714 protein-coding genes, 8 tRNA genes, 1 other RNA gene, 5 pseudogenes and 1 riboswitch (1 of these 729 only partly in view) are annotated in these 893,715 nt (G+C 47.8%); of the genes and pseudogenes, 358 read left to right on the forward strand and 370 right to left on the reverse strand.

Translation table 11 applies throughout. The features are described from left to right. The 15 genes from D1627_RS01225 to D1627_RS01295 all read right to left on the reverse strand — a co-directional run. Nucleotides 1-339, reverse strand: the beginning of a protein-coding gene (locus D1627_RS01225; RefSeq protein WP_119430401.1) for a FadR/GntR family transcriptional regulator. 360 nt of this gene lie to the left of the window's left edge; 339 of the gene's 699 nt are visible here — the first part of the coding sequence; its start codon is at nt 337-339; its stop codon lies beyond the left edge, outside the window. A 452-nt stretch (nt 340-791) separates the two neighbouring features. Next, on the reverse strand, nt 792-2,882 hold the full coding sequence (locus D1627_RS01230) for an LruC domain-containing protein (RefSeq protein ID WP_119430402.1): 2,091 nt from the start codon (nt 2,880-2,882) through the stop codon (nt 792-794). A 200-nt stretch (nt 2,883-3,082) separates the two neighbouring features. After that, complete coding sequence (locus tag D1627_RS01235) at nt 3,083-4,261, reverse strand: glycosyltransferase family 2 protein (RefSeq protein WP_119430403.1); 1,179 nt, start codon at nt 4,259-4,261, stop codon at nt 3,083-3,085. Between the two features lie 12 nt (nt 4,262-4,273). Beyond that, entirely contained in the window at nt 4,274-4,918 is a 645-nt protein-coding gene (locus tag D1627_RS01240) for an acyltransferase (RefSeq protein ID WP_119430404.1), read from the reverse strand. 4 nt (nt 4,919-4,922) lie between these two features. Further along, on the reverse strand, nt 4,923-6,125 hold the full coding sequence (locus tag D1627_RS01245) for a glycosyltransferase (protein ID WP_233555464.1): 1,203 nt from the start codon (nt 6,123-6,125) through the stop codon (nt 4,923-4,925). Next, on the reverse strand, nt 6,112-7,281 hold the full coding sequence (locus D1627_RS01250; protein ID WP_233555465.1) for a glycosyltransferase family 4 protein: 1,170 nt from the start codon (nt 7,279-7,281) through the stop codon (nt 6,112-6,114). The genes D1627_RS01245 and D1627_RS01250 overlap by 14 nt, the downstream gene beginning before the upstream one ends. Further along, nucleotides 7,281-8,474: a glycosyltransferase gene (locus D1627_RS01255; RefSeq protein ID WP_233555466.1), complete on the reverse strand. Its 1,194-nt coding sequence runs from the start codon at nt 8,472-8,474 to the stop codon at nt 7,281-7,283. The genes D1627_RS01250 and D1627_RS01255 overlap by 1 nt, the downstream gene beginning before the upstream one ends. A gap of 12 nt (nt 8,475-8,486) precedes the next feature. Beyond that, a complete protein-coding gene (locus D1627_RS01260; RefSeq protein WP_158607130.1) occupies nt 8,487-9,404 on the reverse strand; it encodes a glycosyltransferase family 2 protein in 918 nt (305 codons plus the stop codon). A 4-nt stretch (nt 9,405-9,408) separates the two neighbouring features. After that, complete coding sequence (locus D1627_RS01265) at nt 9,409-10,848, reverse strand: O-antigen ligase family protein (RefSeq protein ID WP_119430406.1); 1,440 nt, start codon at nt 10,846-10,848, stop codon at nt 9,409-9,411. Nucleotide 10,849: 1 nt separating this feature from the next. Next, nucleotides 10,850-12,184: an oligosaccharide flippase family protein gene (locus tag D1627_RS01270; RefSeq protein WP_119430407.1), complete on the reverse strand. Its 1,335-nt coding sequence runs from the start codon at nt 12,182-12,184 to the stop codon at nt 10,850-10,852. A gap of 1 nt (nt 12,185) precedes the next feature. Then, nucleotides 12,186-14,351, reverse strand: coding sequence for a GumC family protein (locus tag D1627_RS01275; protein ID WP_119430408.1), 2,166 nt, complete (start codon nt 14,349-14,351; stop codon nt 12,186-12,188). Then, a complete protein-coding gene (locus D1627_RS01280) occupies nt 14,348-15,061 on the reverse strand; it encodes a TolC family protein (RefSeq protein ID WP_119430409.1) in 714 nt (237 codons plus the stop codon). Before D1627_RS01280 ends, D1627_RS01275 begins: the two co-directional genes overlap by 4 nt. A 26-nt stretch (nt 15,062-15,087) precedes the next feature. Continuing rightward, entirely contained in the window at nt 15,088-16,242 is a 1,155-nt protein-coding gene (locus D1627_RS01285; protein ID WP_233555467.1) for a sugar transferase, read from the reverse strand. Between the two features lie 14 nt (nt 16,243-16,256). Beyond that, nucleotides 16,257-16,646 (reverse strand): response regulator transcription factor, encoded by a 390-nt coding sequence (locus tag D1627_RS01290; RefSeq protein ID WP_119430410.1) that lies wholly within the window; start codon nt 16,644-16,646, stop codon nt 16,257-16,259. A 1,091-nt stretch (nt 16,647-17,737) separates the two neighbouring features. Continuing rightward, on the reverse strand, nt 17,738-18,787 hold the full coding sequence (locus tag D1627_RS01295) for an aldose epimerase family protein (RefSeq protein WP_119431068.1): 1,050 nt from the start codon (nt 18,785-18,787) through the stop codon (nt 17,738-17,740). Between the two features lie 642 nt (nt 18,788-19,429). Between D1627_RS01295 and gntA the strand changes: the two genes are divergently transcribed. The 3 genes from gntA (at nt 19,430) to D1627_RS01310 (ending at nt 21,857) form a co-directional block, all read left to right on the forward strand. After that, nucleotides 19,430-20,149: a guanitoxin biosynthesis heme-dependent pre-guanitoxin N-hydroxylase GntA gene (gene gntA / locus D1627_RS01300; protein ID WP_119430411.1), complete on the forward strand. Its 720-nt coding sequence runs from the start codon at nt 19,430-19,432 to the stop codon at nt 20,147-20,149. Nucleotides 20,150-20,185: 36 nt separating this feature from the next. Further along, a complete protein-coding gene (locus D1627_RS01305; RefSeq protein ID WP_119430412.1) occupies nt 20,186-20,770 on the forward strand; it encodes a DUF1989 domain-containing protein in 585 nt (194 codons plus the stop codon). A 172-nt stretch (nt 20,771-20,942) separates the two neighbouring features. Next, nucleotides 20,943-21,857 carry a DUF808 domain-containing protein gene (locus tag D1627_RS01310; protein WP_119430413.1) on the forward strand — a complete coding sequence of 305 codons (915 nt, stop codon included), beginning with the start codon at nt 20,943-20,945 and terminating at the stop codon, nt 21,855-21,857. Between the two features lie 322 nt (nt 21,858-22,179). On the opposite strand, the gene D1627_RS01315 is transcribed toward D1627_RS01310, so the two are convergent. Continuing rightward, the gene (locus D1627_RS01315; protein ID WP_119430414.1) at nt 22,180-24,726 is read right to left on the reverse strand and encodes a GAF domain-containing protein; all 2,547 of its coding nucleotides are present in this window, start codon (nt 24,724-24,726) and stop codon (nt 22,180-22,182) included. A 326-nt stretch (nt 24,727-25,052) separates the two neighbouring features. On the opposite strand from D1627_RS01315, the gene D1627_RS01320 reads away from it, so the two are divergent. Further along, a complete protein-coding gene (locus D1627_RS01320; protein ID WP_119430415.1) occupies nt 25,053-26,003 on the forward strand; it encodes a hypothetical protein in 951 nt (316 codons plus the stop codon). Between the two features lie 97 nt (nt 26,004-26,100). Here the strand turns inward: D1627_RS01320 and D1627_RS01325 are convergent, their stop codons facing one another. Both D1627_RS01325 and D1627_RS01330 read right to left on the reverse strand, forming a co-directional pair. Further along, nucleotides 26,101-28,083 (reverse strand): sensor histidine kinase, encoded by a 1,983-nt coding sequence (locus D1627_RS01325; protein ID WP_119430416.1) that lies wholly within the window; start codon nt 28,081-28,083, stop codon nt 26,101-26,103. Between the two features lie 528 nt (nt 28,084-28,611). Continuing rightward, nucleotides 28,612-31,545: a WD40/YVTN/BNR-like repeat-containing protein gene (locus D1627_RS01330; RefSeq protein WP_119430417.1), complete on the reverse strand. Its 2,934-nt coding sequence runs from the start codon at nt 31,543-31,545 to the stop codon at nt 28,612-28,614. A 385-nt stretch (nt 31,546-31,930) separates the two neighbouring features. Between D1627_RS01330 and D1627_RS01335 the strand changes: the two genes are divergently transcribed. Continuing rightward, nucleotides 31,931-32,004: transfer RNA gene (locus D1627_RS01335), tRNA-Pro, on the forward strand. Nucleotides 32,005-32,166: 162 nt separating this feature from the next. On the opposite strand, the gene D1627_RS18310 is transcribed toward D1627_RS01335, so the two are convergent. Continuing rightward, on the reverse strand, nt 32,167-32,331 hold the full coding sequence (locus D1627_RS18310) for a hypothetical protein (RefSeq protein ID WP_158607132.1): 165 nt from the start codon (nt 32,329-32,331) through the stop codon (nt 32,167-32,169). 483 nt (nt 32,332-32,814) lie between these two features. Here D1627_RS18310 and D1627_RS01345 point away from each other — a divergent pair, with 483 nt between their 5' ends. The 8 genes from D1627_RS01345 to D1627_RS01385 all read left to right on the forward strand — a co-directional run bounded on the left by D1627_RS01345 (nt 32,815) and on the right by D1627_RS01385 (nt 41,468). Then, nucleotides 32,815-34,122, forward strand: coding sequence for an amidohydrolase family protein (locus D1627_RS01345; protein WP_119430419.1), 1,308 nt, complete (start codon nt 32,815-32,817; stop codon nt 34,120-34,122). A 256-nt stretch (nt 34,123-34,378) separates the two neighbouring features. Next, the gene (locus D1627_RS01350) at nt 34,379-34,750 is read left to right on the forward strand and encodes a hypothetical protein (protein ID WP_119430420.1); all 372 of its coding nucleotides are present in this window, start codon (nt 34,379-34,381) and stop codon (nt 34,748-34,750) included. Nucleotides 34,751-35,885: 1,135 nt separating this feature from the next. Continuing rightward, a complete protein-coding gene (locus D1627_RS01360) occupies nt 35,886-36,563 on the forward strand; it encodes a hypothetical protein (RefSeq protein WP_119430422.1) in 678 nt (225 codons plus the stop codon). A gap of 829 nt (nt 36,564-37,392) precedes the next feature. Then, nucleotides 37,393-38,265, forward strand: coding sequence for an STAS domain-containing protein (locus tag D1627_RS01365; protein WP_119430423.1), 873 nt, complete (start codon nt 37,393-37,395; stop codon nt 38,263-38,265). A 20-nt stretch (nt 38,266-38,285) separates the two neighbouring features. Next, nucleotides 38,286-38,696 (forward strand): STAS domain-containing protein, encoded by a 411-nt coding sequence (locus D1627_RS01370; RefSeq protein WP_119430424.1) that lies wholly within the window; start codon nt 38,286-38,288, stop codon nt 38,694-38,696. Further along, nucleotides 38,680-39,093, forward strand: coding sequence for an anti-sigma regulatory factor (locus tag D1627_RS01375; RefSeq protein ID WP_199688351.1), 414 nt, complete (start codon nt 38,680-38,682; stop codon nt 39,091-39,093). Before D1627_RS01370 ends, D1627_RS01375 begins: the two co-directional genes overlap by 17 nt. Continuing rightward, entirely contained in the window at nt 39,083-40,147 is a 1,065-nt protein-coding gene (locus D1627_RS01380) for an ATP-binding protein (protein ID WP_119430426.1), read from the forward strand. Before D1627_RS01375 ends, D1627_RS01380 begins: the two co-directional genes overlap by 11 nt. Further along, a complete protein-coding gene (locus D1627_RS01385) occupies nt 40,122-41,468 on the forward strand; it encodes a sensor histidine kinase (RefSeq protein ID WP_119430427.1) in 1,347 nt (448 codons plus the stop codon). The genes D1627_RS01380 and D1627_RS01385 overlap by 26 nt, the downstream gene beginning before the upstream one ends. A gap of 55 nt (nt 41,469-41,523) precedes the next feature. Here the strand turns inward: D1627_RS01385 and D1627_RS01390 are convergent, their stop codons facing one another. Beyond that, on the reverse strand, nt 41,524-41,967 hold the full coding sequence (locus D1627_RS01390; protein ID WP_119431069.1) for a response regulator: 444 nt from the start codon (nt 41,965-41,967) through the stop codon (nt 41,524-41,526). A 381-nt stretch (nt 41,968-42,348) separates the two neighbouring features. Between D1627_RS01390 and D1627_RS01395 the strand changes: the two genes are divergently transcribed. Further along, nucleotides 42,349-42,645 carry a sll1863 family stress response protein gene (locus D1627_RS01395; RefSeq protein ID WP_233555468.1) on the forward strand — a complete coding sequence of 99 codons (297 nt, stop codon included), beginning with the start codon at nt 42,349-42,351 and terminating at the stop codon, nt 42,643-42,645. Nucleotides 42,646-42,705: 60 nt separating this feature from the next. On the opposite strand, the gene paaN is transcribed toward D1627_RS01395, so the two are convergent. Further along, nucleotides 42,706-44,379 (reverse strand): phenylacetic acid degradation protein PaaN, encoded by a 1,674-nt coding sequence (gene paaN, locus D1627_RS01400; RefSeq protein ID WP_119430428.1) that lies wholly within the window; start codon nt 44,377-44,379, stop codon nt 42,706-42,708. A gap of 236 nt (nt 44,380-44,615) precedes the next feature. Here paaN and D1627_RS01405 point away from each other — a divergent pair, with 236 nt between their 5' ends. Then, nucleotides 44,616-47,864: a S8 family serine peptidase gene (locus D1627_RS01405; RefSeq protein WP_233555469.1), complete on the forward strand. Its 3,249-nt coding sequence runs from the start codon at nt 44,616-44,618 to the stop codon at nt 47,862-47,864. Between the two features lie 104 nt (nt 47,865-47,968). Here D1627_RS01405 and D1627_RS01410 read toward each other — a convergent pair whose 3' ends face one another. Beyond that, nucleotides 47,969-50,248 carry an aconitate hydratase gene (locus D1627_RS01410; protein WP_119430430.1) on the reverse strand — a complete coding sequence of 760 codons (2,280 nt, stop codon included), beginning with the start codon at nt 50,246-50,248 and terminating at the stop codon, nt 47,969-47,971. Nucleotides 50,249-50,527: 279 nt separating this feature from the next. On the opposite strand from D1627_RS01410, the gene D1627_RS01415 reads away from it, so the two are divergent. After that, nucleotides 50,528-51,709, forward strand: coding sequence for a peroxiredoxin family protein (locus tag D1627_RS01415; RefSeq protein WP_119431070.1), 1,182 nt, complete (start codon nt 50,528-50,530; stop codon nt 51,707-51,709). Nucleotides 51,710-51,829: 120 nt separating this feature from the next. Here the strand turns inward: D1627_RS01415 and D1627_RS01420 are convergent, their stop codons facing one another. Beyond that, nucleotides 51,830-52,453 (reverse strand): class I SAM-dependent methyltransferase, encoded by a 624-nt coding sequence (locus D1627_RS01420; protein WP_119430431.1) that lies wholly within the window; start codon nt 52,451-52,453, stop codon nt 51,830-51,832. A gap of 252 nt (nt 52,454-52,705) precedes the next feature. Next, the gene (locus D1627_RS01425) at nt 52,706-53,683 is read right to left on the reverse strand and encodes a polyprenyl synthetase family protein (protein WP_119430432.1); all 978 of its coding nucleotides are present in this window, start codon (nt 53,681-53,683) and stop codon (nt 52,706-52,708) included. Between the two features lie 261 nt (nt 53,684-53,944). On the opposite strand from D1627_RS01425, the gene D1627_RS01430 reads away from it, so the two are divergent. The 4 genes from D1627_RS01430 (at nt 53,945) to D1627_RS01450 (ending at nt 56,607) form a co-directional block, all read left to right on the forward strand. Then, nucleotides 53,945-54,790, forward strand: a complete 846-nt coding sequence (locus tag D1627_RS01430) for an alpha/beta hydrolase family protein (protein ID WP_119430433.1) — start codon at nt 53,945-53,947, stop codon at nt 54,788-54,790. Continuing rightward, nucleotides 54,783-55,268: a 2-amino-4-hydroxy-6-hydroxymethyldihydropteridine diphosphokinase gene (folK, locus tag D1627_RS01435; protein ID WP_119430434.1), complete on the forward strand. Its 486-nt coding sequence runs from the start codon at nt 54,783-54,785 to the stop codon at nt 55,266-55,268. The genes D1627_RS01430 and folK overlap by 8 nt, the downstream gene beginning before the upstream one ends. 394 nt (nt 55,269-55,662) lie before the next feature. Continuing rightward, nucleotides 55,663-55,959, forward strand: coding sequence for a hypothetical protein (locus D1627_RS01445; protein ID WP_119430436.1), 297 nt, complete (start codon nt 55,663-55,665; stop codon nt 55,957-55,959). Between the two features lie 30 nt (nt 55,960-55,989). Next, a complete protein-coding gene (locus D1627_RS01450) occupies nt 55,990-56,607 on the forward strand; it encodes a hypothetical protein (protein ID WP_119430437.1) in 618 nt (205 codons plus the stop codon). A gap of 128 nt (nt 56,608-56,735) precedes the next feature. On the opposite strand, the gene fabD is transcribed toward D1627_RS01450, so the two are convergent. The 3 genes from fabD to D1627_RS01465 all read right to left on the reverse strand — a co-directional run bounded on the left by fabD (nt 56,736) and on the right by D1627_RS01465 (nt 61,008). Beyond that, nucleotides 56,736-57,617 (reverse strand): ACP S-malonyltransferase, encoded by an 882-nt coding sequence (gene fabD / locus D1627_RS01455; protein WP_119430438.1) that lies wholly within the window; start codon nt 57,615-57,617, stop codon nt 56,736-56,738. A 194-nt stretch (nt 57,618-57,811) separates the two neighbouring features. Then, on the reverse strand, nt 57,812-58,240 hold the full coding sequence (locus D1627_RS01460; RefSeq protein WP_233555470.1) for a thiol-disulfide oxidoreductase DCC family protein: 429 nt from the start codon (nt 58,238-58,240) through the stop codon (nt 57,812-57,814). Further along, entirely contained in the window at nt 58,237-61,008 is a 2,772-nt protein-coding gene (locus D1627_RS01465; RefSeq protein WP_233555471.1) for a T9SS type B sorting domain-containing protein, read from the reverse strand. Before D1627_RS01465 ends, D1627_RS01460 begins: the two co-directional genes overlap by 4 nt. A gap of 227 nt (nt 61,009-61,235) precedes the next feature. Between D1627_RS01465 and D1627_RS01470 the strand changes: the two genes are divergently transcribed. From D1627_RS01470 to D1627_RS01480, 3 genes are all read left to right on the forward strand, one after another. Beyond that, nucleotides 61,236-61,907: a succinate dehydrogenase cytochrome b subunit gene (locus D1627_RS01470; protein WP_119430439.1), complete on the forward strand. Its 672-nt coding sequence runs from the start codon at nt 61,236-61,238 to the stop codon at nt 61,905-61,907. A 24-nt stretch (nt 61,908-61,931) separates the two neighbouring features. After that, on the forward strand, nt 61,932-63,866 hold the full coding sequence (locus D1627_RS01475) for a fumarate reductase/succinate dehydrogenase flavoprotein subunit (RefSeq protein ID WP_119430440.1): 1,935 nt from the start codon (nt 61,932-61,934) through the stop codon (nt 63,864-63,866). A 149-nt stretch (nt 63,867-64,015) separates the two neighbouring features. After that, nucleotides 64,016-64,774: a succinate dehydrogenase/fumarate reductase iron-sulfur subunit gene (locus D1627_RS01480; RefSeq protein WP_119430441.1), complete on the forward strand. Its 759-nt coding sequence runs from the start codon at nt 64,016-64,018 to the stop codon at nt 64,772-64,774. A gap of 750 nt (nt 64,775-65,524) precedes the next feature. Here the strand turns inward: D1627_RS01480 and ftsZ are convergent. From ftsZ to mraZ, 13 genes are all read right to left on the reverse strand, one after another. Further along, nucleotides 65,525-67,090 carry a cell division protein FtsZ gene (gene ftsZ / locus D1627_RS01485; protein WP_119430442.1) on the reverse strand — a complete coding sequence of 522 codons (1,566 nt, stop codon included), beginning with the start codon at nt 67,088-67,090 and terminating at the stop codon, nt 65,525-65,527. A gap of 24 nt (nt 67,091-67,114) precedes the next feature. Further along, nucleotides 67,115-68,419 (reverse strand): cell division protein FtsA, encoded by a 1,305-nt coding sequence (ftsA, locus tag D1627_RS01490; RefSeq protein WP_119430443.1) that lies wholly within the window; start codon nt 68,417-68,419, stop codon nt 67,115-67,117. An 11-nt stretch (nt 68,420-68,430) separates the two neighbouring features. Further along, nucleotides 68,431-69,078: a cell division protein FtsQ/DivIB gene (locus tag D1627_RS01495; protein WP_233555472.1), complete on the reverse strand. Its 648-nt coding sequence runs from the start codon at nt 69,076-69,078 to the stop codon at nt 68,431-68,433. Between the two features lie 100 nt (nt 69,079-69,178). Continuing rightward, nucleotides 69,179-70,588, reverse strand: a complete 1,410-nt coding sequence (gene murC, locus D1627_RS01500) for a UDP-N-acetylmuramate--L-alanine ligase (protein WP_119430445.1) — start codon at nt 70,586-70,588, stop codon at nt 69,179-69,181. Further along, complete coding sequence (gene murG / locus D1627_RS01505; protein WP_119430446.1) at nt 70,585-71,697, reverse strand: undecaprenyldiphospho-muramoylpentapeptide beta-N-acetylglucosaminyltransferase; 1,113 nt, start codon at nt 71,695-71,697, stop codon at nt 70,585-70,587. The genes murC and murG overlap by 4 nt, the downstream gene beginning before the upstream one ends. Then, nucleotides 71,690-72,856 (reverse strand): FtsW/RodA/SpoVE family cell cycle protein, encoded by a 1,167-nt coding sequence (locus D1627_RS01510; RefSeq protein WP_119430447.1) that lies wholly within the window; start codon nt 72,854-72,856, stop codon nt 71,690-71,692. Before D1627_RS01510 ends, murG begins: the two co-directional genes overlap by 8 nt. 18 nt (nt 72,857-72,874) lie before the next feature. Continuing rightward, nucleotides 72,875-74,218: a UDP-N-acetylmuramoyl-L-alanine--D-glutamate ligase gene (gene murD / locus D1627_RS01515; protein ID WP_119430448.1), complete on the reverse strand. Its 1,344-nt coding sequence runs from the start codon at nt 74,216-74,218 to the stop codon at nt 72,875-72,877. 32 nt (nt 74,219-74,250) lie between these two features. After that, nucleotides 74,251-75,471, reverse strand: coding sequence for a phospho-N-acetylmuramoyl-pentapeptide-transferase (mraY, locus tag D1627_RS01520; RefSeq protein ID WP_119430449.1), 1,221 nt, complete (start codon nt 75,469-75,471; stop codon nt 74,251-74,253). Between the two features lie 57 nt (nt 75,472-75,528). Then, complete coding sequence (locus D1627_RS01525) at nt 75,529-76,992, reverse strand: UDP-N-acetylmuramoyl-L-alanyl-D-glutamate--2,6-diaminopimelate ligase (protein WP_119430450.1); 1,464 nt, start codon at nt 76,990-76,992, stop codon at nt 75,529-75,531. Next, entirely contained in the window at nt 76,992-79,091 is a 2,100-nt protein-coding gene (locus D1627_RS01530) for a penicillin-binding protein (protein WP_119430451.1), read from the reverse strand. Before D1627_RS01530 ends, D1627_RS01525 begins: the two co-directional genes overlap by 1 nt. Next, on the reverse strand, nt 79,081-79,512 hold the full coding sequence (locus tag D1627_RS01535; protein ID WP_119430452.1) for an FtsL-like putative cell division protein: 432 nt from the start codon (nt 79,510-79,512) through the stop codon (nt 79,081-79,083). The genes D1627_RS01530 and D1627_RS01535 overlap by 11 nt, the downstream gene beginning before the upstream one ends. Before the next feature lie 28 nt (nt 79,513-79,540). After that, entirely contained in the window at nt 79,541-80,461 is a 921-nt protein-coding gene (gene rsmH, locus D1627_RS01540) for a 16S rRNA (cytosine(1402)-N(4))-methyltransferase RsmH (RefSeq protein WP_119430453.1), read from the reverse strand. Beyond that, nucleotides 80,462-80,929, reverse strand: coding sequence for a division/cell wall cluster transcriptional repressor MraZ (mraZ, locus tag D1627_RS01545; RefSeq protein WP_119430454.1), 468 nt, complete (start codon nt 80,927-80,929; stop codon nt 80,462-80,464). A gap of 384 nt (nt 80,930-81,313) precedes the next feature. On the opposite strand from mraZ, the gene D1627_RS01550 reads away from it, so the two are divergent. The 3 genes from D1627_RS01550 to D1627_RS01560 all read left to right on the forward strand — a co-directional run bounded on the left by D1627_RS01550 (nt 81,314) and on the right by D1627_RS01560 (nt 84,392). Further along, the gene (locus D1627_RS01550) at nt 81,314-81,709 is read left to right on the forward strand and encodes a hypothetical protein (RefSeq protein ID WP_119430455.1); all 396 of its coding nucleotides are present in this window, start codon (nt 81,314-81,316) and stop codon (nt 81,707-81,709) included. A gap of 83 nt (nt 81,710-81,792) precedes the next feature. Then, on the forward strand, nt 81,793-84,006 hold the full coding sequence (locus D1627_RS01555) for a TonB-dependent receptor (RefSeq protein ID WP_233555473.1): 2,214 nt from the start codon (nt 81,793-81,795) through the stop codon (nt 84,004-84,006). A 29-nt stretch (nt 84,007-84,035) separates the two neighbouring features. Beyond that, entirely contained in the window at nt 84,036-84,392 is a 357-nt protein-coding gene (locus tag D1627_RS01560; RefSeq protein ID WP_119430457.1) for a heavy-metal-associated domain-containing protein, read from the forward strand. 72 nt (nt 84,393-84,464) lie between these two features. On the opposite strand, the gene D1627_RS01565 is transcribed toward D1627_RS01560, so the two are convergent. The 11 genes from D1627_RS01565 to D1627_RS01615 all read right to left on the reverse strand — a co-directional run bounded on the left by D1627_RS01565 (nt 84,465) and on the right by D1627_RS01615 (nt 93,408). Next, nucleotides 84,465-85,058, reverse strand: a complete 594-nt coding sequence (locus D1627_RS01565; RefSeq protein ID WP_119430458.1) for a hypothetical protein — start codon at nt 85,056-85,058, stop codon at nt 84,465-84,467. Between the two features lie 125 nt (nt 85,059-85,183). Continuing rightward, complete coding sequence (locus tag D1627_RS01570) at nt 85,184-85,864, reverse strand: fatty acid desaturase (RefSeq protein ID WP_119430459.1); 681 nt, start codon at nt 85,862-85,864, stop codon at nt 85,184-85,186. A gap of 34 nt (nt 85,865-85,898) precedes the next feature. Beyond that, the gene (locus D1627_RS01575) at nt 85,899-86,744 is read right to left on the reverse strand and encodes a 4-hydroxy-3-methylbut-2-enyl diphosphate reductase (protein WP_119430460.1); all 846 of its coding nucleotides are present in this window, start codon (nt 86,742-86,744) and stop codon (nt 85,899-85,901) included. A gap of 5 nt (nt 86,745-86,749) precedes the next feature. Then, a complete protein-coding gene (locus tag D1627_RS01580; RefSeq protein WP_119430461.1) occupies nt 86,750-87,448 on the reverse strand; it encodes a lycopene cyclase domain-containing protein in 699 nt (232 codons plus the stop codon). Nucleotides 87,449-87,576: 128 nt separating this feature from the next. Continuing rightward, complete coding sequence (locus tag D1627_RS01585; RefSeq protein ID WP_119430462.1) at nt 87,577-88,110, reverse strand: hypothetical protein; 534 nt, start codon at nt 88,108-88,110, stop codon at nt 87,577-87,579. Further along, nucleotides 88,111-88,947 carry a phytoene/squalene synthase family protein gene (locus D1627_RS01590; RefSeq protein ID WP_119430463.1) on the reverse strand — a complete coding sequence of 279 codons (837 nt, stop codon included), beginning with the start codon at nt 88,945-88,947 and terminating at the stop codon, nt 88,111-88,113. It lies immediately after the preceding gene. A gap of 20 nt (nt 88,948-88,967) precedes the next feature. Further along, nucleotides 88,968-90,464 (reverse strand): phytoene desaturase family protein, encoded by a 1,497-nt coding sequence (locus D1627_RS01595; RefSeq protein ID WP_119430464.1) that lies wholly within the window; start codon nt 90,462-90,464, stop codon nt 88,968-88,970. 19 nt (nt 90,465-90,483) lie between these two features. Beyond that, a complete protein-coding gene (locus D1627_RS01600; protein ID WP_119430465.1) occupies nt 90,484-90,999 on the reverse strand; it encodes an RNA polymerase sigma factor in 516 nt (171 codons plus the stop codon). A 237-nt stretch (nt 91,000-91,236) separates the two neighbouring features. Continuing rightward, nucleotides 91,237-92,112: a MerR family transcriptional regulator gene (locus D1627_RS01605; RefSeq protein WP_119430466.1), complete on the reverse strand. Its 876-nt coding sequence runs from the start codon at nt 92,110-92,112 to the stop codon at nt 91,237-91,239. After that, complete coding sequence (locus D1627_RS01610; protein WP_233555475.1) at nt 92,093-92,563, reverse strand: sterol desaturase family protein; 471 nt, start codon at nt 92,561-92,563, stop codon at nt 92,093-92,095. Before D1627_RS01610 ends, D1627_RS01605 begins: the two co-directional genes overlap by 20 nt. A 71-nt stretch (nt 92,564-92,634) precedes the next feature. After that, a complete protein-coding gene (locus D1627_RS01615; RefSeq protein ID WP_119431073.1) occupies nt 92,635-93,408 on the reverse strand; it encodes an enoyl-CoA hydratase/isomerase family protein in 774 nt (257 codons plus the stop codon). A 270-nt stretch (nt 93,409-93,678) separates the two neighbouring features. On the opposite strand from D1627_RS01615, the gene D1627_RS01620 reads away from it, so the two are divergent. The 5 genes from D1627_RS01620 to paaD all read left to right on the forward strand — a co-directional run bounded on the left by D1627_RS01620 (nt 93,679) and on the right by paaD (nt 97,440). Then, on the forward strand, nt 93,679-94,299 hold the full coding sequence (locus D1627_RS01620; protein ID WP_199688352.1) for a TetR/AcrR family transcriptional regulator: 621 nt from the start codon (nt 93,679-93,681) through the stop codon (nt 94,297-94,299). Nucleotides 94,300-94,372: 73 nt separating this feature from the next. Beyond that, nucleotides 94,373-95,359, forward strand: a complete 987-nt coding sequence (gene paaA / locus D1627_RS01625; protein WP_119430468.1) for a 1,2-phenylacetyl-CoA epoxidase subunit PaaA — start codon at nt 94,373-94,375, stop codon at nt 95,357-95,359. Between the two features lie 110 nt (nt 95,360-95,469). Next, nucleotides 95,470-96,105 carry a phenylacetic acid degradation b gene (locus tag D1627_RS01630; RefSeq protein ID WP_119430469.1) on the forward strand — a complete coding sequence of 212 codons (636 nt, stop codon included), beginning with the start codon at nt 95,470-95,472 and terminating at the stop codon, nt 96,103-96,105. Continuing rightward, nucleotides 96,105-96,860 (forward strand): 1,2-phenylacetyl-CoA epoxidase subunit PaaC, encoded by a 756-nt coding sequence (paaC, locus tag D1627_RS01635; protein ID WP_119430470.1) that lies wholly within the window; start codon nt 96,105-96,107, stop codon nt 96,858-96,860. Before D1627_RS01630 ends, paaC begins: the two co-directional genes overlap by 1 nt. Before the next feature lie 97 nt (nt 96,861-96,957). Continuing rightward, a complete protein-coding gene (paaD, locus tag D1627_RS01640; protein WP_394342572.1) occupies nt 96,958-97,440 on the forward strand; it encodes a 1,2-phenylacetyl-CoA epoxidase subunit PaaD in 483 nt (160 codons plus the stop codon). Nucleotides 97,441-97,526: 86 nt separating this feature from the next. Here the strand turns inward: paaD and D1627_RS01645 are convergent, their stop codons facing one another. Both D1627_RS01645 and D1627_RS01650 read right to left on the reverse strand, forming a co-directional pair. Beyond that, on the reverse strand, nt 97,527-99,260 hold the full coding sequence (locus tag D1627_RS01645) for a M3 family oligoendopeptidase (protein ID WP_119430471.1): 1,734 nt from the start codon (nt 99,258-99,260) through the stop codon (nt 97,527-97,529). A 116-nt stretch (nt 99,261-99,376) separates the two neighbouring features. Continuing rightward, nucleotides 99,377-100,465 (reverse strand): ferredoxin--NADP reductase, encoded by a 1,089-nt coding sequence (locus D1627_RS01650; protein WP_119430472.1) that lies wholly within the window; start codon nt 100,463-100,465, stop codon nt 99,377-99,379. 264 nt (nt 100,466-100,729) lie between these two features. On the opposite strand from D1627_RS01650, the gene D1627_RS01655 reads away from it, so the two are divergent. The 3 genes from D1627_RS01655 (at nt 100,730) to D1627_RS01665 (ending at nt 102,994) form a co-directional block, all read left to right on the forward strand. Beyond that, a complete protein-coding gene (locus tag D1627_RS01655; protein WP_119430473.1) occupies nt 100,730-101,299 on the forward strand; it encodes an HNH endonuclease in 570 nt (189 codons plus the stop codon). Between the two features lie 58 nt (nt 101,300-101,357). Then, entirely contained in the window at nt 101,358-102,074 is a 717-nt protein-coding gene (locus D1627_RS01660) for a peptidoglycan DD-metalloendopeptidase family protein (RefSeq protein ID WP_119430474.1), read from the forward strand. A gap of 77 nt (nt 102,075-102,151) precedes the next feature. Continuing rightward, on the forward strand, nt 102,152-102,994 hold the full coding sequence (locus D1627_RS01665; RefSeq protein ID WP_119430475.1) for a mechanosensitive ion channel family protein: 843 nt from the start codon (nt 102,152-102,154) through the stop codon (nt 102,992-102,994). A gap of 75 nt (nt 102,995-103,069) precedes the next feature. On the opposite strand, the gene D1627_RS01670 is transcribed toward D1627_RS01665, so the two are convergent. After that, the gene (locus D1627_RS01670; protein WP_119430476.1) at nt 103,070-104,278 is read right to left on the reverse strand and encodes an ABC transporter permease; all 1,209 of its coding nucleotides are present in this window, start codon (nt 104,276-104,278) and stop codon (nt 103,070-103,072) included. A gap of 66 nt (nt 104,279-104,344) precedes the next feature. On the opposite strand from D1627_RS01670, the gene D1627_RS01675 reads away from it, so the two are divergent. Genes D1627_RS01675 through D1627_RS01685 form a run of 3 tightly spaced genes read left to right on the forward strand, consistent with a single transcriptional unit; the run spans nt 104,345 to nt 106,998 of the window. Next, entirely contained in the window at nt 104,345-105,568 is a 1,224-nt protein-coding gene (locus D1627_RS01675) for an exo-beta-N-acetylmuramidase NamZ family protein (protein ID WP_119430477.1), read from the forward strand. A gap of 3 nt (nt 105,569-105,571) precedes the next feature. Beyond that, the gene (gene fmt, locus D1627_RS01680; protein WP_199688353.1) at nt 105,572-106,501 is read left to right on the forward strand and encodes a methionyl-tRNA formyltransferase; all 930 of its coding nucleotides are present in this window, start codon (nt 105,572-105,574) and stop codon (nt 106,499-106,501) included. Nucleotides 106,502-106,512: 11 nt separating this feature from the next. After that, complete coding sequence (locus D1627_RS01685) at nt 106,513-106,998, forward strand: dihydrofolate reductase (protein WP_119430478.1); 486 nt, start codon at nt 106,513-106,515, stop codon at nt 106,996-106,998. A 61-nt stretch (nt 106,999-107,059) separates the two neighbouring features. On the opposite strand, the gene porU2 is transcribed toward D1627_RS01685, so the two are convergent. Both porU2 and D1627_RS01695 read right to left on the reverse strand, forming a co-directional pair. Further along, nucleotides 107,060-112,057: a putative type IX secretion system sortase PorU2 gene (gene porU2, locus D1627_RS01690; RefSeq protein ID WP_158607133.1), complete on the reverse strand. Its 4,998-nt coding sequence runs from the start codon at nt 112,055-112,057 to the stop codon at nt 107,060-107,062. 47 nt (nt 112,058-112,104) lie between these two features. Then, a complete protein-coding gene (locus D1627_RS01695) occupies nt 112,105-113,202 on the reverse strand; it encodes a putative type IX sorting system protein PorV2 (RefSeq protein WP_147383163.1) in 1,098 nt (365 codons plus the stop codon). Between the two features lie 283 nt (nt 113,203-113,485). Here D1627_RS01695 and D1627_RS01700 point away from each other — a divergent pair, with 283 nt between their 5' ends. Beyond that, the gene (locus tag D1627_RS01700) at nt 113,486-113,830 is read left to right on the forward strand and encodes a PadR family transcriptional regulator (RefSeq protein ID WP_119430480.1); all 345 of its coding nucleotides are present in this window, start codon (nt 113,486-113,488) and stop codon (nt 113,828-113,830) included. Continuing rightward, nucleotides 113,827-116,352, forward strand: coding sequence for a PspC domain-containing protein (locus D1627_RS01705; RefSeq protein WP_119430481.1), 2,526 nt, complete (start codon nt 113,827-113,829; stop codon nt 116,350-116,352). The genes D1627_RS01700 and D1627_RS01705 overlap by 4 nt, the downstream gene beginning before the upstream one ends. Before the next feature lie 189 nt (nt 116,353-116,541). Here D1627_RS01705 and D1627_RS01710 read toward each other — a convergent pair whose 3' ends face one another. From D1627_RS01710 to mce, 3 genes are all read right to left on the reverse strand, one after another. Beyond that, nucleotides 116,542-117,969, reverse strand: coding sequence for a CCA tRNA nucleotidyltransferase (locus D1627_RS01710; RefSeq protein ID WP_119430482.1), 1,428 nt, complete (start codon nt 117,967-117,969; stop codon nt 116,542-116,544). A gap of 163 nt (nt 117,970-118,132) precedes the next feature. Next, entirely contained in the window at nt 118,133-118,705 is a 573-nt protein-coding gene (locus tag D1627_RS01715) for an L-threonylcarbamoyladenylate synthase (RefSeq protein ID WP_119430483.1), read from the reverse strand. A gap of 86 nt (nt 118,706-118,791) precedes the next feature. Beyond that, entirely contained in the window at nt 118,792-119,193 is a 402-nt protein-coding gene (gene mce / locus D1627_RS01720; RefSeq protein ID WP_119430484.1) for a methylmalonyl-CoA epimerase, read from the reverse strand. 115 nt (nt 119,194-119,308) lie between these two features. On the opposite strand from mce, the gene D1627_RS01725 reads away from it, so the two are divergent. The 4 genes from D1627_RS01725 (at nt 119,309) to D1627_RS01740 (ending at nt 121,807) form a co-directional block, all read left to right on the forward strand. Then, the gene (locus D1627_RS01725; RefSeq protein WP_119430485.1) at nt 119,309-120,523 is read left to right on the forward strand and encodes an IscS subfamily cysteine desulfurase; all 1,215 of its coding nucleotides are present in this window, start codon (nt 119,309-119,311) and stop codon (nt 120,521-120,523) included. A gap of 111 nt (nt 120,524-120,634) precedes the next feature. Further along, a complete protein-coding gene (gene iscU / locus D1627_RS01730; RefSeq protein WP_119430486.1) occupies nt 120,635-121,048 on the forward strand; it encodes a Fe-S cluster assembly scaffold IscU in 414 nt (137 codons plus the stop codon). A gap of 14 nt (nt 121,049-121,062) precedes the next feature. Continuing rightward, nucleotides 121,063-121,470, forward strand: a complete 408-nt coding sequence (locus D1627_RS01735; protein ID WP_119430487.1) for a hypothetical protein — start codon at nt 121,063-121,065, stop codon at nt 121,468-121,470. 10 nt (nt 121,471-121,480) lie between these two features. Then, nucleotides 121,481-121,807 (forward strand): HesB/IscA family protein, encoded by a 327-nt coding sequence (locus D1627_RS01740; RefSeq protein ID WP_101443507.1) that lies wholly within the window; start codon nt 121,481-121,483, stop codon nt 121,805-121,807. A gap of 68 nt (nt 121,808-121,875) precedes the next feature. Here D1627_RS01740 and D1627_RS01745 read toward each other — a convergent pair whose 3' ends face one another. After that, nucleotides 121,876-123,159, reverse strand: coding sequence for a T9SS type A sorting domain-containing protein (locus D1627_RS01745; RefSeq protein ID WP_147383165.1), 1,284 nt, complete (start codon nt 123,157-123,159; stop codon nt 121,876-121,878). 360 nt (nt 123,160-123,519) lie between these two features. Here D1627_RS01745 and D1627_RS01750 point away from each other — a divergent pair, with 360 nt between their 5' ends. The 8 genes from D1627_RS01750 (at nt 123,520) to D1627_RS01785 (ending at nt 133,578) form a co-directional block, all read left to right on the forward strand. Beyond that, entirely contained in the window at nt 123,520-125,028 is a 1,509-nt protein-coding gene (locus D1627_RS01750) for a catalase (protein ID WP_119430489.1), read from the forward strand. Nucleotides 125,029-125,256: 228 nt separating this feature from the next. Then, entirely contained in the window at nt 125,257-125,562 is a 306-nt protein-coding gene (locus tag D1627_RS01755; RefSeq protein WP_119430490.1) for an ArsR/SmtB family transcription factor, read from the forward strand. 95 nt (nt 125,563-125,657) lie between these two features. After that, nucleotides 125,658-126,059: a rhodanese-like domain-containing protein gene (locus tag D1627_RS01760; protein ID WP_119430491.1), complete on the forward strand. Its 402-nt coding sequence runs from the start codon at nt 125,658-125,660 to the stop codon at nt 126,057-126,059. Between the two features lie 215 nt (nt 126,060-126,274). Beyond that, nucleotides 126,275-127,504, forward strand: coding sequence for an exonuclease SbcCD subunit D C-terminal domain-containing protein (locus D1627_RS01765; RefSeq protein ID WP_119430492.1), 1,230 nt, complete (start codon nt 126,275-126,277; stop codon nt 127,502-127,504). Between the two features lie 122 nt (nt 127,505-127,626). Continuing rightward, on the forward strand, nt 127,627-131,280 hold the full coding sequence (locus tag D1627_RS01770; RefSeq protein ID WP_119430493.1) for an AAA family ATPase: 3,654 nt from the start codon (nt 127,627-127,629) through the stop codon (nt 131,278-131,280). A 142-nt stretch (nt 131,281-131,422) separates the two neighbouring features. Then, a complete protein-coding gene (locus D1627_RS01775) occupies nt 131,423-132,061 on the forward strand; it encodes a hypothetical protein (protein ID WP_119430494.1) in 639 nt (212 codons plus the stop codon). A 204-nt stretch (nt 132,062-132,265) separates the two neighbouring features. Further along, entirely contained in the window at nt 132,266-133,105 is an 840-nt protein-coding gene (locus D1627_RS01780; RefSeq protein ID WP_119430495.1) for a thermonuclease family protein, read from the forward strand. Nucleotides 133,106-133,209: 104 nt separating this feature from the next. Continuing rightward, entirely contained in the window at nt 133,210-133,578 is a 369-nt protein-coding gene (locus D1627_RS01785; RefSeq protein WP_147383167.1) for a hypothetical protein, read from the forward strand. Nucleotides 133,579-133,623: 45 nt separating this feature from the next. Here D1627_RS01785 and D1627_RS01790 read toward each other — a convergent pair whose 3' ends face one another. Continuing rightward, the gene (locus D1627_RS01790) at nt 133,624-134,478 is read right to left on the reverse strand and encodes a universal stress protein (protein WP_119430497.1); all 855 of its coding nucleotides are present in this window, start codon (nt 134,476-134,478) and stop codon (nt 133,624-133,626) included. Between the two features lie 290 nt (nt 134,479-134,768). Continuing rightward, entirely contained in the window at nt 134,769-136,988 is a 2,220-nt protein-coding gene (locus D1627_RS01795) for a bifunctional alpha,alpha-trehalose-phosphate synthase (UDP-forming)/trehalose-phosphatase (protein WP_119430498.1), read from the reverse strand. 258 nt (nt 136,989-137,246) lie between these two features. Here D1627_RS01795 and D1627_RS01800 point away from each other — a divergent pair, with 258 nt between their 5' ends. Both D1627_RS01800 and D1627_RS01805 read left to right on the forward strand, forming a co-directional pair. Next, nucleotides 137,247-138,335, forward strand: coding sequence for a mechanosensitive ion channel family protein (locus tag D1627_RS01800; RefSeq protein ID WP_119430499.1), 1,089 nt, complete (start codon nt 137,247-137,249; stop codon nt 138,333-138,335). Nucleotides 138,336-138,372: 37 nt separating this feature from the next. Beyond that, nucleotides 138,373-138,975 carry a DUF2179 domain-containing protein gene (locus tag D1627_RS01805; protein ID WP_233555477.1) on the forward strand — a complete coding sequence of 201 codons (603 nt, stop codon included), beginning with the start codon at nt 138,373-138,375 and terminating at the stop codon, nt 138,973-138,975. An 88-nt stretch (nt 138,976-139,063) separates the two neighbouring features. Here the strand turns inward: D1627_RS01805 and glgB are convergent, their stop codons facing one another. The 3 genes from glgB to D1627_RS01820 all read right to left on the reverse strand — a co-directional run bounded on the left by glgB (nt 139,064) and on the right by D1627_RS01820 (nt 146,729). Continuing rightward, a complete protein-coding gene (gene glgB / locus D1627_RS01810) occupies nt 139,064-141,043 on the reverse strand; it encodes a 1,4-alpha-glucan branching protein GlgB (RefSeq protein ID WP_394342574.1) in 1,980 nt (659 codons plus the stop codon). Between the two features lie 304 nt (nt 141,044-141,347). Next, nucleotides 141,348-144,683: a maltose alpha-D-glucosyltransferase gene (gene treS / locus D1627_RS01815; protein ID WP_119430502.1), complete on the reverse strand. Its 3,336-nt coding sequence runs from the start codon at nt 144,681-144,683 to the stop codon at nt 141,348-141,350. 24 nt (nt 144,684-144,707) lie between these two features. Continuing rightward, complete coding sequence (locus tag D1627_RS01820) at nt 144,708-146,729, reverse strand: alpha-1,4-glucan--maltose-1-phosphate maltosyltransferase (RefSeq protein ID WP_119430503.1); 2,022 nt, start codon at nt 146,727-146,729, stop codon at nt 144,708-144,710. A gap of 216 nt (nt 146,730-146,945) precedes the next feature. On the opposite strand from D1627_RS01820, the gene treZ reads away from it, so the two are divergent. The 7 genes from treZ (at nt 146,946) to D1627_RS01855 (ending at nt 157,926) form a co-directional block, all read left to right on the forward strand. Beyond that, complete coding sequence (treZ, locus tag D1627_RS01825; protein WP_119430504.1) at nt 146,946-148,787, forward strand: malto-oligosyltrehalose trehalohydrolase; 1,842 nt, start codon at nt 146,946-146,948, stop codon at nt 148,785-148,787. Between the two features lie 7 nt (nt 148,788-148,794). Continuing rightward, a complete protein-coding gene (locus tag D1627_RS01830; RefSeq protein ID WP_119430505.1) occupies nt 148,795-151,218 on the forward strand; it encodes a DUF3536 domain-containing protein in 2,424 nt (807 codons plus the stop codon). 3 nt (nt 151,219-151,221) lie between these two features. Further along, the gene (gene treY / locus D1627_RS01835; protein ID WP_119430506.1) at nt 151,222-153,930 is read left to right on the forward strand and encodes a malto-oligosyltrehalose synthase; all 2,709 of its coding nucleotides are present in this window, start codon (nt 151,222-151,224) and stop codon (nt 153,928-153,930) included. After that, entirely contained in the window at nt 153,927-155,462 is a 1,536-nt protein-coding gene (malQ, locus tag D1627_RS01840) for a 4-alpha-glucanotransferase (RefSeq protein WP_119430507.1), read from the forward strand. The genes treY and malQ overlap by 4 nt, the downstream gene beginning before the upstream one ends. A 134-nt stretch (nt 155,463-155,596) precedes the next feature. Next, a complete protein-coding gene (locus tag D1627_RS01845; protein ID WP_119430508.1) occupies nt 155,597-156,088 on the forward strand; it encodes a hypothetical protein in 492 nt (163 codons plus the stop codon). 132 nt (nt 156,089-156,220) lie between these two features. Beyond that, nucleotides 156,221-157,210, forward strand: a complete 990-nt coding sequence (locus D1627_RS01850) for a carboxypeptidase-like regulatory domain-containing protein (protein WP_119430509.1) — start codon at nt 156,221-156,223, stop codon at nt 157,208-157,210. A gap of 158 nt (nt 157,211-157,368) precedes the next feature. Next, the gene (locus D1627_RS01855; RefSeq protein WP_119430510.1) at nt 157,369-157,926 is read left to right on the forward strand and encodes a thioredoxin family protein; all 558 of its coding nucleotides are present in this window, start codon (nt 157,369-157,371) and stop codon (nt 157,924-157,926) included. Here D1627_RS01855 and D1627_RS01860 read toward each other — a convergent pair. Beyond that, a complete protein-coding gene (locus D1627_RS01860) occupies nt 157,907-158,734 on the reverse strand; it encodes a murein L,D-transpeptidase catalytic domain family protein (protein ID WP_119430511.1) in 828 nt (275 codons plus the stop codon). The two genes, D1627_RS01855 and D1627_RS01860, sit on opposite strands and share 20 nt — an antisense overlap. A gap of 191 nt (nt 158,735-158,925) precedes the next feature. Between D1627_RS01860 and D1627_RS01865 the strand changes: the two genes are divergently transcribed. After that, complete coding sequence (locus D1627_RS01865) at nt 158,926-160,284, forward strand: M23 family metallopeptidase (RefSeq protein ID WP_233555478.1); 1,359 nt, start codon at nt 158,926-158,928, stop codon at nt 160,282-160,284. Nucleotides 160,285-160,427: 143 nt separating this feature from the next. Further along, nucleotides 160,428-161,327, forward strand: a complete 900-nt coding sequence (locus D1627_RS01870) for a Ppx/GppA phosphatase family protein (RefSeq protein WP_119430512.1) — start codon at nt 160,428-160,430, stop codon at nt 161,325-161,327. Nucleotides 161,328-161,405: 78 nt separating this feature from the next. Here the strand turns inward: D1627_RS01870 and ppk1 are convergent, their stop codons facing one another. Continuing rightward, nucleotides 161,406-163,505, reverse strand: coding sequence for a polyphosphate kinase 1 (gene ppk1, locus D1627_RS01875; RefSeq protein ID WP_119431079.1), 2,100 nt, complete (start codon nt 163,503-163,505; stop codon nt 161,406-161,408). 193 nt (nt 163,506-163,698) lie between these two features. Here ppk1 and D1627_RS01880 point away from each other — a divergent pair, with 193 nt between their 5' ends. The 3 genes from D1627_RS01880 to D1627_RS01890 all read left to right on the forward strand — a co-directional run bounded on the left by D1627_RS01880 (nt 163,699) and on the right by D1627_RS01890 (nt 166,193). Next, the gene (locus D1627_RS01880) at nt 163,699-164,163 is read left to right on the forward strand and encodes a hypothetical protein (RefSeq protein WP_119430513.1); all 465 of its coding nucleotides are present in this window, start codon (nt 163,699-163,701) and stop codon (nt 164,161-164,163) included. Further along, nucleotides 164,132-165,187, forward strand: coding sequence for a hypothetical protein (locus tag D1627_RS01885; protein WP_147383169.1), 1,056 nt, complete (start codon nt 164,132-164,134; stop codon nt 165,185-165,187). The genes D1627_RS01880 and D1627_RS01885 overlap by 32 nt, the downstream gene beginning before the upstream one ends. A gap of 64 nt (nt 165,188-165,251) precedes the next feature. Beyond that, nucleotides 165,252-166,193 (forward strand): DUF5996 family protein, encoded by a 942-nt coding sequence (locus D1627_RS01890; protein WP_233555479.1) that lies wholly within the window; start codon nt 165,252-165,254, stop codon nt 166,191-166,193. 32 nt (nt 166,194-166,225) lie between these two features. Here the strand turns inward: D1627_RS01890 and D1627_RS01895 are convergent, their stop codons facing one another. The 13 genes from D1627_RS01895 to gyrB form a co-directional block, all read right to left on the reverse strand. After that, a complete protein-coding gene (locus D1627_RS01895) occupies nt 166,226-167,203 on the reverse strand; it encodes an ABC transporter ATP-binding protein (RefSeq protein WP_119430515.1) in 978 nt (325 codons plus the stop codon). 58 nt (nt 167,204-167,261) lie between these two features. Continuing rightward, a complete protein-coding gene (locus tag D1627_RS01900; RefSeq protein WP_147383171.1) occupies nt 167,262-167,669 on the reverse strand; it encodes a hypothetical protein in 408 nt (135 codons plus the stop codon). Between the two features lie 107 nt (nt 167,670-167,776). After that, entirely contained in the window at nt 167,777-169,183 is a 1,407-nt protein-coding gene (locus D1627_RS01905; RefSeq protein WP_119430517.1) for an amidohydrolase family protein, read from the reverse strand. Between the two features lie 38 nt (nt 169,184-169,221). Then, nucleotides 169,222-169,407, reverse strand: a complete 186-nt coding sequence (locus D1627_RS01910; protein ID WP_119430518.1) for a hypothetical protein — start codon at nt 169,405-169,407, stop codon at nt 169,222-169,224. A gap of 121 nt (nt 169,408-169,528) precedes the next feature. Continuing rightward, on the reverse strand, nt 169,529-171,583 hold the full coding sequence (locus D1627_RS01915; RefSeq protein WP_119430519.1) for a M13 family metallopeptidase: 2,055 nt from the start codon (nt 171,581-171,583) through the stop codon (nt 169,529-169,531). A 274-nt stretch (nt 171,584-171,857) separates the two neighbouring features. Then, nucleotides 171,858-172,313, reverse strand: coding sequence for a GNAT family N-acetyltransferase (locus D1627_RS01920; RefSeq protein WP_119430520.1), 456 nt, complete (start codon nt 172,311-172,313; stop codon nt 171,858-171,860). Between the two features lie 125 nt (nt 172,314-172,438). Beyond that, nucleotides 172,439-172,573, reverse strand: a complete 135-nt coding sequence (locus tag D1627_RS18570) for a hypothetical protein (protein ID WP_262697012.1) — start codon at nt 172,571-172,573, stop codon at nt 172,439-172,441. A gap of 121 nt (nt 172,574-172,694) precedes the next feature. Beyond that, nucleotides 172,695-173,909 (reverse strand): ArnT family glycosyltransferase, encoded by a 1,215-nt coding sequence (locus tag D1627_RS01925; RefSeq protein ID WP_199688354.1) that lies wholly within the window; start codon nt 173,907-173,909, stop codon nt 172,695-172,697. 324 nt (nt 173,910-174,233) lie between these two features. Then, entirely contained in the window at nt 174,234-175,457 is a 1,224-nt protein-coding gene (locus D1627_RS01930; RefSeq protein WP_119430521.1) for an IS256 family transposase, read from the reverse strand. Nucleotides 175,458-175,545: 88 nt separating this feature from the next. Beyond that, nucleotides 175,546-176,214: a hypothetical protein gene (locus D1627_RS01935; protein ID WP_119430522.1), complete on the reverse strand. Its 669-nt coding sequence runs from the start codon at nt 176,212-176,214 to the stop codon at nt 175,546-175,548. Between the two features lie 84 nt (nt 176,215-176,298). After that, the gene (locus D1627_RS01940) at nt 176,299-176,844 is read right to left on the reverse strand and encodes a hypothetical protein (RefSeq protein WP_119430523.1); all 546 of its coding nucleotides are present in this window, start codon (nt 176,842-176,844) and stop codon (nt 176,299-176,301) included. After that, nucleotides 176,844-178,085, reverse strand: coding sequence for a hypothetical protein (locus D1627_RS01945; RefSeq protein ID WP_199688355.1), 1,242 nt, complete (start codon nt 178,083-178,085; stop codon nt 176,844-176,846). Before D1627_RS01945 ends, D1627_RS01940 begins: the two co-directional genes overlap by 1 nt. A 189-nt stretch (nt 178,086-178,274) precedes the next feature. Next, entirely contained in the window at nt 178,275-180,233 is a 1,959-nt protein-coding gene (gene gyrB, locus D1627_RS01950) for a DNA topoisomerase (ATP-hydrolyzing) subunit B (protein WP_119430524.1), read from the reverse strand. Between the two features lie 401 nt (nt 180,234-180,634). Between gyrB and D1627_RS01960 the strand changes: the two genes are divergently transcribed. From D1627_RS01960 to D1627_RS01980, 5 genes are all read left to right on the forward strand, one after another. Continuing rightward, complete coding sequence (locus D1627_RS01960; RefSeq protein WP_119430526.1) at nt 180,635-181,054, forward strand: DUF2267 domain-containing protein; 420 nt, start codon at nt 180,635-180,637, stop codon at nt 181,052-181,054. A gap of 118 nt (nt 181,055-181,172) precedes the next feature. Further along, nucleotides 181,173-181,568: a hypothetical protein gene (locus tag D1627_RS18250; protein ID WP_147383173.1), complete on the forward strand. Its 396-nt coding sequence runs from the start codon at nt 181,173-181,175 to the stop codon at nt 181,566-181,568. 130 nt (nt 181,569-181,698) lie between these two features. Beyond that, nucleotides 181,699-182,136, forward strand: coding sequence for a hypothetical protein (locus tag D1627_RS01970; protein ID WP_119430528.1), 438 nt, complete (start codon nt 181,699-181,701; stop codon nt 182,134-182,136). After that, a complete protein-coding gene (locus D1627_RS01975; protein WP_119430529.1) occupies nt 182,120-182,800 on the forward strand; it encodes an SCO family protein in 681 nt (226 codons plus the stop codon). The genes D1627_RS01970 and D1627_RS01975 overlap by 17 nt, the downstream gene beginning before the upstream one ends. Beyond that, entirely contained in the window at nt 182,787-183,203 is a 417-nt protein-coding gene (locus D1627_RS01980) for a c-type cytochrome (protein ID WP_119430530.1), read from the forward strand. Before D1627_RS01975 ends, D1627_RS01980 begins: the two co-directional genes overlap by 14 nt. A 63-nt stretch (nt 183,204-183,266) precedes the next feature. On the opposite strand, the gene nudC is transcribed toward D1627_RS01980, so the two are convergent. Then, the gene (gene nudC, locus D1627_RS01985; protein ID WP_147383175.1) at nt 183,267-184,205 is read right to left on the reverse strand and encodes an NAD(+) diphosphatase; all 939 of its coding nucleotides are present in this window, start codon (nt 184,203-184,205) and stop codon (nt 183,267-183,269) included. 556 nt (nt 184,206-184,761) lie between these two features. Between nudC and D1627_RS01990 the strand changes: the two genes are divergently transcribed. Continuing rightward, a complete protein-coding gene (locus tag D1627_RS01990; RefSeq protein WP_158607134.1) occupies nt 184,762-185,397 on the forward strand; it encodes a DUF4397 domain-containing protein in 636 nt (211 codons plus the stop codon). Nucleotides 185,398-185,519: 122 nt separating this feature from the next. Here D1627_RS01990 and D1627_RS01995 read toward each other — a convergent pair whose 3' ends face one another. After that, nucleotides 185,520-186,152 carry a ribonuclease H1 domain-containing protein gene (locus tag D1627_RS01995; RefSeq protein ID WP_119430533.1) on the reverse strand — a complete coding sequence of 211 codons (633 nt, stop codon included), beginning with the start codon at nt 186,150-186,152 and terminating at the stop codon, nt 185,520-185,522. A gap of 122 nt (nt 186,153-186,274) precedes the next feature. Between D1627_RS01995 and D1627_RS02000 the strand changes: the two are divergent. From D1627_RS02000 to D1627_RS02010, 3 genes and pseudogenes are all read left to right on the forward strand, one after another. Continuing rightward, nucleotides 186,275-187,055: pseudogene (locus D1627_RS02000) on the forward strand (IS982 family transposase). Between the two features lie 196 nt (nt 187,056-187,251). After that, on the forward strand, nt 187,252-192,096 hold the full coding sequence (locus D1627_RS02005) for a RecQ family ATP-dependent DNA helicase (protein WP_119430534.1): 4,845 nt from the start codon (nt 187,252-187,254) through the stop codon (nt 192,094-192,096). 42 nt (nt 192,097-192,138) lie between these two features. Further along, complete coding sequence (locus D1627_RS02010; RefSeq protein ID WP_119430535.1) at nt 192,139-192,900, forward strand: hypothetical protein; 762 nt, start codon at nt 192,139-192,141, stop codon at nt 192,898-192,900. 39 nt (nt 192,901-192,939) lie between these two features. Here the strand turns inward: D1627_RS02010 and D1627_RS02015 are convergent, their stop codons facing one another. The 8 genes from D1627_RS02015 to D1627_RS02050 all read right to left on the reverse strand — a co-directional run bounded on the left by D1627_RS02015 (nt 192,940) and on the right by D1627_RS02050 (nt 208,688). Continuing rightward, the gene (locus tag D1627_RS02015) at nt 192,940-194,352 is read right to left on the reverse strand and encodes an McrC family protein (RefSeq protein ID WP_119430536.1); all 1,413 of its coding nucleotides are present in this window, start codon (nt 194,350-194,352) and stop codon (nt 192,940-192,942) included. Between the two features lie 5 nt (nt 194,353-194,357). Further along, nucleotides 194,358-196,397: an McrB family protein gene (locus D1627_RS02020; RefSeq protein WP_119430537.1), complete on the reverse strand. Its 2,040-nt coding sequence runs from the start codon at nt 196,395-196,397 to the stop codon at nt 194,358-194,360. Nucleotides 196,398-197,162: 765 nt separating this feature from the next. Beyond that, nucleotides 197,163-200,339: a type I restriction endonuclease subunit R gene (locus D1627_RS02025; protein ID WP_119430538.1), complete on the reverse strand. Its 3,177-nt coding sequence runs from the start codon at nt 200,337-200,339 to the stop codon at nt 197,163-197,165. Beyond that, nucleotides 200,336-201,511 (reverse strand): SIR2 family protein, encoded by a 1,176-nt coding sequence (locus tag D1627_RS02030; RefSeq protein WP_119430539.1) that lies wholly within the window; start codon nt 201,509-201,511, stop codon nt 200,336-200,338. The genes D1627_RS02025 and D1627_RS02030 overlap by 4 nt, the downstream gene beginning before the upstream one ends. Before the next feature lie 6 nt (nt 201,512-201,517). Further along, complete coding sequence (locus tag D1627_RS02035; protein ID WP_119430540.1) at nt 201,518-202,801, reverse strand: restriction endonuclease subunit S; 1,284 nt, start codon at nt 202,799-202,801, stop codon at nt 201,518-201,520. Continuing rightward, the gene (locus tag D1627_RS02040; RefSeq protein WP_119430541.1) at nt 202,791-204,482 is read right to left on the reverse strand and encodes a class I SAM-dependent DNA methyltransferase; all 1,692 of its coding nucleotides are present in this window, start codon (nt 204,480-204,482) and stop codon (nt 202,791-202,793) included. Before D1627_RS02040 ends, D1627_RS02035 begins: the two co-directional genes overlap by 11 nt. A 206-nt stretch (nt 204,483-204,688) precedes the next feature. Continuing rightward, nucleotides 204,689-206,056 (reverse strand): McrC family protein, encoded by a 1,368-nt coding sequence (locus tag D1627_RS02045; RefSeq protein ID WP_119430542.1) that lies wholly within the window; start codon nt 206,054-206,056, stop codon nt 204,689-204,691. After that, complete coding sequence (locus D1627_RS02050) at nt 206,049-208,688, reverse strand: McrB family protein (protein WP_119430543.1); 2,640 nt, start codon at nt 208,686-208,688, stop codon at nt 206,049-206,051. The genes D1627_RS02045 and D1627_RS02050 overlap by 8 nt, the downstream gene beginning before the upstream one ends. 854 nt (nt 208,689-209,542) lie before the next feature. Here D1627_RS02050 and D1627_RS02055 point away from each other — a divergent pair. The 7 genes from D1627_RS02055 (at nt 209,543) to D1627_RS02085 (ending at nt 215,358) form a co-directional block, all read left to right on the forward strand. After that, complete coding sequence (locus D1627_RS02055; RefSeq protein WP_119430544.1) at nt 209,543-210,760, forward strand: site-specific integrase; 1,218 nt, start codon at nt 209,543-209,545, stop codon at nt 210,758-210,760. Between the two features lie 16 nt (nt 210,761-210,776). Beyond that, on the forward strand, nt 210,777-211,799 hold the full coding sequence (locus tag D1627_RS02060; RefSeq protein WP_119430545.1) for a hypothetical protein: 1,023 nt from the start codon (nt 210,777-210,779) through the stop codon (nt 211,797-211,799). A 120-nt stretch (nt 211,800-211,919) separates the two neighbouring features. Continuing rightward, nucleotides 211,920-212,240: a hypothetical protein gene (locus D1627_RS02065; protein ID WP_119430546.1), complete on the forward strand. Its 321-nt coding sequence runs from the start codon at nt 211,920-211,922 to the stop codon at nt 212,238-212,240. A gap of 138 nt (nt 212,241-212,378) precedes the next feature. After that, complete coding sequence (locus D1627_RS02070) at nt 212,379-212,708, forward strand: hypothetical protein (RefSeq protein WP_119430547.1); 330 nt, start codon at nt 212,379-212,381, stop codon at nt 212,706-212,708. 4 nt (nt 212,709-212,712) lie between these two features. Then, nucleotides 212,713-213,945 (forward strand): hypothetical protein, encoded by a 1,233-nt coding sequence (locus D1627_RS02075; RefSeq protein WP_147383177.1) that lies wholly within the window; start codon nt 212,713-212,715, stop codon nt 213,943-213,945. A 178-nt stretch (nt 213,946-214,123) separates the two neighbouring features. Continuing rightward, nucleotides 214,124-214,873 (forward strand): MarR family transcriptional regulator, encoded by a 750-nt coding sequence (locus D1627_RS02080; protein ID WP_119430549.1) that lies wholly within the window; start codon nt 214,124-214,126, stop codon nt 214,871-214,873. A gap of 62 nt (nt 214,874-214,935) precedes the next feature. Beyond that, the gene (locus tag D1627_RS02085) at nt 214,936-215,358 is read left to right on the forward strand and encodes a hypothetical protein (protein WP_119430550.1); all 423 of its coding nucleotides are present in this window, start codon (nt 214,936-214,938) and stop codon (nt 215,356-215,358) included. 254 nt (nt 215,359-215,612) lie between these two features. Here the strand turns inward: D1627_RS02085 and D1627_RS02090 are convergent, their stop codons facing one another. From D1627_RS02090 to D1627_RS02120, 7 genes are all read right to left on the reverse strand, one after another. Beyond that, nucleotides 215,613-216,236 carry a hypothetical protein gene (locus tag D1627_RS02090; protein ID WP_147383179.1) on the reverse strand — a complete coding sequence of 208 codons (624 nt, stop codon included), beginning with the start codon at nt 216,234-216,236 and terminating at the stop codon, nt 215,613-215,615. 107 nt (nt 216,237-216,343) lie between these two features. After that, nucleotides 216,344-218,449, reverse strand: coding sequence for a UvrD-helicase domain-containing protein (locus D1627_RS02095; RefSeq protein WP_119430552.1), 2,106 nt, complete (start codon nt 218,447-218,449; stop codon nt 216,344-216,346). Next, nucleotides 218,427-224,762 (reverse strand): DEAD/DEAH box helicase, encoded by a 6,336-nt coding sequence (locus D1627_RS02100; RefSeq protein WP_119430553.1) that lies wholly within the window; start codon nt 224,760-224,762, stop codon nt 218,427-218,429. Before D1627_RS02100 ends, D1627_RS02095 begins: the two co-directional genes overlap by 23 nt. Before the next feature lie 52 nt (nt 224,763-224,814). Continuing rightward, nucleotides 224,815-226,560, reverse strand: coding sequence for an AAA domain-containing protein (locus D1627_RS02105; RefSeq protein ID WP_119430554.1), 1,746 nt, complete (start codon nt 226,558-226,560; stop codon nt 224,815-224,817). A 9-nt stretch (nt 226,561-226,569) separates the two neighbouring features. Further along, nucleotides 226,570-231,984, reverse strand: coding sequence for a sacsin N-terminal ATP-binding-like domain-containing protein (locus tag D1627_RS02110; protein ID WP_119430555.1), 5,415 nt, complete (start codon nt 231,982-231,984; stop codon nt 226,570-226,572). A 138-nt stretch (nt 231,985-232,122) separates the two neighbouring features. Then, nucleotides 232,123-237,030, reverse strand: a complete 4,908-nt coding sequence (locus tag D1627_RS02115) for an Eco57I restriction-modification methylase domain-containing protein (protein WP_199688356.1) — start codon at nt 237,028-237,030, stop codon at nt 232,123-232,125. A gap of 35 nt (nt 237,031-237,065) precedes the next feature. After that, on the reverse strand, nt 237,066-239,939 hold the full coding sequence (locus D1627_RS02120; protein ID WP_119430556.1) for a helicase-related protein: 2,874 nt from the start codon (nt 239,937-239,939) through the stop codon (nt 237,066-237,068). Nucleotides 239,940-240,153: 214 nt separating this feature from the next. On the opposite strand from D1627_RS02120, the gene D1627_RS02125 reads away from it, so the two are divergent. Continuing rightward, nucleotides 240,154-240,834, forward strand: coding sequence for a hypothetical protein (locus tag D1627_RS02125; protein ID WP_119430557.1), 681 nt, complete (start codon nt 240,154-240,156; stop codon nt 240,832-240,834). A 137-nt stretch (nt 240,835-240,971) separates the two neighbouring features. Here D1627_RS02125 and D1627_RS02130 read toward each other — a convergent pair. The 3 genes from D1627_RS02130 to D1627_RS02140 form a co-directional block, all read right to left on the reverse strand. Further along, a tRNA-Arg gene (locus D1627_RS02130) sits at nt 240,972-241,045 on the reverse strand. Between the two features lie 71 nt (nt 241,046-241,116). After that, nucleotides 241,117-241,190, reverse strand: a tRNA-Pro gene (locus D1627_RS02135). A gap of 119 nt (nt 241,191-241,309) precedes the next feature. After that, a tRNA-Ser gene (locus D1627_RS02140) sits at nt 241,310-241,396 on the reverse strand. Nucleotides 241,397-241,732: 336 nt separating this feature from the next. Between D1627_RS02140 and D1627_RS02145 the strand changes: the two genes are divergently transcribed. The 5 genes from D1627_RS02145 (at nt 241,733) to D1627_RS02165 (ending at nt 245,577) form a co-directional block, all read left to right on the forward strand. Further along, entirely contained in the window at nt 241,733-242,704 is a 972-nt protein-coding gene (locus tag D1627_RS02145; RefSeq protein WP_119430558.1) for a VWA domain-containing protein, read from the forward strand. Then, nucleotides 242,701-243,657 (forward strand): tetratricopeptide repeat protein, encoded by a 957-nt coding sequence (locus D1627_RS02150; protein WP_119430559.1) that lies wholly within the window; start codon nt 242,701-242,703, stop codon nt 243,655-243,657. The genes D1627_RS02145 and D1627_RS02150 overlap by 4 nt, the downstream gene beginning before the upstream one ends. A gap of 224 nt (nt 243,658-243,881) precedes the next feature. Continuing rightward, nucleotides 243,882-244,520 (forward strand): HD domain-containing protein, encoded by a 639-nt coding sequence (locus tag D1627_RS02155; RefSeq protein WP_119430560.1) that lies wholly within the window; start codon nt 243,882-243,884, stop codon nt 244,518-244,520. Between the two features lie 103 nt (nt 244,521-244,623). After that, nucleotides 244,624-245,028 carry a DUF983 domain-containing protein gene (locus tag D1627_RS02160; protein WP_119430561.1) on the forward strand — a complete coding sequence of 135 codons (405 nt, stop codon included), beginning with the start codon at nt 244,624-244,626 and terminating at the stop codon, nt 245,026-245,028. Between the two features lie 105 nt (nt 245,029-245,133). Next, a complete protein-coding gene (locus D1627_RS02165) occupies nt 245,134-245,577 on the forward strand; it encodes a PaaI family thioesterase (protein ID WP_119430562.1) in 444 nt (147 codons plus the stop codon). 31 nt (nt 245,578-245,608) lie between these two features. Here D1627_RS02165 and D1627_RS18625 read toward each other — a convergent pair whose 3' ends face one another. Further along, entirely contained in the window at nt 245,609-248,278 is a 2,670-nt protein-coding gene (locus D1627_RS18625; protein ID WP_119430563.1) for a T9SS type A sorting domain-containing protein, read from the reverse strand. A gap of 920 nt (nt 248,279-249,198) precedes the next feature. Here D1627_RS18625 and D1627_RS02175 point away from each other — a divergent pair. Beyond that, complete coding sequence (locus tag D1627_RS02175; RefSeq protein WP_119430564.1) at nt 249,199-250,383, forward strand: acetyl-CoA C-acyltransferase; 1,185 nt, start codon at nt 249,199-249,201, stop codon at nt 250,381-250,383. A 220-nt stretch (nt 250,384-250,603) separates the two neighbouring features. Continuing rightward, a complete protein-coding gene (locus D1627_RS02180) occupies nt 250,604-251,917 on the forward strand; it encodes a toxin-antitoxin system YwqK family antitoxin (protein WP_119430565.1) in 1,314 nt (437 codons plus the stop codon). A 110-nt stretch (nt 251,918-252,027) separates the two neighbouring features. Here the strand turns inward: D1627_RS02180 and D1627_RS02185 are convergent, their stop codons facing one another. Continuing rightward, nucleotides 252,028-252,507: a vitamin K epoxide reductase family protein gene (locus tag D1627_RS02185; protein ID WP_119430566.1), complete on the reverse strand. Its 480-nt coding sequence runs from the start codon at nt 252,505-252,507 to the stop codon at nt 252,028-252,030. Nucleotides 252,508-252,653: 146 nt separating this feature from the next. Between D1627_RS02185 and D1627_RS02190 the strand changes: the two genes are divergently transcribed. Further along, entirely contained in the window at nt 252,654-253,691 is a 1,038-nt protein-coding gene (locus D1627_RS02190) for an SDR family oxidoreductase (protein WP_119430567.1), read from the forward strand. 69 nt (nt 253,692-253,760) lie between these two features. On the opposite strand, the gene D1627_RS02195 is transcribed toward D1627_RS02190, so the two are convergent. The 3 genes from D1627_RS02195 to D1627_RS02205 form a co-directional block, all read right to left on the reverse strand. Next, nucleotides 253,761-254,267: a cupin domain-containing protein gene (locus D1627_RS02195; protein WP_119430568.1), complete on the reverse strand. Its 507-nt coding sequence runs from the start codon at nt 254,265-254,267 to the stop codon at nt 253,761-253,763. A gap of 211 nt (nt 254,268-254,478) precedes the next feature. After that, nucleotides 254,479-256,170, reverse strand: coding sequence for a PAS domain-containing hybrid sensor histidine kinase/response regulator (locus tag D1627_RS02200; protein ID WP_119430569.1), 1,692 nt, complete (start codon nt 256,168-256,170; stop codon nt 254,479-254,481). Nucleotides 256,171-256,206: 36 nt separating this feature from the next. Beyond that, nucleotides 256,207-258,648, reverse strand: coding sequence for a bifunctional aminotransferase class I/II-fold pyridoxal phosphate-dependent enzyme/GNAT family N-acetyltransferase (locus tag D1627_RS02205; protein ID WP_119430570.1), 2,442 nt, complete (start codon nt 258,646-258,648; stop codon nt 256,207-256,209). Nucleotides 258,649-258,771: 123 nt separating this feature from the next. Between D1627_RS02205 and D1627_RS02210 the strand changes: the two genes are divergently transcribed. Then, the gene (locus D1627_RS02210; protein WP_119430571.1) at nt 258,772-259,116 is read left to right on the forward strand and encodes a DUF7793 family protein; all 345 of its coding nucleotides are present in this window, start codon (nt 258,772-258,774) and stop codon (nt 259,114-259,116) included. A gap of 153 nt (nt 259,117-259,269) precedes the next feature. Here D1627_RS02210 and D1627_RS02215 read toward each other — a convergent pair. Next, nucleotides 259,270-259,343 (reverse strand) — tRNA-Ile (locus tag D1627_RS02215). Between the two features lie 95 nt (nt 259,344-259,438). On the opposite strand from D1627_RS02215, the gene D1627_RS02220 reads away from it, so the two are divergent. Together D1627_RS02220 and D1627_RS02225 are read left to right on the forward strand one after the other, a co-directional pair. Further along, entirely contained in the window at nt 259,439-260,071 is a 633-nt protein-coding gene (locus tag D1627_RS02220; protein WP_119431083.1) for an HAD family hydrolase, read from the forward strand. Continuing rightward, on the forward strand, nt 260,058-261,344 hold the full coding sequence (locus tag D1627_RS02225) for a site-2 protease family protein (RefSeq protein WP_119430572.1): 1,287 nt from the start codon (nt 260,058-260,060) through the stop codon (nt 261,342-261,344). The genes D1627_RS02220 and D1627_RS02225 overlap by 14 nt, the downstream gene beginning before the upstream one ends. Before the next feature lie 76 nt (nt 261,345-261,420). Here the strand turns inward: D1627_RS02225 and D1627_RS02230 are convergent, their stop codons facing one another. From D1627_RS02230 to dnaB, 5 genes are all read right to left on the reverse strand, one after another. Next, nucleotides 261,421-261,726 (reverse strand): rhodanese-like domain-containing protein, encoded by a 306-nt coding sequence (locus tag D1627_RS02230; RefSeq protein WP_119430573.1) that lies wholly within the window; start codon nt 261,724-261,726, stop codon nt 261,421-261,423. Continuing rightward, nucleotides 261,723-263,531: a T9SS type A sorting domain-containing protein gene (locus tag D1627_RS02235; protein WP_119430574.1), complete on the reverse strand. Its 1,809-nt coding sequence runs from the start codon at nt 263,529-263,531 to the stop codon at nt 261,723-261,725. The genes D1627_RS02230 and D1627_RS02235 overlap by 4 nt, the downstream gene beginning before the upstream one ends. A gap of 125 nt (nt 263,532-263,656) precedes the next feature. Beyond that, entirely contained in the window at nt 263,657-264,433 is a 777-nt protein-coding gene (locus D1627_RS02240; RefSeq protein WP_119430575.1) for a PASTA domain-containing protein, read from the reverse strand. A 103-nt stretch (nt 264,434-264,536) separates the two neighbouring features. Further along, nucleotides 264,537-267,239, reverse strand: coding sequence for a D-alanine--D-alanine ligase family protein (locus D1627_RS02245; RefSeq protein ID WP_119430576.1), 2,703 nt, complete (start codon nt 267,237-267,239; stop codon nt 264,537-264,539). A gap of 474 nt (nt 267,240-267,713) precedes the next feature. Continuing rightward, complete coding sequence (dnaB, locus tag D1627_RS02250; RefSeq protein WP_119430577.1) at nt 267,714-269,294, reverse strand: replicative DNA helicase; 1,581 nt, start codon at nt 269,292-269,294, stop codon at nt 267,714-267,716. Nucleotides 269,295-269,506: 212 nt separating this feature from the next. On the opposite strand from dnaB, the gene D1627_RS02255 reads away from it, so the two are divergent. Together D1627_RS02255 and D1627_RS02260 are read left to right on the forward strand one after the other, a co-directional pair. Next, nucleotides 269,507-270,892 (forward strand): UDP-N-acetylmuramate--L-alanine ligase, encoded by a 1,386-nt coding sequence (locus D1627_RS02255; RefSeq protein WP_119430578.1) that lies wholly within the window; start codon nt 269,507-269,509, stop codon nt 270,890-270,892. A 5-nt stretch (nt 270,893-270,897) separates the two neighbouring features. Next, a complete protein-coding gene (locus D1627_RS02260) occupies nt 270,898-271,704 on the forward strand; it encodes a 3'-5' exonuclease (protein WP_119430579.1) in 807 nt (268 codons plus the stop codon). Nucleotides 271,705-271,782: 78 nt separating this feature from the next. Here D1627_RS02260 and D1627_RS02265 read toward each other — a convergent pair whose 3' ends face one another. Together D1627_RS02265 and D1627_RS02270 are read right to left on the reverse strand one after the other, a co-directional pair. Continuing rightward, nucleotides 271,783-272,403 carry a hypothetical protein gene (locus tag D1627_RS02265; protein WP_119430580.1) on the reverse strand — a complete coding sequence of 207 codons (621 nt, stop codon included), beginning with the start codon at nt 272,401-272,403 and terminating at the stop codon, nt 271,783-271,785. A 16-nt stretch (nt 272,404-272,419) separates the two neighbouring features. Further along, the gene (locus D1627_RS02270) at nt 272,420-273,217 is read right to left on the reverse strand and encodes a M48 family metallopeptidase (RefSeq protein WP_317125188.1); all 798 of its coding nucleotides are present in this window, start codon (nt 273,215-273,217) and stop codon (nt 272,420-272,422) included. A gap of 352 nt (nt 273,218-273,569) precedes the next feature. Here D1627_RS02270 and D1627_RS02275 point away from each other — a divergent pair, with 352 nt between their 5' ends. The 9 genes from D1627_RS02275 (at nt 273,570) to D1627_RS02315 (ending at nt 281,763) form a co-directional block, all read left to right on the forward strand. Further along, the gene (locus D1627_RS02275) at nt 273,570-274,181 is read left to right on the forward strand and encodes a fumarylacetoacetate hydrolase family protein (protein WP_119430581.1); all 612 of its coding nucleotides are present in this window, start codon (nt 273,570-273,572) and stop codon (nt 274,179-274,181) included. Then, on the forward strand, nt 274,168-276,081 hold the full coding sequence (locus D1627_RS02280; protein WP_233555480.1) for a M23 family metallopeptidase: 1,914 nt from the start codon (nt 274,168-274,170) through the stop codon (nt 276,079-276,081). The genes D1627_RS02275 and D1627_RS02280 overlap by 14 nt, the downstream gene beginning before the upstream one ends. 71 nt (nt 276,082-276,152) lie before the next feature. Next, nucleotides 276,153-276,602, forward strand: a complete 450-nt coding sequence (gene bcp, locus D1627_RS02285; RefSeq protein WP_119430582.1) for a thioredoxin-dependent thiol peroxidase — start codon at nt 276,153-276,155, stop codon at nt 276,600-276,602. 149 nt (nt 276,603-276,751) lie between these two features. Then, on the forward strand, nt 276,752-277,609 hold the full coding sequence (locus tag D1627_RS02290) for a transketolase (protein ID WP_119430583.1): 858 nt from the start codon (nt 276,752-276,754) through the stop codon (nt 277,607-277,609). A 39-nt stretch (nt 277,610-277,648) separates the two neighbouring features. Further along, nucleotides 277,649-279,040, forward strand: coding sequence for a vWA domain-containing protein (locus tag D1627_RS02295; RefSeq protein WP_119430584.1), 1,392 nt, complete (start codon nt 277,649-277,651; stop codon nt 279,038-279,040). Between the two features lie 60 nt (nt 279,041-279,100). After that, nucleotides 279,101-280,060: a transketolase family protein gene (locus D1627_RS02300; RefSeq protein ID WP_119431086.1), complete on the forward strand. Its 960-nt coding sequence runs from the start codon at nt 279,101-279,103 to the stop codon at nt 280,058-280,060. Nucleotides 280,061-280,290: 230 nt separating this feature from the next. After that, complete coding sequence (locus tag D1627_RS02305) at nt 280,291-280,830, forward strand: RNA polymerase sigma factor (protein ID WP_119430585.1); 540 nt, start codon at nt 280,291-280,293, stop codon at nt 280,828-280,830. Between the two features lie 43 nt (nt 280,831-280,873). Continuing rightward, a complete protein-coding gene (locus D1627_RS02310) occupies nt 280,874-281,302 on the forward strand; it encodes a hypothetical protein (protein WP_119430586.1) in 429 nt (142 codons plus the stop codon). Between the two features lie 5 nt (nt 281,303-281,307). After that, nucleotides 281,308-281,763 carry a hypothetical protein gene (locus D1627_RS02315; RefSeq protein ID WP_233555481.1) on the forward strand — a complete coding sequence of 152 codons (456 nt, stop codon included), beginning with the start codon at nt 281,308-281,310 and terminating at the stop codon, nt 281,761-281,763. A gap of 182 nt (nt 281,764-281,945) precedes the next feature. On the opposite strand, the gene pepE is transcribed toward D1627_RS02315, so the two are convergent. The 3 genes from pepE to D1627_RS02330 all read right to left on the reverse strand — a co-directional run bounded on the left by pepE (nt 281,946) and on the right by D1627_RS02330 (nt 283,381). Further along, complete coding sequence (gene pepE / locus D1627_RS02320) at nt 281,946-282,665, reverse strand: dipeptidase PepE (protein WP_119430588.1); 720 nt, start codon at nt 282,663-282,665, stop codon at nt 281,946-281,948. 102 nt (nt 282,666-282,767) lie between these two features. Further along, complete coding sequence (locus D1627_RS02325) at nt 282,768-283,028, reverse strand: hypothetical protein (RefSeq protein WP_119430589.1); 261 nt, start codon at nt 283,026-283,028, stop codon at nt 282,768-282,770. 92 nt (nt 283,029-283,120) lie between these two features. Next, nucleotides 283,121-283,381 (reverse strand): hypothetical protein, encoded by a 261-nt coding sequence (locus D1627_RS02330; RefSeq protein ID WP_119431087.1) that lies wholly within the window; start codon nt 283,379-283,381, stop codon nt 283,121-283,123. Nucleotides 283,382-283,642: 261 nt separating this feature from the next. Here D1627_RS02330 and D1627_RS02335 point away from each other — a divergent pair, with 261 nt between their 5' ends. Further along, the gene (locus D1627_RS02335) at nt 283,643-284,719 is read left to right on the forward strand and encodes an MBL fold metallo-hydrolase (RefSeq protein WP_233555482.1); all 1,077 of its coding nucleotides are present in this window, start codon (nt 283,643-283,645) and stop codon (nt 284,717-284,719) included. A gap of 60 nt (nt 284,720-284,779) precedes the next feature. Here D1627_RS02335 and D1627_RS02340 read toward each other — a convergent pair whose 3' ends face one another. Then, nucleotides 284,780-284,986 (reverse strand): hypothetical protein, encoded by a 207-nt coding sequence (locus D1627_RS02340; protein WP_233555483.1) that lies wholly within the window; start codon nt 284,984-284,986, stop codon nt 284,780-284,782. A 228-nt stretch (nt 284,987-285,214) separates the two neighbouring features. On the opposite strand from D1627_RS02340, the gene D1627_RS02345 reads away from it, so the two are divergent. From D1627_RS02345 to D1627_RS02385, 9 genes are all read left to right on the forward strand, one after another. Continuing rightward, on the forward strand, nt 285,215-285,946 hold the full coding sequence (locus D1627_RS02345; protein ID WP_119430590.1) for a Dph6-related ATP pyrophosphatase: 732 nt from the start codon (nt 285,215-285,217) through the stop codon (nt 285,944-285,946). 51 nt (nt 285,947-285,997) lie between these two features. Further along, entirely contained in the window at nt 285,998-286,636 is a 639-nt protein-coding gene (locus D1627_RS02350) for a LuxR C-terminal-related transcriptional regulator (RefSeq protein ID WP_119430591.1), read from the forward strand. A 307-nt stretch (nt 286,637-286,943) separates the two neighbouring features. After that, entirely contained in the window at nt 286,944-292,463 is a 5,520-nt protein-coding gene (locus D1627_RS02355; RefSeq protein WP_119430592.1) for an Ig-like domain-containing protein, read from the forward strand. Nucleotides 292,464-292,468: 5 nt separating this feature from the next. Further along, nucleotides 292,469-293,464 (forward strand): PorP/SprF family type IX secretion system membrane protein, encoded by a 996-nt coding sequence (locus D1627_RS02360; protein ID WP_119430593.1) that lies wholly within the window; start codon nt 292,469-292,471, stop codon nt 293,462-293,464. Nucleotides 293,465-293,476: 12 nt separating this feature from the next. Then, on the forward strand, nt 293,477-294,598 hold the full coding sequence (locus tag D1627_RS02365; RefSeq protein WP_119430594.1) for an OmpA family protein: 1,122 nt from the start codon (nt 293,477-293,479) through the stop codon (nt 294,596-294,598). Nucleotides 294,599-294,754: 156 nt separating this feature from the next. Beyond that, nucleotides 294,755-295,426 carry a haloacid dehalogenase type II gene (locus tag D1627_RS02370; protein WP_119430595.1) on the forward strand — a complete coding sequence of 224 codons (672 nt, stop codon included), beginning with the start codon at nt 294,755-294,757 and terminating at the stop codon, nt 295,424-295,426. Between the two features lie 58 nt (nt 295,427-295,484). Then, nucleotides 295,485-296,681, forward strand: a complete 1,197-nt coding sequence (locus tag D1627_RS02375; RefSeq protein ID WP_119431090.1) for an aspartate aminotransferase family protein — start codon at nt 295,485-295,487, stop codon at nt 296,679-296,681. A 182-nt stretch (nt 296,682-296,863) separates the two neighbouring features. Continuing rightward, nucleotides 296,864-298,621, forward strand: coding sequence for an SLC13 family permease (locus tag D1627_RS02380; RefSeq protein ID WP_119430596.1), 1,758 nt, complete (start codon nt 296,864-296,866; stop codon nt 298,619-298,621). A 48-nt stretch (nt 298,622-298,669) separates the two neighbouring features. Then, a complete protein-coding gene (locus tag D1627_RS02385) occupies nt 298,670-299,299 on the forward strand; it encodes a hypothetical protein (protein WP_119430597.1) in 630 nt (209 codons plus the stop codon). 131 nt (nt 299,300-299,430) lie between these two features. Here the strand turns inward: D1627_RS02385 and D1627_RS02390 are convergent, their stop codons facing one another. Together D1627_RS02390 and D1627_RS02395 are read right to left on the reverse strand one after the other, a co-directional pair. Then, complete coding sequence (locus tag D1627_RS02390; RefSeq protein ID WP_147383181.1) at nt 299,431-299,766, reverse strand: hypothetical protein; 336 nt, start codon at nt 299,764-299,766, stop codon at nt 299,431-299,433. A gap of 8 nt (nt 299,767-299,774) precedes the next feature. After that, the gene (locus D1627_RS02395) at nt 299,775-300,203 is read right to left on the reverse strand and encodes a TerB family tellurite resistance protein (RefSeq protein WP_119430599.1); all 429 of its coding nucleotides are present in this window, start codon (nt 300,201-300,203) and stop codon (nt 299,775-299,777) included. A gap of 318 nt (nt 300,204-300,521) precedes the next feature. Here D1627_RS02395 and pfkA point away from each other — a divergent pair, with 318 nt between their 5' ends. The 3 genes from pfkA (at nt 300,522) to tamL (ending at nt 309,153) form a co-directional block, all read left to right on the forward strand. After that, nucleotides 300,522-301,493, forward strand: a complete 972-nt coding sequence (pfkA, locus tag D1627_RS02400; protein ID WP_119430600.1) for a 6-phosphofructokinase — start codon at nt 300,522-300,524, stop codon at nt 301,491-301,493. A 226-nt stretch (nt 301,494-301,719) separates the two neighbouring features. Then, a complete protein-coding gene (locus D1627_RS02405) occupies nt 301,720-306,768 on the forward strand; it encodes a translocation/assembly module TamB domain-containing protein (protein ID WP_262697014.1) in 5,049 nt (1,682 codons plus the stop codon). A gap of 6 nt (nt 306,769-306,774) precedes the next feature. After that, nucleotides 306,775-309,153 carry a translocation and assembly module lipoprotein TamL gene (tamL, locus tag D1627_RS02410; RefSeq protein ID WP_119430602.1) on the forward strand — a complete coding sequence of 793 codons (2,379 nt, stop codon included), beginning with the start codon at nt 306,775-306,777 and terminating at the stop codon, nt 309,151-309,153. Nucleotides 309,154-309,234: 81 nt separating this feature from the next. Here tamL and miaA read toward each other — a convergent pair whose 3' ends face one another. Together miaA and D1627_RS02420 are read right to left on the reverse strand one after the other, a co-directional pair. Beyond that, on the reverse strand, nt 309,235-310,146 hold the full coding sequence (miaA, locus tag D1627_RS02415) for a tRNA (adenosine(37)-N6)-dimethylallyltransferase MiaA (protein WP_119430603.1): 912 nt from the start codon (nt 310,144-310,146) through the stop codon (nt 309,235-309,237). After that, complete coding sequence (locus tag D1627_RS02420) at nt 310,143-311,231, reverse strand: glycosyltransferase (protein WP_119430604.1); 1,089 nt, start codon at nt 311,229-311,231, stop codon at nt 310,143-310,145. The genes miaA and D1627_RS02420 overlap by 4 nt, the downstream gene beginning before the upstream one ends. 185 nt (nt 311,232-311,416) lie before the next feature. Between D1627_RS02420 and D1627_RS02425 the strand changes: the two genes are divergently transcribed. From D1627_RS02425 to D1627_RS02445, 5 genes are all read left to right on the forward strand, one after another. After that, nucleotides 311,417-316,639 (forward strand): PAS domain S-box protein, encoded by a 5,223-nt coding sequence (locus D1627_RS02425; RefSeq protein ID WP_119430605.1) that lies wholly within the window; start codon nt 311,417-311,419, stop codon nt 316,637-316,639. Nucleotides 316,640-316,642: 3 nt separating this feature from the next. Continuing rightward, nucleotides 316,643-317,023 carry a response regulator gene (locus tag D1627_RS02430; RefSeq protein WP_119430606.1) on the forward strand — a complete coding sequence of 127 codons (381 nt, stop codon included), beginning with the start codon at nt 316,643-316,645 and terminating at the stop codon, nt 317,021-317,023. 3 nt (nt 317,024-317,026) lie between these two features. Further along, entirely contained in the window at nt 317,027-317,302 is a 276-nt protein-coding gene (locus tag D1627_RS02435; RefSeq protein WP_119430607.1) for a hypothetical protein, read from the forward strand. Beyond that, entirely contained in the window at nt 317,299-318,060 is a 762-nt protein-coding gene (locus D1627_RS02440; protein ID WP_119430608.1) for an MBL fold metallo-hydrolase, read from the forward strand. Before D1627_RS02435 ends, D1627_RS02440 begins: the two co-directional genes overlap by 4 nt. Nucleotides 318,061-318,170: 110 nt before the next feature. Continuing rightward, nucleotides 318,171-319,751, forward strand: coding sequence for an NFACT RNA binding domain-containing protein (locus D1627_RS02445; RefSeq protein WP_119430609.1), 1,581 nt, complete (start codon nt 318,171-318,173; stop codon nt 319,749-319,751). A 5-nt stretch (nt 319,752-319,756) separates the two neighbouring features. Here the strand turns inward: D1627_RS02445 and D1627_RS02450 are convergent, their stop codons facing one another. The 4 genes from D1627_RS02450 to D1627_RS02465 form a co-directional block, all read right to left on the reverse strand. Continuing rightward, nucleotides 319,757-320,320 (reverse strand): NUDIX hydrolase, encoded by a 564-nt coding sequence (locus tag D1627_RS02450; RefSeq protein ID WP_119430610.1) that lies wholly within the window; start codon nt 320,318-320,320, stop codon nt 319,757-319,759. Between the two features lie 135 nt (nt 320,321-320,455). Further along, nucleotides 320,456-321,565 (reverse strand): CgeB family protein, encoded by a 1,110-nt coding sequence (locus D1627_RS02455; protein ID WP_119430611.1) that lies wholly within the window; start codon nt 321,563-321,565, stop codon nt 320,456-320,458. A gap of 234 nt (nt 321,566-321,799) precedes the next feature. Continuing rightward, nucleotides 321,800-322,900 carry a glycosyltransferase gene (locus tag D1627_RS02460; protein WP_233555484.1) on the reverse strand — a complete coding sequence of 367 codons (1,101 nt, stop codon included), beginning with the start codon at nt 322,898-322,900 and terminating at the stop codon, nt 321,800-321,802. A 6-nt stretch (nt 322,901-322,906) separates the two neighbouring features. Continuing rightward, nucleotides 322,907-323,620, reverse strand: a complete 714-nt coding sequence (locus D1627_RS02465; RefSeq protein ID WP_119430613.1) for a Gfo/Idh/MocA family oxidoreductase — start codon at nt 323,618-323,620, stop codon at nt 322,907-322,909. A 566-nt stretch (nt 323,621-324,186) separates the two neighbouring features. Here D1627_RS02465 and D1627_RS02475 point away from each other — a divergent pair. The 9 genes from D1627_RS02475 to D1627_RS02515 all read left to right on the forward strand — a co-directional run bounded on the left by D1627_RS02475 (nt 324,187) and on the right by D1627_RS02515 (nt 333,984). Further along, nucleotides 324,187-324,795: a GNAT family N-acetyltransferase gene (locus D1627_RS02475; protein WP_119430615.1), complete on the forward strand. Its 609-nt coding sequence runs from the start codon at nt 324,187-324,189 to the stop codon at nt 324,793-324,795. Between the two features lie 63 nt (nt 324,796-324,858). Then, the gene (locus tag D1627_RS02480; RefSeq protein ID WP_119430616.1) at nt 324,859-325,446 is read left to right on the forward strand and encodes a phosphoglycerate mutase family protein; all 588 of its coding nucleotides are present in this window, start codon (nt 324,859-324,861) and stop codon (nt 325,444-325,446) included. 193 nt (nt 325,447-325,639) lie between these two features. Further along, the gene (locus D1627_RS02485; RefSeq protein ID WP_119430617.1) at nt 325,640-328,708 is read left to right on the forward strand and encodes a SusC/RagA family TonB-linked outer membrane protein; all 3,069 of its coding nucleotides are present in this window, start codon (nt 325,640-325,642) and stop codon (nt 328,706-328,708) included. Between the two features lie 21 nt (nt 328,709-328,729). Continuing rightward, nucleotides 328,730-330,121 carry a RagB/SusD family nutrient uptake outer membrane protein gene (locus D1627_RS02490; RefSeq protein WP_119430618.1) on the forward strand — a complete coding sequence of 464 codons (1,392 nt, stop codon included), beginning with the start codon at nt 328,730-328,732 and terminating at the stop codon, nt 330,119-330,121. A gap of 136 nt (nt 330,122-330,257) precedes the next feature. Further along, on the forward strand, nt 330,258-330,650 hold the full coding sequence (locus D1627_RS02495) for a BlaI/MecI/CopY family transcriptional regulator (RefSeq protein ID WP_119430619.1): 393 nt from the start codon (nt 330,258-330,260) through the stop codon (nt 330,648-330,650). Next, entirely contained in the window at nt 330,634-331,863 is a 1,230-nt protein-coding gene (locus tag D1627_RS02500) for a M56 family metallopeptidase (RefSeq protein WP_119430620.1), read from the forward strand. Before D1627_RS02495 ends, D1627_RS02500 begins: the two co-directional genes overlap by 17 nt. A gap of 97 nt (nt 331,864-331,960) precedes the next feature. After that, the gene (locus D1627_RS02505) at nt 331,961-332,779 is read left to right on the forward strand and encodes an energy transducer TonB (protein ID WP_119430621.1); all 819 of its coding nucleotides are present in this window, start codon (nt 331,961-331,963) and stop codon (nt 332,777-332,779) included. An 80-nt stretch (nt 332,780-332,859) separates the two neighbouring features. Next, entirely contained in the window at nt 332,860-333,567 is a 708-nt protein-coding gene (locus tag D1627_RS02510) for an energy transducer TonB (protein WP_119430622.1), read from the forward strand. 9 nt (nt 333,568-333,576) lie between these two features. Continuing rightward, complete coding sequence (locus tag D1627_RS02515) at nt 333,577-333,984, forward strand: energy transducer TonB (RefSeq protein WP_119430623.1); 408 nt, start codon at nt 333,577-333,579, stop codon at nt 333,982-333,984. Nucleotides 333,985-334,037: 53 nt separating this feature from the next. Here the strand turns inward: D1627_RS02515 and surE are convergent, their stop codons facing one another. After that, on the reverse strand, nt 334,038-334,814 hold the full coding sequence (gene surE / locus D1627_RS02520) for a 5'/3'-nucleotidase SurE (protein ID WP_119430624.1): 777 nt from the start codon (nt 334,812-334,814) through the stop codon (nt 334,038-334,040). Nucleotides 334,815-334,934: 120 nt separating this feature from the next. Here surE and D1627_RS02525 point away from each other — a divergent pair, with 120 nt between their 5' ends. The 3 genes from D1627_RS02525 (at nt 334,935) to D1627_RS02535 (ending at nt 338,069) form a co-directional block, all read left to right on the forward strand. Next, nucleotides 334,935-335,549 carry a mechanosensitive ion channel protein MscS gene (locus tag D1627_RS02525; protein ID WP_119430625.1) on the forward strand — a complete coding sequence of 205 codons (615 nt, stop codon included), beginning with the start codon at nt 334,935-334,937 and terminating at the stop codon, nt 335,547-335,549. Nucleotides 335,550-335,589: 40 nt separating this feature from the next. Next, nucleotides 335,590-336,039 (forward strand): DoxX family protein, encoded by a 450-nt coding sequence (locus tag D1627_RS02530; protein WP_119430626.1) that lies wholly within the window; start codon nt 335,590-335,592, stop codon nt 336,037-336,039. Between the two features lie 272 nt (nt 336,040-336,311). Next, entirely contained in the window at nt 336,312-338,069 is a 1,758-nt protein-coding gene (locus D1627_RS02535) for a M14 family metallopeptidase (protein WP_119430627.1), read from the forward strand. Between the two features lie 79 nt (nt 338,070-338,148). Here D1627_RS02535 and D1627_RS02540 read toward each other — a convergent pair whose 3' ends face one another. The 3 genes from D1627_RS02540 to D1627_RS02550 form a co-directional block, all read right to left on the reverse strand. After that, nucleotides 338,149-338,928, reverse strand: a complete 780-nt coding sequence (locus tag D1627_RS02540; RefSeq protein WP_233555517.1) for a PhzF family phenazine biosynthesis protein — start codon at nt 338,926-338,928, stop codon at nt 338,149-338,151. Between the two features lie 90 nt (nt 338,929-339,018). Then, nucleotides 339,019-339,495, reverse strand: a complete 477-nt coding sequence (locus D1627_RS02545) for a Dps family protein (protein WP_119430629.1) — start codon at nt 339,493-339,495, stop codon at nt 339,019-339,021. A gap of 116 nt (nt 339,496-339,611) precedes the next feature. Further along, nucleotides 339,612-340,919, reverse strand: coding sequence for a hypothetical protein (locus D1627_RS02550; RefSeq protein ID WP_119430630.1), 1,308 nt, complete (start codon nt 340,917-340,919; stop codon nt 339,612-339,614). Between the two features lie 206 nt (nt 340,920-341,125). Between D1627_RS02550 and D1627_RS02555 the strand changes: the two genes are divergently transcribed. Further along, complete coding sequence (locus D1627_RS02555; RefSeq protein ID WP_119430631.1) at nt 341,126-341,638, forward strand: cupin domain-containing protein; 513 nt, start codon at nt 341,126-341,128, stop codon at nt 341,636-341,638. A 96-nt stretch (nt 341,639-341,734) separates the two neighbouring features. Continuing rightward, nucleotides 341,735-342,361 (forward strand): SDR family oxidoreductase, encoded by a 627-nt coding sequence (locus D1627_RS02560; protein WP_119430632.1) that lies wholly within the window; start codon nt 341,735-341,737, stop codon nt 342,359-342,361. A gap of 40 nt (nt 342,362-342,401) precedes the next feature. Here D1627_RS02560 and D1627_RS02565 read toward each other — a convergent pair whose 3' ends face one another. Both D1627_RS02565 and D1627_RS02570 read right to left on the reverse strand, forming a co-directional pair. Then, entirely contained in the window at nt 342,402-342,992 is a 591-nt protein-coding gene (locus D1627_RS02565; RefSeq protein WP_119430633.1) for a DUF3267 domain-containing protein, read from the reverse strand. 5 nt (nt 342,993-342,997) lie between these two features. Next, entirely contained in the window at nt 342,998-343,645 is a 648-nt protein-coding gene (locus D1627_RS02570) for an HAD family hydrolase (protein WP_119430634.1), read from the reverse strand. A gap of 284 nt (nt 343,646-343,929) precedes the next feature. Here D1627_RS02570 and D1627_RS02575 point away from each other — a divergent pair, with 284 nt between their 5' ends. Further along, complete coding sequence (locus D1627_RS02575) at nt 343,930-344,826, forward strand: ABC transporter ATP-binding protein (protein WP_119431091.1); 897 nt, start codon at nt 343,930-343,932, stop codon at nt 344,824-344,826. Beyond that, a complete protein-coding gene (locus D1627_RS02580) occupies nt 344,826-345,596 on the forward strand; it encodes an ABC transporter permease (RefSeq protein WP_119430635.1) in 771 nt (256 codons plus the stop codon). The genes D1627_RS02575 and D1627_RS02580 overlap by 1 nt, the downstream gene beginning before the upstream one ends. Nucleotides 345,597-345,611: 15 nt before the next feature. Here the strand turns inward: D1627_RS02580 and D1627_RS02585 are convergent, their stop codons facing one another. Then, complete coding sequence (locus D1627_RS02585) at nt 345,612-346,295, reverse strand: hypothetical protein (RefSeq protein WP_119430636.1); 684 nt, start codon at nt 346,293-346,295, stop codon at nt 345,612-345,614. A gap of 217 nt (nt 346,296-346,512) precedes the next feature. Then, nucleotides 346,513-347,757, reverse strand: a complete 1,245-nt coding sequence (locus tag D1627_RS02590) for a bifunctional 3,4-dihydroxy-2-butanone-4-phosphate synthase/GTP cyclohydrolase II (RefSeq protein ID WP_119430637.1) — start codon at nt 347,755-347,757, stop codon at nt 346,513-346,515. A gap of 233 nt (nt 347,758-347,990) precedes the next feature. Between D1627_RS02590 and D1627_RS02595 the strand changes: the two genes are divergently transcribed. Continuing rightward, nucleotides 347,991-348,923, forward strand: a complete 933-nt coding sequence (locus D1627_RS02595) for a glycosyltransferase family 2 protein (protein WP_119430638.1) — start codon at nt 347,991-347,993, stop codon at nt 348,921-348,923. A gap of 1 nt (nt 348,924) precedes the next feature. On the opposite strand, the gene dnaG is transcribed toward D1627_RS02595, so the two are convergent. Then, nucleotides 348,925-350,838 (reverse strand): DNA primase, encoded by a 1,914-nt coding sequence (gene dnaG / locus D1627_RS02600; protein ID WP_119430639.1) that lies wholly within the window; start codon nt 350,836-350,838, stop codon nt 348,925-348,927. 213 nt (nt 350,839-351,051) lie between these two features. Between dnaG and D1627_RS02605 the strand changes: the two genes are divergently transcribed. Next, nucleotides 351,052-354,912 carry a phosphodiester glycosidase family protein gene (locus D1627_RS02605; protein ID WP_119430640.1) on the forward strand — a complete coding sequence of 1,287 codons (3,861 nt, stop codon included), beginning with the start codon at nt 351,052-351,054 and terminating at the stop codon, nt 354,910-354,912. 428 nt (nt 354,913-355,340) lie between these two features. Here the strand turns inward: D1627_RS02605 and D1627_RS02610 are convergent, their stop codons facing one another. Beyond that, a complete protein-coding gene (locus D1627_RS02610) occupies nt 355,341-355,874 on the reverse strand; it encodes an O-acetyl-ADP-ribose deacetylase (protein ID WP_119430641.1) in 534 nt (177 codons plus the stop codon). Between the two features lie 153 nt (nt 355,875-356,027). Here D1627_RS02610 and D1627_RS02615 point away from each other — a divergent pair, with 153 nt between their 5' ends. From D1627_RS02615 to D1627_RS02630, 4 genes are all read left to right on the forward strand, one after another. Continuing rightward, nucleotides 356,028-357,131, forward strand: a complete 1,104-nt coding sequence (locus D1627_RS02615; RefSeq protein WP_119430642.1) for an Mrp/NBP35 family ATP-binding protein — start codon at nt 356,028-356,030, stop codon at nt 357,129-357,131. Between the two features lie 6 nt (nt 357,132-357,137). Beyond that, nucleotides 357,138-357,407 (forward strand): NifU family protein, encoded by a 270-nt coding sequence (locus D1627_RS02620; RefSeq protein ID WP_119430643.1) that lies wholly within the window; start codon nt 357,138-357,140, stop codon nt 357,405-357,407. Between the two features lie 238 nt (nt 357,408-357,645). Continuing rightward, on the forward strand, nt 357,646-358,917 hold the full coding sequence (fahA, locus tag D1627_RS02625; protein WP_119430644.1) for a fumarylacetoacetase: 1,272 nt from the start codon (nt 357,646-357,648) through the stop codon (nt 358,915-358,917). A gap of 141 nt (nt 358,918-359,058) precedes the next feature. Beyond that, nucleotides 359,059-359,952: a flavin reductase family protein gene (locus D1627_RS02630; protein ID WP_119430645.1), complete on the forward strand. Its 894-nt coding sequence runs from the start codon at nt 359,059-359,061 to the stop codon at nt 359,950-359,952. Between the two features lie 122 nt (nt 359,953-360,074). Here D1627_RS02630 and D1627_RS02635 read toward each other — a convergent pair whose 3' ends face one another. The 26 genes and pseudogenes from D1627_RS02635 to porX form a co-directional block, all read right to left on the reverse strand. Further along, complete coding sequence (locus tag D1627_RS02635) at nt 360,075-362,006, reverse strand: nucleoside-diphosphate sugar epimerase/dehydratase (RefSeq protein ID WP_119430646.1); 1,932 nt, start codon at nt 362,004-362,006, stop codon at nt 360,075-360,077. A 467-nt stretch (nt 362,007-362,473) separates the two neighbouring features. Then, nucleotides 362,474-363,613 (reverse strand): DegT/DnrJ/EryC1/StrS family aminotransferase, encoded by a 1,140-nt coding sequence (locus D1627_RS02640; protein ID WP_119430647.1) that lies wholly within the window; start codon nt 363,611-363,613, stop codon nt 362,474-362,476. Nucleotide 363,614: 1 nt separating this feature from the next. After that, nucleotides 363,615-364,211, reverse strand: coding sequence for an acetyltransferase (locus D1627_RS02645; RefSeq protein WP_119430648.1), 597 nt, complete (start codon nt 364,209-364,211; stop codon nt 363,615-363,617). A gap of 251 nt (nt 364,212-364,462) precedes the next feature. After that, nucleotides 364,463-365,080 carry a sugar transferase gene (locus tag D1627_RS02650; RefSeq protein WP_119430649.1) on the reverse strand — a complete coding sequence of 206 codons (618 nt, stop codon included), beginning with the start codon at nt 365,078-365,080 and terminating at the stop codon, nt 364,463-364,465. Further along, nucleotides 365,061-366,233, reverse strand: a complete 1,173-nt coding sequence (locus D1627_RS02655; protein ID WP_119430650.1) for a glycosyltransferase family 4 protein — start codon at nt 366,231-366,233, stop codon at nt 365,061-365,063. Before D1627_RS02655 ends, D1627_RS02650 begins: the two co-directional genes overlap by 20 nt. A 131-nt stretch (nt 366,234-366,364) precedes the next feature. Beyond that, the gene (locus tag D1627_RS02660; protein ID WP_119430651.1) at nt 366,365-367,372 is read right to left on the reverse strand and encodes a polysaccharide deacetylase family protein; all 1,008 of its coding nucleotides are present in this window, start codon (nt 367,370-367,372) and stop codon (nt 366,365-366,367) included. Continuing rightward, nucleotides 367,372-367,998 (reverse strand): hypothetical protein, encoded by a 627-nt coding sequence (locus D1627_RS18255; RefSeq protein ID WP_147383185.1) that lies wholly within the window; start codon nt 367,996-367,998, stop codon nt 367,372-367,374. Before D1627_RS18255 ends, D1627_RS02660 begins: the two co-directional genes overlap by 1 nt. A 586-nt stretch (nt 367,999-368,584) precedes the next feature. Further along, complete coding sequence (locus D1627_RS02670; protein ID WP_119430653.1) at nt 368,585-369,547, reverse strand: GNAT family N-acetyltransferase; 963 nt, start codon at nt 369,545-369,547, stop codon at nt 368,585-368,587. A gap of 160 nt (nt 369,548-369,707) precedes the next feature. Then, nucleotides 369,708-370,922 carry a glycosyltransferase family 4 protein gene (locus D1627_RS02675; RefSeq protein ID WP_233555485.1) on the reverse strand — a complete coding sequence of 405 codons (1,215 nt, stop codon included), beginning with the start codon at nt 370,920-370,922 and terminating at the stop codon, nt 369,708-369,710. Nucleotides 370,923-370,990: 68 nt separating this feature from the next. After that, entirely contained in the window at nt 370,991-372,097 is a 1,107-nt protein-coding gene (locus D1627_RS02680; protein WP_119430654.1) for a glycosyltransferase family 4 protein, read from the reverse strand. 106 nt (nt 372,098-372,203) lie between these two features. Next, nucleotides 372,204-373,337 (reverse strand): glycosyltransferase, encoded by a 1,134-nt coding sequence (locus D1627_RS02685; protein WP_119430655.1) that lies wholly within the window; start codon nt 373,335-373,337, stop codon nt 372,204-372,206. A gap of 22 nt (nt 373,338-373,359) precedes the next feature. Then, nucleotides 373,360-374,271 carry a glycosyltransferase gene (locus tag D1627_RS02690; protein WP_119430656.1) on the reverse strand — a complete coding sequence of 304 codons (912 nt, stop codon included), beginning with the start codon at nt 374,269-374,271 and terminating at the stop codon, nt 373,360-373,362. Between the two features lie 14 nt (nt 374,272-374,285). Further along, complete coding sequence (locus tag D1627_RS02695) at nt 374,286-375,140, reverse strand: glycosyltransferase family 2 protein (protein ID WP_119430657.1); 855 nt, start codon at nt 375,138-375,140, stop codon at nt 374,286-374,288. A gap of 37 nt (nt 375,141-375,177) precedes the next feature. Then, the gene (locus D1627_RS02700) at nt 375,178-376,092 is read right to left on the reverse strand and encodes a glycosyltransferase family 2 protein (protein WP_119430658.1); all 915 of its coding nucleotides are present in this window, start codon (nt 376,090-376,092) and stop codon (nt 375,178-375,180) included. A gap of 105 nt (nt 376,093-376,197) precedes the next feature. After that, nucleotides 376,198-377,103, reverse strand: a complete 906-nt coding sequence (locus D1627_RS02705; protein WP_119430659.1) for a glycosyltransferase — start codon at nt 377,101-377,103, stop codon at nt 376,198-376,200. Then, entirely contained in the window at nt 377,096-377,830 is a 735-nt protein-coding gene (locus D1627_RS02710) for a dTDP-4-amino-4,6-dideoxyglucose formyltransferase (RefSeq protein WP_119430660.1), read from the reverse strand. The genes D1627_RS02705 and D1627_RS02710 overlap by 8 nt, the downstream gene beginning before the upstream one ends. A gap of 75 nt (nt 377,831-377,905) precedes the next feature. Then, complete coding sequence (locus tag D1627_RS02715; RefSeq protein WP_119430661.1) at nt 377,906-378,991, reverse strand: DegT/DnrJ/EryC1/StrS family aminotransferase; 1,086 nt, start codon at nt 378,989-378,991, stop codon at nt 377,906-377,908. Next, nucleotides 378,988-379,968, reverse strand: coding sequence for a Gfo/Idh/MocA family protein (locus tag D1627_RS02720; protein WP_119430662.1), 981 nt, complete (start codon nt 379,966-379,968; stop codon nt 378,988-378,990). The genes D1627_RS02715 and D1627_RS02720 overlap by 4 nt, the downstream gene beginning before the upstream one ends. A 7-nt stretch (nt 379,969-379,975) precedes the next feature. Then, complete coding sequence (locus tag D1627_RS02725) at nt 379,976-381,406, reverse strand: NDP-hexose 2,3-dehydratase family protein (protein WP_119430663.1); 1,431 nt, start codon at nt 381,404-381,406, stop codon at nt 379,976-379,978. 70 nt (nt 381,407-381,476) lie between these two features. Next, a pseudogene (locus D1627_RS02730) lies at nt 381,477-382,193 on the reverse strand (IS5 family transposase). Nucleotides 382,194-382,355: 162 nt separating this feature from the next. Beyond that, nucleotides 382,356-383,798, reverse strand: coding sequence for a lipopolysaccharide biosynthesis protein (locus D1627_RS02735; RefSeq protein WP_119430664.1), 1,443 nt, complete (start codon nt 383,796-383,798; stop codon nt 382,356-382,358). A gap of 11 nt (nt 383,799-383,809) precedes the next feature. Next, nucleotides 383,810-384,670, reverse strand: coding sequence for a glucose-1-phosphate thymidylyltransferase RfbA (gene rfbA / locus D1627_RS02740; RefSeq protein WP_119430665.1), 861 nt, complete (start codon nt 384,668-384,670; stop codon nt 383,810-383,812). Nucleotides 384,671-384,715: 45 nt separating this feature from the next. Next, a complete protein-coding gene (locus D1627_RS02745) occupies nt 384,716-386,014 on the reverse strand; it encodes a nucleotide sugar dehydrogenase (protein ID WP_119430666.1) in 1,299 nt (432 codons plus the stop codon). A gap of 420 nt (nt 386,015-386,434) precedes the next feature. After that, nucleotides 386,435-387,661 carry an alanine dehydrogenase gene (locus D1627_RS02750; protein ID WP_119430667.1) on the reverse strand — a complete coding sequence of 409 codons (1,227 nt, stop codon included), beginning with the start codon at nt 387,659-387,661 and terminating at the stop codon, nt 386,435-386,437. Nucleotides 387,662-388,139: 478 nt separating this feature from the next. Further along, the gene (tsaE, locus tag D1627_RS02755) at nt 388,140-388,592 is read right to left on the reverse strand and encodes a tRNA (adenosine(37)-N6)-threonylcarbamoyltransferase complex ATPase subunit type 1 TsaE (protein WP_233555486.1); all 453 of its coding nucleotides are present in this window, start codon (nt 388,590-388,592) and stop codon (nt 388,140-388,142) included. Further along, entirely contained in the window at nt 388,585-390,144 is a 1,560-nt protein-coding gene (gene porX, locus D1627_RS02760; RefSeq protein ID WP_119430668.1) for a T9SS response regulator signal transducer PorX, read from the reverse strand. The genes tsaE and porX overlap by 8 nt, the downstream gene beginning before the upstream one ends. 303 nt (nt 390,145-390,447) lie before the next feature. On the opposite strand from porX, the gene D1627_RS02765 reads away from it, so the two are divergent. The 12 genes from D1627_RS02765 (at nt 390,448) to D1627_RS02820 (ending at nt 407,987) form a co-directional block, all read left to right on the forward strand. Beyond that, nucleotides 390,448-391,677: an HD domain-containing protein gene (locus D1627_RS02765; protein WP_119430669.1), complete on the forward strand. Its 1,230-nt coding sequence runs from the start codon at nt 390,448-390,450 to the stop codon at nt 391,675-391,677. A gap of 385 nt (nt 391,678-392,062) precedes the next feature. Next, on the forward strand, nt 392,063-393,085 hold the full coding sequence (gene lpxD, locus D1627_RS02770) for a UDP-3-O-(3-hydroxymyristoyl)glucosamine N-acyltransferase (RefSeq protein ID WP_119430670.1): 1,023 nt from the start codon (nt 392,063-392,065) through the stop codon (nt 393,083-393,085). A 187-nt stretch (nt 393,086-393,272) separates the two neighbouring features. Continuing rightward, complete coding sequence (locus D1627_RS02775) at nt 393,273-394,667, forward strand: bifunctional UDP-3-O-[3-hydroxymyristoyl] N-acetylglucosamine deacetylase/3-hydroxyacyl-ACP dehydratase (protein WP_119430671.1); 1,395 nt, start codon at nt 393,273-393,275, stop codon at nt 394,665-394,667. Next, nucleotides 394,664-395,455: an acyl-ACP--UDP-N-acetylglucosamine O-acyltransferase gene (lpxA, locus tag D1627_RS02780; protein ID WP_119430672.1), complete on the forward strand. Its 792-nt coding sequence runs from the start codon at nt 394,664-394,666 to the stop codon at nt 395,453-395,455. The genes D1627_RS02775 and lpxA overlap by 4 nt, the downstream gene beginning before the upstream one ends. After that, on the forward strand, nt 395,445-396,086 hold the full coding sequence (locus D1627_RS02785) for an ABC transporter ATP-binding protein (RefSeq protein ID WP_119430673.1): 642 nt from the start codon (nt 395,445-395,447) through the stop codon (nt 396,084-396,086). The genes lpxA and D1627_RS02785 overlap by 11 nt, the downstream gene beginning before the upstream one ends. A 168-nt stretch (nt 396,087-396,254) precedes the next feature. After that, entirely contained in the window at nt 396,255-396,962 is a 708-nt protein-coding gene (locus tag D1627_RS02790; protein ID WP_119430674.1) for a YebC/PmpR family DNA-binding transcriptional regulator, read from the forward strand. 106 nt (nt 396,963-397,068) lie between these two features. Further along, nucleotides 397,069-398,034 carry a calcium/sodium antiporter gene (locus D1627_RS02795; protein WP_119430675.1) on the forward strand — a complete coding sequence of 322 codons (966 nt, stop codon included), beginning with the start codon at nt 397,069-397,071 and terminating at the stop codon, nt 398,032-398,034. A 489-nt stretch (nt 398,035-398,523) separates the two neighbouring features. After that, nucleotides 398,524-401,667 carry a SusC/RagA family TonB-linked outer membrane protein gene (locus tag D1627_RS02800; RefSeq protein ID WP_119430676.1) on the forward strand — a complete coding sequence of 1,048 codons (3,144 nt, stop codon included), beginning with the start codon at nt 398,524-398,526 and terminating at the stop codon, nt 401,665-401,667. 19 nt (nt 401,668-401,686) lie between these two features. Continuing rightward, nucleotides 401,687-403,183: a RagB/SusD family nutrient uptake outer membrane protein gene (locus D1627_RS02805; RefSeq protein ID WP_119430677.1), complete on the forward strand. Its 1,497-nt coding sequence runs from the start codon at nt 401,687-401,689 to the stop codon at nt 403,181-403,183. A gap of 20 nt (nt 403,184-403,203) precedes the next feature. After that, nucleotides 403,204-404,601, forward strand: coding sequence for a PKD domain-containing protein (locus tag D1627_RS02810; RefSeq protein ID WP_119430678.1), 1,398 nt, complete (start codon nt 403,204-403,206; stop codon nt 404,599-404,601). Nucleotides 404,602-404,705: 104 nt separating this feature from the next. Next, the gene (locus tag D1627_RS02815) at nt 404,706-405,575 is read left to right on the forward strand and encodes a glycoside hydrolase family 16 protein (RefSeq protein WP_233555487.1); all 870 of its coding nucleotides are present in this window, start codon (nt 404,706-404,708) and stop codon (nt 405,573-405,575) included. Nucleotides 405,576-405,635: 60 nt separating this feature from the next. Next, nucleotides 405,636-407,987 carry a glycoside hydrolase family 3 N-terminal domain-containing protein gene (locus tag D1627_RS02820; RefSeq protein ID WP_119430680.1) on the forward strand — a complete coding sequence of 784 codons (2,352 nt, stop codon included), beginning with the start codon at nt 405,636-405,638 and terminating at the stop codon, nt 407,985-407,987. Between the two features lie 94 nt (nt 407,988-408,081). Here D1627_RS02820 and D1627_RS02825 read toward each other — a convergent pair whose 3' ends face one another. The 3 genes from D1627_RS02825 to D1627_RS02835 form a co-directional block, all read right to left on the reverse strand. Next, complete coding sequence (locus tag D1627_RS02825) at nt 408,082-411,027, reverse strand: ligand-binding sensor domain-containing protein (RefSeq protein WP_147383187.1); 2,946 nt, start codon at nt 411,025-411,027, stop codon at nt 408,082-408,084. Between the two features lie 377 nt (nt 411,028-411,404). Next, nucleotides 411,405-412,685, reverse strand: coding sequence for an erythromycin esterase family protein (locus D1627_RS02830; protein ID WP_119430682.1), 1,281 nt, complete (start codon nt 412,683-412,685; stop codon nt 411,405-411,407). 149 nt (nt 412,686-412,834) lie between these two features. Then, nucleotides 412,835-413,563, reverse strand: a complete 729-nt coding sequence (locus D1627_RS02835) for a DUF4197 domain-containing protein (RefSeq protein WP_119430683.1) — start codon at nt 413,561-413,563, stop codon at nt 412,835-412,837. A 175-nt stretch (nt 413,564-413,738) separates the two neighbouring features. On the opposite strand from D1627_RS02835, the gene D1627_RS02840 reads away from it, so the two are divergent. The 6 genes from D1627_RS02840 to D1627_RS02865 all read left to right on the forward strand — a co-directional run bounded on the left by D1627_RS02840 (nt 413,739) and on the right by D1627_RS02865 (nt 421,014). Next, nucleotides 413,739-414,998, forward strand: coding sequence for a competence/damage-inducible protein A (locus tag D1627_RS02840; protein WP_119430684.1), 1,260 nt, complete (start codon nt 413,739-413,741; stop codon nt 414,996-414,998). A gap of 168 nt (nt 414,999-415,166) precedes the next feature. Beyond that, nucleotides 415,167-416,528, forward strand: a complete 1,362-nt coding sequence (locus D1627_RS02845; protein ID WP_119430685.1) for a dihydrolipoamide acetyltransferase family protein — start codon at nt 415,167-415,169, stop codon at nt 416,526-416,528. Between the two features lie 193 nt (nt 416,529-416,721). Further along, nucleotides 416,722-417,240, forward strand: coding sequence for a hypothetical protein (locus tag D1627_RS02850; RefSeq protein WP_119430686.1), 519 nt, complete (start codon nt 416,722-416,724; stop codon nt 417,238-417,240). A gap of 95 nt (nt 417,241-417,335) precedes the next feature. Then, nucleotides 417,336-417,926: a hypothetical protein gene (locus tag D1627_RS02855; protein ID WP_119430687.1), complete on the forward strand. Its 591-nt coding sequence runs from the start codon at nt 417,336-417,338 to the stop codon at nt 417,924-417,926. A gap of 491 nt (nt 417,927-418,417) precedes the next feature. Continuing rightward, nucleotides 418,418-420,340, forward strand: coding sequence for a molecular chaperone DnaK (gene dnaK / locus D1627_RS02860; RefSeq protein WP_119430688.1), 1,923 nt, complete (start codon nt 418,418-418,420; stop codon nt 420,338-420,340). Nucleotides 420,341-420,447: 107 nt separating this feature from the next. Continuing rightward, nucleotides 420,448-421,014 carry a hypothetical protein gene (locus D1627_RS02865; protein WP_119430689.1) on the forward strand — a complete coding sequence of 189 codons (567 nt, stop codon included), beginning with the start codon at nt 420,448-420,450 and terminating at the stop codon, nt 421,012-421,014. A 187-nt stretch (nt 421,015-421,201) separates the two neighbouring features. Here D1627_RS02865 and purE read toward each other — a convergent pair whose 3' ends face one another. Then, nucleotides 421,202-421,732, reverse strand: coding sequence for a 5-(carboxyamino)imidazole ribonucleotide mutase (gene purE, locus D1627_RS02870; protein ID WP_119430690.1), 531 nt, complete (start codon nt 421,730-421,732; stop codon nt 421,202-421,204). 1 nt (nt 421,733) lies between these two features. After that, complete coding sequence (locus D1627_RS02875) at nt 421,734-422,864, reverse strand: 5-(carboxyamino)imidazole ribonucleotide synthase (RefSeq protein ID WP_119430691.1); 1,131 nt, start codon at nt 422,862-422,864, stop codon at nt 421,734-421,736. Nucleotides 422,865-423,089: 225 nt separating this feature from the next. Here D1627_RS02875 and D1627_RS02880 point away from each other — a divergent pair, with 225 nt between their 5' ends. From D1627_RS02880 to D1627_RS02895, 4 genes are all read left to right on the forward strand, one after another. Then, nucleotides 423,090-423,713, forward strand: coding sequence for a MarC family protein (locus D1627_RS02880; RefSeq protein WP_119430692.1), 624 nt, complete (start codon nt 423,090-423,092; stop codon nt 423,711-423,713). A gap of 107 nt (nt 423,714-423,820) precedes the next feature. Next, nucleotides 423,821-424,291 carry an RDD family protein gene (locus D1627_RS02885; RefSeq protein ID WP_119430693.1) on the forward strand — a complete coding sequence of 157 codons (471 nt, stop codon included), beginning with the start codon at nt 423,821-423,823 and terminating at the stop codon, nt 424,289-424,291. Between the two features lie 73 nt (nt 424,292-424,364). Then, complete coding sequence (locus tag D1627_RS02890) at nt 424,365-425,243, forward strand: T9SS type A sorting domain-containing protein (RefSeq protein WP_119430694.1); 879 nt, start codon at nt 424,365-424,367, stop codon at nt 425,241-425,243. Nucleotides 425,244-425,411: 168 nt separating this feature from the next. Next, nucleotides 425,412-425,843: an RDD family protein gene (locus D1627_RS02895; RefSeq protein ID WP_119430695.1), complete on the forward strand. Its 432-nt coding sequence runs from the start codon at nt 425,412-425,414 to the stop codon at nt 425,841-425,843. A gap of 2 nt (nt 425,844-425,845) precedes the next feature. Here the strand turns inward: D1627_RS02895 and D1627_RS02900 are convergent, their stop codons facing one another. The 3 genes from D1627_RS02900 to D1627_RS02910 all read right to left on the reverse strand — a co-directional run bounded on the left by D1627_RS02900 (nt 425,846) and on the right by D1627_RS02910 (nt 430,720). Next, nucleotides 425,846-427,120 carry a DUF389 domain-containing protein gene (locus D1627_RS02900; protein WP_119430696.1) on the reverse strand — a complete coding sequence of 425 codons (1,275 nt, stop codon included), beginning with the start codon at nt 427,118-427,120 and terminating at the stop codon, nt 425,846-425,848. A gap of 109 nt (nt 427,121-427,229) precedes the next feature. Next, the gene (locus D1627_RS02905) at nt 427,230-427,811 is read right to left on the reverse strand and encodes a SixA phosphatase family protein (RefSeq protein WP_119430697.1); all 582 of its coding nucleotides are present in this window, start codon (nt 427,809-427,811) and stop codon (nt 427,230-427,232) included. Nucleotides 427,812-427,846: 35 nt separating this feature from the next. After that, nucleotides 427,847-430,720: a tetratricopeptide repeat protein gene (locus D1627_RS02910; RefSeq protein ID WP_119430698.1), complete on the reverse strand. Its 2,874-nt coding sequence runs from the start codon at nt 430,718-430,720 to the stop codon at nt 427,847-427,849. A 111-nt stretch (nt 430,721-430,831) separates the two neighbouring features. Between D1627_RS02910 and D1627_RS02915 the strand changes: the two genes are divergently transcribed. Continuing rightward, on the forward strand, nt 430,832-431,038 hold the full coding sequence (locus D1627_RS02915; RefSeq protein ID WP_119430699.1) for a zinc ribbon domain-containing protein: 207 nt from the start codon (nt 430,832-430,834) through the stop codon (nt 431,036-431,038). On the opposite strand, the gene D1627_RS02920 is transcribed toward D1627_RS02915, so the two are convergent. Next, on the reverse strand, nt 431,035-432,267 hold the full coding sequence (locus D1627_RS02920) for a sensor histidine kinase (protein ID WP_158607137.1): 1,233 nt from the start codon (nt 432,265-432,267) through the stop codon (nt 431,035-431,037). The genes D1627_RS02915 and D1627_RS02920 overlap by 4 nt on opposite strands. Further along, nucleotides 432,264-432,944 carry a response regulator transcription factor gene (locus tag D1627_RS02925; RefSeq protein WP_119430701.1) on the reverse strand — a complete coding sequence of 227 codons (681 nt, stop codon included), beginning with the start codon at nt 432,942-432,944 and terminating at the stop codon, nt 432,264-432,266. Before D1627_RS02925 ends, D1627_RS02920 begins: the two co-directional genes overlap by 4 nt. A 185-nt stretch (nt 432,945-433,129) precedes the next feature. Here D1627_RS02925 and D1627_RS02930 point away from each other — a divergent pair, with 185 nt between their 5' ends. Beyond that, the gene (locus D1627_RS02930; protein ID WP_119430702.1) at nt 433,130-434,182 is read left to right on the forward strand and encodes an NAD-dependent epimerase/dehydratase family protein; all 1,053 of its coding nucleotides are present in this window, start codon (nt 433,130-433,132) and stop codon (nt 434,180-434,182) included. On the opposite strand, the gene D1627_RS02935 is transcribed toward D1627_RS02930, so the two are convergent. Then, on the reverse strand, nt 434,183-434,878 hold the full coding sequence (locus tag D1627_RS02935; protein ID WP_119430703.1) for a phosphatase PAP2 family protein: 696 nt from the start codon (nt 434,876-434,878) through the stop codon (nt 434,183-434,185). 100 nt (nt 434,879-434,978) lie between these two features. Here D1627_RS02935 and D1627_RS02940 point away from each other — a divergent pair, with 100 nt between their 5' ends. The 3 genes from D1627_RS02940 to D1627_RS02950 are packed head-to-tail and all read left to right on the forward strand — an operon-like array spanning nt 434,979 to nt 438,030. Continuing rightward, nucleotides 434,979-435,740 carry a glycosyltransferase gene (locus D1627_RS02940; RefSeq protein WP_119430704.1) on the forward strand — a complete coding sequence of 254 codons (762 nt, stop codon included), beginning with the start codon at nt 434,979-434,981 and terminating at the stop codon, nt 435,738-435,740. Beyond that, nucleotides 435,727-436,383 (forward strand): lipid-A-disaccharide synthase N-terminal domain-containing protein, encoded by a 657-nt coding sequence (locus D1627_RS02945; protein WP_119430705.1) that lies wholly within the window; start codon nt 435,727-435,729, stop codon nt 436,381-436,383. The genes D1627_RS02940 and D1627_RS02945 overlap by 14 nt, the downstream gene beginning before the upstream one ends. 9 nt (nt 436,384-436,392) lie before the next feature. Next, the gene (locus tag D1627_RS02950; RefSeq protein ID WP_119430706.1) at nt 436,393-438,030 is read left to right on the forward strand and encodes a glycosyltransferase family 39 protein; all 1,638 of its coding nucleotides are present in this window, start codon (nt 436,393-436,395) and stop codon (nt 438,028-438,030) included. Nucleotides 438,031-438,157: 127 nt separating this feature from the next. Here the strand turns inward: D1627_RS02950 and D1627_RS02955 are convergent. Continuing rightward, a tRNA-Leu gene (locus D1627_RS02955) sits at nt 438,158-438,239 on the reverse strand. A 110-nt stretch (nt 438,240-438,349) separates the two neighbouring features. Next, complete coding sequence (locus tag D1627_RS02960) at nt 438,350-439,069, reverse strand: phosphatase PAP2 family protein (protein ID WP_119430707.1); 720 nt, start codon at nt 439,067-439,069, stop codon at nt 438,350-438,352. A gap of 93 nt (nt 439,070-439,162) precedes the next feature. On the opposite strand from D1627_RS02960, the gene thpR reads away from it, so the two are divergent. The 8 genes from thpR to D1627_RS03000 all read left to right on the forward strand — a co-directional run bounded on the left by thpR (nt 439,163) and on the right by D1627_RS03000 (nt 448,905). Further along, nucleotides 439,163-439,708: an RNA 2',3'-cyclic phosphodiesterase gene (gene thpR, locus D1627_RS02965; protein ID WP_119430708.1), complete on the forward strand. Its 546-nt coding sequence runs from the start codon at nt 439,163-439,165 to the stop codon at nt 439,706-439,708. Between the two features lie 58 nt (nt 439,709-439,766). Beyond that, nucleotides 439,767-440,258, forward strand: coding sequence for a CinA family protein (locus D1627_RS02970; RefSeq protein WP_119430709.1), 492 nt, complete (start codon nt 439,767-439,769; stop codon nt 440,256-440,258). Between the two features lie 30 nt (nt 440,259-440,288). After that, nucleotides 440,289-440,948, forward strand: a complete 660-nt coding sequence (locus D1627_RS02975; RefSeq protein WP_119430710.1) for a class I SAM-dependent methyltransferase — start codon at nt 440,289-440,291, stop codon at nt 440,946-440,948. A gap of 108 nt (nt 440,949-441,056) precedes the next feature. Beyond that, nucleotides 441,057-442,898, forward strand: coding sequence for a M61 family metallopeptidase (locus tag D1627_RS02980; protein WP_119430711.1), 1,842 nt, complete (start codon nt 441,057-441,059; stop codon nt 442,896-442,898). A gap of 89 nt (nt 442,899-442,987) precedes the next feature. Continuing rightward, complete coding sequence (locus D1627_RS02985; protein WP_233555488.1) at nt 442,988-443,647, forward strand: porin family protein; 660 nt, start codon at nt 442,988-442,990, stop codon at nt 443,645-443,647. A 135-nt stretch (nt 443,648-443,782) separates the two neighbouring features. Continuing rightward, nucleotides 443,783-444,799: an MBL fold metallo-hydrolase gene (locus tag D1627_RS02990; RefSeq protein ID WP_119430712.1), complete on the forward strand. Its 1,017-nt coding sequence runs from the start codon at nt 443,783-443,785 to the stop codon at nt 444,797-444,799. Between the two features lie 78 nt (nt 444,800-444,877). Further along, entirely contained in the window at nt 444,878-446,353 is a 1,476-nt protein-coding gene (locus D1627_RS02995; protein ID WP_119430713.1) for a sodium:solute symporter, read from the forward strand. A 731-nt stretch (nt 446,354-447,084) separates the two neighbouring features. Then, nucleotides 447,085-448,905, forward strand: coding sequence for an ABC transporter ATP-binding protein (locus D1627_RS03000; protein ID WP_119430714.1), 1,821 nt, complete (start codon nt 447,085-447,087; stop codon nt 448,903-448,905). Nucleotides 448,906-448,972: 67 nt separating this feature from the next. On the opposite strand, the gene D1627_RS03005 is transcribed toward D1627_RS03000, so the two are convergent. Genes D1627_RS03005 through D1627_RS03020 form a run of 4 tightly spaced genes read right to left on the reverse strand, consistent with a single transcriptional unit; the run spans nt 448,973 to nt 451,672 of the window. Further along, nucleotides 448,973-449,239 (reverse strand): Trm112 family protein, encoded by a 267-nt coding sequence (locus D1627_RS03005; protein ID WP_119430715.1) that lies wholly within the window; start codon nt 449,237-449,239, stop codon nt 448,973-448,975. After that, on the reverse strand, nt 449,236-449,886 hold the full coding sequence (locus D1627_RS03010) for a thiamine phosphate synthase (RefSeq protein ID WP_119430716.1): 651 nt from the start codon (nt 449,884-449,886) through the stop codon (nt 449,236-449,238). The genes D1627_RS03005 and D1627_RS03010 overlap by 4 nt, the downstream gene beginning before the upstream one ends. Then, the gene (locus tag D1627_RS03015) at nt 449,883-450,947 is read right to left on the reverse strand and encodes an AIR synthase-related protein (RefSeq protein ID WP_119430717.1); all 1,065 of its coding nucleotides are present in this window, start codon (nt 450,945-450,947) and stop codon (nt 449,883-449,885) included. The genes D1627_RS03010 and D1627_RS03015 overlap by 4 nt, the downstream gene beginning before the upstream one ends. Next, nucleotides 450,947-451,672, reverse strand: a complete 726-nt coding sequence (locus tag D1627_RS03020; protein WP_199688358.1) for a class I SAM-dependent methyltransferase — start codon at nt 451,670-451,672, stop codon at nt 450,947-450,949. Before D1627_RS03020 ends, D1627_RS03015 begins: the two co-directional genes overlap by 1 nt. Before the next feature lie 81 nt (nt 451,673-451,753). Then, nucleotides 451,754-451,859, reverse strand: a riboswitch (TPP riboswitch). A 163-nt stretch (nt 451,860-452,022) separates the two neighbouring features. Here D1627_RS03020 and D1627_RS03025 point away from each other — a divergent pair. Together D1627_RS03025 and D1627_RS03030 are read left to right on the forward strand one after the other, a co-directional pair. Continuing rightward, nucleotides 452,023-452,892: a DUF2911 domain-containing protein gene (locus D1627_RS03025; protein ID WP_119430718.1), complete on the forward strand. Its 870-nt coding sequence runs from the start codon at nt 452,023-452,025 to the stop codon at nt 452,890-452,892. A gap of 84 nt (nt 452,893-452,976) precedes the next feature. After that, nucleotides 452,977-453,894 carry a class I SAM-dependent methyltransferase gene (locus D1627_RS03030; protein ID WP_119430719.1) on the forward strand — a complete coding sequence of 306 codons (918 nt, stop codon included), beginning with the start codon at nt 452,977-452,979 and terminating at the stop codon, nt 453,892-453,894. Nucleotides 453,895-454,436: 542 nt separating this feature from the next. Here D1627_RS03030 and D1627_RS03035 read toward each other — a convergent pair. From D1627_RS03035 to D1627_RS03045, 4 genes are read right to left on the reverse strand one after another with little or no spacing between them, the layout of a single operon-like run. Continuing rightward, nucleotides 454,437-456,152, reverse strand: coding sequence for a sodium:solute symporter (locus tag D1627_RS03035; protein WP_119430720.1), 1,716 nt, complete (start codon nt 456,150-456,152; stop codon nt 454,437-454,439). Further along, nucleotides 456,149-456,289: a hypothetical protein gene (locus D1627_RS18420; RefSeq protein WP_199688359.1), complete on the reverse strand. Its 141-nt coding sequence runs from the start codon at nt 456,287-456,289 to the stop codon at nt 456,149-456,151. Before D1627_RS18420 ends, D1627_RS03035 begins: the two co-directional genes overlap by 4 nt. Nucleotides 456,290-456,306: 17 nt before the next feature. Then, nucleotides 456,307-456,756 carry a hypothetical protein gene (locus tag D1627_RS03040; RefSeq protein WP_119430721.1) on the reverse strand — a complete coding sequence of 150 codons (450 nt, stop codon included), beginning with the start codon at nt 456,754-456,756 and terminating at the stop codon, nt 456,307-456,309. 20 nt (nt 456,757-456,776) lie between these two features. Then, entirely contained in the window at nt 456,777-459,308 is a 2,532-nt protein-coding gene (locus D1627_RS03045) for a PIG-L family deacetylase (RefSeq protein ID WP_119430722.1), read from the reverse strand. A 392-nt stretch (nt 459,309-459,700) separates the two neighbouring features. On the opposite strand from D1627_RS03045, the gene D1627_RS03050 reads away from it, so the two are divergent. From D1627_RS03050 to D1627_RS03070, 5 genes are all read left to right on the forward strand, one after another. Continuing rightward, complete coding sequence (locus D1627_RS03050; protein ID WP_119430723.1) at nt 459,701-460,402, forward strand: hypothetical protein; 702 nt, start codon at nt 459,701-459,703, stop codon at nt 460,400-460,402. Between the two features lie 201 nt (nt 460,403-460,603). Further along, nucleotides 460,604-461,272: a DUF2461 domain-containing protein gene (locus tag D1627_RS03055; protein WP_119430724.1), complete on the forward strand. Its 669-nt coding sequence runs from the start codon at nt 460,604-460,606 to the stop codon at nt 461,270-461,272. Nucleotides 461,273-461,364: 92 nt separating this feature from the next. Next, a complete protein-coding gene (locus tag D1627_RS03060; RefSeq protein ID WP_158607138.1) occupies nt 461,365-461,649 on the forward strand; it encodes a DUF3221 domain-containing protein in 285 nt (94 codons plus the stop codon). A 2-nt stretch (nt 461,650-461,651) separates the two neighbouring features. Continuing rightward, the gene (locus D1627_RS03065) at nt 461,652-462,017 is read left to right on the forward strand and encodes a Rieske (2Fe-2S) protein (protein WP_119430726.1); all 366 of its coding nucleotides are present in this window, start codon (nt 461,652-461,654) and stop codon (nt 462,015-462,017) included. A 113-nt stretch (nt 462,018-462,130) separates the two neighbouring features. Beyond that, nucleotides 462,131-462,619 (forward strand): hypothetical protein, encoded by a 489-nt coding sequence (locus D1627_RS03070; RefSeq protein WP_119430727.1) that lies wholly within the window; start codon nt 462,131-462,133, stop codon nt 462,617-462,619. A 17-nt stretch (nt 462,620-462,636) separates the two neighbouring features. Here D1627_RS03070 and D1627_RS03075 read toward each other — a convergent pair whose 3' ends face one another. Next, the gene (locus D1627_RS03075; RefSeq protein WP_119430728.1) at nt 462,637-462,834 is read right to left on the reverse strand and encodes a hypothetical protein; all 198 of its coding nucleotides are present in this window, start codon (nt 462,832-462,834) and stop codon (nt 462,637-462,639) included. 294 nt (nt 462,835-463,128) lie between these two features. Here D1627_RS03075 and D1627_RS03080 point away from each other — a divergent pair, with 294 nt between their 5' ends. The 6 genes from D1627_RS03080 to D1627_RS03105 all read left to right on the forward strand — a co-directional run bounded on the left by D1627_RS03080 (nt 463,129) and on the right by D1627_RS03105 (nt 467,864). Then, nucleotides 463,129-464,598, forward strand: coding sequence for an APC family permease (locus D1627_RS03080; protein WP_119430729.1), 1,470 nt, complete (start codon nt 463,129-463,131; stop codon nt 464,596-464,598). Between the two features lie 133 nt (nt 464,599-464,731). Further along, nucleotides 464,732-465,298 (forward strand): vitamin K epoxide reductase family protein, encoded by a 567-nt coding sequence (locus tag D1627_RS03085; protein WP_119430730.1) that lies wholly within the window; start codon nt 464,732-464,734, stop codon nt 465,296-465,298. Nucleotides 465,299-465,300: 2 nt separating this feature from the next. Next, nucleotides 465,301-465,690: an SPW repeat domain-containing protein gene (locus D1627_RS03090; protein ID WP_119430731.1), complete on the forward strand. Its 390-nt coding sequence runs from the start codon at nt 465,301-465,303 to the stop codon at nt 465,688-465,690. 116 nt (nt 465,691-465,806) lie between these two features. Continuing rightward, the gene (locus tag D1627_RS03095; RefSeq protein WP_119430732.1) at nt 465,807-466,484 is read left to right on the forward strand and encodes an alpha/beta hydrolase; all 678 of its coding nucleotides are present in this window, start codon (nt 465,807-465,809) and stop codon (nt 466,482-466,484) included. Beyond that, nucleotides 466,460-466,711, forward strand: a complete 252-nt coding sequence (locus tag D1627_RS03100) for a hypothetical protein (protein ID WP_119430733.1) — start codon at nt 466,460-466,462, stop codon at nt 466,709-466,711. Before D1627_RS03095 ends, D1627_RS03100 begins: the two co-directional genes overlap by 25 nt. Before the next feature lie 7 nt (nt 466,712-466,718). Continuing rightward, nucleotides 466,719-467,864 carry an NAD(P)/FAD-dependent oxidoreductase gene (locus D1627_RS03105; protein WP_119430734.1) on the forward strand — a complete coding sequence of 382 codons (1,146 nt, stop codon included), beginning with the start codon at nt 466,719-466,721 and terminating at the stop codon, nt 467,862-467,864. 69 nt (nt 467,865-467,933) lie between these two features. Here the strand turns inward: D1627_RS03105 and D1627_RS03110 are convergent, their stop codons facing one another. The 3 genes from D1627_RS03110 to D1627_RS03120 form a co-directional block, all read right to left on the reverse strand. Continuing rightward, entirely contained in the window at nt 467,934-468,149 is a 216-nt protein-coding gene (locus D1627_RS03110; protein ID WP_119430735.1) for a hypothetical protein, read from the reverse strand. A 433-nt stretch (nt 468,150-468,582) separates the two neighbouring features. After that, a complete protein-coding gene (locus D1627_RS03115) occupies nt 468,583-470,244 on the reverse strand; it encodes a dipeptidyl-peptidase 3 family protein (RefSeq protein WP_119430736.1) in 1,662 nt (553 codons plus the stop codon). 188 nt (nt 470,245-470,432) lie between these two features. Beyond that, a complete protein-coding gene (locus tag D1627_RS03120) occupies nt 470,433-471,047 on the reverse strand; it encodes a deoxynucleoside kinase (RefSeq protein ID WP_119430737.1) in 615 nt (204 codons plus the stop codon). A 170-nt stretch (nt 471,048-471,217) separates the two neighbouring features. Between D1627_RS03120 and D1627_RS18425 the strand changes: the two genes are divergently transcribed. Beyond that, nucleotides 471,218-471,394 carry a hypothetical protein gene (locus D1627_RS18425; RefSeq protein WP_199688360.1) on the forward strand — a complete coding sequence of 59 codons (177 nt, stop codon included), beginning with the start codon at nt 471,218-471,220 and terminating at the stop codon, nt 471,392-471,394. A 74-nt stretch (nt 471,395-471,468) separates the two neighbouring features. On the opposite strand, the gene D1627_RS03125 is transcribed toward D1627_RS18425, so the two are convergent. After that, nucleotides 471,469-472,095, reverse strand: a complete 627-nt coding sequence (locus tag D1627_RS03125) for a hypothetical protein (RefSeq protein ID WP_119430738.1) — start codon at nt 472,093-472,095, stop codon at nt 471,469-471,471. A gap of 230 nt (nt 472,096-472,325) precedes the next feature. Here D1627_RS03125 and D1627_RS03130 point away from each other — a divergent pair, with 230 nt between their 5' ends. The 4 genes from D1627_RS03130 to D1627_RS03145 all read left to right on the forward strand — a co-directional run bounded on the left by D1627_RS03130 (nt 472,326) and on the right by D1627_RS03145 (nt 476,616). Then, complete coding sequence (locus tag D1627_RS03130; protein ID WP_119430739.1) at nt 472,326-474,764, forward strand: GAF domain-containing protein; 2,439 nt, start codon at nt 472,326-472,328, stop codon at nt 474,762-474,764. Nucleotides 474,765-475,028: 264 nt separating this feature from the next. Further along, nucleotides 475,029-475,835, forward strand: coding sequence for a hypothetical protein (locus D1627_RS03135; RefSeq protein WP_119430740.1), 807 nt, complete (start codon nt 475,029-475,031; stop codon nt 475,833-475,835). A 140-nt stretch (nt 475,836-475,975) separates the two neighbouring features. Then, on the forward strand, nt 475,976-476,200 hold the full coding sequence (locus tag D1627_RS03140) for a CDGSH iron-sulfur domain-containing protein (RefSeq protein ID WP_119430741.1): 225 nt from the start codon (nt 475,976-475,978) through the stop codon (nt 476,198-476,200). Nucleotides 476,201-476,208: 8 nt separating this feature from the next. Beyond that, nucleotides 476,209-476,616, forward strand: a complete 408-nt coding sequence (locus tag D1627_RS03145; RefSeq protein ID WP_119430742.1) for a putative signal transducing protein — start codon at nt 476,209-476,211, stop codon at nt 476,614-476,616. A gap of 46 nt (nt 476,617-476,662) precedes the next feature. Here the strand turns inward: D1627_RS03145 and D1627_RS03150 are convergent, their stop codons facing one another. From D1627_RS03150 to D1627_RS03160, 3 genes are all read right to left on the reverse strand, one after another. After that, complete coding sequence (locus D1627_RS03150) at nt 476,663-478,015, reverse strand: RagB/SusD family nutrient uptake outer membrane protein (RefSeq protein ID WP_119430743.1); 1,353 nt, start codon at nt 478,013-478,015, stop codon at nt 476,663-476,665. 9 nt (nt 478,016-478,024) lie between these two features. After that, nucleotides 478,025-480,991, reverse strand: coding sequence for a SusC/RagA family TonB-linked outer membrane protein (locus D1627_RS03155; RefSeq protein WP_119431096.1), 2,967 nt, complete (start codon nt 480,989-480,991; stop codon nt 478,025-478,027). Nucleotides 480,992-481,265: 274 nt separating this feature from the next. After that, nucleotides 481,266-481,520, reverse strand: coding sequence for an acyl-CoA-binding protein (locus D1627_RS03160; protein WP_119430744.1), 255 nt, complete (start codon nt 481,518-481,520; stop codon nt 481,266-481,268). 167 nt (nt 481,521-481,687) lie between these two features. Here D1627_RS03160 and D1627_RS03165 point away from each other — a divergent pair, with 167 nt between their 5' ends. Continuing rightward, nucleotides 481,688-483,886, forward strand: coding sequence for a S9 family peptidase (locus D1627_RS03165; protein WP_119430745.1), 2,199 nt, complete (start codon nt 481,688-481,690; stop codon nt 483,884-483,886). Nucleotides 483,887-484,131: 245 nt separating this feature from the next. On the opposite strand, the gene D1627_RS03170 is transcribed toward D1627_RS03165, so the two are convergent. Further along, nucleotides 484,132-485,130, reverse strand: a complete 999-nt coding sequence (locus tag D1627_RS03170; RefSeq protein WP_119430746.1) for a quinone oxidoreductase family protein — start codon at nt 485,128-485,130, stop codon at nt 484,132-484,134. Between the two features lie 135 nt (nt 485,131-485,265). Here D1627_RS03170 and D1627_RS03175 point away from each other — a divergent pair, with 135 nt between their 5' ends. Both D1627_RS03175 and D1627_RS03180 read left to right on the forward strand, forming a co-directional pair. Continuing rightward, complete coding sequence (locus D1627_RS03175; RefSeq protein WP_119431097.1) at nt 485,266-485,757, forward strand: GNAT family N-acetyltransferase; 492 nt, start codon at nt 485,266-485,268, stop codon at nt 485,755-485,757. A gap of 517 nt (nt 485,758-486,274) precedes the next feature. Continuing rightward, complete coding sequence (locus tag D1627_RS03180) at nt 486,275-487,042, forward strand: peptidylprolyl isomerase (protein WP_119431098.1); 768 nt, start codon at nt 486,275-486,277, stop codon at nt 487,040-487,042. Nucleotides 487,043-487,152: 110 nt separating this feature from the next. Here the strand turns inward: D1627_RS03180 and D1627_RS03185 are convergent, their stop codons facing one another. Next, entirely contained in the window at nt 487,153-489,222 is a 2,070-nt protein-coding gene (locus tag D1627_RS03185) for a M13 family metallopeptidase (RefSeq protein ID WP_199688361.1), read from the reverse strand. A 105-nt stretch (nt 489,223-489,327) separates the two neighbouring features. Continuing rightward, nucleotides 489,328-490,014 (reverse strand): TIGR04283 family arsenosugar biosynthesis glycosyltransferase, encoded by a 687-nt coding sequence (locus tag D1627_RS03190; RefSeq protein ID WP_233555489.1) that lies wholly within the window; start codon nt 490,012-490,014, stop codon nt 489,328-489,330. Between the two features lie 236 nt (nt 490,015-490,250). On the opposite strand from D1627_RS03190, the gene D1627_RS03195 reads away from it, so the two are divergent. After that, nucleotides 490,251-491,078, forward strand: coding sequence for a zinc-dependent peptidase (locus D1627_RS03195; protein ID WP_233555490.1), 828 nt, complete (start codon nt 490,251-490,253; stop codon nt 491,076-491,078). Between the two features lie 143 nt (nt 491,079-491,221). Here the strand turns inward: D1627_RS03195 and D1627_RS03200 are convergent, their stop codons facing one another. Continuing rightward, a complete protein-coding gene (locus D1627_RS03200; RefSeq protein ID WP_119430748.1) occupies nt 491,222-493,687 on the reverse strand; it encodes a S9 family peptidase in 2,466 nt (821 codons plus the stop codon). 142 nt (nt 493,688-493,829) lie between these two features. Here D1627_RS03200 and D1627_RS03205 point away from each other — a divergent pair, with 142 nt between their 5' ends. The 3 genes from D1627_RS03205 (at nt 493,830) to D1627_RS03215 (ending at nt 496,681) form a co-directional block, all read left to right on the forward strand. Continuing rightward, nucleotides 493,830-494,618, forward strand: a complete 789-nt coding sequence (locus D1627_RS03205) for a hypothetical protein (RefSeq protein ID WP_119430749.1) — start codon at nt 493,830-493,832, stop codon at nt 494,616-494,618. A 43-nt stretch (nt 494,619-494,661) separates the two neighbouring features. Further along, a complete protein-coding gene (locus D1627_RS03210) occupies nt 494,662-496,218 on the forward strand; it encodes a M28 family metallopeptidase (protein ID WP_119430750.1) in 1,557 nt (518 codons plus the stop codon). Nucleotides 496,219-496,381: 163 nt separating this feature from the next. Next, nucleotides 496,382-496,681 carry a (2Fe-2S) ferredoxin domain-containing protein gene (locus D1627_RS03215; protein WP_262697015.1) on the forward strand — a complete coding sequence of 100 codons (300 nt, stop codon included), beginning with the start codon at nt 496,382-496,384 and terminating at the stop codon, nt 496,679-496,681. Nucleotides 496,682-496,746: 65 nt separating this feature from the next. Here D1627_RS03215 and D1627_RS03220 read toward each other — a convergent pair whose 3' ends face one another. Continuing rightward, nucleotides 496,747-497,283 carry a ferritin gene (locus tag D1627_RS03220; protein ID WP_119430752.1) on the reverse strand — a complete coding sequence of 179 codons (537 nt, stop codon included), beginning with the start codon at nt 497,281-497,283 and terminating at the stop codon, nt 496,747-496,749. Nucleotides 497,284-497,459: 176 nt separating this feature from the next. After that, nucleotides 497,460-497,813, reverse strand: coding sequence for a hypothetical protein (locus tag D1627_RS03225; RefSeq protein WP_119430753.1), 354 nt, complete (start codon nt 497,811-497,813; stop codon nt 497,460-497,462). Nucleotides 497,814-497,927: 114 nt separating this feature from the next. Between D1627_RS03225 and D1627_RS03230 the strand changes: the two genes are divergently transcribed. Next, nucleotides 497,928-498,302 (forward strand): cupin domain-containing protein, encoded by a 375-nt coding sequence (locus D1627_RS03230; protein WP_119430754.1) that lies wholly within the window; start codon nt 497,928-497,930, stop codon nt 498,300-498,302. Nucleotides 498,303-498,370: 68 nt separating this feature from the next. Here D1627_RS03230 and D1627_RS03235 read toward each other — a convergent pair whose 3' ends face one another. The 3 genes from D1627_RS03235 to D1627_RS03245 all read right to left on the reverse strand — a co-directional run bounded on the left by D1627_RS03235 (nt 498,371) and on the right by D1627_RS03245 (nt 501,567). Further along, nucleotides 498,371-499,411 (reverse strand): hypothetical protein, encoded by a 1,041-nt coding sequence (locus D1627_RS03235; protein ID WP_119430755.1) that lies wholly within the window; start codon nt 499,409-499,411, stop codon nt 498,371-498,373. A 174-nt stretch (nt 499,412-499,585) separates the two neighbouring features. Then, nucleotides 499,586-500,323: a LytR/AlgR family response regulator transcription factor gene (locus D1627_RS03240; RefSeq protein WP_119430756.1), complete on the reverse strand. Its 738-nt coding sequence runs from the start codon at nt 500,321-500,323 to the stop codon at nt 499,586-499,588. Between the two features lie 140 nt (nt 500,324-500,463). Continuing rightward, entirely contained in the window at nt 500,464-501,567 is a 1,104-nt protein-coding gene (locus D1627_RS03245; protein ID WP_119430757.1) for a sensor histidine kinase, read from the reverse strand. Nucleotides 501,568-502,048: 481 nt separating this feature from the next. On the opposite strand from D1627_RS03245, the gene D1627_RS03250 reads away from it, so the two are divergent. The 3 genes and pseudogenes from D1627_RS03250 to D1627_RS03260 all read left to right on the forward strand — a co-directional run bounded on the left by D1627_RS03250 (nt 502,049) and on the right by D1627_RS03260 (nt 508,244). Continuing rightward, a complete protein-coding gene (locus tag D1627_RS03250; RefSeq protein ID WP_119430758.1) occupies nt 502,049-507,127 on the forward strand; it encodes an NACHT domain-containing protein in 5,079 nt (1,692 codons plus the stop codon). 193 nt (nt 507,128-507,320) lie between these two features. Next, nucleotides 507,321-507,779: a hypothetical protein gene (locus D1627_RS03255; RefSeq protein ID WP_119430759.1), complete on the forward strand. Its 459-nt coding sequence runs from the start codon at nt 507,321-507,323 to the stop codon at nt 507,777-507,779. Between the two features lie 138 nt (nt 507,780-507,917). Continuing rightward, nucleotides 507,918-508,244: pseudogene (locus D1627_RS03260) on the forward strand (DUF2200 domain-containing protein). A gap of 204 nt (nt 508,245-508,448) precedes the next feature. Here D1627_RS03260 and rlmH read toward each other — a convergent pair. Next, nucleotides 508,449-508,922, reverse strand: a complete 474-nt coding sequence (gene rlmH, locus D1627_RS03265; protein ID WP_119431101.1) for a 23S rRNA (pseudouridine(1915)-N(3))-methyltransferase RlmH — start codon at nt 508,920-508,922, stop codon at nt 508,449-508,451. Between the two features lie 117 nt (nt 508,923-509,039). Between rlmH and D1627_RS03270 the strand changes: the two genes are divergently transcribed. Further along, on the forward strand, nt 509,040-509,516 hold the full coding sequence (locus tag D1627_RS03270; protein WP_119430760.1) for a GyrI-like domain-containing protein: 477 nt from the start codon (nt 509,040-509,042) through the stop codon (nt 509,514-509,516). Between the two features lie 18 nt (nt 509,517-509,534). Here D1627_RS03270 and D1627_RS03275 read toward each other — a convergent pair whose 3' ends face one another. Continuing rightward, nucleotides 509,535-509,876: an MGMT family protein gene (locus tag D1627_RS03275; protein WP_119430761.1), complete on the reverse strand. Its 342-nt coding sequence runs from the start codon at nt 509,874-509,876 to the stop codon at nt 509,535-509,537. Nucleotides 509,877-510,077: 201 nt separating this feature from the next. On the opposite strand from D1627_RS03275, the gene D1627_RS03280 reads away from it, so the two are divergent. The 6 genes from D1627_RS03280 to D1627_RS03305 all read left to right on the forward strand — a co-directional run bounded on the left by D1627_RS03280 (nt 510,078) and on the right by D1627_RS03305 (nt 523,339). Beyond that, nucleotides 510,078-511,160, forward strand: coding sequence for an efflux RND transporter periplasmic adaptor subunit (locus D1627_RS03280; RefSeq protein WP_119430762.1), 1,083 nt, complete (start codon nt 510,078-510,080; stop codon nt 511,158-511,160). A gap of 65 nt (nt 511,161-511,225) precedes the next feature. Continuing rightward, nucleotides 511,226-514,345, forward strand: a complete 3,120-nt coding sequence (locus D1627_RS03285; protein WP_119430763.1) for an efflux RND transporter permease subunit — start codon at nt 511,226-511,228, stop codon at nt 514,343-514,345. Between the two features lie 43 nt (nt 514,346-514,388). After that, entirely contained in the window at nt 514,389-515,720 is a 1,332-nt protein-coding gene (locus D1627_RS03290; protein ID WP_119430764.1) for a TolC family protein, read from the forward strand. A gap of 97 nt (nt 515,721-515,817) precedes the next feature. Further along, nucleotides 515,818-517,092: an MgtC/SapB family protein gene (locus D1627_RS03295; RefSeq protein ID WP_119430765.1), complete on the forward strand. Its 1,275-nt coding sequence runs from the start codon at nt 515,818-515,820 to the stop codon at nt 517,090-517,092. A gap of 284 nt (nt 517,093-517,376) precedes the next feature. Beyond that, nucleotides 517,377-521,882, forward strand: a complete 4,506-nt coding sequence (gene gltB, locus D1627_RS03300) for a glutamate synthase large subunit (RefSeq protein ID WP_119430766.1) — start codon at nt 517,377-517,379, stop codon at nt 521,880-521,882. After that, complete coding sequence (locus D1627_RS03305; RefSeq protein ID WP_119430767.1) at nt 521,882-523,339, forward strand: glutamate synthase subunit beta; 1,458 nt, start codon at nt 521,882-521,884, stop codon at nt 523,337-523,339. The genes gltB and D1627_RS03305 overlap by 1 nt, the downstream gene beginning before the upstream one ends. A gap of 73 nt (nt 523,340-523,412) precedes the next feature. Here D1627_RS03305 and D1627_RS03310 read toward each other — a convergent pair whose 3' ends face one another. The 19 genes from D1627_RS03310 to D1627_RS03400 all read right to left on the reverse strand — a co-directional run bounded on the left by D1627_RS03310 (nt 523,413) and on the right by D1627_RS03400 (nt 541,661). Then, nucleotides 523,413-524,642 carry a sensor histidine kinase gene (locus D1627_RS03310; RefSeq protein WP_233555491.1) on the reverse strand — a complete coding sequence of 410 codons (1,230 nt, stop codon included), beginning with the start codon at nt 524,640-524,642 and terminating at the stop codon, nt 523,413-523,415. Next, nucleotides 524,639-525,205 (reverse strand): chemotaxis protein CheB, encoded by a 567-nt coding sequence (locus D1627_RS03315; protein ID WP_119430768.1) that lies wholly within the window; start codon nt 525,203-525,205, stop codon nt 524,639-524,641. Before D1627_RS03315 ends, D1627_RS03310 begins: the two co-directional genes overlap by 4 nt. Then, entirely contained in the window at nt 525,205-526,035 is an 831-nt protein-coding gene (locus D1627_RS03320; RefSeq protein WP_119430769.1) for a CheR family methyltransferase, read from the reverse strand. The genes D1627_RS03315 and D1627_RS03320 overlap by 1 nt, the downstream gene beginning before the upstream one ends. Beyond that, nucleotides 526,025-530,065 carry a response regulator gene (locus tag D1627_RS03325; protein WP_119430770.1) on the reverse strand — a complete coding sequence of 1,347 codons (4,041 nt, stop codon included), beginning with the start codon at nt 530,063-530,065 and terminating at the stop codon, nt 526,025-526,027. The genes D1627_RS03320 and D1627_RS03325 overlap by 11 nt, the downstream gene beginning before the upstream one ends. Before the next feature lie 262 nt (nt 530,066-530,327). Further along, complete coding sequence (locus D1627_RS18490) at nt 530,328-530,534, reverse strand: GDCCVxC domain-containing (seleno)protein (protein ID WP_119430771.1); 207 nt, start codon at nt 530,532-530,534, stop codon at nt 530,328-530,330. Between the two features lie 312 nt (nt 530,535-530,846). After that, entirely contained in the window at nt 530,847-531,632 is a 786-nt protein-coding gene (locus tag D1627_RS03335; protein WP_119430772.1) for an arylamine N-acetyltransferase family protein, read from the reverse strand. Between the two features lie 138 nt (nt 531,633-531,770). Then, on the reverse strand, nt 531,771-532,418 hold the full coding sequence (locus tag D1627_RS03340) for a DNA alkylation repair protein (RefSeq protein ID WP_119430773.1): 648 nt from the start codon (nt 532,416-532,418) through the stop codon (nt 531,771-531,773). Nucleotides 532,419-532,495: 77 nt separating this feature from the next. Next, entirely contained in the window at nt 532,496-533,503 is a 1,008-nt protein-coding gene (locus tag D1627_RS03345; protein ID WP_119430774.1) for a dienelactone hydrolase family protein, read from the reverse strand. 12 nt (nt 533,504-533,515) lie between these two features. Continuing rightward, nucleotides 533,516-534,067 (reverse strand): GNAT family N-acetyltransferase, encoded by a 552-nt coding sequence (locus D1627_RS03350; protein ID WP_199688362.1) that lies wholly within the window; start codon nt 534,065-534,067, stop codon nt 533,516-533,518. A gap of 322 nt (nt 534,068-534,389) precedes the next feature. Continuing rightward, nucleotides 534,390-534,695, reverse strand: a complete 306-nt coding sequence (locus D1627_RS03355) for a hypothetical protein (RefSeq protein WP_199688363.1) — start codon at nt 534,693-534,695, stop codon at nt 534,390-534,392. A gap of 59 nt (nt 534,696-534,754) precedes the next feature. After that, a complete protein-coding gene (locus tag D1627_RS03360; RefSeq protein ID WP_147383190.1) occupies nt 534,755-535,399 on the reverse strand; it encodes a DUF6702 family protein in 645 nt (214 codons plus the stop codon). A gap of 8 nt (nt 535,400-535,407) precedes the next feature. Continuing rightward, complete coding sequence (locus D1627_RS03365) at nt 535,408-536,367, reverse strand: YHYH protein (RefSeq protein ID WP_119430777.1); 960 nt, start codon at nt 536,365-536,367, stop codon at nt 535,408-535,410. 142 nt (nt 536,368-536,509) lie between these two features. After that, nucleotides 536,510-536,980, reverse strand: coding sequence for a Spy/CpxP family protein refolding chaperone (locus D1627_RS03370; protein WP_119430778.1), 471 nt, complete (start codon nt 536,978-536,980; stop codon nt 536,510-536,512). Then, nucleotides 536,973-537,257 carry a hypothetical protein gene (locus D1627_RS03375; RefSeq protein WP_119430779.1) on the reverse strand — a complete coding sequence of 95 codons (285 nt, stop codon included), beginning with the start codon at nt 537,255-537,257 and terminating at the stop codon, nt 536,973-536,975. Before D1627_RS03375 ends, D1627_RS03370 begins: the two co-directional genes overlap by 8 nt. After that, nucleotides 537,254-537,862 carry an RNA polymerase sigma factor gene (locus D1627_RS03380; RefSeq protein ID WP_119430780.1) on the reverse strand — a complete coding sequence of 203 codons (609 nt, stop codon included), beginning with the start codon at nt 537,860-537,862 and terminating at the stop codon, nt 537,254-537,256. The genes D1627_RS03375 and D1627_RS03380 overlap by 4 nt, the downstream gene beginning before the upstream one ends. A 494-nt stretch (nt 537,863-538,356) precedes the next feature. Next, on the reverse strand, nt 538,357-538,788 hold the full coding sequence (locus tag D1627_RS03385) for an organic hydroperoxide resistance protein (protein ID WP_119430781.1): 432 nt from the start codon (nt 538,786-538,788) through the stop codon (nt 538,357-538,359). Between the two features lie 173 nt (nt 538,789-538,961). Continuing rightward, nucleotides 538,962-539,390 (reverse strand): MarR family winged helix-turn-helix transcriptional regulator, encoded by a 429-nt coding sequence (locus D1627_RS03390; protein ID WP_119430782.1) that lies wholly within the window; start codon nt 539,388-539,390, stop codon nt 538,962-538,964. Nucleotides 539,391-539,532: 142 nt separating this feature from the next. Further along, on the reverse strand, nt 539,533-540,411 hold the full coding sequence (locus D1627_RS03395; protein WP_119430783.1) for a DUF4437 domain-containing protein: 879 nt from the start codon (nt 540,409-540,411) through the stop codon (nt 539,533-539,535). 263 nt (nt 540,412-540,674) lie between these two features. After that, nucleotides 540,675-541,661: a zinc-dependent alcohol dehydrogenase family protein gene (locus D1627_RS03400; RefSeq protein ID WP_119430784.1), complete on the reverse strand. Its 987-nt coding sequence runs from the start codon at nt 541,659-541,661 to the stop codon at nt 540,675-540,677. 97 nt (nt 541,662-541,758) lie between these two features. Between D1627_RS03400 and D1627_RS03405 the strand changes: the two genes are divergently transcribed. Then, nucleotides 541,759-542,109, forward strand: coding sequence for a winged helix-turn-helix transcriptional regulator (locus tag D1627_RS03405; RefSeq protein WP_233555492.1), 351 nt, complete (start codon nt 541,759-541,761; stop codon nt 542,107-542,109). A gap of 438 nt (nt 542,110-542,547) precedes the next feature. Here the strand turns inward: D1627_RS03405 and D1627_RS03410 are convergent, their stop codons facing one another. The 9 genes from D1627_RS03410 to mltG all read right to left on the reverse strand — a co-directional run bounded on the left by D1627_RS03410 (nt 542,548) and on the right by mltG (nt 551,073). Beyond that, nucleotides 542,548-543,150 carry an SCO family protein gene (locus D1627_RS03410; protein ID WP_119430785.1) on the reverse strand — a complete coding sequence of 201 codons (603 nt, stop codon included), beginning with the start codon at nt 543,148-543,150 and terminating at the stop codon, nt 542,548-542,550. 16 nt (nt 543,151-543,166) lie between these two features. Beyond that, complete coding sequence (locus D1627_RS03415; RefSeq protein WP_158607139.1) at nt 543,167-543,736, reverse strand: toxin-antitoxin system YwqK family antitoxin; 570 nt, start codon at nt 543,734-543,736, stop codon at nt 543,167-543,169. Between the two features lie 4 nt (nt 543,737-543,740). After that, the gene (locus D1627_RS03420; RefSeq protein ID WP_233555493.1) at nt 543,741-544,451 is read right to left on the reverse strand and encodes a YHYH protein; all 711 of its coding nucleotides are present in this window, start codon (nt 544,449-544,451) and stop codon (nt 543,741-543,743) included. A 60-nt stretch (nt 544,452-544,511) separates the two neighbouring features. Further along, complete coding sequence (locus tag D1627_RS03425; RefSeq protein WP_147383192.1) at nt 544,512-545,834, reverse strand: sulfatase-like hydrolase/transferase; 1,323 nt, start codon at nt 545,832-545,834, stop codon at nt 544,512-544,514. A 593-nt stretch (nt 545,835-546,427) separates the two neighbouring features. Then, nucleotides 546,428-546,512: transfer RNA gene (locus D1627_RS03430), tRNA-Ser, on the reverse strand. Between the two features lie 117 nt (nt 546,513-546,629). Continuing rightward, a complete protein-coding gene (locus tag D1627_RS03435; protein WP_119430789.1) occupies nt 546,630-548,453 on the reverse strand; it encodes a DUF4153 domain-containing protein in 1,824 nt (607 codons plus the stop codon). Nucleotides 548,454-548,536: 83 nt separating this feature from the next. Then, nucleotides 548,537-549,514, reverse strand: a complete 978-nt coding sequence (locus tag D1627_RS03440; RefSeq protein WP_119430790.1) for a YihY/virulence factor BrkB family protein — start codon at nt 549,512-549,514, stop codon at nt 548,537-548,539. Beyond that, nucleotides 549,511-549,924 (reverse strand): acyl-CoA thioesterase, encoded by a 414-nt coding sequence (locus tag D1627_RS03445; RefSeq protein ID WP_119430791.1) that lies wholly within the window; start codon nt 549,922-549,924, stop codon nt 549,511-549,513. The genes D1627_RS03440 and D1627_RS03445 overlap by 4 nt, the downstream gene beginning before the upstream one ends. 126 nt (nt 549,925-550,050) lie before the next feature. Beyond that, nucleotides 550,051-551,073: an endolytic transglycosylase MltG gene (gene mltG / locus D1627_RS03450; protein ID WP_394342575.1), complete on the reverse strand. Its 1,023-nt coding sequence runs from the start codon at nt 551,071-551,073 to the stop codon at nt 550,051-550,053. A 417-nt stretch (nt 551,074-551,490) separates the two neighbouring features. Between mltG and D1627_RS03455 the strand changes: the two genes are divergently transcribed. From D1627_RS03455 to D1627_RS03470, 4 genes are all read left to right on the forward strand, one after another. Continuing rightward, the gene (locus tag D1627_RS03455; RefSeq protein WP_119430793.1) at nt 551,491-553,050 is read left to right on the forward strand and encodes an acyl-CoA carboxylase subunit beta; all 1,560 of its coding nucleotides are present in this window, start codon (nt 551,491-551,493) and stop codon (nt 553,048-553,050) included. Between the two features lie 109 nt (nt 553,051-553,159). After that, on the forward strand, nt 553,160-554,230 hold the full coding sequence (locus D1627_RS03460) for a M42 family metallopeptidase (protein WP_119430794.1): 1,071 nt from the start codon (nt 553,160-553,162) through the stop codon (nt 554,228-554,230). Between the two features lie 109 nt (nt 554,231-554,339). Further along, a complete protein-coding gene (locus D1627_RS03465; RefSeq protein WP_147383194.1) occupies nt 554,340-554,603 on the forward strand; it encodes a hypothetical protein in 264 nt (87 codons plus the stop codon). Then, the gene (locus D1627_RS03470) at nt 554,600-555,385 is read left to right on the forward strand and encodes an ABC transporter substrate-binding protein (RefSeq protein WP_233555494.1); all 786 of its coding nucleotides are present in this window, start codon (nt 554,600-554,602) and stop codon (nt 555,383-555,385) included. Before D1627_RS03465 ends, D1627_RS03470 begins: the two co-directional genes overlap by 4 nt. A gap of 156 nt (nt 555,386-555,541) precedes the next feature. Here D1627_RS03470 and D1627_RS03475 read toward each other — a convergent pair whose 3' ends face one another. The 4 genes from D1627_RS03475 to D1627_RS03490 all read right to left on the reverse strand — a co-directional run bounded on the left by D1627_RS03475 (nt 555,542) and on the right by D1627_RS03490 (nt 559,527). Beyond that, nucleotides 555,542-556,057: a hypothetical protein gene (locus D1627_RS03475; RefSeq protein ID WP_119430796.1), complete on the reverse strand. Its 516-nt coding sequence runs from the start codon at nt 556,055-556,057 to the stop codon at nt 555,542-555,544. A gap of 5 nt (nt 556,058-556,062) precedes the next feature. Further along, nucleotides 556,063-557,292, reverse strand: a complete 1,230-nt coding sequence (locus D1627_RS03480) for a 3-phosphoshikimate 1-carboxyvinyltransferase (protein ID WP_119430797.1) — start codon at nt 557,290-557,292, stop codon at nt 556,063-556,065. Then, nucleotides 557,289-558,326, reverse strand: coding sequence for a 3-dehydroquinate synthase (gene aroB, locus D1627_RS03485; protein ID WP_119430798.1), 1,038 nt, complete (start codon nt 558,324-558,326; stop codon nt 557,289-557,291). The genes D1627_RS03480 and aroB overlap by 4 nt, the downstream gene beginning before the upstream one ends. A gap of 118 nt (nt 558,327-558,444) precedes the next feature. Next, the gene (locus tag D1627_RS03490; protein WP_119430799.1) at nt 558,445-559,527 is read right to left on the reverse strand and encodes a bifunctional 3-deoxy-7-phosphoheptulonate synthase/chorismate mutase type II; all 1,083 of its coding nucleotides are present in this window, start codon (nt 559,525-559,527) and stop codon (nt 558,445-558,447) included. A gap of 265 nt (nt 559,528-559,792) precedes the next feature. On the opposite strand from D1627_RS03490, the gene D1627_RS03495 reads away from it, so the two are divergent. Further along, complete coding sequence (locus D1627_RS03495) at nt 559,793-560,980, forward strand: proline dehydrogenase family protein (RefSeq protein ID WP_119430800.1); 1,188 nt, start codon at nt 559,793-559,795, stop codon at nt 560,978-560,980. Nucleotides 560,981-561,144: 164 nt separating this feature from the next. Here the strand turns inward: D1627_RS03495 and D1627_RS03500 are convergent, their stop codons facing one another. Continuing rightward, complete coding sequence (locus D1627_RS03500) at nt 561,145-561,381, reverse strand: hypothetical protein (RefSeq protein WP_119430801.1); 237 nt, start codon at nt 561,379-561,381, stop codon at nt 561,145-561,147. A gap of 100 nt (nt 561,382-561,481) precedes the next feature. On the opposite strand from D1627_RS03500, the gene D1627_RS03505 reads away from it, so the two are divergent. From D1627_RS03505 to D1627_RS03535, 7 genes are all read left to right on the forward strand, one after another. Then, nucleotides 561,482-562,054 carry an RNA polymerase sigma factor gene (locus D1627_RS03505; protein WP_119430802.1) on the forward strand — a complete coding sequence of 191 codons (573 nt, stop codon included), beginning with the start codon at nt 561,482-561,484 and terminating at the stop codon, nt 562,052-562,054. A gap of 42 nt (nt 562,055-562,096) precedes the next feature. Next, entirely contained in the window at nt 562,097-563,188 is a 1,092-nt protein-coding gene (locus D1627_RS03510) for a S1C family serine protease (protein ID WP_119430803.1), read from the forward strand. Nucleotides 563,189-563,351: 163 nt separating this feature from the next. Next, nucleotides 563,352-564,062 (forward strand): fasciclin domain-containing protein, encoded by a 711-nt coding sequence (locus D1627_RS03515; RefSeq protein WP_119430804.1) that lies wholly within the window; start codon nt 563,352-563,354, stop codon nt 564,060-564,062. 123 nt (nt 564,063-564,185) lie between these two features. Then, complete coding sequence (locus D1627_RS03520) at nt 564,186-564,803, forward strand: fasciclin domain-containing protein (RefSeq protein ID WP_158607140.1); 618 nt, start codon at nt 564,186-564,188, stop codon at nt 564,801-564,803. A gap of 138 nt (nt 564,804-564,941) precedes the next feature. Continuing rightward, on the forward strand, nt 564,942-565,472 hold the full coding sequence (locus D1627_RS03525; RefSeq protein ID WP_119431106.1) for a hypothetical protein: 531 nt from the start codon (nt 564,942-564,944) through the stop codon (nt 565,470-565,472). Nucleotides 565,473-565,852: 380 nt separating this feature from the next. Continuing rightward, nucleotides 565,853-566,284, forward strand: a complete 432-nt coding sequence (locus tag D1627_RS03530; protein ID WP_119430806.1) for a response regulator — start codon at nt 565,853-565,855, stop codon at nt 566,282-566,284. 53 nt (nt 566,285-566,337) lie between these two features. Then, complete coding sequence (locus D1627_RS03535) at nt 566,338-566,937, forward strand: DUF4142 domain-containing protein (RefSeq protein WP_119430807.1); 600 nt, start codon at nt 566,338-566,340, stop codon at nt 566,935-566,937. Nucleotides 566,938-567,004: 67 nt separating this feature from the next. On the opposite strand, the gene D1627_RS03540 is transcribed toward D1627_RS03535, so the two are convergent. After that, nucleotides 567,005-567,556: an arylesterase gene (locus D1627_RS03540; protein ID WP_119431107.1), complete on the reverse strand. Its 552-nt coding sequence runs from the start codon at nt 567,554-567,556 to the stop codon at nt 567,005-567,007. 101 nt (nt 567,557-567,657) lie between these two features. After that, nucleotides 567,658-568,107 carry a PA2169 family four-helix-bundle protein gene (locus tag D1627_RS03545; protein ID WP_119430808.1) on the reverse strand — a complete coding sequence of 150 codons (450 nt, stop codon included), beginning with the start codon at nt 568,105-568,107 and terminating at the stop codon, nt 567,658-567,660. Between the two features lie 220 nt (nt 568,108-568,327). Between D1627_RS03545 and D1627_RS03550 the strand changes: the two genes are divergently transcribed. Together D1627_RS03550 and ggt are read left to right on the forward strand one after the other, a co-directional pair. Continuing rightward, nucleotides 568,328-570,436 carry a carboxy terminal-processing peptidase gene (locus tag D1627_RS03550; RefSeq protein ID WP_119430809.1) on the forward strand — a complete coding sequence of 703 codons (2,109 nt, stop codon included), beginning with the start codon at nt 568,328-568,330 and terminating at the stop codon, nt 570,434-570,436. A 92-nt stretch (nt 570,437-570,528) separates the two neighbouring features. Continuing rightward, a complete protein-coding gene (gene ggt / locus D1627_RS03555) occupies nt 570,529-572,262 on the forward strand; it encodes a gamma-glutamyltransferase (RefSeq protein ID WP_119430810.1) in 1,734 nt (577 codons plus the stop codon). Nucleotides 572,263-572,343: 81 nt separating this feature from the next. Here ggt and D1627_RS03560 read toward each other — a convergent pair whose 3' ends face one another. After that, nucleotides 572,344-576,132 (reverse strand): Ig-like domain-containing protein, encoded by a 3,789-nt coding sequence (locus D1627_RS03560; protein ID WP_119430811.1) that lies wholly within the window; start codon nt 576,130-576,132, stop codon nt 572,344-572,346. 473 nt (nt 576,133-576,605) lie between these two features. On the opposite strand from D1627_RS03560, the gene D1627_RS03565 reads away from it, so the two are divergent. Together D1627_RS03565 and lysS are read left to right on the forward strand one after the other, a co-directional pair. Continuing rightward, nucleotides 576,606-577,637, forward strand: a complete 1,032-nt coding sequence (locus D1627_RS03565) for a hypothetical protein (protein ID WP_119430812.1) — start codon at nt 576,606-576,608, stop codon at nt 577,635-577,637. Nucleotides 577,638-577,898: 261 nt separating this feature from the next. Further along, entirely contained in the window at nt 577,899-579,443 is a 1,545-nt protein-coding gene (lysS, locus tag D1627_RS03570; protein ID WP_119430813.1) for a lysine--tRNA ligase, read from the forward strand. 74 nt (nt 579,444-579,517) lie between these two features. Here the strand turns inward: lysS and D1627_RS03575 are convergent, their stop codons facing one another. From D1627_RS03575 to D1627_RS03585, 3 genes are all read right to left on the reverse strand, one after another. Continuing rightward, complete coding sequence (locus D1627_RS03575) at nt 579,518-579,967, reverse strand: YtxH domain-containing protein (RefSeq protein ID WP_199688365.1); 450 nt, start codon at nt 579,965-579,967, stop codon at nt 579,518-579,520. A gap of 236 nt (nt 579,968-580,203) precedes the next feature. After that, nucleotides 580,204-580,479, reverse strand: a complete 276-nt coding sequence (locus D1627_RS03580; RefSeq protein WP_119430815.1) for a YtxH domain-containing protein — start codon at nt 580,477-580,479, stop codon at nt 580,204-580,206. A 138-nt stretch (nt 580,480-580,617) separates the two neighbouring features. Next, on the reverse strand, nt 580,618-581,034 hold the full coding sequence (locus D1627_RS03585; RefSeq protein WP_233555495.1) for a CsbD family protein: 417 nt from the start codon (nt 581,032-581,034) through the stop codon (nt 580,618-580,620). Between the two features lie 181 nt (nt 581,035-581,215). On the opposite strand from D1627_RS03585, the gene D1627_RS03590 reads away from it, so the two are divergent. Beyond that, entirely contained in the window at nt 581,216-581,452 is a 237-nt protein-coding gene (locus tag D1627_RS03590) for a Kazal-type serine protease inhibitor domain-containing protein (RefSeq protein WP_119430817.1), read from the forward strand. A 21-nt stretch (nt 581,453-581,473) separates the two neighbouring features. After that, nucleotides 581,474-581,845 (forward strand): cupin domain-containing protein, encoded by a 372-nt coding sequence (locus D1627_RS03595; RefSeq protein WP_119430818.1) that lies wholly within the window; start codon nt 581,474-581,476, stop codon nt 581,843-581,845. Nucleotides 581,846-582,014: 169 nt separating this feature from the next. On the opposite strand, the gene D1627_RS03600 is transcribed toward D1627_RS03595, so the two are convergent. The 9 genes from D1627_RS03600 to D1627_RS03635 all read right to left on the reverse strand — a co-directional run bounded on the left by D1627_RS03600 (nt 582,015) and on the right by D1627_RS03635 (nt 590,098). Then, nucleotides 582,015-582,827, reverse strand: coding sequence for an enoyl-ACP reductase FabI (locus D1627_RS03600; protein WP_119430819.1), 813 nt, complete (start codon nt 582,825-582,827; stop codon nt 582,015-582,017). A gap of 82 nt (nt 582,828-582,909) precedes the next feature. Then, nucleotides 582,910-584,607, reverse strand: a complete 1,698-nt coding sequence (gene recN / locus D1627_RS03605) for a DNA repair protein RecN (protein ID WP_119430820.1) — start codon at nt 584,605-584,607, stop codon at nt 582,910-582,912. A 125-nt stretch (nt 584,608-584,732) separates the two neighbouring features. Next, nucleotides 584,733-584,963: a hypothetical protein gene (locus D1627_RS03610; protein WP_119430821.1), complete on the reverse strand. Its 231-nt coding sequence runs from the start codon at nt 584,961-584,963 to the stop codon at nt 584,733-584,735. A 72-nt stretch (nt 584,964-585,035) separates the two neighbouring features. Beyond that, nucleotides 585,036-585,941: a type IX secretion system protein PorD gene (gene porD, locus D1627_RS03615; protein WP_119430822.1), complete on the reverse strand. Its 906-nt coding sequence runs from the start codon at nt 585,939-585,941 to the stop codon at nt 585,036-585,038. Beyond that, entirely contained in the window at nt 585,934-586,596 is a 663-nt protein-coding gene (gene coaBC, locus D1627_RS18630; protein ID WP_317125190.1) for a bifunctional phosphopantothenoylcysteine decarboxylase/phosphopantothenate--cysteine ligase CoaBC, read from the reverse strand. Before coaBC ends, porD begins: the two co-directional genes overlap by 8 nt. Next, a complete protein-coding gene (locus D1627_RS18635; protein WP_317125191.1) occupies nt 586,577-587,137 on the reverse strand; it encodes a flavoprotein in 561 nt (186 codons plus the stop codon). Before D1627_RS18635 ends, coaBC begins: the two co-directional genes overlap by 20 nt. Nucleotides 587,138-587,150: 13 nt before the next feature. Beyond that, nucleotides 587,151-587,480: a DNA-directed RNA polymerase subunit omega gene (locus D1627_RS03625; protein WP_119430823.1), complete on the reverse strand. Its 330-nt coding sequence runs from the start codon at nt 587,478-587,480 to the stop codon at nt 587,151-587,153. A gap of 12 nt (nt 587,481-587,492) precedes the next feature. Next, complete coding sequence (locus D1627_RS03630; RefSeq protein ID WP_119430824.1) at nt 587,493-588,317, reverse strand: outer membrane protein assembly factor BamD; 825 nt, start codon at nt 588,315-588,317, stop codon at nt 587,493-587,495. A gap of 77 nt (nt 588,318-588,394) precedes the next feature. Beyond that, complete coding sequence (locus D1627_RS03635; RefSeq protein WP_119430825.1) at nt 588,395-590,098, reverse strand: OstA-like protein; 1,704 nt, start codon at nt 590,096-590,098, stop codon at nt 588,395-588,397. A 145-nt stretch (nt 590,099-590,243) separates the two neighbouring features. On the opposite strand from D1627_RS03635, the gene tilS reads away from it, so the two are divergent. Together tilS and mdh are read left to right on the forward strand one after the other, a co-directional pair. Beyond that, entirely contained in the window at nt 590,244-591,575 is a 1,332-nt protein-coding gene (tilS, locus tag D1627_RS03640; protein WP_119430826.1) for a tRNA lysidine(34) synthetase TilS, read from the forward strand. A 164-nt stretch (nt 591,576-591,739) separates the two neighbouring features. After that, on the forward strand, nt 591,740-592,678 hold the full coding sequence (mdh, locus tag D1627_RS03645) for a malate dehydrogenase (RefSeq protein WP_119430827.1): 939 nt from the start codon (nt 591,740-591,742) through the stop codon (nt 592,676-592,678). 71 nt (nt 592,679-592,749) lie between these two features. Here mdh and D1627_RS03650 read toward each other — a convergent pair whose 3' ends face one another. The 6 genes from D1627_RS03650 to mutL form a co-directional block, all read right to left on the reverse strand. Beyond that, a complete protein-coding gene (locus D1627_RS03650; protein WP_119430828.1) occupies nt 592,750-593,934 on the reverse strand; it encodes a Pycsar system effector family protein in 1,185 nt (394 codons plus the stop codon). A 20-nt stretch (nt 593,935-593,954) separates the two neighbouring features. Continuing rightward, a complete protein-coding gene (locus D1627_RS03655; RefSeq protein WP_199688366.1) occupies nt 593,955-596,543 on the reverse strand; it encodes a BamA/TamA family outer membrane protein in 2,589 nt (862 codons plus the stop codon). Between the two features lie 38 nt (nt 596,544-596,581). After that, nucleotides 596,582-598,915, reverse strand: coding sequence for a hypothetical protein (locus D1627_RS03660; protein ID WP_119430829.1), 2,334 nt, complete (start codon nt 598,913-598,915; stop codon nt 596,582-596,584). 171 nt (nt 598,916-599,086) lie between these two features. Next, nucleotides 599,087-599,998, reverse strand: a complete 912-nt coding sequence (locus D1627_RS03665) for a rhomboid family protein (RefSeq protein ID WP_119430830.1) — start codon at nt 599,996-599,998, stop codon at nt 599,087-599,089. Between the two features lie 6 nt (nt 599,999-600,004). After that, entirely contained in the window at nt 600,005-600,784 is a 780-nt protein-coding gene (locus tag D1627_RS03670) for a rhomboid family intramembrane serine protease (protein ID WP_119430831.1), read from the reverse strand. 124 nt (nt 600,785-600,908) lie between these two features. Then, nucleotides 600,909-602,768 carry a DNA mismatch repair endonuclease MutL gene (gene mutL / locus D1627_RS03675; RefSeq protein WP_119430832.1) on the reverse strand — a complete coding sequence of 620 codons (1,860 nt, stop codon included), beginning with the start codon at nt 602,766-602,768 and terminating at the stop codon, nt 600,909-600,911. A 428-nt stretch (nt 602,769-603,196) separates the two neighbouring features. Between mutL and D1627_RS03680 the strand changes: the two genes are divergently transcribed. The 4 genes from D1627_RS03680 to D1627_RS03695 all read left to right on the forward strand — a co-directional run bounded on the left by D1627_RS03680 (nt 603,197) and on the right by D1627_RS03695 (nt 610,504). Continuing rightward, the gene (locus D1627_RS03680) at nt 603,197-606,145 is read left to right on the forward strand and encodes a glycoside hydrolase family 3 N-terminal domain-containing protein (protein WP_233555497.1); all 2,949 of its coding nucleotides are present in this window, start codon (nt 603,197-603,199) and stop codon (nt 606,143-606,145) included. 73 nt (nt 606,146-606,218) lie between these two features. Beyond that, nucleotides 606,219-607,355, forward strand: coding sequence for an N-acetyl-alpha-D-glucosaminyl L-malate synthase BshA (gene bshA, locus D1627_RS03685; RefSeq protein ID WP_119430834.1), 1,137 nt, complete (start codon nt 606,219-606,221; stop codon nt 607,353-607,355). Nucleotides 607,356-607,473: 118 nt separating this feature from the next. Next, nucleotides 607,474-609,366 (forward strand): phosphoglycerate dehydrogenase, encoded by a 1,893-nt coding sequence (gene serA, locus D1627_RS03690; RefSeq protein WP_119430835.1) that lies wholly within the window; start codon nt 607,474-607,476, stop codon nt 609,364-609,366. A gap of 49 nt (nt 609,367-609,415) precedes the next feature. After that, on the forward strand, nt 609,416-610,504 hold the full coding sequence (locus tag D1627_RS03695) for an aminotransferase class V-fold PLP-dependent enzyme (RefSeq protein WP_119430836.1): 1,089 nt from the start codon (nt 609,416-609,418) through the stop codon (nt 610,502-610,504). Nucleotides 610,505-610,547: 43 nt separating this feature from the next. Here D1627_RS03695 and D1627_RS03700 read toward each other — a convergent pair whose 3' ends face one another. Next, complete coding sequence (locus D1627_RS03700; RefSeq protein ID WP_119430837.1) at nt 610,548-611,087, reverse strand: DUF7935 family protein; 540 nt, start codon at nt 611,085-611,087, stop codon at nt 610,548-610,550. Between the two features lie 157 nt (nt 611,088-611,244). Between D1627_RS03700 and D1627_RS03705 the strand changes: the two genes are divergently transcribed. Next, the gene (locus D1627_RS03705; protein ID WP_119430838.1) at nt 611,245-611,592 is read left to right on the forward strand and encodes a HesB/IscA family protein; all 348 of its coding nucleotides are present in this window, start codon (nt 611,245-611,247) and stop codon (nt 611,590-611,592) included. Nucleotides 611,593-611,854: 262 nt separating this feature from the next. On the opposite strand, the pseudogene D1627_RS03710 reads toward D1627_RS03705, so the two are convergent. The 12 genes and pseudogenes from D1627_RS03710 to D1627_RS03765 form a co-directional block, all read right to left on the reverse strand. Next, nucleotides 611,855-612,736: pseudogene (locus tag D1627_RS03710) on the reverse strand (ChaN family lipoprotein). 100 nt (nt 612,737-612,836) lie between these two features. After that, a complete protein-coding gene (locus D1627_RS03715; RefSeq protein WP_119430839.1) occupies nt 612,837-613,499 on the reverse strand; it encodes a DUF6624 domain-containing protein in 663 nt (220 codons plus the stop codon). 11 nt (nt 613,500-613,510) lie between these two features. After that, on the reverse strand, nt 613,511-614,866 hold the full coding sequence (locus D1627_RS03720; RefSeq protein WP_119430840.1) for an ABC transporter permease: 1,356 nt from the start codon (nt 614,864-614,866) through the stop codon (nt 613,511-613,513). Next, a complete protein-coding gene (locus D1627_RS03725; protein ID WP_119430841.1) occupies nt 614,859-615,770 on the reverse strand; it encodes an ABC transporter ATP-binding protein in 912 nt (303 codons plus the stop codon). The genes D1627_RS03720 and D1627_RS03725 overlap by 8 nt, the downstream gene beginning before the upstream one ends. 232 nt (nt 615,771-616,002) lie before the next feature. Further along, entirely contained in the window at nt 616,003-617,151 is a 1,149-nt protein-coding gene (gene dnaJ, locus D1627_RS03730) for a molecular chaperone DnaJ (RefSeq protein ID WP_119430842.1), read from the reverse strand. Between the two features lie 3 nt (nt 617,152-617,154). Next, the gene (locus tag D1627_RS03735; RefSeq protein ID WP_119430843.1) at nt 617,155-617,718 is read right to left on the reverse strand and encodes a nucleotide exchange factor GrpE; all 564 of its coding nucleotides are present in this window, start codon (nt 617,716-617,718) and stop codon (nt 617,155-617,157) included. A gap of 232 nt (nt 617,719-617,950) precedes the next feature. Beyond that, nucleotides 617,951-618,943, reverse strand: a complete 993-nt coding sequence (gene obgE, locus D1627_RS03740) for a GTPase ObgE (RefSeq protein ID WP_119430844.1) — start codon at nt 618,941-618,943, stop codon at nt 617,951-617,953. A gap of 20 nt (nt 618,944-618,963) precedes the next feature. Then, nucleotides 618,964-619,560, reverse strand: a complete 597-nt coding sequence (locus D1627_RS03745; protein WP_119431109.1) for an adenylate kinase — start codon at nt 619,558-619,560, stop codon at nt 618,964-618,966. A 128-nt stretch (nt 619,561-619,688) separates the two neighbouring features. Further along, on the reverse strand, nt 619,689-620,231 hold the full coding sequence (gene hpt, locus D1627_RS03750) for a hypoxanthine phosphoribosyltransferase (protein WP_119430845.1): 543 nt from the start codon (nt 620,229-620,231) through the stop codon (nt 619,689-619,691). Between the two features lie 96 nt (nt 620,232-620,327). Continuing rightward, nucleotides 620,328-622,589 carry a sodium-translocating pyrophosphatase gene (locus tag D1627_RS03755; RefSeq protein WP_233555498.1) on the reverse strand — a complete coding sequence of 754 codons (2,262 nt, stop codon included), beginning with the start codon at nt 622,587-622,589 and terminating at the stop codon, nt 620,328-620,330. A 264-nt stretch (nt 622,590-622,853) separates the two neighbouring features. Further along, on the reverse strand, nt 622,854-623,294 hold the full coding sequence (locus D1627_RS03760; RefSeq protein ID WP_119430846.1) for a hypothetical protein: 441 nt from the start codon (nt 623,292-623,294) through the stop codon (nt 622,854-622,856). Between the two features lie 37 nt (nt 623,295-623,331). Next, complete coding sequence (locus D1627_RS03765) at nt 623,332-624,246, reverse strand: M20/M25/M40 family metallo-hydrolase (protein ID WP_119430847.1); 915 nt, start codon at nt 624,244-624,246, stop codon at nt 623,332-623,334. A 110-nt stretch (nt 624,247-624,356) separates the two neighbouring features. Here D1627_RS03765 and D1627_RS03770 point away from each other — a divergent pair, with 110 nt between their 5' ends. Beyond that, nucleotides 624,357-625,604 carry a tetratricopeptide repeat protein gene (locus tag D1627_RS03770; protein WP_119430848.1) on the forward strand — a complete coding sequence of 416 codons (1,248 nt, stop codon included), beginning with the start codon at nt 624,357-624,359 and terminating at the stop codon, nt 625,602-625,604. Between the two features lie 82 nt (nt 625,605-625,686). On the opposite strand, the gene D1627_RS03775 is transcribed toward D1627_RS03770, so the two are convergent. Both D1627_RS03775 and D1627_RS03780 read right to left on the reverse strand, forming a co-directional pair. Beyond that, entirely contained in the window at nt 625,687-626,655 is a 969-nt protein-coding gene (locus D1627_RS03775; protein WP_119430849.1) for a UDP-glucuronic acid decarboxylase family protein, read from the reverse strand. Then, entirely contained in the window at nt 626,652-628,007 is a 1,356-nt protein-coding gene (locus tag D1627_RS03780; RefSeq protein WP_119430850.1) for a UDP-glucose dehydrogenase family protein, read from the reverse strand. Before D1627_RS03780 ends, D1627_RS03775 begins: the two co-directional genes overlap by 4 nt. A 547-nt stretch (nt 628,008-628,554) precedes the next feature. Between D1627_RS03780 and D1627_RS03785 the strand changes: the two genes are divergently transcribed. Next, complete coding sequence (locus tag D1627_RS03785) at nt 628,555-629,448, forward strand: alpha/beta fold hydrolase (protein WP_119430851.1); 894 nt, start codon at nt 628,555-628,557, stop codon at nt 629,446-629,448. A 90-nt stretch (nt 629,449-629,538) separates the two neighbouring features. Then, nucleotides 629,539-629,724, forward strand: coding sequence for a hypothetical protein (locus tag D1627_RS18260; protein WP_147383196.1), 186 nt, complete (start codon nt 629,539-629,541; stop codon nt 629,722-629,724). A gap of 73 nt (nt 629,725-629,797) precedes the next feature. Here the strand turns inward: D1627_RS18260 and D1627_RS03790 are convergent, their stop codons facing one another. Further along, complete coding sequence (locus D1627_RS03790; RefSeq protein WP_119430852.1) at nt 629,798-631,201, reverse strand: FAD-binding oxidoreductase; 1,404 nt, start codon at nt 631,199-631,201, stop codon at nt 629,798-629,800. 74 nt (nt 631,202-631,275) lie between these two features. On the opposite strand from D1627_RS03790, the gene D1627_RS03795 reads away from it, so the two are divergent. Together D1627_RS03795 and D1627_RS03800 are read left to right on the forward strand one after the other, a co-directional pair. Beyond that, nucleotides 631,276-631,890, forward strand: coding sequence for a C40 family peptidase (locus D1627_RS03795; RefSeq protein WP_233555499.1), 615 nt, complete (start codon nt 631,276-631,278; stop codon nt 631,888-631,890). A 134-nt stretch (nt 631,891-632,024) separates the two neighbouring features. Next, complete coding sequence (locus D1627_RS03800) at nt 632,025-635,153, forward strand: TonB-dependent receptor (protein WP_119430853.1); 3,129 nt, start codon at nt 632,025-632,027, stop codon at nt 635,151-635,153. Between the two features lie 79 nt (nt 635,154-635,232). Here the strand turns inward: D1627_RS03800 and D1627_RS03805 are convergent, their stop codons facing one another. After that, nucleotides 635,233-636,396, reverse strand: a complete 1,164-nt coding sequence (locus tag D1627_RS03805) for a hypothetical protein (RefSeq protein ID WP_147383199.1) — start codon at nt 636,394-636,396, stop codon at nt 635,233-635,235. 23 nt (nt 636,397-636,419) lie between these two features. Further along, nucleotides 636,420-638,963 (reverse strand): TonB-dependent receptor, encoded by a 2,544-nt coding sequence (locus D1627_RS03810; RefSeq protein WP_199688367.1) that lies wholly within the window; start codon nt 638,961-638,963, stop codon nt 636,420-636,422. Nucleotides 638,964-640,055: 1,092 nt separating this feature from the next. Between D1627_RS03810 and D1627_RS03815 the strand changes: the two genes are divergently transcribed. From D1627_RS03815 to D1627_RS03830, 4 genes are all read left to right on the forward strand, one after another. Next, on the forward strand, nt 640,056-643,292 hold the full coding sequence (locus D1627_RS03815) for a TonB-dependent receptor (RefSeq protein ID WP_119430856.1): 3,237 nt from the start codon (nt 640,056-640,058) through the stop codon (nt 643,290-643,292). A 117-nt stretch (nt 643,293-643,409) separates the two neighbouring features. Further along, a tRNA-Ala gene (locus D1627_RS03820) sits at nt 643,410-643,483 on the forward strand. A gap of 211 nt (nt 643,484-643,694) precedes the next feature. Continuing rightward, entirely contained in the window at nt 643,695-644,129 is a 435-nt protein-coding gene (locus D1627_RS03825) for a DUF2267 domain-containing protein (protein ID WP_119430857.1), read from the forward strand. Between the two features lie 77 nt (nt 644,130-644,206). Further along, on the forward strand, nt 644,207-644,971 hold the full coding sequence (locus D1627_RS03830; RefSeq protein WP_119430858.1) for a hypothetical protein: 765 nt from the start codon (nt 644,207-644,209) through the stop codon (nt 644,969-644,971). A gap of 65 nt (nt 644,972-645,036) precedes the next feature. On the opposite strand, the gene cysK is transcribed toward D1627_RS03830, so the two are convergent. The 7 genes from cysK to D1627_RS03865 form a co-directional block, all read right to left on the reverse strand. Then, a complete protein-coding gene (gene cysK / locus D1627_RS03835) occupies nt 645,037-645,954 on the reverse strand; it encodes a cysteine synthase A (RefSeq protein ID WP_119430859.1) in 918 nt (305 codons plus the stop codon). A gap of 19 nt (nt 645,955-645,973) precedes the next feature. After that, the gene (gene epsC, locus D1627_RS03840; RefSeq protein WP_119430860.1) at nt 645,974-646,807 is read right to left on the reverse strand and encodes a serine O-acetyltransferase EpsC; all 834 of its coding nucleotides are present in this window, start codon (nt 646,805-646,807) and stop codon (nt 645,974-645,976) included. A 153-nt stretch (nt 646,808-646,960) separates the two neighbouring features. Continuing rightward, nucleotides 646,961-647,659: a hypothetical protein gene (locus tag D1627_RS03845; protein ID WP_119430861.1), complete on the reverse strand. Its 699-nt coding sequence runs from the start codon at nt 647,657-647,659 to the stop codon at nt 646,961-646,963. Nucleotides 647,660-647,934: 275 nt separating this feature from the next. Next, entirely contained in the window at nt 647,935-649,116 is a 1,182-nt protein-coding gene (locus D1627_RS03850; protein WP_119430862.1) for an MFS transporter, read from the reverse strand. Nucleotides 649,117-649,257: 141 nt separating this feature from the next. Beyond that, nucleotides 649,258-650,721 carry an aldehyde dehydrogenase family protein gene (locus D1627_RS03855; protein ID WP_119430863.1) on the reverse strand — a complete coding sequence of 488 codons (1,464 nt, stop codon included), beginning with the start codon at nt 650,719-650,721 and terminating at the stop codon, nt 649,258-649,260. A 146-nt stretch (nt 650,722-650,867) separates the two neighbouring features. Continuing rightward, complete coding sequence (locus D1627_RS03860; protein WP_119430864.1) at nt 650,868-651,368, reverse strand: hypothetical protein; 501 nt, start codon at nt 651,366-651,368, stop codon at nt 650,868-650,870. Nucleotides 651,369-651,388: 20 nt separating this feature from the next. After that, on the reverse strand, nt 651,389-651,865 hold the full coding sequence (locus D1627_RS03865) for a hypothetical protein (RefSeq protein ID WP_119430865.1): 477 nt from the start codon (nt 651,863-651,865) through the stop codon (nt 651,389-651,391). A 115-nt stretch (nt 651,866-651,980) separates the two neighbouring features. Here D1627_RS03865 and D1627_RS03870 point away from each other — a divergent pair, with 115 nt between their 5' ends. Further along, nucleotides 651,981-653,966, forward strand: a complete 1,986-nt coding sequence (locus D1627_RS03870) for a peptidylprolyl isomerase (RefSeq protein ID WP_147383201.1) — start codon at nt 651,981-651,983, stop codon at nt 653,964-653,966. An 85-nt stretch (nt 653,967-654,051) separates the two neighbouring features. Here D1627_RS03870 and D1627_RS03875 read toward each other — a convergent pair whose 3' ends face one another. Both D1627_RS03875 and D1627_RS03880 read right to left on the reverse strand, forming a co-directional pair. Then, nucleotides 654,052-654,696, reverse strand: a complete 645-nt coding sequence (locus D1627_RS03875) for a thioredoxin family protein (protein WP_119430867.1) — start codon at nt 654,694-654,696, stop codon at nt 654,052-654,054. An 874-nt stretch (nt 654,697-655,570) separates the two neighbouring features. After that, nucleotides 655,571-656,494: a DUF1684 domain-containing protein gene (locus tag D1627_RS03880; protein ID WP_119430868.1), complete on the reverse strand. Its 924-nt coding sequence runs from the start codon at nt 656,492-656,494 to the stop codon at nt 655,571-655,573. Nucleotides 656,495-656,701: 207 nt separating this feature from the next. Here D1627_RS03880 and D1627_RS03885 point away from each other — a divergent pair, with 207 nt between their 5' ends. From D1627_RS03885 to D1627_RS03900, 4 genes are all read left to right on the forward strand, one after another. Then, nucleotides 656,702-657,082, forward strand: coding sequence for a DUF6334 family protein (locus D1627_RS03885; RefSeq protein WP_119430869.1), 381 nt, complete (start codon nt 656,702-656,704; stop codon nt 657,080-657,082). Between the two features lie 16 nt (nt 657,083-657,098). Further along, nucleotides 657,099-658,511 (forward strand): alpha/beta hydrolase family protein, encoded by a 1,413-nt coding sequence (locus tag D1627_RS03890; RefSeq protein WP_119430870.1) that lies wholly within the window; start codon nt 657,099-657,101, stop codon nt 658,509-658,511. 40 nt (nt 658,512-658,551) lie between these two features. Further along, the gene (locus tag D1627_RS03895; protein WP_119430871.1) at nt 658,552-659,160 is read left to right on the forward strand and encodes a hypothetical protein; all 609 of its coding nucleotides are present in this window, start codon (nt 658,552-658,554) and stop codon (nt 659,158-659,160) included. A 126-nt stretch (nt 659,161-659,286) separates the two neighbouring features. After that, on the forward strand, nt 659,287-660,063 hold the full coding sequence (locus D1627_RS03900) for a TlpA family protein disulfide reductase (protein ID WP_119430872.1): 777 nt from the start codon (nt 659,287-659,289) through the stop codon (nt 660,061-660,063). 107 nt (nt 660,064-660,170) lie between these two features. On the opposite strand, the gene D1627_RS03905 is transcribed toward D1627_RS03900, so the two are convergent. The 3 genes from D1627_RS03905 to yidD all read right to left on the reverse strand — a co-directional run bounded on the left by D1627_RS03905 (nt 660,171) and on the right by yidD (nt 663,108). Then, a complete protein-coding gene (locus D1627_RS03905) occupies nt 660,171-660,866 on the reverse strand; it encodes an ABC transporter ATP-binding protein (protein ID WP_119430873.1) in 696 nt (231 codons plus the stop codon). Between the two features lie 30 nt (nt 660,867-660,896). Further along, on the reverse strand, nt 660,897-662,375 hold the full coding sequence (locus D1627_RS03910) for a DUF5687 family protein (RefSeq protein ID WP_119430874.1): 1,479 nt from the start codon (nt 662,373-662,375) through the stop codon (nt 660,897-660,899). Nucleotides 662,376-662,886: 511 nt separating this feature from the next. Then, nucleotides 662,887-663,108, reverse strand: coding sequence for a membrane protein insertion efficiency factor YidD (yidD, locus tag D1627_RS03915; protein WP_199688368.1), 222 nt, complete (start codon nt 663,106-663,108; stop codon nt 662,887-662,889). An 80-nt stretch (nt 663,109-663,188) separates the two neighbouring features. Between yidD and D1627_RS03920 the strand changes: the two genes are divergently transcribed. Both D1627_RS03920 and D1627_RS03925 read left to right on the forward strand, forming a co-directional pair. Continuing rightward, a complete protein-coding gene (locus D1627_RS03920; protein WP_233555500.1) occupies nt 663,189-665,501 on the forward strand; it encodes a S46 family peptidase in 2,313 nt (770 codons plus the stop codon). Between the two features lie 209 nt (nt 665,502-665,710). Next, the gene (locus D1627_RS03925) at nt 665,711-668,038 is read left to right on the forward strand and encodes a glycoside hydrolase family 20 protein (protein ID WP_119430875.1); all 2,328 of its coding nucleotides are present in this window, start codon (nt 665,711-665,713) and stop codon (nt 668,036-668,038) included. Between the two features lie 66 nt (nt 668,039-668,104). Here the strand turns inward: D1627_RS03925 and D1627_RS03930 are convergent, their stop codons facing one another. Continuing rightward, on the reverse strand, nt 668,105-669,469 hold the full coding sequence (locus D1627_RS03930) for a SusD/RagB family nutrient-binding outer membrane lipoprotein (protein WP_119430876.1): 1,365 nt from the start codon (nt 669,467-669,469) through the stop codon (nt 668,105-668,107). Nucleotides 669,470-669,491: 22 nt separating this feature from the next. Further along, complete coding sequence (locus D1627_RS03935; protein WP_119430877.1) at nt 669,492-672,680, reverse strand: SusC/RagA family TonB-linked outer membrane protein; 3,189 nt, start codon at nt 672,678-672,680, stop codon at nt 669,492-669,494. Between the two features lie 569 nt (nt 672,681-673,249). Between D1627_RS03935 and D1627_RS03940 the strand changes: the two genes are divergently transcribed. After that, nucleotides 673,250-674,071 (forward strand): PorV/PorQ family protein, encoded by an 822-nt coding sequence (locus tag D1627_RS03940; RefSeq protein WP_119430878.1) that lies wholly within the window; start codon nt 673,250-673,252, stop codon nt 674,069-674,071. Between the two features lie 23 nt (nt 674,072-674,094). Here D1627_RS03940 and D1627_RS03945 read toward each other — a convergent pair whose 3' ends face one another. Next, a complete protein-coding gene (locus D1627_RS03945; protein ID WP_119430879.1) occupies nt 674,095-675,342 on the reverse strand; it encodes a cation:proton antiporter in 1,248 nt (415 codons plus the stop codon). Nucleotides 675,343-675,475: 133 nt separating this feature from the next. On the opposite strand from D1627_RS03945, the gene D1627_RS03950 reads away from it, so the two are divergent. Continuing rightward, nucleotides 675,476-677,512: a ComEA family DNA-binding protein gene (locus D1627_RS03950; protein WP_233555501.1), complete on the forward strand. Its 2,037-nt coding sequence runs from the start codon at nt 675,476-675,478 to the stop codon at nt 677,510-677,512. Nucleotides 677,513-677,538: 26 nt separating this feature from the next. Here D1627_RS03950 and sigZ read toward each other — a convergent pair whose 3' ends face one another. From sigZ to D1627_RS03995, 9 genes are all read right to left on the reverse strand, one after another. Then, nucleotides 677,539-678,156: an RNA polymerase sigma factor SigZ gene (gene sigZ, locus D1627_RS03955; protein WP_119430881.1), complete on the reverse strand. Its 618-nt coding sequence runs from the start codon at nt 678,154-678,156 to the stop codon at nt 677,539-677,541. Nucleotide 678,157: 1 nt separating this feature from the next. After that, nucleotides 678,158-678,676, reverse strand: coding sequence for a GNAT family N-acetyltransferase (locus tag D1627_RS03960; RefSeq protein WP_119430882.1), 519 nt, complete (start codon nt 678,674-678,676; stop codon nt 678,158-678,160). Between the two features lie 69 nt (nt 678,677-678,745). After that, the gene (locus tag D1627_RS03965; protein ID WP_119430883.1) at nt 678,746-679,162 is read right to left on the reverse strand and encodes an ArsI/CadI family heavy metal resistance metalloenzyme; all 417 of its coding nucleotides are present in this window, start codon (nt 679,160-679,162) and stop codon (nt 678,746-678,748) included. A 115-nt stretch (nt 679,163-679,277) separates the two neighbouring features. Then, nucleotides 679,278-679,721 carry a hypothetical protein gene (locus D1627_RS03970; protein WP_119430884.1) on the reverse strand — a complete coding sequence of 148 codons (444 nt, stop codon included), beginning with the start codon at nt 679,719-679,721 and terminating at the stop codon, nt 679,278-679,280. 13 nt (nt 679,722-679,734) lie between these two features. After that, nucleotides 679,735-681,648 carry a DUF3857 domain-containing protein gene (locus D1627_RS03975; RefSeq protein WP_158607141.1) on the reverse strand — a complete coding sequence of 638 codons (1,914 nt, stop codon included), beginning with the start codon at nt 681,646-681,648 and terminating at the stop codon, nt 679,735-679,737. A gap of 99 nt (nt 681,649-681,747) precedes the next feature. Beyond that, nucleotides 681,748-683,724 carry a DUF3857 domain-containing protein gene (locus D1627_RS03980; RefSeq protein WP_119430886.1) on the reverse strand — a complete coding sequence of 659 codons (1,977 nt, stop codon included), beginning with the start codon at nt 683,722-683,724 and terminating at the stop codon, nt 681,748-681,750. Nucleotides 683,725-684,246: 522 nt separating this feature from the next. Next, nucleotides 684,247-684,543 carry a hypothetical protein gene (locus D1627_RS03985; RefSeq protein ID WP_233555502.1) on the reverse strand — a complete coding sequence of 99 codons (297 nt, stop codon included), beginning with the start codon at nt 684,541-684,543 and terminating at the stop codon, nt 684,247-684,249. Between the two features lie 264 nt (nt 684,544-684,807). Next, a complete protein-coding gene (locus tag D1627_RS03990; protein WP_119430887.1) occupies nt 684,808-685,587 on the reverse strand; it encodes a TIGR03915 family putative DNA repair protein in 780 nt (259 codons plus the stop codon). Nucleotides 685,588-685,851: 264 nt separating this feature from the next. Then, nucleotides 685,852-687,117 carry a putative DNA modification/repair radical SAM protein gene (locus D1627_RS03995; RefSeq protein WP_119430888.1) on the reverse strand — a complete coding sequence of 422 codons (1,266 nt, stop codon included), beginning with the start codon at nt 687,115-687,117 and terminating at the stop codon, nt 685,852-685,854. Between the two features lie 265 nt (nt 687,118-687,382). On the opposite strand from D1627_RS03995, the gene D1627_RS04000 reads away from it, so the two are divergent. Next, the gene (locus D1627_RS04000) at nt 687,383-689,260 is read left to right on the forward strand and encodes a BamA/TamA family outer membrane protein (RefSeq protein ID WP_119430889.1); all 1,878 of its coding nucleotides are present in this window, start codon (nt 687,383-687,385) and stop codon (nt 689,258-689,260) included. A gap of 69 nt (nt 689,261-689,329) precedes the next feature. Next, on the forward strand, nt 689,330-689,950 hold the full coding sequence (locus D1627_RS04005) for a Dps family protein (RefSeq protein ID WP_119430890.1): 621 nt from the start codon (nt 689,330-689,332) through the stop codon (nt 689,948-689,950). A gap of 59 nt (nt 689,951-690,009) precedes the next feature. On the opposite strand, the gene D1627_RS18265 is transcribed toward D1627_RS04005, so the two are convergent. After that, nucleotides 690,010-690,282, reverse strand: a complete 273-nt coding sequence (locus D1627_RS18265; RefSeq protein ID WP_147383203.1) for a hypothetical protein — start codon at nt 690,280-690,282, stop codon at nt 690,010-690,012. A 346-nt stretch (nt 690,283-690,628) separates the two neighbouring features. Here D1627_RS18265 and D1627_RS04015 point away from each other — a divergent pair, with 346 nt between their 5' ends. The 6 genes from D1627_RS04015 (at nt 690,629) to D1627_RS04040 (ending at nt 696,663) form a co-directional block, all read left to right on the forward strand. Further along, complete coding sequence (locus tag D1627_RS04015; protein WP_119430892.1) at nt 690,629-691,468, forward strand: CvfB family protein; 840 nt, start codon at nt 690,629-690,631, stop codon at nt 691,466-691,468. 101 nt (nt 691,469-691,569) lie between these two features. Then, the gene (locus D1627_RS04020; RefSeq protein WP_119430893.1) at nt 691,570-694,101 is read left to right on the forward strand and encodes a DUF5916 domain-containing protein; all 2,532 of its coding nucleotides are present in this window, start codon (nt 691,570-691,572) and stop codon (nt 694,099-694,101) included. Nucleotides 694,102-694,113: 12 nt separating this feature from the next. Continuing rightward, on the forward strand, nt 694,114-694,773 hold the full coding sequence (locus D1627_RS04025) for an oxidoreductase (protein WP_119430894.1): 660 nt from the start codon (nt 694,114-694,116) through the stop codon (nt 694,771-694,773). Between the two features lie 41 nt (nt 694,774-694,814). Then, nucleotides 694,815-695,600: an SAM-dependent methyltransferase gene (locus tag D1627_RS04030; protein WP_119430895.1), complete on the forward strand. Its 786-nt coding sequence runs from the start codon at nt 694,815-694,817 to the stop codon at nt 695,598-695,600. 109 nt (nt 695,601-695,709) lie between these two features. After that, a complete protein-coding gene (locus tag D1627_RS04035) occupies nt 695,710-696,201 on the forward strand; it encodes a hypothetical protein (RefSeq protein ID WP_119430896.1) in 492 nt (163 codons plus the stop codon). A gap of 225 nt (nt 696,202-696,426) precedes the next feature. Continuing rightward, nucleotides 696,427-696,663 (forward strand): hypothetical protein, encoded by a 237-nt coding sequence (locus D1627_RS04040; RefSeq protein ID WP_119430897.1) that lies wholly within the window; start codon nt 696,427-696,429, stop codon nt 696,661-696,663. A 108-nt stretch (nt 696,664-696,771) separates the two neighbouring features. Here D1627_RS04040 and D1627_RS04045 read toward each other — a convergent pair whose 3' ends face one another. The 4 genes from D1627_RS04045 to D1627_RS04060 all read right to left on the reverse strand — a co-directional run bounded on the left by D1627_RS04045 (nt 696,772) and on the right by D1627_RS04060 (nt 700,445). Next, complete coding sequence (locus tag D1627_RS04045) at nt 696,772-697,713, reverse strand: succinylglutamate desuccinylase/aspartoacylase family protein (protein WP_119430898.1); 942 nt, start codon at nt 697,711-697,713, stop codon at nt 696,772-696,774. A 1-nt stretch (nt 697,714) separates the two neighbouring features. Then, complete coding sequence (gene rimK, locus D1627_RS04050) at nt 697,715-698,620, reverse strand: 30S ribosomal protein S6--L-glutamate ligase (protein ID WP_119430899.1); 906 nt, start codon at nt 698,618-698,620, stop codon at nt 697,715-697,717. Nucleotides 698,621-698,631: 11 nt separating this feature from the next. Then, nucleotides 698,632-699,114, reverse strand: a complete 483-nt coding sequence (locus D1627_RS04055; RefSeq protein ID WP_119430900.1) for an ATP-dependent zinc protease family protein — start codon at nt 699,112-699,114, stop codon at nt 698,632-698,634. A gap of 134 nt (nt 699,115-699,248) precedes the next feature. Further along, nucleotides 699,249-700,445, reverse strand: a complete 1,197-nt coding sequence (locus tag D1627_RS04060; RefSeq protein ID WP_119430901.1) for a PQQ-dependent sugar dehydrogenase — start codon at nt 700,443-700,445, stop codon at nt 699,249-699,251. A gap of 136 nt (nt 700,446-700,581) precedes the next feature. On the opposite strand from D1627_RS04060, the gene D1627_RS04065 reads away from it, so the two are divergent. Then, the gene (locus D1627_RS04065; protein ID WP_119430902.1) at nt 700,582-701,133 is read left to right on the forward strand and encodes a hypothetical protein; all 552 of its coding nucleotides are present in this window, start codon (nt 700,582-700,584) and stop codon (nt 701,131-701,133) included. A gap of 69 nt (nt 701,134-701,202) precedes the next feature. Here the strand turns inward: D1627_RS04065 and D1627_RS04070 are convergent, their stop codons facing one another. The 4 genes from D1627_RS04070 to cmk all read right to left on the reverse strand — a co-directional run bounded on the left by D1627_RS04070 (nt 701,203) and on the right by cmk (nt 704,399). Beyond that, a complete protein-coding gene (locus D1627_RS04070) occupies nt 701,203-702,009 on the reverse strand; it encodes an alpha/beta fold hydrolase (RefSeq protein WP_119430903.1) in 807 nt (268 codons plus the stop codon). A gap of 158 nt (nt 702,010-702,167) precedes the next feature. Next, nucleotides 702,168-702,710 carry a DUF502 domain-containing protein gene (locus D1627_RS04075; RefSeq protein WP_119430904.1) on the reverse strand — a complete coding sequence of 181 codons (543 nt, stop codon included), beginning with the start codon at nt 702,708-702,710 and terminating at the stop codon, nt 702,168-702,170. A gap of 79 nt (nt 702,711-702,789) precedes the next feature. Next, nucleotides 702,790-703,683: a 4-hydroxy-3-methylbut-2-enyl diphosphate reductase gene (locus D1627_RS04080; RefSeq protein ID WP_119430905.1), complete on the reverse strand. Its 894-nt coding sequence runs from the start codon at nt 703,681-703,683 to the stop codon at nt 702,790-702,792. An 11-nt stretch (nt 703,684-703,694) separates the two neighbouring features. Further along, nucleotides 703,695-704,399, reverse strand: a complete 705-nt coding sequence (gene cmk / locus D1627_RS04085) for a (d)CMP kinase (protein ID WP_119430906.1) — start codon at nt 704,397-704,399, stop codon at nt 703,695-703,697. Nucleotides 704,400-704,665: 266 nt separating this feature from the next. On the opposite strand from cmk, the gene ade reads away from it, so the two are divergent. After that, a complete protein-coding gene (gene ade, locus D1627_RS04090) occupies nt 704,666-706,300 on the forward strand; it encodes an adenine deaminase (RefSeq protein WP_119430907.1) in 1,635 nt (544 codons plus the stop codon). 94 nt (nt 706,301-706,394) lie between these two features. On the opposite strand, the gene D1627_RS04095 is transcribed toward ade, so the two are convergent. Both D1627_RS04095 and D1627_RS04100 read right to left on the reverse strand, forming a co-directional pair. Continuing rightward, a complete protein-coding gene (locus D1627_RS04095; protein WP_119430908.1) occupies nt 706,395-706,838 on the reverse strand; it encodes a response regulator in 444 nt (147 codons plus the stop codon). 419 nt (nt 706,839-707,257) lie between these two features. Next, nucleotides 707,258-708,238: pseudogene (locus D1627_RS04100) on the reverse strand (PLP-dependent cysteine synthase family protein); the annotation flags it as partial. 304 nt (nt 708,239-708,542) lie between these two features. Here D1627_RS04100 and sucD point away from each other — a divergent pair. Together sucD and D1627_RS04110 are read left to right on the forward strand one after the other, a co-directional pair. Beyond that, the gene (sucD, locus tag D1627_RS04105; protein ID WP_119430910.1) at nt 708,543-709,433 is read left to right on the forward strand and encodes a succinate--CoA ligase subunit alpha; all 891 of its coding nucleotides are present in this window, start codon (nt 708,543-708,545) and stop codon (nt 709,431-709,433) included. Between the two features lie 153 nt (nt 709,434-709,586). Then, nucleotides 709,587-710,981: a mercuric reductase gene (locus D1627_RS04110; RefSeq protein WP_119430911.1), complete on the forward strand. Its 1,395-nt coding sequence runs from the start codon at nt 709,587-709,589 to the stop codon at nt 710,979-710,981. A 137-nt stretch (nt 710,982-711,118) separates the two neighbouring features. On the opposite strand, the gene D1627_RS04115 is transcribed toward D1627_RS04110, so the two are convergent. Continuing rightward, the gene (locus tag D1627_RS04115) at nt 711,119-712,063 is read right to left on the reverse strand and encodes a hydrogen peroxide-inducible genes activator (protein ID WP_119430912.1); all 945 of its coding nucleotides are present in this window, start codon (nt 712,061-712,063) and stop codon (nt 711,119-711,121) included. Nucleotides 712,064-712,181: 118 nt separating this feature from the next. Between D1627_RS04115 and D1627_RS04120 the strand changes: the two genes are divergently transcribed. Next, nucleotides 712,182-712,700, forward strand: a complete 519-nt coding sequence (locus D1627_RS04120; RefSeq protein ID WP_233555503.1) for a Dps family protein — start codon at nt 712,182-712,184, stop codon at nt 712,698-712,700. A gap of 1,347 nt (nt 712,701-714,047) precedes the next feature. Here D1627_RS04120 and D1627_RS04130 read toward each other — a convergent pair. The 11 genes from D1627_RS04130 to D1627_RS04180 form a co-directional block, all read right to left on the reverse strand. Continuing rightward, nucleotides 714,048-715,202: an amidohydrolase family protein gene (locus D1627_RS04130; RefSeq protein ID WP_119430913.1), complete on the reverse strand. Its 1,155-nt coding sequence runs from the start codon at nt 715,200-715,202 to the stop codon at nt 714,048-714,050. Between the two features lie 83 nt (nt 715,203-715,285). Next, entirely contained in the window at nt 715,286-715,696 is a 411-nt protein-coding gene (locus tag D1627_RS04135; protein ID WP_119430914.1) for a hypothetical protein, read from the reverse strand. An 83-nt stretch (nt 715,697-715,779) separates the two neighbouring features. Beyond that, entirely contained in the window at nt 715,780-716,379 is a 600-nt protein-coding gene (locus D1627_RS04140; protein ID WP_119430915.1) for a hypothetical protein, read from the reverse strand. A gap of 72 nt (nt 716,380-716,451) precedes the next feature. Then, nucleotides 716,452-717,351, reverse strand: coding sequence for a carboxypeptidase-like regulatory domain-containing protein (locus D1627_RS04145; protein ID WP_147383205.1), 900 nt, complete (start codon nt 717,349-717,351; stop codon nt 716,452-716,454). Between the two features lie 109 nt (nt 717,352-717,460). Beyond that, nucleotides 717,461-717,799: a hypothetical protein gene (locus tag D1627_RS04150; RefSeq protein WP_119430917.1), complete on the reverse strand. Its 339-nt coding sequence runs from the start codon at nt 717,797-717,799 to the stop codon at nt 717,461-717,463. Nucleotides 717,800-717,866: 67 nt separating this feature from the next. Then, nucleotides 717,867-718,694, reverse strand: coding sequence for a hypothetical protein (locus tag D1627_RS04155; RefSeq protein ID WP_119430918.1), 828 nt, complete (start codon nt 718,692-718,694; stop codon nt 717,867-717,869). A gap of 223 nt (nt 718,695-718,917) precedes the next feature. Further along, nucleotides 718,918-720,483 (reverse strand): ribonuclease Y, encoded by a 1,566-nt coding sequence (gene rny / locus D1627_RS04160; protein ID WP_119430919.1) that lies wholly within the window; start codon nt 720,481-720,483, stop codon nt 718,918-718,920. Nucleotides 720,484-720,592: 109 nt separating this feature from the next. Further along, nucleotides 720,593-720,880 (reverse strand): cell division protein ZapA, encoded by a 288-nt coding sequence (locus D1627_RS04165; RefSeq protein ID WP_119430920.1) that lies wholly within the window; start codon nt 720,878-720,880, stop codon nt 720,593-720,595. An 80-nt stretch (nt 720,881-720,960) separates the two neighbouring features. After that, nucleotides 720,961-721,257 (reverse strand): hypothetical protein, encoded by a 297-nt coding sequence (locus D1627_RS04170; protein ID WP_119430921.1) that lies wholly within the window; start codon nt 721,255-721,257, stop codon nt 720,961-720,963. A 4-nt stretch (nt 721,258-721,261) separates the two neighbouring features. After that, entirely contained in the window at nt 721,262-723,679 is a 2,418-nt protein-coding gene (gene pheT, locus D1627_RS04175; protein WP_119430922.1) for a phenylalanine--tRNA ligase subunit beta, read from the reverse strand. A 185-nt stretch (nt 723,680-723,864) separates the two neighbouring features. Beyond that, the gene (locus tag D1627_RS04180; RefSeq protein WP_119430923.1) at nt 723,865-724,485 is read right to left on the reverse strand and encodes a DUF1684 domain-containing protein; all 621 of its coding nucleotides are present in this window, start codon (nt 724,483-724,485) and stop codon (nt 723,865-723,867) included. A 147-nt stretch (nt 724,486-724,632) separates the two neighbouring features. Here D1627_RS04180 and D1627_RS04185 point away from each other — a divergent pair, with 147 nt between their 5' ends. The 7 genes from D1627_RS04185 (at nt 724,633) to D1627_RS04215 (ending at nt 729,696) form a co-directional block, all read left to right on the forward strand. Further along, nucleotides 724,633-725,052 carry a hypothetical protein gene (locus D1627_RS04185; protein WP_119430924.1) on the forward strand — a complete coding sequence of 140 codons (420 nt, stop codon included), beginning with the start codon at nt 724,633-724,635 and terminating at the stop codon, nt 725,050-725,052. Nucleotides 725,053-725,234: 182 nt separating this feature from the next. After that, nucleotides 725,235-725,876 (forward strand): porin family protein, encoded by a 642-nt coding sequence (locus tag D1627_RS04190; RefSeq protein WP_119430925.1) that lies wholly within the window; start codon nt 725,235-725,237, stop codon nt 725,874-725,876. A 115-nt stretch (nt 725,877-725,991) separates the two neighbouring features. Then, nucleotides 725,992-727,842, forward strand: a complete 1,851-nt coding sequence (locus tag D1627_RS04195) for a pyruvate kinase (protein ID WP_119430926.1) — start codon at nt 725,992-725,994, stop codon at nt 727,840-727,842. Between the two features lie 158 nt (nt 727,843-728,000). Further along, nucleotides 728,001-728,615: a DJ-1/PfpI family protein gene (locus tag D1627_RS04200; RefSeq protein ID WP_119431115.1), complete on the forward strand. Its 615-nt coding sequence runs from the start codon at nt 728,001-728,003 to the stop codon at nt 728,613-728,615. A 77-nt stretch (nt 728,616-728,692) separates the two neighbouring features. Next, nucleotides 728,693-728,926 (forward strand): hypothetical protein, encoded by a 234-nt coding sequence (locus tag D1627_RS04205; RefSeq protein ID WP_119430927.1) that lies wholly within the window; start codon nt 728,693-728,695, stop codon nt 728,924-728,926. 10 nt (nt 728,927-728,936) lie between these two features. After that, nucleotides 728,937-729,434, forward strand: a complete 498-nt coding sequence (locus D1627_RS04210) for a hypothetical protein (RefSeq protein ID WP_119430928.1) — start codon at nt 728,937-728,939, stop codon at nt 729,432-729,434. 61 nt (nt 729,435-729,495) lie between these two features. Next, nucleotides 729,496-729,696: a YwbE family protein gene (locus D1627_RS04215; protein ID WP_068837114.1), complete on the forward strand. Its 201-nt coding sequence runs from the start codon at nt 729,496-729,498 to the stop codon at nt 729,694-729,696. Between the two features lie 40 nt (nt 729,697-729,736). On the opposite strand, the gene D1627_RS04220 is transcribed toward D1627_RS04215, so the two are convergent. Both D1627_RS04220 and radC read right to left on the reverse strand, forming a co-directional pair. Then, nucleotides 729,737-730,117: a four helix bundle protein gene (locus D1627_RS04220; protein WP_119430929.1), complete on the reverse strand. Its 381-nt coding sequence runs from the start codon at nt 730,115-730,117 to the stop codon at nt 729,737-729,739. A 50-nt stretch (nt 730,118-730,167) separates the two neighbouring features. Then, entirely contained in the window at nt 730,168-730,890 is a 723-nt protein-coding gene (gene radC, locus D1627_RS04225; RefSeq protein ID WP_233555504.1) for a RadC family protein, read from the reverse strand. 157 nt (nt 730,891-731,047) lie between these two features. Here radC and D1627_RS04230 point away from each other — a divergent pair, with 157 nt between their 5' ends. From D1627_RS04230 to D1627_RS04240, 3 genes are all read left to right on the forward strand, one after another. Beyond that, nucleotides 731,048-732,280 (forward strand): metallophosphoesterase, encoded by a 1,233-nt coding sequence (locus D1627_RS04230; RefSeq protein WP_119430930.1) that lies wholly within the window; start codon nt 731,048-731,050, stop codon nt 732,278-732,280. Nucleotides 732,281-732,473: 193 nt separating this feature from the next. Next, a complete protein-coding gene (locus D1627_RS04235) occupies nt 732,474-732,890 on the forward strand; it encodes a hypothetical protein (protein ID WP_119430931.1) in 417 nt (138 codons plus the stop codon). Between the two features lie 202 nt (nt 732,891-733,092). Then, a complete protein-coding gene (locus tag D1627_RS04240) occupies nt 733,093-733,743 on the forward strand; it encodes a carboxypeptidase-like regulatory domain-containing protein (protein ID WP_119430932.1) in 651 nt (216 codons plus the stop codon). A 61-nt stretch (nt 733,744-733,804) separates the two neighbouring features. Here D1627_RS04240 and D1627_RS04245 read toward each other — a convergent pair whose 3' ends face one another. Next, on the reverse strand, nt 733,805-734,302 hold the full coding sequence (locus D1627_RS04245) for a DUF4112 domain-containing protein (protein WP_119430933.1): 498 nt from the start codon (nt 734,300-734,302) through the stop codon (nt 733,805-733,807). Between the two features lie 627 nt (nt 734,303-734,929). Between D1627_RS04245 and D1627_RS04255 the strand changes: the two genes are divergently transcribed. After that, complete coding sequence (locus D1627_RS04255; RefSeq protein WP_119430935.1) at nt 734,930-735,184, forward strand: hypothetical protein; 255 nt, start codon at nt 734,930-734,932, stop codon at nt 735,182-735,184. Nucleotides 735,185-735,266: 82 nt separating this feature from the next. Here D1627_RS04255 and D1627_RS04260 read toward each other — a convergent pair whose 3' ends face one another. The 4 genes from D1627_RS04260 to D1627_RS04275 form a co-directional block, all read right to left on the reverse strand. Then, nucleotides 735,267-736,328, reverse strand: a complete 1,062-nt coding sequence (locus D1627_RS04260) for a response regulator (protein WP_119430936.1) — start codon at nt 736,326-736,328, stop codon at nt 735,267-735,269. Further along, nucleotides 736,325-737,557 (reverse strand): hybrid sensor histidine kinase/response regulator, encoded by a 1,233-nt coding sequence (locus D1627_RS04265; protein WP_119430937.1) that lies wholly within the window; start codon nt 737,555-737,557, stop codon nt 736,325-736,327. The genes D1627_RS04260 and D1627_RS04265 overlap by 4 nt, the downstream gene beginning before the upstream one ends. 179 nt (nt 737,558-737,736) lie before the next feature. Beyond that, nucleotides 737,737-738,186, reverse strand: a complete 450-nt coding sequence (locus D1627_RS04270) for a response regulator (RefSeq protein WP_119430938.1) — start codon at nt 738,184-738,186, stop codon at nt 737,737-737,739. Nucleotides 738,187-738,200: 14 nt separating this feature from the next. Beyond that, on the reverse strand, nt 738,201-739,361 hold the full coding sequence (locus tag D1627_RS04275; RefSeq protein ID WP_233555505.1) for a sensor histidine kinase: 1,161 nt from the start codon (nt 739,359-739,361) through the stop codon (nt 738,201-738,203). A gap of 352 nt (nt 739,362-739,713) precedes the next feature. Here D1627_RS04275 and D1627_RS04280 point away from each other — a divergent pair, with 352 nt between their 5' ends. Continuing rightward, complete coding sequence (locus tag D1627_RS04280) at nt 739,714-740,913, forward strand: proline dehydrogenase family protein (protein WP_119430939.1); 1,200 nt, start codon at nt 739,714-739,716, stop codon at nt 740,911-740,913. 319 nt (nt 740,914-741,232) lie between these two features. After that, nucleotides 741,233-741,997 carry a transcriptional repressor AgaR gene (agaR, locus tag D1627_RS04285; protein ID WP_119430940.1) on the forward strand — a complete coding sequence of 255 codons (765 nt, stop codon included), beginning with the start codon at nt 741,233-741,235 and terminating at the stop codon, nt 741,995-741,997. A gap of 267 nt (nt 741,998-742,264) precedes the next feature. Here agaR and D1627_RS04290 read toward each other — a convergent pair whose 3' ends face one another. The 3 genes from D1627_RS04290 to D1627_RS04300 form a co-directional block, all read right to left on the reverse strand. Further along, a complete protein-coding gene (locus tag D1627_RS04290) occupies nt 742,265-743,176 on the reverse strand; it encodes a glycerophosphodiester phosphodiesterase family protein (RefSeq protein ID WP_119430941.1) in 912 nt (303 codons plus the stop codon). A 326-nt stretch (nt 743,177-743,502) separates the two neighbouring features. Then, complete coding sequence (locus tag D1627_RS04295) at nt 743,503-745,146, reverse strand: glycerol-3-phosphate dehydrogenase/oxidase (protein ID WP_233555506.1); 1,644 nt, start codon at nt 745,144-745,146, stop codon at nt 743,503-743,505. Between the two features lie 423 nt (nt 745,147-745,569). Then, nucleotides 745,570-748,521 carry a chondroitinase-B domain-containing protein gene (locus D1627_RS04300; RefSeq protein ID WP_119430942.1) on the reverse strand — a complete coding sequence of 984 codons (2,952 nt, stop codon included), beginning with the start codon at nt 748,519-748,521 and terminating at the stop codon, nt 745,570-745,572. A 636-nt stretch (nt 748,522-749,157) separates the two neighbouring features. On the opposite strand from D1627_RS04300, the gene D1627_RS18270 reads away from it, so the two are divergent. Continuing rightward, nucleotides 749,158-749,445 (forward strand): hypothetical protein, encoded by a 288-nt coding sequence (locus D1627_RS18270; protein WP_147383207.1) that lies wholly within the window; start codon nt 749,158-749,160, stop codon nt 749,443-749,445. A gap of 65 nt (nt 749,446-749,510) precedes the next feature. Here D1627_RS18270 and ssrA read toward each other — a convergent pair. Together ssrA and D1627_RS04315 are read right to left on the reverse strand one after the other, a co-directional pair. After that, nucleotides 749,511-749,882, reverse strand: a transfer-messenger RNA (tmRNA) gene (ssrA, locus tag D1627_RS04310). Nucleotides 749,883-750,207: 325 nt separating this feature from the next. Further along, entirely contained in the window at nt 750,208-753,309 is a 3,102-nt protein-coding gene (locus tag D1627_RS04315; RefSeq protein ID WP_119430944.1) for a T9SS-dependent M36 family metallopeptidase, read from the reverse strand. A gap of 901 nt (nt 753,310-754,210) precedes the next feature. Between D1627_RS04315 and D1627_RS04320 the strand changes: the two genes are divergently transcribed. From D1627_RS04320 to D1627_RS04335, 4 genes are all read left to right on the forward strand, one after another. Then, the gene (locus D1627_RS04320) at nt 754,211-755,257 is read left to right on the forward strand and encodes a DUF3667 domain-containing protein (protein ID WP_119430945.1); all 1,047 of its coding nucleotides are present in this window, start codon (nt 754,211-754,213) and stop codon (nt 755,255-755,257) included. A gap of 236 nt (nt 755,258-755,493) precedes the next feature. Next, complete coding sequence (cfa, locus tag D1627_RS04325) at nt 755,494-756,615, forward strand: cyclopropane fatty acyl phospholipid synthase (protein ID WP_119430946.1); 1,122 nt, start codon at nt 755,494-755,496, stop codon at nt 756,613-756,615. Nucleotides 756,616-756,750: 135 nt separating this feature from the next. Further along, on the forward strand, nt 756,751-758,649 hold the full coding sequence (locus tag D1627_RS04330) for a DNA polymerase III subunit gamma/tau (protein WP_119430947.1): 1,899 nt from the start codon (nt 756,751-756,753) through the stop codon (nt 758,647-758,649). 352 nt (nt 758,650-759,001) lie between these two features. Then, nucleotides 759,002-761,953: a M16 family metallopeptidase gene (locus D1627_RS04335; protein WP_233555507.1), complete on the forward strand. Its 2,952-nt coding sequence runs from the start codon at nt 759,002-759,004 to the stop codon at nt 761,951-761,953. Nucleotides 761,954-762,155: 202 nt separating this feature from the next. Here D1627_RS04335 and D1627_RS04340 read toward each other — a convergent pair whose 3' ends face one another. The 3 genes from D1627_RS04340 to D1627_RS04350 form a co-directional block, all read right to left on the reverse strand. Then, the gene (locus D1627_RS04340; RefSeq protein WP_119430948.1) at nt 762,156-762,704 is read right to left on the reverse strand and encodes an REP-associated tyrosine transposase; all 549 of its coding nucleotides are present in this window, start codon (nt 762,702-762,704) and stop codon (nt 762,156-762,158) included. A gap of 190 nt (nt 762,705-762,894) precedes the next feature. Then, nucleotides 762,895-763,419: a hypothetical protein gene (locus tag D1627_RS04345; protein WP_119430949.1), complete on the reverse strand. Its 525-nt coding sequence runs from the start codon at nt 763,417-763,419 to the stop codon at nt 762,895-762,897. 118 nt (nt 763,420-763,537) lie between these two features. Next, entirely contained in the window at nt 763,538-765,766 is a 2,229-nt protein-coding gene (locus D1627_RS04350; RefSeq protein WP_119430950.1) for an NADP-dependent isocitrate dehydrogenase, read from the reverse strand. 310 nt (nt 765,767-766,076) lie between these two features. Here D1627_RS04350 and D1627_RS04355 point away from each other — a divergent pair, with 310 nt between their 5' ends. After that, complete coding sequence (locus tag D1627_RS04355; protein ID WP_119430951.1) at nt 766,077-767,369, forward strand: GDSL-type esterase/lipase family protein; 1,293 nt, start codon at nt 766,077-766,079, stop codon at nt 767,367-767,369. A 4-nt stretch (nt 767,370-767,373) separates the two neighbouring features. Here D1627_RS04355 and D1627_RS04360 read toward each other — a convergent pair whose 3' ends face one another. Together D1627_RS04360 and D1627_RS04365 are read right to left on the reverse strand one after the other, a co-directional pair. Next, nucleotides 767,374-768,000, reverse strand: a complete 627-nt coding sequence (locus D1627_RS04360) for a phosphoribosyltransferase (protein WP_119430952.1) — start codon at nt 767,998-768,000, stop codon at nt 767,374-767,376. Nucleotides 768,001-768,129: 129 nt separating this feature from the next. Then, complete coding sequence (locus D1627_RS04365; RefSeq protein WP_119430953.1) at nt 768,130-768,813, reverse strand: dienelactone hydrolase family protein; 684 nt, start codon at nt 768,811-768,813, stop codon at nt 768,130-768,132. Between the two features lie 556 nt (nt 768,814-769,369). On the opposite strand from D1627_RS04365, the gene D1627_RS04370 reads away from it, so the two are divergent. From D1627_RS04370 to D1627_RS04390, 5 genes are all read left to right on the forward strand, one after another. Beyond that, nucleotides 769,370-770,029 carry a hypothetical protein gene (locus D1627_RS04370; protein WP_119430954.1) on the forward strand — a complete coding sequence of 220 codons (660 nt, stop codon included), beginning with the start codon at nt 769,370-769,372 and terminating at the stop codon, nt 770,027-770,029. 100 nt (nt 770,030-770,129) lie between these two features. After that, nucleotides 770,130-770,813: a deoxyribonuclease V gene (gene nfi / locus D1627_RS04375; protein WP_119430955.1), complete on the forward strand. Its 684-nt coding sequence runs from the start codon at nt 770,130-770,132 to the stop codon at nt 770,811-770,813. A 423-nt stretch (nt 770,814-771,236) separates the two neighbouring features. Then, nucleotides 771,237-773,855, forward strand: coding sequence for an ATP-dependent chaperone ClpB (clpB, locus tag D1627_RS04380; protein WP_119430956.1), 2,619 nt, complete (start codon nt 771,237-771,239; stop codon nt 773,853-773,855). A gap of 222 nt (nt 773,856-774,077) precedes the next feature. Next, the gene (locus D1627_RS04385; protein WP_119431119.1) at nt 774,078-774,941 is read left to right on the forward strand and encodes an alpha/beta hydrolase; all 864 of its coding nucleotides are present in this window, start codon (nt 774,078-774,080) and stop codon (nt 774,939-774,941) included. Between the two features lie 98 nt (nt 774,942-775,039). Then, nucleotides 775,040-775,444 (forward strand): hypothetical protein, encoded by a 405-nt coding sequence (locus D1627_RS04390; protein WP_147383209.1) that lies wholly within the window; start codon nt 775,040-775,042, stop codon nt 775,442-775,444. A gap of 62 nt (nt 775,445-775,506) precedes the next feature. Here the strand turns inward: D1627_RS04390 and D1627_RS04395 are convergent, their stop codons facing one another. Continuing rightward, on the reverse strand, nt 775,507-776,703 hold the full coding sequence (locus D1627_RS04395) for a lactonase family protein (protein WP_119430958.1): 1,197 nt from the start codon (nt 776,701-776,703) through the stop codon (nt 775,507-775,509). A gap of 287 nt (nt 776,704-776,990) precedes the next feature. Between D1627_RS04395 and D1627_RS04400 the strand changes: the two genes are divergently transcribed. Continuing rightward, the gene (locus D1627_RS04400; protein WP_119431120.1) at nt 776,991-777,584 is read left to right on the forward strand and encodes a HupE/UreJ family protein; all 594 of its coding nucleotides are present in this window, start codon (nt 776,991-776,993) and stop codon (nt 777,582-777,584) included. A gap of 72 nt (nt 777,585-777,656) precedes the next feature. Continuing rightward, nucleotides 777,657-779,987, forward strand: coding sequence for a M1 family metallopeptidase (locus D1627_RS04405; RefSeq protein ID WP_119430959.1), 2,331 nt, complete (start codon nt 777,657-777,659; stop codon nt 779,985-779,987). Nucleotides 779,988-780,125: 138 nt separating this feature from the next. Here the strand turns inward: D1627_RS04405 and D1627_RS04410 are convergent, their stop codons facing one another. Both D1627_RS04410 and D1627_RS04415 read right to left on the reverse strand, forming a co-directional pair. After that, nucleotides 780,126-781,472 (reverse strand): NAD(P)/FAD-dependent oxidoreductase, encoded by a 1,347-nt coding sequence (locus tag D1627_RS04410; RefSeq protein ID WP_119430960.1) that lies wholly within the window; start codon nt 781,470-781,472, stop codon nt 780,126-780,128. Nucleotides 781,473-781,682: 210 nt separating this feature from the next. After that, entirely contained in the window at nt 781,683-782,360 is a 678-nt protein-coding gene (locus tag D1627_RS04415) for a carboxypeptidase-like regulatory domain-containing protein (RefSeq protein ID WP_119430961.1), read from the reverse strand. Between the two features lie 88 nt (nt 782,361-782,448). Between D1627_RS04415 and D1627_RS04420 the strand changes: the two genes are divergently transcribed. Both D1627_RS04420 and D1627_RS04425 read left to right on the forward strand, forming a co-directional pair. Continuing rightward, entirely contained in the window at nt 782,449-782,835 is a 387-nt protein-coding gene (locus D1627_RS04420; protein ID WP_119431121.1) for an ArsR/SmtB family transcription factor, read from the forward strand. Between the two features lie 132 nt (nt 782,836-782,967). After that, entirely contained in the window at nt 782,968-783,669 is a 702-nt protein-coding gene (locus D1627_RS04425) for a YjjG family noncanonical pyrimidine nucleotidase (protein WP_119430962.1), read from the forward strand. 43 nt (nt 783,670-783,712) lie between these two features. Here the strand turns inward: D1627_RS04425 and D1627_RS04430 are convergent, their stop codons facing one another. Next, a complete protein-coding gene (locus D1627_RS04430) occupies nt 783,713-784,129 on the reverse strand; it encodes a hypothetical protein (RefSeq protein WP_119430963.1) in 417 nt (138 codons plus the stop codon). Nucleotides 784,130-784,557: 428 nt separating this feature from the next. On the opposite strand from D1627_RS04430, the gene pruA reads away from it, so the two are divergent. The 11 genes from pruA to D1627_RS04485 all read left to right on the forward strand — a co-directional run bounded on the left by pruA (nt 784,558) and on the right by D1627_RS04485 (nt 794,638). Next, on the forward strand, nt 784,558-786,192 hold the full coding sequence (gene pruA, locus D1627_RS04435; protein ID WP_119430964.1) for an L-glutamate gamma-semialdehyde dehydrogenase: 1,635 nt from the start codon (nt 784,558-784,560) through the stop codon (nt 786,190-786,192). Between the two features lie 229 nt (nt 786,193-786,421). Beyond that, nucleotides 786,422-786,802, forward strand: a complete 381-nt coding sequence (locus D1627_RS04440) for an NADH-quinone oxidoreductase subunit A (RefSeq protein WP_119430965.1) — start codon at nt 786,422-786,424, stop codon at nt 786,800-786,802. Nucleotides 786,803-786,883: 81 nt separating this feature from the next. Beyond that, the gene (locus tag D1627_RS04445; protein WP_119430966.1) at nt 786,884-787,435 is read left to right on the forward strand and encodes an NADH-quinone oxidoreductase subunit B; all 552 of its coding nucleotides are present in this window, start codon (nt 786,884-786,886) and stop codon (nt 787,433-787,435) included. A 5-nt stretch (nt 787,436-787,440) separates the two neighbouring features. Then, nucleotides 787,441-787,947 (forward strand): NADH-quinone oxidoreductase subunit C, encoded by a 507-nt coding sequence (locus D1627_RS04450; protein ID WP_119430967.1) that lies wholly within the window; start codon nt 787,441-787,443, stop codon nt 787,945-787,947. Nucleotides 787,948-787,997: 50 nt separating this feature from the next. Then, the gene (gene nuoD, locus D1627_RS04455) at nt 787,998-789,248 is read left to right on the forward strand and encodes an NADH dehydrogenase (quinone) subunit D (protein WP_119430968.1); all 1,251 of its coding nucleotides are present in this window, start codon (nt 787,998-788,000) and stop codon (nt 789,246-789,248) included. A gap of 59 nt (nt 789,249-789,307) precedes the next feature. Further along, nucleotides 789,308-789,841 (forward strand): NADH-quinone oxidoreductase subunit NuoE family protein, encoded by a 534-nt coding sequence (locus tag D1627_RS04460; protein ID WP_119430969.1) that lies wholly within the window; start codon nt 789,308-789,310, stop codon nt 789,839-789,841. A 152-nt stretch (nt 789,842-789,993) separates the two neighbouring features. After that, nucleotides 789,994-791,340, forward strand: coding sequence for an NADH-quinone oxidoreductase subunit NuoF (nuoF, locus tag D1627_RS04465; protein WP_119430970.1), 1,347 nt, complete (start codon nt 789,994-789,996; stop codon nt 791,338-791,340). Nucleotides 791,341-791,485: 145 nt separating this feature from the next. Continuing rightward, the gene (locus D1627_RS04470) at nt 791,486-792,466 is read left to right on the forward strand and encodes a 2Fe-2S iron-sulfur cluster-binding protein (protein WP_119430971.1); all 981 of its coding nucleotides are present in this window, start codon (nt 791,486-791,488) and stop codon (nt 792,464-792,466) included. 2 nt (nt 792,467-792,468) lie between these two features. Continuing rightward, nucleotides 792,469-793,536 (forward strand): NADH-quinone oxidoreductase subunit NuoH, encoded by a 1,068-nt coding sequence (nuoH, locus tag D1627_RS04475; RefSeq protein WP_119430972.1) that lies wholly within the window; start codon nt 792,469-792,471, stop codon nt 793,534-793,536. 69 nt (nt 793,537-793,605) lie between these two features. Further along, entirely contained in the window at nt 793,606-794,115 is a 510-nt protein-coding gene (locus D1627_RS04480; RefSeq protein ID WP_233555508.1) for a NuoI/complex I 23 kDa subunit family protein, read from the forward strand. A gap of 4 nt (nt 794,116-794,119) precedes the next feature. After that, on the forward strand, nt 794,120-794,638 hold the full coding sequence (locus D1627_RS04485) for an NADH-quinone oxidoreductase subunit J family protein (protein ID WP_119430973.1): 519 nt from the start codon (nt 794,120-794,122) through the stop codon (nt 794,636-794,638). 72 nt (nt 794,639-794,710) lie between these two features. Here D1627_RS04485 and D1627_RS04490 read toward each other — a convergent pair whose 3' ends face one another. Next, nucleotides 794,711-795,751, reverse strand: a complete 1,041-nt coding sequence (locus D1627_RS04490) for a DUF6929 family protein (protein WP_119430974.1) — start codon at nt 795,749-795,751, stop codon at nt 794,711-794,713. Between the two features lie 255 nt (nt 795,752-796,006). Here D1627_RS04490 and nuoK point away from each other — a divergent pair, with 255 nt between their 5' ends. The 6 genes from nuoK to D1627_RS04520 all read left to right on the forward strand — a co-directional run bounded on the left by nuoK (nt 796,007) and on the right by D1627_RS04520 (nt 804,256). Next, nucleotides 796,007-796,336 carry an NADH-quinone oxidoreductase subunit NuoK gene (gene nuoK / locus D1627_RS04495; protein WP_119430975.1) on the forward strand — a complete coding sequence of 110 codons (330 nt, stop codon included), beginning with the start codon at nt 796,007-796,009 and terminating at the stop codon, nt 796,334-796,336. A 37-nt stretch (nt 796,337-796,373) separates the two neighbouring features. After that, nucleotides 796,374-798,338 carry an NADH-quinone oxidoreductase subunit L gene (gene nuoL / locus D1627_RS04500; RefSeq protein WP_119430976.1) on the forward strand — a complete coding sequence of 655 codons (1,965 nt, stop codon included), beginning with the start codon at nt 796,374-796,376 and terminating at the stop codon, nt 798,336-798,338. Between the two features lie 12 nt (nt 798,339-798,350). After that, nucleotides 798,351-799,802 carry a complex I subunit 4 family protein gene (locus D1627_RS04505; protein WP_119430977.1) on the forward strand — a complete coding sequence of 484 codons (1,452 nt, stop codon included), beginning with the start codon at nt 798,351-798,353 and terminating at the stop codon, nt 799,800-799,802. Nucleotides 799,803-799,842: 40 nt separating this feature from the next. Continuing rightward, nucleotides 799,843-801,231, forward strand: coding sequence for an NADH-quinone oxidoreductase subunit N (locus tag D1627_RS04510; protein ID WP_119430978.1), 1,389 nt, complete (start codon nt 799,843-799,845; stop codon nt 801,229-801,231). A gap of 112 nt (nt 801,232-801,343) precedes the next feature. After that, nucleotides 801,344-802,438 carry a helix-turn-helix domain-containing protein gene (locus D1627_RS04515; RefSeq protein ID WP_158607142.1) on the forward strand — a complete coding sequence of 365 codons (1,095 nt, stop codon included), beginning with the start codon at nt 801,344-801,346 and terminating at the stop codon, nt 802,436-802,438. Between the two features lie 75 nt (nt 802,439-802,513). Then, entirely contained in the window at nt 802,514-804,256 is a 1,743-nt protein-coding gene (locus D1627_RS04520) for an alpha/beta hydrolase (RefSeq protein WP_119430980.1), read from the forward strand. Between the two features lie 284 nt (nt 804,257-804,540). Here D1627_RS04520 and aspS read toward each other — a convergent pair whose 3' ends face one another. Both aspS and D1627_RS04530 read right to left on the reverse strand, forming a co-directional pair. Next, a complete protein-coding gene (gene aspS, locus D1627_RS04525) occupies nt 804,541-806,301 on the reverse strand; it encodes an aspartate--tRNA ligase (RefSeq protein ID WP_119430981.1) in 1,761 nt (586 codons plus the stop codon). Nucleotides 806,302-806,425: 124 nt separating this feature from the next. Next, on the reverse strand, nt 806,426-807,301 hold the full coding sequence (locus tag D1627_RS04530) for a glycerophosphodiester phosphodiesterase (protein WP_119430982.1): 876 nt from the start codon (nt 807,299-807,301) through the stop codon (nt 806,426-806,428). A 103-nt stretch (nt 807,302-807,404) separates the two neighbouring features. Between D1627_RS04530 and D1627_RS04535 the strand changes: the two genes are divergently transcribed. After that, a complete protein-coding gene (locus D1627_RS04535; RefSeq protein ID WP_119430983.1) occupies nt 807,405-809,036 on the forward strand; it encodes a glycosyltransferase family 39 protein in 1,632 nt (543 codons plus the stop codon). Between the two features lie 39 nt (nt 809,037-809,075). On the opposite strand, the gene D1627_RS04540 is transcribed toward D1627_RS04535, so the two are convergent. Together D1627_RS04540 and D1627_RS04545 are read right to left on the reverse strand one after the other, a co-directional pair. Beyond that, the gene (locus D1627_RS04540; RefSeq protein WP_119430984.1) at nt 809,076-809,471 is read right to left on the reverse strand and encodes a GtrA family protein; all 396 of its coding nucleotides are present in this window, start codon (nt 809,469-809,471) and stop codon (nt 809,076-809,078) included. A gap of 399 nt (nt 809,472-809,870) precedes the next feature. Beyond that, nucleotides 809,871-810,305: a hypothetical protein gene (locus D1627_RS04545; protein WP_119430985.1), complete on the reverse strand. Its 435-nt coding sequence runs from the start codon at nt 810,303-810,305 to the stop codon at nt 809,871-809,873. Nucleotides 810,306-810,573: 268 nt separating this feature from the next. Between D1627_RS04545 and D1627_RS04550 the strand changes: the two genes are divergently transcribed. The 3 genes from D1627_RS04550 (at nt 810,574) to D1627_RS04560 (ending at nt 812,396) form a co-directional block, all read left to right on the forward strand. Then, a complete protein-coding gene (locus D1627_RS04550; protein ID WP_119430986.1) occupies nt 810,574-811,128 on the forward strand; it encodes a hypothetical protein in 555 nt (184 codons plus the stop codon). A 126-nt stretch (nt 811,129-811,254) separates the two neighbouring features. After that, nucleotides 811,255-811,710 carry a nucleoside deaminase gene (locus D1627_RS04555; protein ID WP_233555509.1) on the forward strand — a complete coding sequence of 152 codons (456 nt, stop codon included), beginning with the start codon at nt 811,255-811,257 and terminating at the stop codon, nt 811,708-811,710. 77 nt (nt 811,711-811,787) lie between these two features. Continuing rightward, nucleotides 811,788-812,396: a superoxide dismutase gene (locus D1627_RS04560; RefSeq protein WP_119430987.1), complete on the forward strand. Its 609-nt coding sequence runs from the start codon at nt 811,788-811,790 to the stop codon at nt 812,394-812,396. A 147-nt stretch (nt 812,397-812,543) separates the two neighbouring features. On the opposite strand, the gene D1627_RS04565 is transcribed toward D1627_RS04560, so the two are convergent. Next, nucleotides 812,544-813,710, reverse strand: coding sequence for a hypothetical protein (locus D1627_RS04565; protein ID WP_119430988.1), 1,167 nt, complete (start codon nt 813,708-813,710; stop codon nt 812,544-812,546). Between the two features lie 196 nt (nt 813,711-813,906). Continuing rightward, nucleotides 813,907-816,105, reverse strand: coding sequence for a protein-disulfide reductase DsbD family protein (locus D1627_RS04570; protein WP_233555510.1), 2,199 nt, complete (start codon nt 816,103-816,105; stop codon nt 813,907-813,909). A gap of 1,044 nt (nt 816,106-817,149) precedes the next feature. Here D1627_RS04570 and D1627_RS04580 point away from each other — a divergent pair. Next, entirely contained in the window at nt 817,150-818,463 is a 1,314-nt protein-coding gene (locus D1627_RS04580; protein WP_119430990.1) for a hemolysin family protein, read from the forward strand. A gap of 3 nt (nt 818,464-818,466) precedes the next feature. After that, nucleotides 818,467-818,922 (forward strand): hemerythrin domain-containing protein, encoded by a 456-nt coding sequence (locus D1627_RS04585; RefSeq protein ID WP_119430991.1) that lies wholly within the window; start codon nt 818,467-818,469, stop codon nt 818,920-818,922. Between the two features lie 21 nt (nt 818,923-818,943). Here D1627_RS04585 and D1627_RS04590 read toward each other — a convergent pair whose 3' ends face one another. Together D1627_RS04590 and D1627_RS04595 are read right to left on the reverse strand one after the other, a co-directional pair. Beyond that, a complete protein-coding gene (locus tag D1627_RS04590; RefSeq protein WP_119430992.1) occupies nt 818,944-819,459 on the reverse strand; it encodes a gamma carbonic anhydrase family protein in 516 nt (171 codons plus the stop codon). Nucleotides 819,460-819,582: 123 nt separating this feature from the next. Then, nucleotides 819,583-820,563 (reverse strand): radical SAM protein, encoded by a 981-nt coding sequence (locus D1627_RS04595; protein ID WP_119430993.1) that lies wholly within the window; start codon nt 820,561-820,563, stop codon nt 819,583-819,585. 605 nt (nt 820,564-821,168) lie between these two features. Here D1627_RS04595 and D1627_RS04600 point away from each other — a divergent pair. Continuing rightward, nucleotides 821,169-821,777 carry a porin family protein gene (locus tag D1627_RS04600; protein WP_119430994.1) on the forward strand — a complete coding sequence of 203 codons (609 nt, stop codon included), beginning with the start codon at nt 821,169-821,171 and terminating at the stop codon, nt 821,775-821,777. A gap of 77 nt (nt 821,778-821,854) precedes the next feature. On the opposite strand, the gene D1627_RS04605 is transcribed toward D1627_RS04600, so the two are convergent. Continuing rightward, nucleotides 821,855-823,381, reverse strand: coding sequence for an AbgT family transporter (locus D1627_RS04605; RefSeq protein WP_119430995.1), 1,527 nt, complete (start codon nt 823,379-823,381; stop codon nt 821,855-821,857). A gap of 205 nt (nt 823,382-823,586) precedes the next feature. Between D1627_RS04605 and D1627_RS04610 the strand changes: the two genes are divergently transcribed. Next, nucleotides 823,587-824,492, forward strand: coding sequence for a S66 peptidase family protein (locus tag D1627_RS04610; RefSeq protein ID WP_119430996.1), 906 nt, complete (start codon nt 823,587-823,589; stop codon nt 824,490-824,492). A gap of 43 nt (nt 824,493-824,535) precedes the next feature. Beyond that, nucleotides 824,536-825,033, forward strand: coding sequence for a hypothetical protein (locus D1627_RS04615; RefSeq protein ID WP_119430997.1), 498 nt, complete (start codon nt 824,536-824,538; stop codon nt 825,031-825,033). Nucleotides 825,034-825,181: 148 nt separating this feature from the next. Here the strand turns inward: D1627_RS04615 and D1627_RS04620 are convergent, their stop codons facing one another. Further along, entirely contained in the window at nt 825,182-825,889 is a 708-nt protein-coding gene (locus D1627_RS04620) for an endonuclease III domain-containing protein (RefSeq protein ID WP_119430998.1), read from the reverse strand. 203 nt (nt 825,890-826,092) lie between these two features. On the opposite strand from D1627_RS04620, the gene D1627_RS04625 reads away from it, so the two are divergent. Both D1627_RS04625 and D1627_RS04630 read left to right on the forward strand, forming a co-directional pair. Continuing rightward, the gene (locus D1627_RS04625; protein WP_119430999.1) at nt 826,093-826,785 is read left to right on the forward strand and encodes an MBL fold metallo-hydrolase; all 693 of its coding nucleotides are present in this window, start codon (nt 826,093-826,095) and stop codon (nt 826,783-826,785) included. Between the two features lie 107 nt (nt 826,786-826,892). Further along, nucleotides 826,893-827,543, forward strand: coding sequence for a DUF2238 domain-containing protein (locus tag D1627_RS04630; RefSeq protein WP_119431000.1), 651 nt, complete (start codon nt 826,893-826,895; stop codon nt 827,541-827,543). An 81-nt stretch (nt 827,544-827,624) separates the two neighbouring features. Here D1627_RS04630 and D1627_RS04635 read toward each other — a convergent pair whose 3' ends face one another. The 7 genes from D1627_RS04635 to D1627_RS04670 form a co-directional block, all read right to left on the reverse strand. Further along, nucleotides 827,625-828,311, reverse strand: a complete 687-nt coding sequence (locus tag D1627_RS04635; protein WP_119431125.1) for an OmpA family protein — start codon at nt 828,309-828,311, stop codon at nt 827,625-827,627. A gap of 311 nt (nt 828,312-828,622) precedes the next feature. After that, a complete protein-coding gene (locus tag D1627_RS04640; protein WP_233555511.1) occupies nt 828,623-829,363 on the reverse strand; it encodes an OmpA family protein in 741 nt (246 codons plus the stop codon). A gap of 214 nt (nt 829,364-829,577) precedes the next feature. Next, nucleotides 829,578-830,474, reverse strand: a complete 897-nt coding sequence (accD, locus tag D1627_RS04645; protein ID WP_119431127.1) for an acetyl-CoA carboxylase, carboxyltransferase subunit beta — start codon at nt 830,472-830,474, stop codon at nt 829,578-829,580. 157 nt (nt 830,475-830,631) lie between these two features. Next, nucleotides 830,632-831,690: a class I fructose-bisphosphate aldolase gene (locus D1627_RS04650; RefSeq protein ID WP_119431001.1), complete on the reverse strand. Its 1,059-nt coding sequence runs from the start codon at nt 831,688-831,690 to the stop codon at nt 830,632-830,634. Nucleotides 831,691-831,949: 259 nt separating this feature from the next. Next, the gene (locus D1627_RS04660; protein ID WP_119431003.1) at nt 831,950-832,216 is read right to left on the reverse strand and encodes a hypothetical protein; all 267 of its coding nucleotides are present in this window, start codon (nt 832,214-832,216) and stop codon (nt 831,950-831,952) included. Between the two features lie 9 nt (nt 832,217-832,225). Next, the gene (locus tag D1627_RS04665; RefSeq protein WP_199688369.1) at nt 832,226-833,440 is read right to left on the reverse strand and encodes an amidohydrolase family protein; all 1,215 of its coding nucleotides are present in this window, start codon (nt 833,438-833,440) and stop codon (nt 832,226-832,228) included. A gap of 93 nt (nt 833,441-833,533) precedes the next feature. Beyond that, entirely contained in the window at nt 833,534-834,835 is a 1,302-nt protein-coding gene (locus D1627_RS04670) for an amidohydrolase family protein (RefSeq protein WP_119431004.1), read from the reverse strand. A 178-nt stretch (nt 834,836-835,013) separates the two neighbouring features. On the opposite strand from D1627_RS04670, the gene D1627_RS04675 reads away from it, so the two are divergent. Continuing rightward, complete coding sequence (locus tag D1627_RS04675; protein ID WP_119431005.1) at nt 835,014-835,679, forward strand: hypothetical protein; 666 nt, start codon at nt 835,014-835,016, stop codon at nt 835,677-835,679. Between the two features lie 83 nt (nt 835,680-835,762). Here the strand turns inward: D1627_RS04675 and D1627_RS04680 are convergent, their stop codons facing one another. The 3 genes from D1627_RS04680 to D1627_RS04690 all read right to left on the reverse strand — a co-directional run bounded on the left by D1627_RS04680 (nt 835,763) and on the right by D1627_RS04690 (nt 839,509). Then, nucleotides 835,763-836,782 (reverse strand): M28 family peptidase, encoded by a 1,020-nt coding sequence (locus D1627_RS04680; protein WP_119431006.1) that lies wholly within the window; start codon nt 836,780-836,782, stop codon nt 835,763-835,765. Then, nucleotides 836,772-838,268: a cysteine--tRNA ligase gene (gene cysS, locus D1627_RS04685; protein WP_119431007.1), complete on the reverse strand. Its 1,497-nt coding sequence runs from the start codon at nt 838,266-838,268 to the stop codon at nt 836,772-836,774. The genes D1627_RS04680 and cysS overlap by 11 nt, the downstream gene beginning before the upstream one ends. A 107-nt stretch (nt 838,269-838,375) precedes the next feature. Further along, on the reverse strand, nt 838,376-839,509 hold the full coding sequence (locus D1627_RS04690) for an endonuclease/exonuclease/phosphatase family protein (RefSeq protein WP_119431008.1): 1,134 nt from the start codon (nt 839,507-839,509) through the stop codon (nt 838,376-838,378). Nucleotides 839,510-839,854: 345 nt separating this feature from the next. On the opposite strand from D1627_RS04690, the gene D1627_RS04695 reads away from it, so the two are divergent. The 3 genes from D1627_RS04695 (at nt 839,855) to infB (ending at nt 844,788) form a co-directional block, all read left to right on the forward strand. Continuing rightward, a complete protein-coding gene (locus D1627_RS04695; protein ID WP_233555512.1) occupies nt 839,855-840,328 on the forward strand; it encodes a ribosome maturation factor RimP in 474 nt (157 codons plus the stop codon). 7 nt (nt 840,329-840,335) lie between these two features. Then, nucleotides 840,336-841,589, forward strand: coding sequence for a transcription termination factor NusA (gene nusA, locus D1627_RS04700; protein WP_119431009.1), 1,254 nt, complete (start codon nt 840,336-840,338; stop codon nt 841,587-841,589). 118 nt (nt 841,590-841,707) lie between these two features. Next, nucleotides 841,708-844,788 (forward strand): translation initiation factor IF-2, encoded by a 3,081-nt coding sequence (infB, locus tag D1627_RS04705; RefSeq protein WP_119431010.1) that lies wholly within the window; start codon nt 841,708-841,710, stop codon nt 844,786-844,788. Between the two features lie 352 nt (nt 844,789-845,140). Here the strand turns inward: infB and D1627_RS04710 are convergent, their stop codons facing one another. The 3 genes from D1627_RS04710 to mscL form a co-directional block, all read right to left on the reverse strand. After that, on the reverse strand, nt 845,141-845,476 hold the full coding sequence (locus D1627_RS04710; protein ID WP_119431011.1) for a hypothetical protein: 336 nt from the start codon (nt 845,474-845,476) through the stop codon (nt 845,141-845,143). Nucleotides 845,477-845,568: 92 nt separating this feature from the next. Continuing rightward, a complete protein-coding gene (locus D1627_RS04715; protein WP_119431012.1) occupies nt 845,569-846,522 on the reverse strand; it encodes a DUF3078 domain-containing protein in 954 nt (317 codons plus the stop codon). Between the two features lie 14 nt (nt 846,523-846,536). Next, nucleotides 846,537-846,986 carry a large-conductance mechanosensitive channel protein MscL gene (mscL, locus tag D1627_RS04720; protein ID WP_119431013.1) on the reverse strand — a complete coding sequence of 150 codons (450 nt, stop codon included), beginning with the start codon at nt 846,984-846,986 and terminating at the stop codon, nt 846,537-846,539. A gap of 178 nt (nt 846,987-847,164) precedes the next feature. On the opposite strand from mscL, the gene D1627_RS04725 reads away from it, so the two are divergent. The 18 genes from D1627_RS04725 (at nt 847,165) to D1627_RS04810 (ending at nt 874,461) form a co-directional block, all read left to right on the forward strand. Further along, nucleotides 847,165-847,947, forward strand: coding sequence for an enoyl-CoA hydratase/isomerase family protein (locus D1627_RS04725; RefSeq protein WP_119431014.1), 783 nt, complete (start codon nt 847,165-847,167; stop codon nt 847,945-847,947). A gap of 32 nt (nt 847,948-847,979) precedes the next feature. Continuing rightward, complete coding sequence (locus D1627_RS04730; protein WP_119431015.1) at nt 847,980-849,473, forward strand: lipopolysaccharide biosynthesis protein; 1,494 nt, start codon at nt 847,980-847,982, stop codon at nt 849,471-849,473. Between the two features lie 18 nt (nt 849,474-849,491). After that, nucleotides 849,492-849,941: a dUTP diphosphatase gene (gene dut, locus D1627_RS04735; RefSeq protein WP_119431016.1), complete on the forward strand. Its 450-nt coding sequence runs from the start codon at nt 849,492-849,494 to the stop codon at nt 849,939-849,941. Nucleotides 849,942-850,051: 110 nt separating this feature from the next. Next, nucleotides 850,052-851,059: a sugar phosphate nucleotidyltransferase gene (locus D1627_RS04740; RefSeq protein WP_119431017.1), complete on the forward strand. Its 1,008-nt coding sequence runs from the start codon at nt 850,052-850,054 to the stop codon at nt 851,057-851,059. A gap of 5 nt (nt 851,060-851,064) precedes the next feature. Beyond that, nucleotides 851,065-852,819, forward strand: coding sequence for a tetratricopeptide repeat protein (locus D1627_RS04745; RefSeq protein WP_119431018.1), 1,755 nt, complete (start codon nt 851,065-851,067; stop codon nt 852,817-852,819). Beyond that, nucleotides 852,812-853,564 carry a DUF4292 domain-containing protein gene (locus tag D1627_RS04750; protein WP_119431019.1) on the forward strand — a complete coding sequence of 251 codons (753 nt, stop codon included), beginning with the start codon at nt 852,812-852,814 and terminating at the stop codon, nt 853,562-853,564. Before D1627_RS04745 ends, D1627_RS04750 begins: the two co-directional genes overlap by 8 nt. 76 nt (nt 853,565-853,640) lie before the next feature. Beyond that, complete coding sequence (locus D1627_RS04755; protein WP_119431020.1) at nt 853,641-854,876, forward strand: murein hydrolase activator EnvC family protein; 1,236 nt, start codon at nt 853,641-853,643, stop codon at nt 854,874-854,876. A gap of 835 nt (nt 854,877-855,711) precedes the next feature. After that, nucleotides 855,712-855,930: a Sec-independent protein translocase subunit TatA/TatB gene (locus D1627_RS04760; protein WP_119431021.1), complete on the forward strand. Its 219-nt coding sequence runs from the start codon at nt 855,712-855,714 to the stop codon at nt 855,928-855,930. Nucleotides 855,931-855,961: 31 nt separating this feature from the next. After that, nucleotides 855,962-856,180 (forward strand): Sec-independent protein translocase subunit TatA/TatB, encoded by a 219-nt coding sequence (locus tag D1627_RS04765; RefSeq protein WP_119431022.1) that lies wholly within the window; start codon nt 855,962-855,964, stop codon nt 856,178-856,180. Then, a complete protein-coding gene (gene gatA, locus D1627_RS04770; protein ID WP_119431023.1) occupies nt 856,177-857,613 on the forward strand; it encodes an Asp-tRNA(Asn)/Glu-tRNA(Gln) amidotransferase subunit GatA in 1,437 nt (478 codons plus the stop codon). Before D1627_RS04765 ends, gatA begins: the two co-directional genes overlap by 4 nt. 8 nt (nt 857,614-857,621) lie before the next feature. Beyond that, the gene (locus tag D1627_RS04775) at nt 857,622-859,121 is read left to right on the forward strand and encodes a lytic transglycosylase domain-containing protein (protein WP_119431024.1); all 1,500 of its coding nucleotides are present in this window, start codon (nt 857,622-857,624) and stop codon (nt 859,119-859,121) included. 264 nt (nt 859,122-859,385) lie between these two features. Next, a complete protein-coding gene (locus D1627_RS04780; RefSeq protein ID WP_199688370.1) occupies nt 859,386-861,659 on the forward strand; it encodes an NADP-dependent malic enzyme in 2,274 nt (757 codons plus the stop codon). Beyond that, nucleotides 861,660-862,250, forward strand: a complete 591-nt coding sequence (gene ruvA / locus D1627_RS04785) for a Holliday junction branch migration protein RuvA (protein ID WP_119431025.1) — start codon at nt 861,660-861,662, stop codon at nt 862,248-862,250. It begins immediately after the preceding gene. 48 nt (nt 862,251-862,298) lie between these two features. Continuing rightward, complete coding sequence (gene sov / locus D1627_RS04790; RefSeq protein ID WP_233555513.1) at nt 862,299-869,447, forward strand: T9SS outer membrane translocon Sov/SprA; 7,149 nt, start codon at nt 862,299-862,301, stop codon at nt 869,445-869,447. A 58-nt stretch (nt 869,448-869,505) separates the two neighbouring features. Then, nucleotides 869,506-869,886, forward strand: a complete 381-nt coding sequence (gene gcvH, locus D1627_RS04795; protein ID WP_119431026.1) for a glycine cleavage system protein GcvH — start codon at nt 869,506-869,508, stop codon at nt 869,884-869,886. Nucleotides 869,887-869,943: 57 nt separating this feature from the next. Next, entirely contained in the window at nt 869,944-870,276 is a 333-nt protein-coding gene (locus D1627_RS04800) for a VanZ family protein (RefSeq protein ID WP_233555514.1), read from the forward strand. 98 nt (nt 870,277-870,374) lie between these two features. Continuing rightward, complete coding sequence (locus tag D1627_RS04805) at nt 870,375-871,667, forward strand: M28 family metallopeptidase (protein ID WP_119431027.1); 1,293 nt, start codon at nt 870,375-870,377, stop codon at nt 871,665-871,667. 166 nt (nt 871,668-871,833) lie between these two features. Beyond that, nucleotides 871,834-874,461, forward strand: a complete 2,628-nt coding sequence (locus D1627_RS04810) for a S8 family serine peptidase (RefSeq protein ID WP_119431028.1) — start codon at nt 871,834-871,836, stop codon at nt 874,459-874,461. A 310-nt stretch (nt 874,462-874,771) separates the two neighbouring features. Here the strand turns inward: D1627_RS04810 and D1627_RS04815 are convergent, their stop codons facing one another. Both D1627_RS04815 and D1627_RS04820 read right to left on the reverse strand, forming a co-directional pair. Next, nucleotides 874,772-875,566, reverse strand: a complete 795-nt coding sequence (locus D1627_RS04815) for a M57 family metalloprotease (RefSeq protein WP_317125192.1) — start codon at nt 875,564-875,566, stop codon at nt 874,772-874,774. A gap of 616 nt (nt 875,567-876,182) precedes the next feature. Next, nucleotides 876,183-877,064, reverse strand: coding sequence for a YicC/YloC family endoribonuclease (locus D1627_RS04820; protein WP_119431030.1), 882 nt, complete (start codon nt 877,062-877,064; stop codon nt 876,183-876,185). Nucleotides 877,065-877,194: 130 nt separating this feature from the next. Between D1627_RS04820 and purQ the strand changes: the two genes are divergently transcribed. Both purQ and D1627_RS04830 read left to right on the forward strand, forming a co-directional pair. Then, the gene (purQ, locus tag D1627_RS04825) at nt 877,195-877,887 is read left to right on the forward strand and encodes a phosphoribosylformylglycinamidine synthase subunit PurQ (protein ID WP_119431031.1); all 693 of its coding nucleotides are present in this window, start codon (nt 877,195-877,197) and stop codon (nt 877,885-877,887) included. A 458-nt stretch (nt 877,888-878,345) separates the two neighbouring features. Continuing rightward, nucleotides 878,346-879,887 (forward strand): SulP family inorganic anion transporter, encoded by a 1,542-nt coding sequence (locus tag D1627_RS04830; protein ID WP_119431032.1) that lies wholly within the window; start codon nt 878,346-878,348, stop codon nt 879,885-879,887. Nucleotides 879,888-879,974: 87 nt separating this feature from the next. Here D1627_RS04830 and D1627_RS04835 read toward each other — a convergent pair whose 3' ends face one another. The 3 genes from D1627_RS04835 to D1627_RS04845 are packed head-to-tail and all read right to left on the reverse strand — an operon-like array spanning nt 879,975 to nt 885,434. After that, entirely contained in the window at nt 879,975-881,126 is a 1,152-nt protein-coding gene (locus D1627_RS04835) for a serine hydrolase domain-containing protein (protein ID WP_119431033.1), read from the reverse strand. A gap of 20 nt (nt 881,127-881,146) precedes the next feature. Next, complete coding sequence (locus D1627_RS04840) at nt 881,147-884,341, reverse strand: TolB-like translocation protein (RefSeq protein WP_119431034.1); 3,195 nt, start codon at nt 884,339-884,341, stop codon at nt 881,147-881,149. Nucleotides 884,342-884,345: 4 nt separating this feature from the next. Next, complete coding sequence (locus D1627_RS04845; RefSeq protein WP_119431035.1) at nt 884,346-885,434, reverse strand: NAD(P)/FAD-dependent oxidoreductase; 1,089 nt, start codon at nt 885,432-885,434, stop codon at nt 884,346-884,348. 83 nt (nt 885,435-885,517) lie between these two features. Here D1627_RS04845 and D1627_RS04850 point away from each other — a divergent pair, with 83 nt between their 5' ends. The 6 genes from D1627_RS04850 to D1627_RS04875 all read left to right on the forward strand — a co-directional run bounded on the left by D1627_RS04850 (nt 885,518) and on the right by D1627_RS04875 (nt 893,181). Beyond that, nucleotides 885,518-886,153 carry an MBL fold metallo-hydrolase gene (locus tag D1627_RS04850; protein WP_119431036.1) on the forward strand — a complete coding sequence of 212 codons (636 nt, stop codon included), beginning with the start codon at nt 885,518-885,520 and terminating at the stop codon, nt 886,151-886,153. Between the two features lie 23 nt (nt 886,154-886,176). Continuing rightward, nucleotides 886,177-886,884: a CDP-diacylglycerol--serine O-phosphatidyltransferase gene (pssA, locus tag D1627_RS04855; protein WP_119431037.1), complete on the forward strand. Its 708-nt coding sequence runs from the start codon at nt 886,177-886,179 to the stop codon at nt 886,882-886,884. After that, a complete protein-coding gene (gene purS, locus D1627_RS04860; RefSeq protein WP_119431038.1) occupies nt 886,881-887,132 on the forward strand; it encodes a phosphoribosylformylglycinamidine synthase subunit PurS in 252 nt (83 codons plus the stop codon). The genes pssA and purS overlap by 4 nt, the downstream gene beginning before the upstream one ends. A 111-nt stretch (nt 887,133-887,243) precedes the next feature. After that, nucleotides 887,244-890,705 carry a type IX secretion system sortase PorU gene (porU, locus tag D1627_RS04865; protein WP_119431039.1) on the forward strand — a complete coding sequence of 1,154 codons (3,462 nt, stop codon included), beginning with the start codon at nt 887,244-887,246 and terminating at the stop codon, nt 890,703-890,705. Between the two features lie 50 nt (nt 890,706-890,755). Next, entirely contained in the window at nt 890,756-891,880 is a 1,125-nt protein-coding gene (porV, locus tag D1627_RS04870; RefSeq protein ID WP_119431040.1) for a type IX secretion system outer membrane channel protein PorV, read from the forward strand. A 17-nt stretch (nt 891,881-891,897) separates the two neighbouring features. Continuing rightward, the gene (locus D1627_RS04875; protein ID WP_119431041.1) at nt 891,898-893,181 is read left to right on the forward strand and encodes a M16 family metallopeptidase; all 1,284 of its coding nucleotides are present in this window, start codon (nt 891,898-891,900) and stop codon (nt 893,179-893,181) included. The last annotated feature ends 534 nt before the right edge of the window (nt 893,182-893,715 follow it).

The raw sequence follows: 893,715 nt of genomic DNA on the forward strand, positions 1-893,715 counted from the left end.
TTTCTCAAGTATAAGTCGTGTTTCAACTAGAGAGTGAAAGTCATGCCCTTCTACCATTAGCACATCTGTGATTAACCCTTCCAATGCCGTGATGCCCAAGCCTGCCACTACGGTTCCGCTTTGCGGTAAAGTTTTTACTATACCATAGAACTCTAGCTTCCTTATAGCGTCTCTGACATAGCTCCTGCCAACGCCTAGTTTCTCACATAGTTGGCGCTCAGGTGGTAGTTTGTCGCCAGGCTTCAGTTGTCCTGAAGAGATAAGTTCCTTAATTTGTTTAATGATCTTATCTGCAGGCTTCTCGACTATTATCTCTTTAAAGTTGTTCAGTACTTCCATCGCCTTTCTATTTCGAATAATTAATTAACCGGTAATTGGTTAACCAATTATACGCATATTATGTTTCCTCTCCAATATTTATTTATTTTTTTTCACCTATAAGCTTGATGAGCAGCTAAAGCTCCTGTCTAAGTTCCTCTTAAAGTTTCATGTAGCGCCTAAACCTAAAGAGCATCTCATCTATTTCGGCTAAGTATCAGGTTCAGTTTTTAAGTAGAAAACAACTCGATGAGTTGAGCAAGCCAGGTAAGAACCCGTCAGCTTTGAAACCCTTGGTAAACTCAGCCAATCATACTTCAGTACGAATCCTGTTAAAAATAAAAGTGCCAACTACTCAATAGCAATTGGCACTTTTTATATCGCCCTAGATGCCTTACACCTTTAGCCTATGATATGTATAATTCGGCAAGAGTTATCCACCGTAGGTTAATACCTGCATGCTGTAATTGACTCTATTTGTAAATGTTGCTGTTATTTCTAAAGCCTGTTAGCGGCATGTACCAATCAGGGAAAAGGATACCGCCACTTTGCGCCCACTCTGCAAACTTTAAGTATGAGGCAGTAATATTCTTCTTCTCATAAGGATACTCAAACTCCAACGGTAGGTGTAACGCAAACGGCAGGTTGGTTTTGGTTTTATAGTATACGCGCTTCGCCAGATCAGTACCATCCTGAGACTTCCCGAAAAAGGTTTGGTCAACGAGGTCTGTTGGCTCCATGCCAGGGAGGTGCACCTCCTGCCCTCTGTTCTTGTTAACCATGATGAATGGGTTAAAAGGAACAGTACCCATTACGCTCGCATCTATAGCCTGCGTAAAGTTGATGTGTAACTTCAAGGTATCGCTGGTTCCTTTCGGGCGATCAGCCTGCGTATTAAACGTACCACCCGTGGCTTTAATGTGGTCAAAGGCATCGTCAAACACAATAAAGGTGGCTTTGCGCTGTGAGGCTTCGGTGCCGTTTGGGTTAAGTTTTACATAATTGTGTTTCAGGTTGCTTCCGCTTGCTTGCCTAACAAGTTCAGGGGCAATCGGTAACTGAAACCCAAAGCCATTATGGAAGCTTGCACCGATCGCTTTTACTACGAACTTGCCGTTTAACTCCACAATTTCATTTTTCGCGTTCGCGATGCTCAGATATTGATACTGCAACACAAGGTCGTTCATGTCAAAATCTCCCTGCGCCGGCCATAGGTCCTCAAAGGCTAAGGTGCCGAAGATGTCCTTCGCAGGGCTATAGTTTGCATAAGCGCGTGTAGGATCTAGCGGGAACCTGTCAAACTCATCGGCCACGCCATCCTGGTCACTGTCTAAGCCTGTTTGCTTCAAAACCGGCATACTGCCATTATCAATAGCACGGTATGGGCTAGCTGTCACATAAAATACTGCATCATTAAAATCCTGGTCACATTTGAAAGGAATGTTATCCCGGCGTACGTCTTCAAAGGCAAGCAGCAATTTATTCCTTCCCTGATCTTTGATTAAGACGTTGTGCTGGCGCAGCAATTCATCGGGCTCAGGATTCAGAGCGGGGTTAGAGTATACAGTGTAGTTTCCTGTTCCCACAGTTCTGGTAGAGTTGCTCCAGCCGTTGCTAACTAAAAACCAGCCAATACCTGTATTGGCCGGAAAACGACCGATCTTGACCTTGTTTCCGGATGCAAGCCCACCTCCACTGCCGCTATAGGATACATTTGGGAAAATAATGGTTTTCGTATCTATATCAGCCACCGTTTTCGGAGGGTTGTCCAGCGGATAGGTATAGAAACCCAAAGCATTCAACCATCCTGCGCCTTCGTGCACAAAGGTTACCCAGATGTCAGCCAGTTCCAGCACTTTTATATCTGTTTGGTTAGAGCTTGCCAGGTATTGCGGGTTAAAGGTAGGCACAGGCTTACTTTCGGGCAGCGTTGCATTAATATCCTTTAGAAACTGTGCATCCACGACATCGTTCTCAGCTTCAAGGTATTTGGGCTTACCATTTGTTTCGTAGGCACCCAGGTAAGTATAGCCGCTTGCCGCTGCCTGCTGCTGGTTCAAAACCACTGCTTCGGCGCTGCGCATTGCGCTAAATCCCTGTTTCGCCAGGTTAGCCTGCGTTAATGGGCGAAAGGTATATAGCAGTTGGCCATTATGTATGGGCACGCTTACCTGGTCTGCAACACCCAAGTAATTGCTTACCACTACAACTTCGCTGAGTGTTACAGGCCACTCGCGCACCATGCTCAGCACCCCTGCTACACTCATGCCTCCCTCGGCCAGCAACTTGCCACCTTCTTCTAAAGGGGCATTGTAGAATTGCACCATGGGCAGCTGCATTGGAGTGCCTGCATCGTCCTGCGCCTTAACAATGATCTTGACTGAACGGGTAGAGGCGTAATTAAAATTGGATGGCACGACTAAATCGCTCATCTGAGCGCCATCAAGCGGCAAGCTTGGCCCTTCCTGCTCTGGCTGGCAAGAGACAATCACACTTAAAGCTAAAAGCGGAGCCGCTAGAAGTGCCCCTATCCGGACATTTTTTGATTTGTATAGGTTTATCATGTAGTAAAGCTAAAATCTGGTGAAATATTGTAGTTTAGGAATACAATGCCTGTGCCTTTCTTTAAGATGTCTGATTTCCTAAAGCACAACCCGCGCTATAGTCTTGATACTTATCAACTTAGGTATTGTATAATATTTTGCGTTAGGCGTAAAGTGCTAGGGAGCCGGTTAGTAAGTCCCATGCAGAGATCAAACAGAAGTTAATTTCCCGCTGAGGCACCCGCTCTTTTTACTTTTTCCCAAACACCGGATTGCCCCCCACGCAGGTAGCGGAAAAGCCCAAGCCAGACGGCATAGTTCATGAAGCAGAAGTAAAAGGGGATGAAAAACAGTTTAACCTTAACCTTCCTATTCTCGAGGAGCATGCCAACCGTTGCCATGCCATAGAACGTGAGTTGCCCCAGCAGCAAGGCCTTGTACATATCTTCTGTTTGCCAAAGTCCAAAATTCAGGAACAGCAAAAGCGGCAGGCAGAAGGGCGTAACCGCCCACCGCAGCACCCTGTGCGAAACATACTGAAAACTAAGCAAACCATACCTGAGCGGGTTTAGCAGGTACCTAAGCCTGACGATGGACTGAAAGCCGCCAGCTGCAATACGCACCTTCCGCTTAAGCTCTTCCTGCACTGAATAGGAAGGATCTTCGAGCGCAAAAGCCTCCGGCTCATACACCACACGGTATTCCTGAGCTGCCAGGCGCAGCGAAATCATAAAATCATCCAGAATCGTATCCGGCTCAACTGGCTGGTAAAGCGATGTGCGCATGGAGAAAAGCTCGCCAGCTGCGCCCACCACAGTTTGCAAATCAGTGTCCAGCTTTTTTAAGAAAGACTCATACTTCCAGTAAATCCCCTCCCCTGCGCCGGCAGCGGCATCACTTTCCAATGAAAGCACTCGCTTTTCACCAGCCACCGCAGCAACAGCCGGGTCCGCATAGTGGCGCACAATGTTCAGCAACGCCTCCGGGTTAAGCAATGTATTGGCGTCCGTAAACACTACGATAGGCGTATCAATTTGCCGCATAGCCCTGTTTATGGCCTCAATTTTGCCACGTCGCTCCATTCCTCCCATTACCTCAACCTCCGGCACGCCCATAAGGTATGCATCGCTCCCGTCTGTAGAGCCTTCGGTTACAAACAGTATGCTGTATTTAGCTGACGGGTAAAGCAGGCTTAACGAGTTCTCTACTTTAGCAGGCAGGCAATCCAACTCATTGTAGGCCGGGATCACCAGGGTAAGCGCAGGCAACGCATCATCAGAAGATATACCTGCCGGGCGGCTACGGGCTCCTTTTATCCTTACAAGCATGTAAGCCACCACGCCATACCCCAGAAAGGTATAGGCAATTATAAAAAACACAAACCAGAATATGTATTCCATGCAAACGATAGTTTAGTTAGTTGTGTGCCCGTGATTGCTATTGGCTCTTTCCCATTGGGCTGTTGCCGGGTTGTAACGCTTAAGAATGCGAGCGGGGTTGCCTCCAACTACGGTATATGGCGCCACATCCTTGGTCACCACACTTCCGCCAGCCACCACGGCATGCTTGCCGATGCGGACGCCGGCTGTAATCACGCTATTGGCCCCAATCCATGCTTCATCCTCCACAACAATGCGTGCTGTAGTACATGTCTGGTTTTTGATTGGAATGTCTATGGCTTCATAGCTATGGTTCAGCCCCGATAGAACCACGTGCTGTGCCAAGATCACGTCGTTGCCAACTTCCACAGGCCCTATAAGCACACTGCCGATACCGACTCTGCTGCGCTCCCCAATAAGCACCGCTCCCATGCCATTGTTGATGGTACTGAAATCCTCGATAGTAGAGCCTGCACCCAGGCTGAACGGCTGGAAGGGCATCACATCTATGCGGGTGCTCCGGCAAATGCGCGCGCCTGCTCCACGGCGGTGTATAAAGGGGTTTAGGAATTTCCGTACCCACCAGCGGGGCCGCGCCTGCCGGGCAGGCATCAGCAAGTATAAGGCTAAGGACTTATACTTAGGGTTCTGTTTTACTAATTGTACAAATTGGGCCATATACTTAGTATTCTGATTCTTTATGAAGCGTATTATCTAGAGTGTTTAAAATGGCGGCCACACTGTTTTCCCATGAGTGGGCCGATGCAGTCTCCCGCCGGGCAAGGGCGCGCGCTTCGTCATCTTCTTGCAAGGCAAGCGCTATGAGTCGCAGGAAATCTTCCAGGTCGGTTGCCAGGTACACACTGTCTTTAAAGTACTCCATAAAAGGCGTAGCTGTAGACACCGTAGGTTTGCCCATGGCCAAGTACTCATCTATTTTCCGGGGGTAGTTCCCGACCGTGAGCTCGTTTACCAACTGCGGATTTAATGCCACATCAAAGCCTTTCAGATATTTAGGCAGGCTTGCAGGCTGCTTATTCCCCAAAAAATGCACATTAGGCAAACTATGCAGCTCACTTTGAGCAAATGCCTCATCCTCAGGGCCGACCAGCACAAACTGCCAGGCGGGCCTTTGTTTGGCCATACCTATCAACAGTGCCAGATCCAGCCGTAGAGCTGTCAGGTAGCCGATGTATCCTATGCGAGGTGCCGGGATGTTTTGTAGCTCAGGTGCTTCTGCTATACCATCTTCAAGAAATTGCTCCAGTTCGCACCCTTGCCCAACCATGAAACTTTTAGGGTTATACTGCTCGGCAAAGCTTGCCAGGTAGCCTGAATTGGCTACAACGGCATTCGCTTTGGCAATAAGCAGTTCCTGTGCTTTTTTGCCGTGCTTCCGGTGGTATGGCACAGTAATAAGATGATCCCTCAGATAGTATAGATATGCGGTTGGCTTTAACAGCTCTTTGAGGTAAAGACCCCGCTCAATCATGTTATCATTTAAGAGCACGAAGGAGTCAAAATTCAGGCGTTTTGCCGCCAGCTGAATAGCGCCAGCCAATAACTGGTTATTCCGATAGTTCAGCTTATCAAAAAGCCAGCCCGGCGGAAGCCAGTTGATTGACTCCAGCATCACCCGTGGCGTGAGAACCCACAGGTTTTCCTGCACCTGCTCCAGGTCATCAACTTGTTGCCTTAGCACGGCTTTACGCTTCTGGGTAACAGGGTCTGTCCCTGCGCGCCAGGCAGTAAAACGGTCCAGCGCAAAATTAACATACAGCACCTTGTGGGTCCTGGCCAGCTCAAGGGCTATGTTTTTACAGTTAGACCCTATCCCGATATCCCAGGATTGCATGCTTACGAGTATAAACTTACGCACTGGCATATACCTGCTCTTTAACGCCCGCTACTTTTTTGTATTCCTCCAGCATTTGCTCGGCACTGCGACGCCAGGAAAAGCTTTGGCTCCGGTGCAAGCCCAGCGTACTCAGGCGGTTGTACAAATCAGGGTCCTGCAGCAGTTTTTGAATAGCCTGGCTTAGTTGCTCAGGCTGATTAGGATCGACTAGCAAAGCAGCCTCACCGGCCACCTCCGGCATCGAGGATGTATTGCTGGTAATAACGGGTGTACCGCAGGCCATGGCCTCCAGTATTGGAATGCCAAAACTTTCGCGCAGCGATGGGTATAGAAATAAGGTAGCTAAACGGTAAAGTAACGGTAACTTACTATTTTGCACATAGCCGCAAAGATGAATGCTAGGTTCAAGATGTGTTAGGTTCAGCTCTGACAGCACGCTGCGTAGGCGCTCTTTGGTAAAATCCAGAAGCACTAGCGGCATTTGCAAACTTCCCTGCGCTGCAAGCTGGCCAAGCGCAAGCAACACACCCCTCAGGTTTTTCTTGGGATCCGTGTTTCCAAGGAAAAGCATAAACTGCGTCGGCAAACCGAAATGCTGGCGCAGTTGCTCTAGCTCCGCTGCTGGCGGCTCCTGAAAGAAATGCCTCCCAACCCCATTGTAAACCACGCCAAGTTTACCCTCATCTAGCTGCAACCGGTCTTGAATGCGGGCACACTCGAAGGCAGAGACTGTAAGTACACGGCTTGCAATGTGTGCCACCTGCGGCACGTTCCACCGGCGGTACAAATTGCCTAAGCGTTGGTACCAGGTGCCTTGGCGCAGGTTTACCTGCTCCAAGTATATGATGTCGTGCAGTGTTAGCACCAAAGGAACCGATAGATTGAGCGGAGCCGTATTACTGGTGCAGTGCAGCAGGTCTAAGTGTAGCGGCTCCGCCGCACGTGCCAGGCTCCATTGCTCCCATACCGGATACCCGCCTACCCCGGCAATCTCTATAAATTTGAAATTAGGCGTTTCCGTTAGCCCTCCGCGGTCCTCATCCGGCTTCACGAAAACAAAGTACTCGTTGTATTTATCCAATTGCTGGAGCTGTCGAATCAGCTCCAGCGCCACGATATCCATCCCGTGCTTATGCCTCCGAAACAGCCGCTGCGCTTCGATTCCTATGCGTAGTTTCTTCATTACTTGATGTCGTTTGTAGTATGAGGCGTATGGATAAACCGCTTATTTGCCCCTTTCAGGCGAAATATGGTAAGCAGGAAGATTAGAAAGGCTTTAGGGAGATGGAGCACCGCCTTGAGTGTCTGGAGGCGGTAAAACTTTTTGGGCACCGATAAGAGCATGGCCGCCACATTGCCTAGGAGAAGGCCTCCCCAAAACGCAGTGCCCGGATACATTGCATACCCTGCAACGACGTGCAAAGCGCCGCTCAGAAATGCCAGCAATAAGATCAAGCCACTCAGGATAACACGGGGCAGCAAAACAAACTGCACAATCTTATCCATGTAGTCCACATTCCCTTTTGCCAGCAGGTGATACACCCCAGACGTGAAGTAAGCACCCAGGTAATGGAACTGGGCCGATAACCAACGCCTGCGCTGGTTGCCAAACACCTCTGCCTGCTGCACTTTTTCGTCATACACGTAGGCTTCCGTTGCGTAAGCAATCCGAGTGCCGTTGCGCAACAACTTAAGTTCTAACTCTTTGTCGAACCCTCCCACGGCTTCTATGCTGTGCATTAAATCGCGGAAATAATCATAGGAAAAACTCATTCCTGACCCGATTAGGGCAGCAGATAGCCCCAATGCACGATGCCCTTCCCGAAAGATATGGTTGTTTATTTCCTCAGACAGGCCATCCAGCACGGCGAACCCAGTGTTCTGGTTCTTCGCTACGCGGTGCCCCTGAATGGCCTGCTCTCCTTGTTGCGCATACACATCCATTTGTGCCAGAAAGTCGGGAGCCATCACGTTATCAGCGTCTAAGACCAAAGTATGATCAAAAGTGCCCGTAATAGTTTTCAGCGCTGCATTTATGGACTTGGATTTTGTACTTATCTCAAATTGTACCTCAACAGTTTCTATTGGGAGTTCGCGCAGCTTCAGGATGGTTTCAGGCTGCAGCGAGTCCGCAATAACGGCAACACGGTAAAGCTCCTGCGGATACACCTGTTTCAGGGCTTCTCTGGCAGTATGCAGAATCACGCCGTCTTCCCGGTAAGCAGGTATCAATACTAAGAAGCGAGTTCGCGGCGCCCCGCCACGAACCCTACGGCGCGGAAAATGACCGGCCACTGCAAACACAAGCAAGTATAACGTCATCAGGGCCATTGCCAAAAACAAGGCACCCAGAAAGAACTGTAGAAGTAGAATCATGGAAGAAATATTTTAGCGGGTAAAAGCGTATTTATGAGGCATCAGGTGCCAGCACATGCCACGCCAGCACGCACGAAGCAGGTCGAAGCGCCTTTTAAGTGCAAACTGAAGCAGGTTTTTCGGGGCAGCTATACTGCAGAAGTATGCTACACTCAGCCACAAGACAGGGCCCTGCACATTGCGGCGTAAGTATAGAAGCCGGTTGCGGGTCATGTAATAGGTTTTTAAGGGAGTGTCGCGGCCTACCGCCATCGATTCTTTGTGCCATACCCTAGAGCTGCCCACATACCAAATCTCATAGCCTGCCTTATTGATCATGGCGCAGTAGTCCATCTCCTCATAGTATAGGAAGTACATTTCAGGCATTTTCCCAACCTTCTCAACCACCCTTGCCGGCAAAAGCATGGCTGCCCCATGGGCCCGAGCAGTGGGCTCGGTTCGGCTGAAGCGTGCGCTGTCCTGCTCTCCGAAGCCTATGGACTTTCCGCGCCCAGTGAATGGGTTGATGGGTGTGCTGCCTGCGTATTGTAACACCCCGGGGCTGTGGTGGAAAACGAGCTTGGCACTAGCTGCGCCTATGCTCGGATTGCCCTCTAGAGTGCTGACCAAAGGCTCCAGAAAGCCCGGCTCTACTTCGGTGTCGTTGTTCAGCAGCAAATAATATTCGCCTTTGGCAAGGTCTAAGCCCAGGTTGTTCCCTCCGGCAAAGCCAAGGTTCTCCTTAGAGCGCAGCAGCTTTACGTGCGGATAGCTGCGCTCAATTTCACTTGGATCCTCGTGCGAGGCATTGTCTACGATGATAACTTCGAAATTAGGGTAACTCACCTGTTCCAGAGACTCCAACAGCTGCAATGTGTATTGCAGCCCATTGTAATTAATGCTAATGATGGATACCATTGGCCACTCACGCACGTGCTCCTTCTGCTCCATAGTATTATGAGTATAGTTTATTCTGTCTGTCATCTAAAAACTGCTTGGGCAAATAGAGGTATACCATGGTCATGTATACCAACACTCCTGTGGGCATCTGCCCTAGCAGTTGGTTGCCATAGCTGGCCAGGATTATCCCACCCAAGCCCGAAAAAATGGCAATCATTTTATACTTGAGGTCGGGCGGTTGCAAGTTGTAGATGTTGAGAAAGCCTATTCCCATGATGAACAGCAAACTGCATACATGCAACACTAGCCCCACAATGCCCGACTCGGCCCAGATTTTCACATACCAGCTATCAAGGGCGGTTTGCGCCAGAAACGAGTTTGGGCTGAAGCGCTGCCCCCACGAACCGCCTGACCCGATTCCGCCCCCGAAGGGCCGGGTTGCCAGGAAGTCGGCCAGTTTCCGCTGGTTCTCTATGCGCACCAGCAAAGAGGCATCGTTGGGGTCTAGGGCGGTGCGCAAGCGGTTGATCTGGTAATTGCTCTGACCAATGGTTGTGTACTTCAGAAACCCAAACGCTAACCCTCCGATAACCAGGCCAAGTATAATTAAGCGCATGTTTCGGATAGCTATCAGGTAACACGCCCCGCCCCCAACTATCACAAAAAAAGCGCCCCGCGTACCGGAGATCAGCATGCCATAAAAACTCAACAAGGCGATAAATATAAAGATCAGCCTCCTGGAAAGCCTGCGCTCTCCCATAGCCAGAATTCCTGCCACTACTGAGGCGTGCGCCTGGGAAGCCCCAAACTGCCCGGCATCAGAGTAAAATGAGAACACGCGCAGCTTCCCGAACAGGATATGCGTTACTGCACCTCCTGCATTGAGCCATGCCTGCTCAGCCGAGTCGGGGCCAAACGCAAACTGCCGAATCCCCCAGAGCGTGCCTAGCAGCGACAAGCCCAGCCACAGCATCAGCAACATGTCCAGATCCTTCTCGCTGCGCATCAGCAGGAATGTGAGTGGGATGATGAACAGCATGTACAGTGAAACTCCGCGCACAGCGTAAAACCAAGCTTGCAGACTGCGTGCTTCGGGATTTACTATCTCAAAAAGCGTATAAACAAACCACAGCACCGTGAGTATGGTGAGGCTATTGTTGAGTTGCTTTGTGTCGAAACTGCGTTGGCTAAACAGCACCCCTAACAAGGTTAGCACCAACAATAGGTCGATGCTCAGGCCCAAGGGCGCCGGCACGTAGCGTGTTAAGCCATTCGCCAGAAAGCCAAACACCACCACCGTCAGCAAACCATACTTAGGTTTTGCCACAATCAGGCTAACCCCGAATATGGCGCACGGAATAGCGATGTAGGCAAGCGCAACCAATAGCCCGCCGTAGGCAACCCCTACCGCTAAAACAGCAGCCAAAGCCAGAATGCCGATTGTAGGCAGGATATTGGTTTTGGCAAAGAGCCATATGTTGCGTTGGGCCTCCATGTTAACTCTTAGGATATGCCAGTGCCCATAAGCGGCGGCCTAGGCCTGCCACGTCTCCGGCAGCCTGCAGTAAGGCTTGCCACGCACTTACAGGCAGGTAGCGCTGCAAGATCATATTTCCAAAAAACACTCCTGTCGCAAACGTGAGGATACTGGTGGCAGCTACCAACTCCAGGTTCTCGAAGCGTATGGCAACTAAATCGCCGAGCACGTTAACAGAAAGCATAAGTATGACTTTGACAAAGTTGAGTGCGGGCCGCCCTACAACGTCAAGCCCCACGCCAGCCAACCTATCCAGCGGTAGCAAGGCAGCGTACACCGAAAGGATCCGGAGGATAGTTGCCGAGGCGACATACTCCGGGCCACCCACCAGCGTAACCAGCTTCTCGGCCCAAATGAAACAGATAAGTGCAAGCGGCAGCACCAGCAGGGCCAACCTGCCGAGGTACATGCTCCAGATTCTAGCTACATCTTCCTGATTGCCTGTGGCGTGGCTCGCAGCCAAGCGCGGGAGGGCCGTGGCAAGCACACTTCTGACTGGTATCTCAACAATCTCCAGCAATTTCTGAGGCACGTTGTAAAGCGCTACCCACTGCGCTGGCATAAACAACCCAATCAGGAGCGTGTCTGAGCTTCTGAGCAGGTTGGAGCCCAGCATCGTGCCCATACTATACTTGCCAAAATGAAGCATTTCCCAGAAACTAGCGCGCTGCACAGAAAAAATGCTGCGCAATTCAGCCCAGCCTAGCGCCAGCGCCAGTAAGCCTGCCACCAATTGCGCCAGGGCAAAGGCTCCTGCTATAGTGGGCAAAAGCGCCCACGGGGAGGCTGCCGATGATATGATCATCAACAGGAACAAGCCCGAACTCACCAGGCGCATGATCAGTATCCTATCGAAGCGGGATATTACTTGCTGCACCCAGAGCGCAACCTGCATAGGCAAGGTAGCCAGGGCTACAAGCGCTAACCATTTGCTGTAAAACACAAGACTTTCCAGTGCGGCCAAGCTGCTGAAGCTAAGCATTGCTCCGGTAGCGAGGACCACCAAAAGTATGGTTACCATACTTGCCAACGACCAGGCGGCACCATAGTATGGTAGCGCGACTTCCATGGCCACCCCGCCGGTATACTTGGTAAGCGCTGTTTGCACCAGACCAGACCGCAGTAGCTCGAAAACACCGAAGCATGTTACCAGCATGACCCACTGCCCCAAATCCTGGGGAGGTAGAACCCTGGCAAGCAAAGCAAAGCTCAGAAAGCCCATGCCGGACGCAGCCAGGTTACCAGCCAGAGACATTAGGTGCGGGTTACGGAAAAACTTATTGATTAACTTCATTTTACCGTGTCAGTTTCTCCTTGATGATCCTTCTCAGCCAAGAGCGTTTTTTGGGAATTTCGCCTATAATATCGTACAAGAACTCTGTTTGCACCTTGTTCAGGACAACATGTGCCGGATGCTTTGCTACATCTAAATACCTTCCTAGCGAGAATTTGTCTGCGTTGCCCCAACGCCGATCGGCATCCAAAACCAACAACGATAGCTGCGCCTGTTGTATAAGCTCTAAAGGCAGCACATGGTCTGCAACAGCCGGAATCTCGAGGAAAAGATAAGTATAGTTGTTCGGCGCAATACTTACCGATATCACATCATCTAACGCTTTCACTGGTTTGTTTATACTTTGCCGTTGCTTATAGGTGCTGACTAAACTAGTCTGGCGGGCCTGATCGGCTTCGGGTACTAGCAGGTGCGCTCGCTCGCCAATTTGCTGCAGGCCAGCCACCAGTTTCTCGCCAACCGATGATTTTCCCTCACTTGCATGGAGGCTAAACAGGATACAGCAAATCGTTTCTCCGTGCGGTATAGCCTTGGTAGTTGTTTGGAGCGTGCTAATCAGTTGGTTCAGCAATTTGTCCTCAACCAGATCCAGGTGCACACGCCGGTCTTTTTGTTCCTGATGTGCGGAGGCGCCCGCAAAAGGAAGGCCTGTGAGCGTTGTGGCCCGTTGCGGCGACCTTACCGATGTATCGAGCAACTCTTTGCCCAAAACATACCCGAGGCTTAGGACCACCCCACCCATGAAGGCAGCTATCACCAGCACAAGGCGCTTTGAGGGCTCCGGCTCGGTAGGAAAAGCAGGTTGGTCTACCATCTTCAGGTTTGTGGAGAGCTGCAGGTTCTGCTCCCGAAGCCTGCTCATGTTAAGGCTATGCAAGTTCTCCAGGTACTCTCGCTCGGCCACCCCTACCTGGCGCTCCAGTTTGTTTAATCCCGAGCCAAGCGGAGCAAAAATATCATACTGCTTTACATACTCTTCCCGGATGTCGCTAAGCACTTCTACTTTGGCGCGCGACTTGTCAAAGGATATCAAAGCATCCATCCAACGGTTGAATAAATCATCTGTGGGCACGCCCTGAGTTGAGAAAGAGCGCCCGTACAGGTCCGCTACATCAGCGCGCAGTTCCTGCTCCAACCCGGTTATGCGGCCATTCAGACGGGACACATCCGACAGGTTGGCCTCCAGGTTTTGGTTCATCTGCAGCATCGTTAACTGGCTCTGAAGTTCTGTAAGTTGGAGCCGCTTCTTGTTTATAAGGCTGCTTTGGGTGGCAATTCCGGTACGCGATGAAAGTTTCTTTTCCAGATCTTGGAGGGCTGCCTCTAAACCCACCAAGCTGGATTTCTCTTCTTCTATGGCCAAGTTGATATCCCGCTCCTGAGACGCGATAATTTTGGACTGCTCATAGAAGTTTATGATGCGGTTATCAGATGAGAATGACTTCAGGTCTGCTTCCACCTTGTTTAACCTGTCCAGCGAGAACTTGAGCTGTTCCTCGAAATATGCTACCACAGAGCCGGTTTCGCCTACTTTAATGTCTTTGTATCGATGCATAAAAACCTGGCATAAGAGCTCTACAGTGCGTTTGGCAACTGCTGGGTCTTCTGCGGTGTAGGCAATCATCACCATATCGCTGCTCCCCTGGCGCTCTACCTTAAGGTTGGCCTGTATGCCCTTCAAGCTATAGGGGAGCTCTTCGCCATGTATAATTTCGAGCAAGCGCTTGTCTTGGCGTTCCAACACACGGTATAGCTCTTTTTCGGTTTCTGCGACAGATTTTTTCCGCAATTGCTCCTGCCAGGGCGTGGTCATCCGCTCATTTAACTGCACCAGGGTAGCCTCGGAGCACACATAAGGGTCAGGAGCGGGCATCATGAGGTGCTCTGCAAGCAGGCGCACACCAGTTTCCTCTAACGTGCTGCGAGCCTTAATCATGTTAATCAGGTTATCAAAGGCATTGTTGACGGAGAAATAATCTATGCGGCTATCCCCCCCGCTCTCTAAAGTATAGCCAGATGCAAGCCCAGTGTAAATCATGGTGCGTGCCACATAGCTTTTCTTGCCGTCTCGGGTTAGCAGGAACACCGTTACGGCCATAGCCAAAGGCAATAGCACCAGCAAGCGCCGGTTAGCTAAGAGAATGCGTAGAAGGCGCAAAAACGTCATAGGCTCTTCTCTAGGTGCTTACCCGTAAGCTCATTAAGTAGATAAAAGCTAGTATAAAGCTCGCGCTTGGCCACCTCAAATTCCATCTCAGCTTTGGTGGCAATTTCGATGATGCGGGCAAATTCCGTTACGTCGATGTTGGCTTCGTTAAATTTTTTCTCGGAGTACATGCGGTTCAACTTTGCCACCTGCAGCACCTCAGACTTAATCTGCAGCACACGCTGCGCAGACTCTGTCTCAAAGTATAGCGCAATCGCCTTTGCGCGCACTTCCTGCTGCGTTGCCGCATGCCGGTGCCTTGATACCTCGTACTCGTGCTGCGCCATTTCCACTAAGCTTTTTCTGCCAACCACATCATACAAATTAACCCGCATGGTAATGGAAGCCCTGTATCCGTTGTTAAAATTGTTGATAGACTGTGCCCCTCCATTTTCCTGAAGAAGGAACACCTGATCGCTTGCGCCATAACTCAAATCGCCCGTTAAACCCTGTAGCCATTGCTTTTTGGCATTGGAGATAAAGGCTGTGTTTTTATCAATATAAGATTTCTGGATCTTTACCAATGGCGCGGCAGTTTCTGCCCATAGCAAAACAGTGTCTAAGGGAGGGAGGCGACGTTGGATGGCTGTAATTCCGGGCTCCGCAGTTTGTGCCAAGCTTACAACAGGAACGCTCCCTAAAAGTAAAAGCAGGATGTAGATGTGCTTCATGCTATACACAATAGCTAAGGGTGGTTTTATACATTCTCTGTTTGCAGCAAAGCAGGAAAGGTGCGTAAAATCAGTTTCACATCACCCCAGAAACTGTAAGTATGCGCATACTCGATGTCTAACTGTATCCGCTCTTCTTCCGAAAGGTCACCTTTGCCTCGCTTTGTCACCTGCCATAAGCCGGTAAGCCCGGCTGGGGCTGCGAAGCGCTGGATATACTCGTCTGTTGTTAGCTTCTCTGCTTCGTAGAGCGGAAGTGGGCGGTTCCCAACCAAGGACATGTCCCCGAGAAAGATATTGAACAGCTGTGGTAACTCGTCCAAACTGGTGTTGCGCAGGAAAAGCCCTAGGCGCGTGATGCGCGGATCGTTCTGGAACTTCATAAAAGCCGCTGCTGCATTTTTCTGCGACAGGAACGTGCGCTCGCACATTTGCTTCCCGCTTATGTAAAGCATAGAGCTACAGGCATGCCCTAACCGTGCACACTCAGGGCATCCCATGCTTCCGGCAGTATCGCTTCCCTTTTTGGTATACATGTTAGCATCGGCCATGGCGGCAATGTCCTTGTCGGCCCCTGTGCGCATGGTCCGGAACTTATACAGGTTAAAGACTTTATAGCCTGCCCCTACGCGCTTGGACAGGTAAAGTACTGGCCCTTTGGAATCCAGCTTTATACACAAGGCTACTAAACTTAGCACAGGGAGCAACAGCAGCAAAGCTGTTCCGCTGATAAGGATATCCAGTATGCGTTTTGCCACTGGTGTTTTAACGCCTTTGGGAGTCTGCTGGCGCTTTCGCTCGCGCAGCAGCCGGTGCTTTTTTACAAGATACTGTATGCGGATAAATATCTCCTGACCCAGGCCGTCCCGTTGGTAAAGGTCGTCTGCTCCCAACTTAAGTGCCTCCGACTTCAATGCCGGGGTGATGCTTTCTGAAAGCATAATGACAGGCAGGTGCCGCAGATACGGGTGCTTGCGCAGACTCTGTGCTGGCACTTGCTCCTGCACAGAATAAAGCATCACGTCTACCTTATTCTCCTTAAGATACTGCAACCCCTCCTCTAAATCGCTTACGTGCTGAAAGTTTGCTTTCTCACCAAAAAACCTAGCTGCCTGTATGGACGATTCCATGTGCTTATCAACATAAAGCACTTGCAGGCGATTCACTTCTACTCCTTCCATGGCTCAACCCAGCACTATGCCATAACGCTTTTACCTGATCGCCTTAAGATGCTCTTTATCCTGGCTTTCACCTCGTCGGGGTTAAAAGGCTTCACGACAAAATCATCAGCACCTAAGTTGAAGCATTTGATGCGGTCTTCGCTGCTTTCCAGGCCAGAAAGCATCAGAATAGGCAGGTCTCTGAAAAAAGAACTACTCCTGATTGCCTCAAGCATTTCATAACCAGACAAATACGGCATATTTACATCGGCAATCACCATGTCCACCGTATTTCCCGCTTCCAGCCATTCCATAGCCTCTAGGCCATCATTCTTCAAAACGACGTGATAGTCATCCTGTAATACAAATTCAAGTATGAGCTGGATAGTTGGCTCATCCTCCACTATTAGTAAAGTGTGCTTCATGCTATTTATAATTTATCTTATTCATCATCGCTTTCCACAAGACTCCATCTCTGCCAAAATTTATACACATAGCACAATCAGCAGAAATAAACATGATTATTACAACACAAAATAATGAAAGCCCCTTGCCTCTGAAAGAGCAGGTAGTTTATAATTTAAAGATCCAATCAAAGGTTCATTTTTCGCGTAAAAATCACTAAATAAAACAATTTACCACTATTGTTATATTTTTATTCCTGTGGCCATAAAGATGCACACACATTTTAAATTTTTCAAATTTAACGAAGCTGAAATAATAAATTAATACAAAAATAAAATCAACCAAACCCAAAGCCTTTCAAAGGATAAATTATTGGATTTTGCAAGCACACAAATTACTATCAATGATTATTTACAGAAAATGAAAGTTAAAAGCTATTCCGTGACACCCTAAATACAGCTTTTGTTAATACTATTTGCACCTGCAAACTATAAGTGGGTTAATTTAGAGGTGAGTCGGTTTTAGAATCTAAGCATGCTGCTATAGCGCAATCAAGATTAAGCAACGAGAAGGACTGGAATGGTTTTAAAGAGCCTAAGCCTAATTTAGAGCAGTAACAGAGTCCTTAGAAAACTAAAACGCATAAGCCTAGCTCACTATCAGGCCGGCTTATACTCCATTAAGATGTAGCCAATATTTTACAGCAGTACTTTTGAGTGCTTGGTATTAATTAGAGTCTAGTACAGACTATTGCGTCGCCTAAGTATAAACTCATCATCGCCATCAAGCGTGGGTTGTGTCACGGCAGCTTTATCCAGTTCTAGCCTGCGGTAGTGTTTAAGTGGCATACTTAGTTTTTGCGCTAAGTATGGCCTGTTCACCCCGTTATGGATTATATTATGTATGCAACTGAAATGTTTACCGCTTGGCATTTAAATAGAGCTCAACGAATTCTTGTGAATGGATCAATCGCCATTTAGGCGTTGCGTACATTGCAGCTACCAATTTGTTGAACAAAGAAGCTGAGGTTGTATAAAGCACTAAAATCAGTATCTCTAAGTCTGTTCTATACTTATCTTAAGGCTTGAGCAACACTTTGAGTATAAATTTCTTAGCGGGTTGAAAACTTGTAGATGGTTTTAGACTCGTAAGTTTGGCCCGGTTCAAGTATGGTTGATGGAAAATCTGGTTGGTTTGGGGAGTCCGGGTAATGCTGCGCCTCCAGGGCGAACCCGTAATGCCTCGAGTACAGTTGCTCGCCAATACCAGTAAGCGTGTCATCTAGGAAATTACCTGAGTAAAACTGTATGCCAGGCTCAGTCGTGAGCACCTCAAGCACACGCCCGGTTGTTGGTTCGTAAACAGTGGCGGCTTTTCTCATCGTGCCATGCTTTCCGTTTAGCACATAGTTATGGTCATAGCCGCCTGCAACCTTTCTTATTCGTTCCCCGATGGTGCGGGGCGTAGTAAAATCCATGGCCGTATCTTTTACACCGCGAAGCTCACCGGTTGGTATCAGTGATTCGTCTACCACGGTGTAGCAATCAGCGTTGAGAGTAAGAGCATGACCAAGAATATTGTCTGATTTACCGGCAGTTAGGTTGAAGTAACAATGATTGGTTAGGTTTACAGGCGTGGCTTTATCAGTCGTGGCCTTATATTCCATACATAATTCGTTATCATCCGTTAGGGTGTATGTAACTGTAATGCTTAAGTTTCCGGGGTACCCTTCCTCCCCATCTTTGCTTAGATAGTTAAAGCGCACTGCGTTCTCCTCTGGCAGCATCTCCGCCTGCCATATTACCTTATCAAAACCCTTAGTGCCTCCGTGCAAATGGTTAGGCCCGTCGTTGGTAGCTAATTTGTACATTTGCTCATGGAGCGTAAAAGTGCCTTTGGCAATCCTATTTCCGTATCGGCCAACAATAGCACCAAAGTAAGGCCCGCTCTTGATATATTCCGGGCTTGTATAGCCTGCCAAACTTTCAAAACCAAGCACTACGTTGCCTAGATCTCCATTTCGGTTTGGTGCTAGCAGCGAGGTAACAGTGGCACCATAATCAGACAACTCTACTTTAACACCGCTTGAATTAGTTAGTGTAAAAAGTGATGTTTCCTGGCCTTCAGCCGTTTTTCCGAAAGGTTTTTGCTTTATTTCCATATACTTATCAAGTTCTGTGGAGATTAACGCACCATATTCTTGCAGGTTATTCAAGCCGGCACAATCAATATTATGGCCTGCGGCCAAGCTGTTAATCCCTGAAGGCTGCTAACCAATCACTCCTTTTATTACATGGGTAAGTAGGTGCTAGTTGCCTAAGCAGCAAATTTGATTACAACAAAAGCCTACCTGAGGCACTACTGACGGAAAAAAAGCTCTGGCCGCAGAATTTATACTTTGATTACACAAGTGTTGCTTTAGATTTGAACGCCTCTGTGATGACCTCTGTGAAGAATAGGCACGCCATATTTGTAAAGCAATCTTCTAATACAATATAGAAACTTACTATTTCCTTTCTATCATACAAATATTACTGTGTATACTTTTATAAGTTAGAGATGCTTGTTGATTCTCCTAGAAAATTGCACCCTTTTTGGTAAATCAAAGTATAGATGCTAAGCACAGGAAGTGCCCGTGCTGATTACGGCAGCAGGAGATCTGGCAGTAGCAAACTTCAACTCTACTTAAAGCCCCACATAGCATATTTTGCACTTATTTAAGCGTTGACCTGCGTAAGGCCTACTAGTCTGCACGCAATGCGGCAAATGCTATAACCTGCCTGCTATACTTTAATACCTTAATATGAGCAATTCAGACATGAAGACATACTTTACACCCGAAGAGCTGGATGTAACAAACAACCAAGTTCTAAAGGAGATCTATAATAGTATCAAAGACAAGATTAAAGACATCGAGTACCCTTGCGTAGGCGCGAAGGCCGCCCTCAACTCCAACCAAATACGCTTTGCCGTATACGATACGCTGGCTACCGAAACAACAACCCAATCGCTGGGGCAGGACCTGAAGCAGTACATTGCCGAAACGCTGGCTGCAAACAGCGAATACATGACCATGATTGCGGTATTTAAAAATGAGGAGGAAAACTCCGAGCTTGGATTCGAGAAGAAACTTTGGGAACAACTGCAGTTACTCCATAACAGCGATGACAGCGAGCAGCCCTGGGCACCGGATGTAAGCAGCAACCCTGCCGACACAGATTTCAGCTTTAGCTATAACGGCACTGCTTTCTTTGTAGTAGGCCTGCACCCTAACGCAAGCAGAAAAGCCCGTAGAATTGGATACACAGCCATGGCCTTTAACCTGCACAGGCAGTTTGAGCAACTACGCGAGAAGGGAGTATATGACAACATGAAAAAGGTAATACGCGAGCGTGAACAGGCTTACGATGGCTCCATCAACCCCATGCTCAACGATTTTGGTGACGGACTGGAAGCACCCCAATATAGTGGCCGCCAAGTAGACGAAAGCTGGAAGTGCCCTTTTTTGGCGGGAAAAATGTAATAGTAATCAAAAGAAATATAGCACAAAAATCAAGGCATGATCGAAACGATTGAAAAGCAAAGTGGCGCGGCATTTAAACTGCGAAAAGGCGATAAGTTAAAAGTTGTGGACCCGCAAGGCGAGCAGGTTAGCGACATGGTGCTGTTTAACGCAGCGGATAAACGCGAGAAACTGTCTTCGGGCAAAACGCTGGATTTTGAAGAGACGATCCTGATCACCAAAGGGCACCACCTCTGGAGTAACCGCAGCCACAAGATGATGGAGATATTGGAAGACACCAATGGCCGCAACGATTTCCTGCTAGCCCCGTGCAGCCCGGAAACGTTCCAGATCATGCACCAAAACCCCGAATACCACCCGAGTTGCTTCGAGAACCTCTATACTAACCTCGCCCAGTTCGGTATTGAGCCAGACGATGTACCTACTGCGTTCAATATTTTCATGAATGTACAGTTTGCCGCAGACGGTAAACTCTCCGTGGACCCGCCAACCAGCAAGGCTGGCGATTATGTGTTGCTGGAAGCTAAAATGGATCTGATCGTTGGCCTCACTGCTTGCTCCGCTGAGCAATCCAACAACTATAGTTTTAAGCCTATCCAATACGAAATTATTCCGGCATAACTTTAAAAAGGCTGAGAAACTGCGCGTTAAAGTGTACCTCTTCCGTTGCAGCATCTCAGCCTTTTTTCGTGCTTTTTTATCAATATAAGTTTCTTTTAATACACGTTACAAACTTGCGTGTAAAAATTCGAGAAAAAAGGTTGAACTTAGGCTCCGAAACAGCTCCCCACGTATGGCAACAGGACTTCTTGCTTTATTAGATGATGTATCGGCACTGGTAAAAGCCAGCGCCGCCAGTTTAGATGATGTACCTGCACAGGTAAGCAAAACAACCAGCAAAGTATCCGGCATTGTAATCGACGATACAGCCGTTACGCCCAAGTATGTTGTTGGGCTCGACCCTTCCCGGGAGCTTTCGATCATTTTCCAGATCGCTAAAAAATCCCTGATTAATAAGATTATCTTTTTAAGCCCCGCCGCGCTATTGCTCGGTTTTTTTGCACCCTGGGCCATCACACCAATTCTGATGCTTGGCGGTGCGTATTTATGCTACGAAGGGTATGAAAAGGTGCATGCTATGTTTAGCAAACACCCGGGAGCAGCGGCAGAACAAGGCGAGGCCCTTAAAGCCATAACCCCGGAAGAACTGGAAAAACAGCGTGTGGCAAGTGCCGTGCGCACAGATATGATCTTGTCCGCTGAAATTGTAGCCATTACTTACTCTACTGTAGCAGAGGAAATACTAGTTACACAGATTGCAGTAATGTTTAGCGTGGCAATTTTCATAACTGTGGCAGTTTATGGTTTTGTGGGCCTGATTGTGAAAGCAGATGATATTGGCATCCACCTGGCAAAGGAAAAGTTTAGTGCCGGAACCAGACGCATCGGGCGCGGGATTGTGCGCATCATGCCAGGCTTTTTAACCGCGCTTGGGTACATAGGAACTGCTGCCATGCTTTGGGTTGGTGCCGACATTATTGCACACGGCATTCCGTTTACCAGCCACGCCCTCGATAATTTAGAGCACTCGTTTAAGCAGGTGCCGGCACTTGGCTGGTTGGCTAAGGCTATTGTGAGTGGTTTGGGGGGTTTAGCCTTAGGCGCCCTTATTGATAAGATCATAAAGCTGGCTAGAAGACTCTTTTAAGCAGCTTAAACTCAAAAAGGCCCCGTTTATACTTACAGGTATATACGGGGCCTTTTCATATACGTAAGGTCGGGCCAGCTACTACAGCTGACCTTTCACCTGAAACATAAGCAATCTATTACTTTTTAACTCGTCAGGAATTAACCTGAAAGCCTAGCTTATTCCGTGGCTATACTTAGCCCAAGGTATACTTAGGGTGAACACATTTACTTGGTAGATCTTAATGATATTTTAGTGCCTATTAACACAAAAGCGCCATGCAACTTTATAGTTGCATGGCGCTTTTGTGTTACAATTGCATGTAGCCCACAAGCTAGGCCAGTTATTTTTTGAGTTGGATGATAAAGGTTGTGCCTACCCCTACCTCACTTTCTGCCGAGATGCTACCGCCCATTGCTTTGATCTGAGCTTGCGCTATAAAGAGCCCGATTCCTTTACTATTTTCCTGCCTATGGAAACGTTGGTACAAACCGAACAAACGGTCTTTGTATCTCTTGAGGTCAATGCCCAAACCACTGTCTGAAAAGCGAATCTCAATGCCCTTGCCTACATGTTTTGTACACAGCTTTATGTTAAGGTCCCGTTCCGGGGAGCGGTATTTGATGGCATTAGTGAGCAGGTTGAGAAAGATACTGTGTAGGTAGCTCGGGTTTGCGTAAGCATACTCCGCTTCATTGCACGCTACAGACACTTTTGCACCGCTCTCCTGAACAAGACTTTCAATAGATTTTAAAACCTCCTCAAAGCTGCTCTGAACATGTATATGCTCCAGCTTAAGCCCATTGTTGTTCTTGATGATCAGTACATCCAGCAAATCCTCCAGCGTGTCATTCAGTTTGTGCGTGGCCTCGTTAAACTTGTCTATCAATTTCCGGTTCATCGGGTCAATGATGGCATCTAGCTTTACGAGTTTAAGTATACCTAGCAGGTTTGCCAGCGGAGCCCGCAGGTTATGCGAGGTAATATATGAGAATTGCTTGAGATCAGAGTTGTTTTGCTTTAGCTCCTCAATGAGTAGCTCGCGCTCTACTTCATACGTTTTCGCCTCAGTTACATCATGCATGGCACCAACCAGGCGTGTTGCTTTCAGGTTACTGTCGCGTATAATGTATGCGCGGTCCAACACATGAGCATAAGAACCATCTTTTTTAATGAACCTATACTCTTCTTGCCACAAGTCCACGTTGGTAGCCAGGATCGCTTTATGGAGGGACTGCTCAATGCGTCTCTGATCATCCGGATGAATGCGCGAAATACGTATATCGGCGTGCTCATCTTCGCGGGCCTCATGCCCAAATATCTTTTCGAAAACCGGCCCGCTGTAAATTTTGTCCGTCAACACATCCCATTCCCAAATAGCATCATTGATGGCAGCTGTCGCTAAGTCATAGCGCTCATTGCTCTGGCGCAATGCTTTCTCAATAGTTTTGTTCTCCAGTAAGATTTGCAACAAGTTGTTAGAGCTCTCTATAGAGTGCTCTTCTTCAGGGGTAGGCAGCCTCTTTTCCTGATAATACACGGCGAATGTGCCCATAACCCTTTGGGTAGAGCTGATGATAGGTATAGACCAGCAGGATTTTAAGTTTGCGCGTGTTGTAATACTGTTTAGTTCCTCCCAGTTAGGGTCTGCTCCAATATCTATTGAGAATTCTTTTTTTGCTTTAACGGCAGCCGTGCCGCAGCATCCGAGCCCTTCTCTTACTGCAACGCCGTTAATGGCTTGCAGGAAATAATTGGGCAAGCTTGGGGCTGCCAAAGTATAAAGACATCCGCCTTCGACCAGCAGTACAGAACACAGCATACCCGGATGAATTCGCTCTAAACCTCTTAAGTAGTAGTTTACTGTATCTTTAAGGTCACTATCCGGTTTTATATTAAGCTCCAGCACTTTTTTACCTAAGTGATCCAGCTCCTCGGCATGCCTTTGCTTGGTTATGTCCTTAAAGTAAACCGACAAGCCTTCTTCCGAAGGATAGGCACTAATGCTGAGCCACGTCTTGAAAACCGAGTAGTAACCGATAAAGCTAACTGGCTTATACTTGCTCTGAGCCAGGTATAGTTTTTTGTAAAGGCCGTTCAGGCTGGGGTTCATGAACACGTCCCGGAGGTCTTGGTGCAGGAGTTCGCCCCTTTTTCTGCCTGTAACCCGCTCAGCTTCCTGGTTCCAGTACGTTACCACCCAGTTGTTACTGATAGTGAAAAAGCCATCGGTTATACTCTCAAGAATGGTACTGATCTGTTCACGGCTTTTCCGCTGCTCTGCTTCCAGTTTAGCTCCATAAAGATTGGCATTATCTATGGCAACCGCCGCCTGTGCCGCTATATTCTTGACCAGCGTTTCCTCATACTCCTGAAAAACGCCAGCTTTAGGGTGCCCAAATAAAATCCCTCCAAGCACAGCACCGCTTTTAGAAATCACAGGTATGGCCATATAGCTTTTGACAGGTAAATGCCCTGCAGGCATGCCGTGGTAGGGCTTGTTTTTCCCGTAGCGTTCATCCTGTGTGATGTCGTTTGACCGGACTATGCTTTCACCATGGAATGTAGGCCCGAATATGGCGGTTTTGCGTGGCATCGGGAAACCAGAGAAGTCATCCTGCTTGGCACCTGAAAGGGCGTAAAGCGAGTATATCTCGCCCTTTTCGTTTGTTCTGTTATAGAAAAAGGCTCCAAACTCTGCTTTGCTGATTTTGGTGGCAATGTCGATAACTTTTTTAACTACTTTTTCCAACTCCAGCTCAGAAGTGAGCATGCTACCCACCTGGTTGATTAGCTTTAACTGCGTGTCTTTCTCTTGCAACTCCCTATGTAGCCGCTCTACTTCTAGGCGCAGTTCCTGTTGGGTAATGCCATGCTGCTGAAAGCCCATTTTGAATCTGGTTTCGTAAACTTCTTGCTTTTAAGTTCTGAAAGATACAGAAAGCTGCGATAAAAATGCACTTCCATCAAACAGGCATTTGGGCTTGTTGCTATTAAGGCCTAAAAAGCCTGCCACACATATAACATAGGGTACATAACTATTTGCTTACCGGAGTCCGAAGGGGCAATGCAAGTTTTCATTCATACTTACAGTCTTTCACCTGCTGTTTCATTTTGCTCAAATCCAGGCTCACCGATACCTTTCCCTCGAAAATTTAAACCCCAGACAGGAAGATTAAGTATTACACTTTGTACCTATTTCGATTTCACGATATAATGAAAACAAACTTATTTATATGTGCTGCATGCCTTTGTGCCAGCACTGCAGTTCTAGCACAACAGAACAAGGCAGCTATACTCCAGGCAGGTTCTGAAAACGCCGCCTTTATTTTGCAAACTGGTAAAACAAACTCTGCAAGCCAAACCCAGCAAGGGTACCGCAACACAAATAACCAAGCCACGTTGGTGCAAACCGGCGACGATAACACCTCCTTTCAAAAACAATTAGATCTTACTTTCGGTAGTGGTGCCGATGTTATCCAGACCGGAAAAGGCAACTACGCAGCGCAAACGCAGGATAGGGCAGCCAACAGCCAGCTTACTATTGAGCAATCAGGGGATGCCAATAGCGCCCGCCAATCTCAGTCTGATGTAGCGGCAAACGCTGCCTATATTTATCAATCAGGAAATCAAAACCTGGCCGAGCAGAACCAAAGCTATCTGGGCGCAGAGAATAACCTGGCTACCATTTATCAGGCAGGTAATGAGAACAGCGCCACGCAGCACCAGACGCAGGGCGGAAACGCTGCATTAATCACACAAACCGGAGCTAATAACACAGCATTTCAAACACAGCGGTTCTATAGCACGGCTACTATTACCCAAACCGGCAACGGCAATCAGCATACACAAGACCAGTTCAGCAGAAGCTTTAATAACACTGCAACCTCAAGCGCATTAGGAAACAATAACTACGGCTACCAGCGCCAGTTCAGCAGCGACAACACCTCTACCATAGATCAAACTGGCAACTACAACTCAGCTACGACAGCGCAATCTGGTGGGGGCTTTTATATGCGTGGGGGGCACATGAGCACAATTGTTCAGGAAGGCAATAACAATCAGGCTGAGGTTGAGCAATTTAGCCATGGCGATGCCTCACATCAAAGTGTTATTAACCAATCCGGCGAGAACCAACGCGCTGTGGTTACACAACACTCGCGGTAACAGGTTAAAGACAAGGGGCCAGGCTTAAAGCTATAAACCGCCAAGCGCCGTTTTGCCTGGTTTAGCATAACGGCGCTTGGCGGCTATAAGTATGATTTTATAGCGCGTATGCTACCTTTTCATGGTCTGCCTGTGTGCTATATGCTTTTTGAAGCTCAATATGAAAGGTTGTACCTACGCCCTCTTCACTTTCCAGATTCAGGCTACCCGATTGGCTTTCTACAAAGTCTTTGCTAAACATCAAGCCCAGTCCGGTGCCTTTTTCCCTGGCTGTACCCAGCGTGGTGTAGCGCTCTTCCTGAAAAATCTTCGCCTGCTCCAGCGCAGACATGCCTTTTCCGTTATCAGCAACGCTTAGCACCATTGTTTGCTCCTGCTCCTGCGCCCGCGCCTGCACAACACCACCCGGAAATGTAAACTTCAGCGCATTCATCAGCAGGTTTCTAAGTACAAAATCTAGCCGCTGCTTATCTGCCAGCACCATGGCGTTTTCGGCAACATCGTTTACCAGCTTAATCCCTTTTTGCTGCGCTACTCCTGCTACAAGCTGCATGTTTTCCTCAATCAATTGCTTCAGCGCTATCGGCTCCAGGTTTACTTCCTCGCCATCCAACTGAGCCTTGGACCAGAACAAAAGGTTCTGGAGCAGCGCCATTACCCCTGTCATTTCCTTGCGCATAAGGCCTGTAATCCGGAGCCGCTCAGTTTCTGAATAGGATTTGGCCATTAAGAGGTTTATAATACCCTGCACTGATGATAGTGGCCCGCGCAAATCATGCGAAATTATAGAGAAAAGCCTGCTTTTCAACTGGTTGGCATCTTCCAAATACTTGTTTTGTTCGGCCATGGCGCGGTTAAGCTTGTCCAGTTCGGCGGCGTTCTGCTCTATCACCGCGTTTTTTAGTTCCAACTCAAGCCCATACACGCGCCCCTTTTGGTAAAACCGATACCAAACCAAAGCCAGAGTGCCAAGCAGCAGCAGCGCAACACTCACCAGCAACAACATGTAATTGGTACGCCTCGCCAACTGCTCGGCCCGCAGCATGGCTTTTTCGGAGGCTAGCTGTTGGTCCTGTTTCTGCCGCAGGATATCGAGGAAATGCAACGCGTAGCTTTTCTCCTGCTGAAACATCTCTTTCTGCTGGTCAACCTGCACATCCTCCCAATAGATCACCTGTTGCGTATCGCCTTTCTTTTTATTTATTTTAATCAGGACATCCACTGCGTCAACCATTAGCTGGGAGGCAGAAATGGCTTGTGCATCTTTAAGCGCAGCCTCTGCATAAGCCACTGCACGTGCATACTGGTTGCGGCTGCAGGCAACCTGCGCCAGTTTGGTCTCAGCCAGCGACATGCCATACCTGTCGTTGCTATTCTTGTCTATTTCGAGGGCGCGTTGGAAGTATGCATCGGCTTTAGAGAGCATATTTTGCTTCTCATAAATCAGCCCTAAGTGAAAGTATGATTTCTTTAGTCCGTACGTGTAGCCAATATCCTCGCTTTCCTGTTGTGCCTCCCGGACATAGGCTATTGCATCCGTATTTTTTTTCTGCTTAAGCTTTAGTAAGCCTAAGTTATTTTTAATGTTGATGGCATCTTCGGTTTCGCCGAGGTAGTGAAAGTGCTCAAGTGCCTGCAAGTATAGTTCTTCGGCCTTTGCAAGGTTTTCCCCCGCAGCCAAGGCATTGGCAAGTTGGTGGTTGGCACGCGCAATGTTAAACGTATCGCTTATACTTCTGCTAAGTTCCAAGGAACGATAGTAAAGCCCCAGAGCTCTTTTTTCATATCCGTTCTGCATATAAATTCCACCTTCGTACAAGGCGTTGATGGCTTGTCCCCGGACATAATTTAGGTCATTTGCCAACACGGCAGCCTCTTGCAACAGGTTAAAGGCACGCTCTAAACTATGGCGCTTTTCTCTAAATGCAAGCTCGTTGAGAGAGTCCACCGCAGATTTATCCGGGTGAAGCAAACCCTTTATAGCGGACTGGGTTGAATTACCGAAGGGAGACACCACGGCAAACCCTGTGAATTTAACCGAGGCTAATAAAAGAAACAAGGTGAATAAAACGTGCTTCATGGACGATAAAAGAAGCTAATCAAATAATACTATTCCAATTACACACCCCTTCTATGCCACAACTGCCAGATAAGAGAACGATTGAATTAATTCTATTAACAAAAAACAACATCAATTAGCAACACAACCTATATCAACTGTTAAAACATTGGTTTTAAATTTTAAATAACATAGTCTAGATCTTACAGAGTCTACTTCATACACACAGTCCGCATCAAACCATCTTGTATTTTTAAAATATTAAATTCACCAGATACAAGTTATTTGAGTTGCATCTGTAAATATAATTCTTACTTTTAAATTATACTTATTTTGTACTTTTATTTTACACGTAACCATTGCAATACGCTAATCAGATTTAATCAAAGGGGATGTATTGCAGTAATTTATAAGACTTGTGTTTTACGGATTTGCTTGGATACACATTGATCCTTTTTGACCTTACTACAGTATATATTTACCCGAAAAAACAAAACGGGACAGCATTGCCTGCTGCCCCGTTTTTTGAACTATAGAAATGCACTAGAACTACCCTCTTCCTCTGCGTTCAGGTGCTTTTATGGTAAGCTCTTGGGTTGCTGTATTGCCGTTTACTGTAGTTACCTCTGCAGTATACTTGCCCGGGCGAAGGTAAACAACACCATTTTTAGCTGCCTTAAGGGCAACGGTTTCTTCCCCCTCTTTTTTAGTGCTGTTTAATGCAGCCGCATAGGCATCAGCCTTTGCAGCATCCACTGAAAGGTTATATGCCACATAATTTAGGCCTCGCTCGCTTTGGTCCTGCAACTCCTTTACAACTTCACCTTTATCGGTTTTAATGCGAATAGTGCTTGCACCGGCCGTTGAAGTATAAAACGTAATAGATACCTCAGGTTGGGTAACATCTCCCCAGGTATAGCTTTTCTCGCCCCAGTTACTGTTATGCATTACAGAATTAATAGTATAAACGTGCAGTTGCTTGGCAAGCACCTCTGGGGTCAGGCTTTGCAGATGCTCTACGGAAGCAATGTAGATGGAGCGCCCATGCGTTGCCACCACTAAATCGTTTTCACGCGGGTGCACCACTAGATCGTGCACCGAAACCGCAGGCATTCCGTTGCTCATGGCCATGAACGTTTTCCCCCTATCCAGCGATATATATAGCCCATGGTCTGTGCCTACATACAGCAGGTTCTCATTCTTAGGGTCTTCCTTAATTACGTTTATTGCCTCCTGTGGCAGGCTGGCACCAATGCGTTCCCACTTTTTGCCATTGTCTTCGGATACATACAGGTAAGGCGTGAAATCATCCCAGCGGTAGCCGTTGAGTGAGGCATACACACGATCTTGCTTGTGCGCCGAGGCAACCACCGTAGAAACCCAAAGGTTTTGCGGCAACTTGTCAGACACCCTTGCCCAGGTATATCCTCCGTCTTTTGAAGTATGAATCAGGCCGTCATCGGAGCCAGTATATAGCAGCCCGAAGCGAAGCGGCGACTCATCTATACTTGTAAGCGTGCCATAACCTACATCGCCTTTTCGGCCTCCACGGGTAAGGTCACCAGACAACGCTTCCATATCTTCGCCTTGCTTCAGGGAGCGGTGGAACTTGTTGGAGCCAAAGTATAAAATATCCTGGTTGTGGCGGCTCAGAAGTATGGGCGCTTCCCAGTTAAACCGCAGTGGGGTCTCGCCTAATTTATGGCTTGGTTTGATGAAAGCGCGCTCTCCGGTTTGCTTGTTTAAGCGGGTGTAGTTTCCGTACTGCGAGCCAAGGTATACAATGTTATTGTCCCGCCAATCTACCTGCACCATCATGCCATCGCCGCCTCCCAGGCGCTCGTATGGGTAACGGCCACGGCTGGTCCAGCCCAGGCTTTGCTTATAGTTGCTTGGCCCATACCATGTGCCGTTGTCCTGCAGGCCGCCGTATACGTTGTAAGGCTTGGCCATATCCACGGCTATGGAGTAGAACTGCCCTACCGCAGGCGTGTTGGCATACAGCCAGGATTTACCATTGTCGTAGGTGATGTTCACGCCGCCATCGTTTCCGTTAATCAGGTGGCCGGGCTTGTCGGGGCTTACCCAGAGCGCCTGATGGTCGGAGTGTACGTTGTCGCCTTCTATGTTTTTAAATGTCTTGCCACCGTCTTCTGACATAAGCAGCGGCACGCCAAGTATGTAAATATGATTGGGGTTGGTTGGCGCTACGCGCACCACGCCAAAATAGTACCCGTAGCTGGAGTACATATCATTTATAAAATCGGCGTGAGTTTTTTTCCACGTCTTACCGGCATCATCAGAGCGGTAAACTTCGGCCCCACGCACCTCGGTGGCATAGGTTTCCACGGTTGGGTCTGTAAGGTATGCTGTGATATCGGCTGGTTTCACCTCGCCGTTTTTCACTTTCTCCTTCAGGGTTTTAGCTGTGTATTGCCGCGGGAAACGGTTGTCATCCAAAAACTTGTTCAGGCTTTTATCATCCAGTTTTAAGAACTCCTCCGACGACATGCCATTGAACAGGTCGCTGTCTAGCATATCCGGTTGGTCTTGCTTCTCCTCCTCCACCGGCCGGCGATCATAGTTATCAACCAGGGCATAAATAATGTTGGGGTTATCCGGAAAGAGGCTGAGGCCGATGCGCCCCACATTATCAGAATCCGGAAAGCCATGCTGCGCCGTGCTGATATCGGACCAGGTCGCGCCACCATCGGTTGATTTGTATATACCTGATGATTTACCGCCTTCCACAAAGTTCCAGGCGCGGCGTTCGCGGTGCCACATGGCCGCGTATAAGTTATTTGGATTTTTAGGGTCTACCTGCAGGTCAATGGCTCCTGTGTTTTCGTCCAGGTAAAGCGTTTTCTTCCAGGTTTTCCCACCATCGGTAGTCTTGTAGATACCGCGCTCTTTATTAGGTGAGTATAGGTGCCCCACGGCTGCTACCCAAAGCGTATTCGGGTGGGTAGGGTGAAGTATGATTCTGCCGATGTGATGCGTATCCTCGAGGCCCGTGTGCTGCCAGCTTTTGCCGCCATCCGTGCTTTTGTAAACACCAACTCCAGCGTAAGATGAGCGGCTGGAGTTGCTCTCTCCGGTACCTACCCAAATGGTTTCGTTGTTTTTCCAATCTACGGCAATATCACCGATCGTCATTACAGCCTGTTCGTCAAACAGCGGCTCAAAAGAAAGGCCGTTGTTGGTTGTTTTCCAGAGCCCACCCGACGCAAAGGCGGCATAGAATGTAACCGCGTCGTTAGGGGAAACATCAATGTCTGTGATGCGTCCGCTCATAACGGTAGGCCCTACGTTTCGGAAGGCCAGGTTAGTTACCAAAGAGCCTTCTGCCAGTTGTTGGCGCACTTGGTAAGCTCTAAACCGATCTTTTGCCGCAGTTGGCGTAGGTTCTTTTCCTTTCTTCTGGGCCACTGCCGATCCGCCCAAGGCAAGAAGAAGCGCCACTGATAGTAAATGTTTTTGCATGCGTTAGTTGTTAATTTTAATGGTTTAGCTAGCGAGCACTAGTTCATTTCTGCCTCCCGTGTAAAATGTCACGGTTAGCTTTCAGGTATGAAAACTTTAATCAGGAAAGCTTATTTTCAGTAAAGTATGATACTTCAGCCGAGAACTTAAAACAGAATAGAAAATTATTTTTGTTTTCTGCTCAGGTCACATCGGTTTAAGATCAAAAACACTATTGCTGAAAATGAGGCAATTAACTTTAGAAATGCTTAGAACAGCGCTAAAAGTTAACAAACTCATCTAATTTCAGGTACACTTCTAGCAAGTTAAAGACATGTTTAGCTTGCAAAATGCGTTAATATTCGTACTTTTGTGCCATCAAGATAAAAGCGATTTTATACTTGTTCGGGGTGTAGCGTAGCCCGGTATCGCGCCACATTTGGGATGTGGAGGTCGTAGGTTCGAATCCTGCCACCCCGACTTTTGAAAAAAGCCCTGTAAGATATACTTGCAGGGCTTTTTGTATTTCGTTAGACCCTTTCCATTTTTCTCCTAAAATCAGCTTAGCGCTCATATTTAGCCATACTAGTTAAAGCAAAGCCAGTAGGCCATGTATAAATTTTCTTCTGCCTGGGCATCCTTTTACAGGCTCCACTCCTGTAGTATAACTACCACAACCTGCTTACTCAGAATTAAAATCAGGTGCTGCCCACCTTCTCCTTTGGCTGCATAAACAGGTGTTTTATCGGCGGTCACTAGCAACCGCCAGCAATAACCGTATCCAACTGCCTGGCCTGCGAGAGACATCGCTATGTGGCGAGTAATTGGTGAGCTTTTGGCTACCCAAGCTGAATCCAGTATTTGCTTACCATTCAGGCGCAATCCATACTTACTTACTAAAAACTTTAGGTTTGAAAACAATTTGTGGGTTCTCTACAGAAACTCGGCACCGTGTCGCTCCGATTGAGGGCGCGCCTGTGTAGGTTGGGATCAAGCTGCGGCGCATTATCTAACCTACGGCTTAGCATGGTGTACCTGGGTAACAGCGGAAGAATTACACAATTTCCTGGCTCGTGGATAGTATACCTTGCGGCTTGATTTTTTTTTAAACAGCGAGTATCGTTTCCTTATACTTCTTAAACGTTCTCAAGTATTTTGGCTAAATGGCTTAAATGATCCTAGATTTGGGGGATTATATGTACAGTCTTGTTTCAGACCTAAGTATGCATATGCAACCTTTTGCTATATATTGCTATCCTTACTGAAGTTTACTTACCGTTGTTAAAACTTATGCTAAAAACTCTACTAAGCTTTTGCCTACTCTTTTACAGCATCTCTGGCTTTGCTCAAAACCTGCACCTTAAAAACGTAAACATTATAGATGTTGAGTCCGGAAAGTTACTCCCACAAAAAGAGATCGTGGTTACGGATGGCAAAATTGCATCTTTTAAATCAAAGAAGCGAAAAGTTAAGAACTATCAGGTAATTGATGGGCAAGGCCGCTATGTAATACCTGGGCTATTTGAAATGCATGCGCATATCGGTATACCTAACAGAAATTATTTGGATACCTTCCTTAAATATGGCATTACCGGCGTGCGGGTTATGGCAGGTAGTGAAGGGGTGCTTGCCTGGAGAGATTCTATAAGTATGGACCTCATGAGCGGCCCAAATTTATTTATTGCTTCACCCTTATATGATGGCAACCCGCCACTTTGGGCAGACAACCACAGTGGCCCGGTACTAGAAAACATAAGCCAGGTTGAGCGTTTAGTGAAGGCGCATCAGCAAAAAGGGTATAACGAGATAAAGGTTTACAATCGGTTGCCTGCGGAAGTTTACTTGGAAATACTCCGGGCCGCTGATGCGGCAGGCATGCGTGTTAGTGGGCATATTCCCTACACCTTAACGAGTAACGATTTCGGAGACCCGCGCCATACATCTATTGAACACCTGGATGGATTTATCCAGTTTGCCACTTCGCAGTCTCCGGCTATGGAACAGGGAAAAGAGGAGTCTGCACGTATGTCACTTTACCCTTACTATGATAAAGCTAAGCTGGCCCCTTATTCAAATCGGATAAAGCAAAACAAAGTGTGGTTATGCCCAACACTGAGTCTGTACGGAAATTTTAACAGCGCAGAAGTGCATGAGGAATTAAACGAGGTAAAGCATCTAGCGCCAACTAATGGGTTAATGGGTTGGTGGTTAAGCTTACCTGAGCAAGTTGGTGAGAGCTTCAAGGTAAAATTCGATTTTAACAGGCAGGTGCTGCAAGATCATTTCCTAGACTATGCAGACCACATATTGGCTGGAACTGATTCTCCTAACCCTTATAACTTACCTGGTCTTGCCTTGCACCACGAGTTGCAACACCTTACAGAAGCTGGCTTCTCAAATGCAGCAGTCCTAAAAATAGCTACCTATAATGCTGCTAACTACCTTGGCGTGTTGGATATGCACGGAACAGTTGCCATTGGAAAATATGCAAACTTGCTGTTACTAGACGGAAACCCGCTGGTAGATATCCAGAACACTAAAAAGATACACCAGGTGCTGGTAAAAGGGCAGATAAAAACAGCTAAAATTAACTATTGATAAGCGAGGTTTGCTTAGGAGTACTGCTGTTAATTAAACTCCACTTAAAGTGTAAAAAGGATATACACCCCTTTTATAAGCCTTATAATTTATGAAGCTTATGTGGCAATAAGTCTTACAGTTACCTTTATATGGTATTAATAGTTGCATCGGCTTTTTATATGCGAAGAAGAAGTAAAATTTTACGACTATATATTTAAGTTGGCTTCGCCATATTACAGCCATGCCCATTTGTTAAGTTTTATACTCAGAATAGATGATGGATAAATCCTTAATTAGCCATAAACAGCTGCTTTGGCTGTTAGTGTTTCTCTTGCTTCCACTGGCTAGCTTTGCCGAAGGTGGTGTAAAAGCAATTGGTGCTTTAACAGAGCTGTTCGTGTACCTAATTTGGTTTCTGGCTTTCATCTCTTTACTGCTATCTTTGATCTGGGGAAAGAAGCATTCCGAAGCAAGGGTTATTGTCTACTTGCTTTGTGGCTTTTCATTTTTGACCTGGTGGATTGGTTCATTTTTTCTCGGTGGAGCACTAAGTGCATCTTATAACTTAGCTAACTTGGTTTCACTTGGTATACTGGTGATGACGAGAGTTCGAAAAGAGAGCAAAGCACCATCAAGGCATACCTAAATTTACTTGATGCCTTTTTAGCCTTCACTAATAGGTCATTTTACTAGAGCCATACTTGTACTAGAAAAAGATATTACCAGCCCCTATGTATATACTGTTTTACATTTATGCACTTCTGTTTCTATCGTTGCTAGGTACGGCCTTTGCGACCTTTGTTAACCTGATTCTCTACTACATCATTGATAGTGTAGATGTAGAAAATAGATTGAGCCTTTATACCCATACTAAAAATACATTTCTAGTTGCATGGCTCGCTAACATAGTGCTGTTTATCATTATGATCTGGCATTCTATAGGTACCCGTAAATTTGAAATGGTTGTTGGCCTGGAAGGGCAGGTTGTATTTTGTGTGGTAACTTCCATAATAGCCTTTATTAACTACATGAGGCTTAGAGAACCAATACTGTTTGAAGAGTAACTCCAGCGTATTCTAAAGAATATCATTAATACCGGGACAACTTTACTTTCAACCTCAATAGTGCTATGCACAGCGTTTAGTTTAAGAGCACAGAGTTTATTTTCTGTTCTTTATCTAAATGAAGAAACAGCTGTACACAACGGGGTGCCTAAGCAAATAACTGAAGTTAGAACTTTCTACAACTCCAAGGGAATAGAAGTAAAGCAGGACATCACCGAATAATGGCTATAAGTAATTGCTTGTTATAGCTTACTTTTGAAAATCTCGCTTCTGAGGCAATATTGCTATGTCTAAACAGGTGGTAATTGCGTTTGAACTTCACCCACTCCGATTAATAATTAAGCGCTAAGATTTGTTAATCGTGTTATTATAACTAGATCAGTGTGAATACTTATTATAATCAATTTTATTTCATTTTGCTTTAAGCAAAACAATCATCTCTCTAATAAAAACCTGATAAACACCAATAGTTTTGAATTTAAATCATTGACTATCCTCTACGACAAAAAAGATAGATCCCTATATTCTTTGCCTTTCTATATCCTTTGCTTTGAGGCATTGTGGTAGTCATTGGCTAAATAAAAATTAAATTTAATCATAAATAAGATTAACTATAAACAAAATAAAATTAAATTCGATATACATATAATGCAAAATAATTCAGGATTAATCTTACAATACTGATGAGATTAAGCTTTATTTTAAAAATTTACGCGTATGAAATTTCAAATTATTACCTCAGCATTATTAGTGTTGGCCCTATTATGCTTTAGCGCCAATGCTCAGATTTTAACAGTTTATAAAGATTTTGATTACGAAGGCACTACTCAATCTTTTGACGAAGGCTTTCATAAAGGCTATTTTAAAATCGGGAATGACGTTATCAGCTCACTGAAAATAAAACCAGGTTACAGAGTTGTTCTGTATGAGCATGGCATAGGAAATGGCAAGGAACTAACCTTGTATAGCGACACCCCTAACCTGAGCAATTTTGATTTCAACGATATTACGTCTAACCTTAAAGTAGAAAAGGTAACCAATACCTTGGCTGCTGGAGAAACGTTGGATACCGAACAAAGATTATACTCTGAGAATGGCGAATACTACTTGGTCATTCAAACCGATGGTAATCTATGTGTATATACTGCAACTAATGCCTTTAAATGGTGCTCAATGGCACATGGCTTTGAAGGTGCTAAACTCAGCATGCAGACTGATGGCAATTTAGTAGTATACGATGGCACAAACGAGTCAAAGTGGGCTTCTAAAACAATGGGCTATTTTGATCAAAAGTGGGCAAATACCAATAACAAACCAGTAAAATTAGTGTTGGAAGATGATGGTACGTTGAATCTTTACAATGCTTCCGGAGATGCTGTATGGACTAACGAATAGGTATAAAAAGAAGCACCTAGCGCGAGAAACGGCGATGAAAGCACCGTTTCTCGCGCTAGGTGCTTCTTTTATTTAGCCCTCTAAACACAGCGAAAGCAGACCAGACTGCATCATGGCACCTAATAAGTTAAAATTAGTATAGCTCTTGCTCATGCGTTTCATCAGATTCGTCTTGTTATTGTCCGGCGCAATTCCTGCCGCTCCCTGCCAGACCAACTTACTGGCTATTTATGAATAAGGCGCAGCGCTGGCGGTCTCCGCTTGGTAGCGGCCAACTTCCACTTCACCACTTTTCCTGGAATACCACCGCAGCCTCGCATAAAACATGGCGCACCGGTTAAAATGTTGTTTTTGCAGGCTCGTTGTTTCTGTATCGCTGTCTTATGCTTATGCCTGGTGAGAATAAAACCAATAGTGGCTAATCAGGTTAAGGTTTTCGCCTAATTCAGTCTTCAGCACAGGTATTGCTGGGCAGGCAAAAAGTATGACCACCAGAACCTAGCCCGATAATTCAATTTTTGTATTGATACAGGTGCTCGCTATCGGTTATAGTGCATAACCTATACTTCCCATTATTCTTTTGGAGTGATACCTTATTTCAAAGATTCTACTTTTATAAACTAAAGGTATACTTACCTTGCCTTTAAAAACAACTTTACTGGCAATGAAGCACTTATATAAATACAGTTGCAACACAGGACTTAAACCGCATTACTGGCACTTCAATTGCTTGGCACAAATACAGATATATTAGTTTAGTTTTATTTACCTTTAGAGGTTAATTGGCAGAAGTATAATTTTGCCATTCAAATCTCATTAAATAAGCACGATGAACAACACAGCTCAATTGTTACAGAATAACAAGAAGAAAATTCTGGAAAACTGGATGCAGAACCAGCTAGCCGATGAAGCCCTGCGCGATGATCTGATCTCGAACGAGGAATTGCGCCGCCAGTCGGATGAGCTGCTGAATGGCTTGGCAACTGCCACTGCCTCCGGCAATGTTGAGAATACTTACGCGCCAGAGTACGAAACCGTAACTGAGATCCTTTCAGATATTTCGATTACACGTGCGCGCCAAGGCTTCACCCCGCGCGAAACAGGCATGTATGTGCTTAGCCTGAAGCAAGCTATCAATCAGGTACTTGAAGAGAAACTATCAGACCAGCCAGAACAGCTCTACAAAGAGTTGAGCATTATAAACAAGTTACTGGACAACCTGAGCATGATTACTTTCGACACCTATATTAAAGGCCGCGAAGAAGTAATACTGCGCCAAAACGATGAGATAAACGAAATCTCTACGCCGGTTATACGTGTATGGGAAGGTATACTTGCTCTTCCAATCATCGGAACGCTCGATAGCGCACGCACACAGGTGGTGATGGAAAACCTGCTGTTAGAGATTGTTAACACAGGCAGCAGCATCGCCATACTTGATATCTCCGGCGTGCCAGCTGTAGACTCCTTGGTAGCACAGCATTTGATCAAAACTGTTAGCGCCACGCGCCTAATGGGTGCTGAGTGTATCATTAGTGGTATCCGTGCCGAGATTGCGCAAACCATTGTGCACCTGGGTATCGACCTTTCGAACATAAAAACAAAGGCTACACTTGCAAACGCGTTGCAGCTTGCCTTTAGCATGCGTGGCGTTGAGGTAAAGAAAACCGCCAGATATACAGGCCTTAACCTGAATAAATAGTAGTAGTAGAGAAGTGAGCCATGGATAGAATCCCAATTTTAAAGATGGGGCAGTTTTTGCTCGTAACCATACAAGTGGACCTCTACGACAGACTAGCCCTGAACCTAGAGAATGACCTAATCAATATGGTGAGCAAGACCGGTGCCCGCGGTGTGCTCATCGATATTTCTGCAGTAAGTATCGTTGACTCATTTATGGGTCGAATCTTGGGCAATATCGCCTCCATGTCTCGTATCATGGATGCTGAAACGGTAGTAGTGGGCATGCAGCCCGCTGTGGCTATTACCCTCGTTGAGTTAGGCCTTACCCTGCAAGGGGTATACACCGCCCTCGACGTTGAGAAAGGCATGGAACTACTACATGATAAAATCGGCACCATAGAGCACCCAGAAGACGAAGAAGAGGAGGCGCCGCATGATGATATTGACTAAAGACACGATGCAAATCGTGCGCGAGCAAGATGTAGTACCATTTAGGAACCGGGTTAAGGAATTTGCCACCAAGATTGGCATGAGCCTGGTAAACCAGACTAAATTGATTACAGCTGCCAGCGAATTAGTGCGTAATATGCTTAAATATGCTAACGGAGGTAAAATTTTGCTGGAAATTATCAGCAAAAATGCCCAAACTGGCGTAAGGTTAACCTTTATAGATGAAGGGCCTGGTATTACTGATATTAAGCAGGCAATGCAGGATGGCTTTTCTACCGGTAAAAGCCTCGGGCTTGGTTTACCGGGCGCTAAACGCCTTGTAAACGAGTTTGACCTTAAAAGCAAACCCGGCGAAGGAACAACTGTTACGGTTACGCACTGGAAAAATGGACGTTAGTACCCATATTCGCTTATTAATACCTGATAAATCTTATGCTAGCATAGCCAAGCGCGAAATTAGTAAAATGGCTGATGAGGCTGGTATGGCACCAGCAGACATTGGCAAGCTAAACATCGTGGTGTCCGAGATGACATCAAACCTGGCAAAACACTCGAAAGAAGGCGGTGAACTGCTTGTTCGGCTAATTGGCCAGGTAGGGATTGAAATAATATGCTTGGATAAAGGCCCGGGAATGCCCGAACCACAGCGAATGCTGGAAGACGGTGTTTCGACGTATGGCTCTGCTGGTGAGGGCTTGGGGGCCATAAAAAGGCAGTCCGATGTCTTTGATATGTTCTCGCAAGTTGAGGTTGGCACTGTTATACTGTCGCGGGTGTATAAATCTGACTTTAACCTACAGCGGCATCTTCTGGAAATGCGCCATGAGATTGGCTATGTAATGGTTGCTAAACCAAACGAAACGCTCTGCGGTGATGGCTTGGCTATTATCCAGAAAGGCGCTGAAACATACTTGCTCGCTCTCGATGGGCTAGGGCACGGCGCTCATGCCAACGAGGCAGCCCGGGCTGCCGTAGAAGCATTTAGAGCCTATGCTCCGCATCATCCAGTTGATATGCTGCGTCATGTGCACCAGCAGATCCGGCGCACGCGCGGCGCCGTTGGCATGGCCGTAAATATCAGTAGCAACAGCCACAAAATCTCTTACTGTGGCATTGGTAACATAAGTGGCAAGCTGTATGCGGCTGATATATCGCTTACAGGCTCACCGTATAAAAACATTATCTCTTACAACGGGATACTTGGGCATAATATTCCGGGTACACTAAATAACCAGCAATTGGACTGGGGCCGCAACAAAATGTTAATTCTACATTCTGATGGCCTCAGATCAAGGTGGGAGCTTACCAAATATCAATCGTTAAACCGACATCACGCCACAACTATCGCTGCTGTTTTATACAAAGAGCAGAGTCGCCAAACCGACGATACGATGGTCTTGGTATGTAAAGCAAAGTATAAGCCCGATGCACCGAAGTATAATCAAGATTAACATCAATAATGAGCTTGATGTAGTACTTGCTTATAAGCGCTCTATGCAGCTTTCTGAACGCTTGGGCATGCCATTGGCCAACCAAACTAAATTTGCAACTGCCGTTTCTGAGATTTGTAGAAATGTGGTTGAGTATGTTGGCAACGGCTCGATACGGTTCGGCCTTAGCACGCATGGGGGCTCTAATTACCTTTTGGCTCAGATTGTTGACCGTGGCCGTGGCATCGGCAACCTCGAAGATATTTTAGCTAACCGCAACTATGACCGCAGCGGGCGCGGCTCAGGCATCCTAAACTCAAAAAAGCTTGTTGAGAACTTTGAGATTGAAAGTTCTTTTGAAAAAGGGACGGAGGTAAAACTCTACAAAAGATTACCGAATCATGTTCCGGGCATTACCAAATCAATGCTAGAGAGCTGGGTGAATGAGTTTGATCAGGAATCAGACATTTCGCCTTATGCCGAAATAAAGAAGCAAAACATGCAGTTGCTCGAGTTATTGGAGCAACTGCGGATGCGCAACCTAGAGGCAGAGCAGCAACTCAAGGAAATCCAACGGCTTAACAGGCAATTGCAGCAATCTAACCAGGAAATCAACCTCCTGCTGGAAGAGCGCGAAAAGAAAAACGAACTGTTGCAAAACGTTAACCAAAACCTGGATGCGTTTGCGCATACGGTCTCGCATGACTTGCGTGCGCCCCTGCAAAACATTAATGGCTTAACCTCTGCGCTGGAAGCATGCCTGGAGTCGGAGCACTTGGCAGAGGCGCAGCACATGCTCCCGTTGCTGCGCCAGCAAACGCATAAAATGGACCGCCTTATAACTGGCATACTTGCCTACTCATTGGCAGGGCACCATAATATCCAAAAGAAGGTGGTAGACATGGCTCCTCTTCTGCATCAGGTTATCACTTCCATAAATGTGCCGGCTAGCTTTGTGGTTAGAGTACCTCAGGAGTTACCTGTGCTTTACACCCAGGAAATCTATCTTTACCAGGTTTTCAGCAACCTTTTGAGTAATGCCATTAAGTATCACGATCAGCCAGAAAGCGGCCAGATTCAGATATTTTATGAGCAAGGCCGGGAAAAGTTAATATTTTCGGTGATGGATAATGGACCTGGCGTTGCGCCGGAAATGCAGCCCCAGATTTTTAGCATGTACGAATCAGGCAACTCCTTTAGCCGGGCCGACAGTACTGGACTTGGGCTATCAATCGTAAAGAAAATTGTAGAGGAAAAGGGCGGCAAAGTATGGCTTGAATCCAAAGGCCGGGGTAGCCGCTTTTGCTTTACCTGGCCTGCCTCTGAACTCGTAAAGGAATAAATAGCATAAAGCAAAAGCGGCGCTGCAGATATTGCAGCGCCGCTTTTGCTTTATGCTATTTACTAAAAAACTCTGCTAGAATTTCTCGGATATCATACTTCGTAAGCGCTTTGGAATAATGCTTGCGTACCTTGCTGTAGTGCTTTAGCCGTTCCAGGTCATAAAAGCTGGCCGATGACGTCAGCATTAAGATAATTACAGGGTCGGCTGCATCCATGTTGTGCTTCTGGTACTCATCCAAAAACGAGAAGCCATCCATAACAGGCATCTTTATATCCAACAGGATAAGATCGGGCCTGGCAAAGGCTGGGTCTGGCTCTGGGCCATATGCTTTGCTCATGTACTCCATTGCCTCCTTGCCGTTTTTTAGGACCTTATACTCTTTAGCCACCTGCATCTCGCGCATCAAGCGCTCATTCAGGTAGTTTGTAGTATCATCGTCATCAACCAGTAACACTAAGTCCAACGGAAAATTATAAGGGGTAGTTAATGAGTTCATATTTGCCATTCTACTTCACATGCTACAGGCAAACTCACCCACAGCAACAGCTGACTTCCTATCTTTTGTTTAACATTGCAAATATCGTTATAAGGAATGCCAAAACAAACTATCAATGCTTAATGTGCTTTATTATGAGCATTTAATGTCAAAATATCAGCGGTGGGCTCAAGAAGTTAACACTAGGGTAATATTGCACTGGCTAAACTAAGCCTGCCAGTACTTCATGAGGCACTAGTATAGCATCCCACTTCTCTATCATGCTTTTACTGTTCATACGTTGCCGTGCAAGCGGGGCAACGTATAAATCCTTTTACCTGTAATCGCAGTATTAAGTCTGTAGCGCCACTATGGCCAAAACCTTAACAAAGCTTGTAAACTATGGATTCATACCCTCTAAAGCCAGAACACATGCGGGCTCCGGACCACCTTACCAAAGGCGAAGTGCAGAAGAGCCTGGATGAGTTGGATAGCAAAATCAAAACGTTAAAAGCGCGCGTAAACGCAACCACAGCTGACTCTAACAACACGTACCAGGAACACATTGCCGGCCTGGAGCGAAAAAAGGAGCTGATCCTCCAGAAGATGGGCGACCCAAGTAACGAGCAGCAGCATTGGAACGACCTTCATAGCAACATCAACGACTTGCATAAAGATGCAGACAATATGATCAGGTAAAAGAAAGCCCCGACAGTTTAAACTGCCGGGGCTTTCTTTTATGCTTTATACTTACTAATCTTAGCCAAGAGCCGGCTCACGGAAGCCTACCCAAGTAAAGCGCTTAATCACAAACTCAGGGTTAGTGAAAGAGGCATTACCTGCCGGGTTGCCGCCAGTAACGTGGAAATCGGAGAAGCCAGCATTCTGGTTTACATAGATATTTCCGGTGAGGTTAAAGCTAACAGGCGTTCCGGCCAGGCTCATCTCATCCATAATCATCTCCTTTATGCCGGAGTCTGTGGTATAGGCACCGCAGGATATTGCACCGTGGCTCATTGCCATTTCCTTCGCTATCGCTACTGATTGTGCCGTGTCGTTGGTTTTGATGATCAGAACCACTGGGCCAAACAACTCACGGCTATAGCTTTCTTTTTCAGAGGCATCCACCTCATAAATAACAGGCGTACAGGTGCGGGCGTTTGAGAACATTGGGTTCTCAAAATCGCAGGTGCTTAGCACCTGGCGGCCTACCACCGACTCAGCGCTTTTAACCCGCGCGGCAGTGGCCGGGTTCTGTATGGCCCCCAGGATGTGTGGGGCAGCCTTTGGGTTGTTTACAAGAGCAGTAACAGCGCCTGCAATTTTCTCTACTACTTCCTGGTAAGGCACTGTTTCGCCACCAACTTTAACGCCAGTTTCCGGTACGTAAAAGTTCTGAGGGGCAGTACACATTTGCCCGGAGTAAAGCGTAACGGAAAAGGCCAGGTTCTGCACAACCTTATCCAGGTCGTCCATGGAGTCAAGTATGATGGAATTTACCCCGGTTTTCTCTGTAAAGGTAACTTTGCCCGGAAGGCTTTCAATGTAGTTCCCAAATTCGGTGCCTCCGGTATAGTCAATCAGTTTTATCTTTGGGTTTTCCGCCAGATCTTTCGTGATCAAATGGTCATTTGCATCAACACCTAGTTGGCAAATGTTAGGGTCCAACCCATTTTCCTGGAGCACCTTCTGTACCTCAGCTACCACAATGGCTATCGGGAGTACCGCTTTCGGATGTGGCTTAACAATAACCGGGTTACCGGTAACAAGGCTGGCAAACATGCCCGGCACCGTATTCCAGGTCGGGAAGGTAGAGCAACCAATTACCAGCGCAACGCCTTTTGGCACGGCGCGCCAGCTTTTATTCAGCTTCAGGTTATACTTGCCCATAGGTTTTTCCCACTCCGTGCTCTCCGGGAAGCGGGTCTGCTCTTCGTAACCGGCAGCAACTGCCTCCAAAGCACGATCTGCGGCGTGCGGCCCCGATGCCTGGAACGACATCATGTATGCCTGCCCAGTAGTGTGCATGGTGGCATAGGCGATGTCGAAGAAACGCTGCTTCATATTCTCCAAAGCTTCCACTAAAAGAACTGCGCGTTCGGCGGGCTTTACTTTTCGCCACTGGTGGTATGCTTCCTCGGCACGGCTAACTAGAGTTTCCGGCGAAAAAAACGGATACGTAATGCCCAGTGGCTGCTGCTCATACGGCGATTCCTCCTGCCCTACCCAGGCTTCCGGGTTTTGCTGCAACAGCTCAGTAAACTTATTATTCAGTTGATTCTTGTAGTTCGTGCGGCCTTCTTTATCAGCGTTCTCGCCGTATACTTCCGGCGATGGGTTTTCAGGGTAGCGTGCATAAAACGTACGCTCATGCAGGGCCTGAACCGCCTCTTTTAATGTGTCTTGATGCTTGTCCACCAAATTTAAGTTCATAGTTGTTTTGATTATATCTTGGTATGGATTAGAAACATAGTATCTGATGCGTCAGATGAAGGAAAGATACGGAAAAAAAATGTAAGGCGGCAGTAGGCTCTGATTTCATCAGCTATTTTTTGTACTTTTGAAGTATCTTTCTCAGTGATAAACTGATCAGAAAATAATATAATTTCAGCCTATATATCGAGCAGATGTTTACCCTTTCGTCGCTGCTTTTACGCAGTATTTATACTTTGTTGGCTTGCCTAGTAAGCCTGCCACTGCTTTATGCGCAGCGCCCTATGGTAGAAGCGGGCAGCCGCACCATACCTTACAAAGTGGTCTATAAACTAAAGCCGCTGCAATTGCAGCTTGCCCGATCAGGCAAAGGCGCATCCATGAGCCAGGCCCTGCAGCAAATTGGAGCAAAAAAGGTAGCACAGAAGTTTCCGGAAGTGGCTGCTGCGCAGTCTCTTGCTGCCGCCCGCCTGGCTACGCCTGCCGTGGATCTCTCACTGATTTATGAACTGGAGTATACCCCAGGCTATACGTATGAGCAGGTCCGAACCTTGTTGCTGAATACTGGCCAGGTTGCCTACGTGGAGCCGCTTTACATTAGGGAACCGCTCCACCAGCCTAATGATCCCGCCTCTGACTCAACCAAGACAACCCAATATTACCTGAAGCAGATAAAGGCATATGCAGGTTGGGCCGTTGAGAAGGGAGACACCAATACCGTAATCGGGGTTTTGGACACAGGTTTCAGGTTGACCCACCAAGATCTTAAAACTAAGGTGAAGCATAACTACGCCGACCCAATAGATGGCATTGATAACGACGGGGATGGTTACATCGACAATTTCAGCGGATGGGATTTTGCTGATAAGGACAATAACGTAACAGATGATACTCCCTGGAAGGGACATGGCACTGCGGTGGCTGGCGTTGCCGCGGCAGCCACAAACAATGGTTTGGGCATAGCCGGAACAGGGTACAACAGTAAGTTCTTGCCGCTTAAAGTTTTCTCGTCTTACGCCAACGGCGCTTTTGGGGGCTACGAGGCAATCGTGTATGCGGCTAACAAAGGCTGCAAGGTAATAAACCTTTCCTGGGGCGGCTCGGACTATTCTCAGTTTGAGCAGGACGTTATTAACTATGCGGTGCTTGTAAAAGATGCCCTGATCATAGCCTCTGGCGGCAACACAAATGCTTTTATAAATATCTACCCTGCCTCCTACGATAACGTGCTTTCTGTGGGTGGAGCAAATAACCAGGACGTAAAGTATAAGGACCATACGTACAACTACAAAATCGACCTGATTTCTCCGAGCTCTGGCATTTATTCAACTTCGGTTAGCAGCGATTCACGGTATGGCTATGTAGGCGGTACATCTTTTGCCGCCCCTACAGTAGCTGGCGGTGCGGCTTTAGTTCGCAAACGCTACCCAGAACTTAGCGCCGTGCAAGTGGCCGAGCGCTTGCGTGCAAGCACTGACCCTATCTATCAATTGGAAGGCAACCAGCCTTACCTGGAGATGCTTGGCACTGGCAGGTTCAATCTGAAGAAAGCACTTAAAAGTGAAAGCTTAAAATCGGTGCGCTGCGTGGCATTTACACCGCGCCCAAGGCAACAAATGGGGGCCGGCGAGAATGTGCTGATTGATGCCGCCTTTACCAATTACCTCACCCCTACTCAGAATCTCAAAGTTAGCCTGACAGCTTTATCGCCGTACGTAACTATAGAGCAGGCAAACCTGAACCCAGGTGCTGTAGCAACTATGGGTAGCTTTACCACCGGCGATCATCCTTTTATAATCAAAGTTGCCGAAAACGCTCCTACAAACTTAACTGTGTACTTGCGTGTGGGATTTAGTGACGGTAACTACTCAGATTTCCAGCATTTCGAATTAATCGTTAACCCGGATTACGTTACCCTTACCGCCAACAACCTGCACCTTACATTGAACAGTTACGGGAACATAGGCTACAATGGCTTAAATTTTAAGCAGGGCGTTGGGGCAAGCTATAAAGAAAGTGCCTCCCTCCTGTTTGAAGGCGGATTGATGCTTGCCACTGAAGATGGCTTTGTTGCCGATAATCTCCACAATGACTCCTGGAAAAACGATAGTGATTTTAAAAACCTGAGCCTTATAAAGCTGGCTTATGACACACCCCTAGCCGACCAGGAAGTGCGCACACTTATGCAAACCAACCTGGAAGGCCACCCAACTATAGACATTAAAACTATTGGCTATGCCTGGGCTACCAAACCGGACCAGGATTATGTCATCGTTGAATACCAACTGACAAACCGTTCCGAAAAGATGATACAAGAGTTGCACGCCGGCCTGTATGCCGATTGGGACATTGGAAGCTACACACAAAACATGGCTGGCTGGAATGATGACCTGCAATTAGGTTACGTGTACAACTCTGCAAAACCACTTCCTTTTGCAGGTTTAAAACTGCTAACACCCGAAGAAAAGATTATCTACCATGCCTCCGACAATATCAATGGAAATGACTCTACTGTGGCCATTGATGACGGCTTTAGCAACGAAGAAAAGTATAAGATTATCTCAAATGGTAAGAGCCGCTTGCGCGCTGGTGGTGAGACTGGCAATAGCGTATCGCATGTTTTAGGTGGCACGGCCTTAAACCTTGCCCCGGGCGAAACAAAAGTAATCGCCTTTGCCGTACTTGCCGGTGACGACCTGTCGAGCTTGCAAGCGCATGCGTTAGCAGCGCAGCAGAAGTATAAAAGTATCAAAACCGGGCCGGCTCCCGTGGCTACTAACTATGAAATTTGCCCTTACAGCCCGGTAGTGATTGCACCGACCGGTGGCAGCAAATTTAATTTTTATGCTGATGCGTCAGCTAATGAGCTCTTGGCTTCAGGCGCCAGCTTTACCATTCCATCTGCCCAGCAGAGCCGCACTATTTACGTGATAAATGCTGATTCGCTGTTCAAAAGCGAATCTGTACCGATGCAGGTTAATGTAGTGCCTTTCCCTAAAGCATCATTTGCCCAACTCCCGATGGATCTGCAAACCGGCGAAGAGCTTTCATTGACAGATGAAAGTGAAAATGCAGTATCCTGGAAATGGCGTTTTGGAGATGGGGACAGCGCACAAGTGCAGCATCCAACGCATACTTATAAAAAACCCGGAACGTACGAGGTAGAGCTAATGGTTACGAACAAGCTCAGTTGCACGGTAAGCTCCTACAGCCGAACAATCCATGTGTATGACACTGAACCTACCCTGTACCCTAACCCAACCTCGGGCAGCTTAACACTTACGCTTACCAGCCCGTTATCGCTGGATGCTATGCCAGAACTGCAGTTCACAGATGTATCAGGTAAGGCGGTGCCCGTTGTAAGCACAGGTTCTGATGAAACGCACTTCTACTATGACCTGAGCCACTTAAAGGCAGGCATATACATTGCGCGCACTTTGTATCAGGATAAAGTATACGTTGAGCGCATTCTGATAGGTAAGTAAAAAGTATATCCTTTCAGGAAACTCACTAAGAGTAACATACAATAAGCAGAAAGGCCTCTCCATACGGAGAGGCCTTTCTGCTTATTGTATGTTACAGCTTGCGGTTACGCGTTAGCGCCCTGCTTTTGCTGCAGTCTGATCAGGTTTAGCGCTGAACCAGCTTTGAACCATGCAATCTGACCTTCGTTGTACGTATGGTTAACCATGAAGCTATCCTGGCTGCCATCTGCGTGGTGAAGCACCACTTTCAGCTGCTTACCTTCCTGGAAGTCCTCAAGGCCAAGGATATCGATTGTATCAGTTTCCTCGATCAGGTCATAATCCGCTTTGTTTGCGAAAGTAAGACCCAGCATACCTTGCTTCTTCAGGTTAGTTTCGTGGATACGCGCGAATGACTTCACAATAACGGCACGAACGCCTAAATGGCGCGGCTCCATGGCTGCGTGCTCACGGGAAGAACCTTCACCGTAGTTTTCGTCGCCAACTACAACCGTTCCGATGCCAGCAGCTTTGTACGTACGAGCAGTTGCAGGTACGGTGTCATAGCCACGAGTCATGTCGTTGTATACTTTGTTAGACTCGCCGTTGAAAGCGTTAATGGCACCGATCAACATGTTGTTTGAGATGTTATCGAGGTGGCCACGGTACTTCAACCACGGGCCAGCCATAGAGATATGGTCTGTAGTACACTTACCTTGCGCTTTAATAAGCAGTTTAAGGCCTTTCAGGTCAGTGCCTTCCCATGGCTTAAAGCCTTCCAGCAGTTGCAGACGGTCAGAAGCCGGGTCAACAACTACCTCCACAGTGCTTCCGTCTTCGGCTGGTGCAGTATAACCTGCATCCTCTACGGCAAAACCTTGCGTTGGCAACTCAATACCTTGTGGCTCATCAAGCATAACCTGCTGGCCATCTTTGGTAGTAAGCGTATCGGTAAGCGGGTTAAACGTTAAGTCACCGGCAATAGCGAAGGCTGTAACGATCTCTGGAGATGCCACGAACGCGTGTGTGTTCGGGTTACCATCGTTACGCTTAGCGAAGTTACGGTTAAACGATGTGATGATAGAGTTTTTGCGGTTTGGATCGTCAGTGTGACGCGCCCACTGGCCGATGCACGGTCCGCAAGCGTTTGCAAGAACAACACCACCCATTTGTGCAAATGTATCCAACAAACCATCGCGGGCTGTTGTAAAGCGAACCATTTCAGAACCCGGCGTGATAGTGAACTCGGCCTGTGCAACCAGGTTTTTATCTACAGCCTGCTTCGCGATGGAAGCGGCACGCGTAAGGTCTTCGTAAGAAGAGTTAGTACAAGATCCGATCAAACCTACTTCCAGCTTAGCTGGCCAGTTGTGCTCTTTTACAACGGCTGCAAACTGAGAAATTGGCCAGGCGGCATCCGGCGTGAATGGTCCGTTTACGTGCGGCTCCAGCTCAGAAAGGTTAATCTCGATCAGTTGGTCGTAGTATGCAGCTGGGTCAGCGTACACTTCGTCATCGGCGCGCAGCATTGGCGCAACCTCATCAGCCAACTGCACAACTTCCTCGCGTCCTGTAGAGTTCAGGTAGGCGCGCATGCTATTGTCGTAAGCGAAAACAGATGTAGTGGCACCGATCTCAGCACCCATGTTACAGATAGTACCCTTACCAGTACAAGACATAGACTCGGCACCTTCACCGAAGTACTCCACAATAGCGCCCGTACCACCCTTTACAGTCAGGATGCCAGCTACTTTCAGGATAACGTCTTTCGGAGATGTCCAGCCGTTCAGTTTACCAGTCAGCTTCACACCGATCACTTTCGGGAACTTCAGCTCCCAAGGCATACCGGCCATCACATCAACAGCATCGGCACCACCCACACCGATCGCGATCATACCCAGACCACCGGCGTTTGGCGTGTGAGAGTCTGTACCGATCATCATACCGCCCGGGAAGGCGTAGTTCTCAAGTACTACCTGGTGAATGATACCTGCGCCTGGCTTCCAGAAGCCGATACCATACTTGTTAGATACTGAAGCAAGGAAATCGTATACCTCTTTGTTTTCATCGTAAGCGTCATTTAAATCGGCTTCAGCGCCTACACGTGCCTGAATCAGGTGATCGCAATGCACTGTTGAAGGAACCGCTGCCTGCGGCTTTCCGGCCTGCATGAACTGAAGCAAGGCCATCTGTGCTGTAGCATCCTGCATGGCTACCCTGTCTGGCGCGAAATCTACATAAGACTGACCGCGCTGGTGTGCGCCTGTGGCCGGTCCTTCGTAAAGGTGCGAATACAGAATTTTCTCTGTAAGGGTAAGCGGCCGGCCAACCTTGCTACGGGCGGCTGTAACACGCTCTTCCATGCCGGCATACACTGCCTTGATCATTTCTAAATCAAATGCCATAGTTTTGCTATTGTTAGTGTGTTAAACTCTATTGATTAAAGTTCACAAATGTACGAAATCTAAATATCTTGAAAAACATTAGCATACACGAATATAGGTTGCTACATTAATATGCATGCATAATTACCGAAATGTGGATATTCATTCTGTATGATGTACTTTTGCAATCTGATAAAAATTAATTCTGCGTGAATGAAACAGCTAACTCTTAATACCCCGTTCAAGTTAATTTTGTTGTTGGCCCTGCTAGGCTCCCAACTCCTAACTGCCTGTACATCTATGACATCCTCTGAGAATACAATTAAGCCGGGCACCTGGCGCGTAAGCCTGCAGCATGCCCAGGGCAAAGAAATACCATTTATCATGGAAGCTGAGGAAAAAGCTGGCAAAACCGTGCTTTACCTGATCAATGGCGAAGAGCGCATCCTTGTGGATGACATTCAACCACAGGGCGACTCCCTTAAAATCGGACTGCACATTTTCGATGCCGACCTGATTGCTAAGGTAGAAGGCGATAAAATGACGGGCCGCTTCGTGAAGAACGATACCGCAACGCCATACTCTGTTCCGTTTACCGCAGCGCACGGTAAAACCAGCCGCTTCTCCGAAAGCCCTGCCGCCGCCTCGTTCGACTTCGACGGCAAGTGGGAGGTTGTTTTCACAGAGAGCGACGGAGGCACTTACAAGGCAATCGGCGTGTTTGAGCAAAAGGATAACCAGCTGAACGGCACTTTCCTGACGGAGACCGGCGACTACCGCTACCTGGAAGGACAAGTGGATGGCAACGAGCTAAAGCTTTCTACCTTTGATGGCAACCACGCTTACCTCTTCACGGCCAAGCCAACCAACGACAGCACCCTAACCGGCGACTTTTACGCTGGCATGAGCGGCTACGAAAGCTGGACCGCCAAGCGCAACCCGGCGGCTAAACTGGCAAGCGCCGATACCCTGACTTACCTAAAACCTGGCTACGAAACGCTTTCCTTCACCTTCCCGAACCTGGAGGGCAAGCAAGTATCACTTTCTGACGAGAAGTATAAAGGCAAGGTGGTACTGGTGCAGTTGCTTGGCTCGTGGTGCCCTAACTGCATGGACGAAACCAACTTCCTGGCGCCATACTATGACAAGAACAAAAGCCGCGGGCTGGAGATTATCGGCCTTGGCTTTGAGCGCAGCCCGGAATTCGACAAAGCCGCCGCACGCCTGCAGAAGATGCAGGAGCGCATGAACGTGAACTACGACCTGCTGGTTGCCGGCGTATCGGATAAGGAGGCTGCCGCTAAAGCCCTGCCTGCCCTGAACCACGTCCTCTCCTTCCCTACTACCATCTTCATCGGCCGCGACGGTAAGGTACGCAAGATACACACCGGCTTCTCGGGCCCTGGCACCGGCAAGTACTACGATGACTTCGTGGCCGAATTCAACAAGACCATGGAAGAGTTGCTAGCGGAGAAGAACTAATTATTGGTTGTTTATTGCTGATTGCTTAAAGTATGAACCCCGCTTCTGATGATCAGAAGCGGGGTTCATACTTTAATGGCTTTTCTAAAGTTTATACTCCCACGCAAACACAATAAGAGCTTACACAGGCTTTCGCAGTTTTATTATCCTGAACGTGCCCCCCAAAGCCGCGGGCTCATTTAGCTCTGGCACTAGCGAAGTATGCTTAATAATACTCCCAATACTTCGATTGATATCAGAGAAAAGTGTGCCGGCGATGAGGTTAAGAAAGCGCCGGAGCATGGAAGGCTTTTGACCGTCTGGCAAGAACTTGTCGAAAACCATCACCGAGCCTCCCGGTTTCAACGTGCGCTCCACTTCTTTAATGCAAGCCACCGGGTCCGGGATCACGGCAAGTATGAGGTGCAGCACTACGGCATCGAAAGAGGAATCTGTAAAAGTAAGCTGCTGCCCGTTCATGACTCTAGCATCTACCTGCAAGTTCAGGCTTTCCGCGCGCTGCTTCAGTTTCGTGATCATGCCCGGCGTAATATCGATGGCGGTGAGGTTGGTGTAGCCTTGCAAGTATGGAAGGTCCAAACCGGTACCGGCGCCAAGTATAAGTATGGCATCACTGGGTTTTGCCCCAAGCAGCTCAACCGATCGCTTTCTATATTTCCTGAAAATCCGGTCGGCAATAAGGTCGTACACTGGCAGGTATAAAGTATAGCGCAGGCGGTTCCAAGGGTTGGTGTTCAGGCTCATCGTTCATAGCTTAATATGTGTTACCGAAGCTAGCACTACTCCCTATACTTAACGTTACAAAATTCCAGCGAACTTTTACAGAAATTTTAGCTCGGCCTAAATTAAGACTATATCTGGCGCAAGCCCCCGCTTGTGCCTCTATAATGAAAAGGATAAGCAGGATGTATACTTTCAAGCTTTACTATAAGCAAAAAATTCGGCAGCACACGCGGACGCTTGCGCTAGTTTTTTATCTACAATTAGTAATTTATTCTATTTCTCGCGCTCTATAGTATAAGCAATCAGGTTTTCGAGGGAACGACGCGATGGGGAATCAGGGAAGGTATGAAGTATGGCTAGCGCTTCGGCATGGTACTGGTTCATCTGTTGTATGGTGTACTCGATGCCACCGGATTGCTTCACAAAGTCAATCACGTGCTGCACACGTTTGTTGTCGCCGTTGTTGTTCTTTACGTTGTAGATAACCTTGCGCTTCGTCAGCCAGTCAGCTTCGCGCAGAGCGTGGATCAGCGGCAGGGTCATCTTCTTCTCTTTGATGTCGATGCCCACCGGCTTGCCAATCTCGGCAGTGCCATAATCAAACAGGTCGTCTTTTATCTGGAAGGCAATCCCCACTTTCTCACCAAACAGACGTGCTTTCTCAATATCCTCTTTAGAGGCACCGGCAGAGGCAGCGCCCACCGCACAGCAGGAAGCGATCAGCGAGGCCGTTTTCTGGCGGATGATGTCGAAGTATACGTCTTCAGTAATGTCGAGGCGGCGAGCTTTCTCAATTTGCAGCAACTCGCCCTCACTCATCTCCTTTACGGCATTAGACACGATCTTTAGCAGCTCGTAGTCGTCGTTTTGCAACGAAAGTAGGAGGCCTTTTGAAAGCAGGTAGTCGCCAACAAGCACAGCTATTTTGTTTTTCCAAAGGGCATTTACAGAGAAAAAGCCACGGCGGTAATTGGCATCATCCACCACATCGTCGTGCACCAGCGTGGCTGTGTGCAGCAGCTCAATCAGGGCGGCGCCGCGGTAGCTGGCATCGGAAATGCTATCGCCAAACAGCTTAGCCGAAAAGAACACAAACATAGGCCGCATCTGCTTCCCTTTGCGCTTTACGATGTAGCTCATAATCCGGTCCAGAAGCAAAACCCGCGTCTTCATGGAGGCACGGAACTTCTTTTCGAACTGCTGCATTTCGGGCGCGATGGGCGCCTGTATTTCTTTTAGGCTTATGCTCATGTGTTAACTCCGCAATATTACGGCCTCCGGCAGTGCTTTCCAAACGCAGGCTGGCAAAACAGCATTTAATTGTTAAATTGCTGCATAGTTAAATTGTTAGTTGCCACATGCTAATTGCATCTTCAGTGAGAGGTTTATTCTCAGTATCGGCTTGGTTCTTTAGTATACTTTGGTGTAGCATTCATTCTGTAAGTATTGACTAAGCTTAGCGCATCAACTATATCAACAATTTAACAATCAGCCATTAAGCAATTAAAAAAGATGAAAGTTGATTTTGTAGTATACCCCGAGCATGGCCGCCCTTTCACCGCCGATGCCACCTATTGGCCCGACAGCCAGCCCAAACCAATCGTGTTGTTTGCGCATGGCTTTAAAGGATTTAAGGATTGGGGGCACTTTAATTTACTGGCAACATACTTTGCCAAGCATGGCTTTGTGTTCATCAAGTTTAACTTTGCCTACAACGGCACCAGCGTGGACAATTACGAGGACATGCACGACCTGGAAGCCTTTGGCCAGAACAACTTCAGCCTGGAGCTTGACGACATGCAGGCCCTGCTAAACTTATTGCATTCCGACAACCCACCAATAACAGCCAACGAACTGGACCTAAGCCGCATTTACCTGGTGGGCCACAGCCGTGGCGGTGGTGCCGTCATCCTGAAAGCTGCCGAAGAGCCGCGTGTAAAGGCACTGGCTACCTGGGCTGCCTTAAACCGCTACGACAACCGCTGGGACGAACTGCATATGGGCCAGTGGAAGCAGCAAGGCGTGCAATACGTGCTCAATGGCCGCACTGGCCAACAGATGCCGCTATACTATCAGATCGTGGAAAATTTCCTGGAGAACAAGCACCGCCTCGACATCCCGACTATTGTTAAAAACCTGAAGCAGCCGCTCCTGCTGCTGCATGGCGAGGAAGACGAAACCCTCCCGACCCAAATGGCCCACGACCTGAAAACCTGGAAACCTGATGCCGAGCTGCACCTGCTACCCGCCACAGACCACTCTTTTGGGGGCCAGCACCCATACCCGGAGGAAGAGCTGCCGGAAGCTGCGCGTGCCGCCGCCGATCTAACCATAGACTTTTTCGAGAGGCATGCCTAAGGTATACCTGCTGCTGGGCGGCAACTTAGGCGACAGGCTGGCTTACCTGCAACAGGCTAATCACCAGATAAACACGCATGTGGGCCGGGTGGCCCGCCAATCCAAGGTATACCAAACGGCGGCCTGGGGCAAAACTGACCAGCCTAACTTCCTGAACCAGGTACTGGAGGTGCAAACCGAACTACGCCCCGAACTGGTGCTGCAGCGCGTGAACAGCATTGAGCAGGAACTGGGCCGCAAGCGGCTGGAGCACTGGGGAGCCCGCGTTATCGACATCGACATACTTTTTTACGACGACCTTGTAATGCAAACGCAACGGCTCAGCGTTCCGCACCCGCAACTGCACCTGCGCCGTTTCACACTGCTGCCCCTCTCCGAACTGGCACCCGATATGGAGCACCCTATACTTCAGCAAAGTATAAAGTTACTCTTAGAGCAGTGCCCCGATGTGTTGGATGTGCAGGTGTTTGAGGGGTAGTTGTTTGTGAGCAGATAATAGTAGTCTATTCCATATAACAGTGAGCCTAGGAATAAAAGCCCTATACCTCTTCTTGATGATTTGTTCCTTTTCCTGTGCTACAAAGGCACAAAATGAAAAGAACGCATTGTTATGCAGAAACGATATTGAGAAGTATAGTTACGACACACTTTTAAGTCAGTGCTACCATCTCTCTTACAGTGTTTATCAGGATTCAATAACGAATGACTGTTTTCAGAGCCCCAAACTTGTAGCAGGCAACAGAAACATTAGACAATTGAGTGAAACAAGCTATCCGATGCTTTATAAGAACCTTGGATACATTGGAGCTGACTTCGGCAAGTTCTTCCTCTTTGTCCAGTCATTCGGTTAAGGAAACCCTCATCAGATACAATTGATTGAAAAGCAGTCAGGTGTAAGGCTATTAGAAGGAACTTGGGTAGATGTAGATGAATCTGAAATGGTTATTCTTTACCTTATAAACCTTTATGGAGATGATGAGGAGCTTAAACTTCGTGATCTAAAGACTAACAAGGAGTTTATAATCAAAGACTTTTCCTGTTCAGAATGTGCAAAGGAGCAAATCGGAGGATTACGGAACTGCGTAGAGATTGACACTGTAAACTCTGATGTAATTGTTTTAAAAATTGAGAACGAATTTGAAAAAATCGTACGGAAATATAAACGCTAAACTACAGTTTACCACAGCTGCTGCCTAAGCATGAGACTACATAACACACTTTGGCTACTTCTTGTAGGGCTAGTAATTTCCTGCAATAGCCCGATTGCTGAACATCAAAATTCCATACCAACAGACTCAACTGTAAAACAGGCTGAAACAATGCCAAACAATGTAGCTTCAAGTGCCGGCTCATCCTACGAGGAAAGTATGGATGACTGTATTTTCGATCAGGAAACCCAGACAGATGAATTCCTTAAAAACGTTAGCGAACTCAACAATTACAGCTGGGATAATGACAAACGCACTGCCACAGTTATACTTGAAACCGGTGATACATTGTTAATTTACAGGGGCGGATGCAATCACTTTAGCGTTGCAGCCGAGTTCAGGTTCAGAAAGGATAAAACCGATTATTCTAGATGGAGCAACGTGTACGAGAAGGTGCTGTGGATCGCCAACTTGCTAGATAAGGAATTTGATTACAACGAACTCAAGCAAGCCATAAATTCTAAAAATCTGACCTATAAAAGGCTTGAAGAGACAGAAACAGATGAGGTGCTCTTCAATGATCCAAGTTTGCAGGAACAAAATTACAAGATTGAAAGGAAGCTAGGGCCAACTGCACAAATCATCTCATTGAGCTACACGATTAATTAAGTCCTCATTTGCAGCTTTGATACGCACCTAGTCAAGCAGTTCGGTTTAAAGCGAAGTATAATAAAAAGTATAAGGCCCGCCCTGGCAACTTGCCAGGGCGGGCCTTATACTTTGGTAAGCGCCAGCTGTTACTCCGCAGAGCTAACTTCGGCAGTGCGCTCGATCTTTTTAACAAGTCCCTGAAGCACTTTGCCTGGGCCGCACTCCACAAAGTGCGTGGCGCCGTCGGCTACCATCTGCTGCACCGACTGCGTCCAGCGCACCGGGGCGGTAAGCTGCATTATCAGGTTTTGCTTGATCTCGGTTGGGTCGGTGTGCGGCTGTGCGTCCACGTTTTGGTAGATCGGGCAGATGCCTTGCGCGAAAGTAGTCTCCTCGATGGCCTTTGCCAATTCCTCTTCGGCTGGCTTCATCAGCGGCGAGTGGAAAGCGCCACCTACCGGCAGAGGCAGGGCACGCTTGGCACCAGCTTCCTTCATTTTCTCGCAAGCAATCTCAATACCTTTGTTAGAGCCTGAAATTACCAGCTGTCCCGGGCAGTTATAGTTGGCGGCAACTACCACCTCGTCTTCCACGGCAGCACAAACTTCCTCCACCTTCGCATCGTCCAAGCCAAGTATGGCGGCCATCGTGGATGGGTTAGCCTCGCAGGCAGCTTGCATCGCCAGCGCTCTTTTAGACACTAGTCGCAAGCCGTCTTCAAAGCTAAGTACTTTGCTGGCAACCAGCGCCGAGAACTCACCCAGCGAGTGGCCTGCCACCATGTCCGGGGCAAAGTCTTTGGCTACGGCGGCCTGCGCCACCGAGTGCAGGAAAATAGCTGGCTGGGTAACTTTGGTCTGCTTCAGTTCCTCGTCGGTGCCGTTAAACATGATCTCCGTGATGTTGAAACCAAGAATCTCGTTCGCCTTGTCAAACAACTGCTTTGCTTCTTCATGTTGCTCGTACAGGTCTTTGCCCATGCCAACAAACTGAGAGCCCTGTCCGGGGAAAACGTATGCTTTCTTCATTCTTATTTAAAGTTGATAAATGGCTGTTTCGTGAAATTGTTTGATTGTTGCATTGCCACATTGTTTAATTGGCAGGTTAAGCTTTGGTGCTGTGAGTTCCATCATACTTTTAAAGCACGAGCAAGTATAAACACAACTGCAAACCCTAAAGACAATAACAATCAGCAACTAACAATTACCAATGAAAATTAAGCTTAGCCCACAAACCTGGCCCTTTGCTCGGGGCTGGGTAGCAGGCAGCTTTGGTTGCGGCCGGCTACTTTGTAGCGGTTACGGGCTACAAAGCGGTACACAAAATCGCGGAAAGATAAAGGAATAATCCGGAAAACCGAAAGCATGGACAAGGGAAAATCGAGGTGGCGGGCAAGGCGCAACACCGCTTCAGACTCAGCGTACAGCTTTCCGTTTTCAAAGAAAAGTATGGAGTCGGGCAACGGATCGGGGCGCTTCTTTTTGGAAACCAGGGCCTCCAGCGCACCAGATTGCAGTGCAGCAAAGTATAAGTTGTGCTGGCTGTTATACTCTAAAACCAGCTGCACGCTGGCCTGGCAAAAGCCGCAGGTTCCGTCGTAAAACACGATTGGTTTGCCCTGCAGCTGCTCCAGGTTATGGTTTGTTATCATCTTACAATCTCTACCCAGCCTTTATACTTGGTACGTGCCTGGGCAGGGTCCAGGGAGTAAAACTCTACTTCAGCTTCATAGTAATAGGTGCCATCCGGCAACCTATTACCGTCTTTATCTACGCCTGCCCAGTTAATATAAAGCCCTTCACCGTCAGTTATTGTTCCGCTGTTGTATACTTCCACGCCCCACCGGTTTACCACCTTAAAGCGCATGCTCTTGATAAAGGCTTTCACTTTTGGCCGGAACACATCGTTCAGGTTATCGCCGTTCGGGGTGATGATGTTGGGAAGTATAAATGAGATACAGTTATCCTTGCACTCCTCGTTGCTAAACGCGCTTTCGGTGCCGTTAATATCCGTGGCAGTTACTACATAGCAACCGGCAAAAGACTGTAAGTCATTATGCGTATAAGTGGTTGCAGAAGTTGTGTCCAGGCGCGTGTATTCTGCATCTAGGGATGGCTTGAAGTATATTGTATAGTAGTCTATATCTGCCGTACAATCGCCGGTGATGTTTGGCACCCAGGTTAGCACATTTTGGTACGGCGGCTGCGTTGGGTTCTGCGCAAACTGGTCACAATCCAGCACATCGAGGCTAAGCTCTGGTGGGCAAACCAGTTTTGGCAGGGTGGCGCATACTTGCTGGCTGTTGTTTAACAACGGAACCGGTAAGCCTTCAACATCATACTTGCCAGCTGTCTGCACATAATAGCAATACTCCGTGCCACGCTGCAGTTCCTCACCTCCGAATGTGCCTTGGTCGGTGTACGTACCGCTTGTAGCTGAGGCAGATACACTATCAATTAAAGTAAAGGTGCCGTTTATTTCACGGTAGATATAATGCCTCAGAGCACTGTTATCCCATGGCACGTCATATGCCCAGTTAAGTGAGATATTTTTGGCATCATTCCCTTCTGATGGGGTTAAGGTCAGGTATACGCTCGACGCTTCGGAGCTATCGCGTAGCACTGTAGGTTGGCCGCCAGGGGCAGGTGTCTGGTAAAACTCCAGTCGGTAGCGGTAGGCGTTTGCAACTGTGTTCAGGCCTGAGTCCACAAAAGTAGTGTCGCTCATGTTACGGGTACGCTTCACTTCGGTAAAGCCTGTGCCAGTTTCCTGTCCAACCTTGCGGTATAGCACATACTCCAGCGGCGGTGTCAGGTTCTGAACGTCCATCGGTTGGCTCCACTTTACGGTAATCTCCCCGTTGGTTTCGTCAGTCTCATCCACCGTGACATTTGTTAAGTATGGGATATCCTGATCTATCACAACACAAGCTTCGGCAGAAGCTATACTTTCGCCTCGGCCGAGCGGCGGGAACGTAGCATAGATGATATAGCAGTACTCCACACCAGCCTCCAGGCCTGCCCCCTTGTTATTATCAAAGAAAGTAATCTCACCGGTGTTTACTTCGCCAATCAGTACATAGCCTGTTGATGCGGGCACGCCTGTCTGGCACTCATCCGGCACAAAGTTGCTTGGTCCTTCGCGGCGGTAAATTCTTATTTTATCGGCATTTTGGCAGATGTAGGGGTCCCAGGTGAGAGTTACGTTACGGTCTGCGCTGGCGGCTGCCAGGTTTTGCGGTGGCGGACCTACCACACGTATGTTCCATGGTTGTAGGTCGGCCAGGCGCTTTTCGTTATTTGGCCTAACATCTTCTGCCCTGAACACGACCTGGTACGGTGATTGGCGCACATCCTGGCACGAGGTTGACCATACAAGCTCTCCGGTTGCAAGGCCTGCGGTTTTAGTAACCTGCCTAAACGTAGCCGGCGGCACAATACCGCTACCTGCCACTGTCAGGTTAATCAGGTCACCATCAGGGTCAGTGGCTTTAACGATGCCGCGCAAGGTTGTGCCTGCCACCACGCAGGTATCTTTTGGTTCTAACACAGGGGGCCGGTTCTCGTTTTCCTCTACCCTTATCTGCATGTCGCGCACAACCTCGCCTATTTTAACAGCTCCGCCGTTTGGCCCGCGCCGCCACTCTTCCACAATAAAGGCAATGTTATACTCCCCTTTCACACAGGGAGCATCCCAGGTAAGCTGGCCTGTATTTACATCCAACGTAAAGAATGCGGGGCCGCTGGCATTGGAGGTCTGGCACTGAAACGTGTTAGAAGGTATACTGTAGCCTGGCACCACGGCTATGGAACCGTTTGGCTGCTGGTAGCGCGGGGCAATCAGTTTAAAGGAAAGGCTGTCTCCATCTGCATCGAATGCACCTGGGTTGTGTACGAATTTACGGTTTATAGCAGCCTTATCGATAGGAGCAACTGTAAGAACCGGTGTGCTGTTAAAGCCGCGCAGCGCATTTATGTCGATTGTAGTAGAAATGAAGAAAGAGCGCTGATCAGATGGCGGGGCCATGTTAAGAATCCCATTATTACGGTTCTCCCCGATCCAGAAGGTCGTAAAATTTCCGTCAGATGGGTAAGTATATTCCCACTTAAAAACCTCTTTATCCGTGTCAGCACTAATTGGTGTTACTGAGAGGCGGGGTACTTTAAGGGTGGTTCCTGCTCCTGTAAAAATCGTTGCCTCAGGGTCTTCGGCCCCAGAGAAGTGGTTGGTGTAAATAATCATGGTGAAGAAGAAGCGGCGAGGGTTCGGGTTAGGCGTAGTATCCCTCTTGGCTGTTATGTCTCCTGCTCTAATGTGGGTAGCCTGTACTTCAGCGGAAGCACCCAACAACATCAATATCAACAACACCCATAACAGATTACCACGCAGCAGATACAGTAGGCGTATAAGGTTTGGCATATATAGATCGGGTTAGGCAGTAAATATAGGTATAATATTAAACTATTATTTCCAGAAATTATTGTCAACAAAATGACTTGCTGGGGGTTAGTACAGTACGGGTTTTAAGTCCTACGGATACCAATTTAGATTGATTCAAAATATGAAACCAAAATTGTTTTATAGGAGGTCGGCATGTACCTTTGAGAATTAAAAACGCATAATTAATCAAACTTTAACTAATACAGATGAATTGGTTTACTAAAACGTTTTCCAGTACAATCGGACGCAAGGTTATCATGTCGATCACAGGCTTGTTCCTGTGCTCTTTCCTGGTGATCCACTTGATTGGTAACTTCCAGCTTTTTAAAGACGACGGAGGTCTGGCATTTAATGTCTACTCAGAGTTTATGGGGCATAACCCGATAATCCGAACCCTGGAAATCGTCCTGTTGCTGGGTTTCGTGTTTCACATCTATGATGCGTTTGTACTTACCCGCCGCAACAAAACTGCCCGCCCGGTTGAGTACGCAAATACACGTCCTTCAGAGAATAGCACTTGGTCTTCCCGCAACATGGGCTTGTTAGGTACTGTTATACTTGTATTCCTTATCATCCATTTATACAACTTCTTCTGGCGCGCGCGCTTCGGTGATATCCCTGCTGATGCTGACGGTGTAGAAAACCTGTACATGGTTGTGGTTGAGTCGTTTCAGCAGTGGTGGTATGTATTGCTATACGTTGTTGCGATGGCGGCTCTTGCCTTCCACTTGATCCACGGTTTCCAAAGCGCTTTCCAGACACTGGGCCTTACACATAAAAAGTACACGCCGTTTATCCAGGCTTTCGGTTATGCCTTCTCGGTTCTTATCTGCCTGGGCTTTGCTATCATGCCGCTGTACTTTTTCTTTTTCTTTTAATAACATAAACTTTCCATAGTTACTATGATATTAGATTCAAAAATCCCGGAAGGCCCTTTAGCCGAAAAGTGGGAAAAGCATAAATTTGACATGAAGCTGGTTAACCCAGCTAATAAGCGTAAGTATGATATTATTGTAGTAGGAACTGGCCTTGCCGGTGCATCTGCTGCTGCAACTTTTGGTGAGCTGGGCTATAACGTAAAAGCGTTCTGCTTCCAGGATTCTCCGCGCCGTGCACACTCTATTGCTGCGCAAGGCGGTATAAACGCTGCTAAGAACTATCAGAACGATGGTGACTCTGTATTCCGTCTCTTCTATGACACAATTAAAGGCGGTGACTACCGCGCCCGTGAGGCAAACGTTTACCGCCTTGCCCAAGTATCTGTAAACATCATTGACCAGTGCGTGGCTCAGGGTGTGCCTTTCGCTCGCGAGTATGGTGGTTTGCTGGCTAACCGTTCGTTCGGTGGTGCCCAGGTATCGCGCACATTCTATGCCCGCGGCCAAACAGGACAGCAGCTACTTCTAGGTGCTTACTCTGCCATGAACCGCCAGATTGCCTACGGTAAAGTGAAAATGTACCCGCGTACAGAGATGCTTGACCTTGTTACCATTGATGGCCAGGCCCGTGGTATTGTGGTTCGTAACCTGATTACCGGGCAAATCGAATCGCATAGCGCACACGCTGTGGTGTTAGCAACAGGTGGTTACGGCAACGTGTTCTTCCTTTCTACTAACGCAATGGGCTCTAACGCAACAGCTGCCTGGAGAGCGCACAAGAAAGGTGCTTTGTTCGCGAACCCTTGCTTCACGCAGATTCACCCAACGTGTATCCCGGTATCTGGTGAGTATCAATCTAAGCTTACCCTGATGTCTGAGTCATTGCGTAACGATGGACGTGTTTGGGTACCTAAAACTGTTGAGACAGCTGAAAGACTAAGAAAAGGCGAAATTAGCGTAAACGATATCGCTGAAGCAGACCGTGATTACTATTTAGAGCGTAAGTATCCAGCCTTCGGCAACCTGGTTCCGCGCGACGTGGCTTCACGTAACGCTAAGCTAGTTTGCGACGAAGGACGCGGTGTAGGTTCAACTGGCCTGGCCGTTTACCTCGACTTTGCTGATGCCATTAAGCGCGACGGCCAACCAGCTATCGCAGCCAAGTATGGTAACCTCTTCGAGATGTATGCAAAAATCACTGACGAGAACCCATACGAACGACCAATGCGCATTTACCCAGCGGTACACTATACTATGGGTGGCCTTTGGGTTGATTATAACCTAATGACCAACATCCCGGGTCTATACGCTGCTGGTGAGGCTAACTTCTCTGACCACGGCGCCAACCGCTTAGGTGCATCTGCCCTGATGCAGGGTTTGGCTGACGGTTACTTTGTGTTGCCTTATACTATCGGTGATTACCTGGCTCGCCTACCATACGATAAAGTTTCTGTAGATCATCCAGCCTTCAAAGAAGCTGAACAAGCTGTGATCGCTAAAAACAACCAGCTGCTCGCCATCAACGGTACGCGCACGGTAGATGATTTCCATAAAGCTTTAGGCCAAATCATGTGGGATTACTGCGGTATGGCTCGTAATGCTGAAGGACTTACTTTCGCTAAGCAGGAGATTCGCAAACTGCGCGATGAGTTCTGGCGCGATGTGAAGGTAACCGGCGTAAACGAGGAACTGAACCAAACCTTGGAGAAAGCTAACCGCGTAGCCGACTTCCTGGAGCTTGGAGAGCTGATGGTAGATGATGCCCTTAACAGAAGCGAGTCGTGCGGCGGCCACTTCCGTGAGGAATCTCAGACACCGGAAAACGAAGCCCTTCGCGACGACGAGAACTATACTTATGTAGCAGCCTGGGAGTTTACAGGTGTGGGCAACGAGCCGGTGCTGCATAAGGAAGAGTTAAAGTTCGAAAACGTGAAGCTTACGCAGCGTAGTTATAAGTAATTGATAGATAATTAAAAATTAGAGATTAAAGATTAGAAATGAGTGCTACTACTAGATTAGGATAAGCGTCAGGTCTAATGATTTCTAATTCATAATTTATAATTTCTAATTAAAAAGAAATGGCTGGAAGTAATCCAAATGCTAAACCAATGGACCTTACGCTAAAGGTTTGGCGCCAAAAAGATAGAAACTCACCAGGTCAGATGGTGACATACCCTCTAAAGGGAATCTCTCCTGATATGTCTTTTCTGGAGATGCTTGATGTTTTAAATGAAGACCTGCTACGCAAAGGCGAAGAGCCAATTGCTTTCGACCACGATTGCCGCGAAGGTATTTGCGGTATGTGTAGTTTGTTCATCAATGGCCGTGCACACGGCCCGGAGCGTGGCACAACCACGTGCCAGTTGCATATGCGCCATTTCTCGCACGGCGAAACTATTACAATAGAGCCTTGGAGAGCTGCTGCCTTCCCGGTGCATAAAGACCTGATTGTTGACCGCTCGGCTTTCGATCGTATTCAGCAGGCTGGTGGTTACGTGTCTGTAAACACTGGTGGTGTTCCGGATGCAAACGAAATTCCAATCCCTAAATCAATCGCAGATAAGGCTTTTGATGCGGCTACTTGCATCGGTTGCGGCGCTTGCGTGGCAGCATGTAAAAATGCGTCGGCAATGCTGTTTGTTTCTGCTAAAGTATCTCAGTTGGCTATGTTGCCACAGGGTAAAACAGAGCGTAAGACACGTGCTGAGAACATGGTAGCTCAGATGGACATTGAAGGTTTCGGGGCATGTACTAACACAGGAGCTTGCGCTGCTGAGTGTCCGGTTGGTATCTCTTTGGAAAACATTGCTATGTTAAACAGAGAGTACATGGGCGCGAAACTTACTTCCGAAAACGTAGCTTCTTAAGCGCGTTATACTTCCAGAGAAGGCGAGGTGCTATGTAAGCGCCTCGCCTTTTTTATTTAACCATGTAGTGGCTATCTATACTCGACAAAGCATACTTTGGTGAAGCCGAACTAACAGAATTGAGACCTAAAAGCTATAAGCTCCTTTAACAATTACTACTGAGATCATACTTACATCAGGCACAAAAAAACCTGCATCTAAGACCCAAATGGTTATTGAAGTTGAACTATAAGCTACAAACCATTAAGAGAGTAGCATTTCCTATTAGGTTTTAGACATCGCAAAACTCCCCGCAGATTTAACCATCTTGGCTTTTTATGAGAACACTGCTAATGAAGCACTAAAAGCTTATCGAGAGAATTACCACTTCTAACAAGTTTTCATTTGCGGTGCCTAAGTATAACTTTTCGTTTCCGGGTGTATTAGAAGCTCACTCATGGGCTAAACTTACCTGTTAATTTTAGAAATAAAGGGAGCTTAATCTGACTATCACCAGTTATGTAAAATAGCAGGCTGTCATTGACCCGTCTTTCAGATATGGGGCATGCACCTGCTGGCAATGCGCCTAAAACTGGCACACATCGTGAAATACATCAATCGCAAGTAGCTCGCCTCCAAACTCCATGATAAGCTGCTGGATGGATATCTAGAGAAATTGCTTCGTTTTTTATGAAGACCCAAGTATAAAAAGAGAGGGAGCTGTAACTTAATGCAGCTCCCTCTCTTTTTATACTTACTCGTAGGATACGTTTAGTCTACATTATCATGCAAGAAACGGTTATCTCCAAGAATTTCATTATCATCGTTAAGGTTAAAGCGAGAGATATTACGCTCCGATGAGTGCGATACTTTATCCAAGGCTACATTACGACGCAGGTAAGCAGGAACATCCAGCTTTTCCTTTATTGCTTCTGAAGTAATCTCCGAGCTCAGCATACGTAGGCGCTCACGACGCTCTTCCGCACGGCGCTGCATCAACTCGCGCTCTTCTGCAAGACGGCGCTCAGCTTCCTGCTCCCGGTCAGCCTGCGTGGCTTCCTCTCGCTGTGAGTTATAGAAGCTATCATTCTGAGAACTGCCATCCAATTCGAAAACGATACGCTGTGGCTGTGCTTGTTGTGGCTGCTGCGGTTGCTCAGCCTGACGGCGCGGAGCACTATCGTTAAACCCAGATGACTGTTGTGGCTGTATAGGTGCTTGTGGCGTTACCACAGGAGCCGGAGCTACTTGTTTAGGCACAAAAGTAGCCACCTCTGGCTCTGGCTTAACAGGCTCCGCTACTTCAATTTTTTTTTGGCTCTCCAAGTCAAACACCGTTTTCTTTGGCTCAATAATGCTTTCAGCATCGCTGGCAAAACCTGTAGCTATTACCGTTACGCGGATGCTCTGGCCCAATGTTGAGTCAATTCCATGACCGAAGATAACTTCAGCTTCCTGTCCGGCTTTATCCTGGATATACTCTGTAATTTCAGTCAGTTCATCCATTTCCAGTTCAGCCTGCTCACCAGACATGATAGAAAGAAGGATTTTCTGTGCACCATGAATATCGGTGTTATTGAGCAACGGAGAAGAAAGCGCTTCCTCTGCGGCACGCAGGGCACGGCCTTCGCCCTCTGTTGTTGCAGAACCCATCACAGCAGCTCCAGAATCTTTCATCACCGTTTTCACGTCTTCAAAGTCGACGTTTACTTCGGCTGTGACTGTTATAATCTCAGCGATAGATTTAGCAGCAGTAGTCAGGACATTATCAGCCTTTGCAAAAGCCTCACGGATGGTCAGGTTACCGAACATCTCTCTCAGCTTATCGTTCAGGATCACTAGTATCGTATCGCAGTTTTCGCTCAGCTCTTTCACGCCATTTTCTGCAGCAACCTTCTTCTTTTTACCCTCAAAGGCAAAAGGAGCAGTTACGATACCTACTGTAAGCACGCCAAGTTCTTTGGCTACTTTGGCAATTACCGGAGCGGCACCTGTACCGGTACCACCACCCATACCTGCCGTGATAAACACCATTTTAGTGTCGTTGCTTAGCATCTCCCGGATTTCTTCTTTACTCTCCAGGGCTGCTTGCTTACCTTTTTCAGGATTAGCACCTGCACCAAGTCCTTCTGTCAGGTTTTGGCCAATCTGTAACTTGCTTGGCACACCGCTACTTTTCAGCGCCTGTACATCGGTGTTACAGATAATGAATTCAACGTCCTTAATCCCTTGGTTATACATGTGGTTAACGGCATTGCTGCCACCACCTCCCACGCCGATCACCTTTATAATAGACTTACCGTTTGCAGGCAAGTCAAATGTGTATGCTGATGTCATGCTAATTTCTCCTGCTCTAATGGGTTAGTAACTTTGTTTGTTGTCTATGTCATCTGATAAGAAGCCCTTTAGCTTCTGCAACAGCCCCCCGCCATTGTTGCTTGCCGGGCTTTTTTGCTCAGCAGGCCTAACATAGTCATGTTCTTCTGTTTGGATGTAGCGTTCCACACGTTGGTCTAATGGCTGATAGCCGGCCAATACCAAGCCAACGGTAGTGGCATACATTGGGCTTTTCACAGCTTCGATCTTTGAACGGCCTAAGTGCTCGTTCGGGTAGCCGATACGCGTGTCCATGCCAGTAATGTACTCCACCAACTGCACAAGGTTCTGAAGTTGCGCCCCGCCCCCAGTGATCACAATACCACCGGCAAGACTGTTGGCGTAGCCTGAGCGAACGATCTCAGCATAAACCAACTCAACTATCTCTTCCATTCTGGCTTCAATAATAAATGCCAGGTTTTTGATGGATATCTCTTTAGGTGTACGGTCGCGCAGGCCAGGTATAGATACGATCTCGTTATCAGATGCCTCATCGGCTATGGCTTTGCCAAACTTCACCTTCAGTTGCTCGGCCTGGTTCTGCATAACCATGCAGCCCTGCTTAATATCTGAAGTGATGATGTGCCCTCCAAAAGGAAGAACTGCCGTATGGCGGATAATATTGTCCTTGAAGATAGCCAGATCTGTTGTACCTCCACCAATATCTACCAATGCAACACCCGCTTCTTTCTCCTCATCGCTCAGCACTGACATACTTGAAGCAAGCGGCTCAAGTATCAATTGATCAATTTCTAAGCCAGCGCGGGTTACGCATTTGTTTATGTTGTTAATGGCATTGGACTGCGCCGTGATAATGTGGAAGTTACCTTCCAGGCGCACACCAGACATGCCAACAGGGTCTACAATGCCTTCCTCGTAATCTACTTTATACTCCTGCGGCATTACATGAATGATCTCGCTGCCTGGAGGAGTTACCAGCCGATACATATCGTTTGTAAGACGGTTCACGTCCTCCACACGGATCTCGTGGTCTGTTACCTGGCGTGTAATACTGCCATTGTGCTGCAGGCTCTTTATGTGCTGGCCGGCAATCCCAACATTTACGACACCAATATTAATTTTTGCCTGCTCTTCAGCCTGACTTATCGCCTTTTTAATGGCTTCAACAGTCTTATCGATATTGCTCACGATGCCTCTTACTACACCCTCCGACACGGCTTTACCCATGCCCAATATCTCTAGCTTGCCAAATTCATTTTTCCGACCAACAAGTGCGCAAACCTTGGTTGTGCCAATATCCAAGCCTACTACAATTTTGTCGTTCTGCATATTTTCGTTCGTTATTCGCAAATAATCTGTTCTTCAAACTCAACATTAACCCGTTTGTACCGGTCCCACCCCATTGTTGGCAGGATTTCTTTGTACAGCACGGCTAATTTTTTAAACTTCTCTTCTACCTTAACGGGCTTGCCAAACTCTATCGTATGGTCGCCTACTTGTGGTAAAAAAGATACTTTGCCCTTACCATCTATGTGCATCTGGGCAAGTTGGGCCTTCCAAAACTCATCTTTCTCGATGAACTGAAGCAATGAAAGGTAAGACTGGCCTAAGGAGTCTTTAAAGAACCCTTTATCAGTTGGCTTAATAAGAGCTGACTTAGTTATCGGGATTACACGAGCGGTGTACCTATCAGAGAGTGGGAGAATGTTCCCCTCGGCGTCAATGTAAACATCTTGATCTTGTCGTATAATTCTAGCAATAGGCCTGTTCTGTTTTACAAATACCTGTATGTTGCCATCTAACCCCCTGTAAACCTCTGCATCCTTTACAAACTTGTTGGCTTCGATGCGCTTCTCAAGGTTTTTCAGGTCGATGTCCTGATTCGAAAGCCCTTCCAGTTTCCGATCTCCCTCGCGGGTTAGCAGATTCCGAACCTCCTTATCCCCAATAAAGTAATTGTTGTACTCATTATCAATTCTTATTGACACTTTTTCACAGATTTTTTCATTTTGACGTGAAGATGAAAATGCTGCCAAAGCGCCGATCGTGACAATGCTACAACCTGCAAAAATTAAAGATTTTATTCTACTATTCAAGCCCATTGCGTTTATTTTCTAAAAAATTTCTGATAGGCCTCACTAATGTATCAATATCGCCTGCTCCTAGTGTAGCTAAAACCTCAAAATTATCATTCTGAAGCAGATTTTCGAGTATATCGTTCTTCTTCAATATTTCTTTTGACGCACAAGAAACTTGCTGTAAAATTAAGTCGGAAGTAACTCCATTTATAGGTTTTTCGCGCGCGGGGTATATATCCAAGAGTGCAAGTTCATCTGCCTGGCTCAAACTTAGTGCAAATTCTGCTGCAAAATCGCGTGTACGGCTGTAGAGATGCGGCTGAAATATCACTTTAATTCGCCTACCCGGGTACAAGGCCCGCAACGATTTCATGAAAGCATCAATCTCCTTTGGATGGTGTGCATAGTCATCTATATAAACCACTCCTTCATCTTCATACACAAACTCAAAGCGGCGCTTTACACCTTTAAAAGACTCTATGCCAGCTTTTATACTTTCCGCTGGCACTTGAAGCACTTGGGCAGCAAGTATGGCAGCCAGCGTATTCTCAGCATTATGGAAACCCGGCACCCCGAGCCTTACCCCGGATAGGTTTGCAAAAGGAGTAATAGCATCAAACTCGAACCATCGCCCTTCTATCTGCAAGCCATTAAGGTGTGCATCACCTTTATCGAGGCTGTACTCAAACACGTGTACGCCTTCCTGTATTTTATCGGTTAACCGCGCATCGATGCCCTCATGTATAAACAAATACCCTCCCGGCTTCACCTGGCTAATAAAATGCTGGAACGTGCGCACCAGCTCTTCCTTGTCGCCATAGATATCCAAATGGTCTGGATCCGTGGAGGTGACTATCGCCACATCCGGGAACAGCGTCAGGAAAGAGCGGTCATACTCATCGGCTTCTACTACCACTACTTCTCTATCAGCAGTGCCTTTGCCAATCAGCAGGTTGGAATTTAGGTTAGTGGAGATGCCGCCTAAAAAAGCAGAGCAATCCACGCCAGCATGGTGTAGCAAGTGTGCCACAATAGATGACGTGGTTGTTTTGCCATGCGTACCCGCCACTGCAACGGTATACGCCGAGGCAGTGATAATGCCCAGTACTTCAGAACGCTTTTTAATTGCATAATTCTGCCCTTTCAGGTAAGCCCACTCCTGATGGTCTGCCGGTATGGCCGGCGTAAGCACCACTAAGGTTTTCTCAATGTCCTGAAGGATTTCCTGCGGCAACAGCGCCGGGTCATCCTCATAGTGTATAGCAATGCCTTCCTGCTCCAGTGCCTCGGTCAGGGTGGTGCGCGTTTTATCATAACCCCACACCGGATACCCTTTGGCATGGAACCAGCGAGCAATGGCGCTCATCCCGATGCCGCCAATGCCTAGAAAGTATACATAGCTATAGTTATCCAGTCTCACTTGATCAACTTTATCAGTTCATTTACAATATCAATGGCGGCATTTGGCCGGGCCATTTTAAGTATATTCTGATGCAGGCGCTGCTGCTCCTTCTCATCCTGCAATAACTGCAACGTGGTTGAGATAAGCTTTTCAGCGGATTCTGCGTCTTTTACAAGTATGGCTGCCTCTTGCTGCACGAGGGCCATGGCATTTTTAGTCTGATGGTCTTCGGCAACGTTAGGAGAAGGTACTAATACTGCCGGTTTCCCGGCCAGGCACAGCTCCGAGATAGACAAGGCTCCTGCCCGTGAGATGACAACATCTGCGGCGGCATAAGCCAGATCCATGCGTTTGATGAACTCATGCGCCCCGATGCCCTGCGCTTTATACTTTACCTCCAACTGCTGTGCCTGCGGGTAAAACGCCTTTCCCGTTTGCCAGATCAGCTGGTAACCGGCTTTAGCTATACTTTCCAGGCCGGCTGCCATACTTTGGTTAATGGTTCTGGCCCCCAGGCTTCCGCCAATCACAAGTATGGTTTTCTTGTCGGGGTTCAGGTTGAAGTGCTGCATGGCCTCTTCGCGCTTGCCCTCTAGAGCCATAATATCTGAGCGAACTGGGTTTCCGGTCAGCACTAGCTTGTCGGCCGGGAAAAAGGATTCCATGTTCGGGTAAGCCACGCATACTTTATCAACCCGCTTTGCCAGCAATTTATTGGTGATGCCTGCGTAAGAGTTCTGTTCCTGTATTAAGGCCGGGATGTTACGCGCAGTGGCTGCGTACAGTAACGGGCCACTGGCATAGCCTCCCACACCTACCACGGCATCAGGCTTAAAGTCTTTTATAATTTTATGCGAGGCGCGGATACTGGACAGCACCTTTAGTGGGAAAGACAGGTTATCCAGCGTGAGACGGCGTTGCAAACCGCTGATCCAAAGGCCCATGATCTTGTAGCCTGCCTCCGGCACGCGCGTCATTTCCATACGGCCTTGTGCGCCGACAAACAGAATCTCTGTTTCCGGGTTAACCGTACGCAACTGGTTGGCAATGGCAACGGCAGGGTAAATATGCCCACCTGTGCCGCCACCGCTTATAATTACACGATATGGTCTTTGCTGCTTAGGCATTGGCCGGTACGTTTATAGGTGCATTAACTGGTGTGCCGAGGGCTTCGCGCTGCGCCTCATCATCGGTGCGACTCACGCTAAGTATAATTCCGATGGAAATTCCGGTAAAGATCAGGGAGGTGCCACCCATACTTAGCAATGGCAACGGCAAACCAGTGATCGGACCTAAACCAACGGCCACGGCCATATTTACCATTCCCTGCAATACTAAGCTGAAGCTTAGCCCAGCGGAAAGCAGACCGCCAAAGGCTCCGTTGCTTTTGCTAACGGTTACCAAGCCGCGGTAAAGCAGAGCCAGGTATAAAAAGAGCACTACCACACCTCCCAGCAAACCATATTCCTCAAGTATGATGGCATAGATAAAGTCGGAGTACGGGTGTGGTAAAATGTCGCGTTGGTCGCTGTTACCAGGTCCTTTTCCTACTACCCCACCGGTGGCAATGGCGATGTAGGATTGCTCCAGTTGAAAGGGCACCTCGTTCGGGTCCATAAAATCCTGGAAGCGGCTAACGGCGGTTTCCATACGCTGGCCTGCTGCCAAGGCTCCGCCTCCCACTACTACACCTATCAGTACCACGCTTGCCAGGTACTTAAACGGCACACGCCCGATGAACATAAGAAGCATACAGGTGGCGAAAAGCAGAACGGCTGTAGACGTGTTGGTAAGCGCGATCAAGGCGCAGATAACTACCGTCCAGATAAGCATCGGCACTAAGGTTTTTTTCCAATCGGCCAGCTCGCGCTGCTTTTTAGAGAGCATGCTTGCCAGATAAGAAATCAGGGCCAGCTTGGCTAAATCCGAAGGCTGGAAGGTCTGGTTTATCACCGGAATCGTGATCCAGCGGGAAGCATCGTTAATGTTGGAGCCGTAAAAGAAGGTCACTATCAGCAACGGCGCTGAAATGATAAGCGCTACCAGCGAAAGCCTGGAGTAATAGCGGTACGGGATTTTGTGCGCTGCCCACATGAAGGCAAGGCCTACCAAAATCAGGAAGGTATGCTTGAAGAGGAAATACTCTGTGTTGCCTTCCATCTTCTTGTAAGCCAATGTACCGGTGGCAGAGTAAACCACCGCCACGCTTATAAGCGAGAACGCAATCACGATACCCCACAAAACGGAGTCGCCCTTCAGGTTTTTCTGTAACCACTGCTTTATCATACTCTTCCGGCTTAAATATTATTTCTTCAGCACAATTTTCTCCACAGCCTCTTTAAATCGCTGTCCGCGGTGTTCGTAATTATCAAATAAATCGAAGCTTGCGCAGGCTGGCGATAGCAACACTACATCGCCGGGCGTTGCCAGCGAACGGCTCAAGCGTACGGCATAGTCTATAGAAGTTGTTTCGGCGATAATCGGCACAATGCGCCCAAATGCCTGCTTTAGTTTTTCGTTGTCTTTGCCAAGGCAAACCAGCACCTTTACCTTTTCACGGGCCAGTTCTCCCAGGGTGCTGTAGTCGTTGCCTTTGTCCACGCCGCCGGCAATCCAGATAATAGGCTGCTTAATGCCTTCCAGGGCATACCAAACGGCTTCCACGTTGGTGGCTTTGGAGTCGTTGATGTAGGTTACCTCTTTGGCAAAGCCCACATGCTGCAAGCGGTGCTCGGCGTTCTCAAAGGTCTCCAGGGCCTTCTCGATGTCTTGGTCAGCCACGCCCATCAGTTTTGCCACCCCTACGGCAGCCATGGTGTTATATTGGTTATGCTTCCCGATCAGGCCTGAGTTGGAGGTATCCACTGTGCCTTCGTAGAATTTTTCTGTAACCCGGATGTTCTTGCCCTCGAAGTATACTTTGGCGTTTTCCGCGCCTTCCAGCGAGAAAGGCATAGCTGTTCCGCCGAAATTCGCTGAATCAAAAGCTTTGGCAATGTTGGCATCATCGGCGTTGAAAAGGAAGAAATCTGCACCGGTCATGTTCTGGGCCACGCGCAGTTTAGAGGCTGCGTAGCGCTCCATACTGTTGCCGTAGCGGTCCAGGTGGTCCGGGGTGATGTTCATCAGCACGGCAATGTGCGCCTTAAACTGGTACATGTTATCCAGTTGGAAACTGCTCAGCTCCACCACGAAGTAATCATACTTGTTTTCAATCACCTTCTCGGCCAGGCTCTCACCGATGTTTCCGGCCAAGCTCACGTTTAAACCTGCGTTTTTCAGCAAGTGATAAGTGAGCAGCGTAGTAGTGGTTTTGCCGTTGGTGCCCGTGATGCAGATAAACTTTGCTTGCGTGTAACGCGCGGCAAACTCTATCTCCGAGATCACCGGGATATCTTTCTTTACAGCCTCCTGAATGATAGGCGCTGTATCCGGAATGCCCGGGCTCTTCATGATCTGGTCTGCGGCAAGTATGCGCTCGGTAGTATGCGTGCCTTCCTCGTAAGGGATGGCAGCCATAGCGAGCTTAGCCTTGTATTGCTCCTTTATCTCGTTTTTATCAGACACAAACACTTCGAGGCCCTTTGTCTTTGCCAGCAAAGCTGCCCCTACACCACTTTCTCCCGCACCAAGTATCGCTAATTTCATAGTATGTATTTGTGTTATGCGTTGTCTGTTTATTATCTGAGCTTAAGCGTTGCCAATGTTAGGATGGCCAGCATGATGCCTACAATCCAGAAGCGGCCTACGATCTTAGACTCGTGGTAGCCCAGCTTTTGGTAATGGTGGTGCAGCGGCGACATTTTAAAGATGCGACGGCCCTCGCCATATTTCTTTTTGGTGTACTTAAAGTAACTCACCTGCAGCATTACCGATAAGTTTTCTACTAAGAAGATACCGCAAAGTATAGGTATAAGCAGCTCTTTGCGTATGATAAGCGCCAAAACCGCAATGATGCCGCCTATGGAAAGGCTGCCCGTGTCGCCCATAAAAACCTGTGCCGGGTAGGTGTTGTACCACAAGAAACCCACGCAGCCTCCCACAAAGGCAAGACAGAAAATGGCCAGCTCACCGGAGTTCGGTATGAACATGATGTCCAGGTAATCAGCGAAAATGGTGTTACCCGAAACGTATGTAAAAATGGCCAGCGTAGTGCCAATTATGGCAGATGTCCCGGCAGCCAGGCCATCAATGCCGTCCGTGATGTTCGCGCCGTTAGATACTGCCGTGATGACCAGGATTACAAAGGGAATGTACAGGTAGCAAGACCAACCCTCAAACAATGGGCCTGCAAAGGAGAACAGGTTGCAATAGTCTAGCTCGTTGTTTTTTCGGAACGGGATAGTAGTGATCATGCTATGCACATCTACAAACTTAGTAGATGCGTTAACCGCAGATGTCGAGCCGTCGCTGAAGATATACTGGCGCACCACCACATCATCGTTGAAGTATAGCGTCAGGCCCACAATCAGCCCCAGGCCAATCTGGCCCAAGATCTTAAACCTGCCAGCCAGGCCTTCTTTGTTCTTCTTGAATACCTTGATGTAATCGTCTAGGAAACCGATAAGCCCGAGCCAAACCGTAGACACGATCATCAGCTGCACGTACACGTTGTCAAGGCGCGCAAAAAGCAGCACCGGCACAAGTATGGCCATTATGATGATAAGCCCGCCCATCGTTGGCGTTCCCTTTTTTTCAATCTGGCCTTCCAGCCCAAGGTCGCGGATTGACTCGCCAACCTGCTTGCGCTGCAAAACTTTTATAAGCTTTCCGCCAAAGATCATCGCGATGAGAAGCGACACAAGTGTAGCCATACCTGCCCGGAAGGAAATATACTGGAAAACTCCAGCCCCGAAGAGATCGAACTCGCGGTCCAGGTATGTGAAGAGGTGATAAAGCATTTAGTTAAAATTCGGTTCCTTTGGCTGTTTTTAAATGTTTGGTATTCGGGGTACTGGTTATTTGCCGAACTGCTCGAACATGTCGCGCAATATTTTCTTATCATCAAAATCGTACTTCACGCCCTTTATCTCCTGGTAGGTTTCGTGGCCCTTGCCGGCAATGAGTATGATGTCGTTTGGCTCGGCCAGCATGCAGGCAGTTTTAATGGCCTCCTTACGGTCCAGAACCGATAGCGTTTTCTTAAAATCCAGGGGTTTTACGCCTTTCTGCATATCGTCCAAAATGGCTTGCGGCTCCTCAAAGCGTGGGTTATCCGATGTCAGGATCACTTTATCGCTCAGGCGGCAGGCAATATCGGCCATCACTGGGCGTTTGGCAGCATCGCGGTTCCCGCCGCAGCCCACCACGGTAATCACCTTTTGGTTCGGGTCTCTGATTTGCTGGATGGTGTTCAGCACATTTTCCAGCGCATCCGGCGTGTGCGCATAATCCACGATGCCAGTAATTTGAGAATCCGACACAATGTAGTCGAAACGGCCAGCGGCAGAGTTCAGGCTAGAGAGCACGGTCAGCGTTTCCATCGGGTCCTCGCCCAGCAACACGGCCACGCCATAAGCGCCTAATAGGTTGTATGCATTAAAGGCCCCGATCAGCTTGCACCAGATTTCCTGGCCGTCCACCTCCAGGTGCAATCCCTGAATAGTATTATCAATTATTCTGGCTTTAAACTCCTCTGCCTTGCGTAAAGCATAAAAATGAGCGCTTGCCTTGGTGTTTTGCACCATAATTGGCCCTCGTTTATCATCTGCATTAACCAGGGCAAAGGCATTTTTAGGCAGCATATCGAAAAAAGACTTCTTTGCCTTAATATACTCATCGAAACTACCATGGTAATCGAGGTGGTCGTGGGTGATGTTGGTAAAAACACCACCTGCAAACGTGATGCCCGCCACGCGTTGCTGCACCATGGCATGCGAGCTTACCTCCATAAAACAGTGCGAGCATCCAGCCTTTACCATTTTAGCAAGCAACTCGTTGAGCCTAATGGCATCCGGCGTGGTGTGCGTGGATGGAATGACCTCCTCGTCTATTTGGTTCTGCACTGTCGAGATCATGCCTACATGGTAGCCCAGCTCCCTGAAAAGCTTATGCAAGAGCGTTACAGAGGTAGTTTTACCGTTGGTACCAGTTACCCCAATCAGTTTTAGCTTACGGGAAGGATGCCCGTAAAAAACCGATGCCATCTGGCCTAGCGCCTCGGGTGTGTTTCTCACCTGCACATAGGTCATGCCTTCCTGCAACTGTGCTGGCAGCGTTTCACAGATAATGGCGGCAGCCTTTGCTGCCTCTGCCTTTGGTATAAACGCATGGCCATCTACCTGCACGCCGGGCATGGCAACAAACATCACCCCTTCCTTCGCTTGCCGCGAATCGAAGGTGATGGCCTGCACTTGTACACCAAGCGGGCCATGCGTGCCTAGCACGTTTACATTTTGAAGTATGTTTTGCAGTAGCTGCATTAGCTAAGTATAATCGTAATCGTTTTTTCTTTATCTATATCGGTTCCTGGCGCCATCGACTGTTTCTGTACCCGCTTGCCGCTGCCCTGTACTTTAACCTGCAGGTGCTGGTTGCCAAGTATGAACAGCGCATCGCGCAGGGTCATGCCCACCACATCGGGCACCTTATTCTCCAGTACCGGGTTTGAGGCAAACTCAAAGGAGCGGCGCTTCGGCGACACCTTCACCCATTCCTCGTCCGTGTTTTCGGTGTGCGTGCTTAGACCAATTGTATTGCAGATCATTTTCAGGTCATCAAAGCTACCTGCCTGCAACACGGGCATACTGTCTTTTGCCGGCACCACGCGCGCATGCATAGGTTGGTGCATGGCCAAATCACGAGCATAGGCTTTATCAGCAAGTTCTTTAAACACCGGGGCTGCCACATCGCCACCATACACATTCACACCTTTTGGGCTGTCTATAATCACGATGCAGCTATACTTTGGATTGTCGGCTGGGAAATAACCGGCAAAGGATGCTGAATACTCGCGTACATAGCGGCCATCTTTTACCTTGCGGGCTGTGCCGGTTTTACCTGCAATTTTATAATCTTTACTATGGATGTTTTTGGCCGTGCCGTGCTCTACTACACCTTCCAGCATTTCGCGCATCTTCTTCAGCGTTGCCTCTGAGCATATTTTCTCGTTCAACACACGCGTGCTAAACGATTGAATAACTTCATCAGCTTTGCGAATTTCCTTCACGATGATAGGCTGGATCTTAACCCCGTTGTTAGCCACGGCATTGTACATGGCAAGGGTTTGCAGCGGCGACAGCTTCATCTCGTAGCCAATAGCCATAGAGGTTAGCGTGGTGCCGTACCAGTTTTTATCCTGTGGGCTTTTCATGTATGGCCGGGCCTCGCCTTCCATCTGGAAGCCAAGCGTGCTATTCAGGCCAAATTTATGCAGGTAGTCTACATAGGCTTGCTGCTCCGTGCCAAAGTACTTCTCCATCAACTTCACAACACCGATGTTGGAAGATTTTTCAAAAACCTCTTTCACGGTAAGCACGCCGTAGCCGCCAATCTTAGAGTCCGACATCACGGTGTTCTTGATACGGTAACGACCATCGCCGGTATCCACGGTGTCGGTCAGTTTTATATCCGGGGCGTGCTCAAACAAGGCCATCATGGAAGCCAGCTTAAAGGTAGACCCTGGCTCCGTACGCCCCTGGTTACCAACAGCATAGTTATAATCCTCAATGTATCCACCTTTGGTTTTACCGAGGTTCGCGATTGCTTTTACCTCACCGGTCTTCACCTCCATCATAATCACGCAGCCATACTCCGCGTCGGTTTTCTGGAGCACCTTATAAAGCGCGTTTTCGGCTACGTCCTGCAGGTTAATGTCCAGCGTAGTCTTTATGTCATAGCCGTGCAGCGGCTTAACCTCGGTGCCATCATAGATTGGCTTGCTTCCGCCCGCAATACGCTCAAAAAGAGCCTCGCCGTTAGTACCAGCCAGGTCGCCGTTAAAGCTATATTCCAGACCAGCTCCGTTTTTATCCTCGTTTATAAACCCGACAGTACGCTCTGCTAACAGGCCAAAAGGCTTGAAGCGCTTTTCTACCTTCTCAAAGATGACACCTCCCTTATTTTTGCCCTCACGGAAAATAGGCCACTGCGCCATCAGCTTTTTATCTTGGTAATTGATCTGGCGGCTGTTCATGCGAATATACCTTCGGCCAGAATGGCGGGCGTTCTTTATTTTACGGCGGTAATAATCCTCAGATCTGTCGCCGTAGAAACGAGCAAGCAGCATGGCCAGGGAGTCTACGCCGCCGTTAAACACCTCTGCCTTCGCTACGGTTGGGTCGAAAGCCACGCGGTAGAAAGGCAGCGACGTGGCAAGTATACTTTCGTTATCAGAGAGGATGTTGCCGCGGGTAGCAAATACTGGCTTATAAAAAATACGACGCTCTTTGGAGATGCTCTTCCACTTCTCCCCGTCGAAAAATTGAATGTTAACGATTTTATACACGATCGCAAACGCAAAAAGGCATACCAACAGGAATGCCACTCTTACTCGGATCAGTATGGATTTCTTAATATTCATCTGCCGGCACAATCACTTGATATGGTGGAGATGAGCTTTCTTCCAGGCCAAGCGGCGCCACATTGCGGGCCACCTCAGACTGTTTACTGGCTTCCATGTAGTCAGACTTCAGCGTGGAATAGTCTGCGCGCAGGTCTTCCACCTCTACTTTAACCTTATCTATTCTTCGGATGGTTTTTTCGGCGAAGTGCGTATTGCCGATATAAAAAAGGGTTACGCCAGTCAGGAAAAGCACCCGTGGCATATACTTCAACGGAACACCCTCTTCGAATAAGGCATCCACATTAGCATACTTCTCAACAAGCGCAAACAGGCTGAACCCTCTTTTCTTAGGCTTCTGAGATTCTTCGGCCTCTGGCTTCACGCGCACCGAATTGGTTTTCGGGGCAGCTGGTCTTTGGTTGAGTACGTTTGAAGCCATACGTATTTACTTTAGCTAATCGTTTGTTTTACTTTTCTGCACGCGCCTCCTTTTTCTCAGCTACTCTTAGCTTGGCACTTCTGGAACGGCTGTTTTCCAGCAGCTCCTCTTCTGATGGTGTAATCGGCTTGCGGCTTACAGCCTCCAGCGGCTTTATCTCATTTCCGAATAGATCTTTTTCCACCTCCCCGAAAAATTTACCCTTTGCAATGAAGTTCTTCACCATACGGTCTTCCAGAGAGTGATAAGAGATCACGGAGAGTCTTCCGCCGGGCTTCAGCACCTCTGCTGCCTGCTCCAGCATCTCTTCAAGCGCCTTCATCTCATCGTTCACCTCAATGCGAAGCGCCTGAAACACTTGCGCCAGGTATTTATTCTCTTTCCCTTTCGGCGTGCAGGAACTGATCGCCTGCTTGAACTCGCTAATAGTTTGGAAAGGTTGCCTGTTGCGTTTCTCCATCACGGTCCGGGCCAGTGTCTTGGCGTTCTTCACCTCTCCGTAAATCCCAAAGATGCGGTGCAGCTGCTCCTCTGAGTAAGTTTCCAGCACCTCCTGGGCGGTAATACCAAAATCGGCATCCATGCGCATATCCAACGGGCCATCAAAACGGGTTGAAAAACCACGCTCCGGCACGTTAAACTGATGCGACGAAACGCCTAGATCCGCCAGTATACCATCAACCTGGCTTACGCGGTATAGGCGCAGGTATTTCTTCAGGTCGCGGAAGTTAGCTCGTACAAACTGAAAAGTTGGCGCTTCCAGCTTTTTAGATTGCTCCTGCGCATCGCTATCCTGGTCAAAACTATACAGCTTGCCTGTTGTGAGCTCCTGCAGAATACGCGCAGAATGCCCGCCGCCGCCAAAGGTCACATCCACATATACACCATCCGGCTTAATGGCGAGTGCCTTAACCGACTCCTCCAGCAATACTGGGCGATGATACTCCATTTATAAAAGTGGCTCTTCAGCCGGTTTATCACCCAGAAACTTCTGGGCAAGCTGTGAAAAACTCTGTTGATCCTGGATTAGGAACTCCTCATACTTATCAGGGTTCCAGATCTCTACCCGGTTGCCTAAGCCCACCACAATAGCTTCCTTCTCAAGCGATGCAAACCGCGCCATGGTTTTTGGAACGATAAAGCGGCCAGCACCATCCAGTTCGATCTCGGTATTTCCGCGAAAGAAATTGCGCTGAAAGTGCCGATACTCTTCGTTGAACTCATTCAGGCCCGCTACCTTGTCGTAAATCACTTTCCACTCCGCTTTTGGGTAAAGCACTAAGCAAGGCTCAAACCCTCTCATCAGCACCACATGATTGCCCGACGCCTCCGGCAAGTTGGTTTTTATCTTCGCAGGTAAAACCAACCGTCCCTTAGGATCGATCTTGCACTCATATTCGCCAGAGAGAAAGTTCATAGGCAATGGTAGTTTAGCCCGTATATTCTTTGGACTATACAAATGTAGCCATTCAACAAAAGATCGCAACCACAATCTACCACTTTTTACCACTTTGTGGATAAATTATGGTAATCCACACCACTTATCCACATTATCCACATTCGGATGGCTTCATTTTGGGGGTAACTTTATTTGCAGCATAATTGCTTTTTATTTAAAATACGACCCCCAAAGGCACATTTCGGCTGATTATCAGCAAATTAACTTGCTTAAGATAGTATATAGCATATTTTATATAGCTACCAACCGCAAAAGTGGGGCAAAGTGGCAAGAATAGAATAAAAAGTAAGGGATTTAACCAAGGTAGGTGAAAGTGGCAGTTGCTTTTCATATCTTTGCAATATGAAAGGCAATTTCAAAAATACACTTACCATACTACTCATGTGCAGCGTGCTGCTGGGGTCTGTGAGTATTGCCTTTCAGAAACGACTGTGCCAGCTAAGTGGCGTTGTAATTACCAGCCTTTCAGACAATGATTTGGCTTGCTGCGCCACCGATAGCGGTAACTCCGCGTTTAGGACTGATAGCTGCTGCACAACGGAGCTGAATCTGGCCAACCTTGCCCCAGTTGACTTAGGCAAGAATGTCACACTTCGACTGGTTGGCATCCTGGCCCCGGCCACGCTTATGCTTCCAGCTTTCTACGCTGAGCAAGAAAAGGCCTTCGCATTCAGCGACACCTCGCCTCCGCATTTCAGTTACCGATTGCTTCATTTCATCCAGGTCTTTAGGCTATAGTAAATTCAGATTTCGCTGTAACAGGCTAAGTCATGCCTGCTGTTTTTACTAAAAGCTAATTTTAAAGACCTATGTTAAAATATTTGAGTGAGCATAAAGTGCTCGCCCTGTTCATTAGTACGCTACTGTTATCCTCTGCTTCGCTATTGCAAGCACAACACTTAACAGGAAAAGTAGTGGACAAAGCAAACCCTAGCCAGCCGTTAGTCGGCGCTAACGTAATCTGGCTTCAAACTGACAAAGGAACTGCAACCGATGCCTCTGGTAAGTTTACCCTCTCGCTATCGGATGCGGCTAAACCCGTTGTTTTAGTTACCTACGTTGGATACACACCGGATACAATAAGTGTAGCCGGCCGCTCTGACATTACCGTTGCTCTGGAGGCCGCCAAAGGCATGACGGAAGTTGTTATTGAAGGGGAAAAAGAACGCCATTCAGCGTTAACGCCTACGCAAACGCAGTTCATCACAACCAGTGACCTTGAAAAATCTGCTTGCTGCAACCTGGCCGAAAGCTTTGAAACGAATGCCGCCGTGGAAGTAAGCACTACCGATGCCGTTTCTGGTGCCAAGCAGATTCAGATGCTGGGGCTTGATGGCTCTTATACATTACTGACCACTGACAACATTCCTGCCCTGCGTGGCTTGGCTACTCCTTACCGCTTAAATTACCTGTCGGGCACATTTATCGAGTCCATAGACATTATTAAAGGGATGGGGTCTGTGCTGAATGGCTATGAATCTATTTCCGGTCAGGTGAACGTTACCTTACGGGACCCAGAGAAAGCCCAGCGCCTTTATATGAACCTCTATGGCAACAGCTTAGGCCGCTATGATGCAAACCTTAACCTGGCTGGCAGCCTCAACAAAAAGTGGAGCACCATCCTGATGCTGCACACCGACCAGCTGCAACACCGCTCCGACCGCAACCACGATGGTTTTATGGACCTTGCTACGGGCAGCCAGTATAATGTCTACAACAAGTGGAAGTATGTTTCTGGTGACTGGGTGGCAGAGTTTGGACTGACTGCCTTACAAGAGCAAAAAGTAGGCGGCCAACTCGATTTTGATGAAAACACCCCCAAGGAAGAGCAGCCGCACTACGGTATAAAATCAGATGTTGATCGCTTGGCCGGCCATACCAAAACCTCTTATACTTTTGCAGGTAAGCCCTACCAGAGCATTGGGCTCATCACATCAGCCACGCACCACAAATTTACGTCGCAGTATGGCTTACGCGACTATGATGGCGAACAGAACAGCGCCAATGCACGCCTTATTTTCCAATCAATCATCGGAGATACGCGTCATACCTATAAAACCGGCCTCAGTTATACTTTCGAGGATTACAGCGAAAACCTAAACGACTCGCTCTTTAACCGCCGCGAGATCGTTCCGGGTGTTTTTGGAGAGTACATCTACAGCAATACACATAACCTAACCGTGGTAGCAGGCGCACGCCTTGATTTCCATAACCTGTACGGCACGCAGTTTACGCCCAGGCTCAACGTTAAGTATGATATCTCACCGAGAAGCATACTTCGGTTTGCCACTGGCACTGGCTTTCGTGTATCCAATATAATTGCCGAAAATACTGCCACCTTAGTAAGCTCGCGGCGTTTTGTTGTGGAGGAGGATTTAGAGGCAGAGAAAGCGTGGAACATTGGCGGCTCGTTTACTCATTACTTCGAGGTAGCAGGCCGGCCTGGCACTTTCGTGACTGACTTTTACCATACAAGCTTCATCAATCAGGTGGTGGCAGATATGTATACTATGCCTGGCTCAGTGTTATTCTATAATTTAGGCGGTCGTTCTTATGCCAACAGTTTCCAGGCGGAGTTACAGTATGAAGTGCTCCGTGGCCTGACTGCAAAAGCGGCATATAAGTATTATGATGTCAAAACCAGTTACAAGGATAAGTTATGGCAGAAACCCATGATACCTGAACACCGGTTCTTTGTGAACATTGGTTTTGCCACACCTTTTGAAAAGTGGCGCGCCGACCTGACAACTCAGTTTTTTGGCCTAATGCCACTTGCTACAATGCAAGAGGATCACAACCAGCCCTTGGAACATAAAGCAAACTCAGACCGTTTTGCTACGGTAAACACGCAGGTAACTCGTGCATTTAAGCGTTGGGAAGTATATCTTGGGGCCGAAAACCTGCTTAATTACCGCCAGCCAAACCCCATTTATGGGGCCAATGAGCCATTTAACGCTGGCTTTGACGCAAGTATGGTGTGGGGCCCTGTTACCGGGCGTGTGTTATACGCAGGCCTTCGGTTTAAACTCGATTAATTTCTGAACTAACTAATAAACTTATTATCATGAAAAAACTACAAACCCTACTCCTGAGCTTTATACTTACCTTTATAGCTATAGGAGCACAAGCACAAGCCAAAAAAGAAACTACTCAAACAGTGGAGATCAAAACATCAGCTGTTTGCGGCATGTGCAAGAAAACACTGGAAAAGGCAATGGCCTACGAGAAGGGCGTTAAGTCTTCCAGCTTAAATGTGGAGTCTAAAGTATTGACAGTGGTATTTGACAGCCGTAAAACTGATGCAGCCAACATACGCAGTGCCGTGAATAAAACCGGCTATGATGCCGATAAGCAACCGGCTGACGCACGCGCTTACAACCGCCTCGATGAATGTTGCAAGAAAGAAGCTGGAAGCCATTAAACTGGTTCATGTATAAACAGAAAGGGGAGCTCTAACCAGCTCCCCTTTCTGTTTATATGTAAAATTTATACTTTAAAATTTAAACCCGACATGCATACCGACGGATAGAACAGGCGTGCCTTTGGAATAATGAAAATATCCGACTCTGCCGCCCGCTACTCCATTTTTAAGAATATTAAAATCATTTTCTATAAAGCCAACCACACCCGCTTCAGATGTTTTAACATGTGTTACGGAGCCGTCCTGCGTACCTACATTTTCTAGGCTAGAGTTAATTTCTGCACGATGCCTTGCCGTTGGGCCGCCCCCTATGCGAAACAAAACCGATTCACTTTGCATCAGGTCGAACGTAACTTCTGCGGAGCCCATGTAAAAAGTATTCTGCACAGTGTAAATTTGCTTAGAGTTGTCAAAGCGCTTAGCAGACAGCATTCCAAGATTTAGCCCCACTGCGAGTCGGTTGCCTAAATAATGGTTAAAGCTGTTGCTGAACATAAGCCCTTGGCTGTCGTTCTCGGCAAGCCATACAAAACTTACGCCTGCTTTGAGAGTTGCGGGATCTTTACTATGGCCAATCCTTGATGCGCTTTGGCTATAGGCAGAAAATGGCTGGGAAAGCATAAGCACACTTATGCCAATTACTGCAATGGCAATAGAGAACTTCATGAGGCTTGGGGAGAAAAGGGTGAAACGTAAAGGGTTAAGGTATATACCAAAATCCCTATAACATACGGCACACCCTTAACCGCTGTTGCACTTCCCTACCTATCGGCGTAAAAATAAGCACAATTCTATATTTTGGCTTTGTATAGCTGCCACCACGGCAAGTATGGTTTGTCGTGGTGCTCGTAATGGTAACCAAAGAAATAGCAGCTTATAAAAGCCCATAGGTGGTTCTTAGCCTGCGTGGATGATTTGTGCGGGTTTTCTGGTTTATGCTCCCCGCGGTGAGGCAGATACGTACCAAAATAGAACAACTGAAACGTGGCAAGTATGGCTGGCAACATCCAGAACAGCACCACGTTCTCCAGCGGGAAGTATAGCTTTAGCACGTTAAACGTTATTGCCATTAGCAAGAGCTGCCACCAAGTAATGTATTGCTTCAGAAAGCTGAAATACCAGGGCCAGAATGTTCCCTGATAATAGTCTGGGTCATGCGCTGTGGCTACATGGCGGTGATGCTGGTGATGGCGCGGCAACAGCCTAGGGTACCAATTGTAAGCAAAGAGAAAGGCTGCAACGGTGCCAACGGCTTTGTTAAGCTTTGGCCTGCCAGGTGCCACTACGCCATGCATAGCATCATGCGCCGTAATAAAAAGACCGGTGTACAAATGGGTTTGCAGTAAAACAAATAGATACGTGAGCGGCGACTGTAACGACACGGGCCAGCCCAACAGGTAAACTAATAACGCCAGCCAGCAAGCTATTACTAGACCTGCTATAAAAATCCCCCTATTATCGCGCTTTGCCATGTGTACTCTAAGGTTTTGCAAATCAGGCAGTTCTTTAATAGGTTAACAGTGCATCACGCACTTCTTCCATCAGCCACATTGGAGTGGAGGTAGCTCCGCAAATACCTATCGTTTCTCCTGTTGTAAACCACTCTGGTTGCAATTGCTCAACTTTGGAGATAAAGTATGTTTGCGGGTTAGTCTCTTTGCAAACCTGGTAAAGCACCTTTCCGTTGCTGGATTTCGTGCCGGATACAAACAAGACTTTATCAAACTTAGCTGCAAATTTACGAAGTTCTTTGTCCCGGTTCGATACCTGACGGCAAATGGTATCGTTGGCGTTTACCTCATACCCTTTGCTCTCCAGCTCACTCTTGATGGTGTAAAAGCTATCTGTGCTTTTAGTGGTTTGGCTGTAGAGGGTAATGTTTGCGGGTAACTCGTGCTGCAATAACTCATCCATACTTTCGAACACTACTGCCTGGCTATTGGTCTGTCCTAACAAGCCCATCACTTCCGCGTGGCCATGCTTGCCGTATATAAAGATTTTCTCTCTCTTGTCGTAGGATGTTTTGATTCGGTTTTGCAGCTTAAGCACGACAGGGCAAGATGCATCTATTAAAGTAAGGTTGTTTTTTAGAGCAAGCTGGTAGGTTTCGGGCGGTTCACCGTGTGCACGGATCAACACTGATTCGTGCTGCAGCTCGCGTAGCTGCTCGTGGTCGATAATGCGTAGGCCCCGCTGCTGCAAGCGTTCGACTTCTTCATCGTTATGCACAATGTCGCCGAGGCAATACAGGTAGCCTTGTTCTTCCAGGAAGTCTTCTGCCATCTGGATGGCGTACACTACACCAAAGCAGAACCCGGAATTTGCATCTATCGTTACGTGCAGGTTTAGCATATACTTTATACAGCTATTAACTCAGATTGTTTAATGCTTTTTCGCTGTCTTAGAGCTTCATAGACCGAAATAGTGAGCAGCAGCATCAGCATAGAGTACATCGTATCCTCTACCGGAATGGAAACAATTCGCAGCCCTAGATTAAAGCTGTCGTTATACCACACAATAGGTAAGTAAGTCAGGACTCCGTTTACCAACAGAAATGGCACCAGATGTACCAAGTAAGCCAGGTAAAAGCGCCCCAGGTAGGTCGTGCCGAAGTACCGCAGATGCACCAGATGCAGGATTGTTAGCAGTGTAAACGTAATAGAAGTATAAAGTGCCGACGCATTAAATGCTGCTACAAGTATAAGCACCATCATAAGCGCCATTGCCACGGGCTTAGCATAAGGCTGCAGTATATCTTTGGGGATGTAAGCATTCAGCACATCATAAATAAACACACAGGCATACGGCACTGTCAAGAAAAACAAGATTTCCTCCAGCGGTAGGTTAAAGATGTAAATACCAGTAAGGTATTCCTCATTAAACCCCCAGATACCTGCCTTGGTAAAAAGCACATCCCATAGTATGAATAGCAGCCCATTAAGAAGTATGGCCGGGAATAGCGCATCCCAATTTTTAAAGAATGCTACCTTCTTGTCGAAAGAAAGTGCGAACGGGAACAGAATCGTAAATATGTTCAGGTACAGGTATAGGTACATTTAGCCTTGCTATTAATAGAATAAAGTAAGGTTACGCGTAATATTATATTAACAGAAGCCTATCTGCTTATATTCGCAAATAGCTTCTTAAAGCTCCCTGCACACCTATAAAATGCTTTAAGAAGGGGTTAGATTTTAATTTTTTGCAGCGTATTCCGCTCCTCTTCGGTACAATGGTCTTTGGTGAGCAAGAAATCGCGCATGGTGCGGGCCAACTCTACCGACATCCCGGACTTAGGGTGCGCCTTTAAGCTATTAATCACTATCCTTTTATCTTCCTCCACATGAGCACTCAGGTTGAGGTAACGGGGCACGTAATGCTCGACTGTAAAACGCAAAAACCGAATTTCTGGATTGTTGGCGTCCAGGGCTACAGCTTCTTCAAAAATAGCGGCAGAGGCTCTTAGCTGCTTCAGCTTACTGTATGGGTTCCAGACATATTTAGCCATTACAGCCTCAGATGCTGCCTTATAAGCCAGAACCAAAGGCTCCTTCTCCTTATAGGCGCTCATTTTCTTATGAAAACGGTCCGCTGCCTGCTCATCCTTGCTAGCCTGCAGGTATTCACCTCTCAGTTCAGAGACTTTATAGCCTGAGGCTCCATCTGCCAGGGCAACATTTAGTATCAATAATAAAAGTATAAACGGTAATTTCTTCAGCATTTAAATGGCGTTGAATCTGTACTTGAGGTATGAACTAAGCAATAATGCAAACTTAGTATTATCAGGTACTCTTACGCGCTCTTTTAGAATATGGGTTGCCGGCAAGCCTTGTATCTTCCGGAAAAGTTTAAGGTAATATACATACGCTAAGTACACGCCCATGCGCGCAGACCGCGGTAAAGCCATGATACCGGCGTAGGCATCATCAAAATCCTTGCGGATATCGTCTTCTATTTCGGCTTTGCAGTGGTTACTAAAGTTTCGGTACTCCACCTTAGGGAAGTATACCCTGCCGCGCTCTTTAAAATCGCTTTTCATATCGCGCAGGAAATTTACTTTCTGGAAAGCCGCGCCCAGGCTGCAGGCTGGTTTTTTAAGCCGGTCAAACATTTCGTGATCGCCCTGGCAAAAAACCTTCAGGCACATTAAGCCCACTACCTCGGCGGAGCCATAAATGTATTCTTCGTATAATGCCCGGTCGTACACATGGTCGTCCAGGTCCATTTCCATGCTCTTCAGGAAGGCTTCGATATAGGCTTTATCGATACTAAACTCGTTTACAACGCACTGAAATGCATGCAGCACCGGGTTCAAGCTTAATTTCTGATCAATCGCCTCGTAGGTTTGCTTTTTGAACTCGGCCAGCAGCTTGCGCTTATCATGCGCATGAAAGGTATCCACTATCTCGTCGGCGAAGCGCACAAACCCATAAATGGCATATATGGGCAGATGAAATTTCTTATCCAGCGTTTTAATACCCAGCGTAAACGATGTAGAATAGGCTTGTGTAATCACCTTACTACACTGCATACATGTATCTTTAAAAAGTGGCTCCATGCGCTTCTGTTATTCGTGGCTTATACATTGGCGGTAACAGGCGGTGCAAACTCTTTCATTATTTCCGCGGCCACTACCTGCCCTGATATGATAGAAGGCGGCACGCCAGGACCTGGCACCGTAAGCTGGCCCGTATAGTATAAATTCTTCACCTTCTTGCTTTTTAAGCTGGGCTTTAGGATGGCAGTTTGCATTAATGTATTGGCCAAACCATACGCATTGCCTTTAAAAGCATTGTAGTCGCTTATAAAGTCGTTATGCGCGTAGCTGCGCTTATACACTATGGCACTCCTGATGTCCTGTTTTGTGAGGCGCTCCAAGCGGTTCATGACCAGGTTAAAGTATTTCTCCCGCACCTCTTCCGAGTCCTGCAGGCCCGGCGCCACTGGTATAAGTATGAATACGTTTTCGCTCCCTTTCGGGGCAACGCTAGGGTCTGTTACTGATGGGCAGGAAACATAAAAAAGCGGTTTACCAGGCCATTTTGCATGAGTATAGATTTCTTCGGCGTGCGGACCGAAGTCCTCGTCAAAGAAAAGGTTGTGGTGCTGCAGGTTGTCTAAACGCTTGTTTACGCCCAAATAAAACAGCAAAGAGGATGGCGCCATTACACGACTCTCCCAATAACTATCAGAGTAGCTCTGGTAGGCTTTCGGGAGCAAATGCTTCTCTACATGATGGTAATCTGCGCTTGCTACCACTATATCGGCTTCAAACGTATCGGTTGAGGTATGCACTGTAGTTAACGTACCATTAACTACCGCTAGCTCCTGCACATTTTGGTTATACCGAAACTTTACCCCTTTTTCAGTTGCCAGTTTCACCATACCTTCCACAATTTTATGCATCCCGCCCATTGGGTACCAGGTCCCCAGGCTGATGTCTGCATAATTCATAAGGCTATAAAGCGCGGGGGTGTTTTGGGGCAGCGCGCCCAGGAAAAGTATGGGAAACTCCATCAGCTTTATCAGCTTCTCGTGTGTAAAGAACCGACGGATATGCTTATGAAATGATTGAAAGACATCCATACGCAGCACATCAAGCAGCAAAGCCGGACTCATAAACTCTGTTAAGGAGCGGCCCGGCTTGTACACTAACTGGTTGATGCCCACTTTATACTTGTAGGCTGCCTGTTCAAGAAATTTATCAAGTTGCACGCTGCTGCCCTTTTCCATGCTTTCGAAAAGCGTATGTAGCTCTGGCAGTTTGGCAGGTATGTCTACAAAATCGCCCTCCCCAAAAACTACAGTATAAGATGGATCAAGGCGCTTAAGATTGTAATAATCGGCAGTGGATTTACCGAATTTGTTGAAGTATGACTCAAACACGTCGGGCATCCAGTACCAGCTTGGCCCCATGTCGTAAGTAAAACCCTTAGCAGAAAAACTTCTGGCCCTGCCTCCGGGGCCACTGTTTTTTTCCAGCACGGTTACCTCATAGCCTTGGTCGGCCAGGCTTGTAGCAGCGGCTAAGCCCGAAAAGCCAGACCCTATGACTATCACACGTGTTTCATTCATACATTTCGTTACTTATACCTTAGGCATCTTGCTGATACACTTTGAGCATGTTCTTCAACTCCTTACGAGCAATGTGTATGCGGTTTTTCACCGTCCCGATAGGAATCTGGAGCTTCTCGGCGATTTCGAGATACTTAAAGCCAATATAATACATCATAAATGGTGTACGGTGCTCTTCGTTGAGCCCAGCAATTGCCTTATTGATATCGTTCATGACGAAAGTAGCAGTGCCTTTGTTTTGCGTTACGTAGCTTTCGTCTGTGTTAAGGTACTGAAGATATTCTGAACTATCGATATTACTGCTGCGCTTAGTTACCTTATTATAGTTATTGATAAAGGTGTTACGCATAATGGTGTATAACCAGGCTTTTAGGTTAGTACCAGTTTTAAATTTTTCGCGGTTAGTCAATGCTTTTAACATCGTCTCCTGCACCAGGTCTTTGGCGTCGTCGGCATCGCGTGTCAGGTTCATTGCTACTGGTCGCAGCGACTGAGCCACATTCTGTACGAGATTATTGAATTCTAGAGCAGTCATTATTTTTGTTTAATGTTTTATGGCAATACCATAAACAAATATACGACACGCTCCTGAATAAATCTGATTTTGTCTAAATTAATTTCGACGTTGTTTAAACGTTTTCGACAAACACCTAATTCATACGTGTGTACGTACATATTTCTCCGGCGAACGACGCAAACAAAAAATCCGGTCAGTTGCCACTTCTTATAAACGAAATTGGCAACTGACCGGATCATCCGGAAATAACTAATATCAGTTAAACTTAGCGATAAACTCTGTGATACAGGACAGACGCTTTACATTGTCAGGCAACACTAAACCATCTGTACGGGTTAGGTAGCCATAGATGTACACCGTACTTGCCGGAAAGCGTTCGGAAAGCCTGTTTACATAACTTTGCACCTGTTCCCGCTCCGGCACAGAGGTAAGCACCGTACAGATAAAGTCCGCCTGAAATTGCTCGTAGGTCAACTCAAGGTCTTTAAAAGGAAGGTTCTGGCCCAGGTATATAACACGCTGTTTATGCGCCCGCAGGATATAGTTCATATACAGCAAGGCCAATTCATGCAACTCCCCTTCTGGCAAGTATAAGATGTAAGTAGGTGAATCCTCCTGCCACTGCACTACTTGGCCATCAATAGCGACTAAAAGCTTTTGCCGGATCAGGTTACTTACAAAGTGCTCATGCGCCGGCGTGATATTGCCCGTTTGCCAAAGTATGCCAATTTTGTTAAGGAAAGGATAAATTACGCGCAACATCGTTTCCTGAAACCCCATTTGAATAGTGGCAGTAGATAGCGCCCTGTCGAACTTATACTCGCACATATCAACCATAGCGGCCACCAGGGCACTTACGTGATGCGAGCACTCGCAAGGTTGGTCGCAGAGTTGCTGTACCATCTGCAGGATTTGCTCCTGCCCCATCTTCGCAATTTTAGAGATTTTATACCCTCGCTCGTTCAGCAACGAAATATTGAGCAATGATTTAAGATCGGCATCATCATAATACCTGATATTAGTCTCTGTGCGTTTTGGGTTTAAGATACAGTAGCGCTGTTCCCATATCCGTATGGTGTGCGCCTTGATGCCTGAAAGATGCTCTAGTTCTTTAATTGTGTATTGTGCCACGTTTCTCCTGTTCCTTATTCCTCACAATTTCCAAAGCCGACCTAAAGTAGCGAGGGGCAACCCAAAGCATACCAAAAGACTCGGATCCATGCTTACCATGCGTTTTATGATGTACTTTATGCGCCATGTTTAAAGCCTTAAGGTAAGCATTAGACGTTTTTCCAAAAAACTTTATTCTGCGGTGGATAAACACGTCATGAATTAAAAAATATGCCAAGCCATACATCGTGATGCCCGCACCTATCCAAAACCTGTAATCTATGGGGTCGCTGCCAAAAATAAAGAAAAGCATAGCTAACGTACCGTAATAGGCAAAAAACAAGTCATTCAGCTCAAAAGCATGATTATGCTGAACATGATGCGACTTATGTAAGAACCATAGAAAACCGTGCAGCACATACTTATGCATAACCCAGGCCACGCCTTCCATAGTCACAAAAGTCAAAAGCATGATCCCTAAGCCTATTAGCATAACGTTAGAACAATAAGTTTAACGAATAGTTTAGAATCTTAAACAAAAAATCACCACTTTACCTGCTCCTTATTGAGGAAGGCGGCAATACCACGCTGGCAATCTTCACTGCCACGGGCTACGGCATTCATTTCAGAAGCATACTGCAAACCTTCCTCCAGGCTCATGCCTTGCACGCGGGCAATCATCTCTTTTGTCACCTCCATAGATTGCTTAGAGTTTTCTTCGCAAAGTTTACGGGCAAAGCTAAATACGCGCTGCTCCAGCTCTTCAGAGGGAACTACATAATTTACAAGGCCATACTGGGCAGCCTCTGCAGCAGAAATAAGGTCTCCGGTAAGTAAAAGCTGCTTTGCTCTGGCCTCACCTATTTTGCGAAGTAAAAATACCTTAACAATAGCAGGTATAAAACCGATTTTCACTTCTGTATAACCGAATTTTGCCTCAGGCACCGTAAAGCCGAAATCACAAATTGCCGCCAACCCGCATCCGCCAGCAATGGCATGCCCGTGAATTTGGGCAATAACTACTTTTTTCAAAGTATAAATCATCCGAAACAGCTCCATCAAGTGCGTAGAGTCGATCAGGTTTTCGTGGTAGTCGTTTTCCTGCAAGCGCTGGATATAGGCAAGGTCAGCGCCTGCGCAAAACACTTTGCCGTCAGCGCGTAGCACAATTACTTTACAGGCCTCGTCCTCCTCGGCAAAGGCAAAGGCCCGCTTCAGCTCTGTTACCACTTCAAAATTAAGCGCATTACGTTTTTCAGCACGGGCAAGCGTGATGTAGCCTACACGCTCCTTCACCTCGTAGCGTACAAATTCCATCGTTTGCTGCTCAGTTGTATTGGTTAGATCAGTCATGATTCGTTCTATATAGATAGTATGGCTAAAATAGATACCTGGGTTTCAAATATACACAAGTATGTGCACAACGCCTTGGTTAAGCAACATACCACTTGCATCTAAGACTGCCTGATGCAATAACTGCACTCGTAGCCTATATATGCTTACAACTACTAACTATTCTCCTGCGAAAACGTTTATAAAAATAAATTTGCTAACGAACGTTAGGTTGCTTATATTTGTTAAATAACCATGGAAGCAGTTTTGAGCAGAAAAGAACAAATAGAGAAAACAGCCACAGCGCTTTTTAAGTCGAAAGGCTTTTCCGCTACTTCTATGCGCGACCTTGCCAATGCTCTCGGCATAGAAGCTGCCAGTATTTATTCTCATATCAAATCGAAAGAGGAGATTCTGCAGCGCGTTTGTTTTAATATGGCCCGAGAGTTTTTTGAAGCCATTGATGCTGTGGAGGCGAAGGAAGGTAACGCTACTGACCGCCTGAAGCGCGCCATTGCAGCCCACGTGAATGTGCTGACGCAGAACACCGAGGCATCGGCCGTTTTCCTGCACGAGTGGCGCCACCTGAGCGAACCCATGCATGGCACATACCTTTCGCTGCGCGACAAGTATGAGGCCCGCTTCCGCGAGATTATCCGCTCAGGCATGAACAATGGGGAGTTTACAGTGCCTGATGAGAAATTTGCAGCCTTGACCATACTTTCCAGCCTTAACTGGATTCATACTTGGTATAAACCGGAAGGCAAAATGACACCGGCAGAGATTGCCCATAATCTTACTGAAATGCTTTTAAACGGCCTGACTAGCAGCAAACAGGCCTTGCACGATACATACTCTCACCTTAATACACCTTAACTAATCTAACTTTATCTGCCGGGCTGCTCATACAGTCCGGCATTTTTTGTCGAACCTTAAAACTATATATATTATGTACGGAGGAGGAAACGTTTTCGAAGCCACCAAATTCGACGACCTGCAGACGGAAGACCCTGCAAAGCTGGCCGAGTTTGAAGCACGCATTGCCCGAGGTGAAAAAATCGAACCAACCGATTGGATGCCCGAACTATACCGCAAGCAGCTTATCCGAATGATAGAGCAGCATGCGCATTCTGAGATTATCGGATCGCTGCCGGAAGGCACCTGGATTACCCGTGCACCCGGCTTCCGCCGTAAGATGGCGCAAATGGCCAAAGTACAGGACGAGGTTGGCCACGCGCAGCTTTTATACTCTGCCGCCGAAACGTTGGGCAAGTCGCGCGAGCAGATGCTGACCGATCTGATCAACGGCAAATCAAAATATTCTAACGTATTTAACTATCCTGCCCTAACCTGGGCCGACTCTAACATAATCTCGTGGCTGATTGATGCTGGTGCCATTGTAAACCAGATGGCAAACGCAAGAGGCAGTTATGGTCCTTACTCCCGTGCCCTAGAGCGCATTTGTGCTGAAGAAGCCTTCCATCTGAAGTATGGCCACGATGCCGTAGTGCACATGGCTACTGGCTCTCCGAAGCAACGCGAAATGATACAGGCAGCCCTTAACCGCTGGTGGGGACCGATCATGACGTTCTTTGGCCCGTCTGATAAAATGAGCACGCATACTGAAACACTTATGCGCTGGAAGGTAAAAATGGCCTCGAACGACGAGTGCCGTCAACAGTTCCTAGACATGTACGTGCCGAAAATCTGGGAGCTTGGCCTTACCATACCAGACCCGAATCTGAAGAAAAATGCTGAAACCGGGCAGTGGGAATTTACGGAGCCGGATTGGGATGAGTTTAAGCGCGTAATAAACGGTGATGGCCCTTGCAACGCCGAGCGCCTTGCCGTACGCCGCACCGCCGAAGAGCGCGGCGCCTGGGTGCGAAGAGCCCTGCTTAACCCGAAAGCAAAGTACGTGAAACCATTGGCATAGCCAATGGCAATTAAAAATTAGAAATTATGAATTAGAAATTGATCTGGAGTGAAGGCATAACCCTTTTTCTCATTTCTAATTTCTAATTTTTAATTCATAATTATCGAAAAATGAGCTTAAAATCACTAGATCCCCGAGTAAACCGGCTGAACCTGCCCGACGGTGAGGTGCCTGCTATGGAGCCGAAACAGGAACTGGATCAGTTTGAAACATACGAGGCCTTTCATCAGAAGAAAGACGGTGCAGCGTTTACCTATGTTGGCCCGGTACACGCGCCAAACGAAGATGTAGCCTTTCTGTTTGCGAAAGAGCAATATAGCCGCCGCTTTGCGTGCGTTGGCCTTTGGGTTATCCGCACCGAGCATATTCAGGTTACACCCTATGGCAATGATGGCGAAAATATCTACGATACCCTGCGCGCTGCGCAACCAACCGAGCAAAGCGAACAGCCTGAGCCTTACGAGATTTTCCATTTGAAGAAGCGCGGCAAAGCGCATACCCATGCCGGAAGAGTAATGGCCACGTCATACTTAGAAGCTTTGCAAGAAGCAAAGAGCGCTTTCGGTGAGAAAGGCCCGGTTGTAAATATTTGGGTGGTTAAATCGAAAGATGTGCTGCAATCTGCGGAGGAAGACAAAGATATGTGGACAACCATCCCCGAGAAAAAGTACCGTGAGGCCATTGCTTACAAGGTAATGGACAAAATCACGAAGTATAAGGAAGAGAACAAAACAACTGCGCAATAATGAACGAGTTAGCTATTAAAGACCTGCTATACAAACTGGCCGATGACCAGCTTATACTTGGCCACCGCAACTCTGAGTGGACCGGCTTCGGCCCGATACTGGAAGAGGACATTGCTTTCTCATCGATGGCACAGGATAAGATTGGCCACAGCCTGGCTTTTTACACGTTGTTGCACGAGCTCGGCGAATCCGAACCTGACACAGTTGCTTTCACTCGAAACGCCAACCAGTTCCATAACAGCCAATTGGTTGAATTGCCAAACGGGGAGTATGATTTCAGTCTGATACGCCACTTTCTGTACGACAATGCTGAGATCATCCGTTTTGAGATGCTAGCTCAATCGAGCTATGAACCTATCGCCAAAGTTGCCACCAAACTGAAAGGCGAAGTAAAGTACCATGTGCTGCACGCCAACACCTGGATCAAGAACCTGGGCTCGTCTACTGAAGAAGCTATACTTCGTCTGCAGTCATCCTTAACCGAGGCATTACCTTACGCATTGGGCATGTTTGAGCACTCAAAGTATGAGCAGGAGTTGATAGATGCCGGTATTTACGGAGGCGAGGAAGCTGTAAAAATAAAATGGCTGAAGCGTATACAGGCGGTTATAGAACAAACAGCACTTAAACTACCTGACCTGGAAAGTATAGCTCCGAAATTCGGAGGCCGTTACGGCGAGCACACCGAGCACTTGCAACCGCTGCTAGACGAGATGGCCGAAGTGTTTAAGATTGACCCTACTGCCGAGTGGTAGTTTAGTAACGTATCACTACACACGAATCACGTAGCACGATTTATCATTTGTCGTGATACTTGATTCGAGATACACCTATTGTATTACGCCCAAAATTATGCTGAAAAAAGACGACATATTAACCCTGCTGGAAGAGGTAAAAGACCCTGAGATACCGGTGCTCTCGCTGGTAGACCTGGGAGTGATCACGGGTGTGGAGGTATCGGAAGATGCGCACGTAACCGTGAACATGACACCTACCTTTGCCGGTTGCCCTGCCATGGACTACATGAAAAAGGATGTGGAGCGCACACTGGAGAAGCATGGCATCAGCAAATACACGGTTAATATGACCTTCGACAAGCCTTGGGACAGCAACAAGCTCACCGAAAAAGGCCGGCAACATTTAAAGGAGTTTGGGCTGGCCCCTCCGCCCAAGTATGATTTGATACTGGACCTGGATATTCTGGAACATGTAAAGTGCCCCTACTGCGACAGCGAAGACACAACTATGCGTACGCCTTTTGGGCCAACGCTCTGCCGCTCCATGCATTACTGCAATAACTGCAAGCAGATGTTCGAGCAGTTTAAGCCGCTGTAAAAACACTTTAGAGCCCGATACAAGGCTAATAAAAAAGAAAAAGCTTATCGTATGCGATAAGCTTTTTCTTTTTGCTTGAGTTATACTTAGATATCCGCCATTTCTGCTTTCACGAAATCAACCAAGCTCTTAATATATTCTGTGCTGAAATCGAATTTGATGCCGGCAGCTTCGTATACTTCGCCGATGGATACCGTGTAGCCCAGGCTTAGCGCGCGTTTGTAAGCAGCCAATCCCTCTGCCGGGTTTTCCTTATAGTTCTTCCAAACAGCAATAGCTCCTAACTGCGCCATAGCATACTCTATGTAATAGAAAGGCACCTCGTAAATATGCAGCTGCTTTTGCCACATGAATGGTTTATACTTCTCGAGGCCATCCCAGCTTACAAGTTTGTGGTTGTAGGTGTTAAAGATGTTGAGCCATTCCTGATGACGCTCTTCCTGTGTTTGCTGCGGATGCTCGTAAAGCCAGTGCTGGAACTTGTCCACGGTGGCAACCCACGGGAAAGTTTCGAGTACGCTTTCCAAATGTGTTTTCTTGGCGCGCTTCAACTCATCCTCATCCTCAAAGAATATGTCCCAGTAATCCATCGAGATCAACTCCATAGACATAGATGCCAGCTCTGCCACTTCTGATGGTGGGTGTTTAAAGGCATTCAGCGGCAGCTCCCTTGTCAGGAAGGAATGCACGGCGTGGCCGCCTTCGTGCAGCATCGTGATTACGTCGCGCAGGCTGGAAGTGGCATTCATAAAGATAAACGGCACGCCGATCTCATCCAGCGGATAGTTATAGCCGCCTGGTGCCTTTCCTTTTCTAGATTCCAGGTCCAGGTGGCCCATTTCGCGCATAGTTGCCAGGCAATCGCCGAGGTAAGTATCCAGTTTATAGAATACCTGTACTGTTTTCTCCAGCAGCTCCTCCCCTGACTTGAATGGCTCCAGTGGCTTTTTTCCGCTAGGGTCTACGTCCAGGTCCCAAGGCCTAAGCTGCTCCACCCCTAGTTCAGCTTTGCGCTCCTCATCAATCTTGGTGAGCAATGGCACAATGGTTTCCTCGATAGAAGCATGAAAATCGAAGCAATCCTGCGGCGTATAGTCGAAGCGGCCCATGGCGGCAAACATGTAGTCGCGGAAGTTCTCAAAATCGGCATTGGTTGCAACCTGGTGGCGCAGCTTAAGCAGGTCATCAAAAAGGCCATCCAGCTTATCGCGGTCCTGGTAGCGGCGCTCTTGTATGGCACGCCATGCGGTTTCACGCACGCTTCTGTCGGTGCGCTTTAAACGATCGGCGGCACGTTGTAACGTTATCTCTTCCCCATCTAACGTTACGGTCATGGCGCCGGTGGTAGCGGCATACTGCTGCTGCTTGGTGCTGATCTCGGTTTGGAGCGGAATGTTTTCTTCCCGGAAAATTTCCAACGCCCTCTCAACCCCGCGCAGGTAGATTTTATACTTTTCCTGATCCAAGGCATTCACGTAAGGCGAGTGCATCAGCTTCAGGTTAAGCTCATGATCCAGTGGCGCAATGTTCGGCTCAATCTCGGAAATGAAATACTGAAACGCATTGGTGGTTTCCTCGTTCTGGGTGTCGCAGGTCATCCGGATGTAGCGCCAGCCAAGATCTTCGGAGAGTACGCTCTCAAGTTCGCTACGATCCTGCATCCACTTCTCCAACTCTTCTACATTGGCTATATGTCGGGTCTTCAGTTCTTCGAAGTAAGGTTGTATGGTTTCCCATTTATCAACATTGAAGTCCTCAGACAAATAGGCCCTTGGCTTTCGCGTTGGAATGTTTAGGTTTGTTTGTTGTTGTATTGTCATTATAGCAATATATATTTTAGAAGTACAATATAGGTACTTCTTATGAAAGTACAAAAAAAGAGCAGCGCCACGAGAAAAAATCCTCCGGCGCTGCTCCTTTATACGTTTAAATGGTTCTACCCGATCTCAATCACGACGTTAGAAGACAGCGGATGCCCCACACAGTTAAGCACATAGCCTTCGTCCATCTCGGCATCAGAAAGCCCCTCACGTTCGTCCAGATGCACTTTCCCGCTGAGGCATTTACCGCGGCAGGCAGTGCACAGGCCGGCCTGGCAGGAGTACGGCAAATCAATATCTTGCTCAAGGGCTGCCTCCAAAATTGTCTGGTCCGGCTCCACTTCGAAGCTATACTCTGAGCCCTCGTAAATTACGGTTACTGTTTGGGTTACAATCTCTCCCTCATCGTCAGAAGAAGCTACTTCGCCATGCTGCGGCTGTTCTTGCTCTTGGCCAGCGGCTTTGCTGCTCACGAAGCTTTCCTTGAAAATTCTGTCGGTTGGCACATGCAGTACATCCAGGGCGTGGCGCACTTCTTCCATCATTCCTTCAGGGCCGCACATGTAGTAGACAGCGTTCTCTGTTTTTGCCAGTTGCAGGCGCTCCAGTATCTTGATAATCATACTTTGGTTCATGCGGCCACGGTGCGCGCAATCGTGCTTGGGCTGGCTGTAAATGTACTCTACGTGCAGGCGGTTCGGGTACTGCGTTTCCAGGTCTTGCAGCTGCCCCCTGAAAATAACCGAGTCCTCATCGCGGTTACCATACAAAAGGGTAACCTTACTGGCTGGCTCCTCGCGCAACACAGCTTTCAGGATAGACATAAGTGGGGTAATGCCGCTGCCTGCCCCAAACAGCAACACCTGGCGTTGGTTATCCGGGGCGCACGTCAGGCAGAAATTCCCGATAGGCTCCATCACCTTCATCTCTTGGCCAACCTGCAGGTTATCGAGCAAGTAATTAGACATCAGTCCGCCTTCCACTCGCTTCACGGTTACAGCAAGGCGCGGTGCCTCGTGCGGGGTGCTGCTAAGCGAGTAAGAGCGGCGAACCTCCTTGCCTTCTATCGGCAAAATTAAGGTAAGAAACTGTCCTGGCTTATAGTTTATGGTTTGCTGCGCTAGATGCTCAAAAAAAATTGTGGCTGCATCAGCCGTCTCATGGGTAATGGCTACCACCTTCAGGTTAAGGTAAGGGCTACTCATACTTGTTATACTTTTACGCTATTGTGTCTTCGGTTAAAACTAATTTAAGGCTTGAAAGTTACGATAATCCCGCCTGTTCTGAGAATGTATCGTATAATTTTTGAAATTAGTGCTTTTAGGGCACAATAAAATAATTTGAATATTGGTTGTAAAATATATAAAAAAAAAGCTGCAAATTTACAGCACGTTATGAAAGCAAATGTGTTCACTCACTTAATGCCCCATTTCGCCGTACTTATACCACAATCTTAAAATGAAAACAACATGTTGTACAAACTAACGCTCAAAAACTCCGAGAAAACTGTAGTAGTAGATGATGTAACTTACGATTATATACAGAACAACGCCTACCTGCAACAAATTGAGTTCCTGAAGCACCTCCGCATCCACTCCAACGGATACGCTTTCTTCCAGAAAAACTGGCCCCTCAAAAACGGTAAATACCGCAACGAAACCATTTACCTGCACAAGATGATCGGCGAGCAGATGCTCGAAAAGCCTGAAAGCGACCTGAAACTGTACGTGCACTTTAAAAACGGCAACAAACTAGACTGCCGCCGCGAGAACCTGGAGTGGGCACCGCTTTGCAAAATTGTTCGCAACACAGCCAAAACCGAGAATAAACTAGGTGTGCGCGGCGTACATAAAGAGGCTCAGAAATACCGCGCCATTATCCACTTCAACAAACAGCGCATCAATCTCGGCACATTCGAGACACTACAAGAGGCAGCGCTGGCATACAGTAGAAAATCAGAAGAGCTCTTCGGCAAAACCAAAAGCCTTAAAACCTTCTCTAAAGTCTTAGAAGAGGAAGAGGTTACGGCCTTAAGCTAATTTCTACTTAACTTGCGTGTAGCCTCACGAATAATTTATTAAGGCTACACGCAAGCTTATGAAAAACCTGAAAAACCTTTCCGCCATACTTAGTAGGCATAGCCATGCTTTTGGCCCGGTAGTAGCCCCGGATTTAAATGCCGCAAACGTTTGCCTACTCGATTTTACAAGTAATAACACACTTCTCCAAAACACTGACCTTCGGGATACCACTGCCTTTAACGCTGCCTTAGAAAAAATGCTGGCACAGAAGCGAGCAACGGTTGGCATAGGCGGTTACCTCGAGAACCGCTTTATCTACCGACGCAGCAGCCATTTTGATGTGAGCGCTGAAAGCCGCAACCTGCACCTAGGCGTGGATATTTGGGCTGCTGCCGGCACGGAAGTATATTCCCCTTTAGATGCCTCCGTCCATAGCTTTCAGGATAACGATAACTTTGGCGATTACGGCCCAACCATTATTCTGCAGCATGAACTGGAAGGCACCACATTTTATACTTTGTATGGCCACCTTAACCGTGAAGCATTGCACGGCCTGCAGCAGGGACAACTTATAGCCAAAGGCCAAAAGATTGCCGAGATCGGCCCTTACCCTGAAAACGGTAACTGGCCTCCTCACCTGCACTTCCAAGTTATTGCGGACATGGGCGATAAGTATGGCGATTTTCCGGGAGTTGCCACAAGCGCGGACCGTGAAACGTATGCGCAGCTATGCCCAAACCCTAACCTTATCCTGCAATGCCGCTATTTGTCTTCGGCTTGTAAAACCCTCTAATTTTCCGTAAAATGCAATTTTGGCCGTTGCTACAGCAGGCAACGCCAGTCTTTTCTAACTTTTAATTATACTTTAGCATGATGCTGGACATTGATTCCATCCGCGAGATGGTAGTAAACTTTGCTGTACTTTATGGTATAAAACTTTTAGTAGCCTTTGTAATCCTGATTCTTGGGACATGGGTTATAAAGCGGTTGAATAACCTGATACAAAACCTGATGTTGCGCAAAGGCGTGGACGATTCGTTGCGTCCATTTTTAGGTAGTATACTTAACGTAACCTTGTGGGTGCTCTTGATTGTGTTAGTTGTAGCACAGCTAGGCATGGAAATGACTTCTTTTATCGCTGTACTTGGCTCTGCAGGCCTTGCCATCGGTTTAGCCCTGCAAGGCAGCCTTTCCAACTTTGCCGGTGGCGTGCTTATACTTACCATCAAGCCTTTTAGAGTTGGCGATTACATTGAGGCGCAGGGCCAGGGCGGCACAGTGCACCTGATCAACATATTCAACACCGTACTGAAAACTGCCGATAATAAAACGATTTACCTGCCCAATGGCCCGCTAGCCTCGACGGTGGTAACGAACTATTCGGTAGAAGCTACACGCCGGGTAGAACTGCTTTTCACTGTGTCGGTACATAACGACATTGGAAAAGTGCGCCAGCTTATACAGGAGCTGATTAACCAGGATGAGCGCGTATTGCAGGAGCCTGCGCCAGCTATTGTGGTTACTAACTTTGCAGAGCATTCCATAACCATCAGCACCCGTATCTGGTGCAACCGCCCGGATTACTGGCCTTTGTTCTGGGACATGAACGAACGCGCCAAAGCCGCTTTCGAGCAGCACAACATCGCCATGCCAGTGCCAAAGCGCGAAGTGCTTTCGCACTCGGCCAACGGTCAGGCGCCTGCGGCGGTTTAAATAGAAGCCACAAGTATAAAAGAAGAGCGGCCCCTCACAGTAAGGGGCCGCTCTTCTTTTATACTTGTGGCTTAATTAATCAAACTTTATGGCTTTTACAGGTTTTATCCGGGCGATCATGGCGGCAGGTATAAGTATGGCCATCATCGTTAGAAGTAAAGTTATCGCATTCAGGCCTATAATAATGCCAAGATTCCAGCTAATCGGCACGCGGTCCATGTAGTAGTTCTCAGGGTCAAGGGGGATCAACTCAAAGTAATATTGCAGGGCACAAAACCCGAGCCCGATAATATTTCCCCAAACCAAACCTTTAATAGTCAGTTTAAGGCCTCGGAAATAAAAGACTTTTCTAATCTGGCCATCGGTGGCACCAACAGCCTTTAGCACGCCAATCATGTTTATCCGCTCAATAATCATGATGAACACCGTGGAAACCATGTTAAACGTAGCCACGAAAATGATCAGCACCAGAAATATAATAACGTTCTTACGCAGCAACTTTAGCCAATCGAAGAGCTGGGCATGCCGGTCAGTAATTTTCTCCAGCTGCAAGTCATAGTTCATCTGCTCAAACACCAAGTCAGCAGCCTGGTCAATCTGCTCAAAGTCTTTTAATACAACTTCTACGCCACCAACAAGGGTATCTGGCCAGCTGTTTAGCTCACGTATTAGTTTTATGTCGCCGATTACAAACACCTCATCAAACTCTTCCAAGCCTGTGTTGTAAATGCCCTTTACAGTTAACTTTCGGGCACGCGGCGGGGTTTGCACAAAGTAAAAGATAGCATCATCACCAACTTTAAGGTGCAGTTTATCGGCAATGCGTTGGCTAACCAGTACGTCTTTCGATGAGGTTGTATCGTTATACGAAATCAGTTCGCCCCCTTCCAGGTTCTGTTGCATCGCGCTCAAATCATAATCTCTGCCCACGCCTTTCATCACCACGCCCAATACTTCATCATCGGTCTTAATGATAGCCGTTTTACGCGCAAAAGTCTGGACTTTTTTAATACCGGGGATTGAATCTGTAACACCGATGTTATAACTTATCGGCGCGCCCTCGTATGAGTTATTCGTGTCATACTTGCTGATTTGGAGGTGTGCGCCGAAGCTGAAGATCTTGTCGCGGATTTCGTTTCGGAAGCCTTCAAGTATGGCAAAAGACACAATCATGATAGCAATGCCTGCAGCTATGCTTATAATTGCTATTTTTGTAACAGACTGGGTAAAAGACCCGGCCTGCACTTCAGATATTTTATCGGATATATATTTGGAGATGTTCACTCGCCTTAAATCATTTTAACAGCCTTAAAGATAGGTATCAATTTTGACTTCTACCTTACAAAAACTATGACACACCCCTACCTCCTGCTTTCCGCCGCGCTGCTGCTATCGTTCGGTAGCTGCAGCTCTAAACAAGTGCCAGCATCTGCCCCTGCTAAAACACAGGCCGCTGCACCCGCAGCCACCCCGAAAGCCGCTCCGCTTAAAACCGGCGCCCAGCAGTTGGGTTTATACTTGCCAAAACTGCAAGGCAAACGCGTGGGCATGGTAGTTAACCAGACATCAACGGTTGGAAGCACGCATTTGGTAGACACGCTGTTAAGCCATGGCGTAGCGATTAAGACGATTTTTGCGCCAGAGCACGGCTTCAGAGGCGAAGCCGATGCCGGAGCGCATATTAAAGATGCCAAGGATGCTAAAACAGGGCTTCCGATAATTTCGCTGTACGGTAAAAACAAAAAGCCGCTGCCAGAGCAGATCAACGACCTCGACGTGCTTGTGTTCGATATTCAGGATGTGGGCACCCGTTTTTATACTTATATCAGCACCATGCATTACATAATGGAGGCTGCCGCAGAGCATGGCAAAGAGGTAATCATACTTGACCGCCCAAACCCGAACGGCCATTACGTGGACGGCCCGGTGCTTGAGATGGATCAGCAGTCGTTTGTGGGGATGCACCCGATTCCGATTGTACATGGCCTTACAGTAGGTGAGCTTGCCAATATGATAAATGGCGAAAAGTGGCTGGAAGGGCAACTCCAGGCAAAAATAACTGTGATCCCGATGGCCAATTACAACCACAACATGGCTTACGACTTACCTGTAAAGCCATCGCCGAACCTGCCAAACGCGCAAGCCATTGCCCTATACCCATCAATCTGCTGGTTTGAGGGCACTGACGTGAGCGTTGGCCGTGGCACGCCTACACCATTCCAGCTAATCGGTAGCCCATACTATCAGAAAAAAGATTTCAGCTTTACACCTGTTAGCACGCCGGGCGCCACAAACCCGCCCCACAAAGACCAGATTTGCTACGGCAAAGACCTGACAGATGTAAAGGTTGCCGATAAAATTGATCTGGCTTACCTACTGGACATGTATAAAAACTCTACCAACAAGGATAAGTTCTTCAACAACTTTTTTGAGCGACTAGCCGGCAACACCAAACTGCGCGAGCAGATTAAGGCTGGCAAAACCGAAGACGAGATTCGCCAAAGCTGGGAACCGCAACTTTCCAACTTCAAACAAACACGCAAGCAATACCTTCTTTACCCAGATTTTAGCTAAAAAATGACCCAGGATTTACGCATTGTGTTTATGGGAACGCCGGACTTTGCCGTGCCTACCCTGCAAACACTCGTGGAACATAAGTATAACGTAGTAGCCGTGATTACTGCACCGGATAAACCGGCAGGCCGTGGCCAAAAGCTTAACCAGTCGCCGGTGAAGGAGTATGCCGCCGCGCAAGGTATACCTGTGCTGCAGCCAACAAACCTTAAATCAGAGGCTTTTCTCGATGAGCTACGCGGCTACAACGCCAACCTTCAAATAATTGTGGCTTTCCGCATGTTGCCGGAAGTTGTATGGGCAATGCCAGCGCTTGGTTCCTTTAATATACACGCCTCCTTGCTGCCGCAGTACCGAGGCGCAGCGCCCATAAACTGGGCCATTATAAACGGGGAAAAGGAAACCGGCGTGACCTCTTTCTTCCTGAAGCACGAGATTGACACCGGCGATTTGATCTATCAGGAGCGTGTTCCTATTAAAGATGAGGATGACTTCGGCACGCTTTACGAAAAACTGAAGCATACCGGGGCCGATCTTGCGCTACGTACAGTGCAGGCCATTGAGCGTGGCGAGGTGCAGCCACAGCCACAGGTGGTAACCTCCGAGACAAAACATGCCCCTAAAATCTTTAAGGATACCTGCGAGATTAACTGGAACCAACCAGCCGGGCAAGTGCGTGATTTTATCCGTGGCCTGAGCCCATACCCTGCCGCCTGGGCAAAGCTAAACGGCAAAACGTTCAAACTCTTTAAAACAGAGGTCGTTCAGGATGTTGCTTATACATCGGAGCCCGGCACAATCCATACCGATAACAAGACGTTCTTGCACGTGCAAACCGCTGCTGGCGCGCTTTCCATACTTGATTTGCAGATGGAGGGCAAAAAGCGCATGTCGATCCAGGATTTGCTGCGCGGATACAATTTTAACGCTTAGCCTCGTTAGCCATGATAGCCATTGTAGTAGCCGCCGACGAGAACAACGTGATCGGGAAAGACAACGACCTGATCTGGTACTTGCCCGCCGACCTAAAGCACTTCAAAACCTTGACGATGGGCCACCCCATGATTATGGGCCGTAATACCTATGAGTCTATAGGTAAGCCGCTTCCGGGGCGCACTTCCATTATTCTCACCTCCAGGCAAGATTATAAAGCTGATGGCTGCGTGGTAGTTCATAGCCTGGAAGAAGCGCTCGAGAAAGGACGCGCCCTTGATGAGCAAGTATGCATTATTGGAGGAGCTAAAGTATACCAGCAGGCCTTAGCCTACACAGATACGATCTATCTGACACGCGTACACCATACGTTTGAGGGTGATGTATACTTTCCAGACCTTGCCCCGCAGGATTGGGAGCTTGTGGCAGAAGAGCACCATGCCCCAGACGAAAAGAACAAGTATAGCTATACCTTCCAGACGCTGAAAAGGAAGTAAGTATAAACAAGAAGGCCGCTGAAATTCAGCGGCCTTCTTGTTTATACTTGGCAATGTATTCTTAGCGCAGAATATACAGCTTGCCATACCCGTTTTTAAAGGCTCCATCACCGAAGGTGTTTCGGTGCTTCATTACGTCCTCGCCCTTGCTCATGATAACACGATAAAGATACACGCCATTAGCCAGCTTATCACCATACATATCGGTGCCATCCCAGGCATACTCTGTTTTGTTATTACCGATGCGCAGCGGCCCCAATTCTTCCTTCATGATCTCCTTGATAACCTTACCGGTTATGGTCAGGATTTGGATTTTCATGTGCTCAGGAATAGTGCTGCCCGTGATGGTAAAGATGAAATTGGTCTTGGTTGAGAACGGGTTCGGGAATGGATAGAAGTTCGACACGCTCGACTCACTCACCACCTCAAAACCGATGCGGTAAGGCGTTACGCCGGACTCCTTGCCTGCCGCATCCTGGGCACGCACCTCCATTTTATACTTGCCGTCTAGGAGCTGCTCAGGCCGATACTCCAGTTGAAAGTCATTGCTTTCAGTTGCCGGTGTATACGTTACCTGGGCATTACCCATCAGGTTAATGTCCTGCTCCTGCCCTTCGGGGCTAATCAGCACCAACGACATTTTGGAGGGATCTTGCAGGAACACATGCTGGTTTTCATCTTTCACAGTAACGCTTATCAGCGGGCTCGGCGATACAATGTCTCCGTCCATGATATGAATCCCATCAAAAGCAACATCCATGATCGGGTGAAGCTTTGAGTTTACCTTGAAACTTACTTCATAAATATTATTGCCATACTCTTGCTCAGGCAAGATGCGCGGGTTCACATAAAAGCTTAGCTTGTAGTCACCATCAAATTGTTGCGTCGCTATAGTATGGCTGAAGTAGACCGTTTCGTTGGGTCCGATCGGTTTAATTTTAAAGCGTGATGTTGTAGCCTGAATCCCCTCACCGCTTAGTGATACCTCTACGGTCACCGAGTCTGAAAACGCCGTGCCTGTTACGTTCTGAAAGGCCATCGGCACAGTTAGCGTGCCACTGGAAGCTAACTGACTCAACTCCTCGCTACTTGCTTTTACCAGATCCGGCCTAATGATACCTTCCGGTGCCGCCTCATAGAGTACAAACCACTCTTTAAGTTGCGGGGCCGTTCGCTTGGTCGAGTCAGACAGAAAAGCTGCAAGCTTAAGGTTAGGATACTGTGCAGCATTAATATGAGAAAGGCTGAAAGCTCTTGTCGTGATATTTTGTTCCAAAACTGTCTCCATACTGCTGGCATCTACCCCGATCAGGCTCAAGGTATACTTGTCATCCCCTTCTCCATATTTTTTAATGGTGTGGTGCACTGCCCCCCAACTCAACGCAGGCCCTATGGTAGTAGAAGTCAACGTACCGGCTTGCCTGTTAGAAAGAAGCGTAACATCCAGCTCTATACTTTGGGAGGAGGCCGGTGTTCCACCCTCACGATTGGCCTCTTCCTCCGAGAAAGTCATTTCCTGAGCTGTGCCCGGCGCCGCGCCTTTCTGTCCGACCATAGCAAACGGGTCTCCGTTCTTCAGTTTATCAATCAAGGAAGAGCCTATGCTTCTAAAAGCTGCTTTTGCCTCTGCTGGTAATGTGGTAAACGGAATATTTTGCATCCCTATTACCGCTACATAATAATTGGCAGGTATGCTGTTGATAAAATTGATAAGCTTTGTAACATTTGCTGACTTGCTCAGGTCATCGGAGTCGAAAATATGCGGAAAGGTAGTACAAACCCCTTGCCCCGGCACATTCTGCAGTGGCTCCAACGTTATGTTATTAAATGCAATTATATAAAAGCGCGGCTGGGTATACTTATAGTATGTTGGATTACCGCAATAGTAATTCATTTGCTGATTACCATCGATGAAGAAGCCATAAGGAGGATCATAAAAGTGGATATCTCCCCCTGCTGTTCTGATATTAATGAACTTGCGTATGGTTCCGAACTTCCAAACCTCTGTTTTTTGATCCAGCGAGTCAACGCCTGCATGGTTTATTTCAGAAAATTGGCCTTTATGGCTTTGCGACCAGCCAGACTTTACTCCAGCTATATTTCGGAACGAGCTATTCACCCACACTGTATCTTCGCCGGTAACATAGCTGCTGAACCGGGCACGCCAGAAGTAAACAAGGCTATCAGTGCGATTATTTAGCAAATCCACTTCCCATGAGGTAAGGCTGCTATTTTCACCGGTTTTTTTCTTTAACCACGGACTATTGAAACTGCTTGTGGTATCAATCTCGTAATAAACCCCTCGCTTCTCTGCTGTAGAGCCTGCTTGCACCGTTAAGGCTGCTTTATTACCACCTACAATGCTATACTTGGCCGGCGACACGATCGACAGCCCGCTTGCTGATACATATTTTTGGAAAACAGCAGTGTTATTATCCTCGTGCAGCTCATCATATTTGTTCGGGCTATCCAACGTAATCTCAAACGTATTCATGCCAAGTGAGGCAATATTCTTATTGCTGAGGTACAGCTCAACCTTTTTGCTGTTGTATACTTTGCCTACCGCTGCAGTTTCAGTCAGTTGGGAGTTATCCGGTAGCGTGCGTTTCACAGAAACAGTCAAAACACTGTCGATAGCCTTGCCCAGGTTTCGTGCATCAAAGCTCAACACTAAAGTATCAGACGATGCGGTCGCTATATTTCCCTCTGTGTCTTTTAGATCAAAGCTATTCCCTGCGAACAGGTAATCAGGTTTGCTTGGGTTATAAATCTTTAGTGCTGGATCACCTTGCAGTAGCACTTCTAATACCATCGCCGTGGCGTAGATACTATTTGTTGTTTGGTTAACCCTTTTAATTGCCTCTTTCTGCACTTCACCTAGCGTTTTGCCGTAAAACTCCGGGTCCTGAAAGGCCACTGTGTAAAAATAGCTGGTGTACAAGTTTAGGTACGTTGGGTAAGCCCCGCCAATATGCGCCATAAGAGCTACAGCTCCTCTGTCCGCTGTATTTAACCAATCCTCTCCAAATGTAGGGTTACTAGAGCTAAACACATCACCTACGTTACAACCATTCATTACTATAATTGGGTATCGACCTTTATTCCTGTAGGTACTTAATGGACTGGACACAAAACCGATGTCTAAATCTGTAGTTCCGGGAGAACTATGGCCGAAAAAAGTGATCATAGAGACTCCTTCATTTATCTCTTTAGAAACATCAATCGACTCAACAACCTCACTTAGGTTTTGCCTGGTTTTCTTTATTGGATTTGCTCCTAATAATGGCCCCGAGGCAATGGCAGCATAATTATTTATGTAATTCGTAAATTGATTGATCTCCGTAGATGTTTTGCCTCCTCCTAAAAGTAACAGGTTTTTACGCCAGGCTTCACCCTCTTCAGCAGCCTCATATTCTTTTACTTTATTCAGATAGGCAATAATTTGATCGGGTGTAGTTACTAATAACCTTCCTGTTGGAAAGCGCGGCTCATAATCATCATTTCTAAAATCAGCCGAGAATAAAATATCAGACCCAGGATGGGTTCCAAGGCCTGTTGGCACCAAGTCTAAGGCTCTAGATGTAGCCGATTTATAACTCAGCATCCTTATTTCATACCCTTTACCCATGTAGAGCATAAATTTTTGCCTAGGCGACTGAGCCAAGTATGAAGATAGCCGCCTAAGGGCATTAGACGAAAACTCCCCGTAATGAAACTGATTTACTAGGTCGCTCACAAATACAAGCAACGTATCGTATCCTCCGCCTGCTGCAGAGCTCCGGTAAGCAGCATATTCTTTGGGAGCAGGTATAACACTACCCCCTGCTGGTTGCATTAGTTTTTTGTTAGTTATGATCACAAAGTTTTGATCGGCGGGGTTGTACTTCCTAAACTTAAGAGTTTCTGGCAAACCCGCGGGTACCAGTGCCTGATCGGTTCTGGCCAGTAGCACCTTGTGTTGTATAGGACCACCGTTTAGCACAAATCCTTTTTTAGTGCCGTTTACGTAGCCTGCAGTGCGAGTTATCTGCTGCTGATCCGTTACATCGTAAGCGATCAAAGTACTTGGCGCACCTGTAAACTCAAAGTATGGTGTGGCGCCTCTGAGTGAGTCGGTATATATAGTCAGAGATTTCCCAGAAAACACAGTCTTTTGCGGAAACATCAAACTAGCGTAGGCTAGCCCCACTGCGCCTACTGCGCCATCAATGGTTTGAGGAGCCAGCTGCAAGGTCAGTTTGCTACTTTGGGTAATGATATCAGAAAATTGAATTTGCTGCTTATTCTTAGCAAACTCGTATGGCCCAAACGTACTGGAATGGATTGTGCGCGTTGTGCCATTGACCAAGTTAATATTAACCAAGTGGTTTTTATCGTTGGGGCCAACCGTTACGTAAGTTAGCCATGGTAATGGGCCGGTAGTTTCAACGTTAGTGACACCACTTATGTCAAAGTTCTGGGTTGATGTTCTAACACTGGAGAAGTAACCTTCTCCCCTATCCATCCAAGGCATTCGATTAGCTCCATAAAGCTGTCCAAGCTGCAACGAACCTGTTTGCAAGTTTGTCGCTTTTTGCAGATGGTATGGCTCAGGTGTGCGGCCTGCAACTGCTGGGTTTGATTCCTGCATGCGCCTGTTGCCTCCAGCAGGATTAACTGTCAGGAAATAGGCTGCCGTATCAGTATACATACTATGCAGCTGATGCACTTGGTGTGCTGGGTTCTTATAGAGTTCCTGGTCAAGCACGCCATCGTTGCGCTCACCATAGAACTCCAGAAAGTCAGCCGCATCCAGCCTGCCATCAGCTTCGCCTTCCACATAAATAGCCACTTCTCTGCCTCTACGGAAAAGTTGTAGATGCTGGGGGTTCACGTTCTCGAGTCCCAGACTTTTAAGGTAAGTATAGTTGAGCTTATAGAGTCCGGTTTCAACCACCTTCAGCTTATGGTATGTTTTGGAGTAATCGATCCATTCGTTACCGTATACCTGCTGTGCGTGGACCGATACAGTTATACAGCAAGAAAGAACTGTAAAGGCTATAGTTAAAAAGCGTTTCATGTTGTAAATATTATACATGGGCTTAATTAGGCAATTCAGAGATGAAATTAATCGAAGGCGTAGCCAATGGAAACAATAACAGAGGAGGTATTTGAGCCTCCGATGGTGTTGCTCTCACTGTTGCTGATGCGCGACATAGCTAGATCCAAGGTAAGGCCCCCCGTTTTAATGCCCACCCCAAAATTTGGCTGCATGCGTTTGGTAGTGCTTCCGTCAAAATTGGTGGTTTGCTGGTAGTTGTTAAGACCGCCGCGCACAAAAACAGCATTGTTATATGCTAATTCCAATCCTACATGCGGGTCTACAGACACTACCTCAGACTCAAACAACACATTCCTGCGGCCGTCAAAAGTCAGGTCAATGTCAGTGGCAAGTATGGCTGAAAGCTTGTCTGTAAACTGAAAGGATTTGCCAACGCCTAGTACCAACCGAGGCAATGTAAGCTCTGCTGTACTTTCTGGAAGGTCGTTGCCAGTCTGTAGATATGCTTCTTCTAGGGCTTCTACATTATGTGTCCAGGCGGTGAAGGTGGTTGTAATGTCTTTGGCCATGAGGCCGAACTGCCACGAACCGCGCTGCAACTGCGCGCCGGCATCTATCCCAAAGCCATAAGCATCGGCAAAGTCTCCTACATTGCGGTAAATGATCTTGACATTCGCGCCCAGTTGCAAACCCTCTATCAGGTTGCTGCGCCGGGCATAGGACAGCAGCAGGGCATAGTCGGCTACTGAGAAGAAACGGATGCTATCATACTGAATGTAGCCATATTCATTTTGTAGCCGGCGGGTGTCTGCAATATCATCCACGCCAACCCGAATTAAGGAAATACCCAGTGCACTGCTAGAGTCCAGGGGCATGGCAAAGCTGCCGTAGTCGTTTTTGGCAATGCCCGCAAATAGCTCTGAGTGCATAAGCGTTACGTTATACTTATGCTCGAGGCGCAGAAGGCCTGCCGGGTTCCAGTAGCCGGCAGTGGCGTCGGAGGCGATGCCAGCCTGCACGTTTCCCATACCCAGGGCACGCCCCCCCACTCCTATATTTAGAAACTCATTGCTATACTTTGGTGTGGCAACCTGGGCGTTCGCCGCCGACCATGAGAGCAGAAACAGCGCCACCAATAGGTAACGGTGCAGATATTTGATCATTCTTGACAGTATATATTATATCACTAGCAATTAAATTTTATTGCACTTTCCGAAAGAGCCCTTCAGAAGCAGCTCAATAGCTTTTGTGCCCCCTTAACACAGCACAGGCACTTTTAGTTGAATCCGGTTGCAATTTATTTCTATCCAAAACTACTCAAATTATTATAACAAACTGCTAAGCCTAAAACCATTATGAGAAAAGAGGCGTAAAGATTTTTAAACAGTACCTTGCGTTACATAGTACCTTATTATATCTTTGCCTCAACATTATAACGGGATCATCATGAAAGTAGAAAACACACAAGTGCAGATGCGGAAGGGAATTCTGGAATTCTGCATCCTGGAGATTATCTCTCGTGGTGAAGTTTATGCGTCCGATATGCTGGAGGAGCTTACAGCGGCCAAGATGATCGTTGTGGAGGGTACGCTCTACCCCCTGCTCACCCGCCTGAAGAATGCAGCGCTTCTGGAATACAACTGGGTAGAATCTACCTCAGGTCCGCCACGAAAATATTACCGACTCACGCCTACAGGCCAGGAGTTTCTGGAACAGCTCCGAAAAACCTGGTCCGATCTGGTTGACTCCACAGAATATATTATCCGAAATAAGAAAGCTCAGCAATCATGAAAAAGAACATAAGTATAAACTTGCAAGGCATCATCTTCCAGATCGAGGAAGATGGGTATGAGCAACTTAGCCGTTACCTCGCCTCTATCAGAACGTACTTTTCTAACTATGAGGGCCACGAAGAAATTGTAGCCGACATTGAGGCTCGTATTGCTGAGATTTTCTCTGGCAGAATTTCTCCGGCAAAACAGGTCATTACCCAGGACGATGTAGCCTACCTGATTACACGCATGGGCGATGTAACCGACTTTGAAGTGGAGGAACCGGTAGAAGAAGAAACGTACAGCCGAACCAATGCGAACACCGGCCACACCGCCAGCGAGCCATTCGAACACGCGGAAACAGGCCCTAAAAAGCTTTATCGCGACATCAACAACAAAGCAATAGCTGGCGTATCTTCAGGTATAGCCAATTACTTGAGCGTTGACCCGCTCTGGATCAGGCTATTCTTTGTGCTGCTCGTGTTGTTGGGCGTGGTTTCAGCTGGCGTTTCTGCTGCAACAGGCGTGATCATCTACGTTATACTTTGGATTGCCATGCCGCAAAGCGCGTTGCTGCCAGAAAATAAGGTACGTAAGCTCTTCCGTGATCCCGAAGACAAAAAACTTGCCGGTGTGGCCAGCGGTATTGCCAAATACTTTGGTGTGGACGTGGCTGTTATCCGCTTGCTTTTCCTGGTTTCTATCTTTTTAGGAGGCTTTGGTATACTTGCTTACATTGTGCTCTGGATTGCCATGCCCGAAGCCGTGACGCTAACAGAGCGCATGCAGATGCAAGGCGACCCTGTGACGCTGGCAGGCATTGAGCGTACGTTGAAGGACAACCTAAACATGCGCGACAGTAACGGTGAGGAAAGCCCTTTGGCTAAAATCATACTTTTGCCGATCCGCTTAATAGCTCAGGTAATTAGCTGGCTTGGAAAGGCATTAGGGCCTGTGCTTGCCTTTCTCGTAACTTTAATACGTGTTGCTGCGGGTGTTATCCTGCTGGTTATTTCCGTTGGCCTTACCATTGCGCTTTTCTCCACGCTCTTTGTATCGCTGGGTATTGTAGATGAGGCACAGTACATGAGATTTGGTGATTTTCCAGCCTCCGTGCTTCTCGGGGGCTTTCCCAGGCTCGGATTGGTGGCAGGTTTCTTTGTAGGGCTTATTCCATCGCTGCTGTTGTTCGTGCTGGGTATAAGTTTGCTGCTAAAACGCACTTTTATGCGGGCCATTGTTGGCTGGTCGATGTTCGGTGTATGGCTGGTGGCACTTTTTACCATGATTGCAACCATCGTTATATACAGTAACAACTTCCGGCGCAGCGGCGAGGTGATTACCTCCAGAACCATACCTGTTAGCAATATAAACACCCTAACGCTGGATGCCTACGACACAGATCTTGACTACGATAATATCTACATTGAAATACAGGAAAGTAACGGCCAGGATGTTGAGATAATGCAACGCGCCGAGGCGAAAGGCAGAACCGAAGAAGAAGCCAAGCAAAACGCCCGCATGATTACCTACCGCGCCGTGCTAAACGACTCCACCCTGCGCTTTGATGATAGCTACGAGTTTAAGGACGATGCTGTTTTCCGTGACCAGGAACTGAGCCTTGTGGTTAAACTGCCTAAAAACAAAGCGCTAAGGCTTACAAGAGACTTCACGTACATGCTCCCGAGCTCTGCGCTGGAGGGCGACTACAGCCGCGACAAGATTGTGCGCAACACCTGGCAGGTAAGCGGAGACAGATTAGTTTGCCTAACATGCGCCAGCGACACCCTGGATGTTGACGATGACAATGATTTTTCCAACGACCGTCAGGAGTTTGATATGGACATCGACGATGACATGAGCTCAATTGATATGCGCGGAAGCGTATTGCTAAACGACGATGAGTATAGCTCCAACTCGCGCACAGTGGATGCACGTGATTTCAGGCGTGTCTCTATTAGCGGACCATACCATGTACAGCTCCGCCAGGGCGATAACTACAGCGTGGTTATACGTGCCGAGCGTGATGAAATGCGCCGCATCGATGTGGAGCAAGATGGTGATGAACTTGTGATAAAAACGCAGGACAAGTCTTTTAACTTGTTTGATGACCGTGAACCAGTTCTTATTCAGATCACAGCACCCGAAATCAGCGACATTGACCTGAGCGGCGCCATCAAGGCAAACATCTCAAACCTAAACACGGATAACCTACGTATGGCGTTTTCCGGCGCAATTCAGACAACGGCAAACCTGAACGTGAACAGCCTGAAAGTAGATGCCTCGGGCGCAACAATCAGCAAATTTACAGGCAAAGCACAGCGCTTTGAGCTGGATGCAACCGGTGCCTGTGGCATAGATGCTGACAACCTGGAAGCAGAATACGTGGACGTGGATGTCACTGGTGCCGGCGTGGCCGAAGTGTATGCAACCGGCACCTTGCGGGCAGATGCATCAGGCACAAGCAGGATTGTATATCGCGGGAATCCTAAAAACACAACCATTGACAGTTCAGGCCCTAGCAGCGTAAAGCGCCGCTAAGCCTGCAAGTATAAAAAGTGTCCGGCTGAACAAGTATAGATTCAGCCGGGCATTTGTACCAACCGCCACTTAGTACAAAATAAAACTACAGCCTATAGCGGCTAAGTATACATTCAGAGATACAGAAGTACAAAATATCAAAAGTACAAACTGAACAACAGATTGCCTGTTGTTTACCAAAGTACTTTTTTAGTTGTTTGATGAGTGTATTTGGTGAAGTCCCAGCTCTTTTCCTTTTTCCAGGAGAAAAGCATAAGCTTCGTCAAACTCATTTTTAACCTTTCCCTCAAGTATAGCTTCGGTAAGTATTTCCTTCAGCTCGCCCACTGTTTTAGATGGTTTCAGCCCGAAGGTCTCCATAATTATCTCACCGGTTATTACAGGCTGGAAATTGCGCAGCTTGTCGCTTTCCTCCACCTCAACTAGGCGCTTTTCCACCTTATCAAAATTGTGCAGGTAGCGTTTTACCTTGGTATCATTTTTTGAGGTGATATCGGCGCGGCATAGCTTCATCAGGGCATCAATATCATCGCCGGTTTCAAACAATAGCCTTCTTATAGCCGAGTCCGTTACCGATTCTTTCACCAACGCGATAGGCCGCAGGTGCAGCCTTACCAGTTTTTGCACAAATTTCATGTGCTCGTTTAGCGGCAGTTTCAAATCCCTGAATAGCTTTGGTACCATGCGGGCTCCGCGGTCTTCGTGGCCATGAAACGTCCATCCGACTTTGGGCGAATAGCGCTTTGTATCAGGCTTGGCAATGTCGTGCATGATGGCAGCCCAGCGCAGCCAAAGGTCATCGCTCACCTCCGCTACATTATCGAGCACCTGCAAAGTATGGTAAAAATTGTCCTTGTGAGAGTTTCCGTTAATGGTTTCCACACCCTGCAGCTCCACCATCTTCGGAAAGATAAGATGCAGCAGCCCCGATACGAAAAGCAGTTTAAAGCCATAGCTTGGCACCGGCGAAAGTATGATCTTGTTCAGCTCATCGGTTATGCGCTCCTGCGACACGATCTTGATGCGCTCCTTGTTGTCGATGATGGCGTCAAACGTGTCCGGGTCTATATCGAAGCCAAGCTGGCTGGCAAAGCGGATAGCGCGCATCATGCGCAGCGGGTCGTCTGAAAAGGTAATGCCAGGCTCCAACGGCGTCCGGATAAGCTGCCGGCGCATGTCCTTCACGCCTTCGAACGCATCGATCAGTTCGCCATAGTTTTGGGTGTTTAAGCTAATGCCCAATGCGTTGATTGTAAAATCGCGGCGGTGCAGGTCATCGTTTAGCGAGCCCTGCTCTACCTCTGGTTTACGGGAGTGCTCGCGGTAAGACTCTTTTCGAGCACCTACAAACTCAACCTCCCACTCTCCGGCGCGCAGCATGGCCGTCCCGAAATTTTTGAAAATGGATACTTTAGGCCGATTTGGCAGCTTCATGGCTACCTGTGTGGCCAGGGCAATACCGTCGCCCACACATACCACATCAATGTCTTTGGATGGCCTTTTAAGGACCAGGTCTCGCACAAAACCTCCGATTACATAGGCATCTACGCCCAGTTCAGCGGCCGCTTCGGCTACAACATTAAAAATGGGGTGTTCGGGTAACTGTACTTTATCCATCATCTAAAAATAAAAAACCTCAGGCAACAAGTAGTGCGGCCTGAGGTGCAAAAATAAGGATAACCAGCGCAATAACGAAAATAGCTTATACTTTAACTGCCAACCTGGTTAACGCTCTAAGGCTGTATAGCATAAGCTTGTTTATGAAGCATGCTACTCGCAACTAATCCCGGATAACCTGCTGCGTGCCGTCTGCCTCTATTTTAACGATACGCGACGGCCTGGCCGCCATGTCATCGTCCTGGCGCCAGCCAACTACAAAATCCACGCGTTTTTTTATTTCTTCGCTAATATCTTTGAATGATTTTGGTGCTGGCTCCCCGCTTATATTTGCTGAGGTAGACACAATTGCACGACTGACTTGCCTGATAAGCCTGTGGCAAAACTCGTCTTTAACGATGCGTATTGCCACTGTCCCGTCGTTGGCCAGCACTTCTTTGGGCAGGTTTTGCGGAGAGGTGAAAACGTAAGTAGTTGGTCTTTGCTGCTGCTGCAGCATTTCTTCAAAGCCTTTCGGTAGATTGCGGACATAGTGCTTTAGCATATCAATGTCGGCAACTAACAGAATCATAGATTTTGATTCTTCGCGCTCCTTTATCTTGAATATCTTTCGCACAGCCTCATAATTCTCGGCATCGCAACCTAAACCCCACACCGTATCGGTGGGGTAAAGAATAACGTTACCTAGCAGCACTTCTTCCTCAGCGGCCTGTATTTCCTTAACAAGTTGGCTCATAGTTTTAATTGCTAAATTGTTAGTTGTTAATTGTTGGTTGCTTTGGGTTTAAAACTTAAAGTAATCAGCAATTAACAAACAACTATCTATTTTATCTCCTGGGTTAGCTCTATCAGCACGCCGTGGGCGCTCTTTGGGTGCACGAAGCACACCAGTTTGTTATCGGCGCCTTTCTTCGGCTGTTCGTTTAACAACGTAAAGCCTTCTCTTTTCAGGCGCTCCATTTCTGCGTAGATGTCCTCCACCTCAAAAGCGATATGGTGTATGCCTTCACCCCGCTTCTCGATATACTTGCTGATGGCGCTATCGGGTGTAAGACCTTCTAGCAGTTCTATCTTTGTACCTCCTATTTTAAAAAAAGATGTATTTACGGCTTCAGAGGCTATATGCTCTGTTTTATAAGGTTCTACGCCTAAAAGCGTCGTGTATAAGGCATTCGCTTCGCTGAAGTTCTTAACAGCAATCCCAATATGTTCTACGTTTTTCATTTCAAAATTGTAATTAGTCTAAGTAAGGTTTTTTTGCTATTTTTGCGCCGGATTCAAAACTAATAATTTCTTCAAACTGTTTATTGAACAGGACAAATTACGAAACCAAAGTTATATGCTATCATTACCTATATATTTGGATAACAACGCCACAACGCCACTTGACCCTCGCGTGCTGGAAACCATGATGCCTTACCTTACCAACGTGTACGGTAATGCTTCATCTCGTAACCACGCTTTTGGATGGCAAGCCGAAGAGGCTGTTGATTATGCCCGCGAGCAAATTGCAGCACTTATCAACTGTTCTCCAAAGGAAATCATCTTCACATCAGGTGCTACAGAGTCAGACAACCTGGCGATTAAAGGTGTTTTCGAGATGTATGCCTCTAAAGGTAACCATATTATCACACTTACCACAGAGCACAAAGCGGTTCTGGATACCTGCAAACACGTTGAAAAAGCTGGCGGTAACGTTACGTATCTTAAAGTAGATGAGAAAGGTCTTATAGACCTGAACGAACTGGAAGCAGCCATCACAGATAAAACCATACTTATCTCCGTGATGTATGCCAATAACGAAATCGGGGTGATCCAGCCAATCCGTGAGATTTCTGCTATCGCCAAAAAGCACGGTATCCTGTTCTTTACCGATGCTACGCAGGCTGTGGGCAAAATCCCGGTTGATGTAGAGGCGGACGGCATTGACCTGATGGCTTTCTCTGGCCACAAAATGTACGGCCCTAAGGGTGTTGGCGCATTATACGTACGCCGCAAAAACCCACGCGTTAAGGTAACAGCTCAAATTGACGGTGGTGGCCACGAGCGCGGCATGCGTTCCGGTACCCTGAATGTACCAGGCATTGTTGGCCTTGGTAAAGCAGCCGAAATTGCCAAGCAGGATATGGAAGCCGACACCAAGCGTATCGCTGCCATGCGCGACAGACTGGAACGTGAACTAACTACCATCGAGGAGTCTTATGTAAACGGTTCCACAGAGCACCGCTTGCCACACGTGTCTAACATCTCATTTAAGTATGTAGAAGGCGAAGGCCTTATGATGGGCGTGAAAGACCTGGCTGTGTCTTCTGGTTCTGCTTGTACTTCTGCATCTCTGGAGCCGTCTTATGTGCTTAAAGCCTTAGGCCTAAGCGATGACCTGGCGCACTCTTCCCTACGTTTTGGCTTGAGCCGGTTTACGACAGATGAGGAAATCGATTTCGCGATTGGTCATGTGAAGCAAGCGGTTAGCAAGCTTCGTGAACTGTCTCCGCTATGGGAAATGTTTAAAGAAGGTATCGACCTGAACTCTATTGAGTGGGCAGAACACTAAGAGATAAATTAAAAATTAGAAATTAGGGATTAGAAATGATCTTCATTCTGGTTCTTAATTTCTAGTATAATTTTTAATTCCTAATTTTTAATTTCTAATTAACTAAAAGCTATGGCTTATTCTGATAAAGTAATCGATCATTATACCAACCCTAGAAACGTTGGTACTTTAGATAAATCTAAAAACAACGTGGGTACCGGCCTTGTTGGTGCTCCTGAATGTGGCGACGTTATGCGCCTTCAAATTGAAGTAGATGAGAACCAAGTAATTACAGACGCAAAGTTCAAGACGTTTGGTTGCGGATCTGCTATTGCTTCATCATCATTGGCTACAGAGTGGCTTAAAGGAAAAACAGTAGATCAGGCTTTGGCTATCGATAATATGGCCATCGTTGAGGAGCTTGCGCTTCCGCCAGTTAAAATCCACTGCTCTGTGTTGGCCGAGGATGCTATTAAAACAGCCATCAACGACTACCGCGTGAAAAACGGCCTCCCAGAGTTGGAGATGCCTAAGTCTCACCACTAAGAAACCCAGACTCTATGGAGTCAACTACAGATGTGCACGTAGAAAGTGTGCGTATTCAAAAGCAGATTGAGAACCACTTAGGTATAAGCGGTAGCAGTCTGCTTTTTGAATTCAGGCAACTTGATAACAAATTGCGCCTTGACCTGATCACGGTAAACCCGCGGCACCAGCAATCTTTCCTGTTTCACTCAGAGGTAGGTTACGACAGGCTGGATGTACTCCGGAAAATGCTGGAATATGTTACCAGTTACCGCGACATGGAGAGTTCTTATACTGTTCAGTGGATGTCCAGGGACGAAAAGGAACTGAACACGTCATACTTCAGGGCACGTAATATGTATGAGGCGCTTGATAAATTATACTTTGGCCGAGACATAAATACCATTACAGTGTTTAGTGTGGTGCTTAATCCTGTCTCCTAAATTTTGAATTATGATCACAGTATCAGATAAAGCAAAAGAGAAAGTTTTAAAGCTGAAGCAGGATGCGCAGCTCGACGACACGTTTCGTTTGCGCGCCTCTGTTGCGGGTGGTGGCTGCTCGGGCCTTTCCTATAACCTCGATTTTGACGACGAGGTAAAACCAATGGACCAGGAGTTCGAAGATAAAGGCGTAAAAGTAGTGGTTGATATGAAGAGCTTCTTATACCTGGCAGGCACTGAGTTGGACTTCTCGGATGGCCTAAACGGCAAGGGCTTTTTCTTTAACAACCCAAATGCCTCCCGTACCTGCGGCTGCGGCGACAGTTTCTCTGTTTAGACGCAAACACAATAAGTATAAAGCGAGGCTCTGCTTTTCAGCAGAGCCTCGCTTTATTTAAAGGAGCGCTATAGTTTCTCAAATCGATAAGCATGCCGCTTTCCATTCAAATCCAGCAATTGTAGTACATACATACCAGAGGGCAAACTGCGCACATCAAAAACGCCCGGCAAGGCTTGACCTGAAATTGCAAATTGCATGACATGCCTGCCCCGCATATCAACAATCAGCGCATTACTAAACGGTAAGTTAGCAGAGACATTGATCTCATCAGAAGTGATGGTTGGGTATACCTTAATAACATGATTTAAAGCACGGCTTACCGATACAATGCTGGAGTAAGTATACTTTTCATCATCATCAACCTGCTTTAGGCGGTAAAAGGAAGTGCCTGGCTGAGGGTTAGTATCAGTAAAAGTATACTTTGTTTGCCATTGGGTAGAGCCTTGCCCTTGCACTGAGCCTATTCCGTTAAAGTTGCGCCCGTCAGAGCTGCGTTCTATCTCAAAGTGGCTGTTTTTATCCTCGCTGGCTGTTACCCACTGCAGTTCTACAGCATCATCGCTATTTCTTGCTTTGAAGCTTACCAACTCTACAGGTAAAGGTGTAGGAGCGGCAACTGCCTCTATATTCCATTTCACAGATACGTCATCAATAGCTAACCCATGGTCGGCTTCTACCTCGTCTGCGTCTTTCCAGCGCAGCATCAGGTAGTGGCCAGCAGGTATATCCACAGATAGAATATGCTCCAACATGCGGCGGTTATCAGCGGCGTTCCCATTAAGTGCTCCGCCAGATTGATGAAACTTTGGACCGTAAAATTTCAATTCTGGAACCTCAGTCCAGCCTTTATCCGAATTGGGTGAGGGCACAAAAGTATCCTTACTGCTAGTAATCGCATACCAAAATGAGATAACATGCTGCCCCGCCGTGCTGTTAGATATACGCCATTGCTCGCCCATATAGTTAAGCTCCACAGATTTTATGGTGCTACCCGTATTGTTCTGCAGAAGCAAAGTGTAAGCAAACTCCCCGGCAGTAGAGGAACTCAGCGAACCTAGTGCTCTATCTGTAGAGTTGATGGCTCCATAGCTATACAGGCCTCCCGTATTCGCCGTACCGGGGTTTGCAGTGAGTGCATCAGTAGGCTTTGTTCTGTAGACGGCCCAGCCCGGGAAGTAATAAGCTCCGCTTGCCCAAACTCCCGCTCCTGTTGCAGGCATTCCGTCAAAATTTTGGCCATATTGATTATGTTGCAAACCCATACTTACTTGGGCAAAGCCATTGTTTGCCAGCAATAGACTACAGACCAAAGCAAGGAAGCCCCAGACAAACGTAAACGTTGTTCTCATCGAGTTTAAGGAATTTGCTGAAAGTATAAAATGATCGTTACAGGTTCGAAGCCGAAACCTTACTAATTTTCCTATAGTTCAATGCGTTTGCCCTTTTCGTATACTATTCTCAAAAATCAGTATTTATACAGATAGCTTATTTGGCAGTTCTAGAGATAAATAATTTATAGCTTGATATACACTATGGCTTTAACTGTTTTGGACTGATTATTTAAACACTAAATACTATTTATCAAGCAATTAGAATTTAATTCAAAATTTATAAACAATAGCTATAATGATATAATCTTAATTGATTTGATCAATAATTGATAAGGCAATAAATTTGAGGCATCAATAAGATACTTCAATTCTTTTTATATGAACGATAATGAAAAAAGCACACGCCTAACTACAGCTTCGGGGAAACCTGTTTATGAGTACGAAAACTCACAATCGGCTGGGCCGCGTGGACCACTGTTGCTGCAGGATTTTTTCCTGCACGAAAAGCTGGCGCACTTTAACCGGGAGCGTATTCCGGAGCGTGTCGTACATGCCAAAGGTTCTGGGGCTTACGGCACATTTACTGTTACCAATGATATCACAAAGTATACAAAGGCCAACCTATTTAGTGAGCTTGGTAAGCAAACGCGTATTTTCCTGCGCTTCTCTACAGTAGGTGGCGAAAAGGGAAGCGCCGATGCAGAGCGCGACCCACGAGGTTTTGCCCTGAAATTCTATACAGAGGATGGCAACTGGGACCTGGTAGGGAACAATACGCCAGTCTTCTTCATCAAGGACCCAAAGAAATTCCCAGATTTTATCCATACTCAAAAGCGCGACCCATACACTAACTGCAAGAGCGCAACCATGATGTGGGATTTCTGGAGCCTAAACCCGGAAAGCCTTCACCAGGTCATGATTCTAATGAGCGACCGCGGCACACCGGTTTCCTACCGCCACATGCACGGCTTTGGCAGCCACACGTTTTCGTTTATCAATGCTGAGAATGAGCGGTTCTTCGTAAAGTTCCATTTCAAGACAATGCAAGGCATTAAGAACTTTACGGACGCTGAAGCCACGCAAATGAAAGGCATCGACCCGGACCATGCGCAACGTGATCTAGTGGAGTCGATCGAGAACGGTGATTTCCCGCGTTGGGCCATGAAGGTGCAAATTATGCCAGAAGCTGAGGCTGCTACCTATAAATGGAACCCATTTGACCTCACAAAAGTATGGTCGCAGAAAGATTACCCGCTAATTGATGTAGGTGTGATTGAGTTGAACGAGAACCCTGACAACTTCTTTGCACACGTGGAACAGGCTGCGTTTGCACCAGCGCATATTGTAGATGGTATTAGCTACTCACCGGACAAGATGCTTCAAGGCCGTTTGCTTGCTTACCCAGATGCCCAACGCTACCGTTTAGGCGCTAATTACGAGCACATTCCAGTGAATCGTTGCCCATACATGGTATCAAACTATCAGCGCGACGGACAGATGCGCGTGGATGGTAACGGTGGTAGCCAACCAAATTACTTCCCGAACAGTTTCGATGGCGTGTATACCGATGAAAAGTACAAGCAGCCAGCCGAAGATCTGGGCCAGCATGTTGTTGCCGATTGGTTTGACCGCAATGCAGAAGGCGAAAACGACCATTATACCCAACCAGGCAACTTGTTCAGGTTAATGTCGGCGGAAGCAAGGCAGCACACAATCAGTAACATTGTAGGCGCCATGAAAGGTATTAGCGGCGAAAAGCGCGAACTGATAATTAACCGCCAACTTTGCCACTTCTTCCGGGCCGATATCAGTTTAGGGCTTGGCGTGGCGCAGGGCCTGGGGATTGATGTAACCCAGCACGCAGGTTCTATGATGCATGGTAATTAAAACCAACCATCTATAATCACTGAAAAGCAGTACCGATTATGGTACTGCTTTTTTTGTTTCTGCACTACATAAAAGTGCCGTTTTGGGCTTAGAAGTTTAAACGTAGCTGCGTTGGTGCAATATTAGAGCCATAAAACCGGAACTTTTAGTTCTAATGAATTGTATTAATTTATGTTACATGAATACATGTTCATATATGTAAGGGAGCTAATATTAACACACTATAGCATGAGCGGTTTAAAAGTAAGGTTCGAGCAGAAGAAACTAGAACGGGCAGCGTATGTGCTTAAAAGCGTGGCTCACCCCATTCGGATCAGCATTATTGACCTTTTGGAGCAACGCGATCGGCTGACGGTTAGCCAGCTTCAGGAAGTTCTGCAGATAGAGCAGTCACTTCTTTCTCACCACCTTACCAACATGCGCGATAAAGGTATAGTGAACACCCACCGCCAAGGGAAAAACGTCTTCTACTTTTTAAAAGACGCCACAATTACTGATATTATCGGCTGTATCAACGGCTGTAAGTTATTTTAGTGGCAGAGCTCAGCCTTCTCATTTGCATTGAAGGATAAGATTTATACTTTAGTAACTTCTCTGGATTCATCAACCGCGTTTTAGCATACACAAACATGAAAAACATTGCTTTAAGTATGATAGTGGCACTACTGCTTTTTAGTTGCACCGCCACGCAGCCACAAGGCCCCGTAGAAGTAAAAAACATGACGCCAACAGCCTTTAAATCCCAGCAAATGGGCCGTAAAACTGTTGTTATTGACGTGCGCACACCCGAAGAGTATGCTTCCGGCCATCTGGACGGTGCCTCTAATAGCGACTTCCGTAACGGTGACTTTGCCAGAGAGTTGGAAAACTGGGACAAGGACAAAGTGTACTACCTATACTGCGCCTCTGGTAACCGTAGCAGTAAGGCAGCAGCCTTGTTAAAAGAGGCAGGCTTTAAGCACATCTATAATCTTGGTGCATACCCTGACCTGAAACAAGCTGGTTTGCCAACAACCACCGAGGCAAACTAGTAAACTAACTGCCTAAACAGCTTTATGCATAGCTCCGCTGCCCAAAAGGCCGGAGCTTTTTTTAACCTAATACCAAAGTATACTTTAAGGCCATTCACGTTCTCCACAAACTATGGTAAGTATGGATTTATACTTTAAAAAGGAAATAATCCTATATTTCTTGCAACATCGCTATACATTGATGTATCTTTAATCGGAATTGGAGAAGTAGAAGTATGCGCGTATTACACACCTCAGACTGGCACCTAGGCCAGCGGCTCGTAAACCTGGAACGAACCGAAGAACACGAGCATTTCCTGAACTGGCTGCTGAAAACTATAGAGCAAGAGCAGGTAGAGGTATTGCTTATGTCTGGCGATGTGTTTGACAATGGCTCACCCTCCAACACCGCATTAAAACTTTACTACAACTTTCTGCGCCAGGTATGCGGCACCTGTTGCCGGCACATTATTATAACCGGCGGCAACCACGATTCCATCTCCACGCTGAACGCGCCAAAAGAGCTGCTTGAGTATTTCAACATCCGTGTTATTGGCGGGGCCTCGGCCAATCCGTTGGATGAACTGATTGAGCTGCATTGCGATAAAGGTGAGTTGCGTTTGGTAGTTTGTGCCGTACCTTTTCTGAGGGATAAGGATATTCGGCTCTCCATGCCCGGAGAGTCTTTTGAGGAACGCGAACAGCGCATTAAGCAAGGTATAGCTGCGCATTATGATGCCTTTGTGCCACACGTGCTCTCCTACAAAAGCCAGAATATTCCGGTAGTTGCCATGGGGCATCTATTTGCTGCCGGGGGCTCTGCTTCAGAAAGCGAAAAAGAAATACACGTAGGCAATTTGGGCCAGATTGGAGCCGATCAGTTTCCGAAAGCCTTTGACTATGTGGCGTTGGGCCACCTGCACCGGCCACAGCAAGTTAACAAAACGCACCATATCCGCTACTCCGGTTCTCCTATTCCTTTAAGTTTCAGTGAAGTCTCTGATACCAAGGTCATTTTTATACTTGATTTCAAGGATGGCAGGCTTGCTGACCTACGGGAAGTGGAAATACCGTGCTGCCGAAAACTCGTGCGGTTTAGGGGCTCCCTAGAAAAAGTGCTGGCGCACCTCGCTGCCTACGACAATGGTGCCTATACTTTGCCAGCCTGGGCCGAAGTTCAGCTGGAACTTGACGCCCCCCTACCCGACCTGAATCAGCGCCTGGAAGAGGTGCTCCAGCATCGTCAGCAGGAGCTTCAAGTGCTGATTCATAGGCCTCCGATTTACCAGAAAATGGCCCAAACGCTGGAGCAGCAGGTACATGAGGAGTCTGACTTACACATCCTTACCGAGAAGGATGTTTTCCTAAAACGCTGCCAAAGCGCCTTTCCAGATTCCGATCATAGCGAGCTAGTTTCCACTTTTTCAGAGCTTCTTGAGCTGATGCGCCAAGAAGTCGAAAGCTAAACCTGCACGGCTACTTTTGCCTGCCAGGCAATGTGATACGCTGGCTTCGTGCTCCTACAGAAGTATAACATCGCGTTGCGAAAGATAAATCTGCCAAACCCGAACGTAAAAAAGTTCTACCCATGAAAATCCTCTCTGTCCGCTTCCAAAACCTGAACTCATTAAAGGGTGAGCATGAAATACGATTCGACCAGAGCCCCTTGGCCGAGGCAGGGCTTTTTGCCATTACGGGGCCAACTGGGGCAGGCAAAACAACCATTCTGGATGCCATAACGGTGGGACTGTATGGTTTGGTGCATCGCCACAGCACGGATAAACCTTTGGAGCTGATGACCCGGCACACGGCAGAAAGTTACTCAGAGGTAACGTTTGAGGCTAATGGCAAAAAGTATCGCTCTAAGTGGCATTTGCGCCGCAGCCGTGGCAAAGCCGACGGCAACATTCAGCCGGTACACATGGAGCTGTTTGATTTTAGCGGGGATACGCTTTTCGACTTAAAGCCCAGCGAAGTGCCGGGAAAAGTGGCCGAACTGTGCGGGCTTGATTATAACCAGTTTCTCCGTTCCGTGATGCTATCACAGGGGGATTTTGCACGTTTCCTGAAAGCTAACCCGAACGAACGGAGCAGTTTGCTGGAGAAAATTACCGACACAGGCATTTACTCCCAAATATCACAGTACGCTTTTCAGAAAGCCAAAGAAGAGCGCCAGAAACGCGAAGACCTCGAGCGCCGCCTGCAGGATACGCAGTTGCTGCCTGAAGAACAGCGCAGCGCTTATCAGCAAAGTATAGCCGACCTCCGAGACCAGGAAACGCAACAGGAAAACGCCATAAAAGCGCTGCAGGAAAAATTGCATTGGCTGCAGGCCGTGGCACAGCTGAAGGCACGGCAAACCCATCACCAGAAAGCACTGCAGTTGCAGGAGCAAAAGCTGGCAAGTATGCAGCCGCAGTTCCAGAAATTGCAGCAACACGAGCAGGCGCACCAATTTGTAGGTGAGCTTGCCGAAATACGCAACGCAAACAGTAAGGTATCGGAGGTTAAAGAAGAACTGCAGTTGCTCCAAAAACGCGTGCCTACACTGGAAACCGAACTGGAAGCTGCCGGAAGTATAGCCTCAGAAACTACCAAGCGGCAGCAGCAGCAGCAGGAGGCAATGCAAAAGCTGGAGCCGCTGTTGGCAAAGGTAAATAAGCTTGATCACCAGCTTTATACTATTAGGGAGGCGTACAGTAAAAATAAAACGGCCTATCTCTCTTTTGAAGAAGCGCTGGAGCTACAAAAGCAAGAGCTGCAGGCAAGGCAAACCCAACTGGAGGCACTCACCAACGAAGCTACAAGTATAAAATCCTGGCTAGAGCAACACACCAAGCTTCAGGATTTAAAAGAAAACTTGCCAGACCTACGCGCCACCCTACGTGATTTGCAGGAAGCGGAAAAGCTTATAGAACGCACCCAGCAGGAAGAGAAGGAGCACCTGCAACAAAAGGAACAGGATGCACAGCAACTTCTTTCCCTGCAGCAGGAACAGGCCCAACTCAACCAAAGGCAAGTGCAGCTTCAGGCATCTCATACCGAGAAGCTGGCAAATTTGCAAAAATTGCTTGAAGGCAAAGAGCTTCAGGACTTAGAAGCAGCTGCGCAACAGCAGCCCGCGCTGGTGGCCCGCTACGAACGTATGCAGGAACTTGCCCAACAGCACACCACCCAGCAGCAGAAGCTCCAAAACATAACGAAGCAATTGGCTCTGCACCAAAACCAGGAGCAGCAGTGGCAACTGCAATTACAGGAAATTGCCGCAAAACACACCCTAGCCCAAGAGCACCTGGAGGCTCTGCAGAAACTTGTTGCTCTGCAGCAGCAGATCCAGCAATACGAAGAGGCGCGCCATACATTGCACCAGGGAGAACCCTGCCCCCTTTGCGGGTCCGAGGAGCATCCTTTTGCTGAACACGGCTATACCTTTGACCTGCCTGAAGAAGTTAAAAAGCGGGACCAGCAGCAGGAGCTTGTCAAAGCATTGGAGAAAAGTATAAACCAGCTCCAGCTACAGATCAGCAGCTTAAAGCAGCAGCAAACTTTGGCACATACTACCAAGTCAGAAACTGAAAGCGAAATTAATCGCCTAAGCCAGTTATTCGGCCAACTTACCGCTGGGTTGCCACAATCCTTACACATTAACCAGGCTGAAGAAGTAACCGCCTACCTGCAACAGCACCGCAACACCGCTAATGCCCTGCAACAGCAGTTGGCCCAGGCACGCACATTAAGCCGCGAACTGGAAAGTATGAAACAGCAGCAACAATATAACCGCGAGGCGCAGGTGCAGGCACAGGCAAAGTTTAACCAACTGGAGCAGTCAGGTAGATTGCTGAATAATCAGTTACAAAAACTGCAGGTTTTACTTACCGATGCCCGGGAACAACAGCAAGTGCACACCGAAACCGCTCAGTCGTTTGCTGCCGCATATGGGCAAATGTATAAACCGGACCAGCGCGAGCAGCTCATCCAATCTTTAGAACAGCTATCGGTGCAGTTTTCTCAAAAACAGATTGCCCTTCAGGATATGCGCGAGAAATACATTGAGCTGAAGGAAGTGGTTAGAAGTATGAATAACCGTGTGCAGGAGCTGGAAAAAGAACATCAGGAGCGAAAAGCTGCCCTGAAAGAAGAGCACGAGCAATTAACACAGCTAAAAGAAGAACGCCAACAGCTTTTCGGTGATAAAGACCCGGAACAGGAGCGGCAAAGTGCCGCAAAAGCACTTAGAGTCTGCGCCGAGCAGGCCGAAGCGGCACGTGCCAAACAAAAACAAAAGCAACAGGAGCTACAGGAGGCGCGTAGCCGGCACAGCGAATGCCAACACAAACATCAGCAGCATACTTCAGTGTTAGAAGAGCTGCGCCAGGGGCTGATGGTTGTTCTCCGTCAAAAAGGTATAGAAACAATTGAGGCGCTTACACAGATGCTGCTGGAGCGCGATGAGGCAGACCGGCTTGCCAACCTGAAAGCCCAGGCAGAAAAACACCTGACAGAGCTACGCAAATCCTGTAGCGATGTGAAAGAAGAGCTGGCACAGCAGGAAGCAAAGCTCCTAACCGTTGATACAATAGACACACTGGAGCAGCAGCAGCGCCACAACGCAGAAAAGCAGCGCGAACTTATCGCCCAACGTGCACGGTTAGAGCAGTTGCTAGAGCAGGATGCTAAACAGCGCGACAAGAATAAAGAGCTTGCCTTGCAGCTTCAAACGCAGCAGCAGGTATACCATCGCTGGGCACAGTTATCAGACCTTATTGGTTCGGCGGAAGGCACCAAATTCAGCAGGTTTGCACAGGGTCTTACGCTGGCAAGGCTGGTGGAGCTGGCAAACCGCCACCTGCAAAAGCTTAACGACCGCTACCGCATCTTAAAATCCTCTGCCGAAGACCTGGAACTGCTTATAGTAGATACTTATCAGGCCGAAGCCATTCGCCCTATGAATACTTTATCGGGTGGCGAGAGCTTTCTGGTGAGCCTTGCCCTCGCCCTGGGCCTCTCCGACCTTGCCGGGCGGCGTACCCAGATTAATTCCCTGTTTATAGATGAAGGCTTTGGCACACTGGATGCTGAAACGTTGGATGCTGCCATCTCTACCTTGGAAAATTTACAGGCAAGCGGTAAAATGATCGGTATCATATCGCACGTGGAAGCCCTTAAAGAGCGGATCCATACACAGATAAAAGTACAACGCCAACCCGGAGGAGTTAGCAAAGTAGAGGTTGTGGGATTATAGATATGAGGCTCAGAGCATTAAGTTGCAGGAAACTATATCAGGCTCAACTAAAAAAAGATGTATTGTAAGCTTAAAATATTTGCATATTACATTTTTCGTTTCATAAATTGTGCTTCTATAATTAACCTACATATTCAATCAAATGAAAACAAACTCTACTCGCTTAGCCAGCTTTCTGCTGGCAATTGTACTGCTGTGCTCTAGCTGTGCCTCTGGTTACAAAGCTGTAAAACCAGAAGCTTTTTACTACAATGCTCAAACTGAAACCGATGGCATTGCCTTTAACTACAAGTATGATGTGTATGGCAGCACCGGCAATAAAAAATATGCTAAGCGCGAGAAGAAAAAGCTGATACAAGTAGTGGCAGTTAAAATTATAAACAACAGTGGCCGCATTCTCGATGCCTCGCAAGATATTCAATACTATGTAGGCCAGCAGCAAGTAATGCCTGTTGCCCCTGAAGTAGTGCATAGCCTAATTAAACAGAGCACTCCATCTCACTTGCTGTACCTGCTGTTATTTCCGGTAACTCTTACAAGCACCACAACTGTCAACAACATGGAAACTGAGCGGAATTCATTTCCTATCGGTCTAATTTTAGGCCCAGCACTGGCAGGCGTAAACATGATTGTAGCCAGTTCAGCCAACCAGAAAATGCTTCAAGACCTGAAAGACTATAACTTGGCTAATCGCAAAATTATGCCCGGCGAAACTGTGTATGGCATGTTTGGCCTCTCCAACAGCGGCTATAACCCTATCTCTATTAAAGTGAAAGAATAAGACTGTTATTTTAGATTTAAAAGGCTGGCACAAACTTATTTGCGCCAGCCTTTTAATTTTCGAGGTACACATGTTCTGAGTAAGATATGTACTAAGCCCTGCTCCCTGCTAAGGTATTTAGTGGACTTTTTTATACTTTGTTGCTGTTGGCTAAGTATAGCGATACCTTTGTGTATAGCTTATTTGTAACACCAGACACTTCCAATGAGAAAATACCTATACTTGCCACTTCTGGCTCTTGGGCTACTCTCCTGCCAAAGCGACCATAAGGATGCGCAGCAGCAGTTTCGCGAACGCCAGGAGGCCATCCTCGATAAATCAGAGCCGGAAGCCCCCCTTGAAACTGCAGAAGACCCGGGAGAAGTATTGCCCAACAGCACAGAAGAGTTAACCCGTAGCACAGACCAGCCGGCAACCACTACCGGCGATAAAGTAATTGGCGTGAAAGATGGTGATACCGTTGAGCTGCTCAGAAACGGGGAAAAGCTGACTGTACGCCTTTATGGAGTGGATACGCCCGAGAAAGCACAAGCATATGGCCAAAGAGCGAAACAGTTTACCTCAGACCTTGCGTTTGGCAAGCAGGTCCGCCTTATTATCCATAACACAGACAGATATGGCCGCACCGTTGGCACAATCATACTCCCTAATGGGCGCAGCCTGAACGAGGAACTGGTAAAGAATGGCTATGCCTGGCACTATAAAGCTTACTCTAAAGATGTTAACTTAGCTAATGCCGAGACCGACGCCCGCCGCTTTAAACGTGGCTTGTGGCAGGACGCAAACCCCATTGCCCCCTGGGATTACCGTAAGGAAAAGCGCAGCGGCAACAGCACGGCTACATCAAGTACTGCCAATGCTCCCATACCTGCTGGCGCTACCAAACGCACCGTATATTTGTGCAATAGCTCCGGCTCAAGCGTTTACCACCTTGATTCGGACTGCTATGTGTTAAAGCGTTGCAAAGAAGAGGTAATTAAAACAACTGAGGCATCTGCAATCCGTGAGTATGGCCGCCGTGCCGATAAGACCTGCAGCAAATAATATTTAATGACTGTTTAAAAAGTAAATATCAGCTACCAGACCCTACTTTTATGAAACTTACCCTTACAACGCATGCAGTAAGCAGATTCGGAAAACTTGCCTCTATGATTCTATGTTTGGCATTTTTCTCGTGCCAGCAGCAAGAAACAGCTGATGATGCTACTGCTACAGCTAAATCTCCTGCGCCTGAGATTGCAACCAGTACGAGCGAGCCACGACCTGCACCAGCGTTTTATGTTGTGCCGGAGAAGCTACTAGAAAAACGCGTTTGGATCTGCGAAGATGGGTCTGCGGATGTTTTCCACCTTAAGCACGATTGCCCAATACTCATCCAGTGCAAGGGCAAAGGCTCTTTTAGAAATTTATTGCTACCAAAAGCCATAGAAGACTATGGCCGGTATAACTGCCAGGAATGCAGCAAAGAGCTAGACCATATATTTGACGAAGAAACTGTTAGAACCATTAAAGGCTAGGACAATAAAGGCTCTGCAAATGCAGAGCCTTTATTGTCCTAGCCTTTAATCTTTGTACCCATGCAAAACCAGCAGCGGAACTTCTGCTTGGTAGGTCATTCGCTCGGCCAGGCTCTGTGAAAAGAGACTTCTCAGAAAACCCTTCTCTTTGCGCACGATGGCAAGTATATTTCCACCAGCTTCCCTGTAAAACTGCTTCAGGCCTTCGTCACGGTGCTTGCTCAAAACCTCCTGCACCGAAAGCGGCACATTTGGAAATAGCTCACGCAACTCATTCCAGAAATGCTCTGCATCTTCGCCATCAGGCTCGCGGCCATCTTTAACTACGTGCACTACATCAATTTTAGCACTGAAATAACTTCCGAGTTCGACTACTTCCTTTAAAGCATTTCTATCCTCTGGGCTGTAATCTGAAGCATAGATAATATGTTCCATCTTTGGATCAGGTGCAGTTTTGGGCACCGAAAGCACAGGGCATTTCACTTCTTCAATAACAGCTTCCGTATTGCTCCCTATCAGCAATTCTTCTACAGTGTTATCGCAGCCAGTAGTACCCATCACAACCATATCATACCCTTCCTGTGCAGTTAGGTGGTCGGTAATATCGGTAAGCAAAGCTTCCTTTAGGAGGTAATCACACGTAAATCCCCCATCTCTGTTAGCGCCGTGCTTTTGCTCTAAGAGCATCACCATCGATTTTAGCTTTTCTGCGGCACTACGCATCTGCTCCCCCAGCAGTTCGCTTGCCACTAAAGCCGTTTCCGATGTATCGACAATAGGCAGGTGTACTACATGGATAAGAGTCAGGTGTGCCCCGGCATGCTGCGCCATGTACACAGCATACTCCACAGCCTTTCCCGAGGTAGCGGAAAAGTCTGTGGGACATAGTATCTTTTTCATGTTTGTATTTGATTTGTTGTAGTTTGTATTATTATATCCCCATTTTTCTATGTATACGCGCGTCTAGCCAAGAGATAGAACTTTATTTCAATAATCTGTGAATGCATTTGAAGAAGTGCTGAAACAACAAAGTATAAACATCAGATTAGTAATAGCATACACCTATTTTGCATTTCAGGTTCTTTCATAATATTTTATAGATTCTTTCTCTAACTCTTCAGCAAAATACTAAAGCCCCACCTGTTAACTATAACGGGTGGGGCTTTATACTGAAGGTAAGAACTCGGCTATCAACCTGTCATGAGTGCGCCCGGAGACTGCTCTTGGTTAGTGTTTGCCTGCACTAGTCGGTCCAGCATATCTCTGGCTTCCTGGCAGGTGTCCACGTGGTACTTAGCCACCGACGAAGCATTACCTACTTTTATAGTATAGGCCTCGCGAGGCATCGCTTTAAAGATATCTTCATCGCCCCAGTCATCACCTATGGCCATAACAAACTTATGCGGGAACTTACTTAGCCAATAGCTCGATGCCTTGCCTTTATTTATCTCTTGCGCTTTCACCTCAACAGCCATTTGGCCATCCAGCACCTGCAGGTTACTGTTAGATGCCAAGAAGTTTAGGTGGCTCACCAATTCGCGTGCACGCAGTTCGCCTAAGCCGGTTTCTACCCGGCGGTAATGCCACACCAACGAGTACTCCTTTTCTTCAATGAATGATCCTGGCGTACGGTCTACGTATAGATCCAGGATCAGGCGAATGTCTTTTTTCCAGTCGTCCATTAGGCTTAGCATGGTTTGCCAGCCTGTGCCGCGCTGTTTTATCCAAACACCGTGTTCTGCAATAATATCGATGTTGAGATGCCCCAGCCAATCCTGCATAGTAGCTTTCTCGCGGCTGCTCATAACTACAACGCGGTTCTTCGGGCTGCTGCTTAGGCGCTCCAGCAAGGCCATCAGGTCATCGTCAGGGCGTGCCATCAGTGGCCTGTTGCGGTAATCTACTAAAGCACCATCATACTCAAGGAAGAATAGGCGCGAGCTAGCCGATTCGTAAGCATCGCTCATTTCCAAGAAGGTAGACTCGTCGAGGTAAGATGTGGCCAGCGATAGCTGCTTGATCTTAACATAAGACAGGCGATCCATAAACATGCTCACCCAGTGGTGGATGTTATAGCGCTGCAGCGATTCCTGCATGTTGCGCATGTGCACAACTTGCTGATCTTCGGGCATAGTCAGCGCCTGGTGGATGGCCTCAACCATCTGGTTTATATCATTCGGGTTGATCAGGATAGCATCGGAAAGCTCTTTGGAGGCACCAGCCATCTCACTTAAAATCAGAACACCTTTTTGATCTAATTTACTGGCTACATACTCCTTGCACACCAAGTTCATTCCGTCGCGCATAGGTGTTACTAGCGCTACATCGGCCATGCGGTAGAAGGCAGATAGCGTTTCCAGCGGATAAGACCGGTAGAAATACTGTATTGGGTTCCAGCTTATGTGGCTGTACTTACCGTTTATACGGCCCACCATCTCATCTACCTCCTCTTTCAGTTCTTTATACTTCTCAACAGCATCGCGGCTAGGCACTACCAGCATCAGCAGGGTTACCCGCTCATGAAACTCAGGGTAGCTCTCCAGAAACATCTCGAAAGCCCGAAGGCGTTGAGCAATGCCCTTAGAATAATCGAGGCGGTCAATGGAAAGTATGATTTTTTCGGCATTTAGGTTGCCACGGTAGATGCGTTCTCTTTTCTTAACTTCCTCCAGAGCAGCGGTGCCCGAATATTTTTCATAGTCGATTCCCATCGGAAAGGAATCTACCAGCATGGAGCGGTTAGGTGTGTTTATCCAGCCGTGCATGCTACCATAACCTACGATTCGATTTACAGAGCTCAGGAAGTGGCGCATGTCGTCATAGGTATGAAAGCCCACTAAGTCAGAACCCAGCATACCTTCTAGCAGTTGCTTACGCCAGGGTAGCAGGCGGAATACTTCATAGCTAGGGAACGGGATATGCTGAAAGAAGCCAATAGTGCTGTCCGGAAGCTTTTCACGGAGCATACTTGGCAACAGCAGCAACTGGTAATCGTGCACCCAAATAGTATCTTCAGGGCCGGCCTGAGCCACCACCGCATCGCAATACTTCTGATTTACTTCCACGTAGGTTTCCCACAGCTGCTGGTCGTAGATGGCATACTGGCTGAAGTAGTGGAATGTGGGCCAGAGGGTTTCGTTACTGAAGCCTTCGTAGAACTCCTTGATCTCGGTTTCGGTGAGGAAAACGGGATGCATGTTTTCGGGTTTCAGGTCGGTGGTTATCTGCTCTTGCTTCGCTTCCTCAGTAACTACCAAACCGGGCCATCCAATCCAAAGGTTGTCGCCTTTTTTATAGATTGAGCCTAAGCCGGTCGCCAACCCCCCTTCACTTGACTTGTAGCTCAGTTCGCCGTCTTTCTCTTGTAGTTTTACAGGTAACCTGTTAGAAACGATAATCAGTTTTGCCATGCGTTGTGGTAATTTTCTTAGCAGCCAGTGCAGCAGGTATTTGGGCGCGGAAAGGAACTGCAGCCGTATGCTAAGTTAGGTTTATCTCCAGCGGTTGACACACATCAACCTAAAGCACATACGTAGATTTTGCGCCTCACGTTCTCTAATATATCAATTTATATATTAACAAAAAAGTGCATCCTGATTCTCTGTCAGTTATAACCATTACGGCAAATACTAAGTATTTCCCCTGATAAAGTAAGAGTTTACGCACCCATGAAATACCTATTATCAATTTACGAGCGCTACCAGGGAGAATTTGCGGGCTTGGCCATACTTGGGGTAGCAGTTATGCTCGGCATACTTACCAAGTTCCTGTTATTTAAGCTCTTGAACCTGTTTAACCGCCGCGAGAACCCCGTAACGGTAAAGTCACTGACAAGGCACCTGAACGGGCCGCTCTCATTTTTCATGCCGCTACTTTTCGTTTCTATTGCCTTACCCTTGCTGCCTTACAGCCCTACTTTGCTGCGTAGCTTGCGGCGCCTGACTGAGATCCTGGACATTATTGCGTTTGCCTGGATCCTTGTAAAGCTGACCGACGTGGCCCGCGACCTGGTGCGCCACAAGTATGCTATCGAGAAACCAGATAACATGCGAGAGAGAAAGCTAATTACGCAGCTGCAGTTTCTCCGTAAGATTACGGTGGTCACCATCATCTTTCTGGCTACATCGCTTATACTTCTGAGCTTTGAGCCCGTGCGCAAGCTGGGCACCGGCCTGCTTACCTCAGCAGGCGTGGCTGGCATTGTCATTGGTTTTGCGGCTCAAACCTCTATTGCAAACTTACTGGCTGGCCTACAGATAGCATTCACGCAACCGATCCGCCTGGATGATGTGCTGGTGGTGGAAAAGGAGTTTGGCCGCGTAGAGGAAATAACACTTACCTACGTGGTACTGAAGCTCTGGGACAACCGCCGGCTCATACTTCCGTTGAATTACTTTATCCAAAACCCGTTTCAGAACTGGACCCGCACAGGCTCCGATATACTTGCCACCGTGTACTTGTACACGGATTACACTGTTGCCATAGAGCCACTTCGTAAAGAGTTTGACCGAGTACTTGCACACACCGACCTTTGGGACAAGCGCGTATCGGTGCTGCAGGTAACCGACTCGAAGGAGCGAACGCTAGAGCTGCGCGCACTCATGAGCGCAGCTAACTCAAGTATAGCCTGGGACCTGCGCTGCCATGTGCGCGAGAAACTGGTTGAGTTTATCCAGCGCAGCAACCCTACAGCCCTTCCCAAAACGCGCAGTGAGTTTGTGGGAGATAAATTGCCGCCACTGGCCGAGCTTTCGTAACTTGTGCATTCACTCTCGATCTCTGACCTAAGTATACATGATGAACTTTTTTTACGGTGTTGACCCGGTTATAATGAACTGGGTACTGATTCCTGCCTTAATCTTTTTTGCCCGCATCTGCGATGTAACGCTTGGCACGCTGCGCATTGTCTTTGTATCGAAGGGCAACAAAACGGTAGCTCCTATACTTGGCTTTCTGGAAGTGCTGATTTGGTTGGTGGCCATAACACAGGTAATGGAAAACCTGAACAACGTGGCTTCTTACCTGGCATGGGCCGGAGGGTTTGCCATGGGAAATTTCCTGGGCCTGCGCGTAGAGCAGAAGCTGGCCCTTGGCCAAATGGTAGTGCGCATAATTACAGTGGAGCCCGCTAACCAACTTATAGACCGCCTGAAAGGCCATGGCTATAGACTTACCTGTATTGATGCCCGCGGAACGCGCGGAAAGGTAAACCTGCTTTTCCTGATCGTGAAGCGTAAAAAGCTACAGCACGTCATTGATATCGTCCGGGACTATAATCCTCACGCCTTTTATTCTGTGGAGGACGTCCGCTCGGTGTCAGATCTGGAGGTAAATCAAAAGGAGTCCGAACGGCATACTTACCTACGCCGTGCGTTCCCGCTAAGAAAGAGCAAATGAGAAAATACAATTTAAGTACAAACGCCCTCCCTGAAGCAGTTTTATACTTCAGGGAGGGCGTTTGTACTTACTGGGGTTTATAACCTGATCAGCTTCTGAGCTTAAAGTAAACCACTGCCATCGGCGGTAATACCAGCGTCAGGGAGTGATTATGGCCATGGAAAGGCTCTGGTGAAGTATGGATGACATCTGGGTTGTGCTTGTTACTGCCACCATAGCGGCTATCATCAGAGTTGAACACCTGCACCCACTCCCCTCCGTGCGGCACACCCAAGCGGTAATGCTCATGCATGGCCGGCGTGAAGTTGCAAACCACTAACAGCTCTTCCTGTGTGTTGTTGCCTTTGCGCAGGAAACTTATTACCGAATTATGGGCATCGTTCAAATCTACCCATTGAAACCCTTGTGGATCGAAAGTATGCGCATACAGTGCCGGTTCCGCCTTGTAAACGGCATTTAGCTCCCGAAGCAGTTGCTGTATCCCCTGGTGGTAGCCAAACTGTAACAAATGCCAATCTAGGCTGCTGTCGTGGTTCCATTCACTGGACTGCGCCAACTCTGCCCCCATAAACATAAGCTTAGCGCCGGGGTGTGCATACATGTAAGCATACAACGCACGCAGGTTAGCAAACGCTTGCCACTCATCGCCGGGCATTTTGCGCAGCAACGACCCTTTGCCGTGCACCACCTCATCATGAGATAAAGGCAGCATAAACCGTTCGGAGAAAGCGTAGATTATACTAAATGTAATTTCACCCTGATGATAACGGCGGTAAATCGGGTCTTTGGAAAAATAGTCCAGCGTATCGTGCATCCAACCCATCATCCACTTCATGTTAAAGCCCAGGCCGTCGTGCTCCACTGCGCCGGTAACTGCGGGCCATGCCGTAGACTCCTCGGCAATGGTAAGTACTTCCGGGAAGTTGTCGTGCACCGCCTGGTTAAACTCCTTAAGCAACGAGATGGCCTCCAGGTTCTCCCGGCCGCCATGATCGTTCGGGATCCACTCGCCTTCTTTGCGGCTGTAGTCTAGGTATAACATCGAGGCAACTGCATCTACGCGCAGGCCATCCACGTGGTACTTATCCAGCCAAAACAAAGCATTGCTGATCAGGAACGAACGCACCTCGTTGCGGCCATAGTTAAAGATATAGCTGTTCCAGTCTGGGTGGTAGCCCTTGCGCGGGTCGGCGTGCTCAAACAGGTGCGTGCCATCAAAGTATGCCAGCCCATGCTCATCCGACGGGAAGTGCGATGGTACCCAGTCCATAATTACGCCAATCCCATTCTGGTGCAACACATCAATCAGGTGCATCAAATCCTGAGGAGATCCTAGTAGACTATGTGCGGCAAAATAACCGGTTATCTGGTAGCCCCATGAGCCGTTGAAGGGATGGTGCATCACAGGCATGAACTCCACGTGCGTAAAGCCCATGTCTTTTATGTAGGCCGGCAGTTCTTCGGCTAGCTCGCGGTAAGTAAGCGGGCGGTTATTGTCTTCCGGTTTGCGGCGCCAAGAGCCCAGGTGCAGTTCATACACGCTGTAAGGCTGCGGCTTGTCCAGCATATTTTTTCGGTGATCAACCCACTCCTGGTCCTGCCACTCATACTGCAAATCGTTAACCACCGACGCTGTTTGTGGTGGCACCTCTCTGCAAAAGGCAAACGGATCGCTCTTCTCAACGTGGTATAAGTGATATTTAGACTTAATGTGATATTTGTACATCACACCAGTTTGCACCTCCGGTATGAAGCCCTCCCAAATACCCGAGCCATCGTGCCGCACATGTAGCTGATGGCTATCGCGGCTCCAGCCATTAAACTCACCCATTACCGATACCTCATCCGCGTTGGGTGCCCACACCGCAAAGTATGTTCCCTTTTGCCCTGCCATTTCCATAAGGTGCGAGCCTAGCTTCTGATACAGCGAGTAATGTTTTCCCTCCCGGAAGAGGTATACATCGTAATCGGTGAAGCGGCTGGCATACCACACAGGCCTATCCTGCCGCTGCTCTGCAGGGGCTTCGTCCACTACTTTAGTTTTAGCCCTGCCACCGCCGCGCTTCATTTTAACTTTCTCCTGCACACCTCCCGATGAGGCGACAGGCACCACTAATTCAGTCTTGGTAGCTTCCTTTTTACTGGCTCGGCCCCGCTTGGGCTTCGTGTTTTCATCAGCGGCCTTGGTTGCAGGGGCACTAGCTTTAGCAGCAGTTTTTTTGCTGGCACGCTTTGCCGCAGGTTTTTTCTTGGTTACATCCTCCGCAGCGTTTGTCTCCTCTTTCTTTTTGCGTGAAGTAGTGGCTTTGGAAGTTATAGCTGTCGATACCTTGTTTATATCGTTAGTCTCGGTGGTTGCGCTTTCTTTTTTCTTAGCCATTCTTATACTTTTTCATGATGTATTTAATGCCTCTGATAGGGATTAGCACCCAATCCGGACGATTGTTCAGTTCATAACCCAGCTCATAGATAGCTTTCTCTAACAAGAAAGTATGAATGAGCACCTCGAAGTCATCTTCCTTAGGCGGCACAATGCCTGTGCCCATAGTTTTGCCCAGGTACGTGTGCATAAAGAAGCCGCTGGCGTAATGATACCACTGCTCCGCCCAAGCCTCCAAATAAGCTGAGTCTTCCTTACGCAGCCCTTCATGCTGAAACAGCGCGCTGTAAGCCGCATAATGGAACGATCGGATCATACCGGCCACATCGCGCAGGGCAGAGCGCTTAAGCCTACGCTCACTAAAGGTGCGCGCCGGCTCGCCTTCAAAATCGATAATGTAGAAATCCTTGCCCGTGAACAGCACCTGGCCTAAATGGTAATCGCCATGCGTCCGGATCTTCTGCGTATCAATTTTACGCGCGAAGATCATTTTCAAACGCTCAAGAATTTCTTCGCGCATTTGCAGCACTTCCTCTGCCTCGCCGCGCACGTGCTCCGGCAGGTTTGGCAAGTGCTTAGCCAGGCTATCGAAGTTACTCCTAACCAGCGAGGTCAGCGATGAGTAGAGCGAGCGTTGGTAATGCAGCGAGAAGTTTTCAGGGGTAAAGTCTTTATTATTGGTAACGGAACCCAACGCAAGGTGCATTTCTGCGGTACGCTGGCCCAGTAGTTCCACACGTTCCACGTGCGCGCCTCCAATCTGCATCTGCACCTCATCCGGGATTTCAGCAAAAGGCAATGGCCGCGACAACGAACCAGCTGGCGTTTTGGCTTTCACATGCTCGTTCTGCGTCAGGAGGCGTTCATACAAGCGTTTAAGCGCATCCCCAATATAGCTCCAGGCGTCGCCTTGGTTTGGCACCAGCTCCTGCAGCATCATCAGCACCATCGGCTGCTTTCCGCTTTCATGTTGCTCCAGTGAGCCCAGGTAGCGTGGCACATGGTCAAAACCGATCTGGTCGGTTAGCATTTGCACTACCTCTACATCCGGGTTCAGGGTACGGTCTAGCTTACGGTAGACCTTCATAAAGAAGGTGTTGTTGTACACAATAGATGTGTTGCTCTGCTCTCCCGACAGGATTTTAGAAGTAAGCGCCCCTTCAATGCCTTTCAGCTCCGCTGCTACGCCTTTGTTACTAAAACCTACCAAATCGGCTCCGTTATGCCGGAGGCGCTTCCGCTTCACCATCAGTTGCAGCAGCATATGACGGAAATCTTCGCTGTAGAGGGCATCGTAAAGTATACCTTCTTTTCCATCTACAGCCACGCGGGCAATTACGGCGTTGGAGTGATGATCGCGCAGCTCCTGCTCCTGCTCGCCTGTGGCAAAGGCAATCGGTAGTTGATAAAGCTCCGGCAGACCTTCGTTATAGCTAACTTCTACAAACAGCATCGCAGCCCCAATTTTGCCTAAAGGTAGCGGCATACTTTGGATGACCTGCATGCGCTGCAGGGTACGGGCCTTGCCGCCAAACCAGCGGCGCTGCCAGATGTATTGCGGAAGCACGCGGCTCTCCAGCTCGCGCAGCGTGTGGGCAGGCAGTTGCTGCTTTAAATTTGTTACCTGCATGGCAGGCTTGGCTTGATCCTTCTCCGATTCCTGCACCACTTCTTGCGGGCGCAGCTCCATCCAGTAGTAGCCGTGGCCACCAATGGTAAACAGGTATGGGTTCTCTTTTATACTTGGGAATTTGTTCTTGCTGAATACCTCCATTGGCACGTGGCTTTTGTAATCCTGCAAGTCAAGCTCTACGGCCTCCGGGAAGCGCGACAGGTTCGCGATCACAAGTATGGTTTCGTCTTCGTATTCGCGCACAAAAGCCAGCACTTTGGAGTTGCTCGGGTTCAGGAACTTTATAGTTCCTCGGCCAAAGGCTTTGTAGCGCTTGCGCATGTTTATAGTGCGGCGCATCCACCAGAGTAATGAGTTACCGTTGTGGTTCTGCGTATCTACGTTCACGGACTCATACTTATACTCCGGATCGATGATGACAGGCAGGTACAGCCGCTGCGGGTTAGCGTCTGAGAAGCCGGCGTTGCGGTTATCATCCCATTGCATAGGCGTGCGCACACCATCGCGGTCACCGAGGTAGTAATTGTCGCCCATACCAATCTCATCGCCATAGTATACCACCGGCGTGCCGCGCAACGAGAAGAGCAGCACGTTCATCAGCTCTATCTTGGCGCGGTCGTTGCCCAGTAGCGGGGCCAGGCGGTGGCGTATACCCAGGTTAATGCGTGCCTGCGGGTCTTTGGTGTATACTTTATACATGTAGTCGCGCTCCTCGTCAGTCACCATTTCAAGCGTCAGCTCGTCGTGGTTACGCAGGAACATGGCCCACTGGCAGCTTTCGGGTATGGCCGGCGTCTGGTTAAAGATGTCGATGATCGGGTAGCGATCCTCCATCTTCAAGGACATAAACAAGCGCGGCATAATCGGAAAATGGTAGTTCATGTGGCACTCGTCGCCCTTGCCAAAGTATGAGGCAGAGTCTTCGGGCCACATGTTAGCCTCGGCCAGCAGCAGTTTTCCGGTATGCTTCTGGTCTACGTGCGCGCGCAGCTTTTTCAGGAAATCGTGGGTTTCGGGCAGGTTTTCGCCGTTGGTTCCTTCGCGCTCAAACAAGTATGGCACGGCATCCAAACGGAAGCCATCCACGCCCAGGTCAAACCAATAGTCGAGTACCTTAAACACCTCCTTCTGCACGGCAGGGTTATCGTAGTTCAGGTCGGGTTGGTGCGAGAAGAAACGGTGCCAATAGTACTGCTCAGCCACTGGGTCCCAGCTCCAGTTGCTAGGCTCATAATCCGTGAAGATGATACGAACGTCCTTATACTTATTCGGATCATCACTCCAAACATACCAGTCGCGGTACTTAGAACCCTTTTTGGCACGGCGCGCACGCTGGAACCATGGGTGCTGATCAGAGGTATGGTTTATAACCAACTCTGTGATAACTTTTAGGCCACGCTTATGTGCCTCACGCACAAACACCTTAAAGTCCTGCATGTTGCCGTAACTCGGGTTTATACTGAGGTAGTCGGCAATGTCGTAGCCGTCGTCGCGCAGGGGCGATGGGTAAAAGGGCAGCAGCCAGATGGCCGTTACGCCTAAGTCTTCGAGATAATCCAGCTTCTGCATCAGGCCTTTAAAATCGCCGATGCCATCGCCGTTTCCGTCTTTAAATGCCTTTATATGAAGCTCATAAATGATCGCATCTTTATACCAGTGGATATTGTCGTCAAACTCGAATTTTTCGTCTGCCATAATTGTGGTCAAAAGGGTTCTTTTCTATTCGTTGGTGTGGTGTTCGTTTGGTAGCCAGTTATCGTCGAGGTTATCGTGGCCCATGCCCTCGCTCGCCTCTTCGATCCTGAAAACATGTACAGGCATTTCGTGCGGGCGCAGTTCCACGTAGTTAAACTCGCCAGTCCAGGTATACTTGCGCTCAGTAAGCAGGTCGTGTACCAGGTATTGCTTGTCGGCAGGCATTTTTAATTTCCAGAGTGGCGCTTTCACCCACCCGCTTTGTGTCTGGTGCGGGTCAAGGTTAACGACTACGAAGATCTTGTTCTTAAAGTCGCTGCTCCACTTGGCATAGCAAAGTATAGCCTGGTTCTCGCACTCGCCAAACGCGATGTTCCAGGTGGTTTGCAATGCCGGGTTTACCTGCCGTATTTTATTGATGAGCGTGATCACTTCCCGGATTTTGGTGAGTTTGCCCCAGTCCCAGTGTTTCACTTCATACTTCTCTGAGTCATAGTACTCTTCCTTGCCCGGAACGGCCTGGTTTATCCCAAACTCATAGACAGGGCCATAAAGCCCATAGTTAGAAGATAGCGTTGCCGCCATAACTACACGTGTGATGTGTGCTGCCTCACCACCCTCTTGCAAGGCATAAGGTAGTATATCCGGGGTGTTCGGCCAGAAGTTAGGGCGGAAGTATTCACGAAGCTCTGACTGTGTCAGTTCCTCCATGTACTGCCGGATTTCCTGCGCTGAGTTACGCCAGGTAAAATATGTGTATGATTGCGTAAAACCTATTTTAGCCAAGCGCTCCATCACGCGTGGCCGCGTAAAGGCCTCGCTCAGGAAGATAACCTGCGGGTACTGCTTATGGATTTCACCGATAACCCACTCCCAGAAAGAGAAGGCTTTGGTATGTGGGTTATCCACCCTAAAAACAAACACGCCTTGCTGTATCCAGTGCATCAGCACGCGCTTCAGCTCTAGCCATAGGTTTTGCCAGTCTTCAGTCTCGAAGTTTACAGGCAGTACATCCTGATACTTCTTGGGTGGGTTTTCTGCGTACTGCACGGTGCCGTCTGGGCGCCACTTAAACCACTGCGGGTGTTCTTTGACATAAGGGTGGTCCGGGGAGCACTGAATGGCAAAATCCAGGGCGATCTCCAGGCCATGCTCCCGTGCCTTCTGCACAAACTCCCGGAACTCATCCAGTGTGCCCAACTCAGGCAAGACAGCATCGTGGCCGCCGGTTTCAGCACCGATAGCCCACGGCGACCCAGGCTCGCCGGGCTCAGAGGTTACAGAATTGTTTTTACCCTTTCTGAAGGCATGCCCAATCGGGTGTATCGGCGGCAGGTAAATGGTATCGAAACCCATTTCGGCAATGCGTGGCAGCAGGCGCTCACAATCTTTAAACGTGCCGTGCTTGCCAGCCTCCTGCGCTGCAGACCTCGGGAAAAACTCATACCAGGCACTGAACAGGGCTTTCTGGCGCTCCACGTCCAGTTGAAGGATCTTATTGTAGGTGGATACGTTTTGCTTATCGCAGCAAGCCTCCATCAAGTCGCTAACGTCCGGGCCAGTGGCAAAGGCAACATCCTCTGCATGCGACTGGCTGTTGCGCAGTTGCTCTGCCCACTTGCGCAAACGCTTCTGCTGGCCTGGTTTTGCATTTTCCGCAGCGGCTTCCATCAGCTGAGCCCCAATTTGTAGCTCTACCGTAATGTCCTGGTTGGCCTCAAACTTCTTTTTAAGCCCCTTTTGCCAGGAATAAAAATGATCCACGCGGCCTTCAATGGTATACTCATAACGGCCCATGGCATCTGGCGTAAAAGCACCTTGCCAGCGGTCGTTTCCCAAAAATGTCATGGGCACTTCCGTCCATTTCCTGCGTCGCGAATGGCGATACAGCAAGGTGGCCTTAACCTCATCGTGCCCGTCGGCAAAAACATCGGCAGTTACTATTAGCTCCTCACCAACCGTGCGCTTCGCCGGAAACCGGCCACAATTGATTTCGGGTTTCACACTTTCTATAACAATTCGTTTGGTTCCTTCGAGTTGTTCCATGGAGATTACATTCAGCTTTAACCGTTGTACGTACTTATATAAGGTAAATATGTTTCGTTCTATATTTCCCAATTACTGATAACGTTTGTCAGTAACGCCCCTGCCCTAGTTAAAGCGCTTAAAAAAATACCTAAGCAAACAGAGCGCTTCGCTAAAAAGGTACAACCTAATACCCACAATGCCAGTTAATACGTGCTGTGAAAAACTATCCAATCTATGAGCATACTTAGAGAAATAGGGGCGCATTATTCCCCAGACAGCGGCACCGTTTTTACAGTTTGGGCACCTAAAGCAAAAAAAGTAGAAGTGGTGCTCCATAAGCCCGAACCCATACAAATATCCTTGCAGCATGAAGCCATGGGCTACTGGACCGGCCTCAGCGAATTTGCCACCCCGGGCACCCGCTATACCTTTGTGCTCGACGGTGAGACAGAACGCCCTGACCCAGCCTCACAGCACCAGCCCGACGGCGTGCATAAGCCCTCCGCAATTGTAGACCACCATACATTTACCTGGACCGATAAGAAGTGGAAAAACCTGCCCCTGCACGAGTATATCATTTACGAGTTGCACGTGGGCACTTTTACCAAAGCCGGAACCTTTGATGCGATGATCGAGCACCTGCCGGAGCTGAAAGAGCTTGGCATCACCGCCATTGAGATCATGCCGGTGGCCCAGTTCCCTGGCAGCAGAAACTGGGGTTACGACGGTGTTTTCCCGTTTGCTGTCCAAAACTCTTACGGTGGCCCCGAAGGGCTCAAAAAACTGGTGAATGCTTGCCACGCGCAAGGGCTTGCCGTTATTATGGACGTAGTGTATAACCACATGGGCCCCGAGGGCAATTACCTCAACGATTTCGGCCCATACTTTACCGATAAGTATAAGACCCCTTGGGGCACGGCACTTAACTTTGATGACAATTATGCCGATCCCGTGCGCAACTTCTTCTTCCAGAATGCCCTGATGTGGCTCCGCGATTACCACATTGATGCCCTGCGCCTGGATGCCGTGCATGCCATTTATGACATGGGTGCCAAGCATTTTTTAGAAGAATTACAAGAGCATGTAAAGGAACTGGAAACACAACTCGACCGCAATTTCATACATATAGCGGAGAGCGACCTGAACGATGTGCGCCTGATAAACCCGACAGAGTGCGGAGGCTATGGCCTGGATGCCCAGTGGAGCGATGACTTTCATCATGTGGTGCATGCTATGTTTACAGGAGAGCAGGACGGCTACTATGTTGGTTTTGGTAAGCCTGAGCAACTGACAAAGGTTATGCAGCGCGCCTTCGTTTACGATGGGCTATACTCCGAGCACCGGCACCGTACCTTCGGCAACAGTACAGAGCATAATAAAGCCGAGCAATTTGTGGTATGTTCCCAGAACCACGACCAAGTGGGGAACCGCATGCTGGGCGAGCGCTTATCAGAGTTAGTCGATTTTGAGACCCTAAAAGTTATAGCAGGCCTCGTCATCCTGTCGCCATTTCAGCCTATGCTGTTTATGGGCGAGGAGTATGCTGAGCAAAATCCGTTTTTATACTTTGTGAGCCACAGCGACAAAGACCTGATTGAGGCAGTGCGCAAAGGCCGCCACGATGAGTTTAGCGCTTTTGCCTGGCAAGGCGAGGCCCCAGACCCGCAGAGCAAAGACACTTTTGAGCGCTCTAAGCTCACCAGAAGCTATACTTCCAACCCAAAACAGAACCAGCTGCGGGAGTATTATAAGCGCCTCATCCAGATACGCAAGACCACCAGGTGCCTGGCAAAGCCGGATAAGAGCAAACTAATTGCGCGCATAGATGAAACCGATCAAGTCTTGCACCTTATCCACCGTGCAGCAGAGCCATATGCCTACGCCCTCTTTAACCTAAGCGATACAGAACAGACCACTCGCTTGCTGCAACCAGACGAAGCCCACGGCAACTGGAAAACCTTACTCACTTCAGCCGCTGAAGAATGGGGAGGCTCCGGAAGCAGCCAGCCCGAACTACTGGAGCAAAAGGCAGAAATAACCCTGCCTCCAAAATCAGTACTCATACTTGTACAATAGAAAAGCGATGGACAAATACATATGCATACACGGACACTTTTACCAGCCGCCCCGTGAGAACCCCTGGCTAAACGAAGTAGAACTTCAGGAGTCGGCAGCACCGTACCACGACTGGAATGAGCGCATCTCCGAAGAGTGCTATGCCCGTAACTCTGCCTCGCGCATTCTGAACGCAAACGGGAACATCGTCGACATCATCAATAACTACAGCTACATCAGCTTTAACTTCGGCCCTACCCTGTTGGAGTGGATGAAGAAAAACGACTCAGAAACCTACCAGGCCATACTTGATGCCGATAAGGAGAGCCAGAAGCGCTTTTCGGGCCACGGATCGGCGCTTGCGCAAGTTTACAATCACATTATTATGCCGCTGGCCAGCCCACGCGATAAGCAGACGCAGGTAATCTGGGGCATTTATGACTTTAAACAGCGCTTTGGCCGCGATCCTGAAGGCATGTGGCTGGCCGAAACCGCCGCTGATACGCCTACTTTAGAGGTTCTGGCCGAGCATGGTATAAAGTTCACTATACTTTCTCCGTACCAGGCAAAGGCTTTCCGGAAGCTGGGCGATACGGAGTGGACCAATGCCGAGGGTGCCCGCATTAACCCGCGCCGCCCTTACTTGTGCCGCTTGCCATCGGGACGCAGCATTACATTATTTTTTTACGATGGACCTGTATCGCAGGGGATTGCCTTTGAGCGCCTCCTGAACCGGGGTGAGGATTTTGCCAACCGGTTGGTTAGCGTGTTTGATGAGCAGAGCAAAGAGCCGCAGTTGATGAACATTGCTACTGATGGCGAAACCTACGGTCATCATCACCGCTTCGGAGAAATGGCCTTATCCTATGCGTTAAATCATATTGAAGAGGAAGAACTAGCCAAGATAACCGTGTACGGGGAGTACATGGAGCTTTTCCCGCCCGAGTATGAGGCACAGATTATTGAGGAAAGCTCGTGGAGCTGCGCACACGGTGTAGAGCGCTGGCGCAGCAACTGCGGCTGCAACACCGGCGGCCATGCCCACTGGACGCAGGAATGGCGAAAGCCCATCCGGGTGGCCTTCGACTGGCTCCGAGACCAGTTAGTGCCTTTATATGAGCAGGAAATGCAAACGTTTGGCGCCGATCCGTGGAAATGCCGCAACGCGTACATCCAGGTGATCATGGACCGATCGGAGCAGAACGTGGAGCAATTTATCAAAGACCATACGTCGCGGCCACTAAGTATGCAGGAGAAAGTGCGCTTCCTTAAACTGATGGAAATGCAATATCATGCGTTGCTGCAATATACAAGCTGCGGATGGTTTTTCGATGAAGTATCGGGCATCGAGACAGTGCAGGATGTCTTTTATGCGGCCCGAGCCATACAACTTGCGCAGGATGTAACCTCCCATGACCTCGAAGCAGAGTTTATAAATTTGCTGAGCGAAGCCGAGAGTAACCTGAAAGATCGTGGCAATGCCGGCCAGATCTATGAGCAATCCGTTAAACCAACCATCATTGACCTGCTGCGCGTGGGAGCGCATTATGCCGTATCGTCCATTTTCCAGGATTTTACGGAAGAACTTGACCTGTATAGCTTCACTGCCATCTCAGAAGAACATGACTTTACACAGGCTGGCCGCCAACGCCTTGCCGTGGGTCGTGCCGTTATCAAAAGCAAAGTAACCTGGGAGCATGTAATCATTACCTATGGCGTGCTGCACCTCGGCGACCATCAGCTGTTTGGCGGCGTGCGGGAGTTTATGAGCCACGATGACTACGAAAGCTTGCGCCAGGAACTGAAAGCGGCGTTTGAGCGAGGCTACGTGAGTGAGGTGATCATGCTGCTGGATAAGCACTTTGAGTCGCACAACTACTCGTTCTGGCACTTGTTCAAGGATGATCAGAAAAAGATATTGGACCAGGTGCTGGAGCAAACCATGGAAGGCGTGGAAAGCAACTTCCAGCAACTATACGACAACAACTACTCCCTGATTGCGGCGATTAAAACCATCGGCATGAAGCTGCCCCGCCCGCTGCAAACAACCGTAGATTACATCGTGAATACACGCCTGCTGCGCGAGTTTGAATCCGAAGAACCAGACCCGCAGGAAGTGCGCCGGTTACTGGATGAGGTAAGGCGCATGAAGGTAAAGCTAAGCTATGATCAACTGGAGTTTGTATTGACACAGCGCGTGGGCCACATCATGAACAGCATACAGGAGCGGCCGCAGGATGTGGTAACCATGAAGCGGCTAATTAAGCTGTTGGCGGTTATTAACGGCTCCAAGCTGGAAACAGATTTTTGGCAAGCACAGAACATCGCTTTCCGGATGCAGCAAACTACCTATAAAGAAATGCATCACCGCAGCATGCAAGGCGACCAGATAGCCGCTGCCTGGTGTCAAAAATTTGAAGAACTCTATCAAAACCTGAATTTGAACCTTTAACATATGGTATACATTCCGTCAGCCACATACAGGCTGCAAACTTCGCCTTCTTTTAAGCTCAGCGACATCAGAAAGCAAATTCCATACTTGCACGAGCTGGGCGTTAGCACCATTTATTCCGCGCCGTTTTTCTGCGCCCGCCCCGGCAGCGAGCACGGCTACGACGTAACCGCTGCTTATGACATTAGCCCTGATATAGGCACCAAGCAGGAGTTACAGGAAATATCGCTGGAGTTGCGCCGCCGCCACATGGGCTGGCTACAAGATATAGTGCCCAACCACATGGCCTTTCACCCGGATAATGTTTGGTTAATGGACGTATTAGAAAAAGGCCCACAGTCATACTTTTACACCTTCTTCGATATTGATTTTCACCACCCTGATTTTAACGGGCAGGTGATGGTGCCGTTCTTGGGCGAACCCCTTGATAAGATTTTAGAGCAAGGCCAACTGGAGCTAAAGCTAACGGAAAAAGGCATCAGCCTAAATTACTTCGATAACGTTTATCCCGTGAGCGTGTCGAGTTACCGGCCTTTGCTGCAGGAAGCTCTCAAAACCAGCAGCGACCCGGAGGTAAGCCCGCTGGTTGCCAAATGCCTGAAAGACCTGGAGCATAGCGAGGCAGAGGAAAGTATAAACCCGGCCTCATGGGGCAACCTTAAAAAGCGTATCTACAAGGCGGAGCCGCTGCGCAAGGCACTTCAGGATGTTCTTGAAAGTATAAACCAGAACAAATCCAAGCTCAAAAAGCTACTCAACAAGCAGCACTTTATACTTTGCCACTGGCAGGAAACCGAGCGCACCATTAACTTCCGCCGCTTCTTTACCGTCAACGACCTGATATGCCTGCGGATGGAGCAGCCGGAAGTGTTTGAGCAGTATCACCAGTTTATAAAGCAACTCTGCGACCAGGAACTGCTGCAGGGCGTGCGCGTAGACCACGTAGATGGCCTTTATGACCCAAGCGCTTACCTGAAACGCCTGCGCCAGTTGCTGGGGCCGGAGAAATACATTGTGGTTGAGAAAATTCTGGAGGGCGAGGAACAACTGCCTGAGCGCTGGCCCATACAGGGCAACAGCGGCTACGATTACCTGGCATTGGTCAGTAACCTGTATACTTCCAGAGAGGGCCGCCGCAAGCTCACCGACATTTACCGCCGCCTGGTGCCTAATGCGCCCACTAACTACGAACAGCTCGTTTTCGATAAGAAGATGTTCATCCTAACAAATTACATGCAGGGCGAACGCGAGAACCTGTTGCGACTGCTGCAGGAGCGCCATCTGATTCCGCTGGAACCAGAGGACAAATGGCGAAAAGCCCTGGAAAACCTGCTCGCGGCGTGGCCGGTATACTGTATTTACGGCAGCCGCCTGCCGCTTTCGGAGCACGAGATGCAGGTAGTTGACAGCGCCTTTGAAGAAGCGCATAAACAAGCGCCTGAGGTAAAAGATCAATTGAACCACCTACACAGCTTGTTTACACTTACCCCAGAGGATGACGAGGAAAGTAAGCACAACAAGCTATACTTTGTGATGCGCAGCCAGCAGTTTACAGGCCCGCTTGCAGCCAAAGGCGTGGAAGATACCACCTTCTATAATTACAACAGGCTGATTTCGTTGAACGAGGTAGGCAACAGCCCAGATATCTTTAACCTCGGCACTGAGGAGTTCCATGAGCGTATGCGGCATCGCCAGCGCGTTTACCCACACTCTATTAATGCTACCGCCACCCACGACACCAAACGCGGCGAAGGTGCGCGCATGCGCCTGAACGTATTGAGCGAACTGCCCGAAGAATGGGAGCACAAGGTACAGGGCTGGCTAGAGATCACCAAAAAATATTCTTCAGAGCCAACCAACAACGATTTATACTTTCTGTTGCAAACCCTGCTCGGTGTGCTGCCTATGAATGGCGAAGTGGACGACACCTTGGTAGAACGTGTGCAGGAATATCTTGAAAAAGCACTGCGCGAGGCAAAAGTGAAAACAGACTGGTCGGCGCCTAACGAGAAGTATGAACAAACCATGAAAGACCTGGTGCGCCAACTTCTGCTCGAGGACGATGACTTCATGCACTCTTTTCAGCCTTTCTTCCTGAAGATAGCGCATTATGGCTGGGTATATTCGCTGTGCCAAACACTGCTTAAAATAACATGCCCCGGCGTGCCGGATGTGTACCAGGGCACTGAGTTCTGGGACCTGAGCCTGGTAGACCCCGACAACCGCCGCCCGGTAGACTACGATCTCCGCCGCCGCTACTTGCATGAGCTGCAAGACCAGGAACAGAAAGGAGCCGAAAAACTGCATGAGCAATTACTGCATCATCCCGAAAATGCCAAGGTAAAACTGTATTTATTGCACAAAGCACTTATCACCCGCCGCGATCTGCAACCGCTCTTCAACCAGGGCGCATATCTTCCGCTGGAAGTTAAAGGCGCTAAAAAGGAGCATGTGCTGGCCTTTGCCCGACACAACCAGGGGCAATGGGCGCTGGTTGTGGTTCCGCTGCTGCTGGTAAGCCTAGTGGATAGCCATCATCATGCACTGGGAGAAGATGTGTGGCAAGACACGCATGTTGTTTTACCTGACGGTGCTCCTGCGCAATGGCAGTCTGCATTTAGCCAGAACAGTTTAAACGCCTCCGGCACGCTGCCCGTAGCAGATGTATTGAAAACTTTTCCAGTAGCATTGTTAACCGCCAACCCATCATGATCATACCCGAACGCAGTGCAGGAATTCTGCTCCATATCACCTCGCTACCCTCCCGCTTTGGTATCGGCGACCTTGGGCCTGATGCCTATACGTTTGCCGACCAGTTGCAGGAAGCTGGTCAGCGCTATTGGCAAATTTTGCCGCTCAACCCTACTGAAGTTGGCTACGGCAACTCACCGTATAGCAGCCACTCGGCGTTTGCCGGCAACCCACTTCTGATAAGCCCTGATCAACTAGTGCATGATGGACTACTGCAAAACAAAGACCTCATACACAGTGAGTCGTTTGATGAAGCGCGCGTTGATTTTGAGAAAGTGAGCAGGTTTAAGATCAGGTTGCTGCACAAGGCTTACAAAAATTTCACAGCCGAGATGCCGGATGCCCTATGGAAAGCCTTTGTTACCTTTCAGAAAGAACAAAAACTTTGGCTGCAGGATTACGCACACTTTGCAGCTTTTAAGAAGCATTTCCAGCACAAAAGCTGGGTAGAGTGGCCCGAGGAAATAAAGCGCCGCCAAAAACAGGCTTTAGAAAAACTTGCCGAGCAACTCAGCGATAAAGTAGAGTTCGAGATGTTTCTGCAGTTCCTGTTTTACCGCCAGTGGGAGCGACTGAAAACATACTGCAATAAAAAAGGCATCGTATTTTTTGGGGACATGCCTTTTTATGTAAGCCACGACAGTGCAGATGTATGGAGCCACCCCCACATATTTAAACTAGATGCTAAAGGCCGCCCTACCGCTGTTTCGGGTGTGCCGCCGGATTATTTCAGTGAGACAGGTCAGCTTTGGGGCACACCCGTATTTGACTGGGAAAAACTGCAAGAGCAACATTTTGATTGGTGGCTGCACCGCATTGAGCATAACCTGCAACTCTTTGGCTTGCTGCGCCTCGACCATTTCAGGGCATTTTCCGCGTATTGGGAGGTACCAGCCATCGAGGAGACTGCCATCAATGGTAAATGGGTAAAAACTCCAGGTTATGCACTTTTAAAGCTAGTTAAAGAAAAATTTGAACACTTACCTATCGTGGCCGAAGACCTTGGGGAAATAGACCAGCCCGTGCGCGATCTGATGCATAGGTACGACCTGCCGGGCATGCGCGTGCTGCTATTCGCTTTCGGTGAGGATTTACCAAACAGCCTGTATGCCCCGCATAACCATACGCAGAACAGCATTGTGTATACCGGCACCCACGATAACAACACCGTACGCGGCTGGTATGAGCACGAGGCTTCCAGGAGCGATAAGCGCCGCTTGCGCCAGTACAGCAACCATTATGTAAACATCGATAACGTGCATGGCGTAATGATTTGGCTCACGTACATTTCTGTGGCTCAATTAGCGGTTATACCTATGCAGGATGTGCTCGGGTTAGGCAAAGAATATATCATGAACAAACCATCCACGGGGTCCGGCAACTGGGAGTGGCGCCTCCAACCAAATCATTTCACGCCAGCCCACAGGGCCGAGCTAAAGGAACTAGCCCAACGCTACGGCAGGTGGCAAGACGCAGCAACTTCTCAAAAATAAGACTAGAACCAAGTATATTTTATCGAGAGCCAGGATAGTAGATTAAACTTTTGCTATCCTGGCTTTTGTGTTTCATAAAATCCTTAAATCCTATATATTCGTGGGCTTTTAGATCAATTATGCACCTCCCAGCTATGAAACTGTTTTACTTTATCCTGGCATTTATACTTTTGTGTGCCTCAGAGAGCAAGGCACAGCAAACTTATACTCCCATCACAACCCAAAAGGCGTTTATCGGGTATCGCTTTCATACCAATGGCCAAAAGAACCTTAGCCCACAGGAAGTTATCGCGTTGCTACGCACAAACCCAGACGCACATGCGCTTGCCCAAAAAGCCCGCGCTAACAAAGTTTTTATCGACATTTTAGGTGGTGCCGGTGGGTTGATGGTCGGATACCCGCTTGGAGCCGCCATGGCCAACGGAGAACCCGATTGGACCCTGGCAAGCGTTGGCGCTGGATTAATACTAGCTTCGGTTCCGTTCACAATTAAGTATAACAAGAAGATAAAAGAAGCTGTTGATACCTATAACGCAGGGAGCCCTGCAGCACAAACCCAAAACAGCTCCACATCTTTGTACATTGGCTCCACCCACCATGGCGTTGGGTTTACGCTCGCTTTTTGATACCCTAAGCAGCACTTGCGGAAGCAGCCATTTTTATACCTTAAATTGCTGTTTCAGGCAATTATTCCAGAATAATACGTTATGGTTTTACCTCCCGTTCAAACATTGATCCCTTAACCCCGTGCAACAACTATGAGCGATTTTATACATCGGCCTAATTCGCTAAAGAAAGTAAGGCATTATAAGTTCAGGGGTTTTGCTAGCCGTTCATACGTATTGTTTGCTTTATTGCTGGTTGCTTTGTTATCCACGTACAAGAAAGCGAACGCTGCAGTGCCTGTGTATACCCTGTTGCAGGATGTTGGCCAGTTTGAGATGGCCGGTGTAGTACTCGACAAAGCAACTGGCGCTCCTATTGCCTATGCCAACCTTCTGGTAATCGGGACTAACAAGTATGCACAAGCTAACAGCAAGGGAGAGTTTACGCTTTCTTTATCAGCTTCCTATTCAAATGCTACTCTCAAAATATCTTCTTTAGGCTATAAAGCCGCCGAGTTAAGTATAAATGCCTTAAACAAAGAGGCGGGCAAACCTGATAATCTGAAGCTGTACTTGGCACCTGCGCCTGCCAAACTTAGCGAAGTGGAGGTAAAGGCTAAAGCGGCCAACTGGAAAACAAGCAAAGTAGGGTTTCACATTGACGAGGGCTCTCCTTTTCATCATGCCTTTGAGCCGCTCGAAAAATCGCTGATCACGAAGAAGGGCCAGGAGATTGGAAATAAAATCCATTTCAGGAAATACCCGGCATACTTGCAGCAAGTCAGTTTTGGGTTATCTGGTTCTGGTAACCTGCCTATTGCCGCGCGCATCAAAGTATACTCCCTCAAGAAAAACCAGCCCCACGAAAACCTGCTGAAAGAGAACGTAGTCGTGCAGATTCCACCACACTACACCGGTTGGGTGCAGGTAAACGTAAGTGAGTACAACCTACTGCTGGAAGAAGATTTTGTAGTGGTTTTAGAATGGATAAACGATGCGAACAAGCTTTCGGACAACTCGCTGATGACCTATGCTAACTCTCCGAAAGGGCAAATAACTTATTACCGCACAAGCACCGACCAGCCGTGGAGCTGGCTCCCGTACTATAGCATCGGGCTTTATGTTACGCTCCTTCACGGATAAGCCTGTACCGCTATGGTAGCAAAAAAGTATCAACTATTGTAGAAGATAATCTTAAATAAAACTTAATAGCTTATACTTCTGTTTGTTATACTGGCCCAAAAGCTTAACTTAGTAGCTGTAGTACAGTAGTTAACCATCCTTTAACGCAAGCTGAAACTATGGCGCAACAAACAGCCCTACTCGCTCTTGACACAAAAGCACGCAATTTTGCCCTTCTAGACACGAACTCCGATAGGCTTGTTTCGCTGCACGATGTGGCTTCTGCCAAGGCTACGGTTATCATGTTCATCTGCAACCATTGCCCTTATGTGAAGCATATTTTGCGAGAGTTGGTACAACTTGCGAATATGTACAAAGCCCGGGGTGCAAGTTTTGTGGCCATCAATGCCAATGATGCCGAGCAATATCCGCAGGATGGTCCGCAGCAGATGAAAGCGCTGGCGCAGCAGATGCATTTTCCTTTCCCTTACCTCTACGACCAAACCCAGCAGGTAGCACGCAATTACCAGGCTGAATGCACACCGGAGTTTTATGTGTATGATGGCAACATGCGCCTGGCATACCATGGCCAGTTCGATGACTCACGGCCCAATAACGGCAAACCGGTTACGGGGCATAGTTTAAGTCAGGCTTTAGATGCCCTAATTGCTGGCCAGTCTGTATCGCAGGAGCAGTTGCCAAGTGTGGGCTGCGGTATTAAGTGGCGTTCGGCATAACATCAATCGAAGGCGGCGGCACGTCTTTTTTGTTCTCGTTTAGTAGCTCTGCCATGGCTGTCACGTGGTCAAGGTATTGGGAAGTATACTTGTCTGATGACGCATGAATGTACATGGCCGTGCCGCCCTGCACCTGCTTAATAATATCCTCGTGTTCCTCCATCGGAATGGCAGGGCAACCTAAACTACGACCCAAGCGGCCAGCCTGCGCAATAAACTCCTCCGTGGCATATTCGGCCCCATGCATTACAATGCAGCGGTCTTTGGCGTTGGTGTTAAAGCCTTTGTCCAATCCTTCCAGTTTCAGTGATAGGCCATGTTTGCCGAAGTATGTGTTTTCGGTTACGTAAAAACCAATACTACTCATGTATGACTCGCTCTTGTTAGAGAAGTTCTCGGCAAACTCCTGCCCTGAATTTCTGCCATGCGATACGTAGGTATTGTAAAGCACTTCCTTTTTCTCCACATCAATCACCCATAAGCGCTTCTCGTTTGATGACTTGGTGAAGTCAATGATCGTGATGTATGGTTTGTCGGCCACCTCGCCCCTGTGCTTCATGTTGTAATAACCGGTCAGGGCTTTATCGAACACCTCGAAGCGGAGGCCGGTTTCCTGTAATTGCATGTTGCTGTACAGGTTATAGGCCAGCTGGTTAAAGCGCATGACCTTATAATTGGCTATCTTTTTCTTAAACTCGCTTTTGTTGGTTATAGGCATGCTTGACCCGCTGTTTACAGGCGTGGCCATTGGTGTAAGCACCAGCGGTGCAAATAAGGGCAGTAGGTTGCGCTTCAACTTTCGGCGCATATATCTCCATCTTGGTTTTCTCATCACATCCAAAAAGTTGGTACGTTTAAGGTTTTACGAATAGGCGCCAGCCCGGTTAATTTCTATTCCTATACTTTTTTGATGTTGAACCAACAAGTCATACTTCAAGGCATCATTTTTGCCTAAATCGCTGTACTACACTACCAAATAACCTAACACATTTTTTAGGCATGAGAAACAGACAAACAGCAATACTCCCTTATATTTTTTATACTTTGTCCGTCCTTGTTTTTGCGGGTTGCAGCCAGCAGCAAACCCTGCGTGGTGTGTTTGGCCAGCAAACCCCTTACGAGAAGTATGCGGCCAAGCTAAAAGATGCAAAACTGGATGAAACGGCCCTCGGAAAAATGTGGCTCGAAGCCGGACAGCACGCCTTGCAGGACTCCATTTCTATTACACTTCCCTTTAAAGAAACCGGCTATTTTGCGGCAGAAACCCCGCGCGCTCTTGGTTACCGCATCGATGCCAAACGTGGGCAGCGGCTTGTGGTTAACCTGGCGCTAAAGGCTGCTGAGCAGCCAGCCGTGTTTATGGATGTGTTTGAAGCCGGGCCAAACACGCCAAACCACGTAGCCACTACCGACTCCAGCGCGCAGCGGTTAATCTACGAGTTTACCGAAGATCAGGAGCATATCCTGCGGGTGCAACCAGAGTTGCTGCGCAGCGCACAGTATACCTTAACCGTTACGGCAGAACCTACGCTGGCTTTTCCGGTGGCCGGCAAAAGCAGCCGCAACATAGCCAGCATTTGGGGTGACCCGCGTGATGCGGGAGCACGCCGCCATGAGGGCATCGATATTTTTGCTAAGCGCGGTACACCTGCACTCGCTTCGGCCGCAGGCACCGTTCGGCGCGTAGACACCACACCACGGGGCGGCAAAGTAGTTTGGCTCACCGATGCAGACCGCAGGCAAAGTCTATACTATGCCCACCTCGATAGCCAGCTGGTTCAGGAGGGGCAACGCGTGCAGCCCGGCGATACGCTTGGCCTGATCGGTAACACCGGTAATGCGCGCACCACCAGCCCACACCTGCACTTTGGCATTTACCGGTATGGTCAAGGCGCTACTAACCCTTACCCTTATGTGCACCAGGCAGCTAACAAGGCGCCTGCCGTTACTATTGATGCTGAACTTATTGGTAACTGGGTACGCATCTCGCCTAAAGCAGCGAACATTCGCTTGATGCCAAGCACCAACTCGGCGGTGTACCAATCGCTGCCGCGGCACACGCCCCTGAAGGTTACTGGGGGCACATCGTCTTGGTACCGTGTTGCGCTTCCTGATGGCCAGGAGGCGTATGTGGCAAGCAGCGTGGTAGAGCCTGCTAGCAAAGCCATAAAGTATGAAAAGTTAAGTTTAGACATGGATTTGCTGGATGATGCCACCCCGAAAGCAGCAGCCAAACAAAGCTTGCCCGCAGGTAGCAGTGTTGCCATACTTGGTAAGTATAGTGCTTTTGAGTTAGTACGCAGTGCCAACGGAGAGCTAGGCTGGATTAACCAGAGGCTATCGCTCAGCCTGAAATAAACCAAGCAGCATCAGTATATATACTTTCTTGGCTATCAGCATCTTGTTCATATTTTCAGGGCAAAGCCATGCCTAAAAAGCGGGTATAGTATCAAATTCTGATTATATTTACACTTAAGTCGTAAATAAAAGCCTCTTATAATTTGAAGTTAGCTGCTATAGATATCGGGTCGAATGCGGTGAGATGCCAAATCTCCAGTGTACTGAACCAAAACGGAAACGTGTTCTTTAAAAAAGTGGAGTATGTGCGCTATGCTATCCGTTTCGGCGAAGATGTTTTTAATACCGGTTATATCAGCGATGTTAAAGTCGAGAAATTCATAAAGCTGCTGCAGGCTTTCCAATTGCTTCTGGATGTGCACGACGTGGACCATTACATGATTTGCGCGACATCGGCGATGCGCTCCTCTATAAACGCCCCCGAAATTCTGGAGCGTGTAAGGCAGGAAGTTGGCATGGAAATTCAGGTGATCGATGGCGAAACGGAAGCTGACCTGATCAACAAAGTAATCTTTAATTTCCTGGATGAGCGTAATTACCTGCACATTGACGTAGGCGGCGGCAGCACGGAATTTAATATTTATGTGAACCGTGAGAAAATCGCCTCGCAGTCGTTTGAGCAGGGCTCTATTAGGCACATGCATGGCCGCGATTCCGAAGTGCTCTGGAACACCATGCGTAGCTGGATAGAAACAAACTCGCGCAAGCACCACCTTTCGCGTGCCGTGGGCACCGGCGGAAACATCAACAAAATATACGAGATTGCCGGGAAATCTGCCGGTAAGCCAATTTTCAGGAAGCAGATAGAGGAAGTAGCTTCCCAGATTGCAAATACAAGTATGGAGGACCGCATCACTAAGCTTATGCTAAACCCCGACCGTGCCGACGTAATTGTGCCAGCCTCTGAGATTTACCTCTCCGCCATGAAATGGGCCAAGCTGGAAAGTATGATTGTGCCAAACGTAGGGCTAAAAGACGGCATGCTTTACTCGCTGTACGAGCGTTACCACCCGGAGCGGTTTGTCATCACAAAGATCAGTTAACTATTATTTTTCATAAAAAAGGGCTGCAACCTTACTCATAAAGAGTGGCTGCAGTCCTTTTCTGTTTTATCAAAAGCGTTACACCAGACTCACTTCCTCCTCGCAGAAAGCCTTGCCATAAAATACTTTGTGAATATCTACAGCTTCCTCGTTCACGCCAGTGCGTTTCTTTATGTACGTACCGTCCTCGCGCATAATGTATGAGTTCTGGTTATCCTGGATGTTATAGTACAAGATATGGATAGCCTCACGCTTCAGCTCCTCATTCGCGATCAGGAACAGGGCCTCGATGCGGCGGTCGAAGCTGCGCACCATAACATCTGCGCTGCCTCCGTATACTTTCGGGTCGCCGTTGTTATGGAAATAGTATAGGCGCGCGTGCTCCAGGTACTCCCCTACAATACTTTTCACGGATATATTCTCGCTTAGTTCCTCACGGCCTGGGCGCAGGCAGCAAATACCACGCACGATCAGTTTAATAGGCACGCCAGCCTTAGAGGCTTTGTAAAGCTCATCAATCACCTCACGGTCCTCCAGGGAGTTTATCTTGATCACAATGCCGCTTTGCATCCCTTTCTTGGCGTTGCGGGCTTCGTGGCGTATCAGCTCGATAAGCTGGTGGCGCATACTTTTCGGAGCCGTAAGCAGGTATTTATACTCGTTTGGCCGCGAGTGGCCGGTAATTACGTTAAAAAACTCCGACACATCATGGGCGTAGATCTCGTTGGTCGTTAGCAAGCTAACATCGGTATACAGGCGCGCCGTGGACTCGTTGTAGTTCCCGCTGCCAATATGCACGTAGCGCGTTACCTTCTCCCCTTCCTTCCGGATGATCATCAGGAGTTTGGTGTGTGTTTTATACTTGCTGATGCCGTAGATCACAAAGCAGCCGGCTTTCTCCAGGCGCTCCCCTTCCTTGATGTTGCGTTCCTCATCAAAGCGGGCTTTCACCTCGAACAGCACCGACACGTGCTTGCCATTTTCGGCGGCTTTCAATAGCGCAGCCGTTACGCGGCTCTGATCGGCCAGGCGGTAAATGGTTTGCTTTATACCAAGCACCGAGGGGTCTTCGGCGGCGCGCTCCAGCAGGTTTACCACGGGCTCCATGCTGTTGTATGGGTGGTGCAGCAGCACATCATGCTCCTTCAGGTACTCAAACATATCCACGCCATCGCTCGGCAGGCTAAGCGGCTGCACCGATGCTGGCTGCTTAAAGCCCTTGTCGCGGAAGTGGCGGTGGTTCACGATCTGCCACAGGCCGCGCAGGTCCAGCAGGCTGTTGATGGTAAAGACGTTGGCATTGTCTATGGTCCAGCGTTCTTTCAGGATGCGCATCATAAACTGCGATGGATTGCGCTCAACCTCCAGCCTTACCACACGGCCTTTTTTCCGGGTCTTCAGCTTTGCCTTGATCTCCTGTACAAAGTCTGCCTCCAGATCATCAGACTCCTCCAAAGTAAAATCGCCATTACGCGTGATGCGGAACAGGTTCACCGAAACGATCTCCACGTTGCGGAAAAGCTTTTTTATCTTCCAGCGAATGATGTCTTCGATGGGCACAAACACGATCTTGTCCTTGCGGTTGATCTCGTAAAAGCGGGCCAGGTTTTGCGGAATCTGCACAAACGTAACGCGGTCCTGCGGCTTGCCCTCGTCGGAGGTGCGGGTCACCACGCCAAAGGTCAGCAGTTGGTTCATTAACAACGGAAAACCGTGGTAGTTATCGAACACCATGGGCGTGAGCAACGGGAAGATGGTGTTCTTAAAGTATGAATCGGCCTTCTTCTGCTCTATCTCGGTCAGCTCGCTGATCTTGAGTATATCGCAGCCGCTTTTCGCAAACAACGGTTTCAGCTCGTTATTGAACGTAAGGTACTGGTCGTTCACGAATCGATGCGCGTAATCGAGCAGCTTTTTACGAAACGGTAACTCGCGCAAGCCAGAGTAATCGGTGCGCTCCTTACCGTAATCGAGGTAGTTGTACAAGCTACCTACCCGGATCATGAAAAATTCATCCAGGTTAGACGAAGTGATGGCCAGAAACTTCAGCCTGTCGAAAAAGCTTTTGTTGGTGTCGCGCGCCTGGTCCAGTACGCGGTAATTAAAGCGCAACCAGCTTAGGTCGCGGCTAATGTATTTACTCTTTTTTATCTGGTCAGAAACCTTACTGATAAGCATGTTCTCTAATTTTTGGCGGCCCCTTTGATTGCCCATTGGCTTAAGAAACCCGCACTACTTCATAATCTCAAAATATAAGGAGAAAGAATAGCTATTCCTTCATATTGCAAAGATAAATTTCGTGCCTCGGATCAGGCAAAATATGTATCTTCGTTTTTAAGCGCTGCGCTTAAATCAACTTAAAAAGCTTGTAATGAGCCTAATTACCGCTAAAACTTACCGTTTTACCCGTGCACTTGTGCTGGCAAGTATGGCTGGCTCCTGCCTGACGGTGTTGAGCCTGGCGTTAGGTTTTGGCGAGCTGTACCCTTTTGCAACCTGGAAACTCTACACCCAACCACTCGGCAGTAAGCGCGAAGTAAAGGAGTACCGCATCTATACCCAACAAGCAAACTCTAGCACCTGGCAAAGGCAACCCGTACATCCGGCCGCTACCTTTACGCAAGATGAATACGTGTATACTTTAAACGCCCTCACCCAGGCCGCCACTGCCGCTACCGGCGATACCCTGGCGGCACAAACCCGCTTGCTTTTGTTTACCCGCACAGTAGCGCCTGGTGCAGCTAAGTATAAAATTGTGGAAGAGCGCTACAACCCGCAGGAGCTTCTCCAAAACGCCAACGCCTATGACACCCTTACAATTGTCCGTTTCCGCTAAGGCCCACGCCATGTTTCAGGAGGTGGAGCCTGATGCACGGCGTAACGGGTTTAACTTCTTTTTCGGGGTGATGGCTCTACGTGTGTTTACCTTACTTTGGCTGTTCTGGACGGTAAAAAAATACTTCCTGCTGCTGCAAAGGCCCCTGGAGTTATTCTGGCAACACAACTTTTATCTTAACTGGCTAATGCCTGAGTTGCCTGGCAAAATGCTCTTCCTGAGTATAACTGCCTTGGCCGCTATACTTAACTTGCTGCAACTTATCCGGCTAAGAAACAGCGCATGGCTACAGTTACCTTTGGCGCTTTGCCTGCTCTGGCTTAACCTGCCGCAATGGAGCTATGGTTTTCTGAGCCATGTGAATCATCTTTTCTTGCTGGCGCACCTGTTCCTGATTTTCATCCCGTTGCACAAGCATAGCTGGCGACAGCCGGATCAGTACACGAGCAAGGCGATTAACTGGTTTTATGCCGGGCTTTTGTTTACCTATACACTGGCCGGCCTCTGGAAAATCCCGTCGATACTTTACAAATTGCTGACAAGCTCACCGGATGTGCATTGGCTGCACCCGGATGGAGCGCTCTACAATGCGTTTGTCAGTTTCCGCAGCTATGATTTGCCACTTCATTTTACTAAGCTTTTTACAGCAGTGCCTTTGGTGTGGCAGGCAAGTTTTATACTTACGGTGTACGTGCAAAGCATCAGTGTTTTTGCGGCATTCCGGCAGCAGCTCCGCCCTTGGGTTGCGTTGTTCTTGATACTGTTCCACGTGGTAAATATGCTGGCGTTCCAGACGCATTTTGTAGTGGCAATTTGTGTGCTGCTCTGCCTTTTTCTGCCTTATGATTTACTGCTTCCAGCGCTGTTCAGGCCCAAATCTTTGTCCGGCTCCCCGCACATAGCTGCAACCAGCTTGGAGCGCCAAAGAAACCGTTTGTCGCAAAGGCATTATTACCTTTCCGGCATACTTTACCTCCCTGGTTTAAGAACATTGGCCCAAACCCTTCGCCCATTCCAGAAGTAAGCAAGACCTACGCGCAGCATTCACGTATCCTAAAAGCAATTGCTAACTGTAACTTGCTTATACCATGGATACAACGAAAATGCACGAACCCAATAAGACTATCTTTCCGCCCTTGCCATTGGAGGAGTGGGAACAGACAAAAGATACGCTTCACTTGTATTTTCAAGTCATCGGTAAAATAAGACTAAAGCTGATGCCCCGCCGCAACCACTGGTGGAATGTAACGCTGTATGTAACTAGCCGTGGTTTAGGCACTGGCCCCATCCCTTACGAGTCCTACACGTTTGAGATCGACTTCAATTTCATTAACCACCAGCTGCAAATCCAGACAAGCACAGGAGCTTCCGAACATATACCCCTACAGGACGGCTTGAGCGTTTCATCCTTTTACACACAGGTGATGAAGTCGCTTGAAGTACTTGGCATCCAAGCTAATATTCTGGCTAAACCTTTTGATACCAAAAGCACCATACCCTTTGCCCAGGACGATACGCATACTTCGTACAACCCGGAGCAGGTAAACCGCTATTGGCGCGTGTTAGTAGCCGTGGATCAGGCAATGAAAGAGTTTAGCGGGCGCTTTTATGGCAAAACCTGCCCGGTGCACCTGTACTGGCACCACATGGATTTAACCGTAACCCGTTTTTCAGGCAAGAAAGTACCTGTTAGGCCAGAAGCAAGCATTGTGGAGAAGGAAGCGTACTCGCATGAGGTAGTCAGTCTTGGTTTTTGGGCAGGCGATGATAAGGTACGTTTCCCGGCATTTTATGCCTATACTTATCCTTCGCCGGATGGGCTGGACCAGGAGCCGCTAAAGCCCGATGTAGCCACCTGGGTAGACTCTAATGGCAGCCCGATGGCCATACTTAATTACGAGGAGATGCGCCAGTTAGAGAATCCACGACAGGCACTGCTGGACTTTCTGGAAAGTAGTTACCAGGCTGGGGCAAAGCTGGCTGGGTGGCCAGTACAGGAGCTGGAAGTGAAGCCCCTCACTGAATTGTAAGCTATATTTACGCTTTTACCTTAGATCACTTTTTACAGAAATCTAACTTCTTCGGCCACTACCTGCACACATAATGTATCGCCAGCGGCAAAATTGGCGCGATCAGTACGCAGGGTTAAGCTAATGTTGCCTGCCTGCACATCCACCTCGTGGTAGCTGCCAAAGTACCGGCTTTGTAAAATAGTTGCCGCTATGCCATCTTCCGGTGTTATTTTTATACTTTCCGGTCGGATGAGTATGCTTTTCTTGATTGATTTGCTATCAGGAGTAAGACCAAGTATGGCAGCGGATTCGGAAGCCACAAGGTTGTAATCGCCGAAGAGGCCGGCAATATACTCGCTCTCGGGTTGCTGGTAAATTTGCTTGGGCGTGCCTTGCTGCAGTAAACTTCCTGCGCGCATCACTAAAATCTCATCGGCCCAGGAGAGCGTATCCAGCGGGTCGTGCGAGGTTAGCAGACAAGTAACGCCAAGTTCTTCGCCAATAGCATGCAACACTGATTTCAGCACCTTTTTATGAACCATGTCGAGGTTCGAGAACGGCTCGTCCAGCAGCAACAGCTCCGGCGAACCAGAGAGCAGTCTGGCCAGGGCAATCCGCTGCTTTTCGCCGCCAGAAAGCTGGTTGGTTTTGCGTTGCAGCAGGTGGCTGATGCGGCAGATTTCGTATAACTTTTCCGCCTCTTCCCCTGAAAATGTATTGGCATACCTTAGCACCTGTTCCACGCGCAGCGAGTGCGGCAACTCGTAATGCTGCGACAAGTATGAAATGCCGGGATGCCCGGCTACAAGTTTCTCCTCCGGCCCTATCACTTTCTCGCCCTCAAAGAATACGCTCCCACTATCGGGCTGCACCAGGCCGGCTATAATCTTGAGGAGCGTGCTTTTTCCAGAACCTGTTTCTCCAGCAATGGCGACTTTCTGAAACTCCTTTTGGCTAAAGCTGATGTGCTGCAAAGCAAACCCATCCTGCTGCTGTTTACAGATGTCTGTTACGTCTAAAAATGCCATGGAAAGAGGTGTTGCGTGTAGGAGTTTATACTTTATTAAGGTAAATGCCTGCCGCAAGTTACGCCTTTTCTATTCCTAAAAAGGCATTGCTTTTAGCTGCAAATGATATACATACCTTCTCCCCGGCCTTGAACAGTTTAAATGCCTCTTCTGATACCGATAGGCTAAAGGTTTCAAAGTATAACGTATGGCTCGTGATCTTCGGCTGAGAGGTTGCAGCTGCGGCAGGGTTTCCGTGCCAGCCCCAGTTTGTTTCAGTTTTTTTGTCCGTGATTTTCTCTTCCAGAACCAGCTTGGTGCCATTTCTCAGATCACGAAGGTAAGGCCTGACCATCCAAAGTAAAAAGATCAAAAATCCGAGGATAGACAGCGAAAAAAGAATACCAGCAGTAAAGAAAGTATTAAATGGGGAAGCTTTCAAAGACATGATCGCAGCAAGTACAGCAAGCGTGATGATTTGCATCACGATGCCCAAAACCAAGTATCCTGCAATGCATTCTGTCAGTTGCTGCTTTAATTTATACTTGTCAGATTCGTTTAGTGTATGTGTCCTCACAACCGTTTCCATTCAGGCTACTTTTGTGCTTTTATCCTCTCCAGCATCGCGTTAAGCGCTGCACGGTCATATACTTTCCCGGCTTTTATCACGGTATGTAGCTTGCTTGTGTTGGAGATGTCTTCTAAGGGGTTAGCATCCAGAATGAGAATATCGGCTATCTTGGCGCTACTGATACTACCATAAACAGCGCCCAAGCCAAAAAACTTTGGCCCGTTTATAACGGATGTTGTAAGTGCCTGTTGCGGCGTGAGCCCAGCTGCTACCATACTTTTCAGCTCCTCGTGCAAAGATTCTCCGGGATAAACAAAGGAGTTAAACGGGCCGCTATCAGAGCCGGCAACCAGGTTTATACCTGCCTCATACATGGGCCGCATCATGCGCTCGGTAAGCTGGCCCATTTGCTGCCGCATGTCGTTGCCGCGGGCTTTGGCGCGCTTGGCGCTCTCTAGCCTGCCCTGGTACGTTTGCTGTACTCCCGTACCGATATAAGCCAGCAAAGAATCCCTGGAGTGGTCGGCGTCGGCCAGTTCGGCAAGGGTTTTGCCAATGTGCAGCGTTGGCGTGATGTAGAAATCGTTTGCAGCCAGCTTTTCGAAAACCTTTGTGGCAAGGGCTGTATCATAGCTTTCCACAATCTGGTTCATCATGCCGTAGCCCAAGTTCAATTTGGTAAGGCTATCGGCTAAAGGAGATGCTGCTTTCAAGACATAATACATGTGCTCGGAGCCATCCAGGCCAAGATCTACTGCCGGTAAAATATCAGCCGACAAAGGCATGTGGCCAGTCGTTTTGAGCCCGCGCTTCTTTGTTTCTTTTATGATGCTGTAAAAGGATTCTTTGGTAAGGCTGCCATCATACATTTTCACATAATCCACGCCTAGTGCCTGAAGTGAGTCCAAGGCATGCTGCACATCAGCCTCACTATCGACTGTTATTGATCCGGGCCAGGCAGGCTTTGGGCCATCCAGTTTAGGGCCGGGCGTAAAAATAGTGGGGCCAGTCAGCTCCCCTTTACGAATTTGCTCGCGCCACTGCATTACGCTGGGCACCAGATCCCCACCGGCATCCCTTACAGTGGTTACGCCATAAGCAAGAAACAGCGCCAGAAAATCCTTGTTTTCGGCCAGCAGCGTGTCGCCTCCCCTGAAGTGCACGTGCATATCCCAGAGGCCCGGCATCACATACTTGCCCTGCGCATCCAGCGTTTGGGTTGAAGTATACTTGGCCAGATTTTCTGCCGCATCCACCACCCGAATGGTATCTCCTAAAATGGCAATAAGCTGATTTGGGATTAACGTACCTGTCTGCACATCCACGATGGTGGCGTTCGTGAGCAGCAGATCATACGTTTGGGTTTTTATACTTTGGCAGGCGCTAATAAGTAGCAGTACGCTTAGGTAAAAGATTAACAGCTTTTTCATAGTACAACATGGTTGTTATGGGATAGATTTGGTAAGATTTAACCGCGCACTTTATACCGTTTCCGGACGATGATGGTGAGCATCGGAAAAAGTATGAGGCCCATGTATAACAGCTGAAAGTTATTGCTTTTGCCGCTGCCTATCATGATGCCGGCAATTATTCCGATTGCCGTAAAGCCGCACACAAGCAGGGCAAGCTCCGGCACACGCAGTCTTATTTCCATAAGGAGTTTAAGTTTGTTTGGTTATAAAAGTATAAGGTAGTAAAGTAATCCCAAAGTATAGAAAAACAAAAGCCGCTCTGTTGACCAGACCGGCTTTTGAAAATCAAATGTATACTATAAACTACCAGAGTCTGATTCTGTCTTCTGGTGCTTTGTAGAGCTTATCGCCTGGCTTCACATTAAACGCCTCATACCAGGCATCCATGTTTACTGGTGCGCCAATGGTGCGGTACTGCCCCGGCGAGTGTGGGTCTGTCACGATTTGCTGTGCGGCTGCTTCCGGCAAAATGTTACCTCTCCATACTTGCGCCCACGACAGGAAGAAACGCTGATCTGGCGTAAAGCCATCGATCTTCTCGTTAGACTTGCCTTGCTCGGTCATCTTAAAGGCTTCGTAAGCGGCGTTCAGGCCACCCAGGTCACCGATGTTCTCGCCTAGCGTCAGTTTACCGTTCACGTGGATTGTATCCAGCACGGTATAAGCATCATATTGCTCCTGCAGGCTTTTGGCCTTCTCTTTAAACTTAGCCAAGTCTTCTTCGGTCCACCAGTTGCGCAGCGTTCCGTCTTTGTCGTACTGGCTACCAGAGTCGTCGAAACCGTGCGAAATTTCGTGGCCGATCACAGCGCCGATACCACCGTAGTTAACGGCATCATCCGCGTTCGGGTCGAAGAACGGGAACTGGAGGATACCCGCCGGGAAAACGATCTCGTTCATCACCGGGCTATAGTATGCGTTTACGGTTGGCGGCGTCATGCCCCACTTGGTTCTGTCAACTGGTTTGCCAAGCTGGCTTACCATCTCGTTGTAGCCCCACTCGCCGGCGTTGCGCAGGTTCGCGAAGAAAGCATTGCGCTTGATCTCCAGGCCATCGTAGTTTTTCCATTTGTCAGGGTAGCCAACTTTCGGCGTGAAGGCGTGCAGTTTGGCCAGCGCTTTCTCCTTGGTGTCGGCGCTCATCCAATCCAGGTTGTTGATGCGGATTTCGTACGCTTTGATCAGGTTATCGATCAACTCGTTCATTCTGGCTTTCGCCTCTGGCTTAAAGTGCTTCTCCACATACAGCTGGCCAAGCAGTTCGCCAATGGTGTTATCTGTAAGCGAAGACATGCGCTGCCAGCGCGGCGTCTGTACTTTCTGGCCCGATAGCGCTTGCGCGTATGCAAAGTTAGCATCTACGAAAGGCGTGCTCAGGTATGGCGCAGAAGACTTAAGCACGTTCCACTGCAGGTAGGTTTGCCAGTCAGCGGTTGGTGTGCTGGTCAGCAAGCCATTCAGCTCCGTAAAGAATTTTGGGTTGTTTACCAGTATTGTGTCCTCGCCGGTAACCTTCATTTTCGCCATAAGCGAATTCCAGTTTATGTTTGGCGTGGTTTTGCTCAGATCAGTTACAGCAAACTTATTATAAGTTTTGTATGGGTCGCGCATCTCCACGCGGGCCATCTGCGCCTCGGCCATCTTCTTTTCCAGGTTAAAGATGGTTTCTGCGTTTTGCTGTGCCTTGGCAGCTGGTGTACCGGTTAAGGCAAACAGTTTGGTGATGTATGTTTTGTAGGCTTCCTGGATTTTCTTGCTGCGCGCATCGTCCTTCAGGTAGTAATCGCGGTCTGGAAGGGTTGTACCGCCCTGGCTCAGCTGCGGAATCATGGTGTTTACATCCTTGCGGTCCTGGCCTACATAAAAGCCGAACATTGGGGAAGCTATGCCTTTCGATTTCTGGTAAGCTACCTCGTTCAGAATCGCGTTTACATCTTTTACAGATCCGGCGCGCTTCAGGTCTTTCTTGATTGGCTTATATCCCAGTTTGTCTATCGTGGTGCTGTCCATGGCAGAGGCGTAGAAATCGCCTACACGCTTCTTCACGGAACCATTAGAAGCGCTTTTATCAGCGGCTGCCTCGGCAAGTATTTCTTTTACAGCATTGATGTTAAAATCGCGAAGCAGGTTAAAGCTACCCCAGCGTGTTTCTTTGGCCGGAACAGGGTTGCTTTTCAGCCAGGCGCCGCTGGCGTAAGTATAAAAGTCATCGCCAGGCTTCACCGACATGTCCATGTTGGACTTATCAATAAACTGATCTTTTCCTTTTTGTTGAGCGGTGGCATCTGCGCCATACAGAGCTGCAGCACCAAACAGTAGTAGTCTTAGGTGGTTTTTCCAGTTCGATACGTTCTTCATCGAAGGGTAATTTAAGTTAAAGTGTTAGATAAGTTTTTCTGCAAGTGAGGTCGTTTAGCCACGATTCTCACCTCTAATGTAATGCTTAAATTTTAAATTCAGGTTGAAATTCCATTTAAGCTGTGCTGAAGTATAAAGCAAAATCCGCTCCAACAATGTTTAAACTTCAATAAGGCATACTTTAAAGCGTTGGCTTTAATCAGTTTTGAAGTATAAAAAGCAGGAAGTGACTGAAATGTTTCCTGTGAGTTGCTGGCGTATAAATTTCAGAGATTTATACTTTGTGGTTACTTCGCTGCATGTAGTACAAGTCGAAGCCTGCAGCCCAGTAATCGCGCTCGATTTTTAGCAGCTCAAAGCCAAGTTTTTGATAAAACGCATACACCAGTTGCGTGGTCCTGACAACAACAAGCGCTATATCGGAGTTACTGCGCAACAGATCTAGGCGATGTGTAACAAGCATTTGCCCAATGCCTTTGCCCTGCATGCTGGGTGCAACAATATCCCAGGAGAGCCGGGCAGTTTGCTCACTCGAGAAGTAGTTTATGCCACCAGCGCCAACAATCTCAGAGTCTAACTCCGCTACAAAGTAATCTTCCACTTCGCTTGCAAGATAATTGGCAAGGTCAGCTTCTTCGGAGGGCGCAAAGTATGTTGGCGTGTTCAGCTGCAGCAGCCTGATAACGGCTGCCTTGTCTTGCGGGGTGTAGTTGCGTATTACTATAGCCATGCGGGAAGTATAAAAAACAAGCTGTTAGGCTCGCAAAAAGGTGAAGTTTTGCATTGGAGTAAATATCTACAAAAACTATGTGTACCAAGCCCGGGCAACAACTTTATACTTTGGTTTATTGAAGATCAATCAAACACATGCGCTTCATAGTCTTTCCACCATTTTTCCAGGTCAACTTTAGGCGTTCGGCAAATGTAAACCGGAATCTCATTCTCCTCCCCGATTGCGTATTGGTGCCTGATAATTCTGACTAGCTTCACATCCTCAAACACGTGTTCTACAGATGGTTGCTCGTTGCCTATACTTATCCAGACATCCGCGTTCTTGTTGCCATAACCCCAGTTCCAAAAGCTCCCGTGCCGGCTGATAGGGTTAGGTAGGTTATATTTCTTTCCAAGTATTTTTAGCGCCCCGGCCTCTCCGTAATTCTCCGCCCAAATAACGCAGTTTCAGGGATTGGTAAACGCTATCTACCAGCTGCACTTGCTCTTCCCATCCAAACATATCGGCATAATCGCCTTTAAGCTCTACGCGCCCATTCTCGGTTTCAAGCCCTGCATACTTGACATAGGTGTCGATCGGAAGTATAGGTGTAGCTTCTGGAATGAAATATATGGAATGAAGCAGCACAACAACCGCAATAACAACTACCATGGCGGGCTTTCGGGCGAATATACTTTCTACTTTAACGGCTCCGCTTGCAAACAGCACCGGGTAGATGGCAAACACATAATAAGCCTTGGCATTTAGGAGCCACATTGTACTGATAATCACGATGGCGGCGACTCCAATTGCGCGATACTTTCTTAAACGTTTATCGATTAACAGTGCGGTTAACCCCAGGAGACTTATAATAAGCGTGAACGGGAAATTGAGCTGTTCTAATCCAAATTCCAGTGGGCTTACCTTATCCAGTTGATTCGCATGAAGGGCTTGCAAGTGCTTTATAAGCGGAAAACCATGTTGCGCTTGCCAGATAATGTTTGGCAGGAAAATCAGAAAAGAAAGCACTCCTGATACGTATAACCACTTGCTCCTGTAAACAGCTCCCTTCCGGTAAAAAAACAGGCCTACACATATGCCTAAGGCCCACACTAGTATGGTGTATTTGTTCAGTAAGCCTAGTCCTAAAATCAGGCCTGCCAGTATGAGATACTTTTTGTGTTGGGAATTGATAAACTTGATGACAAGGTAAAATCCTAGCGTCCAGAATAACTGATCAAAAGCAACGGGTTGAAATAATGTATGATTCCGGTAAAAAGGCAGAAAAGCCAATATGCAAAAGCCTGCAAGCAATACGGCTCTGGACTTACCTCCTAGCTCAATGGCCATCAGGCAACATAAAATCAGGATCGTGATACCGGCCAATGTTGGAAAAAGCCTGACCCCGACAAGCGCGTAATCGAAAAGCCAGTAAGATACTTTGCCAAGTACGCCTATTAGCGGCGGGAACTCCATAAATCCCCAATCCAAATGCTCGCTTACAGACAAATGAAGTAACTCATCCCGATGAAAACCATAATTCCTATTGCCAAGCCACTGTACGATGAGTTTAACGACAGAAAGTGCGAGAATTATGGGCAGGTATTTTTTCATCCGATTGCGTGAACTGCTTTTGATAGTTAGCGTGGATTTCTGGCACAGCCATATACCTTGCGATAACTAATAGGCAATGTCAAGATAACTGTGGGTTAAAGCAAAATCAGTTTCGGCTAGAGAGCTTTGATGAGACGGGAAATCTCGAAATTGTTTTTAACTAAGCTTATGATTACAATTACTACTAGCTGTTTTTACAAGCTAAGTAAGGCAATAATGGGAGTGTAATTTAAACTGTGTCACTTCACTATTTCCATTTACTGGCCCTTTTGCTGTTCTGGCGTGAGTCCTTACAGCAAAAGGGCCAAACTTTTTAAGTGCGTCTCACTTCAAGTCCAGCTGCATCCTGTCCCCGAACCAGATCGATAGTTGCTGGGCCGTCTGGCTCCAGTTGCTCAGCGGCATGACCCATTTCCTGCTGATGTTCTGGTGAGTCAGGTAAATGAGCTTCATCAGCGCCATATCCGACGGGAAAGCTCCCTTCGTTTTAGTTACCTTCCTGATCTGGCGATGAAATCCCTCGATGGTGTTGGTGGTGTAGATCAAGTGGCGGATAGGTTCTGTATACTTAAAATACGTGGAGAGTTTGTCCCAGTTTCGTTGCCAGCTCTCGAGCACCTTGGGGTACTTTGAGCCCCACTTCTCCTCCAGCTCCAGCAGCCGCAGCTCGGCCAGCTCCTTCGACTCAGCCCGGTACACGGGCTTGAGGTCCCGCACGAACTCCTTCTGGTCCTTGGAGCCCACGTACTTGAGGCTGTTTCTTATCTGGTGGACAATACAGCTCTGCACTTCGGCTTGGGGGAAGACACTGCTGATGGCCTCGGCAAAGCCCCTAAGGTTGTCGATGCAGGCGATGAGCATGTCGGCAACGCCCCGCTGCTGCAGATCCGTCAGCACACTGAGCCAAAAGGTAGCCCCCTCGCTCTCGGAGACGTACACGCCCAGCAGCTCCTTGTGCCCGTGGCGGTCAATGCCCAGAATGTTGTAGACGGCCTTGGAGACGGTGCGCCCTTCCTGCCGCACCTTGTAGTGCATGGCGTCGAGCCAGACGATGCAGTAGAGCGGGTCCAGCGGCCGGGCCTGCCACTCCTTGACCTGGGGAACGATCTTCTCGGTGAGGGCCGCCAGGGTGTCGTGGGAGATGTTCATGTCGTACATCTCCTTGAGGTGCGCGGAGATGTCGCGAAGGCTCATGCCCAACCCGTACATGCTCAATATCCGCGGCTCCAGGTTCTCTGCCAGCACCGTCTCCCGTTTCCGGATGATCTGCGGCTCAAAGCTAGAGGAGCGGTCGCGGGACGACTCCACCTCGATGGTGCCGTCTGAGGTGCGGATCTGTTTGCTGACTTTGCCGTTGCGGCGGTTGCCCTTTCCGCGCTCCTCCGAGTCCAGGTGCACGTCCATCTCCGCGTCTAAAGCGGCCTCTAAGAAGTGCTTCAGCAGGGGGCCAAGCGCGCCGTCTTTGCCGAAGGTGGGTTTGCCGCTCCGGAACTCTTCCAGGAACTGGCGCTTGATCTTCTCCAGATCCAGCTCGTTTTTCTCTTCCATGTTGACTGTGTTAAAGGTAATATTACTAATCCTTTGACACAGTTTATCTTACAGCCTCGCAATAATCGAGCTTTAAGCCGGAGCAATTTTAGTTAGTGCTTTTCTCTGTTCTTAGAGTGATATTTCCATTAACTAAATCCGTGTCCGATTCTTTTTCACAACCATTAACGATGGTAGCTCTTAGTCGTCCTTTATCATCCTTGCCAATCCCAATTCTAATATTAAACCAGCAATCTTCAGTTGTTGTCTTATACTCGCTTGAACCATAAGCTTCGCCGGTAATATTATCCTCATCCACTTCCGTGGCGAGAAAGAAATAAGGACCTAAATCTGCTTGTCCGCTCTGCTTTTGAAGTACTTTACTATTTTCATAAAGTATAAAATCAAAATGTATAGTGGAGCTATTGATTCGCTCAACTGATAAATTATACTTCTTACCTTCTGTCGTTGCAAGGAACTCGTATCTCTTGCCCAACTTTAGATCACTAGGAAAATAAACTGTGTCGTTGCCTACCAACACGTATTCATCAACAAAACGTATTCTTTCAGGATACCCACTGTTTCTTAACTCACTTAAAAAGTTTGGTGAGAGTTGTGTTGAGTCATCAATTATAATATTACTCTGATTCTCCTGAACCTTATCATCCTCCTTTAAAGCGGCAGCTTCATTTGTATCGACTTTAACAGATGCATGCTTGCTACAGCTGATTAGAGCCAAAAGTGCTGAAACAAGCGCTAATAATTTAACCTTGTTCATGATGTAAGTAACAGCTAATTTCTAGTATAAAAACAGTATGAACTGCCAAGATTTACAGCTTTTAATGTTTTGTTGACAGGAGTTTTAAAAGGTTAACCTGGATTGAAGCCCCATATTCCGAAATGGATATTCTTTTTTGTAAATAATTTTTGATAGTCGAAGCAAACATTCTATTACGCTCTTTAGTAATATTTCTACATCATCCTGAGAAATTGAAATTTCTTCCTTAGGGTGAACAAGACCATTTCTAACTTTTAACGATTGTTTTAACGGTCCCCACCAAGCTTCAGATTCTCCTGTCAGATAAGTTTTACTGTGTTTGAAATATAAATATTGAATTCGATCAGTAAGTCTTTGAATTTTTAATCTTTCTGTAACAATAAACTCACCATTCTTTAACTCAACCTCCTTTTCTTCAAGAAGGGCTTTCTCATGAATTGGAGTAGTGGGAAAGTTTACTAGTTCTTGGGAAATACCATTAATATATGCCTCTAAAGCTGATATTCCTATTAATACAGCCGAATGTTTATATGCCTTTTTAGCATCTTCGTCTTTAGATTCCTTAATCTTTTCTAGGAAGCGTTTTGCCTCTTCCAATAAGAGAGCTGAGAAGTCATCGAAGGCTGCCATTACAGTTTCTTTTCCATTTCTTGAACTCTTAGATTAGCCTCTTTTGCATGATATTTTTCAATAGCTAAATCCACCATCTTTTTGTTAATACCGGTTCCTTTTTCAGCTTGAAGAAAAAATAATTCAGTCAATCTTCCCCTGTCTTTAACATCAGTTCTGGTACCTAATCCGCGATAGTTTTCAGGATCTGTTTTATGTCTACCCTTTGCAAGAACAGATGAGTTTAAAGGGTCTCCGGACGTTCGATTTGATAAATCATAGTGCCTCTTTAGTCGTTCGCTATTTTTGTGCAATACACCTGCAACAAATGCCCAAGAAGCTAATACAGAATAACTAAGTGCTTTTTCTGAAAATTCAAAATTTTCTTTGACTGAGAAGTATTTTTTTTGTGAAGCAACAAGCTCAGCATATGCTTTGCCCATTTCAATCATTTTCTTATCGGTCCAAAGTTTTGGGGTTTGTCGTATTATTTCCCATTCCTCATCTACACCACCTGTGCCACTGATAGCTGGAGTAGTACGTATAATGTTAAATTCTATGTCCTTTATTCTTTTTCCATTAACATAATTGACAATCAACGTTCTGGCGCCTCGTACTGAAATTTGGCTTCCCCTTTGCTTTTTATCCGCAAAATCTTGACTTGCTTCAAGTATACCACATTTTTGGCACCAATCCCTCAGTTCTGGACCTTTCACAGTTTCAAACATTCGGTCTAGCAAGTCGCTCGATACGGCAATGTTTGTATTCGAAATTAACTGAACATCAAGTCTTTGTTCCATACTTAAATCAAAGTATAGTTTAAAACCGTGAAATTCGTTAATCTCTTTCTTCAGCGCCCTTTCGATAGCTAAAAACCGATGTTGACCACCAATTATTTTTAAGGGTTTATCAGGTTCAAAATCAGGGTTATATTCAGCAACAATATTGCTGAATATCCGTTTTTCTTCCGCGTCTTGAAGCATTTTCAAGTATGCAGGGTTGTTTTCGACTACTTCTCTATTTGCTCTATAATCCGATTGATTTTCGGGGTCTAAAGGAACATCAATGGTTCCTTTATTGCAAATATCCTTCGCCTTTATATGGCACTCAATATAAAAGGCTAACGTTTTATTGTCAGTATGTATAGTAATATGTTCCTTTTCCTGAATTTCAAATTCTTGAAGAAAATTATTTACAAGTTCTTTAACTTGACTTTGTTTATAAACTACTAATTGATCTATGTGGTCAAATCCTAATTTCATATACTATATATCTAATCCCTTCCAACTTATTGATAACTTTAACCTTATTCCGTATACACGCGAAAATTCGATATATAATACCGAATAACTCTATCAATATAGCATTTTCCCTTTATAATCTAACAAAAAAAACGGCGGCCATACTTTAAAGTATAGCCGCCGCTCTGAGTTATTTTTATGGCCTAGGTATTACACGTCTACGCGGGCATACTTGGCGTTGCGCTCAATAAAGTCACGGCGTGGGCCAACCTCGTCGCCCATCAGCATCGAGAACAGGTGGTCGGCTTCTGCGGCAGAGGCGATGTCTACGCGCTTCAGGCTGCGTGTTGTTGGATCCATGGTAGTGTTCCAGAGCTGCTCCGGATTCATCTCTCCAAGACCTTTGTAACGCTGCACGCCTACACTCTCCTCACGGCCTTTGCCTAATTCGGCAATAGCATCTAAGCGGTCTTGCTCGGTCCAGCAGTAGCGCTCTTCTTTACCCTTCTTAACAAGGTAAAGTGGTGGCAGGGCAATGTAGATGTAGCCTTTCTCCACAAGCTCCTTCATATAACGGAAGAAGAAGGTCAGGATTAGCGTACGGATGTGTGATCCGTCCACGTCAGCATCCGTCATCACGATGATTTTGTGGTAACGTAACTTATCCATGTTCAGGGCCTTTTCGTCTTCGTGCGTGCCGAAGCTTACACCAAGGGCCGTGATCATATTCTTGATCTCCTCGTTCTCGTAGATGCGGTGCTCCTGTGCTTTCTCTACGTTCAGGATCTTACCACGAAGCGGCAGAATAGCCTGGAACTTACGGTCGCGGCCCTGCTTGGCAGATCCACCCGCCGAGTCACCTTCTACCAGGTAAATCTCGCAGTTTTCCGGGTTATTGTCAGAGCAGTCGGCTAGTTTACCCGGCAAGCTGGTGCTGGATAATACGTTCTTGCGCTGCACCATTTCACGTGCCTTACGGGCGGCAAAACGGGCCTGGGCGGCAAGTATAACTTTATTTACAATAGTGCGTGCCTCTCTTGGGTTTTCCTCCAGGTACTGGTTCAGCATTTCGCCCACAGCCGTATCCACGGCACCAGACACCTCTGAGTTACCCAGCTTGGTTTTGGTCTGGCCCTCAAACTGCGGCTCCTGTACCTTAACAGAGATAACAGCCGTTAAGCCTTCTCTAAAGTCATCACCGGCAATATCAATCTTCACCTTGTCCAGCATACCGGATTTCTCGGCGTAGCTCTTCAGGGTACGGGTAAGGGCGCGGCGGAAACCGGCTACGTGCGTGCCACCCTCTATGGTGTTGATGTTGTTAACATAGGAGAAGATATTCTCGGTGTACGAGGTGTTGTACTGCAGGGCAATCTCCACAGGTACGCCGTTTTTCTCGCTCTCCACATGGATAGGCTCCGGAATCAGGTTCTCGCGCGCATCGTCCAGGTAGGTAACAAACTCCTTCAAACCACCTTCCGACAGGAAAGAATCCTTCAGAGGCTCACCCTGATCGTTTAGCTCGCGCAGGTCTTTCAGGTTGATGCGGATACCTTTGTTCAGGAACGAAAGTTCGCGCAGGCGGCTGGCTACGGTATCATACTTATACTCAGTGGCCGTAAAGATCGAGGCATCTGGCTGGAAGTGTACCGTGGTACCGGTTTTATCGGTTTCGCCAATCTCGCGAACAGGATATTGCGGCACACCAATGTTGTAGTGCTGCTCATAAATTTTCCCATTGCGGTGCACGGTAACATGCAGGTCTGTGGATAGGGCGTTCACGCAGGATACACCCACACCATGCAAACCACCGGATACTTTGTACGTGTCTTTATCGAACTTACCACCGGCGTGAAGCACTGTCATTACTACCTCTAGGGCAGAGCGACCTTCTTTGGTGTGGAAATCCGTTGGAATACCACGGCCGTTGTCCGACACCGTGATGGAATTGTCTTCGTTGATGGTTACTGAAATCTCGTCGCAGTGACCGGCAAGGGCTTCGTCGATAGAGTTATCCACTACCTCCCACACCAAGTGGTGCAGGCCTTTAATACCGATGTCGCCGATGTACATGGCCGGGCGCTTACGAACTGCTTCGAGCCCCTCCAGTACCTGAATGCTATTTGCTGAATAATCGTTGGCTAATGATTTATCTTCTACTTCACTCATTTGTGTTATCAGATAGATTGAATAGGTAAAATTACCACTTTTATTTCGTTTAAACTATACTTTTGAGCGGAGTACAATGTGCGCGACTTGGCACAGGCGCATCGTCCTATTTCAAGTATAGCCTAAGCTACTAAATTTTAACAAATTGCTAACCTTAATAGTGCCTCTGCAGCAGCCCTACGCCTATAAAAAACACAAAAAATCGGATATAATATTGGCAATTTATCCGGCAACAATCAGAAGTATAAATTTTGCCAGCGGCCTTGGCTACCAAGCGGTGTTACGGGCACCAAAACCTTGCTTACAGGTAAGGCCGCTGGCAACAAGTATAACCCTGCCACTTGCTGCCCGTTTTCTAAGAGTGTACTTTTCTTTTCCAAAACCTAACCTGATCTAAAGCTATGAACTTCGACAATTATCTGAAAGACGGAAAAACCTGGCTCAACAAGCTTTGCGCTTACCTTGGTATTAAAGACGAGCAGAAAGCAGCCCGAATTTTCAGGGCGGTGCTGCACGCCATCCGCGACCGTATACCTACCGGCGAGGCGCTGCACCTAGGCGCACAACTCCCTGTGCTCTGGAAAGGGGTTTACTACGACGGGTTTACCATGCATGAGCCTGTGCGCATCCGGCACGAGGACGAGTGGCTCGAGTTTATCCGCACGAAAGACTCTGGTGCCGAGGAAGCAGATTTCCCAACGCTGGACCATGCGTTCTATGCCTTTCAGGATGTGATGGCTTTTCTGCGAGATCACCTTTCCGAGGGCCAGTACAAACAGGTAGCCCAGGCCATACACTCAGATATTACGGTACCAGCCTAATCCACATACATTATAAAAATAAAACACTAAACGCCCTGGCCCATTATATGGCCGGGGCGTTTACATTAGCATAGTCCGCAAACTTGCACTTGCCAGCAGGCTGCCATACCTTTGCAGCATGTGGCGTCGCTACTTCATCGGCATAAGTATTCTGGTCATCTACCTGATGACTACCTTCCGCTATCTTGTGCCACTCGTGCATTACCAGCTGGATTACGCATACATTTCTGAGGTGCTTTGCATAAACCGCGACCAACCGCAGCTTCAGTGCCACGGCACATGCCATCTGCGCAAAAAAATCAACGCATTGCAAACCAGCCAACAGCAGCAGGACGCCGTGCAGCACTTGCTCCACGCTTTCCAGCCAGTGGAGGCCATGCCGCACAGCCAGCAGTTTGTTCCCATATTTGTTAAATCAGGAATACTTATTCAGCCTGATTTTCATTTATACAGAACATGTACCACCGATCAGCCTGCTCTTTTCCATCCGCCCCAACAGCAGCTTTATACATGAACGTATAGGTCAACCGGTCATCTCATGAAAGGATACCTGCTATACTTGCATGCCGATTATCTGGCAAAACTAAACTTATAATACTTTTGGGTGGATAAATCATACTTCTGCCCCACTACATAACTCAACAATGAAACGATTTTTTATACTTGCAATCTTACCCCTTGCACTGCTTGCTGGCTGCCAGAATGGCGCTTCCGAAACGGAGCAAAAAGCCGAGTTGGAAGGTAATGTGATGGCTATACACGATGAGGCCATGGCAAAGATGGGTGATATCTATAAATTGCGGCGCCAACTGCGTAGTCTGCGCGATACCCTGGAGCAGCAAGCCCAACCCGACAGCGCAGCCATACTTGCCCTGCAACAGGAACTAAGTGGGCTAAACCAGGCCGACGAGGTAATGATGCAGTGGATGCGCCAATACAAGGCCCCAGACACCCTGCAACACCAACAGGCAATGACCTATTTGCAGCAAGAATTGGTTAAAGTTACAAGAGTACAAACCGTGATGGACAGCACACTTCAGGCTGCCAAACAAACCCTTAGCACCCATGAACAAAAGAAATAACTTTAAATCAGGTATAGCGGCAGCGGCCTTTATGTTAGCTGCAAGCGCTTTTTACGGCTGCAACTCTGGAGCCGCCAGCGAGCAAACACTTCCTATTTACGGCGAACGCGAAACCGTGGAGCGCACCGTAGATGGCAAAACGATTGTAGACACTATCTACCACCACATCCCGGATTTTGCCTTCGTGGACCAGGATAGCCAAGTGGTAACTCAGGAAACCGTGAACGGAAAGATCTACGTTACTGATTTTTTCTTTACCTCCTGCCCTACCATCTGCCCGAAAATGAAGAGCCAGATGCTACGCATTTACGAGGCCTACAAGGATAACCCAAACGTAGTCCTGCTTTCGCACTCCATCGACCCTACCCACGACACCGTGGCCGTACTGAAGGATTATGCCGATAGGCTTGGCATCGAATCAGGGAAGTGGCACCTGCTTACCGGCGAAAAAGACAGCATCTATGATATCGCCATGAAATACTTGGTGCCCGCCCAACAGGATGGCAATGTGGAGGGAGGCTTTACGCACGGTGGTGATTTTATGCTGATTGACACGCAACGCCGCATCCGGGGCCACTACGATGGCACTAAGGAAGAATCTGTAGACCAGTTGATGCAAGACATGCAGCTGTTGCTGAAAGAGCAGAACCATGACACAAAATAAACTGACAGCGGTGGTGCTGGGCGCTTTTGCCCTCACCACCCTTTCCCAATGCTTCACCAAGAAAAAGGACGAGGGCAAGCGCCTGTATGAGCAGCACTGCCAAAGCTGCCACATGGAAGACGGCAGCGGCCTGAAAGGCTTGATTCCGCCACTTGCCAGCGCTGATTTTCTGCAGACCAACCGCAACAACCTTCCCTGCATTGTTCGCAAAGGTATGTCTGGCACGGTTACGGTGAATGGCGTGGAGTATAACAAGGAAATGCCGGGTGTAGAAAGCCTGCGCGATGACCAGATCACCAACCTGCTCAACTATATCCATACTAATTTCGGGAACAATAACGAGCGTTATACCATGCCGGAGGTAGAAAAGCTACTGCAGGCTTGCCCACGCGCGCTGAACTAAAATTTTGACTTAAAAAGGGCTCCAACAGCACGTATCTTAAGCGGAAGCAAAGTATGGCTTGGGTTATACTTTCAAGGCTGATGCCGCAACTATCTCATCCAAAGTATACTCCCCTGCTTCATTAAACCAGTCGCTGATAAGGCGATAAGAAATCGAGAACTGAGGCGGCATGCGCAAGGTGCCTTGCTCCAGGCCAGACTTAATCTGCGCTCGCGTAAACCAGCGGGCATCCTCCAGCTCCTGGTTATCCACTTTGATATATCGGTTCGCGGCAACAGCTCTGAAACCTACCATAATAGAGCTCGGAAAAGGCCAAGGCTGCGAGGAGTGATAGGTTATACTTCGCAGGCTAACGCCGGTTTCCTCCATGGCCTCACGGGCCACTGCCTGCTCCAGCGTTTCGCCGGGCTCCAGAAAACCAGCTATTACCGCATACATTCCTGGCTGCCATACTTGCTGGCGGCCCAATAAACACGCATCTCCTTCAGAAATAAGCACGATTACGGCTGTATCGGTGCGCGGGAAGTGTTGCTTCTGGCAAGCCTCGTGGCTGCATTGGCGAACGTGGCCAGCATAGGTGCTGTGTGTTGGGCCGCCGCAATCCGGGCAAAAAGCATGGCATATGTTCCAGTGCACGATGCCACGTGCGTACGCAAGCAGGGCACTTTGCTCTTTGGGCAAGTGAAGCGCTGTCTGCCTTAGGTCATGGAAAGTATACGGCTCCGGAACCAACACCGGACTAAGCTCCGAAAAACCCAAGGCAAAGTATGGCACCTTACCTTCGGAGCCTAAGTAAACCCTGACCTGCGCATGGTCAGCCAAGGCCTCTGCCTCTACAGCGCTAAGTATGGCCGCCTCATCCTGCGTCGGCAACAACAGGTTCAGGTTATTGTTAACAACCAATACGCGTGCCTTCTTGTGCTTCCACAGCTGGTCCATGTATGCCGCATCTGGCCTGAGATCAGCATATCGATTTAGCGGATTATGTGAAAAATAATTCATAAAAAACCGGATTTCTTTTGCTGCGAAAAGGTAATGTTTGCTATCTAAAGTATAAAAACCGCGCACTTAACAATTTTGCTCAGTTGCAAGTTAACTCGATGACCAAATCAACTTACAAGCCTATGCCGCCAGTCTTAACCCAAAGGCCGCCAATTTGTTTTTCACATTCCAATCAAGAGCCAGGCGCAGAGGATGCAATATTTTAGCTATCTTAGCATGCTCAATGCATGAAGCAAACCGCAGATTTACTGCTTTGTTCGGCATCAACAATGCTAAACACTATACTTGCGCAGCTTCACCAATAGACAGACAGGTAACACGTCCGCTATAGGAATTTTATTCTTACTTATACTTTTTTACGCAATTACTATGCAACCATGGGGCTGCTCTTTGGGTCTAGAGGGTAACAACGGCTACCCATTGCGCTGCAACAGTAATACGTTGCCGATTTAATTAAATTTATTTAACTACTATGCACAAATTCTTCAGAAAATCACCCTTAGGCAAAGCTGCCCTCGTTCTTTTTAGTGCAGCTGCTTTTACCCTTACCGGCTGTATGGACGATGATACAGAGATGCCTGAACCTACACCTGCCGCCTTCGTTTCGTTTTACCACGGCTCCCCAGATGCCAACGATATAGATATTCAGCTTAATAGCCGCGTGCTTAATACGCAGCCTTTCAAGTACTCAACATTCTCGGGTTACCTGCCGCTGTCCCCGGAAACGTACAACATCAAGTTTACGCAAGTTAATGCCGCAACAGCGTACGTAGAATCAACACCTACTTTTAAGAACGGAAAGGCTTACTCTATTTTTGCAGTAAATACGCTGGCAAACATGGAAATGCTTATTGTGCAGGACAGCGTAAAAGCACCTGCCTCAGGCAAAGCTGGCTTGCGCATCATCAACCTTTCACCGGATGCGCCCGCTTTGGATATAAGCACCACCGGAACAACCGTTCTTGATTTAGCAACTGATGTAGCGTTTAAGGAAATCACCCCTTTTATGGAGATAGATGGCAAAACCTATACGTTGGAAATTAAAAATGCCGATACTGATGAGGTGCTGCTTACTGTAACCTCAACCAATTTCCAACCTAATGTCACGTACTCATTGATCATCAGAGGATTTGCCACACCACCTTCCGGCAATACCAATACCCTGAACGCACAGGTAATTAGTAATTACTAGTACAGGTTAAAATCTGATTATTCTTAAAATTGCAAGTCTCTGCAGCATTTGGCAAATGCTGCAGAGACTTTTTTATAGGCGTATTAAATTATGACCTCTCCCTAAAACTTGTTACAATCAAATCATTTGCGCCCAAAATCTGCTGGGTTTTCACCCCAAGCTTTTGTTTCCCATTTCAACACTTTATTAGGATACTCATTTGATTTAAGCCATTTAATTGCCCTATCAATCAATTCAAATAGCTTTAGATTTTTCTCATTCCTTTTATGATTAGTTCCAGCTTCTTTATCTTTAACCCAACTAATCGCATTTCTACTATCAGAATATATTGGTAGGGTTAACTCTTTCTGCTTGCAGTATGCCAAACCATGCACTATAGCTAAAAACTCAACTATATTATTTGTCCCATCTTCAAATGGGCCTTGATGAAATAAAAGTTCTCCCGTATTTGTATCAACCCCTTGATATTCTACTATACCAGTTGCAGTGTTCCAAGCACCATCAACGGAAATACTCTCGCGTATCGGATTACCAACTAAAATTGATTGCTCAATTGACAATTCATTAACTTGCTTATTCTTCCCAACATAATCCTTACTTGAATTTTGAAAAGCTTGATCTGCTAAATCTTTTGTAGTAAAAGATTTATAAACAGCTTTAGGGAACCCTTCAACCTGTTGTTTACAATCATCCCAAGTTTCATACACCCCAGTTTCTCTCCCTTTCCAAACTACATAAAATTTCTTTTTACCCATAAGTTAATGTTAACCTAACTAGCTTAAATAACTCAAGTTGCGATTTAGTATTTGCATATAAACGATGAAGCCACTCAGGCTTGTAAAGGAAAAAGTAACTACACTTAAATCCCCTACTTGCTATGAATGACTTCACGATAGCAATTTACTGTTTTGTTGACCATTACCTGCAAATAGCGGGCAGAAAAGCGTCAGCCAAGCGCAAAGTCAGTGATGCAGAAATAATCATGACAGCCTTAGTATCAGTCCGCTACTTTGGCGGCAACCTGGCAGTAGCCAGCAGCTATATGCAGCAGCACCAGAAGTGCCGGATGCTGCACCGGCTAGGTGAGACGATTGCGGCCATCTTCCTGGCTTTGGGAGAGTGCCGCAAGCAGCTTAACACCGCAAGCGAGTATGTGATAGACAGCTTCCCGGTGGCCGTGTGCCGCAATATCCGCATCAACCGGTGCAGATTGCTGGAGGGTGAGGCCTACAGGGGCTACAATACTTCTAAAAGGGAGTACTTCCACGGGTTTAAAGTGGAGGTTGTCGCAACTGCTGGGGCCTGCCGGTGAACTACTTTATAGTGGCGGGAAGCGTGCACAATGGCAAGACCATGCACCTGGACCTGCCGCCGGGAAGCAGCCTGTATGGGGACAGCGCCTACACTAACTATGAGTTGGAGGACCTGCTGCTGGAGTGTGAGCAGGTCAGCCTGTTCGCCCAGCAAAATGCAATAGCAAGCGGAAAGACAGCCCGGCGATGGGCTTTTTAAAAACTGTGAAGAGGAAGAGAATAGAAACAACCTTCAGTGAAATAAAAGCGGCCTTTTCCCGATCTATCCACGCCGTGGCCCCGCAAGGGTTTCTGCTAAAGATAATGCTCTTCCTGTTCCCTTACACCATCAATAACTGTATTTAATCGCAACTTGAATTAATTATTCTTATTTTAATTATAGAATTTAAATTTTATGTATTGTACTATACTTTTACATAAATTTTTTCAAGTCGAAATTAGCAAAATACAACATCTTGATTAAATCACATTACAACCCTAATATATCGGAAACATTATATATATTGCAGACAGAAAGCAAATTTAATGAGGCAAAAAGCAGATGGAGAATGTCGCCTTCTTTGATCTTGAAGTAAGTAAACAACCTAAAACACGAATCAAAAGCATTGGGGCATGGTTTAAAGGCTCATCCTTGCATGCAACTTCAGTTTACGATTTTGAGCAGTATCAGCAGAGTGCCAGGTTCCTTTGTGGCCATAATATATTGGCACACGATCTTCCGTTTCTTAAAGCTGCCGGTGCTTCTGAAAATTTCTTTCGCAAACGGTTTATTGATACACTTTACCTTTCTCCGCTCTTCTTTCCTAACCGGCCTTACCACCGGCTTATTAAAGACTACCAACTAGTAAGCGATCATTATAACAACCCTGTTGAGGATTCAAAAATAGCTGCTGATCTTCTGGAAGACTGTATAGCTGCTTACTTCAAGCTGCCTTTGCCATTAAGAGATATAATTATCCAACTGCTTTGTAAAGAAGCAGCCTTCGGTGCCTTTTTTGAATTATTAGAAGAAGAAAACCAAGCTAAAGAAGAAACCCCACTCGAAAAGCAGATTCAGTCTTATTTTAAAAACAGAATCTGCTCTAACGCTGACCTATACGCGCTTATATATCAACAGCCAGTTCCTGTAGCATACGCGCTGGCTCTAATCAATGCGCCAAATCAAGGCTCCATCATCCCGCCTTGGCTACTGCACCGGTTCCCCGAAATAGTTACAGTTTTGCAACAGCTAAGAGGTACGTCTTGCCAAAGTCCCGCCTGCCACTATTGCGAAACGTTTCTATCACCGGTAGCGGGATTAAGAAAGTACTTTGGCTATGACGGGTTCCGGAAGTTTACGCAAAGTGAGCAGATACCATTGCAACAGCAGGTAGTAGAAGCTGGACTTAAAGGTGAATCATTGGTTGCTATTTTCCCTACTGGAGGTGGTAAATCTTTAACGTTCCAGTTGCCCGCCCTCATGAAAGGAGAGGCAAACCGGGGCTTGACTGTAGTTATATCTCCTCTGCAGGCACTGATGAAAGATCAGGTAGATGTGCTCCGGAATCGTTTTGACATCACTACTGCTGTCGCTATCAATGGGTTGCTTTCTCCTTTGGAGCGGGCTGATGCTATTCAAATAGTGCAGGACGGGGGCGCAAACTTGCTATACATATCTCCCGAGTCTTTACGCTCTAATACAATATACCGGCTGTTAAAAGGACGTCAAATTGAGCGATTCGTAATTGACGAGGCGCACTGCTTTTCTTCCTGGGGCCAGGATTTTCGGGTGGACTACCTATACATTGGTCGCTTCTTAAAGGAACTTGCCGAAGCCAAGAACCTGCCCCACCCTATACCGGTTTCCTGCTTTACCGCAACGGCTAAACCTGAAGTAGTACAGGATATTATTCACTATTTTAAGGACCAGGCAAACCTTGATCTGAAGCTGTACCAAACGAGTGCATCCCGTAAAAACCTGATCTACAAAGCTTCGAAGGCTGATGGAAAAGATGCAAAAATGCAGCAGTTAAAAGACCTGCTACAGGATGTTATAGAGCCGGCCATTGTATATGTGAGCCGGACTAAAACTGCTGAGCATGTTGCAGAGGAGTTGAAAAAGACGGGTATAAAAGCAGCAGCTTTCCATGGTAGAATGGATTCTGACCTGAAAATCAGAATCCAGGACAGCTTTATGGCAGGCGAAACTAATATAATTGTGGCGACTTCTGCTTTTGGAATGGGCGCGGATAAGGAGAATGTGAAGCTGGTGGTTCATTACGATATTTCAGACTCCCTGGAGAACTACCTGCAGGAAGCAGGACGTGCGGGTAGAAAAGCGGATATGGAAGCCAATTGCCACCTGCTTTTCGACGAAAACGACTTGAACGACCACTTTGCCCTGTTAAACCAGACTAAACTTTCCAGAAAAGAGGTTGGCCAGATATGGAAAGCTGTGAAAGATTTTAAGAGGCTGAAATTTACTAAGTCTGCTTTGGAGCTGGCGAAACAGGCTGGGTGGGATACAGACGTCATGCACCTGGAAACACAGGTGAAGGCTGCGATAGCTGCACTAGAGGATGTTGGCTATTTAAAAAGGCAAATGAACTCGCCCCGGATATTCGCGCAAAGCATACTGGTACGAAACGTAGAGGCTGCTAACAAAATCATACAGGCAAATCCGGACAAATTTCCAGTTGATCAGTTGCAACATGCCATCCGTATTTTCCAATACCTGATTTCCAGAGACGACACGATGGTGGATACGCTTTCTGACCATCTGGGTATCGAGAAAGAAACAGTAGTAAGAATTCTGCTTCACTTTAAAGAGCTGGGCCTTTTAGGAGACACAAAGGATCTGACAGCCCTCATAAACCCTACTAGAAGCGAGAAGAATTCAGAGCGCTGCTTCCAGCGTTACGCCAGTTTGGAGAAATCACTATTAAAAGTGCTATTACCCTCAGAAGATGCTCCTACTGTTTTTCAGATACACCTACGGGATATAAATGAAAAGCTAATAGAAAAAGGACACGAAAACAGCTCTATAGAGGCAATCCGGAACCTGTTGCAATACTGGGAGCATGAGCATTACATCAAAAAGGAGCGGATCGATGCCCATACCCTACTTTACCGAATTGGGTTTCGCAAAGAAAAGAGCGCGATAAAAAAGTCTATCGAAGATCGGCTTAATCGGGCAGCAGGTGTTGTGCAGTGGCTTTGCCAGCAGAACGCACTCGAAATTGCAAACAAAAAGAAGCAAGATGATGCCGCCCTTGAATTTTCGATGGTGGAAATGAAAAAGCAGGTAGAGCTGAATAACATAATGCTTCCTAAAGCCTCACTTACGGAGTATGAGGCAGACTTACTGTACCTGCACATTATAGGATCCATCAAACTGGAAGGTGGATTGTTTGTACTATATAATCCTATGACCATTGAGCGGATTGTAGATGATAATCGAAAGCAATACACCATAGATGACTACAGCAAACTAGAGCGGCATTACGAGAAAAAGGTAGAGCAGATCCATATCATTGGTGAGTATGCTAAAAAGCAATTACGTAACCATATGGAGGCTCTCAGTTTTGTAGACGATTACTTCCGGCTAGGCTATGAGGCTTTCGTACAACGGCATTTCCGAAATGAGAAAGGGAAGCTGAAGCAGCCGATTACTGATAAAAAGTACAGGGAAATATTTGCTGCGCTCTCTCCAGATCAAACCCAAGTAATTAAAGATAATAAGAGTCCTAACATTTTAGTTGGTGCCGGGCCTGGTAGTGGCAAAACCCGTGTTCTGGTGCACAAGGTGGCAGCACTGCTGATGATGGAGGACATCAAACCGGAGCAATTCCTGATGCTTACCTTTTCACGACCTGCTGCCACGGAATTTAAGGAAAGGCTTTACAAGTTGATCGGTAAATCTGCCTATCATATTGATATTTATACGTACCATGGCTTTGCTTTTCAGCTTTTGGGCCGGGTGGGAGATTTAAAGAAATCAGACAATGTGATAAAGCAAGCCACAGAAGCTTTGGTGAACGATGACATTCCTGCTGACCGGATTAAATGCAAGAGTGTAATTGTGGTGGATGAATACCAGGACGTAAGCCAGCAGGAGTATGACTTCCTGAACAAGATCATTGAACTGGCCGATGATGTACGGGTGATAGTAGTCGGGGATGACGACCAAAACATCTATGAGTTTAGAGGTTCTTCGGTAACCTTTATGCGTGATTTTGAGCGTGACCGGGAGGCAACTAAATACCTATTCAGCACCAATTACCGCGCTTGCTTTAATTTAGTACAGTTTTCTAACCAGTTCCTAAAACTTTTCTCCTCTGATAGGCTCAAGGCTGGCTTACCCTTAATGGCTCACAAGCAAACTTATGGAACTATCAGCCTGACGCGCTACAAACCCACTTCTGACCTGGTTACGCCATTGCTACAAGATGTGGTAAGACAAAAGCTTACAGGTACTGTTGCCGTACTGACGCATACAAACGAAGAGGCCTTGCTGGTGCAAAACCTGCTGCTTCAAAACAGTATCCCTACCCGCCTTCTCATGGCGCAGGATGGGTTCTCTTTGCGGCAATTACTGGAGCTCAAATGTTTCAGTTGGTACATACACGATAAAATCAGCAGCGAGCTTGGCTTCATTTCGAAAGAGGAATGGGATAAAAGCCGAAACCGAATTGAACAGAAGTTTGCCACTTCCACTAACCTGAGCTTAAGCTTAGAAGTTATCACTGAATTTGAGCGCACAGCTGGTGAGCGAAAGTTCTGGTCAGACTGGCTGGCTTTTATGCAGGAGGCACGTGCCGAGGATTTCATTTATCCGGAAGCAAACAAAGTGTTGGTTTCTACCATGCACAAGGCCAAAGGAAAAGAGTTTGACCACGTGTTTCTGATGCTACGTAATTACCCGTTCCGAACAGAAGCAAATAAGCGGGTGGTTTATGTAGCCATTACCCGAGCCAAGCAATCCCTGCACATACATACCGACCAGGCTTACTTTAACCACATTGACGTACCACAGCTCAGGAAAGTGGACGATGACAACATTTACCCAGCTCCCCTGGAAATGCAGCTAGAGCCCACGATGAAGGATGTATGGCTCGGCTTCTTTATGAGGCACGATATTATCAAGGCTATAAAACCACTTAAGGCTGGCACCGCTTTACAGGTATCACAGGAACCTACAGAGGGTCTAGCGGTTTCAGGCACTCCTGTAGTAGTCTTTTCACAAAAGTTTAAGAAAGAGCTTGATAAGTTAATAAGCCAAGATTATAGGTTGTATAACGCCGAAATAGCGCATATTGTAGTTTGGTATTGTGAGGATGATGGGAAAGAGTACCGGGTGGTTTTGCCAAGGCTAATTCTTAAAAAATTTACACCAAGTTTAACCTAAACAAATACGACTTAATATTTACTTCCAATACTAGCTGCCAAAATGAATAAAGAAGAGGCTTATATTATTCTGGATGCCTTGGCTGAAGGGTGTTCCCCATTCACAGGTGAATTTCTAGAGAATGACTCAATATTGAACGAGAGAAAAGTTATCAGAGCCTTACAGGTGGCACTTGATGCCTTGAATGTAAGACCTTTTCCAAATCAGCAAATGACCCCTAAATCGACAACTCCAGTGGATGTAAAAACTGTGCTGGCTGTGATAATAGTTATGAAAGCTGCTAATTTGGTACCCTCTATAAGTAAAATAGCTAAATATCTATTGGGGAGTAAGCAATTCAAAAATAGTGAGACTGTGCGACATGAACTTTATGGCTCTTTAAGACATGAGTTTACCTATACATCCTTAAAACCAATTATAGCTCAATTGGCAAAAGAAAATCATGACATTTCAACAGCTCTAGTTGCTTCTTCAAAAGTAAAACCTTGGGAAAATGTTGATTATTTTGAGCAACCGACCTTTTGTACCCTCTCAGACAAGGCAGTTAATCAATTAAAAGAAAAAATCACTGAGTTAGGTATACAAAAGAGTCCCCCACTCCTTTCGGACTATATTATCCAAGCACGAACTATTTACCCAAGAGCGTATGAATCTTGGTCTGAAAAAGAGCTAGAGTATTTGAGTAAGGCATTGAAATATACGAATGATTTGCACCTTCTTTCTTCCTGTTTCCAACGAGGTGAAAACTCACTAAGAGGAGTAGGTAAAAAATTGATATATGAGTGTAAGGTAAATGAGGCGTAGTTTGAGTTAAAGTTTAGCTGATGGTTGGGCAAGATGCTCTTAGTCAAGATAGTCAGCATGCACTAAATTTTTTCCGAGCCTTGATAAAAAAATGTCTTCTTGTTGAATCAAATGAGACATGTCCATATCATCCGATACATGTACACCATCAACGATAAACTTTGTCTCTTTTCTTTCATTGTTCCCAAACAAACTCTCAGAATGTGCCTTTGCAGAATTTAATTGTTCAGATAATGGATAAATAAGACCTCCGATCATAACGTTACTACCATAGTAATGCATGTAAGTATGAATCTGGTAAAAGTCACTTCTATCGAGGTCATCTTTTAGCATCCGCATAGTCTTAAACTTGGCATCAAAGACAGCTATTTTACCACTGCTCTTATGTTTCATAACAATATCTGGAAACATCCTACGTCCATAAAACATACTCTTATATAAGGGCAGCTCCTCTTGGGAATTAACGTCCCACTCACTAAAGTGCTTACTAAGCAACTTCTCTAGATATAGCTCGAACAGTTGAGAAATATCAAATAAGAAGCCATAAGTCTCTAATCTATTCTGCTCTTCATTAGCATCAAGTTCAAGTTGTAATAAGATTATTTCTGCATATTCGAGCACCTTCCTAAAAGAAGCGTACATAGGGTTATGTAGAGCCCTGTGGCTCTTAGCTTTCAATATAGTATCCTTACTTGTAAAGCGCCCAGAGTAGTGCTGTTTGAGTAGCTGAGTGATGCTCAATAATCTTCTGTGAATTTCCCTACCAAACTTACTTTCAAGCTTTTTGCAAGTAAGATAAAGTACGTCCACTACTTCTTGAATGTAAACTTGCTCGCGGTAGGTGCTGGTTATACTTCCCCTGAATGGAATGTTAGTTTTTATATAGGTGTTAATGTCTACTTTACCTCTTACTTTATTGCTCTTTTGGGTAAGGGTTTGGTACTCATGAGGAAGACCTAGTACAGCAGCTTTTTCAAACGATTGAATAAATAAGTAGGCAATTATAAATTCAAAATCATTTACTTTCTGATTCTTTGAGGAAGGAGTTTTCTGATTATCAATGTAAATATCATTTACAAAATTTAGCATTCTTCGGAGAAACGCATCTCCGTATCTCGTCGTGATATTAAACTTACAACCCTTGTGGTAAATAACACCTGCATATAATCCAGTTTGTACTATATACTGCTTTTCCCCTCCTAAATGTTCTTTAGAATATAGCTTTAAAATTAAGCGTTCCTCTTCCTTTTTACCTTTTAGATCTTTGAATCCAAATAGTTTAAGCTTTTTAAGATTGCTATGGTGAGTTGTTAATTCAAATACAGATGAAAACAGCCTATTCTTTTGAGCTTCAAATTTCTTTCCTCTTGTCCCAAATCTATTTTTTAAGTCATTCTCACTAAAAAAAGAATTTTCATAATAATGATTATTAACAGGAACAGTCACTTCCATGGCACCTACTTTTTGGAAAAAGGCTGCTTGAACTTAGCTAGAGACTCGTCTAGCCTTTTATCTAATTCGCTCTCTGGGTACAAAGCTCTTAAATACTCTTTTAGTGTCGGCCTTAAATGAAGCTCAAATAACTGTTCAATATTATTGGGGGTAATTAACTTATGTTTAGCTATACCTGTCATTTTCATAAAAAACGAATGGCCAAACTCATATGACTTCCCTAATCCAAGTTCATTAGAAATATGATTGTTAAGCTTTTCACAAGCCTCAACATAAGTTTCTATATTATCAAAACCACTTCCATTTCTAAATTTAGTTTCTTCAAAAACTACATCATAGTTACAGTCCTTACGAATCCACTTGAATCTTCTTCGAAGTGCTAAATCAAAAGCATCGATGTTTTTATCTACATCATTCATCATGCCTATGAAGTAGACATTGCTAGGTACACCAAAATATGCATTATCATCTATCAACTCATAAGCTAACTCTGTTTTAACCTCTTTTTCTAACTGCTCTATTAATGTTGAATATTGAGTTTTTATCAAATTATTTGTGTCGTTCGATATAACATCATGCCGATAGTCCTTTTCTAGCCTTGATAAGGTCTCACCAAAAACAGAAGATAAGTTAGCTCTATTGATTTCATCAACCACAAAATAAAACTTCTTATGTGGCTGCTTCTTTGCTTTTTTACAGAAACGTTTAAAAACGCCGTCAACTAACTCAAATTTAATGTTGCCTCCATCTGTAATACCTTTAGGTTTAATTCCCTCTATAAAATCCTCGTAAGTAAATGAGGGGTGAAACTGTACCATTTCATATCGATCTCGATCTCCTTGGCAAACAAAATTTAGACTTTGCTGTACGGCGTAAGTCTTACCCGTTCCAGGAGGACCGTATAGAATAGCATTTGGAGTATTATCATCCGCAATACCTTTGGTATTACTATACATCCACAAGAAGCTAGATAAGATGTACTGATCAACAAAGGAGCTATCATTCAAATCAAATAGTTGTTGAACAACGCTATTTATAGTAGCATTCTTACCAAGGTTATACTTTTCTTCGCCATTAATAAATTCACTGTAGAGCTCATTAATTACATCATCAGAGTAGACATAAATAAAGTCTGTCTGGTGATCAAGTACTGCTAGCTTTCTAAGAATTTGCTTTGCTCCTAAATTGCTACTCTCTACAACACGAACCTTCTCTAGTATATTGGTGGCTTTAACTATACTTTGGAACAAAGGCTTTATTTCATTATCAAAAGTTTTTTCCGCCTCTTCTCTTGTTGCTTTTGGGTTATTTTTACCAATAGTATAGGTTGTATTATCACTGTTTAGTTTTACTCCAAAGTTAATTGCCGTTCCTGGTTTAGATGAACCAAACAGAGATCTAGTGCTGCGTTCTAAAAAATTACACAAATACCCACCTTCAAGCGATCCATCAGAATTACTTAACGTATTAGTGTAGTCGTCTAATGAGAAAGAGCCGTCAATGATTTTATTTTTATAAACATGCCATGACTCTATTGTCGCATCATGTTTTTTTTCAATTGCTTTCCGGTCTTCTTTGAAGTTTACATTAAAATCAATCCACAACTGTTTTAATTGATCTTGCCGCTCCTCACTTAAGACGCTATTATTTTCCATTTCCTGTTTTATTAAAAGATAGTCTTGCTCTGTAATGCTTACTATTCTACCTCTTGTGTCTTTGTTAGATATTTTAGAGTGCAGTCTGTCTTTATCGACATTATATAGCCATTTCTTTATGTGGCATATCTTTACAAGAAAAACATTATCACCATTGCTTATTATAAGTTTACTAGTTTCCGCTACTATGGCTTCACCCCAATATACTTTGGTTTCAAACTCTTTTAATATAATTTTATCTCCTACTTTTGGTTTATTCGCTAAGCGCACATTAGGTCGGAAATAATACTCTCTTGTTTGAATTATAGTCTTTGTATCCCAAATAGAATCGCCATATTCATCTGTTGGATAGTTAGCAAAAATGAAGTATTCTGTATTAGTTTTAGCCATTATTCTTTAGGCGTTTAAGAAGGTAGCCTAACCGGTCAGCTTGAAATTCTTTATAATTAAGGCCTTGAAACACATCACTTTTATCATTGTTACAGAAGTAGCAAGACAGAACGCAGTTGCCTAGTGAGTATTTTTCCTTGGGCAACAGTCGGTCAACTTCTAACCACATACTTCGGCTCTGCCCACGCCCGAGCACTCCATTTTGTGGAAATCGATTTGAAACAAGGATGCCTGTCATTACAATTTCCTAGCTTTCTTCCTCCCTTAACCCGCAGTAGTGACATACCTTTTCTGCTGATTCGTACCAGCTTTTGAACTCTTGATAGTCTATATAGCCACACTTCCCTTCTCGCCTTCTTCTATCAAAATCAGCTTTTAGTTTATCTTCAGGTTTTGCTTTGTATCTAAAATTCACGTTGGTATAAGATTTAATATATAAATCATATAGAAGCTATGGTTCGAGTAAAGCTTTAAACTACGATTACTGTCAAGAGGTATAAGTTAAAGCCACCAAATATGCAGCTTTATAAATATATCACTTTATGATTAAATATTCATAGATTTTGTACTAAAATGATAGTAATATCTATTCCCAAATATTAACTATTCTCAAAACGATACTCGTCCTTTTACTAAGATAAAAATAATGGGCCAGACATTGCTGGCCCATTATTTTTATCTCTATTAATATGCTTAGTGTTTTGTTAATTGACTGTGTAATTCTGAATTTATAGAATTAAGAAGGAGCATTAATGAGATGTAGTATCAGTACAATGTAATTTGCGATCTTCTTTCATCTACCGTCCACATATCAGCTAATGCAGTAGCTTGTTTCAGTATCAAATCAACAGCATCCTGTGAAAAATCAGGTGGATAACCATATCTCCTAAGGAGCCTTCTCACCATATTTCGAATTTTGGCTTTTACACTTTCCCTCACTTGCCAGTCAACTGTGGTACTTTCTCGCAGTCTTGCCGTTAATTCTATAGCGACTTTCTTTAAGTTCTCATCTTGTAAAGCATTCTCACCAGTATTATGCTCTGCCAATGCAAAATAGAACCTGATTTCATCCTGCGAAAGCCCTAAATCTTGTTCCCTCTTAATAGCCTCCACAAAATCTTTATGCATTTCGATGAGCAACTCTATAACTTGAGCAGTTTCAATAGCCCTATTGTTGTACCTTCTCAAGGTATCAATCAGACGATCGCCATACTTCTTCTCTTGAACTACATTTCCTTTCGTTCGGGCTTTAATTTCATCCTTGAGCAATCTCTCTAATAATTCAACTGCAAGATTTTTATGAGGCATTTGACGTACTTCCCTTAAGAATTCTTCAGAAAGCACACCAATATTCGGCTTTTCTAGCCCCACTAATTGAAACACATCATCAACTCCTTCAGGAATAATAGCATTATCCAGAATGCGCTTTAATAGAGAGTTCTTTTCTTCGTTCAAACGCTTCTGATCTACATTCATACTCTTTATGAATGCAGTTTTTATGGCATTAAAGAAAGCTATTTCTAACTTCAACTCTTGAGCTTCTTCAAGTGTGCTGCACAAAGAATAAGCTTTATTCACAGCTGCCATCAGATCCAAAAATCTGCGCTTTCCTCTTTCACGCTCTTCCAGAATATGGTTGGCAGCAGGAATTAGCAACTTTAAAGGCTCTGTTTTGTAGGTACTGTAGTTAAAGCCGTACATCATTCCACGTACCGCATCCAGATTTTTTAAGAGAATATGGTAAGCTTCTTGAGTTTTAAGAGTTGGTGATCCTTTTCCTTTAGATTCGGTGTAAGTCCTTAAAGCTTCTTTCAATTCATTAGCAATGCCAATGTAATCGACTACTAAGCCGCCCGGCTTGTCCTTGAATACTCTATTAACACGTGCAATGGCCTGCATCAGGTTGTGACCACGCATGGGTTTATCAATATACATGGTATGACAGGCAGGGGCGTCAAAGCCTGTCAACCACATGTCACGAACGATTACCAATTTCAATTCATCATCAAGATCTTTGAATCGCTTTTCTAAATCCTTTCGAGTGCGTGATGTATAGATGTGAGGGCGAAGCAACTCCTTGTCTGCAGCAGAACCGGTCATAACGATTTTTATAAATCCTTTGGCAGGATCTTCATTATGCCATTCAGGCCGTAGTGCAGTAATTTCATTGTACAGATTTACACATATTTCACGGCTCATACATACAATTATGGCCTTACCTGGCAATAGCTTAGTCTTACCTTCGAAATGAGCAATGAGATCCTCAGCAACTTCTTTCAAGCGGGGTTCAGCACCAACCAATTTTTCCAAAGCCGCCCATTTGCTTTTAGTGCCTTCGCGCAGCACCAAGTCTTCCTCATCTTCAATTATCTCTTCTACCTCATCGCTTAGCTTGTCAATCTTTGCACGATTAATATCCAATTTTGCTAGACGACTTTCATAATATATTGGGACAGTAGCGCCATCATCTACCGCATCCTGAATATCATAAATACTCACCTCGTCTCCAAAAACAGCTCGAGTGTCTTTATCACCCTGAGAAATTGGCGTACCCGTAAAACCTATAAAGGTTGCTTCTGGAAGGGCATCGCGGAGATGCTTTGCATAGCCGTATTTATATTGCCCTGTTTTTGTATCTAACTTGGCTTTATCTCCATATTGCGAACGGTGAGCTTCATCGCTAATGACAACTACATTTGTCCGATTGCTGAGCTGTGGATGCTTATTTTCTCCATCACGTAAACCAAATTTTTGAATTGTTGTGAACACAATCCCCCCAGATTTGCGTGTAGCAAGAATTTCCCGCAAATCTTCCCGACTTTCTGCTTGGATAGGAGTTTCACGTAATAATTCTTCAGATTGAGAAAAGGTTTTAAATAACTGTCCGTCAAGATCTGAGCGATCCGTTACTACAACGATTGTAGGATTCTGCATCTCAGGCTGCTGCATAAGCTTACCAGCATAGCAAACCATAGAAATGCTTTTTCCTGATCCTTGGGTATGCCAAACAACTCCTGCCTTTTTTGATCCCCGTTGAACTCGCTTACTATAATCCGCTCTAGGTTCAGCCCATTGATATTTCTCTTCTAGGTTGGCAGCTACTATAGTAGCCTGTACAGCATTTCGTACTGCATGAAATTGATGATATGCTGCAATTTTCTTTATCAACGAATCTCCATCTTGCTCATAGAGTACAAAATGGCGTAGATAATCTAAGAAAAGTACCGGTTTAAAGAATCCTTTGATAACGGCTTCTAACTGATACTCCAGCAAAGGCCGATCATCCTCATTTTCAATAGTTCGCCAGGGGAGAAATCGTTCTTTCTTCGCTGTGAGTGAACCAATCCGGGCGGTAATACCATCGGATACTACTAGCGCCTCGTTGTAGATAAATAAATCTGGAATATCTTCTTTGTAGGTTTGCAGCTGATTGTAAGCATCCCATAAATCCGTATCTTCATTGGAAGGGTTTTTTAACTCCAAAATGGCTATAGGAAGTCCATTGATAAAAACAAGGATATCTGGTCTACGAGTAAACTTAGACCCTGAGATAGAAAATTGATTAACCACTGAAAAACTATTGCGCTCAGGGTGCTGAAAATCTATAAGATGAACTAGGTCCTTTTCCTTTACTCCGTTCCTTTCAACGTCAACATCAATACCCCGCAATAGCTGGTAGTGAAATATCTTATTTTGTTGTATAGACGAACCTGCCTCTGGGTTCTTTAACACCTTGACCACTTCTTCTAGCTTGCTGATAGGAATGTCAGGATTCAATTTTTGTAGAGACTGCAACAACTCTTTCTCTAGAACTACTTCCTTAAATGAAATCCGCATCGGGTTCTCACTCTCCGGTGCGATATCTTTCCCATTCAAGTAATGGTAGCCATTGTCCTGAAACCATGATAAGGTTACTTTTTCAAGCTCAATCTCATTTATCATGACTTCTTTCTTTTAAAATTAACTTTCTTTTCTATCAGGTCGAGAGCTAAAGAAATCATTTGCTCTATCATCTCATACTTTCCTTTTGGGAACCAAATAGGTCTAATATTTAGGCTGAGCAGTCTACTTTCTACATCAATTTTCCATTGCGGCTCTTCCGGATTTTTATTCTCTAGAATAGCAAAGTGATCTGGTATGTCAAATTGATTCTCAGATTTAACGTTGTTAAATAAATCTAAAGTCTTATCTTGTTCTAGGCTACAGCCAAGAAACAGTAGAGAATAACTAATATAAATCTGCCTCAAAGTCTTTGGTAATGGCTTTGTAAAATCTATTTCACTTGTTCCATCCTTATAGTAAGCATTGCTATATTGACTTTGGCAAAAAATGTAGCTGTCTTCGTACTCATAATCCCCATGCAGTTTCAGAATACAACGATCGTTTTTTATAAGTTTTGTAACAAACTTTTCTTGATTGACTCCTCTCATAAACCCTTGAAAGGGTTTTCCATCAGACTCAAAGACTACTTCTAAGATTTTATCATAATTAGTAGTGATCACACAGCCTGAAGTCACTTTGGTTAATAGTCGAGGGACCCCCCATTTTACAAGGTCGTTTTTCTTCTCTAAACCTAATGGAAACTTTTTTCTTATATAATGATTAAAAATAGTAGGATTATATTGGAAAAGACATTCTGCAGCTTGTAGATAATCATAAGAAGAAATAAGATCTTCAACACCATTAAGTTTACCCAGACTATCATTGATATTCCTTAATGCTTCTTCCCAAAGTGGAAAATCAAAAGACTTGGAAATACCTGCTCCAATAAATGGTGCCACTCGTTTACGTTCGATAGCATCTTTTAATTCTTCAAATACAGATTCTTGTTCTGAGGTATACAAATACTCTATTAACTCATTGAACTTTTCTTGAGCTTCTCCATTTTGAAAATTGTCTAATTCATCATAGTAGGTTCCTCTCTCCACCCAGAAAAGAATTTCACTTGGCTTGAATTCATAAGGATCTCTATCACCAATCAAACTATTTATTGAAACTAATTGGTCACTATCGAATACATCATTAAACTTTCCATTACTCACATAACCGCTTTGCAAGATATCTTCAATCTTCTTTATAGCATGTTCGTTATCTTTGACAGTTTTGTTTTCCATGAGCTCTTAATTAACTTGAAGTTTACCAGACAAGAGTTTCGGAATCAGAGCATCACGTTGTTGCCTTAAATATTCAATTTGCAGAGTGTAATTTGAATCCATATCATAAAGGGGTAGCAAATAATCTTCTATGAGTTCAAATCCATCTTGATCAGGATAAGGCACTCGCAATCTTTTCATATCTGCAACAGTCACATGCCCAAGACCAGTTGTTTGTTTATTTTTAGCAATATTTATCAGTTCTGGTTTGAGATATTTAAGAAGATTGTATATATAAGCTTTCTTAACATCTGAATCAGTATTGATCAAAAAAATATGCTGATTAAGCCATCCCTTGCCACCAAACCATTTGAAAACCTCCAATGATGTCTCAGGACTACCTGACCATGAATATAGAAGTGCTCCATTGTCAATAGCATATTTTTCTGCAATTGCTTTTGCAGTGAATTTTGTTTGTGAGGTAATTCCTGACTTCAACTCCGCAATTTTCACTATAGGAAAACCATCTCTTTCACTCGAAAAGTCAGAGGATTTAAATACTGAACCATTTACATACTCCGCTGTATCATAAAGCGCTTTCCATTCCCACCCCATTGGAATTTCTCCTTCGTCACTTTTTACCAATTCTTCTGGGAAAGAGTCTGCTGTGGCGGCCAGTTTTTGATATTGCTTTTGGAGTAGCTGTTCAATTTCTGCAGGCGATTTACCTGAAATAGCCTGTATAGCAGCTAGTTGAGTATCTATACCACTAGCCTTGGCTGCAACTTTTGCTCGTACTGGATCAAAGTCTTTAAACCATGAATTAAAAATTGTTTGGGATATGGATTCAATCAACTTAATGATTGCTCTACAATTATCTATTTTCTGATCATATAGCCTTATAGCTCTACCTATTGACTTTCTGTCCTTAAAATCTTTTGGAATATTGATAGTAATCTGGTGTGCATTTTCTCTATTAAGTCCTGGAACTGCAGAATCTGAGTTCATTTTAGTCAGCTCAAGTTGTTTTAATAGGTAATAAGAGAAAAACAATTCATCAAGATCATCCTTTATAGCATAAAAGGTTGTATCAATTGCCCAAAATGGAACTGCAGAGATGCAAACCTCTCCTACAGAGCCCTTTCTACCTATTATTATTCCTGGTCTATTTACAAGTGCCTCATTATGTATTCCGACAATTCCATTAGAACCATACACTGGAACTTCACCGTCTGTTCTGTTTGTTGATTTGAGAGCTTTTCCATAAATAAATGGGAGATACTCACCAAGTGTAGTCGTTTTAAACTCCATACCCTAGCCCTCCCAACTGTTCTTTAATAAGTTGCTCCAGTCGGTCACTTGCATCAAAATGAGTTTTTAGTTCTCCTGTCAGCCGCTTCATTTTTTCATCAAAGGGTTCTACATCTCCTTTAGTTTCTGCGCTGCCAACATAGCGACCAGGAGTAAGTATATATTCGTTTTTAACAATCTCTTCAAGTTTGACACTTTTACAGAAGCTGAGAACATCTTCATAACCTTTGCCTGTTTGCCAGGCATGAAATACATCAGCAATATCAGCAATGTCTTTCTCAGTAAAGTCGCGTAACACTCGGTCTTTCATATAACCTTTTTCACGAGCATCTATAAAGAGTACTTCTCCACTGCGATCCCGCTTGGAATCAGAGCTCTCTTTGTTCTTGGTCAGAAACCAGATACAGGCAGGTATTTGAGTATTAGTAAAGAGTTGTCCTGGTAAAGCCACCATACATTCTACTAAGTCGGCTTTGAGTACACTTTCTCTAATTTCACCTTCACCACTAGTTGTGGAGCTCATAGATCCGTTAGACAAAAGCAAGCCCATAGAGCCATGCGGTGCTAAATGGTAAATCATGTGCTGCAACCATGCGAAGTTAGCATTACCCTGTGGTGGTGCTCCAAACTTCCAACGTGGATCACCCTCCAACTTTTCGTTCCACCACTCCCTCATATTGAAGGGTGGATTTGCCATGATGTAATCAGCTCGTAAGTCAGGATGCAAGTCATTAGTAAGGGTATTGGCTGGGCCATGGCCGAAGTTAAAATCTATACCTCTAATGGCCATGTTCATGGCTGCCAGCTGCCAGGTAGTATGATTGTATTCCTGTCCATAAACAGAAATATCTCCTATTCTGCCGCCAAACTTTTCTACAAACCGCTCACTCTGAACGAAGAATCCACCAGAACCCATAGCAGGGTCGTATACTCTGCCTTTAAAAGGTTGGAGCATTTCCACAAAAAGCGTCACAATGGATTTAGGCGTATAATATTGGCCTCCTTTCTTACCTTCGGCGCTAGCAAACTCCCCCAGAAAAAACTCATAGACATGCCCTAAAATGTCTTTGGCATGCAAAGAGCCGTATGCGGGAGGGATGGTATTTATGTGGTCGATCAGCTCAGACAATTTATCGTTGTCTAGGTTGAGCCGAGTGTATGTTTTATTGAGTATACCTTTTAGTTTAGAATTATCTTTTTCGATAGCATCTAGCGCATCATCTATTAGAAAATCTGCCCCTTTCATTTTTTCATACTTCTCTCCATTAGGGTTTTTCTTCACCCAAGGCAGATATGCACCAACAGGTAGTTTTGCTAGCTCTACTAATTTATTCCAGCGAGCACGCTCAGGCACCCAAAACACATTTTTCTCTGTATAAGAATCTCTTACTTCAAGCTCGTACTGGATTTCTGCTTCGTATTCCTCAGGTGTGCCAAAATCATTTGGATTTAGGAAGATTTCATGCTCCGGGTCACGCAAATTTCTATCAAGCTCTATTCTACGCTCCTCGAACGTATCACTAACATATTTTAAAAAAATAAGCCCTAGAACAGCATGTTTGTATTCAGCGGCTGAGAGTGTCGTTCTCAGTTTATCGGCAGCTATCCAAAGCTTTTTGTCTAATTCCTGTAAATACTTTTGCTCATCTGTATTTACTGACTGATTTGTAACTAAAGTCATTATTGATATTTTAAGAAATATACTGGAAATATTACCTGCCAATGCATAAGCCAGTAATACTTGAACCTTGAAAATCCTCTTAGTTCATTACAAGATAGTAATTATAGAATACTTTAATCAAGTTTAAACTTTAACAGAAAATTTAGTTGGGCCTAAGTAACTATTGGCCTGAAGGTTTAACTTGATCAATGTTGAGCAGTTTCTAACTAATAAGTTGGCGAAGAAAATATTTCAGTTAATTTTTTAGCCAAAGCTTCTTTGGTTTCCTCAAACATCTCGGCAAATTTTAAACCTCTACCCTCATCTTTCACCAGCTGACTGTTATTGAAAATTGGAAGTTGAAAAGCCTTAACCTTAACCAGCTTTCCTCCTGCCAATTCATCCTCAATTAACACCTCACTTACCTGCTCCTGATAACTATGAACTGTGTTGGGGTAAAACAAGATAATTTCATCCGTATTAAAGCGCACAGCATAGGCAAGCATCTGGTACAGGTCTGCTTGTGATATGCCCTTCTTTGGGTCCTTCTCATCAGAATAGACAATTTTATACTTTGTGTCCGCTATTACTTTTCTCTCCCCTACCTTCAAAAGTAAATCAGGACGTAACGCAAATGCTTCCTCCCTATCCAGATAAGTGGAACTTACCTGAGCCTTAGCCTGCACTTCCTTTACTTCTCTTTCTATAAATCCAAAGATGAAATCTTCGAATACATATTCCATTGGAAGCAAGAATGCAAAAAGCTTCAGGTCTTGTTTATAATTAAAGGAGATGCAGTTAGTTAAGAACAGGGAACAATAATCTCTTACCGTTTCAAAGTCCCCAAACATGGGATTAAACTGGATGCTGGCACATTCTTCGGCAGTAGCCCTCACATCACTCACTTCATCCAGGATAAAGAGAATCTCTCGCAGGTATTTCTTGTTCTCTGAGCTGGTGGTATTCCGGAACAGCAAGTTTGCGACATACTTAATGATCCGGTTAAACTTGTTGTCCAGCTCGAAAGCATCGTAAGTACAGTTTAGTTTATGCCATCTGCCCCTGGCAATATTTTCGTTGATGTACGTGCTGGTATTTAGCCTTCCTTTGATATACCCTAACTCATTGCTGACCTCCTCATACTGCTGATATATGGCATTAGAAAGTAGTTTTTTGGTGTACTTCGCAAAAAGGTAAATCAGCACTTCAAAGAAATCGCTCTTATGATCTCCTAGTGCAGTTTGGTAGTTAGGGAATTTAATTTTCTTACAGTAACTCAGCCACCACAGCATATGCTGTTGCATACCCTGGGTGTGTGCCTCTGTGTAGGTAACCATTGGATCGTAAAATATTTTTGGCAGCAGGTTTATCCGCTGCCCCTCAAACAAGATAACGCCCACATACTTGTTAGACTTTACCTCCCTGGTCTTGTGCAGGAATTGCACAAACTGCTGCACCTCTATCTTGTCGGCTTGCTCCTCGGTGTAGTAGCTACTTTTCTCCCTGCGCTTCCAAATGCTATCCAGAAACACCTCCAGTTCATCAAAAGAATCTGGAAGGGCTTCTTTGTTCTGATACTCAAACAGGTTAATCACGTTTGCCCTTTATTTCAAGCGGCCAGGCTGTATCGTCTACTTCCATTCCGGCATGCTGTAAAATTCCTCTTACTTCCTTGTCATCGTTCATAAAGTACTCTAGCAGCAGGGGGATAACCTTTTTGTTCATCTTATTAAGAAGGCTATCGCTTTTCTCCATAAAGTAAGCATGCCCTATCTGGAAATCGTGCCCCTTTAGCTCGATGATTTTCCTGTTGATCTTTTCCAGTACTTCCTTGTCTTGTAGCTCCACGCCATTGAATTGATATTTCGGGTACATAGCCTCAAATTCAAAGCGCCTTCTGAGGGCAATGTCCAGTAAGGCAATGGATTTGTCGGCTGTGTTCATAGTGCCAATAATGTAGAGGTTAGACGGTACGATAAATTCTTCTCCCGAAGGCAGTGTGCACCGGAGAGGAATGGCACCATGCGAGCGTTTGTCTGGCTCAATAAGTGTGATCAGCTCACCGAATACCCGCGAAATGTTGGCTCGGTTTATTTCATCTATCACGATGACGTAGTTTTGTCGCTTTACTCTAGCTGGTGCTATTGTGTCCATCGGTAAATGCTTTAAGACATACCGGTATACTTTAAAGAAGTAAGTAGCGTGCTGCTTGGCCAAACCTGACACGGAGCTAAGGTATTTCACATCGCGTCTGCTGTTTACGCTGTGCTTGTAGAACTCACGTAAATCGCCAAACTTCATGCGGTTTCCGCTCGCATGATTTTTCCACCGCTCACCAGTATAGCGGAAGGCATCTTCCTCTACCTCCGTAATGGAGGCAGTCTCATTAATTTTGAAATTATCCTCGCCATCCTGGATCTCCTCTATAAAGCCTTCCAGGGCTTTGTCAAAAAGAAACTCCTTGGATACTTCCTCAGGCGCCTTCTCTGATAAGGTGAGGTTCTTCAACGCCCTATCCGCAATGCGCTTAAAAACACCGTCTACTTTCCTAAATGATAACTCTGCATCTTTATCTGTGTCAGGGCGCAGTCCCTGTATAAAGTCCTCGTAGCTATAGTTCTGGTGAAAGGTAATGAACTCAATCCTGTTGCCTAGGTTTTCATTGAAGATTCTCTTGGCCTCTTCGTAATTCTCTACTGGTCTTTCCTCAATTATCTGGGCTGCTCTTAGTAGGGTTGTGTAAGTCTTGCCTGTTCCTGGAGGGCCGTAGAAGATGGTGTTAAGGGGATAATTCATGTTCTCTTTTCTTGATTCTTTCTTGCCCCAGATGGCATTGATGTGCTCTTCCTTGTCGACTATGCTGATAGTGGACCAGTAACCGCCGTTGAAGCCGACCTCAGACGGTACAAAGTCCTTCTCCCACTCCACCTGTAAACGCTTTCCATTATTCGGGTTAGCCGTTACTCTTCCTCTGGCCTTAATCGCCATAACAGGCTTTGTCTTCTCTCTTGTGAAAACGGACTTGATAGCAATGCGGCTGCCTTCGAGCACGGCACTCACCTCCCTTAGGAACTTATCGTCATAGCCGTTTTCCCAGATGCCTTGCTCCACGAACCTCTCGGTTTGGTCCTCTGGGCTGTGCTCGTCCCAGTAGGCACCCACCAGGTAATGCGCAGTATCCTCAAAAAGGCGGCTCCTCACCTCCCAGCCCTTGGACGCCTCAATGATCCATTTGTTGTGCAGGTGGGCAAATTGCACGCGAAACTGCGACACTTTCTGCGCCTGCCTGCTCTCTTCGGCAGGCACCGTGATTGCATCTAGAAAGTCATTTAGATTTAACTTCTCTGCCTCCAGGGTTACCCATCTTAAAGGCTTTTCCTTGCTCCCGCCCTCTTCATTACTTATAAGTAAGCTTGGGTATCTTTCCCGTAAATGATCTAAATATTCAGCTGGAACATGGAAGCCTAGCTTCACAGAATCGCCTTTTCTATGAACATTAGTTACATATCGCCCCCCTATCGTTAGCTGCACGCTTCTGTGCTTTACGAAGGCTGCGGCATATACTAGCTGATCATCGGTGGATAAATTAAGTTTAGAGAGCACATGCCCGGCAGCATCAAAAAACTTCTCGACCGCCTCACGGTCGTTGATCCGCTGCACCGTAACTTTTAGCTCCTCCCACTTGTCTAGGTTGGCGCCATCCGAGGGTCCATTTTGAGGCTGCAGCAAGCCACCTATATACGGCAGGTCCTGGCCTGCTTGAGTGCTGTATATAGAGTTAATCAGCCTGCTCAGCTCTACAGGGGACTCAGTAAGATAGGCTCCTTGGTTCAGCTCCAACTTCTTATTATAGAACACCTTGCCTTGCTTCCTAATCTGGTCTAACTGTGCTCTGTTCTCTTCCCGCAGCAGCTTGTCTCTAGTGACTACTGGGTTTAATATCCTAAAATCCTTCAATGGCACCATATAAGCCAAGCCCACTCCGTTAGAGTGCTGCGATCCATCTGCCTCGGTAAATTTTCCTGCCGCCAGTGAGATGCCGGTGATGCCATAGTTGTCCGTCAGGTGCAGTATGACATCATTCGGCTCTACCTCCCTCATAGTGCTGTAAATGTCTACGCCGCTGCTACTCTTCGTAGCCGACCATAAGGCCTTGCCTAAGATAGGCTCTCCCTTCAGCCTATCGTCTCTGCCCTTGACGAGCTTTTTCTCAATCCAAACCTTCATACGCCTGTTTGTTTTTCTTACAGTCAGTTAGTAGTAGTTAATAGTTCTACTTTTTGAGCACAGCAATCAGCTTCAAAAGTATAAATATATACATATACAATATCGTAAAGAAACGTTCTACTTATATTTTCTAAATGGAAGTAGATGGTAGTATGGCATCGTTATAATTACAAAACTTCATGTCTCGCTAAATAGAAGATAAAGTTTGAGCACCCCTTTTCTACAAAAGCTATTAAGCATCCGGATCTCGTTATGAAGTCCGCTAAATTTAGTGGAAGTATTACTGTCCTACACTTTAAGCGCTAAAAGCAGAGTCGCTAATTTTAAGATGTGCAAAAACTGTATTTAAACAAAAGAGTGCTAATTAGATTCCTTTTGTAAATGCTTCATTTCGGTAAGCCTATCTGGGCTTGAAACAGGGACAGCAGTCCTAGAGGTTACCCATTCCATCCACTGAGCAGTTGTTTCTCATTTTAAAACTCGGCCCTCATAGTTTACTTCTCAGACGAAAGTTTTTCTAAGGGTGTGGAGAGTTACTATAGGAGCTTTCTTTAAATAAAGAAAGCTCCTATAGTTGTTGATTATATGTACAATGTTTTAAATAATGAGAACCTTCAAGGTGTTATTTGCACATAAAAAAAGCCCCTCTACGCAATGTAGAGGGGCTTTTTGTGATCCCGTTTGGATTCGAACTAAAATACAGCATAGAACATCAAAAGACAAAAAACACCTTTAAACAAGCTTATTAGGGGCTTTATTTTTCTACAAAACAACAAAAGATAATAAAATACATCATTGCACTTGACCTATAACTTGACCCATATTACCTTTCATAAAAAATTGAAAGGAAAGAGATGGCTACCACCAAACTTATCATCCGAGAAAATAAACCTAACAAAAAAGGGGAATGTGTTATCTATGTTCGGTACACCCATGAACAGAAATCTATACAAGTAAGCACAGGTGAAAAAATTCTACCTGGGTACTGGGATGCAGAGAACGAGAAAGCAAAAAGATCTCTTCGTGGTTACACTACCCTTAACAGTGCCATTGAAGCTAAAGAGGATGAAGTTAAAGAGATTGCCAATATAGCTAAATCTATAGGTGTTGATCCTACTATAGAGTACGTCAGAGAAAAGTTAAGTGAGTCCAAGGCACCTAGCAGTAAAAAAGAGCCTGACTTTTATGCCCTTTATAAAAGCTGGGTAGAGGAGAACAAAGGCAGAAAAGTCCCAGGGTTTTTAGCCCAGCAGCTGAGCACGCTAAACCTCATTGAGGAGTTTGAAAAGGAGAAAGGCTATAAGATTACCCTTGACAGGATTGATATGGCCTTCTATAATAAATTTACTACCTGGCTAATGGTAGAAAAAGAGCGAACCGCAAATACAGTAGGAAAACACATCAAGCACATTAAGGCTTTCTTAAATCATCTAACACACCTCGGAATTAATCAAAATCTTGCGTTCAAGAGCAAAAGCTTCAAAAGGCTTAATACAAAAACAGACATCATTTACCTCACCCGGAAAGAGCTTGACAAGCTGTTTGATTTTGATCTATCTAAAGACAAACGCCTAGATAGGATCAGAGATATTTTTATCTTTGAGTGTGCCACAGGATTAAGATACTCAGACATACAAAACCTAAAGCCTGAGAACATAAAGGAAGATTATATTGAATTCACTACAATTAAGACCAGGGACAAGCTGATCATTCCTTTAAGCAAGTATGCCAAGCATATTATAAAGAAGTATGACGGGCAGTTACCAGCAACCATCACTAACCAAAAGATGAACAAGGCTCTAAAAGACCTTGGAAAGCATTGTGGTATTGACAGCGTAGAGCAGAGGGTAACATACACCGGCAGCAAAAGAGTTGAAAAGAACATTCCTAAACACGAGCTATTAACCACGCACTGTGCTAGGCGAACTTTCATTACCCAAAGTTTGGAAAGAGGTTTAAGGCCAGAGGTTATAATGAAGATCACCGGACATAAGGATTTAGCTACTATGATGAGGTACGTAAAAATTACAGAGAATACTGTTAAAGAGGAGATGTTAAAAGCTTGGGCATAAGTACAAATTAGGTTGTATGTGGTATTATTTAGACTGTTCCGGACTTGGTATCTCAAAAAGCTTCTCAATAAGCTTCGACGCATATTGTACGTATAAACAGAAACACCAGGAGTTATCTTCTGATATTGAAACATTTTCAGGAAAACTTGAATTTTTTAAAAATAATAAACAATTATTCATATTCCCCTTCAACCACTTCACTGTAAGACTGGATAACGAACCTCATTATAAGTTCGATTTTAAACCTTCTGAATACTTAGCAGAAATCTATATATACAATCATTGGTTTGTGGAGATGAGCATGGATTGTTTAACCAATGCCGCTCATCAATACACTGATATTCTATTTAAATCATGCGCGCAACTTTGGAATAATTTTTTAAAAAAAGAAGATGACCTACCACCACTGAAAAAATTCGTTAAGTACGAAAAAATGAAATTTAGAGAATTATGTGAGCTTTATGCTCCAGGAAGATTTGACTTTTATTATAAATTTGACATAAATAAAGATGATTTTTGGGGGCCAAAGCATGAAATATCTAAAGATTATTGGACGGAGATTTTTGTCAAAGAAACCGTAGATTATATAATTAAGCTAGAGAGATACAATCAAAAAAAAATACATGAGCAATTAGCTCTAGCTAACTCGTCTATCAATTTTAGTGAAGCCCCATCTTTACCAGCTAAACCAGCAGCACGCACAGCAGTTGATTCAAAGACTAAAGAAGTTACATTCCTACAGTTATTTCGAAGCAATCAAGAGAATGTAGATCGTTTTATTACCATGCTTGTTAAATATGAGTATCTAACTCATGACTTGAAATGGAATTTTGATTTCTACAGGCCCGGATTGTTAGTGCCTATCATAGACTATCTTGAAAAAGAAAGTATCATAAGAAATTTAAGCAACAGAAGTAAACTCGGTGAAATCTTCAATAAGCAGTTCGGCCAGATAATGTCGATTAGAAATTATAGCAAGCCCAAGATGACGTTGGGCCTAGATAGTAACTTAAGAAGGGATTTGGAAAGCTTAAAATAATAGTATCTTGTTTGGTCCAAGCTGTTCCAAATTGTTCTAAATCGTTCCAAACAGAACAACGATAAGCTTTAATACATAGCGAAGGATAACATTGCAGAGTATTTAAAACTCATAACAATTATGTCCTTCAAATTACCCCAAGAAGTATTTGACCAGATAGTACTGGCAGCGCAGCAAGGCTGTGAAAACGCATTCCTAAAGTATAAAAAGGAAACCCCTTCTCCTTTACCTCCCCTTATTAAAGAGTTCTTTACAGAGCCCGAATCACGCGAATTTCTAGGTGGCATCAGTCGCTCCCTTTTCAATAAGATTAGGAAGCAAGGCATGCTAAACACCTACTACTGCGGTGAAGGACGCTGCCTCTTTAGCCGCGAAGAACTCATCTATTACATCAAAAACAACAACCCTTCTTTAACTCCTAAAATGCAGATAGCTGCTTAATCTCCTGCCTGTGTTTCACTCAAGTAAATTCACCACTTTAAGTACGAAATGAATACTAATGTTTTACAATACCAGGTGCAAGAGCTATCACGAACTGATTGCTTTTTGAGGGATACTGCGTCACCGCCAAATAATCACATGTATAGCACATATTCCCCGCCCTCCCCCGGCCTAAACCAGCTGGCTGGCATTATCAGCAAAGAGCGCAGCATACTGGAGACATACGCCGCCAGTTCAACGGCTAGCCAGAAGGTAGTTGAAACCAGAGACAGCCTTCTACAGTCACTGGCAGGAGCCTACAACCAGATATATGCTGAGATTGTAGCAACGAAGAGGTTGCTGCACACCGACAGGTGGTTACTGGTAGAGGAACAGATCAAGCTGCTGCAGGAAAGCGCACCGCTTGACGGCATTCACATTAGGCTGACGCTGGGAAACGGGAACAGATACGGATTCATAAACCTATAGCGTCATGATAGACTACACTCCCGTTTCCGCAGCCAACGCGACTAGCAGGCTAGTTCCCCACGGTCATAATGGTATACAAGATGCGTTTGCCATGGATATGCCGAGAAGCCCTAGCCACTGTAAACCAAAGGATTCCGGCGACTGGCCGGAAGGAATACAGGCGAACATCAAGCTGATTGAGGATAATGCTTCCAAAGCCATTGTGCGATCTCCGCCCATCATCAAGCTAAACGGCAAGGGAATCATCTGGAAAAGGACGATCAACATCATCCAGGGCAAGTTCGGCTCGCACAAGAGCCGATTGGCTGAGATGCTTCTAAGCCTACTGCTTTCCGGCAGGTACTGCGATACGGACTTCTGCGACTTCACCAAAGACGAGCTGATTCTGTTTCTGCTGGCGTACGTGGATACAGAGCGCAACCAATCGGAGCAGTTTCCGATGGCCATTCAGCATATCAGAAGGCTAGCCGGGCTTGATCCCTTCCAAAGCCACGACCGATTGATTCCCTACAGCCTAATAGGGTTTGAGAGGCAGCAAAGGCTGAAAGCCCTGAAAGCGTTTGTGGAGGCGGCGATGCAGAAGTCATCTCACCATCTGTTTATCCTGCTAGACGTGGTAACGGACTGCATTGGGGACTTCAACAACGCATCGGAGTCGCTGGAGCTGTTTGACTTTCTGAACCGGCTCATCAACGACCATAACATCACCTTCCTGCTCATCATCCACGAGAACCCTGGCACTGACAAAGCCAGGGGGCATACTGGTACAGAAGCTTCCAATAAAGCCTCCACCATCATGCAAATAGGTTTTGAGAAGGTCAATAACAAGGACAGTGATTTAATCGCAGTGAAGTTCCTAAAGCTTAGAAATGGTAAGAAGCCTGATCCGCTCTACCTCTACTTCGATGAGAGCAGGCACTGCCTGTCACGTGCTAGCCAAGAGATGATTAATAGCACCATGCAGGAGAAGCGGAAGAAAGCAGACACCGGTATGATAGCCGATTGCCTACGTGAGCTACTGATGGAGCCAAAAAAGCAAAAAGACTTGGTGGAGGAGCTGTCGGCAATGTTCGGTGCCCACGCCAACACCGTTAAAGACCGCCTGAAGGAGATAGCAGAGCAGCGAATGACGATCAATAGCGCTAACGGCATCCCGTGCGAACTGGCCATAGAGGAAAGTGCCGGTAAACCTACCATGTACAGCCTAGTTCCTAGCCTGGAATCATGGGCAGCGTAGTGTATTTACCCAAACACGAACAGTGGCCTATATAGGCGGGTGTTTGTGTTTGGGTACCTTCGCGGCCCTCCAACCCAATGCTACATTACCATTCCACAAAATTAACCAAAGGCTGTACTCTCAATGGCGCAGCCGACATTACCTATCATTTAACAATAAAATAAATCGATTCTTAACCATGGAAAAAGAGAACATTGCCGCTCAAGTGCAGCGGCTGCGGATGGCAGGCGCCTCCATCCGCGATATCGTTAGAACGCTTGGTGTAAGCAAATACACCGTGGAAAAAACGCTCAAAGAACTGGAGGCAATGAGGCTCCAAACGATCCACCTAGCGGTGTCTGAAGACTCGGTATCAACAGCAACAGACACTGCCATGACTGTTGCTCAGACAGCAACAGACGCTGATCAGACAAGCCCAGACAGCAGTCAAAATGAGCAACAGACAGGCAGCAACACGTTGCTATCTCGTGTTGATGCACTACTAAACGGTGCTTCTACAGAAGAAATAGAGCCTCAAAAAGCCGAAAAACAGCTGAATAGCACCTATTCCTTTGATGTGATGCAGCTTTTATCGGATTACAAGAAGCTCATGGTGTTGTTGCTCCGTGATGTGAGCCAGGGGCGAAATGTGTGGCTGAATGTGGTCAATAACAAGTACCTAAAGGAGCTGGCCAGGCTGCAGGAGGAAGCTAGGCATCTGTGCCAGCGCGATGACAGGGAGTATGAACGGCTACAGCTAATACAGGTGCTCATAGCGTGTGAGGCTTATCTGAGAAACGTGCTGCTGACACCGGAGGCGCACGGCTCCATGTTCGGCCTTCACTGGGTGATGCTACCAAAGAACGAGCGGATACTGGCACTGTGCCGGACAAAATTTAGTGCCGAAAATCTATTTACCTACACCCATGGTTGTGAGGCAGCCGCATAACCAAACCATCAAAGGAATAAAAAAATTAAGATGAAAACCTTAAAAGCAAATTACATAACACCATGACTCCAGAAGAAGTTTTTAACCGAGAAGTGGCAGGCTTGATCCGTGATTGCCCAAATTTCGAGGCCTGCATAGTTATTAAAGAACATATGAGGCGGCACGGCGAGAAAAGCTATTACCAAGCCCTGCAGCGCCTTGGTGCCAGCATTGGGATAGAGTACCACGTAGTAGAGGCTAAAAGCCCCAAGACAGGCAAGTTGGAGGCGTGGTGGCCTGCCATCCAGTATAGTAGAGGTAAATCTAAAACTGGCAAGAAAGAAGTTATAAAGTTCATATCAGCTCCATTTGATTGCCCTATCAAGTGCTATGACTACCTGGCACGGCATTATGTATATAAGCTGAATGATACGCCGAATCTGGCCACTCATGTTTTTAAGCAATTCTACTCTGAACCCATTAAAAGTTTACCATTAGCTCTGTAACACTTTTTTAGTAATAGCTTTAGTTAAACATAATTGAGATAGTAGAGCAAAAGGAGTCTTTTCTTAGGGCTTCTTTTGCTCTACTATCTTCTTGGCTGACGACTGAAAACAATTTAGACAACCACCGAGTATCTATTAAGTGTATAGTATACATTAAGCTGCTCTTTTTGTAGCTTGTCCCAGTCCTCCTGACAAATACTCAACTGCTTTCGGCACTCCTTTGCCACTTCGATATTCATATATACGGCAACGTACTAATACCATCTCCTACCGACATTAAGTCTTTTTTTTAGATCATACTTATCCATTCTATAATATTCTAGTATATCTATCTCATCCTCCTCTAACGCTTTGTCTTTTCTGTAGTGCCAATAAGAATTAAAATATCCCTCTCTCAAAGAAAATACAACTTCTTGTAAGCCATCAGTAAATTCATGTTCAACATTTTCTACATAGAATTGAGTTGTCCTCATATATGCAGAAAAGAATGGTAGATTAATATTCTCTCCAACCCTTGGCATTACAGGCAATTGATCTACTTCTAAGTAAAGGTATTTGTCTTTAGTCATACCTCTCAGCATGAATGTATAGCGCACTTTAGGAAAAGAAAAAGTTGGCACTACCTCATCCCCAAGCCCTAAATCATCATAAACTTCTAAAATTTGCCTCCTCAGCTCTGCATAGTTTAACCCTAGGGCTTTAGCTAATTCTTTGATAGAGGGTAATGGTACGCTTTTGCTGTAGTAGTCATTGTCTATTAGGATATGTTGAAGCAGCTTTGTGTATGGCTTATCTTGTTTTAACAAAGCCAATCCATTACTCTTCATTAGGATAATGTTTGAAAGTACATCTTTGGTTGATAGCTTATCTTCTTTCACACTTCGCCAGGTTGATTAGTGACTGATTTGATGATTGGAGCAGACATTAAAAAATCACGGTTTTACATCCTTCTAAAACAAAAACCAGAATCACCTTATACATGTTATTACAGCCTTATCACCTCAGAATGCTGGCCAGTACCAGTAATGATAACCTTCTGAACAGCTCTGGAGATTGCAACATACATAAGAGACTTTTCTGACTGCGTATGTTCTTTCTTTCTGTCTTCATCCCAATTAACAGAAGCATAAGGAAGAAATGGACAGGTTCTATTATTCACATCTGCCAGGAAAATAACTTTGAACTCAAGTCCTTTCATACTATGGAAAGTAGAAAGCCTTACACCTGTCTTATCGCCAGCTTTCTCATTAGACGTGATATCGTACCAAGGTATATTCGCCTTATAAAGTGCGGATTTGAGTCCTCTTATTTCATCTTTCGTTCTGGCGCAAATGGCAACCTCAGATAGCAGAAAGTCTTTAGACTTTAACTCTGTAATCTTTTCTTTGATATAGCTGATTTCATCGTCCTTGGACTTGAAGATTTGGTAAGTAGGTACATCGCCATGAAATAGCGACACATATCCATTCTTAGATTCTTCTTCACCATCAAAGTCACTAAAAGCAATATCCTGAATCACAGAAAAGGCTAACTTCTTTATCTCCTCAGATGTTCTATAGTTTATACGAAGTCTTTTGCTTCTGTTACCTCTTATATTTATACCTGCTTTTGAGAAGTATATCTTTCTGTCGTAAATCTGTTGAAGAGGATCACCAACCAAGAAAAGGTCATTCTTCTTCTCCTCAATTAATGCACGCAAGAACCGCAACTCAACATTAGAAAAATCTTGTAGCTCATCTGCAACACAGTGAGCAAAAGGCTTGATGGAGTTTTCCGTAAGATAATCTGTTAACCTATTATAGATTTCTTCTTTATCTATATATCCACTTTCTTTTTTATACTTATCATAACTTTCAAATACGCTCCATAAATTTTGCCTTTGCTTCCTTGAGATGGCTTTCCCCCTACCCACTCTTGAGGTTCTCAGGTATTCCTGAAGTGACTTTACATTATTATGAAGTATAACTTGGTTGTATTCGCTTATAATAAAATCCCTGTCGAACTCAATTAGATTTTTTTCTAATAACTCGTCCCAAATCTCCTCTGCTGAGCGCACAGATGAAAAGCCTATTACCTTCGTATTATCATCTATTAAGCGGTAACTCTTTGCCAAATCATAAGATAAAGCATCTATATTATTGACCACGACTTTATACTGATCCATCCCCAAATCACTAACCAAGTCCTTTAAATTACTTGTAAGTGCTTTAGTATATGTAGTGAAGAGAACAGGTCTACTATCCTGAGACGCATTAACCAGGTATTTAAGTCTGTGTAAAGCTGCTACTGTTTTGCCTGTACCAGCTCCTCCAGTAACTTTTATAGGACCGTTAAAGTCGCTCTCCACAAGCTTTCTTTGAGTTGGATGTAGAAAGAACTTCCATTTATTCAGCTCACCTGCCAATACCTCATTAAATACAGAGTCATCAGTAAATTCAATAAAACTTCTCTGGTTGTTTACACTCTTAAGCTGATCCTCGAATTGAGTAGAAGCTACTTTGCCTTCTTCAATCTCATAAATAAGATTTTCAATATTAGCGCCATCAGCTAAATAGAACAGATTTTCAAAAGCATCAGCTGGAAGGTATTTCTCCAATGCCTCTAGGCCATCCAAATCAACTACTTTCCTGACAGAAGGTATTAGCACCTCTGGTAATCCGATTTTCACAAGATCTTTATCCGTATAATCTGTAAAAAGCTCAAATGAAGTTTCATTTTGGGAGCTACCTTGGCTATCAGTTTCAACTAACTGTTCAACATCTGGCGAAGTGAACAATTGGATGGATTGAGTATTGGTATTCCACTGAAAGATTTTATTGGTGGCCCAAGCCATAGCCTCGTCATGATTATCTACCCATAAAAGATAATAGGTGTCCCCTGTTTCTGGTGCCCTTAATATTATCCTGTACTTCTGGTCAATCCTGGCAGTTCTAAGCTGCTTATCTTTAAATGTAGAGATAGGCTCCAGATGTATAGCGGCTGACTTAGAATTCTCCCTGAACTTCCTTTGAAACTCAATCACCTTTTGCTGAGTCCCTCTTGGGAGTTTAATCAATGAGTCAAAGAATTTATCGTAGATGAGTAGCTTCATTTTCTATAATATCTAAATCAAAATTTTTAATATGATAAACCTTAAATCCAGCCTTCTCAAATACCTTTATATCTTCATCGCTAAAAGGATCAAAAACAATTTTCTTGCTTCCAATAACTAACTCTGCCTCAGCAACTACCTTTCCTTTATCGTTAGTTAAGGAGTTTATCGTCTCTAGATCAAGATTAATAAACTCATCTACACATTGATTAAAGTAGTATCTGATTACAGCGTAATATTCCTCTCCGAACTGCTCCAGTAAGATTTCTAAAGGATCACCTTCGTCACTTTCATCTATATTAATATGACCCTCGACCAGAACGTCATCATTGGTAACCTCTACTATGTCTGCTGAATCAAAATCACCAAACTGCATTAGGTTGAAGTAATGCCAGAACCATTTCCAGTCTTCCTTGTCTATATGTAGTAAGGGCTGTAGTTTAAACCTGCTTATAACCTCCCCTTTTACAAAGGATACAAAGGTGCGTGACTCAAATAATGGGCTATTTTTAACTCCCTGGAATGTGAGTAAACCATCCTTTAAAGTTGCTGCATCTTTTATAAATACATTGTTTCCGATGAAAGGCTGAGAGAAGTTTAGAACTTTCTTGAGGTCAGCAAAGTCAAAAGATGGCTGATACAGATTCTCATGATAAAAGCTCAGATAAAGAGCCAAAAGCTTTTTGAAAGATGGATTGATAACTGGGTTCTCCAGCACTACCAAAAATCGTTCTAAGCTGTTCTTTGCACTGATAAAGGGAACAGAGCTCCCCTTAACTATTTTATTCAGATCTTTTCTGGTTTTCGCAAATGGATTAGAGGAAAGAAGTTCAGCTAAAGAGTCATCCTTATCTTCATCGAACTGCTCAAGATCATACCAAGTGAGTGTCCACGTTTTATACTCTGGATTATCAACAATAGCCTTACGCTTCTGAACATCAGTACTAAACCTGTTATTTTCTCTGGAAGCATGGTACTGATAACCGTCTAAGTATATAGCGAACTTAGGTATCCCTAATAAATCCTCTCCCTCTACTGTCTTACCACCTCTTACAAAAGAAGTGCACTGGAATATAAAGTCAGTTCTGGTTAAAAATGCAACTCCATCACTTGGTCCCAAATCTACCTGCGGCCTGATATGATAAGATACATCCAAACCCTTACTCTTAATGGTGAGAGTATAGTTTATTACACCGTTTTCCTTTATATCCTCAAACTGCCATCCCAGCTTATCTGCTCTTTTTCTTAAACTGCGAATAAAGCGTTCCTCTAACTCTGATTCTTCAATTTGGCCAGCACTGGTAACACTACCCAAGCCATATTGCATTTTTTCCCAGCCTTCATTCTGTTCAAGTATCCTTTTGAACCGTTTCTCGGCTCGTGCTCTACTCAGATCATTTCTATAAAATTGGTTTCCGTAGGAGTATATACATCTATAACAGCCATCTTTCCCATTATGCTGACAAGCACAATCTTTGATAGCCTCATATGCATTCTTCAGTAGCTTACTAAATTCAGTTCTGTCAAATAGCTTCTCTAAATAACCTGTTCCTCCAGGTACTGTGTCATAGAGCACCAAGTACCTGTCAAATTTGAGTGTCTTGTTATTATACTCTTTGTATTTGCTAATAGAAATGTGCTGAGGGTTTCCCTTGTAATATTTTTTAAGTCCTAGCTCTATACCTGCCATAAACTGTAGAATCTCTTCCTCACTGTCTAGTTCCTGAACAGGCAATAGTATCTTAAGTGCTTCTGTAGAAATACTTCTGAAGAAGAAAATCTCTTGAAAAACCTCGTCTGGCTTGCCTTCATATTCTTTCTCCTTATGAATACAGAATGCATAATGAGCCTTATATTCCGGCTGATTGTAATGTGATGAAGATTTGCCACAGTGGCGACAGGTTATAAAACCATGGGCAGGTACTTCTTTCTCGTTAACAACTAACTTTCTGGCATTAACAACATCAGTACGACCCAGGTTAGTATTCGTAATGGTAACCTGCTTTACAAACTCTATCCCAAATGGAATGCGTTTCATTGCCCACGCACCCTGAGAAGAATCTTCTTTAAAATTAAAGTGGGTGCTTAGGTTAAACTGTAGACTGTCTCGCTCATCCTTATTATCTGTCAGAGTAGCATCAGATTGACTGTTAAATGACTTAACAGTTGTTAGCTTTGCAAACTTATGCACATTGGAGGCAGCCCCCCACGATTCATGACCGCATTTAGGGCAAGGACCTTTTTGGGCAGTAACGGCATCCTCTAAGTGATCACAGTTGGAACAAAATCTGTTATCATGATACACCGACTGATCAGACCAGTCGAACGTATTTACGCCCGTAACCTTAAACTTAAAACCTTGCGAGTAGAAATGATTATCAGGCGCAAACTCTTTCAGAGCAACGCTAGATGACCGTACTATTTCAAAATCTTTGTTAATAGGTGGCTTTGTACTGCCAATAGCTTTGTTGCCTAATACTTTGGCGTTTAGCACTACCCCCGTCTCAGGAAATGCATAGTTAGGAAGCGCTCCTATGTTTGTCAGGTGCTCTAGAACACTACGCTTCTCAAGGCTTTTCAATATCCCCCATAGGTTCTTCTTTTCACGCTCCTGCTCTATTCTATCCGGATCCTCCACACCTAGGTTTTGCTTTTTGATGTGTAGATCTATCTCTTTTCTCTTTTTCGCTATAGAAAGATATTCATCCTGTAGTTTTTTGAAAATAGACTTATAGAACTGATAAAATGCATCTGACTTTAAACTGAGCAGCAGTTCACTGAACACCTCTTCTTCAACCTCATTTTTATACTCTTCTTTGAATCTTTCGAACAGCACTTGCTCTTTTGATTTTATAAAGGAGAGTATCCTGTTCATAAAGAATTCTGGAGCATGAAGATCACTCGTACTGATTCTCAGAAACCTTACTTTGGATGGTATCTCATTAGCTGTTGGGCTAAAGCTTGTCCAGGTATCTATACAGAATGCGAAGAAATGTCTCTTTAAGATTTCCTTGGCTTCCAGATAGCACCCTGGCGTGGCAACTTCGCCTTCCATAATATCTTTTGGTTCGGCAAAGTAGTAGAGGTCATGCGCCTTACTTTGGGCAAAGTTTAGAATGAAAGCAGAGCCGCTTGATCTACCTGCCCGACCTATACGCTGTAGGTAATTTGAAGGAAGAGGAGGCACTGCATTATTGATAGCAGTATTTAGTGTACCGATATCAATACCCATCTCCAATGTACTGGTAGCAACCAATGCATTCAGCGAGTTAAACCTAGATCGGTTCTTAAAGTCATTTTCTTTTAATTCTCGCTCTTTGCGCTCTAACAGACCTGTATGGTCTGCTGCGTAAATCCTAGGTGACCGTGTTCTATTATAAACAAGCTGATAATAGTTAGGCTTTGCAGTACTCTCCGACTGTATATAATGACCATTGCATTGGTAGTTTATGCAGCTGGCTCTATCAATAAAGCGTTGATTACCCGAAGTGTATACTTTATGCCCACACCCACTACATTCCAAAGTATATGCTTGATTCAGAGCGAATACTTTGTCGGGGTTAATAGCATAGTTGCTTATATTGTTGGCATGAGCCACGTCAAAGATCTCAGCCTCTACAAGCTTTGCTAACAGCTCCGCATAAAACTCATTTACAAGATCAGGGGTGTTAGGTGCCATTAGAAAGCACTTTCTGAAGTAAGCATGAAACCAGTTGGTGTTTCGAGTATAGGTACTATCTAATACGCCCCTGTTGTCTCTTTCTGCTGTTAATATGCGTGGTATCCTTACTCTTGGACCAAACCTATTATTCAGGAAATGGCGTTCATCCCGCATCCAGTTCAAATCCCACAACCTCAGATCTCCATTTCTAAATTTGGAAAAGTAGGGGTGATTAATTGCCCCTCTGGTTCGAGTTCTATAAAGAAGAAGTGTAATGAACCTCAAGAACTCATCTCTACTGACCATGCCCAGGTTATTGTGATCCATCCAAGGCTCCATCAATTGCCATAGCTTTTCAAGAGATGGTTCATCAAAAGCAACTGCTGAAGAGGTTGTTTTCTCGAGTGTCCTACCTATTAATGCATTGTACCCAAACTCACTGAATATCTGCCATTTCACCCTTTCATCAAATTCTCTCTGAAAAGCAGTAGAGTAATGGCCCTTCTCATAATAATCTGCTGGAGTGGCTTTACCAATATAATCAGATGGGAAGAAGCGATAATAGAATGCATCCAGAACAGAATGGCCGGTTTCATCTGCTTTTTCTTTCCAGTAGCTGATGAACTTTTCAGACAGATCCGTTAAGGATATAGGTTTATCCTGTTGGTTGAGTACTTTCTGTAATGAAGCCCTGAATGTAAAGTTGTAATTCCTTGCTTCAATAAAACCAGCCTGATGGGCCGCATCCTGTACGCTATTTGTAAAAGCCAGCACCTTTCGCTTTTGCTCAGGCTGAGCATCCAGGTCAGTGGCTAACACCTGCCCTACAGCTATTGAGCTGAGGGTAGCCACCCGCGTACCAATTATACTCAGGCTGTTACGGGACGTACATTCTGGACAAACATGATCATTAAATCCTCTATCATTTATTTTCTTTACAGCTACAACCTTAACCCTGTCTTCTGCTTCACTATCATAGAACTCAAAGTTAGAGTTGTTGACTTGCTTTCTGAAAATGTCCGTAGGCTCATAACCATCTATGGGTTCATGCTCAGGGGTATTGATTAAGTAAATGTGCCTGTGGTTTGAGAAGAACTTAGAATATACATCCTGTATATCCTGTTCCAGTCTATTCTTATTATCATGCTTTTCACCTAACCAACCACTTGCTCCACATTCCCTACAAAACCATGGTGGCAAAGCCTGAATACCGTTTGGCGTTACATCATCCTTCCATGTAAAGACAGGCTCTTTTGTAAAGCTTCTTAATACCCCACTCAGCTCTCTGACCCAAAGCTGAGTATTGACAAAAAGAAAAGGAAATTTCTTTTTACTATTGCCACTTTTAGCCTCTGTAATCAGAGCCAGTAAAGACTGAAGAACTGTTTCCTTTGGATTGAATGCCCCTACTGGATCCAACTGAGGTAAGCCTTTAAAGTCAAGGTTAATATCACTGAGCGCTCTGATAATCTCCTCTACTGTTTTAACACCCGATTCACAAACTTTTAGTAGATCGTAGACTATGAGCTTATTCTTCAGATAATCACCCAACTCAAGACTATTGGTCTCCTCGCTCAGGTTCCATAGCTTAAGTTGTCTCTTTAAATAGTCCTCGTAACTATCATCAACTAAAAGTTGGCTTTTCCTAAGGCTGTTGATACCCGGCCAGTTATCATCAAGCTCACTCTTGTCCCTGTTGCCATAGAACTCGTCAATAGAGATTCTATTTTCGGTAATAATGGCAGTACTGTTAAATTCCTCTCCAAATACTCTCGCTGCGTAATCTGCCAACATTTGGGGTGCTTCCTCTCCAGATCCAATTGTAGCCGAGGTGCCAACAGGGCATATCTGTCCTTTAGGAATATTTAGTTTCAGCTTTAAGCGACGAATCAGGTTGGCTACGTCTGTACCTTGGGCCCCATCATAAGTATGAAGTTCATCCAATACGAGGAACTTGAGCAGTTCAGTATCTTTAAGATTTGCGGACCATAGACTATGGTACTTGCTTTGCATTAAGCCATAGTCCAGCATTTTAAAGTTTGTGAGCAGAATATCCGGAGCAGCGTCTACTATCGAATCTCTGTTCTCAATAATATTGTCAGCACCCATTGTTTTAGGGTACTTCTTGGCATCTTTGCCTTCGCCGATGAATAAGCCCGCCGTTATAACTCCTCGTAGGCGATCATCCTCATAAATCGCCTCAGCTAAACGTTTAGCCTGGTCGGTGGCTAAAGCGTTCATTGGGTACAGGATAATAACCTTTATACCTGTTCTGTGTCGGTTCTGGTAACAGTAGTCCAACAGGGGGTATAGAAACGCCTCTGTTTTACCAGAACCTGTACCTGTCGTGACGATAGCGGGCTCAGGGTTTTGTCCATTAGCAGTGCTAAGGCGGTGCCAGCTTTTAACCTGATGATCATAGGGAGGCCAGCTTGGTTTGATTTCTAAAGGTATAGTGGCAATGTCTTCTTCTTTCGCCTTTACAAAAGGAAGCTTGATAGAAACAAAAGGGCCCTTGAAGATACCGTTATTATTGTCTGTTAGGAAGTCGTAGAACGCCTTATGTACCTTCTTATCCTGAAAGGTAAAAGTGGCATTCAGATAGGCTATAATGGACTCTCTTATTTCGTATGCTTGTTGAAGACTGAGCATTTAGGGATCAGGAATACAGTTAGAATGAGCTATTAGTAAGCTTGTTTTAATTTTATAAATCGAAAGAAAATTCTTTATCGAGAGCCCGCAAATATTTTAAAGCCTCGCTCGATCCTGAGAGAGCACCAGCCAACTGTTTAGGCCCAACAACAATGGAAGCTAATTTTGCCCTGCTGGTTGCCACATTGTATCTGTTCCGGCTCAGGGAGTAGTCTTTTGAGGTATCTGGCAAAATATAGAAACATAGGTCTACATCCAGACCTTGTACTCTATCAACTGTTTCAATCAATACCTTTTTACCTTTGAGTTCAGGCAGCAAACTTGATTGTAAAAATTTAGCTGTGTCCACAAAGGGGGTCAGGATAGCTACTTCAAGCTGCTTTGTGTCAATTTCTTGTATGGAGTTCTTCAAGAATTGTAAGGATAAGCCCGGCTCTTTTGTGCGAGGCATAGCCAGTTTTATAAGCGTTGGACCTCCATCTGGATGAATATATTTCTCAAATGAGCCTAAATGTGCCAGATACTTTGTTTTAGTTTTCTTATTGCCCGATTTAAGAGTGTTCTCATAAAAATAGTTTGTGTAGGATACTGACCTGCCTGTTAATCTATATGAAATGATTTTTCTTAGGTAGGCATAATCAGAAATTTGAACGAAGGTTTCTAACCCGTTTATGAGTTTATAAATGTGTTTCGATATTCGCTCAGGTCTGTTCTGGTTTACGATAGGCTCAAGCTGGTATGAATCTCCAACAACTATTACTTTCTTACCCATTTTTAGAGCTCCGGCAATGGTTGTCAGAAATGCCTGGCTTGCCTCTTCCACGATCACATAATCAAATACAGCCTGATTGAATTCTTCCCATGCATTGGAGAAAGTATAATACGTCGCCAGTATAAGGCTGCCAGGGATTGCGGTTACCTGAGAAATAGGCTGTAGCTTTGGAAACTGAGCTATCTCATTAGTTTTTAGACTTCTCTTATACACTACACCCTGATCTAGGTATGGCTTCAAGAACTCTTTGTTACAAACCTCTACTACAGCTTTATTAGTTTGGGCAGTAAGCAATACTGAATTATTTTTTGACAGCAACTCAGACACAATTTGCGCAACTAAATGAGTTTTGCCTGTACCTGGAGGTCCTTGTATCGAAATAACATTTTCCTTCTCAGCACGAGATATTAAATCCAGATATTGCTTATCACTATCAACCGTTATCTCCGGAAACCGATTTTCCTCTAATGTATATTCAAAGTTAAGTAACCGGCAGTAACTGGCATTAGAAGTACTGTTGCTCTTTACCTCTTCTGTTAGCTTTTTTAAATTGATTAAATACTCATAAGGTGGCTCTTTAGGCCCCAATAGCACTACTGCATTTGGCTTAAGCCCATTTAAAAATTCTGGACTTACATCATTGAAAATTCCAGCTATTCTATTAGGATCTCCAGACAATGATTCAGTGTAGTTAACCAATTTAACTTCAGTAATATCTTGTTCTGCAACATCACCTATAAAGTCTTGATATGTCCTTCTTCCCCAGCTGCTCTCATGCACAAACTCTGGGCTCACCAAAAAACAAAGATATTCGCTATCTAGCCTTGGCAACTTCTCACCAGCACTAAGCTTAAAGTCTATGAATATATTGCCCCTTTTAGGATCATAACCAGTATACAAACCTCTGTGAAGCTTACCATTGGCTTTTAGTGAAGCTGCCGATGAATAAAATATCTCTTTAACGGCCAACTCAAGCGTATCCAGTTCTCTCTGGTAAAACTGATTCTGCTCATCAAGTGTCATCATTGCTCCTTTTTAAAATGTGCTTGGGTCAAAATCAGACTGACCTTTGAGTGACTGATTTTGCTTTCTTTCCTCCCGAGAATCATAAAGTTTCTTTCTCATTTCTTCTGAAGTCACGAACATGAAGTGAGACTGATATTGGCGAGCCACACTAATCACCTGCCGAAACTGCTCTTTATCCTTATTATTCTTTGCCCTTAGCAAGAAGTAACTGTTTTCTGGATTCTCAATCAGTTCATCTATTCCGACAAAATGCTTTACTTGTCCATTAGGATAAAGAACAATAACGCCTGTTTCAGACTCATATAAGTCTTCCATTATACCAGGAGTAAGGAACAGTAAACCGCCCACAGCAGAATGGAAGTAAAATTTATAAGATATTCCATCTTTCTTGGCATTGTATATTGCATTACCTGATATAAAAGATACAGAGAATTCAAAGCCTGAATCCGCTAAGTGTATAATTCCTTTCTGCAACGCCTCTTTATTCTTAGACATTTGTACTACTTTGTCCAAGTCTCGGAAATCTCTCACTATTTCCTCATACTCTGTTGCATAATTTGGATCATCATAATCCTCCTCTTCTCTTCTTCTAGGCTCAGATTTGTCTGCAATTATACCTTTTACTAACTCAAGTATATGTGCAGTATCACTTAACTGAAGAGATAGTGCTAATTCTTGATCATCTTGTATGTTAGTATAATATGAGCCATCATGTTCCAATACCTTTTCTTCAGTTTCATAGACAACAATTGCCTCATCAAATACAGTATCCATCCTGCTAAATTCAGATTGAATTCTATAAATTTTATAAGTGTCTCTGTAAGCCCAGTTTTGGTAGAACTGATTGCCCCACAGTTCTGCATCTTCTATACAAGCAGGATCAAGTACGTTCTTTTCGATTTCAACTGCCTTTTTCCCTAAAATTAACGATAGCTTCACGGGACAAAAAGATGGAATTAGAGGGATATTATTCGCATTAGCAACAACGCTAACTTGTCTAATTTCTTCTTCCGTAAAATCAGAAGGGATAAAATATTTTGCAGCTTTGGTAAAGCTATAAGCTGTTATCCCATCTTCTTCAAAGCTCTCTTGTATTACATGGCTTATCACATGCCCTGCCTTCCCCAGCATGGCCTCACATAATTCTACATAAGCTTTGGCTTGATGTGAAGAAAGAATTTCAAATGTGCTGACTAACCATTCAAGAGTGCGGTTATATGCGCCAATTGGTATTTCCTTTGAATGAATTAAAGATGAGTAAGTATCATCAAATTCATCTTTCAGGAATTGTTGACGGAGTTCAATTAGGTCCGAATCTGCCCCTTTAAGACCTGACTTATAAAGAAACTCCAGATTAGATTTATCTAGTTTACCCCAAGTTTCAAGCCATTTAGGAGGCTCCTCAATTGACCCTTCAAGCCTAAGTCTAGCGTCAAGTATTATAGCATCATGGTTATTAACTTGCAAACATTTTAACAGAGGAAGAAAGTGATATGCTTTTTGTTTCTTTATCTCATCTAAAAATCCATTTGTGAACCTTTCTGATAATCCAGAATTGAAATTAAGGCCAGTTATAAGTTTAAAACCAGCATCAAAAAGGCAAACTGCAAAAGCAAGTTTATAGCCTGAATAAGTTTTATCTTTCTTAAATATTTCTTCAATTTCTTTAGCAGTCACTCTATGAGGCTCAAATAGTTTTTCTAGCTCTTTAGATGACCACTTCGGGAGTATAGTTTTGATCTCTTTAATTGAAAGCCCCTTGTTATTTGTTTCAATTAGCTGTGAGAGCTCAAAAACATATTGCTTGTTACTTTCGGTGTTACTTTTTAGTACAACATCCTGAGCTGTATTGTATTCTTCTCTGGTTTTACCATCAATGGTAATAGCTTTCCTTACACAATTTAATAAGTCAACTTCTGTCTTTGATAACTCTTCTTTTAATAATATAGGCTTTATTAAATTAAGAGTTGACAAAGACCACGTATTAGTACCTTCATCAGTAGTATAAAGCGGAATTTCAGAAATATTGCTTAAAAACTTAAGCTCTCTTTCAGCACCTTTCCCCTCTATAAACTCAACGAGCTTGCAATCGTATTCAGCCTCATTTAAAAGGTGATCAATCAACTCCCGCTCATACATAAGCTTGAGATCTTCTAAGGCTTTGTCTCTTATGCTACCTGGCAACAGGAAATAACTGTTCTCATAACCATTAAAAGAACACGCATATTCGTACAGTTTTTTATTTGCCCTGACCTGATGTGTACCACCAGTCTTATTAATCCCTATCTGAATATTAGAGCTATCTGTACTTTTTAAAAGTACCCGATTAAACAATGGCTCTTTATGTTCAGACGACTTTAAATACTTAATCAAAGCATCAATGGAAGATACAGGCACCTCTAAATCACTCTGCATATAACTTACCACAGACTCATCTTTACACTTAAAAGCAGCACTTTCAATAAAGTCAAGCGCTTCGTAAACAGGAAGGCTAAGTTTATAATTACTGCATTCTTCCAGAATCTCTTTTACAGCATGAAATTCATCCCTTGTTAGATTCCTAAGGGCATCATTATACAGCACATTACCAGGAATGTCAAAAAGCAATTCATCAACTGTAGAGGTACAGATAACCTCTATACTTTGGCGGGATAAATCCTCATATTCACTCTCGTCTAAATACTTTTTAAGTGCCTCATAAAATGAGGGCAGAGTATCTGCATTTACTTTTGCCTTAACTAATTCTAAGTGTTTCTCATTACATACAATTTCATCGATTACCTTGTCGAAAGTAATGGTAGCGTCAGCTAATGGAGTATTCTTGATTAGCTGCCAGTCAGCAAATGTTAAATAAAATTGATTGAATGATGGATGAAGATTTGGTGTATCTTGATGGACAAGTGCTTTTAGTGGGAGATTAAGGCCTCCTTTTGTAGGGAAAATAGCAAGTTCTGAAATTGCTATTTCATAATAATTACCTCTTATAGACTTAATAAAGCTTAATAGGTTGATTGCCTCAGCAGTGTTATAATCTTGTGAAGCGGCTAACGATTTTATTTTACTATAGAGTAGCTCTGCATTTTTGTTAAGGCTTTCATCTGTTACTAGAGTATTGATAATATTGGTATACGAACTAAAATCATCTGAAAACCTTAATCCTGTCTTAACCAATACATCTGCATATTTTTTCAGTTTGCTTGTAGTAATCAATAAAGCATATTGGTCCTTTTCATTGAGCCACTCAATATATCCAGATGTTAGTCTAAGTTCTTTAGCTTCGTAAAACCAAGATTTGCTATGATTATCAAAAGAATGCTGAATGTCACATGAAATTTCTTTATTAAACTGAAAAAGATTAAGTGTACATAGCACTTCAGTAAGTTTATCTGTAAGCTGATGTACTTCGCATTGAGGTATCAAATCTTCTTCAACCCAATTGATAAAGGGTTTGATAGTTTCTGATGGGACATTTACCAACCATTTTTTAAGAGCTAGGCATTTTTCATCATCAGCTAATGCTTCCAGTAATTCAGCATATCCTATTTTGGTAATCTCCCCGAATACTTCTTTCTTAAGTATTCTGCTATCAATATCGCTAGCTGGCAACTTTTTGCCTGTACCTGTTATCTCATGATATAGCGATACAGGTATAACTTTTGTAATACCGATCAGATCTAGTACGGTATCTTTCTGATGCTGCAGTTCACCGTCCTCGTTCCGTATAAATGCTACTTCCTCTATTGCTTGTAGGTATGAATTGTTAAAATACTTAACTAGCTCGGTTACGTCATTGTCCTCTGCTTCCATCTCATTAGGCAGGAGCAGGTTTAGATAATTAGGTTCATCTTGGAGAGCAAGGTTTGCTACCCATTCAACCATCTTTTTGCCTATCAAACCCATCAATAAATGATTCCATGGATTATCTCCTTGTAGCTCTTCACGATTTGAAGAAGGTATAAAATCCGCATTTACTAGAAAAGGCAGTCGAAGACGATTCTCACGCATAGGTAAGTAAGTGTAGAAGTAAGAGAACCTTTCATTCTTCTTAAAAGAAGGTTCTTCATCTACTTTACCTTTAAAAACCGGTGCGGCGAATGACACAGTAGCAGCTTTGAATGCAGCAATTTTGGGAGGTATAGTCTCCAATTTTTTACCATCTTTAGTACTAAAGAAGTAGCGTTTTTCCCCTATTTCTATAGTATCTTCTTCTTCACAGCGAACTAAATCTATATCAAGCTCTTCAATTAATTCGTCGTTTACAGGTACTGCAAATTCTTTAGTTGTATAGGTTAGAAACTCAGATGGCTTTGGCTTTGGGAAATCCAGCTTTATGCTAACTACATCATCTTGCTTCTTCTTATTAACTCTAAGAAAATGATTACTGAATTGCACGAGAGAAGTATTTCTTAAGAAAAGCAGGAATCTGCCATCATCAAATAACTCCTTTATCTCATTTTCATAACCTGTTAAGCTATTAGCTCCTATTTTAAGTCCAATGCTTACATTGTTATTCTTTGTGAAATCACTTTTCTCTAAATCATCAGGCAAAGTGTCTGCCCACAGAGGCAGTAGCTGCCATGGAATACTGGTTAAGCCCTGAAACTTCTTGGAAGCACTTGCATATTTCTTTTGATCATCTTCACGCAGCCCTGGATACTTGATGTATTTATCTCTGCCCTCAAAGTAAAACGTATTAAAGCTTTTATAGCTTTCGTTGTATCTATCAAACTTGAAGTTGAAACCACCAGATTTAATGATAACTTCTTCAGAATCTGTAAAAACTGACTTAAAGCCTATACCCTTATAACCTGTTTTATCCTGGCGCTTCTGTTTGGTACTTTCTGCAGCACTTGTGATAGACTCTACATCATCTTTATCAAAAGGAAGTCCATCATGCATCAGGATAAGGTAATCACCTTTTGTCTCCAGATAAAACCTAACATCTCCTGAAGATGTAGGCACATCATCTGCATTCTGCAAGAGCTCAAAAAACATCCGTTTTCTTGAGGAATAAAGCCCTTTTCCTACCTCTTTTAGTAAGCTGGCAATAATTAAGTTGGCATCTGGGTTATCCAGGCGTTCAAAACGTTGCTTTATAACTTCCTGAAAAGGGTTATTATCTAACTTTTTGTATCCTTTCTTTTTATCAATATTGAGGTAATACTTATCTCCGGTTTTGGTACGGATACTCTCAGGTGCTAACGCAATACTAAACTCATAAAACCCGCCATCTTCTAACTCAAGGATACTTATTGGTATACCAACCCCCATTCTGCGGCCTGTATCAGGGTGAATTAGATACTTACACTCATTAGCAGAGATAAGCTCGTTCAGATAGCCGCGTTCATCATTTAATTTGGAATATATACCGTAGAAACGGTTTTCAGGCACGTGCTGTGCCGACAAGAAGTCTTGTATGGTCATGGTAAGGAAGGTATTTGTTTTCGATAGCTATATAGTAAAAGCAAGATAGTAATTAGTTTATAAAAAATATAAGCCTGTAGCCTTATAATTTAATATTATAAGGCTACAGGCTTATATTTTGCTGCGCTATGTTAGCGTTTATGCTTCTGTGGTAGGCGCTACTTCTACAGGTTCTTGCTCAAAAACCTTCTCAAAATGCTTCCAGGCCAGCTTGTAGTCTTCTACCCGATCACACTTATCGAATGGGGCGTAATAGGTTACTTTTTTGCCATAGTATAGCTCACTCTTCTCTATGGTATGATCATATGTTTCGCCTTCCTGCAGGTTGCGTATTTGCTCCCATACAGGACGATCTACACCTACACCTGTAAGGCCTTTAGAGCAGGTAAAGACAATATTTCCTTTCTGATCATACCAGGTATCATCTTCGTTCTGTTGTAGGACAGGGAACTGCACATTGTAGATAAGTATAAGTTCTTCCAAGCTCAGACCAAGAGCCATGGCAGTAATTACATCTATCTCAACGAGAGCCTGTCTACGTTCAAACCAGTTACGTAACGGAGTATCCCATGTCCATTCTTGGCTGAGGATCGAGAAAGGCTTTAAGCGAGAATCCCCCTTACTCCACTCATCTAAAACAAACTCCGCTTTCCAGCTTCTTTCCCAAAGGGTGGAATAGTATTGATTAAGACAGTTAAGTAATAGCACTCTGGCAATTAAAGCCGGTTTGTATTCATCGCTAACACCTAAAGGGAAGGATTGTATTGTAACATCATATAAATTTGATCTACCTACCGTCTTGATGAAGAAATCTAAAACTATAGAAGATGTAAGGGCTGAAAACTCGAGCAGTCTTTCTGTGTTTTTAAATATTAAGCTTATCACACCATTTACATGTGCAGCTTTAGGTGGAAGAATTGAACCAATAAGTGTTCTTTCACCTGATTGGCTCAACATTTTCCGAAACCCTACTTTATAGTGATCAAGCCAGTTGTCATACTTAGGATTACTTTCTCTATCCTTACCTATTGCAAAACCTCTCATAATACTACTATATTCCTCTGTCACATTATGAGGAACATAGTTTGTTCTTGGAAAATAGCTTGAATCTATAAGTAATGAATCTACATTATCATATTGATGGTGCTTTATACAGATTTCTTGAGGACACTTAAATAATGGATTTCCAACATAAAAGTGGGGCCCACTATAAATCATTTCATAGCTTTCAAAATCAGGATACTTGGTACTACGCTGAATATATCCTTCATTAACGTCGTTTGTTTCATGCCAACCCTCACTTATTTTAGTTTCATATTGACTTACAGACGAAGAAAAGCTTCCAAACTGTTCTAGTACACTCATAATCTCCTGAGCATGAATACTTACAAGCCTTGCCTCTTCCCATTTATTACTTCCTTCAAAGGTATTCGCTAGTATTCTAAGTCGTTCCTCATCTATTTTTATTAGCCTACTGGAATGGGGCTTAATGTTCCAGGTATAACTCCCTGTTGCGTCATCTTTAATTTTAAGTCCATGGCACATTCCAGTACCATCATGCTTCTCACTTGAGCTAATAGTAGCTGGATGATATAAGTTGTTTACAGATACAAAGCTTATATCTTTCTTTCGACCAGAATATATATTAACACTATAAGTTACCCAGTGTAGAATCTCGGAGAATAATTTTAAAGTATTGACGAACTGGAAGTGATACTTTAACCTCGGATAAATTTCCTTCCTTAGAGTCTGGCCTTTAGGATCATCATATACTCCTTCTGGGTGTAATAAGCCTAAAAATCCTTTTTCAGAAATCCAGTTGAAACCATTCGAAAGAACACATTTATAAAGATTAGTTTGCTGCCCTACTAATAAAGGATAGTTTTGATATGCGTTCATGAACGTGGCAGCAGATTCAGTTCCAACATATTCTTCAAAGTATGCTTCTTTATGTGCTGCCACCTCTAAGAATGAACTTTGTAGCTTACGTACTTTAGGAGCAGAAACTTTGCGAATCTCTAGTTCAGGGAAAGCTTCACCCATAAGCCCTTTCTCTTCAAACTGCAACTTCAGCCATGGCGGGTTACCAACAGCAATATCAAAGCCTCCTCTTTCCCTAAAGACCTCGATAAACTCTAACTGATAATGAAAGAAGCGGTGTTGCTTATTTAGTTGGGCAACAATCTGCTGCCGTTTAGAAGAGAATAATTCCTGACGCTTATCAGTAACAAACTCCGAAATAGCTTCCTCAACAACTACCTTTTCATCATCATTTCTGTAAAATTGCAGTTCGCTTTGTTTTACTCCTCTAAGCGATTCACTCTGCATAGATTTAGTAGCATTAATACCATCCTTCTTGTCCTCAGGCTTAAAGTCAAGTATAGCTGCTACCTCATCGAACCATTGCTTTCGGGTAGGTAACTCAGAAGCGTCGCGCACATCCCAGAACCACAGGCTACACCAGTAGTCCATCACGCGCTTCAGCTTAAAGTATGGCGCATTTTTGCCAAAGCGAGCCTCTACTAGTTCCTCTTTCTCAGCATAAGAATGGAAGTGCAGCGTTGGCTTTTCAACACCAAAAATGCCCGGCAAATCGCGGGTAAAGGCATTTACTTTCTGCTGAAAGCGGTAATGTTGTTCAAGTAACTTATCAATCTGCTCAGAAAGCTTTTGTAGTAATTGGTACTCATCGGCACGTAGCGGCTCACAAAACTTTTTGCGCCAGTCGCTTACGCGCTTGGCCTCGTCGGGGTATTCGCCTTTAAGCAACTTTATACCTGCCGAAGGTACCATGTTCACATCTGGCAACAGAAAATGGTATACTTCATCTTCTTTTCGATTGATCTTCTCTTTGCCAAAAGCCAATGCCTTAGGCGCCTCGTTCCACCACTCTTTTTTCTCACACTTTGTACCTGCTTTACCAATAGGCACAAAAGCAAACTGCTTATGGCGGTATACCTTTAACCAGGCACCTACTACGGCATTACCTACTCCCAGGCGGTAACCGAAGAAAGGCGTATGCATTTCTTTGTGTATCACGTTAAGCCACAGCGAGAGCTTGCCCAGCTCTACTGCGGTTGGGTTAAGGTCAACGCCATAAACGTTGTTCAGGGCAATGTATGCTTTAACTTTTTGCAGCTCCTCTCTGAACTGGTCTGGGGCTACTTTCTTTTTAACTTCTTTCTGTCGGTAAGCCAAATAAGCTTCTGCCAACTGGTTTATTACCTCGTTATGGAAAGCGGCAGCGCCCATGGCAGGCTCCAGTATCTTCAGCTCTAACAGGTCCAGGGCTTTCATTTCGCCTTTATCCAGCTTTTCCAGTATCGGCTTAAGGGTATACTTTACCGTACATTGGGTAAGTACCTCTGGGGTATAATAAGAAGCAGATTTCTGGCGGTCACGGCCACTCAGGCGGTAAATGAAAGTACCTTTTTTGTGCACCACCATTTTATGGTCAGCGTCCTTCAGCACTTCGCCTTCATCAAAGTCGTCCCGGCGGTGGCGTGGCACCAGGTAAGTACCCTCGTTTGGCTTGCCTTTCGGGTGTACTTCTATGTATTCTGTCTCGGCAAAGAAACCTCTGAAAGCCAGCAAGCTCTCATATACACTACCCAACTGGTTTATACCCAGGTTGGCATAAGAGATTCGACCACGTGCCTTGCCTTTCTGCTTACGGGAGAGTGATAGCTGGCAAATAATGTCCTGCCATACTACGTTCCTTATCTTTACCTGTGGCAGGTATGTTAACTTTCTGTCTTCAAACAGAGGGGTATCCAGGCTTCGAACTCTAAAGCTCCTGTTATCCTGTTCTTTTTCTCGGTAACCGCTATTAAGCAGGTTAAACAAGCGCTGCAAAGATTCGTGGAAGAAATAGCCATTTTGGCTAGATGCCGTATTAAGTGGCACCTGCTCCAGGTCGCGCAGCATTTCCAGGGAGTAGCCATGCTGGTAGGTCTGGTCGTTAGCAGGCAGTATGTCCAGATCCGGGCGAGACTCTGCATAAAACAGGAACAACAAACGGTATACCATGGTAAGGCAGTCATCCTTCAACTTCGCTGCATCCAGTTTCAGTTCTTCCTCTTCTGGTTCGCCTGTTTCCAGGGTCTCCTCATCGCTGGTAAGTGTACCCTCAAGTATGGCTTTCTTGTGTGTTATATTCTGGAAGTACCATACTGCCTCATTTGCCAGCGCTTCTACGGCATGTATTACCCCTTCTTTTAGGTCCTGAGTTACAGCATAGGCACTTTTATGCGAATCCTCGTCTAATTGCTCCATCAGCACGATGTCCGCATCTGGTGCCAGCGTTTCCTTGCTTATCAGGAAGTAGAATAGCGAGTAGTAATTCCTGTTCTTAGCGGTTTCATTAAACAACTCCTCCAGGTCAAACTGCAGGTAGCTACCTCTGAACCACTTCTCCTGCTCCAGCAGGAACACTACATTACCCGCCAACAGCAAAATATACTTTGGTCTGCGGTGCTGGTCTAACAGGAAAAGCTCCGATACAGCTTTGTTGATGATGGCAGGAGATATTTTAAGATCACGCGGTACGGTAAACACATTCTCCCATTGCGAACGGTGGTAGCGCTGCGGGTTCTGTACAGTCGTATCGTCTTCTACGTTGTAGCGCTGCTCAAACAGGCCATCAGGCTCCTCATCCCCTTCCTTTATCAGCGCCTGCATTTCCATGATCATCAGGTGCGGGTTCTCGCCTCTGAAGAGCCTATGGCGCACAGGTATAACCTCCTCATCATTGATGTAGAAAAGGTCTTTATACTCTGGCTTATCACCCTCATACCCTAAGGCGTTAAGCACAAGCGTATGAAACTCGTGCGTCTTGGTAATCTTATCCTTCACCCGTAGGCGGTCTTCCAGATAGCTTTGCTTAAAGCGGTAGTACTTATCTTTCAGCGCACTGATACGCTTGTTAAAAACCGTTATATCCTCTGCCGCATACCCAGACTTGTTCAATACCTTGCTGGTAAAGTCTTCGTCGAAGTAGTTGGAAGAGAAGTAATCGCCTATATTTTGTATGAACTTAATCATCATGTGCCTTTAGTTAATCTGTTTTCTGGTGCAGCTGACTAGTTATAGAAGACAGCCAGTATTTTCAGGTATGCGTCCTGGTTAAGCGAGGTAAGATCTTTGTAATATTGGCTCGACCTGCTCACAATAGTTTCAATCTCACGCTCCGTATCTTCTTTCTTTCGCATAATGATACCCGTCATGGTTTTATCCTGAAAGTCGATAGCTACCTGCTCTTTGGCAGAGGCTTCCCAAGCTTTCAACTGCTCCTGGTATTTCGTAAGCAAGCCTTCCATTTCAATTTCCTTCTGCACTTGCAGCTGGCGCATGTATAATTCCTGCCCGAACTGTACAACCTCTGGCAACAAGGACGTGAGTTGCGTTGTATCTGACTCAGCCACATATTCTGTGCTCAGGTCAGCATCTAATTTATACTTGTCTACAAACTCCTTAAGCGTATAAGGCTTGTCAGCTATACCTCCCGCCATACTCAAAGGCACTACAAAGAAAGAAGACACCACAGCCTGCCCCAGGTTATTCGTGATCTGGCCATGCACCACAAAATATGCTCTGCCCTCTGGCAGCCTAGATAGCTTTGCCACAAGCGCCACATCCTTATCTACACTCGCTTCTAACTTCGTCATGAAGTAGCGCATAATAGGGTGCAGATCATATAGCATCTGAAACTTGGCCCACTCCCCTTTTTTCTTCCGTGCCTCCTCTATGGCATTCTGCACCGTACCCTTATCAGTACTCAGGCGGTAAATGTCGTTTACCTTCACTTTCGCCTCAGGTGGCAAGTCGTACAGTATAGCGTTAAGTTCTTTTGTATTTCTGATTTCCAGATAAGTAGGATCAACAAAATTTGCATCCTGCTGCTCCAACAGCTGCACACTCTTTAGCTGCTCAATCAGGCTTTGGTAGAATTCGTTGTCACGCTCAAACAGCGTCGCAACCTCTTCAACAGGCTCCTCCTCTACATGGCTGTCTGTTATATCACCCTCTCCTGCAAAAAGCGCGTCCAGGTCAAAATCAATATCGTCGCTTAAGAAACCCTCATCCTGTTTTGCAATAGCCTGCTGTACAATTTGTTCTTCCTGACCTGAGTCATAAAGTTTCAGTACTGAGCCAGCATCCCCTAAGGTCTTGTATACCTCTTCCTCCTTTTTAGTAAGGTTCTCAATGATGTGCAAGTCCGTTTTTAATCCCTCTACTTCAGAAGTTGCTACTAGGTAGTAGATATAAGGCGTGTTTTTCTGGCCGTAGCGATCTATCCTACCGTTTCGTTGCTCCAGGGTTATCAGCGACCAAGGGATGTCGTAGTTAAACATCCTGTTACAGTAGTAGTGCAGGTTAACCCCCTGAGAGCCTGCGTCAGAAGCAATCAGAATCCTAACATCAGAGTCTTTCTTACCGAAGTCTTCAACTATACCCTGCTGCTCCACATCTGTTAAGCCGCCATGAAATTCAACTATAGCTTTCTCATCAAGATTGAAGTCCTGCGTCAGGCGCTCCCGTAGGTATTTTATGGTATCAATTCGCTCAGCGAAAACGACAATACGATCGTCCTTTGGTCGGCCACTCCAGCCCAGCTTAACAAGCTGATTCTTGAAAGCTTCGTACTTGGAGTCCTTTTTAGAAGCAAGTATAATCTCTAGGCCTTCTTTTAGACCTTTCAATAAATCAAGATTATCCTCAGCCTTTTCTGTCTGCACACCAGACTTCTCAATCCTGTCTATTCGGTTACAAATAGTTGAAAATGCAGCCTTAGGTGAGGACATATAAGCTTTGAACAAGCCGATCGCAAAAAGAAAGTCCCTTTGCTCCGCTCGTTTGTTCTTACCAAACAGGTTTTCCTCTGTCTCTTTATCCAAGTTCCTGAGTGCCTCAAACTTAATCTTTTGTTGCTCTCTCAGGAAGTCTTCTTCTACATCAGTAAGCGGCGCATGTATAGGTACAATCTTGCGATCCTGAAAATTGGCCTGTACCTCCGCATCAAGGATGTGATGTTTAAAACGTCTAACGTAATATGGCTCCACGTCAGCTTTAGCGTAGTCACCAGTACGAGGTATAGCCGTTGGCTCAATCATGTTTATCAGATTGGCAAAGCTTTCCTTTTTACCGTTGTGTGGCGTAGCAGATGTAAGCACCAGCGACTCACATTTAGTAGCCAAGAACTGCGCAAGGTCGCCTCGCTGGCTGGAAGAGTTGGCTACCGTATGGCATTCGTCGATAACAATAATATCCCAGCGTGACTTTTCGATGTAGTGTCTGAATTTAGCGTTATTCTTTAGTGTGTCGATAGACACAATAGTCTTGTCGTAGTAATCGAACGGGTTCTTATTGGCGGGTAATTCTGCCTTGATCTGGGCTATACCTTGTGAATCAAGACGAACCAAAGGTATAGCAAACCGATTCCACATTTCCTGCTGAAACTGCCCCAGAATAGATTTCAAGGCCAGCACCATCACACGCTTCCCCTTTCCTCTCTTAATCATCTCAGAGAGGAAAATACCCACCTCGATGGTCTTACCCAAGCCAACACCATCAGCAATCAGAATACGGGGACGTGGTAGCTTAAACGCTTTAAGAGTGGGATCAAACTGGTAGTCGGCTACATTGAAAGCAGCTTTCTGAGCTATACATATCTTGTTACTGTTAGTAACAGAATTTCTTAGCTGCGTCTCCAGGTATAGCTTTGTTTTCCTATACCCATAATCGGTATCGGCCTCTAGCTTGGTATTTACAGGATCCAGCACCTGAATATCCGTATCTAGTTTAGAATCGAATGTAAATCGCTTTCCTTTTACCAGTTCACTTATCCCTTCTGCATCCAACAGAACAGATCCATCATAGTTTTCAATGATATTGGTAACCAGGAAATCCTCTCCTCTTGTAGATATTCTCGTGCCAGGGGCGTATGCAATGCTCATCTCGTGGGTAAATATTATATCATAAAGATATAGTAAAAATCCATAAAGATACAATGATCTATTTAGGTGACTACTATCACCTACTTAACAAATTGTCAAAACATTGATTATAACGAGAAATGAGTTCTTTGCCCAGCATTATCCCCCCACTTGAGCTGCAAACTATATATGAAGATTTTAACTCCTATCTTTGTTTCACAGCCACCGATCGGTTATGAACGAAAAAGAACTAGTAGAATTTATTAACAGGTCAGACAGATCCGTTCTAAAGGAGTATTTAGATAGCTTAAAGGCTAAAATAGAAACAATCAACACGAGAATAGAGAGAATCTTACTGTTGCTTCTGCTTACATTTATATCATACTTTCTAATTCAGGACGCTTCTATATCCAATATTAACCTCGGTATCATTGAGCTCAGCAAAGCAGAGGTAGGCACTATTATGATACCTCCAGTTTTTGCTTTCCTTTACTTCTACTATGCGGTTCTTAATAACCACTTAGCTGTTACCCTCAAAATGAGCAAGGTAATGGCTCACTATCTACTATACAATGAGATAAAGTCAGTCTCTCAACTCAGCAACCCTGGGGATATAATTCTCCAGTTCCTGCCATTCTCATTCCTGTCTGATTTGTTTAAAATAAGCCTGAGACCTTTAGCCTTTGGTTGCATCTTTATAATACTTGCTCTTCCTATATTGCTTATGATTGGGTTTATACCTTTTTGGTTTGAGTACTTTACTATCAGATACTTGATAGAAAACTATTGGGGGAAGAGCATATTAATAATGCCTGCTGTAATAGTGAGCACGTGGTTTGCTATTTTAACAGTGGTGTATATTATAAAATTTGCTTTTGAAACTCAGAACCTCGAAAAAGGTAACGTGGCTGATTAGCATGTAAGCGAGCATCAACAAATTAAGTTATAGGTGCTGAATACTACTGATAAGCAAGAATCAACTTGACCTATAACTTGACCCAATAAAAAAGCGCCTGCAAATACTTGATTTACAGGCGCTTTCTGAATTAAATGTGATCCCGTTTGGATTCGAACCAAAGACCTACTGCTTAGAAGGCAGTTGCTCTATCCAGCTGAGCTACGAGACCAGCGTTTATCAGGAGAGCTAATGCTCTACCCTTAAACAAAAAATTTCGGAATCTCTTCCGAAATTTTTTAGTCGGGGTGGCAGGATTCGAACCTACGACCTCCACATCCCAAATGTGGCGCGATACCGGGCTACGCTACACCCCGAACTATTTTGCTTTCAAACTAGCGGCAGTTCAACCGTTTTGCCTGATTGCGGTGCAAAGGTAAAATAAGATTTCCGATTCGCAAAAGTTTTAGAAACTTTTTTAATCATCATCTTACAGCGGAGAAGGGGGGATTCGAACCCCCGGTACCGTTACCAGTACGGCAGTTTAGCAAACTGCTGGTTTAAGCCACTCACCCACCTCTCCGTGGTTTCTCTTACTGCTTAAGAGATTGCAAACATACTACATCAGTTGATATAACGCAACCCCCTCCCCTAAAAATTCAGCCAAAAACTTACTTATTCCGCCTAATAGCAGGGCTAACTATCTGATACAGCAAATCTTGCTTGTCGCAAAAAATCTAAAATTATTTTTTGGCTGGCAGCTTTATACTTGTCATGCTTAGGGAAACGTTCTTTGCAACCAGGTTTTATAGCCATCCTGTACCTACACAAGGCATACAGGTGTGGCGCAGGTTTAGTATATTTGTGATTGGCTGTGCCTGGGCGGGCAAACACACCTGCTGCGCACCACCCTTAACATATGAGCTGGTACCAAAATCTAACGATACTCGAAATTCTGTTCGGCACACTATTTTTTGTGCTGTATATCGCGTATCTGCTACGTGTGCGAAGGGTGGCTCTCTTTTTCAACAAGCGCCCGCATGGGGTTTGGTTTAAATTCCTGCTCCGGCATATTTATCTTTTCCTTTTGATCATCGCCATACTTGGCCCCTCATTCGGTGCCATGAAGAAGGAAATAAAAACCATTGGCAAGGACCTTTACATAGCCGTAGACCTATCCCAGTCTATGGATGCCACAGATGTGCAACCTTCTCGGCTGGAAAAAGCCAAGCACGAACTGCAAAGGTTGATCCGGCGCTTTAATTCTGACCGCATCGGGCTGATGGTATTCTCGAACGAGGCCTTTGTCCAAAGCCCGCTCACCTTCGACCAGAATGCCCTCATACTTTATACCCAAACGCTGCGTACCAGCCTTCTGCCCTACTCCGGCACCGACTTTGCGCCTCTACTCCAACTAGCACTCGAAAAGCTGCAACAGGAAAACAATACAAGTGCCGAGCAGCAGAAGGCGCGGGTGCTGGTACTGATCAGCGACGGAGAGGGTTTTGGGGAAGAAGTAGAAAACCTGGCAGAGCAGCTACGGGAGCAGAGCATACGTGTTTATACTTTGGGGGTCGGCACCACTGATGGAGGCCGTATTCCGGCAGGGCGCTCGTTTAAAAGGGATGGCGAGGGGCAGGTGGTTACAACGCAGCTACACCCCGAACCGCTGGTACAATTAGCAGAACTAACGGGCGGAGCATACTTTGAGGTAAACGACCGCGTGAGTGAGGTAGGGAAACTCATTAATGCCATAAACAATATTGAGGGAGAATTGCGTGAGAGCAAAACAATTGACGTAACAGCCAATAAGTACATATACCCGCTTGCATTGGCGCTCCTGCTGATTCTACTGGATGTGTTAATTACGGTTAAACTGGTGCGGATATGAAAACAGCGCTTGCGGCCATACTTCTCATCAGCTTATTCGGGGGGGGCATTACCGCCATTTCACGTATCAACAGCAACGCCCGGAATGCCGCAGCAGCCTATGCCCGCCATGATTACACAGAGGCTGTTGCATCCTATAAATACCTTGTAGAGGACCTGGAAGTAAATGATGACCAGCTTCGGCTGAACCTGGCACACGCATACTACCAAGCCAGCTTATACCCCCAGGCAATGGCTAGTTACCAATTGCTCGCTGACCATCCTACACAGCATTTGCGGGCAGTCGCCCACCTGCAGTTAGGCAACATCTATACCAAGCAGAAAAAGTATAAACAGGCACTTGCCTTTTATAAGCAAGCCCTTATTGCAGAGCCTTCCAACGACGCAGCCCGTTACAATTATGAACTCCTAAAAAAATACCTGGAACTACACCCGGAGGCTGCCAAGCAGGAACAAGAGAAGCTCCCCGAAGAGAATAATGATACCGCAGCGGAGAACGACAGCCTGCAGGCACCTCCTCCCGCCGAAGAAGACCTGGAGCCGCAGCCTAAAAAGAAGCCCGACCCTCAGGGAGACCAACAGGAAGAGGTAGAAACCACTGAACCAGACCTAAAGGGGCAACAAAAACAAGACACAGGCACTAAAAGCCAGGATAAAACCACAGGTGACCAGGAACGAGAGGAAGCCGCAGGAAATACCCCCGGCGACCAGCAAGGCCAGAACCTGAGCAGCGAATTCGACCCGAGCCAGATGCAACGCAGCACCAGCAGCGAGGGCATATCGGAGGAGGACCGGCGCGCCCAGACACGCCGCACCAGGCTGCAACAGGCCAACATGAGCCCCGAAAAAGCAAAGCTGTTACTTGATGCCATGCGTAATGCCGAGCTTCAGTACATCCAGCAGCTCCCCAAGAAATCAACCCGAAAACCCGACCGCAGCAAGCCGGATTGGTAAACCATATTTACCCATGTAAGGCATCCCTTCTCGGGGCAACTTGCTTTTCGTCGGGGAATTATGGCTGTTTGTTGAGCTGGGTACCCGTTTTAGATAATATAGGTGCTGGTGGCAGCCACGGTTACCGCTAACCATGCGGGTTTTTATATCTTTGCATACTACGCCAATGCTGTTGCATAGCCGCTTCGTTTACTGCCATTGCCACAAAACACCTTCTAAAACTTATGAAAAAAGAGCTAAAACAAGTACTTGAGGTACTGCAACTTGCCGAAAAGCTAAAGTATGAAATGCGCCACAGCTGGCTTTCCAATGGCCGCCAGGAGAGCGTGGCAGAGCATACGTGGCGCATGTCGCTGATGGTTGTGCTGCTCGAACCATACCTGGATTTTGAACTAGATGTAGCCCGTACCCTTAAAATGGTAATTGTGCACGACCTGGTAGAGGCCGAGGCCGGCGATATTCCGGCCTTTGAGGTTAACACCGCTGCGCTGAAAGCCCTAAAGCGCCAAGCGGAATTGGCTGCCATCGAGAACCTGCGCACTAAACTTGGCAACGGCATTGGCCAGCATGTGTTCGAGCTTTGGCACGAGTTTGAGGACAAAGTTTCTTACGAGGCCCGGGTTGCCAATGCATTGGATAAGCTGGAAGTACAGCTGCAGCACAACCATGCCGACATGAGCACATGGATCGAAATTGAGCAGGAGTTTGTGTTCCTGATGGGCCGCCATACCGCCTTCGACTCCTGCCTCACTCAATTTAAGGAATTGATAGAAGAAATGGCTGTGCAAAAGATGGAGGCTGCCGGCATTGATGTGGGCACCGTGAAACAACGCATGGCTGCACAGGTCCCGGCCTGCTTATAAAAGCCATAAAGCATTTGTACCACGCAGCGCAGCCTTTGTGCCTTGTGCGTAAACAGCTTGGCAGTACTTTTGCAGATGAAACTAACTAACAAGCGCAGATATCATGCTTAACAAAAGTTCAAAGCTTTATAGCATTCTAAAGTATAAATGCCCTAGATGCCACGAAGGAGACCTTTACACCCACAAAGGCTGGAGTTACACCAAATTCAGCCGGATGTATAAGAGTTGCCCCCGCTGCCAACAAAGCTTTGAGCCCGAACCCGGGTTTTACTACGGTGCCATGTATGTCAGCTATGCCTTAACTACAGCGCTTACCATAACCATACTCGTGGCCATGAGCGTGTTATTGGATGAGACTACGATGACCAGCTTTTTAGGCTCCCTGGTTTTAGCGTTGCTCCTGTTCTACCCGTTTATCTTCCGGATGTCGCGGGCAATTTGGATTAACTTTTTTGTACATTATAAAAAGGATGCAGCCTCCTCGTCGGCGCCTGAAGCCAGAACATAGCTTACCTGCACCACTCATGACTATATTTGAACTTGTAGCTCCTCAACTCTAATAAGTGGCTTTGGGTAGTCCGATAAGCAGCCCAATTATGCATATACTCGCCTCATGCAACATAAGGATCATTTTAAGCGGTTAGAGCATCTTTACCATCAGGCCAAGATACAGGAGCTGTTTAATGGCAGCAGCATCTGCGTAAGCCACAGCCGCGCCGAGATTACGCTGCCTGTGCAGGCGAAATACTTTCACGGCGCAGATGCCATGCACGGTGCTGTATACTTCAAGCTGCTGGATGATGCAGCATACTTTGCGGCTGCCTCCGTGGTGCACGATGTATTTATCGTTACATCTTCATTTCAGCTTAATCTGCTGCGCCCGGTAAGCAACGGCTCCGTGCGGGCAGTAGGCATCTTGCGGTCCCATAGCAAAAACCTGTATGTAGCTGAAGCAACCCTTTATAATGAGCGTGGCAAAGAAGTTGCCTTTGGCACAGGCCAATTTATGCGCACTACCAAACCCTTAGCCCAGTTGGATGGATACGTGCAGGTATAAGTACTCTAGCTTCTAGGCGTTTCCAACGGCCTTATTGCTTTATAAAACTCTCTGTTTGATGTAGCTGTTCGCCTTGCACCTGAATAATGTATTTACCTGCTGCCAGTTTATTTAGCCTGATTGTATGCACAGCCATTCCTGATAAAACCAGCTCCCGCATGTGCTGGCCCTGCATATTTAAGATGCGTACCGCGTAATTTCCTTCAGGAAGCGTGTTTAGATCTAAATGCAGTAAGTTTTTGGCCGGGACTGGGTATACACCTAACCTTGCCTCAAACATATTGCTTATTTTAACCGATGCCACTTTGCTATACTCAAACGTTCCACTAAAATCAACTTGCTTGAGGCGATAATAAATATTGCCAGTTGGTGCCTGCATATCTAGGAAAGTATACTTTAACAGGTTGTTGCTGTTGCCCGCGCCTTGTACGCTTCCTATCTCGGCAAATGCCCGGCCATCCAGGCTACGCTCAACCACGAAGTAATCGTTTTCTCTCTCGGAGGCAGTTGCCCAACTCAGTATCACCGCATCGGACTGCTTGTGAGCGGCAAACCTTACAAGGGTAACTGGCAAAGGCGTTTTAACACCAGGATCGCGGAAGGATGCATTGATACTCACTACCTCTCCGTAATTGTCTGCATCGAATAAATCTACCAGCCCATCCATATCTGTATCGTAATAGTACCCGGTTCCAAACTGCAAATAGTCTGTGATGCCATTTCTCTCAGCATCGTTTAGCCAGGTAGTAGATTCGTTTTCAGCTGGGTAATAATCTAAGCTTCCGCCAACTGCCCTGGTCCTGAAACCCTCTCCCAATAGTTTTAAGTCATCAATAGAACTTCCGCTGTTATTGGCATCGTGGGCTTCGTGTTCATCTGGGGTGCCGTCGTTATCGCTGTCAGCGTCCAGGTAGTCCGGTATGCCATCGGATTCAGTATCAAGCGGAGCAATAGGTGTGCCTTCTGAGGAGCATCCGCAATCGGCATCAAAGCTGTCGTCTAAGCCATCGTTATCAGCATCTGCACCCGATTTAGTGGTAATAGCACCTAAGTCCTGAGCCTCTATAGTGTCTGGTACGCCATCGTTATCAGAATCCGAATCTAAAAAATCCTCAACACCATCACTGTCCGTGTCCGGCAAAGTATAGTTCAGCAGCCCAGTATCGTCGCTGGTTTCCACGCTGTTGGGCAAGCCATTGGTGCCCACGGGGCTTGTTAGCCGAGCCAAAGCATGGTCATAGCTAGCGGGCGCAATTCCCTTATGGGCCTCCAACACGTCAGAAATGCCATCGCCGTCTGAGTCTAAGTCTTTTAAGTTCTCGAAATTGTCCTGATCCTTATCATCAGTACCTTCCAGGTCATCCGGTATGCCGTCGTTGTCGTCATCCAGATCGTCCTTATCTTCTATTCCATCCAGGTCAAAGTCCAGCTTAATAGGCACTGTGAAAGTTGCTGGTGTGCCATCTGCAGCATTCTCGTTGTCAATTACGGTAAAGGCAAACGATACATTTGCTTCATTTCCATAGGCAGGGTCAAAGTATAAATTTCCAGCATTTGCCCATGCGTAACTCGTGTTGGTTACAGCCTTATCAACGCCTATATAAAGTGTACCTTGTTGCGCTGTTGGTAACTGTTTTATCTGGAAATGAGTGATGCTGCCTTCAGGGTCTCTGTCGGCGCCACTCAAAGCGACTAACTGCGTTTTAGCTGCCGAGCTGGAAATGGAGGTAGTGTTTGTAACATTATTGGCGACAGGCTCACTGTTAATTGGAATGACTGCTCTAGCTGGCGTCGGGTCTTCTTCTCCTGAATTATCTACCACTGTGTAGTCAAACACAACATCGGCAAGGTTAGCTTCAGCCGGATCGAAGAAAAGGTAGTAAACATTAGAGACAGCATAAACTATATTGGCTTCAACAACTGTATTGTTCAGCTTTAGGATACCTTGTGCTGCCATGGGAACTGATGTAAACTTAAACCCTACAATAGTGCCGTCCGGATCCGAAGGCCATGAGGTAGGAATAACCCTTAGCAGCGTGCTCCCGGCAGTATTTAGCAATACCTGCGAGCTCATTGGCCTGGCTATTGGCTCGAGATTTATCGGGATGGTGAATGTGGAAGGGCTTTCATCTAATTGCCCTGCTGCGTCCTGTACGGTGTAGGCAAACGTTACATTAGAGGTATTATCAGGTGCCGGATCGAAAACCAACAAGTTGGCCCATGACCACGGATAGTCCACATTAACTGCTGCTGCTTCCCCATTCACTGTGAGCGCCCCAACTGCTGCTGCAGGTACTGAGGTTAACCGAAAGTAAGCGACTGCATCATCACTAGACGCGGTCAACGTGCTGAGCTGCGTAGCTCCAGCTGTTTTAAGGAGCTTCGCGTTTGTAATGTTCGCTGCTACAGGCACCTTGTTAATCGGGATGGTGAAGGTGGCAGGGCTTTCGTCGCTTAGTCCTTCCGCATCTGTTACAGTATAGGCAAATGTAACGTCCGTGGAAATACCGCTGGCAGGTGTAAAGGCCAATAGGTTAGCTGCTGACCATGGATAGCTTGTATTTAGTGCGGCAGCCGCCCCATCTATAGTAAGTGTACCTTGAGCTGCTGAGGGCAAGCTTGTAAAGCTGAAAGAAACTACTGCGCCATCGTCCGTGGCTTGTAGTGCACTAAGTGCTGTAGCGCCTGCTGTTGCCAGCATAATAGGGTTTGTCACATTCTGTGCCTCCGGCGCTAAATTCTCAGTGAAGCTTGCCGGAGTTTCATACTTTTCTCAAGCTATATTAGTAACTGTAACCGCTGGCTTTACAGTATTCCCTATCTCTCTGGCACTAGCAAAAGCTTGAAGATTCCCGACTAATGCAGCCAAAAAAATTGTAAAGTATTTAACAACTTTGAGCGTAGATATTGATGGCATAGTTTAGGTTAAAAGCATAAAAACTGGACGGCCTTAGAAAGCAAAGTAATTCAAAACTAACCATATATAGTTAAATTAACATAGTTTAATATGTTGTTTTATCAGGGTTTACTTGGTGTATAAGATTGCATTAAACATACAATATTCTCTTAATTCAATTTAATCACAACTGACACAAATACAGCATATTAATATAATCCCATTACAAATTTAGAGTACAAGACATGAATAATACTTTAACCTAGATTTTATAAAAATCGGAGAAGCTTTAGCAAGATTGTAATTCGCGATAAAATCACTTTTCAAAAAAAAACAGTTTATAACAAAAAATCCGTAGCGAATGCCTAATGTGCAGAAGCTTATACAAATTTCTAGTGCAATCCATACTATAAAACAGTCTAATCCTTACAGTAGCCTACACAGTTTTGGCTTCACATTAAATTATATAATCAGCATCAGGAAAAAATAAATTGATTCAGAAACAACCACCCTCACAAGCTGCTAGATTCAGCAAAACGCCAGCATGTATAGCTGTACGCTCATAAATTAATGATGCAATTTATATTTGAATCGCAGATGAACTTGGGTTTATTATTGCTGTCGCACGAGGCCCTGGATTGAACTCGACTTAGCTAACGATCGTTTGTTTTTGAGTGGAAATCACTGTAACTTCACAACAAAACGCAACAATTCAAATCAAAACTATGCAAACCAAAGAAGTATATATTATCTCGGCAGTACGCACGCCAATCGGTTCATTTGGAGGTAACCTGGCAGGCCTTTCGGCTACGCAACTGGGCGCCGCTGCCATAAAAGGTGCACTGGAAAGAGCCGGTGTAGATAAAAGCAAAGTACAGGAAGTTATTATGGGTAACGTACTTTCTGCCAACCTGGGCCAGGCACCTGCACGCCAGGCAGCCATTTTTGCTGGCCTTGGCCACGAAGTGGAGTGCACTACCATCAATAAAGTATGCGCCTCGGGTTCTAAAGCCATTATGTTTGCGGCCCAGGCTATTATGCTTGGCCATAAAGATGTGATCGTGGCAGGCGGTATGGAAAGCATGAGCAACGTGCCTTACTACCTTGACAAAGCCCGTTTCGGAGCCAAGCTTGGCCATGGCCAAATGACAGACGGCTTGCTGAAAGACGGCCTTTGGGACGTTTACAATGATTTCCATATGGGAAATGCTGCTGAGAATACGGCTAAAGAAATGCAAATTACCCGTGAAATGCAGGATGAGTATGCCGTAAGCTCTTATAAAAAAGTGGCTGAAGCCGCAGAGGCTGGTTTACTGAAAGATGAGATCATACCAGTAGAAATTCCGCAGCGTGGCAAAGACCCGATCACAGTTTCTGAAGACGAGGAGTTCAAGAAAGTAAACTTCGAAAAGATACCTGGCCTGCGCCCTGTGTTTGATAAAGCGGGTACCGTAACCGCGGCCAATGCCTCTACCCTGAATGATGGTGCAGCGGCCCTGGTACTCATGAGCAAAGAGAAGGCAGAAGAACTGGGCGTGAAGCCAATCGCCAAAATCCTAGGCTTTGCCGATGCCGAACAGGACCCAATTTGGTTCACAACCACTCCATCGCTGGCTATCCCGAAAGCGCTTAAAAACGCTGGCGTAGAAGCTTCTGACGTAGACTTCTACGAGATAAACGAGGCTTTCTCGGTGGTGTCTATTGCTAACAACCAAAAGCTTGGCCTAGAAGGCGGTAATGTAAACGTATTTGGTGGTGCGGTATCTTTAGGTCACCCACTTGGGGCATCCGGTGCGCGTATTGTTGCCACACTTTGTAATGTGCTTGATAAAAAAGGCGGCAAGATTGGCGTAACAGGCATTTGCAACGGCGGCGGCGGCGCATCAGCTATCGTTATCGAGAAAATATAATAATTGCCCTCAGGCATATAATTTGCAAGAAGCCTTACGTTTTAGAGCGTAAGGCTTTTTTATTAAGTATTTTTTCAAAATTCGAGTTTAACTGGTAATAGTTGCCAGCAGCAATCTAAGTTGTACCTAGTTGGTTGGAATGATTGAAGTATAAATCCTGTTTACCCACTAGCATTTAGAGTAACCCTGATTCTGATAAAGTATAATTTATAAATAAACTATGCATAAACTGCTCGTATTAGTATTTGCGCTGTGTCTGTCGCGGGGTATGGCAATGGCCCAGCAGGAAGTCAGGACCTACCACGACGATGCCCATACAGTGCTGAAAGAGCTTTACACCATTTACCCTGACTCGCAGATTGTCGGGAATTACACGCGATACTATGCTACCGGCGAGCGTGAGGCCTTCGTGAAGTTTGTGGCCGGCAAAAAAGACAGCGTTTACACAGAGTTTTACCCAAGCGGCCAGCCTAAACTGCAGTTAAGCTACGCCCAAGATGTAAAGCAAGGTCCATTTAAGGTATACCGCCCAGATGGCAAAGTTTTACAGGAAGGCTACTATGAAAATGACCAGCAAAGCAAGCTTTTCAAAACCTACAATGCCGACGGCTCGCTTTTAAAAGAGACTGAGTTTGTAAATGGTTTTCCGGAGGGCATTGTGCGAGAGTATTACCCCTCGGGCAAACTCAAATCAGAGATCACTTACAAAAACCAGAAGCAGAATGGACCAGCCAAAACCTATTATGCCAACGGCAACCTGGAAACTGATGCTGTTTACAATAACGGCATGATGGAAGGCTCCTACAAGACATACTTTGAAAACGGCCAGGTGCAAACCGAGGTGCAAAACGTAGCGGGCCAGAAACAGGGCAGCTTCAAGAGCTACTTCAGAAACGGTAAGCTAAGTACTGAAGGTAGTTTTTCGGCGGGCAAAATGCATGGCTTGGCAAAATCATACTTTGAGAACGGCAAAACCCGCAGCCTGATAAATTACCGTAACGGAGAGATTAACGGCACGGCACAGATCTTTTACGAGAACGGTATACTAAAAGAGGAAATTAACGTCAGCAACAGTGGTGCCGACAGCAAAACCTTGCGCTACTACCCTTCTGGCAACCTGCAGGAGGAGGAAATCCTGAAAGACAAAAAACCACACGGCACCTGGAAAGTATACTTCGATACACCTGAAAAAACAGTAAAGAAGGTCGATAATTATAAGGCAGGAATCCGAGAGGGCGAGCAGCTTACCTACCACGCAAACGGGCAAGTGCATGAAAAGCGCATGTACGAGAAAGATAAAATTTTAGGACAGAGCTATACCTATTACCCGTCCGGAAAGGTGAAGTCAGAAACAGGACACAAAGACGGGTTGCGCTTTGGGCCTTTCAAAGGCTATTTTGAAGATGGCAAAACAGAGGTACTTGGCCAGTTCCGAAACAACCGCGAAACAGGCACCTGGAAGTATTACAGCCCAGATGGCAAAGTTATCAAAACGAGGATTTACAGAAACGGGCAGGTGATTGAGGAGAAGTAAGCGCTTGTCGTTAAAGGCCTAAGTATAAATCTTGGATTTAATTAAGAAAGGCTCGCCTTAACTGGATTCACTCTGGTTGAGGCGAGCCTTTCTTAATTGTTATATTTTGATTAATCTCTTCGCTTGAGTAGTCTGCGCAAAGGCTTTAGCGCCGCAAAATTTATGGCTGCACCTGCCACACAGTAGATACAGACTTTCTTTTGCACTGCCGTCATGTTCATCAGATACTGCGCAGCACCTACTGCCTGCCCAAGCAGCACACCTGCCAGTGCCACATCTAACACGCGCGATTGCTTCCTAAACCTGGTTGCGGCAGTGGCCAGCCCAATGGTAGCAGTATACGCTCCAAGGCTAACCACACCGTCGGGCAGGCCTAGTATAACTGCATCCTTAGAGGAGTTCACTTTCTCCGTATCGAAGAGCTTGCCTGGCAAGTCAGGCAGTTGCCGAATGGCACCTAACTGGAACAGCGAGATCAACCCAAAATCTACAAGGCCTAAGGTCGCTAGTGTGGCAATATCGCGGCGGCAGGATGCTGCTTCGCTGGAGTTTTCTCGTACTTCGTCTATCAAGGATTTTTCTTGTTTCATAGCTTATGTGTATAGAGTAGCTTGTACGCAACCATACTATAGGAGTTAAGCAGGCCTACTGCCACCGCTGTTCCTATGCTTACAACTATGAGGTATTAGGCGGCGTACCTAGTTCAATAACTAACATGAAATAAAACTCATATAATATGGCAGAAGAAAACAAGCAGCACGCCTACAAAGGGGTGGCAGTAATTACAGGAGCCTCCGCAGGTTTAGGACGAGCCTGCGCCCGCGAGTTTGCAAAAAAGGGTTACGACATAGGTTTACTTGCCCGTGGGAAAGATGGTCTGGAAGGTGCAAAGCGTGAGGTGGAAGAGCTCGGCAGAAAAGCAGTTTACGTACAAGTTGATGTAGCCGATGCCGAAGCCATTGAACAAGCCGCTGTAACAATAGAGCAAGCGTTAGGCGAGATAGATGTATGGGTAAACAATGCGATGAATAGCGTTTTTAGCCCGGTTAAGGAAATGAAGCCTGACGAGTATAAACGTGTTACCGAAGTTACCTATCTGGGCCAAGTGTACGGCACGCTTTCCGCGCTAAAGCGCATGTTGCCTAAAGACAAAGGCTCTATAGTATTGGTTGGTTCAGCGCTGGCTTATAGAGGCATTCCGCTGCAATCGGCCTACTGCGGAGCTAAACATGCTATTCAGGGCTTTTACGATTCGCTACGCACCGAGCTGATGCACGATAAGAGCAACGTAAAAGTAACCATGGTGCAGTTGCCAGCCATGAACACCACGCAATTTGGCTTCGTGAAAACCCGCTTACCAAACAAACCACGCCCTATGGGTAAAATTTACCAGCCTGAGGTTGCCGCGGAGGTTATTGCCTATGCTGCCGAACATGAGCGCCGTGAGTACCGAGTTGGTTATCCTACCTTACAAGCGATTATTGGAAACAAGATTGCTCCTTGGTTTGCAGATTATGTACTGGCTAAAACTGGCTTCGAAGGTCAGCAGACAGACAAGCCCGAAGATCCTAACCGCAAAAATAACCTTTGGGAGCCAATTCCGGGAGACCATGGGGCACACGGCACCTTCGATGACGAAGCCACATACTCTAGCCCTCAATCCTGGGTAAGTATGCACCGCGAGCAGGTGCTGGCAGGTGCTTTGGCCATTGGTGGTTTATTATTGGGAAGTATGCTCGCCTCTAAGCGCAAGCAAAACGGCCAGGAGGATTAACTAGCCACTTATACAAGAAAAGGCAGCCAAAGTAAACGTTGGCTGCCTTTTTGTTTGTTATAGAATGCATTAACGTCCAAAGTCGTCTTGCACGCGCACAATATCTTCTTCGTTTGATGGATTGCTGGCATCTGTATGTTGCCAGATTTCGGCCAAGATACCCCAGCTATCCAGCCCAACCAGCCTGTGGCGCTCTCCTTGCTGCAGCTTAATTTGATCGCCAGGGTACAGGGTTTTACGCTCCTGCTCCTCATCGGTAGCGCTGGTTACCACGCCAACAGTTCCTTTCACTACCTGCCATATTTCGGCACGTCGGTGGTGATACTGCCACGATAGCCTCTTTTCCGGGGCTACTACCAGAATCTTAGGGCTAAGTTTGCCTGAAATTTTCAGGTCATCTATAGAAATGCCTTTAAAGTATGTATCTGCAAAGCGTTGGGCTTGGCTCTCGTCAATCACAAAAAATCCGCCCCAAGGCCTGCTTTGATCTTGCTTATCAATTATAAAGCCTTTTTCCTGAAGCTCTTGCTCCAGTTCACTAAAAAGCCTTGATTTAGTTTCTTCTTGCTGCACCATTTGTTTCTGTAAAGTATAGCGGTACTACCTTATTAGTTCTATCTTGAAATATAGGCATACGTAATTATTCGAGGAAGTGTACATTAAAAATTTGGTTCTAAAAAAAGAGCTTAATCATGAAAAATGCGACCCCGAATACAGAATCGCATTTTTCATGATTATGATGGTAGAACCTTTAAAGCAACTGCACCCGAAGATACAGTTTACGATTTTAAGCCCACTTTTTTAGTAGCACAACCAAATCACGGGTAGTGAATGGCTTGCACAAGTGGTCGTTCATGCCCGCTCCTATACTTTTTGCTATATCATCTTTAAAGGCATTAGCAGAAAAAGCGATGATAGGGCTGGTTACATTTGCACCCCGAAGCCGCGTAGCCACCTCCAGGCCATCCATGCCAGGCATCTGTATGTCCATAAATATCAGATCGAATGGCTGAGACAGCGCAATCTTGAGGGCCTCTTCACCATTTTCAGCTGTGGTTACAATTGCTCCCATGTTCTCAAGCACATCCTGCATCAGGATAATATTGATCGGGTTATCATCCACCACAAGTATCTGTTTGTTCTCAGGAAGCGTAAAGTTTTCCTCGAAGTCTTCCTCTTCTACATCCATTGTTTCGACGCCTAAATATTTAAGTTTGACACTGAACCAAAACGTTGATCCGGTTACCTGGCCAACCACAGGGCTTGTAATACCCATGGCCCCATGCATTAGATTTACTAGCTTTTTACTGATGGCTAACCCCAAACCAAAGCCGCCATACTTGCGCGACATAGATTGATCGGACTGCGTGAAAGAATCAAAGATAATCTCTTGCTTTTCCATTGGAATACCGATCCCTGTATCATGCACAGAAAACTTGATCTCCGCTTTGCCCTGTGCCTCATCTAAAGATACAAGATCGCAATGCACATGTATACTTCCGGCTTCAGTAAATTTAATGGCATTGCTAATCAGATTGATCAGCACCTGATTAATGCGGGTTGGGTCCGAAACAACAACGCGTGGCACTGCCTGGTCAAACGTGTAGCTAAAAGCTATATGCTTACTTTCGGCTAAGTACTTATAAGGCTCCAGGTGCGAGGCTATGTTTTCGCGCAGGTCAAAAGGAATAGCCTCAATGGCAATTTTATCCTGCTCTATGCGGTGCAGGTCTAGGATATCGTTTAGTAGTTTAGTTAAGGTAGAGCCAGAAGTCCTGATTAGGTTAACGTACTGTGCCTGCGTGGGCGTCATTTTCGTGTCTAACAGTAGCCCTGTAAACCCCATAATCCCGTTAAGGGGGGTCCGTATCTCGTGGCTCATGCTGGACAGAAAATTGGTTTTAGCCTCGTTGGCCGCTTCCGCTTTTACCTTTGCATCGTGCAGTTCTGTTTCTTTGCGTTTCTGCTCTGTAATGTCCTTGGCAACGATCAAAATCCCGTCTGTTTCCTGCTGGTTGTTCTTAAGATAAGACAAAGAGCAGGATGTAGGAATCTTACGGCCATCTGCGGCACCCAGCAGCAACTCCAGGTTGAGGCACTTGCCTTGGAGCTTAAACTTGGAAAACATAGCCTGCAGGCCCGGGTTATCTCTGAGCTTGAACAGTTCCATCACTGGTTTGCCAATCAGTTCCTGCTCGCGGTATCCTGTTATCTCTACAAAGGCCTCGTTCACATTCCGTATAGTACAGTCTGTGTTAAGAACCACTAGCATATCTACCACGCCTTGGTAAATGCTTTGCATAAAGTCCCTGGATACTGTAGAGTTTTTAAGCTCCTGCCCAAGCATACTTATACCAGCTATGATTGCATCTAGTTCATCGCCTGTTTCAGATATATCAAGTTGGTAGTCGAAATTGCCATTGGCAACTTCGGCTATCAGTGTAATAATCTCTTCTATTCTTTCCTTGAGAACCTTCACGTACTATTGTTTCAACTCATTTAAACGGCTAAGCCGTCATTCTCTTTCAACTGCAATGGTAGCTTCCATCATTTCCATCGCAAAGTTGTCCTTAGCCTGATAGTAGCCTACTTTAGGGTAAGGCACGGCTCCTATTCTTTTTTTCTCAATCGTAGCCGAGATTCCGAAGTTAATTTTTTGGCAGCCTAACGCGTTTGCTCTGTTTATAACCTCAAACAATGTCTGCCTGTATACGCCATACGCCATCAGGTACTCGTAATCCATCCCAATGAGCATCGGGCTGTATACTTTATCTGCATTAATATGACAAAAGCAGACAGCCACAGGGTTTTTATTTATAGAATACTCCTCTTTTATGTACAAAACAATAAATTCCCACGCCTCGCTGTCATTTATGTTCTGAAACAGCTTTTCAGGGAAATGAAACGAATTTATCGCAAAGTTATTATTCTTTACGTTTCTAAAAAGCTTTATCGCAAAATCAAGCTCTTCCCGGGATAATTTACTTTTTGTTACAACATTATAACACTGTCTGTAACGCTTAATTTTTTGTACAAAATGACGTCTGTTTTTTTGAGAAAGCCCTTTTACATACTCTATTTCAGTTTGCTGCGTCAAGTTTTCAATCACGCAAGACTCCGGCAAATCGATTTTTACAAAACCCTGATTCACCATAAAATCATTCATTTCGGTATCATCTGCATCAAAATCGCGCAGCAAAATGTTGCAGACCTGCTCTCTTTCCTGTTCCCTAAACATCTCTGCAAGCAAAAGCCTTATGGCTTCCTGCCAGTTGCTGCTTTCCCTGTCTAGGTACATATGGTTGCCTTCGGTAAAAAGGCTGCCCATAATCATGCCTTTTGAAGTAAGGTAATATGGATTAAGTTCGCGCTCTTTTTCGATAGCTTTGGAAACCGATGCCTGCGCAAACATATCTTCTTTGTGTAGCGCTGTCACGGTAAAGGTCATCAGGACTGTACGGCCTTGGTGGTCTGTTACCACATAGTACCTAAAGTCCCAGTTGTTTTCTATGTCGGGGTTGTTGCTGAAAGACGCCTCCAGAAACTTCATACCTTCCCAATCGAACATTGCCCGGTGGCCAAGGTACTTGTTCCAGTTTGTTTTCGTGATGGACTCAATGGTAGTATAGACCTCGATAGCCAGCGATTTCTCCTGGGCTGCCGCTGCATTAGCTGAAACACCGGCATCTAGAGGCTTCATCTTAAATGCTTTACGTATTTTTTCGTGCGTCTGATTCGTTTCCAGTAGCGCATTGTTAAAATTGTGCTCCAGTTTCCGTACCATCATAGCAATTTCCTCAAAAGAGTTGTTCCTTGATATGGTTATCCGGATCCCGATATTTTTTGCCGGTACAGCCGGGAAGGTAGCCAGGTTTACATAGATGCCATCGCGGAGAAGTTCCTGAACCAAGTGATTTCCCATTTCCATGGTACCGGTTCCAACAAAGAAGATCGGGCTGTTATTTTGGTGCACCAGCGGTAAGGCAGTGTTTGCGAGCAGCTCGTTAAAACAGCTAATCTTCTGTTGCAGTTCTTGCTGGTATGTGTAAATCTCGTCGCTGAGGTGAATCTTAGCCGAGGCAATGGCCGCACCTAAAGTTGCGGGCTCAATCTGTACCGAGAAAGTAAGCGGGCCGCCAAAGTTGTTTACTTTGTGGTACCATTCCTCGTTCGGAAACAGCGACAGCCCTCCGCAGGCGCCAAAGCCCTTGCCAAGGTTGGCAGTTAATATCATTTTGTGGTATAACCCATCCTCCATCTGGCTCATTACATAGCCTGTGCCATGTTTCCCGGCCCAGCTCATGCCATGCGCATCATCCACGTACAAGTATAGCTGCTCATACTTCTCAGCAAGTGCAATCATCTCTTTAATTGGTGCGTAATCACCATACATCGAGTACACGCCATCGGCCATATACCAGATGCGGTCATGCTTGTTTCTAAGCTTCTTAATGCGGTCTTCCAGCATCTCCAGGTTGTTGTGCCGGATCATCTCCACGGTTACACCCTGGCTCAGCATTTTTTTCACCGCTTCCTGGATACTGGCATGCGCCTGGTGGTCCAGTATGACCAGGTCAGACTGCCGGATAATGCTGGGAATGGTTGTTAAATGCGATAAGGTGCAGTTCTTGGATATTACAACGTGAGCCTGGTACATTTCCTCAACCATTGCCTCTAACTCCCGGTATAATGGGTTGGATATATAGGTTCTGGACATTGGAAATTGTGTGCCATAACGCTCTATGGCATTAATGGCGCCTCTTTTAACTGCTGGGTGATGCTCCAGGCCCAAATAACCACAAGTACCAAAATGCAGGACTTCTTGTCCGTTTAGTGTAAGTGACTTTCCTGTTAATTGCTGATCTTCAGCATGCAGGTGAATAATTCCTTTCTTTTTAGATACAGAAAGTACAGAATCAACCGTATCTAAAATATTGTTGTGTCTAATTTTTGCCACTTATTTTTGGTATAATTGCTATTCCGATGAGGTGGAACAAGATAAGTAAAGTATTTATTCCCTTTGATGAGAAATCTAGAAAAAAATAATTCTACAAAATCTTTAGAGACATCCTATGTTAAAATGTTTCTACAAGACGGTATTCTCCATTTTTATTACAAGGAAATAGAAACCATGGACCTGGACATGGCAGTAACCTGTGTTAAAGAAAGGCTAGAGTTTACAGAGTATAAATCCTACCCTTGCCTGGTGGACGTGATTATGCTAAAAAACTCCACAAAGGAGGCCCGTGATTATCTGGCAGTGCAGGGCAACGAGGGGATTACAGCCAATGCCATACTTGTGAATTCTATGGCTTTTAAGATGATGGCCAATTTCTACATTATGGTCAACAAACCGCGGAACCCAACCCGTATGTTCACTGATAAGGCTAGCGCTCTGGAATGGCTGGAGCAGTTTAAGGGTTAAGGGTTTTAAATTTTTGGCTGTTGTGATAATTACTATTACTACTTGCTAGAATAGTTGCCATAAGGCAATCAGTACTATTGCTGGTCGCTTAGAAAAGTTCTCAAAACAAAAAAAGCACTTCCGATTCAATCAGAAGTGCTTTTTTATTGACTGTGGGCCCACCTGGGCTCGAACCAGGGACCACCTGATTATGAGTCAGGTGCTCTAACCAACTGAGCTATAGGCCCGTTCCCTTTTTTAAGAATGTGCTTCCTTTGAATTGGGAGTGCAATTTTACATATTTGCATTCAATATATCAAATATAACTCAAATATTTTTTTCAGTGGATTTAGCGCAAATCAAAAATATCATCTTCGACCTGGGTGGCGTCATCATCAACATCGACTATGACAAGAGCATTCGGGAGCTGCAGAAACTATGCAAGGACAACTGCAACATTGAGTTTAGCCAGAAAGAGCAGTCACACTTATTCGACCTTTATGAAACCGGCGCTAGCTCCAGCCAGGAGTTCCGGGACAGCCTGCGCCAAGTATATAGCATTGACGCGACTGATGAACAGATAGACCTGGCCTGGAACGCCATGCTGCTGGATATACCAAAGGAGCGCATCGACCTGCTGCTGGAGCTTGGCAAAAAGTATCGCATTTTCCTGCTCAGCAATACCAATGCCATCCATTTAAAGCGGTTCAATGAGATTGTGGCGCACAGCTTTACCATCCCGAGCCTCGATTCTCTGTTTGAGCGGAGTTATTACTCGCACCTGGTAGGCAAACGCAAGCCGGATACGGCAATCTTCGAGCAAATTATAGCTGAGAACGGCCTTCAAAAAAGCGAGACGCTATTTATCGATGACAGTGTGCAGCACATCCATAGTGCCGATAAACTAGGCCTGCATACATTGCATTTGCAGGCGCCACTTACCATTAACAAGTTCTTTGCTGATGTTGCAGTCTAAACGGCAGCAGTATGGCTTACACCTGCTGTTGTTCTGCATTACCTTAATCACCACAACAATTGCCGGGGCGGAGTGGCGCTTCGGCAAGCTGTTCTTTCTGGGCCCGGATGGGGTGGACTGGACCGGCACGATTTCCTGGGGTGAGTTTGCGGCCGGTTTATACTTTTCATTGCCGTTTCTGGGTGTGCTTACGGTGCATGAGTTCGGGCACTATTTTACGGCGCGCTACTACCGCACTGCCGTAACACTACCATACTATATTCCGCTGTGGTTGGGCATAACTTCTTCTATCGGTACCATGGGGGCATTTATCCGCATCAAAGAGCGGATTTTCTCGAGAAGGCAGTTTTTTGATATTGGAGTGGCCGGGCCGCTGGCAGGCTTTGTGGTGGCAATACCGTTATTGATTTATGCTTTCACGCATTTGCCGCAGCCAGACTATGTTTTCAGTATCCACCCGGAGTATAAGCGCTATGGGCTTGACTATGCACAGTACGTGTATCAGGATGGCTTTGGGAGTTTTTCGCTTGGCAAGAATCTGCTCTTCATGTTTTTCGAAGAGTATGTGGCAGATTCTACACTGGTGCCCAATAGCTACGAGGTAATCCATTACCCATTTGTGTTTGCGGGCTATCTGGCCTTGTTTTTCACTGCCTTAAATCTGCTTCCGATAGGCCAGCTTGATGGCGGGCATGTGCTTTACGGGCTTATCGGTTATGAGCGCTTTAACAGGCTCTCTCCTATCTTTTTCGCGTTCTTTATACTTTATGCTGGTTTGGGCGTGATCTCGCCACATAGCGACCCCGTGTGGTCCGAAGAGCTGTTGGTGGTGTTTGCCCCGTTTGCTTATTGGGCCTACCTCAAACTTTCCGAAAACAGGAATTTTGCTTTAGGAGCCACAGCAGCTATGCTCCTGCTTCAGTATAGCCTGGCTGCCTTCTTCCCGGAACTGGAAGCATACTTCTGGCTCTGGCCTTTTTACCTGCTATACCTTGTTTTTGTGCTGCAGCCTGCTGCGCCAACCTTAAAGTATAATTTGTACCTGGCTAGTGCTGTGCTGGCTGCACAGGTCGGAGTCTCAGCGCTCTTCCCTGGCGCAGATGGTTATAGCGGCTGGCTGGTGTTTGGCTTACTGCTATCCAGGGTAATGGGCATATTTCACCCCTCCTGCCCCGACGAGCGCCCACTTACTCCCTTTCGCAAAGTACTTGGCATTCTCGCTTTTATCGTGTTTATACTTTGCTTTACACCCACGCCGTTCATTATAGAGTAATTATACATGCCTTTAAAACGTGAAGAGGGAACAGCTATAAAAACTGTTCCCTCTTCACGTTTTGAGATGTTACAGCTTAGCCGTTGTAGGCCAAGATCCCGCCTAGCAGGTTTCTAACATTTGAGAAGCCTTGTTGTTGTAAAAATGCTTTTGCTGAAGCCGAGCGTGCACCCGAGCGGCACTGCACAATCACTTCTTGGTCTTTCAGTTCCTCTAAGTCTTCTACACGCTGTGGCAGGGCCCCTAGAGGGATGTTCTGGGCCCCAGGGATGGATGTTTCCTGATATTCCCAATCTTCGCGTACATCTATAATAACAGGGGTTTCGCCTTTGTTTAATCTGTCTTTCAGCTCTTCGGCTGTTATGTCTGCGGATGCAATCATGGTTTAGTGAGTATAAGTTTTTTAGTAATTATCGCTTTTCTATTCTTAATACGCAAAGTGTAAAGCCCGGGTGGCAGATGGCCTAGCTGCAAGGGCCTCAGGCTTCCCTGATACGCTTGCTGATACACTTCTCTGCCAAGTATGTCATGGATCACTACTTCTTCGTAAGGCTCGCTTAAATTTACTTCTCCGGTGCTTGGGTTTGGGAATACACGCATGGCCGCTGCGAACAAATCATCCTCCAGGCCCAGCGCTTCACCTACAAGTACGGGCCGCATCATAATGGCGCCTTCAAAGCGTGTTTCCTCGGCCCAGCCGCCAGAAGCGGTATAAGTAAACCTGCGGCCCGTAGCGCGTTCATTTCTATCAAAGCCTATGTTGATGTACTGCGATCCGGTCTGTGTCCAGCCGATGAAAAAGCTGCCTTCAACGGGCACTAGCTTAGTTAAATCAACTTCGTAAAATGCATTGAGTGAATTGCTGTATTGTATCTGGAAGCTCTGCTGATGCAAGGTCTCCCCGGGTACACCGTCATCGTTAGCCCAAACCCTGAAGGTGATGGCCGTGCCTGAAATATCTCTGCCCACGCGCGGAAAGTATACCCTGAAAGCCCTTAGCTGGTCTGGTTGGTTTATGTCGTAGCGTTGGGCCACCTGCGTGTTTCCAGTGCCTACAAAGCTGAAACCGGCTTCGGCTGTGCCATCGTCGTAGGCGTAATAATCTGAGAAGGTGGTGATGCGTGATGTGCTGTCATTGGCCCGCTGCCTTGGGTCTTGCTCTTTCGTGTTGAGTAAAATGCCATGCAGAAGGCTGAATGATCCGTTGTTTGGCAAATTAATCCCGTTTACGCGGGGCACACCCGCTACAGCATATTGCCGCGCCAAACCCGGCACAAGGGCTTGATTGCTTAAAAACGTATCAGCTTCCGCTTCTTCATACCTCCGTATGTACCCGCGCCAGCTTATGGCCCCCGGAAAATTGCCTAAGTTATTTATGGTAGCACTTACTTCATCAGCCAGCTCGGATTCTGGGTTTTGCAAAAACTGCCTGGCAGGCATGGCGGTATAGTTTTTCAACAGCTTGCTTACGCTTTGGCTAATGGCAATGTCGCGGGTGGTGTTCTGCCCTTTCCGGCGGTTTTTGTCAAGTTCCACATAGTCCAGGTTCCAGACATCGGCTAAGCCATTGCGCAGCCCCACATTCCGGAACCTGAACCTGAAGCCGCTATGGAAGTATCGCGCCTCTTTTACGCCAACAAACACCTGCTTAAAATCAGTGACCTCGCCTGTTGCCGGCTGCCGCCATACTTCGCGCCATGTATCAGTATTATCTTTAAATTCTAATACCAGATAGCGCAAGTTATTCTCAGTTAGGTCGGGCACATCGCCCAGCCCACCCGACTGCCAGTAAAAGCTTAGGTAAACCGAATCTGCTGGTGCAAGGCTGCCCAAAAGGATATCCGTGGAAGTAAGCGTATCAGAAGCGCCGGCGGTTACGGAGTTTGGCAAGTATGGCTGTCCCTGTGCGTTCAACCCATCGAAGCTTGCCACGTTTATCGTGATCGGCTCCAAGGCATACCGGTTATTTACGAAAACACCGGACCTATTCCAACGTGTTAGGTCTAGGTTATTGGACCCAGAAAAGTCATCAAAAAAAGGCAAAGCCAGTGCGGCAGCTTTTCGCAACGCCCCATTTATTGGCTGTGGCTGGCGTGTTTCTTCTTGCAAAGGTTGCAAAACGGCCTGCGCCTTCGCCCCTACCGCGCTGCAAAGTATAAAAAGTATAAACGCAAGCTGTTTTCTCATATCAGGCTAAATTAGCTACAAAAGTTACGGGTTATTCCGCAAAGTATAACCTATGGTAACTACACTTTCTTTAGAACGAAAACGCCCGCCATTTCTGGCAGGCGCATTTTAAAATTTCTTACTGATTACTCGATGCCCTGCACGGGCTCCTGCCCGGCAACCCAGAGGTCCACCAACTCGCCTACGCGAATTTTTGCGCCTACCTCGGCAAATGGCCGTTGTTTTAATACGGTTCCGTCGGGTTCGTCGCTGCCCTGCACGTAAATGATATTGCCGATCTGCAGACCTTGCCCCACTAGTAGCACCGATGCTTCGTCCACTGGCATACCGATCACGCTTGGCATCTCAAACTCGGTGTTGCCCAGGCCATCCCCCACATGCAGGTCAACCAGAGATCCTTTCGGTACCATATCACCCGGCTTCACTTCTTTTCCGTTTATAAACTGCTTTAAAACCGCGTTTTGCTGCAAGTCGGGCACATAAGTGATCTTACCTTTGCGCAGGTCATAGCTTTTCAGGATAAGCTCCGCGTTCTTCACAGAGCCGTCTATCAGTTTTGGCATTTTGATCATCGGTGGGTTTTTCATGTTCACCGAGATGTAAATTTTCCGGTCTTCCTTTACCTTGGCACCTGGCGCCGGATCCTGCGTTAGAATCTCGAAAGGTTTCTGGTCTGGCTTATAGGTAGAGTCGTTAATGAAATAACGCAGGCTCTGCTCGTCCAGTAACTCTTCGGCATCCTGCAGCTGCATACCGGTAATTTTAGGTACCGAAATCGTTTCGCCGTGGTTAGTTGTAGCAGGCAGATAGTAATAAAAGAAGCCTAAGACCAGGGCTGCCACAATAGCACCCATGATCAGCAGATGCTTTACAACATCTAAAAATGAATTCGCTTTAAACATGCAATTAAATTGCTGAGGGTTGATCGTTAAATTGTCAGAAAGTTGCTGTAATCGCAATTGAAACTCAACTTTCTAACATGTTAACTTTATAACTTTATAACTTCTATATTTCCGCTTTCAATCGGGTGCGCTCCATGCCGTATTGCAGAATGCGATCAATGAAATCGTATGGTTTGTATCCGTTAATGGCCGTTTGGTGGAAGATGCAGGTGGCAGGCGTCATGCCTGGCAAAGAGTTCACCTCGATAATGATCGTCTCTACCTCATCGTTTTCCAGCACGCGCACAAAGGCATCGATACGGGCATAGCCTTCGATGTTCAAAATCTGGGCTACATGCTTCAGGTCTTCCTTCACCTGATCCGATATTTTCTGGCGGCGCTGCGGGTCGGTGGCGTAACGGGCTGGCGTGATGTTCTGGCCCTCGCCTGCCAAAAACTTCTCCTCCAGGCTTAGCACCTCGCCTTCGGCCAATGCCTCCGATGCCTCGAACACTTCGTAATTAACAGTACCGTCCGGGCTATACTTGGTCAGTAAGCCGCCTGTAATCTCCAGGAAGTGCTTCGCGCTGTTCCTACTGATTAGCGTTTCCACCAAAAAACCCGCTTTGTTCGGGAACTCCTCCTTAAAGCCCAGCGACAAGGTGCGTGCGCAGTCCGTGTCAAGCTCTTCCATCTCCCTGAAAATCAACGTAGCAAAGGCTTCAAGCTCTTGCCTAGTCTTAATCTTCTTTACGGCAGAGCTACAGCCATCGTCGGCAGGTTTGGCTATGAACGGGTATGGAAACTCTTGCTCTATACCTGTAAAGAAGGCCTCCTTGTCTTGCAGCCAATCCTCTTTCATGGCCATCATGTGCTTGGCTACAGGCACGCCATGCTTGGCCAGTAGCTCGTTGGTTTCATACTTGTTAATGGTGATCCGCGATGAGCGGATGCCTGAACCATTGTATGGAATGTGCAGTTTTTCCAGCTCCTGCTGCAGCGCACCGTCCTCACCTGGCCTTCCGTGCAGGGCTATAAACACGGCATCTACCAGGTTTTTCAGTTGCTCGTAGGTAATGCGCTGTGGCTCCTGCAGGGTGCGGCCTGTATATTTCTTGGTGATGCCTGAGGCCTCCTCGGTGATCTGCGCCAGTACCGGGTGCGGCTTTCCGCCCTGCTCAAAGTATAAAACCTTCTCCTTAATGTCGTCGGCGTTATCTTTCAGCATGATGTTGATCGGAATCGAGTACAGACGATGCGACTCATTGCTGCCAGTCAGGAAGATTGGCAGCGGCTCATACTTTACCGAAGACGAAAGCTTCTCGTAAATATTGCGCCCACTCTCTACCGAAATATGTCGCTCCGATGAATAGCCACCCATAATCACGCCTACCCGAATCTTCTCCTGGCGGTGGGCTTGCTCGTCTTTTATACTTTTATCCAGCTGCTGCAGCAAGCGCGTTAGTTTTACGGTATCCTTACCGGTTTTCAGGCGCTCCGCAACGGAAGTCCGGATGATGTAGGTCAGGAACTGCGATGGGTTCAGGCCGATCTCTGCAGCCTGATGGAAGAAGAAAGACGAAGGCAACATGCCCGACGTTGTGTTCGGGTCGTTCAGGAAAATCTCCCCGCTTTCGGTAATAAAGCCATCCAGGCGGGCATACACGTTGAACCCAAAAGCTGTGAACAGCCTGCACGTATCCTGGCGTATCTGCTGTATCTGCTCGGTTGGCAGGTTGATCGGTGTGATTTTGCGGCTCAAGCCCGGAAGGTACTTCGAGCGGTAATCGAATACCTCGCTGCCTTTCACGATCTCGGTTGGCGGCAACGCTATCGGCTGGCCCTGCTCATCCTGCACCACAATGCAGGAAAACTCGCGGCCTTGTATAAATGCTTCCACAAGCACCTGCTGCTCATGTTCCACGTTTGTCAGCGTCAGGCTATCGGTAGCGGTGCTGCTAAACGTATGGTTAATGTAGTTGTAAAGCTCCTCTGGGTGATAAATGATCTGGCCATCCTCAAGCACAACCGGCATGCCAATCCCCTCACGGATATCTACCAGCTGCTTAATGCTTACGAGTTGCTTCTCCTCGCCCATGGCTAACCACTGGCTCTTATAGATGGTTTTGGTGAAGAAGCTACGGTCAACGCCTACTTCAAAGGCCTCAAAATCATTTTCCTTGATGATGGAAACCCCGATAGATGAACCCTGGTGCGGCGCCTTAAGTACCAGCGGCAGTCCCAAGTCATTAATCAGTCCCTCAAAAATCTGCTTGCGGTTCTGCTTCTCTCTCCAGGCGGTATATTGTATGGTTCGGTAATCAGGGGTGGCAAAACCGTGCTGCTTCAGCATTTCCTTTTGCGCAGCCTTGTCAATACCGATAGCCGATGGAAGTATGCCTGAGCCAGAGTATGGGATGTGGTACCACTCCAACAAGCCCTGTATGCTACCGTCTTCGCCATACGGGCCGTGTAGCGCCAGAAAGGCAAAATCAAAATGCTGCTTAAACTCGTTCGGCTGCAGGCGCTTACCGGCCTTTGCAATTATCTCGTCCTGTTCGGCAATGCTCAACTCGCCCAAGGACTCTAAGTAAATCTGAAGGCTATGCTCGCTTTCGGGCAGCGCCTCTACGGGTGGGTAAAAGTCGCGTATGGTGCCTTTGTAGATAAACTGCCAGTCGAGCAGGATAAAATTGCCCAGGCTATCTACAAATACCGGAACGGCTTCAAAAAGAGATTTATCTAAATTATCGTAAACTGTACGACCACCCGCAAACGAGATCTCACGCTCGCGCGACGGCCCACCGAAGATTATACCTACTTTCATTCGTGCAAAGGTAACAATTGGAGCTCCTAAATTAGTTAGAAGGCCAAAATTTAAGAAACTATACTTTATAAAAGAAACAGAAGCCCAGACTTGTCTCTTTAACCATGCAACAATAACCAGTCTGCTTCTATTCCATTCTGTGCTGGCCCACTTGGTTTCATACTTCCGGCAGCATAAACAGATTTTATACCGAGCCGTGTGTTGCACTAATGCGACTGCCGTAGCTTGTCTGTTATTGAAAAATTATACTCCAATTCTTAAAAGGCATACTGCAGCGTAAGCAGGCGTTTGCGTAGCTATACTTTTATAGAACGGCAAACCCTCTAAAACAAGAAAAGCCGCTGGCTTTTGGCTCAACGGCTAATCTCTCCTTTGGCTATACGTTCAGACTTTTAAACCTTATGCGGTGTTTGTGCAGGGTAAACGCACATGGCATAGGTCTATTGTCTTTTATCTTTTGATTTTCAATTCTGTTTAAAACGGCGGCTCTTCATCAAAGTTAGAAGTCGGGAAACCTCCGCCTCCGTTGCTTCCGTCGTTCATGCGGCTACCCAAACGGATAGACCCCGGCGAATCTGCATCGAAGGTGCTGTTAGGCAAGGCGTTAAATCCCCCAAGGCCATCGCCGCCCCCGAAGTCATCATCCAGGTTTGTAAACTTAGTATACTTTCCTATAAATTTCAACTGCACGTTCTCCAAAGAACCGTTACGGTGCTTGGCAATAATCACCTCGCCTACTCCGGCAGTCGGGTTACCCATCTCATCCTCAGTGATGCCATAATATTCCGGGCGGTATAGGAAGAGCACCATATCGGCGTCCTGCTCAATAGAGCCCGATTCACGAAGGTCTGACAACATCGGGCGCTTATCGCCGCCACGAGTTTCTACGGCGCGGCTTAGCTGCGAAAGCGCAATAACCGGCACGTTAAGCTCTTTGGCAAGCATTTTCAGGGCCCGCGAGATGGAGGCAATCTCCTGTTCACGGTTACCGCCTCCCTTGCCGTCTGCGTTTCCGCTCATCAGCTGCAGGTAGTCGATAATGATCATCTGAATATCGAACTGGGCCTTTAAACGGCGGCACTTGGTACGAAGCTCACGAATAGAAAGGCCCGGCGTGTCATCGATATAGATTGGCGCCTCGGTTAGCTTAGAGATTTTATGGTTGAGCTGCGCCCACTCATACTCTTCCAGGCTTCCTTTTTTGATCTTCTCAGACTCCAGCTCTGCCTCCGATGAAATCAGACGATTCACCAGCTGCAGCGAGGACATCTCCAGGGAGAAGATAGCGACACCTTTCTTGAAATCAACAGCGGCATTGCGCATGCACGAAAGCACGAAGGCCGTTTTACCCATCGCAGGGCGTGCCGCAAGTATAACCAGGTCAGACTTTTGCCAGCCTGAGGTTACGCGGTCCAGGGCCGTGAGGCCGCTTGGCACCCCGGTAAGGCCATCCGACTGCTTGCGCTTCTCCTCCAGTTCCTTAATGGCTTGGTGCATGAGCGAGCGCATGTCGTCGAAGTTTTTGCGAATGTTGGATTCCGACACCTCGTACAGCTTGGCTTCCGTTTTATCGAGCAGCTCAAACACGTCAGTGGTGTCCTCGAAGGCGTTTGCCAGCACCTCCGATGAAATAGAGATCAGGTCGCGCTTGATGGAGTTCTCCGTGATGATACGGGCGTGGTACTCAATGTTGGCGGCCGAGTTTACGCGTGTGGTAAGCTGGGTTACGTAGTATGCGCCACCGGCAAGCTCCAGCTCGCCATGCTCGCGCAACTCCTGCGTTACGGTAAGTATGTCTATCGGCTCAGACTTATCGAACAGAGCAAGTATGGCTTTGAAGATGCGCTGATGCGACTCTTTGTAAAAACTCTGCGGGCGCAGAATATCGATTACGTTGGTAAGGGCATCTTTCTCCAGCATCAGAGCGCCTAGCACGGCCTCCTCCAAATCTAGTGCCTGCGGCGGTTTTTTACCCAACTCCGAAACCACGGGGGCTTTTTTCTGCCATCCGTTCCGGTTGCCCGCAGGCCGCACATTCATTTTCATCTCCTCCATAAGCTACAAAGATAAACCCTTAAGTATGCCGTGCCCGAAAAATATGCGTAAAAATTGTTAACCGCGGTTTCAACACCCCACAGTTGTTCTACACACAAGTTATCAACATCAATATACACATATCCACAAAGTATCAACATATTAACCTATAGCTATTTTATATTAACTAAGTACTTATAACTTTGTCTGTTTGAGAACATACAGTGTTGCATATGGAGAAGAAGGATTTTCAGCACATACATCTGATCGCCATGGGCGGTAGCATCATGCACAACCTGGCACTGGCCCTGCACGACAAAGGCCTGAAAGTGACTGGCTCTGACGATGAAATATACGAACCGGCCAAAAGCCGACTGGCCGCTGCCGGCATACTGCCGGAGCAGGAAGGCTGGTTCCCGGAGAAGCTTGACACCAGGCCAGATGCCGTTATACTTGGCATGCACGCTCGCGCCGACAACCCCGAGTTGCTGCGCGCCCAGGATCTGAACCTCCCGATTTACTCGTTCCCGGAGTTTATCTACGAGCAGAGCCGCGACAAGCAGCGCGTTGTAATCGGCGGAAGTCATGGCAAAACGTCCATCACCTCCATCATCATGCACGTGCTCAAGCACCTTGGCCGCAAGTTCGATTATGCCGTGGGTGCACAACTGGAAGGCTTTGACCGCATGGTAAAGCTTACCGACGATGCCCCGGTGATCATTATTGAGGGTGATGAGTACCTTTCGGACCCGATAAAGCGTGTGCCGAAGTTTCACTTGTACCACCACCACATTGGCGTGATCAGCGGCATTAGTTGGGACCATATCAACGTATTTCCGAACCCCGAGATGTACCGCGAGCAGTTCCGTATTTTCGCAGAAATGACACCGAAGGCCGGCACCCTGATCTACAACCAGGACGATGAGCAGGTGCAGCTGGTAAGCGTGCCGCGCAATCCGGCCGATATTTCATACATTGGCTACGGCGTGCACGAGCACAGCATTCAAAATGGCAAAACCATACTTCATACCAAGAAGGAAGGCGATGTGGAAGTGCAGCTTTTCGGAGAGCACAACCTGCGTAACATCAACGCAGCCAAGGAGGTCTGCAAGAAAATCGGGGTGAAAGCCCACGATTTTTACGAGGCCCTGAAAACCTTTAAAGGCGCTGCTAAGCGCTTGCAGAAACTCGGCGAGGCGGCTACTGCAAACATCTACCGCGACTTTGCGCATGCGCCCTCTAAAGTTAAAGCAACCACCGAGGCCGTGAAAAAACAGTTCCCAGAGCGTGACTTGGTGGCCGTGCTGGAGCTGCATACTTTTAGCAGCCTAAACAAAAGCTTTATCCCGCAATACGCCGGCGCCCTGGATCTGGCCGATGAGCCGATCGTATACTTCAGCCCGAAAACCATTGCCCACAAGCGCATGGAAATGCTGACGGAGGACGAGTTGAAAACCGCCTTCGGCAACCCGAACCTGAAAGTATTCACCGACTCCGAGGCCCTGGAAAAGCACCTGCTGGAGCGCGACTGGCAACATGCCAACCTGCTTCTGATGAGCTCAGGAACCTATAATAACATAAACCTGGAGGCGCTGACACAGGCGGTTCTGAAAGCCTAGCATACATGAAACTGAACCTGAAACGCCCCATCGTATTCTTTGACCTCGAAACCACAGGCACCGACATCGGCAAGGACCGCATTGTGGAACTTAGCGCCCTGAAGGTAATGCCTAACGGGGAGGAAGTCCTGAAAACGCGCCGCATCAACCCAACGATACCGATTCCGCTGGAGTCGAGCCTGATCCATCAGATCTACGACGAGGATGTGGTCGACTGCCCTACATTTAAGCAAGTAGCCCGCGACCTGGAGAAGTTTCTGGAAGGCTGCGACCTAGCAGGCTATAACCTGCTACGCTTCGATATTCCGTTGCTAGCCGAGGAGTTTCTGCGCTGCGATGTGGATTTCGACATAGAGAACCGGCATATTGTGGATGCCTGCCGTATTTTCCACCAGATGGAGAAGCGCACGCTTTCTGCGGCATACAAATTCTACTGCAACAAAACGCTGGAAAACGCCCACAGTGCCGAGGCAGACACCATTGCCTCTTACCATATCCTGATGGCGCAGCTAGATCATTACGAGCAAACGCCTTACGAAACTGCAGAAGGCACCACAGAATACCCGGTGCAAAACGATATGGGCGCGCTGCATAAGTTCACCTTCCAGAAAACCGCTGACCTTTCGGGCCGCATCGTTTACAACAACTCTGGCCAGGAGGTTTTTAACTTCGGAAAGTATAAGAATGTACCTGTAGAGGACGTGCTGAAAAAAGAGCCAAGCTACTACGACTGGATGATGAAAAGTGAGTTTCCGCTTTACACAAAGAAGATCTTAACCCGCATCAGGCTGCGCAACATGCAAATGTCATAAGGCAAATCATACTTATACAAACAAGAAAGGGTGAGCTACATAATGTAACTCACCCTTTCTTGTTTGTATAAGTATGATTTATTTTCTGCCTGAACCTCTTGTGGAACGAAGCACGGGCACGTTTTTTAACAGGCTGTTATTTTCTGAGAATTTGTGCACGCAGTTGTTGCCTGGCGCCCTTGACGAGCATTCGCAGCCCGTAATGCGGTTGCCGGAGAACGTGAAGTAACAGAACCCGCAACCCGCCGATGACATACAAATATGCTTGGCGCCATTGCTACTCAGGTAAAGGCTGTTATCGGCAGCAATATCCAACTCTAAAGCCATACTTCTAAAATCTCCGTTTTGCATACCTATCCCTACCAAGTAGTAGGCAGGCTCATCCTCTTGCGTTTCCTGCACTTTACGGATCATCACTTTGTCAACCACGGTACCATCTCCAAACTCCTGGATAAAAGGCTGCATTAGCTGGTCAGTGGAAACCATGTAATCCACGGTATCAAACACAACTTGTGCCAGCAAGCGTCCATCGTAAGGCGGCGGAGCTTCCGGGCCTTCAACAGCCTCATTGCCTTCCTCCTGTATAAACTCCCGGCCCGAACAAGAAGCGCCGATAATTGAAACAAAGAGGAGGAAGTATAAAAAGTATACGGGTCTAAGGGTAGCGTTTTGAGAGCTACCATTTCCGGTTTTATGCATGCGGGTAATCAAGTTGTTATCTAGCTTTATAATACTGTAGCGCTTCTGGCATGTGCTTTCTTAAGTCAGCTTGCCTGGTTCCTGCACTTGGGTGCGTTGAAAGGAATTCAGGTGGAGCCTGACCGCCATTGGCTTCCATTCGTTGCCAGAAAGGTACTGCTTCTTCTGGATTATAGCCAGCCATGGCCATAAAAATCAAGCCTAAGCGGTCAGCTTCAGACTCTTGCGTACGACCATACTTCAGCAAACCAAGCTGAGAGCCAACACCATACACAGCAAGCGCTAAATTTTGGGCGGCACCCGGCTGTGTTCCGGCCAATGCCGATAAAGTTTGTCCGCCAAATTGCTGGGCCAGTTGCTGGCTCATGCGCTCGTTACCATGTTTGGCAATGGCGTGGGCTATCTCGTGGCCCATTACTACGGCAAGGCCTGTTTCGTTTTGGGCTACAGGGAGCAAGCCTGTGTAAACCACCGTTTTGCCACCAGCCATGGCAAAAGCATTAACCTGATCGTCCTGAACCAAGTTAAATTCCCATTCAAAGCCTGCCAATTCGTTTTGCAACCCATTGGCGGCCATATAGCGCTCTACAGCGTTCTGTATGCGCTGGCCCACACGCTTTACCATAGCTGTGGCTTGTGCATCCCGAGAGAGCTTGTTTTCCTTCAGGAACTGATCATAGGCATCGTAGCTCAGGGCCTGCATCTCTGCATCAGATACCAGGTTTAGTTGGCGGCGGCCTGTAATCGGCACCGTTGTACATCCTATCAGCATAACTATAGCCAACAGAAAAGCGAAAGTTTTTTTATACATCATTCTAAAATTTTAGTGGCATCAAAAATATTGAATCAAAATTTGAACCAATTTTTGAAAACCAAATGCAAATACATCAATTAATTACTATACTTCTATACTTAAATCAGCCTATCATTTGTTAATATCTCATAATCAGAGGCTAATAAAAGCAGCAAAGCATGCTCAATTATACGTTTCCGGCTATTAAAAATGTTATAAGCTGTCAGCGCTATACTAATTGCACCGTTTTAGTGTTACAAGGGACGGCAGTAAACTATAAATTACCATACGTAACTATAAATTTTGGCCACTTTTAATGTGGCGCTACGTTATAAATCCTATTTTTGAAAATAGAACTGAAAATACGCATTCCATGAAAATACTTGCTATCGGGCGTAATTATGCCGAGCACATTGCCGAACTGAAAAACGAGGTGCCAGACGAGCCCGTCATTTTCTTTAAGCCTGACACGGCCGTGCTCCGCCATAACGAGCCGTTTTATTACCCGGAATATACCCAGGATGTGCACCATGAGGTGGAACTGATTTTACGCATTGGCCGCGAGGGCAAGAACATCGAGAAGAAGTTTGCGCACAAATACTATGATGCCATCGGTCTGGGCATAGATTTTACCGCCCGCGACCTTCAGGCCAAGGCCAAAGCCAAAGGGCTGCCCTGGACACTGGCCAAAGGCTTTAACGGCTCAGCCCCGGTTTCGGAGTTTCTGCCGCTCACCGATTTCCCTGACCTGAAAAACATAAGCTTCAGGCTAGACGTGAACGGCGAGACGAAGCAAAAAGGCAACTCCGGCATGATGCTGAACGATTTTGACGACATCATTGCTTACATCTCTAAATTTATAACCCTGAAGAAAGGGGACATTATTTACACAGGAACACCCGAGGGCGTAGGCCCTGTTAAAATAGGAGACAGACTGGAAGGATATGTTGAAGATAAGAAACTCCTCGATTTTGAAGTTAAATAAAAATTTACTGGCCACGGCCATACTTGCCATTACCAGTGCCTGGGGCGCACAAGCCCAGGCACCTGCCGCAAACCCTTCGGCAACGGCTGACGCCAATTACTTTTTGTTCCCGATTAAGCCCGGAGAGCGCAATTACCTGTCGGGTACGATGGGCGAGATCCGCTCGAACCACTTTCATGGCGGCCTGGATATTAAGACCGAGCAGCGCACTGGCCTGCCTGTGCATGCCGCCGCCGACGGCTATGTTTCACGTGTGAAGCAATCCAGCTACGGGTATGGTAACATTGTGTACATTACGCACCCAAACGGCTTGGTGACCACCTATGCTCACTTGCAGGAGTATTACAAGCCGCTGGCCGATTTCATGCTGCAAAAGCAGTACGAGAAACAGGTTTTTGACCTGGAACTATTCCCGGAGCCAGGCCAGTTTCCGGTAAAGCGCGGCGATGTGATTGGTTTATCCGGTAACACGGGCGGGTCCGGGGGGCCGCACCTGCACTTCGAGATCAGGGATAAGGAAGACCGTTTGTACAACCCGCTCAAGTATAAGTTTAAAGAGGTAATAGATACCACGCCACCGGATATTTACAGTCTGGGCATTTCGCCGCTGAACATACATGCGCGCGTAAACAACGAGTTTAGCCGCGAGGAGTACCGCACCAAGCAGGTTGGCACCAACTATAGCATCTCGGACACCATTTATGCCAACGGCCTGATTGGTTTGGAGCTGCAGACGATTGACAGGCTGGATGGCGCTGCCAACAAGAACGGCACACAGGAGGTAACTTTGTTAGTGAATGGGGAGCAACTCTACAACCATTACATCGACAAGGTTCCTTTTGAACTATCACGCCAGGTATCACAGCATATTAACTATAACCAGTATAAAATGCGCGGGCGCACGTTCCAGAAAGCCTTCGTGGACTATGGCAACGACCTGCCGCTATACAAGGCGCGCGAGCGCGATGGCCGTATCGTAGTTCAGTCAGACTCGGTATACAAAATCCAGTTGGTGGCCCGCGACTCGTACAACAATACCTCTACCCTGACCTTTATCATAAAAGGGCAGCGACCAACCTTTACCAAAACCGTGGCTGCTGTAAAAAAACCGGCCATTGATTACGAGATCGTGGGGAATGTGCTGAAAATAAGCGCAACTGATACCAGCTCCACGCCGCAGAACATTGAGCTATACGTGGGCAAGCAGGCACTGATGCTGGTACCAAGCTACATGAAGAACTCTACCTCGGTGAGCCTCTACGACCTTCGCGCCGGCCTCCCTGACTCCATGCGCTTTTGTGGCTTGAGCACAGATTTTAACCTGCAGCAAATGGTGCCGCCGGCTAAGGATTTCCTGTTCACGAACCGCAACATGAAAGTGCTTTTCGACAAAGAAACCCTTTACGATACCCTCTACTTGCAAACCAGGCTGGACGGCGATGTGTATACCATCGGGGATTATTTCACCCCGTTGCACAAGGCCATTAAAGTTACCATCACTCCGCCAACCCAAGTTAAGGACAAGAGCAAAGCTGCCGTATACTTTTTAGGTACCGGGCGTGGCCGTGGTTACACAGGTGGCAAATGGGAAGGCAACTCCATTACTTTCACTACCAAAAACATGGGTAAGTTTAAGGTGATGGAAGATTCCAAAGAGCCATACATCCGGTTGGTGAGCAAAAACAGGAACGGCATCAGCTTTAAGATTTCAGACGATCTCTCGGGTATCAATTCATTCAACGCTTGGGTAGACGGCAAGTGGATACTGATGAAGTATGAACACAAGACTGCCACTATCTGGTCTGAGAAATTGGACAACAGCACTCCACTTTCCGGAGAGGTTATCCTCAAGGTAAAGGACAATGCCGGCAACGAGGCAACCTATACTTCGCGGATTTAACAGCTGCCGCAAACATTGGAAAAAGGACCAGGAAATATCCTTCGCCTAACGATAAAGACATCAAAAAACCTATGCAACTAAACATCGGAGACAATGCGCCTGATTTTGAAGGCAAAGACCAAAACGGAAATACAGTAAAGCTAAGCGATTACCGCGGCAAGAAGGTGATTCTATACTTCTACCCCAAGGATAACACCAGCGGCTGCACCGCCCAGGCCTGCAACCTCCGCGATAACCACGCAGACCTGCAGCAGCAGGGCTACCAAGTGATCGGCGTAAGTACCGACAGTGAGAAATCGCACCAGAACTTTATAGCCAAGCACGAGCTGCCGTTTACCCTGATCGCCGATACCGAGAAGGAAATTGTACAGCAGTATGGCGTTTGGCAGGAGAAATCGATGTATGGGCGTAAGTATATGGGTACCATGCGCTATACCTTCGTTATTGATGAGGAAGGCATCATACAGGACATCATTACTAAAGTAAAGACCAAAGAGCACAGCGCACAGATTTTAAAGTAAACCAATCGCAGCTACCCAATTTAAGTAGCTGCGATTTTTTGTTATATTTACACTTGTACGAACTGGTGGCAATGCTTTTCAGCTATAAAGCTAAGCTCGCTCTAGTACAGCATCTTAACACATTCCTACATATTAAACTTAATTAAACTGTGAATCCACACAACCAAAGCATTGACGAACTGAAGCAGACTGCTGCGCAGGTACGTCGCGATATCGTACGCATGGTGCATGGCGTAAACTCAGGGCACCCGGGCGGTTCGCTGGGCTGCACCGACTATTTCGTTTCCCTATATTTCAGGCTGATGAATTACAGTACCGACTTTACGATGGAAGGTAAAGGCGAAGACCTGTTTTTCCTCTCTAACGGGCACATTTCGCCGGTATGGTACAGTGTGCTGGCGCGTGCCGGTTTCTTCGATGTTAAAGAACTGAGCACGTTCCGTAAGCTAAACTCCAGGCTGCAGGGCCACCCTACCACCCACGAGGGGCTGCCAGGCGTGCGTATAGCCTCAGGCTCATTGGGCCAAGGGCTTTCTGTGGCTATCGGTGCTGCTCAGGCTAAAAAGATAAACAAAGACAAAGGCCTGGTATACGTACTGATGGGCGATGGCGAATTAGAGGAAGGCCAGGTTTGGGAAGCCTCCATGTACGCCCCACACCACAAAGTAGACAACCTGATTGCCACCGTAGACCGCAACGGCCAGCAGATAGATGGCTCCACAGAAGAAGTAATGAGCCTGGGCGATTTACGCGCAAAATTTGAAGCATTTGGCTGGCATGTGCTGGAGGCTGATGGCAATAACTTTGAATTACTCCTTCCTGCCTTCGAAGAAGCTATTTCAGCCACAGGCAAGGGCAAACCTGTCATAATCCTCATGGATACGGAGATGGGCTTTGGTGTTGACTTTATGATGGGCTCACATAAATGGCATGGTGTGGCGCCAAACGATGAGCAGCTGGAAATTGCGTTGCAGCAGTTGGCAGTGAAAGTGGCCGCTGACTATTAACAGAAACGTAGCCCAAGGCAACATACTCGTAAAGGCATTATGGCAAAGCAGTGCAGAAATCTGGCTCTCCTGTTTACGTTGCTGTTGCTATCAGCTACACAGCTTGCTTTTGCCCAAAGCCAGAAGCCAGAGCCTAAAACTCGCATCCTCTTTTTACTGGATGCCTCTGGCAGCATGCTGGCTAAGTGGGAAAACAGCGACCGCATGGCTGTCGCCAAAAACCTGCTGGCCCATTTGGTAGACTCGCTGGAGCGTTACCCGAACGTAGAGGTAGCCTTGCGCGCTTACGGACACCAATTTGGCCGCGAACGCAACGACTGCAAAGACACCAAGCTGGAAGTGGCATTCGGGCAAAAGAATGCTGCAGCCATTAAAAGCCGGTTAGATGGTATTGTGCCACGTGGAAACACGCCCATAACTTACTCGCTGCAGCAGGTAGCCAGTGATTTTCCGGAAGACCGGTCGCGTAACGTGGTTATCCTTATCACCGATGGGCTGGAGTCGTGCGGAGGCGACCCTTGTGCCACCTCCGAGGCGCTTCAGAAAAAAGGTATCTACCTTCGGCCCTTCGTGATTGGCATCGGCATAGAGCCAGAGTACGAGAAGCAGTTGAGTTGCATTGGCCAGTACTTTAACGCGGCAGACATCAAGACCTTCGAAACCGTACTGTCCGAAATCGTAACGCAGGCTCTCAGCCAGACAACCGTTAGCGTAGAGCTGCTCGACGACAAGGACAGGCCAACCGAAACCAACGTAAACTTGACCTTTGTGAATGCCCTGACGGGGGCACCTGAGTATGACTACGTGCACTACCTGGATGGCAAAGGCCGCCCCGACGAGTTGGAGATCGATGCGCTGGTGCCCTATCACCTGCAGGTAAACACAACACCGGTGGTGCTGGAGCAAAACCTGAGCATCAGGCCCGGAAGGCACAACGTTATTAAAGTGAAGGCTCCGCAGGGCGAGTTATACTTGCGCCAGGATGGGGCCATGCCTTACGGCCAGCTGAACGCCATTGTGCGCCAGGCTGGTTCCGGGCAAACGCTGTATGTGCAAGGCTTTGGTAGCCGCCAGAAATACTTAGCCGGCACCTATGACCTGGAGCTGCTAACTATGCCACGCATAACGCTGCCCGGCGTTGAGGTAAAGCAAGGCCAGACCAACACGGTTACTATTCCGCCGCCAGGGCAACTAGCTATACCTTCGCAGGTGCAGGGCTACGGCAGCGTGTACCTGATGGAAGATGGCGGTGCCCAGCGCTGGCTATGCAACTTACCCGAGGATAACAGCAAGGTAACACTGGCGCTGCAGCCCGGAAAGTATAAATTAGTTTACCGGATAAAATCCGCGCAGTCAAGCAAGTTTACGTTTGTGCAGGAGTTTACCATCCGGTCGGGCGCTACAACAAGCGTCAAGATATTTAACAGATAAACAATGTATGGTGTGCTGCAACAGGCCACTATTCCTGACCTTAAGAAGAAAAAAACACAGATGAAAGAGTATACTTATACAGAAAAGAAAGACACGCGCTCCGGCTTCGGTGACGGTCTGCTGGAAGTTGGCCGCCAGAACCCGAACGTGGTAGGCCTTTGCGCCGACCTGATCGGCTCCCTGAAAATGGGTGCCTTCCAGAAGGAGTTTCCGGAGCGTTTTTTCCAGGTAGGTATTGCAGAGGCCAACATGATGGGCCTTGCCGCCGGCATGACCATCGGCGGGAAAATACCTTACACAGGTACGTTCGCTAACTTCTCCACTGGCCGCGTCTACGACCAGATCCGCCAGTCTATCGCCTACTCTAGCAAAAACGTGAAGATATGCGCATCGCATGCCGGCCTTACGCTGGGCGAAGACGGCGCCACGCACCAGATCCTGGAAGACATCGGCATGATGAAGATGCTGCCCCACATGACCGTGATCAACCCATGCGATTATAATCAAACCAAGGCTGCCACCATCGCCATCGCCGATTACGATGGCCCAGTATACCTGCGTTTTGGCCGCCCATCGGTTCCGATCTTCACGCCAGCTGATCAGAAGTTTGAGATTGGCAAGGCCGTGATGCTGAACGAAGGAACTGATTTAAGTATATTCGCCACTGGCCACTTGGTCTGGAAAGCCATACTTGCCGGTAAGATCCTGGCAGACAAAGGCATCTCAGCGGAAATCATCAATATCCATACTATCAAACCATTGGATACAGAAGCCGTGCTGGCTTCTGTGGCTAAAACAGGTTGCGTGGTATCGGCAGAGGAGCATAACCGCATCGGTGGCCTCGGCGACAGTATTGCGCAGGCGCTGGCCAGCAGCAAGCCTGCCCCACAAGAGTATGTGGCCGTAAACGATAGCTTCGGGGAGTCGGGCACGCCGGATGAACTAATGGAGAAGTATGGCCTGACAGAGAACGACATCGTTGCAGCCGCAGAGCGTGCCATCAGCAGAAAAAACGCTTAAGCAAGAAGTAGCAGTTCAGCTGCCTTTATACTTTTACAACCGAGGCGCCGGAGGTATTCTGGCGCCTCGGTTGTTTTATACTTGTCCGTTTCTGATGGCTCAAAGTATAAAATTCGAAAAAAATTTAGCGCCCGTTAAACCTTTCCTTCAGGAATCTATCTGTATGTTAGGAGGAAGAAACGAGGCGTATAGAAAGTAAAAGCGCCTTACACTGCAGCAGCCGACATACCTTGGAAGACAAAGAGCTTTTAGAGAAATTCGCCCAGCCTGAGAGCCGAAATTTGGCCTTTAACCAACTTGTGCGCAAGTACCAGCAAAAGATTTACTGGCACATACGCAAGATGGTGATCGACCATGACGATGCCGATGACCTGACGCAGGACGTGTTTGTGAAAGTATGGAAGAACCTGGACAACTTTCGCCAGGACGCCCAGCTTTATACGTGGATCTACCGTATTGCCACCAACGAGTGCCTTACGTTTTTATCCAGCAAACGCAGAAAGTTTTTCCTGCCTATAAACGACATCACCGCTGAGCTCATAGAAAAGGTAGAATCTTCTCCGGAGTTGGCCGGCGACGAGGTGCAGCAGAAGCTACAGAAAGCAATCCTGAAGCTACCGGACAAACAGCGCTTGGTCTTTAACATGAAGTATTACGATGACCTAAAGTATGAGGAAATGTCTCAGATCTTGGGCACATCGGTAGGTGCTTTAAAGGCATCGTACCACATTGCGGTAAAAAAAATAGAAGAATTTATACAGCAGGATTAAACTTTAAGGGCTCCCGCTTATCTAACAGGCAGAGTAAAAAAATATGAAGAAGGATTTTAAGCTTAGCGATATACCAAAGCGAAACCCCTACCAGGTTCCGGAAGGCTACTTCGATCGGCTACCCATGCAGATAATGGAGCGCAGAGGCACCGAGGTTCAACACGGCTGGCAACAAGTTTGGTGGCGCCCGCTGCGCATGGCCTTGGCCCCCCTGGTACTGCTCCTGCTCTTTGTTGGCGTATATGTTGCCAACCTGCCCGAGCAAACGGTTGCGCCCATAGTTAACCTGGCAGCGGTTTCCGATACAGATATTGTTGATTACCTGAGCACTTATGCCACCCTCGATGCGACTGACTTTGCAGAGCTTAACACCCTGCAAGGGCATGAGCTTCCGGCAGATTTTCTAAATGTTAGTGCTACAGCCGCCGAAGCAGAGCTGGAGTATTACACCCTTGATGATATTGATTATTAATCCACATGAAACACTATACTTTTATTTTGATTTTATGCTGCGCACTCATCACCCTAGGCAGCACAGCAAGTATGGCTCAAAACAACCGACTGCAAGAAAAGCGGGAAAACGTAGAAGCCGCCAAGATAGCCTATCTCACTGATAAACTAAGCCTGACGGCGGATCAAGCTCAGAAATTCTGGCCTTTGTACAACGAGTACGAAGCCAAGCGCCGCAGCCTGATTACAGGCTATCGCAGTGGCTACCGCCGCGATGTGGAAGAGCTGACTGAGCAGGAGGCCCAAAACAGAATAGAGACCATGTTCTCTATCAAAGAAAAAGAACTTGCCTTGGAGAAGGAGTATGCCGATAAGTACCTTCGGGTAATTTCGTCCACGCAACTTATAAAGCTTTACCGTGGCGAGCGCGAATTCACGAAAATGCTCCTCAAACGCCTCGACGACAGGCGGGCAAACAAGTAACAAAAATTGGCTAAAGTTGATTACGAGAAGGCACTACCGGAAACGGGGTGCCTTTCTCATTTGATATTAAACATAAAAGCTGAGTTGAAGCAGTTTATTCTTCAACTCAGCTTTTCATACTTTTAGGCAACTAGCGATTGCTGTATTGCTGCCTTCTCAGTTCAAACCATCAAAAATTTTAGTTAATAAGCATCCAGCAGGAAGTTGATATCATCGGATGGCTTAAATTCCATGGGTTTCTTTGATTGCAGAAACACGCGCGCGGAGTGAGGGCCAAGTAGCCTTACGGTATCCCCATTAATGCGCAGCATGCTGCCTTCGCGCAACCCAATTACTGGCTGGCGGTTATGGTGGTGAAACTCTGCAATGCGTGTGTCGCGGGTTTCGCCCATATGCGTGGAGCTTGGATCCGGGTCCAGGAAATGCGGGTTTATATTGAATGGCACAAGCTGCAGTGCATCAAAGGTCTTTACATGCACTATAGGCATATCGTTGGTGGTGCCGATGGTGCGCCCTGCCACATTGGTTCCGGCGCTGGTGCCCATGTAGGGCATGCCTTTATTTATGCGCTCGCGCAACGGCTCTACCAGTTTGTTAGCATATAAATTACGCAGCAGCACAAAGGTGTTTCCGCCACCTATAAAAACCGATTCAGCCTCTTGCACTGCCTGCACTGCATTTTCATACTCATGCACGCCAGTTACGCTAACTCCCCATTGGGCAAAAGCTTCGCGCGCCTTGGCAGTATAATCACTATGCGAGATGCCTCCTGGGCGGGCGTAGGGTATAAAAAGTATGGATTTCTTCCCTTCCATCAGGGATTTAACCTCCTCTTCGGCGTGCTCTAGGTAGCCGGTGCCGTGCGTGGTAGAGGTGCTGATCAATAGTAAGTTTTTGCTCATACCCAAAGTTAGAAATTTTGAGTGGCTGATACTGCATTTGATTTAATGTTGCCTGCAAAGAGGCTGCATTACCCCCTGGACACGGGCTAAGAGTATAACCATTTACCTGTTTCGCTTCTGTTGCTTGAGTTTTAGCCGGATGGTTTCCGTGTAAGGGTCCAGCTGTTTATAGCTAGTAAGGGCACGCACCAGGCCTATACTCTTTAGGTCATACAAAAACCATAGTTCCACATAAAAATCATGCAGCCAGTACAGGTCAATCTTACACCAGCCTTTAATGCGGTGGTGCAGGTAATGCCCTTGTTTTAAGGCGAGCTCTGCCTGTAGGTGAGGAGGCAGCTCATTAAATTCTTCAGCACTCATGTGTAAAGTTTCTACGTCGCTATCCAACATTGTATGAAAAAAGGCTGCACACGGCAGCCTTTATAGTTTAACGTAAGAAACCTGATTTTGGTCTAGTTCAGATGCAGGGTGTACAGCTCGAAGCGGTTTGAGGCAAAGCTCCAGTGCGACGGCGATGGATGGATTTCAATGCCATCTTCGTCCATAATCGTAACAGCAAACCCATCGCCCTGGTTAAGAGGCTCGGTAAAATGCTTTACGGGGTACACCTTGCCTTCCATGATCCACTCTTCCGGCTCAAAAGCTGGCATCGAGGCATCTACGCACTTCGCGTAAACGGCCATATAACTTGGGGGTACGAATAAATTAACCATAGTAAATAAACTTTCCAGAAAGATAAAAAATTCCTGCAAAACAGGAAATCGGGCTGGCCTTATTTTTAATTCAAAAAAACAGGTTCAAAAAGCGTGCCCAGACACTAACAACTACAAAATGCCTCTGAAGTTTTAGCATTAAATCTGCTCATCCAGACAAATGTGGTGAGCTGGCGGCGTAAGCTATTGGGTTTAACAGCCTAAAACTGCCATACACCGTATGAAAAGGCAGTGATCTATACTTTAACTTAAGACGAACTTATGGAAACGAACGCTGAGAAAAGCAGGAGCAGCCACCGGCATTCCTTTGTGGTTGCACCACGGGTGTGGGGTCTGAAAACTGTTTTCGTGAACCTTTATTTTGTGGCCAACCCAGATGGCAGCTGGGTGTTGATAGATACTGGCGTACCCGGTTCTGCCACTAAAATAAAGCAGGCCGCCGAAGAGATCTTTGGCAAAGACAACCGGCCACAAGCCATACTTCTTACACATGGCCACTTCGACCATACAGGCGCTGCAAAAGAACTGGCCGAGGAGTGGAAAGCACCGATATACGCGCACCCACTGGAGCTTCCATACCTTACCGGCCTCTCCAGCTACCCCCCACCCGATTCCAGTGTGGGTGGCGGCGCGATGGCTTACATGGCCTTTACCTACCCTAAAAAACCTATTAACCTAAAAGATAAAATCAAGGTGTTGCCCAACGATGGCAGTGTGCCAGGCTTGCAGGGTTGGCGCTGGCTACACACTCCGGGCCACAGCCCAGGGCATGTCTCATTTTATAAGGATGAGGACCGCACGCTCATAGTGGGAGATGCATTCTGCACCTGCCATGCAGAGTCTGCGATATCGGTTTTTAGCAATAAGCGCGAAGTGCATGGCCCGCCAGCATATTTCACACCGGACTGGGGCTCTGCGCACCACTCCGTAGAAAAACTAAATGATCTGAACCCCGAGGTTGCCGCTTCAGGCCACGGCATGCCTATGCGGGGCAGTGAGCTTAAAAGCCAGCTGGACAGACTCGTGCATGACTTCTGGATGGTGGCTGTTCCCAAACATGGGCGCTACGTGCATGAGCCAGCCGTGATGGATGAGTCTGGTGTTGTATCGGTGCCGCCGCCTGTTAGCAACCCCGTACCTAAGGTATTGGCTGTGGCGGGTGCAGTTGCCGCAGCGGGGCTTGCATGGGCTGCCTTTAGTAACCGTAAAAACTCATCCCAGCAAAAACATGCCTCCCAAAACCGGCCGTATTCCCATAACCGTGTAATGCAGGGCACTCCCCCCGGCATAGACCCAAACCAGGACGACCCGCAGGCGCACACCAATAATTATCCTTAGAAAGCAAAAGCGGCCAGATATATAATCTGGCCGCTTTTATTAAAAATTGTTTTGCTTGCGCTATGAATGGTTCTTCCTACCCGAACCACTTTTGTTACCTCCGCCATCTTGCTTGTTAACAGTTGCCCAAGCTCTTTTTTCAGCTTCTTTGTGGCTTACGCCGCGTTTCTCATAACTTTCTTCAATATGTTCTGCTTTGCGTTTCTGCTTGTCGGTGTAAGCAGACTTATCTCCTTGTGGCATTTTGTCTCCTTTCTTCTTAGTCAAACATGTATTTAAGCTTCTCAAAGCACAGTTTATAGTACGAGTGATTTCATCTGTTTGGTTTGCAGCATTTCGGTACATCAACGTTTAAACATACTTATAAAAAGAAAAGTTTTTCTTACAGGAAGGTTATCATTTGTAAAAGATTGAACATAGCGTATACATAATTTTTATTTTCCGGTATGGTTTGATTGTGCTAACTTAGGCTGCGGATCATTAACACAGTATCAATTGGCTAAAATAAGCTATTTTAACTGGAGCGGCGGCAAGGACTCCTCGTTGTGTCTTTATCATGTTTTGCAGCAGAAATCCTATACAGTTAGTGGTTTGCTAACTACGTTGAGCGGTGCCAACGGCAGGGTGACCATGCATGGCGTACGTGAGGAACTGCTTGACCTGCAGGCGAAACAGATAGGCCTGCCCTTGCAAAAAGTATACTTACCTGAACAAGTCAGCATGCAAACATATAACAGGCTAATGTTGGAAACCATGCAGCCCTTGCAAAAGCGTGGTGTAACCCATGCCATTTTCGGCGACATAAACCTTGAGGACTTGCGGGCATACCGCGAACAGCAACTAGAGCAAGTCGGCATGCAGGCAGCTTTTCCGTTATGGGGCCGCGCTACCAGGGAGTTGGTAGAAGAGTTTATAGCGCTTGGTTTTAAGGCTGTAGTAGTATGCGTTAACGATAAACTGCTTGATAAGTCGTTTGCAGGCCGGCAACTGGACAAAGCTTTCCTTAACGATTTACCGCCATCCGTGGACCCGGCAGGAGAAAACGGGGAGTTCCATACCTTTGTTTATGATGGGCCTATTTTCAAGCAGCCTTTAAAGCATATATTGGGCGAAGTTATACACAGAAGCTATGCGCCCCCAGCCGACCCAGACAACAACTGCTTTAAGAAAGAAGATACGCCCACGTATGATACGGGCTTTTGGTTCTGCGATTTGTTACCTGCATAACAACCCCTAAAACTTAACCACACTGATTATCATAAGTATAACCATTATAGCATGACGCCCAAAATCCGGTTAGGTATAGTAGAAGACAAGCTCTCCCTCGTTAAAAACCTGGAGTTATACTTTGCTGCGTCTGAGCATGTGCAGTTGGTTTTTACTGAAGACAGGCTCGAGCCGCTTGCACACCTGTGCACTACCCTAACACCGGACATTGTACTCATGGATGTGGATTTAGGCGCATTTACAGGTATGGACGGTCTGCTTAGCATCAGGCAGACACACCCATCAGTAAAGGTACTTATGTTTACAGTCATCGACGATGAAGCCACCCTTTTTGAGGCCATCGCCAATGGTGCGGATGGGTATATATTAAAAGACACGCCGCTCGAACAACTCGAACACTCTATTATAGAGACATATAAGGGTGGCTCGGTAATATCCCCTTTGCTTACCTCGCGGCTACTGCATGTGTTCAGGCAGAACAGCATGGCCCAAAATGCCCTCACTATCCTCACTCCCCGGGAAAACGATATCCTTAAACACTTAGTCAAAGGGTATTCCTACAAACAGGTTGCCACAGCTTTAGGTATAAGCCTAGGCACTGTTCGCAGCCATATTGAGAATATTTACAGTAAGTTAGGCGTAAACAGTAAGGCCGAAGCAGTAGCTAAATTCTTAAACGGTAGCAGGTAACCCCCTTTTGTTTGGTTGTATAATTTACCTAACAGCATTCCAGCTAATTATTCCTTTTAAAATCATAATAGTACAATTTTAATTTTTAATACCTGATGTTTATCCGGTTGTGGCTTACTTGAACAATCAATAGATTTGTAAAATTTTTATAGTCGAATTTTAAATAATTGCAAGAAACTGCATATCCAACTTTTAAAATGTAGTTTTACTTTAGATATATATTTTCTAATATTATAGAATATAATATATTTTTCCTCAGCTTTTTATTGAATAATATATAGTTAAACTTTTACAACCAACCCTTTTTATGATGAAAAATCTACTCTTCCAGAGAAGGAAGCGTATGCACTCTGCTGTGCCCAAACGGCCCGGTACGAGTGGCAGCAAATGGAAGCTAAGCCTGATGCTGTTCGTTTTCTTTTTCTTGCTGCAAGCCTCAACGGCCTTAGCATCCCACTTCCGCTACGGCAGTATCTCTTGGCGGTATGTTAGTGGTAATACTGTTGAAGTGAAATACTCTCAGGCTACTGCCAGTTTTGGCTCTACGATGGTAGTAGGTAAGCAGGCATCTTCTGCATACATCGATATGGGAGATGGCCGCAGTCTCAGTATTCCGTTGACAATAACGGCTGTTAACAATTCTGAAGGCTGGTACTATGCCGAGGGTGTTGCAACCTACACCTATGCTAATGCTGGCACCTATACAGCCTCTTTCACAAGTGGTAACAAAATATCTGGCTTGCAAAACAACAGTAATGGCTATTGGAACATTACTACTCAGATAACAACAGGTAATAATAATAGTGGGCCAGTACTAACACTGCCTACAATAGTTAACGTCCCTAAAGGCAGTATTACGGCCACATTTTTAGTACCGGCAAATGATCCTGATGGAGACCCAATATCATTTAGGTTAGCAAATGGTACTGAATTACCAGGTATCCAATCCAATACGCCAGGCACGCACCCTAGTGGCATTACTGTTAATAGTGCCACTGGCCTCGTAACTTTTAATACCTCAGACAAAAATACAGGAGAGCTATACAATACTGCTATTGTTGTAGAGGATAATAAAGGAGCTACTAGTATGGTAGACTTTATTATCAAAATCACCGAACCTTCTACCCCACCGGCTTTCGACTATGCCGTTACCCCTTCTGCAGGCACAATTTATAAAGTGGCTCCGGGGCAGCAGGTGCAGTTTAACATAAAGGCAACTGACTCTGATGCAGGCGACGTAGTAACCCTACAAGCAACCGGCGTACCTGCAGGCGCAACTATAAACCCTGCCTTCCCTACTTTAGGCAACCCAGTACAAGCTTCTTTCTCGTGGACTCCTACGGCGAACAACAAAGGAACAAACGTTATCAACTTCGTAGCACAGGATTCTAAAGGCGTGCAAAGTACCTCTTCTGTAGTAATACAGGTGAGCTTAGCCCCTAAGTTTGATGTCCCCCCTACACCAGCCATTGGCCAGCATAACGTTGTAGCGCCAGGCACTAACTTAACTTATACAGTACAGGCTTCTGACCCTGATGCAGATGACAAGGTTAGTATTGTTTCTGTAGAAGCCAAAAAAGCTGACGGCACGTGGGGGCCACTCTATAGCGGTGCCTCTTTCAGTGCGCTGCCTACCCCTGCTGGTAACAGCACTTCAGGTACTTTTAGCTGGACGCCGGCTGCCAGTGATTGGGGGCATAAACATGTAAGGTTTGTTGCCGAAGACACTTATGGCGATCGAACAACCCATGAAGTTAGCCAGTTAGTTAATACTATACCTGTATTTACAAGTTCTCCTATAACCACTGCTACAGTAGGGCAGCTATATGTATACAATATCACGGGAACAGACCCTGATGTTACATACGGCGATGCACTAAAATTAATGTCTGGTGCACTTCCTTCCTGGCTTACATTAACTGATAACGGTAATGGCACAGCTGTTCTGTCGGGAACACCGAGTCCTTCAGATGCAGGCACTGCTAACCTCGCGTTGACACTAGAAGATGAACACCATCATAATGGCGGCATGGCAATGCAAAACTTCTCCATCGAAGTTAAAAACATTCCACCGAATGAGATTTCTGGAACAGGAACAAACAAAAGGGCTACCTACGCAAACGCTACAGTTATCGATGATCAAATAGTTGTTACTGGTTCTGAAAACATAGAAGGCCTCCGCGTTTACATTGAAAGCGGATTCCAAGTAGGCGACAACTTATCCTTTACAAGCCCACTACCGGCAGGAGTGATGTATAGCTATAACGCAGCTACTGGCGCATTGATTTTTACAGGCTCTGCCTCTTCTGCAGAATGGCAGTCAGTTTTAAGAACGGTACAATTTTCTACCACCACTTCGAACACTGCTAATAGGACCTTCAAATTTATATTGGGAGATTTAGTGAGCTTGACACTTAATGGTAAGTCTCACTTCTATAAGTACATCACCACTCCTTTTTCTTGGACGGGCGCTAAAACAGAAGCCGCTAAACACACCTTGTTCGGAATGTCGGGTTATTTGGCAACTATCACATCTCAGGCTGAGGGCGACTTCATCAAGAATAAGCTACAGGGTGATGGCTGGGTAGGTGGCTCAGATGATTTCTCGCACATCAATGCAGCCCTTGGTACTAACCAGTTCGCAAACCAAGCTAGTGCAGAAGGCAAATGGTATTGGGTAACTGGTCCGGAAAAAGGCACCGCGATTTCTACCGGTAACGTCACTCCTGTTTCAGCCAACGGCGCTTATATGTTCTGGAACCCGCAAGAGCCTAACAACTCGGGGAATAACGAGCATTACATGCAGGTTTACGCTCATAGCGGAGGTAAATGGAATGATTTACCTAATACCAGTACTCTAGGCTATGTTGTAGAATTTGGTGGTTATACTAATGATCCGGCTCTCAACATAGAGTACGCAAGAACCTTTACATACTTCAAACTAGCAACTCCAACAGTAACAGATGTTGCAGGTAAAACACAGGGAGCCATAAACGATAACACACCTACTGTAAAGGGTACTGCTGCTCCCAATTCAGTAGTAACAATTTATCTAAATACTGCTATTGTAACTACCGTTACAGCAGACGCTGACGGTAACTGGACTTATACCTTTACTCCTGCTCTTACAGATGGCTCATATACTTTAGAAGCCAAAGCAAAGGATAGTGATGGTTTTGAAAGTGATAAATCTGCTCCGTTTACCTTTACTGTAGATACGAATGCACCTATCGCCCCTGTTTTCACTGCTTTATCTTCTGATAACGGCACAGATGCAAAAGATGGTGTAACGAACGATGCTACATTAGTACTATCAGGAACAGCAGAAGCAAATGCAACTGTTGCTATTACACTAGCCGGGAATACAATAGGCACTACCATTGCTGATGGTACCGGCGCATGGTCCTATAGCTACGAGGGTACTACTCTTCCTGAAGGCATGCACGCTTTCTCAGCTACAGCAACTGATGCTGCTGGCAATACCAGCCCTGCCAGTGCCGCTTACCAGGTAACTATAGATCAGACGGCACCAACGCTTACCATCTCAACAACTGCTACAAGCCCAGCTAATACTGCTTTTGAAATTAAAGTAGAAGCCAGTGAAGCAGTTTATACGTTAACCAAAGAGTCTTTCACAGTGATGAATGGCGCGCTATCTGGCCTTGTTAAGGATGGTTTGACTTACACGGCTACCGTTACGCCTGCCGCAGACGGAGAAGTTAAGGTAAGCCTTGCTAAAGACCTGATGACAGACCTAGCAGGAAACATGAACGCTGCGTCAAACATACTTGCCCTGACCTACGATGCTACGCGTCCGACGGTAGCAGTAGCAAGCCAGTCACCAAACCCTGTGAACGCTGCCTTCGGCATCAGCATCACCTTCACTGAAGATGTAACAGGTTTTGAGTCCGCTGACATCACGGTGGCGAATGGCACGGTTAGCGGCTTCTCGCAAATTGATAACCGCCGCTACACGGCCATGGTTAACCCAACCACGGATGGGCAGGTTACAGTTTCGTTAGCAGCCAATGTGGCCGCCGACGCCGCTACAAACGGCAACGAAGCCTCTAACTCGCTGACGCGCCTCTACGACGCCGTTCGGCCGACAGTGGCTCTTGCCAGCGCGGCAGCCAACCCAGTAAACACAGCTTTTGAGGTTAGCATCGTGTTCTCCGAGCCTGTCTCAGGATTCACGCTTGACGACATCTCTGTTTCAAACGGTACGGCTGCCCAGTTCACGAAAGTGGATGACGCCAAATACACCGCCACTATCACACCGACTGCTGATGGCGAGGTGCGCGTGGCAATTGCCGCCAACGTAGCCGCAGATGCCGCCACAAACGGCAATGAGGCCGCAGAAAGCTTAATTAGAGCTTACGACGCAACCAAGCCTGAAGTAACAGTAGCGACCACAGCCCCTAACCCAACTAACACCACCATTGCGGTAACGGTTGAGTTCTCGGAGAGCGTTACAGGTTTTGAAGTGTCGGACCTGAGCATAAGCAACGGAACAGCAGCTGATTTTGTAGCCATGAGCGTAACCAAATACACAGCTATTGTTACACCTGCGGCAGATGGTGAGGTAACCATCGCGGTTGCCGCCAATGTAGCCGCAGATGCCGCCACAAACGGCAACAAAGCCTCTAACACCATCGCAATTACCTACGACGCTACTGCCCCTAAAGGCTATGCCGTCGCATTCGACCAGGCGCGTGTAGACGTAACAAACGTATCGAACGCTTCTGTAAGTATAACAGGCGCAGAAGTGGGTACCACCTACGCCTACTCTATTCAGAGCAGCAACGGGGGTACCCCTATAACAGGTACCGGTACGGTAGCAGCGGCGTCTTTCCAGCTTAGCAACCTTGACCTGACCGGCCTGAACGATGGTACGCTGACAATCAGCCTCCAACTGACTGATGCCGCCACCAACCAGGGTGCAGCAGCAACAGCCGAAGTTATCAAGATTACGCGCAACATCGTTTCTGTGGCCACGCCGGCCACGATGCAAGTGCCAATCAGAACTACTTTCGGAAAAATTGGGCTGCCTACGCAGGTGGAAGTTACTTACAGCACCGGTGAGAAGGAAACCATTGCGGTAACCTGGCAGGAGGGCAATTACAACGGTTTCGTTGCTGGCCCTTACACCCTGGCAGGCGACCTGACCCTGGCCGCAATGACGACTAACATTGATGGCCACAAGGCCAGCATCACGGTGGAGGTGCAGCCAAACAAGGCGCCAACAGCCCTTGCCCTGAGCAAAAACACCTTCAAGCCGAACACAACCGCAGCTGATGTGATTGGTGAGTTCGCCACCACGGACGCTGACGACCCAGCTGCGCCACTTTTCGAGGAGCACGTGTACACGCTGGTGAGCGGGCAAGGCGATGCGGACAACAGCCTGTTCGAAATCAGAGGCAAGGAACTGCACCTGAGATCAAACCATGGCCTGTCTGGCCAAGTGAGCTTCACGATCCGCGTGCGCTCGACTGACCCTTACAACAACACCATCGAAAAGGCCTTCACACTACAGAAGACAGCCTACGAGGTTGCCACCGAGGACGTGAAGATCGTTAACGCCTTCACTCCTAACGGCGACGGTTTCAATGACAACTGGACGATTCCGGAGCTGCGCTTCTACAACAACGTGTACATCCAGGTTTTTGACCGTTCAGGTGTACGTGTGTTCGAGACCACTGATCCGGAGACCGGCTGGAATGGCCGTGCCGCCAACGGGCAGCTGCTGAAAGGGCCTTACCTGTACATCGTGGAGGTAAAGGATATCAATTGGGTGAAAAGAGGTGTCGTGACAATCCTTAGCAAGTAATTAGAATGAAAAAAGTAGTATTATCCATAGCATTTGTACTTTCTGTTCTGGGCCTTCAGGCTCAGAACAGAAAGCATGTGGCCAACTTCTCGCTGTTCCAGCAGTACTTTAACCCGTCGCTTACCGGCTACGAGGGCTCCATGCTGAAAACCTATTACCGCAGCCAATGGACAGGCTATGAGGACGCGCCGAAGACCGTCTTCGCCTCCGCCGAGCTGGATCTGGCTGACATCAGAGACTGGAAAAGCAGCAACCGATTGAAGACCGCCGACCAAGAGGCTTACAGCCGCCAGGCGGGCGGCACCCACGCTTTCGGGCTGGCTGTGCTGCGCGACGAGTTCGGCCCGTTCTCCGAAACGCAGGTGCAGTTTAGCTACGGTGCCCGCGTACGCCTTTCTGAGAGGCTTGCTCTGCGCTGGGGCGCGGCTGCAACCTACAGTGCCAACCGCCTGGATGGCAATAAGCTGGTTGTCGATAACGAATTAGACCCGATGTACCAGGATTACACAGGCTCCCAGGCAAAAGCCGGCAAGGCAGACGTAAACCTAGGCCTGACGCTCACCTCCGAGAACTTCTACGTAGGCTACGCCATGCAAGACGTGCTCGCCGGTAAGGGCATTACGGGCGGTGATGACTACCTGGACGGTACCTATGCCCGCCAGCATGTGGTGCAGGCGGGTTACCGCGCGGCTCTCTCAGAGCAGTTTGGGGTAGTAGCCAATGCCATTTACCGCCACGACAAGTACCTGGATGAGACGGTGGAGGCACAGCTTAAGGGCGTATTTGCCAACACATTCTGGGCCAGCGCGGGTTACCGCAAGGACTTGGCCTACACTGTTGGTGCGGGCGCAAGGCTCAGCCAGTTTAAGGTGGGTTACGTGTACGAAGCTCCGGTTCAGGATGCAGAGCACATTGCCCGGAGCACCAACGAGATCACGCTGACCTATAACCTAGTTTCGGTGAAGTACCCTAAGTTCGGCAAGAAAGTAACCATGTGGTAATCTAAAGCAACAATGAAGAAAGTTATTTACACTATGGCACTGTTCCTGGCGGCTTCGGCCGCGCAGGCACAGGCGCCAATCAAGCATACGCAGGATGAGTTCGTCGACGTGACCATGCTCGGCGATGACCTGTTCCTCTACACCAAGAAAGAAACCCAAGGCCAATACCTTTACCGCGAGGCCAAGGGCAGTGAGCCCGTGAGGGACACGCAGCTCAATGCTGGCACTATCAACGCTGTGGTAGGCAATAACCCTGCTACCGGCGAGCTGTACGTGTACCAGCAGAGCGGCCGCCGCGACAAGCGCATCGCCGTTTATAAATACGAGGGGGGCGGCTTCACTAAAACAGAGGAGCTTGAAGTACCGCGTTTCCGCAACAACTCTGAGAACCTGGGCATGTACCTCTCTGGGGACAGAAGTCAGCTCATCATCTCCGGAGAACTTTCCAAGTCCGAGGGGTACGATGACCTGTACCTGAGCCAGCGCCAGGACGGCAAGTGGAGCAAACCCGTGAAGATGGGCGGAAGCGTGAACAGCCGCCAGGCCGAGTTCGCCCCGTTCATGGCCTCCGACTCGCTGTTCTTCTCCCGCAAGGAAGGAAACGCAGCCTACGTCTACGCCGTTCCTGTGAAAGACGGACAACCAGCCGGTGAGCCTACAAGGCTGGAAGGGGCGGTGAACCAGCAGGACGCCTTTAACGCCTACTATAAGAAAATTGGCGAGCGCGAGCTTTGGGTATCCTCCAGAGCCGGCGATTACTTCGCCTACCTCAGCGAGCCTGCCCCGGCAGTGGTGGAAGCGCCTGTGGTTGAGGAGGAGGAAACGCCTGCCGCACCGATGGCTCAGACACTCTACTTTGGCTTTAACGAGGTATACATGGGTACTGATGCAGAGCAGCAGCTCAAAGCGTTCCTGGAGGCCCAACAGCCGGGCACAACGGTGGCCGTAAAAGGCTTCTCCGACGCCAAGGGCCCTGTGAAGGGACGTGAGAAGGTGAGTCGCCAGCGCGCCGCCTTCGTGGCCTGGTACATCCAGGACAAGTTCAGCGAAAAGAACTTTACCGTGGAAACCGCCAGCCAGGTGCTCGACACAGTAAGCGAGCAAGGCCGCCGCGTGGAGCTGCAGGTTAAGTAGAATAACTCAGCTTTATTTTAACAAAAGGCCCTTGCCAGCAGGCAGGGGCCTTTTTGCGTTTAAAAACTCCGCATAATTTTACATTCCGGTTATGTGCACGTATAGTTGCTTACCTCCTTTTCATAACTTATACCTCGAATTAAACTTCCTTCAAAAATGAATAAACTAAAACTCATACTTTTCGATGTGAATGAAACCTTGCTGGATCTGAGCCCGATGGAGCAACGCATGAATCAGGCTTTCGAAAATGAGAACGCCTTTAAGCTTTGGTTTTACCTAATGCTGCAGTATGCCTGGGTAGAAAACAGCATTGGCACGTACAGTAACCTCGGTGAAGTTGGGAAGGCTACCATGAGCATGCTAAACAAGCAATTAGGAAAATCTGTGACTGAGCAAAAACAGCAAGAATTGCTACGTATGATCCGCTCACTAAAGCCGCACCCCGATGTTAAGCCTGCATTGGCTCAATTGAAAGAGGCTGGTTTCCGGCTTGTAAGCTTCACGAACTCGGCACAGCAAGTGGCAGAGGAACAGATGAGAAACGCAGGCCTAGACGAGTATCTTGAAGAAATAATGAGTGTAGACCTTGTGCAAAAGTATAAACCAGCCCCGGAAACTTACCTTAAAGCAATAAACCACCTTAACGCAAGCCCAGAAGAAACACTATTTATAGCGGCACATGGCTGGGATGTTGCTGGCGCGGCAAACGCCGGCCTGCAAACGGGCTTTATAGACCGACCTGGCCAGGCGCTTTACCCACTGGCCCCTACCCCAACCTATCAAGGAAAAACGTTACTGGAACTGGCCAGCCAACTAACCACACTATAGACTTAGTACGCGTTGGCAATTCGTCCTTTCCTACATATTTATGTACCTTAGCGCCATGATTTCGATGAGGCAATTATTTCTGCAGCACCAGGCGCAGACATCAGATTTCCCGCTGATGATAGAGGTAGAAAAGGCAAAGGGCGTGTACATGCACGGCAGTAACGGCGAGCGTTACCTTGACCTGATTTCAGGGATTGGAGTTAGTAACGTAGGCCACCGGCACCCGCGCGTGCTGCAGGCCATACATGAGCAACTGGATAAATACATGCACCTGATGGTTTACGGGGAGTTTGTGCAGGCACCGCAGGCAAAGCTCGCCGAGGCCCTTACCCAAACCTTGCCCGAGCGGCTCAACAATGTGTACTTGCTAAACTCGGGCACCGAAGCTGTGGAAGGCGCCCTGAAACTGGCCAAGCGTTATACTGGCCGCACCGAACTGATCTCCTGCCGAAACGCCTATCACGGATCTACGCAGGGGGCTTTGTCGGTAAACGGTAGCGAGAGCTTTAAAAACGCATTCAGGCCTCTACTGCCCGATGTGCGCCACATTCAGTACAACCACCTCCCCGACTTACAGGATATTACCATCCGCACAGCTGCCGTTATCATAGAGACGGTGCAAGGCGAGGCAGGTGTACGCGTAGCCACCAATGATTACCTGCAACACCTGCGCGCGCGTTGCACCGAAGTTGGCGCGCTGCTTATACTAGATGAGATACAATGTGGCTTTGGCCGGACCGGTACTTTTTGGGCTTTCGAGCAGTTTGGCATAGAGCCGGATATACTTTTGTGCGCCAAAGGCATGGGTGGCGGCATGCCCATCGGGGCTTTTATCGCTCCGCAGGAGATTATGGCAGCCTTTAAAACGGACCCCATACTTGGGCACTGCACGACCTTTGGCGGCCACCCGGTAAGTTGCGCGGCCTCGCTGGCCACACTGCAAACCATACAGGAAGAAAAACTGCTGGAAGGAGTTACTCAGAAAGCGGAGCTGTTTAAAAAGTTGCTGGTGCACCCGCGCATCAAGGAAATAAGAAACTGCGGCCTGATGATGGCAGCAGAGTTCGAGAGCTTCGAGGTGCTGAAAGCCGTGATAGACCGCGCCATACTTAACGGGGTGCTTACCGACTGGTTTTTGTTCTGCGATAACTCCATGCGCATTGCCCCGCCGCTGGTTATTACCGCAGCTGAAATTCAGGAGGCTTGTACTGTTATACTTAAATCCATTGATGAAGCGACAGAGGCGCTGGCTTAAGCGTAACCTCATACCATAGACTTAGAAAGAGAGATACCACGCCGGTACCTCTCTTTTTAATTTAAGAAACCCGAAGATATACGCTTGCCCAAAGGCTGTGCCACCAGCAACCGCTGCAACGTTTGCACGTACTATGCGAAATTATACTTCACCCCGAAGTATAGAATCAACGCCTGACTTTTATGGAAATAGCCCTTGTGCTAACGCTTCTGGTGATTGCTGTGGTGCTGTTTGCCACTGAAAAACTGTCGGTTGAGATCGTGACGCTGCTCATGCTCATTATACTGGCCAGCACACGCATTATATCCGCCGAGGAGGCTTTTGCCGGCTTCAGCAGTGACTTTATCATCATTATCGCCTCCATATTTATACTTAGCGCGGCCCTTCAGGAAACCGGCATACTTGATTTTGCCGTGGTGCGGCTAGCCCGGCTTGCCAGTAAAAGTAAGAACCTGATGCTGTTTACCATTATGCTGGTGACAGGTGTGGTATCGGCATTTATGAACAACACCACCGTAACAGCCATGTTTGTAACGCCGCTGGTAGGCCTCTCGCGCCGGATAAACACGAGCACCTCTAAATTGCTGATGCCCCTTGCTTTTTCGGCCATACTTGGTGGTACCTGCACGCTTATCGGTACTTCCACAAACGTGGCCGTGAGCGGCTACATTGCCAAAAGCGGCTTGCCTCCCATAGGCATATTCGAGATTTCCGGAATCGGCTTTGTTATTTTCCTGGTCGGCGTTGTATATATGATGACGATAGGCCAGCGCATGCTGCCCAACCACGAAGATCAGCAGCTTGCCGATGAGTATAAACTGCAGAAATACCTCACCGAAATCATCATCAGGGAGGACTCTCCGTTGGTAAATCAGCTGGTTTTTGCATCAGACCTTACTACCCTAAGTTTCCGCATTCTCAATATCATTCGGGGCAAGGACAACTTTCTGCCCGATTTCCGGACACGCATACAGGCCAACGATGTGCTGCTGGTGGAAGGCGACCTGGATAACCTGATAAAGGTGAAGGAAACCAAGGGCATCGACATTATGGCCGACGTTATACTGGAGAAAGACCTTGTTACAGATAATATCCGCTTGGCCGAGTTGCTTATTGTGCGACAGTCGAACTTGATTGGGCGCACAGTTAAAGAAATAAATTTCCTACAGCGTTTTGGGCTAGTAGTGCTTGCCATTTCGCGCTATGGCGAAACCCTGCGCAGCAAGATTGGCAGCATACAGTTGCAGCTCGGGGACCTGCTGCTGGTGCAGGGCTCTCCGGAGCGCTTTAACCAATTGCGTACCTCCAGCAACGTAGCCCTGATTGGTGAGTTTGAGCCATTACTGTTTAAAAAGCGCAAGGGCATCATAGCCATCTCCTGCTTTGCGGTAGCCATACTTCTGGGCACCATGAAGATCCTTCCGCTGGCCATTGCCTTTCTGCTAGCTGCGCTTTGCACCATACTTTTCCGGTGCATCAGCTCTGAGAAAGCTTATGCTGCCATCGATTTTAAGCTGCTCATACTTATTGGGGGGATGACAGCTTTCGGCACGGCCATGGAAAATTCCGGGGCAGCCGACTTTCTGGCTGAGGGCATAGTAAGCGTGTTAGGGTCCTTTGGCAAACTGGCAGTGTTGGCGGGCTTTGTAGTGCTTACGGTGCTGCTTACCCAACCCATGTCTAACGCCGCTGCTGCACTGGTAATTGTGCCCGTGGCCCTACGCACCGCCACCACACTGGGTTCTGACCCCAGAGCTTTCGCCATTGCCATCATGCTGGCAGCATCTGTATCGCTGGTTACGCCTTTTGAGCCTGCCTGTATATTGGTTTATAGCCCTGGCAAGTATAGGTTCCTCGATTTCATTAAAGTAGGCTCGCCGCTTACACTGCTGCTAATTATAGTAATACTGCTTATGGTTCCGGTATTCTGGCCCATGTAACAGCCAGGCTATAATGCCAGTAAAGTATAAGAACCAATATGTTAGCCCATGAAAAGGATACATTACTTGTTGGCCTCAGCGCTATTTTTGCTGGCCTGCTCCCCAGAAAATGAACAGGTGCAGGATGAGAATATAGATGTAGGCCCGCCATCAGAAGCCCTCGACTCCATAGCAGACACACCTAAAGACGGAGTAGCAACCGATAATAATAACATAAACCCTACCCTGCCTCTTCCTCAGCCTGTTATGCAACTCCTTGCTCAGAAGTATGCAGGTTGGCAAAAGCCCGAGCTTTCCGAGGCAGCGCTACAACACCCCGAAGTACAGACAGGCAGCGCCGCCATTACCCGCGGCGATTTTGACGGGGACACCCGTCAGGATGTGGCACTGCAGCTGCAGCAAGGCAAAGAAGTGGTTGTGGTGGCAGCCTTGCAATATGAAGAAATGAATTATAAACTAGTGGAGCTCAAGCGGGATATTCTGTTCAATAATAGAGGCAGCCTGACCAGTTTATACTATTTATACACCTTAGGCCCAGGCCAGGAAGTTACTAACCAAGAAACCGGGCAACCTACACGGTTGCCACATGATGCCGTAGTGCTCGGCATTGAAGATGCCGCAACCTTATACTACATTAATGGCGACAGCATACAGAAATTTAATATTGCAAAGGATTGAAGAGAACGGGTCCTCTGATTATCGGGTGTTGTTTATACTTTAAGCCCGAAGTATGGAAGCAATAATAAAAGCCAGACTCTGAACAAGCACTACCTAGAAAACAGTAACATACACAAGCCTGTAAGCTTTTCTTAGTACGCTGCCAAGTACAGCAGATACCCAATAAGTGCAGCCGCCATGGCACCAAAACTGAACGCATAGGCACTAAACCGCAGCGCAAGCCGCTTGTCCACGGGTTGTATAGCATGCGCGTGCCGTCTGATATAGAGCAGAAAAACAAGTATAGCCAACACAAAACTGCAGAACCAGAACATACTAAACCGCAGCATAAAAGCCACGGGCACGTGGTGCAGGTAAGCCCCCTGGAAAAACAATGGATCTGAGGCCAGAAAGAAGGCGCCCATTGCCATAAGTATACTTGCGTAGAGCGATAGAACCAGGAAATAATACTGAGCGTTTTGCCCCATAAACCAGGCTAATAATTCAGAAAAGATTGCGCCTCTTGTTTAATGCTGTCGCGGGTGAGGCCATCTTTTACACCCATCGTGATTTTGCGCACCAGCACCCCTACAATCGATTTTTTGAAACCTAATTTTGAAGCCATGTTAATACAGAAATCCATTTCAGTCTCGTCTACAATGCCGTCAGCCAGCATCATCTCCACAAGGTCATAGATTTGGTCAAAACGCTCGGAGTCGTTGGTTGGGAGTTGTGATTCAGTGGCTTTAACACCTGCTACAAGGTTGCGGACATCATCCGCTTTCATGCCGTGCTTTTTGCCGATAGAAATGATAAAGTTCATCTCAGCAGGGTCCAGGTGGCCGTCAATCTTGGCCAGAGCCCCTAGATTTGTAATGTGGCTCTTTAATCTTTTTGTTTCTTCGCTCTCAAAAAAACTGAACATACGTTGCCTGTGTAGGTTAAAATACTTTACTTGGACTTTAATTGTGCTGACACAGTTGGGAGGGCGCAAACCAGGTAAGTTATTTCCTCAGGTGGCGCAACGCCACAAGGCAACTCTCCCCACAGATAGTCAGGTATCTGGTGTCTCGATCTTAACATACGACTTTCTCTATTTAAAGTAGTAGAATATCGCCAGTTTTTATTTTTAAGGCAAAACTAGCACCTTCTGCGCCGGCCGTCAGCATAAGCTAAAGATAATTTAATATATCTTTGCGATTTAATAAGTAACTATATCACAACTAAAAGACACAACAACACCATGAAGAGAATAGGGGTTTTTACTTCCGGCGGCGACTCACCAGGCATGAATGCATGTATCAGAGCAGTAGTAAGATCAGCCGTTTATCATGGGTTAGAAGTATATGGCATTCACCGCGGTTATAAAGGTATGATCAAAGGCGAGATTTACCGCATGGACTCGCACTCGGTGAGCAATATCATTCAGAAAGGCGGCACGATCCTGCGCTCTGCGCGCAGCAAGGAGTTTATGACCCCGGAGGGGCGCCAGAAAGCCTATGAACAACTACAGCAACATGGCATAGAAGGACTGATAGCCATTGGTGGCGACGGCACATTTACGGGTGCAAATATTTTCTTCGAAGAATACGGCATCCCGACGGTAGGCGCACCAGGCACCATTGATAACGACCTTTACGGCACCGACTATACCATCGGCTACGACACAGCCGTAAACACTGCCCTTGATGCGATAGACAAGATCCGGGACACGGCCGACAGCCACGACCGCGTATTCTTTATCGAGGTAATGGGCCGCGACTCAGGCTATATTGCCATTCCTTGCGCTATTGGCGGCGGTGCCGAGATCGTGATGATCCCAGAGACGGAGACAAGTATAGAATATGTGGTAGATACGCTGCGCACAGGCTGGAACCGCTCTAAGACATCCTTCATCGTAATAATTGCTGAAGGAGATGAAGCCGGTAATGCCTCGCAGGTAGCAGCGCAGGTGCAGCATGAGCTGCCATACATGGATGCCCGCGTAACCATACTTGGCCACGTGCAGCGCGGTGGCTCGCCTACAGCTGCTGACCGCATGTTGGCTAGCCAATTAGGCATTGCCTGTGTAGACGGCCTGCTGGCAGGGCGCAAGTGCGAGATGGCTGGTATCATCAGCGGCGAGCTTACTTACACACCATTTATCGAAACCATTACAAAAGACAAGCTGATTAACCCGCAGTATGTGAAAATGGTAGATATCCTTTCAGTATAAATATAAACTATAAAGCTGAGGGCAGCCGCCCGGACCAAGTATAATCCCTTGGTCCGGGCGGCTGCCTTTGTTTTTATACTTTGATAATCCGGTTTTAAACGCATAATCAATTAAGTATACCAGAAAACCTATCCCTATTCGTACAAATCCGTAAAAGCAGAGCACGAACCAAAACCTAAGTCTTATCGCATCTGCCAAACATACCGGGAAAATCATCCTGAAGATCATACTGTGGCCACTCGCTATAGTGCTGGCCCTACTCCTATTACTAATCATTGCCTTGCAGTTCCAGGGTGTACAGAATTTTGTGGCGCAGAAAGCTGCCAATTACCTTGAGAACACCATCGGGACACGCGTAGATATAGGCGGCTTTACCACCGACTGGCGCAATGCGCTTGTGCTCGAGAATGTGTATCTAGAAGACCAGCAGCAGGATACGTTATGGTACTCCGAGCGCCTGGGTGTTGACATGGCCATTTTCTCGCTGATCAGTGGCACCGTGGACATCAGCAAAGTAGACCTAGATAACGCCACCCTTAAACTGCATATACGGGAGGATAGCACTACCAACTTCGATTACATAACCGAGGCTTTTGCGACCGATACGGCTGCTGCCCAACCTGCCGATACCACTGCCGCCATGCAGATCTCACTGGGTATCATTAACCTGAACAATGTATATGTTGTATTTCAGGATGAGGCTGGCGGAAACTATATACGTACGCGCGTAGGTGAGCTGACCACCGAGATGGAAGAACTGGACTTGGAGCAGCAACGCTACCTGGTAGACGAAATTGCCCTGGCAAACACATGGGTAGACTACGAGCAAACCAAACTCCCGCCACCTGATACTGCTGCCACCGAACCGCTGGAAATGGACTTTGGTATAAACCGTGTTAGCTTCGATAACATACTTGTGCGCTACCTGAGCCGGCCCTCAGACCAGAAAATAGAGTTGAAGTTGGGCAAATCTGAGATGGTTGCCGATAACATTAACTTAAAGGAAGCCCGCATCGACCTGGAGAGCTTTACCCTTGAAAACACAGACCTAAAGTATATACAGCAAAAGTATAAACCCGTGGACTCGCTGGCTGTAAACCCAGCCAAAACGGCCGAAGACCTGGACCAATCGGTAGAGCAGGCAAATGGCCAGGCTATGAACTGGGTGTTTACGTTAGCAAACCTTGATATGTCGGGGGTAAACGTAACCTTCGATAACTTTAACATGCCGAGGCAGCCCCGTGGTATGGATTATAACCACCTCAAGTTTACCAACATGGAGCTTGAGGCCGAGGACATACTTTACAGCCTGAACCGCTCCAGCCTGGACCTGAACCAATTTGCCCTGAAAGAGCAGAGCGGATTTGAGTTGCAGAATTTTCAGGCAAACATTCGCCTCGACTCTACCAGCGCCAGCCTAACCAACCTGGACCTGACCACCGGGCATAGCCAACTGCAAAACCGGTTAGCCATAATCTACCCCTCGTTGGAAGCAATTGCCGAAAAGCCCGAAAGCGTGGGCCTGAACATAGACATCAACAACAGCTACATAGGCATGCAGGATGTGTTATACTTTATGCCAGATATGGCCAGTAACCCGTCCTTTAAAAGTATAGCCAACTCCACCATTAAGCTAAAAGCCAATGCCAGCGGGCAAGTAAATAATGTGCAGATACAGGAATTCCAACTTGAAGGACTCAGAAACACGTTTGTGGATGTGAAAGGCAATGTGCGCAACGCCATGGACCCCGACAACTTGTACATGGATCTGGATGTAGACCGCTTCACTACGACCCGAACTGATATTCAGGCACTTTTACCCGCAGGCACCGTTCCGCCGGATTTCCGGGTCCCAGACCAAATTTCCTTAACCGGTACCTATAAAGGCTCTGTTACCGCATTCGACGCCAACGCAGACCTGCGCACATCGTTCGGCAACGTAACTGCCACCGTTGATATGGGCGCAAACGAAACGTTTGCAGCCACTGTGCGCTCCGGCGGTTTCGACCTGGGCCAACTGTTTACCGATAGCCTGGGCGTGGGCAAAGTAGCTATAGACGTTAAGGCAAATGGCCGTGGGCTAACTCCTGAAACCATGCGGGCGCTTATTGATGCCAAAATACAACAGGTTGAGTATAATAAGTATACTTACCGCAACATCGATGTTAACGCTAACATTGACCGAAACCTGTACGCCATACGGGCAGTTGCCGAAGACCAAAACCTGAACTTTAACCTAACAGGCGACTTTAACCTGCGCGATACCTTAAACCCTGCCTACACATTCGACCTGAACCTGAACAAGGCTGATGTGCAGGCGCTTAATTTTTACCCGGAACCGTTGGCTGTGAAGGGGCAATTTAGGGGCAGGTTTACCGGTGCGGATGCCAGCTCTATCAGTGGGCGCCTGGCGGGCAGCGACCTAAACATCAGCGTTAACCAAAAAGCTTATGCGCTGGACTCGCTGTTAATGACCCTGGAGCAAAGCGGAGAAATAGCTACTATGGATCTGAAATCTGACGTAGCTGACGCGCAAATGCGTTTCGAGAACTCTTTGGCTACTTTGCCAACCGCTTTGCAGAAGCATTTCTCGAACTACCTGGATATGCAACCGGATACTCCGTTCCCGGCAAACCTTAACCTCGGTGACTTCACGTTTGCGCTAAACCTCAAAGAGACTGGCCTAATAACCGCTTTTGTGCCCGGCCTCGAGCAGCTGCAGGCTCCTGAACCAATCACGGCTTCTTACAATGGAGACACCCAACAGCTGCAGTTGGATGGCAATATCAGCAAGATAGTTTATACGGATTATACTATACGAAACCTGGGGATGCAGGTGCGTGGCAACAGACAGCAACTTGGCTATACTGTTAGCTTGCAGCAGCTACTATCGCCATCGCTAAACGCCAAAGGTATAACGCTGAGTGGCGCCGCGCTAGACGATGAACTTGCCGTGCGGCTGGCTATAGCCGGCGACACTACCACCCAACAGAATGAGCGTTTTGTATTGGGCGGAATCCTGAACAGCCTGGGCCGTGGCTACCGCTTCGCCTTTAACCCCGACCAAGTGGTAATCAACGGTGATGCCTGGACAGTGCCACAGGATAACTATCTGCAATTCGACACAAATCTGCTGTATGCTAACAACATTAGATTATCACGCGGCAACAGTGCACTTGCCTTAAACAGTACTGGACCCGTTACGCCGGAAGCACCGCTAAACGTAACCTTCGAGAATCTCGACATTGCATACATCATGCAGACTTTCCAGGACCAGGACAGCCTGATTGCCGGTGTAATAGACGGTAACGCCACTGTTAGCAACCTGATGAGCGGCACTTTAGGCTTTACCTCAGACCTAACCGTTACTGACTTCACCTATGAGGGCATACCCGTTGGGGACCTGGCCCTGCAGGCAAGCAGCGCCGGCAGCAACCGCTATAACCTCGGTGTTAGGTTAACCGATAATGGCAACCAAATGCAGGTTGATGGTTTTGTAGAGACGCAACCAGATGCTACCCTATTAAACCTGAACGCAAACATTGGTAGCCTGAATATGGCCTCATTGGAAGGATTTACGGCAGGTATGGTAAACCAGATGGATGGCCGCGCCAACGGCAGGTTGCGCATAGCCGGCACAGTAGCAGACCCCAACATTACCGGTGACCTTAACTTTAACCAGGCACAATTTAACATTGTAATGCTAGGCTCCCTGTTTACGCTCCAGAATGAGCGCCTAAACTTTAATGAGCAGGGCATCAGCTTCCCTAATTTTACAATCACTGATTCCTTAGGCAACGACCTGGTTATTACCGGAAACATACTTACCCAAACCTACACTGATTTCCAGTTCGACATGAACGTGGATACGGAGCGCTTTTTGGCGCTAAACTCTACAGCTCAAGACAACGATTTGTTTTACGGCACTGTGTATGTAGCAGCTAATACCTCTATTACCGGCGATATGGCACAGCCTGTTGTTAAGGTAAAAGCCAGCGTACTGGATGGTTCTGACTTTACTGCGGTGATACCTGCCGATGCCGCCGGTGCCGCTGAACGCGATGGCATTGTAGAATTTGTGAACCTTAACCCCGAGCTCACCGCTATTATTGGCGCTCCGCAGCAAGATACCACCGAGGTATCAGGCTTTGTGGGCGCAGACATTCAGGCACAGCTCACTATTACCGATGCTACGCCCGTAACCATTATCATTGACCCAACCACAGGTGATAACCTGACCGTAAGAGGCTCCGCCGACCCACTATTTATCGGCGTACGCCCAAGCGGCGAAATAAACATGACAGGCCGCTACACCGTAACAGATGGCCGTTATAGTATGGATTTTTACGACCTGGCCTCCAGAGAGCTGGACATTGCCGAAGGCAGTTACATAAACTGGACCGGCGACCCTTTGCAGGCAAACATGGATATTACTGCTATCTATAACGTAGAAACAGCACCGCAAGAGCTGGTTGCCTCACAAACTGCAGGTACGCTAACTCCCGATCTTCAGAACCAGGTTCCGTTTCAGGTATTTGTTTATGTGCGTGGCGAAATCCTGACACCTGAAATCAGTTTTGATATTCAGTTACCGGAAGAAGAAAAAGGCAGTGTATCACCGATGGTAATTAGCAGTCTCGAAAGCCTGCGCCAAGACGAGTCTGAGCAGAATAAGCAGGTGTTTGCCTTGCTGGTGCTCGGTCGTTTCCTTGCCCCTGACCCATTAACGAGTTCGGGTGGCGGTTTCGAGGCATCCGCACGGAACAGCCTGAGCCAGGTTATGAGCGACCAACTGAGCCAGATAACCAACCGTTATGCAGGCGGACTAGGCCTGGAATTAGGTATAGATTCGTACCAAGATTACTCCTCGGGCTCTGCCCAGGGCCGCACCGACCTGAATGTTGCCTTGCGCCAACAATTCCTGAACGATAGGCTAACTGTTAGAGTAGGTACAGATATAGGCCTGGAAGGTGGCAGCCAGTCTAACCAAACAATGAGTGGCTTCGGCGGCGATATTTCCGTGGAGTACTCTTTAACGGAGGATGGGCGTATCCGGGTGCGGGGCTTCCAGCGCAGCCAGTATGAGGGCGTTATTGATGGCGGAGATGTGCGTGCCACAGGCGTCTCGCTGATTTACGTGCGGGAGTATAACAACTTCTCCGACTTGTTCCGCAATCTGGAGGCTAGAAGAGCCCGCGAGGCAGAGCGTAACCTGGAGAATGCTAAAAAAATTAAGGAAGAAGAAAAAGAACTTCAAAGAGAAGGTATAGAATAAAGATATATGTTAAAAACTCAACCCTGGGTTAAGCTTTCAGGCATCAGAACCTGTACAGTACTAGTTATACTTTTGCTTTTATCGGGCTGTAACGTTACCAAAACAGTGCCCGATAACGATGCCCTTTTTACGGGGTACAGCGTTTCTGTGAACGATGAAAAGGACAGCAGTAACCGCAAAGCCGCACTGGAAACAGAACTTACAGCCACCGTTCGCCCTAAACCAAATGCTTCCATACTTGGGTGGCGCCCCAAATTGGGCATTTACAACGCCTTTTACACAGAAAAGGAAAAAGGCCTGAAGCACTTTATCATGACAAAGCTGGGTGAGCCACCCGTTCTACTCTCAGAGGTTGATACCGGAAGTATAAGCGGGGTAATGAGCAGCCGCCTCCACAACCGAGGTTACTTTAACAATCACATAAGCAGCGAAGTAAAGTCTGAAAATAAGAAAGCAAGCATCAACTGGACGGCCTGGGTAGGTGAGCCCTACCGCCTGCGCAATATAAAGTATATGCTCGATGATTCGTTGCAGGCGCAGCAAGCCATTGAGCAAACCAAAGCCGAATCGCTTTTAAAACCAGGAGACCCTTACGACCTTAGCGTGATGACGCAGGAACGCGTGCGAATCGACGCCAATCTTAAGAACAAAGGCTATTACTACTTCAGCCCGGACTTAATGATTTACAGCGTAGACACCACCGTGGGTAACCGCCAAGCGGATGTGCTGTTGCGCATTAAACGTGCCGCTTCGGCGCAAGCGCTAAAGCCGTATACCCTGGACGACATATACATCTTCGCTAATTACTCGCTGGGCGATAGCCTGTCCACGAGCGATACCCTGGATTTTAAAGGATACCACTACATACCCAACGAGGACTATGTGCGTGCCCGCCATTTGCTGGATGGCGTGTTTCTGGAAAAAGATAGTATTTATACCCGCGAAAACCATTTACTCACTATTAAACGCTTATCCGGTTTATCAGCCTACAAATTCGTGAACATAGATTACGCGACTGATACAGTGAACACGGATAAGCTGGATGCGTTCATCTACCTAACTCCCAGCCTTAAAAAATCGCTCCGTGCCGAGGCGCAGATGGTGAGTAAGTCTAATAATTTTACCGGGCCGGGTTTAACGGTATCCTTCCGAAACCGCAATACATTTAGAGGGTCTGAACTGCTGAACGTTGAATTTACGGGTAGTTTTGAGACTTTAGTTGGAGGAACTGGAACAGGCACAGCGCCTGAGGGCGTAGAGGACAATAGCAGTGGCAACCTGACTTCCTATGAGCTGGGCGTGCAGGCTACGTTAGCTATTCCGCGCATTGTATCGCCGTTTAACCTGCGCAACCTGCGCACGGAGTTTGTTCCGCAAACGCGCATAGGCCTTGGTTTTGATTTCCTGAGCCGGGTAAACTTTTACCAACTTAACTCCTACAATGCATCTTATGGCTACAGCTGGCGCCCAAAGCAAACATTAACGTTTGATGCCACGCCAATTAACCTGCAATATGTGCGGCTTAGTAATACTTCCGAAGTTTTTGATACCTTGTTAAAGGAAAACCCATACTTGCAGCGCAGCTTCGAGAGCCAGTTCATAATCGGCTCTATCTATCAACTAACTTATAGTACCCAGATGTTCGAAGAACGCACGAGCCAGGTTTTTGATAAGGTCACCCTGGATCTATCTGGGAATCTGGTTAGCGCGTTTCAGTCGCTGGCCGGCGCGCACACCCCAACCGAAGACGACCCGCGCACCCTGTTTGGCGACCCTTATGCCCAGTACGTATTGTTGGATAACGATTTCAGGCATTACTTAAACTTTGGTAAAGAGAGCCAGCTTGTGGCTCGTTTGGCTACCGGCGTGGGCTATTCTTACGGCAACTCCACTACCCTGCCTTATGTAAAGCAATTTTCGATTGGCGGGCCAAACAGCATCCGGGCCTTTCGGGCACGGAGCGTAGGGCCCGGCACTTACGATGTGCCAGACGAGCTTGCCTTTTCATTTTTTGACCAAGTAGGCGACATCCGCCTGGAAGCCAACCTTGAGTATAGATTTCCTATCTTCGGATTCTTTAAAGGCGCGGCCTTTGTGGATGCCGGTAATATTTGGCTCCTCCGCGATACCTTCGATGAAAACGGAATAGTAGATAAGCCAGGCGCGAAGTTCGAGTTCAACAATGCGTTATCTGAGCTGGCGGTTGGTACTGGTCTTGGCCTTCGCATTGATGTTGATTTCTTTGTGATCAGGCTGGATGTGGGTGTACCGGTGCGTGTGCCATACTTGCCCAAAGGCGAACGCTTTGTTCTAAACGATTTTAACGGAAGCTTTAGTGGTGAAAACAGCATGGTGCTGAATATCGCCATAGGTTATCCTTTTTAGGTTTGATTGAGAGAACGAGTGATAGGATTGAGTGATCGTGATCTTAAACAATCACTCAATTCTACAGTCGACAAATAATGATTAATTAACCTGACCCTTAATAAAGGCTGTTATCTCCTGCCAATGCTTTGGGTGGAACCAGGTATACTCATTGGGGTTTTTAGTGAACCAGGTTAACTGACGCTTGGCGTAGCGGCGGCTGTTGCGTTTGAGCAAGCGTACGGTTTCCTCCCAATCATACTTGCCATCCATGTAATCGAAGATCTCCTTGTAACCAACTGTTTGTAGGGCGTTATGCGCACGGTACGGATACAGCACTTTCGCCTCTTCTAATAGCCCTTGTGTCAGCATTAGGTCCATGCGCTGGTCTATGCGGGCGTAAAGTTCTGCACGGTCGCGGTTCAGGCCAATTTTGATGAGGTTGAAAGGGCGGTCCTGCTTTTTGCTGTTCCGGAACGAAGAATAGGGCGCACCGCTGCTCAGGCATACTTCCAAGCCCCTGATAACCCGCTGCGGATTGGCTTTGTCAACCTGAGTAAAGTATAATGGGTCAAGTTCTCCCAGTTGCTCCAGCAATGGTTCCAACCCGGCTGCTTCATACTTTTGGGTAAGTGCTTGTCGTATTGTTGGGTCGGTTTCAGGCATCTCGTCCATACCCTCCAGCACGGCACGGATGTAGAGGCCGGAGCCTCCGGTAAGTATAACTACATCGTGCTTTTTAAATAGCTGCTCCAGCAAGGCCAACACATCCTGCTCATAGGCGCCTGCATTATACTCCTCGGTTACACTATGCGAATCCACGAAGTGGTGCGGCACACCTTGTTGTTCCTTTTCAGTAGGCTTTGCTGTGCCTATGTGCATTTCTCTGTAAAACTGCCTAGAGTCGGCTGATATAATCTCTGTGTTAAAATGCTTTGCCAATTGCACGCAAAGGTCTGTCTTGCCAACGGCTGTGGGCCCAACCACTACTATCAGGTGCTTTTGCTTTTTCATACTTCCCATAACTTCTGATAAAATGCCACTAGTTTTTGCGTTTCGTGTTGCCAGTTCAGCTCCTGCCTTGCCAGTTCGCAATTATGGCTAAGTGTAGTATGCAAGGCTCTATCGGTTAGCAGCAGGCTAAGCTTCTCCCTTATTTCCCCCACATCCATACTTGTAAGCAGGCCTACATTATACTTTTGGTTTAGCTGCCGGTACTCTGGAAAATCAACGACTAGCTGCGGTACCCCGGCATGAACATAATCGAAGAACTTATTTGCCAAAGAATAATAATAGCTTAGCCCACGGTTCTCCAGAAGCATCACTCCTACTTGGCACCGCCGCGTAATTTGCAGCAGTTCCTGTGGCAATACCTGTCCTTTAAATTCTACCTTATGGCTGATGTTAAGCCGCGCGGCCAGCACTTGGAGCTGAGGCAGCACGTCGCCAGTGCCACAAACAAGCAGCTTGGCATCTAAGCCCACCATGGCATGCAGTAGGTGCTCTAAGCCCCGGCCCTCATTAACAGCTCCCTGGTAAAGTATGGTCCGGGGCGCTTTGGCAGGCTCCTCAAACGTACATAAGGGCGGCACATTGCGAACTACTGCAAACCGGGTGTTATACTTCTCCAAAAAAATTGCCGCAATCGACTCACTAACGGTATAAGCATACTTAGTTCGACGCACGATGAAGCTTTCGATGGCCACCCAGACGGCTTTTACAACTTTTCTGTCTGTTACTTCCACTACCTCCGGAAAATACTCGTGGGCATCGTATACAAAGGGCTTACCCATGCTTTTTGCCCTGAAGTATACTGGCAGTGCCGTATCAAGGTCAATTGCACAATAGGCGTCGTATTTACGGCGGCCAAGGTAGAAGTATAAACGGAGCATGAACTCCAGGTAAAACAGTTTCCCTTTGCTAAAGTGGCACTGCAGCCTGTGTTGCCGATAAGGCTGCGGCAGGAGTGGCTTAGACCCCGTCTTTGCCCGGCCTACCAGTTCTACCTCATACCCTGCCTTTGCCAGCGAACCACAGATGCGCTGCATCCGTTGATCATGGTTTAGGTCGGTGGTAACGGCAAAAAACAATTTCTTCATAAGGGCTGGCCAGGGTTTTTAAGTCTAAAATGCACAAACAATGGCACTAAGGTGTTCTAAGGCTAACTGCGGTAGGCTTAGATGCAATTTTTTGCTAAATTATCGCTTTATTTAATAATATTTACATGTAGCTGTTGTGCCTGGCTTTAACGGCATAGATGGCTCCTTACCTTTAGTTGATAAAAATGCCTTATATTCCTAACAGGTCACAAGATGAGAAAAGCACCCGGTTGGCATCTGCCTTGCTGCAGGTGTTAGTGCAATTAGCAAAGCCTTCTCATGGCATTGTGGTGGCACTTCCCTCCGGCCAGGTATTGGCGGCAAATGCCCAGACTATCAACTACAAACCCAGCGACTCTGATTTTAGCACATCGCGGCACCTGCGCAGCCTTATGGGAGTGTCGCAGGAGCGCTTTCAGGCCATACTTGATGAGCTGCAGCAGCACCGGAAGTTAACTGGGCTTGTAGAGCATATGGCTACAGCGCATTGCAGCTCATACACATACAGCTGCCGTCTGGTGCATTTCCAGGAAGAAACATTTATCTGCGTGGAGCTTGCCAGCATTGGGCAGGCCACGGCACTTCTTCCTTACGACGGCGACAGCTACCATGAGGTGTTTGAGGCAAACTCAGAGCCGATGTTCCTGCTGGACTGTGAGGGCAAGTTTATCGATATCAACAAAGCTGCCTTAAACCTTGCCAAGCTCAAGAAGGAAAAGCTGACAGGCACATCCATACTGCATGCGTTTGGGCTGAACCTGTTTGAGCGCGTGGCCCTAAAAGGCCAGATACAGCAAACGCTGCAGGTAGGCAACCAGAAATTTGAGTGGTGGCTACATGAGTCCAACCACGATCTAATGCCTGTAGAGGTAACCCTGCACAAGGGCAAGTTCAAGGGCGAGGATGTGATCTATGGCTCGGTAAAGAATCTTAACGAGTTGATCGGCTCCGAAAAGGATATTCGCTTCCGCAACCATCAGCTAGAGTTTGTAAACCAGCTCATTACAAAACTATCAACTTCCGATAGCCAGCACGAGGTATTGCACAACACGCTTGATGAACTGCTGGAAAAAAGCGACGTGACCGGCGGGTGTGTGTATACCTATTCCAGCCTGGATAAGGTAGCTAAACTCTCCTACTCTGCCGGGCAGACCGGTGAGCATCAACTTCTTGAAACTATCACATTTAATGCCGAGCAAATCAATGGCTTGCTAACCACTGATAAGCGCAAGGCATTGCTGAGGGTGCAGGATCTGCTGCAGATACAGTTGCGCCGGACCCTAACCGTGGTGCCTATTACCACCGATAAACAGGTGCTTGCTTTTATACTTATATGGCCAGCCAACGAAGCCCGCATGACGCAGTCATTCGTTTCCTTGCTCGATTTTATCGGGACGGCCATTGGCAACTACATTGCGCGCCATCAATTGCAGCAACAGCTTACGCACTCCGAGGATAAGTATAAACTGCTTTTCGAGTCGTCCTATGATGCTATCCTGTTGTTTAAAGACGGTATTGTGGTGGATTGCAATGACAAAGCCATCGAACTTTTCCGCTGCACCCGCGAAGACTTAGTAGGCGGAACGCCCGAGCATTATTCCCCGGAGCTACAACCCGATGGCCAACGCTCTGTAGATAAAGCCGAGCGTATCATGAAAGATGTGCTTGAATCGGGCCGGTCTGTAACGTTTGAGTGGAAGAACTGCCGCAAGGATGGTACTGTGTTCGACACGGAGATAACCGTAACCCGGCTGATTTTAGATGGCGAATGCTACCTTCAGGCCTTTAAGCGTGATATTACCCAACGCAAGCTTGCCCAGCAGGCCAAACGCCGCGAAGAAGTGTTGCTGGAGTCTATGGAGCAGTTCCGCAATTTCTTGGATAAGGTTAACCTGATTTATTACAGCCTGGATACCGAAGGCAACATTGCCTTTGCCAACGACTATTTCCTGAACTATGTTGAGTACACCGCCGAAGAACTAATCGGGCAGAATTTTTATACTTTGCTGGTGCCAAAGCATGACCGAGCACAGCGTATCAGCGATTTTAAGAAGTCTCTGGAGACAAAGCAACTCAGTTCATACTACGAGCGCGATGTGATTACCAAGTCTGGCCAGTTGAAGACCATCCGCTGGAACTGCATGTTTGAGTATAACCAGGAGGGGCAGATTACCGGGCTAACCAGCGTAGGTAAAGACATGACGGATAAGCGCATCGCCATGGAGGCTCTGAAGGATAACAAGATCCGCCTGCAGGATCTTTTCGACAATGCCCACGACCTGATCCAGAATATCTCGGTAGACAACAAGTTTATCTTCGTTAACAAAGCCTGGAAAGACCGCCTAGGTTATACCGACCATGATATTGAGTCGCTGACGCTGAACGACATTGTACACCCATACTATAAGGCCAAGCTGATTTACCAGCTGCGCAACCTGTATAAAGGCGAAAATGTCAACAAAATAGAAACAGTGTTTCTGACAAAGGCAGGCAAGCCTGTGCACCTGATTGGAAGTATAACCTGCAGCTGGCAAGACGATCGCCCGGTAGCCACACGCGCCATCCTTCACGACATCACGGACCGTATTAAGGCTGAGCGTCTGCAGAAAGTATACTATAGTATCGCGAACCTGGCCATCAGTAGCAAAGACCTGAACTCGCTCTACTCGGCTATCCACCGTGAACTGAGTAAGATCATCGAGACCCGCAACATTTACATTGCCCTTTGCGACGATGACCACAAGTTCTTGAACTTTGTTTACCTGGTAGACCAGTTTATAGACAAAGCGGCCAAGTCCAGAATGAAGCGGCCATTCTCTATCGGTTTATCTGAGTATATCATAGAAACAGGCAAACCGCTATACATGCAGAAAAAGGAGCTTATGGAGCTCTCTAAAACAGATGGCATTACGGTATTTGGCGCCATGCCTGAAGTTATACTTTGTTCCCCGCTAGCCATCGGAGAGCGTATTATCGGGGTGATTGCCTTACAGGATTATCAGAACCCGGATGCCTACGTGCACACCGACATCGAGATTCTGCACTTTATCTCGAACCAAGTGGCCCTTGCCATTGAGCGTAAGCGCAACGAAGAGCAGATTAATACCCAAAACGCGCGACTTAACGCTATTTTCGAGTCGGGTTCGCACCACATGTGGTCGTTGAACCGCAACTATGAGCTTACCTCCTTCAACCGCAATTTTGCCACATCTTTCGAAAACCGCAATGGCCGCCCGTTAGAGTTATACACTGCCATCAATGATGAATCGATGGTGCACGAGACCTCTTATGCCTTCTGGGAAGACAAGTATAAACAAGCATTTGCAGGCCAGCCACAGCATTTCGAAATATACCTGGAAAACCCAGAGAGTTGGCGTGAAGTATACCTGAACCCTATTTACCTGGAAGATGGCTCTTTTGAAGAGATCTCGGGCATTGGGTTGGATATCACGGACAAGAAGAAATCGCAGTTAGCGCTTGCTGAGAACGAGGAGAAATTCCGAAGCATTTTCGAGTCATTCCAGGATGTGTACTATCGTGTTTCCATGGAAGGCACCCTTGACTTGGTAAGCCCGTCTCTTGAGCAGCTCTCAGGTTATACCGAATATGAGGTATTGGGCATGAAAACCAGCAAGTTCTTTGCCAGCAGAGAGGATACAGAACGCATCCGCGAACGTGTGATGCAAGAAAAGAGCATCCGGGATGTAGAAGTGGAGATGGTGCATAAAGACGGCACCCACAAAACCATCGTGCTCGATTCCAAACTGATATATAACCAGCAAGGCGAGCCTATAGGCGTGGAAGGCGTGGCCCGCGATGTGTCAGAACTGAAGCGCACTCAGGTAGCCTTACTGCGTGCCAAAGAAGAAGCCGAAAACTTGCTGAAGGTGAAGACGCAATTCCTGGCAAACATGAGCCACGAGCTGCGCACCCCCATGAACGGCATTATCGGTATGATTGACTTGCTGAACCAGATAAACACAGACCCGGAGCAAAGCGAGTACATCGACACATTGCGTAAGTCATCCGATGCCCTTTTGGCCATACTTAACGACATCCTGGACCTGAGCAAGATACAGGCAGGCAAACTGGTAATTCAGGAGAACGGCGTTGATGTTTATGAAACCCTTGGCAAAATACACTCGCTCTTCGTAAACCGGGCCCAGCAGAAGGACCTCAACTTTACCTATACCATTGACCCGGAAGTGCCGCGCCATATCGTTACCGACGAAACGCGCTTGCTGCAGGTCTTGTCGAACCTTACTTCTAATGCCATTAAGTTTACCAACGCCGGCGATGTAAGCATACATGTAGGGGCCGAGCAACTCGACAGCAAGCATTTCAGGCTGCATGTGCGTGTTAAAGACTCCGGCATTGGCATTACGCCAGAAGGGCAGCAGCTCCTGTTCAATGACTTTACCCAGCTGGACAACTCCTCTACCAAAACCTTTGGCGGTACTGGCCTGGGGCTGGCTATCTCAAAACAGCTCACCCACCTGCTGGGCGGCGATATTGGGGTAGAATCGGTGATAGACAACGGCAGCGTGTTCTGGTTTAACATTAGGGTAAGGCTGGCAACGACAGCAGAGATAGACGCCCAGAAGCTGCGCCAGCAACAGCACTCACAGGAAGTTGTAACGCTTGATTACACGCCATACGTGCTGCTTGTAGATGATAACCAGATAAACCAGAAAGTTGCCCAAAAGCAGTTGGAGCGGCTTGGCTGTATTACAGACATAGCCTCCAACGGTTACGAAGCCATTGAGCGCGCCACAAAGAATAAGTATAACATCATCTTCATGGATATTCAAATGCCGGAGATGGACGGCGTTACGGCAACCAAGCACATAAAAGAGCAGCTTGGCAGCGATTGCCCGCCAATAATCGCCATGACGGCCTACTCCATGAAAGACGATGCGGCCAAGTTTATGGGCCAGGGCATGGACGACTATGTCTCTAAACCTGTAAAGAGCACTGATTTACACGCCATGATCAGCAAGTGGGAAAGCAGCGCCTGGCATGCGTTACCACAAACTACCGAAGAAGTACAAAACCAAGATACTGAAGAACCAATCATCGACCTTACTGTGGTAGAGCAGTTAAAGCAAATTGGCGGCGATGATTTTACGAAGCAATTGTATACCGAATTTGAGGAAGAAGCGGCTGAACTCATCGCAGAAGCCAAAAAAGACCTGCTTGTACAACATTACACAGGTATTTTAAGTACATTGCATCAGCTAAAAGGCACTGGCTTTACCTTGGGCATCAATCCCCTCGCAGAACTTGCCAAACAGCTGGAGCACGACATAAAAAAGGACAATTTGGAGCATATTGATGAAAATTTCTCCAAATTGCAGACCCAATACGAAAACTATAAAAAATCTTATAAGGACATTATATTCAGTTAGCAAATGGCAGAAAGCAAAACTATTTTGATCGCTGAGGATAGCTCCGTTATCCTGAACCTAACGAAGAAAATCCTGGAGCTGCAGAACTATAAAATTCTGGTAGCGAAAAATGGTGGCGAGGTTCTTAAGCAAGTAGAGGCCAACAAGATTGATGCAATCCTGATGGACCTGAACATTCCGATTAAAAACGGCATGGACTGTACCAAGGAAATTCGCGCCAGCAAGGATCCGGAAGTTGCGAACATTCCGATTATTGCCGTAACCGGCAACGCAAACAACTATAGCATGGAAGATTTTAAGGCCGTTGGCATTAACGATTATCTGCCAAAGCCGCTAGATTTTGACATGCTGGTTCAAACCGTAAAAAAGTACACAGTAAAATAACAAATGCAGCTTAAGTACACGCGGCCCTTTTTAAACAGGTTGGAGGATATTTTTGCAGAGTCGGATTTTGTGCTGCGCTACGAGAAAGGCAATTTTAAAGCCGGCTACTGTGTGCTAAGAGACATGAAGGTAGCTGTAGTAAACAAATACTACAGCCTGGAGGGCAAAATAAACTGCCTTTATGATATCCTTCGCACCATTTCAGTGGATGAAAGCCGCCTGAGCGATAAAACCAGGCAACTTTATCTCGAAATCTGCAACGAAGAACACGCCCATTGAAAGTAACATTATTAGGCACTGGCACCTCGCAGGGCGTTCCCGTAATCGGGTGTACCTGCGAGGTTTGTCGCTCCGTAGACTACCGTGACCAACGCCTTCGCGTGTCGGTACACCTGCAGGTCGATGGCAAAAGCATCATTATTGATTCTGGCCCCGATTTCAGGCAGCAGGTGCTTCGTGAGCGCATCAAAACGCTGGATGCCCTGGTGTTTACCCATGAGCACAAAGACCATACAGCTGGCCTGGATGATATCCGTGCCTTTAATTTCCTGCAGCATAAAGACATGCCAGTATATGGCGAAGAACGTGTGCTGGAGCAACTGAAAAGAGAGTTTGCCTACATCTTTTCGGATTATAAGTACCCTGGCATTCCGCAGGTAGCGTTGCACCCCATCAACGACCAGCCCTTCGAGGTAGAAGGCGTGCCATTCGTGCCAATCCGGGTGATGCATTACAAGTTACCTGTGCTTGGCTTCCGCATCGGGGATTTTACTTACATCACTGATGCCAATCATATCTCTGAAGAAGAGAAAGAGAAAGTTAGAGGCTCAAAAGTCATCGTCCTGAACGCTCTGCGCCACGAGCACCATATTTCACATTTCTCGCTACAGGAAGCTGTAAGCCTACTTGAAGAATTGCAGCCAGAGCAAGCTTACCTCACGCACATTAGCCATCTGATGGGCTTGCATCGTGAAGTAGAATTACAACTCCCCGACTTTATCCGGTTAGCCTACGATGGGCTGCAGTTTGAGGTATAACTCTACGTTATAGCAGATACAAGCTGCCAAGGAATTAAAACTTTGCTGAGTAGCCTCTTTGCCCTAACGTACAAAGCTTGCGCTATCACCACCTTTTCCATTATCTGAGCATGCATCTTAATTATTATTTTCTTCGGCAGTTAGCACAGGCTTTGCGCACCAAGCTGGTAGGCATGCAGGCTGTAACGGCATTCAGCCAAAACAAGGATGAGCTTATACTTGGCTTTGCGAAGGATGGAGAAGACTTTTATATCCGGGCTAGCCTTGTAACGCAGTTTACTTCCCTGTCTTTTCCGGCCGACTTTAGGAGAGCGCGGGTAAATACCGCTGAGCTAATGAAGGAACTCCAAGGCCTGACGGTGGAAGATGTGGTGCAGCACCAGAACGAGCGCAGCTTCTATTTTATACTTTCAGGCGGTTATACTTTGCTGTTTAAGCTATTCGGCAACCGGTCAAACATTATACTTTTTGAGGGTCAGGAAGCGATAGAGTTGTTTCAGAAAAAATTTGCAGCTGATGCTGAGCTAAACCCGTGGGCCATGGATCGCTCTTTACCTCAGAACCTGCCAGCTTTTGAAGCAGCTAACGGTAACCTGCGCAAAGTATACCCCACCTTTGGTGAGCTTCCTGTTTTGTACCTGGAGGAACGCGGCTACAACAGCGCCACCCTGGAAGAGAAATGGGAGTTGGTGCAAAGTATGCTGGATATAATTAGCTCTCCAGAGCAATTCTACATAATCCGCCTGAATGGTAAGATAAGACTTTCGTTACTGGCAGTTGGCGAAATACTGTACACTTACACAGACCCACTAGAAGCTACAGACAGGTTTACGCGTTTATACTTGTCTGAAACTGGTTTTGAACAACAATACGGGCAAGCTAAGCAACAGCTGGAGCGCAAGCAGCATGTTACCAAAACGGTGATGGACCAGAGCTCCAAAAAGCTTGAAGAACTTCGGCATGATCGCTCCTACTCCCAAACGGCGGATGTTCTGATGGCCAACCTAACAAACATCCCGCCCAGGGCCGCTGAGGTAGAGCTTTACGATTTTTACACCGACCAGACCCGTACCTATATCCTTAAGCAGAACGAAACACCACAGAAGTTTGCCGAGCGCCTCTACCGCAAAGCAAAGAACCAACACGTAGAAGTGAGCCAGCTGGAAGAAAAGGTTGAGCGGAAACTCGAAGAGCTTATTGTTCTGGAAGATGCATTGCAGGCGCTGGAGGCAGTAGAAAACTATAAACAGCTCAAGTTATTCCTGCGCGAGTATAGCCACCTTGTAGGCAGCAAACAGCAAGAGCAGGAACAGATTCCGTTTAGAGTGTTTGAAAGCGAGGGCTTTAAGATACTAGTCGGCAAAAGCTCCCAAAACAACGACCAGTTAACCCAGCGCCATGCTTACAAGGAAGACCTTTGGCTGCATGCTAAGGATGTGTCGGGGTCTCATGTTATCATTAAACATCAAGCTGGGAAAACCATACCTGGCACCGTGCTGGAGAAAGCCGCCCAACTGGCCGCATACTACAGCAAGCGCAAATCAGACTCGCTGTGCCCGGTTATTTACACACCCAAAAAATGGGTGCGTAAGCCTAAAGGCGCCCCTGCCGGGGCCGTTGTTGTGGAACGAGAGAAAGTGTTACTCGTTAAACCTGAAAACCCATTTGCAAGTGCTCCAGGCAGCAAATAATCTTACTAAACACCTAATTTTCTAAGTGCCAGCAGGCAAAGGGCAATTGAGCCGGATACGTTTACCTGGCCGCTCATAATCATCTGCTCTACTTCGCCCAAAGGCACTTTTAGCACTTCAATACTTTCTATGGCATCCAGGTCTTGCTCAGCTACTTGGCGCACATTTCGTGCCAGGTAAAAATAGAGCTTGTTGGTATCTTTGGTCGGGTTATCAATGGCCTCCAGAAGCGGCTCCATATCATCTGTAGTATAGCCTGTTTCCTCCAGCAGTTCGCGCTTGGCAGCTTCTTCTGGCACATCTTCATGGTCATCTATAACACCACCAGGCAGTTCAATAAAAATTTCGTTGCCTGCATGCTTGTACTGCCTTACAAACAGCACATGGTTATCCTCGGTGAGCGGAAATGTAAGCACAACATTTGGCCGAACGCTCACATAATAATCGTCAAGCACCACCCCGTTTGGTAGCTCAACCTCATCGCGGCGCAGTTTATACCATTTTTCGTTTACCACCATTTCTGATTTAAGGGTTTTCCAGGGCTGTGGTGTATGCTTTTCTATATTCATAAGGGCAAGTTAAACTTTATTAGCGTAAAAAAAGCCAGGCACAAGGCTTGGCTTTTTTTATAATTTGATGCAACGTTAATAAGTAGGGTACTTTAAATATAAGCACTAAATGCGTGTGGCGGCAGGCTTTCGTGGTTACATTGCCTGGCTTACAGTGCCTTTGGTATTTACAATGCTGTATGTTGTTGCGCCTAAGTCTTCGACGTAGCGCATCAGCTGGTTTACCCGATGAGTTGTAGTATGATTTGCCATTACTTTTTTGCGCGCCCGCTCAGCAATTAGCTTACGGTCGGATTTACATATTTCGCGGAGGTATCGCAGGCTATCCTTGGCTGAGGAAGCAATCAAGATTTCTGTTTCGGGTTCAAAAAATGTTTCCAGGCCATCCCAGTTATCCGTGATAATTGGCGTACAGCAAGCAGCTGCTTCAAAAAGCCTTGCGCTCGGCGTATATCCAACCGTAGCCATATCAGCTCGGGTGATATTTAGGGTAAAGCGTTGGCTATTGTAGAAATGCTGGTGTTCACTTGCTGGCATATCCTCAATATACTGCACATTAGCTGGCCACTTTATACTTCCCGGAAACTGTTGCCCGGCCACCGCAAACCTTCCGAGTGGCCATTGCTTGGCAGCATCAACCATCAGTTTTTCTAGTTGTGGCTGGCGTTCTTCAGAATAAATGCCCTGGTAACCCAAGTCCCATTTAGTCTCTACTAGCTTTGGAAAGTATACTTCAGGATCTACAGATCGGTAGAAGGCCCGAGCCATTGGTGCGTGATACGTCTGCTCCAGCATTTCCAGGGTAGGCCCACCTGTTGAGGACAAGTATAAATCGTACTTCTGGATTAGGTCTGGGTGCAGATACTCGTAATCACCGCGCTCAAGTTTGGCTAGAGTCACCGGCGTGTCCAGGTCATAAAAAGCCTTAATACCTTTCGCCGTGTTCACAACCCACTCTCCTACTTTCACTCCCTGGGGCACATACGAGCCCACTATCACCATGTCTGCCTGCTTCACCTGTTCTGTAAAGCGCACTTCAAGGTCTTCTAACGAAACATAAAGCGCCGTTTGGCAATAATCTGGATTTGGGAGGTCGCGCTTGCCAGTATTCCATGGCACGTCGCGCTCTAAAAATAGTACATGGTGGCCTTGCTTGTTCAGTTCTCTCACCAAACCCCTAAACGTGGTGGCGTGGCCGTTGCCCCAGCTTGAGGTGATGGATAAACCAAGAATTACGATGTTCATGCCAATGCTATGTTAATCTGTTTTTATTTAAATGAAGGTGCTATGCGATACGCAATATATACGTAGGCGCAAGCGAAACTTCCTGTTATAATCTGCTTTTATATAATACTTTTTTGTCTCAAACACTCCGGTACTTGTGGTGGCCACCTTCGCGCTGCCCTTTGCCAACAGTTTTATGCACAAGTAACCGGCTCCTACAGCTAACTTTAATGGTCGCGTAGCTGTGTCTTACATCTATACTACCACGGTTTGCTTTAGCAACTGGCGGTAAACATGGTCATAGTCCTGGCCCATTGGATCTGCCGTGTAGCCATGCGAACGTTTTACGGCGCGGCACGCCATTATATTGCGTGCAAACTCATCCTCTATCAAATCGTTAATGGTATCGCGCAGATCGTCGGCGCTGCCTGGGTTTACGTACTTTGCAGCATTCCCCCAAATCTCTGCCTGACTTTCGGTTTTACCCACCACCAATGCGCAACCTGACATGGCTGCTTCCAGAATCGTTAACCCAAACGGCTCATACTTTGCCGGCAAAGCATAAATGGATGCTCTGGATAACCAGTTAGATACTTCTTTTTCAGTAAGCTGGCCTAAGAAGTGTACGTTCTCTAGATCTACTTCCTTGCCTGTAGCCGGGTGCTTGGCATCGCCGGCAATGTATACAGGCCAGTTAAGGTCTGATGCAATATGTGCCAGCATGGAGATATTCTTAGCCTCGTCCCAGACACGGCCCATGCTGAATACAAACGGCTCTTTGTCGCCGAACTGGAAGCTATGCTGCCCGCGCCCATTATAAACTACAGTGCTATTTTTGAATGGCCCGTATAATTCCTGAGCCTGGTGCAGCATGGCCTGTGTTGGGGCAATAACCATGTCAGCTGCTTGCAAGCCAGCCATAACAAGCTCTTTATACTTTGCCCAGGCATTAGGGGCTTCCTCGTCTTTCACGGCTTTCCACCACGAGAGCACGCAAGAATGCACCACCACTATGGTTGGCACGCCAAAATCCAGAGCGCCGTGCGCCATGCTGTTCAAGTGTACCAGGTCGGGCTGCACCTCGTTACGCAGCTTCATCAACCATTCTCCGGCCTGGTTTACATCATCCCACGCATTCTCCATCCACTCAAGCTTGTAGTTGCTCTCGTAAATTGTCAGGTTGTCAATTTCGTTGGCTTGCCTGCGCTGCTCCTCTGATAAAGGCGCACCCATAGTTGCCAAAGCAACCTGCGTTTTAAATGGGGCAAGTGCTCTTACCAGCTCAAGTGTGTAATTCCAGACACCTCCAACAGTGTCTGCCGTCATTAGGATTTTTGAAGGATGATGTGCTTCCATGTTTTTTTATTTTCTGAAAATTTTATCGAGTACCTCTGTAAGCCTGTTTTCTTTCTCTTTAGAAACACTTGCTGCTATAGCATCCAAGTAATGCTGATCTAAAGAAGCTGTTGGATCGTTTTCTGGGTTGTATAGCGTTTGTGTATTTGGGCCAGCATAGCGCTCAGCCATAAACTGCCCAGGTTTACCTGCTATGCTCTTAAAAGCCACCCCGCCATTAATACCATAAAAAGTGGCACTCAGCATCGGCTCATGAGTTGGGGCCAAGTGCCAGGAACAGCACAACTGTAGACTTATATCATTTTCCAGTTCAAGCAGTACCAGACCGTAATCGTTAGCCTCGCGCGTATTCTCGCTGCAGCGTTCACCATTGGCATACAAGTGGCCTTTAGCATCAAGTATCTTTGGAAAACCTGTCGCCCAAAGGCCAAGCTCCAACAGTGGAGCACCTAGCTCAATAACGCAGTTGCGGCCTTCCAGTGAAGTGTTGCAAGCCTTATGGGAAATCAGCTCGATGGCATATAAAGGCCCTAACTCGCCGCTTTGCAGTACTTTGTATACTTCCTGCATTGCCTTGGTATGTCGGTAAGAGCTTTTGCCCAGCCCCTGGCTTTGTTTCAATGTCGGCTTACCTTGGCTTAACAGGCTTGGGTACGCTTCCTGAAATCTGATGGCACTGTGGATACTGGTTAACTCTGCTGATAAAATGGTTTCTTGCATGGTAGACGGTACTATCAGGGCTCTTCACTGGTACAACAGCATACTATAGAGATCAACTAACATGAGCCAACATACGATACGTCAGCAACAAGTATGATAAAAGGCGTTATGGCAAACTTGGCATACTCTTTTGCGGACAGCCGACTCTTGTTATACCCCGTGTATAAACTTATAAATTGCATGATTGTGCCCCGCTTATGCTGGGCCCGGAGCTTTAGGAGAACCTACAAACAGGCGGCGAGATTATGCCAACCACCTTAGGCAGTTTAGAGGCCAACTGTTCTTTTCCGGTGCACTCTACTACGCGGCAAAAGTGCATTACGTTGGTGAGTTCTTTAACTTTTTCTATAATTTTAACAGGATTGTTTATAGCATGCCTCTTACGTTTTTGCTATTCTCGGCAGAATCCACCCTTAACAAGCTTTTTATCAATAGCTTACCACCTGCTGTCATCTATATATATTGGCTCCTCCCTCAGCGGCTGCCAGTTGCAAAAACAAGAAATAAGTATTTATTTTAATTAGCTACAAGTATACTTTTAGCAACTGCAACCCCATTCTGCTGCCATGGACCTTGACTTTAGAACTGGCCCTGAACTGCAAAACAAGCGCGTTTTGCTTCGAGCGTTTCAACCATCTGACCTGACAGAAATGTCTTCTATTGCTTTTGAAGAGGATATCTGGCGATTTATGCCTACCCGCATCAGTAACCATGCTGAGCTACAAGTTTGGGCCGACACAGTAGAAAAGGGCTTCAGTGCTGGCACCCGCTATACTTTCATGATTATTGATAAGGCCACGGGGCGGCTGGCGGGCAGCACCAGTTACGGGAACATATCCGCTGCGGATAAACGCCTCGAAATCGGGTGGACGTGGCTTGCCAAAGAATTCAGAGGCACCGGCCTCAACAGGCACTGTAAGTTTCTGTTACTTTGCCATGCATTCGAAAAATTGGAGATGGATCGTGTTGAGCTGAAGACGGATGCGCTAAACATGCGCTCCCGCAAGGCAATGCTCAAACTGGGCGCTATAGAAGAAGGCACTCTGCGCAGCCACACACAAATGCACGATGGCCGCCGACGCGATACTATTTACTATAGCATCCTTCGAGATGAGTGGGCTGGCATTAAACAAACCATATTTGCAGACCTAACCTCCTTTACACTGCCAGCATAGCAGCACGGGCAACCACAACGGTGTTTTAGTGGTAGGTATTAGCGTCTACAAGCGCCGTACACTTTGGAAACAGCTACCTCCCACAATCCCAGCAGAATCTTTCTTATTCGCCATGCACGCCCCCTTGTAAAGCGCAAAGGCTTTTTTGATGTAAAAGCTGCCCGCCAATATATTTCTGATTATGATGCTGCACAGGTCGAGAAGTTTGTGCTCAGGCATGAGGCTATCCCATACCAACAGATACGCAAAGTATACTGTAGTACGCTTATTCGCTCGCAGCTAACCGCCCGCGCCATTTTCGGGGAGCAGGTTTCCCTCCAGATCGACCGTGTGTTTCGGGAGTTTGAGCGCCGGATATTTACCTTGCCTTTTATTCGGTTACCCATAAGCTTATGGCTCATTGCAGCCCGCGTGCTCTGGTTTTTTGGGCTAAACAGCAGCGGCATCGAAACCTTTAAGCAGGCCCGTGCCCGAGCCAGGCAAGCTGCCCGGATACTTGCCCAGGATGCTATGGCAAACCAAACAACAGTGCTAGTAGCCCATGGCTTGCTTAACAGCTTTATCCGGCGCGAATTAAAGCGGCTGGGGTGGCAACAGCGCATCAAAGGCGGCAATAGTTTTTTGTCTGTTCATATGTTTGAGGAAGTATAAATCGCACCGGTAACCTATCTCTGCAACTTCAGCTTCGTTTTTTAGTATATACTACCGCCAAAAGTAGCTATGGGCTATCTGACTCCGCATTTTGCAACAAGCGCAAATTCCCCCGCGGGCAGCTGTTATTACTTCTTTCGGCTGCATTTTTCAAATTCTAACGAAACATTAATTTTATTCTAATCAGCAATTTATGAAAAGAACTTTACTCCTGAGTTTATTGATGACCTTTGCGTTCTTGTCGGGCGCGTGGGCTCAAACTCAGACCGTATCAGGGAGAGTAACCGCTGCCTCTGACGGATCGGCATTACCCGGCGTAACCGTGCTTGAGAAGGGCACCACTAATGGCGTGACCACAGGAGCAAATGGTGACTACAGCCTCAATGTGCAACCAAACGCCACGCTTGTTTTCAGGTTTATCGGGATGACTACCCAAGAAGTGGCTTTGCAAGGCAGAAACACACTTAATGTACAACTAGCAGCAGATCAGAAGCTGCTTGATGAAGTTGTTGTTGTAGGTTATGGTACACAGGAACGTCGTGAAGTTACTGGTGCCACCTCTAAGGTAACTTCCGAAGAATTGAAAGACCTGCCAGTGGTAGGGGTAGATCAAGCTTTACAGGGAAGAGCTGCCGGAGTTCAGATTTCTCAGAACTCCGGAACACCCGGCGGAGGTATAACAGTACGCGTTCGGGGTGCAACCTCAATTTCTGCCAGTAACCAACCTTTGTATGTAGTGGACGGTGTTCCACTAACAACCGGAGACTATTCCCAATTAGGCTATGGAGGGCAGTCAGTAAATGCCATATCAGACATTAACCCTAATGATATCGAATCTATAGATATCCTGAAAGATGCTTCTGCAGCAGCTATATATGGTTCGCGTGCTGCAAATGGTGTTGTCATAATCACTACAAAACGTGGGTCAGCCAAAAAAACCCAGATCAATTTGAGCGCATATACAGGTGTTCAGAACATGTGGAATAGCCCAAACCTTTTAGATGCCGAGCAATATAAGGAAATAATGGTGGAGGCGTATGTGAACGACCAATACCTAGCCCCTGGAGCTACATTTGATGACTTTGTAGAACTATATTATGGCGAGTTAGACTTTGAGCCTACCAATACTGACTGGGTTGAAGAAGTTACCCGTTCAGCTTCTATAAAGAACTATGAGATTTCGCTGAGCGGAGGTGATGCTAAGACACGCTATTACCTGTCAGGAAATTACTTCGATCAGGAAGGCATAGTGATCGGCAGTGAATACAAACGATATTCGACCCGCTTAAACCTGGATCATAATATTAATGATAGATTTTCGGTTGGCACAAGCATACAACTGAGTAGAGCAGAGAACAACCGAATTGTAAGTGATAACACTCTAAATGGCCCTTTTGCTAACTCCTTGGCTGCCTCACCAATCTGGCCAGTATTTTATGAGAGTGGCGCTTATACTCGACCTAACTATTTCTATACTAACCCTGTAGCTGAAGGCCGGGAAAATGATGATGAAACAACAAACTTACGTGCCGTTGGTAACATCTTTGCAAAGTACACCCTAACACCTGGGCTGGATTTACAAGTAAAAGGAGGGTATGATGCCTTAAATGTGGATGAGCGCAGATATACCCCTACAAACTATCCGGGTTCTTCTGCCACTGCAGTAGGAGGCTCCGCTACTAAAGCCGTCAGCACAATCACCAAACGTCTGTTAGAGGCTACATTGTCTTATGCTAAAACCTTCAACGATGTTCACAAATTAAACTCTGTAATAGGTACCAGTAACGAGCGAAACACAATTGACCAAACGTTTGTAACAGGCGAAGGCTTCCCAGGTGAGCAATTCAGGTATGTAAGCAGTGCTGCCATTGTAAACGATGGAGGTGATTTTGAAACTCAGAATTACCTTGTATCATTCTTTGGCCGCGTAAACTATTCATTCCAGGATAGATATTTACTAGGGGTAAATTTTAGAACGGATGGCTCTTCAAGATTTGGTGAAAACAACCGCTACGGTTTTTTCCCTTCAGTATCGGCTGGTTGGAGAGTATTGGAAGAAAATTTTCTTGCTAACGTAGATGCACTAAGCGAACTCAAACTGCGTGCTTCCTATGGTGTTACAGGTAATCAGGAGATAGGTAATTTCAACTACTTAGCACTATACTCCGGAGCAAACTATACAGATAACCCCGGTATTGCTCAAACCCAGATTCCTAACTCTGATTTAAAGTGGGAAGAGACGAAACAGTTTAACGTTGGGACAGATATAGGTTTCTTAAATGGGCGTGTAAATGTGGCGCTAGACTACTATATCAAGAATACTGATAACCTCTTATTTTCTCGCCCGATCCCTACACAAAACGGATTCGGCAGCTACCAGTCCAACATAGGTTCAATAGAAAACAAAGGTTTCGAGATTGCTTTAAACACTATAAACTTTGATGGTGGCGGCAAGGGCTTTTATTGGAGCACAGACTTTAACATCTCCTTCAATCGGAATAAGGTAAAAGAGCTTTACCAAGACCAGGACATATTTTATGGCTTTGGAGGAAACTCTTTGGTGCTTCGTGAAGGGCAGCCTATTGGTACCTTTTATGGTTACATTTCTGATGGAGTATTCAGCACCACTGATGAAGTTCCCGTTTCAAGGCAGGCAGAAGGCGTACAGGCCGGAGATATCAATTTCAGGGATATCAACAACGACGGTATAATAAACGCCAGCGACCTTACGATTATCGGAAACGCCCAGCCAGATTATGTGGGTGGCCTTACTAACTCTTTCCGGTATAAAAACTTCGACCTTAATGTGTTTATGCAATTCTCATACGGCAACGATATTGCCAACCCTGCCCACCAATACCAAATGCATTTAGGTAATGACTTTTTGGATGACAACATGTTAGATGATGTGCTTGGCCGCTGGCAAGAAGAGGGAGATATCACAGATATTCCACGTGCAACCGTAGATGATCCCAACAATAACAACAGAAGCAACTCTTCCCGCTTTATATATGACGGATCTTATCTTCGCATTAAAAACATGACACTCGGCTATACATTGCCGCAAAGCTTAACCGAGAAAGCTAGTATTAGAAATGCCAGGATTTATCTTCAGGCTCAAAACTTAGTGACGTTTACAGACTATCCGGGTTTTGACCCAGAGGTAAACTTTGCAGGTACATCTAATACCACCCTGGGTGTAGACTTCTATACTTTTCCGCAGGCGCGCACAATCACTTTTGGCATAAACATAGGTTTATAATCTTCAGGTATATAAAATGTTATGAAAAAATATACAACAATACTTCTCACGCTTTTAGGACTTTCGGTCTTTACAGCCTGCGAAGATTCACTAGACTTGCAACCAACCACTGCTATAGATGCTGGTGAGGCTGTAGTAGATTATACTACGCTTAGCAGGGCAGCACTTGGAGCTTATAGTGCGCTTCAGTCTTCAAATTATTATGGCCAACGCTATTTATTGTATCAGGACCTTTACAGTGATAACCTTTCGTTCTCAGGAACTTTCACAACAGATCGGGAAGTAGCAAACCGTAACATAGATGCTTCTAATTTGCAAATATCAAGCACCTGGGCAGCTATTTATACACTAATAAACCGCGCTAACACTGTTATTCGCCAAGCAGATCAGTTAGATAACATTACTACGCAGCAGCGTGATAATATAAAAGGCCAAATGTTGGTTTTGCGTGGCTTAGCCTATTTCGATTTAGTAAAGGTTTTTGGAGGCGTACCAGTTATTCAAACCCCTACCACGGTTATTGAAGAAATTCAGTTTGAGGCAAAGTCAACTCAAGCACAGGTATATGACGCAATCATTTCTGATCTGAAAATGGCAGAATCTATACTTCCAAGCAATGTGGGGAGCCCTCAAGTGGCAAATATATGGGCAGCGAAAGCTCTGCTTGCCCGTGTTTATTTACAAAGAGGTAGCAACGCTGAAGCGGCAACTTATGCTAGTGATGTTATCATGAATTCCCCGTATGAGTTAGAAGCTAACTTTGCTGATATTTTCTCGAACGAGGGGAACAGCGAGGTTATACTTGAAGTTGACTTTACTTTAAATGATCAAAATGTACTAGGCTCTGCTTCAGACCCTAGTACTCCCGGGCAGAAATTTTACGTATCCACAGAGGCATATAATGCCTTGCAGGCATCTGACGCGAATGCACAGAATGCCTCAACTCCAACAATGCAATACGAAGACGAGCGATTTGAAGCAACCACCACGCTTCAAGGTACGCGCCGCCGCCTTATAAAGTATAGCGATATTGTAAACAATGCTGATGATGTGCCTGTAATCCGGTTGGCAGAAATGTATTTGATACGAGCGGAAGCAAATGCACGACAGGGCATTGCAGTAGGAGCAGCTTCGCCGCAAGTTATCCAGGATATAAACACGATCAGGACGAGAGCTGGGCTAAACCCTGTGCTAACTTTAACAAATGCTGCAGCTCTTAACGAAATACTGGAGCAACGAAGATTAGAATTTATTGGCGAAGGTTTAAGATTTATAGACTTAAAGCGCTATAATATCACATGTTTAGAACTTGAGTTCTGTGAAGATGACAATACAGCTTACAGGAACTTGTGGCCTATACCCTTGCAGCAGATCGAAGTAAATCCAGCGCTAACTCAAAACCCAGGCTATTAGGTAGCAACCAATTTTAAAAACCCGCCCCTGCCACAGCAAGGGCGGGTTTTTTTATACCTTCATGAATTAAACTAAACTTTTAGTTTTAAAACTAAGTAAATAGTTATACATTGAGTAGCAAATTAAAAACACCCTGATGAAGGAACTGACCAAAGCCGAGGAAGAAATAATGCAGGTACTCTGGAAACTGGAGCAAGCCTTTGTTCGCGATATACTCGAAGAGCTGCCTGAGCCCAAACCTGCCTACAATACCGTTTCCACCATTGTGCGCATCCTGGAGACGAAGGGCTTTGTGGGCCACGAAGCCTTTGGTAAATCGCATAAGTACCACCCGCTTATTGCCCAGGACAAGTATAAGAGCTTCTTCCTGAAAAACTTTATGAGCGGATACTTCGGTGGCTCCTTCGAGAAACTTGTATCCTTCTTCGCCAAGGACAATAACTTAAACGTGCAGGAGCTGGATGAACTGATGCGCCATGTAAAACAAGACCTCCCCGAAAACCCTGATAGCGATGGAAGCCATACTTAATTACACACTCAAAGTTGGCATCAGCATGCTGGCACTCTATCTGTTTTATTACGCACTGCTTCGCCTAAGCAACAATTTTAAGTTTAACAGACTATACTTGTTGCTTGCCCCGTCGGTAGCACTCTTGCTTCCTTTGCTCACGCGCCCAACTATACTTGCGCGGCAAGCCTTTCTAGGCGAAAACTTGCTGGCCATACAGCTGGGCCAAGTAACGGTAGGTGCAGGCCAGCCGACTATACCTTGGGCGCTAACGCTGCCAATGGCTTTAACTGGTTTATACTTTGCCGGTGTGGCTTTTGTACTGGTTAAACTCATAACGCAACTCTGGCGCCTGCACCAAACCAAAAACCAGGCTACGCTAACAAGCGAAATCGCTCATGCAAAAGTATACTTGATGCCTGATTCCTACCCAACTTTTGCCTTCGGGAAGTATGTTTTCCTGAGCACAGAGCAAAGCAAGCTAAATGCAGCTGAGCAGCAGCAAGTACTGGCTCACGAACTTGCGCACGTAAAGTATGGCCATACCAAGGATGTGCTTCTTTATGAGCTATACACGGCTATACTTTGGTTCCATCCGGCCGTGTGGCTTTTGAGGCAGGAGCTCCGCAACGTGCATGAGTATCAGGCCGATGCCGAGGTGGTGCAGGAGCACCAGGTGCAAACGTATACTTCTCTTTTATCGCGGGAGGCGCTGTTTAACATGGGTTTGCCAGTAGGCAGTTATTTCACAAAGCCGCAGGTGCTTTTGCGGTTGCGCATGCTGCAGCAAAAAGGGCAGCAGGCAGGCTGGCTTCGCCCCTTGCTTGCACTTCCGCTGCTTGCCTGCCTGGCTTTTGTGATGGCGCGGCAACAGGCAAGCGCTGATCCAGTATCAGAAACTCCGGAAAAGTATGAAAAGCCTTATACTTATGTAGAAAACATGCCCCGCTTTGAAGGCGGCGAAAGCGAGATGCTGAAGTTCCTGGGCCAAAACACCCGTTATCCCGAGCAAGCCAAAAAACGGCAGATAGAAGGCTTGGTCGTGGTTAGCTTTGTCGTCAGAAAAGATGGCTCTCTGGATGAAATCTCCATTGTAAAGCCACTGGAAGAAAGCCTCGATGCTGAGGCTCTACGGGTAGTAGCACTTATGGAGGGCAAGTGGCAACCCGGCAGCCAGGATGGCAGAAACGTGCCCGTACGATATACCCTGCCTATGCGCTTCAGCATTAGATAACATTCATAAAATAAACAAACAACTGTTTATCAGCTTCTTAAAAAGCTGATATAGGATTCTTATTGCCTTTATTTTCAAATATTTAAAACAAACAGATATGATAAACAGAAACAACCTCCTGAGACTGACAGCTGCTTTCCTGTTTTGCTTGGCTGCAAGTATGGCCTCACCAAGTGCCAAAGCGCAATCCACCGACAAGGTTTATACTTCCGTGGAACAGATGCCTGCCTTTGAAGGAGGCCAGCAAAAGATGCTTGCGTTTTTAGGGCAGAACATTACCTACCCGCAGGATGCCAAAGCCGCAGGAGTGCAGGGCCTGGTCGTGATTACCTTCGTGGTAGATGCCGACGGCTCGTTAAAACAGGTGCAGGCAGTGAAATCCCTAACTAAAAGCACGGATGAAGAAGCCATGCGCGTGGTAAAAATGATGGTCGGGAAATGGACACCTGGCAGGCAAAGCGGTAAAGCAGTGGCTGTGCGTTATACCTTACCCATAAAATTTGCGATGAAAGAAACAGACTCCAGTACGCAACAGCCACAGTTTATTGGCGGGCAAGAGGCTATGCACCGCTTTCTAGCAGAGAAAATAGCCTTACCAGAAGCAGCTAAAAAAGAACATTTGCAAGCAAAGGCAGTCGTAAGGTTTACCGTTGAGCCAGACGGAAGCGTATCCGGGGCAGAGCTTAGCGACATGAAAATGAAGAAAACCATCGGCCCAGGCTCCGAGCTCGATTATATGGATGCCACAAGCTTTAACCTGCAGCACAAAACCATACTTGCGCAGCTATCAGAAGCCGCTCTTACAGCCGTAAAGGCAACCTCAGGCCACTGGAAGCCAGCCACACAAAACGGAAAGGCTGTAGCCGCAAAGCTTACCCTGCCAATTCAGTTCGCAAACGATGCGCAGAAAGAGTAAAGCCATACTTTGCAAACACTTCGGCTCAAAGTGCTGTATCTTTTAACTATATTTAAATCTCAAACCATCACCCTTCACTAATGAACTACAAACTTTTACCTGCCTTGCTTTTGCTGACAGTTGGCCTGCTTATGGCACACGCAGCCAATGCCCAGCAAACTAACTCGCATACAGACAGCACCAAAGTATACAAATATGTTGAGCACATGCCGCAGTTTCAGGGCGGCATGACTGCCATGATGGAATTTCTAAGCGCAAACATTACCCGTACCGGTTCTCAGCCCCCTGGTATGGTAATACTTAGTTTCGTGGTTGATAAGGATGGCTCCGTTGGCGATATCCATATCATAAAAAGCCTGGCACCAGCCCAAGACGTTGCCAGCATAAACGCCGTGGAGGCTATGAATGGCCGCTGGACACCCGGCATGCAGGATGGCAAAAAAGTGCCCGTTCGGTTCACTTTACCCATTAAATTCGGAGATGCCCGATTCGAGAAAAGCAACCCGGAGGCCATGCCCGAGTATAAAGGCGGTGTAAAGGCGTTCAAGGCTTTCATGAAAGAGCACGTGAAACAGCCAAAGCGCACCGCAAAGCACGGCACCGTAGTCGTATCTTTTCTGATTAATGAGGATGGCTCTCTTAGCGATTACAAGCTGGTGAAGAGTGTAGACAATGTTTTAGATGAGGAGGCGCTCCGACTGGCAAAGCTCACAGAAGGCAACTGGTTGGCTCCCGTTCAAGACAACCAAAAGGTAAAAGTGCGCTACAACATGCCGGTAATATTTTAAAGGGGTACCATGCTGAAGTATACATTGTGCTTACTGCTTATTTGCGTTATTACAAGTACAAACGCCGCTTTTGCCCAGCAGGATTCTACCGCGCATAAATATACGTATACCGAAACATTACCTGTGTTTGAGGGTGGCGAACAGGCCATGTTCCGATTTGTGATGTCGAATATTAAGCTGCCCAAAAACCCACCAAAAGGCACTGTGGTTTTAAGTTATGTGGTAGAAAAAGATGGCGCTATAGCTGATGATCAGGTTGTGAGTGGCCTGAGCCCAGCTGTAAATGCCGCCTGCATAAAAGCCGTAGAAAAGATGAGCGGAAAATGGGTGCCAGGCACACAAAATGGCAAGAAGGTGCCAGTAAGGTTTACAATGCCAATCAATATAGGCCCGCCAAAGCACAAAGACCGAAACTAAGTATGAAAAATAAGCCCGGAAGTAGCTATAAACTGCTTCCGGGCTTATGCTTTCTAGAAATCCCAATCCTCGTTGAGCATGCCGATGGCATGGTGTGCCGTCAGGTCGAACTGGCAAGGCACAATCGAGATATAGTTATTTACAAGCGCCCACTCGTCGGTGTCCTCGCCTTTGTCAAAATTCACGAAGCTGCCCGTCATCCAGTAGTATTTGCGGTTGTTCGGGTCGAGGCGCTCATCAAACTCCTCCTGCCATTTGGCATGCGCCTGGCGGCAGATCTTGATGCCTTTGATCGGCTCATCACTTTTCTTCGGGAAGTTAACGTTCAGGGCAGTGTTCTCCGGAATGCGGTTCACAATGGCCTGGCGGATGATCTTCTCCACATAAGCCTCTGTATGCGAGAAATCGGCGCCGTGGCCATAATCGCAGAGCGAGAAACCGATGGCAGGCAAGCCCTCAATGGCCGCCTCAATGGCTGCCGACATGGTGCCGGAGTATAGCACGCTGATGCTGGAGTTAGAGCCGTGGTTAATGCCGCTCACCACCAGGTCAGGGGTGCGCTCGCGCAATACATGGTGCTTGGCCAGTTTCACGCAATCGGCCGGGGTGCCGGAGCACTCATAGGCTTCCACGCCCAAGTCTTCCAGTGCAATCGATCTATCTAAACGCAGCGTATTGCCAATGGTAATAGCATGCCCCATACCCGACTGCGGGCCATCCGGTGCCACTACAACTACCTCCCCTATCTTCATGGCCACACGTACCAGCATTCTGATACCCGGGGCCGTAATGCCGTCGTCGTTAGAGACCAAGATTAATGGTTTAGCCATTTTAAACTATTTATAGTTGATGTATAACAAAATAAATTAACTCGAATTACGTGCTAATATACTATAACCTGTAGCTGCGCATCAAGGTTTAAAGGTAAAATAACAGAAGGAGGTAAGCGGATGCTGAAGAACATATTTTACGCAGTATTGCTGGGCATAGGAATGGCTGCCTGCCTATCGCAGCAGGATGAAGACACAGAAACGAGCAACGAGGCAAGCACCCAAGAAACATCTCTGGAAATGCCAGAGGAAGCGAGTACAGCCGCTCCCGAACTGTTTAATATTGCGCAAGGCCGTGTAGGTGCAGTAACGATTGGCATGCCCCTGGAGGAACTTCAGTCAAACATTCCCGCAGGGATGGCCTTAACCGATACCACCCTGCTGCAGGAAGGCATGCAAAGTACCGCTTACCTTCTGCGCCCCGAAGGCCAATTAAAAGGCTTATTAATAGAACAGCAGTGTATGAATGCATGCCAAGTATGGCGCATTGCCGTATCTAACCCCGATTTTAAAACTGCAAAAGGTATTGCCGTTGGCTCAAAGTATAGCGAGCTACAACAGGCCTATGCTGTAGAACAAATTACCTTTGAGGAAGGCAACCTGGTGGCCTTAACGTCGGAGCAAGGCATCAGTTTTATGCTCGATAAGAGCCAGATACCCGCCAATCAGCTCCCGAGGCTAAACAAAGAAAATGTGCCTGCCAATACGCTTATCAAAACAATCTTAGTATATTAGCCTCTTGCTATACTAGTTGCTTCTTCGTATACTTGTCTCTATGGCTATACTTCGCTCAAGTTACAAACTCCGTCAAACAGGGTTATTGTTGCTCCGTGTGGGCATTGGTACGATGTTTATACTGCATGGCTGGCCCAAATTAGCTGGTGGCCCCGAGCAATGGCAGATGATCGGGCAAAGTATGGGCATGTTCGGTATTGGCTTCGCGCCTACCTTCTGGGGCTTTATGGCTGCCTTTGCAGAGGGTGTAGGCGGTTTGTTGCTAGCACTGGGTTTCTTTTTCCGCCCTGCATGCTTCTTATTGTTGATCACGATGCTGGTGGCAACTACACATCACGCCATGGCCGGCGATGGTTTTGGAGGCTACTCGCATGCGCTGGAGGCGGCTATCCTGTTCTTCTCGCTCCTCTTTATCGGCCCCGGCAAGTATAGCCTCGACAGCAAAGTTTTCCCCAAAGACAAAGGCAGAACCCGCAAGTATTTCGCGTAAGCATTTGCCTGCCCCTAACTTCATTCTTTCATGATATCCTAACGTAGAAATATAGAAATGCCCCTGCCTTATCAATCCAAAGCAGCTTTAAGGCATTGGTGCCTCCGCTTGCAATACATTTCCCACCTCCCCACCCTCTTTACTTTAAAACCTTCTAACTTCTCAAACTCCCAAACTCTCTACCTCACACACTCTCTAACTTCTCCCCTCTCTACCATTTCCGCGCAGAAATCTGTATCATTGTTTTCTCACCATCACTCCATACCTAAACTATGATCAGCACTTTACTGCTTAGCGCCCTGCTCTCACTGGGCAACCCCGGCCAGGATAACCCGAAGTTCATCACTCCTTACGAAAAAGGGAACGGCAACCAAACCGCTACATACGACGAGGCCATTGGCTGGTACCAGCAACTCGACGAGGCCTACGAGGAAGTGAAAATGATGCCGTATGGCGCTACCGACGTAGGCCGGCCGCTGCACCTGGTAGTAGTTTCCACGGATAAGGATTTTGACCCGGCCTCGATCCATCAGAAAAACAAGCGCGTGCTGCTCATCCAAAACGGCATTCACCCGGGCGAGCCGGAGGGCATAGATGCCACCATGATGCTGGTGCGCGACTACCTGCAGGACAAAAAACTGCGCAAGCAGCTCGATAACGTGGTACTGGCTATAATACCGGTGTATAACATAGGCGGTGCGCTAAACCGCAACAGCCATACCCGCACCAACCAGAACGGGCCCGAGGAATACGGCTTCCGGGGCAATGCACGCAACCTGGACCTAAACCGCGATTTCATCAAAACCGACTCGCGCAATGCCCAGACCTTCCACCAGATCTTCCGGGAGTGGGACCCGGACGTGTTCATGGATAACCATACCTCCAACGGGGCCGATTACCAGCACGTCATGACGCTGATCGCCACGCAGCACAACAAGCTGCACCCCGCACTGGCGGGCTACCTGAACGGCAAAATGGTGCCTACCCTGTACAAAGGCATGGAGCAGGATAAATTCCCGATGATGCCGTACATGAACCACGTCGGCGACACACCGGAGCAGGGCATTATCGGCTTTATGGAGTCGCCGCGCTATGCAACGGGTTATACAGCCTTGTACCATACTATCGGTTTTGTGCCGGAAACCCACATGCTGAAGCCCTTTAAGCAGCGCGTACAGGCAACGTACAAGCTGATGGAGAACATGATAGAAACCGTGCACCACGATGCTGACGAGATTGGCAAACTGCGCCAGCAGGCCAAGCAGCAATCACTCACGCAAAAACAATTTGCTATGGACTGGAAACTGGATACGACCAAAGTTGCCAAAGTTCCTTTTCTGGGCTACGCCGCCAAGTATAAACCCAGCGAGGTAAGCGGCCACGAGCGCCTGTACTACGACCGCAAGGAGCCTTACAAAACCAAGCTAAACTATTATGATGCGTTTACGCCAACTATAACCGTGGAAAAGCCAGTGGCCTACATTATTCCGCAGGCCTGGCGCGAGGTGATTGAGCGCCTGAAACTGAACAAAGTAGAGATGCAGCAGCTGCAGCGCGACACCACCATCACCCTGGATACTTATTATATTACCGATTATAAAACTGGCCAGCGCCCGTACGAAGGCCATTACCTGCACACCAATGTAAGCGTGGAAACCAAGCGTATGCCGCGCCAGTTCTTTAAAGGCGATTACGTGGTATACCTTAACCAGCCATCAAACCGTTTTTTGGTGGAAACGCTGGAGCCGCAGGCAGTGGATTCATACTTTAACTGGAACTTCTTCGATAGCATCCTGATGCAGAAAGAGTATTTCTCGAGCTACGTGTTCGAGGACCTGGCAGCAACATACTTAAAGCAAAACCTGGAGCTGCGCCAGAAGCTAGAGGCGCGTAAAAAGCAGGACCCGGAGTTTGCCAAAAGCGCCCGCGCCCAGCTGGATTTTGTGTACCGAAACTCACCGCACTACGAATACACATACCAAATGTACCCCGTAGGCAGGCTGATGCAGGACGTAAAACTCCCGCTTTAATAAAAACCAAAACGAGGCTGCCAGCAAGTATGGCAGCCTCGTTTTTTTTAGAATCCACAAAAAACCTGAAGAAGCAAACTTACACTTCGATCTCCCCAGTTAGGTATGTCACGGCCTGCCCGGTTATTTTCACGCGCTCGCCCAGGTACTGACAGGTTAAGTCACCTTTTCTGGCTGAAAGCTGCTGTGCCGTAAGTATGGTTTTGCCCAGTTTTCCGCTCCAGATCGGGGTTAAGGTAGTATGTGCCGAGCCGGTAACGGGGTCCTCGTTGATGCCTGCTTGCGGGGCAAAGAACCGCGACACAAAATCCACTTCAGTGCCCGGCGCAGATACAATTACACCACGCCCGCCTACGGTTGCAACCAGGCTCAGATCCGGGTTAAACCCTTCCACTTCCTGTTGCGAGCCGAACAGCAGCAGGTAATCGGTTTTGCCTTTATAGGCTTCTAAAGGCGCTTTCCCGAATGCCTTTACCAAGACCTCTGGAACAGTTACCGCCTCATATGTATCCGTCGGAAAATCCAGCGTGAGCGCATCGTCTTGTTTTTCCACAGTAAGCCGTCCTGACCGTGGTGAGAATAAAATGATGTTCGGTGTGGGGTGCTGGTAATACTTAAAAAGCACGTAAGCACTGGCCAGCGTGGCATGCCCGCACAGGTCTACCTCCACAGTTGGTGTAAACCACCGGATTTCATACGTATCGCCTTGTTTTACGACAAAAGCGGTTTCGGCCAGGTTGTTCTCGGCGGCAATCTGCTGCATTTTATTTTCCGGGAGCCACTGCTCCAGCACGCACACGGCAGCTGGGTTGCCACCGAACACCTTGTCGGTAAAGGCGTCTATCTGATATAGTTTAATTTTATTCAAGGGTGATCTCTTAGACTTTAAATCCTTTTGATATGCTGTAACCATAATCGTCAGCTTTTAAAAGCTGACGACTTGCAGGCCTTAGGCTTTTAGATAGGCGGAGTACATCCATACTAACTTTTCTTGCTCCCGGATATAATCGCTCATCAAGGCGCTGGTTCCTTCGTCGTCGGCCTCAGAGGCCAAGGCCAATAACTCCCGCTCAGAGGAGATCAAAATCTGAAAACCATTCAACACTTCCTGCACCGCCTCGTTGCCACCCGACACGTTGGCTACCTCTTTTATGCGTGCTGCCTGCAAGTAATCCGTAAATGTGTGTAGAGGCGTATGGCCCAGTGTCAGGATGCGCTCTGCAATCTCATCAATCTTAAGAATGGCATCGTTATAGAGCTCCTCAAACTTAGCGTGCAGCTCGAAAAATTTATTACCGGATATATTCCAGTGGAAACCGCGCGCATTGATATAAAACAGTTGATAATTTGCCAGCAAGGCATTCAGGTTTTCTGCGAGTTGTCTCGCTTTTTCGGCATCAATGCCTATTAAGTTTTTATCTGCCATATTTCTTTTATGTTTAATTAGTGAATAGGTATAGCTGTTAAGTTAGCATCTCAGCTCTGAATCTAAAAATTAAATTTGCTTGCATTTATTGTACGTATACGCATGGTACCAAGGCATTACTTCTTCAGCATAGATGCCGAATTGGGCGTAGACAGCAGTTCCCCGAATACCTCCCAGCGCTTCTCGGGATTATTGGCAGTGCCGCCGTGGCGCTCCACATACTGTTGTACCAGTTCCTGGCCCAGGTTGTAATTGATAACGTAGCTGCGGTAGCGGTCTATAAAACGGGTACGCTGCAAAGCTTTGCCCTTATCGTAGAAGTTATACTTTACCAGCCAGTCAGCGGCTTGCTCGCGTGTTATTTCGCCATTCAGGTAGCGGCGCGCGGCCTCGTTACCGGCAAAATCCAGCTTGTTTATCTTACCGAGTATATTGTAATAGCGCTCTGCCTCAGAGGCATCCAGCCCGGCTAGCGGGAAAAGCACATCTTTCTCAAACGTTAAACGCTCCTCTGCCGGGAAGGCCACCTTTACACCATAGTTAGCGCTGCCCTCGGCTATCAGCGACTGTGGGCTAAACAAAGGGTAAACAGAATATTCTTTCCATCCTTTTTCGTTCACTAGGTGCTGCTCCAGCAGGGTATTAAACACATGGTGGCCTGGGTAACCCTCATGGCCCGCCAGGTCGATGGCACGCTGTATATAGATCGGGAAATCGGTGTTAATCTGGATCAGGCTGTAGCCGTTGCCTTGGAAATAGTTATAGCCCGACCACGGTTTATCTGTCACGAACTCCACCTTAAAGTTCTCGTTCTCCGGCAGCTCGTAATGCGCTTTGGTGCGTTTGCGAGCCTCGTTTATAGCTGCCTGAAACACAGTGTCCAGTTTGTTCTTCGGTATTTCGAACTTCGCTTGGTATGCCGACCAACGCTCCGCAACGCTTCCTTTTCCGGGTAGTTCGGCATCAATGGCGGTGAGCAACGAGTCGAAATAGGCTTGCTCATAGTGCGGTGGGTTGGCATCGTAGAGCAGCTTGGCCTCTTCATCAAACGAGAGCATTTTGCCCTGCACCATCTCAATTTTAGTGATTACGGCCAGCACTTGTTTCTGAAACATGGCCACGCGCCTTTTCTCCAACTCCGTCAGGTTTTCCAGCTCCTGTGCTTCCAGGTTTTCCTGTATCAAGCGCAGTTCAGTTAGCAGTTCCTCGGCAGGTAAGGAGTCCGCGGGCGTGCCGTTTGGTTTCCAGTCTTCGGGGCCGTAATAGGCATCCACGATATCGCTGTCGTACTGGCCCAACTTCAGGACGGTTTTAACATAGCGCTCGGCCAGTTCGTCCATTGGTAAGGCGTTTTGCTCTTTTTTATCTGTGCCCGAACAAGCCCAAAGGCTTACCGCCAGCAGCAGAAGCAATGCTTTTTTCATAGAATTTTGTTTTAGCAACGTATGATTCAAACACTCAAGTTAAGCTTACTTTGGCAGAGAGTAAAGTAATTTGACGCGCGTAGCCATCAGTAAGTGTAAACCTATTAGCCTGAAGCGAACGCTGCACCTGGCAAGTTTACTCATTCTTTTAAAGCATACCCAACAAGCGCCGTATAGCAGTTACGCATTATCAACAAGAATAAACTATGAAAGAACTTACTGTAAAACCTGTTTTCCTTGAGCCGCATGGCAACATCTCAAACAACCAAACCCTGCCCCTGCTGGTGTATGCGCAGGTGTTTCAGGAGCAAGAAAGCTTAGCTGGCAAGTTTAAGGAAGCGTTTGCCAGCAACAACTGGCAAGGCGCATGGGTAAACGGTGTGTTTGATTACCACCACTACCATAGCAAAGCGCATGAGGTTTTGGGCGTGGCAGCGGGCACAGCTATACTTATACTTGGCGGACCTGGAGCCGAAGAGTTAGAAGTACAAGCTGGCGATATGCTGGTATTGCCGGCTAGCACGGGCCACTGCCTTAAATCAGCATCTCCGGATTTTAAAGTAGTAGGCGCCTACCCGGCAGGGCAAGAAAACTATGACATCTGCACCGAAAAAGACAATCCTGAAGAAAAGCGCAGAACCATTGCCGCGTTGGCTTTACCTACATCTGACCCAGTGGGTGGGCCTTTGCTGCAACACTGGCAGAAGTCTGTTGGCTGAACAATTGGTGGCTGCGGGCGTTTAGTTAGTAGCCCAACGGGGCTATTGCTGCCCGGAAATGGTGCAGCAGCTTGTTAGTTTTAAAATGTAAATACCGTGAACGTATTAATAGCAGGTGCCCATGGCACTACCGGAAAACAAATTATTGAAATTCTAGCCCGTTCGGGGAAGCATACTTCTTATGCCATGATCCGCAAGGAGGAACAGGCCGACGAACTTAAGAAACTAGGCGCCAACCATGTTGTGATCGCCGATCTGGAAGGTGATATCAGCGAGACAGCCAAGGATATGGATGCCGTAATTTTCGCGGCTGGCTCTAAAGGCAAAAACGTAGTAGGCGTGGACCAAAAAGGTGCCGAAAAACTTGTAGATGCAGCTAAAGCCGCCGGAGTAAAGCATTATATCATGCTAAGTGCGTATGGCGTAGATAACCCGCGCGGTGAGCTGAAAGAGTACCTCGAAGCCAAAGCTAAGGCTGACCAGTACTTGCTGGATAGCGGTTTGACTTACACAATTGTGCGCCCCGGCCATTTAGGTAATGATGCCCCAACCGGAAACGTGAAAACAGCCGAGCACTTTAGCAGCGCCGGAGAAAGCAAGATACCGCGCGCCGATGTTGCCGATGTGCTGGTACAGTCGTTGGATGTTGCAAACGTTAGGAACAAAACATTTGAACTCCTAACCGGCGACACACCAATCGCTAACGCCCTGAATCAACTTTAAATAAAAAAGCCCATCTCTTAAATCTGGAGATGGGCTTTTATCATACTTGTGTTATTGAGTAAACAATGCATCCCATCTTATCCGGGTGGTCTTGCACCAGATCTGTGGCTTTGCTGTGCCGCAGCATGTAGAGCATCAGTAAATCGCCGGAGGCAGCGAGCGTGAAAAGCAACCCGAATAGAAAGAGCAGCAGTTGGCCGGTTATCATTCCTACCAAAGCGGGTAGCACGCCCATTACCAGCCCAGGCATCAGGCCACCCAAAACGTAAGGCCGCAATGGCAGCATTTCGCGGCAATGGCAATATGGCGTGAGGTAGCGCCAATGCACCCCATAACGTATCGATTTTAGGCCATTTCTGCAGAACACTGCCCAAGTGAGTCCGTGCAGCAGTTCATGCACAACAGCACCAAGTATAAACACCAGCAACATCAGAAACGGATAAAACAAGGTGCGTGCGCCATGCTCCAGCACAAAACCCTCCATAGCTGCAAAACTAAGCTGGCCGGGCCAAAGCAGAATATAGGGCACCAGGTACAGAACCAGGATGGGCAACACAAACACCAGCGCCTGCCGGTTGGCTTCCGCTGCCGTAAGCGTCAGCTCGGTTTGCCTGTATTGTCCTTTTTGCATAGCTTTTATACTTCGGCCTTTACCAACTGCTGCAGGTCTGAAAGGCTGCTGATGCGCGGCACCTCGGCCTGTACTTCGCCAAAACCATAGCTGGCAAGTATAAATGGCACCTGTGCTCCCTGGCTGGCATCGTAGTCGCCTTGGGTATCGCCGATGTAAACGGGGTTCTGCAGGTTATTGCGCTGCACCACGGCACGTATGTTCTCGCTCTTTGGCAGGCTTTGGTCGCCGTAACAGGCAATGTCGGTAAAGTATGGCTGCAGGCTATAGTACTGCAGGAAAGCCTCTATGTAGCCGCTCTGGCAGTTGCTCACGATAAACAATTTATACTTGTGCTGCAGGCTCTCCAGTGTTTCCTTTAAGGCTGGGTAAAGCTCGCCACCTTTATGGTGCAAGTACTCTAGTTCCATTTTAGCGGCGGTTTGCTGCAGTTCGCGGCGCTTTTCCGCACTGATGCCCGGAAAAAGCTTTTCGTAAATGGCATCATAGGCCATGCCCGCAATACCGCGAATATCCTCACGGGTCAGAGTAGTATCTACAAAATCGAACTGCGCGATGGCGGCATTCCAGGCATCGGCAATCGTTTGGGTAGAGTCCCAAAGGGTGCCATCCAAGTCAAAAATCAGTCCGTCGTAGGTGGTTGTATCGATCATAGGTAAAGTCTCTAAAATGTAGAGCCACAGCAAAGTATGCAGCCCTTTTGGCTAGGCATTCTGTCAAAAGTATACTTTCCCAACACGCCACGCAAAAATAAGTTTAAACACTGGTACAGCCATCCTCTTTGTTGCATCAGCAGAGGAAATTAGTTTATAATTTGAGTGAGCAGATCATACTTCATTTTGAAAGCTATAATTCATAAAAGTACGGGTTAAGTTAAAAATCCTATATTTGTTAAAGCTGATATATGTTTATCAGCAGCAACTTAAGTCTTAAAGGTGTGTCAGTTATACTTGAAATAGACAAGCTTAGCAAGCGCTATGGTAGCATTCAGGCCGTAGACAGGCTCTCGCTGCAGATAGAAGAAGGAAGTATCTACGGATTGCTCGGGCCAAACGGCAGCGGCAAAACAACCACGTTAGGGATGGTACTGGATGTGATACGGCCTAGCTCCGGCAGTTTTTCGTGGTTTGGCCAGCCCGTTTCGCGCAGCACCAAGCACCGCCTGGGCGCGCTCCTCGAAACGCCAAACTTCTACCCTTACCTCACTGCACAGCGCAACCTCGAAATCACCGCTGACATTAAAGGTGCAGACAAAAAGCAAATCGCCCATGTTTTGCACACTGTTGGGCTGTCTCATCGCACGCATACTACCTTCAAAGGCTTTTCGCTGGGAATGAAACAGCGCCTGGCCTTGGCCGCTGCCCTGCTTAACAACCCCGAGGTGCTGGTGTTGGATGAGCCAACCAATGGCCTGGACCCCGAAGGCATCGCTGAAGTGCGCGAACTCATACTTAGGATCGCCGCCGAGGGCAAAACCATCATACTTGCCAGCCACCTGCTGGATGAGGTGGAGAAAGTATGCACACACGTGGCGGTGCTGCAAAAAGGCGTGTTGCGTGCCGAAGGCCCAGTAAGCACAATCCTTTCGGCAAAAGACCAGCTCATTATCAGTGCTGAGAATACAGTAAGGCTGCTGGAGGTACTAAAGCAACTGCCTTTTGTAGAAAGCTACCAACCTGAGCGCGACCTGGTTCACCTTACACTACAGGAAGGTTACGGTGCAGCCGAGGTTAACAAAGCTATGTTTGAGGCCGGGGTGGTACTGCAACAGCTCACGCTGCGCCGCAAGAGCCTGGAGGCTCAGTTTCTTGAAATTATTAAACAGCAAGCCTAATGAACCTACTCCGCATAGAACTGCACAAAATACTGCCTTACCGCACGGTTTGGGTTATACTTGCCATTTACGTGGCCCTCATGCTGCTTATACTTTTTGCCAGCAGCAATGTATCCATCAACGGGCAAGAGCTGGGCAGCCAAATGTATAACCTGCCGCAGTTTTGGCAAACGCTCACGTATATAGCCAGTTTCTTTAACTTACTTTTTGGTATTTTGATGATTGTGCTGGTATCGGATGAGTATAGCTTCCGGACGCTGAGGCAGCAGGTTATTGATGGCTTATCGCGTATGGATCTGGTACTGGCGAAGTTCTACGTAGCCTTGGGCCTGGGCGTGCTTGCCACAATTTTTGTACTTGTGCTGGGTTTATACTTTGGGCTGGTGCATGGGCAAAACCATGCGTCGGATGCTATTTTTGGCAAGATCGACCACCTGTCTTATTACTTCTTGCAGGCAGTGGGTTATATGTCGCTGGCTATGCTGTTTGGCTTTATTATCCGGAAAAGCGGTTTGGCTATTATTGCTTTCATCGCGTACGCGCAGGTAGTGGAGCCGCTCATACATTTCCGCCTGCCCGATAACTTGGACAAGTATATGCCTATAAAAGTGCTAAAAACCCTTACACCCATGCCGGCGCAGGATGTACTGGACCAGATGACTACCCCCACCGAGCTCCTGTCTTTGCCATGGGCGGCAGTGCTTGCAGCAGGCTACATTGCTCTTTTCTGGGCGATGAGTTTTTATACTTTGAAGTTAAGAGATTTGTAAAAAAGCAGGCTGCTACTACAATGAGTTAAAGTAGTTCACGATAGCTACCAGCTGATGCGGCTTTTCATAAGCAAGGCGTTTATCTTTCACATACTTCTTAACCTGCTTTCCTTTTTTTCCAAACACTTGGTACAGGTCTTTACGCACGTTTCGGAGCGTGATGATTTCGCCGTCTGGCAGCAATAGGTAATAAAGTGGCTTTATGTGGTTTATCCATTCGCTGCCAGGCACATAGCTATCCGGGTCGTACAGGAAGCCCTGCGCTGAGTAAGCTGATAGGTTTTCGGGCTCTGTGTGGATATAGTTTTCGCGCATGATCAATACCACTCCACCTTGGTTAAGCTGCTCAAAAAACGTTGGCTTCTTAAAATCCGAGTAATCACGGTCCATGTCCCACATCAGCGACCGAAATGTTGTAGACTTGCCGCTAGGCTGCTCTTGCACAATAAAGTATTTCACATTCACCGGCGAGAAAGCACTCAGCGTGCCGTCCTCGTTCTGAATGTTGATAATTTCCTGCGTATGGTGATAGGTGACAGGGCCGTAAATGGTGTCGCCAGACGTTAGCACGATTTTACCCATCGGCCACTCCTGTATATCAACCGCAGGCCGATACTGCGCCTGCCCGATTAGTGGCACCACTACTAGGAAAAGTATCAGACAAACTATAAACGGGATTGTATAATTATCATTTTTCATAAGTCTAAGAAGCTGTATTTCACACAAATCAACATTATCTTCAGGCTACTTCTTAGCCTGATTCACCAATTATATGCCTCTATACTTTTGTATGATTTTCAGCGACAAAAGTTGCTCGCTTGCCTTAGCTTATTCCCATTGCAACTAAAAAAACCTGCACAAGTTGGCAAATTACCACTCATGCAGGCTCTTAAAACAATTTTTATACTTATTATTTTTATTTGTTGATTTTCAAATCTTTAAGTATATCGTGCCCTAACTTATCTCGCTTGGTTGTCAGGTATTTTTGGTTATGCTCGTTAGGAGTAACCTCTATTGGCACACGCTCTACAACCTGCAGCCCGTAGCCCTGCAAACCAGTGCGCTTACGTGGGTTGTTAGAGATCAGGCGCATTTTAGTAATGCCAAGGTCACGCAGAATCTGGGCACCCACACCGTAATCACGCTCATCCATACCAAAGCCGAGCTCCAGGTTAGCTTCTACCGTATCAAGGCCCTGCTCCTGTAGCTTGTATGCCTTCAGTTTGTTGATCAAACCAATGCCGCGGCCCTCCTGGTTCATGTATACCACCACGCCCTTGCCTTCTTTCTCTACCATGCGCATGGCCTCGTGCAGCTGAGGGCCGCAGTCGCAACGGCAGGAACCGAAGATATCGCCGGTTACGCAGGAAGAGTGCACGCGTACTAAAACTTCTTCACCTTCCTCCCACGTGCCTTTTACAAGCGCAAGATGTTTGGCTCCGTTGCTGCGTTGGGTAAATGCATACAAGTCAAACACGCCATAGTCGGTTGGCAATTGTATTACAATCTCACGCTCTATCAAGCTTTCTTCGCGCAAGCGGTAGGCAATCAGGTCTTTAACGGAGATCAGCTTCAGGTCGAAACGCTCGGCTACTTTTATCAGATCTGGCAGGCGGGCCATGGTTCCGTCTTCGTTCAGGATCTCCACCAGTACACCAGCCGGCGACAGGCCTGCCAGGCGGGCCAGGTCTACGGCAGCCTCTGTATGGCCAGCGCGGCGCAGCACGCCTTCTTTCTTAGCTTTAAGCGGGAAAATATGCCCTGGCTTGCCCAGAGAATGCGGGTCGGTGTTAGGGTCAACCAGTGCCTGAATCGTTTTAGAACGGTCCGAAGCCGAGATCCCAGTTGTGCAGCCGTGGCCAATCAGGTCAACGGATACGGTAAACGGCGTGGCATGCAAAGCCGTGTTCTTGCCTACCATCAGTTCTAAGCCAAGTTGCTCGCAACGCTCCTCTGTGAGCGGCGCGCAAATAAGGCCACGCCCGTGGGTAGCCATGAAGTTTACTATCTCCGGTGTGATTTTCTCGGCCGCGCATATAAAGTCCCCTTCATTCTCGCGGTCATCGTCATCCACCACAATTATTACCTTGCCTTGGCGAATATCTTCAATGGCAGCCTCGATGCTATCAAGGCTTATCAACTCATTTGGATTATTTTCCATGTATTGTGTATATCAAAAGGCAACTCCTGTTAACTGTCTAATTTATAAAAAAACAGAAGCTTTTTACCTCTTTACCAAAACTACAAAAACAGCCACATTGTTCATTTAAGGCAAAGGCCTCTCTTACTGATTATGAACTTTAAGCACCAAGCAAAGGTAGAAAATAGCCTTCTATTAATGAAACATTATCTATTTTCACCTCTTCGTCTTTGTAATGCCTAAAACCAACCGTAGTGAAGTGTTCCGTTATAGTAGCTTGTTATAATAACCCAGATCTCATATTGGAAACGCTAGATTCTATCCAGAAACAGACATACCAAAATTGGGAGCTGGTATTGGTAGAGGACTGCTCCACAGATAACACTTTAGAGGTACTAAGACGGTTTGTAGCCCAGCATAATTTAGCAGATAGGTGTAAGCTTATAGCCTTACCTCAAAACCATGGAGTTAGCTTTGCAAAAGGTACCGGAGTTCAGCATAGTAGTGGAGAAATTATTGTGATCTGCGACCATGATGATGCGTTGGCCCCAAATGCTCTGGCGGAAATAGTGAAAGCCCACCAGGCTTACCCAAAAGCTAGTATTGTATACACTCAGCGGTATAACTGTGACTACCAACTGCGCCCGCTGGAGATTGCAGCCTGTAGCCAAGTAGTATATTCAGATATCCTGGAAGATCAAATTAGCCACCTGCTCACCTATAAGCGTAGTTGCTATAACCAAACCTCAGGCTATGATCCGTTTTTCAAACTTGCCGATGACAGAGACATCATATATAAACTCGAGGAGGTAGGCGAGGTTATATTTTTAGAGAAGCCGCTATACTACTTCCGGATTAGTGACAGAGGTATATCGCAGGGTTATGAAGGCTTTAATAATTCGAGAGATGAAAAACTGATTGCCGCACTAAACGCAGTTACGCGCCGCAACGCTTCGAGAGTTAAACAAATTACACATAAAGCGTTTTCACAGTTTCTTGCAGAACATTATCTGCTGCAAGCTGAAGGGTATATTTTGATGGAAAAGCCACTATCACTGTCTTTCCTAATTTCTCTTCTGAAATCCTTTTATTATAATCCTTTATCCAACCTAACACGCAAACTAAAAGCGCTCTTGCTCATTACCAGAATTAAAAGATCGCTAGTAGGTATACTTTCTCGAAAGTAACTTACTTATTAACCACAATACCAAGCATTTCGCCGAGCTGGTTTTCGAAGGCTTTCAGGTTGAGGATGTAGTTTAGCTGGCGGTCCTGCTCTCCGGGGTCGGTTACGAGGCGCAGCTTTTCCATCTCGGTTTTCAGAAGCATCTGTACTTTCATGCGCTTCAGGCGAAGTATGGCCCGCTCAATGCCGTACATCAGCAGGTCTTCCTCGTTTGGCACATAGATCTGATGGGTTTCCCAGTTGTGGCTCAGGTCGTAACGGTTAGAGATCAGCTCAATCACCTCCGAACGGATTTCCTCGTCCGGGTCGTTTACCAGGTCTTCCCCTTTTACTACATAGCCTTGCTGAAACTGCTGTAAAATGCGGTTATGAAGCTTCACATAGATTGGGATTTCCAGTTCCACGTCCTCCAACTGCTCCAGCATGTATTGGATGACGGTTTGGTTCTCATCAACCGCTTTTGTTCCGTAGCTTATCATCATCCGAATTACCTCGCGCTCATACCTCTTTAGCACATCCGCATCTGAGGCTGGCTTTTCGGGCTCGGGGGCCGGCGCAGGTGCGGCATAGTTTGGCTCCGGGTTGCCCGGGCGTTGCTGCTGCCGGCCCTCCAGGTGCATTTTGTTATACTCCGAGATCAGCACCTGCTCATCAATATCGAAGATCAGGCTGCAGCTGCGGAAGAACACGGTACGCTTTATCGCATCAGGGATTTTGGCGATGGAGGCTACCACCTCTTTTATGGCTTCGGCCTTACGAACCGGGTTGCCTGCAGACTCCTTCGCAAAAAGGCTGGTTTTAAAAGAGATAAAATCCTGCGAATGCTCCTTCAGGTATGTTTTAAAAGCCGCGTCGCCAACTTTATGGATGTATGAGTCGGGGTCCTCGCCTTCCGGAAAAGTCACTACGTTCACGTTCAGGCCAAGCTCCAGAATCAGGTCGATACCGCGCAACGAGGCTTTTATACCTGCCGCATCGCCATCGTAAAGCACTGTAATGTTCTGGGTATAGCGCGAGATCAGCTTGATCTGGCCTTCGGTAAGCGAGGTTCCGGACGAGGCCACCACGTTCTCGATGCCGCCCTGGTTCAGGGAGAGCACATCCAGGTAGCCTTCCACCATGTAGCACATGTCCTGCATGCGCATGGCCTGCTTCGCCTGGAAAAGGCCATAAAGCACATTGCTCTTGTGGTAGATGTCAGACTCCGGCGAGTTGAGGTACTTCGGGCTTTTCTTGTCGTTGGATTTTAAGGTACGCGCACCAAAACCCACCACGCGCCCCGACACGTTATGGATCGGGAACATGACACGGCCCCGGAAGCGGTCATACTTCTTGTTGTCCTCCCGAACGATGGTGAGGCCGGTTGCCTCCAGGTACTTTTGCTGGTAGCCGGCTTTCAGAGCGGTATCGGTCAGGTCGGTCCACTCGTCCAGGCTGTAGCCCAGCTCAAACTTGCGGATGGTGTTGCCGCTGAGGCCGCGCTGCTTCAGGTAGGATTGCCCGATGCTGCCTTGCTCGTGGCTGGTGAGGCGCTGCTGAAAGTGCTTGGCGGCAAAGTCTGACACGATGAACAAGCTGTCGCGCTCGCTTTGCTCCCGGGCATACTCCGGGTCATGCTGCTCCTCGGGTATATCGATGCTATACTTCTTGGCTAGGTACTTAATGGCCTCCGGAAAGCTAGTGCCCTCCACATCCATAATAAACTGCACCGAGTTGCCGGCCTTGCCGCAGCCAAAGCACTTGTAAATGCCCTTAGCCGGCGAAACCGAGAAAGACGGTGATTTTTCGTGGTGAAACGGGCAGCAGGCCCACATGTTCTGCCCCTTTTTCTTGAGCGACACAAAATCACCGACCACTTCCGTAATATCGGCTTGGTTCAGTACTTGGTCAACAATTTCTTTTGGGATGAGAGACATGGGCAAAATTATAAGCGGATGGCAAAGATAAAGCTTAAATCGGTAACGCCCGAATGCCGGGGCGTGTCATTTTATACTTGTGCGCGGGAGCCATCTCAGAAAACATCTCTGTTAAAACATTAAGTATAAAAGATTTACTATCTTTAGCTTATCAAGCAAGCGCGCATTTATTAAGGTTATCCATTCATCAGAAAAACTAACCCACGCCATACTATGAAAAAGCAAAGCACCTGGCCCTCGCTGCTCTCCTTTTTTATACTTTGCCTGCTCCCTCAGCTTGCGCAGGCACAGCAACTGAACCTAAGCTGGCAACCCCGCCAGGACCTGAACGTGCTGCTACCACCTTCGGTACGCGCGTATGAGACCAACGGCCAACTGGCAGACGGAGCGCCGGTGCGGGCCATGTACACCACCATCGACCTGCGCGATAAAAACCTGCAACTGCGGGCCGTTGGCGACCCGGCGAACCGGCAAACCACCAAGCAGGCTTACGACCAGTACGATGCGATCTTTGCCATCAACGGCGGATACTTTGCGCCTACCTCCTCGGTGAGCCTGTATGTGGCCGATGGCGACGTGAAAGCCCCCGGCATCAGCAAATATCATGAGCGGTTTATAACCCGTGGCGCTTTTGGCCTGGTAAACGGCAAACCTGAGATAACCTGGACGGCCAACCCAACCGGCAATTTGATCTACAAGTATGAGCAACCTCATAAAGCCGGGCAACAGGCACCAACGGCTAAAGCCGGCACACGTTGGCTGCCTAGCCAGGCTGTGGGCGGCGGGCCGGTGTTAGTGAAAAACCGAAAGGTGCTAGATGTGGGCGAAATTGAGGGCTTTGGCGTGTCGCACCGTGGCCGCAACCCGCGCTCTGCCATTGGCTACCTAAACGAGCATACTTTGGTAACGATGGTTGTGGATGGCCGCCAGGGTGCCAGCGCAGGAGTTACCACCGTGGAGCTTGCCCAGATGATGCAGGAGCTCGGCTGCATTGATGCCCTGAACCTGGACGGCGGCGGCTCCTCGGCCATGGTGGCGGCAGATGAGGTAGTGAACCTGCCCGTGGATGTGCCCAACGGAAACCGCAACAGCCTGCGCCGAAACGCAACTGCCCTGGTACTAACGGAGCTGGAGAAAAGCCCGAAACGCAAGATTACCTACATCGATACCGACAGCCCATACTATACCGAGCGGGGCCTTTGGCGCGATACCAACCACGCCAACTTTTACGGCACCACCCTATCCCGGCAGGCAACGGCCAACACGCATAACAGCGCCACTTATACTTTCCAGAGCATAACCACAGGCAAGTACCAATTGGCCACCTGGTGGACCGTGGATACCAGCACAAATGCCTCGGAGATACCCTACGTGCTGCACCGCGGGCAAAAAACAGACACTTTATACTTACACCAGGATAGCTTTGCCACTAGCGGGCGCTGGAACGTGCTGGGCAATTTTATACTTAGTCCCGAGGATTACCTGGAAGTGCTGGCACAAGGCAAGGGTAAAAAAGTAGTGACCGATGCCGTGCGCCTGGTTGCCCTCGAAACCTTCCCCGAAATGCCCGCCCGCCGTGGCGACCTGCGCCTGGCCGTTATCAGCGACCTGAACTCCGGCCTGGGAGCGGCAACTTATGAGTGGCAGGTAGACAGCATCATCCAGCGGATCCCGCGCATCTGGCAACCTGATTTGGTGGTTTGTGGCGGTGATATGGTGGCTGGGCAGGGTGTGCCGGAGGCAGAAGCGCTGGAAAAGATGTGGCAGGGCTTTGAGGAGCACATTGCCGCGCCGCTCCGCAAGACCGGGCTTCCCTTTGCCTTCACGCTGGGCAACCACGACGGTTCCCGCTCCTTTCAGGTAGAGCGCGAGGCGGCCGGCACTTACTGGACCAAGCCTCAAAACCTGCCCGCTCTGCAGTTTATCGACAAAAGCCACTTCCCGTACTATTACTCTTTTGTGCACGGCGATGCCTTTTTTGTGTCCTGGGAGGCCTCCTCACCGGAGATCACCGAAGAGAACCTGCAGTGGCTGGCCAGGCAGTTTGCCACGCCACGGGCTCAACAGGCTAAATTCAGGTTTGTGCTGGGCCACATGCCGCTTTACAGTGTGGCGCAAGGCCGCGACTCCAAAGGCAACCTGCTTCAAAACCCCGAAAAGCTGCGCCAACTGCTTCAGAAGTACCAGGTGCATACCTACATCAGTGGCCACCAGCATGCCTATTACCCAGGCAAGCGCGGCGCGCTGGAGCTGCTGAATGCCGGGGCAGCAGGCTCCGGGCCGCGCTCGTGGCTTACTTTAGATAAGGCGCCAGCCAATACTATTACCTTGATGGATGTGTTTTACGAGCAGGACACCGTGATCTATACCACATATGCTATCGGGGCGGAAAAAGCGGAACGTCTGGCCGTGTTCGATGAGCGTGAATTACCAGCCATCATCACCGGAGAAAACGGCTTTCTGCTTCGTCGGGATGTGCCGCTCGCGGAGCAGGCAACTGGTACGTTTTATACCACAGACACTCCGCAAACTGGCTCGGGCAGCGCAACAGCAACGATAAAAGGCGATAAGCTATACCTTTCAGGCGCCATAACAGACCCTAAAATCAAACTTAACAGGCACGAAACCACGGCTGGCCTTTACCGCGGGCAGCACCTGCAGCAAGGCCAACTGCTTTATCCGCTAAAAGTAAATGCCCGAAAAGGCAGCTTTAGCGGCAAATTTGAGCTGACCGAAGACCTGCAGGAATTACTTTCTGCTGGCGCTTTATATGTTGGCATAGGCACAGCGCAACAACTTCGCGCCCAGTTTTACCCTGCAAGCAACCAGGCACCTGCCGCAGTTGCTGTAAGATCGCACAACAGCCGCAACGTGTATGCCGTGCGCCAAACCGAAGCCCTTTTTAAAGTTAGCTGGGAGAAAGCGGCAGACCAAGACGGCGACGTACTAGCCTATACTTACCAACTGGCCCGCGACAAGGACTTTACAGATGTGATTTGGAACAAGCCCACGGGCCGGGAAACAAGTATAAAACTGCAGGAACAGGACTGGTTTGCCTTGTTGGGAAGCACTGCCGTTGGCCAGCCAATTACGTTTTACCAGCGCATACTTACCACCGATGGCAAACACCTAAGCACAGGCCCAACCTCAGCGCTACAACTCATGAAAAGCACCGAACCGCTAGAGGATTTCGTGGAAGTTCCAGCGCCAAACTACGTTTTCGCTGGGAAAATTCAGGAAACAGGCGCTGGCTATGGCGCAAAGTGGGATAAGTATGGCAAACTGTGGCTGGCAAGCTACGATGGCACCTTATACATTCAGAACGCTGATGGCTCGGATGCGCCCTTCTCCCCTCTCACACAGGTTAGCGTAAACGGCGAAACGTACAATTTGAGCACCATTGGAGGGATGGGCCTGGATGCAGACGGAAACATACTTATCGCCAGAAACCGCACGCTGCTTAAGATCGATGCAGCCACTGGCAAAGGCATGGCCGCCTGGGAGGTTCCGGGGAATGGGCGGGCCATTACCTCACCGCGCGCAAACGAGAAGGGCGAGATCTATGCCATGTCGCTGTTCGGCGAAGACCCGAACTACGTGTTGCAGCAAAGCAAAACCCAGCCACATACGTTCGAGCTGCTCCGCACAGTAGAATTGCCTGGCCGCATCCTTGCCCGCGAGTTTGCCATGTCCCCCGATGGCCTTACGCTATACTTCCCAAACCCCGGCAGCCCTTACATCCAGGTTTACAGCAGCAAAGATGGCAGCACGTATGACATGCAGGAGAATATCAGCAGTATTGCCGCAGGCTGCAATGCCATTGAGGTTGGCCCCGGCAACACCCTCTGGACAGCCGTGCGCTCCAGTGGCGTGGTTCCGGCCACCTTCCATGTAAGAGATGAGCAGACAAAGAAAATGTGGACACTCCCGCTGCCTGAGCTGAACGGCGCCGAAGCCAGAGGCTTGGGCGTATCAGCCAACGGCGACACGCTCATTTTCTGCAGCTGGGACAAAGAAGGCGGCTTTTACAGGTATGTCCTGAAAAAGGAAGGAGGCACCGCTTCAGCTAAGTAGTGGTTTGCTTTTGACTTTGGGTTAGAAGTATGATTTTTGGGAATCGGCCATCATCTCATAACAAGCTTCAAAAGTAACCTAACTCATTCTAAAACCAACAAAAACCTAACGCACCTGGCGCGAATCTCCAGATTCGTGCCTACCAATAAATGTTGAGTCTCCGACGCAACTGGCCCGCAGGGCCAAAAGAAAGCTAGAATCGAAGCTCATGTCCATGGCGCAAGTTTTCAATTTGTGGCTTTGCATACTTGCCAGTTTGCAACTGGCTTTCTGCGAAATCAGAAAAACAACTTAAGGTAAGTCGGCTAGCCAACGTATAAACCAATCCGACACAAGTATAAGGTGTAGCATGTGCAGATTAGAAAATCCGCTTCAGGTTGGTTCCGGACAGGGATGTCCGGAACAGCTGCGTAGTAATCGCTGCAACTTTACCCCTTCAGCAGATCATCATATAACCTGTAATTCTCTGCATCAAAGCATACAAAAATCACCTCTTTTATATTTGAATCGTGGTTTTTAAAGTATGATTTTACAGCATCCACGGCTACCTGGGCGGCTTTATCCTTTGGGTAACCGTACACGCCGGTGCTGATGTTGGGGAATGCTATACGTTGCAGCCTCTTTTCCTCTGCCAGCTTTAGGGTGTTGCGGTAGCAGTTTGCCAGCAGATCCGGCTCGCCTTTGCTGCCCCCGCCCCACACGGGCCCAACGGTATGGATAACGTGCGCCGCAGGCAGCTTTCCGCCTGTCGTTATCACGGCCTCTCCGGTGGGGCAACCACCCTGTCGGGCGCGTATCTGCTTGCACTCCTCCAGAATTTGCGGCCCGCCTGCCCTATGGATGGCGCCATCAACGCCGCCCCCGCCCAGCAAACTGCTGTTAGCTGCATTCACAATTGCATCGGCTTGCACTTTTGTAATGTCGCCTTGCTGCACGGTTATACTTGTCTTTCCTGTTTTCATCACTCTATTTTATACTTAGGCCACCCCTCCAGGGGCATCTATCAACTTCATAAAACTTATACTTAGCCATACTTGTTGCACAGTATACGCGCTGCCTTTTCAGGAGGAGAATTTTGTTTGTATCTTTGCAGCGCGATTCGAAAGCATACATATATGGCAATTACGAAAGAAGATATATTAAAAGCCCTCAGCTATGTAGAGGAGCCGGATCTGGGCAAAGACCTGGTTACGCTGAACATGATCGAGGACGTAGAAGTTAACGGCAAGAACGTGAGCTTTACCGTGATCCTGACCACACCGGCCTGCCCACTTAAGGACCTGATACGCAACGCCTGCGTAACGGCAATCCATACCATGGTGGACAAAGAGGCCGAGGTAACCGTGAACATGACCTCGCGCGTGACGTCAGGCCGCGGCGATACCTCTGAGGTGCTGCGCGGTGTTAAGAATATTATTGCCGTTGCCTCGGGTAAAGGCGGCGTGGGTAAATCTACGGTAACCTCTAACCTGGCTATAGCCCTGGCAGAGAGCGGTGCAAGAGTAGGTTTGATCGATGCTGATATTTCCGGCCCATCCATCCCGACAATGTTTGGCGTGGAAGATGAGCGCCCACGCATGATCCAAGGCGACCATGGCAAGAACTACATTGTACCGGTAGAGAAGTATGGCATCAAGATGATGTCGATCGGTTTCCTGACGCCTGCGGATGGTGCCATTGTGTGGCGCGGACCAATGGCCAGCTCAGCGCTCCGCCAGTTTATTTCTGACGTGGAGTGGGGCGAACTGGACTACCTGCTGCTGGACCTTCCTCCGGGAACTTCAGACATCCACTTAACTATGGTGCAGGCCCTTCCGGTAACCGGAGCCGTAATTGTAACCACGCCTCAGAAAGTAGCCCTTGCTGATGCCATGAAAGGTTTGCAGATGTTCCGCCAGCCACAGATTAACGTGCCTGTGTTGGGCGTTGTGGAAAATATGGCGTACTTTACACCAGCGGAACTTCCGGAGAATAAATATTACATTTTTGGAGAAGGCGGCGGTAAAGAGCTGGCTGACAAGTATAACGTGGCACTTTTAGGCCAGGTACCGCTGGTGCAGGGCATCCGAGAGAGCGGCGACACCGGAACTCCTGTAGTATTACAGAACGATTCGCCGGCTAGCGGTGTTTTCAGAGAGTTGGCCCAGTCTGTAGCACAGCAGGTATCGCTGCGCAACGCTACCATGGCCAAAACGAAACCAGTAGAAATCAAAAGCTAAGAATAAATGGCAGCCCTAAACGAAGATCAGAATTTCATGTTCCGCATCGAGTCGGCCCTCGACCAAATCAGGCCTTACCTAGAGGCAGACGGCGGCAACGTGAAAGTATTGGAAGTAACAGACGATATGGTGCTGAAGCTTGAATTGCTTGGTGCGTGTGGCTCCTGCCCCATGTCTACCATGACCTTGAAGGCCGGCGTAGAGCAGTCTGTGTTAAAAGCTGTACCAGAAATCAGAGCTGTAGAGGCTGTGAACATTACGCCTACCGTGGTTTAACCACAACGGCACAAACCATATAGGAGGCCCGGCTGCAGTAGTAGCCGGGCCTTTTTTATACTTACTGAGAAGGCAGGCATCAACCTAAAAGCACTTAACCTGCCTTTCATGCGGCATTAGTGTTATCGCCAAGTTCATACTTGCTTATCAAATGGGTATATGCAAAAAGCTGCAAACAGCTACCATCAGCGGCTAAAAATCTTATCTTTGTAAAGATAACCTTGAACTACCCGATACTATGATAAAAGCCAACGACCCAACGCTGCACTCCTGGATTGAAATAGATACCCACAGCGATTTCCCGATCCAAAACCTGCCCTTTGGCATTTTCACCACCCCGGACCGTGACCCACGCGTAGGTGTTGCCATCGGAAAGTATATCCTGGACTTGTGCGAGCTGGGCCGCCGCGATTTTTTCGAGTTGATAGACCTTGATCCAACCGTTTTCCATAAGCCATCCTTAAACGACTTTATTGCCCTGGGCAGACCGGTTTGGCGCGCCGTAAGAAACCGCGTGTCCGAGCTGCTCCGCAACGACAACGAAGAGATCAGCGGGAACAGCGAGCTGATTAGGGCCGTGCTGGTGCTGCAAAGCGAGGCAGAAATGCTGCTCCCGGTGAAGGTTGGCAACTATACAGACTTTTACTCCAGCATTGAGCACGCCACCAATGTGGGCACCATGTTCCGGGATCCTAAAAATGCGCTGCTGCCAAACTGGAAACACATCCCGATCGGGTATCATGGCCGCGCCTCTTCCATTGTGGTGTCTGGCACGCCTATTCATCGCCCTAAAGGCCAGACCAAAGCACCTGATGCCGAGGCCCCGACCTTTGGCCCTACTAAGCTCCTGGATTTTGAGCTGGAAGTAGCTTTTATTACCGGCAAGGAAACCAAGCTAGGGGAGAGCATCACTCCAAACGAGGCCAGCGATTATATTTTCGGGCTTGTGCTGTTCAACGATTGGTCGGCACGCGACATGCAAACCTGGGAATATGTGCCTTTGGGGCCATTTCTGGCGAAAAGCTTTGGCTCCTCCATATCTCCTTGGGTAGTAACCTTGGATGCCCTGGAGCCATTCCGCGTGAAAGGCCCCGAGCAAGACCCAAAGCCGTTGCCATACCTGGAGTTTACCGGCAACCATAACTACGACATCAACCTGGAAGTACTGCTCCAACCAGACAGTGGCTCGGAGAACAGCATCTGCCGCTCTAACTACAAATATATGTACTGGAACATGAGCCAGCAGCTCGCGCACCAGAGCAGCAACGGCTGTAACATTCAGGTCGGCGATATGTATGCTTCGGGCACCATCAGCGGGGCCGACAAAGGCTCTTACGGCTCTATGCTGGAGCTTACCTGGCGCGGCACCAACCCTATCCAGCTTTCCGATGGCTCTGAGCGCAAGTTCATCAACGACGGCGACACCGTGATCATGCGCGGTTACAGCGAGCACCACGGCATCCGGATCGGCTTCGGTGAGGTTAATACAACGGTTTTACCGGCAGTGTAAGGCTGGTTGCTAATTGATAATTGCTAATTGTTAGGACCATGCTAAATCATTTTTGTTGATTAACCAATTTAACTCTCTAACTTTTTAACTCTCAACCTCCCAAACTCTCTAACTCCTAAACTCTCTAACTCCCAAACTCCCATGCCTACCATAGACCCACAGGACGTAAAAACAGCGGAAGTACACGCCTTGCTTTTGGGAGCCATTGCGCCGCGCCCCATAGCCTTTGCCAGTACCACCGATGCGCAAGGAAACGTAAACCTGAGCCCGTTCAGTTTTTTTAACGTGTTCAGTGCCAAGCCCCCCATACTTGTGTTTTCACCGGCCCGGCGCGTGCGCGATAATACCTCAAAACATACTTTGGAAAACGTGCTGGAGACACGCGAAGTGGTCATCAACATTGCCAACTACGACCTTGTGGAGCAGATGTCGCTGGCCAGCACAGAGTATGATCATGGCATAAATGAGTTTGTGAAGGCTGGCTTAACCCCGGAGGCATCAGTATTGGTGAAGCCACCACGCGTACTGGAGGCACCGGTTGCTTTTGAGTGCAAAGTGAATGACGTGATCAGTTTGGGTCCTGAAGGAGGCGCAGGCAATTTAGTTATCTGCGAGGTTTTGCTGATACATGTAAAGGATGAGATTTTGGATGAGACAGGCAAGATCGATCCTTTTAAGTTGGATGCGGTGGCACGCATGGGCGGCGACTACTACCTCCGTGCAAACGGCGACTGCATTTTTGAGCTGCCAAAGCCTATCCGTAACAAAGGAATCGGCATCGATCAACTGCCTGATTTTATCAGAAACAGCGAGATCCTGACGGGTAATAACCTGGCCAGGCTAGGCAACACAGAATCCATACCTTCTGCTTCAGAGGTTGAAGGGTTTAAGGCTAATCCTATAGTGAGCTATACTCTCAACAAGTATAAAGCCGACACAGAAAAGCTAAAACAGGAGCTTCAGCAACTCGGTAAAAAGCTGCTGGAAGATAACCAGGTGCAAGAAGCCTGGAAGGTGCTTTTGCTGAGTAAATAAAGTATGCCAACAGTAGGCTCTTAAACTAGAAAAAGCAGTTATCTTGCATTATTACTAATCGGAAAGTATAAAACGAAGAAGGCCCCCAAAACTGCGGGCCTTCTTCATTTTATACTTCCTCGTTATGTCGTTTGGAGATCCAGCTCCTCGAACCGGGAGTTTTTGCTGATATACTCCGGTACGATCTGCTTCATCTTTCTGACAACCTGGAGCTCATCTTTTGTTTTATTGAGCTTCACTAGTTCATCAATATCATTTACTACGATATCATAGCTATACTTTCTGACCTTTGAAATTTTGATCTTGCTATGATGCGTCGGGATGGTTTGCTCCTCTTCGTTAAGCAATTCTTCGTACAGTTTCTCACCCGGCCTTAAGCCAGTAAATGTAATCGGAATATCCACTTCCGGGACCAGCCCGGCCAGTTTGATCATCTTGCGGGCCAGGTCCACAATCCTCACAGGCTCACCCATATCAAAGATAAAGATCTCACCACCATTACCCATGGTTCCAGCTTCCAGTACCAGTTGCACGGCTTCTGGTATTGTCATAAAATATCGGGTAATGTCGGGGTGTGTTACGGTAAGCGGCCCGCCACGCTCAATCTGCTGCCTGAAACGCGGAATAACTGAGCCGTTAGAGCCAAGCACGTTTCCGAAGCGTGTCGTGATAAACTTGGTCTGCGATACTTTGGTATATGGGTGTGTATTTCCGTTTACTTTGCCATGGTGCAGGTTGTTGAGAGACTGTATATAAATCTCAGCGATACGCTTAGAAGTGCCCATGATATTGGTAGGGTTCACAGCCTTGTCCGTAGAGATCATCACGAACTTCTCAACATCAAAGGTAAGCGAGAGGTCTGCTAAGTTGCGCGTTCCAATTACGTTGGTCATAATGGCCTCGCATGGGTTATTTTCCATCATCGGCACATGTTTGTAGGCCGCTGCATGATACACTACTTCTGGGGCATAATCCTTAAACAAAGTATACATTCGGTTTGAGTTCGTAATATCACCGATAAAGATGGCCATGTTTGCCCCTGGAAAAGCTTCTTCCATCTCCAATTGCAACTCATGCAGCGGAGACTCCGCCTGGTCGCAAACTACCACCAAAGCCGGATTATAGCTTAGAACTTGCCGCACAATCTCGGAGCCAATAGAGCCTGCACCGCCAGTTACCAGCACACGCTTGCCTTTCAGGTCGCTACTGATGCGGTTGTTTTCTATCACGATTGGTGGGCGTTGCAACAGGTCCTCGATGCGCAGGTCACGCATCTGGGTTAGGCTAAGCTGCCCCGACATCCATTGCTCGGTGGGAGGCACCGTGAGTACCTTAATACCAAGCTCCACGCATCTTTCAATAAACTCCTTCAGGTCATCCGTTTTCAGGTCATCTGCAAATACAATCAGTTTGTCTACCTTTTGCTTTTGCTGCAGCCTATCTAAATCACTGATGTGGTATACCCTTTTCTGGTGAATGTCTTTATCAGTCTTATTAGGATTCTCATCGATAAAGCCCACAATGGTAAAGCGGTTCATCTCGCTGGTTTCTAAGGCTTGCTTTAGCAGGATCGAATGGCCATTGGCGCCATAAATAAGCACACGCTCATGCTTTCCAGGGCCACCACGCTTTAAGTATAAGAAAATAGCTTTCGCCCCCATTCTAATGAGCGTAAGCAGCGTAGCCGATACAAAAAAACTAATAAGCAGGACAAGATAGATATTTACCGAATCAATTTTATGCACTGGAGAAACCCAGAAACCAACCAAGGCAGCATATACCATGCTTGTAACAAGCACGGCTGAGAAAATGCGGTAAATATCGTAGATGCTGGAGTAGCGGATAAGCCCAGTGTGCACCCGCATGGAGTAAAAGGTAATAAGGGAAATTACCCCGAACAGCCCAATATAAACCAGAAAGTGCCCGCGCATAATCTCCTCGAACTCAAACTGTTTAATGATGAAGAAAGAGAGTGCAAAAGACCAACTCATCACCAGCTGATCCATAAGCAATACTATCCACTTCGGAAGGGACTTATTCAGAAAAATTTTCATACTATATTAATGCACAAAATTTGCACAGCCACCGCCTGCTTTACACAAACCAACAACATGCAAAAGCTGTTCTTTATTTAAACCTTTACCTATACGCAACTAAACCTTAATTGTAAAGATACTATTATTCTCCCAAAGGATATTAACTTCAAGGCCTCACATAAGCATCAGAATGCATGCTTGGGTTTAACTGTTAAGTTAGAACGCAAGGGAAAAAGTTTAGTTTTGCTTGTCAAAAAACTCTGTATTTAATTATAGTTTTATACATTAAATTAACACTATATTCAAGAGTTAATTTTTTAGACTAAGGCCAATGCTACTAATTACAGTGCAAAAGTAATATTTAAATCTGACTATCCTTGCATGCGCTAACAATCTGATAGTATTACTGTTCTACAAAAAAACAATAGCCCCTAGAAAACTTTATTCCAGGGGCTATATGATTATTACAATGTTTAAACCTTGGCTTATACTTGCTTGGGGTGCAATGCCTCAAGCATTCGTTTTTTTACTCTATCTAAGTCTGTATTTGTAAGATTGGAGCCCGAAGGCAGGCATAGACCATTCTCAAACAAGCGTTCGCTGGTTCCATCGCCATAAAAAGGGGCGTCAGCAAAAACAGGCTGCAGGTGCATTGGCTTCCATAGCGGCCTTGATTCGATATTATCCTGCTCCAGGTGCAAACGCAGGGTTTCTCTATCTATCTCACCGCCCTCAATCATAACGGTGCTAAGCCATCTGTTAGAGTAGTAGTCTTCATTGGGCTCCTCAGCAAAACGCATGGAATCAACCCCGGCAAAGGTTTCCTTATAAAACTCATAATTGCTGCGGCGCTTTTCTACACGCTGCGGAAGCACCTCCATCTGTCCGCGGCCAATACCCGCGCAAATATTGCTCATGCGGTAGTTATAGCCAATATGCGAGTGCTGGTAATGCGGGGCGTTATCCCGGGCCTGCGTAGCCAGAAAACGCGACTGCTTTATCCATTCCTCATTTTTAGAGATCAGAGCTCCTCCGCCTGATGTGGTAATGATTTTATTACCGTTAAAGGAAAGTATGCTCATGGCCCCAAACGTACCCAGCTTCTGCCCTTTGTATGATGAGCCTAAGGCCTCCGCGGCGTCTTCTACGACAGGTATTTCATACTTGTCAGCGATGGCCATGATGCGGTCCATCTGCGCGGGCATGCCATAAAGATGAACGACAATGATGGCTTTGGGCTTTTTGCCCAAAGCTAACCGGTCCTGAATAGCTGCCTCCAGGTGCTCCGGCGACATGTTCCAGGTCTGCTCCTCGCTGTCTACAAACACCGGTGTAGCACCCTGGTAGGCAATGGGGTTGGCAGAGGCCGAGAAGGTCATTGTCTGACAAATTACCTCGTCACCGGCCTTTACACCAAGTATGATTAAGGCCAAATGCAGGGCAGCCGTACCTGAGCTTAGCGCTGCCACATGTACATCCTCTCCTAAATAAGCGGCAATATCTTCTTCAAGACCATTTACGTGTGGGCCCAAAGGTGCAATCCAGTTGGTTTCGAAGGCCTCTTGCACGTATTTAAACTCGTTATCGCCCATGTGTGGCGAAGAGAGCCATATTTTTTCGTTCATATTAACAATGTTTTATAATCTTTGATGGGTTGCCAACAGCTACTACTTTATCTGGCAAGTCGCGGATAACAACTGCCCCGGCACCTACGGTACACCATTTCCCTATACGCACGCCCGGCACCACCACTGCTCCGGCGCCAATCCAACTGCCCTCGCCTACGTGCACGTTACCGCATAGCACCGCGCCGGGCGAGATATGCGCGAAGTCACCGATCACGCAATCATGATCTACTTTAGCACTGGTATTTATAATGGCATGCTTGCCAACTACGGCATCAGCTTGTAAGATAGCGCCCTGCATGACCACGGTTCCTTCTCCCACCCGCGCTGTTGGCGACAAGATAGCAGTTTTATCAACAGCAGTTCCGAAACGCACGTCAAGTTGTTGGGCAATTTTCTGCCTGATCTGGTTGTGGCCAATGCTAATGATGAATGGTTGCTCCAGCTTTTCACCTGGTTTATACTTTCCCAGCACGGGCAGCCCTGAGAGCTCCTTTAGCTCCGGGTTGTCATCAAACAGACCCTCAACAGCTACTCCTGCTCCTTGCAGGATATCGATAATCACTTTTGCATGCCCGCTGGCGCCGTAGAGATACATGGGATGAGTTTGGAAGTTAGAAAGTTAAAAAGTTAGAGCGTTTAGATTATTCTGTAGGGACAGGTCGCCACCTGTCCGAATCGTTCCCTTGTCACTTCATACAATCATCTTCGCTGGTGCGAGCTTGTAGCTCGTACCTTACATCTTAACGAAGTACGAGCTACAAGCTCGCACCAGCGGAGGTATACTTTAAGTCACTGCCTTCTGCGCGGACAGGTCGCAACCTATCCCTACTACATACGCACCTAAAGTTACTGCTTATTGCCCTGAAACTTAGGCATGGTTGCTACACCTTCAGCACTAATTCCTTCTGATTTAAAAATCTTGTAAATGGTGAGGAAGATGATTTTTAGATCCAGCCATGGCGAGAGGTTATCCACGTACCATACATCATACCTGAACTTCTCGCTCCAGCCAATGGCATTTCGGCCGTTTACCTGAGCCCAACCTGTTATGCCGGGGCGCACCTCGTGCCTGCGGCTTTGCACCGTATCATATAAAGGCAGGTACTCGACCAACAATGGCCGTGGGCCGATAAGCGACATGTCGCCTTTAATAACGTTCAGCAACTGCGGAATTTCATCAAGCGAGGTTTTACGCACGAACTTCCCGACAGCTGTAAGGCGCACCTCATCCGGCAACAAATTGCCTTGCGCATCCCGTTGGTCGTTCATGGTTTTATACTTGATTACCCTGAATATCTTACCGCCTTTGCCCGGGCGTTGCTGCAGGAAAAACGGGCTGCCCTGGTTGGCAATATACAGCAACACCGTTACAACCAGGAAGACAGGGAACAGCAGCAAAAAAGCCACTAGGCTAAGTATAAAATCGAAAATGCGTTTAAGGAAATTACGGTATAGCCAGTTCATGCTTGCTTAAATGTTCTTGGTACTCCTGATACAGCAATCCCCAGAAATGCTGCTGGTCGTAGCGATCAACGATCATACGGCGGGCGTTAGCTTGCAGATGCGCATACAGTGCTTTATCTGCCAACAATTGCTCCATCGCCTCCTTCAGTTTTTCCATGTTTTTCGTAGGGATGATCAGGCCATTCTCCCCTTCCACTATTATTTCGTTGCAGCCGTTAATATTCGTTACGATGCTTGGCAGATGGAAACACCCTGCCTGCATGGGCACGTTCGGGAAGCCCTCACGGTACGATGGGAAAGCCAGCGCCTGACTTATGGCCAGGTATGGCCGCACATCATTTTGATACCCCACAGAAAGTATGGCTGGGTTAGACTCAATTTCCTGAAGCGTTTCAGGTGGCAAAGGATCCAGATCCTGCTCCAAAGGCCCAACCAGCAGCAGCTTGGCCTGGCTATACTTTGTATGCAGTGCCTTGAAAGCATCAACCAGTTCTCGGATGCCCTTATCTTTTACAAGCCGGCCAATAAATACAAATACAAAATCATCCGGCTGAATGCCTACGTTTTTTTTCAGTTGTACCAGCTTTTCGGGCTCCAGGGCTTCTGTAGCGAAGAATTCTGTGTTGATGCCGTTGCTGCTTCCGTTGCCTATAACTTTCACTTTAGCGGGCTCGCAGAAACCACTGCTAAGTATAAAATCTTTTAAGACCGTCGAGTTCGGGTATACTTTGGTGGCGCAGGCATAGGTTAGCTTCTCCACGGCATTTAACACCACGCGTTTGGCGCCAGTTGCTTCCATAAGGGGTAGTCCGGCCACCGTGTGCAGGCGAACCGGAACACCGGCTAGTTTTCCGCCAAGCATCCCAATAATGCCCGCCTTCGGAGTATGCGAATGTATGATCTCCGGTCTATGCTGCTTGCAAAGTTTGTAAAAAGCCCACAAAGATTTCAGATCCTGCAGCGGCGTTACCTTTCGGGTCATTGGCACCAGCACGTGCGCACATGCTTGCTCTTCTATCACAGCTTTCTTTTCCGGACCATCCGCTGAAATCATGATCGGCTCAAAGCCACGGGAGCGCATATAGGGCAGCTGCCCCGTAATTAGCTTCTGCAGAGAAAGCGGTACTGTTGTTATGCGGAAAAGTTTTGCCATAATTACCCCACCCCGGCCCTCCCCTAAGAATAGGGGAGGGTGGAGAAATTTAAGTTTTTACAAAGTTAATGATAAAGCAACAGGTTAAAAATTCTCCTCCTTAGACAAGGAGGAGTAGGTGTGGTTGGCTACTACCTCGCCACAGTAGTCTTTAAACTCTCCTTCTGTATATACTCCTGAATCTCCTGCATGGTCATACTTACCATGCCGTATTTTTGCTGCAACTGCTTAAAGTGATTAATGATCACCTGCAAGTCAGCCATACTTTTCTCAGGGTAGTCGCCGAAGTTGTGCGGGTGCCACCACAGATGATAACATTCCTGGCGTTTAGCCGCCTCAGTCATCTCGTTCAGGATACGCTTTAACCGCAATTTATTAAGTACCTCCTTGGAGCCGTTTACTGGCCTTAGAAAACGACTGGCGGGTATAGCCAAGGGCAAGCCCTCCTCACGCTTTAGGGCAGACAGTGGGAAAGAAGTTCGCTGCCCAAGCGGGAAATAACCATCGCCGGTCCGGAAAATCTTATTCAAAAGCTTATCTCCTACCGTATCTTCCCAGAACCAGTCTTTTGGGTTAGACCTTACACTGGTAATTCCTTCCTCATAACATACCTGCAGGTACTCACGGTTAAACTGGTTACGGGGGAATACCAGAGACCTAAGTTCTCCGAATCCTTTTTCTGAGGCTATCTTTTTAGCAGCCCTGATATCGCTTCTAAATTGCGCTATGTCCTGGCCCTCCTCCTTGCAGTAGTAATGGCTAAATGTGTGTGTAGCCAGTTCCTGCAAAGGAGTCTTAGAGATCCGGTCCACCAACTCAGGGGCAAAGAAATTAGAGTCAAGCGAATGGTCTGCGCCGTATACCTCTTTTAAACGATATGCAGAAAGCATATAGTTTTGATACGCCGGTTGAATTTCGGGCATCGTTTTCTGCCACTCCTCCCAATCCTTGGCAAAAAGCATTCCAACCGTAGCCCAGGTTACATGTATCTCTTCCTTGGCAAATACATCCAGCAACTGAGGGATAATTTTACGGGTGTTACTAAAGTAACGCTGTTTCTCCTTCAGAACTACTTTATCGAACACGCCCCAGTATAGCTCAAAGTCCAGGGATATGGTAAAGGTGGGGATGTTATGCATTAGACTAATCTTAACCGTTTACGTGGTGTTGTGACCATGGCTTCGCCCTCTTCTGTAATGCCTGTTTTCTTCCGGTGCTTATACTCCATAAAAGCAAGTATAATAAAGAAGAAAAAATACATTACCATGCTCTTCTGCCTGATCACAATGCCTAGGTTTGCCATAACCATAGATAGCGCAATGGAAGAAGAGATGAACGTAACTAAACTCATCTTAACCAGCGAAGAAGACTTCTTTAGAAATGAAATAAAGTCCTTATCTACCAGTTTCCAGACCAAGGCCAGGTAGAATAAGTTCTCCACAGAAATGTATAAACCTAACGCCCCGGGCGCATCAAAAAACAGTGGCCTAAACCAGAAGGTAAAAAGCTTTAAAGGCAGTGGGTAACTATTTATGTCTACTCCTGACCCGGCACTATCCAAGCGGTTAGCCTGAACCTGCGAGAAGTTCTGAAAGCTATCCAACACATTATTTTCATCCAGCTTGGCAAAAGCCAGAATTTGATCATACATTAAAGCTAAACCACCTATAAAAGCGACATACACTAAAGCCTTTTGGTAGAATGGCACCTTCTCATTACCTGTAATATAACCACCAACGGCACCTATGCCTAAAAACAAGAACATGTGCGGCCTTACATGGTAGACAATAAGGGAACCTACCAGCAACGTTAAGATCCTTTTTTGTGGCGCAACAAGGCCGTAGGCAAACATGGCTATTCCTAAGAAAATTAAAGAACCCTTACCTAAGGATGCCGTCCAAAAGTGCATGTTAGGCAAAAAAAGCAATAGCATGATCAAGTCATAACCATAGAATTTAAGTGATGACTTAACCTGCTCTTTAAAGAAAATATAAAAATATATAAAACCCAAGTAGCCAAACCAGGCAAACAGCACCATAGCCATTTCATAGCTAAACCCTAATGAGTTAATGAAAGGAAATGAAACAAAGTCTATAAATCTAGTACCTGTCTGATAAATGCTTACCCACGATGTGTAAACAAAATCTGAAGCGGCTCTTTTGTAGTATGCTTCAGAATCTGAGCGATTTATAACAGCATACAGGTAATATATTAAAGCAAATAGCGTATGCCACCAATATAAGTTGGTCAGGAGCTTAAGTTTAATAAAAGGGTACTGCTTTTTGAAGTAACCTAATATAACCTGGCTGATGAAATAGAGAAAAATAATTAGTAGGATCGCACCAATCATATTAAAACAACTCCATATCGCCTAAGGCATATCCCCAATTTGATGCCTCTACTAACGCATTGAATTCAGAATCTGGGAGCCCAACATTACGCAGTGTTACAATGGGTCCTTTGTTTACAACAGGTATAAAACCAAAAACGGGATACTTCTTGCCGACTAACTCAAAATGCCTGCCTGAGGCAGATGTTAGAAAGCAAGCCTTGCTAACTTCACGAAATTGCCGGTTCAGCTCTTTTTTTGCTTTTAGGTCAAACACGGCATCATTTATAAACAGATCCACCACTCGCATTTCTGAGCCAAAGCTGTGCTTTTTGATCCTAAAGAACAGTACAAAGGATCGATGATCCGAAAGGAAATGATAATCGAAAAGCGGGTTGTTTTGGTAACGCCAACTTATGTATTCCGGAGAAAGAAACGTATGAATTTGCCCTGTATTTGAAATAGGATTACTGAATTGGGGTAGTGCTGCAGAAAGCCGCACCCAGTTCTGATCAGGAATAACAGGTAATTTGTCTTTTTTGTAAGCAAAGGGATTCACTTTAAGTTTTAGTGCCATTCGCCCTTGCTCCACCCAACCCATTTTCAGGTAACCGGGCTTACTGTTATCGTTTGGGGTATTGTACACTAAATGTATCCCATCCTTCTTAGCGTCTTCTAAACCCTGTAGGGTCAGTTTCTTAAAAATACCTTTTCCCTGGTAGTCTGGGTGGGTGGCTGTGTCTACTGCGCGGATAGCTTGTAGTATCTTGCCTTTGTATGCCCACTGCCATTTTAAAAAAGCACGAACTCCGACTACCTTTCCATCTTCTTCTGCCACTAGGACCGGAGAAGCACCATGTGGGTTCTCTATATGTTTCCAGTTCCATAAGCGCTCCGACTTCTGTATCAGCCCTTCGCCTAGAGAAGACTTTAACAGTTCTACAATAGCTGGGATATCTGCTTCTGTTCCTTTTCTTATCTGCATTGTAATATTAATCCAACTTTTTCACCTCACCCGGCCCCCTCCTAAAAGCAGGAGGAGGTGATCAAATATGTCAGTGTGACCTATTGTTGATATTCTTATGTTAAACATTTACCTTAAATAGGTAAATATTTGCCCAGCCCACGAGTAGAATTATTTACTACTATCTCCCTCCCCTGTTTTTAGGGGAGGGCTGGGGTGGGGTTTTCAGATACAAATATAGCTCTTCTAGCTGCTTTGCCATTTTGTTTATGCTGAAATCAGACTGCACCCGGGCACGGGCTCCTACGGCCAGCCGCGCAGTTAGATCCGGATTCTGCAGCACCTTTACTCCCATATCTGCTAATTGGTTGTATTCATCCACCTCACAAAGCAAGCCGCTCTCCCCTTCTTTCACAACTTCTGCTACACCTCCTGCCTTGGTACTTATTACAGCGCAGCCACAGCTCATGGCTTCCAGCAAGGCAATAGGTAAGCCTTCAAAGACAGAAGACATCATGTATACATCCATTGCGCTAAAATAGGGCTTTACATCTGTTTTTAACCCAGGCATATGCAGGCGTTCTGTTATGCCTAACAGCTTCCTTTTAGCCAGTAGCTCCTCTTTCAAAGGTCCATCGCCCACAATAATAAAATGTGCCTCAGGCACTCTCTTCAGTATCTCGGCAGCTATTTCCATCCAGATATCCAGGCGCTTCTGAAACCGGAACACGGAAACAGTACCAATAACCGGGGCACCCGCCGGAATGCCAAGCTCCTCCCGTATCTGCAGACCAGCCTGAATATCCCTTGTAAAATGAGTAGTGTTAACACCATTCAGAATGTTAAGCAAGTATGGCCCCTTAACATTAGCATTTATTTGGGTGTCTTTAGGCGCTATTATACTTATCTTCTTAAATGCTAAGCCAGCATTCTTACGTATAGACTGCTGCACATCATCCGACACGGCAACCGCAGCATCCTGCCAACCGAAACTTAGCTTGTTCAGCCAATACGTAACCTTATTATAACGCTCCCACTTGTTATGCTCTGTGTAAACAACCGGTACGCCTGTTTTCTTGCCAACCAGCCTTGCAATAACACCAGCCCAAGGCAGGTGGCTATGAATGACATTAATATTGTTTTCCAGCACATAACGGCTGATCTCCCCTACTCGCTGAAACATCTGCAGGTTGTTGTTCGCCTTAAAGCAGATCGTTTTAGCTCCTTGTGACTCAATAGCAGGTACCATCTGGTCTTTCCAGGGGAGGAAATAAGCAAAATGAAAATCGAATTGCTCCCGGTCATGTACCTTAAGCGTTTCTGGCAGTAGCATTTCGGCTCCGCCGCGCCCCAGGGATTTGATCAGGTGAAGAACTTTTGTTTTATGATCTAACACGAATTATACGAATTAATGATGCTCGAGCCATTGGCTTAAATAATTCTGGCAAGAGGTGAGTTTGAGAATTAAGCCAGACTGTTTCCAGAAATCACACATTCATAGGCCTCTTTAAACCTTGCTGCAATTAGGGAATTCATATACTCTGAAGTAACCAGTTTATGGGCATTTTCGATTTTTAGCTCAACAGCTTCACCACCTTCCAAAACTTCCTTTACCGCATTGGTAAAACCTAACGTGTCCCCTTTTTCAATGAGCCATCCGGTGTTCTTAGTTATTACTTCACTAATCCCTCCTACATTGTTTGCAACAGCCGGCGTTTTACAGTACATCGCTTCTAAAATAACACCTGGTAAGCCTTCAATTAAGCTTGGCATCAGGAAAGCGGATGCATGTTTCAAAACTTGCAAAACGTCGTTTCTATAACCAGCAAAAAGTATCCTATCCTTACTGGATAAAGCAGCCGTTTTACGTTCTAACTCTGCTCGCAGGCGGCCATCCCCAATGATGATCAGAAACACTGTCGGATCATTTTTAGCAATAGAATCAAAAATATTTATCAGGGCCTTATGGTTTTTCTCTGGCACCAGGCTCCCTATATTTACAAGCACTCTAAACCTGGAATAAATATCCTTTAGGTCTACGGGTGGCTCAGAGGGTATTTCTTGTTCCTCAACTCCTATGGGAATTGTCTTGATTTTAGTAGATGGGAAATTAAAGGTCTGTTTAAAGTCTTTCTCGCAAAGCTGGCTTACCGATATAACAGCTTCCAAATGCTTCACAAAAAAACTATTTAATAAACGTTTGGACTTAGTAGTTATGAAATCCCCCATTTTATTGGCATTTCTAAAAACTATAGGTACATCCCATCTGTAGATGATCTTACTTAAGACTGCAAACTTTAAAGTATCACCTGCATTAGCCTGGATCAGATCTGGTTTTTCTTGATCAATTAAATCAGCAAACATCTTCCAAGCTTTCAGATCAAAAAAACGATTGTTTAATGGTCGTTGCAAGTGTGTTATCTTACCCCTGAAGGGAAGTTCTGAAGTACCAGTAAATATAGAAATCATATGAACTTCTACATCTGATTTTTGTAATTGATTGGAGAGTTGTGAAGCAAAAATTTCGGCACCTCTAAGTTGAGGCTTTTGTACTAGTTGAAGTATTTTCATGCACAGCAGATATCAAACTTTTATTACAAATGACAAAACTCTTGCCTTCTAAAATCTTCATAAATTACTTTTATTATACAAGCTCTAAATTTTAGTATGTTTACAATTAAGAATTTATACAAGTTTTATAAAACTCTATATGCTGCCGGGCAATTAAGTTAATATCGTATTTTTTCAAAGCTTCTTTCTGTGCATCTTTTGCCATTGTAACCATGTGGTCACTATTGTTTATAGCGTAAATCATAGCTTCTTCGATAGACTCTATATCTCCCACCTTAAAAAGATATGCTGATTTAAGATGTTCAACAGCCTCTTTATTCATTTCTATGTCAGAAGCAACAATTGGTATACCAGCTAACATAGCCTCAACTATGGCACCACTAAATCCTTCATAGTGAGAAGGGAATACAAATACATCACATTTATTGAGGTATTCGCCAACATTATTGATGTTCCCTAATAAAGTAACTTTATCTTGCAAATTGTTTCTATTTATGTATTCCTCTAGTGTAAATCTAAACTTCCCCTCACCTGCAATTAAAAGCTTAGTATTAGGATATTTTTCTTGTACTCTATGATAGGCCATAAGGAGATCTAACTGACCTTTGCTCTCTAGCAATCTACCAACAGTAACAAACTCACATTGTGATTTTGCAGATAATGTGTTGCGCTCTAAAGAGTTCTTATAGAGAGACACCTCTCTTCCCCTATATATTACATCAATTTTGCTTTCATCCAGCAATAAATTTCTTGCATTACTTTTCTTTATACTGTGAGAATTTGCAAGAAACTTATAACAGTACTTTGCAGTGAACACATTAAGTACCCAAAACAAGCCAATTTTTAACTTCATTGAGTATGATAACCTACTAAGGGCACTACTAGAGTAAGTATCACTTACAAAATTGCTAACAATTTTAATTTTTAGTCGCTTACAAACTATTCTTGATATAATGTCTGATCTATAGAGCGTAGAAACAACCAAATCAGGTTGTTCACTCTGACAGAGTTGTGAAAACAACTTGATTGCTTTGTTGAAAGAATATTTACCATCTATATCAAAGCACTTCAGTTTGATGCCTGCTATTTCAAAGCTCTTTTTTAAGTCGTACTTATTATAGAATACAACAACAGTTATATCAAACTCTTGAGACAATCGTGAAACAATATCTAAAGTGCTTTTCTCTGCCCCTCCAGTTTGTAATGTGTCTATAGTAAAAAATATTTTCCCCTTTTGCATTATTTTTCAAGAGAGCTAGATTTTAAAACTCTCTTCTTCCCAACTTTGTAAAGAACCCATCAATTAGACCATCTGAAACAATTTTAGTAAGTTTAAAACTGTATCTTAAATCTCCATACTTAAGACTCGCAATAGATTTAGCTATTTTCCTTATTGCAATCGCTATACTAGCAGAATAATATTTGTTACTCTTTGTTATAGAAATTAGATTTCTGGTACTATAATACTCCCTCCATAGGGCTCGATTTTTAATTTTGATACCAGCTTTTCGAGTATAATTTATTCTACCAGAGTGTTCCCTGTACTGTAAGAATAAAGATGTATTGACAATTGATTTATAACCTGCAGCTTTCATCTTCAAGTCAAAATCTAGTTCTTCAAAACCAAAAAATAATTTCGTTTCAGGTAATACACCTGACTTGATGGCTTCACCACTTACTATTTTACATACTCCTCCAGCTATATTATCAACCTCTAAATATTTGTTTTGGCGTAAAATTTCATTCGGGATTCTTTCTACAACACCTTTTGTCTGATTAAATTTATGACCAACAGCGCCTAGTTGACCACATTTGTTAGGATATTCCTTCAATGTTTCAAATAACATTTCGAAACTTTTATCAATTATTGGAGGGTCATCATCATCACCCCAAAATATCCATTGATATCCCTCCCCGGCTAACGTTTCTAATCCAATCTTCGCAGCTCCTGCAGGCCCAGAATTATAACCAACTTTTAAATATTCTAAGTCTTCACCTAGCTTTTTTCCAATAAATAAGGCTTCAGTGTTATCTGAAATACTATTATCTACGATAAGAATTTTCTTTGGTGGATAAGTTTGATTCCGAAGCGACTCTATGGTCTTGATTAAAACATCTGGCCGCTCAAAAGTCATAATAAATGCAGCAAAATCTTTTTCTGTCTCTTTATTCATATCTGCACATTCATCTATAGCAAATACCTTACAAGGCGTACGTAGTTGATATAGGAGCCAGGGTTATACTTTATGGCCTTTATCATATATGTTAGACTATCCTTTCGCTGTTTTAATTTGTAACTAGCAAAAGCACTAATTGCATAAAAGTTTGAGATTCCTCTTTTATCACTATTACTCATAAAGTCGTGGTGCTTTTCAATAAATCTTAAATTACCATGTCTTATTTTTTCCCAATTTGTCCTTATACGATCTCCCTCATGTACATTGATTTGAACCAAAGGTTTTTCAATCGGTAAAACCTTTAGCTTTTTACCTTTGAGTACTATCATCAGACGAAATCCTAAATCTGTATGTTGATTAGCACTCATCTGACTATCATACTTTCCTACCTCAAAAAACAAGTCTTTACGAATGAAGAAAGAACCTGCAGTAAATTTTAGCCTTTGATTATTCCCAAATATACTTGTTTCGAATAGAGGGTCTTCAATTATTTTTTTCCCATTTTCAAAACTTCTTAATGCAGCAACACATATCAAGCCTGTATCAGAAAGTATTTGTAAAGACACTTGTTCTAGCCAGTTCTCTAGGGCTATGTCATCACTATCAAGGAAAACTAAAAAACTACCTACAGCACAATCAGCACCTACGTTTCGACTATCAGCTGCACCTGAATTTTCCTTTTTTATATACTTTATTCTTGAATCTGTAGTATATGCTTTTACAACATCTGCGGTATGGTCTACAGAACCATCATCGATTATTAACAACTCCCAATCAGCAAATGTCTGATCCAAAACGCTTTGAATCATTTCAGGAAGTAAATCAGCTCTGTTATAGGTTGGTGTAATAATTGAGAACAAAGGCATATTATTAATTATGTGAGTTGGCTGATCTAAAAGGATATCACTGAACTGTGACCGTTTTTGCCTTTATCGTTAAGTAGATAATACGAGGCCAATAAGCTACAAGATTGATAAAACCTTTGGGGTACCCCTTATACAATGTAAAGAAATGGTTGCGAAAGAATTTTCTAATTAAGTAGGTCCTAACATGCCTATTAAATTTTCTTGTCCCAATCAATTGGTAAGCGTAAAACCTAGCCATCGCTGCATGATAAAAGTACTTTCCACTTTTATTCTTCGCGCTACTCATAGAGCCTATGTGAGTTCTGATATAAATTAGGTTTTTGTTAGTTACAGAAATTCGGAATGATGGATTTAATGATAACTTAATATTAAACAACCACTCTTGAGAATTATGGATTCTTTCATCGAATGGAGATGTATCTTCAAAAATAGATTTCTTCCACAGGCCACAGGCTGTCTGCCATTTCAATTCGCCAATGACTAAATCATCCGTAATGTTTACAGATGTTAATATATCTGACCAAGATTTGTTAAGTAATTCAATTTTTCCATTACTATCCTTAAAAAATTGTGCGTTACAAAAGTTAACGGTTGCATCTCCATTTTGAATGCCATTCAATTGTATATGTAAGCAATTTAAATCGAGTAAATCATCTGAATCAAGCCACTTAACATATTCTCCTGATGCAAGTTGCAGACCGTAATTCCTGCAAGCATTAGCGCCTTTAGGCGTATCAGATGGCCTCTGCATATAAGAGATTCTATTATCAATCTGTGTAAATTCATTGACAATAATTTTAGTATTATCACTTGATCCATCATCAACAACTATAAGCTCCCAAAATTTATAGCTTTGAGCTATCACACTTTTAATTGTTTCAGATATAAGATTACCTCTATTAAAAGTTGGTACTATGATTGAAATTTTGGGTGTATATACTTCAACTTTCACTTATTCACTTTATCGAATTATAAAACTTTTTTTAACAATTACGACTTGAACTTATAAATATATTCGAAAGCTAATTTAGTCTGCTTACGTCTATACAAATGATTATCACCTTCTTATGATTTTATAATGTGTCACAACCCAAGACTTAAGTAATTTAGCACTCAAATTAAAGTATCTATAAGATTTAATATATGACTTAATTATGCTTACTACATCTTTTTCATTTTTTGACAAAAATACTTTTCTAGCGAAAATTTTTGTTTTAATTAAGTTCTTATATTTCTGGTCTATTACTAACAATAATTTTTCGTATGTCTTTAAAATTTGAAGTTGTTTGTATTTTTCATTTTGCAAACTCCAGACCCCGCCAGAATGTACTCTGTAAGCGGAGTGGGCTATCCCTTCGACAAACTTTGCTTTACCATATTGCCCTAACAGAGCAAATATAAATATATCAACATTAGGAACATCCTTGATAGTATCTGGATATTCTTCAATTAAGCCATTTCTAAATAGAACTGTATTGGTTGGTATTAGTTGGCCACTAATAATATTTTCACTCGATAAAATTTTCTTACATTTCTGACCAAGTCTTTCCTCCTTTACTATCTTGTTGTACTCATCTACTATTCTACAATCATGAAATGCGATGACATAATCATTATGTTCGTTCAAAAATTGTACTTGTTTTTGCAGCTTATATTTGTCTATCCAATAATCATCACCTTCACATAAAGCGATATACTTACCCTCACACTTTTTGATCGTATCTATCCAGTTGCCTACCATCCCTATATTTGTGGGACTCCTATAATATTTTATCTTATCCTTATATTTATCAGCATAATACAAGCAAATATCACTTGTACCATCAGTAGAGCAGTCGTCTCCTATTATTATTTCAATTGATCCATTTGTTACCTGATTCAAAGCACCTTCAATTGCTTGCGCAATAAAATTTTTATGGTTATAAGTAATAATACAAACAGATACTTGTTTGATTCTATTCATCTACTATCAGTTGTAGTGATACAAAAACCTTTTTCCCTGTTTGTTTATCTATATAATATGCATTTTTATAGGTGCCATGGGTTAAAGCTCTTAATTTATCAAGTATCTCTTCCATTGTGCCTTTTTGCTCTAAGTCTAGAAGTAAAAAGTTATTAAAATCTTTTTTTAGATATAAGTTTCCCTTTTCTTCAGGTCTTATTTTATTATAATTGCCATTAATTATTTCAGTAAAATGCTTTTCTAGTAACTCTAACTCTTTTTTTACAACTCTATTATAAAGTGTTAAAGAGGTATCCCATGAATATTGTGGGACTATTTCTCTAGCTATTATAGCTCCGTTATCAAGCTCTTCATCCATCTCATGGATTGTAGCACCAACAGGTATTTTGTGGATGATAGCAAAAACTTGAGGATACCAACCTCTGTTGATAGGGTTATATCCTGGATGAATGTTGATACATCTCACCGAATTAACTAACACAGCTGGAAACAATTGTTTACAGTGAGCGGAAATCACTAAATCATAAATAGCAATGATTTCTGAAACTCTTTGTTCAGACTTTAAATTTATAACAGTAATCTCACCTAATCCCGTAAAATCTTCCAAATTTGAAGAGGGACTAATTGCGTACTGTATATCAATTTTATCAGCACTCTTTTTGGCAATAGAATCGAATGATTTTAGGATATGTTGATTATCCGAAACAACCAATACCTTTTTTACCATAACTTAAATTTCAAATTATTATACATTCTAAGAGTATTCTTAAATAAGGTCGAGAACCATATGAAGATACCGCCTTTATAAGCTACTGATTATTTTACAAATTTTCTCCTGCTCCTCTTTTTCTAGATTTAAAAATAGTGGAAGACATAGGATACGCTTTGATATATCTTCCGACACAGGGCATGCTTGGTATGCCACCACCTTGGTATAAGTATTGATAGAAGGATAAAAGTACCTACGTGGGAAAATGTCAGATGTATTTAGTGCCTTCTCAACTTTTAAGAGTTGCTCCTCGCTCTCAAAAATGATAGGAAAATAGGAATAGTTAGTTTCTCCAACTTTTACATCCTGAAACTGTACTCCTTCTATGCAATTTAACAGCTCTCTATAATACTGGTACTTTTTCTTTCTATCTTCTAATACTTCATCGTAATATTTAAGATTGGCAAGACCTAGAGCAGCGTGCACTTCTGTTAGCTTTCCGTTGAAACCATCTTCCACAACGTCTTTGTTCTCATCGTGGCCAAAGAATCTAATTCTTTTGAGTTTAGCATCAAGTGCAGCATTAGTAGTAATACATCCTCCTCCCTCAGCTGTGTTCAAAAGCTTTGTAGCATGTAAGCTAGTAGCCGATATATCACCATAGTTTAATAAGCTTCTGCCTTCATATGAGGAACCAATAGCGTGTGCTGCATCATAGATTACTTTAAGATTATGCTTTTGAGCTATGGCAGCTATCGTCTCTACATCACAGGGGTTACCGAACACGTGAACGGGCATAATTGCCACCGTCTTATCCGTAATCAGAGCCTCAATTTTAGCCGGATCAATATTTAGTGTATCTGGATCAATATCACAAAACACAGGGGTGCAATCTTCCCATTTTATAGCACTTACTGTTGCCACCCATGTAAATGGTGTCGTAATAATTTCTCCTTTCAGCTCCAAAGCTTTAATTGCCATTTGAATAGCAATTGTGCCATTTGAAACCACAGTCATATAATCAAGATTTAACTTTGACTCTAAATCCTTTTCTAACTGTTGAACCAAAGGCCCATTGTGTGTTAATATCCCTCTCTCCCACACTCCTTTCAAGATTTCTACATACTCCTCTAACGGTGCAAGTGACGGTTGCGTCACAAATATTTTATTATCACTCATTTAGCCTTAGTTTTGATTTGTTCTAATAGTCTTGCTTGATTGATGTTGCTTTTATATTCAAAAGATTTAATCTCTGCAGGTTGCATTGAATGTGAAAAATACAACAGCATTTTCTTAAAGTGGTGGTCTGGCTCCAATACAATCTTTTCTTTACCCTGCTTCGTTTCTATAATCACTTCTGGTTTATATCCAGGAGGAGCTGTAAAAATTCGATTAGTATAAATCTTGCCTTCGCTACCCCATAGTTCAATGTTACACTGGTAAAAATGGTCAAACCCGAAAGCTATCTCAGCAAACTGTTTTCCATTCTTCTGCTTCAGATAAGCCCCTCCCCATATATCAACGGATGACTCTGCTTCATAATTCAAGTTAGAAGCAGCCACATCCAGATCTTCTCCTAAAAAGAGCTGAGCTATCTTCGTCGGATAAGCTGCAGCATCTAACAATGCACCACCCCCAAGTTCAGCCTGATACCGGATATTATCTTTATCCGCAAACGGAGGAAAACCAAAAGAGCTTCTCAAGCAACGTAGAGCACCAATTCTACCTGATTCTACTAATTCTTTAATAAATTCTAACTGGCTGTGAAAGCGAAACTGAAAATTCTCTAGTAACACTAAACCTTTTGATTCAGCTAATTCATTTAACTCCTGTACTTCTTGCAAATTACATCCCAGCGATTTTTCGACAAGTACATGAACATTTACTTCCAATGCCTTTTTCACCCATTCATAGTGCATAGAATTGGGCAGCGGGATATAAATTGCATCAAGCAACTCAGGCTTAAGGATAGCATCATAATCACTGAAAGCTCTTGTGTTGAATAATTTCGAAATTTCTTCAGATTTTTGTAGGGACCTGCTTGCGATACCTACCATCTCAAATTGATCCGGTAAATCTAAGATTGCAGGAATAATTGATCTTACTGCAATGTTAGCTGTACTGAGAACGCCTATCCTTATTTTCTTTTCTTTCATTTAATTTTCAATTCATAAAAGAAACAGCTGCGATCAAGCTGCGGGCCTGGATGTTTACGTAATTATTAAACTTAATGAAGGTTTGCAGTTGGTTTAGCGTCATCCAGATATAATTTTCTGGAAGCTCCATCCCCACATCGTCACCTGCTAGTACAAGCATATTTCTGTTCTGCTCTCTATAAAATCGCCCCCCCTCCTCTGATTGGATAGTGTCAAAAATAATTTGTTCAGGCTTTGCATCTAATACATAAGCTAGAAAAGGAAGGCTTTCTATACCCGATATCCTGTAGTTACCTGTTAGGCATTGAACAGTTGGAGCAAATTCAATGATGTCGAAATTTCCAGCTTCTAACTTAGTTTGCACTGCAAAATGTAGCACACCGTCTATTTCCTTGCATACAAATGCACATATACCTTCCTGTGCAGGTTCCACCATGGGTTGGCACCAACTTACCACCTCTCGGTTTTCGATCTGAACTTTTGTAGCAATCACTTTGAAATATTTATCATCAACATGCCTGATGCTGTCGGCTTCAATTTTCCACTCACTCATTGATGATAGTGGAACTTTTTCAACATGCAGTTCTAAGAAACTTTTCTGTTTTGTAATAAACTTAATGATATCGTCGAAAGTATGTAGTGCTTTATCCTGCACCAGTGTGGACTTTAATAGCTTAGAGGCGATCCTGTTTTCTTTCATAGAGGGATTTGTATCATTATAAAAGTCTACAATATCTTCATCTAAATCACCATAAGGTATTCCTGATATTATAGTTCTAGTATCCATGTTCACCAGGTTATCCTCTACCATTAATAGCTTTATTTGCGCCAGTGTGAGCCAAATAAAGTTGTCATAAAGTGGAATATCATGATCCACCTTAATAACGATGTTTCTGTTCCTTTTTTTCAAGAATCTGGCCCCCTGCTCAGACTGAAGCTGGTCGAGAAGTACTTGTTCTGGCTTGGCGTTTACAAATAAGTCTAAATAAGCCGGTGCCTTACCTTTGTGTACTTGGGTATAATTGCTCTTTGTTGCCTGCAGCGTAGGTGATAACTGTACATTATTCACATTACCAGGCTCTATTTTTGCCTGCAGCAAAAAGTGCAGGACACCATCAAATTCTTTTGTTACAAAACCTAAATATCCTATTTCAGGTTGATTGATTATAGGTTGCTCCCATTCACTTACGCCTCCCCAATTCGTTTGAACTTTGATGCCGTCAATAGAGAAGAACTTACCGCTATCGTGTTGCAGGCATCTACCATTCTCTGCGAAATGCCACTGCTCCAGCTGGTCGAATGTGATTTTCTGAACACTGACTAACACCTTTAAGTTTTGTTCTTTAACCCATTCTCTTACCTGAATTACATCATTGAATGGGTTCTTTACAGATAAAGCACTTTGAATGAATTTTATATTTAAGTTATGCTTTTTCATTAATAGGGTTATTTTAGATACATCTTACCTTCTGTTATTTAACTTTACTATAGGGTTATTAGAAGCTATCTCAAAAATACCTTAACATGATTTTCATGCAGGCCAGCAGTACGAAGGCCAAGTAGTTTTTCAGCTTTATACTCATGCCTGACCAATGTTCTTCGAAAGTTGAAGAGCCAGGCAAAGAAGCGCTCCACCTTCCATCTTTTGCGGTAGCGCCTGAGCTTTCGGCCATCCTGCGTCTTTTTTCTGACTCTGTTTTTTCGGTGCGGGGCAATCAGCTCCACGCCCTTCTCCTTTAGCTTCTCATCCAGCTGGTCTGAGTCATAGTCTCTGTCACCGATCAGTCTCTGGGGCATGGGCTTGATAAAGCGCTCTTCCAGCACCTGCTCCACCAGCCCTACTTCGTGAGGAGAGGCGGAGTGGATTGAGACAGATAAAACAAGACCTGCAGCGTCCGTGACTGCCATGAGTTCGGTGCCTTTACCGCGTTTAGTCTTGCCAACAAAAGCCCCCCTTTTTTGGCCATGCAGAAGGAGCCATCAATAAAACATTCGCTCAAATCCACACCGCCTCTCTCCATCAAATCCTTTGCCAAGGCCTCCACCAAGTGCCGCATCACGCCCTGCTGTTGCCACTGCTGAAACCTGCGGTGGCAGGTCTGGTAAGGCGGAAACCGGGCGGGTAAGTCCTTCCAGGGGGCACCGGTACGCAAGATCCACAACACGCCTTCCAGCACCTGACGCTTGTTTCTGGCCGGTCTGCCGCGCCCGTCAGCTCGTTTCATAGGATCCGGAATCAGATCCTGTATCCTTTCTCATTGCTCATTTGTTAGCTCCATGAGCAACTAACAAGAGAATCTAAAACCTAATTCCTATTTTTGAGATAGCTACTAGTCAGTAAGTTTCATGCCCCTCTACTGGGGTTAAAATTGATTTTGTAGCTAGTATCATCTTTTTAAAACAAGTTTTTTAAAATCTACAGTAGCTGGCATTTTAGATAAATAGCTAATACTTAAATAAATACCAAAGTACAATATTCCTACTATAGAAATTCTGATTACATCAATTGAAACATTAGGTTTGAAATAATGATTATCTACAGTCCAAATGACTACACCAACTATTAAAGCTAATAATATTTCAGGTAAAATATCTTTCAGTTGCTCCCCTACATAATAGTTTATCATTCTACCACTATACCATGTATTTATAAAAAAAGCGATAAATGAAAAAATTAATTGGAAGTATAATAGTCCATAAATTCCAAATGGTACAGCACAGACTATACCTATCGTAATGATAACTTTTTTTATGATTTCTAATTTTAAGAAAACATCACTCCTACCTTTTACTTTCAAAATGTTTAAATTATAGGAATTAAGTGGATACATAATACCTACTGCGCAGAGAATTTGAAAGTATGGAACAGCTGGAAGCCATTTCTCTCCAATAAGGAAACGGAAGAGCGGCTCAGCAATAATTGCTAAAAGCACCAATATAGGAGCAATCCAAAATATCACCTGAAGCATTAATTTCTGATATGCCATTTTTAATTTAGCATCATTATCCTGGATTGATGAAAACAATGGATATGTAACCTTATTTAAGGCCTTGGATATATTGTCGACAGGTAATTGTTTGAGAGATTGTGCTCTGGTGTAGAAGCCAAGTTGTGCAGCAGAGAAATATTTACCAATAATTATATTATAAACGTTAATATAAATAACCTCCAGAATACCTGAAAGTGTTAATTTGTAACCGAAATTAAAATGTGTTATATATCTCTCCTTATCAAATAAGATACTTGGGCGCCAGCCACTTCGTAACCATAATTGAACTGCTGATAATAATGACTGGAAGAGATTCATATAAACTAAACTCCATACTCCAAACCCATTAAAAGCTAATACAACTCCTAAAATTCCTCCTCCGATAATTGATGGTATTCGAATTGTCATTAATAGTTTAAAGTTCATTTCTTTTGACAATCGAATTCCTTGAACACTTACAAAAGCATTAATGATAAAAGTCAAGGAATATACCCTAATCATATCAATAAGAATACTCTTATTGTAAAAATCAGCTATCAAGGGAGCACAAAAAAATAAGATAATATAGATGACGATACTTGCAGCTAAATTTATGAAGAACACAGTAGAAAAGTCACGTTGATCTGGATTTACAGTTCTAATCAATGAAGAAGTTAATCCACTATCCACAAGGGTCCCCCCCAAACTAATAAAAATAGACAACATACCTATTAGACCAAAATCTTCTGGCATAAGTAATCTTGCTAACACGATGGAGACAATGAAATTAATCGCTTGTACTCCAAATTGCTGGCAGAACGTCCAGAAAAGGCCTGATATTGTTTTTTGACTTAAACTCACTTATTATTATTTTATCCCAAAAGTCTTAATAAATACTCGCCGTAGCCGCTCTTGCGCAGCGGATCAGCCACTTTGCGCAGCTGCTCTTCATTTATAAAGCCCATGCGCCAGGCCACTTCCTCGATGCACCCAATCTTGAGGCCCTGCCGCTCCTCGATCACCTGCACAAAGGTAGCCGCCTGCATCAGGGACTGGATGGTGCCCGTGTCGAGCCAGGCGGTGCCGCGGTTGAGCACGCCCACCTGCAGCTTGCCCCGTTTCAGGTACTCCTTGTTCACGTCCGTGATCTCGTACTCGCCGCGCGGGCTGGGTTTCAGGTTCTTGGCAATCTCTACCACTTCGTTGTCATAGAAGTATAAACCGGGCACCGCGTAGCTGCTCTTCGGCTCCCGGGGCTTCTCCTCTATCGAGATGGCCTTCATTTGCTCATCAAACTCCACCACGCCGTAGCGCTCAGGGTCGTGCACGTGGTAGGCGTAGATCACGCCGCCGTCCGGGTCTGCGTTAGCCTGCAGCAGCTTACTCATACCTGCTCCGTAGAAAATGTTATCGCCCAGCACCAGCGCTACCTTGTCGTCTCCTATGAACTCCTCCCCGATCACGAAGGCCTGCGCCAACCCATTAGGCACTTCCTGCACCTTGTAGCTGAACTTGCAGCCGATCTGGCTGCCGTCGCCCAGCAGGCGCTCAAACATAGGCAGGTCGTGGGGCGTGGAGATGATCAGGATCTCGCGGATGCCCGCCAGCATGAGCGTGGAAAGCGGGTAGTAGATCATCGGCTTGTCGTAAACCGGCATCAGCTGCTTGCTCACGGCCAGCGTAAGCGGGTGCAGCCGGGTGCCGGAGCCGCCGGCAAGTATGACTCCTTTCATGTAATCTACACTTTAGTTGGTAAACTGGACAGAGAAGTATGGTTCTTACAACCTCGCATCTGCCAACTCCTTCGGCAAAACTCCCTTCACATCATAAACCACAGCATTCGGCTTACAAAGCTTAGTCAAATCCAGCTTCTCAAACTCCTTATGCGATACTGCCAGAATAACGGCATCATAAGTAGTAGTTTCATCAAGGGTGGTAGAAGAATCCCATCCATATTCATGCTTCACTTCTTCAGGTGTCGCCCAAGGGTCATAAATAGAAAGGTTCATATTGTAATCCTTAAGTGTGGCCAAGATATCTACTACTTTCGTATTGCGCACATCCGGGCAGTTTTCTTTAAAAGTGATGCCAAGGATAAGCACATTCGCATTCTTAACCGGGATATCCTTTTTCACCATCAGCTTCACTACTTCATGGGCTACATACGCTCCCATGCCATCGTTAAGCCTTCTACCAGCAAGTATAATTTCCGGGTGATAGCCAACTTCCTGCGCCTTCTGGGCCAGGTAATAAGGGTCAACACCAATGCAGTGCCCTCCTACCAGGCCGGGTTTAAACTTCAGGAAATTCCACTTAGTACCGGCGGCTTGTAGCACATCATCCGTATCAATGCCCAGTCGATTGAAGATCTTAGCCAGTTCGTTTACAAAGGCAATGTTAATATCGCGCTGGGCATTTTCTATAACCTTCGCAGCTTCCGCTACTTTAATAGATGTAGCCTTATGTGTCCCGGCTGTGATTACCGAATTGTACAACGCATCTACCTTATCTGCAGCCTCTGGCGTAGAGCCTGAGGTAATTTTCAAAATTTTAGCAACTGTGTGTTCCTTATCGCCAGGATTGATGCGTTCGGGAGAATAACCAGCATAAAAATCTTCATTGAATGTTAAGCCGGACACTCTTTCTAGCACTGGAACGCATTCATCTTCTGTTACACCAGGATACACCGTTGATTCATAGATTACTATATCGCCTTTTTTCAGCACCTTGCCTACAGTTTCGCTGGCTTTGAAAAGTGGGGTCAAATCAGGGCGATTATGCTTGTCTACTGGTGTTGGGACTGTAATAATGTAGAAATTACACGTTCCGATCTGCTCCAACTGATTCGTTACAACCAGCCCTTTATCTGCAGAGCAATCCTGAGTAAGCACCTCGGCCAGCAGTTGGTCCGAGACTTCTAAGGTACTATCGTGTCCCGCCTTTAAGCCAGCTATACGTTGCTGGTTAATATCAAATCCGAATGTTTTAAACTGCTTTGCGAATTCTACCGCAAGGGGAAGACCAACGTAACCAAGTCCGATGACCGCAATCTTGGCATTTTGTATTTCTGCTAGCATAAAGAGCTTTACTGATAGTTGATTTTAGAAGGTTAGCATTAACTCATTTTAAGCAATTACGCTATCCGCCAAAAGCAAATTTACCTTTATCCCCCGACTTTAACAGGTTTTTGGTGCAAATTTTCTAGGTCTTAACATTTACTTAACTGGCAAAAAGCTATTACAGCTGCAATGAGCAAGCACGCTTATACGGCTCTTCTGCTACTAGGGTTTTTAAATAAAGGAGCTTGATTTGCTACAGATGCACTAGTTAGGATTTTTGACAGGAGATAATTCTTCTGAAAGCCAGGCGGATAAAACTGGAAAAATAATTTTCTTGAGCACTGATTTATTTAAGAAATTCAAGACCTCAGTTACTACAAAAAACAAAGAGCCGCTGGTAATAGCGGCTCCTTAAAAATGTAATGTTATGCGACTACCCTAATTCCGCACCGCGATCATCAGACCCAGCTCTTTGTAACGCATACCAAACTTCTTGGCGATATGGGCGTTGGTGAGGCTGCCTTTGTAGATGTAGACACCGCTGCGGTAGTGGTCGTTCATGAAGAGCACCTCGTTGATGCCGCCATACTTGGAAAACTCGGTGAAGATTGGCGTAAAGATATTGGAAAGCGCCTGCGTGGCCGTACGCGGAACGCGGGAAGGTATATTCGGTACGCAGTAATGGATCACATCATATTTGCGATAGATCGGGCGTGAGTGTGAGGTAATCTCGGAGGTTTCAAAGCAGCCGCCCTGATCGATACACACGTCGATGATGATAGAACCGGGGTTCATCTGGGCCACTACGCTTTCTTCCACCACGCAGGTGATCTGCCCTTCGTCAGCCACAAAAGCCCCAATCACCACATCCGCCTGCTTTATCTCATTGTACATGATGGCTTTATCCAGGGTAGAGGTAAAAATCTGGGCGTTTACGTTGTGCTTCAGTCGACGAAGCTTGTATATATGGTTGTCAAAGACCCGTACTTCTGCGCCCAGGCCCAAAGCAGCGCGGGTAGCGAATTCGGCAACAGAGCCTGCACCAAGTATAACTACCTTGGTTGGGGCTACGCCAGTAATACCTCCAAGTATGATTCCTTTTCCTTCGTTGCTGCTGCTCAGGTACTCGGCGGCCACCATCATCACGGTGCTGCCGGCAATCTCGCTCATGGCGCGCACTACGGGTTTGGCATCCGATTTATCCCGGATCAGCTCGAATGAGATGGCATTTATTTTCTTGCGGAGCAGGGCGTTGATGTAGTCGGAGGTGAGGTTGCCGAAGTGCACGGCAGAGATAAGGGTTTGGCCGGGGCGCAGGTACTCGATCTCGTCGTAGGTTGGCGGTGCTATTTTAAGTATGATATCGGCTTCGTATACTTCCTCGGTGGAGTATACGATTTTAGCGCCAGCTTCGGAGTACTCGTTGTCGGAATACTTGGAGTGGCTGCCGGCTCCTGCTTCGATATGGAAGCGGTGTCCCTGGTCGGTTAGCTGTTTAACGGAGTCAGGCGTAAGGCCTACACGGTTTTCCTGGAAAGAATTCTCCTTCGGGATACCTACAAACAAGCTGCGGCGCCTCTCCTCCACGGCCATCATCGACTCTTTTGGGTACAGCGCCTGGCTGGTGGCCAACTTCCCTAACTCTACGGCAAACTTCTCCGTCATACTTTATTTGTTAATAGCTTTATTTTTGCCTTATCTTGGATACAGCCCCGTTCAGAGGACTGGAGGTTAGCACTTGTTTTCATAGATAAACTCCAGCAATACCCCATTATAGTAATTACCCCACGCTGGTGCGAGCTTGTAGCTCGTACTTATTATTATGCAGTGGTACGAGCTACAAGCTCGCACCAGCAAAAGCAGCTTATACCAATTATACTTATACTTCAAGCGCGTACTAGCAGCAGTTTAAGTATTCGCCTCAAAGCAACCGTTCCCGCGCGGACAGGTCGCGACCTGTCCCTACAAACATGCTTGTACTTATATCTATCATATAGCGGTACGAGCTACAATCTCGCACTAGCAAAAGAGTTCATACTTATACTTTATACTTCAACAGCACGAGCTGCAAGCTCGCAGTAGCGTAAAAGCAAAAACAACTTTCTAACCTCACAACCTTCTAACTTTCTAACTCCAAAACTCTCTACCTCCCAACCTCTCTAACTTCCAACCTTCTCTCCTTTCCTTCGTCGTCCACATCCAGCTGCACAAGCAGGTAGCGCTCCGGCAGCAGGTTTGGGATCATGGATGGCCACTCGATCAGGCAGAGGTTTCCGGACTCAAAATATTCAGGAGCCCCGATATCCAGCGCTTCCCGCTCATCGTTGATTCTATAAAAATCGAAATGGTAAATTAGTTTCCCGGCAGCGCCTTCGTACTCATTTACAAGGGCAAAGGTAGGGCTGCTCACGTTCTCTTGCACACCCAGTTGGCGGCATAGTTCTTTGATCAGCGTGGTTTTGCCTGCACCCATCGGGCCTTCAAACAGAATTATCGGCTCCGATTTGGCTTCCTCTATAAGCACAGAAGCCGCCGCTGGAAGATCTTCCAACGACGACATCTTGATTTCTGCTCTTACAACACCAGTGTTATACATTCTTCGGTGAAAGCGTTATGTAAGGTATAATCATCTCCTCCAACGACACGCCCCCGTGCTGGAAGGTATCCTTGTAGTAGTTTACGTAATAGTTATAGTTATTCGGGTACGCGAAGAAGTAATCCTCTATCGCGAATACAAACGTAGTGGAAACGTTGGCTTTAGGCAAGAAAAATCTCTCCGGCTTGCGCACTGTAAACACATCTTTGTCGGTATAACCCAGGTTTTTACCGTGCTTGTAGCGCAGGTTGGTGTTCGTGTTTCTATCGCCGATGATCTTGAACGGCCTTTTTACCCGGATGGTGCCGTGGTCTGTGGTGATGATCAGCTTGCCTTTTTTATCTGCAATGGCCTTCAGCGTATCGAACAGTGGCGAGTGCAGGAACCAGGATTTGGTGATAGAGCGGTACGCCGACTCGTCCGGAGCCAGTTCGCGCACCATGTTGCTGTCGGTGCGTGCATGCGAGAGCATATCCACGAAGTTATACACGATCACATTCAGCTTGTTGTTATCCAGGTTACTGAATTTGCTGAGCAAATCGCGGCCAGCCTGCACATTGGTAATTTTATGGTAGCTATGCTTATCCGTTACGCGGTTCTGCTGGAACTGAATGTCCAGAAAATCGGCTTCATGCAGGTTTTTACCTTCCTCCTCGTCATCGCCTACCCACATGTTCGGGTATTTTTTCTGAATTTCGGTAGGCAGCATACCCGAGAAAATGGCGTTACGGGCATAGGCCGTGGTGGTCGGAAGTATGGAATAGAACATCTCCTCGGAATCCACAGTGAAGTATTCTGAGATCAGCGGCTCCAGCACCTTCCATTGGTCATAGCGCAGGTTGTCTATCAGCAGGAAGTATACAGGGCGTTCGGTCTCCTTCATTAAAGGGAACACGCGTTTTTTAAACAGTTGGTGCGACATCAGGGGAGCTTCCTCATCGCCATCCATCCAGTCTTCGTAATTATCCATGATAAACTTAGCGAAGTTTGAGTTAGCCTCATCCTTCTGCATGTTAATCACGTCGGCCATACTTTTATTCTCCGTCTCGTCGATCTCCAGCTCCCAGTACACCAGCTTTTTGTAGATATCTGCCCACTCGTGCTGGCTCAGGCGCTCGCCAAAAGCCATGCCCAGCTGCCGGAAATCGCGCTGGTAGCTCATGTTGGTTTTCTCGCTTACGAGGCGCTTGTTCTCCAGCACTTTTTTAACCGAAAGCAGAATCTGGTTCGGGTTAAGCGGCTTAATCAGGTAATCAGTGATCTTGGAACCGATAGCCTCTTCCATAATGTGCTCTTCCTCGCTTTTGGTGATCATGATCACGGGCACGGCGGGGCGTATGGTTTTCAGCTCGTTCAGGGTTTCCAGGCCGCTGATGCCGGGCATGTTCTCGTCCAGGAAAACGATATCAAAACTGCGGTCACGGAACTCTTCAATAGCATCGGCACCACTGTTTACTGGGGTAATATCATACCCGCGATCCTCTAGAAAAAGGATGTGCGGTTTGAGCAGGTCGATCTCATCATCGGCCCATAAAATATTGTATCTTTGCATAGTTTTATACTTGTGTAAGTATGGCTAAAAATGTTAACTGGTTACAGCGCTTGCTTGTTTAAAAAACGAATAGCAACACCCTATATTAAACCATAACAACCAAAAGTAGTTATTAATTGCCTTGCACCTGGCTGGCTGGCTAAAGTAGTCGGTTCTGCCGCAAAGCAGTTTGATCTAATAACTGCCCCCTTGAGGGCAGTTTGCAAAAAGTATAGCTCTTCTAGACATAACGCTAATAAACTACGCTTACAAAGCTGCGTTAGAAGCATTACTTTTGCATTACATACTACCCAATATCTTTCTGTGAATAAAAAGAAGCTTTTCAACGACCCGGTATACGGTTTTATCACGGCTCCGACCGAGCTCACGTTCGATATTATAGAGCATCCATACTTTCAGCGCCTGCGCCGCATTAAGCAGCTTGGCCTCACGGATATGGTTTACCCTGGGGCGCTTCACACCCGTTTTCACCATGCCCTGGGCGCCATGCACCTCATGGATACGGCTCTGAATACCCTGCGCAGTAAAAATAACGAAATTAACGATACTGAATACGAGGCCTCACTTATCGCCATTCTGCTGCACGATGTGGGCCATGGTCCGTTTTCGCATGCCCTGGAAACTGCCATCTTTAAGAATGTGCACCACGAGCACCTCTCGATGCACATCATGCACTTACTCAACGAGCAATTCAACGGAAAGCTGAGCCTGGCCATCGATATTTTTCAAAACAAGTACCACCGGCGCTTCTTTCATGAGTTGGTATCGAGCCAGCTGGATGTGGACCGCCTGGACTACCTCAACCGCGATAGCTTTTACACCGGCGTGTATGAAGGCAAGATTGGCGCTGACCGCATCATAAAGATGCTGGACATAGCCAACGATAAGCTGGTGGTAGAGGAAAAGGCCATTTATAGTATAGAGAATTTCCTGGTGAGCCGCCGCCTGATGTACTGGCAAGTATACCTGCACAAAACCGTAATCAGTGCCGAGCACATGGTGCTGCGCGTGGTGCAACGTGCCCGCGAGCTGATGCAGCGCGGCGTAAACGTGCCGGCAAGCGCAAACCTGCGCTTCTTCCTGTCCTCAGACCTGACCATGGAAGACTTTAAGCGCGACAAAAGTATACTTGAACGCTTCGTAGCTTTGGACGACCACGATATTTGGGGCGGTATTAAGGAGTGGGCCACCCACCCGGACTTTATACTTTCTTACTTGGCGCAAAGCATCCTGAGCCGCAAACTCTTTAAAGTATACCTTTCCAACAAACCTATAGAGCAGGAAATGCTGCTTGGCATAAGTGAGTTGGTGCAGGAGAAGTATAAAGTCTCGGAAGAAGACGTAAAATACCTGATGATCTCTGGTAAGATCAGCAACAACGCGTACGATGTGGAAGGCCAGACTATAAACATGCTCACCAAAACCGGTTATGTGGTAGATGTGGCAGAAGCCTCCGACCTGCCAAACATCCGGGGCCTGAGCCATAAAGTAGAAAAGCACTTCGTCTGCTATCCTAAAGAAGTGGCGCATTAAGCAGTACCGGTTTTATACTTTATCAAACAAGCCTGGCAAGTTTACTTGCCAGGCTTGTTTGATTTAAAGCAACACCAAAGCATTAGGCTTGCTTGCTACTTATTTCGCTCACAAAAAGATGAAATAAGCAAGTATTAGAAAGCAAGGTAAAAATCCTGCCCCCGGTTGATTTAACTACTCAAAAAGCAACGCGGGTAAATAATATGTTGCCTTACTGAAAAACTGCAGAAAGCAATCTTATCCTGAATACAAGACATTTCTGCCCTCAAATTCCCTCCCCTTACTAAACTATATTCTAATGCAGCATGTGCTGGCCGCTAAGTTTTTGTTAAGTTTGCACCCCCAAAGCGTTAGCGTTTTTGAGTTTTTGCTCTAATTTTACAAAATGGAATTTACTGTTCAACAGATAGCTGACCTGCTGCAGGGCAAGGTAGAGGGAGATAATTCTGTCAAGGTCAGAACTTTAGCCAAAATTGAGGAAGCACAGCAAGGTGCCTTGGCTTTCTTGTCAAATCCAAAGTATGAAGCACACCTTTATAGCACCAATGCGAGCGCTATTATCGTTTCGGAACAACTGAAACTTAAGGGTGCGGTACATGCTACGCTCATTCGTGTAGAGGACCCATACTCTAGTTTCTCCACGCTGCTGCACTATTACCAAACCGCCTTGCTAGCCTCTAAAACCGGGGTGGAGGAGCCTTGCTTCATAGGCCAGGGCAGCCAGATTGGCGAGAATCACTACCGCGGCGCTTTTTCCTATATCGGCAACAACTGCAAGATCGGTGAAAACGTGCGTATTTTCCCACAGGCATACATCGGCGATAACGTGCAGATCGGTGATAATACCACCATTTTTGCAGGAGTAAAACTATACGCAAATACCGTGGTGGGCAGCAACTGCACCATACATTCCGGCGCCGTAATTGGCAGCGACGGTTTTGGCTGGGCACCTCAGCCAGACGGAAGCTACAAGGCCGTGCCGCAAATCGGAAATGTAGTGCTGGAGGACAATATATCCATCGGGGCTAATACCGCCATAGATTGCGCCACCATGGGCTCCACCATTATCCGTAAAGGCTCTAAAATTGATAACCTTGTACAGATTGCCCATAACGTGGAAGTAGGCCAGCATACGGTTATCGCTTCGCAGTCAGGCATTTCAGGCTCAACAAAAGTTGGCGACAATTGCGTAATTGCAGGCCAGGTTGGTATTGTTGGCCATATTTCCATTGCCAATAAAACTACTATTGGCGCACAATCAGGTGTCTCTAAATCGGTGAAACAGGAAGGATTGATCATACAGGGATCGCCTGCCTTTGACTACAAGCAAAACCTGCGCGCCATGACGGTGTTCCGTAAGCTGCCAGAGCTACAGCGCGACCTGGAATTACTGAAGGGGAAAGTATAAATCAACGCGTTACCTAAAAAGCTTTGCCAGTTTAATCCATAAAAATTGGCAATAGCCTATATAAAACCTTAAGTTTGCAGGGCAATGGGCAAATGCTTTCTGAAGCATGGCCCGGCACCCAGGCCGCTTGTTTGCAGCCGCACTTGTTACTAAAAGACAAGCACTTAACACGACTACAGATACGTGAATGAACGATAAACAGCACACCATTAAAGCTCCGGTAACGGTATCGGGGGTTGGGTTGCATACTGGCGTGGTCTCGAACATGACGTTCAAGCCCGCGCCTATCAACCATGGCTACAAGTTCCAGCGCATAGACATGCCAGGCCAGCCAATTGTAAACGCTGACGTGGATAATGTGGTGGACCTGTCGCGTGGCACAACGCTTGAGCAGAACGGTGCCCGCGTAAACACCGTGGAACACACCCTGGCCGCCCTTGTTGGCTTGCAGATAGACAATGTACTTATTGAGCTGGATGGCCCGGAGCCCCCGATCATGGATGGCTCGTCTATCGAGTTCGTAAACGCCTTGCAGGAAGCTGGCCTTCAGGAGCAGAATGCGCTGCGCAACTACTTCGAGATCACACAGGGCATCAGCTACAAAGATGAGGCTCGTGGCGTTGAGATAGCGGCCCTGCCCCTGGATGATTACCGCCTGACGGTAATGGTAGACTACAACTCGCCGGTGCTGGGTAGCCAGCATGCCTCCATCACTGACCTGAACCAATTCGAAAAAGAGATTGCCCCATGCCGCACGTTTGTGTTTTTGCATGAGTTGGAGATCCTCTTCAAGCAAAATTTGATTAAGGGCGGTGACCTGGATAACGCGATTGTGATTGTGGACCGTGTGGTGCAGGAAGAAGAACTAACGCAACTCTCTGAGCTCCTAAAAAAGCCAAAGGTAGCGGTAAAAGAGGAAGGCATTCTGAACAATACCGAGCTGCGTTATAAAAACGAACCTGCGCGCCACAAGCTGCTTGATATGCTAGGTGACCTGGCTCTGATCGGGCGCCCGATTAAAGGGCAGATTCTGGCAGCCAGACCAGGCCATGCCGCAAACGTTGCCTTTGCCAAAAAGGTAAAGAAGATGATCCATGAAGCGACCATCAAGAACGTGCCTACTTACGACCCTAAGAAGAAGCCGGTGATGGATATTAACCAGATTGCTGCTACATTGCCGCATCGGTATCCATTCCTGCTGATTGATAAAATCATCCATTTAGACGAAACGACGGTAACCGGCGTTAAGAATATAACCATGAATGAGCCTTTCTTTCAGGGCCACTTCCCGGGCAACCCCGTGCTGCCTGGCGTGATCCAGATTGAGGCAATGGCTCAGACGGGCGGCATCCTGGTGTTAAACACTGTGGAGAACCCCGAAGATTACTGGACTTACTTCCTGGGCATTGATAAGTGCCGCTTTAAGCGTAAGGTAGTTCCGGGCGACACTATAATTTTTAAATGTGAACTGCTGGCTCCCATAAAGCGCGGTATTGCCAAAATGAGCGGTCAGGCTTTTGTAGCCGGCCAACTGGTAATGGAAGCAGAAATGTCGGCAAGTATAGTAAAGAAAGACGCATGAATCAGCCATTAGCATACGTACATCCAGAGGCTAAAATCGCGCAAAATGTTGTAATTGAGCCATTTGCCACGATCCACAAAAATGTAGAGATCGGCGAAGGTACCTGGATCGGTTCCAACGCTGTGATTATGGAAGGCGCCCGCATCGGAAAGAATTGCAAGATTTTCCCTGGCGCAGTGATCTCTTCTATTCCGCAGGATTTAAAATTTGCCGGCGAGGTGACTACAGCGCACATCGGAGACAATACTGTAATCCGTGAGTATGTAACCGTTAGCCGCGGCACTATTGATAAGATGAAGACCTCTGTGGGCCAGAATTGCCTTGTAATGGCATACGCCCACGTTGCCCATGATTGCATGGTTGGAGACAACTGCATTATTGGTAACTCGGTGCAGATGGCCGGACACGTGGAGGTTGGCGATTTTGCCATCATCAGTGCTACTAGTGCCATTCATCAGTTCGTTAAAATCGGGTCGCACTCCTTTATCTCGGGCGGTTCATTGGTGCTGAAAGACGTGCCTCCGTTTGTGAAGGCTGCCCGTGAGCCACTCTCTTATGCAGGCATAAACTCTATTGGGTTGCGCCGCAGAGGCTATGTGAGCGAGCAGATTAACGATATTCAGCATGTATACCGCCTGCTGTTTATGAATGGCCTTAATAACAGCCAGGCACTCGATAAGATTGAGGTTGAGCTGTCGCCGAGCCGTGAGCGTGACGACATCATTAATTTTGTGCGCAACTCTGGCCGCGGTATCATTAAAGGCTATTTCGCGAAAGATGCAAATTAACCTAACGGGTTTAGGTAAACGTTATAATTACGAGTGGATTTTCCGGAACCTGACTTATACCTTTGAGTCAGGCACCGCTTATGCCATACTTGGGCATAACGGCTCCGGTAAATCCACTCTTCTTACTATTTTAGCCGGGCATAACCTGGCCAGCGAGGGCGAGCTGTCATACCTTGCGTCTGGCAAAACCATTGCCCCGGACCATGCCTACCGCCACCTCTCGCTAACTGCCCCCTATTTGGAGCTTGTGGAAGAGTTTACGCTGCTAGAAATGCTCGACTTCCATACCCGCTTTAAGCCATTGCGCCACAGTTTAAGCAACTTGGATCTCGTGGACCGCATGGGTCTGCAGAAGTCAAAACACAAGTATGTAAAGGACTTCTCATCGGGTATGAAGCAGCGCCTGAAACTAGCCTTAGCCATTTACTCCGACAGCGGCATGCTGCTGCTTGATGAGCCAACCACCAACCTGGACCAGGAAGGCGTTGCCTGGTATCAGGAGCACATTGCTCAAAACCGGGAAGGCCGCCTGATCATAGTCGGGTCCAACATCCAACACGAGTATAGTTTCTGCGACCAGCAACTGCGCATATCTGATTACCACGTAAACTTGGATAAGCGAAAGCCGTAATAAATTGCTTGTTGCTAATGCTAAATGTTAGGTATTTGTATACTTACTTGGCACAGCTATACATCGGGCAGGCTACAAGAAGCTGGTAACAATTCTATAATTTAGCCACAAACGGCTACCAAATTTCGTTTTGGCTGCCTAACTTTGTAATCACACCAAAAGCATACTATGGGACGCGCATTTGAATTCAGAAAAGCCCGTAAATTTAAACGCTGGGATAAAATGTCGAAGGCCTTTACACGCCTTGGCAAAGAGATAGCTATGGCCGTGAAAGAAAGCGGCCCCAACCCTGAAACAAACTCACGCCTGCGTGCGGCCATTCAAAACGCAAAAGGCGTTAACATGCCGAAAGACCGCATTGAGGCTGCCATAAAGAGAGCTTCCTCTAAAGAGGAGAAAGATTACGAAGAAGTAGTATACGAAGGCTATGCGCCGCATGGCATTGCCGTAGTGGTAGAGTGCGCCACTGACAACCTGAACCGTACCGTGGCGAATGTGCGCATGCACTTCTCTAAAGGCGGCGGATCACTGGGCAAAACCGGCTCCCTCGATTTTATGTTTGACCGCAAAGGCATTTTCAAGATTTCTGCAGAGGGCAAAAACCTGGAGGAGCTGGAGCTGGAACTGATTGACTTCGGTGCTGAGGACATTTATGAGCACGAAGGCGAAATCATCATCGAAACGCCGTTTACTGAGTTCGGTAACATGCAGAAAGGACTCGAAGAACTAGGGCTTGAAGTAATCACGGGAGAGGTTCAACGCATCCCTACAACTCGCACCGAACTGACCGAAGAGCAGGAAGAAGAAGTGCTTGGCCTTATCGAGCGCTTCGAAGAAGACGATGACGTGCAGGCTGTATACCACAACATGGCCTAACCACTTATAGGCATACATAGCTATGGCTGCTCAAAGTTCAAGCTTAGGGCAGCCATCTTTTTTTAATTACGCGTAACCAACAGTAACCACCCAAAAACTCCTTTACATGCTCCTCTACATACTTTTTGCGATAGGCTTTGTAATGCTGATTAAAGGTGCAGACCTGTTGGTTGACGGCTCCTCCTCTATCGCCAAACGGTATGGTTTGCCAGATATGGTTGTCGGCCTGACAATCGTTTCTTTCGGAACATCCTTGCCAGAACTAATTATTAACATACTTTCCAGTATGCAGGGGCAGTCGGAGTTGGCCATTGGCAACGTTTTCGGCAGCAATGTGGCCAACCTGCTGCTTATACTTGGTGTAACAGCGCTTATATGCCCGCTGCCCATCAAGCGTAATACTATACTTACTGAGATTCCTTTCTCACTTATAGCAACTTTGCTGGTAGGTTTTTTGGCCAACGCTACTCTGATTGATAACCGTACAGAATTATACATCAGTCGCCTAGATGGCGGGATTCTGCTATTCTTCTTCTTGCTGTTTATGGTATACATCTATAACATAGCAAAAACCAACAAGGATGAGGTATTGCCACATACCGATGACATGCCTCTGATGCCAATCGGCAAATCCATGGTGTATATTGCATTAGGCGCTATTGGCCTTTTCCTGGGCGGAAAGTGGGTTGTTGACGGCGCTGTAGGCATGGCTCAATCGCTGGGGCTTAGTGAGTCTTTTATTGGTCTAACCGTAGTGGCCATCGGTACATCGTTGCCTGAGCTGGTTACCTCGGCTATGGCTGCCTATCGCCGTAATATTGATATTGCAGTAGGCAACGTGGTTGGCTCTAATATTTTCAACCTGCTTTGGATCCTGGGCATTAGCGCCCTGATAAACCCACTGCCTTTTGATGTGGTCAATAATTCAGACATTATCATGATGATATTGGCCAGCACTATGCTTATACTTGCCATGCCTTTTGGTAAGCGCAACGCCATCGACCGCTGGAATGGTATCTTCTTTCTGGCAACATACTTTAGCTATATAACATACTTGGTTATGCGTGGGTAAGCAAATACTCACTTTTCTTAATAATCTAATTCCCTTCCTGCTTGTTTATCATTATTTGCTGAAGCTATTTGCTTGCAATTAGCCAATATTAGTTAGGCATTTTCTGCTTTCGCAAGAACTACCTGTATCGTTAAGTTATGACATTTGATACTTCAATCTTCTACCTTTTGCAAATAAACCTCTCGGCCTCTATACATAGAGATTTTCCACCAACAAACCACAAAAATCTTACTATCAGCCATTTAAAAGCAATAATTAATATTTGTAGTAGTCATGACGTAGTGCTTAAGTAGTTAAGCTGTAGATACTTCTTTTGGTTTCCCTTAATTTCTATATAACATTAACCCCACATACTAGTAAGGCAATTAAATCTTACAGTAGTTAGCCAAAGTGAGGTATGTAACATTTTCATCAGGAACTCTGCACCTAATTCAGTAATTGATTAATCACGAACAAGAGTAAACCCAAGCTCACCTAATATAATAACCCATGAAGAAACATTTATACACAGTATTGGGCTACCTTACCCTGACTGCATGCCTGCATACAACTGCACAAGCAGTTAGCCCTGGCAATCGGCGTTACCTGCCTCAGGAAAAAGTGCAGACAGCTTCTGTAACAGGAACAGTAACCGATGAAAACGGTACTGGATTACCGGGAGTAACTGTAGTACTTAAAGGCACAACCAAAGGAACAACCACCGATGTAATGGGTAAGTACTCCTTACCAGTATCGGACGGCAACGGCAGTTTAATCTTTTCATTTATAGGCTACCTCTCGCAAGAAGTACAAATTAATGGCCGTTCCACCATAAGTATCTCTCTTAAGCCGGATGCAAAAGCACTCGAAGAAGTAGTGGTTGTGGGTTACGGAGAGCAGAAAAAAAGCGTGGTTACGGGCGCTATTTCCAGCGTGAAAGCCTCAGACCTAGACAATATGCCCATAACCCGTGTTGAGCAGGCACTACAGGGCAGAGCTTCCGGCCTAACCATCACATCCAGCTCTGGACAACCGGGAGCAGCAGCTACTGTACGGGTACGCGGTACCACTACGATCAATAACAGCGATCCACTTTACGTGGTTGACGGCGTGCCAATTGAGGGTGGCATAGATTACCTGAACCAAGCCGATATAGCTTCTATTGAAGTGCTGAAAGACGCGGCATCGGCTGCTATATATGGTGCGCGTGCCGCAAACGGGGTCATCATAGTTTCTACCAAGAAAGGCGCAAGCGGCAAAATGCAAGTAAACTATAACGGCTACTATGGTGTGCAGGGCCCATGGCGTAAGCTTGATCTGTTAAACGCACGCGAATACGCCACACTGTATAACGAAGCTAGCGTTGCAGGTGGCGGAACCATCCGGTTTCCGAACCCGCAGGAGTTAGGGGAAGGTACAAATTGGCAGGATGCAGTCTTTAGCGATAACTCCCCCATACAAAATCATGAACTTAGTTTATCAGGCGGCGGTGAGAAATCTACGTTCTACTCTTCTTTCGGCTATTTTGACCAAGAAGGCATTGTGGCACCTGAGAACTCGCAGTACAAGCGATTTACAGCCCGTTTTAACTCAAACCATAACATAACCGATGCCATCACCTTCGGAAACAATATTGGGTATACGCGCATATCGGCAGTAGGAATTGAGCCAAACAGTGAGTGGGGTGCACCGCTTACACGTGCCATAAACATGGATCCGCTCACACCACTTATCGAGACAGATCCTAGTAGGCTAAATGCCAGCCCATACGCAGATCAACCAGTGGTGAGGGATGCTCAAGGCAGGCCATATGGTATTTCGCAGTATATCTCTTCGGAGATATTAAACCCAATTGCCGCTTTGCTTGTAGACCAGCGAAGAGGTTGGTCCGATAAAGTTGTAGGTAACGCATATGCCGAAATTGAGCCGTTGAGCGGGTTTAAACTGAGATCTACTATTGGCGTGGACCTGGCTTTTTGGGGCGACCATAGCTTTTCTCCTGTTTTCTACCTGAACACGACAAACAACAATACCCTTAATGATTATACGCGCAACAGCAACAGGGGCTTAAACTGGTTGTGGGAGAACACAGCTTCTTACACGCGTACCTTTGGCAAACATAACGGAACAATACTAGTGGGTACGTCTGCGCAGAAAAACAGCGGAGAAACACAGGGAGGCACAAAATCCGGAATTCCTGTTGCACATTTGGATGATGCATCATTAGCTTTTCCTGTATCAACCGAGAATCAGTTTTTCTGGGGTGGGGAGTATGAAAACACGCTCTCCTCGCTTTTCGGCAGGGTAAATTATAACTACGATGAAAGGTACCTGCTAACTGGTATTGTGCGCCGCGACGGCTCCTCAAGATTTGGCCCAAACAATAAGTATGGTGTATTCCCATCAGTGTCTGTGGGTTGGGTTGCCTCACGCGAAAACTTCTTCCCTCAGAATGACATTGTGAACTTCCTTAAAGTCAGAGGCTCTTATGGTGTGGTAGGTAACAACCAGATAGGTTCATTCAGATACCTGGCTACTGTGGGCGGCGGCCGTAACTATACTATTGGATTTGGGCCAAATGCAGAATTAATTAACGGGGTTAGTCCAAATGCATTGTCAAACCCTGATTTACGCTGGGAGGAAACATCGCAGTTAAACATTGGATTTGAGTCAACGATCTTTAGTGATTTCAGCCTAACAGCTGAATATTACAAGAAAAAAACATCTGATATGCTCCTTGACATTACCATTCCGTGGTACGTGGGTAACATTGGCCCGGTTGGTAACATAGCAGATATGGAGAACAGGGGTTTTGAGATTGAGCTTGGCTATAACAAAACCCTTGGTGAGTTCGACATAAGCCTGGGCGGGAACGCTTCATACTTAGAAAACGAAGTAACATACTTAGGCGGTGATAAAACATTCATTAACAGGCAGACTTTTGGGCCTTCTGGTGAGGTGATTACACGCATTGAGGTTGGCAAACCGGTAGGCTTCCTCTACGGCCTGAAGAATGATGGTATTTTCCAGAACGAGGAAGAAGTAGCAAACTATAAAAACAGCGATGGGCAGTTACTGCAACCCAATGCACTTCCAGGAGATTTCAGAAGAGTAGACGTAAACGGCGACGGCATCATCAACAACGATGACCGCACCATGATCGGTGACCCAACTCCAGACTGGACCTACGGCTTCACGGCTTCTGCAAAATGGAGAAACTTCGACTTACTGGTATTTGGCCAGGGTGTTGCCGGCAACGACGTGTTCCAGGCAATTCGCCGCTACGACCTGCAAGGCGCTAACTGGACAACTGAGGCACTAAGCCGCTGGACTGGCGAAGGCAGCACCAACGAGTTCCCAAGACTTTCCTTCAACGATGTTAACAAGAACTTCAGCAGCAGCTCGGACTTCTATGTGAAGGACGGTTCATACTTTAGAATAAAGGTAATACAGGCAGGCTATTCCTTACCAGAAAACCTTATCAGCAAAATTGGCCTCAGTAAACTGCGTGTATATGTAACCGGAAATAACTTGGTAACCTTCACTAACTACACCGGATACGACCCTGAGATTGGCGGGGGCAGCTTTGGCGTGGACCGTGGTATTTACCCGCAGGCTCGCTCATACATGGCAGGCGTAAACATTGGCTTTTAATCAGTTAAGAGAATCAATTATGAGACTTAGATATATAGCATATTCAACTTTATTTGCTGCAGGCCTTACCGTATTCAGCGCCTGCGACAAAGACTTCCTGGAGCTGCAGCCCAAGGGAACACAACTGGAAGGCAATTTTTACCAAAACGAAGAGCAGCTTTTCCAGGCGCTGGTTGCTACCTACGACGTTATGCAATGGGGCAACAGCGGTGGTTACACCATGAAGCAGCCTTTGCTTACAGTGGCTTCTGACGAGGCTTTTGCCGGCGGCAGCGATGCATCTGACCAACCAAGCTGGGTGGCCTGGGATAATTTCACCCTGGATTCTTATGTATCTCCATCCAAGGGGTTCTGGCAAAAGAATTACTCTGGCATCTACCGCGCAAATCTTCTTCTTTCAAAGATAGATCAAGTGCCAGACCTGAGCGAACCTATAAAAGCCAGAATAACTGCAGAAGCCAAGGCGCTGCGAGCATACTTTTACTTCGATCTGGTGCGCTTGTTCGGAAACATCCCCTTAATAACAGAGCCAATCCCGATAGCAGACCTGTACACGCAAAGGCAGGCTAGCCCAGAAGCTGTTTATACTCAGATCGAAAAAGACCTGAACGAAGCTAAAGCCGTTTTACCAGCGACTATCCCAACAGGCGAAAAAGGCAGGCTATCTAAATATGCGGTTACAGCCATACTTGGTAAAGTAATTATGTGGCAGAACAACAACGCCAGAATGGCCGAGGCTGCACAGCTTTTCAACGAGGTGAATACCTCAGGCATTTACGCCCTTCAGCAAAACTTCGCTGATATTTTCCGCCCGGATAACCAGTATAACTCAGAGTCTATCCTGGAAATACCTCACTCTAACAAAGCAGCCTGGGGCGACTGGGGATGGGTAAATGGCGGAGAAGGCAACGTGGCGCCACAGTTTGTAGGCCCAGCCGATTACAATGGCCCTACCTTTGCAGGAGGCTGGGGTTTTGCGCCTGTTTCTCCGGACCTGGCAGCCGCACTCACCGGTGATCCGCGCTTTGAGCATACCATCATCGATGGCAAGAAGCTGAAAGCGGAGGGTGCAAACTACAATGCCCGTTATCAAAACACGGATTACTTCATCCGTAAGTATGCCCCTGTAGCCGCTTATCGCTCTACGGTAGGCACGCCTGAGCTAAACTGGCCGATCAACGAGATTGAAATCCGATTGGCAGACACGTACCTGTTAGAGGCAGAGGCACTGCTGCGCAGCGGCGGCGACCTGAACCGTGCCGCATCCCTGCTGAACGCCGTGCGTGCTCGCGTTGGCCTTGCTCCTGTGGCTGCCACGCTTGATAATATATACAAAGAGCGCAGGCTAGAGCTCGCTACCGAAGGGCATCGTTTCTTTGACTTGGTGCGCACCGATCGGGCTGCCGCTGTTCTGGGCCCCTTGGGCTTCCAGCCTAACAAGCACGAGGTGCTGCCGATCCCGCAAGAGGAAGTTGATATAACAAACGGCGTTCTAAAGCAAAATCCAGGTTATTAATCCATATAAAAGAACGGATCATGAAAATGATAAAACATACTCCAAATATACTTTCTTACCTGGCAATAGCTTTGATCAGCTGTTTTATTGCTGCCTGCTCGCCAGATGACCAAGATAAAGAATTAGGGCCGGCCCCTAGCTCCGACATGGTAGCCTTCTCCGCTACTCCAACCACTGGAAATGCCAACATCATCACGTTTAAGAACGAAACTCCGGGCGCTTTTAAAGCTATCTGGGACTTTGGCAACGGCGCCACTGCCGAGGGCGAGCAAGTAGAAAGCTCTTTTGCTGTGGAAGGCGACTATACCGTGAAACTAACCGTGTTTACCAACGGTGGCTACGCGTCCAGCACAAAAACCATACGTATCGATAAAACTGATTTTAGCATGCTAAACAGGGAGGATTATAACTTCCTGACGGGTGGTACCGACAAGCCAAACGGGAAAACCTGGGTATTTGATCCGGTAGGGCCTATGAATTTCGGTGGCCCTCCTACTGCTCCTTCGTCATGGTGGTCACAGACCTTGGCTGAACAAAATGATTGTATGAAAGACGACAAGTATACTTTTAAGCTAAAGGATTTTGCATTTGAAAACAAAAGCGGCGGCGAGATGTGGGGTGTGCTTGACGGACAGGAAAACGTTTGTGTGCCTCAAACTGCAAAGCCAAGCACCTGGACGATCTATCAGGAAAAGGGCAAGACCATGTTATCCGTGAGCAATGGCGAAACAATTGCCTGGGACGATAACGAAGGCGTTTATGAGCTAGTGGAGCTTTCCGAAAACAAGCTGCACATCCGAAAAGTATGCTGTGGTGGCTCTGGTGTGCGCAACTATGTGCTTGTGCCAGAAGGATTTTCGCCGCCGGTTCAGGAAAAGCCTTATAAAATAATTGACATCAACGATAACTTCGATGTGGACGGGAACATCACCTGGAAGAAGGAAAACCTAACCTTGAACGAGAGCTACGATAACCCGGCGCCGGTGCCCATCAACACCTCTGCCAAAGTGGCCATGTATGTGAAGCAGGAAGGCCAGGCGTATGAGTTTGCTAATATGTTCACCGATTTCAGCCACAAACTGGATCTGCGCGAACGGCATGTATTTAGGCTGAAAGTGTTTATCCCGAGCTATAACGATTTCACCACAGCCAACGGCGAATCTTGGGCTGACCCACGTCTGCTGAAGCAGGTATCAGTAAAACTACAGGATGGCACGGCAGCACAGCCATGGGCAAACCAGGTAGAAATAAAACAGCAGGTGAGCCAGCTTGATAAGTGGGTAGAGCTGACCTTCGATTTTGGTGCAGCCGATGTGCGAAGCCGAAAAGACCTGGACAGACTTGTGATACAAATCGGTGGCGAAGGCAACTTTATCCCCGGCATTTTCTTCCTCGATGACTTCGAGCTTCTTAAGTAAACGAAAAACATTCATAAGCGAGCCAGTATGCACACAACTGGCTCGCTATTAATCCGCTGCTTGCAGGCTTTATAGTTTGCAGCATTACCCAAACGCTTTTACCTATGCATCGCACACTTATCAATAAACTACTATTAACGCCATACTTTGTCTGCATGGCATTTACCTGTGGCTCCTGCTCAAGCAGCGATTCTCCGAAGCCAGTTATCACTTTGCCCAAGGCTCCAACCGATCAGAATTGGACCTTCGAAAGCACTCCTGTCTGGGCAGATGAGTTTGACTATAACGGAGCACCGGACCAAAACAAATGGGGCTACGATATTGGAGGCAGCGGCTGGGGCAACAACGAACTGCAATACTATACCAACCTTACAAGCAACGCAAGCGTGGCAGATGGTAAGCTTACAATTATAGCGCGAAAAGAAACGAAGGAAAATCGCGAGTATACATCGGCAAGGCTGGTATCCAAAGGCAAAGGCGATTTCCTGTATGGCAGGTTCGAGATACGGGCAAAACTGCCTACCGGCAAAGGAACCTGGCCAGCCATCTGGATGCTGCCAACTGACTGGGCGTACGGCAACTGGCCTAAATCCGGCGAGATAGATATTATGGAGCATGTAGGCTACGACCAGAACAAGATACACGTTACAGTGCACACCGAAGCCTACAACCACAGCAAAGGCACTCAAAAAGGGAATAGCAAGGTTATACCTACTGCCAGCTCCGAGTTTCATACCTACCGCGTAGACTGGACGCCTTACGCCGTTAGAGGCTATATTGATGGTGCGCCTGTATTTGAGTTTACCAACGAAGGAAAAGGTTATACGTCGTGGCCGTTTGATAAGCGCTTTCATATCCTGCTGAACCTGGCAGTTGGCGGAGACTGGGGAGGGGCCCAGGGTGTTGATGCATCTGTATTTCCGCAAGCTATGGAGGTTGATTATGTGCGTGTTTACAAGATGAAAGACGCTTAACCAGCCTCACCCAAAACACTACCCCTATAACTGCTAACCACAGGATATACATCTTATACCATGAAGATTAAACATATTGCATTCGCAGCGTTTTTAAGCGCCGCTTGTCTGCCTGTTGCCCAGGCTCAAAAAAGCAACCTAACAAAAGCATCTAAAGACCGAACTGCATCCAGTGCCTTAACTCTCGACAAGAAAGTAGAAGACTTGCTGAGCAAAATGACCCTGGAGGAAAAAGTGGGCCAGATGGCACAAATAACATTAGATGTAGTTGGAAAGGGCGAAAACCGTTTTACAAGCTATGAGCCGCTGGAACTGGACAAGAGCGAGTTAAAAAAGGCCCTTGTCGATTATAAAATCGGTTCGGTGCTAAACACCGCCAACAACAGAGCGCTTACACCCCAAAAATGGTACAGCATCATCAGCCAGATACAAAACGTAGCGTTGAAGGATACTCGTTTAGGTATCCCGGTGATTTATGGCGTAGATGAGATACATGGCGCAACGTACACGGCTGGGGCCACCATGTTTCCGCAGCAGATAAACCAGGCAGCAAGCCGCAACCGCGAGCTGGTAAAACGGGGCGCAGCCATTACCGCTTACGAGACCCGTGCCAGCTCCATCCCCTGGAATTTCTCTCCTGTACTAGACTTAGCACCGGACCCACGCTTCTCCAGGCAGTTCGAGTCGTTTGGCGAGGACCCATACTTAGCCGCTGAACTAGGCGTGCAAATGATTGACGGGTACGAAGGCGATAACAACGACATCGGGCACGCAGAGCACGTAGCCTCTTGCATGAAGCACTTTTTGGGTTACCAGGTGCCAACTACCGGAAAAGACCGCACCCCAACCACCCTTTCCGAAACCGAGTTGCGCGAGTATCATCTCCCCTCTTTTAAGGCAGCCGTTGATGCAGGGTCTCATACTATCATGATCAGTTCTGGTATTATTAATGGTGTGCCTGTGCACTCAAACCACGACATCCTGACGAAGTTGCTCAAAGAGGAACTGGGCTTTAAAGGCCTGGTAGTCACAGACTGGGGCGACATTGAGTACCTGCACACCCGCGACAAGATTGCCGCAACGCACAAAGAAGCTATTATGCTGGCTATAAATGCTGGTATAGATATGTCTATGGTTCCTTACCAATATGAGACCTTTTGCAATGGGCTGGTTGAGCTTGTGAAAGAAGGTAAGGTGAAGGAAGAGCGAATAAACGATGCTGTGCGCCGCATTTTACGCGTAAAGTATGCTCTCAACCTCTTCGAAAAGCCAACCACTAACCCAAAAGATTACCCAAAATTCGGGAGCAAGGAGTTTGAGCAGGCATCTTACCAAATGGCCGCCGAATCTATCACGCTGCTGAAGAACCAGAATGATGTACTGCCACTTAAAAAGAATGTTAAAGTTTTAGTAACCGGCCCTAATGCCAACACCATGCGCACGCTCAATGGCGCCTGGACCTACTCCTGGCAGGGCGAGAAAGTAGATGAGTTCACTGAAAAGTATAACACCATACTTGAAGCCGTTCAGAAGGAAATCGGGGAGCGCAATGTAACGTATGTGCCAGGCGTGAGCTATAAAATGGACGGAAAGTATTACGAGGAAAGCGCTGACCAGATGGACAAGGCCATAGCCGCTGCCAAAAATGTAGACGCAGTTATACTTTGCCTTGGCGAGAATACATCCACTGAAACACCTGGCAACCTAAGCGATCTATACTTGTCTGCGTTGCAAACTGAGCTGGCCCAAAAACTGATCGCCACAGGCAAACCAGTTATACTTGTGCTCAACGAAGGCAGGCCACGCATCATCAGCCGCATCGAGCCAGATGTAAAAGCTGTGGTTCAGATTTACCAGCCGGGAAATTTTGGAGGTGATGCCCTGGCGGATGTGCTCTTCGGTGATGTAAACCCATCCGGCAAGCTGCCTTATAATTACCCACGCTATCCGAATGCGCTGGTACCATACATACACAAACCATCCGCGGAGCAGCAAACGGTAGCAGGAGTTTACAACTACGAAGCCGACTATAACCCGCAGTATGAATTTGGGCATGGCTTGAGCTATACTACCTTCCAATACTCCAAACTTACATTGAGCAAATCTGAGATCGGCAAAAATGAGCAGCTTACTGTTTCGGTTGATGTAAAAAACACCGGTACGCGCGAGGGCAAGGAAACAGTTCAAGTATTTACCTCTGATTTGTATGCCAGCGGCATCTCGCCGGACATGAGGCGCCTGCGCCGTTTTGAGAAAATATCTCTCAAGCCAGGTGAAAGCAAAACTGTAACGTTCACCTTGTCTCCAGAGGATCTAGCCTATATCAGCAGAGATGGCAAGAAAACGATAGAAGCTGGTGATTTTGAGGTTAAAATTAACGACCAGAAGCAGAAGTTTACACTCCTGGATTAAGTATACCCTATTTCGTAAATGCAAAAAGGTATGAGCAAATCGTTCATACCTTTTTTTATACTTTAGAAGTATGAAATTCATACTTTCGAGCTCGTTAATAGTTTAGCATGAACTCCGTGAGGTTGTCTTCTTGGTCCAGGTTTATCTTTTTCCGGATTCTATACCTGCTGGTTTCCACGCCCCTTAGCGACAGTTTTAGCAACGATGCAATTTCTTTGCTGGTGAGGTTAAGCCGCAGGTAGGCGCAGAGCTTCAGGTCGCGGTGCGTCAGGTCTGGATAGTCCTCGTGCAGGCGTTTCAGGAAATCCTGGTGCACCTGGTTAAAGTGTAGCTCAAACTGCTCCCAATTCTGCTCAAACTTCACTTCCTCCTCCACTGATTTCAGCAGCTTTTTCAGCTCTTTCTGAGTGGTTTTACACTTAATTTTCTCGATGGTTTCCTGTAGCTGATCCCGCACCTTATGCACAGCCTCTACGTTATGCATCACGTGCACGGCTGAGCTGGTAAGCTCTTTGTTTTTATGGATGAGTTCATTCTCCAGCTTTTCGTTATTGAGCCTGATAATCTCTCTTTCAGCCAGCAACACTTCCTCCATATGCTGCGCCTCTTTGAGTTTTAGCGCTCTTTCTTTCTCTTCCTGTAACCGCATCTTTGTCTTTTGAATATGCCTTTCCATCAGATATTTTGTGAGAAGCAGGAGCAGCAATGTTATCAAACCATAAGCCATGTATGCAACCCAGGACCGGTACCACGGCGGTAGCACCTCAAACGTATAAGCCGCCTCCTCACTTTGGTTGCCATACACGTTCTTAGCACGCACATGAAACGTATAAACTCCTTCGCGCAGGTTGGTATACTCTTTCTGCAAGGAGGTAGTCCACGGCGACCATTCGCTTTCATAGCCTTTCAGATAATATTGGTATTGCACCTTATCGACATCACTATACGTGACAGCCCCAAAGCTGAATTTAAGGGAGTTCTGCTTGTAATCAAGCTCGCTTATAGCGGAGGTGGGCTGCTGCAACGTTGCCAAACCTCCTTTTTGATAGGCGCCGCCAAACAAAAGGGAATCCTGTGCCTGCGATGTAATCGTAACGCTCCTGATCAGTACTGGAAAGGATTTGATTATACTTCTGGTCTCCTGGTATGATGGGTGATAGTGCACAAATCCATCATCTATACCTATAAGCATGTTTAGCGGGTTGTAATGCATCATGTGCTCAAAGCCGCCGATTAGCTTACCTTGCAATTTGTTAAAAGTGCTCTTCTCTACTTCGTAGCTACCATTGCTTCTTTTCCGAAGCACGCCTATGTCGTCTCCGGCAGAGAACCAGATATTGCCTTCGCTGTCTTCGGTAAGCTTCCGGATGTGTTGCCCCTGGTCGAATAGCTTGTTCAGCTCGGGATGTATTTTGAATCGGTCTGTGGATTTATCGTAAGTATACACGCCAGTTTCGCCGGTAAAAACCAGTTTGCCGTCAATCTTAAACACGCTCATGAACACGTTCGATGGAAACCCAGCCCGCTTGTCATAAAAGCTTATCGCGCTTACTTTGTCCAGTTGGTCTGAGAGCTTAAGTTTATAAATGCCTTTATAACCGTGGGCAATCCAGATGTTACCATCGGCATCTTGCTCTATCACCCGCGACGACTCATCGAACCCTTTGATTTTGCGCTGAAAAACCAGCCGTCCATCTACAAATTTGTATAGCAAAAGCCCGTTGTAGGTACCACATATAATATAACCAGGGTAGGAAGCCAGTGGCATGAACATCCAAACTCCACGATGCTCTGATAGCCTTACAGCTTTATTATTAACCAGTTCAAAAGGCCCGTCATGATGCGAAACCAGAAGCTTACCGTTGATTTTCTGGAGATTATAGACCTGCCCTTGGGAGTTTTCAACCTGCTTAAAGTTAGACGGTTTAAGCGGGTTCTCGGTATTAGACCATGTTTTGTAGTATAAGCCATCGTTTGTGCCCAGGTAAAGCACATCGCCATGCAGCAGAGAAGTATAACCTGTGCCCGGCAAACCGGTTTTGGCGTTGAATAAGCTGAAAGGAGAATTAGTTTCTACGTAGTCTATGCCTTTGTTTAGCGCAAGCCAGAGGTTTCCGGCTTGGTCTTGGTAAACGCTGCGCACACTGCTGTTCTGCAAGCCTTTATCACTGTTTAGGTGCTGCCGCGGCATCCCTTCCTTATCTATAATCAGCAAGCCATTGTGCACAGTGCCTATGGCATACGCATCAGGCAGGCTTATTACCGAAAAGATTTTATTCTTAGTCAGGAAGTCTATTACCTCCCAGTTTACCGGCTCAAAATGGTTGTAGCCGTTATAAACGTATATTCCGCCTTCTTCTGTAAAAACCAGGAACGTGCCGTTTTTGTAAGGCTGTATGGACATGATTACATGATCGCCCATTTTTTCGCTGCCTTGCATGAACACAAATTTGCCTTGTTGCAGCGTGTATATCCCTTTTGAAGGTACAGGCAACAGAAGTTTGTTTTGAACCAGAAAAGGAAAACCCGTGGGAGATGCCGGAGCCTTGTAAACTTTAATAGATCCATTCTGAAAGTGGTACACAGTATTTACTGTGCAATAGTACACCCCATCGTCCGAGGTATAGATTTTCCAGACATCATTAAAGCTTCTATACTTCGGCGCGATTTTATCTTTGAGCGAAACATAGCTCATCTGGCCCTGCTCATTGGGTTTAAGGTAACCGAAGTCGTCCTGGCCGCCAACATAAATGCGCCCTTTCTTATCCACGGCAAGCGAGCGGGCAATTGTTTTGTTTGCCAGCGGAATCTGACGCCAGTAGTTCCCGTCAAACTCAAGCACGCCATAGCTATTCCCAAAGTACATCACTCCCCGATGGTCCTGTACTATAGCCCAGTTCTGGGGCGTTGCCTTGTAATCGCTGTGCGTATAGTTCTTGATATACGGAATACCCTCATTCTTCACTTGTGCCCATACTGGTGCACAAAGTAAGTACATTACCAGCAGCCATACATTCAACTTAATCACGATGGGTCCCACACTACAATCCCCTGCTTAAAGTATAATTTTAAAAATTTTATTAACTTTCCTGATCGCTTTAATCTGTAACAAAGTATGTGTGCATGTCGGATACTTCTGCTGACGTTAGCATTTTGTCAGCATCTGCCACATTCTCTTAAAACCAGCAGTTACACGTTTTGCTGAGCACAAATTATACTTTAAAATTCGCAAATTTAAACGATATCTCAAAGATCAGTGCTCACCTGTAGTCTGAGCAGGCATATTACACTCAAGCTACATTTTACTTTCGGGCAGCGCACTGGCCAAAACTGGACTCCATAACCAAAAAAATAGCCGGCTTCTTTGCAAAGCCGGCTGGTATGGTCTGTTTGAAATCCTGCGTGCGTACTGTTACACTAATAATTCCAGGGATACAGGTCTGGCTCTTTGGCCCCACGGCTTTTCATGCGGAGCGGGTGCACGGCCTCTGTTTCATCAAAATAGATAAACGCATCGTAGCGATCCGGAATTACGGTTGGCACATAATTACCGAACATCTCAAACTTTGGGTCATACACCACGCCAATGGCCCTATGCCCGATACGCTCCTGCAACCCCGGCAGGTGCTTGATATCTTTTGAAAGTATGATTTTATCGTCGGTGCTGATGCTGTGGAGCATTTCCTCCCAACTGCCGCTCATGGCTGGCGGCACATCCATTTTCTGCATGGGTGCCCCCCATGATTTGCCTGCTATAACAGTACCCTGGTACGAACCAAAACCTACAAGGCGCACATTATCACGGCCATACTTCTCGCGGGCCAGTTGCCCGATATTGAACATGCCATTATCGGCCATGTCAGTATAGCGGGCATCACCTATGTGCGTGTTGTGCTCCCAAACAATGGCTTTCGCATCTGGCCCATGAAACTCAAGCAAGTGGTCCAAGGTCTCCATCATGTGTGTGTCGCGCAGGTTCCACGAGTTTTCCCCACCCCGTATCATGGCCCGGTAATAACGCTCGGCGTTGGCTGCCACCCGAGCATTTTGCTGCGTATTAAAATCCTGCTCCGGGTCATCGGTGTAGGTGCGGTGCTGCTGTACGCGCTGCAGCATTTCTATTACCTCGTTTTCGCAGTCAGTGGGAACAAAAGCGGTGGCCTGGGCATAGGTTTGCGGGTCGCGGTTAAAAGGCTCGAAGCAATTAATGGCTAGCCTGGCTGCCTCTGCCGCTTGGCCATCATTGTGTTCCAGGTAGCGCACAATCTGGTCCAGCGACTCCCACAGGCTGTACACGTCCAATCCGTAAAAACCGGCCTTCTCCCGCGGGTTATGCTGGTTGTTGTGCTCGCGTAGCCATTCTATAAGGGCGGCCACTTCCCAGTTAGCCCACATCCAGGTTGGCCAGCGGCGGTACACCTGCAGCACATCGGCAATCTTGTTTCCTGAGTTTTGGTATCCTTTTATCAGGCGGTTCACGGCATAGCATTCAGGCCAGTCGCCTTCCACGGCAATAAACGTAAAGCCTTTTTCTTCTATCAGGCGCCTGGAAATGGCCGTGCGCCAGGTATAGTATTCGGAGGTGCCATGGGAGGCCTCGCCGAGCATTACTACGCGGGCATCGCCAATCTCCTGAATCAGGTTGTCCAGGTCTCTTTCTTTGGTAAGTGGAGTATATTGAAACGGTTTGTTCGCCATAGTTTCCTGCTGCTAAAGTATGCTGCTGCCCGTAGCCGTAAATTTGGTGTATTGTACTTTTGTTGAGGTATTTATGTTCCACAAAAAGAAGCGCCCGCTATACTTATGAGTAAAGCGGGCACTCAGGCATGTTAAAGGCTGTTAATGGCTTACGACTGGTTTTGCTGGGCAAACACCTTGCGCAATAGCTCTGTGGTGCGGGCCCACGGGTTTTCACGGATTTTAAGCTCTTCCTGGGCCACAAGTTTAAATAAACCGTCGATGGCTTTTTGGGTAGCGTAGTCGTCCAGATCGGGATTAACTTTTTGCACCATCGGAATCTTGTTATACTGGTTAACAATGTCTGTATAATAGCGCGTGGCATTCGTTTTTTCCAGCGACTGCACCATAATCGGGTTGAAGGCTGTATAAAGTTGCTGCGACGTGGTACGCTTCAGGAAGTTGGTAGCCGCATCTTTCTCACCCCGAAGTATGGCCCAGGCATCCTGAATGGTCATCTGCTTGATGGCGCTCACGAAGATTGGCACGGCACTTTTAGCGGCATCTTCTGCCCCACGGTTCAGGGTAAGTATAAATTTATCCACTTGGCTCCCTAACCCTACCTGGCGAAGCGTATTTTCCACGCGCTGCACATCCTCCGGAAAAGGAATTTTGATAAGCGGGTTACCAAAATAACCATTGGTTTGCGATGCCTGGCCTGCACCGTTGCTAATGCCCACTTCTAATGCCTGTTTCAGCCCAGCAGCCACTTCATTTTGCGTAAGAGCGCCGTTGGTGCCTGCCAGCACGCCATCCATTGTTCGTTGCACATCGGCCACGGTGCAGGCAGAAGCGCCCAAAGCCACGGCTATAAAAGAGGTGTAAAGTAATTTCTTCATAATGTTAATTTAGTACTTAGAATCTAGCCATCAGGCCATAGACGTTAGCAGTACGGTTACAAACAAGATTATAACTGCTTTGTTACAGATGCATTTACCATACAGTATATTTGAGGTAGATTACACAAATCTAACAGCTAGTACCTAACCAAACATAAATCAGACCAAAATATATATGAAAGCAGTTATTGCTGAGATAATCACGATCGGCGACGAGATTCTTTATGGGCAAATAGTGGACACCAACTCCGCCTGGATGGGCACACAGCTCACCGGCATTGGTGTGCGTGTAAAGCAGATCACTTCCATTTCTGACAGTGCCGAGCACATTGTTAAAGCCCTGGACGATGCCCAGACCCGCGCCGATATTATTATTATGACCGGCGGCCTGGGCCCTACCAAGGATGACCTGACCAAGCACGTGTTGGCCGATTACTTCCATACTTCCTTAAAGCTGCACGAGCCCTCACTGGCTGACGTAACCGAAATCTTTAAAAACCGGGGCAGAGAAATCACCGAACTCAACCGCCAGCAGGCTTTTCTGCCAGAGGCTTGCACGCCCGTTCGCAATGTGCTGGGCACCGCCCCAGGGATGTGGTTTGAGCAGAATGGAAAAGTTTTTGTCTCGATGCCGGGCGTACCCTTTGAGATGAAACGCATGATGACGGACACGGTTCTGCCACGGCTGCAACAGCAATTCAGGACGCCAAGCATTATCCATAAAGTAGTGCAAACCGTGGGCCTTCCCGAATCTATACTTGCTGAGCGCCTGGAAGTATGGGAAACAAGCCTGCCCGAGCATCTAAAACTGGCTTACCTGCCCCACCTCGGTGGCGTGCGCCTACGCCTTACCGGCCAAAGTATGGAGGCGGACAGATTGGAGAAAGAACTGCAGCAAGAGATAGATAAGTTACAAGATATTATTCCGAACTATATTTTTGCCTATGGCGAGGTAGTGCTGGAAGAGGCCATTGGAGAATTGCTGAATGAGCGCAACCTGACCATTGCCACCGCCGAAAGCTGCACTGGCGGCTACCTGGCCCACAAACTTACAAGTATAAGCGGTAGCTCGGCTTATTATCAGGGCAGCGTAATAGCTTATCACAACCAGGTAAAAGTGCGCGAGCTGCAGGTACGCCCTGAAACCCTAAAACAGTATGGCGCCGTAAGCGAGGCTACCGTACGCGAGATGGCAGAGAATGTGCGCCTCAAATTCGGGACGGATATTGGTGTGGCCACCAGCGGCATTGCCGGCCCCGATGGCGGTACTCCGGAGAAACCCGTAGGTACAATCTGGATTGCATATGCCGATAAAACACGCACTATAACCAAGCTGCTGCACTTTAATAAAGATAGGTTGCTGAATATAGAATACACGGCTATGGCCGTACTTAACCTTGTGCGCCAAAGTTTAACCGCAACGGTTGAGGAATAGGCTAAAATCCTTAACTTTGTTTGCGAATTTAAGACACAAGCAGCAAGACACAGGGCGCAAGACTTGTTTTAAGACAAAGGCAGCATCTGTTCTTTTCGTTTCATTCATAACCTTGGTTTGTGTCTTGAGTCTGAAATCTTACGTCTCTAAAAACGAATAACGATATATATGGCACTTGTAGAAATGGTAATGCCCAAAATGGGCGAGAGTATCATGGAAGGTACCGTTCTGAAATGGCTCAAAAACGTGGGTGACACCATTGAGCAGGATGAGTCGGTGCTGGAAGTAGCTACAGATAAAGTGGACACAGAGGTACCTGCCTTGCAAGGTGGCGTACTGAAGGAAATTCTGGTACAGGAAGGTGATGTGGTAGCCGTTGGCGCTCCAATCGCAGTGATCTCTACTGATGGGGAAGACACTGGCTCGGCCGCGGCTCCTGCTTCTTCAGAAACTCCTGCCACACCGGCACCTGAGGCAGCACCTCAGCAAACCGCTGCAGCTTCTGCCCCGAGCGAGGCGTTTGCCAAGCTGGACCAACCTGCCTCTGGCCGTTTCTACTCTCCGCTAGTATTAAACATTGCCCGCGAGGAAGGCATCTCGATGCAAGAGTTAGAGTTTGTTCCGGGTACAGGTAAAGAAGGTCGTGTGTCTAAGAAAGATATCATGACGTATGTGGAGAACCGCCAGAATGCGCCACAGCAACAGGCTGCCCCAACACAGGCACCTGCCGCTGCTCCAGCGCAACCAGCAGCTGCTCCTGCGGCACAACCTAAGCCTCAAGCTGCACCTCCTGCCGTAAAACCAGCGGCTTCTTACGGCGGAAACGTAGAGCTGATCGAGATGGACCGTATGCGCAAAATGATTGCCGACCGCATGGTGGACAGCAAGCGCATTTCTCCGCACGTTACCTCTTTTGTGGAAGCCGATGTAACCAACCTGGTTAACTGGAGAAACAAATGGAAAAACGAGTATAAGAAGCGCGAAGGCGAGAACCTGACCTTTACGCCGATCTTTATCGATGCCATTGCCAAGGCGATCAAAGATTACCCGATGATCAACGTGTCAGTGGATGGTGGCACCATTATCCGCCACAAAGACATTAACATTGGTATGGCTGTGGCCCTGCCAAGCGGTAACCTGATCGTTCCGAATATCAAAAACGCTGACCAGCTTAACCTGAACGGCCTGACCAAGAAGGTGAATGACCTGGCAAACCGTGGCCGTAACAACAAACTGACACCAGATGACCTGGCAGGCGGCACTTACACGGTGTCTAACGTGGGTTCTTTTGGCAACGTAATGGGTACCCCAATCATCATGCAGCCGCAGGTTGCCATTATGGCTGTGGGCGCGATCAAGAAGAAGCCTGCCGTGATCGAGACACCGGAAGGCGACCTGATCGGTATTCGTCACTTCATGTACCTGTCGCACTCCTATGACCACCGCGTAGTGGATGGCTCGCTGGGTGGCATGTTCGTGCGCCGCGTGGCCGATTACCTGGAGAACTTTGACGTGAACCAGACGATTTAATTTAGACGAAGCATCCTTTACAAAAAGGTGCTTTGTTCTTATGTATAAGTGTAAAGCCTGCTTCTTAACCGGAGCAGGCTTTATTATGTAAATTTTTTTAAGAAAAGCTGCACCTTTTGCCGCAGTCAAAGTATAAATTGGCGAATTACTATACTACTGATCTGTATTCTGACATCATTCTACTAAAGCAACAATGAAAAATATACTTCCCTGGATTTTAGCCGCTGTGTTTCTGTTTCTGGCCTTTTACTTTTACTGGCAGCAACACGAAGCCGAAAATCGGCTACAGATTGCCGATAACCAGGTAGCCGCGATAGACAAGGAGTTGAAGAAGCAGGCAGAAGCCAGCGACTCAGCCGGGCAGGAAATGATGCTTCCTCCCGATACGATGGATTTAGTGCCGCCCGGAGGGGCCGCTTTTGTGGATGAGCTGGGGAGCCTGAGCCAGGGCGATGTGCAGCGCCTGAAGCGCAAAGGGCTCCAAAACCCGGAAACCGACCTCATGAATGACCTACATCGCAAGCAAACCAAACTTATACCTGCAACTGGCACACTGGGGGGCACCATGGCCATCCGCGACAGCCGCATCCTGAACGACCGCTATGCCATGGCTTATTATGAGGACGGCCACAACGGCGGCTACTTGCTCCTGAAGTATGACGTGCGCGACGGCAACATCACCTGGAAAGTGATTGATAGTTCTGCCTTATAAAATCGATTCAGGAAGAAGCGCTGTAAGCCAATGTAAGTATCAGGCACATATTTTGAGAAGGAACAGCAATATATAACGCATAAACCTAACACGCTATGGCTATTCTGAACATACTTATTCCTTTGCTCTTCTCTTTGCTGCAGGCCGATAACACTGCCCTTCAACTCAAGCAAGATCTGCAAAAAGACCTGAGCCGGTTACAGCAACGCAACAGTTACTTTATCAGCGATAACAGCACCGACCAACCATCAGTGAAAAGTATCGCCAACGATTTGCAGCTTTTTGCATTAGTGGCTAACCTTGATTTGAGCCGTACAACCCATAACACGCAGCAGCAAGGGCCGCACCAGATCCAGCAGTGGACATTTAGTGAAGGCCAGATCCGGCGCGTGGTGCAGGTAGAAAGTATAATTGCCCTGGACACAGTAGTTACGCAGCGCTACCTCGAGAACCGCCCTCCTACTCAGCACCGCGTTCAGAATACTTTCACTTTCCGGACATACTTCGTTTCCACGGATGATGCGCAGCATAAACTGCATTACCTGACAGAGGCTGAGCAAGGCCTGCTCGCATATACCCTCGGCGAGAAGCAAGTTGAAGTAAGTTATACTTCGCCTAAAGAAGGCCTGACTGACATACTGGCTAAGTATAAAAACGAAGCAAAACAGCTGAGCTTAAGTTTGTAGCAGTGATACTCAGTGGCTCTTCGGTGGGCTATCCGAGGGGTTAGTTGTGTCCACAATCCGTACCGGAATATCTTTCTAATACCATTAAAGCTTGAACTCCTGATTATTGGTTGGCATGGCGAAGCCATTAGCCAGCAGCACATGGGTTGCAACATACATTATCATTCCTTTTAGCTGATGCACTGTTTTTTAGAGGTCATGCATCAGCTATCCTCCCTTTAAGTGGTTTTTTTCCGAAGCATGTTTTATCAGCCATGTTGCACGTGCCTTAAAAATCTAGAGCGTTCTGCCGCCGCAGAGTATACTTCAGTAATTATGTCGCAGTGCCGTCAGGTCTGTTTGGGCAAGTCGGCCAACACCTATGGCTGCGCGACATTATTCTGACAGAATGACATAAAACATTGGCTAATTCTCCATTGGCACATGGCTTGTTAACTGAGTAGTAACCATAAAAAAGAAATTAAATCAGCAACTATAAATAAAACTATAGAATGGGAAAAATAATAGGCATTGACTTAGGTACTACAAACTCTTGCGTTGCCGTAATGGAAGGTAACGAGCCAGTTGTTATACCTAACAGCGAAGGCCGCCGCACTACTCCGTCTATCGTAGCTTTTTTGGATAACGGAAACGGCGAACGCAAAGTAGGTGATCCTGCCAAACGCCAGGCAATCACTAACCCGCAAAACACTATCGCTTCTATCAAGCGCTTCATGGGCCACAGCTACAACGAGGTAAGCGAAGAAGCAAAGCAGGTATCTTACAAAGTACAGCAAGGCAGCAACAACACTGTGCGCGTTCAGATCGGCGACCGCGAGTACACGCCACAGGAAATTTCTGCCATGGTGCTTCAGAAAATGAAGGCTACAGCAGAAGAGTACTTGGGCACAACTGTAACTGAAGCGGTTATTACCGTACCGGCATACTTTAACGATGCTCAGCGCCAGGCTACTAAAGAAGCCGGCCAGATTGCAGGCCTTGAGGTAAAGCGTATCATTAACGAGCCAACAGCGGCAGCGCTTGCTTACGGCCTGGATAAAAAGAGCATCGACCAGAAAATTGCGGTATTTGACCTTGGTGGTGGTACATTTGATATCTCTATCCTGGAGCTTGGCGACGGCGTATTTGAGGTACTTTCTACTAACGGTGACACGCACCTTGGTGGTGACGACTTTGACCAGGTGATTATTAACTGGTTGGCTGATGAGTTCAAAAACGACGAAGGCTTAGACCTGCGCAAAGACCCAATGGCGCTTCAGCGTTTGAAGGAAGCAGCAGAGAAAGCCAAAATCGAGCTTTCTTCTTCGCAGGAAACCGAAATTAACCTGCCATACATTATGCCGGTTGATGGCGTTCCGAAGCACTTGGTACGTAAACTGACGCGCGCAAAATTCGAGCAGCTTTCTGATGACTTGATCCGTCGCTCTATGGAGCCATGCAAGCAGGCCCTGAAAGATGCCGGCCTTTCTACTTCTGATATCGATGAAGTGATTCTGGTAGGTGGTTCTACCCGTATCCCGAAGGTGCAGGAAGAGGTTGAGAAGTTCTTCGGCAAGAAGCCTTCTAAAGGCGTTAACCCGGATGAGGTGGTTGCCATCGGTGCCGCTATCCAGGGTGGTGTATTAACCGGTGAGGTAAAAGACGTACTCCTCCTGGACGTAACGCCACTTTCACTGGGTATCGAAACAATGGGCGGTGTGTTCACCAAACTGATCGAGTCGAACACAACTATCCCTACCAAGAAATCTGAGACGTTCTCTACTGCTTCGGATAACCAGCCATCGGTTGAGATCCACGTACTGCAGGGTGAGCGCCCAATGGCAAAGGATAACCGTACCATTGGTCGTTTCCACTTGTCAGACATTCCGCCAGCGCCACGTGGTGTTCCGCAGATCGAAGTAATTTTCGATATTGATGCCAACGGTATCCTGCACGTAACTGCCAAGGATAAGGCAACCGGCAAGGAGCAGAAAATCCGCATCGAGGCTTCTTCCGGCCTGAGTGATGAGGAAATCGAGAAGATGCGTAAGGAGGCAGAAGCCAACGCCGAAGCTGACAAGAAGGCAAAAGAGGAGATTGAGAAGCTGAACACAGCCGACTCTATGATCTTCCAGACCGAGAAGCAGCTGAAAGAGTACGGCGATAAGTTGTCTGCTGGCAACAAGTCGAACATCGAGAACGCGCTGGCTGAGCTGAAAAAAGCACACGAAGCGAAAGATGTGGCCGGTATCGATGTAGCTATCGAGAACCTTAACAATGCTTGGAGCGCAGCCTCTCAGGAAATGTATGCCGCTACACAAGGCCAGGGTGCCCCAGGCGGCGACGGCCAGCAAGGCCAGCCAGGTGCTGAGCAAGGCGCAGCCGACGGCGGTGTAACTGATGTTGACTACGAAGAAGTAGACGGCAACAAATAAGCATCCAACACTCAAACCATAAAAAAATCCCTGTCGGTATCCGACAGGGATTTTTTGTTTTAATATGTTATTGCCATAATATAGCTGTAACTAAATTTTTTACTGCTATGAAACGACTTATACTACTAATTGGCTGCACATTCATACTTGTGCAGGCTAAAGCACAGGTCCAAGAAAGGACATTTTTTGTAACTGCCAGCGGTGGTGCAACTATCCATAAGGAAAATAAATCCAGTAAAGCCAAGTCCTTAAAGCTTGGTGGTAGTATTAACTATCAGCTCAACCATAGTTGGTCGCTTGGTTTAACTACAGAGCATACTATTTCTACCTCAGAATCTAATCAAGGGGCAATTCTATCAAGCGGGTCTGGATACAGCAGCTACAGGTCTTCTTCCGAAGCACAGTTTAAATCCTGGTTTATTGGGCCACAGGCACGTTATTACTATCCTTTACATAATAAGATATCGTTATTTGGAGAAGCGCAGACTGGTGTGTATTGGGAGTCTTCGGAGTCAAAAAGTGCTTCCGCATCTTCCGGTTATCTTGGTGGAAATTTCGTTTCTACTAACGGTTCCATAGCAAAAGATTACAGCTCATTTAAAGCTAAAGCGGCTCGCGCCATCGTATCCCAGGGATTGTGTACTTTATCAAACCGCGTTTCGGAATTGAACTAAAAACGAATGTTATGAAGTATGATCACGGATTAGGCGACAGCAGGCTTCCTGAAGGAGAAGAGTTGCCGAAGACTTTTAATATTGATTTTAGCTTGGCAAGCTCGCGAATTGGCGCAAGCTTTTATTTCTAGAGAGCTATAAACCAAAAGGCCGGTCTTGCACCGGCCTTTTGGTTTCATTTTCATACTTAATCCAAGTCCCGATCTCCTCTTTTCAGCTCTTCCACAGAGCGCATCACCTTATCATTTAGGCTGATCTTATACTTTTCCAGCTTGTCGGCTACGGCTGCATTGTTGGTACCGATGATCTCGGCGGCAAGTATACCGGCGTTCAGGGCGCCATCCAGGGCAACAGTGGCTACAGGTATGCCACCCGGCATTTGCAGGATAGACAGCACCGAATCCCAGCCATCAATAGAGTTGGAAGACTTAACCGGCACGCCGATAACAGGCAATGTGGTAAGCGAGGCTACCATGCCCGGCAAATGCGCTGCACCTCCGGCTCCGGCAATAATTACTTTCAGGCCGCGTTTGCGGGCATTTTCGGCATACTCTAGCATGCGGTGCGGCGTGCGGTGCGCCGATACAATGGTCAGCTCGAAAGATACGCCAAGGGTTTCAAGTATCTCGGCGGCGGCATCCATTACGCGCAGGTCAGACTGGCTGCCCATAATAATGCCTACCAGCGGCTGTTGGGTGTTTGTGGTCTCTTCGGCCATATTATGCTTTTACTTTGATGACATTTTTAATTTGATCGGCACGCTGCTGCGCTTCCTCAATACTCTCACCGAGCACAGTGATGTGCCCCATTTTGCGGGCAGGCCTTGTGTATTTTTTACCATACAGATGGATGTACACACCCGGAACGGCCAGTGCCTCCTGCAGTCCTTCGTAGCTTGCCTCCCCATCGTAGCCGGGCTCGCCCAGCAGGTTCAGCATCACCGCTGCACTCTGAATATCGGTGGCGCCCAGCGGCAGGTTGAGGATGGCGCGCAGGTGCTGCTCGTACTGCGAGGTATAGTTTGCCTTGATGGTGTGGTGCCCGGAGTTATGCGGACGCGGTGCCACCTCGTTCACTAGGATCTGCCCATCCTTGGTTAGGAACATCTCTACGGCAAGTATGCCCACCATGCCAAAGCTCTCTATCACGCGGGTTGCAATCTCTATGGCGTGGCGCTGCAGTTTGTACGGCACGTTGGCTGGCGCAAAAAGCGAATCCACGAGGTTGTGCTCCGGATGGAAGCTAAGCTCCACTACCGGGAAAGCGGTTACCTCGCCGTTGGCATTTCGGGCCACAATCACGGAAATCTCCTTCTCAAAATCCACGAGTTTCTCCAGCACAGTCGGCTCCTCAAACGCTTTTCCGAAATCGGTTTCGCTGGCTAAACGCGTTACGCCACGGCCATCATAGCCCTCGCGGCGCAGCTTCTGGAAGGCAGGCAGAAAAGCAGCATGTTGCTGCAGCTCCTGCTTATCGTTAAGAAGTATAAAATCGGAGGTTGGGATGTTGTGCTGGCGGTAAAACTCTTTCTGCAGGCCCTTGTCCTGAATGGTGCGCACGGTTTTGGCGTCAGGGTATACTTTCACGCCCTCCTGCTCCAGCTTTTCCAGCGCATCGGCGTTAACGTGCTCAATTTCAATCGTCAGGATATCGCAGTTCTTGCCGAACTCATACACGGTGTCAAAATCACGGAAACTGCCCACGTAAAACTCGTTGCAGATATCTTTGCAGGGTGCGTTCTCGTCGGGGTCCAGCACCAGGGTATAGATGTTAAAATCGAGACCGGCCTGCATGAGCATACGGCCCAGTTGCCCGCCGCCAAGTATGCCTAGCTTTACTTCTCCTTTCATGTAGTGTAACGGTTTTTGGTTGATCTCCTCAAAAATAAGGAATATGTATGGAGACCGAAGACAAAACTCGGAAGAAGTCATACTTTTTATACTTTACAGAGCTAGTGTTAGCGCCTTATGCACAGTCAGCTGCAGTAGCACAGCACTTTTATGTATACTTTATACTTTGTATTAGATCAGCAAAGGGCTATATTTAGAGATTAACTTGATCTGCAAATTCCCTCTATGGAAATCATACTTGCTACTTTTTCTGCCTTGTTCTCTGTGGTTAACCCGTTTGGGGCCATGCCCGTGTTCCTCACCCTGACCCAGGATGACAGTCCGGCCTATAGAAATCATCAGGCGTTGAAGGCCTGTTTGTACATGGTAGGTATTCTGGCGGTGTTTTTTCTGGCTGGCCAGTACGTGCTTAACTTCTTTGGCATCCGCATCCACGACCTGCGTATTGCCGGCGGCCTCATGATCATGCGTGCCGGTTTCGAGCTCTTAACACCGGGTGCCAGTAAAAAGAAAATTTCGCCGGATGTGGTAGAGGAAGGCCAGCAAAAAGACGACATTTCGTTTACGCCGCTGGCCATGCCTATGCTTTCAGGGCCAGGTGCCATTGCGGTGAGTATTGGTTTGTTCACTACCTCGCTTTCATACTTCGATATGACCATGATCCTGATCGGGATTTTCCTGCTGGCCGGCGTGTCATACATCATCCTGCGGTTTTCGTTTCAGCTGACGCGCTTTATGGGTAAGGGTGGTCTGGCGGCCTTGTCCCGGATCATGGGCTTTATCGTGCTTTCCATTGGCGTAAACTTTATCGTGTCGGCGCTTACGGCTTTATTTTTCACGGAGCAATAGTGCTTTTTCGGCAGCTTTATACTTGTTACGGCTAACTATAGGTAGCTTTTTTTGTTGCAGGTACGGGTTGGATGTAGTATCATCGCCCTCAGGAATTTTAAACAACCATGCAGCTTTACACGCACGACGAAGAGAACACCCCGCTTACCCTTTCTTACGCCAGTTTCTGGACCCGTATGGCAGCCCTTTTTATTGATGCCCTGATCATATCGGTGGCTGTGGCTATCATGCTTTCTATACTTGGCTTACCTTTAGCACCTGACCTGGATGATATTGAGAATCGCCTGAAAATGAATGGAATTAGTGCTTTTCTGGGTTGGCTATACTATGCGGGCTTGGAGAGCTCTGCAAAACAGGCCACGCTAGGCAAGCAGATTCTCGGCATTTTTATAACTGATACCAATGGCTACCGCATTACTTTTGCGCGCGCCACTGGCCGGTACTTTGGCAAAATGCTCTCGGGGCTCATTCTGCTGATCGGTTACATTATGGCCGCTTTCACGGCGCGCCGCCAAGCCCTGCACGATAAAATTGCAGACACACTGGTGCTGCAGCACCCGGGTAAGCACAACAGCTAGGCTTCTGGCTGCAGTAGATTAAACCCTTGCACTGGCATTTGGTCCAAAAGGTGTATCTTAATCTACAAAGCCCATGAAAATACTAAGAAACCTAGCCTTTGCATGCTGCCTGGTTTGCGGCGCTATGCTTGCGCTTACGGCTTTTGCCCAACGGGGCGGAAGCGATAATTCCGAGCTCCGAAAAGAAATGCAAGCTTATACACAGGAAAATGTACTTCCGGTGCTGCGCCAGCAACGCCTGGAGTTTGACAAGCAGCTTTCTGCAGCCGACAAGCAACAGGTTGAGGCCTTACGTAAACAGTTAGAGGAGTTGCATACTACCCAAAAAGCTATCTTTCAGAAACCTGAAAAGGGCGAACCAAGAACTCCACTAACCGATGCGCAAAAATCTAAGTTAAAGGTGCTGCGCGAACAGAAAAAGCAGATTATGGAAGCGGCCCAAACTCTTGCCAACAAGTATGACACGCAACTATTAGCTATAAGAGATGGCCTTGCTGACGAAAAAGCCACATGGGCCGCAGACTTAAAAGCTATATCAGAGAAACATAACAATGCCTCTGAGGCGCCAAAGGCCGAGAAGCCTGGCGGCAAAAAGCATAAGCCGCACGCACGCCGTAAGCACCACCAGGCCTACCATAGCCTGCTTCGCCCGGCCCGCTTTATACTTTGGGATGCCACTCAGGACGGCGCTAGCGAAAAGACTGAGACAATGGTTTACCCTAACCCAAGCACCGGCACTGCCAGCCTTGCTTATACTGTCGCAAAACAAGGCAATGTAAAAATCACGCTGCTGGATGCTAACGGCAATACTTTGCGCACGTTGCTAAATGAGACACGCGCAAAAGGCAGCCATCAGTTAGAAGCAGATTTAAGTAATTTGGCGAGCGGCGTATACTATTACCGCATCGAAACGCCGGGCAATTCCGAAACAAAGCGCATAATTAAAAAATAAGCCTGCAAAACCCATAATTAGCTTTAAAAAAAGCTCCTGCCTTAACACTGCAGGAGCTTTTTGCTTTTATAGATATTCATTTAGTACCAAATAATACATAAATTAATGGTTTAAAGACAACTAAGCCTAGGCCTTTAAGTATAAAAAGGCATAACATCATTTATCCTTATGGATGCTACTTTTACAAAAAGTAATGAAAGTATAAAACTGGCAAGCTTGGGCACACGCGTCGTAGCCTTTTCGCTGGATGTATTGCTATTGCTTACCTTGGTAGGCATCACTGATTACTTTACGTTCAGTAGCGATGACCAGGCTCTGCTCCTGAAACCCGAGCGGCTCATACACCTGCTTTTGGCCTGGCTATACTTTGCGGGCACCGAAACCTGCGCCTGCCAGGGCACATTTGGCAAGCATATCCTGCACCTGCGCGTAACCGACGCCTACGGCAAACGCCTCACGTTTAAGGCTGCCACTATACGCTTTTTTGCACGCCCCGCTACAGTGCTGTTGGTTATATTTCGCTTTCTGGTAAACTCACCTTACGACACCCGACATACATTCCATGATAGGTTGGCTGGCTCGCAGGTGGTAGCGCAATAGGGTTAGTTAACCTCCTTATCGTAGTCCAATATGGTGATGTTAAACATCGGGTCGGCGTTCCACTCCTGAGCCCTTATGCGTTTAGTCAGCACATCTTTTACCACCGTTTTAACCTGTTCATCGGTAAGTGCCTTATTGCGGTTGTACAGGTAAAGCTCACATATAACCGGGTTTAGGTCGGGCAGTGTGCCGCGCGTGAACCGGGCATTTACCTCTATTGTTTCTATGCCTTTTAGTTTGCTAAGCTCTGTGCGCATCACCTCTGTGATTTTTGTGTTGAGGCTAGACTTTTGCAGCGATGGCTGGCTGGCAAACTGCCAGTAAAGCATGCCGGCAATAACGATGGCTGAGGTAAGCAGCGAGCCTTTAAATACTGCTTCGCGCCCATCCGTAAACTTCGCGCCCTTTATAGTTACATTACCCATAAACCTGAATACCAACGCAGCTACAAACTGAATAACGACCAACTGGAAAATCAGCAGGAAAACACCGCTTTGCACCAACTGCCAGTTATTTATTACCAAGCCAATGCCAATTAGCCCCGTTGGTGGAGCCAGCGATGCCGCCACTAGCATGCCAACCGCAGCGCCAGCTACCAAATTATCCCGCTCTGACTGTATCAGGTTAATGCCACCCGCAATGCCAGCGGCAAGCGGTAACAGAAAGGTAACCTCCGAAATATGGCTCACGCTTACCATCATGGGTGTGGCATGTTGCTGCTGCATGATAAAAGTAAGTATAACCCCCACTAGTATGGCCATGCCAATGGCCATAAAATAGCGCAGCAGGCTTTGCTTAAGCAACCCCATTTTACCAGCGGCAGCCCCGAGGGCAGCATTCATAGCCGGGCCCGCAAACGGCGACACCAGCATGGCAGCTACCAGCAGGTAACTGGTATTGGTATAAAAGCCAACCCAAACAAGTATAGCCCCAACAGCTGAGTAACTCAGTAGCCCAACTTTAGAGCCCACACTCTGCAAACCGCCTAAATAAATCTCGAAAGGGCTGCGGTTGGTTACGTCGGCGACTTGATCGGGCGCTTCGTTCTGCGGCGGGTAGAGGGAAATTACACCGCGCGGGATCAGGTTTATTTCAGCATCTTCATAGTGTGCTATATCCTTTATGAAATCGTTGACCTGTACGTTACTTAGGTACACCGTCACCAGCTCACCGTTTGCCAAGGGCTGCACCGAAATGTTTTGGCCTTGATGTCCGTCAGCAATGCTTCTTACTTCTTCCCCTTCTCCCTTTTTTACCTTTATAGTTAGTTTGCGCATGATTCGTGTTTTTTGTCTACTACGTACGCATACGATTGCTTTGGGTATTATCCTATAAAAAAGCCCGTACTATATTATACAGCACGGGCTTTTTTATGGGATAGCCTGACTAGCGGCTGGCGGTGCCGTAATGGTCGGTGGCCACGCTGGCGGAGCCGTCCGGGGTTATTGTTACTTTAAAGATGTAATCATACTCCATATCGGTAATGTCTGGCACTGGTCTTTTGGCTCCTAACGCTTCAATAATCGGCAAAATAGTGTTTGAGTGGCCCGAAACAACTACTGTTTGCCCCGCATTCTCTTTCAGGATGGTATCCTTTATGCCTGCAAAATCGTGTGCCTCGTAGAGTTGCACCTCCAGCTTTCTTGCCTCCGCAAGCGGTTGCACTGTGTTCTTAGTACGGGTATACTTTGTGGCATATAAGGCACCTATCTGCTGGCCCTGTAGCAGGTTCCGAAGCGCCTCTGCCCTGGTCTGCCCTTCCGGTGTTAAGCCTGGGTCTTCGTTTCCTGGGTCTGAGATGTCTTTTTCGGCATGGCGCACCAGGTATACAGTAGTGGGCAATGCTTTATTATTCGCAAAGTTTTGGCCTTCTACTCTAGAGTCTAGGCTCTGCGGCGACTGGCGGCAGGCAACAGTGGCCAACGTCAGCAGAAGCAGCCAAACATTTTGTAGTAACAGTTTCTTCATAAAAGAATAGATTTAGTTAGATTGTTATGATTAAATTAAGAGTAAACCAGCTGCTCGCCGGCAAGTTTAACGTCATCAGCCTCTCGGGTACGCTTCTTTTTCTGGAGCAGCTCTACTAGCCTCTGCCTTACGGCACGTTGATAAGGGTAAAGCAGCAGTGAATTTTTGTAAGCCTGAATCGCGCTGTTCAGCTTGCCTCGGGCATCCAGCCATTGTGCTTTTGCTGTAAGGTTTTGCGCCTGTTGTACCACTGTTTCGGGTTTAGGGAGTTTAGCCAGTATACTTTTGGCTTGCTTTTCGTGTCCTAGCTGGGCTAATACGGGTATCAGTAGGTAACGCTCCAGGGCAGGCAAGTTTATACTTCCGTCCAGAAGTGGTTTTGCTAGAATTGCCGCCTGATCTTTTTGCCCTAGCTGCAGTTGGTAGGCTGCCATGCGCACCATATAATCTGCGCGCGGGGCCCCGGAGGCCTGCAAAATACGCTGCCCCTGCTCCAGCGCATCATAGGCTTTCTGGTAGTTTCCCTGGCTTGCCAGTACTTCTGCATACTGCCTGCGCAAGGTATACTGCTGCGGCTTTAGGGCTACGAGCCTTGCCAGTTCCTGCACCGCTTCCTCTGATGGCCGGGTAGTGCCTTTCAGCCAGTTGGCGTAAGCCAATGCCTCGTCGCGGCGGTCGCGGAGGTAGGTTGAGATGGTTGGAGCATTGGCAACGTAGGCTTCGGCCACAGCCATGGCCTCCGGCACCATGCCGTAATCCACAAAAAACTCCCTGAAATGCTCATTTGTTCGTGCCTGCATTAAGAGGTCGTCCTCCAGCTCACTTGCCTTTTTGTACAGCGCTATTTGCTGCATCAGGGCATCATGCGCGTTAAGCTTTTTGGTGCGCTTCATGGCCTCCAGCAGTCCGGCCTCTGCTACATACACAGGTGCGTAATCAGGGTTTATACTTTGGGCGCGCTCCAGCCAGGTTCTGGCGGCTTTGTAATCCTGTTGCTGCCGTTTTACCCGCACGTATGCCAATAGGGCCGGCTGATACTTGTTGTCCCAGGCCAGGGCACTGTCAAGGTACAAACTGGCTTTATCGGGTTCTTGCTGCCTTAGCGCGCGCTCAGCCAGATTTAGGTATACTTGTGCCCAGTTGCTGGCCATTGCCTGCTTGTCGCCAGCCAGGTAGGCCCGCTGCCGCGTCACCAGTGCATCCAGGAAAGTATAAAGCTCAGGGTCTTTGGCCTTCAGGTCGGCGGTGGTGTTTACAGATTTATGATTAAGCGGATGCACCTTTACCGGCTCAAAGTATGCCGGATACGTCTGGGCAAGATACTCGTGCTCGTTGTTGGCGGAGTAATAATCCAGGGTACGGCCTTGCTGCATGGCTTGGTGGTACAGCCTGCGCACAGCGCGGTTCTCGGCATCCGTGAAAACACTGCCATGAAACAGGTGCACGTACTCATGAAGTACAACATTGCGCTCCAGGTATGAGCCCCGCACCACATACTCTATGGCCGCGGCACCGCTTCCCACACCGCGTATATCCATCCATTGGCGGTTATCGAAAGTGGTTGCCTGCCGGAAGTAGCTGGAGCCCATGGCCTCTGCCAAGTCTACGTGCAAAGGCGGTATCACGAACTTCTCGCCCTGCTTCGACAAGAACGGAAAGTATACGATACTCTCATACAGCTGCGACCATACCATTTGCTGCACCTCCGTGCCCGGGTAGTATGACACATCCGGGAAAACCCTGGCAAAGTTAACAGGGTCTGCGATAACCGTTTGCTGCACCACCTGCTGCAGCGAGTCGTAGTTGTGCAGGTAGGTGAGCTGCTTTTGCTTAATAACGGCGGCAAGCGCATTATGAGTCGGGCCGTAGTGTTTCTTTTGCTGCAGGATGCGCTCAAAAATAGCCTGCGCCGAGTCGAGGCGCGTGCCGCGATCCATCTCGAAGGCCATGTAGTAGGCCGATCCGCGTAGCATCTGCGGCAGCACGGAATGTTTATAGCTTTGCTGCACCTGCTGCGCAGCCTGCAGGGCTTGTGTAATTTTATTTTCTGAGAGGAGTTTGTTAGCAGCCTTTAGGGCATTGCGTACTTCCTTATCTTCCGCTTGGGCATAGTCGGCATAGGTCAGGTTGGTGTGGCCGTTACCCCAGTGCCAGTGCGTTACATAATGCAGTGGGTTCAGCGCCAGGGCCAGCTCCCATTGGGCAGCCATCGCGTTTAGTTGTGTGGCATCTACGCGCCGCCAGATGGCATAGCCGTAGTTAAAGCGGGCATCCGCATTAAAAGGGTTTAGTGTCAGGCTGTTAATGAGCGGCTGCTCGGCCAGCTCGGGCTTCTGGTTCCAGAAATGCACATCGGATTCCAACAGCCAGGCATCGGCATTCTTAGGGTTCCACTGCTGCACGTCGTTTGCCCAAGCCAGGGCCTCGTTATACTTCTTCTGCAGCATCAGCACACGGCCAAGGGCTAGGGCGGCTGCCTCGTCGTGGGGGTTTTGCTTGAGCAGCGCTTGCGCGGTGGCTAGTGCCTGCGGCAACTGCCAGGCCTGCACCTGCAGCTTGCTGCGCAGCAAAAGCGCCTCGCGGTGGTTAGGCGTGCTTTTCAGCACTTCGGTTACCAACTCCTCGGCGGCGGCAAAGTTGTTGCGCAGCATGTAAAGCCTGGCTTTGGCGAGGTTGGTTTCGGGGTTGGCCAGTGCCTGGGCAAGTATACTTTCGGCCTGCTGCCAGGCGCCAAGCTCTAGTAGCCGGTTTGCCTTCTGCGCCGGGCTAAGCTCGGAACGCCCTACCTCGGCACGCTCTTTCTCCAGCCGCTGCCGGGCAAGTGTAACCTCATCCGGATGCTGGGCAAGGGCTGACAGGCTGGAAGCCAGAAGTATAAAGGCAGCAAGTATGGCTCTTCGGAAGATCAAAATACGGGTGATTAAAAACGGAAAGCTTACGCCATTTAAATTTAAGACTTTCCGGCTTTTGATAAAACCCTTCCGGCATTATCTTTAGTTGAGAATCAATAAAGTATAACCATGCGCGAGATAAACTATACTTGCCCTAAGTGCGGCGGCACCCACGCAGAGGTGGATGAGTTCAGGGCAACCGGCGGCTTTCTTACTAAGCTGTTTGATATCCAGAACAAGCGCTTTACCACTGTAACCTGCACCAACTGCACTTACACCGAAATCTACAAGGCCAGCAGCAGCCAACTAGGCGATGTGTTCGACCTTTTCACTTAAAAGCTAATGGTAAACGTGTGCCAGCCAGTTTGGTAGCCATAATTCACCCGCCAGCCATGCACCTGGCAAATTTGCTGCACAATGGCCAGGCCCAAGCCCGTGGAATGGTTGCTTTGCTGCCCTTTCCGGAAGCGCTTAAACAATTGTGCGCTGTCCAGCCCGATGGGTTGGCCTGTATTGCGGAATACTAGCTTATCCTTTGTTAACGCCCCCGAAACAGTGCCGCCCTCCGGGGTATAGTGCACGGCATTGGCCAGCAGGTTCGAGATCAGCACCTCGCAGAGATAGGTATTGGCACGCATGCGTACCCGCTCACAGCTTAGTTCCAGGGTTATGTTCCGGAGCGTAAACAGCTCCTCCATCTGGCCGGCCTGCTCCTGCAGTTTCTCACAGAGGTTTAGTTCCTGCTTATCCGTGAAGGCGTTATTATCCAGCTTGGCTAGCAGCAGCAGGCTTTTGTTCATGCGCGAGAGCCGGTCTACGCCCGATTTTGCATGCACAATGTGCTCAGCCATCTCCTCAGAAACCGGGTATTGGCTCAGGCGGTCGAGCTTGGAGCGGATGATGGCCAGCGGGGTTTGCGTTTCGTGGGAGGCGTTCTCGGTAAACTCGCGAAGCGAGGAGAATTCCTGCCAGCTTTTGTGCGTCATTTCCTCCAGCACTTCCCGAAGTTCCTCAAACTCACGGATGCTGGATTTTTGCAACTGCATCGGCTGCGGCGCGCTCACGGAGAACTGCTTAAGTATATTTAAATTCTGAAAAAAGGGCCGCCAGATACTTCGGGCCGCCAAATAATTGATAATTGCACCCGCTAGCACCAATGATGCAGCCATCACCAGGAAAACAAGAAAGATGGTCCTGAAAAACTCCTGCCAGCCTACGTGCGCATCCATCACCATGATCTGGTAATTCTGCCCGTTAATGGTGCTGGTTTTACGGAGGTATTTATACTCCTCGTGCAGGTGCTGTACCCTGTCGTACACCAGCGAATCTCCGAAGAGCTCTGCTGTGGGCCCTTGGCTTACCTGCGCGATGGTGGTAAGCGGCACGTTCGGCAGTTCACCTCCCCTTATCTGCTCTACAATTAGGTCATACTGCAGGCGCAGCTCTTCGTCTATCTCGTCATCTACCAGGCCGCGCAGCACCAGCATGAGCGTAACCCCGGCTGCAACTAGAATAAGAGTTGTAGCCAATAGGTATAACAGGGTAGTTTTGTGGAGCAGCTTCATGAGGCGGCAGTCCATTTATAGCCCATGCCATACACAGTCGTAATGTAATCGGTACCAGCTGTACTAACCAGTTTCCGACGCAGGTTTTTGATGTGCATATACACAAAGTTATAGTTATCGGCCATATCATAGTCATCCCCCCACAGGTGCTCGGCAATAGAGCGCTGGCTAAGCAGCCGGTTTTTGTTGATGATGAAGTATAGCAATAGCTCATATTCTTTCTTTGTGAGTTGCAATTTCTCCCCTGCCACGCTTACTTCATGGGCCTCTGTATCCACCTCCAGTTCCTCAAAGGTTAGTACAGCGCTACCTTTGAAATCGCGGCGGCGGATGAGGGCATTGATGCGGGCATTCAACTCTTCCATGTGGAAAGGCTTGGTCAGGTAATCGTCGGCCCCCAGGCCAAACCCAGACAGCTTGTCATCCAGCGAGTTTTTTGCAGAAATAATCACAACACCTGTTTCGGGGTGCAGATTTTTCAGCTGACGGAGCAGTTGCAAACCGTTACCGTCTGGCAAGGTTATGTCCAGCACCACTACATCGTAGGCATACAAGGATACCTTGTCTTCGGCGAGTAGGTATGTCGGAGCGCTTTCGCACAGAAAGCCCTGCTGCCCCAGGTAGTGTTCTACTTCCTCCAGCAAAACCGGCTCATCCTCAACTATCAATAATTTCATACACCAATATTACTTGTAACCACTTAAGCTAGAAACAAAATATACACTTGCAACCCAGGCAGCTGTCAATCTACAGATTGTCTACAGATTCTGCCCTTACCTTCGCCATGCTCAGGGGTATATCTTAACCTTTACTTTGCATCATAGAGATACGTACTGTAAAACTAGTCATTAATCCGGGGAGCATGAAAAAACGGTTTCGCATACTTGTAACAGGCAGCGCAGGCTTTATCGGCCACCACCTGATGCTGGCGCTGCAGCGTGCAGGCCACCACACTGTGGGCCTGGATGCGCTAAACAATTACTATGACCCGAAATTAAAGTTCAGGCGCCTGCAAGAACAAGGTTTCAACACGGAGGAAATTAAGTATGATACCCTCCTAAGCAACAGCACATTACACGGTTCATACTTTATTCAACTGGACCTGGCCGACGCCCCTGCCCTGCAGCAACTTTTTAAGGCCCAGGCTTTTGATATTGTCATTAACCTGGCAGCCCAGGCGGGTGTGCGCCACAGCATAGACCACCCAGAGCAGTATGTTGCCAGTAACCTGGTTGGCTTTGCCAACATCCTTGAGTGCTGCCGCCGTAATCGTATCAAACATTTGCTGTTTGCCTCGTCCAGCTCGGTGTATGGCCTAAATCAAGATATACCATTTAGCACCAGCCACCGTACCGATGAGCCGATCTCGTTTTACGCAGCCACCAAAAAGGCTAATGAGGTAATGGCGCACAGCTATGCCCACCTCTACAGCCTGCCTATTACAGGCTTGCGGTTCTTTACAGTGTATGGCCCTTGGGGCAGGCCTGATATGGCATACTATATTTTCTCGAAGGCCATTGTGGAGGGCAAGCCAATTCGCATTTTTAACTACGGCGATATGCTCCGCGATTTTACTTATGTGGATGATGTGGTGGAAGGCGTAATGCAGTTGTTAGACGTTAAGCCTGCAACCGGCAAAGCGCCTTACAAGCTTTATAATATTGGCAACAACCAGCCCGAGCAACTAATGGAGGCGGTGGCTATACTGGAGCGTTTGCTGCAGCGCAAAGCAAAGCTGGACCTGCACCCTATACAGCCCGGCGATGTGCGGGCCACTTTTGCTGATGTGGAAGACTTAGCGCTGGAAACAGGCTTTAAGCCGCAAACAAGTTTGCGTGAAGGCTTATCAAAATTTATAGATTGGTTTAAGATGTACCATAAAATAAACGAAGTACATGCTTTGCAGGAGGGTTAATCAGGCTGGGCGTTTTTGCCCCGAAAAGTATGCCCGCTCCAGTCGGCGCAAGAGCGTAACGGATAGCAGCAGCCATAAAAAGCCCATAGCATAGCCAGCAAGTACATCGGTGGCATAGTGCACTTTCAGGTATATCCGGCACAGGCCGATTAGCAATACAAGCAGGGCCAGGAAAACGATAAGCAGCAAACGCCAAACATTGTTGTGCACGGTGCGCCAGATAATATAGATCAGCAACCCGTAAAAAGCGCCCCCGATCATGGCATGGCCACTCGGAAAGCTCATTCCGGATTGCTCCAACAAGGCAAAAGCCGGCCTGGGCCGCTCAAAGAAGCGCTTCATGAGCTGGTTAAGTATGGAAGTAGAAAAGGAAATAAGAAGCACTTTTAGCGCAAACCAACGCAAGCGAGGGTAAAAGCTAAAAACCAGCACAACCAGCGGCGGTGCCACTAACAGGTACTCTACGGAGGCAAAAAAAGAAATAAAGCGCATTACCCGCGTCATTCCGGGTGAGGCAATGCGGTCTGCGAAGGCGAAGAGGCTGGTATCCAGTGCGCTGTCGCGGGCTGAGAAAACCAGGTAAGTCATTAACAGAAACAGAAGCAAGCAGACGAGCAAGGCTGCGCTAAGCGCCAACACCTCCAAAGAGAGCAAGCCGAGCAGGCGCGCAAATGGTTCTGTAAGTTTTTGCTTCATCACAGAAAATACGTACTGCCGCAGCTTGGTGTTGAAGCGTAACTTTAGCTCGCCTGCGGTTGTAGTGAAGTTTATACTTTAAATAAAGCCCATTAAGCAGATGCTTGATATTAGTTTACAGACAATTACGCTTACAGTGCTTGTGCCGGTTTACAACGAAGAAGGTTGTCTGCAGCGTTTCCGGGAAGCGATGGACGCCTTCCTGGCCGAGTCGCCGGTGCCTACGCAGGTGCTCTTTATCAACGATGGCTCCACGGACAGCAGCCTGCCCCAGATCCGTGAAATCTGCCAGAAATATGGGGGCTACAGCTACATTTCCCTGGACCGCAATCACGGCCTGAGCACTGCCATCAAGGCAGGTATAGACCACTGCCGGACAAGCCATATCGGCTACATCGACTCCGACCTGCAAACCTCGCCGCTCGACTTTATGCTGCTGCTGGAGCATTTGCCGCAGCACGAGATGGTTATCGGCATCCGGGCCAAACGCAAGGATACGTTCATCAAGAAAATCTCCTCTAAAATAGCCAACGGGTTCCGCCGCTACATGATCAACGACGGCATTCAGGACACAGGCTGCCCGCTCAAGATCATGGATGCCGCCTATGCCAAGCGTGTGCCCTTTTTTGATGGCATGCACCGCTTCCTGCCGGCCCTGATACAGTTGCAGGGCGGTAAGGTAAAGCAGTTGCCGGTGCAGCACTTCGAGCGTTTTGCGGGCTACTCCAAGTATCACCTGTTTAACCGCTTATGGGGCCCGCTAAACGATACGTTTGCATTCCGATGGATGCGCAAGCGCTACATAAAGTATGCGATAGCAGAAGAGTTTGAGAACCAACCTGTAACCAATGGACATATCTGAGATGCTCATTTACGGGGTGGGCCTGCTTGCGCAACTCCTGTTTTCGGCACGTATCCTGATCCAGTGGATTACCTCTGAGCGGGCAGGGAAGATACTTTCGCCTGCCTCATTCTGGACCACAAGTATGATCGCCTCTATCCTGCTGATGGTGTATGGTGCCTTGCGCCACGACATTGTAATTGTTGGTGGCCAGTTAATTTCATACTTTATTTACATCCGCAACATCAAGCTAAAAAACGTTTGGGATGATCTGGCTGCCCCGGTGCGTTGGGGTGCACTGGTTTTTCCGTTTGCTGCCCTTGTCTGGCTAATTTGGAGTGAGCACTACAGCTTCAGTTACATAATGGAGCACAGCAAAATATCAGGCGTGCTGATAGCCTGGGGCGGTGCCGGGCAGGTAATTTTCACGTTAAGGTTTGTATACCAGTGGTATTATTCTGAGCGTTTGGGTGAGTCTGTTATTCCAATAAGTTTCTGGGTTATCAGTTTGCTGGGCAGCCTCATGATTATATCTTATGCCGTGCTGCGCCTGGACCCGGTGCTCTTTTTGGGGCAGATTTTTGGCGTGGTGGCCTATAGCAGAAACTTTATCATCGGGCTCCGTGAGCAGCGTCTGGCCCAACAACCCTCTACCTCCAACTAACAGCACCCGATGTTGCACCCTGACACCCTGCACAGCAATCGTTTTTTTTATAGTCTGCTGCTGATCCTGTTTTTGCTTTTGCTCTACAATTTAGGAGGATGGGGCGTTGTTGAAACCAGCGAAGCCCGTTACGCCGAGATCAGTCGCGAAATGTGGCAAAGCGGCCAGTGGCTGCATCCGCGCCTACTAGGCATACAGCACTTCCATAAGCCACCGCTTACCTATAACATTACAGCGCTGGGTATGCAGCTTTTTGGGCCGAATGCCTTTGGGGCACGCTTCTTCCTACAAATATCCCTGGTGCTGCAAGTATGGCTGGTTTACCTGATCGGGGGGTTACTTTTCCGGGATAAGCGACACGCGCTTACGGCAGCCATCGTTTACCTCACCATACCAGCTGTGCTGCTGGCCGCGCGCAACCTCACCACCGACTCGTTTCTTACCACCTTTGAGTTGGCGGCTATCTGGGCCTGGCTAAAGTATAAAACTGATGCAAAAGCCTTGTGGCTATACTTGTTTTACTTTTTGCTGGCACTGGCTTTTCTTACCAAAGGGCCGGTTGGCCTCATTTTCCCGGTGCTGGTGGCAGTAGGTGTAGGCGGCGCTTATGCTTCGGTGCAAGTTAAGAAATCGGTGTGGCACCATCTTCCGGCCATGCTGCTATTCCTGGTGTTGGGTGGCTCCTGGTATGTATACTTAATGCGGCAGGACCCGCAGTTCGTGGATTACTTTCTGTTTAAGCATACCGTCCAGCGCTATGCCAACCCGGAAACCTTTGGCCGTTCCAAGCCCTGGTGGTTTTACCTGGTGCTTGCGCCTGTGCTCAGTTTGCCCTGGTCGGCCATACTTTTTATCAAAAAAAAGAAGTTAAAAGAACTGCCTGTACCGCTTAAGCGCCTATTTATACTTTGGGTGCTGGTGCCGCTGGTGTTTTTCTCCTTTTCAGGCTCCAAACTCATACTTTATATTTTACCGCTTTTTGCTGGGCAGGCGCTACTAACCGCCTGGTTGCTCTTTGCCTTGCCCGAAGCGGTGATGCGCAAAATTGTAAGCGGCAGCATTATCTTCCTTGCGGTGCTGGCGCTGGCTTTGCTGCTTGCCCCGCTGTTACCGGTTGGTGTTGCCCTGCCACTTTGGGTGCTGATTTTTCCGGTACTGATGCTAGGCGGCCTTTTTATACTTTGGCAGCGGCCGCTGCCTTCACAGCAAAAACTGCTGTACAGCGCCCTCCTGTTTACCCTGCTGCTCTTGCCTTACTCCACGCACCTGATGGGCAGCAACCCGCAGTTTACCAATGGCAGCAGGCCCCTAGCCCAAATCATTAAGGCAAACCACCTGGAGCAGCGGACTATAGTGGTGTACAATAGGCTGTTGCCATCGCTGCCGTTTGAGCTGAATAAAGACATTATCTCGGTGCAGGACGATAACGACGATCTTAACCGCGAGATTCAGTTTGAGCGCGATGAACAGTGGCGGGAGCAGCTTTTGCAGATGCAGCAGCCCGAAGACGTAGAAAGGCTCCACAACCTGATAAGGCAGCAGCCTACGGTCATGCTTATTAAACACGAATTGCCGGTGGAGCGGAAGTGGATTTTAGCGCGTTATAAAAACCAGGAGAAATGGGGCAGTTGGACGGTATACTTTTGAGGCTGGCGCTAGCGTTTGTTTGCGCAAGTGAGTTAGCAAAGGCAAGTAGTTAAAGTATAACAAACCACCCGAATGGCCGAAAAACAAAAAAGGCTGATCCGAAGATCAGCCTTTTTATGATTTAGTGTGCGCAAGAAAGGACTCGAACCTTCACACCTTGCGGAACTGCCGCCTGAAGACAGCGCGTCTACCAATTTCGCCACTTGCGCTTATGTCACTATATCAATATAACATCCCAAAACCCTTTAACCCTTTGTGTTGATTGGGACTGCAAAAGTAATAGCTATTTTATGAAATGCAATACCCGCCTGACAAAAAATTATTCTTCCTCTTCGCGCTCATCCAGCACAATTGGAGTAATCTCTTTGCCCGAAAACCGTTCGAGGCGGCGCAGGGTTGTTATGCCAATAATAACCCACAGAAAACCAGCAGCAAAGCCAGCCAATACATCTGTGGCATAATGCACGCGCAGGTAAATTCGGCTAAAACCAATCAGCACTACAAATATGACAAGCAAGCCAACCAGCGTATTCCGGAGATGTACGTTTTTAATGTTGTGCCATACCAAGTAAATCAGGAGGCCGTAAAACGATGCCGCCACCATACTATGCCCGCTCGGGAAGCTCAGGCCCGATGCCTCTACCAAGGGAGCCATGGGCCGCTGCCGGTCAAAGAAGTACTTCAGCACCAGGTTTAGCGAAATGCTGCCCAGCGCCACAACCGGTACTTTTAGCGAGTTCCAGCGGTGTTTGCGCACAAACAGAAAATAGGCAACCAGAATCAGGGCTGTAGGCGTGAGAAACTGCCGCGACGCAAAAAAGGTAATAAACTTGATAAAGGCATCCATATATGGGTTGCCGACACTGGCAGCTAAGTCAAAGGCGGCCTCATCCAGCCCCACGGTTTCGCCCTCCGCTACCTCAGCACCAATATACAGAAAGCCAATGATGCAGACCAGGAAAAGCAGCCACACAAAAATCAGCTCGACGGTAAAGAGGGCCGCCGAGGCCATTATTCTTTTATAGAAACTTCGGATCATATCAGTTTAGAATCGTTTAGGTACTATGCTAAAACAGGCAGCGTGTAGCCATGTACTTACGCGTAAAATCTTTTTTTGAATATATTAAGAACTATGAAAGACGGTATCAGGTTGTTTGTGGCCGCCACTTTGCCTTCTTCCTTAAAGGATTTGCTCGAAGGGCAGCTGCAGCATTATAGCCACCCCAACATTCGGGTATTGCCCCGCCAAAACCTGCACCTCACGCTATACTTTATCGGCAATGTGCCCAGGCAGCAACTTGCCCACATCCAGCAGCAAACCGCGCTGATCGCTAAAAAACATGCAAGCTTTACACTAACGTTTGAGCAGACCGAGCCGGGGCCAAAGCCAAAGCACCCGCGCCTGATCTGGGCACGCTTTGCCGCGCACCCCGCTTTTGAGGCACTTAGCCAGGATCTTACACGTGCGCTCTCAGAACATCCCCCGAAAACGCAAAAATCGATTCCGCACGTTACGTTGGCGCGCTTCCGAAAAGACCAAAAAGCTCCACAAAACCTGCCAACGATATCAGAAGATGAGCCGCTATACTTGCCTGTTCAAGAGATATCGCTCTGGCAGTCGGTGCTTGGCTCGCCGCACCCAACTTATTCCATACTCAATTCATATGCCTTAGCATAAAACCTGCCGTTGGCAAATGCAGTAAGATAAGCACTGTTTACACTAACCGCACAAAACTATGAACCAAACTGAGCTTACCGAGCTGGTAATGGGTCTTAAGGACAAAGGACTGACAGTGGCTTTTGCTGAGAGTTGTACGGCTGGCCTGCTGGCCTCAGAGTTTTCGAAGGCAAAAGGCGCCAGCGATGTACTGGTGGGAAGCATTGTAGTATACCAGCCCAAAGCCAAAAGAAAACTGCTCAAGGTAAAGCAGGAAACCCTGGACTTGTATACCGCTGAATCGCAGCAGGTAACCAACGAGATGGTGATGGGCCTGAAGAAAAAACTGGATGCCGATATCTGCATTGCCACCACCGGATTGGCAGGCCCAGGCGGCTCCGAAACCCAGGAAAAACCCGTAGGCACCATGTTCGTTTCCTTTCTCTATGACGGCAAGGCCGAGGAGTTCCGGGAGGTGTTTGAGGGCAACCCCGAAAGCGTGCGCAAGAGCTTGGTAGAGTACATCCTGCAAAAACTTAACGGTGTGCTGGAGCAGCATTACGACCGCTAAACGCTATCTTGCAGCAAACAGATCTATACTTTGCCTCAGCTCCCCGACAGCGGATTTACACGTGTAGCCTTTTTTTACGATGCCCTAAAAAAGCTGGTTTATGGCCATGCTTTGGAGAAAGCACAGCTGGCCTTGCTCCCGCTAGTGCCGCAGCAGGCGCGGGTTTTGGTTATTGGCGGCGGCAGCGGCTGGGTGCTGGACCAACTCCTCAGCACAGGCAAGCAACTCGACATATTATACCTCGATGCCGCCCCGGCTATGCTGCAGCGCGCCACGCAGAAGTATACCAACTACCAGCAGCCGCACGGTTGCCGCGTGAATTTCCGGTTAGGCACCGAACAGGCGCTGCTGCCACAGGAGCAGTTCGAGGTTATACTTACGCCCTTTTTACTTGATCTTTTCCCGCCGCTCCGGCTGCACCGCCTGATGGCACGGCTCTCTCAAGCGCTGGCCCCGAACGGCTTATGGCTTTTCGCTGATTTCTGGCCTATAAAACAACCTATGCCCTGGTGGCAAAAAGCGCTGGAGCGCGCCATGTATACTTTCTTTGGAGTGATGAGCGGGGTTAAGGCGCAGCGCTTCCCAAAGTATGGCCGGCACTTTCAGGCTTTGGGGTTCCAGGAGATTTTCTCGGAGCCGTTTTACAGTGGCATGGTGCAGGCAAAGGCCTTCCGGAAAACCCTGCGCTAACATTTATACTTCCCAAGCCTCGCAAAGTATACTTGCCAGGCGCGGCAAACATTGCCCGCTTAGTTTGCAATTGCTATATTTATCGATTGATCCACACAAACTAAACCAATGAAAATAAAACTCTACGGCCTGCTGGGGATAGCGCTTGGCCTGATGCTACAACCGGCGCTGGCACAGCAGCAGGTTAAGTATGAGCTGTCGTTCCCGAATGCGGTGCACCACGAGGCAGAGGTAAAAGTTACCTTCTCCGGCGCCACCGGCGATACCCTAAAAGTCCTGATGCCGCGTACCTCGCCGGGCCGCTATGCCATCCATGAGTTCGCGAAAAACGTGTACGACGTGCGGGCCACCAATGCGCAGGGACAGCAGCTGCAAATTTATCGCCCGAACACCTCTGAGTGGGATGTGATCGCCCCTAAAGGCACCGTAACCATAAGCTATACCTTGTTTGCTGACCACGCTGATGGCACCTACGCCGGGGTAGACGAAGCCCACGCCCACCTGAACATGCCTGCCACCCTGATGTATGCCCGGGACTTTGAACAATCTCCCGCTTACGTTACCTTTAACATGCCGCAGGGCAGCAACTGGAAAGTGGCCACGCAACTCAGGCAAGAGCAGGGCAACACCTATTTTGCGCCTAACTTTCAGTATTTGATGGATAGCCCAACCGAGCTCAGCAACTTCGACGTTGCCGAGTGGACCATAAACGAGGGCGGAAAGGAGAAAAAAATCCAGGTTACGCTGCACCACAAAGGCACACCGCAGCAATTCGAGGAGTATGTAGCACGCACCAAAAAGATCGTGGCCGAGCAGCGTGCCGTGTTTGGGCAGTTGCCGGATTATGATTTTGGCCGCTACACGTTTATAGGCTGTTACATGCCGCAGGCCTCCGGCGATGGCATGGAGCACCGCAACTCCACCATACTTACCAGCTCTCGCCCGCCGGCCACAGCCATGAACCCGCTGCTGAACACGGTATCGCATGAGTTTTTCCATTCCTGGAACGTGGAGCGCATACGCCCGAAATCGCTGGAGCCGTTTAACTTTCAGGAGGCGAACATGTCGGAGGCGCTTTGGCTGGCAGAGGGCTTCACCAGCTATTACGGCGACCTGACAATGGCACGTTCCGGCATTTTTAGCCTGAAGGAGTATGCCGACGGGCTGGCCGGCGACCTGAACTACATGCTGCTCTCGCCGGGCCGCGAGTACCATAGCTTGATAGAGATGAGCCGCCAAGCACCCTTCGTAGATGCTGCCCGCTCCGTGGACCCTGTAAACCGCCACAACACCTATATTTCTTACTATACTTACGGCAGCATGACAGGCCTTGCCCTGGACATGGCGCTGCGCCAGCAATTCAACAAAACTTTAGATGATTACATGCAGGCGCTGTGGCGCAAGTATGGCGCTCCCGAAAAACCTTACACCATGGCCGACCTGCAAGAAACCTTGGCCGAAGTGAGCGGCGATGCAGCTTGGGCAAAGCAGTTTTTCAGCCAGACTATTTTCGGCAGCAACCTCCCCGACTTCGCCCCGCTGCTGGCCAAAGCCGGCTTAGAGCTACGCCAGGCTAAACCGGGCCAGGCAGCTATCAGCATGGTTTACTGGAAGTATGGAAAAGACGGTGCAGAGATCATGAATGGCACCTACGTAAACTCCGCCGCATACAAAGCCGGCCTCGACCGCGCAGACGTGATACTTACGCTGGATGGCCGAAAGATCAGAAAGGAAAAAGACCTGCAGAAAGTACTGAGTAAGCATAAACCCGGCGACAGTGTACCGGTAACTTATAGCCGTTACGGCCAGGAGCGCAGCACCACGCTGGTGCTGGAAGAGCCGCAAACGCTGGAAGTGGTGCCTTACGAGCAGATAGGCAAAACGCTGACGCCCGAAATGCAGAATTATCGTGCGGCCTGGCTTGGCAGTAAAACCAGCAACGTGCAATAAATACAGGCGCTGGCCGTTTTTAACCTAGTTGCTTTTAAACGATACAGGCCTTACCTTAGTATAAGAATTTATACTTCAGATATTTCCACGTGAAAAACATATTCAGATTCATACTTGCCGCCACCTTGCTCTACGCAGGGCAAAGCATGGCGCAGGGCGTAAAGCCCAGCCTTGATGCAGCGCCAGTACCTGATAGCACCGTAGCAGCCCCAGCCGCATCGGCACCACAGGAAGCTGCACAAAAACCAGCCTGGACGGGCCCAAAACTAAGTTATAGCCTGAACATGGGTGCTAGCTTCAGCAATGGGTATGGCAGCGCTAGCTTTATAGAGCCGTCGGTTCGGTATCAGGTAAGCAACCGCTTCCGCTTGACTACCAGCCTGGCCTACATACGCACCACACCTTACAGCACCTCGGTTGCTGGCCAGGAAGGCACTACTGTGTTGTACCGTAACAATGGCGGTAACCACTACATTGCCAGCGTGGGCGTTGATTACCTTGCCAGCGAACGACTGATTTTGAGCGGCAACATCTGGCGCGATTTCTCTAACATTCCGGCAGACCAGTTTAACGCTGGTTTCAACAGTCCGGGCCGCATGGGAGCCGATTTCAGGGCTACTTACAAGATTACAGAGAACTTCTCGGTAACGGGCGGCATCCGCTACACTGATGGAGCATCGCCTTATTCCAACCCCCACTACTCGCCATTTGCACCAGGATTAGGCGGCCGCAACGGGTATTGGAACTAAGCAAGTATAAAAAACTAATCTGAAAGCGCTTTCCCGGTTATCGGGGAGGCGCTTTTGGTTTTAGAACAAGCTTGTAAAAACAGCTTAACCTATTTCTTTGCAAGTCTGTTATAGTATAAAAAAACGATACGAACTTTGAAGCAGCGCAACAACCATATTCGCCATGTAAAAAACGATCGCCTAGCAACGATCAAGCCCGGTTATAAAGGAAACAAAACGATAAAAGGGCAGTTTGCGAATGGCGAGGAGCTTTATAACCCCGACTTTACCAACGTGATCCGGTGGCAGTTTACTCAAAACCCGCAGCGCCAGGAAAAGAAGCAGGATACCTATACGCCTCCCGTGCAGCAAGGCCTCGATTTTATCCATGACGACAAGGACATGGTAGTGTGGCTCGGGCACGCATCGTTTTTCATACGCCTGCAGGGCATCACCTTTCTAACCGACCCTGCTTTCTTTGATATTTCCTTCATGAAGCGCAAAGTCGGGCTGCCTTGCCAACCAGAGGCGCTGCGTAACATTAATTTTATACTGCTCTCGCACGGCCACCGCGATCACCTCGATAAAAAATCAATCCAAACTGTTTTTAGCAGCAACCCGCAGGTAAAGGCGCTCGCACCGCTGCAGGCCGGCAACCTGCTGCGCGGCATTGAGCCGCAACTGCCTTACCAGGAGGCCGGCTGGTTTCAGAAGTATGACTTGGTGCCCGACCACCTCGAAGTATACTTTATGCCCGCCTCGCACTGGCACCGCCGTGGCGTAACCGACGTGAACAAAGTGCTCTGGGGAAGCTTCGTGATCAAGACGCCAACCATGGCTTTATACTTTGCCGGCGACTCGGCTTTTGCGCCGCACTTTGCAGAGATAGAGGATTTGCTGGGCCCGATGGATGTGTGCCTAATGCCGGTAGGCGCTTACAAACCTTCTTTTCTGATGAGCAAAAGCCACATGAACCCACACGAAGCCGTAAAGGCCTACAACCACTTGCGCGGCGGCATGTTCATCCCGATGCACTATGGCACCTTCGACCTCTCGGATGAGCCTGCGAGCGAGCCGGTGCGCCTGCTGGAACAGATTGCGGCCACCGGGGCCTTGCAAGGCCTTCGTATTCCGGCCATTGGCGAACCGGTGTTACTACATGATTTTGCTTAAAACTAGCATAGGAATCAGGTTTTGCTATATTTGTAAACTATACGCAAACATAGCACTTACCAACCACCGCAAAACATTATGTCTCCTACCCTTGTCATTGGCTTGATTGTAGCCTACTTCTGTATCCTGATATTCATCTCGTATCTAACCAGCCGGAACACTGACTCTGAAACATTTTTTCTGGCAAACCGCGCCTCGCCTTGGTATGTGGTGGCCTTCGGTATGATCGGCACCTCGCTATCAGGCGTTACCTTCGTATCGATTCCGGGGATGGTGGCTGCCGCGCAGTTCTCCTACTTGCAGTTGGTGTTGGGCTATTTGCTGGGCTACATTGTTATAGCCACCGTGCTCATGCCAATGTACTACCGCATGAACCTGGTCTCGATTTATACTTACCTGGAGCAGCGCTTCGGGTATTGGTCCTATAAAACCGGGGCAGGCTTCTTCCTGCTTTCCCGTACGCTGGGCGCGGCTATTCGCCTGTTTCTAGTGGCCGGTGTGCTGCAACTGGCCGTTTTCGATGATCTGGGTGTGCCTTTCTCCGTTTCCGTAGTTATCACCATCGCCCTCATCTGGGTATACACTTTCCGGGGCGGTATGAAAACCATTATCTGGACCGATACTTTCCAGACAACCGCCATGCTGCTGGCCGTGGGCACAAGCATCTGGCTGATCTCGGATGAGCTGAACCTTGGCTTCCAGGGAATTGTGGACACGGTGAAGGAAAGCAACTACTCGCAGGTGTTTTTCTGGGACGTGAAGGATAGCAAGTACTTCCTGAAGCAGTTCTTCTCCGGCGCTTTCATTGCCATCGTGATGACCGGTCTTGACCAGGACATGATGCAGAAAAACCTAAGTTGCAAGAACATCGGCGAGGCCCAGAAAAACATGTTCTGGTTCAGCATAATTCTGGTGTTCGTGAATATCCTGTTCCTGGCCCTGGGCGCCCTGCTATACATTTACGCACAAACAAAAGGCATTCCGTTGCCGGAGCGCGGCGACGACGTGTTTCCATTCCTGGCCCTGAACCACTTTACATACTTCTCGGGCATCGTGTTCATACTTGGGATCATTGCCATAACCTACGCCTCCGCCGACTCGGCGCTTACGGCTCTCACCACCTCCTTCTGCGTAGACTTCCTGGACTTTAAGGGCCGCAGCGAGCATGAGCGCGTGCGCCTGCGCTATATCGTGCACGCTGGCTTCTCGGTGGTTATGGTACTCGTGATCATCGCCTTTGATATTCTGAACAACGAAAACGTGATTACGGCGGTGTTTAAAGTGGCCGGTTATACCTACGGCCCGCTGCTTGGCCTTTATACCTTTGGCCTCTACACCAAACGCGCCGTGCGCGACAAGTATGTGCCGGCCATCTGCATGATCGCGCCGCTGCTTACCTTTATCATCAGCTACAACTCCGCAGACTGGTTCTGGGGTTACGAGTTTGGCTTCGAGGTGCTTATCCTGAACGGTTTCCTTACTTTTGCCGGGCTTATGGCCTTATCATCAGGCAAGATCGGGGAATTGGAACTGGCGCAGAAGCAAACAGCATAACTTATACTTTACTTCGATACAACTGAAGGAGGCGCAGCATCTGCGCCTCCTTTTTTATGCGGTGGCCATACTGAAATCTGTGGCTTTAAAGGATTATTCGCTGCATACTTGCGCCAGATGAACACGCTGTAAATGGTTAAGCTTTTCGCCTGCTGTTTCTGGCCTTTCAGGCCAGTGGAGCCGGAGACTCAACATTTATAGGGAGGCACGAATCCGAGATTCGCGCCAGAGGTAATGCACGGACAGGTCGCGACCTGTCCCCACAAGACGGTTACAGTTGCAAAAACAATGACTATCGAAATGATCCCAGTCTTTGGGTGGGGGTAGGGGCCCTCGAAAAAGAGCGCCTTGTAGATTTCCGGTGACGAGCGCAAGCGAGGCAGCCCGAGGCACGAGGGCAGGAAATGTACACCGCGCGATGCCCAAAGACGCGGCCTCCCGGCCTAGAGGACACCAAAGCCAGCAATGACACAAAACAGCACGAAAGTCTGGAGGATAAACTAAAGCCAGCAAGTATAGCCCAACATGAATTACAAGTATAAACTACAGTTTTCACGGATTTGAAAATTCACAATCGCCTTTTTTCGGCATAGATTGCTTACCTTTGTAAGATTTTGCGGGGCAGTGGCATCATTCGGCCTAAGCAGCTGTTATACAGCCATACCCCAAGACGGCGAGCCGGCTTTGCCAAGCTGGTGCAACCACAATAACATTTAAGCAGCATATCATTAATGGCAAAACGCGGATTCGGGTTCAGCGGCGGCGAACAGGAGAAAGAAGGCAAGAAGAAGATTACCAAAGAGAGCTTTCGCCGTGGCCTCCAGATTTTTGGCTACGTACTTCCCTATAAGTATAAATTCATCGTCGGGCTATTGTTTCTGGTGTTTTCCAGCCTCACGTTTATGGCTTTCCCCTACTTGGTAGGCAAGCTTTTTAACTCCTCTACCGGCAACCCAAGCGGCCTGCTACAAGACATCAACATGATAGCCATGGGCTTGTTTGTGGTGATATTACTACAGGGGATTTTTTCATTTTTTAGGGTGTACTTTTTTGCGCAGGTCAGCGAAAACGCCGTGGCCGACATACGCCGCGACCTGTACAGCAAGTTTGTGCAACTCCCGATTTCCTTTTACGAGAAGCGCCGCGTGGGTGAGATAACAAGCCGGATAACCACCGATGTAGCTCAGGTGCAGGATGCCATGTCCATTACGCTGGCAGAGCTGTTTCGCCAAACCACTACCCTGCTGGTAGGCGTCATCATCATTATGTGGACCTCCATCAAGCTATCGCTGTTTATGCTGGCTACTTTTCCGGTGCTGGTGGCCCTAGCGCTGGTTTTTGGCCGCCGCATAAAGACGCTCTCCAAGAAAACACAGGACGAACTGGCAAACACCAACGTGATTGTGGAGGAAACGCTGCAAGCCATTAACACAGTAAAGGCGTTTACCAACGAGATGTTTGAGGTAGCCCGCTACCAAACTACGCTGGGCAAAGCCGTTAAAACAGCACTTTCCGCCGCATACTATCGTGGAGCTTTCATTACGTTCATCATTATCGGCCTTTTCGGAGGCATTATACTTGTTATCTGGTACGGAGCCACTCTGGTAGCCAACGGCGATATTGATGGCGGCAGCCTGATATCCTTTGTGCTTTACACTGTGTTTATTGGTGCCTCTGTAGGTGGTTTAGGAGAGATTTACGGCAAGGTGCAGTCTGCCTTAGGAGCCACGGAACGCATTCTGGAAATACTGCAGGAGCAGGAAGAACCAACCGACAAAGGCGTAAAAGCGTTGAGCGAAATACCGCGCGTAACCGGCAACATCGCTTATAACCAAGTAGCTTTCTCCTACCCAACCCGCCCCGATTTACAGGTGCTCGGCAACATTAACTTTAGTGTGCAGGCTGGCGAGAAAGTAGCTTTAGTTGGCCCAAGCGGTGCCGGTAAATCTACTATCATACAGTTGTTGATGCGCTATTACGATGTGCAGGGCGGAAGTATAGAAGTGGATGGCCGCGATATCCGGGACATGAACATGACCATGCTGCGCGGCAATATTGGCATTGTGCCTCAGGAGGTACTGCTGTTTGGCGGAACCATCCGGGAGAATATTGCCTACGGCCGACCAGAAGCAACCGAGACCGAGATTATAGAAGCCGCCCGCAAAGCCAACGCCTACGATTTCATTATGTCCTTCCCGGAAGGTATGGATACCCTGGTGGGTGAGCGCGGCATTAAGCTATCTGGTGGGCAGCGCCAGCGTGTGGCCATAGCGCGCGCCATACTTAAGAACCCGGCCATACTTATACTTGATGAGGCAACCAGCGCCCTTGACTCTGAGTCGGAGCACCTGGTGCAACAAGCCATGGACGAGCTGATGAAAGACCGCACCACCATCGTGATTGCGCACCGCCTGGCAACCATCCGCAAAGTGGATAAGATTCTGGTAATAGAAAACGGTGAGATTGTGGAGGAAGGCTCGCATGACCAACTCTCCATGAACCCCGAAGGCATGTACGCGAACTTGCTTAAGCTGCAGTTTGAGCTAAGCTAATTGCCTGTTAGATATCAAAGTATAAACCCTGCCACGAACGTTCGTGGCAGGGTTTATACTTTAGAGCTTACTGTTCCAGCAGAAACACCTTCTCCTCAGAGTTTTCCAGCGCGAGACCCCATTTCTTCAGAATCGGCTCTTCCAAGGCTTTCTCGCGGTATTCGTCTGGCGTCATGATCGGTACGCCATATACAATGGGGTAATACCTGCGGCAACTTGGGCAGGTTAACAACCCTTCCAGTATATCTCCGTTTTCGTGGCGCTTAAACACCTCCGACTTAGGCTCCTGCTTATCCACAGGGCAACATAGTTTATCTAAAAATGAATCTTTCATGTGGTATACTTATCTAATGCTTGTTGATAGGCGGCTGCGGAAACTTGTGCTGAATCGGCTTGCAGAATGCCGGAAATAACCGCTACGCCATTAAATTCCAACCCTTTCAGGCTGGCCATATTTTCTGTGGTGATACCTCCTGATAGGAAGAAAGGCATACTTGTAAGCTTACGTGCTTCCTTTATGGTTTCGGGTTTAACCAACTCGCAGGCGCCCGCCGAAGCCGACGGGAAAATGGAGCAGAAGGACACATAATCAAGCTGGTTTTGGCTGGCCCATTGGATCACCTCCAGGTTATTGCTGCAGGTTATGCCATACATTTTACCCTCGCCCAGCTGTGCTTTTATCACCGGGAAGTTTTCAGGCACTTTATCGAAGTGCACGCCGGCCAGCGCGGTATACTTTAGCAGCTCCCATTCCTCGTTTATCAGCACCGGAACAAAGTATGATGCGGCCAGTCGTACTAAATCAGACAGAAAGTTTACTTTATCGGAATGCCTGAAATGAGTTGGCCAGTTGTTCCATACTTGCAGCACCCGTACGCCGCCTGCCAGCGCATCCGCTACTTTGGCGAACAGCTCGGCTTGCTCCATGGCGGGGTCCACTACCAAGTATACACCGCCTGTTATGTTATACTTCGCGATCATTTCCAGCCAGCTTTAAACGCTTTGAAAAAGGCAGTCCAGTACGGGTCCTTGCCATCGAATACAAGCGGCTTTTCCTCCCCGTTTTCTATGATCCGGAAGCCCTCTGTTTGTGCAGTCAGCTCTCCTACTACGGTTGCTTTGATACCTTTTGCATGCAGGTGGCTAATCAGTTCCTGCTCGTTGCCGGGCTTAACGGCCATAACCATAGAACCGGCCCCAACGCTGAACCGATGGTCTATGCCAAACAGGCTGGCAATTTGCAACTGCGCTTCGCCGGTGGGCAGTGCGTCGTTATCAACCCTAAAGCCGCAACTGGAAGCATTCGCCATTTCGCAGATGGCGCCTATCACGCCGCCCTCTGTTACGTCGTGCATGGCTTTGAGCGCCGTATTGGGTGCTAGTATTTCGCGGGCTGCTAGCGCATCGGCCAGCGAGGAGGTGCGGTAAAAGTTTGCGCAGCCCTGTTCCCATACTTCCTTGCCAAGCTTTTGCTTCACCGTTTCCGGGAAACTCATGGCCAGAATGGCTGTTGAAACCAGCGCCGTTTCCTTGGTAACGACAAGTATATCGCCAGGCTCGGCTTTATTGCTTGTCAGGATTTGGTCTAAGGGCGCTGTCAGGAACATGGTTCCGCCACCCGAGATGGTGGAGTTTTGCCCCTCGATCTGCCCGGTATGGCCGCCCGTGATGGCTACGCCCGTATCCTGGCAAAACTGGTGGATGTAGAACCAGTATTCACGGAACGCTTCCAGCGAGAGTGTTGGCGGCAGGTTCAGGACAAACTGCCCATACATGGGTGCAAAGCCGGTGGATGCCATATCGTTTACGAGCAGGTGCACCGACAGCCAGGCCGATTCTTTCAGGCCTATGGAAGGGATAAGCGAGAGCGGGTCGCTGGATATGGCCATGCCCAGGTTATTTCCTAAGTCGATCACGGCTGTGTCCACGCCAAACTGTGGCCCTACCAGCACTTCCTCCCGTATGGCGCCGTGCTGGGGCAGCAGCACCTCTTTAAAAGTTGCGCCCGTCAGTTTGCCGGAGTTATTATCAAATGCGCTCATTATTTCACATCGTTTAAGCGTACATGCATCCCAAAGAAATCTCCGTAGGGCTGGTGCCACTGCTGCACCGGGAACCACTCCGGCAGGCCCGTCGCCGTCCAGGTTATAGTATAATCGCGGCCTTTCAGAGCCTCCGCAATTACGGCCATCAGCTTTTTGGGAGTATAGAATGTGGCTGTTACATAAAACGGGTTCTTGCCGAACATCTCCTGAATGCGCCGCCGCGCCACCTTTGGCGAGTTGCGGTTCATCATGCCGAACACAATGCCATACTTGCCCACACGCACCGCCTCCCGGATCACTTTTACAGGGTCTTTGTAATACTCAAAGGTGGTGATGAAGGCCAGGGCGTCGAAGGTATGGTCTTTGAACGGCATGTGGTGCGAGTCGGCCAGCACAAGGTCGCCATCGAACAGGTGCACGCCCTGCCCCAGCATAAACGGGGAGATATCGCCGCCGCTTGCCTCTACCCCAATCTCTTTCCACCAGCGCGTGAAGCGGGTGGTGCCGCAGCCAAACTCCAGCAAGGTTTTTACGCGCGTGTCTTTCTTGATCAGATCGCCGATCACCTTCTTTTGCCATACTTCGGCCCGCTTGTAGCGGCCTTCATACCAAAGCTCATAGGTATCGGTGTGGTCGCGGTTGAAGAACCACTCCTGGCGGCCCTGCCATTGGCGCAGATCCTGGGTTACAATGTCGAATTTTTGTTTTTGCAGATTGCTCACAGCAGGTATTTTAAAAGGTTTAAAATAGCCTGACTGATAAAGCAGATAGGAATGAAAGGGCCACGCCCAGGTGGGCGGCGCCAAACAGATACGATACATTTCCTACCCTGGCATTATCCAGATCAGGTTGCGGGTATTATCTCAGCCTTAAAACCGCGTCGGTCTTAAAGCACCCCGAGTACTGTTTGCTAAGGTATAAAAAATTATTAAAAAGCTAACCTTGGCGCAGGCTAAACATTACACTTGCCTGCCTGTTGGCAGAGTGATGGCTCGCTGGCAAAAGCCTCTGGCTAAAATCAAGGATATTTTGTAATATTACTTTCAAATAAGCATACACTTAAAGTTATATCATGAAGAAAACGTTTATCAGATTTGCACTTTCGGCAGCACTTATGCTTAGCGCGGGAGCACTTCAGGCACAGGGCATTAAAATGCCAGCTCCAAGCCCGTCTCAAAAAGTTGAACAGGCCGTTGGTCTTGCCACTGTTTCCGTGGAGTACTCGCGCCCGTCGGTTAAAGGCCGTACCGTGTTCGGCGACTTGGTGCCTTACGACAAAGTATGGAGAACTGGTGCAAACGCTTCCACCAAGATTAAATTCTCTGACGATGTAACCATCGCAGGCAACAAAGTACCTGCCGGCGAGTATGCTTTGTACACAATTCCGGGCAAAAGCGAGTGGACCATCATCATCCACAAAAACACCAAGCACTGGGGCGATGGCGGAAAAGACTATAACCCAGCCGAGGACCTTGTGCGCTTTAAGGCTACACCACAGCAAAATACACGCAATGTAGAGTCCTTTACCATCAACTTCACAAACCTGAAAGCTGATGCTATGGATGTGGAAATCCTTTGGGCAGATATGATTGTGCCGTTCACGGTGAAAACTGACGTGGATAGCAAAGTTATGAGCCAGATACAACAGCAGGTAATTAACGGCACGGACGTGAACCCGGGCCTATATGCTGCCGCTGCCAACTATTACCTCGAAACCAACCGTGACCTGAAGCAGGCGCACGAGTGGATGAAGAAGGCCAACGCCACCGACGCCAAGTTCTGGAATGTGCACGCACAGGCCAAGATCGAGGCAAAGATGAAAAACTACAAGGCTGCCATTAAAACCGCTGAAAAATCGATGGAAATGGCCAAAGCCGCAAACAACGACGATTATGTGCGCCTGAACGAAAAGGCGATTGCCGACTGGAAAAAGATGAAATAAAGCTACCTTTGCTTTTACCGTATAAAGAAGCCTCCGGACGTATACTTCGGAGGCTTTTTTGTGGCACTTTAAACGAGAAAAGAGTTGGAAGATAAGCAGCATTCGGAAGAGCACCTGGGCCCGGCCCGCGAGTATTGGTGGAACGAGGACTACCTGGAACTACTGGCAGAGCGCCTGTACATCCGTTATACTCAAACGCTGGTTGATATTGGCTGCGGCAAGGGCATGATGGGCTTTAAGTTTTCGAAGTATATGCCTGCCGGTGGCAAAGTATACGGCGTAGATTACGAACCGGGCTATATTGCAGAGGCCAAGCAACGCGCGCAAAGCGAGTTCGGGCACACCAACATCGATTATACTTTTAAGGTGGGCAACGCCGATGAGATTCCGCTGCCAGATAACATTGCCGACGTTACGCTCTGCCAAACGCTCCTGATCCACGTGAAAAACCCGCAGCGTGTGATACAGGAGATGATCCGGGTGACTAAGCCTGGAGGCTGGGTGGTTGCCCTAGAACCTAACAACCTGGTGCCCAACCTGATGTTTGACCGCTACGGCGAAACCGATTACAATGTGGAAGCCATGCTGGAGGTGCTGGAAGTGAAGCTGCGCATCGAGAAAGGCAAGAAACAACTCGGCGAGGGCTTCAACTCACTGGGCGACGTCATGCCCGACCTCTTTTTGAAAGCTGGCTTACAGGATATTAAAGTATGGATTTCGGACAAGGCGCTTTCCATCATCCCGCCTTACGACACGCAGGAGAAAATGCTGCGCGTGGAGCAAATGCTGCAATGGATCGAGAGCGAGGCCATGGGCTACGACTACCAGGACAACCTGAACTACTTTATGGCCGGCGGCGGCGATAAGTCTAAGTTTGATGCATACTGGCAAAAGCTGCTCTACAATAAAATCATGCTGAAGGAAAAACTTCAGAACGAGGAGTATGTATCGGCGGGGGGGAGTTTGGTGTATATTGTGGCGGCGCAGAAACCGCGCATATAGCTGGTTTGCGGGCTGGCCTTATACTTGCGTTTTTGGTTAATACTGGGCTGTACTCGCTAGCTTTGGTTTACCCTCCAGCCTCGCTTGCTGTTTTGTTGCACCTTTGGCTTTGGTGCCCTCTAGGCCGGGAGGCCTCGTCTTTGGGCATCACGCGGTGTACATTTCCTGCCCTCGTGCCTCGGGCTGCCTCGCTTGCGCTCGTCACCGGAAATCTACAAGGCGCTCTTTTTCGAGGGCCCCTACCCCCACCCAAAGACTGGGATCATTTCGATCGCTACTGCTGATGCAACCCGAACCGAATTGTAGGGACAGGTCGCGACCTGTCCGCGCGGTATCCCGCGCTATGCAACTACGGCTATATGTTTGATTTTTCCCTGCCGCAAGTTTTCAACTTGTGGCTTATCATGGCGTTGAGTTTGTAACTCAACTGGCCCGAAGGGCCAGGTAAAGCTTTGCTAAACGCTTTACCGCTGCTTTAGAATTAACTGCAAGTAAGACCTCACAACCTGCATCAATCAAAACCCATACTTTCTAATGCATCTCTAGGCTGCTAGCTCCTCTTTCTTCTTCCCAATTAATCCTTGAAGTATAAACCCGAAAACAATCACGGCAACACACCCGATTACATTGAACCACAGGAAGGCAACATCCGTGAAATAATAACAGGAAAGCACGATTGCTTCGGCAAGTATGGCTGCAAAAAATACAGCATTGCCTTTAATGCTTTTGAAGTAAAAGGCCACCAGAAAAATGCCAAGTATGGTTCCGTAGAAAATGGAGCCGATGATATTCACCGCCTGAATAAGGTTATCGAGCAAGGAGGCATACGTTGCAAAAAGTATGGCGATCAGGCCCCAGGCAATGGTAAAACCTCTGGAAGCATTCAGGTAATGTTTAGGGCTGCCGTCTTGCTTCACGGAGCGTTTGTAAATATCAACGACGGTGGTTGATGCCAGGGCATTCAGTTCGGATGCCGTGGACGACATTGCCGCAGAAAATATAACTGCCAGCAGCAGGCCCACTAAACCGGTAGGCAGGTACTTCATCACGAAGGAAATAAAAACATAGTCCGTGTCGCGGGTCTCGGCCTCAGGCACAGCTTTTTTGATGACTGCTTTTACCTCTTCACGCACGGCTTTACCGGCAGCAGTATGGCTATCGACCTGCGCTTGGGAAGTGGCGATGGCTTGCTCGTTGTCGGTTTTGAGGGCGGTTACCAGCCCTTGCACTGCTTCTTGCTTCTGCTCGAAGATCTGGCTATACTTTGTTTCCAGGGTGCGCAGTTCGTCGGCGTAGGCAGTAGCGTATACTTTGCTTTTAGCGGCTTCGTTAAAAAATACAGGCGGTTGGTTAAACTGATAAAACACAAATACCATCACCCCGATAAACAGAATCAGAAACTGCATCGGGATTTTAAGCAAGCCGTTGAAGAGCAAGCCCAACCTGCTCTCCCCCACTGATTTGCCACCCAGGTAACGGGCCACCTGGCTTTGGTCGGTGCCGAAGTATGAGAGCGCCAAAAACAAACCTCCCGTAATCCCCGACCAAAAATTATAGCGGTCGTCCCAGCTGGTTTTCCAGTCCCAGTCAAAGTCTACAATGTTCATCTTACCCATTTTACCAGCTACGGCCACGGCATCGCCGAAGGCCACATTGGCAGGCAGGTAACTCACCACCATTATCCCCGCGATGATCATGCCGCCCATCATAACGGCCATTTGTTGCTTCTGCGTAACACTAACGGCTTTTGTCCCCCCCGAAACGGTGTAGAAAATCACCAGAATACCAATGATTAAGTTAGTGGCGGTCAGGCTCCAGCCCAGCATGGTAGAAAGTATGATGGCAGGCGCATAAATGGTGATGCCTGCAGCCAAGCCCCGCTGCACCAAAAACAGAAATGCAGCCAATGACCTGGTTTTAAGGTCGAAGCGGTTTTCCAGGAACTCGTAGGCCGTGTACACTTTTAGACGGTAAAAAATAGGAATGACCGTAACCGAGATGATAACCATGGCAATGGGCAAGCCAAAGTAGAACTGCACGAACCGCATGCCATCCTCATAAGCCTGCCCAGGCGTAGATAGAAAAGTGATGGCACTGGCCTGTGTGGCCATGATAGACAAGCCGATCGTCCACCATTTCATGCTGTTATCGCCTTTCAGGTAGCCCTCAATATCTTTGCTGCCGCGCGTTTTCCAGACGCCATAAGTAACAATAAACCCTAGTGTGCCAAGCAGCACAACCCAGTCGAGTGGCCTCATTCGTAGTATTTTGTGATGATGTAAAACAGAAGGATCAGAAAGCCAAGGTTAGCCAGCACCAGCCAGTACATACCAGACCAGCTTTTAAAAAAAGGTGGCTTTAGGCCAGGCTCTTCTTCGGGTATCGGGTGTTCCATATTTTATTTAAGGATTATCAATGCACATGAGCTTTCAAAGAATCAATGAATCTACTTTTATAGAGTACAAATTCATTATCAGATACTGGTTGGAACCCCAACCTCATAGCAACTTTTAATGATGCTTCATAATTTTCTATTCCTACTGTACCCTTCGTAATCGTAATTCTAATTTTTTCTTCTTCTAAAAATTTATGTGGCAAAATCACATTCTTTAGTGCGTTAGATAAGTAACCTTTCTTTCTACTTTTTGTCTGAACTAACCAGTATAGATCACCAACTGCATCAACAACAGCGCCTACATAAACATTACTGGTATCTTTTATGAAATAGACTTGCCAGTTGCTGGACTCTGTAAATACTTCACCATAATAAACATTCTCTGCTAGGTAATCCACAACTATTCTACCACTAAATGCCTCATTATTTAGAGAAACTATCCAACTCTCAATTAATTCGTCAGTCATATTATAATCTTCAAATGAGATTACCTAGCTTTTGCCTCTCCAGAAACTTCATTTTCTGCCTTACCCAGCGATATTAGGTTCGTGAACAAGCGGTAGGCACCAGGAACGCCGGCTGGCAGCTCCCGGAACCAGGAGTAACCGGTATAAACATAGTAGCCTTCGCCATACTTGGCCACCAGCAAACCTCCGTCACGGGCAGGTTCGCCAGGGTCGTTGGCCGAAAGTATAGGCGTGAACTCATTGCCCCACTCACTCGGGAAATATAAACCACGCTCCTGCACCCAGCCATTAAAATCCTGCTGTGTAATCTTGTTTGGCGAGTTTAGTACCGGATGCTCTGGATTTAAAAAACGGACTTCGGCATCCTCTACCGTTACACGGTCGCGGGAGAGTTTCAACGGGTAAGGCGCAATCTGCGGCAGGTTTAGGCTGTGGTTGGTATTGTACTGCACAATCAGGTTGCCGCCCTGCTTCACGTAGTCCAATAAGGTTGGTTGGTAAAACCGGATGCGGTCTATGGTGTTGTAGGCGCGCACGCCAAGTATAACGGCATCAAACTGCTTCAGAAAGCTCAGTCGCATGTCTTCATCTTTCAGCAGCGTTACGTTGTAGCCAATTTGCTGCAAGCTGGCAGGAATCTCGTCGCCGGCGCCCATCAGGTAGGCTACACGTTGGCCGCGTTTCTGCAAATCAAGTTTCACTATTTTGGCAGTGGCCTCTGGAAAAGTAACCTGCGCCGGAATGTGGCTGTAGTTTATCTCGTTCAGCCCCTGGGTATAGGTTTTGCCATCTATAGTCGCTATCGCCTGCAATTGCGCCTCCTGTGCCTCCTTAGGTGGGTAAACTGTGAAGGTTATACTTTGCTCCGCTCCTTTGGCAGCAAGTTTAAAGGCTGCTGTAGCCGGCTCAATGCGCCAGCCTTTCGGGGCAGAAAGTCTTACATCGCCCGATATATCATCCTTTCCAGACTTTACCAAAACTTGCACTTGCTTGGGCTCTGGGCTGGCAAACATAAACACATGCTCTTTCAGGTTAACAAAAACCGGCGGCGTTATTACAAAAGGCCGGTATACTTCGCCCTCCACGGGGTCGGTGCGTTTGTAAATAACCGGAACCGTAATGCTCAAGGGTTCTCCGGCTACTGATAAGCTAAAAGTGGCCTGCGCGGCGGCAGGGTTTTCAGGCAAGCCTACCTGCTGCTGGTTTTGCACGGCAAACATACCCAGCGTTCCCTCCTCGCGCAGCCAATATGGCTGGGAATAAAACGAATTTTTCGGCAACGTATGGTTAACTGTATACTTTAGCGGCTCGTTATTTTTTAGGCTAATATTTAGTGTCGTATCAGTGTTGGCAACGCTGTAATTTATACTTTTAAGCACTACAGGCACAGCAGACCGGTTAATTGCCTCTACGTCCAGCTTAACTGGTTGCCCAGAAGCGGCGGCAAAATCATTGGCAGTAACTTCTAGGTATAAGCCCAGCGCGTGCTGCAGCACATCCTGCAGCTCTTCCAGCTTTACACGCTTCCAATAGTTATCGGGCAGTTTCTCCAGCTCCTTTTTGGCGGCCAGAAGTATAGGCACCACGCTGGCAGGCTCGGCTGGCTTGTAGTTGTTAATTGCCTTTTGGATGAGTTGCTGCACTTTTTCACCGCCTTTTATACGACTCCAAGTGGTGTTCACTCCCTCGAACAGTTGCTGCTGGGCTTTGTCGCCGGTGGTGTGTTGCAGGTACTCCAGGTTTGCCCCCCGCGACCCGTTTGCCCCAAAGCCTTGGCTCTTGTGCATGCTACGGCTCTCGGCGGCAATCTCGCCGTAGGATTTGCCTAAAAGCGGGTTGTATCCGCCAACATCTATTTTCAGCAGCTCTTTCCCGAATTTCTCAAACTCCTCCTGGCTTCTGAAAGACCACACACCGGTATTCCATAGCAAGCGTTTCGCCTGCCATGCCTCTACATACTTTAGCTGCTCCGGGAAGCGCTTTGGGTCTGCGGCCGCCTTAAATGCCTCTTCGGCAAGTATGGCGGAGGCGCTGTGGTGCCCATGGCCGGCCCGCTCATCCGGCGGGAAACGCGTTATCATAACATCGGGCCTAAACTTTCGGATAGTCCAAACCATATCGGCCAACACCTGCTCCTTGTCCCAGATGGTAAAGGTTTCTTCTGGGTTTTTTGAAAAACCGAAATCGTTGGCGCGGGTAAAGAACTGTTTGCCGCCATCGGTGCGGCGTGCCTGTAACAGTTCCTGCGTCCGGATGATGCCCAAGCCTTCGCGTATTTCAGGACCTACCAGGTTCTGCCCCCCGTCGCCGCGGGTAACGGCCAGGTAACCGGTATTATAGAGTTTTTCGTTTGACAGATAGGCGATCAGGCGCGTGTTCTCATCATCGGGGTGCGCCGCAAGGTATAACACCGAGCCAAGCACGTTCAGCTTATGCAGGTCTTGTTGCAACTTGGCGGCGGATGGCTTTTGAGGCATTTGGGCCTGCAACGGATACAGAAAAAGCACGAAAGCCGTGGTTGCCAAAAACGCCCTTAAAGAGTATACTTTCATAGTACTAAGGTATCCAACCAGCTAATTAAGTTATTTAGCGATTTACTGTTTTGTAAAGTTAAGCATTTCTAAGAAGGCATAATAAGTTGGTTTCTAACTTTCAGCCAGAAAGTTGCGTGTACCAGACAAATAACAAAGCTTTCTTTCCATACACCTCTTTGCTCTAAAAAGTGTTCGAGTTATGCCAGAAAGAAATAAAATACGCACTTTTAAAAAATCATACTTATTAATTGCAACTATATCTAATTTAACCTATGTTTGTGATGCACATTAGAACTTTTTCTTTATTTCTTATCAATTCTTAACCCAAACCAATGTGGTGGTGGTGCCGTACGTACTCACTGGCAATCTAAGTGGGCCTGCGCCTCTACACTTATATGTGAAAGAAATTTATGCCTGTTCAAAGAGAAAGTGACATTAACGATTTTGCGTACGATTACCTGCGCAAACATTACATTACACACTTAGGCGTTAAAAATGTGCAGGTTAATCGTGCCGAGAAAACTAAACGAGGTCACACTCTCGATGGCCTTTTTTCGTTACGCATCACGCCTGATAAGCTTTTTGTAGCATCGCTGCACACCAACTCTTCTAAACAGATTACCTCCATACTTTTAAAGTATAAGAAAAACGGGCTCAGCAAGCTGCGCTATGTAACAGCCTTGTCACTATTTATAACTATTTCCCTGATAACCTGGAAATTTGCTGGCGCAACGCTTGTTCTGGCTATACTTACAGGCTTGGGGATGGCCACGACAGGTTTCGTACTTCATACGGTACTGGACAAACAAAACCGCTTTCGTAAAATCTCAAATTTAGTTGACGCGCTAAAGCTAACGCCTGCCAACGAGCAGTGGTTAGGCCTCTCAATCAGTAGCTTGGCATTCAGAAACAACAGCTTGGCAAATAAGCTGCTGGAGTTGTGCGAGCGCCGCGGTATTGGCCTGATCACGGTGGGCAAACGTGTCAAAGTGGTTATCATTAAAGAGCCTCGGCCTCAAACATGCCAGCAAGGCGATTTTCTGACACATTACGAGGCCGAACAGCAAATCAGAAAAGCCCTTCTCGGTGACTCATACCTACGTGTAGCCTGATCAGTAAACATACTATCCATACTTTTGGAGCCCTCTTGTTGATTTATTGCAACAAGAGGGCTTTTGCATTAGTACAACACCCCAAGTACCCTAGTGCACGCCTATGAAAGCTGATGACACTAATATCTGATCATCATTCCGGTAATTGCGTTAATCTGATTTATTAGCACAACCCTAAACATAAAACGAAACTAACACCTCATGGACGCTCGCTTTATACTGGATTTCCTGAGACGGTTGCAACAGCACAACTCCAAGGCATGGATGGACGCCCACCGCGAGGAATACCAGCAGGCCAAGGCATACTTTAAGGAAATGGTTGAGCAGTTGATTGCCGACGTGCAGCAATTCGACCTATCGGTGCATAGCGTAACTGTTCAGGAATGTGTGTTTCGGATAAATAAGAATGATTTCTCCAAAAAAGGCGAAGCGCCGTATAAAGGGCACTTTGGAGCCGGAATCTCTGAGGGCGGCCGCCACTCGCCATTTGCCAACTATGTGCTGCTGTTGGAACCAGACGGGCACACAAGAATTGGCGGAGGCATCCGGAAACCAACTGCAAAACAGCTCGAGCTGATCAGGGAGGAGATTGACTACAACCCAGGCCAACTTCGGCAGGTGCTGGAGGAGCCGGCATTTAAAGCAATGTATGGGGCGCTGCGCGGCACGCAGCGTAAGCAGGCACCCAAAGGGTACAGCAAAACACACCCAGAACTGGATTTGCTAAAGTATAACGGATTTCAGGTACTGCACTATTTCAGCGATGAAGAAGTATGCGCTCCTGGGTTCTTAGAGCGGCTTCCGGCCATGTTTCGGCAGGTAAAGCCTTTGCATGATTTTCTGAATACAGCCTTAACCGAATTAACGTGAAAAAAATAACACCACTCTACTTTCTCATAACTGTGCTTTCAGCTACTTTTCTTTTTGCCTGTAGCAAAGAGCCCAAGCGCATACCTGATACTATGCCCGACGTACATGGCTACATTACAAACATAAAACGCGCAGCCACCAACGACGAGGCCGTGAAAGCTGAAGTAGCCGTAAAAGCCCTGGACGGAGTAGAGGCCCAATTTAAGGATGCAAATATAAAAATTGATGAGCACACCCTAATCGAGGATGAAACCGGGAAAATGCTCACCTTGAAGAACCTCCGCGAAGGGCACGAAGTCCAAGTATGGTTTGATGGGGAAGTCATGGAGTCGGACCCTGTGCAGGCATATGCAAAAGCCGTGCGTATAAAATACTAGCCATGGCAGCACCAGACAAGAATTACAACTGGCACAAAGTATACGCCTCCGCGGCAGAGGCAGCCCAAAAGGTACCGATGCGCAAGCTCCAGAAACTGGATTTGGCAGGCCGTGAGATTTGCCTTGCCCATACCCAAGCCGGCTTTTTTGCTGTAGCTGATGCCTGCCCGCACCTTGGCTACTCCTTAAGCCGTGGAACGACTAATTACCTGAACGAAGTAGTTTGCCCTTGGCATAGTTACCGCTTTAACCTTGAAAACGGCAAAGAGTGTGAATACCGCTCCCGTAACGCTACAACTTACCCCGTAGAAGTCAGGGAAGACGGACTTTATATCGGTCTCCCGGCCGAGGCCAAGTCCCGTAGCTAGCGCTGTCTCCCAAATTATACGTGGTATGGGGCAGCCATGTATCCGCAATAAACGTAAAACAGGCAGTACGGCACGTAAAACGATCTTGCCACCCCTCACCTCACCCCATTTACATGAAGGCAGTTAGCTTCAGAACAGAATTCGAAGATTTGCTGGCAGCTTGGCCTGCGCCCATTGTGCTAAAACATTTGGAAGGCGATACTTTTATGACCTTGTATCAACGACCCGATTTTATAGAAGCGCACTGGCAGGGCCATATTACTGCCAGCGATGTGGTAACGGCTGCCAAAGTATACTTGGCACTGTTGCAGCGACACACCTGCTCTCATAAACTGCTTAACGATAAAACAGAAGTTACCGGCGATTGGGCCGAGGCTAACGACTGGATGGAGTTTGAATGGCTGCCTCAGGTAATGCGCGCCGGTATGCGCTGCATGGCACATGTTTATTCCGGCAATATGTTTAGCCGTCTCTCTGCCAGAGACTTATACCTTCGGGTAATGCCCCGCCTGCAAATGGCCAACTTCAACAATCGCGCAAATGCCATAGCGTGGCTTACTTCCCGGAAGCCAACTCAGGACAGCGAACTCACATCTCCCTGATAACTTGAACGGCTGCCTTAAAAACTGGCAACCGCTGTCGGAGACACTGGTGTAATTTCCACTGTGTCTAGTAAAACATTCATTACAGGTTCTTCTAGCTCTGCAGGCACTTCGCGTACTACATATACTTCTTTAGGCTGTGTTACTCGATAGGTTTCCTGAACGGCAAAACCAAAACCAAATATTGAGGCGGCGATTAAAATGAGGATTTTCATAGTAGTAGATCTTAATTGGTAAAACTTAAAATTGACATTACAAACATACTATACAGTACTATGTATCACAAAGTACTGTTGCATAAAACACTACCTCATTATACCAACTATACAATTTCATCCGTGAATGCTGCTAAAAGCAAGACGAATAGCGCATTTATTTTTCACGTTGTAATTACCTAATATTCAGGGAGTCGATTAAATTAACTTGCTTCTTGAAATTTGGAGGGAGCCAGCTAAAATGGCTATAGAAGTGTCAAAAAGCTGTATCTTCGCGCCCTTATTATTTATCTGATGCAACAAACTACCAAACCCATACAAAAGGAGGAAGCAGAGGCGAAAGGAGGCTTTAAACGCGAAATAACCCTTTTCGACGCTATTATGATCGTGACAGGCGGCATGATAGGCTCCGGTATTTTTATTGTAACCGCTGATATCTCCCGTGCAGTCATCAGCCCGGCAAACATGCTGCTGGTCTGGGTTATTTCAGGCTTTTTAACCATGGTAGGTGCCGTGAGCTATGGCGAGCTTTCCTCTATGTTCCCTAATGTGGGCGGCCAGTACGTGTACCTAAAGGAGGCTTACAACAAGATGGTGGCCTTCCTTTATGGCTGGACACTCTTTCTGGTTATCCAGACGGGTGTAATTGCTGCCGTAGGTGTTGCCTTTGCCAAATTTACCGGCGTGCTTATCCCTTGGTTCAGCGATGCTAACGTGCTGCTACAGATCGGTAGCTTTAGTTTTAGCACCGAGCAGTTGCTTGCCATCACCAGCATTATCTTCCTGACTTACAACAACTCCAGGGGCGTAAAGAGCGGCAAGCTTATACAGAACATTTTCGGCAGCACCAAACTCATCGCTTTGTTCGGGCTTATACTTTTCGGTCTGCTGTTTGGCGTAAACGATATGGCCGTAGAGGCGAACTTTTCCGATTTCTGGGGCGCAAGCGGGTCTCCAACTTCAGTGCCTGTGGGTCTAGCCTTGGTTTCGGCCATAGGTATGGCTATGGTAGGTGCCCTCTTCTCCGCCGATTCCTGGAATAACATCGGGTTTTCCGGTGATGAGATCGTGAACCCGAAGCGCACCATCGTGCTAAGTATGGTAATAGGCTCTGCTATTGTGATGGGGGTTTACCTGTTGATCAACCTGGTATATTTGCTTGTGCTGCCTATGCACGGTACTGCAGAGGCTACCACCGTATTAGGCCAGGGCATTACAGCCGCCGCCAACGACCGTGTGGCGACAGCCGTTGCTGAAGTGGTTGGCGGCTACCAAGCCACTGTTGCCATTGCCCTACTTATCATGGTTTCTACCTTTGGCTGTAACAACGGAGCCATACTTTCCGGGGCGCGTGTATACTACGCCATCGCCAAAGACGGTCTGTTTTTCGAGCGGATGGGTAGGCTTAATAAACATGGTGTGCCTGCCTTTGGATTATGGCTACAGTGTGCTTGGGCCTGCATGCTCTGCCTTTCCGGCACCTATGGCAACCTGCTTGATTATGTAGTGTTTGCCGTAATGCTTTTCTACATACTTACCATCATCGGGGTATTTATACTTCGGGTGAAGCGACCGGACTTGCCACGCCCTTACAAAACGTTTGGCTACCCCGTGTTGCCTGCGCTGTACGTGCTGCTTTCTTCTGGCATCTGCCTTATTCTGCTCATCGATAAGCCATGGTACACGTGGCCCGGTTTAATCATCGTTGCGCTCGGCATCCCTGTTTATTATTTGGCCGCACACAAGTTTAGCAAAGTAAAATAGATTAAAACCTCTAAGAAAGGCCCGGAAACGTTAATCCGGGCCTTTTTGTACGAAGTAGCTGCCATATAACGGTATTCAGAAACGCATACCTCATGCACACGTAGTACAGGTTTGTATCATCGGATCTGAATCTATGGAAATAAATAAACTAGATGCCATCCCTCCGGGGTGGAGCTATAACCCTGCCTCGTGGGGGCAGCGCCTTCCTATTGTAGGCTTTGCGCTAGTAGGCCTGGCCATTGCCACCTATCTAGCCTTGTTTCAGCTGCACGTTTTTGATACGGTATGGGAGCCTTTTTTCGGGGGCGACAGCCGTAAGATCCTTACCTCAGCCACATCCAAGATTCTGCCCATCCCTGATGCTGCACTTGGTGCCATCGGATATTTCGTGGATGCCCTGGCTGGTATAATTGGCGGTATAAGGCGTTGGCGCACCATGCCCTGGATAGTGATTGTATTTGGCTTGGCAGTGGGTCCGCTAGGCTTTATAAGTGTGCTGCTGGTAGTGCTGCAACCAGTGCTTTACGATGCCTGGTGCACGCTCTGCCTTTGTTCTGCCGCAGTATCTGTTATCATGATTGGGCCAGCTATGGATGAGATGCTTGCCAGTCTGCAGTACATGAAACGGGCAAAGGATGCCAACATATCAACCTGGAAGGTTTTCTGGGGCTACAAAGAAGTTCAAGGCAAAGTTTTATAAGTATGTGGGCACAAATTATAAATGCGATACTAGGTATCTGGCTCATGGCCTCTTCGGCTATACTCGGCTATGCCAGCGCTAAAACTATTCCGGATAACGAACACATTGTAGGTCCTATCATAGCTACTTTTGCCATAATATCCTGGTGGGAGGCAACCCGTGTGCTGCGCCTGTACAACGTTCCGCTAGCCGTTTGGCTTTTGCTAGCCCCTTGGGTGCTCGGTTACGATCATAGCCTGGCAACAGCAAACAGCATGATTGTGGGCGCACTTGTACTAGGTCTCAGCTTTGTAAAAGGGAAGATCGAAGACTCTTACGGTGGGGGCTGGGCCTCACTCCTCAAATCGGATTCTGTCCACGCAAAAGAAGCGCAGAAGCGAGGAAAGCGGTAAACTAGGCACCTTAGTTAACTTAAACCTTTCTAAAGCAATTAAGGTTGATTTACGGTTGCCTTAAAACAAAAACTTCCTCAGCAAAACCTACGGCGTTACTCCCGTAAAAATATACCATGAGCAAAGCATACTTTATAAGCGGCCTGGGTGCCGACTGGCGCATGTTCCAGTTTTTGAAGCTGCCAGACTTTGTACCGATAGAGCATGTGCATTGGGTGGAACCCGCAAATATAGACGAACCGCTTAGCAAGTATGTACACCGCCTAACAGATCAAATAACCGACCCTGACCCGATTTTAGTGGGTATGTCGTATGGTGGTTTGGCAGCAATTGAGTTGAGTAAAATTCTGCGGCCGCGCAAGACCATACTTATCTCCAGCCTGGCTACCCGGCACGCACTGCCCACCATTTACCGGAAACTGGGCAAAACCCACCTGCACCGCTGGATGCCCCTTAAGCTTATGCAGAGCACGTACCCGCTGGCACCCTTCTTTTTCGGGGCACATACGCCCCAGGAGAAGCACTTGCTGAAGGGCGCTATCCTGCATATCAACGAAAAAGTGCTGCGCTGGTCTTTAGGGCAGTTGCTGGAGTGGCCACAGGAGGATATACTGCCAGGGCTTGTGCAAATACACGGAACCCGCGATAGAGTTTTGCCGCTTTATCCTGATCACTCCGATATTATAAAGATAGAAGGTGGGGAACACCTGATGGTAATGCATCAAGCAGATGAAATAAGTGCTATCTTGAGCAAAATTTTAGAAGAGACATGGACAAAAGCAGATATATCATAAACACGCCAAGTGGCCAGCAGGTAGACCTCACACACGCGCACATTATCCGCAGCAATAACCTGTACCCGTTTGGGCAGCACAACTACGCCATCTACGAAACCCCGGAAGGCGTTTTTGTGAAAGGCCTGAACAGCGGCGAGCGCGAAATCATGCTCACGCACTTTGAGCTGATGGAAGAAGCCGATGCCCGCAACTACAGCCATCCATACTTTAGAACAGATAACTAATTAGCCTATGCAACTGAGTTTTTGGGAACGCGAAACATACTTCAGCAACATTGATGTGCTGATTATCGGTAGCGGCATTGTTGGCCTTAACGCCGCGCTGCACCTGAAAACCAAACAGCCACAGCTAAAGATACTGGTGGCCGAGCGCGGCTTGCTGCCTACAGGCGCCAGCTCAAAGAATGCGGGGTTCGCATGCTTCGGCAGCCCCTCCGAGCTGCTCGACGACCTGCAGCATCACTCCGAAGAGGAGGTTTTTGGCCTGGTGGAGCGCCGCTGGAAAGGCCTGAAGCGCCTGCGACACAACCTCGGTGACAGCGCCATTGATTACCACCGCTGGGGCGGTTACGAATTATTTGAACCTAGCCAACAACAACTTTTCGAAGCCTGTCAAGACCAACTGCCATACCTAAACAAGCAGCTGCATGGCATCATCGGGGAGCCACAGGTTTTTCGGGCGGCCGACAACAAGATTAACGACTTCGGATTTAAAGGCATAAATCACCTTCTGCTAAGCACTGCCGAAGGGCAGATTGATACCGGAAAGATGATCCTGGCGCTTACCCAGAAGGTGCAGTCATTGGGTGTGTTGGTACTGAACGGCCTTGAGGTGCTGGCCTTGCAGGAAAATGACCATGACATCAACGCCGTCACCGCGCAGCACATAGACCTTAAAGCCAAGGCAGCCCTGGTGGCTACAAACGGGTTTGCGCAAAAGCTGCTGCCCACGCTGCACGTGCAGCCGGCACGCGCCCAGGTGCTCATTACAAAACCAATCCAGGACCTAAAGTTTCAGGGCACCTTTCACTACGATAAGGGCTACTACTACTTCCGGAACATTGGCAAACGTGTGCTTTTTGGGGGAGGCCGCAATCTTGCCATAGAGGCGGAAACCACCACAGAACTTGGCATGACCGAGTTGATTCAGAACAAGCTGGAAGAACTCTTACGCGAGGTTATACTTCCAGGCACTGCCTTTGAAGTAGATCACCGCTGGAGCGGCATTATGGGTTTGGGTACCAACAACTCTAAAACAACGCTGGTGCAACAAGTATCGAAGCGTGTAAGCTGCGCCCTGCGGTTGGGCGGCATGGGCATTGCCATTGGCTCATTGGTGGGCGAGGAAGGTGCCGAACTTGTGTTGCAGCAAGTTTAAATTACTAAAAAACAAAAGAGACAACCCGTTAAATCGGTTTGCCTCTTTAAAAGTGTACTAAGCGATACTCTAAGCGCTCATCCATTTGGGGGCCGTTTGGTTATACATAGGCGCTAAGATCCGTTGGTGCTGCGCTTCCTTCTCAGCATCGTAAAATGCTGCATACTCTTCTTCCCCCATTTCCTCACGCAAGGCTATGTGATACAGCGCCATTTCCGGGTATAACTTGTATTGTTCTGCTCGCTCTTGAGGGCTGCTTCTGTTAAAATCATAGAAACTCTTCATGGTTGGTTTAGCTCTTAAATATTTGATTTATAATTATTTGACCAACCTTAACATACTCTTTACCTAAGCATTAAGTTATGAGCTTTTTTGCAGATCTGGGCTTTAATTTGGTTCAGGCGTGGTATTGGCTAAAAAAAATATCGGAATACGTAAAATCTTATTTACGTTAACCAATTTTAGGAAATCGAATAGCTATCGCATCATATTTAAATAGCTGAATTAACTATAGAAAATATTATAAATCAACAGGTTACAATAACAAATGTTTCATACCAATTCCCCTCAACACCGTTTCGCTTTATAGCAAGCGCACCGAATAACTTTGCAAAGTATAAAGAAACAGCACCTGACAGAATCAGGTGCTGTTTCTAGCTTATAGCTACTACTTTAGCACATAACCTTCGTAGTGGTATGCAGCTTTGACTATTTACGCTTATTTGGCAAGGCCCAAAACTTCTGTTCCCTGTTCAAATACAATGTCCACTGGTATGTTAGCTTTGGATAGGCGGTCCAGGTCGGCTTGCAGTTGCGGGCTGATCTGGCCTTGCTCGTTAAGTAAAGAACCCACGCCTGCGTAATCGCCGTTGCCCTGCAGCGTTAGTATCTTTTCGGACAGCTTGTTCATGGCCTCGCGCATTTTTTCGTAGTTTACGCGGTACTTACCGGTTTGCTCATCGCGGGCAAAGGCCCCATTCTCTTTAAAGAAGTTGAAGCGTACCATGTTCGCCTTGCCGTGCGCACTGGCTGCTCCAAAGCGCACCGAACGGAAAATACCGGCCAGGAAGGTAGTATAATATTCTTTCAGGTCGCCTTCAACCTCGCCTTTCTCGTGCAGTTGGGTAATCATGTACAACCCAAGGATATCGGCTTTCCCTTCTTCCAGCGCAGATGCGTGCTCTTTTAGGGCCTCGCGAACCGTGCCTTTGCTGTTAATAGTGTTTTTAATGCCCAAGCCATGCGCCACCTCATGGAACATGGTGTTGGCAAAGAAGGCATCAAAGGTAACGTACTGCTGCTGGTCCTCGGCAATCAGTTCATCGGCAATCGGCTCCATGATTTTATCAAACTTGGCTTTCATGGCGTTTTTAAGCTGAAGGCGGCGCGTGCCTTTCTTCAGCTGCACCTGCTCATCGTTTGGCAGGTTAATGGCAATGGTTTTACTACCAGCGTTGCTATCGCCGGCATAGTATACCACATCATAAGCGTTCAGGTCAGAATCAGTGCCTGGGGTTTCGGATTTGTACTTGGCTGGCACCGGCAGGCCGCGCTGCAACTCGGGTAGGAAGGCGGCATACTTAGACAGCCTATCACTCCACTCCATATCTTTTACCAGCACATACGCTTCGTGGGCAGCCTTGTAACCGAACAGCTTATCCTCATACGTCTCTATCGGTCCGATCACGATATCCAGCTTGTTGCTCTTCATGTCCATCCAGGCCAGGTCGCTTGGCTGGTAATTGTCGGTGAGCAAGGCCTCGGCGCGCAGGTTGAGGTATTTTTTAAGCCCTGCATCCTCGGCCAGGCTGGCGGCTTGTTTCAGCAGGTCGGCAGCGCGCTGTACCTCCTCCTTAAACTGCACGTGGTAAGGCACCGTGGTCAGTTTACCACTGTCATCTCGGCGCAGAAACGTATACTGGCTGGCTTTATCCTTTAGGTCTGCTTTCTCAAACTCCTCCTTGGTAATATCGGCCGGGTAAAAATTGGCTCCCTCAGGCTTTGCACCTACGCCGGCTATGAACGGCTCGTTGTTATTCAGGCGGTCCCAGGGGCCATAGTTTATCTTTACATACTGCTTGGCAGCATCGCTATCCAGGGTTGCCAGCAACGAGTCGCTTTGCCCGTAGGCCTCGTACCAGAACAGTTTGTTCATGATCTCGGACGCCTCTATTAGCAATGGCAGCATTTGTTTTTCCTTCTCACTCAACTTGCTCAGGTCGGCAGTCAGTTTTACCGAAGTATAGGTATCCAGTTTCTGCTGGAGGCTGTCCAAGGTTGCTATTTCTGTAGTTGAGGTAGCGCTTTCGTTAGTGTTGCTGCTACAGCCAAAAGAGGCTGCAGCCAAGGCAGAGGCTACCAGTATGTGTTGTGGTTTCATTTAGGTTAGTTTGATTAGTTTGATGTGGAAGATACTAATTTTTACAGTGAGGGCAAAAATAGCGCCAGCCCAGCCGATTGGTTTTCAAAAGCGCGCGGCAAGGGTATAATCCGGAGCGGCTTAAAAATGAAAAAGGGCAGGCAGCCATGGCCCCTACCCTTTCCGAAGTATAAGTATAAATTGTAATGCTAAAATAAGCCGAACAGCTCGCCCTGAATTTTCTCGATGATGCTGCCCAGGTCCTCCGGGTTTGCCACAAAATCAATGTTGTTAACATCTATCACCAGCTGCTTGCCCAGGTCGTAGCTGCTCATCCAGGTGTTGTAGTGGTCGTTGAGGTTGCGTAGGTAGTTAATGCTGATGCTGCTCTCATAGTCGCGGTTGCGCTTTTCAATTTGCCCGATTAGCTTTGGCAGGTCTGCTTTCAGGTAAATCATCAGATCCGGCGCCTTTACCATGCTGATCATGGACTGGAACAGGGCGTGGTAGTTCTCAAAGTCGCGCGTGCTCATCAGGCCGGACTGGTGCAGGTTTTTAGCGAAGATGTGGGCATCCTCGTAAATCGTGCGGTCCTGTATCACATCGTGGCCGTTTGCCTGGATTTGCTGCACCTGGTTAAAGCGGCTGTTCAGGAAGAAAACCTGCAGGTGAAAGGCCCAACGCTCCATATCCTCATAAAAATCCTTCAGGTAGGGATTGTTATCCACTGCCTCCAAGTATAAATCCCATTTAAAATGCTGGGCCAGCTTTGTGGCCAGCGTGGTTTTGCCGGCGCCAATATTGCCAACGATCGCGATATGCATGGTAATCTGTTATTTAAATAAATCAGGGTTACAAAAGTACGGCTTTTTCAGAACCTGTTATCGACAAGTTCCCCACCGGGTTATCAACATTTGGGTGTTGATAAGTATATATGCTTAACCACCCTCCCGGGCAAACGTACACTTAAAGTATTAACCAAACACACAAAGCTATGACAAAAGGACACAACCAGGCTGCCAACAAACAAAGCCAGCCACACGCAAAAAGTTCTGACGATAAAAAGGAAAACCGCCACCTAACCGACCAGAAGCAGAATAAAAGCCCGAACCAGGGCCGTAACGAGAACGAGAAGCAGTCTGGAGGTACAAAAGGGCAAAACGCCATTTAGGCTTAACCCCAAAAAAACAGAACGCCCCGGCAGTTTTATACTGCCGGGGCGTTCTGTTTTTGCTTAAACTATACTTAGCGGCTTTCGCGCATTTCCTCGTAGGCGTCTTTGGCTTCGCGGCCTTTCTTCAGGGTGGCGAACTCTACCTGCAGGGCGGCAATCTTTATCTTGTCGCCAGTGCTCAGCAGGTCCAGCGTGTTGGTTTTGCGCGTGTTTAGTTCGCCCAGCACGAATTCAGCATAGTCCCAGTCGCGTAGGGTCCAGTCGCGGCGGTACTCGCGGGTGTATTCCAGCGCCTTATTAAAGGCATCGCGCAGGTGTACGGGCTTTATTTTGCTGATTTGAGTGGTGCCTGTCATCTCACGCTCCCAGCGCTCCAGTTCCTTGCCGTCCAGGTCAACTAGTTGGCTTTCGTTGCGCACTTTCCACTCGGTATAGCGCTGCTTGTAGGTTTCATACTCTACCCTCGATTTCTCCGACAGCTTTTTAGTGTTGCGGTCTAGGCTGTAAGACAGCTCCTCAAACTCCTTCTTCACTGTGGGCCACTCGGCGGTAATGGCACTATCGGCCTGTGCGCTGCGCTGCTGCATCCAGGCGCGCATCTCAGCCAAATCTTGCTCCAACTGCGTTTGCGCTTGTGCCATGCCCATGCTTGCCAGCAATAGCACTACAGCCAATATCAGGTTAACTCGCTTCTTCATAGTCTTTAGATTTATCCTTTAAACTTTAACAAACCCTCTACCGTAAATATTGTGCCACAAATATATTCCTGAAAGACGAATTTAACTTTTCGGGTTGATTTTTGCATATCAGAAGTTATAACAGCTTAACATACCTGGCCACGCCTGCCATTATCTTTTCGGAATGAAGTACGTTAATAAGAAACAGCAAGCACACCGCCATAACCCTGATTCGCTACACCATTACCCATATGAGCAAACACCACCAAGCTAGCTTCCATGAAACCGTAGTTTCCATGACCAGCAATGACGACGTGATCCTGAGCGTGGACGACTTTCCATTTAACACAACGCTTAGCCTCTCGCCGTTAATATCTTATTGGCAGCACAAAGCACAACAGGACCCTGGCTGCAACACAGAGCGCGTCCGACAGTTGACAGACCTGCTCAATAATACGCCCGAGCTGCTTGGGTCCATCAAAGACCTATCAGTGATAGAGAAGCACATAGATGCCATAGACCTGCTGATGGAGGATATTTTCCCGAATGCCCTTTGGGAAAACGACCTTAAGGCTGTATCTGTGCCCTTTAGGTTCGAGAGTTTTTATGCCAGCCCCAAACTGGAGGAGCTCAAGCTGCTGGAGGGCAGCAATTATTCCGAAAAACTGAATATAGACCAGAAGACACTACTTTTCCGGCTTACGCTACAAGCATACACTATCATACTTGAGAAGTTCTATAACGCAAACTTTTATGTGGATGAGCCCTTTGTGTTCACCATAAACGATAAGTTTACAGGTCTTCAGCGCCACTATAAAGTAGACATCGACCTGAAGTTTATGGAAGTGAAAGCTACCAAAGAAGTGAAACCGCTAGCGGCGCAGCAAATCAACTTCTTGATTAACCGCTACAACGACCTGGACCTTTGGATGCAGCTCCTCCCCCCGGAGAACTTTGAGTTCAGTGGTTTTGCCATCTATGATTTTACGGAAGTAACCATGGAGGAAACGATTTCCTCACTCCGTTACGACCTGCTTGACAAGGACTCTATCAGCAGCGAGGAAGGTTTTGAAGACTTGCAGCAGAAGCTGCGCGTGCTCTTTGGCCTACCAGGCATACAACTGGGCTTTGCCTCCTGCCCTAACTTGCGGGAGTTTGATACCAGCTATGCCCGCCGCATCTGGAGCGGCCTTATACTTACTCAGGATTGCGATCTGGCCCTCAGCGACCTTAGCGGATCTATTTATGAGCCGGTTCTAAGGCGCGGCCATACCATTGTGGTAGAAGACCTTAATGTGTTGCCTAACCCATCCCGCATCGAGCAAAAGCTGCTGGAGGCTGGCTTGCGAAACCTAATTATTGCGCCACTGCAATACGAAGGGCATACAATTGGCCTAATGGAGCTGGCTTCACCCATACCCGGAGAGCTTAATGCCCTTTCCACTATCAAGCTGAAGGAGATTCTGCCGCTGTTTGCCCTGGCTATGAACCGCAGCCTGGACGAGTTGCGCAGCAGCATCCAGAGCATCATCAAGGAAAAGTATACTGCTATTCACCCTATTGTGGAGTGGCGCTTTACGCAAGCGGCCATTAACCTTCTGGAAAAGATAGAGCGCAACGCCAGTTCCGAGATTGAGCCGATCGTGTTCCGGGACATCTATCCGCTTTATGGTTCTTCAGACATCCGAAGCTCTGCGGCAGAGCGCAACAAGGCCATACAAGGCGACTTGCTGGAACAGCTAGTGTTGGCCAAAGAAGTTATACTTGCCGCCAAAGACAACATGCCGCTCTCCATATTAGATGAGCTGATGTTTAAGATCGACAAGTACTCACAGAGCATTGTACACGAGCTGGGCTCCGGAGACGAAGGGCTCATACTTGATTTCCTGCGTACCGAGATTGAGCCGCTGTTTGAGCATTTCCTGCGCCGAGATTCGGCCCAACATGCCATACAAGCTTACCGGTCTGCTATCAACAACCCTTACAAAACAGTATATAATAAGCGCCGGGCCTACGAGGAAAGCCTGTTTATGATCAACGAGACGATCTCGAGCTTCCTGGACCGCGAGGAAGAGAAAGCCCAGCACATTTTCCCGCATTACTTCGAGAAATATAAAACTGATGGCCTGGAGTATAACATTTACATTGGCGCCTCGCTTCTGAACAACGGCGATTTCCAGCCAATCTATCTGAAAAACATGCGCCTTTGGCAACTTATGCTAACCTGCGAGATTGCCCGGCGCATACAAAAGCTACGCGCCAACCTGAAATTGCCGCTGGAAATCACGCAGCTTATACTTGTGCACTCTGATTCGATCTCCATCCGTTTTCGCCTTGACGAAAAGAAATTTGACGTGGACGGAGCCAACAATATCCGCTACGAAATCATTAAAAAGCGCATTGATAAGGCCACGGTTCGCGGTTCAGAAGAGCGCCTTACCCAGCCCGGCAAGATAGCGATAGTATATTCTCAGCAGAAAGAGGCGCATGAGTACGTGCGTTACCTGGAGTTCCTGCAATCAGAGGGATATATAGAAGAGGAGATAGAGCACCTGGAGGTGGAGGAACTACAAGGCGTGCAAGGCCTGAAGGCGTTGCGTGTTACCGTGAACCTGCGCGAGAACCTGCGCCATAATATCGAGGCCGGCGACGAGCTGCTTAATATTGCTCAATCGGCAAGCTTAAACTAAAAAAACGACTCTATATCAAATATATTAAATCTTATATTTATTAAATTTTTTAACTTTTTTTCAACTAGCTTCGTAGCACTAAAAAACACGCATAAACACCTGTAAATAAACAACTTATCAACATATTATATTTACTTCAATTTGCTTTAACTAGAGATTTGTTTGCAACAAGTGCAATTTTTTAAAAAAGAATGGCGTTCTCACTGAAACTTGCCTGCCAAAGGTGGTGGCAAGTGTTGTTTCATCAAATCAACTTTTAGCCAAATGAAACTGAGAAACAAATTCTTACCTGCTATGCTGATGTTAGGTGTAGTAGCGTTTAGCTCTTGCGACAAGCAGGAAAATGAATCGTTCCAGCCTGAAATGGAGCAGGGCAAAATCTCCCACATTCTGGTAGACTCTGCGGAGGTGACATCCTACAACTTCTCCGGAAGCCAGTTAAGCCAGATCAACCACTTTGATGAGGAATCCGGGAATCTGGAGAGCTTCGAGAAGTATGAGCGCGACAGCAAAGGCAAATTACTGAAAAGCAGTGTATTTGCCGGCGGCAACAAAAGCCTGCTTTCTGAGCAGACCTTTACCTACGAATCTAATGGCCAGCTTTCTAAAAGCAACATGGCTTATTACAACGGCAGCAAGCTGGAATATTCGGCCTATGCTACTTATGAGTACAATACTCAGAACAAACTTGAGAAGAAATCAGTGTATGAAGGAAGCGATGCTGACAACAAAGGCAAGCTGAAGTCTTACACGCTGTATGAGGTGCTGCCGAATGGCAACTACACTCAGGAAAAGCAGTACGTGATTGACGATAACAACGATGCGAAGCTGTTCTCTACAACCACATACTCTTACGACGCCAACGTGAACCCATTTAATGAATTGGCAGAGCCAGGCGTGGCTAGCAGCCCGAACAACATGGTGGCTGCCTCCACGGTAGTGCACAACACTAAGAAAACATACAAGTATAGCTACTCCTACACGTATGATGAGCGTGGCTACCCACTCACGCAAACGGTGGTATCGCCGAACGGCAAGCGCCAAACGTATCGTTACCTGTATAGCAACTAACCTATACTAAAGCTACATTAGCAGCAGCGGCTCCTGGCATGTGTCAGGAGCCGCTGTTGTTTGTGCCAGGCCAGCTACTGCCTACATTGCATACTTATCAACAGAAATGAGTATATTGGGTAGATCTAACATATAATACAATGGCTAAAACCAAAATAACGGTAAATAACAACGGCTCGCTGCGCGTTGAAGGCGAAGATTTTGAGATAGTTGACAAGAACGGAAATCCCTATGGTTTGGGAGGCCGCACACTGGTTTCGATCTGCAGGTGCGGGCTATCTGCTAACAAACCATTCTGCGATGGGGCCCATAAAGGCCACTTCGAACACGAGGCTGAGGCCTTTGACCTTCCGCCTAAAAAATAACATCCCCTATGGCAGAAAGCCTGGTAACCATAGCCACCTTTAACGAGCCTACCGAGGCACACATCCTGAAAGGCCGCCTCGAAGCTGAGGGGATCCTATGCTTTTTGGGAGATGAGCATATTATTGGCGCCTACCCACTGTATGCGATGGCAGTTGGAGGCATAAAACTCAAAGTTACCGAAAACGATGTGGACGAGGCTAAAACCATACTTCGCCGCATCTGGCAAGGCAACACCCTCTTCGACTATGATACGCTAGACGAGATGGCGCCGCCAGAGCCTGAACCTGCAGCAGCGGAAGCTGTGCTATGCCCGCGTTGTGGCTCTGACCAAACGAAGGAAAAGCCATACTTTCTACAGGCTTTTTTCGGGCCAAAGTATGAATGCCGCTCCTGCCTGCATCGCTGGAAGCCATAAAACAGAAAAGGGACCTTATCGGTCCCTTTTCTGTTTTATATTCATGCTAAAGGTTTTCCGAGAATGGAATCGGGAAACTCTCCCATACATTATCCTCCGGGCGATCGATCGGTAATTCTCCTAAGCGGCCATAGCGGCGCATATCAATCCAACGGTGGCCCTCGAAGTATAAAGAGAAACGGCGCTGGCGCAGCATCTCGTTTATTAGCGCGGCTTGCGTAACAGGCCCCTGGTAAGGGCCTAAATTGTGGCCTGCCCGTATGATATTTAGTGCAGTTACGGCGTTCGTAAGCTGATTTGTCCGGATACTTGCCTCAGCGTAAATCAGGATAAGCTCCTCGTTGCGGATGATCGGGATCGGGTCGGTGTTGCTTGTGTAAATAGCTACATCGTAGGCACCGGTTAGCCCGCTTTGGGTAGCTGGCGCATCTCGGAGCGATACTTTGTTAATCCGGTCATCCCCTGGCGAGATATCCTGCACATAGCTTGGGTGGGCAATCCTTATCTCTCCGGTGGCATTGTTTGGCAAAAACAAAGGGTTAAGTTGATCCCCGGGAGCTGTGCTGAAAGTATAGTAAACGCCTCTGGAGAAGTTCGTATTTAACTCCAGGAAAGACTGGGTTAAAAGTGTAAGGGCATCTGCAAAGTTCTCGCGGTACACGGCCACACGGGCTGCCAGGGCACGGTTAAACTTTAGAAAGCCAGCCGGATTATTAAAGCCCGTAAACCCTGTTACATCGTCCGGCGCCGCATAACCACTCAGCGAGAAAGCAAACAATGTACCCGCTTGCTGCAAATGCGCAGCCGCTTCGTCCAATAATACAGCGATCGCCGCCAGCGCTGTTGGTTTATCCACGATTGGGCCCAGGTTCTCCGGGTCTGCCACATCCAGCCTGATTCCGTTTTCGTTCATCAGCGTAAGGTTCATGAGCAATTGGTGCGCCTTTATAGTTTTAGCAAAGCCCAAGTACCCTTGCCGCTGCGTTTCTGTGATCAGCTCGGTATTATTTACGGCATCGATCAGGATGTTTGTGTTTTTGACAACTCGGTAGCGTGCCGACCACGGGTTTGTAGTATAAAACGTGTTGTTATCGAGCACGGCGCTACCCGCTCCCAGCAAATCGGAGGTAAAGCGCGGGTCGGACCCTGAGAAACGATAGTACTCCCGGCCAATCACGCCCACATCATCATAATAAGTGCCCAGCACGTTACGCATCCCGGACTCGGTGCCTACCACCAGGTTATTCAGGTCATCTACGGTGGCATTTTCCATCACAGACTCTATGGTAGGGTTGTTGGGGTCTGCAATATCGTCTATCTCGCAAGAGGGCAAGAACAGCAGGACCGCTGAAGCCGCTATAGGTATAAATCGGAGGTGTTTTATATATCTGTTCATCATACTCATACTTTAAAACCCAATAGAGAAATGGAAGAAATAGCGTTTGGACATCGGGAAAGGCATTACATCAACCCCGGTAGAAAGCCCATTGCTGCCAAAGTTTGATACTTCCGGGTCGTAGCCGTCGTAGTCGGTGATGGTGAAGAGGTTGTTGGCTGATGCTCCGATGCGCACGGACCGCACAACATCCCCGAACATGCCGCTCAAAAACGCGATAGGAACGTTGTAGTATACCCCTATTTCGCGGAGGCGCAGGTAAGAAGCATTCTGCACGAAAGTCTCTGCAGACACGCCAAGGGCATCTACCCGTTCTTCGGCATTCGGGATGCCATCGCCGTCATCGTCGTCGTCATAGTCAAAGGATGTGCCCCCTAGGTCGGTTAGCAACTGTGTAAGGTTGATGTTGTCGCCGCCTTTTTTCCAGTGTAGCAGGAACGAGAAAGATAGGTTCTGCTGTATGGTAAAGAAGTTGTGGAAGTTCATCTGGAAGTCCGGAGCCGCATCACCTAGCTTTACCACGCCTTCATCGCCCCGGATACCTACAATTTGCGTAGCAGACTCGCCTTCTTCTATAAAAAAGGTACCCAGTGTGCTACCGAATGCCCCAAGCGGAAAGGCAGGTATGTCCAGTTGCGTAATTTCGGAAGTGTTTCTCCAGTAGCTTACCCTGGAGTCCCATTTTAAGCCAGGTGTTTCTACAGGGGTGGCGCTCAGGGCCAGTTCTACCCCTCGGTTGCGCAGCTCGCCGGCGTTAAGCACTTCTGTGGTAAACCCTGAGGAGGCCGGCACGCTTCGGAATACAATCAGGTTCGATACTTTTTTGTTGTAGTAAGTGGCTTCCAGCAACAGCTTGTTTTCCATCAGGCCAATGTCTATCCCTGTCTCAAACTCTTTTTGCCGCTCCTGTTCTATCTCCTCGTTGCCAAGCTGGGTATTTGGCAGCAAGCCTCCGCTACCCCCTACGTTAGACGATACCAGCGACGTATACTTAGCGCCAAAAGGCGGAAAGCCACCAGACTCACCATAGGCAGCCCGCAGTTTCACAAGGTTAAACCGGTCGATGCTCCAGAAGTCGAAGTTGGTGAGGTTTACAGCCAGGGAGAATTTCGGGAAGCTGTTGAAATCGTTAACCATGGCATTGTTCGAGGATTTATCCAGACGTATACCTGCGGTGGCTATCACGCGGTCGCGCCAGTTAAACTCTTCCTGGGCAAAAAGGCCTTTGTTCCGAACTTTCAAACGCGTTTGATCTACGGTTACAGCACCGGCTTGGTCTAGGTTAGATTGCGTACCAATAAGTTGCGTGGCCACGTTCAGGGTTTGGTCCTGGTTAAAGTTTTCGCGGGTTACGCCAACCGTGGTGGTCAGGAAAACGCTGTTATCCGAAAGGTTGAGGTTATTTACCAGAAAGGCTGCATAGTTCGTGTTCAGGTTGTAATTATTGCCTTGGATGGATGCGCCCCCGGTGCCGTTACCGTTCGATTGAAACTGCAACAGCCTCGGAAAAAGCGCCCGCGTACGGAGGTTGTAAAAGTCCAAGCCAGCCCTGATAACCAGTTTCGTGCTACTCATTTCGCTATCCTGCAGTTTAGTATTCAGGGTAAGGCCACCTAAAAAGCGGTCGGTGTTTTCCTGGTTCGTAATCAGGTCGCGGGTTTGCAGAAAGTTAGATGCCCCGAACGGGTTGTTCGGGTAAAGGCCGTTTTCGTCCGGGAAAAGGTCCACGAAGCTCGGCGTAGAGGACAAGGCCACTCCAAACGAAACCCCTTTGTTATCATTGTTGGTAAGCCCCCGATCTGCGGTGGAGTTAATGTAGTTTGTGCTCAGGCTAAAGTCGAAGCGGTCTGACAGCATGTGGTCTAGGTTAAAGCGCAGCGATTTTTTGTTGTAGCCGGTTTTCTCTACGATCCCTTCCTCATCCTGAATCAAACCGCCTACAAAAAACTGGGTCCGCTCGCTGCCTCCGCTTACATTCAGGCGGGTGTTGTAGAGCATGCCCGTGTTACCGTATAATTCCTCTTCATAATCTATAAGCCGGCCAGCATCGCGGGCTGCAACAAACTGCGGCACGGCAGCGGCGCCAAACGAGGCACGCACGCGGTCTTCGGTTAAGGTGCGCATACCCAGTAGCTTCGAAACGCGCGCGATACCAATATCCTGCGAGAAATCAACAATAGTTTTACCGGCTGCGCCCCTCTTTGTAGTTATAATCACGACACCTGCTGATGCCAGTGAACCATAAATAGCTGCGGCAGAGGCACCTTTCAGCACTTCTATACTTTCAATGTCGTTCGGGTTGAGGTCGGCAATGCGGTTAGAGGCATTGTCTTGCGTGGATGAACTACCGCCGCCGCCTGCATTGGTAACGGCATTCAGGCCCGATGAAATGGAGGAGTTATCTATAATCACGCCATCCACAACATAAAGCGGCTGCGCATTGCCAAAAATGGAGGTAATGCCTCGCAGCTTCATTGCGATGCCGCCTCCCGGCGCACCGGAGTTAGACACCACGTTTGCCCCTACCAGCTTTCCACTGATGGCCGCATCCATGGTTTGCGGCGTTGTAATACCGGTTATCTCCCTAGTGCTAATGGTGGCAACAGCATTGGCTGCATTGGCTCTTTTAACGGTGGTGGCAAGACCTGTAACCACAACTTCGCTTAAGCTAGTAGTACTCTCTCTTAACCGTACATCTAGTGTATTAACGGCTGGTGTAACATCAAAGGTTTGAGAAGTATAGCCAAGGAAAGAGAAAGTCAGCTTACCTGATGCGCCTGGCAGTGTAATGGAGTAATCTCCGTTTGCATCAGTATTAGTACCGGTGGTGGTGCCTACCACTACCACACTTACGCCGGGCAGCGCCTTCCCCGACCCAAAGTCGGTGACCTTACCGCGCACCGTGGTTTGTGCGTAGAGGCTAATTGGAATAAAGCACAGAAGCAGCAGTAGCAGCTTCAGAGGGTAAAGTTTCATCATAGGGATAGCTTTTTTGTAATAAATCAAACAAGACCCATGTTATCAATGAGTTAAACACCCTAAGCTATACGCTACATACTACAATAAGTATAAATTTATCAGCAAATAATTAAAGTTTAAACATATTACATCTACTAGGTTTGCAAGGAGATACACCGTTGTAAAACACAGGCATACTAACTTTACAGAACCGAGCATCCAACCGCATTAAACAAAATAGCCGCAGGCAGTATCGCGTGCGGCTATTTATTATTCGGCTTAATGAAGTATGATTTTACCCTGCCAGTTCGTTCACGAAATCCACGTATTCCTGGCGGGCATCGTCCTGGCTTTTGCCTTCCTGCTTTTTCCAGGCATCCCACTTCGCGATGTTCTTAAAATCAAAGCCGCCCGGGCGCTCGGTATTCACATCGCCCTCGGATGCTTGCTTGTACAAGCCGTATAATTTCAGGAGCACATCGTTGCTTGGTCGCTCCTGCAGAGTTTTAGATTTTGCTACTGCGCTTTCAAATTCTTCTTGTGTGGCCATAGTTTATATATTTTGCAAAGTTTTAAGGTGAGTCTAAATTACAAAAATTTAAGCTGCATGCATAACTTATTGTCTCTTTTGAATACCATTCCTTTTTGATACATTTATAAAACGATAACCAGCGTGCCGAAGCCGCATTTAACCTTAAACCATATATTGGCAATACTATGAAATGCAAAACAAAATCCGTGGCCGTTTGGGGCCCGCTGCTGGCAACTGCCCTTGTAGCAGGCACAGGCTGCTCAACCAGTAACACAAGCAGCAGCCCAACTGATACGACTGCCACTACCACAAGCCAAAGCACTGCTCCGGAAAGTATAACCCTGCAGCCCCCGGTTGCCAAAAAAATCCCGAAGGAGCTAAGCATTCATGGCGATACCCGCACCGACAATTACTACTGGCTGAACGAGCGCGAGAACCCAGAGGTGATTTCATACCTGAACGCCGAGAATGCATACACCTCAAAAATGCTGGCTAACACCGAAACCCTGCAGCAAAAGCTCTACGACGAGATAGTGGGCCGCATCAAGCAAAACGATGCCTCGGTACCTTACCGCGACAAAGGCTACTGGTATTACGTGCGTTACGAGGAAGGAAAAGAGTACCCGATTTACGCCCGCAAAAAAGGAAGTATGGATGCCGCCGAAGAGGTGATGCTAAATGCTAACCTGCGTGCCGAGGGACAAAGCTATTACTCCGCCGCTGGCCTGGACGTAAGCCCCAATAACCAACTTCTGGCTTTTGGCGAGGACACCGTGAGCCGCCGGAAGTATACATTGCGCTTTAAGAACCTGCAAACCGGAACCCTACTTCCTGACCAAATCCCGAATACCACGGGCAGCGCCGTGTGGGCCAACGACAACAAAACAGTATACTATACCATGAAGGACCCTGCCCTGCGATCCTTCAAAATATTTAAGCACACGCTGGGCACGCCAACCGCCCAAGACGAAGAAGTATATCACGAGGCCGATGAAACCTTCAGCACCTTTGTGTATAAGACCAAGAGCGACAAGTATATCATTATAGGCTCGGGCAGCACCTTATCGAACGAATACAGGTACCTGGATGCCGACAAACCCGACGGTAGCTTTAAGGTGATTCAACCCCGCGAGCGCGGCCTGGAATACAGCGTGGACCACTTTGGCGATAAGTTCTACCTAGTCACCAACAAGGATGGCGCAACCAACTTTAAGCTGATGCAGACGCCGGTAACCAAAACCGGGAAGGCCAACTGGAAAGAGGTGATACCACACCGCCCGGATGTGCTGCTGGAGGGCATCGAAATATTTAAGGATTACCTAACGCTGCAGGAGCGCAAAAACGGCCTTTCCCAGATACGGGTGAAAAGCTGGAGCAACTCCGCTACCGATTACTACATCAACTTCGGAGAGGAAGCCTATTTGGCGTACATCAGCAACAACCCCGAATTTGACACCAAGGAGCTACGCTACGGCTACTCATCGCTCACCACTCCTTTCTCAACCTACGCCTACAACATGCAGACCAAGGAGAAAGAACTGCTGAAACGAGATGAAGTGCTCGGGGACTTTAACCCGGAAAACTACGAGGCAAAACGCATTTACGCCACCGCCGAGGATGGCACCAGGATCCCGGTTTCGTTGGTGTATCGCAAAGGCTTGCAACTGGATGGCAACAACCCCACGCTGCTCTACGGTTATGGCTCTTACGGCAATAGTATGAATGCGGCTTTCAGCTCGGTGCGCCTCAGCATGCTGGACCGTGGTTTTGTGTATGCCATCGCACACATCCGTGGCGGGCAAGAAATGGGCCGCCAGTGGTACGAAAACGGCAAAATGCTGAAGAAGAAAAACACGTTCACCGATTTTATTGATGCCGCAGAATACCTGGTGGATCAGAAGTATACCAACCCAAATAAACTGTTTGCACAGGGTGGCAGCGCAGGCGGCCTGCTGATGGGTGCCGTGGTAAACATGCGCCCCGATCTATTTAAGGGCGTGCTGGCAGCGGTTCCGTTTGTAGATGTGGTAACCACCATGCTAGACACCAGCATTCCGCTTACAACCGGTGAGTTTGACGAATGGGGCAACCCCGCCGAGAAACAGTACTACGACTACATGCTGTCTTACTCGCCCTATGACAACGTGGAAGCCAAAGCCTACCCCAACATGCTTGTTACCACCGGCCTCCACGACTCGCAGGTGCAGTACTGGGAGCCAGCCAAGTGGGTAGCCAAACTCCGCGAGATGAAGACCGATGACAATATGCTGCTGCTGCACACCAACATGGAGGCAGGCCACGGCGGCGCTTCCGGCCGCTTCCAACGCTACAAGGAAACCGCCATGCAGTATGCCTTCCTGCTAAACCTGCTGGAAGAGGAGTAGAATTGTTGGTTGATGGTTGTTGATGGTTGTTAAATTGCTGGATGATTTAATTGTTGTTTATTGCGGAGTTGATCTCTATTGAAATTCTTTTAAATACGACAGTCACCCCTGTATAATGAGTAAGGCCGCGCCAAAGCGCGGCCTTACTCATTAATAGCAATTAAGCCTTAAACAATTAAACTATCTAACAATTAAGCCTATTTATCCATCAAACCATTTAACAATCAGCCATCAACAACCAACAATTAACCAAATTTTAGCACAATCTTGCCGAACTGCTTGCTGGCTTCCATGTAGCGCATGGCTTCTTCTGCCTGCTCCATGGGGTATACAATATCAACAACCGGCCTGATCTCCTTTTCTTCCACTAGTTTCAGCATGGCGGCAAAATCCTGGGCGGTGCCCATGGTGCTGCCGTAAATAGAGAGTTGCTTCCAGAACAGGTCTGCCGGGTTTAGTTGCCCAATCATACCCGTTGTGCCGCCATACATGCTGATGCGCCCGCCGGGTTTGGCTAGTTTTACGAGCTGCACAAAGCCCTCCCCTGCCGCACTGTCTATGATCACGTCGAAGCCGCCGGTCTGTGCCTTCAGGTCTTTTCCCCAGTTTTCCTTTTTGTAGCTGATGCCCCCAGCGGCACCCAGGTCCTGGGTCAGGCCAATTTTCTCATCCGAGCCAGAGGTTACCCATACTTCGGCACCAGTTGCAAGGGCAAACTGAATGGCAAACAACGCCACACCGCCACCGGCCCCGGTTACCAGCACTTTGTCGCCGGCCTGGAGCTCGCACTTAGTAAACAATGCCCTGTAAGCCGTAACGCCAGCCAGCGGCAAAGCGGCAGCCTCCTCAAAACTCAGGTGGATGGGTTTTTGGTGCAGGTTTTCGGCAGGTACTTTTACATACTCGGCAAAGGCGCCATCCTCGGGCATGCCCATTATTTTATACTTTGCTGAATGCACCCGCGGGTTATCTCCCCACCCGGTCGAGGGATCAACAATCACCTCCTGGTTTAGCCAGTTTGCATCAACACCTTCCCCAAGCTCGGTTACCACGCCGGCGCAATCAGAGCCAAGTATGGCGGGATACTCTTTTATAAAATAGCGGCCTTTCTGTATCCATACATCGCGGCGGTTAAGCGCGGCTGCCTTCACCTGCACAATCGCCTCGCCGGGGCCTGCAACAGGTTTTTCCTTTTCTATTATGGTAAATGGTTTGTTGATATCCTCCAGGTATACTGCTTTCATAAGTACAGACTTTTAGTATTTAATACGGGCTCACTTTTAACAAAGATAGGGTTTAAGCGAGAAGGTGAAAGTATGGCCGGCATTGGCATTTACTTTTCCAGCCCTTATCTTGCAGCCACAGCAACCCCTAACCTTATGACAAGCATCCGACTGGCCAACCATACCGACCTTGCGACTATACAGCAACTGGCCGAGGCAACCTGGGAGCCGACATACCGAAGTATACTTACGCAGGAACAAATCGCGTACATGTTTGATGTTATCTATACCCCGGATGCCCTCACCAAGCAGATGCAGAATGGACAAACATTTATGCTGCTTCAGGAAAATAACATACCTGTAGGCTTTGCCGCTTTCTCTGTAAAAGAATTGGCAACCCAAGTATATAAACTGAATAAGATCTATCTCCTGCCAGAAACACAGGGCAAAGGCTACGGAAAAATGTTGCTGCAAGCCGTGGAGCAGGAAATTAAAAGCCGTGGCGCACACACCCTGGACCTGAACGTAAACCGTTACAATAAGGCCAAGAGCTTCTATGAGCGCTGTGGTTACCATGTGCACCACGAGGAAGATATAGCCATTGGCCCGTATTGGATGAACGACTACGTGATGCGTAAAGCGCTGTAAATACAAAGAGCAGCCAATGGCTGCCCTCTAAATAGCTCACTTTAAACTTCACTATAATTTTTTAACTGGATAGGCTTTATTCAAGACTTTCAGGGTTCGTGCCTGAGCAGTTTTACTTTCAAGGTGCACAGAACAACGCCTGCTGCACGCTTGGTTTAGCAGCACTGCACAGCCAGTAAATAATTTGGGGTTTTTAATAACCTTATACTCTAAGCTACAGATATTGGATGTTATATGCAAATAAATTTATAACTATATATATTTACTTAGAAAATACATGCGCCTGTAGTTCCTATATTACTCTTTTGCCTTACGCGTTGCTACACTAAAAATCCCGCAATTGCACAATTTACCTCACACTTCTTTTCGCCTATTAGTTTATAAATGGTTCTTATTAAAGGAAACGCAGTGCAAAGTGTATATCCATCTGCTGTTATACCTATACCCTGCCCGGAACAGGTTTGGCATATAATTGAAAAAACGGCTATCTTTCAGATAAGAGAAAATGAAAGCCTATATGAAAAAAGCAATCTTCCCGGCTTTGCGCCGCGCGGTGATAGTGGCAGCCTGCCTGCTGCCTTTGTTGAGTTGCAATAAAACAACTGATAACACCAACTCGACAGAAACCACAGCCGATACCGAAGAAGAGCAGGCGCTGGAGCCCTTAACCTCAGAAAATGCCGAGGCCAAACTAAGAGCCTACGCAGATAAGAACCAGGACAGCCTTGCCGTAATCACCACGCGCCACGGAAGTATAAAAGTGCGGCTATTTAAGGATACGCCTCTGCACCGCGCAAATTTTGTGCGCCTTACCAAGGCCGGTTTTTATAACCAGGGAGAGTTCTACCGCGTGGTAAAGGGCTTTGCTGTGCAGGGTGGCGACTCTGATGAGCGCGAGATGAAACAGGGCGCCTACAAGGTGCCACAGGAGTTGAACCCAAAGCACGTGCATGTGCGCGGCGCACTGGCCATGGCCCGCTACGGCGACGACCGTAACCCCGAGAAAGAATCCTCATCGCATAATTTCTATATTGTTACCGGCGAGTCTGTTACCAAAGAGCAATTACTGGCCTATGAGCAGAAACACGGCATAGATTATACGCCTGCCCAGGAAGCAGCTTATTTAAAGTATGGCGGTGAGCCCGGCCTTGACATGGAGTACACCGTATTTGGCGAGGTGGTAGAAGGCATGGATGTGGTCGAGCAGATTGAGCGGGAGCCCGTAGATGGCTCCGACTGGCCACGCCAGATCGTGCCGCATACCATCAAGATCGTGAAAGAGTAATACGTTTATACTTTAAACAAAAGCGGCGCTGCAGAAATGCAACGCCGCTTTTGTTTGGTGTGGTGCCAGGCTTAAGTCTAATATCTTATATCTAGCACCTAAGATCTATTCTACCATATCTTAATGCGCTTTTCATCGCTGCGCACCATGGCGTCGTCCTGCTTGCAGCCGAAAGCCTCGTAGAACTGCGGCATGTTGGCCACGGGACCGTTTGTTCGGAAGCGGCCCGGTGAGTGCGGGTCTGTCAGAATTTGCTGGTTCTGGGCTTCGTCGCGCATGTTTACACGCCATATCTGCGCCCAGGCCAGGAAGAAACGCTGCTCTGGTGTAAGGCCGTCTATCTTGCCCGGGTTTTTCTTGGCCAGTGCTTTCTGCAGGGCTGTGTAGGCAATGTTCAGTCCCCCGATGTCTGCAATGTTCTCGCCCAAGGTTAGCTTCCCGTTTACGTGCAGGTTATCCAACACGGTGTACTGGTCATACTGGTCGGCGACGGCGTTGGCGCGCGTGTTAAATTTCTCCAGGTCTTCTTTGGTCCACCAGTCTTTCAGGTTGCCTTCGTAGTCATACTTGGCCCCCTGGTCGTCGAAGCCGTGGGTTAGCTCGTGGCCGATTACAGCGCCCATGCCGCCGTAGTTAACCGCATCGTCGGCGTTCGGGTCGAAGAACGGCGGCTGCAGGATACCGGCCGGGAATACGATCTCGTTCATACTTGGGTTATAGTAGGCATTTACGGTTGGCGGCGACATGAACCACTCCTCGCGGTCTACGGGCTTGCCAATTTTGCCAATATTATCGCGGAAGGCAAACTGGCTGGCGCGCATCATGTTGGCCGCATAAGAATCACGGCTGATCTCCAGTCCTTTGTAATCTTCCCACTTATCCGGGTAACCGATCTTCACGGCAAAGGCACCCAGTTTTTCCAGGGCACGCTGCTTGGTTTCCTCGCTCATCCAGTCCAGGTCGCGCACGTGCTCTTTAAATGCCTCCTGAAGGTTGTTCACCATTTCAATGGCTTTTTGCTTGGCCTCCGGCGAGAAGGTTTTCTGCACGTAAAGCTGGCCCAGCGCCTCGCCCAGCGCACCGTCTGTGGCACGCAGCACGCGCTTCCAGCGTGGCTGCATCTCTTTGGCACCGCTCAGTACTTTGCCGTAAAAATTGAAGTTCTCCTGCACAAAGTCCTGGCTCAGGTATGGCGCAGATGTGCGGGCCAGGTGCCAAGTAGTATAGGTCTTCCAATCATCCAGCGATACGCTCTTAAACAAGTTGTTGAGCTCTTTAAAGAAAGCCGGCTGGCCAACAATGATCTCTTTAGAGGCTGTGGCGCCCATACCTGCAAGCAACTGGCTCACCTTTAGGTTAGGGTTTTGCTTGGCAAACTCCTGTATGGTCATTTTGTTGTAATTGGCATACGGGTCGCGCAGGTCTACACGAGCTTTAGAGGCCTTGGCCAGCTTCATTTCGATGTCCATTACCGTCTGGGCTTTTTTCTGAGCGGTTCCCGCATCCTCGCCCAGCAGGACAAACATGTTCTGCAGGTGCTTTTTGTACTCGGTGCGGATGGTTTTAGAGCGCTCGTCACCCTTCAGGTAATAGTCGCGGTCCGGCAGGCTCAGACCGCCCTGCCCTGCTTGCAGCGCATACTGCGTGCTCACCTTATCATCCTGCGACACATACATGCTGAAGTAGCCGCCAACACCCTTTGTTTTGAGGTCAGCCACGGTTTTAACCAGCTCATCAGTGGTTTTAATAGCGCTGATCTTATCCAGCTCCGGTTTGATTGGTGAGATACCTGCCTCGTTGGCCGCCACCGAGTCCATACCGGCTGCGTAAAAGTCGCCGATCAGTTGGGCAGCGGAGCCTTTGGCAGCCGTTGTGTTGGATGAGGCCTCGGTTAAAAGCTCACGAAGTATAGCGTTGTTCTTCTCTGCCAGCTCGTTAAAAGAGCCCCAGCGGCTCTCAGATGCTGGTATTGGGTTGTTCTTCACCCAGCCGCCGTTAGCGTACTGGTAAAAGTCTTCGCAAGGGCTCACGGTAGTATCCATATTGGCCAGATCCAGGCTGCGGTTTACGCCGGCCTCCATGGTATCTACCGCATCCCCTTCTGTTACCGACGAGCTGCAGCTACCAAGCAGCAGCCCGGCCAGCAGCGCCGAGTAAGGCAAAAAGTGTGTTCTCTTCATATAGTTTATACTTTGTTTTAGATGAAAGATTTAAGTTACACATTTTCTGTGGCAGGCGCAATTGGGCTTGCACCAATGCCTTCAGCCAGCAAAGGTTAAGAGCAGCTACAGCTTCAGCAGCTTTTTATACACCTGCGCCAGTCGCTTTTGGGATACGCCCAAGCGATACAACGTATAAATCAGGAAGTAGCCCCCCTGCAAACGGTACACACCAAGCTTTTTATACTTGCGCGCCGATGTGGTAACGAAGCCAGGCAAAACCGCAAAGCGGCCATACTTGCGCAACCTGCCAATAACTTCCTGATCCTCGAGCAGCTGCAGGTTTTCGTTGAAGCCGCCGGCCTGCGCAAACACCTCGTGGCATACCATCAGGCTCTGGTCCCCGAAGCGCACCGCATCCACATCAAAACGTGTAAACCAGGCATTCAGCCGCAAAAACCAATGGGCATCATCAAACCGAAGCCGGTAACACGCACTGCCCACACCAGTCTGAGCCGCAGAAACAAGTTGCTGCTCAAAGCCTGCTGGCGGAAACGTGTCGGCGTGCAGAAAGTATAAAATTGCACCTGTAGCTGCGGCCGCGCCCTCATTCATCTGAGGCCCGCGCCCTTTCTTGGCGCATACTAGCACACGCACACCCGCTTGTTTGGCTATACTTGTAGTTGCATCGGTACTGCCCCCGTCAGCAAGTATGATTTCTGTGGTTGGGCTGGTGAGTTGCCGCAGGTAGGTAAGCAGCTGACCGATGCCGGCTTCCTCGTTCAGGGTGGGTATAATGATGCTCAGCGTCAAGGCGGGATTTTTAGCGGCTATTGGTTGTAACTCAAGTTCTGCATACGTTTACCTTGCAAAAAGTTATATCTTACCGATAACCTGTTTCGTGTTTTGTAACTTGTGTAGTTTTTCGGTATTACCTTCTAACAAAGTATAATTACTGGTGAATAAAGCGGCCTAGAAATTTATTCTGTAGGTATTCTAAAGCCGAAAACAGCAGTTTTTAGACCGCTTTCATACTTTATCCGCATAAAATGAGCTTACCCTGCATCGGCCTTCTGATTTTTGAGCGTACGGTTTATGTCCCCGCCAAGCTTTCGGCAGCGCAGGGGCTGTTGGCTATTGCGGCTGTGTGGGGGCTGATAGAGTTGCTGAAGTATGGCATAGCGCAGATGCGTTTGCGGCCATTTATCCGTGCGTTGCGCCGGCAGCAGCCTGCCTACTATACTCAGTTATCTCAAATGCAGCAACGGCAGTTCGAAAAAAGGGTGGCCAACTTTCTGGTGCAGAAGAGATTTGTTGCCCGCGGCAACGGCTTTGAGGTTACGCTGCCCATGCAGGTGCGGATTGCCGCGTGCGCGGTAGAACTTACTTTTGGCTTGGGGCACGTATACTTTTCACATTTTAAAACCATCCTGATCTACCCGGATCGCTACTACTCTACTATAAACAAGCGTTACCATTGTGGTGAGGTAAATACCCGTGGCTTTATTGTGCTGTCGTGGAAAGACTTTGAAAGCGGATATGAGAACAACGCGGACGGCTTTAACCTTGGCCTGCACGAAATGGCCCACGCCCTGCACCTTGAGAATGTGATCAGAAACAACGAGTATGATTTTCTGGATAGGCAGCACTTAGAAACCTGGAATAGGCTTGTAACAGCTGAAATGGCAAAGCAGCCGCAAACAGCACCAAACTTTTTAAGGCAACAAGCCTGCCACGACGAGCATGAGTTTTTTGCCGTTGCAGTAGAGTCCTTTTTCGAGCGGCCACACGATTTTAAACTGAGCAACCCAGCTCTATACACAGCGCTTAGCCAATTGCTTCAGCAAGATCCGGCCCGAGGAGTTTACCAATTATAACTTACATATCGATGCAGGACTTAAGTTGTTTGTCCTGATACGGAAGCTACTTTTGCACCTTCAATCATCCTGTGGATCCTGCTCTAAAAACAAAAATCCCTGACTAAAGTATAGCCAGGGATTTTTGCTAAAGTATAGCTCTCTTACTGCACTGGGCGGTTTTTCACGTACTTATCAAGCCACTGATCCATCTCCCACAGCATATGCAGGATAGACTCCTTGGCACGGTAGCTATGCGACTCGGCTGGCAGAAACACCAGCCTGGTTGTGGCGCCGTGGCCTTTCAGGGCATTGTAAAAGCGCTCGCTCTGGATCGGGAAGGTGCCGGAGTTATTGTCGGCCTCACCATGGATGAGTAAGATTGGCTCATTTACTTTATCCGCAAACGAGAACGGCGACATCTGGAAGTATACTTCCGGGGCATCCCAGTAGCTACGCTCCTCAGCCTGGAAACCAAACGGAGTAAGCGTACGGTTATAAGCACCGCTACGAGCAATACCCGCTGCAAACAAATCAGAGTGGGCAAGTAAGTTACCCGTCATGAAGGCACCATATGAATGGCCGCCAACGGCAACGCGTTTAGGATCTACTACGCCCATCTTCTCTACTTCGTCGATGGCGGCTTTTGCGCTGGCAACAAGCTGCTGCACATACGTGTCGTTTGGTTGCGCATCGCCTTCGCCTACAATCGGAATATCTGTTCTGTCGAGTACGGCATAGCCCTGCGTTACCCAAAACAGCGGAGAGGCCCAGCTAACGCGTGTAAATTCATAAGGCGAGCCTTTTACCTGTCCGGCGGCATCGGCGCTTTTAAACTCACGCGGGTAAGCCCAAAGTATCATCGGCAGCGGTGCATCGCCTTTTTTGAAGTCCTTTGGCAAGTATAAAACGGCTGTCAGGTTTACGCCATCAGCGCGCTTGTACTGCAGCAGTTGCTTCTGCACGCCTTCCAGTTGCGGGTTCGGGTGCGGGAAAGCGGTTACCTGCGTCAGTTTTTTATCGTCGATGTCGCGCACGAAATAGTTTGGCGGGTCGTTTTCAGACTCTCTTCTCGTGATGATCTTTTTCTCTTTCAGGTCGATGATATCCACGGGGCGCTCATAGTAAGGCGCTTCTGATCTCCAGAGTATATCAGCTTTCTTGGATTTCACGTTGAACGCACTCACAAACGGACGATTTCCCTCCGGCGAGCCGCCCTCAGAAATCATGTAGATATGCTGCTGCTTTTTATCAGTTAGCAAGATGCTGCGGCCATATTGGTTTTTGGTGAAAACCGGAGAGCCTGGGTCGTTGTAGTTGTCCTCGTAAGAGCGGTCAATCAGCACAACTCCGGCTTTGGAAGGCTTGGCAGGGTCAATAAGGGTGCTCCGCTCCTGGCGGTTTTTCCACCAGCGCTCATTCACAATCGCCATTCCATCGCCCCACATCACGCCACGGTAACGCAGCTTGGTAGAGGCCAGCTTGGTAGGTTGTGCTGTAAAAGGTGCGTCCAGCATGTACACGTTATCCCGGATGGTTGCCTCTTTGTTGGCATCGCCACCATCCTGCGCCTCGGCCCAGTAAAGCGTGGCAGGCTTATCGGGGCGCCAGCTGTAGCTGCGCGGGCCTTTTGCCACGGCATCAAACGCGATCGGAATATCCTCGGCCAACGGCAATTTGGCAAGCTCTTTTACTTTCTGGCCATTGCGCTTCCATACTTCCACGTTGTATGGGAAGTAGTAATGCGGCACCAGGTATGAGTATGGCTTCTGGATGGTTTCCACTAGCAGGTACTGGCCATCCGGAGATGTCTCCACACTTTTAATGATGCCCGCCTGGCCAATGGCTTCCTGCTTTCCATCCACAGAAACCAGCTTTAGTTGCGTTTGCATGTAGTAATCAAACAGCTGCTCATCGTTGCGGTTCTTGAGCAGGTCCTGGTAGGTGCGCGATGGCTTTGCTTTGCCGATGTTCTGCTGCACGGTAGGCCCGGCTGGCGTGGTGGAAGCCACTGGCATCTGCCCGCGTTTCTCATCCACGAACTTAACCACCAGCGTTTTGCTATCCGATAGCCACTCGAACGGGCGGCCACTGTACGCATCGTTTATAACAGCCTCGGTTAGTTTTCTGGCCTCTTTGGTGCTTAGGTCGGCAAGCCAAAGCTCTATGCCGTTTGCTCTGGTGTTAGTAAAGGCCACATACTTCTCGTCCGGCGACCAGCTGATGTTAGAAAGCTGCGCTTGCTGCGGCAGGCCCTTCACCTGGAATTCGTCGGCGTTGCTTACTTTCTTCAGCTTCAGGTTATTGTAGTAGCTGCTGCGGCTGGGCCCGTTGGTTGCCGGGTTAATGCGCATGCCAGCCAGGCGGCTCTCTGGTGCCGATACTTCCTCGATGCTCGGGTAGCCCGGGCTCTCAAGCAGCAGCATCCAATCGCCTTTGGCGCTTATACTTACCGATGGCGTGCTGGGCGCCTCAATAATAGATGCGATGGTTGCCGGTGGCCGCTGGTAACCCGTGTTGGTTTCCTGGCTGCCTTGTGCCAGCGCGGCACCTGTTGGGCCTCCTAGCAAGAGCAGGCACAACAGGCGGGAGGCTACAACCCGCGCCGTTTTTGATTTTGTAAAATTCATACCTTTCGTTGATAAAGCTTAGGTTAGATAAAGTTGATTTAATAAGGTTGACTAAATATATGGATGAAGGTTTAACTATATAGCGAGATTTTATACTTTTTAATCATTATATTTATAGGGTAATATACTCAACTTCAAGGCTATGCAAAACACACTAAAACTGATATTAGCCACTTTGCCTGTATTTATGGCAGAAACCGTTATGGCCCAAGCACAGCACATAAGCAAACTTGAAGTGCCCAAAAAGCAAGTATATATTGTGGCAGCCTCGCACTTGCAAATAGATACACTCATCCTCCATGACAAGGCTATACTACAATTTGCGCCGGAGCAACAGCATACCTTAAAGGTAAAGTATGGTTACATAGGGGACAAATGTACCATAACAGCTGCTGGCGAAAACGGCAAACACGGGCGCTTAGGTGTGTCAGGAGAAGGTGGCTCTAGCGGTGGCAGCATTGCCGTTGACATGCATTTTATGAAGCTCGGGAGCCTTACCATTGATACACGCGGTGGCAACGGTGGTGATGGCTACGTAGGTAAACACGGCCAGAAACCACGCATAGAAGTCAATACTATCCGGGTGGCAGATGGAAAAGGAGGATATACTATTGTTGAGAAGGAGCACCTGGTAGACGGCACCTCCGGGGAACATGGTACCGCCCCTGGACCAGGAGGAAATGGTGGCGATTTGATTCTGAGCTATAGTAGTAACGGCTTCATTCCCACTTTTAACCGCGACGATGCGCCTCATAGCGTTACGGTGTTATACCAAGCGGGAGAGGATGGGAAGCAAGGGCAAGATGGCGTATCTTTTACAACCGGGAATGGCCACGTCGGCAGTTTGTACCAGGCTTTTGGAGAACCTAAGGATGGCAAAATCAACATATCTAAAAAACCTGGGGCAGCTGGCACTGCCTCTGTGAAATAAGCATCATCGCATACTTTAAAACTATTCTATATTATACTATACTATGACCAAAAAACCTCTACTCCTGCTCCTGCTGTTCCTGCAGGTTGGCCTAGTGGCGCAGGCGCAACAAGAACCTGTAGACCTGGATGCCGTGCACCGCATTAAACAGGAAGGCCTGCAAAACTCGCAGGTTATGCAAACGGCTTTCTATCTGACCGATGTGTCGGGGCCACGCCTTTCCGGCTCGCCGGGACTGATGCGTGCCAGCGAGTGGGCCAAAAAGCAGCTAACCGATTGGGGCCTTAAAAATGCGCAGCTAGAAGCCTGGGGCGACTTTGGCCGCGGCTGGGAAGTAGAAAAATCATACATCGCCCTCACAGCACCTTATTACCAGCAGCTTATTGCCACACCAAAAGCCTGGACGCCGGGCACCGATAAGGAGATTTCAGGCGAAGCCGTGCTGGTGCAATTGGACAAGGAAGAGGATTTGCAGCAGTACAAGGGCAAGCTGCAGGGCAAAATCATACTTACCAAAATTGATGAGCATGCTAAAACTACATTTGAGGCTGATGCAAAGCGCTACTCCGAAGAAGAACTGCACGACTTAGCCATGAGCCTGGAGGCCACCCGCAGCCAAAGCCGCTGGACGCCCGAGCGCATAGCCGAGTACCGCGCCCGCATGGCGCTGCGCAACAAGGCTGCGGAGTTCTTTCAGCAGGAAGGTGCTGCGGTTATACTTAGCTCGCGCGGTGGCACGCATGGCACGCACTTTACCAGCAACGGCGCTGCGTACGCCCCTAACGCAAAAGCCGCGCTGCCAGAAATGGAAATGGGCCTGGAGGACTACAACCGCATTGTGCGCCTGCTCGAAGCCAAGCAACCCGTGAAGCTAGAGGTAAACACCAAAACCCGCTTCGTTGATAACGATATGAAAGGCTATAACGTGATCGCTGAAATACCAGGCACGGATAAAAAGCTGAAAGATGAGGTAGTTATGCTGGGCGGCCACATCGACTCGTGGCACGGCTCAACAGGCGCCACCGACAATGCCGCTGGCGTAGCCGTAATGATGGAGGCTGTGCGCATACTTCAGGCTGCAGGCTTTAAGCCAAGACGCACCATCCGGATTGCGCTGTGGAGCGGCGAAGAGCAAGGGCTTTATGGCTCCAGAGGCTACGTGAAGCAGCACTTCGGCGACCCGGCTACCATGCAACTTACCAAAGAGCACGAGAAGCTATCAGCATACTACAACCTGGATAACGGCACGGGCAAGATCCGGGGCATTTACTTGCAGGGCAACGATGCCGTGCGCCCGATCATGGAGGCGTGGCTGGCCCCGTTCAACGACTTGGGCGCTACCACCACAACCATTCGCAACACGGGCGGCACCGACCACCTGGCATTTGACGCGGTAGGCTTGCCGGGTTTCCAGTTCATCCAGGACGAGATCGACTACGATACCCGCACGCACCACACCAACCAAGACTCCTACGACCGCCTGCAGGCCGATGACCTGCGCCAGGCAGCCACCATTGTGGCATCTATGGTGTACCACACTGCCATGCGCGACAAAAAACTGCCTCGCAAGCCGTTGCCAAAACCGCGCGAAGCATCCTGATCTAAGTAATCGCAAAACATATTATCTAGAGCCGACAGCCAAACTGTCGGCTTTTTTTATACTTTGCGACTTTTAATTAAAAGAACTAAAGCCGGTGGGCAGGAGTTATACTTGCTGGCAAATGCAAGCGCTAAACGGCATGCTATAGCCAGACCCGGAATTAATTAGTTCGTACAGCCACTACATGAGCAAGAGTTTTAACACACCCGAAAAAGTGATTTACGTTTGCACCGGCAGCAAGTGCAAAAAGAAAGGCGGCAAAGATTTAGGCAAGCTTTTCAGGGGGATGATCAAGGAAATGGGGCTGAAAGGCCAGGTGGAAGTCGTGAAAACCGACTGCACCGACCGCTGCGATTACGCACCTGTTATCTGTATGCAACCCGATAACGCCTGGATGCCAGAAATGAATGAGGCAAAGGCCAAACAGGCTTTCCAGGAGCATATACTTACCAAAGAAGTATAAACAGAGAGCGGGCGCCAGATCAACTCCGGCGCCCGCTTTCTGTTTATACTTTTAATTCTCAAAGATTAGTCTTCGTACGTGTCCTCATACTTTACTTTCGGCACGCGCTTGTCGATCTCGTAAAGGCCGGTGCCTTCTTCGCCGATCACCTCGAAAAGCTCCAGGGCACGGCGCGCCACATACTCTTCCTCGATTTGCTCTTTCAGGAACCACTGCAGGAAAGTAAACGTCACGTAATCTTTCTCTTTCTGGCACTTATCGGCAATGCGGTTAAACGACTGCGTTACAGCTATCTCCTGCTGCAGTGCTTGCTCAAAAACACTCCTGAAGGTGTCAAATTCTACCTGCACGTTAGTTACATCCGGTGATACGGCGCGGCCGCCCATATCAGATACATACTTGAACAGGCGCAGCATGTGCTCACGCTCCTCATCCGACTGCTTTTTAAAGTAGCCTCCGCTAAAATCAAATCCGTTGCGGTCGCACCAGCTGCTCATGGCAAGGTACATGGCAGAGGCTTCGGCCTCCATTTTTATCTGCTCGTTCAGTGCTTTCTCTATCGTTTCTGTAAGTGAGGTTCTAAGTCTCAGTAAGTCTTTCATAAGATTGGGTGTTTCGTATTGGTGTTTAAAATGCGCGTGGCACTTCCTAATTTCATACTTAAGATACACACTTTAGTTGTGATGTGCGCCACGTTCCATGAAATTCGGAAATAGTCTAAATTAAAAAAGCACAGCGGTTGGGCTGTGCTTACGTAAAATCGGGGTGATCTGAAAAACTATACCAGCGTGGCATTCAGGCACTCTTGCAGCATGCTGTTAAGTTCTAGCACAAAACGCGCGCCTGCCAGCAATTCTTTAAATGTATGAAGTTCGCAAAGAGTAAGCACGAAGCAGCGCTCGCAACCGCACACGGTAATTATACTAAAGTCCGAGGACCGGGCCGGGCTGCTAGCCATGGCAGCCAAATCTATACTATCCACGGCATGCTTTAGGCGAAGAAAGGCATCGACTTTAAGCACTGATAGCTGCCCGCCAAAGTGCAGCAGCAGGCGGTTACGGCGATCACATTGGTATACTGCGCCTGCATCCGAAGTATAAATCTCTGATAGTTGGGTGACAGTATCAATCATGTGATGTAAATTAGCTGTAAACGGCACTGTTTGTAATGCAAATCTAAATACTATTTAGAACCAGTCCAAATAAATACCCAGCTTATTTAGAATTAGTTTAGATATATATAATTTATGAGTGATCAACTTGAAAAAGTAAACCTGGCTGAAAAGTTCGCACAGTTCTCTGACCATTGGAACCCGCGCGTGGTAGGCGAGCTAAACGGGCAGCAGGTGAAAATAGCCAAGTTTCTGGGCCCTTTTGAGTGGCACCACCACGAGCAGGAGGATGAGTTTTTCCTGGTGATAAAAGGTGCGTTTGAAATGCACCTCCGCGACAAGGTGGTTACACTAAAGCCAGGCGAGTTTATGATTGTACCGCGTGGCGTAGAGCATAAACCTGTAGCTAACCAGGAAGCCGAAGTATTGATGTTTGAGCCAGCCAGCACCCTAAACACCGGCAACCTGCAAGACAGCGCGCGCACACGAAAGGACCTGGAAAAGATCTGATTGTTGGATTGCTAATTGTTGCTTGTTAAGTATGAAGTATACTTTGCGCAACTACGCATACTTCATACTTAAAAGTCCTTAACCTTTTGCGCTTTAACCAGCATGGTTTTCAGGTTGAGCCGCACCAGGTCGCCCATGTTCTGGCACTTTAAGAACTCATTGGCCTGGTGGTGCTCTGCTAGTTCCTGCTTCAGCTGCGTAATTTTTTCTGGGGTAGATATCTCGTCGGTGCGCATGCAGTCGATGAGGTCTTTGAGGCGGTAGCGTGCCGATTTGAGGCGCCGGAAAATCAGGGTCCGCTCCTCGTTTTGGTACTGCTTCACCACATCGGGTTTCAGCAACTGCAGTACCAGCTCCACAATGGTGTTGTTGTCTTTAAAGAACTGCGGCAGGTACATGGTTTTCTTGCCTTCGTAAGACTGCTGATCAAAGTCGATGGGGCGCACGCGGTACTGCTCGTCCTCGAAGTCGGGGGTAACATCCACCACATAATTATAGGAGCGCATATCGCCGAGCAGGCGCACAAAGCAACGCTCGTTAAATTTCACGAACTCCTTGGCAATGCGCACCTTGTTCGTTGTAGGCCGCTCCAGCACCTCCTTTATAAAAACATCGCCGGGGATTCCGGCAATGTGCTCCTCAATCAGCGAATCGCCATCGACCAGGTAGTTTATGCGGCTCGGCGACAGGATGTGCTCCAGCTCCAGGCCATACATGCGCGAGGCATCGGCGCGTTTCACGTAGAAGTAATCGTAGTTGTCGTTGAGCTGGTTCATGATCTGCACCCGAAACGGGTTGGAGTTGCCAAAGGTGCAGTAATCTATCCGGGACACGTATAAATGCTCCATCACCGACATATCGCCATCGGTTTTCAGGAGCGCGTAGATCATGGTTAGCCCTCCGTTAAGCTCCTGCTGCATGTGCTGGTCGTAGATCACCGACTCCCAGAGCGTGTCGTTCCCGGCCTTGTCGTAGTATGGATAAGCATCGGAGTAGTGCAGCAGATCCTCGTAGCGCACCGGCAACTGCGTTTCGCGGTCGTAGTGCCGCAGATACTTCCGCAACCCTTTACTGATCGGGTAAAACAGCTTTTTCTTAGAGATATACACGGGAGTTAAGAAGTTAGAAGGTTAAAAAGTTGGGAAGTTAAAAAGTATAAGTGGTAGAAATGAATTGCTACAACTTATACTTTTTTTACCTGCAGATAAGTTACGATTAACCCTAATCAATCGCTACACTCTGCACAGACAGGTGACTTTCTAACCTTTTAACTTTCCAACTTTCTAACTTTCAAGCAGGTTATTCTGGTTTAGCACGTCCAGCACTTCGGTTTTGTAGAAGCGGCCAATCGGGATTTCGGTTTTGCCGATGTCTACGGCTGTGGCGGAGAAGGCCTGGATCTTATCGAGGGCCACGATGAAAGAACGGTGAATGCGCAGGAACTTGTCGGCGGGAAGCTTTTCTTCCAGGAACGATATTTTCTGATAGGAAATGATCTCCTTGCTGTCCGTTTTTACCCGGATGTAATCTTTCAGGCTTTCGATGTAAAGTATGTCTGCCAGCATCACCTTCACCATCTTTTTATCGGCTTTCAGGTAAATAAAGGCTTCCTGGTAAGGCTGTGCGCTAGCGGGTGTAGTGGTAGGTGTTGCAGCAGCCGGGAATGGCTCCGAAGCGCTGACCTTGGAAACGGCTTTCAGGAAACGCTCAAACGCGATGGGCTTTAGCAGGTAATCCACGGCATTCAGTTCGAACCCCTCTACGGCATAATCGCGGTAGGCGGTGGTAAAGATAACCCTGGGCGGGTGCGCCAACGATTTCAGGAAATCTATGCCTGTAAGTTTGGGCATCTGAATATCCAGAAACAGGAGGTCGATGTGCTCGTTTTGCAGGCAAGTATACGCCTCCACGGCATTATTGCAGCGGCAAACAAGCTCCAGGTTATCCAGCCTTTCGATGAAGGTCTCCAGCACATCCAGCGCCAGCGGCTCATCATCCACGATCATACAGCGTAGTTTCATTTTTTTATAGATGTAAGATGTTAGACGTTAGATTTTAGACTTTATAACGGGGTCTCATACTTCCTATACTTTTAACTATCTGCTTTATCAAAGTTTTTAGTATTCGAATATCTAACGCCTAAGTATCTAAAGCCTAACGTCTAAAAAGTAATTACCAGCTTAGCAGCGTAGTTATCGGTTTCATCCTCCACTTCCAGTGCGTAGCGGCCTTCGTAGAGCAGCTCCAGGCGGCGTTTCAGGTTTTTAAGCCCGATGCCCGATGCCATGTCGCGGGTGCAGTTGCTGGCTTTGTCGCTGCACTTGCAGTTCTCTACCAGCAGCACCAGCCTCGTGGAAGTCACTTTTATATCTATGCGCACCCAGGCGCCTTTTGTTTCGGTGCTTACGCCATGCTTAAAGGCGTTCTCCACGAAGGGTAGCAGCAGCATCGGTGCAATTTGCTTGCCGGCTATACTTCCGGTGGCGGTAAAGCATACATCCACACGCTCGCCGTAGCGCATCTGCTCCAGGGCTATGTAGTTTTTAATGTAGGCAAGCTCCTTCTCCAGCGGCACAGTGGCGGCATTGGCATCGTAAAGCATGTAATCCATCAGGCTCGACAGCTTCAGGACCACCTCCGGGGCATTATCAGACTTTTTGAGCGTGAGCGAGTATAAACTGTTCAGCGTGTTAAACAGGAAGTGCGGGTGAATCTGCGCCTTCAGGAACTTGAGCTCAGCCTCCAGCTTGTCCTGCGTGAGGTTGCGGGCCGCCTGCTGGTGCTGGTACCAGTTTTTGAGCAAAGCAATAACCGCCGTAATCGCCACCACATAGTTAATATTAACAATATTCTTGACGAAGCGATAAAAGGTCAGGTTATCCTCGGTGCAGGTGGTGGGGCAGAAAATCGGGTGGATAAGGAATGGCAGCAGCACGAACTGCATCAGCGCGCCAATGGCACCCATCAGCAGCAGCAGGTACACAAAAAACTCCAGGTAGCGCCGCTGCAACAGGTAGCGCGGCATCAGATAGTACATATTAAAGTATACCAGTCCCATTTTAAAGGGCAGCTCCACCAACTCCACCATAAAGGCGTTGTAGTAATCATCGATGTAGCTACCGTACAGCAACCCGAAAAAAACCACATACACGGTCCAGAAGGCCAGGTGAAGCAGCAGACGGTTGTGCGTAACGTTGCGCAGCGCAGGCAGGCTCCAGGTAGCACCCGTTTCCAGGGCAGTGGCCGAACTCAACTTTATCTCCATGTTACAAAGGTATAGTTTATTCAGCTGTGTGCTAGCGCCAAAGCCCCGCTTTTAGACGGTTAGCAGCTGCTTCTGGTTAAGTTGCAGTTACTGCTTGCTTAACGGTTATCTGCAGGAGGAAGGATCAAGCTGTTAATAATTAGGAAGTAGTTAGGCTGATTAGTTTTAGTAGTATAACAGTGCTCTCCCCAAACCAGCTATTTAAATTATATTTCTTTTCGGTTGCCATTCTTCTAAAGTAACCCACTGCCCTGCTCTAGATCTTGCCATCAAATGTTTAGAGCATAAGATGAACATACGTTAGATGTTATTTAATGGAGGTCTATATAGTACCCTAAATATATTGTATATTCGTTAGTACACTCCTACTATTTGTCAAAAACGACAGGTAGTAGGAGTAGGGACTCGTGTTATACACTAGTTGTGGGTAATGCAAAGTAACGACTTAGTAAAAAATAACTAATCAAACGAGAAATTTAATATGTCAGATAAAGGAAGTGTATTTCAAAAAGGCGGTGGGGGAACAAACTTTGAACAAGCCATCCAAACTGCATTCTTAACTACACTTATTATTCGTGGAGATGTCCCTTGTGTCGCTTCAAGCGAATTGACAGAAGTAGCATTTCAAGTTACAAATAGAGGCTATCAAACCGACGACCTTTTAGCTATTGCAAAATCAACAAATGCAGAACATCGTTTGCTTATTCAAATAAAGCACAACATTTCGTTTACAGCAGACAATGCAATTTTCAAAGAAGTTATCATTGCCTTTTGGAAAGATTACAACAATACTTCAATATTTGATAAAACAAAAGATAAATTAATTGTAGTAAAAAGTGGTTTGACGAAAGATGAAAAAAATCATCTGAAATCACTTTTTAATTGGGCAAACACTCACGCTTCAGAAACAGATTTTATTTCAGAAGTAAACAGAATTAAGGGGAAGAAAGAGCGATTAGATGTATTCCGTTCAGTATTGAAAGGAGCCAACAGCAACACCGACTTAACCGACAAAGAAGTTTGGGAATTTTTGAAATGTGTTGATGTTTTGGAATATGATTTCTCAAACGAAGGTAGCGTTGATAAAGCTTATTTTCTGAATCTTATTAAGCTAAGTAAAAGCCAAAATTCGGCAGCAACTGAAAAGGAAATCTGGGATAGTATTTTTGCTTACGTTGGAACACTCAATCCAAATGGTGGAAGTGTAACAATTGAAAGTATTAGTACCCAAGATTTCTTTAAGCATTTTGATAATGCTCGATTAAGTCCATATTTCAAAGCTGTTGAAAAACTTAAATCAGATAGTAAGGAAATTTTACGACCAATAAAAAATTCAATCGGAAAAGGCGAAAACGCATTTCAATTACCAAGAATAGAAGTAAGAGAAAAAATATTAGACGTATTAAGTCGTAATCAACTTACGGTTGTAACAGGAAAGCCAGGTGTTGGTAAATCGGCAGAAGTCAAAGAAATTCTCCAAAAAGATTTTCCTAACGCAAGTGTTTTTGTTTTCAGGGCAGACCAATTCAACGAATCTACTCTAGCAAAAGTTTTTTCAAGTCAAGGTGTAAATGAAACAATTCAAGACATTTTCTCTTGTATTTCTCTCATTCCTGAAAAATTTATTTTCATTGACAGTTTGGAAAAACTATTGGAAGCAGACCCCGAATGTGCTTTCAAACAATTATTGGCCTTGCTTAAAGAACACCCTGAAATAAGAGTAGTTTCTTCATCACGAAGATATGCGATAGATTTAATAACGCTAAAATTTGGGATTGATAAAAACGAATTAGGTATAGTTGATATTCCAACACTTGACGAGACAGAATCACAACTTGTGTCTAAAAAATTCCCACAATTAAACAGCATTCTACAAAATGATAAGGTCAAAAAACTTCTTCAAAGTCCAAAATATTTGGACTTTTCAATCTTAGCAATTAGCAAAACTAATGAAGATTATTCTGAAGTATCGCTGATTGAATTTAAAGATAAGTTGTGGAATTCATTGGTAGTAGACTCAACTAACACAAAAAATGGACTGCCAATTAAGCGAGAAGAAGCATTTAAAGAAATTGCATTAAAAAGGGCTAGAGAGATGAAACTCTTTACAAAGGCCGATAAGTCTGATGCGGAAGCAATAGTTTGTTTGGAAAATGATGAAATTGTATTTCAGGAAAACAACAACAGAAAGTATTCACCAACCCACGATATATTGGAAGATTGGGCTTTGGTAAAATACGTTTCTTCAAAATTTGACGATCACCCAAAACCAAAAGATTTATTTAGCAATTTAGGAAATGAACCTGCTATCAGGCGAGCCTTTCGCCTTTGGATTGAAGATTATCTAATTGACAATAGCAGTAAAATAAACGAATTAATTAAGGCAACAGTTTTCGACGGAACAATTGAAAAATACTGGGCGGATGAATTATTAGTTGCCGTTTTTAAATCTGAAAACAGTAATTCGTTTTTTGGCGCTTTTGAAAAAGAACTTCTTGATAACAATGCAAAATTGTTGAATAGGTGTTTGCATATCATAAAAACTTGTTGCAAAGAGAGTGATCCGAAAGCCAACAATAGTAGTTTTCTTCTGCCGATTGGTTCAGGTTGGAAAGAAGCATTGTTTTTTATCCAAAAACATATTGATCAAGTAGAAACAATCAAACTTTCAATACTCAATTTTCTTTCAGATTGGTATTACAGATTACTTTTTCAATATAGCAAGGTTGGAAATCCAGAATTAGAAACAGCTAAATCAATCGTTCTCAAATATCTACAAGAAATTGAAGAACAAAAAGAATTTTGGCAAGAAGAGAACGCCAATAAAAAATGGTCTAATTTAATTTCCATTTTGTTTGATTTAGCTGAAATTTCGAAAGAAGAAATCAAACAACTTATTGCAAGGGCCTTTGATAATAAAGAAAATCGTGATTCCTGGCGATTAAATTCGTTTTATGAAAATGTGATTGAAAAATGTCTCTCAGGAATAGGAAACCACCGTTTAATAAAAGAATTGCCTGAACTTATTGTTGAAACAGCTTGGAGAAATTGGAAATTCATTCCTCCCAAAGAAACCGATTCCTCAAGTGAAATTAGATTCTTATCCAAAAACCCTTTGCGTAATGAGGAATGTTGGGGAATTAGAGATAGACATTCATTTTCTCCTTCGGGAATCTACAAAACACCCGTTTACAATTTGCTGTGGGCTCACCCAATTATTGGGTTAAAATTCATCATTGATTTCACTAATTATTCGGTTGGTTTTTATGTGAATGCTACTTGTGAACATAAGCACAAGATTTCACAAGTGGAAATTGAGCTAAATGACGGAGCAATGGTGAAACAATATGCTGCCTGGGAATTATGGGCGGCATACAGAGGTTCAAGTGTTACCAATTATGCTTTGGAATCTTTGCTAATGAGTTTTGAAAAGTTTCTTTTGGAAACAGCTAAAAACAGAACTGATGTAAGTAAGAAAAATCTAAAATTCATATTTGACTACGTTTTTAATAACAGTAATAATGTTGCCCCATTAGCAGTATTGACAAGTGTAGCCATTGCCTATCCTGATGAAGTTGAAGAATTGATGTTGCCTCTTTTATCAGTCCATGAATTTTATGAGTGGGATCAAAGCCGAGCACTTAAAGAACATTTAACGCTTGCGCCAATGGATAATAATATTGCATTTGCACAAGAAGAACGTTGGAAATCAAATCAACTTTCTCATAGAAAGCAATATACAAGAGGTTTAAGTGATTTCATTGTAAATTATCAACTCAACTTTAAAAAGCATAACAATCAAATTCATGCTCTTCTTGACAAACTTAAAGCAAGAATCAAAGACGATGATGTGAATTGGAAAAAGCTACTGAATGAAATTGACATAAGAAATTGGGAAGTTCAACCATATGATGAAAAACTTGGCGGGTTTGTTGTTCAACCAAAGTACGAAGAAGATGTTGCTGAACATTTGGCATCAACTAAGGATTATTATGAAAAACAAAATACATCAGCTACCTATTCAGGATTAATTTCAAAAGCGTACAAAAAAGAGGAAGCCATTAGTTTTGAAAAGTGGGCTGAAGGCTACACATATTATTCTAATCCTGAAAATTTTGATTTACTTTTCAGCAAACCCATAACACTTGCTGTTGTCGGTTTAAGTGAATTTTCAAATGAAATTTCAGAAGAACAAAAAACTTGGTGTTTAGAAACAATTGCAAATGCAATAGGTTCAATTCTTCAAGACACGTTCAGTAGAGATTATAGTCTTAATTTGAGCGTTAATTTAATGGAAAAGGAAATTGCGTTATCTTCTTTTCATTTACTGATGCAATATGCAGATAGCGATGAAGATAAAAACGGACTAATAGCTATAATGATTAATATGCTATTTGCACCTTTTGCAGACCACGAAATAGATGAAATCACGCAATACGTTAGGAAAATATTTTTTAAACAATTTCCTAGTGAAGCAAAGAGAGTTTGGCTTGGGCTTATTAAGTTTTCAAACTACAAAAAAGCTAATCCAAGTTTCTATGGATACCAAGATGAAGACAGTTTAAAAACTGCACAGGAAAACGAAGAAGAGTATGTTCAAAAAGTTTCATCAGATAAAGGCTTAAAATTAGACCTTTCCGAAATTAGTTTAGAAAATTGTGAAGGATATTTACTTGCAAGAGCCTTTATAATTACCCCCTACGATACAGACGACAAAGACTTTTCAGATTTTATTAATCATATAGTACCTATTGTTCTTGGAGATTTAACCAAAAAGGAAGATTATTCATATAACAAAAGCAGAAATTCACGACAACTTCATCACAACTCAATTTCTGATCTTGAACAATACCTTGCTAATTTATTTTTGAATGCGAATCTTGATTTTTCAAAATCGGTTTTAACAACATTAGTTAACTCTTTATCAGACTCTTCTCAGAGTCAAAAAATTGGAAGAGATGGTCTCCTTGATTTTGTAAATACTACTTTAGATTACTTCGTGTTAAAGTTATACGATAACGGAAATTTGAAAATAGACCAAACAAAATACTCACAGCAACAAGCAAACTTTTGGAAATTGTGGGAAGCTCTTTTTGAATTAATCCCACCCAGAGCAAATCACCCACTAATCAAAAAGCTTCTTTTTGATATCAGATATTTGCTTTGGGATCTTCAAGGCAAGCCGAATGAAAAAAATTGGGAAGTTTTAAGAGGCAAGAAAGATTTCTATAAAAAAATACTTCTTGGAAAAGGGAAAAATAATTCATCCTCTGCGGTCAATGTGTTTTCAACGATTGGAGAGAATGAATTTTTACCTGACGGCCTAAGTTGGCTAACAGAGATATTTAAATCTGATATTACCGCTTCATTGTCTTTGACAACCAGTTCGGCAGAAAGAATGATAAAACGTCTTTTCTACAATCACATTTCAAAAATTAAAAACGATAAAACGTTAATAGAAGACTATATTTTTATATTAAACCGTATGGTTGATTTAGGTTCTTCTGAAGCGTATTTGTTCAGAGAAAATGTAATCACTTATAAAAGCCCTGGAAATTAAAAAGCACCAACCCACAACAATGGCTATTTGCAATGCGGATTCTGGTACTAAACTGAAAGTAAAACCTTAAACAAAGTTATCGACAAGCGGATATTGAAACACCTAGAAGATCCGCACTACATATAGCCAAAAACCGTTGAAAAACAATACAATAACTTAGATTTTTTAGTTACTGTAAAGCATGCTGTGAATTATGTCAAAACAAACGATGACAAACGGGATAGTTGACTTTGTTTTTCTCTTAGCCGTCGCAGTTTTGTTCCTGCATGGGTATAATAGTTATAGAAATCAGCAAGAGCACACCAGCGAAAGAGTAATTGCTGTGAACTTCTGGAATCCATCACATTCTTTATTGCTGTTTGATTCTACCCAACAATTACCATTTGATTCTAGTACTGGAACTTTCAAAAAAATCTACTTAAATGGAATAGAAAGGAGTGACAGTTTGAAAATGATTGAGATTAAGGAAGCTCTTTTAAATTTCAATGCGAAGAAGGAGGAGGGCCCTGGTGTCCAGATTGTGTTTGGTGACAGCTCAAAGTATAGCGACTTCATTAAAGTTCTGGACTATTGCTCCAAGGAAGACATAAGGCAATACTCACCTTATAAAAATACTATATGGATTCCCGCAAAACAGAATCTTATCAAATGACTTATAAACATAACCACCCAACAAAGTATAGCAGTTAAGATTCGGCTCCGCCTTATGGCCAAGTACGTTAAAACTTACACCAGTCACATTCCCTAACTCAACGCCTAAAGCCCTATGCAAAACGAAAGAGTGTTTAAAATGTCATTTGCAGGAGTTTATCCGCATTACATCCAAAAGGCAGAGAAGAAGGGCCGCACGAAGGCAGAGGTAGACACGCTTATTTGCTGGCTAACCGGTTATAACTAAGCATCGTTGCAGCAGCAGATAGATAGCAAAATTAGTTTTGAAGCCTTCTTTGCGCAGGCCCCGCAAATGCACCCCAATGCCTCCAAAATCACCGGGGTTATATGTGGCTATCGTGTAGAGGAAATCGAACACCCCTTGATGCAGAAGATTCGCCAACTCGATAAACTGATCGATGAACTGGCAAAAGGAAAGGCAATGGAGAAAATCTTAAGAAACTAGCAGGATTTATACTTCCAGCTGAGCAATGAAAGCTAGCAGGCACTTTTTCTAAGCTTTTCCGGACTATCAAGTTCGGAGGCACGCAGCCGGGGACTTCCTTGTACCCCGTGGTACTATTTAGGCGGATTAGGAAATCCGCTTCAGGGTTGGTTTCGGAGAAAGAAGTCCGAAACAGCAGGTACAACGAGGTATTTGCCCAACCCCTCAATCATTATGATACTTCTCCCCTCTAAGGATGGTAAACCCGCGGTATAGCTGCTCGAAGAAGAACATGCGTACCATCTGGTGTGTGAAGGTCATTTTGGAGAGGGAGATCTTGTCATTGGCGCGGGCGTAAATTTCCGGGGAAAACCCAAAGGCGCCTCCTACTGCAAACACTAGGTTGGTGGTTACGGCATTCAGCTTTTTCTGTAGGAAAGTAGCGTACTCTGAGGAGGTGAAGCTCTTGCCTTTCTCGTCCAGCAGAATGAGGTGGTCGCCGTCCTGGAGCTTCTGAAGTATAAGTTTACCTTCGGCCTCTTTCAGTTTGTCGGGTGTTAGCTTGCCGCCGCCCTTTACGTCAGGTATGATAACAAACTCCACCGAATGGTAGTGCTTCAGGCGCTTCAGGTACTTCTCAATTCCCTCTTCCAGAAAGGCCTCGTCGGTTTTGCCTATTACAAGTAGCTTAATTTTCATGGGGTGGCGGTTTTCTGCCAATATCGGGCTTTGCCGGGGAGTTTGCAATCCGGTTTATCAAGTATGGCCATACTTCATCAGTAAATCCCTAACTTTAAGGAAGCTAAAAATTAACCAATGGAACCCCGAATTACCCTGCTGCCTGCCAAAAAACTGGTTGGCAAAAGTATCCGCACCACGCTTCACGAAAACCAAACCGTGGTGCTGTGGCAAAGCTTTATGCCGCTCCGCAAGCATATCCATACAATAAGCCCTAACCTGTACGCAGTGCATGTATATGATTCGGTGCTGACAGAAGCCTTCACGCCCGAAACGCCTTTTGATAAATGGGCAGCTGCTGAGGTTGCCCCAGATACGCCCACTCCGGAGCAGTTACAGGCATTACTGCTGCCCGAAGGGCTTTATGCCGTGTTTATACACAAAGGCCTCCCAAGCGATTTCCCGCGCACGATGGCGCAAATTTACTCGGAGTGGCTGCCGCAATCGAAGTATGCACTGGATCACCGCCCGCACTTCGAGGTTATGCTCCCCGGCTACAGCCCCACCGCCCCTGATGCCGAAGAGGAAGTTTGGGTGCCGGTGCGCAAGCGCTGAACGGCCTCGAAAGTTTACTTACAGCAGCTCCTGGCTTGGGTCCCAGAACAGCTTTTTAAACTCCACCACCTGGTTGTCCTGCACTTTTACGCCTTCCTGCTCCAGCCGATCCTGCATGGCGTTGGGTTCCTCAAAATGCTGGCTGCCGGTAAGTATGCCATTTCGGTTTACCACGCGGTGTGCCGGTATCTGTACGCCCGGGTGCGAGGCAATCAGGGCCCAGCCCACCATGCGCGCCGAGCCTTTGGCACCTAAGTAACTGGCAATCGCCCCGTAGGAAGTTACCCTCCCCTTCGGTATCAGGCGCACCACTTCGTATACATTCTCAAAAAAATTCTCTTTGTTACTTTTTTTTGCCATTCTGGTTTCCGCCGTTTAAACCTTCGCTAAGGTTGTTTGTCTTTTAAATATGCCTGTTTGTAGAGTTTAAGATACGCTAACTTTCATTATACCTAAGTATGGCTGTATCTTTAATGCTGCATCCAGTTTTTTTTATGAGTTTCCGGAGCCGCATGCAAATGTATGCGTTACTTAGCTATAACAACCTGTGTTTAAACATACATGAACAAAACCATTAAAACCATCCTTATACTAGTAGCTGCAACTGCTGTGGCCTACCTTGCTTATAACAAACTATCGGGCGGGTCAGACGAGCCTATGGCTAAGAACGGTGGCGGGCCATTAGCCAAGAAAGTGGCGGTAGATGTGTTCGTGGTATCGCCTTCGGCATATCAGAATAAGATTTCGGCTACGGGTACCGTGCTGCCCAACGAGGATGTAGAGCTACGCAGCGAGATTTCCGGCCGTGTTACAGGTATAAACTTCGAGGAAGGTAACCGCGTGCGCAAGGGCCAACTGCTGCTAACGGTAAACGCCGCCGAGCTGCAGGCAGAGCTCAAAAAGCTGCAGTCGAACCAAAAGCTGTATCAGGACATGGAAACACGCCAGCGCACCCTGCTCGAGAAAGAATACATTAGCAAGCAGGAGTATGACCAGGTAAGCAACCAACTGGCCACTGCCAACGCCGATATCCAAGCCCTGAAAGCAACATTAAATAAGGCCTACATTCGCGCGCCTTTCGATGGGATTATCGGTTTGCGCCAGGTAAGCGAGGGAAGCTATGTATCATCTAGCACTCCAATTGCCCGTATAGTGGATGTAAGCCCTGTCAAAATTGAGTTTGCCATACCAGGCCGCTATGCCCACCTGGTTGAAGAGGGCACTAACATCACGTTTGCCTTTGAGGGAAGCCCAGAGGAGTATCAGGCCCGGATCTATGCCATCCAGCCTAACATTGACCCCGCCACCCGCACCCTGCAAATCAGGGCGCTGTACGATAACAAAGACGGAAAGATCAAGCCCGGCGCGTTCGTTAACGTGAGCCTGGCCCTGAACGAAACGGATGAGGCGATCCTGATCCCGACGGAATCCATTATACCTGAAGCTACTGGCCAGAAGGTATTCCTTGTAAAGAATAACAAAGCAGAACCGAAGATGGTGAAAATCGGGCAGCGCTCCGAAACCATGATCCAAATTACAGAAGGCCTTGAACCCGGCGACACAGTGATCACCTCAGGTATCCTGCAGGCCAGGCCTGGTTCGGACCTGAGTATCAGAAAAGTACGGGTAACCGGCCAGAAATAAGCCTGTAAGCAGAAAACAAACAAGCTAATCCCCGGGGGCCCGCTCCCGGACCTTTATCGACAAGTATGGCAAGTCTATCATCCATAAGTATAAAACGCCCGGTATTAGCCATCGTGATGAGCATAACGATCATCGTGTTTGGCATTATCGGGATTACCTACCTGGGCGTGCGCGAGTACCCTAGCGTGGACCCTCCTATCATTAACGTATCCACATCCTACACCGGGGCAAACGCCGAAACCATCGAATCGGAGATAACCGAGCCGCTGGAGGAGGAAATTAACGGTATTGCCGGTATCCGTACCCTGACCTCGAGCAGCAGCGAGGGGCGCAGCAACATTACCGTGGAGTTTACCCTGGGAGCCGACCTGGAGACAGCCGCCAATGACGTGCGCGACCGTGTTTCCAGGGCACAGCGTCGCCTCCCCGACGATGCCGACCCTCCAACAGTCTCCAAAGCCGACGCCGACTCTAATCCTATTCTGATGCTGGGTATCAAGAGCGAGACCCGTTCTTTGCTTGACCTATCAGATATTGCGGCCAATGTGTTTAAAGAGCAGCTGCAAACTATAGATGGTGTAAGCTCCGTGGATATATGGGGTGAGAAACGCTATGCCATGCGCCTCTGGATGGACCCCGATAAACTTTCTGCCCTAGGCGTTACGCCCGTAGAAGTTCAGGCAGCGCTATCACGCCAGAACGTAGAGCTACCGTCAGGCCGCATCGAAGGTGCTACAACTGAGCTTTCGGTGCGCACCATGGGTCGTATTTCTACGGCCGAGCAGTTTAACAACATTGTGGTACGCCAGGATGCTGACCGCCTGATTCGCTTTCAGGATATTGGCTTTGCTGAGATAGCCCCTGAGAACGAGAAAACAGTGCTTCGCTACAACGGCATACCCATGGTAGCCGTGGTACTAATACCGCAGCCCGGATCTAACCAAGTAGAGATTGCCGATGAGTTTTACAGGCGCTTGGAGCAAATCAAAAAAGACATCCCCGATGACCTCGAGCTGATTATTGGTTTTGACAACTCAAAGTATATCAAGGCATCCATTGCCGAGGTGAAGGAAACTATTTTTATCGCTTTTGGCCTGGTAGTGGTTATTATCTTCCTCTTCCTCCGCGACTGGCGCTCTACCATCATACCGGTGGTGGCTATTCCGGTTTCGTTGATCGGCTCCTTCTTTATCATGTACATCATGGATTTCTCCATCAACGTGCTCACTTTGTTGGGTATCGTGCTGGCTATTGGCTTAGTAGTGGATGATGCCATCGTGATGCTGGAGAATATTTACGCCCGGATTGAGGATGGCCAGGACCCTATGAAGGCGGCAAAAAAGGGCTCCGCAGAGATATACTTTGCCATTATCTCTACCACTATTGCGCTGGCTGCCGTGTTTATGCCGGTTGCCTTTTTGGAGGATACCACCGGCAGGTTGTTCCGTGAGTTCGGTATTGTGGTGGCAGGTTCGGTTATCATTTCCTCTTTCGTGTCGCTGACGCTGACGCCCATGATGTCGTCGCGGATGCTAAAGCACCGCGAAAGGCCAAACTGGTTTTACCGCAAAACAGAACCTTTCTTTGCCTCCCTTACCAATAGTTACCGTAGTAGCCTCGAGAGCTTTATGAGCGTACGCTGGGTGGCATTCATACTTATTGCTGTTTCGGCGGGAGCTATTTGGTGGCAAATGAGCTCCCTGCAATCCGAGCTAACCCCAAGCGAAGACCGGAATGGCCTACGCATAAATGCTACTGGCCCGGAAGGTGCTTCGTTCGAGTTTATGGACTCTTACATGAGTGAGCTTACCTCTCTGGCCAACGACTCTATCAGCGGTATCTCAAGCATCGTTAGTATGACGCGTAACTCAAACTCGGGCTTTGTGCGTTTGCGCCTAGTGCCGCCTGAGGAGCGTACGCTTACGCAACAGCAAACCGTGGAGCGCATTACCGGTCTGGTAGGTCAGTTGCCGGGTGCCCGTGCCTTCGCCTCCGGCGATAAGGGCTTGGGTGGCGGACGTGGTGCCGGCCAGCCAATCGAGTTTGTGGTGCAGTCTCAGAACGTGAACAAGCTCCGCGAAATCATTCCGCCATTTTTGGAGGCCGCGCGCCAGGACCCTACATTTAACTTTGTGGATGTTAACCTGAAATTCAACAGCCCGGAACTGCGCGTGGAAATTAACCGTGAAAAGGCGCTGTCGTTGGGTGTGGATGTGAGCGATATTGCCCAGACCATGCAGCTTGGCCTGAGTGGGCAGCGCTTTGGATATTTTGTGCGCGGCGGAAAACTCTATCAGATTTTGGGGCAAGTTGGCCGCCAGAACCGTAGCCAACCGCTGGACCTGCGCAGTCTATACGTCAAAAACAACGCTGGCGAACTGATACAGTTGGATAACCTGATAGAACTAAAGGAGGAAAGCGCTTCGCCGCAGATTTATCGTTTCAACCGCTTTGCTTCGGCTACGTTCAGTGCCTCTTTGGCAGAGGGTAAAACCATCAGCGATGGTATAGCCATCATGGACGAGATTGCCGATAAGACCCTGGACGAAACCTTCCAGACATCGCTTACCGGCCAGTCCAGAGACTTTTCCGAGAGCTCAAACAGCTTGCTTTTTGCCTTCTTATTGGCCCTTGGCCTGATCTACCTGGCGCTTTCGGCCCAGTTCGAGAGCTTCATCGACCCGATCATCATTATGTTTACCGTGCCGCTCGCGCTGGCGGGTGCCCTGGTAAGCTTGTGGTACTTCGACCAGACGCTGAACATCTTCAGCCAGATTGGTATGATTATGCTCGTTGGTTTGGTTACGAAAAACGGTATCCTGCTGGTAGAGTTCTCTAACCAACGCAAAGAGGAAGGCCTTAGCAAACTGGAGGCCGCCACAGATGCTGCAGTAGCCCGTTTCCGCCCAATCCTGATGACGTCGCTTTCAACCATACTTGGCACCCTGCCGATTGCATTGGCACTAGGAGCTGGCTCCGAAAGCCGTACATCTATGGGTATAGCCGTGGTGGGTGGCCTTATCTTCTCGACAGGGCTTACGCTTTACATCATTCCGGCCATTTATTCATACTTCTCCTCGAGCAAGGCTACCCGTGTAAGCCACGACGATGATGAAGATGATGCACCGGTAAATAAGCCTACACAAGTGCAGTTTCCTGAGCCTGAACCAGCGTTCAGTAAATAGCCTATTCAGTTCATTTTGATTTAACCGATAGTTAAAACTATAAATGTCATCACTAAAAGCCACAGTATTGCTGATTTTTGCAGCAGTACTGCTTCTGCCCGACACAGCCCTTTGCCAGGAAAAGCTATCCCTGCAGGAAGCAGTTAGCATCGGGTTGCAGCAAAACTTTGATATACAGATCGCAAACCGCCAGGAAGCCATCTCCGAAAATAACGTAACGCTGGGGAATGCTGGCTTTTTACCTACTTTGGACGCCAGGGGCGCAAGAACTTTTAGCGAGAACAACTCCAGACAGGAATTCCAGACCGGCCCGGACCGAGAACGCACAGGCGCCAGCTCTAATGTACTTTCTGGCAACGTAACCTTAAACTGGACGCTGTTTGACGGCATGGGCATGTTTATAAACTACGAACGGTTGAAAGCCCTGGAAAAATCCGGTGACCTGTTTACCCGCGAAACCGTGGAAAACACCCTGGCCGACATTACTTTCAGCTATTACGAGGTAGTGCGCCAGTTCACAAAGATCAATGCTCTCCGCGATGCCATCACTATCTCGGAAACAAGGGTAGAAATTGCTCAGGCACAGTATGACATAGGCGTGAGCGCCAAAGTGGAGATTTTGCGTGCGCAGGTAGACTATAACGCTGACCGCTCTGAGCTCTTACTGCAGGAAGAGGCCTTGCAAAACGCTAAAATAAACCTGAACCAGTTACTGGGCCGCGATCCCGATATCAACTTTATACCTTCTGACTCTATTGTAGTAGATCCTACGCTGCGTTTCGCGCCCAGAGAAGGGAGTCTGATCAGCAGCAACCCACTGCTACAGCGCTTGCAACTGAACCGTGAAATTGCGCACCTTGATATCAAGGCGATCCGTGCCAGCCGTTTCCCTACTATTGGCTTTGGCAGCGCATATAACTTTAACCGATCAGAGGCAGAGCCACTCAATGAGTTTCAGGCGCAGTTTAACCGTAACGTAGGCTATAACTACGGCATTACTGTAAACCTGCCAATTTTCAACGGCTTTAACATCAACCGCCAGGCCCAGAATGCGCGCATTGCGCTGGAGTCGGTAAACCTGCAGTTTCAGCAGGAGCAGAACCGGGTACAGGCAGACCTAGCCCGCGCGTACAGCCAATATACCAACCGCCTGCAGCTACTCGATTTGGAAGAATCAAATTTAAAACTCGCCAAGGAAAACGCAGAGATTGCGTTGGAACGTTACAAACTAGGCCTGCTCACAGCTATCGAGTTACGAGAGGCGCAACGCAACCAGTTGGTGGCCGAGAACCGCCTGATAGATATACGCTACCAGGCCAAAGCCGCCGAAGTAGAGATAAAACGCCTGACCAGCTCGCTTGTGCAAAATAACTAGCTTTGCTTTTCTCCGTTTAAGGAAGCACAATATGCAAGTATAAAAGTATAGCCATGGCTATACTTTTATACTTTAGGGCAATACCTTAATCAAAAGTATGGATAGTATAGAATTAGAGCTTTTTCAGATTCTTGGCATTTCGTTGGGCCTGGGCCTGCTGGTGGGGCTTCAGCGGCAACACGATCAGTCGGAGTTGGCAGGCATACGCACCTTTCCTTTAATTACCCTTTTTGGTACTATCTCCGGTTTGCTGGCGCAGCATTTTGGTGGCTGGGTAGTGGCAATGGGCATAGCAAGTATGGCTGGGCTTGTCATAGTGGCTAACCTTATCAAGCTTCGCAACCCGCCATTCAGCCCGGGCCTCACCACCGAAGCCGCTGCCTTGCTTATGTATGCCGTGGGGGCCTACCTTGTTTTTGGCGATAAAACCGTGGCTGTGGCCATAGGTGCCACAGTGGCCGTATTGCTACACCTCAAAAAGAAACTGCATGGCTTCGTGAAGCGGATTGGAGAAAAAGACCTGAAAGCCATTATGCAATTTGTGGTGATCTCCCTGGTAATACTACCCATCTTACCCGACGAAACCTATGGCCCTTACAACGTGCTGAATCCGCACAATATCTGGTTAATGGTGGTGCTGATTGTGGGCATTGGTCTGCTGGGCTACTTTGCCTATAAAGTCTTCGGGCAGAAATCGGGCACGCTGCTGGGAGGTATTTTGGGTGGCCTAATCTCAAGCACTGCCACTACCGTAAGCTATGCCCGCCGCACTAAAGACCATAACCATACCAGCACTACACTTGCGGCTCTCGTTATTTTTATTGCTTCTGCCGTATCAATCGTCCGTATTATTGTTGAAGTTGCTGTGGTTGCGCCGGGCACAATAGCCACTGTGGCTCCTCCCCTTGCTGCAATTTTCCTGCTGATGCTGATACTTGGCAGCCTGATGTACTTCTTTAAAGGCGATGACCAGGATCAAATGCCGGAGCAGGGCAACCCCGCACAGCTTAAAACTGCTCTAGTTTTTGGGGCCGTTTACGCCGCTGTGATGCTAGCCACTGCCTTTGCCAAAGATTACCTAGGCAGCAGCGGCCTCTTCATTGTAGCCGTTATTTCCGGCCTAACCGATGTGGACGCCATCACGCTTTCCACTGCCCGCCTCATGAATATTGGCAACCTTGAGTTGCTTAGTGGCTGGCGCATCATACTTACTGCCGCACTATCCAACCTCGTTTTCAAGGCCGGATTGGTAGGTGTGCTTGGCAGCCGTGCGGTGTTTGGCAGAGTTGCATTGATGTTCGGAATTGTATTAGCAGGTGGTTTATTGGTGCTTTGGCTATGGCCAGCTAATTTTATATTGGCTCTAGAATAGCATTAGAAGCCGATAATTCCAGCAACTCGCAAGATTAAGTTAAAGCTATAGTTCTTCGATACACCTAAGTATAATTCAATTGTATTTCAATTCAAGGTAAATAGATTATCAAAAACACTTTTGCCTATTTACGAACAAATCAAACACATTATTAATATTTTCATTGCTTAAATTATACTTTATTCACAATCCAGCAATCATTCATTTGCTTTTTTAACAAGGCTTCTGTAAATTATAGGTTCCTCTACTCGAAAGAGTTATGTAAAACACTTAGTTTCCCTTTGATGAACCAAGATAATTACAACCCTGCCGGACTGTACAGAAGCGAATTCGAACACGATGCCTGTGGCGTTGGATGCGTGGTAGACCTGAACGGTAAAAAATCCCATAGCATTGTAAAAGACGCCCTGACCATGCTTACTAACATGGAGCACCGCGGCGCCACTGGCAGCGACCCTGAAACAGGCGATGGCGCCGGTATTCTGGTGCAGTTGCCGCACACCTTCCTGAAAAAGCAACTCAGCGAGTTTGCCATCAAGCTGCCGCAACAAGGGGCTTATGGGGTAGGCATGGTTTTCTTCCCGACAGTGTACGAGGTAAGGGACAAGTGCAGGCAGATCATCAACCAGTGCGTGCGGCAGATGGGCTTCATACTTCTGGGCTACCGCCTGGTACCGGTTAATGGCCGGGTGCCCGGGCACGAGTCGAAGGCAGTGGAGCCATACATTGAGCAGCTGTTTGTGCGCCCTACGGAGGCAAGTATGAAAGAGGATGAGTTGGAGCGAAAGCTTTTCGTGCTCCGCAGCCTTATCACTCACGAAATCAACAAGAATGTGAAAGGCGAAAACGGTACGTTTTACATAGCCAGCCTTTCGTCGCGCACTATCATCTACAAAGGGCAACTAAAAACCGACCAGGTAGCGCAGTATTACCACGACCTGCGCCACCCGGATTTTAAGTCTGCGCTGGCCGTGGTGCACTCACGCTTCTCCACCAACACCTTCCCGAACTGGAAACTGGCCCAGCCCTTCCGGTTTATTGCCCATAACGGCGAGATCAACACCATCCGGGGAAACGTGAACAAGATGAAATCGAAAGAGGCGCTGATGCACTCGCCTTTGTTTACAGAAGAGGAACTGAAGTGGCTGCTGCCGGTTACTAACCCCGCCAACTCCGACTCGGCTAACCTGGATGCCATGGTGGAACTACTAACGCTGGCCGGCCGGCCACTGCCGCACGTAATGATGATGCTGGTACCCGAGGCCTGGCAGGATAACCGCTTCATGGACCCCTACAAGAAAGCTTTCTATAAGTATCATGCCGCCCTGATGGAGCCCTGGGATGGCCCGGCCGCCCTGTTCTTTACCGACGGCAAGCAGATCGGAGCCACCCTGGACCGCAACGGCCTGCGCCCTGTGCGGTTCTGCGTAACCCGGCAAGGCCGCTTGGTGATGGCCTCAGAAGCCGGAGCCCTACCAGTTAACCCGAAGGATGTAGTGCGCAGGGGCCGTTTGCAACCCGGCAAAATGCTGCTTGCCAACCTGGAGGAGAACCGGATCTACGAAGATGAGGAAATCAAGCAGATGGTTTGCAACGACAAGCCATACTTCGACTGGATTGCCCAGAACCGCATAAAACTGCACCAGCGCCCCGACCCTTCGTTTTGCCTGAACACGGTATCGGCTGATGAGCTGCGCCTGAAGCAAAAAGCTTACGGCTATACTTCCGAAGACCTGAAGCTGATCATCCGGCCAATGGCTACTACCGGAAAGGAGCCGCTGGGAAGTATGGGTTCGGACACGCCGCTGGCCGTGCTCTCGCGCCAGAGCCAGCATGTGGCCAACTACTTTAAGCAGCACTTCGCGCAGGTAAGCAACCCGCCGATAGACCCGATCCGGGAGCGGCTGGTCATGTCGCTGTTCACGCGCCTGGGCGAGTCGCTGAACGTGCTCGACGAAACGCCGGCGCACACGCGGCAGGTGCATATTTCGCACCCCGTGCTCAGCCACAGCGATTTTAACAAGATCATCAACCTGAAATCTGAGGGTTTTGCGCACCATACCATAAACGCCACCTTTGCCACCACGCACAGCGGTGCGCTGCAGGAGGCTCTGGATGAGATTTGCCAGCAGGCAGAGGCAGCCGTGGCGGCAGGCAACAAGATCCTGATCATCTCTAACCGAAACGTGGAAGCCACCCGCGCAGCCATCCCTTCGCTGCTGGCCGTGGGCGCGATACACCATCACCTGATCCATAAGCGCATCCGTACCAAAACTGGCCTGGTAGTAGAGGCAGGCGATGCCTGGGAAACGCACCACTTTGCCACAATCATTGGCTACGGAGCCAGTTGCGTGTACCCATACATGGTTTACGACACCATACAGCACCTGCTGGAGCAGAAAAAGCTGGATGTGGCGCAGCCCTTCACCTATTATGCCGATAACTTTATCCAGGCAATCGGTAACGGGCTGCTCAAGATACTTTCCAAAATGGGCATCAGCACACTGCAGGCTTACCAAAGTGCCCAGATATTTGAGTGCCTCGGCTTTGGCCAGGAAGTGATCCAGAAATGCTTTAAAGGTACGGTTAGCCGCCTGGAGGGCCTTAATTTTGAGGACCTGGAGCAGGAAGCGCTTATCAAGCACCAGGCCGCCTACCTCGGCGACCAGAAACTGCTGGAAACCGGCGGCTTTTTCCAGTGGAGAAGAAGCGGCGAAGAGCATTTGCTGCGCCCCGAGATTATACATCTGCTGCAAAAATCAACCCGCCTGAACGACTACGGCCTGTACCAGCAATATGCCACGCTCCTGCGCGAGCATCAGCAAAAAGCCATTACACTACGCCATTTGTTTGAGTTCAGGAAGCGCCAGTCGGTGCCGCTGGAGGAGGTAGAGCCCGTGGAAAGTATACTGAAGCGCTTTGCCACAGGGGCCATGTCTTTTGGCTCGCTGTCGCATGAGGCGCACAGCACGCTGGCCATTGCCATGAACCGCATCGGGGGCAAGAGCAACAGCGGCGAGGGCGGCGAAGACGAGGCCCGCTACATTGTTAAAGAAAACGGCGACTCGGAGCGCTCCGCCATTAAACAGGTTGCCTCAGGCCGCTTTGGCGTTACCAGCCATTACCTCTCCAATGCCGATGAGATACAGATAAAGATAGCCCAAGGTGCCAAACCAGGCGAGGGCGGCCAGCTGCCGGGCCACAAGGTAGACCACTGGATTGCCCGCGTGCGCCATTCTACCCCGGGCGTTGGCTTAATATCGCCGCCGCCGCACCACGACATTTACTCTATCGAGGATTTAAAGCAGCTAATCTACGACCTGAAGAACGCTAACCCGCAGGCCCGGATAAACGTGAAGCTGGTGGCTGAGGCCGGCGTGGGCACCATTGCCGCTGGCGTAGCCAAAGCCAAAGCCGATGCCATTATGATTTCGGGTGCCGATGGAGGCACGGGTGCCAGCCCGCTCAGTTCTATCCGTCATGCCGGCCTGCCCTGGGAGATTGGCCTGGCCGAAGCGCACCAAACGCTGGTGAAAAACAACCTCCGCAGCCGCGTGGTGCTGCAAACCGATGGCAAGCTGATGACCGGCTACGACCTGGCCGTGGCTACCCTGTTAGGTGCCGAGGAGTTTGGCGTGGCCACCGCCGCCTTGATTGCCGAAGGCTGCATTATGATGCGCAAGTGCCACCTGAACACCTGCCCGGTGGGCATTGCCACGCAAAACCCGGAACTACGTCAGTTATTTACCGGCGAGCCGGAGCACGTGGTTACCCTGTTCCGGTTTATGGCCGAGGAACTGCGCGAGATCATGGCCTCGCTGGGTTTCAGAAGTATAAACGAGATGGTGGGCCAGCCGCAGGTGCTGAAAGTGCGCAACGACCTGAACCACTGGAAACTTAAAAACCTGAACTTCGATCCGATCCTACATAAAGAGGTGGTTCCGAATAACGTGGGTATCTACAACCAGATACACCAGGAGCACGACATCGAGCAGGTGCTGGACCGCAGGCTGATCCGTGACTTTAATAAAGGTAAAACCGGGGAGCTCAATTACCGCATCATCAACGTGGACCGCTCAGTCGGTGCCATGCTGTCTAACAAGGTATCGCTGAAGTATGGGAAAAACGGATTGCCTGCTGATAGCTTTTATGCCACGTTCCGGGGCTCGGCCGGGCAGACCTTTGGCGGCTTTTTAGCGCCGGGGCTCACGTTCCATCTCATCGGCGAAGCCAACGATTACTTGGGAAAAGGCCTCTCTGGCGGTAAACTCATACTACAGCCGTTTGATGGCTCTACCTACGCCCCGCACGAGAACATCATCACCGGAAACGTGGCCCTGTATGGCGCTACCTCGGGCACAGCCTATATCAACGGCATGGCCGGCGAGCGTTTTGCCGTGCGCAACTCGGGTGCAGAGGCTGTGGTAGAGGGCATCGGCGACCACGGTTGTGAGTACATGACCGGCGGTAAAGTGCTTATACTTGGCGCAGTGGGCAAAAACTTTGCAGCAGGCATGAGCGGCGGCATGGCCTTTATCTACGACTCGGCCAACAGCTTTGCAGAGCAGTGCAACCTAGATATGGTAGACCTGGAGCAGCCAACAGAAGCCGACCTTCACTGGATTGCTCAGAAACTGGAGGAGCACGCCAAGTATACCGGCAGCACGCAAGCCAGGGAACTACTGCAAGGCTGGCACGCGCACCAGAAATTCTTCCAGAAGGTGATGCCGCACGACCTGAAAAGAGCCTTGCAACTACAAGAAAGTGAAACGCTAAACGTAATAGCCTGATGGGACAAGCAGACGGATTTTTGAAATATGACCGGGAGCTGCCTGGCGCACGCGACCCGAAAGAAAGAATAAACGACTCCAACGAAATTTATACTTCCTTTCCGGAGGAGAAAACAAAGGCACAGGCCGCCCGCTGCATGGACTGCGGTGTGCCTTTCTGCCACAACGGCTGCCCACTCGGCAACCTGATACCAGATTTTAACGATGCCGTGTACGAAGGCGAGTGGGAGCGCGCCGCGCAGATACTTTACAGCACCAACAACTTCCCGGAGTTTACGGGCCGCATTTGCCCTGCCCCCTGCGAGGCTAGCTGCGTGCTGTCGATCAACAAGCCCGCCGTGGCCATTGAGCACATCGAGAAAGCCATCGCCGAGAAGTCTTTCGAGCTGGACCTGGTGAAACCGCAACCTCCCAAGCACCGCACGGGCAAACGTGTCGCCGTGGTAGGCTCCGGGCCAGCCGGGCTTGCCGCCGCCGCGCAACTGAACCAGGCCGGCCACGAGGTGCATGTGTACGAGAAGGACGATAAGGCTGGCGGCCTGTTGCGTTACGGCATCCCGGATTTTAAGCTCGAGAAATGGACCATAGACCGCCGCCTGGCCATACTTGAGGCCGAGGGAATTCACTTTCACCTGGGAGTGGAGATTGGCAAAGACTTCAGCCTCAAAAAACTCCATAGAAAGTATGATTCCGTGCTCCTCACCATTGGCTCCTCCAAACCGCGCGTGCTCGATATACCCGGCAACCATCTGAAAGGCATTCACTTTGCCATGGATTACCTGACGCAGCATAACCGCCGCGTGGCCGGGCAAAGTATAGATGCCGCACAAGAACTGGTTGCCGGCGATAAACACGTGCTGGTAGTGGGCGGAGGCGATACCGGCTCCGACTGCGTAGGCACGGCCAATCGCCAGTTTGCCAAAAGTATAAGCCAGTTGCAGTACCGCAACATGCCCTCCGACATGCGCCTGCCAGACAACCCCTGGCCAGAATGGCCCATGACCTATACTTCCTCCAGCTCGCATGAGGAAGGCTGCGAGCGCAGTTGGGGCTGGCTAACCAAAGAGTTTATAGGCGACGAGAACGGCTTTGTTAAGGGCCTGAAGGTAGTGGAACTTGCGTGGAAAAACACGCGGGAGTATGTGGAGAAGCCCGAAAGCGAGAAAGTACTGCCTTGCGACCTGGCCCTAATCGCTATTGGCTATGAGCGCCCCATGCACGATGCATTCTTAGCCAGCTTTGAGTTTGATACCGATGCGCGCGGCAACTTTAAGCTACAAGACTGGCAGACAAGTCTACCAGGCATTTTCGCAGCCGGCGATGCCTACCGTGGCCAATCGTTGGTAGTATGGGCTATTTCTGACGGGCGCGAAGCGGCACGGGCCATAGATGTGCACCTGATGGGCAAATCCGATCTGCCGTCCAAGCAATTATCGCGGGTGATGCTAGAGAGTTAACTCACAGCTATACTCTAAAATCAAAAGCGCAAGGCACACAATTTAGTGCCTTGCGCTTTTGATTTTTCAGGGTTTATACTTCCAGCGGCAAAGTAGCCTGCTTCAGGTAAACCTCGAAAACAGAGCCCTGGCCTAGCTCGCTTCTGAGCTCTATGCGGCCATCGCTGTTCTCGACGATCCGCTTCACAATGGTCATGCCTACGCCTGTGCCTTCTGTGTGGTCGTGGAGGCGAGTAAACATGCTGAATACCTTTTCGTGGTCCTCCTCTCGAATCCCTAGGCCATTATCCTGTACCGAAAGCACCGTAAACCCATCTGATACATATGTCTTGAGCTTTACAACTGGTTTGCGGTCTGGGGACCTATACTTAATGCCGTTTGATACGAGGTTATAGATGATGCTGCGCAGGTTTTTGCGTGAATATAATACTTCCGGCGCCTCAGAGAAGTCATCGGTAATCTCGGCATCTGTTTCCAGAATCATACACTTGATATTCGATTTAACGTCTTCTAGTATCTCCCGGAAGCTTATTCTATCACTTATATCATCTTCTTGATGCTGCAGTCTGGCTACTTCTGTGAGGTCGACCAGCGTATTTTTGAACCGGAAGACCGAGTTATCCACCATATCGAACAGTGATTCTATTTCCTCCAACTCCACACAGTTTTCAATCAAAGATTCTCTTAAGGCTTTAATTAACCCCTCAATGTTGATGATAGGCGCTTTTAAATCGTGTGAGGCCGTATAGACAAAGTTTTCGAGGTCTTTGTTGATGCGGGTAAGCTCTTTGGTGCGCTCTTCTACCCTTTTCTCCAACTCGCGGTTGGCTTGCATGGTAAGAGCGTTGGCCCGCTCCAGTTCCTTTTTCTGAGTGTAAAGGTTTATAAAGGTTGCCACTTTGGCGCGCGTGATGTAAGGGTGCAGGGGTTTAAAAAGGAAATCCACAGCGCCGGCCTCAAAGCCTTCCACCACATGCGAGGATTGCTCTACAATGGCTGTCACAAAAATAACCGGGATGTCTTTAGTCTTTGAGTTATCGCGCAGGTATCTGGCAACTTCGTAGCCGTTCATGCCGGGCATTTGTACATCAAGTAAAATTAAGGCAAGATCCTCGCGCAGGGCTATTTTGAGCGCCTCTTCGCCTGAGCTGGCAAAAAGGTAAGAAACGTTATCGCCTTCGCTAAAAAGAAGACTTTCCAGGCTAATAAGGTTTTCGGGCTTATCATCAACTAAGAGCACCTTTACTGGGCATGCAGGGTCCAGGGTGAGGGAAGCAGGCTTAGGTTGCTGGTCAATCATCATGTAATCCAAAGTAAAAATTCCTGTATCTTATCCAGAGTAGCCACACGGCATCCGGGAATGAGTTTCATAGCTGCTTCGGGCATTGTGCTTACTTCTGCCTCGCTGGGGTCTTGCACCAGGGCAACCCCGCCTTTATCGTGAATATACTTTAGTCCGGCGCTTCCATCTTTGCTGGCTCCGCTAAGCAGTACGCCAACTAACTTCGCCTTGTACGCATCTGCCGCACTCGTAAACGTAACGTCGATGGATGGCCGGGAGTAGTTTTCAAGGTCCGACACATCCAGCGAAAAGGTACCGTCTTTCTCGAGCAGCACATGGTAATTAGCGGGTGCCAGGTATACTTGGCCTGGCTGCAACGGCATTTTATCCTCTACCTCCTGCACGCCAAGCTGCAGGCGTTTTTCAAAAATGCGTTTTAGGTTGCCTTCTGCGTTACGCAGCCGGTGCAACACCAGTACAATCGGAAACGGGTACGTGGCAGGCAGTTTTTCAAGTATGCGTAACGATGCTTGTATGCCTCCCCACGAGCCACCTACCAACACAACCTTTTGGAAGGCTACCATCAGCTGGTTTTTCGGTAAATGCGGTTGCTCTTGTCTGCCAGCTGGTACCTGCTGTTTATAACGGATAGCGCCAGCGTTTCTTTTTTTCCTAGCCCAAGATAACCCAAATCAACCAAGCTTTCATCAAAAAGTTTGAAAACCCGCTCTTGCAGGGCATGGGTAAAGTATATGAGTACGTTACGGCAGAGAATAAGGTGGAACTCGTTGAAGGATGAATCCGTGGCTAGGTTGTGTGGGTAAAACACCACGTTTTTCACCAGCGAAGAATCAAACTTAAGGCTACCATAGTTACTCAGGTAATAACTCGAAAACTCGTTTTTACCGCCGGAGGCGTAGTACCCGGAAGTATAAGCCGCTATGTTTGAGGCCGGAAAAATTCCCTCTTTTGCCTGCCGCAGCACTTTTTGGTTTACATCGGTTGCGTAAATCTTGGTACGGTCCAGCAAGCCTTCTTCCTTTAAAAGTATGGCCAGCGAGAAAAGCTCCTCGCCGGTGGAGCAGCCGGCATCCCAGATCTTGATAAATGGATACGTGGAAAGTATGGGCAGCACGTTTTGCCGCAGCGACAAAAAGAACGACGGGTCGCGGAACATCTCGGTTACGTTAACAGTGATTTCCTGCAGGAACCCTTCGAAAAAGTAGCTATTGCCCAATACCTGTTGCCGGAGCAAATCCATACTTGGGATACTATTATTCGCTACAAAGCGCTTGATGCGGCGGTATAGCGATGCCCGGGAATAACCCCTGAAATCGTAGCCATACTGCTGGTGCACCTTTTCCATCAACTCCTCTGCCTCCTGCTCAAAGAGTGCCTCCTTATCAAGCTTCATACAACCACACGCGCATTAACGTCAGCAACTTATCGGTATCAATCGGTTTTGGGATATAATCAGAAGCACCGGCTTTGATACACTTTTCCTTATCTTCTTTCATGGCTTTGGCGGTGAGAGCAATAATAGGCAGGCGCTTAAACTGTATATTCTTGCGTATTGTCTTTATCGCTTCTATCCCATCCATCTCAGGCATCATGATGTCCATTAGCACCATGTCTACGCCTGTTTCCGAGTCTAGTTTCTCCAGAGCCTCCCTGCCATCGTAAGCCACAACCACTTCCATGCCGTGCAACTCCAGTAAGCTACTCAGTGAGTACACGTTACGCACGTCATCATCCACTACCAGCACTTTTCTGTTTTTAAGAATTTCTTCCGGCACGTGCAATTTCATCTTAAAATCGTTACCCTGAGGCAGCTTCTGGTTTACCTTGTGCAGGAACAGCTGCACCTCATCGAGCAGGCGCAGGTACGAGTACTCGTTTTTGATGATGATGGTGTTGGCAAACTCCTTCAGCCTGTTCTCCTCTTCCTCGCTCAGGTCTTTGCCTGAGTAAATGATGATCGGAATATCGGCCAGGCCTGCCTTAGCCTTCATGGATTTCATGAAGTCGTAGCCATTGGTGCCGGGCAGGTTCAGGTCAAGTATAATGCAGTCTACTTTCTGTTTGGCCAACACATTTTCTGCCTCCTCGGCGTTATAGGCCGAGGTAGAGCGCATACCGTGCACGAGCAACAGTTCGGCTACTGCCTTGTTCTCCACCTCATTATCCTCTACAATCAGGATGTTCTCGATGGCTTTTGCGGTGGAGCCAGCTATGGAAGTAAAGGCCTTGTTCAGCATTTCCAGCGTTACGGGCTTAGGCAGGTACTCTTCGTGCTCCAGAAATTCGCCGGTTACCTCGCTATCGTACGCCGACATCACGTGCACGTTTACGTGGCGCAGGTCCTTATCTTCCCGTATTTCGCGCAACACATCCCAGCCGGTAGTGTCTGGCAAATTGATGTCCAGAAGTATGGCATCAGGCTGTTCGGTTTTGGCCAGGCGCAGGCCGTCAGCTCCGGTATATGCTTTAAAGACTTTAAAATTCTTAGCTGTGGCAAAGTCTGTCAAGATATCGCTAAAGCCTTTGTCATCTTCAATAATCAGGATGCGAATATCCTTTTTATTGGTTGGATTTATATTTTGCAGCATGTGCATGGCCGTGTCCGCTTTCGGCTCCTCTGGTGCAGGGGCTGAGGTTTGTGCTAGGCCGGCAGGCTCATACTTGGGCTGCTGCGGCGCGGGCTGGGCCTGCGGGTGCGGTGTGCGTGGCAAGTATAAGGTAAACGAGCTGCCTACGCCCACCTCACTTTCCAGTTGCAGCTCGCCGCCAAGCAGCGTTGCCAGCTCCTTGCAGATGGTTAGCCCCAGGCCTGTTCCGCCATACTTGCGCGTGGTAGATGAATCAGCTTGCTGAAAGGCCTCAAACACCACGTCCTGCTTCTCCTTAGGAATACCGATGCCATTATCCTTCACAGTAAATGCAATTACGTCGGCATGCTCTTTCAGTGATTCTGACTTTAACTTCAGGTGGTTATGCGCCGGATAGATGGATAGCTCCACTTCGCCGCCCTCATTGGTAAACTTAATGGCGTTGCCGATAAAGTTCTTGAGGATCTGCTCCAACCGGAAGCGGTCTGAGGTAAAGGTATCGAAAGTGCCCGGCGCGATGTGCTGGCTAAAGTGGATGTTCTTTTTCTTAGCCATTTCGCTGAAAACAGGCTCCAGCTGAATATCGCTAACGTTTATCTCCTCCACTTCCAGCCTAATCATCCCCGACTCTATCTTAGACAGGTCCAGAATCTCGTTGATTAGCTTGAGCAGGTCATTGCCGGATCTGTGTATGATCTGGGCATGATCTATCTGCTTTGTGGAGAGCGTGTTCTCGTTGTTATCCGCCAGCAGCCTCGAAAGTATAAGTATGCTGTTGAGCGGTGTGCGCAGTTCGTGGCTCATGTTGGCCAGGAAGTCGCTTTTATACTTGCTCACTGTCTCTACCTGGTTTATCTTGAGCTCGATGGCCTGTCTGGCATCTTCCAGGGCATTGTTCTTGCTGCGCAGGGCCTCGTACTGTTCTTCCAGAAGCTGCGCTTTTTCCTCCAGTTCCGAGTTTTTCTCCTGCAGTTCTTCCTGGTTTACGCGCAGCTCCTCTTCCGATGCTTTCAGTTCTGCGTTTAGCTGGCGAAGTTCTTCCTGCTGCGTTTCCAGCTCTTCGGCTTGGTTTTGGGTTTCGTAAAGCAACTCCTGCGTTTGGATATGGGCCTTTAAGGTATGCACCATCACGGACACACGCTCTGTAGCAGCCTGGAAAAACTGCTGGTGTAAGTCTGTGTACTGCTTGCGCGAGCACAGCTCAATAGCGCCCACGGTGTTATCCGTAAATTGCAGCGGAAGTATAATTATATTTGCCGGGTCGCTTTCTGAAAGGCCGGTTTTTAACGTGAGGTGCGTATCCGCCACATCCTGCAGAAGTTTGGTCTTGCGCTCGCTCACGGCCTGGCCCACTATGCCCACGCCAACCTCAAAAGCCTGCAGTTGCGAGGTACTGTACTGCACGCCATAGCTGGCTTCCGGGCTTAACCTATGGCCATCCTTAAGTAAGTAGAAGATGCCCGCCTCCGAACCTGTGTAGTTGCACATAAAGGCAATAACCTTCTCCGATACTTGCTCCAACGCCGACTCGCCCGCAATCAGGTTGTTAAGCTCCGAAACACCTGCCAGCACCCAACCGCGGTTTGCGTTCTCCGTGGTAAAGCGCTGCAGGTTGTCTTTCATGTCTTTGATGGCGTAGCTCAGCACATCCTCGCTGCTTTGCACCTCCACATCCACATCGTAACGCCCTTCACCAATAGCCTGCGCCACTTTAGAGAGCGATACGTTCTTGTTTAACACACCCCTGAACGATTCGGCTACCATGCCTACCTCATCGTGGCTGTTAATGTTGATCGTTACATCAGTTGCTCCTACTTTAATGCGGTCCGCAGCTACTTTAAGCGTGGTCAGCGATGACGAAATCAGGTTGATGATGTAGAAGGCAAGTATGGTCATCAGCACCAGCAGCACAATCACCGTCCCGATCAATACTGTTAGGTATTGTTGCTTCTTACTGATGCCGGCCTGCACCTCTTCCGAGATCATGCGCAGCAGGTCACTTTCTACAGCCCGCAGGTCATCTATACTTGTGGTAAACTCATTGAATGTAACCGTAGGGTTGAAAGCAGCGAAGTTAACCTCCGGGCTTTGCTCTATGGCTTGCAGCACTGCTGCCACTTTCTTATAGTTATCGGAGGAGATTACTATTTGCAGATCCCGTGCCGACTCCTCTGAGGCAAAGCGGTTAAAATCAATGAGCGCGCGGTTATAAAAATTGTTCTGAGACCGGATCAGTGCATAGTCCTCATAAGAGAAGCTTTTTTCCTGTATCACTTTCATTAACAGGCTTCGCATGCGCGCCAACTGTATTTTAGCCTCTACTAAACTCCGGAAACTGGTTAGTTGCTCGCTCAGTTGCACACTGCCAACCCCAATGGCATTGGCATCAATACGGTCCAGGAAAGCAAAACTCAACCCTGTGGAGTATTTTCTGAACTCCAGCACATCCAGTTTCTGGTCGTCAAGGTCATTTCTATACTTTATCAGGTCATCTAGAAGCGAAATATCCACAAATGCAGACTTGGTTTCCTCCAGATAAACTTTCAGGTTACGCACAGCGGCATCTGTCTGTGCCCTTTGCGCCTTTGCCTCGAGCAGTAAGGCACTATCGCCGTTAGCGGCAGCCAACATACGCGCCCTCTCCCGCTGAAAAGTATGAATTACGTCAGATATCTTTTCGGACTCCCGTAGCTGAACGGCTTCTTCCTTCAAGCGGCTATTCTCCTCTATTTCATACTGAATAGTGGTTGCTGCGAAGTATAACAGCGGAACCAGAAGTAGAATGAGCAGGACTAGTAGCTTGTCCCGAATTTTGAGGTTTCTTAAGAGCTTCATGTAGCAGGGTGAATACTGGCTTAAATCGATTTACTTAATGCCTGATCCGCAATTTACGAAACCTGGCACAATAACCCGAATAAACCCCAACTGCAGCGCTCATACTTTAAGGCCCGGTGCAGAGGTTTCATACTCTCAGTGGCATTTCAGAAGGCATGGCAGCTACATGGCCCTTGGTTTAGAGACTAATCGTAAAAGCTGGCTTTACCGGCCTGGTTATTCTATTTAAACCACATACACCCGGGCTAATGTACCACTTTAGTTAGCAACACGACTTATTACCTTGAATTGGTGGACAAGGAATTGTTCCGTATGAGCAATAAACACAGCAATCTCCTTCTTTTGGTTTCGAAACTGTTTTACAGCTCTCGCATTCGTAAAAGAATTGGCAAGCATTTGTTGGCATATCCTCTATTTTCTTGTGCCCGCAGCTTGGGCAAGTGATTTCTGATTTTAGTTGTGCTTCCATTAGCTTTTTATCTTGTTCGTTACACTTTAACCCTTTGGATTAACTGCCTGCTCAAGTTCTGTTTCACTGGGCTCGACTGTGTCATACCTCACGGTTGTGTTTCCGTGTGCATATATGGCACTAACCAGCTGGGTATGACGGCCATTTTACTTGCTTGAGCAAAACAAGCATAATACAGTAGACACCAACTGTTAAAACTGTAAGTAAACTGGCGCACTTTTATTTTTTATGAGATTTCGGCTATGCGCTGCAACCAGTTACTGGAAACCTATAAAGCAAACCCCGCAGCATTGTCTAAAAAGGGCGGCGCGGCTAATAGTTATTATCAGACGCTGGCTTCTTCAGTGTGATTCCGAATTTGCACCATAGTTCTTTTTCAAAGTCAGTTTCGTTTTTCAGCTCTCTTTTCGTTACCGCAGCTTTTTCCTTTCTTATAAACGTGTTCCCTGAAATTGATATCCGCCCGTTTTCGGTTGGGAGGGATATCAATCTTTTTTTCATAAAGTGTGAGTTCGGATCCGATTGATGATAGGTACACATCTCCGCATACTCTTCCAACTCCCGTTCTACGTTTTTAAAGATAAATTCTGGTGTTGCTTTTCCGTGCTCAAGTTTACTTACACGCAAATAGCCGCCTTCAAACTTATCTATTATATAACTTCCTCTTTCGTCCTTTTGAGTTTTATTGAATTGGATTTGCAAAGGCTCAAAAACGAATTCACCGAACCCGACATCTGTTAAATATTCGCTAGTGCCTATTTTCACGATGATTGCCAAGTGATCAAACTCAGGGCTATACTCATTATCTTTCTCAAATACTCTTGCGGATACCCGTTTGGCATCGAAGCCCAATGAGAGCAGAAGTTCATAAAACAGCCCATTCAGCTCGTAACAGAAACCGCCACGGTTGTTCTCCACTATTTTCTCATAAAACCGCTCTACGCTTAGCTCTATCGGGATTTGATAATGAATATCTAAATTCTCAAATGGAATGTTTAAAAGATGATTCCTCTGCAATTTTTTCAGTAAACACAGGTTAGGTTTTAAGTCTCCTGCATACTTAATTCTGCTAAGGTATTTTTCCCGATTAAATCTCATTATTTTTCAGTTATGATAATGTTTAATCATCGCTGTGCTTTTGTGATTACACCTAACATTCTGGCTAATAAAGGTTTAACACAAATCAGGTTCTTATGTGCAAATAGCTTTGTGTTATACTTTTATGACATTTTATTTTTACTGCTTTTGCAGCTTAGCCACTTCGATGGATATGAATTTCGGTAAATAACTTGGCGTACAGTTTTTGGCAACAACTTCATCCTTATACAATCCGGTTCTCTCCCCAATAAGAATACATCTGTTGCGATACTCTTCTTGCCACTTTCCTATTTGGCCCGCTGTGTAATTCATTGCCCATTGCACTTCAGGCTCCTCTTTTAATAGGTTGTCCTCAATCGAAGTCAACAAATACTCTGTGTTGGAATGGTTCGTATTTCCCATCCATCTTAACCGTGCCTGGTAATACCAAAATAACCTTCGCTGTAAGGGCGAAGCACTTTTCTCCCAGGACTCCATCAATGCGATAGTCTTTTTATCCTTCGAAAGCTGATTGGCCATCATCCAATCAATTAACTGGTTTCGTTCTTCTGCCTCATGATTTTGGATATCATTGCAGAGTTCGTCAATAGCCTCTTGGTTAAGAAGCTTTTTATCCATTATCAGAATTGCCAATTGGCGTGGGTAAAATTTGCCGATTGACCAAAGTTGCATTGCCAACGCGTGATCTTTTTTAATCTCCTTTGCGATGTTCCGAAGATCTCCAAGTTTGGTTGTTCCTTGCAAAATTTGAGCATAGATGGCCTTGGCTTGTAATGAAAGTGTCATGTCAAGTGTTTCTGTTATTCAGTTATTTACAACGCATTAGTCTAAGAACTCTATACTATTTCTTGGCATTTGTTAAGCTAATATTTTTTTTCGTTTAACCACGCTTTCCAACCAAGTGCTACCTGATCCCAGCCAAATTTCTCATAATCGACTTTCCCGTCCTTATCAAAGCCGAAGTAGTTATGCTCAACCCCGATATAGGGTATAAATGTAAAGTTACTTTTTCCTTTTTTGATAGCTTCCAGTCTCAGATAGTCGTTAAAGGCCACGCCATGGTCTCTAGTCCCGTAGGTAATGAGCACAGGTATCTTTAGCTTCATGAGGTTGTCCATCGGGGGCAGGGAGAAAGTATAGGTAGTTTTATAGGAGTCTCCACCCTCGGAAACTGTACTTGTCGAATTATGTACAATGGTTTCCCAGTGCCTGAATGCCTCTTCTGATTTGGTGCCGGCAGAGTCATCGTAGGCTCTGGCCTGAGAAATCATGGAAGCCATCCGCCCCATCGGGTTACCGCCAGAGTAAATTAAGTGCGTAACAGCCTTGCACTCTGCAGCAAGCTTTGCCGCTACGGTTGAGCCTGCTGAATGGCCCGCTACTATTAGTTTACCATTTTGTACCCACTCCTGCTTCTCCAGGTACTTAAGTGCTGCTTGAGCCCGGCGGACATAATAGTCTACATTATCTCTGGAATAGAATTCGGAAGGAGGTATACCTGTTTCTGGGTCAGCATATGCACCATTCTTTAGGTCTTTGCGATATGCGATCAATGGCACGTAGGGCTTGCTGATGATGACCAGGTGAAAATCTGACAACAGGCTATCCGGTTTAAACGGGAAGACCATATATGGTTTACCATCGTCGTTAAGTAGGATGAGAGGGCGCGCCTGTGAGCCTTGGTCGAAAAGAAAAATAGGCTTGGCCTTGTATTCACCCCCCTTTTCAGACATAACCAAAATGTCTACGGGGTCTTGCTTATAGTTTATCTGCAAGTGCCTATAGCCAAAATCTTCTGGCTTCTTGTTTTGGGCAGTTAGCTTGAGGACAACAACTACAACTAGGAGAAGCGATAAGGCAGCTTTCTCCACTTTTAAGTACGCTTATATGGTACTTTGTGCTGAGCGTGTTTGCTGTTGCCACTCGTTTTCCAGAATGGAGTAAAAATCAACACTAATCTTTTCTCCATCTTTGATTTCACATTCTCTCATTGTTCCCTCATACTTAAAATTCACTTTCTCTAATGCCGCTTTGCATTTTGTATTGTCGCTCACTACAAAACCTTCTATACGATTTAAATTTAATGCAGTGAAGCCTTGCTCAAATAGCTTAGGCATTACCTCTTTTAGAATTCCCTTTCCCCAACACTCTTTTAATAACCAGAGCCCAATTTCAGCCTTCCGATGTTGCTTATCCAAACCGTTGAACCCCCCAGCGCCACAAAACCGATTATCTAACTTGTCATAAATTCCCCACCAAATTCCAGTTCCTTCTTTTTTCAGGGTGCGGTACCACTCCATTTGCTCTTCAGTTTCTTCTAATGTAGAGAAATGCACATCGTAAAACCTTGTTATTTCTGGGTTAGATAAGCCTCTATGAATGTTTTCTATGTCAGAAGGTTCAATCTCTTTTAGTAAGTAGTTTTCTGTCTCCAATTTTCGATCTATTTACAAATGCTTTATAACTACCAGGTAAACCACTACCTTCATTTGTCTGCACTGTTTGCGTGATTACTACAGGTTGGTTTTACACGCTTAATGCTGTAAAATCTAATGGTGCATATGTGTTTGCATATCCTTTGGCTAATATAAGTGTTTGTTATACATAATTCAACGAGCTGATAATCTTGCTTATGCAATAAGTATAGATACTTTCAGCATAGATCAAATAGGCAGCCCAGCGGCTTTGGATATGGTTAAAATAAACAAATCCCCGATAACTCGGGGATTTGTAGTATGAAAGGGTCATCTTGTTTAGCTATTGCCTTGGCCTGTTTCCTCGTGGCCCAGATGCGTTTTTAAGTTCACTTTCCGTGATATACCCGTCATTGTTCGCATCTAGTTTAGAGAAATCGTTTGCCAATGGTCCCTTTATTTCGCTTTTAGCCAGCTTACCGTCTTTGTTAGCGTCCATCTCGGCTAGCAGCTGTGCGTAGGTGGGTGGCCCTCCACGCTCGCCGGCTGGGCGCTGGTTTGTAGTACTTGTTTGGTTTTGTTGCGTTGCGCACGCCACCGCCGTCATAGCGATTGCCCCGAAGGCAATAGTTTTTACTAATTTTTTCATCTTGTATTCTCTTCTATTTTATTGATTGACATATTGTGCCACAGCATCCATCCCTTTGGCTAAACTTTCGCTATACCTGCAGTGGCTATACTTATACTTTTTACACACGCAAGGTATAACCCAAGCATTAGCATAAGGGCTATTCCTGGCACAAGCAGCCAGGTAAGCGAGGTTGCTCTATCAGATGTTTTTACCAGCTCGATTTGATTTCCTTCCAATGCCAGGTGGGCTTGGTAGTTGTTTTCCTCGCTGAGAATAAACTGCTTCCTACCCAACTCGTTTTTAACCACACTGAATACTACCTGGCTGTGGTGAATATCCTGGAAACCAGCATTCTTCACATATACCTCGCTTACGTCGGCAGGCACTCCAGAAAGCTTGAAGGCAACAGTGGTAGCGTGCCCCAGCTTTACCAGGCCATTGCCTAGCGCAACTTCTCTCCCGTTTATATTCAGGGAAACTTTATCTTTCAGGTGCTTGATCACCAACTTGTTAAATTCCTCTGGCGAGGTGTAGGAATCTTCTCCGTAGGTATACCTTACCTCCTGCTGGAAAGCCGTTAACGAAGCATTTAGCACGAGCATCCAATTACCTGGCTGCTGCTCTACAAGCGTAAAGGTGGATAAGTCAGGCTGGTGGGCATGCGCCGCCATAGCGGTTAACCATACAAAGGCAGCAAGTATAGATTTTAGTGTCTTTTTCATAAGCATGGTTAGATTACATAAGCACCGGAAAGGCAGTTGATAAAGTTGTTTGCACCAGGGGCGTCTACATGGTAGTGGTACCCTCTGATGTCGTCGGAATGGCCGCGGCAGGCATCCAGGTCATCTGGTTCGGTACCGTCTTCGTTCAGCTGCCCGTAAATCCCATGCCCGTCTGCGGCATACCCTATCATAGCGGCATGTCCGTCGGTCTGGCTTACTTTGGCCGAAACGCCTGTGGCTGCATGGTAGTGATACCCTTGGTGCACGTTAATATGGCCACCGGCATCGTCGAACGGAGCCAGCGTATACGCTCTCAAAATGTTGTCAACGGGCGCTGGTGCCGAGAACTCTACGCCATTAAGGGCAATTCCTCGAATGGTCGGCCCGGAACTTCTAGGCCCCATGCCTGCAAAACTTGCCGGGGACTTTTGTAGAACGGGTGTTTTGGGGATCAGCCAGGTGCGCTCAATACTGGTAATATACTCCGGAACACACTCAACGCAGTAGTTTTTGTATTCCTCGCCCACATTTGGGTTGGCAGCATTTATACAGTCTTCTTCTGTGTTTGTCACGTAGATGTCCCCGTTGGCATCATACATCATCCAAGTGTTATCATTGTAGAAGGAGGCCAGATTTTTGATGAAAGCGCCGTCCACATCATATACTTGCCCGTTCTCCAGCCAAATGCCGCCGGCATCTTTCCCATCGGCAATATTATCAGGGCACCAAGGGCCCATGGCATGGTCGGAAGGGGTGCTTGCCACAATTTGATAACAGTCGGTTACTGTACCGTCCGAAAGGGTGCAGGGTACGGTGGTAACAGAGGTACCCTCCAGAAACAGCGAGGGATTCACGTCTACCACAGTTCCTGCCTCAGCACCTGGTTCTACTTCTTCTTTGCAGCTGTTTGATGAGACCATTACAGCTACAGCCAAAAGAGGGGCGATTTGTAGTTTGAGCTTCTTCATGTCTGTATGTTTAAAGCATTAGACGCACTCATTCAACCAATCCCTCGCAGAGCCGTTATTTTTTTGTTAAGGCAAAAAAAATCCTCCAGTTACGGAGGATAGGGCGTGAGTAAAGAAATATGTACTCTGGCAGTAGTTGGTACTATCTGGGCGCGCGCGCGGGATTTCCTGGCCTGCCAGGCGAATTGGTCAAAGCTGGCACAATGCGGAGGATTACCTCATCAAAAGACTCCAGTTGCTCTTCTGTGCAAATACTTTTTAGCGACTCGAAGTGGGCGTATGTTACTGTGATCTTTTCCTCTTCCAGCTGCAATATCTCCTGGAGTAGCGCTGTTTTGTTTCTATCTGCGTTGCTAGTGATTAGTTGTGAAAACAGGGACTCGATATATGCTCTCTGCTGCCTTTCGAGGCTGTCGATGGTTTCTCGGTGGTCTTCGGCCAGTTCAAAGAAAATAGCTTTTTGCGCCTCTGTAAGGTTTAGCTTCAGGCTGATTTCCTCTTTCATATCTTTTTGCGGCATCGGTACTTTGGGCCTAAATACAAATAGGCCTACCAGCGCAAGATTTATCGCCAGCAGTACATAAAATCCGATTTTATACTTGCTATTACTCATACAGGTTAAAGTCAGTGGTGATCTGGGTATAACTACCGGTTTCTGCGGAAGGCGCGGTACCGGTTTGCAGGAAGTTGGTCACTGCCCAAACATTAGAAGTAACCACAAATGCAATCACAGCCGCTACTTTCATCCATCCGTAAGCAGCTGTTTGTTCCTGCTGCCGCTGGTCAGCTAGATTCTGCCGAATCTTGGCAAAACCATCGTGAGGCGCTTTTGCTCTCTGGATGCCCTCCAGGCTATTCATCACCTTTGCTACACGCTTATCCTGTTTCATATTTCTTTTGACGTGTTATTTTTCGATTTCCTTCGGTCTGGGAAGTCTTTTTCTAGTTCTTGTCTCAAATTAGATTTTGCCCGCTGCACCAGCGATTCCACAGATTTTCTGCTTTGGTTCATGATATCGGCAACTTCCTGTTGCGGCAGCCCTTCGATCTGGGTAAGTATAAAGGCTGTTTTCTGGTTTTCAGGCAGCACATCCATAGCCTTGAGAAGCAGTGCCGCGTCTTCTTTGTTTTCCAGTTTTACACCGGGGTGTACAAAATCAACTGCTTCATACTTTGTCTCCACCGAGTCGTTCGTGTACAGCGAGGTAAAGATCCCAAAACGCTTCTTGCTTTTCTTTTTCCTCAAAAAGTCTAACGCCTTGTTCACAGCTATTCGGTAAACCCACGTACCAGCCGATGAATTGAATTGAAAACTCGGGGCGGTGTTAAAAATAGTGATGAATACATCCTGTAGCAGTTCTTCAGCATCTTCGGTATTTTTGGCATAACTAAGGAGCGTGTTAAAAACCCGATCACTGAAGTGTTCATAAAGTTGCTTTAAAGCCACTTCGCTGCCTTGTGCAATATCATGTAAACAGCGGTTTTCATCCAGCATAGGTCAGGGCATTAGCTGATTTTTTGGGTCTGTTAGCCAAACTATTTTTCTGGAGTGATTTACAACGTATGATAGAGGCACAAGTATGGCAGCAAGTTAGTTACAGTCGAGTATAAGGTACCTATTCTGGTAAAAGCCGCCGTAACCTGAGGGTGAAAGTAGTAAAAAAGCCGCAAAGTTCACGGCTAAGCCAAATTAACTCGTGCGCAGTTGCAAAGCTTCTCAGAAAGTGGGCGGCAGCCCCAGAAACCAAGGCGCCGATGCAACGCCCTTCCCAAGACACTAAGGCAATTACACATAGGCATACAATTTTACAGTTTGGCTGGGCGAGAGCTTACCTTGGGTTTATACTTTGCTGATTTGCCTCATGTAGCCTTAACGTAAAACAGCCCGACCTATTGGACGGGCTGATAGTATGTATACTTTAGCTTAGTTATTAAATGCTCGCCTGCTTGTTGATTAACACAAAGGGCAACGCCATGTTTTGCTTAGGCTTAAGCGTACTGGTTATTGGTAACTGTAAGTTTTACATCCACATTGTTCCGAAGGGCATTGGAATAAGGGCAAACCTGATGCGCTCTTTCGGCGAGCATCTGTGCTTCTTCGGTAGTAACGTCCGGAATGTTCACCACTAGCTCTACACCAAGTCCAAATGTGCCATCTCCCAAAGCTCCTATTGCTACTTTGGCTGTAACTGCTGTTTCCCCGGTCTTAACTTTAAGCTGCTTGCTCACAAGGTTCAAAGCACTATCGAAACAGGCAGAATAACCTGCCGCAAAAATTTGCTCCGGGTTTGTGAAGTCGTCGTTGGCTCCGCCTAATGCTTTTGGCATTCTTACTTCTAAATCCAATACACCGTTATCAGATTTCACCTGGCCGTTTCTGCCGCCTGTTGCCGTCGCTACGGCAGTATAAATTGCTTGCATTTCTGATTCTTATAGTTTAATATAATTGTTTAAAATAATATTGTGAGCAATCTTTTTAAGCATGACTATTATTCCGAAAGGAACTTAAGCTTTTATATTAAAAAATTTGCTTAGCGCTTATTGGATTTCTTCTTTAGGGGATCAGCGAAAAGGGCTATATACAATCTCTGTGGTTACTTTTTAGTATTGTAAGCAAACAGTTTGTTAGTAAATGCACGAAGCATATCCACCTCTTCACTTGTAATACCCACCTCGTCAAATATTTGGGATGGAATACATGCTGCCGTATGCTTTAGGTTCATCCCCTTTTCTGTTAAATTAATCTCTACTACTCGCTCATCCGCAGTGCTTCTTGTTCGGGTAAGCAGCTCTTTGGCTTCCATCCTCTTAAGCAAGGGCGTTAGCGTGCCGCTATCCAGGAAAAGCTTCTCCCCTATCTGGTTTACAGTTTGCGTAGCGTGCTCCCATAAAACTAAAAGCACCAAATATTGCGGGTACGTTACGTCTAGTTCGCCTAAGTGCTTGCTATATAGCTGCGTTATCTCCCGCGATAAAGCATATATAGGAAAGCATATCTGGTTCTTCAATTTTAATTCTTCCATCGGCCTATCATAAACTAACTGCTGCAAAGGTATAACAAATATTGTTCAAAACAATATTGTGCGCAATATAATTTTAATTCTTTTGTACAGAACCTGGCGGGCTGATAGGTTAGCCTTAATATTTGCCCTACCTGTGAAAGCATTATTTTGCGGCCTTCACCCTTATTTCCCCATTGGTTCTAACATATACGGTAGCCTCGCTTTCAGAGTCGGTTGTTATCGTATGCACCGCTTTACCCTCAGAACTAAAATAACTCCCGGCATCCAATAACTTAAGTGTTCCGGTCTGCGGTATTTTATACCTTAACTCCCCCTGGATCACCACAGCATGCAATACCTGGCCAGTACTTTCTAACTTTCCACTAAAGCCTTTAGGCAGTTTGATGAAGAGGCCTTTTAAGCCTTTACTCGCATCACTCTCCCATAAAAAGCTAATTTCAGCCTGATTATCCGGGGCAATCCAACTCGTGTTTTTGCTGCCCAGCCATACAATGTTGCCTGCATCTACATTCAGTGGTCGTGCCCCGGTGTCAAAAGCTTCGTTTGTCGGCTGAACCAAGTATGGCCCCTGGTCTATCTCTACATAAGCGATATTCTCCTCTCCTTTGGCAGCCGTAATATGAGGTTCACCCGCAGGTTGTATCCAGAATGAGCCCGAAGGCAGCCACATCTCTTCGGCTTTGGAGTCATCGTTATGTATTAAACCTTTAATAACCACCGCCCGATACGTGACATTATGAATATGCGGCGGCGACGAAAACCCGTCTTTAAATTTCGCCAAGAACCCCGTAGGCGCTGTGCCGTTTCTATCGCCCCAGATTGTCCCGGCCTGCGGGCTGTTATCGCCACGTGCTGGGTTTAGCTTTTCCCATACAATATCCGAACGCAGCACAACTCTATTTGTCGGGTGTTCGATATTTTCAGAAGTATGCGTTTCTGTTTTTATACTTGTACAAGCACCTACTCCAAAGGCTAGAAGTATAAGGGTCGTCTTTCTTGTTATTTTATTAATGTATTTCATCCGTACCTAGTCATTTTCGAGCCACCGGCGTTATTCCTGATGCTGAAAGATGCGCGGTGTTGCAGCCATTAGAGGCATACCCTAATCCCAGCTTTAAAGTCGGTAGCATTTACTTTTATGGATATAACTGAAGTATGCGCGTAGTTTTTAATTAGAATTACTACGCCCAAACTCAGTTAGCCATACTTAAAAACAGCGCTGGATTACTTGTTGATTTTTTTCGGCCTGCGCCTAACCAATTATACTTTATACTTGAGAGCTCATTAATTTTCGATGACCACTTTCCCCATGGTTTGTCCGCTTTCTAAGCGCGCATAGGCTTCGCCGGCTGCTTCGAGCGTGTATGAGTGCACATCAAGTACAGGTTTTAGCTTTCCGGCTTCCACGATCTGAGCAATCGCTTTCAATATCTCGCCGTGTTGCTCCCGCTTGTGGTTATGAAGCATGGGAAGAAGCATAAACACTACATGAAGCGACAAGCCTTTGAAGTGTGCAAGGGTTAGATCCAGCTCGCACAGCGACACCGTTGTGGCAATCTGTCCGTTTAGGGCCGCTGCCTGAAAAGAATTGATTAGGTTAGCGCCGCCAACAGAGTCAAAAATAAGATCGAACCCTGCGCCATCAGTATGCTTGCCTACATACGCTTCCACACTTTCAGTTTTGTAGTTGATTGCCTTGGCGCCGAGGCTTTCAATCAGGTCCATTTGCTTTTCGCCTCCGCCGGTAGCGTAAACAACTGCCCCAAAATGCTTTGCCAGTTGCACTGCCACATGGCCAACACCGCCTGCCCCACCATGAACCAACACTTTTTGCCCGGCTGTGATATGTGCCCGCATCAACCCTTCATACGCTGTTATACCTACCAGCGGTAGCGCAGCAGCCTCTTTCATACTTAGGTTGGCTGGTTTATGGGCAATTAATTTACTGTCTGCAGCTATGTATTCGGCTAGTGCCCCCGGAAGGTCGGCTAAACCTCCTGCACAGCCATACACTTCTTCTCCAACAACAAAGCCCTCTACATTCGCCCCAACAGCCTCAATGGTTCCCGCGAAGTCCATACCGAGAATAGCCGGAGTATCTGGTGAAAGAGGCAGATCCTTACCCATTTTACGAATCATGGTATCTACTGTATTAACACTGGAAGCAGCAATCCTGATCAAAACTTGGCCCAGGCCCGGTTGTGGCTTTGCTACATCTCTTACTTCAAACTGTGCATTTTCGCCATATTGGCTTACTATCATCGCTTTCATAAATCACTGATTCTTAATTACTATAAAATTTATAGTTGCAAACTTAAGTATAGTACTGTAGCTTTGCAATAACGGTCAAAAAGGATAGTATAAAGCTATGGAAGAGCAGGAACCAAAAATGCTGGAATTTAGAGGCAAGCAATATCCATGTTGTGCAAGTTTAACCATGGGAGTTATTGGGGGTAAATGGAAAACAGTTATACTATTCCATTTAATGAATAATACACTGAGGTACAGCGAGCTACGCAAGGCTATGCCCACAGTAACTGAACGGACGCTGAGTTTGCAGTTGAAGGACCTGGAAGAAGATGGGTTGATCAGCAGAACGGTTTATACCCCTAAGCCACCTTTGAAAGTGGAGTACGCGTTAACAGAATTCGGAAAAACGCTGATACCGTTAATTCAGGCCGTTGCAGCTTGGGGTGATTATGCGGTAAGTTGTGCCTAAATTTCAGGTTTAGTAAAGGACCAGAGTTAGAGTTTTACGATGGTGCATACACTGCTCTACTCGTGCATCTTATCTCTTGATGAATTAAGATAGATTATACTTTTATTTTCTCCTAAGCAACATTCAGTATTGGCAGCAGTTTGCTTTTAGGCGTCTCTCCTGGAAGTTGCAAGCCGTAACAGCCCACTTCTCGTGACCTGACTAGCAGACTGGCCATAGCAACCACTACCTAGCCATTCTAATTGGCTGATTAAGCCAAGCGTTTCTGTTAGTTGTACAGGGCACTTTCTTCTTGGGCGCCTGCTTCTTATTTTCAGCGTTAACTGCCCTCTATACTTCACAATGGCCCATTTTTTTCGGAAAGATTGTTTTACAGTAAGGATAATGCGGAGAGTGATAAGGCCACAGTCTGGGTTGGCTTACCTGTACTGCGCTAAGCTATTCCAGCAAAACAGCGATATCCTCTATCATCTGTTCCATCTCTAGCTGAAGCGTGCCATTGTAGATCCCCCGTATCCTTCTGGATTGGTCGATCAGCAAAACATGCTCCGTGTGCAGAAACTCCGTACTATCTTTCGTAAAGCCTAAATCTTCTTCGGCAAAGTAGGATGTACGGGCAAGGGTATAGATCTCCGATCTGCTTCCTGTAAGCAAATGCCAATTGGGGGAGTTTATACCGTTCGCCTCAGCGTAGTCATTCAACCGGCTGACCGTATCGATCCAGGGCGTGACGCTGTACGATAGTATGACAACATCAGGGTTGTTGCCATATTTTTCCTGCACTAGTTTCATGTGCTGCGTCATCACCGGGCAAATGCTCCCGCAACTGGTGAAAATGAAATTGGCAACGTGTACTCTGCCCGCTACGGTTTGCTCGGTGATGGCTTGGCCGTGCTGGTTAGTGAGGGCAAAGGGGCTGATGACATGGTTAATTTTCTGCGCTGCTTCATCCGCGCTTGCCATAAACTGCGGGGTAAAATCTGGGGTATTGTAATACGGCAGCGCCTTAGGTTTCTCTTGGGGTGAGCATGAAATTAACATGGTATACAATAGTACGCTACTTGCTAAAAATGCTATCCGATACATTAACGCAGTTTTTAGTGCCCAGCAAGCCGTACCGCCTGCCATTTTCGATAACATAGTTTGCTCTGATTTTTCCGTTGTCATACCATAATTGCTGAGGGCCTTCTTCGTGGCCATTCTTGTAGTGCATTGCCTTCACCAATCGGCCCTCTTCGTTCCACTCCTTGCAGCTTCCCTCATATTCATCATCCTTGAAAAAATAATGCAGCTGCTTTTTTCCGTTCTCCCACCAGGCAATGTACTCACCTGTTTTCTGGCCCTGTTCAAAAAAGCGCCTCTCCCTGAGTTGCCCTGAAGGATAAAATTTCTTCCACTCCCCGTGTTCTTTCCCGTTCTGGTAGCTAGTAAGCTCGGCCGTATCTCTTGAAGATTCAAAAAGAGTATACAGCTTCCCGCTGAAAGGCTTTCCGTTAACGAGTAGCAGCCCTTCACCAAGGTGTAGCGGTGTCGCATTTTTGTCCAGCAATACTGTGGGGCTCTCAGCCAAGTCTTCTGGGGAATGCTGTATGCATCCCCAAACCAGAACAGCTAAGAGCAGGGCCATAACGCTACTGCGTAACCGTGCCCGGCGTGCCATAGAACCCGCTTCCGTTGATGTAAGGATCTGCATCGGTGATATGGTAATGGTATGTACCGCTAGGGTAATCTTCAGTGGCGTGGGTATGGCCGTGGTAGGCATCCAGCATGGCATTGGTAACCGCCGCTCCGTTCTCTACAGGGCCATACACCGGGAAACCATCCAGTAAAAAGCCTAGCAGCGATGCTTTGGTGGCCTTAACCGTGGTGAGGTAGATCGGCTCTAAGTGGTAATGGTAGTTGTTGTTGCCTGTTGGATGCCCCGAGTACTGGTCGAAACTCTGAAACTCGTTTGTCAAAGGTTGGTTAGGCCCGGCATACTGGTTGTAAAACGGCACACCGTTTAAGGAAACACCAATAGCGCCCAGGGGCGTGGCTGCATGCGTAGCGGCAACTTCAGGGTGCAAGGGTATTTTGAAGGTATAATTGAAAGAGCCGATGGTGTTCGGGTTCTTCCGGAAGGTATACGTGGTACCCGCATAGGTCGTGCTGCCGCTGAAATGCTCGTACAGGCTGCTTGTGCTGGGGTAATAAACACTTTTGTGGTCGGGGGCGCCGGTTGTTTTAATGATGACATAGGTGCCATCCGTTGTAATGCTGCTTGCGCCATATACCTTTTTATACACCTCAGGTATTTCTTCATTGGTGGGTGCAAAATCTGCGCTCTCTTTACAAGATATCATAAAGAGCAGCATAAAAAAATTCAGGAATAGCATGGTGTTCTTGGAAGGGTTCATTGGTCATTATTGAAGTTGCAGTTTTTCAGCCCGAATGGCACTTAGGGCTGCGCTTGCCTCTGATGTTAGGGCGGCAGACAAAAGATTTGCTGTTTCAAACGGGTCAAGGCTTAGGTCATAGAAAAACTCGGTACCGTTAGTCAGGTGGATGAGTTTATACCTGCTGTCGCGCATGGTCCAGCCCTCTCTTCCGTCCCCCGTACCAAAAAGCTCGCTGTACGCATATTTCCTCTGAGGCGCAACTGGCTCGCTAAACAAGGATTTAAGTGAGTAGCCATCATGAACTTGGTTTAAGCCTGCACCGGCGACAGCTGCAATCGTGGCATAAAGGTCCGTTCCGTTTACAAGCTCATGCTCCGTTGCGTTCTTGCGGTTAACGCCATACCCGCTCACGATCATGGGTGCATTGATACCTCCCTGCCACAAAGAGCCTTTGGCGGTATAGGAAGTGTAAGGAGCCTGCACCACCTGCGTGCCTGTGCCATTATCGCCAATAAAGATGATAAGCGTGTTGCTTTTCTGCTCCTCGGTAAGGCTACGGAAAAACCTGCCCAACTCTGTATCCATGGCCTCGATGGCCGCCAGATAGTATGGAAGCTTGTTGCTGTTGATGGAGGCGGCATCGTCGGCAAGCGTTTTATCGGATATCAGGTGTAAAGGCGGGCGGTGAAAAGGAGCATGGGGCGCGTTCAGGGCTAAAGTCAGAAACCATGGCTGCTGCTGCGCTTTCACCCATTGCGTGGCATCGTCTATAAAGTAAGTAGTTGCGTAGGTGGTAACCGTAGTTTGCTGACCGTTGGAGGTTTTTGTCCAGTTGTAGTAGCTTGGCACTGTGCCCGTGAAAATCCCCGAGTAATAATCAACGCCAAATTGTTCGGGCGCAGCTAACTGGGTGTTGTTGCTCATGTGCCATTTACCGATGACGGCTGTGGCATACTGGTTACCTGTTTTATCATTGATGAATTTTTGCAGCAGCGTTTCCGAGGCGTTCAGCCCTCCTGTGTTACCACCAATAGCCGAGCCAACGCCGGTGCGAAAGCCATACTTACCCGTAAAAATGCTGGCTCGTGTAGGAGAGCACTCCGGGTTTACCCACAAATTAGGAAAGGTAATGCCGCTTTGTGCCAACGAGTCCAGTACGGGCGTTTTTGCCTTCTGCCCGTTCGTGCCAGGGTACTTCCCGAAAGCATCCCACCCCATATCGTCGGCAATGATCAACACTACATTAGGTTCGTCATTGGTAGTCGGGCTAACAGCGGCATCCTCACTGCAGGAAACTGAGCAGAGTAAAAGCATGAGAAATGCGGCTACTGCTAGATGTCTTATCACGTATTACAAAGTTTAGTTAAACAGCATTTTGATTCGCTTGAACTAAAAAGGTTTAACAGTATTCTTAGATTTTGCAGAATCAAAAAATAATACCCTCTGGAACTGTGCAGGTTTATGGGAGGCTTTATATTGGTAAACAAAGCTTTACAATCCGCTGGATGCTGGCACGTTTGTAGGTCGCCTTGTTAATTTTTCTGGAGTTTTCCTTTCTATAATTACCCGGATCATTCAGAACCCTTCCTTCTATTCCGCTAATGTATCAGATACAGAGGCTCTCTTAAGAATAAGTTGCAATTGTATTCTTACTTATTTCTTTTATTGACCAGAAGGAAGCTAAAGACAGAGCAGGTAAGACCTTGCTGAAGCTTTTGATGCACTTGCAGGCTAAGTACTGGAGCTTTGTATGCGCTTTTAAGTGTTCAAGCTATGTAGCACCTGTATACATTACATATCAGCCAGATACACCTCTATTCGGGGAGTTAGAGTTTTACCGTAACGGACTCACTAAATCTTTCACCTAAGTGAATGGGAGAGACAAACAAATGAGGAGCCAGTTAAAACAAAAAAGCCCAGGCTGGGTAGCCTGGGCTTTGCAGAGAGTGAGGGATTCGAACCCCCGGACCTGTTACAGTCAACGGTTTTCAAGACCGCCGCGTTCGACCACTCCGCCAACTCTCTGTCTTATTTCGTGTACAAAAGTATGGGCTTGGCTTGATTTTACCAAACATCCGGCAAACATTTTTTCGTCAATCCCATCATTAAACACTCAACAACCTGATTTACAAAGACAAAATTTTAAGGCTCCAACCTCACTAAAAGCAAAACACGAAGGTTTTGGATCTTGTTGTCAGCCTTTTCCCTGACGCCGCTTAGCTCTCTAAGTATGACTTTAACCTCGGCCTGATGCCCTTTCAATGTATACGTCAGCTCGGTCTGGCTGCGGGCGTATGCCTCTTTTGTGGCCAGCTTCTTAATAATAGGTGCCAGATCCAGGCGCAGCGTTTCCTTTTCAAAAGCAAGGTAAAGCTCTTGCTTGTCTAAGGTGAGCACCAGCGGGGTCTTACCTAATGTCAGGTCCTGTTTATGGTAGGTTTCATGCAGGTGGGCTTCCACGGCATATTCGTAACCGGAAATCGCAAAAACCTCATTGCTTGTCTCATAGTTACTAAGCCCAAAGCTAAAGTAGCGTTCCGGGCTACTGCTTTTTATAGTATACTCCAACCCCATTTGCTCCAGCACGGCATCGCGCATGTTGGTTTTATTCTGCCAGGCATACTGCCTGTTTATCTTGCTGTTCTCCAAAACCTTGTTAATATCAACTGTGAACCAATCCTCAATCCCCTCGAAATCGTGGTGTCGGGCAAGGTAATCGGTTATAGCGCTGATTTCCACCAGGGAGGCCTCAGGCACATTTCCTTTGCCGGGCTCAATCTTGCCCTTTACCAAAATCCCCTCCTGCACCAGCAGGCCGCGCAATCGGTTTACCTGGCTCCACTCCGATACTTTAAACATATTTACCGGCCCAAAGGCGGCTATAAAGGCAATTATACTTAAGGTAATGGGTATAAACTTGATATTCTTGACGGTACTGAACAGAAAGTATAGCGCCGTTAAAAACAGCCATAAGGCCAGCACCAGCACAATATAGCGCTCCTCGGTAATGCCATACTCCGACACGCGCCGCCAGATGGCCAGGCTTAGCAAGATGATCAACGGGAAAAGCGCCCGGTAAAACCACTTCGAGAAGGTGCGTATCCAGGCGTTGCCCTCCTCGTGGCGAATAGGGTAAATAAGCAGCAACGACAAAATGCCGGCAATGGAAAAGCACAGCACCAGCACCGACACCCAACCCTCCGGCCAGGCCCATTGCACGATAATTTTGCCCAGGTACGCATACAGGATAAGCAGGTAAATGGTAACGAGCGGTAGCAGCACAAACTGCGTAAACACTTTCAGGCCCTTCGGGTAAGTATGGGCCTGCTCCAGTTCGGCAACATCCAGAGGCACACCCGCCAGAAAAAACCAGGTATTGAACACACCCACTAAAATGAACCACAACTGTCCGTATACTTCACCATCTATGTTTATGGAAAAAAGCTGATCGAGGGCCACCAGGGCAACTGCCAGCCCCAGGTAGAGCACCCCGGTATACAGCACAGCCGTGAAAATGCGCAAGAACAGGCTTTTGTTGAACTGCCAAAACGCGTTCTCTACCTGCCGGTTTATAAACATGGCATACGATGCGGTTAGGTGCAGCACCAACAAAAGGGCAAGCAAACGCACGTAGTCGCGTTCTTCCAGGTCTTCAGGCAGCAGCCAATAGTATAATACTAAAAAGGCTAGCCCCCCAAACCAACTGATCCAGCGTTTAAGCCGTGCCCAATCATACTTGCGCGTCAGCAGCTCCAACGTGAAAAACAGGATGAGCCCAACCGCACTCAGGAAAATAACTTTCTCAAGCCACGGGTTTTGCTCGCGCTGTTCATAGCTTAGCTCGAGTTGGTAGATAGCCGCAGCCGTGCCCGCAAAAGCAGACAATAGCACCAGTGGGAAGCGTAAAAACGTACTTGAGGCGCCGTGCCACAGGCGTTGTAGCGAAAGGTTCTTAAAAAAGGCCATACTTTATCCGGGTTGTGGCTGCCACTTACACACAGCAGCATGAACCAAGATAAGTATAAAATAGCAGTGATATAGTATGAAAACTATACTTTAGCGGCTTTGGCCATTTTACCAGAATGCGTGGTTGGGATACGCACCAGGCGCTTGGTTACGGAGTCGATGCTGACGTTGATCTCGAAGCCAAGTATGAGAATCATGGAGATAAAATCGAGCCAGATCATCAAACCGATCAGCGCCCCAATGGAACCATAGAATTTGTTGTAAGTATCAAAAGCGCTAATGTACAGCGAAAACCCCATCGACACCAGGAAGATAAGCCCGGTTGCCACTACAGCGCCAGCCGAGAAGAAAGGCCATTTGTCTTCGATGGCCGGCACGAAGTAGTAGATAAGCGAGGTGGCCAGCAGAAACAGCAGGATAATGGCCACATACTTCAGTATCACCAGCAAAGAGTAAGTATAGCTCTCCGTCACGACCTCGTAGAACACCAGCACATCCAGTATCCATTGCCCAAAGAAAATGGCCGCTACCGCCGTCAGCAGGATCATACTTAGCACCACCGTCAGGGCGGTGGCAATAAGCCGCTTGCGCAGGTAAGTGCGTTTATAAAAGGTATGGTATTTCTTGTCGAAGGCATCCATCAGCGACATAATGCCGTTGGTGGACAGCACCAGCGCAAACAAAAAACCGAAAGAGAGCAAGCCCCCGCGCGGTTTATTCACAATGTCCTCGATGGTGGAATAGGCCGCCGTGTACATTTCTGCCGGCATAAAATCGGCCAGGAAGTCCAGGATGCTCTCGCCCAGGTCCAAAGACAGGATGCTGGGGATGTAAGGGATCATCGTGAACAGGAAGATGATGGTAGGAAAGGTTGCCAGCGTGAAGTTGAAGGCCATGTAAGAGGCGCGCTTGGTGATAGAGTCCAGGCGCAACTCCCCGATCAGCACATCGGCCACTTCATACACCGAAGACCTGCCGCCGTTAAAGCGCCACCGTTTCAGGAAAACGATAAACTTGCGGTAAGCGCGGCGGCGCTTCAGGTATTGCTGGTTTAGCCTCATACGCTAAAATGCTTGTCCAACTTTTGTTGTATTAGGGAGGGCACCTCGGTTGGGCGGCCGGTTTTCATATTCACGAACACCATAATGGTTTCGCCCAGCGTTAGCAATGTGCCAGCCTCATTATACACCTCATACTCAAACTTTATACGCGAGCCGTGCGGCTTATGCTTTAAAAGCAGCTTGATGACTAACAGATCATCATACTTTGCAGGCCGGATAAACTTGGTTTTGAGCTCTAGTACGGGCATCATGGTGCCGGTAGCCTCCATTTCCTTATACTCAATCCCAAGCCGCCTGAAAACCTCTGTGCGGGTTACCTCGAAATAGGCCGCATAGTTGCCGTGGTACACATAGCCCATCTGGTCGGTCTCGGCATAGCGCACGCGTATTTGTACTTCTGATTCAAACACTGAGTTGATTGTTAAATTGTTAGATTGTTGGATTGATAATTGGCTTGCCAGCTATACGCAGATAAATTTAAAGTATAAAATCATCCGCAGGGCCAACAATTAGCAATTAACAACCAACAATTACACCTATTTCATAATCTTACGCTCGTTCAGGGCGCGGTGGAAGCGCCTGGCGTTGGTTTGGTGCTCCGACTCGTTGGTGGCAAAGGCATGGTAGCCGGAGAAATCCTCGCGGGCGCAGAAGTATATATACTGATGATTTTCTGGGTTTAACACGGCATCGATACTGGAAATAACCGGCACGTTGATTGGCCCCGGAGGCAGCCCTTTATACTTGTAAGTGTTGTAAGGAGAGTCATGGACCAAGTGCTTGTTAAGCACGCGGCGTATGCTGAAATCACGCACGGCAAAAACCACGGTTGGGTCGGCCTGTAGCAGCATGCCGCGCTTCAGGCGGTTTAGGTATACACCGGCCACGCGCGGTTTCTCATCGCTCTTCAGGGTTTCGGCCTGCACAATAGATGCCAGCGTAGACACCTGCTGCTGCGTAAGGCCAAGCGCAGCGGCTTTGGTTTTGCGCTCTTCGGTCCAAAATCTGTCGTACTCGGTTTTCATGCGCTGCATCAGCTCTGGGGCAGAGGTGGTCCAGTATACTTCGTAGGTATTCGGGATAAACATGCTCACGATTGTGGTCGTGTCGAAGCCCAGCGTTTGCAAGTATTGCTCGTCGTTCAGCAAGCTATCCAACTCCTGCTCGCTTGCCTCAATCTCGGTGGCCAGTTTGGCGGCCAGCTGGCTGCGCAGGCGCACGTTGGCAAAGGTCAGGTTCAGGGGGGCTTGCTGGCCCAAACGTAAGGTTCCGATCAGCTGGCGGTTGCCCATGCCGTGCGTTAGCTTGTAGCGTCCGGGTTTCACCAGCTTATCGTAATCCATCAGCTTTGCCATAAAGCGCAACGACAGCTTGTCGATGATTACGCCGCTGGCCTCCAAAGAGTCCATGGCTTGCTCGTAGGTCGCTCCCGTCGGGATCAGCACGTACACGTCACGCTCCTTTGTATCCACGTTCGGGGTGTACACGATCTGGTACGCGTAATAGGAGAAGCTTACAAACAGGAACAGGAAAAGCGCCGCCAATGCTGGCTTAAGCATACTTTTCTCTTTGCGCTTTCTTCTGGTTATAGGGGTATTCACTTCTTTGGCCATAATGTATGTAAAAGGCTTGGATAAGGTTTTAGGTTCCGCACCCGTTTTTCAATCCTCAAAATTAACATATCTGGAGCTAATTAAGAATGCAGTGCTCAGAAAGTTATGCCAGCGCTGGTTTATACTTGCGTTTATTCCACTTGAGCCCGAGTAATATCTGGATATTGCACTGCACGATTATACATCTGAATTAGCGGCTACAACGTTAGCACCCCAGAAACAGGGCTTACCTCAAATTGAGCCATCTGGCCCGCAATCACCTATATATCCAAAAAAAGATGCAAGCATACCGTATTTAGCAGCAGAGTTTTTAAATTTGAGGAAACTAATCAAACAGAACCTTATACTATTTATATCCAACACATGGCAGGAGACATCAGACAGGCCCAGATAGAAACTCTTGAGCGTAAAAATGCTGAAGCACTTCTTGGCGGAGGTAAGGAGCGCATCGAGGCGCAACACAAAAAAGGAAAGCTAACGGCTCGTGAGCGCATTCATTTGCTCATGGATGAAGGCTCTTTTGAGGAAATTGGCAAATTTGTGATGCACCGCTCCAAAGACTTTGGCCTCGACAAGCAGTACTTCCTGGGCGATGGCGTGGTGACCGGCTATGGCACCATCAATGGCCGTCTGGTATATGTTTTCTCGCAGGATTTTACGGTGTTGGGCGGCTCACTTTCTGAAACGCATGCCGAAAAAATCGTGAAGATCATGGAGTTGGCTATGAAAAACGGCGCGCCTATTATCGGCCTTAACGATTCTGGCGGAGCCCGCATTCAGGAAGGTGTGGTGTCGTTGGGCGGATATGCCGATATTTTCTACCGCAATACGCTGGCATCCGGCGTTATCCCGCAGATTTCGGCCATTATGGGCCCATGCGCGGGTGGTGCGGTATACTCTCCGGCCATCACCGATTTTATCATGATGGTGGAGGACACCTCATACATGTTCGTGACCGGCCCTAACGTGGTAAAGACGGTAACCCACGAAGAGGTAACCTCTGAGGAACTGGGTGGTGCCAGCACGCACAGCACTAAAAGCGGCGTAACGCATTTCTCCTGTGCCAATGAGGTAGAGTGCATCAACTACCTGAAAAAGTTGCTAAGCTACATACCACAGAACTGCGAGGAACTGCCTCCTTCCCTGCCTTACGAAGCGCAGGCCGACGAAACCCGCGAAGTACTTGACACGATCATCCCTGAAAATCCAAACCAGCCTTACGACATCCGTGAGGTAATAGAGGGCATTATTGATGCAGACTCTTTCTTTGAGGTGCACAAGAACTTTGGCGATAACATAGTGGTAGGCTTTGCCCGCCTTGGTGGCAGAAGTATAGGCATTGTAGGCAACCAGCCTGCCGTGCTGGCCGGTGTACTGGATATTAACGCCAGCACCAAAGCTGCCCGTTTCGTGCGCTTCTGCGATAGCTTTAACGTACCGTTGCTGGTTTTAGAGGATGTTCCGGGCTTCCTGCCGGGCACAGACCAGGAGTGGCGCGGCATCATTACCAACGGAGCCAAACTGCTTTATGCTTTCTGTGAAGCCACCGTGCCGCGCATCACCGTTATTACCCGCAAAGCGTACGGCGGCGCTTACGATGTAATGAACTCCAAGCACATTGGCGCTGACATGAACTTTGCCTGGCCAACCGCCGAGATTGCCGTAATGGGTGCTCAGGGCGCCGCTGAGATCATCTTTAAGCGCGAGATTGCCGCCGCCGAGGATCCAGAGGCAAAACTGGCCGAGAAAGTACAGGAATACAAAGAGAAGTTTGCCACGCCGTACCGCGCTGCGCACCGTGGCTTTATAGACGAAGTGATCATGCCATCCGAGACAAGAGCCAAACTGATAAAGGCCTTCAAGATGCTTGAGAACAAAGCGGTTACACTGCCCCGCAAAAAGCATGGCAACATACCGCTATAAGTAAATTATAAATTCAAAATTAGAAATTAGAAATGCGCTTTATATAGTTTATCGGCTTTCTGGTTCTAATAATTTATAATTTTTAATTTCTAATTCTTAATTGAAAATTATGCGTCAAGAATCATTCGATTTTCTGCAGAAATACCTGAATAACTCCGCGCCTACCGGTTTTGAGGTGGAGGGCCAGAAACTGTGGCTGGAGTATATAAAACCATACATCGACGAGTATTTTGTAGATACCTATGGCACCGTGGTGGGTGTTGTTAACCCACAGGCCGAGTATAAAGTGGTGATAGAGGCACACGCCGATGAGATCAGCTGGTTTGTGAACTACATCACGCCGGAAGGATATATTTACCTAAAGCGCAATGGCGGTTCCGATGCCCTGATCGCGCCATCCAAGCGCGTGAATATCCATACCAGCAAGGGCATCGTGAAAGCGGTATTCGGTTGGCCGGCCATCCACGTGCGCAAGGTAGAGAACGACAAAGCCCCAACGCTAGATACTGTGTTCCTGGACTGCGGCGCAAGTAACCGCGAGGAAGTGGAAGCTATGGGCGTGCATGTTGGCTCTGTGGCTACTTTCGAGGATGAGTTTATGGTGCTCAACGATAAATACTACGTGGGTCGTGCGCTGGATAACCGCATTGGTGGCTTTATGATTGCCGAGGTGGCCCGCCGCCTGAAGGAAGAAGGCAAGCAACTGCCATTCGGTTTATACATTGTAAACTCTGTGCAGGAGGAAATTGGCCTGCGCGGCGCCGAAATGATTGCGCACCGCATTAAGCCGGATGTGGCCATCGTAACCGACGTAACCCACGACACGCAGTCGCCGATGTATGACAAGAAGAACAGCGGCGACATACACTGCGGCAAAGGCCCTGTAATTGCCTACGGCCCGGCGGTACAGAACAACCTCCGTGACCTGATTATCCGGACGGCACAGGAGAAAGAGATTCCGTTCCAGCGTTCGGCTGTTTCACGTGCAACCGGCACCGACACCGATGCCTTTGCCTACTCCAACGCTGGCGTGGCCTCCGCGCTCATTTCCCTGCCGCTTAAGTATATGCACACTACCGTGGAAACCGTGCACAAGGATGACGTGGAGAATGTGATCAACATGATCTACGAAACCGTGCTGAAGATACAGGACAAGCAGGATTTCCGATACCTGAGCTAAGACCTAACTTTTAGCCCAAAGCCGAAACCCCACAGCGTTACCCATACCTGTGGGGTTTTACTTTTTGCAGGCGCTTTAGTAACTTATACCTGAAACAAACTTTATACCTGTGAACCGTCTCGTGTTTTGGGCTTTTATGTTCCTGCCTTGGTTGGCGTTCTCTGTTTTCACCGCAGCGCTACAAGATGCTGCTCCGCTTTGGGCAGTTATACTTGGCATTTTGGCAGCACAGTTACTGGTAATCAATATCCGCAGGAAACAGGTCGGGCTTGATTTTCAGTCTACTTTAAAAGCCATTATTCCGGGCATTGGCTACACGCTGTGGCAGCGCCTATACTTTGCAAAACCTTATAACCACGCATCCTTTAAATGACCTACACCGACCAAATGGGCCACCAACTCTCGCTGCCACAACTTCCACAGCGCATTGTATCGCTGGTGCCCTCGCAAACAGAGCTGCTTTTTGACCTGGGCTTAGGCGACAGAGTTGTAAGCCTGACCAAGTTTTGCATCCACCCGCAAACGCTGGTAAAGGGTAAGCCCATCATTGGAGGCACCAAAAATTTCCACTTCGATAAGATTGATGCGCTGCAACCCGACCTGATCATCGGAAACAAAGAGGAAAACTATAAGGAAGGCATCGAGCAGCTGCAGCAAAAGTATAAAGTATGGATGAGCGACATTTATACCTTAGAAGATGCGCTGCACATGATAAGGCAGATCGGGGAAATCACAGGTTCACAACCGCAAGCGGAAAAGTTAAGTGCAAGTATAGTAGCCGGCTTTGCACAGCTGCAACCTGCGCAACCAAGTATAAAAACGGCTTACTTCATCTGGCGTAAGCCCTACATGGCCGTTGGCAGCCACAACATCATCGACCATATGCTGCAGCGCTGCGGTTTCTCTAACGTTTTTTCAGAGCGAAGCCGTTACCCGGAAATCAGTCCGGAGCAGCTGCGGCAGGCCGCCCCGCAACTCATACTTTTGTCCTCAGAGCCTTACCCGTTTAAAGAAAAGCACATCGCGGAGTTTCAGGAGTTGTGCCCGCAGGCAAGTATAAAAGTGGTGGATGGTGAGATGTTTAGCTGGTATGGCAGCCGCCTGGCAAAGGCACCGGCATACTTTAGGCAAGTAATTAATGAAGTGAAAGTATGAGTTGAATAAAACTGCTGCAAGTTTAACTTGTGGCTACCTTCGCGCCAGTTTTCAACTGGCGCTTTTCAGTTTTAGGTCTAATGTCAGTAACAAACTGGCGGTATTAAAGGAAATAATGACGAGATAAGGCCTAAAGCTTGCGTCAGCTGTTATACCTTACAACTTCTGCAGCAGCTGCCGGGCTCGCTCCGAAATGGCTGCAAAGTAGGCCGCATCCTGCTTAACCTCCTCCGCCGACTTGCCCAACACATCGCGCTTGTTCATGGGGTTAGCCAGGTCTGCTAACGTCAGGATGGTGCGCAGCCGCTGCTTTTGACTTTCAGAGACCGCTTCAAGATCCTGCGCCTCAATTTGGGCAAGCATTTCCTCCCTGAAGTCCTTGTTCTCCACGGCTTCCTCATCCAGCAGGCGCATGAGGGCAGCTACGGCCTCATCCTCGAAAGGGGAAAGTATGGCCAGCCCGATCAACTCGGAAGTGGTGGGCAGCGGAAGCCTGATGAGCAGTTCGTAGCCGCCGCCCTGCTCACCGGCTGTAGTATAACACTTCATCCAGAAAGCAGCAGGGCCTTTATACACGGCAGCCCAACCGCCTGCGGCTTCCTCTACCAGCTGCATTTCCTTCAGTAGCGCTGCAATAAGCTGCGCGTCCCCGTAAAGCTTCCGGCTGGCCATACTTTCTAGTCTTTATACTTTATCTCGAAGCCAACTTCTTCAAGGTCCTCCCAGAAGCGCGGGTATGATTTGCGCACCACGCTTGGCTCCTGAATTTTAACGGGCTGCAACAAGGCAACGGGCGCAAAGGCCATGGCCATGCGGTGGTCCTGATACGTCCGGAAGCTGAGGTCAGTGTGCTTCATAAGCCCGGGCTCCAGCCTGAAAACGCCCGGCGTTACTTCCTGCAGCGAGGCACGCATACTCTGCACCTCTATCTGGAGCGCCTGAATACGATCGGTTTCCTTGATGCGCAGGCTTTCCAGACCTGTCATATCCACTTGCACACCCAAAGCGGCACTCAAGGCCACTACGGTCTGGGCCAGGTCCGGGCAATCCGAGAAATCCTGAGATATGTGATGTTCATGCTCTTTCTTCTGCAAGCGCACGCCACCGTCCACAAACTCGGTATACACGCCCAAACCCGACATGATCTCCACAATGGCACGATCGCCCTGAAACGAGTTTTCCTTTAAGCCCAGCAGGGTTATATCTGCCTCTTTGGCAAGGGCCACCAAACTATACCAGTAGCTCGCCGCCGACCAATCCGACTCCACTGTAAACGCGGCGCTTTTATACTGCTGCGGTTTTACGGTAATGGTGTTGCCCTCAAAGGCTGCAGTTACACCAAAATGCTGCATCAGCGAGAGCGTCATCTCGATGTATGGACGTGAGCCGATCTTGCCTTCCAGCTCCAGCTCTAGGCCTTCCGGCAGCAGGGGCGCAATCATCAGGAGTGCCGAAATATACTGGCTGCTGATGTCACTGCGTACTTTCAGGTGCTTTTTGCCGCTGCCCTTAAAAGCGCCGATCTGCAGTGGTGGGTATCCCTCCTGCCCTTTGTAGCTTATACTTGCCCCTAGCTCGCGCAAGGCATCCACCAAGACTTTAATTGGCCGCTGGCACATGCGCTCGGTGCCCGTAAGCAGTTTTTCCTGCCCGGTAATAGCATAGTATGCTGTTAAAAAACGCATCACGGTTCCGGCATCCTCGGCATCAATGGTGGCCGCATCGCTCTGCAGCAGTCGCTGTAACAATTGCGTATCGTTGGCCTCGGAGAGGTTATGCAACTCGGCCTGCTTGCCCGACAGCGCTGCAATAATGAGTGCGCGGTTTGCCTCGCTTTTGGAGGCCGGCAGTTTTATACTTCCGTGCAGGTGGCCGGTTGGGTGGCTTAAGATGAGGCTTTGGCTCATAGTAACGTATAGTATCGTAAGGATTCAACAATTTCCTGCACTGTTATCGGTTGGTCGTAAACGGCTTTGCCGATGCCTTCCAGTAAGGTGCAGTTGATAGACGAGCGGGTATTTTTCTTATCCTGCAGGGCCAGTTGGGCGATGTCCTGAATGTCTTGCTCCGAAAGGGATACTTTCTCATACACAGACACCAGGAAAGTCTCGATCTTATCCAGGTCCTCGGCAGGCAATAGTTTATGGTTCTTACTTATCCAGGCTTCGCAGAGCATGCCAACGGCTACAGCCTCGCCATGCAAGAGTTTCCTGTCAGGTTTCTCTAGAAGGTAACTCTCCACGGCATGGCCCACCGTATGCCCGAAGTTCAGGATCTTGCGCAAGCCACCCTCCAGCGGGTCGGCCTCCACTACCCCGGATTTTATACTTACAGAGTGCCGGATCAGGCCTTCCCAGTCATCGGTGAACAAGCCAATATGGCGCTGCTCTATAAACGCGTCTTTGTCGGAAATTAGCCAATGCTTTATGATCTCAGCATATCCAGATTTCAGCTCGCGCTGTGGCAATGTTTTTAGAAAATCAGGGTTGATGAACACGGCCTGCGGTTCCTGGTATACGCCAATGTGGTTCTTGAGCCCATGGAAATCGATGCCGGTCTTTCCGCCCACGCTGGCATCTACCTGCGCCAGCAGCGTGGTGGGCACCTGCACGAAAAATATGCCGCGCTTAAACACTGCCGCACAGAAACCACCCATGTCGCCGATCACGCCCCCGCCCAGGTTTACAAGCACTGACCAGCGGTCCAGGTTCAGCTCGGTCATGCGTTGCCAGATATACTCGCAGGTCTGAAGCGTTTTCTGCTCCTCGCCGCTTTGTATTTGTATCAGCTCGTGCTCAGGCAAGTATGGCTTTAGCGTTGGGTAGCAATGCGCAAGCGTATTCTCGTCTACCAGCACTGCCACCTTGCTAAAAGCCCGGTTCTTAAGCAGCTCCGGCAACTCCTGCAGCGCGGTAGGTCCTATATGTATGGTTGCAGTCATGTTGAGTTAATAAGTTAAAGAGGTAGTGAGGTTGGGAGTTAATGAGGGTCGTGGAATTTTTCTGCAATTCGAACAAATAACAATGAACGACCAACAATTAAATACTATAACCATTCAGCTATTCATCACCATCCAGTATCTGCGTTTGTTTCCGGATGGATTCTACGTGGATCAGTTTATAGAGCTCCTCTACAAAGGCGCCATTAATTCCTGCCTCCTCGGCCCACTCGGCGCGGCTTCTGAAGATTTCCTTCCAGCGGGCCAGTTGCAGCACCTGCACGTTGTTCAGCTTTTTGTATGCCCCGATTTGCTCTACCAGACCCATGCGTTTGGCCAGTGCGGCAATTATATCGTGATCGGCGGCATCGATCTGCAGACGCAACTCCTCGGCGCGGTTCACGAGTTCGGCATCGTCGTAGGTGCTTTTGCGGACCTGCAACTGCTGCACCACCTCGGCTAACCTGGCTGGGGTAATCTGCTGTGCCGCATCGCTCAAGGCCTTGTCCGGGTTGGGGTGCGTTTCTATCATCACACCGTTGTAGCCCAGGTCCAGAGCCTTCTGTGCCACCGGAAAAATCAGTTCGCGGCTGCCGCCAATGTGGCTTGGGTCAATGATGATCGGCAGCTCCTGGTAACGGGCCTTCAGCTCAATCGAGATTTGCCACACCGGCACGTTCCTATACTTTGTTTTCTGGTACGATGAGAACCCACGGTGTATGGCCGCCAGGTCCGTGATGCCGGCTTGGTACATGCGCTCCAGGGCACCAATCCATAAAGCCAGGTCTGGGTTAACGGGGTTCTTCACCATCACGGGCACCTGCACGCCGCGCAGGGCATCGGCAATCTCCTGCACCGCAAATGGATTCACTGTGGTTCGTGCGCCAATCCAAAGCACATCTATGCCATACTTTAGGGCCTCCTCCACGTGCCTGGCTGTGGCAACCTCTGTGCTAACCTGTATCCCAGTTTCCTGTTTTGCCAGTTTTAACCAAGCAAGCCCTTGCGTACCTACTCCTTCAAAGCTGCCCGGGCGCGTGCGTGGCTTCCAGATGCCCGCCCTAAAAAGCGGCACGCCCTGCTCTTGCAGCGCCCTGGCGGTTTGCAACACCTGCTCTTCGCTCTCGGCGCTGCATGGCCCGGCAATTATGAATGGCCCCGGCTGCAACGAACCGAAAAAAGAATCTATATCGGAAAACTTCATCTACTCTAATTAATGTTACAAAGGTAACTTATGCAAAACAAAAGGCCGCGGCTAGCAGATAAAAGTAACCTACTTTATGCATTTCAGTAAACGGGTGCTGCCGCAGCATTGTCTGCTAACGGATTATTTATCAAGCTATAAGTATAACAGCAAGACCCTAGCTACAGTTTGTGCATCGGCAAGGTAAAAATAAGCCATGGCAGCCTGCCGAAATGGTTGCGCACAAGGCCCGAAGCACTATCTTTGCACCGCTAATTTTACTTACATGAATTCTATTACCAAAGTATCTTTCGACGACACGGCTGTCGCTTTTTCCGGTAAGTCTGACGCTGAGTTGTACAAAATGTACCTGCTGTTTAAATCCATGAACAGCAATACGTTTGTAAAGGCCGGCGGCACCTTATTAAACACAGCCCTTAAACTGCACCTCCCAGTTAAATTTATCATCAAGCCTACCATTTTTAATCACTTTTGCGGCGGCGAAACCATCGAGGAGTCTGAGCGCGCCATACAGGAGCTGGCCCGCTTCAACATCGGCACTATCCTGGATTACTCTGTAGAGGGCGAAGGCAACGAGAAGAGCTTCGACGCCACCCGCGACGAGTTGCTGCACGGCATTGAGAAAGCGCACGGTAATAAAAACATCCCTTTCTCGGTATTTAAAATTACCGGCCTGATAGATATTAATCTACTGGAGAAGGTACAAAAGCAGCAGGAACTCACCGTTGATGAACGCGCAGCCTTTGAGCGGGGCCGCGACCGTGTCAATGCTATTTGCCAGCGATGCTATCAGCGCGACGTGCGCGTATTTATAGACGCCGAGGAGAGCTGGATACAAGATACCATCGATAACCTGACATACGAGATGATGGCGCTATACAATAGAGAGAAAGCCAACATCTACAATACCTACCAGCTTTACCGCCACGACCGCTTGGATGTGTTGCAACGCGACTTAGAGCAGGCAATGGAGGGTGGCTATTACCTTGGTGCCAAACTGGTGCGTGGCGCCTACATGGAAAAAGAACGCCGCCGCGCCCTGGCAGAAGGCTACGAAAGCCCCATAAACCCGACCAAAGAGGCATCAGATGCGCTTTTCGACAGTGCCCTGCGCTTTTGCGCGGCTAACGTAGATCGCATCGCATTTTGCAACGGCACCCACAACGAGGACAGCTGTTATCTGCTCATGGAGCTGATGGAAGAGTATGACATTGCCCCGAACGACCCACGCGTATACTTTGCGCAGCTCTACGGCATGAGCGACAACCTGTCGTACAACCTGGCGCATGCCGGTTACAACGTAGCCAAGTATGTACCCTATGGGCCTGTGGAGGCCGTAATGCCCTACTTGCTGCGCCGCGCCAACGAGAATACAGCTATTGCCGGCCAAAGCAGCCGCGAGCTTACCTTGATCATGAGCGAGATAGAGCGCCGCAAAAAGCTGAAGCGCTAACACTTTCAACGCGAAAGCCAGCATTACCGCTGGCTTTCGTTTTTTTGGCTGGGTACAAACAGCTTTGGGCTGGCATAAACACACAGCGTGGCCCCGTGTGTGTACACGGGGCCACGCTGTGTGTTTTCAGAACTATAAACTTTACGCTGTAGTTCTAGCTATAATTACTCAACGATTGTAGTAGAGTCAGTAGTCATAGCAGCTGAATCAACTACAACTTCTTCTTCAACAACAGGAGTTTCTTCTACAACTTCAGTCTCAACAGCTTCAGTTTCAGTAGCAGCTTCTTCGTTGTTGCAAGCTGTGAAAGAAGTAAGAGCAAGAGCTACGATAGCGAAAGTGAATAAATTTTTCATTTTGTGTTTGTGATTAAGTGTTTTGGTTTCGATTTTGAACTTCATACCGGAAATGAGGATAGGTAACCCACATTTCTAAAAGTTTTTAAAATTATTTTTTTGGTGGGTTACAAAACGCCCCTAAACGTATTAAAATTTGACTGGAATGAAGAAGAGTTTGTATGAGACGGATGAGGCGATCATAGAAGGCATCCGGCGCAGCGACGAACGAGCGCTAGCCCACCTGTACAAACTTTATTTCCCGATGATATCTCATTTTATTTTGAGTAACAGCGGAACCGATGACGAAGCCAAGGACATTTACCAGGAAGGCGTGATCGTGTTCTACGAGAAGATAAAGGATAACAGCCTGGAGCTAAGCTGCCAGATTAAAACCTACCTGTACTCGGTGTGCAGGAGGCTCTGGCTAAAGCGGCTGGCCGAGAAGGGCCGCTTCGCCACCAAGCTGGATGACTCTGAAAGCTTTATCCCCGTTGACGAAGAAACCCAGCACCACGAAGAGCAGGAAAGGCAGTTTGGGGTGATGGGCGATGCGCTGGCACAGCTCGGGGAGCCGTGCCGGAGCCTAATCGAGGATTATTACATCCGGACACAAAGCATGCAGGATATTACCGCTAAGTTTGGCTATACCAACACCGACACGGCCAAGAACCAGAAGTATAAATGCCTGCAACGCCTGAAGAAGATATTTTTTACTACCTATAAGCCTGAAGTATAAACGGCTACGATTTATGGCCCGCTGGCCAGAGGAGATAATATTATGCTAGAGTACCGCGCATACGACGAGATTGAACGCTACCTGAACGGAAAAATGGCTTCTGAGGAGAAAGCTGCCTTTGAGGCATTGCTGCACCATGATGCACGCCTTACCGAGCAGGTGGAGGAGCATCGCCAACTGCTGCACACCATGAAAAAGTATGGCCAGCGCCAGCAACTGCGTCAGCAGCTCAACAGCATACACAGCCAAATGGTAGCAACAGAGCCTTTGGCTGCATCGCCAAATGGCTGGAAGATTTTCTGGGGCAAGCACCGGCAAACAATGGCTGTGGCAGCCAGCGTATCGTTGCTCTCTGTTTTTGGCACACTCTGGAGCGTACAGCAGCTTAAAGCTCCCGTACGCCAGCAAACCGCACATTACGTGGAACTACGCCGCGAGGTAGAACGCCTGAAAAAAACGCAGACTGCCATAATTAATGGTATTAACGATGCAAGCAAGCCAGCTACTCCACGCCCAGCAGCCTTCAGCGGTACAGGCTTTGCCATTTCCTCTGATGGTTATTTAGTAACCAGCTCGCACGTAGTGGAGGGCGCTGACTCTATCATGGTAGAGAACAAAGCCGGCCTGAAGTATAAAGTAAGCGAGGTTTACCGCGACGAGATCCATGACCTGTCTATCCTGAAAGTAACAGAGGATAATTTTGAAGGCTTTGGCAAATTGCCTTATACCTTTAAAGTGTCTGAATCTGATCTGGGCGAGCGGGTGTTTACGCTGGGTTACCCGCGCGAGGACATCGTGTTTGGAGAAGGCTCGCTTAGCTCTTCTACAGGTTTTGAAGGTGATACCACTTCTTACCAGATCTCCATTCCACTTAACCCTGGTAACAGCGGTGGCCCTTTACTCGATGACAAAGGTAACCTGATAGGCGTGATCAGTGGCAAGCAAGCTGGCCAAGAAGGCGCTGCTTTTGCGATCAAGTCGGCATACTTGCTGCAGCTTATTGATGAACTCCCTGGCGCTGGCAAAGTTGACCCGCTAACCCTTCCAAAAAATAATACACTTTCTACCCAAACCCGCCCACAACAGTTAAAAAAACTTAAAGAATACGTTTTTGTAGTAAAGGTGTACAATTGATGAGTTAAGCCACGTAACCTTTGAGGCTATGCTGATACTTGTTCGCTGTATTAGCCCGTGTGAGTGGGGGTAGCTCAACAATTTCGTCCCTTTTCAGTTTATTAATAGTGATTTGAGCAAATTGCTCGACTATTTGTGCAACTATTAATTCAAACTGAGAGCTATGAAAAAGAGAACAATATTTCCTGTTGCGCTGGCTGCAGCTATGCTATTTGGCTGTGCTAGCTCTAACGATAGCATGCAAGATACCACTGCCATGGACGATGACATGACCATGAGCGAAACCCAAACTATGGCTGGTGACACGGAAACTACTTATGATTACGACGTAGTAGCAGACCCATCTGATACATACAAAGACATTTTCTCTAACACTACCGACACAGAAGATTACAACGACATGTTCAGTACAGTTGATGATACTGAGCAATACGATGCACTTACACTGGCAAGAAAAAGCCCGAACCTATCTACTTTCGTAACGCTCATCGAAAAAGCTGAACTTGTAGATGATTTAGAACGTGTGGAGAAGTTTACCCTCTTCGCTCCCACCAATGCGGCCTTTGCCAAAATTCCTAAAGATAAACTAGAGATGCTCCTGATGCCTGACAATAAAGCAAAACTTATGCAGGTCCTTCAGGCACATGTGCTCCCAACCGAAGTTTCTTCGCTACAACTTAAAAATAATACCCGTATCCAAATGAGCGACGACAGCTACATTCCTGTCGAGTCTGATATGAATGGCACCAATATTCGCATTGGCGGTGCACAGGTTGTAAGAAGCAATATTGAGGCATCTAATGGTATGATACATGTTATTGACAGCGTGATTATGCCAGATGATGCTCGCGAAAGTAACCTGATCGGAGACTAAGAAACACATTATCCTATTTATCAAAGCCCTCTTTCTTAAATACAAAGAGGGCTTTCTTTATTTAACTGTATGTATAAAGTAGCTGCAACATCTTTCATAAGTGCCATTTATATAGCCTATCATATGAAAAATTTTATACTTGTACTGGGCATGCTCACCCTTTGTGGGTGTGCTGGCATACACGATTCATCCCTTAGTAATGAGGAAATAGTAATTAGCGAAACACAAACTATGGCCGGTGATGGCGATGAGTCTATATCAGCTTCAAAGTACAATGGTATATTCGCAGGAATTGAGAACACCGCACAATATGATCTTGTGGCATTAGCCAAGACAGATCCGAACCTTACAACCTTTGTGCAGCTAATTGAGCAGGCCGATATGGCCTCGGAATTAAGCCATGGTGGCCAACATACACTGTTTATACCTATAAACGATGCGTTTTCAGAGTTATCAGAAGACTCGCTGCATAACCTGATGGCACCTGAAAGCAGAGCGCAACTTATACGGATGCTTCAGGCGCACATTTTGGCCGGCATCCTGCCCTCCACTGATATTACCAACAGTCAGCATATAGAAAGTAGCGCCGGAGACTATTTAAGTATTGATACAGCAGCTAGCCCTGCAACGCTAACTGTAGGAGGAGCTACGGTTTTAAAACCTGACGTTCGGGCTGGAAACGGAATCATACATATAGTTGATAGGCTGCTGGTTTCATCAGAAGGCATTGGCCGTTATTAGTAAATTACTATTTATCACCTTTTCAACGAGCCATGAAAGTATTTTCGTAACTCATCGTTGTTTTAACCGTTTAAAAAGCAGAGCAAGCCAAAAGCTGGCTTGCCTGTTTAGGACACAATATTTACAGATAAAGCTATGATGAACAAAACAGATAACGCGGGTATCATGACCGCTATGTTTAGAGACAGAGACAGCGCAGAGCGTGCTTATAACGAATTAAGAGCACGTGGTTATAGCAAAGACGATATTAACGTAATCATGTCAGATGAGGCTCGCAAACGCCATTTTGCGGGAGATGATGTAGAAGAAACAGAACTTGGCAATAAATCGATGGAAGGCACTGGAGCTGGTTCTGCCATTGGCGGTACTTTGGGCGCCATAGTAGGCGCAGTGGCTGCTATTGGCACATCGGTAGCTATCCCTGGGTTAGGCTTAGTAATTGCCGGCCCACTAGCAGCTGGATTGGCAGGTGCGGGTGCAGGGGGCTTAACAGGCGGCCTGATTGGCGCGCTGATTGGTGCTGGCATTCCGGAGGAACGCGCTAAAGTGTATGAGACGGGCGTGAAAGAAGGCAATATTGTTCTAGGTTTTAAACCGCATACAGCTGAAGATGCCAGATATTTCGAGTCTCATTTCCAGCAACAAAGAGGTGAACATATCTATTATTAATTAACCCCCGATTTAACCGGATAAGTTTTTTTAATAAGCCCTTGACAATAACTTTATGTTGTCAAGGGCTTTTTTTGTGCATTTCATCCTTAAAAACTTTGTTTAAACTCTAGTTTATTTAATCTTTTATTAAATATATGCTTTAAATTATGCTAACACGCTATAACGGCTTGTTCTTAGAAAAAAATTACTTATTATTGAATAATAAATACTGCTTTACAGGCGGCATTTATGCGTTTTTTTAATTGTCGCCTGAGTAATTTAGATGCAATTCTGGCATCCCTGTAATTTCTTAAATTATTGAGGATCATATTTTTGGCACCATTTCTGTTAGATCAGGCGCCTGTATGTAAGTGAATAACCCTTAAGCAGAACAAAGAATGTATAAGCTGAACCACATCCTCATAATTGATGATGATCAGATAAATAACTTATTCTCTCAGATTATACTTGAAGATGCGAACGTAAGCAACCTTGTATCTATCTGCCAAAGTGTGCCCGAAGCGCTAGATTTTTTACGCGCCGCCGAGACCGAGGAAGATACTTTGTTCCCTGACCTGATACTGCTGGATATAAGTATGCCTTCGCTGGATGGTTTTGATTTTCTGGACCGATACTATGCCTTAGGCTATAATGAACGCCACAACACATTCATCTCCATGTTCACTTCTTCCGAAGAATTGGAGCATCAGAACCGCGCCAAAGAATATGATGTGGTTGTTGGGTTCATTAACAAACCTCTCTCTGTCCCTACGCTCCATTCCATACTTGCTCTGCAAGCCAGCAACCGCGCCGAAAACAATTTGAGGTAGTTCCGTATGTTAAGGGGTATGTATTTTTTACTTATCTCTAACACACATAAGCTATGAAAAAAATAGGAAAAGCGCTTGGGTGTATTGCAGCACTAGCTATGCTGGCCTCATGCAGTTCTGGCTCCGATAGCCAGAATAACGAGCAGGCCGGCACCGTTGTTGTAGCCACCGATTCCACTCTTACAGAAGATAACCAAGAATTACTGGCCTTTGCAGCCCGCAACAACATGCTGCAGATAGAACTAGGCCGGTTGGCAACTGCCCATGGCGCATCAGAGAATGTAAAGACTTTTGGGCAGGAGTTAATAACCTGGTACTCCGATAAGCAGCAGGAATTGCAAACACTTGCTCAGCAATATAACATTACCTTGCCACAACAACTGGCAGATGACCAATCGGAACAGCTTAAAGAACTTAGAGAAGCCAATGCCAGGGAGTTTGACCAAGCGTATTGGGACAGCGTAATTGAAGCACAAAAAGAGGCGGTTGATGAATTTGACGATGAGTTGAAGCGCGTGGAAGATACTAATGCTAGCGCATTCTCCATCTGGGCCCGAAATACATTACAAGAGTTGCGGGCACAGCTAGTTCAGGCCGAAGCACATGAGTTAGAGCTTAAGAACCGCGATGGTGGTATTACTGAAAGTCTTTAGTTTTTTGGTAATTTATGAAGGAACCCACTGGGTGAGTTGAGCTAGCTTACCTGGTGGGTTTTTAATATCAGATCAGTTCCTTAAGCTTGCTCCAAGTATGCTTAGCCAAAATTTTCTGGCCTTCTGCATTTGGGTGAACCCCATCGGGCAGGTTTAGGTGCCTGTTTCCGGCAACCCCTTCCAGCAAGAAAGGAATGAAATGTATGTTATTTTCAAGCGCCAGTTCCCGAAACAGCTTTCTGAACTCTGCAGCGTAACGGCCGGGTACAATATCCGGAATCTCCATACCTGAAAGTATAAATTTAGCCTCTGGGTATGCGTGGCGCACTTTATTAAGAATTTCTTGTAGGTTTTGGGTGGTCTCGCGGGCAGGTATGCCCCTAAGGCCGTCGTTTGCGCCCAGAGCAAGTATAAAAATTGAGATTGGTTCGTTAAGCCAACGGTCGATGCGATGCACGCCGCCAGCTGTTGTATCACCGCTTAATCCCCCGTTCAGCACTTTATATTCAGTATACCCTTCCTGCCTCAGCTGCTCCTGAAGTAAGCTAGGGTAAGCCTGCGAAGCAGGCAAGCCATAACCTGCTGTCAGGCTGTCACCGAATATAAGTATGTTCTTCATCAGATGCATCTCTTAGGTAGTAAGCATTTCTTACTTGCATAAAACAGAGCGGGTTGCCTTAGTTAGGGCAACCCGCTCTGTAAATTTATTTATACTTTATACTAATCTGCAGATTCTTTCATCTGGCGTAAACGCTCACAAGTAGCTAAAGACGCTTGCTTCTGTTTTTCAACCATCTGCACAACATTTTGTGGCAAATCTGCTCTGTTGTCCAGCGCATCGTTATAGGCTTTCTGGGCCCACTCTTCACCGTAAATATTGGATTCGATAATTGATTCTTCGTCGTTACCAGTCGCAGCAGACTTTACATCCATCCAACCGCGGTATATTTTACCCTTGGCGGTAGTGCTTTTCTCTGCTGAGCCGCCCATGCTGCTAATCGAGCTGTTTATCTCGTTTGAGAAGCTGCGGCTCTGGTTAATAAGGTCGTTGTAATAAGATTTATGCGCTGGGTCTTTCGTGGCATCAGCGGCATGCTTGTATCCTTCTATTCTATCGTTTACAAATTGGTTAAGCTCCTGTAATACATTTACAGTTTTTTCATTATTCATAGTTCTCGTATTTTGGTTCACATTATATTGGAACGAAAAAAACGACTTACAGTTATAATATTAAGCGCTTTGTTCCGTATGTTATACTTTAAGCGCTTGTGCTGTAGCACAGTGGGTGCTGTAGCTATGATATAATATTTTTTTCTTTTACATTACGTTTTGATGCCGATCTGCGGCACCACTTTTGCGATATAACTTTTGGTTCAACTTACTTAAATAGATGCTATCATTGACAACCCGTTTTAAAATCATACTGTCGGTATTGGCTGTCATCCTGGTAACAGGCTCATTTATACTTTATAAGCGTGATGCTACGCCCGAAGGTAAGAACGAGATCCTGATTAAAGCTTTGATGCAGGGCCTGAATACCGGCCACTACCAACCTGAAAAGGTTGACGATAACTTTTCTAAAAAGGTATTTAATCTGTACCTAGAGCGCTTAGATTATAACAAAAAATTCTTGCTGGCAACCGACGTTGCCAAGCTACGCCAGTACGAGGCAGCCATTGATGACGAGCTGCGCGAGGGTTCATTTAAGTTTTTCGACATGTCTGCCGACTTGATTGAGCAGCGCGTAAAAGATTCTGAAGCATATTACAAGGAAATCCTTAATAAGCCTTTCGACTTTTCTAAGGATGAGCAAATAGAGCTCGACGGTAAGAAGCTAGCCTATGCTAAGAACACCTCGGAACTGAAAGAGGCCTGGAGAAAGCAGCTGAAGTACCAAACCTTGGTGCGCCTGGTGGACATGCAGGAAGAGCAGCAGAAAAAGCTTGACAAAGGTGAAAAGGTAGAGAAAAGATCTACGGAGCAGATGGAGGTAGAGGCACGTGAGAAGGTAAAGAAAACCTATGATGACCTCTATGCGCGCCTGGCCAAAGTTAACCGCGACGACCGCCGCTCAACCTATATTAATGCTATTACTAACGTGTATGACCCTCACACGGGTTATTTCCCTCCTAAGGCCAAAGCTGATTTCGACATCAACTTTACAGGCCGGTTAGAAGGTATCGGTGCCTCATTACAGGAAAAAGACGGCCAGATTAAAGTAATGGAAATCGTGCCGGGTAGCCCATCATACCTGCAAGGCGAACTTAAGCCTGGAGATATTATCCAGAAGGTTGGGCAAGCTGCCGAAGAACCAATATTGGTAGAAGGCATGCGCCTGGACGATGCCATTCAGTTTATCCGTGGTAAAAAAGGGACGGAGGTTCGCCTTACTGTTAAAAAGCCGGATGGCTCCACCAAGATAATCCCAATCGTGCGTGATGTGATCGTGTTTGAAGAAACCTATGCGCAGTCTGCTCTAATTGAGGATAAGGAGAAGATTGGATACATCAAGTTGCCAGGCTTCTATGCTGACTTTGAGAACAAGAATGGCCGTTTCAGCGGTGCTGATGTGAAAAAGGAAGTAGCCAAGCTAAAAGCCGCAGGTATGCAGGGCCTGATCCTGGACTTGCGTAACAACGGTGGTGGCTCGCTGGCCGATGCCGTAGAAATGGCTGGTTTGTTCATTGAGCAGGGCCCGATCGTGCAGGTTAAAACCGCCTCTGGCAAAGCTGTAGTGCTAGATGACCGCGACGCGCAGGTACAGTACGGTGGCCCGCTGGTTATACTTGTTAACTCAAACAGCGCCTCGGCCTCTGAGATTCTGGCAGCCGCCATGCAGGATTATAAGCGTGCCGTTATTGTCGGTAGCCCAACGTTTGGCAAAGGCACCGTGCAGCAGTTCTTTGAACTTGATGAAGCACTTCCTTCGCAGTTTAACCCTTACAAACCTTTCGGTGCGCTTAAACTAACTACACAGAAGTTTTACCGCATTAACGGTGGCACCACGCAGCTGCGCGGTGTAACGCCGGACGTAGTATTACCAGATGCTTACGCATACCTTGAGTTTGGCGAGAAAGAGCAGGACTTCCCGCTCCCTTTTGATGAGATCTCACCAGCCAAGTATAAGCCTTGGAACAATGGTAAAATAAACCTGACCCAGGTAAAATCGCATAGCCAACAGCGTGTAGCCAAAAACAACAGCTTTGAGCTGATCCAGGAAACGGCGGAGCGCCTGAAAAAGCAGTCCGACAATACAACCCGCTCACTGCAGATAGATAAGTACCTTGCAGAAGAGCGCAAGGCCGAAGCCGAAGCGAAGCGCTTGGAAGAAGCCCAGAAAAAAGTGCCTGTATTAAATGTGCACCGCCTGCAGCAAGATTTGCAAGCCCTTGGCACCGACACCGCAAAAGTTGCCCGCAACAAAGAGTTTATGAAAGACCTGAAGCAGGATGTGTACGTGGAAGAGGCTGTAGCCATAATCCAAAGCGACCTGAAATAAGAACTTAACTTAGTCTATCGAAAACGCCAGCTACTTAAATAGCTGGCGTTTTTTGTATATTACCTGTCCTAACATCAACCTCAATTATGCTTATGCAATCATACTTACCTCCAGCATTCTCATTCAGAGCCTGGCTTCTATTTATCAGCTTACTCCCTGCCCTGCTCAGTAACTGCGCTACAAATACGCAGCAGGAAGCGCAAATCAGAAACAGAGGCCTCATGGCAAAAAAGGCCATGGTGGTGTCGGCCCATCCAGAGGCTTCACGAGTTGGGATGGAGATTATGCGCAAAGGCGGTAATGCATACGATGCAGCCATAGCCACTCAGTTTGCGTTGGCAGTTGCTTTTCCGGTGGCTGGTAACATTGGGGGAGGCGGCTTTATGGTATACCGCAGCGCAACCGGCGAAACTGGTTCTCTGGATTACCGCGAAACCGCTCCTGGCGCAGCCCTGGAAACCATGTACCAGGATAGCCTTGGTAACGTAATTGATGGCCTGAGCACAGACACGCATTTAGCCGTGGGCGTACCGGGCGCAGTAGACGGCATGGTAAAAGTGCATGAAAAATTAGGTTCAATGCCTTGGAGTGAATTAGTACAACCTGCTATAGATTTAGCTACAAACGGCGTTATACTTACGCATAAAGAAGCTGACGGACTTAATTATTCTAAACATGCATTCTTAAAAAACAACAAGCACACACCTTATCTTGTGCGGGATAAAGCATGGCAGGCTGGCGATACTTTGCGCCACCCCGATCTTGCCCGTACCCTAGAGCGCATCCGTGATAAGGGCCGCGACGGGTTTTATGCTGGCCAAACAGCAGACCTTCTGGTAAAGGAGATGCAGCGCGGCGGGGGTATAATTTCGCACCAAGACCTTGAAAACTATACTTCTGTTTGGCGCAAGCCGGTTACTGGAAAGTATAAAGCCTATAACGTTATCTCAATGGCACCACCTTCTAGCGGCGGCGTGGCCCTTTTACAGCTGTTGCAGATGGTTGAACCCTATGACCTGCAAAAATTTGGCTGGCAAAGCGCTAAGGCTATACAGCTCATGACGGAGGCTGAGCGCCGCGTGTACGCTGACCGCGCCACCTACCTCGGCGACCCTGACTTTGTAAACGTACCAGTGCGGGAGCTGCTGGATAAAGAATACTTAGCAAACCGCATGCAGAGTATGAGTATGGCCCGAGCCACACCATCTTCAAGTATAAAAGCCGGCACCTTGCCTGTTTACGAGTCAGACCAAACCACACATTTCAGCATTGTTGACCCCGCAGGCAATGCCGTTTCAATCACCACCACGCTTAATGGCGCTTATGGCTCGAAGGTAATGGTAGAAGGTGCAGGCTTTCTGCTAAACAACGAGATGGACGACTTCAGCGCAAAGCCAGGAGTACCTAACATGTTTGGTCTGGTAGGCGGAAAGGCCAATGCCATTCAGCCAAATAAGCGCATGCTCAGCTCTATGACGCCAACTATACTCGAAAAGGATGGGAAACTTTACATGGTGGTTGGCACGCCCGGCGGCTCAACAATCATCACTTCTGTGTTTCAGACGATCCTAAATGTGCTGGAGCATGACATGACGATGCAGGAGGCTGTAGCGGCTCCGCGCTTTCATCATCAGTGGCTACCCGACGAGATTCAGCATACCGCCAATGCCATACCTACCGAAGTACGGGAAGAGCTTAAAGCAAAGGGGTATACCTTGCAGGAGCGTGGGCAGTTCGGACGTGTAGATGCTATACTGGTGCTGCCGGATGGTACATTAGAAGGCGGTGCAGATCCTCGGGGCGATGATGCCGCTGCTGGCTTTTGACCAGCAAACAGAATTCTTTTAAAAACAGAAAAGCCTGCCACAAGTGGCAGGCTTTTCTGTTACCGTACTTTAAAACCAGGCTTACTTCTTCAGCATTCTGGTTACGAACACTTCTTTACCTGCCTCAATTTTCAGGATGTACAAGCCGTTTCTCAGCGAGTTGCCCTCTGCGTTAAGCACCTGCTGTACATTCTGCTGCGAACCCTTGGCAGTGAAAATCACACGGCCATTGATATCGTACAGCGCAAGGCTGATATTCTGCAGCTTTGCAACACGCTCCGGCAAAGACAGTCTCAGGTATTCTTTGCCTGTTAGTGGGTTAGGATACACGCTAAACTGACCTTTGGTGGCATCGGCTATACCTGTGGTATTGTCGTTGTCGGTAATGGTCAAAGTATAGGTGTTGCTCGCACCAATGGCTAAACCGGTGCTCTTAGCTGTAATCTGTAGGGTAAGCTGTTCGCTTGGCTCTACAATGCTGTCATCGTTTATAAGCAACTCAAACGACGCTGAACTGGCATTGGCAGGAACTGTAACCGTAACCATGCCATTGGTCGCACCAATCACGGTGTAATCGTCTGCTGCGGCAGTTCCGCCTGCTACCACACTTACCGTTACGGTTTGCTCCGTGGCTTGCGCTGCTGAAACTGTCAGGTTCACATTAAACTTCTCAGAGCCTTCCGCTTTTGTGGCTGTTACCTCAGTAAATGTTACCACTGGGCCAGCCGCAAGGTTAAATCTGGCAGAAACCGGATAATGGTCAGAAGTGGTAGAGAAGTAGTTGGCAATGTTGGCTGTTACCTCTTCCTCAATTTTAATTGAACCTGTCAGATATTCGTCGTTGAGGTTTTGTGAGATGCTGATATGGTCCAGGAAGCTAGAGGCTTGGTACGTGCCTACACCTGTATTGCTCAGCTCATAGGTTAGCACATCATAACGCGCATCATCCACAAATGCCTTGTAAGTAGACTCGTTCGAGTTGATCACAGACACATCCACATCATCGTTATAGTCTCCTAGCATTACCAGGTTCACGTTAGGGTATTGGGCATCCAAGCTGTCTTTCAGCACCTGCAAATCATACTTACGCATGTTGTAGCGTGTAATATCAGTGCCGCTGTTTGCCCTCGCGTGGATGTTCAGTAAGTGGATGTCTTGCTTCACGCCGTTAATGTTGGCTTCTACCTGTACCAGGTATGGCAAGCGGCCACTACTCCAGAAGCTATCGTCTTTAGACTCATCAGTTCCGCTAGCCGTTGGGTTGTAACCCGGGAGCACAGTTGTGTTTGCAAGCAGGTCTCTGTAAAGCTTTTCTAAAAGTACTTTCTGGTTTTTAACTTTTACCGTGGCTGTTTTGTAAACGATGTACAGCTTTTGCGGTGTCAGCGTAGAAGATGTCTCCCTGATAGAGTATGAGTACACATCGGATTTCACAAAGCTATAGCCATCAAGTTCGCTTACCAACTGCGCCATTCTAACATCGTCTGATACTTCCTGCAAGGCGTAAATATCAGCATTAAGCGCTTGCATGGCCTGCTTCACGTTAGCATGCTGCAGTTCTTCGTCGGCGGGGCCCAACTCTTTGCCCGATGCATCTTTATCGGCTCCGAACCACTCAACGTTCCAGGTTACGATATCAAGCGTGCTTTCCTTGGTTTTAGAAGACCCAACCAGGTTGCCTCTGGTAATATTCAGTTGCGTGCCGCTGGTAAACTGTATGGCACCTGTAATTACGAAGTTATCAACGGTTGGCGTGAACTGTACATAAAACGTATTATTGGCGGCAGCTTGCTCTTTGGTGTAAGTTATACTTTGGCTAAAGCTGTTTCCGTCTTTCGACAGCTTAAAGTCTGCAGGTACGGTAAGGGTTAGGTCTTGCTCCAGGCCTGTGATGGAGAAGGTGAAGCTTTTGCCAGCTGAAACGCTCTGCGGCGAAACAATACCATAGCTGTGATTCAGGTTACCAGTGGTAACATAGTATGAATCGGTGTTAATCTTAAACTCATCCACTGACCAGCGCGAAGCCGATGATGTAGTGGAAGTATAAACAAAAGCGATATGAACATTAGGCTGTTTGTAGCTGGTTAGATCCACTACAGACTGCTTCCAGGTTCCGGAGTTAACTGCTGGCAAATCAGCGGAAAGGGCCGTCCAGGTGGCAGTGCTAGGAGCGCTCACGCCATCGTAATCTGTGGAGATCATCACAGCTAGGGCAGGGCCTGAGAAATCTGACTTTGTCCAGAAAGACACGATAGGCATTTTAAGGCTAGTCAGGTCAAGGCTTGGCGAAATCAAGTAATCCTGGTTTTCCTTAGCACCGGAGTCATAGCCGTTAATCTGCACGCCTTTACCGTTGTAACCAAAAGTAGTGCAATCCCATACTTGGTCGCCGGTTATACTGTAGCGCATCCAGCTGCCAACCATGTCATTTCCATCAGCGGTACACTCATCAAAGTTTTGAGCATAGGTATTTAGGGCAGTTCCTAAAAGTTTAACTGTAGCGTTGGTAGCGTGGTTAGTCGATATTGTAACTGTTCCTGCATAGGTAGCTGCAGCGGTTGGGCTATACTTTACATACACAGATTTGCCTGCCATAGCTTCCGCAGCCGTCAGGGTTATACTTGTAGTGTATGTGCCATTTTCTTCTGTCGCTAAAGTATAAACACCTGTGGCAGTTACGGCAACATCTTCAGTAATATCCGTACCATTAGTCACAAAAGTCAGCGTTTTGGTTTGGTTTGGCGCTACATATCCAAAGAACAGGTTTTGCACAGAAGCAGATAACACAGGCGTAGCCGTAGCAACCGTGCTGAATGTCCAACCGGTGTTGGTTGTTATACCTGCAAAGGCGTTGCCTGCCCCGTCCGCGAAGGCTCCTGCCGGCACAATTACATAGTAGCTTGTAGCTGCCTGCAGGTTTGCCGAAATGGTAGCTGTTTTTTCACTTACTGCAACAGCGTTTCCTGCCACATCTATACTTTGCAACAGAGAGCCGTCTGCGGCGTTACGCAGCTCTATAGCTCCAGTGCCTTTTACGATGGCTTCGTCGAAAGTAATTGCCAGGTTAGCGGTTGTCACCACGCCCGTGGCCGTATTGGTTGGGCTAAGCGAAGTTACCGTTGGGGCAGTTACGTCAGCAGGAGCTGTACCGAATGCAATTTTGATGTTATCTATCGCCAACGCCTGAGCGTTAGATGTCGTGGAACCTGATGTTACTGAATAATTCCAGGCCAAGTATAAATCACCGCCAGCGGGGATAGTTACCCCAAGTGTTTTATTCGTTACGCTCTTTACAGCGCCAGGCACCACGGCGTAACCAGAGTTATCTGCATCAGCACTGAAATTCACTTTAAAATCAGAGCCTGCAGAAGTCCATATTGTTCCGTTTGAAGAGTAGTATAACTCTATCGAAAAACCTTCTGTTCTGCTACCACCTCTATACTTCTCAACATCAAAAGAGACATCAATGTCAGTGATGCTAAGCGAGCTATTGTTATTAAAATGAGCATACAAGTTTCCACTTTTCGTGGAAGAACCTGAAGATAAAAAGCCGATGGCTCTATCAACTGCCGAAGCGGACGCCTCGAAGTTATAGATACCATTTCCAGCTGTAGTGCTAAGGTCGGCACCACCCGATCGTTCCGTAGCATTTACTGCTGAGACATAAGAAGTTACCTCGCGCATATTAGTGCTCTTAGAAACTTTCCAGTTAGCTGGAAGCAAAGCCGTGGCAGATGCTCCAAGGTCATTGAACTGCTGTTGCACAGAACTTCCGTTCTGAACATTTATCTGCCCAAAAGCACTGTTGCTACCCAAAAGGGTACAGCAAAGCAGCACAAGAGCAAATAGCTTTTGTAAGTGTTTAAACATAAGGATGGAATGAAAATGGTTTGATTGATTTTTGGTGATAGAGAGGCATAGCTATGCTAAGTAACAGATTAGTAAAGAGCCAAATCGCCTGTATCATACCACAAAACTAAACTCTAATCCATTATAAATAGATGTTTATGTATTAACTCTGGGTTAATTCAAGCATTATCATTAAATAATTAATTTATATATAAAAATAAATCTATAATTGTAAGAAAAACGCTTCATATTTCCGGATGTTATAGTGGTTCATTGAGCTTTTGGCTACTTACATGCATCAGCTAGCGCAACATGAGAAACAATACAATGAAGAGCATCAGAAAAGCACAGAAAATCACTCGCTATAATTCAATGAAAACAAATCTTTATAAACAAGTACAATCAACTGATTTACAGTTAGTTATAGTGCAAGGTTTTCATGTATTTATCGCCTGATTTTGCAACTGAAAAGAGCCTCAACTTGTTGATAATATATGAGAGAGAAAGACGAAGAAAAGGTGGTTTCGATGTTTCCAGAAGAGGCCCAAACCACAGACAAAGTATGGCAGAAGTCCATACCTGCCCAAGTATTCCTAAATTACTTTTTCGCGATTAACTATCATATTCAGCATGCTAGCAACAGCGGCCTGGACCAGCTTGCTATTGTTCGTGGCAACGAGAAACCGACGCTGAATGAGCAGGAGTTGGAAGAGGTAAAAAGGCTGTTAATAAACTGCTGGAGCACTGAGTATGCCCTGCGCTCCACTGCTGAGCTTGGCGATGAAGCTTACCTACGCAATGCCCTCCACTGGACTTTCCCACAGGCATTTTACGCTGTATTCTCCGGTTTGCAAGCATTCCTGCTTACTCGTGGAATTAAAACCAATAACGAGGCCTGGGTACTCCGCGAAGCCGGCAGACTGGTAGTAAAAAATACTTACCCTCAAGCTATCAGCTTTTACGCTTCCGGCCACTATGATGATTTTAACATCCGTAGGTTGCCCTTGGCGCATTATAAGCCAGGTTTGCAGATTGCAGCTAAAGAGCTGGAAGCGCAGGCACAAGTGGGTCAGTTTTTGCGTACCACGCGCCGCCAAAAAGCCAAGCTTGTGCGGCAACAGATACAGGCCAACCCAGCCACAGCTATTCGCAGCAGCAAAAGTGGCGAGGTGTTGCAGAAGTTTGGCCCTCAGCATTGGCAGCAGCTTACCTGGCGCTTGGGTTATACTACACTGTTCGACCTGCTGTCGCGGTTGCGCATTTCCTCCTCACACCGCGAAATCGAGCGCTTTGTGCAGGCCGATATAGACTTCACGCTCTTCCATGAGTCGCTGCTGCAGATTGTGAGTTACCTGAACGGCATCCATGAATGCTATGTAGCGCAGGCTATGGGGCTGGAGGCATACAAGGCTTTTGTAAAGGCGCTTCCAAAGCACTTGCAGGGTTCATTTGTAGAGGCAAGACTTCAGCAGCAAATAAATCCGCTGCTCGGCAACCAAGACTACGAGTTAGGCCAGGCCGCCTAAGTATAGCGAATCGTTTACGGCTATACTTTCTTTCTTAAGCGCCTGCAGTGTGTGCTGCGGGCGCTTTTGTATTTATCGAACTACTCCTGCTTTCCTGTTTTAAATTTATACTTTGCCTTCACAGCTACATTGGAAAGTATGGTATTTGTGTACGCGCAACTTTTTCACAGTCAACAATCAGCAATTAAATATTTAAAAGCTGCCGATTATTTAGCAATTTTGCAGTTTGATAGTGAACCAACCATTTAGTACATAAATCGCATGCAACTAAGCGAACAGGAACTGCGCAGACGCCATGAGCGCGAAGAACTGGATAAAATGGGCATTAACCCATATCCATCCGAAACATATGACGTTACGGCCACGGCCAAGGAGATAAAACAGAACTTTGATAAGGAAAAAGGAAACTACCAGGAAGTAAGCCTGGCCGGACGCTTAATGAGCCGCCGTATTATGGGCAAGGCTTCTTTTGCAGAGCTGATGGATAGCACAGGCCGTATCCAGATCTATGTTTCGCGCGATGACATTGCCCCTGGCGAGAACAAGGACCTGTACAACACCGTGTTCAAGAAAATGCTCGACATCGGTGACTTTATCGGTATCAAAGGCTATGCGTTTGTAACGCAGGTAGGCGAGATTTCGGTGCACGTTACCGAACTTAAAGTGCTTACCAAATCACTGAAGCCACTACCAATTGTGAAGCGTGAGGTAGACGAGAACGGTGTAGAGCACGTGTATGACGCTTTCAGCGACCCTGAGCTGCGTTACCGCCAGCGCTACGTAGACCTGATTGTGAACCCGCACGTACGCGAAACGTTTAAGCAGCGCACACAGCTGGTAAACTCTATGCGCCAGTTCCTTGGTGGCCGTGGCTACCTAGAGGTGGAAACCCCAATCCTGCAGCCGTTGTACGGCGGTGCGGCCGCACGCCCGTTTAAAACGCACCACAACACCCTGGACATGACGCTATACCTGCGCATTGCCAACGAGTTATACCTAAAGCGCCTAATTGTGGGTGGTTTTGACGGTGTGTTCGAGTTCGCCAAAGACTTCCGCAACGAAGGTATGAGCCGTTTCCATAACCCGGAGTTTACGCAGGTGGAGCTATACGTTGCCTACAAAGACTATAACTGGATGATGGACCTGGTGGAGGAAATGGTAGAAAAAGTGGCCATGGACCTGCACGGCACAACAGAAGTGAAGGTTGGTGAGAATACCATCAACTTCCAGCGCCCTTGGAAGCGCTTTACTATGTTTGAGGCTATCGAGCACTTTACTAAAATTGATATTTCTGAGATGGAAGAGCCTGAGCTGCGCCAAACAGCAGAGAAACTGGGTATCCGTGTAGATGCATCAATGGGTAAAGGCAAACTGATTGACGAGATTTTTGGGGAAACTTGCGAGCCGTACCTGATCCAGCCAACGTTCATCACCGACTATCCGGTTGAAATGAGCCCACTGGCTAAGAAGCACCGCAGTAAGCCAGGCTTGGTAGAGCGCTTTGAGGCTATTTGCAATGGTAAGGAAATTTGCAACGCCTTCTCTGAGCTAAACGACCCAATTGACCAGCGTGCCCGTTTTGAAGAGCAACTGGAGCTCGGCAAACGCGGTGACACAGAAGCTATGGTACTGGATGAGGACTTCCTGCGCGCACTAGAGTATGGCATGCCTCCTACCGCAGGCCTTGGCATCGGCATCGACCGCCTGAGCATGATCATGACCGATTCACACTCTATTCAGGATGTACTGTTCTTCCCGCAGATGAAGCCAGAGAAACAGGATAAAAAAGAAGATGAGAAGAAATAAGTCCTTGCAACTATAAAAAGGAAAGCCTGCTACTGTGTTGTGGCAGGCTTTCCTTTTTTATGGCAAAGTATGATTTATACTCCTGGTGTATTTCTGGCGGTATTCGTCATGTTTTTTACTTGCTGGTCATCCCATTTGTTCTCGTCAGTATATGGGCTTTTGTGCTTGGTTGGAGGTAAATCTGGTGCCTCGTTTACATGTGCATCCGTTTTGCCGCTTTTCATTTTGCCAGTCCAGTCGTTTACTTTATCCTTCGTTGAGCTATAGCCTTTACTAACTTGGTTGCCAAGTTTAGAAGCCTGCTCAGAAACTTTCTTTCTAGTTGATGCGCCTTTGTCTGGTGCAAGCAAGATACCTGCTATAGCACCTGCTGCAGCACCGGCTAATAAGCCTACTGCCAGTTTTCCGCCACTGCTCTTGCGTTTAGGCTCGGTATCGTGCTGGCGGATCTGGCGAACAGAAGAAGCATTGCTATAATTAGATTTGTTTTCCCCGAGGGAACGACATTCCATATGAGTTCTCATAGTCTGATTCTGTTATTATATAGTTCAAATAAAAAGCCCACATTTCAGATGAGCTATACATTTAATAACGCGATTGGCAAGCTATAGGTTAAGGCAAGGCGCACTAAAACACAAAAGCGCCTGCCCCTTTTCAAGGGCAGGCGCATCCGTTGGCAGCACATAAGCCTCCTCAGCAAGACGTCGCTTTATGCTACATCTTAGTTTAAGTGCTTCCTTATACTATATTTTGTATGGCATTAAGCTTTATTAGAGCTATCAGTGTTTGTGCCTCTAGCTGCGGCAGCATCACCTTCTTGTTCTGACTTTCCAAACTTATCGCCGCTCATCTTTTTAATTTCTTCTAAGCCATCCTGAAGGTTTTTTTCCAGGTCTTTGCTCATTTTGCCAGCCCACTTTTTAATGCTGCCTCTTGTAGCTTCCCCAGTTTCAGGAGCCATTAATAAGCCGGCAATCACACCAGCGCTTGCACCGGCAAGCATTGCCAGCAGTACCTTTCCGCTATTATCTTTCATAGTTTTATTTTATAATTCTGTTCAATAATCTGTACGTACTTTTACTAACGGCTAACAAGAGCATTAAGTTATATCTATACTACAGAATTCTATTATATCTTTTGGTAAGCTATGGTTTACGTTGGGATTTGTTAGTTGCTACTTACTGATATTAAATTCAGAAATCATGCGTACCACCTCGTCTTTAGTTTTGCCAAGCTTTGTCTGAAGGCGCTCGAACAGTTCGCTTTCTTTGCCCTGCTTATAGCTCAGGTCTTCCTCGGTCAGGTCGGCATAGTTTTTTCGTAACTGTCTTTTCACATCGTCCCAGGAGCCATGCATTACGAGTTGCTCTTCTTCAGGGCTGCCTTTGCCTGTGCGTGCTTTCAGGCTGGCAGTCCACTTTTTCACGTTGCTGTTAACCTCATCGCTGGCTTTATTCAGATGGCGCATTACCTCTTCACGAGCGTCGCGGCCATTCTTGGGAGCTAACAGCAAGCCTGCCACTACACCTGCGCCGATTCCGCCTAAGGTAGCTAATAAAATTTTGCTGCTGTTTTTATCCATCTCATTCATAATTGTTAGGGTTTATCTGGTTTTAGGTTGTATAAGGTTAAAACAGATCTTGAAAGGAAGGCACTAACTCTGTTTTAATTCTTTATTTTTGTGCTTCAAGATACATACGGCTTTTGCTCTTCCGGGTTAGCACCTCCTTTACCTTGAGCCGTATACTAGCATGTTTACTATATGTATAATCATGAAAAGATACATTTTGGTTTCGTTACTGCTTGCCATGGCAGGTATTTCTTCCTGCAGAAACACCCCTGCACAAAGCACCTGCATTGATCCCGCCAAAATTAACACTGATGGCATATGCACCATGCAATACGAGCCCGTATGTGGCTGCGATGGAAAGACCTATAGCAACCCATGCATGGCTGAAAACGCAGGCCTCACTTCATACACTGTAGGGCCATGCGCTGACACACTATAGACAAAAAAAACACGCAACTATATGAGCGAGAAGAAATTTTTTAAGCAAACGAAACCGTTCCGGGTACCCACCCACGACGGCAAACTGATCGAAGAGCACTTTGGCCACGCATCTACCCGAACCAGCCAGTTTAGTGTAGCCCACATGGTTGCGCCACCGCATTGGAGCGAGCCACACCAGACCCCACAGTTTGATGAAATCACGATCGTGACAAGAGGCAAAAAAATGATTGAGATTGACGGGGAGGAAGTGGAGGTAAACGCCGGCGAATCCATACTTATAAAAGCTGGGGCCCGCATTCGTTACGCTAACCCTTACGATCATGAGACTGAGTACTGGTCGGTCTGCATTCCGGCCTTTGATATTAGCACTGTAAACCGGGAAGAGGAGTAATAAGTATACCGTGGCCGCTAACTGTATGCAAATCTGTTCCTAGTGACAGCCCAGCGCGGCAGGGTCTAGCTTTAAAAAACAGAAGGGCTCCTGCTAATTAGCAGGAGCCCTTCTGTTTTTGTTCTATACATTGCTAGGCGAAGCTTGGAGCTGCTGGCAAGTATGTGTTCTACTTTTGTATCATGTTGATGATATCCTCAGAGATACCCATGTTACTGAAACCACCATCGTGCATCAGGTTCTGCATAGTTACCATTTTGGTAAGGTCTGAGAACAAGGTGATGCAGTAGTTTGCGCAGTCTTCGGCAGAAGCGTTGCCAAGCGGCGACATCTTATCAGCGTAATCGTAGAATACATCGAACCCGCCAACCCCTGTACCGGCTGTGGTTTTAGTAGGCGACTGAGAGATCGTGTTTACGCGCACGTTCTTGGCCTTACCATAGCGGTAGCCATAGTTGCGGGCAATAGACTCCAGTACAGCCTTAGCCTGAGACATATCGGTATAATCAGGGAATACGCGCTGCGCCGCGATGTAAGAAAGCGCAACCACAGAACCCCACTCGTTCAGGGCATCTAGCTTTTCAGCTACCTGCATTACTTTATGGAAAGAAAGGGCAGAAATATCAAGCGTTTTCAGGAACCAATCGTAGTTTAGGTCGCCGTAAGACTTGCCTTTGCGGATGTTCGGGCTCATGCCGATAGAGTGCAGCACGAAGTCGATCTTGCCACCCAGGATCTCCTGTGCCTGCGTAAACAGGTTTTCTAGGTCCTCTAGTGATGTTGCATCGGCAGGAATGATCTCAGCGTTGCACTCTTCAGCAAGCTTCTTGATCTCGCCCATACGCATTGCCAGTGGCGCGTTGGTCAATACAAACTCGGCACCTTCTTCTTTTGCAATTTTGGCAACTTTCCAGGCAATCGACTTCTCGTCCAGCGCCCCGAAAATGATTCCTTTTTTCCCTTTAAGCAGATTATAAGCCATGTCTTTATTGTTGTTTGTTCGTTACTATACTTTTACCATCCCGGCACACCCGGAATTGAAGCAGCAATATAGCAATATCTGATTACAAGGAAAGCAACTCTTTTGCACTTTGATAGGCGTTGGCGCTTGGATTTGCCCCGGCTATCATGTGCGCTATCTCGTTCACGCGCTCCTCATCGTTCAGCTTCTTCACACGGCTGATGGTGCGGTCCTCGGTGTCGTGTTTGTATACGAAGTAATGCGCATTGCCCTGTGCCGCAATCTGCGGCAAGTGCGAGATAGCGATAATCTGGTGTTTTTGGGCCATTTGCTGCATCATTTTGCCCACTTTTACAGCCACCTCACCCGATATACCAGTATCGATCTCATCGAAAACGATGGTTGGCAGAGCCGTTTTATCGGCAAGCATGTACTTTATACTTAGCATAAGGCGCGAGAACTCACCACCTGACGCTGCTTTAATGAGTGTTTGCGGCTGCGCCCCTTTGTTGGCGCTAAAAAGTATGCTGATGTCGTCGGTACCCGTTGCTGAAGGCGCCACCTCGTTATGCTGGATAACAATGCGTGCATTTGGCATACCCAGTTCTGCCAGCAATTTGTATAGCTCTTCCTCGAACGTGCCGAATGAGGCTCTTCGCCGCTCCGAAAGTATGGCTGCTTTCTCCAGCACGTCCTGCTCTGCCTTTTTCATGGCCTTCTCGGTATTGGCAATGGCGGTGTCCAGGTTTAGCACGCTGCCCACCTTACTTTCCAGTTCCCGCTGAATTTCCAGCAGTTCCGCAATGGTTTGCACCTGGTGCTTGCGCTGCAACGTATAGATCACGTTCAGGCGCTCCTGCACCTCCAGGGTTCGCTCCGGGTTAGCTTCTGTGTTTCGTTCCGCATCTTCCAGTTCGGCAGCAATATCGTTCAATTCGATCATGCAGCTTTCGGTGCGGTTGCGCAGCTCCTCATACTTTGCCGAAAATTGCGCCAGTTGGCTAATGGTATAGGCCGTATCTTTCAGGGCTGAAGTAATGTTAAACTCCGACTCTGTTAGGCTTTGCACTGCATTGGTTAGCTTCAGTTTTATGTCTTCGGCATTTTCCAGTTGCTTCAGCTCGTTTTCAAGCTCTTCCTGCTCAGCCTCCTGAAGCCCTACCTCCTCCAGCTCGCTCAATAAGAAAGCATGGTAATCGTGCTCTTTCTGTGCCTGTGCCAGCTGGTCGGTCAGTTTTTTGTAATCGCTTTCCAGCTTTTTGTACTGCCGGTAGCTCTCGTTATAGTTGCGCAGGTAAGACAGGTTTCCAGCATAGATATCGAAGGTAGTGTTGCCCATGGCTGCCGTGTTGCCGGCATAGATATCCAGTATATTCAGCTGGTAGCTTGTGTCGCCAAGCTGTAGCGTATCGTGCTGCGAATGGATGTCCATCAGATTCTCGCCGATCTTCCGGATTACGTCCAGCGTAACGGGCGTGTCGTTCACAAAGGCACGGCTCTTTCCGCTTGGGCTGATCTCGCGGCGCAGAATGCACTGGTTATCGAAGTCGAGGTCTTCTTTGGAGAAAAGCTCCTGCAGGTTGTAGCTCGAAATATCGAACACGCCTTCTATCACGCATTTCTCATCCTGCTTAAACAGCAGCTTGGTATCGGCACGGTTGCCCAGCAGCAAGCCAATGGCCCCCAGCATAATGGATTTACCGGCACCTGTTTCGCCTGTAATAATGTTGAGCACCGGCGATGGGTTCATCTCCAGCTTCTCAATAAGGGCGTAATTCTTTATTTTGAGATCTATCAGCATATACTAAGACACAAGACTATAGACATAAGATACAAGACTTTTGGCCTATGCTAAAGTTCGGTAATTCTATTCTTTTTTTGAAGTATGGATTTACTGCTAAAATTTAGATTGGGTTTGCAAGCGCGCTACCAGGCCGCTTCCACGTCATAGATTATCTCCTCTACCTCGCCTACCGCGAAAGTATGGATGTGCGCGCGCATGTCCTGCAGCTGCATACTTTCCGAGTCAAGCGCTTTTAGCTTGCCCGTAAGCACTGTCTTAGCGCGCGTGACAAGCTGCACGGCTGGCTGCTGCAGCAGTTCCAAAGTATGGTTTGGCAAGTCGTTTCGGAAGATGCGGATTTGGCGTTTGCCCATAGGTGTAAGTATAAACACAGCAGTACTTTCTGCCCCGTGAAGTTACACCCTTTTCGTGAAATTCTAAAAATTTTAGCGTTTTAGCAAAATCTCGTATTTGCTATTGTTGGTGGGGTCGGTCTGCGATAAGATGGTGTAAGCCTGCTGCTTCTGGGCCGGGGTGGCTGTTTTGAACATGTTTGCCAACTCATCAGCCTTGGCATCGAAGAACGCGCGAAGTATGGCTGCATTGGGTTTCTGCTGCTGCAGGCGCTGGATGCCCGTTAGCATGCCAAGCACGTTTTGCCGGGCCTCCTCAGGCTTCTCGGCCATTTGGTCCAGCCCCTGGCGGTGCATGGTGTAAATCCCTTCCCGGAACGGCAAAAACTGCGGATCCTGCACGTTATCGATCAGCCAATAGCGGTTACGGTTACTGTCGAATGCTTTCCAACCGGCGTAGCCCGCCCCTTGTGAGGAGGCCACGTTAAGTATGGAACGAGCCTGGTCGAAAGCGGCGGCGCCACCTAAACGGCCAAAGCTATCGTTATCCATCCCGATGATCATGTAGGCGTAAAAAGCCAGCATCGATGACAGGTTGGAAGTATAATTGTTCTCTGCGTAATCCAGCGGCTCGGCATTGCTGAAACGAAAGGTCCAGTCTTTATCGATAAAGGAGAAAAGTGTGGATTCGTAGCCTGTGCCATAGGCCGGCCTAACAGAAAGCACCTGCACGTTGGCTTTAAACACGCCGATTTCAGGCATCTCCGTCAGGTTGATAAGCAGGCGGCACTTTATGCGCTCATCGGCGCGGTATTGTTGGCTGGTCCAGCGGCGATTGTTCATAAACTCGAAAACGCGCGTCTGCATATCCGTGAACAGTTGCCGGTCTGTATACTGTACTTGCTCGCTGTTTACCACTACATCGCACTGCAACTCCTGCGCGCTGGCAGGCCAGGCAGCTATGAGCAGTATAAGCAAAACAAGTAATTTCCTAGCCATGTAGTCGTTTCCAGATTAAGTCTACAATATCCTGTGCCACTTCACTTTTAGGTTTTAGCTCAAAAGTATGCGTGGCCTCTTCCTCAATAATGGTGATCTTGTTCGTATCGTGTGCAAACCCAGCCCCAGGATCATTCAGCGAGTTAAGCACGATCATATCAAGGTTCTTTTTATGCAGCTTTTGGCGGGCGTTGGCACTTTCGTTATCGGTTTCGAGGGCAAAGCCTACCGAGAACTGCCATTCCTTTTTCTGCTTGCCGAGTGCTGCCGCGATATCAACGTTCTTAACCAACGTTATCGTCAGTTCGTCGCCTGCTTTTTTTATCTTTTTATCCGCAACGGTCTTCGGTCGGTAATCGGCAACGGCGGCGGCAAAAACCCAGACATCGGCGGCCTCGGCGCGCTTCTGCATGGCTTTATACATTTCGTTGGCAGTGGTTACCTGAATAACGTCGATGTTGGCGTGATGCGTGCGCTGGTTGGTTGGCCCGGAGACAAGTTGCACCATGGCCCCCTGCTGCGCAAAGCACTCTGCTAATGCGTAACCCATTTTGCCCGTCGAGTGGTTCCCGATAAAGCGCACCGGGTCTATCGGCTCGTGCGTTGGCCCTGCCGTTAGCAGCACCGTTTTGCCTTTAAACGATTTTTCCGTCACCTGAAAAAAATTTCTGAAGCACTTGTACAATTTCCTCCGGCTCGGCCATGCGCCCCTGCCCTACCAAGCCGCTTGCCAGCTCGCCATGGCCAGCCTCAATCACCCAGTTGCCATAGCCTTGCAGTTTCCGGAAGTTGTTCTGCACCGCAGGGTGCTGGTACATATCCAAATCCATGGCCGGGGCCACAAAAACCGGGCAGCGCGCCGACAGGTAAGTGGCGCTAAGCAAGTTATCGCAGAAGCCGTTAGCCATTTTGGCCACCGTGTTGGCGCTTGCCGGAGCTACCACCATGGCATCGGCCCAAAGGCCCAGGTCCACGTGGTTGTTCCACACGCCGCTCTCGTCTCTCACAAACTGGCTAAGCGCCGGCCTTTTAGACAGCGTGGCGAGTGTAAGAGGGGTTATAAACTCAGAGGCAGAAGCAGTCATGATGACCTGAACTTCTGCCTCTGCCTTTACGAGTAGCCGGACAAGCAGCGCAGCTTTATAGGCTGCTATGCTTCCGCATACTCCCAATATGATCCGTTTACCTTTCAGCATTCGCCTGAAGGTGTTACAGGTTGATCTCCTCCTCTGTTTCTTCGTCTGGCTTTCTTACGTACACCTTCTTCTCCAGGAACTCTTCAATAGCGAGGTTGGTTGGCTTAGGCAGGCGCTCGTAATACTTAGAGATCTCGATTTGCTCACGGTTCTCGAAAACCTCCTCCAGATTGTCTACAGTAGTAGCAAACTCAGCCAGCTTAGAGTTTAATTCCTCTTTCAGCTTAACGGCTACCTGGTTAGCTCTTTTAGAAATTACTGCCACAGACATGTATACGTTGCCGGTTTGCTCTGCAAAATCGGCCATGTTGCGGGTAACGATTGATGATGGAACTGATGCCATATATAGTATACTTTATGAATTCTGTTTATTTGATTCTCTAATGGTAGCCAAGGCAGCCTGCACGGCATCGTAAGCGCGCTCAGCCTCGCGGCGATACTTGCTTTCCGGGTACATATCTACAAACGACTGGAAATAGTCTACTGCTTGGTCGTAACGCTCTTCCTGCTTGTCCGGCACGCTTTCTTGTGCGAAACGGTACTGCGCATCAAGTCTTAAGTAAGCGGCCTCCTCGGCGTACGGCGACGAGGCGTGCTCTTGCAGAAAGTTATTCAGAGCCACGGCGGCTGATCTCCAGTAACGCAATTGGTAGTATAAACGCGCCTGGTTAAAGTCTTTCTTATCGAGTTTCAGGTAGAGTTCTTCGATGATTCTATTGGCCTCGGGCACCAGCTCACTTTGCGGGTAGCGCACCAGAAACTCCTCATACGCCTCTATGGCCGTAACGGTTGGCGTCTGGTCTTCCTCGTAGCTCGGCGACTGCTCATACAACGACTGTGCCTGCATAAACATGGCCTCCTCGGCTAACGGGCTACGCGGGTACGTTGTAAAGAAGTTGCGGAAATAGGCATCGCTCAGGATGTAATTGCCCTGCATGTAGTGCGCCTTTGCGCGGTAGAACTGCGCTTTTTCTGCCTCTTCGGTACCGGCCAGCAGGTCGGTTACCTGGTCTAGTAGCTGAGAAGAGCGGTAATATTCCTCTTGCTCATAATACTCCAGCGCAGCCTGGTACTTCTTGCTTACATCTGTGCTTTTCAGCAACTTTTGGAAGTTACTGCAGCCAGTAGCGAGTAGCAACAGGCAAAAAAGTGCGATACTATGGAAAAAGCCTCTATTCATGAACAGGCAAAATTATAGAATATCCGATTGATTTACAAAACAGAATGCGTAAAGGTACCAGCTTTCTTCCTGTCCCGCTAATTTTTCTTCTTTGGGGCCGGTTTCTTACTGTTGGCCGGCGCTTTTTTAGCCGGGGCGGTTTCTTTCTTGACCGGGGATTTAGGCTTGGCCACCACTTGCTCTTTGGTTGGCCTTAAATCTGCCAGCCAGGCAAAGCCCTCCAGTTGGCGGGCATCCTCTCCTAACTCGTGCGGCGGAATAAAACTGGCATCCGGCTGCACCAGAAACGAGATTGTCTTGAGTTTATTTTGCCCGAACTTGAGCACCATATCACTGCAGATGGCCTTGTTCATGCCCGTCAGGGTTGTATCTCCCTCTAAGGCAAAGTATAAGCTCTCGCCGTTGCCGTTAACATTTACCCGAACAATATCGCCCTCGGTAAAAAAAGCGGTCATGTCGCGGCCTTTCACTTGGTTGTAATTCTTAAGCGAGTCCTCGGAGGCAATAAAGGCGTTGGAGTACATGTACATGCGGTCGATGGTCTTGTTGCGCAGCTGTATATGTATAGTATCAGAAACCAGCTGGCTCTTATCGTTCCAGAGTACTGGCTTCACGTTCATGTGCATAATTGAGTCGGTGCGGTTATAGCTCAGCGAGTCAGCCTTCCCCTGCAGGTCAGATTTGAAGATTTTAACGTTCGGGTAAGCAAAAATCATACTTGCCGTTCTAGCGCCCTTTGCCTCCTGCGAGTATAAAGTATCGGCGGAAAGATACAAGGTATCGGCATCCATGATGGTTTCCATCACGGGGCGGCCATGCACCTTCGCCTCTCCCCTGTCGCGCCAGTAGCGGCCCACTTGCCCCCGTATCGTCACGTCATCCTTCAACGATTTTAGGGCCACGTTTACCTCAGCCAGGCCGTAGCCCCGGTTTTGGTCATAGTATAGCTTGTCGCCGCTCAGGCGATATTCCTTGGTAAGTATGTAAGCGTTGCGGCCAAACCGCGATATTTTGGTGATGGTGTTATACGTTCCCTCTTCGGCGTACAGGTCGCCCTGCTGGCCCTGGATAAACGTTGGCCCCTGAAAGTATACTACCTTAGTGAGCGTGTTATACCGCATGTTCTGGGCCACAATGTTATAATCTGCAGTGGTTACATTAACATCCTGCTGAAAATCAAACATCTTGGTCTTTGTATTATAAGAGCCACGTTTGCTCACCAAGCGGTTCTCCGGATCCACGATGGTGCCGCCCTCGGTATATGTAGCGGTGCGGGTATTCAGGTTGTAATCCAAGCTTGGCGTGGTCAGGGTCATGCGGGGGTCGCGCATCACTACGTTGCCGGTGATTCTAGCCGAGCGGGTGTCGCCGTTGTAAGTGGCCTGGTTGCCGGTGATGTTCACGGTATCGGCCTGGTTTATGCGCACGTTCCCAAAGGCCTCCAGCACATTCTGCTCTTTATACTGATACACGGAGTCGGCGTAGAGCGTGCCGTCTTTCTGCTTAAAGATCACGTTGCCGATCAGCTTGTCGATGCGCTGGCCGTTAAACGTACCGCCGATCAGGCTGTCTGCCTGCTGCAGATCAACAGGTACCCTTTCGCCCTGTCCCTGCTGCTGCTGCTGCTTCTGCTGTGCAGGTGGTTGCTGGGTTTGCGGCCGGGCTTGCTGTTGAGGGGCAGGCCGCAGTGTGGCGGGTTGCCTCTGTGTGCCGCTTTGCCCAAAAACGGTGGCCGCCATCAGGGTAAAGACAAGAGAAAAGAGTATTTTTGCGTTCTTCATTTATCAATAAGATGTTAGATGCTAGATACTAGACAATAGACTTTTCCTGATTTAAGTATGATTATCAGAAAGCCTAAAATCTAACGTCTAATATCTAAGTACTTTATAACATCAAAATTAGAAAAAAATTACCAGCCGCTGCTTTATGCTTCAGAAAGTTTCAAGTTTCATACAAACGCGCCAACTGTGTGCGCCCGACAGTAAAATATTAGTAGCCGTTAGCGGCGGCATCGATTCGGTGGTGCTGTGCGAGGTACTGCACCAGCTAAAGTATGCATTTGCCGTGGCGCACTGCAATTTCGGACTGCGCGCCGAGGATGCCGAGGCCGACCAGCTGTTCGTCAAAAAGCTGGCCAAGAAGTATGACGTTCCTTTTTTTACGGAGAACTTTAACACCAGCGCCTTTGCCGAGCAGGAAAAGCTATCAACACAAATGGCGGCCCGCACGCTGCGCTACCAGTGGTTCGAGCAGGTGCGCCAGCAGGAAGGCTACGATTATATTGCCACCGCGCACCACAGCAACGACCTTACCGAGACCATGCTGCTGCACCTGACCAAAGGCACTGGCATTGCTGGCTTGCATGGCATACCGGCCAAGAATGGCTACATCATCCGCCCGCTGCTAACGGTTACCAAAGACGACATTTACGAGCTTGTAACGGAGCGCAAACTGATCTGGCGCGAGGACAGCTCTAACATCACCACCAAATACCAGCGCAACAAGATCCGCCACGAGGTTATTCCGGTTCTAAAAGAGATCAACCCAAGCCTAGAGGGAACCATGCAGCACACCGCCGAGCGTGTGAGCCATGCCGAAAGTATAGTGGCTGCCTACATCGAGAACCTGCGCGAGCAAAGTATAAAAGAGGCAGAAAACGCCACTTATATTTCGTTGGTGCCGCTGCAAAATGCCACGGGCCTGCCGGTGGTGCTGCACGAGCTGCTGCGCCCGTACAATTTCAGCTACAGCGTGGTGCTAGAGCTGGTTGATTCCCTGGAAGGCCTATCGGGAAAGCAGTTCGACTCGCCGACCCATACTTTGGCAAAAGACCGCGACCAACTAGTGATTACGCCCCGCAACCTGAGCAGCTTCGGAAGTATACTTATACAGGAGGGAGATACCACGGTAGAGGCCGGAAACCACACGTTCAGCATAAAGTATGTTGATGCCGACAAGTATAAACTCAACACCAAACCGCATGTGGCTGCCCTCGATGCCGAACAGCTGCGCTTTCCGTTGAAGCTGCGCGCCTGGCAGGAAGGCGACTGGTTTGTACCCCTAGGCATGAACGGCAAGAAAAAAATCAGCGATTTCCTGATCGATAAGAAAGTACCGGCCAACTTAAAAGGCCAAACGCTGGTATTAGTATCAGACCAGTCTATTGCCTGGGTCGTGGGCCAGCGCCTCGATAACCGCTTTAAAGTAACAGACAAAACTGAGCGGGTAGTGGAAATATCTATAGGGCGTAGCTCGTAGTACGTATCAAGTATCACGACGCCTACAGTGCGTATTTTACGATTAAAAAAAGTCATGATACCTGTGTCGTGATACTTGATACAAAAACGAAGTTTTTATAATAGAATTTTCTAATTTTACAGGAGTTAACCGAATCTCAAACTAAAATAAAACCATATCCGACAATGAAAGTAACCGTAGTTGGAGCAGGTAACGTTGGGGCTACGTGCGCCGATGTGCTGGCTTACCGCGAAATCGCGAACGAAGTAGTACTAGTGGATATTAAAGAAGGATTTGCTGAAGGCAAGGCTCTGGATATCTGGCAGAAAGCGCCAATTAACCTATACGATACACGCACTGTAGGTGTAACAAACGATTATAGCAAAACCGCTGGCTCTGATGTAGTGGTTATCACATCTGGTTTGCCGCGCAAGCCAGGCATGACCCGCGATGACCTGATCTCTACAAACGCTGGCATCGTGCAGTCTGTAACCGAAAACATCGTGAAGCACTCTCCGGATGCTATCATTATTGTGGTATCTAACCCGCTGGATGTAATGACGTACGCAGCGCACATCACCTCTAAGCTGCCACGCACCCGCGTAATGGGTATGGCTGGCATCCTGGATACGGCGCGTTACCGTGCATTTCTGGCTGAGGAGCTGAACGTATCTCCAAAAGACATCCAGGCAGTACTGATGGGTGGCCACGGCGACACCATGGTTCCGCTTCCGCGCTACACTACTGTGGGCGGTATTCCGGTAACCGAGCTGATCTCAGAAGATAAACTGAACGCAATTGTTGACCGCACCAAGAACGGTGGTGGCGAATTGGTAAAACTGATGGGTACTTCTGCCTGGTATGCACCAGGTTCTGCAGCTGCCCAAATGGTGGAGGCTATCGTGCGCGACCAGCGCCGTGTGTTCCCGGTTTGCGTGAAGCTTGAAGGCGAGTATGGCATTGATGGCGTATACCTTGGCGTGCCAGTTATACTTGGTAAAAACGGTATCGAGAAGATTATCGAGCTGCAGCTGAACGAAGACGAGAAGCAACTGCTTGAAACTTCTCGCGGCCACGTGAAAGAGGTAATGGATGCGCTGGACAATATGTCTGCCAAAGCGTAAGCTATCCTATACTTAAAAAGCAGCGGGTGCACTTTTAACATGAAGTGCACCCGCTGCTTTTTTTATACTTGTCAATGGGCAATCCAGAGCTGCGCGATGGCAAACGATAGCACCGAGGCAATAAATCCAAACATAAACACACTGTAAGCCACGCGCAGCTTTCTGTACTTGCGTTCCAGAATTACACCCAGGTTATAGTTATCCCGGATCAGGCTGCCGTAAAGGAAATCGGAATCATCCATTACCCGCTTCAGAGCCCATTCATATTCCTCCACGGGCATGCGGTGGTAATTGCCAAAAAACAGCAGGTTGGCTCTTTTCTTCTCGATGTCCTCTTTGTTAAATCGCCCCTGCGTGAGTTTGGGCAGGGTAACAAGTATGGTGAACACAACCGTGGTGAGTGATGTGGCCGTCAGGATAACGGCAGGCACGATCAGGCGCGGCTCCTCCTCCAGTTTCCGGAAAACCACCGAAACCAGCAACGATACGATAATGGAACTGATGGTAAGCAGAATCTGTGCTTTGCTGTCGGCCATATCGCTGAGGCGGATGTGGTTGCTAGACATAACCCGGAACATGGTTTCCACGCCACGCTCGGTTTTCTTGGGCTTCTTCTCCTTCTTCTCTTTTTTATCTTTGGCCGCTGGCTCCTGGGCAAAGGTATGCTCTGCTTTCAGGAGTTGTTGCAGATTATCCGCTTTGCCCTCCTGAAGAGCCTGGCGGCAGAAGTCGGTGTGGTAGCAATGCCGCTCCAGAAACTGTATACTTGCCCGGTTCCATACTTCCTCCTGCAGCTCCCGCTCTGTACGGAGCTCGGTTTCCTGGCGTACCTGCTCGTTCTTATTTGCAAAATCCAACGTGCCTAGATGGAAAAGGTCGGCATCGCAGAGGATTTGCGCCGGCAGCGAAGCCGGCCGCTGTGGCATTTTGGTGGCAAGTATACATTCCTTCACTTTGGCCCGAAGCGCTTCAGAAGCCTGCTTCTCTGACAGGAACGCATCGGCCAGTTCAGCGCTCTTTTCCTCATGATCCTCCTGGTGGGTAAACAGATAGCCTACATCATGAAACCACGCTGCAATTTTAACGGCCAGGTACTCCAGTTCATTCAAAGCATAGTGCCCTGAGATACGCTCTGCAGCAGTTACCACTTCCTCGGTATGCTCCACGCTGTGGTAAGGCAACACGCTGGTTCCATGTGCCTGAAAGAGCCCACGCACGTGCGCCGCTGTATCAAGGATTAACTTTATTCCATCCATCTCAAAAATCTGTGATAACTCTAGAACCGGAAGCCTACCGAAAAGTATGGCAACACACCATCCTCCGAAAAACCAACCACACCATGCAGCAGGATCAGCTCGGCCGGGGTTACATAAAAACCGCCTCCAAAGCCATCGTGCCAGCCACTAGATTTCACGCCGTTGCTGGACCACACGCGCCCTACATCGTTAAATCCGATTAAGCCCACCGACCCCGGAAACAGGAAAGAAGTAAAGTCAAACAGCTTCATGCGCAGCTCCAGGTTGTGGTAAAGCATCTGCTCACCGGCAAAACGGAAGTTGCGGTAGCCCCGCAGGTTGTTGGTGCCGCCAAGGTACAGTAGCTGGAAAAAAGCAGGATCGCCGAAGGTGCTTCCGCCGCCTACGCGGTTTGCCACCACCAGCTTGTCCGACAGGCTAAAGTATACTCCAAGTTCGGACTGCAGGCGGCCATACTTGTTCTCGCTGCCGTTAAACTGTGTGATGCCCCTGAGGCTGGTGTTCCAGTAAATGCCTTTGGATGGCGATAATGTGTTATTACGGGTATCAAGGGTAAAGCCGCCTACTAAACCTCCGTAGTAGCTGGTTGTAAACAGGTTTTCTTCAGGGTTTTGCTCGCTGAACACATTAATAAAACGCCCTTCGTTATCTTCCGGCTCCATGCTGAAAAACTGGCTGGTAACGCCGGCATACACCTTAAATTTAGGAGCAAGCTGGCGTTGCAGTGTAGCCTCTGCATTCACAAAATCATAGCGGGTGCGGTAAAAGCGAATAGGTCTATCTGTTTCCTTGATAAACTCAGTGCCATTGCCTACCCCAAAAAAGTTACTGGTATTGTTCGGCGCATTTGCATCCAGTTGCAGTGCCAGATCATACTTACCAATCAGTTTCGGGAAATCGCCCTGATAACTGCCAAAATAAGCGTTGGTTGCCAGCGCATGCCCCAGCATGAAGCGGTGCTTTGCGGCATAAGGCTCTCTGCGGAAACCGTGCTTGATATACTGAAAACCTGCTCCCAGCAGTACGCCGTCGTCCAGGTTATAGCCGATTGTGGCCAATGGCATCAGCACGTTATACTTAAAACTACGGCCATCATAGTTGTTCACAAGGGTGTCATTGGCAAGTTTAAGTTTGGCTAGGCTGCCTTTTGGCACCTGGTTATCATCATCTTTGCGGTCGTAGATCAGTAACCTGCGCTTGTTCGGGAAATTTTTAGCTACCCGGAACGTATCAGCTTTGCCGCCGCCAATCAAGCGCACTCTTATATTTGATTTGGTCTCGCCTTCTACAGTAAAAAGGTCCTCGTCGCCACGGCCATACAAGCGCAACTCTTGGGTAACATCCGGGGAAAACGTGCGCTGCATCAGTAGCTTATCGCGGTTGCCCTCCTTTTTAATTTTGTATACTTTCAGATCGATGTTGCCGCCGGGCAGGTAGTTCAGGTTAAACTCCTCGTGCTTGTCGGAGCCGGCAATGTCCACTTCGCGCGCCAGGAAACGATAGTACTTCATTGCCTGGTTTTCCAGGTCATCGCGCCGCGCAATCATTTTGCGGGTGATCTCCTCTCCTGAAATCGCATACACAGGCTTGGGCATACGTTTTACGGCCTGGGCAATAAGCGCATCGTTCAGTTGCTGCTGCACATAGCGTATTTCCTTGCGCCAGTCGTCCTCGCTCAGGTAAGTCAGGAAGTAGCGGTCGAAATAGCGGGCATTAAAGTTGTAGCCCTCCACATCCCGTATCTCGGCATCAAATCCTTGGAACTTGGGCATGATCCACTTGCGGGAGCCGATCTTTGGGATAACGCCTTGGTTCGTGAAGAATACCTGGTCGCGGTCGCGGGGGATGGGGTCGTAGATTTTGTTGCCCTCTTCATCCTCGCGTTGGCGCCAGCGCCACTGGTCCTCGTGCCGGTCCCAGTCGCCTATAACAATATCCAGGAGGCGGGCACGAAGCACGGCACGCTGGTCAACGCGGTTGTCATTGTCCTCTTCCAGTTCATCTAGCACCTTCTCGGTATTATCTGTATCCAAGCCGGGGTTGATAGGCTCCCGTTCTTCAAACAAGTATACCGCGTTGGCATACTCCTTTCTATACTTACCCAACGCCGGATCATCAGGAAGATAAACTACGCTCGGGTTGGCATGCGGTACTTGCAGAGCCTCGGCCAAAGGCGGCACTACTAAAGCGGCAAACGGATGAGAAGCCGATATCTGGTCTTGCACGATGACTTTTGCCACCGTAGGGCGCAGGTTTTCCGGCAATGCTTTCTCAGGATCTTTCTGGATGGTTCGCAGCACCCACTCTTTGCCGGTAGCATCCTCGAGCCGAAGCGATTTGGTTTGCTGCCCGCCGCCACGCTCTGTAATGCGCAGGCCGCCCTGCTCCTGGCTTAAGTGGAACACGCGCATTTTAACAGGTGTAGCCCAAATTTTTCGGTAGTTCTCTCCAAACCAGAAGCGGTGGGCTTTCTTTACAGAATCATACTCTGGGGCAATTGCCACCGTTATACTATCCTGTTGCGGTATGTTTTGTGCCTGGGCCAAGGTGAAATAACTGCCCATTAGCAGTAGGCCCAACGTTAGGCGTAGTTTTATAGTTGGTGTCATATATTCTGTGTGATTGCCAAGAGTATACTTGGCTAAAGCTAAAGGGTTATGCGCAGGCGCACGGCTTTTAAGCCTGAAATACCTTGCAGCGGCTCCAGCTCCAGAAATTCCGGTGCCGGTTGCAGCTTCCCTTCCTCTATTAAGCGCTCATACGCAGCCGTATACATTTTAATTTCCTGCTCGTTGGCATATACGATGCAAATGGTTCCGGGCTGAGTCAGGCGCTCTTCGCTGTGCAGCAAATGCACCTTATCTATCCGTTTTTTCATCACCTCGTACCGAATGCTGTAGGCACCGTCTACATCAAAAATCCGCTCATCCCTTCTAAAGCTCAGGTTGATTTTGTGCAAGTGTACAAGTATAAGCTGCGTAGTCTGGAGAGGATACGGCAAGTATGGCTGCAGGTTATATACGGCTTTTGCCATATTAAGGATGGATTGTAACTGCCATTGGATGATCTGGCGAATTCCCTGGCTTTCTTCGTATTTTATTTCCGGGGAAATTGCACTGCCTACATACAGGTTATACTCGAGCCCATCCGTCTGGAAACGATCTATGTAATAAGGTATAAGGCCTTTCAGGCTACGCTTCTCTTGCACCAATACGCGCTTCAGGGTTTTGTTTACCTCCAATATACTTTGGTCATACTCATTTCTTGAGGCGTAAAACATACTAGTGGCATCTTCTAGTTGCGCTTTAAGGTGGTTTGCCGCCTCTGGCTGTACGTTATGGTTGAGAAGCTGCGCGATGGTGTGCTGCAGATGCTCACTTACCTGCGTTTCCACTTCCAGGTTCATCTCTTTATCAAGCTGGGCCAATAAGGCTGCCGTGGTTTTGCTTTCAGCTTCCATGCTTTCCGGTAAGAGCGCATGCAGGTGTTGCAACTGCTTTTTAAAGTCGCTGGCGGTGGCCTGCAGGCGTAGCACGCTTGAGTTCTTAACGTCAACGGCAGCGTAAAAGGGCGTTAGCTCATCGAACCGCACTGCAGGAGTAGGCGCCAAGTCTTTGTTGCCCTGGGTCACTTGCCGCAGCGCCTGCCAGGCCGCATCCCTGAATTTCCAAAGCACGGATGGGTGGATGGCAGTATAGCGCTCCAGGATAAAGCTGTTCATAACCAACCGAAACTTATCCTGCAGGTAGAGCAGAAACTCACGGTACATGGGCAAAGCTCTTTCCACTCGGTGCCGCATGGTCATGTCCACAAAATCCGGTTCGGTACTACCCAGCTCAATTACGCCTATCAACTCGCTTTGGTGGTACACCGGAAAGAAAGCCATACTTCTAAGCCCATACTTGTGCAGGTAGCGCGCCACGTCATCATCCTCGTTGCCCGTGATGATATCGTACGAGATGTTGTTGTGCAGCAACTGGTGATTGGCACAGAAAGAAAACAAAATTCGGAAGATATGCTCCAACTCCTCAGGGGTGTGGTGCTCACGGAGCTGGCTAAACACGATGCTGGTTGTAGAGAAAGTGTCGTGGTAGACATATTCCTTATTTACCTTCACCAAGGGCATAAACCCTAAACGCGCTTTATCTGTGCCTAATAACGACGAAGTAGCTGCCATGACTTGTGCGAGTATATCTTGCTCAGGCAAAGCGTGCAGGTTCACGATAATATTGTTCAGGCGCAACAAAGACTCTTCCTCTGTTTCGTCTTTTAGCTTAAAAATCAGGAAACCCTCTATTACAATGTTACTGAGTGGCAGCGGAACCGCTATCAAATTCATACTTTTGATATTCCCGCGGGCATACTCCAGCCATTCTTCCCTCATTTCAGGTTTATCGCCTTCCCAACGGATTGTAATGAACTGATGGTTGCTAACAAGCCGGTAATAGCGCGCACAAACCTGGCAATGGTCTTCCAGTGTCATATACTCTACCGGCTCCGCGCCAAATGTTTCATGTGGAATCTCGTAGCAGTGGTGCAGTACTTGCCGGTAAAGGTTTTGAAGCGCTTTTTCCTCTTGCTCGGCTTCGTCGGCAGGCTGTAGCTTCAGGGCCTGCGTTTGTTCTTCCAGCACCAGTTCGGCAAATGCCTTGGAGTAGGAGAAAAAGCGCATCGGCGATGGTGTGCCAATCGCAAAGAGCAGGTTTTGGTCTTCCTCAAAAGGATATACATGGTTTAGCTGCAGCAACTCAATCAGCTCTTGGTGCCCGGCAAGTATACCCCAGTCAGTAATTGGTTTTATTAGGCGCTCATCGCTTTTAATCAAGCCAATGATGCGTTGCAGGTACGTCCGGTAAATTTGGTTCTGGCACTTTTGCAGCTGTTTTTCCAAAAACTGCAGGTATTGTGCAAAGCTCAGCTCCCAGGCCAGTGCCGGAACCGGCTCCTGAAGGCGTGGCTCATTTATACCTAGTATTTCCATGGCGTTCTTTCGAAAATTGATAGCCTTTAAGAAAACAGCATTAAAGTATGTATGGGCGGCTACACTTTTGCCATACGGATCTGTTTATGTAGAGTAAACAGCGCGGCAAGGCTTTGGTTAGGGCCTTAAACCAAGAACGGCCCCCTTTGTTCGAAGGGTGCCGTTCTCGGTTTAATCTTTTTGGCTGGCCTGGAAGAGCTTCTGCTTCTCTTCTTTGGACAGGCTTTCGTAGCCGGAGCTCGATATTTTATCTAAAATGCGGTCTATCTCGTGCTGACTTGGGCTTAGCGGTCCGCTGTTGGGCTTAGTGCCGTTTGGCTTGGCAGTGCTGCCTGTGCTAAAGCGCCGGTGCGTTATTTTCAGTTTGGGCTTTCGTTTGAAGAGGTTGCCGAAGAAATCCGTTACGGCAAGCACCGGCCGGCCCATGTCGTTGCCGCGTTGCAGTTGCTTTATAAAGAGCCAGCCTATAAAAGCGCCCCCAATGTGCGCAATGTTGCCGCCCGCGTTGCTGCCGATAGCCCCCGAAATGGAGAGCAGCACCAGAAACGCCGCAATATACTTAATCTTCACCGGCCCGATCAGGATGAGGTTGAACGAGTAGTTCGGAAGCAAGGTGGCAGCCGCCATCACAATCGCCAGCACGCTTGCCGAGGCCCCGATCATGGTGCCGATCACCATGCGGTCCGCGAAGTATGGAATAAAGTTGTAGCTGAGCAAGTATAAAACCGCCCCGGCAATACCACCCAGCACATACAGGCTCAGCAGCTTTCTATCACCGACGTACTCCCGGATCAGTTGGCCAAACCAGTACAGGTTAAGCATATTAAAGATGATGTGCAGGAAACCTTCGTGCGTGAAGAAGTAGGTGATCAGCGTCCAGGGGTGCGTGGCAAAGTATAGCGGGGAAGAGCTTATGGCCAGGTTACTGAAGATTAGCGCATACAGCCATTCGCCGCTGGTGATGAACAGGATCGTGCGCAGCACAATCAGCACCACAAACACAATCACGTTGATGAGTATGAGCTGCTTAAGTATATTATTGGGCTGCCGGAAAGCAGTTTTTATATCGTCGATTATACTCATTATGCCTTAGTAGTTTCTGTAGTCGTTTTGTTGCCACATTCTTACCATTATATACGCGAAGAGCATTCCCCCGAGGTGTGCAAAGTGTGCTACGTTATCTCCGGGTACGCGGTTAAACCCGGAGTACAACTCAAAGAGCCCGTAAAACAAGACAAAGTACTTTGCTTTAATCGGGACCGGCAAAAACAGCAGCATCAGCTCGAGGTTAGGGAATAGCAGGCCGAAGGCCATCAGGATGCCAAAAACGGCACCCGAGGCGCCAAGCATCGGACTGTTAAATGCCCGCCCAAACACAAAGCGCACGGCTTCTTTGCTTTCTTCTATATAAGTAGTGTTATCCGGGTTGCGCTGGTAAGCCACCGCAAACTCTGTGTTATACTGCCCCTTAAAGTGGTCCTCCATATAATTGTAGAAGCCCATTGGGGTTGGGTTTTCTATGTAGATGCTGGTTTCCTCCTCAAGCCCATTCAGCTCATAAGCCCTTACGCCAGAATATAGCAGGCTTGCCCCCAAACCGGTTATCAGGTAAAAAGCCAGCAAGCGCTGCGGCCCCCAGAAGCGCTCCAGCATGGGCCCGAAGATGAAAAGGCTGAACATGTTGCTGAACAGGTGCCCCCACCCGCCATGCATAAACATGTGCGTAAACAGCTGCACCGGCCTGAACATGTCGGAGCCAAAGTAATGCAGGGCAAACGTCTCGATGCTTACAAGCCCGCTAAGCTGCAATAAGTAAACGACCACATTGATGATCAGGAGGTTCCTGACCATAGGGGTGATATTGAACATGCGCGTTTCAGTTTTTGAAGTATAAGCCAGGCTTTATCAAACCCATGCTTTATACTTTAGCTTATATTGACTCTAAAAGTATAAGTCCTGCATACTTTCGAACCAACAATTTAACAATTAACCGTTATCCTTTCAGGAAAAGCTCGTGCAGCTGGTTCAGCTCCATAATCACGAGCGTTTTCTGGCCACCGGGCGTGTAGTTAGGCACCTGGCAGGCAAACAGCTTGTCTACGAGCGAATTCATTTCAAGGTCGCTCATGCGTGCCAGCGAGCGCGAGGCCAGCCTTTTGGCCATGGCCCGGGCCAGGTTTTCCCGTTTATCAAGCTTTAACGTAGCCGAATTGTTTTTGTATTGCTCTATTAATTCCTCCAGCAGTTCTTTTTCATCGGCGGCATGCACATCGGCGGGTATTCCATTAAGTATGATGGTGTTTCCGCCAAAATCCTCAAACTGAAAGCCCATATCTTTAAACTCTGCCGCCAGCTCTTTTATAAGTATGGCATCGGTGGCAGAAAGCTCTACGGTCTGTGGGAAGAGCAGCGCCTGCGACGCGCCTGTCTTCTTCTGAAGCGAGACGTTATACTTCTCATACAAGATTCGCTCCTGCGCTGCCTGCTGGTCAATGATCATCACCCCGGACTTTACCTGCACCAGCAAATACTTCTGATGTATCTGAATGGCCTTCTTAGTGGAGGCAGGCACAGTATCGGAGGCGGCAAAGGCTTCGTCCAGCAAACCCATACCTGAAAAGGCTGAACTTGTGTGCTCTTCTTGCACCGGCTCTTTCATGGGCTCGTACAACTGCTCCCACCCTCTGGAAGTTGCCCGTTTGGTAGTGGTGGCCGGCGGCGTGAACCCCGGAAACGACGAGCTTTCGCTGCTGCTTCTGGGCTTTGGCTCCGACTCAAACTCGCTGTTGAAGCCGCCTTGCAAACGTATGGGCTGTAGGGGCGCGTAGTTCACATCCTGCTCAAAATCCAAAGACGGGGCTATGTTATAGGCGCCTAAGGCACGTTTTACGGCTGCATGCACAATGGCGTACACCGTTTTCTCGTCCTCAAACTTTATCTCTGTTTTAGTGGGGTGCACGTTAATATCGATCTTCTCCGGGTCGATGTCGATGAACAGAACATAGAACGGGTGGTTCTCCTTGGCTACCAGGCCCTCAAAGGCCGTCATGACCGCATGGTTCAGGTAGCCGCTTTTTACGAAGCGGTTGTTTACGAAGAAGAATTGCTCACCGCGTGCTTTCTTGGCGTGCTCTGGTTTGCCCACATAGCCTTTCACTACCAGAAAGCCTGTGTCTTCCTCGCAGTAGGCCATCTGGTTTTTATAGGTGCTCCCGAAAATGCTGACGATGCGCTGGCTCAGCTTGGTGGCCGGCAGGTTAAACACCTCCATCTCGTTGTGGTGCAGCGTAAAGGTTACCTCTGGATAGGCAAGCGCCACCCGCTGAAACTCCTCCAGGATATGGCGCATCTCCACAGCGTTGGATTTCAGGAAATTTCGCCGGGCGGGCACGTTATAAAATAGGTTTTTCACGGAGATAGACGTGCCTTCTGGGGCCACTACTGGCTCCTGCCCTACTACTTCCGAGCCCTCTATCACCAGCTTGGTGCCTGTATCGGAGTGCTGCGTTCGGGTTTTAAGCTCTACTTGCGCCACCGCGCCAATAGATGCCATGGCCTCGCCCCTAAAACCCATAGTCCGGATCTGGAACAGATCTTCGGTGGAGCGGATTTTAGATGTGGCGTGGCGCTCAAAGCACATGCGCGCATCCGTTTCCGACATGCCTATGCCGTTATCCACTACTTGTACCAGTTGCTTGCCTGCCTCCTTCACGATCAGCTGTATGCTGGAGGCCTGCGCATCAATGGCGTTCTCCAGCAGCTCTTTAACTACAGATGCAGGGCGTTGCACCACTTCTCCAGCCGCAATCTGGTTAGCCAGGAAATCAGGCAGTAAATGTATGATGTCGGGCATCCGATTTTTTAACTCCTTATTACTATATAGATTTTTTTTACTCTAAATCAGCTATTTTAACCTTCGTGGTCAAATTTTTGCATTCACTAAATAGTAAAGGCAGAACTAATTCAGGAATAAAATTATTATTAATTTACAGACTGATTCTTATCAGGGGCTGGAAATTTAGCCAACAGAGTCGCTTTTCTTCTCATCTGGGAAAGTATAGCGATATGTATATTAAAGCTGGGGCTGGTGGCGTTAGCAATGTAAGGCTACTCTTGATGCCACGTTAGCTGCAGGCAGGCTGTAAAGCTCTCCACCTTCATTTCAAATCAGCTGACGGCAATACTGATAAAACCTCATAAATTAGGTCTGTGTTTATGTATCGCCTTATGCAAAATTAGGCTTAATTTTGACTTGTTCCAATTAATATAAAAGTAGCGTAGATGTTGAAGAGTTTTAGTATTGGGTTGTTGATTCTTGTTTTCCTTGTCATGGGGCCGCTGATGTCGTTAAAGTCGTCGGAGGAGGTCGTTGTACACCCACAAGAGAAGCAATGGGTCGACAGCGTGATGACGACTCTTTCGCCAGCGCAACGCATCGGGCAGCTGTTTATGGTGGCTGCATACTCCAACAAAAACGACAAGCATGTACGCGAGATAGATACCCTTGTAAGCCGCTACGGCATTGGCGGTATTATGTTTATGCAGGGCGGGCCCATGCGCCAGGCTGTGTTAACCAACCGCTTTCAGGCGGCCGCCAAGGTGCCCTTACTAATTGCCATGGATGCCGAGTGGGGCTTGGATATGCGCCTGGACAGCAGCATGCACTTTGCCCGCCAAATGACGCTGGGCGCCATGGATGATGACCGCTATATTTACCTGATGGCCCGTGAGATTGCGCTGAAAATGAAGCGCATGGGCGTAAATGTAAGCTTCTCCCCGGTGCTGGACGTTAACAACAACGCTAACAACCCAGTTATCGGAAGCCGCTCGTTCGGTGAGTCTAAGGAGGAGGTAGCCCGCCGCGGTGTGGCATACATCCAAGGATTGCAGGACCATGGCGTTATTGCGGTGGCCAAGCATTTCCCTGGCCACGGCGACACGGATACTGATTCTCACCTTTCGCTTCCTGTTATACCGCACAATCTGCAACGCCTGACTAATGTTGAACTGTATCCGTTTAAACAGTCTTTTGATGCCGGCGTGATGGGTGTGATGGTAGCGCATTTATATCTGCCTGCCGTAGACTCTACCCGCAACCAGGCAGCCACGCTCTCGAAGCCGATTGTTACAGGCCTTTTAAAAGATAAAATGAAGTATAAAGGCTTAGTATTTACCGATGCCCTGAATATGAAAGGCGTGAGCCGCTACTATAAGCCAGGCGAAGTTGACCTGAAAGCCCTGATGGCTGGTAACGACGTGTTGCTGTTCCCGGAAGATGTGCCCACTGCTATTGATAAAATTAGCAAGGCAGTGCAGAAAGGGCAAATTACGCAGGACGAGATCGACCAGCGCGTGCGCAAAATACTGCACGCCAAATATTGGTCAGGGCTTAACAAGTATCAGCCTGTAAAACTTGAGAACCTGCAGCGTGAGGTAGACCGCCCGATCAGCACCGTGATTCAGGAGCAGCTCTATGAGCATGCGGTAACGGTAGTAGAGAATGAGAATAACCTCCTGCCTTTCCGCAACCTCGACACCCTAAGTATAGCATCCGTGGCCATTGGCGCTTCGGTAAACAACGCATTTCAGAAAACGCTAGGCAATTACGCTCCAGTTAAACAATTTACTATACCAGATCGTTTTGCGCCTGATTCAGCGTTTACGAAAATCATCCCGCAATTACAGGACAACGATGTCGTGGTGATAAGTATACATGGCATGAACCTAACGCCAGCTAAAAACTTCGGCATCGGCACAGGCACACTGGCCTTTATACAGTACCTGCGCGAGCGTACCGATAAAAAAGTAGTGGTGGCCATGATGGGCAACGCCTATGGCCTGAAGTTGCTGGAAGACAACAAGTGGCTTGTGTGCGGCTACGAGGATAATCCGGTGTCGCAGACGTTGGTGCCGCAGGTGCTTTTCGGGGCACGCGCCGCGCAGGGCAAATTGCCAGTTTCTGCCAGCAAGAAGTATAAGGCAGGTATTGGTTTGCCAACAGCATCGCTGGGCCGCCTGAAGTATGGCGTACCCGAAAGCGTAGGCATGAGTTCTGAGGTGCTGCAACAAATCGACAATATCGCTACGGAAGCTATCACGTATGCAGCCACGCCTGGTTGCCAGGTGCTGGTGGTAAAAGACGGCACCGTAGTTTTCAACAAATCGTATGGCTACTATACTTACGATCAGGCCAAACCTGTCACTAACAACACCGTCTACGACATCGCCTCTATTACTAAAGTAGCGGCTACGCTGCAGGCTATCATGTTCCTGAAAGATCAGGGTAAGATAAAACTAGATGCAAAAGTATCAACTTACTTACCTGAGCTGAAAGGGACCAATAAGGAAAACCTGGTGATGCGGGACGTCCTGGCGCACCAGTCCGGTTTGCGCCCCGGCTTGCCTACCTGGCAAAAAACCATCGACAAGCGAAAACTGAAGGATACGTATTACGCCAGCACCCAGAACGATTATTATACAAACGAGGTAATCCCAGGGGTATACTCTATTAAGTCAATGGAAGACTCGCTTTGGGCCTGGACAGTGAGAACCCCGTTGCGCGCCAAGCAAAAAGACGGTACCTACGATTACGCTTATAGCGATCTGGGCTTTTACATGATGAAGCGCGTTGCCGAGACCATGCTTAACCAGCCGCTCAACGAGTTTATGGACCAGAACTTTTACACGCCGCTTGGCCTCAGCAACCTAACGTATATGCCGCTCCTGAAGCACCCGCGTGAGATTATCGCCCCCACCGAAGACGATAATTATTTCCGTAAGAACCTGATCTGGGGTACTGTGCACGACCAGGGCGCAGCCATGATGGGCGGCGTAGGTGGCCATGCCGGGCTTTTCTCTAATGCAAACGACCTGGCCATACTTTTGCAGATGAACATGAACAACGGGAACTATGGCGGCCACAGATACTATAGCACCGATGTGGTGAGCGAGTTTGCAGAGCATCAGTACAAAGGCAGCCGCCGTGGCCTGGGCTGGGATAAACCAGCATTAGACGGGAACGGCGCTACATCAAGTATGGCTTCTGAGAGCACCTTTGGGCACACGGGCTTTACAGGCACTGGCGCTTGGGTTGACCCCGGCAACAAATTGATTTATGTGTTTCTGTCGAACCGCGTGTATCCGGATGCCAGCAATACTAAGCTCGTAAAGTATAACATCCGGACCAGGATACATGATGTGGTTTATAAGGCCATCGTACCGAAAACATAAAAAATAACAGTAGTTTAGCGAGTGCAGCAACAAAAGTTGGCTGCACTTGTTGTTTTGTCACACACCTGAGACTATGAGAATTGGTATAGTTTGTTACCCTACCTTTGGCGGAAGCGGCGTTGTAGCCACCGAATTAGGAAAGGCGCTTGCCCTAATGGGCCATAAAGTACACTTTATCACCTACAGCCAACCTGCCCGCCTCGACATGTTCAGCGAGAACCTGTTTTACCACGAGGTGTACATTCCGTCTTACCCCTTGTTCCAATACCCGCCTTACGAGCTGGCGCTGGCGAGCAAAATGGTAGACATTGTGCGTTTCGAGAAACTGGATGTGCTGCACGTACACTATGCCATTCCGCACGCATCCGCAGCCTTTATGGCCAAGCAGATTTTGCGCACGAAGGGCATCAATATTCCGGTAATCACTACCCTGCATGGCACAGATATTACACTGGTTGGCAAGGATGCCTCGTTTGAGCCGGTGGTTACCTTTAGTATAAACCAGTCTGATGGAGTAACGGCCGTATCGGATAGCCTGCGCGCTGAAACCTACGATTACTTCCAGATAGAGAAGGACATTGAGGTTATCCCCAACTTTATAAACCTGGATAAGTTTAAGCGCCAAAAGAAAGAGCATTTCAGGCTGGCCATAGCGCCAAACAACGAAAAGCTGCTGGTGCATACTTCTAACTTCCGGGGCGTGAAACGGGTGGAAGACGTAATCCGGATCTTTGCCAAGGTAAGAGAGAAAGTATCGAGCAAGCTGCTGATGGTAGGCGACGGCCCTGACCGCCCGAAAATGGAAAAGCTTTGCCGCGAACTGCAGATTTGCCAGGATGTGCGCTTTCTGGGTAAACTGGAAGCCGTTGAAGAAGTGCTTTCTATTGCCGACCTTTTCCTGATGCCATCCGAGAAAGAGAGTTTTGGACTGGCAGCTCTCGAAGCCATGGCCTGCGAGGTTCCGGTGATCTCCTCTAACGCGGGCGGAATTCCGGAGTTAAACATCAATGGTGAAACAGGATTTGTTAGCCCTGTGGGCGCTGTAGACGATATGGTGGAAAATGCGCTATACATTCTGGACGATGCGCACCTGCCCCAGTTTAAGGCAAACGCCCTGAGCCGTGCCCGGGATTTCGACATCGAAAAAATTGTACCTTTATACGAAAAGCTCTACCAGAAAACGATAAACGAACAGCTGGCACTGCTCTAAGTGTGTCACTTTCATACAAGTATAAAAACAAAAAGAACCGGTTACCTGCTGCGTAGCCGGTTCTTTTTTTATACCTTATAGGCTTATTTAATTCAGCCCTCTTACGCCATACCAAACTATGAGCAAGGATAAGTACTATATCATCGACTTCGACAGCACCTTTACGCAGGTGGAGGCCCTGGATGAACTGGGAGCCATCTCACTACAAAACCACCCCGACCGGGAGCAGATCCTGGAACAGGTTAAACACATTACTGATAGCGCTATGGCTGGCAGCAGCTCGTTTGCTGAAGGACTTAGCAAGCGCTTGGAACTACTGCAGGCCCACCAGAATCACCTACCCCAGCTCATCGGTACGCTTAAAGAGAAGGTTTCCGAATCCATCCGCCGCAACAAGGATTTCCTGCACCAATACTCCGACCATATCCTGATCGTATCCAGCGGGTTTAAAGAGTTTATCACGCCCATCGTAACAGAGTATGGCATAAAAGAGGAGAATATCTACGCCAACACCTTTCAGGTAGATGAGCAGGGCAACCTGGTCGGGTTTGACACAGAAAACCTGCTGAGCCGCGACAAGGGCAAGATAAAGCTACTCGAGCAACTGGCTTTGCCCGGCGATGTATACGTGCTGGGCGATGGTTACACGGATTATGAGATCAAGGAGGCCGGTATGGCCAACAAGTTTTACGCGTTTACCGAGAACGTAACCCGCGACAGCGTGGTGGCCAAGGCCGAGCACATTGCCCCCAGCCTGGACGAGTTTCTCTATCAAAATAAATTACCGATGGCCATATCATACCCCAAAAACCGCATTAGCGTGCTGCTGCTCGAGAACGTGCACCCACAGGCCGTGGATCTTTTCCGGAAGGAGGGCTACCAGGTAGAAACCGTAAACGGAGCGCTGAGCGAAGAGGAGCTTTGCGAAAAGATAAAGAACGTTTCCATACTTGGCATCCGCAGCAAAACCCACGTTACGCGCAAAGTGCTGGAGCATGCCAACCGCCTGATGTGTGTGGGCGCCTTCTGCATCGGCACAAACCAGATTGATCTGGATGCCTGTTTAGAGGCTGGCATTACGGTGTTTAACGCGCCATACAGCAATACCCGAAGCGTGGTAGAGCTGGCTTTGGGCGAGATTATCATGCTGAGCCGCGGGGTAGTAGACAAGAGCAACAAGATGCACCAGGGCCAGTGGGACAAATCGGCGAAGGGCAGCTTTGAGGTGCGCGATAAGAAGCTTGGCATTGTAGGATACGGCAACATTGGCGCACAGCTTTCGGTGCTGGCCGAGGCCATGGGCATGGAAGTATACTATTACGATGTGATTGAGAAACTACAGCTTGGCAATGCCCGCAAGTGCAGCACGCTGCATGAGCTGCTGGAGAAAGTTGATATTGTTACGCTGCACGTGGATGGCCGCCCGGAAAACAAGAACATGTTTGGGGCCGATGAGTTTGCCGCCATTAAGGACGGCGCGATTTTCCTGAACCTGAGCCGTGGCCATGTGGTGGATATCGAGGCGCTGGTGCAAAGTATAAAATCCGGGAAGGTAAGCGGGGCCGGCGTGGATGTGTTCCCCGAGGAACCTGCCACCAACAGCGACCCTTTTGAAAGCGAGCTAAGCGGCCTGCCAAACGTAATCCTGACGCCACACGTGGGAGGCAGCACCTCTGAAGCCCAGGTAAACATCGCCAATTTTGTGCCTAACCGCATGATGGATTACATCAACTCCGGGAACACTTACGGCAGCGTAAACTTCCCGAACCTACAGTTGCCGGAGCTGAAGAACGCGCACCGCCTCATCCACATTCACGCCAACGTGCCGGGAGTTCTGGCAAACATCAACCAGGTGCTTGCCAAAAACCAGGTGAACATTTTGGGCCAATATCTCAAAACCAACGAGCGCGTGGGTTACGTGATTACCGACATCGACAAGGCTTACGACAAGCAGGTGATCAACGACATGAAGCAGGTGGGGCATACCATCAAGTTCCGCATACTTTATTAAGAGCGTGAAACGGCTGCCTACAACTTTCTAACTTCTAAACTTTCTAACCTTGAATACTAAAGTATACTTCACCCCTGGTCCCTCGGAGCTGTACCCAACCGTGCCGGTACACATGCACACGGCAATGGAGGATAAAATCGGGAGCATTTCGCACCGAAGCAAGCAGTTCCAGGAAATCTATGCTAAAGCGGAAAGCGGCCTGCGCGAGCTACTGCAGCTGCCCGACGAGTATGAGGTGTTTTTCGTGGCCTCGGCTACAGAGATCTGGGAGCGTGCCATCCAGAACAACGTGCAGCGCGAGAGCTTCCATTTGGTGAATGGCTCTTTCTCGAAGCGCTTTTACGAAACTGCTGCCGAACTAGGCCGCGAGACCAGGCAACACGAAGCGCCGTTTGGGCAGGGTTTCGATGTGCAACGCATCAGCGTGCCGAGCTCGGCCGAGTTAATCGCCCTGATCCAGAATGAGACCAGTTCGGGTGCCTGCATGCCGGTGGATGAGATTAATCAGTTCCGGGAGAAAGCCGCTGCGGATGCGTTGATCTACGTGGATGCCGTGTCCTCGCTGCCCTACCCTGCTTTCGATTTTGCGAAGGTGGATTCGGTATACTTCTCTGTGCAGAAGTGCTTTGGTTTGCCGGCTGGTTTGGGTGTGTGGCTCGTAAATGACCGGTGTATGGCCAAGGCCAGAAGTATGCAGGAAAGCGGAACATCCATAGGTTCTTATCATACCTTGCCTGCCTTGCTTGAGAAAGCATTGGCCAGCCAAACCGTGGAAACGCCGAACGTGCTGAATATCTACCTGCTAGGCAAGGTGCTGGAAGACATGAACCGCAAAGGCGTGGAAACCATCCGAAGCGAAACCGAGGCAAAAGCAACCCAAATTTATACTTACTTGGAGCGCAGCGCAGTATTCTCTCCTGCCGTGGAGAACCCGAAACATCGTTCTAAAACCACCATTGTGGCCAATTCAACTATTTCATCAGCAGAGGTGAACAAGCAACTAGCCGCTTTCGATATGCAGGTGGGCAGTGGCTACGGCAAGTATAAAGAGGCTCAGATCCGCATCGCCAACTTCCCGACGCACAGCCCCGAACAGGTTGAAAAACTGGTAAGTAAGCTGGAGGAACTGTTTGGGTAAGCAAGTTCTAAACGACTTTCTAACCTTCTAACCTCCCAACTTTCTAACTTAAAAAGCTTTGCTTCGCCTCTAGTTTAGTGGCGCTAATGGCATTGGCTGTCGGGTCTTGCTCGTTGGCAAGCACATGCTCGAGCACGCGCTTGGCCAAGTCTGTGCCTTTCGCGCCTTCGGGCAGTGCCTTAAAAGTTTTGTTGATCAGGTTAACCACATCCTCGCGGGCATGGTTTACTTGCTGCCATACCTGCTCGCTCATGTATACTTGCTGCGACATGTTGTGGCTAAACTCATTCCGGATCTCGGCCAGCAATACGCGGTGATACTCTGCCGCCGACTGCCCAGCCGGGCTAATGCGCAACATCAGGTTACTTGGCGTGATACGCTCCAGTAGCAGCACAATGCGCTCATAAGCCTGTAGCCTGATTGGCAAAACTACTTTTGCGTTGTCATCATCTTTCTGCTCCGTTCGCAAGCGGTCCTGCCGTTCGTAATGTTTCTGCATCAGGAAGTATAAACCTGCCACCAATACCAGCGCCGGTAAAATCAGTTTTAGAAGTTCTGCCAGCAGTAAGAATAAGTTACCCATCGTAATCGTTGTTTTAAAGTATAAATATCGTGAAAAATTAATTCTGTATACCTGAATCATTTCATAGCTTTGCCTGTTAACCAAGTACAACGTGAGGCAATGAGGCATTTCTGCATTTAATTGCTTAAATTTGTGGCTACAAATAAAGATTTATACTATGGCAACCCAAACTAAAACTGCACCTATAACTTTGACAGCAAGAGCCTTGGAAGAGGTAAGAAATATTTTGAAAGAAAAGAACGTACCGGGCGAGTATGGTCTGCGCGTAGGTGTGCAGGGTGGTGGCTGTTCCGGACTCTCTTACCTATTGGGTTTTGATAAGCCAAAAGAGTCTGACGAAACGTTTGATGTAGATGGCGTAACCCTTATCATGGATAAAAAGCACGGCATGTACGTAATGGGCATGGAGGTTGACTTTCAGGATGGCTTGAACGCCCGTGGTTTTACCTTCAACAACCCACAGGCAACAAGCACCTGCGGTTGCGGCAGCTCATTCTCTGCATAACTCAGAAACCTTCTTTCTCTTTAGATAAACAAAGCCCGGCCAATACAGCCGGGCTTTGTTGTTTGTATGCGTTTAGAGTTAGGCTATTTTATACTTGATTAAGCCACGTTGAATTTTAAAGAGACTGAAAATAAAAGCCTGTTAACCTAAATCATCCTGCTCTCAGAGCTTTGGAATTATCTTAAACTGGATAAAACTCTCTACCTCCTAAACTCCTCCCCTCACTACCTTTCTAACTTTCTACCTTCCAAACTTTCTAACTCTAGTATGTTTTTGTCATACTTTGAGGCACCACAAGTATAAAATCGGCTTTGCTTTTATGGTCTTCAGACAGCTTCTCCAGGTCCTCCTGGTACACGGTTGTAATGGTGCGAAGCTGTGCCTGCGGCCTGGCCTGTTTCAGGTACCAGCCAATCCCTTCAAAATTATCGGAATGATAAGCGCCGTTCAGGTGCAGCACCTGCTTGCCTTGTTGTAGTTGCCCAAGTATAAAATGTGCCATAGTGGCATCCTTCAGCGCCTGAGCCTGCACAATGTTCTGGCTTTTGGTATTGCCGTGCGTGCTGTTGCCAAACATAGCCAGCATGTTTTTATAGCCGGGCAGTTCCATATCTACGGTAATTGGCTGCGGAGCAATGTACTTTTTAGCCTCGGTGGTTATACCCTGCAACGCGCTCAGGCCACCACCAGAAACCATGGCAGCGTAGCGGCGGGGCACATTAGTGGCTATAAACGGAATGTGCTGCTCTTTGGCATACTGCACGATGGGCTTGTAGTCCGTGGCATAATTGGTCCATGGCCGCGATTCCTGCTCAAAGTTCTTTTCAGGCACTTGCCCGGAGAGGTACTCGTTCAGCACCAATTGCACATCCGCCTCAAACATCTCTGCACCAATAGCTAGGTTCTGTGGCGCTGCCTAGTGCATACCTTTGGCTACTTCCAGTTGCAGCCAGTGCGCAATAGGGTCGTTGTGTTGCTCACCAAACAGAACTACGTCCGCTTCCTGCAGCTGTTTTAGCATTTTGCCATAGCTTATACTTTTGCCGTCGTGGGTAAACAACTGGTAAGCAGGTTTGTCGTTCTTCTGAGCCATAGTGCTTATACTTAAAGCCAGTAAAAACAGCGCCAAGAGTGTGCTTTTCATACTTATATCGTTGGTTTTGAGTTCAGGGATTTAAGATACAAAAAAGCCGCAACCTTAGTAGGCTCCGGCTTTTTCTTATCTCCACAAATGTGATTAACTTCTATAAGGTAACGTGATTTTCAGGAATTTCCTGATTGGGGTCAAAAATTGCACCGAGTCTCTTTGCGTTCTCTTCCACTGTTAACTCAAAACCTGCTTCCTGCCGGCGTTTGTTTACAATCTCCACATCTTCAATTGGCCACATGGTGTGTTTTCCATCTTCTCTAAGGTAACTTACAGCTTGGGTGCCATACAGTTGCTTCCTGCCCTGAAACATTAAGAGCCTGTCTCTCATCATGGCTGCATCCGTACTGCTTGCCTCCCCTTGTTTAGCCATTTCCTCCATCAGCGGCAGGTACTTCGCAATAGTTTCAGTATTTGAATGCTGCACGACTAGAAATAATGTTCCTGCTGCTTTCACGCCAATCTTACTTTTCGGGAGCCATCCGTACTTTTCTAGTATGGGCAGCACCTTTGCCTGATTGGCAGAATCGACCTGGTGCATTTTGCTGATGTATACTTTCTGCCTATCAGGATCGGCACTGATGGAGTCCCAGTTTACATCGCGCACGCCTTGGTCAAGGTCATAAATTTGCTCCAACTCCTGTTGCAGCAAAGTATAATCCGGCTGGCCTTCCTGAGTAGTTGCTCCCACTTGATTATCTGTGGCATTTTGGCACCCGGCCATGAGCAGCAGAAGTACAAAAAGCTTAACAATTTTCATCTTTCGCCCTACTACACCCTGTAAAACAGCCACTTCGACAGTTCTTTGTAGTTTACCTTTTTGCCATACATCAGGATTCCCACACGGTAGATGCGGCTGGCGATCCAGGTGGTGAAGATAAAACCTGCCACTAGCAGCCCCATCGAGAGCAGCAGTTCCCAGGCCGGCACACCAAACGGCACGCGCACCATCATCACAATCGGAGAGGTAAACGGAATGATCGACATCCAGAAAGCCACAGGGCCATCAGGGTTTTTGAGCACCAACGAGTACGACATGATAAACGAGATAACCAGCGGAATCGTGATCGGCATCATAAACTGCTGTGTATCCGTTTCGTTATCCACGGCAGCGCCAATCGCCCCGAACAGCGACCCATAAAGCAGGTAGCCACCCAAAAAGTAAAAGATGAAACAGATAAATATCAGCCCGATGTTCAGGTTTGCAAAGCTCTGCTTTACATCCTGAATGGTGTTGGCAAACTCGTCTTTCTCAGAATCTTGTTGTACAGCCTCGTCATCTCCGCCCGATTCCTCGCCTTGTGCAGCCACTTGTCCAGCCGCGTATTGCGCTGCCGGCGAGGGCGCAGCATCCACCCCAAAAGCAGCCGAAACACCTGTAACAGCAATAAACGAAAGTATGATCCAGAGCAGAAACTGCGTAAGGCCCACAGCGGCAATCCCCATAATCTTACCCATCATCAACTGAAAAGGCTTTACCGACGAGATCATCACTTCCACAATACGGCTGGTCTTCTCCTCTATCACGCCGCGCATAATCTGCACACCATACATAAAAATGAAGAAGTAGATAATTACAGCGCCCACTACGCCAGCCACAGAAGTTATAATGGCATTGTTGTCTTTCTCGCCTTGGTCGCTGAGGTTAATGGCCGTTAGGCTTACGTTGGCTTTTATCTTGTCGAGCATCTCGCGGTCTAGGCCTGAGGCCAGGTAGCGCTGGCTTTCAATCTCTTTTTCCAGCATGTTCTCGAGGCGCACCTGTGTTTGTATGCTGATGTTTTTCTTACCGTATACTACAAAGCCTTCCGGGTTGTCCAACGACATTTCCGGGATGTAAAGCAGTGCGGTATTATCAGTTTCCTGGTAAATGGTTTTGGCTTGGTCCAGAGTACCTGCCAATGGTATAAAATTCAGGTCTTTTTTGTTTTCGAGCTTGCCCTCAAACAAGCCGCTTCTATCGAGCACCATCACCGTCTCCGAGTCGCCGGACATGGAAATAAGCAGGCCGGGCAGGATCATGAACGTGGCCAGCAGCAGTGGCGTAAGCAGCGTCATGATGATAAAACTCTTCTTACGCACACGCGAAATATACTCGCGCTTTATAATCAGCCAGATTTTAGACATGGTGGGTTTCCTTTACTTTACGGATGAAAATATCGTTTATACTAGGCACTAACTCCACAAAAGAGTGTACCTCTACACGCTGAATCAGGTAGCGCAGCAAATCGTTCGGGGAAGCATTGTTCAGGAGTTTCACATTAGCCCTGAAGATGCCATGATTATCATGCTGCTCCAGCACATCAAAATCCGGGGAGGTGATCATAAGTTGGCCATTCCCGATGATCTGGTAGGTATCCGTTTTATACGCATCTCGGATTTCTTTCACCGGGCCATCCAGCACCTTTTGGGCGTGGTTGATGAGCGCAATATTATCGCAAAGCTCTTCCACAGACTCCATGCGGTGCGTAGAGAAAATAATAGTGGCACCCTTATCGCGCAGGCTCAAAATCTCATCCTTGATCAGGTTGGCATTGATAGGGTCAAAGCCAGAGAAAGGTTCATCAAGTATAATCAGGGCAGGCTCGTGCAGCACAGTGGCTATAAACTGCACCTTCTGCTGCATACCTTTCGAGAGGTCTTCGATGTGCTTGCCAAGCCACTCACGTATCTCGAAACGATCAACCCAGGCTTTGATGCGAGCTGTAGCCTCGCTTTTGCTCAGCCCCTTCAGTTGCGCCAAATATAACAGCTGCTCACCAACTTTCATTTTCTTGTAGAGGCCACGCTCTTCCGGCAAGTATCCCATCTCCCGTATATGATCTGGCTTTAAGCGCTCACCTCTAAAGTATATTTTACCGGTATCAGCGCCTGTTATCTGGGTTATAATCCGGATAAGTGAAGTTTTCCCGGCTCCGTTTGGCCCTAGCAGACCAAATATGCAGCCCTGCGGAATCTCAAAGCTCACGTTATCGAGAGCGGTGTGGTTGGCGTAAGTCTTGGTAACGCCTTCTATTTTCAGAATACTCAAGGGTGTCTGGGTTTTGGTTTACTCAAATATAAGTATTCTGAAAGACAGTGCACCCGCCCTTGGAGTTAAATCTACAAAGAGAAGTATAGCATAGATGAAACCCTATTTATAGCCGCCAGAGGATTAACAACCTGTTAGTATTAGGTTGAAAGTGACAGAAAGTATAAAGAAAAAGCCCGGCCCTCCGTATAAAACGGAAAGCCGGGCTAAAACTATAGGAAAGGATTGCCTTTTACTGGAAGTAATCTTTTACTTTCTCAAAGAAGCCTTTCTCGTTCTTACCGGGGTTCGGTGTAAAGTTGCTTGAGTAACGCAGGCCTTCCAGCACAGCTTTCTCATCGCTGCTCAACGATTTCGGCGTCCATACATTCACGTGGATCAGCTGATCGCCTTTTCCGTACCCGTTTATATCCTGTATACCTTTGCCACGGAGCCTGAAAATCTCACCGCTCTGCGTGCCCGGCTTAATGTTGATTTTTACTTTGCCAGTGATAGTTGGCACTTCTACCTCAGCGCCCAGGGCCGCATCTATAAAGCTGATGTATTGCTCATAGATCACGTTGTTGCCTTCGCGCTTCAAGGTTGGGTGCGGCTCTTCCTCAATCTGAATCAGCAAGTCGCCTGGCACGCCACCACGTTCCGGCACGTTGCCTTTGCCGCTCATGGATAGCTGCATGCCGTCCATTACGCCGCCTGGCACGTTAATCGCGATTACCTCTTCCTGCAGCTCTCTACCGCTGCCGTGACAGGTTTCGCAGTTGTTGGTTACAATGCGGCCTTCGCCGTTACAGGTTGGGCAGGTTGCCGTAGAAACCATCTGCCCCAGCATGGTATTTACCACCTTGCGCACCTGTCCGGAACCCTGACAGGTACCGCAAGTCTGCATATCGGTGCCGTTTTTAGCGCCGTTGCCCCCACAAGTGTTACAGGCTACATAACGCTTCACCTTTATCTTTTTCTCAACGCCGTTGGCAATCTCCTCCAGGTTAAGCTTTAACTTAATGCGCAGGTTAGAACCTTTGCGGGTACGGCGCCCACCGCCCGAGCGGCCTCCTCCGAAGAAGCTCTCAAACGGGCTGCCTCCTCCGCCGCCAAATATATCGCCGAACTGCGAGAAAATATCATCCATGTTCATGCCACCGCCGCCGAAGCCGCCGTTCATACCCTGATGGCCGAACTGATCGTAGCGCTGGCGTTTTTGCTGGTCGCTCAGAACTTCGTAGGCCTCTGCAGCCTCTTTAAACTTATCTTCAGCAGTCGGGTCGTCCGGGTTTTTATCCGGGTGGAATTTAATGGCGATTTTGCGGTAAGCCTTCTTTATCTCCTCCTGCGTGGCGCTTTTGCTTACACCCAAAATCTCATAATAATCTCTCTTAGCCATTGCTTACGCTCCTATTACAACTTTCGCAAAACGGATAACCTTTTCATTTAAAGTATATCCTTTTTCAATTACATCAACGATTTTTCCTTTCAGCTCCTCCGACGGGGCAGGTATCTGCGTCACCGCTTCATGAAGCTCGCTGTCAAAATCGTCGCCGGCCTTTGTTTCCATAGGTTTCAGGCCTTTCTGGTGCGTTACATGCTTTAGCTTATGGAAAACAAGTTCCAAGCCTTGCAGCATCACATCCAGGTCTTTACTGGTTTCCATCGACTGCCGCGCGCGCTCCATATCATCTAGCACAGGCAGCAATTCTGTCATCACATCCTGCGAGGCAGTTTTAGCCAGCTCCAGGCGCTCTTTAGCTGTGCGGCGGCGGAAGTTCTCGAACTCAGCCATCAGGCGCACAAACTTATCCTTCATTTCTGCCAACTCAATGGCCGTAGTGTCTTCCTGCGTTTCTGCAGTGTTTTCTTCTACTTGGTCTAGCTCCTCTTGGGTAGCTGCATTGGCAGTGTTTTCCTGTAATTCCTCTTGTTCCTGCTCCTTTTTAATATCTTTATCTGACATATTGCCTTAAAAAAGTTAGGTTGATTGGTCTATTGTGTCTTGTCAATTGTCTTGCCAAACCGCTGTTTGTGCCAAGATGGCATTATTACATTGCTGAATAGTTAAATTGTTGATTGTTGTTTTCTTATAGATAGAACTATTTAGCAATTGCACTGAAGGCGCTCAAAAAAAATCGGTAGAAAGCTGTGCAGCCTCTACCGATCTCTGTTTTATACGTTAGCCGGGCTGTGCCTTAACTGTTAAGCGCCTCCCAGATCATGTCTTTTAGTGGGGTAATATTTTTTCCGGTTACGCTGGAAATAAACACTGCCGGTAAACCTTCTGGCAACGTGGCGCGCATTTCCTGCTCCAATTCCTCATCCAGCATATCGGACTTGGTAATGGCCAGCACACGCTTTTTATCCAATAGCTCCGGGTTAAAGGTCTTCAGCTCGTTTAGCAACACCTGGTACTCCTCGGCGATATCTGCACTCTCACAGGAAACCATAAATAAGAGCATGGAGTTCCGTTCGATGTGTCTTAAGAAGCGAAGACCCAAGCCTTTACCTTCCGAGGCGCCCTCAATAATACCCGGAATATCAGCCATCACAAACGATTTATAATCGCGGTAGGCCACTACCCCCAGGTTAGGCTCCAGGGTTGTAAATGCGTAATTGGCAATCTTAGGTTTCGCCGCTGACACAACCGATAGCAACGTAGATTTACCCGCATTTGGGAAACCTACTAAACCAACATCGGCTAGTAGTTTGAGTTCCAGCACCACCCATTCCTCAATGCCGGGTTCGCCGGGCTGGGCATAGCGTGGGGTCTGGTTAGTAGGAGATTTGAAGTGTGCATTACCCAGGCCGCCTCTGCCGCCCGGTGTAAGTATGATTTCCTGCCCGTCTTCGGTGATCTCGCACATCAATTCACCGGTCTCCACGTTTCTGGCGATGGTTCCCAGCGGCACTTCCAGCACTTCATCTTGGCCTTGTGCCCCAAACGAGTGGTTAGGCCCACCGTTATGGCCGTTTTCGGCGATGATGTGCTTGCGGTACTGCAAGTGCAGCAATGTCCAGAGTTGGGAATTGCCGCGAAGTATGATGTGCCCCCCCCGGCCGCCGTCGCCCCCATCAGGGCCGCCTTTAGCCGTAGTCTTATCGCGGTGCAAGTGCGCTGAGCCACCTCCACCATGCCCGGAACGGGAGCAAATTTTAACGTAATCTATAAAGTTGCTTGATGCCAAACCTTGTTAAGCTTAAATGCTTATTTTTTCTCTTTCTGCTTTTCTTTCACTGCATCAATCTGCTGGCATAGTGCCTTAAAGATATCTTCTATCTCGCCGATGCCATCCACTGCGCAAAACTTACCCTGGCCGGCATAATAGTCTGCCACAGGTGCTGTTTTGGAGTTATATTCCTGCACGCGTTTGCGAATCAGTGTTTCGTTCTGATCATCTGGGCGACCTGATGTTTGGCCGCGCAGCAACAAACGCTTCGTAAGCTCCTCATCATCTACGCGCAGCGCAATCATGCAAGAGATTTCTGTTTCGTTATCCTGCAACAGTTTGTCCAGGCCTTGCGCTTGCGGCACAGTGCGCGGAAAACCATCGAAGATGAAGCCCGGTGCATGGCGGTGCTCCTTCACTTTGTTTTCAATCATACCGATTACCACTTCATCGGGTACCAGCAGACCGCTATCCATCAGCTTTTTCGCTTCCAGACCAAGGGCTGTGCCTGCAGCAATCTCTGAACGCAGCAGGTCACCGGTAGAAAGGTGAATCAGGTTGTATTTATCAATCAGATTTTGACTTTGGGTACCTTTTCCAGCACCTGGAGGGCCAAACAAAACGATGTTGAGCATATCTTCTAGCTTAATGTAAAAAGCAAATATAAGTATAAATACGAAGTACTTTTTGATTATTTGAGGTATAGGCCACGCTGCTAGCATTTGGGCCTTAGATGCCTGCTAACGCTACTATTACCCCAAGGTTACGACACGATGGAGTAAACATCGCGCAGGTTTCTACCCAAGCCATTATAGTCTAAACCATAGCCCACCACAAAATCATTCGGGATGCTGCGGGCCACATATTTGATCTTCATATCATGCTGCAGGCAGTCGGGCTTCATCAGTAGTGTGGCTACTTCCACAGAGGCCGGGCTTTTCTCTTTTAGCTGCTGCAACAGGCCGTGCACGGTGTGGCCGGTATCCACAATATCCTCCAGAATAACCACGTGGCGGCCAAAGATATCTTCGGTCAGCCCTAGAATTTCCTTTACCTTACCCGTGCTGTGCATATCCTGATAGCTTGATAAACGGATAAAGGAAACCTCGCAAGGGATGGAAACACGCTTCAGTAGATCAGATACAAACATGAAAGAGCCGTTTAATACCGCCAGAAACAGTGGCTGCTTGTCAGCATAGTCCTTGTCTATCTGCTCGGCAAGCATGGTAATGCGAGCGATTATCTCTTCTTCGAAAATATAGGTGCTAAACTCACTGTCGTGAATCTGAATGGTACGCGGTTCCATATTGTAATTGTTTAATACTTGTACAAAGGTAAGTATAAAATAAAAAATAAGCCCAACACAAAGGCTGGGCTTATACTTTTATAGCAACAAAGCTTATTACTCAGCAGGTATACCACTAATTCTAAAGGTGTTATGCGGTTTTGCGCTTATACTTGCGGTGGCAGGCGCGGTGTTGGCTTCGTTCAGGTTGATCGGCTCCAATTCGATTGGCGGCTCCGGTATGGCCGGCTCGCGCTCAAAGCCAATGTGCGGGGCAATAACCAGTGAAACGATGGACATGAGCTTGATCAGGATGTTCATACTTGGCCCTGAGGTATCCTTGAAAGGGTCGCCTACTGTGTCGCCGGTAACGGATGCCTTATGCGGGTCTGAGCCCTTATACTCCATCTTTCCGTTGATCTCTACACCTTTCTCGAATGATTTCTTGGCATTATCCCAGGCACCGCCGGCGTTAGACTGGAACATGGCCATCAACACACCCGATACGGTTACGCCGGCCAGCAAGCCGCCAAGGATTTCCGGCGAGGAAGTATCCGGGAACACCCCTCTGAACCCAAACCCGACGATCAGCGGCACAATCAGGGCAATGGCACCAGGCAACATCATCTCACGGATAGCCGCTTGTGTAGAAATGGCTACGCACTTCTCATACTCCGGTTGGCCGGTGCCCTCCATAATGCCCGGGATTTCGCGGAACTGCCTGCGCACCTCATGCACCATCGCCATCGCCGCCCGGCCCACCGCAGAGATAGCCAGCGCTGAGAAGATAAACGGAATCATGGCTCCTATAAACAGGCCTGCCAATACCGGCGCTTTGTAAAGGTCAATGCTATCGATGCCTGCAATGCCCACAAAAGCCGCGAAAAGCGCTAAGGAGGTAAGTGCCGCTGAGGCAATGGCAAAGCCTTTTCCAGTTGCCGCCGTGGTGTTACCTACTGCATCCAGGATATCGGTACGTCCGCGCACTTCTTTAGGAAGCTCACTCATTTCGGCGATACCGCCGGCATTATCGGCAATAGGCCCGAAGGCATCAATAGCCAACTGCATGGCGGTGGTAGCCATCATGCCGGCTGCGGCAATCGCCACGCCATACAAACCAGCAGAAGCATAGGAAAGCACGATACCCGCTGCCAAAACTATAATCGGCAAAACAGTAGAGTGCATACCTACCGCTAAACCAGCGATGATATTGGTGGCATGGCCCGTTGAGGATTGCTGCACAATGGAGTTAACCGGCTTTTTACCCATGGCAGTGTAATACTCCGTGATGATACTCATTAGGGTCCCCACCACCAGACCCACCAACACGGCCATAAACACGCCGGTTGGCGTAAACTCGAAATTACGCAGGTTCAGGTTATCGGGCAGTAGCCAGAAAATGACAAAGTATGCCGCTATCGCGGTAAGTATAACCGAGATCCAGTTGCCGCGGTTCAGGGCTGCCTGCACGTCGCCGCCTTCTTTTACACGCACAAAAAGCATCCCCATAAAGGAGAACACAATGCCCAAACCGGCAATGAGCATCGGAAGTATGATCGGGGAAAGGCCTCCAAAATTATCTGTGGCCACCACTTCGCGGCCCAGCACCATGGTTGCCAGAATTGTGGCTACATAAGAGCCGAAAAGGTCAGCGCCCATACCAGCCACGTCGCCTACGTTATCGCCCACGTTATCGGCAATGGTAGCTGGGTTACGTGGGTCATCTTCCGGGATACCGGCTTCTACCTTGCCCACCAGGTCGGCGCCCACGTCGGCCGCTTTGGTATAGATACCGCCACCCACACGGGCAAACAAGGCTATACTTTCAGCACCCAGCGAGAAGCCAGTTAGTACCTCCAGGGCAATCTCCATCTGCACGCCATGTACATCGGCACCCTGGCTCTGCACAAAAATGTAATAGAAAAGTATGAACAGAGAACCCAGGCCCAGCACGGCCAAGCCGGCCACTCCCATACCCATTACGGAGCCGCCTGCAAAGGAAACTGCCAATGCCCGGGACAAGCTGCTGCGCGCAGCCTCTGCGGTACGCACATTAGCCTTGGTAGCAATCCGCATTCCTATAAAACCTGCCAGCGCCGAGAAAAAAGCGCCGATCAGAAAGGCACCAACAATCAAGGGGTGAGACTTTTCGCCGGTATACCCTAAGTAAGCTAGAAAAATAGATGCGATGACGGCAAAATAAGCCAGCACTTTATACTCAGCTTTCAGAAAGGCCATTGCGCCCTCTGCAATATGGCGCGCAATAGTGCTCATGCGTTCGTTGCCGCTTGGCTGCTTTGTTACCCAAGCCGATCTTATAGCTGTGTAAATCAAAGCGACCACTCCAAAAGCAGGAATTGTGTAAAGAATAGGTTCCATTCAGTAGGGTTAAAGGTTAGAGGGATATTCGAATATAGCTATTAAAGAACGGAGATAATTTAGACTTTTCCAAATGTTCCACGTGCTTTCAAATTACACCTTATACACACTATGCCATTAGCTGCTAACGAGTTGCAACACTAAATCAAAAATGAGTGATTCTACAGCTCTTAAGGCAACTTTTACAGGTTTCACAGCAATAAAAAAGGCCGGCTCTGCTTTAGAACCGACCTCTTTTCTAATCGTATTAAATGTCTTTATTGCTTAAAAATAGGCGTCCGTCAGTGTGAGTGTATACTTGGCTTTGTAGTTGCCCAGGCGCTCATACTTCCAGCGGCTGGCACTGCTGAGGTTATATATCGCGGGCCTTCCATTGCTTTTGGCGGTAACTTTAAAAGCCTGCAGTTCCTGGTTGTTCTTTTCGATGTCCCATACGTGTTCATCATCATTGCCGGAGCTAACCCATACTTCAGCAGATCCGTCAGGAGCTAACGTATAATAGCTTTTGCCATCGCCAATCACTATGGCAACGCTATTCCTGTTTATCTCTGTCACCAGTTCTACTGTCGTGGCTGTATTATTCTCAACAATGTAAGTATACTGAGGCTCTTTGTTAAAGGCCTTATCAAATAAATGCTCGCAAGACGAGAGCACGAAAAGTAAGCCTAGCAGCAAGGCACCAGGCGGCATAAGTTTTGTTTTCATAGTATAGTGTATCAATCTCCTAATATAAAGAAAAATACTATAACCTCTCCATCAGTACCTTATAAAGCGCTACCATACTTTCTATGTCTTTTTTGTGAACAATCTCGTTGGGCGTATGCACATTGTCTTCGGGGGCCCCGACAAAGCACCAATCCCAAGGGTAGGCACTATGCTGTAGCTCTTTCGCGTCACTGCCGCCCGAGCCCTCTACTTCCAGCTGGTGCGGAATACCGGCTTCTCTGGCGATGGCAATAATGCGCTGCACATAAGCCCGCCGCGGAATCAGGCTGTCGCGCAAAGAGATTACCACGCCTTGGCCCGCCTGCACGCCCTCAGTTATCCAAGTTATATCAGAAATGATGCCTTGCTTTACGCCGTAATGCTCATAAATATATTTGGCCAGATACGCTACAGAGCCGCCGCCGTGCTCTTCCCAGCAGCTAAAGGCGATAATTCCGTTCTCCAGCGTTTCTGCTACCTGCAAGGCGCTCCATACACCAAGGCGGTTGTCGAGGTAGCAGCTCTGCACGGTTTCCTCGGTTTCCCGGAAGTCACATTTAAAAACCAGTTCTGTGCCTCTTTCTATCTCACGCTCATATTCATAAGTTAGTTCGTGTGTTTCTTCGTCATACTTCAGGGTGCACTCAATTTTGCCCTGGCTGTCTTCGCCTACCAGAACATAGCCTGTTTCTACATCCGGGCCACCAATGCGCACCAACTGGTTGCCGTACCTAACCGTAAACCCAATAGAATCCAAATGAGCAAAAATTGCACTTTTAGGTTTCCCAAAAACTAACAGAATACAATCCTGAAACTCGGCTCCGTACAATACTTCAGGCTGGTGTTTCCAAGCCCCTTTACTGGCCTCAATGTATTCTATAAGAAATTCTGATAGTTTTTGTTCATTACCAGACGGTGCATGTATTTTGCACAGCTTTTCGAGAAATTTCATAATTTTTTTATTTTTACGGAATTCAAATTTAATAGAATTGTTGTACTTTTATAATTGAGATAGTTGCAAATGCCACAAGTATCTTCAAACCACTAATTTTTAGGTTATACATGAAGAAGTTTCTTACAGCCCTCTTCACGCTTTTTTTCCCACTGTTAGCTGTAGCACAACAGCCACTTGTGCCTTCAGATACTACAGCCATGCGCCAGGTTACCTTTGATGAGATTGAGGTGTTGCCAACGGCTACAAAAGTGAAAGGTATGCTGCTCCTGAACAGGGATGTGCAGTATGAGCTTGAGGGTGCCGTAGACAACATGTATAACTTTAAGTATGAGCGCGCCGAGAAGCAGTTTAAATCCTTGCGACGCCGCTACCCTGAGCACCCGCTCCCATACTTCCTGATGGGCCTGAGCCAGTGGTGGAAGATTGTTCCTACCAACATCCAGACGCTAAAGTACGATGATGCCTTTTTTGCTTATATGGATACCACTATCCAGAAAGCCGAAGCCATGTATGATGAGGATGACCGTAATGTAGAGGCAGCGTTTTTCCTGGCCGCCTCTTATGGGTTTACGGCCCGCCTGCACTCCGAGCGCAGTAACTGGCGTAAAGCAACTGTAGCCAGCAAACGCTCTCTGGATTTTATGGAGAAAGCCAAGGCTGGCAATGGCCTCAGCCCTGAGTTTCTTTTCGGTGAGGCGCTTTTTAACTATTATTCTGTTTGGATTCCTGAAAATTACCCGATGCTTCGCCCCGTACTTGTTTTTTTCCCCAACGGAGACAAGCGCCTGGGCCTAAAGCAGCTGGAGTATGTAGCAAACAGCGGGTTTTATACGGGTACCGAGTCTAAGTTCTTCCTGATGAAAATTCTTGCCAACGAAGAAAAGAACATGAGCGAAGCCTTGAAGGTATCAGAAGAGTTAGCGCTTAAATATCCAGACAATGCATATTTTGCACGTTTTTACGCGCGGTTGCTTTTTGTGCAAGGCCACTTCTCAAAGGCCGAGCGCGTGTCTTTAGGCATCCTAAATAAGATTGAGCAACACATGCCTGGTTACGAACCCGTTAGCGGCCGATATGCTTCTTATATTCTTGCTTATATTAATCAGCATAAGTACCGCGATTTTGAGAAGGCCAAAGAATACTACCAAAGCGCCATTACGTTTGCCGAGATGTCTGGTGCGCGCGATTCAGGGTATTTCCTGAATTCATACCTAAATTTGGCGCGTATCGCGAAACAGCAACAAGATAGAGCTGCTGCAAAAAAATATTATGCTATTGTATACAAAGCCAGTGACAAGAAATCATCTACCTACGAGGAAGCAAAAAGCTACTTGAAATCAAACCGTAAAAGCTAAACCTCTACAAGGGTATCTATTACAAACAGAAGGGGCAGCCAATTGGATTGGCTGCCCCTTCTGTTTGTATATTTTATACCGGTTACACAGTCTGTGACTGCGCGGCCGGGTTCAGTATCTTCTCCTTGAAGAACTCAAGCGTGCGCTCCAGGCCCTCTGCGCGATCCACCTTAGGCTCCCAGCCAAGCACCTCCTTAGCCAATGAGATGTCCGGCTGGCGTTTCTGCGGGTCGTCTTTGGGCAGCGGCTGGTATTCCACCTTCAGCTCCACACCCGTCAGGCGGCAGATTTCCTCGGCAAACTCCCGGATGGTGATCTCGGATGGGTTGCCCACGTTCACAGGCAGGTGGTAGTCGCTCAGCAGCAGGCGGTAGATGCCCTCCACCAAATCGTCCACGTAGCAGAACGAGCGCGTCTGGCTCCCGTCGCCGAAGATGCTTAGCGGCTCGCCGCGCAGCGCCTGGCTCAAGAAGGCAGGCAGCACGCGTCCGTCGTCCAGGCGCATCCGCGGCCCATAGGTGTTGAAGATGCGCACGATGCGTGTCTCCAAGCCGTGGTGCATCTGGTAGGCCATCGTCATGGCCTCCTGGAAGCGCTTGGCCTCATCATAGCAGCCGCGCGGCCCCACCGGGTTCACGTTGCCCCAGTAGTTCTCCTGCTGCGGGTGCACCAGCGGGTCGCCGTACACCTCGGAGGTCGAGGCGATGAGCATGCGCGCGCCCTTGGCCTTGGCCAGGCCCAAAAGGTTGTGCGTGCCCAAAGAGCCTACCTTCAGCGTCTGTATCGGAATCTTGAGGTAATCGATCGGGCTGGCCGGTGAGGCAAAGTGCAGGATGTAGTCCAGGTGGCCCGGCACGTGCACGAACTTCGACACGTCGTGGTGGTAAAACTCGAACTGCTCCAGCTTAAACAGGTGCTCGATGTTTTCCAGGCTTCCTGTGATCAGGTTATCCATGGCGATCACATGGTACCCCTCTTTTATAAATCTGTCGCACAGGTGGGAGCCAAGGAACCCAGCCCCTCCCGTGATAAGTACTCTCTTTCTGCTCATAGTTTTATGGTTGCGTTAGCCTGCAGCTGCTTTTTCACCCCGATGCCATAATAGCAGAAGCCCTTCTCGCTCATCTCCACGGCATCGTATATGTTTCGGCCATCGAAAACGACCTTCTCTTTCATCAGCTTGCTAACCACGTTGAAGTTGGGCGAGCGGAACTCGGGCCACTCGGTCACCAGCAGCAGCGCGTCAGCGTCGATAAGCGCCTCGTACTCGTCCTTGCCGTACTCGATGGTGTCGCCCAGCATATGGCGTGCCTCCTTCATGGCCACCGGGTCGTAGGCGCGCACCTTGGCGCCTTGCTCCAGCAGCTTCTCTATGATCACCAGCGAAGGCGCCTCGCGCATGTCGTCGGTCTTGGGTTTGAAGGAAAGGCCCCAGATGGCGAAGGTCTTGCCGGCCAGCTCGCCGTTGAAATGCCTGTGCACCTTGTCGTACATCACCTCCTTTTGGCGGTCGTTCACCTCCTCCACAGACTGCAGCACGCGCATCTGGTAGCCGTTCTCAGCCGCTGTCTTGATGAGCGCCTTCACATCCTTGGGGAAGCAGGAGCCACCGTACCCGATGCCCGGATAGATGAACTTGTTGCCGATGCGCGCATCGGACCCGATGCCCTTGCGCACCATGTTTACATCGGCGCCCATGATCTCGCATAGGTTGGCAATGTCGTTCATGAACGATATCTTGGTGGCCAGCATCGCGTTGGCCGCATACTTGGTCATCTCGGCAGAGGGTATGTCCATGACGATGAGCGGGTGTCCGTTCATCAGGAAGGGCTTGTAGAGCTTGTTCATCACCTTCTCGGCCTGCTCCGAGGATACGCCCACCACAATGCGGTCGGGCTTGAGGAAGTCCTCGATGGCGGCCCCCTCTTTCAAAAACTCCGGGTTAGAGGCCACATCGAATGGGATGTCCACGCCGCGTGCCTCCAGCTCCTCGGAGATGGCCTGGCGCACTTTGCGGGCAGTGCCCACCGGCACGGTGCTCTTCGTAACCACTACCAGGTAGTCGGTCATGTGGCGGCCTATCTCGCGGGCCACGGCCAGCACGTACTTCAGGTCGGCCGAGCCGTCCTCACCCGGGGGCGTTCCCACCGCGATGAATGCCGCCTCGCAGCCGCAGCCCTGGATCGAGCCGGCAAGGTCGGTCGAGAAGGTCAGGCGCTCCTTCTGGGCGTTGCGCACCACCATCTCCTCCAGCCCTGGCTCATAGATGGGCAGGATGCCCTTCTTCAGGTTCTCTATCTTCTTCTCGTCTATGTCGATGCAGGTAACGTCGATGCCGACCTCCGCAAAGCATGTCCCCGTCACCAGGCCAACGTATCCCGTGCCAACTACTGCTATTCTCATAAATATTGTCTTAAGGCTACAAATATAATATTATTAAGTCTAACACTCTGTGTACAAACCATTAAACTTATAAAAAAATATAATTTATCGGTGCAATGCATTACTTGGACAAAGACTGGGTCTATGTTTATACTTTGGCCATATGCATAAGCTCTGGTTGCTGCTAACAAATCCAGCCCTGAAGCACAGAAAGGGCTAAGATATAATATCTTTCTAAAATTTCTCTGCTTTTAACAAGTATGTAATGCGTTGGAATTCTTGCACCAGTCGGCAAAGGGTACGAAGTATTCTCCTCATTTGTTATCCAATTATCGTTATATATCGCTTTAGCGCTATAAGTTGTTACGGACCTAGTTTATATAATTAGTGCTTATTTGTTTCTTTTTCGATTAGCAAAGGCCCCTACATTATATGCCCTGTGCAACCGAATATGCCGCTAAAAAGCAAGGCGTGTTAATTAGTCTGAATGGTCTGCTTTTTTAAGTTAAAAAAACAACTTGCTCTCGTGATAGAAGTATAGTTTAATAGCAATCACCCCTAACTTATTATGAAACCAGACTGGTTAGATAAAAAAGAGTATCCCTTCAAATCAAAGTTCATTGAGCTCGAAGCAGGTAAAATGCATTACATAGATGAGGGTAAAGGAAACCCAATTGTAATGATCCATGGCACACCTTCGTGGTCTTTTCTGTACCGCAACTTGATAAAAATCTTGCGCAAAAAGTACCGCTGCATTGCCATGGATATGATTGGTTTCGGCCTATCTGACAAGCCTGATAGCTGGGATTACAGACCCCGCTCCCATGCTGCGAACTTTCAGCAACTCATGGAGCATTTGCAACTGAAGAATGTAACCTTGCTGGTGCATGACTTTGGTGCTCCCATTGGCTTGGCTTATGCTATTAACCATCCGGAAAATGTTTCGAGCATTGTCATGCTTAACTCCTGGACATGGTCTTTATCTAAACACCAGTCGTTTGGCAAAGCCAGCAAGTACCTTGTAGGGCCTTTAGGAAAGTTTCTGCACTCCAAACTTAACGTGTCGGCTCATACGCTAATCCATGAATTATTTAAGGATGAGGAGCAAATGCCGGAGCCAATAAAAGAGCATTATATTAAGGCATTGGGTAACCCTGAAGATCGTGTGCGAAATCTGGCTTGCGCCCGTGAATTAATTGGCGTAAGTAAGTGGTATGACGAATTGTGGAAGGAACGCCATAAGATCCAGGATATTCCAACGCTTATACTTTGGGGAGAACGCGACAAACTGATAAAAGTGGAGGCCTTACAGCGATGGAAAGTATTCTTCCATGAGTGCTATGTTATCCCATTTGAGGATGGAGGCCATTTTCTGCAGGAAGAGAGCGCAGAGGATATCGCAAACTATGTTGGCAACTTCGTAAAAGAAGAGTCTAAAAAGCATGAGGCCATTAGCAACTAGCTCTTCGCCTACATTTTTCAATCTCACATAGGCATAGAAAAGACAACAAGCCTTTCTATAATTTTAACATATTAAAAACAATTGATTATCATGAGAATCCCCCCTAAAAACACCCAAACGACTCCCATGGAGGAAAATAACACACTTAATGAGTCACATGTTAACCTCATGCAATCGTGGCTGAACCTGCGCCGCATGGATAATAAGCTAGCTGCCACTAAGTATAAAGATTTAACAGAGCACCCAAAACCGTCTAGAAAGCAAAAAAGCATATGAGCCAGCAAATGCATCATTACTCCGAAGGAAACAAAACAGGCGCTACCCATGAGTATGCGCCTGTTTTATTTTTCTAGAATATCTTACCCGGGTTAAGTATACCTCTCGGGTCGAACAGCTCCTTTATGCCCCGCATGAGGCGAAGCTGTATTTCATTTAAGGCAATGCCGATGTACTGGCGTTGCACCAGGCCAATGCCGTGCTCGCCTGAAATCGTTCCGCCTAACTCTACGCAAAGCTCAAAAATCTCTTTTATACCTTCAGGCAGTTTGTGTTGCCAGTCCTCATCACTCATGTCGCCTTTAATGATATTGACGTGCAGGTTGCCATCGCCGGCGTGCCCGTAGCAGACTGATTTAAAGTTATACTTCGCTCCAATCTCTTTCACGCCTCTTAGCAGCTTCGGTAACTCAGCGCGCGGCACCACTGTATCCTCTTCTTTATAGATAGAATTACCTTTTACCGCATGGGCCACATTGCGGCGCAGTTGCCACAAGTCGTTTTTCTGCTTCTCGGTATCGGCAACAAGTATATCGCCTACATCAAAATTTTCCAGAACCTCATACACGCGCTCTGCATCCTTAAACAGCAGATCCATGTCGTTGCCGTCCAACTCAATCAGCAGGTGGGCCCGGATGTCCTCTGGCAGGCTGAGGTCCAGGCCAAGGTAGCGCACGGCCCACTCAATAGCGTCACGCTCCATAAACTCCAACGCCGAAGGCACGATGCCGGCTACGAAAATTCTGGAAACGGCGGCGCATGCCTCTTCCTCGCTTCGGAAAGGCACCAGCATAACTAAGTTTTGGGTTGGGTATGGAATAAGCTTAAACACGATCTTGGTAATCACGCCTAAAGTACCTTCGCTACCCACCATCAGTTGTGTCAGGTTATACCCTGTGGCATTTTTAAGGACATTGGCTCCGGTCCAGGTTATTTCACCGGTTGGCAGAACCACCTCTACGTTTAGCACATAATCTTTAGTAACACCATACTTCACGGCTCTCGGACCACCGCTGGATTCGCTTAAGTTGCCACCCAAAAAGCAGCTGCCGCGGCTGGATGGGTCTGGCGGGTAAAACAAGCCACGCTCAATAACCGCTTCCTGGAAAACCTGTGTTATTACACCTGGCTCCACAGTGGCCTGCAGGTTGCGCTCATCAATTTCAATGATGCTATTTAAGCGCTCCGTAGAAAGAATGACGCCTTTATGAATGGCTAGCGCACCGCCACTCAAACCGGTTCCGGCTCCGCGTGGTGTCACCGGAATAAGATTTTCGTGGCAGTACTGCATAATACGGCTTATCTCAGCAGCGTTAGCAGGTTTAAGAACCACTTCAGGTTCGTAGCGCAGGTCTTCTGTTTCGTCGTGGGTGTAACGGAGCATCTCTTCGGCAGCGGCAGGCAGCACTAGGTGCTGTTCGCCTACAATTGCCGCGAGTGCTTTTACAGCCTCAGGGGTGATCGGGTTAAATTTCATTTTCAAAAAGCTGGGCTTATGCTTAAATTAGCCAGTGATTAAACATTGTTCTACTCGCTTTGCTAAAATACACTTTGAAATCACTTTTTACTACTTCCGCGCTTTTTATCTTTTTTTTACTGCTGATGGCTGCCTGCCAGTCCTCACAGCCTGTGTTTAGCAAGCGTGGCGAAGAATACCGGTCGGCACGGGAGATTGCGGCTGCAAAACGCGCTTCCCGCCGCGGGCAACGGGAAGGCAGCATGGCCTCTACTTCTAAGGATCGTACCAGCCGCACCCGCATGCATAACCGTAACCTGGACAAGGATGTGGCTACCGTAATAAAAACAGCCCGCTCCTACACCGGTGTACCTTACAAATGGGGCGGCACTACGCGCGTTGGCATGGATTGCTCGGGGCTTTTGTGTACTTCTTTCCAAAGTATAGACGTTACCCTGCCGCGCACATCGGATGAGCAGAGCCGCTATGGCGATAACGTAAAACCGAAGGACATACGCGAAGGTGACCTAGTTTTTTTTGGCGAGAGCAAGCGGAATATTACGCATGTAGGCATGGTTACAGAAGTGATCAGCGAGGATGAGGTACGGTTTATACATGCTTCCACTTCCCTTGGTGTAATGGAGAACAACTTATACTCCGATTACTATAAAAAGCTATTTGTGAAAGCCGTAAGGCCGCCGGTTTTTTAACTTTTAAAATACGTTATATATAACTATTTTTATATTATCATTTGATTTTTTCACACTGATTTAATATTAAAAGCCTATAAACCACGTACTTAATAACTAATCTCAATATTTCATTTGATTAGTTATTAAGTACTATGAAACTTTTCTACAATTTACTCTTACTGGTAATCACCTGTACGCTCCCTGCAAGTATGGCCTGGGCTCAGGGTACTACCACAGCAGCACTTAGCGGCACCGTAAAAGATCAGGCGGGCAATACACTCCCCGGAGCCACAGTTATCGCCGTGCATACTCCCACAAATGCGCAATATGTAGCCGGCACCAATACTGATGGCTATTACAATATCCAAAACATGCGCGTGGGTGGCCCTTACACTGTCCGGACATCCTACATAGGTTACCAAGAACAACAGCTAACTGATGTAAACCTGGCACTTGGCCAGACTGCCCGAGTCGATTTTATACTATCCGAGAGCAACCGGCAACTCGGCGAGGTGCAGATCGTAGGCGAACGCAACGACATCTTCAACCAAGACCGGACTGGGGCAGCCACCAACGTATCGCGCGAGCAGATAGAAAACCTGCCAACGCTCAGCCGCAGCCTCCAGGATTTTACCCGCCTCACGCCACAGGCATCCGGAAACTCCATAGCCGGCTCTAACAACCGTTACAACAACATTACCATTGATGGCGCCGTGAACAACGACGTGTTTGGGCTATCGGGCAGCGGCACACCTGGTGGGCAGGCGGGTACGCAGCCTATCTCTCTAGATGCTATACAGGAAATACAAGTTGTAGTAGCGCCCTATGACGTGAAGCTTGGTAACTTTACCGGCGGCGGAATTAATGCCGTGACTCGCTCGGGCACCAACACTTTCAGTGGATCTGTGTATGGCTATGGCCGCAACGAACATACAATCGGTAAATCTGTTGTGGGGCCGCGTGAACGGGCAGACCAGTTTGAAAATTATCAGTTAGGCGTTCGGGTTGGCGGCCCAATTATAGAGGATAAGCTGTTTTTCTTTTTCAACTACGATGCCACCCGTTTTACCGAACCCGTTCGTTTTGCGCCAGGCTCCGCAGAGTCGCAGATTCCGATCAATGTTACCCAGCAGCTTTCTGACTTTGTGCTGAGTGAGTATGGCTACGACGTCGGCTCGTTTGGGCGCATCGACAGGGAAACGCAGAGCGACAAGTTCTTTGGCAGGATAGACTGGAACATCAATGACAAGCACCAACTCACCGTTCGGCACAACATTGTGGATGCCTTTGATGATAACATCTCGCGGAGCAGCGACTTTATACGTTTTGGCAACAACGCTTACCGTTTCAACAGCTCCACCAACAGTTCGGTGCTGGAGCTGAATAGCCGCTTCTCGAATGAGTTCTCCAACAACCTGATTGTGGGCTACACCCGTGTACGGGAGCGCAGAGAAACGCAGGGTGATTTCTTTCCGCAGATCACCATCTTCGACCCAATTGCAGACTTTGAGTTTGGCTCTCAGCGCTCCTCTACCGCCAACGAGCTGGACCAGGATATCTTCGAGTTTACGGATAACCTAACCTACCTGGTAGGCCGCCATAATTTCACGTTCGGTACCCATAACGAGTTTTTTAAGTTCAGAAACCTGTTTATAAACAATTTTAATGGCCGATGGGAGTACAATAGCCTGGATGATTTTTTCAACGATAACCCTAGACGGGTACGTGCTACGTACTCGCTGCTCGACAACAACCCCACTCCTGCCGGCGAGTTTGATGCCATGCAGCTGGGCTTTTATGTACAGGATGAGTATACTTTCTCCGAACAGCTGAAAGTTACGCTCGGCCTGCGCCTGGATATTCCGGTTTTTCCGGATAAGCCACAGGAGAACCTCGCCTTCGAAAATGATTTCAGCAGCACTTATCCCGGCCTGGAAACCGACCGTGCGCCAAGCGGGGAGTTGCTATGGGCCCCGCGCTTAGGCTTTAACTACACACCAACCGAAGACCGGTCGTTGCAGATACGGGGCGGAACCGGGTTCTTTACCGGCCGTGTGCCGTTTGTGTGGCTCTCAAACCAATTTATAAACACCGGCACTGTGCTGGGTACCATTGACCGCAGAAACCCTGGTGGCTTTGTGGAAGACGTTAACCAGCTGATAGACCCAACCTTGCCGCAAACCTTCGAGATTAACGTAATTGCCAACGACTTTAACTTGCCGCAAGTGTGGCGCAGCAACCTGGCTGTGGATTATACTTTGCCTTATGAGGTTTTTCTGACCGTGGAGGGTATTTACTCTAAAACACTGAACGATGTGGTATACCGCGATCTGAACCTAGTAGCCCCATCTGGCACCCTATCGGGCGGCCCTGATAACCGAGAAATTTACCCAGCCAACCGCCGTATAAACAGCAACTATACAAATGTGGTATTGCTAGATAACACTGACAAAGGCTACCGCTACAGCCTGACCGGCCAGCTACGAAAAGATTTCCTGGATGGATTGAATACTACCTTGGCATATACATATGGCAAGTCTAAAGACGTAAATAGCGGCACCAACTCTACTGCTCTTTCTAATTATGAGTTTAACCAGATTGTAAATAGCCCGAACGATCCGCAACTCTCTTTCTCTCGTTTCGATATACGCCACAGGATTGTAGGCAGTGCTGGTTATATCTTTAAGTATGGCGCAAACGATAACTTCGCCACGGGTGTTTCTCTGTTCTACGAAAGCCAATCGGGTCAACCGTTCACTTACCTGTACAATGGCGACCTAAACCGGGAAGGGAATTTTGCCAACGATCTGATTTATGTGCCTCGCACGCAAAGCGACATTAACCTGGTTCCTTTTACCTCTGGCGGCGTAACATTCTCGGCAGACCAACAGTGGGAAGCGCTGGATGACTTTATAGAAAACGATGACTACCTAAGTGAGCGCCGTGGCCAATATGCCGAACGGAACGGTGCCCGAATGCCCTGGACGCACCAGTTTGACCTGCGCATATTTCAGGACTTCGTTTTTGAGGCAGGTAACAACAGTCATAAATTTCAGCTGACCTTCGATATTTTTAATGTAGGCAACCTGCTTAACCGCGACTGGGGCCGCCAGTATTTTGTAAACAACAGTGCAAACGAGATAATACGTTATGCAGGCCTAAATACAGATCAAAACCCTACGTTTACCTTCAACCCTAGTAACATCCGCTACAACATCGCCCCGTTCGCATCGAGATGGCAAGGGCAAATTGGCTTGAGGTACCTGTTTAATGACAGGTAATATAGTTACAGAACGCAAATAAACGCAGCAGGCCACCCGGAATCCAAGTGGCCTGCTGCGTATTACGAAATAAGGCTACTTATTCCCCGTCTTTCGGAGGAGTGAAATTGCCTTCTTCTCTTTTAATCAGGATAACTGATACTAAACCTCCTGGGTAAGAATCATAAGTAACCGTGAACTTCTGACCAACAGCTGCATTCGGGAACTTTGACTTTAACAGCTCGCTCATGGCAAACAAAATGTCTTCGCTTGACCATGAGAAAGTGTTGAAATTACCATACTTCGCCAGGTTTGCTCTGTTCGACTCAGAGCTAATATTCGCCTGATCAGCAATCCAAGCATAGTCTGCTGCTACAAGGCCGTAAGAAATGCTACGGTCTGCAACCCACTTTGTGCCTTTCTTCTCAAAACGCAGTACTTCTTTGGTAACCACATCGCCCTCTACAGCAACCCAACGTACGCCATTGAATACCATAGCCATTACCTGCTGCACAGTTTTACTGCCATTGTAGTAGGCATAGCTGACATACTTTACATCATTGGTTTCGTTCCCAACAATGCTTTTATTCAGGAACCTGTTGAAGTGGTCAGCTAAAACATTATCATCTGCTGCAGTGAAATTGTTGAAACGGTTTCTACCGGCTTCTACATAGTCCTCACCTGAAACATGATAGGCATCAAGCCACATCCCATTTGTGAAATAATACGAGTCGGTAGTTTCGATGTAACGTGGCTCTGCGCTTCCGTTATACCAAGTATAAGTAAGCAGGGCTAGCGTGCCTTCTTCCGCATCTGGGTACTTAGCACTTAAAAAAGTAGTTACCTGAGCCTCCTTGTCGAAGCTTGTATATCTGGCACCGCCTAAAGCATAATCCTCATCTTCTAAAGTATAATACTTAACGCTGGACACAGTATTATCGCCAAACTTGAACACCAAATTGTTGTAGGTGATTGCAGCTTTGGTTTTGTTACCAACCTGAGGGAAATTCTTATCCAGAATTATCGGGATAAGTTCACTCGCTTGCTCTTCATCTGCAAAATAATGTTCTGAGGCAACATAGGCAGGCGCAGTGCCTTTACCCTTAAACAGTTCGTAATCTTTTGCAGATAGCTCTGTTTTTATATCAGCCTCGTATTCATTGGATAATTTTTCATCCAACTCATTATACACATCCTCCATTGGGTCGCAAGCCGTAAAGGACATAGCTGCAACAGAAGCGATTACATATATATATTTTTTCATCTTAATTTAGCTTATCTACTAGATTAGAAGTTAATTTTTAAGCCGGTTGTCCAGGTTCTTCCTGTACCGAAGAATACGCTAGAACCGATCGCATCACCGTTCTTATCTTCATCATTGATGTCATCACCGTTCTGAGCATCTGAGATATACTCTGTATCCATCACGTTATTGACGTTGGCGTATAGCGATGCTTTCAGGCCGGCAATGTTAAATTTGAAGGATGCATTCAGATCGAGAAGAGAGAAAGCAGGAACTTCCCATACTTTCATACCTGGCTCAGTCAAGGTTGTCGGATCGAAGTCAGCATTATAGTTGGCGTAGTAGTTGTAATCGAAGCCAAACTTCAGATCATCTAGTACAGAGTAGCTAGCGCCTAAGGCAGCAGTAGTCTGTGCAGCATCACCTACTTTAATGCCTTTCATATAGATAGGGCCATAATCTTCAGACTCTGTTCTGTCTTCGTTGAAAACCGTGATCTTGTCTAGGTTGTTTGTCCACTCCCAGTTACCCACAGAGGCCATACCTCTAACGCTTAGCTTGGTAGTTGGCTGGTACGTGAAGTCTAGTTCAACGCCTTGGTGCAGGGCATCAACTCCAAGGATGTTAGCAAAGAACTGCTCGCCGCTCTGGCCAGTGATTACATCCGTGAAAGATCTGTCGTTCCAGCTTGTGCGGTATAGGTTAATGTTACCATTCAGCTTTGCGCTTCTGTAACCATAACCCAACTCGTAACTAAGGATTTTCTCGTTCTTAGCATCTTTGTTGATGATGTTCTTGTTCTCCAAAAAGATTGCGTTGAAGAATGGCGCTTTTTCGAAGTAGCCTAGGTTGGCAAACACGTTGTGGTTTTCGGAAAGGTTATAGTTAGCACCACCTTTTGCCTGATATCCGAAAAAGTTCTGGTAATCAGTCGCCTGGTTGCCTTCTTCGTACTGGAAGTAGTCGATGCGCTTGTAAGAAGTGTTAGAAGCCGCTAGTGACACGAAAGCTGACAGAGTTCCATCAGTATACTCACCTTGCAAGAAGCCACCTTCCCATAGCACCAGGCCATCGTTGTAGTAGCTAATCTTATCACCTACACGTGCTCTGTTGTTCGGGTTGTTCACATTTGAGTTATCCAAGTGGTAATCGGCACCTAACAAGTCATAAACCTCTCTAAAGTGAACACCTTTGTAGTAGCGCAAATCGGCACCGCCTAGTATGTTAAAGTTGGCATTAATGCTTTTTTGGTATGTAGAAAGGGCACCATACCAGGTATGGTCGTTTCTAGAGGCATAGCGATATGCTCTGGCATGGCCATCTACAGAGTTTCTGTTGATGTCGACCATTTGGTCTAAGTCATATGGGGAATACTGATCTCCCGTTCTGATAGTATCAACGTTAAGCGAACGGTCTGTGCTGATACCACCGCCGCCACCGGTACCTTTAGATACATAAACAGCAGTAGACAGGAAAGACGACTCATCGATTGTCCAGTAGTGGTTCAGTGAGATCTGTGGTTTGTGGTAGAAGTTATCTTCCACGTTTACAACCTCACCGTCTTTCACTCCCCAGTCAGAGTTCCACCTGAGGCCTTGTGGCGCATTTCTGTAATCCTGAATAGACTCGCGTGTCTGGCGCTGGCCATGGTACTGAGGCGCTCCAAAGCCAGTTAAAGAAAGCGTATGCTTCTCGTTGATCAGCTTCGATACGTTAAAGAAGTAGTTGTACCCTTTAAACTCTAGCCCATCGGCCCAGCCATTACCTTCAGTTTTAGAACCTGATGCAGCAAATGCCCAGCCATCTTCAGTTAAGCCCGTGGCATATGAGAAGCCAACTTTGTTATAGCCGTCGTTACCGATGCCATAGAAAAGCGAACCTCCTTTTGTTGCATCAGTAGTTTTGGTAATGATGTTAATAGTACCACCGATAGAAGGAACGGCTACCTTAGAAGCACCCAGACCACGCTGAACCTGCATTGATTTGGTAACATCTGTAAGGCCAGCCCAGTTAGACCAGTATACACGGCCATTCTCCATGTCGTTTACCGGAACACCATTGATCATAACAGCTACGTTTTCGCTTTGGAAACCACGCAGGTTAATTCTGGAGTCACCGAATCCACCACCTTGCTTAGTAGCATAAACACCTGGTGTCGATTTCAAAAGCTCTGGGAATTCCTGGTTCGAAGCTTTTTCAGTAATGATCTCGCTAGTGATCGTAGACATCGCAACTGGAGTTTCTCTGTCGATAGCGTAACTGTTTGTAGTGATAAGCACCTCGTTAATAGAGGTAACGTTAGACTCCATAAGGATAGAGCCAAGATTCTTCTTGCCGTTCAGGCCAGCAATCGAAACTTCCTTCTGCATATAGCCGACGAAGTTTACAAGTATGGCTGACGCATTGGCGTCATCTACCTGTAGGGAGAAGGTACCATCTAAAGAGGTTGGAACCGCTTTTTCTGTACCTTTTAAGACAACTGTTGCTCCTGGCAAAGGCTCTTTCGTTGCGCCATCCACAACTTTACCTGTAACGGTGCCTTGAGCAAACAAGTCCTTGGGTGTTAAGCTGGTTAATAAGACCAGCATAACAAGACTAAGTAAATTGTACTTCATCTTTTGACTATTAAGATTGGTTGGTTGATTTAATTGGGTGCAAAATTACAACGGTAAGACAGTAATTTTCAACTAAAAGCATTAAAAAAAGATAAAAAAATCAAACCAAAACTTAACAGCATTTTAACTAAAATATCTTAATTATTTTTACATATACAAGATTATCAATCATTTGCAAACCACACAACTAACTAACCCTAAGAATCAAATCCCCAAAAGTGCAATAAACTTATTTGTTTAAAAACAAACCAACAAGTTGGATGAATCCAATATTCTAATCTTACAAATCATTACAGCAAACAACAACCAATAGGCTAGAAGAAGCCTATAAATGCCTAGAAGTATAATTTTAGAACGGCAACATAGAAAACAATATCGATAACATTAGTTGAACTATACAGCTATCCTGCAATTCTACTTCCCAGCAATAATCAATATAAATTATACAAGTAAACCTATCATATTAAAAAATGACAAAAGGAGTAATGTTATTTGTTTATAAATATTCCATATAATAAAAATCATAATAATGAAGCATGATTATATACTTACTAAATAATCAATTGCTATTTTGATAATTTATCACAAATCCAACTACTACTGCAATGATTATACATAATCACTCCGCACATCAACAATGCTAAAAGTTTCAAATTTGAATACCTAGTAACTTTTGAGACAATTAATGCGCAGACCAGACACCAGCCTTAGACACATACAAACAGGACAAAAACCTGTTTGCACCAAATTAATATTATTAGAAAAGTTACATTTACAAGAATTAAACAATCACACAATTAACCGCCGCGCTAAACACACATTTGCAAATACAAATATGTAATTTATCAAACGCTGTTGCATTAGCAATTAAAAGCCTAACCTATATAGGCAACTAAACCTATAAGTTACTGAAGGGCAAATGATACAACATTGACCAACTCTTTACCATACGCAAATTCGCTTAAGCACATATACAGCTTATTAGGTTAACAAATAAATAATATATAACTCGCTTGTAATCACGAAAAGCTGTTCTAATTTTGCGCCAAAATCAATCAACCAATCATGAAAAAATTTTATCAAAAGTTATCAATCATGTTTGCCTTAGTGCTGCTTGTGCAGTACAGCTGGGCGCAAGGGGTAACCACCTCTTCGATGACTGGTATTGTAACAGACCTTAAAGGCGAAGGCTTGCCAGGTGCTACAGTTGTTGCAGTGCATACGCCATCTGGCTCTCAGTATGGCACAACAACTGGTGCTGACGGCCGATTTACGATTGTAAATATGCGCGTTGGTGGTCCTTACAAAGTTACTGCCCGTTACCTTGGCTTCCAGGAGCAGGTAGCAAACAACATCGACCTGAAGCTCGGTCTTTCCACATCGGTTCCTTTCAAACTATCAGAGCAATCTAATGCGCTGTCAGAAGTTCAGGTCGTGTCTGACCGTAACAGCCCTATGAGCTCTGAGAAAACTGGTGCTGCTACAAACGTTTCGAGAGAGGTTGTTCAGTCAATCCCTACTGTAAGCAGAGGCTTAAAAGATTTCACGAAGATCTCTCCTTTAGCTAATACAAGCGGTAACGGAACTCAATTTGCAGGTACTAATAACAGATACAACCAGTTTGCTATTGACGGTTTGATCAATAACGACGTGTTTGGTCTTGCCGGATCTGGTACAAACGGTGGCCAAACAGGAATCGAGCCTGTGTCCTTAGATGCAATTGAAGAGTTCCAGATCAACATTGCACCATATGATGTTAGACAAGGGGGCTTTACTGGTGGTGGTATCAACGCCGTTACTCGTTCAGGTACAAACAACTACCAAGGCTCTATCTATTATTATGGCAACAACGAGAAACTTGTTGGCGGCCGTAGCCCTATAACTGGCGAAAAAGCTAAATACCCTGAATATAATGACTCTCAGTATGGTTTCCGTATTGGCGGTCCGATCCTGAAGAATAAGCTTTTCTTCTTCCTAAACGGTGAGATGACTCGTAGCATTACGCCACTTGCCTTTGACCCGACTGACCCTAACTCAGGCTCTAAACTAACAATGGATGAGATTAACAGAGTAATCTCAACAGTAAAAAGAGTCGCTCCTAATTACGACCTAGGCTCTTACGGTGAGATCAATGATGAGCTGAACTCTAACAAGTTGTTGGCCAAAATAGACTGGAACATAAACAACAACCATAAGCTGACGCTGCGCCACAGCTACGCTTACGGTGAGAACATAGATAACAGCCGTAACAACAACTCATTGCGTTTCTACAACAACGGTCAATTCTTCCCTTCTACTACCAACTCAACTGGTTTAGAGTTGAACAGCACGTTTAACAACAAGTATGCTAACAACTTGTTGCTTGGTTATACAAGAGTACGTGATGACCGTGATCCCCTCGGTGATCCATTCCCTTATGTTCGTATTCAGAACTTAACAGGAAGCAGCTCAATCCAGCTTGGTAGCGAAAACTCTTCAGTGGCTAACCAACTTGATCAGGATGTATTCTCTTTAACTGACAACTTCAGCATATTCGCAGGTAAGCATACCTTTACTTTCGGTACGCACAACGAGTTCTATAGCTTCTACAACTTGTTCGTGCAGAACATCTACGGACAATATGTATACAACTCACTTGCTGACTTCGAGAAAATAGGTACTGCAGAAGAAACTGCTCCTGTTTACTACCAAGTTGGTTATTCTTTTGAAAACGACGGTCCTTTGCAGTCTAAAGGTGCCTCAGATTTCTCTGCAATGCAGCTTGGCCTTTATGCTCAGGACGACATCCAGCTTACAAATGACCTGAAGGTTACATTTGGTATCAGAGCAGACTTGCCACTCCTAAATGATAAAGCAGCATATAACGATCAGTTTTTCAAAACGTACGGATCAAGAGGTTTGTCTACAGACCAACTGCCAGAAACCAAGGTGCTTTGGTCTCCAAGAGTTGGTTTCAACTGGGATGTGTTAGGAGACAATACGTTAAAAGTTAGAGGAGGTACCGGTATCTTCACAGGCCGTGTTCCTTTTGTATGGGTATCAAACCAATACACAAACAACGGTACACTTAACGGTACTTACTCTGTAGGTAGCACTTCATCAAGCGCTAAGCCAATCACAAACCCTGCGGGCATTAAGTTTGTAGCAGATCCTTATGCACAACCTACTGCAGCAACATATAATGGCAAAGATGGTCGTGGCGATATCAACATTACTTCTGAAGATTTCCAGTACCCGCAGGTTTTCAGATCAAACATCGGTGTAGACAAGCAGCTTCCTTGGGGCTTAGTGGCCTCTTTTGAAGCTATCTTCAGCAAAGGCTTGAACAACGTAACGTTCAAAAACCTGAACAGAGAAGTAGACTCCAACTTTACTTTTGACGCCACAGATAAGAGACCTCGTTATAAGACAGGCCGTACCGATTCTAACTTCAATGAGATAATCCTGCTTGAGAACTCAAACAAAGGTTATTCTTATAACTTGGTTGCTCAGCTTCAGAAAAACTTTGAGAATGGCTTTACTGGTTCAGTAGCTTATACTTATGGCCAGTCTAAGGACCTGAACTCAGGTACATCAAGCACAGCTTACTCTAACTGGAGATTCCTGAACAACGTAACTGGCCCGAACGAAAATGTTGAGTCTTATGCTAACTTCGATCTGCGCCACAGAGTAACAGGCTTTGTTTCTTACAGAAAAGAGTACTTCAATCACTTTGCAACACAGGTATCGTTATTCTACAACGGTCAGGCTGGCCAAGCACTTTCTTACATATATGATGGTGACTTAAATAACGATGGTACTACCAACGACTTGATCTTTGTTCCTGCAACCCGAGCTGATATAAACTTGGTGGATGTAAAAGACTCAAAAGGCGTTGTAACCATGACGGCTGATGATCAGTGGACTGCCCTTAATGCTTTCATTGAAGGAGATGAATATCTGAACGAGCGCCGTGGACAGTATGCACAGAGAAACGGTGCAAGACTTCCGTTCCAGCACCAGTTCGACCTTAAAGTTCTTCAGGACCTAGGTCTGCAGATCGGAAACAGCAAAAACAAGCTACAACTGTCTTTCGACGTGATGAACGTAGGAAACCTTATTAATAAAGACTGGGGTAAGTCATACTTCGTGTCTAACCAAGGTTTTAACCTAATCCGTTACGCTGGTATTCAGTCAGGCACTACTAATAAGCCTACTTTCCAGTACACAGCTGCTGGCCAAACTGATGGCAAAGTATACTCAACTTCTGACTACTCTTCTCGTTGGAGAGGCCAGATTGGTATCCGCTACATTTTCAACTAACCTAAACAGTTAGTTTCAATAAAAGGGGCAGCCAAAGCTGCCCCTTTTATTTTGCACAAATTTTTACAACAATGTTTTGCATATAAAATAATTCCCCTATTTTTGTGCTCACAATACGGGGGATTAGCTCAGCTGGCTAGAGCGCTTGCATGGCATGCAAGAGGTCATCGGTTCGACTCCGATATTCTCCACTGAAGGCAACCTATACGGGTTGCCTTTTTTGTTTTAAGTCGATGCCATACTTTATTTACATCCTATACTCAGCAAAGGCTGGAGTTACGCCCCTTTTACTTACCTAAATATCGCTTGCTATTCACGGGCTATTATCTATAACTACTAAACAGCACCTGGCCTGCCCCGTAACTCCTATACATTCTAACTGAAACTTAAAACAGAGCGGCCATGGCTTATAACTTCGAAGACAAGCAGCAAGAGGCAAGTAACATGCTTGCCAAAGTAGCGGAACAGATGGGAACAGAAGACATGCACCAGGCAGCCCGTGTTTTCAGGGCGGTGTTGCAGGCCATCCGCGACAGGCTTCCGATACACGATGCCATTCGCTTTTCAGCCGGTTTGCCTATCATCTGGAAGGGCGTGTACTTTGATCAATACAACCCAACTGTGGTTCCCGTGAGGATGCAGCACCGGCAGGAATGGATAAACTTTATCCGAAGCAAAAATGCCTTTGCCGCCAATAATGATTTTCAGCAGGACAGTGAGATCATCGAATCTTTTCAGGCGGTGTTTAAAGCACTGCATTGCTGCATACCTACCCAAGACCTGCAGCGAATAAAAAATGCGATGCATCAAGACATTCAGGAACTGCTGGAAGTATAAATTCGGCGAAAGCGAAGTATAAAAGCTAAGGCTCCCGTATGTGGAAGTATATACACGATATTTATACTTCGCAACCTATGAAACACTTTTGGGTAGTTGCCCTTGCCATACTTTGCCTTACGGCCTGCAACCAGCACGACTCAGAGCTGGGTAGAGCTACTGCCGTACAAACCGCTGAGACCGATTCAGTGGCTCACGCCATAACCCCTGTACCCGATTGCAGAATTACTACGCCAGAATTTTTGCCTACAAAGCAGCCCATAGCCGACGCCAGCCTTTCGGATTATCTCCAAAACCTGAGGCAAGCAGTGAAAACGCTGGATGAGAATAAGCTGCAGCAGCTACTAGACCCAAACATTAAAACAAGTTTTGGAGGCGATGGTGGCTGGAGCAGTTTTTCGGCGCAGTGGCACCCGGAGCAGGACAGCGCCGAGATCTGGATACTTCTGGAGCGGCTGCTTCGGTTAGGCGGTGACTACCCGCTGAAAAATAACGCTGACTTGTATGCGCTGCCATACGTGTATAGCAACTGGCCAGACTCTTTGGATGCATTTGCGCACGCTGCCGTTACAGGCACTGGCGCCATACTTAAACAGGAGCCCTCTGAAACGGCAGCCAGCATCTGCGTATTGGGCCAAGTTACACTTCGGGTGAATGCTGAAAAATCTTACCCTCAGCAACAAACCGCCGAAAAAGAATGGTGGTACGCGCAAACATTGGATGGCAGCCTGAGCGGATACCTTAACCACACGCAAGTGCACAGCCCTATTGGCTATCGCGCCATTCTCAACAAAAACAAGCAAGGCCAATGGCTCATGACGGCACTCGTTTCCGGAGACTAATAATAAAGCCTCCTGCCACAAGTGTGGCAGGAGGCTTTTTATCAGCTTTACTAATACCTTTGTTCTTACACAAACAGTCCTTCCACAGAAAGGTAACGCTCGCCGGTATCGTAGCAGAACGTTAGCACGCGAGCCCCTTCCGGTATCTCTTCTTCAATTTTCTTGCCTACGGCAGCCAACGATGCGCCCGACGAAATACCAATAAAGATACCTTCTTCACGGGCAGCACGGCGCGTATAGTCAAATGCTTCATCCTGCTGCACCTGTACCACGCCATCCAGCAACGTAGTGTCCATGATATTCGGGATAAAGCCTGCCCCTATGCCTTGCAGCGGATGCGGCCCAGGCTCTCCGCCGCTCAACACGGGCGAGGAAGCTGGCTCCACGGCCAGCACTTTCATATTCGGGAATTTACCCTTGAGCACCTTAGCCACACCTGTAATGTGCCCGCCAGTGCCAACGCCGGTTATCATGTAATCAAAGCCTTCCGGGAAATCTTCTAAAATCTCCTGCGCAGTAGTTTCAATGTGGATTTGTGTATTAGCCTCGTTATCGAACTGCATCGGCATCCAGGCGTTGCCATGCTCTTGCACCATTTCTCTGGCACGCTCAATGGCACCTTTCATACCTTTCTCGCGCGGCGTAAGCTCTAGTTTAGCACCATAAGCAGCCATCAGGCGGCGGCGCTCAATCGACATCGACTCCGGCATTACAAGCACCAGCTGATAGCCTTTTACCGCAGCCACCATAGCCAGGCCTACACCCGTGTTGCCCGATGTCGGCTCTATAATTATGCTGTCTTTCTTTAGCAGGCCCTTTCGCTCTGCATCTTCAATCATGGCGAGCGCAATGCGGTCTTTAATGCTTCCGCCAGGGTTGCTGCGCTCCAGCTTCATCCATACTTCCACATCCTTTTTAAAGAGCTTGTTAAGGCGCACGTGTGGCGTATTGCCTATAGTTTCGAGTACTGTATTCGCTTTCATACGTTGATTTCTGATATGATTAGATTGAAAAATTGATAATGCCGGCCGGGTCAGCAGAGCGGCGCACGTCTATTTGAGACCTATGGTATACACGCGAGTAAGGCGGCACGCTCTCGGTGAGCCATACATTACCCCCAATAATGCTGTTTGCTCCTATCACTGTGTTCCCGCCCAAAATGGTAGCGCCGGCGTAAATCACTACATTATCTTCTATGGTTGGGTGCCGCTTGATGTTTGCCATGGCCTTGTCTACGCTTAAAGCGCCAAGCGTTACGCCTTGGTATACTTTTACATGGTTCCCGATTATGCTGGTCTCCCCGATCACAAGGCCGGTGCCGTGATCGATGCAAAACCTAGCCCCGATCTGTGCCCCCGGATGGATATCGATACCGGTGCGGGCATGGGCATACTCAGTGAGCACGCGGGGCAGCAACGGCACACGCAGCTGGTATAAGGCATGCGCCATGCGGTACATTGCCACTGCTTTAAAACCCGGGTAAGTACGCACCACCTCTTCTATACTCTGCGCAGCGGGATCTCCGGCGGCAATGGCCTGGGCATCCAGCAGCAGCAACTCGTATATATGTGGCAACTTCTGCATCATACGTTCGGCAACCTCTTCGGCAGGCATCGGTAAGTCGCGTTCCATACTTGTCAGGATGCGCATCATGTTCACTTGCAAACCATTGGCAAAGGCCTCCAGCTCCTGCACTGTTTCAAAGCGCTCATCGGCCAGCGGCGGAAAAAGAAGCTGCAATGCGCCTTCTATCAACTTGCACATGGCAGACGCAGGCACCTGATGCAGCGCTTTCTGGTGGCTTTGGAAGAGGGTTTCTAAAAATTGACTGTTCATCTTGGTTTTAAAACGTATGCCGCAAGTTGGTGTTTTAGGCTCAACAAAAAAAGCCGCTGCTTGTTAGGCTGACGCCGTAGTTTATACTTATACCACGCAAAAAGGAGCCCCAAGAGGCTCCTTTTCTATACTTTGTTTCTTAATATGGCTTGCCTACTCGCGGCAAAACTCTATCACATCAATGGCGCCGCCACCTCTGCGGCTTGTTTCATCGCCAAAGATAACACGCAGCTTGGCTACACCTGGCGTATCTATGCGCAGGCGGGTGGCACCGTAAGCGCCTGTAACCGGTAGGGCCATTGTTTTGATCACTTTTCCGTTCTTATCCAAGAGCTCCACTTTAGAGTTAGCCTCCTCTTCGGTGATGTCGAGCACGTGGATGCCCTTTAGGTTGATGCTGCCCATGGCCGAGAAATCCAACTCAATGCGGCTGCCCTTATCGTATAGCTTGGCAAATTTGCTGTTGCTGCGGCCAACTGTCAGCACGTCTCCCATCGGGCGAATGGCAGCTGGGCTAGGCGTTCTGAAATTCTTATTTTTAGCATCTGGGCGGCTGGTGTTAAACAGTAAAGCGGCATTGCTTGCTGCATAACGGCCATTACCCAAACGGTACTGCGCCAAAATACGCACTGGGGTATCTTGGCTGAAAACCGTGGTTACTGCGCCTGCGCTTGTTTCGGTCGGGGTCAGTTCATCAAACTCAATAATCTCACAGCTGCTTGGGTCAGTTCCGAAATTTTTGGTCAGGGTGGCAGCAAACGGATTTGCTTCCTCCGATTGATCGCTGCTACACCCCATAGAAACCATACTTAACAGCGCACAGGCCATCGCACTTAAAGTAAACTTTTTCATACTACACAGTTCGTTAACAATTCTGACATTTACATAAAAGGCAATACTTTTCCTGAAGCACTACATCCGAAGCGCCAGCCGGCAATTATCATCAAACAGATTGATTACTAAGCAGGTGAGAAAAGAACTACGTTTGGAATTAGTACGGAGTGTATGCAGAAAAGGATTAAAAAAACTGTGCAATTTTTAATCCCTTTTGAGCATGAAAAAATATACTTATGTCGATATTATAAGAGCAAGACCAATAACAACCAACTGGATTTTGTGCAAAAACCTCAGGAGTGTTTTAAGGCCGCCTCGCGGCGCACCACCAGCGTTAAGTACAGGAAAGCCAGCAGCGAGAACACAGCCGCCGACCAGAAAACCAGCGTAAAATTGCTGTTCTCGTTGCCGTACAGCCAGCCCGAGCCTAGTGCCCCCAGGCCAATGCCAGCCTCCAGCGCAATGTACATGGTTGCCATAGCCCTGCCGCGGTGCGCCTCGTGGCTCAGGTCTATCGTCCAGGCGTACACGGTTGGTGAGTTCATGCCCGTGGCTACGCCGAAAAGTATGCCGGCCAGCAGCAGCTCCGTGGCCGAAGACACCGACCCGATAACCAGCATAGCCAGCGTAAGCAGCCCCGTGCTTACGCGCAGCACCGCCACTCGCCCGAATTTATCCGAAGCACGGCCCGCCAGAAAGCGTATCGCCAAGGAAGAAAGGGTGAACGAGGTAAAGAAAAGCCCTTTGTTCTCGATGCCAAGAAAATTGCTAAAATCGGGGATGATGGTAAGTATGGTGCCGAAGGTAAAGGCCGTAAGCAGCATCACCAGCGAGGGCGCCAGTACACGCGGTTCCAGAATCTCCTTGCGGGAAATGCGTAGCAGGCTTAGCCTGAACTTCTGTGGGTTTTGTACCGTTTCGCGCATGTGCCAGATCACGGCCACCGACAGGAAAGCCGCGCCCGACGAAATGTAGAACATGGCATCCACGGTAAACTCACTGGCAATAAAACCGCCCAGCGCCGGCCCTGCCGCCATGCCCAAACTACCTGATAGCCCGAGCAGACCCATGGCCTCACCGCGCCGCTCCATGGGCACCACATCGGCCACGTACGCCGACTTGCCCGTTGGCGTAAACCCCGTCGAGAAACCATGTATGAAACGCAGCAGCAGAAAAGCAGCCACAGAGCCCACCAATGGGTACATAAAACCAGCGAGCACGCAAACCACGCTGCCCACCACCATTACCGGCACGCGGCCAATGCTATCGGCCAACTTACCACTGAATGGCCTGGACAAACCTGCGGTAAGAGTAAACAACGCGATGATCAGGCCTTTATACTCTTCGCCGCCCAGGCTGGTAAGGTAGTCGGGCAGCTCCGGAATGATCATGTTGAAGCTTGAGAAGAAAAGAAATGAGCTCAGGCAAAGCAATCCAAACTGCAACCCATACACCCGCTTTAGCTGTTCTGCCATACTTTATACTTTGATCTGCAAAATTGGGAAAGGATAACGTCTTGTGCTAATCCATCCGTGCTAATGCCATAATAAAAGGCGTGGATGCCGCTTTACCTGCACCCACGCCTTCTTTATACTTTTTAAAACCTACGTTTATGATTAGAACGGATACTCGCGCGGTGTATGCTGCACCGAAATCCATTGCACAGTCGTAAATTCCTCTAGCACAAACTCGCCGTTAAAGCGGCCTAACCCCGACTCCTTCATACCTCCAAAGGCAGCGTTGGCTTCATCGTTTACGGATTGGTCGTTGATGTGCACCATGCCAGTTTCTAAACGCTGGGCCAGTTGCACACTGCGCTCTGTGTTGCTCGTTTGGATGGCACCGCTCAGGCCATACTTGGTGGCGTTGGCCAGTTCAACGGCTTCGTCGTCAGTTTTATACTTTATGACAACCGCTACCGGCCCGAATATCTCATTATGCGCTATCGGCATGTCGTTTTTTACGTCGGTCAGCACAATGGGCTCCATAAGTCGGTTGCTGCGCATTTGGCCATTTACTACTTTCTTAGCGCCTGCCCTTATACTTTCCTCTAGGTCTTTTTGTATGCGCTCCACGGCATCGGTATCAATCAGTGGGCCTACAATGGTGTTGTCATCGGCTGGATTACCGACTGGCAGCTCTTTTACCTTGGCTACAAATTTCTCCACAAAGGCATCGTGAATTTTTTCGTGCACCAGGATCCTGTTGATGGCAATACAGATCTGGCCCTGGTGCAGGAACTTGCCGAACACACTTGCCTCTACGGCTTTGTCCACATCGGCATCATCCAGCACAATCATCACGTTATTTCCGCCCAGCTCCAGCGAAAGTTTTTTCAGGTGCTTTCCGGCCAGTTCGGCAATCCCCTCGCCCACCGGCGTGGAGCCTGTAAAGGAGATGAGTTTAGGGATGGGATGTGTTACAAAATCGTCGCCAATATCTGAGCCACTGCCCACCACCACGTTAAACACGCCTTTTGGCAAGCCAGCTTCCTCAAAAATCTTAGCCAGCAAGGTTGCCCCGGTTATAGGCGTGTGCGTGGCTGGCTTCAGCACAACGGCATTTCCGGTTGCCAGCGCCGGAGCCACCGAGCGCATAGAAAGGTGAAAAGGGAAGTTCCAGGGGCTGATTACACCGATAACACCCAGCGGGCTACGGTACATGCGGCTTTCTTTTCCAGGAGTGTATGATGGCACGATCAGGCCATGCATGCGGCTTGGGTAAGAAGATGCCTCGCGGGTAATCTCAAAGGCGGTTTGGCACTCCAATGAGGCTTTTAGCTTGCTGCTCCCCGATTCTTTCACTAGCCACTCGATAATCTCCTCTTCACGCTCACGAATAATCTGGGCAGCTCTCTCAATCACATCCCGCTTCTGCCCCACTGGTGTAGCGGCCCAGGCTTTCTGAGCTTCTTTGGCTGCCTTGTAAGCTTCGTCTAGGTCATCCTTGGTTCCGGGCACAAAAGTGGCAAGCACGCTGCCATCATATGGGTTGATTACATCCTGCTTTTTATCCTTGTGTGAGCCGTCGCGCCACTGGCCGTTTATGTATAGTTTGTTTAAGTCTGTATAGCGTTCCATAGTTTTTAGGTTGATGTATAATAAAGTAGCGCCTAATGCGCTGGCTCTTATTATACAAACTCACCCTACCTATTGTTGTGCATACAAACATTTAATTAGGAGAAAACCGGAATGATGAAGCGGGTATTTACAAGAGAATATGTTAGTTATACTTGCAATGCAGGCTCTGGTGGCGATGGTTTTACACCATTTATAGGGAGGCCTTTTTCCAAAGCGGCCAAGTGGATGCTGCGCGACACGTGCCTGGCAATATCCGGCTGCTGGATGGCGCCGATCCGCATATTTACCCGTTTACCGCACCGCAGCTTAAACCGGATCAATGCATCAGATATCACAAGTTCCTGCACATCGTGCCACCTGATTTTGTGCTCACGGCCAAGCAAAGAAAGGCGATAGGCAATGCGCTCAGGCGTCATGGAAAAGAAGGCGTCTTTAAACCTGAAAAAATCGGTACCGAAAGCGATGAACAGCAGGCCAAGCGCACCCAACAGGCCACTGACAAGTGCCCAACCAGACCTGAAGCCATCAAACCACAAGAATTCCCGCATCAAGGCATAGCCCCCTCCCAGGAACAGGAAGGAGCCCATCAGGGTGATAGACCGTTTGGTTGCGCGCAATTGCTTGCCAGGAAATAAATTTACGTACATAGGGGTGTTGCCGGGAAATCTTAATGCAGGGTTATACCTTTAAACTGCACCATTTGCCTAATTTCTTTTTTAACCTGTTTTAGCACGTCATCGTTATGGATGTGCGCCAGGTTTATCTCATGCATTTCGTCGTTCTTCAACAGAAACGAAACAGAATACAGCTTTACTTTTACCGTATCTACCTCATTCCACTCAATCTCGTGCTCAGGGCGCATGAAGCGGGTGCGGTACCGAATTCCGTCCTGGCTTAACGTGAGGTGCCGCCGGTAATGTGGCTTTCCGTCCAGCCAAAGCGAGAATATAAAGTAAGCAGGTATCAATAAATTTAGAAGGAAGATTATGACCAGGTGCGTCTTGAAAATCTCGGTCAAAGCCAAGTAAACCAACAAGCTAACCTGTAGCACCATAGCTGCAACTGCCAACAGCATAAGGCGTTGCTCAGCACGCGGCTTTAATGTATAAGCTCCTTCAAAAAGTCTGATATTAATCTCCTGCATAAGACTTAGAGGCTGTTTCAGTCTAAAAATAGACAATTTTTAGCGATTCGCAAAATTGTTGCTGCCACGCCTTTCCTCCAAATTTATTATCTTAGAACTCGTTAAGCTAAACCGCATGAAAATACACCATACCTGGCTGCTTGCCCTGGGCACCCTGGCTTCCTGCCAATATCTGCCATTGCAGCGCTCCAAAGCCCCAAACGTTGAGTACGTTAACAAATTCGGGGACCCCGCGCTGCAGCATGTATATACTCTGCAAGACGAGCGCAAAACCACAGAACTGCTGCCATACCTTAGCAACGCAAACAGCGATTACCGTGCGCAGGCCGCGCTGGCATTTGCCTCGGTGCAAGACACCGTTGCCCTGCCAGCACTGCAAAGCCTGCTCGCCGATTCTGCCGCCGCCGTGCGCAAAGCCAGTGCCTACGCTATTGGGCAAACAGGCCACGCCAGCGCCGAAGACGCCCTGATCCGAAGTATAGGCACAGAGCAAAAGCCCGCTGTGCAGGCCGAACAGTTAGAGGCGCTGGGCAAAGTAGCCACTACCAAAGGCGCTGATTTCCTGGCAAAGTATAACGCCACCAACCCCACGGCCATTGCCGGGCAGGCCTGGGGCTTGTACCGCACCGGCCTTAGGCAGCAACACACGCCGCAAGCCGTAGAAAAAGCGGTAGAGCTGCTGGGTGCAAAATACCCGTTTGAGGCAAGATTGGCAGCAGCGCACTTCCTGGCCCGCACCGCCAAACTGGACCTGACTACGCACAAGCAACAGATACTCGATGCAGCCACTTCTGACGCGGCCGCTGACGTGCGAATGGCTGCTGCACAAGCCTTAGGAAAAGTGCGCGCAACAGATAAAGCCAAGTTTTTATCGACCATCGCTCAAAGCGACCCGGATTACCGTGTGCGCCTGAGCGCGGTGCGTGCCATGGCGGGCCTCGAGTTTGAGGGGATAAAGCTAGCTATACTTGCCGCCTTGCAGGACAAGAACATCAACACGGCTGTAGCAACCTCCGAGTTTCTGATGAGTAACCGGGCAGGCGTAAACCCGCAAGTGCTCCTGGATGTGCTGCCAAACTTGCTGGATGCCCGTGTGCGCGGCAACGTGATTTGGGTGATCCTGAGCAACAGCCAGCCACAGAACAGGCCATACCTTAACCAGCGCTACAAGCAGCAATACCAGCATGCCCGCACCCCTTACGATAAGGCGCACTTGCTGAAGGCTTTGGCCGGCGACAGCAACAATTACAATTTTATAGCCGAGCAGATGTTTGCCGCAGAGCAGCCGGTTATCGCCACCACGGCCATGGATGCCCTGATCCTTATGCGCCAGCAATCGGATTTCCCGAGAAAGCTGGAACTGGCCTTTGCCGATATATTTAAGAAAGCGGTTGGCTCCGGAGATGTGGCCCTGGTGGGCATGGCTGCCGCCGCCATCCGCGATCCAAAGCTTAACCTGCGCAACCACTACAGCAACTTAACTTTCCTGACCCAGGCACAGCAAAAGCTGCAACTGCCCCGCGATATGGAAACCAACATCGAGCTGCAGAAGACCATTGATTACCTGAACGGCAAGCAGCACAGCGAAACGCCGCAAAACCCGTTTACCCACCCCATAGACTGGGCCTTGGTAAGCAGCATACCTGTAAACCAGCAGGTGATGCTGCATACAGATAAAGGCAATGTGGTATTGCAACTCTTCGTGGAAGATGCACCGGGCACCGTGGCTAACTTTGTAGACCTGAGCCGCCAGAACTTTTTCGACAATTTATACTTCCACAGGGTGGTGCCTAACTTTGTGGTGCAGGGCGGCGATAAGCGCGGCGATGGCTGGGGCAGCTCTGATTACTCTATCCGCTCGGAGTTTGCGCCGTTGCATTACCTGGAAGGATACCTGGGTATGGCCTCCGCCGGAAAAGACACCGAAAGCAACCAGTGGTTCATTACGCACTCCCCTACCCCGCACCTGGATGGCCGCTATACTATCTTCGCGAAAGTGATAGAAGGCATGGATGTAGTGCACCGCCTGGAGGTTGGCGACAAAATACTGGATGTGGAACTACTGCCGCAGTTGCCACTGGCTACAAGCGTGGTACGATAGCCCTAAAGCTACAAAACAGCCCTAACGCACGAGAGGCGGTACCTGATGGTACCGCCTCTCGTGCGTTAGGGCAAAAGTATATTTCTTACGAACAACGGGCAATTGTCATGTCGGCGGGGGCAGTGAGCTCAGACCATTTACTGATCAGTTTGGAGAACTCCTGTTGCAAGGTGCGGCTTTTGTCTTTAGCGTACCAGCTGTGGAGCAGCTCGGCCATTTCTGGGTAAGGAACGCTATTGGCTTTGGCATCCAGCACCATTTGCTGCGCTGGTTCCGGGCGTGGTCCCCAGGTGCCCAGCACCTCCATGGTATTGGCATCCATCGCAATTAGTTTCGGGATAGAGCGCCCGCCATTGGTCAAATAAGCATCCATTATCTCAGGGTGCTCATCGCGTAGCAAAAGCTTTACATCAATCAACGGCGACGCATCTGCAATTTTTACGATTGCCGGCAGGTTTTGCGCGGCATCTCCACACCAGGCCTCCGTCAGTACTACCCAGATCATTTTGGTTTGTACGCTGAGCAACACCTGTAGCAGCTCATCGGTAAGCACGGTGCGCTCCACACGGCGCATGCGGTGCATGTTCACGCGGGTATACTCTACCATCGCCTCTGAGTGGTTGGTGCCGGTGGTTTTGCCCTCGGCCAGCAGTTTATCAATTAGGTCGCGGTACTGCGTATAGCTTATTGCGTTTGCCAGGTGTTCTGAAGTAATCGGGGTGGTTGCCATGGTCGTGATGTCTTGTATAGGGTTCGTTTTCGTTCAACAAATATTTTCTTAAGTATATATAACAATATGTTTTATGCTGATAGTTCCGCTGCCGTGCTTACTGAGTTTTACCCAAAGAGACAGCCGATACTTTATACCTGCTCCTTAGCCACGTTAGGTAAGCGTCATCTGCACCCATACCTTTGTATCTACAAATTACAGCACCGAAACTGTGGCTGCTAAGCGCTTGATGATTTCGGTAAACAGCGGGCAAGTGGAGTAGATAGTGCCTATATAAAGGAACTTCTGAAGCAAACTCTTATGGTTGCTAACAGGCAAAAGCAGCAGAAGTTTCAGGAACTATAGCCTGCCAAGCAATTGGCAGAAAGCGAAGCGCAGACCTGTGAACTACTCCAGCAAGCGGAGCAACAGCAACGCATAATTAACTGAGGGAAACTCTTCTTGCGAGAAGACTTAAATAAACACGAAGCGTATCACACAGAGCCTGACTCAGATCGCAGATATTACCAAAGATAACATTTTTTACCCAAAAAACATAGGGAAAGTTTGGGAGGTAGGGAGTTTAGGAGGTAGAGAGTTATGGAGTTAGAAAGTTAGAAGGTTGGGAAGTTAGAAAGTTTTTTGCAGCTTTATAGTCTGCTTGTGCTGCTCTTTTATACTTAGTATGAGCAGGAAATATTGAACTTGCCTAACCTAATCAACTAATTGTAAATCAAGGCATAAACATCAATACACAGGGCCACTACAAAGCCGAAGCGCTAAAAGCATAAGTATAGACATAACCATAACCCCACACTACCCCCAGAAAAAACAACTTTCTACCCCCCCAACTTTCTAACTCCATAACTCTCTACCTCTCTAACTCCCCTCCCTCTCAGTGTTTGCTCATTTCGCCGGCGGTAACGGCGATGGGCAGGTGGTTTTGCTTGGGCGGCAGCGGGCAGGTGGCGAAGCCAGTAAATGCGCAGGGCGGGTTATAGGCTTTGTTAAAGTCGATCTCGGTTTTGCCGTCGGGACCTGGCTTGGGCATGTATAAGTAGCGACCTGAACCGTAAGTATCGGTGCCGTTGGTCTTATCCGCGAAGATGATAAAAAGCTCCTCCCCTTCTTCCAGGGCATCGAGGCGGTACTGCTTGCCCTCCAGGGTAAATACCACCGCTCCCGGCGACGGCTCCTGCGAGGTTTGGCCCAGCACGTTGGTAATGGCAATCTGCTTTGGCAGCGGGTTTTGCTCCAGGGTTGCCTCCATCTTCCACTCGGGGCGCGTTCGGTAGCGTTTTATACCTGTAAAATTCTTGAGGGCTTCGTTTTCAGCATCCCAAAGCCTGACGCCATACTTATCGCCGCGCTGGATTACAACCCAGCGTAGCGTGCCGTGCCGCATTTCGGGCGCATGCTCCATCTCCGAAGTATAAATTACCTGCGTCTGCGTTACCGGTGCGCCGTCTACCTGGATTTCCGTGCCTGGGCTCGGCTGCAGTTTCACAGTGCCATCAGTAAGTATAAATGCGCCTGCTTTGTCAGCTATCTTCCCTTCCGGGAAAACGATGGCGTTGCCGGCCGCGCTGCCGAAACTGTTGCTGCCCGGCTCCAACCAGAACAAACCCGCCAGCGCCAGCCAACTCTTCTCTTTCCGCAGGTTTGCTACGCGCTCCGCATGCCAGGCATCTATACTTGCCACGTAGGCCGAATCGATGGCTACGGAGGTGGTGGCTTGTTCATGGTTGCCCGTGCTCGTATCAGAGCAGCCGGAAAGTATACTTGCGGCTAGGGCGGCCAGTGTCAGGAGCTTTTTCATATCAAAAGGTAACTAAGTGCCGGGCAAAGGTACAAACTTAATGCAACGCCATACTTTCGGATAGAGACACGCAGCTTTCCATCAAGAAAGTATAACTCTAACATAAGCCATTAAATGTATTAAAGAAACTGGTCTGTTTAAGATAAGAAAGGCCTTCTACAGATGCTCCTATAGGTTGGTAAAGTATAATTTTATACCTTAGAAAACATGCAAAGTATAACAGACCTCGACAGCCTGACCGGGCAGGAAGTACGCCAAGCCTTCGCCCTGCACGACTTGCAGTTTGGGTGGCTGCAGCAAGTGATTTTTCAGGTGGAGGAGGCTTACCTGGTTGTTTCTGTGGAGGAAGACAGCGATGAAATCATACTTTCCATACTTACGGAGCTGGATGTTGAGGCGCTAGCCGGCCAGTTTAGCCGCACACAGATCGCCAACCAGCGCAAACGCATTGGCTGGCTTTGGCGCATGACCAACAGCCGCGGTTACGACGATGGCTTTCAGGTGGAGTTTGATGACAGGGAAGGAACGAATGTGCAGCTGATTGCCGAAGCATCGCAAATACGAATGACTATTTTTCAGCGATTCTGACATATATTCTTAGCCTATGATACGCATACTTCTCCTGCTGCTTTTATCCGGATTGGCAACCACCAGGCTGCAAGCGCAAAACCCCGCAAATATTACCGGCGACTGGAACGGCTCCCTTCAGGTCATGGGTACAGAGTTTCCGCTTGTCTTCCACATCAGCACCAACGAAGACGGAAGTTACATAGCCACCATGGACAGCCCCAAGCAAAGCGCCAAAGGCATTCCGGTGCAACGGGTTATACTTACAGCCGATAGCGTTTTTCTGGACCTGAAAGCCGTTGGCGGTAGCTACACCGGCAGGCTTACCAACGCCAAAACCATGGAGGGACACTGGAAGCAGAGCGGGCAATCGCTCCCGATGCAGCTAACACGTGGCGCGGCCCCGGAGACCGTAAGGCACCCCCAGGAACCTAAGCCACCGTTTCCGTACCAAAACACCGATGTGCGCGTGGAGAACAAGGCCGCAGGCATTACCCTGGCTGGCACGCTTACGCTGCCCAACAGCAAAGGCCCGCACCCTGCCGTGCTGCTGCTCACGGGCTCCGGCCCCCAGGATCGCGACGAGACCATACTTGGCCACAAGCCGTTCCTGGTGCTGGCCGACCACCTCACACGCCAGGGCTTTGCCGTGCTTCGCCTCGACGACCGTGGCGTGGGAGAGTCGGGCGGGGACTTTGCCACAGCCACTACCTCGGATTTTGCCACGGATGCCGAAGCGGCTTATACTTACCTGCAGCATCACCAAAGTATAAACAAGAAAAAAGTGGGCTTGCTTGGCCATAGCGAAGGCGCATTGGTAGCCGCCCAGGTTGCCGCTAAACACCCCGAAGCCGCTTTTGTGGTGCTGATGGCCGGAAATGCCGTGCCCGGAACAGACCTGCTGCTAGCCCAGAACGAAGCCCTCTTGAAAAACGCAGGCCTGCCGCAGGAGCTTTCACAGAAATACCTCAGCCTGCGCGAGGCACAGTTTAAAGTGGCTGCCACCACGCAAGACATAACTCAGGCCGCCAACCAGATCGGGGAGTTGGAGCAGCAAGCCAAAGCCACGCTAACACCCCAGCAGCAACAGCAACTCGGCCTCACTGATAATGCCCGGCAAACGCTTATTGCCCAACTCAGCTCGCCCTGGATGCGCTACTTCCTGGCCTACAACCCTGCACCAACGCTGCAAAAGCTAAAAATGCCGGTCCTCGCCATCAACGGCACCAAAGACCTGCAGGTGCCTCACAGCCAAAACTTATCCGCCACTGAAAAAGCACTAAAAGCCGGAGGCAATAAAAAGTATACCATCAAAGCTCTGCCCAACCTCAACCACTTCTTCCAGACCGCCACCACCGGCTCCCCGGCAGAATACGCTCAACTGGAGGAAACCTTATCTCCCATTGCCTTGGAAACGATCGCGGAATGGATGAAGGGTGTGGTGAAGTAAGGTTACTAAACTTGAGTGTCTGCAAACAAACTAAAATTCTATGCGCACTAACTCACTGGTAATCATCATTATTTTATTAGGAGCATGGGCTTGTAAACAAAGCCCTAAAATACCTGAATGGCAGTGTGAAAAGTACTGGTATTATTTAAGAGGGATGCACCAAGAAGTTTATTATCTACCTCTTATCGTTGATCGCTCGAGTCAAGGTTTGATTTATAACACTCCATTTGATACATCAACTTACGTCATAGATCTAAATGAGCCTAGCAAAACAAGTTATCATTCACCTTACAGTAGTGAAAAAACATTTTATTTTGTCTGTTCTGATACATTAATCACCAAAGGCAACCCAATGGTCATATATCAATTCTCGACTGCTGATGGAGGCATTGACTTTGGCACAGAGCATTATTACACGCCGGAATTCGGTTTTTTCTTTATTAGAAGCACGGCTTGGCCTAACTATCGAATATTACAATTTTCTGACGGCAAAAAAAGCGAAATGATTTGGGATTTAGTTCATCAACTACACCCACAGATAGAAACATCTTTGAGGCTTGCTGGGGTTGATAAAGGCTATGAGCATTTGAGAAATTCAAACTACCGACTCGTAGAGTGGAACTGGCGAGAAGATAATAAGTCTCATTAAAAATCATCTACAAATTGTAATAAATTGAGTTGTACTTGATCTTACTAGATTATCGATTATCAATCTTAATCCTAATTAAATCTTTTCTTAATAGGCTTTTCAAAACCATCCCCCACCAATCAACCCATGAAAACAAAACTAACCCTCATTTTCACCCTATTGATAGTGGTGTTGAGCGCATGTACGCAGGAGCCAAAGTATGGAACAGTTGTGCAAACGCCGGAAGCCTTGCTGAAGGACGTGATGAGCTTTTGGAACTATAAAACACAGCACATCAGACTCTATGAAGCTTTTACCCCACTGGATTCGTCGCTGCAAATTATACCGGAGGCCACATTTATGCAGCGCCTCGGCACCGGGGACTACCTGCCCGTGAAGCGGCTAAATAAAGAGAACAAGGTTTTCTACCAACTGCATAGGCTGGGAGGCTCTGTAGACCAGGGCACGCGCAGCATACTGGCAAACTGGGCGCGCGAGGAGTATGCTAACTACAAATTACAGGGCACTAAGCTCCCATCCTTCGCCTTCACAGACCTGGACGGAAATGTATACACCAACGAGAATACCGCTGGCAAAACGCTGGTGCTGAAGTGCTGGTTTATACGCTGCACCGCCTGCGTAGCCGAGATGCCTGAACTAAACAAACTCAAGCAGAAGTATAAAAACCGCAACGACATTCTGTTTGTGAGCCTGGCCACCGACAAAGCCCCGGAACTGGAGAAGTTTCTGCAGAAAAGGCAATTTGATTACGCCGTGGCACCAGAGCAGCGTACTTTTATGGTGCAAGGGCTTCAGGTTGGCTCCTATCCTACGCATTTTGTAATCGATAAAGCCGGCGAGATCCGGATCAAAACCACAGACTACAAGGCTATGGCTTACGTGCTGGCAGAAAGCGCAGACTAGGAATAATGCGGTATACAAAAGCCCGGTTACGGCTGGAGGAAGTATAGATCTCCTTTAGCCAAAACCGGGCTTAAAAATAAACAGCTTGCGCAGGCGCTAGTATGGTTTTATACCGTAAAGTATGCCTCCAGTGCCTGTAGTGTGTTTTCTGTGGTTTGCATGTCTTGCACCAACTGGCCTTTTTCCAGGATCACGATGCGCTCGCATACTTCAATCACGTGGTTGAGGTCGTGGCTGGAGATGAGCATGGTCATCTGGCGCTCCTGGCGCAGCTTCTTCAGCAGGTTTTTTAGGCGGATCTGCGAGCTGGGGTCCAGGTTGGCAAAGGGCTCGTCCAGGATCAGCAGTTCGGGGTTGGAGAGCAGCGCAGCCGCAATGCCAATCTTCTTCTGGTTACCCTTCGAGAAGTCGCGGATGTACTTGCGCTGCTGCAGCACCTCGCCGTTAAATAGGTCGTGGAAAGGCTCGAGCCGCTCCAACACATCGCCCTGCGAAAGGCCGTTCAGGTCAGCGATAAACTTGAAATACTCTTCCACGGTCAGGTAATCAATCAGGAAGCCTTCGTCCAGGTAAGAGCCGGTGTAGGTTTTCCAGTCTTCGGACAAGGCCACGTTGGTTCCTTTGGAGTGCACCTGGCCTTTGCTTGGCCGCACCAAGTCCAGCAGCATCCGGAAGAGCGTGGTTTTACCTGCCCCGTTGTTTCCTACCACACCAACGGCCTCGCCGGTGTTTACCAGCAGTTCGGGCAGCTGCACCACTGCCGTGCCATTGTATACTTTTTGCAGATCTTTTATCGTTAGCATAGCTTGCTTTTTATACTTTGTAACATCAGGTTAAGAAGACTGTCGGAAGCCGGTAGCCAGTTTATACTTATGCTTCATAAAATGATTGGCCGTCCAGTGGAGCAACTGCCGCTGAAAGATGACTCCCAGCAGGCCTAACCCGGCAATGGTAGCCAGCCCAACAAGCGGCATGCCGGTCAGGCCAAAAGGCAGGTAAATTAGGATCGGAAGCACCATCATGGGCATCATCATCACGAACTTGGAAATCCCTACGCCCTGCCAGTTAAATGCCGAGCCTTTGCTCAGGTCCAGCCGCTCTGTGTTGTACACTGAGAAGAAGAACACTACAAACACGTTTACCCCAATGTTGTAAAGCAGCGCTGCCGTGTTTATGAGTATGATTTTATAGCCGAACAGACCGTAGGGCAAGGCAAGCAGGTATGTTAACACCATCACCGGCACAAATAGCCAGTACTTGGCGCGGTAAAACTGATACGGCGAGATGCGCTGCGTTAGCAGGGCATCGAAGTGGGCGCTCTGCCAACCCGGCAAAAATTGCCCATAGTTAAAAACACTACTGCCGGTAATCATGATGCCCACGAATATCAGTATGCCATAACCGTCCATGTAAGTATCGTTGCGGTAGAAAAGCATTCCATAAAACAAGAATAATACAGATATAGTAAGCAGCGACTTAGGCCGCTTGTGTCGCCAGATCAGCTTTAGTTCCAGCTCTACCAGTCTGCCGATTTCTCCAAAACGGTTCAGGAAGGCGAAATCGCTGCCACTGGCCTGGGTTACTTTGCGCACTTTCAGCTCTTCGGGGTACGTGTTGTTGCTCAGGAACTTAAAGTTGATCCCGTATGCGGCTGCCAGCAGCACAACCGGTACTGCCACCAACCAAGGCTGCTCCAGAATGGCGCCAAAAGCGGCTCTGGATACCGTTTGCAGCGGCAGCAGGTCATAGTAATTCAGTACCATTACAGCTAAAATAACTGCCCCGAAAGCCAGTGTATACAAAGGCTTACTGCTTAGCTGTCGCTTAAAGTATAGCAGCAGGTAATTGTTGAGCAAGGTGCAGGCAAATAGCGCCGTTAGCCACAGCAATGCCACACCCAAACCAAAGGCCGGCACCACCGCAGATACCATAAAGGGCACAAATACCAGCAACGGCAGCAGGTTCAGAAAACTTGGGATAGATTTTAGCAGCACATAATGCACCAGCTTGCTTCGGGGCACCGGCAAATGCAGGTAAGGCTGTATGGCCAGCACCGGCATCTCTTGTATCATAAACCTGAAAAACAGATCAATACAGAAATAATAAAGCAATGCCCCATTGAAAACGGCTATCGGGTTTTGATTCGGAAAGAACTTGACGAGGATATCATCGAGCTTGAAACCAAGTACCAAGAATATACTGCCAAAGTATAAAATCAGCAGGCCCAGTATAATGTTGAGCACGATGCTTTTTTGAAACACAGAAGAGCGAAAATCAGCCTTCCACTGGTGGGCGAGTAAAGTTTGCAACATACGTGAGAGTGAAGAAAGAATATACTTTTTTCAATATAACTGAAATCCATTGCAAAGCCAAAGCCCGCCACCTTACTTTAGACTAACACAAGGATAATTTATACTTAGCCCGCAGAATGCCCGATAAAAGCTGTCTTTTTATTTGCTGTAAAGTATGGGAGAAGGTTGGTTCGAGGGAGTAAGAGTAGAGATGTTAGATTGTGCTGGTTGGCTGAGGTTAAGCTGCTTACAGGAAGGTCTTCTAAACGACTGCATTTTTCTGCTCGCGCAGAAAGCAAGTTACAAACTTGCCAGCATGTAATACCACAAGTTGAAAACTTGCGGCATTTGTAAGCAAACGCTGAAGAAATAAAGAAACTACCGCGAGCTTTCAGCTCGTGGTTTACCATAGGGCAAGCTTTCAGCTTGCGGAAACAGGAAAATGGTAAGCTGCAAAATGCCAGTTCATACTTTCGCAAACTGAAAGCTTGCCTCATGCATTGCCACAAGCTGGAAGCTTGCGGCAGAAAAATCATTTAACAGGATCGTACCCACTTCCGCCCCAGGGATGGCAGCGGCCAATGCGTTTCATCGCCATCCAGCCGCCCTTAAAGGGGCCATACTTATTTACCGCATCCAGAGCGTATTGCGAGCAGGTGGGCGTGTAACGGCAGGTTGCGGGTTTCATCGGCGAGATCATATTCCGGTAAACCCACACCAAGCCAAGTATAAATTTCTTCAGGATCCAGGTCATGGTTTAGTTTATGCAAAAAGGGCAAAAAGCGGCAAAAATTGCTAAATTTGCTACTGTTTAACTAATCTAAACAAATTCCCATGCTAAAAAGAATCCTTTCACTTTTACTTTTAGTCTCGCTGAGCGTGCCGTTTGCGGCCAAAGCGGACGAAGGTATGTGGCTGCCGATGCTCATTAAGCGTCTGAATTATACAGACATGCAGAAGCAAGGCTTAAAGCTGACAGCCGAAGAAATTTATTCCGTTAACAACTCTAGCCTGAAGGACGCCATCGTGCAGTTCGGCGGTTTCTGTACCGGTGAGTTTATCTCGCCAGAAGGCCTGTTGCTTACCAACCACCACTGCGGATACGGCCAGATCCAGTCGCACTCCACTACTGAGCACGATTACCTGACCGACGGTTTCTGGGCTATCTCTAAAGATCAGGAACTTCCGAACGAAGGCCTGTTCGTAGACATCCTGCACCACATGGACGATGTGACCAGCAAAGTACTGGAAGGCATCGACAACAACACACCGGAAGAGCAGCGTGCCCAGCTGATCGGGCAGCGTGTGCAGGCCTTGGCCAAAGAAGCCTCAGAAAACGGCAAGTATGTAACTTATGTGCGCGATTTCTTCAACGGCAACGAGTTTTACCTTTTTGTTTACAACCGCTATTCTGATGTGCGTTTAGTAGGCGCTCCGCCATCATCCATCGGTAAATTTGGCGGCGATACGGATAACTGGATGTGGCCACGCCACACCGGCGACTTCTCTATGTTCCGCGTGTACATGGCCCCAGACGGCTCTCCGGCAACATACAGCAAGGACAACGTTCCTTTTAAGCCAGCACACCACCTGCCAATCAATATCGGCGATAAAGAGCCGGGAGATTTCTCGATGGTATTTGGTTTCCCGGGCCGCACCAAGCGTTTCATGACCTCGCACGGCCTGAAACTGGAAGTAAACCAGCTCAACAAATCACGCATTAAACTGCGCGAAAGCAAGCTGGGCCTCTGGAAGCAGGATATGGACAAAGACGCCGCAACACGCATCAAGTATGCCTCTAAGTATGCTTCCACGTCTAACTACTACAAGTATTCTATCGGCCAGAACGAGGGCATCAAGCGCATGCGCACCATCGAGGGCAAGATCGTGGACGAAGACAAGTTCCAGGCCTGGGCCAACGCCGAGGCACAGCGCAAAGCCACTTACGGCAACGTGCTCAGCGATATTTCTGATGCCTATGCCACTATCGAGAAGTATAACCTAGGTACGGTTTATCTGAACGAAGCTATACTTGGCACCGAATCGCTGCTGATGGCTTACCGCCTGGCACCGTTATACAGCACCCTGAAAGCCGGCAATAAAGAAGCCACGCAAAAGGCTGTACAAGATGTGCAGTCGCGCGCTGATGCTTTCTTTAAGGATTACTACATGCCAGCCGACAAAAAAGTGTTTGCTGCCCTGATGAAGTACTACTCCGAAGACATCGCCAAAGACCAGCAGCCAGAGGCGTTTAAAGCCATGGTGAAAAAGTATAACGGCAACTTTGAGAAGCTAGCTGATTTTGTTTACAGCAACTCTGTAGTGGTGAACGAGCAGAAGATGAACAGCTTCCTGAAGAACCCTACGCTGAAGGCGCTGGAAAACGACCCGGCTTTCCAGATCGTGAATAGCATCATCGACAACTACAGAAACAACATTGCGCCGAAAGTTGCCGAAAGCAACGCCAAGCTAGACAAGGCAAACCGCCTTTATGTTGCTGGCCTGCGCCTGATGAACCCGGACAAAGTATACTATCCGGATGCTAACTCTACCATTCGCCTGAGCTACGGTTCTGTAAAAGACTATAGCCCGCAGGATGGCGTAATGTACAGTTACTATACTACGCTGGATGGTGTAATGGCGAAAGAAGACCCGAACAACGAGGAATTTGTAGTACCTGCCAAACTGAAGCAGCTGTACAATGCCAAAGACTTTGGTCGCTATGCAAACTCTAAAGGCGAGCTGGTAACCGACTTCATCACCAACAACGACATTACCGGTGGTAACTCGGGCTCTCCGGTAATCAACGGTAAAGGCGAGCTAATCGGCCTGGCCTTCGATGGCAACTGGGAAGCCATGACCGGTGACCTGGTGTTTGACCCAGAGTACAAGCGTTGCATCAACATGGACTCGCGCTACCTGCTGTTCCTGATCGATAAGTTTGCGGGTGCTACGAACCTGATCAACGAAATGACGATTGTGGACAGCGACAGCCCGGGTGCCCAAACCGCGCCAGAAATGCCGCAAGCCGAGCTGCTGGACGCTACCGTGCAGGAGGCCAACGACATGCTGCGTGCCGGCAAGACCGAGTTTAAGATCGAGAAGAAAAAAGGGAAAGCAAAAGTTAAGCTTCAGGTAAAAGACTAACAACCTGCTTTAGCCCAAGTGTAAAAAGCGGCGCCGGGACCACCCCAGCGCCGCTTTTTTGTTTACTACTGATCTTCCAAACCTTCTAACTTCCAAACTTTCTAACGTTCTAACTCCCACCCTCTCTACCTCCTCAACTCCCAACCTCCCATTGGCTTTTCTAGGAAATATTCTTTATTCTTGATGTTCTAACACCACTTAAAAGCTCCATGAAACCTAACCGATTTTTACCGCTGTTGTTAAGCCTTGCTCTGTTGCTAAGCATAGGCTGCACCTTTGCCCAACAAAAGCGCGCTGTTTCCATCATACCCAAGCCACAGCACCTGGCGCTTAAGCAAGGCCAGTTTATACTTACCTCGGATACCAAAATCTATGTGCCACCCAAAAACGAAGAGCTGAAGCACATAGCCGACATGCTGGCCACAAGTATAAAATCAGTTACCGGCACAGAGCCCCAGGTGGTTCAGAAAAAAGCGCCTTCCCGGGCTAAAAACATCATCCAGTTAACGCTCAACTCCAAACCCGACACGCTCGGCAAAGAGGGCTATACCGTAGAGGTTACTCCTGATAAACTCATACTTGCGGCCAACCAGGCTAACGGGCTTTTCTATGGCATGCAGACACTATCGCAATTGCTACCGCCAACAAAAACCGATGCGCCGGTTGCCATCGCGGCTCTCAGCATTGCCGATAAGCCACGTTACGAGTGGCGCGGCATGCACCTGGATGTTACCCGCCACTTCTTCCCGGTGGAGTTTGTGAAGCAGTACATCGATTACCTGGCCATGCACAAGCTCAACACCTTCCACTGGCACCTGACTGACGATCAAGGCTGGCGCATCGAAATCAAGAAATACCCAAAGCTAACAGAAGTAGGCGCCTGGCGCGACAGCACCCTGATCGGCCATTACTGGGACCTTCCGCAGACCTATAACCACACGCGCCACGGCGGTTTTTATACGCAGGAGCAAGTAAAAGAGGTGGTAAAGTATGCCCAGGAGCGCTACATCACGGTGGTTCCTGAAATCGAGATGCCCGGCCACTCCTCGGCAGCGCTAACGGCTTATCAGCAACTGGGCTGCACCGGCGGGCCATATAAGGTAGAACCGCGCTGGGGCATTTTTAAGGATGTGTTCTGTGCCGGTAACGAGCAGACATTTACTTTCCTGGAAGATGTACTGACGGAGGTAATGGCGCTTTTCCCGAGCAAGTACATTCACATTGGCGGCGACGAAAGCCCAAAAGACCGCTGGAAAGTATGCGAGAAGTGCCAGGCGCGCATGGCCAGCGAAGGCCTCCACAACGAGCACGAACTGCAAAGCTACTTTGTGCAGCGCATGGAGAAATTCGTAAACAGCAAAGGCCGTCAGATTATTGGCTGGGATGAGATACTGGAAGGCGGCCTGGCCCCTAACGCCACCGTAATGAGTTGGCGCGGTACCAAAGGCGGCATTGCGGCAGCCAAAGAAAAGCATTACGTGGTGATGACGCCCGGCACCCACGTATACTTCGATCACTACCAAGGCGACCGCGAGTTGGAGCCTACCGCCATCCACGGCTATAGCCCGCTCTCCAAAGTATACGCCTATGAGCCAACCCCCGCAGAGCTTTCCAAAGATGAGCAGAAGTATATCCTGGGTGCCCAAGCCAACCTCTGGACCGAGTACATCCCGACAACTGAGCACGTAGAGTACATGGCGATGCCGCGCATGGCCGCGCTGGCCGAAGTGCTCTGGACCCCGGCCCAACTCAAAGACTGGGAGAGCTTTAAGCAGCGCATGCAGCAGCAGTACCAGCGCTACGACGCCAAAGGTATAAACTACGCCAAAAGCGCGTACCAGGTAAAACAGCAGCTAACCTTAAACCCTAAGTCTAACACAGCCACCGTTACCTTCAGCACCGATGCCGCCGGCACCGATATTTTTTATACTTTGGATGGCTCGCAGCCCACTACAAAATCACGGAAGTATAGCGGCCCTTTTGAGGTAACAGGCAAAGCCACGATCACCGCCGGTTCGTTTGTAGATGGAAAACTGGTAGGAAAAGCCAGCGCTAAGGTTTTCGACAAGACCAAAGCCCTGAATCAACCGCTGAAACTTACCACTGAATCGCACTCAAGCTTCTCGCCGGGCAAAGCCGCTCTTGTTAACGGCCTACACGGCACTACAGACCATTACGATGGCCAATGGACAGGTTTTCTGGAGGATAACTTTGAGGCCGTAGTGGACCTGGGCAGCGTGCAGCCTATCAGCAAACTGAGCAGCTCATACTTCCAGCACATCGGTTACCGCGTGTTTCTACCCACCAAAGTAGTATATGCTGTGTCTGAGGACGGCAAGCAGTTCAAAACCGTGAAGGTAATTGAAAACCCAAACCAGGAAGAGCACATCCTCCGCAAGGAAATTAGCGCCAGCATACCAGCAACTAATGCCCGCTATGTAAAGATCACGGCATACAACATGGCTAAAAGCCCTGAAAAATACCCATCGGCAGGTCAGAAAACCTGGCTGCTTGTAGATGAAGTTAGTGTGGAGTAGTGACTCTCGCTCATAAAAAAGGGCTGCCAATTGGCAGCCCTTTTTTATTGAATTGAACGGAAGCAATTATTCATCCCAATACAAAGGTGTAGTTAACGTCACATCTGGCACATTCGAAGCATTGAAAGTACGCTCACTCTGCGGATATGGGAAACGAAGCGGAACCGGGCCAAGCGCATTCTGCGCCATCGGGATAGATGGTAAGCCGGTTCTGCGCACATCTACCCAAGTCTCGAAAGTGCTGAACATGGCAATGTACTTTTGCGTCATAATTTGCTCTAGCGATATAGTTAGCGCTGTTGCACTTGCATTTGCCAGCACGAAAGCAGGATAGTCATCAGAACCGGTTACGTTCCTTAACGAGGCTTTCACGGCATCATTGTAAGCAGCGGCGGCTTCTGTATTTTGGCCCAACCTTAAGTGTGCTTCTGCTTTAATAAACAAAGCCTCAGGGTATGTTATGAAAGGCACAGGCGAATTAATTGACGCATAGTATGGCCCCATGCTTGAGCCGTCTTCGGCTACGCCGGAAGTTGCACCTTCAAAGCTGCCATCTAAAGGGGTCACGAATTGCATCAGGCGTGGGTCGTTGTTGTCCTCTAGCAGATCTGTAAAGTATTCGGCCATCACCACATCACCGCGTTGGTCGTTAAACTGGTAGTATGGATTTGCTTCGGTTTCGGCGCTTCCAAACACAAACTGCATATTTTCAGCGTTAGATGTAAAACCGTTTGTAAGCGCGTTAAGCGCCTGCTGCGCTGACTCCTGCGGCGATACGTTGCTGAGGTGGTTGTAGTATCTGGCTTTCAGGGTATAAGCAGCCTTCACCCAGTTTGCCAGGTTGCCCCGGTAAATCAAGTCGGTGGAGCCAAGCGTATTTACGCTTTCGGTAGCCTGCAATTCCACGATGGCCTCATCCAACAGGCCCTGTATAATACCGTAAATTTCCTCTTGCGAATCGTAAGTAGGGTTAAAGTTTTCAATTCCCTGAAATGCATCAGTGTAAGGTATGGCACCCCAGGCATCAGTTGTTACACCAAGCACTGAGGCCAGCATTACCTTCGCAGCACCGGAGAAGTGCGGTGAGTTAGACTCATTGGCCTGATCAATGATGATGCGCAGGTTCTGCATGATAGGGTACAGGTTAAAGCGCCAGGCGTTGTTCACGTCATTCTCCGTAATCTGGTTGCGGCCTATTACCAAATGCTGGCGACCAATACCTGCCAAATGTTGTGTAATTACGTTGGCATACCGGCCCATATCACCGCCTAAACTGTAGGCAAAGCCTGCCTCAGCAGATGATAGCAGCACCCTGCTTGGCACTTCTTCTGGGTTATCCGGGTTTATGTTCGTCTCGTCTAAGTCACAGGATCCAATCATGAAGACCAGCACCCCGGTTAAGACATATTTTATTGATTTATATAAGTTCATAACTGTAGCGTTTAAGGTCAAACTAGAATGATACACGTAGCGTTAAGCCATAGCCCTCGGTGTTTGGCATAGAAAAGTAATCCAAGCCCAACGCATTTCCCTGGCCTGTCAGGTTGTTCTCAGGGTCAATGCCGCTATAATCTGTATTTAGCCATAGGTTGCGCGCGTTAAACGCTATACTTGCTGATTTTACCGGAGTGTCCTCCAGCAGCGAAGAAGGCAATCTGTAAGACAGTGTTAGCTCACGCAGCCTTACCCACGACCCATCCTCTACAAACTGCTCTTCGATGGCTCCAAAACCACCACCGTTGGCTTGGTACCATTCCTCATCCAGCACGACTTCCTGTGTGTTTGGGGTACCATCCAACCTAACGCCCTCAAACACTTTCGTTTCGCCGCGGTTTTCAGTTCGCTTCGCCGTTCCGAAGAAAGTCATTACACCTACTGTACCGTTCCAGATATCACCTCCTTTTCTGATGTCTAGCAGCGCAGACAGGCTTAATCCTTTCCAGGTCAGCGTGTTGGTTATACCTGCAGTCCAGTCTGGGTTCGGGTCTCCGATAATGCCATCTTCATCTGCCGGGAACGGGAACCCGTCATCGCCGATCAGCATCTGGCCCTGGTCGTTACGGGCAAAACGCCCTCCAAATAAAACACCGTAAGGCTCACCTACTACCGCCCTAGACGATGGGCTCGTGAAACCGTTCAGCGTGATTGTCTCTACCCCAGGGTAAAGCGAGATTACTTCACTCTGGTTTCGGGTAAAGTTCACAATCACATCCCAGGAGAAATCATTGGTCTGTACTGGCGTACCGCGTAAAATCGCCTCTATACCTCTGTTTTCAATTTCACCGGCGTTAAGTATGGCAGATAAAAAGCCGGAGGCCGACGATACCGAAACAGGAATGATCTGGTCTTCGGAGTTATTCTTATACCAGGTGGCATCCAAGCCTAAACGGTTGTTAAAAAACCTTAGGTCTATACCTGCTTCTATGGATTTATTCTTTTCGGGTTTGATGCCGGCATTACCTAATTGCGTTAGCTGGTTAAAGCCTGCTACCCCAGTAAAAGGGAAGGAAATACCAGTTGTCCAGCCATCGCCCCAGGTTGAGAAAGTAAAAGGAGTAGTGAGCGAGTAAGCTGGCGCATCTTTACCCACCACAGCGTAAGATGCCCGAACTTTACCAAAATCAAGCACATCTCCCCCGATGTCAAGCGCCTGTGTGAAAACAAACCCTAGGTTAACTGATGGGTAGAAGAACGACTGATCGTTGGAAGGCAGCGTAGAAGACCATTCGTTGCGGCCAGTGAATCCTAAAAACAAGTAATCCTTATATGATAAAGACAGATCGCCGAAAACGGCTGCACGTTCTATTTTGGTAGTGGATTCTACTGTGGTAATACTCGCTGCGTTGCCCAGGTCAAAGAAAGTTGGAACAGCCAATCCATCGCCTTGTGTATATAAGCGTTGGTAATTAGAAGAGTAGTAATTATGCCCTAGTATCAGGCGGGCAGAAAAGTCTGTGGTTAGCTCGCGGTTGATGTTCACCAAGAAGTCAGTGTTCAAATCCCGGTTAAATACCTGGTCTTCGGCAACTCTACCAGCCGGTGCCGTTCTCGATTGAATATCGAAGCCATTTGTGCGCCTGTCTGAGTACCAGTCGGTTCCTAGCCTGAATGTTGCGTTTATCCAGTCTGTAAAATCATACTTTGCGCCCACATAGCCAATCAATCGGTTTACTTCATCGTTGTAGGGGTTCCTGTTAACCGTCCAGAAAGGGTTATCGTAACCGGCTCCTTCGCGGTAGGTACGCTGCGTTCCGTCCGGGAAAACGTAGGCGCCGGGGTTATCCTCGCCATCCTCTCCAAAACCTCCGGAAAGGTCGAAGGTGATTGGGGCGCGTAGCAAGCCAAGCATTACACCTGACGTATTGGAACCTTGCTGTATTCTGCTACCGCCGGATTTGATATAATTTGCTGAACCGAAGGTATTCAGTTTCTCGCTGAGTTGGGTTGAGCCGTTGATTCTGACGGAAGTACGGGTGAAATCGCTGTTTGGCACAACACCCTCCTGGTCGGTGCGCCCCAAAGATACATAGTAGTCTGTTTTCTCTGTGCCTCCTGATATACTTAAGCTATTGGTCCAGGTAGTACCTGTTTCAAAGAAGTTATCCAGGTTATCATAGGCAATGGCGCGCTGGTCTGTTGCCGTAGGCGAGCCTACAGGTACCAGGAACCCATTGGGGTCGTAACGGTATGGTTGCCCGTCGAAGCGGAGCTGGTCTAGAGGCGCTCCCCAGGACAGCGTACTGTTAAAACCTCCAAATGTGCCTAAAAACTCTCCACCGCTACCCTGCGAGTAACGTTGCTGCAGCTCTGGTAATTTGTTCACATAATCGAGCGTAAACGAGGTGCTGTAATTAACAACGGCAGCGCCCTTCGTTCCTTTTTTGGTAGTGATCACAATTGCACCACTACCGGCGCGTATACCATAAAGCGCAGTAGCAGCCGGGCCTTTCAGCACGGTTACTGACTCAATGTCTTCTGGGTTGATATCTACTGCCCTGTTTGAGTTTGCCACCCCAGAGAGCACTGTATTGGTACCATCATTTGGGTTACCAGCCGAGGTGGTGCTGTTATCGATCGGTACGCCATCTACCACAAAAAGCGGTTGGTTATCGCCTGAAACAGAAGTGGCACCACGAATGATGATGCGCGAGCCTGCGCCCGGAGACCCTGAGGCACTTGTAATATTCACCCCGGCCACTTTACCATTCAGGGCATTGGCAAGGCTGGGCTGCGTGCTTCGCTCAAGCGACTCGGCACCAACCTCTTGCACCGAATACCCTAATGCCTTCGTCTCGCGCTCGATACCGATAGCGGTTACCACTACCTCGCTCAATTGCTTCGTATCAACCCCCATACTTACATTTATAGTAGTGGCATTGCCAATGGCACGCTCCACATCGCTATACCCTACATACCTAAAAACTAGTGTGTTGGAGCCATCAGGGACATTAATACTATAGTTACCTTGGACATCTGTTGCGGTACCCACGGAAGTTCCCTTTGCAAGAACTGCCACACCCGGTAATGCCTGGCCAGAAGCCTGGTCGGTTACTTTCCCGGTTATGGTGCGAGCTCCCTGGGCATAACTCAACACTGGTATTAGGAAAGCCAGTATCAAGCTAAGTAGTAGAACCTTTTTCATAAGCGCATAATTAGCTGTAAAACATGATATAATGTGCTTATGTACGAAGTCGATGAATGCTCAAAGCTATAAAAATAGTACAATAAATGCTTTTTAGGCACTATATTAACTGTTTTATGGTGTGAACAGCATAGTTTCTTTAGTAAGAAATCATTATTTAACCAAAACCACTCCTTATAACATACCATAAACACTTATACATCTATGCATATAATACTGATTACCAGGCACCAATATTTACATAACAATAGATAAAAATACTGCTATATAGGTATGCTTTTGCATTACTTTTTACGCGTCTACTTTTGGCATGAAAGCAGGATTTATCTCCAAACTGGTAAAAAAATGGATTTGAACAAAAAGTTATATTCGGCATTCAGGTTATAAACTTGAGAATAATCCTATAAAATTAAGGCTTAAGATATTAGCCAAGGTTTAGCACCGCGCTTCAGTATTAAGGCTGAAAAACTCATTGCTACATATCAGTATATCATTTTTTCTAGAATACCGTAGAAGCTACCACTAGTATAGAAGATATACTATACATGCTACCTCACACCCTATATTCTATGAAACAAACTTTTACGCTGATAACGTTTGTACTTGCGCTTATGTGGAAACAAGCCGCAGCCCAAAGTATGGTTGACTTTGGAGCACGTGGAGCAGGAATGGGCAACGCTACCGTAACTCTGCAGGATGTGTGGGCTCTGAGCAATAATACGGCTGCCATAACAGCAGTAGAAGTGCCAACCCTGGGAGTATATGCGGCAAACAGGTTTAACGAGCATGCCTTTACCACAGTGGCCTTACAGGCCGTTTACCCCTCCAAACAGTATGGCACTTGTGGCCTGAGCCTGAGCCGGTTTGGCGATGCACTATTTAGCAGGCAGCATCTTGGCCTCGGCGCGGCGCATAAGCTTGGCCAGTTTAGCCTGGGCGCCAAAGCCGATGTATGGCAACTGCAGGCATCAGGCTATGGCAGCCGGAAAGCCTTAGCTCTTTCAGCGGGTGTGCAGGGCGAGATTGTACCTGATTTATACTTTGGCGCTTATGCCTATAACATCAACCAGGCAAAGCTCGCTTCTTTCGAGGATGAGCGCTTACCAACCATTATGAAAGCCGGGCTCTCTTATAAACCCACACCCAAATTACTCATCGCCGCCGAAACAGAAAAAGACATTGATTTTGACGCGAATTTTAAGGCAGGCGCAGAGTATATGCTTTTGCAAGACAAATTTATACTTCGCTCAGGATTTAATACGCTTACAAGCAGTCTCTCTTTTGGCGCTGGCTTTAAGGCAAGGCAGCTACAGGTAGACTATGCTTTTGGCAATACCACCCCAATCGGCAACAGCCACCATCTTGCCGTAGCATATGCCCTTAAACCTTAACTAGCCATTCTGTTTGGCTTTTATTAAACTGCTTTCCTCTTTGAGAAACGCTTTATAAACGACTCAATCGTGAGGCCCTGCACTACCAGCGACAGCAGCACTACCGTGTATGTAATGGCCACGATCTCATCCCGGAACATATCGGTTGTCAGCGAGAGCGCCAGGGCAATAGAGATGCCCCCGCGCAGGCCGCCCCAGGTCATGATGGAAAGCGCACCCGGCGCAAAGGTACGGTGCAGGCCAAGCGTGTAACTTGGCACCGCCAACGCGAAATAGCGCACGGCTAGCACAATACCTGTTGTAATCACGCCTATTACGGCATATTCCCAACGGAACTCTACAACAAGAAGCTCCAAACCAATCAGTACAAAGAGCACGGCATTCAGTATCTCATCCACCATTTCCCAGAACTTGGTCAGGTAATCGGCAGTCTGCTCGCTCATAGCTAGCTTTGTACCCTGGTTGCCTATCAGTAAGCCAGCAGCCACCATAGCTAGCGGGCCCGAGAAATGGAAGAAATGCGCTATACTGTACCCACCCATCACCACGGCCAGCGAGATAATCACTTCGGTTTGGTAATGATCAATACGGCGCATAAAGTAAAAGGCAATGTACCCGATAAGCAGCCCCAGGCCAATACCACCGCCCACTTCTTTGAGAAACAACTCCGCAATAAAAGACCCCTCTACGTTACCGAAACCTTGCTGGGCAATCTGGAACAGGGAAATAAACACCACCACACCTACGCCATCGTTAAACAGCGACTCACCGGTTATACTCACTTCCAGGGATTTCGGGATTTTAGCGCGTTTCAGGATGCCAAGTACAGCAATAGGATCTGTAGGTGAGATAAGCGCCCCGAAAAGCAGGCAATACATATAATCGATGGGCTGGCCCAGCAACTGCATTAGGTAGTAGAACAGCGTGCCGGTTACCGCCGTGGAAATAAGCACGCCTACAGTGGCAAATATCAGAATTGGCCATTTGCTCTCGCGCAGCTTTTCGAGGTCGGTGTGCAGGGCGCCGGCAAACAGCAAAAAGCTCAGCATGAACTCAAGCAGGATTTCAGAGAAGTTAAGCTCAATTAACCGCTCCTCTACCAGCGCCTGAAACTGCGGCGAAACCGCCCCTGCCGCCTGCACCAGCAGCGAAAGCAGCAAGCCCGCTAGCAGCAGGCCAATGGCACCAGGCAGTTTGATGTATTGCTGGTTGACGTAGGCAAAGATGGCCGAGATGACAAGTATGATTGAGAATATGTGAAAGATCTCCATGCGGTTTAAGTATGTTCAACTTAATAATACAGATTAAGTATGAGAATATTCTGATACTGTGATTATTACTTTTCAGTTGCCTATGATACGGGGCTTACTTAGTTGTTGGTTGATTCTTTTAGCGCTTGCGGCTGTGGCACAGGACTATACGCGCCAAAATATAGACATGGATTTGCTGGTGCAGGAGCTTTTTGCGGAGCAGGAAGATGAGAACGTCGCGTACGAAGATCTCTATGAAACGCTTTTTCAGTATTACCAGCGCCCCATCGACCTGAATCATACTTCCTCGGAGGAGCTTGCTTCGCTTTACCTTTTATCGCGCGCGCAGATCGTGGCTTATTACAAACACCTGCAGGATAACGGCCCCTTGTTGAGTATCTATGAGTTACAAGCTATCCCCGGTTTCGATAGGCTTACAATCACCCGCCTGCTGCCCTTTGTGCGCGTGCAGGATGCCGGACTGCAAGCCGATACCAGGCCGCTCTGGCAGCGGGTTATCGGAGAGGATAATAACGCGCTTATACTTCGGTTTGAGCGTACGCTGCAGCAGCGCCGCGGCTATACGCCCGCAGATACCAGCCGCAGCAGCTCTTCCCGTTACCTGGGCTCACCCAACAAATTATACTTGCGCTACCGCATTAGCCATACCCGCGATTACAGCTTCGGATTTACTGCCGAAAAAGACGCCGGTGAGCAATTTACCTGGAGCCCAAGCACGCGCCGCTACGGTTTCGACTATTATACCATGCACCTGCAGTTTTACAACAAAGGCCGCTTTAAGGCCATAGCACTCGGCGATTACCAATTACAAATTGGGCAAGGGCTTTTGCTCTCATCGGGGTACAGCGTGGGCAAAGGCAGCGAAACCATTACTACCATAAGCCGCCCAAACCTGGGCATTCGGCCTTACAACTCGGTGCTGGAGTATGCTTTTATGCGTGGCGCGGCTGTAACCTATACTTTGGGTAGAACAGATGTAACGGCCTTCTACTCGAACAAGCTGGTAGATGCCAACCTGCAAACCCAACTTGACACGCTGACTGCAACGCAGCAGTTTTTCACCGGCATACAGACAACAGGTTTTCACCGCACGCCCACCGAGCTCGCCAACAAGGACCAAGTGCGTGAGCAGGTATACGGCAGCAGTGCGCAATATCAATCCTCAGATAAAACCTTTTCGGCAGGTATAACAGCGCTGGCCACACATTACAGCACGGCGGTGCGGAAGGCAGGAGCGCCTTACCAGCGGTTCGAGTTTGGAGGCACTGATAACCTGAACTTTGGTGCAAACTACAGCTACACCTGGCAAAATGTATACTTGTTCGGAGAAACAGCCATTAGCAAAAGCGGCGGCCTTGGCAGCGTGCACGGGTTAATCGCCAACCTGTCTAACAAGGCTGAGCTATCTATGCTTTACCGCAACTATGCCCGCGATTTCCATACCTTCTATGGAAGCGCGTTTGGCGAGAGCACCCGCAACATTAACGAGCGTGGCTTCTATACAGGCATCAAGCTAAAACCCATACCTAAATGGGAGCTTACCGCATACTATGACCGTTTCAGTTTTCCGTGGCTGCGCTACCAGGTAGATGCCCCCTCGCACGGAGATGAGTATCTGGTGCGGCTATACTTTAAACCTGACCGGCAAAGCAGCCTGTACGCCCAGATGCGCTACGAAAGCAAGGGCCGCAACCTAAGCGGGAACACGACAGCCCTGGACTATGTGGCACAGGCGGCGCGCCGAAACTATCTTTTATACTTTGAGACCTCGCCTACCAAAGCGGTAAACCTAAAATCGAGGGTGCAGTTTAGTACATATGCCCAGGAAGCACCGCAGCAAACGGGTTACCTAATTGCCCAGGATGTGAACTTTACGTTCAGCAAGATTCGGCTCAGCACCCGCTACGCCCTCTTCGATACCGATAGTTACGATACACGGCAATATGTGTATGAGCGTGATGTGCTTTACGCGTTCTCGGTTCCGGCTTTTAGTGGGAAAGGCACTCGGTTTTACATGCTGGCGCAGTTCAGGCCGCTCCCGGACCTAGACATCTGGGTAAAGTATGGCCTCACGCATTACCGCAACCAAGACAGCATTGGCTCGGGCCTCGAAACCATTGAAGGGCCCCGAAGGTCTGATGTAAAGGTGCAGGTAAGGTATAAGTTTTAAAGTATAATCTGCGTGGGTAGTTGAGTTTATTGACCTTTTCGCAAGCCTGCCAACGGCGTGCAACTGGCTTTTACCTCAGCGCTCAGCAACTGGCCCTGCCGACTTATTTCCAGGTGGCAGCACTCCTGGAACAACTGCTTCAGCTTTTCGCGGCCGCGCTGCACCCTGGATTTTGCCCCGGAGTATGAAATACCTAAGCGGCTGGCAATCTCTAATTGGCTCAGGCCCTCCAGCTCGCTTAGCCGCAGCGCTTCTGCATAGGTGGCGGGCAGTAAGTTTATCAAAGGCACAATAAGGGCTTCGGCTTCGTGCCTGTGCTGCTCCGGCTGCTCATCGGGTTGCGGCAGGTCTATGTCAGAAAGTTCATGCTGGCTGCGCCCGGTCTCTCTAAAGTAGTCGTACACGGCGTTGCGGGTTATCTGGTAGAGCCAGGCCTTTACGTTGCGCACTTCAGGCAGCTGCTCGCAGTTTTTGTATAGCTTTAGATAGAGTTGTTGCAGTATTTCGTTTGCCTCGTCTTTATCCCGCACACGCTTCAGCACAAAGCCGCGCAGCTGCGCCTCGTACGCCAGATAAACGGGCGCAACGGCCTCGCAGGTGTTTTCTTTGGATGACGCTTCGATCTTATGGCAGCACTTCTCCATTCTATAACCCTACACTGTTACTTCTTCTTTCCATCAGGCAGATGTCGCGCCACTGCCCGTTTAGCTGGCCAAGCCGCTCCCGCATGCCTACCACCCTGAAACCGCATTGCTGATGCAGTTTTATACTTGCCTCGTTCTCTTTTAGTATACCGGCTTGCAGCGTCCAGATGCCTTCCTGCTCCGATAGCGCGACGAGCCGCTGCAGCAGTTGCCTACCAATGCCTTTGCCTTTATACGTTGGGTGGATGTATACGCTGTTCTCGGCCACACCACGGTAAACGCACCTGCCCGAAACCGCCGTAAGCCCGGCCCAACCGGCAAGCTCGCCTTGCCCCGTTAGCGCAACCAGGCGGCAACTGCGCATATACTTGCTGTCCCATTCTTCCCAATCGGGCGCTTTTACCTCTAGTGTGGCGTTCTGGGTGGCAATGCCTAAGGTATAGATTTCCTGCACCTGCGGGTAATGTTCCGGCAGCATCTCCGAAAGTATGAAAGAGGTTGTGTCCAGGGTTGTATCCATAGGTAAATATACCTCACGGCAAGCTATTAAAGTATACTTGCCAGTGAGGCTTTCTTGTTTTATTTTGCACTAAACGGCATCGGCGTTTTGCGGGCAGCACTCAGCGGCACCTTCGCCATACACCGTCGACTCCCCGAAAGTATAGAACGCCTCCCACTCCACGCCCTGCGGGTCGGTAATCCACGACTTTTCTGATCTGGCATAGCAGCAGGTGCACTTCCCTTCTTCCCTGATGGCTCCTTCGGCATTTTTCAGGTGTGCGTATACTTCCGCCAGCTTGGCCTCGCTTTCTGCCTGTATCCCCAGGTGTTCTATACCTGTGGTTTCAGAACCTAGCGATATGGCAAAGTTTATCCGTGGGTCTTCCAGCATCCATTTGGCATAATCCGGTTTCAGCACTGTTGGCGCAGCGGCAAATAAGGCAGTATAAAAAGCTGCGGACTCTTCCAGGTTTTTAACTCGGACATTTACGTGAAATCTTTTCATGGCTCAGTAGTATAAATTTTGTTGTCACACCCTGATGACGGAGCTAAGTATAAAAAGACGCAGCCCTTTGCAAAAAAATCACAAAGGGCTGCTAAATCACTAATGCTTACTACAATCACAAAAACAACACCAAAGGCACGAGCAGTAAAATTGTTACTAAAACGCATACCAAGGACACCCACACGGCCCGCCAGCGCGTGTAAAACTGTCCGCCGGCCTCGGCATGTTCCGTTAGCAGCTCACCTTGTAGATTTTTTGCTATAAAGTAAGCCACTGCAGCACTTACCCAGGGAATCAAGAAGTTGGGTAACTTATCAACCGTTGCATCTGGCAAGAACAACATGCTGCCAATTAATCCATACATGATTAACACTGCATAAAAAATCACCTGCTTGCCTCGTTCCGGGGCGCCAAGCATTACGTAGTTGCTATAAATTAAGTATCCTCCGGCTATAGGCCCACCTAAAAAGGTCGCCAGCATAATAGCGCTTAGGTTAAACAGCTTTTCTTCAGGTACAGCAACCCCTTGCTCCTCCTGCATTGCCATAAACTCACTCATGTACTGTCTCGGGTTATTGTATGTTTTTAACTAAAACCACCTTCTCCTGATCTGCCTTGATGATGTTGTTATAGAAATCCACAAGCTGGGAATAGGTTTCCGGGGCATAGCGGCCTTTGCCCATTTGCATTTCGCGGGTGTAGATTACGCGCTGCCCATCCATTTTCACGTTTGCCGTATAGTTGCCAAACGGAGAATTAAATCGCATCGGTTTAGGCAGGTACTCCAAGGTATAGCCTGCTGGTATCTCAATCTCCACGGTGTCTACATCCTTAAAGGCCATTGTGCGCACTACTTCCATGGTTCGCTTTTCCTTCTGGCCTGGTACGCTCGTCCATTTGCTGAGCAGGTTCAGGTTTACGAACATACGCTTGCCACTTAAGGTTGCGCATCCGCGCAGGCTTAGCTCAAGGTCCTCGGTTACGCTGGGCACGCGGTCTTTTTTCTGGGCAAGGGTATACTTCTCAATCTCAAAGGCAGGTGCTTGTATGCGCTCATAAAGCCACTTGCGCTGCTCTTCAGGCTTCAGGCGATGGATAATGCCATCGCGGCTTTCCTGCTGCAAGCCGGTATAATGGGTATTAACTTTAGCTAAACCACTTCCTGTCTCGTCCAGCTTTATACGCACATTGCGTACCTGCAAATTTTCTTCCGGGCCATAGGCAGTAGTCTTCACCAATTTACCACCCTCGGGCGTAATTAGCAGGGCATGGCGATCGCCAGTGAAGCTGCCGTTATACCCTGCGGCCTCTGTCTGGCTGGTGCACTCTAGCCACATGGTATCCTGCGGCATCGGCACGCACAGTATAACATGGTTAAACTGGCTGCTCGGGAAGTCAACTTTTATGCCTGCCTCCCCTTCTCCTGCTTTTATCAGCGCGTAGTGTGATTTTACTCCAACAGCACTAAGCATGGCTTGGGTATAATTTGAAAGTGCTTTGCAATCGCCGTAGCCTTTGCTATCCACAAAGCTGGCCTCAAAAGGCTGGAAACCGCCAATACCTAACTGTATGGACACATAGCGGGTTTTACCTTGCATGTACGTATAAACCAGCCTTACTTTTTCCTCGGTAGTTTTAGCGTTTGCCGTCAGCTGCTTCAGTTTTGCAACGGTTTCGTCTGGCAAGGTGCCGCGCCCTTCGTTTAGCTTGTTTATCCACAGACCGAAATCCTTCCAGGACTCCATGCTTCCCTGGTAGCCCTCTACCTCGAAGGTGGCCGGTGCCGTAAGAACCTGCGGAACCAGTTCTGCAAAATCAGGGCCGTAGGGCTCTCTCCGAATGGGTGTAAGCCCTTTAATTTCCCAACGATAAATATCCTGGGTAGCGCTACTGCTTTTGGCCACAGATTGGCTCAGGTTACTTTCGCGGTAGCGAAGCGGCATACCGGCTGGCATTTGCACCTCCAACGATGCCTTCTCTACTGAAACATCCTCGGCGCCTTGCGGATACCAGCGCGGATAGAACATCATGTTCTTTTGCGTCATTTCATACTCAAACTCTACGGTGTATGGGTAAACGCTGTACTCTAGGCTGGCAATTTTAGCACGGTTATCTTCGTAAACCGAAATGTTACTGATCGCGCTCACATCTTTGATGTCGCTGTTCTTTAGCTTTTTAATTTTCTTCCCGAAACGGTCATAGGAAGTGCCTTCGATGCTGGTAACCTTGCTCAGCTTATCGTAGGGCACGTAAAGCGTAGCATACCTGTCACCGTTTTCATTCAGGACTGTAATGGTAGTTTTAAAGCGGGTAGTACCACTATTAACTGCGTGCACCGTGAAAACGGTTTCCTCGTTACGGACAATTGCGTTAGACTCCTTAGCCAGCTCTGCAAATGTTTTGTCTCCGTTAGCAAAGGTTTTAAGCGAAGGTAATAGCAAGGCAAAACAGCAGAGCCACTTAACCAGGGTTCTATTTTTTTGCATAAGTATACAATTTATTACCATAGCCTAACCACCTACTTGTTGTTGCTGAAGCCTCATCAAGCAGGTGGTTAAACTATAAACTATTGGTTTGATTCAGTATTAGTTTGCTGCTGTTGCCTTCTTTAGCACCACTTGCTCGGCATGCTTGGCTATAATCTGGTTATAGAACTCCTTTAGGTAAGGATATTCCGGAGCATAGAACACAGCCCGGTTAATGTTAACCTTACTCATTATCTGTAGGGTATTGCCTTCCTGCTGCACCATGTACATGAAGCGGCCTCCGTTCTCTGGCAAGTTCACGGCTATACTTTTGGGCATCTCCTCAATCTCATATCCATTCGGGATTTCGAGATTGCAGATATAGGTTTCATCTATCGGCATTGCAAAATCCACAGGGTACACGCGTTCGTTCATCTTAAACGGGTTTTCCTTTTCGCCACGGCCCAGCATTGGGTTCAGGTAGATAATATCATTCGATCTCCCACTACCATTTATACTTATCTCATAGCTTATATCCAAGGCGCTGTTCAGGTCATTCAGGTTATTGATCTGCGCTTTAGTCATTTTGTAATCGCCAACTTCCTTGGTAAGGCTTTCTGTAAACTTACTTTCACCTTCCTCAAATATGTTGCGGCGCATCCTAATGGCACTATAGCCTCCCGCAGACTCGCGCCCCTTGCCTACCATCTCTCCTTGGCTATTCATATTAAGTGTAGCACTGAAAAGCGTGGTCGAGTTAGCCGCAGGGTCCAGACTAACCCATCGGTTTTCGTTTTTCTTAATTAGGCGGCCGTGTCCGTTTAAGGCTCTGGTTGGCAGTATACCAACAGTTACCAATGGGTCTGTTGCATCTAACAGGTATTCCTTTCCATCAAGCTGCACATGCGAGATAACATAGTTAAACTTGCTAATCATAGGGGCCATTGCCGTATGGATACGCCCATTGTCGCGGGTACTTACCAATACCGGGTTTGCTTCAAAACCTGCCTCCTGCAGCATGGAGGTGAGTAAAATATTTATGTCTGCAGAATTGCCAGTACGCTCATCCCAGGCTTTCCGGATCGAGGCGTCAGTATAAATGCCACCTTTACCGTTCCATTTCATACGTTGCTTAACCAGATCGAAAATAACGCTCAGCTGCTCGGGTTTAGTTTTATACTGGGCCTGGATTGTTGCCAGCTCGTTTTTATAGAACCCACTGCGGTTTAGTTGCACTCCAAAGCGATCGGCCATCATTAGGTCCTTTGTCACACTATTCCAGTCGCCTGTCATGATGCGTGGTGGCTGCCCAGGGAACTGCACGCGCTGCAACTCAAACTCTATTTTAGATTGGTAGTCGCGCAGCGTGGTAATATATCTCTCCTCCTTCAGCGCTGGCACGTCTTTCATTATCCATACATAGGCATTGTTTTGCACATCAGGAGTTGTGCCGGCGGCAGCTTGTCTCGTATTCTCGTTTCTGTAGAGAGCATGATAGCCCTGCATCTGAAATTTGTAGTCGAAATACTCAGGTATCTCCGCTCGGAACTCACTCCATAGAGTTGGAATGCTGTGCTGAAACTCCCAATCACGAAGGGTATACACGAAATCAGAGGTGATGGTGTAGCTGACATCAATAACAGAGCCCTCTTTCACGTTAGGCATGGTAAACTTTTTAGCAAACCAGTTTTCTGTGTTCTTCTCCTCGAAAACACTTTTGCCATCAAGTTTATCTTTCTCGATTTTTCCGTTTACCAGGTTAAACGTATATCCTTTGATACTTGTAACCTTCTCGCGGTCTGATCCTTTTTCATAAAAAGGCACAACCACATCTGCCCAATCGTAAGCGGATTTTTTAAATATTTTTATTCTGATATGCCGTTCAAACACCACTTGCAGTTCATTGGTGGTATTAAACCGCGTATATCCGTAATCTGAAAGTATAACCGCACCTGCACTCGTATCTTGCGGATACGAGCTCATTTTCAGTTCTTCTTCAGTTATCTTTCCAAATTTAGGGACTTGGGCAGCGACTTGCTGCAAGGCACCGGCTAACAGAAGTACCAGCACCCAGAGTTGGGTAGAGATTGCTTTCATAGGCAAATGTAAAAGTTATTATGTTTGTGCAATTTTGGCGCATCCACTACGAACAGGATAATAGCATAACACTTACCTTATCAAGCAAGTACATAGTTATTCTATCCTAATCGGGTTATAAAGAAAGCTATATATTTCTATATTATCAAAAAATCTGTGCCATTTTGAGAAAATTCTTACAGATTAGTTCGGTTAGATAATGCCTGCACTTAACTTATAGATATCCCTTGATCGTTTATAACTCATGTCCATTGCCCTATATATCACTAGCAGTGTATATATATTAAATCTTATACTACACATATACTTATGGAAACCTGATGGTTACCATATAAAACACCAAGTAATTTGCTTTCAACAAATAAATCAGATAGACAATTGCAGTATATTTTAATCAAAAAAATCTCGCAGCGTGGACACAGCGAGATTAAATTAATACCAGTTATGATGTAGTGATGTAAGTGAAAAAATGGTGGAGCGGCGGCCTTGGGTAGGAAGGCAGTACCGCCGCTCCAGCTAATGTTACAGGTAGGATGAGTAATTTCGTTTATCAGACCAGAATTCTCGGCAGGCTTCGCGCTGCTCTTCAATAAATTGAGAATTCTTCTTTAGTTCTTTCCAGTTACCGTATCCTAGGCGTTCGCACATCCGGAAAAAACTATCACCTTGGTTTTTTTGGCCTTTAACTCGTACCAGCGAGCTAAGTAATGGTCGGCCTTCCTGGTATTCTCTTTCAGAAATTTCGTCTATAACCTCAGCTAAAAGGGATTTCTCATGAGGGTTTTCCAAGTTAAGGCCAAGCTCTGCTTCATAAATCAAGTTTTGGAAGGACATGAGATGTGCTCTGCCGCGAGCTACTTGAATGAGTTTCTTTCGTACGCGTGAATTCATTTGTCGTGCAAATTTGGGGTTACGCAGCTTAGGAAACAATTAAATCGGGTTTGTGCCCGAAAAGTACCTTTCTGCACTGCTATTAAAAGTATTATATATATTCATTAACGTATAATAGCAGAAAAAGGTTTCACGACGAGTTTAGAATTCAACCCGTTTTAGTGCAATCATTTATACATTGGTGCTAATGTACTATCCGCGCAGTTGCTTAGGCTGTTTTTCGGAGAGGTATTTCCAGTATCGTTTAGGGATGTGCCGCAAATGCAGCTTAGGGTTTTTACGCTCAGGGATGTTAACATGGTCGAAGTATATTTGCCATAACCTCTGGTAGTCATCCTCCTCAGAGTGCTTTGCATCCGGACTTAAGGCAGGCTTTTGCATGTGGTCTGGTAACTCCAGGTCAACAAGCGAAGCCCGGTTCAAATCATAGTATGCGCCATAGCGCCGTTTAGTATCATAAATAGCCCAGCGTTGGTCGGCATAGCGTGTTTCAAAATGCTTGATAATGAGCGGCAATACATTAAAATCAGGGGAAATAGTGGCGTAGAACATATCGTCTGCCGTCTTCTGAAATCTGACAAAAGCCTCCATTCGGTGCTTTTCGCGGTGCACTTGCTTGGCTGCCTGCTGCACTTGCAGGACACATTGCGCCGCATAGTTACCCTCTATACTTTCATTCGACCCGAATACCAGCTTTATATAATGGTAGATTATCTGCTCGAATCCGGGCTGCTCCCAAAGATAGGTATGGTATAAGGCTTGCTGCGCCCCTACGCTCAGTTTCTGCTGCAGTCCACGCCACACCCTGCGTGCCTTCTCATCATCGGTGATTACGGCAATAGTATCTCCAAACATAATTGGCTGGGCCATGTGCTCCTGCTCAATGCTGGTTGGCCACGCCTTTCGTTCGTATGCCTCAAATATTACCGTAAGCAGGCCTTCAAACGTTCCATCGTAAGTATAGAGATACATCAAATCTTATGAGAAGCTAACCGGTACGGGCTATGTTATTTTAGATTCTTGCGGTTTTTATCAGCTGTTTCCATTTGTGCGCGAGCGGCGAGGGTCTGCAGCTGCGGCACCAGCATATTTAGCTTGCAGTACAAAGAAACACGGGCAACTTTCTGATTCTTTCTCATGACTAACACTTTTTTTGGTTGGATTGAATTGGAAGTATAATTCGGTTTGATTGAATTCCTTTTTTTGATTCTCATGCTCCTCACTCCTCCTTCTCTTTTACCCCACCTGCTTAAACAGGTCGAGTTGCTGTGTAAGCAGCGCACTCCGTACTGACCCATCGCCAAACAATATCTTATTCCTAATCTGCTGCGAGTCGTAATCCTGGCGGTGCAGGCTTATGGTTTGGCACGTTATAAAATACTTTGCACGTTTGAGCACCACACCCATCTGGCGTAAATGCTCAAAGTTTAAGGAAGCAAACCGCCGCGCCGATACAATTTTCTTCGCGCTTTTTACACCGATGCCGGGCACACGGAGTATAAGTTCATAATCCGCCGTGTTTAATTCCACCGGAAACATGTGCCGGTTCCTCAACGCCCAGCCAAGTTTTGGATCAATGTCAAGATCTAGGTGCGGGTTCAGTTCATCAACAATCTCATTGGCGCTGAAGCCATAGAAGCGCATCAGCCAATCAGCCTGGTAAATGCGGTTCTCCCTGATAATTGGTGGCTCTGTGATGATCGGCAGGCGGTTATCGGTGCTTATAGGCACATAGCCAGAGTAATACACCCGCTTCAGGCTGTAATCCTTGTATAATTGGCTTGAAAGCTGCAGAATCTGATGGTCGTTCTCGGCAGAAGCTCCTACAATAAGTTGGGTACTTTGCCCAGCAGGAGCAAACGTTGGCGCAGACTTAAATAGCTTAACCTCTTCTTTGGACTGCGCCAGGTGTTGTTTAATGTTCCCCATCGGCTCCAGCACTTCCTTATAGTTCTTTTCAGGTGCCAGTTGCTGTAGACTCATTTCCGAAGGCAGCTCAATGTTCACGCTCAATCTGTCGGCATACAGACCCGCCTCTTTAATCAGCTCTTCGCTGGCACCAGGTATGGTTTTAAGGTGGATATAGCCGTTAAACTTATGCTCTTGGCGCAACTTCTTGGCCACACGCACTAAGCGCTCCATCGTATAATCAGCATTCTTGAAAATTCCTGAGCTCAGGAATAACCCCTCTATATAATTGCGCCGATAGAAATTTATAGTCAGGTCTACCACTTCCTGCACCGTAAAGGCTGCGCGCTGCACATCGTTGCTCTTGCGCGTAACACAGTAGGCACAATCAAAAATGCAGAAGTTAGTTAGCAAAATCTTCAGCAGCGATACGCAACGGCCATCCTCAGTATAGCTATGACAGATCCCCATCCCCTCTGCGTTGCCTAATCCTTTGTTTTCGTTTTTGCGCTTTCCGCCACTGGATGAACAGGAAACATCATACTTTGCAGCATCTGCTAATATTTTTAGTTTCTCAATTACCTTGTTATCCATACCTCTGATGTTCTGTGCTTTCTAGGGTTTAAAGATAGCAAACACATTTAAATAAACCCAATATTATTAGCAAATTTTATCAACAGACTTATCTACAGATGTTGATAAACTAAAATTGTTAGCATAAAATTAACTCACCAATGCATCCAAAAACAACCCTGCAACTCAGAAGCAGCCATTTTATAGCATACTCGTATCGTTAGTGCACGTTTAATGCGTTATATTAGGAGGCTTAACCCGGGCATTTTTTTGATTACCCATACTTATGTTCGTTTCACACTCATCATTTTGCCGCTTGCCGCTAGCTTTCCTGCTATGCTTCCTGCTGCTTTGCACTGGTGTGTGTCACGCACAAGTTAACTCAAACCAAAGCCAGACCGATACTACCAAACAGTCGTTGAACACGCGTATCATCGAAAACCTCAAGGAGATTTCGAAGCGCAAAACGATTATGGGTAAACTGCTGAACGCGCTACTGGATTTTGACCGTGTGGACGAGGAAGTGTTTGGCCTGGATGCAGAGTTGATCCAGAAGGAGTATGAAAAGCACAATTATAAAATTGTCCGGAACATAGACATACTAACACTAGATGCCTTCGGATACTCAATTAACGACACCTCCCGGGCACCTAAAACATTTCTGGAGAAGGCGGGCAACTCGCTGCATGTAAAAACCGGGCGCGGGCTGATCCGTAATAAACTGCTTTTTGAGAAGGACGAGCCCCTAGAGCCCCTGGCCCTGGTAGAATCGGAGCGTTTGCTGCGCCAGACAAGGCACTTGCTCGATGCACGCATACTTATCAATGAGGAAACCACCACAGACGATAGCGTAGATGTTTTTGTGGTAACCAAGGATATATTCAGTTTGGGAGGCTCCGGCTCCTACTCTCCCTCTTCGGGCCGTGGGCGCGTCACGCTGCGCGAGCTGAACTTCCTGGGCCAGGGCCATTTAATTGAAGGCAGTTATAAGTTTAACCTCGACCGCCCCCGCCCCTGGGAAGCCGCCGGGTACTATACGATAGAGAACATTGGCAAAACCTATATTTCTGCGGATGCGGCTTATGTGGATGAGAACTATTATAAGGAGAAAAGCCTGAACCTGCGCCGCGATTTCTTCTCGCTAAACACCAAGTATGCCGGTGCCGTGGGGGCCAGCTGGATAGAAGAGCGCATCCTGCTCCCGTCCAGCCCGCAAGACACAGTACCCCGCTACGCCACCGCAAACTATACCCGTCAGGATTTATGGCTGGGCCGCTCCCTCAAATTTAAAACATATAACCTAGGCTACGAGCCAAAAGGCCGTGTTATACTTGGCGCCCGCGTCATCAACACAAACTATACGACCGTGCCCACCGAGAACTTTCAGGATAACACCCTGATGTTGGGCAGCGTAGGCTATAGCATCAGGAAGTATTATAAAGACCGATTCATTTTCGGATTTGGCCGTACCGAGGATATTCCGGTTGGCACGCTGTTCTCAGTCACAGGTGGTTATCAGGAAGGCAGCCTTACCGACAGGAAGTACTTTAGCGCCTCGTTTGCGTTTGCCAAGTATAAACCTCATTTCGGCTATCTTTACAGCAAAGCCGGTTACGGCTCATACATCCGCGATGACCGCTGGGAACAGGGCGTGCTCGATGTAGAGACTATGTACATTACCCGCCTGGCCGAGTGGGGAAACTGGAAATTGCGCCACTATTTACTGGGCCGTGCCACATTGGGCATAGACCGCAACCCCGAAGAGCTGCTCTCGATTGATAACGAGAACGGATTACGCGGCTTCCGCTCAGAGCTTGTGCGGGGCACCCGCCGGGCCACCTTTAATTATGAGGCAAACCTGTATACGCCGCTTTCGCTGCTGGGCTTTCGGTTGGCTACCTTTATGTTTGCCGATGTGGCCTGGCTTTCTACGGGTAACCAAAGCTCACCATTTAAAGAGGCTCCATATCGGAGTTACGGCATAGGCTTCCGCTTCCGAAACGAGTACCTCTCCTTCAGCACCATACAGATCACGCTAAGTTATTATCCTAAATTACCAGCTAATGACAACTTGCGCGATTTCAGGATATATGAGTCATCTGCAACGCATTACGACCTCCGCGACTTCCGTTTCACCCGCCCTGACGTGGCGGCATTTTACTAACAGCCTGTATCTTTTTGGCCGTTATTTCGGTTATATGGTAAAGATTAACCAAACGGAGACAAACCCACTATGGAAAAAGTAAGAGAAAAGAACGAATACGAAGGCAACCCGGTAGGCTTATCCAAGGAAACGGCCACAGCTATGGCCAAAGAGCTTGATCGCCACCTGGCTTCTTTTATTGTATTATATCATCAGTACCATAAGCACCATTGGCTGGTAGAAGGCCCACAGTTCCGCGACCTGCACCTGTTTTTTGAAGAGCACTACACCGAGATACACGAACAGTACGATGCCATTGCCGAGCGCCTAACCGTAATGGGCTATTGCCCTACATGCCACCCGGCTAACCAACTAAAAATTGCTTACCTGGAGCACGAAGAGGAAGGCGAGTTCCGTATTCGCGAAATGCTGGAGAAGGACATGAACGACGAGAAAACGATTGCCGTGGAGCTGCGCAAGTCTATAAAAAAAGCCTTTGAGCACGAGGATTTTGCCACAAAATCCTTGCTGGAGGGCATCTTGCTGAAAACAGAAGACCGTTGCCACCACATTGAGCACTTCTTGGGAGAGGACGGCCTCACCATTGGCCTGCTCCATAAACCCGACGACATCATGGAAGATGGCGAAGCTGACGTAAAGCCATCAAAAGGCAAGAAAACCACAGCATCTAAGCAAAAGGCTAAAGCATAATACTTCTAGCCAAGTATAAAGTATAAACCCCGGCAGCGAAAGTTGCTGGGGTTTATACTTTATTTTACTTTCTGATAGATGAGGGCGCCTTTTCTGACTCCAAACCTATTCCCCTCAAAATGCAGCACAAGCAGGCTATCAGTCAGTGTTAATTTTTTGACAGCACGCAAGCGGCTGAGGTACAAGTCTACATCCCATTTTTTCTGGATATCGCTGATGTAATTAGGATAATCAGAGATAGCTTTGACTTTTTTAACTGTTCCGTCTGGCTTATACTTTAGCCTGCCCCAGTACCAGCCGGGCATCTCCGGCGAATCCACAGTGCCATCCATACGGTTTCTGCTTTTAAGCCGGAGTGTGAAAGCAGTCGGTTTTTGTATACTCCTATTGGTGACTTTGCTTGTTTCATCAATCTTTATAAGCTGCCACGTACCTTTAATATGATTTGCACTTTGAGCAATGCCATGCCAACAGCAAATCGTGAGCATACCAAGTATAAGCAGTAACTTCTTCATTACACAATATATAATTTAAGCACCTCATACTTATACTTTTACCAAAATATATAGCTAAAAGCTATTTATCTATTGTTACAACTTTTAAGGCCGCGCTCTTTTTAGTAGATTTGTAGAAGGAGTGCAGCCTCTGTACTTATTACCCCTTAAGCAAAAACACAACATGGTAGATTTAGGCAATTACAACGAGCTGGAGATAGCACGTGAGGTAGACTTTGGCGTATACCTAACCTCTGACGACGGAGACATTCTGCTGCCGGGCAAGTACCTCCCCGAAGGCGCAAAAGTAGGCGATAAGCTGCGCGTATTCGTGTACCGCGACTCCGAGGACCGCATGATTGCCACTACCCTGCAGCCTTACGCCACCATCAACCAGTTTGCCTGCCTAACCTGCACCGACGAAACCCCGTTCGGCGCCTTCTTGGACTGGGGCCTGGAGAAAGACCTGCTGGTGCCGCTTAATAACCAGAAGAACAAAATGCAGGTGGGCCGCAAATACTGCGTGTATGTATACCTTGATGAAAGCTCGGACCGCGTGGTAGCCACCTCTAAACTGGGCAAGTACCTCCACAACGAAGACATTAAGCTTGAGGAAGGCGAAGAAGTGCAGCTGCTGGTTGCCGGCCTAACCGATATCGGCATCAAGGTTATCATTAACGGGGAGTATATGGGTATCCTCTACAAAAACGAGGTTTTCCAGGACCTGCGCATCGGCGATACGGCCACAGGGTACATCAAACTGATCCGCCCCGACAATAAGATCGACGTGACGCTGCGCAAGCCGGGCGTAAACCAGAAAGAAGAAAAAGATGAAGCCGCCGACAAGATCATGCGCTCTTTGGAGCAAGGCAGTGGCTGGATGCCCCTTTCCGATAGTAGCTCGCCAGAAGATATTTACCAGACCCTGGGCATGAGTAAGAAAACCTTTAAACGCGCCATTGGCGGGCTTTACAAAGCAGGCAAGATAACCATTGAACCGGATAGCATCCGCCTGAAAAAATAAGCCGCCGCCTACCTGCACCACCACTAGACCTTAGAACACCCTTTTACACCTAGTATCTCACCTTAAAACAAGCTGCCCCTAAGCAAGGGCGATTGTATGACATGTTTACGAAACTATTACCTTTAGCGCTTCTTCTTTGCCTGTGCGCCGGAGGCACGCAGGCAAACGGTAACAACGATACAGAAGCAGAAAAGAGCAAGCGAAACAAAACAACCAAAGTGGCACGCACCCGGGCTACCCCTATCATTGACGGCATACTGGAGCCTGAGGTATGGCAACAGGTAAACCCGGCAAATAATTTTTTCCGCTACGACCCGCTTAATGGCAAACCTTCGTCGCAGCAGACGGAGGTATACATGCTGTATGACAATGATGCCGTGTACATTGGCGCCTACCTCCACGACACCGCCCCTGACTCGGTGCTGACGCAACTTGGCCAACGCGACTCCGGTGAGAACAACTCCGATATGTTTGGCGTGTACCTGGATACATATAACGATAAGCAAAACGCCTTTGCCTTTTTAATATCCGCTGCTGGCGTGCAAACCGACATTAAATACTCGCAGGGCCGCGAAGACTGGAACTGGGACGCCGTTTGGGAAAGCAGCGTGCGCACCCATGATGGCGGCTGGACAGTGGAAATGCGCATTCCTTACGGAGCTATTCGTTTCCCGAAGGCCGAAGTGCAAACCTGGGGCGTTAACTACATGCGCGTTATCCGTAGAACCCGTGAGAAATCCTATTGGAGCCATGTAGACAATTCCGTGGATGGGCTGATAAACCAGGCAGGTCGCGCCATTGGCATTGATGGGATTGAGTCTCCGGTACGATTACAGTTTATGCCTTATGTATCGGGTTACGTAAACCATGCGCCGGCATCAAACAGTGAAAGCAACCAGAAGTCTACTACGCACTCGATAAATGGAGGCATGGATGTAAAGTATGGCATCAACGACGCGTTTACCCTGGATGTTACCCTGATCCCGGATTTCGGCCAGACCCAATCTGACAATCAAGTCTTAAACCTTGGCCCTTTTGAGGTGAAGTATAGCGAAAACCGCCAATTCTTTACTGAGGGCACTGAGCTTTTCAACAAAGCAGGGCTCTTTTATTCGCGCCGTATCGGGGCTACGCCTGTAGGGCGCGATGCCGTGAAGGATCAGTTGGCGGAGAAAGAAGGTATCACTAAGAATCCCGTGGAAACGCAGTTACTGAATGCTGCCAAAGTATCAGGGCGTACACGCCGTGGCTTGGGCGTCGGTTTATTTAACGCATTTACCGGCAATACTTACGCTACCGTGCAGGACTCTGTAACAGGCGCTACCCGCGAGGTTCTCACGGACCCTTTCAGTAACTACAGCGTTTTTGTACTGGACCAAACTCTGCCACGCAATTCATACTTAACTTTTACTAATACCAACGTAACGCGCACCAATGGCTTTTACGATGCAAACGTAACTGGCCTGCGCATGCGCTTTGCAGATAAACGCAACCTGTTTGCCATGACTGCTGGCGGCAACCTGAGCCAGCTTTACGGCAAGGACGCGGATAATGACCCCGCCACGAACGATGGTACCACGCTTGGGCACCAGTACTTTGTGAATTTGAGCAAGATTAGTGGCAACCTGCAGTATGGCATTAATCACAACGTAGAGTCCAACACCTACGACATAAACGACCTGGGCTTCATCAGCAACAACAATGAGATGAGTACCAGCGCCAGCGTTAGCTATAACTTTTATCAGCCTGTTTGGGAGTTCCTGTCGTGGCGCAACAGCCTGAGCGTGGGCCACAGCATGCTGTATGAGCCTAACGAGTTTATAAAACTGGATTTCGGCGCGAGCACTAACGTGCGCTTTCGCAACTTTATGAGCGCCTACTTAAACGCTGGCATCCGCCCCGGCGACCGCTACGATTATTTTGAGGCCCGCTCATTCCCGCAGGTGTTTGTGCGCCCGCCAGCTCATGATGTAAACGTGGGCATAAGCTCTGACTACCGCAAGCGCTTTGCTCTGGATGCCTCTACCGGCTTCTGGCGCTCCAGCCGATACAACCAGGACAGCTGGTGGCTTAGCCTCTCACCGCGCTTCCGTGTCAACGATAAATTCTCCATCGTGAATGGCAATAGTTTTAAGTCGGAGCAGCACAACATTGGGTATGCCAAAGCCTATGAAAATAAGAAAGCCTTAACGAAGCACATCCTTTTCGGAGACCGCACCATTACTACGGTAAGCACCACTATCAGCAGTGCATACATTTTTAACGAGCGCTCCGGCCTTACCCTTAACATGCGTCACTATTGGTCAAGGGCAGCCTATCAGAAATTCTATGAACTAACGAAGGACGGGTTGCTGCAGCCAATCACCGAGACACAGGAGCAGTATACCTCCAGCGTAAACGGCATTAACTACAATACCTTTAACCTGGATCTAGTATACAGCTGGCGCTTTGCACCTGGCAGCGAACTGCGCGTTGTTTGGAAGAACTTCATCAAAGACGAAAGCAATGAGCTAGAGAACCGCTATTTCGATAACATGTCCAGAACCTTCAGTACGCCGCAGAATAATAATTTCTCCGTGAAGCTGCTATATTTTATAGACTATATATCCCTGAAGAACGTACTTTCTGCGTAAGCAAAACCACTTATGCATAAAGTACGAACCGCATTAATAGCCGGAGCCAGCGGGTTGGTGGGTGGCCACCTGCTCAAGCTGCTTTTAAACAGTGACCGGTATAGCCAGGTAATCTCCGTGGGCCGCCACGAGGTGCCACTTATCCACCCGAAACTGGACCAGCAGGTAGTAGACTTCGACCACCTCCGCAACTATGCCAAAGACCTGGCTGCGGACGACGTTTTCTGCTGCCTGGGCACCACCATTAAGAAAGCCGGTTCTAAAGAAAAGTTTTACAAAGTTGACCATACCTATGTGGTGCAGCTGGCTGAAGTTACGGCACAACGTGGCGCCTCGCAGTTTCTGGTAATCTCCGCTATGGGTGCCGATGCCAGCTCGATGTTTTTTTATAATAAGGTAAAAGGCCAGATGGAGCGCGATGTGCAGAAACAACCATTTAACGCCGTTCATATTTTCAGGCCTTCGCTGCTTCTGGGCGAGCGCGAGGAACAGCGCACCGGCGAGGAACTGGCCAGCAAAATTATGCAGCCGCTCAGCAAACTCATGCTGGGGCCTTTAGCCAAGTATAAACCCATAGAAGCTGAAACCGTGGCCCTAAGCATGCTGCATACCGCCCAGCAAGAAAAAGCCGGTACGCACATTTACCCGTCAGACCAAATTGCCAAACTTTAGCCTGCGCCTGCGCGTATGCTGCTCTCAGCAAGTATAAACGTATGGCCAACCAGCAACTACAGCACATATTCCCGAAAGCCTTGCACTACGACCCGGACTGGGTGCGCCGCCACTCCATGGGCGAAAACGTACTCTTCAACCTCGAAAGCCTGACCAACTCCCTGGAGCTGAAGCCAGGCATGCGAGTGCTGGACCTGGGTTGTGGCAAGGCCATTAGTTCCATTTTTCTGGCAAAGGAGTTTGGCGTAACCGTATATGCCGTGGATGAGGCCGTATCGGCCAGCGATAACTATCAGCGCATTTGCGATGCCGGCTGCGCCGATAGCGTTATACCGCTAGAGGCTGATGCGCGGGCCCTGCCATTTGCGGAGGAGTTTTTCGATGCGGTGATTGTGGTAGACTCTTATACTTACTTCGGCACCGACGAGAAGTACCTGCCCTACATTTGCCGCTTTATAAAGCCCGATGGCTGCCTTGCTATTGTGGATGTATGCTTTACCCACGAGATAGACTCTCTGGAGCAGGTCCCGGACTTTTTGCGCGGCGATTACCAAAACTACTGGTATTTTATACATACCATAGCCTGGTGGCGCAAGCTCTGGGAGAAGACCGGACTGGTACATATTGAGGCTGCCGAGGAACTGGCCGAGGCGCAGCTGGTGCGTGAGCATTACGTCCGGGACTACGAGCAGAAGGAAGAGCCCGATGCCTTTGCCAAAGCCCTACAGCATGACGAACAGGGCTTTATCTCGTTTTTTAAGCTGATAGGCCGCCGCTCCAAAAAAACGGTGTACCTCCAGAGCTATAAATCCGATAGCAAAAAGTAGGCTGGCGAGCACAATATTGCCGAAAGTATACGTTAGAACTTGTAATTTTGCACCCTCGGCAGCACGGGTTTTGCCCACACATACTGCCTAATTTTATACTTATTAACAGATGAAGCTTTTTACTAAGATTACTTTTTTGCTCGCCTTTATACTTGGCGCAGCAGTTAGCACACAGGCCCAGAGCGGCTATACTACCGGAATCGGTTTAAGGGGCGGTGCCGCCTCAGGTATCACTCTTAAGCACTTTATTAAAAGCGATGCCGCTATTGAAGGTATCCTTAGCACCAGCTTTAAGTACAGAGGCACGGTAATTACTGTTTTGTACGAGAAACATGCGCAGGCATTTGATGCCCGTGGCTTGCAGTGGTACTATGGCTTAGGCGGCCACGTTGGCTTCTGGGATGGCCACGACTATTACGACCACGGCCACAAGCACTACGACGATAAAGTGGTAGGCCTTGGCGTGGACGCCATACTTGGCCTGGAGTACTACATCCGTGACATTCCGTTTACCATCGGTGCCGACGTGAAGCCATACTTCAACATCCCGCGCGGTGGTGGTTACTGGGATACTGCCTTGCACGTAAGGTATGTGTTCTAGCCTATAAGTTGATCATCATAAAAACGGGCCGCTGTTATACATTAATGGCGGCCCGTTTGTTTTTATACCAAGTATAAAAACCTCTCCCAAGTATTAAAAATAGCCTATTTACTTAATTAGGACAATTATAAATTAGTACAAAAACTATACTTTTACCCAACCAACTTTTTCTGCCTGAAGTATAAGCATTATATACCTTTATGTTTAATCTAAACAGATAGAACTATGGAAGCGACATGCAATCACTGCACCCACTGGGAGCAGGACCCAAATAAAGTACAAATTCAGAATAAAAACTTTGGCGTTTGCGACGAACTGACAGGCCAGCATGCATTAGAACCAGCTTATGTGCTGCCATTGGTGCACGAAGGCGTTGAGGATACCAAACCAAAGCAATTTGAAATGATTACCGGCGCCATGTTTGGCTGCAACCACTTTAGCGAAAAGAAAGGCTGGGCATAGAAACCCCGGCACAAGTATAAAAAGAGGCTTTGCTACACACAGCAAAGCCTCTTTTTTCATGTATCAGCTATAAGCAGCAAGCTTGCTGCCATAAGTATAAACGTTTGCCTAAAAAGAAATATGCAGCAGCGCATCGCCCTGGTTCACCACAGGCATGTTCTGCAAGCCGATCACATAGCCTGCGGCCGGGGAGTTTAGCCGTACTTCCATTTCGCCGTATGGGTCTGTTATGCTGCCAATGTATTGGTTCTTTTTCACGTACTCGCCAATTTTCACGAACGTGCGCCATAAACCTGCATTCTTGGCGCGCACCCATACATCTTTCATGCACACCACGGTTGGCTCTGTCGGGTCGGTGAAGCTGGCCATCATACCCAGGTGGTGCAATACGCGGCACGTCCCTTCAATACCCATGTTTATGCCTTTCTCATCAAACCGCAACGACTCGCCGGTTTCATACACTAGGATGGATTTGCCAAGTTTACCAGCCTCCTTCCGTAAAGAGCCTTGCCGGTAAGGCGCATTCATGATAAAGGGCGGCGCGAAAGCCCGGGCAAGCTCAGCATTCTTAGGGTTACTAAGCACACAGCGTATCTGCGGATAGTTTGCGCGGCTCGCGCCACCCGTATGGAAATCCAGGCCGTAATCCACGTAGGGCATTACCTCTTTCATGAAGCGATGTGCCACGCGGCTGGCTAGCGAGCCGGTTCTGTTCCCCGGGAAACTCCGGTTCACGTCCTTGCCGTCCGGCACTTCCCTCGAAAAGTTCAGGAAGCCGTAGATGTTTAGCACAGGCACCGCAATTATAGTCCCTTTGAGCGGATACAGCATTTTACGGGAAAGCATGCGCCGGATAATCTCTGTGCCGTTTACCTCGTCGCCGTGCATGCCTGCCATCAGCAACACCACAGGTCCATCGTGCACCGAGCGGTACACATACACCGGAATATCGATTACGGTACCGCTGGGCAGCTTGCTTATAACCAGCTTCGTCAGGACTTTCTCGCCACGGTCAATGCTTTGGCCGTTAATTACAATCGTCTCTGGCATGCTACTCTTTTACCTGCTTCTTTGGGCGCTGCTTTACGGCCAAGCCCTCCACATACTCTACTATTTTCCCGGCTATATCTTTGTTTGTTGCCTTCTCGATGCCTTCTAAGCCCGGCGAGGAGTTTACCTCCAGGATCAGCGGGCCGCGCTTGGACTGCAGCATGTCTACGCCGGCAATTCCCAAGCCCAGCGATTTGGCGGCAAGCAGTGCGGCTGCTTTCTCCTGGCGGGTAAGCTTAATGAGTTGGGCTCTGCCCCCACGGTGCAGGTTAGAGCGGAACTCGCCCTCCTTGCCCTGGCGCTTCATGGCACCCACTACCTCGCCGTTCACTACAAATGCCCGGATATCGGCGCCGCCAGCCTCTGCAATAAACTCCTGCACAATAATGCGCGCCTTCAGGTTATGGAACGCCTCAATAACCGACTCAGCAGCCTTGCGGGTTTCGGCCAGCACTACGCCCAAGCCCTGCGTGCCTTCTAGCAGCTTAATTACCAGCGGCGCGCCGCCAACCTCTTTTACCAGCCCCGATGTTTCCTTGGAGTAGTTGGTGAAGGCCGTTTTAGGCATGCCCAAACCTGCACGGCTCAGGATCTGTAGCGAGCGCAGCTTATCCCGCGAGCGCACAATGGCCTGCGAGTCTACGGCGCTTTTCACCTTCATCATCTCAAACTGGCGCACCACCGCAGTGCCGTAAAACGTAACCGACGCACCAATGCGAGGTATAACCGCATCGATCTCGCTCAGGCGCTCGCCTTTGTACAGAATGTGCGGGTCGCCTTGCTCGATCACCAGGTCGCAGCGCAGGTGGTCCAAAATAATGGCCTCGTGCCCCCGTTGCTCCACAGCCTCTACCAGGCGGCGGGTAGAGTATAACTTAGGGTTACGGGAGAGTATAGCAATTTTCATAAAATGCTTTTTTATATCTGATTGTTTCTGATCTTATACTTGTGCGCCAGGTTTTTCCGGGCTACATCCACTATAAAGCGGCCTTTCAGCAATTTGCGGCCCAGCAGCACAGGGTACTTCATGTCGCTGCGGTCCGAGAGCGAAAAGTCGGCCTCAATCTCTTCCTCAAAAAGCTTGATCTTGGTACGGATAACGAAGCGCTCCTGCTTCTCTCCTATCGAACTTTTTATCTCGCGCAACTCATACTCTGTAAACTCCAGCTTTTTGTGGTTATACTGCGGATGCGAAGGGTCCAGCAGGTCCAGGCAAATAACTTTGGTACCATCGGGGCGCACCTCCTCGTGTATGTCTGAGCAATGTATGGCCGAGGTGTAGGCGCCGGTGTCAACTTTGGCCTCTATCTCCTCAATATCCAGCCCCGGAAAAGAGACCAGTTCGCGCCGCCCGATCAGCAGCTTCTCGTGCTTGGGTTTATTTGTGTTTTCCTCTTTCATTAGCGGCTAAAGATAGATTTTTAATTACGAATAACGAATGGCTGCCTATGAAATAGCAAAAGTATAAACCGGCAATTTTGGTTCATTGCCGGTTTATACTTTTATACTTTGTTTGCCTAGGTGTTTGCCTTCGCTTATTTTGTGTAGGTGATGCGGTAGATCGCATCGTTTTTATCGTCAGATACCAGCAGCGACCCGTCTTTCATCACCAGCACATCCACGGGGCGGCCCCAGTCCTTTTCGCCTTGTAACCAGCCTTCTGCAAATGGTTTATACTCCGTTACGCCGCCACTGCCATCGGTAGTGGCCTGCATCAGGCGGTAGCCAATTTTGCTCGAACGGTTCCAGGAGCCGTGCTCTGCAATCAGGATCGTGTTTTTATACTCCGCCGGGAACATGCTGCCAGTATAGAATTTCATGCCCAGGGCAGCACCGTGCGGGCTCAGGTTCTTAACGGGCTGCACAAACTCGCTGCAGTCGCGCTGCTTGCCAAACTCCGGGTCGGAAATGGTGCCGGCGTGGCAATACGGGTAGCCAAAGTGCTGGCCTTTTTTGGTGGCGCGGTTCAGTTCATCAGGCGGCATGTTATCGCCCAGCATGTCGCGGCCATTGTCCGTGAAGTATAAATCTTTGGTGTCGGGGTGCCAGGCAAAGCCAACGGTGTTGCGCACGCCTTCGGCGTATACTTCCAGGCCGGTGCCATCGGGGTTCATGCGTGCAATGCTGGCGTAAATCGGCTTCTCAGACTTGCAGATGTTGCAGGGCGCGCCAACCGGCACATACAGTTTATCGTCGGGGCCAAAGGCTATATACTTCCAGCCGTGGTGCGCATCGCTTGGGAACTGGTCGTTTACCACCTCATACTTTGGTTTGTTACGGAAGCTCTGCTCGATGTTCGGGTATTTAAGCACGCGGTTGATCTCGGCTACATACAGGTCGCCGTTGCGGATGGCTACGCCGTTCGGAGAGTTAAGGCCGGAGGCCACTTCCACCACCTCATCGGCTTTGCCATCCTGGTTCTCGTCGATTACGGCAAATACCTTGTCGTTGCTGCGGGTGCCAACAAACAGGATCCCGGACTCGCTCATGGCCATGGATCGGGCATTCTTCACATCTTTTGCATAGTAATCGATGCGGAAGCCATCGGGCAGCTTAATAGGCTGCAGGTCTTTGTCGATCGGGCCCGTCGGGATATTGGTTGCGCCGGTTTCGGTGTCAGCGGCTTGAGTTGTATTGGAGGCTGTTTCTTCGTTGGCCTCGCCGGTGGAGCAGCCTGTGCTGAAAGCCGAAAGGGTTAAACCAAGGCATAGCAGGCGCAGCGATTTTCTCATGGTTGCGATAATTAAAACTCAGAATTATAGATGCAAATAAAGGGGAACAGCCGCGCGGGCTGCATCGCCTTCGGACTCTAAGGTACGTATACTCCAACAGAAGCACAATGTTTGATGCGCATGCGGGGTTGGCAGTATGGCAAAGTATAAATCAGTTGGCTGGGCTTTTGTTTTTTCTTTTCTGCTATGGATGGCTGTGCCAGCCTGTGCTCAGGACCCGGACTCGCTAGCCCTGCAACGCCTAGAGCATAATAAGACCTCGGGAGCAGAATCAGTTAGGAACCTTGCCCTGCTGCTACAGCAGGCACTGCAACAAACCAACTTCGACCCGGTTAGCCCGCATGTGGTGGATAAGCTGGTGTACGACAAAATGTTGCTTGTGGGGCCGCTGCCCGTGCAGGAGGCATTGGTACTTTACATGCCAAGCGAGATGCAGTTTGATATGCAGAAAGACTTTAGCCGCGTGCTGCAGGATGGCATGGCCCTGGAGATAACATGGCCAGGCATAGCGCTTAAAGGTATACTTGCAGATACCACTTCGCCGCACAACGCTTTAATTTTCCCGGTTAAGCTTACACTTTCCTCGCCAGGCATACCGGACTTTCAGCTACAGTTCAGAGCCGCCCGCCTCGATGGCCGCTTTTATTTTATGCCGCCGCTATACATCGTGAACGAGGACCTGGATTAGGAACCACATGCTCGAAGAAGAGTAGCTCAAGCCTATATTTTATACTTTGATCTTATTTGGGGCAGCGCATCACTTTCCGGCGCGCTTTGCGTGGAGCATATCTGCTACTTCCTGCAACAGGTTGGAGTGGCCGGCTTTAAGTACAACCAGCTCACCTTGATTGAGGGCATCGATAAACACCGCCACACGCTTCGGGGAGATAATCTCATCATACTCACCCAGGAACATGGTTCCGGGCACTTTATTCGTGTTCAGCAGTTTCACAATCTTCCGGATATCAAAATTGAGGTCGCGAAAGCCAATCCAGCTGCGGTAGATGCGCAGGCGCTTCGGGGTGCTGTCCATTTGGAAGTGGGCAAAACGGATTAGACTTTTATGCACCAGGTTATACTTGTTCAGCACCTGCAGCATCTTGAAAAAAGCCTCTGGTTTCAATACCGTGCGTTTAAAAAGCTGTTGCAGCCAGCCCGGGTACGTGGCAATGTTATACCAAAAGCTGGTTTTGATGCCGTCCGGTGCAATCAGGAAAAGCTCCTCGATATGCTGCGGCATTTGCTCCACTAACGTAAGTGCAAACTTGCCGCCCATGCTAAAGCCCATCAGCGAGAAACGCGCAATTCCCTTTTTTTCAAGAAAGTGATTGATAAACCCAGCTAGAAATTCCTTAGTGAGCGGCATGTCGTGCTTGTGCAACTGGCTACGGCCATGGAAGAACAGGTCGAAGGCGTAGATGGTGTAGTCGTCGCCCAGGGCCTTTTCCATAGGCAGGTAGTAGCTGCTGCTCTGCCCATACCCATGAAAGGCAAGCAGCACGCGCTTTCCTTTCCCGATAACGCGGTAATGCAACTTTGACCTATTCTGTATGAGAAACGGCACGGCTTTAATGTTAAAAAATTTAGATGTTAGCAGGTTAGAAAATTATTCGCCAGGAAGTATAAAGTGTTTCATCTGAAAGTATGAAAATGAACACAGGTCAAGTATAAGCCCTGCCTCCATCACTTTCTAACTTCCAAACGTTCTAACCCTCCAACTTCTTAAAGCCTTGATACACCACCCGACACGATGAATTTCATCACCTCCGAGCTTGGCAGGTCAAGATAGGTAACGTTGCGTTTGGGGATCAGGAAAAGCTCGCCGGAGAAGTTGTAGGAGTGCGGAAAGTATACTGCCACCTTATCCTCGATGTTTATCTGCTGCAAACTATCCTGCGTAACAAAGCCCAGTTTGTAGTTTTCAGAGTCTTCGGTCATTTTCACCATCACGGGCTTGTTAAACTTTTGGTTATCGCCCACAAAGGCATCAAAGAGGTCTTTTATACTTGAGTAGATGATGCTGACAAGCGGTACTTTATGCAGTATACGCTCGGTAACTACAATAAAAGGCTTCACAAAGAACGACGAGCCGATAAAGCCCACAATTGTGAGCAGAATCACCATCAGTAAAATGCCTAGGCCGGGTATGCCCAAGTCAAACATGCTGTTGAGCCAATCAATAATGCCCACAATGATAAATACCGTAATGGCGAATGGGGCAATGATCAGGAGTCCGTTTACAAAGTAGCGGAAAAGGGTTTTCATGATATTCAGTGCATAAAAAAAGGCCTTGCCTAAGCAAAGCCTAAATTAGCAAAAGGTTTTTATAGTGTATCGCTAATATTTATACTTGCTCTGCCTCGAGGGCGCTTATACTTGCTGCTACCTGTTCCATTAGCCACATGGGCGTAGAGGTAGCACCACAGATCCCGACGCTGCTGGCGTGGGCAAACCACTCTTCTTGCAGTTCCTCTTCGTTCTCCACGAAGTAGCTGTTTGGGTTGTGCTGCTTACATACGCTGTAAAGGGCTTTTCCGTTGGAGCTTTTCTTGCCGCTCACAAACACTATTACATCGTGCTCGGTCGAGAATTTGGCTAGCTGTGGCTCGCGGTTGGATACCTGACGGCAGATGCTATCGTTGGCATCGAAGGCCGGTGCCTCGGTGCCGGCTGGCGTGGCCTGCTGCAAGCGCTCCTCTATCAGGGATTTGATATGGTAAAAGCCTTTGGTGCTTTTGGTGGTCTGGCTGAAAAGCGTGACCGGGCGCGTAAAGTCTATCTTGGCAAGGTCCTCCTCGGTGGTTACAATAATGGCTTCGTCGCGGGTCTGGCCGGCAAGGCCTATTACCTCGGCGTGGCCCACCTGGCCGTAGATTACGACCTGCGCATTGTCTGGCAGGCCTTTATCGAAAGCGTGTTTTACGCGGTTCTGCAGCTTTAACACCACCGGGCAGGAAGCGTCGATCAGCTCGATGTTGTTCTCCAGCGCCAGCTTATACGTTTCCGGCGGCTCGCCGTGCGCGCGTATCAGCACTTTGCAATCGTGCAGCTCTTTTAGCTGGTCGCGGTCAATAATGCGGAGGCCTTTTTCGTAGAGGCGGTTCACCTCCATGCTGTTATGCACGATATCGCCCAGGCAGTAAAGTTCCTGGCAACTTTCCATTTCATCCTCGGCCATCTGAATGGCAAACTCCACCCCAAAACAATAGCCGGAATTCTTATCTATGGTTACGTTCATTGTTTCTTGCTTCAGTTCTCTAGCTCAGCGAATTCTTTTTTAAGGAGCTGCGATGTTACGCGCTCCAGCACAAACTCTACCTGCTCGTCAATGGTCATGTGGGTAGTGTCCAGCAGGTGCGCATCCTCGGCGCGGCGCAGCGGGCTTTCGGTGCGGGTAGAGTCTATAAGGTCGCGCTTCAGCAGGTTCTCCCGGATCTCATCTAGGTTTACCAGTTGTTTTTTCTCCAGCAGCTCCACCTGGCGGCGCTTGGTGCGTGTATCCACATCCGCTGTCATAAAGATCTTCACTTCGGCATCCGGGAACACAGCAGTGCCAATATCACGGCCATCCATTACCACGCCACGTTTTTTGCCCATCTTTTGCTGCTGGGCCACCATGGCGTGCCGCACTTCCGCAATTATGCTTACCTCGCTCACCTGGTCAGACACATACATCTTTCTGATCTCATCTTCAACATTCAGGCCATTCAGGTATACTTCGTTGCGCTTTGTTTTAGAGTTGTAATGAAACTCTACTTCGATATGATCAAGGGCGTCCTTTATTTCCTTCGGGTTGGTGAAAGATATGTGGTGTTCCAGAAAGTATAATGTAACCGCACGGTACATAGCCCCGGTATCTATGTAAGCATAACCAAGTTCTGCAGCCACTAATTTGGCCGTGGTGCTTTTACCGCATGAGGAGTACCCATCGAGCGCGATTACAATTTTCTTCATAACAGAGGGAAATCAGAAAAGGAAATTAATTTGAGTCGCAAGGGCAAGGCTGTTTACCTCGCTTGCTTTTTTTAAGGTATTTAGCCGTTTTCCGTTGCTGTGGTGTTTTGCTGGAGCAACCTGCCAGCGTGCCGGTGGCCAGAAAACCCGCTAAAACGATATATGAAATTATCTTTCTCAAAACGACTGAATTTAATGCAAATATAAAGTAATTTACCGGTTTAGGCCGCAAATTGCAGGCAATTTAAGAACAAACCCCCAGTAGCATGCATACCGAATTTTCCGTTTCCGGACGAATCATAGACATACATAGCAAGACAATTTACGAAGGCACGGTCCATGTGTCAAACGGGCGCATTTCCAAAATAGTTCGTGAGGCAACCGATAGTGCGCAGTACATTTTGCCTGGTTTTATTGATGCCCACGTGCATGTGGAAAGCTCCATGCTAGTGCCCTGCGAGTTTGCCCGCCTGGCCGTGCCGCACGGCACCGTGGCCACTATCTCGGACCCGCACGAAATTGGCAACGTGCTAGGCCTGGAGGGCGTGGAGTACATGGTGGAGAATGGCAAAAAAGTGCCGCTCAAGTTTTACTTCGGTGCCCCCTCGTGTGTACCTGCCACCCCTTTCGAGACGGCCGGCGCAGAAATAACGGCTGCTGACATCGAGAAATTATTCCAGCGCGACGAAATTAAGTACCTGGCCGAGATGATGAACTGGCCTGGCGTACTAAACCGCGACCCGCAGGTGATGGAGAAAATAGAGCTGGCCAAGAAGTATGGCAAAGCCGTTGACGGGCACGCTCCTGGCCTAATGGGCGAGCAGGCAAAACTGTACGCCTCTGCCGGTATCACCACCGACCACGAATGCTTTACCGCCGAGGAAGCGCTGGATAAGCTGGCCGTTGGCATGAAAATCCTGATCCGGGAAGGCAGCGCCGCCAAAAACTTTGAGGCACTTATTCCGCTGCTGCCCGAGCATTACCAGAACATCATGTTCTGCTCCGACGATAAGCACCCCGATAACCTAGTAGAAGGCCATATCAACCTGCTTGTGAAGCGCGCACTGGCCAAAGGCAACGACTTGTTTCATGTGTTACAGGCCGCCTGCGTTAACCCCGTAGAGCATTATAAACTGGAGGTAGGCTTGCTTCGCGAGGGCGATGCGGCAGATTTTATACTTATAGATAACCCGGAGAACTTCAACGTACTGGCAACCTATATCAACGGGGAACTGGTAGCTGAGCAGGGCACATCCAAAATCACCTTCAGCCCAAGCGAAGAGATCAACAACTTCGATACGGATGCCAAAGTGGCGCAGCAGTTTGAGGTGCCGGTTGGCGATGCGCACAAAATCCGGGTGATTGAGGCCTTTGACGGGCAGTTGATCACCAAGCAGGCTTGGGCCACACCAAAGGTGCACAATGGCTTTGTGGAGTCGGATGTGGCGCAGGATATCCTGAAGATTGCCGTTATTAACCGCTACGAGAACACTATTCCGGCTGTGGCCTTCATCAAAAATGTGGGCTTAAAAGAGGGAGCCATCGCCTCATCGGTTGGCCACGACTCACATAACATTATTGCCGTAGGTGTGGATGATGAAAGTATAGCACAGGCTGTTAACCTGATTATCGGGGCAAAAGGTGGCGTGGCTGCCGTGGGCATGGGCAAGGAGCAGTTACTGCCTTTGCCGGTGGCTGGCATTATGTCTGCCGAAGACGGTTACCAGGTAGCTGAAAAGTATGCCGCCATTGACCGTATGAGCAAGGAAATGGGCAGCACGCTGGAGTCGCCGTTCATGACACTTTCTTTTATGGCGCTGCTTGTTATCCCATCGCTCAAACTCAGCGACAAAGGCCTTTTTAACGGGGATAGTTTTGAATTTGTGCCAGTAGCAGAGTAAGCATAAAGTACACGCTGGAATTTAAACACGGTTATAAATGAGAAGAGGCAGCTCCAAATTTGGAGGTGCCTCTTCTCATTTATACTTATTACAGTTATTCAGTTTCCTGCTCCGCTTCATTCTCAAAGTGCTCTTCCAGTAGTTTGTTTACTTTGTCTACTGTGAGAGGCTTAGTAAGGTAAGCGGCATTATACTTCTTGGAGTTCGCCGTATCCTGCGGATGCGTGGATGTAGTAAGCACAGCCATGATAATACGCTTTCGGAACTCTGGGTTCAGGCGCTCATACAGGTCTAACATCTCGAAACCATCCATCACTGGCATATTTATATCCAGGAAGATAAGCTCCGGTTGAAAATAGTCCCTGCTCTCCGTCTCGTAATTGTTATTGCTTACGTTGTATAGGTAATCAAAGGCCTGCTTGCCGTTAACAAACGTGCGAATATTTTCAGTTACCTCCATCCTGTCTAGCAGGCGTTGGTTAAGGAAGTTCGTTGTGTCGTCGTCGTCAATAAGCAGGACGCCAGATAATTTTCTCATAGTGCGATTATCACTCGAATTCTTAAGAGATTAGCAGTAGCTAGTTTGTAGCCAGTAGCTACAGTTTCATTTCCTTAAAAAGCCACTGCCTTTGCCCACCACAAAAGTATACAATCTTCTGATAATCTGAACACAGAAACTTGATTCTCTTTTAAAGAGTGTAACTTTTGCAAGGCTACTAGTTGATTTTAGCCAAAAACTATACCATAAAAGCATAGCCAGTTGGTTGCAAAGACTTAAATCAGAATTAATTGAATTCTAAGAGTCCAATTTTATTTCATCCAAAGACCTTTGCTTATTTATACTATAGAAGGTTACCAGAGTTACCTCAATAGGACAAAAAAAGAGCGAATTATTATAAAAAGAAGAACCCATGCACAGGTGCCAGGGTCTTCTTCATAAGGGCTTAATGGCTCTTAGTCGATGTATCCCTGCTGACGCATCCAATCGTCGTTGTATATTTTGCCAAGGTAACGCGTTCCGTGGTCTGGCAACAACACAACCATAATGTCGTTTTCCGTCAGATGCTCTTTGGCGTACTCCAGCGCACCATATACCGCCGAGCCACAAGACCAGCCTACAAACATGCCTTCTTCCTTCGCCAGCCTGCGTGTCATCAGGGCACCGTCTTTATCCGTAACCTTCACAAAGGTGTCGATCATATCGAAATTCACATTCTTCGGCAGGATATCTTCCCCGATGCCTTCTGTAGCGTAAGAGTAAATCTCGGATTCATCAAACTCGCCTGTCTCTTTATACTTTTTAAACACCGAGCCATACGTGTCAATGCCTACCACCTTGATGGCTGGGTTTTGCTCTTTCAGATACTTGGATATCCCTGAAATAGTACCGCCTGTTCCCACACCTGCGGCAAAGCATGTAATTTCCCCATCGGTCTGCTCCCAGATCTCAGGGCCGGTGCCTTCGTAATGCGCTGCCGTGTTCGACATGTTGTCGTACTGGTTCGGGTAGAAAGAGTTCGGGATTTCCTCGTTCAGGCGCTTCGCCACAGAGTAGTATGAATCCGGATGGTCAGGCGATACATTGGTCGGGCACACAACCACTTCTGCGCCCACTGCGCGCAGGATATCCATCTTTTCCTTGCTTTGCTTATCGGCTAGCGTAAAAATGCACTTGTAGCCTTTAGAGATAGCAGCCAGGGCAAGGCCCATACCAGTATTACCCGATGTGCCTTCTATAATGGTGCCACCTGGCTTCAATAATCCGGCTTTCTCGGCGTCTTCAATCATTTTAACCGCCATGCGGTCCTTTACAGAATTGCCGGGGTTAAAGTACTCTACTTTAGCTAAAACAGTGGCTGTAATGCCTTTTGTAACATTGTTAAGCTTTACAAGTGGCGTGTTACCGATTGCCTCGGTGATATTATTCAGATACTTCATCAGTTCTCTTTTTGAATTTGGGTGCAAAGGTAAGAAAAATAAGCCAATTTGCTGCCGTTTTAGCTACAGCTGCTTTGTAGCCACAGCGGCCAGCCGGTTGCTCTGAAATGGTTAGCACCCAAAGGCATAGCCAAAACAGCGGCTACCCAGACATGGCAGCTATTTAGTAACCTGCCCCGGTGAGCAGAGGTTCCTTGCCACAGGGTATATTAGCGGTAACTATTTTTTGCACAGGCCACAAAAAAGCCTATTTTTGCACTACCTAATAGTTCGACCGTCAATACATAAACTAAAAAAGATACACATGAGTGTTTTAGTAAATAAAGATTCGAAAGTGATTGTGCAGGGCTTTACTGGCTCGGAAGGTTCTTTCCACGCATCACAGATGATTGAGTACGGCACAAACGTAGTTGGTGGTGTTACTCCGGGCAAGGGCGGCTCTAACCACCTTGACCTGCCAGTTTATAACACAGTAGAGGATGCTGTGAAAAAAACAGGAGCTGATGTGTCTATCATTTTCGTGCCACCAGCTTTCGCTGCTGACGCTATCATGGAAGCTGCCGCCGCTGGCATTAAAGTTATCGTGTGCATTACAGAGGGTATCCCTGTAAAAGACATGGTGGCTGCTAAAAACTACCTGAAAGGTAAAGATGTTACCCTGATCGGACCTAACTGCCCAGGTGTAATCACGCCAGGCGAGGCGAAGGTTGGTATTATGCCAGGTTTCGTGTTCAAATCAGGTCGTATCGGTATCGTTTCTAAGTCGGGTACATTAACTTACGAAGCTGCTGACCAGATCGTGAAAGCTGGCTTAGGTATTTCTACAGCGATCGGTATCGGTGGTGACCCAATTATTGGAACGCCTACGAAAGACGCTGTTGAGTTGCTGATGAACGACCCTGAGACGGACGCCATCGTAATGATCGGTGAGATTGGCGGTAACTATGAGGCAATGGCTGCCAAGTATATCAGCGAGTCTGGCAACAAGAAGCCAGTGGTTGGTTTCATCGCTGGCCAAACAGCTCCTGCAGGTCGCCGCATGGGCCACGCAGGTGCTATTGTTGGTGGCGCTGACGATACAGCTGCCGCTAAAATGAAGATCATGCGTGAGAATGGCATTCACGTGGTTGAATCTCCGGCTGAAATCGGCGATGCCATGGTAAAGGCGCTTCAGGAAGCTGGCATCAATGCCTAACTACCCGGATAGAACACGCTAAAGTATAAACTTTTCAAAACGGCTGCCCCTCAAAGGCAGCCGTTTTGTTTTTTAAAGGCTTTACCCGGTTTGCAACCGCAGCCCACCTTACCCCGTTCCTGCACAGGTATACATATAATTTACTTTCTTAGTATGGAGAATACACAGGAGCACTTCAGTGCCATAATCATAGGGACAGGCCAGGCTGGCACACCATTAGCCAAAGCACTAGCAAAAACGGGACAGCAGGTTGCCATTATTGAGGCGAGCTATGTGGGCGGCTCTTGTATAAACTACGGTTGCACCCCTACCAAAACCCTCTTGGCCAGCGCCAAAGCAGCGCATACAGCCAGGCAATCAGCAGATTTTGGCGTGCATACCGGCAAAATATCTGTGGAGATGCAGGAAGTAAAAGCCCGCCGCGACAAGGTTGTGCAACAGTTTAGGGAAGGTACCGAAGCAGGCTTGGACGTTGAGAACCTTACGTTTATAGCTGGCAAAGCTGTGTTTCAGAATGCCCATACGCTGCAAGTAAACCTGAACGATGGCGGTACCCGCACTATCACTGGCGACAAGATTTTTGTGAATACGGGCGCTATACCCAACATCCCTCCCCTTGATGGCCTGGATAAAATAGATTACCTGACACACATCTCTATACAGGAATTAACCGAGGTGCCCGAACATTTGGTTATACTTGGCGGCGGTTACGTTGGGCTGGAGTTTGGGCAAATGTACCGCAGGTTTGGCAGCCAGGTTACCATTGTTCAGCGTGGCGAGCAATTATTGGAGCGCGAAGATGAGGATGTGGCGCAATGCCTGCAGCACATACTCGAGGACGAAGGCATTCGGGTGTTACTGCAAACCGAAGCCCAATGTATAAATAAGACCAACGGGCAGCTCCAGTTAGATGTAAAGCTACAGAACGGGCAAACTGAAACCATCGGCGCTTCTCATCTGCTAATAGCCACCGGGGTAAAAGCAGCCACCGAAAACCTGGGCCTCGATAAAGCCGGCGTAGAAACCGACGAAAAGGGAAACATCGAAACCAATGCCTCCCTGCAAACCAGCGTACCGCACATTTATGCTTTAGGTGATGTAAAAGGCGGCCCACAGTTCACGCATATTTCCTTCGATGATTATCGCATCCTGAGAGATAACCTGCTGCATAACGGCCAACGCACCACAACAGACCGCCAGGTGCCTTACTGCGTCTTCACCGATCCGCAACTGGGCCGCATAGGCCTAACCGAGAAGGAAGCAAAAGAGAAAGGCATTCCTTATAAAGTAGCCACCTTACCCATGGAGAAAATTGCAAGAGGCATAGAAACCGGTCAGACCAAAGGATTCTACAAGGCGCTGGTACACCCCGAAACCAAAGTTATACTTGGTGCCGCCATACTTGCCCCGGAAGGCGGCGAAGTAATGACCATGCTGGAAATAGCCATGATGGGAAATCTGAAGTATACGCAGCTCAAGCAAGGCGTTTTCGCGCACCCAACTTATGGGGAATCCCTGAACAACCTGTTCATGAAACTAGAGGATTAACTGAAAACCCATGCGCAATTAAGGCTCAATCTTCATCGCGCATGGGCTGCTTATTTTATTTGCTTGCGTAGCTTATAGCTTAAAATACTTACCGGAGAAGTATAGAATTGCCTAACGGCTTGCTGAGACAAGCTGTATTACTTAATATCTACTACCTGCATTTTCTGACGCTCCCGAACTTTGGCAGGAAGGCAGTTGATGATTTCCTCTTTGAGTGCCTCGATCAGCTTTTTCTTCAGGAACGAGCGGTGCACCACAAGGCTTACCTCGCGCAGCGGCTGCGGTTCCTCGAAAGGGTGTACCAGCGATTGCTTTTCCTCCGGCATTTCCAGCACCGAAAGCTCGGGCAGCAGCGTGAGACCATGCTGTGTTTCCACGATGCGTTTCAGCGTTTCCAGTGAGCCGCTTTTATAATCCAGGTGGCCGCCATTTTCTGAGCTGCTTCTGCCCCCGCGGTTACAGATGTTCAATACTTGGCTCCGGAAGCAATGCCCTTCGTTCAGCACCCAAAGCTCATCCATATCCAGGTGGCCGGCTTGTATGCGAGGCTGTTTTGCCAAGGGGTGCTTTGGGTTGATATAGGCCACGAATGCCTCGTAAAATAAAGGCAGCTCCTTTATACCTTTGTTATCCAGCGGGGTAACTAACAGGCCAACATCCAACAGCTCGTGATTCAGCTTCTGCACAATCTGATCGGTGAGCAGCTCTTGTACCACCACGCGCACCTGCGGATACTTATCCAGGAAACTGGTTATAAATAGGGGCATCAGGTAAGGTGCCAGCGTCGGGATTACACCGATGCGCAACTCGCCACTTAGTTCCTGCTTTTGGTTATGCACAATTTCCTGCAGCTTTTTACTCTCGGCCAGCACCACCCGCGCCTGCGCAATGATCTCTTTGCCAATCTCTGTGGGGCGCACTGGTACGCGGCTGCGGTCGAATAGCTGCACGCCAAGCTCTTCCTCCAGCTTTTGCAGCTGCATACTTAAGGTAGGCTGTGTTACAAAGCAGTGCTCTGCGGCATTTGCAAAATGGCGATGTGTATCAACGGCTACTAGATATTCTAATTGTACGAGTGTCATGGCTAATGCTTAAATGTGGTATGCCCTGTAAAGCACACACTAGTATACACAAAGCTAAATCATAGCAGCAAACTATCAAAGTATAAAAAATATCAATTTGATATATATAGTTTATTCCATGACATTTGTATCAACAAAAGCAAACAACAAGATAAAACTAGAAATGGACAAGCTATCAAATATCGGGTTACAGAAAGAAGACAGCAAGCAAGTAGCAGAAAGGCTAAACGAGCTGTTGGCAAACTACCATTTATACTATCAAAACCTGCGCGGGTTCCATTGGAACATCAAAGGCATCCACTTCTTCCAACTGCACGAGAAGTTTGAGGAGTTATACAATACTGCACTCTCACGCATTGATGCCATTGCTGAGCGCATCCTGACTATCGGGCAACAGCCGCTGCATACTTTCTCTGATTACCTGCGCCTATCCGGCATTAAGGAAGCCGGCAACCTGAGCGGCGACAAGGAGACCGTTGCCGCCACACATCAAAACTTGAGCACACTACTGGACCTGGAGCGCGACATACTTAAACTAGCTGCCGAAACCGGTGACGAAGGCACCGTAAGCCTGATTAGTGAAGATATCAATGAGAACGAGAAGACCGTCTGGATGCTGAACGCCTTCTTAAGCTAAACTATACATATACTTCGTGCTCAAACATATCACTTTTAATTCCTAATAGGAAACCCTCTCATTCTGATGTTATGAAACAGAAATGCATCAGTAGTATTTGTCGAGAAAGGCAAATCGAAGAAATATTTGTAGCCTAAACTCCACGCGCGTGTAGCGCACTTTATATATAGTTGATTTCTGACAAAAAGTATGGCGCCGCAGCTTGGCTTATTTCCTGGTTGCCTGCTGCCATACTTTGTCTTTAATTTTGAATCCAAACCTAAACTTAAGCTATTACAAGACACTTTAACGGCAACCTAAGAAACAAAATAGATTTACAAGAAGACCTTAACGGGAAAAAGCATCTTTACTATACTCGAGAAGCTGACCGCAACCGAATAAAGATACCTCCGCAACCTGTGCACGACCTGAAATCGGCATTGGCCGGTGAGGCGCTTCGTCTGAAAGAGGTATACTTGCTTGCCTTCTAAATAATTATAACGTTTGTTATGCAAGCTTCCTCGTTGCCCATCTTAAAACTAACAGGATCCCTTAATGCCACTTCAGTAAATCTTCTTTAGTTAATTGCGCCATAGTATAAGTAAAAGGCTAACCACCTTTCCTCTTCTCTCTGAAAATAAACTTCGATTGGTACCGCTTTATTTACAATGCACTTTTATCCAATTTGATTGATGCAGCTAAGTGTGAGCAGCATTACGGGTAGCAAAGGAGTTTGCTAATTTCGGCTAACTCCTCTCGCATGCGCACAGAAGCGGGAATAGGGACAAGGTTCTATCCGTTAACTTACAATTTTCTTGGTTTGGAAAAGCATTCAATTATTAGGAAACCAGCTATCAAGTAAATGCGATGTTAGAAGTAGTTGCTATTTCGATGGATTATCGATAAACCAATTAACAATTGAGGGCATATTTTTTTCGAATCCGCCAGGTATAAAGAAATTCAAGACTCCAGATTTTTCATTCGTTCTGTTTTTAAAATCATGTATTGTCTTTGCAGGTATTCTTAGAAAGCTTCCTTTTGCAACGTCTATCCATCTATCACCAGCCAGAATAGAGGTAACGCCTTCAATTCAATAAAATACTTCGTCGTTGTCTTCGTGTTGATGTGCACCAGGTCCGCTTGAATTTGGTTCGAGCCACCATTCGGAGATACTATAATTTTCGGAAGTTTCACTTTCATCAGCTTTAAACACGGCTGTCATTGTTCCGCAATTGTAAGTTCTACCCTCGCCTGGTTTTAGAATCAGAATGTCTTTTTTACTATTTATGTGTTCCATAGTGATATGGTGCTTAATACAAATACTACTAATATCATAAGAGAAAGAGTCATGGAGATTCCAATCGGTGATTATTTCTCTGTCCTACTACCCATCACCCAAACTTCTTTTATTTTATGTAGGGTAGTTATATCTTCAGTTGGGTCGCCTTCAATTATTATAAAATTTGCTCTATGGCCTCTTAGAGGCAACAGGTTCCGGTCTAAGCTAAAAACTTTGATAGGATTTATCGTAGCCGTTTTTAATGCTTCTGTTTCGCTTAGTCCAGAAGAAACCATCAGAATAATTTCCTCAATTAAGCTAGATCCAAGTTTTAAACCGAAGTTTGGGGCGTCTGTTCCAGCTAGTAGTAGTATTCCTGCCTTATGAAGCCTGTTCACTTCCTTCTGAACGTCCTGGAATGGTAAGTAATGATTCGCCCAACCCTTCTTTTCTCCAAATTTCAACAGTTCTCTCGTTACAAGTAATGTAGGAATTACAAAGGGCCTTTTCTCTTGGAGCAATCTTTCCTCTTTATCTGTAATTCTCCTATCGAACCATACATGCGACAAACCGTCTATGCTCAACTCACTTAATTTAGCAGCGTCCGAAGCTGTTGATATATGTCCAATAGCTAACTTGTCGAAATGATGTGAGGCCTTGATAAGAGCATTGATGGTTTCAAAGCTGAGAGTTGGCAACATTGGCTCCCGTATAATTTTTATGACATCTGCGCCTTCTTTCACCCTGTCCTCAACAAAAGCAAGCGGCTCTCGCTTCTTATTTACTGTTGAAACAGGATAGCCAAACTGAGTTCCGTGGCCACCTTCAACTGTCAATGCTGGGCCTGACGATAGAAGAGCGGAATGATGCAAAGAATCACGATGAGCTTTAAAACTCTTTGCTGAACCTGGGGAAGAGTGCAAATCAATATCAACGAAAACGCCTGCAAGGAGTGACTCTTTTAGCTGCGAAAGCGAACCAATGTGCACATGAGAATCGATCAATGGTGGTATGATTGTAAAGCCCTTCGCCTCAAGTAATTCCACAGCATCATACCTTCTAGTCTCTGAGGCTATATCTATAATCCTTCCATCATCTATAATTACATTGACATTCTCATAAACGTCTGTCCCATCGAAGAGCTTTACATTATGTATTATATAATCAACCGTTTGTTTGTATTCACATGAAGAATTATGGAATGCTAAGGCTATAAGCAGAAAAGAGTATAAAGCTTTCTTCATGATTTTAATACTACAAAATGTTATTCGTGCGGCCGATGAGCGAGGCGAAGCCGAGCACAGAAGCTGAACTTTGGTGTGGGAAGTTATTTTTCAAACTCCTTCAATTCCGACTTGAATTCAGAATTATATTTTGCCTCTATCAGCTCAGAAATTGTTTCATATTTTGGACTTGAAGGCCTTTGCTTTACTCGCAGCGAAACCCTGCCAAAATCAATCAAGCATTCAGAAGTAATGATAAATTCATCTTCTTGGTCAAATTTCAGTTCAATTATGCAACCACTTGCACTTTGTTGGTAAGCCGTGTCTTCTAAGATAAACGTCACCCCTGTGACAAAGCAACTCGTGCCTGATATAGATTGGATGTCAGAGGTAATAGCCTCAGCAAACTGTGAAGCATATTTCCAACAGATGCTGTAATTCGTCAATAAATCATCCGTAACGGAATACAACTCTTTGCTTAGCTCAGTTAGGCACTGATATATTTTAAATCTCATTCTATGTATTTACCACAACGTATTGGTGTAGCAGAGGCGAAGTGACAGCGAGCCTTACTGCTACACCAATACGTTGTGGGGTTTTATTCTTCAAACTGTAACTTAGCAATGTTATACACTCTGCTATCCTTCTTCTTGTCCTCCTGCTGAAAGCATACTTCAAGTTTGTCCTCCGAAAGAAATTCCATATTACACCGCCACCAGATAGAAGATATACTCAAAGAATAGTCATCAATAGGAAAAGGGCTAATATCTTTCAGAGAATACTGCTTTAACAACTTGCCTTTTTCATTGTAGACTACAAATACGTTAGGTCCATAACCGACATTATACCAGTCATCAAATGTAATTAAGTACTTCCCATCTGATGAGACAAGTGCTGTAACAGGAGTATGAGGATTTACTAACTTCTGTTCCCAAACTTTTACAGTATCTCGATTTTCAATCCTGTACATCTTGGCATGTGCGGGAACAACAGTAGTATCTGCTGGTGAATATTTGTGCTTCTTCTTTGGCTTCGCTCCTTTCCACTCCCAGTATTTTTCTGGAATTTTGGTAGGTACTATCTCAACGAAATAAATGCTGTCATTAGAGTGATACCTTTTTACAGTCGGCTCACTCCAAGAGTCAGCATAGAGCCTTGTGGAAACGAGAGAAAGGAAAACAATGAATAGTAATTTCATAAATTATAATAACTCACAACGTGCTGGGCTAATAGGTGGCGTAGCTACCTAATAGGTTTTGTTATGCTTCGTTTATTTTTCCCGCCTTTTTATTCGGTAACCTATTGTTGTACCTATACCTAAGCTTAATTCATTAAACGAGTTAAGCTTATAGAATTTCGTAAAAAAAAGAAGCCTTTTATAGCCCCCTTGAACAGATGCCTGATATTCTAATTTGTCTTTATACCATGCTACCTTTCCAATAACTGTAGGATGAAGAGGCTGCCCTAAAGTGGCCCCAAAACCGATTAAGACTCCTGATAAAGCTTTTGTGCCAACTGCTTCAATTCTGTCAAAGCTTAATTGGGTATATCCTGCAATCAACTTGACGTTCCTAAAGTTATAGTCTGTTTCAAAAGAGTAAGCTTTGGAGTCAAAATTGTTGTCAAAGTTAACCTGGCGATAATTCCATTTAAAATCCATATCAAAGTCACAGGTAGAAATGAAATGACTAAACTCAATCTGCCCGTTCTGAAGTTCGTTGTGGTCTAAGTTGGTCTGATAACTATAAGAACCTTTGATTACACCACCAAAAAGTAGGTAAGGGGTAGCTACTTCAACCTGTCCGCCTAATGGGGTATTTATTAACCCGCTATTGGCATACACCTTTATTTCATTCGAGTCAAAGAAGTCTTTGTGGCAACCCCACTTGGTTTCAACGATTATATGCCTTTGTCCCTTCAATCGGTACTCTTTTGTTACCATGCCAATGAATGAGAAAACAAGAGTAGCATTAGGGTCTGCTACTTTAATCGAGAAATTGCCGTCAATGTCAGCTGTAGTTCCGTTACTTTTACCCTTCTCAACAATTGTTACAAGAGGTATAGGTGTTTCATCAATTTTTGAAATGACTTTCCCTGTGATGATCACTTGGCTCCAAGCAGTAAGGGAGCTTACAAGCAAGCTAAGCATGAAAGTCAATCGTTTTATCAAGAGTTTTCCTTTATTTTAAATGCCGCACAACGGTGTTGTACATGAGGTGAGCGAGGCGTAGCCGAGTATGGAGCCTGTGTCGTGTTGTAGGAAGGTTTTCTTATTTTTTCTAATGAATAAATCTACGCCCTTCACTATCAATCAGCTTTCCTTTACTGACTTTGAACTCTTTATTCTTAATGCTAAAGTATTTTCCTGAACTTAAGGCAATGGTTAAACTATCCGTCTGAGTGAGAGACTTCGAATTAAGTATAAGTTTTTTATCTGCAATTTTCCAATTTCCAAAGGTATAGTCCCATCTTCCTTTTCTGAATATGAAAGTCCTATCTGCACTTATTAATAATTCATGATTCCCATTTTTAGTATTAGCTCGATACCAACCAGTTTCTAATCCATTCTGGCTGGCTTGAAAAACTAAAAACGGAAGGATAAGTATTACAAGGTTCATTTTTATACTTATAACTTACCTACAACGTACTTGGCTTTGCGGTGGCGTAGCTACCGTAAAGGTGTGGTTATGGCTTTTTATTTTCCCTGACATATTGCACTTCGATATGTTTCTTGCCTTTGTGGCTAAAAACGGATCTTCTAATTAAGAAGCCATTGGAGTCGTATTCTAAAATTGTACGGCTATTCCAAGCACTGAAAGAAACGTCTGGTGTTAAGGGAAACTCGTTGCTCGATTTCTTCTTTTCTATGAGGTTACCTTCTTTGTCATACTTGAAATACTCGTCCTGCGTCACCTTTCCACGTTTCCTCTTGATGGCTATAAGTCTGTTATTGTTATCATAGTGATAGGTGCCGTTCCATTCTATGTACCCATTGTGGGAGAGGATTTCCCTGCTCATTCTCCCATTTGTGTAACTTAGCTCTCTCCAAAACTCGTGCTTACTACCATCAACATCTACATAGTCTCGAATAAGCTCTTTTATGAGCCTGTTCTCACTATCGTAGAACATTGTCTGCTTGAATAAAGGTGTTGTATGATTTGATGTCGAGTCTCCAGCAGCATAGGAGCCAATATGGTTTCCATGCTCATCATAAACCATTACCTCTCTTTCCCCTATCTCGCAATTTCTTCCCCAGCTCTTTTCTGTAAGCACTCCAGTTCTGTCGTAGAAGAATTTCAGACACCCTTCTTCTGGTCCAGCTCTCAGAAGAACTCTGTCTGTTGAATCATAGTATTCTTTGTACCTAAAATACTCCTCTTTATCTGGGTTTCCGTCATAACTCGTGATGCTGTAAGAATAGCTAAAGCCTTCTGGTAACCATGGATCATCGGGTTGCTTACTGTCGCAGGCGACCAAAGTATAAACCATTAAGAAGAGCATTATTATTCTCATCGATTTCAATTAGCCATAACTACTGTGTATAAGGAGCTGTTCCAGTTATTAGTCAAATATGGCTGATAACCGGAAGTGCACTACCGAATATACTATATATCGCCCAAAACATATTGCTGCTTTTACATAAATAACAGGGAAAAGAAAATTTCATACCTATACAAAAAAGCCTCCTGCCACAAGTGTAGCAGGAGGCTTTAACCTTAGTTAATATCAAGTATACTTACTTGGCGTAGCTGATGGCGCGCATCTCCCGAATAACCGTGATCTTGATCTGGCCAGGATACTGCATTTCTTTCTCGATCTTCTGGGAGATGTCATAAGACAGCTGCGAAGCTTTCTCATCCGATACGTTATCGGCATCTACCATTACACGCAGCTCGCGGCCGGCCTGGATGGCGTAGCACTGGTTCACACCTTCAAACGATACGGCTGCTTCTTCCAGCTCTTTCAAACGCTTGATGTAAGACTCCATGATCTCGCGGCGGGCACCTGGTCTGGAGCCAGAGATAGCATCACAGGCCTGTACCAGCGGAGATACCATGGCTGTCATTTCGATCTCGTCGTGGTGGGCACCAATGGCGTTACAAACATCCGGGTGCTCCTTATACTTCTTGGCAAGCTCCATACCGATAATGGCGTGCGGCAGCTCCGGCTCGTCCGGGGTTACCTTTCCAATATCGTGCAGCAGGCCAGCACGCTTGGCGTGCTTCACGTTCAGGCCAAGTTCGGCAGCCATGGTGGCGCAAAGGTTAGCTACCTCACGCGAGTGCTGCAGCAGGTTCTGGCCGTAAGAAGAACGGAAGCGCATGCGGCCCACCATCTTGATCAGCTCAGGGTGCAGGCCATGTATGCCAAGATCAATGGCAGTACGCTCACCAATCTCTACAATCTCCTCCTCAATGTTTTTGCGGGTTTTGGTTACTACCTCCTCAATGCGGGCCGGGTGTATACGGCCGTCAGCTACCAGGCGGTGCAACGAAAGGCGTGCAATTTCGCGGCGAACCGGGTCAAACCCAGAGATAATGATGGCCTCAGGTGTATCATCTACGATAATCTCTACGCCAGTGGCTGCTTCCAGGGCACGAATGTTACGGCCTTCGCGGCCAATGATCTTGCCTTTAATGTCGTCGCTCTCGATGTTAAACACCGATACGCAGTTTTCAATAGCGTGCTCAGCAGCAGTGCGCTGTATGGTTTCGATAACGATTTTCTTGGCTTCCTTGGTAGCAGTAAGCTTGGCCTGCGCCACAATGTCTTTAATGTGGGAAGAGGCATGCGACTGGGCTTCGTTTTTCAGGGCCTCTACCAGTTGCTCGCGGGCTTCGGCGGCAGTAAGGCCGGCAATTTTCTCTAGCTGCTCCACAATTTCCTCGTGCTGCTGCTCTACTTCCTCCTTGCGCTTCTTCAGGTGCTCTAGCTGCGTGTTCAGGTTCTCTTTCTCCTTATCCAGTTCGGCTTCGCGGCGCTTGGCCTGCTCCACCTGCTTAGATACGTTCTGCTCACGCTGCTTCACTTTGTTTTCGTTCTGGATGATGATGTTCTTCTTCTTGTTCATCTCCTCCTCGAACTCAGACTTCATCTTCAGGTATTTCTCCTTCGCTTCCAGAATACGGTCTTTCTTGATACTGTCGGCGTTTATCTCGGCCTCCCGTACGATGTTCTTGGCGCGCTGGCGCGCGTCTTCCTCCTGCTGCTTGTAGATCTTCTGCAGCAGCGAGCGCCCAATGTATACGCCCACTCCGAGCGCTACTAGAGCTGTTAGTAAAAGGTAAAGGATATCGGGCATAACTATAAGCGTTTATGGTTTATAACACGCATAGCAAGTGCCTGCAAAGGGAACAGTGTGTGGCCTTTCGCCCAAAACGAAGTATAAACAGGGCCAGAATGGCCGCTGTTTACTTATTTACTGCTGATAAGAGATCGTCCAGAATCGTCAGCCGCTGGTCTACCTGCGATACATGCGAGGCTCTTTCCTCGTCCAGCTTCATCTTCTCTACCATGGTTTCGAACGCTACCATAGCCAGCAGATCCTGGTTATCCTGTATGCCGTACTGGTCCTTGAAAAAGCGTAAACGCTCGTTCAGCACCTTCCCTACGGCTCTGATTCTTTCTTCTTCCTCTTCCTTCACCCGCATCGGATACTCGCGTTCTGCGATGCGAATCTTTATCGATAATTCAGTCATCCGTTGCGTGGTTAATGGTTAAGCTTACCTTCCTCGCTGAAGCTTTGGCAGGAACCGTGTCGCTGCTTAGGCATTCATACTTAGTCTTGTAGGTAAGCGATACACTTATCAATTTCTCTGATATATTCGTTCAGCTTGAGCTTTAACTCTGTCGAATTTGCAGTGTTTCCTGCTATCGTATCTACAATTTTAGCAATATTCTCCTGATTTTGAAAATTTTTTATCTGCTCATCTTTCTCCTCCACCAAGCCTTCCAGTTGCTTTAGCTGCTCCTGCGTACGCATAAGCCGCTGCTGCACCTCTGTATGGCGCTGGATCAGTCTGCGCAGTTTATCCTCAATGTGCTGGAGGTGCTGTAATTGCTTTTCCTTTGCCATAACATTATTTGCGGATAAAAGCTCCCAGTTGTTTCTCGAATTGCTGCATCAGGCGGTTCATGGTGCTCTCGATCACTTTGTCGGTCAGGGTTTGCTGCTTGTCCTGCAGGGTAAAGCTCAGGGCGTAGGCTTTCTTGCCCGCCTCAATCTTATCGCCCTCGTACACGTCAAACACGTTTACGCCCTGCAGCAGTTTGCGCTCTACCTTAAATGCTACCTTCTTCAGCTGGTCGAAAGTTACGTTTTTGTCTACTACCAACGACAGGTCGCGGCGCACTTCCGGGAACTTCGGCAGCTCGTCGGCCACCAGTTTGTCTTTATACTTCTTCAGCAGGTAATCCCAGTTAAGCTCGGCATACCATACCTGCTCCTTCACTTCCATAAAGCGCGCAACACTAGTATCCAATACACCCAGCTCGGCTATTACCGTGTTATTCTTCACGTAGGCGATACCCTGGCGCATGTAGTTGTTGTCGGCCAGGTTCTGCACTTCAAAATCGCCGGCGTTTAGCTTGCGCAGCACGTTCTGCACCACGCCTGCCAAATCATGGAAGGCTGATTTCATACTTGGCTGCTTCCAGCTTTCGGCGGTTACGTTGCCGGTCATGTACAGCGACAGGCGGCAGCTCTCTTTGTAATCGCCATCCTGTTGCTCGTATACTTTGCCCAGCTCAAACAGCTTCAGGTCGCGCTGGCGGCGGTTAATATTGCGGCGCAGCACCTCCAAACCAGAGAACACCATGCTCTTGCGCATCACGTCCAGGTCTTCGGAGTTATAGTTCACCACTTTCACCAGGCTGGCAACCTCTGCCTCGCCGGCTGGCTGGTAGTAGTTAGAGTTTGTAATAGAGTTGGTGATGATCTCGTGGAAACCGTTAGCCGCGATGTAGCTCATGATCGTTTCCGTGACATCCTCGGCATACGGGTTCGGGAATTTAGCCAAAAACGTTGTGGCCAGGTTCTCGTCCATCTCGATGTGGTTAAAGCCATAGATGCGCAGGATTTCCTCCACCACATCCGCCTCGCGGGTAACATCCACTTTATACGGCGGCACCGACAGCGACAAATGCGTATCAGACTCCCCAGTGATCAGGATGCCCAGGTCTGTAAGTATAGCTTTGATGCGCTCTACGCCAATGTATTGCCCAATAAGCAAGTGCGTGCGCTCGATATTCAACAGGACTTCGCGGTTTTTAATAGGCTCAGGGTATATATCCACGATCTCGGAGCTTACCTCGCCGCCGGCTACCTCCTGCACCAGCAGGGCCGCGCGTTTCAGGGCAAGTATAACCATGTGCGGATCGGTGCCGCGCTCAAAACGGAACGAGGCGTCGGTCTTCAGGCCGTGGGCTGTTCCGGTGCGGCGCACCCAGTCCGGGGAGAAGTATGCGCTCTCGATAAAGATGCTCGTGGTCTCGTCCGAAACGCCGGATTCCTCGCCGCCAAATACGCCGCCAATGGCCATCGGCTCCTCGGCATTGCAGATCATCAGGTCGGTTGGGTTTAGCTTGCGCTCTACGCCATCCAGGGTTTTAAAGGTAGTGCCTGCCTCTACGGTGCGCACCACAATCTTATTCCCGGCAATCTTATCGGCATCGAAGGCGTGCAGTGGCTGGCCCAACTCGTGCAGCACATAATTGGTTACGTCCACTATGTTGTTTATCGGGGAGAGGCCGATGGCGCGCAGGCGCTTCTGCATCCACTCCGGCGACGGGCCAACTTTAACCCCTGACACCGTAACGCCGGCATAGCGCGGGCAGGCTTCGGTGTTCTGTACCTCCACCGCTATAGGTCGCGAGGTGTTGTTCACTTTAAAATCGCCAACCTTCGGCAGGATTACATGCTCGTGCAGCAACGCCTGTAGGTCGCGGGCTACGCCAAAATGCGAAGCGGCATCGGCGCGGTTTGGCGTCAGGCCGATCTCGAATACTTTATCAGAGCCCAAACCAAAGAACCCGGCGGCAGGCGTACCGTTTGGCAGGTCGGTGTCGAGCACCATGATGCCGGCATGCGACTGGCCAATGCCTATCTCATCCTCGGCGCAGATCATACCTTCCGACACGGCCCCGCGGATCTTAGATTTCTTAATCTTGAAAGGCTCGCCTCCGGCTGGGTACAAAGTGCTGTTTACGGTGGCTACTACTACTTTCTGGCCGGCTGCCACATTGGGTGCGCCGCACACGATCTGGCTTGGCTCCGCGGCCCCGATATCCACGGTCGTAATGTTTAGGCGGTCTGCATCCGGGTGGCGCTCACAGGTCAGCACCTCTCCAATCACGATGCCTTCCAGGCCGCCTTGTACCATATCAAATGTATCAATACCCTCTACCTCCAGGCCAGCGCCTGTCAGCAAGGCTCCTATCTCTTCAGCAGTCTTATCAGTATGTATGAGTTGTTTCAGCCAGTCGAATGAAATCAGCATGTTCTTATCAGTTGGTTAATTCTTGGCTCCCGCATCGGGAACCAATCTTCTTCAAAATTAAGGATAATATCTAAAACTAGACGCAAGTATCAGGGGGCAAGGCGCAAGACTTTTCTGAAATGTGTTACAGTTTAAACCCTGAAGGCTTTCAGTTTAGGCTTTGCAAATTATCACCTATACAACGGCTACTCGTGCTTTCCGTAGGTTTTCTCGCCTGCCGGCACGGCTATGTCGAGGCGATTATCTTTTGGGGGCACAGGGCACACATAATCCGGGTTATAGGCGCAGAAAGGGCTATAGGCGCGGTTAAAGTCCAGCAGCACGGTTTTGTTGCCTTCCTCGAACGGCACATCCAGGAAGCGCCCGCCGCCATAGGTCTCGAAGCCATTGGTTTTATCCGTGAACGGCACGAAAAGGCCCTCTTTCTCGCCGCTCAGCTTTTTGTAGAGCATCAGCTCGTGTGCCTCTCCCGCAAGCTCAAACGTTGCCTGGCCGTAGCGCAGGTATGGTTCGTAGCTGCCATTGGTGAGGGGCATCAGCAGGGTATCCTGTTTGGCAAGCGGCGCTACCTTGGCTTTAACACGGTAGTCCAGGTCCGGCTCATAGTATACCAGGTTTTTAAAGGCACGGCGGTCTTCGTCGTTAAACGGACTGTTGGCGCGGCTCCTGAACGTCAGGTCCTTGTCCTCGCGCTCCTGAAGCAGGGGCTTAATATAGTTATCATCGTTAAAAAACGCATCGCGGGCAATGTACACCAGCACCAGCGCCAGGCCGGCAAGTATGATCAGTTTGAGCGGTCGTTGCATAAAAACTCCGTTTAGGTGGTTTCCGCAAAGTTCGTAAATTTTTAAGCAGAAAAGTATAGCTCCGCATACATTGCACTTTAGCCTATAATTTTGGTAATTAGGGAGAGAGTTGCATGGAGCGGATGTGCCCTGACTAAAAACGTAGCTATGAACGACAAAGACAAACAAGCTTTTATACTATACGGATCAATTGCGGCGGTGCTAGGCTTTGCCAGTAAGCTTTTGTACCGGCCCTGGATAGTAAGTAACGCACTAAACGATTACGGAGTGCAGGGCTTTGCCCCAAGCTTTTTTTATGTAGCCGGGGCTTGTTTGTTGGTGGTGGGTTTTGGCTCTAAAAACCAGGTAAAAGATATGCTGTATGCGGCTGCAGGAGCAACGGTTTATGAAGTCTCGCAATACTTCACTTCTATGACTTTTGATTTTAAAGACTTACTGGCAATTGCGGCAGGCTTGGGAGTTGCCTTACTCCTAAGAAAAACCATACTTCAGCGAAGTTGCCAGAATTTAATTAATGCCAGTGACGAAGACAATGCAACCACTGATTTCCAAAGTATAAAAACCTAGTGAGCAACAAGCTGATCGTATACTTCACCTGCACTTTCATCACTTAACCTAGCTCATACTTATGCAGCGCAAAACACCGAGCCAGGCTAGAAAACCCCGATGCAGTATACCCTGCCCATCAGGTTTACTGCCGATGCCAAACAGGGAGAATAACCCTTTATGAATCCTAAAAAGATAATGACATGAAAACTCCTCTCCTCACCTGCCTGATGGCTGTTTTGCTGGCCTGCACTGCACACGCGCAAAGCTCGTTCCAGCCCGAGACCTCATTAGGTATAAAAGGCGGACTTAACCTATCCAACTATACCTTCGACCCGAACATTACGCAGCAGGCCAGAACGGCTTATACCGGCGGCCTGGTGTTTAAGCACATTGCGCAGCGCAAGCTCGGCATACAGCTGGAGGCTAACTTTGTGCAGCGCGGCTGGACCGAAACCACTGCTTCCGGCGGCACCTTTACCCGAGAGCTCGACTACCTGGAAGTACCCTTTATGACGCACGTGGCAATTGGCCAGCGCACCCGGTTTATACTTAACTTCGGCCCGAATGCCTCCTTCCTGCTCAACAGCCCGGCAGGCGCACCCATCCCGGAGGGGCAAACCGAGCAAGGCTACTACCAAAAACCGATCGACAACGAGTTTATGATTGCGCTGAGCCTTGGCATTGGCATGTCTAAGATCACTTCGTTCGGAGAGTTTCAGTTGGAGGCCAGGCTTACCCAGGGCCTGAACGACATTTTTGATATTGAGCAGAATGTAGCCACCTCGCGCAACACCAACGTTGGCCTTACTCTTGTCTACTTACTGAACCTGCGCCGCAACTAATTTATACTTTCAAGCGGATTCCCATACTTGGTTCCTGCCTTGCTAAAAAACTGGCTTAAAGTATACTTGCCCGATTGGCTGCCCGTATGCTATAAAGCAACCTATACTGTAAGCCATGGCACAAGAGCGCCAGCACTACGAAGACCTGATCGCGCAGCTAGACCAACTGCAGCACGACGCCGAAGCGCTGGAGAAGAAGTTTGCGCCTGCTATAGAGATGGTGCACCCTAATTTACGGAAAAGCGCTAAAAACCTGCTGCACTACCTTGCCCTGCGCCAGCACGATATCCGGCAGTTGCAGGAGCAGCTGGCACAGCTTGGGCTTTCGTCGTTGGGACGCGCCGAGGGGCATGTACTGGCCAGTTTGCAGGCCGTTCGCAGGCAACTCTGCTTTCTGGCTACCTGCCCCGTTAAGCATTACCAGCCGGATGTATCTTTCTATGAGAACCGGGAATTGCTTTCCACGCATACCCAAGATATACTTGGTCCCCAGCCTAAAAAGCGCAGCACACGCATTATGGTTACGCTCCCCTCCGAGGCGGCCACCACCTACGAGCTGCTGCCACGCCTCTTAAAAGCCGGCATGAACTGCGCCCGCATCAACTGCGCCCACGACAACGAGGAAGTATGGCTACAGATGGTAACCAACATTAAACGGGCTGTGAAGGAAACCGGCTTGCCCTGCAAAATACTCATGGACCTGATGGGGCCAAAGCTGCGCACCGGCCCCTTGCAGCAAGGCCCGAAACTGCTTGTTATCCATCCGGCGCACAACAGCCTGGGCCAGATTACCGAGGCAGCCAAAGTATGGCTTGCCCCGCCGGTAGCGCCTCCTCCCAAAGAAGCCGACGCCTGGCTACCCTTAGAGGCCGATTGGCTGGCACAACTGCAGGAGGGCGACAAGCTTATATTTACCGACACGCGTGGCCGAAAACGCACCCTTACGATCATCGGAAAAGAGAAAAACGGTTTGCTGGCGCACTTGCTCAAAACATCCTATCTAACTACCGGCACCGAGCTGCGGCTAAAAGGCAAGAACGCAACCCAGAAAAAAGCCGCCGTGGGAGAACTGCCCTCGCTGGAGCAGCCCATCATCCTTAAAAAAGACAGTTTCCTGGTGCTTACCCGTGAGCCTATACCCGGCGAGCCAGCCACTTATAATGCGCGTGGGCATGTCTCGCAGCCAGCGCATATATCCTGCACCTTGCCTGAAGCCTTCACGCAAACAAAAGCCGGCCAACCCATACTTTTCAACGATGGAAAAATAGAAGGCGTAATTCAGGAAGTAAGCCCTGACCAGCTGCTGGTAAAGATAACCTACGCCAGCGACGGGGGTAGCAAGCTTCGGGCCGACCAAGGGATAAACCTGCCGGAAAGCAAGCTGCGCCTAAACGGGCTGACTGCCAAAGACCGCCACGACCTGAGATTTGTGGCCCGCCATGCCGATATCGTGAACCTGTCTTTTGTAAACCATGCTGCCACCGTGGAGGCCCTGCACCATGAGCTGAAAAAACTGAAAGCCCGAAACCTTGGTGTGATGCTTAAGATTGAGACACAGGAAGGCTTCCGAAACCTGGCAAACCTGCTCCTGACGGTGATGAAAAACTACCCGGCCAGCATGATGATTGCCCGTGGCGATTTGGCCGTGGAGTGTGGCTGGCAACGCCTTGCCGAGGTGCAGGAGGAGATTTTATGGCTTTGCGAAGCCGCGCATATACCTGTAGTCTGGGCCACGCAGGTGCTCGAAACGCTGGCAAAAAAGGGCCGCCCCTCCCGCGCCGAAATTACTGATGCCGCCATGGCCCAGCGCGCCGATTGCGTGATGCTGAACAAGGGGCCACATGTGGTGCAGGCCATTGAACTGTTACATGATATACTTGTGCGCATGCAGGAGCATCAAAACAAAAAGACATCCATGCTGCGCAGCCTGCACATATCTGATCTCGAGGGAACCAACCAAGCATAATTATTTACAAATCAGAAACTTACTCCCGTACAAGAAGTATAAAAAACATATCCAAAATTATACTTTACAATTCTTTTTTTATACCTTTCTACTGCTGTAGCGCTATATGGCGTGTGGTAAAGGATTACAGAAGTTATACTTTAAAATGGATGATACCTATGGAAAACGCTCAGAAAATCCTGTTCCTGACCGGTGATTTTGCCGAGGATTACGAAACCATGGTGCCTTTTCAGATGCTGCAAATGGTGGGCTATGATGTGCACGCCGTCTGTCCGGGCAAAAAGAAAGGAGATACAGTAAAAACCGCCATCCACGATTTTGAGGGCGACCAGACCTATACCGAAAAGCCGGGCCATAACTTTGCGCTGAACTATACTTTCTCGGAGGTAAAACCAGAAGAATATGCTGGTCTTGTGATTGCCGGAGGCCGTGCCCCGGAGTACCTGCGCCTGCATCAGGGCGTACTGGACCTGGCGCGCCATTTTGCGGATAATAACAAACCCATCGCGGCTGTCTGTCACGGCATCCAAATACTTACGGCAGCGCGCGTGGTAGAAGGCCGCCGCCTGACTGCCTACCCTGCCGTTGGGCCGGAGGTGGAACTTGCCGGAGGCACGTTTGTATCTGTGGAACCTACTGAGACCGTAGTGGACGGCAACCTGATTACCTCGCCTGCCTGGCCGGGCCACCCAAAGTTTATAAAGGCCTTTTTAGATGTGTTGGGCGTGAACATTGAGCTTGGCACGCCTTCCAAAATGGCTTCTGCTGTTTAGAAATTCTGTTTTTGTATCTTTACACCATACTTCCATTTGTAAGTATGGTGTAAAGATTTCACTAAACCCATTGCCAGATGAAAGACAGAACCATTGAGAAACTACTGTACAAACTAGGCGTGCTGCTTGTAATCTGCGGTGCTGCCATACGCTTGCTCCAGCTTTCTGAGAACTACCTGGGCCTTTACCTGGTACTAGCGGGCCATATGCTGGCCGTGGTTGGCATTTTTATCTACATGAAACATGTAAACGATAGGGAGCAAGAGCGCCAGGCCATGCAGGAGCCCATGCAACAGCTACAAAACAAGTAACCCTTATCATATGAAAGCATACTTACTCACAGCCCTGGTTGCCCTTGGCATAGCCACTAGTGCGCAGGCTCAGCAACAGGAAACACAACCACAGAACGCACCCGCTGTTTACATCAAGCCGCAGCCCCTGTTTCTGGTTAACGACCAGGAAACCACCATGCGCGCCATGATCCTCAGCCCGGATGATATTAAAAGTATGGATGTGGTTAAAGCAGCTGCGGCAATAGAGCGCTTTGGCGAAAAGGGCAAAGATGGTGTTGTGATACTTACGCTAAAGCAGGCGCTGCCTTTGGCGAGGGTTGCGGAAGTGTATAAAGCGTTTAACGTACCTGAGATGTATCAGAAGCTGAGCCTGGCCATTAACGGGGCGCACGTAACCGATACAGCCCTGCTGCTGGCCGACCTGCGCCAGATAGAGAAAGTGGAGGCCACTGATTTTGAGAACACCATGTCGCGCTGGAGCTACGACAAGCAGTTCTTGAACATCGTTACCAAGCAGCAAAACTAGAACCCTTCGCTTTTACCGCCTATCTTGCAGCCAGCATCATACTTTATACTTTACGCATATCATGGACGGCAGAAAACGCGCTAATATCAAACCAGGCACGCACGTAAACATTGTACAAAAGCAGGACCAACGCTCCGGCGAGCTCACCGAGGGCTACGTGCAGGACATCCTGACCAACTCGCCCAACCACCCGCACGGCATAAAAGTACGCCTCGAAACCGGCGAAGTAGGCCGCGTCCAGGAAATCCTGCCGGAAGACTAGGCTTTCAGTTAAAGATTTAGAGAGTTTGTGAGGTAGAGAGTTATTTTTTTATCGTGGCGGATTTTCTGACTTTGGCAAGTATGGCTGTTAACTCATCGGCTTCTTTCTTTAAATCAATCAGGCGATTAGCAGCTACTATGCCGGCTTCTTCTAAAATCTCCAGCCAAAACAACGATTCGTCTGCCTCTTCCAACGCAACGCCAATTTTAGCAGCAAACTCTGCCGCCGATCTCGCCCGACAAGCCGCCCTGTAATTAGCCGCCGCAGAAGTTGCCGAGCGTAAAAGCTGCTTCCCAACCACTTGTGCTTCGGGCCTAGCTGGCAGCGACTGGCTGAGTTTTATGGCACGCAAGGCAAAAGCTTTGGTTCTTGCCTTAAAAGCCTCTGCAAACTCAAAATTACTCACTCTGTTTTCTAGCATCACTTTAAAATCTTTAACTCCAAAACTCTCTAACTCCTACCCTCTCTACCTCACAAAACTCCCTCATCCGCGAAGCTGTAGTAGTCGTTGTCGGTGAAGATGATGTGGTCTAGTATGGGGAGGTCGAGGAACTGGCCGGCTTCCTTCATTTTTTTGGTGAGTGCAATGTCGGCGGCGCTGGGTTTAGTGTTGCCGCTGGGGTGGTTGTGCACCAGAATAATGGAGCTTGCCAGTTGCTCCAGCGCCTTTTTAAAGATGATCTTTGGGTCGGCTACGGTGCCGGCCACCCCGCCAGAGCTTATACTTTCCTTCTTCATCACCACATTGGCGCGGTTCAGCAAAATAACCCAGAACTCCTCGTGGGGCAGGTCCAGCAGCTGCGGTTTTATGTAGTTATAGATGTCAGTGGAGCAGGTGATGCGGGTTTTGGCTGCCACGGAGGTTTCCTTGCGGCGGCGACCAAGTTCCAGGGCGCTCACAATGGTAATAGCTTTAGCCTCCCCGATGCCCTTGTGCTTCATCAAGTCCTTCACGGTGAGGCGGGCCAGCTCATTTAAATCGTTGTTGATGGCGCCAAGTATAAGTTTGCCCACATCCACGGCGGTAAGTTTGGCAGTGCCCGAGCCGATGAGTATGGCAATCAGTTCGGCATCAGATAAGGCGGCTTTGCCCTTCAGCAATAGCTTTTCGCGGGGGCGGTCTTCTTCGGCCCAGGTTTTAATGTGGAGCGGCTGCACGTATGGCAGGGTGGCAGGAGCTTCGGTGTCTTTCACTTGCGGTACAGATTTTGATGATGTGGCAGATGCAAGTGCAATATCTTTTGGGCTGAATTAGTTCAGCATGTCAGATTGATTTTTTGTACTGATTTATACTTTAACTTTATAACACTGCCATCCAAACAAAAAGAGGCACTGGCGGTTCAACACTGATATGCAACGTATTCTATCTTTTGGAGTGGTAATTCTGCTCCTGCTGCTCGTGGACCTGTATGTGTTTCAGGCCATTCGGGTGGTTACACAAAGCCTTAGCCCTTTAGCCCAACGCATTGTATACTTTATACATTGGTCGGTGTTTGCCATTACCGCTGGCACGTTTATGCTTGCCGGAGCTACTCGGGGCACGCCACCGAGCGCCTTTCAAACGTATCTGGCAAGCACACTTTTCATCATTTTTGCCTCTAAACTGGTAGTGGTACTTTTTCTATTAGTTGATGATGTTGTACGCCTTGGCAAAATAGTGCTAAACTCAGCCAGCGATACGGCAGATTTTAATCCGTCCCGAAACAAATTCCTTAACCAAATGGGCCTGCTTGTGGCAGCTGTGCCTTTTTCGGCATTTATCTACGGCATGGTGAAGGGCGCTTACGATTACCGCGTAAAGCGTGTGGTATTGCGCTTCCCGAACTTGCCCGCCGCGTTTGATGGCTACAAAATGCTACAGATCTCTGACTTGCACACGGGTAGCTTTAACTCCACGGAGCCACTCAGAGAGGCCGTGGCGCTTATTAACAAACAAGAAGCCGACCTGGTATTCTTCACTGGTGATCTGGTTAACAACATGGCCTCGGAACTTGGCGAACACCTGCAAACGCTTAGCGGCATTAAAGCAAAAACGGCGGTATACTCCGTGCTTGGCAACCACGATTATGGCGACTATGTCAGCTGGCCAAGCCCCGAAGCCAAGCAGCAAAACCTGCAGACGCTTATCAACAGCCACCGCCAAATGGGTTGGGACATACTTATGAACGAAAACCGGCTGGTTGAGAAAGACGGCGAGAAGATTGCCATACTTGGCGTAGAGAACTGGGGCAACCGCGCTGGCTTCCCGAAGTATGGCCGCCTCGATAAAGCTTACCAAGGTGCAGAAGACGCGCCTTTCAAAGTGCTGCTCTCACACGACCCGTCGCACTGGGATGGGGAAGTCAACCAGAAGTATGACGACATCGACCTGACACTTTCAGGGCATACGCATGGCATGCAGTTTGGCGTAAACGTGCCTGGCCTTAAGTGGAGCCCGGTGCAGTACGTGTATAAGCAATGGGCAGGCCTGTACCGCAAAGGGCGCCAGCACCTGTACGTAAACACGGGCCTTGGCTTTTTGGGCTATCCGGGGCGCGTTGGTTTTTTGCCAGAAATTACGGTTTTTGAATTAAAGAAAGTGTAAATTTGATGCCCTAAGGGTGTCCGGATTTATCCAGTTGCCTTTAGCCTAGGCTGCTTGGGCTTGTATATATCGGTAGGTACGCTGTTTTCAATGGATGAACATATAAACAGGGGCCGCCGTAAAATTTCTTGAGCAGTTTATACTTTAACAAAAAAGCCCCTTGGGCAGCATCGATCAATAAATTTACAAACAGATGAGCAACAAATTTTTACCTGCCTTAGCCGTTATGGCTCTTTGCTTTGCCAGCTCATGCGGCTACGACAAAACAGGTACTACTACAGAGGTGATCAACGCTAACGCTGACGAAGATGTAAACCCGGTACACATCCGCGGCTACGGCGACAGAGAGGCTGACATGAAAAACCCAGGCGCTCCTTCTCCAGATCAGTACTACGCGTTCAGTACTGCAAGCCTGTCTGCGGAGCAGCGCCGCGAGCTGGATGGAAAGGTTGCTGTAGAAATGGTAAAAGCATACTATGATCCAGAGATGCAGCTCAGCGACCTGGCCGTAAAGTATAGCCGCCAATCAAACACTAAACCTGCAGCGCCACAGCCTGCAGCCGCTACCGATACGGCTGCCTCTTCTTCTGCTACTACTCCTAACGAGTAACGTATACATTTAAGGCCATATAAGGCTCTTATACCTAAAAGCCTGCTGCCACTGCGCTGCAGGCTTTTACTTTTTTGGTGCTGCTGTTTATTATTTTGTACTTTTACATAGCGGCTACGATATATTTTTAGCAGCCGGCATACTTTTTGGTCAATCAGGGCGTATTTAAACAGAAGCCGCTCCCAGAGACTATTACACGCACATGCACCGACACCCATTCTGCTACATCCTTATACTTATGCTGCTGGCCCTTTGCTGCCAGCCGGCTTTGGCGCAGAGAAGTATCCGGATAAGCGGCACGGTGCTTCAGCCCGATCGAACTACGCCTATACCGGGCGCTACCATTGTTAAGGTTAACACCAATATGGGCGTGGTTACCGACAATCTAGGTAAATTTTTGATCGACGTCGACCAGAATGACACCCTGATGATTCGGGCACTGGGCTATAAACCTTTGCTATACTTACCAAAGGCATTGCCCGTTTCCGAGCTTCGGGTAAACATTGTATTGCAGGAAGATAGCGTAATGCTGGGCGAAGTAGAGGTTACCAGCCGCCCATCCAAGGATATGATTGACCGCGCCCTGCGCAACATGAAACGCGAGCAAAACAGCCAGGCCAAGAACCCAAACTTTGTACCGCAACTGGACCCGCCCCCGCCACCTCCGGCACCGGCGCCTACCATACTTAACCCGTTTAACCTCATGTATGACCTGCTATCCAGCGAGGGCAAGCAGAACCGCCAGCTTCAGGAGTACCTGGAAAAGCAAGAGGCAGAACGCAGGCTAAAGGAGCAGAATAAAGAGAAGGCAGAGTATAATAAGTTCTTTAAGAACAACGAAGGCTATGAGTAAAGCCTTCGTCTGTAATCAGATGATTCACGCAAGTTGTAGCATATGGATATTTCAGGTTGCCTTAGAAGTATGAGCCGAGCCAGGAAAGTATCCAGTCAGCCATCTCCCATAGGGCCCAGAGCAATAGCACAAAAAGCACCAACACGCCTATCAGTACGCCAATAACCACACTTTTGCCGCTGCCCTGGTATTTGCCTTCCTCATAGTGCTTTTGCAAGAGGCGCACATTACGCTCATTAGCTTTAAAGACAAAGTCGAAGATGTTGCCTACTATCGGGATACTACCAATCAGGGCATCCAGCGCAATGTTTACAAGCATCAGGGCAACCAATTTCCCGCTGGCCCCGTGGCGCGCCATCGTCATGACCAGAGTAGCCGACATGGCAAAGGAAGCCAGGTCGCCGGCAACGGGCAGCAAGCCAAGTATAGGGTCTAAACCGAATCGGAAGTTAGTGCCGGGTAAACGAAACTGGTTATCCAGCAGGCGCACCATGTGCTCTACCCACTTTAACTTTTCGGTGCGGGGCGTGCGCGTGTAATGTGTGTTATTTGTAGCCATACGCGCTTATACGGCATGCTCCAGACAAAGGTCTATTCACTTGCTATTATTGCGCAGCAGTGATCGTCGGTGCCATTTTGCCTTACGCTGTTTTTTAGCGGCAATCTTGTAATACTTAGTTTTGGGGCTTTTCTTTTTGAAGGATTTCGCTGTTCTGCTCTTTGAGAAAAGACCTACCTTTTTAAAAGGCCCTTCGGCAGGCACAGTATCAACTGAAGCCTGGGCAGTAAACACAGAAACAAAAAACAGCAAGGCGATTGCTAGAACTCGGCTCATAACCAAACAATTTTATATATAAATATTCACACTTACAGATATTAATCCATACTCGTATTTATACTTTTTGTTCGATTAATTTAAAATTTTATTGTTAAAGTTTTAATATTGGTTCGGAAACGGTATTCTAGCGAGGTATGTTATAAGTATAATTATGTGTTTTAAATTGAAATGAAGGGCGTTAGAGGTGATACGCAACACGCACAAATGGCGCACCGGGAGTAGCTTTAATCAAAAAAACCGTCTAAATCTTTCCGCGGCAACTAAGAACCTGTGCATCAAGAGCTAAGTATAAATAATTAAAAGGGTTCGGCACATCACCCTTACCCGACATCCTAGCTATACTTTCCCATGAATCTATCTAAGTTTAACAAAAAACCACTGGAGCAACGCGCGGATATAATTGTGCGGCACGGTGTGTACCTGGCCGTACGGTACAGGTCGCAGTTTGTAATTCGCCTGTATTGCGTGGGCCCGTACTTTGCCGAAGTATGGTACGAGCCACGCCGAGACCGCTTCGTGCTGGTGCGCATACTTAATGAGGCCGTTGGCCTGAAGCCATACCTGGAGATGGTAGACATTTCGGAAGTGCTGCCCGCTGCATAACAGCGCCATACTTTACAGGCAAACCCCACCTGGCCGCCAGTGTGTAAACGTATGGTAGGCGCAGGCAGGCTTTGCATCAGGCTTAATTACGCATCCGCAGCAGCTTATCCAAGTTAAGAATAGTGATGCGGCTGCCCTGGCTATCAATCAGTTTTTCATCTTTAAAGTCGGCGAGCGTGCGGATAACGGTTTCCTTGGATGCCCCGACAATGTTAGCCAGGTCCTCGCGCGAGATGCTGATCTGCTTTTTCGCGTTTCCTTCCCGTTCGTACTGCTTTTCCACCAGCAGTAGCGCCTCGGCCACGCGCTTACGCACCGAGTTATAGGCCAGTTTCAGTAGGCGCTCTTCCCGGTCTGCCAGATCATCGGAAAGTATCTTGATAAATTTTGCCGCCACATCGCGGTTTCGGTCCAGCAATGAGAAAAAGTCGTCGCGCGGGATCATGTATACTTCGGCCTCCTCCAGCGCCATCGCAGACTCCCGGTAGGCCGTGTCCTCCAGCAGGTCGAGGTAACCGATAAAATCACCGGGCTTATACAGGTTGGTAATATACTCGCGCCCCTCCTCGTTGGCCTTGCAGGTTTTTACCTTACCTCGGCTCAGGAAGTATAGTGCGTTGGGCCGGTTCCCCTCCATAAACAGGTACTGCTTTTTCTTGAGCGTGGCGAGCTTGCGCTGGTCCGAGATCAGGCGGTTTAGCTCCTCATAGCCTTTGGCTTCTTCGATAAAGCCATTCAGGCCCGCCACGTTTCGTTGGAAATCGGTTTTCAAGATCTCGTTTTTCCGCAGCCGCACTTCTATGGCATCTAGCAGCTCCACATCGTCAAAAGGCTTAGTCAGGTAATCATCGGCGCCTAGGTTCATGCCTTTTCTAAAGTCCTCTTTCTCCGATTTGGCCGTCAGGAAGATGAACGGGATGCCAGCGGTTTCCGGTGATTTGCTGAGCAGGTGCAACACGCCGTAGCCATCTAGCTGTGGCATCATGATGTCGCACACAATCAGGTCGGGTTGCTCTTTGCGGGCCAGGTCCACGCCGGTGCGCCCGTTATCGGCCTCCACTACCTCGTAGTTTGCCAATGCCAGAATCTCAGCGGTGTTCTCCCGAATCCCGTGGTTATCTTCTATCAGTAAAATCTTTTTCATACTTCTGCTGTGTTAGGGATGTGTATGGTGAACGTAGTGCCTTGCCCCACCTCGCTTTGGTACGTGAGCTGCCCGCCCATCACCTCCACGTACTTTTTCACGATGTTGAGCCCAAGGCCGGTACCCTGTATGTTGGTGGCATTTTTGGCCCTGAAAAAAGGCGTGAACAAGTGCGCCTGGTCGGCTTTGGGGATGCCGATGCCCTCGTCCTGCACCGTAAGGGTGGCCATGCCGTTGGCTAGACCGGTGCGCAGGTATATGGTTTTACCTTCTTCGGAGTACTTGCTGCCGTTAGAGAGCAGGTTTAACAGGATGTTTTTAAGCAGCTGCTTGTCCAGGTTTACGGTATACAGGTTGCTGCCGTGCTGGTAACTGATCTGCTGACCGGGCTTTAGGTTGCCCTGCATCTCCTCTACCACCTCGCCTGAGAAAGCGCACAGATCAAACGCTGAAGGCACGTTGTAAATCTTGCCTTCCTCCAGCCTGCTGATGGACAGAAAATCGTTGAGGATGTTAGTGAGGTTGCTTACCGCCGACTTAATGCGCGCCACATGCTTCTGCCGCTTATCGTCGGTTTCGAGGGTGGTATACTTGCCGATGAGCGAGGCCGATGAAAGCACGGTGCTGAGCGGCGTCCGGAACTCATGGGAGGCGATGGTCACGAACCTGGATTTTAGCTCGTGCAGCTCTTTCTCCTTCTGCAGCGCTTTGTGTATTTCCTGTTGGGCTTCGTAGAGGCTTCGGTTAGTGTCTTCCAGCTTCCGGATGGCTTCGGCCAGCTCCTGGGTGCGTTCTTCTACGCGCTGCTCCAGTTGGGCATTCAGCATCTGTATCTCGGCCAGGCTTTTGGCGTGCTCTATACTATAGCGGATGGAACGCTCCAGGTCGAAGGGATTGAAGGTGCCTTTCACCAGGTAATCCAGGGCGCCGGCACGCATGGCCTTCTCATCGGTTTCGCGGTCGCTTTGGCCGGTCAGAAGTATAAAAGGCGACTTAGCGCCTCCCGCCACAGCCTCGGCAATGAGTTCCAGACCGTTCTTGGCGCCCAGGTAAAAGTCCACGAGATATACATCGTGGCGGCCCTCCCTGATCAAGTCCAGCGCCTGCTCAAACGAGGGTGCCCAATCCAGCACATAGTTGCGCCCCGGTATGTCGTCCATCACATCCCGAGTGATGATGTAGTCATCCTCATCATCATCTATCAACAATACTTTTATCTTCTCAACCATAAAGCGTTTGGAAGTTAAAAAGTTAGAATGTTATAAGTTAGAAAGTTAATTGGGAGCGTTTATCATTCTTTAAATATGAAGAAGGCGATTTCCCATCTTGAATTGTTAACCAACGTATGACAGCGCATTATTTATACTTTTAAACTTTTTAACCGTCTAACTTCCCAACTTTCTAACCTCTAATGTTTTGGCAGTTCAACGATTTCGAGCCAGTATTTGCTTAGGATTTTCATGACGTCTACCAGCGAGGCGAAGGTTACCGGCTTGGTGATGAAGGAACTAACGCCCAGGTTGTAGGTGCGCAGGATATCTTCTTCGGCTTTGGAGGTTGTGAGCACCACCACCGGTATTACTCGCAGGTGCTCGTCTTCCTTGATCTCCTTCAGGGCTTCGCGGCCATCTTTTTTGGGCATGTTTAGATCCAGCAGGATCAGGCCCGGTGTGGGGTGCTGCTCTTTATCTGTGAACCTGCCGCGGTTGTGGAGGTAATCCATCAGTTCCTCGCCGTTCTCCACAAACTGGATCTGGTTGGTGAGGCGGCTTTCTTCCAGCGCCTCCTTTACCAGCATGCGGTCCTCGGCGTCGTCGTCGGCAATAAGTATGATTATCGACTTTTTGGTAGCGCTCATATGCAATTAATAAGTTAATCCAGCGGATGCGATTTTGCCAGTGTTACAATAAAGGTTGTGCCTTCGCCCGGTGCGCTGCGCGCGGTAATGTCGCCGCCGTGGCGCACCGCAATTTTGCGGCAAACGGCCAGCCCGATGCCTGAGCCTTCATACTTTTGCCCTTCCAGGCGCTGAAATATATTGAAGATGCGGTCCAGGTACTTCTCGTCAAAGCCTATCCCGTTGTCCTGCACATGTATTTCCACGACCTCGTCGCCGGGTGTGGCCGTTAAGTGAGCCTTGGTTTGCAGCTCGCGGGCAAAAATACGGATGCGCGGCGGCTCGCCGGGCTTGCTGAATTTAATGGCGTTGCTCACCAGGTTCTGGAACAGCTGCCGCAGCTGCGTGGGTTCACCCTCAATGGCAGGCAACGGCGACTGCTCCACCTGCGCGCCCGTCCGCTCGATGCTGATTTCCAGATCTGAAAGCACATCTGCCAACACAGCACTCAGTGATACTTTCTCGAAAGCCTTGGATTTTGAAGTAACCCTTGAGAAATCCAGCAGGTCGTTGATCAGGTTTTGCATGCGCGAGGCAGCGTTCAGCATGCGGTCCACGTAGTCCTTGCCCTGCTCGCTCAGCTTGTCGTACTCTTTGGTTTTCAGTCGGTCTCCGAAGGCCTGTATCTTGCGCAACGGCTCCTGCAGGTCATGCGACGATACGTAGGCGAAGTCCTGCAGCTCGTGGTTGCTGCGCTCAAGCTCCGCGGCATAGCGGCGCAGGCGTTCTTCGTTCAGTTTTTGCTGGGTAATATCGTGCACAAAGCCAGTGTATACTTTGCGGTCGGTGAGCTGCACCTCGCTTATACTTAAGTATAACGGAAAGATCACGCCGCTCTTTTTCAGGCCAGACACCTCGCGCCCGATCCCGATAATGCGCCTTTCGCCGGTGCGGTGGTAGCGGCTGATGTAGCTATCGTGCAGGCCGTGGTCGGGCTCAGGCATCAGCATGCGCACGTTCTGCCCGATCATCTCTTCCGGCTCGTACCCGAAAATGCGCGCCGCCGCCGGGTTCGCGCTCTCCATTATCCCGCGCGTATCGATGGTAATAATTCCATCCACGGCCGTATCGATGATGGCTTTCAGGCGCGACTGGTTATCTACGCCGCTGCTATGGTTGTGCAATGAGTTCTCCAAAGGGTGCTTTTTTCTAAAGATACTTACTCTTACCCTAAGAGGCAACGCAGCATGTACCTCCCGGTGCTTTCGCCCGGGTGGCGCAAGTATAAGCAAGCCTTAGAACGTAAAAAATGACATGCATCATCTTCCCTGATTTTATCCTAATACAACCCAAACTTATGCATTGAGAGGAGCTGGTTATTTTTTAAAGATGCCGGTTAAATATGTTGCTTTATATATAACCCACCGTAGTTTATACTTGTGATATTCTATGAAATGTGCAAATACCTACAACTTAGGCCTTGCCGTTTACGAACAAGCAGAATAAGCCACAGCGATACAATGACAACACCTAAAATGCACCAGAAGTATGAGACAAACGACTGCACGCCAAACGCCTGCCGGTGTTTTTAACCCGGATAACCTGCAGGTAACCTTCTCTAACAGAAGCGACCAAGAACTGAAACTGGCATATTGGCTATTTAACATGATGGGTAAACCTGCGCTGGTAAAGGCTGGCGGGCTGGCAACAGTTTGGGCACTAAAACTCGGGCTACCTGTAAAAGGCCTGATCCGGAACACTATTTACAAGCACTTTTGCGGCGGCGAATCGGTGCAGGAGGCGCGGGAAGTAATTCATAAGCTGGCTGATGCAAACGTACATACCGTGCTGGACTATGCCGCCGAAGCACAAGATACCGAGGCAGGCTTTAATGCCGTGCAGCAGGAAATACTGCAAAACATCCGGTTGGCAGGCAGAACCAAGGCTTTCTCCTACATTAGCATAAAACTAACTGGGCTTGGCCCGAACGAGGTTTTCGAAAAACTGCATGCGCAGCAAAGCCTTACCCAGGAAGAACAGAAAGCCTTTGCCCGCACCAAACACCGGTTGGATAGCATTTGCGCCGCTGCCTCTAAAGCCAGGGTGCGCGTGTACATTGATGCTGAGGAGTGCTGGCTGCAACGCCCTTTTGATGCGCTGGCAGAAGAGATGATGCGCCGCTACAACACGCAGCATGCCGTTGTTTTCAACACCCTGCAGATGTACCGCACCGATCGTGTGGTTTACCTCAAAAGCCTGCTCAGCCGGTTTAAAGACATGGGTATCATACTTGGCGTTAAGCTGGTGCGCGGCGCTTACCTCGAGAAAGAACAGGCACGCGCGAAAGAATTGGGCTACCCCTGCCCTGTTTTCAAGCGAAAACAAGACACCGACCAGAGCTTTAACCAGGCCCTAAGCATCTGCCTTAGCCACTTAGGCCAGTTGGAACTTTGCGCCGCCACACATAACGCAGACAGCATCACCTACTTAACAGAGCAAATTCAAGAGCAACACATTGAGAACCACCGACAGCGCATCCATTTTTCGCAGTTGTACGGCATGAGCGATAACCTGACGTACAACCTGGCTGATGCCGGCTACAACGTATCAAAGTACTTGCCTTACGGCGAAGTAGCCACCGCCGTGCCCTACCTTATTCGGCGTGCCGAAGAGAACACAAGTATAACTGGCCAAATGAGCCGCGAGCTGGCTTTTCTGGCCCAGGAAATTAAGCGTCGAAACCTTTAAAGTTACTCCCTGATATGATTGTAATTTTAAACTGCTAGAGCGATCTGCCGAGGATAACTCCTCTAACTTTAAACTAGGCATCGGTACGATTATTTTGAACCATTGCATTGCCATAAAGCTACTTTCGCTTTGTTACGATATTCCCTTTCATGCAAGATTGACTATGAATACGTTGCCTTCCATCATCTTGAAAATATAACAGCATTAGTATAGTTTTAACCTCTCTGTCGATCGAAGTTTCGCACCAGGAAATTATGCAGAGAGCAAATAAAGCCTTATTTTCATACTTTAAAACTGCGCCTAACCAGAGGTACACCCCATGATAAGTATAGCCGAGCGACATCAGCAAATCATTTATAAACTCCAAAATGAGGGCAAGGTAAATGTGGCGGACCTATGCGCGGGCCTGGATGTTTCGTCGGTAACCATCCGTAAAGATCTGAAACTACTCGAAGACAAAGGCTTGCTGTTCCGAACGCATGGCGGGGCCACGCTCAATAACCCGTATACCATCGACAGACCGGTTAACGAGAAGGAGAAAATACAATTCGATGAGAAGTTGCAGATAGGGGCCGCCGCCGCTGCCCTATTGCAACCCAACGACTCCATCCTGATTGCCTCGGGCACCTCGGTGCTGGCGCTGGCAAAATGCATTAAGCCTCAGGAAAGCCTGACCGTGACGACCTCGGCCCTGAACGTGGCATTGGAGCTACTGCGCCACCCCGAAATTGAGGTGTTGCAGCTTGGCGGCTTGCTGCGTAAAAGCTCCTCGTCAGTAACCGGGCCTTATGCCGAAAGCATACTTTCTGATTTCTCGTTCAGCAAGCTTTTTCTGGGTGTAGATGGCATTGATTTGGAGTTTGGCCTTACCACAACCAATGTTATGGAAGCGCACTTGAACCGCCGCATGATACAAGTGGCTCAGAAAACCATTGTGCTCGCCGACTCCACCAAATTCGGAAAGCGGGGCTTTGGGCGCATCTGCGGCTTCGAGGACATCGACCACATTATTACCGACAGCGGCATTTCAGAGTATATCGTGAAAGAGTTGGAAGGTATGGGTATTAAGGTGACGATCGTGTAAGTATGGAGCACTTTGGCTGTAAGCAGTATGCTATGCCTGCTTTTTATGGCCTACCAGGCCAGTTGAGTCGGAGACTCGACGTTTATGCTTAGGCACGAATCTCAGATTCGCGCCAGATAATTGTGAAAAGACTCCTTCTGGGAGCAGAACTACTAACTTCTGTAACTTAACTGGGTCAAGCTATAACTATTTGCTAAAAAACGTACCCGCCTTAAAGTATAAAATCTCCGAATCATAAGTATGAAAAGGGTTAGAAGTATGGATTGGTTATAAAACCTGGCTGAACAGGTTCGGGTAGTCCGAGATAATGCCATCTACGCCTAAGACTTTCAGGCGCTGCATATCCTCGGTGCTATTCACCGTCCAGGGGATTACCTTGATGTTGCGGTCGTGGCAGGCTTTTATCAGCGCGGCATCCACCAGTTTGGCGTTCGGGCTGTAAACATCAGGCGTAAAGCCAAGCTCCGCCAGGTTCTCCTCCACCGATAACTTGTTGCTTACCAACAACGAGGCCCTCACCTGCGGATACTGGCGACGCAACTCCTGCAAAGCGCGCTTATCAAACGACTGGATAATAACATAGGGTGTAATCTCCTTTTGCTGCAGCACCTCCACCATGCGGCTCACAAACTCAGCGGGTGCCGGGTGCAACTCACCGTCTTTGCCCTCTTTTGATTTTACCTCGATGTTATAAAACACCTGTGGCAGTTTGTTTTCCTTCAGGTATGCCTGCACGGAGTCTACTAGCTCGGCTAGCAACGGAATGTAGGTTTTTGTTTTTTGCTGCTGCGGATAAAGGTCGTAAGGTTTTGTGCCCATTTCAAAAGCGCGCACCTGCTCGTAGTCCATCTGGTACACGGCATACTTGTGGCTCTCCTCCTCGGTAATATTCTGGCCCTGCGGCGTGCGGGCATAGGCCGGGTTGAGGTGCGGATCGTGCGTTACAACCACCTTTCCGTCTTTGGTAATGTGGCAATCCATTTCGATGGTGGTCACGCCCAGGTCGATGGCCTTGATCATGGCCGGTATGGTGTTCTCAGGCATCAGGCCGCGCGCGCCTCTGTGGCCCTCGGTGTCGAATGCTGGAAGCGGTGCGTTTTGCTGTGCCATTTTCTCGTTGCTTTTACAGCCAGCCAGGGCCAGTAGCCCCAGCAATGCTATGCATAAAGACTTATTCATGTACGCCAGTTTATACTTTAAACGTGATTACACAGTTTGTGTGGCTTGCTCATACTTACGCCCGAAACGATCAGTAGTCTGCACTTTAACGTGCATTGTACCCGCAGGCAGCTGGGCAGCGAATAAACGGTTTGTTTCTACTGGCTCGGCAAAGGAGCGCGGCTATGGCAGTTTACCGCCGAGATATAGTGCGCTGGCTTGTGGGTCTAGGCCTTCAAAGTTGCATAGCACATCCATCGCTTTGTCATCAATACATTCTTCCACTCTTTAAGGGCTCATAGTACCCTAATGCAAAGCAAGTATAACTTGCTGTCGCTATCGTTAAGTTAAATATGTGTTACCGCTTTAGGTTTTGTTGCATTGTGTGGCTCCAGCAGGTAGTGGCTCGCCAGCGCCGTAAAGGTACCTATCTGCCGCTGCTGCCATATCTCATCCTGAGTAAGTTCATCTGCAAGTATGGCAGCTACCCGTGGAGCCATCTCAATGGCAGCTTTGGCATCCAGAAACAGCACGCGCAGCCTGCGGGCCAGCACATCTTCCACGGTTCTGGCCATTTCGTTTCGTGCGGCCCAAACCACCTCTGCCTCGATGTACGGAAATGATTTATGCAGTTTCACTCCGAGCTCCGGATGCTTCGCAGCAAGCGCTGCCACACGGTGCGCATCAGCCCCATAAAAACTTAGATTTTTAAAGTTATCACTTTTATTAAGCAATGCCCCATGGATTTTCAGGCTTACTGTGTTACAGGCTTTTGCGGGTAGCCCACCGATTTTAATGGCCTTGCCCATGGTGTCTTCCGCCATTTTGCGGTAGGTTGTCCATTTGCCGCCTGTGACAGTAATGAGCCCAGAAGGTGCCATAATCAGTTTATGGCTTCTGGAAATCTCTTTGGTGCTGCCGGAATCTTTGCCTAGTGCAGCCAGCGGCCTGAGGCCGGCAAACACGCTCAATACATCTTTTCGGGTTGGTTTGCGCTCCAGGTATTGCCCGGCGGTCTGAAGTATAAAGTCTATCTCCTGCTCCAAGGCGGTTGGCTCCAGACTATAGCTATCCAGGGGCGTATCGGTAGTACCAAATAGCACATGCCCATACCACGGCACAGCAAACAGCACGCGGCCATCCGGAGTCTTTGGCAGCATCAGAGCATTGTCGCCTTTCAGAAACGAGCTGTTTACCACCACATGCACACCTTGGCTGGGCCGCACGAGCGGCTCCTGGTTTGGTGTATCCATCTGCAGCACCTCGTTTACGAACACACCGGTTGCGTTTATTACTACTTTGGCGTTGATGGTAAACTCCTGTCCTGTTTCCATGTCTTGGGCACGAACGCCGGTTACTTTGCCTGCGGCATTCTTTAGGAGGTCATCAACTTTCATATAGTTTAACACCACACCGCCTTGCTCCACGCAGGTTTGCGCCAGGTTTACAGCCAGTCGGGCATCATCAAACTGACCGTCGTAGTATACTATTCCACCCTTCAGGCCTTCCTGCTTTACATTCGGGAGCAGGCGCTGCACAGTAGCTTTACCTACCAGCGATGTTTTATTCAATCGGTAGCGGCCAGCCATCCAGTCGTATACTTTGAGGCCGATGCCATAAAACAGCTTGTTAAACCAGCTATAGCTTGGAATAACGAATGGCTGCACACTTACCAGGTGCGGGGCATTTTGCAGCAGAAGCCCTCTTTCGCGGAGCGCCTCATACACAAGGCTAATGTCGCCTTGCGCCAGGTAGCGCACACCGCCGTGCACTAGTTTGGTGCTGCGGCTAGAGGTGCCTTTTGCAAAATCGACCTGTTCTAACAGCAGCGTTTTATACCCTCTGGCAGCCGCATCAACGGCTACCCCAAGGCCGGTGGCACCTCCTCCAATTATTACTACATCCCATATCACATCGTCCTTCTCCAACTGCTGTTTCAGCTTAAGCCGACTAAAGAACGACTCATCATGTTTCTGTTTGCTATCAATCACCGGGCAAAAGCTATTTTATTAAGTCATACTTTCGATAAATTAATGTAGAAAGAAATAATCAATAACTAAACGAAACAAATTAAAATATAGCAAACAGCTTTCAAATTTGCGTTGAATACTCACTTACTAGGGGTAAAAGAAGGGTTTAATGCTGTTAATTCGAGTATTTAGTAAATAAGCCTACCTAAAGCAGTAAGGCTTCAATCTCTAAATATAAGTTTCCGAAACAAAAGAGGTATAAACGTTGGCTATAAGCTAGGACGAACGCTCCAGCGCCAAGAGACAAAAAAGCACTCTTTATTTGAAAGCTACCCCAACAGATAATCCCATAAACAACAAAGCCCCGCCAGCAATTTACTAGCGGGGCTTTGTATATGTACTAATCTTAAACAGTCTAGTTTATTCTGATACTCTTTTTTAAGCTTAATGCGCAACTATAATAGTATGGGTTGAGATAATTTTACCAGCCTTTTTTATTTGAATAAAGTATAACCCTGACGGCACAGTTGTTACACGCATCTCAACCTCTGCTCCATAAAGGCCACTTATTTTTTTAACCACTGCTCCAGTACTGTTAAGCATAACTATCTCAACGTTTGTAGCCGGTTGCTTTCCAAAGTGAACTGTAAGTACGTTAGCTGCCGGATTCGGAAACACACTTATACCAGGCTGGTTCATGGCTGGGGAAGCACTCAATAGGTTACCGTACTGATACTTGTAATCATAGCTCACAGCGCTAGGGCCTACATGATGCTCACCTAAAGCGCCTTTAGGAGCTGGCGAGTTTCCTCTAAACTCATCGGCGCCTACGTCAAGTATTCCTGCACGTGACTGCCCTTCAAAATCAGAGCCAACATAGGCATAAGTGCCAACCGCAGCATCTATAGCAGGGCTTTCAGGATTTAAGCGCAAAACCTTATATGCCATTGCCTGCTCGCAATCGTTTCCGGAGCAGGGAGGCTGCATTAGTAGCGGGTCTATGTTTTTGATTTGTGCATCTGATGCCGTTATACCTATCGAAGATGCTGCTGTAGGATACATAATATTTCCGGAAAAGCTGACACCAGCCAGGGAAGCCGTGCTATACGACTTGATGATAGGGTTTGCATTTTCTACAACAATATTATTTGCTATCAGGCAGTTTACAGGAGCACGATTATAGTTACCGTTATTATCGAAACCTATCTCGATGTTCGATTTATTATTAACCAATGTATTGAAAGCAAACACGAGGTTCTCCGGCAAGAAATGCTCCGTTAGGCTAGTGGAAGTATTAGTAACATTGCCATTTGTAATTGTGCAGGCAGCATCCCACTTTTCGCCGGTAAGCCCTTCAAAGTAGTTATTTATAACCTTATGGTCCTTCCCGTAAACCCGAACACCACCGCAACCAATTGTGCTACCATTAAAAATGGCTGTCTTGCCTTCCCCGAAAAAGTAATTCCCCTCAACCAGGTTGCGGTTGCCATGGCGCAACGACAGAGTTCCTAGGCTACGCTGGAATGTGTTATGCCGAATGATATTGTCGCATGACTTAATGGATACTACCTCCGGGTCTCCGTCGCAATCCTGGAACAGGTTATACTCTATCACGGTAAAGCCGCTACTCATAGACAAAGTACTGGTGCCTACCCTTATACTTTCTTTCTCGTTGGTGGCTCTGGGGCCATTGTTTTTGAAGAGGTTGTACCGGATGGTATCATGCTGCGACTGTTGCGTAGCAGAGCCATCTATCACAATGTACTTCCCTGCCTGGGTTTTCCCGTCGAACTGGTTGTAGGCAATCACATTTCCACCTGATTTAATGGGGGCTGTACTTCCCCAAGTATCCCCGATGTAAATCCAGTTGCAGGAGCTGGTTTCGGATATAGCAAAGCTGTTACCGATAATGCGCACCCTGCTGCTGTTTTGTATTTTAATACCAGTAGAAATGCCCGCACTTTTAATAGCAAAGCCTTGGAGGGTTATGTGCTTTACGCTCTCTAACGTAAACGATGTATTACCAGTAATTATGGCCTGCCCCTGGTTTTTGGCCATAATCACAATTGGCTTGTTTTCGCAACCAGAGCGAGAGATGGTGGTACCTCCGAGGCTGTAGTTTCCGTCTGCTACCACAATCGTGTCGCCTGGGTTCATGGCATTTAAAGCATTTTTAAATTCTGTAACAGTTGCAACGTTTCTTTTAACAGCCGGAGTTGTGTTCACGCCAACAGTTGCCCCGATGCTCATGTCTGCTGCTACTGTAAAAGTCTTGCTCGTTTGGTTACCGCTTAAATCACCTGTCCAGCCATCGAATTGGTAGCATGCTTCATGCGAAATAGTTGCGGTTACTTTCGTTTCTTTATAATACTTACCGTCCGGTGAGGCAGGAGCTAAAGTTATCGTTCCGTTGGATGGATGTGTAATAGATACTGTATACAATGCTGGCGGATTGGCAGGGTCTACACCTGTATCGGCCCCAATACTCATGTTACCTGTTACGGTAAAGCTTTTCACTAACTCGCTGCCGCTTAAGCTGCCAGTCCAGCCATTGTTTTTGTAGCCTTCCGGCAGCGTTAATGTCGCAGTTACAGATTCGTTTAGCTCGTAGGTGGCAGCAGTTGGGCTTAAGGTAATGGTGCCATACGCTGGTTGCGTAACGGTAATTGTTCTGCTTGTTGAGGACGCTCCGAAAGAAACGTCGGGTATGGGGGTTGTGCTTATGTACACATCATCTATACTTACCTCTGAGGTGGCCACTTGTGTATCGCTGGTGTGGTTTATCCTTAACGAATGAAATTCTTTAACTCCCGCCGCCCTTGTTCCGCTGGCGGTAGGCGTATAGGTTTCTCTGAAGTTAAATTCTGTGGCACTTGCCGTACCATTAATGGCCACTTTATATTTTTCAGCTGAGAAATCCACCTTTACCGAAACACGCACCCACTCATTAGCCGCCCATACACCCACATTATTCCCCGAAGAGCCGTTATATGCCTTTATCTTATTATCTGTGGTAAACTCAACTACAAAAATACGCTTTGAGCTTCCTCCAAACAGGTCATATCCGTTCAAAGCTATTCCCCTTGTGGTAAATGCGATAGGGTTCACCCAAAAATCAGCATAAACCTCATCTCTCAAGCCTGTTACTGTACCGCTGTATGGTATAAAATCAAGCTGAAGCGCTGTGTTTTGAGCAGAAAGTTGCAGCGCCTGATCGCCTGTTTTAGCCACTGATGTACTTATCTGTGCGTTTCCGCTGCTCACTTTCCAGCCATTCTGGTTATGAATGCCCCCGGAAACGTAAAGCGGCCCCTCAAAAGATGTCTGTAGCGGCGTTTGAGCTAATACAGTTCTTACTATAATCAGCAAGAGTAAAAGTAGAGGTGTTTTTTTCATATGCTTGCAGTTAAGGGTTAGCTAAATATTGGTAAACCAATTAATTGTAATCCAATTTAACTGCTAGTTAGCTACTTACAAAAGAAACATAGAAAAATTTAAGTATAGATGACTAGAAATACTCATCTTAGGGCAAGCATATGAATAATCGGTAACTTACCTGTTCGCTTAATCAAATCTGTTTGGCTATGATTTTATACTTATACAAGTGGAGTATTCACCCAAAAACACTACGGTATCGTGAGAATAATTAGAAACAATAGGGCCCTCGCAACAGCAATTGCATGCGGCAGCATTCCGCTTTTAATTGTAGGTTTAGGTAAAATACTAGGCCTGATTAGCATGCTGGTTTCAAGTAAGGCCCCTTTTCTTAGTGTAGCTTCGTTAGTAATTTACATTGCACCCAGCGTTGTATTCCTCATGGCGCTTATACTTCCTAACCTTGATATGTTAAGCAAACGCCACAGGCCAATTACGGCTTCTTTATTTTACAAGCCTGCCATTAGCAGCATTGCCTATTACACTTTTGCTGCGATAGGTCTTATCATTAGCTTTTACCTGATTTTTATCATACCTCGGTTTTTATACTTTTTCGCTTTTTTTGTGCTGGCTATACTTTATTTCTACTTCCTGGCTATGGCAAAGCTTGTTATCCGGTTTTTGGGCAGAGAAAACAGCCCCTACGGCAATGCCATTAGTTATTGGCAGATGGCCGGCTGTGGTTTACTCGCTGTTGTTGGTACTATCGCTATACAAATACTAATGCCAGTTAGTATAAGGCGATTTGTAAGCGGAGAGCTTTTTACCTGTTTAAGTGGCATGGTTGGGGTTGGCTATATGCTGGGGCGGGTACTTCAGAGCCAATATGATGAGGAACAGTTCTATCTTGAAAACTATCCAGAGCAAGTTTTAATGGAGCAATAGCTCAAACTTTAACAGCACAAAAAAAGGGCGTTAGCAAACCGCTAGCGCCCTTTTTTAAAATTACTAAGTGGAGATGCAGGGATTCGAACCCTGGTCCAGACAAGGAAACTGTCGTGCCTTCTACATGCTTAGACACTAGTTGGATTGTAGGGAGCTTGCGGGCCTAGGTCAAGCCTATGCGCACTCCTTAGGTGCTTTAGTTTCGCCTGCGCACCACACCTTTGCGCAAGCTAGTAAAACGAGTCGAAGCCTCTGATGTGCAGGCAGTTTCACGAAACCTGCACGAGACTATGGCAATTGCTTAGTACCTAGACTAGGCAGCCATGGCGTAATTAGATTCGCCAGTTATTGTTCGAACGAATTGTTGGCAGGTGGTACGTTCATCACCCGGCATGCTTACACGCAATCTGCACAAGCTGTCAATTCCGGTCATCCCCATTAAGTTAAAGAACGAATTCTTACAGTCTATACTTCAAGAAGTATGCCACAAAGGTAACGATTTATTACTGAAAAATCTACCGGTGGCCTGCTATTAAACAGCTTTTACAACCACTTGGTTTCATTATGTTCAACACCTAAAGCGAATGGCCCAGTCTAGATGCACCACCCCTTACCTAAGGTAATAGCCAGCGGCTACAATATACCTGCCGGCCTATAGCAGCATATCTTGTAAACTTTTCCAAAGTATGGTCTAACCTATAAAATAACAAAGGGAGACAGGCCAAAGCCTGTCTCCCTTTGTTAACTCAACTGTAGTGCCGGTTATCTGATAGAAATCTTGGTAGTTTTAATACCGGAGGCAGTTACCAGGCGCACCAGGTAAATACCTCTTGAAAGACCGCTTCTGTTCAGCTCAACAGCATGCGCGCCACCTGTGGCACTCTCTGTATCAGCAAGCACACGTACCAATCTGCCTTTCATGTCGATCAGTTCCACGCGGTATTTGCCTGCCTGAGGCACTGCAAACTCAATGCTGGTTCTGTCATCAACAGGGTTAGGTACAGCCCTTAAAGCCGCAGCACTTTCCATACTTTCGCCATTAAGCGCCATCGCAGCCGAAGTTGCTGTAACAGACATGTCGCAAGATCCTAGCTTAGCTCCGTCTTTCAGCGCTAGCAGTGCTGTGCCCGCACGAACGCACTGTGTTTGTCCGTTTTTGCAAATCGTGACCATTGCGTTACTGCAGCGGATATCCACCACTTTAATCTTCACGGTGGCAGATTTTGTACAGCCTACGCTATTTACACCCGTTACTTTAATGGTATAAACTCCCTCTGCTTTAGGCTTGAAGATGGTTGTAGCCGAAGTCGTGCTTGTTAAGCCGTCAACTTTATCCCATGTATAGGTATAATCAACGCCATTAGCTTCTAAGATCACGCTTTGCGCACCATAACCCAAATAAATTGTGGTAGGAACATCGTTGGTGAACACAGTGCTGGTTGGCGTTACGGTAATGGTTGGCGCCTCACAAGCGTAGATCGGAGGTAAGTCAAAAGCTTCAACCTGGTCAGTTCTGCTTGTTGAAAGGCCTTGGCTGGCGCTAAAGCCTAACCCGCGCTTCGCGAATACTCTCCAGATAAGCTCCTGATTGGCACCGCCATAGTTTTGCATATCAGCTGCAAGTATGGCATCGCGCGCATCCACGAAACCTGGGCTGCACGGCTGTAATTTTAAGCCATCAATCACCAATTGCATAGCCTTGTTATTTCCGCCTTTGCCGTTGTACAAATCACTGTCGTAGCCATACTTGTCAACCATCGCCCAGGTCATGTCCCATAACATGGAGGCCCAAACAAAGCCTACACCGTGAGGCTGCGACAAGGAGGTATTGTTAGTAGCTGCGTAAGTATAACTGTTCACGCCAAAATCAGTGCTGTAAGGTGCAGGGCGTATACCCTGGCCATTTGTAGGCTGGTTAACTGCATAGGTACCAATACCACGGATATCTTTGCCTTTATCGCCAGGTTTCATGGTCAGCATCAGGCCAAACCAATCGCTCCAGCCTTCACCACCTTGTTCCGCGTTGCTAAGACAGCCAGTGGCTGCTGGCCCACCTGTAAGGCGGTTAGAGATACCGTGGCCATACTCGTGCGCAATAATGCCGTTATCGAAGTCGCCATCAACCTCAGGGCTTGTGCCATTGTTTTTAAGCGCTACTGTCACAGTCTCGCCCTGGTCAAGTTTCTCTCTGATCTTCAAACCGTTTTCCTGACTGATCATAACAGCCGGAATCGTGATTGTTTGGGTAGGTGTGCCACCCATGGTGATAGGAGCACCTGGAACGTTGTTAATAACCACAACAGCAATTGCTCCCGCTGCCTGCGCAAACTGCACTTTATCAGCAAATGGGCAAGACCCTCTGTATACTACTGCAATGTTACCGCTAATAGCAGAGGCGTTTACGAAGGCAGCGCAACCCTCCTGGCCATCGGCTACTACCAATTTACCTGTTACTGGTGTTGGCGTAAGCGGCTTTGAGAACGATGCCTCCAACGTAGTATAGCTTCCTGCCAGGCTCGACGGCGAAGTAACCTTAAGCATATCCGGATCAGACTTGCCACTCCATAAGTACATTTGCATGCGTGGCCTCAAGCCATCTCTTGGTGTAGCGAAGTTAGCGTTATTGCGGGTGGTGAGAATGTTGCGGCTGTCCTGCGCTTCTGCTCTTACCTCATCTAGGCCTAAGCCGCCTTTGTTATAATTATTCACCTGGAAGTTACCGCTCAGCTCATCGAAGCCATACTGATACCACACATCGTGCATGATGTTGTTCATGTAGAACAGGTTAGCAATGGCTGCATCACGGTATTCTACCGGCTGCTTCGTAAAATCAACTGGGTAGTCGAAAAGAAGGTTTGCGCCGCCATTCGGGCTATAGTTAGCGGGGTTGTTATTGTTGCTAGGGTCTTCGTAGGCATGCACGTTGTTGCCACGCGTGATGGTAAACTCTGGGTTAGAAGACTCCAGCGTTGAGTGCCAACCGTATGGCGATGCCTTTGTATCAGCCGCACTGGTGCTCACGTACATGCGCGGGCCATGGCTTGGGCTCTCTGCTGGCATAGCAAACACATTATAGGCGTTAGCAGTAGGGGCAGCCATTAATGCCGTTGCAGTGTTATAAGGCGCTGGGTGCGGAGCTATCACGTACTGGTTTGCACGCGTAAGGGCCACACCATCTGGGCCATGGTTATCAAACTGGCAGTGTACAACCATGTTATCCTTGTCCAGCACAGTACCTGTAGCTGCATCCACTCGAACATTCCACCAGTTCAAGGCGTCCAATTCGTAAATGGTTACCTCCCAGGCTAGCTTCATGCTGCCATCTTCCATAGGCTGGTACACCAGTTTAGCCGGGATTGGGTCCAGGGAGATGCCGCCGTTGCTCAGAACTACCTCACGGTTACTCTTGTTGCCTCTCGATTGAACAGTAAGCGGTGCAGAAACTCTCAGGTTTAAGTGTTTGGCAGCTGCCATCACCGCAGCTTCAGCGCCCAGGCCGGGCTCAGTAGTTTTCACCTTTTTATCCAAAGACTTGTAAAAGCGGTCGCCGATGCTAACTACTCTTTCATCCTTTGTCATGTTCACGTTTGTGATTGCACCATGCACCTCAATACCTGCATGCATTTGCTGCAAGTATATGTGCCGCATGCCGTTATGCCGCGTCACACTTTCATCAGAAACAGCCAACTCCGAAATGTCTGTTTCTGAGAGCTTCAGCTTCTGCCGGTTCTGCTTCAGGTGCTCCATTACGGCTGTAGGCACGCGTTTATTTGTTTGCCTTGCCTGGCTGAACGCAGACTGGCTTGTTAGCATAAGCACCACAACGAGTGCCACCTGCCAAATACAGAGTAGATTCTTTTTCATTTAGAATTGTTTAAGGTAATGCGTTGATAAATGGTAATTTTTATCGATAAACTGTAATAATTAAGACACAAGCGCACCTAGCCAAACATAATTTGCCCATAATGAGAAAGAGTATGATGAATATACTCTTCTAAGATTTCACCCAGTAAGCCAATTAAAAAGTAAATTATTTATAATAAGGTCAAGCATACAACGTGCTGGGTAATATTTGGTTGATGCGATATCTGTAAATAATTAAAGTTTTTTAACACAACGCCACACAATGTTAAAACACGAATTAGCAGCCATCAGATTCTCTAGAATTTCACCCTTTAAAACCGCTGTTTTCCCCTTTAAGGGCATTCATTCACCATTTACTCTGTTGCAGTTCTATAGGCATACTTGCATATAAAAAAGATATTGCTAGCAGTACCTGACTTTAAATATTACAAGCTCGGGAAACAGGAGCTATGGCGTATAAAACAGAAGAGTAAGAGCTAGATGAAAAGTTTGCTATGCCTCCATGTTTACTAGCTGCATTGTGGCCTAAGGCATATCTTACATATGAGTTGCCCTTGCTTGGAAAAAATTGATCTCGTGGAGCTTTAAAAGCCGCAAAGTATAATTGGGCAGCAAAAAGCTTCAAGGAATGGCAGCTAAAAAGTATTGCTACTGCAAGAGTTGAGATAAGCTTAAGAGAAATCTCATGCTACTAAATTACTTATACTATGAACGCTTAATAGAAAGTCAGAAAAGTAGCTTCCGTTCAGGAGCTAACTTTTTTTTATACTCTGTGCCATCAAAATCCTAAGGTTACACCCTTACAAATTGGTTTTGTTTATTAACTTTAGTGATAGGAAGTACAAACCTTGCCTTGGGATTAATTTCTAATATTTAGCTCGAAAGCAGAACATAGGCTGACATGAAAAAACATTACCGCTCTGAAAAGAACTGTCTGAACTGCGGCACCACGGTGCACGATAAATTTTGCCCAAGCTGTGGCCAGGAAAACTTAGAGCTACACGAGGACTTTCTGCACCTGGCCCTGCACAGCGTAGGCCATTACTTTCACTTCGAGTCTAAGCTCTTCAACAGCATCGTTCCGCTTTTTACTAAACCCGGTTACCTCACCAAAGAATATTTTGCCGGTAAAAGGGCCTCTCACCTAAACCCGGTGAGTATGTACATCTTCATCAGCATCTTGTTTTTCTTCCTGTTTACGGCAAATACCAACATCAACAAACGCGAAATTATTGACGACAACACAGCGGCTGCAAAACCAGCCACGGAGAAAGAAAATATAAGAAAGGCCGTTAGCCTGGCAAAGAACAAACTGAACGAAGATGTAACCGCCGGAGAGATATCAGAGAAAACAGCGGCTTACACCTATACTATGCTTGATAAAACTGAGGCAGCCCTGGACACCAGCCAGGCAAGACCCAACAAAGCAGTTAGCTATAAAAAGCCTGCCGCTAACGCTGAACAAACCCATGCCGCTGGAGAGGAAGCAGAAGAAACAGGAGTAATACATTCTTTAAAGGCCAAATTTAAAGAAGTTGCCACTAACGACCTGAGCAGCGAGCTTTTCAAGAATAAACTGGTAAGCCACCTTCCAAAGATCATGTTTATACTTTTGCCGCTGTTTGCACTCATACTTAAGCTTGTGCACTGGCGGTCGCCTAAACTATATGTGGAGCACCTAATCTATTCTATCCACATTCACTCATTCATGTTTCTTTTTATCTCGCTCCTAATCATACTTAGCTGGATTATGCCTTTCCTTTCGGATTGGCTTTCGTTGCTGGGCAGCATCATCATTCTTTGGTACATCTACCGGTCGATGCGCAACATTTATGGCAACTCACGCTGGCGGACTATCTCTAAGTTTTTCCTTCTGTTTTTTGCTTACAGTTTTCTGCTGTTTGTGTGCAGCTTTGCAGTGGTGGTAGTTACGCTGTATACCGTTTAGCAAGTTGTTCTTTAAAGGGGCCCCTGTCAACTCATACTTTATTTATCCGCTCCTGTTTCCTTTTAAACATTCCCCGAAGTCACTGTTGGCTTTTAGCAGTACCACTAGGCCATTCCCATCAGCTTTGTAGCCTGGCGTTGAAGGTCTGATTTCAACTAATATTTGTTGCTTCCGTTCATACTCAAACCAGCATAAAACATAACATATCAATAACTTATACTTTATACTTCTGAACAATGAGCGCCGCCAGCCTACAGCAGCAAGTCACTGATATTTTAGCCATCGCTGACGTTAAACTTAATGGCACTGACCCGTGGGACATTCAGGTACGCGACGACAGGTTTTACAAGCGCGTACTTACAGAAGGGGCCTTAGGTTTGGGCGAGTCTTACATGGATGGTTGGTGGGATAGCAAACAAATAGATCAATTCGCCTTTAAAGTGGTTCGGGCTGATCTTTACAAGCAGGCTAAGTTTGGCTTGAAAACCATTCTACAAATACTACTGGCTAAAACCTTAAACATGCAAGCTAAAGGCAAAGCAGCACGAAATGCGCAACGACACTATGACATAGGGAATGACCTTTACCAACTGATGCTCGATAAGCGGATGGTATACAGCTGCGGCTATTGGGAAAACGCAGATACCCTTGACCAAGCGCAAGAAAACAAGCTGGATCTGATCTGCAGGAAAATAAGGTTACAGCCAGGGCAGCGAGTGCTTGACATTGGCTGTGGCTGGGGCAGCTTTGCAAAATTTGCAGCCGAAAAGTATGGCGCAGAAGTGGTTGGGGTTACTGTATCGAAGGAGCAGGTAGAATTAGGAAGGGAAATGTGCAAAGGCCTGCCTGTGGAGCTTCGGCTACAGGATTACCGCGATGTGAATGAGACTTTTGACCATGTGGTATCCATAGGCATGGCCGAACATGTGGGGTATAAGAACCATCGCACCTATTTAAAAACCGCAGCGCGCTGCCTAAAAGACGACGGGCTTTTCCTGTTGCATACCATCGGGGTCAATTACTCTAAAACATCAGCCGACCCATTTATAGATGCTTATATTTTCCCAAACTGCCTTATCCCTTCCGTAAAACAGCTGGGCGCAGCCATGGAGCATACTTTTGTAGCGGAAGACTGGCACAATTTCGGACCATATTACGATTCTACCCTTATGGCTTGGTTCCATAATTTTAACTCAAACTGGGAACAACTGCGGGCTAAGTATGGCGAGCGTTTCTATCGCATGTGGAAATACTACCTACTTTCTAGCGCAGGCTCGTTTAGGGCACGCAATAACCAACTGTGGCAGTTGGTGCTTTCTAAGAGGGGAATTTTAGAAGGGTATAAATCTGTTAGATAATTAGAGGCTTACTACAGCACTTTAAGCCTCTCTTTTAACTTTCAATCACTTTAACTTGTCTCACCCACGGGTAAGTGACAGGTACTGGATAAAAAGCACTCCCATCTCACCTCCAGTTTGATTATCTTTGTAGTAATGGAAAATTTTGTAGTATCAGCGCGTAAATACCGTCCGACCACGTTCGACAGCGTGGTGGGGCAGCATCATATAACCAATACCCTTAAAAACGCCATCAGCAGTAAGCATCTGGCGCAGGCCTTTCTTTTCTGCGGGCCGAGAGGTGTGGGCAAAACCACCTGTGCCCGTATTTTGGCCAAAACCATTAACTGCCAGAACATCACTCCGGAGATTGAGGCCTGCAACGAGTGCGAGTCGTGCCGCAGCTTTAACTCCAACAGTTCCTTTAACATACACGAGCTCGATGCCGCCTCCAACAACTCGGTAGAGGACATCCGGAACCTGGTGGAACAGGTGCGCTATGCGCCGCAAACCGGCAAGTATAAGATCTACATTATAGATGAGGTGCACATGCTCTCGAACCAGGCCTTCAACGCCTTTCTGAAGACGCTGGAGGAGCCGCCATCCTATGCCATATTCATACTTGCCACCACCGAGCGCCACAAGATCATCCCGACCATACTTTCGCGTTGCCAGATTTTTGATTTCAACCGCATCCGAATAGAGGACATGGTGCGCCACCTGGGCAGCATCGCTCAAAAAGAAAGTATACAGGCCGAGCAGGATGCCCTGCACCTGATCTCACAGAAAGCCGATGGAGCCTTGCGCGATGCCCTGTCGATTTTCGACCAGATGGTGACTTTCTCAGGCAGTAACGTGACGTATAAATCTACGGTAGAGAACCTGCATATCCTGGATTATGATTACTACTTCCGCCTCACAGACCACTTGCTCACGCAGAACCTGTCGGGCTCGCTGCTGCTGTTCGATGATATCCTAAAAAACGGGTTTGACGCGCACAACTTCCTGATTGGCATTGGCGAGCATTTCCGTAGCCTGCTGGTGTGCAAAGACCCACAAACGGTGCAGCTGCTGGAGGTATCGGATAACATAAAGGCCAAGTATGCCGAGCAGTCGCAGAAGGCCTCTGTGTCGTTCCTGCTGTCGGGCCTTAACCTGGTTAGCACCTGCGACACAAACTATAAAAGCAGCAAAAATCAGCGCCTGCACGTGGAACTGTGCCTGATGAAGATGGCCCACCTGAACGCTGCGCTAAGTTTTGCGCAGGAAGGCGACGTATCAAAAAAAGCTAAGGTAGCAGCGCCGGCACCAGCCGCTACCGGTTCAGCAGGTGCCACTACATCGTCTGCGCCGCCATCGGCCCAGATGCAACAGTCAGCGCCGGGCAGTGTGCCGTCGGAGCGATTGCAGCCGCCGCACACGCCAACGCATGTGCCCTCCGAAGGATTGCAGGAGGCCCCAAAGCCGCAACATGTAACGCCAGATGCGCATATTGCCCCTGGTACGCCGCAAACACCGCCAGGCTCTGGCCCGGAGCGTGGGCCGGATAAACCACGCGCCGGCCTGCAACTGCCTCCGCAGAAGAAACTGGGTAAGCTACCCAGCCTGAAAGACTTACAGAACGCGCCAGTTGCTGTGGCTGAGGTAGCAATAGCCGAAGAGGAGGAAGACACCGCTTACAGCGCAGTGATACCTGTGGATGAAGCAAAGCTGAAGAACGTATGGCATAGCATTCTGCGCCGCAAGAAGGCCGAGAACATGATGGAGTTCACGCTCCTAAACCGCCAATACCACGTAACGCAGGACAACGAGATCATACTTCACTTGGAGAACCACGTGATGATGGATCAGTTTACAGCCATTCGCCCAGACATCTTGCGCGAATTGAAGCAACAGCTAGGCAACCGAAGTATAAAACTAACCGCTGAAGTGGTAGAGGTGCAGGACGATAGCCGCAAGCTTTATACTTCGGCTGACAAGTTTAATTACTTGGCGGATAAATACCCCCTGCTCATCGACCTGAAACAGCGCTTTGGCTTGGATGCCGATTTTTAAACCGACAAGTATAAGCAGCCAACGAGTATATTTATCAAAATCCCTTTCTGCGTTCAGAAGGGGATTTTGGTTTTAAGGGCGAATATGCGTTTAAACCGCTGCCATCACGCGAACAGATCACGATCTGTCCTTACAAGTTGACTTTACTTGACATCGCTGATCCGGGCATGCTAGTTTGGCTCTTAAGCTGCCGCGAACCTGCTAGTCCATGTTTTAAGGCTTACTGATGGTAAGCACCTCAAAAGAAGCCTCCATACTTGCAAACCTGAGAGCTTTTGCCAAAACCACCCCTAACGTTACATCATTTTCCAGATTTTGCATTATCTTTATATATAAACTACAGCTAAAAACTATGACCATAAACAGAGGTTCTTCTTTGTTGCTACTGGCGCTGGGCCTTACGTTCACGCAATGCAAAAACGAAGCATACCAATCGCAATCCGCTACAGAGGCAACTGCCACCGCTCCGGCACAAAAGGAGTACACCTATGAAACAGCACCTAACGACCCGCTGAACGCCCGCATTTATACGTTAGCCAATGGCCTGAAAGTATACCTTTCGGATTATGAGGAAGCCCCGCGCATCCAGACATACATTGCCGTGCGCGCCGGCTCTAAAAATGACCCTGCCGACGCTACCGGCCTGGCGCACTACCTCGAGCACATGGTGTTTAAGGGCACTACAGCACTCGGCACTGCCGACTGGCAGAAGGAGCAGGAAGAACTGGCCAAAATAGAAGCGCTCTACGAGAAGTATAGAAACACCACCGATGAAGCGGCCCGCAAAAAGATCTACGCTCAGATCGACTCCGTTTCGGGGGTGGCCGCCACGTACGCCATCGCCAACGAGTACGACAAGCTGCTCACGGCCATTGGTGCGAAAGGCACAAACGCCTACACCTGGGTAGACCAGACGGTTTACACCAACGACATCCCAAGCAACCAACTGGAGCGCTGGTTGGAGCTGGAGGCTGACCGCTTCCAGGAAATGGTGCCACGCCTGTTCCACACGGAACTGGAGGCTGTTTACGAGGAGAAAAACCGTACCCTAGACAGCGATGGCCGCAAAGTGGCTGAAGTGATCAACACTGAGCTATTCCCAACACATCAGTACGGCACGCAAACCACCATCGGCACCATCGAGCACCTCAAGAACCCGTCGATCACGGCTATCAAAAATTACTTCGATCAATATTATGTGCCCAACAACATGGCCATCGCTATGTCCGGCGACATCGACTTTGACCAGACCATCCGCCTGATTGATAAATACTGGGGAGGAATTAGCAAAAGCCAGGTGCCAAACTTTACCGTAGCCCAGGAGCAGCCTATTCAGAAGCCGATCGTGAAAGAAGTGCTAGGACCGGATGCTGAGAACGTATCTATTGCTTACCGCACGCCGGGTATAAATGAGCGTGAGGCCTTGGTAGTGCAGATGATCAGCAACCTGCTTTACAACGGGCAAGCCGGCCTGGTGGACCTGAACCTGAACCAGCAGCAGAAAGTATTGCAGGCTTACGCCTACGATACCCCAATGAAAGACTACGGCACCTTCCGGATGACAGGCATGCCGCGCCAGGGCCAGTCGCTGGACCAGGTGCGTGACTTGCTGCTCAAGCAACTCGACCTGATCAAGAAAGGCACTTTTGATGAATCGCTGATACAGGCAGTGGTAAACAACGACAAGATCAACACCATGAAAGCCTATGAAGACAACGGAAACCGTGCCGATGCCTTTGTAAGCGCGTTTATTTATGATGTGCCGTGGCAGAAGTATGTAAGCCGCCAAGAGGAGTTTGCCAGCATCACGAAGCAGGAAGTAATGGATGTGGCCAATAAGTACTTCAACAACAATTACGTGCTGGTTTACAAGCGCAACGGCAAAGACCCGAACGCTCAGAAAGTTGAGAAACCAGCCATTACGCCAGTAGCTGTAAACCGCGATGCGCAATCGGATTACTACAAAGCCTTTATGGCCAAAGACGTGCAGCCGCTGCAGCCTGTTTTCCTGGACTACAGCAAGGATATAACAGAAGCCAAACTGAAGCAGAACATCCCGCTGCTATACACCAAAAATAAGGATAACGGCCTGTTCCAGCTATACTACATCCTGGACATGGGCACCAACAACGACCAGAAACTGGGCATGGCCGTGAACTACCTCAAGTACCTGGGTACCGATAAGTATACCGCCGAGGAGCTGCAGAAGGAGTTTTACAAGCTGGGCACTTCGTTCGATGTATTCTCGAGCGCTGACCAGGTATATGTGAGCCTCACCGGACTGGACGAAAACTTCGAACAGGGCCTAAACCTGTTTGAGAGTGTGCTCGCCAACGCCAAACCAGACCAGCAAGCCCTGAACGACATGGTGGCCGGCACGCTGAAAGCCCGCGAAGACGCCAAGAAAAACAAAGGCGTGATTTTGCAGCAGGCCATGGTAAACTACGCTAAGTATGGCAAAAAGAACCCTTTCAACACGCTGCTAAGCGAGAAAGAGCTGAAAGCCGTGAAACCGCAGGAACTGGTAAGCATCATCAAGAGCATCCCGACGTACGAGCACCGCGTGTTATACTATGGTCCACGTGAAACAGAGGCTTTAACGGCTACCCTGAACGAAGGGCATAAAGTACCTTCCACACTGAAGCCGGTTCCTGCCGAGAAAGTATACGCTGAGCTGGACATTAAGGAGCCAACCGTATACTGGGCCGACTACAACATGGTACAGGCCGAAATGCTGTTCCTGAGCAAATCGGTGCCATACAGCAAGGATATCGTGCCGGTAGTAAGGCTGTATAACGAGTACATGGGCGGCATCGTGTTCCAGGACCTGCGTGAGTCTAAAGCGCTGGCTTACTCCACGTATTCATACTATGGCACCGCTTCTAAGAAAGACCGCGCGAACTACCTGATGTCTTACATCGGGGCGCAGGCCGATAAGCTGCAAGAGGCCATGGCCGGTATGCAGGCCTTGCTTACCGATATGCCGCTGGCTGATGCCAACTTCCAGAACGCGCAGGCCTCGTTGCGCAACAGCATCTCTACGGAGCGCATCACCAAAGCCGGTATTCTGTTCGACTATGAGCGCGCCAAAAAACTAGGCCTGAACTACGATATCCGCCAGGACGTGTACCAAAGCGCCAATGCCATGACCTTCGACCAACTGCAGGAGTTCCAGCAGAAGTATGTGAAAGGCCAGCCGCAGGTTATACTTGTCATCGGTTCCAAAGACAAGCTGAACTTTAAAGCATTGGAGAAGTATGGTAACGTGAAGCAGCTGAAGCTAGAAGAATTGTTTGGATATTAACCACCCCTTGCCCCCTCCTAATAACAGGAGGGGGCATTTTTTTGTACAAATTTTTCATGCCGCAAGTTTAGCGTGAGCGTAACTTGTGGCTATACATCAGGCCAGTTTGTAACTGGCGAAAGTATAAATACGAAACATGACAGTTACAAACTGGCCCCACTCCCCACCGCTAGTTACCGCTTCGCTCAAACTGGCGGTATGTTTAATTGATAAGTATGATTTCTACCATTCCTTTTCCTCCACTATAATCAATAGCACTACTGTAAGGATAATCCTTTGGCTCGTACACAAAACCGGCTTCCACAGGATTATTGTGGATATAAGCCAGCTTTTGATCCATCAGGAAATTTGAGTTGAGTTCGATAGGCTGGTTATGTTGCTGCCAGAACTGAAACGTTTGGTTGTTGGTGTTAAGCTTGCCTGCCCGCTCAAACATCCAGAGCATCCACTCCTTTCTACTTTCCTGCGGATTATCAACAATGGCTTTTACAATAGTTTTAGAAGTATGCTTTTTCAGGTCGCGGATGATGTGGGATTGATTCTCAGTTTGAGAGCCAATAATCAGATGCACGTGGTTCGACATAATGCACCAAGCGTATACTTCAAGTCCTTTGTGCTTGATACTGTAGTTCAGGCTATCAACCACAATGTCTTTATAAGCAGGCTGAGTAAAAACGTCTATCCAGTTTATAGTAGCAAACGAGATGAAATGCAGCTTGCTCTGGTCCCTTATCTTATAGTTTCGGCTCATGCCATCTCTATACGAAAATACCGCCAGTTTGAGCGCAGCGGTAACTGGTGGTTAAATGTGATTGCCAGTTTGTAACTGGCGGATGTATCGGCATGAGTATAACGCCAGTTACAAACTGGCCTCATGGCTAGCCACAAGTTGCGCTATCGCCATACTTGCGGCATTAGTGGGCATTAGGACACAATGCTATTTACATATCTCTTCCACTAGCAACGTATTCAAAATAATCTGTTTTAGGATATATCTTTATAATGTTAGTGCTTACATCACTATAGTTACCCTCAACCTTAGTAACACTAAGTACAATTACATAATTTTGTCCAACATAAGTTGAATATATACCATCTTCATTAGCACCTGAACTGATTTTTTTCATACCATATGATAAGACTTTCTGCTTTATGACTGTATAAGTTTCTTTACTTGGCGTTTGATAGTATAACCAATTATTACCATCTCCATAAAACTTCACATTTAACCAAGCTAATGCTTTTTCAGAATCATAGATATTAGGACTGAAATTCCAAGTAACTTTCGTGTTATAATCACCTAAATCTTCACTTGAATTAAATGTCCATTTCCTAATTGATAAATAAGAATCAACATCATCAACATCTTGTTTAACTATGTATAGAAGTTGATCTAAGTTTAAAGTTTGAGCATACGTATTTAAGCTTATAAAGCTCATTACGATTATAAGTATTGTCTTCTTCATTATTATTTAGATTTATATCACAAATATAATATATATCATATTTATTGCATAAATGTAAATGACACAAAAAAAGGCTGCCTAATCAGGCAGCCTTTCTCATGTAAATTTATACTTCTGCTTAGAAGTTATTCAGCGCAGCATTTAACGTTTCACTAGGTCTCATGGCCTTGCTAGTTTTCTCTTCATCTGGGTGGTAGTAGCCACCGATGTCAACTGGCTTGCCTTGAGCTGCAATCTGCTCATCAACAATCTTCTGCTCATTGTCAGTTAGCTCTTTCGCTAAGCTAGAGAATCTGTCTTTCAGCTCTTGGTTTTTGTTCTGCTCGGCTAGTGCCTGTGCCCAGTACATAGCCAGGTAGAAATGGCTGCCACGGTTATCGATACCGCCAACCTTACGAGCCGGAGACTTATCTTTCTCTAGGAACTCAGCGTTTGCTTTGTTTAGAGCCTCTGCTAATACCTCTGCCTTCTCATTCTTGGTCTTATAAGCAAGGTCCTCTAAAGAAACAGCTAGTGCTAAGAACTCACCAAGCGAATCCCAACGCAGGTAATTCTCTTCTACAAACTGCTCCACGTGCTTCGGTGCAGATCCACCAGCGCCAGTCTCGAACAATCCACCTCCGTCAAGCAACGGAACGATAGAAAGCATTTTTGCACTTGTGCCAAGCTCTAGGATTGGGAACAAGTCAGTCAGGTAGTCACGAAGTACGTTACCAGTTACCGAGATAGTGTCTTTGCCCGCCTTGGCACGCTCGCAAGTATAACGCATTGCCTCAACCGGAGACATTACCTTAATTTCAAGTCCGTTGGTATCGTGATCTTGTAAATATTTCTCTACTTTCTTGATCAAGTTTGCATCATGAGCACGCTCTGAATCTAACCAGAAAATGGCAGGTGTGTTTGTGATTCTAGCTCTGGTAACAGCCAACTTCACCCAGTCTTGGATAGCTACATCTTTTGTCTGGCAAGCTCTGAAGATATCGCCTTGCGCTACCTCCTGCTCCATCATCACGTTGCCGTTAGCATCCACAATACGCACTGTACCAGCCTCAGCCATCTCAAACGTTTTGTCATGCGAGCCATACTCCTCAGCTTTCTGTGCCATCAAACCGATGTTCGGCACAGTACCCATGGTTGTAGGGTCAAAAGCACCGTTCTCTTTGTTGAATTTGATAACTTCCTGGTAGATACCGGCATACGAACGATCCGGAATGATAGCCACCGTATCTTTCGGCTTGCCATCCGGTCCCCACATCTTACCCGACGTACGGATAGCCGCTGGCATAGATGCGTCGATGATCACATCGCTTGGCACGTGCAGGTTAGTGATGCCTTTATCAGAGTTCACCATTGCCAGTTCAGGGCGCTGCGCCATCTCAGCTTTCAAATCAGCCTCGATCTCAGCACGCTTGTCATCTGATAGGTTTTGGATTTTACTGTAAACGTCGCCTAAACCGTTGTTAGCATCAACACCAAGCTCTTTGAAAGTAGCTGCGTGTTTAGCAAAAGTATCTTTGAAGAATACCTTCACCGCATGGCCGAACATGATAGGGTCAGAAACCTTCATCATGGTCGCTTTTAGGTGCAACGATAGTAAGATGTTATCTTCTTTAGCCTCAGCAATCGCTTTCTCAAAGAAAGTATTCAACTCAGCCACATGCATTACAGAAGAGTCCATCACTTCGCCTTCTTTCAGGGCAACTTTCTCTTTCAGTACTTTTGTCTCTCCGTTGGCACCAACAAACTCAATGCGCACCTCAGTGGCCTTATCAGCCACAAACGATTTCTCGCTGCCATAGAAGTCGCCTTCCGTCATGTGGGCAACGCGTGTTTTAGAGTCGGATGACCAGGCACCCATCGAGTGTGGGTGTTGCTTGGCGTAGTTTTTCACAGCATCAGCCACACGACGATCTGAGTTACCTTCGCGCAACACAGGGTTTACGGCGCTACCCAAAATCTTCGCGTAACGGGCTTTAATATCTTTTTCCTCGTCGTTTTTAGGCTCTGAAGTATAGTTTGGAATGTTATACCCTTGCGACTGCAGTTCTTTGATAGCCGCGTTTAATTGCGGGATAGAAGCACTTATGTTTGGCAGTTTGATAATATTAGCTTCCGGAGTTTTAGCGAGATCGCCGAGGTAAGCCAGGTCGTCGTTTTGCTTTTGGTCCTCCGTTAAATTCTCAGGGAAAGCAGCAAGTATACGCCCTGCCAATGAAATATCTCTTGTTTCTACCTTAATACCGGCTGCTTTTGTAAACGCTTCTACAATAGGCAAAAACGAGCGCGTTGCTAATGCAGGCGCTTCATCGGTAATGGTATAAACAATGGTGTCTGATTTTTTCGTCATTTTATTCTTTCAGTTTAAGATTATACTACCTCTTACAAGAGAGGTGAATACAAGTTATAATAGCAAATATAAGAGACTTTTTGATATTGGCTAGCCCTTTAGGCGGCATTCCTGTCGTACGCGAAGAATGGTGCAAGGGCCTAAAATTAATCAGCTACTGCCTGTAAGCAGGTGTGGTTGGCCCTTGTTTTTGGGCGAAGGTGTAACAGATGTTGTTTAACAACGTCCATAATAGCTTACTACACACTTTTTAGCGGCACCCATATGGCACCTATACTCTACCAGCTTTTTCCTTTTCCGGTACCTTCTCGTGTTGTTTTTTGCCTCTACCCTCACACCCAGCCAGGCACAGTATAAAATTTTATGTCTGGGCAATTCTATCACACAAGGCAGTATTACAAGAGACATTGAAGAACGCCCAAGCTACAGGTATAAACTCTGGCAAAAGCTTGTTGATGAAAATATAGACTTTGAGTTTGTTGGCTCGCATGATGTGAACGAAGGCGGCGCCCCAGCCGTTAAGGGCACCGTTTACAAAGGTAAAACATACACCAACCGCAACGAAGGGCATTGGGGCTGGACCGTGGATGAGATCCTAAATGGCAAAAATGGCGAAGGAAATTTAGCGCAATGGCTGCAAACATATACCCCGGATATTGTACTCATCCATTTAGGTACGAATGATGTTTTTAGGCAGTGCCCAAGTGATCCGGACTGCTTTTCTAAAACAAAGGAAGAACTCTCGCAAGTGATTGATCTGCTAAGGGATAAAAACCCAACAATAACTATCTTTTTAGCGCAAGTAATCCCTGCGAACTTACAGCCATCAATCCCAGAAGACCTTATCACCTTAAATAGTAAAATTCAGGAACTTGCAATAGAATACACTACGCCTACTTCAAGTATAATTCTTGTAGATCAGCATACATCTTTCGATGCAGTTGCGGATACCCATGACAATGTCCATCCAAACGCATCTGGTGAGGAGAAAATGGCGCAGAAGTGGTTTGCCGCTATACAGTCATACCTCGCACCGCTTCCTGTGGAACTTATGGAGTTTAGCGGCAAAATAAATGCACAGGGGCTGGCGGAACTCCATTGGCAAACCGCCTCAGAAACCAATAACGCATACTTTGAGGTACAACGCGCCAGAGACGTCGATTCATTTCAGGCGATCGGAAAAGTGCAGGGCGCAGGCACTACTAACATTGCACAGGCCTATTCGTTTGTGGATTCTGCGGCAATGCCGGGGAGTTGGTATTATCGCCTGAAACAGGTTGACACCGATGGTAGCAGTAGTTATTCCAAGTTTATAAGGTTAGATGTAACCCAGTATAAACAAGCTTTAAAAGTATACCCGACCAGCAGTAGCGGCTTAACTCATGTAAACGTACATCTGCAGCACCACGAGGCCGATCCTCAGGCAGAAATACATGTTTATACAAGTCACGGAAAACTGGTGCATTATGAGGATGCGTTGAAGAGCAAGTATGGCAGCGTGCATACGCGTATTCCGACGCATACTTTGCAAGGTGCAGGTTTATACTTGGTGCGCGTAGTAACTGGCAACAGCATTTTCCAGAGCATGTTTATACTTAAATAGCTGGTCAGGATTTGTCCTGCTCTTGCATCAGCTTTACTACCTCGTCATCACTTACCTGACCGAACTCCTCATAAAACTGCCCCACTGCCTGAAAACCACTTGGCAGCATCAGGCAAACGAAATCATCGGCTAACTGGCTGAAATGCTCTCCGGCTGAAGGTGGGGCAACAGGCACTGCTACAACAATTTTGCGGGGTTGCTCCTTCTTGATAAGCTTAATGGTTGCCTCTAGGGTTTTTCCTGTTGCAATGCCATCGTCTACAATAATCACCACCCTATCACCCAGCGGGATATGCTGCCGCTCGCCCATAAAGAGTTTGTACTTCTCTTTCAAGCTCCGCCGTATGCGTGTGGTCTCTTCGGCGATATATATTTCAGATACATCTGCGCGTTCATCCACTACCACGCTGTCCAAGCTTACTGCCCCTATTGCGAACTCAGAATTCTGGGGGTGCCCTATTTTTTTAGTTAGCGTCACCTCCAAGGGCATTCCTAGTTGATTGGCAATATATGCACCCAGTGGCACACCGCCCCGCGGTATAGCTAGCACCACACCTTTCTGGCCTTTATACTTTGCTAGCTGTATTGCCAGTAGTTCCGCGGCCTCTTGCCTGTTTCTGATTATATCCATGGCTTTCTAATTTTGAATAACTGAGTTCTGAATGGCTGAATATATTGCGTGCCTATACCTTTTTACCAGGTGCTGAGCCAATATATTGATCATCCGATTATTCAGAAATCAATTATTCAGCATTTTCCCTCACGGCTGGTTCTGGTGTAGCGGCTGCTGCTTGCTGGCCAGTATATGTTTCCGGAACCAATCGGTGGCGAGTTGGGCAACCATTTCCAAGGCGCCGGGCTCTTCAAACAAGTGCGTGGCATCCGGCACAATCTCCAGGTCTTTGATGCACTGCATCCGGTCCTGTGCCTGCTTGTTCAACTCTAGCACTTCTTCGTCTTTGCCGCCAACAAGCAGCAGCGTGGGCACTTGCAGGTCAGGCAGCACGGCGTCGGCCAAGTCGGGGCGGCCGCCACGGCTTACCACCGCTTTAATGATGTTGGGGCCCTCGGCGGCGGCGGCTCCTACAGCAGAAGCTGCCCCGGTGCTCGCACCAAAAAGGCCGATGTTAAGAGCTTGCGTGCGTGGGTCCTTCTGCAGCCAATACGTGGTGTCTATTAGGCGCTGCGTGAGCTTCGGGATGTTGAAGCGCTGGCTTGTATCGCGGTCCTCTTCCTCGGTTAGCAGGTCGAAGAGCAGTGTGGCAAAACCTGCGCGCTGCAGGTGCTCGGCCACAGCGCGGTTTCGTGTGCTGAGCCGGCTGCTGCCACTACCATGCGAGAAAACAATTATACCAGCAGCTTTTTCAGGGATGCTTAAATCCCCAATTAAAGAAATGCCCTGCACATCAATGCGCACGCTGTCGTTGATAGTATATTTTGCCATAGTTTATTCGTGTTTGTGGCAACTCCGGCGCTGCCTATTAAAGACTACGACCTCACCTAACCAAAGTTCAGAAAGTATAAAGCCATCTTGCTAAATCACAAACAAAATTCAACTATTTGTATATCAACTACTTACAATTTAATTAGATTGATTTGACTGTAGCTAAATTCAGCTCAAGTTATGTGCTACATTCTCTGTTTTTCTCCATGCCAGAGTTAAAAATCATTGCCCAACCCTATCTTATTATGAGTATAAACTACAATGCTGGCCCTCACCAAAACAAAAGTAAATTGTCTTACTACTCCTGGCGCGAATCTCCAGATTCGTGCTTAAGTATAAATGTTGAGTCTCCGACTCAACTAGCCTGAAAGACCAAAATAATCAGTCCACAAGCTTAAAATTGCCATGTTGATTATATCATACTCCCTGCAAAAGGCGAAAACTACCGATTCATCAACAAAAAAACAGAACATCAAAACCATGTCCGCTTTATAAGCGAAGAAACACAGCGAAACTCGTATGCTCAAAGTATACTTCCACACCCAAAAACACAGCAATGACACGCGTACCAACGTTCATTTATACTTGCCTGCTCATACTTTGCAGCTGTAACGAGCAACCGAAAGAAATACAAGGCTCCGAATCGTTGGAAGCTGTGCAGGAAGAGTCCGCCCGCAAAGGCCAAAGTGCAAGTACAGACACCACTTCTTTCGAAGACGCTTTCGAGCAGTTTTTCAATGCCTTGCAAGCCAGCGACATAGCGGCGTTAAATGCGTTTATAGATCCGCAGCAAGGTTTTTGGTTGATAGAGCAACCCGGCGCGTTGCCCACGTATACCCATTTCTCAAATATGCAAGCCGTGAAACGCGAGTACCAGGAACGGCCTTTCACAAGTATAAATCAGGAGATCCGGACCTGCCAATTACAGTTGCGCCAAAGTTTACCAAACTTTGACTGCGCTACAATGGGTGGCAACGCAACTGGCTTTGCCGAAGATGGCTGTTTTTACAGTACCAATACCAGCGCGTTCCAAACTACCGATATGTGGAAGTATGCCAGCCTGAGCCAGGCGCACGCCCAACAGGTGCAGCAGTTACAGAAGCAGGTGGCCATTACGGTGCTGCATACAGCCACGGCTTATCGCTTTCACTTTGGTTACCGAAATGGCAGCTGGTTTTTACTGTTTGCCGACCTCCGCATACCTTGCAGCGCTTAAGTAATTTTGAATAATTGACTTTTGAATGATTGAATAAAAAGCACGTATGCATTAACCACATATTCAAAATTCAGTTAATCAGTCATTCAAAATTATACTTATGCCTTACTACAAACGATTTGATGCACCCCCACCCGACCCAAAAGTGTTACAGGAACTTACTGCGCAACAGCGGCAAATGCAGGGGAATATTATTCTCCAGAAACCGGATTTCGAGTTAAAGTATATTGCCGGCTGCGACTCCTCGTTTATCGGCGAAGACACGATACTATCTGTATTCATACTTCTAACTTATCCAAGGTTGGAGGTAGTGGAGAAAGTATGGCACCATGGCGCGGTTGACCTGCCGTATATTCCTGGATTCCTGTCTTTTCGCGAAGCACCAAACTTGCTTAAAGCCTACGAAAAGTTGCAGCAAAAGCCTGACCTGATTATGGTGGATGGACACGGCATTTCGCACCCGCGCCGCCTGGGCATTGCCACGCACCTGGGCCTGCACCTCAACAAACCCACCATGGGCGTGGCCAAGAAAGTATTGGTAGGCAAGTATAACGAACCTGCCGCTACCAAAGGCGCAATTGCTCCCTTAGTTTATAAAGATGAAGTAATAGCAAACGTAGTAAGGACCAAGGATAACATCAAGCCTGTTTTTGTATCGCCTGGCCACCTGATAGACCTACAATCTGCCACTGATATTGCCATGCATTGCGCCCTGAAACACAAACTCCCCGAACCAACTAGGCTTGCAGACCATTATGCAGCAGTGTTTAAGAAGCTTGTCTAAATCAGGATTTGCAGGATTTTCGGATGGTCAGGATTTTTCTATTTTACTGATTCCACCCCCCCCGCCCATCCTTGTCTAAGGAGGGGAATTTACACTGGATTTCGAGATTCATTAGTAATAGCAACTGCCTTGTAATACGTAATTTGTGTATTATATTACAAATGAACAGGAATCAGAAAGCTTAAAAAGAAACCATAGTAATATCTGAATTCCCCTCCTTAAACAAGGAGGGGTTAGGGGTGGTTGGACCCGGTACAGCTATACATTCCTGCAAATCCTGATTCAGACAAAAAGTCCGAATTTCTTCTAAACACACCTTTAAAGCCTGCCAAAATTACATAAAAACCATCTTAAAATACCAATGGTGTATCCTTTGCTATAAAGCTCGTAGAATTAAGACTAAGGGAAAACAGGTAAAGCAATATGAACTTTAATAACTATACCATCAAAGCCCAGGAAGCCATCCAGAAGGCTACCGAGATAGCTGGTGGCAATCAGCAGCAGGCTATAGAGACTGGGCATATACTGAAAGCGATACTGGAGACAGACGAGAACGTAACCAACTTTCTGCTCCAGAAACTGAACATCAACGGTAACATTCTGCACACCAAGCTGGACGAGATTGTAGCGGCTTACCCAAAAGTGAGCGGTGGCGGTCCGTACTTGGCTAACGATGCGAATGCAGCCCTGCAAAAAGCCACTTCCTACTTAAAGGAGTTCGGCGATGAGTATGTGGCCATCGAGCACATGCTACTAGGCCTGCTGGCCGGCCGCGATAAAGTGGCGGGCCTGATGAAGGATGTTGGCTTCAACGAGAAAGACCTTAAAAAAGCCATTAAAGAACTGCGCGGCGGAGCCAAAGTAACGGATCAGAATGCCGAGGCCAAGTATAACTCGCTGAAGCGCTACGCTAAAAACCTGAACGAGCTGGCTCGTGCCGGTAAGATTGACCCGGTAATTGGCCGCGACGAGGAAATTAGGCGCGTGCTGCAGATCCTGAGCCGCCGCACCAAGAACAACCCGGTACTGCTCGGTGAGCCAGGCGTGGGTAAAACCGCCATCGTGGAAGGCCTGGCCCAACGCATGGTTTCCGGCGACGTGCCCGAAAACCTGAAAAATAAAACCCTGATGAGCCTGGACATGGGTCTGCTGGTGGCAGGCGCCAAGTATAAAGGCGAGTTTGAGGAGCGCCTGAAGGCGGTAATTAAAGAGGTAACCGATGCCGAAGGTGAGATCATACTTTTCATTGATGAAATCCATACCCTGATCGGTGCCGGTGCTGGTGGCGAGAGCGCCATGGACGCAGCCAACCTGCTGAAACCAGCTTTGGCGCGTGGCGAGCTGCATGCCATCGGTGCGACGACACTCAAAGAATATCAGAAGTATATCGAGAAGGACAAAGCGCTGGAACGACGTTTCCAGGCCGTGATGGTGGATGAGCCTAACGTGCCGGATGCCATTTCCATACTTCGCGGTATCAAGGATAAATATGAGGTGCACCACGGCGTGCGCATTAAGGATGATGCCATTATTGCCGCAGTGGAGCTATCGAACCGCTATATTACCGACCGCTTTTTGCCAGACAAGGCCATTGACCTGATGGACGAGGCAGCTGCCAAGCTGCGCATCGAGATCGACTCCTTGCCGGTAGAACTGGATGAGTTGCAGCGCCGCATCATGCAGTTGGAGATTGAGCGCGAGGCCATCCGCCGTGAGAATGATAAGGATAAGGAAACCGTTCTCTCCAAGGAAATTGCCGACCTGAGCGGCAGGCGCGATGACATGAAAGCCAAATGGCAGAACGAAAAGCAGATCATCGAGGGCATCCAGAAAGAGAAAGAGAACATCGAGAACTATAAACTGGAGGCCGAGCAGGCCGAGCGCAGCGGCGACTATGGCCGTGTGGCGGAATTGCGCTACGGCAAGATTCAGGAAGCCGAGGCGCACCTGAAGGAGCTGCAGGAGCAGGTACGCCAGATGCAGGGCGAGAACCCGATGCTGAAGGAAGAAGTGAATTCAGAAGACATTGCCGAAATTGTAGCCAAATGGACCGGTATTCCAGTTAGCAAAATGCTGCAAAGCGACCGCGAGAAACTACTGAACTTGGAAGCCGAACTGGGTAAACGCGTGGCTGGCCAAGAGGAGGCAATTGAGGCCATCTCGGATGCTGTGCGCCGCAGCCGTGCCGGTATGCAGGACCCGAAGCGCCCAATCGGTTCGTTCATCTTCCTGGGCACAACCGGTGTGGGTAAAACCGAGCTTGCCAAGGCGCTGGCCGATTACCTCTTTAACGATGATAACGCGATGGTACGCATCGACATGAGTGAGTACCAGGAGCGCCATGCGGTGAGCCGCCTGATTGGTGCGCCTCCGGGATACGTGGGCTACGACGAAGGTGGCCAGCTGACCGAAGCTATCCGCCGTAAGCCATACTCTGTGGTGCTGCTGGATGAGATTGAGAAAGCGCACCCGGATGTGTTTAACATACTTCTGCAGGTACTCGACGATGGTCGCCTGACCGACAGCAAAGGCCGTGTGGTGAACTTTAAGAACACGATCATCATCATGACCTCGAACATCGGTTCGCACATCATCCAAAGCAATTTTGAGAAGATGACGCCGCTGAACCACGACGAGGTAGTGGAGCAAACAAAAGAGGAAGTGTTTGACCTGCTGAAAAAGTCGGTGAGGCCGGAGTTCCTGAACCGTATTGATGAGCTGGTAATGTTCCGTCCGCTCAGCCGTGGCGATATCCGTAAGATCGTGAGCATCCAGTTCCGCCAGATCCAGCAGCGCCTGGAAGAAGCAGGCATACAACTGGTTGCCACCGACGAAGTGCTGGATTACCTGGGCGAACAGGGCTTCGACCCGCAGTTTGGTGCACGCCCGCTGAAGCGCGTTATCCAGCGCCAGGTACTGAACGAGTTGTCGAAAGAGATACTGTCTGGCAAGATCAACAAAGATTCTGTGGTCGAGGCTGTACTAGATAGCGGAGAGATTCGTTTTAATAATATCGACGTCGAGTTACCGACGGAGAAGTGAAAGTAGCATAAAGTTTAAAGTTTAGTTGAGAAAAAGCCCCGCCGCCTGGTGGGGCTTTTTGTTTTCTTAATACTGCATACTCCCAAGAGCTTCCAGCTTGTGGTAAAGTATGAGGCAAGCTTTCAGCCTGCGTAAATGAAACCAGCCATACTTCCGCAATTCCGAAACTTGAAACAGCTGCTTAAATTTCATACTTTGCCCTGGCAACACCAATCAAACCACATGAAACACGTTCGCTATATTCTACTCCTTCTCTGTACTTTCACCATACTCACTGCCCAAGCCAAAGTAGACACGCTTACCATCCAGAGCGCTTCGATGCAGAAAATGCTGAAGGCTGGAGTGGTAACGCCAACAGATTATCAGAAAAAGAAAAACGGCCCCTACCCTGTTTTATACTTGCTGCATGGCTACAGCGGTAATTTTAGTAATTGGCTGAAAGCGGCTAAGCCCGCTGGCCTGCTGCAACAAATGGCCGACAAGTATAACTTTATCATCGTAACGCCGGATGGCGGTTATAGCAGCTGGTATTACGATAGCCCCGTGGATAAATCGAGCCAGTACGAGACCTTTATCACACAGGAGCTGCTGCAGGAAGTGGAACGCAACTATAAAACCATCAACAACAAGAGCGGGCGGTTTATTTCTGGCCTGAGCATGGGCGGACATGGGGCTTTATATATTTCGGCCCGAAACCCTGAATTATACTTAGCTGCCGGCAGCATGAGCGGAGCCGTGAACGTAGCCGGTATTGAGCAGGAAAAGCTTTTACAAAGTATAGAAGCTGTGCTTGGGCCAAAACCACAAAACAGGCAGCGCTTCGAGGCTAACTCTATCCTGCAGATGGCGCCGCAGTTACAAGCCAGCGGGGTGCGTTTTATTATTGATTGCGGCCTAGATGATTTTCTGATAAAAGACAACCGCGAATTGCACCGTCTGTTAGTGGCCAACAATACTCCGCATGAATATATCGAGCGACCTGGAGCGCACACCTGGGCTTACTGGAGCAATGCTTTAGAGTATCATTTTCTGTTTTTCCAGAAGGTTAAAGCTGCGCTACCTCTTACCGCTGCTAAGGCTGAGTAGCTCCGTTATTGGCAGGCATTTAAAATCTATCCGAGGTTATCTGCGTTATACTTACAATTAACTAGATATTGCGCTATACCCTCATCTGCGCCCTTGCCATGAAACCAAACGCACTGCTCGCTATACTTACCCTTTTTATACTTACCGGCTTCACGGCACAACAGCAGCAAGCAAGCCATACCATCGTTGGGAGTTGGAAGCTGACAAGTATGCAAATCGGAAGCGACACAGCGGCTAAAGCAGCTAGCGGCATTGATAGTACTGTAAGCCAAAGCCCGATGCGGTTTGTATTCGAAGAATCCGGGCAGTTTAGGATGGAACTTGGCACAGATGGCCGTGGCCTGAAAGGAGGATATTATTACGACACTGAAAGCCAGATTCTCAGTATCCGATACGGCGCGCACATAGATACAGCTTTTGTTTCCTGGGACGGGGCCGATCGAATGATCCATGCCTCAAAAGATGGCAAGACCCGAACCACCCTGCAACGCGTGAAAGACTAAGCTTCAAGTATAAACCAATAAAGTATAAAGGCCGGCAGAGTTGCCGGCCTTTATACTTTATGTTATTCAAACACGAGGTTTACTGGTTTAGGCACCTGTGCCTCGTGGCCGGTGGCGGTAAGTTTTCCGGTTGTTTTGTCTATTTTAAACGTGGTGATGTTGTTGGAGCGCTCGTTGGCTACAAGCAAGATACTCCCTGATGGGTCGATGGAGAAATCGCGGGGCCAATCGCCGCCGGTAGGCACTGTTTCAACCAGGCGTATCTTCCCGGTTTCAGCGTCAATAGCGAATACTGCCATGCTGTTGTGCCCGCGGTTAGAGCTGTAAACATACTTGCCATCCGGCGATACTTTAACAGCGGCAGGCTGGTTGTTTTCAGTAAACCCTTCGGGCAAGGTAGAGAGTGCCTGCACTTCCTCAAAAGTACCGTTTTCTGCATTATAGGCTAAAGCAACCAGGGTGGAGTTCAGCTCGTGCAGCAAATAAGCATACTTACCATCCGGGCGAAAAGCCAGGTGGCGTGGCCCGGAGCCAGGCGCTGCGTTAAAGGCTACTGTTGGGCTTGTCAGCTTCCCATCCTCCAAGGTATAAGCGAATACCTTATCGGCACCTAAATCTACGGCAAAATTATACTTACCCGTTGGCCCCGGCGCAAAGTAGTGCGCATGAGGCGCTTCCTGGCGCTTTTCGTTTGGCCCAGTGCCTTCATGCTGCTGCACAGTGGTTGCCGTACTCAGTTTGCCATCGGCCTGCACCGCATAAGCCGCCACATTTCCGCCCACGTAATTTGCCACCAGCACGGTATTCCCATTTAAAGCAATGTAGCAGGGCGCACCGCCTTTCGAAGCTACTTTACTGAGCAGGCTCAGCGACGCTCCCTGCCCATTTATAGCAAAGGCACTAACAGCTCCGCTTTTCTCGCCTTCATACGATGTGGTTTCGTTTACTGCGTAAAGGTACTGCCGGTCTGGGCTCAGGGCCAAATACGAAGGGTTTTCACCTGCCTTATAAGCTGCTTCGCGCGTAAGCTCACCGGTTTCGCTGTTCAGGTTATACAGGTAGATACTTTCTGCATCCGGTTCGGCATAAGTGCCAACATATACCCTTGTTCTTTCCATGGTCCGTTGTGTTTCGTTGCTATCCTGCTGCACTTCGCTGGCATTGTTGTTGCAGCCTGATGTTCCCAATAAAATGCCTGCCAGCAGCAAGCCTGTGGTTAGTGCTCCTTGTTTCTGGCTTTTGTTAAATCGCTTATGCATTCGTTACCCGTTTTTAAATTTGATACACCAGTCAATAAAACTGCCCGGAATATTCCGGTAGCCCTGGCGTTGCGCTAAAGGTATAAAACATGCCCATTAAATACGCAGTGCTTGCTTAAAGTATAAAACAAGGTCGATTTTTCATAGATTAAATTACCCTGTTCGTCGATTAAAGTATAAACAGTAACTTACAGCAGCATTACTTGCCACCCAGCACATTGCATGTTTAGCCATAGCTGTGTAATTTGCATCTTGGCGTTATTGCAAACCTAGCTAAAGCTTTTCCGATGTCTTCTGTCTTTTCAACCTACATCGAGGTCGGGTTTAACCACATCTACGACTTCCAGGCCTTCGACCACATGCTTTTCTTGTTGGCCCTTAGCGCCATTTACACGTTGCAGGACTGGCGAAAGGTGATAGCCCTGGTTACCAGCTTTACCATTGGCCATAGTATAACCTTGGCGCTTGCCACGTTCCGCATCATAGAGTTTAACTCCGAGCTGATAGAGTTCCTGATTCCGGTTACGATTTTGGTTACCTGCGTTACCAACTTCTTCAAGCTGAAAGGCGCTGCGGCCAAGCAACCTACCATACTATCAGTACATAACCTGATGGCCATGGCTTTTGGGTTGATTCATGGTATGGGCTTCTCTAACTTCTTGCGCCACATGCTGGGCAGCCGCGATAATTTCTGGCAACAACTGCTGGCCTTTAACATCGGCATTGAGCTGGGGCAGCTGCTTATTGTGGGTATACTATTAGTGGCCGGCTTCCTGATCATGACCTTGTTCCGGGCCTCCAAGCGCGACTGGATCATGGTGCTCTCCAGCGCGGCAGCGGGCATTTCCTTGATATTGATGCTGCAAACCAGTATCTTCTAGCGTTCAAACACCTTTTTTCACAACTAAACTATAACCTTACAGATACAACTGATCTACCTTAACCAAAACCACATGAGAAAACTAGTAGCAGGTTTGGCGATGGTTGGCTTAGTGGCAGGCCCCCTGGCGGCACTGGCACAAGACACCAAGTTTGCGCAGCTGGCGCAGGAATTGCCAACCCCGAACACCTATCGTTCCGCATCGGGCGCACCGGGCCACCAGTACTGGCAACAGCGTGCCGACTATAATATCAAAGTAGAGCTCGACGACCAGAACCAGTCCATCACTGGCTCCGAAACGATTACCTACACCAACAACTCGCCGGATGTATTAAGCTACGTGTGGGTGCAGCTGGACCAGAACATCTTCGAGCCAAACTCCATGAGCAACCTTACGCGCACTGCCGAGCTGCAGAAGCAGGTATCGCTGCGCGCCGTGGAGTACATGACGCGCGAGAAGTTTGATGGCGGCTTTAAGATCAGCAAGGTTACTGACCGCGGCGGCAAATCCCTGGACTATACCATCAACAATACCATGATGCGTGTAGACCTGCCTTCACCGCTTAAGCCAAACCAAAGCTTCACGTTCAGCATCGACTGGAAACACAACATCAACAACCAGAAAACGCTGGGCGGCCGCTCTGGCTACGAGTTTTTCCCGGAGGATGGCAACTACCTCTACGAAATGGCGCAATGGTTCCCGCGCATGGCCGTTTATGACGATGTGAATGGCTGGCAGCACAAACAGTTCCTGGGCAGCGGCGAGTTTGCTCTGCCTTTCGGCGATTATAAAGTGAGCATTACCGTACCCGCTGACCACGTAGTAGCCAGCACCGGCGAGCTGCAGAATGCCAGCCAGGTGCTAACCTCTACCCAGCAGAAACGCTGGGCACAGGCTGCCAAAAGCAACGACCCTGTGGTAATCGTAACCCAGGAGGAAGCCACGCAGGCCGAGAAGAACAAAGCCAAAAACAAGAAAACCTGGGTATACTCCGCCAAAAACGTGCGCGACTTTGCCTGGGCCAGCTCCCGTAAGTTTATCTGGGATGCCATGAACGTGAACGTAGGCGGCAAAAACGTACTGGCTATGTCTTACTACCCGAAAGAGGCGAACCCACTGTGGGGCCAGTACTCTACCGAGGCTGTAGGCCATACTTTGAGAACCTACTCTAAGCGCACCATCGATTACCCATACCCTGTAGCCATTTCGGTACACGGCCCGGTGGGTGGTATGGAGTACCCGATGCTTTCGTTTAACGGCTACCGCCCAGAGGCTGACGGCACATACTCTGACCGCACCAAGTATGGTTTGATCTCCGTGATTATCCACGAGGTTGGTCATAACTTCTTCCCGATGATCATTAACTCTGATGAGCGCCAGTGGACATGGATGGATGAAGGCCTGAACACCTTTATGCAATACCTGTCGGAGCAGGAGTGGGAGCGCACCTACCCATCGCGCCGCGGTGAACCACAGGACATTGTAGAGTACATGAAGAGCGCCAAAAACACGCAGGTTCCGATCATGACCAACTCTGAGTCGGTGCTGCAGTTCGGTAACAACGCTTACGGCAAGCCAGCCACAGCCCTTAACATCCTGCGCGAAACGGTGATGGGCCGCGAGCTGTTTGACTATGCCTTTAAAGAGTACTCGAAGCGTTGGGCCTTTAAGCACCCGATGCCAGCCGACTTCTTCCGCACCATGGAAGATGCCTCGGGCGTAGACCTTGACTGGTTCTGGAGAGGCTGGTTCTACACCACAGACCATACCGACATCGCCATTGAAGGCGTGAAATGGTATACCGTAGACTCTCAGGATCCTGCTTTTGTAAACGCACAGGTGCGTGAACAGCAGAACAAAGCCCCGAAAACCCTGTCGCAGCAACGCAACCTGAAGGACATCCCGAAAACACTGGTTGAGATGAAGCCGCAGCTGAAGGATTTTTATAACAACTACGATCCGTTGGCAACTACAGCTGCTGATGAAGAAAGCTACAAGCAGTTCATGAGCAAGCTTAGCCCGGAGCAGAAAGAGGTGCTGAACTCAGGCCTGAACTTCTACGAGGTTGGCTTCAAGAACCTGGGTGGTCTGGTTATGCCGCTTATCGTGCGCATGCAGTATGAGGATGGCACTGACGAGGTAGTTAACATCCCGGCCGAGATCTGGCGCTATAACAACGAGGAGATCACGAAGGTATTCATTACTGAGAAGCCAGTTGTAAGCTTTGAACTGGACCCATACCTGGAAACAGCGGATACAGACCTATCCAACAATTACTATCCGCGCCAGATGGCACCTTCTCGCTTCGAGATTTTCCAGCAACAGAACGACAGAAGAAACCCGATGCAGCGTGAGCGCGCCACTAGCCGCAACACAAGCACCGGAACCAACAGCGGCAGGTAATAAGAACCTCGCCAAGTATAAAAAAAAGCGCCTGTAGCAAGTATAGCTACAGGCGCTTCTGTTTTCATTAAAGGTAACTTACACCTTTCTAACTTCTCAACTTTCTAACTTTCTAACTCCTCAACTTTCTAACTTCCATCAATCTGCGTTATACTTCTCAATGAACTTGCGCTTGGCACGGTCGTCGCGGCGGTAGAATGGTCGGATAATAAGGCGTGTGCCGTTCTCGTAAGTGAAGAACTTATATACCCAATTGCTCAGCACCACCAACTTGTTGCGGAAACCTACTAGTGCCATCACGTGCACAAAAAGCCAGATTGCCCATGCTAAGAACCCGCCAAAATGCAGGTTTTTAGGTAAATCGGCTACAGCGCGGTTACGGCCAATGATTGCCAGCGACCCCTTGTCGTTATACTTGAAAGGTTCCAACGGTTCGTTGCGCAGGATATGCTTTAGGTTTTTGGCCAACAGCTTGCCTTGCTGGATGGCCGGCTGCGCCACGCCCGGGTGCCCTTTCGGAAACTCGGGTGTCTTCATCAGGGCCACATCCCCTATCGCAAAGATGTTGTCAAAGCCAAGCACTTGGTTAAAGTCGTTTACAAGTATGCGCCCACGCTCTACGGTGGCCTCTGGCAGTCCGTCGATCACGGCACCCGAAACACCCGCCGCCCAAATGAGAGTATTCGTCTGGATCTGCTCTCCGCTTTTAAAGGTGGCTATCTCACCGTCGTAACCCGCTACCAGTGTGTTCAGCCGGATATCCACGCCAAGCTCTGCCAGGTATTTGTGGGTTTTGGCACTAGCCTGCTCCGACATGGGCGGCAATACCCTGTCCAGGCCCTCCACCAGTATAATGTTCATCTGTGTAAAATCCAGTCCGGGATAATCGGTGGGCAGTACGTGCTTGCGCATCTCCGCAAGGGCTCCAGCTAGTTCCACGCCTGTGGGCCCGCCACCCACAATCACAAAGTTAAGGAGGCTCTGGCGCGTGGCCGGATCCTTGGTCATGTTGGCTTGCTCGAAGCACTGTAGCACCTGGCTTCTCAAATTAAGCGCCTCTGGCACCTGCTTCAGCGGGAAAGCGTATTTCTTGATCTGATCGTTGCCGAAGTAGTTCGGCTTCGTGCCTGTGGCTATAACCAGGTAATCATAAGCAATGTCACCGATCAGCGTGGATACAGTTTTGGTTTCGGGGTGAATACCAGTTACTTTCACCAACCGGAAGTGGAAGTCTTCGTAATCGTCGGAGCTGAACATTTTGCGAAGCGGCTCCGCGATAGAGTCTGGCTCCAGGCCTCCGGTAGCTACTTGGTAGAGCAGCGGCCAGAACCCATGGTAATTTTGCCTGTCGAACATCACCACCTGGAAGTTTTTGCCTGAAAGTTTTTTAGCTAAGTTTATACCTCCAAACCCTCCGCCTACAATTACAAGGCGCGGTTTTTTGGTTTCCGGGATATTAAGGGATAGTTGATCTGGTTCGAGCATAGTATAGATTGTTTAAGTTGCCGGCAGCGGCAGTGCAGCGGAAATTACACTGCCCAATGCTTTGTAGTTGCAAAACACTACATTGGCACATAACGCATGGCGATTTGCTAAGTTGCCAAAACGCCGCTCCAGGCCTGATAATGGCCTAAATCATCCTATTTTATTCTTTGTTGGTGGCAAGTATAAACTGTACCAAAACACAGGGCTTACTTAGTCTTCCTTCTTCTTAAAGTCTCCATTCAGCAACGATTTCAGCAAGCCTGGTATAGCCAGCATGTTAATCTGCGACGGGAACATGTAGCGGTTTTGCTGCATCTGTATCTGCTGCTGGTTCCAGAAGCGGAAGTTCTGGGCATCGCTCATTGGGGTGATCTTGGCCAGCTCCTCCAGGTGGCGCGGGTCGAGGCTTTTGGTAAGTATGGCGTTGCCCTGCTCCGGCAGGCGTACGTTTGCCACAGCCTGCCTGAACTCGCGCTCGGTTGGCCACGGGAAAACGTCTACGGTAGGCAGCTCAGTAGGGTCCTCTTGCATCTGCATAATAATAGAATAACTCTGGCTCTCGTAGGTTTTTGGGATGATGAGGTACTGCGATTTAAAGCCAAGCGAGTTAAAGATCACGCTGTCGCCGGCCAGCACAGGCATCGAGAAATAGCCATACTCGTTGGTTATTGTGCCCCGGTTAGTGCCCGGCACATAAACGCCTGCCCCTGCCACACCATATAGGCTATCGCCGGTTGCCACAAAACCCGACAGCTGCACCACGCGCTGCTTGCTTTGCGCCTTTGCCTGCCCCGGTGCCATGCATAAAAACAGCAGGCCCAGCAGTGGCAATAAGAGCCATTTCGGTAAGTTTGCGGAGAGGGAAGCGGAAAGTGATGTAAGCGTCATATGATACAATTATACTTATTAATTCTTTTATAATAGCAGCTTTTGCCTAATTTTGTTCACACAGCCCTCCGCCACTACCAATAGCAGTATGAGACTAAAACACTTCAGTTTAGCCTACGGACAACAGGTGCTGAAAGCACTTGCCGACGAATCAAGGCTGCGCATCCTACACCTGGTTCTGCGCAACAAAGAGATGTGCACCTCAGACCTGGAGCAGGTGCTGGACTTTACGCAAACTAAAACGTCGCGCCACTTGGCTTACCTCCGAAACGCTGGCCTGGTGGTTCCGCGCAAACTGGACCAATGGGTATTCTACGCTATCAAAGATGAGGGCGCTGACCTGCTTAGCCAGATCTTAGCCTACATGGAGCGCGACAGCACGCTGCAAAAGGACCTGGAAGTATACGAAATACTGCACTCTAACCGTGAGTTGGCTGTTAATAAGCTGGAGAACCGGCGCTGGACGGCTATTTAACCATTGCCTTGCTATAACTCCCGAACCAGCGTTTTAGTATAGCAGTTCCGGTTTGCCTCAATCATTCTGCTTTTCTATAAACATCCGGCCCGCTGCTCCGTTCTACTTGTACCCAAACCCGAAAAAACGCTTATGAAAGCATACACCCATATCTTTTTTGACCTGGACCACACGCTCTGGGACTTTGAGAAGAACTCAGAAGAAACCATTTATACTTTGTATGAGCAATTTGAGCTTGCCAAGCATGGCAAGTTTGATTGCAGCTCGTTTTATAAAAAGTATAAGTTTGTTAATACCCGTCTCTGGGACCAGTATAACAAAGGCAGGATAAACCAAACCGAGCTGCGCGAGAGCCGCTTCAAGAAAACCCTGCTTGGCCTTGGCCTGGCCGAGCACGAACTGCCAATTGGCATTTCGGAAGCATATATCGAAATGTGCCCTACTAAAACTGCCGTCTTTCCCCATACATATGAGGTGCTGCAATACCTGCAACCCAAGTATGGATTGCACATTGTCACCAACGGCTTTAGGGATGTACAGCATATAAAAATGAGCGCATCGAAGCTGCATGATTACTTTCAGGAGATTATAACCTCCGAATCGTGTGGATTTAAGAAACCGGATCGCCGCATGTTTGAGCACTTATTGGAGCGCATTGGCGTTAAGCCTGATGAGTGCCTGATGATTGGAGATAACTATGAGTGCGATATTGAGGGTGCCCGCGATGCCGGCATAGACCAGGTTTACTTTAACCCAGAACGCACCAGCGGTCGCAAAAGGCCCAAACCAACCTATGAGATTGGTTGCCTGAGCGAGCTAAAACAGATATTATAATATAAAAAAATGGGCTGATTCTTTATCAGCCCATTTTTTATACTTAGTCCTTGATATCGTCGCCGGTTTCTAGTGCCCTAAACTCGGCTTGCAACATTTTAATCTTGCCTTTATCGTCTAATTTTAGCTGGCTTTCCAGAGTGTTCTTCTTATAGTCCAGTTTATCAAGCACGGCTTTGGCATGATCCCACTCGGTATCGGTCCAGTTATTATGCTGTGCTCTTACATTAGTTAGAAAAGCAGTGTACGCTTCCCGAACGTTTGCAGCGGTTAAGGTGTTTATTTTGTGGTATGGGCCCAACAACTGCTTTTCCCATTTCTTAGTGCTTGCCTGAGATACTATCTCCGTGATGTGTGTACTGTTTTCAGTAAGCGTATAGTTTGTAGCTTCTGCAACAAAGGAGAACGACAGGGCGCCTGCCAGCATCAGCTTTGCGTATTTCTTATTCGTATTCTTCATGATTATTAGGTATTCGTAATATATGCCGCACTCAAGACGCAGCGAAGAGGTGTATACGTACTAACAGCTCGCTATGGATAATGTTTTGTATAGTTTTTCAATTATCTTTTCTAAGCGCCCTTGCCAAGCATTCCTCCCGCCCATGCAAAACATTTAAACGCAGTACTGATAATCTGCACTTTACCAACGCCAACAATCCAGCCTAAACAAACCTTGCCTTTTCACCGGTTGTACTAATACAAGTATAGTTTTAGGGCTACAACTAATTCCCACCCAGATGCACAGTCTCGTAAAGTGGCATTACAGCCCATATGTAACAGCGTAGGCAATCATACCTGCAAAATCAAATTATAACCTTACCTTTGTTCAGGTGGCCTCCGTAGAGCTACCTGAGACAAAATCTATTGTAAATCTGTAACTATAAACTAATGGCAACCGGATTTTTTAGAGTACCAACCCCTATTAACGAACCCGTAAAGTCTTACGCACCTGGCTCACCTGAAAAAGAGGAGCTGTTGCGCACTTATAAAGAGCTGAAGTCGAAGCAACTGGATGTACCCATGTACATTGGCGGCGACAAAGTTTATACTGATAACAAGCAGCCAATGCTGCAGCCGCATGACCACCAGCACATCCTGGGTCACTTCAGCGAAGGCGAAGCGTCACACGTGGAACAAGCCATAAACGCTGCCTTGGCGGCACGCGAGGCTTGGGCTGCCATGAGCTGGGAGCACCGCGCCAGCATTTTCCTGAAAGCCGCTGAGTTGCTTGCCGGCCCTTGGAGAGCCCGCCTGAACGCTGCCACCATGCTTGGCCAGTCTAAGAACGCATATCAGGCCGAGATTGACTCTGCCTGCGAGTTGGTAGACTTCCTGCGCTTTAATGTGCAGTACATGACCGAGATTTACCAGATGCAGCCGGAATCATCGCCGGGCGTTTGGAACCGCATGGAGCACCGCCCACTGGAAGGCTTTGTGTTTGCGCTTACGCCGTTTAACTTCACGGCCATTGCCGGCAACCTACCTACTTCTGCCGCCATGATGGGTAACGTGGTTGTATGGAAGCCTGCGCACACGCAAATCTATGCGGCCCACATGATTATGGAACTGCTGATTGAGGCTGGCTTGCCTGAGGGGGTAATCAACCTGATTTATGTAGATGGCCCGACAACTGGCGACATCGTATTTAACCACGCTGACTTTGCCGGCATCCACTTTACAGGAAGCACCGGCGTGTTCCAGAACATCTGGAAAACAATCGGCACAAACATACACAAGTATAAATCTTACCCACGCATTGTAGGCGAAACCGGCGGTAAGGACTTTATACTTGCCCACAGATCAGCTGATGCCAAGGCGCTTGCCACAGCCATTTCGCGTGGTGCGTTCGAGTTCCAGGGTCAGAAATGCTCTGCCGCCTCACGCGCATACATCCCTAGCAACCTTTGGGAGGAAGTGAAAGGTTACGTGCAGGAAGACCTGAAAAGCTTTAAAATGGGTGCCCCTGAGGATTTCTCTAACTTCATCAACGCTGTTATCGACGAGAAGTCTTTCGACAAGATTGCCCGCTACATTGACGGCGCTAAAGAAAGCAACGAGGTAGAGGTAATAGCAGGCGGTAACTACGACAAGTCTAAAGGCTACTTCATTGAGCCAACTGTGCTATTATCGCATAACCCACAGTATGTAACCATGTGTGAGGAGATCTTCGGGCCGGTTATTACTATTTATGTGTATGACGAGAACAACTTTGAGGACACCCTGGAGCTGGTAAACGCTACATCGCCTTACGCACTTACAGGCGCCATCTTTAGCCAGGACCGTTATATTGTGGAATATGCCACCAAGAAGCTAGATCAGGCTGCAGGCAACTTCTACATCAATGATAAGCCAACGGGAGCCGTGGTGGGCCAGCAGCCATTTGGTGGCGCGCGCGCCTCAGGCACTAACGACAAGGCCGGATCAATGCTGAACCTGTTGCGTTGGGTTTCTGCCAGGTCTATAAAAGAAACGTTTGTTTCTCCGGTGGATTACCGTTACCCGTTCCTGGGCGAGAACAAGTAGAAGCTAGTTCTAAAGTATAATCAAGGCAAGGGCCATGTTCTGCAAAGGACATGGCCCTTGCGCTTTAACGGAAGTATAAACACAGATTAATTATTTAGAATAAATAAAAATAACGTGTAACCAGCTAAACATCCCAGTATCAGCGCATTTTAGTGATAAGTTATACTTTTGATTAATGGCTATTTATACCTAATTTTGTTCCCAAATTTCACGAAAGGAATACAGAGAAATGGAACCAACTGTAGATCAGTACGTACCGTCGGATTACCTGCCCATCATCATTCAGTTTGCTGCAGCCCTTGGCTTTGTGGTGGTAACCTTGCTTGTAACGCACATGATAGGCCCAAAGCGCAAGAGCGATGTAAAAGACGCCCCTTGGGAAAGTGGTATTGAGTCTGTGGGTGACGCCCGTACACCTATCTCCTACAAATACTTCATGACGGCCATCCTTTTTGTACTGTTTGATGTGGAAATCATCTTCATGTACCCATGGGCTGTTAACTTCAAAACCTTTGGTATAGACGGCTTTATACAGATGCTCGTGTTCATGGGCTTGCTGCTTGCCGGCTTCTTCTACGTGATCAAAAAAGGCATCCTGGACTGGGAGTAAGCCACTAAACTTTTAAGATCACAATCTTGTTCAGCTTAGAGGGTGCTAAAACCGCCCTCTGCACGACAAACCAACATTAACATGAGTGAAAATACAGATATTAAGATAGTTGATGCGCCGGATGGCCTACAAGGCGCAGGCTTCTTCGCCACCTCTCTTGAGAAGGTAATCGGCCTGGCCCGTAAGCACTCGCTCTGGCCTTTGCCATTTGCCACCTCTTGCTGCGGTATTGAGTACATGGCCACCATGGGCTCTAACTACGATATTTCCCGTTTCGGCTCGGAGCGCCCAAGCTTCTCGCCACGCCAGGCAGACTTACTGATGGTAATGGGTACGATCGCCAAGAAAATGGCGCCGGTGGTAAAGCAAGTATATGAGCAGATGGCTGAGCCCCGCTGGGTAATCGCCGTTGGCGCATGCGCTTCCTCAGGCGGTATCTTCGACACATACTCTGTGCTGCAGGGCATTGACCGTGTAGTGCCGGTAGATGTGTATGTACCGGGCTGCCCGCCTCGCCCAGAGCAAATACTAGATGGTTTAATGCGCGTTCAGGACCTTGCTGAGAATGAATCGCTCAACCGCCGTAACTCTCCGGAATATCAGGCACTGTTAGCCTCTTACAACATTAAATAAGCATCATGGAGCTTACGAACGAAAACGTACTCGGCAAGATCATCGAGAAGTTCGGGACCGATAACATCTGGGACGCCTATGCGCCCGATGGCATCATGACTTTCCAGACAAACCGCGAAAGCATTGTTGAGCTGATCCAGTTTCTGTACGACGATGAAGAACTGCAGGTGCGCTTCCTGACCACGATGGCCGGTATCCATTACCCTGACCAGAAGGGCAAGGAACTGTGCATGATGTACCAGTTGCACAGCCTGCGCCATAATCTGCGCCTTCGCATTAAAGTATACTTCCCGATCGAGGACCCAGTACTGCCAACCATCACGCATATTTACGCTACTGCCAACTGGATGGAGCGCGAAGCCTATGACTTTTACGGCATGCTGTTTACTGGGCACCCTAACCTTATCCGCATCCTGAATGTGGAAGACATGGAGTACCACCCGATGCTGAAGCAATATCCGCTGGAAGACCAGACCAGGGAAGATAAGATTAATACGTATTTCGGACGTTAAGCCAGTTCTGGCTGCCTTTAAACCCGGGCAGCCTTCAACTAAAAGCACCTATGGCTACTGATAATAAAACAGTTGTATCCGACGGCCTGCAGGAGTTCCGCGAAAACCGCGAGCTGAAACTGCAGGAAGAGGAAAACCAGAACCTGACCACGCTGAACCTGGGCCCAACACACCCGGCTACGCATGGTATCTTCCAGAACATCCTGCAAATGGATGGTGAGAAAATTGTATCGGCTGTGTCTACAGTGGGTTACATTCACCGTGCATTTGAGAAAATAGCGGAACGCCGGCCTTTCTACCAGATTACGCCGCTGACCGACCGCATGAACTATTGCTCCTCGCCTATCAATAACATGGGCTACCACATGACGGTGGAGAAGCTGCTGGGCATTACCGTGCCGCAGCGCGCTGAGTACATCCGTGTAATTATGATGGAGCTGGCACGCATTGCCGACCACTTGATCTGTAACTCCATCCTTGGTGTGGATACCGGGGCCTTCACGGGCTTCCTGTACGTGTTCCAGGAGCGTGAGAAGATATACGATATTTACGAGGAAGTATGCGGTGCCCGCCTGACGACCAACATGGGCCGTATTGGGGGCATGGAGCGTGACCTTACGCCAAAGGCGATCCACATGATCAAGGAGTTCCTGAAGGAGTTCCCGAAAGTGTTCGCTGAGTTTGAGAGCATGTTCAACCGCAACCGCATCTTCGTAGACCGTACCGAGAATGTAGGCCCTATTACTGCGGAGCGCGCCCTGAACTATGGTTTTACCGGCCCTAACCTACGCGCCGCCGGTGTGGATTATGACGTACGCGTGATGAACCCATACTCTGCCTACGCCGATTTCGACTTCGAGATCCCGGTGGGCAGCAAGGGCGATACCTACGACCGCTTCATGGTCCGCAACGAGGAAGTATGGCAGAGCTTGCGCATTATTGAGCAGGCCATCAACAACCTGCCGGAAGGGTCTTTCCATGCCGATGCGCCACATTATTACCTGCCTCCGAAGCAGGAAGTATACCGCAACATGGAAGCGCTGATCTATCACTTTAAAATTGTGATGGGTGAGATTGACGCCCCGAAAGGCGAAGTATACCACGCAGTGGAAGGAGGAAACGGAGAACTTGGTTTCTACCTTATCAGCGACGGTGGCCGCACGCCTTACCGCCTGCACTTCCGCCGCCCATGCTTTATATACTACCAGGCTTACCCGGAGATGATTACCGGGGTATCTCTTTCGGATGCCATCGTAATCCTGAGTAGCATGAACGTAATCGCTGGCGAGCTGGACGCTTAAACATTAATCATTTACCATTTAACACTGAGCCGGAATAAGGCGCAGTGACAATTAAAAAAATGGCAGAGACTATAAACGAAGTGAAGTTTTCTGACGCGGCCATGGCCGAGATTCAGCGCTACATCAGCCACTACCCTGAAGGCCGCCAGAAGTCTGCCCTACTCCCGATCCTGCACATTGCGCAGGCTGAGTTCGGAGGCTGGGTAAGTCCTGAGGTGATGGACAAAATCGCTGAGATCCTGAACATACAGCCGATCGAGGTATACGAGGTAGCCACTTTTTATACCATGTTCAACCTGAAGCCGGTTGGAAAGCACGTGCTGGAAGTATGCCGTACAGGCCCTTGCTGCCTGCGTGGCGCCGAGCAGATGATAGACATGCTGAAGCAGAAGCTAAACATAGAGGAAGGTGAAACCAGCGCAGACGGCATGTTTACCCTGAAACCAGTGGAGTGCCTTGCCTCTTGCGGCTCAGGCCCAATGCTGCAGGTGCGCGAAACGTTCTACGAAAACCTCGACAGCGAGGAGCGCGTGGACGCATTTATAGCGCACATGCGTAGCCTGGAACCGGAAACACCAACCTGGGCGAAGTAATTTTTTGATTTTCTGGCAAAAGGCTGCTTGGCCAAGAAATTATACTTGCACCTTCGCTTTTGCCCGTTATCAAAGCTTCTTCATCCTGATAAATAGATAAACAATGGCCCGCTACCGGCAACAGTGGCAGCCGACATAGATATCCTGCTAAAATGGGACTTAAAATATTAACTGAGCATATTAATGTTCCCGGCATCGAAACGCTGGAAGTTTATCGCAAGCACGGCGGCTACAAATCTGTAGAGAAAGCCATTAAAACGATGACTCCGGATGAGGTGGTGGAAGAAGTGAAAACTTCTGGCCTGCGTGGCCGTGGTGGCGCTGGCTTCCCGACGGGTATGAAATGGAGCTTCCTTGCTAAACCGGAAGGTGTACCGCGCTACCTAGTGTGCAACGCCGACGAATCGGAGCCTGGCACCTTCAAGGACCGTTGGTTCATGGAGAAAAACCCACATGCGCTGATCGAAGGTATGATTACCTCCAGTTTTGCCTTAGGAGCTAATACATCCTATATCTACATCCGTGGCGAGTTATTGTTTGTGCTCCGTATTCTGGAGAAAGCAATTGCTGAGGCATATGCTGCCGGTTTGCTGGGCAAAAACATACTTGGCTCAGGCTACGACCTAGACCTGCACGTAGCTCCGGGTGGTGGTGCGTATATCTGCGGCGAGGAAACCGCGCTACTGGAATCTCTGGAGGGCAAGCGTGGCAACCCGCGTAATAAGCCGCCTTTCCCCGCGGTGAAAGGCCTTTTCCAGTGTCCAACCGTGGTAAACAACGTGGAGACAATCTCTGCAGTGCCGTGGATCGTGAATAATGGCGGCGCAGAGTATGCTAAAATAGGAATCGGCCGCAGCACGGGTACCAAACTCATTTCAGCCAGCGGAAACATTAACAAGCCGGGCGTTTACGAGATTGAGCTGGGCGTGCCGGTTGAAGAATTTATTTACTCAGAAGAATACTGTGGTGGCATCTGGAAAGGCAAGCAACTGAAGGCCGTTGTGCCGGGAGGCTCATCCGTTCCGATTCTGCCAGCAGAACTTATACTTAAAACCGCTGCCGGCGAGCCTCGCCTGATGAGCTACGAATCCTTGTCGGATGGTGGCTTTGTTAGCGGTTCGATGCTAGGCTCGGGTGCCTTTATTGTGTTCGACGAGGACCAGTGCATTGTGCGTAACACGTGGAACTATGCACGCTTCTATCACCATGAGTCGTGCGGCCAGTGTAGCCCATGCCGCGAAGGTACAGGCTGGATGGAACGTGTGTTACACCGCATTGAATATGGTCATGGACACCAGCAGGACATTGATTTGCTAGTGAGCGTAGCCAAGCAGATTGAGGGTAACACTATTTGCCCACTAGGCGATGCAGCCGCCTGGCCGGTAGCCGCGGCTATCAGGCACTTCAGGCACGAGTTTGAGTGGCACATCAACAACCCACAGGAGGCAACTGCCCCGGGTGCGGTGTACCGGGGCCAACCAGCAGCGGTAACAGCCTAAATCTGAATAGTAACTCAGCACAGCAGCTCAACGCTTGGTGTATGAGTTGTTAAATAAATAATCCTGAGAAGGAAAGTATAGCTAAATCGTTTGTTGCCAGCCTCTAAACAAAACAGGCAACAATAAACGAGCAACGATATTTAAAATGGCTAAAGTAACAATTGACGGCATTGAGATTGAGGTAGAAGACGGAACTACCATCCTGCAGGCCGCAAGACAAATTGGTGGCAGTGTTGTGCCGCCTGCCATGTGTTATTATGGTCCGCTGAAAGGCAGCGGCGGTAAGTGCCGCGTGTGCCTGGTAAAGGTAACACAAGGCTCTGCCAAAGATACCCGCCCTATGCCTAAGCTTGTTGCTTCCTGCATTACGCAGGTGCAGGACGGCATGGTGGTAGAAAACACTACAAACGAGGAAGTTCTGAATGCCCGCAAAGGTATTGTGGAGATGCTGCTCATTAACCACCCGCTGGATTGCCCTGTGTGCGACCAGGCCGGTGAGTGCAGCCTGCAGGACCTTTCGTTTGAGCATGGCGTCAGCGCCACGCGTTACGAAGAAGAGCGCCGCACCTTTAACAAGGTAGACCTTGGCCCCTATATACAGTTGCACATGACGCGCTGCATCCTGTGCTACCGCTGCGTATACACCGCCGACCAGATTACCGCGAAGCGCGTACATGGCGTGCTTGGCCGTGGCGATGCCGCAGAGATCGGAACATACATTGAAAATGTGATAGACAACGATTTCTCAGGAAACGTGATCGATGTGTGCCCGGTGGGAGCCCTCACCGATAAGACCTGGCGCTTTAAGAACCGTGTATGGTTTACCAAGCCAATGGATGCGCACCGTGATTGCCCTACCTGCTCTGGTAAAGTTACACTCTGGGCCCGCGGCGAGGAAGTACTACGCGTAACGGCTCGTAAGGACCAATATAACGAGGTAGAAGAGTTTATCTGTAACACCTGCCGTTTCGATAAGAAAGAGGTGACAGACTGGACTATTGAAGGGCCGCGCCACATTGATCGTGCTTCCGTTATCTCTGCCAACCATTACGAGTTGCCGGTGGTTAACGTGCCAATCGTGCCGAACCTACCAAAATCTACTGAAAAACAACTACCGCAGAAATAAGCATGGAATCTGTAGAACTGATTTATAAAGCGATCTATATTCTGGTTATCTTCGGCCTAACGCTGTTGATCGCCACTTACTCTACATACGCTGAGCGTAAGGTGGCTGCCTTTATCCAGGACCGCGTAGGCCCAAACCGCGCCGGCCCTTTTGGGTTGCTGCAGCCAATTGCCGATGCTGGTAAAATGTTCTTTAAGGAAGAATTTATACCTGCCAAGTCAAACCGCCTGCTTTTCATTATAGGCCCAGGTGTGGCCATGATTGTGGCATGTATGTCGAGTGCGGTTATACCTTTTGGCGATACCCTGATCATAGACGGACGCACTATTTACCTGCAGGCGATTGAGGTTAACATCGGGATGTTGTACATCTTTGGCGTGGTATCGCTGGGTGTTTATGGCTTAATGATCGGTGGCTGGGCATCTAACAATAAGTTCTCGTTGCTTGGCGCTATCCGTGCTGCCTCTCAGAACATTAGCTACGAGCTGGCCATGGGCCTTTCTATCATCGCCATCCTAATGATGACTGGCTCCCTATCCCTGCGCGAGATTGCGGCACAGCAGGAAGGCTTTAACTGGAACATCTGGTACCAGCCGTTGGGCTTTATCATCTTCCTGACCTGCGCCTTTGCAGAAACTAACCGTACGCCATTTGACTTACCAGAGTGCGAGACCGAGCTGATCGGTGGTTACCACACCGAGTACTCTTCCATGAAACTGGGCCTTTACCTGTTTGCAGAGTATATCAACATCTTTGTGGCATCTGCCGTGATCTCCACGCTATACTTTGGTGCCTATAACTTCCCGTTCATGGAGAACCTGCGCAGTGCCATCAGCGATCCGGTGCTGGCAAATAACGTGGTTACGCTGCTTGGAGTAGGTGTGATGTTCGCGAAGATTTTCTTTTTCATCTTTTTCTTTATGTGGGTGCGCTGGACGCTTCCGCGCTTCCGCTACGACCAACTGATGAAGCTGGGCTGGCAGATCCTGATCCCACTTTCAATCCTGAACGTGATCCTGACTGGCGGCGGCATTCTGCTGTTTGATCGAGTGAAAGACTATTTATTTTAAACTATAGTACCGAACTTTGAACGGCTGCCGAGATTTATACTTTGGCGGCTTTCATAACGGAGACAAGACATGGAGCCATTATCTAATAGAAGCAAGAAACTTGAGAAAAAGGAGATGACGTTCTCGGAGAGAATGTACCTTCCTGCTATTTTTCAGGGTCTTTCTATCACTATAAAACACTTCTTCAGAAAGAAAGCCACGGTGCAGTACCCTGAGCAAACGCGCGAGCGCAGCTCGGTATGGCGTGGCCTGCACGTGCTGAAGCGCGATGATGAAGGACGTGAGCGCTGCACAGCCTGCGGGCTTTGCGCAGTAGCCTGCCCTGCCGAGGCCATCACTATGACAGCCGGCGAGCGCAAAGTAGGCGAAGAGCACCTTTACCGCGAGGAGAAGTATGCGGTTACCTACGAGGTGAACATGCTGCGCTGCATCTTCTGCGGCCTTTGCGAGGAAGCCTGTCCGAAAGCGGCCATCTTCCTTCAGGACGATAAGATTGCCCCGGCACGCTACGAGCGCGATGAATTTATCTATGGCAAAGACCGCCTGGTTGAGCCGCTTAAAACCACTGAAACGAAATAAACCGATGACCGAGAGTCTGTTCTATTTTCTTGCTTCGCTGACGCTGCTTTGCGCCCTGATGGTAGTAATCGCCAAAAACCCGGTGCATAGTGTGCTGTTTCTGATCATAACCTTCTTCACCATCTCCGGACACTACATCTTGTTAAATGCCCAGTTTTTAGCGGCAGTTAACATTATCGTATACGCTGGCGCCATCATGGTTCTTTTCCTGTTCGTGATCATGTTCCTCAATATCAGTAAGGAATCTGAACATAAGGTAAAGACATCGACCTTGAGCAAATTTGCTGGTACCATTGCCGGTGGCCTTTTGTTTGTAGTTCTGATTGCTGCCCTGAAAGACACTGGCGTTACAGGTTACTCACCAGATACTTATAACTCACAGGTCGGTATGGTTGAAAACCTCGGTCAGGTGCTGTTTACACAATATCTGCTGCCTTTTGAGTTAGCCTCTGTGCTGTTTCTGGTAGCGATGGTGGGAGCCGTAATGCTTGGCAAGAAAGAAACCGGCGAGCAGCACTTTTAAGCGATTCGCTATATTTTAATAAAAGACCAGGGCCACGGGATCTATACTCCCGTGGCCCTGGTCTTTTATACATTACTCTATTACTAACTGCACCTGCAGCAGTTCCGAGTGCCCCTGATCATCGTCAGACAAGACAATGACTTTATACTTGCCCGGCTCCTGCCCCTCGAAAACCACCAACGACTCTGCCTTGCCAACATAGCCTGTCCCGTTCGGGTTATTGAGTGCAAGGGTGGGTACTGCAAGTGGTTTAGCCGGGTTGGTGGCGTAAGGCAGCGCATTAAGGTCTATCATGCCAATATAGCTGCCCAGCACCTCGCCATCTTCCACCGCAGAAGGCGAATCTTCCACAGAGGCTGTGAAAAATAGCTTATCGCCAACCGTGTAGGCCCCTGAAAAACCGGCCTGCTTCTGCCCGAGTTTAGGCAAATCAAAATGATACAGGGCTGCAGCTGGAAGGTCACCGTCATACATCAAAAAGCGTTTAAAGGCATTTGTATCGAACCGAATGAGCGTATTGCCGTTAATCCCCAGGGGCCGCTGCAGCAAGTACGTATAAACCCCGTCCATCGCCATTCCCTCCAGGTTAAGCTGCCCATTGGTTTCCAGTTTGAGCACACGTTTCAGGAAAGTATAAAGCCGCGATAAGTCAAGTGGTGTAACGGCCATATTCTCCGACAGGTTAATAAGGTATGCTCTGTTTCGAGCGGTTGAGGCGCCTGAGCCAGCTAGGAGTAGCATTTCATCGCGCCCATACTTAAAGTAAGCCATACTTTCCAGGTCGGGCTTGGAGGCTTTGGGTAAACGCCCGCCATTTATCCCACTGGAGTCTACTGAGAGCACATACTTCTTGACAACCTGGAATGATTCATTCAATTGAAAAAGGTACGGAGAATCATCGCCTAATACATATAAACCAGAGGAAGTGTACTCGGCACCGGAAGCCGAGGGCAATTGTTCATAAAACATTTTGGCTGTTGTAGTACCTGTGAGTTTGATCTGTTGGAGCCGCTCGGCCGCGTCAGAAGCAGCGCGATTAGGAGTTTTCCCAGATTTGCAGGCCTGCAAAGCCGCAAGCAGGAGCATCAGGTACAGAATGTATGGTAACTTCATGCGCGAATGGTTGTGATTTCCATAGCTACGCAAACACTTGCCAAAAGTATAAACCGTCCGCAAAAACAACGGCAGTAAACCATAATACTGTTAAAACATAAAAAATAGGCAATACACTATAAAAACCATGTACTAAGTGCTTGCCTGGCCGGAAGAAGAATGGAAATATGTTATGGTTTTTACAAAAATGAGGATAACTTTGCGACTTGATTTTTGGATCGTAATTTAAGAGTAGTACGTTCAGTTACATAGAAAATGAACAACATACCTGAGGTCATCAGAACCATTCCTTTAGACTATTATCTCTTTTTCAGCGCGGCTCTTTTCGTGATCGGTGTGATTGGTGTGCTTACGCGCCGCAACGCCATTGTGATCTTTATGTGCGTGGAGTTAATGCTGAATGCCGTAAACCTGCTCCTTACTGCCCTCTCGGCATACCGTGCCGATGCGAACGCGCAGGTGTTTGTGTTCTTCATTATGGCGGTGGCGGCCGCAGAAGTATGCGTAGGCCTGGCAATTATCGTGATGACTTACCGCAACATCCGCTCAACTGATGTTCAACTGCTTAATTACCTGAAATGGTAATCGCCTCTAACGCTGAATAGCTTAAACCCTTATACAGATGCAAGAAATTGTAATGCCGATTAACAACCAGGGGATGGCACTGCTTTGTCTGCTTATTCCGTTGCTGCCGCTGGCCGGCTTTATCGTAAACGGACTGGGCAACAAAAAAATTGCTAAAGGCCTGGTAAGCTTTATTGGTTGCAGCACTGTGCTGGCCTCGTTCCTTATCACGGTTTATCTCTTCCTCGATTTCACGGCTAACGGAAGCCAAGCCTATACTGTGGACTTCTATAACTGGATCTCGGTAGGCGATATGCGTATTGGCTTCTCATTCCTGATAGACCAACTCACGCTGCTGATGATGCTGATGGTGACAGGTATCGGATTCTTCATCCACCTATACTCGGCCGGCTACATGAGCCACGATGAGAACTTCGGTAAGTTCTTCGCTTTCATCAACCTGTTCATGTTCTCGATGCTGCTGCTGGTGATGGGCTCTAACTACGTGATGATGTTTGTGGGCTGGGAAGGCGTAGGACTTTGCTCTTACCTGCTCATTGGCTTCTGGAACAAAAACACTAGCTACAACAATGCCGCTAAGAAAGCCTTCGTGATGAACCGTATCGGTGACTTGGGCTTCCTCCTTGGTATTTTCCTGATTTTTATCACGTTTGGCTCGGTATCATACCCGCAGGTGTTTGCCGAGGCGGCACAGTATACTGGCGGCATCGATTCAACGGTGATGATCGCCATTACCCTGCTACTGTTTGTAGGTGCTATGGGTAAAAGTGCACAATTACCATTATTCACCTGGTTACCTGATGCGATGGCTGGCCCTACGCCGGTTTCAGCGCTGATTCACGCCGCAACCATGGTAACAGCGGGTATCTACATGGTGCTTCGCTCAAACGTGTTGTATGCATTGGCGCCAACTACGCTGGAAGTAATTGCCATTGTTGGTGTGGCTACAGCCGTATTGGCTGCTTCTATCGGCCTGGCGCAAAACGATATCAAGAAGGTACTCGCTTACTCTACCGTATCGCAGCTGGGTTATATGTTCCTGGCGCTTGGTGTGATGGCCTTCTCTTCTTCCATTTTCCACGTGTTAACGCACGCTTTCTTTAAGGCGCTTCTGTTCCTGGGTGCCGGTTCGGTTATCCACGCCATGAGCAACGAGCAGGACATCCGCAGCATGGGTGGCCTGAGAAAATACCTTCCAATTACCTTTGTTACCTTCCTGATCGGTACACTGGCAATTGCCGGTATCCCGCCGTTTGCTGGTTTCTTCTCTAAAGATGAGTTGCTGGCGCATGTATGGGAGCACAACAAACTGCTTTGGGGCTTAGGCATGCTGGCCTCGTTCATGACCTCGTTCTATATGTTCCGTTTGGTATTCCTGACCTTCTTCGGAACGTTCAGAGGCACCGAGGCACAGAAGAGCCACCTGCACGAGTCGCCAATGTCTATGACTATTCCGCTGATCGTGCTGGCCATACTATCTACCGTTGGCGGTTTCCTTGGGATTCCGGCTGTGTTTGGCGAGGGTAACCATATCCTACAAAACTACCTAGCTCCGATTTACAGCTATGCCGAAATCGCGAATGCTGCAGCAGTAGCACCGCTTCACTTGGACCATGCTACGGAATGGATGCTGATGGGACTGTCGGTAGCCGTGGCAGTGGTAGCTGCCATAATTGCTTATGTGATGTATGTGAGCAAAAAGTCGGTACCGGTGGCAGAAGGCACAAAGCTCTCTCCTATCCATAACCTCATTTACAACAAATATTACATCGACGAGCTATATGACACCGTCATCGTTCGTCCGTTGATGTGGATGTCCTCCAGTTTCCACCGTGTGCTGGATGTAGTGGTAGTTGATGGCATTGTGAATGGCTTTGGCAAACTAACGATGCTGAGCGGGCGCACACTGCGTTACGCGCAAAGCGGTGCCATCGGGTTTTACCTGCTGGTGATGGTTTTCAGCATTGTTCTCATTCTATTTTTAAACTTCTTTATCGGATAAGGTTCTTAGCAGATGATTACAGCTCTTTTACTTTTCTGGCCTGCCTTAGCTGCACTTCTGGTGCTGCTCATAAAAGGACAGGGTGCCAAGAAAGTGGCTTTTGTAGCAGCGCTCGTAGAGTTTGCGTTGTCACTTTTTGCCCTCTCTGAATTTAACACGCAAAGTGGTGCCATGCAGCAAACGCTCAGCTTCCCGTGGGTAGCCAGCGCCGGCATTAACTTCAGTATCGGTATGGATGGCATCAGCCTTCTGATGGTGCTGCTGACCACGTTCCTTATTCCGTTGATCGTACTTTCATCTTTTAAGCACGATTACAAGAACCCGAACGTTTTTTACGCGCTTGTGCTGTTTATGCAGACTGGCCTGATCGGTGTTTTTGTAGCGATGGATGCCTTCCTGTTTTACTTCTTCTGGGAAGTGGCCCTAATTCCGGTATACTTTATCGCTGCCGTTTGGGGAGGCGCTAACCGCATCCGCGTTACATTTAAGTTCTTTGTATACACCATCTTTGGCTCGCTGTTTATGCTGGCCGCGTTCATCTACTTATACCTGCAAACGCCAGGTAGCCATACTTCCGATGTGAACGCTTTTTACCAACTGACACTCTCCAGCGAATCGCAGAGTTGGATATTTTGGTTCCTGTTTATTGCATTCGCTATTAAAATGCCGATTTTCCCGTTCCATACCTGGCAACCGGATACCTATACAGAGTCTCCGGCACAGGCTACCATGCTGCTTTCCGGTATCATGCTTAAAATGGGTATCTACGGTGTGCTGCGTTGGTTGCTGCCTGTGGTGCCTTTCGGGGTGAGCCAATGGGATGAGCTGGTTCTTATACTTTCAATCATCGGTATTGTGTACGCCTCTATCATTGCCATCCGCCAGCGCGACCTGAAGCGCTTGGTGGCTTACTCTTCCATCGCGCACGTTGGCCTTATCGCTGCGGGTATCTTCACCCTGAACGAGCAAGGTTTGCAGGGCGGCGTTATCCAGATGCTGAGCCACGGTATTAACGTGGTTGGTCTGTTCTTCATCATAGACATCATTTTTAGCCGCACACAAACCAGGGAGATTACAAGCCTTGGCGGTATTACTCAAAATACACCGGCGCTTTCGATCTACTTCATGATTTTGCTATTAGGCTCTGTGGCTCTGCCGCTTACTAATGGCTTTGTGGGTGAATTCCTGCTGCTTTCGGGTGTTTTCCAGTACAACGGTTGGTTTGGCGCTGTTGCCGGCCTTACCATCATACTTGGTGCGGTGTATATGCTGCGCATGTTCCAGGGCGTGATGTTTGGTACAAAATCCGAACTGACGGAGAACTTCTCTGACCTAAGCTTGAACGAAAAGGCTGTCCTGATTCCGTTAGTGGTGATGGTGTTTTGGATTGGTTTGTTCCCGAACACGTTCCTGAGCATTTCTGAGCCTGCGGTACATAACCTGCTAAGCATCATCAACCGCTAGCAGTTAAAAAGATAAACGAGTTTTACAGAAATACGACGACATGATATCGATCATACTTCTATCTGTTTTCGGCATCATCAACCTGTTTGTAGGGTTTATGAAGTCAAAGCGAATTTTACTGCCGCTGGCGCTGCTTTTCTTAGCAGTGGTATTCGGCGTAAACCTTTTCAGCTGGAACGATACGCAGAGTTACTTCAACAATATGCTCACCATCGATAACTATGCGGTGGCTTTTACGGGCATTATGACACTTTCTACCTTGCTGCTGCTACCTTTTTCGCAGCGCTACGTGGATACCGAAGACTCAAACCTGGCAGAGTATTACTCTTTGCTCCTGTTTGCGCTGGTTGGTACCATTATGATGGTGAGCTACGAGAACCTGCTCATGCTTTTCATAGGTATTGAGATTCTATCTATTGCCATGTATGTGTTGGCCGGTAGCGATAAACGCAGCCTGCGCTCCAACGAAGCCTCTTTAAAGTACTTCCTGATGGGAGCTTTCTTTACAGGGATCATGCTGTTTGGCATCGTGATGATTTACGGTGCCACGGGGACTTTCAACATAACTGAAATTGGTGCTGCAGAAGTAGCGACTGACGGTGTGCTGAACACCATGTTTATACTTGGCCTTTTACTGTTGGTAATAGGTATTTCATTCAAGATTTCGGCTGCGCCGTTCCATTTCTGGACACCAGACGTGTACGATGGTACTCCTACTTTCTTCACGGCATTTATGTCTACTATTGTAAAAACGGCTGGTGTAGCTGCCTTTTACAAGTTGATGGATGCTGCTTTTGCGAGCACCTACGCTTATGCCGCGTGGTTCCCTACCCTGGTTGCTATTACTGTACTAACGCTGATTGTTGGTAATATTGGCGCAGTGGTACAAACAAGTATGAAGCGAATGCTGGCTTACTCAAGCATTTCGCATGCAGGTTACCTACTAATAGCGCTTGTTGCCTTCAATGATAAATCGGAGTCTTCAATCCTATTTTATTCGTTTGCTTACTCAGCTGCATCTATTGCGGCGTTTGGTGTCCTTAAGATGGTAGCCGACCAACGTGGCTCAGAGGAGTATGCCGCTTTTAATGGATTGGGCAAAACCAACCCGCTTCTGGCTTTCGCCATGACGGTTTCGATGCTGTCGCTGGCCGGAATCCCGCTTACAGCAGGCTTCTTCGGCAAGTTCTTTATCTTTACCTCTATCCTTCAAAATCCAGATATGTTATGGTTGGTTATTGTGGCTATAGTGCTTGCCGCCGTTGGTATTTACTATTACCTGCGCGTGGTTATCGCTATGTACATGCAGCCTACTACCGACACTGAAGCAGTACGTGTTGGTAGCTTCGCATCCTTCACGCTGATAGCGATCACAATACTTACTATACTTTTGGGCATTGCCCCGGCTTTAGTAAGCGATCTAATATAGACTTCAACAGAGATTAAAACGAAAAAGGGCTGCCTCTGAAGGCAGCCCTTTTTCGTTTTAGCACTACTCTACTACGCGTAAAATGCTTATCTTAAAAAGCAAAGGCGCACGCATGCATTTTACATTTAATATTTTCCTATTAATCTTCTCATTTGGCTTATTACAGGCATTTCTGCTAAGCGTAGTTTTGCTGGCTAAACGCAACCGCCCACGCCATAGTTTGTACTTCGCATTGTTGTTGCTGGTATTCTCACTGGCATCCCTTAAAATCATACTCCAGGAGGTTGCGCCGGAAGTACTGCAGGCATTTCCGGCGCCGCTACTCTATCAGTTTGCCTCAGGGCCACTGTTATACTTGTTCGCACGCGAATTACTGTTTAAGGAGGCAACAAGGCTGCGCAACATATGGCTGCACTTTATACCTGCCCTGCTGTTTGATGTTCTGTACCGGGTAGGCTTTAGCTGGTTTGGCTATCAGAACAGTAATAGCGCCATACAGCTGCTGAACTTTGCCACGAATATAGCCGCTGTGTTAAGCTGCCTGATTTATCTTGGGTTGTCTGCTAGGCTGTACAAACAATTCAGGCCTATCACAAAAAGCCAACAACAAATAGCCTTATGGATGAAGCGCTTGCTACTGGCTGATGCCCTTTCAACGTTAGCAGCCATACTTTATATAGCATTAACTATATATAACGGAGGGTTTATGTTTGGAGGGGTGAGAACATACTATGTTTCCTATGCCGCCCTTACGCTGTATATATACTTTCTGGGCTGGATGTGCTATGCTTTGCCGCACATCAGGGTACTAAAGCCAACCAAAAAGGATATTCACCAGTATGCAGCGCCACATGTAAAGACGATAAGGGATGAGATTGATACCCTAATGCATAAAGAAAAACTATATCAGGACCCGGACCTGAACCTGAACTTGCTGGCAGATAAAATTCGCTTGCCGCCAAGGGAGCTATCTGAAATGCTGAATCAGCAGTTCGGCGAGAACTTTAACAGCTTCGTGAACAGATACCGTGTGATGAGCTTTATAGAGATGCTAAAGCAGAATGATGCTAACCTGTATACTATTGAGGGGCTTGCTTTAGAAGCAGGCTTTAAGTCGAAAGCATCTTTTTACCGGGCCTTCAAAAAGGAAACGGGCCACACACCTTTGCAGTATGTTGAGATTCTACAAAAAAACCTGGTTAAATGAGTGTCATTATCAGAATCTGAAACGCTGAGAAATCTATCTTAAGCCATATTTGAGGCATAGCAAATATCGCCTGATATGAAACACTTACTTTTTTTCATTTGTAGCATACTGTTTTTGCTCCAGTTCTCGAGCACCTTTGCCACACAAACTACCGGCAGGCTAACTGTAAGCGGTACTATAAAACACCCTACTGTAGATTCTGTATTTCTGGATGGCCGTGCTGCTGCCTTAGATGCCGAAGGCAACTTCAGCTTTGCCTTGCAGCTAGACCAGCCACGCTACCTCACTCTCAAAATAAAACACCACCAGGTGAGCATTTATGCTGAGCCGGGAAAACCCGTTACGCTGACTTTTGATGAGCAAGCCCCGAAGGCCTCATTAAAATTTAAAGGCCCAAACTCAGCCATCAACACCTTCCTACAGAACCAAAAGGCTGTAAGCGATCGCTTTAATGCATACTTCAATCAAAGTATAAATACATACTTAACTAAATTACCTGAGCAGGCGTTTGTGCACCAGATGGATTCTCTGAAAGCCACTTTCCTGGATCCTCTTAATCCGCTCCGCATTAAGCATCCGAACTTTGCCACAGCCTACGAAACTGAGATAACGCTCATGTTTTTGTCGTTTTTAGCGGATTACCCCCTGCTCCACCTGAAAAACACAGGCGAATCTGTATGCCTTTCTGAAGCATCACAAGCAAAGTTAAATGCCATTGATGTTAATAACCCGGAGCTTTTCAAGTATGAGGGCTTCCAGCGCTATCTGAAAAATTTCCTGTATAGGCAGATTAACCAAGAGCTAAAGACACATAATTACACAACCAGCGACAACCAGCGGCTTGATGCCGGTTTTGCCATTATTCCTGAACTGTTCCGCACGCAGGAAGTGCTAGACGAGGTTTTGTATACTTTTCTGCTAAACCATATAGAGAACTTAGGCATTAAGAACATTGCCAATAGTATTGTCCGTTTTGAGGCGCTGTGCAAAAATGACCAATACCTGCAAGATATTAGATCGCGCTATGAGCGTGAACTATCCGCAAGGCAGGATCACCTTATTTTGCCGTACAAAACTATACGGGGTTATACCTTAGACGCTCATATCTTTTTACCCGACACGCTTGCCCCAAATAAGCAGTATCCGGCCATAGCGATGTTCCATGGCGGCAGCTTTTTTGAGGGCAAGCCAGACTGGTTTTTTGCTTCATGCAGGGAGTACGCCCGCAAGGGATGGGTAGCAGTAGCCGTTGAATACAGCGTAGCCGACCGGCACGGTAACCTTCTGCCAGAAGCCATCGCGGACGGTAAGTCATTGGTGCGCTACCTCCGCGAAAACGCCGCCAAGTTACAGGTCGATCCTTCCAGAATAATGGTTACCGGAAATTCGGCTGGTGCAACCATTGCGCTGGCCTTAGCTACCATTGGTGAGGTGCTAGATGAACCGACGGAGAACCTCAAAATAAGCTCAACGCCCAACGCCATTATGGCAAATGCAGCCTTAGCAGATCTAACTGAAACGGGCCATTACTGGTGGCATAAGCACTACACCGATAAGTACATTGCATCCGTTTCACCGCTGCACCAGGTAAGGGCCGGGCTGCCTCCTATGCTTCTGCTGCATGGCACAAACGATACAAGCGTAGACATGGCATCGGTTAAGGAATTCGTCCAAGTATCCAGTGCCTTAAGTAATAGTTGCGTCTTTGTACCTCTGAATGGTGCCCCGCACATGATCTGGCGCATACCATATTTTGCTAATCAGATTGAGCAGCAAAGGCAGAGTTTCATCAAAAGCCTCGGTTGGCTCAACAACTAGATGTGTAGCGTGCATAGCCATATTCACAGTTTTTACTAAGCCAAAGCATAAAACCTGTAAATCGAAGCCCTGGCGTTACACATGCAGCTATCAACACCGGTTATCCACATATCCACATTGTTATGGGAATTTATGCTTTTAACCGTGGATAAAGGCCAATTTTATACTTGAATCCACATGGTTATCCACATTATTGACAGATAGAAGTATGAATTGGGGATAAATAAGAAGTCCTGCCACTGAAAACCAGTAGCAGGACTTGCTGTATCTTGTATAAGCAGATGTTACCCTTTCGGCAGGTTTTTCATACTTATGTGTAATTCATCAAGTTGCGCATCCGCAATTGGGGCTGGTGCATCAATCATCACATCGCGCCCAGAGTTGTTTTTCGGGAAGGCAATGTAATCACGGATAGAGTCTGAACCACCGAAGAGCGAGCACAGCCTGTCGAAACCGAAGGCAATACCACCGTGCGGCGGTGCGCCATACTCAAAAGCGCTCATCAGGAAGCCAAATTGGGCTTCAGCCTCTGCTTGAGAGAAGCCAAGCAAACGGAACATCTGCTCCTGCAGGCTACGGTCGTGAATACGGATAGACCCCCCGCCTACTTCCACGCCATTGATCACCATATCATATGCATTCGCTCGGATATCGCCAGGGCGATCATCGATAAGTTCTACATCCTCCGGCTTCGGCGACGTGAACGGGTGGTGCATGGCATGGTAACGCTTGCTTTCGTCGTCCCATTCCAGCAGCGGAAAATCAACCACCCAAAGTGGCGAGAACACATTTTTATCGCGCAGGCCAAGGCGTGAGCCCATCTCTAAGCGCAGCTCGTTCAGGGCTTTGCGGGTTCTGTCTGCATCGCCGGCAAGTATAAGTATAAGATCTCCTGGCTTTGCATTGAAAGCGGTTGCCCACGCTTGCAGGTCTTCGGCGGTATAGAATTTATCAACTGATGATTTTATACTTCCGTCTTCGTTCACACGGGCATACACCAAGCCAGTGGCACCAATTTGCGGGCGCTTCACAAAGTCAGTCAACTCATCGAGCTGCTTGCGGGTATAGCTGGCTGCGTTTTCAGCACAGATACCTACCACCAGTTCCGCATCATCAAACACCTTGAAGCCTTTGTTCTTAGCCATTGGGTTAAGCTCTACAAAACGCATGTCGAAGCGCGTGTCCGGTTTATCGGAGCCATAATACTTCATGGCATCGGCGTAGGTCATGCGCGGCAACTTCTCAATTTTTACTCCTTTCACTGTATCGAACAGGTGCCTGATAAAGCCTTCGAATGTATTCAGGATGTCTTCCTGGCTCACGAAAGACATTTCGCAGTCTATTTGGGTGAACTCCGGCTGGCGATCGGCGCGCAGGTCTTCGTCGCGGAAGCACTTCACGATCTGGAAATACTTATCGAAGCCAGATACCATAAGCAGCTGCTTAAACGTTTGCGGCGACTGCGGCAGGGCGTAAAACTCACCGGCGTTCATGCGGCTAGGCACAACAAAGTCGCGGGCACCTTCTGGCGTGGATTTGATCAGGTAGGGCGTTTCCACCTCTATAAAGTTACGGCCATCCAGGTAGGCGCGGGTTTCGCGCATCATGCGGTGGCGCAGCTCCAGGTTGCGGCGCACCGGGGCACGGCGAAGGTCCAGGTAGCGGTACTTCATGCGCAGGTCGTCGCCGCCGTCGGTCTCATCCTCAATCATAAAAGGAGGCAGTTTGGCTGCGTTTAGCACTTCCAGGTTCGTAACGCGCAGTTCTATGCCGCCCGTCGGGATCTTATCGTTCTTTGATTCCCGCTCTACTACTTTGCCAGTTGCTTTAATCACATACTCGCGCCCCAGGTCTCTGGCCTGCTCCAGAAGGCTGGCAGGGGTTTGCCCTTCCTCAAAAGAAAGCTGTGTAATGCCGTATCGGTCGCGCAGGTCTATCCACAGCATGCCGCCCTTATCGCGGAGGCGCTGTACCCATCCTGTTAATATTACCTCTTCGCCAACGTTATCCAGGCGAAGCTCGCCGCAAGTATGTGTTCGGAACATAGTATGATGTACTGTATAGTTTATTGCAAATGTAATAATCTTATAGGTCGTTTACTTTATCAGGTGCAAAGATGTTGGTAAACGAACGCGTAAAGGGTTTAGCCTGGTTTGTTCTTTACTGCGTTTAATCCAGCATGTTGCGGGCAGCGGCTACGTTGTTTGTTTGTATCGCGTCAGGCTTCATGTTTATCATGCGGGCAATGCGTGAGCGCGATTTGCCTCCAAACAGCGCCACTTGCAACCCCTGTTCCTTTGATTTAGCTACCAACTCAGCAGTAGCGTCTTTGCCATCTACACAAACCCCGCCCAGGTTATACTTTAGCGCTTCCTGCAATGTCAGCTCAAAATCGCCAGATGCATCCAGCATAAGGAGTGCTGCCGGCTCCACCTCCCGGAAGGCAAGCAGAAAGTCCGGATTAGGGGAGATGAACACCAGTTTTTGCAGCGGGTAGTTATACTTGCGCAGCATGGCCATCAGGGTTTGGGCATAGTATAAATGGCGCTCAGGGTTTTGGTTGCGCAGGTCTATGTGCAAGTAAGGTAGCTCCGGGTATGTGGCCAGGCGTTGCAGCAAAGCCTCTAAGGTGATAATTTCCTCATCTTGAAACAGATTGTAGAAAAATCCCCCATCATACTTTAGGCCCACTACCTCGGATGCGGCACGATCTTCAATCAAACCGGAGCCTGAAGTCATACTTTCCAGCGCGGTGTCGTGGTAAAGAACAAGAACACCATCTTTGCTAAGCTGAACATCCACTTCCAGGCCATCGGCACCATGCGCTTCCATCGCCTTTACTATAGAAGCCATGCTGTTAGCAGGAAGCGGGTTAAAAGGATTCATTGGCGATAAAAAGCCTGAGCCTGCGTGCCCCAAAACCAAAACGCCTTTATATTCTATTTTGTCGTGGCGGTAAAGGAGCCACCCACCCACTGCTATGGCCAGCACAGCGAAAAAAAGCGCAGGTAAAGCTATTTTCCGCGAAACGCGTCGCTTCGACATCTGATGTAAATGAGCCAATCTAGTAATTCCTTAATTAAACAACGAAGGTAACACAGAATCTTTATAATTACCCTTAAATTTGCAGCCCGACAACACAAGTCTCATGCAAAGCACCTCACAATCAACAGTCGCTAAAGCCTTCACTGCCGATGCCGCCACCCTCGGGCAACCCCAGGAACGCTACCTCATTCCGGTTTCGGTGATCCTCTTTATTGCCCTGGGCGTACGTTTGCTAGCGGCATTTTTTTCCAAAGGTTTTGCCTTCAGCGATGATCATTTTGATGTGATAACCATTGCGCAAGGTTGGCTGGACGGCCTGCCGATGTGGCTGAACGAGCCCATGCCACCGCGCCACAGTATGTTTTACGCGCTCATTCATTATGCCATTTTCTACGTGCTGGAAGCTCTCGGAATTTTCAGTCCGGAGGTTAAGATGACGGTTGTTCGGTTGGTACACGCCTTGTATTCTTTGCTGGTGGTATACTTTGGCTATAAACTTACGGAGCGGCTCTCGAACAAAGCCAACGCCCGCCTGGTTGGCCTGATGCTGGCGTTGGTGTGGTTTATGCCGTTTATGAGTGTGCGCAATCTGGTTGAGATGGTTTGCATCCCGCCTTACCTGGCGGCTTTTTACCTGATGGTTAAAAAGGAGCAGGCTAGCCGCAAGCGCGTTATGCCATACTTTTGGGCGGGTGCCTTGTTTGCGCTGGCATTTGTGTTCCGGTACCATACGGTGCTTTTCGGGGCCGGTGCAGGCCTGGTGCTGCTTTACAAGCGGCAGTGGCGCGAGGCAGTGGCGGTGCTGCTGGGCTTTATCATAACGGCCTTCCTCATCCAGGGCACTATTGATATTGTTTTCTTCGATTACCCATTTCATTCTATAGTAGCTTACTTCCTATACAACACCGAGAATGCCGAGAATTTCACCACGGGCCCGGTATACCGCTTTGCCCTAACCATACTTGGCTTCTTAGTGCCGCCCATCAGCGCGTTTCTAGTAGTAGGGTATGCAAAAACCGCGAAGCTGGCACCCAAACTTTTCTGGGGCGGGTTGATCTTTTTTGTGGCCCATTCCCTTTTCCCGAATAAGCAGGAGCGTTTTATACTTCCGCTGCTCCCTTTAATAATGATTTTGGGCGTGATTGGCTGGCAGCAGTTCGTACGCAATTCTGGTTTTTGGCACAAACGCCGCAAGCTGCTGGCCGTTAGCTGGGGATTTTTCTGGGTGCTGAACCTGCTGGCCACCGTGGGCATGGCCTTTACTTACACCAAAAAAAGCCGCGTGGCACCATTGGTATACCTCTCCGAAAAACCGAATCTGGATGCCCTGGTGCTGGAGTTCGGAAACCATAGCGTTAAAAAACCGCCGCTGTTTTACCTGGGCCGCATGAGCGCCGTGCACGAGGATTACCTGAAGGATGAACACCTGGTTTGGCAGGATTACCATACACGCCAAAAGCAACTCCCTGCTAATTTTGCGATGGTTTATACTTTGAACGAGGATAAAACACCGGCAGAACTGCAAGAGCAACTCGCCGGCTCAACCTATAAACCGGACTACGTGGTGGTTGTCGGCACCGATGATTTGGAGGAGCGTTTGGGCCGCCTGCACCAGCTTTTCCCTAACCTCAAATTAGACCACACCATCACGCCCTCGCTGTATGACCAGCTTCTGCACCTGCTTAACCCACGCGTGCACAAAGATGAGCGCGTGCAGATTTACGAGATTCTTTGAGGCTTCTGGTAAGTATAAAGTATGGCCCGGTTGGGCAAGTCAGCCCGTAAAAGTATAGAGGTAGTTAATAGAGAAGTTCCAGAAGAAGACCAGGACAATGGCGCAAAACTTGGCAATGTAAAAATTTAGCCGCAGCCTATCGGTAAGCAAGTATATGATAAGGTTGTTGAGCAGCAGCCCAATCAGCGCTACGATCAGGAACTTCGAGAACTGCCAGCCTATTTCCGGGTCTGAGCTATGGAAGGTCCAGATGCGGTTGAGGTAGTAGTTACTGGCACTGGCCAACAAAAACCCCAGACTGTTGGCAACATACTTGTTCCAGCGCAGCACTTCCTTAGCCAGAAACGTTACTCCAAAATCCAGCACCAGGCCCGAAAAGCCTACTACTCCAAACTTGAAGAATTTGAAAAAAAGATTCTGAAAACTGTCTGACATCCGGTCTATACATTCGACCTGCATATTTGCTGCAACACAGGCGCTACAAAAGTAATAGACTTAGCGCAGGCAACCAACACCCTGTTTTGCGCATCATTAGTCTAAGCAGCAGTAAAACACCTTGGCAACCACTTGTTTGTCGACGAAATAGCGCTGTTTGTATAAACTATTTTGAAATACGCTTTATGTTATATAACTATAGATAAACGTTGTGCGCTTGCCTCAGTAGCACTCTAATACTTTCTGAGTAACAAAGGCTTGCCCACGTACTCCTGAAAATAAACAACTAAAACACAAGCAGCTTTAAGGCAATGTTTAAGGTGAGATATAGACAAACCGCCTGAAAAGCAAAAAGCCATACCTGAAAAGGTATGGCTTACTTGTATGTGGTTATCTGCTCTAGCTGAAGAAGCCGCCAAGGCCTTTGCTCAGTTTGTCTTTCAGGCCGCCGCCTACCAGGCTACCCAATAAATCGGTTTGGCTTACCTCGCCGCTGCTTACCTTGCTGCCCAGCTTTTGCATGATAAAGTTTATGGCAAATGGCGCCACCTGCTTGGCTATACTCTCCGGAATGCCCAAACGCGTTGTCAGGTCCGATACATATTTATTGATGACGCTGTTCACGGCATTACTCTCGCCAGGGGCCTTGCTCCCCTTCAGCACATCCATCAGGCCGCCGAAATCTCCACTGGTAGCACGGTTCTTCAACTCACCCATTAGGTTGTCCTTTGCCAGATCTACAGATTTATTGGCTGTGTCTGGTTGCAGTTGGTACTTGTTCTGCAGTTCTCCGGTTAGCTGGCCTTTCAGGTTGTTAATCAAATTCTCAATCATTGTTCTTTTTTGTTATAGTTGATTAGGCTGATTCTATACTTCCGGCAATGCCAGAGATTATTAGTGTACTATTAGGCTGACAAACGTGGCTTGCGCTACCGGCGCCACGGCTCGTGCCTAATAAGTATAACGCAGGTAGCGGAGTATAAGATTTTTCAATTTTGTTCGTTACCATCGTTCAGAAACAGACTTGATTGGCAGAGTTATTGCACGAAAACCACAAGCAGCCTTTTACACATTTTTTTTTAGCTTTGCCGACACTTTACCCATGAACATGCGATACATTGCCTTTTTAGCCATCATTTTTATAGCCGGAGTTGCCTTTGCCCAGACCAAACTGAAGAAAACGCAGGTCAGCAAGGAGGTAAGCGTTATGCTGCCGCAGGATTTTATGCCGATGCCCGACGACGGCATTGCCCGTAAGTACCCTGCCTCTACCAAGCCGCTTGCTGTGTACACCAGCCCCAATGGCCAGATAGACTTTAGCATAACGCAGAAGCCATCGCAGTTTAAGGAAGAAGACCTGGATATGCTCCGCGAGTTTTACAAGGCAAACCTACTAGAGACTTTCACACAGGTAGATTTTATCCGCCAGGAGGTAACGCAGGTGAAAGGCAAGAAATACCTGGTGTTTGAGTTTGTGAGCAAGCTGGCCGATGAGCGCGGCACTACTAACTTGGCACCGGTGCAGAAGTATAGCATCATGCAGTATACCATTAAAGGCGACCAGTTATACATTTTTACCATGCATGTGCCGTTTATACTTAAGAACGAGTGGCAAGACACAGCCCGCGAGATCATGGGCTCTATCAATATCAAATAAACACTACTACCTAACTATCTACTACAGAAAAGCCCCGCCTCTTGGTGGGGCTTTTTTATGCTTTGGGCTAGGCTGTGCCTCTGGCACTTGCTTGCATTTTAGCGGCTGCATAGCCATCTTTACTATATGGCTACAGATTTTCTATCAATCCACAGCGACGAGCATTTTATGCAGCAGGCCTACAAGCAGGCACAGTATGCTTTTGAAGAGGGCGAGATCCCGATTGGAGCCGTGGTGGTTACCAACAACCGCATTATTGCCAGGGCCTACAACCAAACCGAAAAGCTGAACGACGTAACGGCCCACGCCGAGATGCTGGCTCTTACCGCAGCCGCCGAGTACCTGGGCAACAAGTACTTGCAAGACTGCACCCTGTATGTTACCGTGGAGCCCTGCGTTATGTGCGCCGGGGCCAGTTACTGGGCACAGCTAAAGCGGGTGGTTTTTGGAACATCTGAGCCCAAGCGCGGTTATAGACGTGTGGGAAACCTGCTGCACCCCAAAACCGAAATGGTGAGCGGTATTATGGCGCAGGAGTGTGCCGAGCTGATGGGGGCCTTCTTTGCAGCTAAAAGAAATTAACTAACTTTGGTACGACGACGTACATTTGTGACGAGTGCACAAACGTAATTTTTTCAACATAAAATATATATAAAACTATGGCTTTCGAACTTCCGAAACTACCTTATGCCTACGACGCACTGGAGCCGCACATCGATGCGCGCACCATGGAGATCCACCATACAAAACACCACCAGGCTTACACTGATAACCTGAACAAAGCCATTGCCGGCACCGAGCTGGAGGGCAAGTCTATCGAGGAGATCATGCGCAGCGTGAAAGAAGATAACAAGGCTGTTCGTAACAACGGTGGTGGCTACTACAACCACAACCTGTTCTGGACGATCCTTTCGCCGAACGGCGGCGGCCAGCCTTCCGGCGAACTGGCAGAGGCAATTGATGCTGCTTTCGGTTCTTTTGATGCGATGAAGGAGAAATTCAATGCTGCCGCGGCTACGCGTTTCGGTTCAGGCTGGGCCTGGCTTTGCGTAAAAGACGGCAAGCTGGAAATTTGCTCTACTCCAAACCAGGATAACACCCTGATGCCTTTCGCAGAGGGTTGCGGCGGTCAGCCAATCCTTGGACTGGACGTATGGGAGCACGCGTACTACCTGAACTACCAAAATCGTCGCCCGGACTACATCAGCGCGTTCTGGAACGTAGTGAACTGGGAAGAAGTAACGAAACGCTTCAACGAGGCAAAGTAGTCTTTTTTAGACGCTAGATATTAGGCGTTAGATTTTAGACTAACCCTCCTATAAAAAAATCCCCGCCAGCAATGGCGGGGATTTTTTGTTTCTTAAACCTGGAATGCAAATTTTAAACTTGTAACTGCTGTCGCTTTAGGAGTAAGTCTATTCAAAAGCTTTGTAACGCACTAAGGTATACTTCACAGTTACTGGCACCATAGCTCGCAAGCGGCTCTGGCTGCCGTCTGTTATAAACTGATCAACAGGTATGGCTCGCTCGCCTACGGCATCAAACTCATTCTTATCATAAACCTGCACCAGACTCTTTTTATTTCGGTAGAAAGGCAGCAATGTCGCAGACTTAGCTTTCCTGTCCGGGACTTCCATTAGCCAGCGTGGCCTGCCATCTACAAGCGTAACCGGTGGGTGCACTACCTGTATATCCACAAGCCCCTTCTTAGCCCCAATAGTTACAGGGTTTATGCCATCAGAAGTTAGTGCAACAGGTGAATTGCCCGCTACACAGCTACACGTTGTAACCTGATCTATAGTAAGGGCATCTACGTTTGCGTCATGTAAGTAAGCACCTAACCGCTTATACTTATCCCGCTCTTTTTCCAAAATATGATCATACCCAACATACCCTAAAACTTTAGCCTTAGGGTTTGCTTTCATTGTGGCCAATAAGTTTACTGCCTGCAGCGAATCGCGGTAATTAGAGCGTGCCATCGGATCAGCTATTTCTTTTTCCTGGCTGCTCCTGATCTCATGCCCTACAACTGTAAACCCTCTGGCAATAGCAGCTCGGATAAAGTTAGCAAACGTAGGCTCCTTAGTATAAAAACCCGATGAGGAGACAGGATACTTACGGCTGTTGATAGTAGTGTCTTCTTCTGATAAAGCCTCCAGAGAAAGTATAGTATAACCAGCGGCATAAAGAGAATCTAAGAGCATGGCTGCAAAAGCCCGATGTGCCGGCACATGATGTGCCTCGTTGATAAGAACTAATGATGCGTTTCTGGCTTTTGGCATAATTACATCCAATGGGTCTGCCAGTTGCACATTACTTGCCAAGCCCTTATCAAGCAAAAAGCTGTTCTTTGCGCTGTCTTGAATGCCAACAAAGGAGCTATAGGTTGCTAGCGCCTGCTCATACGCCCATTTGTCAAACGAAGCCTCGTTATCCTTTAAATATTCTAGCGGAGCCACATAGTTCAAGTTTCCTTTTTCATCTGTCAGGCGTTCATGAGCACCTGAAAAAGGCGACTGCTGCGCCACAGTAGCTGCCGGAAAAGCTATAAGGCAGATGAGATATGCAAAGTATGTTTTCATTTCTGAGATAGTTTGGATTTGCTTTATTGAATATAGTATACTTCAAACATATTCCAAAAACCTACTCATACTCTTTAACTTAAGTAAACTTACAACAACTGTAAACCAAACGTAACTTATCCAAATAAACCCTTAAAGTATAAATCCCTGCTGCGGCACTTGCCGCAGCAGGGATTTATACTTTAAGGGCTACACTTTACCGCTGCGCCACCTGCTGTTTTGCCTTGTAGGCAGCCACGCCTGCATCCAGGAACTTCACGAAGTTGTCTACATTTAAGTCGTAGGCGATTGGCTTAACCAGCACGTTCTCGTTTTCATCCATCAGCACATAGTATGGCTGGGCGTTTACATTGAACTTCGTGATCTGGTAATCGGCATACTTCTTACCAAGCGTTGCTTTTAACTTGCCGTCGTAGGCGCTGGTGTACTGCTCGCTTTCAGCCAGTTCGGTTTTATCGTCTACATAGAGTGCGGCAATCACATAATCTTGTCGCAGGCGCTGCAGCACAGCCGGGTCAGACCATACGTTAGCTTCCATCTCCCGGCAGTTAACGCAGCCATGTCCTGTAAAGTCTATAAAGATCGGCTTACCTTGCTCGGCAGCACATTTCTTTGCCTGCTCCAGGTCAAAGTACCCCTGCAGTCCGTGTGGCAGGTCCAGGAAATCATCATACTTTGGCGTTTCGCATAGTTGGTTGGCTGGTACTGCGCCACTTACGGCCATGCGGTTCAGGTCAAAATCCTGGGTGGTTTGCGGGGGCAGGTATCCGGAAAGAGCCTTTAGTGGAGCACCAAACATACCTGGCACCAGGTAAATCACGAAGCCAAATGTAAGTATGGCAAAGAACAGACGCGGTACGCTAATATACTTCAGGTCGGAGTCGTGCGAGAACTTGAGCTTGCCCAGCAGGTAAAAGCCCATCAACGTAAAGATCACAATCCAGAGCGCTAAGTATACTTCGCGGTCCAGCAGGCCCCAGTGGTATACCTGGTCAGCCACGCTCAAAAACTTAAGCGCCAAAGCCAACTCTATAAAGCCCAGCACTACCTTAACTGAGTTCAGCCAGCCACCGGATTTAGGCAAGCCGCTCAGCCAGGACGGGAACACGGCGAACAGTGTGAATGGCAGGGCAAAGGCCAGCGAAAAGCCAAACATACCTACAATCGGGCGCACGGTTTCGCCGCCGGCAGAGGCAACAAGTATACTTCCTACAATTGGGCCGGTGCATGAGAAAGATACCAGCACAAGCGTGAAGGCCATAAAAAACACCCCGATCCAGCCACCTTTGTCAGCCTGGGAATCGACTTTGGTGAGCCAGGAACTTGGCAGCGTAATCTCAAACATCCCGAAGAAGGACATGGCAAACACCACAAAAATCAGGAAGAACAATAGGTTCGGCAACCAGTGCGTGCTGATGAAGTTGGCACCGTCGGCACCGAAAAGTTTCGCTACAATGGTACCGATTATAGTATAGATCGCGATAATAGACAGGCCGTAAATAAAGGCCTTAAATATGCCCTGCGCCCTGCTGCCACCGCTGTTGGTGAAGAAGCTTACCGTCATGGGCACCATCGGGAACACGCAGGGCGTAAGCAGGGCAACCAATCCTGAGCCAAAGGCTACCAGCATAAAAGCCCACAAGCCTCCACCACCTGCCGTTGCCTCATCGTTAGCCGCAGGTATGGCTGCTACCGCTGCTGAGGTTGTATCCTCGGCCTCAACGCTGGTCGCTGTAACAGCAGTAGTAGTAGCAATAGTATCTTCTGCGGCTATTGCCGCATTCTCAGCTACATCCTGGGTGGCATCGGGCGGGGCTGCTTGTTCGTTCTCCTGCTGCAGTTCCTTTTGGATTTCCTTCTGAGGTGCTGTTACGGGTGCAGCGGCGCCGGTAATTGTCAGTTGCCTATTTGTAAAAGTGAATTCATCGTCGAACGGAATACAGCGGCCATCCACATCGGTACATACCTGGTATTCATAGGTGCCTTTTACCAAGAGCTCCGGCTTTAGCACACGTATTTTTTGCCTGAACTGAGCCGTACCAACAAAGTATGTATACTCCCCTTCCCAGAGGTCATCATACTTTTTCTTAGGCTTCACGGGCACTATTTTACCAACCAACTCATAGGATGGGTTCTTCTGAAACTTAAACTCTGTCACCATCGGCCCTAGGTCAGGATCAAAGTCAGAGGAGTAGAGGTACCAGTTCTTATCGATCTTTACGTTAAAGACCAGATCAATCTCCTCGCCTACGGCTACTTGCTTTTTCGAATACTCATGGCTCCAGGTGGCAGGTTTAAGCACCTGTGCCTGGCCTACCAAGGTAATCATAAAAAGCAGCCCAATGGCCAGCAAGTGTTTCAGGGCATTATTCATCATGCTATATACTTCTATCATGTGGCAAGTCTCAGCTGCGCACTTTTATTAAATTCTCTATTAAGCTACAACGATGCAAAAGTATACAATTTTAGTTTGCGGGAGTATTTGTAGCATATAATGCTTGCTATACAGCACGCTACGCACTATTAATGTAGCGGCAATCATGCTAAATAACCGCTATTAAAAAAATTCTCTCTTGGCTGTTTCTCTCAACCCTATTAATTTCTAGTACAACATCAGCTTCTCGTTTTCATTATAATTACGTTTATAAGGGCCAAGGCAGCGTTATGGCAAAAATTAACATTGAAATTCAGTGCAATAAATAATAAGCATTTTAATAAAAATATATAAAATGAGGTATATAGTTATATATTTTAAACTTTTATTTATACATTTGCAACTGTAGTTCACTGGCAATAATTAGCCTTTACTTACGTTTAGCTACCTTTTACAAGATAAAGCAGGCAACATTACTCCTTAAGGAATTACCAATAGTTCGCGCTTGTATTAATAGAGGTAACCGTATGATAAAAAAGTCTTTTGATATGGAAAACAACTTACATAGGCAGCAGGAGCAGGCAGCGCGATTACAGACGGAATGCGGCAGAACGTTTAGTAACGTCTTTAGGGCTATCAAACTCGTACGCGACGAAAAACACAATTTTCACATTATTTACAAAACATACCAGAATGAATTTATTTATACTTTTTGTGACCCTTTTCAGGAGTCTGATGTCAATCTGTACCAAGTAATATCAGAGCAGGAGGCTAGAAATATATTTCTCCCAAGGCTTTCTACAGAAAATGCACTAGAGCTGTTCAGCGGTTCTGCACAACCTATATCGCGTATATAAATAAGTATTTAAGATCTATACACAACTTTGAAAAGGTGCTATCAAGCACCTTTTTGCTTTTTATCGGTAAATTAAATCGGCTATTGTAGTGTAACAGGCGTATTTATTCAGAAAATATAGTGGCTGTAACATATATTCGTATGAAACGAGTAGCTATTTTTTTTAATTTTACGGCTATGCCGGCACAATATGGCATGAAAAGCAAACTATGGTCTTAGACATCTTATTAACGATATTTCTTGTTCTCCTTAACGGTTTCTTTGTGGCAGCAGAGTTTGCCATCGTAAAGGTGCGCTCTTCGCAAATCGAGCTGCGTGCGCAGGCCGGCAACGCCATGGCAAAATTGGCCCAGCACATGCTTACCCACCTCGATGCCTATTTATCAGCTACACAGCTAGGTATAACCCTGGCCTCGCTAGGCTTAGGTTGGATTGGCGAGAGCGTAGTTTCCCAAATTGTGATCAACATCATGGAGGCCTTTGGCTTTAGAGGAGGCGATGCGCTGGCACATACCATAGCCTTGCCTATATCTTTTGCCATTATTACAGTGCTGCACATTGTTTTTGGCGAGCTAGCCCCTAAATCGCTGGCAATACAGCGCTCAGAATCTACAACACTGGCTGTTGCTTACCCGCTGCGGTTCTTTTATATCCTGTTTAGCCCATTTATCTGGCTACTGAACGGGTTGGCAAACCTAGTGCTGCGCGGCTTTGGAATACAGGCTATGCATGGTTCTGAGGTGCATACAGCCGAGGAACTGCGCTTGCTATTTGAACAAAGCGCTGAGGGCGGGGCCATACAGGACTCGCATCACGAACTGATCGAGAATGTGTTTCAGTTTAACGAGCGCATGGTGAAGCAGATTTTGGTACCGCGCACCAAGATGGTCGCCATTGATGTAAGCATACCGGAGCAAGAACTGATGGAGCTTATCTTCAGCGAAGGTTACTCGCGCCTACCCGTGTACAATGGCAACATCGACAATATTGTGGGTATATTGTATGTAAAGGATATCCTAAGCATCATCCGCCTAGGCCAGCCCATCGTGATTGAGGAACTGATGCGCCCTGCATACTTTGTACCTGAAACTAAAAAGATTAACCGCTTGCTTAAGCAGTTCCAGCGCCGCCACCTGCACATGGCCATTGCTACCGATGAGTTTGGCGGCGTATCGGGTATCGTTACCATTGAGGATATTATTGAAGAACTGGTTGGCGAGATACAGGATGAGTATGATGAGGAAGCACCATTGGTTGAGCGTGTAAATGACTTCGAGTATAAAGTAAACGGCTCTGCCGCCGTATCCGATGCTAATGATTACCTGCCTTATCCATTGCCGCAAGGCGAGGACTATGAAACCGTAGGCGGCTTGATGAACGTGATTTATGGCCAGATTCCGGAAAACCTTAACGAAACCGCTTCCTTTAATGAATATGATGTGCGCGTGCTAGAGAAATCCGATCGCCGGGTAGAGTGGGTACTGCTAACCGTGCGTGAGGAAGCACGCAAAGCGATTTCTTAAAGTGTGAAGCGCCACCCGAGCCTTATACCTATTTCGAGGCAGCACCATGGCGGGCTATTAACAGCCCGCTTGCTGCAGCACGGGGCACCTCCTTACAAAGGCATGCCTACCACTCCGGAGGCTAAGCGGGGCTATGTTATTGATTACCTAAACCAACACTTGCTGCCGCACTTCAAACTTGAGGAAGAAACTGTTTTTATACTTGCTGCCGACTTTTCGGAAGGCCTGAAACAACAGGTGGATGCATTTGTAGCGGCACATCAGCAGCTGCAACAGCTTATACTGGCATTGCCTGGTTTTGCGCCAGAACTCCTTCCCGATAAATTAGATGAGATTGGTAAATTGCTGGAGCAGCACATCCGGCAGGAAGAGCGCGTTTTCTTTGAGCAAGTGCAAAAAGACCTCCCTCCGGATCAGCTACAGTTCTTAGAACACTTGGTGCTAAAGCATCTCGCTTAGCTTATTTTACTTCCCCAGCGTTTACCTTCCGCTGAACCAGCCGCTGTACATCACATAGTTATTAGCTGTTTTGGCAAGGCCTTCTACCTGTTCCGAGCTAAGTTGCTTTACTTTTTTGGCAGGTATGCCCGCATAAATCCACCCCGATTCGCACACAGTGTTTTCAAGCACAATGGCTCCGGCTGCCACAATGCAGTTTTGCTGCACCACGGCATTATCCATAACAATAGCGCCCATGCCTACCAAGGAGTTATCGTGCACGGTACAGCCATGCACAATGGCATTGTGCCCCACCGATACATTATTGCCAATAGTTGTAGCAGCGCGCTCGTAGGTGCAGTGGATAACGGCGCCATCCTGTATGTTTGTTCTGTCACCGATGCGGATGCTGTTCACATCGCCCCTTATTACGGCGTTAAACCATACGGAGCACTCATTGCCCATCACTACATCACCCACGATAGTAGCATTTTCAGCTATCCAGCAGCCCTCGCCCATTTGTGGCCTTACGTCTTTCACCGGAAGTATAACTGGCATAGTATTATGAGTTAAAAAATTACGAGTTATGAATTAGGCAAAGGTATGAAGTTATCAGTTACCACACGCCTTAACTCCCACAGGATTTACTTTGTTTGTGCCTAACAATTTAACAATCAACAATTAAGCAATTAACCTCTTCCAGGTGCCTTTCAGGTAATTATACTTTAAGGTACTGGGCAGGGCTTTCCAGAAGTACTTGTTCAGCTCCACGGCAAAGCTAGGCTGCATGTAGCAGTTTATGGTGCAGCCTTGGCAGGCCGGCAGTCGTCCCTCCTGCTGCTTCAGCGCCTGTACTTCCTGGCTGCTGTACAGGTCGTACAGTTTTCCATCGATTGGGAAGGTTTTGGTGCCTAAATGGTAGCAGGGCAGTACTAACTCGTTTTCAGGTGAAATAACCAGCGTGGTGCTGGCCGCTTTGCAAACTGGTTTAGCAATATGGTTGCCACCATCCAGGCGCAGTTGCACAAACCCCTCGTTCAAGTATACTTGCTTGCGCTTGCCAAAGTCGCTGAGGTACTTGAGTTCGGCGGGGCTTAGCTGCTCGCCGGTGGCAACGGTGTTATACTCAAAGGCTGGGTTGATGATCAGGACCAGGTTATTCGGAAGTATGACTTTCTGGTAAACCTCCTCCAACTGGTGCAGGTTGTGCTTAAAAACCGTGAAAAGTATATCCGGGCGCTCCCCAAGCTGCTTCGCCACCTCAATCGACTCCATCACAAAGTCATAGCACGCCACGCCCCGGCCGGTGTCGTGCTCCTGTTTATCCGCTGAGTCCAGGGAGAAGTGCAGCATATCCACTTTGCCTTTCAGCCGCCCGGCCAGCTTGGGATAAAGCATGGCGTTTGTAGTTACCGTTGTGATAAAGCCCATTTGCTGCGCCATCTCCAGCATTTGGTCCAGTTGCCGGTGCAGCAGGGGCTCGCCGCCGGTAAAGTCTATCACCTGCACGCCCAGCCGTTTAAGGTCCCGAAGGTTCTGAGCCACATCGTCTAACGTAATATATGGCGAAGGGCGCTCCCAAATATCACAAAACGAGCACTTTGCGTTACAGCGGTAGGTAACGTAGTAATTACAAAGCACAGGTTTAGATCTTAGGCGCATAGGCAACAAGTATACTCAAAAGTAAAGATTAGCAACGGAGAAATAAAACATAACTAACAAACACAGCCCTTATATCTACAACCAAATAACTTTTCGCAGGCTAAAACTATAATTTTTAAAAGATTACTTACCCTAATCATCTCATTACGAACAGTTATCTAAGCTTACGTTTTATACTTATAGATGTGCAGGCCAACTAGTCTCAGTACATTCTCTAGCTTAGTACAAAAACCATCGTCCTGAAACAGGCAAAAGCAGGTATCTACGTGCGGCTGGTTAAACTATTGACGCTGTTTTAAAGGCTTTTAAGCGGGTAATTTTACCTGTTTGTCTAAACAATCGCAGTGGTCATAAAATATTATCCTCTGTTGGTATAACATTGTATTTTATTAGAATATTAGTTTATACTTTTGCATCACTACACGCTAAGGGTCCATTTGTTTAAGGTGAGATGTAAATAACTCGGATCCGAAATCCACTACTACCTATTATAGATACTGACAGAAGCCGCATTCCGTGAATGCGGCTTCCGCTTTTATATACACTATTGCGTATGTATAGAGCGTTAAAAATGCACCTACTTAACATACTTAATACTTGCAGCTATGAAACATTTGTTTTTAACCCCGATACTAGCCCTGGCACTTGGGTTTGCGGCACAAGCCCAAACGTTTGTGGCCGGCGTTAAGGGCGGCCTTGGCTCATCCCATATAAAACTGCGCGACCTTAAAAATGACCCACTGCAATATGCCGAAGCAGAAAATGTAACCGGCTACCACCTTGGTGCTTTTGCCCGCCTGCAGGTGCTTGGTGTACTTTTGCAACCCGAGTTCATACTTTCGTCTACCGGCGGAAAAGTAGAGGTTACAGATAATGCCAACAGCACGAATGTGCATATTGAAAAGTTCCGGTTTAACCGCCTGGATGTGCCGTTGCTGCTAGGCTATAACTTCCTGAAAGTGGCGCGGGTGCAGGCAGGACCGATGGCTTCCACGCTTATTTCTGCCAAGCAGGATGGCCAAAACATAAAAGATCACTTTGCCAGCTCTGACTGGGGCTATCAGGCCGGTCTCGGAGTAGATATCTGGAACCTGACTCTGGACATACGTTACGAGCACATCAACCGCAAGTATACCGACACTGCACAGCAAAGCGGCGGCAAGGTAAAGAATGAGCAGCTATTGGTTAGCCTGGGCTTTAAACTGATCAAGTAGGCTTACTGCCAAAAAACAAAGCGGCCGCTGGAGATAACACCAGCGGCCGCTTTGCTTTATACTTTCTGAGCGTTCTGTTACGGCATGTACATCTGAGCTCCCGGTCCAATAGGCAGACCAAGCAGAATCCATATAACAAGCAGCACAACCCACCCGATAAAGAACATAACCGTGTAGGGCAGCATCGTAGAGATTACCGTTCCGATACCTGCTTTCTTATCATAACGCTGGATAAAGGCCACGATCAAGGCAAAGTATGACATCATAGGCGAGATGATGTTGGTCACGCTGTCGCCGATGCGATAAGCCACCTGCGTGAACTCCGGCGTATAGCCCAACAGCATAAACATCGGGATGAAAACCGGCGCCATAATGGCCCACTTGGCCGAGGCCGAGCCCATCACCAGGTTTATCAGCGCGGCCACAATGATAAAGGTCACCATCAGCGGAATATCGCTCAGGCCTAAGGTTTTGAGCACATCGGCCCCGTTAATGGCAAGTATAAGCCCCAGGTTGGTCCAGTTGAAGTACGCCACGAACTGCGCCGCGAAAAACACAAGCACGATGTATGAGCCCAGCGTTTCCATGGATTTGGCCATGCCGCGCATCACGTCGCTATCGTTTTTGATGGTGCGTGCGCCAATGCCGTAGGCAATACCGGCAATACCCGCCAGCAGGAAAATAAAGGCCACAATGCCCGACATAAACGGTGAGTGCAGGATCTCGTTGGTTTCCGGGTCGCGGAGGTAGCCATACTCCGGAATCAGTCCGCCAAGTATAAAGGCTACCATCAAAAGTATGGCAATGGTGGCATACAACAAGCCACGTTTTTCCTGTGCGTTCAGGCGGTCTATACTTTGCGGTTTCTCCTCGCCCTCATACTCGCCCAGCCTCGGTATCACCACTTTCTCAGTCACCCAGGTGCCCAGGCCCGCAATCAGAAACGTAGAAACAAACATAAAATAGTAGTTGGCCGCCGGGTTCACAGCGTAATTTGGATCGATGATCTTGGCTGCCTCTGTAGATAAACCAGCCAAAAGCGGATCTACGGTACCCAGCAGCAGGTTTGCGCTATAGCCTCCCGACACGCCGGCAAAAGCCGCTGCCAGACCAGCCAGCGGGTGGCGCCCAGCCGCCAGAAAGATAACCGCAGCCAAAGGCACCAGCAGCACATAGCCCACCTCAGAGGCTGTGTTAGAGATAACCCCCGCAAACACGATCACGAAGGTAAGCAGGCGCTTCGGCGACGATAGCACTACCAGGCGCAGCACTGCCCCGATCAGGCCCGTGCCCTCCGCAATACCAATACCCAGCAAGGAAACCAGCACGGTGCCCAAAGGCGCAAAACCGGTAAAGTTGGTTACCATGCGCGTCAGGATCATGTGCAGCCCCTCGGTGGAGAGCAGGTTAAAAGGGGTTACGGTTTCGCCGGTGCCGGGGTGGGTTACTGCCATATCAAACTGACTGGCTATCCACGAGAGCAGCACAACCAGCAGCGCGAAGCCCGCAAAAAGTGTGGCAGGATGCGGTAGCGCGTTCCCGATGCGCTCCACCACCGACAGGAACCTGTCCACGCCGGATTTCTTTTTCTGTAATTGGGTCATAAAATGGGTTAGTTGATTAGCTGTGCACAGCCTGTGGCTGCAGGGGTTTATTCATTTGCCACACACATTTTATACTTGCATGCCTGTGTAAAGCGCCTGTTCAAAACCGTGTCCGAATTTGGCTAAAAAACAGCGTGTTCGCAAATATTGCTGAAAAGCCATACCTTAGCATTAGCACAAAAACTAGCATTAGTAAGTATAACCTATGATTCCTGCACTTCGCCCCGGCGATAAAATCGCCATAATTGCCACCGCCCGTAAGATCAGTTTGCCAGAAATAGAGATGGCCATCGGTATTTTCAGGAATTGGGGCTTACAAGTGGAAGTAGGCCAAACCATAGGCGCTAGTTACAATTACTTCGCCGGCAACGATGCCCTGCGCCTGCAAGATTTACAAAACGCCCTGGACGATGAAAGTATAAGAGCCATTATCTGCGCCCGCGGCGGGTATGGCACCACCCGCATCATCGATCAGGTTGATTTCAGCAAATTTCACAAGCACCCCAAATGGCTGGTCGGTTTTAGTGACGTAACCGCACTGCACAGCCATATCCATACTTTGGGCCTGGAGAGCGTGCACGCCATTATGCCTTTGCTATTCCCGAAGCCAGGCGCTGAGCCTTCCATTGAATCGCTTCGGAAGGTTTTGTTTGGCGAGGAACTGCAGTATACGGCTGCACCACATGCCTTTAACCGCACAGGAACCGCCACAGGCCAGTTGGTAGGCGGCAACCTCTCCATGCTGCACACCCTCACTGGCACCCGCTCCGACATCAGCACCGATGGCAAACTACTCTTTTTAGAAGACCTCTGCGAATACCTTTACCACTTGGACCGCATGATGGTGCACCTCGACCGCAGCGGCAAGCTGGCCAACCTGGCCGGCCTCATCATCGGCGACATGAGCGACATGAACGAGACTCCGGTTCCTTTTGTAAAATCGGCTTACGAGATCATTCTGGAGCACACCGGCAAGTATAACTACCCTGTCTGCTACGGTTTCCCGGTTGGCCATGAGCCCCTGAACCTGGCGCTGGTGTGTGGGCGCGAAGCTTTATTGGAGGTAAGTGAGGCTGGCACGCTGCTGCGTTATAGTGGGGCTACTTTGTAACCCGATTCTCCCAAAAATCATTTCCCCGCTAAAATACTGATATATGGAAGGCTATAGAAAACTTGACAGCGCAACGGAAGACCTCTTTGAGCATGTGCTTACAAGCGTGGCCGGGGAATTTTTAATGGAGAGAAAAGAGATAGCATTTGGCATAAGCCTGTTGTCTTCATTTAGTTCGTTAGGGGATTACGAGAGGCTGTACATCCATAAAGTAACGGAATTCAAGTCTGCTTCTAACTCCTTTATCATACTGTTACTGGAGAAGCACTTAACGCTAGTAAAGCAGCTGCCCAGTGGGCATAGGTACAGTGAGGAGGTTGAGGAAATTGAACCGCTGCTTTTCTTCACCCTCCCCCATGACATCGGCAGGGTTGTTATCAGAAAAGAAACGCTCGGCGATAAAATAGCAGATATCTTTAACCGCGAAGACATCGATTTTAAAGAATACCCCACATTCAGCAGGAAGTATTTTGTAACAGGCAACAAACCCGACCTGATTAAGTCATACTTCCCGAAGAAGCTGATTCATGTTTTGGAGTAGACGCAGAATATGTTTGTGGAGATAAACGGCAGGCTAGGCTATGTGAGGACAGAGCAAACCTTAACAAAAGATCTGCTGTTGCACTTGATTGCATTTGGCAGCAACATATCGTAGCGCAACGGTTTATCGCCTATTAACCAACCAATATCTAAGCCGCCCTATCAATTCCTTTCTGCCGCACATCCTGGTAATAGTTACAAAGGCCGTTTAAAACGCATTCATCGCACTTGGGGCTGTAGAACGTGCAAACGCGTTGCCCGTGCCAGAACAGGTGCTTATGAAAGTTAAAAAGCTCTAGGGCATCCGGGGGCAGCATGTCTAGAAGTATGGCGTGGGCCTTGGCAGCCGTTACCTTCGCACCGATCAGGCCCACCCGCTGGCTCACCCGGAACACATGCGTATCAACGGGCAAAACCGGCTTCTTAAAATTAAAAAGCAGCAGCAGTGTGGCTGTCTTCAGTCCTACGCCGGGTAGGCGCGTCAGCCAATCCATGGCTTCTTCAATAGAGAGGTCAGCCAGAAAATCGATGTTTATCTCGCCACGCGCAGCCTTTATCATCCGCAGGGTTTGCTGTATCTGCGGTGCCTTTTGCTCGGGGTAGCGCGTGGTCTTTATTGCCTGGGCAAGCTCGCACTCATCGGCCAGCATCACGCCTTCCCAATCCCCGAAGCGCTCCAACATGGTATTATAGGCCGTTGTCTCGTCGGCGTGGTTGGTTCGGTGCGAGAGCATCGTGGAAATCAGCTCATGCATAGGGCTACGGCGGCTGCCGAGTGTCAGTCTCTTGTAAGCCTGGTTCAGTAGCTCATGCGTTAGCTGCGTTTTCTCGGAAGCGGATAATTTTTGCGTATCCATGTCACTGTTTTTTTGGGCTTAGTTATTACGGTGATTACGCTAAACTGTTAATTACGACAGAAATCCTTATATTAGAAAAACTATATGTTAATGGCCTATATATTTATACATATAGTAAATTAGGTATAACTTAACAGACAACTATTTTATCGCGCTAACGCTATACTTTGTGGTTGTTGGTTTTAACTGCAGCAAGAACGCATATGGAAATCAAGTTTTTAGGTACTGGCGGGGCTTTCGATACAGATTACCTTAACTCTGCGGCTCTCTTGAATTTTAGAGGGACACACTTGCTGCTGGATTGCGGCTTTACAGTATTTCCAACACTTGTCAAGAAAAGCCTTGTACAGCGGGTTACCCATGTGCTGCTAACCCACCTGCACAACGACCATTCCGGCAGCCTGGCTAACCTGTTACTCTATAAAAGCATTGTTGAGAAAGCTCCGAAACTGGTTATACTATACCCCTCTGAGCAGTTTAAGCAGCAGCTGTGCCGCTTTCTGGAGATACAACTGAAAGAACCGGATGCTTACGCTGAGTTTGTACCACTAGAGCATTTTGAAGGCATCACTTGCATCGACACCTATGGCCAGCACTCGGAAGGCTACCAGAGCTTTGCTTATATTTTTGATGAGGATAATACGCGCATTGCCTATTCCGGCGATCTGGCCCGGCCCTCAGCGCTCTTTGATAAACTTCAGAAGATGCCCGATAAACCTACCTGCGTTTTCCACGACATCACATTTAACCCTGAAAACAAAGGCCATACATACTACAAGCAGTTGCTACCGTACATGAATGGAATCAACCTTTTCGGTTACCACTGCGACCCCACCCAAAACCCGCCAGACAACCCGATACGGCTTGTCTTTTACCAGCACGAGTTTATGGCCTAGCTATTTGTTGTGCCTTAGCCTGGTGCCTGCCCTGGGTAGCAAGCAAAAAAGTATAAAACTTTCGGCAGCTCGAAGAGGTTAGCTGTTTATATCAGCACTATATATTTATGCTTCAGCACACCACCAGGCATACAACACCTGCCAAGCAAACGCCATACTTGCAACAGCCTTTACACTTGCTGTACAGTCTTGTATTTACATTATTCTGGGTATATACTGGCCTCACTACCCCGGATCTCAAAAACTGGCTCTTAGAGAACACCCTCACACTGTCGCTGATTATTTTCTTGGTAGCCTTTTACAACATCTTTCGCTTCTCAGATACAAGCTACACCTTGGTGTTCCTGTTTCTACTGCTGCATGTATATGGCAGCCAGTACCAATATGCCGATAACCCACTGGGGGAATGGTTGAAAGAGCAGTATGCCCTTAAGCGTAATCATTATGACCGCTTGGTACATTTCGGGTTTGGCCTGCTACTGGCTTACCCCATGCATGAGGTATTGGCCCATGGTTTTAAAGTGAAGCCTTTTCTTAGCTATTTGCTGCCAGTAGAGTTCATACTTTCGCTCAGCGCGCTGTATGAGTTGGTAGAGTGGATAGTGGCAGACTGGGTGTACGGCGGTGGGCAGCAAGGCATGGACTATCTGGGCATGCAAGGCGATATGTGGGATGCCCAGAAAGACATAGCACTAGCTACGTGTGGCGCCATACTTGCCATGATTGCTACGTTTATACAAAGGGCCAATACTCGCTAAAAAGTACGGGCAAAAAAAACCAGCCGCACCCCCGTGCGGCTGGTAAAATCACCAATTATCCAATCAATCTACTACTTAATCTTATAATTCACCGCGCTCAGCGGCTTTCTTCATTTTTTCGTTCGCATAGATCGCAATTTCTACACGGCGGTTCTGGCGACGGCCATCAGCAGTGCTGTTGTCGGCAATCGGCTGGTCATCGGCATAGCCCATGGTTGTCATGCGGCCACGGTCAACACCCATAGAAGCCAGATAATCTGCCACGGACTGGGCACGGCGCTCAGAAAGCGGTTGGTTAATGCTACGGTTACCCGTGTTATCAGTATGCCCCTCGATCAGGATGTTTGTATCTGGGTACTTCTTCAGCGTTTGAGCAAGTTGCGAAATTTCAGTTTTGGCATTTGCCTGCAGTTCTGCCGAGTTAACCGCGTAAAGTATACCAGAATCAAATGTGATCTTGATACCCTCACCAACGCGCTCTACATTGGCCCCTTCTAGGTCGCGGCGAAGCTCTTCTGCCTGCTTATCCATGCGGCGGCCAATTACGGCACCTGCTGTGCCACCAACTGCTGCGCCAATAATAGCACCTGCTGCAGTGTTACCGGCAATCTTACCTACCACACCACCTACTACTGCACCAGACCCGGCGCCTATAATACCTCCTTTGGTAGTTTTGCTCATGCCGCCACCACCGCCGCTATTCGCGCACGATGAAAGTAAAACAGCTATAATAGCCAACACGGATAAGTTTATTCTTAATTTTTTCATGTTTTTCATGGTTAAATCTGTCTTTCTGAATCCGTAGATTCTGAACCTTGTACTTTATATATTCTATTAATGTTATATTAAATTATTAGCAAGATTTTGCACTACTTACTGCAACATTGCTTCAGCACAATACTACCTATTGACTATCAATACCTTACAAAACATTGACAAGTATCTATAATATTAATTTATTAACGGCTTTTGTGTAACTGAGTTTAAAAAGTGTGGTGAGCTGTGCGTAAGCAGACCTATAAAAAACGCCTGCCCTCCAAAGAGAGACAGGCGTTACATAAACAGGAAAAGTAATCTTTTTACTTTAGCTCACCGCTTTCGGCAGCCTTCTTCAGCTCTTCGTTTGCCACAATAATGATTTCTACACGGCGGTTCTGGCGGCGGCCATCAACTGTGCTGTTATCCGCGATTGGCTGGTCGTAGCTATAGCCTTTCGCCTGTAGGCGGGTGCCATCAACGCCTAAGCTGCGCGCATAAGCAGCCACCGACTCGGCACGACGCTCCGATAGCTTTTGGTTCAGCTCATACGAGCCTGTATTGTCTGTATGCCCTTCAATGATAACGTTTGTGCCCTGGTAATCCTGCAGTGTTTTAGCCAGTTTCTGGATGTCCTGTTTGGCAGAGGCGCTTAGCTCGGCAGAGTTCACCGCGAAAAGTATGCCTGAGTCAAAGTTCACACGGATGGCTTCGCCTACACGCTCCACCTTAGCATTTTCCATACTTTTCTCCAGTTCTTCGGCCTGCTTATCCATGCGGCGGCCAATTACGGCACCCGTTGCGCCACCAACTGCTGCACCTACAATGGCACCCGCAGCGGTGTTGCCTAGCCTGTTACCGATCAGACCGCCAAGCACGGCACCACCACCAGCACCAATAATGCCGCCTTTGGTAGTTTTGCTCATACCTTGCTTGTCGTTAGTTTTGGTCTGTGTGGTAGTTTCTGTATTTCCCGAGCCAGCTACAGGAGCCGTGGACTGGCAAGACGAGAACAACAAAGTTGCGGCCAGCATAGAACTCAGGGATAGTTTGATAAATTTCATCGTAGTAGAATTTGATTAATGTTGACGTTGTGTAATTATAAGGTTTATATCGCAGTACTTACACCACCAAACGCAACTCCTATGCCAAAACGTATCTAAGCTCGGTCCAAATATTCAAAAAATCTATATTTGCTATGCTTTAGTTTGATTATCAGGCACAAAAAAACCTGCCGCGTTTTTGCACGGCAGGTTATAGGTATACTTTATGTACCGCCTAGGATACCTTAGAAGCTTTTTTAGCTTTTGGGGCCGTGGTTACGTCTTCTGACAGCAACACCATGCTAAGGAGCTCGCTCAGCTTTGTTTTAAGTTGTTTACGGTCTACAATAAAATCCAGGAAGCCGTGCTCCAGCACAAACTCTGCGCTCTGGAATCCTTTTGGCAAGTCTTTACCGATAGTCTCCTTGATAACGCGCGGACCGGCAAAACCTATCAGGGCACCTGGCTCGGCAATGTTAAAATCACCAAGCATGGCGTAAGAGGCCGTTACACCGCCTGTGGTCGGGTCTGTTAGCATGGAGATATATGGCAGTTTCTCTTCGGAAAGCAGCGCCAGTTTAGCCGAGGTCTTGGCCATTTGCATCAGCGAGAAGCCGGCTTCCATCATGCGGGCACCACCAGACTTTGAGATCATCAGGAAAGGCGTGCGCGTTTTACGGGCGTGGTCTATGGCACGGGCAATTTTCTCGCCTACCACAGAACCCATAGAGCCCCCGATGAAGGCAAAATCCATACAGGCGATGGTCAGGTTCTGGCCATTTATCTTGCCGTAAGCCGTGCGAACAGCGTCCTTCAGGCCAGTGGCTTTTTGGGTAGAGGCAATGCGCTGCGGGTAAGGCTTGGAGTCCACAAAGTCAAGCGGGTCGCCTGAAGTCAGGTTTTCGTCCAGCTCAGTAAACTCGTTGTCATCAAACAGAATGGCAAAGTATTCCTTAGACCCGATACGATCGTGGTGATCGCATTGCACGCAGGTGCTTAGATTTTTGCGGTGCTCGGCCATACTTGTCACGGTTTTGCAGTTCGGGCACTTGTACCACAATCCGTCTGGGGTTTCCTTCTTTTGCTCAGTTGGCGTCTGGATTCCTTTATCTGCTCTTTTAAACCAAGGCATCATAGTTAACAGCGTGCTTTCCGCACTTTTAAGTTTGATGGGCACCCCGCTACACAGCGGCGTGCAAAAAGTAAGTGACCTGCCTTGGCCGCCCTTTTCGCAAAGGTTGTGCTAAAGCAGGTCACAAAAATATGTAATAATCAGCAGTTGTGCTACATTACGCCAGTGTAATCTCGTTGGCCAGGTATACATCCTGTATGGCATGCAGCAAAGCCACTCCTTGTTTCATCTCTTTCTGGAAAGCCTTTCGCCCCGAAATAAGGCCCATACCGCCCGCGCGTTTGTTAATAACGGCCGTGCGCACGGCATCCGCCAGATCCGACGCGCCTTTGGACTCGCCGCCGGAGTTTATCAGCCCAGCCCGTCCCATGTAGCAGTTGGCCACCTGGTAGCGGCACAGGTCAATAGGGTTGCTGCTGGAAAGCTCCGTATACATTTTCTGGTTTGTCTTTCCAAAGCCAATGGCTTTGAAACCTCCATTAGTGGTAGGCAGTTTTTGCTTGATGATATCGGCCTGGATAGTAACGCCCAGGTGGTTGGCCTGGCCCGTGAGGTCGGCGGCTACGTGGTAATCGGTATCGCCTTTTTTAAAGGCGTTGTTGCGGGTGTAGCACCAAAGTATGGTAGCCATGCCCAGTTGGTGCGCGCGCTCAAAGGCTTCGGCCACCTCCATCAGCTGCCTGTTCGATTCCTCGGAGCCAAAGTAGATGGTGGCGCCCACGGCGGCGGCACCCAGGTTCCAGGCCTCATCCACAGAGCCAAACATTACCTGGTCATACTTGTTTGGGTAAGTCATCAGCTCGTTATGGTTGACCTTTACCACAAACGGAATCTTATGCGCATACTTGCGAGACATCATCGCCAGGTTGCCGAAGGTGGTGGCCACGGCGTTGCAGCCGCCCTCCATAGCAAGCTTTATAATGTTCTCGGGGTCGAAGTAAATGGGGTTTAGCGCAAAGGATGCACCGGCTGTGTGTTCTATGCCCTGGTCTACGGGAAGTATGGAAAGATAACCTGTGCCACCAAGCCGCCCGTGGCTGAAGAGTTGCTGCAGGTTCCGTAGCACTTGCGGGCTGCGGTTAGACAGTGCAAAGACCCGGTCCACAAAATCGGGGCCCGGGTCATGCAACTGGCTTTGGGGTATTGTTGTACTTTCATACTGCAAAAGGCCTTCTGCCTCGGCACCAAGCAACGAAACAATATTGTCGTAAGCCATTAGGTTTGATTGATCTGGGTAGAAATAACTATGTATGGTACTAATGATTTATACGATACAGATCTACCAATGCAGCAAAGCCTTAAAGACTTTTTGCCGCAGTGTTTTTTCATAGCGTGGCAGGCACCAATAATAGGTAACGCAAACCGTGGGCTTGCCTCCAACTATACTTTAACTCTGAAAAAAGGTTGTGCCGGCAGCAAGTATAAAACCATACTTACTGTCGGCACAATTAGGTCTTTTTCGGTAACTTGAGAGCTTACCAAGCCCCTGCCATCTTCATCAGCACCCAGGGTAGCAAAGGCGTTGCCAATACCAACCCGAGCTTGTTCATGGCTTTTTTAAAGCCTACCAGCCCTGTTAAGTGTAAACCCAACAGCACCAGCACGGCAAACACCCAAAATCCAACTACCATAAATATAACGACCAAAGGGTTACGTTGCTCACTCAGCCCCACAGCCCAGTATGCTAGCACCAGGTTTATGAAGTAATAGATCAGCAGGTATACTTTCAGAACGCTGTTCATGCCATGGTTTTATTTACACGCCTCGCTTACAACTTTGCCGTTAATCAGCACGGTGCAAACATGCGAGGTATATTCAAACGGGTCGCCGTCGAACAGTACCAGGTCGGCATCCTTGTTCTTCTCCAGCGAGCCTACACGCTTATCCAGCCCGATGATCTTTGCCGGAGTTGTGGTGATGGCGGCAAGTGCCTGCTCGGTGTCCATGCCATTGGCCACGGCTACGCTTGCCTCAAACAGCAGCACGCGGGCACGCGGCACATACTGCTCAAAGCCGCTTTTAATCGCTACCGGTATACCTGTCTTTGCCAAAACACTGGCCGTCTCGAACGACATGTTCCTGTTATCGCCATGCGAACGCGCCATGGTTGGGTGCAGCACCACCGGCACACTGGCAGCCTTTATCTCATCCAGCAGCATGTATGACTCCGCGGCACCATCCAGCACCAGGTCCAGGTTAAACTCTTTGGCCAGGCGCAGGGCAGCCATAATATCCTGCGAGTGGTTTGCCGTGATCAGGGATTTATACTTGCCGTTCATCGCCCCGGACAGATATTCCATTTTAAGGTTACGTTCGGGGCGCTTGCTTGCATCGGAATTACCCATTTTTTTAGTGTAAGCCTGTGCCGCCTGCAGCTCTGCCCGCAGCATGGCCATGCCCTTGGCCGAGGTTTTTGGCGAGCCAAAGTTCTCACCTACGCTGCTCCCAAGGGTAAACACGATCATATTCGTCGTATCCATCAGGGTGGCAAAACCTTCGGGAGATGTTTTAATAGTCATGGTTTGGCCGCTGGCCAGCGCTCCCGGCCCATGGCCTGTGTTAATGGTGGTTACGCCATAGTCGCGCACCCAGGCCACTAACTCCTCGTTTGGGTTATAGGCATCCAACGCACGCAGCTCAGGCTCTACCGGAGCGGCTGGGTCCAGTTGCTGCTGGTCTGCGGGGATGTTATAGATACCTGCCAGCCCCACCGAGGTATGCGCATCCACGAAGCCAGGCGTTACTACCTTGGCTGTGTATACTTTATAGTTTTGCGGCACCTGTAGGTTGGCACCCACCGCCTCAATTTTACCGTCTTTCAGCAACACCACCCCGTTTTTGATGGGTGCCCCGGCCATAGTATAAACCGTTTCGCCTTTCACGGCTATCTGCGCCACTGCTTGCTGCGCACCAAGTATGGCCATGCCGGCAAGTATGGCCGCAGCCATTTGTATATGTTTTTTCATCTTGATTTTATTTAGGATGCAAGCCATTGGATATCAACCCCAAGACCAAGTAACAGAAAGTCCTGAGTCTATAAGCTATTGTCTTGTGTCTTATTAATGTGCGTGATAGTGTAACATGCCATCGTAAGCTTTGTAGCCACCCGTTGCATACTTCTTATCTTCAGGGTTGCTCAGGTCGAAACGCTTCTGGCCTTCTACCCAGGTTTGCTCAATCTTGGTGTACACGCTAAAAGGCTCCCCGTTCAGCACGATAAAGTCTGCATCCTTGCCTTTCTCCAGAGAGCCTACGCGGTTATCAAGCTCCAGCATTTTTGCACCGGCTATAGTCATGGCTTCGATCGCTTTTTCGGGGCTCATGCCTGCGCGCACTGCCAGCGATACGTTACGCATAAATAGCCGCGAATCGGTGATGCCATCATCAGTGTGAAACGCAGTAAGCACGCCAGCTTTTTCCAGCGCTGCGCCGTTACTGTTGCTTAGTTCTACCGCTTCCGATTTACCGCCCGGAGAGTCCAGCGTGATGATAGAGGCGGGAACCCCTGCCTTTGCAATCTCGTCGGCTGCTTTCCAGGCCTCGCTTACGTGGTGCAGCACCAGCTTAAAGCCGAACTCTTTTTGCAGGCGCAGCGCTGTCAGGATATCGTCGTAGCGGTGCGTGTGGAAGTGCACGATGCGCTTGCCGTCGAGTATCTCTACCAATGGCTCCAGATTCGGCTTGCGCTCCGGCATTTTATCGGCTTTGCCTTTTGCGGCTTTTACTTTCTTGTTATAGGCCTGTGCATCCAGGAAAAGCTGGCGCACCATGGCTGCAGATTTGGCCCGAGTACCCGGAAATGGGGCCGATTTCATGGGGTTGGTTCCGTTGGCCATTTTCATGCCTCCGCAAATGCCATTGGTCACATCGTCGCAAAAGGTGAGGTCGCTGATGGTTTTGCCGTCGCGCATTTTCAGGTATACCGTCTGGCCGCTCATTAGGTGGCCGGAGCCCGGCATTACGTTTACGGTGGTAATGCCGCCTGCCAGCGCGCGCTTAAACGTATCGCTGATCGGGTTTATGCCATCGATGATGCGCACATCGGGGTGCAGCGGTGCTGAGCCATCGCCACCGGAGCCTTCGCCTAGGTGCGAGTGCGTGTCTACCAGGCCGGGCATCAGCACCTTGCCTGTCATGTCGAACTCTTTGGCATTGTTGGGAATACGTACCTTATCGGCAGTGCCCACAGCGGTGATTTTCCCGTTTTGCACTACCAGCACGCCGTTTTCAATTGGCTGCCCTGCCACCGGGATGATTCGGCCACCCCGGAACACATGTGGCTGCTCCTGCGCCATTACAGCGCCGTCACCGAGCCATAAAGCAAATCCCAGGGCTGCCAATAATCGCTTACTGGTTCTCATAAAGGTTAGAATGAATAGGTTAGAAAAGTATGTTTAGACATACAACTTACTTATTTTATGCTATATATAAAACTATCAAAGCTAATTCGTTCACCATCAGATTATTCATAAGCATACCCAGTGCACCTTATCCACCCTAAATTCGTTAAAAATATAGACCTAAAATTCTAATAATCTGATGCATACCATAAAAAACTTAAGTTTAAAGAAGCAATACCATACCTTCGTTCTTGCTGTGTTAGCGATTGCTTTTCTATGGGGCTGCGCGCCAGCCACCCGGATAACAGGCACCTGGAAAAACCCGGAGGCTAACAGCAAGACATATGACAAAATTGTTGTGGCCGCCCTGACAGACAATATCCGGGCCCGCGAAAAAGTGGAGACAGACATGCAGGCACAGTTGAGGCAGCACGGAATTGATGCCAGCCGCAGCATTGATATGTTTCCGCCCACGGTTTCGAAAGGTGGCCCCGATGTCAACGAGTTACTCCAGAAAGTAAAATCCGAAAACAATGGCGCTATTTTAACGGTGGCTTTGCTGGACGAGGAAACCGAGACGCGCTACGTGCCGGGCTCCTATGGTTATACTCCAATGACTCGTTTTGGCTGGTACGGTAGGTTCAGGGGATATTATACTTACTGGTACCCTACCCTTTACGATCCTGGCTATTACACTGAAGATAAAGTATACTTTCTCGAGACAAACCTGTACGATGCGAGTTCAGAAAACCTGCTATGGTCGGCCCAATCCAAATCATACAGCCCGGCTAGCCTTCGTAAGGCTTCTGAAACGCTTGCCGAGCTAACCATTAACCGCATGGCTCAAGATAACCTTATTCGCTAAAGTATTAACCCAGGCATCTGAAAAGGAAAAGGGCCTCCGTTATGTATAGCGGAGGCCCTTTTGTGTTGCGTTGCAAGTATACTTTACTCGTTATACAGTACGTGCAGCACGGTTTGCCCAACGGCTTTCAATGTGTTTTTGCTGATGATGTCCATGGTGTCGGTGTGCCGGTGGTGGTATGGCCCAAAGATATCGTTGTCCGGTGAGTTCACGTCCAGCTCAATAATATCGATCATTCGGATATTACCCAGCGTGTTCACGTAATAGTGATCGTCAATAATTGCCGGAGCATTTACATACTTAAAGTAGTCTGAGTAGCCAATGCTGTTGCCTGCCTTCCAAACTTTATCCACGATCTCTTTGCCGTACTCCATAGAGTATCCTTCTCGAGCGAAACGGGCGTTCTTGGCTCCCACCATATCCAGCAGGATACCATAGTTGGCGCGGTAGTTAGGCACATGCTTGTTCTTGCTCCAGTACTGTGAGCCAAGGCACCACGAGTCGGCTACGTATGGCAGTTTGCTCCCGTCTGGCTGGCCATAATCCTCGCCGTCAAAAAAGATAAGGTCTATGCCTACGTCTGGCTTCTGCTCGGCGGCATGTATGGTTCTGGCTATTTCCAGGAGCACGCCCACGCCGCTTGCCCCATCATTTGCACCATCTATGGGTGAGTCTGGATCGTTTTTGTCTTTCTCTGCAATCGGTCGGGTATCCCAATGGGCGGCAAGCAGCACGCGGTTGGCGGCACCGGGGTTGTAAGAGGCGATTATGTTGCGCAGGTTCAGCGTGGTGCCATCGTAGGCGCGCATCTGAAACTTCTGCTCCTGTACCTGTGCGCCATAACTCTTTAGTTTGGCAACAATCCATTCTCCGGTTTGGAAATGCTCCGCCGAGTTTGGCACACGCGGCCCAAACGCTACCTGTTTTGCCACTAGGGCGTAGGCTGAATCTGCGTTAAAAGCTGGCGCTGTAACTGTGGCGGCCAAATCCTTTTGCTCTACAGCAGCAGTCTTGCTGCCCCTGTTTTCTGAGGAGTCGCAGCCGGTAAAGGACAGCAATGTACCGCAAAGCAATACTGCCAGCATATTCAGTTTATTCTTCATAAGCCCAGTCAATTCCGGTTTTCATGTCTTTAATAGCGATGCCCTGCTTCTTTAGCTCCGCACGGATCGTGTCTACTTTATCATAAGCTTTCTGCTCTTTCGCCTCTTTATAAAAGCCTAATACCAGGTTTAGCACTTCGTCCATGTCGCCGATGCTTTCTTCCTGAAGGCCCAGCACATGCAGCACCAGTTCTTGGAAGGTATCACGCATCAGGTCAAAAGTGCCGCGCGAAAGCTGCTCCATCTTAATCTGGCCCAGGTGCAGGCTGTTTATCTTTTTGAGCAGGTTAAACAATGAAGCTATAGTTTTGGCTGTATTCAGGTCATCATTAAGGCCACGGAAGCAATCCTGCGCAAGCTTTTGCAGCTCCTCGTTCAGCTTGGCATCGGGCTCAACTGCGGTTGCATCCTTCGGGTACTCCAGCTTTTTGAGTACACGTAGGCCGTTCATCAGCTTGGTGTAGCCTTTGCGGGCAGCTTGCAGGGCCTCGTTGCTAAAGTCGAGGGTGCTACGGTAATGCGCCTGGAGTATAAAGAAGCGAATCGTCATGGGGCTGTAAGCCTGCTCCAGCATTTCGTGGTTGCCGCTAAACAGCTCGCTCAGGTTGATAAAATTTCCTAGCGACTTACCCATCTTTTGCCCATTCACGGTAATCATGTTGTTATGCACCCAATAGCGGGCTCCATCGCTATGGTCACAGCTGGCCTGGTTTTGGGCAATCTCGCATTCGTGGTGCGGGAACATCAGATCCAGGCCGCCACCGTGTATATCAAAACTGGTGCCCAAGTACTTACGGCTCATGGCCGAGCACTCCAAATGCCAACCCGGGAAGCCATCGCTCCACGGCGACGGCCAGCGCATGATATGAGACGGCGACGCTTTCTTCCAGAGTGCAAAATCGAAAGGTGCGCGCTTTTCGTCTTGGCCTTCCAGCGTGCGGGTGTTGCCAATCAGGTCCTCGATGTTGCGGCCCGAAAGCTTGCCATACTTACGGTCCTTGTTGTAGGCTAATACATCAAAGTATACCGAGCCGTTGACCACATAAGCCAGGCCATTATCCAATATCTCTTGTATAAGCGCAATCTGCTCTATGATGTGGCCGGAGGCACGGGGTTCAATGTCTGGTTGCAGCACGTTAAGTTTCTGCATTTCATTGTGGTAGATGTTAGTATAATGGTTTACCACCTCCATCGGCTCCAGGTGCTCCAGTTTGGCTCTTTTCTGAATTTTATCTTCGCCCTCGTCGGCATCGTTTTCCAGGTGGCCCACATCGGTTATATTGCGCACATAGCGCACTTTGTAGCCCTGGTATTTGAGGTAGCGGTACAGCACATCAAAGGTAACCGCGCTGCGGGCATGGCCAAGGTGCGGCTCCCCGTAAACAGTGGGGCCGCAAACATACATGCCCACAAGCGGGGCGTGCAATGGCTCAAACTCCTCTTTCTTGCGCGTAAGCGTATTGTACAGGTTCAGTTTCTGTTGCATGGTATACTTAAGTATAAGCACCGCTCAGGTGCCGCACTTGCTTGGTTGCAGGCTATACTAGCCTATGATTGTTCAAAACTAAAAATATTGCCCTCTATCTCCTAACGCTATTCCGTTGCCTTTGGCTCCAGCACATAGGTAGCAGAAATCGGAAAATGGTCCGACAGGCCCATTTCGTAGTGGGTCTCAAATGCGTAAGGCTTCAGGCCGGGGCTATAAAACTGGTTGTCGATGCGCAGAAACGGTAAAGGGCCATTGTAAGTTGCCCCTACGCCGTTACCGGCTTCCACAAAGGCATTTCCTAACTCTTTTGCCAGTTGGTGGTATGTATAGCTAAACGGAATATCGTTAAAATCACCGCATACAATAACCGGGTACGGCGACTCCCGGATATGCTCTAGCAGTTGCTGCACCTGGTTGTCACGGGCTATAAACCCGCCTTTCAACCGGCGCGCCACATTCCGGCTTTCCTTCTTAAAAGACTCTTCATCGCCAATGGCTGAATAAGTATTCTCTATGTCTTCGGATTTGATGCTCATGGACTGGAGGTGCACAGCATAAACTCTCACGGTATCGCCTTCCACATCAATATCGGCCCAGGCGGCCCGGTTGGCGCTCCGCTCCGGCGTATTCTGAAAACGGATGGTATTGCCCTGCACGATCGGGTACTTCGAGAAGATCACAATGCCCAAGTCTGCCTTAATACGGTCACCCACGGAAGTAGAGGCGAATTTATACTTGCCATAGCGCGTGCCAATACGGTTGAAATTGTTAAACTCCACCGAATTTACACGGCTGTAAAACTCCTGCAGGCAAAACACATCGGCCGGGTGCGTGGCCACCCAGTCTACCATATCGTTGGATACCTGCGGCACGCCCTCCACAATTTTATTATAAGCGTTAAAGATATGTGTGTTAAAGCTGAGCACTTGCAGTGTTTTAGCTCCCTCCGGAACTTCATTCTCAAAGTTGATAGCCAGCAGGCGGCCGTAATACTCCCAGCCAAGCATAAGCGCCGAAAGCGGCAGCACCAATAGCCAGGAGCGGCGCAGCAGCCAGTAAATCAGAAACAGCAAGTTAAACACCAGCGCCCCTGGTAACGACATGGCTATAAAGCCGGCCGGCCAAAACGTGCTTGGCGGCACTTGCACGCACAGCACTCCTACCACCATCCAAAGCACCACCAAGGTGTTCAGGATAAGCCAGACCCGACGCCGTATTTTCTTGAATGTAGCTGCCACGAGAGCAAACTTACGAATTATGATGCTATCTATATCACGGCAACAGCCAGAATATCTATTTATCATGCCCAACAGAGCATCCTTAACCCTTTGTGCATACTTTTACCATGCGAACTAAAGTATGCAGCCGCTTGTTGTGCTACAAGGCTCCGGCTCCTTGGTACCGGCAAAGGGGGGGCTGTTCACCCGTACACTCCGGCAATAGATGGCTGCAGTAAATTTAATCCAGTCAGCGGATGCACAATAAGTTGTGTATATAATGAATTTGTAGTAAATTTGCAGCTATATTTCCAGGGAGTTGAGGGGGGACACGAAGTCCCCTTCTTTATTTCTTAACTGTTTGCTATGGCACTTACTGCAAAAACCATTAGAGAAATGGCGGAAGCGAGCTTGCCGGATAGCGACCTGTTTATAGTGGATGTGGCCGTTTCTGACTCAGCCGTGAGACCTAAAATTACGGTTCTGGCAGACGGAGAGCAAGGCATCACTATCGACCAGTGCGCTACCATTAGCCGCCGCATCAATAAAAGAATCGAGGAAACCGAGGGCGAAGAAGTAAGCTACGTGCTGGAGGTAAGCTCGCCGGGCGTGGATTTCCCGCTTACGCAGCCAAAGCAGTTTAAGCGCAACACAGGCCGCAACCTGAAGCTTAAAATGCAGGACGGCACTGAGAAAACCGGTAAACTGGAAGAAGTTACCGAAACAGGCCTCAACCTGATGGAGGAGGTTAAACAAAAAGGCAAAAAGGCAACGTATGTGCCTGTGCAGATACCCTTTGGGGACATTGTAAAAGCAAATGTTGTAATATCTTTTAAATGATAAAATAATGAACAGTTCTATCCTGATCGAGTCGTTCGCCGAATTCGCGAAATTCAAGAACATTGACCGCCCGACCATGATGCGCATCCTGGAGGATGTGTTCCGCACCATGATCCGCAAAAAGTGGTCTACCGACGAGAACTTTGATATCATTTTGAACGTGGAGAAGGGTGACCTGGAGATATGGCGCAACCGTGAGATTGTGGACGATAACTCTGAGGATATCTGGGACCATGACAAGATCAGCCTTACGGATGCCCGTAAGATCGAACCTGACTTTGAGGTTGGGGAAGAGGTATCAGAGGAGGTTAAGCTGGAAGACTTCGGTCGCCGCGCCGTGCTTACTGCACGCCAAACGCTGATCCAGCGCATCAAGGATATGGAGAAGGAGTTGCTGTTCCAGAAGTATAAAGACCTTGTTGGCGAGATTATCTCTGGTGAAGTGTACCAAGTATGGAACCGCGAGGTGTTGTTGCTAGATCAGGAAGAAAACGAACTGCTTATCCCGAAAGGCGAGCAGATTCCAAAAGACCGCTACCGCAAAGGCGATGTAGTTAGAGCCGTGGTACAGCGCGTAGAAATAGTAAACGGTAACCCGAAGATTATACTTTCGCGTACCTCTCCTGCATTCCTGGAGCGCCTTTTCGAAAACGAGGTTCCTGAGATTTTTGATGGCCTGATCGCTATCAAGAAAATCGTTCGTGAGCCAGGCGAGCGTGCTAAAGTAGCCGTAGAGTCTTTCGATGATCGTATCGACCCGGTGGGTGCCTGCGTAGGTATGAAAGGTTCACGTATTCACAGCATCGTGCGCGAGCTGGAAAACGAGAACATCGACGTAATTAACTATACCGAGAACCTGGAGCTTTATATTCAGCGTGCCCTTAGCCCGGCTAAGATCACCAGCATGAAAATAGATGAGGAAAGCGGCAGAGTATCTGTATTCTTAAAGCCGGACCAGGTATCACTGGCCATCGGTAAGGGCGGCCAAAATATTAAACTTGCCAGCCGCCTGGTAGATATGGAGATCGATGTGTTCCGTGAGTCTGAAAGCTACGAGGAAGACATCAGCCTGGAGGAATTCACGGATGAGATCGAAGACTGGGTAATTGCAGAATTGCGCCGCATTGGCTTAGACACTGCTAAGAGTGTACTGGCCGTAAGTAAAGAAGATCTTCTTCGCCGCACCGAGCTGGAGGAAGAGACCATCGAAGATGTGCTCTCGATTCTCCGCGAAGAGTTGGAAGAAGAAGACAATCAATAGTTGTGAGTTGTGCTCCGTTGCGCTAATTTTGAAAAAAGTTTGCCAGGAGCCCAACCTATCCTTTAAAAAGGCAGCTATACTTTAAAGACAGAATTAACAGACAGCATATTAGAACAAAATGGCAGAAGAAAAAACAAGGAGGCTTAAACAGGTTGCGACTACTTTAAACATTGGTACATCTACAATTGTGGATTACCTCTCTGCTAAAGGGTTTGAGGTGGAAAATAAACCAACCACCAAGATCACGGCAGAGCAGTTCGGTATGCTGGCTAAAGAGTTTGCTTCCTCTATGCAGGAAAAGCAGGAGGCAGACGAAATCCATATTGGCAAAAAGCCGCAGACTAACCAGGTAATTGAATCGGAGCCTACACATGAGCCTAAAAAGTCAAGTGAGCCAGAAGAAGAGATCCTGATTAAGAATGCAAGCGCGCCGAAAGCTCCAGAAGCACCAGCACCAGCGCCTAAGAAAGAAGAAGAGCCGGCTGCAGAGCCAGCGTCTAAACTTCCGGGCATTAAAGTGCTCGGCAAAATAGAACTGGATGCCAAAGGCCGACCGGTAACGAAGCAGCCAGAGCCGGAAGCTAAGCCAGAGGCACCGAAGGCAGAAGAAAAACCTGCGCCAGCGCCAGCTCCTGAGGCACCGAAAGCGGAGGAGCCAGCTAAACCTGTGGCCCCAGCCACTTCGGCTCCGGAAGCTAAAAAAGAGGCTCCGAAAGCAGAGGAACCGGTAAAAGCTCAACCGCAACAGCCAGAGGCGCCCAAGCAACCAGCCACCCCTGCTAAGCCGGAAACTAAGGCTCCTGAGGCTCCTGCCAAGCCACAGCAACCAGAAGCTCCGAAGCAGCCAGCAGCCACGCCGGCAACCGAAAAACCAGCTGCATCAGCAGCACCAAAAGAGCCCGTAGCAGAAAAGGCGCCACAGCAACCGGCCGCTCCTGCAGAGGCAAGCAAAAGCACAGAAACGAAAGAAGATATAGAAAAGATTACAGCAAAAGCAGACCAGCTAAAAGGTCTGACTGTACTTGGCAAGATTGAGCTGCCAGTAGAGTCGCGCAGAAAAGGTTCTAAGCCAGTAGCATCGTCCGACGATCGCAAAAGCAAGAAGAAGAAGCGCAAACGTATTATGGTGGCTACAGAAGGTGGCCAGCAAGGAGCTCAAGGGCCAGGCCAAGGCAACCAACGCCCTACACAACCAGCACAACACCCAGGCGGCAACCGTCCGGACCGTGGCAACCAACGCCCTCCTAAACCTGCTAAAGGCAGAACAGCAAGACCTGAAAAAGCTGAGGTTTCTGATAAGGAAATCCAAGAGCAAATTAAGGCTACTCTTGCCAAGCTAAGTGGTGGTAAAGGTGGCGGAGGTAACCGTGCCAAGTATCGCCGTGAGAAGCGCTCAGCCATTGCTGATGCTACAGAAGAGCGCCGTATGCAGGAGCAGGCAGAGTCTAAGACGCTGCGTGTAACTGAATTCGTATCGGCCAATGACCTGGCCTCGCTGATGGATGTTAGCGTGAACGATGTTATCAAGGTGTGTATGCAACTTGGTATGTTCGTTTCGATCAACCAGCGCCTAGATGCTGAAGCCATCACTATTATTGCAGATGAGTTTGGCTATAACGTTGAGTTCATCACCACAGAGGAAGAGCAAGGCTTAGAGGATATTGTGGAAGATAACGAAGAGGCACTGATTGAGCGTGCACCTATCGTTACTATCATGGGTCACGTTGACCACGGTAAAACTTCCTTACTTGACTATATCCGTAGCGCGAACGTAACTGCCGGTGAGGCCGGTGGTATTACGCAGCACATCGGTGCATATAAGGTGCAAACTGAAAGTGGCCGTACTGTAACCTTCCTGGATACACCTGGCCACGAAGCCTTTACGGCAATGCGTGCCCGTGGTGCTAAGGTAACAGACGTTGTTATTATCGTGGTAGCAGCCGACGACTCGGTAATGCCACAGACCAAGGAAGCTATAAATCACGCCCAGGCAGCCGGTGTACCAATTATCATCGCCCTGAACAAAGTTGATAAGCCAGGCGCTAACCCAGATAAGGTTCGTGAAGAGCTAGCCCAGCTAAACATTCTGGTAGAAGAATGGGGTGGTAAGTACCAGGCACAGGAAGTTTCTGCAAAAACCGGACAGGGTATTCCAGACCTGTTGGAGAAGGTATTGCTAGAGGCAGAACTACTCGAGCTAAAAGCTAACCCAGAGCGCCAGGCTATCGGTACCGTTATCGAGGCATCTCTGGACAAGGGCCGTGGCTATGTAGCTACAGTACTTGTGCAAACTGGTAACCTGAAAATAGGTGATGTAGTATTGGCAGGCTCCCACTATGGTAGAGTAAAAGCCATGACCGACCACCGCGGAAAGAAAATGAAGGAGGCTGGCCCATCCACACCAGTACAGCTGCTTGGCTTGGATGGAGCACCACAAGCCGGTGATAAGTTTGTAGTAATGGAATCTGAGCGAGAAGCCAGAGAGATTGCAACAAACAGATCGCAACTACAGCGCGAGCAGAGCCTGCGCACACGCAAGCACATTACCCTGGATGAAATCGGTCGTCGTTTGGCAATCGGTACATTTAAGGAGCTGAATGTGATAGTGAAAGGTGACGTTGATGGTTCAGTAGAAGCACTTTCTGACTCCCTGTTAAAACTGTCTACACCTGAGGTTCAAGTTAGCATTATTAACAAAGGTGTAGGTGCCATCTCTGAATCAGATGTGTTGCTTGCCTCTGCATCTGATGCCATTATTATTGGTTTCCAGGTTCGTCCGTCACAAAACGCGCGTAAGCTGGCTGAGCAAGAGCAGATTGATGTACGCCTGTACTCTATCATCTACGATGCAATTAATGAGGTGAAAGATGCCATGGAAGGTATGCTTGCTCCAACACTGAAAGAAGAGATTACCGGTAACGTAGAAGTGCGTGAGGTATTCAAGATCAGCAAGGTGGGTACCATTGCCGGATGTATGGTTACAGATGGCACAATCCAGCGTAATTCTAAAGTGCGCTTGGTACGTGATGGTATCGTAGTACTTGATGGCGAGATTCTAGCCCTGAAACGTTTCAAAGATGACGTGGCAGAGGTAAGACAAGGGTACGAGTGCGGTATCAGCCTGAAAGGTTACAACGACATACAGGTTGGTGACATCATTGAGGCATACATCGAGAAGGAAGTGAAGCGTACGCTGTAAGCGTAAAGTATAAATCAAATTAACAAAACACCCTGGCTGCGTATGTGGCCAGGGTGTTTTGCTTTATAATAGCTTCTTTCTCTCGGAGATTCATACTTACATTAAAGGGCATTAGGAATATTGCATCAAGAGAAAACCCTAGCCATTATAGTATCCTTTATTAGACAAGTCTTAATCAGACTCTTCAGCAATGTGCATTTATGCGGTAGCCCTCAAATAATGCTTACGCTCTACTTAGAACTTTACAACTAAAATGAACCCAAGAAAAGTATAAAAGGGCCGAGGCTATCCCAAATAGGATAACCTCGGCCCTTTTAGTTAGAAGGCTTTCACCTTCTTTTAGTATATTCTGCTAGTTAGACTTCTGACGACGAAGGCGGCGCTTGTCGCGCTTACGCTTCTTCATCATCTGCTCCTCCTTTTTCAAAATCTCCTTCATGCGCTTGCTGTTGGCAATCTTCTTTTTGGCAAAGCTGCTACGGCGTGTACCTTCATACGTATTGTATCTTGCGTCCAAACCAGAGGAGCGCTGCCCAACGGCATCAGCCGTAGAACCACGAGTTTCAGCTTTAGCTGTTCCCCAAAATTCGTCCTTTGGGGTATCGCTACTTAACGTAGACTGAGCTTTGGCTTCTGAGGCAAAAAGTACAATTCCAAGAGAAAACAGTAGCAGGATTAGTTTCTTCATAACACATTGTTAATGTTCTATGTATACAACGCAAACATGCCATAAAAGTATACATTTTTATCAGAACACAAAGTATCAAGAACAAATTCCTGCTATTTAAATTTGTACGAAACTCCTATTCCGAGTGTCTGTTTCAGCTGAAGTCGGGGTCCGGAACCGTCCACTTTTCCGTCGTCATTTCGGTCGACGGCTATGTTCACATCATCATCATAAATCATATGCACAAACAGCGACGCTGAGACAGTTTTATTCACTTTAAAATTGACCAGGTTTTCCCAATTGAGGTCTACATTTTCGGGGTTTCGCAGGTAGTTAGAGAAAAGATCTATCTTAGATTGCAACGTGATGTTTTTCAGGATCTCATTATTGTATCTCACATTTATATAGCCACCAAACTCCTTCCGGAACTGCTGCCCTGTACCTGGAATAATATTGCCTTCAATATCTTTTCTAGCTGCTTCTACGCCAAAGGCACCTCTATCTGCCAGTTCCTGGTCACTAACGATGGTGAACTTGCCAGTAAAGGGCGATATAAAAATCGACAGTTTATCGTTAGGCTTATAATCCATACCCAGCGAGGTTAACACGTATGCAGGCGCAAAGAAACTAGACCGCAGCGTGTCGCGGGTAATAGTATAAGTAGGCGTTAACTGTGTTTTAAGATTAAGCTGGCTGGTATAAAACCAGCGCTTAGAAGCGCGATGGCCATACTTTAAATTGAGTTCCAGCTTATCATCGCTCTTTTGCACACGGCGCCCCTCTAGTTTTACGAGACCGTAGGTTAGGTCCAGGGAGTTGTTCCAGGAGTTATTGCCATGGTTGTAATTACTGTAAAGGTTGGCAGTACCAAGCACCGAAACCGTGTTTTGCCCTCCAGCAGCCCAATTGTTCAGGCTAACTTGGCTAAAATTGATGGTTCCGATACCGCCGAAATCCCAATGCTTCACCTCTGTGGTGTCTTGGGTTGCTTGTGCCTGCGAAAGCGCAACACAAGAAAGTATAAGTATAAATGTTAAAAAAGGTATTCGGGTAAACCTAAAATGCATACTTGAAATATGTTTTAAACAACTTTGTTACTTGGCTCAGATGGTGCTGGAGGATTTTGGCCTTTAAGTAGGTCGCGGATTTCGGCTAGCAGCACTTCTTGTTTGTTAACGGCTGGAGCAGGCTTTGCAGCTTCCTTCTCGCGTAGCCTGTTAATAGTGCGCACAAGCACAAAAATAACCAATGCAATGATAATGAAGTTAACGACCACCTGAATGAAATTGCCGTAGTTCATAGTAACAGCCTCTGCCACTACCTCGCCGTTCTCCACTACGGCTTCTTTCAGCACCCATCGCATAGAACTAAAGTCGATTCCGCTGATAAGCAACCCTAAGGGCGGCATAATGATATTGTCAACGAGAGATTTGGTTATCGCCCCAAAGGCGGCACCAATTACAACGCCTACCGCCAGATCAATGACGTTGCCTTTTACTGCGAACTTTTTAAAATCAGAAAAGAAGCCCATGTTTATATGGTTTTAAAAGTAAAAAAATAGCAATTGTTACGTATGGGGCACCCGTCATCCTTCATCACTACCCAACCTACACCATGCGGCGGCTCTTAGCCCTGCTGTTTCGGGATTGAACTAAATCCTTATATTTGTAACAAAGAAAACAGAAATTAACCAGAGTTAATAATATCCTATGGCCACTTACGAAAACCTGCTGCTTGATCTGCAAAATGGTATCCTGACGATTACCATTAACCGTGCAGACAAGCTAAACGCACTGAATATAGAGACAATACAGGAAATTAGAAACGCTATCCAGCAAGTATATGACGACTCCGATATTAAGGCTGCCATTATTACAGGTGCTGGCCCTAAGGCTTTTGTAGCCGGCGCAGACATTACTGAGATTGCAGAACTAAGTGAGGTTACCGCCCGCAGCTTTGCTGAAAGAGGGCAGGAAGTCTTCGCGATGATTGAGCGTAGCAACAAGCCGGTGATTGCCGCTGTAAACGGGTTCGCATTGGGTGGCGGTTGCGAACTGGCCATGGCCTGCCATATGCGCGTGGCCGCTGAGCATGCCCGCTTCGGCCAACCAGAGGTTAACTTGGGCCTGATACCGGGCTATGGCGGCACGCAGCGCCTGACACAACTTGTTGGCAAAGGCAAAGCCATGGAGCTGATGATGACCGCCGACATGATCGGGGCGCAGGAAGCACAGCAGCTGGGCCTTGTAAACCATGTCGTGCCACAGGAAGAGTTGATCACGAAAAGCACCGAGATACTTGAGAAAATTATGGGAAAAGCACCGCTTGCCATTGGGCTGGTAATTGAGTGCGTAAACGCTGTATTCAATAACGACGAAAACGGCTACCAGACCGAGGCTAATGCCTTTGCTCGCTGCTGCACCTCCGAGGACTTTGTAGAAGGCACCAGCGCGTTCATCGAAAAGCGCAAGCCAGCGTTTACCGGCAACTAATAACCTCTCCCCGACCCTCTGAGACAGAAAGCATGAGCATAGCCAAGAAATTGGTCGGGCAAACCGCTGCCTATGGCCTGAGCAGCATTGTAGGCCGAGCCCTCAATTACCTGCTTGTTCCACTTTACACCGCCGTATTCCTCCCCGAGGAGTACGGTGTTGTTTCATACCTATACGCCTTCGTAGCCTTTTTCAATATCCTGTATACCTACGGGATGGAAACGGCATTTTTTCGTTTTGCCAATAAAACAGGTGCAGATAAGCAAAAGCTGTACAATCAGGTGCTAAGCCTGATCATCAGCAGCAGCTTGCTTTTTACGCTCATACTTATACTTGCCTCTCAGCCCATAGCCTCATACATAGGCTACCCCGAGCAGCAAGAATATATTATCTGGCTGGCGCTTGTGCTAGCCATTGATGCCATTGTAGCCATACCTTTTGCCAGGCTGCGCCTGGAGGGCAAGCCAATTAAGTTTGCCAGCATCAAGCTTTCCAACATCCTGCTCACCGTGGGGGCTAACATGTTCTTCCTGGTGCTTTGCCGCGATATTTACCAAGGAGATTATTTACCTGCGCTACGCCCGCTGGTGCAACAGATTTACGACCCGGCCTTCGGCGTAGGCTATATCTTCCTGATCAACTTGGTGGCTAATGCCCTTCTCATACCTATGCTCTGGCGGGAGTTTAAAGATTTCCGTTTTAGCTTGAATAGGGAATTACTGCAGCCAATGTGGGTCTACGCGTACCCGCTACTGTTCATGGGGTTGGCAGGCATGGTAAACGAAGTGATAGACCGAATTTTGCTCGAACGCATACTTCCTGAAGGCTTTTATGAGGGCATGACGAACATGGGAGCCGTGGGCGTATATAGCGCCTGCTATAAACTCTCCATCTTTATGACGCTGGCTATACAGGCGTTTCGTTATGCCGCAGAGCCTTTCTTCTTCGCGCAATCCGGTGAGCAAAACTCCCCTACCACGTTTGCCCTGGTCATGAAATGGTTTGTAATTGCCTGCGCCTTTATCTTCCTTTTTATTTCCGCCAACCTCGAGGATTTTGCCCTACTGCTGCGTAGCGCCGAATACCGCGAAGGCATCTTAGTAGTACCCGTACTTTTACTGGCTAACCTGTTTCTGGGAGTATACTATAACCTATCGGTGTGGTTTAAGTTGACGGATAAGACAAAGTATGGCACCTACATCAGCTTTGGGGGTGCAGCCATCACCATACTTTTTAACCTGATGCTAATACCTGTTCTGGGCTATATGGGCTCTGCCATTGCCACCTTGGTTTGCTACTTTAGCATGGCACTTGCCAGTTACCTGCTTGGCAACAAACATTACCCTATTCCTTACCCTGTAAAAACGATTATGGGGTATGTGCTTTTGGCCACGGGCCTGGTGTGGCTGGCCTTTGCTTTTGAGGTTGAGGGCTTTTGGTTGCGCCACGTTTACCATTTGGCTCTCTGCGCTGCCTTTGCCATAGTTGTGTGGGTCCGAGAGCGGGCTGGTTTCGTTAAACTTTAATATGTATATTTAGCTATAATGAACAACAAGAACCTACCGGTTAACGTCATTAACCAGTCGAAACACGCTCTGCCAAGTTACCAAACCATACATTCTGCAGGCATGGACCTGCGGGCAAACCTGGAAGCGCCAATTACGTTGAAGCCACTGCAGCGAGCCCTTATCCCGACTGGTATCTTTATAGAGTTACCCGAAGGACACGAGGCACAGATTCGCCCTCGCAGCGGTCTGGCCTACAAGCACGGCATTTCCATTGTGAATAGCCCAGGCACGATTGACGCCGATTATCGCGGCGAAATAAAGGTGCTACTCATCAATCTTTCCGACCAGGATTTTGTGGTGGAAGACGGAGAGCGCGTAGCCCAGATGGTAGTGGCCAAGTATGAGCGCGTAGCCTGGCAGCAAGCAGAGGCTTTGTCAGACACCGAACGCGGCGCCGGAGGTTACGGAAGCACTGGCACCAAGTAACAAAGCTAGCCGTCTCTAACGTTGCAGCACAGCCAATTACGAACAATTAAAACATGCTGCGGCAAGTGTCGCGGCATCAACATAAAATTTAAAACATAAAAGAAATAGCTATGAGGATTATCGTACCGATGGCCGGAATGGGCAAGCGCATGCGCCCACATACTCTTACCGTACCGAAACCGCTTATTCCTATCGCTGGCAAGCCAATTGTACAGCGCCTGGTGGAGGATATTGCAAAAGTATGCCACGAGCCTATCGAAGAGGTAACATTTATCATCGGCCAGTTTGGCGAGCAAGTAGAGCAAGACCTTAAAGAGGTTGCCGAGAAAATTGGCGCTAAAGGAAACATTGTTTACCAGGACGAAGCACTGGGCACCGCTCACGCCATACTTTGCGCCAAAGACTCTTTAGAGGGTAAAGTTGTGGTGGCCTTCGCTGATACACTTTTTAAAGCCGACTTCCAACTGGACACCAACGCCGACGGAACCATTTGGGTGCAGCGCGTAGAAGACCCACGCCCGTACGGTGTGATCAAACTAAACGAAGAAAACGAGATCACGGACTTTGTTGAGAAGCCGGAGGAGTTCGTGTCTGATCTGGCTATTATCGGTATCTACTACTTCCGCGATGGCGCTTATCTGCGCGACGAGCTGCAGTATCTGCTCGATAATGACATCAAGGACAAAGGCGAGTACCAGCTGACTAACGCGCTTGAGAACATGAAGAACAAAGGCACCAAGTTTATACCTGCCGTTATCTCTGAGTGGCTCGATTGCGGAAATAAAAACGCAACTGTTTATACTAATCAGCGCTATTTGGAGTATATAAAAGATGAGGAAGGCCTTGTGGCCTCGTCGGCGAAGCTGGAAAACTCGGTGATCATCCCTCCTGTATATATTGGCGAAAACGTGCAGATTACAAACTCGGTGGTAGGCCCTCATGTTTCTATCGGAAACAACACAAGCGTAACGAACTCTGTGGTGAGCAACTCAATTATTCAGGAGAGCACTAGCCTTAAAAACGGCAATGTTGCAAACTCAATGCTCGGCAACTTTGTTTCGTATGAAGGGCGCCAGACTGATCTCAGCCTCGGCGACTACAATACGCTTACAGAGTAAACACCATGACTATAACGTACAGAAACATTATACTTGCCACCTGCTGCCTATCGTTTATATTTGCAGGAGAGGGCAAGGCACAGTCCGCTAAAAAGAAAGCCAAAGCCACACAAGAGGCACCGGCACAGAAAGCCGAGCCTAATGAGCGCGAAAGGCAGATTAGCGAGGCCTTGTTTCTGGATGGAATGAAATATTTTATGCTGGAGGACTATCAACAAGCCCTCCAGCTTTTTCAGAAAGCCTATACCATAACACCGGATAACGCTGCCCTTAATTATAAGATCGGCGAAACTTACCTGCACTTACAAGAGCCCTCCTCGGCCATGCCTTTTGCGCAGGCAGCAGTAAAGCTAAACCACAAAAACGCATACTACTACCTGTTGCTGGCACAGTTACACTCTGAGCAAAAACAATACGATGCCGCCGCGCAGGCTTTTAACGCACTCCTGAACAACGTCCCTAACTCTGACGAATATCTTTTTAACCTTGCCGATTTATACTTATCGCAGTCTAGGTTCGATGATGCGCTGCGCACTTACGACCGTATCGAGAAGGTTTTCGGGGATATGGAACAGTTGCATGTTAACCGGCAGCAAATTTACCTGCGCCAGAAAAACGTGGACAAGGCCATTGCCGAAGGCGAAAAGCTATTGAACTTAAACCCCAGCGAGATTACTTACTTTCTTTCGCAGGCTGAATTATATAATGCCACCAGCCGGCCCAATGAAGCAATCTTAACACTACAAAAGGCACTGCGACTAGAGCCCGGAAACCCATTTGCCCACCTGATGCTATCAGACCTCAACCGCCAAAAGGGAAACCTTGCGGAGTCTGAAAAGCAGGTAAAGCAAGCTTTTACCAGCCCAAGCCTGGATATTGACACCAAGGTGCGCATCCTGGTTGACTTTATCCGCCAGCTGCCTAACCCCCAGATTGAGAACGTGGCGCTGGACCTCGTAGACCTTACCATAGCCGCTCACCCCAATGAGGCTAAAGCTTATGCCGTAGCCGCCGACTTGCAAACAATTGTAGGAGAGAAAGAAAGTGCCCGCAATAATTACCTGAAAGCCGTAAAGCTGGATGATTCTCATTTTAAGATCTGGCAGCAGATTGTATTGCTGGATGCAGAGCTAGAGCAATCTGAGGCGATGGTAAAGCATGCCGAGCAAGCCTTGGAGCTTTTCCCGAACCAGGCCGTTTTCTGGTTTTATAGTGGCACCGGCCACTTAATTGAAAAGAACTTCGAAAAAGCGGTAAAGGCGCTGGAGTATGGCAAGCGCTTATCTGTAGGTGAGCCGGAGCTTGTGCAGCAGTTTAATTTGCAACTGGGCGATAGCTACAACTCCCTGAAAAAGTATCAAAAGTCTGACCAAGCTTATGAAGAAGTGCTGGCCCTGGACCCTAACAACGAGCATGTGCTCAACAACTACAGCTATTTTCTGTCGTTGCGAAACGAGAACCTGGAGAATGCCCGCCAAATGGCAGAGCGCCTTATTAAGCAACACCCCAATAATCCAACTTATCTGGATACTTACGCCTGGGTGCTTTACAAGATGGGCAACTATACCGAAGCACGCAAGTACCTGGAGCAAGCTGTAGCCATCTCCGACGACGCCACACTGGTTGAGCACTACGGCGATGTGTTGTTCAAGCTCGGCAAAAAGGAAGAAGCCGTAAGCCAGTGGCAAAAAGCAAAACTAAAAGGAGAAGCCTCCGCCTTTATCGACAAAAAGATCAAAGACAGAAAACTTTATGAGTAAGCATCTTTTGCTTTGCCTGTTCGGCTTGCTGGTATTGGCAGGCTGTAAGAAAGAAATTGCACCTACCACTGCCTCAACTGCCACCGAAACTATTGGCACGGTTAAGATAAACAACCTAGATTTCAACTACCTCAGCTCTAAAGGGCAGGTTACGGTTAACGACAAGAACGACAACCTTTCGTCGGGGGTAAGTATACGCATGCGCAAGGACAGCGTGATTTGGGTATCGGTGCAGCCGGGGCTAGGCATTGAGGCCGCCCGCATGATGCTGACGCAGGATTCTGTATACTTCATGAACCGCTTGAAGAAAGAGTACGCCGCCACTGATTATCGCTTCCTGCGCAATAAATTTCAGGTGGATGTCAGCTTTGATGTTGTTCAGGCCATACTTCTGGGCAATTATCAGTCCCAGGGCGCCGAAAAGGTTATTCACGCAGAAGGCGCGCAGCATGTGCAGCAGCAGCGCGAAAGCCTTATTTTCGACTATTTCATTAGTAACCTTAACAACAAGCTGCAACAGCTTAATGTGGAGGACAAGAACACCAGCAGCACAATTACGGTAAAGTATAACGGTTTCGAGCCAATTGGGGAGGTGCCATTTGCCTATAACCTGGCTGCGCAAATACTGCAAAAGGGCGAAGTATCTGATTTCACCCTGAAGCACAGCCGGGTTACTATTTCGGATGAGGCGCTATCATTCCCGTTCACTGTGCCAAGCGAGTATAAACACCTCACGATTAATTAAATCTCTGAGCCCGTTGGTTCTTGCGTTATAGTTTTGCCATATTTGTAAACTGAGAGTAGAAGAACCAAACGTTTTGATGAAGGCCCTTTACAGAATTGCCTTTTACCTAATACTTATATGCTTGCCGCTGGCTACGTTAGCCCAAAAAACGAAGTCTAAGGCACAGCTTGAGAAGGAGAAAAAGGAAAACCTCAACCGTATAAAAGAAGCAAACCGTATTCTGAAGCAAACCAAGCAGCAGAAAGAGGTTTCTATTGGCCAGCTCAACGCCATCAAAGAGAAAATAACCGTCCAGAAAGGGGTTATCCAGAATATTTCCCGCGAGATAGATAATATTGAGGCTGATGTAAAGCAGACAGCCGGCAAAACAAAATCGCTGGAAAAGGAGCTGCAACAGTTAAAAGAGGAGTATGCCCACATGGTGTATGCCGCTTCCAAAACAGCCAACAGTTATAACAAACTCATGTTTCTGTTTGCTTCAGACTCTTTTAACCAGTTTGTTATGCGGCTGCGCTACCTGCAGCAGTACTCTGAGGCACGCAAAAAACAGGTGGACCAAATAAATGAAATGCAGGGAAAGCTGAACCAACAGCTCAACGTGCTTGAATCTAAAAAGCAACAGCAAAAAAGCCTGTTAAACAAACAAGTAGCCGAAAGCCAAAACCTGCAATCGCTGAAGCAGCAGCAAGATAGTGTAATCACACGCCTAAGCCAACAGGAAAGCAGCTTGAAGAAAGAAGTGGCTGAGCGCCAGCAGGCCGTTAAGAAACTGGATAAGCTGATTGCCGATATAGTGCGCGAGGAGATCGCCAGAGCTGCCCGCGCTGCGCGTGAGGCAGGCAATAAGACTAGCGGCAGCCCAAACAAAGTAACGCTCACACCAGAGGCTGCCTTAATATCGTCCTCGTTTGCAGGAAACAAAGGCCGTTTGGCCTGGCCTGTAGAACGCGGTTTTATCTCTCAGAAATTTGGTCGCCATAACCACCCAGTTCTTGCTGGTGTGGTAGTAGAAAACCGTGGTGTGGATATACAAACCGCCCAAGGGTCTGCGGCAAGGGCTATTTTTGAGGGCAAGGTTTTAACAGTAGCCACTGTGCCAGGCATGAACAACATTGTTATGATTCAGCATGGGGAATACTTTACCGTTTACGCCAAGCTCAAGACTGTAAGTGTGCAGCCCGGCCAAACCGTAAAGCTGAAGGATACCATTGGTACAGTTTATACCGACAGCGACGGCACGACAGAGCTGCAGTTCCAAATCTGGAAAAACAGCTCTAACATGAATCCTGAAACCTGGATTATGAAAAAATAATTATTCATTGCTGGAGAGACAAAACAAGAAAGGCAAAAAAGGAAAAAGCCATAGCGTCGCTATGGCTTTTTTAGGCTTTACCTCCCCCAGGTAAAACTTAAAACAACTGTACTAAAGGCCGTTTGTGTTAAAACTGAAACAGCATAATGCTAAAATAAAAAAACACCCCACAATGTAGGGTGCCTTTCCAAGCTATGAAAACAAACTTAATATTTATATCTATAAGCGGCCGCGGTGGGCTGCGAAGATTTCATGATGCCAAATTACAACCTCATTTATAAAAATGCAACTTTAGAGTAAAAACTAATTAACTGCTGCATCTTTGTATAGCTATACTCCTATTTATTAATAAAGGTTTAGAAAACAATTAAAAATTTACTGTTTGCTTCTATAACACTTGTCAAATAGTTTGAGTTGCTTTTGCACTAGAAAATTAATGGCGGCTCCATTAACTTTGGCTTTACCAGACCTCGCTATACATTTTAAGGTTGTTGTACGTAATGCCTTTTGCAAGTCCTGTGCCAGATTCATAAATATACACAAACAATTGATACACAACAACTAATATAAATACAAGAATAGCAATTCATCCATTTTTTGGAACAAACCGCTTATAAACTTCCCAGATCAGGAACACCTGAAACAATATGCCCACTTGTAAATGCTTGCAGCTATACTTGCTTAAATCCGCAGGCAAAGCAATACCGTAGGTTTTCTGATAGGGCAACTATGCTTTGCATTTATACTTAAAAGCATTTTAAACTTATCCCAGTTGTTGTGGGTTTATTTAAAATATTAACCCTAATTTTGTAACACACTTTAAACATTTAAAGACATGGGTATCACTAACATTTTCTTATTTCTTGGAGGCTTAGGCGGTACAGAAGTAATCCTGATTCTTTTCGCGATTCTACTGTTATTCGGTGCGAAGCGTATTCCTGAGCTGGCTAAAGGTTTAGGTCGCGGCATCCGTGAGTTCAAAGATGCAACCAAAGAGATCAAGAACGATATCGAGAGCTCTGTAAAAGACGAAAACCATACTACTACTAAGTAGCATCCAGTTCATACTTTTGTAAGGTAGCACAATGTGCCTTAATACAGTTTTCCTGTTCCTGGGGGATCTGGGAGGGGGAGAAATGATGGTCATCATGGCCGCATTCCTGTTATTGTTTGGCGCCGACAGAATTCCGGGCATTGCACGCTCATTGGGCCGTGGCATCCGCGAGTTTAAGGACGCGACAAACGAAATCAAACATGAACTAGAGCAATCCATTAAAGACGATCCTAAGTCCAAAACAGATTGAGACAGTATAATTCGCTACGTGACATCCGCACGGACATAGCCAATGGCCAGGTCTCGTGTAGGCAGTTGGTGGAGCAGTACATCCACAACATCAAAGAAAAAGCCGAGCTTAATGCTTTCCTGGAGATTTTTGAAGAAGAGGCTTTAGCCCAAGCTAACGCCGTAGATCAAAAACTAGCCAATGGAACAGCGGGTAAGCTGGCAGGTATGGTTATAGGCATTAAGGATGTGCTGGCTTACAAAGGCCACAGTCTGCAAGCCTCCAGCCAAATCCTGGATGGCTACAAATCGCTTTACACTGCTTCTGCGGTGCAGCGCCTGCTCCAGGAAGATGCTATTATTGTTGGCCGCCAAAACTGCGATGAATTTGCCATGGGCGCCTCTAACGAGAACTCAGCTTTCGGCAATGTGCTTAATGCAGATGATCATAGTCGTGTTCCAGGAGGTTCTTCGGGCGGCTCGGCGGTAGCCGTGCAGGCAGACCTTTGCCTAGCTTCTATCGGCTCCGACACGGGTGGCTCGGTAAGGCAGCCGGCATCGTTTTGTGGTGTGGTTGGCTTTAAGCCTACGTACTCCCGCATTTCGCGCTATGGCCTTATTGCCTATGCTTCCTCTTTCGACCAGATTGGCCTGATCACAAAAAGTGTAGAAGATGCTGCCTTGTTACTGGAAGTGATGGCTGGAGCCGATGGCATGGACAGCACAGCCAGCCAACGCGAAGTACCAGCTTATAGCGAGTTACTGCAAACAAATAAGAAGTATAAAATCGGCTATATCCGCGACTGCTTCGAGAGCGAAGGCTTAGAGACAGAAGTAAAAGACGCCATACTTGGCGTGAAGGATATGCTGCGCGATGCCGGACACGAAGTAGAGGCCGTAGAGTTCCCATACTTGGATTACATTGTGCCGACGTATTACATCCTAACCACTGCCGAGGCAAGCTCTAACCTGGGCCGCTTTGACGGTGTAAAGTATGGCTTCCGCTCAGACAGTGTTACTGACCTTACATCGTTGTACAAAAAGACACGAGCCGAGGGCTTTGGCAAGGAAGTACAGCGCCGCATTATGCTGGGTACGTTTGTACTTAGCGCCGACTATTATGATGCCTATTACACTAAGGCACAGAAAGTAAGGCGTCTTATAAAAGAGAAGACCGACGAGTTGCTTGAGGCATATGATTTCCTTATATTGCCTACTGCTCCTACTACAGCATTTAAGATAGGAGAGAACACAACTAACCCGTTGGCCATGTACTTGGCCGATATTTTCACGGTGCAGGCATCACTTGCAGGCGTGCCAGCCATCTCTATTCCGGTTGGTCGCGATGCCAACGGTCTGTCCATCGGGTTACAGTTAATGACCCGCTCATTTGAGGAAACAGCCCTGTTGGCTTTCTCAAATGACATCCTGGACAAGATAACCGTTGAAGCATAAACCTTGACATGACTTACAGTAAATTCTTTACATTGCTCGCGGCTATGGCTGGCAGCATCTGGGCTACAGGCGCCAGTGCTCTCGGCCATAGCCGTTTGCTTGATGCCTCAGTTTCTGACTCCCTAAAGCCTCAGGCCGTAGTTGACACGATTGCCATACTTTCTCCTGAAGAGCTGGCACTACTAGTAGAGGTAATTCCCAACGAGCCAAACGATGTGATCGCCGACAGGCTCAGCTGCATTCAGTCGGAGATTCCGCTCGTGTTTAACGACTATGTAAGGAACTTCATAGATTACTTTACCATCCGCAACCGCAAGTATACACGCACCATGCTGGCGCGCGAAAATGTATACTTCCCGCTTTTTGAGAAATACCTCAAAAAGTATAACATGCCCCAGGAGTTAAAATACCTATCCATTGTAGAGTCTGGCCTGAACCCATTGGCCCAAAGCCCGGTTGGGGCAGCAGGTTTGTGGCAGTTCATGAAGCCAACAGGGCGTGAGTATGGGTTACACCAAACCGCATACATGGATGAGCGCCTAGACCCTGAGAAATCCACGGATGCGGCTATGCGTTTTTTGCGCCGGCTCTATGCCTATTATGGCGATTGGGAGCTTGCTTTGGCAGCCTATAATTGCGGCCAGGGTAATGTGAACAAGGCAATTCGTAAGGCAGGCGGCGGAAAGAAAACTTTCTGGGAGATTTTTCCATACTTGCCGCGCGAAACGAGAGGATATGTACCAAGCATGACTGCTGTGCAGTACGCCATGAACTATGCCGGTGAGCATAATATTTTCTCAGACTCCATACTTTACCAACCAGAAGTTGAATACCTGGAGGTAATGCAGGCGCTGGACTTAGAAAAGCTGGCCAGCGAAATGCACATCGCCACTGATGAGTTGATGGCGCTAAACCCAGAGCTCAAGAAAACGGTAATACCAGAGCAGATGCGCAACTATAAACTGCGTATCCCGGCCAGCAAAGCAGCCCTATTGGCTAATGCCGCCGATAAAAGTTGCATTTTGTTGGCCGCAGCCCCTACCCCGCCGCGCATCAAGGAGCCTGAGCACGATAAAACGCCAGTTATGCTGGCATCAGCCAAAACGGAAAAGGACGAGCCCGCAGACAAAACAACTGCAACGCTTACAAAAATTACCTATACTGTACAGCCTGGCGATAACCTAACACAGATCGCAAAGAAGCATAACGTAACTATAGAGCAGCTAAAGGAGTGGAATAACCTGAATGGCAGCAGCATTAAGCCTAAACAGGAGCTGCAACTCATGCAACAGGCAGAAACTACAGTTTTAGCCATCAATACTGTAAAGCCTAAGGCTGAGGCTAGATCGGTAGTAGAGAAGCGCGAGATGATTTACCATGTACAGCCGGGCGATACACTCTGGAATATTTCTAAGAAGTACAACGGCATCAGCGTAGAGCAGATCAAGAAGCTCAACAAACTGAAAACTAACGACATCAAGCCTGGCCAAAAGCTTATTCTAAGCTAAAAAAGCCATACCTTAGCGTTTAAGAAGCACCTTCTGCACCAGAAGGTGCTTTTCGTTTATAGTATTATTTGTCAGGCTTGTAGTGTTAAAAAAAGTATAAATTCCATCATCTTAATTATCGCACCCATTATCTTTGAAGGCTCAACTTTGGATTAACCGTAAATTCTTGCAAAATTGGTCTTTAACCAGATTTACTTGGGGAAAAGTTAAGGACGTGTTGACCAAGCTGAGTTGGCTACAATAAGAATAACAACACAAACACAAATGATTAAAGTTAACAAAGAGGACGCCCTGAACTACCACATGGAGGGTAAACCTGGTAAAATTGAGGTTGTGCCCACCAAAATGGTGAGCACCCAGCATGATTTAGCGCTGGCCTACTCTCCGGGTGTGGCCGAGCCTTGTAAAGAAATCCACGCAGATAAAGATAATGTATATAAGTATACTGCCAAGGGCAACCTGGTAGGTGTCATCTCAAACGGTACAGCCGTGCTGGGCCTGGGCAATATTGGCCCCGATGCCTCGAAGCCAGTTATGGAGGGCAAAGGCGTACTTTTCAAGAAATTCGCTGGCATCGACGTGTTCGATATCGAGATAGACTGCACCGACCCGGAGGAGTTTATCCGCATCGTAAAATCTTTGGAGCCAACGTTTGGCGGCATCAACCTGGAAGATATCAAAGCGCCGGAAAGCTTCAAGATTGAGAATGCGCTGAAAACGCAGATGAACATTCCGCTGATGCACGACGATCAGCATGGTACGGCCATTATTTCCTCTGCCGCACTGCTGAACGCGCTGGAGTTGGTAGACAAGAAGATCGAGGACGTGAAGATGGTGGTAAACGGCGCCGGTGCCGCTGCCATTGCTTGTGCCAAGCTTTATGTGTCCTTGGGTGTGCAGCTGGACAACATTGTGATGTTCGACAAAGATGGAATCATCCGTCCGGAGCGCGATGACCTGGACATCTACAGAGCACAGTTCGTTACTACGCGCGACATCCATACCTTGGAGGAAGCCATGCGCGGGGCCGATATTTTTGTGGGTCTTTCAGCAGGAAACGTACTCCCGGCAGAGTATGTGAAGCTGATGGCGCCAGACCCGATTATCTTCGCGCTAGCTAACCCGGACCCGGAAATTCCTTATGATGTGGCGATGGCTACGCGCGAGGACCTGATTATGGCAACCGGCCGCTCCGACCATCCGAACCAAGTAAACAACGTGCTGGGTTTCCCATACATTTTCAGGGGTGCCCTGGATGTGCGCGCTACCGAGATTAACGAAGCAATGAAACTTGCAGCCGTGCATGCGCTAGCAGCCCTTGCCAAAGAGCCTGTGCCAGAACTAGTGCACAAAGCCTACGGCGACAACACAATCAACTTTGGCCGTACTTACCTGATCCCGAAGCCACTGGATGCACGACTGATTACGTCTATCTCGCCGGCTGTGGCCAAAGCTGCTATGGAAAGTGGCGTGGCCCGTAAACCTATTACTAACTGGGAGGCTTACGAGCAGGAACTGAAGGAGCGTATCGGCATCGATCAGAAGTTGATGTCGCGCATTACAACCCAGGCCAAGAAAAACCCGAAAACAGTTGTGTTTGCAGAAGCAGACCACTATAAGATACTGAAAGCGGCGCAGATTGTAAAAGAGCAGCGCATTGCTGACCCTATACTTTTAGGAAACGAGGAGCGCATACAGGCCATCATCTCAGAGAACAACATGGACCTGCAGGGCGTTACCATCATCGATCCGTTTAAGGAGGATGCCAAACGTGAGGAGTATGCGCTAACGCTATTTGAGAAACGCCAGCGCAAAGGCCTTACCCTGTTTGATGCCCGCCGATTGATGCGCGACCGCAACTACTTCGGAAGTATGATGCTACATACCGGTGAAGCTGATGCACTTATTTCCGGCCTAACCCGCGACTACTCGAAGACCATTGTTCCTGCCTTGCAGGTTATCGGGGTGGAAGAGGGTATAAACAAGGTAGCAGGTATGTATATTATACTTGGCCAGAAAGAACCATATTTCTTTGCCGATACAACGGTAAACGTGAACCCAAGTGCCGATGAATTAGTTGACATTATCGGTTTAACGGCACGCACCGTGCGCTTCTTCGATACAGAACCACGCGTTGCCATGCTTTCGTACTCTAACTTCGGCTCTGTGGGCGGCGATATACCAAACAAAGCTGCCGAGGTGGTTAAAAAAGCGAAACAGCGTTACCCGGAACTCCTTCTTGACGGTGAGATGCAGGCGAACACTGCCCTGAACCGCACACTGTTAAAAGAGCAGTATCCGTTTAGCGAATTGGCAGAAAAAGGAGCTAACACCCTGATATTCCCGACACTGGCCTCAGGCAACATTGCCTACAAGGTGCTTCAGGAGATTGGCGGCGTGGAGGTTATCGGTCCTGTATTGATGGGCATGCGCAAACCCGTACACATTCTTCAGCTTGGATCATCTATCCGCGATATCGTGAACATGGTATCCATTGCTGTCGTAGACGCTCAAAACTATAACAATCAGCATATATAGATGATAGCCTATATTGATGGTAAACTAACCCATAAAGATCCTACCTACGTCATTATCGAAGCTAATGGCGTAGGTTACCAGATCAGGATTTCGCTAAGCACGTACTCCGCTTTGCCCGCCGGTGAGCGGTGCAAGCTGAATACGTACCTGCATATCAAAGAAGATGCCCATACCTTGTATGGCTTCATGACGGTTGCTGAAAAGGAGGCATTCCTGCATTTGATTTCGATTTCAGGCGTGGGCCCCAACACGGGGCTCATGATCCTGTCTTCGCTGTCAGTAGATGAGGTACAGCAGGCAATTATCCGTGAGGATGTGCGGACCATACAACAAGTGAAAGGCATCGGAGCCAAAACGGCACAACGCATCATTCTGGAGCTCAAGGATAAAATAAAAAAAGAGGTGATGGTTTCGGATATTTCTGTGCCTTCGGCTTCATACAATACAAATCGGGCGGAAGCGTTATCAGCATTGGTTACCTTGGGCTTTGCCAAGAACGTTGCCGAAAAAACGCTCGACTCGATCATCAAACGCGAGGGTGGAAGCTTAAGTGTTGAGGAGTTGATAAAGTTTGCGTTGAAGTCTTCATAACAGATATACCCTATTTTGATCTGGAAAAGTAAAAAGCCCAACCTAGTCTTGGCACTGGTTGCTTCTATTTCTATGCTGGCCTGGTGGTCGCAGGCTGAGGAACTGCGCGCATCGCGGCGGTTTAGGTTTACTGTTCTTCAAAATCTCCTATCACTTCAAGACACGGTCCGCCGGGATACAGCCAAGTATATCCCGAGCCGCCGGCCAACGTTTACACCCTCTGACCGCTACGGCAGCCCATTCGGCGCGCGCTCCAGCACATCTCCCCTGCTTTTAGGGCAACCCAATAACCTCCAGCTAAACGTTGAGTTGGACGATAGCCTACAGCAGTACAACATTACAGAAACCCTCGGCGACAGTGTGATGTACCGTCCGCCTTCCTCTATGTCGGTGAGGGAGTACTCGGAGTGGCAGCAGCGTGAGGCCATCCGCAATTACTGGCGTGCCAAGTCTGCCGGCCTAGATGGCGAGAGCGTGGTTAGCAGCAGCCGCCTGATCCCGAAGATTTACATCAGCCCGGTTTTCGACCGTATTTTCGGGGGCAACTATGTCGATATACAGCCAAACGGAAACGTATCGCTAAAATTTGGCGCCCGCTTTAACCGCAACGAGAACCCAACCATCCCGCTAAGCCAGCAGCGCACCGGCGACTTCGATTTTGAGCAGAACATCTCCCTGAACCTGGTGGGTAAAATCGGGGAGAAAATGCGCCTCAACTTTAACTGGGACAACAACGCCAACTTCGACTTCGAGAACAACATGAAGCTGGATTACACCGGCTACGAAGAAGAGATCATCCGCAAGATTGAAGCCGGTAACGTTAGCCTGCCGTTAAATAACTCTCTGATTACGGGCGCACAAAACCTGTTTGGCGTGAAGGCGCAATTACAGTTTGGCCGCCTGGGCGTAACCACCATTGCCTCCAGTGTGCGCGGTACTAACGACGAGGTTATAATCCAGAACGGAGGCCAGAACAAGCCATTCGAGATTCGGGTGGATAACTACGACCGTGACCGCCATTTCTACCTGTCCCAGTTTTTCAGAGGCCGCTATGACCAAGCGCTCCGTAACTTGCCGCTTGTAAACTCAGGCATTGTTATTCGCCGCATCGAACTTTACGTTACCAATAACAACCGCGCCACCGAGAACCTACGCAACATTGTAGCATACATGGACCTTGGCGAGGCAGACCCTTACCGCGAGCGTTTTGACACTAACCGGCCCGCCTCTGCCCCTGCCGACAACCAGGCAAACTCGCTCTATAGCCTTATCTCCCCGCAAAATGGTGATGCGCGTAACAACGCCGCTGTAGATACATACCTGCAGTCCCAAGGGCTTGAGAAGGGCGTTGATTTTGAGCACGTGCGCGCTAGAAAGCTGGCACCAAATGAGTACAAATTTAACCCGCAGTTGGGTTATATCTCCCTTAACTCCGCTCTGTTACCAAACCAGGTGCTGGGTATAGCCTTTGAGTATACTTACAACGGTAAAACCTACCAGGTAGGAGAGCTTATTGATGATTACCAGAACCTTGATTCGGAGAAGGTGATCCACATGAAGCTATTGCGCGGCACCAGCCCATTGCTCAATTACCCTACTTGGGATTTGATGATGAAAAACGTGTATGCGCTGGATGCCACACAGGTAAACCGAGAGGACTTTAAATTGCAGATCGTTTATAAGGATGATGAGACCGGCGTTGACCTGACAAGCATAAAAGAGGAAAGCCCCATCCAAAACATACCTTTGGTGGAAGTGTTCAACCTCGATAACGTAAACTCTAATAACGATAAGCCAAGTGATGGCAACTTCGACTTTTTGCCCGGCATTACCATCGATACCGAATCTGGCCGCATTTTCTTTCCGCAGGTAGAGCCATTTGGCAGTTACCTAGCTGGCAGGTTGCAGTCTTATCCTAACCTGATAGACCAATATGTGTTTCAGGAACTCTATGAACAGACCCAGACCGATGCGCAGCAGAACAGCGTAAAGGCCAAGTTTTACCTGAAAGGCAGGCTACAGTCTACCTCATCGGATGAGATCATGCTTCCGGGTTTCCAGATTGCGGAAGGCTCGGTGGCGGTTTACTCTGGCGGTACACGCTTGGCAGAGGGCACAGATTACCAGGTATTCTACGATCTAGGGCGCATCAAAATCCTAAACCCAAGTTACCTGAACTCGGCTAACGACCTGCGTGTAACTTACGAGAAAGCTGAACTGCTGAACATCCAGCCCCGTACCATGCTGGGCGCACGCTTCGATTATCGCCTGAACGATGACGTGAATATTGGCGCTACGGTGCTGCACCTGAACGAGCAATCATACATTAACCGTGTAAGTATCGGCGACGAGCCAACCAACAACACCATTTACGGTTTGGACCTGAACCTGCAAAAGGAATCCCGGATGCTGACGCGCTTTGTAGATGCTATTCCGCTTATCCAGACCAAGGCACCATCCTTGGTTACCTTTAGCAGTGAGTTTGCGCAGCTTGTGCCCTCCAAGTCTAAATCCAGTGCCAACGAGGATGGCGCATCATACTTGGATGACTTTGAAGGAGCGGAAACACCATACAACTTGGGAGGTTTTAACAACAGCACATGGCGGCTGGCGGCAACCCCGGCCCCGCTGGTGCCCGGCCAGGGCTTAGCTTACTCTTATAACCGAGCCAAGCTTGCCTGGTATACCATTGATCAGGTTTTCTACCGCAACACCGGCAACCTGCGCCCCGATAATATCACCGCCGACGAGATAAAGAACAACTATGTGCGCGGCATATACCGCCCTGAAATCTTCAAGGGCCGTGATAAAGAAGTATCTAATACCTATGAGTACACGTTTGACATGGCTTACTACCCCCGTGAGCGTGGGCAGTATAACTATAACCCTAACCTAACACCGCAAGGTTTGCTTGCCGGCGATCCACGCCAGAACTGGGGCGGCATCAGCCGCGAGATTTCGTTTGATACCGACTTCGACAATGCTAACATTGAGTATATGGAGTTCTGGCTCATGGACCCGTTCATTGCCGGAGAGAACGGCCGTGATGGTGCCTTTGGCAGTGGTGTAAACCCGAAGGACCCAGGCCAACTGGTACTTAACCTCGGTAACGTATCCGAAGACATCCTGAAAGACAACCAGTACGCTTTTGAGAACGGCCTGCCAACATCCGCCACCGATGCGCAGAACATACTTGAAACTATATGGGGCCGCGTCACGCAACAGCAATTCCTCACAAATGCCTTTACAGGTATACCGGGCGGCCGCCAGTTCCAGGATATTGGTTTGGACGGCCTGAACGATGCCGCAGAAGCAGATTTTTTCCGTAGCTCTTTCCTGAACCAAATACCGGGATCGCCGCCGCAAATCGTGCTGGATGACCCTTCGGCTGACAACTTCCTGCATCACCTGGACCCTGTTTACGACCAACAAAACGCAGGCGTGCTGCAGCGCTATAAGAACTTTAACGGCATGGAGAATAACTCTCCTGAGAATAGCCGCTTCGCTAACTATGCTTTCCCTGACAAAGAAGACCTGAACGGGGACAACGTCATCAACGACCTGGAGCAGTACTACGAGTATAAAATCAACCTGAACCCAGACCTAATGACTGTTGGCCAAAACTACATCGTAGATAAGGTAGAGGGAGATGCGGGTTCTACATGGTACCAGTTCCGGGTGCCTATCCGTCAGCCAACGGGTACTGTGGGCAACATCAACGGGTATAAATCTATCCGGTTTATGCGCTTATACATGACAGGCTTCTCGGACCCAGTGGTGCTGCGTATGGCGCAGTTTCAGTTTGTGGCTAACCAATGGCGTAAATTTGATCAACCGATCACTGAGGGTACGCCATGCTTAACCTGTACCGATGATGTGCGCAGCTTTACAGTATCCACTGTAAACATCGAGGAAAACGGCGTAGAGAACCAGGATGCAGAAACTAATATTCCTTATGTACTTCCTCCGGGCATCGATCGCCTCCGCGATTATTCATCTACCAACAACCGCCGCCAAAACGAGCAATCGCTGCAGCTGTGTGTGGAGGATCTGAAGGACTCTTTCTCGAAAGGCGTCTTCAAAAATATCTCGCTGGACCTGCTTGCTTACAAGCAGCTTAAAATGTACATCCACGCGCAATCTGATGAACCAGGCATACAAGATGGCGACATGCAAGCCTTTATCCGTATCGGTACCGACTTTACGCAGAACTACTACGAGTATGTAGTGCCGCTTAAGTTTACACCATCGGGCTCTAGCAGCGCCACCCAAATCTGGCCTACCGAGAACGAAGTTAACGTAAACCTACAAGACCTGGTAGATGCCAAGGTAGCCCGCAATGCCACTGCACCTGGTAACATTTTCATCCCTTTTACAGTGAACACTCCTGATGGTAAAATTATACGGGTAGTGGGTAACCCTGACTTTAGCGAGGTAGAGGGCATTATGATCGGTATCCGGAACCCGTCGGAGCAAAACTCTGATGCCCGTGCGCACTCTGCCTGTATTTGGGTGGATGAGCTGCGCGTAACTGATTTCGTGAATAAAACCGGCTGGGCATCTACTGCGCGCCTGAACGCGAAACTTGCCGACTTTGCTAACGTTACCGCCACTGGCGCCTTTACCACCGTTGGCTTTGGCGGCTTGCAGCAACAGCTCTCGCTGCGTGCCCGCGAGGATGTCGCGCAGTTCGATGTATCCGCTAACGTAGTGCTGGATAAATTTCTGCCAGAGCAGTGGGGCGTAAAAGTACCGATGACCGTGCAGTATGGCGTAACAAGTGCCGAGCCGCAGTATGACCCGCTTGACAAGGATGTGCCGCTGGAGCAGTCGCTAACCAAGTTTGATAACAATGAGGCCCGAGACGCTTACAAGAAAGAGGTAATAACCCAGGAGACGCGCAGAAGTATAAGCTTGCTGAACATCCGCAAGGAGCGCACAAACCCGGAGGCGAAAGCGCACATCTATGATATTGAGAACTTCGCCATCTCCTATTCTTATGCCGAGCGCCTGTTCTCCGACATAGAAACCGATCGCGACTTCACCAAAACATACACGGGTGGCCTGGCTTATACATACAGCAACACCCCAAAAAGCTATCAGCCATTTGCCAACAGCGAGAAAATGAAGTCGCCATACTTGCGCCTGATCAAGGACTTTAACTTCTCGTTGATGCCAAGCCGCTTCTCGTTCCGTGCTGACCTAAGCCGTTTCTACAACGAAACATACTTGCAGCGCCCTGACCCGGAAACACGCTTTGTAACCACACGCGGCATTGAGCCAACGTTCCAAAAGAACTTCTACTTCAACCGCATCTACGATATGCGCTGGGACCTGACCAAGAGCCTGTCGCTGGATTATACTGCCACTAATCGCTCTGTTATTGATGAGCCGGATGGCCGTATTAACAACGAAGTAGACTCATTGGCTTACAAGAACAAGCAGATTTGGGAGAACCTGCGTGAAGGCGGTAGAAATACCAATTTCAATCAGCTAATTGCCCTTAACTATAAGCTGCCGCTAGACAAGTTCCCACTGACGGACTGGATTAGTGCTGATACCCGTTACGCTACAAACTATATCTGGACGGCAGGCTCCACGGCCCTCAACCAGGACACGACCTTTAGATTAGGTAACACCGCCGAGAACAACACCGAGTTTAGCCTGAACGGGCGCGTGGATATGGTGAAGCTCTATAACAAGGTTAAGTTCCTGAAAGAGGTAAACTCGCCTGCCCCGGCCAGGCCAGCTCCGGCAGCGGCAAATGACACCACTGCCGGCAAGAAGCCAGAACTTAAATTTGTGAAGTCGCTGGCACGGGTGCTGATGATGACCCGCTCGCTGAATATGACCTACCAGCAAAGCCGCGGGACGTTGCTACCAGGTTATTTGCCTAGCACATCGTTCTTTGGTTTTGATGATGCATTTGAGGCACCAGGCCTGCCATTTATACTTGGCAAACAGTACGAACTGAGCGAACTGTATAGCCGCGCCAATGCCAGCGGCTGGTACACAGACAGCAGCCAGTACCTGAATACACCGTTTAGCGCCATCTATACCGAAACATTTACCGGCCGCGCCAACCTGGAGCCGTTCCGAAACTTTATCGTAACGCTGGACGTGCGCCAAAACAAGTCTGAAATAGAGGAAGTATTTTACCGCAAGGAGTTTGATGATTTTGGCAACGTCAGCGAGAACGACTTACGCCAGAATCCATTCACCTCAGGCGCTTTCAGTACATCGTTTATGGCACTCGGAACCTTGTTTGAGTCTACCGACGAAGGCGTATCGGCAGCATTTGAAGACTTTATCCGCAACCGCTACATTATCCGGCAGAAGCTAACTGATGCCAATGCCGCCGCCGGCGACTCAGGTTATACTTTAAACTCGCAGGAAGTATTGCTGAAGTCTTTCCTCTATGCTTACCAAGGCAGAGATGCAAACGGTTACGAGGCCAAAGCGGAAAGCCCATTCAGCCGCCTGCCAATACCAAACTGGAGTATAACCTATAATGGCCTGGAGCGCCTGCCGATATTCCAGACCTGGTTTAGCCAGATCAGCATTTCGCACGCTTACAGCTCCAGCTACAACATTACAAGCTATACTACCTCGCTGGCATACAGCCAAAAGCCTGCAGGCTTCCCGACGCAGCTGAATGAGTTTGGGCAGATTGAGCCATACTATATTGTGAACCAGCTAACCGTAATGGAACGCCTCGCACCGCTGTTGGGCATTAACTTCCGGACGAAAACCAACCTTACCGGCCGCCTGGAGTATAAAATGGAGCGTAACCTGTCGCTGAACCTGACGAATGCCCAGATTACCGAAACGAACGTGAAAGACTACGTGGTAGGCTTTGGCTACAGTACCAGCAACTTCAGGATACCATTTAAATTTGGCGGACAGCGCATCACGCTGGACAATGAGCTGACCATGCGCCTTGATTTGCAGGTGCGAAACAACCAGACGGTGCAACGCGCCATCTCAGACGACACCAACGGCGATGAACGTAGCCAGAACCAGATCACGAATGGCACGCGCCAGCTACAGTTGCGTCCAACCATAGACTATGTGCTGAGCCAACGGCTGAACCTGCAGTTCTATGTTTTACGTACTGTTTCTGATCCTAAAATATCCACTTCGTTCCGAAATAGCGTAACCGAAGGAGGCGTGCAATTGCGAGTTAGCCTGCAATAATTTTTAGCATTGCGAAAAAGACCGTATTTTTGAAAAGTAATCTATAAATACATAACAAATGAATTTACCTGAGAACCTTAAGTATACTAAAGACCACGAGTGGGTGCGCGTAGAAGGTGATGTAGCCTATGTTGGCATCACTGATTTTGCTCAGAGCGAACTGGGTGACATCGTTTACGTTGACATCGACACAGTAGATAAACAAGTAAACCAGGACGATGTATTCGGTACTGTTGAAGCTGTAAAAACAGTTTCTGACCTGTTCAGCCCACTGAACGGTACTGTACTGGAGTTTAACGAGCAACTGGAAAACAGCCCAGAGCTGGTAAACTCTGACCCTTATGGCGAAGGCTGGATCATTAAGTTGTCTATCGACGATGCAAGCCAGGTAGAAGGCCTGCTTACCGCTGATGGCTACCGTGAAGTAATCGGCCAATAACAGAAGCAGATAGGTTTGATATTCCGATATAACCTATTTACTATATCCTGGGCAGCAGTGATTCTGCTAACGACACTGCTGCCCTCTACCTCCCTTCCCGCCGTATCCGTGTGGGAGCTTTTCTCCTTCGATTCCTTTGCGCACGCGTTCATGTTCTGCGTGCTTTCCTTTCTGATGATCGTGGGCATGTCGAAGCAATTTACCTTTCCGCGCCTGCGCCACTATGCCGTACGAGGCAGCCTGCTAGCAAGCACTATGTTTGGCATCGCCATCGAGCTATTGCAGCATTTTTTTATCTATGGCCGCCAAGGCGATATTATTGATGTGCTGGCTAATACCATTGGTTGTTTGTTTGGGATCGTGCTCTTTAAATGGATCTATATTTGGTAACCACGCAAAACTCAGGTAAAGTTTAATTACCTTACATCCTTTTTAAATCATTTATACTTTAAGCCGCGGTATTCGCCGTTTCAGGTTATCTTAGAAGTATGAATAAATGTATTGCCCTACTCCTGCTGGTGCTTTGCCTAGGCAACACTACTCTTCTTGCACAAAACATGGATCGTATGCGCCAAACTACTGATACCCTCACCTCAAAAAGCATGTATGGCCGGGGCTATACCTTTCACGGCGACCGAAAAGCCGCCGAGTATATCAGGCATCAGTTTGAGGAAATGGCGCTTGCCCCCATCGGTAACTCATACTTTCAGCCCTTCAGTTTCCCGGTAAACCGCATTCTGGAAACGCCCCTACTTCAGGTAGATGGCAAAGCACTTACACCCGGCCAGGATTTTGTGGCACGCGCCGCCTCTCCTTCCGGTGAAGGAACCTTGGCCGCGATCATGCTTGACACCATGGTTTTCTCGGATGCAAAAGCAGCCCGCAAGTTCTTTAAGAAGGGCGTAACCGGGAAAGCCCTCGTGTTCCGTCAGCAAGACAAAAAACGCCTGCAGCAATTGCCGCAGGAGTACCAGCAGCAATTACAGCAGGCTAAGCTGCACATCATACTTCAGAAGGGGGCTTTGCTTACCACAGTGGCAAGGCAGCAGGAACCTGTGCCTGTGCTGGAAGTGGCAGAAGCCGCATGGCCAAAGCAGGCTAAAAAAGTATCATTCAGTATAAAAGCTGAGCTAAACCCGCAGCATCAGGCGCGAAACGTAATTGCCTTGGTGCGCGGCAGTCAGCAACCCGACTCTGTGATTGTGTTCTCTGCGCACTATGACCATTTAGGCAGCCAGGGCGAAGGCATTTACTTTCCGGGGGCCAACGATAACGCCAGCGGCACAGCCATGCTGCTGGAACTGGCCAGGCATTACAGCCAGCCACAAAACCAACCCCGTTATAGTATAGTATTTATGGCTTTTGCCGCCGAAGAGGCTGGCTTGCTTGGTTCAATTTACTATACACAACACCCCTTATTTCCGCTCCAGAATATTCGTTTTCTGGTAAACCTAGACTTGCTAGGTACCGGTAGCGAAGGCATGATGGCAGTAAACGGCAAAGTGCACGAAAAAGAATTTCAGCTTTTACAGCGCCTCAACGACGAGAAGCATTACCTCCCTCAAATTAAGAGCCGTGGTAAAGCCGCCAACTCAGATCACTATCCGTTTTCAGAAGCAGGCGTTTCTTCATTCTTTTTCTATACCTTGGGTGGTACCTCGGCGTATCACAACACCAACGATTTTGCCAGCCAATTGCCCCTTACCAAATTTTCGGAAGTATTCGCCCTGATCAAAGATTTTACAGGCGCTCTAATGAAACAACCGCAAGAGACCAATTAACTTTCAGAAGCCTCAGAAAGTACAACTTTATACTTTATCGGTTGCGATTTTACTTTTATAAGTATAAAGCACCATGATGCTGATTTTATTTGCGGCAACATCTTGTATATGGGAGAAAAATGCGTAGCTTAAATACCTATTTTATCCTACCTATATACATTTGATCATGTGGCGCAACTGGCACTTTTCATCAGCTAAAAGTTCCCTGATTTTTGGACTGTTTATACTTTGCCTGGCAGGGCCGATAGTGGCGCAGCAAAAACCGGCAGAGCAGCTTAAAGTAGCCGCGCCGCTGCTCAAAAGCATGAAGGCGGCAAGTATATTTGAGGTACGTGTGCTATCATCAGACCAAGCGCAACTTAGCAAATGGGTTAAAGAGTACCTCCCTCACCTCACGCTAAAGCAAACTCAAAAGCAACGTTTAACCCTTGGCAACCTTCAACCGCAGGATCTGGCCATACTTCAAACCTGCCCTTGGATCACATACATTGATCGTGGGAACAGGCAAGCCCAGGAAGAACTGGAACTGAAAGACAGCGACCTGGCTGCCAATAACATCCCAGCTGTGCATGGCCTGTACCCGGCCTTAATTGGCTCCGGACTTACCGTGTCTGTTAAGGAAAACCCTTTTGATACCACCGATATAGACTTTAAAGGCCGCGTACTTCCTTCCGCTGCTTTCAAGGAGCCGCACGCACTGCATGCTACCACCATGGCTACCGTTATTGCCGGGGCAGGAAATTCCTCGCCCGAAGCAACCGGAGTGGCACGCGGTGCAATGCTCAGTTCATCCAGCTTTGCTAACCTGATGCCCGATGACCTTGCCACGCTTAACGGCCAGGGCGTAAGCGTGCAGAACCACTCGTACGGCGTAGGCCTCGAAAATTATTATGGCCTGGAAAGTATGGCTTACGATGAGCAGGCAATAGCAAACCCAAAACTGCTTCATGTTTTCTCGTCGGGCAATAGCGGCAGCCAAACCCCAACCTCAGGAACCTATGCAGGCATTAAAAACGCAGCAAACCTGACCGGGCAGTTTAAGACATCAAAAAACACACTAAGCGTTGGCGCCCTAACTACTGATAGAACAGTTGGCGCGCTAAGCTCTACCGGGCCCACATACGATGGCCGCGTAAAACCGGAACTGGTGGCGCATGGTGTGGGCGGCACCTCTGAGGCAGCAGCAGTAGTAAGCGGCGTGGCACTTTTAGTGCAGCAAGCGTACGCCAACCTGCAAAACGGCCAACTACCCGATGCGGCACTTGTAAAAGCCATACTTATAAATAGTGCCGATGATGTGGAGCAACTTTGGGTAGATTTTAAGAGCGGTTTTGGAAACGTAGATGCCTTGGGTGCGGTGCAAGCTGTACAGGATCAACGCTATTTTACAGGCAGCAGCACCCAAGGAGAAACTGACAAATTCATACTTCAGGTACCCGAAGGCATAGATCAGCTTAAAGTCACGCTGGTATGGCACGATGCTCCCGCACAACCTGATGCCCCTGTTGCGCTGGTAAACGACCTGGATCTGCGTCTGCAGCACACAGCTTCGGGGAGCAGTTGGTTACCTTGGGTGTTAAGTAGCTACCCACATCCCGACTCGTTAGTGTTGCCTGCCAAACGCCGTCCAGACCACCTGAACAACATAGAGCAGATAAGCCTTTTGCAACCTACACCCGGTACGTATGAAATACAAATAAATGGTTACGCTATTGGGCAAGCACCTCAACCTTACAGCATAGCATATGAATACACCAGCGGACTGGGTTGGACTTACCCTGCAAATGGAAGCACTTTAAAAGCCAGCACCACAAACAGGTTGCGTTGGAGTGGGCCAGCCCATGGTAAGGCTCGCTTAGAGTATAAAATAAGTAACAGTTCAACTTGGACCTTAGTTACTGAGGAAATAGACCTTAGCCAACCATACTATGACTGGACGACGCCCACTATATTTGCCAAGGCACAGCTTCGCCTGATTACCGAAAACCAGACCATAGTTTCAGAGGAGTTTATACTTGGCCCGGTCACTCAAGCAGCGCTTACTCTAAACTGCAATAATGAGTTGCTGCTACAATGGCCGCAGGTGCCAGGCGCTACGGCTTACCAACTGTATAGCCTTACGGGCAATTACCTAGAGCCATTGCTTATAACTACTGATACCGTAGCCACACTTGCCGGAACAGATCAGATTGCAGCTTATTTCTCAGTTGCACCAGTTTTAGAAAACAACTCTGGGCTCAAAAGCAACACCATTGCTATTAACCCCGACGAGCAGCTTTGCTACATTTACAGTTTCCTGCCGAAGCAGCTCGTACAGGATTCTGTTTTACTGGACCTGCAGCTTAGTACTAGTTACCAGATACAGGAAGTAGCCTTAGAACGCTGGGAACAAGGCGCTTTCCGGACCATCCAAAGCTTGCCAACATCACAAAAAACCGCTTTTGTATTTTACGATGCCAACCCAGAGAAAGGCTTAAACCGCTACCGTGCTCGCGTTACCGCACAAGGCCGGCCATTCTACAGCCAGCCAGAGGAAGTGTTCTTTACCAAGAAAGGCTTTATGCAATTAGCGCCAAACCCAGTGGTGGCAGGTGAAGAAATACAGATTATTGCGCATGGCGAGGGCATGGCGCAACTGGCACTGTATAGCATAACCGGCCAGTTAATTCGTACTTTCTCAGATGCAGGTGTCATTAAGCAAATGTCTACAGCTGGCCTGCCAGCCGGCGTATACATTCTAAAAGTAGTAACCGAGCAAGGTGAGAAACTAAGCAGCCGACTGTTAGTGCTTTAGTAGTTGAGCTTTATCCACAACCATTTGGTGCGAGCACTCATGTACTCTGCTCAACTTACTCCCTTAGTATTTTTGTTTAAGGTATAACCTATTCAACCATGCGTTCGAGCCTTCAAAGTTTGCCTGATCTCCTCCTGTTGCTTAGACAATCCTTAAGCTCTCATCTCCGTTAATTCAAAAGAGATACTGAGTTACACTTACACTCAGCATGTAACCCAGCCTAAATAAAACGGCCTCTGCAGCGTACTGCAGAGGCCGTTAGCCTTATATGTTACCAGGTTAGTTTTGTTGTAAAGGTAAGCTTGGGTGGTTAGTAAAGGTAGTTCAACGCAGTTACGTCATTTGTGTTGAAAGGACGATTTTGACCAGTACCGATACAAGCTAGCATCCAAGAGTTAGGGTCAGCGTTTGATGGCGTACCTGGCACCTGGATAGCGCCAACTGTGCTTGCACCTTCGTTGTAATATGAACCGCCACAGCTGTAGCTTCTATCCATATAATCCGTGTGGCGGAAACCAATGCAGTGGCCAATCTCGTGCGCCAGGATAGTAGCCAAGTAATTGGTGCCAGGGTTACTGCCCAAATACGTAGAGTTGATCAACACTTTGTTATGTGGGTTACCACCAGTAGGGAAACCGGCAGAAGCTAGGTAAGTAGCGTTTGATGGCGATTTAGTCAAGAGGATATCGTAGCCAGAAGACACGCGCTGAAAATTCAGTTTCAGGTTCTCGTCGTTGTAACGGCTAATCGCCTCATCTACAGCTGCCACATAAGCTGACGGCAACGATGTTGAGACAGCCACTTTAATGGTGCGAGTTGTTCCAACACTTACCAGGTTAGTCGTGCGGTACTGCTCTGCCTCACCTACGCGCAGCTTCTGTACGTTCTGGGCATCGCTCAGGTCAGAAGCAGAGAGAATAATGTCTCCTTCTACTAGGTAACCACCCTCTACGCGCTGCACGTTATCGGTATTAAAGCCCAACTGTGAGATTTGGGTTAAAGTAGCCTCAGATACTTCGTTGTTGGCTACACTGTCCTCCTCCTGCTGGCAAGAAGAAAAGCTAAAAACAGCTGCCACAGCAGCAAGAGCGAATAAACGTCTCATTTTCATAAATTAAAATAATTTCAAGTTAGACATATAGGTTTAGTAATATATAAGGAGTCAGAATAATGCAATTGAACCAGAAGAATTACAGTTATTAGATCAATTAAATAATTAAGTACTAAAATATACCTATAATTCAATCCAAGTCCATGTTGCCACACAGCACATACAGTCGATATAGCTATGTTTAACACACTTTTAATACCTAAACATACTCTAAACTTTTACTTAAAAGAAGGAATATATTCTTATAAAAGTAACATCGTTTTACAAGGCAAATCCGCTACAAAATGCCGATATTTTAACTGAATTATGAGTAATAACATAGCACAAAAGTGTTCAAAAGTAACATTAGCTGCATGTGGTACTGTGCTAATAATTCACCAATTTTATAAAGTCTTTTGCCGCTGGCGGTCAAAAAACCGGGTATCACCATGTGCTTATCATGGAAATGCAGCTGAAAGTATAGCTACAGGCCACGCCCGGCCAAAAGGCAGTTTTTGGCAGGAGTTAAGGCAGCAGGAAGGCGGGTGCTAATAACTTAGGCAATAAAAAAGCCGTCGGCGCTGCAACAAGGTTACAGCGCCGACGGCTCATTTAATACTATACTTTATACTTAAAGGATGTTGTTGATCTGTTCTTTGATTTTCTCAAGCTCTTCTTTCATCTCTACCACGTAGTGCTGTATGGTAGAGTCGTTGGCTTTTGAGCCGATAGTGTTGATCTCGCGGCCAATCTCTTGCGAAATGAAGCCTAGTTTTTTGCCGGTTGGTTCTGGCAAGTATACCGTTTCGGTAAAATAGTGCAGGTGGTTTACCAAGCGCACTTTTTCCTCGGCTATATCCAGCTTCTCCATGTAGTACACCATTTCCTGCTCAAAACGGTTCTGGTCGAAGTGCTCCGAAGTAGATAACTCTGTAATATGGTTGCGGATACGGGTACGGATATTCTCCATGCGTACCGGGTCATGCTTCTCTATCTCGGCCAGCAAAATACGGATGCGGTCTATGTAAGACATGATCTCGGCAGTGAGTGCCTTTCCTTCATCGGCCCGGAACGTGATGATGTTCTGAAGCGCATCCTGCAAGAGTGGCTGCACCAGCTCCCAATCTGCCTCAGCTACTTCCTCATCCTGCTCCTCCTGCTGTAGCACATCCGGCATATGCAGGGCCAGCCTGAAAAGCTCGCCTTTCTCGGCACCCAAAGCATCAGCTACACTGCTTAGCTCTGTAAAGTATGATTTCAGCAATTCTTTGTTAACTGTGTTGCGGGCGCGCTGCGATTTGTTCTTCGTAAACTCTACCGTAACACTTACTTTGCCTCGAATCAGTGCCTTCTGCACCAGATTGCGGATTTCGTACTCCTTATCCGACAGGAACTTAGGGGAACGCACACTGAGGTCCATACTTTTGGAGTTAAGCGAACGGATTTCCACTGAGATCGAATACTGGTCGGCATCGAGGCGGGCGCTGCCAAAGCCTGTCATTGACTGCAACATAAGCTCTTTTAAAATGATACTTTGGCAAATTAGGGATAATTATTCACATTTGTACAGCTGCCTAATATGAAAGCTGCAAAACCAGTATTTTGTGTGTGCAGCCCAAGTATAAATTACTTAACTTTGAACCATGAAATTTGGTGTAGTCGTTTTTCCGGGGTCCAACTGCGACCAAGACCTTGTAGATGCTATCAGCATTGGCATGGGGCAAGAGTGTGTGAAACTGTGGCATAAAGACCACGATTTGCAAGGCTGTGATTTTATACTGTTGCCAGGTGGCTTCTCCTATGGGGATTACCTGCGCTCTGGTGCTATCTCGCGTTTCTCGCCTATCATGCAGGAGGTGATCCAGCATGCTAACAAAGGCGGTTACGTAATGGGTATCTGCAATGGCTTCCAAATCCTGACGGAGGCGGGCCTGCTGCCAGGCGCCCTGCTGCGCAACGCAAACCAAAAGTTTATCTGCGATAACGTGTACATCAAGCCGGTTACTAACAACCTGCTGCCTACACGCCTGCTGGACCTAGACAAAGCGTACAAGATTCCGGTGGCGCACGGCGAGGGCCGTTACCACGCCGATAAAGACACGCTGCGCAAACTGGAGGACAACGAGCAGATCATGTTCAAGTATAGCAGCAACGTGGCCGATACGCACGATATCTACAACATAAATGGCAGCCTGCTGAACATTGCCGGCGTAAGCAACGAGCAGAAGAATGTATTTGGCATGATGCCGCACCCAGAGCGCGCCGTAGACCCCGAGTTGGGCAACACCGATGGCCGCGCCATCTTTGAGTCTATCCTGAACATGGTTAATGCTTAACACACACTAACGTTAACTTTTCCCTCAAGAGAATATTGATACCGGGTGCTGGCCTTAAGGGCTGCCACCCGGTTTTTTTATACTTAGCCGCTGTAGCTTTAGGTGACTTTGGCGGGTAGTTTTCACAGAGGGCCTGCGCTTTAAAATATAATTTGCTAATTTTGCACCCGCAATGAGAGAAACGGTGCATTTCAAATTACTTACTCCACCCTGATTTTAGCTTATCCGCTTTCAGCCGGGCACTGATGGGAACCACTTACAGCCCGCCAGGTATGCATTGGCTTGTCTGCGCTCTTAAAATTATACTTTCTCTTTCAACATAAACTTTAACACGGGGCTTCCTGCACGTTGCTGGCGCTCCGTATTAAAAGAGGCTTGCTATAGCCTGTAGTCGGGCATTTACACTTTCAAAGCAAGTCTCTTATAGTCTAGCACATATCTATTTATCGAATAATAGCATGAAACAATACCTCAGACTGTTTGACTTCAGCCAAAAGGTCGATTATAAAGTTGAGATTCTGGCAGGCCTTACCGTAGCTATGACCATGATCCCTGAGTCGCTGTCTTTTGCGATCCTGGCCGGTTTCCCACCACTAATGGGTTTGTACGCCGCCTTTATCATGGGTTTGGTTACGGCTGCACTGGGCGGGCGGCCCGGCATGATCTCAGGTGGCGCGGGTGCTACCGTGGTGGTGCTCATAGCCCTGATGCAATCGCATGGGTTAGAGTATGTTTTTGCAGCCGTGGCGCTGGCAGGTATACTTCAGATCCTGGTTGGTGTGTTTAAGCTTGGCAAGTTTATCCGGTTGGTGCCGCAGCCGGTTATGTATGGCTTTGTTAATGGCCTGGCCGTTATCATTTTCATGTCGCAGCTGGAGCAGTTTAAAACCGTGGTAAACGGCGATGTAACCTGGATCACCGGAAACACATTATATATTATGGCCGCGCTTGTTGCCCTAACCATAGCCATTATTGTTATACTTCCGCGTTTTACCAAAGCTGTGCCGCCATCGTTGGTTGCCATCATCGTGGTATTCCTCGTTGTGCTTGGCTTCGATATCGATACAAAAACCGTATCCGATATTGCCGCTGTAAGCGGAGGCTTGCCTCCTTTCCATATCCCGGCTGTTCCGTTTACCTTTGAAACACTGCAGATCGTTTTCCCTTATGCCCTCATTATGGCTGGTGTGGCCCTAACGGAGAGCCTCCTGACGCTAAATCTAGTAGATGAAATTACTGGCACCAGAGGCCAGGGCAACCGCGAGTGCGTGGCCCAAGGCAGTGCTAACCTGTTAAACGGTTTCTTCTTCGGGATGGGTGGCTGCGCCATGATCGCGCAAACGCTGGTAAACCTTTCGGCAGGTGCGCGCGCGCGTTTGGCAGGTATCATTGCCGCACTTACTATTCTGGTGATCATACTTGTTGGAGCCCCGGTAATTGAGCTGGTACCAATGGCCGCGCTGGTAGGCGTTATGGTGATGGTGGCAGTAGGCACCTTTGAGTGGATCAGTTTCCGGATTATCAACAAAATGCCGAAACAAGATGTGTTTGTAGGCATACTTGTAGCGATAATTACTATCTGGTTGCATAACCTTGCGTTAGCTGTACTTATCGGTGTGATTATCTCTGCTTTGGTATTTGCCTGGGAGAGCGCCAAGCGCATCCGAGCCAGAAAGTATGTGGATGCCAACGGCGTGAAGCATTACGAGATTTACGGCCCACTGTTCTTCGGCTCCGTTACGGCATTCTCTGAAAAATTTGACGTGCTGAACGACCCGGAGGAAGTTGTAGTTGACTTTAAGGAAAGCCGCGTAGCCGATATGTCTGGTATTGACGCCCTGAACAAACTGACCGAGCGCTACCATGCTGCCGGCAAGAAACTGCACCTGAAGCACCTCAGCGAAGACTGTAGAGTGCTGCTTAAAAATGCGGAAGAGGTAATTGAGGTAAATATCCTGGAAGACCCACACTATCCTGTAGCAACTGATAAGTTGGCCTAAAGTATAAATTCTTCTAAAGCAAAACCCCGCTGCCATCTTTATTTAAGAACGGCAGCGGGGTTTTGCTTTCAGGCTTGGCTCTAAAGCCTAGTTTACCATTTTGTTCACGGCATCAATCATGGCCATAACCTCGCTGGGATGGTTGTTAATGCGCTCGCCGCGCTCTTTGCCAAGCCGCACAATAATGATATTTTCCTCAGGGATTACGATGATATATTGCCCTAAAATGCCCCGGGCGTAAAAGATATCTTGGCCTTTATACTTTGGGATTAGCCACCATTGGTATCCATAGAAGTCTACTTTCTCGCCGGTAGTCGCTGATACAAGGTTGTTGGGCATGAGCGAGGCTGTTACGTAGGCTGGCGGTACAATTGTATCACCGTTCCAGATACCATTGTGCAAGTATAGTTTGCCAAGCCTGGCAAAATCGCGGGCATTGGAGAAGAAACAGCAGTAGGCTTTCTCGATACCTGACGGATTATCAACGCTCCATTCGGCATCGTGTGCGGCACCCAGCGGCTTCCAGAGCTTTTCCTCTGCGTACTCGCTCAGGCTCTTGCCTGTTGCCGCCTCCAGCACAAAGCCCAGCACCTGCGTGTCGCCGCTTTTATAGCTCCACTGCTGGCCGGGCTCATCTTCTGCATCCAGGCGGTTTATCACCTTTTTCAGGTCGGTGCCATAGTATGCCTCTGTGGTCATGGAGAAGGGATTACTGTATGATTCGTCCCAATTAAGACCAGAGCTCATCCAGAGCAAATGCTTTATCCTTATCTTAGCCTTGTTTCCTTTTCTGAACCTCGGCAGGAAATCGCCAACAGGCTGATCAACACTTTCTATCTTACCTTCTTTAATAGCCACGCCAATCAGCATACTCACAATGCTTTTAGCCATGGAAAACGAGTTGCTGAGGGATTCATCGGAATACCCATCCCAGTACTGCTCATAAAGTATGGAATCATCTTTTACCACTAGAAAGGCAATGGATTCCAAATCCTGATGCAGTTGCTCAAGCTCGGCGGGCAACAGTGTGGTGTTATACTTAGCTGCAAGCGGCCACGGCTGCGGTATAGCCGGCGAGTCTACGGTGCGCTGCTCAAAAATGGCGTTGTCGTCAATATCGGCAAAATTGTAGGCGATGGCTTTGTACACATAGTTCTTATCGGTCATGTGTATCCAGGCTGCTGCTAAAGCCAGCAGCAATACAGCGCCTATACCGAAGCTTCTAGCTTTTCGGTTCATGCGGTAGGGTGTGTTTGGTATTAGAAATCGTAACCAAGCGTTACATAGAATTTAGGGCCTACCCGGTTGTTTTCCTCCTCGCCCCAAGCTACATCGAGCTTGCCATATACACCTAGCAGTGTGGTGCGTGCGCCAAAGCCGTAGCCTACCAGGAAAGGGTTGCGATAGTTTACAATAGTGATATCAAACTTATCTACGTTCAGCGGATCAGTGGTGCCGCCTGTTACCCGCGTGTTAATGGAGTTATTGCCCGAAAACGGGTTGGCTCCGCTATAAGCCGAGCCTGCATCGGCAAAGGCAGTTAGCTGCAGGTTTCGGAAAAAGCCTGAAGCAATCGGCCCGTTATACAGGTATTGCACAATCGGGATGCGCAACTCAGCATTGGCTAGCAAGTGGCGGCTACCGCTGCGCACGTTAAAGTTAAAGCCCCTCAACGGCGTAATGTACTCCAGGTAAAACAGGTCGGCTGGTGCGTTGATCTGCACATCATTAAGTTCAGCGCCTTCGTCCTCGTCGGCCAGCAGCCAGTTATTCATGCCACCTATCAGAAATTTCTTTTGGGAATTTCCGAAGAAAGTGCCATAGCTTAGGTGCGTGGCAAGTATGATCTGGCGATGTATTTTTAAGTAGTGTCTGAAATCAACGTAAAACTTACTGAAGTTGCCTTGCGCGCCTTCAGCCCCTTTCAGCGATAAAAAGCCAACCTTAAAGCGTGTTCCTTCGCGCTGGTTTACACCTGTAATTACGCTGTTGTCATACACCAGTTCCACGTTACCACCCCAGAAGTTTTCCACCGTATCTGGCACCGAGAAATCTATTTTATTCGTGAAGCGTGTGCTTACAAACTTCGGCTTCAGGTGTAGGCTGGTGCTATGGCTGAATGGATACTTAAGTACTGGTGTGAGCTCATTTTTAGTAAAGTTTACAATGGAGCCAGGCGCATTTAAGAAGTTGCCGCGCAAGGTTGCCCGCTCAAACTGCACACCTAAATCCACACGGTTCGAGAGGTTCATGTATTCCGCAAAGAAATTATTCGTTTCGAAGTCGGTGCGCATAAAGGCTGTGCCCCTGATGTGGTGGTTCTCGAACAAATCGCTCATCTCTACGCCAGCCACAATGCCAAAGCCTAACAATGGGTCTGCGTTAACTGACGTGATGATTTCCTGCACGCTAAAGCGAAGATCGTAGTCCAGCGGACCTACCACATCAACGGAGTTGCTCCCGGTGCTGGCACGGCGCACCGGAGCGCCAGCGCGTTTCTGCTGTTGCGTTTGTGTTGAGGACTTATCGAATTCATAATTATCGATGTTTATCTCTCCTTCCTGGCGCGCGGCTGTACTGTCTTTTTGCTGCTCCAGCAGTTTGCGGCGGGCTGCAATGGCATTCTCGGCAGTGCGTGCCCTAGTCTCAAGTATGATCTGCCGGGATGTTTTTGGCAGCGCGCTTAATGTAGTGGGTGTAAAGTTAGGCAGCAGGTATATGAAATTATCGGCGTCGTCGTAGGCAGTTACAGCTAGCACATTAGCCGACGGCACATAATCATACTCCTCAATGCCTTCCACAAAATTAGTGACAGGTGTGCTGTTTCCGGTATTTAAATCATACTTATACACGCTCCGTATGCCGCTTTGCTCGCTCAGGTATAACAGGTTACCGTCTTCGGTGGCGCGTGGGCTCATTTCGCTGGCGATGTCGCTGGTAAGCTGCCGGATGTTGCTGTTTACCCCCTGTTGCTGCAACAGAAAGACATCATAGTTATTTACTATGCTGTTAAAGTCCGGAGATGCAGCATTGCTCGCGTTATCTTCCCAGCGGTTAGAGCTAAAGGCAATGCCGCCATTATTGCGCAGGTACACAGGGTCTACGTCATCAAATATATCATTGGTGAGTTGCTGCTGCAAGCGGCCATTGGCACGAAGCAAGAACAAATCGGTTTGCCCATTGCGCACGGCACTAACTACAATTGTTTGGCCATCTTCGGCGTAATCCATGCTGTTTACGTGGGCAAAGTCCTCAAGAGTGGCGGCAGGCGTAGTCAGGTTTTCGTAAAAAGGGATAAATGAGTAACGGCTACTTGCATCCACTTGGCGCAATGTCATCTTGCCCCGTCTGGCTTCTACCAACCCTAGCTGCGTGTTAGAGCGCCAAGCTAATACGGGCATATCGTAATCCACATCCTGGTCCATGTTCTTATAGCCGGCCCGCCATACTACATGATCTTTTTTGGTGCGCACATCCTGCACAAACACTTTGTAAATGCCATTGTCGTTTTTAACGTAGGCTAACATGGTACCTTGCGGGTTTAGCAGCGGCTTGCCGTAATAATGGTTCTCTTTGTTCTTTTTGAATAGCTTGGCCTGCTCCGGCAATTGCACCAGCGGGTTATCGGTGGTGGTGTTTATCTGCACGTAGTAGTTGTACCAGTCTTGCAGAAAGCGCTTGTAAGGCACGTTCAGGCTGCTTGTAATACCTATCTCCACATCGCGGGTGATGCGGGTAAGGTTAAGTATGTTCTGGATGGCCGTGTAGCCGTAGCGCTCGGCAATGTAGTTCCACACGCTCTGGCCGGTTAGCTCAGAATTCTTGGCAAACAACTTTTCGGGGCGTATTTTATCCTGCTGCATCAGCATCTCGCGCATGTAGCTGTCCATCCGGATGCCCCAACCCTCTGCCGTGTAGGCTGCCACGCCACTGATGAACCACTCGGGCAGGCGTAGCAGGTAGCTGCTTTGCAAGGCCTCCTTCAAGCTGCCGCCATACATCATGTCGTTCATCAGCAACTGCGTGAGGCGGTAGTTCAGGTCGTGCTTAAACTCGGTTTGGGTGCCGCCGTAGGCCAGTTCGATCTTGTTTTTCAGGAAAAGCGTTTCGCCACCCGTCTGGTATAGGTCATTATTAAGGCCGATATTGCTCTGCAGCAGGTCAGAGGGTGAGTTGTAAAGTATAAGCGTTATTTTAGAATATGGGTAATATCCGATCAGGCTGGTGATGCGCTTGAGCTCTTTTTCTGCATACGTGGCTGCGTTCATTGCTTCGTCCTGACCGCCTTTGTAGAAGTACACATTAAAGTTCTGCGTACTGTACAGCATCCAGTTAAAGTCTTTGTACTGTATCCGGCTTTTCCCGAATGTTTCTACGTTTCGCTGCGCCTGCAGGGTAGCGGCCGAGAACAGGCCAAGTATAAACAGAGGTAGAAATCTGGTATAAAAACGCATGCGCTTATAGTTGCTGGGTTTGGTCTTTTATATAGTCGTAATATAACGATAAATATCTTGCAATGTGTATATCCGGCATCACCTCCGTTGCCCCCATAAGTGCTTCGGTAAAATGCTCCGCCAAGTATGGGGCCATCAGCACGCCCTTGGACCCCATGCCATTAAATACGCTCAGCTGCGGGTGCTGCGGGTGCGTGCCAGCCAGCGGCTTTCGGTCGCGGACGGCGGGCCGGATGCCTGCCCAATGCTGCATTACCTGGAATGGCTGAGAAGTAATCTGGCTAAAGCGCTCCGTTAGCTCCTGCTGCCCCTCCGGGGTCGGCTCTTCATCGGGTTGGCGCCAGTTGTAGGTAGCCCCTATTTTAAAACGGCCTTCACCTATCGGAACAACGTAAACGGCTTTGTTATAGATGCATTCCGGGTTAAAATTCTGAGCCTGCACCTCCAGCACCTCGCCTTTAGTAGGTTGTATCGGCAACCACCGGAAGTATGGGTTCTGTGTTACCTGAAAGCCTTCGCAGAAAATCAAGTGCTTTGCCTCAAACTGCTTATAGCGCACACCCTGCCCAGTTAGTTGCAGTTGCTCCATCTCGAAGCGTTCGGGCAGCATCAGGTTTTGGGCAAGCAGCTCATTTGCCAGCAGGAGCAGCATGTCGGCCACTTTCAGGTAGCCGCCCCGGCCAATCATTATACCGCCCCGCGGGTCGTCTATGCCAGGCTGGTTTATACTTTGGGTATGCGTGGCCAGGATGTAGCCTTGCCAGTCGGTACCGGCGCTTTTAGCCATCCAGGTATTTTGTTCTTCAATAGATGAGAAAATCTTATAGATTGGTTTGTGCACATACAACTCCTGCTCAAAATGAGCTTCCAACTCTTTGTAAAAAGCATCTGCGGCAGGTATAAACGCATCGGCCAACCAGGTTTTCGCGAAGCGCTTGCCCGCAATGGGGTTAACTAAACCGGCTGCCACCCGCGATGCGGCACTTGGCCTTGGCTCATCAATCACCAACACACGTGCTCCCTTCTTGCGTAGCGTATAGCTAAGTATGGCACCGGCCAGGCCATGGCCTACCACTATAAAATCGTATTTCATCAAGGCAAGTTACGAGATGTACCGCGTAAATTCTTAACTTACAAGCCGATTTTGTGCTACTTTAAACACCAGAGGAGAAAGCTATGAAGGTTACCTGCCTTACATTTAACCCATTTCAGGAGAATACTTACCTGCTGCACGACGACACCAAAGAATGCGTAGTAATAGACCCAGGCTGCTATGAGCGCGCCGAGCAGGAGCAACTGAAAAAATACATCGAGGATAATGGCCTGAAGGTGGTGCGCCTGCTGAACACGCATTGCCACATAGACCACGTGCTGGGCAATGCCTTTGTTGCTAATACTTATAAGGTTGGCCTGGAAATACACCCCGAGGATGAGCAGGTTTTGCGCGCCGTCCCGACCTACGCTCCCAACTACGGCTTCCCGCTCTACGCCGAGCAACTGCCGGCATCATACTTAAAAGAAGGTGATACCGTAAAATTTGGCAACACGGAGCTGCAAGTGCTCTTTATGCCTGGGCACGCGCCAGGGCATGTGGTGTTCTACAACGGTCCAGAGAAAGTATGCATTGGCGGCGATGTGCTCTTTAGGGGCAGCATTGGCCGCACCGACCTGCCGGGCGGTGATTTCGACACGCTTATCCAAAGTATAAAAGATAAGATGTTTGCTCTGCCTGATGACGTGACGGTATACCCTGGACACGGTCCGGAAACTACCATCGGGTTTGAGAAAAAATCTAACCCTTTTCTGCGCTAACTATACTTCCGCACACCCTTCACATGAAAAAACATATCCCTAACGCCATTACCTGCCTTAACCTGTTTTCGGGTTGCCTGGGTTTATACTTTGCCTTTAAAGGAGAACTGGTATCAACGGCCTACCTGGTAGGCATTGCAGCCATTTTCGATTTCTTGGATGGTATGATTGCCCGCCTGATACACGCTTACTCAGAAATTGGCAAGCAACTGGACTCACTGGCCGACATGGTATCCTTTGGCGTGGTGCCCGGCACAATTATGTTTATGCTGCTACAGCGCATCGAGGCTCCTTTTCTAGGCATACCCGCCGACATACTTCCTTTTTTCGGTTTCCTGATCACGATATTCTCGGCGCTGCGTTTGGCTAAATTCAACATCGATACCCGCCAGACTACTTCTTTTATCGGTTTGCCAACGCCGGCCTGTACGTTGTTTGTAGCCTCGCTCCCGCTTATTCTTGAAACCGGCGACCTAGTAATGTTCGAGATTATCCTGAACCAGCCGGTGCTGTTGGCCTTAACCATACTGCTGTCTTTTTTACTGGTGGCAGAATTGCCGCTTTTCGCCCTGAAATTCAAGAATTTCACATGGCAGGACAACTCAATCCGGTTTATTTTCCTGGGCTTGTCGGTTATCTTGCTGGCTATGCTTAAATTCGCGGCTATACCGCTGGTTATACTTTTGTACGTACTATTGTCTATCATCAAAAAAACATCCCATACATCATGAAATTTGTTGCTGAAATCGACGTAATGCCTCGCCCTGAGTTGTTAGACCCACAAGGCAAAGCCGTGCTGCTGGGCCTGGAGCACCTTGGCCTGGACCAAGTAGACGATGTGCGTATTGGCAAGCACATTACCCTGAACCTAGAGGCGGAAACCGAGGAAATTGCCCGTGAGAAAGTAGAGAAAGCCTGTAGCAAACTGCTGGCTAACCTAATCATGGAGTCTTATACTTTTGAACTAACGCAAGTATAAAGCCTGCTGTATTACAATAATTTAGCCTTATCTTTGTTGAAAGAGAAGGTAGCTGCCTGCACTTCAAGTTACTGTTGTGCAGGTAGTTTTTTTATTAAATGTTACTTGCTTATGATGTGGCCCAAGCGATTGGCTTATGCATGTGCGCTGTTTTTGCTGAGCCTGGCCTGCACGGCCGCCTCCGCACAGACCACTGGTGCCGCATCTGGTGGGTTTGCATCCGGCTCGGTGCTCGGCTCCGGAGACTGGTACAAGCTGGCTGTAACAAGCAGCGGCATTTATAAGATTGATAGAAGCGTATTACAGGCGCTTGGCATCAACACCCAAAGTATAGACCCCAAAAAGATTCAGTTGTTTGGCAACGGCGGCGGCATGCTGCCCCAACCTAATAGCACTCCACGCCCCGACGACCTCCAGGAAAATGCCATTACGGTAGTTGGCGAAGCTGACGGAAAGTTTGACGATGCCGATTACGTACTGTTTTACGCCAAAGGCCCACACACCTGGAACTACGACGCCACGCAGAAGCAATTCCGGCACGAGCTCAATATCTACTCCGATACCGCTTTCTATTTCCTGCGCATTAACCATAGCCCCGGTGCACGCATGACTAACCGGGCGCAGGCAACAGGTGCGCAACAAACCATTACAAGCTACAACGAAAGGCTTTTTTACGAGAAAGAGCTGAAAAACATGGTCTTCTCGGGCCGTGATTGGTATGGCGAGGAGTTTAGTGCTTTTCAGGCTAGCCGCGAGTTTACGTTTCAGGCTTCGGATGCGGTGGCAGGCTCGGAGGTAAAGCTTACCGCAGCATTAATGGCCAACTCCCCCACCGACTGCTCCTTCAGCGTTGCCCTGAACGGCCAAACACTCGGCTCGCAGAGTATACCTAACCGCGGCAGCTACAATTACCACCCGGAAGGCGTAAACAGCACCAAAACCTATACCACCAACCAACAACAAGTAGGCTCCGGCGACTATAAAGCAACGCTAACATTTGGCACCAACGGCAGTTCTACGGCCCTGGGATACCTGAATTACCTGGAGCTTAGCTACGAGCGGCAACTGAAAATGTACGGCGAGCAAACTGCCTTTCGGTCGGTGGAAAGTATAAACCAGCCAGTAAGCACTTTTGCCCTCGCAGGCACACCAGCTGGCATTTCAATCTGGGATGTTACTAACCCACTGCAGGTAGTAGCGCAGGAGCATAACAGCGGTACATTTAGCACGAGTACAGATTTGCTGCGCGAGTTTGTAGCGTTCCAGGCAGGCAGTATTAGCAGCAAACCTGTTGTGCTTGGCAAGGTGGCGAACCAGAACTTGCATAGCCTGAACAGCAGCGGCACCCTCGATTTTGTGATCGTTACCTATCCGGGCTTTGTGCAAGAAGCAAACAGGCTGGCAGCCCATCGCGCGCAACACAGCAATATGCAGGTTGCCGTAGTTACTACTACGCAGATTTATAACGAGTTCTCGTCTGGGGCGCAGGATGTTACGGCTATCCGCGATTTTATGCGCATGCTCTACAGCCGCAGCAACAAACCCAGTGGCGACGTTATGTACCTGTTGCTCTTTGGAGATGCCAGCTACGATTATAAAAACCGCATCCGGAACAACACTAATTTCGTCCCGATCTATGAATCGCGGCAATCCCTGCATCCAATTACCAGTTATTCTTCTGAAGATTATTATGGCTTCCTGGACGAAAACGAAGGTGAATGGGCCGAAAATGCGCTTGGCGACCATCTGATGGATATCGGGATTGGCAGGCTTCCGGCTAAATCAGCACCGGAAGCCGCTGTTATGGTTAATAAGATTATTGCTTATGACAGCCCGGCCCACTTTGGCAACTGGCGAAACCGCATCACACTCGTTGCTGATGATGGGGACTACAATGAGCACCAGAACGATGCCGAGTTCCTTGCTGACTATCTCATAGAAAATCACCCGAAGTATAACCCTACTAAGGTATATACCGATTTATACCAGCAACAGGCAGTAGCCAATGGCCAACGCGTACCCGATGCCACTGCCGCGATTGACAAAGCAGTAGAGCAGGGCTCGCTTATACTTAACTACACAGGCCATGGCAACGAAGTGAGCTGGGCCAGCGAGCAGATCCTGACCATGCCGCAGATCTACAGTTGGAAGAATAAGAACAAGTATACTTTCATGCTGACTGCCACCTGCGAGTTTGGCCGCTACGACGACCCAGGCCGGCCATCCGGTGCTGAAACGGCGCTGCTGCATGCCGAAGGTGGTGCCATTGGCCTGATCACGACTACACGCCCGGTATACTCTAATTCTAACCGTGTACTTAACCGTAATTTCTATCAAACCGCGTTTGCCCCAATCAATGGCCGCATGCCCCGCCTCGGCGATCTGGTAAGGCTTACCAAAAACAATAGCATCACTTCTAACTCAAGTGGCTCCACTGGGGTGAATAACCGAAATTTCTCCTTGCTTGCGGATCCGTCCATGCAATTGGCCTATCCTGTCCTCGAGGCACAGCTTACAAGTATAAACAACCGCCAAAACGTCATCGATACACTTAGCGCGCTGGGCAAGGTAACGTTGGCTGGCCAAATACAGGATGCCGGCGGAAGTATAGCCAGTAATTTTGCGGGTACGCTGCACCTGAAGGTCTATGAAAAGCCAACCATACTTTATACTTTAGGTGATGAGAATGGGCAGAAGGTACCAGTTAAAGTGCGCGAAAACATTATTTATGATGGCAAGGCAACCGTAAATGATGGTCTCTTCGAGATATCCTTTGTCGTACCCAAAGACATTGCCTACAACTTTGGGCAGGGTAAGATTAGCATGTATGCCAGTAACGACACACAGGATGCCTTAGGCTCAAACCAAGAGGTAATAATAGGCGGCACCTCCAAAACCGCTCCCTCTGATAATGAGCCGCCAAGTATAAAACTGTTCATGGACGATGAGTCTTTCGTATCAGGGGGATTAACCGGGCAAACAACAACTTTGTTAGCTAAGCTTTTCGATGATAACGGTATCAACACGGCAGGCATTGGCATTGGCCACGAAATCACTGCCGTGCTCGACAACGACCAGGCAAATCTAGTGGCCCTCAACGATTATTATACTTCAGCCCCAAACAGTTACCAGGCAGGAGAAATTCAGTACACGCTTAAGAACCTTACCCCCGGCCCCCACAATATTAGCCTTAAAGCCTGGGATACGCATAATAACTCTGCAGAGGCTTATATAGAGTTTTTTGTATCAAATGACGCACAACTTGCGTTAGAGCATGTACTCAACTACCCGAATCCTTTTGCTAGCAACACAACTTTCCAATTTGATCATAACAGAGCCGGAGAAAACTTAGCGGTGCAGGTGCAAATCTTTACCATCTCAGGGCAACTGGTAAAAACACTGCATTCTAGGTTTAACAACAGCACGGCACGCGTTAACAATTTAACCTGGGATGGCCTTAATGAGCACAATGATGTACTGCCAAAAGGCGTTTATGTGTATAGAGTGCTTGTGCAATCGGAGCAGGATGGAGCTAAGGCCTCAAAAGTTGAGAAACTTATAATCATAAACTAGTTTAGTACTACAAATTTTCTATATTTGATATAGCTATCAATACCCTTCATATGCATAAAAATAGTAAGACATTGAAGGCCGCCGCATTGGCGCTCGCCTTAATTTCAGCTCCAATAGCTTTTGCTCAGGGGCAGTCAACCACAACAGGCTCTGACCTGAACGCCGTAACCACAGCCGTTCCGATCCTGACTGTTGGCCCTGACTCCCGTGCCGCAGCGTTGGGTGATGCCGGCGTGGCTTCATCTCCTGATGCCAATGCATCTTACTGGAACCCAGCTAAGCTTGGCTTCGTGCAAAACGACCTTAGTGTATCATTTTCATACTCTCCGTGGCTTAGCAACATCGTGGACGATATGTCGCTGAACTACCTTTCTGGTTACAAAAAACTAAACGAGACTTCGGCTATTTCCCTTTCATTGATGTATTTCGATTTGGGCGATATTCAGTTTATAGATGCTAACCAGCAGCCTTTGCAGAACTATAACCCTAAGGAATTGGCTGTAGCCGTTTCTTACGGTCAGGCGTTGAGCGAAAACTTTAGCTTAGGCGTTACTGCACGGTTTATACATTCTAACCTTGCCGGAGATGTTAATGTTAGCGGTACAAACACCGAGTCGCAGCCTGGCAACACAGCCGCTGTGGATGTAGGTGTGTATTACAACAAAGACCTGAACCAAGACCTAAACCTAGCTTTAGGCGCTTCCATTTCTAACATTGGCGGTAAAATCGCCTATTCCGAAAACGAAGACAAAAGCTTTTTACCTACAAACTTAAAGCTAGGAACAGCATTAAAGTATAACTTGGATGCCTACAACTCCTTAACGTTCCTCCTGGATGCGAACAAGCTTCTTGTTCCGTCGCCTGGCGCTGATACTGACCAGAGCGTTATCAGTGGTATTTTCTCTTCCTTTGGCGATGCTGAAGGCGGAGCCAGTGAGGAGTTAAAAGAAGTCAACCTTTCGGCTGGCGTAGAGTACTGGTATAATGAGCTCTTCGCGGCGCGCGCAGGCTATTTCTATGAGCACCCGGATAAAGGTGGCAGAAAGTACTTCTCTGCTGGCTTAGGGGTACGCTATCAGAAATTTGGCCTGGATGCTGCTTATCTAATTCCAAACGATCAGGGCAACCCACTCGCCGATACATGGCGCTTTACACTTGCCCTAAACTTAGAATAGTAAACACATACTTAAGAATGCTTGATAGAACAAAAGCTCCTGAAACATATGAAATAGATGCGGTCAACATCCAAATAGCCGAGGTAACCCACCTAAGCAACGGAGCGAGACTGCATGCTATAAAAAGCGAAACCCAGCCTGTGATCAGGCTGGATTTTGTTTTTAAAGCCGGCAAATGGTTTGAAGCCAAAAAAGGAGCATCTGACCTAGCGGCTAGAATGCTGTTAGAAGGCAGCTTGAACCACACGGCCAAGCAAATCGCGGATAAAGTGGCCTTCTATGGTGCTTCTTTTGAAAACAACCACGGCTACGATCGCTCAGAGTATACATTATACTGTTTGGCGAAGTATACTTCTGAACTCCTGCCGCTGGTCTTGGATGTACTTCAGAATCCGACTTTTCCGGAAGAAGAATTTAATCTGCTGAAACAACGCACCATTCAATCACTTAAAGTACAGCGCCAAAAGAACAATTACCTGGCTACCCATAGTTTTACCCAACAAATTTACGGGGATAGGCACCCTTATACTTTTGGGTTCGATGAAGGCGTGTTAGAAGCCATTACTAAAGAAGATACAGAAGCATACTACAAGAGTAGGTTTGTAACCCAGGAACTTGAAGTTTTTGCCTGTGGTGCCATTGATGATCAGATGCAACGCCACTTGGAGCAGGAGATTGCTAAGTTGCAAATACAGCCATCTAATGCATCCGTATCTGCGCATGCTCACGATATAGTAACTTCGGAAAATAAGTTTAACCTTGTTCAGGTGGAAGATAGCCTGCAATCTTCCATCCGTATAGGTAAGCGCTTCCCCAAGATCACAGAACCAGATTATCAAAAATTATTAGTATTGAATGAAATACTTGGCGGTTATTTCGGCTCACGGCTTATGCGCAATATCCGTGAAGACAAGGGCTATACGTACGGGATTTACTCTGCCATATCTCCTAAAGAGCTTGATACACTTTTCTTTATAGGTACAGATGTAAACTATGCTGTAACTGATGACACTATTTCTGAGATCCTAAAGGAGGTTAAGACGCTGCAACAAGAGTTAGTACCAGAAACTGAATTAGAAACAGTTAAAAACTACATGTTAGGCAAGTTCTTAAACGATATCGCTACTATCTTCGATCAGTGTGACAGGTATAAACGCATGGTGCTCCATGATTTGCCGCAAGAGCATTATAATAACTACGTAACTACTATCCGTACTATAACTTCACCTGAACTTCAGGAATTGGCTAATACATACTTATCCGAGAATGATTTCTATACTTCCGTAGCGGGAAGAAAATAATCATTCTTACTTAATTTAAAATTTAAAGGGCCACAAATGTGGCCCTTTTTTAATGCTCGCAATCCTTTCAATTACAGAAAGTATTAATGAGCCATGTGTGTAAACAAACTTATCTCAAGAACGAGGTTCTATTATAACCTACCTTTCAGCAATGGACGGTTATTGATTGATATGATGTGTGTATGTTAAATACAAGTTTGTCATTCATGTCAGCTAAAAGTGATCATAAGAATACAATCTCCCTCATCAGTTATTGACAGCAAATTCCTACTTAAGATAAATCGATACGAACCTGTCTTCTAAAAGAGTAGTTTAGATGCTTGTGCAGTCTTTAAACGCAAGAGTCATAAAAGGCTCTCTGCATAATCTGCCTGTGACATGGCTGCAGAGAGCGCAAGGTGCTAAAACTTGACCATACATCAAGTGGATATGGCTGCTTAGAATATCCTTAGTCATGCTGGCTATTCGCGGGGTTCTCTTTGCGCCTGCGCTGTCCCGGTGTGGTGTTGTTGCTATAACGCAAGAAGGCCCCGC

The organism is Pontibacter oryzae (assembly GCF_003576375.1).
Taxonomy (GTDB): Bacteria; Bacteroidota; Bacteroidia; order Cytophagales; family Hymenobacteraceae; genus Pontibacter; species Pontibacter oryzae.

Bases quoted from the DNA above. Each gene is read 5' to 3' on its own strand.
- D1627_RS01230 (WP_119430402.1), bottom strand. From the start codon at position 2,882: ATGATAAACCTATACAAATCAAAAAATGTCCGGATAGGGGCACTTCTA.
- D1627_RS01235 (WP_119430403.1), bottom strand. From the start codon at position 4,261: ATGGAATACATATTCTGGTTTGTGTTTTTTATAATTGCCTATACCTTT.
- D1627_RS01240 (WP_119430404.1), bottom strand. From the start codon at position 4,918: ATGGCCCAATTTGTACAATTAGTAAAACAGAACCCTAAGTATAAGTCC.
- D1627_RS01245 (WP_233555464.1), bottom strand. From the start codon at position 6,125: ATGCCAGTGCGTAAGTTTATACTCGTAAGCATGCAATCCTGGGATATC.
- D1627_RS01250 (WP_233555465.1), bottom strand. From the start codon at position 7,281: ATGAAGAAACTACGCATAGGAATCGAAGCGCAGCGGCTGTTTCGGAGG.
- D1627_RS01255 (WP_233555466.1), bottom strand. From the start codon at position 8,474: ATGATTCTACTTCTACAGTTCTTTCTGGGTGCCTTGTTTTTGGCAATG.
- D1627_RS01260 (WP_158607130.1), bottom strand. From the start codon at position 9,404: ATGGAGCAGAAGGAGCACGTGCGTGAGTGGCCAATGGTATCCATCATT.
- D1627_RS01265 (WP_119430406.1), bottom strand. From the start codon at position 10,848: ATGGAGGCCCAACGCAACATATGGCTCTTTGCCAAAACCAATATCCTG.
- D1627_RS01270 (WP_119430407.1), bottom strand. From the start codon at position 12,184: ATGAAGTTAATCAATAAGTTTTTCCGTAACCCGCACCTAATGTCTCTG.
- D1627_RS01275 (WP_119430408.1), bottom strand. From the start codon at position 14,351: ATGACGTTTTTGCGCCTTCTACGCATTCTCTTAGCTAACCGGCGCTTG.
- D1627_RS01280 (WP_119430409.1), bottom strand. From the start codon at position 15,061: ATGAAGCACATCTACATCCTGCTTTTACTTTTAGGGAGCGTTCCTGTT.
- D1627_RS01285 (WP_233555467.1), bottom strand. From the start codon at position 16,242: ATGGAAGGAGTAGAAGTGAATCGCCTGCAAGTGCTTTATGTTGATAAG.
- D1627_RS01290 (WP_119430410.1), bottom strand. From the start codon at position 16,646: ATGAAGCACACTTTACTAATAGTGGAGGATGAGCCAACTATCCAGCTC.
- D1627_RS01295 (WP_119431068.1), bottom strand. From the start codon at position 18,787: ATGGAAATAAAGCAAAAACCTTTCGGAAAAACGGCTGAAGGCCAGGAA.
- gntA (WP_119430411.1), top strand. From the start codon at position 19,430: ATGAGCAATTCAGACATGAAGACATACTTTACACCCGAAGAGCTGGAT.
- D1627_RS01305 (WP_119430412.1), top strand. From the start codon at position 20,186: ATGATCGAAACGATTGAAAAGCAAAGTGGCGCGGCATTTAAACTGCGA.
- D1627_RS01310 (WP_119430413.1), top strand. From the start codon at position 20,943: ATGGCAACAGGACTTCTTGCTTTATTAGATGATGTATCGGCACTGGTA.
- D1627_RS01315 (WP_119430414.1), bottom strand. From the start codon at position 24,726: ATGGGCTTTCAGCAGCATGGCATTACCCAACAGGAACTGCGCCTAGAA.
- D1627_RS01320 (WP_119430415.1), top strand. From the start codon at position 25,053: ATGAAAACAAACTTATTTATATGTGCTGCATGCCTTTGTGCCAGCACT.
- D1627_RS01325 (WP_119430416.1), bottom strand. From the start codon at position 28,083: ATGAAGCACGTTTTATTCACCTTGTTTCTTTTATTAGCCTCGGTTAAA.
- D1627_RS01330 (WP_119430417.1), bottom strand. From the start codon at position 31,545: ATGCAAAAACATTTACTATCAGTGGCGCTTCTTCTTGCCTTGGGCGGA.
- D1627_RS18310 (WP_158607132.1), bottom strand. From the start codon at position 32,331: ATGTCTCTCGCAGGCCAGGCAGTTGGATACGGTTATTGCTGGCGGTTG.
- D1627_RS01345 (WP_119430419.1), top strand. From the start codon at position 32,815: ATGCTAAAAACTCTACTAAGCTTTTGCCTACTCTTTTACAGCATCTCT.
- D1627_RS01350 (WP_119430420.1), top strand. From the start codon at position 34,379: ATGATGGATAAATCCTTAATTAGCCATAAACAGCTGCTTTGGCTGTTA.
- D1627_RS01360 (WP_119430422.1), top strand. From the start codon at position 35,886: ATGAAATTTCAAATTATTACCTCAGCATTATTAGTGTTGGCCCTATTA.
- D1627_RS01365 (WP_119430423.1), top strand. From the start codon at position 37,393: ATGAACAACACAGCTCAATTGTTACAGAATAACAAGAAGAAAATTCTG.
- D1627_RS01370 (WP_119430424.1), top strand. From the start codon at position 38,286: ATGGATAGAATCCCAATTTTAAAGATGGGGCAGTTTTTGCTCGTAACC.
- D1627_RS01375 (WP_199688351.1), top strand. From the start codon at position 38,680: ATGATGATATTGACTAAAGACACGATGCAAATCGTGCGCGAGCAAGAT.
- D1627_RS01380 (WP_119430426.1), top strand. From the start codon at position 39,083: ATGGACGTTAGTACCCATATTCGCTTATTAATACCTGATAAATCTTAT.
- D1627_RS01385 (WP_119430427.1), top strand. From the start codon at position 40,122: ATGCACCGAAGTATAATCAAGATTAACATCAATAATGAGCTTGATGTA.
- D1627_RS01390 (WP_119431069.1), bottom strand. From the start codon at position 41,967: ATGAACTCATTAACTACCCCTTATAATTTTCCGTTGGACTTAGTGTTA.
- D1627_RS01395 (WP_233555468.1), top strand. From the start codon at position 42,349: ATGGATTCATACCCTCTAAAGCCAGAACACATGCGGGCTCCGGACCAC.
- paaN (WP_119430428.1), bottom strand. From the start codon at position 44,379: ATGAACTTAAATTTGGTGGACAAGCATCAAGACACATTAAAAGAGGCG.
- D1627_RS01410 (WP_119430430.1), bottom strand. From the start codon at position 50,248: ATGGCATTTGATTTAGAAATGATCAAGGCAGTGTATGCCGGCATGGAA.
- D1627_RS01415 (WP_119431070.1), top strand. From the start codon at position 50,528: ATGACATCCTCTGAGAATACAATTAAGCCGGGCACCTGGCGCGTAAGC.
- D1627_RS01420 (WP_119430431.1), bottom strand. From the start codon at position 52,453: ATGAGCCTGAACACCAACCCTTGGAACCGCCTGCGCTATACTTTATAC.
- D1627_RS01425 (WP_119430432.1), bottom strand. From the start codon at position 53,683: ATGAGCATAAGCCTAAAAGAAATACAGGCGCCCATCGCGCCCGAAATG.
- D1627_RS01430 (WP_119430433.1), top strand. From the start codon at position 53,945: ATGAAAGTTGATTTTGTAGTATACCCCGAGCATGGCCGCCCTTTCACC.
- folK (WP_119430434.1), top strand. From the start codon at position 54,783: ATGCCTAAGGTATACCTGCTGCTGGGCGGCAACTTAGGCGACAGGCTG.
- D1627_RS01450 (WP_119430437.1), top strand. From the start codon at position 55,990: ATGAGACTACATAACACACTTTGGCTACTTCTTGTAGGGCTAGTAATT.
- fabD (WP_119430438.1), bottom strand. From the start codon at position 57,617: ATGAAGAAAGCATACGTTTTCCCCGGACAGGGCTCTCAGTTTGTTGGC.
- D1627_RS01460 (WP_233555470.1), bottom strand. From the start codon at position 58,240: ATGATAACAAACCATAACCTGGAGCAGCTGCAGGGCAAACCAATCGTG.
- D1627_RS01465 (WP_233555471.1), bottom strand. From the start codon at position 61,008: ATGCCAAACCTTATACGCCTACTGTATCTGCTGCGTGGTAATCTGTTA.
- D1627_RS01470 (WP_119430439.1), top strand. From the start codon at position 61,236: ATGAATTGGTTTACTAAAACGTTTTCCAGTACAATCGGACGCAAGGTT.
- D1627_RS01475 (WP_119430440.1), top strand. From the start codon at position 61,932: ATGATATTAGATTCAAAAATCCCGGAAGGCCCTTTAGCCGAAAAGTGG.
- D1627_RS01480 (WP_119430441.1), top strand. From the start codon at position 64,016: ATGGACCTTACGCTAAAGGTTTGGCGCCAAAAAGATAGAAACTCACCA.
- ftsZ (WP_119430442.1), bottom strand. From the start codon at position 67,090: ATGACATCAGCATACACATTTGACTTGCCTGCAAACGGTAAGTCTATT.
- ftsA (WP_119430443.1), bottom strand. From the start codon at position 68,419: ATGCAGAACGACAAAATTGTAGTAGGCTTGGATATTGGCACAACCAAG.
- murG (WP_119430446.1), bottom strand. From the start codon at position 71,697: ATGCCTAAGCAGCAAAGACCATATCGTGTAATTATAAGCGGTGGCGGC.
- D1627_RS01510 (WP_119430447.1), bottom strand. From the start codon at position 72,856: ATGATAAAGCAGTGGTTACAGAAAAACCTGAAGGGCGACTCCGTTTTG.
- murD (WP_119430448.1), bottom strand. From the start codon at position 74,218: ATGAAATTAGCGATACTTGGTGCGGGAGAAAGTGGTGTAGGGGCAGCT.
- mraY (WP_119430449.1), bottom strand. From the start codon at position 75,471: ATGCTTTATCACCTCTTCACATACCTGGACCGCGAGTTCGATCTCTTC.
- D1627_RS01525 (WP_119430450.1), bottom strand. From the start codon at position 76,992: ATGCAGCTACTGCAAAACATACTTCAAAATGTAAACGTGCTAGGCACG.
- D1627_RS01530 (WP_119430451.1), bottom strand. From the start codon at position 79,091: ATGAATATTAAGAAATCCATACTGATCCGAGTAAGAGTGGCATTCCTG.
- D1627_RS01535 (WP_119430452.1), bottom strand. From the start codon at position 79,512: ATGGCTTCAAACGTACTCAACCAAAGACCAGCTGCCCCGAAAACCAAT.
- rsmH (WP_119430453.1), bottom strand. From the start codon at position 80,461: ATGGAGTATCATCGCCCAGTATTGCTGGAGGAGTCGGTTAAGGCACTC.
- mraZ (WP_119430454.1), bottom strand. From the start codon at position 80,929: ATGAACTTTCTCTCTGGCGAATATGAGTGCAAGATCGATCCTAAGGGA.
- D1627_RS01550 (WP_119430455.1), top strand. From the start codon at position 81,314: ATGAAAGGCAATTTCAAAAATACACTTACCATACTACTCATGTGCAGC.
- D1627_RS01560 (WP_119430457.1), top strand. From the start codon at position 84,036: ATGAAAAAACTACAAACCCTACTCCTGAGCTTTATACTTACCTTTATA.
- D1627_RS01565 (WP_119430458.1), bottom strand. From the start codon at position 85,058: ATGAAGTTCTCTATTGCCATTGCAGTAATTGGCATAAGTGTGCTTATG.
- D1627_RS01570 (WP_119430459.1), bottom strand. From the start codon at position 85,864: ATGGCAAAGCGCGATAATAGGGGGATTTTTATAGCAGGTCTAGTAATA.
- D1627_RS01575 (WP_119430460.1), bottom strand. From the start codon at position 86,744: ATGCTAAACCTGCACGTAACGATAGATGCAAATTCCGGGTTCTGCTTT.
- D1627_RS01580 (WP_119430461.1), bottom strand. From the start codon at position 87,448: ATGTACCTATACCTGTACCTGAACATATTTACGATTCTGTTCCCGTTC.
- D1627_RS01585 (WP_119430462.1), bottom strand. From the start codon at position 88,110: ATGCTGAAGAAATTACCGTTTATACTTTTATTATTGATACTAAATGTT.
- D1627_RS01590 (WP_119430463.1), bottom strand. From the start codon at position 88,947: ATGGAGCCACTTTTTAAAGATACATGTATGCAGTGTAGTAAGGTGATT.
- D1627_RS01595 (WP_119430464.1), bottom strand. From the start codon at position 90,464: ATGAATGAAACACGTGTGATAGTCATAGGGTCTGGCTTTTCGGGCTTA.
- D1627_RS01600 (WP_119430465.1), bottom strand. From the start codon at position 90,999: ATGACTGCTCTAGAATTCAATAATCTCGTACAGAATGTGGCTCAGTCG.
- D1627_RS01610 (WP_233555475.1), bottom strand. From the start codon at position 92,563: ATGCTTTTGACTTTTGTGACTATGGAAGGCGTGGCCTGGGTTATGCAT.
- D1627_RS01615 (WP_119431073.1), bottom strand. From the start codon at position 93,408: ATGGAATTTGTACGCTACGAGGTGAAGGAGCGTGTAGGCTACATCACG.
- D1627_RS01620 (WP_199688352.1), top strand. From the start codon at position 93,679: ATGGAAGCAGTTTTGAGCAGAAAAGAACAAATAGAGAAAACAGCCACA.
- paaA (WP_119430468.1), top strand. From the start codon at position 94,373: ATGTACGGAGGAGGAAACGTTTTCGAAGCCACCAAATTCGACGACCTG.
- D1627_RS01630 (WP_119430469.1), top strand. From the start codon at position 95,470: ATGAGCTTAAAATCACTAGATCCCCGAGTAAACCGGCTGAACCTGCCC.
- paaC (WP_119430470.1), top strand. From the start codon at position 96,105: ATGAACGAGTTAGCTATTAAAGACCTGCTATACAAACTGGCCGATGAC.
- paaD (WP_394342572.1), top strand. From the start codon at position 96,958: ATGCTGAAAAAAGACGACATATTAACCCTGCTGGAAGAGGTAAAAGAC.
- D1627_RS01645 (WP_119430471.1), bottom strand. From the start codon at position 99,260: ATGACAATACAACAACAAACAAACCTAAACATTCCAACGCGAAAGCCA.
- D1627_RS01650 (WP_119430472.1), bottom strand. From the start codon at position 100,465: ATGAGTAGCCCTTACCTTAACCTGAAGGTGGTAGCCATTACCCATGAG.
- D1627_RS01655 (WP_119430473.1), top strand. From the start codon at position 100,730: ATGTTGTACAAACTAACGCTCAAAAACTCCGAGAAAACTGTAGTAGTA.
- D1627_RS01660 (WP_119430474.1), top strand. From the start codon at position 101,358: ATGAAAAACCTGAAAAACCTTTCCGCCATACTTAGTAGGCATAGCCAT.
- D1627_RS01665 (WP_119430475.1), top strand. From the start codon at position 102,152: ATGATGCTGGACATTGATTCCATCCGCGAGATGGTAGTAAACTTTGCT.
- D1627_RS01675 (WP_119430477.1), top strand. From the start codon at position 104,345: ATGACACACCCCTACCTCCTGCTTTCCGCCGCGCTGCTGCTATCGTTC.
- fmt (WP_199688353.1), top strand. From the start codon at position 105,572: ATGACCCAGGATTTACGCATTGTGTTTATGGGAACGCCGGACTTTGCC.
- D1627_RS01685 (WP_119430478.1), top strand. From the start codon at position 106,513: ATGATAGCCATTGTAGTAGCCGCCGACGAGAACAACGTGATCGGGAAA.
- porU2 (WP_158607133.1), bottom strand. From the start codon at position 112,057: ATGAAACGCTTTTTAACTATAGCCTTTACAGTTCTTTCTTGCTGTATA.
- D1627_RS01695 (WP_147383163.1), bottom strand. From the start codon at position 113,202: ATGATCAAATATCTGCACCGTTACCTATTGGTGGCGCTGTTTCTGCTC.
- D1627_RS01700 (WP_119430480.1), top strand. From the start codon at position 113,486: ATGAAAGTAGAAAACACACAAGTGCAGATGCGGAAGGGAATTCTGGAA.
- D1627_RS01705 (WP_119430481.1), top strand. From the start codon at position 113,827: ATGAAAAAGAACATAAGTATAAACTTGCAAGGCATCATCTTCCAGATC.
- D1627_RS01710 (WP_119430482.1), bottom strand. From the start codon at position 117,969: ATGGATAAAGTACAGTTACCCGAACACCCCATTTTTAATGTTGTAGCC.
- D1627_RS01715 (WP_119430483.1), bottom strand. From the start codon at position 118,705: ATGAGCCAACTTGTTAAGGAAATACAGGCCGCTGAGGAAGAAGTGCTG.
- mce (WP_119430484.1), bottom strand. From the start codon at position 119,193: ATGAAAAACGTAGAACATATTGGGATTGCTGTTAAGAACTTCAGCGAA.
- D1627_RS01725 (WP_119430485.1), top strand. From the start codon at position 119,309: ATGCTATCATTACCTATATATTTGGATAACAACGCCACAACGCCACTT.
- iscU (WP_119430486.1), top strand. From the start codon at position 120,635: ATGGCTTATTCTGATAAAGTAATCGATCATTATACCAACCCTAGAAAC.
- D1627_RS01735 (WP_119430487.1), top strand. From the start codon at position 121,063: ATGGAGTCAACTACAGATGTGCACGTAGAAAGTGTGCGTATTCAAAAG.
- D1627_RS01740 (WP_101443507.1), top strand. From the start codon at position 121,481: ATGATCACAGTATCAGATAAAGCAAAAGAGAAAGTTTTAAAGCTGAAG.
- D1627_RS01745 (WP_147383165.1), bottom strand. From the start codon at position 123,159: ATGAGAACAACGTTTACGTTTGTCTGGGGCTTCCTTGCTTTGGTCTGT.
- D1627_RS01750 (WP_119430489.1), top strand. From the start codon at position 123,520: ATGAACGATAATGAAAAAAGCACACGCCTAACTACAGCTTCGGGGAAA.
- D1627_RS01755 (WP_119430490.1), top strand. From the start codon at position 125,257: ATGAGCGGTTTAAAAGTAAGGTTCGAGCAGAAGAAACTAGAACGGGCA.
- D1627_RS01760 (WP_119430491.1), top strand. From the start codon at position 125,658: ATGAAAAACATTGCTTTAAGTATGATAGTGGCACTACTGCTTTTTAGT.
- D1627_RS01765 (WP_119430492.1), top strand. From the start codon at position 126,275: ATGCGCGTATTACACACCTCAGACTGGCACCTAGGCCAGCGGCTCGTA.
- D1627_RS01770 (WP_119430493.1), top strand. From the start codon at position 127,627: ATGAAAATCCTCTCTGTCCGCTTCCAAAACCTGAACTCATTAAAGGGT.
- D1627_RS01775 (WP_119430494.1), top strand. From the start codon at position 131,423: ATGAAAACAAACTCTACTCGCTTAGCCAGCTTTCTGCTGGCAATTGTA.
- D1627_RS01780 (WP_119430495.1), top strand. From the start codon at position 132,266: ATGAGAAAATACCTATACTTGCCACTTCTGGCTCTTGGGCTACTCTCC.
- D1627_RS01785 (WP_147383167.1), top strand. From the start codon at position 133,210: ATGATTCTATGTTTGGCATTTTTCTCGTGCCAGCAGCAAGAAACAGCT.
- D1627_RS01790 (WP_119430497.1), bottom strand. From the start codon at position 134,478: ATGAAAAAGATACTATGTCCCACAGACTTTTCCGCTACCTCGGGAAAG.
- D1627_RS01795 (WP_119430498.1), bottom strand. From the start codon at position 136,988: ATGGCAAAACTGATTATCGTTTCTAACAGGTTACCTGTAAAACTACAA.
- D1627_RS01800 (WP_119430499.1), top strand. From the start codon at position 137,247: ATGAAATACCTATTATCAATTTACGAGCGCTACCAGGGAGAATTTGCG.
- D1627_RS01805 (WP_233555477.1), top strand. From the start codon at position 138,373: ATGATGAACTTTTTTTACGGTGTTGACCCGGTTATAATGAACTGGGTA.
- glgB (WP_394342574.1), bottom strand. From the start codon at position 141,043: ATGAAGCGCGGCGGTGGCAGGGCTAAAACTAAAGTAGTGGACGAAGCC.
- treS (WP_119430502.1), bottom strand. From the start codon at position 144,683: ATGGCAGACGAAAAATTCGAGTTTGACGACAATATCCACTGGTATAAA.
- D1627_RS01820 (WP_119430503.1), bottom strand. From the start codon at position 146,729: ATGGAACAACTCGAAGGAACCAAACGAATTGTTATAGAAAGTGTGAAA.
- treZ (WP_119430504.1), top strand. From the start codon at position 146,946: ATGAGCATACTTAGAGAAATAGGGGCGCATTATTCCCCAGACAGCGGC.
- D1627_RS01830 (WP_119430505.1), top strand. From the start codon at position 148,795: ATGGACAAATACATATGCATACACGGACACTTTTACCAGCCGCCCCGT.
- treY (WP_119430506.1), top strand. From the start codon at position 151,222: ATGGTATACATTCCGTCAGCCACATACAGGCTGCAAACTTCGCCTTCT.
- malQ (WP_119430507.1), top strand. From the start codon at position 153,927: ATGATCATACCCGAACGCAGTGCAGGAATTCTGCTCCATATCACCTCG.
- D1627_RS01845 (WP_119430508.1), top strand. From the start codon at position 155,597: ATGAAACTGTTTTACTTTATCCTGGCATTTATACTTTTGTGTGCCTCA.
- D1627_RS01850 (WP_119430509.1), top strand. From the start codon at position 156,221: ATGAGCGATTTTATACATCGGCCTAATTCGCTAAAGAAAGTAAGGCAT.
- D1627_RS01855 (WP_119430510.1), top strand. From the start codon at position 157,369: ATGGCGCAACAAACAGCCCTACTCGCTCTTGACACAAAAGCACGCAAT.
- D1627_RS01860 (WP_119430511.1), bottom strand. From the start codon at position 158,734: ATGCGCCGAAAGTTGAAGCGCAACCTACTGCCCTTATTTGCACCGCTG.
- D1627_RS01865 (WP_233555478.1), top strand. From the start codon at position 158,926: ATGAGAAACAGACAAACAGCAATACTCCCTTATATTTTTTATACTTTG.
- ppk1 (WP_119431079.1), bottom strand. From the start codon at position 163,505: ATGCTTATCAGTAAGGTTTCTGACCAGATAAAAAAGAGTAAATACATT.
- D1627_RS01880 (WP_119430513.1), top strand. From the start codon at position 163,699: ATGAGCCTAATTACCGCTAAAACTTACCGTTTTACCCGTGCACTTGTG.
- D1627_RS01885 (WP_147383169.1), top strand. From the start codon at position 164,132: ATGACACCCTTACAATTGTCCGTTTCCGCTAAGGCCCACGCCATGTTT.
- D1627_RS01890 (WP_233555479.1), top strand. From the start codon at position 165,252: ATGGATACAACGAAAATGCACGAACCCAATAAGACTATCTTTCCGCCC.
- D1627_RS01895 (WP_119430515.1), bottom strand. From the start codon at position 167,203: ATGGCATTTTTAGACGTAACAGACATCTGTAAACAGCAGCAGGATGGG.
- D1627_RS01905 (WP_119430517.1), bottom strand. From the start codon at position 169,183: ATGAAAAAGCTGTTAATCTTTTACCTAAGCGTACTGCTACTTATTAGC.
- D1627_RS01910 (WP_119430518.1), bottom strand. From the start codon at position 169,407: ATGGAAATAAGACTGCGTGTGCCGGAGCTTGCCCTGCTTGTGTGCGGC.
- D1627_RS01915 (WP_119430519.1), bottom strand. From the start codon at position 171,583: ATGAAGAACGTATCGAACTGGAAAAACCACCTAAGACTACTACTGTTT.
- D1627_RS01920 (WP_119430520.1), bottom strand. From the start codon at position 172,313: ATGGCTATAGTAATACGCAACTACACCCCGCAAGACAAGGCAGCCGTT.
- D1627_RS01925 (WP_199688354.1), bottom strand. From the start codon at position 173,909: ATGAAAAAATACCTGCCCATAATTCTCGCACTTTCTGTCGTTAAACTC.
- D1627_RS01930 (WP_119430521.1), bottom strand. From the start codon at position 175,457: ATGGAAGAGAAAAACGAGCTGGATCTGGAGAAGATCAAGCGCCAGTTC.
- D1627_RS01935 (WP_119430522.1), bottom strand. From the start codon at position 176,214: ATGAACAAGGTTAAATTATTAGCGCTTGTTTCAGCACTTTTGGCTCTA.
- D1627_RS01940 (WP_119430523.1), bottom strand. From the start codon at position 176,844: ATGGCAGCCTTCGATGACTTCTCAGCTCTCTTATTGGAAGAGGCAAAA.
- D1627_RS01945 (WP_199688355.1), bottom strand. From the start codon at position 178,085: ATGAAATTAGGATTTGACCACATAGATCAATTAGTAGTTTATAAACAA.
- gyrB (WP_119430524.1), bottom strand. From the start codon at position 180,233: ATGAGTGAAGTAGAAGATAAATCATTAGCCAACGATTATTCAGCAAAT.
- D1627_RS01960 (WP_119430526.1), top strand. From the start codon at position 180,635: ATGAACTTCGACAATTATCTGAAAGACGGAAAAACCTGGCTCAACAAG.
- D1627_RS18250 (WP_147383173.1), top strand. From the start codon at position 181,173: ATGTGGCGTCGCTACTTCATCGGCATAAGTATTCTGGTCATCTACCTG.
- D1627_RS01970 (WP_119430528.1), top strand. From the start codon at position 181,699: ATGAAACGATTTTTTATACTTGCAATCTTACCCCTTGCACTGCTTGCT.
- D1627_RS01975 (WP_119430529.1), top strand. From the start codon at position 182,120: ATGAACAAAAGAAATAACTTTAAATCAGGTATAGCGGCAGCGGCCTTT.
- D1627_RS01980 (WP_119430530.1), top strand. From the start codon at position 182,787: ATGACACAAAATAAACTGACAGCGGTGGTGCTGGGCGCTTTTGCCCTC.
- nudC (WP_147383175.1), bottom strand. From the start codon at position 184,205: ATGAATTATTTTTCACATAATCCGCTAAATCGATATGCTGATCTCAGG.
- D1627_RS01990 (WP_158607134.1), top strand. From the start codon at position 184,762: ATGGACGATGATACAGAGATGCCTGAACCTACACCTGCCGCCTTCGTT.
- D1627_RS01995 (WP_119430533.1), bottom strand. From the start codon at position 186,152: ATGGGTAAAAAGAAATTTTATGTAGTTTGGAAAGGGAGAGAAACTGGG.
- D1627_RS02005 (WP_119430534.1), top strand. From the start codon at position 187,252: ATGGAGAATGTCGCCTTCTTTGATCTTGAAGTAAGTAAACAACCTAAA.
- D1627_RS02010 (WP_119430535.1), top strand. From the start codon at position 192,139: ATGAATAAAGAAGAGGCTTATATTATTCTGGATGCCTTGGCTGAAGGG.
- D1627_RS02015 (WP_119430536.1), bottom strand. From the start codon at position 194,352: ATGGAAGTGACTGTTCCTGTTAATAATCATTATTATGAAAATTCTTTT.
- D1627_RS02020 (WP_119430537.1), bottom strand. From the start codon at position 196,397: ATGGCTAAAACTAATACAGAATACTTCATTTTTGCTAACTATCCAACA.
- D1627_RS02025 (WP_119430538.1), bottom strand. From the start codon at position 200,339: ATGATAAATGAGATTGAGCTTGAAAAAGTAACCTTATCATGGTTTCAG.
- D1627_RS02030 (WP_119430539.1), bottom strand. From the start codon at position 201,511: ATGGAAAACAAAACTGTCAAAGATAACGAACATGCTATAAAGAAGATT.
- D1627_RS02035 (WP_119430540.1), bottom strand. From the start codon at position 202,801: ATGGAGTTTAAAACGACTACACTTGGTGAGTATCTCCCATTTATTTAT.
- D1627_RS02040 (WP_119430541.1), bottom strand. From the start codon at position 204,482: ATGACTTTAGTTACAAATCAGTCAGTAAATACAGATGAGCAAAAGTAT.
- D1627_RS02050 (WP_119430543.1), bottom strand. From the start codon at position 208,688: ATGAAGGTTTGGATTGAGAAAAAGCTCGTCAAGGGCAGAGACGATAGG.
- D1627_RS02055 (WP_119430544.1), top strand. From the start codon at position 209,543: ATGGCTACCACCAAACTTATCATCCGAGAAAATAAACCTAACAAAAAA.
- D1627_RS02060 (WP_119430545.1), top strand. From the start codon at position 210,777: ATGTGGTATTATTTAGACTGTTCCGGACTTGGTATCTCAAAAAGCTTC.
- D1627_RS02065 (WP_119430546.1), top strand. From the start codon at position 211,920: ATGTCCTTCAAATTACCCCAAGAAGTATTTGACCAGATAGTACTGGCA.
- D1627_RS02070 (WP_119430547.1), top strand. From the start codon at position 212,379: ATGTATAGCACATATTCCCCGCCCTCCCCCGGCCTAAACCAGCTGGCT.
- D1627_RS02075 (WP_147383177.1), top strand. From the start codon at position 212,713: ATGATAGACTACACTCCCGTTTCCGCAGCCAACGCGACTAGCAGGCTA.
- D1627_RS02080 (WP_119430549.1), top strand. From the start codon at position 214,124: ATGGAAAAAGAGAACATTGCCGCTCAAGTGCAGCGGCTGCGGATGGCA.
- D1627_RS02085 (WP_119430550.1), top strand. From the start codon at position 214,936: ATGACTCCAGAAGAAGTTTTTAACCGAGAAGTGGCAGGCTTGATCCGT.
- D1627_RS02095 (WP_119430552.1), bottom strand. From the start codon at position 218,449: ATGAAGCTACTCATCTACGATAAATTCTTTGACTCATTGATTAAACTC.
- D1627_RS02100 (WP_119430553.1), bottom strand. From the start codon at position 224,762: ATGCTCAGTCTTCAACAAGCATACGAAATAAGAGAGTCCATTATAGCC.
- D1627_RS02105 (WP_119430554.1), bottom strand. From the start codon at position 226,560: ATGATGACACTTGATGAGCAGAATCAGTTTTACCAGAGAGAACTGGAT.
- D1627_RS02110 (WP_119430555.1), bottom strand. From the start codon at position 231,984: ATGACCATACAAGACTTCTTGTCGGCACAGCACGTGCCTGAAAACCGT.
- D1627_RS02115 (WP_199688356.1), bottom strand. From the start codon at position 237,030: ATGATGATTAAGTTCATACAAAATATAGGCGATTACTTCTCTTCCAAC.
- D1627_RS02120 (WP_119430556.1), bottom strand. From the start codon at position 239,939: ATGAGCATTGCATACGCCCCTGGCACGAGAATATCTACAAGAGGAGAG.
- D1627_RS02125 (WP_119430557.1), top strand. From the start codon at position 240,154: ATGAACGAAAAAGAACTAGTAGAATTTATTAACAGGTCAGACAGATCC.
- D1627_RS02145 (WP_119430558.1), top strand. From the start codon at position 241,733: ATGAGCTGGTACCAAAATCTAACGATACTCGAAATTCTGTTCGGCACA.
- D1627_RS02150 (WP_119430559.1), top strand. From the start codon at position 242,701: ATGAAAACAGCGCTTGCGGCCATACTTCTCATCAGCTTATTCGGGGGG.
- D1627_RS02155 (WP_119430560.1), top strand. From the start codon at position 243,882: ATGAAAAAAGAGCTAAAACAAGTACTTGAGGTACTGCAACTTGCCGAA.
- D1627_RS02160 (WP_119430561.1), top strand. From the start codon at position 244,624: ATGCTTAACAAAAGTTCAAAGCTTTATAGCATTCTAAAGTATAAATGC.
- D1627_RS02165 (WP_119430562.1), top strand. From the start codon at position 245,134: ATGCAACATAAGGATCATTTTAAGCGGTTAGAGCATCTTTACCATCAG.
- D1627_RS18625 (WP_119430563.1), bottom strand. From the start codon at position 248,278: ATGCTGGCAACAGCAGGCGCTACAGCACTTAGTGCACTACAAGCCACG.
- D1627_RS02175 (WP_119430564.1), top strand. From the start codon at position 249,199: ATGCAAACCAAAGAAGTATATATTATCTCGGCAGTACGCACGCCAATC.
- D1627_RS02180 (WP_119430565.1), top strand. From the start codon at position 250,604: ATGCATAAACTGCTCGTATTAGTATTTGCGCTGTGTCTGTCGCGGGGT.
- D1627_RS02185 (WP_119430566.1), bottom strand. From the start codon at position 252,507: ATGAAACAAGAAAAATCCTTGATAGACGAAGTACGAGAAAACTCCAGC.
- D1627_RS02190 (WP_119430567.1), top strand. From the start codon at position 252,654: ATGGCAGAAGAAAACAAGCAGCACGCCTACAAAGGGGTGGCAGTAATT.
- D1627_RS02195 (WP_119430568.1), bottom strand. From the start codon at position 254,267: ATGGTGCAGCAAGAAGAAACTAAATCAAGGCTTTTTAGTGAACTGGAG.
- D1627_RS02210 (WP_119430571.1), top strand. From the start codon at position 258,772: ATGTTTCTACAAGACGGTATTCTCCATTTTTATTACAAGGAAATAGAA.
- D1627_RS02225 (WP_119430572.1), top strand. From the start codon at position 260,058: ATGTTGCAGTCTAAACGGCAGCAGTATGGCTTACACCTGCTGTTGTTC.
- D1627_RS02230 (WP_119430573.1), bottom strand. From the start codon at position 261,726: ATGATTGCATCCGCAGACATAACAGCCGAAGAGCTGAAAGACAGATTA.
- D1627_RS02235 (WP_119430574.1), bottom strand. From the start codon at position 263,531: ATGAGAAAACAGCTTGCGTTTATACTTTTTATACTTTGCAGCGCGGTA.
- D1627_RS02240 (WP_119430575.1), bottom strand. From the start codon at position 264,433: ATGTTTAAAGCGAATTCATTTTTAGATGTTGTAAAGCATCTGCTGATC.
- D1627_RS02245 (WP_119430576.1), bottom strand. From the start codon at position 267,239: ATGAAAGTAGGTATAATCTTCGGTGGGCCGTCGCGCGAGCGTGAGATC.
- dnaB (WP_119430577.1), bottom strand. From the start codon at position 269,294: ATGGAGGAGATGAAAATGAATGTGCGGCCTGCGGGCAACCGGAACGGA.
- D1627_RS02255 (WP_119430578.1), top strand. From the start codon at position 269,507: ATGGAGAAGAAGGATTTTCAGCACATACATCTGATCGCCATGGGCGGT.
- D1627_RS02260 (WP_119430579.1), top strand. From the start codon at position 270,898: ATGAAACTGAACCTGAAACGCCCCATCGTATTCTTTGACCTCGAAACC.
- D1627_RS02265 (WP_119430580.1), bottom strand. From the start codon at position 272,403: ATGCATAAAACCGGAAATGGTAGCTCTCAAAACGCTACCCTTAGACCC.
- D1627_RS02270 (WP_317125188.1), bottom strand. From the start codon at position 273,217: ATGATGTATAAAAAAACTTTCGCTTTTCTGTTGGCTATAGTTATGCTG.
- D1627_RS02275 (WP_119430581.1), top strand. From the start codon at position 273,570: ATGAAAATACTTGCTATCGGGCGTAATTATGCCGAGCACATTGCCGAA.
- bcp (WP_119430582.1), top strand. From the start codon at position 276,153: ATGCAACTAAACATCGGAGACAATGCGCCTGATTTTGAAGGCAAAGAC.
- D1627_RS02295 (WP_119430584.1), top strand. From the start codon at position 277,649: ATGGCAAAGCAGTGCAGAAATCTGGCTCTCCTGTTTACGTTGCTGTTG.
- D1627_RS02300 (WP_119431086.1), top strand. From the start codon at position 279,101: ATGAAAGAGTATACTTATACAGAAAAGAAAGACACGCGCTCCGGCTTC.
- D1627_RS02310 (WP_119430586.1), top strand. From the start codon at position 280,874: ATGAAGAAGGATTTTAAGCTTAGCGATATACCAAAGCGAAACCCCTAC.
- D1627_RS02315 (WP_233555481.1), top strand. From the start codon at position 281,308: ATGAAACACTATACTTTTATTTTGATTTTATGCTGCGCACTCATCACC.
- pepE (WP_119430588.1), bottom strand. From the start codon at position 282,665: ATGAGCAAAAACTTACTATTGATCAGCACCTCTACCACGCACGGCACC.
- D1627_RS02325 (WP_119430589.1), bottom strand. From the start codon at position 283,028: ATGAGTGCTGAAGAATTTAATGAGCTGCCTCCTCACCTACAGGCAGAG.
- D1627_RS02330 (WP_119431087.1), bottom strand. From the start codon at position 283,381: ATGGTTAATTTATTCGTACCCCCAAGTTATATGGCCGTTTACGCGAAG.
- D1627_RS02335 (WP_233555482.1), top strand. From the start codon at position 283,643: ATGGAAACGAACGCTGAGAAAAGCAGGAGCAGCCACCGGCATTCCTTT.
- D1627_RS02350 (WP_119430591.1), top strand. From the start codon at position 285,998: ATGACGCCCAAAATCCGGTTAGGTATAGTAGAAGACAAGCTCTCCCTC.
- D1627_RS02355 (WP_119430592.1), top strand. From the start codon at position 286,944: ATGATGAAAAATCTACTCTTCCAGAGAAGGAAGCGTATGCACTCTGCT.
- D1627_RS02360 (WP_119430593.1), top strand. From the start codon at position 292,469: ATGAAAAAAGTAGTATTATCCATAGCATTTGTACTTTCTGTTCTGGGC.
- D1627_RS02365 (WP_119430594.1), top strand. From the start codon at position 293,477: ATGAAGAAAGTTATTTACACTATGGCACTGTTCCTGGCGGCTTCGGCC.
- D1627_RS02370 (WP_119430595.1), top strand. From the start codon at position 294,755: ATGAATAAACTAAAACTCATACTTTTCGATGTGAATGAAACCTTGCTG.
- D1627_RS02380 (WP_119430596.1), top strand. From the start codon at position 296,864: ATGGAAATAGCCCTTGTGCTAACGCTTCTGGTGATTGCTGTGGTGCTG.
- D1627_RS02385 (WP_119430597.1), top strand. From the start codon at position 298,670: ATGAAAAGGATACATTACTTGTTGGCCTCAGCGCTATTTTTGCTGGCC.
- D1627_RS02390 (WP_147383181.1), bottom strand. From the start codon at position 299,766: ATGGGGCAAAACGCTCAGTATTATTTCCTGGTTCTATCGCTCTACGCA.
- D1627_RS02395 (WP_119430599.1), bottom strand. From the start codon at position 300,203: ATGTTCAGTTTTTTTGAGAGCGAAGAAACAAAAAGATTAAAGAGCCAC.
- pfkA (WP_119430600.1), top strand. From the start codon at position 300,522: ATGAAGAGAATAGGGGTTTTTACTTCCGGCGGCGACTCACCAGGCATG.
- tamL (WP_119430602.1), top strand. From the start codon at position 306,775: ATGTTAAAAACTCAACCCTGGGTTAAGCTTTCAGGCATCAGAACCTGT.
- miaA (WP_119430603.1), bottom strand. From the start codon at position 310,146: ATGAAAAAGCAAAAGCACCTGATAGTAGTGGTTGGGCCCACAGCCGTT.
- D1627_RS02420 (WP_119430604.1), bottom strand. From the start codon at position 311,231: ATGAAGAAATTGTTTTTTGCCGTTACCACCGACCTAAACCATGATCAA.
- D1627_RS02425 (WP_119430605.1), top strand. From the start codon at position 311,417: ATGCCTTATATTCCTAACAGGTCACAAGATGAGAAAAGCACCCGGTTG.
- D1627_RS02430 (WP_119430606.1), top strand. From the start codon at position 316,643: ATGGCAGAAAGCAAAACTATTTTGATCGCTGAGGATAGCTCCGTTATC.
- D1627_RS02435 (WP_119430607.1), top strand. From the start codon at position 317,027: ATGCAGCTTAAGTACACGCGGCCCTTTTTAAACAGGTTGGAGGATATT.
- D1627_RS02445 (WP_119430609.1), top strand. From the start codon at position 318,171: ATGCATCTTAATTATTATTTTCTTCGGCAGTTAGCACAGGCTTTGCGC.
- D1627_RS02450 (WP_119430610.1), bottom strand. From the start codon at position 320,320: ATGAATATAGAAAAGCATACACCACAGCCCTGGAAAACCCTTAAATCA.
- D1627_RS02455 (WP_119430611.1), bottom strand. From the start codon at position 321,565: ATGAACATCGTAATTCTTGGTTTATCCATCACCTCAAGCTGGGGCAAC.
- D1627_RS02460 (WP_233555484.1), bottom strand. From the start codon at position 322,900: ATGGAAGCACATCATCCTTCAAAAATCCTAATGACGGCAGACACTGTT.
- D1627_RS02465 (WP_119430613.1), bottom strand. From the start codon at position 323,620: ATGCAAGAAACCATTTTATCAGCAGAGTTAACCAGTATCCACAGTGCC.
- D1627_RS02475 (WP_119430615.1), top strand. From the start codon at position 324,187: ATGGACCTTGACTTTAGAACTGGCCCTGAACTGCAAAACAAGCGCGTT.
- D1627_RS02485 (WP_119430617.1), top strand. From the start codon at position 325,640: ATGAAAAGAACTTTACTCCTGAGTTTATTGATGACCTTTGCGTTCTTG.
- D1627_RS02490 (WP_119430618.1), top strand. From the start codon at position 328,730: ATGAAAAAATATACAACAATACTTCTCACGCTTTTAGGACTTTCGGTC.
- D1627_RS02495 (WP_119430619.1), top strand. From the start codon at position 330,258: ATGAAGGAACTGACCAAAGCCGAGGAAGAAATAATGCAGGTACTCTGG.
- D1627_RS02500 (WP_119430620.1), top strand. From the start codon at position 330,634: ATGGAAGCCATACTTAATTACACACTCAAAGTTGGCATCAGCATGCTG.
- D1627_RS02505 (WP_119430621.1), top strand. From the start codon at position 331,961: ATGATAAACAGAAACAACCTCCTGAGACTGACAGCTGCTTTCCTGTTT.
- D1627_RS02510 (WP_119430622.1), top strand. From the start codon at position 332,860: ATGAACTACAAACTTTTACCTGCCTTGCTTTTGCTGACAGTTGGCCTG.
- D1627_RS02515 (WP_119430623.1), top strand. From the start codon at position 333,577: ATGCTGAAGTATACATTGTGCTTACTGCTTATTTGCGTTATTACAAGT.
- surE (WP_119430624.1), bottom strand. From the start codon at position 334,814: ATGGCTAAACCATTAATCTTGGTCTCTAACGACGACGGCATTACGGCC.
- D1627_RS02525 (WP_119430625.1), top strand. From the start codon at position 334,935: ATGCTGAAGAACATATTTTACGCAGTATTGCTGGGCATAGGAATGGCT.
- D1627_RS02530 (WP_119430626.1), top strand. From the start codon at position 335,590: ATGGCTATACTTCGCTCAAGTTACAAACTCCGTCAAACAGGGTTATTG.
- D1627_RS02535 (WP_119430627.1), top strand. From the start codon at position 336,312: ATGATCAGCACTTTACTGCTTAGCGCCCTGCTCTCACTGGGCAACCCC.
- D1627_RS02545 (WP_119430629.1), bottom strand. From the start codon at position 339,495: ATGGCAGATAAAAACTTAATAGGCATTGATGCCGAAAAAGCGAGACAA.
- D1627_RS02550 (WP_119430630.1), bottom strand. From the start codon at position 340,919: ATGAAAAAAGCATTGCTTCTGCTGCTGGCGGTAAGCCTTTGGGCTTGT.
- D1627_RS02555 (WP_119430631.1), top strand. From the start codon at position 341,126: ATGAAAGAACTTACTGTAAAACCTGTTTTCCTTGAGCCGCATGGCAAC.
- D1627_RS02565 (WP_119430633.1), bottom strand. From the start codon at position 342,992: ATGCAAAAAGGACAATACAGGCAAACCGAGCTGACGCTTACGGCAGCG.
- D1627_RS02570 (WP_119430634.1), bottom strand. From the start codon at position 343,645: ATGATCGATACAACCACCTACGACGGACTGATTTTTGACTTGGATGGC.
- D1627_RS02580 (WP_119430635.1), top strand. From the start codon at position 344,826: ATGAACCTACTCCGCATAGAACTGCACAAAATACTGCCTTACCGCACG.
- D1627_RS02585 (WP_119430636.1), bottom strand. From the start codon at position 346,295: ATGAAAAATGATAATTATACAATCCCGTTTATAGTTTGTCTGATACTT.
- D1627_RS02590 (WP_119430637.1), bottom strand. From the start codon at position 347,757: ATGGAAAATAATCCAAATGAGTTGATAAGCCTTGATAGCATCGAGGCT.
- dnaG (WP_119430639.1), bottom strand. From the start codon at position 350,838: ATGTCTCTCATCCCAAAAGAAATTGTTGACCAAGTACTGAACCAAGCC.
- D1627_RS02605 (WP_119430640.1), top strand. From the start codon at position 351,052: ATGAAAAAGCAAAGCACCTGGCCCTCGCTGCTCTCCTTTTTTATACTT.
- D1627_RS02610 (WP_119430641.1), bottom strand. From the start codon at position 355,874: ATGAAAACAGGAAAGACAAGTATAACCGTGCAGCAAGGCGACATTACA.
- D1627_RS02615 (WP_119430642.1), top strand. From the start codon at position 356,028: ATGGCAATTACGAAAGAAGATATATTAAAAGCCCTCAGCTATGTAGAG.
- D1627_RS02620 (WP_119430643.1), top strand. From the start codon at position 357,138: ATGGCAGCCCTAAACGAAGATCAGAATTTCATGTTCCGCATCGAGTCG.
- fahA (WP_119430644.1), top strand. From the start codon at position 357,646: ATGATAAAAGCCAACGACCCAACGCTGCACTCCTGGATTGAAATAGAT.
- D1627_RS02630 (WP_119430645.1), top strand. From the start codon at position 359,059: ATGCCTACCATAGACCCACAGGACGTAAAAACAGCGGAAGTACACGCC.
- D1627_RS02635 (WP_119430646.1), bottom strand. From the start codon at position 362,006: ATGAAAATTTTTCTGAATAAGTCCCTTCCGAAGTGGATAGTATTGCTT.
- D1627_RS02640 (WP_119430647.1), bottom strand. From the start codon at position 363,613: ATGAACGAAAAAATATGGCTCTCTTCGCCACACATGGGCGATAACGAG.
- D1627_RS02645 (WP_119430648.1), bottom strand. From the start codon at position 364,211: ATGTATCTCTACGGCGCCAGCGGGCATGCAAAAGTGATTATCGATATC.
- D1627_RS02650 (WP_119430649.1), bottom strand. From the start codon at position 365,080: ATGAACTGGCTATACCGTAATTTCCTTAAACGCATTTTCGATTTTATA.
- D1627_RS02655 (WP_119430650.1), bottom strand. From the start codon at position 366,233: ATGGCAAAACTTTTCCGCATAACAACAGTACCGCTTTCTCTGCAGAAG.
- D1627_RS02660 (WP_119430651.1), bottom strand. From the start codon at position 367,372: ATGCATAACATCCCCACCTTTACCATATCCCTGGACTTTGAGCTATAC.
- D1627_RS18255 (WP_147383185.1), bottom strand. From the start codon at position 367,998: ATGTTCTTGTTTTTAGGCATAGGTGCCGTTGGTGGTTATATTACAGGT.
- D1627_RS02670 (WP_119430653.1), bottom strand. From the start codon at position 369,547: ATGCAGATAAGAAAAGGAACAGAAGCAGATATCCCAGCTATTGTAGAA.
- D1627_RS02680 (WP_119430654.1), bottom strand. From the start codon at position 372,097: ATGAAAATACTTCAACTAGTACAAAAGCCTCAACTTAGAGGTGCCGAA.
- D1627_RS02685 (WP_119430655.1), bottom strand. From the start codon at position 373,337: ATGCAAAAGGGGAAAATATTTTTTACTATAGACACATTACAAACTGGA.
- D1627_RS02690 (WP_119430656.1), bottom strand. From the start codon at position 374,271: ATGAATAAAGAGACAGAAAAAGATTTTGCTGCATTTATTATGACTTTT.
- D1627_RS02695 (WP_119430657.1), bottom strand. From the start codon at position 375,140: ATGCCTTTGTTCTCAATTATTACACCAACCTATAACAGAGCTGATTTA.
- D1627_RS02705 (WP_119430659.1), bottom strand. From the start codon at position 377,103: ATGAATAGAATCAAACAAGTATCTGTTTGTATTATTACTTATAACCAT.
- D1627_RS02710 (WP_119430660.1), bottom strand. From the start codon at position 377,830: ATGGTAAAAAAGGTATTGGTTGTTTCGGATAATCAACATATCCTAAAA.
- D1627_RS02715 (WP_119430661.1), bottom strand. From the start codon at position 378,991: ATGAGTGATAATAAAATATTTGTGACGCAACCGTCACTTGCACCGTTA.
- D1627_RS02720 (WP_119430662.1), bottom strand. From the start codon at position 379,968: ATGAAAGAAAAGAAAATAAGGATAGGCGTTCTCAGTACAGCTAACATT.
- D1627_RS02725 (WP_119430663.1), bottom strand. From the start codon at position 381,406: ATGAAAAAGCATAACTTAAATATAAAATTCATTCAAAGTGCTTTATCT.
- rfbA (WP_119430665.1), bottom strand. From the start codon at position 384,670: ATGAAAGGAGTCATACTTGCCGGCGGCTCCGGCACCCGGCTGCACCCG.
- D1627_RS02745 (WP_119430666.1), bottom strand. From the start codon at position 386,014: ATGCTAGCAGAAATACAAAATGCCAAGATTGCGGTCATCGGACTTGGT.
- D1627_RS02750 (WP_119430667.1), bottom strand. From the start codon at position 387,661: ATGACGGAGAAGTTTGCCGTAGAGTTAGGGAAGTTGGCCACCAGCCAG.
- tsaE (WP_233555486.1), bottom strand. From the start codon at position 388,592: ATGTATAACACTGGTGTTGTAAGAGCAGAAATCAAGATGTCGTCGTTG.
- porX (WP_119430668.1), bottom strand. From the start codon at position 390,144: ATGCAAAGATACAATATTTTATGGGCCGATGATGAGATCGACCTGCTC.
- lpxD (WP_119430670.1), top strand. From the start codon at position 392,063: ATGGAATTTACTGTTCAACAGATAGCTGACCTGCTGCAGGGCAAGGTA.
- D1627_RS02775 (WP_119430671.1), top strand. From the start codon at position 393,273: ATGAACGATAAACAGCACACCATTAAAGCTCCGGTAACGGTATCGGGG.
- lpxA (WP_119430672.1), top strand. From the start codon at position 394,664: ATGAATCAGCCATTAGCATACGTACATCCAGAGGCTAAAATCGCGCAA.
- D1627_RS02785 (WP_119430673.1), top strand. From the start codon at position 395,445: ATGCAAATTAACCTAACGGGTTTAGGTAAACGTTATAATTACGAGTGG.
- D1627_RS02790 (WP_119430674.1), top strand. From the start codon at position 396,255: ATGGGACGCGCATTTGAATTCAGAAAAGCCCGTAAATTTAAACGCTGG.
- D1627_RS02795 (WP_119430675.1), top strand. From the start codon at position 397,069: ATGCTCCTCTACATACTTTTTGCGATAGGCTTTGTAATGCTGATTAAA.
- D1627_RS02800 (WP_119430676.1), top strand. From the start codon at position 398,524: ATGAAGAAACATTTATACACAGTATTGGGCTACCTTACCCTGACTGCA.
- D1627_RS02805 (WP_119430677.1), top strand. From the start codon at position 401,687: ATGAGACTTAGATATATAGCATATTCAACTTTATTTGCTGCAGGCCTT.
- D1627_RS02810 (WP_119430678.1), top strand. From the start codon at position 403,204: ATGAAAATGATAAAACATACTCCAAATATACTTTCTTACCTGGCAATA.
- D1627_RS02815 (WP_233555487.1), top strand. From the start codon at position 404,706: ATGCATCGCACACTTATCAATAAACTACTATTAACGCCATACTTTGTC.
- D1627_RS02820 (WP_119430680.1), top strand. From the start codon at position 405,636: ATGAAGATTAAACATATTGCATTCGCAGCGTTTTTAAGCGCCGCTTGT.
- D1627_RS02830 (WP_119430682.1), bottom strand. From the start codon at position 412,685: ATGGCGAACAAACCGTTTCAATATACTCCACTTACCAAAGAAAGAGAC.
- D1627_RS02835 (WP_119430683.1), bottom strand. From the start codon at position 413,563: ATGAAGAAATTACTTTACACCTCTTTTATAGCCGTGGCTTTGGGCGCT.
- D1627_RS02840 (WP_119430684.1), top strand. From the start codon at position 413,739: ATGAAAGCAGTTATTGCTGAGATAATCACGATCGGCGACGAGATTCTT.
- D1627_RS02845 (WP_119430685.1), top strand. From the start codon at position 415,167: ATGGCACTTGTAGAAATGGTAATGCCCAAAATGGGCGAGAGTATCATG.
- D1627_RS02850 (WP_119430686.1), top strand. From the start codon at position 416,722: ATGAAAAATATACTTCCCTGGATTTTAGCCGCTGTGTTTCTGTTTCTG.
- D1627_RS02855 (WP_119430687.1), top strand. From the start codon at position 417,336: ATGGCTATTCTGAACATACTTATTCCTTTGCTCTTCTCTTTGCTGCAG.
- dnaK (WP_119430688.1), top strand. From the start codon at position 418,418: ATGGGAAAAATAATAGGCATTGACTTAGGTACTACAAACTCTTGCGTT.
- D1627_RS02865 (WP_119430689.1), top strand. From the start codon at position 420,448: ATGAAACGACTTATACTACTAATTGGCTGCACATTCATACTTGTGCAG.
- purE (WP_119430690.1), bottom strand. From the start codon at position 421,732: ATGGCCGAAGAGACCACAAACACCCAACAGCCGCTGGTAGGCATTATT.
- D1627_RS02875 (WP_119430691.1), bottom strand. From the start codon at position 422,864: ATGAAAGGAGAAGTAAAGCTAGGCATACTTGGCGGCGGGCAACTGGGC.
- D1627_RS02880 (WP_119430692.1), top strand. From the start codon at position 423,090: ATGGAAATCATACTTGCTACTTTTTCTGCCTTGTTCTCTGTGGTTAAC.
- D1627_RS02885 (WP_119430693.1), top strand. From the start codon at position 423,821: ATGCAGCTTTACACGCACGACGAAGAGAACACCCCGCTTACCCTTTCT.
- D1627_RS02890 (WP_119430694.1), top strand. From the start codon at position 424,365: ATGAAAATACTAAGAAACCTAGCCTTTGCATGCTGCCTGGTTTGCGGC.
- D1627_RS02895 (WP_119430695.1), top strand. From the start codon at position 425,412: ATGGATGCTACTTTTACAAAAAGTAATGAAAGTATAAAACTGGCAAGC.
- D1627_RS02900 (WP_119430696.1), bottom strand. From the start codon at position 427,120: ATGCGCAAACTAACTATAAAGGTAAAAAAGGGAGAAGGGGAAGAAGTA.
- D1627_RS02905 (WP_119430697.1), bottom strand. From the start codon at position 427,811: ATGAAGAAACTGTTACTACAAAATGTTTGGCTGCTTCTGCTGACGTTG.
- D1627_RS02915 (WP_119430699.1), top strand. From the start codon at position 430,832: ATGCGCGAGATAAACTATACTTGCCCTAAGTGCGGCGGCACCCACGCA.
- D1627_RS02920 (WP_158607137.1), bottom strand. From the start codon at position 432,267: ATGAAGCTGCTCCACAAAACTACCCTGTTATACCTATTGGCTACAACT.
- D1627_RS02925 (WP_119430701.1), bottom strand. From the start codon at position 432,944: ATGAAATTATTGATAGTTGAGGATGAGCCGGTTTTGCTGGAGGAAGTA.
- D1627_RS02930 (WP_119430702.1), top strand. From the start codon at position 433,130: ATGAAAAAACGGTTTCGCATACTTGTAACAGGCAGCGCAGGCTTTATC.
- D1627_RS02935 (WP_119430703.1), bottom strand. From the start codon at position 434,878: ATGAAGCAAAAACTTACAGAACCATTTGCGCGCCTGCTCGGCTTGCTC.
- D1627_RS02940 (WP_119430704.1), top strand. From the start codon at position 434,979: ATGCTTGATATTAGTTTACAGACAATTACGCTTACAGTGCTTGTGCCG.
- D1627_RS02945 (WP_119430705.1), top strand. From the start codon at position 435,727: ATGGACATATCTGAGATGCTCATTTACGGGGTGGGCCTGCTTGCGCAA.
- D1627_RS02950 (WP_119430706.1), top strand. From the start codon at position 436,393: ATGTTGCACCCTGACACCCTGCACAGCAATCGTTTTTTTTATAGTCTG.
- D1627_RS02960 (WP_119430707.1), bottom strand. From the start codon at position 439,069: ATGATCCGAAGTTTCTATAAAAGAATAATGGCCTCGGCGGCCCTCTTT.
- thpR (WP_119430708.1), top strand. From the start codon at position 439,163: ATGAAAGACGGTATCAGGTTGTTTGTGGCCGCCACTTTGCCTTCTTCC.
- D1627_RS02970 (WP_119430709.1), top strand. From the start codon at position 439,767: ATGAACCAAACTGAGCTTACCGAGCTGGTAATGGGTCTTAAGGACAAA.
- D1627_RS02980 (WP_119430711.1), top strand. From the start codon at position 441,057: ATGAAAATAAAACTCTACGGCCTGCTGGGGATAGCGCTTGGCCTGATG.
- D1627_RS02995 (WP_119430713.1), top strand. From the start codon at position 444,878: ATGTCTCCTACCCTTGTCATTGGCTTGATTGTAGCCTACTTCTGTATC.
- D1627_RS03000 (WP_119430714.1), top strand. From the start codon at position 447,085: ATGGCAAAACGCGGATTCGGGTTCAGCGGCGGCGAACAGGAGAAAGAA.
- D1627_RS03005 (WP_119430715.1), bottom strand. From the start codon at position 449,239: ATGAAAGATTCATTTTTAGATAAACTATGTTGCCCTGTGGATAAGCAG.
- D1627_RS03010 (WP_119430716.1), bottom strand. From the start codon at position 449,886: ATGATCGCGAAGTATAACATAACAGGCGGTGTATACTTGGTAGTGGAC.
- D1627_RS03015 (WP_119430717.1), bottom strand. From the start codon at position 450,947: ATGAGCGCATTTGATAATAACTCCGGCAAACTGACGGGCGCAACTTTT.
- D1627_RS03025 (WP_119430718.1), top strand. From the start codon at position 452,023: ATGAAGAAAACGTTTATCAGATTTGCACTTTCGGCAGCACTTATGCTT.
- D1627_RS03035 (WP_119430720.1), bottom strand. From the start codon at position 456,152: ATGAGGCCACTCGACTGGGTTGTGCTGCTTGGCACACTAGGGTTTATT.
- D1627_RS18420 (WP_199688359.1), bottom strand. From the start codon at position 456,289: ATGGAACACCCGATACCCGAAGAAGAGCCTGGCCTAAAGCCACCTTTT.
- D1627_RS03040 (WP_119430721.1), bottom strand. From the start codon at position 456,756: ATGACTGACGAATTAATTGAGAGTTGGATAGTTTCTCTAAATAATGAG.
- D1627_RS03045 (WP_119430722.1), bottom strand. From the start codon at position 459,308: ATGAAAGTATACTCTTTAAGGGCGTTTTTGGCAACCACGGCTTTCGTG.
- D1627_RS03050 (WP_119430723.1), top strand. From the start codon at position 459,701: ATGCCTGTTCAAAGAGAAAGTGACATTAACGATTTTGCGTACGATTAC.
- D1627_RS03055 (WP_119430724.1), top strand. From the start codon at position 460,604: ATGGACGCTCGCTTTATACTGGATTTCCTGAGACGGTTGCAACAGCAC.
- D1627_RS03060 (WP_158607138.1), top strand. From the start codon at position 461,365: ATGCCCGACGTACATGGCTACATTACAAACATAAAACGCGCAGCCACC.
- D1627_RS03065 (WP_119430726.1), top strand. From the start codon at position 461,652: ATGGCAGCACCAGACAAGAATTACAACTGGCACAAAGTATACGCCTCC.
- D1627_RS03070 (WP_119430727.1), top strand. From the start codon at position 462,131: ATGAAGGCAGTTAGCTTCAGAACAGAATTCGAAGATTTGCTGGCAGCT.
- D1627_RS03075 (WP_119430728.1), bottom strand. From the start codon at position 462,834: ATGAAAATCCTCATTTTAATCGCCGCCTCAATATTTGGTTTTGGTTTT.
- D1627_RS03080 (WP_119430729.1), top strand. From the start codon at position 463,129: ATGCAACAAACTACCAAACCCATACAAAAGGAGGAAGCAGAGGCGAAA.
- D1627_RS03085 (WP_119430730.1), top strand. From the start codon at position 464,732: ATGGAAATAAATAAACTAGATGCCATCCCTCCGGGGTGGAGCTATAAC.
- D1627_RS03090 (WP_119430731.1), top strand. From the start codon at position 465,301: ATGTGGGCACAAATTATAAATGCGATACTAGGTATCTGGCTCATGGCC.
- D1627_RS03095 (WP_119430732.1), top strand. From the start codon at position 465,807: ATGAGCAAAGCATACTTTATAAGCGGCCTGGGTGCCGACTGGCGCATG.
- D1627_RS03100 (WP_119430733.1), top strand. From the start codon at position 466,460: ATGGACAAAAGCAGATATATCATAAACACGCCAAGTGGCCAGCAGGTA.
- D1627_RS03105 (WP_119430734.1), top strand. From the start codon at position 466,719: ATGCAACTGAGTTTTTGGGAACGCGAAACATACTTCAGCAACATTGAT.
- D1627_RS03110 (WP_119430735.1), bottom strand. From the start codon at position 468,149: ATGAAGAGTTTCTATGATTTTAACAGAAGCAGCCCTCAAGAGCGAGCA.
- D1627_RS03115 (WP_119430736.1), bottom strand. From the start codon at position 470,244: ATGAAACCACAACACATACTGGTAGCCTCTGCCTTGGCTGCAGCCTCT.
- D1627_RS03120 (WP_119430737.1), bottom strand. From the start codon at position 471,047: ATGCATATCGCGATCGTTGGCAATATTGGCGCCGGCAAAACCACGCTG.
- D1627_RS18425 (WP_199688360.1), top strand. From the start codon at position 471,218: ATGACAAAAGGACACAACCAGGCTGCCAACAAACAAAGCCAGCCACAC.
- D1627_RS03125 (WP_119430738.1), bottom strand. From the start codon at position 472,095: ATGAAGAAGCGAGTTAACCTGATATTGGCTGTAGTGCTATTGCTGGCA.
- D1627_RS03130 (WP_119430739.1), top strand. From the start codon at position 472,326: ATGAGCAAACACCACCAAGCTAGCTTCCATGAAACCGTAGTTTCCATG.
- D1627_RS03135 (WP_119430740.1), top strand. From the start codon at position 475,029: ATGAAACTGAGAAACAAATTCTTACCTGCTATGCTGATGTTAGGTGTA.
- D1627_RS03140 (WP_119430741.1), top strand. From the start codon at position 475,976: ATGGCTAAAACCAAAATAACGGTAAATAACAACGGCTCGCTGCGCGTT.
- D1627_RS03145 (WP_119430742.1), top strand. From the start codon at position 476,209: ATGGCAGAAAGCCTGGTAACCATAGCCACCTTTAACGAGCCTACCGAG.
- D1627_RS03150 (WP_119430743.1), bottom strand. From the start codon at position 478,015: ATGATGAACAGATATATAAAACACCTCCGATTTATACCTATAGCGGCT.
- D1627_RS03155 (WP_119431096.1), bottom strand. From the start codon at position 480,991: ATGATGAAACTTTACCCTCTGAAGCTGCTACTGCTGCTTCTGTGCTTT.
- D1627_RS03160 (WP_119430744.1), bottom strand. From the start codon at position 481,520: ATGGCCACACAAGAAGAATTTGAAAGCGCAGTAGCAAAATCTAAAACT.
- D1627_RS03165 (WP_119430745.1), top strand. From the start codon at position 481,688: ATGAAATGCAAAACAAAATCCGTGGCCGTTTGGGGCCCGCTGCTGGCA.
- D1627_RS03170 (WP_119430746.1), bottom strand. From the start codon at position 485,130: ATGAAAGCAGTATACCTGGAGGATATCAACAAACCATTTACCATAATA.
- D1627_RS03175 (WP_119431097.1), top strand. From the start codon at position 485,266: ATGACAAGCATCCGACTGGCCAACCATACCGACCTTGCGACTATACAG.
- D1627_RS03180 (WP_119431098.1), top strand. From the start codon at position 486,275: ATGAAAAAAGCAATCTTCCCGGCTTTGCGCCGCGCGGTGATAGTGGCA.
- D1627_RS03185 (WP_199688361.1), bottom strand. From the start codon at position 489,222: ATGAAGAGAACACACTTTTTGCCTTACTCGGCGCTGCTGGCCGGGCTG.
- D1627_RS03195 (WP_233555490.1), top strand. From the start codon at position 490,251: ATGAGCTTACCCTGCATCGGCCTTCTGATTTTTGAGCGTACGGTTTAT.
- D1627_RS03200 (WP_119430748.1), bottom strand. From the start codon at position 493,687: ATGAATTTTACAAAATCAAAAACGGCGCGGGTTGTAGCCTCCCGCCTG.
- D1627_RS03205 (WP_119430749.1), top strand. From the start codon at position 493,830: ATGCAAAACACACTAAAACTGATATTAGCCACTTTGCCTGTATTTATG.
- D1627_RS03210 (WP_119430750.1), top strand. From the start codon at position 494,662: ATGACCAAAAAACCTCTACTCCTGCTCCTGCTGTTCCTGCAGGTTGGC.
- D1627_RS03220 (WP_119430752.1), bottom strand. From the start codon at position 497,283: ATGAAAGACTTACTGAGACTTAGAACCTCACTTACAGAAACGATAGAG.
- D1627_RS03225 (WP_119430753.1), bottom strand. From the start codon at position 497,813: ATGATTGATACTGTCACCCAACTATCAGAGATTTATACTTCGGATGCA.
- D1627_RS03230 (WP_119430754.1), top strand. From the start codon at position 497,928: ATGAGTGATCAACTTGAAAAAGTAAACCTGGCTGAAAAGTTCGCACAG.
- D1627_RS03240 (WP_119430756.1), bottom strand. From the start codon at position 500,323: ATGAAACTACGCTGTATGATCGTGGATGATGAGCCGCTGGCGCTGGAT.
- D1627_RS03245 (WP_119430757.1), bottom strand. From the start codon at position 501,567: ATGGAGATAAAGTTGAGTTCGGCCACTGCCCTGGAAACGGGTGCTACC.
- D1627_RS03250 (WP_119430758.1), top strand. From the start codon at position 502,049: ATGTCAGATAAAGGAAGTGTATTTCAAAAAGGCGGTGGGGGAACAAAC.
- D1627_RS03255 (WP_119430759.1), top strand. From the start codon at position 507,321: ATGTCAAAACAAACGATGACAAACGGGATAGTTGACTTTGTTTTTCTC.
- rlmH (WP_119431101.1), bottom strand. From the start codon at position 508,922: ATGAAAATTAAGCTACTTGTAATAGGCAAAACCGACGAGGCCTTTCTG.
- D1627_RS03270 (WP_119430760.1), top strand. From the start codon at position 509,040: ATGGAACCCCGAATTACCCTGCTGCCTGCCAAAAAACTGGTTGGCAAA.
- D1627_RS03275 (WP_119430761.1), bottom strand. From the start codon at position 509,876: ATGGCAAAAAAAAGTAACAAAGAGAATTTTTTTGAGAATGTATACGAA.
- D1627_RS03280 (WP_119430762.1), top strand. From the start codon at position 510,078: ATGAACAAAACCATTAAAACCATCCTTATACTAGTAGCTGCAACTGCT.
- D1627_RS03285 (WP_119430763.1), top strand. From the start codon at position 511,226: ATGGCAAGTCTATCATCCATAAGTATAAAACGCCCGGTATTAGCCATC.
- D1627_RS03290 (WP_119430764.1), top strand. From the start codon at position 514,389: ATGTCATCACTAAAAGCCACAGTATTGCTGATTTTTGCAGCAGTACTG.
- D1627_RS03295 (WP_119430765.1), top strand. From the start codon at position 515,818: ATGGATAGTATAGAATTAGAGCTTTTTCAGATTCTTGGCATTTCGTTG.
- gltB (WP_119430766.1), top strand. From the start codon at position 517,377: ATGAACCAAGATAATTACAACCCTGCCGGACTGTACAGAAGCGAATTC.
- D1627_RS03305 (WP_119430767.1), top strand. From the start codon at position 521,882: ATGGGACAAGCAGACGGATTTTTGAAATATGACCGGGAGCTGCCTGGC.
- D1627_RS03310 (WP_233555491.1), bottom strand. From the start codon at position 524,642: ATGATGATTGACCAGCAACCTAAGCCTGCTTCCCTCACCCTGGACCCT.
- D1627_RS03315 (WP_119430768.1), bottom strand. From the start codon at position 525,205: ATGGTAGCCTTCCAAAAGGTTGTGTTGGTAGGTGGCTCGTGGGGAGGC.
- D1627_RS03320 (WP_119430769.1), bottom strand. From the start codon at position 526,035: ATGAAGCTTGATAAGGAGGCACTCTTTGAGCAGGAGGCAGAGGAGTTG.
- D1627_RS03325 (WP_119430770.1), bottom strand. From the start codon at position 530,065: ATGAAGCTCTTAAGAAACCTCAAAATTCGGGACAAGCTACTAGTCCTG.
- D1627_RS18490 (WP_119430771.1), bottom strand. From the start codon at position 530,534: ATGGAAGCACAACTAAAATCAGAAATCACTTGCCCAAGCTGCGGGCAC.
- D1627_RS03335 (WP_119430772.1), bottom strand. From the start codon at position 531,632: ATGAGATTTAATCGGGAAAAATACCTTAGCAGAATTAAGTATGCAGGA.
- D1627_RS03340 (WP_119430773.1), bottom strand. From the start codon at position 532,418: ATGACACTTTCATTACAAGCCAAGGCCATCTATGCTCAAATTTTGCAA.
- D1627_RS03355 (WP_199688363.1), bottom strand. From the start codon at position 534,695: ATGAAAAAATTAGTAAAAACTATTGCCTTCGGGGCAATCGCTATGACG.
- D1627_RS03360 (WP_147383190.1), bottom strand. From the start codon at position 535,399: ATGAAAAAGACACTAAAATCTATACTTGCTGCCTTTGTATGGTTAACC.
- D1627_RS03365 (WP_119430777.1), bottom strand. From the start codon at position 536,367: ATGAAGAAGCTCAAACTACAAATCGCCCCTCTTTTGGCTGTAGCTGTA.
- D1627_RS03370 (WP_119430778.1), bottom strand. From the start codon at position 536,980: ATGAGTAATAGCAAGTATAAAATCGGATTTTATGTACTGCTGGCGATA.
- D1627_RS03375 (WP_119430779.1), bottom strand. From the start codon at position 537,257: ATGAAACAGGATAAGCGTGTAGCAAAGGTGATGAATAGCCTGGAGGGC.
- D1627_RS03380 (WP_119430780.1), bottom strand. From the start codon at position 537,862: ATGCTGGATGAAAACCGCTGTTTACATGATATTGCACAAGGCAGCGAA.
- D1627_RS03385 (WP_119430781.1), bottom strand. From the start codon at position 538,788: ATGCAAGCAATTTATACTGCCGTAGCGACGGCAACAGGCGGCAGAAAC.
- D1627_RS03390 (WP_119430782.1), bottom strand. From the start codon at position 539,390: ATGGAAGAATTAAAATTGAAGAACCAGATATGCTTTCCTATATATGCT.
- D1627_RS03395 (WP_119430783.1), bottom strand. From the start codon at position 540,411: ATGAAATACATTAATAAAATAACAAGAAAGACGACCCTTATACTTCTA.
- D1627_RS03400 (WP_119430784.1), bottom strand. From the start codon at position 541,661: ATGAAAGCGATGATAGTAAGCCAATATGGCGAAAATGCACAGTTTGAA.
- D1627_RS03405 (WP_233555492.1), top strand. From the start codon at position 541,759: ATGGAAGAGCAGGAACCAAAAATGCTGGAATTTAGAGGCAAGCAATAT.
- D1627_RS03410 (WP_119430785.1), bottom strand. From the start codon at position 543,150: ATGTTAATTTCATGCTCACCCCAAGAGAAACCTAAGGCGCTGCCGTAT.
- D1627_RS03415 (WP_158607139.1), bottom strand. From the start codon at position 543,736: ATGGCCCTGCTCTTAGCTGTTCTGGTTTGGGGATGCATACAGCATTCC.
- D1627_RS03420 (WP_233555493.1), bottom strand. From the start codon at position 544,451: ATGATATCTTGTAAAGAGAGCGCAGATTTTGCACCCACCAATGAAGAA.
- D1627_RS03435 (WP_119430789.1), bottom strand. From the start codon at position 548,453: ATGGCCTTTTTTAAGAACCTTTCGCTACAACGCCTGTGGCACGGCGCC.
- D1627_RS03440 (WP_119430790.1), bottom strand. From the start codon at position 549,514: ATGAGGCTAAACCAGCAATACCTGAAGCGCCGCCGCGCTTACCGCAAG.
- mltG (WP_394342575.1), bottom strand. From the start codon at position 551,073: ATGCTTAAGCCAGCATTGGCGGCGCTTTTCCTGTTCCTGTTTGTAAGC.
- D1627_RS03455 (WP_119430793.1), top strand. From the start codon at position 551,491: ATGGCAGGAGACATCAGACAGGCCCAGATAGAAACTCTTGAGCGTAAA.
- D1627_RS03460 (WP_119430794.1), top strand. From the start codon at position 553,160: ATGCGTCAAGAATCATTCGATTTTCTGCAGAAATACCTGAATAACTCC.
- D1627_RS03470 (WP_233555494.1), top strand. From the start codon at position 554,600: ATGACCTACACCGACCAAATGGGCCACCAACTCTCGCTGCCACAACTT.
- D1627_RS03475 (WP_119430796.1), bottom strand. From the start codon at position 556,057: ATGGCCAGCCGGAAGCTTTACGGGGACGCGCAGCTTATTGCAGCGCTA.
- D1627_RS03480 (WP_119430797.1), bottom strand. From the start codon at position 557,292: ATGAGCCAAAGCCTCATCTTAAGCCACCCAACCGGCCACCTGCACGGA.
- aroB (WP_119430798.1), bottom strand. From the start codon at position 558,326: ATGACTGCAACCATACATATAGGACCTACCGCGCTGCAGGAGTTGCCG.
- D1627_RS03490 (WP_119430799.1), bottom strand. From the start codon at position 559,527: ATGAAGTTTTCCGATATAGATTCTTTTTTCGGTTCGTTGCAGCCGGGG.
- D1627_RS03495 (WP_119430800.1), top strand. From the start codon at position 559,793: ATGAATTCTATTACCAAAGTATCTTTCGACGACACGGCTGTCGCTTTT.
- D1627_RS03500 (WP_119430801.1), bottom strand. From the start codon at position 561,381: ATGAAGTTCAAAATCGAAACCAAAACACTTAATCACAAACACAAAATG.
- D1627_RS03505 (WP_119430802.1), top strand. From the start codon at position 561,482: ATGAAGAAGAGTTTGTATGAGACGGATGAGGCGATCATAGAAGGCATC.
- D1627_RS03510 (WP_119430803.1), top strand. From the start codon at position 562,097: ATGCTAGAGTACCGCGCATACGACGAGATTGAACGCTACCTGAACGGA.
- D1627_RS03515 (WP_119430804.1), top strand. From the start codon at position 563,352: ATGAAAAAGAGAACAATATTTCCTGTTGCGCTGGCTGCAGCTATGCTA.
- D1627_RS03520 (WP_158607140.1), top strand. From the start codon at position 564,186: ATGAAAAATTTTATACTTGTACTGGGCATGCTCACCCTTTGTGGGTGT.
- D1627_RS03525 (WP_119431106.1), top strand. From the start codon at position 564,942: ATGAACAAAACAGATAACGCGGGTATCATGACCGCTATGTTTAGAGAC.
- D1627_RS03530 (WP_119430806.1), top strand. From the start codon at position 565,853: ATGTATAAGCTGAACCACATCCTCATAATTGATGATGATCAGATAAAT.
- D1627_RS03535 (WP_119430807.1), top strand. From the start codon at position 566,338: ATGAAAAAAATAGGAAAAGCGCTTGGGTGTATTGCAGCACTAGCTATG.
- D1627_RS03540 (WP_119431107.1), bottom strand. From the start codon at position 567,556: ATGAAGAACATACTTATATTCGGTGACAGCCTGACAGCAGGTTATGGC.
- D1627_RS03545 (WP_119430808.1), bottom strand. From the start codon at position 568,107: ATGAATAATGAAAAAACTGTAAATGTATTACAGGAGCTTAACCAATTT.
- D1627_RS03550 (WP_119430809.1), top strand. From the start codon at position 568,328: ATGCTATCATTGACAACCCGTTTTAAAATCATACTGTCGGTATTGGCT.
- ggt (WP_119430810.1), top strand. From the start codon at position 570,529: ATGCAATCATACTTACCTCCAGCATTCTCATTCAGAGCCTGGCTTCTA.
- D1627_RS03560 (WP_119430811.1), bottom strand. From the start codon at position 576,132: ATGTTTAAACACTTACAAAAGCTATTTGCTCTTGTGCTGCTTTGCTGT.
- D1627_RS03565 (WP_119430812.1), top strand. From the start codon at position 576,606: ATGAGAGAGAAAGACGAAGAAAAGGTGGTTTCGATGTTTCCAGAAGAG.
- lysS (WP_119430813.1), top strand. From the start codon at position 577,899: ATGCAACTAAGCGAACAGGAACTGCGCAGACGCCATGAGCGCGAAGAA.
- D1627_RS03575 (WP_199688365.1), bottom strand. From the start codon at position 579,967: ATGAGAACTCATATGGAATGTCGTTCCCTCGGGGAAAACAAATCTAAT.
- D1627_RS03580 (WP_119430815.1), bottom strand. From the start codon at position 580,479: ATGAAAGATAATAGCGGAAAGGTACTGCTGGCAATGCTTGCCGGTGCA.
- D1627_RS03585 (WP_233555495.1), bottom strand. From the start codon at position 581,034: ATGAATGAGATGGATAAAAACAGCAGCAAAATTTTATTAGCTACCTTA.
- D1627_RS03590 (WP_119430817.1), top strand. From the start codon at position 581,216: ATGAAAAGATACATTTTGGTTTCGTTACTGCTTGCCATGGCAGGTATT.
- D1627_RS03595 (WP_119430818.1), top strand. From the start codon at position 581,474: ATGAGCGAGAAGAAATTTTTTAAGCAAACGAAACCGTTCCGGGTACCC.
- D1627_RS03600 (WP_119430819.1), bottom strand. From the start codon at position 582,827: ATGGCTTATAATCTGCTTAAAGGGAAAAAAGGAATCATTTTCGGGGCG.
- recN (WP_119430820.1), bottom strand. From the start codon at position 584,607: ATGCTGATAGATCTCAAAATAAAGAATTACGCCCTTATTGAGAAGCTG.
- D1627_RS03610 (WP_119430821.1), bottom strand. From the start codon at position 584,963: ATGGGCAAACGCCAAATCCGCATCTTCCGAAACGACTTGCCAAACCAT.
- porD (WP_119430822.1), bottom strand. From the start codon at position 585,941: ATGGCTAGGAAATTACTTGTTTTGCTTATACTGCTCATAGCTGCCTGG.
- D1627_RS18635 (WP_317125191.1), bottom strand. From the start codon at position 587,137: ATGCTGAAAGGTAAACGGATCATATTGGGAGTATGCGGAAGCATAGCA.
- D1627_RS03625 (WP_119430823.1), bottom strand. From the start codon at position 587,480: ATGGCATCAGTTCCATCATCAATCGTTACCCGCAACATGGCCGATTTT.
- D1627_RS03630 (WP_119430824.1), bottom strand. From the start codon at position 588,317: ATGAATAGAGGCTTTTTCCATAGTATCGCACTTTTTTGCCTGTTGCTA.
- D1627_RS03635 (WP_119430825.1), bottom strand. From the start codon at position 590,098: ATGAAGAACGCAAAAATACTCTTTTCTCTTGTCTTTACCCTGATGGCG.
- tilS (WP_119430826.1), top strand. From the start codon at position 590,244: ATGCTTCAGAAAGTTTCAAGTTTCATACAAACGCGCCAACTGTGTGCG.
- mdh (WP_119430827.1), top strand. From the start codon at position 591,740: ATGAAAGTAACCGTAGTTGGAGCAGGTAACGTTGGGGCTACGTGCGCC.
- D1627_RS03650 (WP_119430828.1), bottom strand. From the start codon at position 593,934: ATGGATGGAATAAAGTTAATCCTTGATACAGCGGCGCACGTGCGTGGG.
- D1627_RS03655 (WP_199688366.1), bottom strand. From the start codon at position 596,543: ATGACACCAACTATAAAACTACGCCTAACGTTGGGCCTACTGCTAATG.
- D1627_RS03660 (WP_119430829.1), bottom strand. From the start codon at position 598,915: ATGGAAATACTAGGTATAAATGAGCCACGCCTTCAGGAGCCGGTTCCG.
- D1627_RS03665 (WP_119430830.1), bottom strand. From the start codon at position 599,998: ATGAGTATAATCGACGATATAAAAACTGCTTTCCGGCAGCCCAATAAT.
- D1627_RS03670 (WP_119430831.1), bottom strand. From the start codon at position 600,784: ATGTTCAATATCACCCCTATGGTCAGGAACCTCCTGATCATCAATGTG.
- mutL (WP_119430832.1), bottom strand. From the start codon at position 602,768: ATGCCCGACATCATACATTTACTGCCTGATTTCCTGGCTAACCAGATT.
- D1627_RS03680 (WP_233555497.1), top strand. From the start codon at position 603,197: ATGTTGAAGAGTTTTAGTATTGGGTTGTTGATTCTTGTTTTCCTTGTC.
- bshA (WP_119430834.1), top strand. From the start codon at position 606,219: ATGAGAATTGGTATAGTTTGTTACCCTACCTTTGGCGGAAGCGGCGTT.
- serA (WP_119430835.1), top strand. From the start codon at position 607,474: ATGAGCAAGGATAAGTACTATATCATCGACTTCGACAGCACCTTTACG.
- D1627_RS03700 (WP_119430837.1), bottom strand. From the start codon at position 611,087: ATGGGTAACTTATTCTTACTGCTGGCAGAACTTCTAAAACTGATTTTA.
- D1627_RS03705 (WP_119430838.1), top strand. From the start codon at position 611,245: ATGGCAACCCAAACTAAAACTGCACCTATAACTTTGACAGCAAGAGCC.
- D1627_RS03715 (WP_119430839.1), bottom strand. From the start codon at position 613,499: ATGAAAATTGTTAAGCTTTTTGTACTTCTGCTGCTCATGGCCGGGTGC.
- D1627_RS03720 (WP_119430840.1), bottom strand. From the start codon at position 614,866: ATGTCTAAAATCTGGCTGATTATAAAGCGCGAGTATATTTCGCGTGTG.
- dnaJ (WP_119430842.1), bottom strand. From the start codon at position 617,151: ATGGCTAAGAGAGATTATTATGAGATTTTGGGTGTAAGCAAAAGCGCC.
- D1627_RS03735 (WP_119430843.1), bottom strand. From the start codon at position 617,718: ATGTCAGATAAAGATATTAAAAAGGAGCAGGAACAAGAGGAATTACAG.
- D1627_RS03745 (WP_119431109.1), bottom strand. From the start codon at position 619,560: ATGCTCAACATCGTTTTGTTTGGCCCTCCAGGTGCTGGAAAAGGTACC.
- hpt (WP_119430845.1), bottom strand. From the start codon at position 620,231: ATGGAACCGCGTACCATTCAGATTCACGACAGTGAGTTTAGCACCTAT.
- D1627_RS03755 (WP_233555498.1), bottom strand. From the start codon at position 622,589: ATGGAACCTATTCTTTACACAATTCCTGCTTTTGGAGTGGTCGCTTTG.
- D1627_RS03760 (WP_119430846.1), bottom strand. From the start codon at position 623,294: ATGAAAACAAAACTTATGCCGCCTGGTGCCTTGCTGCTAGGCTTACTT.
- D1627_RS03765 (WP_119430847.1), bottom strand. From the start codon at position 624,246: ATGAAATTTCTCGAAAAGCTGTGCAAAATACATGCACCGTCTGGTAAT.
- D1627_RS03770 (WP_119430848.1), top strand. From the start codon at position 624,357: ATGAAGAAGTTTCTTACAGCCCTCTTCACGCTTTTTTTCCCACTGTTA.
- D1627_RS03775 (WP_119430849.1), bottom strand. From the start codon at position 626,655: ATGAGCAGAAAGAGAGTACTTATCACGGGAGGGGCTGGGTTCCTTGGC.
- D1627_RS03780 (WP_119430850.1), bottom strand. From the start codon at position 628,007: ATGAGAATAGCAGTAGTTGGCACGGGATACGTTGGCCTGGTGACGGGG.
- D1627_RS03785 (WP_119430851.1), top strand. From the start codon at position 628,555: ATGAAACCAGACTGGTTAGATAAAAAAGAGTATCCCTTCAAATCAAAG.
- D1627_RS18260 (WP_147383196.1), top strand. From the start codon at position 629,539: ATGAGAATCCCCCCTAAAAACACCCAAACGACTCCCATGGAGGAAAAT.
- D1627_RS03790 (WP_119430852.1), bottom strand. From the start codon at position 631,201: ATGAAATTTAACCCGATCACCCCTGAGGCTGTAAAAGCACTCGCGGCA.
- D1627_RS03800 (WP_119430853.1), top strand. From the start codon at position 632,025: ATGAAACTTTTCTACAATTTACTCTTACTGGTAATCACCTGTACGCTC.
- D1627_RS03805 (WP_147383199.1), bottom strand. From the start codon at position 636,396: ATGAAAAAATATATATATGTAATCGCTTCTGTTGCAGCTATGTCCTTT.
- D1627_RS03810 (WP_199688367.1), bottom strand. From the start codon at position 638,963: ATGCTGGTCTTATTAACCAGCTTAACACCCAAGGACTTGTTTGCTCAA.
- D1627_RS03815 (WP_119430856.1), top strand. From the start codon at position 640,056: ATGAAAAAATTTTATCAAAAGTTATCAATCATGTTTGCCTTAGTGCTG.
- D1627_RS03825 (WP_119430857.1), top strand. From the start codon at position 643,695: ATGGCTTATAACTTCGAAGACAAGCAGCAAGAGGCAAGTAACATGCTT.
- D1627_RS03830 (WP_119430858.1), top strand. From the start codon at position 644,207: ATGAAACACTTTTGGGTAGTTGCCCTTGCCATACTTTGCCTTACGGCC.
- cysK (WP_119430859.1), bottom strand. From the start codon at position 645,954: ATGAAAGCGAATACAGTACTCGAAACTATAGGCAATACGCCACACGTG.
- epsC (WP_119430860.1), bottom strand. From the start codon at position 646,807: ATGAACAGTCAATTTTTAGAAACCCTCTTCCAAAGCCACCAGAAAGCG.
- D1627_RS03845 (WP_119430861.1), bottom strand. From the start codon at position 647,659: ATGAAAAAGTTTACTTTAAGTGCGATGGCCTGTGCGCTGTTAAGTATG.
- D1627_RS03850 (WP_119430862.1), bottom strand. From the start codon at position 649,116: ATGGCAGAACAGCTAAAGCGGGTGTATGGGTTGCAGTTTGGATTGCTT.
- D1627_RS03855 (WP_119430863.1), bottom strand. From the start codon at position 650,721: ATGGAACGCTATACAGACTTAAACAAACTATACATAAACGGCCAGTGG.
- D1627_RS03860 (WP_119430864.1), bottom strand. From the start codon at position 651,368: ATGTACGTAAATTTATTTCCTGGCAAGCAATTGCGCGCAACCAAACGG.
- D1627_RS03865 (WP_119430865.1), bottom strand. From the start codon at position 651,865: ATGCAGGAGATTAATATCAGACTTTTTGAAGGAGCTTATACATTAAAG.
- D1627_RS03870 (WP_147383201.1), top strand. From the start codon at position 651,981: ATGAAAATACACCATACCTGGCTGCTTGCCCTGGGCACCCTGGCTTCC.
- D1627_RS03875 (WP_119430867.1), bottom strand. From the start codon at position 654,696: ATGGCAACCACCCCGATTACTTCAGAACACCTGGCAAACGCAATAAGC.
- D1627_RS03880 (WP_119430868.1), bottom strand. From the start codon at position 656,494: ATGAAAAAGCTCCTGACACTGGCCGCCCTAGCCGCAAGTATACTTTCC.
- D1627_RS03885 (WP_119430869.1), top strand. From the start codon at position 656,702: ATGCAAAGTATAACAGACCTCGACAGCCTGACCGGGCAGGAAGTACGC.
- D1627_RS03890 (WP_119430870.1), top strand. From the start codon at position 657,099: ATGATACGCATACTTCTCCTGCTGCTTTTATCCGGATTGGCAACCACC.
- D1627_RS03895 (WP_119430871.1), top strand. From the start codon at position 658,552: ATGCGCACTAACTCACTGGTAATCATCATTATTTTATTAGGAGCATGG.
- D1627_RS03900 (WP_119430872.1), top strand. From the start codon at position 659,287: ATGAAAACAAAACTAACCCTCATTTTCACCCTATTGATAGTGGTGTTG.
- D1627_RS03905 (WP_119430873.1), bottom strand. From the start codon at position 660,866: ATGCTAACGATAAAAGATCTGCAAAAAGTATACAATGGCACGGCAGTG.
- D1627_RS03910 (WP_119430874.1), bottom strand. From the start codon at position 662,375: ATGTTGCAAACTTTACTCGCCCACCAGTGGAAGGCTGATTTTCGCTCT.
- yidD (WP_199688368.1), bottom strand. From the start codon at position 663,108: ATGACCTGGATCCTGAAGAAATTTATACTTGGCTTGGTGTGGGTTTAC.
- D1627_RS03920 (WP_233555500.1), top strand. From the start codon at position 663,189: ATGCTAAAAAGAATCCTTTCACTTTTACTTTTAGTCTCGCTGAGCGTG.
- D1627_RS03925 (WP_119430875.1), top strand. From the start codon at position 665,711: ATGAAACCTAACCGATTTTTACCGCTGTTGTTAAGCCTTGCTCTGTTG.
- D1627_RS03930 (WP_119430876.1), bottom strand. From the start codon at position 669,469: ATGAACTTATATAAATCAATAAAATATGTCTTAACCGGGGTGCTGGTC.
- D1627_RS03935 (WP_119430877.1), bottom strand. From the start codon at position 672,680: ATGAAAAAGGTTCTACTACTTAGCTTGATACTGGCTTTCCTAATACCA.
- D1627_RS03940 (WP_119430878.1), top strand. From the start codon at position 673,250: ATGAAACAAACTTTTACGCTGATAACGTTTGTACTTGCGCTTATGTGG.
- D1627_RS03945 (WP_119430879.1), bottom strand. From the start codon at position 675,342: ATGGAGATCTTTCACATATTCTCAATCATACTTGTCATCTCGGCCATC.
- sigZ (WP_119430881.1), bottom strand. From the start codon at position 678,156: ATGGAGAAGTGCTGCCATAAGATCGAAGCGTCATCCAAAGAAAACACC.
- D1627_RS03960 (WP_119430882.1), bottom strand. From the start codon at position 678,676: ATGGATACAACCCTGGACACAACCTCTTTCATACTTTCGGAGATGCTG.
- D1627_RS03965 (WP_119430883.1), bottom strand. From the start codon at position 679,162: ATGAAAAGATTTCACGTAAATGTCCGAGTTAAAAACCTGGAAGAGTCC.
- D1627_RS03970 (WP_119430884.1), bottom strand. From the start codon at position 679,721: ATGAGTGAGTTTATGGCAATGCAGGAGGAGCAAGGGGTTGCTGTACCT.
- D1627_RS03975 (WP_158607141.1), bottom strand. From the start codon at position 681,648: ATGCAAAAAAATAGAACCCTGGTTAAGTGGCTCTGCTGTTTTGCCTTG.
- D1627_RS03980 (WP_119430886.1), bottom strand. From the start codon at position 683,724: ATGAAAGCAATCTCTACCCAACTCTGGGTGCTGGTACTTCTGTTAGCC.
- D1627_RS03990 (WP_119430887.1), bottom strand. From the start codon at position 685,587: ATGTATCTCTATACTTACGATGGAACGTTTGAAGGCCTGCTTACGGTA.
- D1627_RS03995 (WP_119430888.1), bottom strand. From the start codon at position 687,117: ATGGATAACAAGGTAATTGAGAAACTAAAAATATTAGCAGATGCTGCA.
- D1627_RS04000 (WP_119430889.1), top strand. From the start codon at position 687,383: ATGTTCGTTTCACACTCATCATTTTGCCGCTTGCCGCTAGCTTTCCTG.
- D1627_RS04005 (WP_119430890.1), top strand. From the start codon at position 689,330: ATGGAAAAAGTAAGAGAAAAGAACGAATACGAAGGCAACCCGGTAGGC.
- D1627_RS18265 (WP_147383203.1), bottom strand. From the start codon at position 690,282: ATGGATGGCACTGTGGATTCGCCGGAGATGCCCGGCTGGTACTGGGGC.
- D1627_RS04015 (WP_119430892.1), top strand. From the start codon at position 690,629: ATGGTAGATTTAGGCAATTACAACGAGCTGGAGATAGCACGTGAGGTA.
- D1627_RS04020 (WP_119430893.1), top strand. From the start codon at position 691,570: ATGTTTACGAAACTATTACCTTTAGCGCTTCTTCTTTGCCTGTGCGCC.
- D1627_RS04025 (WP_119430894.1), top strand. From the start codon at position 694,114: ATGCATAAAGTACGAACCGCATTAATAGCCGGAGCCAGCGGGTTGGTG.
- D1627_RS04030 (WP_119430895.1), top strand. From the start codon at position 694,815: ATGGCCAACCAGCAACTACAGCACATATTCCCGAAAGCCTTGCACTAC.
- D1627_RS04035 (WP_119430896.1), top strand. From the start codon at position 695,710: ATGAAGCTTTTTACTAAGATTACTTTTTTGCTCGCCTTTATACTTGGC.
- D1627_RS04040 (WP_119430897.1), top strand. From the start codon at position 696,427: ATGGAAGCGACATGCAATCACTGCACCCACTGGGAGCAGGACCCAAAT.
- D1627_RS04045 (WP_119430898.1), bottom strand. From the start codon at position 697,713: ATGCCAGAGACGATTGTAATTAACGGCCAAAGCATTGACCGTGGCGAG.
- rimK (WP_119430899.1), bottom strand. From the start codon at position 698,620: ATGAAAATTGCTATACTCTCCCGTAACCCTAAGTTATACTCTACCCGC.
- D1627_RS04055 (WP_119430900.1), bottom strand. From the start codon at position 699,114: ATGAAAGAGGAAAACACAAATAAACCCAAGCACGAGAAGCTGCTGATC.
- D1627_RS04060 (WP_119430901.1), bottom strand. From the start codon at position 700,445: ATGAGAAAATCGCTGCGCCTGCTATGCCTTGGTTTAACCCTTTCGGCT.
- D1627_RS04065 (WP_119430902.1), top strand. From the start codon at position 700,582: ATGGCAAAGTATAAATCAGTTGGCTGGGCTTTTGTTTTTTCTTTTCTG.
- D1627_RS04075 (WP_119430904.1), bottom strand. From the start codon at position 702,710: ATGAAAACCCTTTTCCGCTACTTTGTAAACGGACTCCTGATCATTGCC.
- D1627_RS04080 (WP_119430905.1), bottom strand. From the start codon at position 703,683: ATGAACGTAACCATAGATAAGAATTCCGGCTATTGTTTTGGGGTGGAG.
- cmk (WP_119430906.1), bottom strand. From the start codon at position 704,399: ATGAAGAAAATTGTAATCGCGCTCGATGGGTACTCCTCATGCGGTAAA.
- ade (WP_119430907.1), top strand. From the start codon at position 704,666: ATGCATACCGAATTTTCCGTTTCCGGACGAATCATAGACATACATAGC.
- D1627_RS04095 (WP_119430908.1), bottom strand. From the start codon at position 706,838: ATGAGAAAATTATCTGGCGTCCTGCTTATTGACGACGACGACACAACG.
- sucD (WP_119430910.1), top strand. From the start codon at position 708,543: ATGAGTGTTTTAGTAAATAAAGATTCGAAAGTGATTGTGCAGGGCTTT.
- D1627_RS04110 (WP_119430911.1), top strand. From the start codon at position 709,587: ATGGAGAATACACAGGAGCACTTCAGTGCCATAATCATAGGGACAGGC.
- D1627_RS04115 (WP_119430912.1), bottom strand. From the start codon at position 712,063: ATGACACTCGTACAATTAGAATATCTAGTAGCCGTTGATACACATCGC.
- D1627_RS04120 (WP_233555503.1), top strand. From the start codon at position 712,182: ATGACATTTGTATCAACAAAAGCAAACAACAAGATAAAACTAGAAATG.
- D1627_RS04130 (WP_119430913.1), bottom strand. From the start codon at position 715,202: ATGAAGAAAGCTTTATACTCTTTTCTGCTTATAGCCTTAGCATTCCAT.
- D1627_RS04135 (WP_119430914.1), bottom strand. From the start codon at position 715,696: ATGAGATTTAAAATATATCAGTGCCTAACTGAGCTAAGCAAAGAGTTG.
- D1627_RS04140 (WP_119430915.1), bottom strand. From the start codon at position 716,379: ATGAAATTACTATTCATTGTTTTCCTTTCTCTCGTTTCCACAAGGCTC.
- D1627_RS04150 (WP_119430917.1), bottom strand. From the start codon at position 717,799: ATGAACCTTGTAATACTTATCCTTCCGTTTTTAGTTTTTCAAGCCAGC.
- D1627_RS04155 (WP_119430918.1), bottom strand. From the start codon at position 718,694: ATGAGAATAATAATGCTCTTCTTAATGGTTTATACTTTGGTCGCCTGC.
- rny (WP_119430919.1), bottom strand. From the start codon at position 720,483: ATGCCCGATATCCTTTACCTTTTACTAACAGCTCTAGTAGCGCTCGGA.
- D1627_RS04165 (WP_119430920.1), bottom strand. From the start codon at position 720,880: ATGACTGAATTATCGATAAAGATTCGCATCGCAGAACGCGAGTATCCG.
- D1627_RS04170 (WP_119430921.1), bottom strand. From the start codon at position 721,257: ATGGCAAAGGAAAAGCAATTACAGCACCTCCAGCACATTGAGGATAAA.
- pheT (WP_119430922.1), bottom strand. From the start codon at position 723,679: ATGCTGATTTCATTCGACTGGCTGAAACAACTCATACATACTGATAAG.
- D1627_RS04180 (WP_119430923.1), bottom strand. From the start codon at position 724,485: ATGCAACGACCGCTCAAACTGATCATACTTGCCGGCCTGGCGCTGGTG.
- D1627_RS04185 (WP_119430924.1), top strand. From the start codon at position 724,633: ATGAACGACAAAGACAAACAAGCTTTTATACTATACGGATCAATTGCG.
- D1627_RS04190 (WP_119430925.1), top strand. From the start codon at position 725,235: ATGAAAACTCCTCTCCTCACCTGCCTGATGGCTGTTTTGCTGGCCTGC.
- D1627_RS04195 (WP_119430926.1), top strand. From the start codon at position 725,992: ATGGCACAAGAGCGCCAGCACTACGAAGACCTGATCGCGCAGCTAGAC.
- D1627_RS04200 (WP_119431115.1), top strand. From the start codon at position 728,001: ATGGAAAACGCTCAGAAAATCCTGTTCCTGACCGGTGATTTTGCCGAG.
- D1627_RS04205 (WP_119430927.1), top strand. From the start codon at position 728,693: ATGAAAGACAGAACCATTGAGAAACTACTGTACAAACTAGGCGTGCTG.
- D1627_RS04210 (WP_119430928.1), top strand. From the start codon at position 728,937: ATGAAAGCATACTTACTCACAGCCCTGGTTGCCCTTGGCATAGCCACT.
- D1627_RS04215 (WP_068837114.1), top strand. From the start codon at position 729,496: ATGGACGGCAGAAAACGCGCTAATATCAAACCAGGCACGCACGTAAAC.
- D1627_RS04220 (WP_119430929.1), bottom strand. From the start codon at position 730,117: ATGCTAGAAAACAGAGTGAGTAATTTTGAGTTTGCAGAGGCTTTTAAG.
- D1627_RS04230 (WP_119430930.1), top strand. From the start codon at position 731,048: ATGCAACGTATTCTATCTTTTGGAGTGGTAATTCTGCTCCTGCTGCTC.
- D1627_RS04235 (WP_119430931.1), top strand. From the start codon at position 732,474: ATGAGCAACAAATTTTTACCTGCCTTAGCCGTTATGGCTCTTTGCTTT.
- D1627_RS04240 (WP_119430932.1), top strand. From the start codon at position 733,093: ATGCACCGACACCCATTCTGCTACATCCTTATACTTATGCTGCTGGCC.
- D1627_RS04245 (WP_119430933.1), bottom strand. From the start codon at position 734,302: ATGGCTACAAATAACACACATTACACGCGCACGCCCCGCACCGAAAAG.
- D1627_RS04255 (WP_119430935.1), top strand. From the start codon at position 734,930: ATGAATCTATCTAAGTTTAACAAAAAACCACTGGAGCAACGCGCGGAT.
- D1627_RS04260 (WP_119430936.1), bottom strand. From the start codon at position 736,328: ATGAAAAAGATTTTACTGATAGAAGATAACCACGGGATTCGGGAGAAC.
- D1627_RS04265 (WP_119430937.1), bottom strand. From the start codon at position 737,557: ATGGTTGAGAAGATAAAAGTATTGTTGATAGATGATGATGAGGATGAC.
- D1627_RS04270 (WP_119430938.1), bottom strand. From the start codon at position 738,186: ATGAGCGCTACCAAAAAGTCGATAATCATACTTATTGCCGACGACGAC.
- D1627_RS04280 (WP_119430939.1), top strand. From the start codon at position 739,714: ATGAGACAAACGACTGCACGCCAAACGCCTGCCGGTGTTTTTAACCCG.
- agaR (WP_119430940.1), top strand. From the start codon at position 741,233: ATGATAAGTATAGCCGAGCGACATCAGCAAATCATTTATAAACTCCAA.
- D1627_RS04290 (WP_119430941.1), bottom strand. From the start codon at position 743,176: ATGAATAAGTCTTTATGCATAGCATTGCTGGGGCTACTGGCCCTGGCT.
- D1627_RS04300 (WP_119430942.1), bottom strand. From the start codon at position 748,521: ATGAAAAAAACACCTCTACTTTTACTCTTGCTGATTATAGTAAGAACT.
- D1627_RS18270 (WP_147383207.1), top strand. From the start codon at position 749,158: ATGGCAAAGCTTGTTATCCGGTTTTTGGGCAGAGAAAACAGCCCCTAC.
- D1627_RS04315 (WP_119430944.1), bottom strand. From the start codon at position 753,309: ATGAAAAAGAATCTACTCTGTATTTGGCAGGTGGCACTCGTTGTGGTG.
- D1627_RS04320 (WP_119430945.1), top strand. From the start codon at position 754,211: ATGAAAAAACATTACCGCTCTGAAAAGAACTGTCTGAACTGCGGCACC.
- cfa (WP_119430946.1), top strand. From the start codon at position 755,494: ATGAGCGCCGCCAGCCTACAGCAGCAAGTCACTGATATTTTAGCCATC.
- D1627_RS04330 (WP_119430947.1), top strand. From the start codon at position 756,751: ATGGAAAATTTTGTAGTATCAGCGCGTAAATACCGTCCGACCACGTTC.
- D1627_RS04335 (WP_233555507.1), top strand. From the start codon at position 759,002: ATGACCATAAACAGAGGTTCTTCTTTGTTGCTACTGGCGCTGGGCCTT.
- D1627_RS04340 (WP_119430948.1), bottom strand. From the start codon at position 762,704: ATGAGCCGAAACTATAAGATAAGGGACCAGAGCAAGCTGCATTTCATC.
- D1627_RS04345 (WP_119430949.1), bottom strand. From the start codon at position 763,419: ATGAAGAAGACAATACTTATAATCGTAATGAGCTTTATAAGCTTAAAT.
- D1627_RS04350 (WP_119430950.1), bottom strand. From the start codon at position 765,766: ATGACGAAAAAATCAGACACCATTGTTTATACCATTACCGATGAAGCG.
- D1627_RS04360 (WP_119430952.1), bottom strand. From the start codon at position 768,000: ATGGATATAATCAGAAACAGGCAAGAGGCCGCGGAACTACTGGCAATA.
- D1627_RS04365 (WP_119430953.1), bottom strand. From the start codon at position 768,813: ATGGCAAAATATACTATCAACGACAGCGTGCGCATTGATGTGCAGGGC.
- D1627_RS04370 (WP_119430954.1), top strand. From the start codon at position 769,370: ATGACACGCGTACCAACGTTCATTTATACTTGCCTGCTCATACTTTGC.
- nfi (WP_119430955.1), top strand. From the start codon at position 770,130: ATGCCTTACTACAAACGATTTGATGCACCCCCACCCGACCCAAAAGTG.
- clpB (WP_119430956.1), top strand. From the start codon at position 771,237: ATGAACTTTAATAACTATACCATCAAAGCCCAGGAAGCCATCCAGAAG.
- D1627_RS04385 (WP_119431119.1), top strand. From the start codon at position 774,078: ATGAAACACGTTCGCTATATTCTACTCCTTCTCTGTACTTTCACCATA.
- D1627_RS04390 (WP_147383209.1), top strand. From the start codon at position 775,040: ATGAAACCAAACGCACTGCTCGCTATACTTACCCTTTTTATACTTACC.
- D1627_RS04395 (WP_119430958.1), bottom strand. From the start codon at position 776,703: ATGCATAAGCGATTTAACAAAAGCCAGAAACAAGGAGCACTAACCACA.
- D1627_RS04400 (WP_119431120.1), top strand. From the start codon at position 776,991: ATGTCTTCTGTCTTTTCAACCTACATCGAGGTCGGGTTTAACCACATC.
- D1627_RS04405 (WP_119430959.1), top strand. From the start codon at position 777,657: ATGAGAAAACTAGTAGCAGGTTTGGCGATGGTTGGCTTAGTGGCAGGC.
- D1627_RS04410 (WP_119430960.1), bottom strand. From the start codon at position 781,472: ATGCTCGAACCAGATCAACTATCCCTTAATATCCCGGAAACCAAAAAA.
- D1627_RS04415 (WP_119430961.1), bottom strand. From the start codon at position 782,360: ATGACGCTTACATCACTTTCCGCTTCCCTCTCCGCAAACTTACCGAAA.
- D1627_RS04420 (WP_119431121.1), top strand. From the start codon at position 782,449: ATGAGACTAAAACACTTCAGTTTAGCCTACGGACAACAGGTGCTGAAA.
- D1627_RS04425 (WP_119430962.1), top strand. From the start codon at position 782,968: ATGAAAGCATACACCCATATCTTTTTTGACCTGGACCACACGCTCTGG.
- D1627_RS04430 (WP_119430963.1), bottom strand. From the start codon at position 784,129: ATGAAGAATACGAATAAGAAATACGCAAAGCTGATGCTGGCAGGCGCC.
- pruA (WP_119430964.1), top strand. From the start codon at position 784,558: ATGGCAACCGGATTTTTTAGAGTACCAACCCCTATTAACGAACCCGTA.
- D1627_RS04440 (WP_119430965.1), top strand. From the start codon at position 786,422: ATGGAACCAACTGTAGATCAGTACGTACCGTCGGATTACCTGCCCATC.
- D1627_RS04445 (WP_119430966.1), top strand. From the start codon at position 786,884: ATGAGTGAAAATACAGATATTAAGATAGTTGATGCGCCGGATGGCCTA.
- D1627_RS04450 (WP_119430967.1), top strand. From the start codon at position 787,441: ATGGAGCTTACGAACGAAAACGTACTCGGCAAGATCATCGAGAAGTTC.
- nuoD (WP_119430968.1), top strand. From the start codon at position 787,998: ATGGCTACTGATAATAAAACAGTTGTATCCGACGGCCTGCAGGAGTTC.
- D1627_RS04460 (WP_119430969.1), top strand. From the start codon at position 789,308: ATGGCAGAGACTATAAACGAAGTGAAGTTTTCTGACGCGGCCATGGCC.
- nuoF (WP_119430970.1), top strand. From the start codon at position 789,994: ATGGGACTTAAAATATTAACTGAGCATATTAATGTTCCCGGCATCGAA.
- D1627_RS04470 (WP_119430971.1), top strand. From the start codon at position 791,486: ATGGCTAAAGTAACAATTGACGGCATTGAGATTGAGGTAGAAGACGGA.
- nuoH (WP_119430972.1), top strand. From the start codon at position 792,469: ATGGAATCTGTAGAACTGATTTATAAAGCGATCTATATTCTGGTTATC.
- D1627_RS04480 (WP_233555508.1), top strand. From the start codon at position 793,606: ATGGAGCCATTATCTAATAGAAGCAAGAAACTTGAGAAAAAGGAGATG.
- D1627_RS04485 (WP_119430973.1), top strand. From the start codon at position 794,120: ATGACCGAGAGTCTGTTCTATTTTCTTGCTTCGCTGACGCTGCTTTGC.
- D1627_RS04490 (WP_119430974.1), bottom strand. From the start codon at position 795,751: ATGAAGTTACCATACATTCTGTACCTGATGCTCCTGCTTGCGGCTTTG.
- nuoK (WP_119430975.1), top strand. From the start codon at position 796,007: ATGAACAACATACCTGAGGTCATCAGAACCATTCCTTTAGACTATTAT.
- nuoL (WP_119430976.1), top strand. From the start codon at position 796,374: ATGCAAGAAATTGTAATGCCGATTAACAACCAGGGGATGGCACTGCTT.
- D1627_RS04505 (WP_119430977.1), top strand. From the start codon at position 798,351: ATGATTACAGCTCTTTTACTTTTCTGGCCTGCCTTAGCTGCACTTCTG.
- D1627_RS04510 (WP_119430978.1), top strand. From the start codon at position 799,843: ATGATATCGATCATACTTCTATCTGTTTTCGGCATCATCAACCTGTTT.
- D1627_RS04515 (WP_158607142.1), top strand. From the start codon at position 801,344: ATGCATTTTACATTTAATATTTTCCTATTAATCTTCTCATTTGGCTTA.
- D1627_RS04520 (WP_119430980.1), top strand. From the start codon at position 802,514: ATGAAACACTTACTTTTTTTCATTTGTAGCATACTGTTTTTGCTCCAG.
- aspS (WP_119430981.1), bottom strand. From the start codon at position 806,301: ATGTTCCGAACACATACTTGCGGCGAGCTTCGCCTGGATAACGTTGGC.
- D1627_RS04530 (WP_119430982.1), bottom strand. From the start codon at position 807,301: ATGTCGAAGCGACGCGTTTCGCGGAAAATAGCTTTACCTGCGCTTTTT.
- D1627_RS04535 (WP_119430983.1), top strand. From the start codon at position 807,405: ATGCAAAGCACCTCACAATCAACAGTCGCTAAAGCCTTCACTGCCGAT.
- D1627_RS04540 (WP_119430984.1), bottom strand. From the start codon at position 809,471: ATGTCAGACAGTTTTCAGAATCTTTTTTTCAAATTCTTCAAGTTTGGA.
- D1627_RS04545 (WP_119430985.1), bottom strand. From the start codon at position 810,305: ATGATTGAGAATTTGATTAACAACCTGAAAGGCCAGCTAACCGGAGAA.
- D1627_RS04550 (WP_119430986.1), top strand. From the start codon at position 810,574: ATGAACATGCGATACATTGCCTTTTTAGCCATCATTTTTATAGCCGGA.
- D1627_RS04555 (WP_233555509.1), top strand. From the start codon at position 811,255: ATGGCTACAGATTTTCTATCAATCCACAGCGACGAGCATTTTATGCAG.
- D1627_RS04560 (WP_119430987.1), top strand. From the start codon at position 811,788: ATGGCTTTCGAACTTCCGAAACTACCTTATGCCTACGACGCACTGGAG.
- D1627_RS04565 (WP_119430988.1), bottom strand. From the start codon at position 813,710: ATGAAAACATACTTTGCATATCTCATCTGCCTTATAGCTTTTCCGGCA.
- D1627_RS04570 (WP_233555510.1), bottom strand. From the start codon at position 816,105: ATGATAGAAGTATATAGCATGATGAATAATGCCCTGAAACACTTGCTG.
- D1627_RS04580 (WP_119430990.1), top strand. From the start codon at position 817,150: ATGGTCTTAGACATCTTATTAACGATATTTCTTGTTCTCCTTAACGGT.
- D1627_RS04590 (WP_119430992.1), bottom strand. From the start codon at position 819,459: ATGCCAGTTATACTTCCGGTGAAAGACGTAAGGCCACAAATGGGCGAG.
- D1627_RS04595 (WP_119430993.1), bottom strand. From the start codon at position 820,563: ATGCGCCTAAGATCTAAACCTGTGCTTTGTAATTACTACGTTACCTAC.
- D1627_RS04600 (WP_119430994.1), top strand. From the start codon at position 821,169: ATGAAACATTTGTTTTTAACCCCGATACTAGCCCTGGCACTTGGGTTT.
- D1627_RS04605 (WP_119430995.1), bottom strand. From the start codon at position 823,381: ATGACCCAATTACAGAAAAAGAAATCCGGCGTGGACAGGTTCCTGTCG.
- D1627_RS04610 (WP_119430996.1), top strand. From the start codon at position 823,587: ATGATTCCTGCACTTCGCCCCGGCGATAAAATCGCCATAATTGCCACC.
- D1627_RS04615 (WP_119430997.1), top strand. From the start codon at position 824,536: ATGGAAGGCTATAGAAAACTTGACAGCGCAACGGAAGACCTCTTTGAG.
- D1627_RS04620 (WP_119430998.1), bottom strand. From the start codon at position 825,889: ATGGATACGCAAAAATTATCCGCTTCCGAGAAAACGCAGCTAACGCAT.
- D1627_RS04625 (WP_119430999.1), top strand. From the start codon at position 826,093: ATGGAAATCAAGTTTTTAGGTACTGGCGGGGCTTTCGATACAGATTAC.
- D1627_RS04630 (WP_119431000.1), top strand. From the start codon at position 826,893: ATGCTTCAGCACACCACCAGGCATACAACACCTGCCAAGCAAACGCCA.
- D1627_RS04635 (WP_119431125.1), bottom strand. From the start codon at position 828,311: ATGAAAAAATTAAGAATAAACTTATCCGTGTTGGCTATTATAGCTGTT.
- D1627_RS04640 (WP_233555511.1), bottom strand. From the start codon at position 829,363: ATGAAATTTATCAAACTATCCCTGAGTTCTATGCTGGCCGCAACTTTG.
- accD (WP_119431127.1), bottom strand. From the start codon at position 830,474: ATGCCTTGGTTTAAAAGAGCAGATAAAGGAATCCAGACGCCAACTGAG.
- D1627_RS04650 (WP_119431001.1), bottom strand. From the start codon at position 831,690: ATGGCTTACGACAATATTGTTTCGTTGCTTGGTGCCGAGGCAGAAGGC.
- D1627_RS04660 (WP_119431003.1), bottom strand. From the start codon at position 832,216: ATGAACAGCGTTCTGAAAGTATACCTGCTGATCTATTACTTCATAAAC.
- D1627_RS04665 (WP_199688369.1), bottom strand. From the start codon at position 833,440: ATGAAAAAACATATACAAATGGCTGCGGCCATACTTGCCGGCATGGCC.
- D1627_RS04670 (WP_119431004.1), bottom strand. From the start codon at position 834,835: ATGAGAACCAGTAAGCGATTATTGGCAGCCCTGGGATTTGCTTTATGG.
- D1627_RS04675 (WP_119431005.1), top strand. From the start codon at position 835,014: ATGCATACCATAAAAAACTTAAGTTTAAAGAAGCAATACCATACCTTC.
- D1627_RS04680 (WP_119431006.1), bottom strand. From the start codon at position 836,782: ATGAAGAATAAACTGAATATGCTGGCAGTATTGCTTTGCGGTACATTG.
- cysS (WP_119431007.1), bottom strand. From the start codon at position 838,268: ATGCAACAGAAACTGAACCTGTACAATACGCTTACGCGCAAGAAAGAG.
- D1627_RS04695 (WP_233555512.1), top strand. From the start codon at position 839,855: ATGGCACTTACTGCAAAAACCATTAGAGAAATGGCGGAAGCGAGCTTG.
- nusA (WP_119431009.1), top strand. From the start codon at position 840,336: ATGAACAGTTCTATCCTGATCGAGTCGTTCGCCGAATTCGCGAAATTC.
- infB (WP_119431010.1), top strand. From the start codon at position 841,708: ATGGCAGAAGAAAAAACAAGGAGGCTTAAACAGGTTGCGACTACTTTA.
- D1627_RS04710 (WP_119431011.1), bottom strand. From the start codon at position 845,476: ATGAAGAAACTAATCCTGCTACTGTTTTCTCTTGGAATTGTACTTTTT.
- D1627_RS04715 (WP_119431012.1), bottom strand. From the start codon at position 846,522: ATGCATTTTAGGTTTACCCGAATACCTTTTTTAACATTTATACTTATA.
- mscL (WP_119431013.1), bottom strand. From the start codon at position 846,986: ATGGGCTTCTTTTCTGATTTTAAAAAGTTCGCAGTAAAAGGCAACGTC.
- D1627_RS04725 (WP_119431014.1), top strand. From the start codon at position 847,165: ATGGCCACTTACGAAAACCTGCTGCTTGATCTGCAAAATGGTATCCTG.
- D1627_RS04730 (WP_119431015.1), top strand. From the start codon at position 847,980: ATGAGCATAGCCAAGAAATTGGTCGGGCAAACCGCTGCCTATGGCCTG.
- dut (WP_119431016.1), top strand. From the start codon at position 849,492: ATGAACAACAAGAACCTACCGGTTAACGTCATTAACCAGTCGAAACAC.
- D1627_RS04740 (WP_119431017.1), top strand. From the start codon at position 850,052: ATGAGGATTATCGTACCGATGGCCGGAATGGGCAAGCGCATGCGCCCA.
- D1627_RS04745 (WP_119431018.1), top strand. From the start codon at position 851,065: ATGACTATAACGTACAGAAACATTATACTTGCCACCTGCTGCCTATCG.
- D1627_RS04750 (WP_119431019.1), top strand. From the start codon at position 852,812: ATGAGTAAGCATCTTTTGCTTTGCCTGTTCGGCTTGCTGGTATTGGCA.
- D1627_RS04755 (WP_119431020.1), top strand. From the start codon at position 853,641: ATGAAGGCCCTTTACAGAATTGCCTTTTACCTAATACTTATATGCTTG.
- D1627_RS04760 (WP_119431021.1), top strand. From the start codon at position 855,712: ATGGGTATCACTAACATTTTCTTATTTCTTGGAGGCTTAGGCGGTACA.
- D1627_RS04765 (WP_119431022.1), top strand. From the start codon at position 855,962: ATGTGCCTTAATACAGTTTTCCTGTTCCTGGGGGATCTGGGAGGGGGA.
- D1627_RS04775 (WP_119431024.1), top strand. From the start codon at position 857,622: ATGACTTACAGTAAATTCTTTACATTGCTCGCGGCTATGGCTGGCAGC.
- D1627_RS04780 (WP_199688370.1), top strand. From the start codon at position 859,386: ATGATTAAAGTTAACAAAGAGGACGCCCTGAACTACCACATGGAGGGT.
- ruvA (WP_119431025.1), top strand. From the start codon at position 861,660: ATGATAGCCTATATTGATGGTAAACTAACCCATAAAGATCCTACCTAC.
- gcvH (WP_119431026.1), top strand. From the start codon at position 869,506: ATGAATTTACCTGAGAACCTTAAGTATACTAAAGACCACGAGTGGGTG.
- D1627_RS04805 (WP_119431027.1), top strand. From the start codon at position 870,375: ATGAATAAATGTATTGCCCTACTCCTGCTGGTGCTTTGCCTAGGCAAC.
- D1627_RS04810 (WP_119431028.1), top strand. From the start codon at position 871,834: ATGTGGCGCAACTGGCACTTTTCATCAGCTAAAAGTTCCCTGATTTTT.
- D1627_RS04815 (WP_317125192.1), bottom strand. From the start codon at position 875,566: ATGAGACGTTTATTCGCTCTTGCTGCTGTGGCAGCTGTTTTTAGCTTT.
- D1627_RS04820 (WP_119431030.1), bottom strand. From the start codon at position 877,064: ATGTTGCAGTCAATGACAGGCTTTGGCAGCGCCCGCCTCGATGCCGAC.
- purQ (WP_119431031.1), top strand. From the start codon at position 877,195: ATGAAATTTGGTGTAGTCGTTTTTCCGGGGTCCAACTGCGACCAAGAC.
- D1627_RS04830 (WP_119431032.1), top strand. From the start codon at position 878,346: ATGAAACAATACCTCAGACTGTTTGACTTCAGCCAAAAGGTCGATTAT.
- D1627_RS04835 (WP_119431033.1), bottom strand. From the start codon at position 881,126: ATGAACCGAAAAGCTAGAAGCTTCGGTATAGGCGCTGTATTGCTGCTG.
- D1627_RS04840 (WP_119431034.1), bottom strand. From the start codon at position 884,341: ATGCGTTTTTATACCAGATTTCTACCTCTGTTTATACTTGGCCTGTTC.
- D1627_RS04845 (WP_119431035.1), bottom strand. From the start codon at position 885,434: ATGAAATACGATTTTATAGTGGTAGGCCATGGCCTGGCCGGTGCCATA.
- D1627_RS04850 (WP_119431036.1), top strand. From the start codon at position 885,518: ATGAAGGTTACCTGCCTTACATTTAACCCATTTCAGGAGAATACTTAC.
- pssA (WP_119431037.1), top strand. From the start codon at position 886,177: ATGAAAAAACATATCCCTAACGCCATTACCTGCCTTAACCTGTTTTCG.
- purS (WP_119431038.1), top strand. From the start codon at position 886,881: ATGAAATTTGTTGCTGAAATCGACGTAATGCCTCGCCCTGAGTTGTTA.
- porU (WP_119431039.1), top strand. From the start codon at position 887,244: ATGATGTGGCCCAAGCGATTGGCTTATGCATGTGCGCTGTTTTTGCTG.
- porV (WP_119431040.1), top strand. From the start codon at position 890,756: ATGCATAAAAATAGTAAGACATTGAAGGCCGCCGCATTGGCGCTCGCC.
- D1627_RS04875 (WP_119431041.1), top strand. From the start codon at position 891,898: ATGCTTGATAGAACAAAAGCTCCTGAAACATATGAAATAGATGCGGTC.